The sequence below is a fragment of the Halomonas sp. BLK-85 genome (genome assembly GCF_044792155.1).
GTDB lineage: Bacteria > Pseudomonadota > Gammaproteobacteria > Pseudomonadales > Halomonadaceae > Vreelandella.
In genome coordinates, this window is record NZ_CP087731.1 from 173,015 (window position 1) to 1,095,760 (window position 922,746).

Below are 922,746 nucleotides of genomic sequence, written 5' to 3' on the forward strand. Positions count from 1 at the left end.
TGTGACACCGTATACGCTTGGTAACAAAAACAGCGGAACTGTTATTTTCACTTCGCGTCACACGTATGGTTGCAATCGATCATGTTCCAGTACATTTGGATCATTTTACACGCGCCATCACGAAAATATTAAGGAAAATTAGGCACGTATGAAACAGCAAAAAATGTATGCGTTCTTAGCCGCCGTACTACTGAGTGTTGGTGTAATGATCTCTGTTGCCCACGCCCAACAAGATTCAGGTGTCCCCGAAACCACGCAAATGAACAGTGCAGATTTCTCTGATGCACAGCTTAAGCAGTTCGCTGAGGCGTCTCAGGAAATCGCGACGGTTTCTCAGGATTATACCAAACAGCTCAACACTGCTGAAGACGAAGCCGCGCAGCAAGCAGTGTATACAGAAGCTAATGAGAAAATGGTTGAAGTTATAGAGGATAGCGGCCTAGATGTCGATACCTTCAACACTATCGGTCAAGCTATCCAGCAAGACCCCGAGCTAATGTCACGTGTTCAGGAGATGGCCGAGTCATAAAGGTAAATTTCTGAACATGGTTTTTTGGAAATTAACTCTAAGTATTTCCATTCTTGCCCTAAGGAACCACTAATCAATTCGTCTCTGAGCCGTTGAAGCGTCAGCACTTCACAGCATCCCGTCAGCGGCTTCTTTTGTTTAGGTCGGCTATTTTTGCCTGGCAGCCGGGTTATGCCGCTGCCAGGCCATATTCGAGACATATTGGCCCTGTCAGCATGGTCTTGGCATCGGCTAGCCAGCACTAAATTACTGAGGACAAACAGGGTGAACAGTTGCGCCTTGATGACGCTGCACGTTGCAGTGACACAACACCGGTAGTCCTGGGTATCTTTCGTTTCGCCCAGGTACTTCTGTATGCCGGTGTAACCTGCGTCACCATATACCCGATTGTCTTTATCCCGGACTAGATGGCCCGCCATGGTGACATCGGCCACGTTGGCCGCGATACTGTAGGTAAGTTCGGTAACCGCATCAATACCAGTATGGGCCTTCATGCCGAAAAAATACTGGTTACCTTTCTTGGACTGTTTCATCTCCGAATTAAACTATTTAGCCTTGTTCTTGGTAGAGGGGGGCGGCCGCTACGATGGTGGCGTCAACGATAGAGCCTTCGCGTATGAACAGGTCCTATTCGGCTAGGCTGATATTGATCTTCTCAAGATCCGCTGGGCCAGGGCGTGCTCTCCAGCAGATGACGATAACGCATTAGCGTTGTGGCATGGGGTACGCTCTTGATGGCCAGGTCGATACTGATAAAGTCGCGCATAGCCTGGCTGTCGTAGATGGCATCTTGATAAACCCATCGAGCCATATTTGGTTTTACTGGATAGCATATGAAACGGTCGTTTTTTTACACAGCGCCCAGTCCTCAACGATGCCCTGGAGAGCTATTTTTCTATAAAGAAAAGGTACGAATAGCGATCGATCAAGCCGGGAATATCTTGCGGTAACGTGGTTGCTTCGGCGAAGATGCTTCTACCTTTTGCGCGTCACCTCTTGGCCATCAAACGAGACCCCATGTATCTGCTTATTGCCTTCGCGACTCTATCCATTGCCGTTTCGTTTCTCTGCTCACTGCTTGAAGCGGCTCTTCTTTCCCTGACTCCCAGCTACGTGGCGCAGCTGAAAGAGTCGCGCCCCAAGCTTTACGAGCGGCTCAACCGCCTGAAACGCAATATTGACCAGCCGCTCGCTGCTATTTTAACGCTCAATACCGTCGCCCACACAGTGGGTGCCACTGGCGTCGGCGCCCAGGTCACGGTGGTATTTGGTGAAGGATGGTTGGGTATTGCCTCTGCAGTGATGACGCTGCTGATCCTCTTCTTCTCCGAGATCATTCCTAAGACCATCGGTGCCACCTATTGGCGGCAGCTCTCTCCGGTGTTGGCTCCCATGCTCGAAGGCATGATATGGATTTTGAAACCGTTTATCTGGCTCTCCGAGAAAATCACCAAGCGTATCGGCAAGGATGTTAACGAGACCGACATGCGTGGAGAAATCAAAGCGCTGGCTCAGATCGGCCAGGAGGAAAAAGCGCTGGATCCTGATGAGACAAGGGTGATCATCAACATCCTTAACCTCCATGACATTCTGGTGAAAAACGTGATGACCCCGCGCACTGTCTCGGTCACCGTACATCCCAGCATGTTGGTAGACGAGTTCGATCAGGAGCTCGGTCGCTCGCCCTTCACCCGATTCCCGGTGATGGACGGTGGCGAGCAGGCGCTGGGCTATGTGCACAAGGCGGATACTTATCACGCCGAGGGTGACATCAACCTCAAGTCGCTGATGAATCCAGTCAAATCGGTGCTCGCCGAAGACAATGTCGAGCAGGTGTTCACCATGATGGTCTTGGATCGTCAGCACATCTGTGTGGTGTATGACGATCTTGGTACTTGGGTAGGCATTATCACCTTGGAAGATATCATCGAGACTATCCTTGGCCAGGACATCGTCGATGAGACCGACAATGTCGCCAACCTTCGCAAGTACGCGCGGCAGCGTTGGACGAAGTCGCTCAAGAAGGAGGAGTAGAGCCTTTCTGCTCCAGTTCCAGTCGGTTGGCCTAGTGGTGCCTTATTCGGGGGGAAGCGACGTCTCCTTTGCTTTTCATTTCTGCTTCATAGGGCATCCGGTGCTGGCATGGCCATCAACATGAGAACATGAGGTAAAGAAAACCAAGGCTTCTTTTAGCAGTAACTCTCCTTGAATGACTGCTTTTGGCCGGGTAACGACGGCCCAGGATAGGCCGTCACTTCATGTTTGTTCTGCCATTTCCAACGCATCATCGACCTCTATTCCTAGATACCTGACGGTGCTTTCCAGCTTCGTGTGACCCAGGACCAGTTGCACTGCCCTTAAATTTTTCGTTCTACGGTATATCAGCGTCGCTTTGGTGCGGCGCATCGTGTGCGTACCAGACCGTTTGGAGTCTCACGCTGCCTGTCCAATCGGCGCGACCGAGGAGCCGGAACGCTCTAACGAAGACTGGATAGGCGTCGAGGTTTGTCAGGGAAGTGGAGCCGGCCGGCCGCACGGTATAGCGGCATCGCGGGTTCAGTGTGTGCGGTATGAAACATACAATGACCGTGAATGGGTCCAGTATGTTTTACACGGTTATAGCTATCGTGCCCAGTGCCGGAGGGTGGCTCTGTGTCAGAAACCGGCACCCCGGCGATAGGTTGCGAACCCGAAGGTTGGAGGTCGAGCCTCTTACGGAGTCCATACATGAATCTAGAAGTACTGCACCAAGAAACAACCGGTGATCCCCGAGCGTTACAGCGAGCACTGTCCGCTTATCGTGCGCCGCGCCTTGCCCGCAGCGTCTTCGAACTGCTCGTTACGGTGATCCCGTTCGGCCTTTTCTGGTTTTTGACCTGGGCAAGCGTGAGCGCCGGCTACTGGCTCGGCCTGTTGCTGGTGATACCTGCCTCTGGATTTCTTGTGCGGCTGTTCATGATCCAGCATGACTGCGGGCACGGCTCCTTCTTTCCGTCCCGGCGCGCCAACGACTGGTTGGGACGGGCCCTGGGGGTGTTGACGCTCACGCCCTACGACCTCTGGCGCCACACCCACGCGCTGCATCACGCGCACTCCGGCAATCTGGATCGCGCTGACGAGGGGAGCATCGACACCTTGAGCGTGCGTGAATACCAAGCGCTGCCGCGGGCACAGCGGCTGCGGTACCGGCTATACCGCCACCCGCTGGTCCTGTTCGGCTTGGGGCCGGTCTACCTGTTCATGTTGCAGAACCGCCTACCCGTCGGATTCATGCGCGCGGGATGGATGCCGTGGTTGAGCACCATGGGGTCGAATGCGGCCATCGTGCTGGTCGCCATTGCGATGATGTCGTTGGTGGGAGCGGGAACCTTTCTTCTGGTGCACCTGCCGATCGCGGTGCTGGCCTCTTCCATCGGCGTCTGGCTGTTCTATGTTCAGCACCAGTTCGAGAATACGCGCTGGGTGCAAGACGAGGAGTGGTCGTTCCGCGAAGCGGCGCTCTATGGGAGCTCCCACTATGATCTTCCGGCGCCGCTGCGCTGGATCACCGCGAATATCGGGGTACACCACGTCCATCATCTCGCCAGCCGCATTCCGTTCTACCGGTTGCCCGAGGTGCTGGCGGATTTCCCGCAGCTTCGCGAGATCAGTCGTCTCACGCTCAAGCAAAGCCTCGATTGCACCCGGCTTGCCCTGTGGGACGAGGAGCGGCGGCGCCTGGTCCCCTTCGACCACGTGAACGCGGAGACGCCTCCGGTACGCGCGTGAGCACATAACCTGACTGAAGAAATTAGTTCTAACCGCTTCAGGAAACCATGCATTTGGCAACGAGGTCGTCCATGTTTTTACTCACCGACGAAACCGACTAATACCTCTGGATCGCCGAGGACCACGATGCGGACGTTTTCTACAATCTAGGTGAGGTTTCCACAATTCATCGCCAGTGGCGCCAGCTCTCCCGTTGACGTCGCTTCACTGCCACGAGTGCTGCGCTGCTCTTGTTCACGCACTCCAGGAGAGATCCAATGTACCTGTCTTACGCGCAAGCGATACTGATCGGTGTCGGCCTCTGCACCGCTGGAACCACCCTCGCGGAGACGCCAGCGTCTCCGGCGTCGACGGTTCAGGAGGTTGAGTCTGAGGAGCTTTTCCCTCTGGTCCCCAGTGAAAGCACGTTCGAGGTAGTGGACGGAGACGGCGAGGGACGGCAGGTCGTGATGGAACTGAGTTCCGCAGATGGTGAAGGCCGCTGGGAACTTCGATTTGGCGACTACAACATCCTCCATCTATCCAAGCTCCGGGATGGCAGCGTGCTGCTCACCGGTCTGGACGTGCTCACGCAAGGTCAGACCGTGCAGTACGAGCCGCCCGTGGTACTGCTACCCAACAGGATAGTGCCCGACCGGACATGGAGCGCCTCTGGTAGGGCTACGGTCGTTAACATAGAGACGGGAGAGATCGAGCACACGGGTGAGTACCAGCACCACGTCATGCCCATCACTCGAGAGCGGTATGTGACACCGGCAGGTGATTACGAAGGTTTCCTGGTGCCACTCGAGCAGACCATTGATCTTGAGGCTCAGGCGGTGATCCGATTGTCGCTTGATCTCGGCTTCTTCCCCGGCAAAGGTCTGGTGAAACGTTCGATGAAGTTCGTCGTCGACAAGCCCTTGTTCTTCGGCTCGACCACACGGCGCACAGCAGAGCTCGTACGTTAGGGCCAGGTTTTGGAAGATCAGTCAGGGATTACCAGCCATTAAGCACAGGTTGTAGGGGAGTCTTCTGAAGCACCCGGACGATTGGCTTAGATTTTCTCGTTCTCACGTAAGCAGGTGGAAAAAATACCTTCCTGATTACGCATACGGTTCAGCTATTTTCAGGAACCGGCACGGCATCAGTGGGGTTCTCGCCGCCACCGTGAGAAAGCGCGGAATCATGGTCTTGAGGTCATAGCGCCGATTGAAAAGGCTGAGCCCTTGAGTGCTGAATTCGACTGAAAGGCGTACCAGTGAGGATGAAAAGGAATCTCCTATCATGACGCAAGACCGGCTGTTTCCCGACTCCGCTATGCCGGACAGCGACTGGTGGCATACGCTTGGGCCGAACCCTGACAGGGTGGTCAGGGCCTTGCGCATCGGACAGCGGATGACGGTCGCCGATATCGGCTGTGGCGATGGTTATTTCACTGCAGCTATCGCCCGGCAAGTTGGCGAGGGGCGAGTTATCGGTTCCGATCTTGACCCAGTCATGCTGGAACAGGCTCAAGCGGCGTGCGAGGGGATGTCGAATTGCAGTTGCGTCCCTACCACTATGATGCAATTTTCATTCGTATAACGGCATAATTATGGCGCTTATCGTTTCAGGCTCGGTTACGTAGAGGCATGGTACCGACCTTACACGGGCATCGTGGCGTGGTGTCTGCCAGCTTGCCTTTACTCCAAGGTGTAAAGGAACTCTCAGTCGAAACGTTCATGGCATCTGGATTCAACGCTATGAGCCGCTTTATCACTCCTTTGTTGGTAGCCCGACGAAACAGGTTGCCCACTTGGTTGATGAAGTGGATCTGGCACTTCAACGGCTCTAAGGAGAATTTAACCAGAAAACCTTAGCCCGTAGTTGGGGCTACTGCCACCGGCCACGGCCTATACCTCCTGCGGTTATGTTAGTTATCGAACGGACAGATCCCTCCAACGGCCTGAGAATCTACCAAGGTTAGCGCCAACCGCGTTTCCCTATCAGACTCGGAAGGAGTGACTATGTCGACAATCACCACCATTAATCCTGCGACCGAAAAAGAAATTCAGACCTACGACATCATGACTGAAAAGGAAGCAACGGACCGGCTTGAGGCCTGCCATGCAGCGTTTCTGGAATGGCGCAAACTGGGCCATCAGGAACGGGCCCCCTATCTCAAAAAGATCGGCCAAAAATTGCGCGAAAATGCCGATGAATTGGCCGCCTTGATGACCAGCGAAACCGGCAAGCTTCTGAAAGACGGGCACGTTGAGGTTGAACTCTGTGCGGCGATTTTTGATTACACCGCTGAAAACGGACCTGACGTGCTGGCCGATGAGGAGCGTGAGCAGGGGCTCAACGGCAAGCGCGGCGTCGTCAGCTATCAGCCCATTGGCGTCATCTATTCGATCCAGCCCTGGAACTTTCCCATCTATCAGCCGGTGCGCGTGCTGGCGGCAAATCTGATGGCAGGCAACGGTTGTGTTTTGAAACACGCCAGCATCTGCACGGGATCCGGCCTGCGTCTGCGCGAATTATGCATTGAAGCGGGCCTGCCCGAGGATCTGTTTCAGGTCATCGTGATCGACCACGACACCAGCGACAGGCTGATCGCCCATCCCAAGGTTCGTGGTGTCACGCTGACCGGTAGCGACGGGGCCGGGCGACACGTTGGAGCCGTGGCCGCCAAAGCGCTGAAGAAAACCGTGCTTGAACTGGGATCGAACGACGCCTACCTGGTGCTGGAAGATGCCGACATCGAAACGGCGGTGAAATTTTCGGTCATGGGGCGGCTGTACAACAACGGGGAGACCTGTGTTTCCGCAAAGCGTTTCATCGTGACCAATAAGGTCTATGACGCCTTTGTCGATGCTTTTGTGGCTCAAATGAAAGACATCGTCATGGGCGACCCCACGGATAAGAACAGCCAGCTTGGGCCGCTTTCCAGCCAGGATCAGTTTGACACGGTCAAAGGGCAGGTGGATGCCAGCGTTGCCAAGGGTGCAAAAATCCTCTGCGGCGGAGAAGTGCCTGATTGCACCGGTGCCTATTATCCTGCCACGGTGCTGGCAGACCTCACGCCCGGAATGCCCGCCTACGACGATGAAATCTTCGGGCCTGTCGCGTCGATCATCCGCGCCAGGGATGACGAGGACGCCATGCGGCTGGCGAATGAAAGTCGCTATGGACTGGGCGGAGGGATCTTTTCAAAGGACGAGGAACGTGCCGTGAAGCTGGCCCGCGATCACTTTGACACGGGGATGATCCGCATCAACTCGTTCGGGGCCGCTGATCCGAATATGCCCTTCGGCGGGGTCAAGAATTCCGGGTACGGACGTGAACACGGCGGCTTTGGCATAAAGGAATTCGTCAACGTTAAGTCGATTTTCCTGCCGTGATTACAGGCCCGATACTCGAAATCCCGCCCATTTCATTCAATATTCAGCATTAAGGATCCCTCTATGAGCATGAACATCCTTGTGACTGGTGCCACCGGCAAAACGGGCCTGCATCTGGTCCAGTGCCTGATAGATCAGGGTCATAAACCGACTGCGCTTGTTCGCGAAAGCTCTGACACCAGCGCGCTCCCCCAGGGCGAAGACCTGCGCTGTGGTGACCTGGCCGACCTGCAAGCCGGCGTGTGCGACGACATGGACGCGGTGATCTTTGCGGCAGGCTCCGGTGGATCCACGGGCCCTGAAATGACTAAAAAAGTGGATCGGGACGGCGCCAAACGCCTGATCGATCTGGCGCTTGAATCAGGCGTGAAACGCTTCGTGATGCTCAGCTCGATCAGGGCAGACAAGTCGAACCCCACCGGCGACATAGCCCCTTACCTGAATGCCAAACATGAAGCGGACGAATACCTCAAGGCTTCTGGCATGACCTACTCGATCCTGCGCCCCGTGGCACTGACCAACGACGGGTGTGGCAAGGAGGTGATCCTGGGTGAGGACGTCGACAAATCCGCAAAGGCCTCCCGCGCGGACGTGTATGTGCTGGTGGAGGCCGCCACGACAGGCCGTTACGATGGTCTGGCGCAGAATATGCAGTCCGCCTGACTGTCGCGCAGCCGGCGTAACACCCGGCCTGCAACCTTTAACTCGCAACATTCAATAACTCATGTTTACAGGAGAAGAACCCATGTCAGAAATCAATGGCAAGGTCGTCATCATTACCGGCGCCAGCAGTGGTCTCGGTAAAGCCACCGCCCACCGTCTGGCCAAGGGTGGCGCAAAGCTGGTGCTTGCTGCCCGCCGCGAGGATCGCCTTGTTGAGTTGCGCGATGCTATTAAGGAGCAGGGCGGTGATGCCATCTACCAGGTAACCGACGTCACTGACCGCGCTCAGGTCGAGTCGCTTGCTCAGGCGGCGAAGGATGCCTATGGGCGCATCGACGTGTTGGTCAACAACGCGGGTCTGATGCCGCTGTCGCCCCTCGATGAGTTAAAGGTCGACGAGTGGGACAAGATGATCGACGTCAACATCAGGGGTGTGCTCTATGGTATTGCCGCAGTACTGCCAACCATGCGTGAACAGCATGTCGGCCACATCATCAATCTCTCGTCGGTTGCCGGGCATAAGGTGTTTCCCGCATCCGCCGTTTACTCCGCAACGAAGTATGCCGTGAAAGCGATTTCAGAAGGTCTTCGCCAGGAAGGCAACGGAGAAATCCGATCCACCAATATCTCGCCGGGGGCCGTAGCGACCGAACTGACCAGTACCATCAGCGACCCCGATACCGCCAAGGGTGTGGATGAGATGTACGAGATGGCCATTGACGCCGATGCGATTGCGCGGGCCATCACCTACGCCATCGAGCAGCCGGCGGATGTCGACGTCAACGAGATTATTATCCGGCCGACTAAGCAGCCACTCTAATTAGCACCGGCCGGGTGGTGACGTCCAGCTCCCCTTTTTGGCCGTGGCATTCCAGTCGCACATCATTCATTTCAGAACGCGGGAAGATTATGAGCGACTGTCAACCGCTACGCGTCTGACGGTGGGAAAGCGATCTTCGCTGCTGTCGAGGCCCACGATCTCGAAGTCCCCTCTTGAGCAAGAGTTCGGCATGACTGGTGAGGGTGCTACCACTGGCGCAGGATTGGATATTGGGAATGGTACTCTATGGGTGAAGGGCTGGTTTCACTACATTACCTTTCAGGTCAGTGGGTTAGCTGTATTTTTGGGTGCTAGGTTCACTGATTTGGGTCTGAGGCTAATAGGCCATACCAAAACCTGTGTAGGTTAGGTGGTGTCATTCTCGTTAAAATTCTGTTTGCTCGGACATTTCCAGCGCGTCATCGAATTCAATCCCGAGACGCCTAACCTTGCTTTCATGCTTCGTGTGACCAAGGAGCAGCCGTATAATGCGAAGATTTTTTGTACGACGGGAAATGAGCGTTACTTTGGTTCGTAGTAGCGTGTACGTAACAATCGCGCACCTTACCGGCAAGTTGCAGCCTCACGCGAATTGCCCGAACGTCTCTGAGTCGAAGTAGCCTTTTTAACCCTTAGCTTACCTTTGTTCCAAGGCTCGTCGTGAGTGATGATGATGGTATCCATGAATGGCCCTCCCCATGTGGAACAATTAGGATGGCTAAAAATGAAGAGTTTTCTCTGAAAACGATAGTATCAATGAGGGTTTGTAGTAGGGCTTGGGCGTATATGCGCAGGTTCTGAAAGACCGCTTTTGGCCGATAGCGGCCAAACCTCTCAAAACTCACGAGTATAAGAGCCCTTGAGCTTTCAAGTAGCAGGTCAGTAGATCGCTTATCAATGCTTCCCACCACCTGAGCCCCCAAACCCCGCTAAAAACGCCTGATGTCTGCGCTGCGCAACCTCAACAGACACCGCCTGCAGCTGCACCTTCTGCCCCGGCTGGCACTGGGCCAGGCGGGAGGCAGCAAGGGGTGTCAGATTACCCAGCCTGGGGTAGCCGCCAATTGTCTGTCTGTCGTTAAGCAGCGCAATCGGCTGGCCATCCGGCGGTACCTGAATGGCACCCAGTGAAATACCTTCCGAGATCATGGCGTCGAGGTGGCAGCGCAGCCTTGGCCCGGTGAGGCGTATGCCCATACGGTCGGTGCGTTGGTCTACCTGCCACTGGCTATTGAACGCATCGAAGATGCTTTTGCCACTGAATGAACCGATCTGGGCGCCGGGCAGGCAATCGAGGGTGGCGTCGGCGTTGTAGTCGGGGAGGCTTGGCGGCGCAGTGGCCGATGACTCACGGGTCTGGCGGGTGGCTTTCTGCACCATCAGGCGGTCACCCTCACGTAAGGGATGGCCCAGGCCGTCGATTCCTCCCAGCTGTTCGCGTACCACGCAGGCCGTGCTGCCCATTACCGCTTCACCATGAAAGCCGCCCGCCACGGCCAGGTAGCTGCGCAGCCCGTTTATTGGGGTGGCAAAGCTCAGGGTGTCGCCTGGTTTGACCTGGAATGCCTGCCAGTAGGGGGCCGGCTGCCGGTTATGCTGGGCGCCCAGGTCGGCGCCGGTGATGGCCAGGGTCATGGCCCGTTCTGCTACCAGCGCCAGCCCGCCTAACGTCACTTCCAGCGCCGTGGTGCCCCAGGGGTTAGCGGCCAGGTGGTTGGCCCAGGCCCAGGCATGCAGGTCGACGGGGCCGCCCTGGGTCACGCCGAGATGGCGAACGCCAAAACGCCCGGCATCCTGCAACAGCGCCAGCGGCCCGGCGCGGGTCACTTGAAAACCGGCCTGGGCGTTGGATGAAGCAAGCAGGCGATCCTTCATGGCCGCGTCTCCTTCTGGCGGGGTATTGCCTTGAACGGGGTGGTGTCGCCGCCGTCAGCTTCAAAGCGGGCGCGGTCGATACTGACAAAACGTACCCGGTCGCCGACCCTGAGCAGGCTGAAGCCCTCGCGTTGGCGGTCAAACAGCCTGACGGCGGTGCGCCCGATCAGGTTCCAGCCGCCGGGGGTGACGCTTGGGTAGGCTGCTGTCTGCTGACCGGCAATTGCCACGCTGCCCGCCGGCACCCGCTGGCGCGGCGTGTCCAGGCGCGGGCAATGAAGCGCCGGGTCAAGCAGCCCCATAAAGGCAAACCCGGGTGCAAAACCCAGCGCGAACACGCGGTACTCCTGCTGAACATGGCGTTCGATCACTTGTTCAGTCGATAGCCCGGAGAGCGCTGCCACCCGTTCAGCATCCGGCCCTACGCTTTCGTCATACCAGGTGGGAATCTCATGCAGCTTGCCTTCAACAGCGTTTTCCTGCGGGCTTAAGTTTGCAAGCAGTTGAGTCAGCGTCTGGCGTGCGGCCTTTGGGGCCAGCTGGGCTGGGTCAAACACCACCAGCAGGGTGGTGTAGGAGGGCACCAGATCAACCAGCGCCGAGCCAAAGGCGGCTTCGCAGTCATGGGCCAGGGCCGTCAGCCAGGGCAGATTGCTATCATCGATGTGCTCAAACAGGCGCACCATCCAGCCATCCAGGCCAGCGCGCTCCAATCGGGGCAAGGGCTGAGCCATGGTCATAGCGTCTCCAGCATCTCGCGAATCCGGCGGATGGAAGCGACCGATTCGGCGTTATCACCGTGCACACACAGGGCATCCGCTTCGAGAATCAGATCGCTGCCGTCGCTGGCGGTCAGCGCCTCACCCTGAGCAATCCGCCGCGCCTGCTCGATGATGGCCTCCGGGTCGTGATGAACGGCCCCCGGCAGGCGGCGCGACAGCAAATGCCCATTTTCATCGTAGCCACGGTCGGCAAAGGCTTCCAGCAGCAGGGTAATGCCCTGCGCCTCGGCCAGCTGTCTAAGGCGGGAGGTGTCGCGGATGGCCAGCGTCATCAAGGGCAGCTTGGGGTCAAAGGCGACCACTGCCTTGGCCACGGCGGTAAAGATCTCTTCACTGCGTGCCTTGTCGTTGTACAGGGCGCCGTGGGGTTTGACGTAGCTGAGTTCAGTGCCTTCCGCCCGGCAGATCGCCGCCAGCGCGCCGATCTGATACAGCACCAGATTCTCGATTTCCGCCGCGGAACAGGCCAGGCTGCGCCGCCCGAAACCGACCAGATCCGGGTAGGCGGGGTGAGCGCCCACTTTCACGCCATGCTCAACGGCCAGGCGCACCGTGCTGCGCATCACATCCGGGTCAGAGGCATGGAAGCCGCAGGCAATATTGGCCAGATCAATATGCGGCATCACCTCATGGTCCAGGCCCATCACCCAGGGTCCGAAGCTTTCCCCCATATCGGCGTTGAGTTGTAAGGTTCGCATGGTGTCCTCGTAAGGTGAACGTTTATGATGGCATGATTGACTGTGGTTAATAATGCCATCATGCACATAGGAAACCAGATTAGCATTCAATCCACCATGACCAGCGCTGCTATCAAGGCCGCCCCACTGGATGACCCCCTATATTACCTGCGCAATGCCGAGCAGGTGATCTCTCTTTGCCTTAACCACTATGCGGATTTATTGACCCAGCAGGAAGCGGATGCGTTGGCTGAGCTGTTGCAGCTGCCTGAGCCTGCCCAGGCGCTGTTGATGCGTATGGTGATGCGTAAAGGCGAGCTGTTTCGTCGTGATGGCCTGACGTATGCGGAGGTGCCGGACCTTGATCAGGCGCTGGTGATGCTGTCTGCCGCGGGCTGGGTCAGTGTGGCCCCCTTATTGACGCTGGAACAGCTTTGCCAATCACTGAAACGCCCGGAGTGCCTGGCGCTGGCGCGCCACCTCAGGCCGGATGAACGCTGGCTGGCCTCGCACAGCAAGGCGCAGCTGGTGGAGAAACTGCTGGTGGCTAATGAGGGTAACGCTCAGCCGTTAACCGTCTGGTGGCCGCAAGCGCCGCTGCAGGTAGTGAAGCTGTGCCGGGCGGCACTGTTTGATCGCCTGCGGCTGATGTTTTTTGGCAACCTGCGCCAGCACTGGTCAGAGTTTGTGGTGACCGAACTGCAGCAGCAGCGCTTTGAAGAGGTTCCCCTTTCCGCAGCATCGCGGCCTTTTCATCAGCGTGAAGAAGTAGACCTGTATTTGCATCTGGCGGATCTGGAAACGCGCGCCGCCCGGGGTGAAGCGCTGTCGGTGCTTAGCCAGCAGCTGCCTGACGCCGTGGGCACCGAATGGCTGGACTATCGCCGCCAGCGGGTGCTGTTTCGCCTTGGCCGTGAAGCCGAACGCCGGGGCGAGGGTGAGCTTGCCCTGGCCCTTTATGCCCATAGCCAGCACCGGGATGCCCGGGTTCGCGCCCTGCGCCTGAAGGAAAAATCGGCGCCGCCTGAGCAGGTATACGCCGAGTCTGTGGAGGCGTTGGCGCAGATCCCCCAGCCGGAAACCCGCGTTCAACTCCAGCGCATTCTGCAACGCAGTGCACGCAAGGCGGGGCTGGTAGGTGAGCAGCCGGGCGTTGCGCCGTTGCCGCAGCAAGAACTTAGCCTGCCGCCTGGGGCAGGGCGCGTTGAACAGGCGGTGATTGAAGCACTCAGCAATACGGACTGGCAGCTTTATCACGTTGAAAACAATCTGTTTACCGGTATCTTTGCGTTGCTGTTCTGGCCGGTGCTGTTTGCGCCGGTGCGCGGTGCTTTTTTCCACCCCTTTCAGGCGGGCCCTGCAGACCTGTTCCGGCCGGGGTTTGTCGAGGCGCGCCAGGGGTTGGTGGATCAGGCCTTCAAGGCGCTGGATGACGGTCGCTATCGACAGATCATCCGCGAGCGGCTGACCAGCAAGCAGGGCATTCGCTGCTCCTTGGTGCATTGGCCAACGCTGACGCCCGAACGCGTGGAAGCGGCCCTGGCGTGTATTCCCGCCGCGGATTGGCGCTTTATCTTTGAACACCTGTTGCTGGATCTGCGCCATCACAGCCGTGGGCTGCCGGATCTGATTGCCTTTAATCAACAGGTTGGGACGTATCAGCTGATCGAAGTCAAAGGGCCGGGAGACCGCCTGCAGGATCACCAGCGGCTGTGGCTGAATGCCCTGCAGGCCCAGAGGGTTAGCGTCAGCGTCTGCCATGTGCGCTGGCAGGCCGAAACCGCCCAGACGTCTGATGACCCGTCATGAAAGTCGCGGTCAGGTCGCTGTGTGAATTTGCTGCCCGCACCGGCAGCCTGGAATATCGCTATACGCCCTCGCCCAGTGCGGAAGAGGGAATTGCCGGGCATCAGTGGGCGCAGTCGCAGCGCCCGGCCGGATATCAGGCGGAGTACCTGCTGGAAGGGGCGTGCCTGGGCGTTCAGTTACGCGGTCGCGCGGACGGCTACCACGCAGATGACACGCCGGTTTACCTGGAAGAAATCAAGACCCACCGAGGTGACCTGTCGCGCATCGGTGCGGGCCAGCATCGCCTGCACTGGGCGCAGCTCAAGGTGTATGGCGCCCTGTTATGCCAGCGCGATAGCCTGAACGAGGTAGAGCTGCGTCTGGTGTATGTGGATATCAGCAGCCACCAGGAAACCGTTGAGCAGGCGTGCATGACGCGGGCAAAGCTGATGGCCGAGCTGGAAGCCCTGTGCCGCCGGTTCAAGGCCTGGCACCGTCAGGAGCAGCAACACCGCGGCGAGCGGGATCAGGCGCTGCAGCAGCTGCGCTTTCCGTTTGCCGACTTTCGCCCCCACCAGCGCAGCCTGAGTGAGACGGTCTATAAAGCCGCCAGCACCCAGCGCACCCTGCTACTGGAAGCACCCACCGGCCTGGGCAAAACCCTGGGTGTGCTGTTTCCTGCCTTGATGGCCATGCCAGCGCAGCAGCTGGACCGCCTGTTTGTACTCACCGCCCGCACCACCGGGCGCGAACCCGTGCTGGCCAGCCTGCAGCAGCTGGTCGATACCTCAGTCTCATCTACGGCCTCTGCCTCGCCGCTGCCGCTAAGAATCGTTGAGCTGACCGCCAAGGAGAAAGCCTGCGAATACCCTGACCGCGCCTGCCACGGCGATAGCTGCCCGCTGGCCAGCGGCTTCTTCGACCGCCTGCCTGCGGCCAGGGAAGCGGCCGCCCAGGCACGCTGGCTCACCCGGCAGCGCCTTCAGCAGCTGGCGGCCGAGCATGCGATCTGCCCGTATTACCTCAGCCAGGAAATGGCCCGCTGGAGCGATGTGGTGGTCGGCGATGTGAACCATTACTTCGACCGCCAGGCGCTGCTGTATGGGTTGACCCGCCAGAACCGCTGGCGGGTGATGCCGCTGGTGGATGAAGCCCACAATCTGGTCGACCGCGCCCGCGGTATGTATTCCGCCCGCTTGCGCCAAGCGGATATCCGTAGTGCCAAACGCGCTGCGCCGAAAAGCCTGGCGCCCACCTTTGAAGCGCTTCAGCGGGCCTGGCGACGCCTGATCAAGGCCTACGACAATGCCCTGGCCAGTGACGAACCGCTGATCCGTTATCTGGAAGAAGTGCCCGACGAGCTGAATCGCGCCTTGCAGCGGCTGGTGAATGATCTGACCGCCTATATGACCGAGCAGGCGGTGGTGCCCGAGCTGCAGACGCTGCTGTTTGATGCCCTGGGCTTTATGCGCCTGGCGGAAGACTTTGGCGAGCATTCGCTGTGCTCGGTAACGCTGGAGAGCCGTCAGAGCCGCCAGGGTGGCCGTGCTCGCCCAGGGCGCCTGGCTACCCTGGCGATTGACAATGTGGTGCCGGGGGATCTGATTGCCGAGCGCTTCAAGGCGGCCCATGCCTGCGTGCTGTTTTCGGCCACCCTGACGCCGACGCGCTTTTACCGTGATCTGTTGAGCCTGCCATCCCGCACGGTGGCAAAGGCGATTGCCAGCCCGTTCCGTGCCGCCCAGGTCGAGGTGCGCTATCCGCGGATCAGCACCCGCTATCGCGACCGGGAGCGCTCGCTGGCGCCAATTGCCCAGCGGGTCAGCCGCCAGTATGCGGTGCAACCGGGGAACTATCTGATCTACCTCAGCAGCTTTGCCTATCTGCAGCGCCTGCAGCACCATCTGGCCGCCGTTGACCCGTCGCTGCCGCTGCATGCCCAGCAGGCCGGTATGCGTGAAGCGGAGCGTGAGGCTTTTATCAAGGTGTTCCGCCGCCAGCGCGGGGTGGTCGGGCTGGCCGTGCTGGGCGGGGTGTTTGCCGAGGGCATTGATCTGCCAGGCGATGCCCTGGTGGGCGTGTATATTGCCACCCTGGGCCTGCCGCCCTTTGGCCACTTTCAACAAGCCCAGGCGGCCCGGCTGCAGGCCCGTTTTGGGCAGGGCGATGACGATACCTATCTTTACCCCGGCCTGCAGAAAGTGGTGCAGGCGGCCGGGCGGGTCATCCGCAGCCCGGAGGATAACGGCCTGATCGAGCTGTTGGATGACCGCTTTACCGCCCCAAAACTGCAGGCGTTATTGCCCGGCTGGTGGAAAGCCTAGCCTCTGTGAGCGCTACACAGGCAATACTGCGCCGTCAGCGCGGGGTTCCGTGCCGCCTTGTAAAACGCCGTTGTCCTGTGCGCGTAGAATGATCTGGCCGCGCCCGAAGGTCAGGCCATCGTTGGCTCTGACAATAGCATGGCCGCGCCGGGCCAGCGCCTGGGCCAGGTGGTCGGGGAAATCGGGTTCGACCTCCACCGTTCTGCCATGGGTCCACTTCCAGCGCGGCTTATCCAGCGCCGCCTGGGGGTTAAGCAGCTCTTCCAGCAGGGCGATGATGACCTGCACATGCCCCTGGGGCTGCATGAAACCGCCCATGACGCCAAAGGGCCCAACCGCCTGATGGTTGCGGGTAATAAAGCCCGGAATAATTGTATGGTAAGGGCGCTTGCCCGCTGCCAGCACGTTGGCGTCGTTCGGGTTGAGTGAAAACGACCAGCCACGGTTCTGCAGGCTGATACCCGTACCTGGCACCACCATGCCGGAACCGAAGCCGTCAAAGTTGCTCTGGATAAACGACACCATATTGCCTTCCGCATCCGCCGTGGCCAGATAGACGGTACCGCCCTTGATGGGATTGCCATGCTCAGGGAGGAGGGCGTGTTCGCCAATCAGGCGAGCGCGGGCGGCCAGGTAATCTGCTGACAGCATCTGTTCCGGGCTTGCGGCCATCTCAGCGGGCTCAGTGATGTAATGCAGGCCATCCACATAGGCCAGCTTGGTGGCCTCAATGCGCCGATGCAGGGCGTCTGCCGGGTTGCGTGGCTCGTTGCCAAGGGTTTCCAGCATGCCCAGCGCCTGCAGGGCAATCATGCCGCTGCCGTTAGGCGGAATCTCCCAGACGTCGTGGCCGCGGTAGCGCACGCTGATCGGCGTGACCCACTCCGGCGTAAAGTCCGTCAGATCCTGCTTGCGCAGAAAACCGCCGTGCTGGCGTGAAAAGGCGTCGATCTCATCTGCCAGCTCGCCGCGATAAAAGGCCTCGCCTCGGGTATCAGCGATACGCTGCAGGCTTCTGGCCATCTCCGCGGAGCGCCAGCTTTCCCCCGGCTGCGGTGCATGGCCTGCGGGTGCGAAATGAGCAAACCAGTGGTTAAACTCGGGCTGCTCGCACTGGCGGTAGCGGCGTTCCGCCTGCTGCCAAAGCTGGCTCACGACGGGGGAAACCGCAAAGCCGCGTTCTGCCAGCTGAATGGCCGGGGCGAGCAGCTGTGCAAAGTCGAGCCTGCCAAAGCGCTCTGAGAGCGCGGTCCAGGCCGCCGGTGCGCCGGGTACGGTCACCGGCAGCAGGCCGTTGGCCGGCATCTCACTATGCCCAAGCGCGGTGACGGCGTCGCAGGAAATGCCTTGTGGCGCGGGCCCGCTGGCATTCAGGCCATACAGTTCACCGTTCATCCACACAATGGCAAAGGCATCGCTGCCCAGCCCGTTGGAGGTAGGTTCCACGACGGTCAGCGCCGCGGCTGTGGCAATCGCGGCATCCACGGCATTGCCGCCCTGCCTGAGAATATCGCTACCTACCTGGGCCGCCAGGGATTGCGAGGTGGCCACCATGCCATGCTGGCCAAAGGTGACCAGACGGCGTGAGGAGCAGGGGTAATAATGCGGGTCAGACTGCATGCTGAATCCTTCTGAAAAGTCATCGCGATTGAAAGGTGAATCTTGTAACCTCGGCGCTTACCATCGGCCTGAAACGTTACACCGGCGATGGGCAAGAAGATAGCAACCCGACGGCCTCCAGGTAGGGGAATAGCCACGTGAAAGAAAATATCGTACTGCTTGATGGTGGCATGGGCCAGGAGCTGAGAAAGCGCAGCCAGCGCCCAGTCACGCCGCTGTGGTCTGCCCAGGTGATGCTGGATGAACCTGAATTGGTCGTCGCTGCTCACCGGGATTACATCGCGGCGGGCGCTCGGGTGATCAAGCTGAATAACTACAGCGCCACGCCCCAGCGCCTGGCCCGTGATGGCGACCCTGCAATGTTTGAGACGCTGCACACTGCGGCGCTAAAGGCGGCCCATCAGGCGCGGGACGAAAGCGGCCAGAAAGAGGTGCGCATAGCAGGTTGTCTGCCGCCGCTGGTGGCCAGTTATCATCCGGATAGCGTGCCGGATGAGGCGACCTGCCAGCGTGATTACCGCCGCCTGGTAGAGCAGCAGGCCGCGGGCGTGGATGTCTTTCTGTGCGAAACCATGTCGCTGGCCCGCGAGGCGCTTGCCGCAACCCAGGCAGCGGTGGAAAGACGCTTCCCAGTGTGGGTAGCGTTCTCCGTGGATGACGGCGATGGCACCCGGCTGCGTTCCGGTGAGCCCCTGGCCGCTGCGGCCAAGGCGGTGGTTGCCGCAGGCGCCGAGGCGGTGCTGGTCAACTGCTCGGTACCTGAAGCGGTGACGGCGGCCATGGGCGAGCTGTTCGGGTTGGGCGTACCCTTTGGCGGTTACGCCAATGGCTTTACCTCGGTGGCGCCGCTGCAACCGGGGGGCACCGTGGACAAACTGACCTCAAGACAGGATCTGGCGCCGGCCACCTATGCGGAGATTGCCCTGGGCTGGATTGAACAGGGCGCTACCCTGGTGGGCGGTTGCTGTGAAGTCGGCCCTGCGCATATCGCTGCCCTGGCCCAGTGCCTGGAGGGTGAAGGTTATGCGCTGGTATCCTGCTGCAGGCCTGATAACCTCAAGGTATGATCAAGCGTCTTCTGACATCAAGCAGTTCTCTGGCCACCTTCGGGCGTTTTGCCATGGTGGCCTGCAGTATCGCCCTGATCGATATCGGCGCACTATACGGGTTGCATGAAGGCCTTGATGCCAATGTCTATCTGGCGCGGGTGTTCTCGTACTTTATGGCCATGTCCGCCGGTTACTTTCTGAATCGCCATTTTACCTTCCATCATCGGCGGCGCTTTCGGCATGTGCTGGCAGATTTGTGGCGCTTCTACTCGGTGTTTGCGCTGGGCGGCCTGATTAATTACGGCGTTTTTGCGCTAACGTTGGCGCTGGGTGGGCGAATGGGTATTATGCCCGAGGTCACCTTCTGGCTGCCTCTGCTGGGGGTCTGGCTGGGAGGCCTGGTGGGCATGAGCTTTAATTACGTAGTATCTCATCAGCTGGTATTCAAGGAGCCATGAAGCATCTACGCACCCTGGCCGAAGGGCTTGGCCGCTATCTGGGCTGGTGGCTGAGTGCGCTGGTGCGCTGGCGCGACCCGCTGGCACCCATGACGTTCCGACGCGCCGCTGTCCTGCTGTTGGGCATGCCGCTGTTCTTGCTGGTGCAGCTGATCCATGCGGTCTGCCTGCTGCTGGATGAGCTGCTGTTTCCTGGTTACCGCAAGGTCATCATAAAAGCGCCTTTATTTGTGACCGGCATCCCGCGCAGTGGCACCACTTTTCTGCACCGTACCCTGGCCGTCGACCACGAACGCTATACCACCTTGACCACCTGGGAGGCGCTGCTGGCGCCGTCCATTGTGCAGCGCAAAATCATTCACGCCCTGGCCTGGCTGGATCAGTGCCTGGGTGGGCCGGGGCAGCGCGGTGTAAACGCCCTGACGCGACGCCTTGCAGGCGGGCTGGATGATATTCACGAAGTGGGGCTGGAGGTGGCCGAAGAAGACTATCTGGCGCTGCTGCCGGTGGCGGGCTGCTTTATCATGCTGCTGGCCTTTCCTGCTGCCCTTGGTCTGCAGCAGCTTGGCCATCTGGATCAACAAATGCCGCCAGCGCGGCGGAAGCGTTTGCTGAGCTTCTATTACAGCTGCCTGCAGCGCCATCTGTATGTGGACGGTGGCCAGCGGCGTCTGCTGTCCAAGAATGCCGCCTTCGGCAGCTGGCTGGAGGGGCTTTATGCGTTGTGCCCGGATGGGCGCTTTATTATCTGCGCGCGCGAGCCGCTGGCGGCCCTGAACTCCCAGGTCAGCTCCATCGAAAGCGCCCATGCGCTGTTTGGCAGCGCCGTCAACGCTGACGCCTTTCAGCAGCTGTTTGCCGATCAGTTCGCGGACACCCTGGATCATATGACCAAGACCCTGGCCCGTTGGCCAATCCGACGGGCAGCCGTGGTGGATATGGCCGACCTGGGTGCGGCCCCCGGTGAGGTGATTCCCGCAGTCCTTGAGCAGTTAGAGGTTGAAGCCAGCGAGCGGCTGAAAACTCATCTCCTTGCGCTGCCGAAGCGCCCCCACCGCCCGCGCGCCAATAGCGGTGATACTCTGGCATTACCTCGCTCAGTGCTTGAGCAACGCCTATTACCTCTCTACTATCAGTTGATGGCTCTTCCTCACCGAAAGCGGATAACGCCGTGAACAAGACTGCCGAGTATTCATCCGAGGTGCCGCGGCTGGTGGCCGGACAACTACGTGTGGCGATCTTCTCGGATTCACTGGCCGAGCGTAATGGCACGGGCGCCTACTATCATGACTTGCTGGCTCATTTACACCACCAGGTGGCCGCTGTGGAAACCCTCCAGCCCAAGCCGCGTGGGCGGGTGAATATTCTTTCTGTCCCGCTACCCGGAGATGCCACCCAGCGGCTGGTGGTGCCCAATCTGTGGCGGGTTAACCGCCAGATGGCCGAGTTACGCCCCAATATCATTGTCAGCGTCACGCCCGGGCCTTTTGGCATGCTGGGGCTATGGATGGCGCGGCGTCATGGCTGCGGCTTTATTTCTGCCTATCACACGGATTTTGAGGGGCTGGCCGATCTGTACTGGGGGCCTGTCAAAAAGCGCGTGATCAATGGCTTTCTGCAAGGCATTAACCGCTTTATCAGCCGCCGCAGTGGCACCGTGCTGGTCAATAACAGTGATCTTGTGCAACAGGTTAAGCGCCTGGGTGCGCCTCAGGTAGATATCATGGGAACCCCGCTGGAACCGGGATTTCTGGCCGCGCCAGCAGTGCCTCCACCAGGAGCCCTGGCCCAGGTCTGCTATGCAGGAAGGCTGGCGGCGGAAAAGAATATTGATGCCTTTATTAAAGCTGCCCGATGCCATCCTGAACTGAATTTTGTTATAGGCGGTGACGGGCCGCTGCGCAAGGTCGTCGAGCAGGCGGCCAGGGAGCTTGATAATCTTGATTACAGAGGCTGGCTGAGCCGCGATGATCTGCGCGCCTTGATCGATCAGTCGAGCCTTCTGGTGCTGCCTTCGCATATGGAAACGTTCGGCTCGATTGCCCTGGAAGCCCTGTCTCGCGGTCGGCCAGCGCTGGTTTCCGAGAATGCCGGTATCCACGATTGGCAGCAGTTGGCGGACGTGCTGATTCCGCTGCGCCAGGGGGAGAGCGTGGCCGATGTACTTGATACCCTGGCGGCCTGGCCCGCTGAACGCTGGCAGGAAAAGGCACTGCAGGCCCGCCAGGCGGCTATCACACTGAACCAGCAAACTGTGGCGCAATGGTTGGACGTGCTGGCCGACCACGCACGGGGAGGGCGGCCATGAAGGCCTTGATCAGCATTCATGATGTGATGCCTGAAACCCTGGAGCGGGTACGCTGGCTGATAGAGCAGCTTCAGGATAACGGCCATGACGCCATTACCCTGCTGGTGGTGCCGGGGCGGGATTGGCAGGCGGAGGATATTCGCCAACTGGCCGACTGGTCGGCCCAGGGCATTGAGCTTGCCGCCCACGGCTGGCACCACAAGGCGGCGCATGTAAAAGGCCTCTGGCATCGTTTGCACGCCGCCCTGATCTCCCGCGATGTAGCCGAACACCTGGCCCTGGACGCAGAAGGTATAGAGACGCTCATGCACGGCAGTGCTGCCTGGTTTGACCGCCATGGCCTGCCAGCACCCAGCAGCTACGTGCCCCCCGCCTGGGCGCTTGGGGCCTTGCCCAAGGCACGCTGGGCGATGTTGCCCTATCGGCGTATCGAGGTTACCCGTGGCCTGCTGGATACTCGCTCCGGCCAGCTTGAGCCTCTGCCATTGGTGGGGTTTGAAGCGGATACCCGCTTGCGCGCCATTTTTTTGCGCACCTGGAATGGCGTTCAGGCCCGAAAGGCCCGGCGTCAGGGGCGCCCATTGCGCATTGGCATTCACCCGCAGGATGGTGAGCTGCTGCTGGCCGATGACCTGATGGGGTTTATACGTGGTGGATGGACCTCCCGGCGAATGGATGGTCAGGACGCTAGTTGAGAGTGAGTGTCTAGCGCTTGAAAACCCCTCAAGTAAGAGGAATACGGCGGGTCAACTGTGTGAGCTCGTCTCGGATGTCATTCAAGTGTCATGGAGCTGTCGTGGAAACGTCATTCGGGTCTGCAAGGATTGGATTGTCAATAATGTTTTCACCCCTATCCCCTATAGGTGCTCCATGCGCGTTCATACTCATCCGCCTAAACAGCATTCCTTTCTGCGTTCGCTGCTCAGCGTTGCCATTACCGGTGCTTTCAGCCTTGCCGCCCTGCAGGTAAGCGCTGATATGTCGTCACGTTATAACGACAATGATGGCGACCTGGTGGCGGACATTCCCGCCGACGAATCCCAGTGGGTCGACCCTGATACCCTGATCTTTGCCTATACCCCTGTGGAAGACCCGGCTGTTTATGCGGACGTATGGTCGGACTTCCTTGACCACCTGGCTGAGGCCACCGGCAAGCGGGTACAGTTCTTCCCGGTGCAGTCCAACGCCGCTCAGCAGGAAGCCTTGCGCGCAGGCCGGCTGCATGTGGCGGGTTTCAACACCGGCGGTGTACCGGTTGCGGTCAACTGTGGCGGCTTCCGTCCGTTTACCATCATGGCGGCAGAAGACGGTAGTTTCGGGTATGAGATGGAAATCATTACCTACCCGGGCAGCGACATCGAGAGTGTTGAAGATATTCAGGGCAGCCAGCTGGCGTTTACATCACCCACTTCCAACTCCGGTTTCCGCGCACCCTCGGCGCTGTTGCGTTCCGAGTATGGCATGGAAGCCGACGAAGACTTTGAAACGGCATTTTCCGGTTCTCACGACAACTCCATTCTGGGCGTCGTCAACAAGGACTATGAAGCCGCTGCCGTAGCCAACTCCGTGCTCAACCGCATGCTGGCGCGAGACGTGGTTGATGAAGATGACTACGTTTCTATCTTTACCTCCGAAACTTTCCCGACCACCGCTTACGGCACGGCCCATAATCTGACGCCTGAGCTTCAGGAGCAGATCCAGGAGGCTTTCTTCAGCTACGACTGGGAGGGTTCAGCCCTGGAAGCCGAGTTTGCCAATTCCGGTGAGGCCCAGTTTATTCCTATTACTTATGAGCAACACTGGAATGTGATTCGCACCATTGCTGATGCCAACGGCGTGACCTACGACTGCGATTAAATCGCTGATTCAACAAGATGTTGACGGCCAGAAGGCTTGCCTTCTGGCCGTATTGCTGTATCAGGCAAGCTAAAAACGGGATTGAGACCATGCTGAAGTTAAGCGGCCTGGGCAAGCGCTACCCGACCGGGGATCGCGCCCTGACCAATATTGAACTGGCGTTGCCCAAAGGCCAGGTGATGGCCCTGATTGGCCCTTCCGGCGCAGGTAAAAGTACCCTGATTCGCTGCGTTAACCGGCTGGTAGAGCCGACCGAAGGCAGTGTGACGCTGGACGGTACCGAGCTGACCCGGCTTTCCGGTCAGAAGCTGCGTCATGCGCGGCGTTCCATGGGGATGATCTTTCAGGAATATGCCCTGGTCGACCGCTTGACCGTGATGGAGAACGTGCTTTCTGGTCAGTTGGGCTATGTGGGCTTCTGGCGCAGTTTCTTGCGCCGCTATCCGCAATCGGCCGTGTTGGAAGCCTTTCGCCTGCTCGAGCGGGTTGGCCTTCCCCATGCCCTGGATAAACGCGCGGACGCCCTTTCCGGCGGGCAGCGCCAGCGCGTGGGTATCGCTCGAGCCTTGTTGCAAAGCCCCAAGCTGCTGCTGGTGGATGAGCCTACGGCCAGCCTGGACCCGAAAACCTCCCGCCAGATCATGCGTCTGATTTGTGAGTTATGCGCTGAACGGGGGCTGGCCGCCATTATCAATATCCATGATGTGGCGCTGGCCCAGCAGTTTGCGGACCGTATCGTTGGCCTGCGCGCCGGTGAGATTGTCTTTGATGGCCCGCCCGGTGAACTGACCAGCGACATTCTGACCACCATCTACGGTGAGGAGGACTGGGATACAACCCCCGAGCCAGAAGATGATGCGGTTGATGAACGGGATGTCCCAACACCGCCGACGCCAATGGCAAGGGTTGCCGCAGGAGGTGTGCGGTGAAGCCGATCGAAGCAGCGCTCAGCGAACAGCGCCAGCAGGAAGCTCAGGCCGGGCGGTGGCGTCGGCGGCCCTTGATTCAGTCTCCTTTCCTGCGCCTGGCCCTGTGGGTGGGTCTGGTGGTTTACCTGATTCTGGCGCTGAGCAGCGTTGAGGTTAACTGGGCCAGGGTTGCCGAAGGTGCCGGGCGAGGGCTGGAGTTTCTGGCGGCCTTTACCCGCCCCGACTTTATCAGCCGCTGGGATGATATCTGGGCAGGTTTGTTGGAAAGCCTGACCATGACGGTGACATCCACCGTGATCGGTGTGGCGCTGGCTGTGCCGGTCGGCCTTGGGGCTGCGCGTAATATTGCGCCACTGCCGATCTATTGGGTATGTCGCGGGATAATCGCGGTCTCGCGCACCTTTCAGGAAGTGATTATTGCCATCCTGTTTGTGGTGATGTTCGGCTTTGGCCCCTTTGCAGGGATGATTACCCTGGCGTTTGCCACCATTGGTTTCATGGCCAAGCTGTTGGCAGAAGATATCGAAGACCTTGACGAGCGCCAGGTGGAAGCGGTGCGTGCCACCGGCGGTGGCTGGTGGCAAACCCTGAATTACGCCGTTCAGCCTCAGGTCATGCCGCGTCTGATCGGGCTTTCCATGTATCGCCTGGATATCAACTTCCGCGAATCAGCAGTCATCGGGATAGTCGGTGCAGGGGGTATCGGCGCGACCCTGAATACCTCGATCAACCGCTACGAATACGATACTTCTGCCGCGGTACTGCTGATCATCATCGCCATCGTATTGCTGTCCGAGTACAGCTCAAGTTTTGTGCGGCGCTGGACGCAGTAGCCTGTTTTCAGCCAATAACGTCAAGGAGTGCACCATGCCTGTTTCCACTTCTTCTCAGGGGCAGCCTCAGTGGCGCCTGCGAACCACCAAGGCACAATGGCTTGGCTATCTGGCCTGGCTGGCAGGTATCAGCTTGTTTCTGCTGTGTTGGAAAGTCATCTCCGATAATACCATGTGGGTATTTGTCGAAGATGCCGGTCGCCAGGGAACGGATCTGATCAGCCGAATGCTGCCGCCTGAATGGACCTATGCCCATCAACTCTGGCTGCCCATGTGGGATACTCTCAATATTGCCACTCTGGGTACGGCGCTGGGCATCCTGATGGCCTTTCCAGTGGCGTTTCTCGCTGCCCGTAATACCTCGCCGCATCCTCTGATTCGCAGCCTGGCGCTCACGGTGATCGTCTCATCGCGATCAATCAACTCCCTGATCTGGGCCATGCTGCTGGTGACGATTCTGGGGCCGGGTGTGCTGGCAGGCATTATTGCCATTGCGCTGCGCTCGATCGGCTTTGTGGGCAAACTGCTCTATGAGGCGATTGAGGAGATTCACCCCACGCCTGTCGAAGCCATTGCGGCTACCGGCGCCAGCCGTATGCAGGTGATGAGCTACGGCGTTCTGCCCCAGATATTGCCTGCTTTTGCCGGTATCAGCGTGTATCGATGGGATATCAATATTCGCGAATCAACCGTGCTGGGGCTGGTGGGGGCGGGTGGTATTGGCCTGCAGTTGAATGCGTCTATCAACAGCCTGGCCTGGGATCAGGTGAGTGTCATCTTTGTGATGATTTTTGCCACCGTCCTGGTCTCGGAATGGATTTCAGCCAGGGTTCGCCACGCCATTATCTGACAGTCTTTGCTCGCTTAGAACGGATGCCTATCATGAGCTATCGATATAGCTCATGATGTTGTCATGCCAACAGGTTCGAGAGACAGGGTTTTCAAGCTAAGCGGTCAGTATTATCAAATCACGAGAATGTCTCTTTTATTTATCGAATTAAACTTCTCATTTATATAGTTGTCGCAATTCATTACGCTTATGCATAAATCATTATAGATACGTCATGAATGCTATGATGTTGAAATAATTAGCGATAAATGCGGCTTCTGGTGGTTCTTATATGCCTTTCGAAGTTTCGTGTTTTTCAATTATCAAGGGGCATGTTAAGTAATGCAGTCATTTTCAAACCCGGTCGGTGGTGGAACGCTATGGTTCCACAACCTGTTGACCGCTGAGGGCACGCCGGTTGCCTATGACCCCCAGGCCCGTGCTTTTCTGCCGACACCACCCTTCTGTGTTAACCGGGATGTGATTGGCTGTAACTGGATTGCGCCTGAGCAGGGCGCTTTCTGCCGTTCATGTGCGATGACGGCATTGGCTCCTGACCTGGACATTCCCGATGTCATTCCCAACTGGGCGGAAACCGAAGCGGCCAAGCGCTGGGTGATCGATAACCTTGGCCGCTGGCACTGGTTCAGGCCAGAAGATCCGGGTACACGCCCTGTTTTTCACATGCTTGCCGATGGTTATACGTTGGCGCCGATGGGGCATGGCGAGGGCATAGTGACTATTAGCGTCTCTGAAGCCGACCCTGTGGTACGTGTGACGCGTAAAGAAGCGCTGAAAGAGCCTTACAGAACCATGATAGGACACATGCGCCATGAAATTGCCCACATGCTGTGGTGGCGCCTTAGCCTGCGTGAGGATTTTCTGGCGGCTTTCCGTGAGATGTTTGGCGATGAGCGCGCTGATTATGGCGCTGCACTAGAACAGCATTATATACAAGGGCCGCCTCAAGACTGGGAGCTTTTCTACCTGACGTCCTACGCGTCAGCGCACCCCCATGAAGATTGGGCAGAAACGACCGCACATCTTCTGCACCTGACCGATATTACCGACAGTTTTATTGCCACCGGCCTTTTAACCCCCGAAATGCCGAGCCATCGCTGGGACCCTTATGCAGAACCGGATACCAAGGTGCTGGTTAATGTTGCCGCCAATCTGGTGATGCGGGTCAACCACGTCAACCGTTCCATGGGGCTGTCGGACATTTATCCCTTTGTGCTTTCCGAGGCGGCTCACCGCAAGCTGGCCTTTGTTCATGACTGGTTGCGACGTGGTGCTCAAGGACGTTGATGCTGATCATCTATCGGCGGTCGTTTTATTGACCGGGTGTGGATGATTCCGCATGGGACGGCAGGGCAAACCGGAAACAGCTGCCTTGGCCGTCGCCGGGAGAAACAACCTCTATGTAGCCACCGTGATGCTCGACAATACGTTTGCACACGGCCAGGCCAATGCCTGTGCCATCAAACCGGCTGCGCGGCTGTAGGCGTGAAAATACCCGAAACAGGCGGTCCTGCTGGTCAGGCGCAATGCCTATGCCGTTGTCTTCGACCGTGACATACCAGCGATCATCAGATTGTTGGCCTGTAATAACCACCCTGGGGGGTGTGTTTAGATCCACATATTTAAGGGCATTGTGCAGCAGGTTCTGCAACAGGCGCACCAGTTCATCGCGGCTGACGTACATCTCGGGCCAGTCACCGCGTACCTCAATGTGTCCGCCCGTTTCCTGCAGCTTGGGTTTGAGGTAGCCGAGGACTTCATCCAGTAGTTCCTGAGTATTAACCCAGGCCATGGGTGAGGTTTTACGACCCACCCGTGAATAGTTGAGAATGCCCAGAATCATCGCATCCATGCGTTCGGCGCCTTCACGGGCAAAGCCAATCATTTCTTTGGCGTCATGGCTCAGGTCGTTGCCCAGTTCCTGTTTCAGCAGTTGCAGGTAGCTGTTGACCATGCGCAGGGGCTGGCGGAGGTCGTGGGAAACGGCATAGGCAAATTGCTCAAGTTCTTGATTGGAGCGAGTCAGTTCCAGCTGGGTTTCCTTGAGCGTGTGAATATCCAAGTGAACGCCAATCAAGCGAACAGGATTGCCCTGGGCATCATGTTCGACGACCTGGCCACGCCCCTGAACCCAACGGTAGCCTTGCGCCTTCTGATGGCGAAATTCAATAATGAACTCGTCACCCGTCTCGAGCTGGCGGGAAATCGCGCTGCTGCAGCGTTCAACATCCTCCGGATGCAAGTGCGCCTGCCACTCGGCAAAGCTTAGCGGGGTGTTACAAGGCGCTAGCCCCAGCATCTGATAGCAATGTTCATCCCAGAGGATCTCGTCTCGCTGGGGGTACCAGTCCCAGATACCAAAGCCTGAAGCTTGTTGGGCCAGTGAATAGCGTTTTTCCTTCTCTTCCAGTTGGTGCTGGGCGATGACTCTTTGGGTGACGTCAATGCCTACGCCCTGAAAATAGCTGATTTCGCCTGCCGCATTGAAAAAGGCCGTATTGGTCCACTCTACCCAGCGTGGCTGACCCGCAGCGTCCTGTACCTGGTTGAGGATAGCGTGGCGAGGGGCGTCTGGCGTGAATGCCGGGTAAAGATCAATCCATTTTTGCTGCTCGTCATGTTGGCAGGCATCCAGCCAGCGCTGGCCGATCATGGTCTCTGGCGTAGCGCCGAAGAACGCCGCCATTGGGCGATTGGCAAACACCAGGGTGGTATCGGGCAGAAAACGGTTGAGCATGAAAGGGTGGTGCTCAGCGAGAGCCTGATAATCCACCTGCTGGGTGTCTGGGAACATGGTGCCTTGCCTGGGGTAGCTCATTATGGACGTTTGACCAGCGTCAGCCAGTAGTCTTCGACGTTCTGTATCGCCTGCAGGAACTGCACCAGGTCAACGGGTTTGGTGACAAAACCGGCGCAGCCCAGATCATAGGTATCGACAATATCCGATTCCGCTTCCGAGGTGGTGAGCACAATCGCTGGAATCCGCTTGAGATTGTCGTCCTGCTTGAGATGTTGCAGCAGGGTCTTGCCATCCATGCGTGGCATATTCAGATCAAGCAGAATGATATCCGGGCGTGGAGCGTCCTGATAGGGGGCCTGTTGTCGCAGAAACGCCAGTGCCTCAACGCCGTCTCCGACATCAAACATTTTGACCAGCAGCCGGCTCTTCCTGAAGGCCATACGGGTCAAGTGGACGTCAGCAGGTTCGTCTTCCACCAGCAGTACGACAAAATCATCCAGACCTTCCTGTGAATAGGCGTTGGACGACGTTTCAGAGGATGGAATATCCAAGCAATCACCTCGCTAGGGGTAAATCAAACAGTACGGCTATGCCGCCATCAATACCATCTTCCATGACGATCTTGCTATCCAGGTTGCGTAACGCCTTTACGACCAGTGCCAGCCCCATGCCTGTGCCAGGGTAGCGTTCATTGTGAGGCACCAGACGGGTAAACATCTCGAGCACCTGGGTACGGTATTCCGGACTGATGCCACTGCCATTATCCTCGATCCGGAACCTGGCGTTGTTGCCAAGGGGGAGTGCCGAAATGCGCACTCTGAGCGGTTTGTCGGAGCGGCGGTAAAGCCAGGCGTTGTGCAGCAGAACATGGAAGATCATCCTGAGCTGGCGCTCATCGGCCTTGACGGCAGGTAAGGGCGCGACTATCTCCAGTGCATCGCTCAGCCTCAAAGGAGATAATGCAGGCTCGGCACAGACGTTTTCAATCAGGGCTTCAACATCGATAATCTCCGGTTTGAACGTCATCTCCAGGCTGAGGTAGCGCTGGATATCATTAACCAGCGCTCTGAGCTGGCGTGCCTGACTATCAATAAAGTCAACCGCTGTCTGGGTGCTTTGCGTGTTCAGTGTGACAGTCGTCTGAGGTTGAGGCGATATCTGCTGTGCGCGTTGATCAGAAAGCTGCTGCGACAGCTCCTGGGCAAAGCTGACCAGTCGACGGCTGGGCTCCTGAAAGTGGTGGGCCATCACCTGGCTCAACCTTTCCAGTTCCCGGTTACGAAAGGAAAGTTCTCTGATAAGGCGCTGGTTTTCTGTGCGAGTACGGCGCAAACGCATTAACAGCGCCATCAGAATAACGATCACGCCTATCTGAACGGCCGTCCCAATCACGGCCATCCAGAAAGTGCGTTGGCGGGATGCCTGAAGCTCAGCCGTTTGCAGGTCGACCTGCTCCTCCACACGTCTCATATACTGACGCTCGGCGGACGCTTCAAAGTCGCTGGTGTCATACAGAGATGAAATCAGTACCTCACGCCCATTGACCTGGAAAGAGTCGGTATAGGTGCCCATCACCTTGACGCTGCCATCCGCCAGGCGGTGTCGAAAATACAGATGGCTGGCCTTGGCCGCGGCCGCGCGGCGAATTTCGCTATCGATCTGTGCAGCGTTCAATAAATTGATCTGATTGAGGTGCATGCCTTCCAGTTGTTCAAACCCGTAAAAGGCTTTGGCGGAAGAGTTTGCACGCTCGATGATGCCGGTCTCGACATCAACCATCCACATGGGAGCAGAGTGTCGGGAGAAAAAGCTCTCGAAGTCGGGCATGGCCCAGCTGGGACCGGCAACAAGCATGGTCAGTATGACGGCTAGAGACTGATAGAGTCGTCTGTAGGTGCACATTATCGATCATCCCGGCCGGGAAGCTGTCGAGGTAAGGTAAAAATAAACCGGCTGCCCTGGTGTTCCCCCTCGGACGCCACCCAGATCTTGCCACCGTGGCGTTCCACGATCTTGCGGCAGATCGCCAGCCCAACCCCGGTTCCTTCGTATTGCTGGCGAGTATGCAGACGCTGAAACACCTTGAACAGGCGGTCTTGTTGTTCCGGCGCAATGCCAATGCCGTTATCGCTGACGGTCACCTGCCAGGTGCTGGCATCGGCGCTGAGCGCAACATGCAGGCCGATGGTCACGTCCTGGCCAGGCGCTCGGTACTTCAACGCGTTACTGAGCAGGTTCTGGAAAAGCCGGGTCATTTCATCTGGGCTGGCGTAAACCCGTGGCCAGCCATCGTCAATGTCGAAATGGGCACCGGCTTCACGAATAGCCGGTGTCAGAAAATGCATAGCTTCATCAATGGCTTCCCTGAGTGTTATCACCTGCATGGGCTGTCCCTTGCGGCCTACCCGGGAGTAATCCAATAGTGACAGCAGCATGCTGTCCATGCGTTGGGCGCCTTCATGCATGAAATGCAGCATGGTGCTGGTATCTTCGTCCAGATCATCACCGAGTTGGCGCTCCAGGAGCTGAGCATAGCTGGTGACCATGCGCAGCGGCTGGCGCAGGTCGTGGGAGGCGGCATAGGCAAAGTGTTCCAGCTCTCTATTGGAGCGCTCCAGCGAGGTGCGATACTGCTCCAGCTCCAGCTGAGTGGCATGTTCATCGCTGATATCTCGAATATAGCCATGCCATAGCGTGCTGCCATCTTCCAGGCGTTCTGGCGTGGCAATCCCCTCCACCCAGAGTTGATGGCCACTTGGGTGGTTGATGCGATAATGGGCTCGCCAGGTTGTCAGCTGATTGGCAGAGTGCCGGGTGGAATCAGCAATCCTTTGACGATCTGCTGGATCGATCAGCGCGAAAACCTTGTGAGCATCGTCGTGTACCGCCTCTGGCGTGAACCCATAAATGTCTTCAATCCCCTGGCTGACATAGGGAAAGCTACATCGTCCATCCGGATGCTGCCAGAACTGGTAAAGCATACCGGGCAACAGCGCGGCATGCCGACGAGTCTGCTCCATGGCCACCTGGGCCTGGGTTTCAGCGGTTTTGCGCGCTGTAATATCGCTGTGGGTGCCGGCCATCCACAGCGGCTTACCCTTCTCGTCCCATGAAACCACGCGGCCTCTGTCCTGCACCCATATCCAGGAACCATCGCGATGATGCATACGGACTTCCACATCATAGGCATCGCGTTTTCCGGCAAAATGCTCGTTCAGCATGGCCTCGGAATGGGGCAGGTCATCCGGGTGGCAAAATGCCATCCAGGTGTGGATAGAGGTAGGTGAAATCTCTTCCAGCTGATAACCGACCATACCTGCCCAACGTTCATTGAAGCGCGTTTCGCCGGTCTGGACGTTCCACTCCCAGGTGCCTGCGGCGGTGCCCCACAGAATGTTTTTCAAGGCATTACGCTCGGCTTCCAGCGCAGCGTGTTCCCTCTCCTGCTGCGTGATGTTGTGCAAGGCGACAAGGTAAGTGGGCGCGCGGTCGAGCCTGTCAATCAAGGCACTCTTGTTGAATTTGATCAGCTTGGCTTCAGTCTTGATCTGTTCTCCGTATAAATCAATTATGTGCCAATAAAAAGACTGGGGGCCGTCATTGGCACGCTTGAGCAGCTCTCCAGCCAGCTGGGTGGAGAGGTTGTCATCCGCCTGGTAGGTAGGTGAGAGGTCAAGAATGCCCTTGCCAATCAGGTCTCTTTTACTGTCAGCCTGAAAAAGCGCGTTTGCCGCCAGGTTGCTCTCCGACACAAGGGGGATGCCGTCTTTATTGATGTGCAACAGCAGTTTGGCGCTGGGCGAGTAATAGAAAAGGGCATTAAAACGCTGAAAAAGGCGTGACGTCCTTAAATAGAGTAGCAACAGCAACAGCATGGCAATGATGATGCCAGCCGCTAGCCCGATCATCAGCCAGAGACTCTTGCCATAGCGTTGTAGTAACTGCTGCCAGAGGGTCAGATCTTCTGGTGTAAAGGGGGCAACGCCGAGATCGCGATCGGCCCGTTGCAATGGCCGGTCATCCTGTAGGGGGACAAAGTTTTTAAGCGATAGGGTCTCCATGCGGACTGCCTGACTGGGCAAGGCCCAACGTATGGCGTCGACCACCGGCGCAAAGCGCGCGTCACCGGACGCTGTATCGCGATTGGCAAATATTCCCAGAGGGGGGGTTGGCATTGCCTGGGTATAGGCGGGGGGTATGAACAGCACAAACAGAAAAAACCAGATCAACGAAGGCGGCGGATCAGTCATCGGGCGCATAAATGTTCTCGGTGTAATGTGACCTACTCAGAGGGCATAGCAGTGTCGTTCACTGCATCAATCTGCTGACATACCCGGTTTCGACCCTTCTGCTTTGCCTTGTAAAGCGCAGTATCTGCACGGGCCAGCGCCCCATCCGGACGACTATCAGTGGCGCATAATTCATCTACCCCGACGCTGGTGGCAATGCCAAGGGCCTTACCATCGGCATCCACCCGCATGGCTTCAACGCTGGCGCGGACCTTTTCCGCTACTTTAATGGCTCCTTCCAGAGGGGTATCCGGCAGCAGGACGGCAAATTCCTCTCCCCCAAGACGTCCAAAGATGTCATTTTCACGCAGGTTATCCGTTATAGTGATGGCAAACGCTTTAAGAAAAATGTCGCCCATTGCATGGCCATAGGTATCGTTGACCTTCTTGAAATGGTCGATATCCAGCATCAGAATGCTGGCTGCATGGCCCTGATAGCGTTTGACTCTGCCATATTCACTGTTCATGGCGTTCATGAAACTGCGCCGGTTGAGCAAACCGGTCAGGGGGTCATGCATGGCCAGGGTACGCAACTGTTCTTCCATGGCTTTGCGTTCGGAAATATCCTGATGAATACCCACCATACGCTCTGGCTTGCCATCACTGTCCCAACTGACCACATGGCCGGAGGCGAACTGCCAGACCCAATGCCCCTCTTTGTGCTGTAAACGGAACTCGCTCTGGTAGCGTTGGGTCTGGTTATTCAAGTGGTCGTTGAGTGCGTTATGAAAAGCGTTCTGGTCATCCGGGTGAATCTGTTTCATCCATTGTGAAGCAGACGTCGGTAATTCAGGGTCGTCTTTGCCAAATCCGATGTTCTCAAGCAGGCGCTCACTGTTGTAGTAGCTGTCATCTTTCAGGTTCCATTCCCAGACGCCCAGGTCACCGCCTTCTATTGCCGCCATCATCAACTCTTCTGATTGCTGTAGACGCTGCTCCAGATGATGGCGCTCCATGGCATATCGGATGGCACGAAGCAGGTTTTCAGCTTTCAGCTGGTTCTTGATCAGATAATCCTGAGCGCCGGCTTCCAGAGCTCTCAGGGAAAAATCCATGTCATCATGGCCAGTCAGCACCACGATCGGTGTATTGCGCGCCATGGACTTGCAGCGGAAAACAGTTTCCAGCCCGTTGGAGTCTGGCAGGTTGAGGTCAAGCAGAATGACATCCACTGCTGAATCACGTATCTCAAGGTGCCGGTTCAATGCCTCCAGGCTTTTCAGCCAGGTAATCTGGTGTTCGCTACCGCTGAACTTGAGGCTGTAGCGGACCAGGCCGGCATCGCCGTCTTCATCCTCGATCAGTAGTATGTTGATTGCTTGCATAATGATGTTCTGAAACTCAAGGAATTGCCCGTTTGACAAGGTCGAACCAACACTCTGCCAGATGCTGCACAAATGCACACCCGCCAGTGGCTGAGTTGCATTTTTACCTCTAGATTAACATAAAGAAACTTTTCAGCTGTACCGCCGCGTCAGGCATCTTTCTCAACACTTTTGATGACGGTAACGTAGACAGCTTGCCGGGAAGCCAGTGAACTGAAAGGCTTCAGCGAGCGGTCTACACGCCAGCGAGTGTTACGAGGATTCTGCGTTTCTGGTCATGGTGTTTCTGTTTATAGAGTAGGCCCTTGGCTATTGGCGCACGGATATTGCAGCGTGGCTTGTATTCAGGAACTTAAACCCTGCATGATGCATTATATCAACGGTAAGGGAGTTTTCTGTTGAAACGTCGCGATGTGCTTAAAGCAGGAGGCGCAGGTTTACTGCTGGGAACAGCAGGATTTCCTGCCATATTGAAAGCGGTCAATCGCTCGCCCACCCTGCGTGTAGTGGGAACTCATGTCACGCTTCAGGAGCCAATAAGGCGCCGTGCGGAGCAGGATCTGGGGATCAATATCGAGTTCTATCCGGGTGGCAGTGCTGAGGTGTTACTGAAGGCGGCCACAGACCCGGCTGCGTTTGATCTCTATGAGCAGTGGTCAAACAGTATTCGGGTACTGTGGCAGGCCAACACCATCCAGCCAATCGACACTCAACGCCTGACCTTCTGGAAAGATATCAATAACCTGCCCAAAACCGGCAAGATTTCGCCAGCAGCGCGGATAGGCCGGGGCGATGCACCCCATCGTCTGCTGTATGTCCAGCCGGACGGCACCCTGGAACATACACCGACTGACTCCATCAGCTTTCTTCCCTATGCCCATAATGTGGATTCCTTCGGTTATCGCACCGACGTCATTGAAGAGGGTATTCCCTATGAAACCGAAAGCTGGGGCTGGTTACTGGACAGCCAGCAGCGTGGTCGGGTGGCGATTATTAACGAGCCGAGCATAGGCCTGTTCGACCTGGCGCTTGCCGTCGAGAGCAAAGGTCTGATGCAGTTTTCTGATATTGGCAACATGACCCGGCAGGAAATCGACCAACTGTTTGAAATCCTGATTGATTACAAGCGTCAGGGTCAGTTTCGCGGTTTCTGGTCATCGGTACCCCACTCTGTTGATCTCATGGCAAGAGACGAAGTAGACATCGCCAGCATGTTTTCTCCGGCGGCTTATCGGTTGCGGGGCATGGGAATTCCTTGTGCTTATGCAGCTCCGAAGGAAGGCTATCGTGGCTGGTATGGCGTTATGTGCCTGTCATCCGGCGTCGATGAAGAGCGCAAGGAACTTGCCTATGCTTTTATGAACTGGTGGCTTTCAGGGTGGCCCGGTGCCTTTATTGCCCGGCAGGGCTATTATATTGCAAACCCTCAACAGGCCAGGCAGTACCTCAGCGATGATGAGTGGAACTTCTGGTATGAAGGCACACCTGCTGGGAAGTCGATTCTGGGCACCGATGGGGCTGAAGTGGCAGTGCCCGGCGAAATGCGCCGTGGGGGAAGCTATCAGACCCGGTTTGAAAGGGTGTCCGTCTGGAACACCGTTATGGATACCTATGAGTATTCCTTGACCAAATGGAGGGACCTATTGCTGGCATGAGGCGGTTTTCCCACTGGCGTCTGAAAAACAGGCTCTTTGCTGGCTTTATGGTGATAGGGCTGGTTGGCGGAGGTCTGGCGCTTTTTATGGGGCTGGCCATCAGCAATATCTATACAGATTTCCGTCGCTTTACGCTGGTCAGTGAGCAGGTGGAACTGGGGTACGATCTGGCGACCAAAATGGTGGTACTACAACGCTTGTCCGAGAAATTCATACAGGAAGGTGACCGCTTTTCCGCCGATCAGGCCGATCTGGCGCTGGAGCAGGCTGAAACCGTGCTTGCCAAGCTGGAGGATGATGCCAGTGAGCCGATAAGGCGGCGTGCCGGTATCATGGCTGTCCATCTGGACAACTTTCAGCAGGCTTTTGCTGAGGTCAAACGGCAGCGCGAGCGCCAGAATCAGCTGACCCATGATGCGATTCACGCCGAAGCAGAGCTGCATGGCAAGCTGATCGACAGCTTTGCTGCCAGAACTCTGGACGCAGAATCCGTGGCTTTGGTCGAGCGGCTACGTATCTCGCTATTGCAGATAGAAGGCTTTACCCGCGACTACTTCGACTCACTTGATAATGCCCTGATTCGCGAAGTGAAGGGTAATGTGCGTCACTCCCAGGCATTGCTCCAGCAGCTTCAGGCCCTGCATCAGGGGGATTCCTTTAACGAACTCCTCACCAGAATGGATGCGTCGATACTTGCCTATGAAGAGGCGATTCTTGAAGCAGTTCAGCGCTCGCGAGGTTATCTTTTCCTGGTCAATGTGGTCATGGCGGCGGAAACCTATGAGATCCTCTATCAATCAGACCGGTTAACCGAAAAGTTGCGCCAGGAAATGCTCGTGATTGAAGAAAGCGTGGATCATAAAAGGCAGCTGGTGTTTTTGCTGGCGCTTATAGGTAGCGTCATCATGTTGCTGCTTATCGTGGGACTCTCCTATGCGCTGGGCCGCAGTATTGCGACGCCGATTGAAAACCTGGCGGGCATTTTCCGACGCCTTGCACGCGGGGAAACGGCACCTATCAAGTCCGATTATGAAGTCGGTTATGAGCTTCAGGAGTTATCCAGGGCATCTGAAGTGTTTCGCGAAAAAAATGCAGAAACCCAGCAATTGCTGGCGCGGTACCGTGAAATCAGTGGTGTGCTGGAAGAGAAGGTCAAAGAGCGTACCCAGGCACTTGAAGAAGCCAATCAACAATTGAAGGAACTTTCCCGAACGGATGGCCTGACGGGCCTGGCCAATCGGCGTTACTTTGAGGAAATTCTGGGGCGAGAATGGCTAACCGCGCAACGCAATGATCTTAGCCTGACCGTCATCATGCTGGATATTGATTACTTCAAGGCGTTCAATGACCGCTATGGACATCCAGCAGGCGATCAATGTCTGCGAGAAGTGGCACGCGAGCTGAAACAGCACGCTCGGCGTGGCAATGATATGGCCGCACGTTATGGCGGTGAGGAATTCATCGTCATCCTTCAGGATAGTGACCAGAAAGCAGGTGTTGCGATTGCTGAACGTATTCGATGTGGCTTGGAGGCGCTTGATATTGCCCATGAGGACGCCCCCATCAAAAAGGTAACCGCCAGTTTTGGCGTGGCGGCGGGCAAGCCAGCCGAGGGTTTCAACAGTGCTTTTGAACTGATCAAACAGGCAGATGATGCGCTTTACCAAGCCAAACAGACGGGAAGAAACCGTGTAGTGGCTGCTGCTACCTGAATACTTGAACAGCTCAGCGTCCGGGCTGAGATCTGTAGCCATCAGGCGGGAATAATCCTGCCTTTACCCAGCCACGTTACCTGCACAAAACGTCCCTTCATGGCCCCTGTCGCTTGATACTGCGGTGGCAACACCGATGATGTATGGATGAAAAAACAAAAAAAGCACCCGTAGGTGCTTGATTTTCTTGATAAGGTGGTGGAGGCGGCGTCCCCCTGTGAGCGGTATCACGCCATGCCATGCTGAAGCCATAACCCACTGAAAGCCTTGTGTTTACTAGCTTTGCTTATCTTATCCTGTATCGTCTAATATCACCCTATGCTATTCTTTATGGCTAATAGGTTGGCTAATGGGATGGCGCATAGGAGTGAGGGCGATGCCAAAGGTAGCGAAAGAGTTAAGCGCGGCTGAAGTGAGGCGGATAGACCGCCCCGGCTTCCACCCCGTTGGGGGAGTGCCTGGCCTGTTGTTACAGGTTAGCCCTGGTGGCGGTCGTTCGTGGGTATTGCGCGTGATGGTAGGCCAGCGCCGCCGTGGCTTTGGGCTGGGAAGCTTTCCCGCCGTTCCCCTAGCTGATGCCCGCCATAAAGCCCGAGAGCTACGCGACAAGCTAGCGCAAGGTATCGACCCGGTAGCAGAACGCCAAGCCGCCCGCGCCGCCCATATCGCCGCACAAGTCAAACGCCTGACATTCCGGGAAGCGGCTGAGCAGTATCACGCCACCAAAGAAAAAGAGTTCCGAAACGCCAAGCACCGGAAAGACTGGATTGGCTCGCTAAAGCGCTACGCCTTTATCCATATTGGGGAAGTGCCGGTGGGTGATGTGGAATTGCCCCACGTCCTGAAAGCGCTAGAACCGATATGGGAAACCAAGACGGAAACAGCGACCCGCGTTCGCCAGCGTATTGAAGCTGTGCTGGCATGGGCTGCTGTGCGTGGCTACCGTGATGGCAATAATCCCGCCCGGTGGCAAGGCAACCTTGATGCCGTGCTGATGAAGCCCGCTAAGGCAGGCAAAGGCAAGCGGCACTTCCCGGCGTTGCCATGGCAGCGCGTCCCCGAGTTCCTGCAAGACTTGCGCGCCCGTGAAGGCATGGGCGCTAGGGCGCTGGAGTTCGCCATTCTGACCGCCGCCCGTTCTGGTGAGATACGCGGTGCCACTTGGGATGAAATCGACCTGAGCGCCAAGGTATGGACTATACCGGCTGACCGCATGAAGGCAGGCAAGCCCCACCGGATACCGCTATCACCCGCCGCCGTTACCCTGCTGGAGTCGCTGCCCCGTATGCAAGGCCAGCCATTGGTATTCCCGGCGGTGCGAGGTGGCAAAATCAGCGACGTGACCATATTAGCCACCGTGAAGCGGATGAACACCACCAAAGAAAAGGAAGGCGGCGAACAATACACGGATCCAACCGATGGCCGCCCGGTGGTGCCCCATGGTTTCCGTAGTGCGTTCAAGGATTGGGCGCGAAACCGTTCAAGCTATCCCGATGAAGTCAGTGAGTTGGCGCTTGCCCACGTCAACAGCGACGCCACCCGCGCCGCCTATGCCCGTGATGAATTGCTGCCCCAGCGTACCAAGCTGATGACTGCATGGGCTGACTACTGCGCAGAACCGGCCAAGGCCAGCGCCAGCGTTACCGCTATTCGTGGGGAGGTATCCGCATGACGAACCCACTGGAAGGGCTGGATCCTGAAGACCAAAGGATGCTTGCCAAGCTAGCAGAAGATAAAGGACTTACACTTTTAGAGGCCCGAAGATTGCACGATAAAGCATCCAAGGGGATATGTGATCTTTTTCTTAAAACACTGGCTGAGCAAGGTAGAACCATAGAGGATTTAAACCGCGAGTGTGAAGCGGAGCAAAGCATGGTCGACTTTATTTACCAAACTACAGGAGTCCGTGTTTCAGGCCGGTGGGGGATTGCTGCCAATAATTACACTGGCGCTAAGGTTCGTAGTGGGGCAGAAGCAGGCCATAAGCATACGCACGGTACAAAAGAAAAAAAGCAGCAACAATGGGATAGCTACCAAGGTTTACTAGATGAGAAGTTGGCCAACAACCCGAATTTAAGCCTAACAACAGCGCGTGGTTATGTTGCTAAGGAAGTAGGCGTATCACTAAAAACAATCCAAAGGCATACCGAAGATCCTCGCAAATAGTGGGGACAGTGCCCGCCACTGTCTTGTGACTTAACCGCCAAAGTTCACCTTGTAACCACACGATACGAGGTGAAAGCATGACCCCCTACACTTATCTGACCGTTCGCCAAGCCGCCGCCCGTCTAGCGGTATCGGTGCCCACCGTCTGGCGTTGGGCGCGTGAACGCCCTGACTTCCCGAAGCCCCACCGCCTTGGCCCCAACTGTACCCGCTGGCGCTTATCTGACCTTGAAGCATGGGAAGCCAAACGCGGGGAGGTGGTGTCATGAGCCGCCGCTTAATTCGACTAGCCGCCGCCTTGGCTAAAGGCCCCGTTACCCGTGAACAGGCTGACCGGATAGCGCCAGCCAGTAATGGCCCCCACTTCATTGGGGAATTGCGCCGCAAGCTGGAAATTGACCTTGATTGTGACCGCGTACCGTTCACGACAAAAGACGGGGAACCGTCATGGTATGGCCGCTATACGCCCACCCGAGAGGAACGCGCCAAGCTGATGGCGTTTGTGATTGAACAGGGAGGGTGCCTTGATGACTAGCGCAGAAAATAGCCCCGCTGTGGCTGCAACCACTGACGAGGCTCAAGGTATTACTTCACCCGAAAAGAATAGCACCGTTACCGCCGCCCTGACCATTATCACGTCAACGAAACCGGCACGGCTGGCCAAGTGTTACCGGCTGGCTGATGGCGAGCTGGTGAAGGATCCCGGCGGGGATATGTCACAAGGCAGCGCCGCCGTTGAAAGCGTGGATAGTCTGGCGACCTTTGCCCGTTTGCTGCAATCGCTCAAGACTAACCAAGCGCTGGCCTATGGCCGCCCTGAGCGCATGAATACCGGGCTGGTATCTAAGCGCCGCTGGCTGGAAGCGGGCCGCCCTGATGATCCTATCCCCCGCAGTAAGGAACATTTTTCTTGGCCTGCTGGCGCTGGTGTCATGATGGCCGATTATGACCCCGGCGACGGTGAGAACACGCTTACCCGTGATGACCTGCTGGCTTGCCTTCATGAAGCGGTGCCCGCATTGGCTGACGTTGGCGCGCTGTGGTGGCCTTCATCGTCTAGCCATATTGTGAACACGGAAACCGGCGATGATTTAACCGGGCTGCGTGGTCCGCGGCTGTACTGGCTGGCGCTGGATGCCCGCGATATTGAGCGGGCCGGTAAGGCGCTGCAAGTCTACCTTTGGGCTGCTGGCCATGCTTGGGTAGAGGTGGGCGCTGCTGGTCAACGGCTGAAGCGTACCCTGCTGGATGCCAGCGTTTACCAAGCCAACCGGCTGGACTTTGCCGCCGGTGCTGAATGTATCCCGCCGCTAGCGCAACAGCGAGGCGAGCCGGTGCCCGTTGGTGGTGCGGTGGCTATACTGGATACCCAAGCGGTAATCCCCGACCCGGATCCCAATACCTTGGCCGCTGCTGAAAAGAACCGCGTGGCTGCCATGCTTGCCGCCAAGCCTGAAGCCGATATGGTGCAGGCTGACTATATCGAAACCCGCGCCAGCGAAATGGCAGGCAGTGAGGCTAGCGCCGAAACCCTGGAGCAGAGCCGGGAAACCGTGAACCGTGCCCTGAGCCATGGGGTATTGGCTGGGGACTTCCCCATCATGCTGGTGGCTGACAATGGCAGCCAGCAAGCGCTAACCGTTGGGGATGTGCTTGATAACCCTGAGCGCTATCACAACAGCCTGACGCTTGACCCCATCGAACCCGAATACCAAGGCGGTAAAACGGTAGGCAAGCTGTACCTGATGGGCGCCCGCCCGCGTCTGTACTCGTTCGCGCATGGTGGCAAAACGTACAAGCTGAGCAGGCCGCCCGCGCGCGTGGAGCTAGTCAAAGGGCGTACCGTGGAAGCGGTGGAGCAGGTGCTTGGTATTATGCGCCGCGCCCCTGACGTGTTTGATTTTGGCGGGCCGCTGGTGACTGCAACGGATGGCCGCGTTTACCCGCTGGATGAACACGCCCTGAAGCACTGGCTTGGTGGTGCTACCCAGTTCTGGCGCTGGCAAAGGCTGAAGAATGATGGGTATATAGAAGTTCTGGAAGATCCCCCGGTAAGCGTGGCCAAGGCCCTGCTATCCCTTGGTGAGCGCCGCGCGCTGAAGCCGCTGAATGCCATTATCACCGCGCCTACATTGCGCCTTGATGGCTCGCTGCTGAACCGTCCCGGCTATGATGAAGCTACCGGCCTGCTGTTAGAGGCGGAAGGCGACGAAATCCACCAGGTGCCCATGCACCCGACCGGAGAACAGGTCGAAACAGCGCTAGAACGCCTGATGATGCCGTTTGCTGACTTCCCGCTAGTAGGCCCCGTGGATAAGGGCGTTTTGCTTGCTGCGTTGCTGACAGCCGCCGTGCGTGCATCATTACCAGCGGCTCCAGGTTTTGGTTTTGATGCGCCTACTCAAGGCAGTGGTAAGACCCTGCTGGCCAAGTGCTTGGCCGTGCTGGCGCTGGGGGAGGTGCCAGCGATATGGCCGCATATAAAAACGCGTGATGATGAAGAAATCCGTAAGCGTGTTATGACCATCCTGATGACCGGCACCCGTGCGGTTATCTGGGATAACGTTATTGGCGTATTTGATAGCCCTGCGTTAGCTACTTTAATGACAACCCATATCCATACAGACCGCATACTAGGCAGAACAGGCAGTGCTAGCGCCCCGAATAAAGCGCTGTGGCTGCTGACCGGGAATAACCTGACCTTGGCTGGGGATTTGCCGCGCCGTGTGCTCAAGTGCCGGATAGACCCCGAAACGGATAGACCCTTTGCCCGTCAGTTCGACCTGGATCCCGAGGCGTATTGCCAGCAGCACCGCCAACGCATGATAGCCGATGCCCTAACCGTGATTCGTGGCTGGCTGGCGTCTGGTGATGCGCCAGCACCGGGAAACATGGCGAGCTTTGAGGTATGGGACTTGATGGTAAGGCAGCCGGTGGCATGGGTAGCCCGTCATTTTGACTTGCTGGGGGAGTATACCGACCCGATGGAAGCGGTAGATGCTGCCCAAGCGGCTGACCCTGAACAGGAACAGTTAGACGCGCTGCTGTGCTCGCTGGCTGATGTGTTTGGTAGTGACCCCTTCACCGCTAAGGAGGTGAAGAAAATCCACGACAACTACCATGACCCCCAGCTAAGAGACTTTGCCTTGCCTGACGTTGAGCAGGCATTGGCGGAAACCATAACGGAGCTCAAGACAGTAAAGCAACTAACCACTCGCGCTGTGGGTAATGTGCTCAAGTTCCGGGCTGACCGCGTGGTAAACGGTAGACGGTTACGCAAACGCAATGGCCGGGGAGGCGTTGCCGCGTGGGTAGTTGAGAACGTCTAACATCCACTGCCTTAAATGGTTGTTCTAGGTGGTCTGGTGGGGCTGTGTACTACCGTCATGAAATAGGCATCCTAATACCTTTAAAGATACCTATGGCAAAACAGGGCCTGACTAACCACCCGGAGCAACCTAACCCACCATAAAGCTGAATTTCCCGACTATAAAAAGGAGGCAAGGTCATGGGCGCTGGCTACAACTGAAGAACTATGAACTGAAATATTCCTGACAATAATTTGAGGCTTCAAGTAAAGCGCTATCTGCTATGAATCGGTTGGATATACTGCTTTCGTAAGGGCTGCCCAGCGTCATCGTGTCAGTGCTATGAGCCATTATTGTGAACCGGCCACCTTCTTGGGAGTAAATCACGTTATCGACATATTTAAGGCGCGAAACGTTATCTGTACCTGCATAGGAAGAACACATTTCACCGGTGCCATTTTCTTGCAGTTTCATCGTCACAAGGTATGGCCCCATGTTGCCGCTCCAAATACCTTGGATAGGTATGTTCAATGGTTCAGCAGTAAGCGAGACAAAATCGTTATTGGTGTAATCATCAACCATTGTTTGCAATTCATTCATTTCCGACAACCCGGCGCAGCCAGACAAAATAGCGGATGAACTCAACGCTACAAATAAGGCATTTATTCTCATGATAATTCCCCTGCAATCAAAGTTTTGAGCATGATGCTGAAATTTAGTTGGAAGATGGTATAGAGGTTTTTTCAGAGCTTCATTCCATCAACTTGGCTCTTTTTCTCATGAACTCTTCAAATGCTGGTTTCGCTGCCGACAAAGTTGTATCACTGAAAATTCCTTCAACATAATTAGCAGTACCTAAATTTAGGCGAACCCGTACATCCTTTGCGCTCAGCATGGATCTTATGAAACCTGTTTCTACTGCATAACGTTTCAAAGAAGAATTACTAGGAGGTACAATTGCCCATGAACTTGAGGGGCCATACTTACTTGCGAAATCAGTAAAAAGGTCTATAGATGAAAACTCATATAAGTCACCATTAATTTTTATTTTCAGAGAATTTTCTGATGGTATTCTATGTATACCATTAGCATACATAGTTAGGATAAGTTGGTCACTGTCCATTGAGCTACGCCAATGAAGCGAGGCCTGCAGGTCGCTACCACTAAAACCATCCGAGCTTCTATATATAAAAGCAGGTTTCATCGACAGTTCTGTGGAGCCGTCAAAGGAGGAGGTTCTCTCAGTAATGCTTCCTGGCATACTGGAGCACCCGGCAACTGCTAGACAGATAAATAATGCTGCAAAAAACCTTACATAAGAATTTTTCATTTAAGCATCCCCTACTTTTAATTTGGTATAGTTATATTCAACCCGTTGTTAGTTATATGATAAAAACGCACAAAAGGTCAAAAAATGAGCAAAAACCCGCGCCGTCTCACTAACCCTACTCGCCTAATTGTTTCTGTGGAAGCCAACGTCGTGGCCAGTATCGACAGCCTTATGAAGCATGGCCGCCAGCATAGCCACCGCAACCGGGCCGAGTTCGTTAGGTGTGCGATTGAAAGAGAGCTAGCCCACTGCCAGTCTGATGATTTTCAAAGCCGTTAGAGATGGGCGTTTTGATGATTTTCAGACATGTTTACGCGCGGGCGAACCCTAAGGTTTTACTAAGGGTTTGATGATTTTGCTATCAGTACGCGCGCATTGATGTCGGAAAAACCTTCATGCCAGCGCGCCCCGCCATAGTGTTTTTTGAACGCGCCCAAGTCTTACCCCTACCCCAAGCATTTACAGCGCCCGTAATGGCGCTGTTTTTTGTTTGTCTGGCTGGCGCTAATAGGTGACTGATGCACCGGGAATAGGCGGCTGATGTGGTGCCTTTGGTTTCCCTGTTCAATTCCCAAACCCGGATTTGAACCGGCGTCCCAAGTACGGAACCGAACCCACGTCCCAAACACGGAATTGAAAAGCGCCAGCATGGTGGATAAATCGGTTTTGGTTTTGGATAGGCAAGCGCCAGCCGCCTTAAAGGCAAAGGTAGAACAGGCCTTGGGTATGGCTTTGGGGTATGGCTAATAGGATGGCCAATAAACAAAAAAAGCACCCGTAGGTGCTTGATTTTCTTTATAAGGTGGTGGAGGCGGCGGGAATTGAACCCGCGTCCGCCGACACTCGCCCATTGGCTCTACATGCTTAGATTTCGTCTTTTGCTTTAACGCGACTGGCTCCGACGATCAGGATCCAGCAACGCGAGTCTTCTGAAGTTTAACGATTGGCGAGAAGACACCACCAACCGCGGTCCTATCATTTTTAGCTCGTATCTCCTCAGTGATGAATAGGCACATCACCTTGGAGCCGGACAAGAAGCTAGCAGTGTTTAAGCTGCCAGCGCGCCCTGAGCGTAGTTTTCGTCGTTTGCGACTATTATTCGTGATGTTGGATTTACGAGATACATCACGCTCTCGGCATGCACCGCAGGGTTTGTCATCGGCGTCGAGACCATGTCGCCCCCTTAACTTCAGCTCTACATCATAACGCTATTAACACTTTTTGGCCAGTCATGCTTTGTTGTGTTCACGCATGATGCGCCCTTTCTGGCGATTCCAGTCGCGATCTTTCTCGGTGGCGCGTTTATCGTGCAGTTTTTTGCCGGTTACCAGCGCCAGTTCGCATTTGACCAGGTTGCGCTTCCAATAAAGTTTCAGAGGCACACAGGTGTGGCCCTTATCCTGGGTTCTTGAAAAAATCTTGGCAATTTCCTTACGATGGAGCAACAATTTGCGCGTTCGTGTGGGGTCAGCGAGTTCGTGCGTACTGGCAGTATTCAAAGGTGTAATATGGCTGCCCAGCAGCCATGCCTCTCCGTTTCGCACAAGTATATAGGTATCGGTCAGCTGTGCCTTGCCGGCGCGCATGCTTTTAACTTCCCATCCGGCCAGTGCCAATCCCGCCTCGAAGGTTTCGTCGATATGATATTCAAAACGTGCCTTCTTGTTCTGCGCGATGACGCTGCTACCGGGGCCTTTTTGCGTTTTCCCTTTCTTCGTGGCCATGAAACCTCGTCATTGATCTGTTAGTTGCCTCTTCGCTTGGCAGAGAGGCGTGATACCATTTATGTATTACGATTACCGCCTATGATACGCCTTGGGCACTGTGAAGTCAGCGGAGAGGTCAATGCCAACCGTGAATCGTTCCGCTTTAGTGCGGCACACACCTCAGAAAATGTTTGATCTGGTCAACGATTTTGAACGTTACCCGGAGTTCTTGCCTGGATGTCGCCATGCCCGTCTGGTCGAGAGCGATGATAAGCACCTCATTGGTGAGATGACGTTGGGTCGTGCCGGCATCGAGCAAACCATAACAACGCGAAATGACCTATATACGCCTCAACGGATTGAAATGTCATTAGTCAATGGGCCTTTCAAGCATCTCAGGGGGCGCTGGTCGTTTACTCCCATGGGGGAGGATGCCTGCAAGGTCAGTCTGGAGATGGATTTCGAATTTTCCAGTCGTCTGTTGGGAATGGCATTCGGCAAGCTATTTCAGCAAATTGCCGGGCAGTTAGTGGATTCATTTACCAAGCGGGCAGATCACCTGTATGGCCGGTGAATTGATTGCTTCGATCCATGTCGAGGTGGCGTTTGCCTTGCCTTCCAAACAGCGCATCGTCGTCCTTGAAGTGCCTAATGGAACAACCGCTGCTGATGCCGTCAGGCTAGCGGATCTGCCATCGCTTTTCCCTGAAGTAGAGAGGGGCTTTTTCGAGCGTGCGCCGCTTGGAATCTTTGGCAAGGCCTTGAAAGCACCTGCAAACCACTTTTTGGCTGATGGTGAGCGGGTGGAAGTATATCGTCCGCTTGAAATTGATCCAATGGCAGCTCGCCTGGCGCGGGCGCGAAAACAGCAACAACACTAGGGGCTGTTGCTGCTATGTTTGGTCGTGTTCTCAAAACCGTATTATTGGGACTGCGTACCCACGCCAAGATCCAGCGGTTGTGCCTGAAAGTCGTCTGAACTATCAGTGGCGGGGCCGAGCTCTGTATCACCTTCGAGAGGAAGCGAATTATCTATTTCGCCTTCCGTTTGAATGTCAGCAAGGCGTCCCTGACGGTCGAATGTCAGCGTTGCCCGGCGCGTCTCAATATCGCCATAGGCCTTATCCAGCTGGAAAACATAATCCCACTCGCGGGCATCAAAGGGGGCTTCAAGTAACGGGCGTCCCATTATCGAAACGACTTGCTGTTGCGACATCCCCGTCTGCAACTGGCTGACCATCGTCTGGTTGACCAGGTTGCCTTGAGGGATATCACGTTTATAAACACAGCCACTCATCAGGGCAACAGCGGCGGAGAGAGCGATAATTCGAGTTAATTTTTGCATTTGATCCTGTTCTTCACTATCGTGGTTTTGGTCGATGATAACCGACCTAACCTGTAACTGCGAAGAGCAACCATGGCCGATCAAAACCATGAACTACGTAAAGCAGGGTTAAAAGTGACCTTGCCACGCGTAAAGATTCTGCAAATCCTTGAAAATGCTACGGGTCAGCATCATCTCAGTGCTGAAGAAGTGTATAAGACGCTTATTGATGCAGGTGAAGATGTTGGGCTAGCAACTGTTTACCGAGTGCTTACGCAGTTTGAGTCAGCAGGGCTTGTCATCCGCCATAATTTTGATGGTGGGCACGCTGTTTTTGAACTCACCCAAGAAGACCACCATGACCACATGGTGTGCCTTGATAGTGGTGAAATCATTGAATTTGTTGATGAAATCATAGAGCGTCGGCAACGGGAAATTGCTGAAGAACACGGCTATGAACTTGTGGATCATGCATTGGTTCTGTATGTCCGGCCCAAAGGCTCGAAGGCAGCCCGGCCAGATAACAGTGTGCTTCCCAAGCATGGAATGAACAAACGTTAGTAGCGATCCTTTTCTTTTGCATATGCCCTGAATGCCGATATTGCTTACATCAAATCGGCATTTTTTATTTCTATGGGTGATGTTCCGCAACGGTAACCCATAACGCATCGACGATAGGGTTTTTCAGGCGACGATTCAGCACGCACAGCCCAACATCGTAGTGCGGAAGCTCTGGTTTGACATTCAAAATACGTACCCGATCAGCCAATGGGCTGTTATCCAGAACTATTTTGGGTACTACCCCGATACCAAATCCCAGGCCGACCATACTGACAATGGCTTCATGGCCAGAAACCTGCGCATAGATGCGAGGCGCAACCCCCATGGCCTTGAACCAGGTGTTGGCATATTCACGTGAAAGACCTGCCTCTGAAAGAATCATGGGAACCTGTTCCCACTGGGCGGCTGTTGAACTTTCTGGCTGAAGTGGCAGCCATTCATGTGTCTGTGTAGGGGCGATGAATAGCAGCGGTGAGCGAGTGAGCGATTTGAACGCCAGCGCACCCGGCGGAACTCGTGGGCGGGGTGTAATGGCCATGTCGTCAACCCCTTCCAGTACACGAGTCATGGCCTCGGCAGGATCGCCGGTATGCAGCTTTAGCTCAATACCCGGGTGACGGGTACGTACATCGCTTAATAATTCGTATAGAAAGCTATAGCTGGCCGTCACGGAACAGTAAATGCTTATGTCGCCCCTGAGTTCCTCCATCGTGGCCGCCAGAGTGCGTTTCTGGGTTTCCCACTGTTCCAGCGTTTCTTTGGCATAATGCTGAAAGGCCAGTCCTTGGGGCGTCAGTGTGACGTGGCGGTTGTCCCGTTCAAACAAGGTGGTTCCCAGCTCTGCTTCTATTTGTTGAATGGAGCGGCTTAACGTGGATGGGCTAACGTGACACAGATCGCTGGCTCGGCCGAAATGAAGTGTTTCAGCCAACGTCACCATATGCTTTAACACGCGAAAATCCATTGAGCACCTGCTGTATTTCACTTTAAGAAATAGTGTGTTGCAAATATAGCGTTTTACGCAACAGTGAGGTCAGCGTAAAGTAATGACATTGCAGGACCTGGTGCCGCAAAAGACGGTTCAGGTGGCCATCAAGGCTGGATACACATTGTGTCATTAACCCTATATCTGGAGCTCATCATGCACGTTTATTATGATAAAGATTGTGACTTGTCTCTTATTCAGGCTAAAAAAGTCACCATTGTGGGATATGGTTCACAGGGCCATGCGCATGCCAATAATCTGAAAGAGTCAGGTGTTGATGTCACTGTCGCGCTGCGAACCGGTTCCTCATCTGCTTCGAAAGCTGAAGCCGCCGGGCTGACAGTAGCCAGCGTGCCGGAAGCGTGTAAAACCGCTGACGTCGTGATGATTCTGGCGCCGGACGAAAACCAGAAAGCCATTTATGAGCAGGAAGTTGAACCCAACCTGAAAGAAGGTGCAACGCTGGCATTTGCCCACGGTTTCAACATTCACTACAACCAGATTGAGCCACGCAAAGATCTGGATGTCATCATGATTGCGCCGAAAGCGCCGGGTCACACGGTGCGTTCAGAGTTCGTCAAAGGCGGTGGTATTCCTGATTTGGTTGCTATCCATCAGGATGCTTCAGGTAAAGCCAAGGAGCTTGCTCTTTCCTACGCGGCAGGTGTTGGCGGTGGCCGCAGCGGTATTATTGAAACCACTTTCAAGGACGAAACTGAAACCGATCTGTTCGGTGAACAGGCCGTTCTGTGTGGCGGTGCTGTTGAGCTGGTGAAAGCAGGCTTTGAAACACTGACCGAAGCCGGTTATGCACCCGAGATGGCCTACTTTGAATGCCTGCATGAACTTAAGCTGATTGTCGACCTGATGTATGAGGGCGGCATCGCTAACATGAACTACTCCATTTCCAACAATGCTGAGTATGGTGAATATGTCACAGGCCCTGAAATTATTAATGATGAGTCTCGTGCCGCCATGCGCAATGCGCTGAAGCGTATTCAGACGGGTGAATATGCGAAGATGTTCATCAATGAAGGTAATAGCAACTATCCTTCCATGACGGCGCGTCGTCGCCTGAATGCCGAGCATGACATTGAGCAGGTCGGTGCCAAACTGCGCGGCATGATGCCGTGGATTGCGGCTAATCAGCTGGTCGACAAGTCCAAAAACTAAGAGTCAGGTTCTAGCCATTGTTGATGGTGGCCAAGCTTGTAATTCGGGGTGCGCATTGTCGCACCCCGACTCATTTATGGGTCTGCGCTGTAATTATCTGGTGAGGTGGCGTTCACCGTGTAGAATGACATCTATACTTTTGGTGTTTATTCAGATGGATATTTTTTATGACTCAGGATGCTCGTGATCAGGCCGATACCAAGGCAGCGTCTACTGGTGAGGCGGGAGGAGAGCACTCAAGGAATGAAGATCTAGCTGCAACGTTTCTGCGGGAAACGGAAGTCATTGAAGAGTCCGAGCAGGACGGCAAGAAAGTGCGTCGTAAAGGTATCTATTTGTTGCCGAACCTGTTTACCACCTCGGCGTTGTTCTCGGGTTTCTTCGCGGTCATTGCGGGCATCAACGGAGACTTTACTTCTGCAGCAGTCGCCATTTTTATTGCGATGGTGCTCGATGGGCTGGATGGCCGAGTGGCACGTATGACAAATACACAAAGTGCCTTCGGGGCCGAATACGACAGTCTTTCCGACATGCTGTCATTTGGGGTGGCGCCCGCCCTGGTCGCGTTTACCTGGATTCTCCAGGATATTGGTAAGACAGGTTGGGTCGTGGCGTTTCTTTATGTGGCATGCGCTGCGCTGCGTCTTGCGCGCTTCAATGTTCAGGTAGGCAGTGTTGACAAGAAGTGGTTTATTGGCCTGCCCAGCCCCTCGGCGGCTGCTTTGGTGGCCGCCAGCGTTTGGACGTTTCACAGCTTTGATGCAGACGCGCTAGGCTTCAAGCTTATTATGTTATTTGTCGTGGCTGCGGCTGGCATCCTGATGGTGAGTAATATTCGTTACTACAGCTTCAAGGATCTGGATTTTAAAAAACCGGTGCCATTTGTGGTGTTGCTGGCCGTGGTGCTGGGCTTTGTGATGATATCGGTTGAACCCTCTGTCATGTTGCTTCTGCTATTTGCCGCGTACGTTTGCTCTGGCCCTGTTCTGGCGGTTATGCGCAAGATGTCACCTGACAGCTGATACTTTTTGACTTTTTTCCATAAAGCCCTTGCATCCTGTGCAGCGAAGCCTTAGAGTACGCATCCGCTGCCGGGGACGCACACTGTCACCTGCGGTGGATGAAGGTAAAACCTTCGGTTTGTCAACAAGTTAGCGAGTGGTGGTAATAAAGCACGCTGGCGAATTCGCTGAAATCAGCCGTTGACAAACACACAGGAAGCCGTAGAATATGTCTTCCTCGTTGAGGCAAGCCAATCAGGTCATCGACTGGCAAGGCAGTATCGCCGCCTCGCGAACAGCTCTTTAACAATTTGATCAGGTAATTCATGTGGGCGCTTGCCGATGAGGGTGATAAATCACCAACTATCAAGGCAAGCGGTCATGACAATGTAAATTGAAATGAATTCGTTTGACCCTTGAGCCAAGTTTGATGCGCTTCTGTTGCCCCAGGGTGACAGGTAAGCATCACAATGATTTTAAACTGAAGAGTTTGATCATGGCTCAGATTGAACGCTGGCGGCAGGCCTAACACATGCAAGTCGAGCGGTAACAGATCCAGCTTGCTGGATGCTGACGAGCGGCGGACGGGTGAGTAACGCATAGGAATTTACCCGATAGTGGGGGATAACCTGGGGAAACTCAGGCTAATACCGCATACGTCCTACGGGAGAAAGGGGGCCTTGGCTCCCGCTATCGGATGAGCCTATGCCGGATTAGCTGGTTGGTGAGGTAATGGCTCACCAAGGCGACGATCCGTAGCTGGTCTGAGAGGATGATCAGCCACATCGGGACTGAGACACGGCCCGAACTCCTACGGGAGGCAGCAGTGGGGAATATTGGACAATGGGGGCAACCCTGATCCAGCCATGCCGCGTGTGTGAAGAAGGCCCTCGGGTTGTAAAGCACTTTCAGCGAGGAAGAACGCCTGGCGGTTAATACCCGCCAGGAAAGACATCACTCGCAGAAGAAGCACCGGCTAACTCCGTGCCAGCAGCCGCGGTAATACGGAGGGTGCAAGCGTTAATCGGAATTACTGGGCGTAAAGCGCGCGTAGGTGGCTTGATAAGCCGGTTGTGAAAGCCCCGGGCTCAACCTGGGAACGGCATCCGGAACTGTCAGGCTAGAGTGCAGGAGAGGAAGGTAGAATTCCCGGTGTAGCGGTGAAATGCGTAGAGATCGGGAGGAATACCAGTGGCGAAGGCGGCCTTCTGGACTGACACTGACACTGAGGTGCGAAAGCGTGGGTAGCAAACAGGATTAGATACCCTGGTAGTCCACGCCGTAAACGATGTCGACCAGCCGTTGGGTGCCTAGCGCACTTTGTGGCGAAGTTAACGCGATAAGTCGACCGCCTGGGGAGTACGGCCGCAAGGTTAAAACTCAAATGAATTGACGGGGGCCCGCACAAGCGGTGGAGCATGTGGTTTAATTCGATGCAACGCGAAGAACCTTACCTACTCTTGACATCCTGCGAACTTGGTAGAGATACCTTGGTGCCTTCGGGAGCGCAGAGACAGGTGCTGCATGGCTGTCGTCAGCTCGTGTTGTGAAATGTTGGGTTAAGTCCCGTAACGAGCGCAACCCTTGTCCTTATTTGCCAGCACGTAATGGTGGGAACTCTAAGGAGACTGCCGGTGACAAACCGGAGGAAGGTGGGGACGACGTCAAGTCATCATGGCCCTTACGAGTAGGGCTACACACGTGCTACAATGGCCGGTACAAAGGGTTGCGAACTCGCGAGAGTCAGCGAATCCCTTAAAGCCGGTCTCAGTCCGGATCGGAGTCTGCAACTCGACTCCGTGAAGTCGGAATCGCTAGTAATCGTGCATCAGAATGGCACGGTGAATACGTTCCCGGGCCTTGTACACACCGCCCGTCACACCATGGGAGTGGACTGCACCAGAAGTGGTTAGCCTAACGCAAGAGGGCGATCACCACGGTGTGGTTCATGACTGGGGTGAAGTCGTAACAAGGTAGCCGTAGGGGAACCTGCGGCTGGATCACCTCCTTAAACGATGCATCATCCCTCGCGGTAAGCGCTCACAATGAATTACCTGATCAGATCGTCGCTGCCCTTGCGCAGTGATAAATGAACCTACGCCTCTGGCAACAGACGCGGTTGGAGGAAAAATATTTTCCTCATCGGTTCCTTTATCACTGCGTCTAGCAGTCGCTCTTTAACAAGATATAGCAAAGCTGATAAACCTTTTGAAGGTCAGCGATTCACAACGCCCCGCGTGGTGAGTCCCTGCCCGACGAAGGTGTACGTAATAGTGTTATGTGATACGTCTCAAGCGTATCCGGCACTCGTTATCATTGTGCGACCAGACTCCTTCGGGTTATAGGGTCAAGCAATGAAGCGCACACGGTGGATGCCTAGGCAGCCAGAGGCGATGAAAGACGTGGAAGCCTGCGATAAGGCTCGGCGAGGTGGCAAACAACCTGTGACCCGGGCATTTCTGAATGGGGAAACCCACTCACCAACAGGTGAGTATCTTGCGCTGAACACATAGGCGCAAGAGGCGAACCAGGGGAACTGAAACATCTAAGTACCCTGAGGAAAAGAAATCAACCGAGATTCCCCCAGTAGCGGCGAGCGAACGGGGAGCAGCCCTTAAGCATGTGACTGATTAGACGAAGGCGCTGGGAAGCGCGGCCATAGCGGGTGATAGCCCCATAGTCGAAAATCTGATCATGTGAAATCGAGTAGGTCGGGGCACGAGAAACCTTGACTGAAGACGGGGGGACCATCCTCCAAGGCTAAATACTCCTGGCTGACCGATAGTGAACCAGTACCGTGAGGGAAAGGCGAAAAGAACCCCGGAGAGGGGAGTGAAATAGACCCTGAAACCGTGTGCGTACAAGCAGTCGGAGCGGACATGTTCCGTGACGGCGTACCTTTTGTATAATGGGTCAGCGACTTATATTCCGTGGCAAGGTTAACCGATTAGGGGAGCCGTAGCGAAAGCGAGTCTTAACTGGGCGAAGCAGTCGCGGGATATAGACCCGAAACCGAGCGATCTATCCATGAGCAGGGTGAAGATTGAGTAACATCAATTGGAGGCCCGAACCAGGATCTGTTGAAAAAGATTTGGATGACTTGTGGATCGGAGTGAAAGGCTAATCAAGCTCGGAGATAGCTGGTTCTCCTCGAAAGCTATTTAGGTAGCGCCTCAGGCAGCACCACCGGGGGTAGAGCACTGTTTCGGCTAGGGGGTCATCCCGACTTACCAACCCGAGGCAAACTCCGAATACCGGTGAGTGACGCGTGGGAGACACACAGCGGGTGCTAACGTCCGTTGTGAAAAGGGAAACAACCCAGACCGTCAGCTAAGGTCCCGAAATCCTGATTAAGTGGGAAACGATGTGGGAAGGCTCAGACAGCTAGGAGGTTGGCTTAGAAGCAGCCATCCTTTAAAGAAAGCGTAATAGCTCACTAGTCGAGTCGGCCTGCGCGGAAGATGTAACGGGGCTAAATCAGGTACCGAAGCTACGGGTTCACACTTAGGTGTGAGCGGTAGAGGAGCGTCGTGTACGCCAATGAAGGTGAGTTGAGAAGCTTGCTGGAGGTATCACGAGTGCGAATGCTGACATGAGTAACGATAAAGGGTGTGAAAAACACCCTCGCCGGAAGACCAAGGGTTTCTGTTCGACGCTAATCGGAGCAGAGTGAGTCGGCCCCTAAGGCGAGGCCGAAAGGCGTAGTCGATGGGAAACGGGTCAATATTCCCGTACCGGACATGATTGCGATGGGGGGACGGAGAAGGCTAGGTGAGCCAGGCGTTGGTTGTCCTGGTGAAAGCATGTAGGCCGAGCGCTCAGGTAAATCCGGGTGCTCAACGCCGAGATGCGAAACGAACTGACCACGGTCAGGAAGTCATCGATGCCACGCTTCCAGGAAAAGCCTCTAAGCTTCAGATCATGTGCGACCGTACCCCAAACCGACACAGGTGGTCAGGGTGAGAATCCCCAGGCGCTTGAGAGAACTCGGGTGAAGGAACTAGGCAAAATGGTGCCGTAACTTCGGGAGAAGGCACGCCGGCCTAGGGTGACAGGACTTGCTCCTCGAGCCCGAACCGGTCGAAGATACCAGGTGGCTGCAACTGTTTAGTAAAAACACAGCACTCTGCCAAGTCGCAAGACGACGTATAGGGTGTGACGCCTGCCCGGTGCCGGAAGGTTAAGTGATGGTGTTATCCTCGGAGAAGCTCCTGATCGAAGCCCCGGTAAACGGCGGCCGTAACTATAACGGTCCTAAGGTAGCGAAATTCCTTGTCGGGTAAGTTCCGACCTGCACGAATGGCGTAATGATGGCCACGCTGTCTCCACCCGAGACTCAGTGAAATTGAAATCGCCGTGAAGATGCGGTGTACCCGCGGCTAGACGGAAAGACCCCGTGAACCTTTACTATAGCTTCACACTGGACGCTGATGTTGCCTGTGTAGGATAGCTGGGAGGCTTGGAACCCCGGACGCCAGTTCGGGGGGAGCCAACCTTGAAATACCAGCCTGGCATCATGGGCGTTCTCACTCAGGTCCGTTATCCGGATCGAGGACAGTGTGTGGTGGGTAGTTTGACTGGGGCGGTCTCCTCCCAAAGCGTAACGGAGGAGCACGAAGGTACCCTCAGCACGGTCGGACATCGTGCAATGAGTGCAAGAGCATAAGGGTGCTTGACTGCGAGACAGACACGTCGAGCAGGTGCGAAAGCAGGTTCTAGTGATCCGGTGGTTCTGTATGGAAGGGCCATCGCTCAACGGATAAAAGGTACTCCGGGGATAACAGGCTGATACCGCCCAAGAGTTCACATCGACGGCGGTGTTTGGCACCTCGATGTCGGCTCATCACATCCTGGGGCTGAAGTCGGTCCCAAGGGTATGGCTGTTCGCCATTTAAAGTGGTACGCGAGCTGGGTTTAGAACGTCGTGAGACAGTTCGGTCCCTATCTGCCGTGGGCGTAGGATGTTTGAGAAGGGCTGCTCCTAGTACGAGAGGACCGGAGTGGACGCACCTCTGGTGTTCCGGTTGTCACGCCAGTGGCATTGCCGGGTAGCTAAGTGCGGACGGGATAACCGCTGAAAGCATCTAAGCGGGAAGCCCCCTTCAAGATGAGACATCCCTGAGGCCTAGAGCCTCCTGAAGGGCCCAGCGAGACCAGCTGGTTGATAGGCACGGTGTGGAAGCGCTGCAAGGCGTTGAGCTAACGTGTACTAATGGCCCGTGAGGCTTGACCCTATAACACCCAAGGGGTCTGAAGCCGATGATAACGACGCGCGAAAGCGCAGAGCTTGCAACAGCAGAACTTGCAACAGCAAGAAAGCGAAATGCAAGAAAGCCGGATACGAAGAGACGATCACAGACATTACGCAGTGGCCCCAAACGCCGCTGAATCAGCTTGCTATATCACCTGTTACGCCTGACGACCATAGCGAGTGGGAACCACCTGATCCCTTGCCGAACTCAGCAGTGAAACCGCTTAGCGCCGATGGTAGTGTGGGGCCTCCCCATGCGAGAGTAGGTCATCGTCAGGCACTTATACCGCAAAAAACCCAGCCCATCGGCTGGGTTTTTTGTTTGTAGGGCGTAAAGAAAAAAAGGGTCTCCCCATGGAGCGTCCCGGCAGCCCGGCGCGGATCCTCGTCAGGCACTTATACTAAAAATCCCTCAGAGGTTACGCTCCGGGGGATTTTTTTTGCGTGGAAATTTTGGCGTAAGGCGCGAGGAGAATTGTTGCAGCTATTTATGTCAGAATGCAGCATCTAAGGAGGAGCCTGATGACATCAATGCGCTGGGAGCAGTTGCTTTCACCACAACGTTTGCATGACAAACGTCTTGGCAGTGGCCGTGAGATTGGCCGAAGCCCTTTCCATAAGGATCATGATCGTATCATTTTCTCAGGGTCGTTCCGGCGCCTGGGGCGCAAGACGCAGGTACACCCTTTAACCGAGAACGACCATATCCATACCCGTTTGACACATTCGCTGGAGGTCGGCTGTGTGGGGCGTTCGCTAGGCATGAGCGTGGGTGAGCTGCTGGGAAATCGCTTGCCTGCCTGGATATCACCTGCTGACCTGGGTGTCATTATCCAGACAGCCTGCCTGGGTCACGACATCGGAAACCCACCCTTTGGTCACGCAGGTGAGTACGCTATCAGGGATTGGTTCCAGCGCGCTGGTCATAGCGGCCTGCTCGATGGTTTATCGGTGCCAGAGCGTGACGATCTGCTTACCTATGAAGGTAATGCTCAAGGGTTCAGGATTATTACCCAGATTGAATATAATCAGTTTCAGGGCGGTATGCGCATGACAGCGGCAACGCTGGGCACCTTGCTGAAATATCCCTGGAGCGTGGCGCATCGGACCCAGGAAGGTAAGTTTGGCGCATATCAGTCGGAATTGGACATACTGCGCGAAGTGGCCGAAGCGCTCGGACTTCTGGTGCAGGGAGAAAATCGTTGGTGTCGGCATCCGCTGGCCTGGCTGGTAGAAGCGGCCGATGATATTTGTTATGCCCTCCTGGACCTGGAAGATGGCCTGGAAATGGGTATTCTGCACTATCACGAGGTAAGTGACATTCTCAAGCACATTGCAGGAGAAGTGCCCGCTGAATATCTTGAAATGCAAAAGCGCGGAGTCTCCCAGCGGCGGCGCATTGCCCTTTTGCGGGGTTCTGCCATGGAGCGAGCCGTGAATGAAGTCAGCGCCGTCTTTGTCCAGCACGAGCAAACTCTTTTAGCCGGTCGTCTGGAAAATGATCTGCTGGAACTTTGTCACCCTGACCTGGGTTGGGGCGTGCGTGCAGCCAAGCAGTTGGCACAGGAAAGGATATTCCAGAACGAGAGAAAGGCAAAACTTGAGATTGGTGCCTATACGACGCTGGGCATCTTGCTGGAAGCCTTTATAGGTGCAGCCCATGAATTGCATCATACCGGTCGCTTGTCCTTTAAGCATCAGCGGGTGCTGGCTCTGATAGGCGAAAACACGCCACAGCGTGACTGGACGTTGTACGCCAGTTATCGCCGCATGTTGGACTTTATTGGCGGCATGACAGATCACTTTGCCGTCGATCTGGCGCAGGAAATGGGCGGCAAGCTTAAAGGCAGCAGTTAAAAGGGCACGCAAACATTCAAACGGAAGGTTGCCGAAGTGGCTTGCCTTCCATCAGTCGAGCGCGCTCAAGCAGCAGATGGATAATCCGGTCGTGCAGGCCATCGTCAAGCTCGCCCAAGGTATGTTCTGAAAGTTTTCGAGCCAGGTCATCACCACTGACGACGAGAATATCGTCTGCGGCTTCCGAGGTGTCAATTTTCCAGCCAGGCAAGACCAGAACACCGAGGACCGGTATATGAACGCCACAGTGCGTTTCCAGCCACTGGTTGACCCAGTGAGCCGCCTGCCTGGTCTTATACAAAGGGCGCCGTTCTTGCCAATACGGAAAGCGGAGACGTTCATGCTCTACAAATACCTGAGTCAGTTCTTTTCCATTGTTGCCAACGGCTGTGGAGCGTGCGCGGGTTTCCACCACAAAGACCCCGTGGGGTGTGACGACCACGTGGTCAATCGTAAAACTGTCAGTAGGTACATCATGGAAAATATAGTAGGGATGAGCGTCAGGTCGGATCAGCCTTTCCAGCTCCTGGCCGACAGCCAGTTCACAGGCCAGGCCAAGCTTCAGGCGTCGGATACGCTGATAATCGCGCACCAGCAACAGGGAAAAAACCAGTACCAGACAAGTGCTAAGCAACCCATATAGGGCCCATTCCACCCAATCCTGGCGATCGACAAACAACATCCTGCCCATGCCATATACCAAGGGCGAAAGACTGATCAGCGGTCCCAGAGTGCCATTAAGAAAAAGGCTGGAAAATGCCTGATCAAGGCGGTTACGCAGTGCCTGCCCAGGCGTGCGCAATGGGTGGGCATCAAAGGGTGAAGTAATGCGGGCATCATACAGGCTACGCAAGGCAAGAACGATGGCCGCCATTGCGGCCATCGGAAACAGAAAAATCAGTGGTAGCAGGTATTCCAGCCAAACCATAATGAGTGCCTTGGTAAGCCAGTGGCCGATTCAGCTCGGTTCAACCGCCAGCAAGTTTTGCCTGGTAACCATGCTCGGTAAGCGCCTGTTTGAGCGTTTCACGATGATCACCCTGAATTTCAATGACTCCTTCCTTGACTGCACCGCCAGTGCCGCAGCGTTTCTTAAGCTGCTTGGCCAGCACCTTGAGCTCTTTTTCAGGCAAAGGGATACCTGACAGTGTAGTGACGCCCTTACCCTTGCGGCCACTGGTTTCGCGGCGAATACGCACGACGCCATCAAGTGACGCAATGCGTGCCTGTTCAGCCAGATTTTCACAACAGCAGCTTTCAAGTGCCTGGCGGCACGCCGGGCAGATATCCCCTTGCTCTGTTGAGTAGACAAGCCCACCGAGCTGATCACGTAATGACGCCATGACTAGACTCCTTTATAACGTTTGAGGTTGGTGCTGTTGCCCCATCTGTCACTCGTCAACTGGTGAATGGTGGCGGGTAATTGATACATGCTGTTGATCATGACAGCGCCGCTGGGAGTTTTTTCGGCATCAGGAAAGCGGTTCAGGTGAACCACCGTCATTCCGGCGTCCAGTGCTGCCTTGACACCTACCAGCGCATCATCGATGGCAATACAGTCAGCCGCATCAAACCCCATGCTGTGGGCTGCATGGAGATGTAAACCTGGCTCTGGCTTCCAGCAGTTGGCTGCATAACCGCTGAACAGATGGCCGTTGAAGTAGTCACCCAACGCAGTTGTTGTCAGGGCATTAATGATTTTCTTTTCCGGTCCGTTAGAAACCACTGCTCTGGGGTAATCGCTTAATTGCTGCAGGGCTTCACGGGCACCGTCGATAGTGGTGAGTTCATTGCTCAGCCGAGTGGCCAGATTGGCACGCATGGCACCTTCCATGATTTCCAACTGTTCACGTGAAACCGCGCCGTAGCGTTTCTGCAGCTCGGCCACAATACGACGAAAACGTGCACCGCGGAATTCACCCATGTAGTCAGAAACCACAAAGGGCAGACCTACCGCATTGAGGCCGATTGCCATCTCTTCTGCCAGGAGGGGCTCGCTATCGACCAGAGTGCCGTCGCAATCAAATAGCAGAAGCGGCAAAAACATGAGTGATCCTTGCACTGTTCAAAGCGCGGCTATCTGACATACAAATCATAATTCTATAATAGAATGATTCTACGACGTTAGCGAACACTGTTCTATGACTTTTGCATGCTTCTGCTGGGGCCTGTCAAGAGGGCAACCATACGGCTGCCTCTTGAACAGCACCTCGAGAGATTATCTGACCTTGGGAGCCAGTTCGCCGCTTTCGTAGCGCTTGAACATTTCTTCCAGATTGATCGGTTTGATCTTGCTGGCATTGCCTGCCGTGCCAAAGGCTTCGTAGCGGGCAATACACAGGTCACGCATGGCGCTGACGGTTTCCTTGAGGAATTTGCGCGGATCAAACTCAGACGGATTCTCGGCCAGAAAACGACGCACTGCCCCGGTTGAAGCCAGGCGCAGATCGGTATCAATGTTGACTTTGCGCACACCGTGCTTGATGCCCTGGATGATTTCCTCGACAGGAACACCATAGGTTTCGGGGATCTCCCCGCCATAGCGATTGATGACGTCCAGCCATTCCTGAGGCACGGAAGAAGAGCCGTGCATTACCAGGTGAGTGTCAGGAATACGCGCATGAATTTCCTTGATACGCTGGATCGACAGGGTATCGCCCGTCGGCGGCCGCGTAAATTTATAAGCACCGTGACTGGTGCCGATGGCAATGGCGAGGGCGTCCACCTGAGTTGCCTTGACGAACGCTGCAGCTTCTTCAGGGTCCGTCAGCAGCTGTTCCATACCCAGCTTGCCTTCTGCCCCGATACCATCTTCCTCGCCGGCCATGCCGGTTTCCAGGCTGCCCAGGCAACCCAGTTCCCCTTCCACAGAAACGCCGCACGCATGTGCCATTTCGACAGTACGGCGAGTGACGTCAACGTTATAGTCGTAATCCATCGGTGTCTTGCCGTCTTCACCCAGAGAGCCGTCCATCATGACCGAGGAGAAGCCCAGCTGGATGGATCGCTGGCAGACAGCAGGGCTGGTGCCGTGGTCCTGGTGCATTGCCACAGGGATGTGCGGGAACTCTTCCACAGCGGCCAGGATCAGGTGGCGCAGAAATGGAGCGCCCGCATATTTTCGTGCACCCGCTGAAGCCTGCACGATCACTGGAGAATCGGTTTTATCCGCCGCTTCCATGATGGCGCGCATCTGTTCGAGATTATTGACGTTGAAAGCGGGAATGCCATAACCATGTTCGGCGGCATGATCGAGCATCTGACGCATGCTAACGAGAGCCATAAAGTCACCTTATATCAAATAAATCGTTATCGTGTGTAAGTAGAGTCTGTTCAAAATCGTTTATCCCGCCGTCCTGGCACCAGGCGCTGATGCCTCCAGAGCAGCGACCGCCGGTAATGTCTTGCCTTCGACGTACTCCAGAAATGCTCCGCCCCCCGTCGAGATATAAGAAACACGCTCAGCAATCGCGTACTTGTCGATAGCGGCCAGGGTATCGCCGCCGCCGGCAATCGAGAATGCCTGGCTGTCAGCGATAGCTTCTGCAATGACTTCTGTGCCTTTTCCAAACTGATCGATTTCAAAGACGCCAACCGGTCCGTTCCAGAGAATGGTGCCGGCGTCTTTCAGCAGGCCTGCCAAGCGTGCTGCGGTCTCCGGGCCGATATCCAGAATCATTTCGTTATCGGTCACTTGATCCACAGGTTTGACAACCGCTTCCGCTGACTCGGAAAATTCTGTGGCAACAACAACATCGCTAGGCATCGGAATCTGCACTTTCTCCATCAGCGCTTTGGCCTGATTGACCAGGTCTGCTTCATGAAGTGATTTGCCTACATTATAGCCTGCTGCAGCGATAAAGGTGTTGGCAATGCCGCCACCGACAATCAGCTGATCGCATTTTTCTGAGAGGGCGTTGAGGACATCCAGTTTGGTAGACACTTTGGATCCGCCAACAATGGCTGTCATGGGGCGTTTGGGATGGGCAAGGGCCTTTTCCAGGGCCTCGAGCTCGTTGGCCAAAAGCGGCCCGGCACATGCAGCAGGTGCAAAGCGGGCAACACCGTGAGTCGATGCCTGGGCACGGTGCGCCGTGCCAAACGCATCCATCACAAAGAGGTCGCACAGCGCGGCGTACTGCTTGGCCAGCGCTTCGTCGTCTTTTTTCTCGCCCGTGTTGAAGCGTACATTTTCAAGCAGCACAACATCCCCATCGCTAAGCTCAGGGATAGCTTCCAGGTAGTCCTTGATCAGTGTGACGGGGCGACCCAACAGTTGCTCCAGGTGTTTAGCCACCGGGGCCAGGGAAAACTCTTCCGCCGGCTCACCTTCCGTCGGGCGGCCAAGGTGGCTCATCAACATGACTCTGGCACCTGCGTCTGAAGCGGCCTGAATGGTGGGCAGCGCGGCGCGCAGGCGGGCATCACTTGAGACGCTGGCATTCTTGATGGGTACGTTGAGGTCTTCACGGATCAGGACGCGTTGACCCTGGAGTGGCAGGTCGATCATTTTCTGTACGTTCATGAGCAGGTGTCCTCTTATTAATAGTGTGATGGGTTGGGTCGTGATAACCAGCTTGTGTCAGCGTTGCCAGACGCTGGCTGATATCCAGCATGCGGTTGGCAAACCCCCATTCGTTATCAAACCAGCAAAGCAGCTTGATCAGACGCGTGCCAGCTACCCGGGTCTGGGTGGCATCCAGGATGCCGGAGTGTGGATCATGATTGAAATCGACTGAGGCCATGGGCGTTTCGGTGTACCCCAGAATCCCTTGCAGATGGCATTGGCTTGCTGCTTTCAATAACTGATTGACTTCTTCTCTATCGGTATCCCGGGCGACCGTAACGGCAAGATCCATCACTGAGACATTAATGGTCGGAACCCGCAGGTGCAAACACTCGAAACGCCCGGTCAGTTTGGGCATCAAACGGCTAATACCCTTGGCCAGGCCGGTATCGACAGGCACAATCGAGTGCATGGCAGAGCGCGTCAGGCGTAGATCCGTCTGGTGATAGGCATCAATGACCGGTTGATCATTCATGGCAGAATGCACCGTGGTGGTCACCCCGTGCTCTACACCTATCGCTTCATCCAGCACGGTCAGCAATGGCAGCAGGCAGTTAGTGGTACAGGATGCGGCTGAAAGGATATGCTGCTCAGCTGACAACACTTCCTGATTGATGCCCCAGACGATGGTGGCATCCAGATCATTTTCTGCTGGCTGGGAAAACAGCAGACGCTTGGCACCCGCCGCCAGGTGCTTTTCGGCGGTGATTCGATCCTTGAAACTCCCCGAGCACTCAAGCACCAGATCTATATCAAGCGCTGCCCACGGAAGTTTGTCCGGATCAGGTTCGTTCAGGACCCGAATAGCCTGGCCATTAATCACCAGATGGTCGTCATGGGTGTCCACCTGAACTGGAAAGCGCCCGTGAGTGGTATCGAAGCGGGTCAGGTAGGTAATGGTATCCAGGTTGGAGAGCTCATTGATCGCGACGACCTGGATGTCTGCCGACTGGCGCTCTACCAAGGCACGCAGAACGCACTGGCCGATCCGGCCATAGCCGTTGATGGCAATACGAAAAGTGGAAGCCCGCGCGGCCATATATCTCCTTAATGCGTGCTAAAGATGAGAGTCAGCCAAGCAAGTGCCAGACCAGAGGTAACAACAATGCGGTGAACAGGCCAGTCAGGCTCATGCCCAATGAGGCAAATGCGCCTGCAGTGGGGCTGATTTCAAAAGCCCTGACCGTGCCGATAGCATGGCCATTAAGCCCTAATGCAAAGCCGATGAGGCGCTCATCGCTGATCTTCATCCATCGGGCGGCCAGGCTGACAAAGGCAATGGCCACGACACCGGTGATCAGAAGCCCGCCCATCAGCAGCGGAATGGAGCCGCCCAATTGCTGTGTAACCCCAATGGCAATCGGTGCCGTCACGGACTTTGCTGCCAGGGACGCCAGCACCAGGTCAGGTAAGCCCATCAGCCAGGCAATGCCCACGGCGTAAACAGCGGCCAGGCTGGCACTGATAGGCAGACAAACCACCAGTGGGCGCCATAGTTCACGAATACGTGGAAATTGCTGGTAAAGCGGCATGCCCAGTGCCACCGTGGCGGGGCCAAGCAAAACCGATAGCCAGGCGGCCCCTTGCTGATAAGTGGTGTAGTGAAGCCCGCTGACCAGCAGGAAGACTGCCAATAGCAAGGCGGCAATCAATACCGCGGGTAACCAGGTGGGCTGTTTAAGTTGTCTGAAGATGGTCATGCCGACCAGGTAAGCTGCTAGGGTCAGTGCCACGGCAAACAATGGGGTTTCAGTCAACTGTTCAAGTAAGCTATCACTTAACATCCTGGCCCCGCATCAGAAGGCGCATTAACCATAGCGTGGTCAATACGCTCAAAAGAGTGCCCAGTATCAGGCTGACTATGATGGCGATCCACTGACTACCAAGCTCGCCGGCGACAAAGAAAACGCCTACCACACCAGGCATGATCAACATCGCCAGCAGAGCAATCAGCGGTTGGGCCGCAGCCGCCAGGGTATCGGGAACACCCCCTCGTATCGCCAGAGTGATACTTAGCAGCAGCATGCCCAACACACCGGAAGAGACCGGCATGGCGGTAAGGTAGATAATAACCTCACCGATCAGCCAGAAACTGACAAGCCATAAAAACCCACCTAACGCCGTCACAGAATGGCCTATCAGGCTTGACCGAGCAGCTGATGAGCCTGTTTGACAATGTTGTCGACGGTAAAACCAAAGTGCTTGAACAGATCATCTGCAGGGGCTGACTCTCCATAGGTGGTCATGCCGATCACGCGGCCATCCAGGCCGACATACTTGTACCAGTAATCGGCGTGGCCTGCTTCGATAGCAATCCGCTTGGTCACACTGGCGGGCAGCACTTTTTCCCTGTATTCGGCGTCCTGGCCGTTAAAACGGTAGGTAGAAGGCATGGAAACCACGCGTACCGCCTTGCCGCTTGTCTCCAGCTCGGCCGCCGCCTCCATGGCCAGGGCCACTTCAGAACCTGTGGCAATCAGAATCAGCTCTGGCGCTGTCTCGCTGTCCTTGAGGATATAACCACCGCATTGGATGTCAGCCAGCTGGGCTTTGGTGCGTGCCTGATTAGGCAGGTTCTGGCGAGACAGCACCAGTGCTGTCGGGCCAGAGTGACGCTTGAGTGCCGCATCCCAGGCAGCGGCAGTTTCAGTAGCATCACAGGGACGCCAGGTGCTCAGGTTGGGCGTAGTGCGCAAACTGGTCAGCTGTTCAATCGGTTGGTGCGTCGGGCCGTCCTCACCCAGTCCGATAGAGTCATGGGTGAAAACATAGATCGCACGTTGTCCCATCAGAGCAGCCATGCGTACGGCGTTGCGCATATATTCCATGAAGATCAGGAAGGTCGCCCCATAGGGCACAAAACCGCCGTGCAGGGCAACACCGTTCATGATGGCCCCCATACCGAATTCACGTACACCGTAGTGCAGGTAATTACCGCTGGCATCATCCGGGGTGATGGCTTTGGCGCCGTTCCAGAACGTCAGGTTAGAGGGTGCCAGGTCGGCGCTACCGCCAAACAGTTCAGGCATTTGCGGGCCCAGAACATTCAGGGCTCCCAAGGATGCCTTGCGTGAGGCAATATGCTCACCTTTTTCCTGGCTTTGCTGAATCAGGGCCTCGCTGGAAAGCTGCGCCGGCAGGCGACCTTTCAGGCGGCGCTTGAATTCCAGGGCTTCATCAGGAAACGCCTCGGCATAGCGGCTCATTTGCTCTTCCCACGACTGCTGACGCTGTCTGCCAGCTTCGCGCGCGTCCCAGGCGGTATAGACAGGCTCAGGAATATGGAAGGGCGCATGCGGCCATCCAAGCTGCTCCCGCGCCGCGGCAACTTCATCATCGCCCAGCGGTGCCCCGTGAGATTCTTCCTTGCCCTGCTTGTTGGGGGCACCAAAGCCAATAATGGTTTTACAGATAATCAGGCTTGGCTTGTCATCCTGCTGCCTGGCCAGTTCGATAGCGGCCTTGATCTCTTCTGGCTTGTGGCCATCAACGTCAGGCACAACATGCCAGCCGTAAGCTTCAAAGCGTTTGGCTGTATCATCGGTAAACCAGCCATCAACCTCACCATCAATCGAAATGCCGTTATCATCATAAAAGGTGATCAGCTTGCCAAGTTTCTGAGTGCCTGCCAGCGACGCTACTTCATGAGAGATACCTTCCATCAAGCAACCATCACCCACAAAGCACCAGGTGTGATGGTCAACAAGGGTGTGGCCAGGAAGGTTGAACTGGGCGCCCAGGGTTTTCTCGGCAAGTGCCATGCCCACGGCATTGGCAAACCCCTGGCCCAGCGGGCCCGTCGTGGTTTCAATACCCGGTGCATAACCGAATTCAGGGTGGCCGGCAGTCGGTGAGTGCAGCTGACGAAAGTTACGCAACTGCTCCAGGCCAAGGTCGTAACCGCTTAAATGAAGAAGTGAATAAAGCAGCATTGAACCATGGCCATTGGAGAGAACAAAACGGTCACGGTCCGCCCATTTGGGATCTTCAGGGTTATGCTTGAGGTAGTCATTCCATAGCACCTCGGCAATATCTGCCATACCCATGGGGGCGCCGGGATGGCCGGATTTGGCCTTCTGAACAGCATCCATGGAAAGGGCGCGAATGGCATTGGCCAACTCGAAACGGGACGGCATTGAGTGCTCCTCGCCTTAAAACAATAATAAAGCGCGTATTGTCGCCGACTTCGCCAGCGGCGGCAAATAATGCTGCACACCTGGCGTTCAACACGAGGGGCAAATCGATCACTGGATATCCGCGCAAGACGCTGGGAAGCATTGCCAACAGCGTGTAGACTTTGGTCCCCGAGGTGGCTTTGCCACCTTCGGTTATGTAGGCAGGGCCTCCTGCCAAGATTTCCTGCTGATGCTTCGAGCGACAGCCGTCACACAGAAGGTCAAGAGCGCGATGAGCGAATACTCCCTGTTTACCTCCGAATCCGTTTCCGAAGGGCATCCCGACAAGATTGCCGATCAGATTTCTGATGCCGTGCTGGATGCCATCATTGCCCGTGACAAGCAGGCACGTGTTGCTTGCGAAACCATGGTCAAGACGGGCGTTGCCATTATTGCCGGCGAGATTTCCACGGCTGCGTGGGTTGACCTGGAAACCCTGGTCCGCCGGGTGATTGCCGATATTGGCTATACGTCATCAGATGTCGGCTTTGATGGCGCTACCTGCGGTGTAATCAACCTGATAGGTAAGCAGAGCGTTGATATTGCCCAGGGCGTTGACCGCACCAAGCCGGAAGATCAGGGAGCAGGCGATCAAGGCCTGATGTTTGGCTACGCTACCAATGAAACCGTCTCGATGATGCCTGCGCCGATTCATTACGCTCATCGCCTGGTGGAGCGTCAGGCCGAGCTGCGTAAACAGGGCCTTTTGCCCTGGTTACGCCCGGATGCGAAAAGCCAGGTTACCTTCCGTTATGACGCTGATGGCAAACCCTGCGGTGTCGACGCCGTGGTGCTTTCTACCCAGCATGACCCTGATATTGATCAGGAAGCGCTGCGTACCATGGTCAAGCGGGAAATTATTGAGCAGGTGATTCCAGCAGAATGGCTGGATGACAGCACTCAGTTCCACATCAACCCGACCGGCAAGTTTGTCATTGGTGGCCCTGTGGGAGACTGTGGTCTGACGGGGCGCAAGATTATCGTCGATACCTACGGCGGTATGGCACGTCACGGCGGCGGCGCCTTTTCGGGCAAGGATCCTTCCAAGGTAGACCGCAGTGCTGCCTATGCAGGCCGTTATGTGGCCAAGAATGTGGTCGCCGCAGGTCTTGCCGACAAGTGTGAAATTCAGGTTTCCTACGCCATTGGCGTAGCCGAGCCAACCTCGGTATCGGTCGATACATTCGGCACCGGAAATATTGCCGATGCTGAAATCGTCAAGCTGGTACGCGAGCATTTTGATCTACGTCCCTTTGCGATCACCAAAATGCTGGATCTGTTGCACCCGATGTACCAGCTGACGGCTGCTTATGGTCACTTTGGCCGTAAGCCCTTTGAACACAGCTACCGTTGGATGGATGACAAAGGTCAGGAACAGGTCGAGACCTTTACCGCTTTTCCATGGGAAAAAACTGACAAGGCAGACGCTCTGCGCCAGTCGGCGGGTTTGTAACACCCTCTGAAACGGTTCATTTCCTGCCAGCCAAGCGCCCCGCGGAATTTATCCACGGGGCGCTTTTTTGTCTACGCTTGATTTATAAGGAGAGAAAAGCCCTAACGTAAGGAGGGAACAAGGATGTGTTGCCATCATCGTTTTATCAGGGACCTGCTACTTGTCTTCCTGATGCTCTGGGTGCCCGCGGGTCAGGGGGCTGATTGTCCGACCCGACCCGCCGAGACGCTTGACGCTGACATCCAGGCATTAAACCAGCAGATCAGCCAATGGGATGATGCTTATTATCAACAGGGTAGATCGCTGGTCAGTGATGATATCTACGATCAGGCAGTTGCCAGACTGGAACACTGGCGTAACTGTATGGGGGCCTCTCAGCCCCACCGCCCTGAGCAAGCGGCGGTCACCCCTGGTGAGCGCCTTCCCCACCTCTATGCTCAACGAGGCCTGGAAAAGCGTGATAGCGCAGGGGTACAGCGTTGGATGCAGCGCCGGAACAATCTGTGGATACAGCCCAAGGTAGATGGCGTTGCGGTCAGCCTTGAATATCTTGATGGACGTCTGGTAAACGCGATCAGTCGAGGCGATGGCCAGCGCGGTCAGGCTTGGACGTCACGCGCCCGCCAACTGCCGGCGGTTCCCAATCAGCTTCCAAAGCCCATTACGGCGGTTTTTCAGGGCGAGCTTTACTGGCGAGCGGGCAACGATTACGTACAGTCTCGAGACGGGCACCGACAGCTGCGCGGGAAAGTCGCGGGTGTTATGGCTCAAAAGGCGCCTGATAATACGATGCTGGAACGCATCGGGCTTTTTGTCTGGGCCTGGCCGGCTGGCCCGCAAGCCATGCAGGAACACTTGGCCCGGCTCGCAGAATTGGGGTTTGATAGCGCAGAATATTCACATCCTGTGACGGGCTATGCTCAGGCTGAGCAGTGGCGAGAGCGCTGGTTTGACCATCCGCTGCCGTTTGCAACAGACGGAGTGGTACTCAAGCAAGCCCGGTTTCCGGCTGAAGGGTTGCGCGCCAACGCTGAGCCTCCCTCCTGGGCGCTAGCCTGGAAATACCCCGCGCAACAGGCCATGGCGACCGTGCGTGGGATATCGTTTGAGATTGGCCGGACGGGACGTATTACGCCCGTGGTTCACCTCCAGCCAGTCACCCTGGAAGGGCGACGTATCAGTCGTATTTCGCTGGGGTCGCTTTCACGTTGGCAGACGTTGGATCTGCGTGCCCGCGATATGGTGACCGTAACGCTGGGAGGGCTGACGATTCCCCAGTTGGCGAGCGTGGTCATGCAATCCTCCCATCGCCAGCCTCTCTGGGTACCGGAGGCGCAGGACTACCATGCATTGAGTTGCCTGACGCTTGACGAAACGCTTCAAGGTTGTCAGAGCCAGCTGCTAGCTCGCCTGGCGTGGCTTGGGGAGAGGCTTGAAATGAAAGGTATAGGTGAAGGTACCTGGGAGAGCTTATTGAAGGCGGAGGTAGTAAACGGCCTGGTTGATTGGATCCATCTGGACAAGCATGCACTCATGGCCGCTTCCGGTATTGGTCAAGCCAGGGCAAATCGACTATTGACCGAATTTGACGCGGCAAGAAGCCAGCCCTTTGCCCACTGGCTGCAGGCCCTTGGTGCCCCACAGGGCAGTGATCAAACGCAAGGCGACTGGGCGAGCCTGGCGGCGTTGAACGCAGCGCAATGGCAAACGCTACCCGACATCGGGCCTGTGCGCAGCAGAGCGCTGGCTGCTTTTTTTAAGCACTCTGAAATCCAGCGGATGGCAGCTACCCTTAAAAAAGCAGGCGTGGAGGGTTTCTGAACCATAGCGTTTAACCCAGCCCGCTGAGTCTGAACATCACCCCCAGATAGACAGGAATCAGTAAAGGGGCCATCAGGGTTGTCACTAGCACTGCCAGGGCGCCTTTCTGGGGTTGAATGCCCAGCTCCATGGCCACCACCACCACATTAGCGGCCATGGGCACTACCCCCAGTAACAGGACGGCCATGGCCAATGACGCGGGTATCGCCATCCAATGCTGCAACAGCACCACCATGACCAAGGTCGCCAGTGGCCATATTCCGTAGCGTAAAACGATACAGGCTCCAATAAGACGTGTATCCCAGGCGGCCAGGGTGACGTGGCTAAGTGTCATGCCAATAATCATCATGCCGAGCAGCGTGTAGGTGGCGGGAAATACATCCAGCGAGGTCATCACGTCAGAGGGCAGTATGATACCCAGTTGGGTCAACAATAGCGCTGCCAGAAAGGCATAGACCAGTGGCAGACGGGCAATCTTGCCAAGGCTCTGGCGTACCGAGAACTGACCGCGGGCGCTGACATAGAAGCCGACGGTAAATTCATACAATGTAACGCCTAGAATGCAGAACAGATAAAGGGTAACACCTTCCGCAGGCAAGATGATCAGTGCTATCGGCAAGCCGAAGTAGCCGGTATTGCCCGTGCCGGCGGAAAACGCCAGTAAGGCCCCTTCCTGAGCACCAAAATAGCGTTGAGTGACGGCGCGTACCAACAAGGCAATGGCGCTACTGATAAGGAAAAGTATCAAAGTAAGTAGCAGGTAGTCTGGCGTTGGACCGCCGTTCATGAGAGCGCGGAAAAACGTCAGTGGTGCAATCAGGTAAACCAGCAGGGTCGCAATGGGCTGGGGGTCAATTCTCAGCCCGCGAGCAGCAATCCAGCCAAGGCCGACAAATGATAAAAGCATTAGCAGAGGCCCGGATAATGCGTCGGCCGCAAGGTTTTCCATGAATTATTTTCCCATCGATGCGGTTTTCAACATGAGCAAAATTAAAGTTGCTGTGTGGAATCTTTCATTAGCCGAGCGCCCGCGTAGCAGCGAGAATACACGTTCATAAAACGCCATTCTATCGGCGCGCCGAATTCACTGACTATGAGGACAACCATGAGCCGCCAAGAACACCCCCTCGGTATCAGCTTCGAGTTCTTCCCTCCGAATACTGACGTCGGGCGTGACAAGCTGATGCGCACCCGGGATCAGCTGGCGGCTTGTCATCCACGTTTTTTTTCAGTGACCTACGGGGCCGGTGGTTCGACCCAGGTGCGTACCCGAAATGCCGTGCGGGATATTAGCCAGAGCGGTGTCACCACTGCACCGCACATCTCGTGTATTGGCAGTGACAAAGCCCAGCTGCGCGATCTGCTGGCAGAATACCGTGAAGAAGGCGTTGATAGCCTGGTGGCCTTGCGTGGCGATATGCCGTCAGGCACCGCTAGCATGGGTGAGCTGCGTTATGCCAATGAGCTGGTCGAGTTTATCCGCACAGAGACGGGAGATCATTTTGAGATTGCCGTCGGTGCCTACCCGGAGTCGCACCCTCAGGCGCCAAATCTCGATAAAGACGTGGCTAATTTTGCCCGTAAGATGAAAGCAGGGGCCAATATGGCAATCACCCAGTATTTCTTTACTGCGGATGCCTACTTTCACTTTGTGGATAAGGCACGTGCGCTGGGTGTTACACAACCGATCATTCCCGGCATCATGCCCATCACCAACTATACCAAGCTGGCACGTTTTTCTGATGCCTGTGGCGCAGAGATTCCACGTTGGATTCGCAAACAGCTGGAAAGCTATGCGGATGATAGTGAGGCGATTGCCGATTTTGGTAGCGATGTGGTGACACGCTTGTGTGAGCGGCTGTTGGATGGTGGCGCACCAGGTCTGCATTTCTACACGTTGAATCAATCGGCGCCTGTGAAGAGGATTATGGGTAATCTCACTGGATAGAGACTCAGTTGACGTGGCGTCACAGTGATATGCATAAAAAACCCCCGCCTTTTATAAGTGCGGGGGTTTTTGTCAGCCACTTGAAACGCTGGCGCTAGCCGGTTGACGCGGCAGCTTTGCCACTACCGTGCAGTCGACGCTGCATTGCCAGTAGCACAGCACCAATCGCAAGCCCGGCAATGTCGGTATAGATGCCGCCATAGATCATGAAGATGGCGCCGATCAGCATGACGGCCCGCTGCCATGTTTTTACTGGCCCAAATAACCACGCCTGAACCACACCGGCCAGCAGGATGATGCCCAGTGTCGCGGTGAGGCCGACGCGCAGAATCTGCATGGCGCTGCCTTCCATCAGCATGGCAGGGCTATAGAAGAACATGAAGGGCACGATAAATGCGGCCAGGCCGATCTTGAACGAAGCGACGGACGTGCCCATGGCATTATCACCAGAAATACCTGCCGCTGCGTAGGATGCCAGCGCGACCGGTGGCGTGATGGCAGAGACCACCGCGAAATAGAACACGAAGAAATGTGCAATCAGTGGTTCGATGCCGATATTGATCAAGCCCGGTGCAACCACCGATGCTGCTACTGCATAAGCCGCCGTAGTGGGCATCCCCATGCCGAGCAGAATCGAGATACACATGGCAAAGAACAATGCCAACAGCTGGCTGACACCGGCAACGCCAAGCAGCAGTGAGGAGAAGCGTGCGCCAACTCCGGTCAGGGAGATAACGCCTACAATCAACCCTGCACAGGCACATACCGCAATAATCTGGATCGACATGATGCCCGCCAGCTGCAGGGCACGCAGAATGGCGGTAATCCCCATCTTGTTGGGTGAAATCCAGCTGACAACGGCGGCAGACGCTGTTGCCAGAGTCCCAGCACGAATCACTGAATAGCCCATGAACAGTGCCACAATCAGAATGATGATAGGCGCAAAGAGGTAAACCTGCTTGGCCAGCTTGCGGAACTGGGGGATTTCGTCTTCGCGCATGCCGCGCATGCCTTTACGGGCCGCTTCAAAGTCGACCATGCAATAGACGGACAGAAAGTAAAGAATGGCAGGGATAATCGCGGCAACGGCTATCTCGGTATAGGGGATACCGGTGATTTCCGCCATGATAAAGGCACCTGCCCCCATGATGGGTGGCATGATCTGCCCACCGGTAGACGCAGCGGCTTCAATGGCGCCGGCGCTACGCCCTGGGTAGCCGACTTTCTTCATCAGCGGAATTGTCAGGGAGCCTGTGGAAACAACGTTACCCGCTGAGGTGCCGTTGATCATGCCCATCAGGCCAGAGGCAAAAATGGATACCTTGGCCGGGCCGCCACGCGCCCTGCCCGCGACTGCGAAGGCGAAGTTGACGAAATAGTCACCGACCTTGGAGGCCTGCAGGAAGGCAGCGAAAATGATAAACAGGATGATATACGTGGAAGAGACAGCCGTTGTCGGCCCCAGGATGCCGGTATCCGTGTAAACCTGGCTGAAAAAGCGGTTGATCGATAAGCCGGGATAACCCAGAAAGCCTGGGAGGTACGGGCCTGCAAATACATATAGCAGGAAAACGACCGAAATAACCACCAGTGCCAGGCCGGCCACACGGCGGGTCAGTTCCAGAATCAGTAATGATCCGGCAACGGCGGCCCATGCAATACCCACTGGCGCAAAAGAGGTACCTGTGGACATGCGCATATTGGTGTTGAAGGCTACCAGCAGGTAGCCAGCACTGGCCAGGGCGCACACCATCAGTACCAGATCTGCCGGATTGAAGCGGTGACGCACCTGACGATATACCCATGACAGCATAATCGCCGCTGCGGTCGTCAGCATCAGGGGGTAACCGTAATGCCAGGACTCAATGGCAGGATCGATGCGCATGGCACCGCCGGCCAGGGTCTGCTGCATCATGAAGACCTGGAACAGCGAATAGAGCGCCGGAAGCAGCAGGGCATAACTGAGCCATTTAAGGGCCACAGGGGATGCTTCATGCTCACTTTTTGCAAAGCGGCTACCTGCATAAAGCCCATACCCGAGGATAAGGGCACCGGCAATGTGTACGATCCGGTAGGACCAGGTCTCCATGGGAAAGATATTCAGTGAAATCAGATGAAAAGAAGAATAGGCAACCGCCAGAGCAGCAAACAGCCAGAACTGCCAGCCGTTAAACAGACGACGGTTATTCTCGACGACTTCTTCATCAACGCCTTCAACAACCACGACATCGGGTTGACCGCTTGACGGGGTATCCGCAAGGTCGCCAGGGTTGGGGTCAGATCTGTGACTCATAAGAGGTCACCCTCACAGCAATGCAACAAAAAAGCGCGTTATAAGCAAAAACTGCCCCGCCCGGTGTTGCCGGAGCGGGGCAGGCCTTAAGAACGTGACGTTTACTTGATCATGTCTTCAGCAATGTCATATCCGTTTTCTTCGTACCAGCGAGCCGCTCCCGGATGGAAGGGCAGCACGGTGTTCTTGTCGACATTTTCCGGGATGGTGGTAGCAGCACTGCGGTGAATGGAACGCATACGATCGTTCTGTTCCATGGTTACCTTGGTGACTTCATAGACAAAGTCTTCCGGCAGGTCGCAACCCGCAATGGCAAAGTTCCACATGGAAACCGCGCGGGCATCCTCTTCCAATGTCTCGTAGGTGCTGGCCGGGATCATGAATTCAGCCACCGGGAAGTTTTCAAGAATGGTATTCACTTCATCATCGGTAAACTCGACGATGTTGACGTCAGTCTGCACTTCAAGTTGGCTGACGGCTGGAATCGGAATGCCGGCTGCAAAAGCGATAACGTCAAGCAGACCATCCTGCAGCTGACCGCCGAGGTCAGACCAGCCACCGTTACGACGATCGAACTCTACACCCAGGGTCTCAAGCATTGCCGGGAAGTAGGTATCAGAGGTAGAGGCCGCCGGGCCAAAGCCGATGCGGGCACCTTCCGGAATGTCTTCAATCGACTCAATATCCGAAGACGCCAGAGCAGTGATCGAGAAGGGCGTTTCATACATCGGGAACATGGCACAGACGTTATCCATCTCCATGCCCGGGGCCAGTGGGCTTTCGCCATTAATAGCGTCTGAAGCAGGCCCCATGGTGGTCAGGCCGAAGGCAACATCGCCACCGTGTACCAGGGCCAGGTTCTGGGTCGGGCCGCCAGTGACTTCGCCACCACCGGAAATGTCCAGCTCATCGGCAATGAAGTTGGCCCAGCCTGAACCGTAAACATAGTAGGTGCCGCCCTGGCTTGCGGTGCCAACCGTAAAGTTATCTGGCCACTCGGAGCGGTCAGCCTGAGCACTGCTGGCGGCCAGCAATGTAACACCGGCAAGCAGTGCAGCAGCGGTGGGCAGGGCATTGTTCATTGCAGTTTTTTTCATGCGCATGGCGAGATTTCCTGAGACTGTTATTAGATGTGAAATGATTCAATCACCCCATCATCAAGGGCAATGACATCAGTGTAGTCACTGTGCAGATGATTATTAGCATCTCTTTAGAAGCGATTAGTGTGCCATTGCCTATTTTTTCATTATTAAACAGCAGATTAAGTTTTTATATTTAAACTTTTGTCTAAAGCGGCCAGTGCTTAAGTGTTAACAATTCCGCACGTGATAGCGACCAAGTTGTGCGTTTTTTCACACACTTTCCCTGTGCGGTGGTGCTGGCCGCGTCAGTCAGGTGGGGGGAGGGGTACTGCCCATGGCATCCTGGGTGATCTAAAGAAGGTCAAGTATTATTGCCTTGCTTCGGTGAGCTGCCGGGATCGAGAATACGTACCGTCTGGATGTCCTGCTGCTTTTGTTCTTCCCTTAATTTGTTGACGCGTGTCTGCAGTTCTGGGGCATCCTCATCTTCAATGGGCAATTGCTCAAAGAAATCACAGCTGACGCATTCACGATAACGAATGCCGTTCTGCTCCCAGGAGCGAATACGGTCCATCTCGGCACAGCGTGGGCAGGTAACTCCTGCGATAAAGCGTTTTACCGTTGACATGATAGGCTCCATGCGTGGCCTTTAACGGCCACGCAGCTGTCGGGAATGGGTGTTCAGGCAGCGCGAATGCCGCTATGGCGCAGCAAGGGCTCAACACTGGGCTCACGGCCACGAAATGCTTCGAAAAGTTCAGCAGCGTCGCGGGCACCCCCCTGCTCCAGGATATGCTGGCGAAAACGCTGGCCTGTTGTCGGGTCGAAAATACCCGCTTCCTCAAAGGCACTCCAGGCGTCGGCAGACAAAACTTCGGCCCACTTATAGCTGTAGTAGCCCGCCGCATAGCCACCGGCAAAAATATGCCCGAAACTGTTCTGGAAACGGTTGAAGGGCACTGCAGGCATCACCGCTACCTGGTGACGCACGTCATCCAGCAGCGCCTGGATGTGGGAAGCATCTGGTGCTGAGTCGAGATGATGCAGGCGGAGGTCAAACAGCGAAAACTCCAGTTGGCGAACCATTCCCATGGCAGACTGGAAGTTCTTCGCCGCTTGCAGGCGTTCCAGCAATTCTCCGGGTAAGGGTTCACCGGTATCAATATGCGCTGCCAGCAGGTCCAGCCCTTCGCGCTCCCAGCAATAATTTTCCATGAACTGGCTAGGTAGCTCTACCGCATCCCAGGCGACGCCATTGATGCCGGAAATATCGGCAATGGTCTGGCGGGTCAGCATGTGGTGTAGCCCGTGGCCAAATTCATGGAACAGGGTAGTGACTTCATCATGGGTAAGCAGCGCAGGCCTGTCGCCTACAGGCGGGGTAAAGTTGCAGGTCAGGAAGGCCACCGGCAGTTGCAGGCCAGCGGATGTCTGGCGGCGGACACGGCAATCAGCCATCCAGGCACCGCCGCGCTTGCCTTCGCGGGCGTAGAGGTCGAGATAAAAACCGGCAATGGGGGTATCATTTTCAGTAATCTGAAAATAACGCACATCCGGATGGTAGCTGGCGACATGCTCTTTTTCCTCGAAGCGTACACCGTATAGGCGCTCCACGACACTGAACAACCCATCCACTACGCGGGGCGCTGGAAAGTAGGGGCGTAGCTGCTCCTGGGAAATTGCATGACGTGCTTCACGGAGCTTTTCGCTGGCATAGCCGACATCCCAGGGCTGGAGGTTTTCCAGCCCCAGCTCCTGTGCGGCAAAATCTTGCAGCTCGGCAAACTCTTCGCGTGCCTGGGGCACTGCACGCTGGGCCAGGTCGGTCAAGAAGTCCAGTACCTGCTGAGGAGAATCGGCCATTTTGGTCGCCAGTGAATAATCCGCATAGGTAGCAAAGCCCATTAGCGTGGCCAACTCGCTGCGCAATGCCAGGATTTCTTCCATGATGGCGGCGTTGTCAAATTTGCCAGCATTGGGGCCCTGATCAGAGGCGCGGGTGACAAAGGCGGTATAGACTTCTTCGCGCAGGGCACGGTCGTCAGCGTAACTGAGCACTGGGTAAAAGCTCGGGAAGTCCAGCGTGATCCGATAGCCGTCGACACCCTTGGCCTGCGCCAGGGATTTCAGGGTAGCCAGGGCACTTTCCGGCACGCCCGCCAGGTCTTCAGCGTTGTGGATATCCTTATGCCAGGCCTGGGTAGCATCCAGGACGTTATTGGAATACTGGTTGGTCAGTGTCGACAGGCGTGACTTGATCTCACCGTAGCGAGCTTTCTTTTCCGCTGGCAGATCAACGCCTGCAAGACGGAAATCGCGCAGCGTGTTCTCGACTGCACGCTTTTGAGCATCGTCAAGCGTTGCCCAGCCAGGCCCTTCCTTGAGTGCCTGCCAGGCGTTGAACAGGCCTTCGTGTTGTCCAACCCAGGTGCTGAAGTCAGAGAGCTTGCCAATACAGGCTTCATAGGCCTCACGCAGCTCGGGACTGTTCATGGTGCCGTTAAGATGTGAAATCGGCGACCAGGCATTGGAAAGTTGGTCGTTAATATCTTCAAGCGGGGCCGCAAAGTTTTCCCAGTCGGGAGGCGTAGTGGCAGCCTGTAGCGCCAATGCTTCGATGCGTTGTCGACTTTCATCTAACAGGTAGTCGAGAGCCGGCACGACATGTTGAGCGCGAATTTCATCAAAAGGTGGCAGGGTATGCGCTGTGAGCAGGGGATTGTTAGGCATGTCGACCTCAGTAGGAAAATTGCGGTGTACGATACATTTCTATAGAGTGCGGGCGCGCTGACGAGGTTTCAATCCTCTCGTTAGCTTAATCTCGGGTGTCAGGCGTGTTCTGATATCCTCTATCAGCTATCCGTTTTGACGATGTTTTTATCAGCGGGCGAGTGAGTGGGGCAGGTCATGAGTGAAACACTTGAGCGCTGGGGGTCCAGGCGTGCTTTTATTCTGGCCGTTACAGGTGCCGCTGTAGGGTTAGGTAATATCTGGCGGTTTCCTTATATTGCTGGCGAAAACGGCGGAGCCGTGTTTCTGCTGGTGTATATCGTTTTTGTGCTATTGCTCGGGCTCCCTGTCATGATGGCCGAAATCATGGTGGGGCGCGCCGGAAGACGTGGCCCGATACAGGCGCTGGGCGCCTTGGCGGCACAAGCCGGCGGTTCACGTCACTGGCGGTGGTTGGGCGCCTTTGGTGCTTTCACTGTGTTCTGCATTCTGTCCTTCTATTCGGTGGTGTCCGGCTGGTCCATCGAGTTTCTGGTGGCTTCTATCAATGGAAAGTTCAGCGGCGCCACTGCACAGGAAATCGGCGCCGGGTTTGATGCCTTTCTGGCCAACCCGGGGCTTCTGGTTTTCAATCATACCCTCTTTCTGGTCATGACCATGGGAGTGGTGGCCGCAGGCATAGCCAAGGGGCTGGAACGGCTGAATAACCTTCTGATGCCGCTGCTCTATTTGCTGTTAGTAACCTTGGCAATCTATGCCAGCACCACAGAGGGCTTCGTGCCGGCGCTGGTCTGGTTGTTCAAACCGTCCATGGCGCTGATAACGCCTACGGTCATTCTGCATGCCATGGGTCACGCCTTTTTCACCTTGGCCGTTGGAGCCTGTGCCCTGATGGCGTATGGCGCCTACATGCCGGATAAGCAAAGTCTGCCCAAAGCCGCTGCCGCTGTCGCCGTGCTGGATATCAGCGTTGCGTTACTATCAGGTATAGCGATTTTTGCCGTGGTATTTGCGCAAGGGCTCGATCCGACCCAAGGCCCTGGGTTGATGTTTGTGACTCTGCCTATTGCGTTCTCAGAACTGCCTTGGGGGGCGGCCTGGCTGAGTGTCTTCTTTCTGCTGCTTCTGTTGGCTACCTGGACATCGGCAATCAATCTGGCAGAGCCCATGGTGGCGACGCTGCAGGGGGCCGGCATGAAGCGAGTCAAGGCAACCATGGCGGTAGCCCTGGGTGTCTGGCTGATGGGGCTGTTATCCGCGCTATCGTTTTCGAGCCTGGCCGATTTTCGTCCCTTCCTGGGTCGCAATGTGTTTGAGCTGGTCAGCAGCATTCCGCCGGATATTTTTCTCCCGCTGGGTGGCATGCTGATTGCTGTCTTCGCGGCTTGGGTCATGCCTCGGGAAAAGGCCCAAGAGGCTCTGGGCAACAGCGGCTGGGGGTTTTATCTGTGGCTCAATATAGTGCGCTGGATAGCTATTCCAATGACCTTTATCGTACTGTTGAGTGCATTGTTTTAGGTGTCAATACAAGACTGGATAAATCAGGAGGCAGCAATGCGCAAGGGGTTGAGACGTTATCAGGGTATTGAGCCGCAATTGGGCGAACGGGTTTACATTGACCCTGACAGCACTGTGATCGGCGATGTGGTAGTGGGCGATGACTGCTCGGTCTGGCCCATGACGGTGATTCGGGGTGATATGCACCGTATCCGTATTGGCGCACGCGTCAGCGTTCAGGATGGCAGTGTGCTGCACATTACGCATGCCAGCGACTACAACCCCGAGGGGTTTCCGCTGACGTTAGGCGATGACGTTACTGTTGGCCACAAGGCAATTCTGCATGGTTGCACGCTGGGCAGCCGAATCCTGGTGGGAATGGGCGCGATTGTGATGGATGGGGCCGTAGTGGAGGATGAGGTGATTATTGCGGCCGGGGCGGTGGTTACTCCCGGTAAACGCTTGGAGAGTGGCTATGTCTATGCAGGCAATCCTGCCAGACAGCTCAGGCCGTTGAAGGACAAGGAACGTACCTTCTTTGCCTATACCGCCGGTAACTACGTCAAGCTGAAAGATCGTTTTCTGGCAGAAGGCGAGCATTAGGCGTTTATCATTCAGGCCTGCCTTATTGGTGGGTCGTCATCATTTCTGACGGTTAGTTCACTATCGCCTAACTGTTTGCCAAGCGGCTCTTTTTTCATATTTTTTTGCTGAAAAACCATGTTGCATCTGAATGAAATCTGGTAATTTATACAGCTTTCAGGATGCCGCGTGACATGGCTAATTTTCGTACACATATTTCAGTCGCGGCAGTCGGCGGGGCGGTTCTGGCATTTGTGGGTTATCAGGCCCAGTGGTGGCCTGCGTCACAAGCCCTGCTGATAGGTGTTCTAACCGCCTTTGGTGGCATCCTGCCGGATATTGACGCCGATAGATCACGTTCCATCCGCCTGATCTTCAGTCTTTTATCGGTACCCGCTCTGGTGCTGGGCGTCATTGTACTGCAAAGCTGGCTGTCACCCGGGTCGCTTTTGATGGCGTGCGGTGGGATCTATCTGTTGGTGCGTTATGTGAGCAGTGCCGTGTTTGCCCGCCTGACGGTGCATCGTGGTGTATGGCACTCACTGTTAGCCGGAGTGCTATGCGCAATGATAGCAGCAGCCACCAGCTTTCAGCTGCTGGCGCAGTCTGCCTGGTTTGCTTGGTCCCATGGTTTGGCAATAGCCGTTGGCTTTGTCATTCATCTTATGCTGGATGAGCTTTTCAGCGTCGACCTGGAAGGTGCTCGCCTTAAGCGTTCTTTTGGAACGGCGCTAAAACTGGCAGATGCCCGCCGCCCGCTGGCAAGCCTGCTGATGTTGATTGCTACACTGACATTGCTCCCCTGGTTGCCGCCCTGGGTCGACCTGTGGGAGCTTCTTCATCAGGGTTCACTGCTGTGGCGATAATCTTCTGCCTGTAGGGAATGTTTTTTGAGCTTGTCATAAAGCGTCTTGCGTGGCAGGCATAGATGGTCACAAACCTGCGTCACGCGCCCATGATGGCGTGACAGTGACTGGCTTATCAGGCTTTTTTCAAACAGTTCTACCTGGCGTGTCAGCGAGGTTGTCTGGGTTTCTGCGTTATCACCTTCCAGCAGAGCTGGCAGGTGATAATCAAATGCGGCTCCCAGCAGGACATAACGTTCGGCCAGGTTGCGCAGTTCGCGTACGTTACCCGGCCAATCATGCGCCAGCAATGCCGCAATGGCATGACTGTCAAGCGGGGGAGCTTCCAGCCCGCTGCGGTTAGCCGCGATGACAGCAAAATGCTGGAAAAGCAGAGGAATATCTTCACGTCTTTCGCGCAGAGCGGGAAGTGGCAGGGTGACAACGTTCAACCGGTAGTAAAGGTCTTCACGGAAGCGACCGGCTTCCGAGGCGGCTTTAAGGTCAATCTTGGTAGCGGCAATAACGCGAATATCCAACCTGATCACTTCATTGGCGCCGAGGCGTTCGATACTACGTTCCTGTAGTACGCGCAATAGCTTGACCTGTAAGGCCAAGGGCATTGATTCAATTTCATCGAGAAAGACCGTGCCGCCGTTGGCATGCTCGAATTTACCGATACGGCGTTCAACGGCACCGGTGAACGCCCCTTTTTCGTGGCCGAAAAGTTCTGATTCAATGGTGTTCTCGGGCACTGCACCACAATTGATTGCCATGAAAGGATGGTGGCGGCGGCGGCTGCGTTCATGGATGGCCCGAGCGACAAGATCCTTACCTGTTCCGGTTTCCCCAAACAGCAATACATCTGTCTCGACCTGGCTGATGCGCTGGATCATGGCGGCAAGGCGCGAGATAGTCTCGGTACGCCCGACAAGGCGTGGCCCAAGTGCCGCCTGTTGAGCTTCCAGCTCAGCCTTGAGGCGATTATTTTCAAGGCTAAGTTGACGCTTTTCCAGGCCTCGTCGTACCACATCAAGCAGTTGGTCGCCTGCAAACGGTTTCTCAAGAAAATCCCAGGCACCGGCGCGCATGGCTTCCACAGCGGTAGAAATGTCGCCGTGGCCGGTAATCAGGATAATGGGCAGCGTCGGGTCGCGTTCGCGTAGGGTGCGCAGCAGGGTCATACCATCCATGCCTGGCATGCGGATATCGCTGACAATCACGCCTGGAAAGTCGGGCGTCAGGGCATCAAGTGCCTGTTCGGCAGACTCAAAGCAGTATGGCGTATAACCGTCCAGCTCAAGGGTCTGGCTGGCGGTGATGCGTAAATGCTCTTCGTCGTCGATCACCATGACGGGCAGTGTCGACGGATCATGCATGAGATAGGTGCTCCATTGAGGTATCCGGGGCAATGGCCATAGGAAGAATAATACTGAACCGAGCGCCGCCCATGGGAAGGTTGCAGGCTTCTAGCCTGCCACCCAGATCCTCCATGATGCGTGATGAAATGGACAGGCCCAGCCCCAAGCCTTTGCCGGGTGCCTTAGTGGTAAAAAAAGGTGCGAAGATCTGGTTGATATGAGCGCTATCGATACCTGGCCCATTATCGATAATATGAATATGCACGTCTGCCCCGTCCGCTTCCACGCGCACGGTAAGATGTGGGTTGGACGTATCTGTCATGGCCTGTAAGGCATTACTGATCAGGTTTACGATGACTTGCTCAAGGCGCACCAGATCCCCTTTGACCCAAAGGGTTGCTACAGGTAGTTGCTGCTCGACCCGCACCTGGCTGTCACGCACGCGGCTATGGAAGAGGCGCAAGGCATATTCAATGCATGACTGTACGGCGATATTTTCTTGACGCTCGCTGCTTTTGCGCGAGAACTGGCGTAGTTGGGCGCTGATATCCGCCATGCGATGGGTCAATTCGATAATCTGTTCCAGGTTGGCGTCTGTCTGGTTCAGCCGTGACAGAGCCAGAAAACGCCGGGCATTTTCTGCATAGGCACGAATCGCCGCCAGGGGTTGGTTGAGTTCGTGGTTGATGCCAGCCGCCAGCTGCCCTAGCACGGCAAGCTTGGCTGCCTGAATCAGCTCGTCCTGGGTCTGGCGTAAGTTTTCTTCGGCGCGGCGGCGCTCCTCAATTTCAGCCGAAAGGCGCTGGTTGCTTGCCACCAGATCCCGGGTACGCCGTTCAACGCTTTGTTCAAGTTCATCGCGAACCCGCGCCAGAGTGCGTCTTTCACGTTCAGCAAAGGTTTCGCGTTCGCGGCGTAAGCGCAGGCGCTGCCAGCCTATTCCGCCGCCAAGGGCCACAACCCCATAGAGACCACCTGCCATCAGGGCTGCCAGCCATTGAGCGCTGGAGACAGTATCCAGTGGTTTGAGGATATGAATGTCCCACTGGAACTCTGCTATCGGTCGGGTCAGGCGTAGGAAGCGTTCATCCTCTAAAACGCCGCGTGAAAAGCTGACAATATGCGCATCCTCTGAGTGAGCTTCTTCTATGACGATACCCGACGCATTTAAAGGCTCGACCGCATAGCGCCGGGTGTTGCGCAGCGCCTCACGTTGTTGGTCCGAAAGCGGATAAAGCGCATTCATGCGTAATTCGGGCTTGCTGGCCATGAAGATGATGTCATCACTGTCGGTGACAAATAACGTTGCTTCTTGCTCAGCCCAGCCTTGTTCAACGTCGTCGAGAAGCACCTTGATGACCATGACGCCATCCGGGCGAGCATCAGGAGAGGTATCTTCCAGATAAACAGGGGATGAAAAGTAGTAGCCACGTTCGCGTGACTGAACGCCTAGTCCGTAGAAGCGGCCTTGTCCGCCGGCCATGGCGTCACGGTAATAACTGCGAAATGCGTAGTTCTGGCCGATAAAGGTATTGGGGCGGTGCCAGTTGCTGGCGGCAATAGTGTCACCTTTCCTATCCAGCAGATAAACATCAGAAACGCCTGCAGTGAAGCGAAAACGGTCAAGTAGCAGGTTAAGTGGCATCGGGTCCTGGTTGTCCGGTGAAGCAAGAAATCGCTGAACGCCTTCACGAGTAGCCAGCATTTGCGGCAGGTAGTCATATCGCAGCAGGTAGCCGTTCAAGTGGGCAGCTGACAAGCGCAATTCGTTCTCGGCATCCTCGCGCAGGTTTTCCAGCGCCTGTTCGCGCGCAATCTGGGAGGCTTGCCAAACGCACAACAGCAGTCCGAGAAAGACCAGGGTCAGCGTTAACCATCGCCAACGTAATAGAGGGAGTTGAACCTTCTTTATCATGCGCTGGTCGCACTGCCTTGTGCTCTGCGTAAGGCGCGTTGCGCACGGGTTTCAGCACGAGCCATTTCCATCAAACCTTCCTCTACAAACACCAGGTGTTCATGCGCACGGCTGCGCGCGTCTTCTGCACGTCCTTCGAGGATGGCATCCAGCAAGGCCCGATGTTGTTTCATCAACTGACTGCGAGAGTTGGGTCTGGCAAACAGAAAGGCCAGGTTGTCGACGATGCTTTGTTCCAGTAGATGAAAAATGCCACGTATGGTGTGAAGCAACAAAACGTTATGTGCGGCTTCAGCAATGGAAAGGTGAAAAGCAGCATCCAGTTTGGCTTCTGCCGCTGGATCCTTACCAGCAAACCCATTGTCGAGCTCTTCAAAGCGCTGGATCATAATAGCCTTGTCGGCAGGCGTTGAGCGCAGGGCAGCATAATAGGCAGAAATGCCTTCCATGGCATCACGAAATTCGAGCAGGTCAAGGTGAAATTCTTCGTGACGCGTCAGCATTTCCAGTAGGGGATCTGTGTAGCCGCTGTTCAGGTCGTCGTTAACGAAATTGCCGCCACCCTGGCGGCTGACCAGCAGCCCTCTGGCAGCCAGTTTCTGAATGGCTTCGCGTAAGGACGGGCGTGAAACCCCGAACCGCTGAGCCAGTTCGCGTTCAGGTGGCAGGCGTTGTCCAGGTTTAAGGCTGCCCTCAAGCATCATGGCTTCAAGGCGTTCAGTAATCGCGTCGGCCAATCTAGGTTGACGAAGAGGTGTATAAGACATCGTTAGCTCCTTGATTGGCAGAGCCAATGCAAAAGTTCTATTATTTCTAATATTACTTAATTCTGAAAATAGCGCTAATTGGTTTTACCAATTTATGGCCGATGATGCGAGTATGAAAAAGTAGCGGTTGGTTAATGAGTTGGCCATCCAGCCTGACAGCTGATGCTTTTTGACTTTTTTCCATAAAGCCCTTGCATCCTGTGCAGCGAAGCCTTAGAGTACGCATCCGCTGCCGGGGACGCACACTGTCACCTGCGGTGGATGAAGGTAAAACCTTCGGTTTGTCAATAAGTTAGCGAGTGGTGGTAATAAAGCACGCTGGCGACGCCGCTGAAATCAGTCGTTGACAAACACACAGGAAGCCGTAGAATATGTCTTCCTCGCTGAGGCAAGCCAATCAGGTCATCGACTGGCAAGGCAGTATCGCCGCCTCGCGAACAGCTCTTTAACAATTTGATCAGGTAATTCATGTGGGTGCTTGCCGATGAGGGTGATAAATCACCAACTATCAAGGCAAGCGGTCATGACAATGTAAATTGAAATGAATTCGTTTGACCCTTGAGCCAAGTTTGATGCGCTTCTGTTGCCCCAGGGTGACAGGTAAGCATCACAATGATTTTAAACTGAAGAGTTTGATCATGGCTCAGATTGAACGCTGGCGGCAGGCCTAACACATGCAAGTCGAGCGGTAACAGATCCAGCTTGCTGGATGCTGACGAGCGGCGGACGGGTGAGTAACGCATAGGAATTTACCCGATAGTGGGGGATAACCTGGGGAAACTCAGGCTAATACCGCATACGTCCTACGGGAGAAAGGGGGCCTTGGCTCCCGCTATCGGATGAGCCTATGCCGGATTAGCTGGTTGGTGAGGTAATGGCTCACCAAGGCGACGATCCGTAGCTGGTCTGAGAGGATGATCAGCCACATCGGGACTGAGACACGGCCCGAACTCCTACGGGAGGCAGCAGTGGGGAATATTGGACAATGGGGGCAACCCTGATCCAGCCATGCCGCGTGTGTGAAGAAGGCCCTCGGGTTGTAAAGCACTTTCAGCGAGGAAGAACGCCTGGCGGTTAATACCCGCCAGGAAAGACATCACTCGCAGAAGAAGCACCGGCTAACTCCGTGCCAGCAGCCGCGGTAATACGGAGGGTGCAAGCGTTAATCGGAATTACTGGGCGTAAAGCGCGCGTAGGTGGCTTGATAAGCCGGTTGTGAAAGCCCCGGGCTCAACCTGGGAACGGCATCCGGAACTGTCAGGCTAGAGTGCAGGAGAGGAAGGTAGAATTCCCGGTGTAGCGGTGAAATGCGTAGAGATCGGGAGGAATACCAGTGGCGAAGGCGGCCTTCTGGACTGACACTGACACTGAGGTGCGAAAGCGTGGGTAGCAAACAGGATTAGATACCCTGGTAGTCCACGCCGTAAACGATGTCGACCAGCCGTTGGGTGCCTAGCGCACTTTGTGGCGAAGTTAACGCGATAAGTCGACCGCCTGGGGAGTACGGCCGCAAGGTTAAAACTCAAATGAATTGACGGGGGCCCGCACAAGCGGTGGAGCATGTGGTTTAATTCGATGCAACGCGAAGAACCTTACCTACTCTTGACATCCTGCGAACTTGGTAGAGATACCTTGGTGCCTTCGGGAGCGCAGAGACAGGTGCTGCATGGCTGTCGTCAGCTCGTGTTGTGAAATGTTGGGTTAAGTCCCGTAACGAGCGCAACCCTTGTCCTTATTTGCCAGCACGTAATGGTGGGAACTCTAAGGAGACTGCCGGTGACAAACCGGAGGAAGGTGGGGACGACGTCAAGTCATCATGGCCCTTACGAGTAGGGCTACACACGTGCTACAATGGCCGGTACAAAGGGTTGCGAACTCGCGAGAGTCAGCGAATCCCTTAAAGCCGGTCTCAGTCCGGATCGGAGTCTGCAACTCGACTCCGTGAAGTCGGAATCGCTAGTAATCGTGCATCAGAATGGCACGGTGAATACGTTCCCGGGCCTTGTACACACCGCCCGTCACACCATGGGAGTGGACTGCACCAGAAGTGGTTAGCCTAACGCAAGAGGGCGATCACCACGGTGTGGTTCATGACTGGGGTGAAGTCGTAACAAGGTAGCCGTAGGGGAACCTGCGGCTGGATCACCTCCTTAAACGATGCATCATCCCTCGCGGTAAGCGCTCACAATGAATTACCTGATCAGATCGTCGCTGCCCTTGCGCAGTGATAAATGAACCTACGCCTCTGGCAACAGACGCGGTTGGAGGAAAAATATTTTCCTCATCGGTTCCTTTATCACTGCGTCTAGCAGTCGCTCTTTAACAAGATATAGCAAAGCTGATAAACCTTTTGAAGGTCAGCGATTCACAACGCCCCGCGTGGTGAGTCCCTGCCCGACGAAGGTGTACGTAATAGTGTTATGTGATACGTCTCAAGCGTATCCGGCACTCGTTATCATTGTGCGACCAGACTCCTTCGGGTTATAGGGTCAAGCAATGAAGCGCACACGGTGGATGCCTAGGCAGCCAGAGGCGATGAAAGACGTGGAAGCCTGCGATAAGGCTCGGCGAGGTGGCAAACAACCTGTGACCCGGGCATTTCTGAATGGGGAAACCCACTCACCAACAGGTGAGTATCTTGCGCTGAACACATAGGCGCAAGAGGCGAACCAGGGGAACTGAAACATCTAAGTACCCTGAGGAAAAGAAATCAACCGAGATTCCCCCAGTAGCGGCGAGCGAACGGGGAGCAGCCCTTAAGCATGTGACTGATTAGACGAAGGCGCTGGGAAGCGCGGCCATAGCGGGTGATAGCCCCATAGTCGAAAATCTGATCATGTGAAATCGAGTAGGTCGGGGCACGAGAAACCTTGACTGAAGACGGGGGGACCATCCTCCAAGGCTAAATACTCCTGGCTGACCGATAGTGAACCAGTACCGTGAGGGAAAGGCGAAAAGAACCCCGGAGAGGGGAGTGAAATAGACCCTGAAACCGTGTGCGTACAAGCAGTCGGAGCGGACATGTTCCGTGACGGCGTACCTTTTGTATAATGGGTCAGCGACTTATATTCCGTGGCAAGGTTAACCGATTAGGGGAGCCGTAGCGAAAGCGAGTCTTAACTGGGCGAAGCAGTCGCGGGATATAGACCCGAAACCGAGCGATCTATCCATGAGCAGGGTGAAGATTGAGTAACATCAATTGGAGGCCCGAACCAGGATCTGTTGAAAAAGATTTGGATGACTTGTGGATCGGAGTGAAAGGCTAATCAAGCTCGGAGATAGCTGGTTCTCCTCGAAAGCTATTTAGGTAGCGCCTCAGGCAGCACCACCGGGGGTAGAGCACTGTTTCGGCTAGGGGGTCATCCCGACTTACCAACCCGAGGCAAACTCCGAATACCGGTGAGTGACGCGTGGGAGACACACAGCGGGTGCTAACGTCCGTTGTGAAAAGGGAAACAACCCAGACCGTCAGCTAAGGTCCCGAAATCCTGATTAAGTGGGAAACGATGTGGGAAGGCTCAGACAGCTAGGAGGTTGGCTTAGAAGCAGCCATCCTTTAAAGAAAGCGTAATAGCTCACTAGTCGAGTCGGCCTGCGCGGAAGATGTAACGGGGCTAAATCAGGTACCGAAGCTACGGGTTCACACTTAGGTGTGAGCGGTAGAGGAGCGTCGTGTACGCCAATGAAGGTGAGTTGAGAAGCTTGCTGGAGGTATCACGAGTGCGAATGCTGACATGAGTAACGATAAAGGGTGTGAAAAACACCCTCGCCGGAAGACCAAGGGTTTCTGTTCGACGCTAATCGGAGCAGAGTGAGTCGGCCCCTAAGGCGAGGCCGAAAGGCGTAGTCGATGGGAAACGGGTCAATATTCCCGTACCGGACATGATTGCGATGGGGGGACGGAGAAGGCTAGGTGAGCCAGGCGTTGGTTGTCCTGGTGAAAGCATGTAGGCCGAGCGCTCAGGTAAATCCGGGTGCTCAACGCCGAGATGCGAAACGAACTGACCACGGTCAGGAAGTCATCGATGCCACGCTTCCAGGAAAAGCCTCTAAGCTTCAGATCATGTGCGACCGTACCCCAAACCGACACAGGTGGTCAGGGTGAGAATCCCCAGGCGCTTGAGAGAACTCGGGTGAAGGAACTAGGCAAAATGGTGCCGTAACTTCGGGAGAAGGCACGCCGGCCTAGGGTGACAGGACTTGCTCCTCGAGCCCGAACCGGTCGAAGATACCAGGTGGCTGCAACTGTTTAGTAAAAACACAGCACTCTGCCAAGTCGCAAGACGACGTATAGGGTGTGACGCCTGCCCGGTGCCGGAAGGTTAAGTGATGGTGTTATCCTCGGAGAAGCTCCTGATCGAAGCCCCGGTAAACGGCGGCCGTAACTATAACGGTCCTAAGGTAGCGAAATTCCTTGTCGGGTAAGTTCCGACCTGCACGAATGGCGTAATGATGGCCACGCTGTCTCCACCCGAGACTCAGTGAAATTGAAATCGCCGTGAAGATGCGGTGTACCCGCGGCTAGACGGAAAGACCCCGTGAACCTTTACTATAGCTTCACACTGGACGCTGATGTTGCCTGTGTAGGATAGCTGGGAGGCTTGGAACCCCGGACGCCAGTTCGGGGGGAGCCAACCTTGAAATACCAGCCTGGCATCATGGGCGTTCTCACTCAGGTCCGTTATCCGGATCGAGGACAGTGTGTGGTGGGTAGTTTGACTGGGGCGGTCTCCTCCCAAAGCGTAACGGAGGAGCACGAAGGTACCCTCAGCACGGTCGGACATCGTGCAATGAGTGCAAGAGCATAAGGGTGCTTGACTGCGAGACAGACACGTCGAGCAGGTGCGAAAGCAGGTTCTAGTGATCCGGTGGTTCTGTATGGAAGGGCCATCGCTCAACGGATAAAAGGTACTCCGGGGATAACAGGCTGATACCGCCCAAGAGTTCACATCGACGGCGGTGTTTGGCACCTCGATGTCGGCTCATCACATCCTGGGGCTGAAGTCGGTCCCAAGGGTATGGCTGTTCGCCATTTAAAGTGGTACGCGAGCTGGGTTTAGAACGTCGTGAGACAGTTCGGTCCCTATCTGCCGTGGGCGTAGGATGTTTGAGAAGGGCTGCTCCTAGTACGAGAGGACCGGAGTGGACGCACCTCTGGTGTTCCGGTTGTCACGCCAGTGGCATTGCCGGGTAGCTAAGTGCGGACGGGATAACCGCTGAAAGCATCTAAGCGGGAAGCCCCCTTCAAGATGAGACATCCCTGAGGCCTAGAGCCTCCTGAAGGGCCCAGCGAGACCAGCTGGTTGATAGGCACGGTGTGGAAGCGCTGCAAGGCGTTGAGCTAACGTGTACTAATGGCCCGTGAGGCTTGACCCTATAACACCCAAGGGGTCTGGTCGCAGTGATAACGACGCGCGAAAGCGCAGAGCTTGCAACAGCAGAACTTGCAACAGCAAGAAAGCGAAACGCAAGAAAGCCGGATACGAAGAGACGATCACAGACATTACGCAGTGGCCCCAAACGCCGCTGAATCAGCCTGCTATATCACCTGTTACGCCTGACGACCATAGCGAGTGGGAACCACCTGATCCCTTGCCGAACTCAGCAGTGAAACCGCTTAGCGCCGATGGTAGTGTGGGGCCTCCCCATGCGAGAGTAGGTCATCGTCAGGCACCTATATAGAAACGCCCCATACATATTGTGTATGGGGCGTTTTGCTGTGCGCGTGTTAAAAAAACCTTGCCCTCCGGCAGAGGGCTTTTTTGTTCTGTTCACGATTCACGATTCACGATTCACGATTCACGATTCACGATGCACGATTCACGAAGCGTTTCCCCCCGCTTTGGCATGCATCCCTCTTTGGGGTGGAGTAATCACCTGGCTGCGCTTATGCTGGATAGGCTATTTAACGTTATCTCATAAGGTGAATGCATGCGCATACAACGAGAAAAAAGCCTGCTGCTTATGGTCGACTTCCAGGCTGGGCTTTTGCCTGTCATTGAGGGCGGTCTTCAGGCAATTGAGGAGGCCAGCTGGCTAGGAGGCCTGGCTAACCTCCTGGATGTCCCTGTCTGGTTAACCGAGCAGAATCCACAAAAGCTGGGCGGTAGCGCAGCCTCTCTGCTTGAACGTCTTGATGATTACCAACGCTGGCAAAAAGTCCATTTCAGCGTCATGGAAGAGAGTCACTTTCGGGACGCCCTGGCTGCTTCAGGCAAAACACAGATTGTGCTTTGCGGTACTGAAGCGCACATCTGTGTTATGCAGACAGGGTTAGGGTTGCTGGAAGCCGGCTATGACGTGTTCTGGCTGACAGAAGCAACGGCCAGTCGCCGCAGCACCGAGGCTGAACTGGCTCGCACGCGGGCCTGCACAAACGGGGCGCAGGCGGTCACCGCGGATATGGTGGCCTATGAGTGGCTATACCGTTGTGATACGCCCGAGTTCAAACAGGCGCATCAACACTTTCTGAAACCGCGCTCAGCGCGCCCGGTTCATTTCAATTGATCAGTTGGGCCGGTCTGCTTCCTTACGGATGAAAACAAGCGTGTCGCCTTGTGAGGAAGCAGGGTCAAAGCGGTAGCCGTCTACATCAAACCCCTGGAGTGCCTCGGGCGAATTCAGCCGTTCACGAATGATCCAGGCGCTCATCAGGCCACGTGCTTTCTTGGCATAAAAACTGATGATCTTGAACTGGCCGTTTTTCTCGTCTTTGAAAACCGGTGTGATGACTTGTGCATCCAGTGACTTTGTATCGACTGCCTTGAAGTATTCATTGGACGCCAGATTCACCAGCACCTTGGAGCCACTGTCAGCAATGGCCTGATTGACAGCCTGAGTCAGGGTTGGCTTCCAGTAGGCGTAAAGATCTTTGCCACTGGGGTTAGCAAGCTTGGTGCCCATTTCCAGGCGGTAGGGCTGGATCAGATCCAGGGGGCGCAATAATCCGTAGAGCCCAGAAAGAATTCGCAGATGCTGTTGAGCGAACTGATTGTCTTCCTTGCTAAAAGTATCTGCTTCAAGGCCAGTGTAGACATCGCCCTGGAAAGCCTGTGCCGCTGGTTTGGCATTATCCAGGCTGAAAGGTGGTTTCCACTGTGCAAAGCGGGCAGCATTCAACCCTGCCAGTTTATCGCTGATCCCCATTAAGTCGCTAAGCTGCTGGGGAGAATAGTCGCGGAGAATATCAATCAACGCCTGGCTATGGTCAAGAAAGTCGGGCTGAGTCACTTGATCTGTCGTGGCCGGTGTTTCAAAGTCGAGAGTCTTGGCAGGTGAAATTACGCTTAGCATGACGTCTTCCCGTGTCTGGTTTTCCTGTGGTGGATGTGAGGGTCTGGCAGCCTGACAAACCCCAGGGCCAAACCATATATGACATTGTATCAAGCCCTGTCAGGCGGCAGGGCTATCAGGCTGATAGCCAGGCAGACGCAGCTGCGGAAGGCACGACTGACGCCTGAATTTGAAGCATCCCATGAGGCATCGCTGAGTCAGCTCAGGGGCAAGGGTTAGGCATCTGATGATGAATAGCATCAATCGCATCGAGGACTTCATCATCCAGCTTCAGGCTTTCACTGGCCAGGTTGCTCTCAAGCTGCTCCATGGTGGTGGCGCCAATGATATTGCTGGTCAGAAAACTGCGTGTATTGACGAAGGCCAGCGCCATCTGCGCCGGATCCAGCCCATGCTTGTGAGCAAGGTTGACATAGGCCTGAGTGGCCGATTCTGCTTCAGATGAGGTATAGCGGCTGAAGCGCTCGAAAAGCGTCAGGCGTGCTTCTGCAGGGCGGTTGTTGTTCAGGTATTTGCCGGAAAGTACACCAAAACCGAGTGGCGAATACGCCAGTAGGCCAACATCTTCGCGGTGGGCAATTTCGGCCAGTCCGACTTCAAATGTGCGGTTGAGCAGATTATAAGGGTTCTGCACCGAGGCGACCCTGGGTAAGCCGAGACGATCAGCCAGTTCGAGGCATTTCATCACTCCCCAGGGCGTGTCGTTGGACAGACCGACAGCACGAATTTTCCCTGCATCCACCAGCCCCTTCAATGCGCCCAGCGTTTCTTCCAGCGGTGTGGCGTTGTCGTCTTCCTGATGCGTGTAGCCCAGTTTGCCAAAAAAATTGGTTTTACGTTCGGGCCAGTGGAGCTGGTAGAGGTCAATATAGTCTGTATTCAGGCGCGCCAGACTGTCATCTATGGCCTGGTGAATGTGCTCCGGCGTCAGCCGTGGGCCACCGCGAATGTGGTTAAGCCCGGGGCCGGTCACCTTGCTGGCGATAATCACATCATCGCGAGCACCACGCTGCTTGAGCCAGCTGCCTATATAGCGCTCTGTCAGCCCCTGGGTGTCAGCCTTGGGAGGCACCGGGTACATCTCGGCAGTATCAATAAAGTTAATGCCAAAGGCGACAGCCCGGTCCAGCTGTTCATGTGCCTGCGTTTCCGTGTTCTGTTCACCATACGTCATGGTACCCAGACACAGGCGGCTGACGTCCATACCTGTTCTGCCAAGAGGGCGTGTCTGCATGGGATTCTCCTTGCGATGAAAGATGAATTCATTCTCGCCGTGAGGCGTATTAGTCTGTTTATTCGGCCAGTTAAGTGATGCTTGTCCCAGCATGGTAACGAGGCGCTGACAAGGCGGCAAATACTGGGGTTGAGTCCTTGCGCTGGCAGGCGTATGCTTGCCCACCCCTACCGGTTCACGCCGGTTTTTTGTCTCGTCAGGTTGCCCGCTGTACGATTGGTTGGCATCCTTACCCAAGTAAACTCAACAGGCAAGGTGGTCTGCCATGCCACAGGCATCATCTTTGTTCACACGACTTGAATATCAGGTTGCTGACCGGCTGTTTCATACTCGCTGGTTATTGCCACACTCACCGCGTACCCAGCGTTTGACGCTGCGTTTATTGAAACGTTGTGCCGAAGCCGGGCACCCGGATGCGTTGTCAGTCTACGGGCATATGCTTTTTCATCGAAGTCTGTCGCCGCAGGATAAAGCACGTGGCGCGCGCTATATCGTCGAAGCGGCGCATGCGGGTGATCTCAAGGCCCAATATCAGGTAGCGCAGATTTATGAAAATGGTTGCGCACAGTATCCACGACGTGACGAATACGCGGTAACCTGGTACGCCAGAGCCGCTAAAGCCGGTCACTACCTCGCAGCAGAGCGGCTGGCGCGGGCTTATGATCAGGGTCAGCTTGGCCTGGCTGTTGATCACAAGCTGGCAGCCTCCTGGCAGGCTCTGGCTGATCAGTACGTCAACCATGCTCCAACAGAACTGGCTTCCTGAAAATAGCCAGGCGACTTTTATGTAACGTTATTACGCCCAAGTGAGGAAATCTGTGTCCGAGACGCTACCGACATTACTGGATATAGAAGCGTCCGGATTCGGTCGCGGCAGTTATCCTATTGAAGTGGGCATTGCCCGCTCGGACGGTAGTTGCTGCGCGTTTCTCATCCAACCTCTGGATGAGTGGACTCACTGGGATCCCAAGGCCGAACTGTTGCACGGTATCTCGCGTGACCGTCTGGAGCGTGAGGGTTATCCGGTTCGCCAGGTGGCGTTATGGATCAACGACGAATTACGTGCCCAGGGGAAGGCCTACAGCGACAGCTGGGGGTACGACAACACCTGGCTGTCGCTGCTGTTCCATCATGCAGGCATTATTCCCGGCTTCAGGCTGGAAGCCTTGCGCATTTTGCTGAGTGAGGGACAGTTGGCGATGTGGAGTGACACCAAAGAAGCCATCATTGCCGAGCAAGGCATTCAGCGTCATCGAGCCGGCGATGATGCTCGATTGTTGCAGCTGACCTTTGAGCGCACCCGACGCCTGATGGGAGGCCGCGCATCATGAAAGTAGGGCGTTGATTGTTTGCCGGTATTTGACTCAAATCTGTGCTTCGATAGCGTCAAGCAAGTCAGGAGGCGTTTCAGCGTCAAGCAGCATGTCGCGGGTAACGGTCGCGAGAAACCCCTGCTCAACCGTGTTGTCAAGAAAGCCCAGCAGTGGGGTATAAAAGTCGTGGATATTCAGTAGCCCGATCGGCTTGTCATGCAACCCCAGGTAACCCCAGGTCCAGATCTCAAACAGTTCCTCAAAGGTGCCGATACCGCCTGGCAAAGCAATAAACCCATCGGCCTGGGCTGCCATCGTCGCTTTACGTTCATGCATATCGCTCACCCGGATCAGTTCAGTGAGGCCGAAATGCGCCTGTTCGCGCTCAACCAGGTGATCCGGCATCACGCCTACCGCCTGGCCACCTGCTGCCAGCGTGGCGTTGGCAAGTTCTCCCATCAGGCCAATTCTGGCACCACCGTACACCAGGGTATGTCCACGCCGTGCCAGCTGTTGGCCTAGCTCGATTGCGGCTGTCCTGAAGTCCGGGTGAGTGCCTGCACGTGAGCCAAGATAAACACAGAGTCGTGACATGGGGGTATCCTTCTTTGAGAGATCTTACTCAACACAACGGTCAATCGCGTGAACAGTATCCATCCATTGGCCGATGACATTATGGCTGCCGAGATGATGCGCATACTGAGTGTGCAGGCAACGCACCTGATCCCAGTTGGTAATCCCGCCGACACCACGCTCCGTCAGTACGGCCTGGTATCCACGCCGGTCAACCTCCGCTTTTTGAGCCGGCGTCATGTATTCCCAGCGTTCGGCGACATAATTGCGGTGGCTCTGATGGTAGGCTGCCAGGAACTCGGCGTCTTCCTGAAGCTGCTGTTCGAGCTGCTTGATGATACCGGCCGCTTCAAGATGGGAAATGGCCACTTTCAGACGTTCAGAGCACAGCCAGTAAAGCGTCGGGAAAGGCTTGCCGTCGACAATGGGGGCCATACGCAAGACAAGAGGCGTGCCGGCGCCGTCAGTGGCGGCCACGGCCTCGATGCCGCGAGGCGTACGGCCAAGCTGCCGGGCAATAACATCAAGTTCATGCTGGTTGGGAGCATGGTGGGTACGGATGATCATGGTGTTCCAGTAAAATTCCTCAAGAAGCGGTCAGCGGTCGTCTCGGACGAACTTGTTTGACTGGCCCACAGCACGGAAAAAGCAACGGTTCAGCTGCTCTGGCGTAGCGACATAGCGCCAGGTGCGCTCGCAATATTCGGCGCCGCGGGCAATCAGGGCCTCATAGAGGCGGTTGAATGGCGCATCGTAATCGTAAGGGTCTGCGCCGGACAGACGGATATGTGGATAATCAGCGAAACGCTCAACAAAAAAGCGCTCAAGATCGGCTTCAACGGCGCTGTGCTGCGCCTTGTTATCGGGGTCTATCCACAGGTTATAGCGGATTGCCATAAGGCTTACTCTCAGTTGGCGCCCGACGACCGAAGGATCTACTCCGGGGCATCCTGAAGATGAGATTCCAGAGACTGGCGAAGTTGACCTTCGATCGGGACGGCTTTTTTGGCCTGATGATCATATTGTAACAGTACAGTGTGGCCCAGGTTGGCAAGTTTTCCATGCTGGCGCGCTTCCTGGGTCACGGTAAAGGAGCTATTGCCCAAACGGCTCAGATACGTGCGAATTTCAATGTCGTGCCCGTAGAAAAGTTCAGCACGGTAGTCGACTTCCATGCGTGCCATCATCAACCGCCAGTGGTGCGTGTTCAGGTCCGGCGTGAACAATCTGAACAGGTCGTTGCGAGCCAGTTCAAACCAGGCAGGTAACCGCGTATTGTTGATATGGCCGAGCGCATCGGTGTCATAGAAGGCCGGTTCAATGATGCGTGTAAACATGGTATTTCCTTGTTGTTGTGAAAGATAGCAGACGCCTTTAATGCCCCACTAATCATTCACCCAAGCAAACGCTTGGTCAAGTCGCTGTGCGTCGCGCTGCCCACCATTGCTGGCAGCGCATCCAGCCTAAAAGCCATAGCGTGGCAACGACAAAGCCAACCAGTGTTCCTGCTGCCAGCCCCCAGGGCGTATACGTCAAAGAGACACACAGTGTATAGCTGAGCAGTGCTCCCAGACCCATCGGATAATGCTTGATCACCGTCGACGCGGGTGCAGCGCCGTAACCGGCATGCAGAATAACCAGAAAGGGCAGCATGGTGACAGGAAAGGCGGCCAGGGTGCCGGCCCAGGCGGCGGGTACCCAGTGGGCAAGGGCGGTAATCACAAAAATCATCAATGTGGCCAAGGCTGCACGCAACCCCAGAGCCGACCACGACAGTGTGCCACTGGCATTGACCCGGGTTTCCGGCACCCGCCGGTAGAGCCAGGTAAACACGCCAATGGCCACCAGGGTGACCAGGGTGCCGGTGAGGCGGGTAAACGCAAAATTCGACAACAACCAACCCACCACCACCCAGGCGCTCAAGCCACCCAGAGAGCCCATCAACACCCCTTTGATGCCGTCCGTGCGGCCACCACACACCAGATAGCCACCTCCCAGCGCCAGTGTTGCAGTAAAACCTGCCAAGGTATGAATGGCGCTTTGTGTCGCAAAGCCGGGAGAAATTTCCAGGCCGATGAAAAACAGCGCCAGCGCCGTGCCCAGCGGGTAACCGGCCAACAAACCGGCAACCCGCGGGCTAACGCGCACGGCGACCAATCCTAACCCAAGTACCAGACCTATCGATGCCAGCAACTTGCCCAGTTGCCAGATCAGGGGAACATCTGCCATCTTTTATCCTTGTTGATTTGCTCATGAGGACAGCTGGCATGCCGACCTCCCTTGCCCACCCTCTATCACCCCCGCCCATGCCTGAAGGCTGCGAACTATGCGGTCGGGCGGAAGCCTTGACCAAGCATCACCTGATACCCAGGGCGCTGCACAATAAGCCCCGTTACCGTAAGCGCTATTCACGCGAGGAGCGGCTGACCGCTATTGCCTGGCTGTGCCGACCCTGCCACAAGCATATTCATCGGCTATATAGTGAACGCGAACTGGCTGATCGCCTCAATACCGTTACGGCGCTAGGTGATGATGCGGCGATCGCGGCATTTGTCACCTGGTTGGCCAGTAAACCGGTTGGCTTCAAACCCAAAGCACAGCGGCGCAGGCGTTGATGGTTGTCACACCAGGCGTAGCCCTTGCTGATCCTGCCAGGCAGCCTGAAGGGCTTGTTGCAAAGGCCCTTGAAGATGCTCAGGCAATGCCTGAAAAGCTTCCTGTTCGCTATCGAACGAACGGTTGCGCAACCAGCAATAAGCCCACGCGCAGGCCTCGGCCTCACTTTGCGGTTGTGGCCGAGCAGGCATCTGGTTCAACAGAAACACGGCCGTACGGGGGGCCCAGAGCGGAATATCTTCACCGTTGGCGGCCTGGCACCAGGCTTCGAATGTAGCACCGTCAGGCGTTTCATCGGGTGCGCCCACCTTGGCGACGCGGGCTGTTTCGGCGAGTATCAAGGCCAGGCGGCCAATGTCTGCCTGGCCGAGAGCCAGCCACTGGCGCAACAAGGCAGGAATGCCAGCACGGACCTGCGCGTAAAAGTCGCGTTGAGGTGCATCGCTGGAAGGCCTGTTCTCTGGATGATTGTCATCTTGCATCATACTGATGAAGTACCCTGTAAAGTGTCAGAAGTAATGGAAATAATTTCTAATGAGTATGTTGTAACGACAAATGCTGTTAACCACAAGGACAACGGATGATGTTCGATTTTGCCACGCCCCTTGAACGACGCCACCCTGCCGGTGGATGGCGCTCCCAGAAATGGCACCGCTATGGCGACGAAGTGCTGCCGTTATGGGTCGCTGACATGGACTTTACGGCGCCCCCTGCAGTGATGGATGCGCTGAAACGACGGGTTGATCATGGCGTTTACGGTTATGGGCAGGTACCGGACAGCCTCAGGCATACGCTATGTGAATGGAGTGCCACCCACTACAACTGGACGATACAGCCAGAATGTCAGCTGTGGCTTCCAGGGGTGGTGCCTGCCCTGCATCTGGCAAGCCTGGCCTTGACCGAACCTGGCGATGGCGTGTTGACCATCACGCCTATCTATCCCCCTTTTCTGGCGGTGGCCGAGCGCACTGGCAGAGTAACACAGCAGGCGGCCATGGCGCCGCCAAGCGAACCAGGGGGTGAGTGGCGGCTCGATCTGGAGGCGCTGGAGGCGGCGATTACCCCCCGGACACGTCTGCTGCTGTGGTGCCAACCGCATAACCCTACCGGGCGCATCTGGCGCCATGAAGAGCTGGCAGGGTTGGCCGCACTGGTCGAGCGACACAACTTATACGTGGTCTCCGATGAGCTGCACTGCGACCTCCTGCTTGACGAGGGTGCCCAACATCAACCGCTGGCGGCGGCGTTTCCCGCGCTTGAAGATCGCATTATCACCCTGTGGGCGCCTTCCAAGACGTTCAATCTGGCCGGGCTGACCGCTGCCTGTGCGGTGATAACTGACCCTGACCTGAGGGTACGTTTTGCCAAGGCCATGAAAGGGTTACTGCCCGATGGCAATGTGATGGGCCTGGCCGCTGCTGAAGCCGCCTACCGCGATGCGGAACCCTGGCGCCAGGCGTTGCTTGGTGTCTTGCGTGGTCATCGTCAGATGATCAGCGATTATGTTGCCCACTGGCCGGGCGTCCACTTCAACCCTCCCCAGTCCACCTACCTTGCCTGGCTGGATATGCGCGATGCAGGCCTGGGAGATGACCCGCAGCAGGTCCTGTTGGCGCAGGCAAAGGTTGCGCTGTCCAACGGCGCTGATTTTGGTCAGCCCGGCTTTGTGCGGCTGAACTTTGGCACCACCGCCACCCAGCTTGAAGAGGCCCTCAAGCGGATGGATCAGGTTTTAAGACGGTGAATGAAGGAAGCGTGTCAGCTTAGAATCATCCAGACACAGACACCCGTGAGCGCGCCCATGGTGATATTGAAGCGTCGCCAGGCGCGCTCAGTGCGGATCTTCTGGCCGATAAAGCTGCCAAATGCCGCCCACAAGGCGCAGCAGGGCAGCGCCACCAGTTCAGCAAACCCCACCAGCAACAGGGCATTGGCCAAGGCATTGCCTGAACATTGGCGCTGACATATGGGGCCGCTTGCCAGCCCCACCCTTTAATGCCTCGATAAAAGCAGCGGTATCAGTAGAGCAGGGCAAACAGCTTGCGCCGGTAGGTCACGGTGAGCGGATGCTCGGCACCCAGGGCATCGAAGACCTGAAGCAGGGTCTTGCGCGCGGCATCATCGCCGTAGCCGCGGTCGCTTTTCATCAGGGCCAGCAGGCCTTCCAGGCCCTGCTCGTAGTCGCCGTCGGCGACCTGGCGTAAGGCGCGCTGGAATTGGGCTTCACTGTCGTTGCGTTCTCCCAGGGCGGCCACGTCCTGATGGGAAAGCGCCTGTTCGGCAAATTCAATGCTGGCGCGCACACCGCGCGCGGGGGCGGCATCGCGCTCTTCCGGTGGCAGGTTGTCCAGCACGCTGCGGGCATCATCGCCACGGCCTTCTGCCACCAGTGCCTTGGCCAGCCCCACCTGGTAGGCGTAATGCTCGGGGTACTGTGAGGTCAACGTCTGATAATGTTCGCGTGCGGTGGCGGCATCGCCAGCCTTCAGGGCTTCTTCTGCCAACTCCTCAGGGCTTGCCGGTGCGTCTTCAGGGGGCTGGAAATAACGGCCCAGCCATTCGCGCACGTCTTTTTCCGGCAGCGCCCCTTGGAAGCTGTCGACCAGGCCGCCCTGGCTGACCAGTTTGACATCCGGCACCGAACGTACGCCCAGCTGACCAGCAATTTCCGGGTTGGCATCTGCATCAAGTTTGGCAAGAATGAAGGCACCGGCGTATTCGACGGCCAGTTTTTCAAGCACAGGCATCAGGGTCTTGCAGGGTTCGCTCGCGGGTGACCAGCTGTCAAGCAGGATAGGTACCTGCATGGAGGCTTCCAGTACCTGCTGGATATTGCTGGCATCCAGGTCAATGATGACGTCTTCGCGGCGGGGTGCTGGCCCAGAGGTGGCGTCTGATGCCGCCGTAGGCGATGGGGTATTGTTGGCATCAGGACTGATAGGGGCCGTTAAGGCTTCGCCGGTGCGTGGATCAATAATTGACATGGTGTCACTCTAGGCAGAAAGAATTTAAGCATGATATGCAGGCAAGCGCGGCGGGATTCAAGTCGCCAAGTGAAAAATCACCTTGGGAGCTCACGTGAATAATCGTCAGGATGTGCATGATCAGGTGATGGAATGCCCCGAGGCAATGCGCCGTGATGCGTTATGCTCGTTGGCCGCAGCTCAGGACAGTGCGGGGCAGCGAGCGCTGGCAGCCGCTATTCAGGCCTTTTCGCAAACGCCTGCCCCGGATTGGAGCGGGCTATTGCATCATGCGGCCAACTATCCAGCTAGAGCGGTCTGGGTGCAGCCTTTCCCCGGTAACATGGCTCAACTCTGGCGTCCCCAAGGGGAAGACGCTGAGGCCCAGGCGCTACTGCAGGCGGCAAGAAAATGGGTGGAGGCGCATGCAATCCGCCTTTGCCACTGTGTGGTCATGCCGAACAAGCCAGCACAGGCAGCGCTTCTGTCAGCGGCGGGCATGCAACGGGTGGCGCCTATACGCTATCTGAGTGCGGCATTGAAACATCACAATGCGCGTGCATCGCACGTCATCCTGCGTCCCTGGTGCGAACTGGCTCCATTAGCGGCTCAGTCACTTATCGAGCAGGTGCAGCTGGATTCATTGGATAGCCCACTGATTAGCGAGGCACTGGGGGCGGCGGAGCTGCTCCAGGGGTTCTATCGCCAATCCCCGCAAGCGGATCGACACTGGTTTGCGGTGTATTCATCGCCACATGACTTGCAGCCAATCGGTGCTCTGTTAATGGTGCTTCGTCAGGCGCAGGGCGTCATGGAAGTCCAGTTGATGGGGCTGGTGCCGACATGCCGAAGGCAGGGGCTGGGGCGTGAGCTACTTCAGGCAGCGTTTAACTATTCCGCACAACCAGGTGTAACGCGGCTGGTGCTTACCGTGGATGCCACCAATACCCCCGCTCGATGCCTGTATGAGAACGCCGGTTTTCACCCTTACCACAGTGAGGATATCTACGCATGGGTTCACGCGCGCGCGGGGTAACAATATTGTTCCTGTTATAGGCATAAACGAGCGTTTAATTTATCCTGTTCCATTATATCCATAGAGACTTTTCTTTACGCGTTTATCAGGGAACTGCTATGCCCAAGTTAACCATGCTGCTGCTCGTCTTGCTGTTGGCAGGATGCGGTGAAAACAGCAACGACTCTGCTCAGCAGGAATCATCGCGATGGGTGAAGACCGCCGAGCTTACGCCTGTAGAGCAGCCCATGCTGATGCTGACGGGCGTGGTACGTGCCCGTTACGAAACGCCTCAGGCGTTTCGGGTCAGTGGCCAGGTGGCCACCCGGCATGTGGATGCCGGCCAGCGTGTTAGCCAGGGCGAGGTATTGTTTACTCTGGAAGACAGCGATTTGCAGGAGGCACTGACGGCTGCCCGGGCAGATGTGGCGGCGGCAGAGGCCTCAGTGGCGGTCAGTCAGGCAGACCTGGACAGGGACCGCCAGCTGTTGGAACGCGACTTTCTCAGTCAGCAGGCGTTTGAGCGAGCAAAGCTGGCTAACCGTGAAGCGCTGACGCGGCGTGATGCTGCCCAGGCGCGGCTGGAGCAGGCCCGCAACGCCCTTGATTATGCCACCCTGCAGGCTGAGGCCGATGGGCTCTTGATTGATGTGGTGGGTGAGCCCGGGCAGGTGGTCGCCACCGGGCAGGCAGTCGCGACCCTGGCCCAGGAAGGGCGACGAGAAGTGGAAGTGGCGTTTCCCTCTCATATGCGCCCACCGGCCGAAGGCGCACTGTTATTGGACGACCGCCAGATCACCTTGTCACGTCGCGAAGTTGCTGGCGCCGCTGACCCGGCAAGCCGCACCTGGCGCGCCCGCTATCAGCTGGAGGAAGCCCTGCTGACGGACTCCCTGGGAGAAGTCGTGCAGACCCGCTTCCCCATGGATAGCCTGCCGGAAGGTGTTTTTCAGGTGGCCGTTGCAGCTATCGATGAACGTGGCGATGGCCCGCAGCTATGGCAGGTAACCGATGGGCAGGCGCAGCCTGTGGCGATTTCGATTGAACGCATGCAGCGTGATCACGCCTGGGTGCGAGGTGAGCAGTTGCGCGATGGGATGGAGGTGGTTGCGCTGGGAACCCACCTGTTGACCCCCGGGATGGACGTGCGCCCGCTGGCGCAGGAGGAGGCTCAGTGAGTTTTCCCAACCTCTCAGCGCTGGCGGTACGTGAGCGGGCAGTGACCCTGTTTTTCCTGATTATCGCTCTGCTGGCCGGGCTTTATGCGTTTGCTTCCATGGGGCGTGCCGAAGACCCGAACTTTACAGTGCGTGTCATGATGGTGTCCGTTGCCTGGCCGGGCGCAACGCCGGAAGAGCTACAGGATAGCGTAGTCGACCGGCTGGAAAAACGTATACAGGAAGTCGAAGACCTTTACCGGATTGAAACCACCATACGCCCTGGGCGGGCGGATATGCAGGTTGAATTTGAGGACTACACGCCCAGCGAAGAAGTGTCCGAACGCTTTTATCAGGTGCGTCGGCGCATGCAGGATGAGGCACCCCAGCTGCCGGAAGGCGTGGTAGGCCCGCTGATCAATGAAGACTTTGGTGATGTCTACTTCTCACTGGTGGCGCTGACCGCACCCGATATGCCAATGCGAGACATGGTGCGCGAGGCCGAAGAGATCCGTGATCGCCTGCAGCGTGTGGAAGGCGTCAATAAAGCGCAGGTGCTCGGCGAGCGTGAAGAACGCATGCATGTCGATTTTGATCTTTCTGCCCTGCAGAGTCTGGGTATTTCACCCCAGCAGGTGTTTAGCGCCATAGAAGCACAGAACACCCTGCTACCGGCCGGGCGGGTGGATACTCAAAGTGCGCGCCTTTATGTGCGCATCGACCATGATATTGCAAGCCCTGAGGTGCTCTCGGAAGTGCCCATCCGGATTGGTGAGCGCCTGATCCGCCTGGGCGACATTGCCAAGGTATCGCGCGGGTACGAAGACCCTCCCAGCTACCTGGTCCGCGCCTTTGGTGAAGATGCCTTACTGCTGGGCGTGGTGATGGAGGAGGGTGAAAACGGCCAGGCATTTGGCGATCGCCTGGCCTCCTTCTGGCAGGAAGAACGTCAACGCCTGCCGCTGGGGGTATCGCTGCAGGTGATGACCAACCAGGCAGATGCCATCGATGGGGCGGTGAACCTGTTTCAGGTCAAGTTCCTGGTGGCGGTTGTTGTGGTGATGCTGGTCACCATGCTGGCGGTTGGTTTGCGTGCCGGTATTGTGGTGGGTATTGCGATTCCGATCACCCTGGCACTGACCTTTGTGGTCATGAAAGCCATGGGGATCAATCTTGACCGCATTACCCTGGGGGCACTGATTATCGCCCTGGGGCTGTTGGTGGATGATGCCATCATTGCCATCGAAATGATGATCGTCAAGATGGAGCAAGGCTGGCAACGCCTGGACGCCGCCTCCCATGCCTGGAAAGTGACTGCCGCGCCCATGCTGTTTGGCACCCTGGTCACGGTGGTCGGATTTGTGCCAATCGGTTTTGCCAAGTCAGGGGTGGGCGAATATGCCGGCAACATTTTCTGGGTACTGGGAATATCGCTGCTGATTTCCTGGCTGGTGGCAGTGGTGTTTACCCCCTATCTGGGGGTGAAAATTCTGCCTGACCAGAAAACCCATCACAGTGAGGAAGAAGCCTATCAGTCGGCCGGTTACCAGCGACTGCGCGCCTTCATCAGCGGCTGTGTGCGTTTTCGCAAGAGTGTGGTCGTCGTTACGCTGGCATTGTTAGTGGTGGCCATTGCCGGCATGGCAGGCCCCGTGGAAAAACAGTTCTTCCCCAGTTCTGATCGCCCCGAAGTGCTGGTCAGCGTTTATCACCCCCAGGGCAGCAGTATCGAAGCTACCAATGCCACGACCCGACGTCTGGAAGCCTTGATCAATGATGCGCAGGGGGTTAAATCGCTGTCTGCCTATGTGGGAGCCGGGGCGCCACGCTTCTTTATTTCGGCTAACCCGGAGCAGCCCAACCCGGCGTTTGCCAAGCTGATTGCCGTTGCGGACGGCGTTGAATCCCGCGATGAGCTGATGGCCATGCTGCGTAAGCGCATTGAAGGCGGCGAGTTTCCTGAAGCGCGAGTGCGGGTGGAGGCGCTGCTGTACGGCCCGCCGGTGGATTGGCCGGTCAGCTTCCGGGTGCTGGGCGATGACCCGCAACAGCTGAGAGCCATTGGCCATCAGGTACGTGAAGTCGTCAAGGCGCATCCGGCCACCCGTGACCCGCATCTGGAATGGGATGAGCGCGCACCCACCCTGCATCTGGATGTCGACCGCAACCGGCTGCAGCTGATTGGCCTGACCCCGGACGATGTGGCCCGCCAGTTGCAGTTCCAGCTGGATGGGGTAACCATTACCCGGCTGCGTGACGGTATCCGTCTGGTGCCTGCCCTTGGCCGCGGCGCTGCCCAGGATATTGAGGATGTACAGAGCCTGGAGGTGCTGACCAATGATGGTCAGCGGATCCCCCTGACCCAACTGGGAGACCTTCGGGTAGCGTTTGAAGAACCGGTGATCAAGCGCTACAACCGCCAGCCGTTCGTGGCGATCAATGCCGATGTCGAGGGTGCCCAGCCCAATGATGTGACCCAGCAGGTCTGGGAGGATCTGGCCGCGCTGCGTGACGAACTGCCTGCAGGTTATCGCATTGATACCGGCGGTTCGGTGGAGCAGTCTGCCAAGGCTCAGGCCTCCATTCAGGTGCTGCAACCTTTGATGGTCGTGCTGATGCTGATTTTCATCATGCTGCAGATGCGCTCCTTCGCGGGCACCTTTATTGTGGTGGCGACGGCACCGCTGGGCCTGATTGGCGCGGTCGCCGCCATGCTGCTGTTCAATCAGCCGTTTGGCTTTGTGGCCACCCTGGGGTTGATTGGCCTGGCAGGCATCCTGATGCGCAACACCCTGATTCTGACCCAGCAGGTGGCGGATAACATCAAGGAAGGCATGTTGATGCGCCAGGCGGTGGTAGAGGCTGGTGTTCAACGTGCCCGGCCAGTGGTGCTGACGGCGCTGGCCGCGATTCTGGCCTTCATACCGCTGACCATGGACAGTTTCTGGGGGCCGCTGGCCTACGTGCTGATCGGTGGCGTTGCGGTGGGCACCCTGATCACCCTGCTGTTTGTGCCGGCGCTTTACGCCCTCTGGTATCGCATTGAGCAGCGCGGTTAACGGCTGGCCTGCAGGCAGCCGCTGACCACCAGAAGCCCCGCCAGTGGCAGCTGCCAGTTCAGCGGGGTGGCGCCGGTGACCACCAGCAAGGCGGCTGCCAGAATCGGCACCCCATAGGCCAGGCTGCCAATGGTCGCGCTCGGACCGCCGCGTAGCGCCTTGTCCCAGGCGACCATGGCAATGCCGAACGGCCCCAGGCCCAGCGCGATGCCGGCCCATAGGGCGCTGTCGCTGGGTACGCTCAGGCGTCCTTCCAGTGCCAGGGTGGCCAGTGCACTCAACAGGCTGGCAATCAACAGCAGGCGCGGCAGATACGGGGTCAGGGTGATGGGCGACGCCTGCCCGACCCAGGAGTATAGCGCCCAGCAACACGCTGCCAGGAAGGCAAAGCCGTAGCCGTTAAGCGAGGCGTCATTAAAGGCCACACCCTGTTCGGGAAGCATCAGCAAGGCGGCCCCTGCGAACGCAATCATGGCGCCGCTCAGGCTGCGCAGTCTTATTCTGCCCAACTGCGTCCACTGACTGAGCAGCACAAACAGCACCGGCCAGGTGTAGGTAATCAGCGCTGCTTCCGAAGCGGGTGCCTGGCGCATGCCAATAAAGTAACTGCTTACCGCACCCAGAATCAGCAAGGGGACCCCTAACCACAGGCTGAACCGCCAGCCCGGGTGAGTGATTTTCTGCCCCTGGCTTTTGCCTAATGGCAAGGTGGCCAGCGCCCCCGCCAGCAGGGTCAATGTGGCCAGGCTTAAGGGGGAGGCGCTGCGCGCCTGCTCGGCGAGCAGCGGTGCCGTGGCCCAGAGTGCAATGGCGACAACCGCCGCCAGGATACTGACCGGAAATACGCCAAACGAACGCGTCAGCTGCATGAAAGACTCCTTACCTGAGAGATCCTGAAAGCGGCGCTGTTGGCCGCTGATGCAAGATACCCGCTGGCAACGCATCACAAAATCAATCATTATTGATATAAACCATCAATAAATGTGATCCATGCGTGCACGTACTTTTGACCTTACCCTGCTACGTACCCTGGTGGCGATTGCCGACACCGGCAGCGTGACGGCGGCCTCCAAGCGCTTGGCGTTCAGCCAGTCGACAATCAGCATGCAATTGAAGCGTCTGGAGGCGCAGCTGGATTTGCGTCTGCACGAACGTGAAGGGCGCCAGGTGCGTTTTACCGCCGATGGCGAGCGGCTTTTGACGCATGCGCGGCGGCTGCTGGCGCTCAATGATGATGCCTGGCAGGACATGCAGGTACACCAGGTCAGTGGTGAACTCAGGCTGGGGATCCCTGAGGATTACGCCCCCTTGCTGCCGTCGGTGTTTTCCTATTTCCACCAGCTGTATCCCGGCGTGGGGCTGGAGGTGATCTGTGGGGTCAGCGCTGATCTTGTCGAGCGGGTGCGCAGTGGCGACCTGGACCTGGCACTGGTCACCCGACAGCGAAACTCACCGGGCGGGGAGGTGATCCGCCGTGAACCGCTGCTCTGGGCGGTGGGGTTGAGCTACCAGCCCTTGTTGCGTGACCCTTTGCCGCTGGCGCTCTATACCCGTGGGGCGGATGTGTTTCGGGAAGTGGCCGAGCAGTCATTGCAGAGTGCCGGTCGACGCTGGCGGGTCGCCTATACCAGTCAGTCGATGACCGGGCTGGCGCCGGTAGTGATGGCCGGTTTGGCGATTGTCGTAGTGACGCGCAGCATGTTGACGCCAATGCTCAAGCCGTTGGATGAAAGCAGCGGCTTACCGGCGCTGCCGTCCATTGAGCTTGCCTTGCACCGGGCGCCGCACCGCCCCTCAGAGCCTGCGCGGCGCCTGGCCGAGCTGATTCACGAACAGTTGGCCGACGGTGAACCGTGAGCACCTTCAGGCGTTAACGCACCAGCGCCTGCAGGGCTTCGATCAGGTAATCCATTTCGTCGTCAGTGCCGATGCTGATTCGCAGGAAGTTGCTTAATCCTGCCTTGTTGAAGTGACGCACCAGAATGTCGCGTTCACGCAGGCCGGCAAACAGCTGGGCGCCGTCGTGGTCCGGGTGCTGTGCCAGCAGGAAGTTAGCCTGGGAGGGCAGCACCTCGAAACCCAGAGTCTCCAGCTGATGGCGGGTGCGCTCGCGGGTGGTGATAACCTTCTCGCGGCAGGCGGCAAAGTGGTCACTATCCTGGAGAGCCGCGATACCCACGGCGCTGGCCAGGCTGTCGACCGGGTAAGAATTGAAGGAATCCTTGATACGCTCCAGGCCTTCGATCAGTTCTGTTGATCCCATCGCAAACCCCAGACGCAGCCCGGCAAGGCTACGGGATTTGGAGAAGGTGCTGGTGACCAGCAGGTTAGGATGGCGCTCGATCAGCGTCACAGCACTTTGTGTACCAAAGTCCACGTAGGCTTCGTCAACCAGCACCACCCGGTCGGTGACTTTATCTAGCAGACTTTCCAGCGCTGCCAGGCTATGAGTGTGGCCTGTCGGGGCGTTGGGGTTGGCGAAAATTACCCCACTGCGCGGCTGCGGCTGGCTCAGGGCCTCCAGGTCCACTTCCCACTCGGCAGTCAGCGGGTGTTGACGCAGTTCAATGCCAAACAATCTGGCATACACAGGGTAAAAGCTGTAAGTGATCGAGGGTGCATCCAGCGGTTCGCCGTGGCAGAAAAAGGCCTGGAAAGCAAACGCCAGCACTTCATCGGAGCCGTTGCCCACAAACACCTGCCGGGGCTCAACCCCATAGCAGCGGGCCAGCTCGCTGCGCAGGGCCAGCGAGGTCGGGTCCGGGTAAAGGCGCAGATGGTCGGAGGCGAACGTGCGCAATGTTTCGCCTACGCCTGGCGCAGGGGGGTAAGGGTTCTCGTTGGTATTCAGCTTGATCACCCGCTCGGTCGGCTGCTCGCCGGGTATATAAGGGGTCAGCGACTGAACGGCGGGGCTCCACAGTTGGCTCATTAGTGTGTCCTGCTGGCATCAAATCGGTAACCTTCATGGTCGCTTGACGTCTTCTAAAGCGCAAGCATTGTTATGTTTTTGGGGTGGGCGTTGCACCTTGTAGCGGGTATGCTGTCTTATGCGCTGAAAGACAGTGATACCCGACTGCGCTCGCCCAGAGCGTGTGGATCAGATACAAGCATTGCAAACCAAGGAGAGAACCATGCCGCTTAAACATCTATTTGTCGGTACGGCCATGCTGGCCCTGCTTGCCGGCTGCGCGTCAGGGCCAACAGATCAAGGGGCTGAGGGCTATGAGTCAGCAGAAGCCAATTATCAGGGCTCTTTGCCGTGCCGCAACTGTGACGGTATCCAACTGGACGTCACGCTCATGGGAGAAGAGTCGCAGGCACCGGAAGAGCGCACCTTTACGCTTGATGCTACCTATCGCAATCACCCCGAGAACCCCCCGGCGGAAAACTATGCAGGTAACTGGGAAACTCTGACAGGCACGCCTTCCAATCCGGATGCCACCGTTTATGAGCTGACGCCAGACGGTGAAGGCCAGACCTATTACTTCCTGCGCATCGACCCAGAGACCCTTGAGCTGATTGATCCGGAGCGCCGCCGTTTTGAAAACAGTGAGCTGCTGCGTCTTCAGCGCCAGTAATCAGGCCGTCAGGTAGTGGCGATCCAGTCAGAGTAGTGACAGAAAAGGCGGCTTCGGCCGCCTTTCGCATGTTCCAGCCACTCGTTCTGGTCACCCGGATGATTGTCGTTCGTGTTGATATTGTGACATTGCAGGAGCAAGCCAGTGGCCAAAGCCAAAAGCGCCTTTGTATGCACCGAGTGTGGCGCTGAGTATCGTAAATGGCAGGGGCAGTGCAGCAGTTGCCAGGAGTGGAACACTCTGAGCGAAGTGCGCCTGGCACCTTCCCGGCCGGGGGCTGCCAGCCCGTCTTCACGCAGTGCCGGACGGGGCGGTTACGCCGGGTCTTTGTCCAGGGATGTGGTTGATCTGGGCAGCGTCGATCTAAGCGAAGTGCCGCGCCTCAGCTCCACCTTCAGTGAATTTGACCGGGTACTGGGCGGGGGCCTGGTGCCTGGCTCAGCGGTCTTGCTGGGTGGGCACCCGGGAGCGGGGAAATCCACCCTGCTGCTGCAGACCGCCTGCAAGCTGGCCCAGCAGCGCCGGGTACTGTATGTCACCGGGGAAGAGTCACTTTCCCAGGTCGCGATGCGTGCCCATCGGCTGCAGCTGCCCACCCAGGGGCTGAAGATGCTGGCTGAGACCAGTATCGAGACCATCCTGGCGGTTGCCGAACAGCAACAGCCTGAGATTCTGATCATTGATTCCATCCAGACCATGCATCTGGAAGATATCAGTTCGGCGCCGGGAGGCGTGGCCCAGGTACGTGAATCCGCGGCAGCACTGACGCGCTTTGCCAAACACAGTAACACGGTGCTGCTGCTGGTAGGGCACGTGACCAAGGATGGCAGCCTGGCCGGCCCCAAGGTGCTGGAGCACATGATTGACGCGTCTCTCTTGCTGGAAGGCGGTGCCGACTCGCGTTTTCGCACCCTGCGGGGGCAGAAGAACCGCTTTGGCGCTGTTAATGAGCTGGGGGTGTTTGCCATGCTGGAGCAGGGCCTCAAGGAAGTTAAAAACCCCAGTGCGATCTTTCTCTCCCGCCAGCAGGAGCAGGCGCCGGGTAGCCTGGTGATGGTGGTCTGGGAAGGCACCCGGCCGATTCTGGTGGAAGTGCAGGCGCTGGTGGATGAATCCGCGCTGGGCAACCCGCGGCGGGTGGCCGTCGGTTTGGACCCTAATCGCCTGGCCATGCTGCTGGCGGTGCTGAACCGCCACGGCGGGCTGTTTACCGGCGATCAGGATGTGTTTCTCAATGTGGTGGGCGGCGTCAAGGTGCTGGAAACCAGTGCGGACCTGGCCGTGCTGCTGGCTGTGGTATCCAGCCTGCAGAACCGCGCCCTGCCCAAGGAGTTGGTAGTATTCGGAGAAGTGGGGTTATCCGGTGAAATACGCCCGGTGCCCAGCGGCCAGGAGCGGATCAGCGAAGCGGCCAAGCATGGTTTTACCCGCGCAATTGTGCCGCGCTCCAACGCGCCAAAGAAGGCACCGCAGGGCATGGAGGTGATTGCCGTCGATAAGCTCTCCGATGCGCTTGAGGCCCTTTGACCTTGAGAACAAAAGGCTATCAGACGTTTAGCCTGAGGTAGACTGATAATATTTGGTAACGGAGATAACGCCATGCATAACATTCGCTTGACGCAATACAGCCATGGGGCTGGCTGTGGCTGCAAGATCGCCCCTGACGTGCTGGATGGTATCCTGGCCAAGGCCGGGCCGCCCGCAGGCGGCGAGCGACTGATCGTAGGCAACCAGGGGCGTGAGGATGCCGCCGTCTATGACCTGGGCGATGGTCGCGGCATGATCGCCACCACTGATTTTTTCATGCCGATTGTGGACGATCCCTTTGATTTTGGCCGCATCGCGGCAACCAATGCGATCAGTGATGTGTTTGCCATGGGCGGCACGCCTGTCATGGCGCTGGGCATTCTGGGCTGGCCGCTGGATAAGCTCTCGGCCGAGGTCGCCGGTGATGTATTGGCAGGCGCTCAGGCAGTATGTCGGGGGCTGGGGGTAGCCCTGGCGGGAGGGCATTCGATTGATGCGCCAGAGCCCATTTTTGGCCTGGCAGTCAATGGCCTGGTGGCGCTGGATCAGCTCAAGCTCAATAGTGGTGCAAAACCGGGGGATCTGCTCTACCTCACCAAGCCGATTGGTGTCGGCATGCTGACCACTGCCGAGAAGCGTGGTCTGGTGGAACCCGGGCATGAGAGCCTGGCCCGGGAAACCATGCTGGCGTCCAACCGAATCGGCGTTGATCTGGCCACGGTGAGCGGTGTACACGCCATGACCGACGTGACCGGCTTCGGCCTGGCAGGCCACCTGGTGGAGTTGTGTGGTGCCAGCCACCTTCGAGCGAAGATTGATTTTCGCAAGCTGCCGCGGCTGGCCGAAGCAGAGGGCTATCGTCGTCAAGGGGCGATACCTGGCGGTACCCTGCGCAACCACCAGGCGCTGGGCGATGCCTTGCCGGCCATGGATGAGTCACACTGGCAGTGGTTGTGCGATCCGCAGACGTCAGGGGGCTTGCTGATCGCCGTGGACCCTGCCTGGCAGGATGACGTGGAGCGTATCGGCCGCCAGCATGGCCTGGCGTTAAAGGCGTTCGGTAGCCTGTCCGCTCAGGTGGGGCCGGCACTTATTGAGGTGGTTGGGTGACTATGCCTGATGACATGCCAACGCTGGCGGCGGATACCGCGCTGGTCGCTGACGAGCGCCCGATGATTGATGTACGGGCGCCGGTAGAATTTGCCCAGGGGGCCTTGCCCGGTGCTGTCAATCTGCCCTTGCTGAATGATGACGAGCGCCATCAGATAGGTATCGCCTACAAGCAAAAGGGCCAGGCAGCAGCGATTGCGCTGGGAGAGACACTGGTCTCCGGGTCGGTCAAGGCAGCGCGTGTGGCTGCCTGGCGCAACTACGTGGAACAGCATCCAGAGGCGATACTCTATTGCTTTCGCGGCGGGTTACGTTCGCAGATTGCCCAGCAGTGGCTGGCCGAGGCTGGCGCGCTGCGCCCACGCATAGACGGTGGCTGGAAAGCCCTGCGCCACCACCTGAACGCGCGTGTGGATGGCGCCGCCCAGCAGCCGATGATGATCATCAGCGGGTTAACCGGCTGCGCCAAAACCGTGCTGATCAACCAGCTGGAAGAAAGCGTGGACCTGGAAGGCATGGCGCGCCACAAGGGGTCTGCCTTTGGGCGCTCGCCTGAGCCGCCGCCTGCCCAGATTGATTTTGAACATGCCTTGGCCAAGCGCCTGCTTGGCCTGCCGGGACCTTTGGTCATCGAGGATGAATCCCGCCAGATCGGCAGCGTCAATGTACCAGTGACCTTCTGGCAGGCCATGGAAAAGGCGCCGCGCATTCGCGTTGAAATGCCTCTGGACTGGCGCCTCGCGCAGCTGATCCAGGATTACATTATCGACCTGGAGCAAGCCTATACCCAACGGCTGGGGGAAGAAGAAGGCTGGCAGCGAATGCAGCAGCAGCTGGGCAATGCCCTTGTGCGCCTGAAAAAGCGTCTGGGAGACGCGCGCCTCAAGCGCTTGCAGCGTATGCAGGCCCTGGCCTTTGCCGCCCATGAACAGGGCGACCGCCAGGCGCATGAAGCCTGGCTGGCACCGCTGTTGACCGAATACTATGACCCCCTGTATCGCTATCATCTGCAGCGCCAGCAGGAAGCTGGCGCGCTGGAATATCATGTGGGCGACTGGGAAAGCTGTCTGGCAGCTACCCGGCAATGGCTGGCAGAACAGCAGGCGTCAGGCCGCTGAGGCGCTGCGCAACCACTGGGTCAGCACCCGGTCAAGCAAGGGCGCCAGGTGGGTGAAACGTTTGGGAGTGGCGAAAATCTCTTCATCGTCCTGTATGTAGTCGTTGAGTCCCGGCGGTGTTGGCGGTTCCCCCATCAGGTCGGCTGCGCTGGATTGAGTGACCTCCAGATGGCATAACAGCCCCACCACCCGGCCGGCATCCCAGGCGAAGCCCTGCAGCGGGGCTGCCGGGCTTCCGCCCAGCGGCAGTGCGTAATCCGGCAGGCTGAACACCTGGCGGTGCCACATAAAGGCATCAAAATGTTCGGGCAGGTCAAAAGGGCTGTCATCGGCCAGGGTAATACGGTGCCAGCCGGTTTCCGGGTAGGTGCCCGGCGCGCTGATGGCGCCCAGCGCGATAGCAATATAGTGGGCACCCAGGCCGATGCCCAGCAGGGGCTTCTGGCTATCGACCAGGCGCTGGATCAGTTTGTCCTCGGCCTTGTACCAGTCAGGCGGCTCCATGAGCAGGGTTTCGGGCCCATCCAGTACGATCAGTGCATCGCAGTCATTCGGGCGGGGCGCCAGTTCTCCATCATACAGATGAAAGACCGTAAAGCTGTGCCCCATACTGGTCAGCCAGTCGGTAATCCGTGCGGGGCAATGCGCCGGGCCGTGCTGTAGCAGATGAATATGCATGGTAATCTCCTCGCCGGCCAAAACGTTACAGGGTGCTGCCGTCGTGCGGCAGGGATGAGACAATAGCGCATCGCGACGGCGTCACCAACCCGGTGAGTGCCAGCGTCGCATAAAAAACCTGCTGGAATAAATCCCTGATGGGACACCAGGTCAGGCGCATGCTAACAGGCTCATTTTCTCAGGATTGATTCATGGCTTCCAAATCCCCCGGTTTTTACCAGCAACTCCAGCAGCTGCCCCTATTTGCGCAGCAGGCCTTTATGGCGGCACTGTGCGAACGGCTGATGCCCAACTATGCGCTGTATGCGCAAACCACCGAGCAGGGCGATCTACACACCTTGCGCACAGTGCTTGACCTGGTCTGGGAGCAGTTGAGCGTCCGCGGTGCCTCGATTGACTTTGCCCGCCAGGCAGAAAAACTCGCCGAGTGTGAACCGCCAGAGGGCGATGAAAGCTTTGGTGCCCGCCGGGCGCTGGATACGGTGGTGTCCGTGTCCTCGATTCTGGATACCCTGCAGGGGGAAGCGCCGGAAGCCGTGCTGGATGTCAGCCGCACCTCGCGGGCCGGGGTGCGCGCCTTTATCGAGCTGACCGAAGGAGAGGAGGACGCTCAGAAGCTGGCGCTGCTGATCCGCGACCATCCCCTGACCGAAGACGAAAACAACTTCCAGGACGCGGTGCTTGAAGCCGCCTCACAGCCGCTGGACGCCGCCGCGCTCAAGGCGTTGCGCCAGCTCGGGCGCAACGAAGGAACCAGCAATCTGGGGCTATCATTGGAATGAGTGACAACCCGGCTTCAATCCTCACTAAGCACAAGCGTTACAAGCGCATTTCGACGCCGCGTTCCGCCATATAGCGTTTGGCTTCAGGAATGGTGTATTCGCCAAAGTGGAAGATGCTGGCGGCCAGCACCGCATCCGCGCCACCCTTGATAACGCCATCGACCAGGTGATCCAGGTTGCCCACCCCTCCTGAGGCAATCACCGGCACGCTGACCGCTTCGGCAATGGCATGGGTCACGCCGAGGTCAAAGCCGCTTTTGGTGCCGTCGCGATCCATGCTGGTCAGCAGCAGTTCGCCAGCGCCGTATTCCACCATCTTCTGGGCCCATTCGACGGCATCCAGGCCGGTGGGTCGGCGTCCGCCATGGGTGAAGATCTCCCAGCGCGGTGTTTCGCCTTCTTTGCAGACCTGTTTGGCGTCAATCGCGACCACGATGCACTGGCTGCCAAAGCGTTCCGCCGCTTCACGCACGAATTCCGGGTTGGTCACGGCCGCGGTGTTGATGGATACCTTGTCGGCACCGGCATTGAGCATGGTACGAATGTCATCGCAGCTGCGAATACCGCCGCCAACGGTCAGTGGGATGAACACTTCGCCGGCAATCCGTTCGACCATCTCGACCGTGGTGTCGCGGTCCTCGTGGCTGGCGGTGATATCCAGAAAGGTGATTTCATCGGCACCCTGCTGGTTGTAGCGCTGGGCAATCTCTACCGGGTCACCGGCATCGCGGATGCCAATAAAATTGACGCCCTTGACCACGCGCCCGCCATCGACGTCCAGGCAGGGGATAATACGCTTGGCAAGACTCATGCCTGGCCTCCTGTCAGCTGATCGCTCAATTGCTGGGCCTGAGTGACGTCCAGGCTGCCTTCATAGATGGCCCGGCCGGTAATGGCCCCCAGAATGCCGCTGTCAGCCACTTCGCAGAGTGCCTTGATGTCAAGCAGGTTGGTCACGCCGCCTGAGGCAATCACCGGCAGGCCGCCGTCTCGGGCGAGGGCGGCGGTGGCTTCTACGTTGACCCCCTGCATCATGCCGTCCCGGGCGATATCGGTATAGACAATCGATGAAACACCGTCATCGGCAAAGCGCTTGGCAAGCTCGGTGGCTTTCAGCGTTGAGACTTCAGCCCAGCCGTCAGTGGCGACATAGCCATCCCTGGCGTCCAGGCCAACAATCACATGACCAGGGAAGGCGCGGCACATTTCCCCTACAAAATCGGGTTCCTTGACCGCCTTGGTGCCAATGATGACGTAGGAAACCCCGGCGGCCAGGTAGTGTTCGATGGTCTCTGCACTGCGGATGCCGCCGCCAATCTGAATGGGCAGATCCGGGTAGGCCCGGGCGATGGCCGTCACTGCTTCGCCGTTGACCGGCTTGCCTTCAAAGGCACCGTTAAGGTCGACCAGGTGCAGCCGGCGGGCGCCGGCTTTTACCCAGCGGGCGGCCATGGCCACCGGGTCATCACCGTAGGCGGTGGCGTCGTCCATGCGGCCTTGCTTGAGGCGTACACACTGGCCATCTTTCAGGTCGATAGCGGGAATAACTAACATGATAGTGTCCTTGTCAGCGCCGTCAGGAGGCGTTCAGGGTGTCCAGGTAACAAAATTTTCCAGCAGGCGCAGGCCTGCACGGGAGCTTTTTTCCGGGTGGAACTGCACCGCAAAGGTCGATTCCCGACCAATTGCCGCGTGGGCCGTCGCCCGGCCGTATCGGGTGGTGCCAAACACCTCGGCGTCGTTGCTGGCGTCTACATAGAAGCTGTGGACGAAGTAGAAATGCTCCTGATTGTCGATGCCCGCCCACAGTGGGTGATCATGGTGCTGCTCAACCAGGTTCCAGCCCATGTGGGGCACTTTCAGGCGCTGATCATGGTCATCGCGCATGTCGGCAGGAAAGCGGCGCACGTTTCCCTTGAAAACGCTCAGACAGCCAATGCCACCGTTTTCCTCGCTGTGCTCCAGCAGCATCTGCTGGCCAACGCAGATGCCCAGCAGCGGCTTGGCCTGGCGAGCGAGCATATCTTCCACCAGCCCGCGCAGCTCGGTGCGTTCCAGTTCACCCACACAATCACGAATGGCACCCTGGCCCGGCAGTACCAGGCGGGTGGCGCCGAGAATACGCCGAGGATCACGGGTGATCACGACATTTTCATGGGTCACATGCTCCAGCGCCTTGGCCACGGAGTGCAGGTTGCCCATCCCGTAATCGATGACGGCAATTGTCATAAAACGCTCCTTATAAACACCCTTTGGTAGACGGCATCTGACCCGCCATACGCGGATCTTCGGATACAGCCATACGCAGGGCGCGGCCAAAGGCCTTGAAAATGGTTTCTGCCTGATGGTGGGCGTTAAACCCTTTAAGATTGTCGATATGCAGGGTCACGCGGGCATGATTGACAAACCCCTGGAAGAACTCCGAGAACAGCTGGGTGTCCAATCGGCCAATCGTATCCCGGGTAAAATCAGCGTCCATGTAAAGCCCGGGACGGCCGGAAAAATCGACCACTACCCGTGAAAGGGCCTCATCCAGGGGAACATAGGCATGGCCGTAGCGGTAAATGCCCCGCTTGTCGCCAATCGCCTCATGGAACGCCTGACCCAGGGTGATGCCGAGATCTTCCATCGTATGGTGGTCATCAATGTGCAGGTCACCCCTGGCATTGATGTCCATATCAATCATACCGTGACGGGCGACCTGATCCAGCATATGGTCAAGAAACGGGATTCCTGTCTCACAGTTCAGTTGCCCTTCGCCATCCAGGTTGATAGTGACCTGGATCTGGGTTTCTTTGGTGTCACGGTTGACCGTGGCAGTACGCGCTGACATAACGTCTCCTGCGCCGAGGCGCATGTTGGTGGCTAGCCGCCGTTCCCTGTAGCGTTCAATATAAAGCGGCCACCAGCAGATAAATCGGGTCGTGCCAATGGCAAAACCGCTATTATAGTGAATCGGCCTGCCCATCCGCTACAATGCGTGTGATAACCAGCGCTCACGATGACCACAATAAAAGCAGCAAGATTGCCCAGGCCAAGAGGAATTCCAGCATGCCGGTGACATTACAGATCGTTGATCAAGCCAGATGGGACGCTGATGCTCAGGCCCAGCTGGATCTGGTGCGTATCTATCATGACGCACCGCAGGAAAGGATGCCTGCTGAAACGGTCGAATCCTTTATTGATCAACATCTGAGCGCGCAGCACTGCTTTGGCTGCGCCCACTTCAATGACCGCCTGCTGGGAGCGGTGGCCATGGTGAAAGGGGAAGACAGCGCCTGGTGGCTTTCGGATCTATGTGTTCGCAAGACAACGCGTCGGCGTGGGGTTGGCTCGCGATTGATGGCACTGTTGGCGGAATGGTCAATACGCCAGAATAGCATTTTACGCATTGAAACAACCACATTGCCGATGGCTGACCGCATGCTCCTTTCCAAGCTGGGTTATCGCCCGGTCAAGGGCGCGGACAAGGCGCCCGGAGTGACTGATGATTGCGATTATGTCGAACTGTCCCTGGCGTCATCCCGTCAGTAGCGACAACGGCCCGGGTTCAGTATTCAGTAACATGAGTGTTCAGTGCCGGGGCGATAACGGTCGCCCTGATGATCAAACCCAGAAGGAAGCAGGGGAATGAAACAGCTACTTCGTATCTTACTGGCTGCAGTAGGGATTCTGGCCGTGGTGGCCGTGGCCGCCGTGGTTTATGTCACAACGTTTCTTGACCCGGAAGATTTCAAACCGCGGCTGACCGCTGTAGTGGAAGAGCAGACCGGCCTGAGCCTGGCGCTGGACGGGCCATTAACCTGGTCGTTCTATCCGCGCATTGGTATGCGGGTCGAGAAAGCAAGTGCCTGGTTGCCAGAGCAGGAAGAAGACAACGACCCTTTTGCCGCGATTTCCAGCGCTGAGGTCAGCGTGGCGTTTGGCTCCTTGCTGCGGGGTGATATCGCTGTGGATGGCTTGACCATCAACGGTTTGCGGCTGAACCTTGAGCGTGACGAGGAGGGGGAGGGTAATTGGGTTTCCCTGCTTGAAAGACTGTCCGAAGGCAGTGGAAAAGCCGAAACCGTGCTGGCACCGGCCAGTGCAGGGCCGCATGCAGATGCCGGTAATCTTGCCGTGGTGCTCAATATTGCCAACGTAGAAATCAAGGACGGCGATATTCACTATCGCGATGCCCAGGCAGGCCAGTCCTGGCATGTTGACTCGCTGAACGTATCGGGCAGCAACGTCAATCCGGTGTCATCGTTTCCCATGAAGGCCATGTTTACCCTTGACCGTCACGACAGCCTGGAGGCCGAAGCATTGGAGCGTACACCCAATGCGCACAGTGAGGTCAATCTGGATACGCGCATCAAACTGGCACTGGCAGATCAGCAATTCAGCCTGGAAAACGTCGCGCTCACTACCCGCAACCGTTTTGTGCCTGAAGGGGAAATACAGCAGCTGAACCTGTCAGCCCCCCGGATTGAGGCCGGGTTGGCAGAAAAGCGTCTGGCCGTTGAGCAAGGGGTGTTGGAAGCGACGCTGCGCAACGCTGACGATGGGCTTGCGATGGCGCTGGACTTTGTCCTTACCAGCGATTGGGAGGCGCAAACGGCGACCATCAAGAAGTGGGAGCTAAGCGGCCCGGATGGCCTGCGGATGCGCGGTCATCTCAACGTTGAGCAACTGCTGGACAGCCCCCAATATCAGGGCAAGGTGACAGCTTCGCCCTTCAACCTGCGGGCCTGGCTTGAACGTGTCGGCACTGAGATGGAGACCGAATTTGAAAGCGCGCTGCGCGATGTCGCATTGACCAGCCCCCTGGAAGGCGATCTGTCGCAGCTGGCGTTGACCAGCCTGTCTCTGGTCGTGGATGACACCACTTTCACCGGTGAACTTTCCGCCGCCTTTGACGGCACCCGGCTGGCGTTTGACCTACAAGGCGATGCACTTGACCTTGACCGCTACCTACCGACCTCTGTCGCTGCCCGGCCCGCACGCGATGGGCTGCTACGTCAGGCATATGCACAAGATCCGGCGCTACTCCCCCAGGCCTGGCTCAGTACCCTGGATATCGACGGTGCCCTGCAGTTAGGGCGTTTTGAATGGATGGGCCTCACCTTTGAAGAACCGGAGATGCGCCTGGTAGGTGAAGAGGGCCTTCATCAGCTTCAAGAGCTGAATGCGAGCTTCTATGGTGGGCAACTGAGTGCCAGCGGCGAACTGGACAGTCGTGAGCCGGTGATGACCTGGTCACTGTCGCCAGAGGTGGTACAGGTGGATGTGACGGCACTGCTGGAAGCATTGGGCAACGACAGTGCACCCTTGCGCGGCCAGTTGAACCTGGATGGCAACCTTACCAGCCGCGGCAATGCCTACAGCGAACTGGTTCGTAACCTGAACGGCGAGCTGGCCACCTCGCTGGCGAATGGCGCGATTCTGGATGTCAATGTATCGCGTGAAATCTGCACCCTGGTGGCCGCTCTTGAGAATGAGGAAACCAGCCGCGACTGGGCGGACGATTCGCGCTTTGAACGGGCAGATGCGCGTCTGGTGATCGATGACGGTGTGGTATCCAGCGACAACTTGCTGGTCACTCTGCCAGGGATTGATCTGAGTGGTGAAGGAGAGTTCGACCTGGGTTCCCGGCGTTTTGATACCCGCGCTACCGTGCGCCTGGTGGATACCGCCGATGCCGCCTGTGACGTGAACCCTCGCCTTGAATCGATTGCCCTACCGGTGATGTGTGAAGGCCAATTGGGCGATGAACGCAGCGAATGGTGCCGCTTTGACCGTGAAGCTTTCCAGCAGAACCTGTCTACCTTGCTACGTGATGAGCTGGAGAATCAGGTAGGTGAAGAAGTACAGCAGCAGCTCGACGAGCAGCTGGAAGGTTCTCTAGAACAGCTTGACGAAAACCTGGGAGAAGGCACAACCCAGAAGCTGCGTGATGGCTTGCGCAAGCTGTTTGAATGAATCCGCCTGGCTGACAGTGACATGCACGGAGATAATTGATGGCGCAGGGCGCGACCGAGTTGACAGACACACCGACACCCAGGCTTGCACCTGAGGAGTTTCAGCGCCGACTGTTGGCCTGGTTTGACCAGTATGGGCGCCACGACCTGCCCTGGCAGTCGCCGCGTACCGCGTATCGGGTCTGGGTATCGGAGATCATGCTTCAGCAAACCCAGGTTGCTACGGTGATCGATTACTTCGAACGCTTCATGGCGCGATTCCCGACGCTTCAGGCCCTGGCAGATGCCCCCCAGGACGAGGTACTGCATTTATGGACGGGGCTTGGCTATTACGCCCGGGCGCGCAATCTGCACAAGGCAGCGCAGCAGGTAGCGGCTGACCATCATGCCCAACTGCCCGTGGATAGCCTGGAAGCACTGATGGCCCTGCCGGGGATTGGCCGCTCGACAGCAGGGGCCATTATTGCCCAGAGCACCGGCAAGCGGGCGGTGATCCTTGATGGCAATGTCAAACGCTCGCTGGCCCGGCTGCATGCTGTGGACGGCTGGCCAGGCAAGCCTGCAGTGGAACGCCAGCTCTGGGCGCTGGCCGACGTATACACGCCAGAAGAACGCCTGGCGGATTACACTCAGGCGATGATGGATTTTGGTGCGACCCTGTGTAAGCGCAGCCAGCCCGCCTGCACGCAGTGCCCCTTCAATGATGTCTGCCTGGCACGGGCGGAAGGCAATGTGCAGGGCTACCCGCAATCCAAGCCCAAGAAAGCCCTGCCCACCCGCCAAACCCTGATGCTGATCCTGGAAGATGCTCAGGGTCGCATCTGGTTGGAGCAACGGCCCCCAAGCGGCTTGTGGGGTGGGTTATGGAGCTTGCCTCAGTTTGATAGCCAGGACGCCCTGGTCGACTGGCTGGCCACCCACGTCAAGGAAGCCCGGCAGCAAGCGTCACTGCCCGCTTTTGTGCATACCTTCAGCCACTTCCGCCTGGCGATCACTCCCCAACCCGTCGTGTGCCAGACGCTCAATGGGGGGCGCGAAGAAGGCCTCTGGTATGACCTTGCCGACCCACCGGCGCTGGGCCTGGCCGCGCCGGTCAAAAAGCTGCTGGCGCAGGTAAAGGCGCAGCGCGAACCCTTTCAACTGGCGAACCTGCCTGGCCACGCGTAGGCTGGACAGTGATCAACAAGCCGTATAAAGACACCTTCAGGAGTCCCTATGAGCAACACTGTTTTCTGCCGCAAATACCAGCAAGAGCTTGAAGCATTGCCGTTTCCTCCTCTACCGGGCAAGCAAGGCCAGGAGATTCAGGCGACGGTATCGAAAAAGGCCTGGGAAGAATGGCAGGCCCTGCAGACGCGTCTGATCAATGAAAAGCACCTGAACATGCTCGACCCGGATTCACGCGCCTACCTGATGACCCAGATGGAGCGTTTTTTCGACAATCAGGAAACTGACCAGGCAGAAGGATACATACCGCCCAGTCAGGCATAGAGCCTTTTGGGTGGATGGCACCGCATGACGTATCATCCGTAGCGGTCCATCCATGCTCGTCAGCGGTTATGGTGGCCAGTGAGTGTGGGATTGCCGGAAACAACCCGGCTCAACCACTGGATCTGTAAAGTTTCACAAATGTGTTGACGAAACGCTGTCGTTTTAGTTTAATACGCATCGTTGGCAGCGGCCAGATAGCTCAGTTGGTAGAGCAGGGGATTGAAAATCCCCGTGTCGGCGGTTCGATTCCGTCTCTGGCCACCACACTGCTGGGGTATAGCCAAGTGGTAAGGCACCGGTTTTTGGTATCGGCATTCCCAGGTTCGAGTCCTGGTACCCCAGCCATCGCTGACCCTTTTTTTTCTATTATCGTGCCCTCCACGGTAATTTTAAAAAGCAAGCGCCAAGCCGACATAGCTCAGTTGGTAGAGCAACTGACTTGTAATCAGTAGGTCCCGGGTTCGACTCCTGGTGTCGGCACCACGCTCTAGCTGCAAAGAATTACAAGAAGCCGTCCGAATGGACGGCTTTTTTGTATGTGCGTGTTACTGGCCGGCATCCCCTATACCACCGGCCTAATATATACATCTTAATTTAATTTCTATATTTTAGGGGTGTGGCGAGTAGTTAGAGCAATCAAGCGACGAGCAGGAGAGACGCTGTGGATAGCAATGCCTTAGACAATGGTGAGATCGAACGCGATGTGATGGAAGTTGACGTCGTGATTGTCGGCGCCGGGCCGTCCGGGCTTTCTGCCGCCTGCCGCCTGATGCAGCAGGCCAACGCCGCCGACCAGGAAATGACCGTCTGTGTGGTCGAAAAAGGCTCTGAAGTCGGCGCGCACATTCTCTCCGGCGCGGTGTTCGAGCCGCGCGCCCTGGCTGAGCTGTTCCCTGATTGGGAAGCGCGCGGCGCGCCCCTGACCACCCCCGCCATCCGCGATGAGGTCTACCTGCTCAAGGATGCCGAGAAAAGCCAGCAGATCCCCCATGCCCTGGTGCCCAGGAGTATGCATAACACCGGCGGGGACATGACCCGCTATGTGATCAGCGCGGGTAACCTGTGCCGCTGGCTGGGCGAGCAGGCCGAGCAGCTGGGGGTGGAAATCTTTCCCGGCTTTGCCGCCCAGGACGTCATCATCGAGGACGACTGTGTGCGCGGCATCCTGATCGGCGATATGGGCGTGGGCGCCGATGGCCAGCCCAAAGACGGGCATATGCCGGGCATGGAGCTGCGCGCCAAGTATACGCTGTTTGCCGAGGGCGCCCGCGGGCATCTGGGCAAGCGCCTGATCAGCGAGTTCTCTCTGGATGCTGGCCGTGACCCTCAGCATTACGGCATCGGCCTGAAAGAGCTGTGGGACGTGCCTGCCGAGCAGCATGAACCGGGCCTGGTGCTGCACGGCTCCGGCTGGCCGCTGGATAAGGACACCCACGGCGGCTGGTTCCTCTATCATGCAGACAACCAGCAGGTGGTGGTCGGGCTGATCATGGATCTTTCCTACCAGAACCCCTGGCTCTCGCCGTTTGACGAGTTCCAGCGCATGAAGCACCACCCGGTGCTCCGCCAACACCTTGAGGGCGGCAAACGGGTGGCCTACGGCGCCCGCGCGCTGACCAAAGGCGGCCTGAACTGCCTGCCGAAAATGACCTTTGCCGGCGGCCTGCTGATCGGCTGCGATGCGGGCACCCTGAACTTTGCCAAGATCAAGGGCCTGCACACGGCGATGAAATCCGGCCTGGTGGCGGCGGAAAGCGTTTTTGAGGCCCTTCAGGCGGGGGATGAAGGCGGCCAGGAGCTGACCGCCTTCAGCGAAAAATGGGAAGCCAGCTGGGCCTATGACGAACTCAAGGCCAGCGCCAGCTTTGGCCCGGCGATTCACAAGTACGGCACCGTGATGGGCGGCGCCTACAACTTCGCCAACCAGCTGCTGGGTAACAAGCTGCCCAACCTGCACGACACCACCACGGACCACGGCGCGCTGAAGCCGGCGGCGGAGTTCGAGAAAATCGACTACCCCAGGCCGGACGGCAAGCTGTCGTTTGACAAATCGACCTCGGTGTTTCTGTCCAACACCAACCACGAGGAAGACCAGCCCTGCCACCTGCAGTTAAGCGACCCGGCGCTGCCGATTCGCGATAACCTGCCCACCTACGCCGAACCCGCTCAGCGTTACTGCCCGGCAGGGGTGTATGAAGTGGTGGAAGACGACGCCGGCAACCCACGCTTTCAGATCAACTTCCAGAACTGCGTGCACTGCAAGACCTGTGATATCAAGGACCCGGCCCAGAACATCACCTGGGTGGCCCCGGAAGGCGGCGGCGGGCCCAACTATCCCAATATGTAGGAATGTGCCGGTTAGATAGCAAAAACACCAGCCAAACAGGCAGCAAAAAGCCCCTCGCTGAGGGGCTTTTTTGATCCTTGAAAGCCCCCACCCCGTCATTCCCGCTAAAAGCATGCGGGAATGACGGGGTGGTGGTCCACAAACGTAGGGTGGCATCGCGCAGCAAGCCGCCAACTCGCCGCAGGCGAGCGGGGTTGCCGGGCAGCACGCCCAGTCCAATGACTGTTATGCAAAAATGAGGGTGTTGATTCGGCGTGAACCAGCAGTATGATATTGTCATACTGCTGGCTACTTTAGGAGCGCAAGGCCATGAGCATGCACCGGAAGACCATCACGCTGACTGAACAGCAAGACGACTGGATTAAAGGCCAGATTGAGAGCGGTCAATTTGGTAATGATAGCGAGTATATCCGTGATCTCATCAGAAGAGACCAGCAGGCCAAGGAGCGTCTTGCTACGCTGAGGCAAGCGCTCGCTGAGGGTGAGTCAAGTGGGAAGCCTAAGCCGCTCGATATACCAGCTATTAAGGCGGCTGGCCGTAAGCGGATGAAGGCGGCCCCCTAGTGCTTAGGTTAACCGTCACACCGAAGGCGGAATCGGATCTTACCGGAATCTGGCTGTATACCTGCGAAGAATGGGGGGTTGATCAGGCGGATGTATACCTGGATCAGCTTGAGGCAGGAGTGAATCAGCTGATTAATTATCCTTCACTCGGCGCTGACTACGCCCATGTTCTTCCCGGGTATCGCAGGTTGCAGGTAAAGCATCACGCCGTATTCTATCAAGTGAACGAGCCGGAGGTGCTCATTGTACGTGTCCTGCATGAGGACATGGATGCACCGCGAAGGCTTCTGGATTAAATGACCTTTTCTACCTAAGCCACCCAACCCTAAAGCCACAATGGATTCCCGCTAAAAACATGCGGGAATGACAGGGCGGTGGGCCACAAACGTAGGGTGGCTTCGCGCAGCAAGCCACCCACTCGCCGCAGGCGAGCGGGGTTACCCGGTGGCGGGCAACGATAAGGCCTTTGCAGCCAAGATACGTAGGAACAAAGCGGCCTTGACACAGTCTTGATGCGCAAAAACTATGCGCATATAGTTAGATTAACGTTCCGTACGAGGATTGAACCATGCATGCTACTGAAGCTACCAAAACTGCCCGTAGGCCGACGAATCTATCGATAGATAGCGCGCTTCTCAAAGAGGCAAAAGCGCTGGGCGTCAATATCTCTCGCTCTGCAGAGAAGGGGATCTGGGAGGCTGTGAAGCTGCACAAGCAAGAGAAATGGCTGACAGAAAATGCGAGCGCCCTGGCAAGCTCTAACGCATACGTTGACGCTAACGGCTTGCCCCTCGTACGGCACCGTCAGTTCTGATGGCTCGTTTCGACATCTTCGAAAATGAGGGCGGGTCTGGTTATCTGCTGGATATTCAGTCAGATATCCTCAGTGGCTTGAACACCCGTGTTGTTGTGCCACTGTTACCCAAATCCTCCGCACCATCTCCTGCCCAGCGGCTGAATCCTGTATTTAGCATCGAGGGTCAGGCGCTAGTAATGGCCACTCAATTCATGGCTGCTGTGCCCGCGGGCGAATTACGCTCCTGCGTTGGTAATCTTGCAGAGCACCAAGCTGACATCTCCGCGGCGTTGGATATGCTGTTTTTAGGCTTTTGACGCAAGATAAGTCTAATTGCCCAAAAATGGAAATTGGCGTATGACGTTCGGGTTTAAGGATGGCAACGCCTACGTTCTTGACTATGAGGATTATCACTAATGACTATGCACAAGCCGCCGCATCCTGGCGAATTCATTCGGGAAGTTTACCTGAAGCCTTTTGACATCAGTTCCCGTCAGCTTGCGTCTAACCTGAAGGTTTCGCCCTCTACGCTGTCTCGTCTTCTAAAAGGGGATAGTGGTATCAGCCCGGAAATGTCTTTGCGGCTATCCAAGGTGCTCGGGCGCACACCTGAGAGCTGGTTGGCGATGCAGGATATGTACGACCTTTGGTTAGCCCGAAATACGGTCAATCTTGATGAAATTCACCCTCTGGATTTTGATGCAGCTTAACCAGCAGCCGTTGACCGACGCACCTACGCAAACCCCCAGCCCTGGCATTCCCGAGAGCCCCAGCCTCGTCATTCCCGAAAGCCCCAACCCGTCATTCCCGAAAGTCCAGCCTCATAAACAGGTATAACAAGGCAAATGCACTCGGACGGCAAAAAGCGCCACTCTTTCCTCGCTCTGCTTTTTGCCGCCGGTGAGTTGCGGCGTTAACCTTCCCTCTCATGGCCTTGTGAATATACGTCAATGACGTATAATGTTGCTATGTTGACTATCATCGAAACCCCTACATTCGAAGCGGATGCCAAAAAAATATGGACTGAGGAGGAGCGAAATGCGTTCTTCGCTTGGTTGGCGGCTAATCCTGAGATTGGCGACCCGATTCCTGGCAGTGGTGGATGTAGAAAGGTTCGTTGGTCCGTAGCGGGGTCAGGGAAGCGCGGTGGAGTGAGAGTCATCTACTTCACTAAATTAGCTAACAGTGAGGTCTGGTTATTGGTGATCTACAAAAAAGCCGTTAAGGAAAATATACCCGCGCATATCCTGAAAGCAGTTCGTGAGGTGCTGGAAAATGAATAACGAAACCTTGAGTGCAGTGGAGCTTGGTAACAAGTTGCTCCAATCAGTTAAAGAAATGAAAGCTGGCAAAGCGGCTCGAATCAGTCGTGTTGTGCCTAACGAGGTTGCAGAGGCGAGGGGTAAGACTGGGCTGACCCAGATTGAGTTTGCTGAGGTACTGCATATTTCTCCGCGTACCTTGCAAGAATGGGAGCAAGGCCGCCGTAAACCTTCTGGACCTGCAAAAGCGCTTATCGAGATTGCTTTCCGCCATCCTGAGGTTATCAGGGAAGACCTTGCTCTCAGGGGTTAACAAACAATTGCAGCGGAAAAATTTCGCTGCGCAAAATTGTCCGATGAATTGGGCGTTAAACGTCCTTCGGGTGATGTGGTAGGATCTGACCCCTTTTATTTCAGGTCACAATGGATTCCCGCTAAAAGCATGCGGGAATGACGGGGTAGTGGGCCACAAGCGTAGGGGCATCGCGCAGCAAGCCGCCTACTCGCCGTAGGCGAGCGGGGTTACCGGGCAGCACGCCTAGTCCAATGACTGTTATGCAAAAAATGAGGGTGTTGATTCGGCGTGAACCAGCAGTATGATATTGTCATACTGCTGGTTACTTTAGGAGCGCAAGGCCATGAGCATGCACCGGAAGACCATCACGCTGACTAAACAGCAAGACGACTGGATTAAAGGCCAGATTGAGAGCGGTCAATTTGGTAATGATAGCGAGTATATCCGTGATCTCATCCGAAGAGACCAGCAGGCCAAAGAGCGTCTTGCTACGCTGAGGCAAGCGCTCGCTGAGGGTGAGTCAAGTGTGAAGCCTAAGCCGCTCGATATACCGGCTATTAAGGCGGCTGGCCGTAAGCGGATGAAGGCGGCCCCCTAGTGCTTAGGTTAACCGTCACACCGAAGGCGGAATCGGATCTTACCGAAATCTGGCTGTATACCTGCGAAGAATGCGGGGTTGATCAGGCGGATGTATACCTGGATCAGCTTGAGGCAGGAGTGAAACAGCTGATTAATCATCCTTCACTCGGCGCTGACTACGCCCATGTTCTTCGCGGGTATCGTAGGTTGCAGGTAAAGCATCACGCCGTATTCTATCAAGTGCACGAGCCGGAGGTACTCATTGTTCGTGTCCTGCATGAGGACATGGATGTACCGCGAAGGCTTCTGGATTAAATGACCTTTTTCGCCGAAGCCACCCAGCCCTAAGGTCACAATGGATTCCCGCTAAAAGCATGCGGGAATGACGGGGGTGGTGGGCCACAAACGTAGGGTGGCTTCGCGAAGCAAGCCACCCACTCGCCGCAGGCGAACGGGGTTAGCAGGCGGCGGGCAACGATATTGCGACCATTGAAATGGTGAATAGCAATACCCAAGCCAAGCCTCTCTATAATGCGTACGCAGCAAATTGACGATCACGGTTCTTATCGAGAGTGTTGACGCCGACGTAAAAACCGACTTACGCAAGTGCGGTTGGAGTGCGTTATACTGTTATCAATACACAGAGGAGCTACCCATGAGCACTCCCTTAGACCCGATTGTGAGTGAGTTTGAAACTCAGGAGCAAGCAGATAGCTACAAACGCTGGTTCCGTGAACGCGTCCAAGCCAGTTTGGCTGATCCCCGTCCGGGTATTCCCCATGATGAAGTCATGGCGGAAATGGACGCCTTGATAGATGAGATCGAGGCTCAGAACAGAAAACGCGCCTGATGTTACCGGTGATTTGGCGACAGACGGCCCGCGAGGATCTCGCTAAACTCTTGCATCACATCGCGCTAGAGAACCCACATGCCGCGCGGCGGCTCAAAGCGCGCCTGGAATCCGTTGTATTACCCCTTTCTGAGCACCCCTATCTGTATCGTGTGGGTGAATTACCCGGCACTCGTGAAATTGTGGCGCATCCCAATTATGTCGTGGTGTACCGCGTTGCAGTGAACCGTGTTGATATCGTCAATGTTCTGCATGCCCGCCAGGAATATCCCTAGCGCGGCTTATGAAGGACTTTGCCGCCCGCGCCACTCTCAAGACCCACGACGACTCCAGCAAAAAGCCAGCATCCCGTAGGGCGGCTTCACGAAGCAAGCCGCCCACTCGCCGTAGGCGAGCGGGGTTACCGCCATACCCGTAAGCCCCCCCTCACCGTCATTCCCGAATGGGGTAATCGGGAATCCACCTTGACCTTTTCTGCCGAAGCCACCCAATCCTAAAGCCACAATGGATTCCCGCTAAAAGCATGCGGGAATGACGGGGAGGTGGGCCACAAACGTAGGGTGGCTTCGCGAAGCAAGCCACCCACTCGCCGCAGGCGAGCGGGGTTAACAGGCGGCAAGCTCAGCTCAACGCCTTTGACGGTAACCTGAAGGTGAATTACGCTAGGCGTGACTAAAAAATGTAACCAATAGAAACACGCGACATTAAATGATAATGTGATTTCAAAGACGCCAAGGAAGAGCACCTAATGACGCAATACGCGACAACCACCAAAATAACCCCCAGCCAGCCCGGTATATCCAGGCTGGCTTTTCACTGTGTTGGTAGCCTTGCCGCCCAAGTGGGGATACTACCAGCCAGTATCTCGGTCAACTCGGCACATGCAGATGACGACGATCCAACTCCCTACAGCTTGGTGAACTTCCCAGTGTTATTGATTCGGGAAAAACGCGCATGCGCGCAAATTTTAGATAGGTGGCAGGGATATGCTTATGCGCATTTAAAATCAATGGGTTGGGATAAATGTAGCGCGTCGGATAATACTGTTATACACGCAACGGTGTTCATCCAATATCAGGACGCGCAGCCCAGTCACTGTTATGCAAGTAGTACAGTCCGTGAACCTCCGTGCTAGCATCAAGGATTTTATTTTTAAATACTTAAAAAATATAATTGTAGAAAGTAGTTTGTGGAGCTTATAGTTTGGAAAATAAACGTTTAAAGGATTTATTGGCACCTCCCGAGGAAGCAAAACCATTTTGGTTCCAGCAGCGAGGTAGAGATTTTGAACGATTTTTAGTACAAATATTTTCGAAAGAAGATATGGAGCCTAGTACAAGCATACGTCCATCGGGCGAAGAAATTGATGGCTCTTTTTCTATTGAGAATAGTTTTTTCTTGTTAGAAGCTAAATGGCATAAGACTCCAATTCCAGCATCTTCTTTATACTCATTTAAAGGGAAAGTTGATGGAAAGTTAACCGGAACTATTGGGGTTTTCTTTTCCATGTCTGATTACAGCAAGGACGCTATTGATGCATTGCTAAATGGAAAAGAACTTAACATGATTCTGTTTGGTCACACAGATTTATGCCTTATAGATGCGGGGGAAATCACTATGAGAGAAGGTATGCGTGCAAAGCTTCGTTATGCAGCTAATTATGGGCAACCTTTCTACCCCTTAGAAACATACTTGAGTAGCGCTAAACAAGCAGATATTGCTTCCACAACCAAAGATCATATCACTAACAAATGGAATATATTGGTAGAAGGAGAGCAAGATGTAGGTGCTATTCAAGCCTTACTTGATCGTTTTGAAATTGATACCGATAGTAGTGTTATGCCTGCGGGTGGACAATTGGCAATCGCGCAACTTGCCCACTCTATAAGTAAAAATGATGCGGTTAAATTAGCTGCTATCCTTACACCATTTTCAAACCCTGAGATACAGGCAGAGCAAATAAAGAAGCTAAAGGATATTGGCGCAGAAGTAGTAATATTACCTCAAGAAATTGAGGGGTGGTTAGAAAGCTTTGTTTCGGCAGATTACTATAACGCAACAATTATGCTCACAAATCGAAATGGTAAGCTGGGTCGCCGCTATGCACGTAATGCAGACTTACAACTTCTGCTTTCAAAGACGCCATCTTTTGCTACTTTAATTGATAAAATGGGTGCAAAGCAGAAGTGATAAATTGCATAACAAAGCGCCGCTGTCAGACAAATTTTACGGTGCGCTCCAAGTTTTCCGCAGAGCGCGGCGTTAACTACACAAGGAAGGTCAGTGAATAAGTTCAAAGATGTCCTTTTTAAACCAAGGCTGCTATTTTTGGCTCCAAAAAGGGATGACGAAATATCCCTCAAACCGATCCAGATAGTTGTTAGGGGTGTGGTTGCATTTATGACTGCTGCTTGGATAGGTTTTTTGCCTTTCTACTTGTTTGTTATTTATATGCATCAAAACAAGTTCTTTTCCTATGATTTCTTTGTTGAAGGCGTATTTGGATTAAATACATTTGTGGTTGCTGCAGCAATCCTTCTGATTTTTATGTCACTTTACTTTTACGGATTTGTTTTATTTGCGAAGCTAGGGTTGCAAGAACAGAAAGAGAAAGAAGAAAACAGCTTTCGTATTATAACTTGGGTATTCATCTTGGTGTCTATATTAATGCATGGAGCCTTCTTCGATTTATCTCTGAGAAATAATAAACCATACCTAGTTCTATGGTTTATGAGTATCTCCGCTATTTTTTGCATGTTTTTTTACTCTTTCGTTGGGCACGGGTTCAAAAAAAGCCTCCAAAATTGGCTGTCTCCTGTTTTGTTTGTTGCAGCTTCAATATTTCTCCCCTTTTTAAAACAAGATATAACTTCAGAAGTCGTCTCAATGGGATTGCGAAGTTTTAATATGGGGGGAGGTAAAAGTGTTCAGATTAAAGAGACAACTTCGGTAGCTCCCGATAAATTAGACGAAAGAGGAAAGCTTATTTTGTTAACACCAAAAAATGCTTATATAAAAAACTCTGAAGGTATGCTTTTAATAGTGCCAATTTCTGATCATACTGAGGTCACAGTATGGTAACTAACGAATGTCTATTGCGGACATGGTACAGTCGGCGTTGTTTTGCTTCGCTTCGTTGGCAAAAAAATCTACTAACCATATCATGACGCAGAGCCAGACGTTAGAGGGCTGGGCTAGGCGGGCAGCTACTGATCCTCAAATCTGAAGCGAAAGTTTCACCTAAAAAAGGAAATGATTTACGCATGACAACTAACACTCCAGAAATTCTTAATCTGTTCAAAGAGCAGTTGAATAATCAAGTCTCCACTATTGTTAAGGATCTGTCATTTGATACACAAGGATATGGATTCGCCTATTGGTACTTATGCAATGTTGGAGGAATGACAGATATTGAGGCAAAAGAGCAGATATGTGACGGAGGCGGAGATTTGGGGGTCGATGCGATTGAAATAGTCGATGAGCAGGTTGTTTTTTATCAATTTAAAAACCCGTTATCTATTCAAAAACCCGTCGAGGCTGGTGATGTTGATAAAATGATCTCCGGCCTTGAGCTAATTCTAAGTCGAAAACATACAAGCATCGCCAATCCTGAACTAATGTCCCGCTTAGAGGAGATTTATTCTTTTACACCGACTGGCTACAAGATCGTTGTCGCAGTATCAAGTTTGGCAGACATTCCCCAGGATGCAAAAACAAAATTAGATAATTTTTGCCAAAAAAATAGCGGTGTTGCAAAAGATCTGTTTCGCTGGGAGCATAATAATTTAGAAAGCATTCACAATAGATTTTATAATGCTCACCTTCCAACATTAGAGGCTACTTTAGATATTATACTACCCCGGCCTCCTTACATGACAAAAGTTGGCGATCACGAGACCTATGTGTTCGATCTAAAGGGCGAATATCTTGCAAAGCTTTACGATGAGCATGGGGAAAGTATTCTTCAGCAAAATGTGCGTATGTTCGAAGGCGATAGGGGTACAAACTTAGCAATTGCCAAAACCGCCTCGAGTTCTGAGGAATCCAAAGATTTCTTCCATTTCAATAATGGAATTTCGATCATATGTGATTCTGCAATACACAAGCCATTTAGTAATGAACTAAGCTTGGAAAGGCCGCAAGTTGTTAACGGTGGTCAAACTATGCGCATACTCCATCGCTGTTATAATCAATGCACATTGCAGCAAGATGTACATGCAGTTGTGAGAGTAATTACAACAGGAAAAGATAAGCAGTTTTCTTCTAATGTTGCAGTAAACTTAAATAACCAAACAAGAGTTGACAATACTTTTCTTAGATCAAATGACCCTAGGATTGTGCAATTGCTGCATTCATTGTCTACCCTTGGATATTACCTTGAGCGTCGAGCAGGCGAAATTGACGCCATGCTGCCTGAGGAGCTTCAGGAGCTTGAGAGTAGATTTGGCAGCCCATTTTCCAAGCATGTGATTCCGCTAAAGGATGGAATGCAAGCATATGTTGCTACTTACTATGGCGAGCCGCAGCTTGCAAAAAAGGATCCTGCGAAGATTTTCACAGATGATGGTGGGAGTTTCTCCAAAGTTCTTCAGTCTGATCTCACTGCAGAGAAGTTTATAGACGCATACCGCCTTAGTCGACTCGTGTCTGGCGAGGTTGACCGTTTCAAGAGACTAAAAAGAAAGCGTTACTCTGACGAGTCAGAAAGGAAGACTGCCTACGTTACGGAAATTGGCACATTCGTAGATCCCGTTTTTCCAGAACTTGATCTAGCAGTTCCTCAAATCTCTGTATTTGGCATGGCTTTATTGTTCGAGAAGAACAAAGTCGCAGGCATTGATAGCCTCAAGGAGTTCGTTGACAAAGTCAGCGCAGAACCGACACCAATCTGGCGTTGCTTCGTCGAACTTATCTCAGCACGGAGTGCTTTAGGCACGGATCAAAGCTGGCCTACGCTGCTTAAATCAGGGACCTTTTATAGGGATGCTGTCGCTCATTTGAAGGCGAGGTGGGCGAGTGACATTTCCCTCTAACAATCGCGCCAAAGTCGACGCTCGTGCCTCGCGCTTTACGCGGACGTTAGCTAATCACCATCAGCCGTCTTCTTCACCACATTTCGCGGCTTCTTTTGCCCAGCAACCGCCGCCCGTTCGGCCTGTATGCGTTCCAGCAACGCCTCGGCTGAGTTCTCGCCGCTAATCAGCTCGGGGTTGTTCTTGCGCCACTGCTCGGTCAGTTCGCCGCGAAAGGCCTTGGCGAGTATCGACTGGGTGAGGTTATTAACGCGTGCCAAGGCGTTATTCACCTGCTGCTCGATACGGTCAGCGTGGGCGAAGAGTTGATCCACCCGGTGGACGATTTCGGTTTGTTCGTTGAGTGGTGGGAAATAAACCTCAAGGTTTTTTATGACTTTCTGATTGAGGTTGACCATAGTTGATCCAACGGACGCCGAGTTAAAATAGCTGACAGCAGTTGGTGATCTCAGAATGATTTCTAGGTATTTGGATAGGGCACTTTCTCCAACCCTTAAAATCATAGAACCTGTTCCGCATAACTGAGGCTCTTCACTTGCGACGACCGCTGCGCGTCCCATCTCACCTCTGCGCCCTACCACGACATCCCCTTTCCGAAGGTGCCAGGCTGCTAGACTGGTGAACTTTTGTTGAGAAATTGTCATTGCCTCTGAAGGCGTGATGATTCCTTCTGATATATGCATAGGGTTAATGACTGGAATTGCACCACTCACATAATCTGACTTATGGAGAGCGCTACCAAATGGCCCTGTTTTGACTTCAACTCCTGCATCACCAAGTTTTTTGAAGCTTTGTTCAGGGTTATCACCATTCCGCCACTCCTCCGTCAACTTTCCACTCACCGCCGCAGCCAGCACAGACTGGCGAAAGCGCTTGAGAATCTGCGGGATGCGTTCAAGGCGGGTTTGGGTGGTTTCCACCTGAGCCAGCAGTGTATCGAGTTTATCGGCGATGGCTTTTTGTTCGGCGAGGGGTGGTAGCGAAAAGCTAAAGCTCTGAACATCCGATGACTTTGCCGCAGGGTAGAGCGCACCTTGAACGGTACCACTGATCTGGTCGACGAACTCTTTTGAGCGAACGAGTGCGAAAACATAGCGACTATCAACCAGCACAGGCTTTATGACTTCAAAGCCAGTCGATGCGATTTGTGCATGATATTTCTGATCGACTAAGGCTACAGCATTGAGGTTTGGCCTAGTTAAAGAAACCAGAACATCACCGTTTTCGATAACCTTTCTTGCCCTGCTGGGCGCACTGCCCCCAGAAATCATTTGAGGCTCTGAAATCTTTTTTAGGCGTCTGTCGATACTGCCTATGTCCACATAAACGAAGCTTTCATCCGCTGTTGGTTTCCGTTGGAGCCCTTTGATCGAAATATCTGAAATTTTCGCTTGTATCCATCCATCGGGGATATTGTGCTCTGTCATTACTCTTCCCCACCCATCACTTCCCGCAAAAGCACCTTAGCCCCATCGGCCTCTTCCTCAGCGCCAAGCTCGCGCATCAGGGCATCAAGCTCCCCCAGCGCCTGCACCAGTTCACCCATCGCCTCACCCGCCAGTACCTCCGGCGCGGGCAGGTTGGCGGCGTCTACGCTGTCGCTGTCTTTTAGCCAGCTGATATCCAGCGAGTCGCCCTTGTGCTCGGCAATCCACGCCCGGCTGAAACAGCGCCAGCGGCTGTGAAGCATGCGCTCATCCACGCCCTGGTTTTCATCCGTGGCCTTGGTGGCTTCCGGCAGCTCGATCTTGTCCGAGTGAAAGCTGTATTCGCCTTCCTGGCGCGGGCTGTCGCCATTGGGGCTTTCGCCGTACACCGCTTCAAACGGCTTCAGGTGCGTCTCAACGAACGGCGTGCGTTTGCCAAAGCTGGGCATATTGGTTCGCAGGTCATACACCCAGACGTTTTCCGTGCAGCGCTCTTCCTGATACTTGTCTGCCGCGCTGCCCTTGGTGAAAAAGAGCACATTGGTTTTCACGCCCTGGGCATAAAAAATGCCGGTGGGCAGGCGCAGGAGGGTGTGCAGGTTGCACTTGTCCATCAGGTCGCGGCGTACCTCGGTGCCCACACCGGCTTCAAACAGCACGTTATCCGGCAGCACCACGGCGGCGCGGCCACCGGGTTTGAGGTTGCGGTAGATATGCTGCAGAAAGGCCAGTTGCTTGTTGCTGGTTTTATAGGTCAGGTCGTCGCGGGTGATGCTGGCATCGCCGCCCTTGCTGGTGCCAAAGGGCGGGTTGGCGAGAATCATATCGGCCTTTTCCAGCCCGGCACCGGCCTGGCCGAGTGCGTTGCCCAGGTGCACCACGCCTTCGTCGTCGCCTTCCATGCCGTGCAGCAGGCAGTTCATCAGCGCCAGGCGGCGGGTGCCGGGCACCAGCTCGATACCCACATAGGCGCGGGTGGCCTGAAAGGTCTTCTGCTCGCCGGTCAGGTCGTAGAGGTCATCGGTGTGGGCCTTGATGTACTCGTGGGCGGCAATCAGAAAGCCCGCCGTTCCCGCTGAAGGGTCCTGAATGCGCTCACCGGGCTGGGGCTTCAGGCAGTTGACCATGGTGTTGATCAGGGCGCGGGGGGTGAAATACTGCCCCGCGCCGGATTTGGTTTCGTTGGCGTTCTTTTCCAGCAGGCCTTCGTAGAGATCCCCCAGGCCATCCTGCTGGGCGCTGAACCAGTCGATCTGATCCAGCGTCTTGATCATTTGCTCCAGATGGCGCGGCTCGCGCAGCCGGGTCTGGGCATCGGCGTAAATGGCGCTGATCAGCGGGTCGCTGTGAATCAGGCGCCCCGTGCCGTCGCGGCCACTGGAAAGGCTGAGCAGGATGCGTTTGTAGTCATCCAGCAGATTAATGCCGGATTTACCGTTCAGGTCGCTCCAGCGGCAGCCCGCCGGCAGCGGGTGCTTTTTCAGGGTGCCGGCTTCGGTGTTTTCATGCACCATCTTGATAAACAGCAGCATCACCAGCTCAGTGACGTAATCCGAGTAGTTGATGCCGTCATCGCGCAGCACGTCGCACAGGTTCCAGAGTTTCTGGACGATATCGTTGTGGGTCATGGGGTTCCGGTGTTTTTTTAAGCGCGTTCAAGGAACAGCGCTACATGTATAAAAAGTGGCAAAATCTTTGCACGTTGTGGGCGGCATGTATAGAAAAGCCGGTTTTCTATACATGCCGGCCAACCTATGTCGAAAAAAGCCCAAAAAATCGACATAGGTTGAGGCTATGTCGATGGCATCAACATAGCCCTCAAATCCACATCAGGCGCTCTGCTCTGGCCACATGGCCTCGTTCAACTCCTCCAGCACGCTATCTAGCTGCTCGCCGAGTATCTTGTCCATCTGTTTGGCGCCGCCGTCATCGGCAAAGCGCTGATTGACGAACTCCCGGTCGATAATCACTTCGTGGACGAGTTGCTTGGCCAGGCGCTCCAGCCATTTGCGCTGGTTCTGGGTCCAGTTGTGCTGGGTGAGAATGCGGTCCATGGCGTGGGTGACGCGCTGTTCAAAGGGAATCAGCGCCTCGCCCAGGGCGGCGCGGCGGATGTAGCCGATAATGCTGGCGGCGATATCCTGGTTGGTCTGGTTGCGCACGGCGCTTTGCAGGCGGGCTTCGGAATAGCCGTGGTTATCCAGCAGCAGCTTGATTTCGCGCAGCTGTTCGCGGGTCAGGTCGCGGGGCTGGTTGACAACCACTGCCAGCGCCGCCGACTGGTTGAGCTGTTCCTTGATAAAGCGGTTGAACTCGTCCAGGTAGTCTTCCGGCTTGGCATGCTGGCCATAGCTTTGGGTGCGTTCGCGGATTTCGTCGTGGTGCTCGGAGATAATCGGCAGCTGCTCGCTGCCCACCAGGGATTTGACCTCGGCCAGCTGGTGCAACAGGCCGCTGTGCTGCTTGATGAAAGCGGACGCCTGGCGCGGGCCTAGCTGATGCAGGTGGCTGTGCAGGGCCTTGGGTTCCACGCCCCAGCTGTCTTCCAGCTCATCGAGTTTGTGCTTCAGCGGTGGGCTGTTGTCGGCTTTTTTGTCGGCCTTGCGCAGTACCCGCATGACCTTCTGGCTGAGCTGGTTGAGCACCACATCGGCCTGGCTTTCCTCTGGGTGTTCGCCGGGGCTGGTCAGCGCCTGTTCCAGCTGGTCATCATCGGTGAGTTCCTCTACCAGCTGCTCCAGGGTGATATGCGGATCTTTGACCAGCGGCTTCATGGTGTTCACATCCTGCAGGGCGGCGTAGATATCCACCGGGTCGTAGATGCGGAACACCGTCTTGCCGATCTCATCGCAGCGGCGGGTGGCGCGGCCAATCATCTGTTCGTACAGGGTGCGCGAACGTATCCGGCGCATAAACACCAGATGGCTGATGCGCGGCACATCAATGCCGGTGGTGAGCAGGTCGACGGTGATGGCGATATTGGGGTAGCGCTCGTTCTTGTAGCGGCGGATAAGCTGCCCGACCTTTTCGCTCTGGCCGGTGATCTTGGCCACCGCCGCCTCGTGGTAGCTGCCGTTGTAGAGCGCTTTGAAGGCGCTATCCAGCTGGGTTTTCACCATATCGGCGTGCAGGTCGGTGGCGCAGAAGATCAGGGTCTTTTCGTCACCGAAGGGGTCGAGTTCCTGCACCAGCTGTTCGCAGATCACCCGGTTGAAGTTTTCGTTGATCACCCGGCGGTTGAAGGCGTCCACCTCAAAGTTGAGCTCGTCTTCCAGCTCGGTGGTGTCGATTTCGCCGGTGCGAGTGTTGAGCGTGTCCACCGGTTTGCCTTTTTCGAAGGTGATGCCGTTCTGGGTCAGCAGGGTTTCATAGCGGATGGGCGGTTCGTGGTCGATCAGCCAGTCGTCGGCCACCGCTTCACGGTAGGAGTAGGTGTAGACCGGCTTGCCGAAAATTTCGCTGGTGTGCCTGGCCGGGGTGGCGGTGAGGGCAATCTTTACCGCATCGAAGTAATCCAGCACCCGGCGATAGCTGGACAGGTACTGCTGGGAATCCCGGGTGGCCAGTTCGCCTTCGGTCATTTCCTGGTCGAGGGTGTAACCGCGGTGGGCCTCGTCGATGATAATGCAGTCGAACTGATCAATCGGCGGCGCTGCGTCGCTCATGAAGATGCGCTTGACCATGGCCTGCACGGTGGCCACCTGAATGCGGGTTTCCGCCTCGGCGGCCATATCACCCAGCTCCGCGACGTTGTAGATCTTGCTGAGGGTGTGGTTCTGCTCCAGCGGCGCTTCATTAAAGGCATCGAGGGCCTGCTGGCCGAGTGCGGTGCGGTCGACCAGAAACAGGATGCGCTGGAAGCGTTCGGCTTTCAGGAAGCGGTACATCAGGCCGATGATGGTGCGGGTCTTGCCGGTGCCGGTGGCCATGGCCAAAAGTGCGGTGCGCTGGCCGTGGGAAAGGGCATGTTCGGTGGCGGCAATGGCCTTCTGCTGGTAGTCACGCAATTTCAGGTAGCCAAAGGGTTCGGCCTGTAGGCGCTTTTCGGCGTCTTCCCTGTCGCGCTGGAGCATGGCCAGCAGGCCATCCGGAGTATGAAACCGGGGCAGGGCGCGGCTTAAGTGGCTGGGGTCGCGAACATCGCGGAACCAGGTGCCGGAGGTCTCCGCCAGCTGCGGCACATAGGGGCGGCCGTTGCAGGAATACACAAAGGGCACGTGGTAGTAGCTTTCGTCCTCGGCAGGCCAGGCGATGGTGCGGCCGATCAATTCCCAGGCGGCGACCAGTGGCGGCGTGTCCTTGAGGCCTTTGCTGTAGCGTTCCGCCTGACGGATCTTGCCCGCCACGTTGGTGTTTTCTTTTTTGGCTTCTACCACGGCAATGGGGGTTAACCCGGCAAACAGCACGTAATCAGCCCGGCCACGCTGTTGAGCGTCGCGCTGAGTGGGCCATTCGGCAATTGCACGGTAGGTGCCTTTTTCCGGGCGGGCACCGTTCTGGTAGGTGATCTCCTGGCTGTCGGCTTCCCAACCGGCTTCCTGCAGCTGTTGGTCAATCAGGATGCGGGTGACTTCTTCGCTCATCACCAGGCTATGGCTAGCCGCCTGGGTCTTTCTGGCCACCTGCTGGCGCTGCTGGTCGGCACTCTGTGCGTCCTGCTCGGCCAGCTTGTGTTGCAGGGCGCTGATTTTCTGCTCGTAGGCGGTTTGCTGCTGGCTCAAGGCCTGTTCGTGCTGGCGGGCCTGTTCGGCCAGGGCACGGGATTCTTCATCCATGGCCACGGCCAGGGCTTCGTATTCGGCTTTTTCCTTCTCGATCAGCTGGCTGAGCTGCTGGCTGCTGTCCAGCTCGCTGTTGGCCTGCTGCAGGTCGTGGCGGAGCTTTTCGATATCGCTCTGCAGCTGGCGCAGCTGGGCGCTGGGGTCAGCGGGCGGGATGAAAGGGCCGGGCTTGAATTGAGCTCCCGCTTTGCCAAAGGAGCGGTGAAACCAGATGGCCAGATCGCGGGCCACCCTGAGGCCACTCATGGCCTCTTTATGTTGGGTGCGAAACTGGTGGGTAGCCTTGTTACCTTCAATCCGCAGGATGTGGAACAGCTCCTTGATCTGCGGTTCCAGGCGCAACTCACGGTTCAGGCGGTAAAGGAGCTCCGCCTGGGTGGTCTGGTCATCAAAGGCGATACCGGAAAGGGCGGCCAGATGTTGGGAGAGCGCCTCGCCCAGCTGGCGCAGCTTGATCAGGGTGGTGTTGGGGTCGCTGGCAAAGGCGCGCTCGGCGGATTCCGCCAGCTCCACAAACAGAGCGTCGTGCTCGCTGAGAAACGCGAAGTTTGATGATGTCGGGTTGCTGGCTGGCACACACGGCTCCCTTTGCTGTCGCACTTGTCCGTTAATCAAGGTGCTTTAATGTATGCTGCCAGCTTAAGCCTTTATCCGGGTAAGGTGAAATGGATAGTCTGAGCGCAGACAGGCATGGCCTCGCACGACATGCCACGAGGCGCATGCCCTGTGTGATTATTGCAGAGTGTTGCCCTCTTCGATCACGCCGGTGCCAACGCTTTCACCGTCCTTGAACCATTCCAGCTGGTTGCCATCGATCTCGGCCGCGTAGCAGCCGTAATCGGTGTCGGGGTAGCAGACACCGTCTTCGGTGATTTCATAGTTACCCCCACCAGAGGCATCTTCGTAGGTGCCGTCCTCGGCGAAGTAGCTGTTATACATGCCTCCGCCCATGCCTCCCTTGAAGGTATTGCCGACCAGGGCCGAGTGCACTTCCTCTTCGCTGGAAGCAGCCATGGCCGCCGAGGACATCGTGCCCATTACAACAACAGCGGCAAACGCGCTTCGTGCCATCATGGATATGCTCATCAAATATCTCCCGTCTGAACGCTCAATGGATGGACCGTGTTTCAGTCAGACGCTCCGTCGATAGACTGGGCTATCAAGCGGCCTACTTAAAGTTAGCGCCACGGGTACAGTCAATACATTCCTGTACAGGATGTCCAGGCCTTGTTTAATATTTGTGATGGATTTGACGGCATTTCTGTGATCTTGTGCACACGAAAGAACCTGCTTCCTGTGGTCCTGTTGCGCTTTGTGACGCTCATCGAATCGAGTTCGTGGAAGACATTCGAGGATAGATACTTGCCGAGTGGGTTGATTGATTTTATTGAAAATATACGTGGGGTTCCTCAGGTCTTAAACACCGCCAATACGTTCGTTCAAAAAGGAGAAAGCCATGACACATCAGGCGTGGGTAGCGCAGTGCATCGAGCTTGCCCTCGACAACGCCAGGCAGGGGCAGGCCCCTTTCGCTGCCCTGGTGGTGCAGGATGATCGCCGGGTCGGAACTGGCGTCAACGATGTAAAGGCCACGCAGGATGTGGCCGGCCATGCCGAGATTCGGGCGCTTCAGGCGGCTGCCAGACACTTGGGTACCAGACGCCTGGCCGGGTGTGTGCTCTACACCAGCTGCGAGCCTTGCCCCATGTGTCTGGGGGCCATTTACTGGAGCGGCATTACCCAGGTGTATTACGGGCTCTCCGTCGCCGAGCAGGCAGCATTTGATGAGCTTCCAGCGTTTCAGTACGCAGAGGTGTGCCGCGCTGCCCATGAGCGCCGTGTTCAGCTGGTCCAGGCCACTCCCGATAACCTGGACCCTCGAGACGCCTTTAACCCGTCGCGCAGCGCCGGGGCGTAGGCACCAGCGCTGACACATGCTGTACGGAAGGGTTCAGACTTTGTGGCTATGACGCCACCGCGCCACAAGGTCAGACAACGACCATTTCCCTTGCAGCCAGGGTGACAACAAGCGCATGGAGAGCGGGATAAACACAAACACCATAACGGGCGTCAGCATTAGCGTACTCACCGCAACGCGAGGCACTAATGACCATTCCGCGAGCAGCCCCCCGAACAGCGATTGAAACAGTAGGGAGACAGGAAAAAATGCCAGCCAGATGGCAATGGCCTGCTTCCAGCGTGGGGGAACTGCGCCAGGTGCCGTCTGGAACCAGGCATCTAGGCCTGTGGCGCGCTGCTCGTAGGGTGCATCGTACAGGCCTTTACCGCGCATCAGCCAGGCGTGACGCGAGGCGGAATGCTCCCAGGCAGCCAGGGTGTTACTGCTGCTGAAACGGAAGATAATCTGATATTCGTCGTCATCCTGCGGCGGTGCCAATACGCCTGACCCCAGGTAGCCTGGAAAGTCAGCCGCCAGCTCACGGCCTTCATTTAACCAACGATTAAAGTCTTGATAGCGGCCATTCGCCACGCGGCGAGCCACCATTAACGTGACAGGTGAGGCAGACATGGTATATCTCCTAAAACACGACGGTCATTGCCGGGTAGGCTGACCGTATAAGGTGGGCGGGTAAGCCCTTAACGTTGATCTCATTATAACAGAAAGCTTCACCCGGGTTTTTCCTGCTCCCGGTAGAGTGCTTGACCAAGTGCTGAGAAATACCTCTCGTAGGCTTGGTTAATCTGCTGGCGCTGGCGGCCCTGAGGGTATAGACCCGCGTGCGCTTCATCGGACTGGATCGTGCCGTTCACCAGGAACCGGTTACCGGGCTGGCAATCTTCCACAAAGGCTTCAAATGCCCGGGCACAGAGTTCCTCAGGTTTGGCGTAATACAGCACGCTTAATTGATTATCGGCTTTCTGTGAGGCCTTAAAAAGCCGACTGGGTCCGGTGCCATCATCGGTGAGTAAGACCGCCTTGAGGCAATCGGCCAGCCGCTGATTGAGGGGGTGGCGCCTTTGCGCCGTTCCCTCCAGCCAGGCACTGGAGGCGAACTGAAGAGGGGCGGTATGCAGAAAGGCTTTCGCCCCTATGTAGTGATCAAATGCGTGGAACCATTCGTGAGCCAGGCTTCCGGCACCGGCATTTTTGGCCAGCGCCAACTGGCGGCTGGCAGGTAAATAATGCGCGGCTACCCCCAGCTGGCCTCCGATACCATATTGCAGCCCCAGGGTGCCACGCAGGGATACCAGGTGTTCCGGGCCCTGGAGTACCGCCATTAAGTCATCCAGTGCGTGCAGGAAACGTCCGGCGGCACGATCACGCTCAGCCGGTGTCACCCAGCGTCCGATTTCGATGCTGCGAAAATCAAATCGGCGCCTTACCGTGACGAAGGAAATGTCTGCGTGGGCTGCCATGAATGTCCTCCCCGACCCAATAAACACACCACCTTCGTTACAATGGCTCGATGCCAACGCAAACGCGCCTATTTACTGAATAGCTATATTAACACGACGGCCGTTTATATATCCTACAGCGGCCTATAGCCGTGGGACAGAGTGTGTCTTGAGTCACCTGTTTGATTGCCGGATGACGATGTGGTGAGCAACGCCCGTCACGTCCGGAGGAATTCTTTATGTACACGGGAGAGCAGCATCTGATGAATGATCGGCATGAACATGGCGCTGGCCCTGATGCCAGCGTAGAGCGCTACATTGACTCTGAAACCTCAGTCGATGACACGGGCAGCTACTCGGCACCCGTTGATGATCACGGGTATCCCGCCCTGTCTCTGGAGGAGATCACTCCACGGGTGGACGATATTCTCGAAGCGGCCAAAATCCTGGCCTCGGCAGCAAAAAAGCGTGAGAAAAATCTTGTTGAAGAAGAGGAAGCCGAGCAGGCCGCAAGGGCGCTTCAAGAAGAGGCCAATGACGCCTTTGAAGCCCGTCTGGCAAAACGGGTAACAGCAGAGATACGCAGCTTTGAAGATGTCCAGAAGGACGTATTGAAAGCGTTGAAAAAACTCGACAAGGCAGTGGAAAGCGCGGATGAGGAAACGGAAAAAGCACAGGGCGCTTACAAGGAATTGCTGAGCATTATTACTCCGTCAAACTAAATGCTGTCAGCAAACGGGGAAATATATGCGTACCAATGTATCCAGCAACGCCGTTATCAGCCTGCCTCACGCGATGGCGCATTCCGATGACATTCTGACAGCCGCCCAGAAGCTAGCATCAGCGGTACAAAAGGCGCGTAAGAAACGCCTTGAGGAAGAACAGGCCCGTGAATTGGCAGAACGTCTTCGCCACGAAGTGAGAGAAGCACTCAAGGCCTTGCCGGAAGGTGATTACTCGGGGCATCTTCATATTGAAAAGACCATCCAGAGGGAACTGGTCAAGGCGAACAATGACGTTGACCGGGCTATTGACGGGGCAAACAGGGAAGCAGAGAAGTCTGAACAGGCTTATGCGGATCTGTTAGCCGTGCTTCTGAACAACCACGCTAGCCAGCCGGACTGACTGTCAGGGTCTGGTCTGTCGACGTTTCATTTCCAACCAAAAACGGCCACCTGCTCAATGAGCTAAGTGGCCGTTTTCATTGAATTCTTTGGTCGGAATAGCAGGATTCGAACCTACGACCTCTGCCTCCCGAAGGTATTTGTGTTGCGTTACTTCGTGCTGCCCCTGCGCTACGCCAACTCGGCATCGAATGTAAGTGCCTCAGCAAGATTGGCGGCAGTGTGAAATGGCAAATCGGCACCCCCCATCAAAGAAATTCTTGGAATCGAAGTCCTGCAAGTCCTGAAGTCCTGGCTGCTGACCTAAACAAGCAGGACATTGGTTGGGAATAATCTTTAGTCACTGACGATTTGAGGAGTTTTGAGCATGGCGGCTACCGGTTACCTCAAACAGTAATCGAGGAACAGTGTCCACCGGGCATGCTTGCGTCACTGGTGCGCGTGCGCCTGGTGCGTTTGAAAGGGTTGGTGAACGTCCTGCTTGAGACGTATCAATGATCCTCCATTTCGTTTTGAAATAGCACGCATCGACATGCACGATACGCCTCGGCACTCTCCGGGGCGTTTTAATTTTCAGCTAATCAGAACGTCACTTTTCGTCCACTGATCAAGCGCGCCAGACTGTGTATGATAGCCCTATCTATCATTCATTGTTCTTAGACGTGGAGATGCACTGTGAACACGGAAAGTCACTCTCAGCTGGCGGCCTTTATCTGGTCGGTCGCTGATCTTTTGCGCGGCGATTTCAAACAGTCCCAGTATGGCCGCATCATCCTGCCGTTTACCCTGCTGCGTCGTCTGGAATGTGTGCTGGCCCCCACCAAGGCCGAGGTGCTGGCCGCTGCTGAAATCCATCAGCATAAGCCGGAAGCCGTGCGCGAAAAACTGTTGCTACGCGCGGCGGATCAGCCGTTTTTCAATGCCTCACCGCTGGCGCTAGGGTCGCTGTCCGACACCCAGACCAGCGACGACTTGATGAGCTACGTACAGTCGTTCAGCCAGAGCGCGCGGGAGATTTTCGAGCACTTCGAGTTTGAGAGTTTTGTGCAGCAGCTCAGCGCCAATAACCTGCTTTACAAGGTGGTGCAGCAGTTCGCGGCGATTGATCTGAGCCCTGCGCGGGTCAGCAACCACGGCATGGGCGGCATTTTTGAAGAGCTGATTCGCAAGTTTGCTGAAAGCTCCAACGAAACGGCTGGGGAACACTTCACGCCCCGCGATATCGTCCACCTGACCACCTCACTGGTGCTGACCGGCCAGGAAGAAAAGCTCACGCCCAACAGTATCGTCACCGTTTATGACCCGACAGCGGGCACCGGCGGGTTTCTTTCCGAGAGCGACGACTATATTCAGCAAGTCAGTCAAAGTGTGACCGTCTCGCTTCACGGCCAAGAGCTTAACCCGGAATCCTACGCCATCTGCAAAGGCGATATGCTGGTCAAGGGCCAGGAAGTCGAGCAGATCAAGCTGGGCAATACGCTTTCTGACGACCAGCTGGCGGGCGAGCGTTTTGATTACATGCTGTCTAATCCGCCGTTTGGGGTGGAGTGGAAAAAGGTGCAGAAGAAGGTCACCGATGAGCATAAACAGCGCGGCTACGATGGCCGTTTTGGCCCTGGACTGCCGCGTGTTTCCGATGGCTCGCTGCTGTTTCTGATGCACCTGGTGGCCAAGATGCGTGCTCGCCAGGACGGCGGCTCGCGAATCGGCATCATCCTTAACGGCTCGCCGCTGTTTACCGGCGGGGCAGGCAGCGGCGAATCCGAAATCCGCCGCTACCTGCTGCAGCATGATCTGGCCGATGCCATTATCGGCCTGCCCACCGATATGTTCTACAACACCGGCATTGCCACCTATGTGTGGGTGCTCTCCAACGACAAGCCCGCCGAGCGTAAGGGCAAAGTGCAGCTGATCAACGCCACCGGCCGCGCCAGCAAGATGCGCAAATCGCTGGGCAGCAAGCGCCAATACATCACCGACCGCGACATTGACGATATCGTGCGCCTGTATGGCGCCTATGAAGAAACGGATGAAAGCAAGCTCTTCCCGGTGGAAGCCTTTGGCTACCGGCGTATCACCGTCGAACGGCCGCTGCGCCTCAACTTTGCAGCCAGCGCCGAGCGTCTGGCCCGGCTGGACGACGAGAAGCCTATTCAGAAGCTGGCGGACGCCGAGCAAGCCACGCTTAAAACCGCCTGTGAAAGCCTGGGTGAACAGCGCTATACCAACCGCGATGCCTTTACCAAGGCGCTGAAAAATGCCCTCAAGGCCGAAGGGCTGAAGGCCGGGGCGCCAGTGCAGAAGGCGATTCTCAATGCGCTATCCGAGCGTGACCCCGACGCGGATGTTTGCCTCGACAAACACGGCAACCCGGAGCCGGATACCAGCCTGCGCGATAACGAAAACGTGCCCTATGACGAATCGGTTTACGCCTACTTCGAACGGGAAGTAAAACCCCATGTGCCCGATGCCTGGATAGACGAAAACAAGCGCGACGAGCTGGATGGCCGCATCGGCATTGTCGGCTTCGAGATTCCTTTTAACCGCCACTTCTACAAGTTCACGCCGCCGCGCCCGCTGGAGGAGATCGACGCCGACCTCAAAGCCTGCACCGATAAGATCAAGCAGATGATTGAGGAGCTATCGGCATGAGCAGGGCATTAATTGTTGATTCCCGGACAGCAATGCAGGCAAAATTTTTCTTGCTGGCTTCAGCTTGTGTACCTATAATGAAACGTAACAACACCCCCCAAGCCTATCCTGCAGTACGCTGCAGTGATGCTCAAACCGGGGGGTTACTTTTTTGGAGCTGTCAAAATGCGCTATGACAAGCCTCCTATCCCCGTTAACCAGCAAGTTTCCCTGCTCCGCGAGCGAGGCATGCAAGTGCCTGACATGGCGCGTGCCGAGCACTACCTCACGCATATTGGTTACTACCGCCTAAGTGCTTACTGGCTGCCCTTTGAGAAACCTGCACCTAATGCTGACAATGGGCGCACTCATCTTTTTGAAGCTGGGGTGTCGTTTGATGATGTACTCAACCGCTATATTTTTGATCGTGAGTTGCGATTGCTTTGTCTTGAAGCGCTAGAGCGCATTGAAATCTCTTTTCGCTCGCTTTGGGTAAACGCCTTCGCACTTCAAAAAGGCCCGCATGCTTACTTGGAGGCTCAACACTTTGACTGCCCTTATAAGCATGCCAAACAGGTGGCTAGAGCTGCTGGTGATCTAAAAGACAACGAAGAAGCCTTCGTAAAGCATTATCGAAAAAAATACCAAGGAGCAGGACTACCCCCAATATGGATCATGGCGGAAACGCTGACCTTTGGTGCGTTATCTCAGTGGTTTGAATCCACCACTGTCACAGACATTAAAAAAGAGGTTACCCATCAACTTGATCTACCGACTATTGAAATAACCCATAGCGTTTTTCATAACCTAACCCAGCTACGCAATGTGTGTGCCCATCATGCGCGGTTATGGAACCGGCGTTTTGCGAAGAAATATCAGTACATCAAAAAAATGCCAGCTCTTCTGCACCCTCAAGAACCCGCTGAACAAGCACGTTATATCTATAACCATTTCGTGATGCTTCGTCACCTGATGCTGGTGATTAACCCCGGCACTTCGTGGCCGCAGCGTTTGTATATCCTGCTTGATAAACAACCCGACGCCACTCACGCAGCAATGCACCTTCCCGAGCTATGGCGGGACGCACTGGAACCCGAAAAAGAGAAGGCAAGCCACAAATGAACAAGGAGCTATCGGCATGAGCTATCCTGCCTACCCCGAATACAAGGACTCCGGCGTTGAGTGGTTGGGGGAAGTGCCAGCGCATTGGGATGTCACTACTGGAAAGCGATTGTTTTCTAATCGTAAGGAGCGTGCTCTTCAGGATGATAAGCAGCTTTCAGCAACACAGAAGTATGGCGTCGTGCCTCAAAACCTGTTCATGGAATCTGAACAACAGAAAGTAACCCTAGCTCTTTCTGGTATATCTAGTTTTCGCCATGTGGAAGTTGGTGACTTTGTGATTAGCCTTAGGAGCTTTCAAGGCGGAATCGAGATAAGTGATCATTCCGGATGCGTGAGTCCAGCTTATACAGTAATGAAGCCGGCTAATAAAGTAGATGGTTCTTATTTCAAACATTTATTAAAAAGCTATGGGTTTATTTCGATATTGAATGTTGTGTCAGATGGTATCAGGGATGGTAAAACTATAAGTTATGATCAGTTTTCAAGCGTTGCTTTCCCCGTCCCACCTAAAGAGGAGCAGCTATTAGTCGCCACCTTCCTCGACCACGAAACCGCCCGCATCGACGCCTTGGTGGAAGAGCAGCAGCGCCTGATCGCGTTGCTCAAGGAAAAGCGCCAGGCGGTGATTTCCCATGCCGTGACCAAAGGGCTCGATCCCGAGGTGCCGATGAAAGATTCCGGAGTGGAGTGGTTGGGGGAAGTGCCGGCACATTGGACGGTCGGAAAAGTAAAGCATCTAGCGGTCATTAGTGGCGGCTATGCGTTTAACAGCAATGAATTCTCTGATTCTGGGATTCAATTAATTCGGATAGGGAATCTTTACCAAAGTAAGCTTCAGCTTGATCGAGAGCCTATTTACGTACCAATGGCGAGCAGAGGAAAGTACAAACCATTTGAGGTGAAATGGGGTGACTTGCTAATGTCTCTTACAGGAACTCTTGGCAAAAGAGACTACGGATTTGCTGTAATGTATGATTCAGAAGAGCCTGGTTTGCTAAATCAGCGAGTTGCTAAGATAACTCCTTTATCAGAGAAAGTGGATCCAGAATTTTTGCTTTTATTGCTTCAGTCTGAAAGTTATTTAAACCAGATATATTCACTCCCGTCAGGCACAAAACAAGCAAACCTTTCCAACTCAGATGTGCTTTCGCCATGGGTTGCGTGCCCTTCTTGTTTGCAAGAGCAGAGTGAAATTGTAAATAGAGTATCAGAGTTAATGTCACGGCTCGATCAACTCATTAACATAGCGGGCGTCGCAATTTCACTATTACAAGAACGCCGCACTTCCCTGATCTCCGCTGCAGTCACCGGCAAGATAGACGTGCGCGGCTGGCAGCCGCCGGAGGGAGCGGATGCCAAAGAGGCTAGCCAACAGGAGGCGGTATGACGCAGGGACGCAGTATTCGGCTGTTTCTGGTGGATGGCACGCCCAATGGGCTTCTCACCGCCGAGATCATGAACTGGACCGGCCATGTACTCACCGGCCCGCGTACCAAGCTGACAGAACTGGTGCAGCGCCCCGAGTGCGGCCGCACCGGTATCTATTTTCTGGTCGGCCCTGACCTGGAAGGCAGCCCACGCCCGCAGGTGTATATCGGCGAGAGCGATGACGTGGGCACCCGCCTGAAACAGCACAACCGGCCAGAAGATAAAGGCGGCAAGGACTTCTGGGAGAAGGTCTGCCTGGTCACCAGTAAGGATCAGAACCTCACCAAAGCCCATGTGAAATACCTTGAAAGCCTGCTGATCCAGTCAGCAGGCGAGCTTGGCCGCTGCAAGCTGGTGAATGGCACCGCCCACGACTACATCAACCTGCCTGAATCCGACCGCGCCGATATGGCGTTCTTTGTCGAGCAGATCCGCACCGTGCTGCCGGTGCTGGGCTTGGACTTCCTTCGTCAACGTCAAAGCCCGCTGACGCAAAGCAAGGAACAGCCTGCGCTACAAGCGCCCACCACCAATTTTGAGTTGAACATACCTAAGTACAAAATCGCTGCCTGGGCACAAGAAGTGGATGGTGAATTTGTCGTGCTAGCAGGCAGCAAAGCCCGCGAGCGCTGGGCTAGCAGCACTGACTACGCCAGTTATAAGCCCCTTTACCAACAGCTGACAGAAGAAGGCGTGCTGGTAGCAGATGAAGGGGGAGGCGTGAGCTTCACTCGTGATCATGCTTTTTCAAGCCCCAGTGCCGCTGCTGCGGTGGTGTCTGGTCGTCCAGCGAATGGTCGCACCGCTTGGGTAGAGAAAATTAGCCGAAAGACTTACGGTGAATGGCAAGACCAGCAGGTTAATGCGGTGGCGGAGACGGCCCCGGAGCAATAGTGTTGAGGTGCAGGCATGTCGAATAAAAATAAGAGACAAAAAAGAAAAGTTGGTATGCGGAGGTCATGGTCATGGGATGCCTGGCAAAGAATTGAAGCCCATCAGCATAAAATTGGTGCTAAAGCGCGGGACAAAAAAATAGCTAGGCAGTTAGAAACTGTTCGAGATGATGGGTGGGATGCTTATGACTCAGCTGTAGAGGCTGAAGGAGAGCTTAACCTAGAGCGACCTGAGCCTGACGTTTCAGAAAATTACCTGTGGGTTTATGAACCTGGTGATCTTGATGAAATGTCGGTCGATGAGGTTATTGAAGTATGGGAGAACAGGGAGCATTTTTGTGGATCTAAAGAAGCTGCAGCGGAAGCTCTTGCAATTATCGAGGCTGCATCTGGAGTAGTAGATAGCTATCACGGATGGCAAGATTATATAAATAGAGCTGAGATTGCTGAGTTGAATGCTCCGTTTTTGCCTGACGGATCAGAAGAAAGCTACGTTAAGATAGTTGATCGAAACGCTTTGACTATATTTCAGGTTTTAGAGTTAAGTAATGAAGAACTTGAATCAGCTTGGAAAAATAGGCCTACTAGTTTTTTTAGTATTGAGGCTGCTTGTCAAGCACTTGCTCTATTAAGACAAAAAGCTGGTGTGGTTAACTCTAGCGCATGGCAAGCACTAATCAATCACGATGAAATAGAAAAATTAAAAGATGATCTTCCTTACGTAGGCTCTGCTTCCAGCCTTGATAATAGTAAATTTGATAAAAAGTCGTTAGAGTCTATTGCCTTAGATGAAAAAAAGCGCCGAAAAAGCGTTTCTGTTGTTCGGGAGGGACAGCAAGATTTTCGACAACAAGTGCTTAACAACTACTATGGCAGTTGTTGCATTTCAGGTAGTCGAATAAGAACAGTTCTGGAAGCAGCTCACATAAACCCCTATACGGGACATCATTCGAATAGGTTAGATAACGGTTTGTGCCTGCGTGTTGATATACATAGACTTTTTGATAACTTCCTGCTTTCTATTGACCCTGAAAAACGAGAGGTAAAAATAAGTCAAAAAATTAAAAATGATTCTGAGTATAGGCATCTGGATGGAAAACAGGTGATGAAGGGTAAAGTGTTGGCATCAGACTATTTTTTGAGCCAGCATTATAGGACTTTTTGTAAACGTGAAACATAAAAACCGGGGGCAGTATGGCCGATAGCAAGGAAGCGCAGTTCCAGCAGGATATTATCGACGCCATGGCCGCCGGTGGTTGGCGGGTAGGCACGGCCAGCGGTTATGACCGCGCCACGGCGCTGTATACCGAAGATCTGCTGGGCTATGTTCAGGATGCCTGGCCTGAGCGTTGGGCGAAGTTCTGTAAGGCCAACCCGCAAGCCTCCGAGCAGGTGTTTGTGCAGAAGGTGGTGCGCGAACTGGAGCGGGCGGGCACGCTGGATGTGCTGCGTCACGGCTTCAAGGTGCCGGGGGTGACGTTCGACCTGTGCAGTTTCAAGCCTGACCATGCCATGAACCCGGAAGCGCTTGCCCGCTACCAGGCGAACCGTCTGCGGGTAGTGCCGGAAGTCTCCTACTCGCCCCATGCCCGAGAGAAGGGCAAAGGCGGCGAAAGTTATAACCCGCGTCTGGATCTGGTGCTGTTCGTCAACGGTATTCCGACCGCCACCCTGGAGCTGAAAAGTGAGTTCAAGCAGTCGGTGGAAAACGCCAAGCGCCAGTACCGCAACGACCGCCCCCTGAAAGACCCGGTGACACGCAAGGTCGAGCCGCTGCTGGCGTTCAAGCGCGGCGCCCTGGTGCATTTTGCCGTCAGCCAGGCCGAGGTGGCCATGGCCACCCGGCTTGCGGGTAAGAACACCTTTTTTCTGCCCTTTAACCAGGGCACCCCAGGCGGCGGTGCCGGCAACCCCCCGCCGGAGGATGAGAATCACTACGCCACCGCCTACCTGTGGGAGAAGGTCTTCGCCCCGGATGCCTGGTTGAAGATACTCGGGCGCTTTCTGCATCTGGAACAGACAACCAGTGAAGACTTCCACGGGCGGCGCAAGACCAAGGAAACCCTGATCTTCCCGCGCTATCACCAGTGGGAAGTGGTCAACCAGTTGATTGATACCACTCAGGAAGAGGACGGCGGCCAGCGCTATCTGGTGCAGCACAGCGCCGGTTCGGGAAAATCCAACTCCATCGCCTGGCTGGCCCATCAACTCGCTAACCTCTACGACGAAAGCGGCCAGCACAAGCGCTTCAATTCGGTGATTGTGGTCACCGACCGTACCGTGCTGGATACCCAGTTACAGAACACCATCTACCAGTTTGAGCATGCCCACGGCGTGGTCTGCCCGATCACCCGCGAAGTAGGCAACCAGAGCAAATCCGAACAGCTGGCCGAGGCGCTGGCGAGTAACACCCGTATAATTATCGTCACCATCCAGACCTTTCCGGCGCTGTTTGATGCGCTGGATAAAAGGCCTACGCTGGCCGAAGGGCGCTACGCAGTAATTGCCGACGAAGCGCATTCCTCGCAAACCGGCAGCTCCGCCACCAAGCTGAAAGCCCTGCTGGCCGCTGGCGGGGAGGCGGCTGACGATGATGAAGAGGTCAGCGCTGAGATGATGCTGGACGCCGCCGTTGCCTCACGCCGCCCCAACCAGCGCATCAACTATTACGCCTTTACCGCCACGCCCAAGGCGAAAACGCTGGAGCTGTTTGGCCGAGTGCCCGACCCCAGCCTGCCCGCCAGCGCTGATAACGCGCCGGAGCCGTTTCACCTCTACTCCATGCGCCAAGCCATTGAGGAAGGCTTCATTCTCGATGTGCTGCGAAACTACGTCACCTACAGCACTGCCTGGAAGCTGGCCCACAGTGAGGAAGACGACCCGGAGGTAGATGCCAAAAAGGCCGCACGCACCCTGGCCAAGTGGGTGCGTTTACACCCGTATAATATCGCCCAGCGGGTAGAGGTGATTGTTGAGCACTTTCGCGCCAATGTGCGCCACCTGCTGGATGGCCAGGCCAAGGCCATGGTGGTCACCGCCAGCCGCCAGGAAGCGGTGCGCTATCAATTGGCCATGCGCCAGTATGTGGAAGACAAGGGTTACCAGGACGTTCACCCCCTGGTGGCATTTTCCGGCAGCGTCCCAGCCGATGAGGTGATTCCCGAAGAAGTCACCGAAGCCAGCCAACTGCTAAACCCCGACGTGCGCGGGCGGGATCTGGCCAAGGCGCTGGATACTGACGACTTCAATGTGATGATCGCCGCCAACAAGTACCAGACCGGCTTTGACCAGCCCAAACTGTGCGCCATGTACGTGGATAAAAAGCTCCAGGGCGTAGACTGCGTGCAGACTCTTTCACGGCTGAACCGCCTGTTCCCCGGCAAGCAGACCTTTATCCTCGATTTCTACAACGAAGCGCAGGAAATTCTGGACGCCTTCGCCCCGTATTACCGCAAAGCGGAGCTTTCAGATGTTTCCGATCCCCAGGTGGTGTATGACCTCAAACGCACTCTGGATGCCAGCGGCATTTATCACTGGCCGGAAGTCGAGGCCTTTGCGACGGCTTTCTTCGACCCCAAGGCACCGGCCTCGCGGCTGAGCTACCACTGCCAGCCCGCCCAGGAGCGCTTTAAAAAGCGTTACGAGGTCATCGTCGAGCAGCAGGCCACCTGGAAAGATGCTCGCCGCCAGGCTGAGCAGCAAGGCGATGAAAAAGGCATCAAACGCGCCGAGCAGGAGCTGGAAGACGCCGGCAAGACCCGCGATGAGCTCGACCTGTTCCGCAAGAACCTGCAGAGCTTTGTGCGTACCTATGAATTCCTGAGCCAGATCATCGCCTTTGACGATACCGAGCTGGAGCAGCTGTGCGTCTACGCCAAGCACCTCTACCCCTTGCTGCGAATCGACCGACTGCTGGTAGATGATCCCATCGACGTCAGCGAGCTTGAGCTGGACAGCTACCGGCTGACCAAGCGCGCCGAACAGCGCCTGTCACTGGAAGAAGAGGACGGTGACTACGGCCTGCAACCGATTTCCGAGGTGGGCTCCGGCAAGCCCCATGACCCGGAAACCCAGCGCCTCAACGAGATCATCGAGCGTCTGAACGACCTCTACGGCGCCGATATCAGCGACGACGACAAGCTGCACTTCGCCAATGGCATTGCCGACCGCATCCAGCGTGATGAAGCCGTGATGGCCCAGGTCAATAATCACAGTGAAGACCAGATCATGCACGGCCTCTTTCCCAAGCGGGTGACCGACGCCGTGCTGGATGCTATCACCGACCACGAAAAGCTCAGCATGCCTCTTCTGGAAAACGAGGAAACCGGGCGGCAGTTCGCCTTGCTGATACTCAGGCTGCTGGCGGGGAGAGGCGACGAAAGGTCGGAAGCCAATAACTAGAGAACTAACCACAATGAATAACTCAACGGCAGTCTGGATGCCGCCCAACGAGCCATCCCCCGTTCAGGAAGTGTTGATGCTAGCCGTCAGCCCGACTCATTCCCAAATGCTAACATCGCAACTGGAGAAGCTGGTGTGGGCAGCGTTAGAGGCACTTAAGCGGTACACTGATGCGGTATCAGACCCTGTCCTCGAGGCTAAAAAGCACAAGACTACAAGAAATGAACGCTTTGTTTCAGATCGCTCGATGACGTGCACGCGTCTACCGAAGTGAAGCTAATTTCATTGCCATGATTTTCCTGATTGGTAGCCCGGTGGGTCGCCTGGTTGATCAGGGCAAGTTCACATAAAATGAAGAGGAACCAAATTTAAAAAAAGCGCTGTTTCCAGCGCTTAAATATTAAAAACAGAAGCTTATTCAAGGAAATTAAAAGTGGTAATTGAGACCTAACCCAATAGCTGTAAACTCATAGTCTGTTTTGTCAAGGTAAGACATGTATTCAACATGCCCAGAAAGTGTAGGTGCAAATTTTGCCTGAAGACCTACGCCGTAAGAAAAATCTGTGTCGTCATCGCTATTAGAGAAGCCGGGAGCTGAAAAACTGGCTTCGCCACGTGAAAAGCCAGCAACTGCATATGCAGAAGCTACGTCACCTAGAGGTAGATGGCCTACTCCATAAATGCCAGCAATGGAATCAATCTCAACGTCTACCCCCAACGTTGAATCATCACCAATGCCAGTACCGAAGCGGCCTTCGATAGCAAAATTATCAACGACGAAATAACCTAAGCGACCAATGATGGCAGTTGGGTTAACATCATCAAACCCAGCTTCATCATAGGTAGTCATAGATAATTGACCTCCCACATACCCTTCACCTGCATCAGTTGCAAAAACAGGTGTAGTCACCAAGGTAGCTGCGATTGCGGTAATCAAATACTTTAGCTTCATGTTAAAATTGCCCTTAATTATCTGTGGTTTAAATTAAAAGGCAATCTTAAATGGTGATTGAGTAATTGGATGCAGTCTATATATTAGATAAAAGTAAGAAATTTATTACAACCAAAGTATAATAAATAACGTCGGGCACAGATAACAGCTTGGTTCGTCATCATTCTAGGTGGATCTTTCAAGTCTAGCAGATGCAATTGGTGATTATTTAGCCACGCCAGGTAGGGACTTCGTCAATTTTTGCACAGTGCAGTAAACTAGATACATTGCAGCCATCCGTGAGGATCGCCATATGAGTAAATTCGATTGGGAAGCCATTCACTCTGATTACCGCACCGGTCAGCACAGCGTCCGGGCACTCGCCACAAAGCACGGTGTTACCGAAGGCGCGATTCGCAAACGTGCCCGCTCCGAAGGCTGGCAGCGTGACCTGAGCCAGCACGTCAAATCCGCTACCAATGCCAAACTGGTACGCAGTGAAAGTACGCACAGTGTTGCGTACCTTCCTGACGATGATCAAACATTGGTAGAATCTGCTGCTGATACTAGCGTCCGTGTCATTACCGAGCATAGGCAGTCAATCGGTCGCTGGAAATGTCTCAGTAATAAATTGGCTATGGCGCTTGAGTCCATGGATGTGACTGCGGATAACGTCATTGACTTCGCGCGAACGCTTAACTCAGGTGTGGATGCTCTAGGAAAATGTATTCGTCTGGAGAGGCAGGCCTTTGGTCTGGATACTGACATCTCCCAAGAAGAAAGCCGCTTCCAGCACATGACCATGGAAGAGCTCGACGCTGAGATCAATACACTGATTGAGAAGCGGTCAGCCCCAGGCGGCTGAAACCTCGCAAAAGACTTTCTGACGGTTGCTACCTATTTGCTACCTAAAACCCAAACAACCAAAAACGGCCACTTGCTGTATTAGCTAAGCGGCCGTTTTCATTGGATTCTTTGGTCGGAATAGCAGGATTCGAACCTACGACCTCTGCCTCCCGAAGGCAGCGCTCTACCAAGCTGAGCTATATTCCGGTGCGTTGCGGACTGTGCCGTTCAACGGAGGAAGATAATACGGGGCGGTGTGGCTTTTTTCAAGCCCTGTTTTATTGAAAACCGCTGGGGTTGCAAGGCCTGTCAGGTATCCCGCTCTACGGCAAGGCGGGCAAGGTGTGCCATGGTATCGCGGAACGGAGTGGGCGGCAGGGCTTCCAGCTGCGCCAGGGCCTTGTCAGCCATTTCATCGGCGCGGGCGCGGGTATAGTCCAGGGCGCCCGTGGTGTGCACAATCTCGAGCACTTCATCCAGCTGCTCCAGCCCGCCTTTGCGAATCACCTGACGAATCAGCTTGGCCTGTTCGGGGGTGCCACGTTCCATGGCGTTGATCAGTGGCAGCGTTGGCTTGCCTTCGGCCAGGTCATCGCCCACGTTCTTGCCCATGGCATCGGCACTCCCCTGATAGTCCAGAAGGTCATCCACCAGCTGAAAGGCCAGCCCCAGATAGCGGCCATAAAGCTTCAGGGCTTCTTCCTGTTCGGGGGTGGCGTTGGCAAGCACGGCGCCGCTGTGTGAGGCGGCTTCGAACAGCATGGCCGTCTTGCCCTGAATGGTCTCGAAGTAGTCGGCTTCGGAAATGCTCGGGTTGCCGATATTGGTCAGCTGCTGCACTTCGCCTTCGGCGATAGTGCAGGTGGCCGCAGACAGGATGGCCATGATGCGCATGGAGCCTACATCCACCATCATCTGGAAGGAACGGGAGTAGAGAAAGTCGCCTACCAGGACGCAGGGCGCATTGCCCCAGGCGTCGTTGGCGGTTTTCTTTCCGCGCCGCAGGTGTGATTCGTCGACTACGTCGTCGTGCAGCAGGGTGGAGGTGTGCATGAATTCAATCAGGGTGGCGAGCAGGACATGCTTGTCTTCCTGGTAGTCGAGTGAGCGCGCTGCAAGCAGAACCAACAGAGGGCGGAGACGCTTTCCGCCGCTTTCAATAATATATTCGCTGATAGCGGCTACCAGCGGGACTTTGGAGCTGAGCTGTTCGACAATGGTGCGGTTAACCGCGACGAAATCATCGGCCACCACTGCATGCAGCGGGGCAGGAGAGGAGCTGGCAGGCGAGGTTGGAGAAGCGTTCGCAGTCATTGATTCATTCATCGCGGTAGGTGAAAGTGGCGACAGCGCCAGATAGAGTTGATGTCATGCTATGGTCAGCCCTGTTGGCCGTCAAGCCGTGTCAGTCACGCGGCGCATTGACACTGGCCATAATAGTTGTGGTCCGCGGGTAAAGTCGCTATAATTCGCGACCCGCTCATCATGCTCCCTGTCAGATGGCTGCCGAAAGGGGCGCTACTCGCAGCAGGTCGATCAAGAGCCACGCCGATGAGCGCCGTGGCAATGGGCCGCGGCATCAATAAGCCGTCTCGGAGAAACACATGTACGCAGTCATTAAAAGCGGTGGTAAGCAGTACCGCGTAGAAGAAGGTCAGACACTGAAGCTCGAGAAGCTGGAAATTCCGACCGGCGAAACCATCGAGTTTGACGAAGTCCTGCTGGTGGCAGAGGGTGACGACGTGACCGTTGGCGTACCGCTGGTTGAAGGCGCTAAGGTATCCGCTGAGATTGTTGATCATGGCCGTGCCAAGAAAATCAACATTATCAAGTTCCGTCGTCGTAAGCACAGCATGAAGCGTCAGGGCCACCGTCAGTGGTTTACTGAAGTCAAAATTACCGGAATTTCTGCGTAAGCAGTCACTTTTCAGGTTATTTCCTTTGTAGGAGGTTTTTACCATGGCACATAAGAAGGCAGCGGGCTCCACGCGTAACGGCCGCGATTCCGAATCCAAACGCTTGGGTGTAAAGCTTTTCGGCGGTCAGGCCGTCGCACCCGGCAACATCATTGTTCGTCAGCGCGGCACCAAGTTCCATGCGGGCGCGGGTGTCGGCCTGGGTCGTGACCACACGCTGTTCGCACTTGACGAAGGCGTTGTGAAGTTCGAGACCAAAGGCCCGAAAAGCCGCAAGTTCGTCAGCGTCGTTTCTGCCTAAGCATTTTTGCCAGGCAAGACGCTGCACAGGAAAAGCCCCGCTACGGCGGGGCTTTTTTGTCTGCCGACGTCATTGACGTTTGGCGCCCGCTGATGGCGGATGCGCAGGGCAGATATCTGGAGGCAACCGGCGGCGAAAGCGGCCAGGAGAATATTCCATGCAATTTGTCGATGAAGCGTCAATCATTGTTGAGGCCGGCAAAGGCGGTAACGGCTGTTTAAGCTTTCGCCGCGAAAAATATGTACCCAAGGGCGGCCCTGACGGGGGTGACGGTGGCCACGGTGGCAGCGTCTACCTGATAGGCGATGATGCGCTGAATACCCTGATTGATTTCCGCTTTCAGCGTTTCTACAAGGCTGAAAACGGCCAGGGCGGTATGGGTCGCCAGATGAGCGGCAAGGCAGGGGAAGATCTGCACGTCAAGGTGCCGGTCGGCACCACAGTGATTGATGAAGATACTCTGGAAGTGATTGCCGACGTGACCGATATCGGCCAGGTAGTGCTGGTGGCTGAGGGTGGTCGGCGTGGCTTGGGCAATATCCACTTCAAGTCCTCGACCAATCGGGCGCCCAGGCGCACAACGCCGGGCACCGAAGGCGATCGCCGCAACCTGCGCCTGGAAATGAAGGTGATGGCGGATGTGGGCCTGCTGGGCATGCCCAATGCGGGTAAATCGACGCTGATTCGTGCGGTGTCGGCGGCCAAGCCCAAGGTCGCCAACTACCCGTTTACCACCCTGGTGCCGAACCTGGGTGTGGTCAAGCTGGGCATGCATGAACACTTTGTGATGGCCGATGTGCCGGGCCTGATCGAAGGCGCCTCTGATGGCGCGGGCCTGGGATTGCGCTTTCTCAAGCACCTGACCCGCACCCGCTTGTTGCTTCACGTTGTGGATGTCGCGCCCTTTGACGAATCCGACCCGATTGAAGCCGCACAGGCCATTGTGCATGAGTTGGGACAGTTTTCACCGGCCTTGGCGGAGCGCCCGCGCTGGCTGGTGCTGAACAAGTTTGACCTTCTGCCCGACGATGAGCGAGAAGCGCGCGCCCAGTCAATCCTGCAGGCCTTGAACTGGGAAGGCCCGGTGTTTCGTATCTCTGCCATCAGCGGCGAGGGTACCGACGCCCTGGTGCAGGCAGCGCACCGCTGGCTGACCGAGCAGCAGCGCCTGGAGCACGAAGACGAGGAAGCCCATGCCCGTGAGCAGGAAATGCGGCGGCGTATGGAAGAGGAGTCGGTGGCACGTACTGAAGCGCGGCTGGGCCGCAAACGCAAGCCCCGTGACGCGGATGACGATGACTTCGATGATGATGACTATGATGTGGATGTGGAATACGCACCCTGAACACCTCGCAGCACGGTGAGGAGCAGTGACGGTATGGAGAAAGACTGTGAGCGAGCATGAGCTGGGGCGGGAGAGCTTGAGTCGCGCGCGCCGTGTCGTGGTCAAGATCGGCAGCGCCCTGTTGACCAACGATGGGCGTGGCCTGGATATCGATCGTATCGGCGGCTGGGTCGACCAGGTGGCTGAATTGCATCAGCGCGGTATTGAAGTGGTGCTGGTGTCCTCGGGAGCCGTGGCGGCGGGCATGGTGCGCCTTGGCTGGCAGGCGCGCCCGAGTGCAGTGCATGAGTTGCAGGCCGCCGCCGCTGTGGGGCAGAACGGCCTGACCCAGTGCTATGAGCAGCATTTTGCCCGCCACGCTATTATCACCGCTCAGGTTCTGCTCACCCATGACGACCTTTCCAACCGTAAGCGCTACCTGAATGCGCTCTCGGCCTTGCGCACCCTGGTGGAAATGCGGGTGGTGCCGGTGATCAATGAAAATGACACCGTGGTGACCGATGAGATCCGCTTTGGCGACAACGATACGCTGGGGGCACTGGTCGCCAATCTGCTCGAAGCCGAAGCGCTGTTTCTGTTGACTGATCAGGAAGGCCTGTTTGATGCGGACCCTCGCCACCATGCAGACGCGCAACTGATTGCCGAGGGCCGGGCCGATGACCCGCGCCTGGTGGCCGTGGCAGGCACTGGCGGTTCGCTTGGCCGGGGCGGCATGAGTACCAAGGTGCGCGCGGCCCAGCTGGCTGCGCGTTCCGGTGCTGTCACCGTGATTGCCAGTGGTCGCCAGCCGGATGTCCTGACCCGCCTGATGGCCGGTGAAGCCCTGGGCACTCTGCTGCGCCCCGAGCAGGCGCCGATGGCCGCGCGCAAGCGCTGGCTGGCGGGGCAGCTGCAGGTGCGCGGCTCCCTGGTGCTGGATGCCGGTGCGGTCAAGGTGTTGCGGGATAAAGGCTCCAGCCTGCTGGCAGTCGGCGTGCGCGAGGTGCAAGGCAGCTTCAAGCGCGGCGATATGGTGCTCTGTGTGGATGAGCAGGGTATGCGGGTGGCCAAAGGGCTGGTCAACTATGGCGCGGACGAAGCGCGCCGGCTGGCGGGCAAGCCGAGCCACCAGATCGAAGCCATTCTGGGCTACGTCGAGGCCCATGAGCTGATTCACCGCGATAATCTGGTGGTTGTCTGATCCAACCGGTTGGAGGCTGGGTGGCTAAGGCGGCGCGGGGAGCGGGATATGCGTTGGCCACTGATCAGGCACAATAAAGATACGTGTTGTCTGACCATCGGCAGGGGTAACGCACATCAGTTGCTGCGGCCAACGCTGTGCACCTGCTTGTTCGTGGTCTGCGTCGAGGTGCGTCTGCCGTGTCACCTCGGCCAGAGGGTGCCATTGATCCAGCGGTGGTGGCGCCAGCCAGTGAGGTTTGGTCAACCAGGTGGCGAGGGTATCAGGCGCAAGGCTTGCAGCCAGCGCCGGCCAGTCACGGGCATGGCACCACAGGCCGCGTCGATGTTCTGGCGTGGCACCCTGAGGGGGTGGTAAATAACCATGCCAGGGGTAATACAGCACGCCCGGCATCGCCACCTGATGACGCAGCCTTGCCGTCTCCTCCCTGCCGTATGCCAGGCTGTCACGTGGCGTCAGCCAGTGGCGCAAGGCCCGCTGGGCATCGGCTGTCATCGAGAGCGGTAGCTGGCGATGCTGCATGTGGTAGCGCTTGATGTCGAGGCTGTCGAACCCGCCCGGGCCAATCCAGCGGCTCTGGCTATCGGCAGGCCCGGGCCCGTCGGGTAATCCCAGGTAGAACTTGATGGCCACTTCAAGATGAATGGGCGTGGTGTCCTGGCAGGTGCGGTAGAGCATATCCAGTTCACCGCGCGTATTGCGGCGGGCAAAAATGCGTATATTGCGGGCCAGTAGCCGAGTGCCGGGGGCATGGTCGAGCAGGTAGTGCCAAAGCCGTTCGTGGTAATGCCCCATCCTTGCGTGGCGCAGTTCATGCAAGGGCAGGCGGTGTAGGGCTTGCTGCTGACGATGCAGCCAGGCATCAATCTCGCCAGGCGATTGAAAACCCAGGGTTGCCAGGCTCGGGCGCCCGGGAATATCGGCCAGTGTCACCAGGTCCGGTGCGTTCAGCAGCCAGGCCATATCGCGCATCACGCTGCTGCGCCAGGCTGATGACACACCTTCCGGCTTGGCATCCCGGGCGTGTCCGCTGATCTCATGGTGTGGCAGGAAATAGTGTCTCAAAAAGGCTGGCATGATTCGCCTGGTCATGTGGCAACGCTGATAGGTGTATCAATCATCCTGCCACCCCTTAGTGGTATCCGTCACCTTATTCAGTCACCTTTCATGAGACAGGGCCGATCCATCCTGCACAACGCCTGGCCGATGAGGTTGCCACTGCGACGATGTCGACGCTTGCGTCTGCCTGTCCACAGCCGTCATGATATCAAGGCGCCTGTAAACAGGGCGCCTCTGGGTAGCTTCTGACGTCGATGCCAGAGGGTGCCTGGATATTGATGATCATCGGAGGTAGGAGGCCACCGGCCATGACCCATCCTTATCGCCCTGCCAAAAGCGGCGACCCTGATAATCCGTCCTCAACGGTTGATACGTTGTCCGGGCTGCGATTTGAGCAGTTTTATGTGGCCGTGGAGCAAAGCCCGGTGGCAACCGCCATTACGGATGCAGAGGGCTGCATCGAGTTCGTCAACCAGCGTTTCCTGGAGATAACCGGTTACGATCGGGAGGAGCTTCTGGGCAAGACACCGGCCTTGATCCAATCGGGCATGACGCCCAATGCGGTCTACGACACCATGTGGGCAACGCTTAAGGCCGGGGATGTCTGGAAAGGGGAAATTCTCAATCGACGCAAGAATGGCGAGCTGTACTGGGAGAAGCAGACCATCACACCGGTCAAGCATTCAGACGGTGAGATTCTCAATTACGTGGCGGTCAAGGAGGACATTACCCACTGGCGCCGTCAGGAGAAAGAACTGCGCCTGATGGCGGCGGCGTTTGAGACCGGCCAGGCCACCTTGATTACCGATGCGGACGTGGTCATCGAGCGGGTGAACCCGGCATTCGAGGAGATTACCGGCTATTCAAGTGCTGAAGCGGTGGGGCAGACACCACGCCTGCTCAAGTCAGGCCGCCATGGTGATGACTTCTATCAGCAGATGTGGCGTTCACTGCGTGAGAAGGGCCACTGGCAGGGCGAAGTATGGAACCGTAACAAAAGCGGTGACATCGTCCGCTACTGGCAAGCCATCACCGCTGTGCATGATGATGACGGCCAGGTACACCGCTTTGTCGCCGTCTTTCACGCGTTTTGAACCGTCTTCGGGCGGCACAGGGGGTTATCCACATTAACCAGCGCTGACGCCCCTATATGAACACCCTCTGACTATGGAGTCGCTATGATTCGTGTCCATCATCTGGAAAAGTCCCGTTCTCACCGGGTGCTGTGGCTGCTGGAAATCTTGCAGCTTGACTATGAAATGGTGACCTATGCCCGCGATAGTGACAGCCAGCTGGCACCTCAGGCCTTGAAGGATATCCACCCGCTGGGCAAGTCACCGGTGGTGACGGACGGCGATATCACCATTGCCGAGTCGGGGGCCATCGTGGATTATCTGCTGATGCGTTACGGGCAGGGGCAGACGGAGCCGTCAACGGATAACAGTGCTGCCTGGGTCAATGAGCGCTACTGGCGACATTACGCGGAAGGCTCCTTGATGCCGCTTCTGGTGATGCGCCTGGTATTTAGCCAGCTTCCCAGGCAATCTCCCCTTTTGGTCAAGCCCATCGCCAAGGGCATCAATGACACGGTTAACGCGCGATTCCTGGCTCCCCAGCTGGCGGAGCACCTGGCCATGATAGAGGCGCACCTGGAACCTCGCGGCCAGTTTTCCACCACCTGGCCGAGTGGTGCTGATGTGCAAATGGGCTTTCCTCTGCAGGTATTGTCCCTGTCTGGCTCACTTCGCGATTTTCCGGCAATCACTCGCTATGTGGCACGTATTGAGGCTGAGCCGGCCTGGCAGCGTGTTGTCGAGTGTGCCGGGCCATTAATGCTGCCCATGTGAGGAGGCTTGTGCTGGCAAGCCCGGCTGACAGGTGATAGACTATGCCATCCTCTCAGACAAGACCCGTGAGCGGGCAGTTTTCAACGCTGCCGGTTGCACATTTTGGTAAGGCAAAATGCCAACCCAATTAAGCGGTTACCGTTTTTTTACTGAGCGGTAACCTGGTTTTGGAAACGTCGCGCCACGCCTTTGCTGATCAACAGCCAAGTGCCAAGCGATGAATATACAGTTAATCCGTTGCCATTAACGGCAACCTTTTTCTCCAAGGAGATACCCTGTGGCGAACAGCAAGCAAGCTCGCAAGCGCGCCCGCCAGGCCGAGAAGCGTCGCGTCCTGAAATCCAGCCAGCGCAGCATGGTCCGTACTTATATCAAGCACGTGATCAAGGCGATCAACACTGGCGACCACGCCAAGTCAATGGAAGCCTTCCAGGCCATGCAGCCGGTCATCGACCGCATCGCTGACAAGGATGTGCTGTCCAAGAAGAAGGCCGCTCGCCTGAAGAGCCGCTTGAACAAGCGTATCAAGGCTCTGGCGGCGTAAGCCGGCAAGCGCCTAAAAAAAACCGGCCAAGGCCGGTTTTTTTGTGTCTGTCAGCTGAGTTGTCTGCTACAACGACATCAACATGATCGAGTCAACGCCCGTCTTAATGGATGAGACGCAGAGAGGCCAGCATGAAACCACCAACGCCTGACCACACCCATCAGCCGCCCGCCCGCCGTGGGCTGATGGGGTCGGGGCTGATTGTCAGTACGATGACAATGCTTTCCCGTGTCATGGGGTTGGCGCGGGATGTGGTGATTGCGGCTCTTTTAGGCGCGGGTACCGGCGCAGACGCCTTTTTTGTGGCGTTCAAGATCCCCAATTTTTTGCGTCGCCTGTTTGCCGAAGGGGCCTTCAACCAGGCCTTTGTACCGGTGTTGTCAGAGTACTCCACGGCGCGTAGCCGGGAGGAAATCCGCGAGTTGCTCAATGCGGTTGCCGGTAGCCTGACCGCTGTGCTGGCGCTGATCACCGCGTTGGCCATGCTGGCAGCGCCCTGGCTGGTATGGCTGTTTGCACCCGGCTTCGGGCGAGACCCGGAAAAGCTGGCGCTGACCGCCGATATGCTGCAGTTGACCTTCCCGTATCTGCTGTTGATCTCGTTAACCGCGTTTTCAGGCAGCGTGCTGAATACCTGGAACCGTTTTGCAGTGCCTGCCTTTACACCCGTGCTGCTTAATCTTTCGCTGATCGGCGCCGCGCTTTTACTGGTGCCCCTGATGGATACCCCGGCGATGGCGCTGGCCTGGGGGGTGCTGATTGCCGGTGCTGCGCAGCTGGCATTTCAGGTCCCGTTTCTTTTGCGCCTGGGGCTTTTGCCCAAACCCTGGCCGAACTTTGCCCACGAGGGGGGGCGGCGCATTCTGAAACTGATGGCGCCGGCGCTGTTCGGGGTTTCGGTATCGCAAATCAACCTTTTGCTGGATACCGTTCTGGCCTCGTTTCTGGCCGCAGGCAGTGTTTCCTGGCTGTATTATTCAGACCGTCTGGTCGAGCTGCCGTTAGGAGTGTTTGGCGTTGCGATCGGTACCGTGATTCTACCGGCGCTTTCCAAGCGCCATGCCAGTCAGTCGCGTGAACATTTTTCAGCCATGCTGGACTGGGCGATACGCATGGTGTTGCTGCTGGGCTTGCCTGCGGCGCTGGCACTGGCCGTGCTGGCCGAGCCGCTGCTGATTACCCTGTTTCATTATGGCGCCATGACCGATCAGGATATCTACATGGCTGCGATGAGCCTGCGTGCCTATGCGTTCGGTCTGCTGGCCTTCATGCTGATCAAGGTGTTGGCGCCAGGCTTTTTCGCCCGCCAGGACACCAAGACACCGGTCAAGATCGGTATCATCGCCATGCTGGCCAACATGGTTTTCAACCTGATCCTGATCTGGCCGCTGGCCCACGCCGGGCTGGCGCTGGCAACGGCTCTGTCGGCCTTTATGAATGCCGGCATGCTGGGCTATCTGCTGCGCAAGCAGGGTGTCCTGGTCTTTCAGCCGGGCTGGTCACGTTTCGCGCTCCAGTTGTTTGGGGGTAGCGCGGTGATGAGTATTGGGCTTTACTGGCTGGCGCCCGAATGGCAGGCCTGGCTAGGGTTTTCGCTTTTTCAGCGGGTGGGCTGGGTAAGCCTGCTGGTAGGGCTGGGTGCCGGCGTTTACTTTGCCTGGCTGGCAGCCTTTGGCCTGCGTCTCAATCACCTTAAAATGCACAGTTAAGGTTACAATATGGGGTCAGGCATACATTGACGCGAACAGGTTGGTTATAATCGCCTGTTGTTACAGGTTTTACACAGTTGAGGTGCCATGCGCGTTATTCGAGGGCTGCACAATCTGACCGATGCACACCGGGGTTGCGTGGCGACCATCGGTAATTTCGATGGTGTGCATCGTGGGCATCAGGCCATTTTGCAGCAGTGCCGTGAACACGCAGCCGGCCATGGTGTGCCACTGACGGTGGTCGTGTTCGAGCCTCAACCGCGTGAGTTCTTTGCCGGAGAGCAGGCGCCGCCACGCCTGACCCGCCTGCGCGAGAAAGTCCGCCTTTTAATGGCCCATGGCGCTGAGCAGGTGCTATGCCTGCCGTTCAATGATGCCTTGCGCAGCCTTACCGGGCGTGAGTTCATTGACCAGGTGCTAATCGAGGGCCTGGGTGTTCGTCATCTGGTGGTGGGGGATGATTTCCGCTTTGGCTGCGACCGGCGTGGTGATTTTAACCTCCTGGAAGCAGTCGGTCGCGAGCAGGGGTTTGGCGTTGAACATACCCGTACGTTTACTGTGGATGACGAACGGGTTTCCAGCACCCGGGTGCGTACCCTGCTGGCCAGCGGCAACTTTCACGCGTCGGCGCGCCTGCTGGGTCGCCCCTATTCATTAAGTGGGCGCGTCGTGCGCGACCAGCAGTTGGGGCGAACCATAGGTGTGCCTACTGCCAACCTGCAACTGTTGCCGCAACCGCTGACCTTGCGTGGGGTGTTTGCAACCGTAGCAGAGCTTGAGGACGGGCGCTGTTACCCGAGTGTGGCGAATATTGGTTACCGCCCTACCGTGGGTGCGCAACGTCCAACGCTTGAAGTGCACCTGTTTGATTTTGATCGTAATATCTACGGTCAGCGTTGCACGGTTTACCCTTGCGCCAGGTTGCGGGGCGAAACCCGCTTTGATGACTTTGATACCCTGAAAGCACAGATTTATGCGGACCAGGCCCGTGCGCGGCGCTACCTGGCCAACTATCAGGATGCAAATCATGCGTTGCCGCTCGCCTCAGCGCCGGCCCCTTTATCTGATATTCCTGTCGCTGATATTCCTGCAGCGGCAACTACCTTCTCTGAAATAAGGTCGGCGGACGATTCCGCTGACGCTAACGACGGCTGACCGGACTATGGATTATAAGCACACGCTGAACCTGCCTGAAACAGACTTTCCGATGCGCGGCATGCTGCCCAAGCAGGAGCCTGGCCGGGTTTCCAAATGGCAGGACATGAACCTGTATCAGCGCCTGCGCGAGGCGCGCGCAGGCAGGCCACAGTTTGTTCTGCATGATGGCCCTCCCTACGCCAATGGCAGCATTCATATCGGTCACGCCGTCAACAAGATTCTCAAGGATATTATTGTCAAGTCCAAGAACCTGGCCGGCTTTGATGCGCCCTATGTGCCCGGCTGGGACTGCCATGGCCTGCCCATTGAGCATAAGGTGGAAACCACCCATGGCAAGCACCTGGCGGCAGAGAAGTCCCGTGAGCTGTGCCGTGACTATGCCGCTTCCCAGATTGACACCCAATTGACGGATTTTGTGCGTCTGGGCGTCGTCGGCGATTGGGATCATCCCTACCGTTCGATGGATTTCGCCAACGAAGCGGGTGAGATCCGTGCCCTGGCGGATATGGTCGATGCGGGCTATGTGTTCAAGGGGCTCAAGCCGGTGAACTGGTGCTTTGACTGTGGCTCGGCCCTGGCCGAGGCTGAAGTGGAATATGCGGACAAGACCTCGGACGCCATTGATGTCGCCTTCCCGGTGGAAGATGCGGACAAGCTGGCGGCGGCATTCGGCCTTGATGCCTTGCCCAAGCCGACCTCTATCGTGATCTGGACCACCACGCCCTGGACAATTCCGGCTAACCAGGCGCTTAACGTCCATCCTGAGTTTACCTATGCGCTGGTCGATGTGGGTGACAGGCTGCTGGTACTGGCAGAAGAGCTGGTGGAAAGCTGCCTGGAACGCTATGAATTGAGCGGCGAGGTGATCGCCACGACTCAGGGGCAGCAGCTGGACCTGATCAACTTCCGCCACCCTTTCTATGAACGCCTCTCGCCGGTGTATCTGGCCGACTATGTGGAATCCGAGGTCGGCAGTACCGGCATCGTGCACTCCTCGCCGTCCTACGGGGTGGATGACTTCAACACCTGTCGTGAACACGGGATGAGCTTTGATGACATGCTTAACCCGGTGCAGGGTAATGGTGTGTATGTCGAGGATCTGCCCTTCTTTGGCGGCCAGATGATCTGGAAAGCCAACCCGCAGATCGTCGACAAGCTGCGCGAGGTGGGCGCGCTGATGAATCACAAACGCTACCAGCACAGCTATATGCACTGCTGGCGCCATAAGACGCCGGTGATCTATCGGGCTACGGCGCAGTGGTTTGTGGGCATGGACCTTCAGGGCAAGGATGGTCAGACCCTGCGTGAAAAAGCGCTCAAGGGAATCGAGGACACCGTCTTTACGCCTGCCTGGGGCCAGGCGCGGCTGCACAGCATGATCGCCAATCGCCCGGACTGGTGTATTTCCCGCCAGCGTAACTGGGGCGTGCCGATTCCGTTTTTCCTTCACAAGCAGACGGGTGAACTCCACCCCGGAACGCTTGAGTTGATGGAGGAAGCGGCCAAGCGCGTCGAGCAGGAAGGCATTGAGGCGTGGTTCAAGCTTGACCCCGCTGAACTGCTGGGGGCAGAAGCCGCCGATTACGATAAGGTTACCGATACCCTGGACGTGTGGTTTGATTCCGGCACCACTCACCGTCACGTACTGCGCGGCTCCCACCCGCATGGGCATACCCGCGGCCCGCAGGCGGACCTGTATCTGGAAGGCTCTGACCAGCATCGCGGCTGGTTCCACTCGTCACTGCTGACCGGCTGTGCGATTGACGGCCATCCGCCTTACCGCGGCCTGCTCACCCACGGGTTTACCGTCGACGCCCAGGGTCGCAAGATGTCAAAATCCGTGGGCAATGTGGTCGCCCCTCAGGAAGTAATGGACAAGCTGGGGGCGGATATCCTGCGGCTATGGGTGGCCTCAACGGATTACTCCGGTGAAATGGCGGTTTCCGATGAAATCCTCAAGCGCACCGCGGATGTGTATCGGCGTATTCGCAACACGGCACGTTTCCTGCTATCCAACCTCAACGGCTTTGATCCGGCGCGTGACCAGGTGGCGTTTGGCGATATGCTGGCGCTGGATCAGTGGGTGGTTGATCGCGCTGCCCAGCTGCAGGGTCGGATTGAAACCGCCTATGACGAATACCGCTTCCTGGATGTCTACCAGCAGGTGCATGGATTCTGTGCCCGAGAACTCGGCGGCTTCTATCTGGATGTGATCAAGGATCGCCAGTACACCACCCAGTCGGATTCGCTGGCCCGGCGCAGTGCACAAACGGCCCTTTATCATGTGGTTGAAGCACTGTGCCGCTGGGTGGCACCGATCCTGTCGTTTACGGCTGACGAAATCTACTCGCATATTCCGGGCGAGCGGGGCGATAGCGTTCTGCTGGAAGAGTACTATCAGCAGCTTGGCACCCTGGATGATCAGGCCGCGCTGGGGCGTGATTTCTGGGAGCAGGTGCTGGAAGTCAAGCATGCCGTCAACAAGTGCCTGGAAGATGCACGTAATGCCAAGGTGATCAAGGGTAGCCTGGCGGCCGATGTTACCTTGTATGTGGACGACAGCCTGCAGCAGGCGCTGACCAAGCTGGGCGATGAGTTGCGCTTTGTGATGCTGACCAGCGAGGTGCATCTGGCGCCGCTTGCGGAAGGAGGCCACGCCGAAGACACGGATCTGACCAACCTCAAGGTGGCGGTGGCGGCCAGTGCGTATACCAAGTGCGAACGCTGCTGGCATCACCGTGACGATGTAGGCACTCATGCCGATCATCCGGATCTGTGTGGGCGCTGTATCAGCAATCTGCCGGAAGGCCCGGGTGAGACGCGCCGCTATGCCTGATCAGGCAGGTTCGCAAGCGCCGCTGGCGCCCATGCATCGGCCGCTGCGTTGGCTGTGGCTTACGCTGGCCGTCGTCGTGCTTGATCTGGCGACCAAGTATGCCGCCAGCCACTGGCTGAATTACGCCCAGCCGGTAGAGGTGTTACCCTTCTTTAACCTGACGTTGCTGCACAATACCGGCGCGGCCTTCAGTTTTCTGGCCGGTCACCCTGGCTGGCAGCGCTGGTTCTTTGCGGCGGTGGCCATCGGGGCAAGTATTGCGCTGACGATTTGGTTATCGCGGTTGAAAGCGGATGAGAAGCTGCTGGCGATTGCACTGCCGCTGATCATTGGCGGGGCCCTGGGTAACCTTTATGATCGTCTGGTACATGGCTACGTGGTGGACTTCCTGTCATTTCACGTCGCAGGCTGGTACTACCCCGCCTTCAATATAGCGGATATCGGCATTACCCTGGGCGCCGCGGGCATGATCTGGGAATCACTCTTCGCCGACCGTCGGCGCAACCAACGCAAGGCTTGATGCCTGCTTTTACTTATCAAGGCACGGACTACCGATGAGCGATTATCTGATTGACGATGGTATGGAAATTACCCTGCACTTCACCTTGACGCTTGAAGATGGCACGGTAGTGGATACAACCCGTGAAAAGTCTCCGGCCACCTTCCAGTTTGGGGATGGCAACTTGCCACCGGGCTTTGAAAACCCGATCAAGGGCCTGGGAGTGGGCCAGGGCGGGCGTTTTACCATTACGCCTGAACATGCTTTTGGCCAGCATAACCCGCAAAATATCCAGACCCTCAAACGTGACGACTTTGGTGATCAGGAACCCGAGATCGGCATGGTAATGTCGTTTGCTGATAAAGCGGGAACCGAACTGCCCGGTGTGGTCAAAAGCATTGACGATGAGCGGGTCGAAGTGGATTTCAATCACCCGCTGGCGGGGCGTACGCTGACCTTTGAAGTTGAAGTGCTGAATGTGACGCCGGTCACCAAACACTAGTTTTATTTACTAACCGATGCGTGAGGCATCAAGGCGTTTTTATGCAGTCACCAGAGCTTTCATCACAAGGTGCAACAGAGCTTTCCCAGCCGACTCAACCGGTGCAGATCAAGCTGGCCAATCCGCGAGGATTTTGTGCGGGTGTCGACCGGGCGATTGATATCGTCAACCGTGCGCTGGATGTGTTTGGTGCACCTGTCTACGTACGTCATGAAGTCGTACATAATCGTCACGTTGTGGATACCCTGCGCGAACGTGGGGCCGTATTCGTTGAGGAGCTCGATGAAGTCCCGGATGACGTCATCGTGATTTTCTCGGCCCACGGCGTTTCCCGGGCGGTGCAGGAGGATGCCGAGCGCCGCGGACTCAAGGTGTTTGATGCCACCTGCCCGCTGGTTACCAAGGTACACATGGAGGTGCTGCGCTACGCCAAGCGAGGGCAGGAATGTATTCTGATCGGCCATGAGGGCCACCCTGAAGTGGAAGGCACCATGGGGCGCTACGACGACTCCAAAGGGGGGCAGATCTATCTGGTCGAAGACGAGGAGGATGTGGCACGCCTGACCGTCAAGGATCCGACAACCCTGTCGTTTGTTACCCAGACCACACTCTCCATGGATGACACCGCCCGGGTGATTGATGCCCTGCGCGACAAGTTCCCCGACATCCAGGGGCCGCGCAAGGACGATATCTGCTATGCCACCCAGAACCGTCAGGATGCGGTGCGCGAGCTCGCTGCAGACAGCGATCTGGTGCTGGTTGTCGGCAGCGCCAACAGCTCCAACTCCAACCGCTTGCGTGAGCTGTCGGAACGCATGGGCACGGCTGCTTACCTGGTGGATGACGCTGCGCAGATTGAGGAAAGCTGGCTGGAAGGCGTCAGCCGTATCGGCATCACCGCCGGTGCCAGTGCTCCTGAAGTGCTGGTAAAAGGCGTGATTGAACGGCTGCAGTCTCTGGGCGCAACGGCACCACAAGAGCTGGTGGGCCGTGAAGAAACCGTGACGTTTTCAATGCCCAGCGAACTGCGCGAACGGGTCATTACCAGCAGTTAGCCTAATGCAATCCTCCGGGGCTTGCGACATACTGCCGGTATACCCGAGCAGCTGATGGAGCGCCCCGTGTCATCTTACTCCCCCAACGCTTTCCGCCTACGTGCTGGACGTTTCCAGCACGGTTTTACGCTGATCGAAATGCTGATTGTCGTGGCCATCATCGGGATATTGGCAGGCATCGGCTATCCGCGCTATACCGCCTATGTCGAGCGTTCCCTGCGCAGCGATGCCCACGCGGGGCTGCTACAGGCCGCCTCAGATATGGAACGCTGTTATTCGCGTGACTATTCCTATGAAGACTGCACCCCAGAAAAAGCCAAATCTCCGGATAAAAACTATACTATTACTAAATCAGTAGAAGGCAATGATGGTGGTTTTACGCTAAAGGCATCCACGCAACGTGAAGATGGTTGTGACGGCGCAATCACCCTGAATGCGCTAGGGGAGCGAGGCCCGAAAAGCCCGCAAGAATGTTGGTAAACAGGGAATAGCACAATGTATGCGTGCAGGGAGGCACGATGGCGACCAGACAGGCAAGAAGCAGGCAAACGGGGTTTGGGCTGATAGAAGCCTTGATAGCGCTGGTAGTGCTGGCTTTTGGGCTCTTGGGGATGGCCGCGCTCCAGCTCAATGCGCTGAAAAGTGCTACCCAAAGCTATCAGCGCAGTGTTGCCACTCTGGCGGCGATTGATGCCCAGGAGCGTCTCTGGGCTGCCTTGGCAAGTTCCGCGGATGGTCACTGCAGCGGGCTGGTGGCCAGCGTCAACAGCGACTGGCAAACTGCCTGGTTTGCCGATCACCAGACGCCTCTTGCTACTCTCAGTGGTCACCTCAGCGGTTCCGGTTGCCGCTTTGAGGTGGAGGTTGCCCTTGACGACGGTAACCCTGCCTATTCCTATAGGTTCCACTTGCCTGACCTGGGCGGTGACTGATCATGGGCCGTCAGACAGGGGTGTCACTGGTGGAGCTGATGGTTGCGCTGGTGATAGGTGCGATCATCATTCTTGGAGCCGGGCAGCTTTATTTATCAGCGTTGACCACCTTCAAACAGGTGGAGGCGTTAAGCCAGCGCCAGGACACCCTGATGTTTGTGGTGGAAACCCTGATCCGTGATATGCGTAATGCCCATAATATCTCACCAGAACGCGATGCTGTCAGACTGACGGTGCCCAGAGATGCGTTATCCAGTTGTGCAACACCTGACCTGGATAAACGTTATTACCTCAATCCGACCCCGTCGGGCAGTTATTCACTGTCCCTCAGCGAATGCATGACGCCTGGGGGCTGGAAAATTAGCCAGCCATTGATCAGCGGTTTTCATGATGAAAAAGCGTTTTCTGTCGAAGCCAGAGGTGCCGGCCGCTATCAGCTGACGCTGGTGCTTGACGCAGAAAACGCTCAAGGCCACGAAACCATGGTATTCAATGTGCAAAACAGGGTGGCAGCCCTGGCCAGACATGACACGGGTAGCGTGCCCACAGGAGACGATTGATGCAGGCGCAACGTGGTGTGGCGCTGATCATGGTCCTTGTGCTGCTGGCCAGCACTGCCATGATCGGCATTTCAGCCATGCAGGGCAGTTTGCTGGAAAACAAGCAGGCGGCCAGCTACCGTGCGGCGGCGCTGGTACAGATGGCCAGTGAAGGGATCGCCGTCAAACTGTTAGCTGATCCGGCCAATTCAGCGCTATCCAGTTGCACAGGTTATAGCGATTGGAGCGCGTTTAACGCGTTCGGCAATCTTCATCCAGCCGTCCAGCTCGAGTGTCGTCAATGTGTTGGCAGCCTGGCCGGCCATTGCCCTGGTCCTGGAGACAGGCAGGACGTCGTGATAGACGGCATGACCGTTGAGCATAGTGTCGCGGCCGCGATTTTACTGCGTGCCCAGCTGGTCGATGAGGCCAGGGCGCGCGTCGTTTCCAGCCGTACCCTGTTGATTACCCGCTTTAATGACGAGACAGACACCTCCTCGACGCTTCGCTGGCAGGCGTTATAGCCGGTTGTATGTAGCGCTAAACGTCCAGATGTGGATTGGAGGCTGGCGATGGTCGCCTTGGCGCAGGCGTCGCGTTATCATTGGCGCATTTGACCAAGAGCCTTAACCGCATGCACCCAACCAGCAAAACTCGCGTTCTTACCGGTATTACCACCACAGGTACGCCACATCTGGGCAATTATGTCGGCGCAATCAAGCCGGCTATCGACGCCAGTCAGGATCCTGACGTCCAGTCGTTCTATTTTCTGGCTGATTACCATGCCCTGATCAAGTGTCAGGACCCTGAACGTGTGCAGCAATCGCGGCTGGAAATCGCGGCCACCTGGCTGGCGCTGGGGCTCGATACTGATAACGCTATCTTCTACCGCCAGTCGGATATCATCGAGATTCCCGAACTGACCTGGATGCTCTCTTGTGTATGCGCCAAGGGTCTCATGAATCGAGCCCATGCCTATAAAGCCGCCGTGGCTGAAAATGAAGAGGCTGGCAGCCCGGATCCGGATAAGGGCATCACCATGGGGTTGTTCGGCTACCCGGTGCTGATGGCGGCAGACATTCTGATGTTCAATGCCAACAAGGTGCCGGTAGGGCGTGATCAGATTCAGCATATTGAGATGGCGCGGGATATCGCCGGGCGCTTCAACCATCTCTATAAAGGCCAGTACTTTACCCTGCCGGAAGCGGTCGTGGACGAAAAAGTCGAAGTGCTGGGGGGGCTGGATGGCCGCAAGATGTCGAAAAGCTATAACAATACTATCCCGCTGTTTGTCAGCGAGAAAAAACTGCTGAAGCTGGTACGCAAGATCAAGACCAACTCACTGGAACCCGGCGAGCCGAAAGACCCGGAGACCTGCACGCTGTTTCAGATCTACTCGGCCTTTGCCTCGGCGTCGGACGTGGCTGCCATGCGCGAGCAATATGCCCAGGGTATTGGTTGGGGAGATGCCAAGAATCAGTTATTTGAATATCTCAACGCACATCTGGAAGCACCGCGTGAACGTTACAATGCCTTGATGGAAGACCCCACGCATATCGAGAGCGTGCTACAGAAAGGTGCCGAGCGGGCCCGTGAAGAAGCCGCTGTTACCATGGATAGATTGCGCAGTGCTGCAGGTCTTGGACGCTTTATCTGAGCGGATATTCTTGTTTTGTCTATTAACCTTTGAATAAGTAATTTTACGCTATTTCACCCTCACGGTAACCTGAGCATATTCTTCCATTGACTCTGAACGCCGGTTACTCAACCGGCGCTTTTACTTCGAGTTGCTCAAGGTGATTACCATGTCGACCGCTTCTTCTCATGTTTCTTCACCCCTGACAGCGTCACCACCTTCACGTCTGGCCCTGGCGGCTGGTGCCTTGATTATTCTTGGCTCCTTGCTGGTCGGTATGGTGTTTGATGCCAGTAACGGCCTGTTGATGCTGGTAGGTGGGCTGTTAGGGATGGTGCTGTATCATGCAGCCTTTGGTTTTACTGCCGCCTGGCGGGTGTTCATTACTGAACGCAAAGGACGTGGTCTACGGGCACAGATGGTGATGCTGGCGATTGCAGTGGTGCTGTTCTTTCCGGCACTGGATGCCGGCTCGCTGTTCGGAACATCGGTTTATGGCTTTGTCGCACCGATAGGCCTCTCGGTCATAGTAGGCGCCTTCATCTTCGGGATGGGCATGCAGCTAGGCGGTGGTTGCGCATCAGGCACTCTGTTTACCGCCGGCGGGGGCAATGCCCGCATGCTGATCACCCTGGTATTCTTCATTGTCGGGTCCGTGATTGGTTCGGCACATTTTGCCTGGTGGCAAGACCTGCCGGCGTTTGAACCGGTGTCGCTGGTCAAACTTGCTGGCGCCTGGGGGGGGATTGCTATCAGCCTGACGCTGTTCATTGCCATTGCCGCGTTTACCGTGGTGATGGAGAAACGTCGTCATGGGCAGCTGGAACGGACCAGCGTCGTCAACAAGCAAGGGGCTGAACGCTGGTTAAGTGGCCCCTGGCCGCTGCTGTTTGGGGCAGTGGCACTGGCACTGTTGAATTTTGCCACTCTGGCACTGGCAGGCCGCCCCTGGGGCATTACGTCGGCTTTTGCATTATGGGGAGCCAAGGCATTTCAACTGGTCGGCGGTGATGTTACCCAGTGGGGTTACTGGCAGTCTTCATGGAATGCGGCTGCATTGAATTCCAGCATCTGGGGCGATATCACCACCGTCATGAACGTGGGCATCATGCTGGGAGCCTTGATGGCGGCGAGCCTGGCAGGACGCTTTGCGCCCAATTTCAGGATACCGTTACGTTCAGTTGCAGCCGCAGTGATTGGCGGCATCATGCTGGGCTACGGCGCGCGCCTGGCATTCGGCTGTAATATTGGTGCCTACTTCAGTGGCATTGCCTCCGGGAGCCTGCATGGCTGGTTATGGCTGATCGCCGCTTTTGCCGGCAACATGGCAGGCGTTCGGTTACGTCCACTGTTTTTCCCGAAAGAACGTCAACCGCCTCAAGTGGCGAAAGGATGCTAGGCCGCATTGAAAAACCCGATCATTGATCGGGTTTTTTTTTGGAAAAATTTTTTTATGCGCAGATTGGAATGTTAAATCGGGTTACGTTATATTGCTTGTAGCACTGAAATTTCTGATAAGCACTTTAATAAATTCTATCCATTTCATACGAAAAATTTTGCGCCGCGCGACTGGGTCATTTTGCTCTTGATGGACGTAGAGGCACTGTCTGAAGCGGCTGGCTATAAACCGTCCAACGGCCTGGATGTCGAAAACAATAATTAATAATTGTATATCAGTGCTCGGCATGCGCTCACCACCGCGTCTTCATCAACAGTCCTGCTAATACAGCTCGACTGAGTGACACACAAGGGATCAAAAAAATGAATATGAAATCAAGGCAAACACCATGTAAGTCAACGGTTCGCAAAGCCACGCTACTTTCTGCAGCGGCTTTTGTAGGTGGTGGGCTGGCGCTGTTGCCATTGACACAGGCCGTTGGTCAGTCGCTCCCCAGCGGAATGTCATCAGCGGGGTCCGCCGATCTACGCTCGGTTGTTCAGCAGACAATCACCCAGAACCCCGAAGTGAAGTCTGCTTACCAGGCGTTTACTGCGGCAGGCTACGACACTGATGAAGCACGTGGGGGATTTCTCCCGACGTTGGACGCCACGGCAGGGGTGGGGCGTGAAAGCATAGAAGGCGATGGTCGCGGCAGTTATGATACTGATTTTGTGCAGCTTGAGCTTAATCAGATGGTCTTTGATGGTTTTGCAACGGCCAATGAAGTGGAGCGACTCGATAGCGCCCGTTTGGTGCGTTATTACGAACTGCTGAACGCCAGTGAGCAGGTGGCTCTTGAAGCAGCACGCGCCTATGCTGATGTCCAACGCCATCGTGAGTTGGTACGACTGGCTCAGGATAACTATGCCGAACACCTGCGCGTTTATAACCAGATAGAAGAGCGTGCTCTTTCCGGTGCAGGGCGAGGTGTCGACCTTGAACAGATTTCAGGCCGACTGGCGCTGGCCGAGTCCAACCTGATGACAGAGGCGTCTAATCTTCACGATGTATCGGCCCGTTATAAGCGCATAGTAGGCGATCTTCCCGCCGAAAATCTTGAGCAAGCGCCAGAAATGGACGAGTTCTTGCCGCCATCGGTCACTGATGCTGTCAACCTGGCCTTTGAAGGTAACCCTGAGTTCCACGCTGCAATAGAGAATATCGAGTCCACGCGTGCCCAACAGCGTGTGACCCGCTCAGGGTTTCAACCCCGTCTGGATATTGTTGGCACTGCAGGTACCAACAATAATAGCGAGGCAGGCCTGGTAGGCCGTCGAGATGAGCAAAGCATTGAGTTGGTGGCAAGCGTAAACCTGTTTCGCGGTGGTTCTGACCTGGCCTCCTTCCGTGCGGCCAGTGAACGTATCGATGAAGCTGTCAGTGACAGAGAGCTGATCTGCCATAATATTCGCCAGACCACCCAGATTGCCTACAACGATACCCAGCGCCTGCGCGAACAGATGGAATACCTCAATCAGCACCGTCAGTCCATTGACCGCGTGCGCGGCGCCTACCAGCAGCAGTTTGATATTGGTGAGCGTACTCTGCTGGACGTACTGGATAGCGAAAATGAATTTTTCGAGGCCAGTCGCGCCTACGTCAATGCTGAATATGACGTCATGATTGCGGACGCACAGACGCTCGCTGCTATGGGCCAACTCCTCCAGCGCCTGGAAGTGGCAAATACGGATATCCCCAGCCTGGCTGAGCTCGATAGCCAGGGCGTCAAGATTGACGCTGATGCAATCTGTCCTACTCAAGGCCCGGGGGGCTTTACCTTGGAGGACCTGGTGGGCGATATGACGGCACAGCCTACCCGAGCGCCAGATGTCACCCTTTCGGCAGATGCCTTGTTTGCCACCGATAGCGCGGCGCTGAGCGCAGATGCACGTTCAGAGTTGATGCAACTGGTCGATCAGATCAGCGGTCGTGATGATCTTGGCCGTATCTACATCGCCGGCCACGCCGATACGACCGGCAATGATGCTATCAATGAACCGCTGTCACAGCGGCGCGCTGAGAGTGTTGCTGACTTCCTTATCAGTCAGGGGGTCGATGGAAGCCTGATACAAACAGAAGGTTTCGGTTCCCGTCAGCCAGTGGCAAGTAATGCTACAACAGAAGGGCGGCGACAGAACCGCCGCGTAGAGGTCACACTTGAGACCCAGGGCGAAGTCAACGGCTATTCAATGAACACTGATAGCCTGAGCACTCAGCCTGCTCCTACCTTGTCCGCTGAACAGCAGCAGGGCAGCATGAGTTCACGCTATTCTAGTTATTCAGCCGATTCCTCCGCGGAGAATCACTCGACCGCTGAAACCTATTTTCAGGTGGGAGCATTGCGTCATCAGGATGCTGCTCGCGAGTTGCAGAGCACGCTTGAGCAACACCTTGATGAACCCGTTCGCGTGGTCAGCGCTGAGGGGGTCTTTCGCGTTCAGGTGGAAGCCCACGGGGATGAGATGAGAGTGCGTCGTCAGTTGGATGCGTTGGGCTACCAGAGTGCCTTTCGTATCAGCAGCTAATTGCTCATGGATGGCAAAACCGGCTACTCCGCTTCCTGAACAGGACGCGGGGTGGCCGTGTTGAGCGCGCTGTAAAACGCAGATCCCACCCTGACAGAGGTCCGTGTGCCTAACGAAAGCCACTCCATACCAGATGAACCAGCCACTCTGGCCGAGACGGATGAGCTGCTGGAATGCCTGTTGAGCATTGCCTCGCAGCATCACCATGAGACCACCCGGGAAGCGCTGCGGGCAGGGTTGCCGCTGGAAGATGGCAAGCTGACTCCCGGTGTCGTGGGGCGTGCTGCGGCCCGGGCCGATCTGACCGCCCGGATTGTCAAAAGCCCACTGGGGCGGCTGAATCCGGCGCTTTTTCCGGTTATTTTGCTGCTGGAGTCAGGTCGGGCTTGCCTGTTGCAGTCGGTTGATCTGGCCAGCGGGCAGGCAAAGGTGAGATTCCCGGAACTCAGCGAGGCCACTACCGATATCAGCCTGCACGGCCTGGAAAAAGCCTACAGTGGCCAGGCCATCTACATACGCCCGAAGTTCCGCTTTGATGCTCGCGGGCCGGAAGTCAAACAATCCCGCGAGCGCCACTGGTTCTGGGGAGTGATCCGCGAGAACCGCAAGCTTTACCGTGACGTCATCCTGGGTTCGGTGCTGATCAATCTGTTCGCGGTGGCCATGCCATTGTTTGTGATGAACGTGTATGACCGGGTAGTGCCCAATGCTGCCACCGAAACCCTGTGGGTGCTGGCAGCAGGAATCCTGATCGTGCTGTGTTTTGATCTGGCGCTGCGCCTGATGCGCAACTTTTTTGTGGATCTGGCTGCCAGCCGGGCGGACGTCAAGCTGACCTCCTCGATCATGCAGCGGGTGCTGGGCATGCGCATGGAAGCCAAGCCAGCCTCCACCGGCTCCTTTACCTCCACCCTGCAGTCGTTTGAGTCGGTGAGGGCGTTTATTGGCTCGGCGACGATCGTCGCGCTGGTGGACCTGCCTTTTGTGTTGCTGTTCATGACCATTATCGCCCTGATCGGCGTGCCACTGGTCATTCCCATCATCATCGGCGCTACCTTTGTGTTGCTCTACGCCATGGCGGCCCAAAGCAAGCTGCATGAGCTCTCCGAGACCACCTGGCGTATCAGTGCCCAGCGCAACGCCACCCTGGTGGAAGCGGTCGGTAACCTGGAAACCGTCAAGGCCCTGCGCGGCGAAAGCCGCCTGCAAGGCCATTGGGAACGGGCCTCGGCTTTTCTGTCCCGAACCGCTGCCCAGCTGCGTCTGGTCAGTACTTCGGTGACCAGCGTCGCGCTCTGGGCCCAGCACACCGTGTCGGTGGTGGTAATCATTATCGGTGTTTACCTGATCATTGAAGGCGACCTGACCCAGGGCGGCCTGATTGCCGCCTACCTGCTTTCATCCCGGGCCATGGCGCCGATCAGCCAGGCCGCTGGGTTGATGGCTCAGTACCACCAGTCAGCCACTGCTCTTGAAGCGCTCAATGGGGTGATGGACAAGCCTCAGGAGCGTGCGGATAGCAAGCGCTACATCGACCGCCCTGTGGTGCAGGGCGAACTCCGCTTCGACAGCGTTTCATTGCGCTACCCGGATGAAGAGCGTGATGCCCTGCGCGACGTCAGTTTTCGTCTTAAACCAGGCGAAAAGGTCGCCCTGATCGGACGAATAGGCTCTGGCAAATCGACCCTCAACAAGCTGCTGCTGGGGTTCTACCAGCCGACAAGCGGTGCCGTCCTGCTTGACGATGTGGATATCCGCCAATTCGACCCCCTGCAACTGCGCCGCCACATTGGCTATGTGCCCCAGGACATCACCCTGTTCTATGGCACTCTGCGCGATAACATTATCGCCGGGGGCGGGACTGACGGCGTGGATGACGACAAACTGCTCGAGGCCATCAACCTCAGCGGCCTGGCGGATCTGGTGCGCTCCCACCCGCAAGGGGTGGACCTGCCGGTAGGTGAAGGGGGCAGCCTGCTCTCCGGCGGGCAGCGCCAGGCGATTGCGATTGCCCGTGCCGTGGTACATGCCCCCAAGGTGTTGTTGCTCGATGAACCCTCCAGTGCCATGGACCATGCCAGCGAGGACCGGCTCAAGAAACAGCTGACCCGCTACGGCGCCGACAAAACCTTGATCGTGGTCACCCACCGCACCTCGCTGCTTTCTCTGGTCGACCGGATTATCGTCATGGACGGTGGCAAGGTGGTTGCTGACGGCCCCCGTGAACAAGTGGTGGAAGCGTTGCGTAAAGGGCAGATCGGGAGGGCTGGCTAATGGCTAAGCAAGAGCAGTCCACCGCTGAAGAAAAAAGCTTTGAAAACCTTGGGCGTTTTAGCGCCAAGGGCGGCAGGATATTCCGCCCCTTCATGGATCGACTGTTTTCCAAGCGGGTGACTTCTGCCCACCTCAATCGCGACTGGGCCAGCGATGCCGACTGGGCCCGAATGCAGCAGAATCCGCTGCGCGCCAGGCTGTTTCTGTACACGGTGGCCCTTGCAGTGATTGCCCTGATCACCTGGTCGTACTTTGCCGAGATTGACGAGGTGACCCGTGGTCAGGGCCGGGTGATCCCCGCCCAGCAGCTTCAGCAGGTGCAATCCTTTGACGGCGGGGTGGTGCAGGAAATCAAGGTGCGGGAGGGCCAGATGGTCGAGACCGGACAAGTGCTGATGGAAATCGATCCGACCCGCTTCGTCTCGGATTTCCGCGAAAACCAGACCCAGGTGCAGGCTCTGCGCGCCCGGGCCGAACGTCTGCGCGCTCTGGTCACCGATACCCCTTTTACTCCCGACGAAGATCTGCTCCGGGAAGCACCGTCCATGGTCGCCCAGGAACGCGAAGCCTACGACAGCCGGCGGGAAGAGCTGCGCGAACAGGAAACCGTGCTGCGTGACCGTATCCGCCAACGTCAGGCCGAACTGCTGGAAGCCCAGCTGCGCCGCGATACCGCCTCACGGGAACTCAATATGGCCAGCGAGGAGCTCCGGCTCACCCGGCCCCTGCTGCAATCCGGCGCGGTCTCCGAAGTGGAAGTGCTGCGCCTGGAGCGGGAAGTCTCGCGCAACCGCGGCGAGCGCGACCAGAATAATGCCGCAATCGACCGTCTGGAGGCCGCGGTGGAAGAAAGTGAATCCCAGCTGCGCGAACTCGGCGCCGAACGGCGCAGCGAGTGGCGGGATGACCTGGCCAACACCATTGGTGACATTCAATCACTTACCGAAGCCGGCACCGGGCTGCAAGACCGCGTCCAGCTGTCTGAAATCCGCTCACCGGTCAACGGTGTCGTTCAACAACTGTATATCAATACCCGCGGCGGGGTGGTGCAGCCGGGCCAGGAAGTGGTCGACATCGTGCCCAGCGACGAACAGCTGCTGGTTGAAGCGCGGATTGCCCCTCAGGACATCGCTTTCCTGCGCCCCGGCCAGCCGGCCACCGTCAAGCTGACCGCCTATGATTATGCCGTTTACGGCGGGCTGGAGGCGGAGCTTGAGCATATCAGCGCCGATACCATTACCGACGAAGAAGGCAACACCTTTTACCAGGTGCGGGTGCGCACCCAGGAAGGCCAGGTCGATACTGATGAAATAGATGTCATTCCCGGCATGACCGCCCAGGTCGACATTATGACCGGCAAGCGCACAGTCATGGAGTTCATGCTCAAGCCGGTGCGACGAGCCTGGAACAACTCACTGGGAGAACGCTGATGAATCATCTCTTTATCACCCCCGCCGCGCGATTGCAGCCCCGCTGGCAGGCAGCGTTTCCACAGGCTCAGGTAGCTGCCATTGCTCCTGAAGCCCGCCTGGACCCGGCCCCAACAGTGATATGGCTGGTGTGTGAAGGCGGGCAGCCATCCCTTTCTACCTCACTGCTGGAAACGGTGAGGCGCCTTTCCACCCAATGCGCGGTGGTTGTTTTAGCCAACACTCCCCAGCAAACCGATGCCCTGGAGGCCTTACAGGCCGGAGCACGCGGCTATGCGCATGCGCTCAGCCCGGTCGCTACGCTGCAACAGATCGCCACCGTGGTGACGAATGCCGGGATCTGGGTGCCCGCCGACCTGATGGCTCAGGTGATGGGGCGCACCTGGCAAGCGCTGAACGGCGAGCAGCGACTCCAGCATGCCTTGCTGGACAAGCTGACTGCACGCGAACGCGACGTCGCGCTGGCGGTGGTGCAAGGAGCAAGCAATAAACAGGTGGCGCGCGCACTCAATATCACCGAGCGCACGGTCAAGGCACACCTGACGTCTATCTTTCATAAGCTGGCCATTACCGACAGGATGCAGCTGATGCTGGCACTGACGGAGCAAACATCCAGAAATGTAAAGATGTAACACGTCTAAAAGATCAACAGGCCCTGGAGGTTTCTGGTATTGGCGATCTCCACCCTGATGTTCCTGGTAGGTGTTCCAACCTGCCCCTTTCCTGCGCGTTGCATAACGTCATGCATTGGCCAGGAAGAATGTAGGGACAGCTAAATTAATAATTTTTTACTGTACCTCAGTCCAATACTTTTTTTGATGACCAAGAATACACTTGTTAATAGCTGATATTAACATTTTGAAACTTTGCGCCTTCTTCAAACCGCACAAAGCTTCCAGGCCAAATCAAAAAGGGGTATCCCATGAGTATTGCTACTGTTGTTGCCATTACCGGTCAGGCATTTGCCAGAGACGAAGATGGAAACCTGCGTGAGCTTAGCGTCGGGGATACCCTGCAGGAAGGCGAAACCCTGGTCACCTCCACGAATGGAGAGGTTGAACTCGACTTCGACGATGGCTTGCCGCCCACGACGATTGGCGGTGATGAAGAAGTTGCCATGAACGGGGATGTTGACGCGGAAAACCCTGCCGATGAAAGTGAATCTGCCACTCAGGACGATGAACTGGACGCTATTCTCACCGCCCTGGAAGACGAAGAAGGCGATATCCTGGAACTGCTTGAAGCCACGGCCGCCGGCGGCGGCCCAGCCGGTGGCGGCGGTGGCGGCTCTGACTTCGTTCAGCTGGCACGTATCACCGAGTCTGTCGAAGGTCTCCAGTATGAATTTGACGGCGGCATAGAGGGTGGCACTGAGACGGTTGAGTTCTCAGATCTGGCCGCTGAGGAAGAGCCGGTAGCAACCATCTCGATTGACGACATTGGCGTGATTAACAGTGTTGACGCTGAAGAAGGCAATAACATTACCATCACTGGCACAGTGGGTGGTGACGCCCGCCAAGGCGATACCGTTACTCTCACGGTGGGTGAGGACAATTTTACAGGGACGGTGAGTGAAGAGCTGACCTACGCCATCGACGTGCCGGGCAGTGTGCTTGCAGAAAATGACACTGTTGAAGGTGAAGTTACCGGTACTGATGAAAACGGCAATAGCTACACGGCTGAAACTGATGGTGATTATGATGTACGCCTAGCCCGAAACAGCCTAGAGACAGAAACTGATGAAGTTTTCGAGGCGGGCCTGCCCGACGGCAGTGACGTGGGTGATCAGACAGTCACGACAGGAGGTGACCTTAACCTGGCCAGTGGCTGGAGTGCGGTGGCCGAGACGGGCAGCACGGCCAACGGCAGCTTCGCGATCAACGCCGACGGCACCTACAGCTATACCCTGGAGAACCCGGCCGATCACAGCGAGGGCGCGGTCACCGATGTGATCGAATACACCACCACCGACGAGTTCGGTAACACCCAGACCAATACCCTGACGGTCGCTATCAACGATGACGGGCCGACGGCCGACATTGCGCTGGTGGATGAAGCCAGTGTCACGCTGGACGAGACGATTGGCGGTGAGGGTGCCTTTGACGACATCACTGACAGCAATCCCGATCCGTTCAACAACAGCTATGGCACCCCGATCGGCGCGATCAGTGGGATTGCCCTGGTCGACGCCAGCGGTAGCGATGCCGGTGCCGACAGTGATGGCGCCACCACCAGCGTGAGCCTGTCGCTGACCGGCGCCGAAGGCAGTGACTCTGGCCTGGCCACCACCGACGGCACCCCGATCGACCTGTATACCGAGGACGATGGCACCATCACCGGCCGCACCGGTGCTGAAGACGGTGACGTGATCTTCGCCATCAGCATCAACGACGACGGTAAAGTCTCGGTGGCACAGTATGCCGCGCTCGAGCATCCGAACGTCGACAGCGATGACGAAGCGGTGAGTCTGGACGGCAAGTTGAACGCCGTGGTGACCGTCACTGACGGTGACGGCGACGAGGCTACTGACAGCGAAGCGATCGGCAATCTGATCACCTTCGAAGACGACGGGCCGACGGCCGACATTGCGCTGGTGGATGAAGCCAGTGTCACGCTGGACGAGACGATTGGCGGTGAGGGTGCCTTTGACGACATCACTGACAGCAATCCCGATCCGTTCAACAACAGCTATGGCACCCCGATCGGCGCGATCAGTGGGATTGCCCTGGTCGACGCCAGCGGTAGCGATGCCGGTGCCGACAGTGATGGCGCCACCACCAGCGTGAGCCTGTCGCTGACCGGCGCCGAAGGCAGTGACTCTGGCCTGGCCACCACCGACGGCACCCCGATCGACCTGTATACCGAGGACGATGGCACCATCACCGGCCGCACCGGTGCTGAAGACGGTGACGTGATCTTCGCCATCAGCATCAACGACGACGGTAAAGTCTCGGTGGCACAGTATGCCGCGCTCGAGCATCCGAACGTCGACAGCGATGACGAAGCGGTGAGTCTGGACGGCAAGTTGAACGCCGTGGTGACCGTCACTGACGGTGACGGCGACGAGGCTACTGACAGCGAAGCGATCGGCAATCTGATCACCTTCGAAGACGACGGGCCGACGGCCGACATTGCGCTGGTGGATGAAGCCAGTGTCACGCTGGACGAGACGATTGGCGGTGAGGGTGCCTTTGACGACATCACTGACAGCAATCCCGATCCGTTCAACAACAGCTATGGCACCCCGATCGGCGCGATCAGTGGGATTGCCCTGGTCGACGCCAGCGGTAGCGATGCCGGTGCCGACAGTGATGGCGCCACCACCAGCGTGAGCCTGTCGCTGACCGGCGCCGAAGGCAGTGACTCTGGCCTGGCCACCACCGACGGCACCCCGATCGACCTGTATACCGAGGACGATGGCACCATCACCGGCCGCACCGGTGCTGAAGACGGTGACGTGATCTTCGCCATCAGCATCAACGACGACGGTAAAGTCTCGGTGGCACAGTATGCCGCGCTCGAGCATCCGAACGTCGACAGCGATGACGAAGCGGTGAGTCTGGACGGCAAGTTGAACGCCGTGGTGACCGTCACTGACGGTGACGGCGACGAGGCTACTGACAGCGAAGCGATCGGCAATCTGATCACCTTCGAAGACGACGGGCCGACGGCCGACATTGCGCTGGTGGATGAAGCCAGTGTCACGCTGGACGAGACGATTGGCGGTGAGGGTGCCTTTGACGACATCACTGACAGCAATCCCGATCCGTTCAACAACAGCTATGGCACCCCGATCGGCGCGATCAGTGGGATTGCCCTGGTCGACGCCAGCGGTAGCGATGCCGGTGCCGACAGTGATGGCGCCACCACCAGCGTGAGCCTGTCGCTGACCGGCGCCGAAGGCAGTGACTCTGGCCTGGCCACCACCGACGGCACCCCGATCGACCTGTATACCGAGGACGATGGCACCATCACCGGCCGCACCGGTGCTGAAGACGGTGACGTGATCTTCGCCATCAGCATCAACGACGACGGTAAAGTCTCGGTGGCACAGTATGCCGCGCTCGAGCATCCGAACGTCGACAGCGATGACGAAGCGGTGAGTCTGGACGGCAAGTTGAACGCCGTGGTGACCGTCACTGACGGTGACGGCGACGAGGCTACTGACAGCGAAGCGATCGGCAATCTGATCACCTTCGAAGACGACGGGCCGACGGCCGACATTGCGCTGGTGGATGAAGCCAGTGTCACGCTGGACGAGACGATTGGCGGTGAGGGTGCCTTTGACGACATCACTGACAGCAATCCCGATCCGTTCAACAACAGCTATGGCACCCCGATCGGCGCGATCAGTGGGATTGCCCTGGTCGACGCCAGCGGTAGCGATGCCGGTGCCGACAGTGATGGCGCCACCACCAGCGTGAGCCTGTCGCTGACCGGCGCCGAAGGCAGTGACTCTGGCCTGGCCACCACCGACGGCACCCCGATCGACCTGTATACCGAGGACGATGGCACCATCACCGGCCGCACCGGTGCTGAAGACGGTGACGTGATCTTCGCCATCAGCATCAACGACGACGGTAAAGTCTCGGTGGCACAGTATGCCGCGCTCGAGCATCCGAACGTCGACAGCGATGACGAAGCGGTGAGTCTGGACGGCAAGTTGAACGCCGTGGTGACCGTCACTGACGGTGACGGCGACGAGGCTACTGACAGCGAAGCGATCGGCAATCTGATCACCTTCGAAGACGACGGGCCGACGGCCGACATTGCGCTGGTGGATGAAGCCAGTGTCACGCTGGACGAGACGATTGGCGGTGAGGGTGCCTTTGACGACATCACTGACAGCAATCCCGATCCGTTCAACAACAGCTATGGCACCCCGATCGGCGCGATCAGTGGGATTGCCCTGGTCGACGCCAGCGGTAGCGATGCCGGTGCCGACAGTGATGGCGCCACCACCAGCGTGAGCCTGTCGCTGACCGGCGCCGAAGGCAGTGACTCTGGCCTGGCCACCACCGACGGCACCCCGATCGACCTGTATACCGAGGACGATGGCACCATCACCGGCCGCACCGGTGCTGAAGACGGTGACGTGATCTTCGCCATCAGCATCAACGACGACGGTAAAGTCTCGGTGGCACAGTATGCCGCGCTCGAGCATCCGAACGTCGACAGCGATGACGAAGCGGTGAGTCTGGACGGCAAGTTGAACGCCGTGGTGACCGTCACTGACGGTGACGGCGACGAGGCTACTGACAGCGAAGCGATCGGCAATCTGATCACCTTCGAAGACGACGGGCCGACGGCCGACATTGCGCTGGTGGATGAAGCCAGTGTCACGCTGGACGAGACGATTGGCGGTGAGGGTGCCTTTGACGACATCACTGACAGCAATCCCGATCCGTTCAACAACAGCTATGGCACCCCGATCGGCGCGATCAGTGGGATTGCCCTGGTCGACGCCAGCGGTAGCGATGCCGGTGCCGACAGTGATGGCGCCACCACCAGCGTGAGCCTGTCGCTGACCGGCGCCGAAGGCAGTGACTCTGGCCTGGCCACCACCGACGGCACCCCGATCGACCTGTATACCGAGGACGATGGCACCATCACCGGCCGCACCGGTGCTGAAGACGGTGACGTGATCTTCGCCATCAGCATCAACGACGACGGTAAAGTCTCGGTGGCACAGTATGCCGCGCTCGAGCATCCGAACGTCGACAGCGATGACGAAGCGGTGAGTCTGGACGGCAAGTTGAACGCCGTGGTGACCGTCACTGACGGTGACGGCGACGAGGCTACTGACAGCGAAGCGATCGGCAATCTGATCACCTTCGAAGACGACGGGCCGACGGCCGACATTGCGCTGGTGGATGAAGCCAGTGTCACGCTGGACGAGACGATTGGCGGTGAGGGTGCCTTTGACGACATCACTGACAGCAATCCCGATCCGTTCAACAACAGCTATGGCACCCCGATCGGCGCGATCAGTGGGATTGCCCTGGTCGACGCCAGCGGTAGCGATGCCGGTGCCGACAGTGATGGCGCCACCACCAGCGTGAGCCTGTCGCTGACCGGCGCCGAAGGCAGTGACTCTGGCCTGGCCACCACCGACGGCACCCCGATCGACCTGTATACCGAGGACGATGGCACCATCACCGGCCGCACCGGTGCTGAAGACGGTGACGTGATCTTCGCCATCAGCATCAACGACGACGGTAAAGTCTCGGTGGCACAGTATGCCGCGCTCGAGCATCCGAACGTCGACAGCGATGACGAAGCGGTGAGTCTGGACGGCAAGTTGAACGCCGTGGTGACCGTCACTGACGGTGACGGCGACGAGGCTACTGACAGCGAAGCGATCGGCAATCTGATCACCTTCGAAGACGACGGGCCGACGGCCGACATTGCGCTGGTGGATGAAGCCAGTGTCACGCTGGACGAGACGATTGGCGGTGAGGGTGCCTTTGACGACATCACTGACAGCAATCCCGATCCGTTCAACAACAGCTATGGCACCCCGATCGGCGCGATCAGTGGGATTGCCCTGGTCGACGCCAGCGGTAGCGATGCCGGTGCCGACAGTGATGGCGCCACCACCAGCGTGAGCCTGTCGCTGACCGGCGCCGAAGGCAGTGACTCTGGCCTGGCCACCACCGACGGCACCCCGATCGACCTGTATACCGAGGACGATGGCACCATCACCGGCCGCACCGGTGCTGAAGACGGTGACGTGATCTTCGCCATCAGCATCAACGACGACGGTAAAGTCTCGGTGGCACAGTATGCCGCGCTCGAGCATCCGAACGTCGACAGCGATGACGAAGCGGTGAGTCTGGACGGCAAGTTGAACGCCGTGGTGACCGTCACTGACGGTGACGGCGACGAGGCTACTGACAGCGAAGCGATCGGCAATCTGATCACCTTCGAAGACGACGGGCCGACGGCCGACATTGCGCTGGTGGATGAAGCCAGTGTCACGCTGGACGAGACGATTGGCGGTGAGGGTGCCTTTGACGACATCACTGACAGCAATCCCGATCCGTTCAACAACAGCTATGGCACCCCGATCGGCGCGATCAGTGGGATTGCCCTGGTCGACGCCAGCGGTAGCGATGCCGGTGCCGACAGTGATGGCGCCACCACCAGCGTGAGCCTGTCGCTGACCGGCGCCGAAGGCAGTGACTCTGGCCTGGCCACCACCGACGGCACCCCGATCGACCTGTATACCGAGGACGATGGCACCATCACCGGCCGCACCGGTGCTGAAGACGGTGACGTGATCTTCGCCATCAGCATCAACGACGACGGTAAAGTCTCGGTGGCACAGTATGCCGCGCTCGAGCATCCGAACGTCGACAGCGATGACGAAGCGGTGAGTCTGGACGGCAAGTTGAACGCCGTGGTGACCGTCACTGACGGTGACGGCGACGAGGCTACTGACAGCGAAGCGATCGGCAATCTGATCACCTTCGAAGACGACGGGCCGACGGCCGACATTGCGCTGGTGGATGAAGCCAGTGTCACGCTGGACGAGACGATTGGCGGTGAGGGTGCCTTTGACGACATCACTGACAGCAATCCCGATCCGTTCAACAACAGCTATGGCACCCCGATCGGCGCGATCAGTGGGATTGCCCTGGTCGACGCCAGCGGTAGCGATGCCGGTGCCGACAGTGATGGCGCCACCACCAGCGTGAGCCTGTCGCTGACCGGCGCCGAAGGCAGTGACTCTGGCCTGGCCACCACCGACGGCACCCCGATCGACCTGTATACCGAGGACGATGGCACCATCACCGGCCGCACCGGTGCTGAAGACGGTGACGTGATCTTCGCCATCAGCATCAACGACGACGGTAAAGTCTCGGTGGCACAGTATGCCGCGCTCGAGCATCCGAACGTCGACAGCGATGACGAAGCGGTGAGTCTGGACGGCAAGTTGAACGCCGTGGTGACCGTCACTGACGGTGACGGCGACGAGGCTACTGACAGCGAAGCGATCGGCAATCTGATCACCTTCGAAGACGACGGGCCGACGGCCGACATTGCGCTGGTGGATGAAGCCAGTGTCACGCTGGACGAGACGATTGGCGGTGAGGGTGCCTTTGACGACATCACTGACAGCAATCCCGATCCGTTCAACAACAGCTATGGCACCCCGATCGGCGCGATCAGTGGGATTGCCCTGGTCGACGCCAGCGGTAGCGATGCCGGTGCCGACAGTGATGGCGCCACCACCAGCGTGAGCCTGTCGCTGACCGGCGCCGAAGGCAGTGACTCTGGCCTGGCCACCACCGACGGCACCCCGATCGACCTGTATACCGAGGACGATGGCACCATCACCGGCCGCACCGGTGCTGAAGACGGTGACGTGATCTTCGCCATCAGCATCAACGACGACGGTAAAGTCTCGGTGGCACAGTATGCCGCGCTCGAGCATCCGAACGTCGACAGCGATGACGAAGCGGTGAGTCTGGACGGCAAGTTGAACGCCGTGGTGACCGTCACTGACGGTGACGGCGACGAGGCTACTGACAGCGAAGCGATCGGCAATCTGATCACCTTCGAAGACGACGGGCCGACGGCCGACATTGCGCTGGTGGATGAAGCCAGTGTCACGCTGGACGAGACGATTGGCGGTGAGGGTGCCTTTGACGACATCACTGACAGCAATCCCGATCCGTTCAACAACAGCTATGGCACCCCGATCGGCGCGATCAGTGGGATTGCCCTGGTCGACGCCAGCGGTAGCGATGCCGGTGCCGACAGTGATGGCGCCACCACCAGCGTGAGCCTGTCGCTGACCGGCGCCGAAGGCAGTGACTCTGGCCTGGCCACCACCGACGGCACCCCGATCGACCTGTATACCGAGGACGATGGCACCATCACCGGCCGCACCGGTGCTGAAGACGGTGACGTGATCTTCGCCATCAGCATCAACGACGACGGTAAAGTCTCGGTGGCACAGTATGCCGCGCTCGAGCATCCGAACGTCGACAGCGATGACGAAGCGGTGAGTCTGGACGGCAAGTTGAACGCCGTGGTGACCGTCACTGACGGTGACGGCGACGAGGCTACTGACAGCGAAGCGATCGGCAATCTGATCACCTTCGAAGACGACGGGCCGACGGCCGACATTGCGCTGGTGGATGAAGCCAGTGTCACGCTGGACGAGACGATTGGCGGTGAGGGTGCCTTTGACGACATCACTGACAGCAATCCCGATCCGTTCAACAACAGCTATGGCACCCCGATCGGCGCGATCAGTGGGATTGCCCTGGTCGACGCCAGCGGTAGCGATGCCGGTGCCGACAGTGATGGCGCCACCACCAGCGTGAGCCTGTCGCTGACCGGCGCCGAAGGCAGTGACTCTGGCCTGGCCACCACCGACGGCACCCCGATCGACCTGTATACCGAGGACGATGGCACCATCACCGGCCGCACCGGTGCTGAAGACGGTGACGTGATCTTCGCCATCAGCATCAACGACGACGGTAAAGTCTCGGTGGCACAGTATGCCGCGCTCGAGCATCCGAACGTCGACAGCGATGACGAAGCGGTGAGTCTGGACGGCAAGTTGAACGCCGTGGTGACCGTCACTGACGGTGACGGCGACGAGGCTACTGACAGCGAAGCGATCGGCAATCTGATCACCTTCGAAGACGACGGGCCGACGGCCGACATTGCGCTGGTGGATGAAGCCAGTGTCACGCTGGACGAGACGATTGGCGGTGAGGGTGCCTTTGACGACATCACTGACAGCAATCCCGATCCGTTCAACAACAGCTATGGCACCCCGATCGGCGCGATCAGTGGGATTGCCCTGGTCGACGCCAGCGGTAGCGATGCCGGTGCCGACAGTGATGGCGCCACCACCAGCGTGAGCCTGTCGCTGACCGGCGCCGAAGGCAGTGACTCTGGCCTGGCCACCACCGACGGCACCCCGATCGACCTGTATACCGAGGACGATGGCACCATCACCGGCCGCACCGGTGCTGAAGACGGTGACGTGATCTTCGCCATCAGCATCAACGACGACGGTAAAGTCTCGGTGGCACAGTATGCCGCGCTCGAGCATCCGAACGTCGACAGCGATGACGAAGCGGTGAGTCTGGACGGCAAGTTGAACGCCGTGGTGACCGTCACTGACGGTGACGGCGACGAGGCTACTGACAGCGAAGCGATCGGCAATCTGATCACCTTCGAAGACGACGGGCCGACGGCCGACATTGCGCTGGTGGATGAAGCCAGTGTCACGCTGGACGAGACGATTGGCGGTGAGGGTGCCTTTGACGACATCACTGACAGCAATCCCGATCCGTTCAACAACAGCTATGGCACCCCGATCGGCGCGATCAGTGGGATTGCCCTGGTCGACGCCAGCGGTAGCGATGCCGGTGCCGACAGTGATGGCGCCACCACCAGCGTGAGCCTGTCGCTGACCGGCGCCGAAGGCAGTGACTCTGGCCTGGCCACCACCGACGGCACCCCGATCGACCTGTATACCGAGGACGATGGCACCATCACCGGCCGCACCGGTGCTGAAGACGGTGACGTGATCTTCGCCATCAGCATCAACGACGACGGTAAAGTCTCGGTGGCACAGTATGCCGCGCTCGAGCATCCGAACGTCGACAGCGATGACGAAGCGGTGAGTCTGGACGGCAAGTTGAACGCCGTGGTGACCGTCACTGACGGTGACGGCGACGAGGCTACTGACAGCGAAGCGATCGGCAATCTGATCACCTTCGAAGACGACGGGCCGACGGCCGACATTGCGCTGGTGGATGAAGCCAGTGTCACGCTGGACGAGACGATTGGCGGTGAGGGTGCCTTTGACGACATCACTGACAGCAATCCCGATCCGTTCAACAACAGCTATGGCACCCCGATCGGCGCGATCAGTGGGATTGCCCTGGTCGACGCCAGCGGTAGCGATGCCGGTGCCGACAGTGATGGCGCCACCACCAGCGTGAGCCTGTCGCTGACCGGCGCCGAAGGCAGTGACTCTGGCCTGGCCACCACCGACGGCACCCCGATCGACCTGTATACCGAGGACGATGGCACCATCACCGGCCGCACCGGTGCTGAAGACGGTGACGTGATCTTCGCCATCAGCATCAACGACGACGGTAAAGTCTCGGTGGCACAGTATGCCGCGCTCGAGCATCCGAACGTCGACAGCGATGACGAAGCGGTGAGTCTGGACGGCAAGTTGAACGCCGTGGTGACCGTCACTGACGGTGACGGCGACGAGGCTACTGACAGCGAAGCGATCGGCAATCTGATCACCTTCGAAGACGATGGGCCGAGTTTCATCAACCCCGACATCGGTTTCCTAGTCAATGATCCGGACTCTGCCTTTAATACCTTCGTAGGCAAGCTCGATCTAGATGGTCAAGTCGAGGACAATTTTGGTGCTGACCAAGACGGCAAGGTACGTTTCAGTGCGACAAATGGTACTGAATCTACGCTGACTTCGAATGGCGCAATTATCTATCTGTACGTTAGCGAGGACGATCAGACGCTAATTGGCTCAACCTTTGGCGATGAAGAAAGCGCGGATAGCTCCGTTCAAGCGGAGGCGGTGTTTACTGTCAACCTGAGCGTGAATTCTGACGGTGAAGACACTTATGATTTAACGCTTCATCAGCAGATCGATGGCGGTGCTGGCAGCTTTACCACCACGGAAGGTGACTATGACTTTTCGGGCGGTAATAAGAAGTGGGTATCTTTTGACTCAGAAGATGGCCCTAACCAAGATATCCTGATCACACCTATCAATGGTTCAACAATTAATACAACTGACTCCGAAGGTGGTACTGCTGGTGTTGCGAACACCTCCGTGGGGTCTTCGAAAGATGGAGACCAAGCTGTTCGAGTCGACTATGTGACGAATTTGGGTGGGACTGAATCTTCCGGTGGGTCCTATGACGTGAATAGCCCCAGCCATACATTTGATGGTCATTATACGGTTAATGGTGCAACTGCAATCTTGGTCGATGCTGATGATACAACCATAAATATCAAGGCATTTGATTATCCGGATAATTATAATGGTGATCTTGTCGGCGGAAATGTTACAGGCCATAAAGAGGATGTCGTTACCCGCGTAGTCATAAATTATCAGGGCATAGAGGGAAGTCTTGATCTATCTGACTGGAACGCAGGTGAAAGTGATGAGATTGCGCTAGTTGATGATGAGGATGAAGTCGTTGGCACTTACAATGTAACCTTGCGGGCGAGTGGTGTTGATATATCTGGTCTGGACGCCGGCGTTCAGGTCGGTGTCTCAACGCAGGATGGTTTCAATAGTATCGAATACCATTATGTCTCAGGTGGAGATTTCCAAGTAGGTGGTTTCGGGGGTGTTTCTTTCACTCCAGGTGATGCAGTCGATCTAGGCATTGACCTCGATATCATTGATGGCGATGGTGATAATCTCACCATTATGGATGCCATAAAACTGCAGCTGGCTCCGGACACCCACATTGTCGGGGAAGGAGGGGATGGTGAAGATACCCTGATGGTTGACGACGGAACTGAGGGTATGCTGCTGGGAGGCAGTGGAAACGACACCATGACGGGCAATAGTGGGAACGATATCATTTCCGGTGGCGAGGGGAACGATACTATCCAAGGCGTTGGTGGTGACAACTTTCTCTACGGTGGTGCCGGTGATGACACAATCGAAGGAGATACAGGCAACGATATTATCATCGGCGGCCCTGGCGACGACATCCTCATCGGCGGTGCAGGGGCTGATACCTTTGTCTGGAATCTGGGGGATGAAAGTAACGATACAAACAACCCAGCAGATGATGTTGTCCAAGACTTCCAAGAGGGCCTGTTTGGAACGGATGTTGATGCCGATCGTTTAGATCTCGCGGACCTTTTGCAGGGTGAGGATGAGAATGATATTGGCACCTACATCTTTGCCGAGCAGGACGGAAGCGACTTGGTATTGCATATCAGTTCAACTGGAGCGTTGAATGGTAGTGATGGCGCAGGCGCTGACCAGAAGATTACGCTGGAAGGAAAGTCATTCAATGAGATTGATACCAGTTTTGATTCAAATACATCGAGTGAGGACTTGATCACCAAGCTGATAGATAAAGGTCAGTTGGATATCGATTAAGCTGACATTATAAGCTAACCCCGCCCCGCCTGGCTTGCCCGGCGGGGCTTTTTATTCTTCACCCAAAGAACAGGCAGCGTTGTGCCATCAAAGCCTTTAAGATAATGAATAAATGTTTCTAGGAGCCTTGGGATGTATGTAAAACGTGATGAAGAGGGCAACATTGCCCAGGTGTGCAAGGAGCCAACGCCTGACTGCAAGGAATACCTGATGCCGGGCTCGGCGGAGCTGGTGGCATTTTTTGCGGCTGAGGATGAGGCGGCCAAGTTGCGTGAATCCGATATGGAGTTTGTGCGGGTACTCGAAGACGTGATTACTCTGTTGATGGACAAGGGGATTCTGCGTTTTACGGACCTGCCGGAAAAAGCTCAGGAAAAACTGTTGGACCGCCAGACGTTACGTAAGCGGGTGAACGATGTTGGCCTGATGGATGATGATAACAGTGATGTGATCTAGACGAGCTGAACACCTACGCCCGCCAAAAAGACAGGCGTCACAATGGTGTCATAATCGGCGTTAGGGTTTACTCCACCCCCGGGCCGGTAATGCCGTCCAGGCCGAGGTCAAACAGCGCTTCGGCTTCAGCTTCATGTTTCACGCCTTCAGCAATCGCCAGAATGCCAAGTGAGTGGGCCAGGGTGGCCATGCCGCGCAAAATGGTTTGCTGGTCGGTCGACTTATCCACACCGCTGACCAGAGAGGCATCAAACTTGAGAAAACTCAGGCCCAGGTCGTGCAGGTCGGCAAGCTTGTTGAACTCACTGCCCACATGCTCAAGCCCGATTTTGATCCCCAGCGGCTGAAGTTCACGACACAGCAGACGGAAACTGGCCAGGTCATGAATGGCCACATGCTCGGGCAGTTCCATCCATAGCCATGGCGTGGTTTTCTCCGCGTCGCGAAGCCGCTGGGTGAGGTGTTTGATGAAATGCACATCGCGCAGGGAGCGCGCTGACATATTGATGCCGATAGGTTGGTGATGTTGGTTGATATGGGTTAATGCAGCCTCCAGCACGACCATATCCAGCGCGTCATCGCGTTGCAAACGATGCACCCAGGGCATGAAGAGGCCGGCATTGCGCCAACTGCCCTGAATATATAAACGTGACGGTGCCTCGAAGTGAATCAGGCCTCCTTGACGGTCTCGTACCGGGTAGGCGGCCAGCTGTACTCCCTGGGCAATTGCTTGATCTATGGCTTCACGCCACTCTTCCTGAGTGGTGCAGAGCGTGTGCCGTTGGCCGCCCTGAGCCGTCATGGTCTGTCTGCCTGCTCCGGCTTCGGCGGTCGCCAGGGCGCTGTCCAAGGCGGCAAGGCGCTGTGACAGGGTATCGTCTTCCTGATAGTCCACCAGCACAGAGGCCAGGGAAACATCACCGTCAATGCTTGCTTTGAGGCTTTCCAGGTGGGAGTCCAGCGCCTGGGCGACACTGTCGAGATCAGTCGCGGATGGAACGATCAGCATGAAATCACTGCCGTTCAGGCGCCCAACATTGGCATCACCGTAGTGTTCGCCTACCTCATGCAAGTGTTGAACGAGGGAGGTGAGTAGGGAGTCTACCTCGCGACGCCTGAGGGCTTCGTTAAGTTCGGCAAGCCGTTCGACGCGGACCAGGGCCAGCGCGCCACTGGCGCGATGGGAATCGCTTTCCAGGTTGCGTTTGAGACGTTCGAGCAAGGATTCCCGAGTCAGTGCCTGGGTGGTGGGGTCTTCCTGCAGGCGTCGGCGCAGATTGTCCAGCTTGCTGGTTTCCTCTTTGAGCATCTCATGCACCGCGCCAGAGAGGGTGTTCATTGCGCGCACCACCTGGCGGAGTTCCAGAGTGTAGGGCTCTTCCGTGGTGGTAAAGCGCCGGGCGCTGATGCTTTTGGCCTGCTGGATGACATCGACCAGCGGTTTGCGGATGGTACGCACAATCCACCAGGCCAGCAGAAAGCTGATCACGCCGGCCAGCGCAAACCAGCCGGCCATCTCCAGGCTGCTACGCCACAGGGTGCGATAGGCAAAGCTGTGCTGGCTTTCCAGTGTCAGGGTGCCGTACTGGTTCCAGCCATCCTGAACCACGGCCTGGCCGGGCGACACATCAAAGCTGACCAGCTTGACGAACCATTGAGGTACATCGTCGATATATTCCCTGGCCTCACGCAGATGCAGGATGTCACCCTCCGGTGAGCGCAACTCAATCCGGCGGTAGTGGCCGGTATCAAACTGGGCAGCTACCAGCAATTCCATGCTGACTTCATCCTTCTCCAGCTGGCTCATTGAAAGTGCCAGCGCGTTGGCGTTATCCGCGTTCTTGATCTGCACTTCCTGTTCAATGTAGTGACGGCTGCTGGTCATACTGATCGTCAGGCTGCCTATAAACGCCAGCAAGAGAATGGCAATCACGGTGAGCCAGAGTTGTTTAATTAACGACATGGGAAAATCCTCTTCATGACATCTGGCCTATAAATGATGGTCGCGGGTAGCTGTTGTGCCGTCTGAACGGGTCGGCGGCGTGGGCGCGCAGCCTGCCCTCGTTTTCATATAAACCCCTGCTCCTGCATGCGCGAAACCACGCTTCGCCAACGGGAAAGCCGCGCCATGGGGTCGGCCCGGGAGCTGTCGCTGCCGCCTGCCCAGAGGCCATTGCTGTTAAAACTGAAGACAGGATCCAGGTCATCGCGTTGTGAGGCGGGTTGAATCGAAGCCACCAGGTTGTCCAGAATCAGCGGCTCCGAGGCCGATGTCTGATAAAACCCCAATACCATGTGCGCCTGAGTGGTCTGTGAACGACCAATCCGTGCGCGGACATAGATCATGCGCAGTTTGTCGCCAGGCACACCCAGTTCTTTCAGCGTGATGTACTTGGCTATCGAGTAGTCTTCACAATCCCCTTCGCCCTTGCCCATCGTTTCCAGAGGCGTGGCCCAGTAATCCTCCTGCCCCCAGATCTGGATATCATCCCGCCATAAGACGCGCCGGTTGAAAAAGCCATTCACATCGCGCAGCTGGGTAGCCACGTCCGCCTCCCGCAAACGGTCAAGCAGCGCAAACCATTCTTCCAGAACCTGTAAACCACTGGACCCGTAAAGGCGCTCCATGCTGTCGCGCAGGCGCTGGGGGTTGAAGGCATCCGCGGTCGTAGGCAAGTAACCTATCGCACCAGCGGCAGCCATCACTCCCATTGCTGTCAGCAACTGGCGCCGGGTAATCAAAGCAGCCTGTGGGGGGCGAACAGAAGCCCGGTGCGCCATAGATCTCACCGAAATAATAATTTACATTAAGTTTAGCAGATAATGTGCCTTACCCCTTTTCTCTCCCTTGGTGGGATAACGCTCGCCTGGCCATTGCCCCCGTGAATGACCCCTTCCTATGGCATGCAAGGTTTTCACTTCTTCGGGTTGCATCTCGAATTCTCGTTGATGTGCGCCCTGAGTGCATTCAAACGCGAATGCGGGTCCATGTCCTACTTTTGCCATGGAAGCATGTTACATTAGCGTCAAATCGCAGTAAGTGGCGGATTTTACTGCATTGCACAACATTTTATGGTTTCCATATTGTGTCAATAACGCCATAACGACAAAGCTACAAACAAGCTTGCCAAGTGAAGATAGCGAGAAAGCCTATGACGACGTCTAACAAACGCCCCCTGTATATTCCTTACGCCGGTCCGTCCCTGCTGGAAATGCCCCTGCTCAACAAGGGCAGTGCCTTCAGTCACGAAGAGCGCCTGTCGTTCAATCTGATTGGTCTGCTGCCGCAGAAAGTAGAGACCATTGATGAGCAACTGGCTCGCGCGTATCGCCAGTACCGGCAGTGCAACAGTGATCTGGAGCGGCATATTCACCTTCGTGCGATACAGGATGATAATGAAACCCTGTATTTCAGGTTGGTATCCGAGCATCTGGAGGAAATGCTGCCCATCATTTACACCCCCACCGTGGGTAAGGCGTGTCAGGAATTCTCGAATATCTATCGTAATCACCGCGGCTTGTTTATTGGCTATCCGGACCGTGAGCATATGGACGATATTCTGCGCAGCGCCACCAAGGATAACGTCAAGGTCATCGTGGTGACAGACGGCGAGCGGATTCTTGGCCTGGGGGATCAGGGCATTGGGGGGATGGGCATTCCTATCGGCAAGCTGGCACTGTATACCGCCTGTGGGGGGGTCAGCCCGGCCTATACGCTGCCGATCATGCTGGATGTAGGCACTAATAACCAGTCGTTGCTGGATAATCCCATGTATATGGGGTGGCGTCATCCGCGGGTCAGTCAGGAGGAATACGATGCCTTCATGGCAGAGTTTATCAGCGCCGTGAAACGTCGTTGGCCAAACGTACTGCTGCAGTTCGAGGATTTTGCCCAGGCAAATGCCGTCCCCTTGCTGGAGCGTTACAGGGACGAGCTGTGCTGCTTTAACGATGATGTCCAAGGAACGGCTTCTGTGGTGGTGGGCACCCTGATGGCGGCCTGTCAGGCACGTCAGGAAACCATTGCCAAGCAACGCGTGGTGTTTGTGGGCGGCGGCTCGGCTGGCTGCGGGATTGCTGAACAGGTAGTCGTCGCCATGATGGCGGAAGGTTTGAGTGAATCCGAGGCCCGCGGGCGTATCTACATGATTGACCGCGAAGGTTTGATGACCAATGACCAGGCGTGGCAGCGTGATTTCCAGCGCCGCCTGGCACATGATGCGGCCATGGTGGCGGAATGGACCGGGCAAGGGCTGGAAGAAACCGTGGCGCGCGTCAAACCGACGGTACTGATCGGTGTGTGCGGTCAGCAGGGCATCTTTACCGAACAGGTGGTGCGCACCATGCACGCCCACTGCGAAAATCCGGTCATCATGCCACTCTCCAACCCGACCTCTCAGGCCGAAGCGGTGCCGGAGGATGTCATCCGCTGGACGGACGGTCAGGCGCTGGTGGCAACCGGTAGCCCATTTGCGCCCGTGGTTCACAATGGCCGCAGTTATCCGATTGCACAATGCAACAATGCTTACATTTTCCCGGGCATTGGCCTGGGGGTCGTGGCCGCCAAAGCCAGCCGCGTCACCGATGACATGCTGATGAGTGCCTCACGTGCGCTGGCCCGAGAAGCGCCCCTGGTGAAAGACGGTAAAGGGGCTTTGCTCCCTCCGTTGTCGCGAATCAGTGATATCAGCAAGTCCATTGCCTTTGAAGTGGCTGCTCAGGCCCAGCAGAATGGCGTTGCGTTGAAAACCGGGGGTACCGAGCTGCGTGCGGCGATTGAGCGCAGCTGCTGGCTGCCCGAATATCGCGCCTATCGGCGTCGTGCTTACTGATTTTTGTTGTTGCTATATACAAAAAAGCCCCCACAGGTGTGGGGGCGAGGCGAGCATTGGTTGGTTTCCCTATCAGGCTGCGCCAATCATCTTGCGCAACACGTAATGAAGGATACCACCATGGCGGTAGTACGCCAGCTCATTTAGGGTATCAATACGACACTTGGCGTCAACGCTACGCTCTCCTTCAGCGTTTTTGATGATCACCTTGACACTGCCGCCCGGGCTAAGGTCGCTCAAGCCGGCAATGGAAATTTCTTCGTCGCCGGTCAGGCCGAGCGTTTTCCGGCTTTCACCTTCCGGGAACTGCAGCGGAACCACGCCCATGCCGATCAGGTTGGAACGGTGAATGCGCTCAAAGGATTCAGCGATGACCGCGCGAACGCCGAGCAGGCGTGTCCCCTTGGCTGCCCAGTCGCGAGAAGAGCCGGTGCCATATTCCTTGCCAGCAATCACCACCAGCGGCGTGCCGGCATCCTGATACTTCATGGCGGCATCATAAATGGCCATCTGTTCGCCACTGGGGACGTGGCGTGTTTCACCACCCACGACGCCATCCAGCATCTCATTTTGGATCCGCACGTTGGCAAAGGTGCCACGCATCATGACTTCATGATTCCCCCGCCGTGAACCGTAGGAGTTGAAGTCTACCGGCTCGACGCCATTTTCCTGCAGGTAGCGTCCTGCGGGACTATCCGGTTTGATAGCACCAGCAGGGGATATATGGTCTGTGGTCACAGAATCCCCCAGAACGGCCAGGACGCGAGCGTCCTTGACGTCCTCAATGGCATCCGGTTCGCGGCCCATACCCTCAAAGAAAGGCGGGTGCTGGATATAGGTGGAAGCGGGCCACTGGTAAACCTTGCTCTCCGAGACCTTGATAGCCTTCCAGGTGTCATCGCCTTCAAAGACTGCGCCGTACTCCTTGCGGAACATGGCCGTATTGACTTTCTCGACGGCAGCCGCAATTTCGGCCTGGCTCGGCCAGATATCCTTCAGGTATACCGGGTTGCCCTGCTTATCGTTGCCGAGTGGGTCATGGGTCAGGTCACACTGGACGTTACCCGCCAGCGCATACGCCACTACCAGGGGCGGTGATGCCAGCCAGTTGGTCTTGACCAGCGGATGTACCCGACCTTCGAAGTTACGGTTACCTGACAGCACCGAGGCAACGGTCAGATCGCCATCAGAGACGGCCTTTTCAATTTCCTCTGGCAGTGGGCCGGAGTTACCGATACAGGTGGTGCAGCCATAGCCGACCAGATTAAAGCCGAGGGCATTGAGATCATCGCTGAGGTTGGCTGCTTCCAGGTAGTCGGTCACCACCTTGGAGCCAGGCGCCAATGACGTTTTTACCCAGGGCTGGGTGACCAGGCCCTTCTCGAGCGCCTTGCGCGCCAGAAGCCCCGCCGCCATCATCACGCTGGGGTTGGAGGTGTTGGTGCAGGAGGTGATGGCCGCAATCACCACAGCGCCTGGGTCAAGTTTGAAATCCTGACCCTTGAAGGAAACGGCCTGGCTGTCCGAGTGTTCGTAGCTGCGGTCAACTCCGACGGCTGTCTGGCCACCTTCTGAGGCCAGCTTGCCAACTGTCTGCGGCTCTTCTGTCTTGCCGTCATCTTCCATTACCTTGGCAAAGGCTGCCGGCATGTTTTTCAGTTCGACCCTGTCCTGTGGGCGTTTAGGCCCGGCTAGGCTGGCTTCAACCTCGTTCATGTCCAGATGCAGGGTGTCGGTGAAAATGGGCTCGTCACCGGGCTCGCGCCAAAGCCCCTGAGCCTTGCTGTAGGCTTCCACCAGCGCCACCTGGGCGTCTTCGCGGCCGGTCAGGCGCAGGTAGTTGAGCGTTTCGTCATCCACCGGGAAAAAACCACAGGTAGCGCCATATTCGGGTGCCATGTTGGCAATGGTCGCACGGTCAGCCAGCGGAAGGTCCTTGAGGCCGTCACCGTAGAACTCCACAAACTTGCCGACCACGCCTTTTTTACGCAGCATCTCGGTGACTGTGAGTACCAGGTCAGTGGCGGTGATGCCTTCGCGCAGCTTGCCGGTCAGCTTGAAGCCAATCACTTCGGGAATCAGCATCGATACCGGCTGGCCGAGCATGGCTGCTTCAGCTTCAATACCGCCAACCCCCCAGCCCAGCACACCCAGACCATTGATCATGGTGGTGTGTGAGTCTGTGCCGACAAGGGTATCGGGGTAGGCCAGGGTGGCGCCGTCGACGTCCTTGGTCCAGACAGTCTTGCCCAGGTATTCCAGGTTGACCTGGTGGCAGATACCTGTGCCGGGGGGAACAACGCTGAAATTATCGAAAGCCTTCTGGCCCCAGCGCAGAAATTCGTAACGTTCGCGGTTACGTTGCATCTCGATATCAACGTTGTCCTGGAAGGCGGTAGGATTACCGAACTTGTCGACCATGACCGAGTGGTCAATGACCAGGTCAACCGGCGATAGCGGATTGATACAGGCCGGGTCCTCGCCCAGTTTCTCGACGGCTGCTCGCATGGAGGCAAGGTCAACCACGCCAGGCACGCCGGTAAAATCCTGCATCAATACACGGGCCGGGCGGTAACCGATTTCACGGCTGGATTTACCTTCCTGCTGCCAGTCCACCAGGGCTTGCATATCTTCCGAGGAAACGCTTTCATCGTCTGCGTTACGTAGCTGGTTTTCGAGAAGAATCTTGAGGGTCTTGGGCAAGCGGTCGATGTTACCTAGTGCATCAGCGGCAAGGGAGAGGCTATGGTAATGATACGTATGAGAATCAACGTCAAGCGCTTGTAGCGTTTCGGGAATCTTGCTCATTATGGGCTCCTTCTCATTCAACGGTTCGGCTCTGGACTGTTTTGCAGTGCGGCGATCTGTGCCTTTCGTCGGTACCTCAAACAGGGTTGTATAATAGATTGGGCTGGCTATAAGTGAGGTAGCATAGCGTTATTACGTCATCCTTATCCTTATATTAATAGCATAGATACAAATGGGTTGTGAGGATGTCCCTTGGCGCTTTCAAGAGAACGTCCGGTTATTTCAGGAGATTTTGCCTCGCAGCCGTTGGCGTTCAGTTGTGTCTCAGGCAGACTGCCCGTCTCGTTCCTAGCATGATCACTGTTGAAACTAAAAGGTAACTGTATGCAAACGCGTCATGAACGCTTGATTATTCTTGGCTCCGGCCCGGCAGGGTACACAGCCGCCGTTTATGCGGCGCGTGCTAACCTCAAGCCACTGTTGATTACCGGGATGCAGGCGGGGGGGCAGCTGACGACGACCACGGATGTTGATAACTGGCCGGGTGATGCTGAAGGTGTGCAGGGGCCTGAACTGATGGAACGCATGAAACAGCACGCCGAGCGCTTTAATACCGAGGTGTTGTTTGACCATATTCATGAGGTCACGTTAGGCGAAAAGCCGTTCACGCTCAAGGGCGACAATGGTGTATACACCTGTGATGCCCTGATTATTGCCACTGGGGCGAGTGCGCGTTATCTGGGTCTGGAATCGGAGCAGAAATTCATGGGGCAGGGGGTTTCCGCCTGTGCCACCTGTGATGGGTTCTTTTATCGTAACCAGGAAGTCGTCGTTGTCGGCGGGGGAAACACAGCGGTAGAAGAAGCCCTGTATCTTGCCAATATTGCCTCCAAGGTCACTCTGGTTCACCGCCGTGATAGCCTGCGTGCCGAAAAGATCCTGCAGGACAAGCTGTTCGAGAAGGTAGCGTCAGGCAACATGGCTGTAGAGTGGTTCTATGAAGTTGACGAAGTGTTAGGCGACAACACGGGTGTCACCGGCGTGCGCGTTAAATCCACCCAGGATGGCTCAACCAAGGAAATTCATGCGCCTGGCCTGTTTGTTGCCATCGGTCATAGCCCGAATACCGGCATTTTTGAAGGTCAGCTGGCCATGAATGGCGGCTACATCAAGGTTAATTCAGGCCTTGACGGCAATGCCACGGCGACCAGCGTGCCGGGTGTGTTCGCCAGTGGCGATGTCATGGACCATGTCTACCGTCAGGCGATTACCTCGGCAGGTACTGGCTGCATGGCGGCGCTGGATGCTGAACGCTATCTTGATGGCCTGGGTTGAGGGTGACAGACATGGACGTTTAAAGGCAGTCATGCGCCTGGTCATCCAGGCGCAGCCTGCCGTATTGGCTAAGTACCAGGGTGTTGCCGGTCTCGGCCCCGGTGGGACAGATGTGAAAGCGGCCGTTATATCCCTTGCTGAACCCCAGAGGGTTAAACTTGACCGCTTTGCGATGTGCTTCCCGGGTATAGCGGATTCTGGTTGAGGGTAGGGCGGGCACGATTCGCACGATGTCGTCCTGTTCAACACTACGATGTTGATCGCCCATTATTACCAGTATGTCACCATGCCAGCCGTTCAGGCAGACATTGCGGGACTGATTGGTCGCACAGACGCTGACGCTGGTTTGCTCACTGATGGCCAGTTGGCGGGCAAAGGCTAGCGTGCTGTAGAGATGGTTAATTGCTGCCGTGCGTGCATTACGCTCACTGAAGGCAGAAAAACCGGGCAAGCTGAGCAGCGTCAACACACTGACCAGGGCAGCGACCACCAGCACTTCCAGCAGAGTGAACCCTTGTGAAACGGGCTGCATACTCGAATCCTCGGCAGACAGCGTCTGCACCTCCGATAATCCTTTACTTCAGACTAGAGGTCGGGGGGCGTTGCGCTGTCAGCCGATGCCGGCATCTTTGTAAGATATTTCTTAATTAAGTGAAATCGTAATAACCAGGCGCGTCACCAGCGATCAGTGTTTGTCATCGTGCGAGGTGTCCTCGGGCGGCGTTGAGGTATTCAGGTCACGTTGCTCTTGCAGGAAGCGGTCACGGTGCGCCCCTGAACAGAACCAATGCTGCTGATCGCGAAGTGCTTCGTCTTCCGGCACGTGCACGTCACACCATTTACAGCGCACCATCTGGCCGCCATCACTGCGATCAGGCTGATGATCCAGCGTTTCCTGGTCAAGTTTCCATTGTCGGTACATGCCGTAAAGTTTCAGGCCGGCAAAAAACAGCACGGCAAAAATAATCAAGCGAATGATCAAGAGATTCATCCTGTGTGGCTCCTCAATGTTGGCGCTACCTTTGCCACACGGTGGTGCTTGCGTGACAATAGGCACAACAAGCGCCCCTGTGATTTAACGATTCTCAAGAGATTTAAACGCCCATGCAAGACTTAACGCTGGTCATGGCCCAACTTGACCCCCTGGTAGGCGATATTCCCGGTAATGCGGCGCGTGCAATTGAAGCTGTGCGCGAGGCGCGTATAGAACATGGCGCGGATATCGTGGTCTTTCCCGAGCTGTTTTTGTCCGGTTATCCACCGGAGGATCTGTTATTACGGCCTTCAATGGAGACACGTCTGCGCGAGGCTCGGGCATTGATGGCTGAAAAAGTGTCGCGCGACGTTCTGGTGATTATCGGTTATCCCGGCGTCCGCGAAGGGGCTCGCTATAATCTGGCAGGCTTACTGTATAACGGTCAATGGGAAGCTGAATATGCCAAGCAGGCGCTGCCCAATTATCAGGTCTTTGATGAGCAACGCTACTTTGCCCCGGGTCATGAAGCTCTGGTATACGAGCATAAGGGCGCCAGGCTTGGGCTCCTGATTTGTGAAGACCTGTGGGAAGGCACACCGGTGAAAGCAGCTTGTGCGGCCGGGGCTGAAGTGCTGATCACGCTGAACGCTTCACCTTATCATCAGGACAAGCCAGACGAACGTCTGCGTTTGCTGGAGCAGCGAGCGGTCGAGGCGCAGCGTCCGATTGTCTACGTCAATACCGTTGGTGGCCAAGATGAGCTGGTCTTTGACGGTGGTTCGGGCTGTGTTGATGCCAGCGGCCAGCTCAGGGTGCTGGCGCCTTATTGGCAGGCCGGTCTGATGCCCGTGCAATTCCTTCAGCAAAGCGCTGATCAATGGGTGCCGCAACCCGGGGAGAGGGAAGAGAGTTCGACAGCAGAAGAGAGCCTCTACTGTGCGCTGGTCACCGGGGTACGTGACTATGTCAACAAGAGCGGCTTCAAGGGGGTGGTGATAGGGTTGTCAGGTGGCATTGATTCCGCCCTGACGCTGGCGATTGCCGTGGATGCCCTTGGCCCGCAGCGTGTACAGGCGGTGATGATGCCCTATCACTACACGGCGGATATCTCTCGTCAGGATGCTGCCGAACAGGCCGAGTTACTCGGTGTCCATTATGAGATCATGCCGATCGAGCCTATGGTGGAGGCCTTTATGGGCACCCTGGCCGAAAGCTTCGCGGGTACTGACCAGGACACCACCGAGGAAAACCTGCAGTCCCGCTGCCGGGGTGTGCTCTTGATGGCGATTTCCAACAAGAAAGGCCTGATGGTGCTGACCACCGGCAACAAGAGTGAAATGGCCGTCGGTTACGCCACTCTCTACGGCGACATGGTGGGCGGATATAACGCGCTCAAGGATGTCTATAAAACCTGGGTCTACCGCCTGGCGCGCTGGCGTAACCAGGAATCGCTGGCCGTGCCCGAACGGGTGATCGAACGCCCACCCAGCGCGGAGTTGGCCCCGGATCAGCAGGACAGCGACTCCTTGCCGGATTACGACACCCTGGATGCCATTCTGATGCGCTATATCGAAGGGGATATGAGTGCCGAAGCGATTATCGACGCCGGCTTTGCACGCGAGGCTGTATACCAGGTCGTCAAACTGGTAGACCGCTGCGAGTACAAGCGTCGCCAGGCACCGGTTGGCGTGCGGGTAACGCCCAGAGGCTTCGGGCGCGACCGTCGCTACCCCATCGTCAACGGCTGGCAGCCGGGGGAATAAGCCATACAGTTAGTGACAACCAAAAAGCGCCCTTACTGAAGGGCGCTTTTGTTTCTATTGACGTGACTCAGTTATTGCCGACATCAAAGATGCTTGGGGGAAAAGCGATTGCCGTCAAGCTGGGCATGGTCAGGGTTGTTGTTACGCAATACCTCCAGCACTTCCTCAACACGGTCATCCATTCCCAGACCCATGTATCCCTCAATCATGGCGGCCAGAGCGTCTTCAGAGGCATTGGAGGACGGATAGTTCTCCACTACCCAGCGGCCACGCTCAACCGCAGCCACATAGGCCCCACGGCGCAGGTAGTAATCGGCGACATGCAGTTCGTGGCGGGCAAGCAGTTCACGGAGGTAGAGAATGCGCTGCTGGGCATCGGCGGCGTATTCGCTATTCGGGTAGCGCTGGATCAGCTCGCGGAAATCGTTGTAGGCATCGCGGGTGGCGCCCACATCGCGTTTGGAGATATCAATCAGGCGCAGGCGTTCCAGGCTGAAACGGCCGGCCTGCCAGGCCGACAGCCCGCGAATGTAATAGGCGTAATCGACGTCGGGGTGATCCGGGTGCAGGCGGATAAAGCGGCTGGCGGCCGCGCGGGCTTCTTCCCAGTTGCTATTTTCGTAATAGGCGTAGATAAGCTCGATCTGAGCCTGCTCGGCATGGACACCAAACGGGAAGCGGGTGTCCAGCGCTTCCAGGCGCTCAATCGCGGTAGGCAATATATTACGGTCCAGTGCATCCCGAGCGCTTTCATACAGCTCACGTTCCGCGAGCGCATCATATTGACCTTCTTCTTCTGCAGTATCATTGCTGGCACAGCCTGCCAGAAAGGCCAGGCTGAGCGCGAGCGCTGCGAATCGGGTAGCGGCAGAAAAAACGCGCATGGTTATCCTCGTGACAATCAGGCCGTTGACGCCAAAAAGCGCAAGCGGCCATGGTAGAATAGATTTTCGTTGCCCCACTATAAATCACCTTGGCAAAAAACGCAGGCGTAAAGCGCAATGCGCAGCAGGTGACAAGAAAGGAACCGTTATGTCCCGCACTGTTGAAGCCTCCTTGCCGGTGCCAGCCTCGCTTGCTGGCAGCCGTTTAGACCAAGCGGCCGCTGAGCTGTTCAGTGATTATTCACGCGAGCGCCTGAAAGCATGGATCAATGCGGGAGATCTCACCGTTGATGGCCATAAGGTAAAGCCTAAAACCCGTCTGCATGGTGAAGAAGTGTTAAGTCTGAGCGCTGTGCTTGAGGAAGAAGGTCGCTTTGAGGCGCAGGATATTCCACTGGACATTGTGTTCGAAGATGACGATGTCCTGGTGCTTAACAAGCCTGCCGGTAGGGTCGTTCATCCGGCAGCAGGCAATCCTGACGGCACCCTGCTGAATGCGCTGCTGCATCATGAATCGTCGCTTGGGCAGGTGCCGCGTGCCGGAATCGTGCACCGCCTGGATAAGGATACTACCGGCCTGATGATGGTGGCCAAGAACCTGCCGGCCCAGGCCCACCTTGTCGAGCAGCTGCAAGCGCGCTCGGTATCGCGCCAATATGATGCGGTGGTGATTGGCACGCCGGTTTCCGGCGCTACTGTGGATGCCCCCATTGGGCGTCACCCCAAGGACCGCAAGCGTCAGGCGGTGACGGCTTCCGGCAAGCCAGCGGTGACCCATTATCGTGTGGTTGAGCGTTTTCGTGCCCACACCCATGTGCGCTGCCAGCTGGAAACCGGGCGCACCCATCAGATTCGTGTGCACATGGCCCATGCCCGCTACCCTCTGATCGGTGACCCGCTCTATGGCGGTCGCCCCAAGTTACCCCCCGGGGCCGCCGAGGCACTCAAAGATATTCTGCGTGAGTTTCCTCGCCAGGCGCTGCATGCGCGCAAACTGAGCTTTATCCACCCGCGTTCGGGTGACGCCATGAGCTTTCGCGCAGCGTTGCCGGATGATTTACTGATGCTGCTGGACTACCTGCGTGAAGATCACGCCACCATGCGTTAAGGAGCCTGCATGAGCGATGCCATTGACCTGCGCCCTTCCCTGATCATGCCGGACTGGCCGGCGCCTGCCAACGTGGGCGCCTTCGTGACGACCCGTGAGACAGGGCCAAGTCAGGGAGACTTCGCGGCGTTCAATCCTGCCGACCACGTCGGAGACAACCCGGATCATGTGGCGCTTTGTCGTCGATTGCTACGCAAGGAAATCGGCGATGACCGCCCCTTGCTGTGGCTCAACCAGACCCATGGCGCCTGGGTGCAGCAGGATTTTCAGGCGTCACCGCCAAACGCGGATGCGGCCCTGGCGACCAAGCAGGATTATGCCTGTGTGGTGCTGACCGCTGACTGCCTGCCGGTGATGTTCTGCGACCGCGCGGGAACCCGTGTCGCTATCGCCCATGCCGGGTGGCGAGGCCTGGCCGGCGGTGTGTTGGAAGCCACAGTGGCGGCGATGAATACGCCTGCCGATGAGCTTCTGGTCTGGTTGGGGCCAGCCATTTCCACGGCTCAGTTTGAAGTGGGGCCTGAGGTCTATGATGCCTTTGTGGCTGTCCAGCCTGAGGCGGAGGAAGCCTTTGATCATAGCCCCTACCGCATGGGTCACCGCATGGCAGATCTTTATAAACTGGCACGACTGCGACTGGAGGCGCTCGGGGTGAGTAACTTTAGTGGCGGGCACTTCTGCACAGCCTGTGAGTCACGTTTTTACTCCCATCGTCGCGATGAAGGACGCACCGGCCGCATGGCCAGTGTGATCTGGCTGCGTTAACAAATATTGCCAGGGCGACTTGAAAATATTCCCGCCAAGCACCATTTCCTCTCTCAAGTCAAGACAAAAGGGTCAAGCGATGCGTCCTAAGGCATCGCCATCCCGGGAGGAATATGATGCGATTCGATAAATTTACCGCCAAGTTACAAAATGCCATTGCTGATGCTCAATCCCTGGCCGTGGGCCGTGGGCATAATCAGCTGGAACCCGCCCACCTGCTGTTCACTCTGTTGGACAATCGCGACACCGGCCTGAAGGCGTTGGTACAGAAAGCGGGTGGCGATGCTGCCCGTTTGCGGGACGGCCTCACTCATCAGCTGGATGACCTGCCCAAGGTCAGCCAGTTCGATGGCGAAGTGCAACCATCGCGTGAGCTGATCAAGCTGTTCAACCTCACTGACCGCGAAGCCCAGCAGCGGGGCGATCAGTTCATTGCCTCTGAGCTGGTGCTGTTGGCAGCCCTGGAGATGAACCAGGCGCTGGCCAAGCTGCTGAAAGACGCAGGGCTGACGCGTAAGAGCCTGACAACTGCCATCGACCAACTACGCGGTGGTGATTCGGTTGACGACCCTAATGCTGAAGACCAGCGCGAGGCTTTGAACAAATACACGCTGGATCTGACCCAGCATGCACTGGACGGCAAACTGGACCCAGTGATTGGCCGCGATGATGAAATACGTCGCACTGTGCAGGTATTGCAACGCCGCACCAAGAATAACCCGGTGCTGATTGGTGAGCCAGGTGTGGGTAAGACGGCCATTGTTGAGGGGCTGGCCCAGCGTATTGTCAACGGCGAAGTGCCGGAAGGGCTCAAGGACAAACGCGTGCTATCCCTGGATATGGGCTCGCTGCTGGCCGGTGCCAAGTTTCGCGGTGAATTTGAGGAGCGTTTGAAGGCGGTACTCAAGGAGCTTTCCCAGGAAGAAGGGCGGGTCATCCTGTTTATTGATGAGCTGCATACCATGGTGGGCGCTGGTAAGGCTGAAGGCGCCATGGATGCGGGCAATATGCTTAAACCTGCGCTGGCGCGGGGCGAGTTGCACTGCGTGGGCGCGACGACGCTGGACGAATATCGCCAATACATTGAAAAAGACGCGGCCCTTGAGCGCCGCTTCCAGAAGGTGATGGTCGACGAACCCAGTGAAGAAGATACGGTGGCAATTCTGCGCGGCCTCAAGGAACGCTATGAGGTTCACCACGGAGTGGATATCACTGATTCGGCGATCATTGCCGCTGCCAAACTGTCGACACGTTACATTACGGATCGCCAGCTGCCGGACAAGGCCATTGACCTGATTGATGAAGCGGCCTCGCGGATTCGTATGGAGCTGGATTCCAAGCCGGAAGAAATGGATCGCCTTGATCGCCGTCTGATCCAGCTCAAGATGGAGCGTGAGGCGCTCAAGAAAGAAACTGACGATGCCTCGAAAAAACGTCTTGAGGCTCTGGATCAGCATATTCATGAGCTGGAACGGGAATACGCCGATCTGGATGAAATCTGGAAAGCAGAAAAAGCCAGTATTCAGGGGGCCGCCCAGTTCAAGGCCGAGCTGGAACAGGCGCGTATTGACCTTGAACAGGCACGACGTCAGGGCGATCTGGGCCGGATGTCGGAAATCCAGTACGGCAAGATTCCCGAGCTGGAGAAAAAGATTGCCGAAAGCAATGAGGGGGAAGCGACGGATACGGCCAGCCATCAGCTGTTGCGCTCCAATGTGACCGAGGAAGAGATTGCCGAAGTGGTCTCGCGCTGGACAGGTATTCCGGTCAACAAGATGCTTGAAGGTGAGCGCGATAAACTGCTGCGCATGGAAGAGGCCTTGCATGAGCGCGTCATCGGTCAGGATGAAGCCGTCGAGGCAGTCGCCAACGCGGTGCGCCGTTCCCGGGCAGGGCTGTCTGATCCGAACCGGCCCAACGGTTCCTTCCTGTTCCTTGGCCCGACCGGTGTGGGTAAGACGGAGCTTTGCAAGTCCTTGGCCAACTTCCTGTTTGATACCGAAGAAGCCATGGTACGTATCGATATGTCCGAGTTCATGGAGAAACACTCCGTGGCTCGCCTGATCGGTGCCCCGCCGGGCTACGTCGGCTATGAAGAAGGCGGTTACCTGACCGAAGCGGTGCGCCGCAAGCCGTATTCTGTCCTGTTGCTCGATGAAGTCGAGAAAGCTCACCCGGATGTGTTCAACATCCTGTTGCAGGTGCTGGAAGATGGTCGTCTGACCGATGGGCAGGGGCGGACAGTGGATTTCCGCAATACGGTGATCGTCATGACCTCGAATATGGGCTCGGACATCATTCAGCGCATGGGCGGTGATGTGAGTGCTGACAAGGACAGTGACTATGAGGCAATGAAAAACGCTGTCATGGAGGTGGTGGGCAACCATTTCCGGCCTGAATTGATCAACCGTATCGATGAGGTCGTGGTCTTCCATGCCCTGGGTCAAGCGCAGATTCAGGCCATCGCCGGCATCCAGCTTGAGCGTCTGCAGGATCGTCTGGCCGAGCACGACCTGCGTCTGGAACTCAGCGATGAAGCCCTGGCACAGCTTGCCGTGGTGGGCTTTGATCCGGTGTTCGGGGCGCGGCCGCTCAAGCGCGCGATCCAGAGCCGAATCGAGAATCCGCTGGCGCAGTCACTACTGGCTGGCAAGTTTGCACCGGGCAGTGTGATTCGCGTTAGTGCTGAAGAGGGTGAACTGGCGTTCAGCACCGAGTAACACAGCGTTCCTTTGCCGGGCTATGCCTGAACGTGAATGATAATAACCCCGCCTGACCATGGTCAGGCGGGGTTTTTTGTGGGGGTGTCATGCATGCATAGCGGTTCTTTGGTTGCAGAGTCAGTAAAGAGTCGGGTTTACAGGTTGACAGTCAGGATGTGCTGATAGAATCTTGTGGGTTCCTGATTTGCGGACGCGGCATCAACGGGCAACCCCCAATCCCCGCGTGAAGGGTAGGCTTTAGCCTTTACCCGCCGAAGGACTTCCGGGTTTGAGCTAACCGCTCAACCTGGCCAATGCCCCGACGCAGCGACCTGCTGCGATGAGAGTGCAGACCCTAACCGGGTCTTATTGCCAGGGTTTGGCATCAGGTGCCGGCGTAACCGGCAGCGGCATATCGCCGCACTCGACACGGCAGGCATGGGCCTGTTGATGGCACTCGAGACCTCTAGGGGAGATACACAGTGGAATTGCTTTCCGGCGCAGACATGATCGCCCGTTCCTTGCAGGATGAGGGCGTTGAATATATCTATGGTTATCCCGGGGGCGCAGCGTTGCATATTTATGATGCGCTGTTCCGTCAGGACAAAGTCAAACATATCCTGGTACGCCATGAGCAGGCGGCAACCCATGCCGCTGACGGTTATGCGCGCGCAGCAGGAAAACCCGGCGTAGTGCTGGTGACGTCAGGCCCGGGTGCTACCAATGCGGTGACCGGTATCGCGACCGCCTACATGGATTCGATTCCCATGGTGGTGCTTTGCGGACAGGTCATGAGCCACCTGATTGGTGATGATGCTTTTCAGGAAACTGACATCATCGGTGTGACGCGCCCGATCGTGAAGCATAGCTTTGCGATCAGGCACCCTTCGGAAATTCCCGAAGTCATTAAAAAGGCCTTCCATCTGGCAGCCACGGGTCGCCCGGGGCCGGTCGTGATTGATATTCCCAAGGATATGACCGCGCCCACCGAACGTTATGAGTACGTCTACCCGAAAAAGGTCAAGATGCGCTCCTACAATCCGATGACCCGCGGTCATACCGGCCAGATCAAGAAAGCCGTGGACATGATCCTCAAGGCCAAGCGTCCGGTTTTTTACACCGGCGGTGGCGTGGTCACAGGCAAGGCCAGCGAAGGCTTGACCAGTCTGGTCAAACAGTTGGGCTATCCGATTACCACCACCCTGATGGGCATTGGTGCCTTCCCGCAGGGCGACGATCAGTGCCTGGGCTGGTTGGGTATGCATGGCTCCTATGAATCCAATATGGCCATGCATCACGCCGACCTGATTGTGGCGATCGGAGCGCGCTTTGATGACCGTGTGACCAATAACACGTCGAAGTTCTGCCCGACGGCCAAGATCATCCATGTCGATGTGGATCCCAGTTCGGTGTCCAAGACGGTGCGTGCGGATGTGCCTATTGTTGGCCCGGCCTCAAGCGTCATCAACGAGATGATCAGCCTGGTTCAGGGTAAGGAAATTGCCAATCCGGAAGCGGTTAGCGCCTGGTGGCAGCAGATCAATGATTGGCGTGCCGAGCGAGAAGGCAAGCTTTATGAGCCTTCCAAACCGGGTGAAGTGCTCAAGCCGCAGGAAGTCGTTGAAGCGCTGTGCCGTGTGACCCGTGGTGAAGCCTTTGTGACCACGGATGTCGGCCAGCACCAGATGTTTGCTGCCCAGTACTACAAGTTCGAGAAGCCCAACCGCCTGATTACCTCGGGTGGTCTGGGTACCATGGGCTTTGGTTTCCCGGCGGCCATGGGTATCAAGCAGAGCTACCCGGACGATGATGTGGTATGCGTGACCGGGGAAGGTAGCTTCCAGATGATGATGCAGGAGCTGTCGACCTGTAAGCAGTACGGCATCGGGGTGAAGATTGTTAACATCAACAATGCTTCCTTGGGAATGGTGCGCCAGTGGCAGGACCTGAACTACAAGTCCCGTCACGCCAATTCCTATATGGAATCATTGCCTGATTTCCACCTGCTGATTGAGGCCTATGGCTTTACCGCCATTACCGTCAGAACTCTGGACGAGTTGGATGAAGCGCTGGAACGTACCTTCGCCGACAAACACGAACTGGTGTTCCTGGATGTCATGGTTGACCCCCATGAGCACGTCTATCCAATGCAGGTTCCGCTGGGTTCCATGCGTGACATGTTACTGTCTAAAACGGAGCGTACCTGATGCGTCATATCATCTCGATTCTGATGGAGAACGAACCGGGTGCTCTGTCGCGTGTGGTCGGCCTGTTCTCTCAGCGTAACTTCAACATTGAAACGCTGAATGTTGCCCCGACGGAAGACCCTTCGCTGTCGCGCCTGACGGTCACAACAGTGGGTGATGACCGGGTGATCGAGCAGATCACCAAGCATCTCAATAAGTTGATTGATGTGGTGAAGCTGGTTGACCTGACTGAAGGTAACCACATCGAGCGAGAGCTGATGCTGGTCAAGGTCAAGGCTATCGGCGCTGCCCGCGATGAGGTCAAACGTACGGCAGACATCTTTCGTGCCCAGGTGGTGGATGTCACCCCTAATCTTTACACGGTTCAGATTACCGGTGATGCCGTCAAGCTGGATGCGTTTCTGCAGGCCATGGCGCCGGTCGGTATTCTGGAGGTGGCGCGTACCGGTGTGTCCGGAATTGCCCGCGGAGACAAGGTGCTGTCGCTTTAAACCAGCGTTATCGATAGCTGGGCCTGACCACGTCAGGCCCTTACATTAAAACGCCCGCCCGTTCTGAACGGTGCGGGCGTTTTTTCTCATGCGGGGCGTCAGGGAAAGCCCTTCAGTGGGGCGGGTGCTGGCTGGCGTTAAGCATTTCCCGGGCATGAGCCAGGGTCTGTTCAGACAGGTTGACGCCTCCCAGCATGCGGGCCAGTTCGCTGATGCGGCCACTTTCATCCAGCAGGGCCATATTGGTCAGGGTGGTATTGCGTTTGGCGCGCTTTTCAATATGCAGATGCTGGTGCGCCTGGGCGGCTACCTGGGGCAGGTGGGTCACCGTCATCACCTGGCCGTTTGTACCCAGTTTGCGCAGCAACTGACCGACAATTTCTGCGGTAGCGCCGGAAACACCGACATCCACTTCATCAAATATCAGGCTGGGAATGGTGGAATGGCTGGCCGCCACCACCTGGATCGCCAAGCTCACCCGGGACAGCTCACCCCCAGAGGCTACCTTGGCCAAGGGGCGTGCCGGCTGGCCAGGGTTGGCGCTGATCAGGAACTGTACCCGATCCAGCCCTTCAGGCGCAGGTGTTTCTCGCGCCTGCAGGGCCACCTCAAAGTGGGCTTTGTCCATGGCCAGAAAAGCGAGTTGCTGTTGAACTTCCTTGCCCAGCTTGAATGCGGCTTTCTTGCGCGCCTCGTTGAGCGCTCTGGCCTGCTGGCGATAGCGTTCGCGAAGTTCGTCGGCTTTTGCTCCCAGCGCATCCAGATCATTGTCGCTGGTATCCAGCTGATCAAGTGTCGCCATCAGCTGTTGGTGAAAGGCATAGAGTTCTTCCGGGGTAATGTGATGCTTACGCGCCAGGCGGTGAATATCACCCAGGCGATCCTCCACATAGGACAGCCTGGCGGGGTCAAGTTCGGTGTGGCCGGCCAGGCGTGAAAGTTCGCTGGTAGCTTCCTCGATCTGGATCTGTGCGTCGCCAAGCAGGTTGAGTGTATTGGCCAGCGCGCCTTTGTCGCTGCCAGGCAGCGCACTCAAACGCTGATGCGCTTGATGTAACAGGTTTAGGGCACCACCTTCGTCACTGGCACAGCATTCGGTGGCAAACTCGGTTTCACGCAGGATTTCATCGGCATGAGCCAGTTGCAGCTGCTCTTCCTCCAGTTGAGGAAGCTCGTCCTCTTCCAGGCCCAGTTGGTCAAGCTCTTCTACCTGGTAGCGCAGCAGTTGGCGCTTGGCTTCAATCTCGCTGCCCGCTTCACTGAGTTCTTTGAGACGTCGCCGAGTACGCTGCCAGGCACGGAAGGTCTCGGTCAGGACGCTAACATCAGCGTTGAGGCCTGCGTAATCATCCAGCAGTGCCAAGTGGGTTTCTTCCCGCATCAATGCCTGATGAGCATGCTGGCCGTGAATCTGAATCAGGTGCTCACCCAGCGACTTGAGGTCGGTGATGGTGGCTGGCTGGCCGTTAATCCATGCCTTGGAGCGCCCGTTGGCGGTAATTACGCGCCGCAGCAAGCACTCGTCGTCGCTCAGCTCGCGGTCGGCAAGCCAGGCTTGTGCAGCAGGCAGATGATGTATGTCGAAGCGCGCGGAAAGGTCAGCGCGCTCGCGGCCATGGCGAACGCTGCCTGCATCTGCCCGTTCGCCCAGGCACAGCCCCAGAGCACCCAGCAGAATCGATTTCCCGGCACCGGTTTCCCCGGTGATGGCGGTCATTCCTCCGCACAGTTCCAGTTCAAGATGGTCGACGATGGCGAAGTCCTGTATCGCGAGCTGGGTCAGCATGCTTTCCTCCCGGCGCCTGGGCAGATCAAGGATGACGGATGACTGGATACACATCCAATTATTGTTGTTTTATACAGTAGCTGATGATGCGCTTCAATGCCATCTCTTCACGTTCGGCTCTTGAGATGAGCGCTATGGCCCCCATATACCCTGCAAACCATCGGGTCAGTGCATGTTTTAAGACTCATATTCAAGACCCGGTTTTCAAGTCCCCGTTTTTAGACCCAGCTTTGTAGGAGTATCCCATGGCCAAAGAACCACAAACCCCGCTTGATGATGAGTTGGCTCGCCACGAGCAGGAGTCCGAGTCCCCTGAGCAGGAAGCCGAAGAGCGCCTGGCTGAGGGGGAACTTGAAAACCTGATTGATGATGAGGGCGGTACCGTCGAGACGGCTGACGAAAATCCGGAAGCCCAGGTCCTGGCCGCTCAGGTAGAAGAGCTTGAGCAGAGCCTGGCCGAGGCCAAGGATCAAGCGTTACGCGCGGCTGCAGAAGCGCAGAACGTCCGTCGGCGCGCCGAACAGGAAGCAGAGAAAGCACGTAAGTTCGCACTGGAAAAATTCATCAAGGAACTGCTGCCCGTGGTGGATAGCCTTGAGAAAGCGCTGGAAACCATGCAGGAAGAGGCCTCAGAAGTTCACCGTGAAGGTGTTTCCATGACGCTTAAAATGCAGATGGATGTACTTAACAAGTTCGGTGTTGAGGTGATCGAGCCCCACGGTGAACCCTTTGACCCGCAGGTGCATGAGGCCATGACCATGGTACCTAACCCTGATCTGGAGCCGAATACCGTGATGGACGTGATGCAGAAGGGGTATCTCCTGAATGGCCGTCTGGTGCGTCCGGCAATGGTGGTGGTAAGCCAAAAAGCAGGATAACCAAGCGAAAGGGCCCTTGAAATGCAGTTTGTGGCCCCCAAATAGAAGAGCAACCAGGCGGTATGGCTATTCTTCAGCCGCCGCTATTACTCAGACGACATTTTTGTCATCCGTTTCCAAATACGAATTCGAGGTTTCTACTATGGGACGCATTATTGGTATTGACCTGGGCACCACCAACTCTTGTGTGGCAGTGCTCGACGGCGATAGCGCCAAGGTCATCGAAAACGCAGAAGGCGGCCGTACGACGCCGTCCATCATCGCCTATACAGACGACGGCGAAACACTGGTCGGCCAGGCCGCCAAGCGCCAGGCAGTGACCAACCCGGAAAACACCCTGTACGCTATCAAGCGTCTGATCGGCCGCCGTTTCAAGGATGATGTCGTTCAGAAAGACATCAAAATGGTGCCTTACAAGATCACTGAAGCCGATAACGGTGATGCCTGGGTCGATGTAAAAGACAAAAAGATGGCGCCGCCGCAGGTCAGCGCGGAAGTCCTCAAGAAAATGAAGAAAACTGCCGAAGACTATCTCGGCGAAGAAGTGACTGAAGCAGTCATTACCGTTCCGGCTTACTTCAATGACAGCCAGCGCCAGGCTACCAAGGATGCCGGTCGCATTGCCGGTCTTGAAGTCAAGCGCATCATCAACGAGCCGACGGCTGCTGCACTGGCCTATGGCATGGACAAGTCACGCGGTGACAAGACCATCGCGGTTTACGACCTGGGTGGCGGTACTTTCGATATTTCGATTATCGAAGTCGCTGATGTTGACGGCGAAACCCAGTTTGAAGTGTTGGCGACCAACGGTGACACCTTCCTGGGTGGCGAGGATTTTGATCTCGCGCTGATCAACTATCTGGTCGACCAGTTCAAGGCTGACAGTGGAATGGACCTGTCCGGCGACAATCTGGCCATGCAGCGCCTGAAAGAAGCCGCCGAGAAAGCCAAGATCGAGCTTTCAAGCGCTCAGCAGACTGATGTCAATCTGCCATACATCACGGCAGACAACACCGGGCCCAAGCACCTGAACGTCAAGGTGACCCGCGCCAAGCTGGAATCCCTGGTGGAAGATCTGGTTCAGCGTTCGCTCGAGCCCTGCAAGGTCGCTCTGAAAGACGCTGGCCTGTCTGCAGGTGATGTGGATGAGGTGATTCTGGTCGGTGGCCAGACGCGTATGCCACAGGTTCAGCAGAAAGTGGCTGACTTCTTTGGTAAGGACGCTCGCAAGGACGTCAACCCGGATGAAGCCGTGGCTGTCGGTGCGGCGATCCAGGGTGGTGTTCTGGGCGGTGACGTCAAGGACGTACTGCTGCTCGACGTCACGCCGCTGACCCTGGGTATCGAAACCATGGGCGGCGTAATGACCCCGCTGATCGAGAAAAACACCACCATCCCGACCAAGAAGACGCAAACCTTCTCCACGGCAGATGACAACCAGACTGCGGTCACCATCCACGTAGTACAGGGTGAACGCAAGCAGGTGTCGCAGAACAAATCACTGGGCCGTTTCGACCTGGCTGATATTCCGCCGGCACCGCGCGGTGTGCCGCAGATCGAGGTGGCCTTTGATCTCGATGCCAACGGTATCCTGAACGTGTCTGCCAAAGACAAGGCGACCAACAAGGAGCAGTCGATTGTCATCAAGGCGTCCAGCGGTCTGACCGATGACGAGATCGAGCAGATGGTGCGCGACGCTGAAGCTCACGCGGACGAAGATAAGAAGTTCGAAGAGCTGGTGCAGCTGCGTAACCAGGCAGACAGCATGATTCATGCCACACGCAAGACGCTGACTGAAGCAGGCGACAAGGCAACCGATGACGAGAAACAGGCTATCGAGGCCGCTATCGGCGAGCTTGAAGAAGCCGTCAAGGGTGACGATCAGGACGATATCCAGAAGAAACTGGATACACTGACGGAAGCCTCCGGTCAGCTGGCGCAGAAGATGTACGCCGAGCAGGCTGAAGCCGCGCAGCAGGCAGAGGGTGACGACGCCGAGAACGCCAAGCCGGAAGAAGACGTGGTTGACGCCGAGTATGAAGAAGTCAACGACGACAAGAAAAAGCAGTAAACACCCTCTTTCTGTCAAGGAAAGCGGTGACGCGGGAGATTACTCCCGCGTTGCTGTTTCCGGTCATGACGTTTGAATGAATGCGTAGCTAATCAGAATGTATAGCTAACCAGGAGGCGTAGGACCCATGTCCAAGCGCGATTATTATGAAGTCCTGGGGGTCGATAAAGGGGCCGATCAGAAAGAGATCAAAAAGGCCTACCGCCGCCTGGCCCAGAAATATCACCCCGATCGAAACCCTGACGATAACACGTCGGCTGAAAAATTCCGTGAAGTCTCGGAAGCCTACGAAGTGCTTACCGACAGTGAAAAACGCGCTGCCTATGACCAGTTTGGCCACGCCGGTGTCGATGGCCAGGGTGGCGGCTTTGGCGGCGGTGGCTTTGGCGGCGGTGGTGCCGGTGATTTCAGCGACATCTTCGGCGATGTGTTTGGTGATATTTTCGGCGGAGGTGGCGGTGGCCGTCGGCGCGGCCCCAATGCCCCGGCGCGTGGCTCCGATTTGCGCTACAACCTGGAGCTTGATCTGGAAAGCGCTGTGGCGGGCACCACGGTGGATATCCGGGTGCCACGCCATATCAACTGCGATCGCTGCGACGGTGATGGTGCCGAACCGGGCTCCAGCAAGGAAACCTGCCCCACCTGCCATGGCCATGGCCAGGTACGTATGCAGCAGGGCTTTTTTGCGGTTCAGCAGACATGCCCGACCTGTCACGGCAGTGGCCAGCACATTAAAGTGCCTTGCCATAAATGTAACGGTGAAGGCCGCGTGCGTGAGACCCGTACCCTGTCAGTCAAGATCCCGGCAGGTGTGGATACCGGTGACCGCATACGTCTGAACGGTGAGGGTGAAGCCGGTATTAATGGCGGCCCGCCGGGTGATCTGTATGTCCAGGCATCCATCAAACCGCACCACATCTTCCAGCGTGATGGCAAACACCTGCAATGTGATGTACCCATCAACTTTGTGGATGCAGCCCTGGGGGGCGAGCTCGAGGTGCCCACTCTGGATGGCCGCGTCAAGCTGAAGATTCCGCCGGAAACCCAGACCGGCAGGCTCTTCCGGCTGCGTGGCAAGGGCGTCAAGCCGGTACGCGGCGGTGCCCCCGGCGACCTGCTGTGCAAGGTGGTACTGGAAACCCCGGTCAACCTCAACGACGAGCAGAAAGATTTGCTTCGCCAGTTGCAGGAAAGTTTTGACGGTAGCAATAGCCACAGCCACTCGCCCAAGAAGACCGGTTTCTTCGACAGTGTGAAGAAGTTCTTTGAAGATATGAAACCCTAGGGTGTCAGGTGGATGTTAAACCCCCGGTGACTCGCGTCATCGGGGGTTTTGCTTTCTGGTATACTGGTTCTCATTTAATCCTCAAGGACACAACAGGAGTTTCCATGACCCGAATTGCCATTGTTGGCGTGGCTGGACGTATGGGCCGCACACTTGTTAATGCCGTGGAGCTGGACCCAGAAGCGACGCTGGCTGGCGGCGTGGTGGAGCCGGGAAGTTCGCTGGCCGGCGCTGATATCGGTGAGTTGGCGGGGGTAGGAAAGAAAGGGGTCGCCGCCGTGGATTCTCTGGCGGCACTGGCAGATGACGTCGAGGTGCTGATCGACTTCACCGCGCCTGAGGTTACCCTGGCGAACCTGGCGTACTGTGCCGAGCATGGCAAGCGGATGGTGATTGGTACCACGGGCATGAGTGATGAACAGATTGCCCAGCTGGATAGCTACCGTGAGCGAGTGCCCATGGTGTTTGCACCCAACATGAGCGTGGGGGTCAACCTGACGCTGAAACTTCTGGAAACCGCTGCCAGGGCGCTGGGTGATGAAGGTTATGATATTGAAGTTATCGAAGCGCACCACCGCCATAAAATAGATTCGCCCTCTGGCACGGCGATCAAGATGGGGGAAGTGGTGGCTGGGAGTATTGGTCGTACCCTCAAAGAGCACGGCGTGTTTGAACGGGTCGGACAGTGTGGTCCGCGTACTGATAAAGAGATCGGTTTTGCCACTGTGCGAGCGGGTGACATCGTCGGTGAGCACACCGTGATGTTTGCCACGGAAGGTGAGCGGATTGAAATTACCCACAAGGCTTCCAGTCGGATGACCTTTGCCAAGGGCGCCGTGCGCGCCGCCCGCTGGGTGGCGTCACAGCCTAACGGCCGCTACGACATGCAGGATGTGCTCGGGTTGGGCGTTGATGCCTGATGCGCCGTAGGGTGTCAAAGGCGATAGGGGCTAGCCGAATGGCCACAAAACCTGTAGTATTCCGAAAATTTTGCCTTGGTGGCGATTAGAGCACCTTGAGAGACAGCGCTTGTTGCGCTGGCCACATTCAGCGATGCCAGTAGCATGCAGCAGCACAGTGAAAAAACAACAAGCGGGATGAGACCGGTTTATTTAATCGGCTTCGTCCCGCTTTTTTACGACCCGATGGTTGCCCAGTCACCATTGTTATCAGATTGCCGAGCCTGCGCCTTGCGGCGCCTACCAGCATGGGAGGACTTGTCTTGAATAACCCCGCATTGAGCAAACCCGCAATATTGGCCCTGGAAGATGGCAGCGTATTTCACGGCACGGCGATCGGCGCCGAAGGAAAGACCAGCGGTGAGGTGGTGTTCAATACGGCCATGACCGGCTATCAGGAAATCCTTACCGACCCCTCCTATACCCGCCAGATCGTGACTCTGACCTATCCCCATATCGGCAACACCGGCGTTAACGCTGAAGACGTTGAATCTGGCGCCATTGCGGCGGCGGGGCTGGTGATTCGCGACTTGCCGCTGCTGGCCAGCAGCTTCCGCTCAGAGCAGACCCTGTCTGATTATCTGGTCAGCCAGAACGTACTGGGCATTGCCGATATTGATACGCGTCGATTAACCCGCATCCTTCGCGATAAAGGTGCCCAGAACGGGGCGATACTGGCGGGCGCAGACGCAGAGGGCGACGATGCGGTAGAGCGGGCATTGACCGCTGCCAAGGGGTTTCCTGGGTTGAAAGGGATGGACCTTGCAAAGGTGGTGTCCTGCCAGTCGCCCTATGAATGGCGCGAAGGTGAATGGACACTGGGTGAAGGTTATGCTGACACCTCACTCAGCGAACGCCCTTTCCATGTGGTGGCGTACGACTACGGCGTCAAGCGCAACATCCTGCGCATGTTGGCCTCTCGTGGCTGCCGCCTCAGCATAGTACCCGCACAGACGCCGTCTGCCGAGGTGCTGGCCATGCAACCGGACGGTATCTTTCTGGCTAACGGCCCGGGTGACCCGGAGCCCTGCGACTATGCTATCAAGGCTATTCAAGAGGTGCTTGAGACAGAGATACCTGTCTTTGGCATCTGCCTGGGTCATCAGTTGCTGGCATTAGCGTCCGGCGCCAAAACCATCAAGATGAGTCACGGTCATCATGGTGCCAATCACCCGGTACAGGATCTGGATAGCGGGCGAGTCATGATTACCAGCCAGAACCATGGGTTTGCCGCCGATGAAGCCAGCCTGCCGGCTAACCTGCGCGCCACGCATCGTTCACTGTTTGATGGCACTCTTCAGGGGATCGAGCGTACCGACCGGCCGGCTTTCAGCTTTCAGGGCCATCCTGAAGCCAGCCCCGGTCCGCGCGATGTGGCGCCGCTGTTTGACCGCTTTGTCAGCATGATGCAGGCGCGTCGCTAACCGGCCAGCATACTTACTCAGGGTCAGGAAGCATCTGATTTATCGTCATCATTTCTGCGGGAACCGATATGCCCAAGCGTACCGACATTAACACCATCTTGATTATTGGCGCTGGCCCGATTGTCATCGGCCAGGCTTGTGAGTTTGACTATTCCGGCGCCCAGGCGTGTAAAGCGTTGCGCGAGGAGGGTTACCGCGTCGTGCTGGTGAACTCCAATCCGGCCACCATAATGACTGACCCGGTCATGGCCGATGCCACCTACATCGAGCCGATTACCTGGCAGGCGGTCGAGAAAATTATCGAAGCCGAAACGCCGGACGCCATCCTGCCGACCATGGGCGGGCAGACGGCGCTTAACTGCGCGCTTGACCTGGAAAAGCACGGCGTACTGGAGAAATATGGCGTCGAGATGATTGGCGCCAATGCGGATGCCATCAACATGGCAGAAGATCGCGACCTGTTTGACCAGGCAATGAAACGCATTGGTCTGGAGTGCCCGAAGGCAAAAGTGGCGCATACCATGAGTGAGGCCTGGGAGATTCAGGCCGAGTTGGGCTTTCCGACCATTATTCGCCCTTCCTATACCATGGGGGGGTCCGGTGGCGGTGTGGCGTACAACAAGGAAGAATTCGAGGAAATCTGCACCCGCGGTTTCGAGCTTTCCAACAATCATGAACTGCTGATTGATGAATCGCTGCTGGGCTGGAAAGAGTACGAAATGGAAGTGGTGCGGGACAAGAAGGACAACTGCATCATTGTCTGTGCGATTGAGAATTTTGACCCCATGGGCGTCCACACCGGTGATTCGATTACCGTTGCCCCTGCGCAGACGCTGACGGATAAAGAATACCAGATCATGCGTGACGCCAGCCTGGCCGTGCTGCGTGAGATCGGAGTGGAAACCGGCGGTTCCAATGTCCAGTTCGGTATGGATCCGAAAACCGGCCGCCTGGTGGTGATCGAAATGAACCCGCGTGTATCACGTTCATCGGCGCTGGCCTCCAAGGCGACCGGCTTCCCGATTGCCAAGATCGCCGCCAAACTGGCGGTCGGTTACACGCTGGATGAATTGCAGAACGATATCACCGGTGGTCGGACGCCCGCATCGTTCGAGCCGTCAATTGATTACGTCGTGACCAAGATTCCGCGCTTCACCTTCGAAAAATTCCCTCAGGCCAACGATCGTCTGACCACCCAGATGAAGTCAGTGGGCGAGGTAATGGCGATTGGCCGCACCTTCCAGGAATCGCTCCAGAAAGCCCTGCGCGGGCTGGAAACCGGCAATGACGGCCTGGATCCGATCATTACCGATTTTACCCCGGAGAATATGGCAATAATCCAGGGGGAGCTGCAGGCCGCGGGTGCTGAGCGTATTTTTTACGTGGCAGACGCCATGCGCGCAGGCATGAGTGTTGATGAGGTGTTTGCACTGACCAATATTGACCCCTGGTTCCTGGTGCAGATGGAAGACCTGGTGCTGGCGGAAAGTGCGGTTGCCAAGCGCTCCCTGTCTGATTTTTCCGCCCGTGAGCTGTACCAGCTCAAGCGCAAGGGCTTTGGCGATGCGCGGCTGGCCAGACTACTGGGCGTTTCGGAAAAAGAGTTCCGTAAAAACCGCCAGGCAGTGGGCATTCGTCCGGTTTACAAGCGGGTCGATACCTGTGCGGCTGAGTTTGCTTCAGATACGGCCTATATGTACTCCACTTATGAAGAGGAGTGCGAAGCAGAGGTTTCCGACCGTCAGAAGATCATGGTGTTGGGTGGCGGCCCTAACCGTATCGGTCAGGGTATCGAGTTCGACTACTGCTGCGTGCATGCTGCCTTTGCCATGCGCGATGACGGCTATGAAACCATCATGGTCAATTGTAACCCTGAAACCGTGTCGACCGACTATGACACCTCTGATCGCCTCTACTTTGAGCCGGTCACCCTGGAGGACGTGCTGGAAATTGCCGATAAAGAAAAGCCGGTCGGCGTGATTGTTCAGTTCGGTGGTCAGACGCCGCTTAAACTGGCGCGTGAGCTTGAAGCGGCTGGGGTACCCATTATCGGTACCACGCCGGATGCTATCGACCGTGCCGAAGACCGTGAGCGCTTCCAGGTGATGATTGATAAACTCGGCCTCAAGCAGCCGCCCAATGCCACGGCGCGCAGCTTTGATGATGCCTTTGCCAAGGCCGAGAAAATTGGCTACCCGCTGGTGGTGCGTCCCAGCTACGTGCTGGGCGGTCGTGCCATGGAGATCGTCTATGATGCCTCCGAGCTTGAGAACTACATGACCAATGCGGTCAAGGTATCCAATGACTCACCGGTCCTGCTCGATCATTTCCTGAGCGCGGCTGTCGAGGTGGATATTGATGCGGTGTCCGACGGCAAACAGGTTGTCATTGGCGGCATCATGCAGCACGTGGAGCAGGCGGGGGTTCACTCCGGTGATTCCGCCTGTTCGCTGCCGCCTTACTCACTGCCTGCCGATGTGCAGGATGAAATGCGTGATCAGGTCAAACGCATGGCTGTGGAGCTGGGCGTCAAAGGGCTGATGAATGTTCAGCTGGCCTGGCAGGATGGCGAGATCTATGTCATTGAGGTCAACCCTCGTGCCTCACGTACCGTGCCCTTTGTGTCCAAATGCATTGGTACTTCGCTGGCGCAGATTGCTGCCCGCTGCATGGCCGGTACAACATTGGCAGAGCAGGGTTTTGAGAAAGAAATCATCCCGCATTTCTATAGCGTCAAGGAAGCGGTCTTCCCGTTCAACAAGTTCCAGGGCGTTGACCCGATTCTTTCCCCTGAAATGAAGTCAACAGGCGAGGTGATGGGCTCTGGGGATACGTTTGCAGAAGCCTTTTTCAAGGCGCAACTGGGCGCTGGTGAGGCCATTCCAGCCCTGGAGGGGGAGCGTATGGCATTCCTGTCGGTGCGTGAACCGGACAAGGAGGGGATTATCGAAGTGGCCCGTTCTCTGCTAACATTGGGTTTCACACTATGTGCAACGCGGGGAACGGCAGCCGCTCTAGAGGCTGTCGGTCTTTCCGTTACGCATGTCAACAAGGTCTATGAAGGCCGGCCGCATATCGTCGATCTGCTCAAGAACGACGAAATCGCCTACATCGTTAATACTACCGAAGGTCGCCAGGCGATTAACGATTCTTCGGTCATTCGCCGTACTGCGCTGTCACGCAAGGTGCCCTATGCCACCACCCTGGCGGGCGCTAATGCTGTGTGTATGGCGCTTGAGTACGGTCGGGAGATTACGGTGCGGCGCCTTCAGGAATTGCACGCAGGAGCAAGTCAATGAATAAGGTCCCGATGACGGTTGCGGGAGAACAAAGCCTTCGTGAAGAACTCAATCACCTCAAGGGCGAAGCGCGTCCTCAGGTGATTGCCGCTATCGCGGAAGCGCGTGAGCACGGCGACCTTAAGGAAAACGCCGAATATCATGCGGCACGTGAGCAGCAGGGGTTTATTGAAGGGCGTATTCAGGAGATCGAGAGCAAACTTTCCAGCGCCCAGGTTATTGATGTGACCAAGTTACCGCAAACCGGCAAGGTGATTTTCGGTGTAACAGTTGAATTGCTCAACCTGGATAGCGATGAACAGGTGACCTACCGCATCGTGGGTGAGGATGAGGCGGATATTAAATCCGGGCGGATTTCGGTAACGTCACCGATTGCCCGAGCCCTGATTGGCAAGGAAGAAGGTGATGTCGTTGTGGTCAAGACGCCCGGCGGCGACGTGGAATATGAAATTGAAGGTGTTGAGCACCTTTGACTGAGCCATGAAAAAAAGGCCCCGCTGCCAATCGCGCAGCGGGGCCTTTTTTGTCAATAGCAGGTGGGTAGCAAGTTTTCGGCTTTTACCGGCAACAGACCCTAGAAACGTCCGTGGTGGTTCTCGAAACGGCTGATATTGGAAAGCTTGGGGTTTGCATGCGGGTTACGGCGATAGAGCAGCGCCATCTTGCCTATGGTCTGTACCCGTTCAGCCTTGGCATTGCCGGGTAGCTCCGCGAGCAGGCTCTCCAGTACGGCGGCGCGATCCTCGCGTTCAGGAATGGCCAGCTTTACCTTGATCAGTTCATGGTCGCGCAATGCGCGGTCGAGTTCAGCCAGCAAGTTTTCTGAAATGCCGTTTTCAGAAACGGTTACCACCGGGTTAAGGTGATGGCCGATGCTGCGGAATGCTTTCTTTTGTGCCTGTGACAAGCTCATGGTATCGTGCGGTATCCCAGTTTGCGCTTAACGTTCCATCTTACGGTGAAATGCCGCAAGGTGAAAGCTCCTTTCCTGACTTCCACCACCAGATTTCTTATGCAGCATAAGTCTAAAGATCGTAAACAGCAGGCAAGCAAGACCAGCGCAAGCTGGATGAAAGAGCATTTTGATGATCCTTACGTCAAACAGAGCTGGCAGGATGGTTATCGTTCCCGTGCCAGTTATAAGCTGTTGGCATTGGATGAAAAGGATAAACTGTTTCGCTCAGGGATGACGGTAATCGATCTGGGCGCGGCGCCCGGTGGCTGGAGCCAGGTAGCGGCTGAGCGGGTTGGCGACAAGGGTATCGTGATTGCCTCGGATATTCTGGAAATGGATGCGCTGGCAGGCGTCGACTTTATTCAGGGTGATTTTACCGAAGAGCCGGTGCTTAACGGGATTCTTGATCGCCTGCAGAATCGCCCGGTTGACCTTGTGATGTCGGATATGGCCCCCAATATGAGTGGTATGGCAGCGATTGATCAGCCCCAGGCCATGTATCTTGTCGAGCTGGCACTGGAGTTGGCGCGTGAGACCTTGTCGCCCGGTGGCCGTTTTCTGGCCAAGGTGTTTCAGGGGGAGGGCTTTGATGATTACCTGAGGGCACTGCGTCACGATTTTCAGCGCGTGGTGACTCGCAAGCCGGAGGCTTCCCGTGCACGCTCACGTGAGGTTTATCTACTGGCTGAAGGATTCAAAAAGTAATACGCTGGTTTTTCATCAACTCAGTCCCTGTGAATGATAGTGACAGGCTATCAGTCTAATAGTTAGAAACCTTGTCGCACTCCGTGTCTAAGTTGTGTCAAAGTATGTTCTGTAAAAGGACGATTTTTGATCAAGTTTGATGCATATGGCCCAAGGCGATATTCGCTTTGGCAATGGTTGAACGCTTATTACTGGTGTATTGTCTAAGTAATGAGCGTTAACCGAAAGATTCTTGTAATGAGGGTAGCCCCTTGAACGATATGGCAAAGAACCTGATTCTCTGGTTGGTCATCGCAGCAGTACTGCTGACGGTGTTCAACAACTTCAGTACCGAAACGGCGCCGCAGACCATGAACTACTCACAGTTCGTGCAGCAGGTGCAAAATCAACAGGTGCGTAACGTAACCATTGATGGCTACACCATCAATGGTGAGCGTACGGATGGTTCTACCTTCCAGACGATTCGTCCGGCTGCTGATGATCCCAAGTTGATGGATGATCTGTTGGCCAATGACGTGACCGTTGTAGGCAAGGAACCCGATCAACAAAGTATCTGGACGCGCTTACTGATCGCCAGCTTCCCGATTCTGTTGATACTGGCTATTTTTATCTTTTTCATGCGACAGATGCAGGGTGGCGCTGGAGGCGGCAAAGGCGGCCCGATGAGCTTTGGCAAATCCAAGGCCAAGCTGCTTTCACAGGATCAGATTAAGACGACTTTTTCTGATGTTGCAGGCTGTGACGAGGCTAAGGAAGAAGTTGAAGAGCTTGTCGACTTCCTGCGTGACCCGACCAAGTTTCAGCGTCTAGGCGGTACGATTCCGCGCGGCGTGCTGATGGTAGGCCCGCCGGGTACGGGTAAAACGCTGCTTGCCAAGTCGATAGCCGGTGAAGCAAAAGTGCCCTTTTTCTCGATCTCCGGTTCGGACTTCGTTGAGATGTTTGTGGGTGTGGGTGCTTCTCGTGTACGCGACATGTTTGAGCAGGCCAAAAAGCAGGCACCTTGCATTATCTTTATTGATGAGATTGATGCCGTCGGTCGTTCGCGTGGCGCTGGTATGGGCGGCGGCAATGACGAACGTGAGCAAACGCTTAACCAGCTGTTGGTTGAAATGGATGGTTTTGAGGCCAACGAAGGCATCATCGTCATTGCTGCCACCAACCGCCCTGATGTGCTTGATCCAGCGCTGATGCGCCCAGGTCGCTTCGACCGTCAGGTGACGGTGGGTCTGCCGGATATCCGCGGCCGCGAACACATATTAGGTGTCCACCTGCGCAAAGTGCCGCTGGCAGAAGATGTGAAGGCGCAATTGATTGCCCGTGGCACGCCAGGCTTTTCCGGTGCTGATCTGGCCAACCTGGTCAATGAGGCAGCCTTGTTTGCCGCTCGTGGTAACAAGCGTCTTGTTGGCATGGATGAGCTTGAACAGGCCAAGGACAAGATCATGATGGGCGCGGAGCGCAAGTCCATGGTGATGACCAGTAAGGAAAAGCTGAATACCGCCTATCACGAATCCGGCCATGCGATTATCGGCCTGGTAATGCCTGAGCATGACCCGGTCTATAAGGTGACCATCATTCCTCGTGGTCGCGCTCTGGGTGTCACCATGTTTCTGCCAGAGGAAGACCGCTACAGTCTGTCTCGTCAGCAGATTATAAGCCAGATCTGTTCGCTGTTTGGTGGGCGTATCGCTGAAGAGATGACGCTTGGTCCAGACGGTGTCACCACCGGTGCTTCCAACGATATCAAGCGGGCTACCGAGCTTGCCCATAACATGGTGGCCAAGTGGGGGCTCTCGGACGAGATGGGTCCGATTCTTTATGATGAAGACGAGTCTCATCAGTTCCTCGGTTCCAGCCAGGGTGGTGCCAAGATGAAGTCTGGGGAAACCACGACACGTCTTGATAAGGAAGTCCGCAAGATCATAGATGGCTGCTATGAGCAGGCGCAGAAGATTCTTGAGGACAACCGCGATAAGCTTGATGCCATGGCAGATGCCTTGATGAAATATGAAACCATTGATGCCACCCAGTTGAAGGATATTATGGAAGGCCGTACGCCACGTCCTCCTGAAGACTGGAACGAAGGAGATTCAACCGGTGGTAACTCACCGGTTACTGACAAGCAGCCTGCTGAGAAACCCAAGGAAGAGGTATCGGGTAGCAGCGGCAGTGGAACCGATGGTGGCGCTGACGATAAAGGTAATGATATTGGCGATGAGGGCGAAGACGATGACGAGCCTCGTCGTCGTCCCTCCGACCCGTTAGGGGGTCCCGCAGGGCCCTGAATCCTTTGTCAGGCAAAATATGGCGCCCCGTTCTGGGGCGCCTTTTTGTTCGGCAAGAAAAGATCGGCCCTCTGTCTTTATGATCTTCGTCTTTATGACCTTCAGGATGGTTCCTGTCCACTTTCCTAATTGACCAGGCTATTGCATGATCCCGAATACTTCATCAGTTTCAGCGCCCACTTCAACGTCACATTTTTCTGCAGGCGGCGTCCATTCACCTGCAGATGCTGAGCAGTTGCGCTGCGGTCGTCATTTATTGGATATTTCCTTCCCGCGGGTCATGGGGATACTCAATGTAACCCCCGACTCTTTCTCTGATGGCGGGCAGCACGCCTCTCTGGATGAGGCCTTGCGCCACGCTGAGCGGATGCTGGCTGAGGGTGCTGCCATTATTGACGTTGGTGGCGAGTCGACTCGCCCAGGCGCTTCGCCGGTGCCAGAGCAGCAGGAGCTTGACCGTGTTGCGCCTGTGGTCGAGGCGCTGGTGCGCGAACTGGACGCGCTGGTGTCGGTGGATACCAGTCGTGCCAGTGTCATGCGCGAAGTTACCGCGCTGGGGGCAGGCATGTTGAACGATGTGCGTGCCCTTGAGCTGGAAGGCGCTCTTTCTGCAGCCGCCGCTAGCGCCTTGCCGGTGTGCTTGATGCACCGCCAGGGTGAGCCTCAGACCATGCAGCAATCTCCCCGCTATGAGCGCGCGATTGAAGATGAGGTGGCTGATTATCTCATGCAGCGCATGGGAATATGCGAGGCTGCTGGCTTGCGCAAAAACAGGTTACTTCTGGACCCGGGGTTTGGTTTTGGCAAGACAGTAGAGCATAACCTGCGCCTGCTTAAACATATGGAGCGCCTGCAGACTTTGGGTTGTCCGCTGCTGGTAGGTACGTCACGTAAAAGCATGATCGGGAAGGTGCTGGAGCGCCCGGTCGAGGAGCGTTTGCCGGGTGGCTTGGCGTTAACGGCGCTTGCAGTTGAGCGCGGGGCAAAAATCCTGCGTGTGCATGATGTGGCCCCCAATGTGGATGCTGTCAATATGACCTGGGCCGTCATGCAGGAGGGGTGTGGCCGCCAGCAGGATTAGTAGAGGCAGCAATAGCGGTTGTCTTGCTGGCGTAGCTCCTATACCATTTTGCACCACTTTCAGTGAGGATTTCCCATGCGAACGCCTTTAATTGCCGGCAACTGGAAAATGAATGGTTCTGCCGAGCTCATCCGCCAGTTTGGTGAGTATTTTGCTCAGGCCGAACTGCCGGAAGCGCTGGATATAACGATTATTCCGCCTTTTCCTTATCTGCATGCCGCACAGGATGCCTTTGAGGGCACCCGGCTTGCTTTGGGTGCGCAAACGCTTAATCCCGTTCACTCCGGCGCTCATACAGGAGAAGTGAGTGGCCAGATGCTCAGAGAATTTGGTGTTTGCCAGGTGCTGATCGGGCACTCAGAGCGCCGCCAGCTTTACCATGAAACCGATGATCATGTGTATGATCGTACCCATGCGGCGCTCAGTGTCGGGTTAACCCCTGTTTTATGTGTAGGGGAAACGCTCGAGGAGCGCGATGCCGGGGAGACCATGCAGGTGGTGCTGCGCCAGGTTGGTCATGTGATGGCGCGTCTGGAGCCTGCCCAGCAGCAGCAGGTAGTCATTGCCTATGAGCCAGTCTGGGCGATTGGTACAGGGCGAACTGCCTCTCCCGAGCAGGCCCAGGAGGTGATGGCCGGTATTCGTGAATATCAGGCGGGCTTTGACGCCCAGTTGGCAGCGCAGCTGCGTCTGATTTATGGTGGCAGCATGAACGCAGGAAATGCGGCTGAGCTTTTGGCTCAGCCAGACATCGACGGCGGCCTCGTGGGCGGTGCATCGCTCAAGGTCGACGACTTCTACGCTATTTGTCAGTCAGCAGGATAAGCTCATGCAAGTTCAAGTAATAATTTTGATGGTTCATGTGGTGATTGCGATCGCCCTGGTGGTACTCATTCTGCTACAGCAAGGCAAAGGCGCAGAAGCTGGCGCTTCCTTTGGCGGCGGCGCCTCTCAGACAGTCTTTGGATCGCGTGGTAGTGGCAACTTTCTGGCCCGCTTTACCGGTATTCTGGCGGCAGGCTTTTTTGTGACGTCACTGACCCTGGCTTACTTTGCCACCCAGGCCGGTCAGGCACCGGAAATGGGTATACCTGATTCGCAGTTGATTCAGCAATCTAATGACGCGCCTATGCTTGACGATTCCTCGGGAAGTGTGGATAATGCTGCGCCAGTGCTAGAGGAGAGCAACGACCAGTAATACGGCGTTTCTTCAAAAGCCTCCCCTGTTGCCGAAGTGGTGGAATTGGTAGACACGCTATCTTGAGGGGGTAGTGACCGTATGGTCGTGCGGGTTCAAGTCCCGCCTTCGGCACCAACTGATTAACTGGCAAGCGAACAGAATGCCAGATCTCCAGGTCGGGATAAGCAGCTAAGACGAAATAAACCTTGACGAAACTGATTTACAGGTCTATTATCGTCCACCTAGATTGATGCGGGGTGGAGCAGTCTGGTAGCTCGTCGGGCTCATAACCCGAAGGTCATCGGTTCAAATCCGGTCCCCGCTACCATTTCAAGTGCGCTGAACGGCAGTTTGTTAACAGTCTTTTCAGTATTCAGGCACTTGATGGTACTACAGGTTTCCTTAAAAAAGCCCCTTCCTGTGAAGGGGCTTTTTGTTAGCAGCATGGTCGGAAGCGGGCATGCAGGTAATAGAATCAATAGCAGAACGTTTGACCACGCAACGTTCATTAATAATCAGTATCTTACTAACGGATGCCGTGCGTTTTCACGTCTGGTACGTTTTCGGGTAACGCCAATCAGCCACCTAGCTTCCCTTTCGACTCCTGGCCAGGTGCCTGATGCAACGGCTATAGGAGCTTTGTCGGTGGCCACAAAACATGCTGCGCTGCATGCGCTAATTGAGCCTGTTGTTACTGCGATGGGTTTTGAACTGTGGGGTGTTGACCATCTTTCCCAGGGAAAGCACTCTCGGTTGGTCATTTACATCGAGCGCGAAAGTGGCGTCAGCGTTGACGACTGTGCTGATATCAGCCGTCAGGTCAGTGCCATTCTGGATGTGGAAGACCCTATTCCGGGCGAATACCGGCTGGAAGTATCCTCCCCGGGAATGGCACGCCCTCTTTACACTCTTGACCACTTTACCCGTTACATCGGCCATCAGGCGGCACTCAAGCTGCGCATACCTTTTGATGGTCGGCGTAAGTTCAGTGGCCTGATTGCGGGTGTGGAAGAGGACGAGGTGCTGTTACATATGGACGGAGAAGAATTCTGTTTTCCGATTGAAAGTATTGATCAGGCAACCATTATTCCTCAGTTCGATGACTGATCGGGTGACGCGACCGGCGGAGTGCCGGACTTTTGCATATAAGGACAGGTTTTCTGGCGAGGCAAGCGCATGAGTAAAGAAATTTTAATGGTCGTGGACGCGATCTCCAATGAGAAGGGCGTTCCCCGTGATGTCATCTTTGAAGCAGTTGAAGCTGCATTGGCAAGCGCGTCACGCAAGCGTTTCGAAAAGGAAGAAGCCAACGTTCGTGTCCACATTGATCGCCGTACGGGTGACTACCTGACGTTCCGTTACTGGACGGTCGTTGAAGATGACGAGTTCGAAACACCGGACTACGAAATCAAGGAAAGCATAGCTGAACAGCGGGATCCGCCGCTGAAACTCGGTGATATTGTCGAGCAGCAGATCGAAAATGCTGAATTTGGTCGTATTGCTGCTCAAACAGCAAAACAGGTGATCGTGCAGAAAGTGCGCGAAGCCGAGCGAGCCGAGGTTGTGCGCCAATACGCTGACCGTGAAGGCGAGTTGGTGGCAGGTATTGTCAAGAAGACCACCCGTGATGGCCTGATTATCGATCTGGGGGATAACGCTGAAGCCTTTTTGCCGCGTAATGAAATGATTCATGGTGAACGTTATCGCATGAATGAACGGGTCCGGGCATTGCTGGTTCAGGTTGACCCGGAAGCACGTGGCGCTCAGCTGCTGCTGTCACGTACCTGCCCTGAGCTGATCATTGAGCTGTTCAAGATCGAAGTGCCGGAAATAGCCGAACAGCTGATTGAAGTCAAAGGGGCTGCTCGTGACCCAGGCTCGCGGGCAAAGATTGCGGTGAAAACCAATGATCGCCGCATAGACCCGGTAGGTGCCTGTGTGGGTATGCGCGGTTCTCGTGTTCAGGCAGTGTCGTCCGAGCTTCAGAATGAGCGGGTCGATATTGTGCTGTGGGATGACAATCCCGCTCAATTGGTGATCAACGCCATGGCGCCGGCAGATGTTGCCTCGATTCTGGTTGATGAGGACGCTCACGCCATGGATGTTGCCGTTGCGGCGGATAATCTGGCTCAGGCGATTGGCCGTAGTGGCCAGAACGTGCGTCTGGCGTCTGAGCTGACCGGATGGCGTATCAATGTCATGACGGAAGCTGAAGCTGATGAAAAGCGCGAACAGGAAATTGATAGCCTGGTAGATACCTTTATCCAGCATCTGGAAGTAGATGAGGATATTGCCCGCTTACTGGTAGACGAAGGGTTTACCACCCTGGAAGAAGTTGCTTACGTGCCGCTTGACGAAATGCTTGAAATCGAAGAGTTCGATGAAGACTTGGTTGAAGCGTTACGCGCAAGAGCAAAAGACGAGCTGCTGACGATGGCCATTGCCTCGGAAGAAGCACTTGACGGCGCTCAACCGGCGGATGACCTGCTTGAAATGGACGGGATGGAGCGCCACCTGGCCTTTATCCTGGCCAGCCGTGGCATTGTGACCATGGAAGACCTTGCAGAGCAATCTGTCGATGATCTGGTCGATATCGAGGAATTGGACGAAGCGCGCGCAGCGGCACTGATCATGACTGCCCGTGCGCCCTGGTTCGAAGACGATGCCGCATCCGATTCGAATACACAGTAGACAGGACACGGGCTGAGGAGGGTCAATATGTCAGATATGACAGTAAAAGATTTTGCAGTAAAAGTGGGGCGTGAAGTGCCTCGTTTGTTGGAACAGATGAAAGAAGCCGGATTGCCCCATAGCTCTGAAAGTGATGCTGTGTCTGAAGAAGATAAGCAGACCCTGTTGCGCTATTTGAAAAAAAGCCATGGTGGCGACAATGATGCCAGCAAGAACCGCATCACGCTGACGCGTAAAACGCGCAGCAAGATCAAGACCGGTGATCGCGGCAAGACCATTGAAGTCCAGGTGCGCAAGAAGAAAACTTACGTAAAGCGAGCCGAAGACGACAAGCCAAAAGCGCAGGAGCCCAAGCATAGCGGCCCTCGTCAGCTGGTCGGCGATATGGCTGAGGCGGAAGCGGAACGCAAGGTACGTGATGCTCGTGATGCCGAGGAGCGCAAGGCGGCGGAAGCCAAGCGTCAGGCCGATGAAGCCGAGCGTAAAAAGCGTCAGGAGCAGGAAGAAGCTGAAGCCGCGGCAGCCAAAGCCAAGCAGGAAGAAGCCCCGGCCAACCTTGAGATTCCGGTGCCTGAGCTGGAAACCAGCGAGCCGGCCGCAGAAGAGATGCCGCCGGCACCGCCCAAGGAAGGTCGATCAGATCGTCGCACCGCGCCACCCAAGAAAGCAGCGGCCAAGAAAAAAGGTCGTCACGATCAGGAAGATGATCGTACTGACCGTGAAGAACGCAAGCGTGGCGGCGGTGCCAAGAAAGCCAAGCGTGCCGAGCGTCGCGGTGGCCGTCGCAGTAGCGGTGGTCAAAGCGGCAATGGCAAGCAGGCTTTCCAGAAGCCGACGCAGCCGATAGTCCGCGAAGTCTCCATCCCTGAGTCTATCAGTGTGGCGGAACTGGCTGACAAGATGTCGATCAAGGCCAATGAAGTCATCAAGGCGATGTTCAATATGGGCGCCGCCGTAACCATCAACCAGACGATCGACCAGGATACAGCGGCCATCGTAGTGGAAGAGATGGGCCACAAGGCGCGCCTGGTCAAGGATGATGCGCTGGAGACGGAAGTGCTGGACAGTATTTCCTACGAAGGTGAGGAAATCACCCGTTCACCGGTGGTCACTGTCATGGGTCATGTTGACCATGGTAAGACATCGCTGTTGGACTATATCCGTCGTGCCAAGGTGGCGACGGGTGAAGCAGGGGGGATTACCCAGCATATCGGTGCCTATCACGTGGAAGATGACCACGGTGGAGTGACCTTCCTGGATACGCCGGGCCACGCGGCATTTACTGCCATGCGTGCCCGCGGTGCCAAGGCCACTGACGTGGTTATCCTGGTGGTTGCCGCAGATGATGGCGTTATGCCTCAGACGGTCGAAGCGATCGAGCACTCCAAGGCAGCAGAGGTGCCGATGGTGGTGGCGGTCAACAAGATTGACAAGGAAGGCGCTGATTTTGACCGCATTCGTAACGAGCTTTCCCAACATGGGGTTATCTCGGAAGAATGGGGGGGCGATACCCAGTTTGTGCATGTCTCTGCCAAAAGCGGTGACGGTATCGAGGAGCTGCTGGAGGCGATCCAGCTGGTTTCTGAAGTGCTCGAACTGACAGCAGTCCCTTCTGCACCGGGTAAAGGGGTTGTGGTTGAGTCACGCCTTGATAAAGGCCGTGGCCCGGTAGCGACCGTCCTGGTACAGAACGGCACCCTGAAAAAAGGTGATATCGTGCTTGCCGGCCTGCACTATGGTCGCGTCCGTGCGCTGACCAACGAGTTGGGGCAACAGGTAGACAGCGCCGGCCCATCCCAGCCGGTTGAAATTCAGGGGCTGGATGGTACGCCGGAAGCGGGTGAAGAGTTCATGGCGGTTGCCGATGAGAAGAAGGCGCGTGAAGTAGCCAACTTCCGTCAGGGCAAATATCGTGAAGTTCGCCTGGCTCGCCAGCAGAAAGCCAAGCTTGAGAACATGTTCAGCCAGATGGGCCAGGACGAGGTTGCCAAGGTCAATATTGTCCTGAAAGCCGATGTGCAAGGCTCGCTGGAAGCGATCAAAGGTGCTCTGGAAGAACTTTCGACCAAAGAAGTCAAGGTCGCCGTTGTGTCCTCCGGCGTTGGTGGTATTACCGGAACAGACGCGAACCTGGCGCTGGCGTCCGAAGCGATCGTGGTAGGCTTTAACGTACGTGCTGATGCCGCCGCTCGCGAAATCATCGAACGTGAAGGCCTGGATCTGCGCTACTACAGCGTTATTTACCAGCTGATCGATGAAGTGAAGAAGGCGATGAGCGGTATGCTGGCCCCCGAATGGAAAGAAGAAATTGTCGGTGTGGCTGAGGTTCGTGATGTCTTCCGTGCGCCGAAGATCGGTGCGGTGGCAGGTTGTATGGTGGTTGAAGGCAGTGTCTTCCGTAACAAGCGTATTCGCGTACTGCGCGATAACGTGGTGATTTACGAAGGCGAGCTTGAATCACTGCGCCGCTATAAGGATGACGTTCAGGAAGTGCGCAGCGGCGTAGAGTGCGGCATCGGGGTGAAAAACTACAACGATGTTCAAGTGGGCGACAAGATCGAGGTCTTCGACCAGGTTAAAGTCGAACGCAGCCTCTAAGTTCGCCGGGAGTTTATTATGCGCGAATTCAAGCGTACCGACCGAGTGGCCGACCAGCTCCAGAAAGAGCTGGCGGTACTTATTCAGCGCGAAGTCAAAGACCCGCGTTTGGGAATGGTCACGGTCAGCGGCGTGACCGTTAGCCGTGATCTTGGCTACGCTGATATCTATGTCACTTTGCTGGGTGAACAGAGCCCTGAGCGCATCAAGGAAAACCTCCAGGTGCTTAAACGCGCCGGTGGTTTTTTGAGAAGTCAGATTGCCAAGCGGATCAAGCTACGCCATGTCCCCGAGTTACGCTTTCATTTTGATGAAAGTGTGGTGCGTGGTCAGCACCTGTCCTCCTTGATCGATGAAGCCTTGGCCAGCGATCGTGACCGGCAGGATGATGATCTGTCGGAAGACAACGCTGACAACGAGGAGACGCGTTAATGGCGCGTCGCCGCCGAGGCTTGCCGGTAAATGGTGTGCTCTTGCTGGACAAGCCGAAAGGCATGTCCAGCAATCATGCCTTGCAGCGGGTACGCCGGTTGCTTGAAGCACAAAAAGCTGGTCATACGGGCACACTGGACCCCATGGCAACAGGGCTTTTACCCATCTGCCTGGGTGAAGCGACCAAGTTTTCCGCGCACCTGCTGGAAGCGGATAAGGTTTACCGAACGCGCGTCGAGTTAGGTGTTATTACGGACTCTGGTGACGCTGAAGGCGCGGTGATTGAACGTCGCGAAGTGCCTGAGCTCACGGCCGAACAGGTCGAACGTGCGCTTTCTCGCTTTCGCGGTGAGATCGAACAGGTGCCGCCGATGTATTCAGCGCTCAAGTACCAGGGCAAAAAGCTTTACGAACTCGCCCGTGAGGGCAGGCACGTGGAACGTGCAGCCAGGCGTATAAACGTGTATGATGCGCGCCTGCTATCGTTGGATGATAGGGCTTTTGAGCTGGAAGTGAGCTGCAGTAAAGGAACCTACATACGCACACTGGCTGAAGATATCGGCCTTGTGTTAGGTTGTGGCGCACATATCAGCGCGCTGCGGCGACTAAAGACCGGCCCGTTTGGCGCCGACACAATGTGGACGCTGGACGCGCTCGAACAACTGGATGACCAGGCCGCCCGTGAAGCCCAGCTGATGCCGGTGGATGTTCTGGTCGAACATCTGCCGTGCCAGGGTGTCGATGAGCAGGCTTACCAGCGTTTAAGTCATGGTCAGTCTGCACAGTTAGAAACATCCACCTTCACGCCGAATACCTTGATGCGGCTTTACCATGCATCTGTATTTATTGGCCTGGGAGTGGTGAAGGGCGACAATGAAGTGGCGCCCAAGCGGCTGCTAAGCAGCGTCGCGGTGTAAGCTCAGGCTTACACAAAAAGTACGACTGGGACTGCAAATATGCGTGGTCTCACCCATTCACACATTAGGCATATTGCTTACTGGAGATAGACATGGCACTAACGGCTGAACAGAAAGCCCAGATTGTTAATGAATACGGTCGTGGCGAGAATGACACTGGCTCACCTGAAGTCCAGGTAGCGCTGTTGAGCACCAACATCAACGGCCTGCAGGATCACTTCAAGACCAATAAGCAGGATCACCACTCACGTCGTGGTCTGATTCGCATGGTTAACCAGCGTCGTAAACTGCTGGACTACCTCAAGCGTAAGGATTTCGAACGTTACCAGTCGCTGATTCAGCGTCTTGGCCTGCGTCGTTAATCAGGAAATCAGGTAGAAAGCAGTCTTTGCGCCAGGTGCGAAAGACGGCTTTGTTATCTTGATCGGAACGGGCAGCTCCCTGAGAGCTGCCCGTTTTTTTGTTTGTGGTAGCCGTGAGGCGCGCCAACGCCTAGAATAGTGGCGAGTCAAAACGACCAAGCGAATAGACAAGTAGATATTTAATGTTAAAGGAAGTCGCCGTGAATCCGGTAAAGAAAACGTTTCAATACGGTCGTAGTACCGTCACGCTCGAAACCGGGCGTATTGCTCGCCAGGCTACTGGCGCCGTTATGGTTACTATGGACGATACTGTCGTGCTGTGCACGGTGGTCGCCAAGAGAGAAGCCAACCCCGCTCAACCCTTTTTCCCGCTGTCGGTTCATTATCAGGAAAAGACTTATGCGGTAGGCAAGATTCCTGGCGGTTTCTTCAAGCGCGAAGGGCGTCCAACAGAGAAGGAAACCCTGACGTCCCGCCTGATTGACCGACCCATTCGTCCATTGTTTCCCAAGGGCTTCATGAACGAGGTTCAGGTCATCTGCACCGTACTATCCACGGATCGCAACCATGACCCGGATATTGCCGCTCTGATCGGCACATCGGCAGCACTGTCGATTGCTGGCGTGCCTTTCAATGGCCCCATTGGTGCGGCACGAGTAGGCTTTAATGAGGAAAAAGGTTATTTCCTCAATCCCACGGTTGAGGAGTTGACCACCTCAGAGCTGGACATGGTGGTTGCCGGTACTGAAAAAGCGGTGCTGATGGTGGAGTCTGAAGCCAAGGAACTGCTCGAGGATGAGATGCTGGGGGCTGTCCTTTACGGTCATCAGGAAATGCAGGTAGCCATCCAGGCGATCAACGAGCTGGTAGCAGAAGCCGGCAAACCGCGTTGGGAATGGCAGCCGGTTGAAGAAAACATCGCGCTGAAAACCGCAGTGGCCGAAGCGTTTGAAGCCAGGATTGGTGACGCCTATCGGATTACTGACAAGATGCAGCGTCAGGATGCCCTGTCAGCCCTGAAAGACGAGGCCGTCGAGCAGCTGGTCGCCGCTGAAGGCGAGGAGGCTGACGGCAAGTTCAGCAAGGATGAGGTGAAAGGCGCTTTCGCTGGTATCGAAAAACGCATCGTACGTTCACGGGTGATCAAGGGCGAAGCGCGTATTGATGGCCGTGATAACCAGACGGTACGCCCGTTGGATATCGAAGTGGGCGTGTTGCCCAAAACCCACGGTTCTGCTGTGTTTACCCGCGGTGAAACCCAGGCAATTGCGATCGCAACCCTGGGCACCTTGCGTGACTCCCAGCTGATCGAATCGCTGGAAGGTGAGCGTAAAGACCGCTTTATGCTGCATTACAACTTCCCTCCCTATTGTGTGGGTGAAGCCGGCTTTATGGGTGGCCCCAAGCGGCGTGAAATTGGCCACGGCCGCCTGGCACGGCGTGGAGTGGAAGCCATGCTGCCCGCCGAAGATGCCTTCCCCTATACCATTCGCGTGGTATCTGAAATCACTGAATCCAACGGTTCAAGCTCGATGGCATCAGTGTGCGGGGCTTCTCTGGCATTGATGGATGCCGGTGTGCCGCTGAAAGCACCAGTAGCGGGTATCGCCATGGGTCTGGTCAAGGATGATGACGGGTTTGCTGTGCTGACCGATATCCTCGGTGACGAAGATCACCTGGGTGACATGGACTTCAAGGTCGCCGGTTCTGAAGAGGGTGTTACCGCCCTGCAGATGGATATCAAGATCGAAGGCATTAACGAAGAAATCATGGAAGTGGCTCTGCAACAAGCCAATCAGGCCCGTCTGGATATTCTTGGTCAGATGAATACGGTGATTGGCCAGAGCCGTTCGGATGTGTCGGATAACGCGCCTTCCATGGCGACTATCAAGATTTCTCCGGACAAGATTCGTGATGTGATCGGCAAAGGTGGCGCGACCATCCGCAAGATCTGCGACGATACCGGTGCTTCGGTAGATCTCGATGATGATGGCACCGTACGTATTTACGCCGAAGACAAGGCGGCTGCCAAGAAAGCCATTGATACCGTGTTGGCGATTACTGCAGAAGCGGAAATTGGCAAGCTGTACATGGGCAAGGTAGTGCGCATCGCTGACTTTGGCGCCTTCGTCAATATCATGCCGGGTACCGATGGTCTGGTGCACATTTCCCAGATTGTGCCGGAGCGCGTCGAAAATGTGCGTGATTACCTGAATGAAGGGGATGATGTGATCGTCAAGGTGCTCGATATCGATAACCGTAATCGCGTCAAATTGACTATCAAGGAGATCACGGAAGAAGAAAAGGCTGCTTTTAATGCTGAAGCGGAAACGACTGAGTAGGCTGATGGCATAAACAGCGGTTCAGATGTTCCAACCGCCCCCGCAGCGAGACGCTGCGGGGGCGGTGGCGTTTTGAAATGGCTATTTCAAAACGCCTGGAGTAGCGGACTATGTTAGCCCGTCGTGAACACCAGGAGTTCAAAATGTCGAAAAACGATCATAAGACGACCCCCTCCGCCAAGCCGAGTTTTCGCCAGGTGGTGGGTAGTGTTCTGGCCGCCATGTTCGGGGTCCAAAAGCGCAGCAATCTGGAGCGCGATAACCAGCAGCGAAGTGCGACGCCTTATATTATTGTCGCCTTGGGTTTTGGCGTCATTTTCATCCTGATTCTGATGTTTGTGGCCAATCTTGCCTCACGCTGATGATCTCGCCTGCGCATATCAGGGAATATTATCCATCCGATAAAAAATGCCCCGCTGGTAGCGGGGCATGGATGTTTAAATGCATAAAAGATGCAGTTATGAACGCTCGATGGCCAGTGCCACGCCTTGGCCGCCACCGATACACAGGGTAGCAAGGCCTTTCTTGGCATCGCGGGCAATCATTTCATGCAGCAGGCTGACGAAAATACGGCAGCCTGAAGCGCCAATCGGGTGGCCCAGTGCAATTGCACCACCGTTGACGTTGACCTTGCTGACATCCCAACCGAGTTCCTTGTTGACCGACAGTGCCTGAGCGGCAAAGGCTTCATTGGCCTCTATCAGGTCGAGGTCATCAATGCTCCAGCCGGCTTTTTCCAGGCAACGCCGGGTTGCCGGGGCTGGGCCGATGCCCATGATGGCCGGGTCAACGCCTGCATTGGAATAGGCTGCGATACGCGCCAACGGTTCAAGTCCCAGTTCCTTGGCTTTTTCAGCCGAGCAGAGCATGACAACGGCAGCACCGTCGTTCAATGATGACGCGTTACCAGCAGTCACGGTGCCATCCTTTTTGAAAGCCGGGCGCATGCCGCCAAGTTTTTCAGCGCTGACTTCACGCGGGTTTTCGTCGGTGTCAAATACGACGGGATCGCCTTTGCGCTGGGGGATTTCCACCGGCACGATCTGACCCTTGAACTTGCCATCACGGATGGCCTGAGCGGCTTTCTGCTGGGATGCGGCAGCAAATTCATCCATGGCTTCACGGGTGATACTGTATTTTTCTGCCAGGTTTTCGGCGGTAATGCCCATGTGATAGTTATTGAACGCATCCCACAGACCATCATGCACCATGGAGTCAATCGCTTTCCAGTCGCCCATGCGCTGGCCGTTACGAGAATTGGGCAGCACGTGGGGAGAGGCTGACATGTTTTCCTGGCCACCGGCCAGAATAACACTGGCATCACCGCAGCGAATCGCCTGTGTCGCCAGGTGAAGTGCCTTGAGGCCAGAGCCACAGACCTTGTTGATCGTCATGGCCGGCACCGCCGCTGGCAAGCCGCCTGCTATGGCCGCCTGGCGTGCCGGGTTCTGGCCAACCCCGGCTGTCAGTACCTGGCCAAGCAAGACTTCATCGACCTGTTCTGGTGCGACGCCCGTGGTGCTGAGGATATCCTTGATAACCCGTGCCCCAAGATCGCTGGCAGGAATACCGGCAAGCGACCCACCAAAGGCGCCAACGGCGGTACGACGAGCTGCAACAATGACCACATCTTGCATAGTAAAACTCCTAGGTAGCGTGAATCAGGCATGGGTCTGTTGACGTTTCCTCACGACCGCGACAGAGGCCCTTTTGGTGCAGATCAAGGCGTTAGGAGCGCGGTTGGGTGGTTCCCAATTAGCGACGAACAACGCAGGGCTGTGCCAAAAGAGCCCTGTCCCTTCGGGTTGCGCGGTTCGCGATGAAACGTCAACAGACCCATGTCACGATGCCATATCGACATTCTTGTTAATAGACATTCCTAGCATAGGTGAAGCTTGTGCAATGCGGCAATACACTTTTGGCAGCAAATAAAAACGGGCCGTAAAAACGGCCCGCTCATCAGAAAGATACTGGGTAGTGCAGGTTTAAAAAAGTCACATCGCCTGCAAGGCTCAGGCGCTATCAGGCCAGCTGAACCGGGATAGCATTACTGGTGTGGCTGACGTGATTGCCGTCCTGCAGATACACCAGGGCAGGCTGATGATTATCCAGTTCGGCCTCGCTGTAATGGGCGTAGCTGCAAATAATGATGCGATGACCAGGGCCAGCCAGATGCGCTGCAGCACCATTGATGGAAATCAGGCGTGAGCCTTCTTCACCGCGGATGGCATAAGTAGTGAAACGCTCACCATTTTCAACGTTATAGATCTGGATCTGTTCGTTTTCCCGGATGCCTGCCATATCGAGCAGGTTGCCGTCGATGGCACAGGAACCTTCGTAGTTCAAGACAGCATGGGTAACGCGTGCCATGTGGAGCTTGGCTTTAAGCATGATGGTATGCATGAGGGTATCCTCTGTTACCGCGCTGACGCCGTATCAGCGGCAGCGGAAGTTTCTGTTGGAGCAGGAAGCAAGACGTCAAGATTATCGATAAGCCGCGTACTGCCAAGTCTGGCTGCTGCAAGCAGAATAGCCTGGCGGGTGTTTGATTCAACAGGGCCCAGGGTACGATCACGCAATTCGAGGTAATCAAGCTCAAAGCCGGCATCATACAGCGCCTGACGCCCCTGTTGTAGTACCTGATGCTGATAATCGTCATCATGAGCGCTCACTTCAACCCCACTTGCCTCAAGTGCCTGGCGCATATCGCACAGTGTCTTGTAGAGCAGGGGGGCCTTGGCCCGGTGCTCCTTGCTCAGGTAAGCGTTACGTGAGGATAGTGCCAGGCCGTCGGCGGCTCTTACAATAGGCACGCCGATAATCTCTACTGGTATATGCAGGTCAGCGACCATCTTGCGAATGACCGCCAGTTGTTGATAATCCTTTTCGCCAAACAGGGCGATATCCGGCTGGACAAGATTGAACAGTACCATGACAACGGTGGACACGCCGTCAAAGTGGCCGGGGCGTGAGCTGCCGCAGAGACCCTCACTGACGCTGGGTACATGCACACGGGTCTGCTTCAGGGTGCCATTGGGATAAAGCGTTTCATTCAGGGGAGCAAACAGGACATCGCAGCCAGCGTCTTCGAGTGCTTGCTGGTCAGCTTCAAAGGTACGCGGGTAGGCGTCAAGGTCCTCATTGGGCCCAAACTGCATGGGGTTCACGAACAGGCTGGAAATGACCACATCACCCTGTTGGCGCGCCTTTTCAATCAGTGCCAGATGCCCTGCATGCAGATTACCCATGGTGGGTGCCAGGGCAATGCGCTGGCCCCTTTGACGGTATTCTGCCAAGGCATGTCGCAGTGCTGGTATATCGCGCAAGGTACGCATATCAACTCCGTCGCATTACAGCCAAGTCATCCCTCGTAACCCCAACACCGGTCTTTAAACCTGAAGGTACGATTATAGATGGATAACCGGCGATAAAAAATGGTTTCAGAAACAGTGCTCTGGGGCGGGGAAGGTGCGCTGTTTGACGGCTTGATGATAATGTTCGAAAGCCTCCTGGATATTGCCTGCCTCCGTCATGAAGTTTTTGACGAAGCGTGGGGTACGGCCATGGGTGATGCCAATTATATCATGCATGACAAGAATCTGACCGTCGGTTTCGGCTCCGGCACCTATCCCGATAACGGGGACATCCAGGGCCTGGGTAATGGCTTCACCCAACGCTGCGGGAACACATTCGAGGAGAATGACGGAAGCGCCTGCATCGACCAGGATCTGAGCGTCGTCAAGGATTTGCTGGGCTTGCGCAGTTTCGCGGCCCTGCACTTTGTAGCCCCCTAGCTGGTAGACGGTTTGAGGTGTCAGTCCAAGGTGGGCGCAAACGGGCACACCTCGCCGGGTGAGCTCACGTACGCCATCGGCCATCCAGGCTTCACCTTCAACCTTGACCAGTTCTGCGCCTGCGCGCATCAATGCCGCAGCATCTTCCAGCAATCGTTCTGTCGTTGAGTTGCTCATGAAGGGCAGATCTACCATCAGCAGGCTGTTACCCTTGCCACGTGCCGCGCAGCGCGTGTGGTAGCAGATATCTTCCAGTGTCACGGGAAGTGTACTCTGATGACCTTGAAGCACCATGCCCAATGAATCACCGACCAGCAGGACTTCAATACCGGCCTGGTTGGCGGCATGAGCGAAGGAAGCATCATAAGCGGTCAGGCAGCTGAACGTTTCGCCAGCGTTCTTGAACGCTTGCAGTGTGCTCAGGGTGACGGTTTTCATGGCGTGCTCTCGTTTTTTTGCATTCAGCCAGCGCGGTGCGCTGGTTAGGTTAACGCCTTGACAGGCATGTTCGTGACCAAGCCAGCAATTGTTACCTGAATAGGTCACGGCTGTCGAGGGCGCTTCAATATACCTGCAGTCAGCGTGCCACAGATAATCTATCTGTCGTCAGTTTAGCAGAATGACGCTGTCGCTTGCCGGCAAGGCACTTGACCAGCAGGAAAGCGGTTTTCCGTAAAGTGACAGCTGAGGAGCAATGTCTTTTAGCGGGTAGAGGACAAAACGACGAACGTGAATTTCTGGATGAGGTAGCCGTAAACGCGGATGGTCCAGATCCAGCTGATCAAACAGCAACAGATCCAGATCGAGCGTGCGAGGCCCCCAGCGTCTTTCACGTTGACGCCGGTGACGTTGCTCCAGTGCCTGAAGTTGGTCCAGCAAGGCCAGGGGCGATAGTTGCGTATCCACAGCCGCCACCGCATTGATGAAATCGTCCTGATCCTGTGGTCCTATGGGAGAGCTACAATATAGCGGCGAGGTCGACACCCGATGCGTCAAGGGCAGCTGGTTGAGCTCATCAATGGCTTGACGAACCTGCTCGACAGGCTGGTCGAGGTTACTGCCTAACCCGATATAGGCGCGTGAAAAATTGGACATCTCATGCTCTTGTCAGTTGTCAGGCATCGGTTTTAGGCTTGCGTCGCCGCTTGCGCTTTTTCCTGTTTCCGCTTCCTTGATCAGCTGGGTCGCTGCCAACTTTTTGCAGTAGTCGGCGCTGTTGATGTTCATCACCTTCCTGAAAGGTTGTCCACCAATCGCCTAGTCCAGCCGGTATTTCCCCCGCCTGTTCGCGTAATAGCAGTAGGTCGTAGGCGGCCCGGAAGCGTGGATGCTCTCGCGTCTGGAAGACACGCTTGCCACCCCGTTGTGAAAGACGCGCCTGCAACTCCCATATATCGCGCATTGGCATACCAAAGCGCTTTGGGATGGAGGTGTGCTGCAGCTGGCGTGAAATCACCTGCTGGGCGGCGGTCTGAAGAGCGGGAATGGACGGCATACCCTCATTTTCGAGTTGCTGCTGACGATGCGCCACAGGGGCCCACAGGAAAGCTGCTAGCAGGAAGGCAGGGGTTACCGGACGGCCTTCAGCAATACGTTTGTCGGTATTGGTCAGGGCTTGCTCAATCATGCGCTCAGCCCATGCCGCATCGGCCATGGCTTCTTCGGACTCAGGAAACAGCATGCCGAAAAGGTCATAATGGCTGAGCAGGCGAAAGGTCATCAGGCCTTGCCCCGCCATGAAAAGTTTGAGCACTTCGTCGAACAGGCGTGCTGGAGGAATCTGCAACAGCAGCGGGGCCAGTTCGTAAATCGGCGCTTCGGTGTCATCCGCCAGGGTAAAGTCAAGTTTTGCGGCAAAGCGTACCGCTCTCAACATCCGTACCGGGTCTTCCCGATAACGTGTTGCCGGATCACCGATCAGGCGCAGGGTGCGGGCTTCAATATCCTGCATGCCGTTGGCAAAATCATGGATACTGAAGTCTGCAATGCTGTAATACAGAGCGTTAACGGTAAAATCACGGCGCAGCGCGTCTTCTTCGATATTGCCCCAGACATTGTCTCTTAACAGCAAGCCGTCGTCAGATTGCTGAGCCAGGTGCTGTCCGTGCTCATCCTGGGGCTTGCCACGAAAGGTAGTGACTTCAATGACTTCACGCCCAAAGCGAACATGAACAATCCGAAACCGACGGCCGATCAGGCGTGAATTGCGAAACAGTCCGCGCACCTGTTCTGGCGTCGCATTGGTGGCAACATCGAAATCCTTGGGCATTTTTCCAAGCATGGCATCACGGATGCAGCCCCCCACCAGGTATGCTTCAAAGCCAGCACCGTCCAGGCGATAGAGAACTTTCAGTGCAGCCTCGCTAATATGCTGGCGAGACACAGGGTGCTCATCGCGAGGAATTATATGCGCCTGTGAGGTGGTAAGTGGCGGCGCTTGGGTGTCGTACAACGATTTCAAATGGACTCCCGGGTGGTTCAGGGAAGAGGTTAACCCTTCAGAATGAATGACAGTCAGCCTGATCATCAAGATCATCCCACCAGCGACTGATTGGAGTGAATGGACCACCGATAATGAGGAGCGATCCCAACAGCTTCACGGGGTGCAACTGTCAAACATCTGTAAGGCTTTGTTAGAAAGTCATTGAGTGTAGCCGACGCCTTGTGGCTTGCAAAGTGTCGGGCAGCGATGAATGCCAATTAGGGTCTGTTGACGTTTCATCGCGAACCGCGCCACCCGAAGGAACAGGGCCCTTTTGGCACAGCCCTGCGTTGCTCGACGGCATGATCAACATGCCTGTGTAACGCGGTGAAAGTGAGAGAAGGAGAAAACTGGATGCCAGTGTATAAGGTGCTGTCAGGTGTCCCAGAATGCAGAAAGGGAAGACCATTTGGCCTTCCCCTTTCAATAAGCACTTGGTGCGTGCCTTTCACCCGCATCCATGCGGCTATTTTTTTTCATGATGGCACATCGCCCTGAATACGCAACACAGTTAAAAGTGGTCATGAAACAACGATTGCCTAGGTTGTCAGACCCAACCGCCTCGTATTCAAAACAATAATCCAACCGCGATATTCTTTACCCAGCGTATTATTTTTGTTGATGCTGGGTCGTACGTATTGTCTGCTGAGTTGTTGTTATTCCAGACTACGTACATCGCGTCTAGTGTGAGCCACCTGCAATGATTTCTCATACATACATTGCCCGGTGTTGTTGTTATCGGGCGCTGTCCGTACAAACGTTGCAGGTTGCAATTTCTACCTGTTGTTTTTGTTAGTGTAGCGATTGCGTGCCCGGCCTGGATTGTTTTTGTTGTGGGTCGGGCAAGTGTGTAGTCAAACATTGTTGTTATTAGTGTCGACCCTCACACGGCTCTTTTCATCCGTTGTTCTTCTTGGCAATACTAGTTGCACTCACTGTGCCAGAGCGATTAAATTTATTTAAAAACAATATCTTATGATTTTTATGGTGGTAGGCTTCAGGGCTCACAATAGGCTGTGTTACTGGTTAAAGGCTATTTTTGTGCGCTGATTGTGTGGTGAGGTAACACCTCGGTGCAGGTTGGTGCCTGGATTGCATTTTGGGAGACAAGTGAAGTAGACCTTGGTCATATTTTGGGTGAGCCCCTTCAAACGCTGAATAAATAGTACTGATATCTCCCGGGCTTTTTAGGTCTTACTCAGAGCGGCGCAAGGATTTTTTGCGTGGGATACCCAAGCGCTGGCGGCGTTCCCAAAGGCTCTTGCGGCTGATGCCAAGTTTTTGAGCCAGCTCGGTTTCACTCATCTGGTCCTGATGCTCGAGCACAAAATGCTGAAAATAATCTTCCAGTGACAGGTCACTTTCGGCATTCGGGCCCTTGCTGTCTTCTTCTGGCGTATCTGATGGCGTATTTGATGGCGGATGGGGTGGCGAGATGGCGGTGGTTCGCGGTGAGAAAGGGGCAAGGCCAAGGTCATCAGGGTGAATCAGGTGACCTTCAGCCAGAATGACGCCGCGTTCCAGAGCATTTTCAAGCTCACGGACGTTGCCAGGCCACGGGTAGTCGCGCAAATCCTGCCGTGCCGCACGGGAAAGCCGCAGACCCTGGCGATTATGCCGCTGGCAAGTCTTATCGAGCAGGATGTCAGCGATTTTCAGAATATCGTCATCGCGCTCTCGCAGTGGCGGCAGGGCAATCTGCATGACATTGAGCCGGTAGTAAAGGTCAAGCCTGAACTCTCCACTTTTCGATAGCGCACGCAGGTCGCGGTGCGTAGCCGCAATCAGGCGTACATCGACATGGCGGGTTTCCACAGAACCAATCTTGCGAATTTCCCCTTCCTGCAGGACTCGAAGTAAGCGCGCTTGAGCATCCAGGGGCAACTCACCGATTTCATCCAGAAAAAGGGTGCCGCCATGAGCGGCTTCCACCAGGCCGGTGCGTGCTGCACTGGCGCCGGTAAAAGCGCCTTTTTCGTGGCCGAACAGCTCGGATTCAATCAGTGTTTCTGGAATCGCGGCACAATTAACGCAAATGAGGGCGGCTTTTGCGCGCTTGCTCTGTTGGTGAATGGCGCGAGCCACCAACTCTTTGCCGGTGCCGGATTCGCCCTGAATCAGCACGCTAACATCGGCAGGCGCGGTTTTCCGGATGCGGGTATAGACTTGTTGCATGGCATCGCAGTTACCCACCATGATCTGGCGGCCGCCACCTTCATCAGTAATATCCGGTGCCGGGCTTTGACGTATCGATTGCTGATGCAGGATGCGCGAAACGGTCTCTAGCAGCTCAGCATGGTCGAATGGCTTGGCAACATAGTCGACGGCGCCCTGTTTAAGCGATTCGATTGCCGAGCGCATGCTGGCATAGCTGGTCATGATCACGACGGGCACTGGGTTGGCGCGCGCTATCAGGGCCGTTCCGGGCTCCCCCGGCAGGCGCAGGTCGCTAATGATCAGGTTGTAATCAAGCAGTTCCATGTCATGGCACGCTTCAACGCTGGCCGCTTCAGTGACGTCATAATCATTGCGCTCCAGTAAACGCTTGAGAGCGCTGCGTATAATAGCTTCATCCTCAACAATCAGAATTCTGGGCATGGGGCTTCACATCATCCTGTGGGTAAAGTGGTAGCCATAGGGTAATGGCTGTGCCGCAAGTGTGTCCGGGGGGCGGGGACGCAACATCGATCCTGCCCTGATGCTCACTGATAATCTGGTAAGCCAGTGACAACCCCAGCCCGGTACCTTTGCCGGCCGGTTTGGTAGTAGTAAAGGGCTCGAAAAGACGGTCGCTGATGGAAGGGTCAATGCCGCTGCCATCATCGCGTACCTGCCACCAGGCGCGCTGTTCGGAAATGCCAGCACTCATCTGCACCTGTCCATCTGGCTGGCAGGCATCCCGGGCATTGTTCAGCAGGTTGACGATGACCTGAGTGAGCCGTTGGCCATCCCCACACACGACAATGTCATCCGGGCAAGTATTGAAAAAGCGGACATCGTCGTTGCTGCGGGCCAAATAGACCAGATTGAGTGCATCCTCACTGATCACCGAAAGGCTGACCGGTTCGCAGGGCATTGGCAAGGCCTGATGGCCACCGTGGGCAAAGCCGACCAGCGTATTGACGATTCGAGTGACTCTCTGGGTCAGTTGCTGGATATGATCGGCGGTTTCCAGCAGGGCAGGATCCTCCGTGTCATAGCGTAAATTCTGTGCCAGCGATGAAATACCGGTAATCGGGTTGCCGATTTCATGCGCCACGCCTGCGGCCAGCTGTCCGATGGACGCCAGGCGTGCGGCATGTACCAACTCATCTTCCAGACGTTTCATTTCACTGTGATCTTCAATCAGCACGACGCTGCCACCGCGGCTGTCATAGCCGCTTAATTGCGCCGTGTGCAAGGTCAGGAAGTAGTCTTGACCATGCAGGTGAGCGGGCTCTTTGTAAAGCGGTGAAGACGCACTGTGTAGTGCCTTGCCAAGCAAGGTTGACCAGGGCGGCGGCAAGCTGTCCAGACGCGAGCCGATGACGCTGTCGCCATTGATACCGGAAAGCTCAGTAAGCGCGTTATTCCACATCAAGAGCTCTCCATCATCACCAAAGACGCAAAGCCCTACAGGCAAGTAAGCCAGGGTCTGGCGGTGATGCCGACGCAGCCCATCGAGCTCCCGAGCCAAACCGGTCAGCCGAGAGCGGTAGGCTTCCAGACGGCTCTCGACGAAATGGATGTCGTCGGTCGCCGGAAGTTCGTCATGACGGTAAGGCAGGTAGCGGTCGACGATATCTCTTGCCACTGAAGGCCCCATCAAACCAGAAAGGTTGGCCTGGATGCGGTCGCGCAGGCGCCTCAATGCGTAAGGACGACGCTCCTGAGAGTCAAGATTGAGCGCTTTGAGTGCGCGGTCAACTTCGCGGCCGGCCGCCTCGTCGCCCAGCGCCTGAGCCAGGTGGAGGGTGAAATCCGTCACCGTTACGGCCTCCAGCGGCATGCGTTTGGAACGAATCACGGCATCGACTGAGCAGGCTTCAGCGGCAGATTTTTCTCCATCAGAGGTGCGGCTGAAAAGCGAGACACAAATCAGCAACAGAATGTTGACCGATAGGGATAACAGGGTAATCTGGTACCAAAGTGGTGCATCAGCAGGCGTTAGCGGCGTAAACGGCAGGCTTGGCAAGGGAAGATCGATAAACAGGGGCAACCATAATCCCCATAGCCAGATGCCCGTCCCTACCAACAGGCCGGTAATGACGCCATTGCGATTGGCCCCGGGCCAATATAGCAGAGCGAGCATGCCAGGTAGACACTGGGCCATGCCAACAAAGGCGGCTAGCCCCAAGGTTGAAAGATCCGGCTGGTGGCTGACGCTTTGATAGAACAGCCAGCCGCTGATGATAACGCCAATGATCAGGGCTCGGCGTAGCCAGCGTAACCAGCCATAAAGATCCGTTCGCGCTTCAGGTGGGCGTGCCACCAGCACGATATGGTTGAGCACCATGCCAGAGAGTGCCAGGGCAATAATAATCATGGTGCCGCTGGCAGCGGCTAGCCCGCCGATAAAAGCCAGCACCAGTACCCCGCTGTGCTCACTGACCATGTAAATGGCATAGGCGGGAAGAGCAATGGGCATCTCGGCGCGTGATTGGGCGGCCCACCAGATGACCGGCACGGGAAGCGCCATCAGCAGCAGAAACAAGGGGAGTGTCCAGCTGGCCTGTAGCAGGGTTTGACGTGACAGCCCCTCGGCAAAGGTAATATGAAAAAGATGCGGCATCAGGAAGGCCGCGGCGAAAAACAATAGCAGAAAGGTGCGCCATTGGGCTGCTTCAAGTTTAGGGGTCTGCTCCTGCAGCGCCTGGCCATCGTTAGCCAACCAGTGTTGCACATGCTGCGGCCCGTCGAAAACACCCCATAAAGCGACGCCTCCCACTACCAGTATGGCTGTCAGCTTGACAATCGACTCCAGTGCGATGGTCGCCAGCAGTGTGTCGTGGCGGGCATGCTGATCGCTGTGACGGGCGCCGAAAAAAACCGCAAAAGCGGCTATCATCAGGCAGAAAACCAGGGCGATACCGGAGCCTTGATGGCTGGCGGTCAGCACATCTATGCCATCGCCCAGGGCCTTGACCTGTATCCCCAGCAGAGGCAGCACGGCGAGCAGACTGACCAGGGTTACCAGGGTGCCAACCCAGCGCGAACGAAAGCGAAAAGCAAACAGATCAGCCAGTGAGGCAAGCTGATAGGTGCGGGTAATACGCTGAATGGGCACCAGCAGCACTGGCGCGAGCAGAAAGGCACCGGCGGCGCCCAGATAGTAAGCGAGATAACCAAACCCGGCATGAGCAGCCAGTTCCAGACTGCCATAAAATGCCCAGGCGCTGGCGTATACACCGAGGGCAAGGGTGTAAATAACCGGATGGCGCAACAGTCGCACGGGAATCCAACCGCGTTCGGCTGCCGTACCACACACAAACAGCAGCGCCAGATAGCCGATGCCCAAGAAGAGTAGCAGTGAAGCATTCAGCGGTATTGGTTCAACGTTCATCCAGCTTCCTTTTCTGTTCCAGCCAGATGGTCAAGGCAATCAGGCTACCCCATATCAGGAAGGGACGGTACCAGGCGATATCCGGGTTTCCCCAGCCATTCATCAGCAGAGGCGACAGTAGATAGCCGCCAAACACCAGAAACAGCACTATGCGATAAACGTACACGGCGACTCCTTGAGCGCGGGCTAGCAGGCGAAGCGGTGCGGCTCAGCCTTCAGTCTAGCCACTTGCCAGTGCTCAATAGCCCAGGCCAGCTGCTCGCTGACGGTGGCGTTGACCAGCTTGGCGGGCGGTGACTGATCGAGTAGTTGCAGCGCCTTGAACAGCTGCTGTCGAACAGCAGTGGTGTTGTTAGCCAGCGCCGGTGCCAGGTTCTGCTTGGAAAGTTTCTGTCCTTCGCGGGTCACGACCAGCGGCAGGTGCAGGTAACGCGGTTGCGGGTAGCCCAGTGCTGTCTGCAGTTGACGCTGCCATGGCGTGTTGTCGAGCAGGTCGATGCCCCTTACCACATCAGTGATACCCTGATGAGCATCATCAACCACGACGGCTAGCTGGTAGGCCCATAAGCCATCCTTACGTTGTAGCACGACATCACCGTATTCTTCCGGGTCGTGGGTTTGTGAACCAAAGAGGCGGTCCTGCCAGTTGACCGGACGCTGGCCAAGGTCACTGCGCAGGCGCCAGGCGACGGGTTGTCCAGGCGCCTGTAAAGCGTTTCGGCACCAGCCTGGATAAATGGCATGGTCACGCCACTGTTTACGCGAGCAGCTGCAGGGGTAGGCTAACCCCTGAGCTTTCAGACGTTCCAGTGCCTGAGCATAAGCCTCGCTTCGTTGATGTTGCCAACATACATCACCATCCCAATGCAGGCCAAAAGCCTCCAGTTGATGGAGGATGGTATCTGCCGCACCGGGCGGGCAGCGAGGCGGGTCAATATCTTCAATCCGTACCCGCCACTCCCCTTGGCTGGCGCGGGCGTCCAGATAGCTACCCAGCGCTGCTACCAGTGACCCCAGGTGCAAGGGGCCAGACGGAGTCGGCGCAAAACGGCCGCGGTAGGTGGTGTGTGAAGGCATGGGCATGGTGTTGCCTTTGCTGATGGCGGGTCAACAAACAAAAACGGGCACCTTGTGCAGGTGCCCGCCAATCGTGCGGTGTTGGCATTAGCCGCCGAGCTGCTTTTCCTTGAGTTCAGCCAGCGTCTTGCAGTCGACGCACAGCGTCGCTGTGGGGCGAGCTTCGAGACGCCGAATACCAATTTCAACCCCACAGGCCTCACAGAAGCCATAATCATCTTCATCAATCTTCTCGAGCGTTTCGTTGATCTTTTTCAACAGCTTGCGCTCACGATCCCGGGTACGTAGCTCCAGGCTGAAGCCTTCTTCCTGAGTGGCGCGATCCGCGGGGTCGGCATAGTTATTGGCGTCTTCCTGCAGGTGGCGCACTGTACGGTCCACCTCCTCCATTAAATCCTGCTTCCAGTCGAGCAAAAGCTGACGGAAGTGCTCTAACTGTTGATCGTTCATATACTCTTCACCCGCTTGTGATTCGTACGGGATGAATGATTTGGACGCTTCCGCTTTCTTTTCCGCTACTGGCATGGGATTGCCCCCTAGATAAATGACTACCAAAATGATGGCTGATCTACCATCCGCGAGGTAATGATCGCGTGCCAAAAGGATGTTTGTTTAGCTGAAATATTCAATTTTTGCAAGCATAATACCCTCTTTTATACGATTGTTTAACCAATAACCGCCTGGTGACAGGTCCCATTATCGCTTTCATGATTGAGCCCGTGGTCGGACCAGACAGACTCTTTCAATGAGAACGACGCTGATAGGGTGTAGCGGTAAGAAAGGAGTCAGTATGGTATGGAATTCGCGCGTCGCCAAGGTCGCCCCTTTTCGAGTGATGCACCTTCTGGAAATGGCCCAGGCACGCGAGGCAAGCGGGTATGATGTGATTCATCTGGAAGTCGGCGAACCTGACTTTCCTTCACCTGACCCGGTGATGACGGCCGGGCAGTCGGCGCTGTCAGCAGGGCACACGCGCTATACGCCGGCCGCGGGCCTGCCAGCCCTGCGCGAGGCCATCGCACAGCATTACAAGCACCATTTTCAGGCAGATGTGGAACCATCACGGATTCTGATTACGCCAGGTGCCTCAGGAGCGCTGCTGCTGGCCAGCCAGCTGTTGGTTGAGGCCGGTGACCGGGTGTTGATGGCAGACCCTAATTACCCTTGTAACCGGCATTTCATGGCCTTGGCGGGCGCCGAGGTAGACACTGTGCCCGTGGGGCGCGAAACAGGCTGGCAGCTGGACGCGAGCCTTGTGGCGGCTCACTGGCAGCCGTCTACCCGGCTGGCCATGCTGGCTTCTCCTTCTAACCCGACGGGCCACACGCTGAACGCTGACGCCTTGCAAGCCGTGCAGCAAGCGGTAAGACAGCGGGAAGGCCGTCTGGTGGTTGATGAGATTTACCAGGGGCTGAATTACGATGATGCGCCGCTCTCTGCGTTATCACTCGGCGATGACGCTTTTGTGGTCAACAGCTTTTCCAAATATTTTGGCATGACGGGTTGGCGCCTGGGCTGGCTGGTAGCACCGGAAGAGGCTGTTGAGCCCTTGACGCGGCTGGCTCAGAATATTTTTCTGGCCGCGTCGACGCCTGCTCAACATGCTGCGCTGGCCGCCTTTACGCCTGAATGCCGCGAGATTCTAGAAGACCGTCGTCAGATCCTGAAAAAGCGTCGGGATGTGCTCTTGGCGGGCTTGAGTAACTTGGGACTCGCACCGGACATGCCGCCTCAAGGCGCATTTTATCTATGGCTGGATATTTCGCGCTATAGCCGTGACAGCCAGGCGTTCTGTGAGCAGTTGTTGATGGAAGAGAATGTGGCCATCACGCCGGGCATTGATTTTGCGGTGCAAGGGGGTGAGCAGTTCGTGCGCATTGCCTTCACAACTGACGTGGCGCGTCTCGAAGACGCTATTGAGCGGATTTCACGCTTTGTGAGCCGCCTGTGAGCGTCCATTATCCCCCCTTGGTGGCAGGCACACTACAGCGGCGCTACAAGCGTTTTCTGGCGGATATCAAGCTGGATGATGGCCGTGAGGTGGTCGCGCACTGCCCGAATACTGGCTCAATGAAGGCGGTGAATGTGCCGGGCGCCAGGGTCTGGTTATCACCTAGCAACAATCCGTCACGCAAGCTGGGCTGGACCTGGGAATTGATCGAGTTGCCACAGCCAGATGGCAGCGTTGCTCTGGCATCCGTGCATACCGGTCGTGCCAACAGGATTGTGCAAGCGGCTCTTGAAGCGCAGCAGATCGCGCCTCTTGCAGGTTTTGACACCTTGCACCGTGAGGTCAAGGTGGACGAGGCGCGCCTTGATTTCATGCTCGAGGATGCCGGCGGCAAGCGCACCTGGATAGAGGTCAAGCAGGTCACCCTCAAGGAAAACGACGGCCACGGTTATTTTCCTGACGCCGTCAGCACGCGCGGGCTAAAACACCTGCATACGCTGGCCAGGCTGGCGGAAAGCGGCGAACGTGCAGTGCTGCTGTTTTGTATTGCCCATGAAGGCATCAAGGATGTCGCCGCTGCTGCGCATATTGACGCGGGCTATGCGGCGGCACTTGAAACTGCCTTGGCCAGGGGCGTCGAGGTATTGGCCTATGGTGTTGAGTTTGAACGCGATGATCAAACGCCCGCCGCCGTGAGCCTCAAGCGGGCGCTGGTGTTTCAGCGTTCAATATAGAACCGTTCTACAAAGCTGATCGTTTCCGGCTCGGCATTGCGGTCATAACGTACATCAAGAGCAAATCGCATGGGCTCGTCATGGCGTAGCGTGAAGGTTGATATCTGATTAATCGTATCGTTTTCACGCACGGTTCTGAACTGCATTGTTTCCTCATCGCTGCCGGAAAGCTCGCCCACACTGCCATCAATGTTGGCGCTGACCGGAACGGTGCTACCGTCTTCCTGCTCCTCCAGGACGCTGACATTGACCAGCCCCAGCCCTACGCTGCGCTGAATACCATACGCCTGGGCCACCTCGGGGGAGAGAAAATCCGTGCTGATGGCGCTGTAGTGAATCTGATAGTCACCCACCTGAGCGTATTGTTGTGCGAAGGCGACGGTGGCGCCCAGGCTCAGACCGCTTACCAGAAGGCTTCCCAGTACAACCTGCTTGAGGCGGTGTGCGCTTGATAACGCTGGGTTGAAGGTTTTATCGAGCATGGCTGTGTGTCTCCCGTGATCAAGAACGACGACGAACGCGGAAAATGGCAATTTCCCCAAACAGGTTAGGCCATAATCGCGATGTCCAGTGGCCGCGGTGGTCGCCCACGCCAACGGCGCGGTCAACGATCATCAGACCCTTGTCGCGGCACAGGTGTTCAAAGTCGTTGAACGTTGACAGGTGGATATTGGGCGTATCATACCAGGCATGCGGCAGTGACTTGGATACTGGCATATAGCCGCGTAAGCCAAGATGAACCCGATGACGCCAGTAAGCGAAATTGGGAAAGGTGATGATGCCTTCCTCAGCGACGCGGAGCATTTCGTCGAGCATTTTATCCGGGCGGCGCAGCGCCTGAAGCGCCTGGGTCATGATCACCAGGTCATAGCTGTTAGCGCTAAAGCTGCTTAGCCCATCGTCAAGATTGTGCTCGATGACGCTCACACCACGGCTGATGCAGCGGGTAATACCGTCCGGGTCGATTTCAAGTCCGTACCCACTGACATTTTTATCCCGGGCTAAAGCCTCCAGCAGTGTGCCGTCGCCACAGGCCAGATCCAGCACATGAGCATTGTCGGGAACCCAGTCGTAAATGATGTCCAGGTCGGCGCGCATCATTGAGTTACCTCATCATTGGCGGACATGACCCCTGCCTCTGTGGCTGCGCGCTGCATGAAAGCGCTGAACACCGCATGATAGCGATCATCCGGCAACAGGAAAGCATCATGGCCATAGGGCGAATCGATATTCGCATAGCTGACGGGTTTGCCCGCCTGAATAAGGGCATCTACCAGCTCCCGCGAACGAGAAGGCGGGAAGCGCCAGTCGCTGGTAAAGCTCATCACCAGAAACGGGCATTGCGCCGGTGCCAGAGCCTGGGCCAGGTTGCCGGCGTAACATGCTGCCGGGTCAAAATAGTCCAACGCCTTGGTCATCAGCAGGTAAGTGTTGGCATCAAAGGTGGTCGAGAAGGTATCCCCTTGATAACGCAGATAGGACTCCACCTGAAACTCAACGTCAAAGCCAAAATTAAGGTCATCGGTCCGCAGGTCACGCCCGAACTTGCTGCCCATGGCATCTTCAGAAAGATAGGTGATATGACCGACCATGCGCGCTAGCTTGAGCCCGCGCTTGGGGAGGGTCTGGTGCTCACTGTACCAGCCAGCATGGAAATCCGGGTCTGAGCGGATTGCCTGGCGGGCGACTTCGTTAAAGGCAATATTCTGGGCGGATAGCCGTGGCGTTGCGGCAATCACCACCGCGTTGGCGATACGTTCCGGAAATGCCATGCTCCATTGGAGTACCTGCATGCCACCCAGGCTGCCGCCTACCGCCACTGCCCAGCGCTTGATCCCCAGGCGGTCAGCCAGCCGGGCCTGGCTGTTGACCCAGTCACTGACCGTCACCATGGGGAAGTCGGGTCCCCATAGGCGACCGGTGTCACTGTTATGGCTCAGCGGGCCTGTGCTGCCGTGACAGCCTCCGAGATTATTGAGTGATACAACAAAAAAGTGGTTGGTATCAATCGACTTGCCAGGACCAATGTGGGCATCCCACCAACCGGGTTTGCGTTCTTCGTCGTGATGATACCCGGCCGCGTGATGATGGCCGGAAAGCGCATGGCAAATCAGGACGGCATTGCTGCGATCGGCATTCAGGCTGCCGTAGGTTTCATATACCAGGTCAAACTCAGGCAGCACTTTCCCACACGCCAGAGCAAGTGGCTTATCAAAATGCGCCACCTGAGGCGTTATAATGCCAACGGAATCCGCAGGAAGCGGGTCACTAAGACGGTGCGACTCAGGCATGAAGAACATTACCCCGGGTGTTCGAAAAAAAATGTTGAATGAATCACAGCCCAACCAGGGCGCCGGACATGCCTGCTGCTCTTACCAGCGCCCCTACTACCAAGCCATCGATCAGATTGATGGCAATAAACACCACAATTGGCGACAGGTCGATCATACCAAGGGGCGGGATAACATTGCGCACTGGCGCCATGATGGGCTCGACCAGTTGAATCACCAGCATTGCGCCGGGGTGGCTGGCATTGGGGGCGACCCAGCTGAGAATGATCATGATGATCAGAGCAAAGAAATAAATCTTCAGGATGGCATTAGCGATAGCGGCAACACCGGCAATCAGCAAGCCAACAATCGGTGGAATGCCTACACCGACCAGCATAAAGATAATGACCATGCTGACGACCTTCAGAGTGAAGCCAGCAGCCAGGGTGGCCAGGTCGAAGCGTCCGGCCACCGGACCAAGAAAGCCCTGGAATATACCCACCACGGGCTGGGTTATCTTGACCACGGATTGACTCATCGGATTGTAATAATCCGCCTGCGAGGCTTGCAGCAAAAAACGCAGCATCAGGATAAACAGATAAATATTGATCAGTGAGTTGACCAACATCAAGCCAGCACTGCCTATGGAATTGCCCATTGAAGATCTCCGTAATTTAAATCGACGTAAAGTGTTGGTTAATCGGCGCTAAGCTCTCTGGACATAGCTTGAGCACGGTCTGCGCAGGCTTGCATGGCATCTGCAATCGTTTTACGCAGTTCGGCATCTTCCATGTGCTGGATAGCGCGCTCGGTTGTGCCGCCAGGTGACATGACATTCTGTTTCAGAGTAGCCGGCGTAGCGTCGCTTCGTTGTGCCATGGTGGCTGCCCCCAATGCTGTCTGGATAGCCAGCCGACGCGCAGTATCCGCAGGCAGCCCCAGCTTGACAGCTGCTTCTTCCATGGCTTCAAACATCAGGAAAAAGTAAGCCGGAGCACTACCGGAAACCGCTGTCACCGCTTCTATCAGTGCTTCATCTTCGACCCATTCGACAATGCCTACGGCTTCCATTAACTGGGTAGCCGTGTCGCGCTGTGCCGATGTTACCGCCTGGTTGGCAAACAGGCCGCTGGCGCCGTAGCCCACCAGTGAAGGCGTATTGGGCATGCAACGCACAACCGCATGGTCACCGCCCAGCCATTGATTGATGGTTTCGGCATCAAGGCCTGCGGCGATGGAGATAATCAGCGGTCGCTGTTGCAGGGCAGTGTCCTGCATGGCCAGGCAGACGTCGCGCATGATTTGCGGTTTGACTGCAAGCACGACCACATCGGCATTGCGAATGGCCGTGTTGTTATCTGTCTCGGTGCTTACGCCAAAACGCTGGCTGACAGGTCGCAGCATATCCTCAGAGGGCGATGTTGCGGTAATGCTGTCCGGGGCAATGCCGCTGTCGATCAGGCCGCCGATAATAGCGCTGGCCATATTGCCAGCGCCGATAAAAGTGATCTTGGTCGCCATGAAAATTCCTGTTGTTAAGTGTGTGGCTTAGCAGCAATCGCGTTGGTCAAGCTTTAGCGTTTGTCGCGCGCGCCAAAAATAGCGGTGCCAAGGCGTACCTGAGTCGCGCCTTCAAGAATAGCCGCTTCGAGGTCATCACTCATGCCCATCGAAAGTGTATCCAGTGGCACATCCGGCAGGTCGGCTTTGAGGCGTTCAAAGGCTTCCCGTAATGCCGCCAGAGGTTGACGCTGCGCCTCCAGCGTATCGGCTGGCGCTGGAATGGCCATCAAACCCCGCAGTCTAAGGTGAGGCAGGCGGGCAATCTCAGCGGCCAATTCGTCCAATGCGCTCGGCAATACGCCAGATTTCGTTTCTTCGGCACTGATATTAACCTGAAGACAAATGTTAAGCGGCGCACTATCGTGGGGGCGTTGTTCATTGAGGCGCTTGGCAATTTTCAAGCGGTCAACGCTGTGCACCCAGTCAAAGCTTTCCGCCACGGCTCGGGTTTTATTCGACTGTAACGGGCCGATAAAATGCCATTCAATGTCAGCCAGGTCAGTGAGTTCAGCCTGTTTATCGAGAGCTTCCTGCAGGTAGTTTTCTCCGAACGCCTGTTGACCTGCCGCATACGCCTGGCGAATCATGCTGGCTGGCTTTGTTTTGCTCACTGCCAGCAAGGTAGCATCAGTGGTCGGGCGTCCCGCATCGATGAGCGCCTTCTCCAGGCGATGACGTGCCCGTGTGAGCGATTCAGAAAGCGCATTGTCTGTCATACTCAATTTCCTTACCGCAGCTGGGAAGAAAGATGGATATTACCGAACTGCTGGCATTCTCGGCAAAACAGAATGCCTCTGACCTGCATCTGTCGTCTGGTCTTCCGCCCATGATACGCGTTGACGGCGATATTCGCCGGCTCAATGTGCCTGCCATGGAAAACAAGGAAGTCCGCGCCCTGATCTACGACATTATGGGCGATCGCCAGCGGCGTGACTACGAAGAGCACCTGGAAGTGGATTTTTCATTCGAAGTGCCGGGGATTGCGCGCTTCAGGGTTAACGCCTTTAATCACGCCAGGGGGGCTGGTGCCGTGTTCCGCACCATTCCAAGCGACGTATTGTCCATGGAAACGCTGGGACTGGGCGAAGTCTTTGAACGCCTGGCCATGCTGCCACGTGGGCTGGTGCTGGTGACAGGCCCCACTGGCTCGGGCAAAAGCACCACACTGGCAGCGATGATTGACTACGTTAACAATCACCGATACGAGCATATCCTGACGATCGAGGATCCGGTGGAGTTTGTGCATACCAGCAAGCGTTGCCTGATCAATCAGCGTGAAGTCCACCGTGACACCCATAGCTTTGCAGATGCCTTGCGAAGTGCCTTGCGCGAAGACCCGGATGTCATCCTGGTCGGCGAGTTGCGCGATCTTGAAACGATTCGTCTGGCCCTGACGGCCGCTGAAACCGGGCATCTCGTTTTTGGTACCCTGCATACCACGTCGGCGGCGAAGACGATTGACCGTATAGTCGATGTCTTCCCCGGCGAGGAAAAATCCATGGTGCGTTCAATGCTCTCCGAATCCCTTCAGGCGGTAGTCTCTCAGACGCTGCTCAAGCGAGAGGGAGGCGGGCGTGTGGCCGCTCATGAAATCCTGATCGCCACCTCGGCTATTCGTAATCTCATCCGCGAAGACAAGATTGCGCAGATCTACTCGGCCATGCAAACCAGCGGGGGGTTGGGAATGCAAACTCTGGATGCCTCACTAAAACAGTTGGTGAAAGAAGGTCTGGTCACTCGGGAAGATGCCCAGTCGCGTGCCAAGGGCGAGCTTTCCCTCTGAGGGTGCTTGATGCGCACCAGCAAGCAGTCAACGGCAGGTTTTAGGAGGATGTGATGAGCCAAAGCGTGACGCCCACAGAATGGTTACACCAGCTGCTGGATATCATGGTCGAACAGCAGGCGTCGGACCTCCTGGTGTCCGTGGGTGCGCCACCCAGCCTGAAAACGCCTGACGGTCTGGTGCCGCTTGGCCAGCAGGGCCTGAATGACCATCAGGTAAGGGAGTTGGTGATGCATACCCTTCCTGAAGGCCTGCGCTCGCGTTTTCAGCAGGAGCGTGAAGCCAATTTTGCGCTGAGCATTGAAGATAAAGGCCGCTTCAGGGTCAGCGCCTTCCAGCAGCGCAACCAGTTGGCAATGGTGGTGCGGCGCATCAGCCATGAAATTCCCAAGCTTGAACAGTTGGGCATGCCAGCAATGCTGGCCTCCCTGGCACAGGAGAATCGCGGCCTGGTACTGGTGGTCGGCGGGACCGGTACGGGCAAGTCGACGACCCTGGCGGCCATGATCCAGCAGCGCAATGAAACACTGGGTGGACACATAATCAGCGTTGAAGATCCGATCGAGTATCTCCACCCCCACAAGCGGGCGATTATCAATCAGCGCGAAGTCGGGATTGATACTGAATCCTTTGAAGTTGCCCTGAAGAACACCTTGCGTCAGGCGCCTGATGTGATTTTGATTGGTGAGATTCGCACGCGAGAAACCATGGAGCATGCGCTGACGTTTGCCGAGACAGGTCATTTATGCCTGGCGACCTTGCACGCTAACAATGCTAACCAGGCGCTGGAGCGGATTATCCACTTTTTCCCTCATGAACGTCACGAACAGATCTGGATGGACTTGTCGCTTAATCTGAAGGCGGTGGTGGCACAGCAGTTGCTACCTGATCAAGCTGGCGGTCGCTCGGCCGCTGTAGAGATCATGCTGCGCTCGCCACGCATTGCCGACCTGATCAGTAAAGGTGACGTGGGCGAGATCAAGTCTGCTATGGCGAAATCCCGTGATGATGGTATGCAGACGTTTGATCAGGCACTTTTTGATCTTTTCAATGCGGGTAAGGTCAGTGCTGACGTTGCGCTGGCGCATGCCGATTCTGCCAATGACTTACGCATGATGATGAAATTCGGTGGTGCCGATAGTAAAGCGGCCACTGGCCTGGAAAGCAGGGTGCCCAGTGGATTGGCATTGCGTGATGAAGACGATTATTGACCCGGGTGAGCAGGGGAAGATTAAGGCGCGTAGATGCCGCCCAGTACGCGAGGGCCTGCAGCGCCCGTTACGCTGGGCAGGTTACCTGGGAAGTGATACAAGCGTCGATATGCCAGCCAGGCAAATGCGCCCGCTTCAATCCAGTCTGCTGGCCAGCCCCATGCGTCAGGCGTCGCCAAGGTCGCTTGAGGCAGGTTGTCAGCAATACGCCTGCACAGGTCACCATTGTGCGCACCACCCCCGGCAACTATCAGCCTGAACGGCTGATGCCGGGCAAGTTGTTGAATACCCTCAGCCACACTTCTTGCGGTCAGCTCAGCCAGGGTGGTTTGCACGTCTTGAGCGAGCTCTTGGCCGGTCAGATGACTTTCCAGCCAGGGCAAATGAAACCGCTCACGCCCAGTGCTTCGTGGGGGTGGCTGATGAAAAAAGGGTTCACTCAATAAGCGCGCCAGAAGCAATGGGTCAACGTCGCCACCACTCGCCCAATGGCCGTCACGGTCAAACAGTGCATCAATATGGTGACGCTGATACCAGGCGTCCAGAAGTACATTGGCCGGCCCGGTGTCGAAGCCCAGGGGCATACTATTGCCAGCGGGTAGCCAGGTAACATTGGCAAAGCCACCCAGATTAAGGACTGCATGAGGTTGGTGTTCACCCTGGAACAACGCCTGGTGAAACGCTGGCGCCAGAGGGGCTGCCTGTCCGCCAGCGGCTAGATCACGCCGGCGGAAATCGGCAACGACGGTACACCCTGTCAGTTCAGCCAGCAGGCTTGGGTTATCCAGTTGCAGGGTATAGGCCGGACCCGCGTTGTGGCCGCCTGGCGCATGTTCAATGGTCTGGCCGTGGCTGCCTATGGCACTGATGGCGTCATCATCAAGCTGCGCGGCTGTCAATAAGTCTTTGACTGCCCTGGCCTGTAGTTCACAAAAAGCCTGCTCTGCAGACGCCAGCTGAGAAAACAGAGCGTGGTCACTATGGCATAGTGTCAACAACTGCTCGCGCAAGTTGGCAGGGATGGCCAGGGCACAGGTAGCGACCAGCCGAGGGAAGGCACTGGGCGTGATTTCAATCAATGCGGCATCAATGCTGTCCAGGCTGGTGCCCGACATTAAACCGATATAGTGCTGTGGCAAGCCTTGCTGCAAAGAGTGCTGTGGTGAAAGGTGCATGGGGCATCCCTGTGATTCAGTCAAGTGGCTACACGCTACGAAACAATGTTGATGCCCGTTGCCGGTAAATTGCCGGGTTATCCGTTTGCAAAAGCTCAACCCCGTAGAATGATCATGATAACATTATCCATTATTGATCAGTTTAGCGTCCTGCATGGGCGATTCGAGTCTAACGGAGAGAAGAGGCAATGAGTGAGGTGGATCAGGCGCTGGCATTGTTGTCGCGCGGTACGCATGAAATTCTGGTAGAAGATGAGCTTATACAAAAGCTTGCTTCTGGACGCAAACTGCGTATCAAAGCCGGATTTGACCCCACCGCGCCTGATCTGCACTTGGGGCACAGCGTCTTACTGACCAAGATGCGTCAGTTTCAGGATCTCGGCCATACGGTTATTTTTCTGATTGGTGATTTCACCGGACGTATTGGTGACCCCACGGGTAAGAATGTCACCCGCAAGCCACTGACCGAAGCAGATGTAAAGACCAATGCTGAAACCTACAAGGAGCAGGTTTTCAAGATTCTTGACCCCGAGAAAACCGAAGTACGCTTTAATGCCGAGTGGTTTGGTGAGCTAACTGCCGCCAAGATGATTGAGCTGGCGGCGCAAAGTACGGTGGCACGCATGCTTGAACGCGACGATTTTGAGAAGCGCTACCGGGCCAATCAGTCAATTGCCATTCACGAGTTTCTTTATCCGCTTGTTCAAGGGTATGACTCTGTGGCTCTGGAAGCTGATGTCGAACTCGGGGGGACTGATCAGAAGTTCAATCTGCTGATGGGGCGGGAAATACAAAAGCATTTTGGTCAGGAGCCGCAGGTAGTCATCACCATGCCGTTGCTCGAGGGGCTGGATGGCGTACAGAAAATGTCCAAGTCGTTGGATAACTATGTGGGCGTCGATGAAGCACCGGGTGCCATGTTCAATAAACTGGTGTCGATGCCCGATAGTTTGATGTGGCGCTATTTTGATCTTCTCTCCTTAAAATCCAATGAAGAAATCGATGCTCTCAGACAGAGCGCCGAACAGGGTGGTAATCCGCGTGATATCAAGATGGAGCTGGCACGTGAGCTGATTGCCCGTTACCACGGTGATGAGGCGGCGGCTAACGCACATAAATCTGCGGGCAACCAGTTGGCGGAGGGTGAACTGCCAGCCGACCTGCCTGAAGTAGAAGTGGATTTTGGTGGTGGTGAGCAAGCCCCTATTGCCGCCGTTCTTAATCGCTCTGGTCTGACCAAGAACAGCGCCCAGGCCAAAGACATGCTGAAAAACGGCAGTGTCAAAGTCGACGGTGACGTCGTTGCCCAGGATACGATGCTGGCAACAGGTAACGCTTACGTTGTCCAGGCGGGCAAGAAACGTTACGCCCGCGTGACACTTGCCTGAACTTTTTTTTAAAATCTTTTTTATTGGCGCTTGCCTTACTGCAGTAAAATACGTAAAGTACGCATCCGCTGCCGGGGACGCTCACTGTCACCTGCGGTGGATGAAGGTAAAACCTTCGGTTTGTCAATAAGTTAGCGAGTGGTGGTAATAAAGCACGCTGGCGAATTCGCTGAAATCAGCCGTTGACAAACACACAGGAATCCGTAGAATATGTCTTCCTCGCTGAGGCAAGCCAATCAGGTCATCGACTGGCAAGGCAGTATCGCCGCCTCGCGAAAAGCTCTTTAACAATTTGATCAGGTAATTCATGTGGGCGCTTGCCGATGAGGGTGATAAATCACCCATTATCAAGGCAAGCGGTCATGGCAATGTAAATTGAAATGAATTCGTTTGACCCTTGAGCCAAGTTTGATGCGCTTCTGTTGCCCCAGGGTGACAGGTAAGCATCACAATGATTTTAAACTGAAGAGTTTGATCATGGCTCAGATTGAACGCTGGCGGCAGGCCTAACACATGCAAGTCGAGCGGTAACAGATCCAGCTTGCTGGATGCTGACGAGCGGCGGACGGGTGAGTAACGCATAGGAATTTACCCGATAGTGGGGGATAACCTGGGGAAACTCAGGCTAATACCGCATACGTCCTACGGGAGAAAGGGGGCCTTGGCTCCCGCTATCGGATGAGCCTATGCCGGATTAGCTGGTTGGTGAGGTAATGGCTCACCAAGGCGACGATCCGTAGCTGGTCTGAGAGGATGATCAGCCACATCGGGACTGAGACACGGCCCGAACTCCTACGGGAGGCAGCAGTGGGGAATATTGGACAATGGGGGCAACCCTGATCCAGCCATGCCGCGTGTGTGAAGAAGGCCCTCGGGTTGTAAAGCACTTTCAGCGAGGAAGAACGCCTGGCGGTTAATACCCGCCAGGAAAGACATCACTCGCAGAAGAAGCACCGGCTAACTCCGTGCCAGCAGCCGCGGTAATACGGAGGGTGCAAGCGTTAATCGGAATTACTGGGCGTAAAGCGCGCGTAGGTGGCTTGATAAGCCGGTTGTGAAAGCCCCGGGCTCAACCTGGGAACGGCATCCGGAACTGTCAGGCTAGAGTGCAGGAGAGGAAGGTAGAATTCCCGGTGTAGCGGTGAAATGCGTAGAGATCGGGAGGAATACCAGTGGCGAAGGCGGCCTTCTGGACTGACACTGACACTGAGGTGCGAAAGCGTGGGTAGCAAACAGGATTAGATACCCTGGTAGTCCACGCCGTAAACGATGTCGACCAGCCGTTGGGTGCCTAGCGCACTTTGTGGCGAAGTTAACGCGATAAGTCGACCGCCTGGGGAGTACGGCCGCAAGGTTAAAACTCAAATGAATTGACGGGGGCCCGCACAAGCGGTGGAGCATGTGGTTTAATTCGATGCAACGCGAAGAACCTTACCTACTCTTGACATCCTGCGAACTTGGTAGAGATACCTTGGTGCCTTCGGGAGCGCAGAGACAGGTGCTGCATGGCTGTCGTCAGCTCGTGTTGTGAAATGTTGGGTTAAGTCCCGTAACGAGCGCAACCCTTGTCCTTATTTGCCAGCACGTAATGGTGGGAACTCTAAGGAGACTGCCGGTGACAAACCGGAGGAAGGTGGGGACGACGTCAAGTCATCATGGCCCTTACGAGTAGGGCTACACACGTGCTACAATGGCCGGTACAAAGGGTTGCGAACTCGCGAGAGTCAGCGAATCCCTTAAAGCCGGTCTCAGTCCGGATCGGAGTCTGCAACTCGACTCCGTGAAGTCGGAATCGCTAGTAATCGTGCATCAGAATGGCACGGTGAATACGTTCCCGGGCCTTGTACACACCGCCCGTCACACCATGGGAGTGGACTGCACCAGAAGTGGTTAGCCTAACGCAAGAGGGCGATCACCACGGTGTGGTTCATGACTGGGGTGAAGTCGTAACAAGGTAGCCGTAGGGGAACCTGCGGCTGGATCACCTCCTTAAACGATGCATCATCCCTCGCGGTAAGCGCTCACAATGAATTACCTGATCAGATCGTCGCTGCCCTTGCGCAGTGATAAATGAACCTACGCCTCTGGCAACAGACGCGGTTGGAGGAAAAATATTTTCCTCATCGGTTCCTTTATCACTGCGTCTAGCAGTCGCTCTTTAACAAGATATAGCAAAGCTGATAAACCTTTTGAAGGTCAGCGATTCACAACGCCCCGCGTGGTGAGTCCCTGCCCGACGAAGGTGTACGTAATAGTGTTATGTGATACGTCTCAAGCGTATCCGGCACTCGTTATCATTGTGCGACCAGACTCCTTCGGGTTATAGGGTCAAGCAATGAAGCGCACACGGTGGATGCCTAGGCAGCCAGAGGCGATGAAAGACGTGGAAGCCTGCGATAAGGCTCGGCGAGGTGGCAAACAACCTGTGACCCGGGCATTTCTGAATGGGGAAACCCACTCACCAACAGGTGAGTATCTTGCGCTGAACACATAGGCGCAAGAGGCGAACCAGGGGAACTGAAACATCTAAGTACCCTGAGGAAAAGAAATCAACCGAGATTCCCCCAGTAGCGGCGAGCGAACGGGGAGCAGCCCTTAAGCATGTGACTGATTAGACGAAGGCGCTGGGAAGCGCGGCCATAGCGGGTGATAGCCCCATAGTCGAAAATCTGATCATGTGAAATCGAGTAGGTCGGGGCACGAGAAACCTTGACTGAAGACGGGGGGACCATCCTCCAAGGCTAAATACTCCTGGCTGACCGATAGTGAACCAGTACCGTGAGGGAAAGGCGAAAAGAACCCCGGAGAGGGGAGTGAAATAGACCCTGAAACCGTGTGCGTACAAGCAGTCGGAGCGGACATGTTCCGTGACGGCGTACCTTTTGTATAATGGGTCAGCGACTTATATTCCGTGGCAAGGTTAACCGATTAGGGGAGCCGTAGCGAAAGCGAGTCTTAACTGGGCGAAGCAGTCGCGGGATATAGACCCGAAACCGAGCGATCTATCCATGAGCAGGGTGAAGATTGAGTAACATCAATTGGAGGCCCGAACCAGGATCTGTTGAAAAAGATTTGGATGACTTGTGGATCGGAGTGAAAGGCTAATCAAGCTCGGAGATAGCTGGTTCTCCTCGAAAGCTATTTAGGTAGCGCCTCAGGCAGCACCACCGGGGGTAGAGCACTGTTTCGGCTAGGGGGTCATCCCGACTTACCAACCCGAGGCAAACTCCGAATACCGGTGAGTGACGCGTGGGAGACACACAGCGGGTGCTAACGTCCGTTGTGAAAAGGGAAACAACCCAGACCGTCAGCTAAGGTCCCGAAATCCTGATTAAGTGGGAAACGATGTGGGAAGGCTCAGACAGCTAGGAGGTTGGCTTAGAAGCAGCCATCCTTTAAAGAAAGCGTAATAGCTCACTAGTCGAGTCGGCCTGCGCGGAAGATGTAACGGGGCTAAATCAGGTACCGAAGCTACGGGTTCACACTTAGGTGTGAGCGGTAGAGGAGCGTCGTGTACGCCAATGAAGGTGAGTTGAGAAGCTTGCTGGAGGTATCACGAGTGCGAATGCTGACATGAGTAACGATAAAGGGTGTGAAAAACACCCTCGCCGGAAGACCAAGGGTTTCTGTTCGACGCTAATCGGAGCAGAGTGAGTCGGCCCCTAAGGCGAGGCCGAAAGGCGTAGTCGATGGGAAACGGGTCAATATTCCCGTACCGGACATGATTGCGATGGGGGGACGGAGAAGGCTAGGTGAGCCAGGCGTTGGTTGTCCTGGTGAAAGCATGTAGGCCGAGCGCTCAGGTAAATCCGGGTGCTCAACGCCGAGATGCGAAACGAACTGACCACGGTCAGGAAGTCATCGATGCCACGCTTCCAGGAAAAGCCTCTAAGCTTCAGATCATGTGCGACCGTACCCCAAACCGACACAGGTGGTCAGGGTGAGAATCCCCAGGCGCTTGAGAGAACTCGGGTGAAGGAACTAGGCAAAATGGTGCCGTAACTTCGGGAGAAGGCACGCCGGCCTAGGGTGACAGGACTTGCTCCTCGAGCCCGAACCGGTCGAAGATACCAGGTGGCTGCAACTGTTTAGTAAAAACACAGCACTCTGCCAAGTCGCAAGACGACGTATAGGGTGTGACGCCTGCCCGGTGCCGGAAGGTTAAGTGATGGTGTTATCCTCGGAGAAGCTCCTGATCGAAGCCCCGGTAAACGGCGGCCGTAACTATAACGGTCCTAAGGTAGCGAAATTCCTTGTCGGGTAAGTTCCGACCTGCACGAATGGCGTAATGATGGCCACGCTGTCTCCACCCGAGACTCAGTGAAATTGAAATCGCCGTGAAGATGCGGTGTACCCGCGGCTAGACGGAAAGACCCCGTGAACCTTTACTATAGCTTCACACTGGACGCTGATGTTGCCTGTGTAGGATAGCTGGGAGGCTTGGAACCCCGGACGCCAGTTCGGGGGGAGCCAACCTTGAAATACCAGCCTGGCATCATGGGCGTTCTCACTCAGGTCCGTTATCCGGATCGAGGACAGTGTGTGGTGGGTAGTTTGACTGGGGCGGTCTCCTCCCAAAGCGTAACGGAGGAGCACGAAGGTACCCTCAGCACGGTCGGACATCGTGCAATGAGTGCAAGAGCATAAGGGTGCTTGACTGCGAGACAGACACGTCGAGCAGGTGCGAAAGCAGGTTCTAGTGATCCGGTGGTTCTGTATGGAAGGGCCATCGCTCAACGGATAAAAGGTACTCCGGGGATAACAGGCTGATACCGCCCAAGAGTTCACATCGACGGCGGTGTTTGGCACCTCGATGTCGGCTCATCACATCCTGGGGCTGAAGTCGGTCCCAAGGGTATGGCTGTTCGCCATTTAAAGTGGTACGCGAGCTGGGTTTAGAACGTCGTGAGACAGTTCGGTCCCTATCTGCCGTGGGCGTAGGATGTTTGAGAAGGGCTGCTCCTAGTACGAGAGGACCGGAGTGGACGCACCTCTGGTGTTCCGGTTGTCACGCCAGTGGCATTGCCGGGTAGCTAAGTGCGGACGGGATAACCGCTGAAAGCATCTAAGCGGGAAGCCCCCTTCAAGATGAGACATCCCTGAGGCCTAGAGCCTCCTGAAGGGCCCAGCGAGACCAGCTGGTTGATAGGCACGGTGTGGAAGCGCTGCAAGGCGTTGAGCTAACGTGTACTAATGGCCCGTGAGGCTTGACCCTATAACACCCAAGGGGTCTGAAGCCGATGATAACGACACGCGAAAGCGCAGAGCTTGCAACAGCAGAACTTGCAACAGCAAGAAAGCGAAACGCAAGAAAGCCGGATACGAAGAGACGATCACAGACATTACGCAGTGGCCCAGAACGCCGCTGAATCAGCTTGCTATATCACCTGTTACGCCTGACGACCATAGCGAGTGGGAACCACCTGATCCCTTGCCGAACTCAGCAGTGAAACCGCTTAGCGCCGATGGTAGTGTGGGGCCTCCCCATGCGAGAGTAGGTCATCGTCAGGCACTTATACCGTAAAAAACCCAGCCCATCGGCTGGGTTTTTTGTTTGTAGGGCGTAAGGAAAAAAAGGGTCTCCCCATGGAGCGTCCCGGCAGCCCGGCGCGGATCCTCGTCAGGCACTTATCAAGAAACGCCCCGTGCACACTGTGCCCGGGGCGTTTTGCTGTGTGTAGTTGCAATTGTTTTCAGTCTGCGGGGGATAAATATCCTAGGCTGGATCTTTATCGATAATTGTAATCTGTTGTGTCTTTAAAACATGGGGGGCTTATGCAGATCAAATCCACTGTCAGTCGGTTGCTTGACGCGAGTAGCAGTCTTGTCAGAAAAAAAGGTCAACACGATAAAATAGCGCGTTTTAATCGACCGCAGCCTATGCCAACTACTGTGATTATGGTGGTTGAAGATGATCCACTCAACCAGATGATCGCACGTAAGGTATTAACAAGTTTAGGCTACACAGTGGTTCTGGCTAACAATGGTCAGGAGGGTATGGAAGCGCTGGCATCTGCAAATATAGATCTGATTTTGATGGATATGCATATGCCCGTCATGGACGGGCCTGATACCACTCGAAACATCCGTGCCCAAGGTTGCTGTCTACCTGTCCTTGGTTTTACTGCTGACACCTCAATAGAAGCTCATCAGGTGTGTCTTGATGCCGGAATGCAGGATGTCCTAACGAAACCCATTCAGATCGACATCCTCTCAAATACTCTTGATAAGTTTCTGAGCAATGACAGGGCCTAGTGCTGATTTGTGCTGTCACGAATATTTCCTCCTGATTCCGAATGGATCTGCCATGCTCGCGCAGGCCGAGGCTTTCTGGACGTAATCGTCTCAGACACGACTGAGCTGGTTTCGCCAGGCATTGAACTGTTCAACCGACATGGGTTTGGCAATTCCGTAGCCTTGAAGAATATCGCAACCAAGGCGATGCAGGGCTTCGATATGTGCCTTGGTTTCGACACCTTCTGCCACAACAGTTTTATTAAAACGTTTTGCCAGATAGATAACGCTTTCAACGATGGCGAGATCGTCGGCACTATCCAGCATGTCGATGACAAAGCTACGGTCAATCTTGACAATATCGGCGGGTAGACCTTTAAGGTAAGTTAGTGATGAGTAACCTGTTCCAAAGTCATCCAATGCCACACGAACGCCACGTGCCTGACAGGCTTTCATCACATCTGTTGCAATATTAAGTTCTTCAATGGCCGCTGACTCGAGCACCTCTACATGCAACCGATTCATGTCAACATCCGGGTAGCAGCGCAATGCACCATCCAGCATGGCGATCAAGGTTTTATTGGCCAGTGTCTGGGGGGTCAGGTTGACACTAAGGCTGAGACCCGGTGCCTCCAACCGCCACCGATCAAGTAACTTGAATGCCTGCATGACAACCCATTCATCAATATCATGTTCAAGAACAGAATTGACGATATAGGGCAGAAAGTCGTCAGGCATACGCAGGCCTGTGGGGTGGTGCCAGCGAATAAGGGCTTCCACGCCCACCAGCTCAAGGGTTTCGGCATCAACCTGTGGCTGTAATTCAAGCACGAACTCATTGTTCAGCAACCCATGGGCAATATCCTTACGTAGCTGCTGGGCCGACTTGAGTTGCTGTTCATGGTCAGTGTTAAAGATAATATAACGGTCGCCGCCCTCTTCCTTGGCGCGGTACATAGCCTGATCGGCATGACGTAAAAGCGTGTCTGGATCGGCGTTATCATCAGGATAGAAGGTCACTCCCATGCTGGCGGTGATTGTCAGCTGGTTACCGGTCGGCAGCGACTGGACGGTCACAATTTCTGATAACAGCCTGTCTAGTCGATCGAGAAGGTCTGGGCTGTGGATTAGGATCAATCCAAATTCATCACCACTCATGCGTGCTACCGCTTCACCTCTATTCAGCTGATCCGTAAGCCTGTCGCTGATATCGATCAGTAGGGCATCCCCCTTCTCAGATCCAAGTACCTGGTTGATGCTGTTAAAGCGATCGAGGTCAATCACTGCAATCACGAGTCCCTGGTGGCCGTTACGTTGACGGATCGCTTCATGCATCAGCTGCATTAAATGCATGCGATTGGGCAAATGGGTCAAAGGATCAAAGTGGGTGATGTGATAAAGCTCTTTATCATGTTGCTTTATGCGCCTTAAATCAGTAAAAACAACCACTTGGTGGCTAATGGTGCCCAGAGTATTGCGTACAATCGAGATTGACAGGTATTGGGGTAAAAGCTCCCCATCCTTTCGCTTGTTGATAACTTCACCTTCCCAAAAATCATGATGTGTCTGAGCCTCATAGAGGCGTTGAACAATGGTTGGGAGATGACCATCCGCGGTCAGAAAAGTCGAGTTCTTACCCAATATTTCCTGACGGCTGTAGCCTGTTTCTGTTTCAAAAACCGGATTGATGTCGAGAATACAGTTTTCAGAATCAGTAATCATGATGGCGTTATGACTGCAATCAAATACACGGGCGGCCATTTCCAGGCGCTGATGAGAAAGCCGTTGTTCATCGCGAAGCGCCATCGTCGTGATAAGCTGCCCAATCCTTCGCCGTAAGGGGGCAAGCTCATGGGCAAATTCTTCATCGAATCCCCACCTACGGTTCGCCAGACCTATTACAGCCATGATGTCACCGTAATCATCGATGACGGGCAGTCCAATAAAGCAATCCAGGTTTGGGTGTCCTTCTGGAAGGTTATCCGAGCGGCGCTTGTCATTGGCAGGCGCGTTTGAGATGACTGTTGATTTATCGAGAATAACGCGACCAAAAAGCGACCTTAACTGCGTAAATTCCATGCCTTTGGGAGCCTTTGCCTTGAAGCTTTCGAATTCGGCTGTATCCCATGAAATATCAGTCAATGCATGCATTTTCAAATGAGGTGTGCTGCTGTCATCAAGGTGGCAAACCTCACCAATGAAACCGGCTTCACTTTCAGTGGCAAGCAGCAGCTTTTCCAGCGCATGCTTGAAGGTGTCACTTGTCTGGTTGTCACGAATAAACTCTTCCTGTAACTCGCTTATGATCTGTTCAAGCCTTGCGTGGCGAGCCAGGCGAGCCTCTTTTTCCTTTAACGGGGTAATATTGCGGATAGTGCCCGCAAGTTGCGTCACTTCACTGTTGGTTTCAACAGCAGTTGCGGTAACATTGACCCAGGCTGGCGGTACATGCAAAAGGCGTTTTAACTTCAGCTGGGCGGAAAACGGACGCCCGGTAGTGATGGCTCTTGAAAGCTTTTTTTCGAGCTTTTTTTGTGAGTCCTCTTCGTATAGGGTCGCCTTTGGTGAGTGCTCACCTCGACATGTCTCATCAGTGTCAAAAAGACGGAATACGGTATCGCTCCACCAGCTTGCGTTAGAGCCAACATCCAATTCCCATAGTCCGACGTCCGACTTGTCAACAATGCTGAGCAGCCGTTGTAAGCGCAATACTTCCAGGTGCTCGACAACACGGTGAGCAAAAAGATTGAGTTCCTGAAGTTTGGCAGCAGAGAAATCTCTTGGCTGCGAATCAATAATGCACAAAGTGCCCAATTTGAAGCCGTCCGGTGTTATTAACGCCGCACCAGCGTAATACCTGGCATAGGGCGGCCCGGTAACCAGTGGATTTTCGCAAAAACGATCATCTTTAAGGGTATCCTTGACTTCAAAAATGGGCTGATCTTCAAGAATAGCGTAAGCACAAAAGGAAATATTGCGTGGCGTCTGAATCTCAGATAAACCGAAACGACTCTTGAACCACTGGCTCTCTTCGTCGACAAATGTCACCAGCACAATAGGGACATCAAAAGAGCTTGCAACCAGTTGAGTAATAGCATCCAGATCAGGATCGTTTTGTTGGTCGTGCAGGCTATATCGCCACAGCTCTTCAAGACGCTTTACTTCGTTGACAGGTAGTTCGGTATGCTTCACGGGAGTCCCCTAATAACACAGTCGTACGGGTCAGTTCCGGTCAGCCGGTTCTGTACATGATGGGGCGAGTCTGTGAGACCTCCGTTTTCCTGCCCCTTGATTCCTCGTGATTTTCTGTTAGCTTCTGATATTGTTTTGCTCTTTCGAAAATACTGACAGTTTTGACATTCCTGCCTGCCTTGAATTAAACGCCTGCTTATCCATACGTCGTGCTTTATGCTACGCCATATGAAGGCCAGCAAAATGCATAAGATACAGGGGATTTGTAACGGAAAGTACTGATGGAGCAAAGTCGACTGCAAAAGCGGGTATATGATATAAAGCTTTTACAGTAATGTTTTTAATTCTAATATTGTTTAGATATCAAGCTTGAAGGTTTCTAAACCATTTGTCTATAAAGAGGTTATCTAATGGGGTTGCTTTCTGGCCGTCTGTCGACATTTAACAAGGTTAACAGGTGCTTGGCTGTCGTCTTTGGGGTGGCACTAATGGTTCCTTTCCCAAGCAACAGCGCTCAAGCAGCCGACTGGCAGGCGCATGAGATGCGCCGATTGCATTCCAGTGAGACTGTCAATCTTGAAGCATTGATCGACGGTCGTCCCGTGCTGATGATCAACACCGCCAGCCGCTGTGGTTACACGGGTCAGTTTGAAGGGTTGGAAGCGCTTCACCAGCGCTATGGCCATGAAGGATTAGCGGTCGTGGGATTCTCATCCAATGATTTTAACCAGGAAATTGACGAAGAAGGCGCTGCTGATGTCTGTTTCGTCAATTTCGGAGTGACCTTTGATATGTTGGCACCTGTGCATGTACGAGGCGAAAATGCTCACCCTGTATTTGCGGAACTGGCACGTCAATCTGAAGCGCCACGCTGGAATTTCACCAAGTATCTGGTCTCAGCCGATGGCGATGTGGTAGCGCATTTTCCCTCCAACATACGCCCGGAGTCTGGCGCTATGCGTCGTGCCATTGAGGATCTACTGTGACAAAACAGCCAGATAGCTGGATGGCATCTCTGTCGACGGCCTCATGCTTGTACCAGCCGCATCGTGCGAGTGGATCTGGGCAGCAGGCATTGATCGACAAACTCATGAGTCAGCAAAGTAGAGTGCTTCAGGGTTGTCGACCAGAATACGGTTTCGAATGTACCTGTCAGGTGCCCATTCGGCCAGCTCGTCCAGCAGGGGGCCGTCATTGGGCATTGGCACAGAAATATGCGGGTGAGGCCAGTCAGACCCCCAGACACAACGCTCAGCATTAGCATTAATCAATGCTCGTGCAAAGGGAGCGACATCCCGGTACGGTAATCGTTGGCAATTTGTTGAGCGGTAAGCGCCTGAAAGTTTTACCCAGGCATGACCATCCGCCAATAGCTTACACAGTGCCCGAAACCCAGGGTGCTCTAATCCCTTGCCAACGGCCATGTGGCCTAAATGATCAATGACACAGTGTGTTGGCAACTGTTTTATCCGCGGCTCAAGCTCATCAACATCAGACACATCGATAAGAAACTGCAAGTGCCAACGACGCGCCGCGAGCCTTTCGGACAGAGACATAATATCCTTCCACTGTAACCCACCTTTGAACAAGAGATTCAGACGGACCCCTCTGAAACCATCCTGATGTAGTGCATCAAGCTGTCTTTCGTTGATTTCTGAACCGACGACCGCAACCCCTCGATAATCATGCCCTTGCTGTCTAAGGGCACACAAGGCATCACGGGTCGCTGAATTGTCTAGCCCGTAGACACTAGGCTGCACCAGCACGCCGCGTTCGATCCCCAGCGACTGGTGCAACTTTTGGTATGCTGCAAGCGACGCATCAGGAGGTGTATAGGTACGCTCCGATGTAAACGCATAACGCTTGGCCGGGCCAAATACATGGGCATGACAATCGACAGCACCGGGAGGTATTTTAAACCGTGGGACTTCAGGCGCCGGGTCTGCCGGCGCACAGAAGGGAATCTTATTTGAAAAACCTGTAAATGACGGTTCAGTCATGGCAATTAGGCGGCAACAGAGGGAGAGTTCAAGGGTGACACGCTGGTTTCCAACCAACCGGCGATATGTGCTGCAAAGTGCTGGAACTTTGGATTGTCATCCAACATCCACTCAGTGTGCCCTCCCTCGGGAAGTAAAAAGAGTGATTTGGGGCCAGGATAAGCCGCATACAAAGAATGTGCCTCAGTGACGGGGTGAAGGTCATTTTCGCCGCCATGGGCAATGAGCAGTGGCGTTTTGGCAAAACGCTGATCGATATGTGCCTCAGGGCAGAATGAAATTAACGAATCGGCAAAATCGAGATCCGACATGACCCCATAGCCGTTAGTCTTGAACAGCACATCGTCGACATAGCCTTTTGAAATCGGATCCAACGGATAAATATCAAAAGGATCCAGCTTGCGCTGCTCGCCGCCTTGAGCAATACGCAGCCGCTCCTGATTCATGAACTGGCGGAATTGTTTCCAGCCCAGTTCACCGCGCAGGGCTTTTTGCACTCGAACAGCATCAAAAAAGCCATTCATGCTTATCAGTGCGTCCACCAGATCTTCTACCAGACGGTAGGCATCCAATATCAGGCCACCTGCCATCCCCCAACCAGCCAGCACCAGCGGACGATTTTCCTGCTCGGCTCGCGCGCGAACGCGCGTCACAACATTGGCAATATCGCGTACCTGCTCTTCAATCAGCACCTTGCCGCGCTCGCCCTCGCTTTTACCAAAGCCGCGATAATCAAAGCCTACGCATAGAAAGCCCTGACGTGTCAGGTAGCGAGCAAAGCGCTCTGGGTGAATGTGCTTCAAGCCCGTAAAGCCGGAACACACAATCACCACGGGAGAATCCTCCTTCAAGGTACCTTCTTCCCAGTAGTAAGAACCGTCAAGCTTGTAGCCATCGCTTTGAATGGAAACGCTTTCTGAATGCATGGGGGGCTCCGCTGAATCATTGTTTGCATGCCGACGTTGGCATTGACATCTTGCAATATCAAAGCCATGGTTAAAGATATTAAAACGGCATAAAAGAAAACGATCATGACATCCCAGGCGCTTTGTAGAAGACCTTTTACGTTCGGCTTTGTGTTGTTTCCAAATTTTGCCATGCTGTCGTTCAGTTCTGTTATCGAACCCTTGCGTATCGCCAACCGTCTAAGTGACAAGCACATCTATCACTGGGAGCTGTTAAGCCTGGATGATCAGCCGGTAGAAGCAAGCAATGGGCTTTCATTTACACCTGGCCTTCAGATGGATCGTTGGCGTGATCTTGATGCCATCATTTTAGTGGCCGGTATTGGCACCAGCCTGATTGCCGATCAACGGTTATTCAAATGGCTGCGCGACATTGCACGCGGTGAACGCTTGCTGGGTTCAACGTCAACCGCCAGCATACTGTTGGCCAAGGCAGGTGTGCTCAAGAACAAGCGCTGTACTATTCACTGGGAAGACCAGGTCAATCTACAGGAAGAATACCCGGAACTGATCGTCACTCATGAGTTATTTGAAATATCAGACAATATCATGACGTGCTCTGGCGGGACGGCTGGACTGGATATGATGCTGTCTTTGATCGAAAGGCAGCAGGGACATCGTCTCGCAAAAAGTATCGCCGAGCAATGTATCCACCCCACCATTCGGCCTGCGCATGACCAGCAGCGAATGTCGATTGAAGAGTCACTGGGCATTCATAGCCCGGCGCTGGCCAGGGCAATTGAGATCATGCAATCTCATATTGAAGACCCAGTGAACTGTGAAAGTATTGCAGCCATGGTCAATATCTCCAACCGTCAGTTACAACGGCTGTTCAAGCATAAGTTTGACCTGACACCGGCAACCTATTACCTGAAAATTCGCCTTAAGCATGGAGATAATCTTCTGAGCAAAACCTCAATGAGTATATTGGACGTCTCAACAGCGACGGGGTTTTCGTCCACTTCCCACTTCAGCAAATGCTACCGTAAGTATTATGGAATGCTCCCACGTGAACGGCGCAAGCAGGTAGCAACCGGGTGAAGATGTCGGCGGTTCCTAAAACAGTCACTTACAAGATATGTGACACGCTGGTACTAGCGATAACCGGCCATCAGTTCGCGGATTAACGGCGTGTCGGCATCACGGTGTGTGGGTAGCTCAAAGAGGGCTCGAGCTATCTGGGTACGTGAGAGTTCTGTAAAGATGAGCATCTCTCTATCGTCGGCGGTGGCGAGTAGTTCTCCACGAGGGCCAAGAATACGCGAGCCGCCCCAGAAATGGCTATCACCTTCAGGCCCAAAGCGATTAGCCATAATCACGGGGGTGCCGTAGGTCATGGCATAAAAGCTAATATTAAGCAACCAGTTATTTTCATTGGAAAAATCCTGGCTGACAATGCCTGAAGCTGAATTGATCGGGGCACATAGCACCGTCGGGCGAGGTAATAACGCAGCGTGTACCAAGGCAGGGTTCCAAAGGTCGGCGCAGATCAGCGGTGTGCTTGACCAGCCTGGGCAAATTTCTGCGAATGTCACGTCACTGCCATGGGAGAACCACTTACCTTCTTCAAGTCCGCCATAGGTTGGCAAGTTAAGTTTACGGTGTACGGCTTTCAGGGTGCCATGCTGTAAGATGGCAAGCGCATTGTAATACTCTCCCGGGCTTGCCTCTTCAACGAAACCGACAATGACCTGCATGCTGCCAGCTGCCCTTGCCAACTCGCTGAGGCGGGGATCCTCCAGCGGCATGGCAACCTGCATGACGCGACTGCCCAAGCCATAGCCCGTGAGCGAAAGCTCTGGAAAAACCAGCAATTCAAGGTTGTTCTCACCAGCTTCTTCAATGAAATTCAGGTGGCGTTCAAAATTTGCATCCATATCGTAAAGGTCAGCGTTGATCTGCGCTGCGCCAACGAGCAATTTGTCCTGATAATGCATGCGCGCTTCCTCCTGGCCGGCCAGTGAGTACCAATAAGAATAGGGCTACCCGCTGGTAGCCCTATCAAGGCATTTAATGATTGGAGGGTTAATTGAATTACAGCAGATCGTTTTGTTCAAGGAAGGTTTGGGCAACGTCTTCAATTGTCTCGCGCTCAACGTCCACATTGGCGTTGAGTGTTGCCATGGTCTCGTCGTCAAGTTGCGCTGACAGTGCATTCAGTTGCTCGGCAAGGGCAGGATACGCATCCAGAGTCTCTTGGCGGATAACAGGCGTCAATGCATAAGCAGGGAAGTAATTTTGATCGTCTTGCAGCACATAAAAATCAAACGCCGGAATCCGCCCGTCGGTTGCAAAGACAAGGCCAACGTCAATCTGACCGTCGCGCAGGGCCTGGTAGACCAGGCCTGAATCCATGCGACTGACATCGCCGCGACTTACGCGGAAATCATAAGCCTGTAGTAAAGGACGCCATCCATCGTCACGCGCATAGAATTCAGCGTTCAAACCAAAAGAGAGTTCTTCATCAGCGTTGATGGCTTCGGCCAGGTCTGACAGTGTTTGAATGCCACGTTCTGCAGCATCATCAGCGCGCATAGCCAAGGCATAGGTGTTATTGGCCGCCGAAGGCTCAAGCCAAACCAATCCTTTTTCACCGTCCAGTTCCTTGACGCGGTCATAGGTTTCTTCTGGGCTGAGCCGCTCCGAAACATCATTGTAGTTGATCAGTGAGGTGCCGGTATATTCCCAGTAAAGATCGATCTGGCCATTCTCCTGAGCCTGGCGCAGCACCGCTGAGCCCATTCCAGCGCGGGTGTCAACGTCATAGTCGAGACCTGAGAGATATTGGCTGGTCATGCTGGCCAGAATTTGCTGCTCGGTGAAGTTTTTACCGCCAACAGTAATATCAGCTGCATAAGCCGTCGACAGAGAGCCAGCCAAAGCAGCGCTGGTGAGCAAAGTAAGCATAGATTTCTTCATCTTGTTTCCTCTTTATTATCGCATCTAATGACGGCCAACGAAGGCCAGAGTACCGCTCTTGGTGAAATCAGCGCCGCTTCAAGCATGCGCCATACGTGCTGGGTTAACCCCGCGGGGGACGAAAACGAAGGCGATGAAGGCGATCAGTGCATCGACCAGAATAGCCAGCATCGCAGTGGGAATAGCGCCCGCCAGCATCATCACGGGGTCGTAGAGATCGATACCGGTGAAGATAAGTTCGCCAAGGCCACCAGCGCCAATCAGAAAGGCCAGCGGCACAGTGCCGATATTGATCGCCAGCGCCGTTCGAATACCGGCGAAGATGACATAGAGTGAATTAGGCAGTTCGACACGGAACAAGCGCTGTGCAGGCGACATGCCAACCCCAGACGCAGCTTCTTTAAGTGCTGGAGAAACACCTTTCAGACCGGTATAGGTGTTGCGCGTAATAGGTAGCAGGGTTGCAACGAAAAGCCCGAATACCGCTGGCACAACGCCGATACCCAGAAGGCTCATGGAGAGTGCCAATACCGCCAAGGTAGGAATCGTCGTTCCGATATTCAGCACCTGCATAGCGGATTCCGCCCAGCGCGCCATACTTGGGCGTGACAAAAGTATGCCCAGCGGGATGGCAACGACAATGGCCAGCGAGCCGGAGACAGCGGTCAGCCACAGGTGCTCAACCGCCAGGAATTGAACATCTGGCAGGTAGAAAAGAAATTCATCGATCACGCCACTGGCATGTCCCCAGACCCCAAGGCTGAAAGCAGCAATCATCAGTAAGGCACGCAACACCCCTTTCATACTTTGGATTGGCATCTGCTCACTCCTCGGTCAATGGGGTTTTAAGCGCAGGATCGACAGGTTGAGCACGGAAACGTGCCCCAAGGTGATGCGTCATTGCCCTTTGGGTGATGTGACCACACAGCTTCTGGTTTTCATCCACACAGGGCAGCCAGGTAACGTCATTGGCCAGCATCAATGAAACAGCTTTACGCAGATCATCCTCAATATTGACGACTGCCGGTACTTTCTGGGCGTGATCGTGGCAACGACCTTGACTGACCTGAGCAACGGAACGAGGAATGATGCCAGTGGGCTGGTGATGTTCATTGACCATGATAATAGCGTGTTGATAGCCGCCGTGATCCAACTTGTTCAGGGCGGTTGCTATGCTGTCCTGCGGCGTCACTGTCTCCACTTCGCTGTTGATGACTTCCTTGACCTTGATGAGGTTCAATCGTTTCAGAGCACGGTCTTCACCGAGGAAGGATTCGACAAAATTGTCTTTGGGCGCGGCCAGGAGTTCATCGGGCGTGGCATATTGAACAAGATGGCCATCTCGAAAGATGGCAACGCGGTCGCCCATCTTGATCGCTTCATCAATATCATGACTGACAAACATGATGGTTTTCTTCAGCGCTTGCTGCATCTTGATGAACTCATCCTGAATCACCGCCCGGTTGATAGGGTCGATGGCGCCAAAGGGTTCATCCATCAGCATGACTGGCGGGTCTGCAGCCAAGGCCCGCGCCACACCAATGCGTTGCTGTTGACCGCCCGAAAGTTCGCTGGGGTAGCGTTTGAGAAAAGCGTCTGGCTCTAATGCAATCATGTGCATTAATTCCCGCGCGCGTTCTTTATATTTTTTGGCATCCCATCCTAGCAACCTGGGTACAATCGTGATGTTTTCCTCAATGGTCATATTGGGGAAAAGGCCAATCTGCTGGATGACATACCCGATATTACGCCGCAGTGTCTGAGTATCCAGTGACGTAGTGTCCTGATTATCGATAAATACTTTGCCGGACGTTGGGCGAATGATGCGATTGATCATTTTCAGTGTGGTGGTTTTACCGCATCCCGATGGCCCAAGCAGGATGCAGATTTCGCCACTGGGTACTTCCATAGTGATGTGGTCAGCCGCTACGACAGCCCCTTTAGGCGTATCGAAGACTTTGGTCAGGTTCTCGAGTCGAATCATGGTTTGTCCTTCTTATCTCAAGTGCGTCGGTTAATCAGCGGCTGGCAGAACAGACATGCCTTTCGGCGTCAGGCGTTTTTGTAGGAACAACAGCGCATAATCGACAATAACGGCCAGCAGGCTGACAGCAATCGCACCGAGTACCAATTGTCGAGGGTCAGACTGGGAAATTCCTCGGCTGATGAAGGTACCCAATCCGCCAGCACCAATATAGGCGGCAATTGCCATAACCCCGATATTGAGAACAACCGCAGTGCGCACTCCCGCCATAATGATGGGAACTGCCAGCGGAATCTCGACCTTCTGCAAGCGCTGGTTCTGGCTCATACCAATACCCCTTGCAGCTTCCCGCAGGGAAGGATCCACGTTGTTGATTGCCGTATAAGTGTTACGAATGATTGGTAGCTGGGAATAAAGCAGTACGGCAATAACCGCCGGCAAATAACCAATGCCATGGCCAATAATGGACAGCACTGGAATCATGATGCCGAAAAGCGCAATCGACGGAATAGTGACAATAATTGATGCCAGGTAGAGCACGTTTTTGGCCAGCTTTTCATTCTTGGTAATTGCAATCCCGATAGGTACACCTGTCAGTGTGGCGATACCCACGGCAAGACCAACCAGCGCGATATGCTCAAGGGTGCGTGTTATCAGCACATCGATGTTGGAAATCGCATACTGGATCCATTCCATGCATTTGCCTCGCAATCTGTTGTGTTTATTCGTCAGGATGTGCAACGTTAGGCTAGAGAATACCCTCTGGCGTTACGGGTATAAAAGCGACATATAAAAGTAAAAAAGCTACGTGATGTCATCGATAACGAGCTCTGTATGCATCTGTCACGCTACCCTGAAGGGCAAATATAACATTATTTATATGGCTTGAGACCACAGCGTTATCAAGTGTTTACCTTCATATGCACGCACTTCAACCCCCGGCTTGGGCGCTATGAAAGGCTAACGCTGAGCCGCTGCCAGTAAAGTGTCGGCTGACTGGTTAAGCAATGCCTGAACGCTGGGAGATTCAAACTGGCGGCGGATAGTAATGGCATAAAACTCCTCGAACACGCCGGGCAGGGCGCCAAAGTCCTTGAGTGTTCCAGCGCCCAACTCATCACGCACTACGACCGGCGGCATAATGGCTATGTGGTGGGTATCGCGAGTGAGTAGGCGCATCATTGCCATATCGTCCACTTCGGCCACAATATTGACCGACAGGCGATGATATTCGCACAGTTGGTCAAAGGCGTGGCGAGTGGCATTGTCTGGACCTGGCACTATCAGGCCGTGCTGGCGCAAACCATCAGGAAAGCACGGCGCCAGATGAGCCGCCCCTATCATACTGACCGACTGCCGCGCCAGGCGCCGAGAGCGCCAAGGGTGCTGGTCATTACCCTGTAATGCCTGATTGGCAAGCACCACATCCAACTGATGCGCCGACAATCGACGCAGCAGGTCATCCAGGCTGCTGCTGTGCAGGCTGAGTTCCAGGTCATTACGCTCCAGCAGCGGGCGCAGAAAGCCTTCCTGGAAATTGCGTGACAGGGTCGCTACCGCGCCAACCCGCACCACCTCACGGTGTGCATGCCCACCCTCTGTAAATAGCGCGGTAAGCTCCTCCCCCTGACGGAATATGGTATCAGCGTAATCAAACGCCAATCGTCCTGCCTCCGAAAGCTCCAGGCGACGCCCTGCGCGAACAAACAGCGCCTGCCCAAGGCGTTCTTCCAGCTGGCGAATCTGGTGTGACAGCGATGACTGCGACACATGTAATGCCTCAGCCGTTCGTGTCAGGTGGCCGGACTTGGCTACCTGCCAGAAATAATACAGATGATGATAGTTAAGCTTCATCGCGCCTAGACCTCGTCTATTTTCTGAGCGATAACCATTCTTATAAAAAGAATAATAGCATCGTTATCGACTATTTTTTTAAAACAGATGTGTTAGGGCCTGTTGACGTTTCATCGCGAACCGCGAAGACAACTACTCACAAATGTGTATCGGTTTGAACGCACAGTCGCTGCACGATGGCCGGGATGGACACGGGAGCCCATGTGGTTGAGCTTGATGGTTGAGGCGTAAAATCAAGCTGTAAATCCTTGACCGCCTGATCCTACGGGTTGTTTACCTTCATATCTGCCCCTATATTCAATCCAGATATACACCTATAAGGAGGTTGCCATGTCAGACACTGTTACCTTGGGTTGTGCACATTGCCATGCCGTAAATCGCGTCAATACAGATCGGTTAGCGGATGGTCCTAGATGCGGCAAATGCAAGGCGCCATTGTTTAACGGTGAGCCGATTGATCTGACCCAGGCGAATTTCAGCGCAGTGGTTGAGCGCAGTGACTTGCCTGTGGTGGTCGATTTCTGGGCTTCCTGGTGTGGCCCTTGCAAAATGATGGCGCCTGTTTTTGCCCAGACAGCCCAGGCGCTAGAACCAAAGATGCGTTTTGCCAAACTTGACACTGAGGCTCAATCCGCACTGGCGGGACGCTTTGGAATCCGCAGTATTCCTACCCTGATAGTGTTCAAAAACGGTCGCGAAGTAGCCCGCCAGGCAGGCGCCATGCAGGGATCGCAGCTGCGTCAGTGGCTGACACCACACATGCGCTAAAAATCATCAAGGCAAGCATGCCTGGAACAGCACGGCTTGAGTTGAAACGGGAACACAGCGGTCAACACTATTAATAACAAAGTTTTGTTAAGGTTAATCTATATTAATACTGTTACGGTCACATCCATGGCCAAACACAGAAGATATCTAGATATAGGAACCACCTGTCGAATCCGGCCGACTGATCAAGATAGACCTTCCCATCAATTCAGAACTGCCTATGAGGTGCTGCCATGCGCTCTGGTTTCCTGCCGCTTGCGATGGTTGCCCTGCTGCTGTCAATACCCGTTGCCTTGCATGCCAAGCTGGCACCCGCGCCGCTAACTGGCTGGGAATACCGCTGGGGCGACTCGCCACTTGACGCCCAGGGCCAGCCAGTGTGGCTTAACGATACCTCTGATCAATGGCAGCCGATTGATTTTCCTTCCAATCCGGCGGAGCGCAACGGCCAGCAACACGTCTGGTTTCGCACCTTCTTACCTGAAGGTGAATGGCGTGACCCTGTTCTGTATATCACCAGTATTGACCTGATCGGTCAGCTTTATCTGAATGACGAGCTGATCTACCAGTACGGTGAATTTGATGAAAACGGTGAAGGCGATTTTGCAGGTTGGCCCTGGCATATGGTTGAACTGCCGGAAGGCTATGCCGGGCAGCAACTCTCGGTGCGGGTGTTTTCCTACTATACCGATATTGGCCTGTGGGGCGAGGTTCACCTGACTGACCGTATTGATGTGTTAAAGCAGGTGATCAAAGACTCAGCCAAGGACCTGACAGTGAGTGCCTTCAGTCTGCTGTTAGCGATGCTGGCTGCCATTTTTGCCTTGATAGGGCCTGATCGGCGTGGCTTCGGTGCAGTGGCGCTATTTGCGTCTTCATCCGGACTGATGCTACTGGCTGAAACGCCCGCTCGTCAGCTGCTGGTAGAGGCCGCCCTGGGGTGGGATATCCTGCGGGCGGCGAGCTATTACATGTTACCGGTGGCGATGGGTTTGCTGCTGAGCGCCTGGCTGGACGGTGCGCCACGCCGATGGGTCTCCTGGCTATGGAAACTCCACCTGGCCTATCTGGCGGGAGCCATTGGGCTGGTCTTCACTGATGTGATCAGTCTGTCCCTGACGTTTCCGGTATTTGACCTGCTGCTGGCGATCACCTTGCCATCAATGCTGGTGCTGGCGCTGATGCGTTTTCAGCGGCTGGGGATAGAGCAGCGCCTGCTGGTGATCAGCTTTACCCTGTTTGCGCCGCTACTCTTTGCCGATATGCTGGTTGCGCATGGCTTTATTGCCTGGCGCGCCATTCCATTAAGCTACGGCTCCCTGGGCTTTACTCTGGCCATTGCGGCAGTTTCTCTATGGCATTATCGTCGTACTCAGCAGCAATTGGCGCTGGCCAATCAGACCCTGGAAGACAAGGTCGCTCTGCGTACCGCAGAGCTTGATCACCTGGTGCATAAGTTTGAAGGATTATCTCTGCAGGATTCTCTTACCGGTCTGAGTAATCGTCGCCACCTGAATAGCCTGCTTGAACACGAAGTACAGCGGGCTGAGCGCCAGGGTACCCAGCTGGCGGTGCTGATGCTGGATCTGGATTATTTCAAACGTATTAACGACACTTTTGGCCACGCGGCGGGAGATGCTGTGCTGGTGGATATGGCCAGGTTCCTGAAAAACAGTTTCCGCACGATTGATGCAGTATGTCGTCTGGGAGGCGAGGAGTTTGTTGTCCTGTTGCCGGGGTGTTCCACTAGCGATGCCAGCGAACGCGTCAGGTCGTTGATGGCGGCCTTGCACGAGAAACCCTTTCATTTTGAGGGTAAGGCGCTAGGCAGGATCACGCTTTCATGTGGTATTGCCATCTGTCCGGATCATGCCCGAACAGCTGATCAGTTACTGCAAAATGCCGATGCGGCACTTTATCAAGCCAAACGTGCTGGTCGCGACCGCTACGTGATCTGGCCTGGTTAACAGCCGAGAGAGGTACTGTCGTTTGTGAGCTTTTTGTAGTCGCTAAGAAAGCATTACTTTCACCCAGATCCTTCCAGGAGAGAAGATGAATCCGACGATAGAATTGCTTAAATCGCACCGCTCGATTCGCAAGTTTACTGATCAGCCAGTGTCTGCTGCCTTGCTCACTGCGTTGGTTGAGGCCGGGCAGGCAGCGGCGACTTCCAACCATGTTCAGGCCTACAGCGTGATTCACGTTAAAAACCCTGACAATCGGCAAAAAATTGCCGAACTGGCCGGTGGCCAGGATTATGTGGCCAGCAGCGGTGCCTTCCTGGTGTTCTGTGCCGATATGAAGCGCCCGACGGATGCGGCCGAAGCGGCAGGCGCTCGGGTGGTACGTGGCATGACTGAACAGCTGTTGGTGGCCACCATCGATGTCTCCCTGATGGCCCAGAACATGGCGACTGCCGCTGAGTCCGAAGGCCTGGGGATCTGCTATATCGGTGGTGTGCGCAACAACCCCCAGGCAATCAGTGAATTGCTGGAACTGCCTGAACATGTCTATCCGGTGTTCGGCATGTGCCTTGGCTATCCGGCCCACCAGCCGGATATCAAGCCGCGCCTGCCGGTGTCGGCCATTCTCAAAGTGGATACCTACACAGCGGACCAGGAAGCGGTTGAGGCGTTTGACAACACCATGCAGGGTTACTATCAAGCCCGTAAAGGCGGTAACAAGGAGGCGAGCTGGTCCACCAACCTGGCGCCACTTTTTGACAGCAAGCTGCGGCCACATATGCGTGATTTTCTGGTCAAGCGTGGCTTTGAGATGAAATAAGCAGCCGCTTTATCCGTCACTCCCACTTTCAGCAAGGAGGCTGCCATGCCCCGTTTTTTACATACTGCCGATTGGCAGCTTGGCCGCCAGTATGCGCGTTTCGAGCAGGACGATGGGATGGCACTGGCCGAAGCACGCTTTACCGCCGTTGAAACACTTGCTGCGCTGGCAGCGGAGGAGCGGGTTGATGCTGTGCTGGTGGCAGGCGATATCTTCGATGCCCAAACCCTGAGCGAGCGCACCCTGCACCGCACCTTTCAAGCGCTTTCCGCCTATTCGGGGCCATGGCTGATGCTGCCGGGCAACCACGATGCGGCGCTGGCCGAAAGCGTCTGGACGCGGGCAGCACGCATTGGCGCTATACCTCCCAATGTGCATCTGCTGGCAGCGGCTGAACCCTTTATGCTGGCCAATATCAGCACGGCGATTCTGCCCGCACCCCTGACCCAGCGCCAGACCTATCAGGACCTGACGGCGTGGTTTGATCACGCCGAAACGCCTGAAGGGTTTCTGCGTATCGGCCTGGCGCATGGCAGTGTGACCGGTCAGTTGGCGGAAAGCGTAGATTCCCCCAACCCGATTGCCGCTGATCGCGCCGCCAGTGCCCGGTTGGACTATCTGGCGCTGGGCGACTGGCACGGCTGTAAGCAGATTGACGCCCACATCTGGTACAGCGGCACCCCGGAGGCCGACCGTTTTCGTAACAACGCCTCAGGCCAGGCGTTGCTGGTCAGCCTGGAAGCGCCGGGGGAAGCGCCCAGTGTCAGGCCGGTGGAGGTTGGTAGGCATGGCTGGCATCAATGGCGGCGCCAGCTGGCGGTTGCGTCTGATGTAGATGAACTGATTGCTGAACTGGACGCCTTGCCCGCGCGGTCAGTGCTTGATCTGACGCTGCAAGGCCAGCTGGATCTGGCCAGCTACCAGCGTCTGGAGCAGGCGCTGGGGTTGGCGGCGGGCCGCCAGCGCAGCCTGCAAATTCATCAGAGCGAGCTCACCCTGGCTCCCACAAATGACGATATTGCCGCCCTGCAGGCCGATGGCTACGTAGGCAAGGTGATTGAAGACCTCCAGCAGCGCCAGCAAAGTAACGCTGAAAGCGAGATGGCCAATGAGGCGCTGGCCATCCTGGCGGGCTTGCTGCTGGATCAAACGCCTGCCAGCCAGACTCAGGAGCATCCGTCATGCAGCTGATTTCCCTGAAAGTCAGCCAATTTCAGCAGTTCCGCACGGGCTTGGTGCTCAACGAGCTGACGCCGGGCATCAACCTGTTCACCGGCCCGAATGAGTCCGGCAAAAGTACCCTGGTGCGGGCGATTCGGGCAGCGTTTTTTGAACGTCACAAATCCAGCACTTTGAGCGACCTGCAGCCCTGGGGCGATTCATCGGCATCTCCGCAAGTCAGCCTGGCCTTTGACTGGCAGGGCCAGCACTGGCAGCTGGATAAGCGTTTTCTGCAACGCCCACGCTGTGATCTTATAATTGGCGACACCCACTTCAGCGGCGATGAAGCCGAAGAGCACCTGGCCCAACTGATGGGTTATGCAACACCGGCACGGGGGGCCAGTAAAGCCGAACATTGGGGCATCCCCGGCTTACTGTGGGTCGAGCAGGGCGCCGGGCAGGATATCCGCGACCCGGCTCACCATGCGGGTGAGCACCTGCAATCGGCGCTGAGCCAGCACCTGGGGGATGCCCTGGGAGAAGTGGTGAGCAGCGGCGGCGATGAGCTGATTCAAAAGGTTGAACAGCAGCGTGCCAGGCTGCTGACAGCGACAGGCAAACCAACCGGTGAGCTGCGTGATGCTCAGCAGGCTTTTCAAACCCTGTCCGAGGAGCTAGCCGAGCGGGAAGAGCAGGTTAGCCGCTACCAGGATCAGGTAGATCACCTGGGTCAGCTTGAGGCCAAGCAATATGAGGTAGAAGCTCAGCGCCCCTGGGAGGCCCAACGCGAGAAGGCAAAAGCCGCTGAAGCCCAACTGGCCGCGGTTGAGAAGCTTCGCGAACAGCAGGCCCAGGCGCAAAAGACGTTGGATGAGTTCCAGCATCAACAGCAGCTTAATCTTCAGCAGCTGGAAGACTTTGCGGCCCAGGCTACCCAGCTTGAAGAACGCCAGAAAGACAAGCAAAAGGCCGAGCAGCAGCTAGCCCAATGCAAGGAACAAGCCGCCCCTATTGAGCATCAGCGGGAAGCGGCCAGTCAGCGTTATGAAGACGCCCGCCAGATACTCACGGCGGCTCGCCACAAGGCCCACCGTCAACGTCTTCAACAACAGCTGAAAGGCGCTGAAGATAAGGTCAGGCGGCTGGCGGAGACGCTCGCAAAAGCCCGCGAGCTGCACCAGCAGCGTCAGGAACTGAGCGCACAGCATCAGCGCCAGTCGGTGGATATCGATGCGCTTGAGCAGCTCAGGCAGCTTGAACTGCAGCTGGGTCAGCTGAAAGCCAAGCAGGAAATGCTCGCTACTCGTCTGGCCTATCGGCTGGAGCCGGGTCAACAGCTGATGATTGACCAGGCATCAGTGGCAGGCGAGGGCGAGAAGCTGCTGCTGAGCGCAACGGATGTTGCCGTTCCCGGTGTGGGCACCCTGACCATTCAGCCCGGCGGCACTGATGTTGCCGATCTGCTTCGCCAGCAGCAGAACCTGGGAGCAGATCGCGAGGCCCTGTTACAGCAACTCCAGGTCACCGACCTGGCCAGCGCTGAGCAACAAGCCAGCGACGCTCGCGAGCTGGCGCACAAAGTCGAACAAACGGCCCTGCGCCTGAGCGACCTTGCCCCCAAGGGGGTGGATACCCTGGCAGGTGAACACCAGTTGGCCGAGCAGGAACGCAGCGCTCTGGCAGCGTCGTTGGCAGCCTTGCCCGCGCACCAGGACGATGCTGCCTTGCCAACAGAAGAACTGGCCAGCCGCCAACTGGAAACCGCTCAGGCCCAGCTTGAAGAAGCGGAGCAAGCGCGTAGCCATCACCAGCAGACGTTGACCCTGGCGCAACAGGCCCTTACCAACGCCGAGCGCGAATGGCAGCGCCTTGCAGCAGCGATTCAGGCGCCGGATCGCCAGGAGCGTGAGCAGAGTGCCCGACGGCGACTGATCGAACTCAAGGCAGAGGTTGAACAGCTGCAGGCGGATATAAACACGCGCCAACGGGATATCGACGCGGCCAACCCGACGGTGCTCGTCCAGGACATCAAGCGGTTTAGCGACAGCGCGGATGCCATGGAATATGAAGCCCGCGAACGGGCCAGTGAGATCGAGCGCCTGAAAGCCCGTCTGGATACCCTGGGGGCGCAAGGGTTGGAAGAGCAGCGCGACGCTGTACGCCAGCAGTTTGAAAACCAGCAGCGGCGCCAGTTACAGCTGGATAAAAGGGCCAAGGCGCTGGAGCTTTTAGTGTCTTTACTAAAACGCGAGCGTCAGGCGGTGACCCGCAAACTTCAGGCACCGCTGCAGAAACATCTTAATCACTACCTGCATCTGATCTTCCCTGGCGCCACCCTCAGCGTGGACGATAACCTTCTGCCGCAAGCCCTGATCCGCACGCAACCACTCAGCAATCAAGCGGATGAGCATGGCGAGCTGGCGGCGCTGAGCTTTGGCGCACGAGAGCAGATGGGTCTGGTCAGCCGCCTGGCTTATGCCGACCTGCTGCGCGAAGCCGGGCGGCCGACCCTGATCATTCTGGATGATGCCCTGGTGCATTGTGACAGTGAACGCCTGGAGCAGATGAAGCGCATTCTGTTTGACGCGGCTGAACGCCATCAGATCCTGTTATTTACCTGCCACCCCCAACACTGGGACGATCTGGGTGTGGCACCCCGGGATCTGGTCAGTCTAAAGAGGGCATCCAGCGGGTAAACCGGCGTTCATTCTGAGCGAAGCGCCTGTTCCAGGGTATCCAGCCTGCCGGGCACCAGAGCATCCTCAACAGCGGTGATGCGCAGCACATGGCCCAGCGCCGGGTCGGCCGGACGGGCAATCAGTTTGCCTTCTTCCAGCAGCTGTTGATGTATGTGCGCGGCCAGCTCGGCACTGGGCAGGCGCAGGCCAACAAAATTGGTGGCGCTTGGCAGCACGTCTGCCCCCAGCCCCGCCAGGTGTGCCGCCAGCCGGTCGCGACGCTGGCGCACAGCGTAGACATGCTCCGCTACCTCGTCCGGGTGATCCAGCACCACCTCAGCAGCAGCCTGGGTCAGGGTCGAAACCGCATAGTGAATACGTACCTTCATCATGATGGCAAGGGTCTCCGGCTCGGCAATCGCATAGCCCACCCGCAATCCCGCCAGGCCATGGGCCTTGGATAGCGTGCGTACCCTCACCACGCCTGACAACACGCGGCGGCCAAAATCGCCAGCCGCATCTTCACGGAAATCATGGTAGGCCTCATCCAGCAGCAGCCAGCAGTTCTCCGGCAACGCCTGACGCAGCGCCAGGACGTCATCGTCGCTGTGAACATGGCCACCGGGATTATCCGGGTTGGCGAGATACACCAGCCGCGCGCTTTCGCGTTGAGCAGTGTTTGCCAGGGCCTCAAGGTCGGGCGCCAAAAGCCCCGGGCCTTGCTGATAAGGTACTTCCACCAGGTGGCACGCCTGGCCGCGGGCAAAATAGGCAAAGGTGGGGTAGGTGCCTGAGGTGCTGATCACGCTATCACCCGCCTGGGTCAAGGCACGCAGGGAAAGCGCCAGCAGGCTATCGGCCCCGGCATCCACCAGCATGGCTTCCAGAGGGATCTGCTTTTGCTCATTAAGTCGCGTGCGAATGCCCAGCGCCTCACTGTCACCATAGCTATATACCTGCGCTGCCATGGCATCGCCAAAGCGCTCACGCAGAGCGCGATGGGGCATGTCCAGCCCTTCGTTGGACCCCAGCTGATGGGGAATCTCACGGCCCAGGCGACGTTCCAGCACGCGCACACCGGGGAAGGGGTTGGTCGGGCCATCACCATGGGGGCCATTGGTATCAAGGTGTTTGGGGTAGCCGGGTGTTTTCATTGCGACGATCTCTTAACAATAATGTCATCCTGTTGGCACGATACCTTAGCGCGAACAGCGATGTAAAAAACCTACTTAGCGGATGACAAGATACTCTTAACAGGGAGTTGGCCGCTCAGCTCCAGCTTTAGCCAGTTGGCCAGCCGGGTGCCGTGCGACTGATGACCGCCCTGCCATGCCGGAGGCAGCCACAGGCATAGCCGGGCGGTTGTCTCTATGCTTCCCCAGGGGGCAATCAGGCGACCACTGCGCACGTCATCCTCAACCAGCAGGGTCGGCGCAATCGCCACTCCCATACCCGCCGCTGCGGCCTCAATCAGATAAAGCAGATGATCAAACCCCTGGCCTTTTTGCAGGGCTTCTTCCAGTGCTGCCTGTTCAAGCCCGTGGGCGCTGGCCCATTGCGGCCATGCCTGAGGGCGGGAGGCGGTATACAGCAAGGTATTGGCCAGCAGGGTGGCCGGCTGGTTCGGGTCACAGTGCCTGGCGAGCGCCGGGCTTGCCACCGCGCAGATCTGCTCGGGCATCAGCTCGATCACCTCTGCCTCCGCTGGCCAGGGCGGCTCGGAAAAGGCCAGGTGGGCGCTGGTGGTGCTGTGGGTGTCAGGCTGTTCCGTATCACTCACCACGACCTGTAAATTGAGCGCCGGCAGCGCCGCATGCAAGCGGTCCAGCCGGGGGATCAGCCAGCGCGCCAGCAGGCTGCCGGGGCAGGCGAGGGTGAAGGGCGCCTGACGCAGCTCATCCTTGAGCGCTGCACAACTATCCCTCAGTCGCGCAAACGCCTCGCCCACGCCGCTTTGCAAGCGTTGCCCGTGGGGCGTCAAGACCAGGCCACGGCCTTCCTTGGTGAACAGCGCCACGCCAAAATGTTCATCCAGGCTTTTCAGCTGCCGGCTGACGGCACCGTGGGTCACGCTCAGCTCGTCAGCTGCCGCGGTCACGCTGCCCAGCCGGGCGGTGGCTTCAAACGCGCGCAGGGCGCCGAGCGGGGGAAGGGTGTGATTTATCAATGTGTGACTCCAGCTCACAGGTGAGTGATATCTTATCGATTTTTATCGACGCCTGCCTGGGCTAATGTCACCTCATACTCAACGCACGGCCCGCTGAGCCAGCAGGCTGATGTCTGACCCAGAGGTTATGATGAATAAGCCTATCGATCTATCTCGCTTAGCAACACCCCAGGCGACCAGCCTGCCCGATATCAACGGTATGTTTGGCAGTTTTGGTGGTCGCTTTGTGGCTGAAACCCTGATGCCGCTGATTCTGGAGCTGCAGGAGGAATACACCGCCGCCAAGAGCGACCCTGAGTTCCAGCGTCAGCTGGCCTACTTCCAGGGAGACTACATTGGCCGACCCAGCCCGCTGTATTATGCCGAGCGGCTGACCGAGCATCTGGGCGGCGCCAGCGTGTATTTCAAGCGTGAAGAGCTTAACCATACCGGCGCCCACAAGATCAACAACTGCATCGGCCAGGTGCTGCTTGCCAGGCAGATGGGTAAAAAGCGCATTATCGCCGAGACCGGCGCAGGCATGCACGGCGTGGCCACCGCCACGGTAGCGGCGCGCTTTGGCCTGCCCTGCGTGATCTATATGGGCGAAACGGATATCGAACGCCAGCAGACCAATGTGTTCCGCATGAAGCTGCTAGGTGCGGAGATCATCCCGGTCACCTCCGGCACCGGCACTCTCAAGGACGCCATGAACGAAGCCCTGCGCGACTGGGTCACCAATGTGGATGACACCTTTTACATTATCGGCACCGTAGCGGGCCCGCACCCCTATCCGGCCATGGTGCGTGATTTTCAGGCGGTGATTGGCCACGAAACCCGCACCCAGATGCTGGAAAAACATGGCCGCCTGCCGGATTCGCTGATTGCCTGCGTCGGCGGCGGCTCCAACGCCCTGGGGCTTTTCTACCCCTTTATTGACGATGCCGATGTGCAGATGATTGGCGTTGAAGCCGGTGGCAAAGGCGTCAAAAGCGGCCTGCATGCGGCCAGCCTGAACGGCGGCACCCCCGGTGTACTGCACGGCAACCGCACCTATCTGCTGCAGAATGAAGACGGCCAGATTGCCGACGCTCACTCGATTTCTGCCGGGCTGGATTATCCCGGCATCGGTCCGGAACATGCCTGGTTGCATGAGCAGCAGCGGGTTGACTATGTCTCGGCCACCGATGATGAAGCGCTGGAAGCCTTCCAGCTCTGCTGCCGACAGGAAGGCATCATTCCTGCCCTGGAAACCGCCCACGCCCTGGCTGAAGTAACCAAACGGGCACCGACGCTTCCCCGTGACCACCTGATGGTCATCAATCTCAGCGGGCGCGGCGACAAGGATATGATGAGCGTTGCCCAGCACCTTGGCGAAAAATTTGGTGTGAACCCCACTTCCCCATAAATCAGGAGACTGCCATGCCAACCACATCACGCCTTGAGCAATGCTTTACCGCTCTCAAGCAGCAGGATCGCCCGGCGCTGGTCAGCTACCTGACCGCCGGCGACCCGGACCCGGAGACGTCTCACCGCCTGATTCACGGCCTGCCAGCGGCCGGGGTGGATATCATTGAACTGGGTATGCCGTTCAGCGACCCCATGGCCGATGGCCCTGCCATCCAGAAAGCCGCCCTGCGGGCCCTGAATAACGGCCAGACCCAAGCCAAGACCCTGGAGATGGTGCGCCGCTTCCGGGAAGACAACACCACCACGCCGATTGTGCTGATGGGCTACTACAACCCGATTTACTGCTACGGCGTGGAGCGCTTCCTGGCCGATGCGGCCAAGGCGGGTATTGATGGCCTGATCGTGGTCGATCTACCGCCGGAACACGACGAAGAGCTCTGCCAGCCTGCTGCCCGCCACGGCATTGATTTTATCCGCCTGGCTACGCCGACCACCGATGCCAAGCGCCTGCCCAGGGTGCTGGGGAACGCCTCCGGGTTTATCTACTATGTCTCGGTGGCGGGGGTCACTGGCGGTAATGCGCCCACGCCCGAGCGGCTGGAAAACGCGGTGGATGAGTTGCGCGCCAAGACAGATCTCCCGATTGCCGTCGGGTTTGGCATCCGCACCGCCGAACAGGCCACTATTATTGGCCGCTACAGCGATGGCGTTGTGGTCGGCTCGGCGCTGGTAGATTGTATTGAACACGCCGCCACCCCAGATGAGGCCGTTGAAGGGGTACATGGCCTGGTGCGTGACCTGGCCGCCAGTCTCCGCACCTGCCGTACCCAGTGTGAAGTCGTTGATTGAGAGTGAGGGGGTTGTTCAAGGGTAAAGTAGATGATCAAGTAATGGGGTGACGCGCTAAGCTAGCATTTTTCATCGAGGAACCGCTGCATGGACAACCCCCACCCCTGGGCAGAAACGCTACCGCTGCTTTATGAACACCTCTGGGCGCGTTTGATTCGGGGCGTGCATGACCGCCACGCCCCGGCACGCCACCCTGTATTGGCGACTGTCAGCGCGCAAGGGGTGCCGCAGGCCCGCACCCTGGTTCTGCGCGGTGCTGACAAGCCGACAGCCACGCTGACGTTCTATACCGATCTGCATTCCGCCAAGGTGGAGGAACTGCGCACCTCGCCGTTGGCAGCGCTGCATATCTGGGATGCCTCGGCCCATCTTCAGATGCGGATTGACGCCAGCGTCACCCTGATGACCGGCGACGACGTCAGCGACATATGGCAGCGCCTGCCCGAGCATTCGCGCCTTGCCTACAGCAGCAACGCGGCGCCGGGAACGCCGATTGCCGATTCGCTGGCCTATAGCAAAACCCCGGATCAGGCCGCCTTTGCCGTGCTGCGCCTGGACATTCAGGCCATAGACGCCCTGCACCTGGGACCTGACCATCGCCGAGCCCGGTTCACGCGGGCTGATGAATGGGCCGGGCAATGGCTGGTGCCGTAAGATTCCAATAGCATCTGTACTGCAGCGCTGCCGTCCAAACTCTGCTAACCGACAGGATTGATCGCATTGAACCAGCAGCACCTTTTGGCACTCGGCCGCTACCACCCGGTTGTGATTGAAGGGATGGGCGGCTTTGACAGCCGAGACCCGCGACCGGTGGCCGCCAGCATTGCCCAGCGGCTGAGAGGGCACTGGCAGAAGAAACCCACTGACAAGCCCAAGCTGATTGTGATTCAGGGTGACCCGCTGGAAGAGCGGGGTATCTCCGCGATTACGCCGCTGGTGGCCGCAGCACTCGGCACGTCACGCGGGCTTGTCTGCCTGGATGAAGCCATAGCGGACTACCACGCGCCCAATGCCGACAGAAACAACGTAATTCTGGAAGTTCGCTATTCCCAGCTCGCCGAGATTCTGAACCACCACCGGCCTGATACGCTGCAGCGCCTTGAGGCCCGGGTGGACCGCGCCATTAGCGAGAAAAACCATCAGCGCAGTGCCCTGGGCAAGCCCCCGCTCAAAAGCTACTTTCGTGATTTCGCCCTGCTGCAGGAAGTGACCAAGGCTGCCTGCCATCAGCTTTGCGGTGGTATAACGGTAGCGCATACTGCCCGCGAGATTCATCCGTTTTCCGTTACCAGCTTTTACACCATCGGCATTGAGCTCGGTCTGGTGAAGGCCGATGACCTGTTGAGTTACAGCAGTGCCGAGACGTCTCCCTGACAGGACATAGGCAAGTAATCCTGGCTTATAAATGATTGTTCACATTGATCCTTGAAAATCACCTAACACCCAGAAAAGAAGGTCTTAAGTACCAGCAGGACAGCTGATTAAACTGATGTTTACACTTCTCCGCAGTACATCACCTGAGGTTTCTTTAACACGACCAGCCCGAATGGCACACTGAACGATGTTAAAGGCAGCTTTCAACAACTGGAAAAAGGGGGACAATATGGGATTTGGTGATCTGATTAACAAAGCAAAAGGCGCCCTGGGTGGCAAGGCCGCAGAGGCTGCAGAGTCGCTGGGCGGAACAGACGAACTGATTTCAAAAATCAGTGACAGCGGCATCGACCTTTCAGCGTTGACAGAAATGGACGCTGACAGCGTGACTTCGCTGCTTGAAGACCGGGGGATCGACCTATCCATGCTGGAAAAGTTTGGCCTATCAGTGGAAGACCTGATCGAAAAGGTCAAGGAGTACCTGGGTCGCTAGAAGGCTGACCAGAAGAGGCTTCATCAAAGGCGCCTGCAACGGCGTCTTTTTTCGCTCTGGCGTTATTCGCCAGGCACGTCATGGCCCGCTATCCTGATCGGCTACTTTTTTCGCAGCATTTGTTCCATTTCTTCTCCACAACTAACTGCTAGAATTAAAACCGATATGCAGTAATCACAAGGATAATGTACCGCAGGATGCAACCCGAAACGATAACCACAATCAGGGTGACATGGCATGCTTTACATTACTAACCGCTTCCCAATCAATAGTATCCGGACTCGGGTCGGCCGCAAATTCAAGTTTGATCTGAACAACAACGCACCAAGTAATTCAGTTTTCTTTTGCGAACGCCTGGAGGATGGGAACTCAATCGAAATTGGCAGTATTGCCTTCCTGTCGCGGTTGAAAGCATCACCCTACCGCCAGTTACTTTTTTATCTTCACGGCTTTTCAAATCTGCCCGACGATGTTTTTCAGGCAGTTGAAGAGTTGCAGGCGCTTTGTAACGGGCAACAGCCGGATGAAGTTCTTGTCGTTCCTTTAATCTGGCCTTGCGATAACGACCTGGGTATCGTGAAGGATTACTGGGACGACCAAAAATCTGCCGACGCCAGTGCCTATTCGTTTGAGCGGGTTCTGCAGAAGTTTCTGGCCTGGCGCGATAGCGAAAAGCACAACCCTGAAGATCATCCGTGTCTTAAACGTATCAATGTCCTTGCGCACTCCATGGGTAACCGTGTCCTGCGTGAAACACTGGTTGCCTGGGGCGCTTATGATCTGGCAGATGGCCTGCCACTTGTTTTCAGGAACACATTCATGGTTGCCGCCGATATTAAAAACGAATCGCTGGAGTCCGGCCAGAGGGGTGACTTGATTTGTCATGCCTCACGTAACGTTGTTGTCTATTTCGCGTCCGACGATCTGGCACTGCGGGCCAGCAAAGTCTCCAACCTTAAAAATAAGCTAGCCTCACGGAGGCTTGGCCATTCAGGTCCTGAAGATATTCACCGTACGCCGTCCAATGTCTATGCAGTAGATTGTGACGATGTCAACAATGCTTACGATGTTCCCAAAGGGCACAGTTATTTCCGTTCAGGCAGACAGGGTGGAAAGCCGGGCCTGGTGTTTAAGCATATCTTTGCAACCCTTCTGAGTGGTCGAGTGTTCCCGGAAGATGAGTACCGCCGGACAAGTATCATCAGGGAGAATTGAGCACAGTTAAAATGAAAAAGAGGTATCGAGGAACACCCGGGAGTGATCATTGCCTGAATTAGACGTTTTTCGTGGCTCATAGGGCTCGCTAACGTGTCTTTTCGGCCTTAAAGATCGTCAACAGGCCCTGGTCGCAAAGCTTAGCGTTAAATCACTCCATCCCACTCACCCTGATCACTTCCCTCGCTACCGCTTCATCAAGCACCCCGGGCTTGGTTTCCACCACGCTGAGCCAGTCGCGGGCGCGGGTGATGCCGGTGTAGACCAGTTCGCGGGTGAGAATCGGGTTGAGGGTGGGCGGTAGCAGCAGGGCGGTGTGGTGGAATTCCGAGCCCTGGGATTTGTGTACTGTCATCGCGAACACGGTTTCCACCGCGTGCAGGCGGGAGGGCAGTACCCAGCGGATCGGGGTGTCCGGGTCGCCGGTGGGGAATGCTACCCGCAACAGGGGTTTGCCGGGTGTGCCTGAACTTGAGCGCGGGTCAGGCACGGCCAGAGTGATGCCGATATCCCCGTTCATCAGTTTCAGGCCATAGTCGTTCTGGGTGACCAGTACCGGGCGGCCTTCATACCAGCCTTTCTCCAGGGTGTAGTCACTGCCAGATAGGAGCTTTTCCCCGCGCAGGGTGTTGGCGATGCGCAGGTTCAAGCCTTCCACGCCCCAGGGGCCTTTGCGCAGTGCGCAGAGCAGCTGGAAATGGCTGTAGGCGTTGAGCACCTGGGCGGCCCAGGCGTTGAAGGGGGCCGGGTTGGCCTCGAAGGATTCCCCGTGCGGGCGCTGGCGTTGCAGCACCTCCAGGTAATGGCGGTAGCCGGTGGGTGGGGCGATGGGCTTGCCCTGGTGGTCGGTGCGGCCCTTGCCGCTATTGATAAACCCCGCAGGGCTGCCGTCGATGACCAGCTTATCCAGGGCGGTGTCCGTGGTTAGCGTCAGGTGATGTAGATCCGTATAGCCTTGGCGCAACACCGCTTGCACGGCTTGCTGTTTGTCGCGGTCGCTCTGGGTGCGGCGCGGCTGATTGATGGCCTGGGCCAGCTGGCCAATCCCGCTGTGTTGATCAAAGCGGTGGCTGACCCGCAGCATGGTAATCGCCTGATCCAGCGGCTGGCCGTTGGCATCGATGTAGGCATCGGGCAGCGGCTGGCCGGTGGCGCTTTCCAGCCAGTGGGCGGTTGCCGGGGTGTAGTGGGCGGCATCGGCGCGGCGGCACAGGTCGCCGAGTACCGAGCCCGCTTCCACCGAGGCCAGCTGATCCTTATCCCCCAGCAGCACACACTGGGCATCGGCGGGCAGGGCGTTCAGCACGGCGGCCATCATCTCGATATCCACCATAGAGGCTTCGTCAATCACCAGCACATCCAGCGCCAGCGGGTTGGCGGCGCTATGGCGGAAATGGCGGGTATCCGGGCGGGCGCCCAGCAGGCGGTGCAGTGTCGTCACTTCCGTAGGAATCGCTATGGGCGATTGGTCGCTTGTCTGGTCTGCGCTTATAGCACTATCCGTTAAGAGTTTTTCTAACGGTGCCAATGGCAAACTGCTTACCTGCCCAGCGATGGATTCATTCAGGCGGGCAGCGGCCTTGCCGGTGGGGGCAGCGAGGCGAATGCGCAGCGGCTGATCTGGCGCCTGGGCCAGCTGCAGGGTCTGCAGCAGGGCCAGCAGGCGCACGACGGTGGTGGTTTTGCCGGTGCCGGGGCCGCCGGTAATAATGCCGAAACGGCTGCGCGTGGCCAGGGCGCAGGCGGTTTTCTGCCAGTTCAGGGCGTCGGTTGCTTCAAACAGAACATTCAGCGCTTGAGGGAGCAAGTCGGGCTGAGCCTCGTTAGCCGTCGCGCTCAGGCGCTGGGCAATCTGCTGGTGCAGGCTTTGTTCATACTGCCAGTAGCGGCGCAGGTAGAGGCGGGTGTTGGTGCTGGCATCCGGTTGGCTGGCTGGGCCTGTGTGAGTATTCACTATCACCAGTGGTGTATTGCCGGGGCCTTGGCTGGCCAGCAGCGGGTGGTGCAGGGCGGCTTGCCATTCGCCCAGGGTCAGGGTAGACAAGACCTCGCTGGGCAGCGGTGGCGGGTCGGTCAGGTCATCGCCTTCTGGCGGCAGCGAGAGGGCAAAATCAGGGGCTTTCAAGGTGGTGTTCAGGTCCAGGCAGACATGGCCGCGGCCCAGTTGATGGCTGGCCAGGGCCGCCGCCAGCAGCAACAGGGGGGAGGCACCCTCGGCTTCGCTGGCCAGAAACCGCACCAGGGCGCGGTCCAGGTCGCGCAACCAGCCTCGGGCCACCCAGCGCTCGCACAGCTCAAGCAGCGCCTGGGTGTCACTCAACGCCGGGTGGGGGCTGGGCGGTGCAGTCGCCACGGCAGGCGGCGCTGTGCCGCTGTCAGTGTCAGCGCCAAACAGGTCGAGGGTCTGGGGGTCGTCTTGGCGGCTCATGCGCTGGCCTCCTCGGGGGTGTGGGCACTGGGTTCATGGCTGAACAGGCGGTCCAGCGCTTCAATCAGCTCGACCGGGGCAGGCGCGCCATAAACGCCGCGCTCAGGGTGGCGGCTGCCGCGCAGAAAGACGGTCATCGCGCCGCCCAGATGCTGGCGCGGGTCGTAATTCGGCAGGCGTGACTTGAGCAGGCGGTGCATGGCCAGCAGATACAGCGCTGACTGCACATCGTAGCGTTTTTCCAGCAGGGCGTGGCATAGGGCGTCCGGGGCGTAGGCGGCGTCATTCGGCCCCAGGTAGTTGGATTTCCAGTCGAGTACATAAAAGCGCCCCTGGTGCTCAAAGGCCAGGTCAATAAAGCCCTTGAGCATGCCGTTCAGGGTATCGGCATCCAGCGCCGGGCGGGCCATACCGGGCAACAGGTGCTGGCTGACCAGCGCATCCAGCTGCCGCGTATTGACCGCCTTGGCGGCCAGCCAGAACTCCAGCTCAACCTGACAGCTTTTTAGCTCGGCCAGGGTCACGCGGGTGCGCTCGGCGTTGGCCAGCGGCAATGGCGTGGTCAGCAGGGCTGAAAACCACCCGGCCAGGGGTTCCTGCCATGCCTGCCAGCCGCGCAGTTGTACCCGTCGCCAGAGCATGTCATTGAGGGATTCTACGTCCTTGGCAACGCTTGCAAAGCCTTGCTTGCCTGCCCATTCCAGCAGCCCGTGGAGAAAAGTGCCGGGGCCGGGGCCGCGTGGAAAGCGGTGTAGATGGTAGGTGTCCGGTTGAGACAGCGCTTGAGACCGTTCTTGAGACAGCTCTTGGGGCTCGTCCAGCACTTCCAGGGCGGTGGCCTCCTGGGCGGTGCCTGGCTCCTCCTGGGTGGCGGTGGGGGCGTTCAGGGTGCCGGACAGGCGCAGCGCCGAGTAGCTGGCAATCCACCAGTGTTCCTTGGCCGGGCGTGCCGGGGTGCGGGCATGCCCAAGGGCGGTGCTGTGTGGCGGTGGGTCCAGACGCTGCAGGCTGGGCAGCGGCGGCTCGCTAACGCGGATGTCACTGCCGTCGGCCAGCGCCGCCAATGCCTGCCTTAACGCGGCGGGGTCAGTGGGTTGGCCCCCGTTGAGCAGATAGCCCAGGGCGCTGTCCTTCAGCTCTTTCAGCGCGGCGACACCCAGCCAGGTGGCGTGTTGGGCGCGGGTGAGCGCTACGTAGAGCTTGCGCAGGTCTTCCCCCAGCCTTTCGCGGTCGGCGTGTTCAAGGAGGGTGTCATCAGCGTTCAGGCTTAGCTGTAGCTGGCCCTGGTGATCGTGCCAGCGCAGCGGCAGGTCGTCTTGTTTGACCGGGCGATGATTGGCGATAAAGGGCAGAAATACCAGCGGGTACTGTAACCCCTTGGATTTGTGGATGGTAATCACCTGCACCAGGTCAGCATCGCTTTCCAGGCGCAATTTATGGCTGTCGCCGTGGCTTTCCGGGTCGGCGATGGCTTCGGCCAAAAAGCGGATCAGGGCGTGTTCGCCATCCAGCTCGGCGCTGGCCTGCTGGAGCAGTTCGCCCAGGTGGAGCAGGTCTGTCAGTAAGCGCTCACCTTCCTGGAACTCGGCCAGCAGGCGGGCAGGAACATCAAAATCCACCATGATGCGGCGCACCAGCGGCAGCACGCCCTGGCGCTGCCACAGGCGGTGGTAGTGGCTGAATTGCTCGACCCTGGCTTCCCAGGCCAGCTCGTCATGCTGAAGGTGGTCCAGGGCGGCAAAATCCAGCCCCAGCGCCGGGCTGGCAAGGGCGGCGCGCAGGTGTGCCTGTGCCTGGCGGGAGCTGGCCAGTGGCTCGGCGCAGGCGAGCAGCCAACGCTCCATTTGAGAGGCAATCGGTGAGCTGAACACCTTGTCGTGGTCGGAAAGATAGACGCTTTTCACGCCCCGGCTGGCCAATGCCTGACGAATGGCGCGGGCTTCCTGCTGGCCGTTGACCAGCACCGCCATATCCGAGGGCTTGAGCGGTATCAGGGTGTCATCCTCAAGAAAGCCGCTTTTCGCCTGCTGACCGGCGCTGAGCAGTTCCACCATATAGGAGGCGCAGCGTTCGGCCATTTCCGGCTGATAGGCGGACTTTGAAAGCGGCTCGTCGCTTTCCAGGCACCACAGGCTCATGGCCGGAAGCGGCTGGCCGTTGTGGCTCAGCTGTTCCTTGCGGCCTTTGGCGCCCACCGGCAGGAAGGGTAAAGGGTTGTCACCGCTCTGCGCACGGAACAGAAAGGCACCGGCAGGGTGCTGGTCAGCAAAGTGGAAGCAGTGGTTGACGGCCTCGACCATGGCGTGGGTGGAGCGAAAGTTGGTGCCCAGGGTGACGTGGCGCCCATCGGTGTCTTGCCGGGCCTGCAGGTAGGTAAAGATATCCGCGCCGCGAAAGGCGTAGATCGCCTGCTTGGGGTCGCCGATCAGCAGCATGGCGGCATTCCGGCGCGGGTGGGCAACCTGATAGACGGCGTTGAAGATACGGTACTGGATCGGGTCGGTATCCTGGAACTCGTCAATCAGAGCCACCGGGAACTGGCGCAGGATCTGCGCGGCCAGGGCCTCTTTATTGGGGCCTTGCAGGGCGCGGTCAAGATGGGTGAGCAGATCGTTGGGGCCCATTTCAGCGCGGCGTTCCTGCTCGCGCTCCAGGCGGACCTTGCACCACTGAACGGCATGAATCAGCAGATCGCTGCGCGGCTCGGGCAGGGTTTCCAGGGCGGCGGGTAGAGCTTCAAAAGCTTCAAAGGCCGGGTGGGATGGAGGTGACTCGTTCCAGATTTCAGCAATACCTGCGGGTGTAAGTCGTTTCCATGCAGTGACCTTCTTATCTAAGTCAGGACGAATAAGATCGCTTTCTGCCCACTGCTGAATTTTATCTAGCCATTTGCCTCGATGATCTTTGCGCATTTTGCCAGCAGCAAAGAGCTTTGCTTTTTGGCCATCATCAAAAAGCTGGCGTAGTTCGTTGACCCAAGTCCTCCAGGGGGCTTTGAGTTCTTCAAGACGTTGGCTACGTTCGGCCTCGGCAGCGCTCAGGGTAGCGGTGGGCACGGGGCGCTGGCTGCCCAGGGCGTCGCTTTCATGCAGCAGTTTGCGTACGTCGTCATAAAGCGCATCCGGTGATGACCAGTAGCGGGTAATGCTGCCCAGGGCATCGGCATCCAGCGGGTAATAGAAGGTGCGCCAGTAATCACGCACCACTTCCTGCTGAAGTTCGTGCTGATCGTTTTCCAGATTGAGCGAGAACAGGCTGCCGCTATCAAAGGCATGCTCGCGCAGCATGCGGTAGCACCAGCTGTGAATGGTTGATACGGCAGCTTCGTCCATCCATTCGGCGGCTAGCTCCAGGCGCCGGGCGCAGGCAGGCCAGGCGGCCGGGTCATACTGGTCGCGCAGCTCAAGCAGCAGAGAGTCAGCGCTGGCCGGTTCCAGGGAATTGCGGAAGGTGCCCGCCGCTTCCACCAGCCGTTTGCGAATCCGCTCGCGCAGCTCCTGAGTCGCGGCGTTGGTGAAAGTCATCACCAGAATTTCCGGCGGCGTCAGCGGGCGCATAAAGGCCGTGGCGTCTTCGCTGTGTCGCCCCCCCAACACCAGGCGCACATACAGCAAGGCAATGGTAAACGTCTTGCCGGTGCCCGCACTGGCTTCAATCAGGCGGCTGCCGTGGAGTGGCAGCGTGAGCGGGTTGAGGGGTGTGGGTTGGGTCATTGATCCGCTCCTTTTTTTACTGCCTGAATCAGCGGGGCGTAGAGCGCTTCCATCAGCCCGAGGAAGTGGTCGCCGTGGTCGGTGTGGGCCTGGTAGAGCGTCTCGAAACGCGGCCATTGGTGGCTGAGGTAGGGGCTCTGGCTGACTTCTCCGCTGTGGTGCGAGCCGTCTTCATAGACGGTTTCGGCCGCGCTGTAGGCATCCTCCGGCGCGTTGTTCTTGGGTTTCTGCAGGGTAGTCAGCCAGGCAAAAGCCGCCTTCGTGGCCAGTGGCAGGGGCGTCTGCAGCCCGCGGGCGTAGGCCGCCAGCTGGGTTTCCAGGTGTGCGCGGGCGGTATCAGCGTCCAGCGGTTCCAGGGTCACGTTGCCTGCCTTGGAGAGCAGCTGTGTGGTCATCGGGCCGGGGAGGTTGCCCGCCAGGTGGGCCACCCAGTGGGGCAGCAGGTGATGCCAGTGATACTTGCCCTTCTTGATCAGGCTGCTGCTGAGCAGCACCAGGCGGCAGCGTTGGCCGTCTGAATTCTCACGCAGCCCGTCAAGCCGGTCGTCGAGTGCCGGGCCATCCAGGGGCTCAAGCGTGACGGGCAGCGTGTCTGTAACGGTCACCGGCCATTCTTCCAGGGCTTCGGCGTACTTCTGGAACAGCGCTTCCATCGGCTCTGCCAGGGCCTCGCGCATGCGCTCGCCAAAGGCGCCGATGGCCAGCACCCCCTGGCCCTGAAAGCGCTCCAGGGTGGCGTGAAGAGCGTCGATGCGCGGCTCGCCCTGATCAACCGCCTGGCGCTGGGCGGCAATCAGCTGGTCCTGCAGTTGCCAGTTCTGCAGGCCATCCAGGGTGAACGGTTCAGCATCCAGCTCGGCAATGGCGTCTTGCTCGAAATACACGCCCAGGCGGGTATTGAAGAAGGTTTTCACCGGGTCGCGCAGGAACCGGCCCAGCTGGCGCATGGTCAGGCTGTCGGGCAGGCGTTGTGGCGCTGGCAGTGAGCTCTGGCTGGCCTTTAGCGGGCGTTGTTGGTGAAGGGTTCGCCATTCATGGGCATAGGTAAACAGCCGGTTGGCGGCGTTGCTGAAGTAAGCACGGCTGAAAGGTTGTAGCGGATGAGTGGTGGTGAGGGCGTCAACCAGGCTGGCGCCTTCTTCCAGCTGCCAAGCGGCGTCGAGATGGTCGCGTAGCTGGCCAACCAGCACCGACGGCGGCATGTCGTTGTTGTCGATCTGGCTTTTGCCCACCCAGCTGATGTAGAGCTGATCGCGGGCGGAGAGCAGGGCTTCGAGGAACAGGTAGCGGTCGTCTTCGCGACGGGAGCGGTCACCCGGGCGGTAGTCATTGCCCATCAGGTCGAAATCCAGGGGTGACTGGGAGCGTGGGTAATCGCCGTCGTTCATGCCCAGCAGGCACACCCGCTTGAAGGGAATGGCGCGCATTGGCATCAGGGTGGCGAAGTTGACCGCCCCGGCCAGAAAGCGTTGAGAAAGGCTGTGCTCGTCAATCTGCGAAAGCCAGTGTTCACGCACCATGGAAAGCGGCAGGGCATCGTCGAGCCGGGCTTCCTGGCTGCTGTCGAATATCTGCTGCAGGCCGGTTTCCAGCTTGCCGAGCATCAGGCTTTCCTGGGCATCCTCGGTCAGGAAGAAGGTCTCCAGCAGCTCGCGCAGCCGCGCGACCCACTGCTCGGCATCGGTGGGCTGGCAGAAAATCTCCCAGGTGGCTTCGAGTTTTTCCAGCAGGGTGGCCAGCGGCCCGGCCAGGCCCGCTTCCAGCCCACCGATGTCATCAAACGGCTCGATGCCCTGCCAGGCGTTGCCATCGCCTACGCTATAGCCAAGCAGCAGGCGGCGCAGGCCAAAGGCCCAGGTGTTCTGCTCGAGCCCTTCGGGCAAAGCCAGGGTCTGGCGTTGCCTGGCGTTCAGCCCCCAGCGGATGCCAGCGCCTTGCATCCAGCGCTCCAGTACCGGCAGGTCGCGCTCGGCCAGCCCGAAGCGCTGGCGCAGGGCGGGCACGTCAAGCAGATCCATGACATCGCTGACTGAGAGGCGCAGTTCTGGCAGGCGCAGAAGTTTTTCCAGCGCTATCATCAACGGCAGGCGGTGGCGGCTGGCCTGGTCGGAAAGGGTGTAGGGAATATAGCGCGGGTCATCGTTGGGCAGCTGGCCGAAGACGGCATCGATGTGCGGCGCGTAGTGGTCGATATCCGGCACCATGACGATGATATCGCGGGGCCGCAGTGTTGGGTCGGCGCTGAAGGCGGCCAGCAGCTGATCATGCAGGATCTCGACTTCGCGCTGGGGGCCGTGGGCAAGATGGAAGACGATCGAATCATCTGTCAGCGGGACAGTGGGCCAATGGTGTTCGGATTCCCCCACCGGGCGCAATTCGCGGATATCGTCCTGCAGCTGGGTCAGCAGGCAGCCATCTTCTTCGCTGAAGGGTTCAAACATATCAATGCGCAGTGCCTGCTGCTCAAACAGGGTCTGGTAGCCGCCGGTATCATCGTGTTCATCCAGCAGACGCAGATAATCGCGCCCTTGCTTGCCCCAGGCCGCCAGCAGCGGCTGGGCATGCAGGTGCAGGGCCTCATCGGCGTCGCCGGTGCCGAGAATATCCAAGGCTTCCGGCATACCGTGTTTGCGCTGCTGGCGGTAACGGCTGGCGCGGAGTAGATCCTTGTGTTCGATGATATCCGCCCAGTAGAACTGGCAGGGGTTGTGCACGCACAGCACCACCTGGCAGCAGCGGGACAGGGCCGCCAGCGCTTCCAGGGTCTGGCTGGGCAGCGATGAAATACCGAAAATCATCAGCCGCCGGGGCAGCCCGGGTGGGCATGCCTGGCCCTCAAGCTGTTCAGCGGCCTTCAGAAAGCGTTGATGCACCTGGGCGCGGCTGCTGTTGAGGCCAGCGTCACCCTGGGTGGCTGCCACGTCGTCACGCAGAATGCGCCATAATTCGGGCTGCCAGCGCTGGTGTGCATCCAGGGGGCGTGTTTCGCCGCGTGCGGTAATCAGCACATCCTCACCTCTGGCCCAGGCGTCCAGCCAGTCGGCGCGGTAGACCTGATACTGATCGAACAGATCGGCCAGCCGCTCCGCCAGCTGGTAATGCTTGCGCTGGTCGCGGTCGGTGTCCAGAAACTGGGCGATGGGGGCGAAGGCTGCTTGTTCTGCCAGGCCGGGCAAGAGGCGTAATAGCCGCCATACTAGGCGCGATTTATCAAACGGCGAGGTTTCCGGTACTGCCTCGCCGTCCTGGTCGATATGCGTCAGCACAGTGCGGTAGGCCTGCCACAGAAAGCGTGCAGGCAGCGTTACATCAAGGGCCGCGGCAATCCCTGCGCCGCCGTTTTCCGGGTCTTCTGCCAGCGCCAGCTTTAACCACTGGCCAATGCCGTTGCTCTGTACCAGCAGGGTCTCGTTTTCCAGCGGCCCCAGCGGGTGCAGGCGCATCCACTCCACCGCCAGGTGGCGCAGGTCTTCCAGGCGGTTGCCATGTACGACCATAAAACCCGGTGTGAGCGGCGTGGATGACAGCGGTAGTGACAGTGAAGGGTCAGACATGAAAGCAGTATTCCTTTACAACGGTGGCAGTACCGCTATGGTGCCATAAGTTCTACATCTTGCGGGAAACAGCATATCCCGCCAAGCTATGCAGGTAACCTGAGTCAAGCCAAGAGAAAATATCCATGACCGATTCTGAAAATACTTCCCGCCGTCATTCATCCAAGGTCGTTGATGGCCCGGGTAAAGCCGCCAGCCGTGCCATGCTGCGTGCCGTCGGCTTTACTGATGATGACTTCAAGAAGCCGCAAATAGGCATTGCCTCCACCTGGAGCATGGTGACCCCCTGTAACAGCCATATTGGCGAGCTGGCGGAGTTTTCCCGTGATGGTGCCGATGCGGCCGGTGGTAAGGGGGTTATCTTTAATACCATCACCATTTCGGATGGCATTGCCAACGGCACCGAGGGCATGAAGTATTCGCTGGTGTCGCGGGAAGTGATCACCGATTCGATTGAAACCGTAGCAGCCTGTGAAGGCTTTGATGGTCTGGTGACGATTGGTGGTTGTGACAAGAACATGCCGGGCTGTGTGATGGGCCTGGCGCGCCTGAATCGCCCCGGCATCTTTGTCTATGGCGGCACCATCATGCCCGGCAAAGGGCACACTGACATTGTCTCGGTGTTCGAGGCAATGGGCGCCCATTCGCGGGGTGATATCGATCTGATCGAGCTCAAGAACATCGAAGAAACCGCCATTCCGGGGCCAGGTTCCTGCGGTGGCATGTATACGGCCAACACCATGGCCTCTGCCATTGAAGCACTCGGCATGAGCCTGCCGGGCAGCTCGGCGCAGAACGCGATTTCCCAGGACAAGCGCGATGACTGCAAGGCGGCCGGTGAAGCGGTGCTGGAACTGCTCGCCAGGGATATCAAGCCTTCCGATATCATGACCCGCGAAGCCTTCGAGAATGCCATCACCATCGTGATTGCCCTGGGTGGCTCTACCAATGCGGTGCTGCACCTGATTGGCATGGCGAGGACGATAGGCGTCGAACTGAGCCTGGCCGACTTTACCGACATCGGCAAGCGTGTGCCGGTGCTCGCTGACCTGCGCCCCAGCGGGCACTACATGATGAGCGAATTGGTGGCGATTGGCGGCATCCAGCCGCTGATGAAGATTCTGCTCGATGCGGGTCTGCTCAACGGTGAATGCCTGACGGTTACCGGCAAGACGCTGGCGGAAAACCTGGCGGACGTTGAGCCTTACCCCATGGATCAGCAGATCATTGCTCCGCTGGGTAACCCGCTGAAGGCGGAAAGCCACCTGCGCATCCTGTTCGGCAACCTGGCACCGGAAGGCGCCGTGGCCAAGATCACTGGCAAGGAAGGCACCCGTTTCAGCGGCTCGGCGCGGGTGTTTGGCTCTGAAGAGGAAGCGCAGGCGCGTATTAACGATGGCACTGTGGTCGCCGGTGACGTGGTGGTGATTCGTTATGAAGGCCCCAGGGGCGGCCCGGGTATGCGCGAGATGCTTACGCCAACGTCTGCCATCATGGGGCGTGGCTTGGGGAATGACGTTGCTCTGATTACCGATGGCCGTTTCTCAGGTGGTAGCCATGGCTTTGTGGTTGGCCACGTCTCTCCGGAGGCCTTCGTCGGTGGCCCTCTGGCACTGGTGGAAGATGGTGACGCGATCACCATTGACGCTGAAGCCGACACCATTGATGTGCATGTCAGTGATGACGAAATGGCCCGCCGCCGCGCAGCTTGGCAGCAGCCCACCCCGCGCTATGCCAAAGGAGTGCTGGCCAAGTACGCCAAGCAGGTCAGCTCCGCCAGCACCGGTGCGGTGACTGATGGCGAGTAAGCGATCTTATCGCTAATGCGTGATTAAGACGTTAAAAAGGCCACCCTGGGGTGGCCTTTCTGTTTCTTTTAGGCTTTGGGAAGGCAGCTTTATGCGGCTGCCGTGTCCTTTTCCGGTGGGGTGGTCGGAACAAGGGCGCGGACCAGATCCTTCATATTCAGGATGCCGATCTGTTCACCGTTGTGAACAACGCGGTAGACCCGCTGGGTGTTGCCTTCTGACAGGGCAATCACCGATTCGAGGGTGTCATCGCCGTCAATATCACCGGCAATATCGTCAACTGACTGCGTGGTCTGTTCCATCACCGAACGCACTCTCAATACCCGAGCGCGGTTGATGTCCCTCACGAAATCCATGATATACGGATCGTTGGGGTGTAGGAGGATATCCTGGGGCTCGCCCTGCTGGACGATATAGCCTTCATTGAGAATCACCAGATGATCAGCAAGCTTGAGGGCTTCATCCAGGTCATGGGTAATGAACACAATGGTTTTCTGCAGTTCCTGCTGAAGTTCCAGCAGCAGGTCCTGCATATCGGTGCGAATCAGTGGGTCCAGGGCTGAAAACGCCTCGTCCATCAGCATGATATCCGAGTTGGACGTCAGCGCTCTGGCAATTCCGACACGTTGCTGCATGCCGCCGGAAAGCTGGTGCGGGTACTGGTTTTCGTTACCCTGCAGGCCGACACGATCCAGCCATTTGGTGCCTTCCTTCTTTGCCTCGGCGGGATTTTCGCCACACACCAGCATGGGGGTGGCAGCGTTTTCCAGCACGGTGCGGTGTGGCAACAGGGCGAACTTCTGGAAGACCATCGACATCTTGTTGCGGCGTAAGCCACGCAGGGCCTGTTCGTCATAGCCCATGATATCGTCACCGTCTACCAGTACCGCCCCGTCGGTGGGGTCGATAAGGCGGTTGAGGTGACGGATCAGGGTAGATTTACCCGAGCCGGATAGCCCCATGATGACGGTAATTTTACCCGCCATGATATCCACATTGATATCCTGCAACCCCAGCACATGACCATGTTCTTCAAGCAGCGTGGCCTTGTTCATACCTGCCTTGACGTGTTCCAACGCTGTGAGAGGATCATTGCCAAATATTTTATAGAGGTGTTGGATTGATACTTTAACCTGATCACTCATGATAGAAATCCTGGTCTATTGCTGCTGGGAAGTGTTGACACGTGCAAGAGCGGCTTTGGTAACGCGGTCCAGCATGATGGCCAGTAGAACGATACCTAACCCTGCCACAAGGCCAACGCCCAGTTCGAGGTTACGAATCCCGCGCAATACCAGAACACCCAGGCCGGGGGCGGAGACCAGGGAGGCAATGACGACCATCGCCAGGCTCATCATGATGGTCTGGTTAACACCGGCCATGATGTTGGGCAATGCCAGAGGAATCTGCACGCCGTAGAGTTTCTGGCGCTTGGTCATGCCAAAGGCATTGGCCGCCTCGATAACATCCTTGTCGACCAGACGGATACCCAGGTCCGTCAGACGAATGACGGGCACAATGGCATACAGGATAATGGCAATACCGTAGAGCTTGGGCTCGGTGACCGAGAACAGGAAAATCAACGGAATCAGATACACGAAGGGGGGTAATGTCTGCAGCATATCCAATATCGGTATCAGGCTGCGCTGTAATCGGTCGCTGCGCGACATGGCAATGCCTATGGGAACTCCAAGCAACACACAGACCACCGAGCAGACAAAAATGATGGCCAGCGTCTGCATCGAATAATCATAGTGGTCAATAAAGGCAAGAAACAGCAGGAATGACGCTACCATGCCCACCAGCTTCAGCGACTTGGACGCAATGTATACAATAGCGAGTAGCGCCGGGATCATGATCCACCAGGGCGTCGACTGGAAGGTTGTCAAGGCCCCGCTGAGCATCCAGCTCAAGGGTTGGGTGACAGGATCAATGACAAAGGTAAGCGTATTCTTGATGCCTAAAAAGCCACTCTCCAGACCAGAAGTCAGTTGCCGGGTCTGGGCAATGGCCGGGCAGGCGTCGTGAAGATTATCCAGCGAGGGGAAAGGCAAATCCCATAGAGAAGTTTCCGTTTCTGCAGAGCGCTTTGAAAGTAAGTCTGCCATGTTCATGCTGCCACCGGTTTTTTCACCACACCAGTTGCGCAGCCCCAAATTATCGAACACGAAATCATATGCGGCCATAATGGGATTACCTTGAAAGAATAAATATTTAAACCCTTGAAGGGCGCTGGAAATCAATCCAGCGCCCGTTCGAGCTTTTCAGCCTTGTTAACTTGTTAAGGTTTAGAAAAGTCCTTCAAGATTGGCTTGTGCTTCTTCACTGAGCCAGCTCATCCACTGCTCCTGGTTGTTCTGCAGGAAGTGGACGACGGCTTCTTCGACGCTGGCTTCGTTCTCGGAGTGCCAGGCCAGCAGCGCGCTCATCTGTTCATTGGAGAAGCTGACGTTTTCGACCAGTGCGAAGGCTTCAGGCGCGCGATCGGCAAAATCAGCGGTCGTGACGTTGTAGACATCGGCTGCCGGGAAACCAGATACGCCGACACTGTCACATTCTTCATCCTGATTACAGGCGTGGACCTCTTCATCGTATGGCCCAAGATCTACTTCCACCATGTCATACTGGCCGAGTGGTGCGGTAGGCCCCCAGTAATAGCCAAAGTAGGGTTCTTCGTTTTCATAGGCAGACGCCATTGCGCTGGGCATGGTTTCGCCTGAGCCATGATTGAAGACCTCGATACCATTTTCTTCCAACTCGAATGCTTCAATCAGGGAATCATTGACAATCCTGCAACCCCAGCCGTCCGGGCAGTTATGGAAACGCCCACCGACCAGTTCGGGGTTTTCCAGAACACCTTCAATGCTGGTCAGCTCCGGATGCTCTTCAGCCAGGTAAGCGGGAATCAACCAGTGTTCGGTGCCGCCATCACTGAAGGTATCCGAGGCCTTGACCAGTTTGCCTTCTTCTTCCAGGCGGAAATATGCCGGTGCTGAGTTAACCCAAAGCTCGGGAACAATATCGGGCTCGTTATTTTCTGCCAGTGACGTAATGGCCGTTGTCGTTGCAGAAGGAACGACGGTGACGTTACAGCCGTACCCTTGTTCCAAAAAGAACTCGATAACGCCTGCGGCAATACCGCCCGACGTCCAGTTCATCTCGCCAACAGATACGTCGCCACACTCGGCCTGGGCATTGGCCGTCAGGGGAAGAATAGAGCCGGTCAGGGCCAAGGCATATAGCGGTAGCTTTTTCATGGAGTCACTCCGATAGCTTGCAACAGTTTATTTCCAACAGCTCGCTCGGGCGCTGACAATCGAAATAATTACAGTGCTAAATTGCCAACGCGCTAACTGACTGCGTGGAACTCACTGTATCGAAGAGGTGGATAAATACAAAAAAACCATCAACAGCTTACCGGACGGACAAAAGGCAATTTGCAGCAACAAAGTGAGCGGCAATTTTTCACAGACCGACAGGTTGGGTAAGACAAAACTTTTACTGATTGAGGGGAGTGATAAGTCTTGTAGCAGGTAAAGGTGGTCAGGGGCTGGTATGAGTTGCATACCCCTAAAACACTGGGAACTTCAGCGTTTGGCCTCTGTCTTGTGTTTTCAGGCAGGTCACAAAAAATTCAACGTGTGGTGGAGTGATAACCGAAGGCCTTGCAAGGCAGCCTGGCGAGCCGACAGCCATGTCAGCTCAAAAAAGGCAACCTTCCAAGTTGGCGTAATCTTGCGTTTAAGTCAATCAACGGTATCAGGGATTACAGCGGTATACCTGATGTTGTGAAGTTCTGGAGCCTGTTGAGACAGCGCTTTGTTGCTCACCGCTGATGGGTAACCATCCAGCCACGCATACTACGTATAGCTATGCATCAAAAGGGCAATGGTCGCGAGTGTGATAGCAGGTCAACGTTCTAATGGTTCCAGTTGGGCGGTGTGATCCCCAGGCGTTGCATACGCCTGTAAACGGTAGGGCGGGAAATATTCAGCGTGCGAGACACAGCACTGATATTCCACTGATGTTCGCGCAACAAGCCTAAAAGTGGCTCTTCTTGATCGGGGGGGGCTGTCTGCTCAGAGCGTGCAGGAAAAGCTGTTTGCCGGGTTATACGCTGACTCAGGCACTGATCTGGAAGGTCATTCACTGTAATTTCGTCACTGTCTGCGGTGGCCAGAGCAAATCCAAGCGCATTTTTAAGCTGGCGGATATTGCCTGGCCAGGCGTAGGCAAGCAGGGCGCTGATGGCATCGGCGCGCAGGCGGGGCGGTGTATCATGGGTGCGTTCCGCAACGAGTTCATCGAACACCTGGCGAATAACGAAGTGTTTGTCTGCACGATCACGTAGGGCAGGCAAACGCAGCTGGGCGCCGTTCAGCCGGTAATAAAGATCTTCACGGAAGTCGCCGCTCTGAATCATGGCGTCAATGTCGCGATGAGTGGCAGTAATCACACGGATATCGATATTGACAGGAGCACTCGCACCGAGCGGCATCACTTCTCCTTCAGCAAGTACTCTGAGCAAGCGGGTTTGCAAGCTCAGCGGCATATCGCCTATTTCATCCAGAAACAGGGTGCCCCCGTTCGCCTGGGGAATCAGTCCACGCATCCCCTTGGCTCTCCCGCCTGTAAAGGCTCCTGCTTCATAGCCAAACAGCTCACTTTCAATCAAGGCTTCAGGAACGGCGGCGCAATTAACTGCTATGAAGGGCCCTTGAGCGCGTTGTCCACTTTGATGCAAGGCGCGTGCAACCACTTCTTTGCCTGTTCCGGTTTCACCACTGATAAGTATATTGACCCGCTTTTCGTTACGTAATTTTGCTGCAATTCTCTGCAGCTTGCGGATGTTGGGGTCATCCTCTCCCAGACGGGCCAAGGGTACCGGCAAGGTTGAGGACAGCCGTTTGAGCAGCTGGCTTTGGCTATTCTGGCGGGGCTCTAACAGGCTGATAAAATGAATTGTGTCATCCGCCCGGGTGCGAAAGGCGCGCACCTGGTCGTGGGTGGCGCTGTTAATGCTCAGCACATCGCTTATATCGCATTCAAACAGCTCTGCCAGTCTAGGCGCGGCCTCCGCCGACCAGGCTGGCCATCGCGTCTGGTGGCGATTGATCAGCTCACGCCCAACGGCGTTGGCGGCAATCACCTGGCCGTCTTCCTCAATGGCGATCAGCCCGCGCCCGTTGACGTGGACAAACTCCCGTGAGGTGTCCAGACGTACCAACAGACAGTTTCGATAGCTCTGCAGAAAATAGGCGTCTTCAATCATGCGGGCATACAGCCTTACTAATGACAGACTGAAGTTCTGGCTGTCATGTGCCGCCGGCGAATCAAGGCTGGAAATATCCAGTACAGCCATCACGTCACCGTTGGGGCTAGTGACCGGAGCCGCCGTGCAGGTCAGGGAAATATGAGAAGCATCAAAATGTTCCTGACGATGACAGATAATGGCTTGGCGATCATGCAGGCAGGTACCAACCGCACAGGTGCCGGCAAAGCGTTCATCCCAGTCGGCACCCAAGTAAAGCCCCGCCTTGCGCAACTGCTTATCATGATGCGGATCACCGCGAAATTCGACGGTAATGCCACGATGGTCGGTCAGCAACAATACATAGCCGAGTTGAGCCACCTGAGTGTAAAGCTGTTCTACCCCGGCGCGGGCCACATGCAAAAGCTCATCGACCGACTCACGGTGTTCGATCAGGGTCTGTTGGGGGACTACCCGTGCCGGGCGTGGCTGGGTGGGGTCCAGACGGTATTCATTCAGACAGCGCAGCCAGGAGCGGCGAATAGTGAGCTGCTCAGGCGCATGCTGGGGCATCCCCTCGCTAAGCTGGAAGATATGCTTGATATGTTGGCGCTGTTCAGCGTGAAGTCGAGCGGGTATTGAAGTTGACATGGCAGGCTCACAGTATGGTGATCATTATTGTTATTAAACGTTTGGCTACCTTTTAGCCTAGGTGCTGCCTTCAAGGAGTCAACGCGCCTGCTGCTCATTTGCCTACGACCTTTGTTGAGTTGTTACACCTGTAATGCCCGAGTGTAAAAAGGGTGACAGGTGTTCGCGTTGGAAAGCCTTTTCAAGGCATCTTGATTGACTTTTTAATCCAGTTTTTTCAATAATTTATGATTTTATTGAGTGGTTTGGCACACTAGCTGCATTGTCATGGGCGTGGTTGCACACAAGGCGCTTTATATAGCGCTTTCACCCAACAACAATAATGCTCGATTGGAGATCGTCTTATGACACAAGAATCCATGACACAACAAAATGCCACTGAAACGGTTCAAGCCTGGCTGAGCCAATTCGATAACGCCCTTAAAAGCGGTGATATTGCCCAGGTGACAGCGCTGTTTGCCGATGAGTGCTATTGGCGCGATTTTCTGACCTTCACCTGGAACCTTAAAACCTGTGAGGGCCGAGAGGAAATACGCGCCATGCTCGAGGCCACCTTGGCCCATACCCAGCCAACGGACTGGCAGCTGGAAGGCGAGGCCACCCAGAGCGACACTGTCTGCGAAGGCTGGGTGACCTTTAACACGGCGGTGGCTAGCGGGAAAGGCTACCTGCGCCTGAAAAACGGTAAATGCTGGACGCTATTGACTACTATGCAGGCGCTAGACGACTTTCCTGAACCGCTTAATCACCAGCGGCCTAAAGGAGCGGAACATGGTGCCAACAAGCAGCGCGAAACCTGGCAGGAAAGCCGCGCCCGTGAAGAAGCTGAGCTGGGCTATACCCAACAGCCCTATTGCGTGGTGATTGGCGGCGGTCAGGGCGGTATTGGCCTGGGCGCACGGCTCAAGCAGATGGACATTCCTACCATCATCATTGAGCGTAACCCGAAAGCGGGTGATTCCTGGCGTAACCGTTACAAATCGCTTTGTTTGCATGACCCGGTCTGGTACGACCATCTGCCGTACATGCCTTTCCCGGAAAACTGGCCGGTCTTTGCGCCCAAGGACAAACTCGGTGACTGGCTGGAAATGTACACCAAGGTGATGGAACTGAATTATTGGAGCTCCACGGAATGCCAAGGTGCCCACTATGATGATGCCGCTGGTGAATGGGTAGTCAAGGTCAACCGTGCTGGCGAGGAAATTACCCTGCGGCCCCAGCAGTTGGTCATGGCCACAGGAATGTCAGGAATGCCCAATGTGCCGAACTTTCCAGGTGCGGAAAATTTTCAGGGCGAACAGCAGCATTCCAGCCAGCACCCCGGGCCGGATGCCTACAAGGGCAAGCAGTGCGTCATCATTGGTTCGAACAATTCAGCTCACGATATTGCTGCTGCTTTGTGGGAGCATGATGCTGACGTCACCATGGTGCAGCGTTCATCAACGCATATCGTCAAGTCGGATTCCCTGATGGAGGAAGTATTGGGGCCGCTTTACTCAGAGCAGGCGGTGGAGAATGGTCTGACTCACGATCAGGCAGATATGCTCTTCGCCTCGATTCCCTATAAGGTACTGCCAGAATTCCAGCGCCCAGCCTTTGACACAGTGCGTAAGCGTGATGCTGACTTCTATCAAAGGCTGGAAGACGCCGGTTTCCTGCTTGATTTTGGCGATGATGACTCTGGCCTGTTTCTGAAATACCTGCGCCGGGGCTCTGGCTACTATATTGATGTAGGTGCCTGTGACCTGGTAGCCAGTGGTGATATCAAGCTGCGCAGCGGGGTGGGCATTGAGCATATCAACCCGCACTCGATCACCTTAAGCGACGGCAGTGAGCTGCAAGCCGACCTGATTGTCTATGCCACCGGCTATGGTTCGATGAACGGTTGGGCGGCGCGGCTGATTTCACAGGAAGTGGCGGACAAGGTGGGCAAGTGCTGGGGCTTGGGGTCCGATACCACCAAGGACCCGGGGCCATGGGAAGGTGAGTTGCGCAACATGTGGAAGCCCACCCAGCAGCAAGCGCTATGGTTCCACGGAGGCAACCTGCACCAGTCGCGTCATTACTCGCATTACCTGGCGTTGCAGCTCAAGGCACGTATGGAAGGGCTTGAAACACCGGTTTATGGCCTTCAGCCTGTTCACCACACTGCGTAATTAAATATAAGGAGCCTGGCTTATGAGTACATCCAGCATGCAGGCAGCCGTCTGGTACGCTGCCAAGGATCTTCGCGTTGAAAAAGCCGAGGTGCCCAGCATCCGCGATCCCCATGAGGTCAAGGTCAAGGTGGTCGCCTGCGGAATCTGTGGCAGCGACCTCCACGAGTACGCCGCTGGGCCGATTTTTATCCCGGTGGATGCACCCCATCCGATCAGCGGTGACAAGGCACCAATCATCATGGGTCATGAATTTGCCGGTGAAGTCGTGGACGTTGGCGACAAGGTCACCCGGGTCAAGGTGGGCGACCGGGTGGCGATCGAGCCAATTCTTTCCCCCAATAAGGATGGCGCCTACTTGATGGAGCGCTACAACCTGTCGCCGCAACTGGGCTTTCACGGATTGTCCGGCGGAGGCGGCGGTTTTTCCGAGTTCACGGTCATGGGCGAGCATATGGTGCATGTGCTGCCAGATGACCTCAGCTTTGAGCAAGGGGCCTTGGTCGAGCCTGCTGCGGTTGGGTTACATGCGGTACGCCAGAGCAGCCTGAAAGCCGGTGATAGCGCGGCTGTTTTTGGTGCCGGGCCAATTGGCCTGATGACCATTGAAGCACTGAAGGCGGCAGGGGCCGCGCAGATCTACGCGGTAGAAATTTCTGCTGCGCGTAAGGCCAAGGCGGAATCGCTGGGCGCTGTGGTCATCGACCCCGAGCAGGAAGATGCGGCTGCCAGACTGCAGGTGCTCAGCGACGGCGGCGTAGACGTGGCGTTCGAGGTCACCGGCATTCCGGCGGTACTCAACCAGGCGCTGCATAGTACCCATGCGGGTGGTGAAACCGTGGTGGTGAGTATCTGGGAAGGCGAGGCCAGTTTCCAGCCCAATGACCTGGTCATTCAGGAGCGCACCATGAAGGGGATTATTGCCTATCGGCATATCTATCCGGCGGTGATGGCGCTGATGCAGAAAGGCTACTTCCGTGCGGAAGATATGGTGACCCAGCGCATTCCTCTTGAAGCGGTGGTTGAGCAGGGGTTCGAAGCGCTGCTCAACGACAAATCCCAGGTCAAGATTATCGTTTCACCCTGAGACAATCTTCACGCTGGTGTAAGTCTGGTAAAGGCCATCAAATGATGGCCTTTCCTGTTGACAAGAATGTTTAACAACCGATTATTTTTTGTCCTTTTTGGGATACAATTATATAAGCTGTCATTCATGGTGGTAGAGGCTTTTGGACGATAGCGCAAGATGACCGAATGATCACGCATGCTGATTAACAGGAGTTGTTATGCCGGTGTATACCAATATCGAAGATCTGCGCCGCCGCTATGTGCGTCGAACCCCCAAAATGTTCTACGACTACGCGGAATCCGGCAGCTGGACAGAGCAGACCTTTCGCGAGAACACCAGCGATTTCCAGCATATCCATCTCAAACAGCGGGTAGCGGTGGATATGGCAGGGCGCTCCACCAAAAGCCAGATGATTGGCGAGGATGTGGCCATGCCGGTGGCGCTGGCGCCGGTAGGCTTGACCGGCATGCAGTCTGCTGATGGCGAGATCAAGGCGGCACGGGCCGCAGAAAAGTTTGGTGTGCCCTTTACACTCTCCACAATGTCGATCTGTTCCATTGAAGATGTCGCTGAACACACCACCAAGCCGTTCTGGTTCCAGGTTTACACGCTCAAGGACGACGACTTTATGCGCCGTCTGTTCGAGCGTGCCAAGGCGGCGAAGTGCTCGGCGATTGTAGTGACCGTTGATCTGCAGCTGCTCGGCCAACGCCACAAGGATATCAAGAACGGGCTTTCTGCTCCGCCCAAGCTGACAGTCCGCTCGATTGCCAACATGGCCACCAAGGTGCCCTGGGGGCTGGAAATGCTGCAAACCAAGCGGCGTTCCTTTGGCAATATAGTGGGCCATGCCAAAGGCGTGACAGACCCTTCCTCGCTGTCGACCTGGACAGCGGAAGCCTTTGATGTATCGCTGGATTGGAAACGTATTGCTCAGTTCAAGGAGTGGTGGGGCGGTAAGCTGATCGTCAAGGGCATCATGGACCCGATTGATGCCAAGCGGGCGGTTGAAATTGGCGCCGATGCCATCATCGTGTCCAACCATGGTGGTCGTCAGCTGGATGGTGCCGTCAGCTCGATCCGCATGCTACCCGCCATCATGGACGCAGTGGGTGATGATATCGAGGTGCACCTCGACTCTGGCATCCGTTCCGGCCAGGATGTACTCAAGGCACTGGCACTGGGGGCCAAGTCGACGTACATCGGCCGCGCCTTTACCTACGGCCTGGGGGCAGCCGGTGAAGCAGGCGTGACCAAGGCACTTGAAATTATTCATAAAGAACTGGATACCACCATGGGGCTATGTGGTGAAACCGACGTGAAAAATCTCGGTGAGCACAATCTCTATGTCCCTCAAGGCTTTGGTGACCCGACCGTCAGACTCTAGATGACAGTAATCTTTGAGTTGCCAAACGGGTAGCAAGTTGAGGGAGCAGACGTCAATATTGCCTGAAAGGGCTGCCAAATGGGCAGCCCTTTCGGTATTTGCTCCTTCCCAGCTCACTGCTCGTTGTGAATGCCATGCTTGTGTGCCGCCTGGGAATTGACTGATGAGGTCAGTAGTAAAATATTAACCTGAATGAAACAGCTATAACCCAGAACTGCAACTAATCAAAGTTAAGGTTGCAGCCTCATCCACTTGTTGAGGCTATCCCGATGCTTCGTTGCATAACTCCCCTCGCCCTGGCCACTGCTGTACTGGCATCTCCTGCTGTCGCTCAGGACGTCACCCAGACTGATAACGACTGGTTCACCGCCGGTCAGGCCCGCATTCAGGCCGAGCTTGCCAAGCAAGCCAACACCAACACTGCCAAGAACGTCATCCTGATGATCGCTGACGGCAACGGCGTCGGCACCAACTACGCCACGCGCCTGTTCATGGGTCAGCAGGAAGGCGGTCTGGGCGATGATTTCGTCCTGCCTTACGAAGAATTCCCCAACCTGGCGCTGGCCAAGACCTACAACGTCAACGCCCAGACACCAGACAGTGCCGGTACCGGTACTGCCATGATGAGCGGCGTCAAGACCAAGGCGGGCATCATCGGCGTCAACGAGAACGTTGCTCGTGGCGATTGCTCCACGCTGCCCGGCAATGAAGTCACCAGCATCACTGAAATCATGCATGGCCTGGGCAAGTCTGCCGGTTTCGTCAGCACGGCGCGGGTCACCCACGCCACCCCGGCCTCGGTTTATTCCAAGACGGTTGATCGTGGTTTCGAAGACGACTCCAAGCTGCCTGAAGGCTGCGACACCCAGAAAGACATTGCCACCCAGCTGATCGACGCCATGGAAGCCGGTCTGGTCTCGGTTGCGATGGGCGGTGGCTACCGTCACTTTGCGCCTGAGGGTGAAGAGCTACCGGTTGGTGGCACGGGCCGTCGTACCGATGGCATCAACCTGGTGGAACGTGCCACCGAGCTGGGTGCCTACCACGCCCACAACGACGAGTCGTTCGCCAATGCCCCGGTCGACGGCACGCCGCTGCTGGGTCTGTTTGAAAGCTCGCACATGATGTACTCAGCCGACCGCTTTGACGAGCCGTCACTGGCTGACATGGCCGAAGCCGCCGTCACCTCGCTGTCTAACGACGAAGATGGTTTCTTCCTGCAGGTAGAATCCGGCCGCGTTGACCACGCCAACCACGCCGGTAACCTGGCACGCGTTGTCACCGACGGCGCCGCCTTTGCTGAAGCCGTTGAGCGCGTCATCAGCATGGTCGACCTGTCCGAGACCATGGTCATCGTCACCGCTGACCACGAGCACGCCCTGGCCTTCAACGGTTATTGCGGACGCGGTTCTGACATCCTTGGACTGTGCATGGAAATCGACGGCAACGGCGTCGAGCACACCGGTGAGCCAGTGCTGGGCGCCGATGACAAGCCCTACACGGTAGCCGGATACCTGAACGGCCCGGGCTCAGTAATGACCCAGCAGCAGGACGGCAACTACTTCGGTACTCGCCCAGAGGTAACCGAAGAGCAGGCCACCGATATCGACTACATCCAGCAAGCGCTGGTGCCCAGAAGCTCTGAAACCCACGCTGGCCCTGATGTTGCCGTCTACGCGGTTGGCCCCTGGTCTCACCTGCTTAACGGCAGCATCGAGCAGAACGTGGTCTTCCACGCCATGCACTACGCCGCTAGCGCTGAGTAACCAAGGCACCATCGTCACTATCCGGGGAGGTCTTAGGCCTCCCCGGCACTGCATTGTGGAGAGTTTTCATGAACCGACGCACGTTTCTCGCCTCTGGCCTGGCTACGGCGGGCTTGCTTGTGGGCACGCCATTGGTATCTCGGCTGGCTCAGGCAGACACTGTGATCAAGCTGCGTGATCTGTATGCCCGCGATCGCGGCGTTTCCGATCTCGCCTTAAGTCTTGAAGGTAAGCGCATCACCGTGGACGGTTTCATGGCGCCACCGCTGAAGGCCGAGAGTGAATTTTTTGTCCTTACCCGAATTCCAATGGCGGTCTGCCCGTTTTGCGAGACCGAAGCCGACTGGCCGGATGACATCCTGGCCGTTTACACCAAGCGCACCGTGGATGTGGTGCCGTTCAATATCCGTTTGCAGGCCCGTGGCGTGCTGGAGCTTGGCTCCTACCGTGACCCGGAGACCGGCTTTTTGAGCATGGTGCGCCTGGCCGATGCCAGCTACAGCTGAGGGGGGCCGTTGCCATGACACTTGCGCTTGATGTGCATGCCCTTAAGGTGAGCGCCGACAGTGGCCAGCCGCTGTTGGAGATTCCTCACCTGGCACTTGCCCCCGGCCGCTCGCTAGGCATCCGCGGGCCCTCGGGTGCGGGCAAGTCGACCCTCTTGTATGCGCTTTCCGGCCTGCTTGATCGCCTGGAAGGGCATATTGGTTGGGGGGATACCAACCTGGTCGAGCTTTCTCAGCGGCGTCGCGCCGCCTTTCGCGAGCGCCATGTGGGCATGATATTTCAGGATTTCCTGCTGTTTGAGGAGCTGGATGCCTTGACCAACGCCGGGCTCTCGGCCTTGTTTCGCCCGCGCCGTGAACGCGCCGGTATCCGCGCTCGGGCGGCCGAGCATCTGCAGCGGCTGGGAATTCAGGATGCCACGCGCAGGGTGGCCAGCTTCTCTGGCGGTGAGCGCCAGCGGGTTGCCGTGGCCCGTGCTCTTGCGGCTAACCCGGATATCCTGCTGGCCGATGAACCTACCGCCAGCCTGCACCGCAGTGCCGCCGATGCGCTGAGCCAGGACCTGGTAGCGCTGGCCCGCGATGCTGGCACCAGCCTGATCGTGGTCAGCCATGACGAGCGCCTGCTGGCATGTATGGATGAGGTGCTGACGATTGCCGATGGTCGCCCGGCAGTCCCTGCTGGCGCAGATAACACTGATGCAGACAAAAGGATCGTCGACCATGCGTGATTTCTGGGATGGGCTGCCCATCGTGGCCCAGGAAATGCTGCTACTGGGGGCCTGGTTATTACCGATCCTGTTGATCGGGGCGGCACTGCTGTATGGGTTTGCGGCCACTCGCCTGATCCGCGCCATGCTGTGGCGCTTTCGCTGGGCCAACCTGACCTTTGTGGTTCTGATCGCGGTGGCGGTGGGCATGGGCAGCGCCTTGATCGCTCAGGAACGCGGGCTTCGCCAGGGCAGCGCCAAGGCCGCTGACAAGTTTGACCTGCTGGTGACCCCGCCCGGCAGCGAAATGACCATGATGCTGGCCGCCGTCTACCTCCAGCCCAGCGATGTCGGCCTGCTCGATGGCCCGACCTATCAGCAGATTGCACGCCATGAGCGGGTCGAGATTGCCGCGCCACTGGCCTTTGGCGACAGTTACCGCCAGTCACCCGTCGTCGGCACCACGGCGGAATTCACCCGCCACCTGACCGATGACAGCGTTGAGGGCAGGCTGTGGAATACGACCTATGAGGCGGTAGTCGGGGCTGCGGCAGGGCTGGCCATCGGCGACACTTTCCAGCCGTCTCACGGGGTGGGCGAAGAGGCTGGCCTGGAAGCTGACTCGCATGACGCACATTTCGAAGTGGTGGGGCGCATGCCGCGTACCGGCTCGCCCTGGGACCGCGCCATTCTGGTGCCAGTCGAGGCCGTCTGGGAGGTTCATGGGCTGGCCAACGGTCATGCGCCCGAGCGACGCGACCAGCTGGGCCCGCCCTTTGATGCCGACTACTTCCCCGGCACCCCGGCGATTATCGTCAAGGCCGAAGAACTGTGGGCCAATTACGCCTTGCGCTCAGAGTTCAGCCGCAACGAAAACACCATGGCGTTCTTCCCGGCGACCGTGCTGACCGACCTGTATCGGGTGATGGGCGATGTGCGTCAGGCGATGTCGATCACCACACTGGTGACCCAGATGCTGGTCGCCGCCAGCGTGCTGCTGGCGCTGCTGATTCTGTCCCGCCTGTTTGCCCGTCAGATGGCGCTGCTGCGCGCCTTGGGTGCTCCCAACCGCTTTTTGATGGCGGTGGTGTGGGGCTACTGTGCGGTGCTGATTCTTGGCGGCACCCTTTTAGGGCTGGGCGTTGGCCAGGGGGCGGCCAGTGTCCTGTCGGCCGTGATTACCCAGCGCACTGACATCTTGGTCGAGGCGCGTCTTGGCTGGCAGGAAATCCGCCTGGCCGCTGCCTTTGCCGGCATTACCCTGGCTTTGGCCATGCTTCCTGCCCTGGCGGTCTTGCGCCAACCCACTGTTACCCATCTAAGAAGCTGATAGCGGAGATACCCTGATGATTAAGCCTTGTGCAACTGCTGTGTCTTTCAAAACCCTTATTACGTCCCTGTTGATGATCGCGGGATTGATGGCTGTCACGGCCTTCGCCGGCGGCCATGAGCAAGGCGACACCGATCACCATGACGAACAACACGCGGATGATCACGGCCAGGATGATAGTCATGACCACGGCAGTCATGATGACGATAAGCATGACGACGAGGCCAGCCACGTCAGTGAACTAGCCAACCTCCGCGCCCTGCACGCCTGGACCAACGCCACTCGCGACAGGGACGCCCACGTCTATGTGGAGCTGGAAAACACCGGTACTGAAACCATCACCCTGACCGGTGCGCATGCCGAGCTCGCCCAAACGGCGCGGTTGACCGGTTTTCGTCTGGTCGATGGCGAGCCTCAGCATGCGCCAATCGAGGCCATGCCGCTGGATCCATCCAGCACTCTGGTGCTCTCACCCAATGGGTTGTCTATTCAGCTAAAGGGTCTCTCAAGTGCCCTGGTGGAAGGCGAGCATTTTGACGTCCACCTCGATACGGATGTTGGCAGGCTGACACTGCATGTCGAGGTTGAAAGTGCCAGTGCCCGTCAGCACGGTCATGCAGGTCATAACCATTGAAACCGCTTATTGCACTGCGCCGGTTACCACTGGCTCTGTCAGCCATCGCGTTGTTGATTTTGGTCTCGCTGCTGATTGCCCAGCCTGTCAAGGCGGCTGAACCGCTTCCGGCCCATTTGATGCAGGGTGCGATGCAGGCCTTGCAGCCAACCGAGCCGCCACGCCAGGCCCCCAGCCAGACACCGTTCGAAACCGCCGATGGGCGCGAGCTGACCCTTGAATCATTGGATGGACGCTGGCGGCTGGTAAATCTCTGGGCGACCTGGTGTGCCCCCTGTCGGGAAGAAATGCCCGCCCTGGATCGGTTGGCCAAGGCCTACTCAGGCACAGCATTTGAGGTCATTACCATTGCCTCCGGTCAGCATGATGCTTCTGAGATTGCGCGTTTCATGGATGAAAACGCTATCCGCCTGCTGCCTCGCTATCAAAGCCCGGACAGCGCTATTGCCCGTGATATTGGCGTGCTTGGCTTGCCCACCTCGGTGCTGCTTGACCCCGCCGGGCGCGAAGTTGCTCGCCTGACCGGCAGCGCCGACTGGTTCTCTGCCGAGGCCCGGGCAGTGATTGATTATCTGATAGCGCGCAGTGCATCTGCCCCTGGCAGGTGATGCCAGGGCAGGGCGTGCAAGGAGACTGACCTGCTATATAAATCGGCTGAGAACATAGGCGTTAATAACAATATGCGCGATGCCAATCACCACAGATAGCCCATGGAGTTTCTTGAATCGCGCTACTTCTCCTTCATCAGTGGCGCGATTGATAGCAGGCATCAGTACCTGGCGTGTGGGGATGACGGTCACGGCGATGAAGGCCATCAAAAGGGCAGAGATGCGATCAAATGGCCACAGCAGCGGCGCGGATATTCCTGCAACCACAAGGACAAACAGGTAAAAGTAAGGGAAGGCGCGCCTTATTGAAGCACGCGCGACGTCCGTAGGCAGTGTGGTCAACAAGAAAGCTGCAAAACCGAACGAGTAAAGAACCATCCCGCCAAACAGTAGCGCAGAGAACAACAGGGCCGCTGTGTACATCAGAATTTCTCCTTGGTGCGTTACTAAGTGTCAGCCTGAAGGCTCAGCTATCCAGAAATAAGGAGGTCGTAATGACCGCAAAGCATCTTAAGCCCTTGTGAATATACCTGTCTGTATATGCCTTGTATAGGATTTTTCAGTCTCTTTTAACGTCCGACGCTCACAGTAATTGTCGCGCATGCCACTCCCTGCCGCTAAATTCCTCGATGGGAACCTGATTAAGTAAGTCAGATAGGGCACCCCCCACCCTCTCTGGCATCAAGCAGTTTCCCTGCGCCAGACGCTGATGGAGATATTCGGCGTGAGGCAGTGCGAGTGCACTGGCGACACGGATGTGCTGGCGAAGCCCGGGAGTATCGACCATCCCCGGCTGGAAGAGGGCAACAGTGGCGGAATAAGGGGCCAGGTCGAGAATAAGCTGTTCGAACAAACGACGTAAGGCCATCTTGCTGATGCCATAGGTACCGGTACCTGGCTGCGCTTGGCGGTCAATGCCCGCACCGACAAGCACTATGCGGCAGAAATGAGCATGAGCTTGGGCGTCGTCACCAAGATAGGGTAGTAATGCCTGAATCAATCTTAGCGGGGCCATCACATTCAGTGCCAGCGCTGCCTCAAGGTCATCCGGCTTCCAATGTTGCAAATCATCGGTGGGTATCCCTATTCCCGCGCAATGGATAAAACCTTCCAGCCTGAATGAGTGGCTGTGTAATGTGCGGCGCAGGCCGCTGATCACCGCATCGCATTCCTGGCGATGGGCAAGGTCCCCGGCAATGGTAATAAAGGTGCCTTGCGGGTGTTGCTGACGCAACTGGGTCATCATGGCTTCCAGTGGGGCCTTGCGGCGCGCCAGCAGTATCAGGGCCTTGCCCTGCTCAGCGAGTTTCTCAGCAGTGGCACTGCCAATACCGCTGCTGGCGCCGGTAATGATGACAGCCTCAATGCCGGGGTGTGCAACCTCTGTCATGTCCTGTCTCCTGGACGATCGCTAGCGGGTCGTTGAATTCAAACTGTGAAGGCGTCAATGTCCTAGTATCAGTATCAAGAAGGTATTGATAACAAGTGTGCGACGGCTGATTCAGCGCTTCAACAATAAAGGTGTGTTATATGGAACATCATCACCATCACCATCTGGACCCGGAATCCGGTGATCGTCGGGTCAGTATTGCCATTTGGGCAAATGGACTCCTGACTCTGGCGCAGCTGGTGGGTGGCGTGCTGGCAGGCAGCCTGGCGCTGATTGCTGATGCGCTGCACAACTTTTCGGATATGGCCGCGCTGGTGATTGCGTTTGCCGCCCGCAAGATTGCCCGCCGCCCGGCAGATGCACAGATGACTTTTGGCTATGGTCGCATCGAGATTGTCGCGGCGCTGATCAACTACACCACGCTGATTCTTATTGGTGCCTTTCTGATCTACGAAGGCGTGATGCGTCTGGTTGACCCGCCGGACATTCAGGGGTGGATCATTGTGATTATCGGCGGTGTTGCTCTGTTTGTGGATGCGCTGACCGCCTGGCTGACCTGGTCGATGCAGAAAGGCAGTATCAATATACGCGCCCTGTTTGTGCATAATCTCTCGGATGCGTTTGCCTCGGTTGCGGTCATTATCGGCGGTAGCCTCATTCTGCTTTATGACCTGCGCTGGGTAGATCCGGCGATTACCATCGGCATCGCGCTATACATTCTCTACCTGGCGCTCAGCGAAATCGGTGGCCCGATCCGTACTCTGATGCTCGGCTCGCCGCCTGATATCGACGGTGAGGCGGTGATCGCACTGATGCGTGACCTTGATGGCGTTGAAGATGTCCACCATGTTCATCTCTGGCAGATGCAGGAACATATCGCCGCGCTTGACTGTCATGTCGTGGTCAGTGAAGCCAACTGGCAGCATCTGGAAAACATCAAGGCAGCTATCAAGACCCGCCTGAAAGCGCAGTTTGGCATTGGCCATTCCAGCCTGGAGTTCGAACATATCGATCATGCCCACCAGGGGGCTTCGCTTTATGGACACGACCACCCAAGCTAAGGAGTTGACTATGGCGGACCTGCCGCCCCTTAAGGTTTACTACGACGCTGCCTGCCCGGGTTGCCGCCGCGACCGGGTGCGCTATGAGCGCTGGGCAGGCGAGACAGGGCGCGATGTCATCTGGTGTGATCTCAATCAGCACCACGAACAGCTTCGCGAAAAAGGCATTGACCCGCAGGCGGCGCTGATGTCGCTGCATGTTGAAGATGCCCAGGGCGAGATACATGAAGGAATGACCGCCTACATCATCCTGATGCGTCGGGTGCCGCGCCTGAAACCGCTGGCCTGGCTGATCGGCCTGCCAGGTATCAATCAGGGGCTGCGTTACCTCTATGATCACTGGGTCAGGCGGCGGCTGAAACGTGAAGGGCGTCTACCTTAGGGCCCTGTCCCTTCGGGGTGCGCGTCAAAGTATGCCATGCAGCGTTGCGCCACTCGGTAAGAGCACGACGATTGCCGTCGTGTCGCGCCTTGCCTGACGCCCTTTGGCGCAGCAACACGGTTCGCGATGAAACGTCAACAGGCCCTGTGTGGCTGTGATTCTTATGGATATGGCGGCGCCGCATGCGTCCGGTCCAGAGGCAATGACAGCTTGCTGATAAGATGACCCATTACGAAAAGGACATAGCGCATGGTCTCCCAACAGAGCAGTGTTTTATTAGACGCGACGACAGCGGTTAACAAGGCGGCATTGCAGGCGATAGCCTATATGCCGACGCAGCACCTAGATGCCTTGATGGACGATGAATTTGCACAGCGCCTGACAGATGCCCACCTGATGCGTATCGCGGTGATGCTGGCGCAGAAAAGTGCCAATGAAGGCGGTTGCCCGATCGGGGCTGTCATTATTGATAATGCGACCCGCCGGATTGTGGGTAAAGGGCACAATACGCTGGTTCAGGAAAGTCATCCCTATAATCATGGCGAAACAGCTGCCATGCGCGATGCCGGGCGCGTCAACTTTGCGCAAACGACGCTTTTCACCTCCTTAAGCCCCTGTGAAATCTGTGCCACCTTGCTGCATATGCGGGGGGTCTCTCGCGTGGTGATAGGCGATGTAACAAATGCGTCAGGAAACGAAGCGCTACTGCGTGAAAAGGGCGTACGCGTCGATATTCTGGAAGATCAACAAGGAATAGAACTTTATTCAGGCTTTCGGGCAGACAAACCAGCGCTGGAGCGTGAAGACTGGCAAGGCGTACAGGCAAGGTAGATACTGGATAAAAGCACCGATGACTGAGGCCTTCCTGACGGACACCGCAGTCGGTACTGGCTTCTCAGGTACATGCGTTAAATCTTCACCGCCCAGTCGTTTGCAGAGGGCGAAGCAGTAAATTAATAGCCCGTCATTTCCAGGTAGCCCACGCCCATGGCTGCCTGGGAGCTGGCATCACGCACAACGACCTCTCCTTCCCAATAGGGAACCGAGGTGTCCATCCAGCGGTTGGGGTGGCGGGCTTCCACCTCCAGCTGCAGGTCTCCTTCAGGGAGGCGAAGCGCCCAGCGGGTGGGAACGCTTCGCCCGGCGACCGGCTGCTCTTTCAATGGGGTCAAGATGACTGTGTCAGGGCCTTTCTGCAGCGTGCGACCGTCGGTGCCTATCAGGTGAGCAAACTGGTAGTCGCCGCCGTCTTTGCCGCCTCCTCGCAATCGATAGGCCATCAGCTTGCGGCCATCGTCCAGATGCAGCGAAAACCAGTCCCAGCCGCTTTGCTGGCCGGAGATAAGCTGGCTGCCCCATTCCCTGTCCAGCCAGCCCTGGCCGCTTACCTGCTGGGTTTCACCCTTGAGCGTCACCTGCCCTGTGATCTGCAGGAACGGCTGGCTGTAGTAGTGGGTGCCCTGGCCTTCAACCGTCTTGGCATTGAAACCGTTCTGGCCGTGCAGCACCAGCGGGCCTTGTGCTGTCAGGGTCAGTTCATACCCTGAACGTTCTTCACCTTCACCGCTGTAGGCGCTCAATTCAAAGCGCTTAAAGTCGGCCTGGGGCGGGCTTTGAAAGGTCCAGTCATCCAGCCAGGCCTGGAAAGGCGCGGCGATCACTCCGGCCTGACCATCGTCATGGGCACTGTGGCTGCGGGCAAAGCGCTCGGCGGCGATATGCGCTTCCCCGCGTGAAATCCCCATATGCGCCATCCACACCTGATCAGCGGCCCATTCGGAAGGTTCGGGGCGCTCATCCGGTGGCATCAGGGCCTGGCGAAACAGCGTCCATTGCAAACCCAGTGGCTCGCCCTGGTCATTTTCAAGATTGGCAGTAAGGTACCACCACTCGATGCGGTAATCAGGATGCGGGCCATGGTCAGTCGGAAAGGTCAAGGGGGTCTCCGCGCTGGCCTGTGCATAGGCAGAAGCATCGTCGCCAAGGCCGGCAAAACCCTGCGTGGCGGCGCTATCGGTGGTGTCTTCCTGGCAGCCGGCAAGTATTCCTGTCAGGGCCGCCACACCCAGTATGAATAGGTAGACAGACTTCATGTGCTTCCCTCATTGAGTATGGCTCGGGGCGAGGTACGCCACAGTTTGATCGCGGGCAGCGCTGCAGCCAGCAAAGCCACGGCCACTGCCGTGGCCAGGGTAGCAACAATACTCCAAGGGAACATGATCAAGGGCAACCGCCAGCCAAACGCCGCCACATTGATAATGGCGACCAGCACCCAGGTAATCGCAATACCCAGCGGAATGGCAGCCACTGCCGTCAGCAGGGCCAGGCCGCCCAGCTGGTAAAGCGGTAACAACGCCAGCTTGCGTCGGGAGACCCCCATGGCCCATAGCGGTGCTACCTGGCGCTGGCGCTCTCGGGCCTGGGCCAGGAGGGTCGCCAGCAGGGCCAGAGCCGCAACGCCCAGGGTCAATACATTCAAAGCGCGGGTGATGGTGAAGGTACGCTCGAAAATCCGCGTGGCCAGCTCCTTGACCTCTCGCTGATTGATCAGCGCTTCCTCGCTCAGGTCGAAGCGTTCGGTCAAGGCCTGGTGAAACGTCGTTGGATCAACTGTGTTATCCAGCACCAGTCCCAGCGAGGCCAACTCGCCGCTGAAGTCTTCCAAGAGCGTCTGGATCGGCATCAACAGCTGGCCGCGGGGATTGCCGTAATCGGGGTAGATGGCGGCAATGCTGACGGTGACCGGGCCGTTGCGGGATGCCAGCATGACGCTATCGCCCGGCGTCAGCTGCGCCGCCACCGCCAACTGTTCGTTGATAAATACGCTCTGACCTGTGCTGAAGGCCGACCAGGCCTGAGTTGACCCCTTGATGGTTTCTATCAGTGGCCACTGATCCGTGAGGGCAGGCACGGGCGCAATGCCAAACAGGGCTACTTCACGCTGCTCGGCCTGGGTGTTACTGGAAGCAGGCGTCAGTTGGCTGCTGCCCTGGGCAGTGGGCAGCGTGCTCGTCACTTCTGGTTGGGCATCCAGCCATTCCAGCATGGGCGAGAGCGTCGAGGGGGCGGCGTTAACATATAAAGGCGCCGCCAGACGCTGATCCAACCACTCCAGAAAGGTCAGACGAAACCCGCCCACCATGCTACTCACACCCAGATTGGTGGCCAGGGCAATCAGCAGGGCCATCATGGCCAATGACAGACGCGGCAGCTGTAGCTGGCAGTCTGCCACTGCCCAGTGAGCCAAGGGACGATGGTGAAGATATCCCTGTAGACCTTGCAGCAGTATGTTCAGCAAGGGGGGCAGGGCCAGGGCGCTGAACAGTAAAAGTGTTGCCACCAGCGCAAAGCTGCCCAATAGTCCCTCGCCGGGCGGCTGGGATCTGATCCACACCAGTATTCCAACGGCTAAAACAGCCGACACCATGGCACCTTGCAGCATACGCTTAAGCTGGCGCTGATACCCCTGACGCCAGGCCTGAGCTTGCCCCAGGGCCAGGATATTCAAGCGCGCGGCCCGCCATAGCATGCTGCTGCCGGCCAGCAGCAAACCGCCCAGGGTGACGCCGATACTGCCCAGCCAGTAATGCCAGGGCAGCGCCAGGCGGCGGCTGACATCGGCCTGATAGAGGGAGGTCAGGGTAGTGGCCACATCCGGTAATAGCTGGCTGGCCAGCCATAATCCGCTGATCAGGCCCAGGCCAGCCCCCAGCAGGCCGAGCAGCAAAAGCTCCAGGGCAATGGCCAACACCAGAGTCAGCGCTGGTACGCCCAGCGCCCGGAGCGTTCGCAGCGTGGCCATACGTTGTTCCATGGCCAGCCCCAATGCGGCCTGAACAATAAACAGGCCCACCACCAGGGAAAGCAGCGCCAGGGCCATCAGGTTAAGGTGGAAGCTGTCCGTCAGTTGGCCGGGGGAGGCAATTGAAGCCGCCCGGGTCAAACGGAAGCCCTCGGGCGGGCTTGCCAGCGCACCAGGTGGGGTGACCAGTTGGCTCAGAGCTGCGCCGCTGTCCAGCAGTTGAGCGGCAGCGGCAATATCCATCACCAGGGTGTTGGGCGGCAGATCCGGGCGTAACGCTAGAGGGGGGAGCGTCTGGCCACTGGCGGTGACTGGTCTGGCGTTTTGTGCTTTATCTGTGGAAATGCCGAGCGTGTTGAGCGTCTCGGGCGCCAGCTGGGTTTGCCAGGGCGGCGTGAAGAACGCTGTTAACGAGGCGCCTGCGTCACTGCCTAACGCATTATTGGCAGGCAGACTGAAGATATCCATGCCGATCACCGTCAGGCGCTGCTCGCCAATCTGGAGGCTGCCTTCGATCAGCGGCGATACCGGCCATCCTGCGCGGCGCTGGGTGAGGTAATCGTCCCGGGTCAGTGGCGCACCGTCGCGGCGAGTCAGCTGGTCAACGTCTGAGCTGAACAGCGCATTGGCGCGGGCATAGCTGTCCTTGGCAGTGGCGTTGACCGCCTGTACGCTGCTCCACAGGGCGCTCGCCACCCATAGGCCCAGCAGCAACATGGCCAGCTGGCCAGGGTGGCGGCGGTAATGGCCGAGCAGGGTGAGCAGGACGCGCCAGATCATGCCAGTTCATCCAGCAGGTGGCCACGTTGCAGGCGAACCAGCCTGTCCAGCGGGGCGGCAACGCGGGCGCTATGGGTAACCATCAAGAGGGCACAGCGGGTTTCGGCCACCAGTTCCAGCAGTAAGCCAAGCACAGTGTCGGCGCTTTGCTCATCCAGGTTGCCGGTGGGTTCATCGGCCAATAGTAAGCGTGGGCGAACGGCCAGGGCGCGCCCGATGGCCAGCCGCTGCTGCTGGCCACCGGAAAGCTGCTCAGGGTAAACGCCTTCCCGGCCACTCAGCCCCAATCGATGGATCAAGTGGTTTGTCCATTCAGGGTCTTCACGTTGCGCCAGCCGTGCCTGCAGGCGCAGGTTATCAACCACCTTTAAACTGGGCACCAGATGAAACTGCTGAAACACCAGGCCCAGCTGGTGGCAGCGCAGCTGGGCCCGGGCAGCGTCATCCAGCTGCGCCAGGTTCTGGCCATCGAGATGAACGCTGCCCTGATCAGGAACGTCCAGCCCGGCTGCCAGATGTAACAGCGTGGATTTACCGCTCCCGGATTCCCCCATCAGTGCCAGGCTTTCACCTTTATCCAGGCTTAGATCAATGCCGTTAAGCACTGGCAGCTCGCCCTGTGGTGTGCTGAAGGCTTTATGTACCTGACGCAGGCTCAGCATGCATGGCTCCTGATGGTGTAAATAGGAATAAAGTATACAATATCTATACATTAATTCCATTCAGTAAGAGTATGGTATGGTTTGAACGGCCGAAAAGCCATGGTGTTAGCTGCGAACAATTGATTTTGCCGCTGCTTGACTCTTCAGCTGCTTCAGACGCTAGCCCTGATTGCATTGTGTGATGTAAAACATCACAATAAGGAATGATCATCAGCTTTCAGCACAAAGGACTGCGTGCCTTTTTCGAGACGGGGTCGATGAAAGGGATTCGCCACGATCATGCCAAACGGCTAGGCCGAATTCTGGCATTGTTGGATCATGCCGAAGAACCTGAAGCGGTCAATCTCCCAGGATGGCGCTTGCACCCGCTAAAGGGCGAACGAGCCGGGTTCTGGTCGATTACCGTCAGTGGTAACTGGCGAGTGATTTTTTGCTTCACCGGCCCAGATGTTGAGCTGGTTGATTATCTGGATTACCACTAGGAGGTTTGTTATGACACCTATGTACAATCCCCCGCATCCTGGTGAAACGCTTCGTGAAGATGTGCTTCCTGAGCTGGGTGTTAGTATCACGGAAATGGCTCGACGCCTGGGGCTTGCACGTGAAACGCTGTCACGGATACTTCACGGGCACGCACCGATTAGCCCTGATCTGGCGGTTCGCCTTGAACGCGCCGGTATTGGTCGAGCGCGCACCTGGCTGGCAGCACAAAGCGATTACGACCTGTGGCAGGCAGAGCATCGTGCTCAGCCAATTATTGAGCCTTTTGCCAGGTTGGCGTAAGAGAACCCTTTCTCAATGCATAATGTAAGTCGAATAAAAAGTGCCTGAAACATGTGGTTGAACAATTGATTTTGCCGCTGCCTGGCCCTATGAACACTTCAGACGCTTTCCTTCATCCTTCACTCATGGACGCTTATGTTCCTGCTTGTATTGACCGCCACCCTGTCGATTGGCTTCTCCTTTTTATGTTCGATTCTTGAAGCGGCGCTGCTATCGATTACCCCCAGCTACATTGCCAAACTCAAGGAAGAGCAACCTCGTCTGCATGCCGCCTTGGTCGAGCTGAAAGCCAATATTGACCGTCCGCTGGCGGCGATTCTTACCCTGAATACCATCGCCCATACGGTGGGCGCCACAGCAGTAGGTGCCCAGGCGGCGGTGGTGTTTGGTGAGGCATCCATCGGGATTGTTTCGGCGGTGATGACCATGCTGATTCTGATTCTTTCGGAAATTATCCCCAAAACCATTGGTGCCACCTATTGGCGCGGCCTGGCGCCCTGGCTGCCCAAGATACTCAAGCCGATGATTGTGATGCTATTGCCGTTTATCTGGATGTCAGAGCAGATTACCCGTCGGCTGGGAAAATCCGAGCATGACGTAGACCTGCGCGATGAAATCAAGGTGCTGGCCCGGGTCGGACTCGAAGAGAAGGTACTGGACGCTGATGAGTCGCGCACCATTACTAATATGCTCAACCTGCATGATATCCCGGTCAGCAAGGCAATGACCCCACGTACCGTGTGTGAAACCGTGCCGCCACACATGACAGTAGCCGAGTTTGATGCAACCTATGGCAAGTCGCCGTTCACCCGTTTTCCGGTGATGGATAACGGTGAGCAGGCTTTTGGCTATGTTCACAAAGCGGATATGTATCAGGCCGAGGATGATCAGATCATGAAGGTGCTGATGCACCCGATTGCCAGTGTGGATATTTCCCATAACGTCGAGCAGGTATTTACTGCCATGCTGCATGACCGCCTGCATATGCGCGTTATCTACGATGAGCACGGCACCTTTGTCGGCCTGATCACCCTGGAAGATATTATCGAGACCATTCTTGGCCAGGATATCGTCGATGAAACCGACCATGTGGATAACCTGCGCAGCTACGCCAAGCAGCAATGGCTCAAGCGCATCAAACATGCCCGAGGGGATGAATAGCAGGGCAGGTGAGAATCTTTTGGGTAGTACGTTCATTTATAGTAAACCTTGAATTTATATAAAGTTGACACTGCTGGCACTCCATCGCTAGAGTTGGTTAACTTTTAAAATTAAAAAGGTTTACTTGTGACCGACGCTGCTTTCAATAACCCTGCTCCACGCCACGATTGGTCGCTGGACGAGATCAGAGCGCTATTTGCGCTACCCTTTAACGATCTGCTGTTCAAGGCGCAGCAAGTGCATCGCGCGCACTTCGATGCCAACGCGGTGCAAGTGTCTACCCTGCTGTCGATCAAGACCGGCGCCTGTCCGGAAGACTGCAAATACTGCCCCCAATCTGGTCACTACAACACCCAACTCGAAAAAGAGAAGCTGCTGGAAGTTGACAAAGTCGTGGCCCAGGCGAAGGCGGCCAAGGCAGCCGGCGCCAGCCGTTTCTGTATGGGTGCCGCCTGGCGCAGCCCCCGGGATAAAGACTTACTGCTGGTCGAAGAGATGGTACGCCAGGTGAAAGCGCTGGGTCTGGAAACCTGCATGACACTGGGTATGGTCAACGGTGATCAGGCTAGCCGCCTGGCAGCGGCGGGGCTGGATTATTACAATCATAATCTGGATACCTCCCCCGACTTTTACGGCGAGATCATCACCACGCGGACCTTCGGCGACCGCCTGGATACCCTGGCTACCGTGCGCGAAGCGGGCATGAAAGTATGTGCTGGCGGTATTCTCGGCATGGGGGAAAGTGCCCGGGACCGCAGTGCCTTGCTACAGCAGTTGGCAAAGCTGTCGCCGCACCCGGAATCCGTGCCGATCAATATGCTGGTAAAAGTGCCGGGTACACCGCTGGAAAACGTTGAAGATCTTGACCCCCTTGAGTTTATCCGCGCCATTGCTGTGGCACGCATCATGATGCCGCAAAGCCACGTACGCCTCTCCGCTGGCCGCGAGCAGATGAGTGAATCAACGCAAGCGCTGGCCTTCCTGGCCGGGGCCAACTCGATCTTCTACGGCGATAAACTCCTGACTACCGGCAACCCCCAAGCCGACCGCGACCGCGCGCTGTTTGCCAAACTGGGCCTGCACCCGGAGCGCCGCGATACCTGTGAAGATGACACGGCTCATGCCCAACGACTCACTCAACAAGCCGAGCATGCTGCGCGGGCAGAACGGGCCGCTGCACTGGCAGTTGAGGCTCAGTGATGGGAACCACTGTCAGGCTTTTAGCGCTAGTAGAGAGGAGTGCTCTCCGCTTACCTTCTGTAGCTGGGCGGCATAGGTTTGGGCAATTATCTTGGGTGTGAGTACCTCGGCCGGATTGCCCTGAGCGATGCGTCTGCCCTTGTGGAGTAGCCAGACGCGATCTGCAAAGATGTTGGCGAGATTGAGGTCATGCAGGACACAGATAATCGCCATCTGGTAGCGGCTGGCCCAGCGCCGCAACTGACGCATCAGGCGCTGCTGCTGGCCGATATCCAGAGCGCTTGTTGGCTCATCAAGCAGCAGCAGGCCACCGTCGTTGGTGAATTGCGTATGGCGAGAAAGCAGCTGGCAGGCGCCACGGGCAATCATTACTCGCTGACGTTCACCGCCTGAGAGTGATAACACCGAACGCCCGGCCAGATGGATCAGGTCCAGATCATCAAGTAGTTCTGCCAGCAGAGCCGCTCCGGGCGAACTGCCCAGGCTGACCAGTTCTTCTACCCGCCAGGCAAAGCCGGGTATTTCCTGCTGGGCGACCAAGGCGCGACGACTAGCCAGCGCCTCAATACGCCATTGAGTGAGTGGTTTGTCATCCAGGCAGATATATCCGCGTTCGCAGGGCCGAAAACCGGAAAGCAGGCTGAGCAAAGTGCTTTTGCCAGCACCATTGGGACCAACAATGGCCAGCAGCTCACCCGGGGTTATCTGATCCTCCAGAGGATGGAGGAAGGGCGCGCGCTCAAGCCCTGCTTGATGCAGTGTCAGCATATGGCACTCCGACGTATCAGCAGGTACAGAAAATAAGGGCCTCCGAGCAGGCTGGTCAACAAGCCCACGGGAATCTCGGCGGGCATGGCCAGAATGCGTGCCAGCGTATCGGCAATGACCAAAAGCAGAGCACCACCCAGCATGGAGGCGGGTATCAGCAGGCGATGCCCTGGCCCAAGCCATAGTCTCAGGCAGTGTGGCACCAGCAAACCCAGAAAGCCGATCACGCCGGTCAGTGCCACGCTTATACCAACCCCCAGAGAAGTAGCGATAATGATTCGCCTTTTAAGGCGTGGGGTGTCCAGTCCGGCGGCATGGGCAGTTGACTCGCCCAGTTGTAGCAGGTCAAGCTCCCCGGCGCTGCGCCACAGCCACCAAAGTCCCAACGGAACCAACACCAGCGCCAGACCAACGGTGCGCCATAGCGCCCCGGTCAATGTGCCCATTCCCCATAGGCTGATCTGACGTAGCTGTTCATCGCTGGCAATAAACGCCAATATGCCACCACCGGCGCCGGCCAGGGTATTGATGGCCAGTCCAGCCAGCAATAAGGTCATGACGGCACCACTGCTGCCCCCCTGACGGCGAGCAATGGCAAAAACAGTAAGGCACACCGCCGATGCCCCCAGAAATCCGGCAACAAACTGGCCATACAGGCTGGCGCCTGCCTGCGGTAGCGCCATTTCTTGCCCTACAACAATCCACAAGGCAACAAATAAACCCGCCCCACTGGCCAAGCCAAGGAGCGTCGGATCAGCAAGTGGGTTACGGAAAAGGCCCTGCATGGCCGCCCCACTGCCCGCCAGCATGGCGCCTACCAGCACGCCCAGCAATAGCCTTGGCAGGCGCAGTTGCCACCAGGCCTGGACGGCCATGGGGTCCAGCTCGCCGCTGAAGATTACCCAGGGTGAGATGCCTAGCGCACCGCTTGAGGCACCGGCCAGCAATGCCGCCACCAGCGCCAGGGTAAGCCCCCAGAGTATGCGTGACTGGCGACTCCGTAACCCCGATCGCCGGTAGCGATCAAGCGTCAGGGTATTCATGGCAAGGATGTCTCATCTGAAGAGAGCAAGGTATCCAGGGTGGCGCGTAGTTCAAGCAGTTGCTGCGGAGCACGTGGGCCAAACCCGAGCAGGGCCTGACCATCTACTAATACCAGGCGTTGATGCTTTGCTGCAGGTGTCAGTGCCATACCCGGTAGCGCCCAGAGGGCCTCCTCTCCGCCGATGGCCTCCAGGCCCTGCTGGGAAGCAATAATTATCTCCGGTGCCTGTCTGGCCAGCGCTTCGGCGCCAACTGCCTGATAACCCTGCATGCTGTCAAAGGCATTATGCAGGCCAACCGCTTCGAGCATGGTATGAGCGCCGGTATCCTGGCCGGCCATTCGCGGTGTCACGCCGCTATGACTGAGTACAAAGGCGGCCTGTGTGGTCGGCAAGGCGGGTTTATCATTGAGAGTGGCCAGCTGGTCTTCAAGTTGGTTTGCCAGTGTCTCACCTGCTTCAGGGCGATCGAGACGCTCGGCTACGTCGCGCACTTTGCCAGCAATGGCGCTTAGCTCATGGGGACTCGAGATGATGTCCAGGGATAACCCGACGGTTTCCAGCTGTTCGAGTACTTCTTCAGGGCCAGCGTACTGGTTGGTCAGGATACGGGTGGGAGAGAGTGACATTACGCTCTCTGCCGAAAGCTGGCGCAGGTAACCCACCGAAGGCAGTTCGGCCACCGATGGCGGATAAAGGCTGGTGTCGTCGCGGCCTACCAGGGGCGCATCGCCATTCAGTTCGGCCACAATAGCTGCAACATCACCCCCGATAACGACCCAACGCTCATCGGCTTGAGCAGGTGGAGCAAAGGCACACAGCCAGCTGATCACCACCAGCTTCCAGGACAGCTTCATGCGACGGCCTCCTGACGTGTAAGTGTGGTTAACAGATTACGCCATGCTGAGCGCTCAGGGCGGCCCTCCTGGCGTTCAGCATAAATCTGCAGCACCAGGTCACCCCTTTTATCAAAGGCTTCCACGCTGGTAACACCCCCATCGCGATTGGGTTTTTCCACCACCCATACAGAAGTTACGGCCTGATCATCCAGATGCAGGGTGAAACAGTCGCCGAACAGGTTCAGCCAGCCTCCGGCCCGTAATGGTGTAGGTAAGGTGCCGGTTCGGATCTGCACGCAGCCCTGACTGGCGACGAAGAGCATGATCGGAAGTGTCTGTTGGCTGGCCTGACGCAGCAGGCTTTCCAGCGTATGTACCGGCAATGCCTGGGTGAAGCTGCCCTGCATCAGGGTATTGGCCTCCAAGCGACGCAGCTGATGGCGTTTAAGCAGGCTAAAGAACTGATGAACGTCCGTCATGGCCGCCCACTCTCTGGCCAGTGTGGGCGCTTCGGGCAAGGGTCTGGTGGGTGGTTGAGCGGACTGGGTAAAAGCCGGTGTATCCAGCGTGCCTTCCTGGCGCAGCGTCTCCCAACTGTCAGGGAGCGTCTGCGATTGCGCGGTTGCCCCTTTGGCAAACACCTTATGCACGGCCTGGCCGTGCTGATTGAAAACCTGCAGGCTCCAGCGTGCCGCGGGTACGGCACCTTTATTCGGCGCATCGTTTTTATCGGGCATGGGATCGCGAATCAGGCATATCCAGTACCAGTGGCTATACATCAGGCGCAGATCCAGGCCGCCGGGATCAAGTAATAGCCCGGCATGCTGGCTGCCACCGAGAGGTGGATAGGTGCCGTTCTGTTCAAGTACTGCCAGCGACGAGCGAGTCAGACACTTCACGTTTCCCAAGGTGTGAAAGCGAGCAGCCATTTCGCTCGGCGCCAGGGGTAGCGTCCAGACATCGCGTCCAATTCTGGCGGCCTGTAGTTCCCCTTCACTGATCCCCAGTTGCTCGGCAATGCCAATGGCATTGGTGCGAGGGTTAACTCGCCTTGCGGCGTCAAAAGCCTCGATAATGGCGGTGGTCTGCGCGAGTGAGGTCATACTGAAACTCCTTTAAAGGGCAGTTACCACTGCCAATGCAGGCTGGTGAGAATGCTGCGGCCATCGCCCAGGCTGCCATCCGGGCGGTACCAGACCTTATCGGTGACGTTGGCCAGCCTGAGAGAGGCGTCAAGCGCCGGAAGAATCTGCCAGTTCAGGTTCAGGTCGTGGCGACCATAGCCCGGCAGGCGTTGATCAGCTCCGGCTTTGTCATAGGCGGTGGCAAAGCGACTCTGCCAACCCAGACGAACAGCATCACCGGCAACATCAATGCTTCCACCCAAGGTGAGCTCCAGCGGAGTTTGGCTGCCTAATGGAGCGCCATTGTCACGATCCTTGCCGGAAACTTCCGAAATACCCAGCTGGGCCTGCCAGGGTTGCTGATCGGGTTGCCAGCGGGCACGTGCATCAAAGCCCCATAGTTGAGCGCTGCTGACATTGACAGCTTGAGTGATACCCGCTCGCAGATCGACGCTGGAATCTATGAAGTCATCAGCGCGGGTGTCAAAGTAGCTGGCGCTCAGTTGCCAGTTCGGCAACTGCCAGACAAGGCCAGTTTCCCAGGTACGGCTGGTTTCCGGATCCAGAGAGGGGTTGGGCACCCAGAAGTTGTCCGGTATGCAGCGACCGGGCCCCATGCAGAAGCCGCTAAAGTGGCGTTCGCTGGCGTAGAGCTCTGTCAGGGATGGAGCACGAAAGGCTTCGGCATAGCCTGAATACAGCATGACACCGTCATTGGGGCGCCAAGCCAGCCGGATGCGTGGCGAGACCCGATCATGGTCACTGCTCTGCTGGCCCTGACCACTGGCATCATAGTGGTCGTAGCGTGCTCCCAGGCCAAGATCAATTTCGCCTGAACCTCCCTCGCTTATAAAGCGTCCCGTGGTCAGGGTGTTATCCAGATAGAGTGCCTGGGTGTCGATATCCGCCTTGGGGAACCCATTGGCGTTGCCTGACGGGCGTTGGCGAGCCTGTTCCAGCTCAGCCCCGAATGCCAGCGTCTGACTCAGCCAGCCATGCTCAAGACGATGATAGCCGTCACTCTGCAGGCCGATGCGTTCAAGCTCACGGCTGGCCAATGGTTCCTCTATCTGCTGACGGCTCAGGCTGGCGCGGGTGGTAATCTCGCTTGTGATGCTGGGTGACCAGCGATGCCCCAGCTGTGCATTATGGCTTTCCACCTCGCGTGGGCGTAACGGGTTACTCTCGGTCACTTCCAATTGTTGAGGATTGGCCGGCTGGGTCGTGTCTTCATTATAGTATTGCCACTGGGTAAACCAGCGGTGATCAGCATCGGGCTCCCACCCCCCTTTAAGCAGCAGGCTGTCAAGGCGGGCATCATCTTCGGCTTCCTGGCCGCCGGCACGCCGAATGTCCCCGGATTCGCTGCGCCCCAGCGAGACAAGACCGTCCCATTGGCCCTGTTCTGTCTGCTGTTTACCGAATGCTGTCAGCGCAGCACGTCCTTCTGCGTTTGCCGTTGCGCCTCCCAGGGAAAGCCGTATGCCCTGTTGTTGTCCAGGGGCGAGAAGATCCTCGGCGTCTACTGTTGTAAAGCTGATGACGCCGCCCATGGCATTGCTGCCGTAAAGGCTGGAAAGAGCGCCACGCGCCACCTGCACTTCCCGCAGTAATCCCGGGTCAACAAAAAAGTTGCCTATATGGCCGGTATTGATGTCCTGACGAATGCCGTCCACGCGCACCAGCACGCCATCGCTGCCAAAGCCGCGCATGCTGAGCGTCTGGCCGTTGCGCCGCCCTTGCCCGGCAATATGCAGGCCGGGCTGCTGGCTGAAGACATCTTCAATCCGGCTCGCCGTTGCAAGTTCAGGGTCATGGCGGTCGATGACATCAATGATCAGCGGCGAACGGGAAAAGTCCGTTGGGGCGCGAGTGCCGGTGACGGTCACTGTATCAAGCGGCGACTGTGCTGAGGTAGAGACCGAATTGGCGTTGTTCTGTGCCTGGGCTGGGTGGCTCAGCACGCAAATGGCCAGGGTCAGCGGTGTCAGAAGATAAGAGGGAAGCGATATCGTTTTCATGGGCCAGACGCTCAACCTTGTCAAGGTGTGATTCTGCTTGGCTGGCTGAGCCCTGAAGGCTTGGCTGGCTAGTGCACTGAGTGTGGGTTCAAGTAGTTAAAATCAGTTTTCCGCTCTTGGTGCGGCGCAATATATAGCGTTTCTGTTGATGACGAATGATCCGTTGCCCATTGCTGTCGAGCAGATCTTCGCTACGAATTTCGGCACAACGGTCATCAGAGAAGCGATTCCTTGATGTGCAGTCGCTGGATGGATGAGGAGAAGATGTATCCATATCAAATGAGATTAAACCTCCTACGTTAATGATAAACATTATCATTAAAATAGCAAGGGTTGCCATCCGATTCAATAGCTGGGGTCAAACAGAGAATGGGAAAAGTTCCCGTAAGGACCACAAGGGTCTGCTTTCAACGCAGGTTCAGGTGTTAATAAGAAGCTCAGAGCCACCAGGCTCAAGAGGGCATTTCAAGACCCGGTTAATGGCGTATTCACGCTAAAGTAAAGCTGCCGCAGCCCTGATAGGGCTGCGGCAGCGAAATGACGCTTCAATAAAAAGACCAGGGATCAGGCGTGGTTGCCCAGCGCCTTGAGCTGTTCGGGACTCATGGCCAGGTCTTCGTTGTGATTAACACCAATGCCATGATCAATGATGCTCTGGGCAATCTGCTGGGCTTCGTCCAGTGAGTGCATGGTATAGGTGCCGCACTGGTACTCGTTCAGCTCAGGAATATCTTCCATACGCTTGACGTTAAGAACATCCTGCATGGAAGCGATCCAGGCGTCAGCAACGTCCTGCTCGCTCGGGGTGCCCAGCAGGCTCATATAGAAGCCGGTGCGGCAGCCCATCGGCGAGATATCAATGATCTCGATGCCGTCACCGTTGAGGTGCTCGCGCATGAAGCCAGCGAACAGGTGCTCCAGCGTATGAATACCCTTTTCGCCCATGATGTCCTTGTTCGGCTTGTTGAAACGCAGATCAAAGACCGTGATGGTGTCACCGGAGGGCGATTGCATGGTCTTGGCCACGCGAACTGCCGGGGCTTCCATAATGGTGTGGTCTACGGTAAAGCTGTCGAGAAGAGGCATAGTAACTCCTGCTGTTCAGGAAGTGAGTGCGGCTGAATGTGCCGCACCTTGTGATCACTTTAGAGTTTAACAGACCGCCTCGTGATTGGCACAACGGCCTTGCATAAGATAGGGGCCACCAACAGCTCTTTATGTTCCGCAGAGCCTACTCCCAGGCGGGGAAGGGGTCAGCCAGTTCGCGCCAGCTTTCCATCCCTTCCAGCAGTTCTTTCTCGCTGAGCAGACAGTTGTTAAGTGCCTGCTGCATTCTTTGCGTATCCATGTCCTGGCCGATAAAGACCAGTTCCTGGCGCATATCGCCAAAGGGTTCCTGCCATTTTTCCATGATGTAGCCGCGGTATTCGGGGTCATCCGGCCAATTGCTTTCAGGCACCGCCTTCCAGAATACGCCTGCGGGGGCGTAATGGGCGATACCGCCGGCCTGGCTCCACTGCCCGGCAATCTGCGGGCGGGTGGCCAGCCAGAAAAAGCCCTTGGAGCGCAACAAACCCTCTCCGAACCAGTCCTGATGCAGCAGGTCGTGGAACTTCTGCGGGTGAAAAGGGCGGCGGGCGTGAAAGGCAAAGCTGGATATACCGTATTCCTCGGTTTCCGGGACATGTTCGCCGCGCATCTCCTTGAGCCAGCCCGGCGCCAGCTGTGCCTTTTCAAAGCTGAAACGGCCGGTAGCCAGCACTTTATCCAGCGGTACCTGGCCCTGGGTAATAGGCACGATCTCGGCATCCGGGTTGAGCGAGCTCAGGATGGCCTTGAGGGTAGAGAGTTCACTGTCAGTGATCAGGTCAGTCTTGCTGACCAGCAGCACATCACAGAATTCGATCTGGTCAACCAGCAGGTCAGCCACGTTACGTTCGTCGTCTTCCCCCAGGCTTTCGCCAGCCTCCGCCAGGCTTTGAGCTTCGCGGTACAGGTTCAGGAAATTGGCCCCATCCACCACGGTGACCATGGTATCCAGGCGCGCCACCTGGGACAGGCTTTGGCCATCTTCACCTTCAAAGGTGAAAGTTTCCGCGACGGGCAGTGGCTCAGAGATGCCGGTGGATTCGATCACCAGGTAATCAAAGCGGCCCTCCCTGGCCAGCTGGTTAACCTCGATCAGCAAATCTTCGCGCAGGGTGCAGCAGATGCAGCCGTTGCTCATTTCCACCAGCTGTTCTTCACGCCGGTTCAGGGTGACGTCCTGCTCGCTTCCGGCGTTGCCACGAACCAGAGCGGCGTCGATATTGACCTCACTCATATCATTGACGATCACCGCTACCCGTAGGTCTTCGCGGTTAGCGAGAATATGGTTGAGCACCGTGGTTTTACCGGCTCCCAGAAAGCCGGAAAGGACAGTCACGGGGAGCGGGTTAACGATATCGGTCATGGTATTGGAACCTTATAATAGTCAGCTTGATATGAAGTTAATAAGAGGATGGTGCTGGGCGCGTTCAGCGTTGGCGGGCCAGGCGCTGCCAGCCTTGGGATGCCAGGGTGCTGATCACAAAAAACGCGGCGGCCAGCGACACTATGGTCGGCCCTGTCGGGGTATCAAAGGTATAGGCCGCGCCTAGCCCGCCAGTGGTCGCGGCCATGGCCACCAGGGCGGCAAGCAGCGCCATCTGTTCCGGGGTGCGGCTGAAAGGTCGCGCTGTTGCCGCGGGAATAATCAGCAATGCGGCTATTAACAGCGCCCCGACTACCTTGAGGGCAACGGCCACCACGATGGCCAGCGCCACGGTCAGCACCAGCTGCTCGCGGTGCGGGTTGATATGGCTGGCATGGGCGAGTTCTTCATTCAAGGTGGCGGTTAACAGCGCCTGCCAGCGCCATACCATCAGGCCGATGACCAGAACGGCCCCGGACCAGATAATCGCAAGATCGCTTTTCCCCACCGCGAGAATGTCGCCAAACAGATAGGCGTGGAGGTCAATGCGCACGCCGGAAACAAAGGAGACGGCGACCAGCCCGATGGCCAGGGCGGAATGTGCCATTACCCCCAGCAGGGTATCCATGGCATAGCCTTTGCCGCTTAAGGTGGAGACACAGAATGCCATGAGCAGGGCAATGCCAATCACACCGGCAAAAATGGAGATATTCCACAGCAGGGCCAGGGCGACCCCCAGAATGGAGGCATGGGCGGTGGCATCGCCGAAATAGGCCATCCGCCGCCAGACCACAAAACATCCCAGCGGCGCGGCGGCTAACCCAACGCCAAGCCCTGCCAGCGTCGCACGCCACATAAAATCATCCAGCATGGCGCAGTGTCTCCTCATCGTGATGGCCTGCGTGTTGATGACGATAGAAGGCCAGTGTGCTGGCCGTCTGGTCGCCGAAAAGCGCCTGGTATTGGGGTGACGAGGCCACTCTTTCCGGCTGACCTTCACAGCAGATATGCCCGTTCAGGCAGATCACGTGGTCCGCCGTGCGCATAACCACATGCAGATCATGACTGACCATCAAGACTGCGCATTGGGAGCGCTGGCGAATCTGCTCAATACGCTGATAGAACTCGGCAACGCCTCTGTGATCCAGCCCCTGAGTGGCTTCATCCAGCAATAAAAGCGATGGGCGTGACAGCAGGGCGCGCGCCAGTAACACCCGTTGTAGCTGGCCGCCAGAAAGATGATTCATGGCCGCATTGAGCAGATGTTCGGCCCCCGCCTGTTCCAGCGCCTCGCCAATCTCATGGCTGGCATGCCGCTTAGGCAGGTTGATGAAACGACGCACCGTCATCGGGAAGGTGGGGTCCAGATGCAGGCGTTGGGGCACATAGCCAACGCTCAGATCGGGTGAGCGGATGATGCGGCCAGCAGACGGTTTGATGGCGCCTATCAGCGTCTTGACCAGGGTGGATTTGCCGGAGCCGTTGGGGCCAATCAGGGTCACAATCCGCCCAGGCCGTAGAACCAGGTTGATATTATCCAGAACAGGCTGTTGGCCAAACCGAACGGTCAGCTGCTCGGTTGTCAGCAGGGCAGGACCTGTTGAGGATAGACGCGAAAACATAACAAACTCCGATTTGATTTATTGTTATGTTATAACATATTTTGTGTGGGCGCCAAGCGTTAACCGATGCAGCTAAATAAAACAGCTAAACGAATCAACCTGAAAGGAGTGCTTTGAATGAATAAACCGTTTGCCCGTTTGGCATTGCCGCTGATGCTGGGGTTTCCATTGACGGCGTTAGCCGATGTGCCAAACGTTGCCGTGGATATTCCGCCAGTACATTCGCTGGTCAGCAAGGTGATGGGGGAGCTGGGAGAGCCTGAGCTGTTCATGCAGCAGGGGGCGTCACCGCATGGTTATTCGCTGCGCCCTTCGGAGGCGCAAACGCTGGATAACGCTGAGCTTGTGATCTGGGTCAGCAATGATCTGACGCCATGGCTTTCAAGCCCGCTGGCATCCTTGGCCTCTGATGCTGCGCATCTGGAACTGATGGCTCTGGACGAGACCCAGGTGCTGAACTATCGCGACCGGTCGGTAGCGCTTATGGCAGCGCACGACGACCATGATGACCACGACCACGACCACGACCACGACCACGACCACGACCACGACCACGACCACGACCACGACCACGACCACGACCATCATGATCATCACAACGATGGTGATCATGATCACCACAACCATCATCATGAGGGGGCAGACCCCCATGGTTGGCTGGATCCGGAAAATGCGCGACTCTGGCTGGATGCCATTGCCCGCCGTTTAAGCATGCTGGACCCGGAAAATGCCGAGACCTATCAAGCGAACGCCTCTCAAGCTCAGGCCGAGTTGACGGAACTGCAGAGGACGCTGGAAGAGCAGTTTGCTGAGCAGCCCACGCCGCGTTTTGTGGTCTTCCATGATGCCTACCAGTATTTTGAGCAGCGTTTTGATGTGCCCTCGGAAGGTGCGATTTCACTGGGCGATGCCTCCGACCCTAGCCCGGCACGTATTGAAGCGCTCCAGCAACATGTGCGCGAAAATGCTATTCAGTGCGTGTTCAGTGAGCCGCAGTTCAACTCAGCGATGGTGGAAAATGTCTTCACTGATACCCCCGCCGTGATGGGCGTGATCGACCCTCTAGGCGTTGAATTGCCGCTTGGGCCAACTTTGTACGATCAGTTGCTGCGCCAGTTGGCCGATGCGTTAGAACAATGCAGCGCTCAGCAGGATTAAGATCCAAGCAGTAAGAGCGAAACAGGGCGGCACCTAATGGTGTCGCCCTGTGGTTTTTGTTATTCGGGTATCAAAGGATTCATCAGTGATTGTGCCCGGCATGGCTGCCAAAAGTAGCGTTGAACTGCAGCATGCCTACCCAGCTTTCTTCTTCACCGGCGTAGTCTTCCTGGGTAACCTGGGCGCGCACGAACATATCATCACGCAGATGCCAGGTGACCTGGCCGCTGTGGCGCCAGCTAACCTCTTCCGACACGATAGCGGTGGGGTGCGTGCCCATAACGCGATTGCTCATCCCAAGTGCTTCCGTACGCAAGCCCATTTCCCAGCGTGGCGCGATGCCATAGGTAGTTTCCAGGTAGGCACCATCCTGCTGTTCGGTATGAGATTCGCGGGAGTGAAAGTGGTCATGGTGCTGAACATATTCACGTAGATCCCGCTCGGTATAAAAATACTCACCGCCCAACTCCCAGTCACCCTCAACACCTGGCTGGCCGCCATCTCGCTGATAGCGTGCATCCAGGCCGGCAAACCAGTTGTCACCCTCGGCGGTGTGAGCATGGTGGCCATGGTCATCCACGCGTACAAACTGACGATTATAGCCTGCTGACATGCCTAGGTTCAGAGTCTGCCCAGTGCCAATATCAGGTTGGAATTTGGCAAAAAGCGTACTAACTCGCGGGCCGCTTTCGCGTTCTTCATAGCCGCCTTCGCTAAACTGACTGAAACCTTCCCCTTCCCCTTGGAAAAGCTCACCACCCAGCTGTACTTCAGCGCTGGGCGCCCAGGTAAGCTGTACACCGGTATCCAGCAGGCCGTGCTCACCGAGAATATGCTGGTTAACTAAGGGGCGCTCGATAAAGTCCCAGGCATGGGGATGTTGGCTGTTCATATAGCCCACGTCAGACAGGAACTTACCGGCTTTGAGCGTTAAATTGGCAGGCAGTTGCCGTGTGCTCAGGTAGGCTTCTTCCAAAGCGATATCATCTTCGCTCAGAGAAATTACGGCAGTACCGTTCAGATAGTGGTTTTCTCCCTGAACCACTACTTCTGAATGACCCAGATTAAAGCCATCTTCCAGCGCGTGGCCGTGGCCTTCATGGCCATGATCGTCATGTCCGTGACCCTCGTGACCTCCATGACCAAAACCAGCGGGTGAATGTTCTTCCCCGGAAAAGCGGTTGTGGTAGATACCTTCTAAGGTCAGGGAAATATCCAGATCAACGCCCAAGGGGTTGTGGCTGCTTTCGGTGGCATGGTCGTGACTACCATGGTCGTGATTATCATGATCATGCTGACTATGCCCATGTGTTGAATGGTCGTGGCCTGCATGGTCGTGGCCTGCATGGTCATGTTGATGGTCAGCGGCCCAGACAGGGGGTGCCATCAATACCGCAGCAGCAATAGGGGCGAGGGTGAACAGGCGGCGAGACATTTAAAACTCCTAAGATATTGGAAATCAATAGAAAGGGTTGATTCAGAAGGGTGTTAAAGTTATGTGATAACATAACAATAATCAATAGGAGAGGGACACAAATCACACTTTTGTTTCCGCCGCGACTAACAGACCGGTCTTTATCTGCCAGCTTGTATATAAGGTTATAAGCTTGTATGTCATCCTTGGGCTAGCTTAATGTTGCCAAGGGTTTCCTGAAAGGAGGTTTGCCATGCAGAAACGTCATGTTGATGTTGCGGTGATCGGGGCGGGCAGTGCCGGGCTGAGCGCCTGGCATACGGCACGCAAGAGCGCCGATGATGTCCTGCTGATTGAAGCTGGTGAGTACGGCACCACCTGTGCGAAGGTGGGCTGCATGCCTTCCAAGCTGCTGATTGCCGCCGCTGATGCGGCCCATCGCGCCCGCCAAGCGGGCACCTTCGGCGTCAAGGTGGCCGAGGTCGACATTGACGGTGAGGCGGTGATGGCGCGGGTCAAAGGCGAACGCGATCGCTTTGTTGGCAGTGTTCTCAAGTCAATGAAGCGCATTCCAGAAGATCAGCGTCTGCGTGGCCATGCCCGCTTTATTCAGCCCCACACCCTGCAGGTGGATGATCACACTCAGGTGACTGCCAATGCCATCGTGATTGCCACTGGCTCGCGCGCCACCTGGCCGGGCTTTTTTGAAGCTGCAGAAGATCGCCTGATTATCAACGATGACGTTTTTGAGTGGGAGACCCTGCCTGAATCGGTGGCCGTCTTCGGCCCGGGGGTGATTGGCCTGGAGTTGGGTCAGGCACTGAGCCGCCTGGGCGTGCGCACCCGTACTTTCGGGGTGGGCGGAGCGATTGGGCCCTTGCAGTCAGACAAGGTTCGCGAGATAGCCGATGACCTGTTTAACGCCGAGTTCTACCTGGACCCGGACGCTGACGTACAGAAGATCGAGCGCAGCACCGAGGGGGTGACGCTGACCTTTGTTGAACGCACCACCGGCAAGGTGTTGACCGAAACCTTTGATTACCTGCTGGCGGCCACCGGACGGCAGCCCAATGTGGATAAGCTGGCGCTGGAAAATGCCGGGATTGAACTGAGTGAGCGCGGCCTGCCGGGCTTTAACCGCTTTACCATGCAGTGTGCCAACACAGATGGCAGCCCCAGCCATATCTTTATCGCCGGTGATGCCAACCAGGCAGTGCCGCTGCTGCATGAGGCGATAACCGAAGGCCAGATAGCCGCACGCAATGCCGCCAACCTGAACGACATCAAGGCAGGGCGGCGCAATGTGCCCCTGGCAATTGTGTTTACTGAACCACAAATGGCCAGCGTCGGGGATAGCCGTGCGACTCTGGAAGCACGTTTTGGCGGCTGCGATTGCATGGCCGAAGGCGGCGTATCTTTTGATGACCAGGGTCGTGCGCGTGTCATGGGTGAGAACCACGGCTATCTGGCACTCTATGCGGAACACGGTAGCGGCCAGTTTCTGGGCGCTGAAATGCTCGGGCCAAGGGTCGAGCATATGGCCCATCTGCTGGCCTGGGCCCTGGAACAGAAAATGACCGTGAGCGAGATGTTGGCAATGCCGTTTTACCACCCGGTATTGGAAGAAGGCCTGCGCTCTGGCCTGCGTGACCTGAATGCCAATCTTCAGCTAGGGCCAGCCATCAGTTCGCGCTGTATGGAATGTGGCCCTGGGGATTGATGGCAGGCGTTAGTTTTGGCCTTGTCCACCCAGCACTCCTAAAGCGTTGCGCAGCTGGGTGGCGTTGGGTCGGCTAATATTGTTAAACGCGCAGAGTGTTCATCCAATGTCAGAATGAGGGATTCAATCACTGTCACCTGTGATTGTCTCACTCACATAGTGATACTATAGTGCCACTATTGATGTGGATCTGGGTGAGCCCATGAAAGTTGAACTTGTTACAAATCTTAAGCGCCAAGCCACAAAAATCTTGGCAGACCTGCATATGTCTAAAGAGCCGGTTCTGATCACTGAACATGGCCAACCATCGGCTTACCTTGTTGATGTGCAGGATTACGAATTCATGCAGCGTCGACTTGAACTGCTTGAGGGGCTCGCACGGGGAGAGCGTGCTGTGCTTGAGGGAAGAACGTACAGCCAGAGTGAGGCCAGGGAGAAAATGAGTAAATGGCTGAAGTAGTCTGGACAGAGCCCGCCCTTCAGGCGTTGGAGTCCATCGCCGAGTACATTGCTCTGGATAATCCTGCTGCCGCCAGTCATTTGGTCCAGGAAGTGTTCGAGAAGACCGAACGTTTGGAGGATTTCCCCCAATCTGGGCGAAATCCTCCAGAACTACCTAAGTCAGTATACAGGGAGGTAGTGGTTGCACCGTGTCGCATATTTTATCGTGAGGACGGGCAGCGGGTTTTCATCCTCTATGTTATGCGAGAGGAGCGCCAGCTTCGTGCGTATATGATTGGCAACAGCTAACCAGGCGCGTCACTCGGATGCCTCCGCTTCGCAACGTCAACGTCACGCTTCGGTGTCACTGCTGATCGTAGTGTCCTCCAAGGGCGAAAATATAGATGGACGGGTCATCGAACCGGTAGATCAGCCTGTCCGTTTGTGAGATTCGTCTTGACCACAAGCCTGATAAGTGGTGTTCAAGTGGTTCAGGTTTGCCGGTGCCCGTGGATGGATCTCGAGACAGGAGCATTTCTTTCAATAGCTGACAGAGGGCTTTGTGCAGCTTTTTGTCTTTCTCGCGCATCCTCTCATAGGCTTCCCAGGTGTTGCCCTCAAATACCAGTGATCTCATTCATCTGCACATCATCAGCCCTGCCAGCGCCTGGCGACCTTGATGGCCTGGGCCATGTGCTGGCAATACAGGCGTTGGCCGGGCACTTTATGAATACCCGCGCGGCGCAGCTTGAGTATCATACGTGCCTTCAGGCCGACCAGAATCACCCCGACGTTATCCCGCGCCATATCATCCAGCAGCATTTCCAGCGCCATGATGCCGGTAACATCCATGCTGGGCACGTCGTGCATATCGAGAATCAGCGTTTTAATCGTCGGGTCTGCCACGCGCAATGACGCAAGCGCCTTTTCAGCGGCACCAAAAAACAGCGGGCCATCAATGTTGTACACCGCCACCCCGTCAGGCAGGGTCGCCAGGCTGATATCCCGGCGAGTATCGACCCGGTCACTTTGGGTCAGCAGCGCCATTCGGCGGATAAACAGCGCCGCTGCCAGGGCAATCCCGACGCCCACCGCTAATACCATATCGAAGATAACGGTCAGCCCGAAGCAGGTCACCAGAATGGCCACGTCATCAAAAGGGGCAGAACGCATGGTACGCACGAAATGGCGCGCTTCGCTCATGTTCCAGGCGATGATGAACAACAGCGCGGCAAGTGCGGCCATGGGTACCAGCCCCAGCACGCCGGCCAAGGCAATCACGGCGAGCAATACCACCAGCGCATGCACTACCGCCGCCAACGGTGAGCGGGCGCCGCTGCGGATGTTGGTGGCGGTGCGGGCAATGGCGGCGGTGGCGGTGATACCCCCAAACAGCGGCGCGACAAGGTTACCCAGCCCCTGGCCAACCAGTTCAGCATCCGGGTCGTGGCGGGTCTTGGTCAGGCCGTCGGCGACGACGGCACACAGTAATGACTCGATTGCCCCCAACATGGCAATCGCAAAGGCAGGGCCAATCAAGGCGCGAATCAGCTCGAAATTGACCTCCAGAGGCACGCCATCCGGCCCTGGCAGATGCCAAGGGGCCATCAGCACCGGCGCTACCGGCGGAATACCGCTGCCGGTGTTGCCGTTGATTTCCCAGCTAAAACGCGAGGCAATGGTGTCTATGCTGCCGCCGCCCAGCCACAGGTTCAGGCCATAGGCCGCCAGGGCGCCGACCACCAGGCCAATCATCGGGGCGGGAATCGGCAGATCAAGCCGTGGCCAGTAGAGCATGACGGCCAACGCGAAGACGCCCACGCCCAACTCCCACGGGTCAATACTTGACAGGGATTGAGCGATGATCGACAGGTTAGCGATAAAGTGTTCACCCAATTCACCCGTCTGCAGCCCCAGAAAGTCAGGAATCTGCAACACTGCAATCACCACGGCAATACCGGCGGTAAACCCCAGCACGACAGGGTAGGGCACAAACTGGATCAGCCGCCCCATGTGGGTGAGGCCCAGCACAATAAGGATAACGCCCGCCATCATCGAGGCAATCAGCAGGCCGCCCAGGCCAAACTGCTGAACGATAGGAAACAGGATGACCACAAAGGCAGCGGTGGGGCCGGAGACGTTGAAGCGGGCGCCACCGGTGAGGGCGATAATCGCCCCGGCAACAATGGCGGTATACAGGCCATGCTGAGGCGGCACCCCGGTGGCAATTGCCAGCGCCATGGATAACGGCACCGCCACCGTGCCAACGGTCAGCCCGGCCATGATGTCCTGACGCAAATCGGCGAGCCCATAGCCCGCCTGCCAGGCAGAACGCAGCCCGGTGGCAAGGGCGGGAAAGTGAAGCCTCAGCCTTCGGCGTGACATGGCAATGCTCCCATAACTACTTATTTAGCAGGTTAAGTGACTAACATAGCATTTAACCTGCTGGGCAGCATGCGTGTGGAACTAAGGTAAAAGGGCGAGCAGTCTAAAGAGTAGGGCAATCTGGCGGGTTTGAGTCGGCGGAGAAGATCAGGGTGCTGTATCGGGCGGTGGCATCGCCACCGGCGTTATCGCCATCGGTCATCAGCGCAACGCCATCAATGCTTGCCGGGCGTTCACCAAACAGCTGCTGATAGTCGGCCTGTACATCGCGCACCTCGGCTACCCATTGGCCCTGTTTCTGTTCACCGCTCTGCAGGGCCAGAAGCTGGGCGCGGTCGGTAAAGGCATTGGGCCAGGCGCTGCCTGCCGGTTGGTTGGATGACCAGACGTAATTCACGGATTCAACCTGCCAGGGTAACAGGCCTGTCTTGCGCGCCACGTAGACTCGAGCGGGGTAGTCATCGCCCGCCTTGGTGGTCTCATCCAGGCCAGGGTAGAGCGAATCGACCTGCCAGCACCATTTCAGGTAAGGCGTCTTTTCAAGATCAATCTCGCGCTCCAGGTACAGCGCCGAGGCCTGGCCGTTGGCGCTGGCCTGCAGGACTGCCCGCCCGTCTTTCTCGATGACCTGATAATCCGTTTCGCCTTCAAAACTTCGGGTCGGCCAGTTTTCCATATGGTAGGCAGAAAAGCGCTGATCCTCGCTGCCGATGGCGGGAGTGATGGCTACCGCCAGCCAGGGCAGCAGTAACCAGCGTAGCGCGGAAGACACTGACGTGCTTGAGGCAGGCATGGTTAGCTCCGTGATGAGGTGCCGTCGGTATCCGGCAGTATATCGCCCAAACTGTGAAGTAGCTCAAACTGCGATTCACAGCGTCGGCAGGCGCTGCACATCAGGGTATGCAGACGCAATTGCAGCTGTTCCCGGCGCGTTAGTGGGCGGTCGAGTTTCAGCGACATCAGCTTGGTCGCTTCGCGGCACATGATCATGATCGGCCCCCTTGGGTGATCCACCGACAGTTAATGGGCAAGCCAGCCTTTTTCAATACATTGACGCAGTTTCAGGCGCGCACGATGCAGGATGACCCAGCAATTGGTTTCCGTGACGCCGATTTCCTTACAGATCGCCTGTGTGGAAAGGCCCATAAATTCGCGCAGCGTGAACACGCGGGCAATATTTTCCGGCAGGGCAATCATGCAGGCGTCGAGGGCTTGCCAGAACTGGCGGTTCTCCAACACCCTATCCGGCTCACCCCAGGGCTGAGGGCGCGACGCCGCCTGCCAACGGCCACTGGCCTCGAAAGGAGCTTCCTGAAACAGCGCATCGAGGGCGTCATCCTGGGTCATACTGTCATCAAACTGCCAGTTGGCAAAACGCTTCTGCTGGCGCATGCGTTCAAGCATCTTGTTTTTGAGGATACCGAACACCCAGGTTTCAAAGGCTGAGCGGCCCTCGAAACTGGCATGCTTTTCGAACGCCACGACATAGGTATCCTGCACCACATCTTCAGCGGCAGCGGCGTCGCGCAGTTGCAGCCGGGCAAAGCTTAAAAGCCTGGGCCGCATCGCGGCAAGGTGATCCATCGGTGATGCTGTGACCTCAGTCATCGTGATTTAACTCCCTGTCTGACTTGCCGCATGGAAGGCCCTAGAAAGGGCGATGTGTGTCAATAGTGAAAGGGTACTTCAGGGGTTGGGGGCTGCATAGATAATTTACAGGTGTATTGTCAGCGCATGATGGCTTGAGTATGGAACAACTGTTACATAAATGACAAACCGGCATCCAGCACGTAAAAAGCAGGGGTAGGTGTAAGGAATCCGCTGGCGTCTTCACTGAGTAGCTATAAGCTTTCCTGTGCCACCTGCCACGGTAGCGATGGGCAATCGGGTTATCAGGGAACCTTTGATCAGGCGTTTCCGCATAGCGTTAACATGGGGGTGCAGCCGTTTGGCATGGAGACTGTTTACGCCGATGAAATGGTACAGATCTGCATGGTAGCGCCGATGGCGGCAGAGCCATTAGCCTGGGATTCTGACGAAATCGCGTCTCTGTCTGCTTTTGTGGTGGATGCCCAAGCTCGCTACAGCGAAGAAAATTAATGCCGCTTTTTATCGATAAGGCCGCATCACCGTTGTTGGAGAGGCGGCCTTTATTGGTGGCTATGGCGCCGTGGTGTCTGCGCCAATGTCTGCAAATAGGGCGTCAAGTTCAGCGGCAATCCGGGCAAGCTCGTCGTCCTTACCTTCGCTATAAGGCGAAAAAACCGCGCTGGGTACCTTCCATGCCAGAGTGGCGCTGCCATCTTCATTTTCGGTGACGTAAAAACGCAGCGGCGCTTCGATCATGGCCGGAACGCTTTGGCGCAGGATGCGCACCGCAAAATCATTGCGAAAAACACCCACTACCCGATTGCCGGGAATCTCAATACCGCGCTGGGCGGCGGCTTCCGTCGGGCCCGCCTCGGTCACTACGAACATGTCCGCCTCACTGATGGCGTTTTGCAAGGATTCCAGCAAGGCGGTATAGCCCTGTTCGGTGGGTATCACTTCCCAGCCCTTATCGGGCCAGTTATCGGCCATGGCATGAGAGGATAATGCCAGGCCCGCACCAAGCAACAGCGGGGCTAACAGGCGTGGCGTGATGAAAGCGTGGCGTATGCAAAAAGACATCTGATGTCTCCTGTTGTGGTAAAGGCGGCAAAGCGCCGCCGAAAGCTAACAGGAGACTTGGTGCAGGCAATCAGCCATACCTTACATCATTCACCCCACGGCACTCTGATCACCGATGATGCGCCGCCGGATGGCCGATGAAATCTGTTCAAAACCAATCACGGCCACCAGGATAATCAGGATGATGGCGGCTGCCTCGTCATAGCGGAACAGGCGCATGGCGGTTGACAGCTCAACCCCGATACCGCCGGCGCCCACCAGCCCAAGGGTGACGGCGGAACGAATGGCTTTTTCCACGCTGAACAGCGAAACCGCCGTCATTGAGGCAAAGCTTTCCGGAATAATCGCCCCAAAGATTACCGATAGCCTGCCCGCGCCGGTGGCGGTTAACGCATTGGAGGGGCCATCGCTGACTTCTTCAAAGCGCTCGGAAAAAAACCGCGCCGCAAAGCCGATGGTATCCATGATGATGGCCAGGATACCGGCCAGGGGGCCCAGGCCAACGGTAACCACGAAAATCAGCGCCCAGATCAGATCCGGTATGGTGCGTGACACCGAAATGATGAACCGTGCGCTAACGTGGATCAGGCGGCTTGGCGAGGTATTACGGGCGGCCAGCAGGGCCAGGGGCACCGACAGGATGCAGCCCACCGTCACCCCGACAACAGCGATATTGAGGGTTTCCAGCATGGACCAGCCAATGCTGCCGGTGCGGCTGAAATCGGGCGGCAGCGCCTGACCGAGAAAGCGGACAATGTTGCTTGCGCCGCGGACCAGGCGGTCAACCGTGATGTCGGCGGCAATCAGGCCCTGAATGAAAAAGGCAAGAAACCCAAGGCCGAGCACCCAGGCCAGCGGTGAGGGTTTACGCAAGCGCCGCGGCATATGCTTGTTTTCAGTGATCATGTTGGCTGCAGTTCCGGTGAGATCGTGGGAGTATTTGCCCCGTCGTAGAGGTTACTCAGGTCGCTGTCGTTGATTTGTGAAGCGCTGGCATCCAGAGCGGTCACGCCGTTCTTGATGCCCACAATCCGGTCAGCGTAATGACGTGCCAGGTCCAGCTGGTGCAGGGTACACAGCATGGCCAGGTTGTTTTCGCGGACAATGTCCCACAATAGATCAAGCACTTCGCGGCCACCGCGTGGGTCCAGGCTGGCAATCGGTTCATCCGCAATCACCAGTGAAGGTGCCTGCATCAGCATTCTGGCAATCGCGACTCGCTGCTGCTGCCCCCCTGACAGCTCTGTCGGTCTTTGCGCCGCACGTTCGGCCATGCCCACCCGCTCGAGGCACGCCATGGCGTATTCGCGATCAGCGTGTGAGGCCGTCGCCGCAATGCAGTTAAGCAAGCCGAAGCGGTGAGCCCCCAACTTACCCATCAGAACGTTCTGGAACACGCTGAGTTGATTGACCAGATTGAACTGCTGGAAAACATAGCCCATACGCCGGCGAATCTTGCGCAACTCCGAGCTTCGCGCCTGGGTAACGGACTCACCGTGAATCTGTATCTCACCGGCATGAGGGCGTGCCAGGCGGTTCAGGGTGCGCATCAAGGTGGATTTTCCTGAACCATTGGCGCCGAGCAGGACAACCCCTTCCGCTGCATGGATATCAAGCGAGACGCCACGCAGTACGTCTACCTTGCCATAGCGCAGGTGCACGGATTGAACGCTGACGGGATGCGCTGATGGCGAGGGTGAGCTATCACGCATGGTTTTTCCTTAAGCTGAAAACGGTAAAAAGCTACTCCGGTGAGCGGAGTAGCTTGAGATGATGCACGGTCAGGTCATGGTGCTTGCCTGACCCTGAAAATCACTCGTCGAGCGGAATACCGGCAACTTCGTAGGCTTCACGTACCTGCTGGTAGATGGCCGGGTCAGTCTCGAAGGACAGATAAGCATCGCGTTCAATAAACTTGTCGGCGTTGCGTTCGGTGGAGGTCAGTGAATCCCAGACTTCATCGCTGTTTTCCGCCAGGGTGGCGCGCAGGGCATCGCGGCATTCCTGTGGCAGGGAAGCGCGCATGATCACCGGGTCACCGGGCAGGGTGTCGGTCTGGGCGAGCAGGCGATATTCGGTATCCGGGTCCTGTTGGCGAACCGCATCCCAATCCTTGTTGCCGCCCCCCATGGCCGCGACGTCATCGTTGATCAGCACCTGGATGCGCGCGTCGCCGGCCATGACAATATCCATTTCATCCGGGTTGAGCCCCGCTTCGGAGAGCAGCTTCATCGGGAAGATGTGACCGGAGGTGGAACCGACATCCTTCAGTGCGACGCGCTTGTCGGCGAGCTCGCTGAGGCTTTCGATACCGCTGTCAGCCTTGACCACAAAGCTGGAACCATAGTTGGGGCGCACGACAGAAAAAAGCACGTCCAGGTCAGCGAGGGTTTCAAACAGCACGAATTCAGACGGTCCGCCAAATACCATGTCCACTTCATCAAACTGCAAGGCGGTGCCGGCGGCAGTGCGGTTGGCCAATGAATAAAGTTCAAGCTCGACGCCGGTCATTTCTTCAAAGGACGCGGCAAAGGGTGCAAAGGCATCTTCCAGTGAACCCATGCCTTCAATGCCGGTATCGGCCATGGTCATGGGAGATGGGCAGCTATCAGCAGGGTTTGCCATAGCGGTATTGGCGGCAAGAGAGCCACCCAGGGCCAAAGCAAGCAGGGTACGGTTGAAGATCGGCTTTTTCATCAAGTTGACTCCATTGGTCGTTGGCAGGTCGGGTCGTAATGTCTTCAATACGATCCCAACCTACAAATATCCCATGACAGCTTGATGACGACTTTATGATGGTGGAACGCCCTTTATGTGGTTGCGCCGATAGCAAATAATAATCATGGAGTTACTCCGCCGGGCCGAACAGGCGCGGGGTGAACTTGACGTACCAGGCGGCAGATTGCACCTGGATGATGTAGGCCAGAGCGATCAGCAGGGCCGCATCGGCACCGGCCTCGCCGAAGGCGTTCATGGCCAGCGCCAGGGCAATCGACAGGTTGCGCATCACGGTGCCGTAAACCAGAGCAATCCCATCGCCACGGGAAAGCCAGGTGCGCGCCACCCAGGTGCTCAATGCATAGTTGATGGCATACAGCAGCGCCAGCGGTACGAGGATATCCAGCAGTAGTATGGGCTGGCTCAGCAGATCATCAGCTTTCAGCGCCATGGCAACCAATACGATCCCCAGTACCCCCAGCGTCGCAAAAGGCGGAAACTTCGGGCCGATATGCTGGCGGTAATAGCGTGGGCCATGGCGCTTGACCAGCCATTTGCGGGTCAGCTGACCGGCCACCAGCGGCAGTCCGATCACCAGCAGGATCTGCCGGAAGACCGCCACCAGATCCACCGGGATATTGGCGCCCATCAACCACTGCACGTAAAAAGGCGTTGCCAGCGAACCCAGCAAGAGGCCAATCACGGTCATCTTCACCGCGGCAGGCAGGTTGCCCTTGGCAAAGCCCGTCCAGGAAATGGTCATCCCGCTGGTGGGCAGCAAGGCGGAAAGCAGCAGGCCAAGCGCCAGATAGGGCTGGTCGGCAAACCACCACAGCCCGATGCCAAAGGCAATAAAAGGGATGACCGCAAAGTTGAGCAGCTGGGCAAGCCCCTGGGCGCGCAGGTCGCCACCGCTGAACAGTTCATTCAGACGCAGGTTGACCATCATGGGATAGATCATCAACAGCGTCAGCGGAATCACCAGAACACTCAGCCCGCTCACCGGCAGCAGGGCGCCTGCTACCAGGCCCAGCAGCATGGTGACTGGAATGGCCACCAGCAGGTTACGGGTGAGGCGTTGGATCAGTTCCATTATGGGGTTTAGCGTCATCTTGACCCTCCTTGCGGCTAATTTTTTCAGACTTTTTCAGGTGCTGGCGCCGGCTTCCTGACGGTTGCTTTGCTGCCACCCGACCAGCGCGATGGCGATGATCAGAATGGGCAACAGCATGGCAAGGTTGAGGGTTTCCCAGCCGAGGTGGTGCAAGAGTTGGCCGGACATCAGCGAGCCAACCGCCACCAGGGAGAAGATGATCAGATCATTGACGCCCTGTACCTTGCCGCGCTCTGCTTCGCTGTGGGTCGCGGCCAGCAGGGCGCTGCCACCGATAAACAGAAAGTTCCAGCCGATGCCCAGCAGCACCAGGGCGACCCAGAAATGCGCCATGGAGGTGCCAAGATTGCTGAACAGCACGGTGCCCAGCAGAATCACCACCCCGGCGGTCAGAATGCGTTCAACGCCAAAGCGGCTAATCAGGCTGCCGGTAAAAAACGACGGCGCATACATGCCCAGCACATGCCATTGCATGATGAAGGCCACCTGAGACATCTCGAACCCCTGGCCGCGCATAGCCAGCGGTGTGGCGGTCATGACCAGCACCATCACTCCGTAGCCAATTGCTCCGGCAATCACGGCGACCCTGAAGCGTGGCTGGCGGGCAATGCGGGCCATGGGGCGAGTGGCTTCACCGGGTTGAGGTTCGCCGCTGGCGGGCACCTTGAGCTGGCTGAGCAGGCCGATGGCTAACAGCGCCAGCAGTGCAATGATCAGATAGGGGCCGCCAGAGGGAACGTCCGGCACCCAATCCAGAGTAGCGCTGGCATTCCAGGGGCCGAGGAAAGCGGCCGCGACGCCGCCCGCCATGACCAGCGAAATGGCTTTGCTGCGAAACCCGGGGCTTGCCACGTCAACCGCTGCGAAGCGGTAATACATGGCAAAGCCCTGATACAGGCCAATCAGGAGGTTACCGGCGCAGAATAGCCAGAAAGACCCCGCTGCAATACCGCCAAGGCTTACCAGGCCGCCGCCAACACCACCGAGGCCCGCCCCGAGGATAAACCCCGTACGGCGACCTACGCGTTTCATGAACAGTGACGCGGGCAGGGTGGAGGTCACTGTGCCAATCATCATGATGGCAATCGGCAGGGTCGCATAAGCCGGGTTGGGGCTGAGTTGTTGGCCAACCACACCGCTGAGCGTCATAACGGTGATGGTCGCGACCATGAACAGCATCTGACTGACCACCAGAATGGCCACGTTGAGTTTTTCTCTGCGTTGTGGCTGCACAGGCGGGGGCGCAGGCATGGGAAGGCTCCGATAGAAAGTTGGCTATGGTTATAACGTTAGCATTATTTCTATCTGTGACCTAGCCAGACAAGAGGAGATCAGGCTTGCTGAGCTTGCCAGTGGCGTAGCGTTGAGGGGTGAACGCCAAAGTGTTCGGGTAGGGCAATGTCCTGCTCGGCGCAGAGCAGGCTGATCAGCGCCATATGATGAATGCTGTGACTGGTCAGAAAGGCCAGTTCGCGCCCCAGGCTGCTGGGCAGGGCGGCTGTTGTGTGCGTCTCACTGGCGTCAAGCGGGTAGCCAAGCGTCAGCGCCGTATCAGCAGGCAGTGTGGCCACGCTGGTCAGGGCGTTATCGATGGCGTGCAGACGTTGCAACGCTGTCTGGGGGCAGGTTTCAAGCCGGGTGTCTCGCTTGCGCCCATCGTAATTCAGGTAGATGCTGGCGTTCAGGTGATCAAGCAGTGTCTGATAATGTTCAAGAATATGTCGTACATGCTTGCCCACCGACTGGGTGGCCTGTGGCGTAAGCAGGTGCTGGTAACTTGCTGGCGAAATATGCTCAAGCAGCGCGGCCAGCTGATTGAGGGCCTGGCGGTTTTCCTCGGCCAGTGCGCCTGTGTAAGAGAGTAATCTTGCTGCCGTCATGACGTTCAACCTCTGTCCTTAAATCACTGTGCCAGCGCCAGGGCTGGCACAGTGTGGTTTAGGTAATGAAAGGAGGGGGTTAACCTGCTTCCGGGCTGCCTTCTGCGCTGCCTTCGCCTTCTCCCTCGCCTTCATCTTCTTCGTCATGTTCACCTTCGCCCTCCGCACCGCCTTCGGCGCTATGGGCTTCGGCCAACATATGAGGAGCATCCTCGAACTGGCTGTAGCCACCTTGGGTGTCGTCAGCATGCGCCTGCATGGCCAGACCGCTGGCCGCCAGTGCCAGGGCAGGAGCGGTATAGGCGAACTGGCGGCCAAGACGGCTGAGCAGGCGACGTTTGCTTTCTTGTTGAGACATGGTCTTTTTAGACATAACTTTTCCTCTCGATAAGTCGAATCAGATGTCGATCAGGGTCGTGCAGTGCCACAAGACGTCATGGCATGGTTAAACGCCCGTGGGCGTCTTTTCCTTCCACGCTGGCGTGGTGGGGAAAGTCGGTGTTGTCGCCAAGGCTTCCCGGCAGGCTTTTTCCAGGCTGGTCGGGTCGCGGAGGCTGAGATGTAAAGGCACTTGCTGGCAAAAGGTGTGCAGGGTACTGAGTGTCTGTTCATCCAGAGTGCTGCCCTGGCCCTGAAAGGCATAGGGCAACAACAGGCTTAGCGCCGTCAGTGGTCCTTTTTCTGCTGCGGCTGCTTCAGGCATCAGCGCCAGCAGGGCTATCGGCTGGCAATGGTTTTCAACGGCGAAAGACGCGTCTGCCACCGGCAGATTTAATGGGGCCAGCGCCGCTGTGGCGGATGATTCAAGGCGCGCGCCGTGGGTCAGGGTGGCGCCCAGTCGGTCAGCAACCTCACTCAGTGATGCCAGACAATCGGTGTCCTTCAAGGGGGCCAGCAGGGCAAGCTGCTGCTGACCGCTATTCAGCAGCACCAGATCTATCACGCAGGTATTTTCTCCTGCCGCATGATTGAGCAGGGCGTGTTCAATCGCAGAGGAAATCTCATTCAGGTGCAGGCGCGAGCGCAGAATCCTGACGCCATCGGTCAGGCAGTAGCCGTTGGTACTTTCCAGCACGGCCAAGGATAAAAACCTATCGGCATCCAAGGCGCCATGGCCTGCCAGCAGGGGCCGGAAATGGGCTTGCAGGCAATCCGTCACTGGCCCTTCCGGCGCGCTCAGCCGCCACTGTTGCCCGGCAAAGGTAAGCGTCATTGCCTGGCTTGATACTAGGCGCCGGCGCCCCGTGCGCTGTTTTGGCGGTGAGGTGCTATCGGCGGGTGCCAGCAAGCCATATTGGTGCCAGGTTTCCAGCGTGGCCCACAGGTCCTGTTCAATCTGTTGACGTGGCGCGTCGCTCATGGCCTGCAGCTGTTCCACAATAGCCCTGACAGACTGACCTTCACCGAGCAGCAGCCAGATCAGCGCTGCGCTATCGTTGAGCTGGATAAACCGGCCGCTGTCATGCTGGTAAAGGGCCAGTTGGTCGTTATCGAACAGTTCGCTGACCTGATGGGCGCGCAGCGCCAGTGGGCGCTCAGGGGTAAGCCGGCTATCGGCCAGGCTGGGCAGCCCGGCAAAAGGGGTATAGTCAATGGCTGCATTCGGGTAAAGCGTGGCGAAATTCCCTGCCCGCTGATGCTCGGCGGTAAGCGCGGCCGCATCAAACTGGCGAGGCGCCTGATCGGGGCGATCCAGCCCGGTCAGGCTGATCATATCGCTGACCAGGCTGGCCTTGACTTCTTCTTCCACTATTCCGCCGTGTTCCGGGCGAGCGCAGATGCCCAGTGAGGGGCTCAGGTTGCATTCCAGAATCCAGGGCTTGAGCTGATCATCCACCAGGCAATCCAGACCAATCAACTCATAGCAGCCCAATGGGTCGGCGCCAACGTCGCGGCTGCGCGCACGCATGGCGTCAACGCCGCTCAGGGCGGTCAGCGTGGCCAGATCGTGGATTTGCGCAAACAGCGCCGCGTCGTCATGGCCCTGCTTTCTTAACCACTGGCGGTAGCGGTCCAGGTCGATGAACTCAACCGGCACCTCGGCGTCTTCATTCAGGGCGTTGATGTCCGGGTTGGTCAACTGGCTGTAGACGTTATCACTGTCATCCGGGTCCCAAGGGGCGGAGGCCAGCTTGGCAAAGCCCTGGCGATAGAGATAGATCCGTACCGGCTCGATACCGGCGATCAGCAAATACAGGCGCAGCACATATTTGTGGCCGCGGATGGTGTGGGGGTTGCCGATATATTCCTGCACCAGCCAGTTCGGCGCCAGCGGTGCCTCGCTGGGGTCTTTGATGACTCTGACACCCTGGCCCTTGGACGCATTGGTCGGCTTGAGAATCCAGCCCTTGTGCGGGTTGGCCGCCGCGTCTTCTACCAGAGCCGGGTAGTCGCGGGGCATTTCATAGGCGCGTGGGAAAAACGCCAGCCGCTGAGTATAAGAGTGGTCTTCGCCGTACTGGGCGAGGATGCGTTTGTGCATCCGATTGAGGCTGTCATGCAGGCGGCTTTTGATGGTTAGCGCCGCATTGCCGGGAATATGGTTCATTTTATGCTGGGGTGAGGTAGCCTGAAAGGCCGCCTTGGGTGGCATGCCGGTGACCCAGGCAGCCTGCCAGTCATTTTTATCACCAGGTTGCCAACCACGAGCTTCAAGCGTCTGGCGAAAAAAGTGATCCTGTTCCGCATGGCGCTGCCCGCTTAACCAGAATGTGTTGGGCGGACAAGAAGATAGTGTCATCGGTGGGCTCCTGGTAGCAGTAAAAAATATCTGTGCTCAACGTATTTGCATAATGAACTAGTGACACCTTCAGCGATTTCCTTACATCGTTATGATGACTGTTTTGCTGTGTGCCAACAATCTCTTCCCTTATATATGTATTATGGTTATATTATAATTCTAAAAAGATTTATAAGCTTGCTTGCATTGTTTTCGTTTGTTGCAACGAAGCCTAACCCTGGCGGAATATGTTGCGAATAGTTTTAAAGCTGACCAAAATACTTGCGTGATGCTCGGTGTATTGGTTGCTGAAATGCAAAAAAACGGCACTTAGGCCGTCTTTTGCATCACCATGAATGTTCATATTTGCAGGGTTATGTGGGTGAAATGCTCAGAAAAAATCAGGGCCTGTTGACGCCCTAAAAACCCTTATACCAGCCAGCAACAATTTTCGGCCCGTGATCAATTGTCTCATCAACCCAGCGATAATCTACTTCATACTTGACGCCCATAAAAAATTCACCCTTTTCAATCGGACGACGTACTTTTAACCCAATTGATGGGATGAATTTATTGTTATAGTTGTTTTTATCAGCATCCCATGAAAAGTCCAGATCTGCAAAAGGAACGAACAGAAAATCGGTATCCCCGATACGGTAGTCTGCAGAGTACTCACCGCCGAGTGGTACAACAATGTTGTCGTCTTCTTCCAGCAGCGAGCCGGGGTATTCGATACCGCCATAGCTTTTGAATATGGTCGCCTGCTTGGGCATGCCGAAGAGTTCGCTATTGCCTTGAGCAGGCCAGTATTTGTAATAGTAATAGTTTAAAAAGTAGCGTGTACCCTGGAGCTTGTTGGATGTTTCCAGCTCCCGGTACCAGTCCCGACGAATACTCGCTATAACTTCCAAATGATTACCAATCCGTGTCGAAGCGCTCAATCCTATGCCTTCCTTACGGTTGTTGTTGTAGACAAAAGGCTTGGAATCTCGCACATAGTTGGCAAGTATAAAGGCCTTTATTCGGGTGTCGTTATGGCGATAAATTTCCAGATCCGGCTTTATCCATACTTCAGCAAAGGCATTCCCGTCATCAAGGTCCTGATTGCTGTTGGGATAACGAACGATGCCTCCAGTGGCGCCCATTGGTTTAAAGGTGAAACCTTGTGGCTCCTCTGCTAGCGTGTTTGATGAGAACCCGATAATAAAAATTAAGGACAGTACACGAATCAGGAGTTGGACCCCTAACATCCTGTTATGATGAGCCATGGGGGTAATCTCCTTTTTTCAATTTTAGGCTCTGACGATTGACATCCTTTTTGTGAGCTTTATAACCGTTTTTGAATATAAGTAATGCCATGCCGATGAGTAGCATTACTTGGCAGGTTACTTTTATAGCTAATAAGTCAAAGACATGAAAAAAGGGGATATGGAAAGTGGCTAATAAGAAAGTACCTAGCTGGACTGGAACGCAGGCCGCTATCATCCATATCCCGGCATAATTGCCTTGGCCTGCCATAAAGGTTGCAATCAGGAAGCTCAACGTAAAAGCGGACGCTGAGGCGGCAGCCAGCGGCAGCAGTTCGCGGGCGGGTAGAAACGCTTCACCCACAAGGAGAGTAATCAAGGTATCCGGCATTATCCAGATCGCGGCAAATATTGTGACAGTGACCATCAGGAAAAGGATGATGATGGGTATCGCCTGGCGTAAACCGGTTTCACCTCTAGCAACCGCGGCACTCACGCTGGGCAGCAGTACGGAAGCCAAACCGAAGCAGGCATAGAATTCGATGCGTTGAAATAGCGAAGTGGCTGCCAGGTAACCCGCGTCCACGGCATTGAATGCCATCTTGGCAACAAACACCTCTGCATCCAGAAGAACCACCTGGGAGAACTGAAGCACAGCGAAAGGAAGACAGGCAAACACAAAAGCGCTTAGCCTGACATCCGCAGGCTGCCCATGCTGGCCAGGTTTGCGGATGGACAGCCTGGCTTGCTGACGTGGTGCAATAACCGCCCAGCCGGTTAAAACAGACGCGACGATAACCAGCGTAATCCCTTCGATTCCGCCACCCAGTTTCCAGACCAGAATTGCACCTATTAGCCTTACCGCCATCTCCAGCCCAACGGATAGCATAACGCCAGTAACGTCCATCAGCCCTTGTACAACGCCTCTCAACAGACATAGTGGCAGCGCAATTGGAAAAATGATGAGGATCATGGGAAGAAGGTGCGGGTTTGCCAGGCCAATGTGCCCGCCAAGATCTACCATCACAGCGAGTGCAATCAGGATGGGTAATGCCAGGGTCAGAATGCAGAACCCGTAGAAATGAAGCCTTGCCAACAGGTGATTGCTCCTGTGCCCTGATGCAGCAACCATACGGCTGACCGCCATCTGCACAGCAATAAAGATACTCACAAGTGACAACTTGACCGTAAGGACAACCGCCAGGTCCCCGAATAGGGAAGGGCCCATCCAGCGGCTGAAAAGCATATTGAAAATCAGGTTGCCCAGGTTAGCCAGGTTATAGGCTACGAAGATAAGAAATGCTGGATTACCTGCAAAGGATCGCAGCATCATGAGGGGCTTGTTGACCGACTCGCTCCATGGGGTTGTCAGCGGCGTTTCACCAGCAGCTGAAGCCGTTTCATGACTGAGGCGTGAGGGCGTTGTCATTTTATTGGCTCTTTCGCTTGAAGCGTTGTTCAGCGACCAGACGGATCATCTGAAAGCCACTTTTGACGATCACTGCTGAGGTGATATGAGAGCCCTCAACCTCCCGCCATTCTGACAGGGGAAATTCATAGAAGGCGCCCGATCTTTCGGTGAGCTCCCCAGACATTCTGGCAAAAAGCTCTACGTCGAATAGCCAGCCAGCAGAAAAAGGACTGTTGATACTGTTTTCAAGAGCAGGGGTGTTGCGAATCAGCTTGGCACCACACTGCGTATCCCATACAGGAAGCCGCACCGCCATTCGGGCGAGTGAACTACAAAAGCGCGAGATTGTACGCCGGAAGACTGTCCTTTGTATGCGATGACCAAGCAACTGCATGCGCGCGCCAAACACGACATTGACATCCTCATAGCGGTCGGCAATGGCAACAAAATCCTTGATTGAAGAAAGTGGCGTTGCCAGATCAGCATCCCAGTAACCCACCAGACCGGCTTGACTGTCTGTCGCTGCCAAGAGACCCTGTCGAACGGCTTCAGCCTTACCAACATTCTTATGCAGGTGGACGACGCTTACCTGACGTGGGTTGGACGCCCTCAGTTCTTCAAGCAGCTGCAGAGTGTCATCGCTACTTCCATCATTGACGAAAATGAAGCTTAAACGCTGAAAGCCAGCAAGAAAGTCCAGAAATTCCTGTTTATCCAGACGCTTTGCTTCGTTATAGCAAGGGATAACCATGCTGATGGATAAGTTGTCAACACACAGGGTTGGTTTACAGGAACGCTCAATGCGTTCTGAGGGCAAGTGGTTTTTTTCCGGCACCGGCTTGTGTGACGAGCAGGCGCCAGGTGTCGAATGCATGGCCTTGACGGATGCTGGTACAGAATGAGGAGGCCTGTGCAAGCGGTTGCTTCTTTCCTGATAGAGCATGGCTGATACCTTTCGCTTACTGGTTATCACATTATTCTAATTAAGTATCTCTGTTGGATAACCTGCGCAAATGGTGAAGAGACCGGCTCATTAGGGCAGTCTTTAGCCTGGGGGGATACCGCTTGTTACCGTATGGAGAGCCATACTATCCACAGGTATATGTCAGTCACTCAATGTCCCGTTGATGGTGTGTTTTCCGTCACACTCTTCCCCCCTTCATTGATGATGTTCTTTGACCTATTTTATCAATATGAAACCCCACCACCTGATCGAACGGGAATCCTTTGGAAGCCCTATAGTTGGCGTCTGCAAGTCGGCTGGCCTGTTCGAGATCCGACAGCGCATCCCGCATGGCAGATGCCATACTTGAGGCGCTGCGGGGAGTATAATTAAAGCCCTCAAGCCCCTCATCCCGGCAGACATCGACGAAGTCGCCAATTTTTGGAAACACCGGAACGGCGCCGTAAGAGGCTGTCTGATGAAGGACGCCGGAACTGCCGGTCGTGGACTCATAGTCAAATACGCTAAGCTGAGCGGTCGAGAAGAAACGGGCAATATCTTCTTCGGCCACGTAGCCATGAAAGTGTATATCAGGTACTTCCCGGCAAGCGTTTTCGGTTTCTGCCATGTAGCCTTTGGCATTAGGGTGATCAGTACCGCCGATGACCAATTCGTAATCGGCCATTTCCGGTGTTTTTTTCAGGGACTTGAAAGCGTCAATCAGGGTTTCCAGGCGCTTGTAGGTGCCGAATTTACCCATGGTGACAATTCGCTTAGGTCTGCTTTCCAGTGGTGCAGGAGCGGGCTGGTCGGTGTCAAATGTACCGTGAGGGATGTGGGAGATGTCGCGCCGAGGATAAGCGTCTGTCAGGTGTTTGTGATAGCTCGACAAGGTGACAGTCAGATAACTGGCTCGAACCAGGGCAGATGTAATGGCAGCGCCGCCGGCACGCACGACGGCCTGGCGTAACGGTCGTCCCTTGAGCAAGGTATTCTCAAGCTCGACTCCGGCAATTATGTTATGCGCGATAACGCCCGTTGGGACGCCACCCAGGCGAGCGGTCATTGGCGTCAGCAGGCCAAGCGCCGCGGTGATTTCCCTGTCACCGAAGCTGGTGGTATGCAGGTTGAAAATGGCGCCGTCCGGGCGTATCTGGCGCAGGCGTCGCACAAGTCGTGGCAAGGTGGTTAGGCCATTGAATGTCCAGATTCGCTCAACACTGACCTTGGGGTCCAGCTCAATTTCCTCTTGGGGCGTTTCCAGCTGATCAGCGAGTACCACGACTTCCTTGACGTCATCGTGCTTGGCCAGGTGACGGGCGAGATGATAGCCGTATTCATTCAGGCTCTGGCGTCCTGGCGGGAAGGCCGATATCAGGGCGAGGCGCAGTTGTTGTGACATGCTGAGCTCCTTCTAGAAAATCTGTGAGTGCCTGGCGTACAAACTCCGCCGCAGGCTTGGGTTGTCCATCCAGACCATAGAGGCCAAAGTGGGCTTGTAGTTGACGGATCCAAAAAGACTTCCCGACCGCGAGTGGATCAGGGGCAGGAAAATCATGCAGGGTCCACAGGAAGATGCCATCCGAGCTATCGAGCGCCTCGATTCTGGCGCTAAGCTTGCGCGCCTGGGCAACCTCGGAGCTTGGCCATCTTGCCAAAGCCGTAAACGACGTCTCGCCAATCTCTGTAATCATTACCGGCTTGTCCGCTGAACGGGCGAGAATGTCATCCAGCCTTTGTGCGCTCAGCGAAGGATCGGCGTAATCGTGATAGGTCAAAACGTCAAGAATGTTGCTCAGCGTTAGGGCATCCCGGTGACTTGCCCAGCCAATAGTGACTGGAACGTCAGGGGCCAGGTTCTTGAAGGTCATCGTCATGCTGCGAAGCCATGCCTCAACCCTGGCCCTGCCGTGATGCTGGAAGTCGAGGTCCGGTTCGTTCTTGAGATCCACGTAGGACACAGCAGGATGGTTAGCGAGTAGCGGCGCGAGTCTTGACAGCTTGTGATGATCATTCGACCAGCCCGCCAGATCATAGTCCTGTTTCAGATCAAACAGGGTAGGGATTACCTTGAGTCCCTTGGCGTGGGCGGCATCAAGCAGATGTTCAAGCTTGGCAAACTGGTGCTCGGCAACGGTAGGGTTTCTGTTTTTGCGGGCGTCGCCGCTGGCGGCAGTCTTGATAGGTGAGTCATATTTGAGTGAATCAAAATGGAAGGGTGTCTCCGCAAGCGCTGCATTACTGAGCTCATTGTCATTGAGCCCAAAGTCATGGGGCAGAAAAATACGTATGGTATTGGCGTCCAGGTCGGCAATCAGGTTGAAATCCTGCTCGATGATGTTTCTTTCATAGCTGGGCCAGAAGTCGCGCCAGGGGGTTTTGGCTGGGTAGTAGTTGATACCCGCCATGGCTCCGATAGCGTTTGTATCCGGTGATGGTGGCAAGCGGATTGGCTCTGCGTCGATACGTTCATGAGAGAGAATCTCCCAGCGGGAGGTTTTTTCAACCAGGGTGGTCAGTGCAGTTTCGCGGGTGAGCCGAAAGAGTCCCAGGCTTTCGTCATCATTGATGGAGTAGCGTGCCACCTGCATCTCAACCATGAGCTGCATAAGGGTGCCATCCAGGTGGTGAAAAACGGGCTCAGCACTGACGGCCAGTACCGCCATTCGTGTGTCGGAAGCATGGGCCATCTCTGCGCTCTGGACAGCCCGGTTCAGAGCGGTGTCGGTGAAATAATCCGCCAATACGGCCGTCTGGCCAACATGCTGGGCTGCAGCATGGGCATTCCAGGCCTCTGTAATGGCTGTTCCGACAGTTTCCCGATCAGCTTCAGTCACTACCCGCGCCAAGGAGTTTTTTGAGGGTTGCCAACGCACCATATCAATCTTTAGTGAAGGCACTGCTAATGCATCAGCAATATAGTCGTATTCAATCTGGCGTTGCTTGACGTCTGTGTAGGCGGATGAAGCAACTACCATTGCACTTACCAGAAGCGCCACCGATATTCCCCATACTGTTATAAGCCCAAGTTTTTTCATTGGATCTCACCTGTAGCCTGTCGTTGATCGGTCAGATCGAGCCGGGATTCATAGTGGGTCGATGCAGTAGTCAGGGTCACCTCTGCAGGGAGTTTGTCAGGTTTTGCTGTTATCAGCGTTCTGAAATACCCCTTCTCAAGCCAGCCACTGGCTTCTTTTTGACTGCCATCGGTGAATGTCAACAACAGCGATACCGGGCTGCCATCGTTGAGTAGAAAACCAGCGTCTGTCATGAAAGGGCCAACATGTATCTCCATCGCCTCTATGGCAGGCAGGTATGTCCAGCCAAGTTCAGGCACCTGACGAATCATGAGAGGGCGATAGTCAAGTTCACTGGAAGCCGATCGAGTTGACCCCAGCGAAAGCGTGGCTTTCAGACCGTCTGGCAGACCTCTGGCGATCAGTTCATGCGCGGCTACTGATTGGCTGGTTAGCGCGTTCAGGCGCGATACGCTGCCAGTGTCATGATCTATCGTCAGTGCAACGGCAATCCCTTCCTCAACCGGGTTGCCGTACGCATCCTGAATAGGACGCGTCGTCAAGGTTGTCGCTGTCTCCTGCTCGATCGGGGACGCCTGGGGAGCTAATTCAAGTTCAATACTGTCAAGATCAGTCACCACCTTATAACTGGCATGAGCCGCCTGTCGGTTAGCCACACTGATCCCCGCGCGGTAAGTGCCTGTTCGGGTGGGTGGGGTGAATATCCGGTCCGATACTCCCCTTTGGGAAGTGGTTTCCACCGCTTCGTCAAAGCCAGGGTCTATGCGGGTAATTGTTCCGTCCGGTATCAGATTGCCCCAGCGGTCCAGCCCGATGACGCTGGCATGGACATTCTCGACACCGGCGCGTGCGCTCTTGGGTCCAACGAACACGAGAAGCGTTTCTGGGTCTGGTTCGGCAGGCTGGTTGTAATGGTCCGATTCCTGGGTCTGTCCAGCCAAGGTATCAAGGCGACCTTCATTAAACACACTGACGTGGCCGGACCAGTTTGATCGGTAGCTGGCAGCGTAATTGTCATATGGCACCAGACCGAATGCATCGCTTATATAGTGTGGAGAGCCAGCATTGCTTGCTGCCCGAACGTCCATGGGCAGCAAGGCTAAAGTGAGGACAGTGACGGTAAGTGGGAGCGTCTTTCGCATAGGGCATACCTGTCAGAATAGGGGAGCATAGGTCATGGCAGACAAATGCAGCGTTACTGCATCAAAACCAGCGATACCTTCCAGGGGTATGCGCGCACCATCTTGTTGGGCCTCCATGCCCGAGGTGTCGGCATACCGTCCATTGATGATGCTGGGAACGATGTCGATATCGGCGATGATGTCGATTTCGTCAGCGTGCGGGAGGGTGATTTCAAATGGCGCACTTTGCCCCGGGTAAAGGTTGGATTCAAGGAAGCCAGCATCCATCCAAAGCGGCAAGCCATTGGCGTCGTACAGCAGAAATCCCACCCTTACGATACTGGCAACGTCGGTGCCGGTATTCACCACAAGTCCTGATGCTTCAAGCCGGTTATCTGCCTCACTGAACGCCAGCCCGTTGATGGAAATACTACGGTATAGATTTACGGGCTCCGCCTGCGAACGGACTTCAATGCTGGCATCATCCGGTGCTTCATCGAACTCTGGCGGCAAGAAGAATTCAGGGTCAAAGCTTCCACTGGCCTCGGCGTCGGTCAAGGACAGAACACCGTCAAATTCAACTCTGAAGCCCGCCGTCTCCGAAGGTAACAATCGTTGACCACCCCATATGCCGGCGCTCTGGCTGGAAAGCACGGAATCTCCTGCCATGATATTGGCGAGCACGCTGATGGCAGCCGGGTCATTATCGCGGTTGGTGATACGGCCAATGACTGAAAAGCGGTCTGAATGCTTCACCAGCCGACCTGACTCAAGGGTAATGTTTGGCCGATCAAGACGGTCGTCGTGTTGCTCCATGTCGTAACGTGGCTGGCGGCGTCCGGGCCGGTTCCATTCAACGCCGGCCTGACGCTGCAGGCGTGCCGGCGTCTGGGTTGCCTGAAGCGTTGGAGGGACAACTTTCCAGTGGTCGTCATGTTTTATGGTGCGTATATCCAGGGTACGGCTAATTCGCTCAAGGCTGGTGATGTAGGTAAGCGTAACGCTGAAATCGATAATAGAATCCGTTCGCGCCTGCTCTTCAATATCAACAGATTCAAGCTTGCCATAGGAATTCAAAAGGCCCCCTTGCCACTTGAGACCAAACAGATAAGCTTCGAACGGTGGCCGTATTTCCGCGGCCAGGAGGTCATAGGCATCGTGAAAACGTCTTAGGTCGAGGTGTTTGAAATACGTCTCGACAACATCTGCTGGGGGGGCAGGTGTCTGGGAAAACCGGGCAATTACGATGCCCCCAGCGGCTGCGCCAAACAGGATAAGGATGGCCAGTGCCTGAACCCCGCGCCGAATATGGCCGGGGTACCTGAAACCCTGAGTGGATGAAACGGCCGGTGCGATCGGCAAGCGGCGGTCGCAAAGGTGGCTGTGCACAAGATTGACGACCAGGCAGATCAGGGCCAGCCCAAGTGCCAAGGTAGGAAGTACTCCCCACATCACTGAGTGAAGCACAGGTATATGCTGGCGCGGCTGATGCAAGGGCAAGGGTTCTATATTGGGTTTTTCCCATACCACCAGACCGTTTCTGAGTCGCGTCACCTGGTTCCATCCGCTGAAGTGGAGCAGTGGGTCGTAAAACTCATCATTGGAAAAGACATACTTGAGGTGGTATTGGTCGGCGTTGACCAGGAACTGCTTTAAAGACCCAAGCCCTGGCACCCCCAGATATTTGGCGTTTTCCAGACGTTCAACCGAAAAACGCGTCATATCCGGTAATCGTCTAGCTGAGTGATAGTTGCCGTCTACAGATTGCGCCGTCGTCCTGGATGAAATATAAGCAAACTGATCGCCAAGACCCAGCGTCAGGTAACGCCAGCGATAATGCTTGTCCTCTTCAAGAAAGGTTACCATGGGGTCCGGATCCACTGTGTCTGGCTGGGTAGGCTGAAAGGTCGGCATGATGGCAACAAGGGTGGCAAGTCCCGCCATACTGGCAAAGAATCCGCCAATGAACATCCGATAAACCGGCGCGCTTAACGCGATGCGCATTTGCTGACGCGACCGTCCATGCAGCAGGCCCTCGATCAACAGGCCGGCAAAAGGCAGAATCAGGATTGACCCCCAGAAGGTGAAACGGTCCAGCGTCAGGATGTCGAAGGCGCCCCTTAAAATCAGCCGTGGAATGGGCGTGGTGCCACCGGTTCCCAAAAGTAGACACAATGCAAGACTGATAGCCAGCGGCCACAAGGCGGTGGTCGCCCCTTTGTAAAAGGCGTAGGGCAGTATCAGTAACGACATTCCCCAAGGTATCAGAAAAAACACAATGCCCAGATCAGGGCGCTCTATAAAGCTTTCCCGACTGCCATGCGGGATGGGTACCTGGGTGATAGGGTCGGTGATTGACCAGTACCAGTAAGGATAAATCGTTACCGCCACTGCCAGTATCATCAATGTGGCAAGCAAAGCACCACGCTGCACCGGCACCCGGTATCGAAGGAGGGCTTTCAGCCATCCATTTGCAGAGGAAGCTGGATGATGCTGGCCATAGACACGTATCGAATGCAGGGCGATTGGCAGTACAAAAAGGACGCCGCCAAAGATAGTGGTGACATGATGCGCGGCGGTAGTTGCAGCAGAAAAAATGACCGCAGCCAGCAGAGCGCTCGGTTTGCCGCTAACTATCCAGCGATGAAAGTAGGGCAGGCCGTTGAGGAAGATGCCCAATGAGAAAATGGTCGGTAACTGACCAAAGAGGTGCAGCGTTTCTGAAATCGATGAGGCCAGTACCAGCATCAGAGCGGCATAACCCGAGGCGCGGGAAGAAACCCATATCAGGGCAAATCGGAAAACGCCTACTGTCAGCAATAACAGGCCAGTCAACTGGACAATCACGAAGGCGGACCGCAGCGGCATGATATGTTGCAAGGCAGCAATCATCATGTGCGTGCCGGGCGGATAGGACGTGGTGACGAAGCCTGTGTACCAGCGAGGCTCCCAGGGGTCAAACCAGCTTCGATGATAATGATCGCCAAAGAACATATGGATGAAAGCATCATATGTATTAGCGTGAGTAAACGGCAGCAAGCCTCCATGGAACATGACGGCAATGGCCATCGCTAGCAGTAATATCCGCAAGCCGTCACTATCAGTTTCACTTGACCGGAATTGTCCTTGCCAGACCTTCAGCGCCGTGTTGGAGAGAGCTCTTGCCATATCTGCAGAAATGTTGCCGAAGGTAGTGGTGGGCCAATCTCATAAGCCGATTGTGCATGAATTTATAACAGCTAATAATTTATTAGATAATCCCTGCTTGTCCTCGCAAGGTCAATCAGGAAAAAGAGATTCCTTCCAGATGGACGGCAAATATCGCTCATCCCCCATTCACGGCAAGCTGCCAGCTATTACGATATTCTAAAAAATAACTTTAACATTGTTTTTATATGCCACAAGATTATATGTGATCTGTTGCCGTCGTTAATTTGTTATTGATCTCCCACACGCTATGCCTTGAGAGATATGGAGGAAAGATGTCCCGTACTGTTATCAGCCTGGCCGTTCTGTTTGGTTTTGCCACCCAGGCCCATGCCCTTGAGATGACACCACTGGTGGATGCCAGCTGGCTGGATCAGCATCTGGAATCTGACAACCTGGTGGTGCTGGATGTGCGCTCATCCATCGATGATGGCGGAGATGCCAGAAGCTTCAGCGAAGCGCGTATTCCTGGCAGCCGCTATTCCAGCTACACCGATGCAGGCTGGCGAGAAACCCGCGATGAGGTCCCCGGCGTCATGCCTTCTGTGGATGAGCTGGAAAGCCTGATTGGTGGTCTTGGTATTGATAATGATAGCCAGGTGGTGATTGTCGCTGCCGGTACCGGGGCAACCGATTTTGGCAGCGCGGCACGGGTTTACTGGACTTTCAAGGTGTTGGGCCATGACAACGTCGCGATACTCGACGGCGGTTTTGCTGGCTGGCAGCAGCAGGGGTTCGAAATTGACAATGGTCGGGTGTCGACGCCTGAGGAAGTAGACTTCAGCGCTTCCCTGCAGGACGCCCTGCTGGCGAGCAGTGACGATGCTGCTGCAGCGACTGACTCCCCGACCCAACTGGTGGATGCGCGCCCGGCAGACTTTTTTACTGCTGACACCCAGTCACCCGCCACCCTGGCGGCCGGTACCATTCCAACCTCGGTGAATCTTGAACACCAGAAATACATCCGCAAGCGTGATGGCGCTTTCTACCTGGATGAAGCGCCGCTGATGACACGCATCAATGAACTGGGGTTGAACGCAGAAACGCCCACCATTGCCTTCTGCAATACCGGCCATTGGGCTGCCATTGGCTGGTTCATGCTGCAGGAAGTCGCTGGATTTGAAAATACGTCCATGTACGATGGTTCCATGGCCGAGTGGACACGTCAAAACACGCTGCCCCTTCAGATAGCGGGTGGCGATACCACCACAGTGGGCGAGCAGGTGAACTGAGGCTGGCCCGTTAGTAAAAAGTTAGTAAAAAACGCCTGATGGACATTCCATCAGGCGTTTTTGGTTCGCGGGTGTTTAAGGCCCGGTGCTAGCGGCTGACCTGTTCTACCAGAGCATCGGCAAAGGTATCCGTGGTGCCGGTGCCGCCCATATCCGGGGTGACCATGTCACGTCGGGTTTCCAGCACGGTACGGATGCCCTGACGAATGGCAGTGCCTTTCTCGACCATACCCAGATGATCAAGCATCTGCGCTGCTGCCAGCAACAGGGCACAAGGGTTAGCGAGTTTCTGGCCGGCGATATCCGGCGCTGAGCCATGTACTGCTTCAAAAATAGCCGCGCTTTCACCGATGTTGGCACCCGGTGCCAGGCCAAGGCCGCCGACCAGACCCGCACACAGATCTGACAGGATATCGCCGAACAGGTTGGTAGTGACTACCACATCAAACTGGTGTGGGTTCATCACCAGCTGCATGCAGGCGTTATCGACAATCATTTCCTGGAATTCGATCTCGGGATATTCCTTGGCGATTTCCCGAGCGACATCCAGGAACAGGCCGGAACTGGTCTTGATGATGTTGGCTTTATGCACGGCGGTGACTTTCTTACGGCCATTATTTTTGGCTAGCTCAAAAGCATAGCGCACAATACGCTCCGAGCCTTTGCGGGTGACCTTGATTACTGAGATGCCGGTATTGCCGTCATCAATAAATTCCTGGCCATCAGACAGGTAGGCGCCTTCGGTATTCTCGCGCACCGTGATCATGTCAATATCATCATAGCGCGAGCGAGTGCCAGGGAAGCTGACGGCCGGACGTACATTGGCGTAGAGATCGAAGTGGCGACGCATCTGCACGTTGATCGACGAAAACCCCTTACCGATTGGCGTGGTCAGCGGGCCTTTCAGGGCAATACCAAAACGCTCTATGGTGTCCAGTGACTCCTTGGGAATCAGGCTGCCGTGATTTTCCAGCGCGCCCAGGCCGGCATCAATAAAGTGGTAGTCCAGACCGCAGTCCAGCGCATCGAGAACGCGCAGAGTTGCCTCCATGATCTCCGGGCCGATGCCGTCGCCCTTGATGACTGCAATAGACTGGCTCATTTCATTCTCCTGTTAATAACGACGAGTAATAACGACGAGTAATAACGGCGAGCGACAGCTATGCGAACTCGATGGAATGAAACGCGAATAGATGTTTTCGCCGTGAATTGACGGTGCCGTGGATAGCCGCAGCAATGGTACGCCAAAGTGAGACAGAACGTCATCCTGCAAAAGCCGTAGGCACAGGGTTGGAAAGCCACCAGTAGTTATTCAAAAGTTATACATTGTGTCATGGGCGTTGAACCTGATAGCGTGAAACAGTGTCACAGGTTTATTCGCTACGCGATTTGCTGATGGTTATTCGGGAGGCAAGCATGCCGACACTTCCTGTACGTCCATACCGAACAATGGGCTTTTTTTTCTGTATATTGCTAGGGTGTCTGATGTTGGGGTGGCAGGCGCTTGCCCAGACAGATCAATCTCAGGCCAATCAGAAAAGCGCTCTGGTGATGACCATTGATGGTTCTATTGGCCCCGCTACCAAGGACTACCTGGAACGTGGCCTGCGTCAGGCAAATGATGAGAACCATGCAGCGGTGATTGTTCAGCTGGACACGCCTGGTGGGCTGGTGGAAACGACACGGGACATGATCAGCGAGATGCTCAATGCGGATATACCCGTGGTGATGTATGTCTCACCCAGCGGCGCCCGGGCGGCCAGTGCAGGTACCTATCTGCTTTACGGCAGCCATGTGGCAGCCATGGCCCCGGCCACCCATCTGGGGTCAGCCACCCCGGTGCAGATGGGCGGTGGCGGTTTGCCGGGTATGGATCCTGAAGATGAGCAACCTTCTGACTCCGATGCCAATGAGGAATCCACGGGTGATGATGCTTCTCAGGATGAAGCGACGTCTGACGACGAGGCGGGCGGCGAAGACGGCACTCGCCGTGGTGAAAATGCCATGGAACGCAAGGTGCTGGAAGATGCGGTGAGCTTTATCCGAGGCCTTGCTGAGCGCCATGACCGCAATGCCGACTGGGCGGAAGAGGCCGTACGCGAAGCGGTCAACCTGACTGCGCCTGAAGCACTGGAAAAGAATGTCATCGACGTGGTGGCCTCGGATATTGACGACCTGCTGATGCAGATTGACGGACGCAGTGTGGTCATGGAAAGTGGTGAACAGGTGTTGGAAACCGCTGACCTTCAAATCGAACGTTTTGATCCTGATTGGCGAACCCAGCTACTGTCAGTGATTACCAATCCCAACGTGGCCTACTTCCTGATGCTGATCGGGTTCTACGGCATTATTTTCGAGTTATCCAATCCTGGTAGCCTCTTCCCCGGGACCATTGGCGTGATCTCCCTGCTGTTGGCCCTGTTTGCCTTTCAGGTCCTGCCAATCAACTACGCAGGCCTGGCGCTGATTCTGGTGGGCATCGGCCTGATGGTAGGCGAAGCGTTAGTACCCAGCTTTGGCGTACTCGGCGTGGGCGGTATCGCCGCTTTTGTGTTTGGCTCGGTAATGCTGATGGACGCTGAATACCTGGCGGTGTCACTGCCCCTGATCGGCGGTGTTGCTGCCCTGGCGGCTGGCTTCATGCTGTGGACGATGCTTAATCTGATGCGGCTGCGTCGCAAGCCGGCGTTGGGTGGTGAAGAAGAAATGCTGGATGCAGAAGCGGTGGCGCTTGAAGACTTTGAACACAAAGGCCACGTGCGTCTGCATGGTGAGCGTTGGAATGCGGTCACCGAGGCGCCTGTGGTGAAAGGGCAGCGATTGAAGGTCATTCGCTTTGAAGGATTGACCGTGCAGGTATCGCCAGCGCCATTACCTGAAAAGTGATGCCCTGAGCCAGGTTTCCACTGATAGAAAATGCAAAACACAGACGAGGTGTCCGATGATTTTTTCCTATCTTGTTCCTGTTGTGCTGCTGGTGCTGCTGCTGGCAGCATCCATTCGCATTCTGCCGGAGTATAAACGCGGGGTCGTCTTCTTTCTGGGGCGCTATCAGAAGGTCAAGGGGCCGGGTCTGATCATCATTATTCCCGGTATCCAGAAAATGGAAGTGGTCGATCTGCGTGTGATCACCATGGACGTCCCCGAGCAGGATGTAATTTCCCAGGATAACGTCACGGTAAAGGTCAATGCCGTGCTCTACTTCCGGGTGGTTGATCCGGAAAAAGCCATCATTCAGGTGGAGAATTTCACCCAGGCAACTAGCCAGCTGGCGCAGACCACGCTACGTTCGGTACTGGGTAAGCATGACCTGGATGAAATGCTGTCCGAGCGCGATAAGCTTAACGATGATATCCAGGAAATCATTGATTCCCAGACTGAGGAATGGGGCATCAAGGTGGCCAACGTCGAGATCAAGCACGTTGATCTGGATGAGAGCATGATCCGCGCCATTGCCCGCCAGGCCGAGGCTGAGCGTGAACGGCGCGCCAAGGTGATCCACGCGGAAGGGGAACTGCAGGCCTCGCGCAAACTGGTGGAAGCCGCTAACGTCATGCAGGAAAACTCTGCTGCCCTGCAGCTGCGTTACTTGCAAACCATGAGTGATATGAGTAACAAGAACGCTTCAACCATTGTCTTCCCCTTGCCGATGGACATCATGGAGGCGTTCAAGCATATGAAAACAAAGCATGCACCTGAGGCATCCCAGCCTGATAGCGGCAGTCAATGACCGCCGAGCAGAGTCTGTCGCGCCGCCAGCAAGGCCTTTTGATGACCGCTGGCGGCGCCCTGATCATTTCTCCTGATGCGCTACTGATCAAGCTGATCAATCTGCCAGACAGCGATATCCTGCTGTGGCGCGGATTACTGACGGCGCTGGGTTTTGCCATGATTGTCGCGCTGCGCCAGGGGCGTGGTTTTTTTGATGCGTACTACCGCTGCGGCGTTGTAGGGATAGGTGTGGCGGTGCTGTTCAGCCTGTCAACCTTTGGCTTTGTGCTGGGCAACCAGTACACCAAGGGTGGCAATGTGCTGATGATTTTGGCCGGTGCCCCCCTCATCGCTGCCGCGTTGTCCAGGGTCTTTCTGCATGAACGCCTGCCGTTACGTACCTGGGTTGCGATTGGCTTATGTCTGATGGGCACCTCCCTGATTGTGCTGGATGATGCTGGCGCAGGCTCCTGGAAAGGTAATGCCTTTGCCTTGCTGGCTGCCATCAGCCTGGCGGCCAATTTCACCCTGTGCCGAGCACGGTCCGGGGTGGATATGAGCCCTATGCTGACTCTGGCTGGCCTGATAGTTGCTCTGGTGGCTTTTGTGGCCAGTGGTGTTGGAGCGGGGCTTTCGGCTGTGCCCGCCATGAGTGTTGTCTGGCTGGTGGTGCTGTGCCTGATGCTGTTACCGCTCGGGTTCACCCTGATCCAGCGCGGGCCCTTGTATTTGCCTGCCGCTGACGTCGGGCTCTTGATGCTCTCTGAAGTGGTAGTGGGTACGGTCTGGGTGTGGCTGATTCTCAACGAACGTCCGGCGCCCGTGGCCCTGGTGGGCGGTGCTATTGTGATCGGCACCCTGGTGGCCAAGGGGTTGATCGACCGCCGAATCGAGATGCGACAGCGCAGCAGGATGCAGTAACGGCTATTTGCTGCTAGTATCATTCGCCTTTCGTTGACGCTGTGGGCAACCCTTGCCCAGCGTTGGCTTCATACGGCACAAATGGCATCCATGATGGCACCCGCTTTTCGCGATACTGTTTTTTTCAAGACAGCGCTTTCAGGGTTGATGACTCCACCCTAGCGTTTTCCTTCCTTTGCAAGCAATGCCTGCCTGGCGTTCACTGCGCTGTCACGGCGGTATGCCACGCTTGCGCCTAAAAACTGGCTTCTGCCCGAACGTCTGGCATTCGCCCAATCCGTTGGCTCGTCTTCATCCTGTGTGCTTTTTGCTAAGCCGTTTAACGCGACCTTGATACGTCTTTGCAAAGGCAGTGTCATCGGTCGCCTTCATCACCGTTTGATAATCCTGGACCCCCTGATGTACGAAAAATTCAAACTTTCCTGGCTCTCCAACCTTAAGGGCGACACGCTTTCTGGTCTTGTGGTCGCACTGGCGCTGATTCCCGAAGCGATTGCCTTCTCGATTATTGCCGGCGTTGATCCCAAGGTCGGCCTTTATGCCTCTTTTGCCATCTGTGTGATTATCGCCTTCACGGGTGGCCGCTCAGGCATGATCTCCGCCGCCACCGGTGCCATGGCGCTGTTGATGATCACCCTGGTCAAGGAGCACGGGCTGGAGTACCTGCTGGCAGCGACCTTGCTGACAGGGGTGCTGCAGATTATCGCCGGTTACCTGCGTCTGGCGGATCTGATGCGCTTTGTATCGCGTTCGGTGGTCACCGGTTTTGTCAACGCCCTGGCGATCCTGATCTTTATGGCCCAGCTGCCGGAACTGACCGGTGTTACCTGGCATGTCTATGCCATGACGCTGGCTGGCCTGGCGATTATTTACGGTTTTCCCTATCTGCCGGTAGTAGGCAGGGCGATTCCTTCCCCCCTGGTGTGCATCGTTGTGTTGACCGCGGTTTATATGTTGACCGGCATGGAAATCCGCAGCGTGGGTGATATGGGCGATCTGCCCGATACGTTACCGGTATTTCTGTGGCCAGACGTGCCGCTGAACCTTGAAACCCTGATGATCATCCTGCCCTATTCGGTCATGCTGGCCGTGGTGGGGCTGCTGGAGTCAATGATGACAGCCACCATCGTCGATGACCTGACCGATACCAAAAGCGACAAGAACCGCGAGTGTAAAGGCCAGGGAATTGCCAATATCGGTTCCGGCCTGATCGGCGGTATGGCCGGTTGCGCGATGATTGGCCAATCGGTAATCAATATCAAATCCGGCGGTCGTCGGCGTACGTCCACCCTGATTGCCGGTATTGCCCTGCTGATGATGGTGGTGTTTCTGGCAGACTGGGTCTCGCAGATTCCCATGGCCGCCCTGGTGGCGGTGATGATCATGGTCTCGATCGGTACCTTCAGCTGGGAATCGATCCGTGATCTGAAAAAGCATCCGATGAGCACCAACATGGTCATGCTGGCGACCGTTGCCGTTACCGTAGGGACGCATAATCTGGCGATCGGTGTTTTTGTCGGCGTGTTACTGGCGGCAATGAACTTTGCCAACAAGGTCGGTAATATTCTGTACATTGGTTCAAAAGAAATTCAGCCGGGCGTTGAGCGCGAATACGAGATCGTCGGCCAGGTATTCTTTGCCTCCTCTGAAACCTTTACCGCCGCCTTTGATTTCAAAGAAAGTCTCGACAAAGTCACGATCAACCTGACCCGCGCCCACTTCTGGGATATTACCGCCGTGCAGGCGCTGGACAGGGTGGTGATCAAGTTCCGCCGCGAAGGTACCGAGGTCGAGATGATTGGCCTGAACGAAGCCAGTGCCACCATCGTTGATCGCTATGCGGTGCACGATGATCCTGAAGCCGTCGAAAAACTGATGGGTGGCCACTAAGCCACCCTACAGCCAAGGAGTGTGAGATGTCAGATCATGTAATGGCCGCCATTGACGGTTCCAGTTTTTCAGAAAACGTCTGTGATTACGCCGCCTGGGCCAGCCTGGCGCTGGAGGCGCCACTTTCGTTTGTACATGTGGTGGATAACCACTCGGACGTGCCGGATGACGCAAATCTTTCCGGTAACCTGCGCTTTGGTGCCCGTGAACGCCTGATGAAAGAGCTTTCCGACCTTGACGAAAAGCGTGCCAAGGTCAACCGAGAGCAGGGCAAGCTGATGCTGGATGCCGCCCGCGAGCGGGCGATTGCCAATGGGGTCAGCGACCCGCATACCCGCCAGCGCAACGGCACTTTGGTGGAAACCCTGGTTGAACTGGAAAAGGATGTGCGCTTGCTGGTAATGGGCAAGCGCGGTGAACAGGCAGACCAGGCCACAGGGCACCTGGGATCCAACCTTGAACGTGTGGTGCGTGAAATGCACCGCCCCATCCTGATGGTGCCGAGTGCCAAGTTCAAAACGCCAGAAAGCGTGATGATGGCCTTTGATGGCAGCAAGACCGCCCGCAAGGGCGTCGAGATGTTGGCCAAAAGCCCGCTGTTTAACGCCGCCGTTTGCCATGTGGTGATTATCGGCGCGGATACCGCTGAAAACCGCTCCCAGCTGGAATGGGCGCTGGCCACTCTGCGCGACGGCGGTCATGATGCCGACGGTGCCATCCGCGCCGGTGATGTCGAAGCCACCCTGCATGCCTATGAGCAGGAAAACGCCATCGATATGGTGGTGATGGGCGCCTACGGACACTCACGTATCCGCCATCTGCTGATCGGTAGCACCACCACTGAAATGCTGCGTAAAAGTCATATCCCGGTGCTGATTCTGCGCTAGCCATTTCACAGCAGTCTGAAAACGCGGTAACCATACTGGCGCTTGATAAGGAGGCACCAATGAACCATCCGCAACTGGATATGGCGGCGATCCAGCGCAAACTGCTGGCGCTGCGCGAAGAGCTGCAGGCCGAAAGTGCAAGCAGTGAATCCTCACGCGATACGGTGGTGCTGGATCAGACGTCGGTGGGACGTTTGTCACGTATGGACGCCATGCAAGCCCAAGCCATGGCCAAGGCCGAGGAAGAGCGTCGGCAGCGGCGGCTCACGTTGATCAGTGGGGCCTTGGTGCGTATCGAACAGGAAGAGTTCGGCGAATGCATTGAATGCGGCGAGTGGATTGGAGCCAGGCGGATTGAGTGGGATCCGCTGGTGCTCAAGTGCATCGATTGCGCCAGCTGAGCATGGTTTAAGGCCAGCCTGGAAGGACAAAGGGTTAACATTTGAGTCCATGGACGGGTGAGGTGGTTTTTTTAATGAAAGTGGGGTTTATACTCTTATCAGTAGTTTGAATGTAAGCGTCCGGTGATCACACCTTGTCAGGTATAGTCGGCTTCCAGTTGTGGGGTAATAGCTCATCGATGGCGTTGTTTTTCTGTGTCGGCAACCGAGTCAGTACATCCTTCAGATAAGCATAGGGATCAAGCCCGTTTAGCTTCGCTGTCTGGATCAGTGTCATGACCGCCGCCGCACGTTGGCCACTACGCAGTGACCCTGCGAACAGCCAGTTGGAACGACCTAGCGCCCAGGGCCGGATCTGGTTTTCCACCCAGTTGTTGTCGATAGGTACAGAGCCATCATCAAGGTAGCGCGTCAGCGCTTCCCACCGTTTGAGACTGTAATCCAACGCTTTGGCGGTGCCGGAGCCATCCGGTACCTTCTGGCGATGCGACAGCATCCATTGATGCAGCGCATCAGCGATTGGTTTGGCTCTGGTTTGACGGATTTCTCGCCGCTTATCCGGTGACAGATCTTTGGTTTCCCGTTCGATCTCGTAGAGTCCGCCGATGGTTTCCAGGGCCTTGGCCGCCAGTTCGCTCTTATTGGTGTCGTGCAGGTCGTAGAACTTGCGCCGGGCATGAGCCATGCAACCGATTTCGGTAATGCCGTTACCGAACCCGGCCTTGTAACCGGCGTAGTCGTCACAGACCAGTTTGCCCTGCCAGTCACCCAGGAAGGTTCGAGCATGTTCGCCCGCACGACTGGGAGCGAAGTCATAAACCGTGGCGCTCAGGTCCGAGAACGATGGGGTGCAGTAGGCCCAGACGTAGGCTTTGTGGGTTTTCTTCTTGCCTGGGACCAGCATGCTGACCGGGGTTTCATCGGCGTGCAGAACGCTGTGCTCCAGCAGGGCATGTCTCAGCGCATCCGCCAGGGGCTGCAACTGCACACCACAGGCACCGACCCATTCGGCCAGCGTAGAGCGCGGTATTTCCAGGCCGGCACGGCCGAAGATACGTTCCTGACGGTACAGTGGCAGATGGTCCGCGTATTTGGCCACCAGCACCTGGGCCAGCAGACCGGCGGTGGGAATACCCTTGTCGATTACCTGCGGTGGTACCGGCGCCTGGATCAGGGTTTCGCACTCGTCGCAGGCCCACTTGCCACGGATATGACGCTCCACCGTGAACTCGCCCGGGACGTAATCCAGCTTCTCGCTGACGTCCTCACCGATGCGTTTGAGTTGGCAGCCACACTGGCACTGAGTATTGTCCGGTTCGTGGTGGATCAGGATACGGGGCAGTTCTGGTGGCAGTGAGGTCCGCTTGGGTGTTTGCTTTGGCCGAGCCGCTTTCTGCTCGTCGGTCATCGCCTGATCCAGCTCAGCTTCGATCGAGGCCAGGTCGCTGTCGATCAGTTCATCCAGCAGTTTTCCCTGAACTGCGTCCAGTTGCTCGCTGCGCCGAGCGTACTTGTGACGCTTGAGGATGGCGACTTCGTGGGTCAGCTTCTCGATGATGGCATTACTGCACACCAACTCTCGTTCCTTCCGGCCCAGGATTTGATCCTTGGCATCCAAAGAGTCCATGAGTTCCGTTGCCAGGGCACGGAGCTGATCGGCAGAGAGTTGGTTGATATCGGGGCGCTGAGACATGCCCGATAGTATGCCAAGCCCATGAGCTGCAAGCGATTCGCAATTCTGGTTATAGCGGTGCTACGGCACTTGTGGTTACAGGATGGAGATGACGCCGTCGGCCCCAAGGCGTTGCCATGGTAGTCCCTGAACCAGGGCGGCCAACTGTTCTTCGGTCAGGCACAGTTGGCTACCGCGCCAAGGTTCACCCCAATGGAACTTACCCCTATTCAACCGGCGAGCACAGAGCCATATGCCGAGACCGTCGTGGATCAGTACTTTCATCCGGTTGCCCCGCTTGTTGGCGAATAAATAGGCGCAATGGGGTCTGGCCGAACCGAAGACCTGAATAACACGGGCCAAGGCCTTGTCGGGCCCTGCCCGCATGTCCAGTGGTTCAGTGGCCAGCCAGATCTCATCGATGCGGATCATCCTAACAGGTCCCGTAACAGAGCCACACACTGATGGGCCTGCTCCGCCGGCCACTCCACCACGATCGGACCACCGGCGCGGGGAATCTCAATACGGATGGTATTACGCTTGTCCGAGGCCAACTGGTTGCCCGGTAAAGAGGTTGCCGCAGGCAGATTAACCGGAACAAATCCCGGTGTTGCTGGTATTTGATCATGCCGCTGCGCTTCTCTCATCCAGCGTCGGACCATGTTCGCGTTGAGGCCGTTATCCAGCGAGATCCGGGAAATGGAGACGCCGGGTTCCAGGCACTGGGCAACAATTTGGGCTTTGAACTCCCGGGAAAACCGGCGACGTCGTTGGTAGGGCCTGGATACGCTTAATTCGTTCATGCTAAGTGTCCACTAAAAAATAAGTGGACACTATCTTGACGGCGGTAGCGCCTGGCTCAAGATGAGATCACCGGACGCTTACGTTTGAATTAGCAGTTTGACATTTAGTTGAGTCTCAGGCGATTACATTAAAGAGTGTTTAGGGTCTGTTGACGTTTCATCACGGCCGCGACATAGGTCCTTTTGGTGCGGAACAAGGCGTGAGGAGCGTGGTTGGGTGGCTCCCAATCAGTGACGAACAACGCAGGGCTGTGCCAAAAGGGTCCTGTCCCTTCGGGTTGCGCGCCAAAGAACGCCATGCGGCGTTGCGTCACTCGGTAAGGGCACCACCATTGCCGTCGTGTCGCGCCTTGCCTGACGCCCTTTGGCGCAGCAACGCGGTTCGCGATGAAACGTCAACAGACCCTAGTAAACCCAATGATCATTGAATAGAGGGAACGAACTGTGAATGATGGAATTTTGATAGGGGGTGGTGGCGTCGATTATGCCGAGCCGCAGTACCTTGGCCTTAAATACGCCAATCGGCATGGTCTCATCGCCGGCGCAACGGGCACAGGTAAAACCGTCACCCTGCAGATCATGGCCGAGAGCTTTTCTGATGCAGGCGTGCCAGTTTTCGTGACGGATGCCAAGGGCGATCTGTCGGGCCTGGCCAACGCTGGCAGCGTAAGCGCCAAACTTCATGAACCCTTTGTCAAACGCACCAACACCATAGGCTTTAAGACCTTTAGCTATCAGCGCTACCCGGTCACCTTCTGGGATCTTTATGGCAAGCAAGGCCACCCCATTCGCACTACAGTTGCCGAAATGGGGCCGCTGCTGATCTCACGCATGCTGGAGTTGACTGACGCTCAGGAAGGTATTGTCAATATCGCCTTTCGGGTGTCAGATCAGGAAGGTATGCCGCTGCTTGATCTCAAGGACTTTCAGGCGCTGCTTGTCTGGATCGGTGAAAACCGGGCAACGCTCGCCTTGCGCTACGGTAATATCTCCACTGCCTCTATTGGCGCGATTCAGCGTCGGCTTCTGGTGCTTGAAAATCAGGGCGGCGCTGAGCTGTTCGGTGAGCCAGCGCTGGCGCTCAGTGACATCATGGCAACGGCACCTGACGGGCGTGGGAACGTTAATATTCTCGCGGCTGATGTCTTGATGAACGCACCCAAGCTCTATTCAACCTTTCTTTTATGGCTGTTATCGGAGCTGTTTGAAGAACTGCCTGAGGTGGGCAACCCCGACAAACCCAAGATGGTGATGTTCTTTGATGAAGCCCATCTGTTGTTTGACGGTGCGCCCAAGGTACTGATTGACAAGGTTGAACAGGTGGTGCGGCTGATCCGTTCCAAGGGCGTTGGCGTGTATTTCATCACCCAAAACCCTGATGACGTGCCCGAGGATATCCTTGGCCAGCTGGGTAACCGTATGCAGCATGCGCTGCGCGCTTTTACTGCGCGCGACAAGAAAGCTCTGCGTCTTGCTGCCGAGACATACCGCGAGAATCCGCGGTTTGATATTGAAGAAGCGATTCGCGAGGTGGGCGTGGGCGAGGCGGTCACCTCGTTTTTACAAAACATGGGCGTGCCGGGTATTGCCGAGCGCACCTTGATCCGGCCACCGTCATCACAGCTTGGGCCGATCACGGACGAGGAACGGCGAGAATTAATGCGCCATTCGCCGATAGCAGGCAAATATGAAGCCAAAATCGATCGTCACTCGGCCTTTGAAATGCTTGCCGAGCGCGCTGAACAAGCGGCGGCTGAGGCAGAACGCGCCGAAAGCGAAGAGGAAGAAGCGCAGGCCCACGAACGAGAATACAAGGAAAGCCGCCGTTACAGCGGCAGCCGTGTCGCTCGCTCCAGTTCTCGTAGCACCCGCAAGAGCGATAGCTTTGGTGCAAAGCTGACAAAAACAGTGGTCAGAGAGCTTGCAGGCACCACGGGTCGGCGTATTGTGCGTGGCATTCTGGGGGGCTTGTTTCGTGGCCGCTAAAGGAGTTAAAGCGGTGTCAATTTGATAAACTCAAATGCGGATGTGAAGCAACGTAATATTTAAAGACAACAGTACAGAAACAAGTAAAGAAACACGTAACGTTAATGGCGGTCAGGCCCCCTTGGATGTTTCAACAGACACTGGGCCTGGCCGCTTGGCTTTTGGCGCCTTCCGCCCGAGCATGCGCGAAATCGATGGTGAATGCCTGACAAAGTAAAGGTTCTATCTTCAGCTGATTGCCAATGATGCGCTGAGTCCTTTGGCCTAATCAGCAATCAAGCGGCTATTCTTTCTCAGTGTTTGAAAACAGCAGAAATGGGTAGCCGTTTTTTTTAGGCTCATCACGATCATGTTATTCTGCCAGGATAAAACAAACAGGGATGCGGCATGGCTCACTTACTGCGTATCGTGATGATTCACGGCCATCTCGACGGCGTGGTCGAGTTAAGTCTGGAGGGTCACACCAATATCTGCGGCACCAACGCCTCCGGCAAGACCACCCTGCAGCGGCTGGTGCCGGTGTTCTATGGCGAACTGCCCAACCGGGTGGTGCCCAAAACGCGCATGAAATTCGATGCGTTCTACCTGCCCAACAGCAACAGCTACCTTGTGTATGAATATCGCCGCGAAGCGGGCAGCCTGTGTCAGGTGGTGCTGACACGGGGAACAAATGGCGGTGTTGAATACCGTTTTGTGGCCGCGCCTTATCGGCCGGTGGATTACCTGCTGGAAAGTGAAGGCAGGGTGGAAGCCCGCGACTACGCACAATGGCTGAATAGTTTGCGTCTCAACGGTACTGCCACCTCCAGCAAGCTCACGGCCACTTCGGAATACCGCGCGGTGATTCAGAACGACTTCACTCCGATTCCCGGCCTTGCCTCCCACGGCAACCGCAAAGAGGCACTCAGGCTACGTCAGATGGCCGCCCAGTTCAGCCTGGTGAAACCGGAACACCGCATTCGCCATATGGAAAAGCTGGTCTCGGCGGTGCATGCCAAAGAGGGCAAGATGGATACCCTCAAAACCATGCTGGCGGCGATTTTCGAAGAAGACGGCGTGGAACTGCCGGTCACCCGGATTCGCAGCAACAAGGCGCGGGACTGGATCGGCCAGATGCGCCAGTCCATGCGTCTGGCGCCCTTGCAGCAGGCACTGGCCGAGCTGCACGACACTGATGCGGAGCTGGCCCGTCTTGAGGCCATGTTGTGGCAGCTCAAGCCCCAGCTGAGTGCCGATCAGCAGCGCACGGAAAGCCAGGCAGCGGATTCTGAAGCCGCAATCAAAGCGCACAAAACCGCCTTCAAGGAACAGCAGGAAGCCTATGAAACGGCGCGCGATGCGTTAAACGACCAGCTCAGTGCCAAGGAAAGTCAGCGCAAGCAGGCCGAGCGCAGCCTGGAAGACCTTCAACAGCGCTATGAAGCCTACGAAGACGCCGATATGCCCGCGCTTGAGCGCGATCTGCAGGCGTTGCCGCAACAGCGCGAAAAGCACCAGCAGCTGAAAGAACACCTGATGCTGATGGAAGAAGCCGCCGAGGCCAGCCAGGCGCGTAAAGATGCCCGTTTGCGCGAATTGGGCGATACCCTGGCCCGCCAGAGCGAAGAAATTCAGGCCCAGATGGACGCCGTGGGTGAAGAGCAGGCGCAACGCCGTGAAGCCCACTGGAACGACCAGCAGCGCCTGACCGAAGGTTACCAGCAACAACGCCAGGCGCTGGACGCCCGTTTTCAGGAGCGTTTGTCGGAAGGCGTGGCGCACCTGGCCATGCTCAGGGCGGCACTGGAACATCAAGGCCCCAGCCGCGAAGAAAGCGCCGAGGCTGACCTGGCCCAGGCGCGGCTGGACCAGGCACAAAGCACGCTCAGCGCCGCCCGTGATGATCACACCAGCCTGCGGCTGGAACTGGATACCCATAAGCGGGCCCGTGAACAGGCCGATAGCGCCTTCAATGCTGCCCGCCAGCAGCTGGCGCTCGCTCAGGAACACAGCCGCGAACTGCATCGCCAGAAAGACCCGGAACAGGGCAGTCTACGCCACTTTCTGCGTTTTCATCGCCCCGGCTGGGAGCACAACCTCGGCAAGGTGCTGGCCTCTGACTTGCTGGAGCGCCGCGACCTGGCCCCAGCGCTGCTGGAAGCCGACAACACCGTCCATCACACCCCCGAAAACGAAAGCCTGTATGGCCTGCACGTTAACCTGAATGCCATCGCACTGCCTGATTACGCCCAGGATGAAGCCAGCCTGCTGGCTGCCATCGAGGCCGCTGAGGCCGCCGTTGTGCAGGCGGAGGCTGACGTTGACGCTCAGGAAAAAAGCCTGCGTCGTTACACTGATAAGGTAACCCAGGCCGAGCAGGCCCTGAGCAAGGCGCGCCTGGCGGTGACCAGCGCCGAAGAAGAACGAGACTATGCGCAACAGGCGCGCCACCAGCTGCAGGAGCGCCATGCCAACGCCCAGCAGCAGCGCCGGGCAGAGCAGCAAACCGCCCTGGCCGAGCAAGAGGCGGTGCAACAGGCCCTGCAAGAAGAACAGCAGGAAGCCCAGGCTCAGCTGGAAGCCACCCATCAAGCCGAGCTGCTTGAACTCAAAGCCGATGCCCAAAACCAGCAGGACAGCCTGAGTGCGCGTTTGCAACAGCATAAACAGCAGCTGAACGAACTGAAAAGTGAACACCAGCGCCAGTGCAAGGAGCTGGAACAGGCCTTTGATAAAGAATTAGCCGACAGCGGCGTTGATCCGGTCACCCTGCGTGATACCCGTCAGCGGCTGCAGCAGCTGGAAACGCATATTCGCCAGACGGCGGCCCGCCAGGAAGAACTGGAAAACTACCAGCGGTTTATGCGCGTGGAGTGGGGGCAGCAAAAGCCGGAACTGATTGAACAGCTGAGTGAACTGACCCGCAGCTGTGATGAACTCAAACGCGAGCAGAAAAACCAGCAGCAGGTCTTCAAGGCCACCCAGGCGAGCCATCGTCAGGCGCTCAGCAGATTGCAGGAGACCTATCAACAGGCCCAGGTGCTGCTGGAAGAGCTTAAACCGTTGTTAAAACAGTTGGATGAGCTGGCCTTGAGCGCGGATGCCACGCCTCAACAGGAGGCACCGGGAGACGTCAGTGAACGCCTGGCGCGCGCCCGCCAGGCCCTCAAACAGCGGGCAGAGGCCCGCGATACCCTGCGCAAGGGCTGTCAGGAAGTGGAAAGCCAGCTGATCAAGGGCGCCAGCAGCGGGTTTGTCGAGATGCTGGAAGGCGAACGCGACAAGCTACCCGATAAGGAAGACCCGCGTCGGCTACTGCCGCTGCTCGCGGCTATGCTCAAGCTGCTGGAAGACCAGCAACAGCAGCTGGTGCAGCAGGGGCGCAACATCGGCGATGATCTGGTCAAGTTCTTTACCGTCTTCCGTGACCTTAACCGCCGCATCAGTGCCCAGAGCCGTCGGCTGTCTGATGAAGTGGCGGACGATCTGCGCCTGGAAGGCATCACCAAGGCCGAGGTGCAGATCCAGTCAACCATCGACGAGCTGGGCTTTTGGGAGCCGCTCAAGGACTTCGCTCAGCGCTATCAGCACTGGATGCAGGCGGGCTATACCCTGCCCAGCGATGACTATCTGGATGCCCTGGCGGATGTGGTCGATCTGCTGCGCCATGATCAGCAATACAGCTTTGAAAGCCTGCTGCGCCTGGAGTTGCACCTCAACGAAGGCGGCGCGGATCTGATTATCCGTAATGATCGCCAGCTGCTGGAATCCTCCAGCCATGGCATGGCCTACCTGATTCTGTGCAAGTTTCTGCTGGCCTTCACCCGGCTGCTGCGCGGCAAGGCCGAGATCGCCATCCACTGGCCGATTGATGAAATTGGCACCCTGGCCTACCACAACGTCGAGAAACTGTTTGAGGCCTGCAACAGCAACCGCATCCATATTGTCGGTGCCTTCCCCAACCCGGAATCGGACGTGCTGATGCTGTTCCACCACCGTTACCTGATTGAACGCGACGCCGATGATAAGGAGATCCGCCGCCTGAAACGCATTGAGCCGCGCCTTAGCCCGCTGGCCGCGCGCATCAAGGCACGGAGTGAGGAGGTAGCCTCATGAGTGAGATAAATTCGCCCACTTTGCTCCGTCACGGGCCACTAGTTGAACGCCTGCTGGCCGGTGAGTTTGTGTGCGCAGTCAGCGATGAAAGCGCCTTTCGCCAGCTGCAAGATGACAGCCTGCGCGAAGCGCTGGATGCTTACCTGCGCCCGCTCAACCGGCGGCTGGCCAGTAATAGCGAAGGCAGCGTGTATTTTCTGGCCTGGCGGCAGGTGGATGACGCCGCCCGCGAGCAGCTTTCCCGCCAGCTCAATGAGACAGTTCATCATCTGTTGCCATTGTTGGAATGGCTGCAGCTGGTGCAGGAAGCGCTGGGGCGTGATGCGGTGCTGGCGCCAGGAGATGTGCTCAAACCCGGCGAGTTGCAGGCCAGAAGCGAAGACAATCCCAGCCTGCGTGAGCGCATCGAGCGGCTGGCCACCGACAGCTTTTTTGGCTCCCAGAGCGAGCAGCTTGATGCCCAGGTCAAGCAGGTGTTCAAGCGCCTGAAAGAGCATGGCTATTTACTTCAGCCCCACAGCGACCGCCAGGTTTACCTTGTCACCGGCAAGATTGACTACCTGATTGATTGGGTGCGCTTTATTCGCGATGAAGAGCAGCTGCCGATTGATATTCAGGGCGAGGCCAGCCAGGAGACATTGCTGTGAGCCAGCTCAACGACGCCCAGAATACGCCGCTGGAAAGCCGTTTGCTGACCACCGGCGTTGAACGGCTGGCGCTGATTGGGCGCCATGCCGACGTTCTGATGCAGGGCTACACCCAGGATGAAGTGCCGCTGGAAGGGCTGAGTAGTCATGCCTTGAATAAGCTCCTGGCCGCACGTCTGCTTTGGCGGCCGGATGAGCACAGCGGCGTCAAGCTGACCCCGAAGGTTCGCGAACTGATTGCCGATATGGTGGCCGATGAATCGCGTCGTCAGGTGAACGCCGATGTGGCCGATACCCTGGAGCAGATTCGCACCCAGGTGGCCAGTTACCGGGAAGCCAGCCAAGCGGGTGATTACTGGCAGCAGGAACAGCAACTGTTGCGCCTGCGCCAGACGGTGGATGACCTCAATGGTCGCTTTGCCGATGCCATCGACAGCCTGTGGCAGAGGCTTAACAGCGACTTCGGCTTTGTCAGCCGCCTGAACGACAAGGTGCGTGAAAACGAACGCGCCCAGAAGCAGGTGGTGCGCCTGCTGGACGGCCTGGCGCTGGTCGAGTTTGATGAGCTGATTGATCTGGTAGGCAGTGATGGCACCCTGCGCAAGCTGCTGATCAGCCAGCTTCAGCAGCAGCTCAGCCAGCACTTCACCAGCCTGCGCGAAGTACAAAGCCGCCTGACCGAGCTGATGGCGCGCTTTCGGCGCATGCAGTCCCGTAGCCGGCTGGTGGCCGGGATGGCCGCCTTTCTGCGCGAACATCCTGGCTTCACGCCGGGCAACTATGCCCGGCGTAGCGAGGTGCCAGAGCTTTGCAACCGAGCGGCACCCCTGTCAGCGGCTGGGGCTGCCGCGCTGGATCAGCATCACGATATGGCCCTGCTGGGCAGTCTGTTGAAAAACCTGCCCAGCGTGACACGCAAACCCGAGGTCAAGGCGGCCGCTGGCCCAACGGTGCTGCCGGAAAGCGCCATGGTAGCGGCCCGCCAGCAGGCCCTGAAAGCCGATGTGGAAGCCTTTTACCTCCACGTAGTCGACAGCGCGGCGGACGAACCGCTGAGTGCTTTGGCCTACCTGCAGGCAAGCGAACTCACCTGGCCAGAGGAAATCTGGCTGTATCAGGTGATGGCCGAATACCAGGGACTGGCGCAGCACGAGCAACAGGCCTTTGATTGGCAGCCGAAAGAGAGCAAAGCCAGCCCCTTTAACGATGTGCGCCTGATTCATGATGTGGCGCTGCGCTTTGCAGGAATTGCATAAGGAAAGGGTATGAAACTGTCCGGTCGGGCGCGCAAGAGCCTGAATGAAGTGGATCATCTGCTGCGCCGTCATCCAGAAGTTGTCAAGTCGCGCCGCCAGTGGGTGGATGATGTGGTGGCCTGGTGTCATGAAAACCAGATCGACCCTGGGCTGCGCCTCAATGGCCGGGAGCTGCATTTTGATCGCGAGCTGATCAAACAGATCAACGCCACCCTGCTCAGCCAGGGGCAGCCGCCGGTTGGACGCTCACTGAGCGGGCTGACCAGCCTGGAACAGGCCAAGGAAGGGGTAGACGAAGATAAGGCCAACCGTGAACGCCCAAGAGCCCACCGGGTGCTGGTCAACGCGCCTGCTGACCAGCCTGAATGGCTGGGTAAGGCATCGCGAGTAATTCACGATGTGGATTGGCGCGACATCCGGCTGGACGCCTGCGATACGCTGATTCAGGTGGAAAATCTCGACTGCTTCTACCATTTTGACCCTAAGCGGCTGACGCTGGAGCATTGCCATAACCCCTTGATAGTCTACCGGGGCGACAGCCAGTACGGCGGTGCCTTCCGGCCCCTGGCTGAAGCCTGGCGGACAACCCGTAAGGCACATTACTACGCCGGTGACTTCGATGTTCAGGGCGTCAGCCTCGCGCTTTCCAGCGGCGCCACCGCGCTTCTGGTACCGCCGCTGGAATGGCTGCAGCACCACGCCACCGGCTTCCACGACCCGGCAGAGCAACAACCCTTCCGCCCCGCGCTGGAACGCCACCGCAAAGCACTCCTCGCCGCCCACCCGCTGCAACCCTACCTGGCAATCCTGTTAGGCTCACACCGAGGCCTCCGCCAGCAATGGTTCGAAACCCTGGTCAGCGTGCCGCTGCATCAGGAGTGATGGAAACCACCCAGGAGTAGGGTGGCTTCGCGTAGCAAGCCACCAAATTGCTGCAGGCGAGCTTGCAGAAGACAACCCGGATGCCGCAATACAGTGGGTTCATGATTTATTTGCCACGGTGGAGCGGCTAGCTGATTTCCCTAAAAGTGGACGCATGGTTCCTGAAGTCGGTTCACCTCGCATCAGGGAGCTAATATTTGGAATCTATCGGGTAACTTTTAGCGTCGAAGATCAGGTTGATATGAAGACTTGTTAGGCCGGTTGATAAGCGTGAAGCCGTTCACATAAAGGTCCAGGCCAATATCCTGGTGATCTTGTTTCCCTGCTTCATCTCTATTTCCCGGCAATCGACGGCGCCAAGCTTGGCAATCAGCTTTTTGGCGGGCTTAACGTTGTCAGCTTTTGAAACCAGGCTGGTAAACCAGCGGCATTGAGTGGCATACACCTGGCTTTCCTTTATCAGCTTTTTCAGAAAGCGCTGTTCGCCCCCTTTGCACCATAGCTCTGCCCCCAGCCCGCCGAAATTCAGCGAGGGGGATCTTGTATCGGTGTTTTGTTCACCGCGATGACGCGCCAGGTTATTGAGCTTAAGCTGGTTGCCTTTAAGTGCTTCCTCGAGCGAGGCGTGGAAGGGTGGGTTGCACACGCTGACGTCAAAGAACTCCCCGGCTTGAATGATCCCTGCAAAAATCTGATGTTTATCGTGCTGCGTGCGCAGCATAAAGCGCGCTTTGAGCTGGGGGTTGTGGGCGATAATGCTAGCGACGTTGTCAAGCGAATGAAGGTTGATGTCACTGCCGACACACTGCCAGCCGTAAATCTGGCAAGCCAGCAGCGGGTAGATGCCATTGGCTCCCGTCCCTATATCAAGCAGTGTGACGCCGGGCTGTTCACGCTCGGCGCCTATTCCAGGCAGGTCCGCCACGTAGTGGATATAGTCAGCCCTGCCTGGAATGGGAGGACAAAGCGCGCCCTCCGGAATATCCCAATCGACAATATTGTAGTGCCAGCTTAATAACGCGGCGTTGAGGGTCTTGACGGCCAGTGGGTCTGCGAAATCGATGGAAAGGTTGCCATGCGCATTGGGTTTTACATGGCGGGCCAGTGCCGGGAGGCTTTTTACCAGCGCTGGGAGGTCATACCCCTGATTGTGCAGATTCCTCGGGTGCAGGCCTTTGTGGGCAGGCCTGGCTTGGCTTTTTGTACTTCGGTGGCGGTTGCTTGCAGTCATAGGCCCGTGGCTTGGAGTTTCAAGAGTCGAGTGGGTCAGGCGTTGTAGGCGATTATAGACGTCATTCTGGTGGCGCGGATACCTGGCAGCACATAGTGCGCGAGAAACTGCCTACACCGAATCGATAGCCCACAAAGCCGACGCTTGGAATAGTCTGGACACAGGGCAGCTGCTAAGCTGGCAAAAAACTGCCAATGCTGGAAGGGCCCTAATGGATGTCCGAGTGAATTCCCCTGCGCAGGTCATCAAGTCGTTTTCTTCCTGGCTACCCATGCTGTTGGTGGCCCTGCTGCTTTACGGTGTTGTCTTTGTGGGGTTTACCGTGTGGCTATTGATGCAGCCATTGGGGATGGCACCGGCGCTGGCCCAGCAGCTGGGGTTGATCATTGGCGCGGTGCTGCTCACCGGTGGGTTTTACCTGTATGTCCAATGGCTGCTTGGCTCTCTGGCCGCCTATGAATTATCCCTTAACGGCCAGCAGTTGCGGGTCAGGGGGATTTCCGGGCGTGGCTCAATTGACAATACACTGCCATTGGGGGAGCTTAAAAAGGTGCATATCGGCACCCGCACCCACACAATGGAAAAACCTTCCTCCGGCCAGCGAGGCGCCAACAGCAAAGGCGCTGCCCGGATGATGTTTGTGCTCGATGATGGCCATTACTTCAAGCTGGATTACGCCGCCAACGCCTTTGATAATCAGTCGCTGTATGACTTTCTGAGTCATCTCAAACGCAAGGGCGTCGATATCAATATCAGTGAGTAGAAAGGTGATTAACACACAGTGGTTATTTCGCTTTCACTATAGGGTCAACTGGAAAAGGAGTTCAGGGTCATGACTGCAACCGCATCCTCAAACGGACGCTCCCTAGTCGGTCGGTTTTTACGCGAAGAAGCTGCGTTTCTGGTGGCGTTGCTCACCTTTGTGATTTTGCATTTCGGACTGCATGACACCCTGAACAAGGCCATTACCCCTGAAACCGCTCAACCCTTAATAGGCGTTTTCTTTGCCGTATGGCTGTTTGCCGTGGTGCTTTGGGCTGCCTTTAATGTGGTTCGACATGCTGATGTGCTGGCCATCAAGCTGGGTGAGCCGCTGGGTACGCTGATTCTTACCCTGGCGGTGGTGGGTATCGAGGTGTCGCTGATCTCAGCGGTGATGCTGACCGGCGCCGAGGCGCCAACAATGGCGCGGGATACCATGACGGCGGTGCTCATGATCGTATTGGGTGGCCTGACCGGCGCTTCTCTGCTGATTGGTGGTTTTTTTCATGGCGAGCAGGACTACAACCTTCCAGGCGCGCGGGCCTATCTTGGCGTTCTGGTGCCCCTCGCTGTCTTCGCACTGGTATTGCCCGATTTCACCGCTTCCACGGATAGCCCGTCGTTCACTCCCGTTCAGGCAGGGTTCTTTGCGATTATCACGCTGGTGCTTTACGGCATCTTTCTGGCCATTCAGACCGTTCGCCATAAGAGCTATTTTGAGCAACCCATGCAGGAAAGGGCGGCAGACCACGAAGCAGCGCCCGTGCACTCGCATGATCATGGCCCACAGCACGCAACAAGCTATCACGCTGTCCTGTTGCTCCTGACGCTGGTGACCATAGTGCTGCTGGCAGAACTTATCGCCATGATTGTCGATTTTGGCATTGTTCAGGCGGGCGCGCCGGTGGCGTTGGGCGGGGTGATCATCGCCCTGGTGGTGCTTACCCCGGAAAGCATGGCGGCCCTGGCCGCCGCCCGTGCCAACCAGCTCCAGCGCTCGGTGAATCTGCTGCTGGGTTCGGCGCTGTCAACCATTGGCCTGACCCTACCCGCGGTGGTTGCCGTCAGCCTTATAACAGGCGCCAATCTGCAGCTAGGGCTTGATATGGCCCCCATGGTGTTGCTGCTGCTGACACTGGTTGTGTGCCTGATGACCTTCGGAGGCACCCGAACAAATGTGCTGCAGGGTGCTGTTCACATCGTTCTGTTCCTGGCCTATCTGCTGCTGATCTTCAGCCCGTAAAGCGCGCTCAGCCGCTATGTTTTCCGCTTTGGTATTCATTCAATCAGTTTCTTTTCTTGACCGCCACCTTGCTCCAGCTCAGCAATCGACTCAAGCAAACGTTGAGCGTTTTTGGGAGCGCGCAGCAGGTAGGCGGTCTCTTGCAGCGCCTCATAATCTTCTAAAGAGATCATGACAACAGATTGTGATTTGTTGCGGGTGATTATCACAGGAGAATGGTCTTCACAGACCCGCTCCATTGTTTTGGCCAGATGAGTTCTAGCGGCTGTGAAGCTTATGGCATCCATAAAGCGGTTCCTGCATGGAGTGTTGGCCTGTTCAGGACATTGTATATATAAGGCTGTCGCAATCAGCGCTAAGCACCCTCCGTGAATAAGAGAGGGATGCAAAAGTTCAATGTCGACCATGGGCCGCCTGCTGGTGCGCAGGCGGCCACGCGGTATCTATTGCAGAAATTCGCTTAGCGTTTCGCTGGCCTGGCCAATAGAGACCACACCGTCCAGATGGCCCCGGTTGCCTTCCAGGGTTTCAAGCGTCACATCGCTGCCGCCTTCTTCAAGCAGCTCAGCGGTGCGGCGCACGCTTTCGGGCGGGAAGGCAAGATCATCCTCGCTGTAGAGCATCAACGTAGGGGCGTCGATAGCGGCAAGGCCCGCTTCTAACGATTCGCCGTGGCCCGCCATAAAGGCCTGGTTGGCGCGCACCAGATAAAGGAAATGGTTGGCATCGGAGGCCGCTGCCCGGGCGGCGGCAATGTCATCCAGCGTTTGCTCGACCGCATAGCGGGCGTTGATATCCTGGGCAGGGTCGCGTGATTCGTCGGCCCAGTCGCGATTAAAGGTCTCGTTGGCCCACTGCCAGTGGTTGGCATCGAGGGTGACGAGCTTGAGCGATTCTTTCAGCCCAGCGATGGGTGGCTCGCCTTCGTAGTAATCCCCTTCATTCCAGTTGGCATCCAGGCGGATGGGCGCTGCCCAGCGGTTCAATCGGGATAATATCCAGGGGTCGGCTACGCCAGCGCCGATAACGGGGATCAGTCTGTCCACCTTGTCAGGGTAGGCGCTGGCCCATTCAATCGCCTGAAGGGCGCCCATGGAGGCGCCCATGACCGCATGCAGGGAGTCAATGCCCTGGCTTTCCAGCAGGGCATGCTGCACCTCGACAAAGTCGCGGATGGTTACCACCGGAAAATCCATGCCCCAGGGTTCGCCGGTCTCCGGGTTGGTCGAGGCGGGCCCTGTGGTGGTCACATTCGGATCATTGGCATTGAGGTTCACCAGCGTATCCGATGCAATGATGTAATACTCATCGGTATCCAGCGGCTTGCCTGGGCCGATGATGGCGTCCCAATAGCCGGTCGGCTCGCCATCCGGGTCATAGCGGCCGGCGGCGTGGCTGGTGCCGGAGAAAAAATGGGTAATCAGAATGACGTTATCGCGGGCCTCGTTCAATTCGCCGTAGGCTTCCCAACCCACATTGAGCTCGGGAATGCGCTCACCGCCCTGAGTGGTGAAATCCTCCATCGAGAACACCTGTTTCTCGACGATACCGTCCCAGGCCAACAGCGCTGACGCCGGAAGCAGGCTGAGGGTGGTCAATGCCGCTACGCTGAATAACGCTTGCTGTTGTTTGAATATCATGCGCTTTCCTTTGATAGAGATGCCGTTGGCCATCACGGAGGATGACCGCTTTGCCATGCTCACAAACTTGAGCACTTGATAATCACCTTATCAGCCTAGCCGCTGTTAGCGCATTTTAAACGGATTAAACCCATTGGCCTGCTGCATCATCATGCGTTTGGCCAACGGGAAGCGTTCGGCCAGTTGCAGGCTGGCATCGCCCAGGCGGCGCAGCGGGGCGGCGCCGGTGAACAGGTGGTGGAAGCTTTCGGTGGCGGCAATCATCGCCTGGTTGGCAACACGCCGCTGGATTTCATAGCGGTGCAGGGCGGTAGTGTCGCCTACATCGCGCTGGGCAAGCAGGGTTTCCGCCAGGGCGTCGGCATCGTGCAGGCCGATGTTCAGCCCCTGGCCGGCCAGCGGGTGAACCACATGTGCGGCATCACCAATCAGCACCAGGCGCTTGGCGATATAGCGCCTGGCGTGCTGGCGTCTGATCGGAAAGCTGGCGCGGCCGGTGACGCGGATCAGGTTGCCCAGGCGCTTGGGGAAGGCGGCTTCAATGGCGTCTTTCAGGCTCTCATCGCTGAGCATTTCCCGCTCGCGGGTAGCGTTATCGCTGTCGTACCACACCAGAGAGGCATGGTGGCCGGGCAGCGGCAGCATGGCGATAGGCCCGGTGGGGGTGAAGCATTGCCAGCTGATATCCTGCTCGGGCAGCTCGGTTTCGACATTGGTGATCAGTGCCCGCTGGTGGTAGTCATAAGTGGTGACTTCGATCCCGGCCAGCTCACGCAGGGTCGAGCGGGCACCGTCAGCGCCGACGATCAGGCCGGCGTTGAGAATCCTGCCGTTATCCAGCTCCACCACGCGAGCATCACTGGCGGCCATTGTGGAGACCGGGGCGCAGTGGGTGTAGATAGTGACGCCGGGCATACGCTCAAGGCGTTCCCAAAGCGCGCACTGCAGGGTGCGGTTCTCGATAAATACGCCAAACTGATCCATATCGCTGTCTTCGGCAGAAAAATGGCTATGGCCTTTGCCATCCTGGTTCCACACCTCAATATGCCGGAAGGTACAGCTGCGTTCTTCAGGTAAGGCGGTATCGCTGGCCTCGAGAAACGCCAGTGAGCGGGCATTGAGCGAGGAAATGCGCAGATCAAAATCATCTTCAGGCGGCGTGGGCGGTGCGCCCTGTTCGACCAGACCGACATTCATGCCGGCGTAGCCTAGCCGCGCCGCCAGCGCCGCACCCACCATTCCACCGCCAATGATGACCACTTCATGATCGCGTTGCATACTGATTCTCCTACCCAAAAACATGACGCAGGCCCACTGTCTGGCCTGAAGTTGTTAAACTGATCAATACAGTATCGTTGAGATGTACAAGCCTTGCCTAGGGGTTAACATTATTCTGTGACCAAATCTTGATACAGGTAAATAAAATGCACACAAATGTCGAGCAGGCAGGTGAGGCGCTGGCCGATTATATCGACCGCCACCGCAAGCTATGGGTAATCAGCGGTGCGGGGGTGAGCACCGACAGTGGCATTCCTGACTACCGCGGCGTCGATGGCCAGTGGAAACGCTCCCCGCCGGTTCAGCATGGCGATTTCATGGCTTCGCTGAGCGTTCGCAAGCGTTACTGGGCGCGAGCCCTGGTGGGGTTTCGGGCGCTGAGTGATGCCCCGGTCAGCGGCGCCCATCGTGCCCTGGCGGCGCTGGAGCGTATGGGCTATATCGAACAGCTGGTCACCCAGAACGTGGATCGCCTGCATCAGCGCGCAGGTTCGCAGCGGGTAATTGATCTGCATGGCCGCGCTGACCTGGTGTCGTGCATGTCCTGCCGCTACCGCATGATGCGCCACGCCATGCACGCCGAGATGGCGCGGATGAACCCGGCCTTTGCCCATCTGCAGGCAGGCCACGCACCGGATGGCGATGCGGATCTGGAGATGGATTTCAGTACCTTCAAGGTGCTGGACTGCCCGCGTTGCAGCGGCATCCTGAAACCCGAGGTGGTCTACTACGGCGATGTGGTGCCCGCCAAGCGCCGTCACGCCGCTGAGGAAGGTCTACAACGTTCCCGGGCAGTACTCACGGTGGGGACGTCGCTGATGGTGTTTTCCGGCTACCGCTTTTGCCGCCAGGCCCATTCTCAAGGCTTGCCGTTGGCGTCGCTATCACTCGGGGTCACCCGTGCTGATGCTCTGATGGCCCAGCGTTGGCAGGCGCCGATTACCCCCGTGCTGGAGCATGCCCTGCACTGCCTGCAGGGCAGCGCCCGTTCAGCGCGCCCTGGAGACCCAGGGGTTGCCCTCGTGCCATAGCCGCCAGGGCGCATCGCGGTCAGCGGGCTGGGCGTAGTCGATGCCTACCCGCGGGCCGCTGGCAATCCCGGTAGGAGATGTTGCCTGGGTGATCCAGAGTTGCTCGGAGCGGGTCATATCATGGCCATACAGGGCCTTATCCACACTCATTGCGCGGGTCAGCTTGCCGGGGCCATTACACAGCTGGCGGCCCTTGGCGCTGCGCAGGGCACGCATGGCGTCTTCACCTTCCACGGGTTCCACTGCGCGGATCAACACGGCGCAGGGGTTGCCTTCAGGCTGGGTGACCACATTCAACAGCCAGTGCATGCCATACACCAGATACACATAGGCGTGGCCCGGTGGACCGAACATGGCCTCGGTTCTGGGCGTTTTACGCCGATGGGCATGGCAGGCGGAGTCTTCCGAGCCCCGGTAGGCTTCGGTTTCCACGATCTGGGCGACCATCAATTTACCCTGATGAAGGCGTACCAGTTGGCAGCCGAGAAGATCGCGCGCCACCTGTAAGGTGTCGCGGTCATAGAACTCCCGGGGCAGCGGCAAGGGGGAGTCAGGCAAAAGCGCCGATGCGGGCGCCGGAACGGAAGAAGTGCTTGAAAGGGCGGATGGCGTCATCGAGTCGCCTATTACTTGAGTAAAATGATAGGGTATTATAGCGCTCAACAGATCAATAGTGGAGACCTCCATGCTGGCATTTGAACACCAATTTGCAACCCTGCCCGAGCCGTTATGGGTGGCCTGCCAACCCACACCCGTTGAGGCTCCACGCCTGATTGCCTTCAATCAGCCGCTGGCCGATGCCCTGGGCCTGGGGGAAACACCGGATGATGCCAGCCTGGCCGAGTGGTTCAGCGGTAACGCCTTGCCGCCCGGTGCCGAACCCAAGGCGTTAGGCTATGCAGGCCATCAGTTCGGCAACTTTGTGCCCCAGTTGGGAGATGGTCGCGCGCTGCTGCTGGGGGAAGTGGTGGACCACGACGGGGTGCGCCGCGATATCCAGCTCAAAGGTAGCGGGCGCACGCCGTTTTCACGCGGTGGCGATGGCCGCTCGCCCCTTGGCCCGGTGCTGCGCGAATATCTGGTCAGTGAAGCCATGGCGGCGATGGGCGTTCCCACCACCCGCGCCCTGGCGGCGGTGGCCAGCGGCGAACGGGTGATACGCCAGATGGCTGAGCCGGGGGCGGTGCTGACCCGGGTGGCCGCGAGCCACGTGCGGGTCGGCACCTTCCAGTTTGTGGCGGCGCGTCAGGATCACACAGCCCTCAAGGCGCTGGCGGATTTCGTCATTGAGCGCCATTACCCAGAGGCGCAGCAGGCGGAACAGCCCTATCTGGCGCTGCTTGAAGCCGTCCTCCAGCGTCAGGCGGCGCTGGTGGCCCAATGGATGGGCGTTGGCTTTATTCATGGGGTAATGAACACTGATAACATGAGCATTGCCGGGGAGACCATTGATTACGGCCCCTGCGCCTTTATGGAGCAGTTCGACCCACAAAAGGTCTACAGCTCGATTGATCAGGGCAAACGCTACGCGTTTTCCAACCAGCCGTTGATTGCCCAGTGGAATCTGGCGCGTTTTGCCGAATGCCTGCTGCCGTTACTGGAAGGCGAGCAGGAGTCCCGTGTATCCCGGCTGACCGAGGTTCTGCGTGGCTTTGATGACGTGTTTGCCGCCGAGCAACAGCGTATTCACGCCGACAAGCTGGGGCTTGACGCCAAGGATGATCAGGCCAGCCGGCTGATGGCCGCGCTCGAAGCCCAGATGCAACGGGGGCGCATGGATATGACCGCGACCTTTGATGCGCTGACCCAGCTGGCCCGAGCGCCGGGCGATACCTCCCGCCAGGCCCTGTTGGCCCTATCGGCGACCCCTGAGGCGCTGGCGCCCTGGGTAGATGAATGGCAAGCACATCAGGTGGCCAGCCAGCAGGAACAGCGTTGGCAGGTCATGCGCCAGGCGAACCCGCTGATCATACCGCGTAACCACCGTGTGGAAGAGGCTATCCAGGCGGCCAATGATGGCGATCTGGCGCCCTTTTACCGGCTGCTGGCAGCGGTGACAACGCCCTACACAGCTACCGCGGATACCCGCGAACTCGGCCAACCGGCAAACGAGCAGCAGCAGGTCCTGCGCACTTTCTGTGGCACCTGATAGCGGCTGGGTGTGGCAGCCTTGCTGCACGCCGTGTCGCCTGTGGTAAACTGTGCATCCTTACAGGGTGAGAGGGCGGCAGGTGCGCAAAATCATTCATTGCGACTGCGACTGTTTCTATGCAGCAGTAGAAATGCGTGACAATCCGGCGCTACGTGATATCCCCATTGCCATCGGGGGTAGCGTGGAGCGCCGGGGAGTGGTGGCCACCTGCAACTATCCGGCGCGTGCCTTTGGCATTCATTCCGCCATGCCCATGGCTCAAGCGCTGAAGCGTTGCCCGCACCTGACGGTGGTACGCGGTGATATGGCCAAATACAAGGCGGTTGCCCGGGAAGTCTTTGCCATCTACCGCGAGATTACGCCGCTGATTGAGCCGCTTTCCCTGGATGAAGCCTATCTGGATGTTTCCGCCATCACCGCTTACCAGGGCAGCGCCACCCGTATGGCCGAAGCGATTCGCGCCCGGGTGAGTAATGACGTCGGCATTGTGGTTTCCGCCGGCGTGGCGCCCAACAAGTTTCTGGCCAAGATTGCCAGCGACTGGCACAAGCCGGATGGCCTGTGCGTGATCCCCCCTGAAGCCATCGACGATTTTGTGCGCGAGCTGTCGGTCACCAAGATTCACGGCGTTGGCCCGCGTACTGCTGAAAAACTGCATGACCTGGGGATTCATACCTGTGCCGACCTGCGCGAGTGGCCGCTGGTAGAGCTGGTGGAGCGGTTCGGCCGCTTTGGTGAACGCCTTCACACCCTGGCCTATGGCCGTGACGAGCGCCCGGTGAAAACCCAGCGTGAACGTAAATCAGTGAGTACCGAACAGACTTATCCGCAAGACTTGCCTACCCTGGAAAGCTGCCGTGAGGCACTGCCCGCCCTGATCGCCGATCTTGAACAGCGCTATGCCAAGCTCGACCCGCCGCCCGGCGTGCGTGGTGCCGTGGTCAAGGTCAAGTTCAACGATTTCACTCAGACCACCGTGGAGCACGCCGACCCCGCCCCGGATGCCGCCCAGTTTGAAGGCCTGTTAAACATTGGCTGGCAGCGCGGCAACCGCCCGGTCCGTCTGCTTGGCGTGGGGTATCGGCTGGCGGAAGAAACCCGTGCCCAGCAGTTGGCGCTGTTTTGAAGCCGCGTGTGGCGTCTGGATATTGACGCCTTAGCGGTGCCGAGTTAAAACAGTCGTATGATAGCCTGATCCGTGAAATAACCAACAACCTATGTTTTCTGACTGATGCCGCTGCGAGCCTGCCATGACTGCTGATAATACCCAACGCCCTCGTTTAGTGTTTGCCCATGCCAACGGCTTTCCGGGGATGAGCTATCGCAGCATGCTGGCGCCGCTGGCAGAACAGTTTGATCTGCACCCGCTGGACCGGCTGGGGCATCACCCGGCGTACCCGGTAAACCATAACTGGGCAAATCTGGTGGATGAACTGCTGGCCCAGTTGCCCGCCACAGGCGCGCCGGTATTCGGGGTCGGGCATTCGCTGGGTGGCACCCTGATGGCCATGGCCGCAGCCAAGGCCCCACAGCGCTTCCACGGAGTCGTGATGCTCGACCCGCCCTTGATGCTGGGCACGGATGCCCTGGCCATGAAGGCGGCCAAACGCTTCGGGTTTATTGACCGTATCACCCCCGCCGGCAAGACCCTGGGGCGGCGCACGGTGTGGCCGGGCCGTGAGGCCATGGCGATGTATCTGCGCCGCCGTGGGCTGTTTCGTCAGTTCACCGCTGAGGCGCTTAATGACTATATTGAAGCGGGGACGCGGCTGCTTGACGATGGCCGTGCCGAGCTGACTTTTGACCCCACGATTGAAGTCGCCATTTTTCGTCATCTACCCGATCACCTGACGCGCCTGCCCAGGCACCTCAAGGTGCCGGTCAGCATAGTGGCAGGCGAAAGCTCGGATCTGCTGACGGCAGGGCGTATCAAACGCCTGGAGCGCCACGGCCTGCAGGTGAGCAAGGTGCCCGGTTCCCATATGTTCCCCATGGAGCACCCTGAAGAGACACGTCGCGCTATTCTGGCGGCCTGGCAGCAGTTCGGCCCAGGTTCAAAGGCGATTTGATTCAGGCGCCTGGTATGACCACCAGGAAGCATTGGTTTTGGTGAATGTTATTCACATGCTAGGGTGATGTCAGCGGGTAGGGTTGATCAACGCATTCAGCGTTCGATGACTCAACAATCATTGACCCAATGCCGTGTAAGTTTCAAGGGGGTGCCATGTATCTTTCCGTACAGCTCAGCTTTTATCCACTGACCGATGATTTCAAACCGCCTGTGCGTGAGGTGGTGAAACGTTTACAGGCTAGCGGCCTGGAAGTCTACCCCAACCGTATGAGCACCCAGGTGTTTGGTGAGTTTGATGCTGTCATGGCAGCGTTGTCTGAGGTGATGAAGTGGTCATTTGAAACCTACGGCAAGGCCGCCTTTGTTGCTAATTTCCTGGAGGGAGACCGTCGCCCGGAACAGGCATGATATTTCAGGGTAGGCGTCTTATAGCCATAAAAAACCGCCCGGTTGGGCGGTTTTTTGACGTCTGTCGTAAGAGGCTGTTCAGGTCAGTGCTTCCAGGCAGGCTTCAACAATATCCAGCCCTTCTTTAAGAACGCTGTCTTCAATGGTGACAGGCATCAGAAAGCGCACAGTGTTACCGTACAGGCCGCAGGACAGCAGGATCAGACCGTGTTCACGTGCCATGGCGCATACCTTGGCAGTGAGTTCCGGGTCAGGGGTGTGGTCGGCCTTGTCCTTGACCAGTTCGAAGGCTGCCATGGCGCCCATGTTGCGAGCGTTATCGACGCAATCAAACTTGTTTTCCCAGCCGCCGAAACGCTCGGCCAGTTTATTACCCAGTGCCTGACTTTTCTCGAGGATGTTTTCTTCCTCGAACACTTCCATCACCGCCAGTGCGGCCGCGCAGGACGTCGGGCTACCGGTGTAGGTGCCGCCCAGCGAGTTGGGGCCGGAAGCATCCATGTGCTTGTCGGTGCCCACAACGGCCGAGATCGGCATGCCGTCTGCCATACTCTTGGCCATGGTCATCATGTCTGGCTCAACGCCGCTGTGTTCGATGGCGAACATCTTGCCGGTACGCCCGAAACCAGACTGGACTTCGTCGATGATCATCAGGATGCCATGTTCATCACAGATCTCGCGAACTTTCTCGAGGAAGCGTTTCGGCGCCGGATAGAAACCGCCTTCACCCAGCACAGGCTCTAGGACGATGGCCGCCGTATTGTGGGCGCCCGCATCGGTTTTCAGCGCCATATGCAGGCCGCGCAGCGCTTCGTCCTCGCTGACACCATGATAGTCAACCGGGTAGGGGGCACGGAAAACAGTGCCCGGCATGGGGCCAAAATCAGTCTGGTAGGGAGCAACCTTACCGTTCATGGCCATGGTGTAAAAGGTGCGCCCGTGATAGCCGCCATCAAAACAGATGATGTTGGAGCGGCCAGTCGCGGCTCGCGCGATCTTGATGGCATTCTCCAGCGCTTCAGCACCCGAGTTGGCCAGCATGACCTTGGCATGACCGCGAACGGGCACAATCTGACTGAGTTTCTCAGCCACTTTTACGTAGCCTTCATAAGGCATAACGGTCTGGCAGGTATGCATGACCTTGTCGAGCTGCGCCTTGACGGCAGCGACGACCTTGGGGTGGCGATGCCCTACGTTGAGTACACCGATACCGCCCGCAAAATCAATAAAGCGGTTGCCGTCGGCATCCCAGACCTCAGCGTTCTCAGCACGGTCAGCGAAGGCCGTAGCGGGGCTGGCAGCGCCGGCAGCAACATATTTATGCTTAAGTTCGTTCAGTTCTGCGTTACTCATGATGTCTCCTCTTGTGAGTGACGACTCAACAGAAAAGTGGTGTTCAGCTTAGCGTTCAAGAGAGTGTCAAGCTCCCTGCTTTAGCGTGAATGGCCATTAATTGTGGCTCATATTGTAACGCTTTCAGCACTATTTATACACTTTCAGTATAAGTGGCTGTTTATTATGGTTAACAATGGCGTTATAAACGTGCCTATAGAATGCCTAATGCTTTAAGTCCTTCGATCTGGGTGTTGTCCAGGCCCAGTTGTTCCTTGAGTACGCTGTCAGTGTGCTCGCCAAGGGTAGGCGGGGCAGTCTGGGCACTCATCTGGACGCCATTAAAGCGGATCGGATTGTTGACCAGATCAACCTTACCATTAGCGGATTGGGGGTGTGTCAACGGCTGCTTGAGCTCCCTTGCCTTGACATGCGGGTCATCGAAGACGCGATCAAGGGTATTGACTGGTCCCGCTGGTACGCCCACAGACTCTAGGGCAGCAAGCCATTTGTCACTGCCGCGGGTGGCAAGCACTGCCTGAAGTTCTGGAATCAGCTGTTCGCGATGACTGACACGGGCGTCGTTGGTGGCAAAACGCTCATCCTGGGCCAGTTCGGGGCGTTCGAGTACAGCGCATAGACGTTGAAACTGACCATCGTTGCCTACCGCCAGGATCATGTAACCATCGGCTGTGTCGAATGCCTGATAGGGTACGATATTGGGGTGAGCATTGCCCAAACGTTGGGGCACATTGCCAGATGTCAGGTAGTTAAGCGCCTGATTGGCCAGTACGCCAACTTGTACATCCATCAGTGCCATGTCGATATGGGTGCCTTCGCGGTTGGCGGCATCCTGTTTATCCCGGGCGTACAGAGCGGCAAGAATACCGTTGGCCGCATACAGGCCGGTAAAGATATCGGTCAGGGCGACGCCAATCTTGACCGGGCCACCCCCGGGGAGGTCATCGGGCTGGCCGGTCAGGCTCATGATGCCGCCCATTGCCTGAATCATGAAATCATAGCCTGCTCGGTGGGCGTAGGGGCTTTGCTGGCCGAAACCGGTAATGGAGCAGTAGATCAGCGCCGGGTTAACCGCTTTCAGGCGCGCATAATCCAGACCGTATTTCCTGAGTCCGCCCACCTTGAAGTTCTCGATCACGACGTCGGACTTTTTTGCCAGTTCGCGTACCAGTTGCTGGCCTTCGGGCTTTGAGATATCCACGGTGACCGAGCGTTTGCCACGGTTGGTGGATAAGTAGTAGGCCGATTCACCGCGCTGCCCAGGCTCCTGGCTTGCCAGCCAGGGCGGGCCCCATTGGCGGGTGTCGTCACCCTTGCCAGGTCGTTCTATCTTGATGACCTCAGCACCCATATCGGCCAGCAACTGGCCGCACCAGGGGCCAGCCAGCACCCGGGACAGGTCAAGCACCTTGATGCCAGCCAGCGGCGTAGGGGGGGACGGTCGCATGATGATGCTCCTCTAGAACCGTTATCGAAAACGCCTCGCCACGGCGAAGCGTTCCACAGTGCCAAGCGGTTTAGAAGAACGCCTGAAGGCCGGTCTGGGCACGACCGAGGATCAGCGCATGGATATCGTGGGTGCCTTCATAGGTGTTGACGGATTCCAGATTAACCATGTGGCGAATGACCCCATACTCATCGGAAACACCGTTACCGCCGTGCATGTCGCGGGCCATGCGGGCGATATCCAGTGATTTGCCGCAGTTATTGCGCTTGATCAGCGAGATCATTTCCGGCGCCCAGTTGCCGCTATCCATCAAACGGCCCACCTGAAGGGCGGACTGCAAGCCCAGAGTAATCTCGGTTTGCATATCGGCGAGCTTTTTCTGGATCAGCTGGTTTTGTGCCAGCGGGCGACCAAACTGCTTGCGATCAAGAGTGTACTGGCGCGCGGCATGCCAACAAAACTCGGCACTGCCGAGTGTGCCCCAGGCAATGCCGTAACGCGCCTTGTTAAGACAGCCGAAAGGCCCTTTCAGGCCGCTGACATCAGGTAGCAGGTTTTCTTCCGGCACATAGGCGTTGTCCAATACGATCTCACCGGTGATGGAAGCGCGCAATGAAACCTTGCCTGCAATCTTCGGCGTCGTGAATCCTTCGGTGCCACGCTCAACGATAAAGCCCTTGATCTGATGATCGTGGGCGGGCGACTTCGCCCATACCACGGCAATATCGGCAATCGGGCTATTGGTGATCCAGATTTTGGCGCCGGTCAGGCGATACCCCCCATCCACTTTCTCGGCACGGGTGGCCATAGAGCCCGGGTCAGAGCCATGATCCGGTTCGGTCAGGCCAAAGCAGCCAACCAGTTCGCCAGTGGCCAGTCGCGGGAGGAACTTCTGCTTCTGTTCTTCACTGCCATAGGCTTCGATGGGGTACATCACCAGCGAGGACTGCACACTCATCGCTGAACGATAGCCTGAATCAACGCGCTCCACTTCGCGGGCGATAAGGCCATAAGCCACGTGGTTAATGCCCGCACCGCCGTAATCCGGGGATACCGTTGCACCCAGCAGGCCCAGCTCACCCATTTCGGTCATGATCTCACGATCAAAGCGTTCTTCGCGGAAGGCAGTCAGTACGCGAGTCTGGAGATTTTCCTGGCAATACTCGTAAGCGGCATCGCGAATCTGACGCTCTTCATCGGTTAACTGCTGTTCGAGTAGAAGCGGGTCATCCCAGTTAAAGCGGCTCATGGCGTGTCCTCGTCGTTATCACTGGTGCGGTGGAAGCGTGAACCTTCCTGATGCGGGTAATTTATCGTTGTTATTATAAAATTTCTACATTTTTTGAATTTTTTTGTCGCTGCATCTCAGGCCAGCCCCTGTTGTTGCATGGCCTCGGTAATGATGGGAACAGGTGTCATCAGGTGGTCATGCATCATGGCCATGGCATCTTCACGGCGGCGTGCCAGGGTGACGTCAACCAGCGCTGAGTGCTCCTGGCGCTTCTGCTCCAGCGCCTGCTCGGAAAATACTGTCTCTTTCAACCACAAGTGGCGATAGCGCTGTACCTTGTCAAACAGTCCGGCGCGGACCTGCAGCAGGTGGGATGAATGACAGCCGCTGACAAGCGTTGTATGAAAGGTGCTATGCCGCTCATCCCAGACAGTGAGGAGCTCTTGGGGGGTATTGCTGGCGCTGACAATGTTCAGGTGGTGAGCCTTGGCGACAACATCGGCTTCCCAGGCGTCGTCGCCGCGCTCGATCGCCAGCCCCAGCAGCATGGCCTCAAGCTGGGCGCGCGCATCGTAGATATCGTGAAGCTCGGCCAATGACATGGGGGCTACCCGATAGCCTCGCTGACTGATGGCCACTACCAGGTGCTCGGCCACCAGTTGCGATAGCGCTTCTCTCAGCGGGCTGATGCCCAGGTCATAGTGGGCTTTGAGGGCATGCATGCGCAGCTTTTCACCCGGTGCAAACCCCCCTTTGATAATGTCGTTCTTGAGCAGCTGATAGGCGCGAATGCCCAGGTTTTCACGCACACCTTCCCGGGATGTCGAGGTGTTTTTGGGGGATGGCGCCTCTGACGGCGAGGTTGGCGGTGGAGAAAAAATACGAGAAGGCATGGTAAAGAATCCATAAACTGGCGGAACAGCGAAATTTTATCTCTCTATCATAAGGGATTCCGGAGGTAGATAGCATGTGGGATTTTGTCATCGTTGGCGGCGGCATCCTGGGGATGTCCACCGCCATGCAACTGAAGAAGGCGTATCCGGACAAGCAAATGCTGGTGCTTGAAAAGGAAAGCGGGCCGGCACTGCATCAGACAGGGCATAACAGTGGGGTGATTCATGCAGGCGTCTATTACACACCGGGCAGCCTGAAGGCCCGGTTCTGTCTGGCAGGCAATCGCGCTACCCGTGACTTCTGTGATGAACACCAGGTGCCCTATGATATCTGCGGCAAGCTGCTGGTCGCCACCAATGATCAGGAAAAGCAGCGCATGCTGGCCCTGTGGGAGCGCACCGAGGCAAACGGTCTTGCGCGGCAATGGCTGGAAGCGCCAGCGATGGCAGAACGTGAGCCCAACGTGACCGGGGTGGCGGGAATTCATATGCCCTCCAGCGGTATTGTCGATTACGCTCAAGTTGCTCGCGCCATGGCGGATGAGTTTCAGCGCCTGGGCGGCGAAATTGGCTATGGTCACGAGGTGGTCGGGCTTGAAGAGCGTTCGGCAGAAGTGGTGGTCACCAGCCATAAAGATGGCAGCGAGCATGTCGTTAGCAGCCGCTATCTGGTCAGCTGCTCAGGCCTGATGGCCGACAGGGTGATTCGTCTGCTGGGTAAGGATCCAGGCTTCACGATCTGCCCGTTTCGTGGTGAATACTATGTGCTGCCTGAACACCATCAGCGGATCGTCAACCATTTGATCTACCCGATCCCGGACCCCAGCATGCCCTTTCTGGGTGTGCATCTGACCCGGATGATTGATGGCAGCGTGACTGTTGGCCCTAATGCGGTGCTGGCCTTCAAGCGCGAAGGTTATCGCAAGCGCGATATATCACTGGCGGATATGGGTCGGATGCTTACCCATGCTGGCATTCTCAAGGTGCTGGCCAGGAATGCCCGCCCTGGGTTGATGGAGCTGAAAAACTCACTCTATAAGCGGGGATACCTGGCTCTGGTGCAAAAGTATTGTCCGGGTATTGCCCTGGATGACCTTCAAGCTTACCCGGCTGGCGTGAGAGCCCAGGCGGTCTCTCACGACGGCAAGCTGGTGGATGATTTTCTGTTTGTGAATACCCGGCGCACTCTGAACGTGGGCAATGCGCCGTCTCCGGCAGCAACCTCAGCGCTGCCGATTGGCGCCCATATTGTCAGTCAGGTTAGTCGGATGCTGGACGCCTAGATGATGACTGGGGGTACTTTGCGTTTACGCCAGCGTACATCCACAGTGGCCAAGCGCTTTTAAGACGTGCTAGGTTTTGTTGGATAATCCTGGCGCCTGGTAGTCCGCTCAGGTATGGCCGTTTTGGTGCGCCGTTTTGATCGATAGAAGCATGTGTGTCATATCAACAATAAAGCCCGTGAGGGCGAAGGAGTCCGTATGCAATCTTATAAATCTGTCACAACCGTGACCACCCTGGCCGCTGGGTGCATGCTGGCTGTAGCACTGCCCGCATCCGCCCAGCAGCTGTCGATTGCCACCGGCGGCACGGGCGGCACCTATTATCCGATGGGTGGCGGCTTTGCCGAGATGATCAATAACCATATTGAAGGCGCTCAGGCAACCGCTGAGGTGACCGGCGCCTCGGTCGAGAATATGGGTCTGATCATGCGAGGCGATGCAGATATGGCGTTGGCGCTGGCAGATACTGTCTATCAGGCCTATACCGGCACCGGGGATTTCGAGAATCGCCAGATCGAGGACACCCGTGCGCTGGCATCGCTGTATCCCAATGCCGTTCAGCTGGTCACGCTGGCCGAATCGGATGTGCATTCCATCAGCGACCTTGAGGGCAAGCGGGTGTCTGTCGGGGCACCAGGCAGCGGTACCGAGCTGAACGCTCGGGCCTTGCTGGAAGCCAATGGCATCAGCTACGACGATTTCGACCCCCAGCGCCTGAACTTCAATGAAACGGCTGACGCCATTCGCGATGGCGATATTGATGCAGGCTTCTGGAGCGTTGGCCCGCCTACAAGTTCCATCATGAACCTGGCAACCACCCGTGATATCCGTCTGGTGGGTCTGTCAGACGAAGAGATTGCCAATGCCCAGGAAGAGGTGGCTGTTTTTGCCCGCTATCAGCTGGGTGAAGATCTCTATGAAGGCATGGACGAAGCGGTGCCGACCCTTGGCGTTCCCAATGTGCTGGTGGTCAATGCGGCCATGGATGAAGAACTCGCCTACCAACTCACCGAGCTGCTGTTCGAGCAGACCGATGAGCTGATTGCCGTTCACCCTGCAGCCAACGACACCACCATTGACTTTACCCTGGAGTCAACGCCTGTGCCGCTGCATCCGGGCTCTATACGTTACCTGGAAGATGCCGGCGTCGACGTGCCGGATCGTCTTCGTCCGTGAGTGGGATATTCTGATCTTTTAACAGACGACAGGCTGCCATGATCAAGATCATGTTCTGCCTGCTTCCCTGGGCAAGGCGCTGGCAGAGGCTGGTTCTGTTGGCTGTCTTCGTCACCTCTCCTGCAGCCGGAGCAGAGTCAGCCTCTGCTCCGGCTGTTGGCTATGAGCTGGTGGTTGAGCGCGATGTTCAGCCAGGTTCCCCAGGCAAGCAGCGGCTGATCACCATCTCTATGCCCCAAGGGGCGCAGTGGTGTGTGAAGTGGAATCACTCCGTTGCTCGGTTTGTGGTGCTTGACTGCTACCGTAATGTAGCAGGCCGAATGGTGCTGGAGCGCAGCCATCAACCGGATTTTGCCGCAGGCCTTGGTCATGTGCTGGGTAGGGGCGTGCAGGTATCAGATGGTGAGGGTGGCTACTGGATCAAGGGGATTGATGAACCAGTGCCCAACAACCGCTACGCCTTGCGTGTCGGCGCCATGCGAGTGAATCATCGCCTTGTCTGGCCCGCGCAAGCGCCCACTGAAAGCGTCAGTATCAGTGAGCAGGCAGCAGGGGAGCGGGTAATGATCCGTCTTCAGAAGACGGTCGATCAGTAACCACCAACAAGTAAATCATACGGGGCCAGGTGATAATTTCATGAATGAACCCACGCAACCTGCGGTGGTCATGCCAGGCGGCAAGATACCGCATTCACGACCCATCCTATGGTGTATTACAGCAGTGGCGGTCGGCCTGTCGCTGTTTCAGCTTTATTCAGCGGGTATCCAGCCGCTGGGGCTTTTCTATCAGCGTAGTATCCATCTGGCGCTGATCATGATGCTGGCCTTTCTGATGTTTCCTGCCTTTGGCCCGCATCGCAAGCGCGGCCTGCTGGCAGGCGCGATTGATACGCTGTTTTTTATAGGTGCCGTGGTCACTGGTGGCTATCTGGTACTTTTTCTGGATGACATCATCAACCGTGCCGGCTTCTGGAGTGATACCGATATTCTGGTGGCCTGCATCGCTACCTTGACGGTGCTTGAGGCCAGCCGACGCGCCGTGGGTGTCAGCATGACGATCATCGGCACCGTTGCCATCCTCTATGCCATGGCCGGACCGCGGGGCGACCTGGCCTGGCTGGGGGAATGGCTGCCGGGGATTCTGGCTCATCGCGGCTATAGCCTGGACCGTATTGCCGGGCAGCTGTACCTGGGGCAGGAAGGCATCTTTGGTTTGCCGTTGGGGGTCGCTGCCACCTTTATCTTTATCTTTGTGCTGTTCGGCGCCTTTCTGGAAAGTACCGGGGCGGGCAAGTTTTTCATTGATATGGCCTACGCGGCCACTGGGCGCCAGCGGGGTGGCCCCGCCAAGGCGTCGGTGATTGCCTCGGCGGGGATGGGCTCGATCTCCGGCAGTGCGATTGCCAATGTGGTGACCACGGGAGCCTTTACCATTCCGCTGATGAAAAAGCTTGGCTACAAGCCCAGGCAGGCCGGTGGCATTGAGGCCGCGGCGTCTACCGGGGGGCAGATCATGCCGCCCTTGATGGGGGCGGGGGCGTTCCTGATTGCCGAATATACCAACACACCTTATCTGGATATCGTCAAGGTCAGCATCTTTCCGGCAGTGCTTTATTTCGCCACTGTCTACCTGTTCGTGCATATCATCGCCCTGAAACAGGGAATGCAGGGCATGGCGCGCAGCGAGTTGCCCCAGATGCGCGACGTTATGCGCAATGGCTGGCATTTCCTGTTGCCACTGCTGGTACTGGTATGGCTGTTGGCAATGAACATGTCGCCTATGCGCGTCGGCTACTATGCGGTGCTCACCATGGTGGCCGTTGCCGTGCTGCGTTATGTCGTGTGGTTTTTCTTCCTGGCACCTGGGCAAGGCCAACCGGTAACTGCCCGTCGGATAAAGATGGCGCTGGCCAGCGGTCTACGCAAGTTGATTGAAGGACTGGAGTTGGGCGCGATGAACGCGGTGGCGGTCTCCATGGCCTGTGCGGTAGCGGGTATTATTGTGGGTGTGGTGGGCCTGACAGGGCTGGGGCTCAAGTTTTCTTCGATGATGATGGCGTTCTCAGGGGGTAACCTGATTCTGGCCCTGGTCATGGTGTTGCTGGCCAGCCTGATTCTGGGTATGGGCTTGCCGGTAACCGCCAGCTATATCGTCCTGATTGTGCTGGTGGGGCCGGCGCTGACCCAGGAGTTCGGTATTCCGCTGTTGATCGCGCACCTGGTGGTGTTCTGGTATTCCCAGGACTCCAATGTGACCCCGCCGGTGGCATTGGCCGGGTTTGCCGGGGCTGCCATAGCGGGCAGCAAACCCATGGAAACCAGCTTCCAGGCCTGGAAATTTGCCAAGGGGCTTTACCTGATTCCGCTATTTATGGTGTTCAACCCGGAAATTATCATGGGCGGACCGGTTGGCGTAGTCATCTGGACGGGCGTTATTGCCTTGCTGGCGCTTGGGGCCTTTGCGGCGGCTTTGGAAGGCTATCTATTTACTCATATGGGGCTGTTTTCGCGTCTGGCCATCGGCGGCGCGATTGTGGCGGTTTTCTACCCTGATTTCATGATTGAAGCGGCAGGTGCGCTGGTGATGGTGATCGCCATTGGCGCAAACTGGTTGGCAAGCCGTCGAGAGTCGTCATTGCAATCTGCTTGAATGTAAGCCATCTGCCCGCAAAAAAGCCCGGCGTAAAACGCCGGGCTTTTTCAGTTAATCAGGAAGGGTCAGGTAGCTCAGAAGATAGATTCTGGTGAGCCTGTTCCCTGGGAACCACTCATTTCCTCGACTTCCTGGCTGATGGAGCTCGGTTGATAATCAGGTAGCTGGTCAACATCAAACAGCTCGGAAATGCCGCCTGACTGATCCTCATACAGGCGGCGTCCTGAATCAGGATCAATGCGCACGCTGACGACCGATTCGGGCTGTTCGGGCCAGGCTTCAGGCTGACCTTCCAGGGCATCGCGCATAAAGCTGATCCAGATGGGTAGGGCGGCGTTGGCGCCGTATTCAGCAATGCTCTCGTTGTTATCCTTGCCCACCCAGACGGTGGCCACCAGATCACTGTTGAAGCCTGCAAACCAGGCGTCGCGCTGATCGTTGGTGGTGCCTGTCTTACCCACGATGTCAGTTCGTTCAAGGCTCAAGGCAGCTCGTCCGGTCCCTCGCTCGATGACGTCGCGCAGCATGTCACGGATAATATAGGCAGCTTCCGGCTCTACGACTCGCGGGGCAACCGGAAACTCTCTACCATCGATTTCAACCTTTTCCTGCTCTGGAGGGCAGTTTTCACAGACAACACGAGGGGATGCCTGGTAAACCACCTCGCCGTCTTCTTCTCCCTGAGTCACATGATGAATGTACCAGGGGTGAACTTTGAAGCCTCCGTTGGCAAGAATAGCGTAGGCATTGGTCATTTCCAGTGGTGTCAGGCTGGCACTGCCAAGCGCCAGTGACAGTCCGTTAGGCAGGCGTTCTGGTGCAAATCCAAACCCCTGCAGGTAGTTGATGGTGTAGTCAAGGCCCATCGCCCGGAGGATGCGGATCGTCACCAGGTTGCGTGAACGCGCCAGTGCCGGCCGCAGCCGCGTCGGTCCCTGGAAGTCACGGCTGGAGTTCATCGGGCGCCATAGGGCACTGCTACCGTCAGCTTGCACCAGCGGCGAGTCATTAATGATGGTGGCGGCGGTCATTTCACCACTATGCAAGGCGGTCACATAAATAAAGGGTTTAAAGATTGACCCTGATTGCCGCTGTGCCTGCACTGCCCGGTTGAATTTGCTGGCATTGAAATCGAAGCCCCCTTGCAGGGCAATAATGGCCCCATCATTGGGATCCTGAACCACCAGAGAACCTTCCACCTGAGGACGCTGTGACAGGCGCAGGTTGTTGTCTTCATCTTCCACTACGCGCACCAGATCACCTCGCGCAGCAATTTGCCCGGCGGCTGTAGGGGCCTCTCCACGGCTGCGTGGGCTCAGATAGGGTTGCGCCCAGGCCATGTTCTCCCAGCCGATAGTACGGATCTCGTTATCCTGGGTCATGACCCGCATCTCACGGCCAGGGGTTTCCACAACAATAGCCGGGGCGAGAAGGCCGTAACGGGGGGTGTTCTGCAAGACCTGAGCCCAGTTACTGACGTCGCCATCGAAACCGTCGACCTCCGTCTGACTGCGTTCAGCGGCCTCGCGAGCGGTTTCGCGGATTTCGGGGGATTCACCCAGTTCCTCTTCCAGACCCTGAGTTGCGGTGTTCTCCTGAGCCTCAACCAGGCTGGCCGGGATGTTGCGCTCTTCCGGCCCTCGCCAGCCGTGGCGCCTGTCATAGGCCAGCAGGCCATCCGCCAGGGCTTGCTGGGCGTAAGGTTGAAGTTCGCTGTCCAGCGTCGTATAAATCCGATAGCCCCTTGTGTAGGCATCGCTACCAAATACATCCACGGCGTATTGACGCGCCATTTCAGACACATAGGCAGCATCCACCTCCGTTTGGGTGCGGTGTCGCTCAGCGGTAATAGGTTCCTGCACCGCCTGCTGATAGGCGTCCTGATCGATAAAGCCCAGTTCACGCATGCGGAACAGAATCCAGTTGCGGCGAATTAATGAGCGCTCGGAGTTAGCCAGGGGGTTAAAGGCTGAAGGTGCCTTGGGCAAGCCAGCAATCATGGCTGTCTGGGCGAGACTGAGTTCACCAAGGGGTTTGTCGTAGTAGGTTTCGGAGGCAGAGGCAATGCCGTAAGCGCGGTTGCCCAGAAAGATCTTGTTAACATAAAGCTCGAAGATGGCTTCCTTGTCGAGCACCTGCTCCATCTGTAATGCCAGCAGGATTTCACGAATCTTGCGGGTAAAGGTCTGGTCAAGGGTGAGTAAGTAATTTCTGGCCACCTGCATGGTAATCGTCGAGCCACCGGACTGAATGGCGCCACCACTTTGTGCCAGCTCAACCGCCGCGCGGGCCAGGCCTCGTGGGTCTACCCCGGAGTGCTCGAAATAGCTCTGGTCTTCTGCCGCAATCAGGGCATCAATCATGGGTTGGGGAATATTCGCAAAGTCGACGGGAATACGCCGCTCTTCACCGAATTCACCAATCAGCTTGGCATCACGAGTATAGATGCGCAGGGGGGTATGCAGCTCGAAATCCTGCAGCTGACGTACGTCTGGAAGCCCGGGGGCAAAGTACAAGGCCGCACCAACAACGGCCAGTGCAACACCGCCGCCCAGCGATACGAGCATAAAAAATAAGGATAAAATAATGTTACGGATCAACTTCATGAACAAAAGCCCCTGTGGGCGATAAGGTGTGTTGTCACCTGAGGTGATACACAGCTATTTATAAATAGAACGACACGATAAGCGGGCATTATAGAAAGCTAAGCCGGCTCTCACCAGTAGTGATGTCATAAAAGCGCTTGAGTGTGCACACCGTTAAAGTAATGTAACCTCCTAACAGCGATCTTATTTGCGGGAGTCAAACTCGATAATGCGCTTACCAAAGCCTAGCAAAGGGCTGATTGGCGTGGATATTACGTCAGCCACCGTCAAGCTGCTTGAGCTCAAGCCAACTGCTGGCAACCATGAAGTTGCCAGCTATGCTGTTCGACCATTACGCGACGGTGCTGTCGTAGAGCGTCGCATTCAGGATATTGATGATGTCGCCCACGTACTCGGTCGCGCCGTTGAGCATGCCAAACCCTCCACCCGTAAAGCCGCTGTGGCCGTTCCTGCCAGTGCGGCAATTACCAAGACATTGTCCTTTCCGCTGGGGTTAAGCGAGGAGGAGATTGAAGAACGCATCACGGAAGACCCCGAACGTCATATCCCGTTCCCCATTAATGAAGTGGCGTTTGACTTTCAGTTGTTGGGGCCTTCGCCCTTCAATGAAGACGAGCAGCGGGTGCTGCTCGTCGCGTGTCGCCAGCAGGATGTTAGACAGCTGACTGAAACTCTGGAAAAAGCGGGTCTTGAACCTGCCGCTGTTGACGTGGAAACCTTTGCCGTTGAGCGCGCTTTTGATTCGTTGCGTCGTCAGTTATCGACTCAGGTGGAAGCGTCGGCCTGCGTTGCACTGGTGGATATTGGTGCTCATATGAATGCCTTTCATGTGATGCGCGAAGGGCATATCGTTTACAGCCGCGATACCGTGTTCGGAGGACGCCAGTTAACGGATGCCATCCGAGAACGCTATGACCTTACGATGGAAGAAGCGGGGCTTGCCAAAAAGCGCGGCGGTTTGCCGGAGGATTATCATGCTCAGGTGTTGACGCCTTTTCTGGAAACCATTGTCCAGCAGGTAGGGCGCTCATTGCAGCTTTATTACACTGCCGGTCGTCACCATGAGGTGAAAGAGATTGTGCTGGCCGGTGGTTCCAGTGTCATTCCCGGGTTAGCCGAGAGGATAGCTGAAGACAGTGGTATGAACGTCACGATTGCCAATCCGTTTCAGCGCATGCTGGTCAGCAAACGCCTCAACAAGGACGCTTTGAGCAATGATGCACCTGCCATGTTGACTGCATGTGGCTTGGCCATGCGAGCCGGGCACTAGGAGATGGATGTCATGAGCATAATGATTAATCTGCTGCCCTGGCGAGAGGTTCGGCGTGAAAAACTGACCCGGCGTTTCTATACCTTCTTGGTACTGGCTCTGCTGCTAGGCGCGGCAATGGGGGGTGCTATTGCTTTCTATTATGAGGCGGAAACGGAAGCCCAGCAGCAACGTAACGCGTTTATTGGCCAGCAGATCTCCCAGCTTGATGCTGATATCCGTCGCGTCAGCGAGTTCAAGGCCGATGCCGCTGAGCTCAGCGAGCGGTTGGCCTCGTTTCAGAATCTCCAGAATGCACGCGCCACCACGGTGGCGGTGTTTAATGATATCTCTGCCAGCATGGCAGATGGCGTTATCTATCAACGGCTGTCGCGTACCAATCAACGGCTGAATATAACCGCAGAAGCCGGAACCGATCGTCAGGTCTCAGAACAATTGCGCCGTATTGCTGACGCGCAAAGGCTCGGCACTCCCTCGCTTTCAGAAGTGGAGCGCGAAGCCGATTCCACCCGGCGGCTTTTCCGCTTTGAGGTGCGCCAGACGCAGGCGGATAGCAGTCAGCAGGAGTTCGATAATGAAAACTAAGCGTCTGAGCGAAGAGTGGCAGCGCCTGCGCGATACCGACTTACAAGCGCTTGATCTCAAGGAAGCCGCTACCTGGCCTCTGTTGCTGAGAGCGATGACCTTGTTGCTGGTGTTCATCCTGGCATTGGCGCTGGTCTACTGGCTGGTTATCAAGGAACGCACCGAATCATTATCAGCGGCTGAGCGAGAGGAGACCGTTCTGTTGACGGAGTTCAGGCAAAAAGCCCTGGAAGCTACCTATCTGCCGGAAATCGAGCAGCAACTGGCTGACATGGACACGCAGATGCAGCAGCTACGCGCCATGCTGCCGACGAACGCCGAGATTCCTTCCCTTCTGGACAGTATCAGTGATGCGGCGCTGGATAACCGCTTGAGTGTGGAAACCATCCGCTTGCAGGAAACCACGCGCCAGACTCATTATACTGAACATCCTTTTGATATCGAAGTGCAGGGTGGTTATCACGATATCGCACAGTTTGTGGCTGATATTGCCGCCTTGCCTCGTATTGTTACCCAGCATGATTTTGAGCTGGCCCCGGTAGAGAGTGATAAGCAGACGTTGAGATTGGCTATCATCGCGCAGACTTACAGTGACCGCCCTCAGGGTGATGACACTGCCAATGATAGCGATGAGGGAGGCGGGTAATGAAGCTTGGGACGGGGTGGGCGCTTTTCATGCTGACAGTGCTGTTGGGTGGATGTGCGGACGCCCAACTGGACGAGTTGGCTCAGGAACTGGATCAGATTCGCCAAACGCCGGGGAGTCAGCCGCCACTGGTGGTGCCCGATATTCCCGAGTATCAGTCGCTTGGCTATCGCCATTCTGACGGGCGTAGCCCCTTTCTTGCACCTGAAGCAGTGGCAGGCCAGTCAGCGACAGTGCCGGGGGCGAATGCCAGCCTGGCCCCGGATACCCGTCGCGAGCCGCAGCCCCTGGAGCGTTTCTCGCTTCAGGAGCTGTCGCTGGTAGGCATGTTACAGATGAGTAATCGCCAGCGTGCACTGATCCGAACGCCCGAAGGTGACGTGATCAGCGTCAGTGAAGGTAACTATGTTGGGCCGGATTACGGGCGTATTGTGCGTATTGGTGAAAAACGTATTGAAATAGATGAACGTATATTTACCCAGACTGAAGGCTGGCAGGTGCGCGAAGCGGCACTTGCGCTGGATGGTGATGAATAAAGTACCACCATGTGATTGCCAAAAGACTAGATACCAGGGGGTAGCTGAATGTTGAGCGAGACGTTAGGCAGGACGCAATTGCGTGGCATTCTTAGCGGCATGCTGTTGCTGCTTGCATGGCTGCCGGGTGCCTCCTGTGCGGCGGTGCTGACCGGTTTGGATGTGGACCAGGCCAATGCAGACCGAGTCGATATCAATCTTCAGTTTTTCGGGGGTGCGCCAACCGTCAGGGATTATCGGCTGGATTCACCCCATCGGCTGATGCTGGATCTGGCTGATACCAGAAGTGCACTGGATAGAAGGCGCTTCGATATCAATCATCCTGGAGTAGAGAGGGTGACAGCGGTTGAGGGTAATGAGCGCACGCGGCTGATCATTAACCTGGCTGAAGCCTATGAATATTCCACCCAGCAAGATGGCGATCTTCTGCGTATTTCTCTGGCCGTGACTTCCAATCAGGCAGATCCTGCCGAGGTCACCGCTGAGGCGAGACCAGCAAGGGATAGTGTCACTTCCGGTGTCAATAATCGTTCCAGCCTGGAAGACTCAGCCAATCTTGAAACCAGCGAGGGTCCACAGATCGAGCGGATTGATTTTCGTCGTGGAAGGGAGGGAGCCGGGCAGCTGGATGTGGTGTTTAACCGCGAGAATGTTCGCGTCCAGGTAGAGGAAGACGGCCGCAACCGGGTCGTGGTTGACCTGCGTGATGTGGCCATTTCCGATGCGCTTAATCAGATCTATGACGTTACTGACTTTGCGACCCCGATCCAACGTGTGGTGCCTAGAGCCACCCAGCGAGGTACACAGCTGATCCTGGAGACCGAAGGCCCCTATGCGATGATGTCTTCGCAAAGTGGCCAGACGCTGAGTGTGGAAGTGGAGCCGGCCAATCAGGCACCCCAGCAGGCACAAAGTGAGGATCAGGTCTATGAAGGCGAACGGTTAAGCCTTAATTTCCAGGATATTGAAGTGCGCGCGGTGCTGGCGACCCTGGCCGAGTTTACCGGCCTGAATATTGTGGCGAGTGACAGTGTGACTGGCCGGGTAACGCTGAATCTTAATGAAGTGCCCTGGGATCAGGCGTTGGATCTGATTCTTCAGAGTCAGGGGCTTTCAAGCCGTGAAAAAGGCAATGTCATCGTGGTAGCGCCTGCCCAGGAGCTTGCCCAGTTAGAGCAGCAGGAACTTGAAGCCCGCAATCAGCGCGATGTTCTGTCACCTTTAATTACCGAGTTTATCGAGGTCAAGTATGCCCGTGCGCAAGACCTGGCCGAGCTGCTGCGCGGTGAAGATGGTTTTGGTCTGTTGACCGAACGTGGTCGGGTCAGTATTGATCAGCGCACCAATACGCTGTTGATCCAGGACACTCAGGAGCAGGTCAACGAGATTCTGACCACCCTGGATCGCCTGGACGTGGCGGTACGTCAGGTACAGATTGAGGCGCGTATAGTGATTGCCCGCGATACCGCATCCCAAGAGCTGGGTATCAATTGGGGCATTTCCAGTAATGGCAGCATCAACAATATTTTTAGCGGCTCAAGTAACCCAGATGCGTTGACGTTCGAAGGTGCTTCCGATGGTTCGCCGGGGACAGGCGGGCTTGCCGTTGACCTTGGTAGTAATACGGCTGCGCAGACGGCGTTCGGTTTTGGCTATCTTTCCGGCGATATCCTGCTTGATCTGGAGTTGAGAGCGCTGGAAAGCGAAGGCAAGAGCCAGACGATTTCCCAGCCACGGATAATCACGGCCAACCAGCGCACAGCGATTATCAGCCAGGGTGAAGAACGTGCTTTTCAAAGTGTGGATGGCAATGACAACCCGGATACCGAATTCAAGGAAGCCCTGCTTTCATTGGAAGTGACTCCGCAGATCACGCCTGATAATCGTATTATCATGGATCTGGTCATTCGTAATGACAGCTTTCGCGAATCGGAATTTGGCGGTGAACCGCCGATAGATACCAACACCATAGAAACACAAGTGCTGGTTGATGATGGGCAAACGGTCGTTCTGGGTGGTATCTTGACAACGGAAGAGCTGCGTCAGATGGCCAAGACGCCGTTGCTGGGCGACATCCCCTTTATTGGAAGGCTGTTCCGTTACACTGAAGAGAGTAGTGAAAAAGTAGAGCTGCTGGTCTTTATAACTCCACGTTTACTTGATGATGGCTTGGCGGTTCGCTGATGCAGGATTTACCCAACCTCTTTCTGATCGGCCCCATGGGGGCAGGTAAAAGCACCATAGGCCGCCAGATGGCCGCTGAACTTTCACGTGATTTTGTGGATAGTGACCACGCTATCCAGAGTCGCTGCGGCGCTGACATTCCCTGGATTTTTGACGTTGAAGGTGAAGCCGGCTTTCGTCAGCGTGAAGTGCAGATGATAGATGAATTGACCCGGCTGAACCCTATTGTGCTGGCCACTGGTGGTGGTGCTGTGCTGCGGGAGGAAAACCGCAGTGTGCTGCGCGAACGTGGCACTGTGATCTACCTGATGACCACTGTTGAACAGCAGCTCAAGCGAACCGCCAAGGATCGCAACCGGCCGTTACTGCAGTGTGAAAACCGCGAGCAGGTGCTTTACGACATGTATGCCAAGCGTGATCCCCTTTACCGATTAACGGCGGATATCAGCGTGCGCACTGACAGGCGCAGCCCGCGAGCAGTGGTCAACGAGATTCTGCGTCGGGTTCAGCGCCTGAATGACCCCTTGCATAAGAATGGCGCCGGGCTTGAAGAGAAAGCTAAAACACAGCCAATCAAAACAGTTAATCAAAACATCTAATCTAGAAGGTATCTTGATGACGCCGTTAGCGGACGCCTTGCGCACTCTCACTGTTGACCTGGGTGATCGTGGTTACCCGATCCATATAGGCACCGGGCTGTTGTCCAATCCGGATGCCATTCTGCCTTACCTGGCTGGTCAGCAGGTAATGATAGTGACCAATGAAACGATCGCGCCGTTATATCTGGAAACACTGGCACAGCAATTGCCCGAAGAGCTGGATGTGCAGACCTGCATATTGCCGGATGGAGAGCAGTATAAAACCATTGAGCAGGTTAACCGTATCTGGGGAGCCTTGCTGGAGGCCGGCTTCAATCGCCGCTGTACGCTGATTGCTTTGGGGGGTGGCGTCATCGGCGATATGGCCGGTTATGCGGCCGCCAGTTATCAGCGTGGCGTGGCGTTCATACAGGTGCCGACCACACTTCTGGCGCAAGTTGACTCCTCGGTGGGGGGTAAAACAGGTGTCAATCACCCGTTAGGCAAGAATATGGTCGGCGCCTTCTGGCAGCCCAGGGCGGTGTTGGTGGATATCGACAGTCTGGCAACCCTGCCTGACCGGGAAATGTCGGCGGGACTTGCTGAAGTTATCAAATATGGCCTGATTCGTGATGAGGTGTTTCTGAGCTGGCTTGAGGCCAATATGGAGGCTTTGCGCGCTCATGATGCCCGGGCGCTGGCAGAAGCGATTGCCAGAAGTTGCCAGATAAAGGCTGATATCGTCGCGGAAGATGAAACCGAGCAGGATGTGCGTGCCCTGTTGAACCTGGGTCATACCTTTGGCCATGCTATCGAAGCACATCAGGGTTATGGGAATTGGCTACATGGCGAGGCCATAGGGGCTGGCATGTCCATGGCGGCAACGCTTTCCCGGCGCCTGGGGTGGATTGATGATGCGGCACTGTCCCGCAGCTTGCAGGTGATAGAAAGTGCCGGCTTGCCACTGAAGGCGCCGTTGGGGATGCAGCGTGACGATTTTCTGGGGCCTATGCGCCGCGACAAGAAAAACACGGGTAGCCGATTGCGCCTGGTGCTCCTGCGCGAGCTGGGCGATGCCTGTATCAGTGATGAAACGCCCATCAGCCTGCTGAATGATTTGCTGGATCATTATCCCCGCGCCTGAAGGCCAATATGCTAGATGGCATCACTACCTAAAACCCGCCGATATCCGGCGGGTTTTTTGGCTGGTTATAAAGTACAGGGCCTGAAATGCATGCTGCTGGTTGGAAGAAGTTGGCCGGCCGGTCAAAAAATTGATAATCAGAATGCCTTATGCGCTATCGGCATGGCTTTTTAGGGCGATTTTAGACTAAAGTTTAATATGTGGTGATTTTCGTTGAATTACCGTTTTGCTGCATTGCAAGTTATTGAAGCGTATCGCTTTTTTAGATTCTTGGTTATGCAAGCTGTGGATTTGGCAAGGTTTTTAGCAATTTTGTGCGGGCGATTCGATTGCACTGAAGGCCAAGCAGTCGCTATGCTGATCAACCATTTTTCACTCCAACGGTGGTTGCTTTACAGCCCAGGTACATCAGGAATGGCAAACTAATAAGACCAAAAAACCTTCTTTTTTACCACGGTGCCGTTGTAAATAAAACACGTTTTTGAGGCACGCCCATGAACAGAGGTCTTCATCAGCCCGGCGAGTTTCGCGACAACTGTGGCTTCGGTCTGATTGCCCATATGCAGGGGCAAGCCAGCCATGAATTGTTGAAAACCGCTATTGAGTCGCTTACCTGTATGACCCATCGGGGTGGCATCGCTGCTGATGGGAAGACAGGCGACGGCTGCGGTTTGCTGCTCAAGATGCCCGAGCATTTCATGCGTGAAGTGGCACACACTGCGCTGGACGTTTCCCTCGGCGATACTTTTGCGGTAGGCGTTATCTTTCTGCCTGACGACGATGCGCGCGCTGAACATGCGCAGGGTGTGCTGGAGCAGAAACTCGAGCAGCGCGGCCTTGTCGTTGCAGGCTGGCGAACAGTGCCGACAGATGCTTCCGTCTGCGGTCCGATGGCGTTGGATTGCTTGCCGCGTATCCGTCAGGTTTTTGTGATGCCCGGTGACGGTGAGCATTTCGACGTTGATCTTTACATGGCACGTCGCCGAGCGGAAGAGCAGCTTAGGGACGAAGCGGATTTCTATGTGGCGTCGTTGTCTTCCGAGGTCGTGTCCTATAAAGGCCTGGTCATGCCGGCTGACCTGCCTGCGTTCTATCAGGACCTCAACGATCCTCGTCTTGAAACGGCTATTTGCGTTTTCCATCAACGCTTCTCAACCAACACGGCGCCGCGCTGGCCGTTGGCTCAGCCTTTCCGCCTGCTGGCGCACAATGGCGAAATCAATACCATTGAAGCCAACCGCGGCTGGGCCAACTCGCGCAAGAAAAACTTTATCAGCGATCGTCTTCCTGACGTCGCTGAGTTGGATGAAATCGTCAATACCACGGGGTCGGACTCTTCCAGTATGGATAACATGCTGGAAGTGTTGCTGACAGGCGGCATGGATCTGCATCGTGCGGTGCGTATGATGGTGCCCCCCGCCTGGCAGAACGTGGAAACCATGGATGCCGAGTTGCGTGCTTTCTATGAATACAACTCCATGCACATGGAGCCCTGGGATGGTCCGGCGGGCGTGGTCATGACCGACGGCCGCCAGGCGGTCTGCATGCTCGACCGTAACGGCTTGCGCCCGGCACGCTGGGTAGTGACCAAAAATGGATTTATCACTCTGGCATCGGAAATCGGCACCTATGACTACAAACCAGAGGATGTCGTTTCCAAAGGTCGGGTGGGCCCTGGTCAAATGCTGGCTGTGGATACTCAGACGGGTGAAGTGCTGCATACCGATGATATCGATGGTCGGCTCAAGTCCGCACATCCTTACAAGCGCTGGTTGAAGCAGCAGGCTAACTATCTGGAATCGGCATTGACTGAGCTGGCGCGTTTCCAGGTCATGGATACTGATGCCCTGAATACTCAGCAGAAAATGTTCCAGATCAGCTTCGAAGAGCGCGATCAGGTGTTGCGTCCATTGGCGGAAAGTGGTCAGGAAGCAGTCGGATCTATGGGCGATGATACGCCGATGGCGGTATTGTCATCGCGTCAACGCCTCTTGACCGACTACTTCCGCCAGAAATTTGCCCAGGTCACCAACCCGGCAATCGATCCATTGCGTGAAGCGATTGTGATGTCGCTGGAAACCTGTATCGGTGCTGAACGCAATGTTTTCAGCGCTACACCGGAACACGCTCACCGTATTATTCTTACGACACCCGTACTGTCACCGCGCAAGTTCACCGCGCTGGTCAATGAAAAAGATCCGGCCTTCACCAGTCATCGTCTTTCGTTGGGCTACAACCCTGAAGAGAAAAGTCTCAAGCAGGCACTTGTCGGGCTGTGTGAAGAGGCGGAAAAACAGGTACGGGCGGGCAAGGTCATCCTGGTGCTCAGTGATGCTGATCTGCCCAAAGGTGAAATTCCAATCCAGTCTGTGCTGGCGGTGGGGGCGGTGCATACCCACCTGGGACGTCTTGCCCTTCGCCCCGATGCCAATATTGTGGTGGAAACCGGCTATGCGCGGGATTCCCATCAGATGGCGGTGCTGTTTGGTGTAGGCGCTACGGCTGTCTATCCCTGGCTGGCCTATCAGGTCATGACGGATATGCAGCGGGTAGGTGAGCTGACCGGCAACCCGGCGGATGCGCGGGAAAATTACCGTAAAGGCATGCAGAAGGGGTTGTTCAAGATTCTTTCCAAGATGGGGATCTCGACCCTGGCGTCCTATCGCGGCTCCATGCTGTTCGAGGCCGTTGGTCTGGATAGCGATATCATGGAAATGTGCTTTGAAGGTATGGCGTCACGCATTCAGGGCACCGGTTTTGCAGAACTTCAGCTGCAGCAGGAAGCGTTGGCCCGAACTGCCTGGATTGCCCGTAAGGGGATTTCCCAGGGCGGCCTGATGAAGTATGTGCATGGTCATGAGTATCATGCCTACAACCCGGACGTCATCATGTACATGCAGGAAGCGGTACAGGATGGCAGCTATGACAAATGGAAGAAGTTCGCCCAACTGGTCAACGAGCGGCCAGTGGCGACGATCCGTGACCTGCTGGCGCTCAAACCGGCGGCAACGCCATTGTCGCTTGAGGAAGTCGAGAGCGTGGATGATCTGATACCGCGTTTTGATACAGCCGGTATGTCGTTGGGTGCCGTCTCCCCAGAGGCTCACGAGGCCATGGCCCAGGCCATGAACGAGACCGGCGGCCGATCCAACTCCGGTGAGGGCGGCGAAGATCCAGCGCGTTACGGCACCATCCGTAATTCCAAGATCAAACAGATCGCCTCAGGGCGTTTTGGTGTCACGCCCCACTATCTCGTCAACGCGGATGTATTGCAGATCAAGGTGGCCCAGGGTGCCAAGCCCGGGGAAGGCGGCCAGTTGCCGGGTGGCAAGGTAAATGCACTCATTGCCCGACTGCGCTATTCGGTGCCTGGGGTGACGCTGATTTCACCGCCACCGCACCATGATATCTATTCAATTGAAGACCTGGCCCAATTGATCTTTGATCTCAAGCAGGTCAATCCGGATGCTCAGGTATCGGTCAAACTGGTATCCGAGCCGGGTATAGGCACCATCGCCACTGGGGTTGCCAAGGCTTATGCCGACCTGATTACGGTCTCCGGCTATGATGGCGGTACAGCGGCAAGTCCGCTGACCTCGATCAAGCATGCAGGCTCACCCTGGGAACTGGGCTTGCCGGAAGTTCACCAGGCGCTACGTATCAATGGTCTGCGGGACAAGATCCGTCTACAAACTGACGGTGGCCTGAAAACCGGCCTCGATGTGGTCAAGGCCGCTATCCTGGGCGCCGAGAGCTTTGGCTTCGGCACGGCGCCTATGGTGGCGTTGGGCTGTAAATACCTGCGTATCTGTCACTTGAATAACTGTGCCACCGGTGTGGCGACTCAGGATGATTATCTGCGCGGCGAGCATTTCCGCGGCACCGTGGACATGGTCAAGAACTACTTCCGCTACATCGCTGAAGAAGTGCGCGAGCTGATGGCCATGCTGGGAGTGCGCAAGCTGACCGACCTGATTGGCCGCACGGATCTGCTGGAAGTGCTGGAAGGGCAGACGGCTTCCCAGCGCAAGCTGGATCTGACGCCGCTGCTGGGCAACGACTTTGTGCCTGCGGATGCGCCACAGTTCTGTCAGGTAAACCGTAATAAGCCCCATGATCCGGGTGACAAGAACCTTGAGGTGCTCGATGCGGTGAAAGACGCTATAGAGGCCAGGTCGGGCGGTACCTTCACCTTCCGGATTACCAACTGTGATCGTAGCGTTGGCGCCCTGACATCGGGCGTAATCGCCAAGCATTATGGTGAAGCGGGCCTTGAAGAGGCACCGTTGGACGTACGTTTTACCGGCGTTGCAGGTCAGAGCTTCGGGGTGTGGAATGCCCGTGGCCTGAACCTGCATCTGGAAGGCGATGCCAATGATTACGTCGGCAAGGGTATGAACGGTGGTCGGGTGGTGATCGTGCCGCCGCGTGAAAGTCAGTTTGAGAGCCACAAGACAGCCATAGTCGGTAACACTTGCCTTTATGGGGCAACCGGCGGGCAGCTGTTCGCAGCGGGCATTGCCGGCGAGCGCTTTGGTGTCCGTAACTCAGGCGCCCGTGCTGTCATTGAAGGGGCGGGCGATCACTGCTGTGAATATATGACAGGTGGTCTGGTCTGCGTACTGGGTAAAACCGGGGTCAACTTTGGTGCCGGTATGACAGGTGGCTTTGCCTACGTGCTTGACGAGGACCGTACCTTTGTCGATAAGTACAATCACGAATTGGTCGAGATTCACCGGGTCAACACCGAAACGATGGAAGCCTACCGCCGTCACCTGCGGGAACTGCTTGAAGAGTACGTCGCGGCAACAGGTTCCCAGCGAGGTGCGGATATTCTTGAAGACTTTGGTGATTATGTGCGCCACTTCTGGTTGGTGAAGCCCAAGGCGGCAAGCCTTAGCAGCCTGCTGGACCAGTCGCGGCGGCACGCTGAATAAGCTGCTTAGCCTGAATAGCTGATGCCGAATCGCCGAGAGGAAAATGATCATGGCTAATCGATTGAAGAATGACTTCCAGTTTGTTGATGTAGGACGTCAGGATCCACAGAAGAAAGATGCGCGCTCACGGGCAAAGGAGTTCGCTGAAATATACGAACCCTACAAGCCCACAGATGCGGCCAGTCAGGCGCATCGCTGCCTGCACTGTGGTAATCCCTACTGTGAGTGGAAATGCCCGGTACACAATTACATTCCCAACTGGTTGCAGTTGGTGGTGGAAGGCAACATTCTCGAGGCCGCGGAGCTCTCGCATAAAACCAACTCACTGCCTGAAGTGTGCGGACGGGTTTGCCCGCAGGACCGTCTGTGCGAAGGCGATTGCACCCTGAACGATGGTTTTGGTGCAGTGACCATCGGATCCATTGAGAAGTACATTACCGATACGGCGTTTGCCATGGGTTGGCGCCCGGATTTATCCAAGGTGGTGTGGACAGACAAGAAGGTTGCGATCATTGGCGCAGGCCCCGCCGGGCTCGGCTGCGCTGATATTCTGGCGCGCAACGGTGTCAAGCCAGTGGTGTTTGACAAATACCCGGAGATAGGCGGCTTGCTGACTTTTGGTATTCCAGAATTCAAGCTGGAAAAGAACGTCATGGAGCGCCGTCGGGCAGTGTTTGAAGAAATGGGCGTTGAATTCCATCTGGACACCGAGATTGGTACCGATGTCGAGTTTGAAACCCTTCTGCAGGATTACGACGCTGTCTTTTTGGGCATGGGCACTTATAAATATATGGAAGGGGGCTTTCCCGGTGAAGACTTGCCCGGCGTCTACAAGGCTCTGGATTTTCTGATTGCCAACGTTAATCGTTGCCTGGGCTTTGAAAAAGACCCATCGGACTATATCTCGATGGAAGGCAAGCGCGTTGTAGTGCTGGGGGGTGGTGATACGGCCATGGATTGCAACCGTACGTCGATCCGTCAGGGGGCTACCAGCGTCAGCTGTGCCTATCGTCGCGATGAAGAAAACATGCCCGGCTCACGCCGTGAAGTGGCCAATGCCCGTGAAGAGGGCGTTGAGTTCATGTTCAATCGTCAGCCGGTTGCCGTTATGGGTGAGGAGCAGGTTGAAGGCGTAAAGGTCGTGCGTACCCGTCTGGGTGAGCCTGATGAAAATGGGCGCCAGCGTCCTGAGGTGGTGCCAGGTTCCGAGGAAATCATTCCCGCAGATGCGGTGGTGATTGCCTTTGGTTTCCAGGCCAGCCCGGCTCCATGGTTCACCACGTCAAACATTGCGGTGGATGAGCGTGATCGCGTCAAGGCACCTGAACATGGTGAGTTTGCCTTCCAGACCAGCAATGAGAAGATTTTTGCTGGGGGCGATATGGTACGTGGTTCTGACCTTGTGGTGACCGCTATCTATGAAGGTCGCCAGGCAGCGGAAGGTATCCTCGACTACCTGGGCGTCTGATCAACTTCGCCGGTCGGGCATGTCATGGTGATGGTCGATGTCATGATATGCCCCGAGCGCCGTTGTTCAATTGAGCCTTTAGGCTTACTCTGCTATCCTGTCCTCCCATCCTGGTGTGGCTTTCTGCTGTGCCTATTGATCACGTTTCGACAGGTTTTCCATGACACGATATATCTTCGTGACCGGTGGCGTTGTGTCCTCGCTTGGCAAGGGAATCGCATCCGCTTCACTGGCGGCGATTCTTGAGGCGCGCGGCCTAAAAGTCACCATGCTCAAGCTCGACCCTTACATCAACGTCGACCCGGGCACTATGAGCCCCTTCCAGCATGGCGAAGTTTTCGTCACGGAAGATGGTGCCGAGACCGATCTTGATCTGGGCCATTATGAGCGTTTTATCCGCACCAAGATGACCCAGAGTAATAACTTCACGACCGGTCGTGTCTACGAGCACGTGCTGCGCAAGGAGCGGCGTGGTGACTATCTGGGCGGAACGGTCCAGGTCATTCCACATATCACTGATGAAATCAAACGTCGTGTCTATGCCGGCGGTGAAGGTTTTGACGTGGCCCTGGTGGAAATCGGCGGAACTGTGGGTGATATTGAATCATTGCCATTTCTCGAGTCGATCCGCCAGATTCGTAGTGAACTGGGCGCCCAGCGCGCCCTCTTCATGCACCTCACCCTGGTGCCCTATATCGCCACGGCCGGCGAGACCAAGACCAAGCCGACCCAGCACAGCGTCAAGGAACTGCGTTCTATTGGTATCCAGCCGGATATCCTGATCTGTCGCAGCGAGGTGGAGCTTGAGGAGGCCGAAAGACGCAAGATCGCCCTGTTCACCAATGTGGAAGAACGTGCCGTGGTGCCGCTTCAGGATGCCGATACCATCTATCGTATTCCGCTGATGCTGCACGAGCACGGGCTGGATGAGATCGTCTGCAACAAATTCAATCTTCAAGCAGGTGAAGCCGATCTGTCTGATTGGGTGCGGGTGCTGGATGCCAAGCTCAACCCTCTGAAGTCGGTCAGCATTGCCATGGTGGGCAAATACATGGAATTGCTTGACGCCTACAAGTCGCTTAACGAAGCCTTGATTCATGCCGGCATCCAGGACCGTATCAAGGTCAACGTTGATTACATTGATTCAGAAGATATCGAGCATCATGGCACTGAACGCTTGGCGGGCAAGGATGCGATCCTGGTGCCTGGTGGTTTTGGCGAGCGTGGCGTGGAAGGCAAGATCCTGGCGGCCCAGTTTGCCCGCGAGAACAAGGTGCCCTATCTGGGGATCTGTCTGGGCATGCAGGTGGCGGTGATCGAATATGCGCGCAATGTCGCCGGTTGGGAAGATGCCAACTCCACCGAATTTACTCACCAGACCCAGCATCCAGTGGTTGGCCTGATCACTGAATGGCTCAATGCCGAAGGCAGGATTGAACTGCGTGATGCGGCATCAGACCTTGGCGGTACCATGCGCCTGGGAGGGCAAGTGTGCCATCTGGAAGCCGGCACTCGAGCGAGAGCCGCTTACGGCGCCGATGAAATTGTTGAGCGCCACCGTCATCGCTTTGAAGTCAATAACCAGTTTGTGGATGCGCTGGCAGACGCTGGGCTGGTTATTTCCGGCAAGAGTGTTGATCAATCCCTGGTGGAAGTGATCGAACTGTCCGACCATCCCTGGTATGTGGCCTGTCAGTTCCATCCTGAATTCACCTCCACGCCACGCGATGGGCATCCGCTTTTCAGCGGTTTTGTCAACGCAGCACTGGAGCACAAGACGGCGCGAATTCGCCACCAGTCCGCGACCCAGACGCCGTCAACCGCAGGGCATAACGAGGAGTAAGCGTTGCATGACTTTCCCGCAACCTGCAGAACGCCATATCAACATTGCCGGCCTAACCGCCGGCAATTCTTTGCCTTTGATGCTGTTGGGCGGCATGAATGTGCTGGAAAGCCGGGACCTCGCCATGGAAGTGGCGTCGGCCTACGTCGAGGCTAGCGCCAAGCTTGGCATCCCCTATGTGTTCAAGGCCAGCTTTGACAAGGCCAATCGTAGTTCGATTAATTCGTACCGTGGCCCAGGGCTTGAAAAGGGCCTGGCCATTCTGGCGGAAATCAAGGAACGCTTTGGCGTGCCGATCATCACCGATGTGCATGAGCCCTGGCAGGCAGCGCCGGTGGCTGAAGTGGCAGATATCATTCAGCTACCGGCCTTTCTGGCCCGCCAGACCGATCTGGTGGTCGCCATGGCGCGCACAGGTGCCGTGATCAATATCAAGAAACCCCAGTTTCTGGCGCCCCACGAAATGCGTCATATCCTGAGCAAGTGCCAGGAAGCCGGCAATGATCAGCTGCTGCTGTGTGAGCGTGGTTCAAGCTTCGGCTATAACAATCTGGTTGTGGATATGCTCGGTTTTGGGGATATGAAGCAGACCGGTTTTCCGGTTTTTTTTGATGTGACCCACGCGTTACAGCGCCCCGGGGGTCGAGCCGACAGCGCCGATGGTCGCCGCGCTCAGGTGGCTGAACTGGCGCGTGCTGGCGTTGGGGTGGGTTTGGCAGGTGTTTTTCTGGAAGCCCATCCAGACCCGGATAACGCCAAGTGTGATGGCCCCTGTGCCCTGCCGCTGGAGCAGCTGGAGCCTTTTCTTAGTCAGCTGGTGCAGTTGGATACGCTGGTAAAAGGGTTTGAGCCCTTGGTGATCCGCTGAGAGAGTGATTGAAACAACCAGTTTCGTACTTTAGTACCCATGATGTTAACACCAACAAAAAGGATGGCTTGATGACTAAAATTGTCGATATTCGTGCGCTGGAAGTACTTGATTCACGTGGTAACCCTACTGTCTCAGCCACGGTTCGCCTGGAAAGTGGCGCGGTTGGCGAAGCCTGTGCCCCGAGCGGTGCGTCTACCGGTTCGCGTGAGGCATTGGAACTGCGTGATGGTGACGCGTCACGTTATCTGGGCAAAGGCGTTCTGAAAGCAGTTGAAGCGGTTAACGGCCCGATTCATGATGCTTTGCTGGGTGTGGATGCGCGTGATCAGCGCGGCCTCGATAACGCCATGCTGGCGCTGGATAACACCGAAAACAAAGCCAATTTGGGCGCCAACGCCATACTGGCGGTATCGCTTGCGGCTGCCAAGGCAGCGGCCAATGCCAAGGGTGTGCCCTTGTACGCGCATATCGCCGAGCTTTATGGACAGCCGGGTCAGTACAGCATGCCGGTTCCCATGATGAACATTCTCAATGGCGGCGAACATGCTGACAACAACGTGGACATTCAGGAGTTCATGGTGCAGCCCGTAGGGGCGGCCACCTTCCGTGAAGGCCTGCGTATGGGAGCAGAAATCTTCCACGCTCTCAAAAAAGTCCTGGCGGCGCGGGGCCTGTCGACCTCGGTGGGTGATGAAGGCGGCTTTGCGCCCAATCTGGCTTCTAACGCCGAGGCGCTGGCAGTAATCAAGCAGGCCGTTGCCGATGCGGGCTATCGTCTGGATGAAGACGTTACCCTGGCGTTGGACTGTGCTTCTTCCGAGTTCTACCAGGATGGCCAGTACAACCTTTCTGGCGAAGGCAAACATTACGATGCTGAAGGTTTTGCCGATTACCTGGCCGGGCTGTGCGCGGACTACCCGATTGTTTCTATCGAAGACGGTATGGATGAGTCAGACTGGGATGGCTGGAAAGCGCTGACCGACAAGCTGGGTGATAAAGTGCAGTTGGTGGGTGATGATCTTTTTGTTACCAATACCAAAATCCTCAAACGCGGTATCGATGAACACATCGGCAACTCTATTTTGATCAAGTTCAACCAGATTGGCTCATTGTCAGAAACCCTGGATGCGATCAGGATGGCACAGGATGCTGGCTTTACTGCGGTTATTTCTCACCGTAGTGGTGAAACGGAAGATACCACTATCGCGGATCTGGCGGTGGGTACCCGGGCTGGGCAGATCAAGACAGGTTCTTTATGCCGTTCCGACCGGGTTGCCAAATACAACCGTCTGCTGACGATTGAAGCCGAGCTGGGTAATGTCAGCTATCCGGGCCGCCAGGCGATCAAAGGGCAATAACAGGTGTGTTGCACTAGCCGAGTAAGAGATAGCTTCAATTTTTGTAAGATATTTCCTACAAACGGTGTCGTCATTTACGCAAAATAAAGTCGTTAGAAGCAATTGTTTACCATTTTTGTTGGTAACTAATTGTTTTTACATTGAATATCACACAAAACGGGCTCATCAGCCCGTTTTGTGCTTTCGGGACGCCCTTGAGCCAACCGGTAAATCTGCCACACTTATTATATGGACAAGGGGAGGCAGGGATGCTTTCAAGCAGGATGCAACGGGATATACAGATACGCTGAGTGAGATAGGGAATATTGGCCTTGGCAGGGAATGTATCTGAGGATAGTAGGCATAGTGAATGCCTGTGGATTTGCTGGGAGCGGGCGGCCTTCGGGCCGCTTTTTTGTGCGCGTAATAAAATTCTGGCTGACATTTTTCAGGCGGTGGCGACACCCGTGCCGCAAATCACGTGTTTACTGGCGTTCACACAAGGTGCCGCGCCACTACCTGAATAAAGTCAGGTTAGCGTTCGAGCTTTTCCAACTTGCCCTTCTTGCCATCCCATTCTTCCGCATCGGGTAATGGGTCTTTTTTCTCGGCAATATTGGGCCATACATCTGCCAGCTCGGCATTGAGTTCGATAAACTGTTCCTGGCCATCAGGCAGTTCATCCTCTGAAAAAATGGCTTCTGCAGGGCACTCCGGCTCGCAGAGGGCGCAGTCTATACACTCATCAGGGTGAATGACGAGAAAGTTGGGGCCTTCGTAAAAACAGTCGACCGGGCAGACTTCCACGCAGTCGGTGTATTTGCATTGAATGCAATTCTCGGTCACGACAAACGTCATCGTTAACTTCCTCTTCAAGTGCTGGTTATGTCGTCAGGTAGCATACCCAGACTGGTTTGATAACTTTTGGATATAAAATTCATTTTTTATATAAATAAAGAGTTGTATTTTAGAGGCTGACAGCTGCTCGCAGCAAGTACCTGTACCCGTAATGGGTGATTATTCTATTACACCCGCTCCCGCCACTGATATAGCAATTCAAGTGCCTGGCGAGGTGAGAGTTCATCAATTGCGAGACTTTCCAGGGCTTCCACTACGGGGTGGGGCACCTGGGAAAAAAGGTCATCCTGTAGCGGTGCTGTCTGCGCGCTTGAGGCCTTGGGCAGGGCTTCGTTGTCTGGTTTTTCAAGGCTGTGCAGGGTTTCCCTGGCACGCCGAATGACGCTGGAAGGTACGCCTGCCAGCTGGGCAACCTGAAGGCCATAGCTCTGGCTGGCAGGGCCCGGCTCAATACGGTGCATGAATATGATGCGGTCGCCGTGTTCAGTAGCTGTTAGATGAATATTGGCGACACTGTCGGCATGTTCCGGCAAAGCGGTCATTTCAAAGTAGTGTGTGGCAAATAGCGTCAAGGCACGCAGTTTGGCGAGATGTTCCGCGCTGGCCCAGGCCAATGAAAGACCATCGAAGGTGCTGGTGCCCCGGCCAATCTCGTCCATCAGTACCAGGCTTTGAGAGGTCGCGTTGTGCAGGATGTTGGCGGTTTCGGTCATTTCAACCATAAAGGTTGAGCGCCCACCCGCCAGGTCATCGGAGGAGCCAATACGGGTGAAAATACGATCAATCGGGCCGATTTCTGCTGCATCGGCAGGTACAAAGCTGCCGCAGTGAGCCAGTAGGGTGATCAGCGCTGCCTGGCGCATGTAGGTCGATTTGCCGCCCATGTTGGGGCCAGTAATAATCAACATGGCCTGTTTTGGGTGGAGGTTGACATCGTTGGGTACAAAAGGTGTTTCGCTGACTTGCTCAACCACTGGATGGCGTCCGGCACGAATGCTGATGCCGGTGTCTTCCGCAAGCGCCGGGCGCACCCAGTCCAGTGCATCGGCGCGCTCGGCAAAAGCGCACAGGACGTCCAGTTCCGCCAGGGCACGAGCGCTGGCCTGAAGCGCATGCAGGTGTGTGTTGAGTTCATCCAGCAAACGTTCATACAGCCATTTTTCACGACTCAAGGCGCGTGATTTAGCGGACAGCGCCTTGTCTTCAAATTCCTTTAGTTCAGGAATGATAAAACGCTCGGCATTCTTGAGGGTCTGGCGTCGAATATACTCGGCCGGGGCCTGTTGGGCCTGGGCGCGGGGAAGCTCAATAAAATAACCATGTACCCGATTATAGCCGACCTTAAGGTGGCTAAGCCCGGTGCGTTCGCGCTCACGTGTTTCCAGAGCGATCAGGTAGTCGCCGGCGTTTTCGGCCAGACCGCGCTGCTCGTCAAGCTCGTCATCAAAGCCCTTGGCAATCACACCCCCTTCACGGATGACGACAGGTGGGTTCTCAACGATGGCTCGCTGCAGGGTATCGCCAAGCACCGGATAAGGCTGGATATGGGAGCGCAGACGGTCGATGATACTGCCACTTTCCACTTGGCTTAGCAGTGTCTGCAGCTCTGGCAGGGTGGCCAGCGCGTCACGAAGTCTGGCCAGGTCCCTTGGTCGAGCGCTGTAGAGTGCCACACGGGAAAGAATACGTTCTACATCGCCGACAGCGTTGAGCGTCTCGCGCAGGCCCAGGTAGGCAACATCAAGCTGCAGAAGTGCAACCCCGGCCTGGCGATCATGGATGATGTCACGCTGGCGCAGGGGGCGGTTGAGCCAACGTTTCAACAGGCGTGAACCCATGGCGGTGGCACAGGTGTCGAGTACGCTGGCCAGGGTGTTTTCGCTGCCCCCGCCGAGGTTGGTATCGATCTCCAGGTTACGTCGGCTGGCGGCATCAATCACCACCGCATCGTCTCGGTTTTCAACCCTGATCGAGGTGACATGTGGCAGGCGAGAGCGCTGAGTATCGCGGGCATAATCGATCAGAACGCCAGCGGCAATCAGGGCCGTGGTAAGGTGTGCGCAGCCGAAGCCACGCAGATCCTGCACGTCAAACTGATCACACAGGCTCCGGGTGGCACTGTCCAGATCATACAGCCACTCTCCCTGGCGGCGCAGGCCAGGCTGGACGGAAAGCGGTTCTGGTAGCGCGAGATTTTCCGGCACCAGCAGCTCTGCCGGCGACAGCCGGGTCAACTCAGCAAGCATCTCTTCGTCACTTTCAAGCTCCAAAAGGCTGAACTGTCCGCTGGAAAGCTCCAACCAGGCGATTCCCCACTGGGTTTGATGAGAGGCAATGGCGGCCAGGACGTTATCGCGGTGAGCATCCAGCAGGGCCTCATCGTGCAGGGTCCCAGGGGTGACGATGCGCACTACCTTGCGCTCTACCGGGCCCTTGCTGGTGGCCGGGTCGCCAATCTGCTCGCAGATAGCGACGGATTCTCCCGCGTTGACCAACCGTGCCAGATAACCTTCCGCACTGTGGTAGGGCACTCCCGCCATAGGGATAGGTTGGCCGCCTGACTGGCCACGCTGGGTAAGAGTGATATCGAGAAGGGCGGCAGCGCGCTTGGCGTCATCGAAAAAAAGCTCGTAGAAATCCCCCATGCGATAAAACAGCAAAACATCAGGGTGTTCGCGTTTGATATTCAGGTATTGAGCAATCATCGGCGTGTTTGCCGGGCTGGTATTGGCCATGAATGTCCTGAAATAAGCTGGGCGCACGCTTTATACTGGCTTGCGCGCGGTTCCGTGAATTAGGTTCTACGCTTGAATGGATAAACGCTTGGGAAAGCGGCCATTCTTTAGCTACGCAAAAGCCGTTATTCTACGCTGAAGTCATCACTGACATGAAGGAGTGAGCATGGAGCCAAGCGTTGAAAGCCTGAAAAATCTGGATCTGACCTTGTTGGCGCAGCGGTTGGGCAAACTATGCCAGCAGCACCAGCTTGAGATTGCGACGGCAGAATCCTGTACTGGAGGTGGTATTGCCAGTGCCATAACGGCGGTGCCAGGAAGTTCAGCCTACTTTGCAACCGGTTATGTGACCTATTCCAATATGGCTAAAACCCGTCTACTGGGAGTGGAAGCTTCGACACTGGCCAGTGAAGGTGCGGTCAGTGAAGGCGTTGTCAAGGCCATGGTGGCCGGTGCCTGCCAGGAAAGCGGTGCCGACCTTGCCGTGGCCGTGAGCGGCGTGGCAGGTCCTGACGGCGGTAGCCCGGACAAACCCGTGGGGACCGTCTGGCTGGCATGGGGGAGTCTGCAGGCCCAGCAGGCGGAATGTCTGCATTTCCCTGGCGACCGCCACGCTGTGCGTGAACAGACGGTGCGCCAGGCGTTGGCGACCTTGATCCTGTCAATCAGTGAGCGGTAAGCAGCGAACTGCGAATAATACGCGCCAGAGCATTTGTTTATGGTGGAAAATTTGGCATACTACTGGCTAGTTATACAGCATCTTATGAGGAGTTTTTAAATGGCTCAGGACGAAAACCGCACCAAGGCGCTCAACGCAGCGCTCAGCCAGATTGATCGTCAATTCGGTAAAGGCACTGTTATGCGTCTGGGTGATACGCCCCGCGTGGTGATGCCGTCCGTGTCCACAGGCTCCTTGGGGCTGGATATCGCCCTGGGCATCGGTGGTCTGCCGTTCGGCCGTGTCTGCGAAATTTTCGGCCCGGAATCCTCCGGTAAAACCACGCTGACCCTGTCGGTGATCGCCCAGGCGCAAAAGCAGGGTAAGGTATGCGCCTTTGTGGACGCCGAGCACGCACTGGATCCTAGCTATGCCGAAAAGCTGGGTGTCAATCTCGATGATCTCCTGGTATCTCAGCCCGATACCGGTGAACAGGCGCTGGAAATTACCGATATGCTGGTTCGTTCCGGCGGCGTTGATGTGATTGTCATCGACTCGGTAGCGGCCCTGACGCCACGGGCGGAAATTGAAGGCGAGATGGGGGATTCCCACGTCGGCCTGCAGGCCCGTCTGATGTCACAGGCGCTGCGCAAGATCACTGGTAACATCAAGAACGCCAACTGCCTGGTGGTGTTTATTAACCAGATTCGCATGAAGATCGGCGTCATGTTTGGCAGCCCGGAAACGACGACCGGGGGTAATGCGCTGAAGTTCTATGCCAGCGTGCGCCTGGACATTCGGCGTACTGGTTCGGTCAAGTCCGGTGATGAAGTAACCGGTAATGAAACCCGTGTCAAAGTGGTTAAAAACAAGGTGGCGCCACCGTTCAAGCAGGCCGAGTTCCAGATTCTCTATGGCAAGGGGATCTATCACGCCGGTGAAGTGATTGATCTGGGCGTACAGTGCAACCTGGTTGATAAAGCCGGTGCATGGTACAGCTATAAAGGCAAAAAAATTGGTCAGGGTAAGGCGAACTCCGCCCAGTATCTGGAAGACCACCCGGAAATCATGGAAGAGATTGAAAGCCAGATCCGTGGTCAGCTGCTTGCCCCGCCAGAGCCTAATGACAAGGATCTGGAAGAAAAACCCGTGAAAGAAAAAGCCAGTGGTAAAAAAGCTTCAAAGGCAGCCGCCTCGGATGAGACAGCCTTTGAACCCGACAGTGGGGATCTGCTGTAATTTATGGGATGGGGTAAAGAGCCACCTTCACCTCGTGAAATGGCCATTGCTCTGCTGGCCCGGCGCGAGTATTCCCGCGCCGAGCTAGCGACACGTTTGCAGGCCAAGCAGATACCTGCTGATGACATTGCCCTCTGCCTGGATGAGCTGGCCGATAGAGGCTGGCAGTCTGATGCGCGTTTTGCGGCCAGCTTCATACGTACGCGTGTGCTGCGTGGGCAGGGCTGGCGGCGTATAGAAAACGACCTTCGCCAGCGCGGGGTTGATGGTGACATTATCCGTGCAGCGCTGGATGACGTGGTTGAGCAGGAAGCCATCGACTGGTTTGAGCTGGCCCGTGACGTGTTGGTAAGACGGTTTGATTCGCCCGGGCAGACTCCCAAAGAGCGTGCCAGGCGTGAGCGTTTCCTGCTGGGGCGCGGTTTTGACTACGAACAGATCCGTTACGCCTTATCATGCCTTTGATACCCGCGTAAATCCTGTAGCTTCTTTCCTTTAGGATGCTGTGAGAACCCCGTGCCAGGGGTTTTTCAATGCCTTCTCCTTCCCTGCCGCTTTAGTCATTTGACAACTACGCTATAATAGCTTTTTTTGCGACCCCTTTGGGTAGCGGTTAGATCGCCCTGGGGCATGACGCCATCTCGTTAACGGATACCCTATGAAAAGCGCAGCCATCAGACAGGCCTTTCTTGATTATTTTGAACATCACGGGCATACGCCGGTAGCGTCCAGCTCACTGGTGCCGGGCAATGATCCGACCTTGCTGTTTACCAACGCCGGCATGGTGCCATTCAAGGATGTCTTCCTGGGGCGCGATCCGCGTCCCTATGTCCGCGCCGTTTCCGCCCAGCGTTGTGTTCGGGCGGGCGGTAAGCATAACGACCTGGATAACGTTGGCTATACTGCGCGACATCATACGTTTTTCGAGATGCTCGGCAATTTCAGCTTTGGCGACTACTTCAAGCGCGATGCCATCAGCTTTGCCTGGAACTTTCTGACCCAGACATTAGGGCTGCCGAAGGAAAAGCTCTGGGTGACGGTGCATATCAGTGATGACGAAGCAGAAAAAATCTGGAAGGACGAGATTGGCATAGACCCCGAGCGCTTTTCCAAGCTGGATGAAGATAACTTCTGGCAGATGGGTGATACGGGCCCTTGCGGACCAAGCTCAGAAATCTTCTATGACCATGGGCCAGAAGTGTGGGGTGGCCCGCCGGGAAGCCCGGAAGAAGATGGTGATCGCTATATCGAAATATGGAATCTGGTGTTCATGCAGTTTGACCGGGATGCGGCAGGCAATATGAACCCGCTTCCCAAGCCTTCGATTGATACCGGCATGGGGCTTGAGCGGGTAGCGGCGGTCATGCAGGGCGTGCACTCCAACTACGACATTGATCTTTTTCAGAATCTGCTCAAGGCCTCGGCACAGGCAACGGGTCACGCCGACATCTCGACACCATCGCTGCGTGTAATTGCTGATCATATCCGCTCCTGTGCGTTTCTGATTGCCGATGGCGTGTTGCCTTCAAACGAAGGGCGTGGCTATGTGTTGCGTCGGATTATCCGTCGCGCGGTGCGTCATGGTCACAAGTTGGGGGCAAACGAACCCTTCTTCCACACTCTGGTGGAAGCACTGGATGTGGAAATGGGCGATGCCTACCCGGAGCTGCGAGAGGCAAAAGCCCAGATTGCGCGTATTCTGCTCAAGGAAGAAGAGCAGTTTGCACGCACGCTGGACCACGGCATGGGGTTGTTGGAAGCCGCGCTGGATGAGCTGGACGGTAAGGTGCTCCCTGGTGCGACCGTGTTCAAGCTGTATGACACCTATGGTTTCCCCTATGACCTGACGGCTGATGTGTGTCGAGAACGGGGCGTTAGTCTGGATGAGGAAGGCTTTCAGCATGAGCTGAACGCCCAGCGTGAGCGTGCCCGTGCTGCCAGCCAGTTTGGAGCTGACTACAGCGCCACAGTGGCGCTTGACGGTGAAACCATTTTTAGTGGCTATGATCAGCTGGAAGACGACACCCGGGTGACGGCGCTTGTTGATCATCAGGGTAACGAAATGGCATCGCTTGACGCTGGGCAAAAAGGCATCGTCGTGCTTGAGCGGACGCCTTTCTACGGCGAGTCGGGCGGTCAGGTGGGCGATACCGGCTATCTGCACTTTGCCAGCGGGCGTTTTCAAGTGACGGATACCCAGAAACAGAGCGGCCATCACCTTCATCATGGTGTGATGGTGGAAGGTTCGCTTAATGTGGGCAGCCAGGTTCATCCCCAGGTGGATGCATCGTTGCGGGCGGCTACTGTACGAAACCACTCGGCCACCCACCTGCTGCACAAGGCCTTGCGTATGGTGCTGGGTGACCACGTGCAGCAGAAAGGCTCGTTGGTAACCGCTGAGCGGCTGCGTTTTGACTTCAGCCATTTTGAGCCGATGACAACGGAAGAGCTCAGGGAAGTCGAACGATTGGTGAATGAGCAGATTTTGGCCAATGCACCCACCAAAACCGAACAGATGACGCTGGACGAAGCCAAGGCCAAAGGTGCTGCAGCGCTGTTTGAAGCCAAGTATGCAGATAATGTGCGCGTGCTTACCATTGGCGCCGATGATTTCTCGATTGAATTGTGTGGCGGCACCCATGTGGCACGAAGCGGTGATATCGGTTGTTGTCACCTGGTGTCTGAGGCGGGCATTGCCTCAGGGGTACGGCGTATTGAAGCGATTACCGGCGAGAACGCGCTCAATTATTTCTATCAACAGGAAGCGCGCGTTCAGTCTGTGGGTGAGCGCCTCAAGGTCAAACCGGAGCAGGTGGAGGCGCGGGTAGACGCTCTGCTTGAACGCAACCGTCAGCTGGAAAAACAGCTCGAGCAGCTCAATGCCAAGCTGGCAAGTGCTGCAGGCAGCGACATGCTGGCTCAGGCGCAGGATATACAGGGTGTGAAACTGATCGCGACACAGCTTGAAAACGTAGCGGGTAAGGAGCTGCGCAATGTCATGGATCAGCTGAAAAACAAGCTGGGCTCTGGTGTTATAGTTCTCGGTGTGGCTGACAAGCAAGCGTCTAAAGTCAGCCTGATTGTCGGTGTAACCCAGGACCTGACGGACAGCATCAAGGCGGGTGAACTGGTCAATCACGTCGCTTCCCAGGTAGGCGGTAAAGGGGGCGGTCGTGCTGATATGGCACAGGCAGGTGGCAGTCAGCCGGATGCCTTGCCCGAGGCCTTGAAGAGTGTTTCAAGCTGGTTGGACAACAAGCTCCATTAACCGAGAGGCCGGTGACATTGATGTTACCGGCCTTTATAGTTATGGCTATAAAGTTTTTAAATACTTCATACTTCAGTTCCGAACGCAACAGGAAAAACCTATATGGCACTTTACGTTCAGAAGTTTGGCGGTACCTCGGTGGGGTCTGTCGAGCGCATCAAGGCTGTAGCGCAAAAGGTAAAAGGTTTTCGTGACCAGGGCCATCAGGTAGTGGTGGTCGTGTCGGCAATGAGCGGTGAAACCAATCGCCTGACTGACATGGCAACAGCCCTTAACAGTGATCCCTCGCCGCGCGAAATGGATATGCTGCTCTCGACCGGTGAGCAGGTGACCATTTCCCTGCTCGCCATGGCATTGCAAAGCCTTGAAGTGCCAGCTACTTCGCATACTGGCGCGCAGGTGGGTATCCATACCGACCAAGCCTATACCAAGGCGCGAATCCAGCGCATTGAGACAGATGACCTGCGCGAAGATCTGGATGATGGCAAAGTGGTTGTCGTGGCCGGCTTTCAGGGCGTTGACGAGGAAGGCAATATTACCACGCTTGGCCGTGGTGGTTCAGACACCACTGGGGTAGCGCTGGCCGCCGCACTGGGCGCAGATGAGTGCCAGATCTATACGGATGTTGATGGTGTTTACACCACCGATCCGCGTGTATGTTCCAGGGCTCAGCGCCTGGAAAGAATTACGGTTGAAGAAATGCTGGAACTGGCAAGCCTGGGCTCAAAGGTGTTGCAGATCCGTGCGGTAGAATTCGCTGGTAAATACAACGTTCCCCTGCGGGTGCTGTCGAGCTTTGAAGACGGCCCTGGTACGCTTATTGTTGCAGACTCTGACCAAGACGAGGACTCCATGGAAGAACCGCTGATCTCCGGTATCGCGTTTACCAAGAACGAAGCCAAGTTGACCCTTCTGAATACGCCCGATGTGCCAGGCGTTGCCTCACGCATCCTGGGGCCGATTGCGGATGCCAATATTGAAGTCGATATGATCGTCCAGAACGTGGCGCCTGCGGGTGATTATACTGACTTTACCTTTACCGTTGCCAAGGGTGACTACAAAACGACCAAGCGTATTCTGGAAGACACTGTGATGCCTGATCTGGGCGGCGGTGAACTGCGTGGTGATGACAATATTGCCAAGGTTTCGCTGGTGGGAGTCGGTATGCGTTCTCACGCCGGTGTCGCTTCCAAGATGTTCCGCGTGTTGGCTGATGAAAACGTCAACATTCGCATGGTCTCAACGTCGGAAATCAAGATTTCTGTTGTCATTGACGAAAAACATATGGAACTGGCAGTGCAGGCACTTCACGAGGCTTTTGGCTTGAGCAAGTCTGATATTGAATCCGAGTGAACAGGCACGGCTGAATGATCAGTTGACAGAAAGCTCATTACTGTAAGGTATTGAGCTTTCTTTCATTGCGGGCTTGATGTGTTATATTTGTTGTACCAAAAGTGAAATATCGTGTCATGCCCGTATAGGGTTTCGTATTTCGCTGGTGGATACCCCGTTGCATACAAGAACGTCTGAGAAGGAGATCAGCCATGCTCATCTTGACCCGCCGAGTCGGCGAAACCCTTATGATTGGTGATGACATCACAGTAACCGTGCTGGGTGTTAAAGGTAATCAGGTAAGAATCGGTGTGAATGCGCCGAAGGATGTTTCTGTCCATCGTGAAGAAATATACCAGCGCATCCAGCGTGAACGTTCCGTTGATGCGAACGATGAATAGGTTGATTCTGACTTATTCGCAGGATTGGAAGTAGTTGTGACATGCTATTGTGCAGCACTGGTATGGAACGGCGTTGTAAAGCTGAGTGGGCGGGGTCGTATGAGAACACGCAACGTGTCTTCATTGGGTAAGGCGGTAGTGGTCTTGTCGGCGGCGAAGTTTACGTCCACTCTCGCATGATAACTGAAAAAAAGTGTCATAAGCCTGGACAAGACACAGCAAAATCGGTAATATTCGCGCCGTGCCGTTAAGGAGAGGTGGCCGAGTGGCTGAAGGCGCTCCCCTGCTAAGGGAGTATAGGGTTTGTAGCCCTATCGAGGGTTCGAATCCCTCTCTCTCCGCCATATGGCACAGTTCGGTCTGGATCAATATGCGCCCGTAGCTCAGCTGGATAGAGTATCTGACTACGAATCAGAGGGTCGGAGGTTCGAATCCTCCCGGGCGCGCCATTCCAGCTTTAGATCCTGAACTTATCGAGTTTATACACCTGAACGTTTTGTTAAGCGCCCGTAGCTCAGCTGGATAGAGTATCTGACTACGAATCAGAGGGTCGGAGGTTCGAATCCTCCCGGGCGCGCCAGATTCATAACCCGCTTTCTGTTGAAAGCGGGTTTTCTGATTGTATTGTTCATAGAAGTACTTCTTGCCCTTTTGCGATCCTGTCTGGATATCGAATCGCCCGGTTAACGTTTTCCTGTAGCTGGATCAGCTGTCGCTCGCGGCTGATCCTGCGATCGTGTAGCGCCCTCTCGCCTATCGGCGTCAGGGCGCTTTTTTTATACATGGGTCGTTATATCCGGTGTTTGAATCAGGGCTTTATGCGGTTTTCTTTCAGAGACTTCACTGCTTGCAAGAGCCTGCAGCAGATCGTCAAGTCGAGTGATGCGCTTGAGATGTTGGAAGTGCGCATTTGCCTCAGCGTTGCCCTGGCGCATCTGTGCCAGCCATTGTTTGACCAAAGAGGTAACTACTTTTTCAGGCAGTTTCTGGCATTGTAAGTCTGCGTAGGTGCAGAGAGTCTCGGCGCGCATCCGCCATGTGGTTTCCGGCAGGCGCTGACCGGTAGCTTGCCAGTGACGAATGCGTGGAGCCAGCCAGGGGTCGGCAAGAGCGGCACGGCCAAGCATGACATCATCGCAGCCTGACAGAGTGCGTGCCTTCCAGTAATCTTCCAGTGTCCATATATCGCCGTTCGCCACGACGGGAATCTTGATGTGCTGGCGTATTCGGCCAATCCACTCCCAGTGGGCGGGAGGGCGGTAGCCTTCATCCCGTGTGCGGCCATGAACTACCAACTGGGAAGCACCTCCCGCCTGTGCGGCCTGGGCGCACGCAACGGCTTGAAGGCGGTTGGAAAAGCCCAGTCGTATCTTGGCTGTCACTGGGATGTCGCCATCCAGTGCATCAGCCACCGCGCGGACAGCATCGAAAACCCTTTCCGGATCACGTAACAGGGCCGCGCCACCATCGTGGCGGTTGACAAGTTTGGCAGGGCAGCCAAAATTCATGTCAATGCTCAGCGCTCCCAGTTCACGTGCTTGACGCGCGTTAGCAGCAAGTGTCAGCGGGTCTGAGCCAAGCAGCTGCAAATGTACAGGGACGCCGCTAGGTGTTGCCACGGGTGACTGTTTTAATGATTGCAGGAGCTCCGGGCAGTGCTTGTAGAACACACGGGGAGGCAGGCGAGCATCAATGACACGTACAAATTCGGTAACCGTCCAGTCAAATCCGGCTTCGCGGGTCAGGAGATCACGTGTCAGAGCATCAATGACACCTTCCATTGGGGCTAGGCCTATTCTGCCTTTATGTAGTAAATTAACAACGTTGACTTCCACTATGGCGCCATTGCATTCGAATCTGAGTATGGCAGTTTAGTGTACCATTTTTATTGCGCCATTCATGGCTTCACCTCTTTTTGCTGGTCAATAAGGCTTGAGACGAGGAGTGACTCTGATGCAAGATAATGACTTACTGACGGAAGGCCTCGCCCTGATGGGGCTAGGCATGGGGTTTGTATTTGTTTTCCTTACAATTCTGGTAATCACTGTAACGCTGATGTCGATTGTGATCAGGCGCTTTCAGCCTGCCACTGTCAATTCGCCCTTACAGAACACGCCAAAGGCCAAGCCTGCTGCTGTCGGGCAAAACGATGAAGCCATGGCGGTTATCAGCGCTGCTGTGCATCGTTATCGTCGCCATAAGGGGCGCTAGAGAAAGGCGGGTATTGTTTGCTTGCTAAGCTACGTAAATTAATTACATGATGGGCGCCAGACAAGCGCCTCCGGCTAAGCTCGGGCGGATGCGGCAACGGGTTGTCCAATACCCCCCTCTTACGATCCATTTCTACTGATTCACTTGCCAATGCGAGAAAACGTCATGAAAGAGACGAAGCGCCCTTTGGGTATTACTGATGTCGTGCTGCGCGACGCCCACCAGTCGCTTTTTGCCACCCGGATGCGCCTGGATGACATGCTGCCGATTGCAGAAAAGCTTGACCGGGTAGGTTTCTGGTCGCTGGAGTCCTGGGGCGGCGCCACCTTTGACGCCTGTATACGCTATCTTGGCGAAGACCCGTGGGAGCGGATTCGCGCCCTGAAAGAAGCGATGCCCAACACGCCACAGCAGATGCTGTTGCGGGGGCAGAATATTCTGGGGTATCGCCATTATGCAGATGACGTCGTGGACCGCTTTGTCGAGCGCGCCAAGACGAATGGTGTCGATGTCTTTCGCGTATTTGACGCGATGAATGATCCACGCAATCTTGAACGTGCCATCAAGGCAGTACGTAACGTCGAGGGGCATGCTCAGGGTACCATTTCATACACGGTAAGCCCGGTACATACTCTGGATAGCTGGGTGGATCTGGCCAGGACCATCGCCGATATGGGGGCAGATTCCCTTGCTATCAAGGATATGGCCGGGCTGTTGACGCCTTACACAGCGTTTGATCTGGTCACCCGCCTGAAGCAGGAACTGTCGATACCGGTGCATATGCAGTGTCACGCCACGACAGGGCTTTCAACATCGACGATTCTCAAGGCAATGGAAGCCGGTATCGATAACGTCGATACCGCCATTTCGTCGATGTCAATGACCTATGGCCATAGCCCAACCGAATCTGTAGTGGCCATGCTCAAGGAGACTGACCGAGATACCGGCCTTGACCTTGAGCTGCTTGAAGACATTGCGGGTTACTTCCGTGAAGTGCGCAAGAAGTACGCGGCGTTTGAAGGCTCTCTGAAAGGTATTGATTCGCGGATATTGGTGGCTCAGGTGCCGGGTGGCATGTTGACCAATATGGAAGGTCAGTTGAAGGAACAGGGCGCGGGCGACAGGCTTGATGATGTGCTGAATGAAATTCCCCGCGTGCGTGAAGATCTGGGCTTCATTCCTCTGGTGACGCCAACCTCTCAGATTGTGGGGACCCAGGCGGTGATGAACGTGATGATGGGCGAACGCTACAAATCCATTTCCAAGGAAGTTCAGGCACTTTTAAAAGGTGAGTATGGGGCTGCCCCGGCGCCTTTTAACGACGAACTGCAAAAACGTGTTCTTGAGGGCGGCGAGCCGATTACCTGTCGTCCGGCCGATAATCTCCAGCCAGAAATGGACAAGCTGAAAGCGGAGCTTGAGGAAAAAGCCAAGGCAGAAGACATTCGCCTGGCAGAGGGTGAGCGTCAGGTAGACGACGTGCTGACCTATGCGCTTTTCCCCCAGATTGGCCTCAAGTTTCTGAAAAATCGAGATAATCCGGATGCCTTTGAGCCTGTGCCGCAGGCACAGGATAGCAAGGGTCCAGGTGTGCCTGCTAAAACCCAGGTGGTTGAAACACCGGCAGTTTCGCATGAACCTGAAACCTATACTGTCAAGCTGAATGGTAAAGCCTATGTGGTAGAGGTGGCTGAGGGTGGCGAGATCGCTGACGTTCAGCAGCAAAGTGAAGCGCCTTCATCAGCGGCATCGCCTGCCCCCAGTGGCGAGGCTATTAACGCACCGCTGGCCGGTAATATCTTCAAAGTCAATGTCAGGCCGGGTGACGTCGTGGCAGCGGGTGATGTGGTCATCATTCTTGAAGCCATGAAAATGGAAACCGAAGTGCGTGCCTCGAGTGGCGGTACGGTATCCGCCGTGAAAGTCAGTGAGGGCGATAGTGTCTCCGTTGGCGATGCACTGATCGAACTCTAAGAGGTTTTCGTACTATGGATAAGTTAATCACGTTATGGGAAGGCTCAGGGCTTTATAACCTTGAGCTGGGTCAGGCGGCGATGATTGTGGTTGGGCTCCTGTTGCTTTATATGGCAATCCATAAGAAGTTTGAGCCTCTGCTACTGGTACCCATTGGTTTCGGCGGCATATTGGCCAATATTCCTGAAGCGGGCCTGGCCATTTCAGCGCTTGACCAGGCTATTGACGTTGCCAAGCCAGCGGTCTTGCAGCAGCTCGCACAGGCCCTGGGGGTGGTTCTCAACCCACTGGATGATGTTGAAAGTTGGCGTGAAGTGCTGAAAAGTGTCGCTTATGGCGATACATCAGCAGAGGCACTGCGTGCTGCCAGAGATATCGCCACCAACGTTGGGTACAGCGATGGCATGCTTTACAGCTTTTATAGCGTGGCCATTGCCTCCGGTATTGCACCTTTGCTGATTTTCATGGGCGTAGGGGCGATGACCGACTTCGGGCCGCTGCTCGCCAATCCGCGTACCCTGTTTCTGGGGGCTGCTGCCCAATTTGGTATTTTCGCTACTCTGTTTGGTGCCGTAGCGCTTAGCTCAATGGGCATCATGGACTTTTCGCTCAATCAGGCGGCAGCTATCGGTATTATTGGCGGGGCTGATGGGCCAACCTCCATCTATGTGGCCAGCGTACTGGCGCCTGAATTGTTGGGGGCCATTGCGGTTGCTGCCTATGCCTACATGGCTCTGGTGCCCTTGATTCAGCCGCCGATCATGCGCCTTTTAACCTCGCAAAAAGAACGTGAGATCACCATGACGCAGCTGCGTCCTGTGTCAAAACTGGAAAAAATTGTCTTCCCGCTGATGCTATTGGTGCTGGTGGCACTCTTTCTGCCAGATGCGGCACCGCTGCTGGGAATGTTCTGTTTTGGCAATCTGATGCGCGAGTGCGGCGTAGTAGAGCGCCTTGCCGATACGGCCCAGAACGCATTGATCAACATAGTGACGATCGTATTGGGACTTTCAGTTGGTTCCAAGTTAATGGCAGAAAGTTTCCTGTCGGTAGAAACCCTGGGTATTCTGGGTCTGGGAATGGTGGCATTTGCCATCGGGACATCAGCGGGGGTCCTGATGGCCAAGCTGATGAATCTGGTGAGCCGGATGCCGATCAACCCCTTGATCGGGGCGGCAGGTGTGTCGGCTGTTCCGATGGCAGCCCGAGTCGCCAACAAGGTTGGGCTTGAGTCCAACCCTCATAACTTCCTGCTGATGCACGCCATGGGGCCCAACGTGGCCGGCGTGATTGGTTCTGCGGTTGCCGCTGGCGTGATGATCAAGTACCTGGGGTAAAAGTCATTGGAGTAGAAGGTCTTACACCCTGGTAGCGTGAACGTTTTGCTTCAGGACAATTGAAATACGGTATGTGCAGAGATTGCATATGCCGTATTTTTTTGCCCGCTATGGTGAGGCAGTTTGGGAAGTGTCGATGACGACTGTGCTTTTGAGACGGTTTTCCAGGGGGCTGAGGTCAAGGGATCTGTCGCGTGGCCAACCGAGGGCCAGTCTGACGCCGTCGCCATCATAGTCAGCGCTGAGAACGGGCAGGGCATTTTCAGTGCACCAGGCGCGGACATCAGCCTCTTGGGCAAAGCTTAACCGTAAGGTTAGCGTGTCGCACTCAATGATTTCACGGGTGTGAATGCCGTCAAGCGCCTGGCTGACCGCCTGGGCGTAGGCTCGGGCCAGCCCGCCCGTTCCCAGCTTGATGCCACCAAAATAACGGATCACCACGCAACCTATCTCACCGATACCACTGCCGTTCAATACCTGGAACATGGGGCGACCCGCCGTGCCACCCGGTTCACCATCATCAGAAAAGCCGATGGCCGTCTGCTCGCCTGGAGGGCCGGCAACAAAGGCGCTGCAGTGATGGCTGGCGTTGGGGTGAGCGGCTTTTGCGGCCGCTACCAGGGAGTGCAGAGCATCCGGAGAAGGCGTATGTGCCAGCCAGGCAATGAACTGACTTTTTTCAATGTCGATTTGATGGCTATGCCAACTATTCGCTTCCAGCGCGGGAACGGGATAACGCATTAATGCTCCGTTAGACAGTGTCCAACTCCCATGACAAGGTTAAGTACCTGAATGTCCTGATTGCGCAGGTGGATAGCAGGCATGCTGTCATCCTGCGCGAGCAGGTAGAGGCCATGGCGGTCAATACTCAGGTGTTGTAGCTTGATCGGCTGATGATTGATTTCTGCGCTGACAGTTTCCTCGGCGGCGCCCGTCTGACTGCGACGGATGATGATGACATCTCCATCATGCAGGTCGCAATCCTGCATGCGATCACCGCGCACTCTGACAGCATAAGTGGTGTGTCGTCGTGTGGTATTTGCAGTGCAGGAAAGTGCTGATTCCCTGCCTCTGGTCCATCCTCGGTTCACATGGTGAGAAGAAGAGGGGGCATGGTCAACGGAAATGGCAGTCGTGGCGCTCATTGATAGTCTCCAGCATCAGGGCGATGGACATAAGCAGGCGATCAGTCTACGGTCATGCTTAAATGACATGTCTTTCTATACAGTACTTTCAGTATACATGGTTTTCTATACAGTTCCAGCAGCCGTTATATCTGGCTGTCAGGGTGCAGTTGCCCGTGTTACTGCGACCCGGCGCCGCAGTGGGTGACTGGCGGGATAGACGCTTTCCGTGTAAAGTTTGTTACATAATTAATTGTGTCTGGAGCGCGCCTTGAGTCTGTCCCTGCAAGCCCGCCACCTTGCCTGCGAGAGAGATGAACGCTGGCTCTTCAAGGGCCTTGATGTGGATATTTGCAGCGGTGAAGTTGTCCGGATCGAAGGGCCAAACGGCAGCGGCAAAACCACTTTATTAAAAATTCTTTCCGGGCAGTTGACTGACTACCATGGTGAGCTGATCTGGAATGGTGAGGTCATGCGCCATGTGCGTGAACATTTCCTGGCCAATCTTTTGTATCTGGGTCACTCACCAGGCGTTAAGACCGGATTAAGTGCACTTGAAAATCTGGCCTGGTACCAGGCGCTGGACGGCCAGCGGGATAATGAAGCTGCCGCCTGGGAAGCGCTGGAAAGTGTCGGGTTAGCCGGTTTTGAAGATGTACCTGCCGGTCAGCTTTCTGCTGGTCAGCAACGCCGTATTGCATTAGCCAGATTAACCCTGACGCCTCGTATTCTCTGGGTGCTGGATGAGCCATTCACTGCCATAGATCGCCACGGCGTAGCTGCACTTGAAGCGCAATTGGTTGCACACGCCAATAAGGGCGGCTGCGTTATCGTTACGACCCACCATGAGTTATCATCCTCACCCGCCTTGCGTCGTATTCAGCTTGGGTAATCATGAAGGAGAAAAGTGGTGTTGCAGCCTGAAACCGCGAAACTTGCCCCAGGTCTGAAGCCGCATCTGAAAGAACCGTCAGAAAATCTTTTATTGGCCCTCAAGGCAACACTCAAGCGCGATCTGGTATTAATGCTACGTCGCCGTGGAGAAGTACTGAATCCGCTGGTGTTTTTTGCCCTGGTCATTACGCTGTTTCCGATTGGTATCTCACCAGACCCTGAGTTGTTGGCGATCATAGCGCCGGGGCTCCTGTGGGTGGCGGCTTTATTGGCGGCACTTCTGTCACTGGATAGCCTGTTTCGCAGTGATTACGACGACGGTAGCCTGGAGCAGCTTTTGCTGGCCCCTCAGCCATTATCTGCATTAGCCTTGGCTAAAGTCGCGGTTCATTGGCTGCTAACAGGGCTTCCACTGGCGCTAATGGCGCCGATATTGGGTATAATGTTAGCGCTTCCCGGGGGGAGTTATGTGGTTCTGGCTGTTTCACTGGCGCTGGGCAGCGCGATACTCAGCCTGATTGGTGCCATAGGCGCGGCCTTGACGGTTGGCCTGGCACGCGGTGGTGTGCTGTTATCCCTTTTGGTGCTGCCGCTTTATATTCCGGTGCTCATTTTTGGGGCGGGTGCTGTTCAGGCGGCGATTGCCGGTGATCCAGTCACCGCCCATCTGGCCATTCTGGGGGCACTGCTGGCGGTGGCGCTGATGCTGGCACCCTGGGCAATTGCAGCATCATTGCGAATCAGTATTAACGGTTGAGGGCACGCGAACATGTGGTCTTTTATACATAAGCTTGGGTCACCTAAGTGGTTTTATCGGATTAGTGCAAAACTGCAACCCTGGTTCTGGGTGGCCGCTGCGGGTCTGATTGTGGTCGGAACCGTCTGGGGTCTGCTGTTCGCGCCTGCGGATTATCAGCAGGGCAACAGTTTCCGGATTATCTATGTGCATGTGCCCGCGGCTTTCCTGGCCCAGTCGATATTTGTTTCCATGGCCGTGGCCGGGTTGGTCTTCATGGTCTGGAAAATAAAAGTCGCTGATATGGCGGCGGCCGTTATGGCACCTCTTGGCGCCGCGATGACGTTTGTGTCGCTGTTTTCCGGCGCTGTATGGGGCGTTCCTACCTGGGGTACCTGGTGGATGTGGGATGCGCGGCTGACATCCATGTTGATCCTGCTGTTTCTTTACCTGGGTGTGATTGCACTCAGGGGCGCTTTCACCAGTCGTGACAGCGCCTCCCGTGCGGCATCGGTACTTGCCATGGTCGGTGTGATCAACATCCCAATTATCAAATACTCGGTGGATTGGTGGTATACCCTGCACCAGCCCGCCACCTTCACAATTACGTCACGCCCGGCCATGCCCATGGATATGTGGTTACCGCTGCTGATCATGGTACTGGGTTTTTACAGCTTTTTTATTGCTCTGACCCTGATGCGGACACGCAACGAAATCTTGCGCCGTGAGTCGAACAAACGTTGGGTGCGTGAACTGGTTGAGGGGGCAAAATAAATGGCATTTGACTCTTTTGCTGAATTTATTGCCATGGGAGGCCATGGACCTTACGTCTGGTCTTCCTGGGCCATCACGCTGTTGTTGATCCTGGGGCTGGTATGGCATGCACGCGTCGAGCGTCGTCAGCTGGTCGAAGGTCTTAAACGCCGTGCGCGAAGAGAACAGGCACGCCAACAGCAAGGCGATAGCCAGGCAACGCTTTATCCAGTCGATCAAGGGGGGTCGTCATGACACCTAAACGCAAGCAGAAACTTTTCGTGATTCTTGGCCTGGTGTCCTTAACCGCCATTGCGGTGGGGCTGACGCTGTATGCCCTTAGAGCCAATATCAACCTTTTTTTCAGTCCTGTGCAGATAGCTCAGGGTAATGCCCCCATGGAGCGTACGATTCGTGCCGGTGGCATGGTCAAGGAAGGCACGGTGGCGCGTGATTCCGAGACCCTGAACGTCGAATTTGTGGTGACCGATTACGTGGATGACCTGGATGTCTATTTCAGCGGTATCCTGCCTGACCTGTTCCGTGAAGGTCAGGGGGTAGTGGTGGTCGGGCAGTTGCAGGCGGATGGACGCTTCCGTGCTGATGAAGTACTCGCCCGGCACGATGAAAACTATATGCCGCCTGAAGTGGCTGAAGCTCTGAAAGAAGCAGGGTACGAGCCTGCAGACTATCAGGCAAAAGCAGCAGAAATTGGCAAGCGCCTTGACGCCCAGGGTGTCCCCGAAGCGAGCGATTACTGATGCGGCCTTTGTCAGCCTTGCCAGTCATGACGCCTTGCCTTGCTTTCAAGACGTTCAGTTATCAAGACGTTAACGTGCTGAACCGGAGCGAACATGTTCACTGAAATGATCCCTGAAATTGGCCATTATGCCCTGGTGATTGGCTTGTTGATGGCCGCTGTCCAGACCCTTGCCCCGCTGGCAGGGGCGACGATGCGTAAACCCTTGTGGATGGCCTATGGCCTTCCGATGGCCGGTGGCCAGTTTCTGTTCATTGGCATTGCGTATGCGTGCCTGACAACAAGCTATATGCTGGATGATTTCAGCGTGGCCAATGTGGCCAATAACTCCAACTCCCTGCTTCCCTGGTACTACAAGTTCAGCGCTGTCTGGGGTAACCATGAAGGCTCTGTACTGCTGTGGAGTCTGATGCTGGCAGGCTGGAGTTTTGTTGCGGCGCTGTTTTCACGCAACCTGCCGCGTGACATGGTGGCTCGTGTTACTGGCGTCATGGGGGCGGTGTGCGTGGGCTTCCTGCTATTCATCCTGATGACCTCAAACCCATTCGAGCGCCTGCTGCCCGGTATTCCGCAGGACGGCGCTGACCTTAATCCGCTCTTGCAGGATTTCGGCCTGATTATTCACCCACCGATGCTGTACATGGGCTATGTCGGATTTTCAGTGGTATTTGCGTTTGCCATTGCCGCCCTGCTGGGTGGACGTCTTGATTCAGCCTGGACGCGCTGGGCGCGCCCCTGGTGTAACGTGGCCTGGGCGTTTCTCACCGTGGGAATTGCCCTGGGTAGCTGGTGGGCCTACTACGAACTTGGCTGGGGCGGCTGGTGGTTCTGGGACCCGGTCGAAAACGCCTCTCTGCTACCCTGGTTGACGGGCACGGCGCTGATTCACTCCCTGGCCGTCACCGAAAAGCGCGGGTCTTTCAAAAGCTGGACGGTATTGCTTGCCATTGCCACCTTCTCGCTGTCATTGATGGGAACCTTTCTGGTGCGTTCCGGGGTGCTGACCTCGGTGCATGCCTTTGCCAATGACCCTTCGCGTGGCTTCTTCATTCTTATGCTGCTGGCCATTACCGTGGCTATCTCCCTGTTCATTTTTGCCCTGCGCGCGCCGCGCGTCAGCCATCAGGTTGGATTCAGCTGGTTATCCAGAGATTCGCTGCTGCTGATCAACAACCTTTTGCTGGTCATCATGACGGTCACCGTCTTGCTGGGTACTCTCTACCCGCTGATTCTGGATTCCCTGAACCTGGGCAAGATCAGCGTGGGGCCTCCTTATTTCAATGCGTTGTTTGTACCGCTGACAGTCATCATGTGTATTTTTATGGGCATGGGGCCGGTGTCACGCTGGAAGCGTATGCCAGGTAAAGAGATTTACAAGCGCCTGTGGTTATCTGCTCTGGCAGCCGTGGTGATCGGCGCCCTGATTCCGGTGTTTTACGGTCCCGAATGGAACGTCTGGGTGGCGCTGGGCATGATAGTGGCGCTCTGGATCGTGATTCCCATCCTGCGCGATATCGTCGACAAGGTGCGCCATGCCAGTTCCTTTATGGCAGGTCTCAAGAAACTGTCTTATCCCTACTGGGGCATGGTGCTCGGGCATCTGGGTGTTGCGGTGACCATCGTCGGTGTGGCGGTTGTTTCCAACTATAACCTTGAGCGCAATGTACGCATGTCGCCGGGCACCAGTGTAGAACTGGGTGGCTATACCTTCACCATGACAGAGCTGACCGAGCGCCGGGGGGCCAATTTCCTGGCCGATACCTCGGTTATCAATGTTCAGCGTGGTGACGGACGTAATTTTATCATGCGGCCCGAAAAACGCCTTTACCTGGCGACGGGGATGCCGATGACCCAGGTAGCGCTGCGCCCTGGCTTCTTCCGTGACCTCTATGTTGCCATGGGGGAAGACCTGGGGGACGGCAGCTGGGCCATGCGCATTCAGTTCAAGCCCATGGTGCGCTGGCTGTGGCTGGGTGGCCTGTTAATGGCTGCAGGTGGTCTGGTAGCCGTAGCGGACAAGCGTTACCGTCGGGTCAAGGTTCGCCAGGGTAAGCCGCAGCCACCATCCTCCGCGCCTGCTCAACCGCAAGCCCTCGGGGAGTCGGGCGCATGAACCGTCGTGTCCTATTATTTTTGCCACTATTAGGGTTTATCGGCCTGGCAATGTTTTTTTATTACGGGCTGGGGCAGGATCCTTCCTACCGGGATTCTGCCTTGATGACCCGGGACTTTCCGGCATTCGAAGCCTCGACGCTGGAAGACCCTGAGCGCCAGGTGGATCAGTCCCTGCTGACCGGTGATATCACGCTGGTCAACGTATGGGGAGAATGGTGCCCTGCCTGCAAACAGGAAATGCCTCAGCTGCTGGATCTGGCCGACCGGGGTATTCGCATGGTGGGCATCAACTACCGCGATACTCGTGAGAAAGGGCGTGAATTCCTCGACGAATTTGGTGACCCCTTTGAGGTCAATATCTTTGATCCTGAGGGCGATCTGGGGTTTGATCTGGGCGTGTACGGCGCGCCAGAGACGTTTCTGGTCGATGCGCAGGGCGTTATTCGCTATCACCATACCGGCTATATTTCGCCGGAGGATGTACGCAATACCCTGCTTCCGGAGGTGGAAAAATGGCGATAACGAAATGGATAACCGCCCTGGTGGGGTTGATGCTGAGCGTCAGCGTCCTGGCCGCGGGCATAGAGCTGCGTGAGTTCGATGACCCGGTCATGGAGGAACGCTACAAAGATCTGACCGCATCAATGCGTTGTCCGTTATGTGAAAATCAGGCGATTGATGACTCGGATGCGCCTATCTCGGCTGACATGCGTGAGCGCGTCTACCGCCTGCTGCAGGATGGCCAGTCGGATATCGAGATTACCAACCACATGGTCGCCCGCTTTGGTGACTATATTCTCTACAATCCGCGCCTGGAAAACCGTACCTATCTGCTCTGGGGAATACCGGTTGCTCTCGTCGTCGGCGGAGGCTTGCTTGTCATCCTCATTGTACGTGCACGACGCAATGCATCAGCGACCTCATTGAGCGCTGAAGAACAGGCCCGCCTGAATGAACTTATCAACCGTGAGAAATCTTCATGACATCGCTGTGGATTGCCTTTGCTGTCTTGTTATTACCGGCTATCTGGTTGTTGATACTTCCGTTGCGTCAGGCACGCGCCCTGCACGATGCCCAGCGTGATTATGAAGCCAACGACACCACAGCAGAGCAGAATGTTGCGATCTACAAGCGGCGCCTGGCGTCATTGGAAGCAGCAAAAGAGCGTGGAGATATCGACGAGGAACGCTTTGCGGAGGACCGTCTGGAGCTGGAGCGTAGCCTGCTCGAAGACACCACCACAGTAAAGCGCCGCCCTCTGAAAACCTATACCTCCGGTCGTTTTGTCGTCCCGCTGGTATTGCTTGTCGTCCTGGGCGCCAGCGTGGTCTGGTATCAGTTTCATGGGGCAGAGGGTGACCTGGTCCTGCTCCAGACACAACGTGAAGTGCAGAATGATCCGGAAGGCTCTCTTGCCATGTACCTGGATCGCCTGGAAGAGCAGGCTGTGTTGCAGCCAGACAATCCCAATGTCTGGTCAGAGCTTTTTCCGCTTTATCGCCAGACAGGTCAGGCGGAGAAAGCGGTTGATGCCCTTGAACGCCTGATCGCCATTGAAGGGCGCGACGCTCCCCTGCTTGCCCAGTTGGCGCAACTACGTTTCTTTATGGAAGGGCGAGAGCTGACACCGGAAGTACAGGGGCTGGTGGATGAAACCCTCGAACAGGACCCTAGACAACCTACCGTATTGGGGCTGTTGGGGATTCACGCCTTTGATGCCGGGGAGTATGAAACCGCGATCGACCGCTGGCGGCGCGCTATGGCCAATATCGAAGATCCCGATACCGCCGACTCATTACTTGAAGGCATTCGGGTGGCTCAGCAACGTCTGGGCGTTGATCCTGATGAAGCCCCCATCGGCCAGCCGATGGATGAAACTCAAGGCCCCGGGATACGTGTTGACGTCTCTCTGGATGAGGCGCTGACGGATCGGGTATCGCCTCAGGCAACGGTATTTGTTACTGCAAGGGATCTGGCCGGCGAAATGCCTCCATTAGCCATTGCTCAGGCTCAGGTATCTGATCTGCCAGCCACCTTTGTGCTGGATGCCAGCAACGCCATGTCACCGGAGGCAAGCCTTGATGAGGTCAATGAAGCACGCCTGATGGTGAGAGTTTCACCCTCAGGGCAAGCAACGCCTCAGCCGGGAGATCTTTTTGGTACCCTTGATAACGTGTCTGTGGGTCCTGTGAACGACACTGAAGCTGTCAATGTTCTGATTGATAGTGTCTTTGAATAACAACCTGCTGTTTATAGCCTCATGCGCCTGACGTCTATTCGCCTGACAGGGTTCAAATCTTTTGTTGACCCCGTCAATGTTCCTTTCGATGGCAATATGACGGCCATCGTCGGGCCTAACGGCTGTGGGAAATCGAATATTATTGACGCTGTGCGCTGGGTCATGGGGGAGTCTTCTGCCAAGACCTTGCGGGGTGAGTCCATGGCAGATGTGATTTTCAATGGCTCCAGTGCCCGTAAGCCGGTCGGCCAGGCTGCCATTGAACTCAAATTCGATAACCGTGACGGTAGCCTTGGCGGTGTCTATGCCCAATATGCAGAAATTGCCGTCAAGCGCCTGGTATCCCGGGATGGCCAGTCCAGCTATTACTTCAACGGCCAGAAGTGTCGTCGCCGCGATATTGCCGACCTCTTCATGGGCACTGGCCTGGGGCCGCGTTCCTACGCAATTATTGGTCAGGGAATGATTTCCCGGTTGATTGAAGCCCGCCCGGAAGAATTACGCGCTACTCTTGAAGAAGCCGCCGGCATTTCCAAATACAAGGAGCGGCGTCGTGAGACGGAAAACCGCATGCGCCGCACCCAGGAAAACCTGGATCGTCTCGATGATATCCGTGAAGAGTTGGATAAACAGCTTGAACGCCTCAAGCGTCAAGCAGAAGCGGCACGCCGCTATCAGGATCTTAAACAGCAGGAATACCGCCTGAAAGGCGAACTTGCCCTACTGCGTGGTCGAGCCCTGCGTGCTGAGCAGCGTCAGCAGGAACACCGGGTTCGCGAGCTGGAAGTTGCCGTCGAGAAAGATGTCTTTGGTGTTCGTGAATGTGAAAATCGTCTTGAGCAGGCACGTGAAAAGCATGATCAACTCGCAGAAGTGCTGGAGCGTCATCAACAGCAATTCTATGACACCACCACTCGTATCGCCCGTCTGGAGCAGGATCAGTCTCACCGCCGTAGTCGGCTCGCTCAGCTTGCCAATGATATTGACAGTTCGCGACGGGATCTGGAGCAGCAACGTCTGGTCAGCCGAACGGATGATGAACGGTTAGCCGCTATTGAAGAGCGTTTAGCGGTATTGGCGCCGGAGTGTGATGCGCTGGAAGAGCAACTGGCCGAGCTTGAAGAGACGTTAAATGATTTATCACCGGCGCTTGAGCAGGCAACAATTACTTGTGCAGACGCCGATGAAAATTGGCGTATAGCCTCGCGTCAGGCCGAGCGTGGCCAGGATCAGGTGCGAGATCTTGAACAACGCATTCAGCGACTGCACGACGAACAGCAGCGTCGTCTCCAGCAGCGTGGCGAGATCGAGGATCTTGCGACGCTTCGCCAGGCTCATGTTGTCTCTCAGACGGAACTGAGTGCCGCTGAACAGAAAACGGCGCAATTTTCCCACCAGCGAGAAAACTGGCAACAGCGTATCAGTGAGGCAAAACAGGCCCTCGGCAATGCCAGCATGGCGCGCGAAAACGCTCAGGCGGCCCTCAGCCGTCTGGAAGGCGAACGTTCTTCTCTGGATGCCTTGATCAATGCGGCGCTGGCGGACCATGACCCAGCGATAGATGCTACGCTCAATGCCCTTGACCTGGCAGAAGCACCGCGCCTGGGCGAGCAGATCCAGGTCGCTGATGGCTGGGAAGGCGTAGCGTCCTGGCTGCTCAAGCCCTGGCTGAATGCCCGGCTGGTATCAGTAGAAAAACTGGCGGCCCTACCGCAGGCGCCGCCTGCTGATTGGTGCCTGTTGGCTGATATGCCAGACCCCGAATCCCCCCCGGGCCGTTTATCGGCTCAGCTAAAAGGCGCTGGAGCCCTGCATGAATGGCTTGTCAGTATTCACTGCGTTGAGAGTGCCGACGCTATTCCGGGGGCAGTGTCTGATCTTCCCGCCGGGCACAGCCTGGTGAGCCGCGACGGCGTCTGGTGTTCGGCGCAGTGGCTATGTCAACAGGCACACGGAGAGGGTGTGGACGCCCTTCTGGTTACTCGCAAGCGCCAGGAAGCGTGTATAAAGCGAATTGCTGAACAGAATGAAGCGCTCGAGCAAGCACAACAGCGTCTGGACGAGGCCGCCGAACAGCTTACGTTACTTGAGCAGCAGCGCGATGCCAACGCGGAAAGTGAGCGTTTACATACTCAGGATTGTCAACAGCTGGCGCTCAAGGAAAGGAGCCTGGCTCAGCAAGTCGAGCACCTGGAGGGCCGCATAAGCGAGCTGGATGATGAGCTGGCTCGTCTTCAGGAAGATGACGCCGAGCTTGCACTTTCTCTGGAAGAAAGCCGTGCGCGCTGGGACGAGGCGATGGAACATCTTGAGCTCGCTGCCACGCAGCGCGACCTTGCCAATACCGAACTGCAGGCGCAGCGCGAGAAGCGTGAGCGTATGGAGCAACAGCAGGCCCCCCTCAAGTCGCGCCAGCAATCTTTAGCACTTGAGCGTGAACGTTTAAAAACCGAGCGTGACAGCCTGCTTGCCCAGCAATCCCGCAGCCAGGAAACTGATGAGCGCCTTTTATTACGTATTGGCGAGCTGGAAGAAATCCGCGAAAGCCTGATTGAGCCGGATGAACTGGCTGGCGAAGCGCTAGAAGTCCTGTTGGGGGAGCGGGAAGAGCAGGAAGAACGTCTCAATGCGACTCGTGAGCAGGCAAGCACTCTGGCCGAGCAGCTGCGCAATGATGAGCTTGCCCGTCAGGCCCACGAGCGTAACCTTGAAAAGAGTCGTGAACAGCTTCAGCAGCGCCGCCTGGAGGTTCAGGCGCTGGAGCTCAAAGCGGCCAGTCAGGATGAACAGCTAGCAGAGCTGGGTCATGATGTAGAAGCGCTCGCTGCCAAACTTCCCGCTGATGCGGAAGAGCCTGCCTGGCAGCAGGCTCTGGAATCAACATCAGACAAAATCCGCCGTCTGGGGGCGATTAATCTGGCAGCTATCGAGGAATATGACCAACAGGCGGAAAGGCGAGATTACCTCGAAGCCCAGCATGGCGAACTGACCGAGGCGCTAGTGACGCTAGAACGCGCTATTCGGCGTATTGACCAGGAAACCCGAATACGTTTCAAGGAAACGTTTGAACAGGTTAATCAGGGGTTTCAGGCGCTGTTCCCGCGAGTCTTCGGGGGTGGCAGTGCCTGGCTGGCGTTGACGGAGGATGATCTGCTGGAAACCGGGGTGGCCATCATGGCGCGGCCGCCAGGAAAGAAAAACAGCACGATTCACCTGTTATCCGGGGGAGAAAAAGCGTTGACGGCCCTATCCCTGGTGTTTGCCATTTTTCAGCTTAATCCGGCGCCGTTCTGCATGCTGGATGAAGTCGATGCGCCGCTGGACGATGCCAATGTCGGACGGTATGCTAATCTGGTAAAAGAAATGTCCGAAACAGTTCAGTTCATATACATTACGCATAACAAGATTGCCATGGAATCTGCTGAGCGCTTAATGGGAGTGACGATGCAGGAACCCGGTGTCTCAAGGCTGGTAGCTGTTGATGTCGAAGAGGCAGCAGCACTCGCCGAGGCAGGCTGAAACTTGGGTTGCGCTATTATTTATATGAATCTAGTATTAAATTGATTGAACGAAACGTTTAGTTAATCGCTTTTTGTATGATTGATTGGATTTTTATCGGTACGGTTTATGCTATTCAGATGGTTTCATTTGTGTATAGAATCGTGAAAAATAGTAAAAATACCCAATTTGTTCAATAATAGCGCTATTCTGGATTCATAACTGTAATGGGTAAAGGTATCTTATGGTTTCATCAAGGCAACCCATGACCATAATCTGATGCCTTACAATTTCAAGTAATAAAGCTTGCCTAGCTTATTGGCAAACGACCCATGGAATGTACAACATGGAACTAAGAGAGTGGCTTATCATTTTAGGGCTGGCGCTGGTCTCGCTTATAGTCATTGATGGCATCCGTCGCCTCAAGCGCCAGAGACGAGTGCCTCGTCTGGATCAGGCAGATTACAGACACGCTGAAGATAGTGACATGGATCCGGAAGAAGCTAAACGCGAGGCTGAAATCAATTGGGAGCTTCCTAATGGAGGCGCTCGTGTCGTCAAGCCAGCGGACTACAGTCAGAATACTGCCAAGCCAAAGTTGCAGCGTCAGGAGCACCCTGGTCCATCAAGGGTACTTTCTGAATTCCGACGTCATAAATCAACACTGTCTGGCGACGAACTTTCTATCGCTGAGTCCGGCCCCGAAGAGAAACAACGCCCTGTGCACAAAGATGCTCCCGTTGAGTGCGCAGACAAAAACGCTGATGCATCAACTGATGCGTCCTCGGTCAGCCATCAGTCAACAGAAACAGCCTCAACGACGTTTTCCTCAGGGGGCAAGATGCCTGGTGCCGACGTGCCGCCACTCAGGGCTTCTGAATCTGAGCCGAATGTGCCGACCGATCAACCTCTGGCTCGTATGACCGCCAATGATGAGGTGTCGCCTGATCTGCACGTTTCTTCCTCTGATCTCCAGAGTACAGATGCGCTTTCCCTTCAACGTGATACAGCCACTCAGCCTTATACCATACGACGTCAGCTGCGAAGCTCAACGGTCGGCGACTGTTCTCACGAAGCGGATGAAGAAGATACCTACTATCAGCTGGTTGATTTCCATGGTATCAAAGATTCCTTCAGGCACCGCCTGCATGAGCGTCTTGAAGAACACAAACAGAGAAAGCTTGAAAAAATAAAACTCAAGGAGCTTCTGAAGGCCGAAAAGGCCAAACGTGTGGCCGAAGCTGAAAAGCGCGAGGCACAACGTGCGAAAGAAGAAGCTGAGCGCCGCCGTGCCGCTCAGCTTCAAGCTGAGGCAGCGAGAGCAGATCAAGCTGCCCGTGAGGTTCAAGCGTCAGGACAGCGGAACCTGCCCCAAGGCGATTATCCTGCAGGCTTCGAGCATCCAGACAAACACCACCGTGTTGATCATGACGACACGTCTTCAGGTGCAGATTTGGATCCAGCCACCCCGGCTTATGGCAGCGGGCAACATAGCCATCATGACGCCTTTCATCATGAAGACGCTGACGAAGATGTTGTGCGTCCGCATCCTACTCTGGCCAAGGCGATGCGTCATGACCTTTCAGGTCGTCAGGCGGCTAACACCTTGCAAAATGCGCAAGAAGTCATCGTTATCTCGGTTATGTGTCGAGATGAAGACGGTTTTGAAGGTGACAAGCTGCTGGAGCTTCTGATGATGTGCGGCCTGCGTTACACCAGTGATATGGGTATCTTCCACCGACTTGAAACAGAGCATCCTGAAAGTGAGCTGCAGTTCTCCATGGTCAATGTGGTCAAGCCAGGGACCTTTCCTATTCAGGAAATGGACACTTTCCTGACACCCGGGGTGACTTTCCTGATGCCGTTGCCCGGTGCTGAAGACAGCTCGGCAGCTTTTGAAGCCATGGTAGAAACGGCCATGGTGGTGGTCCGGCATATGGGAGGTGAGCTCAAGGATGAAAACCGTAGTGTCATGACGGCGCAGACAATTGAGTTTGCACGCCAGCGTGTGCATGAATTTGAACGTCGCCACCACCTCCATCGAGCACAGGCTAACTGATCGTCTGAAACTCTGGTGTTATCTTATACCTTCAGCACCCGCTACCCTCACAAGGCAGCGGGTGTTTTGTATAATGGGGCTAAATTTCAAGGAAGTACTCACTATGCGTCAAACGGGTTCAGATCAGACTTCAAACCCCGAGCAGGAAATAGCACAACTGCGCTCTGAAATAGAAGACGCCAATTACCGCTACTATGTGCTTGATGCGCCCATCCTCAGCGATAGCGATTATGACCGTAAGTTCAGACGCTTGCAGGAGCTTGAGGCGCAGCACCCTGAACAGCTGACGATGGATTCGCCTACCCAGCGAGTCGGGGCCAAACCAGCAGATGGGTTTGACGAAGTGGTTCACGCTATCCCCATGCTGTCGCTGGATAATGCGTTCAATGCGGATGAAATTAGCGCCTTCGCCCAACGTGTGGCAGAGCGGCTGGAATGCACCGCTGATGACCTGGAATTCAGCTGTGAGCCGAAGCTGGACGGAGCAGCGGTGTCGCTTGTCTATGAACAAGGACGTCTGGTCAGCGGCGCCACGCGGGGCGATGGCCGAACCGGCGAGGGTATTACCTCGAATCTCCGCACCTTACGCTCCGTCCCCCTGGTGTTGCGCGGCGATCATCCACCCGCGCTTCTGGAAGTGCGTGGCGAGGTAATTATCAGTCATGAAGGGTTTGAGGCATTGAATCAGGCTGCACGGGAAAGCGGCTCCAAGGTGTTCGCCAACCCGCGTAATGCCGCAGCAGGGAGTCTGCGCCAGCTGGATCCGCGCATTACCGCAACGCGTCCATTGATCTTTAACGCTTATCAGGCAGCGCGTCTTGAACCCGACCTCGGTGATGATACCCATAGTGCCCTGATGCAACGTCTTTCCCGCCTGGGCCTGCTGACCAGTAAGGAGCTGGCGGTAATGAAGGGGCCAAAGGCCGTGGTGGAATATTGCCAGGCGTTGGGTGAGAAACGTGACCAGTTGGGTTACGACATTGATGGTGTGGTGATCAAGGTCAATCATCTTCGCCTGCAGCGAGAACTGGGTTTTGTGGCCCGCGCCCCGCGCTGGGCCGTGGCGTTCAAGTTCCCTGCTCAAGAGGAAACCACCACGCTTAATGAGGTTGAGTTTCAGGTAGGGCGGACTGGCGCCATTACCCCGGTAGCGCGCCTGACACCCGTCAGCGTAGCCGGGGTGACGGTCTCTAACGCGACCTTGCATAACGCCGACGAAATTGCCCGCCTGGATGTGCGAATAGGGGATACGGTGACGATTCGCCGCGCCGGAGACGTCATCCCTCAGGTCGTCAGGGTAGATCTGGCTCAACGGCCCGAAGATGCTCAAGCAATCGAATTTCCTGATCAATGCCCCGTATGTGGATCAGAGATTGAGCGTCTGGAGGGAGAAGCCGTAGCGCGCTGTTCCGGTGGCTTGTATTGCCCGGCACAGCGCAAGGAGGCGCTGAAGCATTTTGCCAGTCGTCGTGCGCTGGATATCGATGGGCTGGGGGAGAAGCTGATTGAACAGCTGGTGGAGCGTGACTGGGTCAAAACCCCTGCAGACCTGTTCCATCTGACGGTTGACGATCTGCAGACATTGCCGCGCATGGGGGAAAAGTCGTCTTCCAATCTGATAAAGGCCCTGGACAACGCGCGTCAGACGACCCTGGCAAGATTTATCTATGCATTAGGGATTCGTGAAGTGGGCGAAGCGACGGCAGCCAACCTGGCGGCACATTTTGGTACCCTGAGCGCACTGGAGCAGGCCGATCTGGAAACACTGGAAAGCGTGACGGATGTAGGACCCGTGGTGGCAGCGCACATCCAGACCTTTTTTCGGCAGGCGCATAACCAGAAAACCCTGGCAGCGCTGCTTGCCGCTGGTGTGAGTTTTGAGGAAGTGGAAGTGCAGCATGGTCCCAAACCGCTTGAAGGCCAGACCTGGGTGCTGACAGGAACGCTGGAGAGTATGACCCGGGATGACGGCAAGGCACGTTTGCAGGCACTGGGGGCCAAGGTGTCCGGTAGTGTGTCGAAAAAAACCACGGGTCTTGTCGCTGGGGAAGCAGCAGGCAGTAAGCTAAGCAAAGCCGAGCAGCTGGGGGTCGAAGTGCTCGACGAAGCGACGTTTCTCAACCGATTGCAAGCCTGGGAGTCATCATGAGCCGATTTATCGAAGTACCTGCGCGTATGCTGCCCGGTGAGACGCTGACAGCCCTGCTGGAAACCTTCGTGACCCGTCAGGGTTACGACACCACAGATACCCAGTCAGGCATGCAAGGATGGGTGACAGATCTGACCCAGCAGCTGGAGCGGGGAGACTTGATCATTGCCCATGATCTTGAGCTGGAAATGACCGAAGTGATGACCCTTGAGCAATGGCGTCGCTTCGGTCGTGACCTTGCAGATGACGAAGAAGAGGGCGATTACTGAGCGCGAATCAGGGCGCTGATAATGCGTCGGCCGGGGTGCAGGTGATCGACAAGCGGTGCTTCCAGCGGCATGGGTTCGTCACAGATTCGTGAGGCAATCACCTCGGCGCACAGCGGTGCACTGGCCAGCCCACGGGAACCATGGGCAGCGCTGATCCACAGGCCAGGGTAATGTTGGCCAGCCACTGCCGGCACACGGGTCGCGTCTTTTCGCAGCAGCGCATAGTCCTGCTGCCATGCGTCAGCTTTGGGCACTGGCCCGGCGTAGGGTGACTTGTCCGGGCTGGCGGCACGCACGGCAGCCCGACCGCCAAGGTTGGCGGGGGTAAGATCAACACCGGCCATTTCAAGTGCGGTTGCCAGGGCGGGAAGGGTGCGCCGCAGCTCATCAATATTGCTCAGGTGATCCTGATCCTCTACTTGTGTAGTGGCGTTGTTAGGCATGAAGCTGGCACCAAAGGTCAAAACGCCATCGACGGCCGGAGGCACATAACCGCCTGCGCAGACCACGCTGCTCGGGCCTTCAACGTTTTCCGGCAGGGCCAGCGTTGACACCTGGCCGCGCACGGCCTGCAGCGGCACCTCCCGGGTCTGCTCAAAGTGGTTGGCTAGCTGAGCGTTGGCAACGACTACCTGATCCGCCTCGAGGGTTTCTCCACTGGCAAGGTGAATCAGCCAGCCTTGCGGGCTTTCGTTGAGCCTGACCACCTCACCTTGCCGATAACGGATACCCGGCCGGGAAAGCAGGTGTTCACATAGCTTTCTGGGTTTGACCCAGCCTGCTTGTGGATAGAAAAGTGCGCTTTCAGCGGTGACCTCCATACCGACCAGCTTTTCAAGCGAGTGGCCATCTTTGCCTTCAAGCAGGCTGTTCGGCAGTGAGTGGTTGCCAAGAAAGCGCTGCTGGCGGCGTGTTTCCTTTTCGCTGAGTGCCAGCTGAATGACACCACTGTCATGCCAAAAGCGGTGAGCGGGGTCGAGGTTTTCCAGCCAGCGGCGGCTATATAGCAATCCTGAGAAATACACGCGGCTCTGATCGTTGGTTTGGGCAGCCAGCTTGACATAAAGTGCCCCCTGCTGATTGCCGGAACCACCTGCCCCTATGGCCTGTTTTTCTATCATGCTGACGCGCAAACCGCGCCTGGCCAGGGCGGCAGCCACACTGGTACCGGCAATACCGGCACCAATCACCACGATATGAGCCGCTGGCTTTACGGCTGGCGGAGTGAACCAGGGGGTCTGCTGGCGGCGGCCATCCAGCGGTGGGGTGTCTATTCTACCAGCAAGCATTTCCCGCTTACGCCCGTAGCCGGGCACCTTTTGCCAGCGGAACCCCGCCGCTTTTAGCCCACGTTTGACAATACCCGCACAGGTGAAGGTGGCAAAGGTGGCCTCCGGTCGTGAGCGCGCCGCCATGCTGTGGAAAAGTTCCGGCTGCCACATGTCCGGGTTTTTAGCGGGCGCAAAGCCGTCCAGAAACCAGGCGTCAACCTGGCCGTCCAGAAGCGCCAATTGTTCACAGGTATCGCCAAAATGCAGATCCAGCGTCACCCTGTCCGTCAGGTGCAGGCGATGAATACCGCTCACAGCGGCAGGCCATTGAGTCAACAGGGAAGCCGTCTGGCTGGCCAGTTCCGGCCAGGCCTCCAGCGCTTGAGCCAATTCCTCGCGGGTAAGCGGATACTTCTCGGTGGATATCAGATGCAGACGCGCATGCCTGAGCGCATGGCGTTCAAAGCATGCCCAGGCACACAGCATGTTGAGTCCCGTGCCGAACCCGGTTTCACCAATCACGAAAGGGCGTGTTTCACGCCAGTGCGAGAAACGTTCAGGCAAGTGGTTGGCGCGGATAAAAACGTGTTCCGTTTCGGCGCGGCCATTCTCTCTGGAAAAATAGACATCCCCGAATGCCTCGGAATAGGGCGACGCTGCGTTCCAGCTGAGTGAGGGTGCCTTGAGGGCCCCCAAGGGAGGCAGGGTAGGGCGTTGAGTCACGCAAGTATCCCGTACTGTTGGAGTGCGTCAAAGCTGGTCAAAAATTGACCAATTTGCTAGGCGAGCCGTTATCTCTCGTCTAGCGCAAGGCGTCCGCCGGGTTTTCACAGAGTTTTCCACAGGCTTTGTGAAGAACTGAACGGAGCCATTGTTCGCCGTTAGCGTCAAGGTAATACTTTCTTGAATGGCTTGACGCTGACATGGGCATAGACGCCAGCGATGACATAAGGATCGGCATCGGCCCACGCCTGCGCGGCGTCCAGGTTATCGAATTCGGCTATCACCAGGCTGCCGCTGAATCCGGCTTCACCGGGGTTGTCGGCGTCAATAGCCGGGTGTGGACCGGCAAGCACCAGTCGGCCATCATCGCGCAGGGCTTCAAGCCTTGCCAGGTGGTCGGGGCGAGCCGCCAGGCGCCGTTCCAGACTGTTGTCAACGTCTTCACTGATTATGGCATACAGCATGAATGAATCCTCAATAACAAGCGTGTGTGGATAACGAAGGTGTGCAATTGACCGCGTTAACTCAAGCCCGCACTATAACAAGACGTTTGCCTTGCCAGAGTGCACTATTTTGACAAACTCGTCTCTCGCCGTCATGCCTGAAACCGCACTTCCTGAAACACTGGATGAAGATCGGCATTATCCACTTGACCTGCACATGCATTCTACCGCCTCCGACGGCGCCCTGCCGCCCAGAGAAGTGGTCCGCCTATGCGCCCAGCGTGGTCTGCAGCACATGGCACTCACGGATCATGACACCATGGCGGGGGTCGCTGAAGCACAACAGGCTGCCGAGCGGCTGGATATCTGTGTATTGCCAGGCTGCGAGTTATCCACACGCTGGAGTGGCGTAGGTATTCATGTAGTGGCGTTAATGCCCCAGGGGGTGCAAGGTGCGCTAGTGGAGGGACTGGTTCACCAACGCCAGGCGCGCATAGCACGGGCCGAGGTCATTGCCCACCAGCTGGAGAAGCTTGGCTTGCCTGACGCCCTGGCCAAAGCCCGTGCGCAGGCGGGTGGCGAAAGACCGCTCGGGCGCCCGGACTTTGCGCGGGCTCTGGTCGCTGCCGGAATGGCCCGGGATTGGGCCGATGCGTTCAAACGCTACCTGGGCAGCGGAAAAAAAGGGGATGTCAAAGCACAATGGCCCGAAATTTCACAAGCCACCGAGTGGATAGTAGCATCAGGAGGTGTTGCGGTGATTGCCCATCCACTGCGCTACAGGTTGACGCGGCGAAAGCGAGGGCTTTTGATGGATGCCTTTGTAGAAGCAGGCGGTCAAGCAGTCGAACTGGTCAATGGGCAGCAAAATGCTGACGCTACCCGTGACCTGGCCCGCCAGTTGGTCGAACGTGGGTTATATGCCTCGCTGGGAAGCGATTTTCACTTTTCCGGTGGTCATGCCGCTCCTGGCAGCATGAGCCTGGTGCCGCGTACGGCAGCGCCGCCCATTTGGCAGCATCCATTACTTGCCGAGCATTTCAACGTACCCAACGCGCCTGACATCAAAGGAGAATGACGGTGAGCCAATTTTTTCAGATTCATCCAGAAAATCCGCAAAAACGCCTGATCGATCAGGCCATCGAGATTATCAACAAAGGTGGTGTTGTCGCCTATCCCACGGATTCCGGCTATGCGCTGGGTTGCCACCTGGGGGAAAAAAAGGCTATCGAGAAGATCAAGTGGTTGCGCTCACTGGATGACAAACACAACTTTACGCTGGTGTGTTCAGATCTTTCCGAAATCGGCACTTATGCCAAAGTTGACAATGATGTCTTCCGTCTGCTGAAAGCGCATACACCCGGTGCTTACACCTTTATTCTTGATGCCACTTCTGAGGTGCCCAGGCTACTCTTGCATCCCAAACGCCGTTCAATCGGTGTGCGAGTGCCGGATCATCGCATTAGCCATGCCTTGCTGGCCGCACTGGGTGAGCCCTTGATGAGCGTCACCCTGATTCCGGTCGGCGAAGACCTGCCGATGACTGATGCCGAGGAAATCCGCGAACGCTTTGGTGCTCACCTGGATGCCATTATTGATGGTGGGGCTTGCCATCTCGACCCCACCAGTGTAATTGACCTGCGCGACCTGCCGCCCAAAATTGTACGTGAAGGCCGAGGTGATACGGCGCCCTTCGAAGACTGAACCAGGTGCGGGCGGAGGCGCATTTTCGTCCAGCCCGGTCATTCAGACGAGTCGTCCGGGCTGGCATGCTTGTGGGCTTTTCGGGGGTCCTGAGTGTTTTCATCCAGCCAGGTGCCGCAGCGCAGGCAATAGTAGGCGCCTTTTTCGTGGCGATCGTGACCACAGCCGGGGCAGGCCTCCTCAGAGTAGCGCTCTTCGCGGATCGAGCGGATCACCTGGGCTGAAAATACCCCGGTGGGTACGGCAATAATCGAATAGCCGATCAGCATCAGGATGACCGTGATCGCCTTGCCCACGGATGTCATCGGGACAATATCACCGTAGCCAACCGTCGTCATGCTGACAATCGCCCAGTAGATCGACATCGGGATACTGGTAAAGCCCGCCTCCGGGGACTCAATGGCATACATCAGAGAGGCGAACAGGGTAACGACCATCAATATGCTGAAAAAGAACAGGAAGATCTGGCGTGCGCTTCTTTTCAGGGCGTCAATCAGCAGGTGTCCTTCACTGACAAATTCCATCAGCCGCAGAATACGGAAAATCCGCAGGGCACGGAGCACGCGGATCAGTACCAGGCCTTGAGCGCCAGGCACTATCAGCACCAGCCAGGCAGGCACAATAGCGACCAGGTCGACCAGTCCGTAAAAGCTTTTAATGTACAGCCACGGCTTTTTAAGGCAATAGAGACGCAAGGCCAGCTCAACGGTAAACACCAGGGTAAAGCCCCATTCGATATAGGCAAACAGGTAACCAAAACGCTGGTGGTAAGCATCGACACTATCCAGCAGAAGAGCGGCCACGCTGATCAGAATGGCAAGAATCAAAGCGATATCAAAGGCTTTGGCACCCGGCGTATCCGATTCAAAAATAACGTGAAAGATGCGGGTGCGCAGTCCTTCTGCTGCAGGGCTGAAATGCATGGCAGAGTCCTTGATGTGAGCGTGCGGTCGACAGGACCCTAGCTTAAAGCACCTGGCTCGTTCAGGCGACGGGCAAGCGCCAGGGCTGCCGGGCCAAAGTAACGATCAGGCTGGCCGTGTGAGTCCAGGCCGCAGGTCAGCTGCCTGGCGAATTCACGTAAGGTCTTATCCAGCGCCGGATGTGCGGACAGCTGGCGCAGGCTATCCTCTGCCGCTGCCAGGTGAGCTTCCCTCTGGCTGTCGTGCCAGGCATCCAGCGCCAGGGTTGCGCGGTGTAGCAGGGCACTTGGCGAGCGGGCATCCGGCAGCGGCCAGTGCTGCTCGGCCAGACACCGGCCGCGTGCGGCCTTGCTGCTGTCTGAAGGGCGCAAGGGGGTTGCCTTGGCGATCAGGGTAGCCAGTTCCCATAGGGCGTCGGGATGGCCACTTTTCAGTTCCAGCTCGAGCTCCCGTATGGGCGTGGTGTGCTGGCCGCTGACAATCTCCCCTTCATCCAGAGCGACTTCAACCCGGTTGCCTGAGTGCTCAATCTCCCAGCGGGTGCGAAGAAAATTGGTTTCCAGCTGAGGCGCCAGCTCGGCCAGCCTTTCAGGGCCAATGGCGGCAAAGGGTGGCAGGCCCTTTAACCCTTCGATATCCAGTGTCGCTGCTTCCAAGGGCCATTCCCATTCTCCTCGGGTGGATAAGCCACCGCCGCCCATGCCTGCCGTCTTGACGGTTTGCACAATCTGACCGTCGTCATGCCGTAGCCGCAAGGCAACGCGTTGCTCGGCAAGCAGACCCTCAGGCGTATCGTAATAGGTGTTGACCAGAGTGTGCTGACTGGGAGCCTGGCAGGCCAGCAGTGGAAGGCGCTTGACTCGCGGGATGGACGTATCAGGAAGGGCCAGTTTTAGCTCGATTTCCTGAGGCGATGGCGCTCCCTGGTTTTTAAGCTGCATGAAAATGCCACCTTTTTAGATGAATTTAAGATTAAATTTACATGACAGTGTGAACTTTTTGTGACGAAACGGCGGCCAAACTTTATACTGCGGCGCTTGTTCGATGAATTCAGTTTTCCGGCTCACCGAAAACAGGCTAAAAGGCTTTATGGTTACCTCCAACCCTTTTTCTGCAATGTTTGGCCGATCGCCATTCCAACCGCTGCTGGCGCATATCGTCAAAACCCACGAGTGCGCAGAGCATCTGCTTCCCTTCTTTGAAGAAACCCTGAAAGGCGATTGGGAAGGCGCAGCCCGGCTGCGTGAGGATATCACCCGGCTGGAGCATGATGCCGATGTGCTCAAGACAGAGCTGCGTCTCAACCTTCCCAACACCATGTTCCTGCCTGTTTCGCGCTCGGATCTGCTCGATCTGATCAGCGTTCAGGACAAGATTGCCAACAAGGTGCGTGATATCAGCGGCATCATGCTGGGGCGCAAGATGTGCGTGCCTGAACCGCTGGCTGAACCGATGCGTGTCTACATGCGCACCAGCGTGGCCTGTGTGGCTCAGGCCCGTCAGGCGCTTGAGGAGCTCAAGGAGCTGCTGGAATCGGGGTTCGGGCGCAATGTGTCAGACGTCATACAAAACATGATCCGCGAGCTGCATACCCTCGAAAACCAGGCCGATAGCCAACAGATCGCCATTCGCCGCCAACTGTTTGATCTGGAAAGCGAGTTGCCGCCTATCGATGTGATCTTTCTCTACCAGATCATCGATGGCGTGGGAGAGCTGTCCGACCGTGCCGAGCGTGTCGGTAGCCGCTTACAGATTCTGACGGCACGCTAGGAGGCAACATGCAGATCATTGCGCAATACGGCGACATATTCATCATCCTGGCCTGCCTGTTTGGCTTCTTTATGGCCTGGGGGGTCGGGGCTAATGATGTTGCCAATGCCATGGGAACCTCTGTGGGTTCCCGGGCGATTACCATCAAGCAGGCCATTCTGATTGCGGTCATCTTTGAATTCCTGGGCGCCTGGCTGGCAGGCGGTGAGGTCACCAACACCATCCGCAAAGGGATTATCGACCCGGAACTTTTGCAGGATGACCCCCAGCTACTGGTATACGGTATGCTCTCGGCGCTGCTGGCAGCGGGTACCTGGCTGCTGATTGCCTCCATGAAAGGCTGGCCGGTCTCGACCACTCACTCGATTGTGGGGGCTATTGTCGGCTTTGCCGTGGCAGGCCTGGGCGCCGCCACAGTGGACTGGAATGCGGTGGGCACCATTGCCGCCAGTTGGGTCGTGTCACCCCTGCTGGCAGGCACCGTCGGTTTTGTGTTGTTCAAGTCGATTCATCATCTGGTGTTTGAGGCGCAAAACCCGCTGGCAGCGGCCAAGCGATACCTGCTGGCCTATGTGTTTATGGTCGGCTTTGTCGTTGCCATGGTCACCATGACCAAGGGACTCAAGCACGTGGGGCTGACGCTGAGTTTTGCTCAAAGCCTGATGCTCTCATTGATTCTGGGGCTTGTGCTGATGGGCATTGGTTTTGTGATGGAACGCCGGGTGGTCTATGTCAAGAGTAACGAAGACCACTTTGGCTATGCCAACGTGGAGCGTGCCTTCGCTGTGCTGATGATCTTTACCGCCTGCGCCATGGCGTTTGCCCACGGTTCCAACGATGTGGCCAACGCGGTTGGACCGCTGGCAGCGGTGATCAGTGTCGTGCAAAGCGGCGGTGAAGTGGGCGGTGCTGCCCTGGTGCCCTGGTGGGTACTCGTGCTGGGCGGCGGCGGTATTGTGGTCGGCCTGGTGACCTATGGCCATAAGGTGATTGCCACAGTGGGCACCGGGATTACCGAGCTGACGCCAAGTCGTGGTTTTGCCGCCACATTGGCAGCCGCCACGACTGTGGTACTGGCCTCAGGCACCGGGTTACCGATTTCCACCACCCACACACTGGTAGGGGCGGTGCTTGGGGTGGGCCTGGCGCGCGGCATGACGGCCCTGAACCTCAGGGTGATCGGCACCATCGCCATGTCATGGTTGATTACCCTGCCGGCGGGGGCGGGCCTGGCCATCCTGTTCTTCTTCATGTTCAAGGGCATGTTTGGCTAGTGGCACCTTGACGTGGGTTACGACGTCTTTTTTTACCCTTTGAAAGACCCAGGCGGCATCTTTTCGGCATTTGATCATGTTGGAGAGGTGCCGCTGTTTTTTCAGCTCTGGTAAAGTAAATGCTGTTATTTTCTTTCACCTGCTGCCGGAGAGCGGCCCTTGGATACACGCTTCCCTTTTGTTGACTGGTTTCGCAATGCATCGCCTTACATCAATGCCCACCGCGGGCGAACCTTCGTCATCCTGATGGAAGGCGAAGCAATTGCGTCACAGCGCGGCGAACAGCTGATTCAGGACCTGGCGCTGCTGCATTCGCTCGGCGTTCGTCTGGTCGTGGTGTTCGGTATTCGCCCTCAGGTGCAGGTCGCCCTGCATAAGGCCGGGGTGGCGCCGCGTCAGGTGGCGGGCCGCTGGGTGGCTGACAGCGCCGTGATGGCTCAGGTGGAGCAGGTAGCGTCTCATCAACGCCTATGGCTGGAAGCGCGCCTTTCGCTGGGGTTGCCGAGTACGCCCCTGCATGGGGTCGATCTGAGTGTGATTTCCGGCAACCTGGTCACGGCAAAGCCGCTGGGGGTGCGTGAGGGGGTCGATTTTGATCGCAGCGGTGAAGTGCGTCGCGTACGCGCCGGGGCCATAGAAGGGCTGCTCGAAAAGGGATCCTTGGTGCTTCTGCCGCCACTGGGCTTTTCCAGCACTGGCGAGGTGTTCGATCTGGATGCCGCTGATGTGGCTCATCATGCGGCGGTGGCGCTGAACGCTGACAAGCTGATCCTGCTGGGAGAATCGGAAGGTTTGGCTAACGAGCAAGGTGCCCTGCTGCGCCAGCTAAGCCCGGACGAAGCAGAACCACGCCTGGCGGCGGCCGAGCAGGGCGGCGAGTTGGCACGCCACCTGCAAGCTGCCTGCTCAGCGGCCAGGGAAGGCGTGGCGCGTACTCACCTGCTGTGCTGGCGCAACCATGATGCGCTGCTGGGGGAGCTGTTTACCCGCGATGGCGTCGGTACCATGATCACCGAGCATCGCTACGAACAGCTACGCCCGGCGACTCTGAGTGATATCGCTGGGCTGCTGGATCTTTTGGAGCCTCTTGAACGCCGCGGCATGCTGGTGGCACGATCCCGGGAACGCCTGGAGCATGAGATTGATGACTATCTGGTGATCGAGCGTGACGGCATGGTGATCGGCTGTGCGGCTCTGCACGTCTTTGCCCAGGCGGATATCGCCGAATTGGCCTGTGTGGCCGTGCATACCAGCTACCAGGGCGGCGAGCGCGGTGAACGGCTGGTACAAGCCATTGAGCAGCGTGCCCAGCGCCTGGGTGTGGGCGCTATTTTTGTACTCACTACCCATACGGCTCACTGGTTTGCGGAGCGGGGCTTTGCGTCGGCCAGTATTGATGATCTGCCGTTGCTCAAACGTGAAACCTACAATCAGGCGCGTAAGTCCAAGGTGCTGATCAAGGCACTTGCTTGACTGTCCAGATTCAATAGCTCCTTTTCCCCGCAGCGAGTGTATAAGTGCCATGTCTGATGAAGGATTATCGCTAGGTTGGCAGCGTATCAATGGATGCTCTTATGACATTGGCCTGGCATTGGGTAGAGCCGGGCGAGACGCGGTCCATCGTCATCTGTTATCCAGTCCCATCTGGGCGGAGGTGACCGCGCCGTGTCATCGTGAGGCCGTGGCCAACATGGCCGCTAACACTCAGCATTATTTCCCGGCGGTCTGGGAAGAACTAGAGGGTTTGGCAGACGGCTTGGCGTTGCCTTTCCAGGCAGTATTTGCCTGGAACTGCCGAGGCGACCTGCTGCCTCATGTGCCGGATGGCTGTACCACATTGGCAATTCCCGGTGACAATCCGCTGATAGCACATAACGAAGACGGCCTGCCGTTTTTCAGCGGGCACTGCTTTATCGCCGAGGTAAACCCTGAACAGGCCAATGGGTTTATGGCCTTCTGTTATCCCGGCTCGATACCTGGCCACACGCTGGCCATCACCCGCCAGGGCTGGGTTCAGGCGGTCAACAACCTGCGCCTGCATGACGTGGTGCCCCAAATGCCACGCATGGTGCTGGGTCGCGCCGCTCTGTATGAAAGCTCGATTGCCGAGGTCATCGCCCTGCTGGAGCAGCACCCTGAATGTGGTGGTTTTCATTTCTCACTGGCTGAAAGGGGCCGGGCTGAGGTGATCAGCGTCGAGTTCGGGGCAGGCACCCTGGCAAAGCGGGCTCTGACTGCGCCTGCGGCACATGCCAATCATGCGCTTTTTCAGCACCAGGGAGTCGCTGCCCAGTCGATCACGGCATCCTCCCGCGACCGCCAGCAGCGCGGCGAGCAGTTATTGGCTGGCGGGGAGCGGGCGCCCCTGGCGATTCTTCACGATCAACAGGGTGATGGCCTGCCCATTCTGCGCCTTGCCGCCGACGACCCGGATCAGGAAAACACTCTGGCCACGGCAGTCATGTGCATTGAGGCCGATGGCGTTGCCTGGCGAATTTATGACCGCCCCAATGCCACACCGGCCTATGCAGGAAAGCTGGCCTTTGATCCAGGCCGCTGACCGCTACTTAACCTGAGTAAAGCGTCGTTTGACGGCAACGCTGAGCCTGCCTTCACCTAGCCGCAACTTAAGTGTCTGGCCGGGTGAGGTATCGGCGGCGCTGCGCACAATCTGGCCGTGCTCATCCTGGGCAATGGCATAACCGCGCCCGAGTACCGCCAGCGGGCTGACCGCATTCAGCTCACGGGCAAGGCTGGAAAGCCGCGTCTGGCGTCTTTCCAGCTGCAGGGCCATGGTGTTCTGCAGGTGCCGCTTGAGGCGCTCCAGATGCTGCTGTTCGTTCAGGTGGCGACGTTGCAGATCCTCGATTGCCAGGCGTTTGCGCCACAGCTCCAGGCGTTCGCGCGCCTGGAGCAGGCGCTGCTGCATGGCCCGCTCAAGGCGCTGGTGCAATGTCTTGATGTGCTGACGTTGCTGGGCCAGCCGTTCGCCGGGGTGACGTAATCGGGCGCGCAGGGTGTCCAGGCGCTGGCTGTCGCGTTCAAAGCGGGCGGTGATGGCGCGCTGGAGGCGCTGCTGCTGGTCAAGCAGCTGGCGCTTGAGCACTTGCTGATCGGGCACCAGCTGCTCCGCTGCTGCTGACGGTGTGGGCGCCCGGCGATCGGCGGCAAAATCTGCCAGGGTGACATCCACTTCATGGCCAACGGCCGACATCACCGGCAGGCGGGAGTGAAAAATAGCCCGGGCCAGATGCTCGTTATTGAAAGCCCACAGATCTTCCAGGCTGCCGCCGCCCCGGGTGATCAGCACCGCATCCCTGAGCGGGTCGAGCCGGTTCTGGCGGTTGAGCATGGCCAATGCGGAAATCAATGCCGGAGCCGCCTCGCTGCCCTGAACGGGCACGGGAATAACGCTCACATCCACCAGCGGCCAGCGGGCGTTGAGCACCGCCAGTACATCTCGCACCGCTGCACCGCTGGGCGAGGTAACGATCAGCAGGCGGCGCGGCGGAAACGGCAGAGGGCGTGCATTGGCAAACACGCCTTCAGCGCTGAGCTGGGTCTTCAGGCGCTCAAAAGCCGCCAGCAGCTCGCCGAGACCTGTCGCCTGCACGGCGTCCACCAGCAGCTGGTAGTCACCGCGTGGCTCGAACAGCGAGACCCGCCCACGCAGCTTGACCTGATCACCGTCGCGCATCGGCGCCGACACAAAACGTGCCCGCTGGCGGAACAGCGCGCAGCGCACCTGGGCAGTGTCATCTTTCAGGGTAAAGTAAAGATGCCCCGACGCAGGCCGGGAGACATTGGAAAGCTCACCTTCCACCCACACTTCGCCAATCCCCTGCTCAAGGGATTGACGCGCCCGCTGATTCAGCTGGCTGACGGTAAGGGCATCTTGCGGCTTATCTTCAAGCATCAGGTGAATTAGTGCTTATCTGCTTGAGCTGAATGATCAGCTTAGGTAAATCATCCTGGATAATGCTCCAGATAACGTCATCATCAATGCCAAGGTAACCGTGAATGAGACGATTTCTTGTTGCAATGATCATTCGCCAAGGAATATGCCTGTACTGGTTGCGAACCTCCACCGGAATGTGGGTAGCTGCTTCTCCAACCAGCTCTAGGTTTCGGAGTGTGGCATCATAGGTAATGCCACTAGTAATAAAATCTGACTTTGTCAGGTCATCGGTATAAGTAAGAGCTTTTTCTGTAAACTGAAGCATATCATCAATATAAAAGCGCCATTCGCGCATAAGCGGCTCAGACATTGACAATATCCTTATCTATGTAGGGTTTTAGCTCTTTGCGTAGCGCCTTTTCTGTCACAAGGTCTACAGGGCAGCCAAGTAAATCTTCCAGATAGAATTGCACACCAAAGTAGCGCATGGAGGTTGCAGGGCCGTCAAAGCTCACCAACACGTCGATGTCGCTGCTGGTTGTGGCCGTGCCTCTGGCAGTCGACCCAAACAGGGCAAGACGGTCCACACCATAGCGCTCTTTTAACTTCAGCTTGCTTTGACGCAGTAGTTGAAGTGTAGCTTGCCTATCCATTGGTTCTCTCTTTCAGATGTTGAGCTGTGATGCCCGATAATCAGAGCATAAAACATTGGCATGTCAATGTGCAGTGGGTGTGCGTCGCTCTGCCTTTTGGACACTGGGCTGCATCGATAAGTTGACATGCGAAATGCAGAGTGCATTGCTGCCTTGGTCGCATAGGCGTTATAATGGGGGATTAACTTTTCAGCCCCATCTTCCCACTTCAAATTGGGTGTTGCCACTATGCTACGTATGGCCCAAGAAGCACTGACGTTTGACGACGTACTTCTCGTTCCTGGCTTCTCCGATATCCTGCCCAAGGATGTCAGCCTCAAGACCCGCCTGACCCGCAACCTTTCGCTGAATATCCCCCTGCTTTCCGCGGCTATGGATACGGTGACCGAAGCGCGTCTGGCGATTGCCATGGCTCAGGAAGGCGGCATTGGCATCATCCACAAGAACATGACCCTGTCTCAGCAGGCCGCTGAAGTCCGCAAGGTCAAGAAATACGAAAGCGTGATCGTTAACGACCCGGTCACCGTCAGCCCCAAGGCTAAGCTTGAAGACCTGCTGGCCATGGCCCGTGAGTACGGCTTCTCGGGCTTCCCGGTGGTGGAAGGCGAAACCCTGGTGGGTATTGTGACCGAGCGTGACATGCGTTTCCAGCCGAATCACGGCGACAGCGTGGCGGATATCATGACCCCGCGCGAACGCCTGGTCACCGTGCCGGAAGGCACCGGCATCGAAATCAGCAAGGCCAAGATGCGCGAGCATCGCATCGAGAAGATGCTGATTGTGGATGGTGCCTTCCATCTGCGCGGCCTGGTAACCTTTCAGGATATCGAAAAGGCGCGCACCTACCCGATGGCCGCCAAGGACAACGATGGCCGCCTGCTGGTGGGTGCTGCCGTGGGTACCGGCCCGGAAACGCCTGACCGTGTCGCTGCCCTTGCCGAAGCCGGTGTGGATGTGATCATCGTCGATACCGCTCACGGCCACTCCAAAGGCGTGATTGACCGGGTTCGCTGGGTGAAGGAGCACTTCCCCCAGGTACAGGTCATTGGCGGTAACATCGCCACCGGCGCCGCCGCCATCGCCCTGGCTGAAGCGGGTGCGGACGCGGTGAAAGTCGGCATTGGCCCCGGTTCCATCTGCACCACTCGGGTGGTAGCGGGTGTCGGTATGCCCCAGATCACGGCGGTATCCAACGTTGCCGCAGCGCTGGAAAAATACGATATTCCGCTGATTGCCGATGGCGGCATTCGCTACTCCGGTGACCTGTCCAAGGCAATTGCCGCTGGCGCCAGTGCCGTCATGGCGGGTGGCCTGCTGGCCGGTACCGAGGAAGCGCCGGGTGAAATCGAGCTTTACCAGGGCCGTACCTATAAAGCTTACCGGGGTATGGGCTCCATGGGCGCCATGTCCCAGAGCCAGGGCAGTGCTGACCGCTACTTCCAGGATAAAACCGAAGGTGCCGAAAAACTGGTGCCGGAAGGGGTTGAAGGCCGCGTCCCTTATAAGGGCATGATGGGTGCGATTGTCCACCAGATGATGGGGGGGCTACGCGCGTCCATGGGCTATACCGGGTGCCGCACGATTGATGAAATGCGCACCAAGCCGGAGTTCGTCAAGATTACCGGTGCCGGCTTCAACGAATCCCACGTCCACGACGTGCAGATCACCAAGGAAGCGCCCAACTATCGCGCCAGTTAATTCCCAAGCGCTACATCACAGCGGCGAGGCTCTCCTCGCCGTTTGCTTTTTGGCTTTACCAGCGGCCCCATACCGCGTAACCGAGACCCCGCCATGAGTGACATTCACGCCCATAAGATCCTGATTCTCGACTTCGGCTCCCAGTATACCCAGCTGATCGCCCGCCGGGTGCGCGAAATCGGTGTGTTTTCTGAAATTCGCGCCTTCGATATCACTGAAGAAGAGATTCGCGATTACAATCCCAACGGCATTATCCTGGCCGGCGGCCCGGAGTCCGTGACCGAGCTGGATTCTCCGCGTGCGCCTGAATGTGTGTTTACCATGGGCCTGCCGGTATTTGGCATCTGCTACGGCATGCAGACCATGGCCGAGCAGTTGGGCGGAAAGGTCGCCGGTTCCCACCAGCGTGAATTCGGATACGCCCAGATCCAGATCGACGCTGAAAATGCCCTGTTCAAAGCCATTAAAGACCATGTCGATGCCAGCACCGGCAAGGCGCTGCTGGATGTGTGGATGAGCCACGGTGACAAGGTCGCCGAAGTACCGGATACCTTCACTGTCACCGCTTCCACCCCCAGCTGCCCGATTGCCGCCATGGCCTGGGAAGAAAAGCAGTTCTACGGGGTGCAGTTTCACCCGGAAGTGACCCACACCCTGCAAGGCCAGCGCATTCTTGAGCACTTTGTGCTGGATATCTGCGGCGCTGAAAAGCTCTGGACGCCGGCACAGATCATTGAAGATCAGGTGCAGCGCGTACGCGAACAGGTGGGCGACCGCCACGTACTGCTGGGCCTCTCCGGCGGTGTCGATTCCTCCGTGGTGGCCGCGCTGTTGCACAAGGCGATTGGCACCCAGCTGACCTGTGTGTTTGTGGACAACGGCCTGCTGCGCAAGCAGGAAGGCGATCAGGTCATGGAAACCTTCGCCAAGCATATGGGCGTGAAGGTCATCCGTGTGGATGCCGAAGACCTTTTCCTCGGCAAGTTGAAGGGCGAGAACGACCCGGAAGTGAAGCGCAAGATCATCGGCAACACCTTTATTGATGTGTTCGATCAAGAAGCCGGCAAAATCGAAGGCGTCGACTTTCTCGCCCAGGGTACTATCTACCCGGACGTGATCGAATCCGCCGCTTCCAAGACCGGCAAGGCGCACGTGATCAAATCCCACCACAACGTGGGTGGTCTGCCGGAAACCATGAAGCTCAAGCTGGTCGAACCGCTGCGCGAACTGTTTAAAGACGAAGTGCGCAAACTCGGTCTCGAACTTGGCCTGCCGTATGACATGGTCTACCGCCACCCCTTCCCGGGGCCGGGCCTGGGTGTGCGTATCCTGGGGGAAGTGAAGAAGGAATACGCCGATATTCTGCGCGAAGCCGACGCTATCTTCATCGAAGAACTGCGCGCCTCCGGCTGGTACGAAAAAACCAGCCAGGCCTTTGCCGTCTTCCTGCCGGTGAAATCGGTTGGCGTTGTCGGCGACGGCCGCCGCTACGAATGGGTCATCGCGCTACGCGCGGTAGAAACCATCGACTTCATGACCGCCCGCTGGGCGCACCTGCCCTATGAGCTGCTGGAGAAAGTCTCCAACCGCATCATCAATGAGTTGGAAGGCGTCTCCCGCGTCACCTATGATGTCAGCAGCAAGCCGCCTGCGACGATTGAGTGGGAATAAACCAAACGCTTTGCGTTAATCTAAAAGGGCTCATCAATGATGAGCCCTTACTATTTGGAATCAATAACAAGGCTATTCAGAATGTGCGCTTGGCAGAAATCCAAATCGTCTCTTGCTCTCGGCGTGAAACGCAAGTCGGGCATTACGTTTCGCTATCCAAATCGTTGATTAAAGCATTCATCGAGAATTCTTCCACGAATTCACCGGCGCCAGCCTGCTGGGCCCCGTGTTCCAGGTGAGTACGCAGCACCTCCAGTTTGCTTTTGCGCTCTTCCATGGCACGTAACGCATCACGCACCACCTCACTGGCAGAGCCGTAGCGGACGCTGGCGACTTCGTTTCTGATAAAGACCTCCCTGTCAATGACCATCTATTTTGACCCACCTTTGGCCAATAAAATTGACCCACCTGATGCGTTAGTTGGTTAACTTTTCTTTCAGTCGATAGCTTTCTCCTCCCAGCATGAAGATGTGTGAGTGATGGATGATCCGGTCCACGATCGGGATGGCGACATTGTCGTTATGGAAGAACTCGCCCCAGTCGGTAAAGTCCTTGTTCGTGGTCAAGATGATGGAGCGGTATTCATACAGGCTGTTCACCAGCTGGAAGAGGTTGTAGCGGGACTGGCGACTCATAGGTAGGTAGCCCAGCTCATCGATGATCAGCAGGTCGTTTTTGGCCAGCAGGCTGATCCGCTTTTTCAGTTCACCGCGCTTTTCAGCTAACTCCAGTTCTTCTACAAGCGCCATGGCGGTTTTGAAGACCACCCGATAACCTGCTTCGATGGCTTTGTAGCCCAAGCCGATAGCGAGGTGGGTTTTACCCACTCCCGGTGGTCCAATGAACACCAGGTTCTGACGTTGGTCCAGGAAGTTGAAGTCCAGCAGCGCACTGATCTGGCGTTTGTTGATGGTGGTCTGATGACGGTAATCGAAGTCATCCAGACGTTTCTCCATCGGGAAGCGAGCCTGTTTGAAGTGGCGCTGGATGCGCTTCTGGTCGCGCTCTTTCAGCTCATGGCTGAGAAGGTGATCCAGGCATTGCAGGTAGGACCAGTCATTGTTTTCAGCATCCCCCAGCAGCTGAGGGAGCTGTTGAGCCATCCAGGTTAAGCGCAGGCTTTTGCAGCGGGCACGGATTTGTTCAAGCTGGCCCATGGGTTACCTCCTGGCCACTGGGCTGGCCAAGTCGCTGATAAGCCGATAGGTCTACCTGGTTGGTCGCAGCAGTCTCTGGCAGACCATGGCCTGGATAACGCCCTTTGCTTCGTGCCTGACGCTCCGCTTCCAGGTAGCGTTTGATTTTGCCAGCGGTGATGCCGGGCCGCTCGGCCAACTGTGCAAGCAGTGTTCGATCTTCGTGCTCCAAGTGAGTAAGGATTGATTTCAGTGCCACCAGCTGATCCTTGATGATTTTAGGCTCAGTGCGCTTGATCTGTTGACAGAGAGCCTGCCCTAGCGGATCGCCCAGTATCTGGTTGATCTCCGTCTCCAGCTGAGCCACCCGAGCTTCTCTGTCCCGGTAGTGGTTGTTGTTTTTAATGATCCGTCCCTTATCAAGACAGAGGGCATGTTCTGCCAGGATCTCGCCGGTGTTCAGGTCGGTAATGATCAGACGAGCCTCCTGCTCCATCACACCGACCTGAGCCTGCTGCCAGGCCAGAGGCACAGAGTATTTATTAGCCTGGTAGCTGATCAGGCCAGTTTTATCCGCACGGCGGGTTTCAACAGCCGAAGGCTGATAAAGACTGCTGGGAGCCAGGTAGGGCTTCAGCTGAGGGCGCTCTTCGGCCATGAAGAGCGTGTGGGGTATTTGGCCGGTAGTGCCATGTTCACGGCGGTTAGCGACCTCATCCAGCCAGTTTTGCAAGTGGTCTCTCACCGCTTGCTGACTGCTGAAGTGTTCGCCATAAAAGCAGTCCTGCTTGACGTATTTGACCCCGGCTTCCACCTTGCCCTTGCTCTGGGGGTCATAGCCTTCACAGGCATGGATTCGGAACCCAGCCGTGGTGGCATACTGGTAAAAGCGTTGATTGGCCTCGATCTCTCGGTACTGCTCCTTGATCACTACCAGCTTGGTCTGGTCATAAACGCATTCTTCAGTGATGCCGCCAAAATACCGAAAGGCTTCATCATGCAGTTGGATAAAAGTGGGCGTATCCAGGGGTTGAAAGGATAGCCCTACATACATCTGCCGAGAGTAGGACAGGACAAACACAACAAAATGGAGCGTCATATCCTGATCACCGACGCGAACCCCACGCAGCTCACCGGGATCAACCTGACACTGAACACCAGGAACATCATCAACAATGGGTTCAAAGTAACGAACCTGGGCCACCGCTACTTCCTGGCGCAGTTGCTGAATATAACGGCGCAGACTGCGATCTGATGCAGGGATAGAACCGTATTTACTCTGCAGCTTACGCGCCACCTTGACGGCACTCAGCTTGGGAAATTCACCCAGCAGGTACACGAGATAACTGCGGTAATCATCCAGCTTTTTGGCGCGACTGGGATCAGCCTGCTGACTCTGGATGACGTCTTCTGATAGGCGCAGATACTTACGGACAGTATTACGAGATATAGACAACTGCTGACTGATGGCTCGAACGGAAAGGCCTTGGCCGTTGTCGTGCAGAGCTTTGATTTTATGAATCACAACCCACTCCTTCAAACCCCTTCCCCTTGGAAAAAATGATTCAGGGAAGGTACGGGTTCTGGTGGCCAAAGCCACCTCGGGGGTGGGTCAAAATTAATGGCCAGAAGAGGGTCAGTTTAGTTGGCCATTAACACTCCCAGTGTTCCCCAAGGCTAAGGCTCGTTGTGGCCATCATTGTTTCCTATATTCATAAGTAACAAATATGAATGCAGGTGCGGTTGCCAAGAAAGGCAAGAAAGCAAGTTCAATAGCCCTTGAGCCGAATATAACCCATAAACGGCTCATAATGTGATCTGAATAGGTGAGGTGACCGGCTCATGTATATCTGGAACAGCGCAACTGGCCGCATTTTAGTTGTTCGGTCAGTTACGGGGTAACGGTCTGACGTCTGCCCTGGCCACCATTGAGCAAGGTTTTGGGGATGAGCTTTTTTACCCTGTAAGAAGTATTCCTAATCGCTTGCGCGGTAACATGTGCGCTTACCCACGCCAGTCTTGCGAGGCTGGCGTTTCACTCCCAGTCCAGGCCTATCTGACATGACGAGCGTCGCTATTTTCGTGGATACCCAGAACGTCTACTACACCGTGCGCGAAGCCTACGGCAAACACTTCGACTATCGCCGGTTCTGGGCGAAGGCGACGGCGAACCGGGAGGTATTGGTCGCCCGCTGCTATGCCATCGACAAGGGGGATGCCAGGCAGCGCGAGTTCCAGAACATCCTCCGTTCGATCGGCTTTGAGGTCAGGCTCAAGCCATTCATCCAGCGCATGGATGGTTCCGCCAAGGGCGATTGGGATGTGGGTATCACGCTGGATGCCATTGAGTTCGCGGCGAAAGCGGATGTGGTCGTGCTGGTCTCCGGCGATGGCGATTTTGACCTGCTTGCGCAGAAAATCCGTGAGGTGCACGGCAAGCGCGTCGAGGTCTATGGCGTGGCCCAGCTCACCGCGGCCTCCCTCAGAAACGCTGCGAGCCAGTTCATACCGATTGAACGCGATCTGCTGCTCGGGTGACTCAGCAAATAAAGTACCAAGAACAAAAAAGTTACAAATAGGAAATAGTTCCAAGCTTTGCTCAAGGCAATCGTGAACTTTATTGAATAGTCATGCGTTGTGCTTTTAATTTGCCGGTGACCTTGTATTATTTAATAACATCATAATTAAGTAATTTAAGGGATTTTGACATGAAGTTTCGCTTTTTCTTGGCTCCAATCACAGCGGCTGTCATTTTGTCAGGTTGTGCAACCAGTCAACCAAATGTGGCAGAAACTGACGAATTCAAGGAGTTAATGAATCGTCAGGCTCAGTTGACGGCAGAGAACAATCGGCTTGAAGAGATGTTGAATGAAGCCTCCAAGTCTGAGCTGCTTCCACCCAATGCCAAGCCCAACCACTGTTATGCGCGCGTTGTCGTTCCAGCAGAGTACGCAACCGAAACCGAAACCGTACTGGTGGCTGAGGAAAGTGAACGTGTAACAGTTGTTCCGGCTCAGTATGAAACTGTGACCGAAGAGGTGTTGGTTGAAGAGGCTTATGAAGAGCTTAAGGTCATTCCGGCCACCTACAAGACAGTGACCGAAGAAGTCCTGGTTTCAGAAGCAAGTACGGAACTCAAGACCATCCCAGCCGAGTACAGGACGGTCACTGAAGAGATCATGGTCAGCCCGGCTTATACCACCTGGGAGAAGGGCCGAGGCGCCATTGAGCGTATCGATGAAGCGACTGGCGAGATCATGTGTCTGGTCGAAGTGCCTGCTGAATACAAGACTGTGACCCGTCAGGAGCTCGTCAGTCCTGAAAGGACTGTGGAAGTGGAGGTGCCTGCTGAGTACAAGACGGTAACCCGTCGTGTCATTGATCAGCCAGCACGCACCGAAACAGTCACCGTACCAGCCGTTTATGAAACCGTAGAAGTGGTACGGGAAGTGCGCAAGCCGCAAGTGCAGAAAACCACGATTCCAGCAGAGTACGCTGAAGTAACCAAGCAGCGCCTGGTTACTGATGCGGATATGGAATGGCGTGAAATCCTGTGTGAAACCAACACAACCGAAGACGTGGTGCGTCGTCTGCAGGTTGCCCTTGAGCAGAAAGGCTATGACCCTGTATGGATTGATGGCGTCTACGGTGATCGAACGCGCAATGCTGTCATTCAGTATCAGCAGGATAACGGCCTTCCCTACGGACAGCTGACCATGGGAACACTGCAGCACATGGGTGTTGAGCTGTAAGAAACGTATCTGAAAGACCCAAAAGCTGATAATGATCAGTTTGAAGCACCTGCCAGACGCCTTGTCTGTCAGGTGCTTTTTATGCTTATAAATACTAATGAATACGTTGATCAATACAGGCAGCGATTAACATTCAGAGTCCGCAGAATCTCTAGATCCGCAGAAAGTTTCACTTCAGCAACATCAACCGTCTATTCCTTTACGTTGGCACTTCTATTACTTAGGGAGTAGACAGGGTGTATATGGAGGTAATCACGCAGCAATTTGTTTGTCGATCACGCAGAATCCTCACAATGGACCGCGCACTGTCTTGTATGCAAATTTTAGGCGCCTGAAGGTCGGTCATGACCCACCTCATCGTCTGCCTGAGTCTCTTCCGAAAGGCCTGAAAGACTTTTGCAAATGATCATGATGAAAACCGCGATGATTCTCGCCAATAGTAGTGATCGTTTTCGGTGGTAACCAGTCAAGGTCGTGAGTGTCAGGAATTGTTATTTGCAACAGTGCTGGTGGCAGTTTGATGCAATAAGAAAGCTGATAGGAGAGATTTGATGTCCCACGTTCCTGTAGATGCTCTTTTTACTCCGCTTGGCATTGCGGTGCTAACGGTTTCTGATACACGTGGTTTTGACGAGGATGGCAGCGGTGATCTACTGGTTGAACACCTGAGCGAAAGCGGCCATATCCTGGTCGAGAGACGCATCGTTTCCGATGATATTTATCAGGTGCGTGCAGTGGTCTCATCATGGATTGCGCGGACGGATATCCACGCGATTTTGATTAATGGTGGGACGGGCTTTACCACTCGGGATACGACTCCAGAGGCGCTAGTGCCGCTTTTCGACACAGCGATTGAGGGGTATGGCGAGCTGTTCCGTCATTACTCCCTGAAGACAATTGGCACAGCGACGATCCAGTCTCGAGCCGTAGCCGGGGTGGCCAATCGAACGATAATGTTTGCGATGCCCGGCTCCCCCAAAGCGTGTGCACTGGCGTGGGACAAAATTATAGCTTTGCAGCTGGACTCTCGCACTCGGCCTTGCAACTTTGCCGCCATGGTACTGCCTTCAACGACCCCGTGCGGTGGACGTCGCACAGCGACCTCTTCCGTTAGTGTGGAGGATTTATGAAGTGTGACTGCGCAGAGATAGTCATGCCCGGCCTTTTAGATCTATTTGATGCTCGCCAACGGCTTATTGACGTTGCCAGGCCTATTAATGAAGTAGAAAAAGTCACCCTGGAACAATCGGCGGGGCGAGTGCTGGCAGAAACACTGATCGCACCTCTTGATATGCCAGGAGTAGACAATAGTGCTATGGATGGTTATGCCTTGTGCTTGGCTGATTACCAAACGACATTTCCCGGCGATGGCTTACCCATTCTTCAACGCGTACCGGCTGGCGCAGGCGTTATGCTGCTACCGGAGAAAGGTTGCGCGCGTATTCTTACCGGCGCGCCGGTACCCATCGGGGCGGATATTGTAGTACCTCAAGAGCGAGTAGTCCTTGATCAGCGCGGACATATCCACCTTAAGGGTAATTTGGTGATGGGCGCTAATATTCGTCGTCAAGGCGAGGAGATCCGTTCGGGTACGCCGTTACTAGCTGCGGGTGAATATCTAAATGCTGCGTCTGTTGCGCTGCTGGCAAGTCATGGCATCAACAAGGTTACTGTCAAGCGACGGCTTCGTGTGGCGCTACTCTCAACCGGGGATGAGCTAATTGCCCCTGGCACGGCGCGATCACCGGGTCAGGTATACGACAGTAATCGCGCCATGCTAAACGTACTGCTATCGCAATCTCAGTGCGATGTACTGGATATGGGGGGCATCGCTGATTCGCCGCAATCATTACATCAGGCCTTTGAGCAGGCACAAAGCGTTGCCGATGTGGTGATGTGCACCGGTGGGGTTTCGGTAGGAGAGGAGGATCATGTTCGCCCAGTGATTGATCAGCGCGGTGGATTATTTTTTCATGGTGTAGCCATGAAGCCAGGAAAGCCTTTTGCATTCGGTTATCTGGGCACGGAGTCCTCTTCTTTCATACCGTTAATAGCGCTGCCCGGTAACCCTGTGGCCTCTCTGATGGGATGGCAACTGCTGGCACAGTCGTTTATACATGCTATGCAAGGCAGACATTTAGCTTCGTTGCAATGTTACCCGGTAAAAGCGGGTTTTTCTCAGCGTGGCCCCAAGGGCCGGCGCGAGCTGTTACGTGTGCTGCTGGATTGGTCAATGGGAATACCTGTGGCGCAGTTATCAGGCGGTCAGGGCTCGCATATGCTCAGTGCGGCAAGTCAGGCACACGGCTATCTGATGATTGACGCTGAAACAGATGTAGTAGAAGGGGAAACCTTCCTTTACTATCCCATCGATCAGTTCTCTGTTTGAATTACTTGTCCCGTCTTGGTCGCTGACATCTGTGCTTTTCTAAAAGAAGGTATGCCTTTACAAAATAAACCACGCGCACTGATTTATGCCTGGTCTGGTGCGAACTGCCCGCTCAGGGCGGCCGATCATAGCGATTGATGGATGTCAGATGCATTGTGCGAGCCACTGTCTCGCCAAAGCGGGCGTTATACCGAGCATGTAAAACTCTACGAAAAAGGCCTGTGTAAGCGACACGGGCGGTTTTTATGATGAGGAGACGGTGACAAATGTTGCAACTGAAGTAAAAGACCTCATTGGTCAGCTACACGTTAATGCTGCCTCCTCATACTGTAGTTAGCAACGATCTCAGGGCTTGAGAATCTGGAAGGCAAAGCACAATAACATCAGTGGTTGTATTGAGTGTTTCAAGATGGTCTTTCAACATCGTTAGACTTTTTATCCAGGTGAAGTGGTGTTCGTATCCACTGAATTTGAGGTTATAGCAGATCAGGCCGGCATCTCCGTCTTCGTCTTCAAGCAACACTGCACTCGGTGCTTTAATAAAAAAACCTCTAAAACTCAGGCGTCTGACAGGCGACCAAGATAAAACAGTAGTTCGTCACGCGCTGCCCATGCTGAGCGATTCCCTGTCTGCATGGGCCACGTAGGTTTTCTTACAGTCTGGTAAATGCTGACATACGCATAGGATGGACCAAGCGCCACTGTTAAAGGTTTCCGAGTGGCGCTTGGAATGCATCAGCGTTTCCAACTCACATGAAGGTCAGTTAGTCTGGCCGTCAGCTTCGGCAATCATGCGGTCAACCGAAGAGACATGGTATTCCTCGGCAAAGGCCCCTTCCGGTTCTTTCAGCCAGATAAAGCAGATCAGCCAGCTCAGGAAGGCGCCTGCGGCCAGGATGTAGAAGAACTGGGTGGGGGTGACAAAGGTGAAAATAGTCAGATAGACCACCGCACCAACGTTGCCGTAAGCACCCGCCATCCCCGAAATCTGCCCGGTAATGCGCCGCTTGATGGAAGGAATAATCCCGAACGTGGCACCTTCTGAACCTTGAACAAAGAAAGAGGTAAAGATGGTCACCGCAATGGCGACGATCAGCGGCCAGCTTTCGTTCATGGTCGCCATCAGGGTAAAGCCGATGAAGATCCCGAACATATAGCTGAGCATGACAAAGCGACGGTTGCCCATACGGTCAGAAACGGCACCCCCCATGGGGCGAGCCACCAGGTTCACAAAGGCAAACGAGGACGCAATGATGCCCGCGGCGGCAGCGGACAGCCCCCAGGTCTGCTCGAAAAACATGGGCAGCATGGAAATTACCGCCAGTTCAGCGCCAAAGTTGGCAAAGTAGGTGCTGTTCAGAGCAGCGACGCTGTTGAAGGAATACTTGTCGTCTTCCGGCACGCCTTTTTTCAGGATGGGTACATTGACGCGGACGATCTGGGTGACCTGATAAACGATGATCGCGAAGATCACCAGATAAGCGATGATAGCGGCACCTGTGGACATAAAGCCCAGATCCTGAATGCGCCAGACCAGAATAGCCAGACAGCCGACCAGAGGAATGGTCCACAGGATCAGCTTGACCATATCGCCCCAGGTGCTGACTTCCATGGCCATGGCCTTGCGTGTTTTACGGTGGGAATGGGCGCTGGGGCCATCGGTAATCCCGAACCAGTAATAGACACCGTAGGCGGCCATGACCACAGCGCTCTGGGCGATGGCCCAACGCCATCCGTCATCACCGCCGTACATGGTGATGGCAATGGTCGGCAGTGTCATAGCAGCAGCGGCAGAACCAAAGTTACCCCAGCCTGCGTAGAAACCTTCTGCAAAGCCGATATCACGCGGCTTGAACCACAGTGCTGTCATATGAATGCCCACCACGAAGCCCGCACCGATGGAGCTGAGGATCAGTCGTGAAACCAGCAACTGGGTCATGGTATCGCCAAAGGCAAAGGCCAGGGCGGGAATGGACATGACGACCATCAGAATTGAAAACACCCGCCGTGGGCCGAAGCGGTCAAGCGCCATGCCCACAATGATACGAGCGGGAATGGTCAGGGCGACGTTACAGATAGCAAAGAGACGAATATGATCCTGGGTTAGCCAGTCCATTTCACGCAGCATGCTGGTGGCCAGGGGCGCCATGTTGAACCAGACATAAAACGTGATGAAAAAGGCGATCCAGGTAAGGTGCAGTGCGCGTATCTCGGGCGAGCGCACCTGAAATAATTTGGCGACTTTCATGGAATATGTTCCTTTTTACTTAGAAAAAAGGGTGCTTACAGGACTTAGCTGGACATAATCAGCAGCGGGCATTCAGCGCGACGTGTCAGAAAGGAGCTGACGCTGCCGAAGGTCATATAATCCAGTTCATCAACGAAGTAGCTCAGTGACTGGGCAATCAGTCCGCCGTCCGGGGTGTGGCTGTGGCGAGCGATGACCAGCATGTCGGGAGCGATGCGCTTGCTGGCATCCAGCAGCATCTTGCGAGCATCGCCTTCAGCGATAACCCGCTCAACTTCAAGACCTTCCTTCTGAGCCACTTCCATACCTTCCTGCAGGCTGGCTTTCAGGGTGGCGTATTCCTCTTTGAACAGATCTTCATTGGCATCGGTCGAATCACGAGGATTCTCGGCCACGCCGACAAGTACCAGCGTGGGCGACATTGATTGAAACAGGGTGATGACCTTGGCCAGTGTCAGCTTGGCGTTGCGAGAGCCATCGTAGGCAAGCATGATTTTCATGGTGAATCTCCACCGATCAGGGGCCGCCCTGAAGTGGCAGGGCGGCAGCGTATCAAGGGTTCTTGACGTAGGCGTTTTTGCGCAGATAGAACCACCAGTTGACGATCAGGCAAAGGGCATAGAAGACCGCAAAGCCATACATGGCCATCTCTGGAGTACCCGCCTTGATCTGCTCACCCATAACCCTGGGCGCAATGAAGGCACCATAAGCAGCGACGGCAGATGTCCAACCAAGCACAGGGCCTTTCTGCTGGAGGTCAAAAATGAAACCGATGCTCCGGAAGGTGGAACCGTTACCGATACCGCTGGCGGCAAACAGGACGATGAACAGCAACAGGAACATCCAGAAATACTGGTTCGGGTCTGTGGCGTTGTAGGCCAGCATCATCACATAGCCCACGGCGGTGGAGGCCACAACCATGACCACTGAAATTGCCTGGGTCACGATGGCACCGCCCAATTTGTCGGAGATCCAGCCGCCCAGCGGGCGAATAAGGGCACCGACAAATGGCCCCATCCAAGCCCAGGTCAGGGCGCTGGGCGCTTCCGGGTTGGACACACGGGTGATGGTGCCGTCGGCGGCAACCTCCATCATGTTGCCGAAAATCACGCTGATGGAGAGCGGCAGGGCCGCTGAAAAACCGATAAAGGAGCCAAAGGTGGCGATGTAGAGCACTGTCATTGCCCAGGTGTGCTTGTTGGAGAAGATGGCGAACTGCTTCTGGATGTTGGGCTTGATATCACCTGGAATCATGCGCAACATCAGCAATGTCAGGATAATGGTCATCGGCAGGGCGACCCACATATTGAGCCAGCCAAGGGCAACGACACCGATAATGGCAGCCAGTAAGCCGACAGCATAAAGCCCGAGGATCTTGCCAAAGGCCTTCAGAGGAGACCCCGGGTTGGGCGTGATGGCACGAATATTGTTCATACCAAACCAGCCAGCAAAAGCTAGCGGAATCAGAAAGACCAACCAGATAAAGCCTGCGTTCTGAATCCAGGTATCAGTGCCTGCTTCAATCCGGCCAATCAGGGTGCCGCTGGCTTTTTGCAGCTCCATAGGGTCGCCGCCGAGGGCACCAAAGATGCCCACTGTCATTACCAGTGGAATCAGGATCTGCATGGTGGTGACGCCGAAATTGCCAAGCCCGGCGTTCATGCCCAGAGCATAGCCCTGCTGTTTCTTGGGGAAAAAGCTGGAGATATTGCTCATTGAATTGGCGAAGTTGCCGCCACCAATGCCGGAAAGCAGCGCCAGCGCCTGGAACATCCAGAAGGGCGTAGACGGGTTCATCAATGCAATACCGGTGCCTAGGGCCGGGATCATCAACAGTGCCGTAGTCAGAAAAATGGTGTTGCGCCCGCCTGCGATCCTGATCATGAAAGAGGCAGGAATCCGCAGGGTTGCCCCGGAAAGGCCGGCAATGGCCGTCAGAGTGAACAACTGATCTACGCTAAACGGAAAGCCGAGATTCTGCATCTGGGTAGTGATCATCCCCCACATCAACCAGACGGCGAACCCCATCAATAAACTGGGAATGGAAATCCACAGATTGCGATTGGCAATGCGTTTGCCTTCCTGTTCCCAGAACGTGGGATCTTCAATTTCCCAACGTTCTATATCGGCATTTTTTTTACTCATGGTGTACTTCCCCCTTGGACCAAAACACAGCGTCGTGCTGGAATATCAAGAAAGATACGCCTTGCTGAATGTTGGCGAAATGGGGGAAAAAAGGTACCAGAAAGCCTTATCTACCACTTGAGGGGTATAGGGGGTTGTAATTAAATATATGATTTTAATGATTTTTATATATTTTTGGTGGGCGTTGTTGCAGGTAATTAAAGACCCCCAAGTCTTTGGGGGTATCTACACAGAATCGGGGTTTGACTTAGTTAAAACCTTCCTGGACAGCCCAGACGGCGGCTTCTACCCGGGATCGCAAGTGCAACTTCTTGAGCAGGTGTTTGACGTGAACCTTGACGGTTCCTTCGGTGATATCCAGTTTACGGGCAATCAGCTTGTTGGACATGCCTGCGGCAAGCTCGCGCAGGATTTCCTTTTCCCGTTGAGTGAGCTCTCCTGCGGAAGGGGTTGCGGGGGCCGAACGATGGCTGCGTAAGGCTTCAGCCAGCAGGGTTGTGAGAGTTTCGCTGATTGCCATGCGTCCTTTGGCGGCCTGGCGCAGCTGATGCACCATGTCCTCAGGCTCCATATCTTTCAGTAGGTAGCCATCGGCGCCACCGCGCAGCGCATCCACCACGTCATTTTCCTGATCGGACACTGTGTACATGATGATTCGCCCTGTATAACCGGCATCACGCAGGTTTTTCAGAGTGGTTAGTCCGTCCATCTCCGGCATATTGAGATCCAGCAGCAACATGTCAGGCTCAAAAGCGATAGCCCGCTCAATGCCTTCTGCGGGGGAACCGGTATCAAACACCAGATCAAGATCATCCTCTATTTCCAGCAGTTGGCGAACGCCCCGGCGCAGTAACGGATGATCATCAATTACCATGATGGTAGCGGGTCGATCATCGTGGGTCGCAGTGGCCATACTTATGAGCTCCCTTCGTGAATCAGTCGGTCAGTTTGTGGGGTAAAGGTCAGGTGTACCCCGGTACCGCCTTCAGGACGGTTTTTGAATGTCAGGTCTGCGTTAATGTTACGGGCCCGGTCACGCATGATGACCAGGCCGTAGTGCATGGGCGGCGATTGGTCATCATCAAGCCCGATGCCATCATCTTCAACATCGAGATAAAGGGTGGCTTGCCGAAAGGTAAGGCTGACTCTGGCCCAGTGGGCGTTGGCATGTTTGACTACGTTAGCAAGTGCTTCGCGAGCAATCTGAACCAGGTGCACCTCTTCGTTGGCACTCAACAAATGTGGTGGCACTTGATACGTCAGTGCGACGGGAAAGTCCAGCCGCGCACTGAATTCGTCGACTGTTTGTTGCAGAGCGGGCTGCAGTCCAGGCTTGTCGAGAGACAAGCGAAAGGTGCTGAGCAGCTCACGTAGCTGTCGGTAAGCGGTGTTCAAGCCTTCTCGCAGATCCTTCATGACCCCATTTTGCTGTTCAGCAGGCATGCCTTTCTCCTGCATTTTTTCCAGCCTGGCAACCTGCATTTTCAGATAGGACAGTGATTGTGCCAGGGAATCATGCAGCTCCCGGGCAATAATAGTGCGTTCCTTGATTAAAGAAAGCTGCTGTTGCTCTTCGATACGTTGCTGCAAATAGATGGCGGTTGCCAGGTGGTCGGCCAGGGTGTTGAGCAATTGCCGAGTAGAGGCGTCAGGAGGTGAGGTATAATTAACGCTCAGATAGCCCAGAATGCCCTGGCCCACGTTGAGCGGCAGCACCAGTCGGTGGTGGTTATCTTGCCCGGTAGTGTCAGTGGCCAGGCAGTCCGTGGCTTCATAGTTGGCCTCATGCGGCTCATGAGCGTTTTCCAGGCAGGCAAAGCATTCTAGATTACGACAGTAGCGAGGCCTGTACATTGAGTGAGTGGAAAGGATTTCCATATTGCTGGCATCATGCTCATTGTATAGCGAGAGTCTTACTGGACCGATATCTAGAACTTTTTCAAGTTCTCGCAGCATGGGAGTGGCGCTGGCGCAAAGGTCATTTCCTCCGCCGTAAAGCATGCGGCTGCCATCATGAATGACCTGTAGAGCACGATTCTGGCGCTCAAGTTCTGCCTTCTTATGAGATACTCGCGTCTCAAGTGCCTGATAGCTGACACTTAGTTCTGAGGCCATTTGATCAAAAGTGCGTCCAAGCTGTCCGAGTTCATCGTGGCTGCGAAAATGCGTACGGTAGTGAAAGTTGCGTCGCCCTGCCTCACGGCTAAGCACCATCAACTGACGCAGAGGAGTGACCAGGTTATGGCGGATGTCAAAAAAAGCAACCAGGAGTAACAGCCCAATCAGGGCCAGAAATAATACCTGCATGGTGCTCAAAAGACGTAGCTTGGCCTCGGTGCTCCCCTCCAGCAGCGATACAAAATGGTCAATATCGTCAATAAAGCCATCCAGCTGCCGGTTTATGGAATCCGTTCCTGAAAAATCATTTTCGAGAGAATCTTGAAGAGCCGGGCGGTATATTTCATGCCAGTCATTCTTGAGTTGGTCGAGGTCCCCTATGACCTTGTCGTTGTGGATATAGCCTTCTTTGTGTGAGGTGTTGAGGCTTTCCAGACGTGTGGAAAGTAACTCACTCAGTGAACCTACCTGCTGCCTAATAGCCTGAGGCGAGGTATCAGGGGCATAGCCTAGAGCTTCCTTGATCTGTGAGGCGTTCCATCGAAGTGAGCCAGCAATGTTGATCGCCTTGGCATCCCCCTGACTACTTTGGGCTATCACCATAGTCAAACCGATGCTGGCCATCGCAATGCTGCTGATTACCATTAAGAAGGCTACAATACGGGCAACCAATGAATTTCTCAGGATTTTCATAGCGTTCCTAAAAATGCCTCATGTTGCATCTGGCATCCTCCATATACGTAAAGCTGTTCTGGCTCACCCAATGATCAACAATGATCAAAACAATATTCTATCTCAATGTAGTATAACTTATACTTCTTTGTAGGTAGAATTTTGTGGGTAATCAATCCAGGTTTACTTACCTCCTTTCCCCTTTTGACCCGCATCAACAGGCTTCAGACAATAGGTAATGATATTTCAACCCAATGAGGCGGCCATGCCGGCAATGCCGTTACGTCCTGAATGCTGTGGCGCAGACAATAAGCGTTATCATGCGCTGGTGAGTCTGGTGTTGGTGCCACTTGGCTGCGCCGCAGTGATTGCTGGCTGGGTGCTTTTTGGAATGTTAGCGCTAGAAGCAACAAGAGACGCTGTCTCGACGGGTGTGTTTTGGCTTTTGGTTCTGTTGCCGCTGGTCTCGGGCGGGTTAGTGGTGTTACCGATATATTGGCTGAGTCTGCATTTAAATGCCTATCGTGTAATGTTGAGCCTGCTATTGCTGCAAGGTGGCATGCTTGCGTGGTTGGGAATAGCGCAGCAGCACTGGGAGTTTCTGTTGATAGGTGCTGGGCTCGGGCTGACCGGAGGCATTATCAGTGCAGGTGTTGCCCATATTCGCGCCTGGGCGCCACAGTGCTGGTCGGGCGTTGTCATTGGTATTCACGGCGCCATACTGGCAGGGGGAAGCTTCTCCTGGTGGCTGGTGCCCATCGTTACCATGGCCTATAGCTGGCGGATTGCTGCCTGGAGCCTGCTACTTCCCGTGACTATTGTGTGGCTGCTGCTCTGGTTATTTGTTGAACCTGAGGCCGAGCGGTTCTAGGGTGCAGTTGTCGGAATGTTTAACAACAGAGCCAACCGTGATGTGCGATTTTCCATCAGATCTGCCAGGGTGTAGCGGTCGAGCACTGATAGAAAGGCATCCAGCGCTTCATGAAGGATAGGTTTTAAACGACAGGCTGGGGTAATCACACAGGCGTTGTCTTTCCGAAAACATTCGACCAGAGACATTTCCTCGGTATCCCGAACCAGGCAACCCACCGAGATGTTGCTAGGCGGACATGCCAGAGTCAATCCTCCGTTTTTACCGCGTGTAGCAACGATATAACCTTTCTGGCTGAGTGACTGAACAATTTTCATCACGTGGTTACGTGAGATGGAGAATGTTTCTGATACCTCGTTAATCGTGGCACGCTCGCCGTTCTTCGCGGCGAGAAAAATCAGTACGCGGATGGAATAGTCAGTAAAGCGAGTCAGTTGCATGTAGTACCAGAAGCCATAAAAGTCTCACTCTACGATACTTTAGCGCCAAGAAGTAGAGGTTTATCCAATTGCGAGGTTTGTTCCTTCTGGTTTTAACCTGAAAAGGTTGGCGGTCTCAATGACCAAGTGCAACAGCTTACCTGATAGGTTAGGTGTTGCACTTGGTCATTGAGACCGCCCACCCATAGGCTAAAGAACACCAGGCCAGTTGTTTCATGTTCATAGCTATCTCCCTTCCGTACGTTGCTGATTATCCCAGCCAGGAAAGCGGCGAGCGCTGTATGGCCGCCCCCAGGATATAAACAAATACCCCCACTGCCGCGATGGCAAAGCCCGCTCGTATCATCGGGGTACGGCCGCGTTTGATCGCCACGGTGCCGAGTAGGATATAGATCACCAGCACCACTATTTTGGCGCTCAGCCAACCGGGCAGAGGCCAGAAGTTGAGAGTGACCGCCAGCAGCACACCCAGGGTCAACAGGGCGGTATCAATGATATGCGGGATGACTCTCACCCAGGGAGCCTTAAGGATAGGCATTTCGCGCACCGACCAGACAGCACGCAGAATAAAGAACGCCAGGCTCAGATAAGCAGCGGTCATATGCCCGTGTTTGATCAGCAGATAATGGTCTGCCATGGCGTCATCCTGTTTGAAGTTGAAGTGATTATCCTTGCTTGCCATCCGGTCGCGCGGTTAGCAGGGGTAAGCTGTAGTGAATGACAAATACCAGATAGCTGGCGCACCAGATGATAATCACCAGGCCATACACCCAATGGCTGGTGTGAGGAAACATCACCAGCCAGAGTGAACGCAGCGCCGCCGCCAGCAAAAGCCCCGCCAGAGCCAGCCCGATGCCCGGCAAGGTGCGAATCACTCGCCCGGTATGGCCAAGAGAGACTCTGGCCATCATGGCGAGCATCATGGTGCCCATACTGCCAATCGCCAGGGCATGCAGGGCGGTTTCCACGCGCTGCCCCGCCACCAGCTGCCATGCCCAGAGCACAAGCCCGATGGCGATAAACCCATAGCTGAGATGTAATCCCCATAACAGCGGCTCCTGCAAGCTGTGGATACCCTGCCAGTGTGTCAGCCGCCAGCCGTTGGCGACGCCCGCCACCAACATCAATACCGCCATTAGGATGTCGGCACGCCATTCGCTCAAAGTCAAAAATAACTGTAGCGCGACTACCAGAGTCATGCTGATCAGGCTGAACCTTTCAACAGTAATCACTTTTGGCGGGGCGGTCAGGCCGAGCTTGCGGGAAGTAAAGAATGGAATCACTCGCCCCCCCATCACAACCATCAACAGCGTGATTAACAAGACCGTCAGATGACTGGCATCTCGAATCAGCACACCATTCCCATTGATAACACCAAGGTGCATTGCTGCGTTGGCAGCTGTCAGCAGCAGTAAAATGGCCACAAATAGCAAGTTGCGCCATAGCCTGGCAACAATAACCAGTTTGGCCATAACAATAGCCACCAGAGGCAGAAAGGCCAGGTCAATCAGCGCAATGGCAAGCAGAGGAAGAGGCCCGGGGTAGGCCAGCAAGACTCGCCCACCTAGCCAGACCACTACCAGCCCGAAGAGAGGCCAGCCGGACAGGCTCGGGCGCCCCGTCCAGTTCTGCACTGCTGTCAACAGAAAGCCGCCAATGACGGCACTACCAAAGCCGAACAGCATCTCATGCTGATGCCACCACAGCATGCCGCCGTAGGGCGTGATCCACAGGTTTCCGTGCCAGAACGCCAGCCAGGCCAGCATGGCGAGGATGCTGTAGAGGGCGCCCAGCAGGAAAAACGGCCGAAAGGCCAGCCGCAGCAGTGGAAGGCGTTCAGCAAGGTGAAAGGTGTTCATGATTATACCTGAGTGTTTTGGTCTGATACTTGAGAGTCTAGCGGCCAGTAACAGACCCAACCTGATCTGGATCAAATCAGAAGCCTTTGTTGTGCGTCTATCTCCAGATAGTAGGACTGGCTATCCCCTTAGAGGTAGAGGGGGGTTATATGGAGGTAACCTGGCAGAAATTGCCCGCGATATCACCCAGAATTGGTTTCCAAGGTACCTGTATATCAGGTAATTGCTTACATCAAATAAGCCTGGAGATCGACCATGAGTCATTTCATTGATCGGCTGAATTTTTTCCGCAAAGCGCGCGAGCCCTTTGCCAACGACCACGGCGAAGTGCGCCAGGAAGATCGTCAGTGGGAAGACAGCTATCGTCGCCGCTGGCAGCATGACAAGGTGGTGCGTTCGACCCACGGGGTCAACTGCACCGGCTCATGCAGCTGGAAAATCTACGTCAAGAATGGCCTGGTCACCTGGGAAACTCAGCAGACTGATTACCCGCGTACCCGCCCTGACCTGCCTAATCATGAGCCGCGTGGCTGCCCACGGGGAGCCAGCTATTCCTGGTACCTGTATAGCGCCAACCGTCTCAAGCACCCGCTGGTGCGCGCCACCCTGATCAAGCTGTGGCGTGAAGCGCTGGCACTAAAAAAAGACCCGGTGGACGCCTGGGAGTACATTGTTTCCGACCCAGAAAAAACCAAGCAGTACAAGCGTGCTCGCGGTATGGGCGGCTTTGTGCGTGCCGACTGGGATGAGCTCAACGAGCTGATTGCTGCTTCCAACGTCTACACTGCCAAGCAGTTTGGGCCCGATCGTATCATCGGTTTCTCGCCGATTCCTGCCATGTCGATGGTTAGCTATGCCGCTGGTAGCCGCTATCTCTCCTTGATTGGCGGCGTGTGCATGAGCTTCTACGACTGGTACTGCGATCTGCCACCGGCCAGCCCCCAGACCTGGGGTGAGCAGACCGACGTGCCGGAATCCGCCGATTGGTACAACTCCGGTTATATCATTGCCTGGGGCTCCAACGTGCCGCAAACGCGCACGCCGGATGCCCACTTCTTCACCGAAGTGCGCTACAAGGGCACCAAGACAGTCTCCATCACGCCGGATTACGCCGAAGTCTCCAAGCTGACCGATGAATGGCTCTCCGCCAAGCAGGGCACTGATGCCGCCCTGGCCATGGCCATGGGGCACGTGATTCTCAAGGAATTCCACCTTGAAAACCCCAGTGCCTACTTTACTGACTATGTGCGTCAGTACACCGATATGCCGTTTCTGGTGGAACTGGAAACCCGCGAAGACGGCACTCTGGTGCCGGGCCGTCAGCTACGCGCGGCGGACTTTACCGACAACATGGGTCAGGACAATAACCCAGAATGGAAAACCGTTGTCTGGGATGAAAATCGCGACCAGCTGGTGGTGCCACGGGGCTCAATTGGTTTCCGCTGGAATGAAGAAGAAATCAACCAGGGTAAATGGAACCTGGAACCGCTGGATGCCGACGGCGCAGAGATCAAGCCGCTGTTGACCCTGGCTAAGGCCCATGACGTAGTGGCTCGGGTGGCCTTCCCCTACTTTGGCGGCATCGAGCACGATCACTTTGCCCACGTGGAAGGCGCAAGCGGCGACCGTCTTTATCATTGCCTGCCTGCCAAAAAGATGCAGAAGGCAGACGGCAGCCAGATTCTGGCAGTCACCGTCTTTGATCTGATGTGTGCCAATTATGGGATTGACCGTGGCTTTGGTAAGGACGGTGAAGACGACGGCGCTACCTCATACGACCAGGTCAAGCCGTATACCCCGGCCTGGCAGGAAAAGATCACTGGCGTACCTGCCCAGCAGGCCGCGCGTATTGGTCGTGAATTCGCTGACAATGCCCACAAGACCCAAGGCCGCAGTATGATCATTGTCGGTGCCGGTATGAACCACTGGTACCACATGGACATGAACTACCGTGGTCTGATCAACATGCTGGTGATGTGCGGTTGTATCGGTCAGAGCGGGGGCGGCTGGGCCCACTATGTTGGCCAGGAAAAGCTACGCCCGCAGACCGGCTGGCTGCCGCTGGCCTTTGGCCTGGACTGGACGCGCCCACCGCGTCACATGAACTCGACCTCTTTCTTCTACAACCACTCTTCCCAGTGGCGCTACGAAAAGCTGGAAATCAAGGAAATTCTCTCCCCTTTGGCGGATACCTCACGCCACACCGGCAGCCTGATTGATTATAACGTGCGCGCCGAACGCATGGGCTGGTTGCCTTCAGCGCCCCAGCTGGGTACCAATCCGCTGCGAATCGCCGAAGCAGCCAAGGCGACCGGCATGAGCACCAAGGAATACGCCGTTGAGCAGCTTAAAAAAGGTGAGCTGGCGTTTGCGGCCGAAGATCCGGATAACCCCCAGAACTTCCCGCGTAACATGTTTATCTGGCGCTCGAACCTGCTGGGCAGCTCCGGAAAGGGGCATGAGTATATGCTCAAGTATTTACTGGGCACCCGCCACGGTATTCAGGGCAAGGATCTGGGCGATTTCGGCGGCCAGAAGCCGGAAGAGGTGAAGTGGCTTGATGAGGCGCCAGAAGGCAAGCTCGACCTGCTGGTGACCCTGGACTTCCGTATGTCCACCACCTGCATGTTCTCGGATGTCGTGCTGCCAACCGCTACTTGGTACGAGAAGAACGACCTTAATACCTCGGATATGCATCCCTTTATCCACCCGCTGACCGCGGCCACCGATCCAGCCTGGGAATCACGCAGTGACTGGGATATTTACAAGGGCATTGCCAAGGCGTTCTCCAAGGTTTGTGTTGGCCATCTGGGTGAAGAGACTGATCTGGTTACACTGCCGATGCAGCATGACTCCCCTGGCGAGCTGGCTCAGGTGGACGTCAAGGACTGGAAAAAAGGCGAGTGCGAGCCAATTCCCGGCAAGACCATGCCAGCCCTGCTGGAAGTGCAGCGCAATTACCCGGAAACCTATGAGCGTTTCACTTCGCTTGGCCCGGCGCTGGAAAAGCTCGGCAACGGCGGCAAGGGCATCAACTGGAACACGGATGCTGAAGTCGAGCTTCTCGGCAAGCTGAACCATCGTAAGCTGGAAGGCTCTTCGAAAGGACGCCCGAGTATCGAAACTGCCATTGATGCAGCAGAAACCGTGCTGACCCTGGCTCCCGAGACCAACGGCCAGGTGGCCGTCAAGGCCTGGGAAGCACTGTCGAAAATCACCGGCCGCGAGCATGCTCACCTTGCGCACCCCAAGGAAGACGAGAAAATCCGCTTTCGGGATATCGTCGCCCAGCCGCGCAAGATTATTTCCAGCCCCACCTGGTCTGGCCTGGAAGATGAGCATGTATCCTACAACGCCGGTTACACCAACGTGCATGAGCTGATTCCATGGCGCACGGTGAGCGGCCGTCAGCAGTTCTATCAGGATCACGCCTGGATGCGCGACTTCGGCGAAAGCCTGCTCGTCTACCGCCCGCCGATCAATACCAAGGCGGCAGAGAACTTCCAGTTGCCAGCGGATAACGGCTACAAGAGCAAGGCGCTGAACTTCCTCACGCCGCACCAGAAATGGGGGATTCACTCGACCTACTCCGACAACCTGATGATGCTCACCCTCAACCGGGGCGGCCCTGTGGTATGGCTCTCGGAAGACGATGCAGCGGAGATCGGCATAGAAGACAACGACTGGCTTGAAGTCTACAACGCCAACGGCTCGATTGCCGCCCGCGCCGTGGTCAGCCAACGCATCAAGGTGGGCATGGTGATGATGTACCACGCCCAGGAGCGCATTGTGAATGTGCCCGGTTCGGAAATTACCGGCACCCGTGGCGGCATCCACAACTCGGTCACCCGTGTCTGTCCCAAGCCGACCCATATGATCGGCGGCTACGCGCAGCTCTCTTACAGCTTCAATTACTACGGCACCGTGGGCTCCAACCGTGACGAGTTCGTGCTGGTGCGCAAGATGAAGCACATCGACTGGCTCGATGGTGAAGGTAACGATTACGTCCAGGAGGCCGTGAAATGAAGATTCGCTCACAAGTAGGCATGGTCCTCAACCTCGACAAGTGCATCGGCTGTCACACCTGCTCGGTGACCTGCAAGAACGTCTGGACCAGCCGTGAAGGCGTCGAATACGCCTGGTTCAACAACGTCGAGACCAAGCCCGGCATCGGTTATCCCAAGGAGTGGGAAAATCAGAAAAAATGGAAGGGCGGCTGGATGCGCAAGTCCGATGGCAAGATCGAACCGCGTATCGGCGGGAAGTGGCGAGTGCTGGCGAATATCTTTGCCAACCCCGACCTTCCTGAGGTGGACGATTATTACGAGCCCTTCACCTTTGATTACGAGCATTTGCATAGCGCCAAGCAGGGCGTGCATATGCCCACCGCGCGGCCGCGTTCGCTGATCTCCGGCGAGCGCATGGAAAAGATCGAATGGGGCCCCAACTGGGAAGAAATTCTGGGAACCGAGTTTGCCAAGCGGCGTAAGGATATGAACTTTGAGAAGGTGCAGGCCGATATCTATGGCCAGTTTGAAAACACCTTCATGATGTACCTGCCTCGCCTGTGCGAGCACTGTCTTAACCCAACCTGTGTGGCCAGTTGCCCGAGTGGTGCCATCTACAAGCGCGAAGAAGACGGCATCGTCCTGATCGACCAGGACAAGTGCCGGGGCTGGCGGATGTGTATCTCCGGCTGCCCCTACAAGAAGATCTACTACAACTGGAAAAGCGGTAAATCCGAGAAGTGTATTTTCTGCTATCCGCGTATCGAATCCGGCCAGCCGACCATCTGCTCGGAAACCTGCGTGGGGCGTATCCGTTACCTGGGGGTCCTGCTGTACGACGCTGACCGCATTGAAGAAGTGGCCAGCTCTCCCAGCGAGCAGGATCTCTACCATCGTCAGTGTGAGATTTTCCTCGACCCGCATGATCCTGAAGTAATCGCCCAGGCGAAAAAAGACGGTATTGCCGATAACGTCATTCAGGCGGCACAGGAATCACCGGTCTACAAGCTGGCAATGGACTGGGGCCTTGCGTTGCCGCTGCACCCGGAATACCGCACTCTGCCGATGGTCTGGTACGTGCCGCCGTTGTCACCAATCCAGTCAGCGGCAGAAGCAGGCAACGTCGAGTTTGATGGGGTAATGCCGAATATTGAATCTCTGCGTATTCCGGTGAAGTACCTCGCCAACATGCTCACCGCCGGTGAAGAAGCCCCTGTGGTACTGGCGCTCAAGCGGTTGATGGCGATGCGCCTCTATATGCGCGGCAAGCACGTGGAAGGGCAGACCAATGACGAGGTCCTGGAGGAGGTAGGCCTCAGCGAAGCTCAGGTTGAAGACATGTACCGCTACCTGGCGATTGCCAATTACGAAGACCGTTTTGTGATTCCCACTAGCCACCGGGAAATGGCCACCGATGCCTTCCCCGAACGTGGCGGCTGTGGCTTCACCTTTGGCGATGGCTGTCATGGCGAAAGCTCGCCCAGCCTGTTCAATGGTCGCGAAACGACCGCCACCATGGTCAAGCCGGTGGAAACCTTCGACCCGCATGCACAGAGCGAGGAGGCCCGTCATGGGTAATACCGCCCCGGCAGCCGAACATTGGCTGCCCGAAGCACATAAAGAAATGCTCAGCCTGCGCGTTCTGGCGCGCCTGCTGGATTACCCCAGCGAAGAGTTGCAGCAGGCTGCCAGCGAGTTGGTGGCGCTTATTGATGCGGAAAAGCGCTGGCAGCCGGCATTACGTGCCAAATTGAGCGCCTGGTGTCAGCGCATTTCCGAGGCAGAACTGCTTGACCTGCAGGCTGAGTACGTAGCGCTGTTCGACAAGGGGCGGTCAGTCTCGCTGTTGCTGTTCGAGCACGTTCACGGGGAGTCACGCGATCGTGGCCAGGCCATGGTCGACCTTATGAATGAATATAACGTTGCGGGCTTTGAGCTGGATGCCCGGGAACTGCCGGACTATCTGCCGCTGTTTCTGGAGTACCTGTCCACTCGGCCAGAAGCGGAAATTGCCCGCTGGCTGGGCGAAATCCGCCACATCCTGGCGCTGCTGACCGCTCGCCTGGAAGAGCGCGACGCCGAGCACGCCCTGGTGACCTATGCGCTGCTGGCACTGATTGGCGCTGAAGCGGATATCGATGACCACCGTGACGAGGTTAAGGCAGAAGTACCTGACGATACCCCCGAAGCACTGGATGCTGTCTGGGAAGAGGAGGCAGTGCGTTTTTCTGCCGAATCGGATCAGGATTGTGCCCTGCAATCGGCGGAAGGGCGGCGGCTTGCCGAACGCAAGAACGCCGTTCCCAGTGACCCCATTACCATCATGCCCAGCCCACACAATGCCGGGCAAGGCTTAGATCGCTAAAGGAGAACTGTCATGTTTAGCGAATACCTGCAGCATTTACTCTATGGCTACTATCCTTACCTGGCGGGCACGGTGTTTTTGTTGGGCAGCCTGATCCGCTTTGATCACGGCCAGTACACCTGGAAAACCGGCTCCAGCCAGATGCTGTCGTCGAAGAACATGCGCCTGGCCAGTAACCTGTTCCATATCGGTATCATAACGATTTTCTTTGGTCATCTGGTCGGTATGCTGACACCGCACTGGGTCTACGCACCCTTCCTGCATGCGGGCACCAAGCAGATCATTGCCATCGTGGTAGGCGGGGCCGCGGGGCTTGCCTGTCTGGCGGGTGGGCTCATGCTGCTCTACCGTCGTCTGTTCAACCCCAAGGTACGCGCTTCTTCGCACATTATGGATACTGTCATTCTGGCGTTGATTGTCTCCCAGGCTGCTCTGGGGATGGTAACCATCTTCTTCTCGTTGGGCCACCTGGATGGTGAGATGATGCTGACACTTTCCAGCTGGGCACAGTCGATCATCTTCTTCAGTGGCGGTGCGGCTGACTACATGGCCGAAGTCTCCTGGATCTACAAGGTGCATATCTTCTCAGGCATTACCATCATCATGCTGTTCCCGTTCACTCGCCTGGTACATGTCTGGAGCGTCCCTTTTGGTTACGTTACCCGCCGTTATCAGCTGGTTCGTAAACGGGCTTGAGAACAGCGCTTGAGAGAGGAAAGCCAAGATGCAAATGATTGATATTGAACAGCTACCGGGGGCCACCGCGCCCCCACCGGTGAAGGTAGGTGGGCGAGAAATTCTCGAAAGCGAAATCGCCCACGAAATGCAGTATCATCCGGCCGACAGTGCTGGCAGTGCCCAGCTCAAGGCAGCGCGGGCGCTGGTAGTGCGTGAACTACTTAGCCAGCGTGCCGAGCGGCTAGGGCTTCTGACATGCGACGCGGATGAAGACAGCGCCGTGGCCGAATTGTTGGAGCGTGAACTGGCGGTACCGCAGCCTTCGGAGCAGGATTGTGAACGATTTCACGCCACCCACCCGGAACGTTTCAGCACACCCACCCGAGTCAATGTCCGGCATATTTTGCTGGCCGCCGCTCCGGATGATGCGGAAACCCGCGACAAGCAGTACCACCAGGGCGTCAGCCTGCTGGAAACCCTTGCCCAGCATCCTGAGCGCTTCACTGAATTTGCCCAGCGCCATTCGGTGTGCCCATCAGGTGAGCAGGGCGGCGAGCTAGGCTGGCTTGCCCCGGGGCAAACCGTGGAGGAGCTTGATCGTGCCCTGCATCACCTGCCCCTGGGGCTCCATGAAAAGCCCTTGGCATCCCGCTACGGTTGGCACCTGGTAATCATTGACGGGCGTGAAGAAGGCAAGCGTCTGCCGTATCAGGACGTGGCTGACAAGGTTCGCCTTAGCCTCCACGAACAGGCCACCCGACGCGGCCTACGCCATTACCTGCTGGCGCTTGAAGCGGAGATTGGCGTTGAAGGGGTTGCACTGGATGATGACAGCGGCGGCGCCCTGATGCAGTAGAAACACGTCTGGTTGCCTGAATCAACTGGCAGCCACGACCTATCAAACGCCACTTTTAAAAACTGACGAGGCCGCTATGCTGACAACCCTGGATGACCTGATTCACGAAGCTCGCCGGCAACCGGTGCCGCAGTGTTTACTGTTTGTTTTGACCCGTGCAGAACTACCAGACCTGCCCACCGATAAACAACGCCAGAACGTGGCCCAGGGCGAAGGCGGTGTTTTGATGCCGGTGCTGTGTGTGGATAAATGTCCCACTGAAATCGACCACATGAGCGATCTGGTAGAAGAGTCGCGTTTGACAGGGGTGGATTGGGACATTGCGCTGGTAGCTGCCATGGATCATCCTGGCAATGATGATGTGATCGAAACCCGCCTGTCTCACCTGGTGAAAGCGGTACAGAGCGGAGACATTACACGTATGGTGGCGTTTGATCGTAACGGCGATGCCATGCAGCTTGAAAAGACAGGCGTTTATTGAGGAGTAACAGGATGAAAAAACAGGACTTGCCTTCCGGCGCGGGTGATGTGGCTGAGCAGTATCCTGAAATTTGGGAAGCCTATGCTTCCCTTGGCAAGGCATGTGCCAATGCAGGGCCGCTTGATGAAGGTAAGCGTCGCCTGATCAAATTATCATTGGCTATAGGCACGGGGTCAGAAGGGGCCGTGCATTCACATACCCGGCGTGCCCTGGCAGAAGGCGTGACGCCTGAAGCGCTTAAACAAGTAGCCATGCTGGCCATTCCCACTGTCGGCTTTCCTGCAGCCGTGGCGGCCCTGACCTGGATCACGGATATTACAGACCCTGACGGCTCTACCCGCTGAGAAAAAGGTGACGACACCAAGAGCAACATTTCCCTCTCAGGCGGCTTATTCTAGGCATCGATAAAGTCGAGAAAGCGCGTCAACAGTCCAGTGGCCTCCGGGGTTTCCTGCACTGAGCGATGCAGCGCTTCGGTATCCATGCTTTGCTGCTGCAGCGCCTCGGTCTGATGTTCCAGATAAGCATGCATGACCGCCTGGGTGAACTCAGGATGAAACTGCACGCTCCACTGGCGTGGCCCGAAGCGCAGTGCCTGGTGGGCATCATGGGCGTTAGCCGCCAATACGGTGGCGCAATCCGGCTTTTCAAGCACTGTCTGGGCATGAGTGAGATGCGCAGGAAACCTCATGGGGAGCTGACGGAACAGGGGGTCGGTTTTGCCTTCTGCGGTGAGCTGGACGTCATGGGTGCCTGATTCGCGCCCATCAGGATGGTAATCGCTCAAACCGCCAAAGGCAGAGGCCATCAGCTGATGGCCATAACAGACGCCGAGTATCGGAACGTTGGCGCTTAGTGCTTGCTGTAGCCAGGGTTTCAGGCGTTCGCTCCAGGGCTCGGCGTCACTGACCATGCTGTGAGAGCCGGTAATCACGATACCTGCAAGGGTAGCGGGGGCGGGCAGGGAAGGCTCTCGGGGGGCATTGAGTATCGCCAGCCGCATACCTGAAGGCAGGGCGGTTGCCAGCTGATTTTCAAACAGCGTCTCGAAATCGCCATGAGCAGCGATGACGTCGGCAAAGGCATCGCCGGTTTTGACAATCACCAGTGTGTTGACAGCGGGAGGTACGGGCATGGATATTCCTGTATGTCACTTTGCATAAAAATCAACTATTCAGGCCTGCAGCCTGTCCCAACACAGAGAGTCAATGATGCCATATGTAACGCGCGCCGGTGAGCCCATGGAAGTGAAGGGCGAAGTGCCCAGTACTGGACAAAAAGCGCCCTCTTTCACCTTGACGAATACAGACCTCAAAGATGTAACCCTCGAAAATTTTGCGGGCCAGCGTAAGGTGCTCAATATCATCCCCAGTGTGGATACCCCCACCTGCGCGGTATCCACACGTCGTTTTAATGAGCTGGCCTCCGGCTTGGCAGATACCGTGGTGCTGGTGGTATCGGCTGACCTGCCCTTTGCCGCCAAGCGTTTCTGTGGCGCTGAAGGCCTGGATGACGTTAAGACGCTCTCAACCTTTCGTCATCCCGGATTCCGGGAAACCTGGGGCGTTGCCTTTCATGGCAATGTGATGGAAGGGCTATGTGCGCGTGCCGTCGTGGTGCTGGATGTGGATAACACGGTCCTGCATAGTGAGCTGGTGGCTGAAGTGAAACAGGAGCCTGATTATGACGCGGCCCTGGCTGCGCTGGATTAACCGGTTGAGCGGCGTCTGGCGGCTTCCACCAGAGCACTGATCAGGCGTTGTTGAGGACGGTTGAAAATCAACCATTCAGGGTGCCACTGTACGCCTATCAGAAAATCATGCGCCTCGGATTCAATTCCCTGCACCAGCCCATCGCGGTCACGGGCAACGATGCTGACGCCGGTGCCTGCCTTGTTAACCGCCTGATGATGCAGGCTGTTGACGCGACACCAGGTGACGCCCAGCAGACGGTGTAGCTGGCTATCGCCGACGATATCCACTGTCTTGCGGGGTAGCACGGTCCGCCTGCGTTTCAGCCCCTCGTGAGTGGTATGGATGTCCGGATCCAGGGTGCCGCCAAGGTGGACATTGATCAACTGAGCACCCCGGCAGATGCCGAGTACCGGCGTGTGCTGGGGAATAAAACGCTCGAGTAGCGCCAGTTCCAGTTCATCACGCTCGGGATCAACCCGCACATCCAGCTGTACTTCAGCATCATAGAGATGCGCCTGGATATCATCGCCGCCGCCGATAATCAGGCCATCCAGCTGCGTTGGCCTGGGGCGTTTGGGGGAGAGTCTTAAAGGGCGGCCACCATGGCGCCATACGGCAAACCAGTCAAAGCACCAGGCCAGTCGGCTTTTTTGATCAGACGTCGTAATTCCTATCAAAGGGCGTGGCATCAAGCAAGGCATCCTGTCAGCGAAGCGAAAAGTGTGAGCGCTCTGGGAAGGCGGCTAGCCTAGCGGCGTTTTTGCCACCAGTGTTGCACCTTGTCAGCCCAGCGTTGATAAAAAGGCCGCTGTTGATCGCTGATGTAAGCGGCACAGCGCTGACTGAGGGCGTCGCGGTCAGCTGCCAGCTTTTCAACCTCCACCCAGCGGTTCCACTCACTGACTGATCCCCAACCCGGTTCAGACAGCTGGGCGTTAGGCAGACGGTAATGGAAGGTCGGGCGTGGCTTGGTCAGCTTGCTATGCAGCAGTTCGTGGGGATGGTCCGGGCGTAAGTGGGCAAACAGTGGCAGCATGTCCAGTTCACGGTTACGCGTTGGATTATAGTGCAGGTAGTCATCAATCAGGTTATCCAGATCAGGCCGATAGTCAGCAGCCAGTATCTTCAAGGCATATTCCTTGGGAAAAGGGTTGGCATGGGGGAGCACCTCACGGGTTATGTCGACCTTGATCTCTTCTCTCAACCAGGCCGCCAGCAGCAGGTAGGCGCGGAGAATGGACAGCAGGTAACCGGGGTCCTTGCTGGCGACTTCCGGGTTTAGGTGCAAGCCGAACCCATAGAGCAGGCTGGCATCAGTGCCTTTGGCCCCGTGCTCTCGCAGGCCATCGAAAAGTTGGTCAAGTGTGTCCAGTTCATCCCAGGGAACTGGCGGGCAGACAATTTCCGTGGGCACTAATCCGGTGACGACATCACCGATCAGCTCACGGGTTTTCTGGTGAAACTCTATCCGGAACTGGCGCTGCTGCCTTGCCCACTCGGAATCCAGTGATTCATGCTCGTTCAGGACGGCGTCATCAGGATGGGCATATTGGGTATCCAGCTCTATACCGAATTCGCCCCAGCGCGTTTCGCCAACATGCAGGCGGTGTGGGCTATCAACCTGTATAGTGCCACCGAAAAGCTCGCGTACAAGGTTGGCAGTCTCGCGGGGTGGCAATCCGGCGAATTCAACTTCAACGCCCACGCTGCGTGTTTTATGGTCGCTATTGGCGCCCATCGGTGGTGCCGTAACTGTCATCTCTGGTTCCTGTGAGCTGCACAAATCATGACTTCAGCCTATCATAGACCTCAATAAAGCAAGACATGCTTTTGAGCGCCTACGCGCTTGTGATTACCTGTTAGGAGATATTCGTGCGACTGCACAAAGCAATAGCCCAGATGGCCATTATCTTTGGCATAGTAATGGCCAGTCTGATGGCAACGACGACGTTGCACGCCCAGATGGTCTCTATTCCCGGGTTCAGCACAGCTGACATTCAGGAAGAAGAGGTGACGCGGGAAGAGTTCCAGCGTTCGCTAGAGGATGTGATCACTCTGCTGGAAAGCAATGAGCAGCGCCAGCAGTTATTGAACTCGCTTAAAGAGTTGCAGACGGTCAATGCTGCAGCTGAAGAGGAAGTGATCAGTCGCCAGGGATTGCTGGGGGCGCTGGCGGAAACACTGACGGACATCGGTGAACAGGCGCAGGAGGGCGGCTCCCCCCAGGAAAAATGGAACCAGCAGCTCAATGACGGTCTCGAAGATCTGCGGCAGCTTGGCAGCAATGCCACCCTGAGCGAACTTGCCAGAACTGCGGCTGATGGTCTGGTACTGGTGGCTATCTGGGCCATTCTGTTGATCGTGATGATCGCCATAGGCCGCATGATTGCCACGCGTAAAGGCTGGCCGCATGACCTGCCCCGTGACCCCAAAGGCTGGCTGATGGCCGTGCATTTCTTGCGTCGGATGCTGCCCTGGGCACTTTCTTTTGCCATCGTCCTCGGGTTGGGGCAATTACTGCCTGAAAGCGCCGGAAGAACGGCGGCGCTGGTATTGGCCTATGTTTGCCTGTGCGGTCGGGCATTGTCAGTGGTATTTGAAACGGTCATTGCCTTTTTCAGCCGTGGCCATCGCTTTACTGCTGTGCGTCTTCTGCAGTTAAAAGCGCTGCGCGGCCTGTTTGTGATTGGCGCCCTGATTGCCCTGGGCGATGCAGTCAACTCGAATCGTCTGGTCGAGATGCTGGGTGGTGAGTTGTCCAATCTGGTGTCTATTTTTGCCAACATGTTGGCGGCGCTGATTTCCGCACGGTTTATCTTCAAATTCAAACGTCCTATACGTCACCTGATCTGCAACCGGCCCTATCGTCTTCGCCGCGATGCCAGTACAGCAGTGGAAATCAGCCGGGCACTCGGTGGGCTCTGGCATATTCCGGCGCTACTGCTGGTAGGCGGTTCGCTGTTGGCCATTTTTATCTCGGTGGGCGATGTGGGAACGGCGCTGGCCCGTTCCATCGTCTCGGCCAGCCTGCTGGTGTTGACGCTGGTGGTCACCGGGCTGTTAAGGCGTCAGGCAGAACGGATAGGCAAGCATCGTCATCGCCGGCGGACCAGCCAATATCGCAAGCGTCTTGAACGCTTCGGGTTCGTGCTGGGCCATATTGTGTCCTGGGTGATCTTTGCCGAACTCTTTATGCAGGTATGGAGCAGTTCCCTGTTTGGCATCGGTCATCGAGGGTTGGCCGGCGCCGGCATCGGAGAAGCGCTGTTAAGCCTGGGGGCCACTGTCCTACTTGCCTGGCTGGTGTGGATTCTGGCCGATACGGCTATCCAGCGGGCACTGATTACCTCGGCGGGATCGCGCGGCAGGCGGGTCAATCAGGCCCGTGCCCAGACAATCACGCCGATGATTCGGAATGTGCTACTGGTCACTATCCTGATCATTGCCAGCATCGCCGGGCTTGCCAACCTGGGCGTCAACGTGACGCCATTACTGGCCGGTGCCGGTGTGATTGGTTTGGCCATTGGCTTTGGCGCCCAGACCCTGGTGCAGGATCTGATCACCGGTATTTTTATTGTGATTGAAGACTCGCTGGCCGTTGATGACTTTGTCCAGATCAACGGCCACATGGGGACCGTCGAAGGCTTGACCCTGCGTACCGTGCGTCTGCGTGATCTGGACGGCATTGTGCATATCATTACCTTCAGCCGGATCGATTCCATCCACAATATGTCACGCCAGTTCGGGATTGCCTTGATGAAAATCCGCATTCCTTTTGATATGAAAATCGACAGCGCCATCAGCCTTATGCAGGAAACCGCACTCGCCCTTCGCCAGGACCCCATGATGCGCCACTACATCTGGTCACCACTGGAGATGCAGGGGATCAATGGGTTTGAAGAAGGCTGTCCGATCCTGCGAATGCGCTTTAAAACGGCGCCGGAAATGCAGTGGGATGTGGCCCGTGCCTTTAATCTGCTGCTCAAACAGCGCATGGAAGCACAGGAACTGAACCTGGGGGCACCGCGCCTGAGCGTCAGTATGGAAGGTCATGCAGCGGCGGGTTGGCAAGCAACAGAGCGTCCCGCCAGCGTTTCGGCCGGCCGCCCGCCCCATGCGCCAGGGGAGCCCAGCGGTGAGGCTTATGCCAGCAATGGCCACGAGGGTGGAGACCAATAATCCGCTGATATAAAAAACCCTGAAGAATGCGCCAGGTCAATGTCCGGGGTTATTTGCCGGAAGAAGATGGCAGAGCCCCGGTAGGCGCGCTAACCTGAGACTATGGCTCATTTTTTAAGTCTTGAATGGGACGCATACTGCACAAGCTGAGGAGTATCTATGCAAGCTGTCGATATTATGACCAAAGATGTCATCAGCGTGGGGCCAGAAGAAGACGTCAGTGCAATTGCCCAATTGCTGTTGAACCATCACATCAGTGCTGTGCCAGTCATCGACGAGAGCCATCAGGTGGTTGGCATTGTCTCTGAGGGCGACCTGATGAGACGGATTCGAAAAGAGGACAGTAAAGAATCGTCCTGGTGGCTGTCTCTTTTCGCGGGGCATAAAGATCCCGCTGACTACGTCAAGACCCATGGCCGCAAGGCGGATGAAGTCATGACCGTCAACCCCATGACCATCGAAGAAGATGCACCGTTACACAAGATTGCCCGCCTGCTGGAGAAACACCGTATCAAGCGGGTCCCTGTGTTGAAGGAGGGCAAGCTGGTGGGGATTGTCAGCCGTGCCAACCTGCTGCAGGGCCTGGCCACCGAAGCCGCTGCATCGGATGGCGCTCTCAAGGATGACCGTGCCATACGCGACGCCATTCTTGATGAGATTGAGGATAACACCGGTGTCAGATCTGCCGCGATCAGCGTGACAGTAAGTAATGGCGTGGCCGAGCTATGGGGGCTGATTGATTCCAGCGACCAGCGCAAAGCCATTGAAGTTGCCGCTGAAAATACACCTGGCGTGACACGGGTAGAAAATAACCTTGGCTATGCGCCGCGCGGTGTAGGCGGTTACTGACCCAGGCAGTTTCAGAAAAGAAACAGTCAGTTGCCCGTAGGCCACTGCATACGGGCAACGATGAGCCTCAGGCCGGAATGATTTTCAGTGCCGTGTAGATTGGCAGCTGCTGTTTGCTGAAGCGCTCAGCATGCTGAATGAGTTCAGCCACATTATCCTGTTCCCCGGAGAGCGACTGGCCGTCCTTGATCAGGCACTTGTTCTGGGCGGACAGCACCCCCCAGGCGGTATTGGCCATGTCCTCAGGGGTCTTGGCACCTTCCATTATCGAAAGTAAAAAAAGCTGATGAAACAGTGCCACCTCAACACCCCCGGCCACGACCGGGCTGGCCATGAAAGTGATGTCCTGAGAAGTGCGCGACCTGTTGAGAAGCCAACGATTAAGTTTCTCGGTTGCAGGCTGAGCGGCATCAATATCAGCGTCTCGCTGAGCCGGCATAATGATATTTTTTGCCGCCAGGATAGTGATGGCGCTGGTCAAGGCAGTGGCTGCGGCAGTGTCATCCTTTAGCTGCCAACGTAACTCAGCGATCGTGATGGGCTGATAATTGTCAAGAACATTGAGGATGGGGCAATAGACGGATTCTGGAAGATCAAAGTTCCCCTGTAGGCCCTCGATCTTGAGTGCAATTTGATCACGCGGCGTGATCATGATAACTCTCAGTTGATCCAGGGCTTCCTGCTTCTCAAGATGATTTAAACGTCGCCCACCCTTGATCCAGTAATCGGTGCGGAATTGGCGATTTTCGCAGAAATCCCTCACGGTCTGGGTGAACATGGGATCGCTGATCGATTCAAGCAGGGTGCGCTGATCCTGGGATAACTGAATGCTATCAATCGCGTCGGCATAGCGAGCGGATGCTGTCCAGTCCATCTTGGCTGAAGACAGCCAGTGGGTCATTTTCGAGAAACCCATTGGCTCCCAGTCGCGGTTGAAGTACTCATGGGCCAGGTAGTGTTTGTTGTAATTGCGCATTTTCTCGATGCGTCCCTTGACCTGCGGATTGGCCTGGCAGAAACGCGGGTTCAGCTCAACCAGTTTCTCCGCAAAGGTTATGGCATCCTCTACCCGTGCCAGGGTGCCCACGCCTGGAGCACTCATCACTTCTGAATGTTCTACCAGCAGTTCACGCATGGGAACCATGGCCGCCCAGCCAGGCTGTGTATTGTAGCTGATAAAGAGGACACCCCCGACGTTGAGCTTGCGGCGGACGAAGTCGACAACCACCGCGCGGTTTTCATCTGATATCCAGCTCCAGATGCCATGCAGGCCGATAAAATCAAACGCTGGCAAGTCGTCTCTCTGACAGAACTGGTCAAAGGCATCGTCAAACAACTGTGCCCCAGACTGGCTCACACCGGCCACTTCACGGGCAAACGCCGCCTGATTGGGGTTGAAGTCAGTGCCATACCAGTTAATTCCTGAAGCCGCTGCATGCAGGTTGATGCTCATACCCTGGCCAAAGCCCAGCTCACAGGCGTTGACGACCTTGGGAGGTCGAATGCCTGCATTGATAAAAGCCAGATCAATTCTGAGCGGATTCAGCTCAGCATAGTAACCGAAGGTGTAGTTGATATCCGCCACATAACCCGATGTCCAGTCAGACATTTCAAGTGCTCCAGAGCCATTGCTGTTTCACTGTAACGGTGGCTCTTTTGCACCAGTACAAGGCAGAGCATGCACTGGGTAAGCCAGTTTGACAGTATTGAACCAACAGTATTGAACCAACAGTATCGAATCATGGCTCTACCCGGTGGGCAGAGCGCATAACCATAATAGTGACAAGCAGATTGCGATGATGGCGGGGTAAAAGCAATGTGGGTTAACCAAGGTTCACTATTGATTCGATGGCAGGTTTTCCGGGCCGAAGGCGTCGGGCAGTAATGTGTCCATGGTATAGGTTTTCAACACCTCACCCTGATGAGAGAGCACCATAATCTGCGTGGCAGGAGTGGAAAACTCGCGGATACGCTGGCGACAGTCGCCGCAAGGCGTGCAAAGGTGCTCGCCAGGGCCCATGACGTACACGCTGGCCAACTCGCGCTGGCCAGCGGCAATCATCGCTGCAATGGCAGAGGCTTCCGCGCACAGCCCCTTGTAGTGGGCCACTTCCACATTACAACCTGCAAACTGCTGGCCATCCGGGCACTCCATGACAGCCGCGACCGGGTGATGGGAATAGGGCGCATAGGCGTTGCTCAATGCCGTCAGTAGCGTGTCTACCAGGGTCTGGTTCGCTTGAGTCATGGCGTTATTCTTTCCCTGCTCTGCGTAAAAGGGAGTCAGGCCCGATCAGCGTCGTCGCGCAGGACCGTCTCAAGCGCCATCGTCATCATGTCGTTGAAGGTCGTCTGGCGGTCAGCGCTGGAAAGGGAATCGCCTTTCAGGATATGGTCGGAAACGGTGCAGATGGTGAGTGCGCGGGCGCCAAACTCGGCGGCCACACCGTAAAGGCCTGCCGCTTCCATTTCCACGCCGACGATGCCGTAGCGCTTGAGCAGTTCAGCCATCTCGGTCTGCGGGTTGTAGAACAGATCCGCTGAAAAAATATTGCCCACTTTGACCGGCACACCCTGCGCCCGGGCCACTGCCACCGCGTGGCGGGTCAGTTCGAAGTCCGCAATGGCCGAGAAATCATGGTCGTTAAAGCGCATGCGGTTGACCTTGGAGTCGGTGCAGGCGCCCATGCCGATGACCACATCACGCACGTTGACATCATCACGCACCGCACCGCAGGAACCCACACGGATAATCGACTTGACGCCAAAATCGGTAATCAGCTCCTTGGCGTAGATGGACACCGACGGAATCCCCATGCCATGGCCCATCACCGAAATTTCGCGGTCCTTGTAGCTGCCGGTATAACCCAGCATGCCGCGCACGTCGTTGACCTGGCGCACATTTTCCAGGTAGGTGTCAGCGATGTATTTGGCGCGCAGCGGGTCGCCGGGCATCAGAACGGTATCGGCGAAATCGCCCTTTTCTGCGTTGATATGCGGTGTCGCCATGGGAGGCTCCTTGAGGTATCAGGTCGTTTTGGCATTTACGCCACTGCGGGCAGAAAGCTGCTGCCGTCATGCATGGCATCAACGCCAAAGAAGTCCGCCAGCGTCTGGCCGATATCGGCAAAGGTGCCACGTTCGCCCAGCGGGCCGGGCGTGAAGCTACCGCCATGCACCATGATCGGTACATATTCGCGGGTATGTTCGGTACCTTGCCAGCTGGGGTCGCAGCCGTGATCGGCGGTGAGTAGCAGCAGGTCATCGTCATTCAGGGCCGCCAGCAGTGCCGGCAGGCGGGCATCGAAGTGTTCCAGGGCGGCAGCGTAGCCCGGTACGTCACGCCGGTGGCCATAGACCGAATCAAAATCCACAAAGTTGGTCATGATCAGGGTCGGGCGGTCTGCGGTCTCATTGGCGGTGCGCGCTACTTCTGCCAGTGTGGCATCCATCAGCGCATCATGGCCGCTGGCCTTGACCTTGTGGGTAATGCCGCAGTGGGCGTAAATATCGGCAATCTTGCCGATCGAGATCACGTTGCCACCGGCATCGGCGAGTTTCTGCAGCACCGTCGGGCGAGGCGGCTCGACGCTGTAATCCCGGCGGTTGCCGGTGCGCTGAAAACTTGCGCTGTCATCACCGTTGAACGGGCGGGCAATCACCCGGCCGATGTTATAGGGGGCAAGCAGCCCGCGCACGGTTTCACACAGCGCGTAGAGGCGTTCCAGGCCAAAATGCGCTTCGTGAGCGGCGATCTGGAACACCGAGTCGGCCGAGGTATAGACAATCGGTTTGCCGCTCTGGAGGTGTTCTTCCCCCAGGCGGGCAATGATCTCGGTGCCAGAGGCGTGGCAGTTGCCGATCACGCCGGGCAGTTGAGCCTCGCGGACAATGTTTTCCAGCAGCTCGGCAGGAAAACTGTCGGTTTTGTCCAGAAAATAACCCCAGTCAAAGCGTACCGGTACTCCGGCGATTTCCCAGTGGCCGGACGGAGTGTCCTTGCCGCTGGAGATTTCCTTGGCATGGGCGTAGGCACCGCTTACCTGGTCGGGCAAGCTAACGCCTTCAGCCACGCTGCCGGTGGCATCGCGGTGGGCGTGGAAAAGGCCAAGGGCGGCCATGTTGGGCAGCTTCAGGGGTCCGGAGCGCTCGGCGCTGTCGGCCTCGCCACGGGCGCAGGCGGCGGCGATATGGCCGAGGGTGTCAGCCCCCTGGTCGCCAAATTTTTGCGCATCGGGGGCGCTGCCAATCCCGAAGGAATCAAGTACGAGCACAATGGCGCGGCGCATCAGGTGTCTCCTCGGAAGGTATCCTGCAATAAGGTGTCGGCTTCGGCGGCGGTGTCGCCCAGGGTAATGGCGGCGCGCAGCTGGTCGGCAGCACGCTTGGCGGCGTCTTCACTGCGGGCGTGCACCATGGCCAGTGGGCGCTGATTGTCCACGTGCTCGCCAATCCCGGCGATGTCACTGAACCCGACGCTGTGATCGACACTGGCGTCATTGCGCAGGCGGCCACCGCCCAGCTCGACCACGCTCATACCCACGGCACGGGTATCAAAACGCTGAACCGTGCCGCTCTGCTCGGGGTAGACCGCCTGAACGACCGGTGCGCTGGCCAGGTAGTGATCTGAACGCTCCATAAAGTCGGCGGGGCCACCCAGTTCACTGACCATGCGGGCGAAGACTTCGGCGGCGGCACCGGAGGTAAGCGCTTTTTCCAGCTTGGCCAGGGCGTCTTCACGGCTGGCGGCAAGCTTGCCCGCCATCAGCATCTCGACCGCCAGTTCACGGGTGACCTGCATTACCCGGCTGTCGGAACGTTCGCCGCGCAGCAGCGCCAGGGTCTCGACAATTTCCACCGCGTTACCGGCGCAGCGTGCCAGCGGCTGGCTCATGTCGGTGAGCAGCGCCGTGGTCGGCGTTCCCGCCTGGGTGGCCACGTTGGCAATGCTTCTGGCCAGCTCGCGGGATTTTTCCGCTGTCGGCATAAAGGCGCCGCTGCCCACCTTGACGTCCATAACCAGGGCATCCAGGCCGGAGGCAAGCTTTTTGCCCAGAATGGAGGCGGTAATCAGCGGAATGGATTCCACCGTGGCGGTGACGTCACGCACGCCGTAAATGCGCTTATCCGCCGGGGCGAGGTTGCCGGTCTGGCCGATAATCGCCACGCCGGTGGATTTCACCACGCGGCCAAAACGCTCCGGTGCCGGGTAGGGGTCGTAACCGGGGATGGATTCCAGCTTGTCCAGGGTGCCGCCGGTATGGCCCAGGCCACGGCCCGAGATCATCGGCACAAAGGCGCCGCAGGCGGCGACCCAGGGGCCGAGCACCAGGGAGACCAGATCCCCCACGCCGCCGGTGGAGTGTTTATCGACAATCGGGCCGGGCAGGTTGAGCGAATCCCACTGCATCACATGGCCGGAATCACGGGTCGCCGTGGTCAAGGCAACGACTTCTTCACGGTTCATGCCATTGAGGAAGACAGCCATACTGAAGGCGCCGATCTGGGCATCACTGATACGCTCATCGGCAATGCCCTGAATGAAGGCCTGGATTTCTTCCCCGGGCAACGCCTGACCGTCGCGTTTAAGCCGGATCAGTTCCTGGGGTAGCCGTGGCGTGGTGGCCATCAATAATCCTCCTCGTTATCCATCAGTGCCTCGCCGCGAAGGGTCGCAATCAGGTTGTCAAGCAGGCTGGAGGCGCCAAAGCGGAAGTGCTCCGGTGTGACCCAGTGGGGACCCATGATATCGGCGGCCAGCGCCATATAGGCGGCCGCGTCTTCAGTGGTGCGTACACCGCCTGCGGCCTTGAAACCCACGGGTTTGCCGCTGGCCTTGATCGTCTTGAGCATTATGTCAGCGGCTTCCAGGGTGGCATTGGTGTCCACCTTGCCGGTTGAGGTCTTGATGAAGTCTGCGCCGCCTTCGATAGCCAACTCGCTGGCCCGCTGAATCAGCGCCGGGTCTTTCAGCTCACCGGATTCAATGATCACCTTGAGCAGCGCCTGGCCGCCGCAGGCCGCATGGCACATTTCAACCAGCTCAAGGCCCGTCTCTTCATCACCGGCCATCAGGGCACGATAGGGAAAGACCACATCGACTTCATCGGCACCGGAGGCCACTGCCTCGCGGGTCGCACGGGCAGCGGCCATGATATCGTCGCCGCCGTCCGGGAAGTTGGTGACGGTGGCCACCCTGACCTTGTCGCTCAACTGGTGGGCGTGCAGCGCGCGCTTGGCCGTCACGATAAAGGAGGGGTAGACGCACAGCGCCGCAGGGTGGCCGTAAGGTGTCTTTGCCTGCTGACACAGCGCTTCGGTGCTGGCATCGGTGTCGCTGTCATTCAGGCTGGTCAGGTCCATCAGGGTAATGGCCTGGCGGGCAGCCTGGGTGAGATTGATCGAAGCGGTCATAGGCGGTTACTCGGTTAGGTTGATAAACAGGTTCTCACACATGAGGCAGAAAGGGTGAGCTGCCGGGCAGTTCGGCGCCAGGGCCACGCATGGCCAGCAAGCGCCGATCGGCAATGGCTAGGTACCCATGGCGCTCAAGGCAATAAAGAAACCGGCAATCGAGGCCGACATCAGGTTGGACAGCGTACCTGCCAAGACGGCCTTGACACCGAAACGGGCAATTTCGGCGCGCCGTGAGGGTGCAATGCTGCCTAGCCCGCCAAGCAGGATAGCAATCGAAGAGAGGTTCGCGAAACCACACAGCGCAAATGACAGAATCGCCATGGTGTGGGCGCTCATGACCTGCCCGGTGGCTTCCACCAGTTGTTCGCCATCCAGGTAGGGCGCCAGATTGATGTAGGCCACGAATTCATTGACCACCAGCTTCTGGCCGATAAAAGAGCCCGCCAGGGTGGCTTCCTGCCAGGGCACGCCGAGCAGGAAAGCCAGTGGCGCAAACAGCCAGCCAAGTATCCATTCAAGGCTGAGGCTTTCAAAGCCGAACCAGCCGCCGATGCCACCCAGCATGCCGTTGATCAGGGCAATCAGCGCAATGAAGGCCAGCAGCATGGCACCGACGTTGGCGGCCAGTTTCATACCGGAGGTTGCGCCGGCAGCCGCCGCATCCAGCACGTTAGCCGGCTTGTCGTCCTGCTCCTTCTGTTCTTCTTCGACCTTGGAAATACTGTCCTCGGGTTCACGGGTTTCCGGCATGATCAGTTTGGCAAACAGTAACCCACCCGGTGCGGCCATAAAGGAGGCGGCGACCAGATATTCCATCGGAATCCCCAGGGCCGCGTAACCCGCCAATACCGAGCCCGCCACCGAGGCCAGGCCGCCACACATGACCGCAAACAGTTGGGAAGGCGTCATGCGGGCAATAAAGGGGCGCACCACCAGAGGGGCCTCTGTCTGGCCGACAAAGATATTGGCCGTTGCCGACAGGGACTCAGTGCGCGAGGTGCCGAGAGCTTTCTGCAGGGCGCCCCCCAGAATGCGAATCACCCATTGCATGATGCCTATATAGTAAAGAACAGCAATCAGCGATGAGAAGAAAATAATCACCGGCAGGACCTTGATGGCGAACACAAAGCCGACGTTGTCGACCTCGGCCAGGCCGCCAAACAGGAAGCTGATACCATCATTGGCGTACTCAACCACCTGGCTGACACCGGCAGAAATCGTCTGCAACACCGTCTGCCCGAAGGGCACGTAGAGTACAAAGGCACCAATGCCGGCCTGAATGGCAAAGGCACCCAGCACCGTACGCAAGCGGATTGACGTGCGGTCATAGGAAAATATCAAGGCAATGGTCACCAGGGTGATCATCCCTACCAGGCTCATTATCAGTGTCATCTTGTGCCCCTTGGCGTCGCGTCGTCACTGGGTGTTTGTGGCTGTTCTACATCGGTTGATAGTTACAGCAGATTGAGTTTGACGGTATAGATCATGGCGTTCTGATAGTTATCCGGCGTGCCCAGTTTTTCATCGGCGTAGCGATACTGGATGCCGGTGGTGACCAGGTCAACAGGGTGCCACCACAGGCTGATCGCCCCGTTGGTACCGACGCTGCCTGCCTTGCCGTTCACATAGTTCTGGTTCAGGTAGTCATCATCGCGGCCAAAGGTCTGCTCGTGCCAGTTGGTCAGGCTAAAATCCTGACCTGCAGCAGTGAAGCCATAGCCTGCCACCCAGCCTGCCATAAAGCCATTCATGCCGGTATAGCCATCGCTTTGTACCCGCGCTGCACCCAGAAAGGGCTTGAACCACAGGCCATTGGCGAAAGTGGTGCGATACCCCAGTCCCAGGATCTGATCCTGTTCCCGGGCGTCATATCCGTAATCGCGGAAATCATAGACGTGGGCATAGACAGAGAAAGGGCTATCACCGAGATACAGGTGTGACGTGACTTTGCCAGCGGTACGAAAATTGTCCTTGCCGCCACTGGGAGCATCAAACTGGTCATTGGCGGGATTTTCGAAATCGAAGAAGCCGTAAAACTCCCCCCATTCATAGCCAAGCCCGCCTTCCAGCTCGAGGTAGACGAAATCGCTCTTGGCGGCATTGTTGGCCGTGCGTGCTTCGGTACCCGCTGACCAGTCAAGATAATTGGCCGATACATTGGCAAACGACCATAGCGGTGAGCTGGCCTGCGCCTGGGAGGATGCAGCCGCGCATGCCAGAAGAGTGCCAGTACCCAGGGTAACCAGATGACGTTGGAGAGAAGAGTTCATAGAAGCCTCAGGATGGGAAAAAAGCCCTTGCACACGGTATGGGTACAGTGTTTTGTTAGAAAAATAACATTTTTTGTTATTTCAGGAACGCTATTTTGCAACGATAGTGACATCAACGCCAGCGCCGTTGTCAGTCAAAAGCCACATTTTGGTGCTAAGTGTTTATCCATCCAGTAAAAAAATCTTGAGGCGTTTTTTACGACTATTGGCATGCTGGCGCTGATGAGAGGCGGGACGCACAATAGATCGCCAGATAGCGGTATGTTGACGGGAGAAACGCATGAAGGAACGCAGTGCTGCACGGTTGGAAAAACTTCACGATATCCTTTCGCAAGGCAGGGTGGTGCACCTGCGTGAGGCCGCCACCCTGTGCGAGGTGTCGGAGATGACCATTCGCCGTGACCTGGCTTGCCAGGAAGGCGAACAACAGGAAATTCATCTGTTGGGTGGACGCCTGTTGCTGAACAGCCGCCTGGCGCCTGTCTATGATATGGCCGAACAGCAGGCCAGCCGCTACCCCGCCAAACAGGCGCTGTGCCAGCGAGTGGTCGAGCAGATTGAGGATGGCGATACGCTGTTTATTGATTGCGGTTCCACTCTGATCCCCTTGGCAGGTATGTTGCAGCGCTTCAGCGAATTGACCGTTGTGACCTATGCGTTGAATGTGGCCAATGCGGTTGCTCCACTGAGCAATGTCCGCCTGGTTCTGCTGGGCGGCCTGTACTACCCGGCCTCGCAATCCTTTGGAAGCGATACCATGGCGTCGAGAATCGAGGGATTGGGCATCAACAAGGCGTTGATTTCGGCCGCCGGGGTTGATGCCCAGCGCGGGGTCAGCTGCTTTCATTTCCATGAAGTCGCCCCTAAGCGAGCAGCCATCGCCACTGCCATGCAGCGCTGGCTGGTGGCGGATGCCAGCAAGGTTGGCGTGGTGCGGCCAGCCTATTTCGCGATGCTTGACGAATTTGACGCCCTGTTCACGGATGCCCCGGAGCTTGCCCTGACGAAGTCTGCTCAGCCTTCCTGTTGAGCCGACTGAATGGCGGTCAGGGCAATGGTATAGACAATATCGTCGACCAGGGCGCCCCTTGAAAGGTCATTCACCGGCTTGTTCAAGCCTTGCAGCATGGGGCCGACGCTGACCACCCGGGCACTCCGCTGCACGGCCTTGTAAGTGGTGTTGCCGGTGTTCAGGTCGGGGAAGATAAACACCGTGGCCTGGCCGGCCACGGGTGAGTCCGGTGCTTTCTGTTTGCCAACGCTTTCGATCGCTGCGGCGTCGTACTGCAATGGCCCATCAATGGCCAGATGAGGGGCGCGTTGCTGGGCAATCCGCGTGGCGTCGCGGACTTTATCGACGTCTGCCCCGGTGCCGGAATCCCCGGTGGAATAACTGATCATGGCCACCCGGGGTTCAATGCCAAAGGCCTCAGCGGAGCGCGCGCTCTGAATAGCGATTTCCGCCAGAGTCTCGGCATCCGGGTCGGGGTTGACCGCGCAGTCACCATAGATCACTACCTGCTCGGGCAGCAGCATGAAAAAGATCGAGGACACCTGTTGGTATTCCGGCGCAGTCTTGATCAGCTGAAAGGCTGGACGCACCGTATTGGCCGTGGTGTGCACTGCCCCCGACACCAGGCCATCCACTTCGCCCATCTGCAGCATCATGGTGCCCAGCACCACATTGTCATGCAGTTGGGCATCGGCGGTAATCTCGTTCAGCTTGTCGCGGCGCAGGGCCACCATGGGCGCTATATAGTCCGCACGGGTACTTTCCGGATCAACAATGGCCAAGGAGCCCGGCAGCGTCAGACCGCGGTGTCGGGCAACCGTTTCGATTTCCTCGGGATTGCCGAGCAGCACACAGCGGGCAATGCCACGCCGCTCACAGATGATGGCGGCTTCAATCGTTCGCGGTTCGTTGCCTTCTGGCAGCACAATCCGCTTGCGCGCCTGCATGGCCAGCTTGACCAGCTGATGGCGAAAGGCCGATGGCGAAAGGCGGCGTGTATAGCCCCGGCTGACATGTTCCTTGAGCCATTCCAGATCGATATGGGCAGCGACAAAGCGAGCTACCCTTTCAGCGCGCTCAAGATCATCGGTGGGGATTTCATGGCTCAGCTGGCTCAAGTGGGTGGCGGTCGTCAGGCTGTCGGTATCCACCTCAAGTACGGGCAGGCCAGTGGCCAGAGCCGGGCGGCAAAGATCGATCATCTTGTCATTGGGCATGTAGCCGTTGGTCAGCAGCACGCCAGCCAGTCGGGTACCGTTCATGGTGGCCAGAGCCGCCGCGAGTATCACATCATCGCGGTCACCCGAGGTCACGATCAGGCTGCCGGGCTGGAAGATATGCAGCGCATTGGCGGCACTGCGCGCGCACAGGCTGGTGGCCAGCACCCGTCGCAGACTGGCGTCGCCTTCATTCAGCAGGCGGGCATCCAGGGCACGGGCAATATCCAGGGTGCGCGGTGCGCTCAGTGCCTTGCTGTAAGGCACTACGCCAATCAGATGAAAGCGCTCGGTGGCCAGTGACGGTGAATAGCGCCGCAACTCCTCCAGAACGGGCTCCTCCAGCTGGGGCTTGATGGTGCCCGGGGCCGCAGACAGGTCATCGTCTTCTGCCCCATAGGGCAGATTGCGCATGCGCATCAGAATACAGCCCAGCGTGCGGGCAGAGCTGATGCCACCAAAGCTTCTGGCATGCATGTCCAGCTCTTCAGCCAGCGCCTGTGGAGCGTTCAGATCACCGGTGCCGACCAGAATAATACGCGCGTTCAGAGCATGGGCGAGCTGGGCATTGGTCTGGGTGGCGTAGGTGGTCTGCGGGGTAGGCACCACGCCCTCGACGACGACCAGATCGAGCGGCAGGGCATCATGGCGGGCCTGCTGGGTCACCTGCTCCAGGCGTTCAATCACCTCCTCCATCAGGTCATCGATATGATCGTCGCGTAGCAGACGCTCCAGGTGTGCCTGGGGAATGGGTGCCGGTGGACGCACATTAAGAGTGCGTGACACCAGGGCGGTTGAGCGATCAAGTCCCGGGCCGTTGAGTTCATCCTGCATGAAGGGTTTTAAAAAGCCTGCCTTCAGGCCAATGGTGTCGAGGGCCTGAATCAACCCCAGGCAGGCGGAAGTCAAGCCGGCGCCTTCGCCGGTGGGCACCAGCAGAATCGTTTGTGGCTGTTCAGCGGAAGAGCTCATCAATAAGACTCCAGGCAGTGGTGGATTTCATGGGTAACCGGGCCGTCTTCAGTGCAGGGAATTATCCAGACGTCAGGGCCTTGTCCATAGTGGCGTCTTTGAACAATAGACTTTAGGTTAACATGCTGCGATGCAAAACGCAGGGAAAGGCGACCGTTCAGGAAGTACCCTCCACACCCTGAATCCCGGGACACCACACAGGCGGCTGTCAGCAGCGCGGGGCCTTGAAATGCGATGCGTTGAACTATGATTGCACCAAAATAGTGCGATTGATTGATCCTTGTAGATTGTCTGCCCTATCAGATGGCAGGCCAAAGAGCAGCCAGCCTTCCGTCCGGCGATATGACAGGGCCACAGACCGTGTTGGCACATAAAATGCTACCGCTGTGGGAGTCTTCCTTGCTGCAGGTGGTGTATGTCATTGAAATCCGATTCAAACGAGCATGATGGCCGTCGCTTCCCGGAGGGTAAGGCACAAGCGGCTGTTGAGGTAGCGACAGGCAGTCCTGGGTCCAGACCAAAAGTGCTGTTTACCGACCTGGATGGCTCTCTTCTGGATCATCACAGCTACGACTGGGCACCGGCGGCACCCTGGCTGGCGCGCCTTTACCAGCGGGGTATTCCGGTGATTCCCGTCACCAGCAAGACCCGCAGTGAACTGCTGAATCTGCGCAAGGCACTGGGGCTTGAGGAGCTGCCCTTTATTGCCGAAAACGGCGCAGTGGTAGGTTTGCCCTCTGACTGGTGCCACTCCGGGCTGGAGCGTCAGGTGGGCAGCGATGGCCTGGTGATCAAGACCCTGGGGGTAGATATCGGTTTTATCCGACAGCGCCTGCGGGTATGGCGCGAGCGCCTGAAAGCGGTGCCTGGCATCAGCTTTACTAGCATGAGTGAAATGACCCTGGATGAGTTGTGCACCTATACCGGCCTGAGCGACCCGGAAGCGCGACTGGCGCGTATGCGTGAAGGCAGTGAGCCCCTGGTCTGGGAGGGCAGTGAAGCGGGGCTGGAAACATTTCGCGTCAGCCTGGCGGGTGATGACCTGCAACTGGTGCAGGGCGGGCGCTTCTGGCATGCCACCGGTAAATCGCATAAGGGCAATGCGGTCAGCTGGATGATCGAGCGCTATGCGGCCCTGCGCGGTGTTACCCCCCAGACGCTGGCGCTGGGCGATGGCCCCAACGATACGGCAATGCTGGAAGCCGTCGACCAGGCGGTGGTGATCCAGGGCTGTCACGGCTTGCCGGTGCAACCCCGCCAGTCGGCCCTGTATCGCACACAGGCAGTAGGCCCCAAAGGCTGGGCAGAGGGGGTGGCGTACTGGTGGGGGCGAGTTGACCGCCGGCTAACCCCGGCGGACACCTCCCCCCCGACCTATGCCTATACGCTTGCGGAGCTGACGCCATGAGTGATTTCCATCAGAACGGTATCGTGACGGACTTTCACAATCTGACCCATCGCCCCGTTGAAGCGCTGGAGGCTGATCTGGTGGCGTTTTCCCGGCGTCGCCCGATGAGCCTGATCCTGCCCTCACTGTATTCCGAGCTGGAAGGCCCGGCGCTTGCACATATTGTTGAGGAAATTGCCAAAGCGCCTTATCTGTCAGAAGTGGTGATCGGGCTGGATCAGGCCGACCGCGAGCAGTTTCGGCATGCCCGCGAGTTTTTTTCCCGCCTGCCTCAGCGTCACCGGATTCTGTGGAATGACGGGCCGCGCCTGAAAGCTCTGGATAGCGAGCTGGAAGCTCAGGGGCTGTCACCCCAGCAGCCGGGAAAGGGCCGTAATGTGTGGTTCTGCGCAGGCTTTGTGCAGGCTTCCGGGCGCAGCGCTGTGGTGGGGCTGCACGACTGCGATATCCTCACCTATGACCGCAGCCTGCTGGCACGGTTGTTCTACCCGGTGGCGCATCCCCACTTCAACTATGAGTTCTGCAAGGGGTATTACCCGCGCATCGCTGAAGGCAAGCTTAACGGGCGCGTTTCCCGGCTGATGGTCACGCCGCTGCTACGGGCGCTCAAACAGATGCACGGCCCCTTGCCTTACCTGAATTATCTGGACAGCTATCGCTATGCGCTCTCGGGGGAGTTCTCGATGCGCACAGAAGTACTCGACGGCATTCGCATACCGGCCGACTGGGGGCTTGAGATTGGCGTGCTGTCCGAGGTGCATCGCAATTATTCCACCAAACGGCTATGCCAGGTGGATCTTGCCGATGCCTATGATCATAAGCACCAGCCGGTATCGGAAGGTAATGCCGCAGCAGGGCTTAACCGGATGAGTCTGGATATTGCCAAGGCGCTGTATCGCAAACTGGCGACCCAGGGTGTGACCTTCAGTGCCGAGGGCTTTCGTACTCTGAAAGCGACCTATTATCGGCTGGCGCTGGATCTGATTGAAGCCTACGACCACGATGCGGTCATGAACGGACTGAGCCTGGACCGTCACGCCGAAGAGCGGGCGGTGGAGCTGTTTGCTGCCAATCTGCTGGAAGCCGGCAACGCCTTCCTGGATAACCCCGGCGAGCGGCCCTTCATCCCCAGCTGGAACCGTGTGCGTGCCGCCATCCCTGACCTGGCAACACGCATGTATGCAGCGGTAGAGGCGGATAACGACAGATCCCAGACGCCCTAGCGACCTGATCGGTCACTCACCTTCGGTCATCAGCCAGAGTACGCCGTAGGGGGCCAGCGTGGTCTGTGTCGTTGGCCATGCCTCTTTGCTGACAATATCCTGCCAGTAACGGTCAGCCAGTGTGAGTGCCAGGGCGTCGAGCGGCTGGGGTAAATCGGTAACGTTATGAATAGCCAGCAGACGTCTGCCATTGTTTAAAGGGCCGCGTTCGAACGCCAGCAGGCTAGCCGGTGTTTCCAGCACCTGCTGACCGGCATCCGGGTGGAAGCAGGGCTCATTGCGGCGCACGGCCAGCAATTGTTTCAGGGCTGCAAAAGTATCATGCGTCGTGGTACTGGTCGTTGACAGCAAACGTTCCAGTTCATCGCGCTGCCAGCGGCGCCGGTTGATCGAGCGCAAACGGCCACTGCGTTCAACGCCTTCCAGGTCATTCAGGGTGCCCGTCAGGGTATGGATATACATGGCCGGGATGCCCTGCAAGCCGAGCATCAACTGCTGGCCGCAAAGAAAGCGAGGCACCTGCCAGTGATCAGGCCCGCGGCGTGTGCCCTTCATGGCATCAAACCAGGTGATATTGATTTCGTAAGGGCTGTCGCTACCGTCCGGGTGGCGGCGCATGCTGACAAACCCCCCGAAACGGTGCATCAGCTCGGTCAGCGCCTCTACCTCATGGGGCGCCAGCCAGCCTTCAAGGGGGCGGACGCCGATGCCGTCATGGCTGGCGGTGAAGTTGAGGAAGCTGCAGCCAGGAGGCAGTTCGGGCAGGCTTTTCAGCCAGCTGGCCAGGGTGCCTGCCTCGCCGCTGGTCAGGCTGTGGAGCAGCAACGGAGGCAGCGGGAACTGGTAGACCAGATGAGCCTCATCCGCTGGCGTATCTGCGGTGACCCTGTCCAGGCCGAAATAGCTGATATTCTCAGTGTGAGGCACATTGGTCTCGGTCAGCAGCAGGGTCCCGGGGGCGACATGGTCAACCACTGCCCGCAGCAGGCGCACCACTTCATGGGTTTCCGGCAGGTGAATGCAGTCAGTACCGACCTTTTTCCACAGATAGGCAATGGCATCCAGACGAATGATCCGCGCGCCCTGCTGCAGATAGAACAGCAGGATGCCGATAAACTCGAGCAGCACGTCCGGGTTGGCGAAGTTCAGATCAATCTGGTCATCCGAGAAGGTGGCCCACAGGTAACGGGTGCCCCGCCGAGTGGCTATCGGCACCAGAAGCGGGGAGCTGCGGGGTCGCACCACGGCGGACAGATCGGTTTGCGGATCCATCTCATGAAAGTAGTCACGCCCGGGCTGGCTGCCGGTCAGGTAGTCGACAAACCAGAGTGACTCCCGGGAGACATGGTTCAGTACCAGGTCAACGGCCAGGTCGCCGTACTGGGCCAGCTCACGCACCTGGGGCCAGTCACCCAGGGCCGGATCGACCTCGCGGTAATGAATCACCGAGAAGCCGTCGTCGCTGCTCCAGGGAAAGAAAGGCAACAGATGTACTCCGCTGAAGCTTTCCGCCAGGTGCTGGTCAAGAAAGGTTTTCAGTACCGCCAGCGGAGGGGCGTCAGCGTCCTGCAGGCTGCTGCCATAGCAGATCAGCCACTGATCCTTTTCGCTCCATAAGGGGGCATCAGTCTCAACAGGCAAACGGGGTGACTGATGCTCAAGCAGGGTGTAGAGACGGCGCAATACTTCCTCGGCCCGGGGGCCATAAAGCGCTTTCAGGTGGGTGCCTGCGCGCCGGTCAAAGGTGGCGGCATCAAGCGGCGTAATACGCGATGGATGAAAAGGCATCAGGGCACAGCTCCAGCAACGTCATGGGTCTATTGATGATTATCGTCTGAGGATAAAAATGATTCATGCAGGGAGTGTGCCAACCGCTCAGCGACGCTTGAGGGCATGTTGGCGATACAGCCAGAGTGTATCCACACCGAACGAACAGGTCAGTGCTACGAGCGCGCTCAATGCCAGCAGAGGTGCCACAGGCGCTGACGCCCAAGGCACCAGGGCCAGGAGCAGGGCAGCAATCTGCCAGACGCACACCGCCTTGCGTCGCAGGCTGTCATACAGGGCGTCCTGCAACCAGGGGAAGCGCCATCCCGCAGCCACAAAGCCGTAGCGCATGCAGCCGATCAGCAATACCCAGGCGCCTGCCGGCGTTTTCAGCATCACGCCAATGCACAGTAGCAGAATAAGCAGGGCATCCAGCTCCATATCAAAACGCGCGCCGAACGCGGTTTGCGACCCGGTGCGCCGAGCCACCCAGCCATCCACGCCGTCAAGCAGCAAGGCGATCAGGGCCACCCCCAGCCACTGCCAGTGGCCGAGCGGCGACAGGGGTGTCCAGACAGCTGCCGTGACAATCGTGATTAATACCGCGCGCATCAGGGTGACCCGATTGGCCCAGCCCAGTGGGCCCCCTGACCAGAAAGCCATGACCAGCCCCGCGATCAGCAGGTAAAGCCCCATGGCAATCCCCCAGGCAAACAGCGAACTGACCAGATGGGGAAGGCTGGCACCCAGTACTACCAGCAAAAGTGCACCCAGAGAGACTTCTGATAGGGTCAACAGCGCAGCCGTTTGCTGGCTTGTCCGTTGGGCCTTGCGATAGATGGTCATCAAGCCTCCCTGGATTCCGGGGCGTGCATTATTCGCACAGAAAAGTTGTCAAACGCGCAAAGTGGTGCAAAGCTAGCAGTATGTAACATTCTTGTAGAAGAAGTTGCGGCTGTCGAGTGTTAGTGTCAATTCATGTTGTCTGTTCACATTAGCGATTCAATCCAGGGATGACGTCCATGCCTCACCAAACGGCTATTTTGCAAGGGAGCACGTCTCCTGATGCGACTGCTTTATGGCTTGTCCAGCCAGGCACTGCTGAGCTGCGTGAAGAAAGTTTGCCACCCCTGGCGGCTGATGACACCTCCTGTGTTGAGGTGAAAACCTTGTACAGTGCTATCAGCCGTGGCACAGAGGCATTGGTGTTTCATGGGCGGGTGCCTGAATCGGAACACCAGCGTATGCGCGCGCCTTTTCAGCAGGGCGAGTTTCCCGCCCCGGTCAAGTACGGCTACAGCAATGTGGGCACAGTGATCAATGGCCCCGATACCCTGATCAACCAGACGGTCTTCTGCCTGTTTCCCCACCAGGATCGTTACCAGGTACCCGTCAGTGCCGTGCAGATACTGCCGGAATCAACGCCGGCCAGCCGCGCCGTGCTGGCGGCCAATATGGAGACGGCGATCAACGGCGTCTGGGATGCCAGCCCGTTGCCCGGAGAGCGCGTCAGCGTTGTCGGGGCCGGCGTTGTGGGCGCCCTGGTGGCCTACCTGTGCCAGCGGATTATTGGCACTGACGTGCAACTGATTGACATCAATCCTGCCCGGCAAGCCCTGGCGGATAGCCTGGGGGTAAGGTTCTCGATGCCAGAGCAGGCAGTGAATGATCAGGATCTGGTCATTCATGCCAGTGGCCACGCCGATGGCCTGGCCACGGCACTCACGCTGGCGGGGCGGGAAGCGCGGATTATTGAAATGAGCTGGTTCGGTGAAGGCAATGTCAGCGTACCCCTGGGAGGCGCCTTTCATTCGCGCCGTCTGACCCTGCGGGCCAGCCAGGTAGGGCAATTACCGCCCCATCAGCAGCCACGTTGGGATTACGCCCGCCGCCTGCAATTCGCACTGCGCCTGTTGGAAGACCCGCGCCTGGATGCCCTGATCAGCGGTGAAACCCCCTTTGCCAGATTGCCCGAGCAAGCCCCTGCGCTGTTGGCTGCAAACAGCCAGGTGCTTTGCCAGCGTATTGTTTACTGATTGAATTTAAAGGAGCTTTTATGTATCGATTGAGTGTACGAGACCATTTGATGATTGCCCATAGTTTCAAGGGTGAGGTGTTCGGCCCGGCGCAGAACATGCATGGAGCTACCTATGTGGTGGACGTGGCCTTTCAGCGCTCGTCGCTGGATAGCGACAACCTGGTGATTGATATCGGCCTGGCCAGCGATGCCCTCAAAGCGATTCTGGCCCGATATAACTATTGCAATCTGGATGACCTGGAAGAATTTGCCGGCCAGAACACCACCACCGAGTTCATGGCCAGGGCGATCTTCGAACGCCTGGCGGCGGCCATCCAGGCGGGCACCCTGGGAGAGACCGCCAAAGGCATTGAGCGTATTGAGGTCAAGTTGAACGAATCCCACATTGCCTGGGCCAGTTTCGAGGGGGCGCTGTGAGCCAGCGCTTGACGCTGATGGTGGCGGGGTCGCCGGACCAGCGCACCGGAGGCTATCTGTATGATGCCCGGATAGTCGCCGAACTGCGCCAGCAGGGCTGGGATATCGAGGTTGTAGGCCTTGAAGGGCGCTTTCCGGATGCCGACGACACGGCGCAGCTGGCGCTGGAAACCGCCCTGGCCCAGTTGCCGGAAGGCCATTCGGTGGTTATCGATGGTCTGGCCATGGGCAGTCTGCCTGAGGTGATCAAACGTCATCAGCCACGTTTGGCCATCACCGCCCTGGTGCATCACCCCTTGGGCGACGAGCAGGGGATGAGTAGCGATGAGCAGGCGCGCTTACACCGCCTGGAGCTGAATGGCCTGGCCAGTGTCAGGCAAGTGATTGTTACCAGTGCCTTCACCCAGCGCCGTCTCGAGGCCCTGGCAGCCCATTATCAGCTGGCCTTGCCGGGTATCAGCGTGGTAGAGCCTGGCGTGACCCCGGTGGCAGAGCCCCAGCATGCCCGGCACGCCAAGGCGTCTACACCCATGACGCTATTGTGTGTGGCGACCCTGACGCCGCGTAAAGGCCAGGACCTGCTGGTAAAGGCCCTGAGCCGACTCTCGCATCTCGAATGGCAGTGTATCTGCCAGGGTAGTCTGAGCCGCGAGCCGACTTTTGCTGACAAGGTGGCGGCCCTGGTCGAGCATCACTCATTGGGTGAACGCTTCCTGTTGCCTGGGGAATGTGATCAGGCGGAACTGGAAGCGGCGTATCAAAATGCCGATGCGCTGGTGCTGCCCTCCTGGTATGAAGGCTACGGCATGGTCGTCAGCGAGGCACTGGCCCACGGCCTGCCGGTAATTACCACCACCGGCGGCGCCCTTGCCGATACCTTGCCAGACGGGGCGGGCATTGCTGTGCCGCCTGGAGATGTTGACGCCTTAAGCGCTGCCATCGAACGTTTCCTTGAAGAGCCCGCCCTGCGTGAATCCCTGACGCAAGGCGCCGCGGCTGCCCGTCAGCAGTTGGCCAGCTGGCAGGACGCCGCCCGGGCCTTTGCCGCCACCCTGGCCATGCCCGCCGGCAGCCGTTTTGAAGCCGATTGGCTGGCCCTGCGCGAGCCCCTGGATATGGATGCGCGTAGCCAGCGGTTGGCAGGCTTTGCCGCGGACTGGTTAAAAGCCTCGACCCAGGCCCCGCGACTGGTGGATCTGGGCTGCGGGCGTGGAAGTAACCTGTGCTTTCTGGCCAGGCGCTGGCCAGGGCCTCAGCATTGGCTTCTGATCGATCATGATCCCCAGCTGCTTGGTCAGGCGCGTCATCGCGGCGGCATGCTCCGTGATACCAGCGGGCAGCCGGTTACCCTGCAGACCGCCTGCTTCTCGCTGAGCGAGCTGACCGCCCGATGGCCGCAACAGGCGCATCTGATCGCTGCATCCGCGTTAATTGATCTGGTCTCCCGTGAATGGATCGAGCAGTTGGTTGACGGCTGCGCCAGCCACGGTCAGGCGCTGTTGGTGGCCTTGAGTGTCACCGGAGACTGGCACCTGACCGATGCCGCAGGCCATCGCTGTCAGCAGCCGGAAGACGATACAGTTCGTGAACTTTTTGTGGCCCATCAGCAGCGCAACAAAGGTCTGGGGGCCGCTTTGGGCGGGCAGGCCCACGACGTATTGGTCAATTGCCTACAGGCCGCCGGCTTCAGGGTGGCAGAAGCCAGTACCCCCTGGCAGCTCGAGGCCGGTCATCAGACTCACCGCGGGCTGCTGATGGAGCTTGTGAAAGGCTGGGCCGAGGCCGCACGTGAACAGGCCCCCGATGCTGCCGCGCAGATTGATCACTGGTGTGAGCAGCGACTGCAAGCCGTTGAAGATGGGTTGATCGGCGCCAGAGTCGCGCATCGGGATCTGTTCGCCACGCCGCCAGTCACGGAGGCCAGCGCATGATTCCCCGACCTGCCATGCGACGTATCGCCATCAGCGTTATCCTGCTGCTAGCGGTGATGCTATGGCTGGACCCATTGGCAGTGGCCAGTGAGGTGCAGGGGCTTTCACTGCCCTGGTTGGCGCTGGGATTGGCCATCAGCGTCATTCAGGTGATGCTATGTGCCTGGCGCTGGCGACTGACAGCCGGTCTGATTGGTGTGCCGCTGAGATTCCGCTATGCCCTGGGGGAATATTATCTGGCCCAGTTCGTTAATCAGGTATTGCCGGGGGGCGTATTGGGTGATGCCGGACGTGCTCTGCGCCATGCACATCAGACGCCGGCTGCCAAAGGCAGTGCCTGGCGAGCGGTCATCATTGAGCGCGCCTCCGGGCAAATGGCAGTGGTGCTGCTGACGGCCCTGGCTCTGGCCAGTTCGCCGCTATGGCATTCAACGCTGGGCGCCAGGGGGTATCTGCTACTGGTGCTTGTGCTGCTGATGGTCGGCGCAGGTCTCTGGGCGGCGCTGGGATTGACTGCCTCTGTTCGCCAACACTGGCGAAAGCTTGCCCGCTGGCTACGTTGGGTCACCCCCCTCAAGCACGACATTCAGCGCGGATTGCTCCAGCGGCGCATATGGGGCTGGCAACTGGCGGCTTCCCTGCTGGTGGTGTTCAGCTATGCCCTGGTGATGCTGTGTGCGGCGCGGGCCATTGGGGTGGAACTGCCCGCCAGCCAGCTGCTGGCGCTGGCGCCGGCCTTGCTGCTGGCCATGCTGGTGCCGCTGACGGTGGCGGGTTGGGGGGTGCGTGAAGGCACCGCCGCCAGTGTCTGGGTCTGGGTAGGCCTGGCACCCAGCCAGGGGGTGGCGGTATCCATGGCCTATGGGTTGATGGTGTTACTGGCGTCCCTGCCCGGTCTGGTAGTGGCATTCAGGCGTCGTGGCCAGGCGGCGCCAGATGATTCAGGTGCAGCGCAGGTCAAGGTCAAAAAGGGTGTCATCCCCCAGGCGGAAACGCCGAGCCGTGGGGCGCAAGGCTGTTTCCAGGGTATCGATGGGCGGCAGTACCAGCCCAGGGCGACCGGACCCGATCAGCAAGGGTGCGACCAGCAGATGCAATCGGTCAACGCAGCCTGCGTCGATAAACTGCGACACCGTAATGCCGCCACCTTCTACCAGGATGCGCCGATGGCCCAGGCGAGCCAGCGTCTCGATCACTGTCTGAGGGGTAAACTGTCCCTGGGCATCAAGGCCCAGGCGTTGACGGCTGACATGATCAGGAGGAGCGGGCCTCTCCACGTCAGGGCCAATCAGATGCAATGTCGCCGCACTGGCATTGCTCATCAGCGCGAGGTCATCAGGTACGCGTCCGCGCGGGTCAAGCACCACCCGCAGCGGGTGCTGGCCGGAAACATGCCGGACGGTAAGCTGTGGGTCATCGGCACAAGCCGTGCCGGCGCCGACGATCACCGCATCGCACATGGCCCGCAAACGGTGCAGGTGGGTAAGGCTTTCGCGGCCATTGATGTAATGGGAGTGCCCGCTCTGGGTGGCAATGCGCCCATCCATGCTTTGCCCAAGCTGGGCAATGACCCAGGGCGTCTGGGTCACCAGCGGCATCCAGCAGTCAAGCAATTCTGTGGCGTCCGGCGTTACCGGGCAGGTGCTCTCCCAGTGTCCATCCACCCGGGTCGACAGCTCCTCATGCGCAACGCCAGTGCCGTGGCGCAGCGCCAACAGCCATTCCCAGGCTTCGAGCGTTCCCAGCGGCTCTGCCGAGTCTCCTTGATTTTCAGACGGCATAGCGCCTCCTCGCAGTATAAGTCGCCTCATCATGCGGCGCTGCCCAACCCTATGCAAGTACCGCCTATTTCCTGAGCCACAAGTGAGGAATTCATTATGTACCATATTGAACGCGCCATTTTTGATCTTCGCCGAGGGCTACCGGTTGTCATCGTGACCCCACAGTGCCGCCTGCTGGTGCAGGCGCTTGAGAACAGTGAATCCCTTTCTGAACTGGCCGCACTGGCCGGCTCTCGGCCCGCCATGGTGCTGACCCGCCATCGCCTGGCCGCGCTGGGCCACGCGATCAGCGCTGAGGCAGCGATCCTGCCGCTGAGCAGTGATACCGACGCAGCGGATCTTTACCGGCTGGCGGTGGCCGAACACCCCGAAAAACCTTCCCGCCTGAGCGGTTTGATGCCAGCCGGGCCGGGGGAGCGAGGCGCCCTGGCCTTGATGCGTCGTGCCTTGCTGCTACCTGCCGCGCTGTGTGCAGATATTGCCAGCGAGCAGGAAGCCGAGATTGATCAGCGTCTGGCCAAAGGCGAGCTGCTGAGCCTTTCCGCTGAGGATGCCCAGCGGGCCATCCACGGCGCGCCGGGTATGCTCAAGCGGGTCAGCGAAGCAGAGATTCCGTTGGACACCGCCCAGCGGTCACGCTTTGTGCTGTTTCGTGAGCCGGACGGCATGCGCGAGCATGTGGCGGTGGTGATTGGCGACGCAGAGGGCAGCGAAGAGGCCGTACCGGTGCGCCTGCATTCCGCCTGTCTCACCGGGGATCTGTTCGGCAGCCTGCGCTGCGATTGCGGTGACCAGCTGCGTAATGCCGTGGCGGATATCAATGCCATGGGTGGCGGCGTACTGTTATACCTGGCCCAGGAAGGGCGTGGGATTGGTCTGGCCAACAAGTTGCGCGCCTATACGCTGCAGGATGACGGCCTGGACACCGTGGATGCCGATCAGGTGCTGGGGTTTGGTGACGACGAGCGTCAGTACAGCGTAGCGGTGGATATGCTGCGTTCGCTGGGGATTGGCAAAGTGCAACTGTTGACCAATAATCCGCTCAAGATGGCAGCCCTGCAGGAAGGGGGCATCGAGATCGTCTCCCGCCAGGCGCTGTATGGCAGCGTCAATGACCACAATCAGCGTTACCTGATGGCCAAGGCCCAACGCGGCGGCCACTTACTCGAGGATGTATTGCACAAGGTCTTGCCCGACAGGTGAACGGCCTGCGATACCCGGCACCAGGGGCCGGGTGTCCTGAACAGGCAAACGGTGCTGGAAGATAGCCGCTCACTCTAGGTCGCTGGCAGGGGCCGGGCAGCCGCTTCCTGTATGACCCAGGCCAGCTGGCGGCCGTAGTGTTGCACCAGCTTCTTGCCCAGTTCGGCGGTGGCACCGGTGGCGTTACCCGCAATACCGTCGTCAGCCAGATCCTCAGCCAGCCAGGCCAGGGAGGCGGCACCTTCCTGGTCGAGCAGTGAATGTTCAGCGGGTTTTTCTGGCAGGGCGTTTCTGGCCCGGGCCATATTGACCTGTTCCGGCGCCAGATGCAGCATCATGGCGGTTTCCAGCAGGCCTCCATGCAGGCCGCGACGCAGCTCATCAGCATCGAGGGCGCCTTCCAGCGGGGGTAGGCGGGTGTAGGTGGCCTTGACCACCTGGAGGGCATGACGCCTGCGCAGCGCCAGAGCGGCAATATCCATCACCGCCTTGTTGCCACCGTGGCTGTTGATGATCATCAGACGCCGGATATCTGCCTGAGCGATGCTATCGCCGTAGGCTTCAAGGGTATCAATGGCGACGCGAGGGGGCAGGCTGAGAGTGCCGGGAAAACCGCTGTGCTCCTCGCTGGCGCCCACGCTGATGGCCGGCAGGCAGATCACGTCCAGTGTCTGGGGCAGCGCGTCCAGCATGGCGGCCTGCAGGCCCAGGCCGATGGTGGTGTCCGTGCCCAGCGGCAGATGATGGCCGTGTTGCTCGGTGGCGCCCATGACCACCACGGCCATCGGCGAGCGACGCGCCATTTCGGCCAGTTCCAGCGTGGTCAGCAGCGACCAGTCGGTGTGCATCCTGGTAATCCTCCCGGAAAATCAATCATAAGCCCCCGTCAACGCCGAATGGTGAGTCTGGCAGGCATAGATATCGCCTGAACCCAGGTGATCAGCCCCGGCGGCCAGCCAGGCATCCGTCTGGTCGGCAGTTTTCCATTCTGACCAACGCAATACCCGTTGTTCACCTTCTACTACATTGAAACGGTAATCGCCCAGTTGGCGCAAGTGCTCAATACAGGCCTGGCCGACGTCGAGGGTACCGGCTACAAATTCAAACGAGAGGGCCGGCACTGGCTGACTCAAACCTGCCAATACCTCCGCTTCGAAGCCCTCAACGTCTATCTTGATAAAGCAGGGTAGCCCGTAGGTGGCAATCAGGGCATCCAGGGTCGTCACCTCCACCGATAGTCGAGTGTTCCAGCTGACGCTGGCAAAACCGGCATTGTGCTGCGTGACCTGCGTGCGCCAGTCATCGGCAAGAGTCGACACCGTCGGGTTGCTTGGGTTGATGGCGATAGGCGCAGTGCCCAGGGCTGGCCCGGCCGCCATGGGAAGCAAGGTCAGCTGCTGGCCCACCATGCGCTTGCACCAGCGTGCCAGGCCCGGCTGAGGCTCCAGGGCGACCACATGGGCCCCCAGGGCCTGAAAAGCGGCACTGCGGTCGCCCAGGTGAGCACCGATATCAAAGGCCGGTGCGCCTGGGGTGATAAACGGCCGATAGAGAGCCTGCAGGCCAGGCTGACGCCCGGGGCGCCAGTAGATCACCAGGGAGCGGGCGATGCCAAAGGCACTGGAAAATTGATGCAACAGCCTTGACGGCATCAGTAGGTCTCCTCGGTACGTGGTGCTGAGAAAGCGTCCTCAGAGAGACGATGACGCTGAAAGGACTGTACCGGCATCTCTCCGGGCAGCTGCGCAGGCAGGGGGCTGAGCGGTTGCGCTGTCAAAACAGGCGCTTCAAGTGCCTGTGCAAGGTGATGGTGGTAGGCCTCAATGACACTGACATTCTGCTGATATGGCGTCTGCCACAGGCCCAGACGCCGTTGCTGTGGCTTGCCGAGAGGGTAGCTGCTGGCCTTGACCAGCAGGGTTGAACCTACCAGCCCCAGCCAGGCCGGGGTCAGCCACAGGCCCGCAGCAGGCGATATGACCATTAAGGCCAGCAGCCAGGCCGTTCCCACAAGCGTTATCCAGCCGGTCGGTTGCCAGGCTTCTTTCCAGCTGAGCGAGCGCTCACCGCGGGGTTGGGTGTCCCACTCAACGGCGCGGCCGGTCAGAACGCCACCAATAAACAGGCTGTGCCAGGCCATCATCAGTGGTGCCAGCAGGGCAGCGAAGCCAATCTCCAGCAAGGTGCTGGTCATCAGCCGCCATCGCCCGCCGTAGTCGGCCGGTGTATGACTGAGCGCAAGCACAAGGCCAAACAGCTTGGGCGCAAGCAGCATGCCCAGTGTTACCCCCAGAAGCCCCAGGGCAAGGGGTTGGGAATGCAGGTTAGGGGCTCCGTTCAAGGCACTGACGCCGATCATGATGCTGGAGCTGATCAATAGCAGCAGCCACAGTGGGGATGACAGATAGGCAAAGGCACCACAGAAGAAGTGGCAACGGCTGAGCGGGTGTAACCCCGAACCTGTCAACAGGCGCAGATGCTGAAGATTGCCCTGTAGCCAACGGCGGTCGCGCTTGGCAAAATCCAGCAGATTACTGGGCATGGATTCATAGCTGTCGGCGGTTTCAGCAGGACGAAATGTACAGGTCGTGGTGGTGTCGAGTAACACCTGCCAGCCATCGCGACGTAGCAGGGCAGCTTCGACAAAATCATGGCTTAGCAGCTCCCCGCCCAGCGGCGGCTTACCGGGCAGGCTGGGCAGCCCGCAGCTGGCCATAAAGGCCTGTGTACGCACAATGGCATTGTGCCCCCAGTAATTGGCACTGTCGCCCTGCCAGAAACTCTGCCCGGCGGCCAGCATGGGGCTGTAAAGCGCGGCGGCAAACTGCACCATGCGCCCAAACAGGGTGACCTGGCCAACCGGAATCGGCACACTCTGGATCAGCCCGACCTCAGGTTGGGCATGCATCTTTTCAATCAGCCGTATCAGGGTGGCCCCACCCATGACGCTGTCGGCGTCAAGCACCACGAAATAATCATATCGGCGGCCCCAGCGGCGACAGAAATCGGCTATATTGCCTGCCTTGCGGCCATGGTTGTTTTCCCGCCGACGGTAGTGAATACACAATGATTCATTCAGGCGTTGCTGAAGCGCGGCCACGTGCCGGGCTTCTCTGGCGGCCACTTCAGGGCACTGGGTATCGCTGAGAATAAAGACATCCACCAGGGGCGTCTCATCGTCCTCACGCTGCGCCATTTTCTCCAACAGGGAGCGACAACTGGCCTCCAGGCCCGCCAGGGTAGGCTCTGGCGGCTCCTGATAGATGGGCATGATGAGGGCAGTACGGGCCTGGGCTATTCCCTGTGTGTCGTCAGGCTTATGGTGGTCCAGCCGCTGCAGGGTCATCGGATCGCGGCGACACCAGCACAGTATGAAACCGCTGACGGCACTCCAGAAAGACAGCGCTATCCAGCTGAAGGTCAGCACAAAGATCATCAGCAGGCCCAGCCTAGCAGCCAATGGCAAGGAGGCGGTGATATGCAAAAGCGTGGCTGAACCGGCAAGGCTGGTTATCAAGACACAGACCGCCAACCCCCAGCGGCGCAGGCGTAGCCAGGGCATCTTGGCTGGGAAACGGCTAGTTGGCATCGGGAGCCCTGTCCACCTTGGCAGGTGGGATGATCTGGTTCCAGGTTTCACTGATGATGCGGCCTTCCAGGGTCAGCGCCAGGCGAATATCGACGGGCTGGCGGGTTTCAGCCACCCGGAAGGTGGCCCGCCACTGCTGGTCGGGCAGTGCCTTGACCTGAGCCAGGGTAATGGCCTCTTCCTGTCGGGTCTGTAGCCGCATCTCGACAGGATGGTCAGCGTTGAGTGTGGCCAGTTCACCGCCATCAAAGTCCACAATCCATTGGCGTTGCCCGGCGCTGGCAGAATCCGCCTCACCGGGCACGCCGGCATCGCCCTGGCGGCTTCGCACCGCCTTGGCAAGAATGTGTGCGTGAGGGGTGTCTTGCAGTGTCCGGGTACGATAGTTGAGCTGACGCGACTGGCCGGCGAGGAACGGCGATTCCGATACCCAGTAGGCGACAATATTGTCATGGGTTTCATCCGGGGTGGGAATTTCCACCAGCTCGACATGGCCTGCTCCCCAGTCCTCCAGCGGTTCTACCCATTGGCTGGGGCGGCGATGGTACTGGGCTTCCAGATCCAGATAATGATTAAACGCGCGTTCTCGTTGCATCAGACCAAATCCCTTGGGGGTGTCATCAACAAAGGCGGAAACCTGCAGGCTGTCCGGATTATTCAGCGGGCGCCAGATCCATTCCCGGGCGCCGGTATGCATCAGAAGGCCCTGGGAATCATGGACGTTGGGGCGGAAATCATCCCTGCCCGGGCCGCTGATATCGCCATGGGTAAACATGCTGGTCAGGGGCGCAATGCCGAGTTTTTCAATGTCTTCCCGAGCGAACAGGGTGGCCTTGACCCGCATCTGGGTGCTCTGGCCCGGGGTCAGTTCAAAATGATAGGCACCGGCCAGTGAAGGACCGTCAAGCAGGGCCATGATGTGCACGCTGGGATCCTCTGGTGCCGGTTTGAACAGCCAGAACTCACGAAAGGCCGGGAACTCTTCGCCCTTTGGCAACGCTGTATCAATGGCAATACCGCGGGTCGAAAGCCCGTAAGCCTGATCACGACCCACCAGGCGGAAGTAGCTGGCGCCCAGAAACACCGCAAACTCATCCGCATGCGCCTGGGTATTGAGCGGATAGTGGAGCCGGAAACCGGCGTGTCCGGCAGCGCTCAGATCCTGGTCTTCAAGGGCCTGGGCCGCGCCTTCATAAATAAAGTCGGACGGCTTGAAGGTCAGCGGGGTAGCGTTGCCCCCTTCAACGACATGCAGCTCAACCGGGTGCTGGAACAGAAAGCCGCTGTGAAACAGCTGCAGTGAAAAGCGGCTGTCATCCTGCCAGTATGCCTGTTCCGGATCAAAACGGATCTGTCGATAGGTATCATAATTGATGTCTTTCAGGGCATCAGGCAAGGTACCGGTAGGCTGTTCATAGGGCTGGTCGGCCAGCGCCTGGGCATGCGCTGCCAACGTCTGGAACCACTGCTGCTGTTCTGCGGGTGTGGGGGAGGCCAGCGCCTGGGTGCTCAACAGTGCCAGCAGCATGGCTGGGGTCCATTGTATCCTCTTGAAAAAAGACAGGGCCCATAACCTCCAAACCGTGAACGCATCGTTAGGCACTGAGTGGCTCCTTGAGCGGGAGAATGGATTCTGGCGACAATCGAGCGGTTTTTGGACCGCCTGATGACCCGACGCCAGAAATATTCAACAATAGTTATACGTTGATCTATTACAGTACATGATTTTTTGGATTTCCAGTACTCTTTCAGGTTCCTTAGCCGGTGCTTTATTCCGTCAGCTTTCAATACAGGTAACGTTATGGGTCGATTATGGGTGAGCGCACTGGTAATGAATATCATCCTGGTAGCGCCGCTTTGGTGGCGATTCGAGGACGTTGGTGGTCGCCTGATCGCCTGGGAGGCCTGGCTGGCCGTCCCGCTGATCTTACTCTTGCCCAGGGGCGGCTGGCGCACCTGCCTGGCCATGGCCTGGATATTGAGCGTTCTGGTAATCACCTTGTTCAACCTGGGGGATGTGGCGACCTATCTGGCCTTTGGGCGCTCATTCAATAGCTATCTGGATGTACCTCTGGCACGCGCCGTGTTTGAGCTGATGGTCGGCAACATTGGCTTCTTGCCGGCGGTAATAGTGACGCTGCTGGCTACCCTGCTGCTGATAGCCCTGTTCGTGATACTGGCGAGAATACTGACCTCTCCACGACGGTTACCGATCACGCGCCTGCCCGGCCTTCTGGCGGGCGTGATGGTGACGGCCAGCGCCGTACTGATCACCCTGGAGCTTAACGGTCAGCGTCTGGTGGAGAGCGCCCGCGTGCCCATGGTCAATACCGCCATGTTCCAGTGGCAACAGATTACCCAGACGCATGCGGCGCGCAAGGCGTTTGCTGCCACCCTGGAGGACGCGCCCATCGAGGTGGAACCCTTGCCGGGGTTGGCCGACAAGCGCGTCCTGCTGACATTTGTCGAGTCCTATGGCGCGGCCGCACTGGAAGACAGCCGCTATTCCGATGTGCTTCTGCCCATGCTGGATAACCTCGAGCAGCGCCTGGGGGGGCAGGACATCCAGATGGCGTCCGGCTGGCTGGAGTCGCCGATTCGCGGTGGGCAGTCATGGCTGGCCCATGCCAGCGCCCTGAGTGGCCGCAAGGTGGATAATCAGCTGTGGTACCGGCTGATGCTGGACAGTGAGCATGGCACCCTGGTGGATGATTTCAAGACCACAGGGCACCGCACCCTGGCGGTGATGCCGGCCATTACCCGTGCCTGGCCGGAAGGGCGTGCCTATGGTTTTGATGCCATCCACGCGGCCAGGGATCTTGATTACGCGGGGCCGCCGCTCAACTGGGTGACCATGCCGGACCAGTACACCCTGGACTATACAACGCGAGAATTGCTGGGGGATGCCCCGGTATTTGCCCAGATAGCGCTGATTTCCAGTCATGCGCCCTGGACGCCGATCCTGCCGGTGCTCGACGACTGGTCACAGATCGGTGACGGTCGCGTGTTCGAACGCTGGGAGAATGCCGGCCAGGCGCCGGATGCGCTATGGCAGGACTTTGCACAGGTCCGCGATCACTATGCGCGCTCGGTGGCGTATGCCGTTGAGGTGGCCGGCCGCTGGAGTGAGCGGGTCGCCGATGACAACACCCTGCTGATCATCCTGGGGGATCATCAGGCCGCGCCGCTGATCACTGGCGATGATAATGTGGCCGAGGCCACCTTTGCTGTGCCTGTGCATGTGATCAGCGCTGACCCGGCGCTGCTGGCCCCCTGGTTAGCGCGTGGCTTTACCCCGGGTATGCGGCCCCAGGCGCTTGATCAGGACGCCGAGGTCACTCATATGCGCGCACTGCGTCACTGGCTGCGCGAGGATTATGGCCAGCCGTGTCGGCGTGCCGGAAGTGTCTACCCTAACCAGCTCGTAGGGCGAGCCGGCGGCTTGCCGCTGCGCAGTGCCCGCCAGCCCAGCACACAACGCACGCCCAGCCAGACGGCCAGCAATGGCCATAGCAGGTAGCCCACCATGACCAGGCTGAGGACAAAGGCGATACAGAAATACAGGCTGCCGATCCAGAAGGTGCGAATCAGATAGCGGTAATGCGCCTGCAGCCAGGGCGGGGCCTCCTTGCGGTAGACATAGGCAATAATCACGCCGATCAGCAGGGTTATGTTGGCGGTGACCAGCCCGGCAAGAAACAGCGCATAAACCACCTGAGGGGTACGGGTATCATCGTTGGCAACAGGGCGATTGGACATATAAGGCTCTCAGGTCAGGCGGTGGTGATGGCAATCAATAAAGGCGGAAATCGCGAAAATCAGGTCGCTTCTGCTGTTCTTCAACCACCTTGCGGTAACGTTTGTATTCCCACTGATACTGGGCAGGGTCGAGGGCAATCGCCGCCTCCACACTGGCGTTGACGCCGGTGGCAGACTGGACCTCATCCTCGCTGTAGACCCTTTCGTCGGCATCCAGAAAGTGAATCTCGAAGCCCTTGCCGGGAAGCCGTCTGGCGACACCGGTGACGACCCGGGCGCGGGTGCGCATCACCAGTTTGGGCAGCAGGGTGGCGGTATAGGCATCACGCTGGAAAAAAGGCGCGAACACACCGCTGCCCCAGTCGGGCTCCTGATCCGGCAGGATACCAATCGCCTCACAGCGTTTCAGTGCCTTGAGCAGCGCGGCCACGCCGCGTGGGTTGGTAGGCACCAGCAGTGCACCCATGCGTTCGCGCCCCTGGCGAATCACAGGGTCAAGCTCGGCTATCTTGGGAGGCTCATACATGGCGGTAAACGGGAAATGGCTGGACAGCCAGAAATTCAGCACCTCCCAGTTACCAAAATGCGGGGCCAGCACGATGACACCACGCCCTTCCTCTCGGGCACTGTCGAGTTTGTCACGCCCATGGACGGCCAGAATATGTGCCTCTACCTGCGCAGCTGGTGCCATCCACGCGTGGCCGAGTTCCAGCATGGTGGCGGTGGAGTGGCGCAGGCTCTGCCGGGCAAGTTGAGCACCCTGGGGGCCATCAAGCTGAGGATAGACGACGCCGAGGTTGGCCAGGGTCACGTCCCGTTCGCGGCGGCTGAAACGATAGACCAGAGGGCCGATGAAAGAAGCCAGGCGCCAGATACGGGTAAGTGGCCAGTGGGCCAGGCGCTGCCAGAGCCAGCCGATGGCGCGCCCACGACTAAGATTCAGCGGCATACCTAAAACAGCCAGGTGTTCACATTACTGGGCGCGCGCGTTTCCTGCAGCCCCTTGAAGCCTTTGACGCAGCGGATGATCAGCCAAACGGCCAGGGCCACCAGCAAGGGGAAGCCGATCAGAATGAACGTCAACAGAGAAAAGACTGCCGCGTAAAGAAAGCCCATCCAGAAGGTGCGGATCTGGTAACGGTAGTGTTCGTCGAGCCATTCCGGCCCCTTGCCTTTGTAGACATAGGCGATCACCACACCAATCAATGAAGTGAAGCCGAGAACAAAGCTGGCCAGATAAAGCGCGTAAACCACCATCGCCATAGTGGTATCCGGGGCTTTGCCTGAGCCTTTTTCCTCCTTGACCACTTCTCCCTCGATAGGCGTTTCATCCTGGCGCATTGTCTTTCATCCTTTTCTGGTTGTTCCGATGGCATCCATGATAGCGCGGCCGCAACGGGATGGCACCTGTCAGGACCGGACAGGTCGTGATATTTCCAGCAGGTTACCATCCGGGTCACGCAGGTAAAGCGACACAATCGGCCCGTTGGCTCCCTGGCGATCGACGGGCCCCAGTTCGACCTCAACGCCCAGCGCGTCAAGGTGCTGTCTGAACTCATCCAGTGGCAGGCGGCAGCGCAGGCAAAGGTCCAGGCTGCCCGGTGTCGGGGTGGCCGAAACAGGCGCTATGTCGGTATCGGTCTGATGGAGCCGCAGTGCGGTATCGCCCATCATCAGGTCTACCCGCTGGGTATCCCGATAACGTACATCCAGGCCTAGCACGCGGGAATAGAAATCCACGGCACGACCGATATCGGTTACGGTAACGACAAGATGATCCAGACCTGACAGCATAGGTACCCCTTGGGAAAATGACGATGTGATCAGTCGAGGATACGATGATGTGGCGCTGCCCGCTATGTATGAACCCAAAAAACCAGCATTATCATCAGGATTCCCGACGCGACTACTATCAGTGCGGGGGTTGCCAGCTGGTGTTTGTGCCGCCTGATCAGCACCTGTCTGCCGAGCGGGAAAAGCAGGAATATGACCGCCATCAGAACAGTTCGGATGACCCTGGCTATCGGCGCTTTCTGAACCGCCTGCTGGTTCCGCTGGAAGCCTGCCTGACACCCGGTGCCCATGGGCTGGATTTTGGCGCAGGGCCAGGGCCGACCCTGTCGGTGATGTTTGAAGAGCAGGGTTACTGCATGGACATTTATGACCCCTTCTATGCGCCTGAACGCCAGGTTCTGGCTCAGCGCTATGACTTTATTACCGCCACCGAAGTGCTGGAGCACCTGTCGTCGCCCCGCCAGGTGCTGGCGCAGCTGAGCGATCTCCTGGTGCCCGGCGGTTATCTGGGTTTCATGACCAAAAGGGTCAAAAATCACGCGGCTTTTAGCCACTGGCACTATATCCAGGACCCTACCCATGTGGCGTTTTTCAGTGAGGATACCTTTATCTGGTGGGCGTCTTACCATGGCTTTGCGCTGACCTTTCCCGGCCAGGATACGGTGATCATGCAAAAACCCGCAGACGTCAGTAAAAAGCCTTGACCCTATCGGGTTATCATTGCCGACTCACCCTGCACCTAATTGAGCTTTCCCTATGCCCAGTATTCCCTTTCAGGCCCTGGCCTGCCCGCTGGATGGCCAGCCGCTTGCCCTTGTAGAAAATAATACCTGGTGCTGCACCGCAGGCCACAGTTTTGATATTGCCCGTCAGGGGTATGTCAATCTGCTGCCGGTCCAGCACAAGCGCTCGCAGGACCCGGGGGACAGCAAGGCCATGGTGGCGGCTCGCCAGCGTTTTCTTCAAGCAGGCCACTACCAGCCGCTGGCAGAGGCCATAAGTCGCTACGTGGCCACCTGGGCAGCCAGACAGCCATCAGGCGCTGAGGGGTTCAGCTGCCTGGATGCGGGCTGCGGTGAAGGTTATTACCTGCGTCGGCTGGCCCGTAGCGTGCCGCATGAGCTGGCGTTGATCGGCCTGGATATTTCCAAATGGGCGGTCATGGCCGCCGCAAAACAGGATGACAAACAGGCGCCCGTCAGCCGCTGGGTGGTTGGCAGCAATGCCCACCTGCCGGTGCAGCCAGCAGCGCTCGACGGTGTGCTATGCATGTTTGGCTTTCCGGTGTATGACGAATTTGCCCGTGTGCTGAAAAGCGGGGGAGTATTACTGCAGGTGGAAGCGGGAGCACAGCATCTGCGCGAGCTGAGAGAAGTGATCTACCCGCAACTCAAGCCGGAACGTTCGCCGGCGCTGGAAGTGCCAGAAGGCTTTGCTTATATTGACGAGGAAACGCTCAGCTACCCGATCAGGCTGGAAGGGCAGCAGGCAATTGCTGATCTGCTGGCCATGACGCCACACCTTTACCGTGCCAGTGCGGAAGGGCGAGCCAGGGCGGCAGAACTGGATCAACTGGCGATAACGGTTGATGTGCGCCTGGTCCAGTGGGCACGGCGCTGATCCGCCGAGGCGATTGATACGTGGTGCCCAGACGCAACAAGGCCCGCATAAGCGGGCCTTGTCATCAAACCTGTAAAGGCTTGAACAAGCAGTTAATCAATAAAGATTAAGACAGCTGCTTGATGTTAGAAGCCTGGAGGCCTTTCTTGCCCTGGGTAACGTCAAAAGAGACGTTAGCGCCTTCCTGCAGAGATTTGAAGCCGTCAGCCTGAATCTCGGAGAAGTGAGCAAAGAGGTCGTCGCCGCCGTCAGAAGGAGCGATGAAACCAAAACCTTTAGTGTCGTTAAACCATTTAACTGTGCCAGTAGCCATGTGTAGATCCTTTCGCGCTTATGCGCCTAGATTAAGTGCCTGGTGTTACCCAGAGAGAGTAGCGGGTAGAACAAAGAACACAATATCAGGCTGCCGAAATAGATCGTACACTGCTGAGGACTTGCTTCTTGCTAACCAACTGGCGCTTAAAGTGACATGATTAGGTCGACAGGTCAAAGGCTTTGTTGATTATTTTCCTGGGCTTGACCTTTGTGCAGGAAGGGGCGCTAGGATTTGCATAGCTATCCTCATGGCCACGCCAGTCGTTTTCACAGCCAGAACATTCGGGGTTCAACGATAGATATGAGTATGATTGAAGCGCTATTGAGTATTGCCCTGAGCGCAGCCCCCTGGCTGCTGTTGGGTCTTTTCATTGCCGGCCTGATCAAGGCCTGGATGCCGCAAAGTCTGTTGCAGCGCTGGATGGGCGGCGATGGCCTGGGCAGTATTCTGCGCGCCGCTGTGATCGGCATGCCTTTGCCGCTGTGTTCCTGTGGGGCGATTCCGACCTCTCTCGCCTTGCATCGCGGCGGTGCAGGGCGCGGGCCCACCACGTCCTTTCTGATCAGCACGCCGGGCGTGGGGGTGGATTCCATGCTGCTGACCAGCGTACTGCTAGGCCCCCTGATGGCCGTGGCGCGAGTGTTGGGCGCCATGGTAACGGCCATCGCGACCGGGATACTGGTGGGGTTCGGTTCAGGTCGTAAGGCAGCCCCGGCGCCAGAGGGCGACAGCGGTGTATCGCAGCGCTGCTGCGCGTCCAAAAGCTGTGGCAGCAGCCCTCAGAAATCAGATACCGCTCCCGGCGTGGTAACCGGTCTGAAATATGCCTTCAGTGATCTGCTGGACGATATCAGCGCTTGGGTATTCGCCGGGCTCATACTGGCCGGCGTACTGGTGACCTTTGTACCGCCGGATACCCTGGTAGGGTTTTCGGGCGGTTTCCTGGCCTTGGTGCTGATGGCCCTGATCGGCATTCCCCTCTACGTGTGTGCAACCGCGGCAACGCCGATTGCTGCCGGGTTACTGCTGGCGGGCATCTCGCCGGGCATGGCGCTGGTGTTCCTGCTGGCGGGCCCTGTGACCAGCCTGGCGACCCTGGCCATTCTGCGCCGCGAACTGGGCGGCAAGGCCCTGGCTATCTATCTGAGCAGTATCCTGGTGGTCACCGTGTTGCTGGGTTGGGGGCTGGATGCGCTGATAGGCCTGACCGACTGGAATATCGTTCAACAGGCCAGCCAGGTACAGGAGCTGCTGCCCGAATGGCTCGAGTGGGCAGCCCTGGTGGTGTTGGTACTGCTGTCATTGCGTCCTGTCCGGCGCCGCGTCCTGGGTTTTTAGCGCGCGATAACCGCCCCATAGCCGGGTGGTGGTGGTGATCAGACAAGCGATCGCAAACAGGCTGGCCAGCCAGGCAAAATGGGTGGGGAACAGGCAAAACAGCACCAGGGCTGCGACCGTCTCGGTGCCTTCGGTCAGGCCTTCCAGGTAATAGAAAGCTTTGTTGGGCAGGTCGGTGCGCAGCTTGTCCTGCCCCCTTGCAGCAATAGCAAAGGCCAGGAAAGATGTGCCGGTGCCGATAAAAGCAAACAGCAGAAAGGCGGCGGCCAGGGCATTTTCCTCCGGCCGCGCCAGGGCAAAACCGAGCACGACCGCGGCATAGAACACAAAGTCCAGGCCGATATCCAGAAAACCACCGGCCTCACTGCTTTTACCCGTCAGGCGAGCCAGGGCGCCGTCCAGGCCATCACTGATACGGTTGATGATGATGGCTACCAGCGCCAGGGCGTAATACTCAAAGGCCAGCAGCGGCAGAGCACTCATACCCACGATGAAGCCCAGCAGGGTGACCTGATCAGGCGACACCCGGCCTGCCAGCTTGCTGGCCAACGCTTCCAGCGGGCCCTGGGTCATCGGCATGGTCCAGCGATCCAGCATGGCACCTCCTTTGGATAGGGGAAAACCGGTGGCTATGTTCAAACCTAACAGGCGTATCAAGTGCCTGGTAGCCTCTGCAATGCCAGCAAATTGGATATACTCATGTTTTCAACGGTTAGGAAGGCGTAAGCAATGGTGGAGTCACTGTGGTACTGGTTGGCTACGGGTCTGGGCACCGGGCTTTCGCCAGTGGCGCCCGGCACAATCGGGTCGCTGTTGGGCATTCCCCTGGCATGGTGGCTGCTGAAACAGTCGCGCCCGGTGGGGTGGCTAACGTCAGGCGCGCTGATGGTGCTGGCCATACCGCTTTGCCAGGCAGTGTCTGCGCAGTTAGGTGGCAGTGACCATGGCAGTATCGTGGCCGATGAAATTGTCGCCTTCCCGCTGGTGGTGATGGGGGTAAGCGCGGCACGCAAACCCTGGGTCATGGCGCTGGCCTTTGTCATCTACCGTTTTTTTGATGTCCTGAAACCGCCGCCCATCCATCTGGCTGAGCTGGCAAGCGGCGGTCTGGGTATCGTACTTGATGATGTTCTGGCCGCCGCCGTGAGCTTTATCGTACTGGCGCTGCTGCTTAAGTGGCTACCCGCCCGCTGGTTCAGGGCTGTTTGAGATGTCAGAACGAGGGGCCACCGGCTTCGTCGCCCCAGATCTCTTCAAGCCGACCATCCCGCCCGCAGCTGAAACGGTAAAACTTATAGCGCACCGGGTTTTTCTGATAATAATCCTGATGATATTCCTCCGCTTCCCAGAAGGTATCTGCCGCGACAATCTGGGTGGCGATCTCCCGCCCGAAGCGTTCTTCCATCTCGGCTTTTGAGGCTTCGGCCAGCTCGCGCTGTTCGTCATCAACATAGAAAATGGCCGAACGGTACTGATCGCCTACGTCGCAGAACTGCTGATCCACGGCAAAGGGATCAATATTGCGCCAGAAGATCTCCAGCAGCTGTTCATAGCTGATCTCATCCGGCTGGTAGTCAATCCTGACCACTTCAGCGTGGCCGGTTTCCCCACTGATAACATCTTCGTAGGTGGGGTTATCCAGATCGCCGCCGATATAGCCCGAGATAGTGGCGTCAACGCCGGGCTGGTCGTCATAGGGCGGCTCCATGCACCAGAAACAGCCGCCAGCAAAAATCGCCTCGGCGCCACTCGACTCGTTGGCTGTCAGGGAAGGCACCACAAAGGCACCCGAAAGGAGAGTAATAACGGGTAGCGTGCGACGGGTGACCCCGGGTATGGATGGAAACATCATGAATGACTCCAGGAGATGAAAGATGCATACAGCTTATGGAAACGTTTCATGGCTGACAGTTCCCGCCAACGCCAGAAAAGCTAGTAACTTCCCAGCGTCCAGACATCCTCAAGCGTATTGAGCGCCGTTTCAATAGCCGGCTCTGCCTGGCGCTCCCGCTTCCAGATAAAGCTGAGGGCACAGGGCAGGCGCACATGGCGGGCAACGCATAGGCCACTTTCCTGCCGCTCGGCCATGGCCAGGGCATCGCGTGCCAGGCTGAGCCCGACGCCCGCTCGCACCAGGTCCAGCATACAGGCTTCCTGATCCACCTGGGCAACCCGGTTGGGCACGGCATGATGGCTAGCCATCGCCTTGCCAAGCAGGCGGTGATGAACCGAGTCCGTGGGGGTGACAATCCAGGGCAGGCGGGCCATCTGTTCCCAGCGGGTATCCATCAGGCGACTTTCCCAGCCAGGCGGAGCAACAACGTGATAGTCAAAGTGGGTCAGCTCACGGTGAGCAAGGGTCGGGTGCTGGTGCCCGGTGCCTTCCCCGGGTGGGGCCAGGTAGAAACCAACGTCCAGGCGGCCGGCTTCCACATGCCCCAGAACGCTGCCACTCATGCCGTGATGCAACTCGGTTTCAAGCTGCGGCGCGCGGGCCATCAAACGGCGCAGGAAATCCCCCAGGCGAATGAACTCCGGGTCGACAATGGTGCCGATCTTCAGCTGCCCGCGCACCGTGTTGTGAAGGGCCTCTGCGGTTTGCAGAAAGGCGCTGGCGCTGGCCAGGGCCTGTTCTGCGGCAGGCAGCAGGGCCATGCCGTCGGCGGTAAGGGCCAGCCCCTGTGGGCGGCGCTGGAACAGGCCAAGCCCCAGCTGTTCCTGCAACTGTTTAAGCTTGAGGCTGACCGCTGGCTGGGTCAGATGCAGCTGGAGAGCCGCACGGGAAACGCTGCCGGTGCGCGCCACGGCCACAAAGGCGCGCAAGCTGCCGAGATCATGCATGACGCTCTCCAAGGCAGTGGTATTAAAAATACTTATATCTAGCTTTTGAATAACTCAATTGATTGTGACATTAAGTCCGCTAATCTGGCTATAAACTGACACGCAGCGTTCAGATATCAAACAAGGCTTAAATAAATTTTATAAGAGGGCACCATGACAGCATCCATCACCCATTATATCAACGGTCAGCGCAACGCAGGCGACCATGCCAAGACCCAGCCGGTGTTCAATCCGGCCACCGGCGAGGAGAGCGGTCAGGTGGTTCTGGCCAGCCCCCAGGACGTGAGCAGCGCCGTTAACGCAGCTCAGGCCGCGTTTCCCGCCTGGGCAGATACCCCGCCGATTCGCCGGGCGCGAGTGATGTTCCGCTTTCTTGAACTGCTTAATGCGCATAAGGATGAGCTGGCCGAAGCCATTACAAAGGAACACGGCAAGGTGTTCACCGATGCTCAGGGCGAAGTAGCCCGGGGGATTGATATTGTCGAGTTTGCCTGCGGTATTCCGCAACTGCTCAAGGGTGACTACACCGAGCAGGTCAGCACCGGGATTGATAACTGGACCATGCGTCAGCCGCTGGGTGTAGTGGCAGGCATTACGCCGTTCAACTTCCCTGCCATGGTGCCGATGTGGATGTTCCCTGTCGCGATTGCCACGGGTAATACCTTTATTCTCAAGCCCAGCCCGCTGGATCCCAGTGCCTCACTGCTGATGGCCGATCTGCTCAAGCAGGCGGGCCTGCCCGACGGTGTTTTCAACGTGGTGCAGGGCGACAAGGACAGCGTTGAAGCGCTGATTGATCACCCTGACGTCAAGGCACTGTCGTTTGTCGGCTCCACGCCGATTGCCAACCTGATCTACGAGCGCGGTGCCAAGCACGGCAAGCGCGTGCAAGCACTTGGCGGCGCCAAGAACCATATGGTCGTCATGCCGGATGCCGATCTGGACAAGGCTGTGGATGCCCTCGTGGGTGCGGCCTATGGCTCGGCAGGCGAACGCTGTATGGCCATCAGCGTGGCCGTGCTGGTCGGTGATATTGCCGATGGCATCGTGGCGCAACTGGCCGAGCGCGCCAAGGCGCTGAAAGTTAAAAATGGCATGCAGCTGGATGCGGAAATGGGCCCGATCGTCACACCCCAGGCCCATGAGCGGATTACCGGCTATATCAACAAGGGCGTGGAAGAAGGTGCCGAGCTGGTCGTGGACGGCCGCGACTTCGATAGCGCGCATACCGGCGATGGCTGTGCCGAGGGTTTCTGGATGGGCGGCAGCCTGTTTGACCACGTCACCCCCGAGATGACCATCTATAAAGAAGAGATCTTCGGCCCTGTACTCGTCTGCGTGCGCGTGCCGGACATCGCCACAGCCATTCAGCTGATCAACGACCACGAGTTCGGTAATGGCGTCAGCTGCTTTACCGAAAGCGGCAACGTTGCCCGCGAATTTGGCCGCCGCATTCAGGTAGGCATGGTCGGCATCAACGTGCCCATTCCGGTACCCATGGCCTGGCACGGTTTTGGCGGCTGGAAGCGTTCCCTGTTTGGCGACATGCATGCCTACGGGGAAGAGGGCGTACGTTTCTACACCAAGCAGAAATCCATCATGCAGCGCTGGTCAGATTCCATCGATGCCGGCGCTGAATTCGTGATGCCCACGGCCAAGTGATGCGGCCTGGGTAACGGGAGCCTGTTCATGTCTCATTCTGCTAACAACAATTTCGACTATATCGTGATTGGCGCAGGCACTGCCGGGTGCCTGCTGGCCAATCGGCTGAGTGCCAACCCGGACAACAGGGTGCTGCTGATTGAAGCCGGCGGGCCGGATAACTATCACTGGATTCATATTCCCGTCGGCTACCTGTACTGCATCAACAACCCGCGCACGGATTGGCTGTTCCGTACCGAGCCCGACAAAGGGCTTAACGGCCGTTCACTGATTTACCCCCGCGGTAAAACCCTGGGTGGCTGTTCTAGCATTAATGGCATGCTCTATCTGCGCGGCCAGGCGCGGGATTACGACCACTGGGCCGAACTGACCGGTGATGAGGCCTGGCGCTGGGATAACTGCCTGCCGGATTTCATGAAACACGAAAACCATTACCGGCTGGACGATGACGGCGATGGTGATCACGAGCACCGCCGATTCCACGGTCACGGCGGCGAGTGGCGGATTGAGAAGCAGCGCCTGAGCTGGCAAGTGCTGGATGATTTTGCCGAGGCGGCGGTGCAGGCGGGTATTCCGCGCACCGAAGATTTCAATCGCGGTGATAACGAAGGCGTCAATTACTTTGAGGTCAACCAGCGCAAGGGCTGGCGCTGGAATACCTCCAAGGCGTTTTTACGGCCTATCAAGCAGCGCACCAATCTGACGGTCTGGCATTCCACCCATGTGAATCGCCTACTGTTTGAAGCGCAGAATGGCAAGCTGCGTTGCACAGGGGCAGAGCTGCTGCGTGAAGGCAAAACGCTCATGACAACCGCCCATCGGGAAGTGGTGCTGAGCGCTGGTACCATTGGTTCACCGCAGATACTGCAGCTTTCCGGGATTGGTGCGCCCGAGCTGTTGCAGCAACACGGCATTGACGTGGTGGCAGCCCTTCCCGGTGTGGGCGAAAACCTGCAGGATCACCTGCAGATACGCTCAGTGTATAAAGTGAAAGGCGCCAAAACGCTCAACACCATGGCCAACTCCCTGGTGGGCAAGGCCATGATCGGCCTTGAATACGTGCTGAAACGCTCGGGCCCGATGAGCATGGCGCCCTCCCAGCTCTGCATTTTCACCCGCAGCTCGGAGGACTACCCACACGCCAATATCGAATACCACGTCCAGCCGCTGAGCCTGGAGGCGTTTGGTCAGCCGCTGCACGATTTTCCGGCGATTACCGCCAGCGTGTGCAATCTCAACCCGACCAGCCGCGGCCGCGTACAGATCAAAAGCCGCGACCCTCAGGATCACCCGGCGATCGAGCCCAATTACCTGAGCACCGAGGAAGACCGCAAAGTGGCTGCGGATTCGTTGCGCGTCACCCGGCGCATTGCCCAGCAAGAGGCTTTTGCCGGATATCAGCCGGAAGAATTCAAGCCAGGCCTGGAATACCAGACGGACGAGGATCTGGCCAAGCTGGCCGGGGATATCGGTACCACTATTTTTCACCCGGTAGGAACCGCCAAAATGGGCCGTGATGATGACCCGGCGGCAGTGGTGGATTCAAAGCTGCGGGTAAGAGGCATTGCCGGCCTGAGAGTCGTCGACGCCAGCATCATGCCTACCATTACCAGTGGCAACACCAACTCGCCGACCCTGATGATTGCTGAAAAGGCGGCTGCGTGGATGATGGAGGAGGCTTCATCTGCCTGACATTTCTTAACGCTATTCTTGACGTGCGTTGCATTTCAGCGCACCATGAAGGCAGTTGGTTAGCAAGTCGAACGTTGTCAGCAGTATTAAGGCGCCTTAAGCGTTGAGTCTGGTGAAAGTTTCTTGTTCTACCCACTGCAATTCGGGTATTACCCCGGCTTAATTTATTCGCTTTATCGAGGATTTCGATCATGGCAACTGGTACAGTAAAGTGGTTCAACGACACTAAAGGCTTCGGCTTCATTTCACCGGAAGACAACGGCGACGACCTGTTCGTGCATTTCTCCGAAATTCAGGCTGACGGCTTCAAATCCCTGCAGGACGGTCAAAAGGTTTCTTTTGACGTGACTCAGGGCAAGAAAGGCCTTCAGGCCTCCAACGTCAAGGTTGTGAGCTAAGCTCCCTTCCTGACGTGATCCGCCGGCTCAGGCTGGCGCGATGAAAAACCCCGCCTTGGCGGGGTTTTTTGTGTCTGCCGTTTGGGATTTTTCTTTTATCAGCATCAGCTTATGGCTCGCTGTTGGCGGGACTTTACGCTAACCTGTGAGCTTTGATTTATAAGGAGTAAGTAATGAGTGAACCGGGTGAGTTGATTATTGAACCCAGAAACGGGCAGCCCGCAGACGCCTGTGTGTTTATTCTGCATGGCCTGGGCGCCGATGGGCATGATTTTGAACCCCTGGTGCCAGCACTTTCACTGCCCAAGGATGCCAATGTCCGCTTTGTCATGCCCCATGCGCCGCGTCTGCCGGTGACCATCAACGGTGGTATGGTGATGCCCGCCTGGTACGATATTCTCGCCATGGATCTGGATCGGCGAGTGGATGAAAATCAGCTCAAGGCGTCCGCACAGCGTATTCAGGGCCTTATTCACCAGCAGATGGAGCAGGGCATCGACAGTCGCCGCATCATTATGGCCGGGTTCTCCCAGGGCGGGGCGGTGGCCTACCACGCCACCCTGACTTTCCCGGAGCCGCTCGGCGGCCTGCTGGCGCTGTCGACCTACTTTGCCACCGCCGACAATATCGAGTTGGCCGATGCCAACCGGGATATCGCGATTGACGTGCATCACGGCAACTTCGACCCGGTTGTGCCAGAAAGCCTGGGCCGCAGTGGGGCAGATCGTCTCAAGGGCCTGGGTTATAGCGTTAACTATCGCCAGTACCCCATGGCGCATGCGCTTTGTCCTCAACAGGTCAGTGATATTGGCCAATGGCTGACGCAGCGTTTAAGCTGAAGATTATTGACGCCTGCCTGCCGGAGAACAGCCATCATGACGCCTGCCCTGGAGCAAGCCAGAACCGCTGGAATTGCCTGTACCCTGCATGAATACCTGCATGACCCGGGTGCGGCCTCCTACGGGCTGGAAGCCGCAGAAAAGCTCGCGTTGCCGCCGGAGCAGGTGTTCAAGACCTTGATAGTCAAGCTGGATGGCAATCAGCTGGCGGTGGCTGTGCTACCGGTAACCCAGCAGCTCAGCCTGAAACAGATGGCCCGGGCCGCCGGTGCCAAGAAAGCCGTGATGGCCGACCCCGCTGAAGTGGAGCGCGTTACCGGCTATGTGCTGGGGGGCGTCAGCCCTCTTGGGCAAAAAAAGCGCCTTGCCACCTTTATTGATGCAAGCGCCCGTCAGCATGCAACGATTCACGTCAGCGCCGGGCGCCGCGGGCTGGAAATCGAGCTGGCGCCGGGCGACCTGGCCGCTCTGACCGACGCGCGTTTTGTGCCGCTGGTAATGTGACACATCCACGCTGAAGAGGGTCGCCAGCACAGCAGACGCCAGTACTTTCTGGTATGGTGCCCTATATTAAAGGTTTGCTGAGCCAACCACTCCTTCAGGAAAATTCGTGTCTGACGCTTCTTTTGCTTCGCTTGCGCTATCTCCGGCGCTATTAACCAATCTGGATTCCCTCGGCTACCATGCCATGACCCCGGTACAGGCCGAAAGCCTGCCACCCATGCTGGCCGGGCGCGATGTCATGGCTCAGGCCAAGACCGGCTCGGGCAAGACGGCGGCCTTCGGGCTGGCGCTACTGGAAGGATTGCGCCTGGACGCCTTTGCCGTGCAGGGGCTGGTGCTGTGCCCCACCCGGGAGCTGGCCGATCAGGTGGCTGAAGAGCTGCGTCGCCTGGCCCGCGGCCTGCCCAACGTTAAAGTACTGACACTCTGCGGCGGCGCCGCCTTCGGGCCGCAGCTGGCGTCTCTGGAGCACGGCGCGCATATCGTTGTGGGCACCCCGGGGCGGATTGACGAGCATTTACGCCGAGGCTCGCTGATCCTGGGTTCGCTGGCCACCCTGGTGCTGGATGAAGCCGACCGCATGCTCGATATGGGCTTTCAGGTGACCATCGACGATATCATTGCCGAAACACCGCCGGACCGCCAGACGCTGCTGTTCAGTGCCACCTTTCCGGATGAACAGGCCTCTGGCGGGCTGGCGGCCATGACCCGCGGCGTGATGCATGACCCGGTGAGCGTCAAGGTGGCGGAGGTTCACGATGCCACCACCATTGAGCAACACTTTTTCGAAGTAGCCAGCGAAGAGGCGCGTTTTGCCGCGCTGAAACAGCTGCTGCTGGTCTATCGACCGGCCACCAGCGTGGTGTTCTGCAACACCAAGCGTGAAACCCAGGCGGTTGCCGACCAGTTGACCCAAGCCGGTTTCAGCGCCGTGGCGCTGAACGGCGATCTGGAGCAGAAAGACCGCGACCGCCGCCTGGTGCTGTTTGCCAATCAGAGCGCCTCGATTCTGGTCGCTACCGACGTGGCTGCCCGCGGCCTGGATATTGCCCAGCTGGATGCGGTCTTCAATTACCAGATTGCCCGCGAACTGGATGTCCACGTTCACCGGGTAGGGCGCACCGGCCGTGCAGGTGCCAGCGGCATTGCCTGTACCCTGGTCTCGCCCAAGGAGCAGTATCGGCTGGAGCGCCTGGAAGGCCTGCTGGAACAGCCGATTACCACCGAGCCTCTGCCCAGGCCCAAAAGCGCGGTGCCGTTTGAGCCGCCCATGGCGACGCTACAGCTGGCGGGGGGTAAAAAAGACAAGCTGCGCCCCGGCGATATTCTCGGCGCCCTGACCGGTGAGGGCGGGCTGAGCGGTGATCAGGTCGGCAAGATCAAGGTGCTGGCGCGCAGCGCCTATGTGGCCGTGGCCAGCAACGCCATTCAACAGGCCCAGGACAAGCTGGAACGCGACAGAATCAAGGGCCGCGCCTTCCGCGTACGGCGCATACGTCATTAATGCTCACGCTGTCATACAGGAGCTCTCTCAGCACGTTATGAAAACCCCGAAACGATTACAGCCTCTCTTGGATGATGGCCTCATTGACGAAGTGTTGACCCAGCTGATGAGCGGCAAGGAAGCTCAGGTCTACGTGGTGCGCTGCGGTGAGGAGGTGCGCTGTGCCAAGGTCTTCAAGGAGGCCAAGCAGCGCAGCTTCAAGCAGGCAGTGCAGTACCAGGAAGGGCGCAAGGAGCGCAACAGCCGCCGGGCACGGGCGATGGCCAAGAAAACCCGTTACGGCCAGAAAGAACAGGAACAGGCCTGGCTGACGGCAGAAGTGGACGCTCTGTACCGCCTGGCGGCCGCCGATGTGCGAGTGCCCCAGCCCTACGGGTTTGTGGATGGCGTGCTGCTGATGGAGATGATTACCGAAGCCGATGGCCACGTGGCCCCGCGCCTGGATGACGTCACCCTGACCCATGAACAGGCCCTGGCCTACCACGCCAAGGTGATTGAGGACGTGGTCAAGATGCTATGCGCCGGGCTGATCCATGGCGACCTGTCCGAGTTCAACGTGCTGGTGGATGCCGATGGCCCGGTGATTATCGATCTGCCCCAGGCCGTGGATGCCGCCGGCAACAACAGCGCCGAAGCCATGCTGGCGCGCGACGTCAACAATATGCGCGCCTACTTTGGCCGCTTCGCCCCGGAACTGCTCGACACCCACTACGCCAAGGAAATGTGGGCCCTGTACGAAGCCGGTGAGCTGCATCCCGAATCGACGCTGAGCGGCTATTTCGAGCACGACAGCCATATTGCCGACGTTGACGAACTGATGGAAGTGATTGACGACGCCAAGGAAGAAGAGGCCGAACGCCAGGCGCGCATCCGCGGCGATGACGACGACCCGGATGCCCCCAGCTATTGAGCTAAAGCGAGCCCTGTCAACACGCATCCACACGAGGCACTAGCATGCTCAAACGCCTGATGACCAAGGCCTTCGATTATTTCGAATCGCGGGTCAACCCTTACCCGGACCATGACGTGACAACCCCGCCTCAGGGGTTGTTTGCATTTATCTGGCACTTTACCCGCCCGGTCTGGCCGCTTCTGCTGATCATGTCCGTGTTGACGGCGCTGGTGTCGGCCGCCGAGGTGGTGTTTTTCAGCACCATGGGCAAGCTGGTCGACTGGCTGGGCGAGGTGGAACGCGCGGATTTCTGGGCTGCCAACGGAGGCTGGCTGGTCGGCACCGGGGTGGCCGTACTGATTGGCCTGCCGCTGCTGGTGCTGGGGCAGGCACTGATCACCCACCAGAGCATTTTCGGCAACTACCCGATGATTGGCCGCTGGCTTTCCCACCGCCATATGCTTGGCCAGAGCCTGGCCTTCTATCAGGATGAGTTTGCCGGGCGCGTCTCGCAGAAGGTCATGCAGACAGCCCTGGCGATTCGCGAAACCGTCACCAAGGTGATGGATCTGATGGTCTACGCCATCGTCTATTTTACCGGCGCGGTCTACCTGCTGGCCCAGGCAGACCTGTGGCTGGTGCTGCCGCTGGGCCTGTGGCTGGTGGGCTATCTGGCGATCATGCGCTATTTCATCCCCCGCCTGCGCGATATCTCCATGGCCCAGGCGGATGCCCGCGCCCAGATGACCGGCCGGGTGGTGGACAGCTACAGCAATATCCAGACCATCAAGCTGTTTGCCGATACCCAGCGCGAACTCGGCTACGCCAAGGATGCCATGCAGGGATTCATGGGCACGGTGCATCGCCAGATGCGCCTGGTCACCCTGCTGAGCGTGGTAATGACCCTGCTCAATACGCTGCTGCTGGTGGGCATGGCGGCCATGGTGATCACCACCTGGTATTTCGAGGTGATCTCGCTGGGCGTGCTGGCCATCGCCATTGCCCTGGTGATGCGGGTGCGCTTCATGTCCGACTGGATCCTGTGGGAAGTGGCCGGGCTGTTTGAAAACATCGGCACCGTGCAGGATGGCATGAATACCATCGCTCAGGCGCCGACGGTCAAGGAAGCGCCCAATGCCCAGGCGCTGACGGTGCCCCAGGGCAGGATCGTCTTCGACAGCCTGCGCTTTGAATATGCCCAGGCCAAGGGCGAGACCAAGAACGTCTTTGACGGTTTCAGCCTGAGCATCGCACCCGGTGAGAAAATCGGCCTGATAGGACGCTCAGGCGCGGGTAAATCGACCCTGGCCAATCTGCTGCTGCGTTTTTACGATCTACAGGGCGGGCGCATCCTGATTGATGGCCAGAATATTGCCGAGGTCACCCAGGCGTCATTGCGCCACCAGATCGGCATGGTCACTCAGGATACTTCGCTGCTGCACCGTTCGCTGCGCGACAACATCCGCTATGGCAGCCCGGAGGCCACGGATGAGGATATCTGGCAGGCGGTGCGCCGCGCCCACGCCGACAGCTTTATCAATGAACTGGTTGACCCCAAGGGGCGGCGCGGCCTGGATGCCCACGTAGGCGAGCGGGGCGTCAAGCTTTCCGGCGGCCAACGACAGCGAATCGCCATTGCCCGGGTGCTGCTCAAGAACGCGCCGATTCTGGTGCTGGATGAAGCGACTTCCGCGCTGGATTCCGAAGTCGAAGCCGCCATCCAGGAGCAGCTTGAAACCCTGATGGAAGGCAAGACGGTGATTGCCATTGCCCACCGCCTATCAACCATTGCCATGCTCGACCGATTGATTGTGGTGGATGAAGGGCGCATGGTGGAAAGCGGCACCCATCAAGAGCTGCTGGCCAGAAACGGTATCTATGCGCGGCTATGGCAGCGCCAGTCCGGCGGCTTTATCGGCCTTGATGTTCACGACGATAGCCCCCAGGTTGACACTACAGACGCATAAACGATTTATCATTATCTATAAACAGGAGATCAAGCATGCAAGCGATTCATCTCAAGCAGCCCGGCGGTCTGGACCACCTGACCCTGGCCGATATCGCCGCCCCCGCTGAGCCAGGCCCCGGGGAAATTCGCGTTCGCCTGCATGCCAGCTCGCTCAACTTCCACGATTACGCCGTCGCCGCGGGCATGATCCCCACCGAGGAAAACCGCATTCCCATGTCGGATGGTGCCGGTATCGTTGAGGCCGTGGGCGAGGGCGTCAGTGACTTTGCCGTGGGCGATGCGGTGGTGTCGACGTTTTTCCCCGGCTGGCTGGAAGGCCCTGCTCGGGTGGCGGATTTTCGCACTACCCCGGGGGACGGCGTTGAAGGCTATGCCCGCGAGCAGGTCGTGGCACCGGTCACCTCCTTCACCCATCAGCCCGACGGCTACAGCCACGCTGAATCCGCGACTTTGACCACCGCAGGGCTGACTGCCTGGCGCGCCCTGGTGGTGGATGGCGGTATCAAGGCCGGTGATACGGTGCTGGTGCTGGGCACCGGTGGCGTCTCGATTTTTGCCCTGCAGTTTGCCCAGATGATGGGCGCCCGGGTGATTGCCACTTCATCCTCGGATGAAAAGCTTGAACGCCTCAAAGAACTGGGGGCTGAGCATGTCATCAACTACAAGACCACGCCTGAATGGGGCAAGGCGGTACTGGAGCTGACCAACGGCGAAGGCGTGGATCACGTCGTTGAGGTGGGCGGCCCGGGCACACTGCCGCAATCCATTGATGCGGTGAAAATCGGCGGGCACATCGCCCTGATCGGCATCCTCACCGGCCGCCAGGGGGAGGTGCCGACCATCAAGCTGATGGCCAAGCAGGCCACCCTGAAAGGCCTGATTGTCGGCAGTCGCCGGGACCAGATCGAGATGATTCGTGCGATTAACGCCAACGGCCTGAAACCGATCATTGACCGTGAATTTCCCCTGACCGAGATCGCCGATGCCTTCCGCCATCAGGAATCCGGTAAGCACTTTGGCAAGATTTGCCTGACGTTCTGAACATGCCCGTGCAGACACTTTACCTGGGCTGGGATGTAGGCGGCTGGAACTGCGACAAGAATCCGGCCAGCCGGGATGCGCTGGTGATTGTCGATCAATCGCTGGCGTTGGTCGGCCAGCCCTGGCGGGGCAACCTGCGCGAAACCTTGAACGCCGCCACCACCCCGCGGGAGCTGATTAATCGGCTCCTGGCGTTGTGTCAGTATTCAGCAGGGGGCGATGAACAGCTGGTGATGGCGATTGATACGCCCTTGGCGTTTCCCCAGGCACTGCTGGCGCTGTGCCAGGGTGAGGCGGTGGCGGAGCTGGGAAGTTCACAGGATAACCCCTATCTTTATCGTGAGGCTGAGCGCTGGCTGTTTGCCCGAGGGGTCACGCCGCTGTCACCGATCAAGGACATGATCGGCAGCCAGGCCACCAAGGGAATGCACCTGCTGGCGCGTTTTGCACCGCACATCATCACCTGCGGCCAGTGGCAAAGCCAGTGCAGGGCTATCACGGCGGTAGAAGGCTATCCCTCACCCGCCAAGCGTTCCCGGCAATTCAAGGCGCTACGAGCACGCTGTCAACTGGGCGACTGGGAAGAAGCGTTGCAGCATGCCCCCAAACCCCGCCAGCAGGATCTTCAGGACGCCTGGCTGTGCGCCCTGGTCGCCTGGAGCCTCAACCACGCCCCCGACAACCTGGCCTGGCCACCCGCAGGCATGCCCAACGCAGAAGGCTGGATCTTTGTGCCCGAGGATGCGTTGGTTCATTAATGGGGGGAACGATTACTCTGGAAACTCGCCGCTGTGATAAACGTTCTGGACATCATCCAGATCGTTGAGCATATCGAGCATCTTCTCGAACATGGCCACGTCATCGCCTTCCACCGGGGTAGTGGTCTGCGGCAGGAACTGGATTTCATCCATCTCGAAGTCGATCTCACCGAAGGTATCCAGCAGCGCCTGCTTGGCCTTGGCGTAATCCGTATGCGGCGCGTAGACGGTAATCTTGCCGTCTTCCTGCTCGATGTCGGTAACATCCACATCGGCTTCCATCAGGGTTTCCAGCACCGCTTCTTCATCTTCACCGGCAAAGGTGAAAATGGCGCAGTGATCAAACATATGGCTGACGCTGCCGGGGGTGCCAATCTTGCTTTTGGTCTTGGTGAAGCAGCCGCGTACATCCCCGAAGGTACGGTTGGGGTTATCGGTCAGGCATTCCACAATCACCATGACATTGCCCGGCCCGAAGCCTTCATAGCGGGCTGGTGAAAAGTCTTCACCGCCGGCGCCGCTGGCCTTATCAAGTGCTTTATCAATCACATGGGAAGGCACCTGATCTTTTTTGGCGCGCTCGATCAGGCCGCGCAGGCTCAGGTTGGCCTGGGGGTCGGTGCCGCCGGCCTTGGCGCAGACGTAAATCTCGCGCCCGTATTTGCTGTACACCTTGGTTTTGGCATCGGCCGTCTTGGCCATGGATTCTTTACGGTTCTGGAACGCCCTACCCATAGTACACTCCTGTGTTGGTTGATTTATCGCTGCCCGGTCATATCAAAGATCGCTGGAGCGCCACGCTAAAAAGCACGATTTTACGTCACAAGCGGTTGGGCTAACAGCGTTATTACGCGTGCTTTGCGCTAGACTGTGCGACCCGTTTGCCATCACTCAAGGAGATACCCCATGCCATTTACTCTATGGATGTCGCTGGCCGCTATCTGTGCCATGGGGGCCATGTCACCCGGGCCTAGCCTGGCGTTAGTGCTTCGTCACACCCTGGGCGGTGGGCGTTTGCCGGGTGTTACCGCCGGTGTCTTTCACGCCTTGGGTGTGGGCTTTTACGCACTCTTGACGGTGTTGGGGCTGGGTGCCTTGATGGCGCGCTTTCCGCTGGCATTCCAGCTGGTGACCTGGGGTGGGGCGGCTTATCTGGCCTGGCTGGGCATCAAGGCCCTTCAGGCCGGGCGTGCGGGGGCCATCCAGGCCGGTGCCGCCGTCACCACCACGGCTCAGGCCGCCCGTGAAGGGGTGCTGGTTGCGCTTGGCAATCCCAAGCTGATCCTGTTTTTCGTGGCACTTTTGAGCCAGTTTGTAACGCCGGAGATGAGCGTCACCGCCAAAGCAATCATCGTACTGACGGCAATGATCATTGATGGCGGCTGGTATGTGCTGGTCGCGCTGGTGCTCTCGCATTCACGGGTGCTGCCCTGGCTGCAGCAGCGTGCCCACTGGATCAACCGGATCACCGGCGTCATGCTGATAGCGTTGGCCCTGCGTGTAGTGACTGGCCCGCTTTGGTGAGAATCAAAGGTGGCGCCGTGTTGTGCTGCATGGCAAGGTAGCAGTAGAGCATTTTCCCGTGCCCCGGGATACGGTCAACGCTAACGAGGTGGCTATGTCGCTATACGATCAGGATTGTTATACCCATCTCGGCGAGCCTTTCAACCTGCGCGTACTGCGCGGTCAGGTCTTGCTGATTGTCAATGTGGCGAGCAAATGCGGCTTTACCCCGCAGCTCAAGGAGCTGGAATCGCTTTACCAGCGTTATCGTGAACATGGGTTCACCGTGCTGGGTTTTCCGTGCAACCAGTTCGGTCACCAGTCACCGGAAAGTGCTGAGGATTTTTGCGCCTTTGGCGAAGAAAACTACGGCGTATCTTTTCCATTGATGGAAAAAGTCGACGTCAACGGGCGCCATACCCACCCATTGTTTGACTACCTCAAGAAAGAAGCGCCAGGTGTGATGGGCACCCGCAGCATCAAATGGAATTTCACCAAGTTTCTGGTCGGCCGCAACGGCCAGGTCATTGCCCGTTTCGGCCCCAAGGACCACGGCCCAGCCCTCCGCCAGGCCCTTGAAAAAGCCATCGATGAACCGTTTTGAGCCAATTTGCGGTGGGTGGGTGGATGGCGGAGCGAATCCACCCTACGAATTAACCCAGGACCCTATGCCCGATCATTCCTAGATGCTCCACCGATAACCCAGGCACCAATGCCCGATCATTCCCCGATAACCGTAGGGTGGATTCCCGGCGTCATCCGCCGAGCTATGAACGACAATCAACCCATAGACCCAACGGCGGATGATCGACGCAATCCACCAATGCCTGATGCCGGCACGTCACATAACGGGCACCGCTTGCCCGCCTGCGGCGGGTGGGTGGATCGCGGAGCGAATCCACCCTACGAATGCTTTCTCGATCACTCTGGCACCAATGGCCGATCATTCCTAGATGCTCCACCGATAACCCAGGCACCATTGCCCGATCATTCCCCGATAACCGTAGGGTGGATTCCCGGCGTCATCCGCCGGGCTATGAACGACAATCAAACCATAGACCCAACGGCGGATGATCGACGCAATCCACCAATGCCTGATGCCGGCACATAACATAACGGGCACCGCTTACCCGCCTTCGGCGGGTGGGTGGATGGCTGAGCGAATCCACCCTACAAATTAACCCAGGCACCAACGCCCGATCATTCCCCGATAACCGTAGGGTGGATTCCCGGCGTCATCCGCCGGGCAATGAACGACAATCAAACCATAGACCCAACGGCGGATGATCGACGCAATCCACCAGTTCCTGATGCTGGCACGTCACATAACGGGCACCGCTTGCCCGCCTTCGGCGGGTTGGTGGATTGCTTCGCGAATCCACCCTACGAATTAACCCAGGCACCAATGCCCGGTCATTCCCCGATAACCGTAGGGTGGATTCCCGGCGTCATCCGCCGGGCAATGAGCGACAATTAACCCAGAAACCCAACGGCGGATGATCGACGCAATCGACCAATGTCTGATGCCGGCACGTCACATAACGGTCACCGCTTGCCCGCCTTCGGCGGGTTGGTGGATTGCTTCGCTAATCCACCCTACGAATTAACCCAGGCACCAATGCCCGATCATTCCCCGATAACTGTAGGGTGGATTCCCGGCGTCATCCGTCGGGCTATGAACGACAATCAACCCAGAAACCCAACGGCGGATGATCGACGCAATCCACCAGTTCCTGATGCCGGCACATAACATAACGGGCACCGCTTGCCCGCCTGCGGCGGGTTGGTGGATTGCTTCGCTAATCCACCCTACGAATTAACCCAGGCACCAATGCCCGGTCATTCCCCGATAACCGTAGGGTGGATTCCCGGCGTCATCCGCCGGGCAATGAGCGACAATTAACCCAGAAACCCAACGGAGGATGATCGACGCAATCCACCAATGTCTGATGCCGGCACGTCACATAACGGGCACCGCTTGCCCGTCTGCGGCGGGTGGGTGGATGGCTGAGCGAATCCACCCTACGAATGCCTTACGCCTCAAGCCTCACAAACCCCTCGGCTTCCAATCGTTCCCAGACTGGTGCCTTATCCGCGTCGCTCATCCTGCCCCAATTGGCAATTTCATCCAGGGTTCTCCCGCAGCCTTCGCAGCGTTGGCTGGCCGAGTCAATGCGGCAAATCTGTATGCAGGGGGAAAGCGGGCGAACGCGCTCAGGGGTGGCCACCTGAACAGTCTCAATCGCCATTTTGTCAGCCATAAGTGATGCCATCCTTCAAGGTAAAGATGTGAAAATCAATTCACCAGTTCCAACAGGCGCTCAGGGTAATCGGTAAACAGCCCGTCTGCACCCCAGTCGATCAACTGCTGCATATCTTCCTGTTCGTTTACGGTATATACATGCACTTTCAAGCCGCGGGTCTGGGCACTTTCGATAAAGTTTTCCGTCAGCACCGTCTGGTCATCGGCGCGAAAATTAACGCCAACTCCCAGGGCGTAGTCGGCGATCTCACCCAGTGCCTCAAGGTTGAGCGGCGTGTCATCTGCAGGCAGCCACAGCAGTTGCACCAGAGGCAAGTCCGCCTCCAGTTCGCGTAGGGTCAAAAGGCTTTCCCGGCTGAACGACTGCACGATGACCCGGCCACTTGAGATCATCTCGAAACGTTCCAGCATGTCGACCAGGGCCGATTCCAGCCCCGGGTTCTGGCCAGGCGCCTTGGTTTCCAGATAGTAGCGGGCGCTATGGCCAAAACGCTCAAACACCTCTTCAAGAGTCAGAATGGGCAATCCGACGAAACTATCATCCGCTTTGTCAGGATAGGCCGCATTGAACCAGCGGCCCGTATCCAGCTGCTGGAGTGCTTCAAGGTTGAAATCATTGACCTGACCTTCGCCGTTGCTGGTGCGTTGCAGCTCACGGTCATGAAACGCCATCAAATGCCCATCCGCGCTGAGTTGTATATCCAGCTCCAGATAATCCACACCAGAGCGATGGGCACGCTCCAGCGCTGGCAGGGTGCTTTCCGGCGCCCGGCCACTGGCACCTCGATGAGCAATGACCTGAAAGCGTTCAAGGTCAGCACGCTGCTGGTCCAGTGCTTGCGTATCCGCATGAGCGGCGGTGGAAAACACCAGCAACCACGCCAGGCAACGTAAAAAAGGTAACATTAGAGTCGCCTCATTGAGTATAATCAAATGATGTGAGTAGGATGATATGCATCATAAAGAGGCGTATAACCCTTGTCCACGTAGAGACTGACCAATGAATACCCTACAATAACTGGTCTTCCCTGTGGCTTACGGGGCTTTTTTCGGGTTTTACAGCACGCAAGGCTTGGGCAAGGGAATAAGCCCGTAACAATCCCGGGGCGGTAGCGTGCCTGCAATTAGCGTGTCTGAATCTAGGATATAGTTATGTCGCTTCTGGTTACTTATATGAAATCATGTTACTCAAGATTTAATTTTTTACAATCAAATGTAAGCACCCCATGGCCATCACGCATGAAATGGCTGACAACAGCCAGCATCGTCTTGCTCAGCGGCTGTGCCACTCAGTATCCACAAGGCGACGCCGCCTCGGCAGGTTATGTCCTCAATCAGGATTCCGCCAAACCGATTCAGAATGCTGACCTGAACGGTTTTCTGGAGCAGGCCCCGGCAGGTAGCGTCATCAACCTGGCCGAAAGCCCCTGGGGAGCAGGCGTGGATGTATCCGCAGGCCAGCCCTATATGGCCGCCAGTGGCCGCGAGTGCCGGCGTCTTGATGTCATGGGTCAGCAGTCCCAGCGGAAAGCTCTGGTCTGCCAGACAGACAATGGCTGGGTCCACCAGCGGGCTGTCACTGAATCAATCGCAGGGGCGCAATAACCATGCCGAGTAACAAGCAACCGCCCCGTCTGTTGCGTGCGCGCTTGACCCGTCTGGCGCTCAGCGTCTCACTTGGCTGCATGATTGTTTTCAGTGGGCCCGCCTGGGCACAGTCGATCAGCCTGCCAGATAACATTGTGCCCGAGGAAAACGACGAATCTTCCCGGCAGGTAGACGACGCCTCCCGCGCCGACTGGCGCAGCGGCACCTATGGCCCCGTCCCCCAGGGTGAGCGCGAAGCCATGATCGATAGCCTGCCACCTTTTGGCGCCAACCTGTTTACCGGCGGTTTTCGCGGCGCCATGGGAGAGGGCTTGAACCCGGCCTATCAGGTCAAGCCGGGCGATCAGGTCACCGTGCGTGCCTGGGGCGCCATCGAGCTTGACCGCGCCCTGCCGGTAGATGCGCAGGGCAATATCTTTCTGCCCGGCATCGGCCCGATCAATATTGAAGGCCAGAGCAGCCAGGAAGTCGACAATTCGGTTCGCCGGGCAATTACCTCGGTCTACTCGGACAACGTTGAGGTCTATACCAACCTCCAGGGCGTGCAGCCGGTGGCCCTGTTCGTCACCGGTAATGTGGAAAACCCCGGCCGCTATGCCGGCACCCCCAATGATTCGCTGCTTTATTTCCTCGATCAGGCCGGCGGGATCGACCAGGACCTGGGCAGCTACCGCCAGATCCATATCAAGCGTAATAACGAAACGATCGCCAACGTCGATCTGTATGACTTTCTGCTGACCGGCAGCATTCCGCGGCCTCAGTTCCGCGATGGCGACACCATCGTCGTCAAAGAACGTGGGCCCGCCATTGCCGTAACCGGTGATGTGCATCGTGAACACCGCTACGAACTGACAGGCGATCAGCTCAGCGGCGCTGAAATACTCAACCTGGCCCGCACCCAGAGCGGCGTTTCTCACGTACTGCTGCGCGGCGACCGTGACGACGGCCCGGTGGCCAGTTACTTCCCGCTTGATCTGTTTGCCGGGCAGACGGTGCGCAGCGGTGACGAGGTCATGTTCAGTTCCGACAAGCGCAGTGAAACCATCGTCGTTGAGGTGGAAGGCAGCTATTATGGGCCTTCCCGCTATGCATTACCGCGTGATGCACGCCTGAACGAGCTGCTGGATGCCATCGCTGTGCCGGAAAGCATGACCGCCGTGCAGAGTATCTCGCTGCAGCGCGAAAGCGTGCGCAGGCAACAGCAGCAGTCGCTGGAAGACAGTCTGCGCCGGCTGGAGACTACCTATCTCAGTGCGCCTTCCAGCACCAATGAAGAAGCGCGGGTGCGCGCCCAGGAAGCGGAGCTGATTCAGGATTTCGTCAGCCGCGCCCGTGAGCTGGAGCCCAGCGGCCGCCTGGTAGTGGCCAGCAGAAACGGCATTGCCGATATCCGCCTGCAGGATGGCGATGTGATTACTATCCCGGAAATCAGTGATTCCGTGCTGATCAGCGGCGAAGTCGTGGTGCCCCAGGCCGCTGTCTATCAGCCTGGCGTGAGTGTGATGGATTACATCGAAAGCGCCGGCGGGTTTACCAATCGGGCAGACGATGACCAGATCCTGCTGGTCCGCCAGAACGGTGCGGTCATCAACGCGCGCAGCTCAGCGCTTCGCCCGGGAGATGAAATCCTGGTGATGCCAGCCGCCCCGACCCACAACCTGCAGCTAGCCTCAACGCTGACGCAGATCCTCTACCAGATCGCCGTCGCCACCCGCGTTGCGGTTGATCTGTAACTGCTTCTCAAAAAATTAGTTGCCACGGACCCTCACGGACGGCACGGACAAAACCTTTTGGTTTTTTAGGTCTTGTTCTTGTCCGTGTTTTCCGTGTGTGTCCGTGGCCAAATAAAATCTCACTAAAAGCACCTCTATGGCTGATGTAAGAAGATCCCGCACGCCCTGGCAGGTTACCCGCAGCGTCTGGTATGCCATGTTCATGCGCGAAGCCATCTCGCGCACCATGGCCGACCGCATGGGCTGGTTCTGGATGATTTTTGAACCTGTCGCTATGGTAGGCATTATGGTGGCTATCCGCAGTTTTATCCGCGGTGGCAACCTGATCGTCAACGCTGAATTTATTCCATGGCTTATCATGGGACTGATGGGGTTTTTCCTGGTGCGTGAAGGCATGCTGCAAGGAATGGGCGCCATCAACGCCAACAGTGCGCTGTTTGCCTACCGCCAGGTGCGACCGGTGGACCCTGTGCTGGTGCGCAACTTCCTGGAAGGCATGCTGCGCAGTTTTGTTTTTCTGCTGTTTATTGCTGGTGGCCTGATGCTCGGGCTGGATATGTACCCGGATAACGCTGTGCGCGCCATGGGGGCCTGGCTGTCGCTATGGTCATTGGGTTTGGGGTTGGGGTTGGTAACCTCAGTAGTAGCCACTATGGTGCCGGAAGTAGGGCGGATCATTCGTATGCTGTCGCTGCCGCTGCTGATTCTTTCCGGGGTGATATTGCCGCTAAACCAGTTGCCCCATTGGCTGTTGGAATACCTGATGCTCAACCCCATTCCGCATGGCCTGGAAACCTTGCGTCTGGGCTTTTTTGAAAAATACCAGGTCGTCACCGGCACCAGCATGCTGTATTTCTGGTTATTTACGCTCTCTACAATCGCGCTTGGGCTGATACTTCACCTGCGCTTTGCTGAACGATTAAAGGCAAAATAATTCATGCAACGCTTTCTACGTCAAAACCCCCACTGGCTGCTGGCCTTTATCGCGATTGCGCTGGTGACCTTTTACTGGTTTATCTGGGCTCAAGAGCGCTACGTTTCCAATGCAACGATAGTGTTGGAAAGTCCCCAGGTGGCGACGCCCGAGCTCAGCTTTTCGTCCCTGCTGGGTGGTGGTGGCGGTAACACCGCTGACCTTTTGTTGCTGCGTGAACACCTATTATCGGTGGATATGCTCAAGCATCTGGATGAAGAGCTCGACCTGCGCACCCATTACAGTGAAAACGGCGATATCTTTGCCACCCTGCGTATGCCGGATGGCCCCATTGAAGATCTTCATGATTACTACCTGCGGCGGGTAGAGGTGGAGCTGGACGAATACGCTGGTGTATTGAACATTCGCGTTCAGGCCTACACGCCAGATTTTGCCCATGCCTTTGCCACCGAGCTCTTGCAGGCCGGCGAAAACCATATGAACGAGATGGGCCATCGTCTTGCTGAAGAACAGGTCACCTTTCTGGAAAACCAGATGGTGCGCCTTGAGGAGCGCTTTGAAGAAACGCGTTCCCAGCTGCTGGAATTCCAGAACGAATACGGCCTGGTCTCGCCGACTACCACCGTCGAAAACATCAATCAGGTGGTCGCCACTCTGGAAGGTGATCTGGCCCGCTTGCAGGCCCAGCGTAATGCCCTGGCCAGCTACCAGAGCGCCCAGTCGTCACAGCTGCGCGGCGTAGAACGGGAAATTGAAGCCCTGCGCGACCAGATCATCCGTCAGCGTGATCGCCTGGCCCAAACCGCCGGAGATTCGCTTAACCGGGTATCTGCGGAATATGAAATGCTGGAACTGCGCGCTCAGTTCGCTCAGGAAACCTACTCAAGTGCCCTGGCCGCGCTTGAAAATACGCGCCTGGATGCGGCCCGCCAGCTCAAGCAGGTCAGTGTATTGCAAAGCCCGCTGATGCCGGAATACCCCACCGAGCCGGACCGCCTCTACAACAGCGCCGTCTTCGCCATCATCACGCTTTTCCTAGCGCTGATCCTCAGCATGATGATCATGATCATCAAGGACCACAGGGATTGAGTAGTGAGTGTCCGTGGCAAGAAATGACAGTTCGGGGGTAGCTTTGGAAATGACATCTCTTTATTAAATAGCAGTCTAAGGGTTGAAAATCGGATTACCTCTGCCTCACGCAACATATAGATAGAGTAAAAACATGCGTCTGAAGCCAAACGAAATCAATGTCATCAAAGGCGCTATTACTGATGTGTTTGGTAATCACGCATCCGTTAGGTTGTTCGGCTCCCGTATAGATGACACCGCAAAAGGTGGTGATATCGATTTAATGGTCAGTCTTGATGCGCCTATAGAAGAACCTGCCAGGTGTATCGCCAAGGCACAGGCAAAAATGATAATGGCGCTGGGTGATCGAAAAATTGATGTTGTGTTGGATGCCCCCAATCTAACTCACACCAGCATCCATCAGATAGCCAAAGCCCAAGGGGTTGTCTTATGACGCTTGAGCCTCATGTTCAAAGTAGACTTGAGTTTCTGCTGCGTGTTGTCAGTAAGGAAATAATGCACCTGCAATATGCTGACCAACAGATTTTTGGCAATAGCTTGCAGCTTTCCGATATTCAAGCGCTTGACCAAAAGCCAGAATTAGCCCTGAAGTTAGAAGCTTTTGCGAGCCGCTTTTGTCGCTTACAGGATACTCTGGGCGATAAGCTACTTCCTGCCCTGCTGCGCGCTTTAGGTGAGCCGGATAAAGCATTGCTGATCAACCTGGATAAAGCCGAAAAATTTGGCTGGTTGGTTTCTACAGAAAAGTGGGTAGAGTTACGCCAGCTCAGAAATCAGATGATTCATGAGTACATCGAAGAAGCTTCTGTATTACATAACGCTTTGATCACTGCACATCAAAATATCGCAACATTGACGGACTTTGCCGAACGCTTAGAAAAAGAAGTAAGTGCAGTCTTGAATCGCGATGAGTGGTGAGTTGCATGTCTTACCACGGACCCTCACGGACGGCACGGACAAAACCTATTGATTTCTATTGTTTTTGTTTTTGACCTTGTCCGTGTTTTCCGTGAGTGTCCGTGGCCAAAAAAGGACTTTTCATGGCTGATATCATCCACCACGGCGGCGCCCAGGGCGTGACCGGTAGCTGCCACCAGCTGATACTTGATAGTGATCACTCACTACTAGTAGATTGCGGCCTCTTTCAGGGTAAAGACGCCGCCCGGGATGAAAACGCCCAGTTCGAACAGCTAAAGGTCCGCTTTGATATTAGCACGGTTAAAGCACTGATTATCACCCACGTCCACATCGACCACGTGGGCCGCTTGCCTTACCTTTTGGCGGCAGGCTTCAAAGGGCCGATTATCTGCTCCATACCGTCCGCCAGGTTACTGCCCCTGGTGATTGAAGACGCCCTGAAAATCGGCTTTACCCGCAACACCCAGTTGATCGAACGCTTTCAGGCCCAGCTACAATCACAGATTGTCAGCCTGCCCTATGGCCAATGGCACTCTGTCATCCAGCAAAGCCCCCAAAAGCAAAGCAGCCAAAACCAAGATGATCAAAGCACCACCCGGGTCAAACTCAAGCGGGCAGGGCATATCCTCGGCTCCAGCTACGTTGAAATTGCCCATCAGGATGGCAAGAAAAAAGAAAGAATTGTGTTTTCTGGAGATCTTGGCGCTCCTTACGCGCCACTATTGCCTGCACCCAGATCGCCTTACGGCTGTGATCAATTGGTGTTGGAAAGCACCTATGGCAACAGGCGCCACCCAGACCGCCGCCAGCGCCGGGCCAGCCTGAAGCAGGCGGTTGAACAGGCGCTTCACAATGGTGGCACGGTGATGATCCCGGCGTTCAGCATTGGCCGCACCCAGGAACTACTCTACGAACTGGAAGGCATTATTCACGCTGCACAAGCAGCGCAATGGAAAACGCTGGAAATTATCGTGGACTCACCTCTGGCTGCGCGGTTTACTCAAGTCTACCGGGAACTCAAGCCCTACTGGGACGCCGAAGCCCAACGCCACCTGCGCCGAGGCCGCCACCCACTGAGTTTCGAGAACCTCTACACGGTGGATAGCCACGAAGAACACCTGCAGACAGTCGATTACCTGGCCAGAACGGGCAGGCCAGCCGTAGTAATAGCCGCCAGCGGCATGTGCGCAGGCGGGCGCATAATGAACTACCTGAAAGCCATGCTCGGCGACGCGCGCCATCAGGTGGTGTTTGTAGGCTACCAGGGCGCAGGCACCCCAGGACGGGATATACAGCAATACGGCCCCCAAGGCGGCTGGGTAGCAATCGACGGGCAACGCATCGATATCAAGGCCGGCATCACCACTCTCAGCGGCTACTCCGCCCACGCTGACCAGAAAGACCTGCTTAACTTCGTCAAACGCATGCGCCGCTGGCCCAGCAAAATCCACCTGGTACACGGCGAAACCCACGCCCGCCAGACACTGAAAACACAGCTGGAAGCCATGTATCAGCAAAAACACCGTAAAGTAACAATTTCTTAGCCGCGGTATTTCTTAGCCACGGACCCTCACGGACGACACGGACAAAACCTTTTTATTTTGATTGTTTTTGATCTTGACCTTGTCCGTGTTTTCCGTGAGTGTCCGTGGCAAAACAGGTTTTGGGGTTTATCCGTGGTTATCCGTGGCTAAACAAGTTTTTCTTGGCCAACAAGCCCAATATATTCTGCGTAGCAACCCAATGATCGAAGTCAAAAACCTCTACAAGCGCTACCACAACCACCACGGCAGCGATTGGGTGTTGAAAGACATCAACCTGACCTTCCCCAAAAACGTCAGCGTTGGCCTGATTGGTGCTAACGGTGCGGGCAAATCCACGCTACTGAAGCTGATTGCCGGTATGGATACCCCAGAGAGGGGAGAAGTCATTCGCCACAGCCGGGTTTCCTGGCCGGTGGGCCTGGCGGGCGGCATGCAAGGGAATATGACGGGCCGTCAGAACGTCAAGTTTGTAGCGCGTGCCCAGGGCAGTGGGCCAGAGGATGTCAAAAACATCATTCAGTTTGTCGAAGACTTCGCAGAAATAGGCCAAGCCTTTGATGAACCAATTCGCACCTATTCCTCTGGCATGCGCTCGCGCATCTCGTTTGGCTTGTCCCTGGCGTTCAACTTCGATGTGTATATCTCGGACGAAGCAACCGCCGTGGGTGATCGCGCCTTCAAAGAAAAAGCAACGCAACTGTTTAAATCCAAGGTCGGTCAAGCCTCAATAATCATGGTGTCACACTCTGAGGGCATCCTTAAGGATCTCTGCCAGGCAGGGGTTTACCTGAAAAAAGGGCAAGCCATCTGGTACGACGACGTTAAAGAAGCCATTACCCACTACCATGCTGACGTTGACAAGGTAAAGGCAAGCAAACCGGCAACAGCTAAAGCAGCCCCTGCGGAACCGAAGAAAAGTGCACCTGAAGCTAAAAAGATTGCCCACTTGCCCGATAATCTCCCTGAAGCGCGCAAGCACTTACAGGAGGTCAGGAAAAAACTTGCAGAAGCAAAGCGTGGGTTGGAAACAGCCGAAGAGCAGAACCTGTTACCGCTTTACCGCAAGTACATGCAGGAAGACATCGCCAAGCGCAGAACCCAGTTGCAAAACGTCAAGCGGCATATCAAGGCGCTAGAAGCTGAAGACCCTGACGTCGCCCCTTCGTCTCAAACATCCTCCTCCTAATGTTTACACAAGGTTATTCTGATCAATGTTGAGTAAAACTTTCCTGATTACCGGCGGCGCCGGTTTTATTGGCTCAGCCGTTGTTCGCGAGCTGATCAACAATACTGCTCACCGGGTCATCAACGTCGATAAACTGACCTATGCTGGCAATCTTGAATCACTCACCAGCATTGAAAACAGCGAGCGCTATACTTTTGTGCAGGCAGATATCTGCGATGCCCCGGCCATGCAGCAACTGTTCGAGCAGCACCAGCCGGATATCGTCATGCACCTGGCCGCTGAAAGCCATGTAGACCGCTCCATCGACGGCCCCGCAGAGTTTATCCAGACGAACGTTGTCGGCACAGCGGTACTCCTGGAAGCCGCTCGCGCCTACTGGAAAACCCTGCAGGAAAACGATGCCACCAAGGCCGCTGAATTCCGCTTTCACCATATCTCCACCGATGAAGTGTATGGCGATCTGGCAGAGGGTGAGGAGTCAGGGGTGAGGAGTGAGGAGTTAGACCCTTCACTCCTCACCAGCCCGCAGGGCGCTCACGCCTCACAAGCGCAGCGCTCACTATTTACCGAAGAAACGCCCTACGCCCCAAGCTCACCGTATTCCGCCAGCAAGGCCAGTTCTGACCACCTCGTTCGCGCCTGGCAGCGCACCTACGGCCTGCCAACCCTGGTCACCAACTGCTCTAACAACTACGGCCCGTACCATTTCCCCGAGAAGCTGATCCCGCTGATGATCCTCAACGCCCTGGCCGGTAAGCCGCTACCGGTTTACGGCAATGGCCAGCAGATCCGCGACTGGCTATATGTAGAAGACCACGCCCGCGCCCTGATCAAAGTCGCCAGTCAAGGCGACATCGGCGAAACCTACAACATCGGCGGGCATAATGAGCAAACGAACCTGCATGTTGTGGAAAGCATCTGCGAGATCCTCGACGAGCTGGTGTTAGATGTGAGGAGTGAGGAGTTAGGAGTGAGGAGTACCCCCACACCCCTCACAAGCCCGCAGGGCGCCCACGCCTCACAAGCGCAGCGCTCACACAAAGAACTGATTACCTTCGTCACCGACCGCCCCGGCCACGATGTACGCTACGCCATAGATGCCAGCAAGATAGAACGCGAACTCGGCTGGGTGCCAGAAGAAACCTTCGAAACTGGCCTGCGTAAGACAGTTGAATGGTATTTGAATAACCAAGAATGGTGGCAACGCGTACAAGACGGCAGCTACCAAGGCCAACGCCTCGGTAGTCTGTGAGGAGTAAGGAGTGAGCGCCCTGCGGGCTTGTGAGGAGTAAGATATGAACGGAATCATGCGTAAGCACCATCAGCTAAGAGTGTGGCAAGAGTCAATGGATTTAGTGGTGGCAGTTTACGCAATGGTATCGACATTTCCTCAAGCAGAGCGTTTTGGGTTGGTTAGCCAAATGCAGCGTGCTGCAGTTTCCGTACCAAGTAACATTGCTGAGGGTGCTGCAAGAAGCAGTAAACGCGATTTCCTGAGATTTTTACATATTGCGCGTGGCTCGCTGAGTGAGTTGGAAACACAGTGTCACATTGCTCAACGCCTTGGATATACCAATGATATTTCAACCACAATAAAAGCAATTGATTCCGTTTTCTCTCAGTTAGGCGGGCTGATTAGGCATTTGAAAGAGGTAATTGAAGAGTGAGGAGTGAGGTGTGAAGAATTATATGGCTAATTATGAGGGGGTAGGAATGAAGAGAGAAAAGTCAGGAGTTAGTAGTGAGAAGTTAGGAGAAGCTAACCCCTCACCCCTCACAAGCCCGGAGGGCGCTCACGCCTCACAAGCAAGCGCAGCGCAGCGCCCACCCCTTACAAGCCCAGAGGGCGCTCACACCTCACAAGCGAAGCGCTCACCCCTTACCATTTTCATCACTGGCGGTAACGGCCAAGTAGGCTTTGAACTCCAGCGTCAATTTGCCATCTTCGGCACCGTGCTAGCCCCAAGCCGCACAGAGCTGGATCTGAGCGATGCCCAAGCCGTAGAGGCTTACCTGGTTAAAAATAAACCCGATCTGATTATCAACGCCGCAGCCTACACCGCCGTTGATAAAGCCGAAAGCGAGCCAGAACAGGCCCAGCGCCTTAACGCGGGCTTGCCCGCTCAGCTGGCGGAATACGCCGCGGCCAACAACGCCGCCCTGGTGCATTACTCCTCGGATTACGTCTACCCAGGCGATGGCGAAACACCCTGGCAGGAAGACAGCCCCACCGGGCCGCTCAGCGTTTACGGCCAAACCAAGCTGGAAGGCGATGACGCCGTGGTCAACAGCGGCTGCCAGCATCTTATCTTCCGCACCAGCTGGGTCTACGCCGCCCGTGGCAACAACTTCATGAAAACCATGCTACGCCTGGGGCGTGAGCGGGAAGCACTCAACATCGTCAACGACCAGATCGGCGCACCCACCCCCGCCCGCCTGATCGCTCAAGTCACTGCATTGGCAACATCGCCTCACTCCTCACTCCTCTCAAGCCCGCAGGGCGCTCACGCCTCACCAGCGCACAGCGCGATATACCACCTAGCCCCCAGAGGTGAAACCAGCTGGCACGGCTTCGCCAGCGAGATATTCAAGCAAGCCCGCGAGCAGGGTGAAGCACTGGCGATTACCCCAGAAAACACCGGCGGCATCCCCACAGCGGAATACCCAACCCCCGCTCAGCGTCCGCTTAACTCACGCATGGCGTTAGATAAGCTGGAAAATGCCCTGGGCATTACCTTGCCCAGCTGGCAAGCACAATTGGCGCTGACGCTGCAGGAAGCCACAACATGAGTGATTACGATATACGCTGGAAGCAACGTTACCAGCAATTTGGTAATGCTTACGCCTTGCTTAGAGAGTCTATCGGAATACAGAAGCCCAGCGTTGTTGAACGAGCCGGTATTATTCAGTTCTTTGAAATGGCGTTCGAGCTGTCTTGGAAATTGCTCAAGGACTACCAGCTGGCGGAAGGCTTTCAGGTAAATAGCCCTCGTTCGGCCATTAAACAGGCTTTCCAATCAGGTCTGATTGAAGACGGTCACGCCTGGATCCAGGCACTGGAAGACCGCAACCTCACGACACATACTTATAATGAAACTACCGCTCAGCTGGTGGAGGAAAAAATTCGCACAGCTTATTACCCGCTGTTAAGCAAACTGTACGATAACTTCGCAGAAAAAGTCACTTATGAGCCTTAATAAGCAAACCGGCTTGAAGCACGATGATATCGCACTAATTCGCCAAGCCGCAGCTCACTTTCCTACTATTGAAAGGGTGGTGTTGTTTGGGTCGCGGGCCAAGGGAGGCTACCGGCAAGGGTCCGATGTGGATCTTATGATTCAAGGGCATGCAGTAACCGATGATACCGTTACCCAACTTGCGGATCAGCTCAATGAAGAGCTTCCCTTACCGTACTTTTTCGATGTGCTGAATGAAAATACACTCAGCAATGATGCACTGCGCCAACATATAAACCGAGTCGGTATTATCCTCTTTGATACATCTCATAGAGCACCAACAAGCTCTCGGTAATTTGAAAACGTTATTCGCCACGGATAAAAAAACTGTTTTGCCACGGACACTCACGGACGACACGGACAAAACCTTAAATTCTTATTAATTTATTAATTTATTAATTTATTAGTTTTTTTTGGTTTTGACCTTATCCGTGAATATCCGTGTCCATCCGTGGCCAATAAATTGGTTATATATCAGTGGCAAAAAAACCTCAAAAGGAAATGAGTATGAGTACCCCCCAAAACCGCAAGGGCATTATCCTTGCCGGTGGTTCCGGCACTCGCCTGCACCCCATTACCCGCGGTGTCTCCAAACAGCTTTTGCCTGTCTATGACAAACCGATGATCTACTATCCCGTTTCAGTGCTTATGCTGGCCGGTATTCGCGAGATCCTGATTATCTCCACCCCGGAAGATCTTCCCCAATATGAAAACCTGCTCGGTGACGGCAGTGATTTTGGCGTACATTTCGAATACGCCGTACAGCCAAGCCCGGATGGTCTCGCCCAGGCGTTTATCATTGGCGAAGAATTCATCGGCGATAGCCCTGTTTGCCTGGTACTGGGCGATAACATCTTCCACGGCCAGCACTTCTCAGAGCAGTTAAAGCGCGCAAGCGAACAGCCCAGCGGCGCCACCGTGTTTGGCTACCTGGTAAAAGACCCCGAGCGCTTTGGCGTGGTGGAGTTCTGTGAAGACGGCAAAGCCATTTCCATTGAAGAAAAGCCCGCTAAACCCAAGTCTGCACACGCTGTGACAGGCCTGTACTTCTACGACAATGACGTAGTAGAAATTGCCAAAAAGGTGCAGCCCTCCGAGCGTGGCGAGCTGGAAATTACCAGCGTCAACAACGCTTACCTGGAACGCGGCGACCTGCGCGTAGAACGCCTTGGCCGTGGCTTTGCCTGGCTGGATACCGGCACCCACGATAGCCTGCTGGATGCCAGCCAATACGTGCAAACCATAGAACACCGCCAAGGGCTGAAAATCGCCTGCCTGGAAGAAATCGCCTGGCAAAACGGCTGGATCAGCAACGAACGCCTGCTGGAACTTGCCAAGCCCCTGGCCAAAACCCAATACGGCCAATACCTCCAGCGCTTGGTGGCAACCAAACGATAATTTTTAGCCACGGACACTCACGGAAAACCTGTTTCGCCACGGACACTCACGGACAACACGGACAAAACCTTAAATTCTTTTTTAATTTATTAGTTTTTTTGGTTTTGACCTTGTCCGTGTTGTCCGTGAGCGTCCGTGGTCAATATCCAATACCCGCCACGAACGACACAGAAAGCACGGACAAAACCTTAAACTCTTTTTTAGTTTTTTAATTTATTAGTTTTTGGTTTTGACCTTGTCCGTGTTGTCCGTGAGTGTCCGTGGCAAAACCGGTTTTATCTGTGTTTTCCTCGAGTGTCCGTAGCCAATTGAAACGTTTTTAACTTAGGTGGTCTACCAGCTATGCATTACGAAAAACTCGCCATACCGGATGTGGTATTGCTCACGCCCAAAGTCTTTGGCGACGAGCGTGGTTTCTTCATGGAAACCTTTCGCCAATCTGAATTTGAACAGCACTGCGGCAACTACACCTTCGTGCAAGATAACCACAGCCTTTCCAGCCATGGCATTCTGCGTGGCCTGCACTACCAGCTGGAAAAACCTCAAGGCAAGCTGGTGCGGGTGACGCGTGGAGAGGTGTTTGATGTAGCCGTAGACCTCCGGCAAAAAAGCCCCACCTTTGGCCAATGGGTAGGGGCCACCCTGAGTGCAGAAAACAAACAGCTGCTCTGGGTGCCGCCGGGTTTTGCCCATGCTTTTTACGTTACCAGTGAAGAAGCAGAGTTCCAGTATAAGTGCACCGATTATTACAACCCAGGTGATGAATACTGTATTCGCTGGGATGACACAATGCTGGCAATAGACTGGCCTTTGGTTCAGGGCAAGCCACCAAGAGTTTCAGAAAAGGATGCGCAAGGGGAGACTTTCAAAGAAGCTTCCTTCTTCGAAAGCTGATTGTCTCATACAAATTCACAGGAAAGTTTTCAATGAGCACCAAGGGATCGCTTGTCAGCGTGTGGAAAAAAGTCACAAAAAATAGAGATGTACATAATAAGACTATAGTAGGTAATCAACCAATGCTATCTGTCAAAACAGGCGCTGACGCAATTACACTGGATATTGATTTTTACCGCTCTCGCTATTCTGATCTGGCTAATCTGGATAACAAGCAGCTTGAAGAACACTGGAAAGTCTATGGCTTCAAGGAAGGGCGCTATGCATCCGCAGCGCATGAGCAACAAATCAACACGGCGCAGGCCTCAGCTTATGAAACCAGCCAGGATAAGGCTCACCAAGAAGTATCAGCACCTGAAGGGAAAATGAAGGGCAGCAAAGAAACCGCTGCTTCAAAAGGCGCAGTAGACCTTAACTTTTACCTTACGCTTTACCCTGACCTTAAAGCCAATGGTATTACTACCCAGCAGCAGGCTGATGCGCATTTTGAGCAGTTTGGAAAAGCAGAGGGACGCGCTTCATCACTGGTTGAATGGGCTTCTCAGCACCATTTGCCTCTCAATGTTATTCCGTATGGCTTTTCTCTTTCATCGGTTTTGAAGCGCTGCTCCAAGCAGGGGGTAGATCTGGAGCCGCAGCGTATTCTTGATACCCTGTTAGGTCACGATATTGCTACTGTTGCTTTAGGGGAAACCGCCGAACAAACACTCAAGGCCTATTTGGCACTTGGAAAGCATTATCTGGGCTGTCAGGAACGCGCCCGTGGTAGGGCATTACTTGAAGCTGGCCTTACGTTTGCACCCAGTGCAGATGCACTTGAATTACTGGGTAACAGCTATCTGGATGAAGGGCATCAGAGTATAGCGCTGAATTATTATGCTGCGGCATCCAGGCTACCATCACCACCCAAATGGGTGGCTTTTAATCATGCAAAATGCCTGACCAATTTGCACCGAATAGATGAAGCCATTGAAGTACTGGTAAATGGAATAGCCAATAATCCTAATTTTCGCCAACAACATGCTGAGTTGGAGCGGTTGGCAGAACATAAGTGGAATACTCTGCAAGCAGAGCTATTGGCATGGGTGGATGCACAGAACCGTGAGCAATTGATCAATGAAGTTAACCGTTTTGCCGCCCACGTGTATCGTGCATACTTAACGCTATTCGGTGCTAAAGCGCCCAATGAATATGCCGATTCAGAACTTCAGTCCAACGCTGGCATTCCACCATTAGCTGAACTGGCAAGGCTCAATACACAACGCATCTTAATAGTGGGCGATTTCCACGTCCCACAATGTGAGCGTTATCGTATTAACCAGAAAATTGAGCAGCTTGAAAAGGTAGGAATAGAAGCCACTGCCATCGACTGGACCAAGCTGGAGCAAAATGCCAACCAGCTAGCGCTGCATGATGTTGTCATTTTCTACCGGGTACCTGCAGTACCTAAAGTCATCAAGGCAATTGCCCAGGTTAATGCAACCGGCAAACTTAGCTTTTATGAAATTGATGATTTGATTTTCGAAGTGGAATACCCACCAGGTATAGAAACCTATGGGGGCTATGTGGCTCTGGATACCTACCGAGGGCTCACCCGTGGAATGGCATTATTCAATGCAGCTGCCAAGTTGTGCCGTCTTGGTATTGCCTCTACTGAGCCACTAAGGCAACGATTGGCCCCATTGGTTCAGGAACAACGCTGCTTGTTGCATAGAAACGGTCTGGATCACCTTAATCAGTTCCGTACCAGTGATAAGTCACATAAAAAGACAATCGATATTTTCTATGGCAGTGGGACTCAGGCGCACAATAGTGATTTTATAGAGCAAGCACTACCTGCCATTGAGCGCGTACTTAAAGAAATACCGAAGGCGCGTTTGGTAATCGTCGGTTATTTGAGGCTACCCAAAAGTTTTCGAGAGCGCTTTGCCAAACAGTATACCCAGTTGCCTGCTATTAAAAGTGTACAGGGCTACTGGTCGTTTCTCGAACAGTCAGATATTAATATTGCTGTCTTGCATGATGACACCATTAATGCCTGTAAGAGTGAGCTGAAATGGTTTGAAGCCGCCTGTTTTAGTATTCCTTCAGTGGTAAGCAATACTGCCAACTATCGGGATGTTATCAGCGATGGTGAAGATGCTTTTCTAGCCATGTCGGAAGACCAGTGGTATAGCGCCATTAAACGACTAGCGGCAAGCAAGGAACTCAGAGATAGGGTTGGCAATGCAGCCATGCAACGTGCCAAGCAAGATTATAGTTTGGAAGTGCTGGGCAATGCCTTGGTGAAGCAGATTGAAGAGGTTGTGCCAGCACCGACAACGAGAAAGCCAAAAATTGCACTGGTTAATGTTTTCTTTCCTCCACAGTCCATTGGTGGCGCAACCCGTGTAGTGGCCGACAACTTTTCAGCTTTGCGTAAACATTATGCAGATGAGCTGGATATCTGTGTTTTCACAGCCGATGCTGAATGTGTTACTCCTCATCAGATGATGGTGTATAACCGTTTAGGCTCCAGGGTATACCGCGCGACTACTCTTTGGCGCGAGCATATGGATTGGCACCCTCAAGATCCAAAGATGTACGTGCTGTTTACAGAGTTTTTGGAGCTGGAGCAGCCTGATATCATCCACTTTCACTGCGTACAGCGCTTGAGCGCTTCCATTGTCGAAGCGGCTCGGGATGCGGGCGTACCCTACCTGATAACGGCCCATGATGCCTGGTGGATTTCAGATTATCAGTTTCTGGTTGACCACGAAGGTAAGGTTTATCCGGAAGGTCATCCGGATCCCTTTGTTGAAACGCCGCTACCCGCTAATATCAGCCGTGAAGCTTCCATTGAGCGTGGCCAATATCTGAAGAGCTTGTTGCATGGCGCTGAAAAAGTATTGACTGTTTCTCAGGCTTTTGCTGATATCTATCGTAAAAACGGCTTCAATGAAATTGAGGTAATTCCTAACGGTATTTCAGACGATATGCCTTGGGCACCGAAGGATACTACCTACACGCCGAATGTCGTCTGTGGGCATATTGGTGGCATGGCAGAGCACAAGGGCTATTATCTGCTGAAAGAAGCCGTGATGGCTGCCCAACCGGAGAAGGTGGAATTTCTGATTGTCGACCATTCCCAAGAGGAGGGGTACAGGCAACAGGCTTATTGGGGTAAGGTGCCAGTCACCTTTATTGGCCGGGTAAGTCAGGAGCGTATAGTAGATCTTTATCGCCAAATAGACGTATTGTTCGCGCCATCGCTATGGCCGGAAAGTTTTGGCTTAGTAACCCGAGAGGCGGCTGCATGTGGTTGCTGGGTGGTAGCGAGTAATCTGGGCGGTATAGGGGAAGATGTGGTTGAAGGGAAAACAGGGCATGTGCTAGAGCCTACACAGAAAGCACTAACACAATTGATGAGTGCTATACAAAAAAATACTCAACGATATAAAAGAGACGCAGTAGATGTTGAAGTGACTCCAGCGTTACACCAAACCCAAAAGTTAGCAACGCTATATATAGAGAATAAAGATGATTGATAACCTTTTCCTTAGCGTAGGTGCTATGAAGGCTGGCACGACCTGGCTTTATGAGCAGCTTAAAGATCACCCTGATATTTATTTTACGCCAGAAAAAGAAATCCATTACTTCGCAAATAAAGTAGGTATTGAAAAACAACTTAATCATCGAAATAGAATTATAAAGTTAAAGAAATTGATGGAAAAGTGTGCAAAAGGTAATCCTGCATATATAGCAAAGAATATTGACGAAATAGCATGGTATGCTAACTATGCTCATCCAAAAGAAATTAGCAATGATTGGTACGAAAGCCTTTTTTCACAAAATGTAGAAAGAAAGTTTTGTGCTGATTTTTCAAATTTATATTGTCAGATGGGGCCGGATGGCTGGGAGAATGTTAACCAAGTAGCAAAAAATACCAAGGTAATATATACACTGCGTGACCCCTTAAGCCGACTGTGGTCTCATTATAAGTTTCATATGAAATGGGTTAATAGGGAAGATGAAGCATTAGACGCTGGTTTTGAAAATTTTAAAGATCTACTAGATAAGCCATGGTTCTGGGTTAATGCAGAATATGCTAAAAACTACTGTTTGCTTAAGGAGTATTTACCTGAGGAGAATCTTAAATTACTTTATTTTGAAGATTTTAGGCAATCGCCTGAAGAAGAGTTGACAAAAGTGCAAGATTTTATTGGTGTAGATAGAGTGCCTATGCCCGAAGGCGATTTAAAGAGAAAAGTAAATGCAACTAAGGATTTCGAATTCCCTGAGGCTTGGAAAGAGTACGCGCTGAAGAAATTATCACCTATATATGAAGAGTGCATTTCAGAAGGCATCCTTCATAGAGATTGGAGAGTTTAATGGCTTCTTTTCATCATGTAAGTGAGGGCTGTGTTAAAAGTATACCTTTAGATAAGGGTTTTTTGTCATTTATAAGTAGCTGTTTGCTCGATAACAATGTTGATGCATTAATACAGGTCTGGCGTTTTTCGTTGCTGAAAGATGGTTTTGAGTTAGAAAATCCAGAAACTGGTGTTGTTTGTTTCGCTAGAGGAAGTGTAAGGAATGGTAGTACTAATATAGTTTTTTTTTCTGATAAATTTTATGAAAATAAATTTTGCTTAGTCCAGAATACAGATTTTTTTAACTGTTTGATAACTGCAAGCGGGGGTGTGTATTGTCCTTTTTTAGACTTTCGCAACCCTCATTTTAGGAGTGCTATAAAATCATATAACGACATGATTAGAAGTGGAAAGATAGTAGACGATTGTTTTTATTTGGAGGCTGTTTTCGCAGGTTTCGCTATTGGAAAACCTAGGCCATTTCACTGTTTATATGACACTTATAAAAATTTGAGCGAAATTGAAAATTTAAATGGTAAGAAAGTGTTTATAGAGAAGCATAGAAAGTATTATTTTGACCCGTGTTGGGTTTTGGAAGACTGTACCATTGTTGACACTAAAGGTGCTAGCGAATTTTATTTTTTTCCAAACACAATTGGCCAGTACAGGGCTAATGCGAAGAGTTCTAAAAGAGTAAAGCATCTTATGGAAGAGATGGAATCTAAAGTTTATAAGAAAATTGTTGGAAACGATGTTTTAGTGAATTCTTGCGAAGGTCATGTTGCTCTTTGGATTGGGGTTACTGGTCAGAAAAGGTCATGGTTGGATCAGGTTTACGGGTATTGTGAATTGATAAAAAGTTTCATGGCTAAGTTTGTATATGTCACAGTATACGTTGATGGAATCACAGCTCCACATGGCAAAGAAGTTGAAGTTGCTGAAGATGAGTTAGTTTTTGATAAAATAAGAAAAGAATTCATAGGCGAGAAAGCAGTAAAATTTATTTCAGTTATTGGCAAGGACTATTCAGTCAAGATTGAAAACTGCGCTAAAATTGACTTCTTTGTAGCTAATGCAGGTACTGGCTCGATAGTGCCACTAAGGATTTGTAAAAAGCCAGGGGTTCTACATTCTAATGATAGTATTTACGCTTTTCCAGATGATTATAAAGGAAGGGTTCAATTTGTTGACAGTAATAGTGTGACTACTGTAAAAGATTCTGCTGGAGTTGGTATGCTTGAAAGTTACAGCTTTGAATGGAATGAAATTCTTGAGTCGGCAAAAAAAATTACCCTCCCAAACAAGGTGACGCAGGAGTTTTTATGAAGCTTTTAGACTGTACCCTCCGCGACGGCGGATATTACAACGCTTGGGATTTTTCCACTGAGCTTATTAACCAGTATCTAGATGCCATGCAAGCTGCAAGAGTAGACGTGGTAGAACTGGGCCTTCGTATGTTGAAGAATCAGGGCTTCCAAGGCCCCTGCGCGTTTACAACTGACGAGTTTATTCGTAGCCTGACTATTCCTGCCGGCTTGACTGTGGGTGTCATGGTTAATGGCAGCGAATTGGTGGGAGAAGTGCCCCAGCAGGAAGCGCTAGAACGTCTTTTCCCCAATGCAGCCGCAGATTCCCCCGTCGACTTGGTACGCATTGCCTGCCATGTGCATGAATTCGAAAAGTCGCTGCCCGCCGTGACTTGGCTTAAAGAGCGTGGCTATCAGGTCGGCTTTAATCTGATGCAGGTGGCAGATCGTACTGAAGACGAAGTGAAAGCCCTTGCCCGTGTGGCCAAGGCCTACCCGATGGATGCGCTCTACTTTGCCGATAGCATGGGTAGCATGAACCCAGACCAGGCAGCGCAGATCATCCAGTGGTTCCGCAGTGAGTGGGCCGGGGCTATGGGCATTCACACCCATGACAATCTGGGGCTGGCCCTCTCCAATACCCTACGCGCGTTGGATGAAGGCGTGACCTGGGTAGACTCCACGGTGACGGGCATGGGCCGGGGGCCAGGTAATGCCCGTACCGAGGAACTGGCCATCGAAATGGCTGAGCGGCGCGGAAAGCCCGCCAATATGGTGCCCTTGATGGTGCTGCTGCGTGAGCATTTCAAGCCCATGCAGGCCCATTACGGCTGGGGGACTAATCCTTATTACTACCTGGCAGGTAAGTACGGCATCCACCCTACCTATATTCAAGAAATGCTCAGTGATTCCCGTTACAGTGAGGAAGACGTATTGGCAGTGATTGAGCACCTGAGAGTAGAAGGCGGCAAGAAGTTCAGCCTGAATACCCTGGATGCGGCACGTCACTTCTATCACGGCGAACCCAAGGGGCAATGGTCGCCCAAGGAGCGTTTTGCTGGGCGCGAGGTGCTGCTGCTAGGCACTGGGCCTGGTGTTGCCCGTCATCGTGAGGCCTTGGAGCGCTACATCCGTGATCATAAACCGCTGGTGTTGGCGCTTAACACCCAGAGTGCGATTAACGCCGAGTTGATTGACCTACGTGTTGCCTGTCATCCGGTACGCCTGTTGGCAGACTGTGAGGCACATACCCAGCTGCCCCAGCCGTTAATCACACCTTATACGATGTTACCAGCAGATGTGCGTGACTCCTTGGCCAGTAAAGAAGTGCTGGATTTTGGTTTGAACGTTCAAGCAGATAGCTTTGCCTTTGCTGAGACGCACTGCACGGCGCCAACGTCCCTTGTGATGGCGTACGCTTTTGCTATTGCGGCTAGTGGTGAGGCAGATACCCTTTATTTAGCAGGCTTTGATGGTTACGCAGGTGAAGATCCGCGTAATACGGAAATGAACCACGTGGTAAAGCAGTTCCAAGCGTTTAACGACACCTTGCCCCTGATTGCCATTACACCGTCGCGCTACGATCTCATCAAACAGAGCGTCTATGGGATGGTCTCATGAAAGAGAAGGTAACCTGTTTTTTGCCTTGCCGTGCGGGTAGTCAGCGTGTTGAGAGAAAAAATATCAAGCCCTTTGCAGGCCATGAACATGGTCTGATTCAGATCAAACTTCGCCAGCTTCTCGCGGCAGAGGAGGTTGATGAAGTCGTCTTGACCACGAACGATGCTGATATTCTCGCTTATGCTGAAACACTGAATGACCCACGTCTGCGCCTCCATCGTCGTGTAGAGGAGCTATCGTCAAGCGCTACCAGTACGGATCAATTGGTTGCCCACGCGCTGGAGTTGATTCCCGAAGGCCATATACTCTGGACACATGTGACGTCACCTTTTATCACTGCTCAACGCTATGATGAGGTGATACAGACCTATTTTGAACAGCTCAAAAATGGATACGATTCTTTGATGACGACCACGGCTATTCACGGGTTTCTTTGGCAGGATGAGCAACCCATGAACTATGACCGCACGATTGAAAAATGGCCACGCACTCAGACGCTGAAACCGGTGCATGAAGTGAATAGCGGGGCTTTTATGGCGTCTGCCTCTCTCTATCGTGAGATGGATGATCGCATTGGTTGCCATCCCTATCTTTACCTAATGGATAAACTCACCAGTTTTGATATCGACTGGCCCGAAGATTTCGTGATGGCGGAATGTCTGGTTGAAAAGGGGCTGGTGGCATCATGAACCCAGGGATCTCACTGGCCAATTACACCACCCTGGTTTTTGACTGTGATGGCGTGGTGCTGGATTCCAACAAGGTCAAAACTGAAGCTTTCTATCAGGCGACCTTGCCTTATGGCGAAGCCGCTGCCCAAGCCATGGTGGATTATCACGTCGCCAACGGTGGAGTATCACGCTACAAAAAGTTCGCTTACTTTCTGGAGCAGATTGCCCCTGTTTACACCAGTCAACAACAAGGGCCCGACTTGGAAGCCCTATTGCATGCCTATGCCAGCCATGTACGCGAAGGGCTGTTGAACTGTGATATAGCTCCTGGCTTAGAAACCTTACGAAAGAAGACACTCGAAGCCCGTTGGCTGATTGTCTCCGGTGGTGACCAAGCTGAGCTGCGTGATGTGTTTGCTCAGCGTGGCATTGCTGAGTGGTTCGATGGAGGCATCTTCGGTAGCCCTGATACCAAAGATGAGATTCTGGCGCGTGAACTGGCGGACGCCAATATTCAGCAGCCTGCGTTGTTTCTAGGTGACAGCAAGTACGATTATCAAGCTGCCAGTGCCGCAGGGCTGGATTTCGTATTTCTGAGTGGTTGGAGCGAGGTAGCTGATTGGGAGAGTTGGGTAGCCAGTGAAGCAATAGGGGTGCGTCAGGATATCAAGCATTTGACTGAGTAAAGCATGACAATTTGGTAAAGGATCGCGCGCTGGTCAGGGAAGAACCAAGCTTACAGCCACAGTATGCGCAGCTTGACACTATTATCCAACACGCATGGGCGTGGGAGAAAAAATTGGCCGGATTATGAGGCGACGGTGTTCAGGCATCTGGAGTAAGGTCAAATTGGATTCCCGATAACCTCACTCGGGAATAACGGAGTTGGGGCGGGCTCGGAAGTAACGCCTCATCGTTTCATCTTTCACTCCCGTATGCCCTTAGCGTGAATTTATTTTTGTTCTTGCACCTAGGTGTTACTTACGTAGTTTACTGATACATAATATTGATTGTGTGATTTTATTCTGTATTTATGATTAAGGTTATCAATGTCACCCCTATTTTTTGTTCACGTGCCGAAAACAGCAGGCACCAGTTTTCGCAAGGCAGCGGAGGCGTTCTTTGGTGTTGAAGCAGTGGCGTACGATTACGCCCTGCATGCAGAAGAAACTTCTGCCGGTGTGCGCCAATGGATGTATGAAGAAAAGGATCCCCTGGGGTTTCATCACCATCTAGCCGCATCTGACACACAGTTTTTAAGTGGCCACGTGCCCGCAGGCAAATATGTGCATTTGTTTGGTGTACGCCAAACGGTCACCTTTTTGCGTGACCCTCTACAGCGGGTGGTTTCAGAGTATTACCATTTTGTGCGCCATAATGGCTATGAAGGGGATCTTCCTTCCTTTTACCGTAAGCCGCACTTTATCAACCGGCAAACCAAGTTACTGCAGGGGGCGCCCTTGCGTGCTATCGGTTTTGTTGGGCTGAACGAGGCGTATGATACGAGCCTTGATATGCTGAACCATGGTTTTGGCATAAAGCTTGCTTCCGTTGATATGAATATGGGCCGGGCGGATAAAACTCTGGGGTATGAATTACCCAAGGCACAGCATGATGAAATCCTCGCGCTGAACAAGGACGATGTATGCCTTTATCGTCAGGCGAAGCGGCTGTTTGAACAGCGTAAGGCGCTGTTTGAGAAAGGCTTGCCGTTTGTGCATGCTGAGATTCAGCAGCTGAGCGATAAAAGTCTCAGCGGCTGGGCCTGGTATTTTGACAATGACAATGCCGTAGAACTTGAAGTGCACCTGGATGGCGAGTGCGTGGGCCTTTGTACCGCGAAGGATTTGCGCCCAGGGCTGTTACGTCTGGCGCCGCCACGTAACGGCTATATCGGGTTTCATTATAATTTTGCCAAGCCATTAACCACTGGTAGCGTGGTCAAGGTGGTGGTGGCGTCAAGTGGCCAGTGCCTGGGGGAAAGAACCGTTACCTGATATCGGGCCATAACCTGATATCCAAATGCTTATCACTGCCTGAAAAAAGAGCCATCTGGATGATAAATCCCTTGAGTGTGTTACCCCGTTGCCATCCAGCCAATGAGCTTGAGGCGTTGGGGGAGAAAGAGGATTATGTGTGGTGTTCATTGGGGGATGACCCACAGTTTAACCTTTGCAACATCGTGCTACTGCCCGGCTGGCATATGCTGGAAGTCACCTTGAATCATGACCAGCCTTGCGCTGTTTTAAAGCTTTACCTGGATACCGGGCAAGGCTTTGATGAGGCGGATAGTATTCACTTGCCGCTGCGCAACGGGCGAATGACCAAGCGGCTTTTTTACGTGCCTTTTGGGGTGAAAAGCGCTCGCCTGGACCCGCTGGAAACCCCCGGCAGGTTTACCCTTGAACACCTGCGGTTTGCTTATCTGACGCCCATGTTTGCCCATGACCGCTTGGCGCAGCGTCTGGTGAACATGCATTTCTACTGGCGCGGCTATACCAAGCAAACGGTGCTGCCTGCTCTCAAGGCGATGGCTGCGGAGCGGGGCCTTGCCTGGCGCCATCTGGCGCTGCAGCATTATTCGGCTACCTTTGATCGCTTGAGCGCAGGTGATAATTACGCGGAGTGGATCAAGCACAACCCTGGTACCCGCCAACAGGAAGCTGAGAGCAGGCTGAGCGGTTTTGACTACCAGCCGCTGATCTCGGTTCTGTTGCCTGTCTATAACACTCAGCCGGGGTTTTTACGGGCCTGCCTGGATTCTGTGTTGGCGCAGTATTATCCCCGCTGGCAGTTGTGTGTGGCAGATGATGCTTCTACCTGCTCAGCGGTTCAGACGATATTGGCAGATTATGCCCAGCGTGATCAGCGTATCTGTGTGCTAACGCGTGAAAGCAACGGCAATATCTGTGCTGCCAGTAATACTGCCTTGGCCAGCGCTACCGGGGAGTTTGTGGCACTTCTGGATCATGATGACTGCCTGGCACCAGAGGCGCTGTTTGAAATGGTGGCTGCCTTGCAGGCCAACCCCGATGCGGGCTTGCTGTATAGCGATGAGGACAAGCTGGATGACTTTGGTGAACGCCATGACCCTCACTTCAAACCGCAGTGGAACCCGGATTTGCTGCTGGCCCAGAACTATATTTCACACCTGAGCGTACTGCGCACTGAAGATGTGAAGGCGCTGGGGGGATTTCGTGAAGGCTATGAAGGCAGCCAGGATCATGATCTGGTGCTGCGCATAACGGCACAGCTGACACCGCAACAGATTGTGCACGTTCCCAAAGTGCTCTATCACTGGCGCGCGGTGGAGGGCTCTACGGCCTTGAGCCACCGGCATAAGTCCTATTCCCAGGATGCTGGCTTGCAGGCGGTCAGAGATTATCTGGCGAGCAACCAGCCTGATGCGCAAGCAGAGCTTGGGCATATTCCAAATACGTATCGGGTGGTCTGGCCATTACCTGCCAGTTTGCAGCTGGTATCGTTGATTGTGCCCACGCGGGATAGGGTGGAAGTGTTGCAGCCCTGTGTGGATGCCATTCTGCATGCAACGACCTACACGCATTTCGAATTACTGATTGTGGATAACGGTAGTCGTTGCCCAGAAACATTATGTTACCTTCGCGAAGTGCAGAAAAGAGACAATCGTGTAAAAATAGTTAATTGGAATCAGCCATTCAATTATTCAGCGCTCAATAACTATGCTGTATCGCAGGCTAACGGTGAGGTCATCGGGCTGATAAACAATGATATCGAGCCGATAACCCCGGAATGGCTGACGGAGATGGTGCGCCAGGTATGTCGGCCTGATATTGGCTGCGTAGGGGCCAAGCTGTATTACCCTGATGATACTGTGCAGCATGCGGGGGTGATACTGGGGATTGGCGGTGTTGCCGGGCATGCCCATAAGCACTTTACCCGTCATGCTTATGGGTATTTCTCACGCTTGCATCTGGCCCATGAGTTATCGGCGGTGACCGGCGCCTGCTTGCTGGTGCGAAAAAATGTGTATGAACAGGTAGGTGGTCTCAACGAGGCACACCTGGCGATAGCGTTCAATGATGTTGACTTCTGCCTGAAGGTGCGTGAAGCCGGCTACCGGAATATATGGACGCCTTACGCAGAGCTTTATCATCATGAGTCTGTTTCGCGCGGGGCTGATGACGATGAAGAGAAGCGGGCAAGAGCGGCTCAGGAGGTGCATTATATGCGGGCTACCTGGGCTGAACATCTGGATCATGATCCTGCTTACAACCCTAATCTGACATTGGTGCATGAAGACTTTTCACTGCGGTAAAAAATGGCCACGGACACTCACGGACGACACGGACAAACCCCTTTCGTATTTTATTGGCAGTTTGGTTTTGACCTTGTCCGTGTCGTCCGTGAGTGTCCGTGGCTAAATGCCCTGCTTTTACTTCTGAACCCGGAACAATTCAGGCTAGGTGAAAAACCCCAGTGCCCATGGCATTGGGGTTTTGCCTTTTTTTGATTTTGTATTCAATAACGACCAAAATGATTTCAAGGAGTTTTTCTACCATGCCACGGATAATCTACCTTGGCTTGCAAGCCTTTGCGAACACACCGCAACTGCTGTTGCCATCTGCACAAAATCCGCTGGTATGCGATGCTCTGCCGGAGTCAAGCCTGCAACTGCCAGAAACACAGGTACTGATGTTGCCTGAACTGGATAGCCTTGGTGCCAGGCATCTTGGCCATTGGCTCAAACAGAGTACAGAAAACCATCTGTTGATTGCCTGGCCGCAACCACAGCCCTGGCTGGCCGCGTGCTTGGCAACAGGTAGGGGAGTAGAAGAGGTTCTGGCTTCCTGGCATCAGCAAGCTGAGTGTTTGCTTGCACTTTTCCGTTCAGCGCGGCGCCAGGTCGGGCTTGTAGGCTATGCACCAGGGGCAACCCTGAAAACCCTGGAGGCACCTGAGGTTGCAGAGTCTGTTGCACCTGTTTATCAGCTGGCAGCTGCACAGCTTATTGGCCAGCATAGTGACGTTCTGGAAACCTGTAATTACCTGTTCGCCAGTAGTATTGAGCATCAGGCGTTACCGCATAATGCTCAAGCACTGGCGAGCAGCGCGCTGGAGGAATACGAGCAATTACTTCAGACAGATATTCAGTGCAAGGCTAATCAGCAGCAAATCAGCGTCTTGCAAGCAGAGAAAGAGCAACTGACAGAACAGGCCAATAGCGCAGCAAGTGATCAAAATGCCCTGTTGGAGCAACTGATGGCTGTCCAGGAAGCGCTGGAAGAAAATACCCTTAAGAACCATGAGCAAGCAAAGCAGCTTGCTTATGCTGAAAGTTTAATGCAATGGTTAAGGGCGTGGGGATATCGCCATGCCTCTGAAGCCTATCGGCATAGCAAGACGTTTAAGCGCGCCTTGCCGCAACAGGTGGCGATACTTAATGCCAGCGATTACTTTGATGCCCAGTGGTACTGCGAGCAGTACCCGGACGTGGAATCTTCAGGTATTACGCCAGCGGCACATTATCTGAAATTTGGTGCCATGGAGGGCCGTAACCCCAGCGCCAAATTTGATACCTGTTTCTATTTGAGCGAATACACAGATGTTGCCGAATCTGGCCAGAACCCTTTGCTTCACTATTTGCGCCATGGTCAGTTCGAAGAGCGCCTGCCCATAAAGCAGCAACAACAACTGCCAGCGCCGCTTTAAATCTTCATGCAGAGCTACGCCAGTGCTCTCAGGCTCAAATAAATAACAGTGATTGTCAAAATGCGCATTAACCACTCCAGTTTTCTCTATATCGGTCCAATCCGCTCAAAAACACTTGGCTTGCTATGTGAGATAGCAGCCGAGCGTGCTGAGTTTGTAACCCCTACCAAAAGCGAAAAACAGTGGCTGACTGTAAAAGAGGCTATTCCCCAGGCAAAGCAGCAAGTGATCAAGCTGGCAGCAGAAAGTGGTGACCTGACCTATTACGAATTCAACCTGGCTGATTTCAATGCCAGCCAGCCAGCTACCGGGCTGTATACGCTTTACCCAGGGCTTCAGCTGCTTGAAAGCCGTCAGCAGTCGTTAACGGGTATTGATGCATTACTGGACGATATCGAGATACAAACGCTGGATACACTGGTGATTGAACAGCCCGAGCTAGTATGGCCAATGTTGCAGAGGCTGGCTAAAAACGAGGGTTATCAACATATTCGCCAGCTATACCTGAGAGTGGGTGCGATACCGCTTTATCAGGATATGCCTGAAAGTGCGACGATACTTGAGTGGTGTGAGCAAAATGGTTTTGAACTGCAGGCCGAGTACGATGACGATCCGGATCTGCCATTACTGCAACTTAGCCGTCACGCTTATTACGACCACTGGCTGCAGGCAACCAGGCAGAACGCTGAGCTGAATCAACAGTTAAAGGGATTGCAACAAAAACTGGAAAAGGCACAAGAGCAGGCCAAGGCCCAGCAGCAAGAAACGGATAAACAACTTAAAGAAAAAGCTGACCAGTTGGTTACGCAGCAGGCACAGGTCAAGCAACAGGTTGAAGAGGGGGCTGAAAAGATCAAAACCCTGCAAGCCGAACTGAGCAGTAAGGCAGAGCAAGTGATAAGCCTAGAGGAAACGCTCAAGGCCACGGAAGCAGAACGAGAAAAATACAACGGTTACTTCGCGGCCCGAAAAAAACAGCACGAAGAAGCTAAAGCTCAGTTGGCAGACGCTCAGCATGCCCTGAAGGAAAGGGATACCACCATTAGCCAGCTCAGTGAGCAACTGGCTGCACTTCAGCAAAGCAATGAGCGTTTTTCACAGCTGGAAGGCAAGCTGGAAGCGCTGTTTGGCGAGCAGAAAACCTACATCCAGCAAACCACCAATGTCCTTGGTCAGCATGTGACTCGCAGCGCGCGTGAGCAACGTGATGAACAGGCGCTGACCCATTACCTGCAGCATGGCCAGCGGCCGGTAAGCACTCAATTACCACCTGGTTACGCCATGAAACTGTTGGAGCACTACGAAACCACTCAACATGATGTCGTGGTGGTGTTGGGGAGTTCAGAAACCACAGAACTTCTGGCGCAAGCGATACTCAATACTCGTGAACAGCAGCCAAGACTAAGCGGCGGCCAGCGTGAAAAGCCAGACAGTGAAGTGACGCTTTCCCACGCGGATCTACCCCAGGCAGTGGTCAGCATTGAGCATCAGAAAGCCGCTAGTGAAACTCTTAAACAGCGTCTTGCTAATAAGGGGTTGGCGCAAGCGGTGAGCGTGGTATATGCCCCCTGGGTAGAGTGTCAGGCCAACGGCCAGTCAGCACTATTTTATGCAGCCGATGCTACATTAAAGCGTCTTAACCAATGGCTACCCGATGATGCCCAGGTACTGATCATCGTGGGTGAAGCTTTGCCAGATGCCGGCCACAGCCGGGAAGTGGCTCTGCCAGTGTTGCTTCAGCAATTGCCCACCCAGCGCCTGGATATCGTTCTGGAAGGTAGCAATCAAGCACAGGAAGCCAGTTTGCAGGAAAACTGGAATAAACTGCTTGAAAGCCGCCAGCGCCCAGGGCAGTGGCAATTAATCCATAACTTTTGCTTACTAAAAATTTAAATAGCAATGTTGTTTTAATACATTTGGGGTTTATAAGTGACTACTTCCATTATTGAAAGAGCATATGAGTTTTACAAAGAAGGTGACTATGAAAAAGCATTATCATTGTATAAACATGCAGGTAGTATAATAGGTGAAAAAAATGTTACATTGAATATTCGTTTGTGTGAGGAGATGATTGGATTCAAAATTAATAAAAGCTTTGTAAACGCCTATTTCGATAACGTTTATGTTGTGAATTTAAAAAAAAATATAAAAGATAGGCTTACTGTCTCAAAGCATCTTAGTGAAAATAATATAAAATTTGAAATTTTTGAGGCTGTGAATGGATATCAGGGTGAAGCTTTAAAAAAGTGGGAAGAATATAGTAAGAAACCACTAGGGGATTTTATACGTTATGTAAACGAAAAAGAAAAGGAGGTTAAAAGAGGAAGTCATTATATAGAATCAGCTGGTGCAATAGGCTATATTTTTACATATTTAAAAATACTGGAAGATGCAAAATACAAAGGGTATTCTAGATTCTTAGTGCTCGAGGATGATATCATTCTTGTCAATGACTTCGAAAAAAAAATCGAAGAGTTTATAAACAGGGTCGGGTCTGATTGGAAAGTTTTGCAGCTAGGTGCATCTCAATACGGATGGTCTGGTTTAGAAGAAGATGAAATATTATCTCAAGGATATTACTTGCCTAGAAGAATAGGTAGTTGTAATACATGCGGGTCTTTTGCAATCGCTTTTGATAAGTCAATTATTGATGAATTGATTGAAGCAGAAAGTGCCTTTGAAGCTCCCTTTGACCATTTGCCTATGGGTGAAATCTATGAACGTTATATTGGTCAATGTTTTGTCGCCTATCCAAATATAGTAATGCCAGATGTAGGTGAAAGTACCATCCGAGGGGCTCGTTGTCAGATAGAACACAGTAAACGTGTAAAATGGCGCCTAAGTGATTTTGACTATCCCCCAAAAAAGCCGATAGTAAACCTTTTAGTGAAAAACAAGAAGCAGCTTAAATATTTGGCGGAGTTTGATGAAAGTTGTTCACAACCGTTTTTATTGAGAATTTTCTATAATACTTCTGATGGGGTTAGGCCGATCCATAATGCTTCTTCAGTTATTGATAATGACGTAGTCAAAGATGATAAGCAATGTTTATCTCTTCCGTCGGCCGACTATAGTATTTCTTTAGATGAGTCGAGTGCTGTTTCAGAAAGTGAGTTGGTGAGGTTTATTGAATATAAAATTGGCTTGAGAAAAGAGGATAGTTCAAGTTTTTTTGAAATAAATAATAGTTTGATTAAAGAAAAAAAGATAGTGCCTGATAGAATTAGTGTTATTATTCCAACCTATAAGCGGCCAAGTAATTTGCTTAATGCGTTAAATTCAGCAGTTGAGCAAGATTATAGTGATATAGAAGTAATTGTAGTTAACGATAATGGTGCTGGGTCAGAGTTTAATAAAGAAACGAAAAATATTGTTGAAAAAGTTAGAGCTGAAAATGCAGGTCGTAAAATAGTATATATTGAACATGAAAACAATAGAAATGGCGCTGCGGCAAGGAATACCGGAATACTTAACTCAACAGGTGAGTATATAAGTTTTCTGGATGATGATGATATTTATTTGCCAGGGAGAGTTTCTCAGTCTATATCAAAATTAAAAGAAACTTCATATAAGATTGGTGCTGTATATTGTGGTTTCTTAGGCTGGAATTCCCCTGAGAATGACTTGGAGCGTTATAAAGAAGGTGATTTAACCAAAGAAATTTTATTATTAGATTATAAAAAACACTATTTGCATACCAATACAGCAACCTATAAGAGAAATGCGGTACTTGCTTTAAACGGGTTCGACGAAAGTTACCGAAGGCATCAAGATTTAGAGTTTAACTTAAGGTTCTTTGAGCTTTATCTTGTGGAAAGTGTGAAAAAACCTCTAGTAAGGCTTAACCCTGAACCCTCTTGTGTTAGTAACAAAGTCTATAACGTAGAAATGATTGATTTAAAAAGTAAGTTTTTGTTCCAGTTTGATTATATTATAAGTCGATTTGGAGAGCAGATTGCAAAAGAAATTTATCTGAAGCACTGGAGTGAAGTTGAAAGATACCTAGAAGAAGGTTTTGATGTTAAGTGTATTCCTTTTTATTATAAAGATTTTTTTAAGAGTGTTCGTGATGAGAATTAATATTGGTGGGTTTGGACACTCAGGAAATACAGCTGTACTAGATTTCATATCCGAGTTCAGTAATACTTTTCCAGTGGGACATAATTATACTGAGTCATCTTTAGTGAGAAGTGTTTGGAGTTATGCAGGAATTCTAGCAAACAGTCAGAGAGATAATAATGAAGTGTCTCCTGAAAATTTACGAGCTGTATTATTGGGAGACGTAAATTATTATGATAAATGTGAGGAAAAAAAACCAGTTAAAGATGATTTTGTAAGAAACAGAAGGGTAAGGATGTATCTTGGTGAAGTTTATGAAAATATTGTAGATGTCATCGTTAAAGATTACTGTGACTTTATAAATGAGAGGAATTTAGAAGAGTTTTCTTCAAGCTATAATTTTTTTCTCGATCAAGTAGGTGACTTGGCACGAGTCAAAAGTGGTTGTTTAGATGGGTATTGCATATTTCGAAACGACCCCGCTGCTAGTGGTCTGCATCTACTAAAACATATTAACTATGACTATCAAATTGTTTCTATTAGAGACCCCTTAGACACCGCGGCAGAATGGTTGCCTTTTTATGGTAATGAAACTGATGAAAATGGGGTTAAAAAATTCTGTAAGCAGTATGTTCAGAAAGTAGATAAGTTTTTTAGTGTTGTAGAAAGTGTTGGTGGGAGTGTTTTGATCGTTGATTTTAACGAGCTTGTTCTTTCTTCAAGTATAAGAAGAAAGATTCAAGATAGGTTGTGCTTAGTGGATGCTGGTAGTCATAAGAGTTTTAATCCTAGTGAGTCAGCTAAGAATATAGGTGTAGGAAAAAACATTCCAGAACCGTACGCTTCTTTAATTTCAGATAAATGCTTAGATAAATTTAAAAAGTTACAAGGATATGCTTTATGAATCTTTTTTATCTCGACTGCACTCTTCGCGACGGTGGCTATTACAACGCCTGGGATTTCTCTCCTGAACTTATTAATCAATACCTTGATGCAATGCAAGCTGCAAGAGTAGATGTGGTGGAGTTGGGCCTACGTACGTTAAAGAATCAGGGCTTTCAAGGCCCCTGCGCGTTTACAACTGACGAGTTTATTCGTAGCCTAACTATTCCTGCCGGCTTGACTGTGGGTGTCATGGTTAATGGCAGCGAATTGGTTGGAGAAGTGCCCCAGCAGGAAGCGCTAGAACGTCTTTTCCCCAATGCAGCCGCAGATTCACCGGTAGACCTGGTACGCATTGCCTGCCATGTGCATGAATTCGAAAAGTCGCTGCCCGCCGTGACTTGGCTTAAAGAGCGTGGCTATCAGGTCGGCTTTAATCTGATGCAGGTGGCAGATCGTACTGAAGACGAAGTGAAAGCACTTGCCCGTGTGGCAAAGGCCTACCCGATGGATGCGCTCTACTTCGCCGATAGCATGGGCAGCATGAACCCAGATCAGGCGGCGCAGATCATCCAGTGGTTCCGCAGTGAGTGGACCGGCGCTATGGGCATTCACACCCATGACAATCTGGGGCTGGCCCTCTCCAATACCCTACGCGCGTTGGATGAAGGCGTGACCTGGGTAGACTCCACGGTGACGGGCATGGGCCGGGGGCCAGGTAATGCCCGTACCGAGGAACTGGCCATCGAAATGGCTGAGCGGCGCGGAAAGCCCGCCAATATGGTGCCCTTGATGGTGCTGCTGCGTGAGCATTTCAAGCCCATGCAGGCCCATTACGGCTGGGGGACTAATCCTTATTACTACCTGGCAGGTAAGTACGGCATCCACCCTACCTATATTCAAGAAATGCTCAGTGATTCCCGTTACAGTGAGGAAGACGTATTGGCAGTGATTGAGCACCTGAGAGTAGAAGGCGGCAAGAAGTTCAGCCTGAATACCCTAGATGCGGCACGTCATTTCTATCACGGTGAGCCCAAGGGGCAATGGTCGCCCAAGGAGCGTTTTGCTGGGCGCGAGGTGCTGCTGCTAGGCACTGGGCCTGGTGTTGCCCGTCATCGTGAGGCGCTGGAGCGCTACATCCGTGATCATAAACCGCTGGTGTTGGCACTTAATACCCAGAGTGCCATCAATGCTGACTTGATTGATCTACGTGTGGCCTGTCACCCGGTACGCCTCTTGGCAGACTGTGAGGCACACACCAAGTTGCCTCAGCCGTTAATCACACCTTATACGATGTTACCGGCGGACGTGCGTGAATCTTTGGCCAACAAAGAAGTGTTAGACTTTGGTTTGAACGTTCAAGCAGATAGCTTTGCCTTTGCTGAGACGCACTGCACGGCGCCAACGTCCCTTGTGATGGCGTACGCTTTTGCTATTGCGGCTAGTGGTGAGGCAGATACCCTTTATTTAGCAGGCTTTGATGGCTACGCAGGTGAAGATCCGCGTAATACGGAAATGAACCACGTGGTAAAGCAGTTCCAAGCGTTTAACGACACCTTGCCCCTGATTGCCATTACACCGTCGCGCTACGATCTCATCAAACAGAGCGTCTATGGGATGGTCTCATGAAAGAGAAGGTAACCTGCTTTTTGCCTTGCCGTGCGGGTAGTCAGCGTGTTGTGAGAAAAAATATCAAGCCCTTTGCAGGCCATGAACATGGTCTGATTCAGATCAAACTTCGCCAGCTTCTCGCGGCAGAGGAGGTTGATGAAGTCGTCTTGACCACGAACGATGCTGATATTCTCGCTTATGCTGAAACACTGAATGACCCACGTCTGCGCCTCCATCGTCGTGTAGAGGAGCTATCGTCAAGCGCTACCAGTACGGATCAATTGGTTGCCCACGCGCTGGAGTTGATTCCCGAAGGCCATATACTCTGGACACATGTGACGTCACCTTTTATCACTGCTCAACGCTATGATGAGGTGATACAGACCTATTTTGAACAGCTCAAAAATGGATACGATTCTTTGATGACGACCACGGCTATTCACGGGTTTCTTTGGCAGGATGAGCAACCCATGAACTATGACCGCACGATTGAAAAATGGCCACGCACTCAGACGCTGAAACCGGTGCATGAAGTGAATAGCGGGGCTTTTATGGCGTCTGCCTCTCTCTATCGTGAGATGGATGATCGCATTGGTTGCCATCCCTATCTTTACCTAATGGATAAACTCACCAGTTTTGATATCGACTGGCCCGAAGATTTCGTGATGGCGGAATGTCTGGTTGAAAAGGGGCTGGTGGCATCATGAACCCAGGGATCTCACTGGCCAATTACACCACCCTGGTTTTTGACTGTGATGGCGTGGTGCTGGATTCCAACAAGGTCAAAACTGAAGCTTTCTATCAGGCGACCTTGCCTTATGGCGAAGCCGCTGCCCAAGCCATGGTGGATTATCACGTCGCCAACGGTGGAGTATCACGCTACAAAAAGTTCGCTTACTTTCTGGAGCAGATTGCCCCTGTTTACACCAGTCAACAACAAGGGCCCGACTTGGAAGCCCTATTGCATGCCTATGCCAGCCATGTACGCGAAGGGCTGTTGAACTGTGATATAGCTCCTGGCTTAGAAACCTTGCGAAAGAAGACACCCGAAGCCCGTTGGCTGATTGTCTCCGGTGGTGACCAAGCTGAGCTGCGTGACGTGTTTAACCAGCGTGGTATTGCTGAGTGGTTCGATGGAGGCATCTTCGGTAGCCCTGATACCAAAGATGAGATTCTGGCGCGTGAACTGGCGGCTGCCAATATCCATCAGCCTGCGTTGTTTCTAGGTGACAGCAAGTACGATTATCAAGCAGCCAGTGCCGCAGGGCTGGATTTCATATTTCTGAGTGGTTGGAGCGAGGTAGCTGATTGGGAGAGTTGGGTTTTTGAAGAAGCTATCAAAAATTGCTTTTCAATAAAAAATTTCAGAAAATATTTATAATTACTTTAGTCCTGTTTGATGGGTTTGCTTAAAGGCTTTGCTGTTTATGTGTAATATCGTTATTACAGGAGGTAGTGGCTTTATCGGCTCACATACTTGCCTCGAGTTAATGCGCGCTGGTTTTAATGTGTCGGTGATTGATAATTTTTCCAATAGTGTTGGCGATTCTTTAGAACGTGTAGAGAGGCTTTCTGGTAAAAAGATATCTCTATATGAAGTGGATATTCGTAACAAGAATTCGCTTCAAGATATTTTTAAAGAAAATGACTTTTCAGCTGTAATTCACTTCGCTGGGTTAAAGGCGGTAGAGGAGTCAGTAAGTTACCCTGTTGAATATTACCAGAATAATGTTGCAGGCACTTTGAATCTCCTGGAAGTCATGTCTCAACATAATGTGAAAAAACTGGTTTTCTCTTCTTCTGCGACTGTCTATGGTGATCCGGAATCGCTTCCTATTAAGGAAACTGCTCCCCGTAGTGCAACAAACCCTTATGGTCAATCAAAATTGATGGTTGAACATGTGCTTGAAGATTTGGCCAGGGCTGACCCGGACTGGAAGATAGCCTGCCTTCGTTATTTCAACCCTGTAGGTGCGGACTCTTCAGGCATGATAGGGGAAGATCCGCAGGATATACCTAATAACCTGATGCCCTATATTTCTCAAGTGGCGGTTGGCAAGAGAGAAAAGTTGAGCATATTCGGTAACGACTACCCTACTGTTGATGGTACTGGCGTTAGAGACTATATCCATGTAACTGACCTGGCTAAAGGGCATTTGGCAGCGTTAGATTATCTTTACAGTGGCCAGGCTGAGGGGTTTTCACCCTTTAATCTCGGCCGTGGTCAGGGGGTGTCAGTGCTGCAGTTGGTCAATGCATTTGAAAAGGCAAGTGGTAAAAAAGTGCCCTACGAGATTGTAGAAAGAAGGCCAGGTGATGTTGCTGCCTGCTATGCTGACTCGCAGCGCGCTAATCAGGTGCTTGGATGGAAGGCTCATCTTGGGGTGGAGGAAATGTGTAAAGACGCCTGGCGCTGGCAAGAAACGAATCCAACAGGTTATCGGTAATTCAAATTTTTGAGGTGCCAGTGTGGCTGATGAAACGTTGTATCAATCTCTTAGCCAAGAGATCAAAAAGGGATTCAATCAAAGCCGTTCAAGTCATCAGAAAAGTGTTGACCAACTCTATACCCAGTTAGAGAGCCTGAGTTGGCTACAGCGGCAACTGTCGATCAGGGGGCATTTACCACCGCTGAGAGGCTGGCCAACGTCACCAGATTTTCTGTTGGCATTGCATACCTGGATTTTGAAGCATCAACCAGAGTTGATTGTTGAGACCGGCAGTGGGGCTAGTACCTTGGTGATTGCAGATGCTCTGCGTCAAAATGGTACAGGAAAACTGATTAGCCTTGAGCATTTACCCTTCTATGCTGACAAGACCAAACAAACATTGCTTGATGAGAACCTGACAGCTTGGGTTGATTTACGTGTTTGTCCGTTGGAACCCTGGAGCGGTGAGCACCTCAACCCTTCTGATGCTGATAAGCCTTCCCGCTGGTATGCCTTGAATGTGGATGATATCAGGGATATTGACCTTCTGGTGGTGGATGGCCCTCCTGGTAATACCTGCTCTTTTGCGCGTTACCCTGCTCTGCCAGCTTTTATTGATCGACTGTCTCCTCGTGCGGAGATTTGGATGGATGATGCTTACCGTCAGGAGGAATCTGAAATTACCCAAGAGTGGGCAAAGCGCTATGGCTTTGAAATGCAGATTATTCCACTCGAAAAAGGCATGAGTCGTATGTGGCGAAAAAGCTCAGAGCAGTATGTTTCTCTCTTTTCAGAGATTGAAGAGAAACCTTCAGAAACGGATTTAGGCCTGGACTTTTCATTACCCGAAGACAAAGACTGAGAAACGTTTGAGGTGTTTGTGTGGTGTTCTGGCTCGGCAATGATAGGGCTGGCTCGGGTATGACTTGGGTGAAGCAGTGGTGGTAGTGGCGTGGTGGAATACATATTAATTATTCAGGGAGTTGCATATGGAAGCCGTTGTTAGGGCATTTTACGAACAGAGCCCGGATGCCAGCATTGCCAGTGAAGGCGTTGCGTTTGGTACGTCTGGGCATCGTGGGCGTTCGTTGGAGCGTACTTTTAACAGCGCACATATTGCGGCTATTACTCAGGCTGTTGTGGATTATCGGCGTGAGCAGGGATACAAGGGCCCCCTGTTTATGGGGTTTGATACGCATGCGCTTTCCCGCCCGGCATGGGAGTGTGCGCTGGGCGTGCTGGTGGCCAATGATGTCTCTGTGTTGATTGAAAAGCAGCAGGGTGTTACGGCGACACCTTTGGTGAGCCATGCCATTTTGCAGCATAACGCCAAGCCGTCAGCTGAGTGGGCAGATGGATTGATTATCACGCCTTCGCACAATCCACCAGAAGATGGTGGTATCAAGTATAACCCTTATCATGGTGGCCCAGCGGGTTCGGAAGTGACCGCCTGGATTGAGCAGCGTGCGAACCATTACCTGGCGAACGGGCTGGAAGGTGTTGTTGCTGTTGGGCTGGAAGAGGCGCTGGCGGCGGCCAAGGAACATGATTTTACGTCCCAGTATGTGGCTCAGCTGTCTAGTGTTATTGATGTGGCGGCTATTCAAAAGGCGGGGCTTACCCTGGGTGTAGACCCGATGGGGGGAACAGCCCTGCCGGTGTGGCAGGCTCTGGCCAGCCATTACAGTCTGGATATTGAGGTGGTGAATACCACCCTTGATGCCAGCTTTGGTTTTATGCCGCCGGATCATGACGGCAGGATTCGCATGGATTGCTCAAGTCCGGCTGCCATGGCGAACCTGCTGGCTATCAAGGATCGTTTTGATCTGGCGTTTGGCAATGACCCGGATGCAGATCGTCATGGCATTGTCGATGCTGCTGGCTTGATGAACCCTAATCACTTCCTGGCTGTGTGTGTGGATTACCTGATTCAGCATCGCCAGCACTGGCCTGAGGCACTCAAGATTGGCAAGACACTGGTATCGTCTTCCATGATTGACCGTGTGGTAGCGGCACATCAGCGTGAACTCTATGAAGTGCCGGTTGGGTTCAAGTGGTTTGTTGATGGTCTGCATGAGGGTTGGCTTGCCTTTGGCGGTGAGGAAAGCGCTGGCGCCAGTTTGCTGACCCTTGACGGTAAGCCATGGTCCACCGATAAGGACGGTATTGCACTGTGTTTGCTGGCGGCTGAAATTACCGCGGTTACCGGTAAAACCCCCAGTGAATATTACTGCATGCTGACAGAGCGTCATGGCGCTCCTTACTATAAGCGTGTGGATACACCCTGCTCGGTTGAGCAGAAAGTGGCTTTCAAGCAATTGACAGCGGAACGTATTACCCAGCCTGGCCTGGCAGGAGAGGCTATCCTGAAAGTGATGGTGAATGCACCGGGCAATGGGGCTGCGATTGGAGGGCTGAAAGTGGCCACTGAAAATGGTTGGTTTGCAGCTCGCCCCAGCGGCACCGAGTCTCTATACAAGATTTACGCAGAGAGCTTTAAAGGCGCGAAGCATCTGGATGAGTTGATTGAAAGCGCTACTGACCTGCTGGACAGCGTCTTTGCCTCTGGGTAACGCCTTTTTTCGGCCATATAAACAGTAACGCAATACGACACTGCCATCATTGTGGCCTGAAAATTGCTCATCTTGGAAGATACACCGCTTTATGGATAGCTTATGAACATGTCAATTTCTGCATCGGGTAACCATGTCTATACGCCGTTGAGGGCGCTTGAAGCGCATGCTGAGCGCATGCAGGTTCAATCCCTGAGTGACCTCCTGGAAGCGGAGTCCGTTTCAGCAGGGCAGCGCGCAGACGCCTTGTCTTTTACTTTCAAAAGCTTGCACATTGATTTGAGTAAGCAGCGTTTAACTACTGAAACTGTTGCTCTTTTAAAGCAGTGGGCTGAAAGCTGCGGTTTGGCCACACGACGTGAGGCGCTGTTTTCGGGGGCGAAGGTCAATACCTCGGAAAAGCGTTCAGCGCTGCATATGGCGGCCAGGTGGCCACACAGTGAAGCATTGCCGGGTATGCAGGAGGCGGTCAGTTTTTGCCAGCAGCAGCGAGGGCGTATGGCAGAGATGGTCAGCCGACTGCACGCTGGGCAGTGGTATGGCGCGACGGGTCAAGCTATCACTGATGTGGTGCATATTGGCGTGGGTGGGTCTGATCTTGGTCCAAAACTGGTCAGTACAGCTCTTGCAAACCGTTCAGGTAGTACTGGGCTGGAGGTTCATTATGTCTCGACGATGGATGGCTCCCAGCTGCTACCCTTGATGAAGCGCTTGAACCCCGCCACTACCTTGCTGGTGTTGGCCTCTAAATCGTTCACTACGGCGGATACTCAGTTCAACGTGCGTACCGCGCTTGCCTGGTTAAGCCAGGCGCTGGAAGTGGATGAGGCTGCGGTGTGTCGGCATCAGATGATTGGTGTTTCCACCAGGCCTGAGAAAATGTCGTCCTTTGGTATTCCTGAAACACAGCAGCTTGTGTTCAAGGAGTGGATAGGTGGACGTTTCTCTCTTTGGTCGCCGATTGGTGTGAGTGTGGCCATTGAGTTGGGAATGGAGGTGTTTGATGCCTTGCTGGATGGCGCGCACGCCATGGATAGACATTTTCTGGAAGCGCCGATAGAACAAAACCTGCCCGTACTGATGGCGCTGGTGGGCGCCTGGAATTGCCAGTTCCTGAAAATTCCTACCCATGCTGTGCTGCCTTACGATGGCCGGCTGAAATACTTGCCTGCCTACCTCCAGCAGTTGGAAATGGAATCCAATGGTAAAAGTGTTGGGCTGGACGGTCGTTCTGTCAATCATACGACCTGCCCGATCCTGTGGGGTGATGTTGGCCCGGATGGTCAGCATGCTTTCTATCAGTTATTGCATCAGGGCACGCATACCGTCAGTGCAGATTTTGTGGCAGTGGCTGGACGCGGGCTGCGAGAAGATGGGGTTAACGTCTCCGAAGAGGTTGCCCAGAGATTGAAAGCACAGGAGCAGTTGACTCTGGCTCATTGCCTGGCGCAATCACAGCTCTTTGCGCTTGGAGACGATGCCATTCCCATGGCGTTACGCGGTTACATGGCGCAAGGCTATCGGGGTAATCAGCCTAATTCTGTTGTGCTGCTCAAGCGGCTGGATGCTTGGTCCCTGGGCGCTTTGATGGCCATGTATGAGCACAAGGTGTTTACCCAATCTGTGCTGTGGCACCTGAACCCTTTTGATCAGCCTGGGGTGGAACTGGGCAAACAGCTGGCAACCAGCCTTTATCAGACGCTGGCCAATGAGCCTGTTGTACACATGAATATAGAGGATGTCAGCACTGCTCAGCTTCTGAGTAAGTTGAATGCCTGGCGTGATCCAAGTGAATGGTAAGAAAAAAGAGTCAGCCTCAAGAGGGCGTGAACAGGTTGGTATATCTGACCAACGGCCCTTGGCTATTTGCTTGATACTGAAAACACCGTACAGAGAGCTTGAATTACGCTATGAATTTTGAGAAAGGAAACGCGCTTTACAGGCAAGGAGCATACGAACAGGCAGCCTCTTACTATATCAAGGCGCTTGAGCAGTTAAGTGATTGCCAGCCTTGTTATGTGAACCTGGCACTAGCATTGCGTAAAATAGGAAATAAAGCGGTTTGTGATCAGATTCTCAAAAGCGCTCTAGCTGTTTTGAGGCCCGGAAAGTTGAAGCAGGATCTTGCACTGGTCAAGAAATCCCGTCTTGTCAATGCGAAATGGTACCTTGTTGAGCACGCTATCTGGCTACCTGAACAGGTTGATCCAATACTGCATTATCTCGCTGTCGGCTGGCAGTTGGGTCTTAATCCCTGTAAGCGTTTTGACAACAATTTCTATCTTGAAAGTCACCGGACACAGATGCGGCCTGGTGATATTCCGTTATTGCATTACCTTTATCAGGGCAAGGAAGGTGGAAACGAGATAAAGTACAAAGAAGCAAGTGGCACTGCCAATTTGGCTGTTCAACTCTGGAATGGCCATTCGTCTACTGCATTGAAAAAACTGGAAGATGTGTACACTGATCCATCTGCACAGGAAAGTTCTCGCTGGTGGGCAATGTGGCATACTGCCAGATGGTTATATTTTTGTGGCGATATTGAAGGTGCGCTGGGTTTTGCAGATAGAATGCAAGGTTTGGCCAGTGCTAACAAGTCACGCAAGGAAACGGCCTACCTGGAGTACTTCTGCTTATTGAAGCTGGGTCGCTGTGAAGAAGCCTATGCTGTAATGCATGCGTTTGTTCAACAGCACTCTAAGGATGCCGACGCGCATTTTGCGCTGGCAAATGCGCTCAATGATGACGAAGAGCGTATAGAAAGAATGAATCAGGCCTTCGCTATTCATGGCTTTACTGGCATCCGCCGCAAGGATAAAAGTAAGCCCCTCTCTATCACAATGTTGTGGGCTTGCCTGGCGCAAAAATCATAGGGCCACAAAAGGTCTCTATTGTGATGCCGATTTACAGCGCGGGTGAACAGGTTCGCGTTGCGATTGAATCATTACTTGCACAAACCTATGAAAATATTGAAATTATCGCGGTAGATGACTGTTCGCCGGATGATACCTTCGAGGTGTTGAAAGCGCTTGAAAAACAGGACTCACGTGTAAGGGCAGTGCAACCACCACATAATGGTGGTGCCTATGCAGCACGCAATTACGGGCTTACTTATGCAACCGGAGATCTGATTACTACCCACGATAGCGACGACTGGTCGCACCCGCAAAAAATTGCTAGTCAGGTGGCTTACCTGGAAAGTCATTCCGATATAAAAGGCTGCGCTGCCCACTGGATTCGCGCCCAGGAAAATCTTACATTTACTCAAAACTGGCGCCCAAACAACTGCCTCATCCACAGGAGCCAATCCTCCTTTATGTTTCGCCGTGAGGTTCTGGAAACAATCGGTGAGTGGGATCATGTTCGGATTGGTGGCGATACCGAATATATCTGGCGTATGCAGGCTCAGTTCGGCAAGAAATCATTTGCCAAGATCCATCCTGAAACGCCGCTCGACTTTGCCCTGGATGAAGAGTCATCACTGACCCGTACCAAGGCGACACATGTGCGTACGGTCTATTTTGGTCTGCGGCATATCTATCGTGAAATCTGTGCCTGGTGGCATGCCAATCAAAAGTATTTGCATGTTAAAGATGCCAAAACTCAGCGAACCTTCCCAGCACCGCGTAGTATGTTTGAACGTGGGGGCGATCCGCTTGAATTTGATACTGTTATTGCAGGTGACTTCTCTCGTCTTGAAGACTGTCAGAAGGCTGCTGCATTTATCCGTAATAACTCCAAGCATAAAGTAGCACTTTTCCACTGGCCGAGTTTCTATAAATCTCCTGAAGCGTTGTGTAACCTTTACTTTGAACTCCTGAAACAAGGAAAGGTAGAGCCAGTTGTTATGGGGCAAGTAATAAAAGCGCAAGTGTATAATATTACCGACGTTGATTTAGTGAACTATCCATTGGATGGGTGCCCAGAGTTTATAAACCATTCCAAGTGGCTAGAGATATAGGCTAGTTAAAGTTTATTGATACCTCGAGCGTTTTTTATCAGATAGGCTAGTATAATATTAACAATAAATTTTATGCTAGGTTAGACGCATTTATAGTCAAATGTATTGATTGGAAATTATTCAAGTGATCGAGATTTTTTAATGAAAAAACATGTTTTTATATTGATACGCTATAGCGTTTTGACGAAAAGTCGCAATGGATGGGTCATTGGGCGTGACAAAGAGTTTGAAGATTATAAAAGAAATTTGTTTGACCCACAACGACTGGCTATCCATGAAAAGATTTTTAAAGAGGTGACTATTCCTTCATTGTCTAAAATGGAGAAAAGCAACACAACTATTATGGTTTTTACCTCAGATGAACTGCCAGATCCATTCTTATCCAACCTCTATGATATAGCTAAATCCGCTGGAAATGTTAAGGTGTTTAGCCTGTCTCGCGAGCAGGCAATAACCGCAAATATGCATCACTACCTACTAAAAGAATTAGAAAAAAACGCAGAAGATGTTTGCTATGCAACAGTGCGTTTAGACGATGACGATGCTCTGGCGGACGATTATTATGCAAAGTTATTTAGGTACCTATCACCTGAATTTATAGGTCATTCCATTTCTTTTCCCCAAGGGTATGCAGGTCTTTACGATGGAGATAAGTATATAAAATTTCACCCTGTATCTTTACCTAAGTTGGCTCTTGGGCTATCACATGTGCACTTATATAAGAAGGGCCAAAAAGCAAATAAGATGTTATCTATATATGGCCTTGGAGATCATAATAGAATAGATGAAAAGGCACCCCTTGTTCTAGTTCCGGAAAAAGGTGTGTACATCAGAACAGTTCACAAGGAAAGTGATATGTACAGCGATAAGCTGCTTAAAAGATTAAGCGGTGATAAAGAAGAAGCTAGCTTTTTAGAGGTTAAAGAGAACTTTTCTTTTTTAGTCGATTGCTTGCCTTCCGGTGGAAAAAATATATCTGAAGACGGTTTGCTGTTGACCTCTCACGGCACTTATCTTAGTTATTCTTATTCAAAAGATAAGGTTTTACATTTTACCCGGGAAGAATTGTTTGCTAATCCAGATCTTGAGCCATTCTGGTTTGATTCAAAAAATATGAAAGCTATTTTAAGGTCTGGTTTGGCTAGTAACCTCAGAGATAAAGTTGAAATGACAGCGATAATCGCGTCATCTCTTACAGGGAAAGAATACTACTTTGCTGGTTCCTTTGACGATCAAAGGTTAGCATTGATTGTCGAGTAAGAAGGTAGTCAAAGCTTTTTATGTGCAGCAAGAAATGGTAAAAATCAACACTTATATCATTGTAAGGCTTGGGAGAAGTTTGCAGTCCTTCCTTGTTAGCAAGCAAGCTGAGTGCTGATAAGTTATATATTTATGATTATATCATCCAGAGTGATTTTGCTAATGCGCTAGTTGCTAGTTTTTCTTTTTTTGTGATTTAAATATTGGTGTTAGAAAATTTAAGTATTGAGAATTAATTGCTAGGCTGCCCTTGATAAAATTACTACAAGGTTATCAATGTTTGTTTGATGGAGTATTTTTAAGATGAAAATTGCAGTTGCTGGCACGGGCTATGTGGGCCTTTCAAATGCAATGTTGCTGGCACAGCATCATGAGGTCGTGGCGGTAGATATCGTGCCTGAAAAGGTTGAAATGCTGAACAACCGTGTGTCTCCTATTGAGGACGCTGAGATTTCGGCTTTCCTCGCTCGCGAAGATCTGCATTTCAAGGCAACGCTGGATGCTAAGGCGGCTTATAAAGAGGCTGCTTTCGTTATTATTGCAACACCTACCGATTATGATCCGGAAACCAACTACTTCAATACCACAAGTGTAGAAGCGGTAATCAACCAGGTGATGGCGGTAAACCCTGATGCCGTCATGGTGATAAAATCTACTGTGCCGGTTGGTTATACCGCTGAAGCTGCACAGCGCTTTGATACTCTGAACCTGTTCTTTTCGCCCGAGTTTTTACGCGAAGGCAAGGCGCTGCACGACAATCTTTATCCATCGCGGATTATTGTTGGTGAGCGCTCTGAGCGTGCGGCTACCTTTGCAGAACTGTTGAAACAGGGCGCTCTCAAGCAGGATATTGAGGTGTTGTTAACCAACAGTACAGAAGCTGAAGCCATCAAACTGTTTGCCAATACATATCTGGCGATGCGGGTTGCATACTTCAATGAGTTGGATACCTACGCCGAATCTCATGGTCTTGATGCCAAGCAGATCATCGAAGGGGTTGGCCTGGACCCACGTATTGGTAAACACTATAACAACCCGAGTTTCGGTTACGGCGGTTACTGTTTGCCAAAAGATACCAAGCAGCTGCTGGCCAATTATCAGGATGTTCCCAGCAACATGATTCAAGCCATTGTGGAAGCCAATCGCACCCGCAAGGATTTCATTGCTGAATCAGTGTTGCGTCGCAGGCCAGCTGTTGTTGGTGTGTACCGATTGATCATGAAAACCGGTTCTGACAACTTCCGTGCCAGCGCGATGCAGGGGGTTATGAAACGTATCAAGGCCAAAGGCGTCGAGGTGGTTGTTTATGAGCCTGTACTGGAAGACGATGCGTTCTTTGGTTCCAGGGTGATGCGCGATCTTGAAGCCTTCAAGACACACTGTGATGTCATATTGGCTAACCGTATGGTAGAAGATCTTAAGGACGTGGCAGACAAGGTGTATACCCGCGACCTGTTTGGAAGTGATTGACGCTATTTATTACCGCCCCTTCAGGCGCTTTGGGTCTTGATGGAAAGGTTGCCAGTTCAGCGCTGGCTTTTTTTAGGCAAATTTATTAGGTGATGTAATGCAGGGAGTTAAAAAAGCCATTATCCCGGTTGCTGGTTTTGGTACCCGGCTACTGCCGATCAGCAAGGCCATTCCCAAGGAAATGGTGCCCGTGGTGGATCGCCCCTTGATCCAGCACGTGGTGGAAGAAGCGCTGGCGGCGGGTATCAATGAGATCATCCTGGTCACCCGGGCGGGTAAGTCTGCCATTGAGGATCATTTTGATGCGCATTTCGAGCTTGAGCATTCACTGGCCAGCAAGGGTAAGGATGCGTTGCTGGAAACGCTCTCGGCCATTTCCCCCCAGCGGCTGAAAGTGACCAGCGTGCGCCAGCCCAACGCCCAGGGGCTGGGGCATGCCATTTATTGCGCGGCCCATTTACTGGATGACAACGAGCCTTTTGCAGTAATCCTGCCGGATGTGCTGGTCAAGCCGCAGGCGGCCAGCAGCGCCTGTGACCTGGGCGATATGGTGGGGCGCTGGAATGCCAACCAGGCGGCCCAGATCATGGTGGAAGCCGTGCCGAAGGAAGACGTTCAGCGCTATGGCATTGTGGATTGCGATGAGCCTGACGCCGGTGGAAGTGCCGATATGCGCGGTGTGGTTGAAAAGCCCACGCCTGAGCAAGCGCCTTCCTGCCTTTCGGTGATTGGCCGCTATGTATTGCCGTATCGTATTATGGAACTGCTTCGCGATCAGCCGCCCGGCGCGGGTAACGAAATTCAGCTGACGGATGCCATCGACCGGCTGATGCAGGAAGGCCAGACCGTGCAGGCATTCCGCATGCTTGGGCGGACCTTTGATTGCGGCCATATCGAAGGTTGGCTGCAGGCGAATACACTGCTGGCTCGCGAGGCTGGGTACGAGGTGTAGCCCTTACTAACCCTGCCACTGATGAGCACGGATAAACCCTTTTTATGCCACGGACGCTCACGGACGACACGGACAAGAAAAAATTTGAAAACCTTAAAAGATTTTTGGGGTTTTAGGTTTTCGTCCGTGTTTTCCGTGAGCGTCCGTGGCAAAATTTGTTTACAGTCAGTAAAGATCCCCAAAGGCTAGACTTTTATGCGTAAGTATTTTGGTACGGATGGTGTTCGCGGGCGTGTTGGTGAGTTTCCGATGACGCCGGATTTTGCCATGAAGCTGGGTTGGGCGGCAGGCCAGGTGTTGGGGGCGGAAGGCGTCAGTGAGGTGTTGATTGGCAAGGATACCCGGGCGAGCGGCTATATGCTGGAGTCGGCCATGGAGTCGGGCTTTTCTGCCGCTGGTGTGAATATTGCCCTGGTCGGGCCGCTGCCGACGCCTGCGATTGCTTATCTTGCCACTACTTTTCGTGCCAATGCGGGGGTGGTGATCAGCGCTTCACATAACCCGTTTTACGATAACGGCATCAAACTGTTTGCGCAATCAGGCCTGAAACTGACCGATCAGCAGGAGCATGAAATCGAGCAGTGGCTGGATCGTGCGTTTGAAGACGGCATGACCTGCGTCAGTTCTGAAAAACTGGGTAAAGCGCGGCGCATTGATGACGCGGCGGGGCGTTATATTGAGTATTGCAAATCTCATTTTCCTGGCCAGCAAAATCTAAACGGCCTGCGGGTGGTAGTGGATAGCGCTAATGGTGCGGCTTATAAAGTCGGACCGGCCGTCTATCGCGAATTGGGTGCCGAGGTGATCAGCCTGCACGACCAGCCGGATGGGGTGAATATCAACCATCAGTGCGGCGCAACGGATCTGGCCAGCCTGCGGGCTGCGGTGATCGAAAAACGCGCTGATCTGGGCATTGCGCTGGACGGTGATGCTGACCGCCTGATGATGGTGGATCACACCGGAGCTGAAGTGGATGGCGATGAACTGCTATTCCTGATGGCGCGTGAGGCTCAGGCAGAAGGCTACACCGGTGGCATTGTAGGTACCCAGATGAGCAACCTGGGGCTTGAGCTGGCGCTGGCTGAGCGTGGCATTCCGTTCAGACGGGCCAAAGTAGGCGACCGTTATGTCATGGAGCAATTGAAGGAAACCGGTTGGCGTATTGGCGGTGAGGGTTCCGGGCACCTGCTGAGCCTGGATCATGCTTCAACCGGGGATGCGATTATTGCTTCAGTACGCGTACTGGCGTCGTTACAGAAGCGTGGCATTAACCTGTATACCGCCAAGCAGGGCATGCGCAAGCTACCCCAGACCTTGATCAATGTACGCTATCAGGCCGAACAGGGTGTTGATCCATTGGATGTTGAGGCGGTTAAAACAGCCGTTACCAATGTTGAGAAGCATCTGGGAGAAACGGGGCGTGTTCTGTTGCGCAAATCCGGTACCGAGCCGCTGATCCGAGTGATGGTAGAAGCCGAAGATGCCCAGATGGCACACCGCTGCGCCCGTGAAATTGCCGATGCGCTGGGGTGATAATGTTTTAGCCACGGTTATTGGCCACGGACCCTCACGGAAAACACGGACGAAAACCTAAAAATCTTTTTTGTCCTTGTCCTTGTCCTTGTCCGTGTCGTCCGTGAGGGTCCGTGGCCAGACAGGTTTTATTCTATTCACTACTCACTACCAACAGGAAACACTATGTGCGGCATTGTCGGCGCGATCGGCGCAACGGAATGTACTCCCTTTCTGCTTCAGGGCCTGAGAACACTTGAGTACCGTGGCTATGATTCTGCAGGGCTTGCGGTGCTTAACAACGGCTTGCAGCGTGCCCGGGCCAAGGGGCGTGTGGCTGAGCTTGAGGCGCGTGTGGCTGAACAGCAGCTTTCGGGGCAGGTGGGTATTGCCCATACGCGCTGGGCCACCCATGGTTTGCCGGCAGAGCATAATGCGCATCCGCATATTTCTGCTGGTCTGGCGGTGGTGCATAACGGCATCATCGAAAACTACGAAGCGCTGCGCACCACGCTGCAAACGCTGGGGTATGAATTTACCTCTGATACGGATACCGAAACCATCGCGCACCTGATCCGTGCCTGCCTGAAGGGTGAGCTTGAAGGGGCAGAACCGGTGGCTGATCTTTTCTCTGCGGTGCAATGTGCTGTGGCGCATTTGCAGGGGGCCTTTGCACTGGCGGTGATCAGTGAGGATGAAGCGGATACTCTGATAGTGGCCCGTCAAGGCTCACCGTTAATGCTGGGTGTTGCTGATGATGGCCATTATGCGGCATCGGACGCATCGGCTTTGTTGTCGGTGACCAAGCGCATGATGTACCTGGAAAACGGCGACGTGGCCAGGCTGACCCGTGATTCCATCTACCTGGAAGATGCCAGCGGCCAGCCAGTGGAGCGTGATGTTGTCATCTCCAGCCTTTCTGCCAATGCCGTGGAGCTGGGTGAGTTTAACCACTATATGCAGAAGGAAATATTTGAACAGCCTCAGGCGCTGGGTAACACGCTTGAGATGATTAGTGGGGCGGGCAAACTGGAGCCCGGCATCTTCGGTGCTGAAGCCGCTGAGGTGTTTCAGCAGGTAGATTCGGTGCTGATTATTGCCTGCGGTACTTCCAGCTATGCGGGCATGACCGCCAAGTACTGGATCGAGCAGGTAGCGGGCCTGCCATGCAATGTCGAGATTGCCAGCGAATATCGCTATCGGGTGAGTGTGGTCAATCCGCGCCAGCTGGTAGTGGTGATTTCCCAATCCGGCGAAACGGCCGATACCTTTGCAGCGCTTGAACATGCCAAGGCGCAGGGCCATACGCACACACTGGCGATCTGTAACGTGCCGGAATCCGCGATCGTGCGTGAAACCGCGCTGCGTTTTATTACCCGCGCGGGGCCGGAAATAGGGGTGGCGTCGACCAAGGCGTTTACTACTCAGTTAAGCGCGCTTTTCCTGCTAACGCTCCTGTTGGCCAAGGCCAATCAGCGTTTGAGTGAGCAGGACGAAAAAGTCTACCTGGATGAATTGCGCCATCTGCCGGTCGCAGTGGAAAACGTATTGGCGCTGGAGCCCAGCATTAAGGCCTGGGCAAAGCATTTTGCCAACAAGCATCATGCTTTGTTTCTGGGGCGTGGTCGCCACTATCCGATTGCCCTGGAAGGTGCGCTTAAGCTGAAGGAAATCAGCTATATTCATGCGGAAGCCTATCCGGCCGGCGAGCTTAAGCATGGCCCCCTGGCGCTGGTGGATGCAGAGATGCCAGTCGTTGTGGTGGCGCCTAATGATGAGTTGCTTGAAAAGCTCAAGGCCAATATGCAGGAAGTCAGCGCCCGGGGTGGCCAACTGTATGTATTTGCTGATGGCGGAAGTCAGGTAACGATAAGTGACAACATCCATGTGTTGCAGATGCCTGAGCATTATGGCTTGCTGTCACCTGTGCTGCATGTGGTAGCGCTACAGCTGCTGTCTTACCACGTTGCTCTGGTGAAAGGGACTGACGTAGACAAGCCCCGTAACCTGGCCAAAAGTGTGACGGTTGAGTAATGTCGGGAAGTTGGTGGTGGATAGGCATTAAGTTCATTCGTTGACTCGCTGTTTTCAGCATCATCGAAATGCAGGTGTGTATGTTAATTAATTGTTTTTTCAAATAGCGACTTTTTATAGCAACCTTTCGCCACAGTGCTTTTGTTGAGTGCTGTGGCGATTTTGTATTTAAACAGGCGAATTATTTGCCAGTTGCTTATAACCTGGCGATTGTCTGGCCTCTGATTGACCAACAGCCATTCTCTCCCAACCAAAGATGCTGACGCTGTGGCGTTGCGCCAGGCAGCGGTATTTTAAGGCCAGGTAAGGCACTTCTTTTTCGCCCCAAGGAGACGACGTAGTGTGGAAATGGGTTGCCTCGTACTTGAGGAAAAAGCTGGACAACAATGCCCGCCGAACAGCAAGGGAAGTGCTCACCGGTCATCCGCCTGAAGATTTCGATAGCCACTGGTATTTGAATGCTTACCCGGACGTTGCTGCCAGCGGTATCGACCCATGGTTGCACTATCAGCGCCATGGGCGTTCTGAAGGGCGTTTGCCTCGGCGTAACCGGGCAATTGCCTGGGATCACGCGCTTTGGCGTGGCGCTGATAGTGTCATGCTGGCGCGTCTTTTCCGGCTGGTGGAATCTGCTGAGGCATCACTGGAAGAGCAGCAGTATGCCCGCTGGGCGCTGGCACGGTGGTGGGCCTGGCAAAATAACTGGGCTGTTTTGCCTGATTGGCTGTCACCTTTGGTGATGGATTGGCCGACGTTATCTGGAAATACATCCACAGGGCCTGCCCTGCTGGCAGTTGAGGCGTGCGCACGTCTGGCGTTGGAAACAGATGAAAACGCCAGTAACGAAGCGCTCCATCGGCGGGTGCTGGAGCAGGCGCTGATGGCTTTACAGCAGCATGCCGGTGAGCATGCTGATACATTTCTGGCTCAATCCAACATGGCCCTGGCCCAAGGTAACAATGAACAGGAACGCTTGGCACCGCTCAATGCAATGTGGTCGGCACAGGGCCTGGCAACAGTTCGTAAAGCATCAGCAAACCTGTCGCTCACGCTGGATAATCTGGCGCCGGAGTATACAGCAGCTGAATCTTCAGAGCATGAACAGCCTCCCAGAATCAGCGTCGTGATACCGCTATATAACGCCGCTGGCTCAATAGCGACTGCGGTACGTAGTCTGTTTGCACAGCGTTTTTTGGGCTCCCCAGTTCCTTTTGAAATTATTGTGGTTGATGATGCCAGCGTGGATGCCAGCGTGGCTGCGGTTGAAGCCTTGAGAGCAGACTGTCCCAGCCATGTTGAGTTGCGGATTCTTCATCATCGGGAGAATAAGGGAGCCTATGCGGCGCGGAATACTGGTGTTGCTGCGTCGCGTGGAGAGCTGATAACCACCCATGACAGTGATGACTGGTCGCATCCCGATAAACTGCGCCTGCAGGTTGAAGCACTGAGCCAGGTTAGCAGTGCAGAGGCCTCGATTTCCTGGTGGGTCAGGGCGACTCCCGGTCTACTTTTCCATCGTTGGCGCCTGGAAGGTGAAGGTTGGGTGTACCCCAATCTTTCTTCATTAATGGTACGCCGTGAGGCATTAGACCAGCTAGGCTTCTGGGATGATGTCAAGGTCAATGCTGACAGTGAATTCCGTGAGCGTCTGGAAGCCGTTTTCGGGGAGAAGGCAGTGTGTGAGGTGCTGCCCGGCGTCCCGCTGTCGTTTGGTCGTGCCGATGCATCGTCACTAAGTCAGCATACCCATACGCATCTCGCGACCCAGTTTCTCGGCGTTCGCCATGACTATATGGCTAGCGCTCGTCGTTGGCATCAATCAGCCAAGCCAGCGGGGCTGTTTCTTTCTCAGCACCCTGCAAGGCGCCCTTTTGCGACTCCTGCTGCGATTTGCCGTCAATCATCCATGCCCACTCAACAAGCCGCTTATCAACATCCTCTGGATACACTTCAGGCGGCGCAGTATGAGGCAACGCCCTGGTTTGATGCAGGTTGGTACCTGCGCACCTACATTGACTTGCAGCAGTCGCTGATTGATCCGCTAAGCCATTATTGGCGAGAAGGGGAGTCTCAGGGGCGCGATCCCAGCCCGCATTTCAGTGTGTCTGGCTATCGCTATCTATACGCAGAAGAAATGCGCGTCGATAAGAAGGAGCCGCTTTCACCCTTGCTGCATTTTTTGCAGACGGGACGAAGTGCCAGCTATTCACCTCGGCCGGTAATACAGGGCTTCTGCACGCTTGCTGCTGATCAGCCAACGGTGCTGGTGTGTGGGCACGCGGCAGGTGAAACCCTTTATGGCGCCGAACGCAGCCTGCTGGATGTGGTGAGAGGGTTGCGTGGGCTTGGCATGAATGTAGTGGTTGCGCTGCCAAGCGCAGCCAATCAGCCGTACATTAAAGCGTTGCGGGAGGCGTCGCTGGCCGTGGCGATTCTGCCGTATGGCTGGTGGCAACAAGGTAAACAGCTTGAGCATGCCACATATGACTATTTTCGCCAGCTGATGCAGCAGTTTGATATTGCTGCACTGCATGCTAACACGGCCATACTGGATGAACCCTTGCATGCAGCCAGGGCGTTAGGCATACCGACGATCATGCATGTGCGCGAACTGCCTGAACATGACAGCGCCTTGCGTGCAACGTTAAATGCTTCTGCGGTTGAAATCATGGAGCGGGTGCGCGAGCTGGCTGATATTCCGGTTGCCAATTCACAGTGCGTTGCCACTGCCATTGCTTGCGAACGGACCCTGATTGTCCCCAATACTATCGATATGTTGCCCTTGTTGGATTTGCCTGTCCGGGAAGCAAACGCTTCTGTAAGAATAGGCATTTTGAGCAGTAATCTGGCCAAGAAAGGGTTATCGGATGTTACTGCCCTGGTTAATGCTTTAGCCCATCAGACTGCTTGCCCGGTGGAGGTCTGGTTATTCGGCCCACCCACTTCTGATCTTGCTTGTCTTTTGCGTCATTATGATGAGGCGTCAACAGGTATCCGTATTATTGACGGTGGCTATGTGGAATCGCCTGCCCATGCATTGGCAGAGCTTGATGTGGTAATGAATCTTTCACATTTTCAGGAGTCTTTCGGACGGACGGTACTGGAAGCCATGGCGGCGGCTCGTCCTGTTGTATGTTATGCCTGGGGTGCCTTGGAAGAGTTGGTAATACCGGATAAGACGGGCTATCTGGTGCCTTTTGGGGACATTAACGCCATGGCGCGCCAGTTGACAATGCTGGCTGATGCGCCTGAGCTACGTCATACGTTAGGCCATGCGGGACGTGAACATGCCATGGCGCACTTCAGTCCGAAGGTGCTGCAAAAGGCACTCGCTGAGGTTTACGACCTGGCTTTGCATGGCGATTCGAGGAAGCAACATCTTATATGAGTATGGTGAACTGGTTATCGCGACAGATAGGCGTCGGAAAGAATCAAGATGATAAGCTTCCGGTTTTCAAATGGATGCTGGATTATCCAACTGCAGAGCGTGACGCACAAATAGATCCCGCAGGCAGGCGGGTGCAAGGTTGGCTACTAATGCCTGAAGGCGAAGAGGACATACTGCGTCAGGTACGTATTGTGGTGCAGTGGTCATCCGAGCAGGAAGGTGTTTATCCGCTGGATATAGAGCGCCCGGATGTAGTGGAAACGATATTGAAGACGGTTCCTGCCGATCACCCACAGCGTTACTGCGGATTCCGTTTTCATGTCCCTGTTCATATTGCTCGCTTCCGCCTGTTACTGGTTATTGGCGAACAGCGCTGGTTACTGAAAGAGATAGATGTCACACCGGTAGACAAAGCGGCTTCAACCTCTCTGAAAGTGCTGAAGGGGAAACAGGGCTGGCTGTTTCTGGATAACGATACCAATGCCAGCGTTGATCAGTTTCGCGGTCGTTTGCGGCTGACTGACAAAGGCCTTGACGAATGGCGGTACTACCTGCGGGGCGTTGATCAGCTAGCGAAACAGCAGGGTATCCCCTGGAAGATGCTGATCGCGCCTTCCAAGGAAAGTGTGATGGGAAATGCCTACCATCCATACGAAGCAAGTGACGGTCCCATGTCACAACTGCTGGAACTTGCTGAGGCAGAGTCGATTCTGCATCCGGCAACCGCCTTGAAAAAGCTCGGTGATCAGGCGTTTATTCCGACAGACACGCATTGGGCGCAGCGGGGAGCCATGGTAGCCAGCACTGTGTTAGCCCGGAATCTGGGCCTGGATGTTCGTCGTTATCGACAAGTAATGTCAAAGGACCGTTACGTAAAGCGCAATATGGGCGGTGATCTGGGCAATAAACTATCGCCACGTCAAACCAGCCGCGTTGATATTCTGCGTTCATTCAAATATCAACCTTACAGGCGCTATGATAATGGTCTGCCTAATTTTGGGAGGATTATCGCTCTGGAATACCCTGATGCCATAGAGCAGGGAACGGCACTGATTTTTGGTTCGTCTTCAAGTTATTCAATGTTTAACTACCTGTGTCGATTGTTCAAACGAGTCATTTTTATTCATTCGGCGGGTAATCTTGATCCGGATGTCATTAGTGCCACTCAGCCGGATTACCTGATCATTCAGACCAATGGTCGATTTGTTGTGCAGGTTCCCTCTCTGGATCAATCTCTTGCCGAGACTATTCGTGATAAGGTATCGCGATTGAATGATGATGAAAAAGCCTTGGTATCCGAGCGGTTCATTCCTGCAGAGTCGACCTACCTGCGGGAGATCGGACTCGAACGGTGGGATGATTATGCGAGAAAAATGTTGAGATGCTGAGAGTCACCAGAGACGCCTCACTAAAAGTAGCGGCGAAAATATCTGAAGTTATCCAGAACTGGTGGAACCAGCGAGCGGATGTAAAACCTTTCTGGCACCGCGAACCGGTGTTTCATCCCAGGCAGCTGAGTGATGATCAGCTGCAATTCGAACTGGTTGGTGAGCGGCCTTTGCCAGGCTGGAACATGGTTGAGCTGGATGTGAACGGTACTGAAATGTATGGGGTCGCGACCATTACCGTAGAAACGCGTCGTTATAGCTTTCAGTTGGGCATTCCATTGCGGCCAGGCAAGACAGCGAAGCGCCTGGTTTATATGCCGCTGGGTGTGAAACGCATTTCGATTACTACCATAAACGCCATGGGTGCCTTTCAGGTGCAACATTTACGTTGGGTATGGCTGACGCCCTGGTTTGCCCGTGACAGGCTGGCTCGGCGATTGTCGAGTGTGCATCCGGATTACAAGGAAATGAGCGCCCAGCGGGTAATACGTGCCCTGCACCAGAAGTCGGTAGCGCATGCCTGTAGCTGGAAAAGCGTAGCACTGTCCGAGCATACCCAGACCTTCATGCGTTCATGTGCGCATTACAACTATGCTGACTGGGTGGCTAATGTTGAGCCGGACATTAAACAGCTACCTGAATATTGGCAGCTGAAGAATCTTGCAGCAGCGCCATCCTTCGCCGTGCTTTTGCCGCTACACAAGGAAGAGTTTGAGCGTGTTGGCATGGAAGGTCTGGAGCAGACGCTAGCTTCTCTAGAGGCACAGGTTTACTCACAGTGGATGTTAAGCGTTTCTATTTCGGCGGAGTTGCCGGAAAAGCTGGTGGATGAGATCAAGTTGCTGATTCATCAAACATGTGAAAAGTCATCCCACCTTAGCGTCTGTCGTGAAGATAGCCTGGTCGCGCTCAACCACCATGCCTTTGTTCACTCGGACGGGGAAGGAGTGATCAGCATGGCGCCAGGTGACCGCTTGGCACCAGAGGCCTTGGCCAGAGTCGTGGATGCTTGGCTTGATGCGCCGCAATGCCAACTGTTTTATGCCGATGAGGATGTATTGGGCTGGAATGGCATACGTAACAAACCCTGTTTTAAACCTGAGTGGAATCCGGATCTGTTACTATCATCTGGCTACGTAGGGCGCATGACGGTCTACAAGCGTCGTATGTTATGGCGTCTGGAGGTCTATCAGGGAATTGGGCGCCGAGTACGGGGAGAGTTGACTCGGCTGGAGATTGATCACGCACAGGCACTGCGTTTTTTGGCCTGGCAGTACCAGCGTGATGCATCAGCAGTGAAAGCCGTCAAGCATTTGCCGTGGATGCTTTATCATCGCCATATTGCTCACCATGAAACTGATCAGACACGCCAGGATCATACATCCTCGCTGGTAGAAGACTGGATACGGCTCAGCTTGCCGGAATGCGATGCCAGGGTGAGTAACGGTCAATTGCCCTTCAGCGCTCATGTATGCTGGCCAATCAGTGAAAAACCACCGCTAGTCAGCCTGCTCGTGCCTACCCGTGATGGCGTCGATATTCTCAGGCCCTGTGTTGATCGTATTCTGCAACTGACGAGCTATCGTCACTTCGAGCTTTTAATCCTTGATAACCAAAGTACCTGTCTGAACACATTGGCTTATCTGGATGAGGTTGAAGCACGTGACCCCCGTGTCAGGGTGTTGCGCTGGAATCATCCGTTTAACTATTCGGCACTGAATAATTTCGGTGTTCGACATGCAAGGGGCGATATCATCGGCCTGGTGAATAATGATATTGAACCGCTCAATGGTGATTGGCTGAGCGAAATGGTAGGGCAGGTATTGCGCCCCGACATTGGCTGCGTTGGGGCAAAACTGTATTACCCGAACGGAACCCTGCAGCACGGTGGCGTCATTCTTGGGTTGGGTGGCGTGGCCGGTCACGCGCACCGCTTCTTTCCGCGTCAGGCGGATGGTTATTGTGGTCGACTAAAGCTGGTGCAAAACTTGACCGCTGTGACTGCTGCCTGTCTGCTAGTCAGAAAAGACGTCTTTAATGAGGTGGGGGGACTGAATGAACCTCGTCTTGCGGTGGCGTATAACGATGTTGACCTGTGCCTGAAGGTCCATCATGCGGGCTATCGAAACCTGTGGACGCCTTACGCAGAGCTTTATCATCATGAGTCTATCTCTCGCGGAGCAGATGACACTCCCAAAAAGCGAGCTCGCTGGCTGCGAGAGATGGCTTACATGCGTCATACCTGGAGTGATTTGCTTGATAATGATCCTGCCTATAACCCTAACCTGACGTTGGTCTATGAAGATTTTTCGCTGCGTTAGGCTGTAGAGGAGTGAGGAGTGAGGCGTGAGGAGTGAGCGCTGGTTAGTGTTGAGCGATGGGGCGCGGCCGACCGAGGATATCTATTTCCTTGAGTCGGCCGCGCCCCTTTTGCGTGCCCGGGAAATAGATGCAGGTCGCCTTGATATGCGCGGTTGGCGCGGTTGGTTGGCGAAAAAGCTGATGCGCAGGATGCTGGGGGTCAATCTGATTATTTGCCGTTCTTTGCCAATGCGCTGGATTACCTGGTTGCAGGCACACCGCGAGCAGTTTGGGCGTATGGTTTATCTGGTTGATGATGATATTGAAGCGGCGGCCAATGATATTCAGTTACCTGAACACTATTGCCAACGTATGGCGGGCATTGCCAGGCGTCAGTCTGATTTGCTGACCCTGTGTGATGAAGTCGTTGTCTCCAGTGAGCAGCTGGCCAAGCGCTTTCATGGGCGTCATGGGTCAGTATCCGTGTTGACGCCACCGTTGATTGCTTCCTTGCCCACGCGGGTACATCTTGAACACCCGCCCTCTCAGCGATCACCCTGGCGCATCGGCTTTTATGGCACCCGCGCTCATCTTAATGATCTGGAACATATAGCGCCCGGATTGGAGAATATTCAGCGCCAGCGGGAAGATACTGCGCTTGAGATAATGCTGGGCCAGTATACGCCCGAGGCGCTATGTGACTTACCCCGTGTTACGACACCTGAGCCACTCGCCTGGCCCGCGTTCCGTCGCTACCAGGCCAACCATCAGGTGCATATCGGGCTGGCGCCGCTGATGGATTCACCTTTCAATCAAGGTAAGTCGTTTATCAAGTTTCTGGATATCGCGGCCATGGGTGGGGTAGGGGTCTATTCTAACCGTTACCCTTACAGCGAAGTTGTCTGCCACGGTGAGAATGGCTTACTGGTAGATGATGACCCGTATGCTTGGCAGGCTGCCATCGAGGAACTGTTGGATAACCCCGTTGCGGCTGCTGAAATGGCGCGCGCCGCCGCCGCTGATGCCAAGCGTATGGGGAGTCCACACCATGCTGCAGATTTCTGGCAACGCTTGGGAGAAAAATGGTGATTGTTTAGAGGTCATGAAGCCTAATGGGGGGGGGGCTAATGTATATGGGATACCCTGACGGCGTGGTGGATGCCACGCCGTTTTTGTTGGTTGGATTGAAACTAACCGGTATGAAGCGTTATGAGTTTGGCTGTGTGCCTGCGCCGCCGAGCATGCCGGTTTTCATCGCGTTGGCAGCCATCTGGTCGCTGGGGTTGCCGGCCATTTCGCGGAACATGCCCATGGAGCCGAGCAGCGCACTGGATTCGTACGGCACAAAGACGCGTTCGCCCTGTTTGGCCATGTCGGGAAGGGTCTTGATGTAGGTCTGGCCGAGCAGATACCCCACGGCAGTTTCCTTGTTCTTCTGGGTATCGCCGAGCGATTCGAGAACCAGTCTGATGGATTCGCGTTCCCCCTCGGCGCGCAGCACCGCCGCTTCCTTATCGCCCTGGGCATTGAGAATCGCGGATTCCCGCTGGCCCTGGGCCTTGGCAATCGCCGCGGACTTTTCGCCTTCCGCCTCTGTCACAGTGGCGCGCCGGTTACGCTCCGCGGCCATCTGCAGGCGCATGGCTTCTTCCACTTCAACCGGCATCTGAATATCCTGAAGCTCGACGCGGTTGATCTTGATGCCCCACTTGGAGGCCGGTTCTTCCATGGCCAGCTGGATATCAGCGTTGACTTCAGAACGGCTGGCAAACAGTTTGTCCAGCTCCATCTGGCCGACCACGCTGCGCAAGGTGGTCTTGGCCAGCGTTTCTACCGCCTGAGACATGTTCTCGACCTGGTAGACGACGTTTTCCGGGGCGACGATGGTGTAGTAGAGCACGCCGTCGATCTGCACGGTGACGTTATCGGTGGTAACGACGGCTTGCCCCGGAAAATCCATCACCGTTTCGCGCCGGTCGATGCGGGTTTCTTCCTTGGTTTGTGGAATGAACTGTCCATCCACACGCTTGTAGCGGGTCATGGTGATGGGGCGCGGCTTGTCGATAAACGGCACGATAATGTTCACGCCGCTCTCGAGTACCCGGTTGAAAGAGCCCAGTCGCTCAACCACGACAGACTCTGACTGCTGTACGATCATCAGCCCTTTGGCAATGATGAAGATACCGATGATGGCGATCAGGCCGCCAATAATAAGGCCTGTTCCGAAAGGGAGTTCCATGTGTTGCTCCTTGAGTGGGGTTACGTTGCTTTGAAGCGCGTGACCTTGGCTGTGGTGCCTTCAAAGTGATCGAAGATGACACGGTCTCCGGGTTGCAGGGGTGGGTCTGAGGGCAGGGCGTTGATCAGCTGTGCATGAAAGAAATCGCCATGAATCTTGATGCCGGGGGCGCTGTCGAAGTCGCGGGCCACGATGTCAAACATCTTGCCGTTTTCAGCGCCGGAGCCGACGGAGCCGTAATTGATACCTTTGGGGGACAGGCGCGGACGAATCACCTTGATCGCAATGGGCGCAAAAACAGCCACGCAGATGGCCAGTGTGACCAGCTGCCCGGTCAACCCGATATTGAAATAGGCTGCAACGGCTGTAATAAACGCCGCCGCGGACAGTGCCAGCAAGAGCACAGTGCCTGTCATCAGCTCTGCGAGTAGCAGGCCCAGGCCAATCAATATCCACCAATAATGCATTTCCAGTATGTCCATAAAGGCCTTCTCCTGTCTGATTGACGCCAGGATGGGACTTTTTAGATGGCCACAAGGCCGGCCTACCCTGATGCCATGCAATAAACCCTGTAACCACACTAACAGCTTTTCATTTCAGAAGGTGGCCATATAAAAAATGGACCGGTTCTGAATTAGCTGTGATGATAATTGTAGAGAAAAATTCGCAGGGTGGATTCGCTCAGCCATCCACCCACCCGCCGCAGGCGGGCAGGCGGTGCCATAGGAGGTATATGCATGCATTAGCGGTCATGGTTGACGTTGAATGATGAGTCATTGGTGCCATGATTATCGGGGAGTACTTGTAGGGTGGATTCGCTCAGCCATCCACCAACCCGTCGGAGGCGGGCAGGCGGTGCCATAGGAGGTATATGCATGCATTAGCGGTCATGGTTGACGTTGAATGATTGGGCATTGGCGTCAGGATAATTGTTGAAGCCTCTGTAGGGTGGATTCGCGAAGCAATCCACCAACCCGCCGCAGGCGGGCAGGCGGTGCCCGTTATGTTACGTGTCGGCATCAGGCAGTGGTGGATTGCGTCGATCATCCGCCGTTGGTTTTATGGGTTGATTCCGGTTCATTGCCCGGCGGATGACGCCGGGAATCCACCCTACGGCAATGCTTCTCGGGGCATTTTCAAAAGGATTCAGGGGTATTACAAGGAGTTGTTATGTCAAATTACCGACGACACTATATTGCAGGTGGGAGTTATTTTTTCACTGTCAACCTGTACAACCGAAAGCAGACTCTGTTGACCGATCATATTGACCTTCTTCGCGATTCCGTGCGTAAGGTTAAGAAAAAATATCCCTTTGAGATAGTGGCTTGGGTTGTTTTACCTGATCACCTGCATTGTATATGGACCTTGCCGCAAGGATGTTCTGACTTTTCTATTCGGTGGCGTTTGATCAAGTTGCAATTCAGCAAGGGCGTTGCCATGTCTGTAAGCAGTACTGTGAACCACCGTCGAGAAAGACACATCTGGCAGCGTCGATTTTGGGAGCACACACTCCGTGATGCCGATGATATCCAGAAGCATGTTGAGTATATTCACTATAATCCTGTCAAACATGGCTATGTAGCCAATGTTCAAGAATGGCCATACTCGTCCATTCATTGGCAATGAGTGCTGTTGATAATTTATATAATTAAAAAGAATCATAAAATTATTTTTTATTCTTTTATGTTCTTTTGGGTAGAGGTCTATCATGAGGGCATTCTCCATCTTTCAACAGAGGAGGTGCGATCATGGCGTTTTCCGCCCATCACACTGAACATGCATTACCTGTTTCTGGCATTGCCCGCCTTGAGCCATCATCCTCTGAGCTGGCAGCTGCCAATACTGCACTGGAGCAGCAGCCCGCCGAGGCGCGGGTTGAGTGGGCGCTGGAACACCTGCCCGGGGCGTTCGTGCTGAGTTCCAGCTTTGGCATCCAGTCGGCGGTTCTCCTGCATCTGGCGACACGGATCAAGCCAGACCTGCCGGTGTTACTGGTGGACACCGGTTATCTGTTCAAAGAAACCTATCAATTTATTGATACCCTCACTGAGCGCCTGCAGCTGAATCTGCAGGTCGTGACCCCACAGATGTCACCCGCGCGGCTGGAAACTCTTTACGGCAAGCTCTGGGAGCAGGGTGCCGAGGGAATTAACAGCTACAACCAGTTGATGAAGGTTACGCCTATGGAGCAGGCACTGGAAGATCTTCAGGTGGGCACCTGGTTCGCCGGGTTACGTCGCCAACAATCCGGTTCCCGTAAGGCTCGCCCGGTAGTAGAACAGCGTCAGGATGGCCGCTATAAGGTCTACCCGCTGATTGACTGGGATAACCGTGATATCCACCGTTATCTGACCCGCCATGCGTTGCCCTACCATCCATTGTGGGAGGAAGGCTACGTGACCGTCGGCGACTGGCACACCAGCCAGCCCCTACGCCCCGGCATGCAGGAAGAAGACACCCGCTTTTTCGGCCTGCAGCGTGAATGTGGTTTGCATGTTTAGCCTCCACGCAAACTTTTTTAGCCACGGGATTTTTGTTTAGCCACGGACCCTCACGGACGGCACGGACAAGGTCAAAAAAAGGTTTTTAAGGTTTTGTCCGTGTCGTCCGTGAGGGTCCGTGGCCAACAAGGTTTTCACTAAAACGGAAACACCAGCGGGGTCAGGGTCAGCACGGCGGCGGAGTAGACAAGACTGACGGGTAAGCCGGTTTTTAAAAAGTCGCTGATCCGGTAGCGCCCCGGCGAGTAGACCATCAGGTGGGTCTGGTAGCCGAAGGGAATCAGAAAGCAGGCGCTGGCGCCGTAGGCAACCGCCATGACAAAAGGGAGCGGGTCGGCGCCGAAGGCCTGGGCGGTACTCCAGGCCACGGGAAAGGCCAGGGCTGCGGCGGCGTTGTTGGTAACGGTTTCGGTCAACAGCAGGGTGAGAAGGTAGCAGCCAATAAAGGCCGCATAGATCCCATAGCCGCTGAACATGGCCTGCATGCCATCAGTCAACAGGGCGGCTGCGCCCGAGGATTCCAGCGCCTGGGCGATGGCCAGCGCCGAGCCGATAATCAGCCACAGCTCAAACGGGAAACGGCGGCGCAGCTCGGTCACGCTGAGTACTTTGCCCACCAGCAACCCGGCAAGCAGCAGCATCAGGCCGTGGAAGAGAGGCAACAGGTTAACGGTAGCCAGCCCGATCACGGCCATAAATCCGCTGAGTGTCAGCAGGCTTTCGCGGCGGTTAAGCTGGGGGCGCTTGAAGCTGCCGCTGAGCAGATGGAAGTTGCGGTCCAGGTTGCGGTGCTGGCGAAAATCAGCACTGACCGCCAGCAGTAAGCAATCACCCACACGCAGTGGAATCTTGCCCAGCTGGCCTTCCAGGCGCTTTTGCCCCCGCCTGATGCCCACTACGCCAGCGCTGAACATGCTGCGGAAATCCACTTCCTGCAGGGTTTTGCCGGGCAGTTCTGATTCGTGGGAAATCACCACTTCCACCAGGTTGGTGGCCAGTAGGTCATCCGCCTGGTGCCCGAAAAGCGTCAGGCCGGGAAAGCGCTGCAGGGCCTGAACCTTGTTGGTCTCACCGGTAAACACCAGGGTGTCGTCGGGCTGCAGCAGTTCATCCGGCCCTACCGGGCTGATCAGGCGGCCATTGCGCTCGATTTCCAGCAGGTATAGCCCTTCCAGGCGGCGCAGGCCATTGTCCTCAATGCTTTTACCTACCATGGGGGAGTTGGCATGCAGGTCGGCGGCCAGAAAATAGGAGAGCTTTTCATCGGTGTCTTCAGGGTGGTGGTGGGGCAGTCTCTGGGCGCGCCAGAGCAGTACACCAAAGGTGATCAGGGCCACGGGCAGGCCAACCAGTGCAAACTGGAACATGCCCAGTTCACTGCCGCTGGCGTTCAGGTAGAAGGAATTGACCACCAGGTTGGTGGAAGTGCCGACCAGGGTGGTAACGCCGCCGAGAATAGAGGCATAGGACAGCGGAATCAGTAATCGCGATGGAGCAATACGTGATTGGCGAGATATAGCCCCCAGAAAGGCCGCGACCACAGCGGTGTTGTTAAGAAACGCGGAGAGCAACGCTGTAGTACCCATCAGGCGCGCCGTTGCAAAGCGTGGGCTGCCCTTGAGCAGGCGGCTTGAGAGCCAGTCCAACAGCGGGGAACGCTCCAGAGCCAGTGATACCAGCAGCAAGAGTAGCAGCGTGGCCAGCGCGGGGTTGGTGTATTGGGCCAGCAGCACGGAGGTATCCACCAGGCCGGCGACCAGATAGAGGCCGGCCAGGGTGACAAAGGCTGTCGCTGGTCTGATTTTTCCGCTGATCAGGCTGGCAACCAGAACGGCGATGGAAACAAGAACCGCCCATGGCGTCATTGGTCATTATCCTTGCAGGTAAACAGATGGCTTGCTCAATTTTACGCAGCCTTTTATGATGGTGTCTAACAGTTGATTCAAAAAAGCTTATTTATATAATTTTTTTTGTTTTAAAACAGTGAGTTAAATAAATTTAAATGACAAAACATTTATCGCCTGAAAAGCTGAATGAGCGCCGCATCAACGCGGTTCAGCTGCGCTTGGACGGTCTCACTGTGATGGAGGCCTGTCAACGCACCGGGCTTTCTGCACCAACGGTATCTGCCGCCTGGAAGGCGTTTCGTGAAGGAGGTTGGGCGGGCGTGCCCGTTCAGCCGCGCGGGCGCCATAAGGGTCAGGCCAATGTGCTGGCGCCTGAACTCAAGGCAACGCTATGGCACCACCTGTATGACCTGCCACCTGTGGGCGAGCCTGGTTGGAATAGTGCCGATCTGGCGCAGTGCCTGGAAAAAGCGCATGGCCAGCCGGTCAGCCAGCGGGCAGTAGAGCACTGGTGGGAAGAAGAACATCTGAAACATGAGGCCTGGCCGCTGGCTTCCTTGAGCAAGGAGCGCTCGGCGCGAGGACGCTGGTACCGCCAGGCGGTGGCGCCTGTGTTCAAGCAGCTCAACAGCGCCGCGCAGCGCTGGCAGGGCGGAGTTCGCCATCTGCCACATCCGGACGGCTCCCTCTATCAAATCTATTTGCATGGTTCCCGTGGCCGGCTATGGATGCGCTGTTTCCAGCGCCCGCCGGTGGCCGAGGACTATCTGACAACGCTGAAGGCACTGGCCGCCAATGGCCCGGCCGCGCTGGTGTTTCACGGTGCTGCCTTGAGCGCTGCCCCTGAGTTGACGGCGTGGCTGGCCGCTCAGCGGGATTTCTGGCTGGTGCCTGTACCCGCCGATATTGGCCTGGTGCCTGGTGGCTCTGTTAGCGCTGGCGCAAGAAATGCTGTTTCCAAACGCTGTGCTTCTCACAGCCCTGATTCCAATAGCAAGCAGGTAAAACGATGACATCCCTTACTCATTTACAACGGCTGGAGGCGGAAAGCATCCAGATCATGCGGGAAGTGGTCGCCGAGACGGATAATCCGGTGATGCTCTATTCCGTTGGCAAGGACAGTGCGGTCATGCTGCACCTGGCGCGCAAGGCGTTTGCGCCTTCTCCGCCGCCGTTTCCGTTGATGCACATTGATACGCGCTGGAAGTTCCGGGCCATGTACGAGTTCCGTGATGATATGGCGCGTGATATCGGCATGGAGCTGATCGTGCATATCAACCCGGAAGGGGTTGAGAAGAATGTCAATCCGTTTACCCATGGGTCGGCCCTTCATACCGAGATCATGAAAACCGAGGGCCTGAAGCAGGCGCTGGATAAATACGGCTTTGATGCGGCCTTTGGGGGTGCCCGCCGCGACGAGGAGAAATCCCGCGCCAAGGAGCGTGTGTTCTCTTTCCGTACCGCCCAGCATCGCTGGGATCCGAAAAACCAGCGCCCTGAGCTGTGGAAGATCTACAACACCCGCAAGCACAAGGGTGAGTCGATCCGTGTCTTCCCGCTGTCCAACTGGACGGAACTGGATATCTGGCAGTATATCTACCTGCAGAACATTCCCATCGTGCCGCTTTACTATTCTGCCGAGCGCCCTGTGGTTGAACGTGATGGCACCCTGATCATGGTCGATGATAAGCGTATGCCGCTGGAGCCGGGTGAGGTGCCGATGATGCGCAAGGTGCGTTTCCGCACCCTGGGCTGCTACCCGCTGACCGGTGCCATAGAGTCGGAAGCCGACACGCTGCCGGCCATTATCCAGGAAATGCTGTTAACCAATACCTCGGAGCGTCAGGGGCGCGTGATTGATAACGACAGCGCCGCCTCGATGGAGAAGAAAAAGCAGGAGGGCTACTTCTAATGGCACACTCATCCGATATGATCGCCGCCGACATCGAAGGCTACCTGAAGTCCCATGAAAGCAAGGGGCTGCTGCGCTTTATCACCTGCGGCAGCGTTGATGACGGCAAGAGCACCCTGATTGGCCGCCTGCTGTTTGAATCCAAGCTGCTGTTTGAAGATCAGCTGGCTTCTATTGAAGCGGATTCCAAGAAGTACGGCACCCAGGGCGGGGATATGGATTTTGCCCTGCTGGTAGATGGCCTGGCCGCAGAGCGCGAGCAGGGCATTACCATCGATGTTGCCTACCGCTTTTTCTCCACCGACAAGCGCAAGTTCATTGTGGCGGATACCCCCGGCCACGAGCAATACACCCGAAATATGGTCACCGGTGCCTCCAACGCGGATGCTGCCATCCTGATGGTGGATGCCCGTCACGGCATCATGACCCAGACCCGTCGTCACAGTTTTCTGATGTCGCTGATGGGCATGCGCCGGGTGGTTGTGGCCATCAACAAGATGGATCTGGTCGATTACTCCAAGGCCCGCTTTGATGAAATCGTCGAGGAGTATCAGGCGTTTGCCAAGCAGTTGGGCTTTGAGAACATCACCTTTATTCCCATGTCGGCGCTCAAGGGCGATAACGTTATCGAGCATAGTGCCAGGATGCCCTGGTACCACGGCACGACCCTGATGGGGTATCTGGAAACCGTGGAAGTGGATGACGAGCGGCTGCAGCGCAACCCCTTCCGCATGGCCGTTCAGTGGGTTAACCGCCCGAACCTGGATTTCCGTGGGTTTACCGGGATGATTTCCAGCGGTGTGATCGCGCCGGGCGATGAAATCCGCGTGCAGCCGTCGGGCAGCACCAGCAAGGTATCGCGCATCTATACCTATGATGGCGACCTGGAGCAGGCTGTGGCGGGGCAGTCGGTCACCCTGCTGATGGAAGACGAGATTGATATCTCCCGCGGCGATGTCATTTCCGGGGTCAGCTCACCCGCGCAGACCGCCGACCAGTTTGAAACCTCGCTGGTGTGGATGCATGACGAGCCGTTGCTGCCGGGCCGCCCTTATCTGATGAAGCTGGGTACCCAGACGGTGTCGGCGACCGTCACGGACATCAAGTACCAGGTCAACGTGAATACCCTGGAGCATACCGCCAGCAAGCAGCTGGACCTGAATGCCACTGGTGTCTGTACCCTGAGCCTGAACAAGGCAGTGGCCTTTGACCCCTACACGGAAAACCAGGACACCGGTGGCTTTATCCTGATTGACCGTATGACCAACAATACGGTCGGGGCGGGCATGCTCAACTTTGCCCTGCGCCGCAGCCAGAATATTCACATGCAGCACGTGGATATCGGCAAGTCGCAGCGTGCGGAGGCCAAGGTGCAAAAGCCTGCTGTCCTGTGGTTCACCGGCCTTTCCGGGGCGGGCAAGTCAACCATTGCCAACCTGGTTGAGCAGAAGCTTTATGCCCAGGGCCAGCATACCTATCTGCTGGACGGCGATAATGTGCGCCATGGCCTTAATCGCGACCTTGGCTTTACCGACGCAGACCGGGTCGAGAATATCCGCCGTGTCTCTGAAGTGGCGCGACTGATGGTGGATGCGGGCCTGATCGTACTGACGGCCTTTATTTCGCCGTTCCGCAGCGAACGCCGTATGGCGCGCGACCTGCTGGACGAGGGTGAGTTTATCGAGATCTTCGTTGATACACCGCTGGATGTGGCTGAGGAACGTGATCCTAAAGGGCTATACAGGAAGGCGCGTCGCGGTGAGTTGCAGAACTTCACCGGGATTGATTCCGCCTATGAAGCGCCCGAGTCACCCGAGATCCACCTGCATACGGACAAGCTGTCGCCGGAAGATGCCGCCGATGCGATTATCAAGGCACTGCGTGAGCGCGGGCTGATTAACTGAAGGCTGGATGACCGACTCTCCCGCTGGCCCCCTGGCTGGCGGGATTTTTTTGGGTGATTTGAATCAGGACAAGGCAAACAAGATGACTATGATTGACCGGACACTGCTGGATAGTATTGAAGCGATTGCCCGCGACGCAGGCGATGCCATCATGACGGTTTACGCGCGGGAATTCAGCGTTGAAGAGAAAGAAGACAAGAGCCCCTTGACCGAAGCTGATATGGCCGCCAACGCGATTATCGTTAAGCGCCTGAACGCCCTGCCTCATGGCATTCCTGTCTTGTCGGAAGAAGACGAGGCGGGGTTTACAGGGGTGGATAGCGATGGCCGCTACTGGCTGGTCGACCCGCTGGATGGCACCAAGGAGTTTATCAAGCGTAACGGTGAGTTTACCGTCAATATCGCCTTGATTGAACAGGGCAAGCCGGTACTGGGCGTGGTGATTGCGCCTGCCCTGGGTACCGCCTACCTGGCGGCCGAGGGCCTGGGTGCCGTCAAGGTGGATGACAATGGCCAGCGCCATGCGATTCAGGTGGCTGGCAAGCCCGCAGCCGATGCCGCCTGGCGCGTGGTCGGCAGCCGCTCTCACCCCAGCCCGGATCTGGCCGCCTGGCTTGAGAAGCTCGGTGCGCATGAAATGGTGCCCATGGGTAGCTCGCTTAAGCTATGCGCCATCGCCGAGGGGGCGGCGGATGTCTATCCGCGCCTGGGCCCCACCTGTCTGTGGGATACCGCTGCCGCCCACGCCGTCGTCGAACAGGCCGGTGGCCGGGTAGAAACCCTTGAAGGCACGCCGCTGAGTTACGCCACCCCCGCTGAAAAACTCAACCCGCATTTTGTGGTTTGGGGGGTGTGAATGGTGAATGGTGAATAGTGAATAGTGAATAGTTGACCCAAGTAGGGTGGATTCCCGGCGTCATCCGCCTGGTTGGCGGATGATCGACGCAATCCACCAATACCTGATGTTTGTATTTACCCTGTCATGCTGCGTGAGGTTCGATCTCTCGGTTTATCTGATCAGCTTTGCTGATCTGCATCTGGCGGAGTGAATACTCTGTTTGCAGGTTGAGCCAGAAGCGTTCGCTGGTGCCAAAATACCGGGCCAGACGCAATGCTGTATCGGCGGTAATTCCCCGGTTCTCCCTCACGATTTCATTCATTCTGGTGGCTGGAACATGCAATGCCTTGGATAAGGCATTTACGCTCATTTCCAGAGGGTCCAGATATTCTTCGCGGAGAATTTCCCCGGGGTGGATGGGGCGCATGCCGTTGTTTGTCATAACGCTTCCTCCTTAATGATAATCAACAATTTCAACGTTTTCTGGGCCTTCGTCCGTCCATTTGAAACATAGTCTCCACTGTTTATTAATGCGGATGCTATGGCAACCTTCGCGATTACCAGTCAATAGTTCTAAACGGTTACCGGGTGGAGAGATCAGGTCATCCAATGTCTCGGCGGTTTGAAGCATGATGAGCTTTCGCTCTGCCGCTGCCTTTATCGCAGAAAAACGCCGGGTTGTTCCCGTTTCAAACAGGCATTGTGTGTCCTTGCACCGGAAGTTTTTGATCATGCCATTCATTTTATGACGTTTATCGTTAAGCGTCAAAGGTTAGGGAAGAGGATTCCTTGGCGTTGGCTGGAAAAGCCAAGGTCAAGGTGGCTTACTGATTATTCCCGCATGCTTCAAGCCTTATCCAGTTGATCCACGCTCATGACAATCTGTTGGGGGCGTTGCAGCATGTTGATCAGCACGATGGCGCGCTCTTCGCCCTTGGCACTCTTGAAGACGGCTTCGAGGTTCTTGAACGGGCCTTCCGTGATGGTGACCTTCTGCCCGGGGGTAAAGTAGCTGTGAATGCCTTCCTGCTCATGGGGTTGCTGTTTGAGGGTTTCAATCAGCGCATCGGAGACGGGCACCGGGGTATCGCCGAAGGTCAGCAGCCTGAGCACGCCTCGGGTTGAGCGAATTGGCCGCCAGTTGCTGGCAATCTGGTCCAGGCGGATAAACAGGTAGTGCGGAAACAGCGGTTCACAGACGTTGGTCAGTTTGCCGTTGCGTTTGCGTTTGGTATTCAGCACCGGGTGAAAAACGTCGAAATCCTGGTTGCCCAGGTTTTCCGCTGCTCGAAATGATTCGCCGCCTTTACACTGGATCACGTACCAGGACGGTTCCGGGTTATTGATAGGCGCGGACATGGACGATCCTTGTGTTTTCAAGCATTACTCAATAAATCTTCCAGCGCATCCAGCGTCTGGTCAACCTGTTCCTCGGTATGTTCACAAGAAATGAAAAACCTCAAGCGGGCGCTTTTTTCTGGCACTGCCGGGTGCAGGATGGGTTGTACATTCATTCCCTGTTCAAACAAGGCGTGGGACAGCTGAGCGGCCAGGGGGGAGCTTCCGACGATCACCGGCACCACGGCAGCACCAATGCTGTGACCGGTATCCATGCCTCGGGCACGGGCCTGTTCAAGAAAATAGCGTGACACAGACTGCAGTTTTTCAACCCGCTCGGGTTCCTCAGTCATCAGCTCCAGCACCTTGAGTGAGGGGGCTGCCACCTGTGCAGGCATGCCGACACTATATAGAAAACCGGGGGCAAAATAACGCAGCGTCTCGACCAGGGGAACGCTGCCAGCGATATAACCCCCGCACCCTGAAAGGGTCTTGCTCATGGTGCCCATCCAGATATCCACCTCGCGTGGGTCGATATTGAAATGCTCACGCAACCCAAGGCCGGTGTCTCCCAGCACGCCAAACGAATGGGCTTCATCCACCATCAACCATGCCTGGTGGCGGTTTTTCAGGGCGATCAGCTCAGGCAGGTCAGGAATGTCACCGTCCATGCTGTAGAGGCCTTCAACGACGACCAGGGTGCGTTCGAACTGGTGGCGATGGCGTTCCAGCAGGGCGTCCAGCGACGCCAGGTCGTTATGGCTGAAGGACATCCGTTTGGCGCCGGAGAGCTGGGCACCGACCAGTGAGCTGTTATGGATATACGCGTCGTGAACAATCAGGTCCTTGGGCCCTAGCAGGTAACCCAGGGTGGAGACATTGGTGGCATGGCCACTGACGAACACTACCGCATCATCCACCTGATAAGCCTTGGCAATGGCCTGTTCAAGCTGCTGATGAATCGGGCGTTCACCGGACACCACCCGGCTGGCAGACACCGAGGTACCATACTGTTCCACCGCCTGGGTGGAGGCCAGGTTGACCCTGGGGTCGCCGGAATAGCCCAGGTAATTGTAGCTGGCGAAGTTGATGCAGGTGCGCCCGTCAATCACGCTGGTGGCGCCTGCCGTGCCCTCATGTACCTTGAAGAAGGGATCCTTGAGGCCCAGCTGTTCAGCGCCCTGGCGCATCAGCGCAATCTGCTGGTAGCCGGGGTGGGCATCAAAGCGGGTAAAGCGCTCGGGCACCTTGCGAGATGCAGGGCGCGACGCTTGCCCGGCCAGGCCGATATTGCTGACCGATCGGGCTGAGGGGCGTTGGCGAGCCTGTTCAAGCAATTGGCGTTTGAGTTCCGAGCGCTTTGCAGTCATGTGGTTTCCTGGGTGGCGGTAGGCGTTGCCAGGCCTTCAGCGCCGTGACGTGCGGCGAGTGAGGCTAGCGCATCCTGCTGGGTGTCTTCAGCAGGGTCGTCATTTTGCTGCAGCTTATCAATCAGTACAGCAGCCAGCTTGTCGAGAGTCGAGGCTTCGCTCAGCACCATGACGGAAATGGCCACGCCAAGGCGATTTTCGATGGCCGTCATCAGTTCAACGCCCATCAATGAATCAAAGCCCATTTCGTAGACGGAGCGCTGTGGGTCGATCTTGTCTTCCTCGATCAGCAGAATGCTGGCCAGTTCCGCGCGCAGCAGATCGACAACCGCCGCGTGGCGCTCTTCCGGTGCCAGTGTCTCGAGCAGGGCGAGGATATCACCACTATCAGCGTCGGAGTGCCCATCATCATCGCTGGTGCGGGCAATTTCCTGGAAGCGCGGCGCGTTGGCTGTTGGCAGGAAGCGTGCCAGGGCATGCCAGTCAAGCTCCAGTACCCCCAGGCTGGGGGTTGCCAGCGGAGACTGCAGCATCTGCTCCAGCACCTTCAGGGCGTCGTCGGAGCGCAATGCCGAACCGCCCAGACGTTCCTGCAGGGCATCCCGGGTGCGGGTGTTACGGGCCAGAAAGCCAACATCCTCAATGGCGCCCCAGCGCACACAGGTTGCCGGTCGGCCCTGCTGCCGGCGATTAGCCGTAAAGGCTTCCAGCCAGTGGTTGGCCGCGACATAGTTGGCCTGGCCGGGATTACCAAACAGAGTGGTGGCCGAGGAATAGACCACAAAGAAATCCAGCGGGCAGTCGCGGGTCAGGGCATCCAGATGGCGGGCCCCGTCGATCTTGGGCGCCAGCACCTTGTGGATGCGTTCAGCATCCAGATTGCGGATCAGGCCGTCATCAATCACGGTAGCCGCATGCACGATACCGCGCAGCGGCGGCAATGCGAGTCTGGCCTTGGCCACCACATCGGCCAGCGCCTGGCGATCGGTAATATCGCAGGCAGCGGCCAATACCTGAACACCTTGTGCTTCAAACGCGGCTACCGCTGCCTGCGCTTCTTCGCTGGCAGGGCCGCTGCGGCTGACCAGGATCAAGGCGCGGGCACCTTTATCGACCAGCCACTGGGCGGTTTTCAGCCCGAAGCCTCCCAGCCCCCCGGTGACCAGATAACTGGCATCACTGGACAACGCCAGTGGATCATCGCCCAGCGGCTGGCTGATATCTGCGGCGATTGGCTGTTCGTAGGTAACCACAACCTTGCCGATCTGACGCGCCTGCTGCATATAGCGGAAGGCATCAATCACCTGGCTGTGGTTGAAGGCGGTAAACGGCAGCGGGCTCAAGATGCCCTCATTGAACAGTGCCATCATCTCGCCGAACAGGCGCTGGGTAAGGGCGGGCTGCACCTTCATCAGCTGGTCGGAATCAATCCCGAAGTAGCTGAGGTTGTTGCGGAAAGGCCGCAGGCCAATATGGGTGTTTTCATAGAAATCCCGCTTACCCAGCTCAAGGAAACGCCCGAAGGGCCGCAGCGCGCGCAGGTTCTGGTTGATGGCTTCCCCGGCCAGGGAGTTGAGCACCACGTCGACCCCTTCACCATCGGTATCCTGGAGGATTTCCTCGGCAAAGGTCAGTGAGCGGGAGTCATAGAGGTTCTCAATGCCCATCAGGTGCAGGAAGTCGCGCTTCTCCTGGGAGCCGACGGTGGCGTAGATATCAGCACCCAGCCACTGGGCAATCTGCAGGGCGGCAATGCCCACACCGCCGGCTGCCCCGTGGATGAGGACTTTTTCGCCCGGTTCCAGACGTGCCAGATGTTTCAGCGCGTAGTAGACGGTAAAGAAAGTGGTTGGAATGGTCGCGGCAGCGGCGTAGCTGATGCCTTCCGGCAAGGGGGCAAGCGCATGCTGGCCGGCGATCAGGCGATCGCTGAAGCTGGCCGGGCCAAAACCGACCACCGCATCACCCGGGTTCAGGTGAGTGACGGCGTCACCGGTCGCGACCACTTCACCGGCAAACTCCAGCCCTAGGGTCGGGCCGGCAAAGCCGTTTTCAATCGCTTCATCGGACAAAAGGCCCAGGGTGTACATCACATCCCGGAAGTTCAGCCCGGTCGCCTTGACCTTGATTTCCACTTCTTCGGCACCCAGCGCAGCCAATACGCGGGGGCGCCACTTGAGCTGGCGCAGCTGGCCGGGCATGGCAAACCCGAGTGTCATGGCCGAGTGATGCGCGTCTTCCGGGTGAGTGTCTGCTTGCCCGCTGTTCGCGGTATTCGGCGCGGGCAGGGAGCGCAGGCGTGTGGCAAAGCGTTGGCCTTGCGCCGTCAGCACCAGTTCGCTCTCGGCATCCGGGCTGCTCAGCGATGCGGCCCAAGCGCTCATGGCCGCCGCATCTGGTTCATCAGGCAGGTCAAGCAGGTGAACATCATGTTCCACCGCCTCATTGGCCAATGAGCGGCCAAACCCCCAAAGGGCGGCGTCAGCGGCGACGTCATGGTCCAGGCCCCGGGTTGCTGACCCAGACTGCCAGAGCGCCCCCACGCCCTGGGTGGTCAGCCAGAGGCTTGCCTTGATGCGTGCTGCTTCCAGGGCCAGTGTCCACTGCCTGGCCAGCTCACAGCGCTGTACCTGCGTGTCGACACAGGTGTGTGCCCGGGGACTGATGCCACGCAGATCCACCACGTTGAGTGTCAGTCCGGCGTGTTCGGCCAGTGTCGGCTGTGCAAGTGCCTCCTCGAGCACGCTGGCCGGTGCGGCCTGGGTCTCGACCATCCAGGCAGCTTCCTGGCGGCGTTCAAGCGCTGCCAGCAGTGACAGGGCCAGCGGGTCTTCCGGCTGATCGGTCACCAGCAGGTGCCGGCGCCTCGGCCGGGCTGTTTCCAGAACATCACTGCTGCCAAGCGCCGTGGCATGAATCAGGTAGGCGCCGTTATCATTGCCTTCCAGGGCGGTGGCCGGTGTGGCCAACCAGCCGGCATCGGTCAGCCATTGGCTGAGCATGGCCGGCTCCAGCACCGGGCGCTCGATCCCCGGGGTGGCAAGCAGATCATCCAGCCAGCGGCTGGGCTGAATCCCCAGCAACAGTACCTGCGCGCCAGGTACCAGCAGTGCAGGCAGTGTCTCTAGTAGCTGGAGGGTGCGCTCGGGATGAGTGACATCCAGGCTGACCAGGGCCAGTTGCGCTTTTTCGCCATCCGCCAGGTGCGGCATGGCCGCATCGAGCGAATGGATATCGAGGAGTGGATAGGCGTCCTGCAGCTGCTCGGCCTGGTGCAATCCCGCCTCGGTCGTGGTCAGGATGCGCTGGTGGAAGGTATCTTCGAGCACCTGGCCCTGGCGTGAGTGGGCAAGATGTTCAAGCAGGCGCTCGCCCAGAGCAGGCACGCAGCAACCTGCTTCCAACAGGCACAGGCGCTGGCCAGCCGTCTGGCTTTCCAGCAGGGTGTCAAGCAGATCAGTCAGCTGTCCAGCGATACTCTGCCAGCCACTTTCGCTTATCAGTACCCGGTTAAGACGGCTGAGTTGTTCGCTATTGATACCCAGGGCATCAATGGTGGTAGCGCCTGACTGCAGCGCCTGGCGATGCAGGCCCAGGCGGCCAACAAGGTGGATCGGTGCAAAGTAATCCGGGTAATCCTGGACCAGCAGCTGCCAGATGGCCTGGGGCGTCGGCTGCTCCGCGTCCGGCTCAGCGTCGCTGAACGCCTCACTCAGGCGATCCAGCAAGGGCGCCACTTCATTGGCGTAGCGCTCGCCGGTTTGCGTGCCATAGGCACTGACCAGGCTGCCCAGCCGGGCCATGGCGTCATCCGGGGTGGCAAGGCCGCTGCTTTCCAGTGGGGCAGGGGTCAACTGGATATCCAGGTAGCTCAAGGCCTGGTCATGCGAACGGTTCAGGCGAATGGCCTTGAAACGGACTTCCGACAGGATGGCGACGGCCTTGCCCTGGGCATCAAACAGCTCGAAATCAGCCGTAAAGGAATGTGGCGAACGCTTGCCCATAACCGCATGGGCCAGGGTGGGCGTGCCGGCCCGGGTATCCAGCTGAATACGCCCGACGCGCACCGGCACAAACGCCAGTGAGGCGCTATCCTGGTGTGCCAACAGCGGTATGAACATCTGAAAGGCGCTGTCGAGGATGCCAGGATGCAGGTGCAGCCCGTGTTGGGAGTTTAGCAGTGTCTCGTTGGCAACGATGTCGCCCACCACCCGGTTGCCTTCGATCCAGCCGTGGACAATGGCCTGAAACGCACCACTGTAATGCAGGCCAAGGTGTTCGGCCATGGCCAGATGCTGATCAAGGGTATAGTCCGGGTCGCGCGTCGGGCGCGCCGGCGCGCATCGCTCAAGCAGTGAGCCGCCGGTTTCCTGCAGCATGCGGGCCACACCGTTCAATTGCCATTCCTGGCCGACGGCCGGTTCCCGAGAGCGGATTTCCATGCGCCCGTCATGCTCCCCCATGTGCAGGCGCATCAGGCGGCCATGCGGGGTATCAAGCAGCAGGGGCGCGCGAATTTCCAGCTCTTCGACGTCGACCACCGGCGTATCCTGACGTTGAAGCGCAGCGGCCAGGGCCAGTTCGACAAAGCCAGCCCCGGGGAAAACGGCCCCTTCCCCCACCACGTGGCCCGCCAGCCAGGGCTGGCGCTGAATATCCAGCTGGCTTTCCCAGGTGCGCGCCTGCTGGGCCAGCGGGTAGCCGAGTAATGGGTGCTGATAGTAGCGCTCAAGCAGGCCCTGGCTGTCGCTGCTCGGGGTGAGCCATAGCGACTGACGCTGCCAGGCATAGCGGGGCAGGGCGACCTTGTGGCCTTCTACAGGAAAGAAGGCCTGTGGGTCCACGTCGACGCCGCTCAATAAGAGCTTGCTCAGGACAGTTGCCATGCACTCGGGGCCGGGCCTGGCGCGTTCAAGGCTGCCCAGCACCCGACCATTGATATCCTGATCACGCAGGGTGTCTGTCAGGTAGCGGCGCAGAATCGGCTGGGCACCCAGTTCAACAAAGACATTGAAGCCTTGCGTCATCAGGTTGGCCGCGGCGGCATGGAAGCGCACCGGTTCACGAATGTTTTTCCACCAGTAGGTGGCGTCCAGTGCCGTGCCGTCCAGCGCCTGGCCAGTCACGGTGGAGATATAGGGAATGCGGGTCGGGCCGGGCGTAATGTCGCTCAAGGCATCAATGACACCTGGGGCGATGGCATCCATGGCGGGGCTATGGAAGGCGTAATCCAGCGGCAGGCGCTTGGCAAAGATGCTGTGCTCCGCCAGGGCCGCTTCCAGTGAGCCCAGCTGTGCCGGGTTGCCGGCCAGGGTGACACCGTTCGGGCTATTAATGCCGGCCAGGTGAACATCATCGTAGGCGGGCTGCTCAAGCCAGGTGTGAATCTCTTCGGCGCCAAGGGCAATGGCAGTCATTTCACCCTGGCCGCGGGTCTGCCCCTGGAAGTGGCTACGGTAGTGAATCACCTTGACGGCATCGGCAAGCGAGAGTGCGCCTGACGCCCAGGCGGCCGCCACTTCACCGACGCTATGGCCAAATACTGCCGCCGGATGCACGCCATGGGCGGCGAGCCACTGAGTCAGTGCGACCTGCAGGGCAAAGAGCGCGGGTTGGGCAATCTCGGTGTCTTCAAGACGTTGTGTACCGTTATTGCCCCGAAGTTCCTCAGCGAGTGAAAAACCACCCAGTGGCTTGAACAGCCGGTCAACGTCGTCAATCGCGGCGGCAAATACAGCATCGCTGTCGAGCAGGTCACGGCCCATGGTTTCCCACTGGCAGCCGTTGCCGTCGTAGACAAACACCGGGCCTTTGGCATCACTGAGCCGATCAAAGGTTGTGACTGGCGGCAGTGGCGAGGCATCCGGGGATGGGAAATGATCGCCAGCCCCCCCGACAAAGCGTTCCAGGGCATCTGCCGCCTGCTCGGCACTATGGGCAAACACCACCGCGCCCTTGCTGTGATGTTCCCGATGTCGATAGAGCGTATAGGCAATATCGTAGAACGCATCAGTGCTGTCATTACGCAGGCGTGCCATCAGACGGGCTATGTTGTCTGTCAATGCCCCGTCGCTGCGCCCGCTGATGCGCACAGGGTAAACCTGTTGCGCTGAAGGCAGCGGTGCGGGGGTCGAGCGGGTGGCACCTTCGGGTGGACTTTCAAGAATAACGTGGGCGTTGGCGCCCCCGAAGCCGAAGGAGTTGACGCCAATCACCAGGCGTCCTTGCTTTTTCAGTGCCTGGGCCTGGGTGACAACGCTAATGTTCCATTCGTCAAACTTGATCCTGGGATTCAGCTTGCGAATGCCAATAGTGGCGGGTACTTCACGATGCTTGAGGCTATACAGGGCCTTGGCAAGGCCAGCGACACCGGAGGCGGTCTCCAGATGGCCCATATTGCTCTTGACGGAGCCGATTGGCAGTGGCGTCTGGCGATGCATGCCCAGGGCTTCGCCAATGGCGCGGCTTTCGATCGGGTCCCCCACCGCGGTGCCGGTACCATGGGCTTCCAGGTAATCAATCTCGTCCGGTGTGATCCCCGCCTGCTGGTAGGCGCGGCGCATCAGGTCAATCTGCGCGCTGGGGTTGGGCACCGTCAGGCCGGACTTGTAACCATCGGTATTAACGGCTGAACCGGCCACAACAGCGAGGATCCGGTCGCCGTCCGCCACCGCATCATCATAGTCCTTGAGCATGAAAAGCCCGGCGCCTTCCGACCGCACATAGCCATTGCCGGCTTCATCGAATACCTGGCAGCGGCCGGTCGGGGAGAGCATGCTGGCCTTTGAAAAGATGATAAAGCCGTAGGGGTGCAGGTGCAGGCTGATCCCGCCGGCCAGCGCCATGTTGGTCTCACCGCTGCGAATGGCCTGGCAGGCCTGATGAAAGGCAACCATGGATGACGAGCAGGCCGTATCCAGCGACATGCTGGGCCCGTGCAGGTCAAACACATAGGAAACCCGGTTGGAGGCAATGCTGGAGGTGTTCCCCGTCGCGGTCGAGGCATCAATGGACGCCATGTCGTCGGCCATGCGATAGGAATAATCCAGGCTGGCAACGCCCAGGAAAACGCCACACTGGCTGCCCCGCAGGCTACCCGGCTTGAGGCCGGCGTCTTCCATGGTTTCCCAGGTCAACTCCAGCAACATACGTTGCTGAGGGTCCATGTTGGCGGCTTCACGGGGTGAAATGCCAAAGAATTCGGGGTCAAACCCACTGATATCGCCCAGACTGCCTGCCGCAAAGGTAACGCTGGTGCCGGGGTTGCGCTTGTTGGGGTGCTGGAAAGCTTCCTGGCTCCAGCGGTCGGGGGCAACCTGGGTCACAAAGTCCTTTTCGGCTTGCAGATCTTGCCAGAACGTTTCAGGGGTCGTGCCAGGGAAACGATGGGCGGCACCGATAATGGCAACGCGTTTAGTCATTCTTGCTCCTGATGTTCTGGTATCGCCTTGCTCGCATCTCTACTTATACCGCGTTCGAACACCTGTTTAAACAGGTGGATGCCCACTTCTTCGGCCGGTAGCGCTGCCTGCCGCTCGTCAGGAATTTCCTGGTAAGCTTCCCTGAAACATGGCGAAGAGGCTGGTGGCGGCGAGTAGTGTGACTCGCCCTCCTGAGCATTTTCCGTTGACCATATCACATAAGGCGTCGTGCCATCAGGGGGGCCATAGGCCTGATAGGCATCCGGTAATATGGGCACATGGTCGCCATACCAGCACAGCAGCCCCTTGCGTGTCGACGCCTGCAGATGCTGTTTGATGCTGCCCAGCATGGCATCGGCCTGGCGCAGATGATGCAGGTAGACGGCCAGGTCGCGTTGATGCACAGGTAACGGCCATGGTGCGTCAGGTAATGTTGCGCCCAGTGACGAACGGGACGGCGATTCGAGATGCAGCGGGCCGTGATTTTCCATTGTGATCGTGAAAATGAACAGTGGCCTATTATCGTCATCTTTGAGCAGTCGTCCAACCTTTCTCGCCACGGCAGCATCACCGATATACTGCCCCGCGTTATCAGACGCTTCAAAGGCGTTGATATCCAGGAATTGATCAAAGCCCAAATTGGGCATTACCCGGTCACGCAGATAGAAGCTGGCAGGATAAGGATGCACACAGATACATCGATAACCTGCGTCTTGAAATACCTGTACAAGGCTGTCAATCGGCTGACGGGCCAGGCGACGATAAGGGTTGAACTGGTGAGCTCCCCAGGCTTCAGGCGCAATGCCGGTCAGAACGGCCGCTTCGGTTCTCACCGTGTTGGCACCCCAGGCGGGCACTTTCAGCTGGCCGCTTTGCAGGGTCTGCTGGCAGGTGGCATCAAAATGGGGTAACAGCGCCGGGTTGATGTCGGCGCACCAGGCGCGTGGGTCCATGAAGGATTCGCTCTGAACCATTACGACGTTGGGTAATGTGGCGAGGTCCGTGGCCTGGCCCTGGCGGTTCAGGCCCTTGGCGAATGGCGATGGGGGAGGCGTGGAGGGTGCTCGCAGCAAGGCGCCGCCGTAGGCCCAAAGGCTGGTAAACAACCCCAGCTGATGCATGTCCTGGCGTGGTAACAGGCGGGGAGACGGCATGGATGGCCAAGTGCTTGCCAGTATCACGGCCCCTGCGACGACACCCCCCAGGGTGAGTGTGGCGAAATGCGTCGCACTGACCCGGGCCATTAACGGGGTTTCCTGCAGCATGAAGGTGCCAATGGCAACCGCCCCTGCGCTGCTGGCGGCGATGGCCAGGCCAATGCCAAAAAATGGAACATAGAGTCTGGGGTGCTTGATGGCATCCCAGAAGTACTCAAAATCGTGACATATGAAAGGCTCGTTGAGGGTTCGGGATTTCGTGTTGCTGGACTGCACAACCACCAACTGCAGCGACAGAATAAAGACGGTGGCGAACCAGGGGCGCTGGAGTATCAGGGTAAAAAGCCCAAACAGGAGTAACCAGCTGCCCAGATGGATCAGCCCCGGCACGCTACCCCGTTGCCAAACCGGTAACGGCTGCGGGCGCAGCAGGCCTTCGATAAGCAGGGTACCTATGCCTCCCAGCAGAAAAGGGAGGCTCACAAGAGACACGACCTCCGTCATTTGGTATCTCTTTCAATCCGGCCGAACCCGAGTAAGCGGATAAGGTGCTGAGCGATCGCTGCGGGCAGTACGGCCAGCCACCAGGTGCCAAAATTGAGTGGAAACGGAAAGCTGATGCGCGCCTTGTTGCCTGCGATGCCACGCTGAATCAGTGAAGCGGCCTTGTGTGCCGGCATTTCGAAGGGCTTGGGCCCGGGCATGGCGTTGCACATGGGGGAGGTGACATAGCCGGGCATGATGACGCTGACGCCAATCCCTACGGGTGCCAGCAAGCCGCGCAAGGCTTCTCCATAAGCTTTTATACCCGCTTTGGTGGCGCTGTAGGTCGGCGTGCCGGGCAGGCCATGCCAGCCCGCCAATGAGCTGATAAAGACCAGTTGACCGCTACCTCTGGCGCGCATGCCGGGCACCAGTTGCTGCGCCATGGCCATGGGGACTCTGAGGTTGATATCGACCAGGGACGTCACATCGTCCTCTGGTTCCAGATAGCCAGCCCCCACAGGGTGAGTATTCTGTCCGGCGTTCAGTATGGCGATATCAGGCAGGTGTTGGCGGCTTATTTGCGTCAACCACTCGGCCAGGGCTGTGTCATCTGTTAATTCGACGCCGCTGGTATCGACCAGCGCCCCCCTCGCCCTGCAGCGTTCGGCTACAGCCGCCAGCGTTTCGCTACGGCGGCCATGGAGAACAAGCCGGATTCCGTTCTGGGCGTAGGTGGTTGCCAGCGCACTGCCAATCGCACCTGTTGCGCCAGTAATCAGTATGGTCTGAACTTTTGGTGAAACGGCATTAGTCAAGGGGGGCTCTCGTCAGTGAGGTAACAATGGGCACCTGAGTTTTCACGACCGATTCACCGGGCCCGCCTGCTCAGACAGGGGGCGGCCGGTCGATCATCGGCCAGTCCCGAACGATTATTATAGGCACCATTTTGCCATGTTTAGCTGATAGCGGCTATCGGGATGGCGGTGATACACCCGCAAAAAAAAAGCCCGCCGGGGGGGTGGCGGGCGTCAAAGGGCTTGGCTCACTGCAGCCCATTGGCTAGGGGGAGGGGGTGTACTGTCGCCAATGGGTACAATTTGAGTATAGCTATTTATATGTTTTTGACAAGGCCTTGTATCACTTTTTTTAAGTGAACGTTTTATCGGCACGTCTGGTTGCCAAGTCGACGTTACCGCTGTAATCGGGCGAATCAGCGACCCAGACCATAAAAAAGCCCGCCGGGGGAGGCGGGCATCAAAGGGCTTGGCTCACTGCAGCCCATTGGCTAGGGGGAGGGGGTGTACTAGGTCGCCAATGGGTACAATTCGAGTATAGTTATTTTCACGCTTTTGACAAGGTCTTGTATCACTTTTTTTAAGTGAGCGTCCTGTTGGCGCGTTATGCTCATGGCGCATCTCACGGCCTGACCCTTTTTGGGCCTTGTAAACACCCTTTTGCCTTTCCTGATGCAGGGTCCGCTTGGCCCCTTGTTATCCATGTTTTAATCATTGGGTTTTATATTTCAAAAAAATATAAATATATAACGTTTTTTGAGTTATCCTGTAAGCATACTAACTTTTTCAGCATCGACCTTTGAAAACGGTCATCCAGGACGGTATTTCTTCTCGTGGTGGAAATACACCCAAGGTCTGGTTTCTTATGGAGGCGTGAATGACTTCCCCGCTGGTAACACATTTTTTTGATGAACCTACCAATACGTTCAGCTATGTGGTTCAGGATCCTGACAGCAAGGCCTGCGCGATTCTGGATTCGGTGCTTGATTTTGATTACGCCGCAGGCCGTACCGATGTGCGTTCAGCGGAAGAAATTATTGCCCATGTGCGTGAGCACGACCTTGACGTTGAGTGGATTCTGGAAACCCATGTGCATGCCGATCATCTTTCCGCAGCGCCCTATCTGCATGAGCGGCTAGGCGGCAAGACGGGCATTGGTGCCAACATCACGATTGTCCAGGACGTGTTTGGCAAGGCATTCAATGCGGGCACCGAGTTTGCCCGGGATGGCAGCCAGTTCGATGCGCTGTTCAAGGAAGGCGATACCTTCACCATCGGTGGGCTTGAAGGCCAAGTGCTGCACACGCCAGGCCACACGCCTGCGTGTCTGACCTATGTGATCGGGGATGCCGCCTTTGTGGGTGATACCCTCTTCATGCCTGATTTTGGCACCGCGCGATGTGACTTCCCTGGCGGTGATGCGCGAGCGCTATATCAGTCTATTCAGAAAGTGCTGGCCCTGCCGCCCGACACGCGTCTGTTCATGTGCCATGACTATAAGGCACCGCAGCGTGACGTGTTCAAGCATGAAACCACCGTGGCCGAGCAGCGTGCGGCCAATATTCATGTTCACGACGGGGTCAGTGAAGATGACTTTGTGCGTATGCGCACCGAGCGGGATGCCACCCTGGCCATGCCCAAGCTGATCATTCCGTCGGTGCAGGTCAATATGCGCGGCGGGGATATGCCGCCCGCCGAGGATAACGGCCAGGTATATCTGAAAGTGCCTGTCAACAAGCTTTAAGCGTCGAGTCATCGACAGGCTTGCACCCCAGAGTTTTATCAAGAGGTAACACGGTTGAGCGTTTTATGTGTTGGATTCTCAAGCCCTGTAAGGAGATAGAGTGAACGCGAAACGCTATCTGCCCATCCTGCAATGGCTACCGCATTATCGGCGAGATACGCTGACACGCGACCTGCTGGCTGCAGTGATCGTTACCATTATGCTGATCCCGCAGTCATTGGCGTATGCCATGTTGGCGGGCCTGCCTGCAGAGGTTGGGCTTTATGCCAGCGTGCTGCCGCTGGTGGCCTATGCCGTTTTTGGTACCAGCCGAACATTGGCGGTGGGCCCTGTCGCCGTGGTCTCACTGATGACGGCGGCGGCGTTGGGCAATATCGCCACCCCGGGCAGCGCCGAGTACGTGGGGGCCGCTCTGGTGCTGGCATTGCTTTCCGGGCTGATTCTGACCCTGATGGGGCTGGCGCGTTTAGGGTTCCTGGCCAACTTTCTTAGCCACCCGGTCATCTCCGGCTTTATCACTGCCTCAGGCCTGATCATTGCCGCGGGTCAGCTACGTCATCTGCTGGGTGTCGAGGCAAGCGGTCACAATATGGTGGCGCTCCTGATCGGGTTGGGTCGTGAAGTCGGCAATATTCATCTGGCGACATTTCTGATCGGTCTGGGCACCCTGGTGTTTCTTTACACCACTCGCCGCTGGTTGAAGGGAATCCTGCTCAACCTTGGCGCGCCTGCCATGGTGGCTGACTTGCTGACCAAGGCCGCGCCGATTGTGGCAGTGGCCGTCACAACCTTGGTGACCTGGGGGTTTCAGCTGGACCAGCAGGGTGTCGCCGTTGTCGGGTCAATCCCGGCCGGCCTGCCGCCCATCAGTCTGCCCGGGTTTGAGGTCGGCCTTTGGCAGGAGCTGTTGATGGCCGCGCTGCTGATCAGCATTGTCGGCTTTGTTGAGTCGGTATCGGTGGGCCAGACGCTGGCAGCCAAGCGCCGCCAGCGCATTGACCCCAACCAGGAACTGATTGGCCTGGGCAGCGCCAACCTGGCGGCAGCGTTTTCCGGCGGTATGCCGGTGACCGGGGGCTTTTCGCGTTCGGTGGTGAATTTTGATGCGGGTGCCCAGACGCCTGCAGCCGGCGCCTTCACGGCGGTAGGCATTGGCGTGGCGGCGGTACTGCTGACGCCGCTGATTGCCTACCTGCCGGTGGCCACCCTGGCGGCGACCATCATCATCGCCGTGCTCAGCCTGGTGGATCTGCCCGTTATTGTACGTACCTGGCGCTATTCGCGCAGCGATTTTGCGGCCATGTTCGCCACCATTGCCGTGACCCTGGTCAACGGAGTGGAAAGTGGCATTCTTGCCGGTGTCGGGCTGTCGCTGGCGCTGCACCTGTACCGTACCAGCCGCCCGCATAGCGCAGTGATTGGCCGGGTGCCTGGCAGCGAGCATTTCCGCAACGTGGAGCGCCATCGGGTCGAGACCGTACCATTTCTGTGTATTCTGCGTGTCGATGAAAGTCTCTATTTCGCCAATGCGCGCTACCTGGAAGATACCGTGATGGAAGTGGTCACTCGCCAGCCTGATGTCAAGCATGTGGTGCTGGCCTGTCAGGCGGTCAATGTGATTGATGCCTCAGCGCTGGAAAGCCTTGAGACCATCAATCATCGTTTACAGGATGCGGGTGTGTCACTGCATCTGGCGGAAGTCAAGGGGCCGGTGATGGACCGTCTGCAGACAACGGATTTTTGTAAGGAACTGACCGGCTTTGTATTTTTAAGCACTTACAGCGCCTGGGTCGCCCTGACCCAGCCGTCAAATGCCCTTTACCCCGAACAGGCTATCTGCCCTCAGGCGACATCTTTACCGCTTTCTTTTGAAAGTAATGCGCCCAAATCTCCGGGGTTGACGGTGCAGGGCGTAACAGCAGAACCGGTACATACACGCTCGCTTTAGGTGCCAGGGCGTCCTGGTGACCCGGAGTGAGATCAAAAAGACGTTTTATAGCGTCATGAAATCAAGGAGTTAACTATGAAAACCAACGTTGGTGGTATCGACAAGATTGCACGCATCGTCATTGGTGCCCTGCTGATCCTTCTTGCCCTGACCGGCACGATTGGTGTCTGGGGCTGGATTGGCGTGGTGCCCCTGGCAACCGGTCTTTTGAACACCTGCCCGGCGTATTCCCTGCTGGGTATCAACACCTGTAAAACCAAGTAAGTCGGTTGGCAAAAGCGCATTCAACATAAGGAGAGCAGAGTGGACTGGACGGCAACCCTGCAAGGGCTCGTCGGCGGTATTCTGATTGGGCTGTCAGCCGTCTGGCTGATGGGCACCATGGGGCGTATCGCGGGCATCAGTGGCATCGTGGGTAACCTGTTTACCCAGCGGCCTGAAGGCGATAGCGCCTGGCGTATCACCTTCCTGCTGGGCCTGATCAGCGGACCTCTTTTGGTGATGGCATTGGGCGGCGGCCTGGGTAACGTGGCCAATGCCCCGGGAATGGTCATCGGTGAACCGGCAGGCGGCGTCCTGTTGATGCTGGTTGCCGGCTTTCTGGTGGGTATCGGGACAGGCCTTGGCAGTGGCTGTACCAGCGGTCACGGTGTGTGTGGCCTGTCGCGTCTTTCCGTGCGTTCACTGGTCGCGACGCTGACCTTTCTGGTCACGGCCATCATAACGGTTTACGTGGTTCGCCATGTGATTGGAGGTGGCGCATGAGGATGCTGATGGGCTATGTGGCCGGGCTGCTGTTTGGTTTGGGTCTGGCAATTTCCGGCATGACCGATCCGGCCCGGGTGCTGGGGTTTCTGGATATTGCCGGCGCCTGGGATCCCACTCTGATGTTTGTTCTCGGTGGGGCCGTGGTGACCAGCTTTGTGGGCTATCGTCTGGTGTTCAAGCAGACTGCTCCCCTGTTTGGCGAGCGTTTCCAGTTGCCAACCCGGCAGGATCTGGACGTCAAGCTGCTGGGAGGCGCTGCCCTGTTTGGCATTGGCTGGGGGTTGTCGGGCTATTGCCCTGGCCCTGCAATTGCCTCCATCGGCGGGATTTCATTGCCGTTGGCAGCAATGCTGGTGACCATGGTCATTGGCTGGTTTGCCGCACAGCGAATCACTCGTTAAGGCTTTCGCGCGTGTTTGTTTACTTGGCAAGATAGTTTCTGCACGACTGATGGTGGATTCTTTAGTCGTAATCATACCCCTGCTGACCCGGTTGGCAGGGGTTTTTTTCGTCGTGGCGCCACTCATGAACCCAGGCTTAACGTCTGGTTAATGCTGCCTTGTCATGCTCTTTTTCAAAGAAAGGATCCGTTATGCATGTTTTGCTGGTTGAAGATGACGCTCTGGTGGCCGCTGGCATACGCGCTGGGCTGATGACCTACGATTTTGTGGTCGATCATGTGGTAACCCTGAAGGCAGCACGTCAGGCGTTGGCCACAGTGACCACGGATGTGGTGGTGTTGGACCGCGGTATGCCTGACGGTGACGGCCTGCAGCTGCTTGAAGAGTGGCGTGGCAAGGGCGTACAGATACCGGTGCTGGTGCTGACCGCCAGAGATGCCGTGAGGGACCGGGTCGATGGGCTGCACAGCGGGGCAGATGATTACCTGGTCAAGCCCTTTGATCTTGATGAATTGGTGGCGCGTTTACATGCCCTGCTGCGTCGCGCATCAGGGCGCAGCAGCGGCATTATTGAGCACGGCGCGCTGACCCTTGACCCGGCCGCCCGCGAGGTGATGCTGGATGGCGAACCGGTCACCCTGTCGCGTCGCGAGCTGGTATTACTCGAAGCTTTCCTGCATGCGCCCCGCAGCGTACTCACCGTTGATCAGTTGAAAGACAGCCTTTATGGCATGAATGACGATGTGGAAAGCAATGCGCTTAACGTCCATATCCATCACCTGCGGCGTAAATTGGGCGCCGGTGTGATTGAGACGGTTCGCGGCCTGGGATATCGCCTGGGTAAGCCCTCTAACGCCCGTGGAGATACCCTTTGAGCCTGCGTGTCCGACTGTTGTTGACCCTTGGCGCCACCCTGCTGGTGCTGTGGGGCAGCGCGGCAGCCTGGTTGATGTGGGATCTGGAGGAAAAGGTGGTGGAAACCCTTGATCAGCGTCTGGCCCAGTCGGCACGTATGGTCGCTGGGTTGATGCTGCAGCTCCCGCCTGAGGTATGGGAACAGGCGGACCAGCGGGCGCTGTCGATTCCACCCATTGAGGGGCTGGCCTGTCAGGTACATTCGCCGCGAGGGGAAATCATGGCGCGCACCCATACCGACATGGAAGACATTCTGACCCCTGGCGAGCGTGGCCATGCCTACCGCGAGGAAGGCGACATGACCTGGCGGGTATTCACCTATGAAAGAGGCGGGCTGACGATTACCACCGCCGACCGTATGGATGAGCGCGACATGCTGTTGAGTGACGTCATGCGGGTGGCTGTTGTGCCCTTTGTGGTCGCCCTGGTGGGCAGTCTTCTGGCGTTGTGGCTGGTGGTCTGGCGCGGTCTTGCACCCTTGACGCGCTTGCGCGAATCTCTGGCCAAGCGCCATCCGGATGCACTGGCACCGATTTCCACCTACGGCGTGCCCGCTGAGATTCAGCCACTGATTGAAACCCTGAACGGACTATTGGCGCGGGTGCAGCAGACGATTATCCGTGAGCAGCGCTTTACCAACGATGCCGCTCACGAGCTGAGGACGCCGTTGACCGCGATCAAGACCCACCTGCAGGTTGCCCGGCGGGTAGACGGCGAGGCCGCCGTGGAATCCCTGGCCCAAGCCGAGCAGGGCGTTGTGCGTTTAAGCCGAACGCTGGATCAGCTGTTAATGCTGGCCAGGGTGGAAGGCCGGCTACGCTTTGATGATGGCGAGGAAAGTCATGTGGCCGATGTGGCGGCATGTGCCATGGCCGACTCCCGGGCGTCGGATGCCGAGCGCTTTGTGCTACCCGAGCAGTGGCCTGCGGCGGTGTTGGCAATGCCCAGAGAGCTGGCCATTACCGCCCTGCGTAACCTGCTGGATAACGCCCTTTGCCATGGCCCGAAAGAACTGCCGATCGACGTGGATGCGCGCTGGCTTGAGGACGAGCAGGCAGTGGCCTTCAGGGTAACAGACAGGGGTGAGGGCGTCTCTGAGACAACGCTTGAACAGCTGACCCAGCGTTTCTGGCGTGCCAGTAAGGTACAGGGTAGCGGCCTTGGACTGGCAATAGTGGCGGCCATTGCCGAGCGCTTTGGCGGACGCCTGTGCTTTGACAACGATCCGGGAGGAGGCTTGCTGGCTGAATTCATAGTACCTGCGTCGTTGCTCGCCGATCGTGAGTGAATGGCACAGTTGATGCCTTGATACGCCAATCCCTGCATAGGGGCAGGCATGGGCGATCAAGGGTGCATAATCCAAAATAACAGCATAGGGGAAACCGTGATGAGCAAGAGGATACTGGGCGGGCTCGGCCTGCTACTCGGCGCTGGCTTGAGTGCAGGCAGTGCGCTGGCGCTGGAACCTGGTGATCCACAGCGTGGTCAGGCCGCAGCAGCGACCTGTACTGCCTGTCATCAGGCCAACGGCAGCGGGATGCATGTACCCGGAGGAGAGTCCTGGCCACGCCTGGCAGGCCAGGACGCTGGCTACATTGAAAAGCAGCTGCATGATTTCAAGTCGGGGCGGCGCCAGAACGCCAGCATGATGCCCTTCGCCAATATGCTGGATGACCAGCAGATTGCCGATGTGGCGGCTTATTACAGCCAGATGGAGATAACGCCGGCATCAGGAGGTGAAGAAGCCAGCGATGCTGTCATGGCACGCGGAGAGCAGCTGGCCAACCGCGGCGATTGGGACGATTACATCGTGTCCTGCTCCAGCTGCCATGGCCCGGGGGGGACCGGGGTAGGCAGCGAGTTTCCCGGCGTTGCCAGCCAGCATGCTGGTTACATCAGCGCTCAGCTGCATGCCTGGAAGGACGGTGAGCGCTCAAACGACCCTCAGAATCTGATGGGGGCGATTGCCAAGCGCATGAGCGATGATGACATCGCCGCCGTATCAGCCTGGTATGCCAACCAGGCGCCAGGCGTAGAAGGGGGAGAGTAATAAAAATGAATATATCCAAGAAAAGTCTGGCGCTGGCCGTATCCGGGGTATCTGTTGCCTTGGCAACTGGCATGATGGTCCAAGCCGCTGATGAGAGTGAACAGCAGGAAGCTGAAGGTCCGTATCAGACACTGGTGGAGCTGGGCTACCCGGCACCCAAGGACAACGAACTGGTGCATGTGCCGCCCACCATGGCAGACCTGGAAGAGGCGGATATCCATCCTGAACTCAAGAAGGTGATTCGCCGCGGGTACGAGTTGTTTACCGATACCCAGCAACTGCGCGGCAAGAATGTCTTCAATGACATGAACTGTTCCAGCTGCCATCTGGGTGAAGGCCGACAACCCTATAGTGCGCCGATCTGGCCTGCTGCGGTGACCCTGCCGGATTTTCGTGGCAAGAACCAGCACGTCAACAACCTTGAAGAACGCATTGCCGGCTGCTTTGCCTACTCGATGAACGGCACACCCCCGGAATACGGCAGCGATGACATGCTGGCGCTGTCTGCCTACCACCAGTGGCTGGCGACAGGAGCCCCCATGTATCCTGACCAGCCCATTTACGGGCGTGGTTTCCCGGCGCCGGATCGCCCGGAAGAGCTTAGCTATGCCAACGGCAAGGAGGTCTTTCAGGAGCAGTGCGTTATCTGCCATCAGGAAGACGGCTCAGGGCACTATGAAGACGGCGAGTACGTCTTTCCTGCCACCTGGGGGGATGGCTCCAACAACTGGGGGGCTGGCATCGTACGTACTCACACGGCGGCCGGTTTTATCAAGAACAATATGCCGCTGGGGCAGCCGTTATCGTTATCTGACCAGGACGCCTGGGATGTGGCCTATTATATGACCCAGCAGGAACGTCCTCAGGATCCTCGCTATGCGGGTGACGTCGACGAGGTGCTGGAGCGTTTTGGCGCGACCTTCCACAAGAATTCAAGCTATGGGCAGATTCGCGAGGAAGACAATCACCGTCTGGCGGATCACGCCAACTGGGGCGAAAAAGGCGAGACCGTCGTGCCCTGGAATGTCGGCGAGCCACGTTTTGAAGATCTGCAAGACTGATCATGAAGCGCCAAGACCAAGCCAGAAAAAACGCCTGACGGGGCAACCCGCCAGGCGTTCATTCACTATTCCCCATTTTCACCATTCACCTTTCACCGCGCGCCGCCCATCATCTCTTCCAGGCGTTGCTGGCTGGGCATGCCTTCAATCCGTTCGATGCGTACGACACCCTCCTGCGTCCGGCGTTGAAAGGCGCTGGTGGGGGTGGCGTAAAGGCCAAGTTCTTCAAACAGCTGATTGTTGTCCAATACCTGCTGTTCAATATCACGGGGCTGGGCGCTGACGGCAATCTCTTCACCAAGCTTGTGAGCCGTCAGGGCTTCAGAGGGGCTATCATCCCCGAGTAAGGCGGCCGCCTGGGCAGGGCTTTGGGCCTTGAGTATACCCACCATGATATGGCGCAGCTGAACCTCGCCGGCTTCGATCCAGGGGCGTGCAGCTTCCCAGAGCTGTTGACAGTAAGGGCAGTTGGGGTCAGTAAAGGTATATACCACCCGAGGCGCCTGTGGGTCGCCATCCTGAATCCAGTGGCTTTCCTCCAGCAGTTGCCAGGTCTGGGCTTCCAGCGGGGCACGCACATGTTCATCCAGCTGGGGGGCTGTCAGGTCGTTGCCTTCGCTGTCCATCAGAGTGCCAACGATGGCGTGTTCGCCGTCAGGGGTCAGGTAAATGGCCATTTCGCGCCCCTGGGCGCTGGCACCAAAGCCTGTCAATCCCCCTGGGGCGCTGAACTGACTGTGTATCTCGATACCTCTTTCGGTTAACGCATCGACAGGGGCGGGCAGTGGTGTTTGATTGGCAGCTGCCTGGCCTGTCAGCAAGCTGAAAGCTACCAGTAGCGGCGTTAGTCGGAAAAACAATGTCAGCATGGGGCGAGTGCTCTTCAATGGAATCTGGAATTGAGTGTTTCAAGATACAACATCCTGGTGTCGGACGGGGTAGCAAAACGCGTTTCCAGTATGGCAACGCCGGGTTAGCTACTGATTATATGCAGAGGCTTTTATCGCCTTGTGAATGCCAAAGACTGCAATAAAGCGGCTAAATCGCTACAATACCTGGATATTTGGTTTGCCAGTCGCGTATGCCTGGATGTCAGCGACATCCGTTCGCAACTTTCGATAACAGGTTGATGCCATGCATTGCCCCTTTTGTGGTGCTCACGATACCCGAGTCACAGACTCCCGCCTGGTTGCTGATGGCGATCAGGTTCGCCGCCGTCGCCAGTGCGCGGCCTGCCATGAACGCTTTACAACCTATGAAACCGCCGAGTTGATCATGCCTCGCGTGGTCAAATCTGACGGTTCCCGAGAAATGTTCGATGAAAGCAAGCTACGCGCCGGCATGTTGAGAGCCCTGGAAAAACGTCCGGTCAGCGCAGAGGCAACCGAAGCGGCAATCGAGCGCATTCGTCAGGTGCTGCGTGCGCGAGGGGACCGGGAAATCAATGCGCTGGATATCGGCGAGTTTGTGATGCAGGCGCTGAAGACCCTGGATCAGGTCGCCTATATCCGTTTCGCTTCTGTTTACCGCAAGTTTCAGGATCTGGATGAATTCCGTGCTGAAATAGATCGCCTCTCCCAGGAGCCAGGTGGGGAGGAAAGCGTCTCCGCAAAGCCGCCGCGAGGTACGCAGTGAGCCCCTTTTCCCAGCAGGACCATAGCTACATGGCGCGGGCGCTGCATCTGGCCGGGCGTGGCCTCTACACAACGCCCCCTAACCCCCGGGTTGGCTGTGTCATTGCCCGCGAGGGTGACGTTGTCGGTGAAGGCTATCATCAGCGCGCAGGTGAAGATCACGCTGAAGTGCATGCCCTGAAAGACGCCGGTGAGCGCGCTGAAGGGGCGACGGCCTACGTCACTCTGGAACCCTGTTCGCATACCGGGAGAACAGGCCCCTGCGCGGTGGCCCTGCACAGGGCGGGTATCAGACGCGTGGTGGTTGCCATGATAGACCCTAACCCACAGGTCAGCGGGCGGGGTATCCAGATGTTACGTGATGCCGGTGTGACCGTGGATGTGGGCCTGTTGGAAGACGATGCCCGCTGCCTTAACCCAGGTTTCGTATCGCGAATGGAGCGTCAACGCCCCTTTGTACGCCTGAAAATGGCGATGAGTCTGGATGGCCGCACGGCCATGGGGTCAGGGGAGTCACAATGGATTACCGGCCCCGAGGCGCGCCGCCAGGTGCAGCAATTGCGGGCACGTTCAAGTGCCATCCTGAGCGGGGTGGAATCGGTCATCATGGACGATTCGCGCCTGACAGTGCGCAGCGCCGAGCTGGGGCTGGCAGAGGCTGATGCTATCGTGCATCGCCAGCCGCTGCGGGTCATTCTTGACACTTATCTGCGTTTGCCGCTTGCCGCGGCCTGCCTGATGGCACCTGGCCGCACCCTGATCATGACAACGCCGGCAGGCAGTGCCGAAAAGCGCGCCAGGCTTGAACAGGCGGGCGCCGAGGTTCAGGTGCTGCCTGCCGGTGAGGATGGCCGCGTTGAACTGGTCGGCATGCTGGCCTGGCTGGCTGAGCATGAGCAGGTTAACGAACTGCTGGTGGAAACCGGGGCTACCCTGTCCGGCGCCATGCTGGATGCAGGTCTGGTCGATGAACTGCAGCTTTTTATGGCACCGACCCTGCTGGGGGGAGATGCCCGCGGTCTTTTCAATCTGTCAGGCATCGCACGTATGGCGGATCAGCGGCAACTGACGATTCATGATATCCGCGCAGTCGGGCGCGATTGGCGGATCATAGCGTCGCCTGCCACTCAAGGGCAGTGACGCAAACCACCAGGGTCAACAGACGCTAGGGCCTAGCGCAGTGAGCCGAGTCAAGGTACCCTGACGCGCACATCGCACTAATGCGACTCAGACTGGGAGATTTCATGGCGCACTCCTCTGGGGGTTTGGCCCCTATCGCAGAATTAATCGACGATATTCGCCAGGGCAAGATGGTGATCCTGATGGATGATGAGGATCGCGAGAACGAAGGCGACATCATCATGGCGGCTGAGAAAGTCCAGGCCGAGCATATCAATTTCATGGCACGTCATGCCCGCGGGCTTATCTGTCTGCCGATGACCCGTGCGCGCTGCGAGCAGCTGAACCTGCCGTTAATGGTCAGGGACAACGGTTCCGGCTTTGGCACCAAGTTCACTCTTTCTATTGAAGCAACGGAAGGAGTCACGACGGGGATTTCCGCAGCAGATCGTGCGCGTACTGTGCAGGCCGCCGTTGCCGCGAATGCTCAGCCGGCCGATATTGTCCAGCCGGGGCATATCTTTCCGTTGATGGCAGAGCCGGGTGGCGTCTTGCGGCGTGCCGGGCATACCGAAGCGGCCTGCGATCTGTCCGCGCTGGCGGGGTGTGACCCCAGCGGTGTGATCTGCGAAATCATGAACGACGATGGCAGTATGGCTCGGCGCCCTGAGCTGGAAACCTTTGCGCAGACCCATGGCATCAAGATGGGCACGATTGCCGATCTGATTCATTATCGTATTATCAATGAGCAGACGGTCGATCATGTGGAAGCGCTGCCCCAGCCAACCGCCTTCGGTGAGATGACCTTGCACGTGTTTCGCGACCGTATCCAGGGTGCCCACCACCTTGCGCTGGTCAACGGTCAGCCGAGTCCGGATCAACCCACCACGGTGCGCGTTCATCTGGCCGACACGCTGCGCGATATCATGGGCCTGATGAAGGATGGCAAGCAGCGCTGGGGCGCCCAGCGATCGCTGGCTGAAATCGGCGATTCGGCACCCGGTGTGTTCGTGCTGATTGATGATTCACGCCCGCATCAGGATCTTAAAGACCAGCTGGATATTCTGCTCGATCGGGTACGTCAGCCACGCTCCAGTGATTCGGATGGCGCAGGTAACTATCTGACCATTGGCACAGGGTCGCAGATTCTTCGTCATCTGGGCGTTGGCAAGATGCGTTTGCTCAGTTCGCCGTGGAAGTTTTCGGCGCTTTCCGGTTTTGACCTGGAAGTGGTTGAACGCCTGAACCCTGACGACAGCCACCCATAGACGCGGCACCAAGCCTGGCGGGTCAGCCAGACTCATTTTTAGCAGGATTCATTTTAAGCAGGTAATGATTGATGGAACCCCTTTCTCAAGTTGAAGGCAATTTCTTTGATGTTGGTGGCCGTTACGTGATTGTGGTTGGCCGCTTCAACCACCACGTGGTCGATAGTCTGGTGGAAGGCGCGGTGGACAGCCTCGTGCGCCACGGCGTTGATAGCGAGCAGATCCAGATTGTTCATGTGCCCGGTGCCTGGGAATTGCCACTGGCGGTCAAGAAGGTGCTCAAGACGGTCAACCCGGATGCGGTGATTGCCCTGGGCGCGGTGATTCGTGGTGGCACCCCGCATTTTGAATACGTTGCCGGCGGCTGCAATACCGCGATGAACTCCCTGCAGCTTGAGTTTGATACGCCGGTCGCTAACGGTGTATTGACCGTCGAATCGATTGAACAGGCTATCGAGCGCGCCGGCACCAAGGCAGGCAATAAAGGCACGGAAGCGGCCATGGCGGCAATGGAAATGGTCTCCTTGCTACGCGCGCTTTCTCCGGAGGCCGCGCAATGACCCAACCCCGTAAACCGACTGCCGCTCAGGAAGGCCGTCATGCGGCCCGCGAGCTGGCCGTGCAGGGGCTGTATCAATGGCAGATGACCGGTAAGTCGATGACGTCGATTGAAGCCGAGTTTCGCAGCCAGACGCCGGATGACGATCTGGAAGACCACGAGAACTGGGCCAAGGTCATGCAGATCGCCGATCAGGCGCTGTTCCACGATCTGCTGCATAACACGGCACGCTTCAGGGAAGAGCTGGATCGCGATATCGCACCGCTGCTGGATCGCCGCCTGGTCGATCTGGATGCTGTCGAGCTGGCGATCCTGCGCCTGGGGGCGTACGAGCTGGCCAAGCGCCACGAGGTGCCGTACCGCGTGGTGATCAATGAAGGGGTCGAGCTGGCGAAATCCTTTGGCGCCACAGACGGCCATAAATATGTCAATGGCATTCTGGATAAACTGGCCAGCCGTCTGCGTAGTGCTGAAGTCAGCGCGCGTCGGCGCTGATTGGCGCCTGCCTGGGTGATCAAGGGGGCAAGGTGTTAGCCGAATTTGATCTGATCCAAGAGTTCTTCACAACCGCTGCAGGTGAAGGCGTTGCCTTGGGCGTGGGTGACGATGCCACCTTGCTGACGCCTACCGCCGGCCAGCAGCTGGTGGTCAGCGTGGACACGTCTGTGGTGGATGTGCATTTTCCCGCCGATGCACCGGCCCATGCAGTGGGTCATCGTGCATTGGCGGTCGCGCTTTCTGATCTGGCGGCGATGGGTGCGCAATCACGTTGGTGCCTGATGGCGCTGGCGCTTGACCAGCGCACATGGGCAGATGCCGTCACCGGTCGCGCCTGGATGCACGCCTATTCAGAGGGCTTCCTGGCGCTGTGCTCACGCCATGACACCGGCCTGGTGGGAGGCGATGTTACCGCCGGTCAGCTGGCGATCAGTGTGACCGTGATGGGCGAGGTTGCCAGCGGACAGGCGCTGACCCGTCACGGTGCCCGCCCGGGGGATATCATCGCCGTCACCGGTGCCCTGGGAGGTGGAGCAGGGGGGCTTGCGCTCTGGCAACAGGGAGAGCGTGACCTGGCGCATCCTCTGATAAAGCGCTATCTGCTGCCCACGCCACGCCTGGCGGCAGGGCAGGCGCTGAGCGGAGTGGCGTCGGCAGCGCTGGATATCTCTGATGGGCTGCTGGCCGATCTGGGACATTTGCGGCGGGCGTCAGGCGTTGGCGCTGAGCTTGATGCCGATGCCCTTCCCCTGGTTGAGGGGTTGCAGGATGCGCTGGGTCAGTCAGGTGCACGGCAGGCGGCACTTAGCGGCGGCGATGACTATGAGCTGCTGGTCAGTATCCCGCCAGACCATTGGCGAGAGGCTTGCTCGACCCTGGCCCGCCTGGGCATTCCCTTGACAGCAATTGGCCAATGTGTCGACACGCCAGGGGTCAGCGGTGTAATGTCTGAATGCCAGGATGGCTGGCAACATTTTGTGGGAGAAACGCCATGAATAAAGCGCCTGCGAGCGTTTGGCGGCGCCCCACGCATTTTTTTGCCTTTGGTCTAGGCAGTGGTGTCGTGCCTTTTGCGCCAGGTACCTTTGGTACTCTGGCAGCCATTCCCTTCTACTGGCTGATGGCGGACCTGCCCTTTGGCTGGTACATGGGAATTATTGTCGTCACCTTCATCGTGGGTGTATGGCTATGTGACAAGACTTCCAGGGACCTGGGAGTTCACGATCATTCCGGCATAGTCTGGGACGAATTTGTCGGTTACTGGATTACCATGGCCGCTGTGCCCTTTTCCTGGGAGTCCGCACTCTGGGGATTTGTGGTATTTCGCATCTTCGATGTGTTCAAACCCTGGCCGATACGCTGGGCTGACCGCCGTGTGGCCGGTGGTTTTGGCATCATGATTGACGATGTAATGGCCGGTTTATATGCCTGGAGTACCATGCATTTATGGTTCTGGTTGCATTGATTGGTGTTGCCGTCCTGACGGTGTTCCCGTCAAGGCGGTGTTCCCGGGAGTGGCATCATGCGCAAGGAACGACTTGTTGTCCCCATCATAGCCTCTTTGGCGGCCCTGTGGATGGCAGCTCAGCTGCTTTCCAGTATTCTGTTCGAATACAGTCTGCGCCAGGCACTGAGTGACCTGAATGCCCGCGGTGAGTGGCGTATGCAGCGGGTGGAAAGCCACCCTGGCTGGCTGTCCTCCAACGGGCGCATCGTTATTTCGCCACTGCTGGGGCGACCCTGGCGACTGGAAGTGCCCTACCAGGCGCGTCATGGCATTTTGAGCACTGCTATTGAAGGTGATTTGCTGCCCAGGCTGGATACCCGGTTGCAGCAGGCGGTGGGAGATGTGTCAGTGCCTTTTTATCCACGTTGGCAGGGGCGTTATTACACCCTGGGCGGGCGAACCGAACTGCGCCTGGCGCTGGCGCCGTTGATTATTGAGCAAAACGGCCGTGAGCTGGATATAAGAGATGCCAGGGTACGTATTGAAGGCGTCTATGGTGATTGGCGCGTGAATGCCAGCCTGGATCAGCTCACCCTGAGCGATGGCGAAGCCGGCCTGCAGCTTGGTCCGGTCGAGCTTGAAAGTCGTTATACCTACATCGAAGATGCCTACCATTTCAATCAGCGTGACCATCTGCATATCAGTACCCTGAGTCTTGACCATCCGGAGCTTGATCTTGAGATTCAGCCTCTTGATCTACATAGCGAAATGCACCTTGATGAACGCGAGCTGAGAGTCACAGGCGAGCTTGTCATTGGTGATACCGTGTTGAAAGAGGACGCCCCGGACACGCCTATTCTAAAGGGAAGAGTTGCCGCTGAACTGTCACGTATCAATGCGGATTCGGTGCGTCAGATATTTACCAGGTTGAGCCAGGAAGCCGCCTGGGGGGATACCGCCATGCCAGTGGCAGATGGCCTGTTAACCCGCCTGGAACCGCTGATGCTGGAGGCGCTTCAGGACTCTCCTCGGCTGGATATCACTACCATAAACCTCCAAAGCCCGCTGCTGGAGATCAATGCCAGCGCAAGCGGCGCGCTGTTTTTTGATGCTCGGGATCTTCAGGAGCTGAGCCTTGTGGATGCGGACAATGAAGCCATGCAGGCGCGTTGGCGTTCCCGCCTGGACGGTGATATCACCTGGGAAGATGCGCCCTCGATAGCCGCTCTGTGGCTAGGGCTGCCGATAGGTACCCGGTCGTTGACGTTTGATCTTGTCGCTGGAAACTGGCGCGTCAACGGTCGCCCGCTGCCCGAATTCTGAAGGGAGACGCCGGGCTGGCCTGCCAGGCGCCAGCGATTTTGTTACCCCGCCTTGAAGTTTGTGATGCTCGCCCGCATTTTTTAAGCAACAACGGGCGGCGATCATGCCGCCGATTTATTGAATGGAGGGCGCATGAGCGACCAGGACTTCAATCATCCTCACGACACCGACGAACACGACCGTCATACCCGTGACCGCGATGACAGCACTGACCAGGATAATACAGGTCAGGCAAACGATGCTCCCGAGTGGCTGGCCGAAGAGGAAACGTCAGCCTATGAAGCATCGTCATCAGAGGGCTTCCGCTCAGACGGTGAAGAAGTTAATTCACTGATTTCGGCGAGTGACGCCCTGCCAGAACGCATCTACTTGCTGCCGATTCATAACCGGCCATTTTTCCCTGCCCAGGTTCAGCCCCTGGTGATCAACCGTGAACGCTGGGAAGAGACCATGCGCCGGGTCGGCAATACGCCCCATCACACCATTGGTGTCGCCTTTGTTGGCGAGGCCGGCCTGGATGGGCTCAGTGAGGACGATTTCCCGGAGGTGGGAACCGCCGTCAAGGTTCACAAGCTGAAAAGTGAAGATGAGCAGGTGCAGTTTATTGCTCAGGGGTTGCAGCGTTTCAAGATTCAGCGCTGGTTATCCCGGACACCGCCGTATCTGGTCGAGGTCAGCTATCCCAAGGAACCCGTTGATGCGGAAAATGAGGAAACCCGCGCTTACGCCATGGCGATTATTAACGGCATCAAGGAGTTGTTGCCGATCAATCCGCTCTATGGCGAAGAGTTGAAGCATTACCTCAACCGTTTCAGTCCCAATCAGCCGGGGCCATTGACGGACTTTGCCGCCGCGATTACGTCTGCCAAGGGCCCTGAGCTTCAGGACGTACTGGCTACCTTGCCGGTCAGCGAGCGGATGCAGAAAGTCTTGCCGCTGCTGCGCAAGGAGATCGACGTTGCCCAGCTGCAAAGCGAGATCAGCGAGCAGGTCAACGCCCAGATGGAGGAGCGCCAGCGAGAGTTTTTCCTGCGCGAACAGCTCAAGGTCATCCAGCGTGAGCTGGGCATTTCCAAGGATGACCGCGAAAACGATGTGGATACCTTTCGCGCCCGTCTGGAACACCTGACGGTGCCCGAACGGGTACAGGAGCGCATTGACGATGAGCTTAACAAGCTCAGCGTACTGGAGACCGGCTCGCCGGAATACGGCACCACGCGTAACTATCTGGATTGGCTGACCTGCCTGCCCTGGGGCGTCACCAGTGATGACAAGCTGGATCTGTCGCATGCCCGTACGGTGCTGGACCGTGACCATGACGGTCTCAAGGACGTCAAGGAGCGCATTATCGAGTTTCTTGCCGAAGGTACCTTCAAGGGGGATGTCGGTGGCTCCATGGTGTTGCTGGTGGGTCCGCCGGGGGTAGGTAAAACCTCGGTTGGCCGCTCAATCGCGGAAGCCCTGGGGCGCGAGTTCTATCGCTTTTCAGTCGGCGGCATGCGCGATGAGGCTGAAATCAAGGGGCATCGGCGCACCTATATCGGCGCCATGCCGGGCAAGTTGGTGCAGGCATTCAAGGACGTCGCGGTTGAGAACCCGGTCATCATGCTGGATGAAATCGACAAGCTGGGTCAGTCCTATCAGGGCGATCCTGCGTCAGCCCTGCTGGAAGTGCTCGACCCTGAACAGAATGTGGATTTTCTGGATCATTATCTGGATGTCCGCATGGATCTCTCCAAGGTACTGTTTGTGTGTACGGCCAATACCCTGGACTCGATCCCCGGCCCCTTGCTGGACCGCATGGAGCAGATTCGGCTGTCAGGTTATATCGCAGAGGAAAAAGTTGCGATCGCCAAGCACCATCTGTGGCCCAAGCTGCTCAAGCGCGACAACCTGAGCAAAAAACGCATCAACCTCACCGATGCGGCACTCAGGCAGGTGATTGAAGGTTATGCCCGGGAAGCCGGTGTGCGCCAACTGGAAAAGCAGCTGCATCGGATTGTGCGCAAGGCCGCGGTCAAGCTGCTGGAGAATGACCAGCAAACCGTCAAGGTGTCGATCAATAATCTGGAAGAGTTTCTCGGTGCACCGATTTTCCGCAAGGAAAAAGTGCTTAAAGGCGAGGGCGTGGTCACCGGGCTTGCCTGGACCTCGATGGGCGGTGCGACGCTGCCGATTGAAGCCACCAAGGTGCACAGCCTGGATCGTGGCTTCAAGCTGACCGGCAAGCTGGGCGATGTCATGCAGGAGTCAGCCAATATTGCCTATAGCTACACGCTGGGCCATCTGCAGGCGCACGGCGCTGACGCGGATTTTTTTGATTCGGCCTTTGTGCACCTCCACGTGCCTGAAGGAGCGACACCCAAGGACGGCCCCTCTGCCGGGGTGTCGATGACCACTGCCTTGCTGTCACTCGCCAGGCATCAGTCGATAAACCGTCCTCTGGCGATGACCGGCGAGCTGACACTCACCGGTCAGGTGTTACCGGTCGGCGGCATTCGTGAAAAAGTGATTGCCGCCCGGCGCAGCGATATCTTTGAGGTGATTCTGCCCGAGGCCAACCGGCGCGACTATGCCGAACTGCCGGATTACATTACCGATGGTGTCACCGTGCACTTTGCGGAGCATTATCAGGACGTTGCCGACGTTGTGTTTGGGTAGCGCCTGCACCTCACGGCCGAGTGCCGTGAGGAAACGTCAACAGACCCTAGAAAAGCCCCTGGTCGTGGCTGCTTTCCTCGCCCTTGACCTTGTCGCGCGCAATATACAGGGCGGCAATTGCGCGGGCCTCGTGAAAATCCTCGCGCAACAGCAGGGCGGGCAGCTCTTCCAGGGCGTGCGTTTCAACAATCAGGGGTTCCGGCTCGTCGCCCGGCAGGCGCTTGGGATACAGGTCGGTGGCCAGCAGAACCTGCATACGGTGGCCCATATAGTTGGGCGCCAGAGAAAGCTCAGCCAGCGGCTCGATGCAGTGGGCGCCAAAGCCGCACTCTTCCATCAACTCGCGGTTGGCAGCGGTCACCATGTCCTCTCCGGGGTCGACCAGGCCCTTGGGTAGCGAAAGGATATACTCCTCGAACCCGGCGGCATATTCACGAATCATCAGCACATGCTGGGGGTCTGGCATGGCCACTATCATGACAGCGCCCCTTTGACTGCCGGTCAGCCGTTCGAATGTGCGCTCTTCACCGTTGGAAAAACGCAGATCAAGGGACTCTACCTCGAAAAGCCGGCTACGGGTTACCTTGTGGCAAGCCAGTATCCTGGGTTTCTGCAGGTATTGGGTGTTACCTTGCTCATCTGATGCTGATGGGTCTGGGTGTGACGCTGAAGAGGAATCAAGCGATGACATCTGCGGCCTCCGTGGCTGGTGCTGGGTTAATTGCGGTACAATAACACTGTTTTGAATTCACGTTTTGACCCGGGCAGGAGTTGACATGATCGACTGGCAGACAATAGATACCGTGCTTCTGGATATGGATGGCACCCTGCTTGACCTGCACTTTGATAGCCATTTCTGGCTTGAACATCTGCCGCGTCGCTATGTCGAGCTGCATCAGCTGGATGAAGCCTCGCAAGCGCGATTGTCGAAAGCGCAACTGATTGCACGTATCACCGACATGCGGGGCACCCTGAGCTGGTACAGCCTGGATTACTGGAGCCAGGAACTGGGAGTGGACATCATCGCCCTCAAGCGGGAGGTCCAGCACCTGATTGGCCTGCGCGGCGACGCCCTGGATTTTCTGCAATGGCTTAAAACCCGGCACCCCCGTGTCATTCTGGCCACCAATGCAGACCGCGCAAGCCTGGCACTCAAACTGCCGCTGACGGGGCTGGAAAGCTATCTGGATGCAATCGTCTCTTCCCAGGATGTGGGCGCCGCCAAGGAAGAACAGGCTTTCTGGTTTGCCCTGCAGGAGATAGAGCCCTTTGACCCAGCCCGTACCCTGTTTATTGACGATAACCCCAGGGTGCTGGAAAGTGCGCGTGAATTCGGTATCCGTTATCTGCTGGGTATCCGCGAGCCTGACAGTCAGCGCCCGGAAAAAGTGCTCAAGGAATTTGTGGCACTCGATCGTTTTGCAGACCTGATGCAGCCTTCACCAACCGCTTCGGAGTATTGCGATGAGTGATAGCGTTCGACTTGATAAATGGCTGTGGGCCGCACGATTTTTCAAGACCCGCGCCCTGGCCAAGAAAGCCATTGAAGGTGGCAAGGTTCAGTATGATGGTGCACGGGTCAAGACCAGCAAGAGTGTCGAGCTGGGAGCCCTGATTCGCGTACCTCAGGGGTGGGATATCTACGAGGTAGAAGTGCTGTCGCTGTCTGACCAGCGCCGTGGCGCGCCGGAAGCCCGCAAGCTGTACGCTGAAACTGAAGACAGCGTCCAGCGGCGTCACAAAGAGGCCGAAGCCCGCCGCCTGACCAACGAAGTGATGCAGCACCCGCTCAAGCGCCCGGATAAAAAGCAACGGCGTGATATTCAGCGTTTTCAGCGTCAGCAGGGCGAGTGACGCCCTATCTGCTGATTGCTGGCCTTTCAATTTTCTACCGGTTGCCTCTATGCCTGACCAAATTCAACGTTTCCTGTTTGACCAAACCAATGTGCGCGGTGAGATTGTCACCCTCGAGCAGGCGTATCACGAAGTGCTCGATCGCCATGCGTATCCGCAGGCGGTTAACACCTTGCTGGGCGAACTGCTCGCGGCCGTTGGCCTGCTGACCGATACCGTCAAGCTGGATGGCACTCTGAGTATCGAAGTGCGCGGCCAGGGGGCGCTGTCATTGTTGATGGCCGAATCCAACCCCGGGGGAGAGCTACGTGCGATTGCCCGGGTAGCCGAAGGTGCCGCCTTGCCGGACGGTGAAGCCGCTTTCCGTGAACTGGTCGGTAACGGCCAGATAGTCATCACCCTGGACCCCAGGGACGGCAATCGCTATCAGGGCATTGTGGCGCTGGACCATGAGGATCTGGCCGGGTGCCTGGAAGCCTATTTCAGTCAATCCGAACAGCTGCCCACCCGGATGTGGCTGGCGGCCGATGGCAAGCGCGCGGGTGGCCTGCTGTTGCAGCGTCTGCCCAGTGAAGCCCAGAACCAGGACGTCGATGCCTGGGAGCGCAGTGTGCACCTGGCGTCCACCATCAAGCGCGAGGAAATACTCGGGCTTGAGCAGCGCGAGGTGCTCTATCGGCTCTATCATGAAGAGACTGTCCGCGTGTTTGAACCCAAGGCACTGCGCTTTGGCTGCACCTGCTCCCGTGAGGGCATGGCCAATGCCTTGCTGAGCCTGGGGGCCGACGAGTTGCGTGATATCCTGGCCGAGCAGGGCGCCATCGACACCCAATGTCATTTCTGCCACACGGAATATCACTACACTGCGGCCGAAGTGGAAACGCTTTTGGAAGATCCGACGGCCCCGCCCCCCACCATTCACTGAAAATGTAGTCGTGGACGAATGCCATTCGGCGCTGAGTGTCTGCTGATAAGCCATTGGATAATCAGCTGACTTGGTCCTCCTGTCGAACAGTTGTTTTAACTGGGCTTCGCGCTGCAGCACAAAATGTTGTGTGCATGTTGTAGTTTAACTACAGAATCTTTGCCTTAAGCCTCCATTTTCCGGGGGCTTTCTTTTTGTCATAATGCTCGCGATTTTAGCGTACCCGACCAGGTCAAGCCGGTCGGGAATGTTTTTTGCAGGCGTCGGAGACGCCGGGTAAACGGATAAATGGCCCAAGGCCCAGGAATCGACATGACCACGACACAAGCTGCTCCTCAAGCCCACGTAAACCTGAATACTGCCGAGTTGATCGAGCGTGCCGTGGCTCGTGGTGAGGGCCGTTTGTCTGCAAACGGTGCGCTGGTAGTGAGTACCGGCGAACGTACCGGGCGCTCACCCAAGGATCGTTTTATTGTCGATGAGCCATCGACCCGCGACAGCATCGACTGGGGCAGCGTGAACCGTCCGTTTGATGCCGACAGGTTCTCCGCACTCTGGGCTCGCGTCGATGATTACCTGCAATGCCATGATAACTTCGTCTCGGAACTGCACGTGGGCAGTGATCCTGAGCACTATCTGCCTGTCCGGGTAACCGCCGAAACGGCCTGGCACAACCTGTTTGGACGGACCATGTTCGTGCGCCCAGAGGTGTATAACCCGAGCGCCAAGGATGCCTGGCAGATTTTCAACGCCCCGTATTTTGTCTGCGAGCCGGACCGCGATGGCACCAACTCCGATGGTTGCGTGATCATCAATTTTGCTGAGAAGAAGGTACTGATCGCCGGCATGCGCTATGCCGGTGAAATGAAAAAGGCCATGTTCTCGGTCCAGAACTACCTGTTGCCGGACGCAGACGTGCTGCCCATGCACTGCTCGGCCAACGTGGGTGAAGACGGTGAAACCTGCCTGTTCTTCGGGCTTTCCGGCACCGGTAAGACCACGCTGTCCGCCGATCCGGCGCGCTACCTGATTGGTGATGATGAGCACGGCTGGGGCGATGACACCGTCTTCAACATGGAAGGTGGCTGCTATGCCAAATGTATCGACCTTTCCGAGAAGAATGAGCCGGTTATCTGGAACGCCATCAAATTCGGTACCGTGCTGGAAAACGTGGTGCTGGATGACCGCCGCGAGCCGGACTACGCCGATGACAGCCTGACCCAGAACTCCCGTGCGGCTTACCCGCTGGAGCATATTGAAAAGCGGGTGCCGGAAAATCGTGCCGGTGAGCCCAATGCCATTGTCTTCCTGACCTGTGATATGTCGGGCGTATTGCCACCCGTGTCCGTGCTGTCCAAGGAAGCGGCTGCCTATCATTTCCTGTCAGGCTACACCGCCAAGGTGGGCTCTACCGAAATGGGCTCCTCCGAAGGTCTGGCAGCGACCTTTTCAACCTGCTTCGGGGCGCCTTTCTTCCCGCGCCCGGCACGGGAGTATGCGGATCTGCTGATCAAGCGGGTCGAAAAGAAAGATGCCCAGGTTTATCTGGTCAACACCGGCTGGACTGGCGGTGCCTACGGTGAAGGTGGCTCACGCTTCTCGATTCCTACCACGCGAGCCATTATTACCGCCATTCAGTCGGGCGTTCTGCGCGATGTAGACACCCAGCAGATTGATGGGCTGAACCTGCAGGTGCCCGTAGCGGTTCCCGGCGTTGATTCCAGCCTGCTGGACCCGCGTGAAACCTGGCAGGACAAGGAAGCCTACAAGCGTCACATGAAGGAACTGGCCACCAAGTTTGTGGATAACTTCAAGAAGTTTGAAGGCGTGAATGAAGCCATCGTCTTGGCTGGCCCGCAGCTGACCTGACACAACGCCGGGCCAGCATCAGCAAAAGCGACGGTGTACGAAAAAGTGATCGTGTAGAACATCAGGTAAACAATGGTGTCTCAAAGAGGTGGTGCCCAGGCACCACCTCTTTTTTTCACACGTCTGGAGTCTTGTCCTGATGAAACGTCGTCATTTTTTGGGCCTGGCCGGGCTGACAGGCCTGACCGGAATGCTACCCGGGCTGTCGTTTGGCTTTCCGCGTGTCAAGCTGGAGGCGGACCCAGCGCTTGAACCCCTCGAGCTTACCGAAGCCCAGTGGCGTGAACGACTTTCCGACAAAGCCTTTTACGTGCTACGACAACACGGCACAGAGGAACCCTTTTCAAGCCCTCTGGATGCAGAGTGGCGTGAAGGTGAATACCGCTGTGCCGGCTGTGATCTGCTGCTGTTCACCAGCGATATGAAATATGATTCTGGTACCGGCTGGCCCAGCTACTTCGAGCACGTGGAGGGGCATATGCTCAGCCAGCTCGACTTTGCCATGGTCTGGCCACGGGTGGAATACCATTGCGCCCGTTGCGGGGGGCACCAGGGGCATGTATTTGATGATGGCCCAGAGCCCACCGGGCTGCGCTGGTGCAATAATGGCGCCGCCTTGCGTTTTGTCCCGGCCTGAGGCGTCCTGGCGCTGATTGTGATACCTTGATGGCTTTATCAAGGCTGCATGAGATTGTTGCTATCTATGGATGTCAATCAGCGTATTCTTACCCGGCTCGCGGATGAGCTCGGTGTTCGCCCCCAGCAGGTATCGGCTACCGTCGCCCTCCTGGACGAGGGGGCAACGGTTCCGTTTATCGCGCGTTATCGCAAGGAAGTGACCGGTGCGCTGGATGATACCCAGCTGCGCCAACTGGATGAGCGCCTGCGTTATCTGCGCGAACTGGAAGAACGCCGTGCCGGCGTGGTGGCGGCCATTGATGAACAGGGCAAGTTGACGCCTGAACTGGCCCGCCAGCTGGAGGCAGCCGATACCAAACAGCGCCTGGAAGATCTTTACCTGCCCTTCAAGAAAAAGCGTCGTACCAAGGCGCAGATTGCGCGTGAGGCCGGGTTGGAACCATTGGCGGACGCACTGCTGGGCAACCCGGCACTGACGCCGGAACACGAAGCCCACGCCTATCTGCGTCCGGCCGACGGTGACATTGGCGCTATTGAAGATCCCAAGGCCGCCCTGGACGGTGCCAAACAGATCCTGATGGAGCGTTTTGCGGAAGACCCTGAGCTGGTCGGTCAGCTGCGCGAGCGGCTCTGGCAGGAAGGCGAGCTGAGCGCCAGGGTGCTTGACGGCAAACAGCAGGAAGGCGCCAAGTTCTCTGACTACTTCGAACATGATGAAAAACTTGCCAAGGTGCCGTCACACCGCGCCTTGGCGATGTTCCGTGGCCGCAATGAAGGCGTGCTGGGGCTGGCGATCCGTCTACCGGGTGAAGAGGATGCGCCGGTGCATCCGGCGCAGGTTGTCATTGCCCGCCAGGTGGGCGTGCGTGATGAAGGACGCCCGGCGGATAAGTGGTTGAATGAAGTGGTGCGCTGGACGTGGCGGGTCAAGCTCTACACCGCCCTTGAAACCGAACTTCTTGGCCGCCTGCGTGAACAGGCCGAACTGACCGCCATCGAGGTATTTGCGGCCAATCTCAAGGATCTGTTGCTGGCCGCTCCGGCCGGGCAGCAAGTGACCCTGGCAATCGACCCTGGCCTGAGAACCGGCTGCAAGGTAGCGGTGGTGGATGCCACCGGCCAGTTTGTCGACCAGGCCACGATCTACCCTCACGCCCCACAGAAACAATGGGACAAGGCGCTGGCGGAACTTGCCCGTCTGGTAAAACAGCACGGCGTCGCACTGATTGCAGTGGGCAACGGCACTGCCAGCCGTGAGACTGACAGGCTGGCTGCTGAACTGGTCAAGCGCATGGCCCCTGAGCATCGTCTGCGCAAGGTCATGGTGTCTGAGGCCGGCGCCTCGGTATATTCCGCCTCGGAATACGCTTCCCGCGAGCTGCCGGATCTGGATGTTACGGTGCGCGGCGCCGTGTCCATTGCACGCCGTTTGCAGGATCCGCTGGCCGAGCTGGTCAAGATCGAACCCAAATCGATTGGGGTGGGCCAATACCAGCATGATGTTTCCCAGCTTCAGCTGTCCAGGTCCCTTGAGGCGGTGATTGAAGACTGTGTCAATGCGGTAGGCGTTGATCTGAATACAGCCTCCAGCGCCTTGCTGTCGCGGGTTGCCGGCCTGTCATCCACCCTGGCGGAAAACATCGTTGCCCAACGCAATGCCAAAGGCGCATTCAATAGCCGCAAAGAGCTGTTGGACGTCAGCCGCCTGGGACCCAGGACGTTCGAGCAGTGCGCGGGCTTTCTGCGTATCAATAATGCCGCGAACCCGCTGGATGCCAGCGCCGTTCACCCTGAAGCCTATCGCCTGGTCGAGCAGATCGCCAGGCATCAGAACCGTGATGTAAAAGGTCTGATTGGCGACAGTGCCACCCTCAAAGCACTCAAGCCCGCCGACTTTGCCGATGAGCGCTTTGGGGTATACACGGTGACCGATATCATTGCCGAGCTGGATAAGCCTGGCCGGGACCCGCGCCCTGAGTTCAAGGCAGCCGAGTTTCGCGAGGGGGTCGAAACCCTGCAAGACCTTGCGCTGGGCATGGTGCTGGAAGGTACCGTTACCAACGTGACGCATTTTGGGGCCTTCGTGGATATCGGTGTTCACCAGGATGGTCTGGTACACATATCCGCGCTTTCTGAGCGTTTTATTGATGATCCGCGCAGTGTGGTCAAGGCGGGCGATATTGTGAGCGTCAAGGTCATGAGCGTGGATATACCGCGCAAGCGGGTAGGGCTCTCCATGCGTCTGGATGATCAGCCTGAACAGGCCTCCAGCGAGGCAGGTCATGGCCCCACACAAGGCCACAGCCGGCCTGCCAGCGAGCGTGGTCAGCGCAAAGCCGCCAAGGCAACCCCGGAGCCGGCCGCCGTCGGCGCACTGGGCGCCGCCCTCCTGAAAGCGCGCCAGGACAGCTAACGCCTCGAGGTATTGTCGATCATCATGAATATCGATAGCGTAATTCTATTGTCAGATTGCCTTGATTGTTGGCGTCATGGCGCCATATCCTGCGCTTCTGCGTCGCCTGGGCGACATATAAAACGCGTTTATCCGTCAAATGCTGGCGGACCAGACACAAGGAGTGTTCACTTTGTCTGAACCACTCACAGAGACAGCATTTTCTGCGCCATCAACCTTGCAGGACAGGGTGGATCATCTCATGCCGGTGGCCAAAGCGGGCCGTCTGGGCCGCCTGCGGCGCGGCATTGAAAAAGAAGGCTTGCGGGTAGACGCCACGGGGCAGGTGGCGCAGACGCCGCACCCCTATGCCTTAGGTTCCAAGCTGACCCATCCGCACATCACCACGGATTACTCCGAGGCTCTGCTGGAGTTCATTACGCCAGTGACCTCGCAGCCTCGCGATGCACTGGCATTTCTGAGTGACCTGCAGACCTTCACCTACCATGCGCTGGATAATGAGTGGATCTGGCCGGGTAGCATGCCCGCGCGTCTGGACGGTAACGATAGCATCCCGATTGCCGACTACGGCACCTCCAACATCGGTACCATGAAGACGGTCTATCGCAGGGGCCTGGATGTGCGCTACGGCCGCATCATGCAGGCCATTGCCGGCGTACACTATAATGTGTCGCTTCCGGACAGCATGTGGCAGGCGTTGCAGGCGCTGGAAGGTGAAGGGCAGACGGCGTTCAACGATTTCCGCTCAACGCGCTACTTTGCCCTGATTCGCAACTTCCGGCGTCACAGCTGGTTGCTGCTTTATCTGTTCGGTGCCTCTCCGGCCATTGATAAAAGTTTCCTGCCCAGTGGAAAATCGCCGCAAAAACTCCAGGCGCTGGATGATGAAACCGACTATGCGCCTTACGCAACCACGCTGCGCATGTCGGATCTCGGTTACCAGAACAAGGTGCAGGAGCAGCTCAAGATCTGTTTCAACTCACTGGGCAACTACGTGAATACCCTGCGCCATGCCATCTCTTCAAGCTGGCCTGACTATGAAAAGCTGGGGGTCAATATAGACGGCGACTGGCAGCAGCTGAATGCCAATATCCTGCAGATCGAGAACGAATATTACAGTGATATTCGCCCCAAGCGAGTGACCAAGCATAATGAAACCCCCAGCCAGGCGCTGGAAGCGCGTGGCGTTGAGTATATTGAAGTGCGCTGCCTGGACCTGAACCCGTTTGATCCTCTGGGTATTACCGAGCCTCAGATCCGCTTTGTGGACACCTTCCTGCTGTGGTGTCTGCTCAGCGAAAGCCCCTGGATCAGCGATGAGGAGTGTGATCGCCTGGACGATAATCGTCGTCTGGTCGTGGCCCGCGGCCGCGACCCGGCGCTGACCCTGACGCGCCAGGGGGAAGCGGTCAGCGTCGCCGAGTGGGGTGAGCAGATATGTGCCGAGATGATAACGGTTGCCGGCCTGCTGGATGCCATGGAAGAGAACACACCGCACGCCGATGCGGTCTCCGCGCTGTCGCCTGCCTTGAAGCACCCTGACCTCACGCCCTCTGCCCAGCTGCTTGCCACACTGCATGACCAGAAGGTGTCACTGAGCGAGCTGATGCTGACACTGGCAAAGCAGCAAGGCGAGACCCTGCAGCAGCAGCCGATGCTGCGTTCCCGGCATGCCCTGCTGGATCAGTTGGTGGAAACCTCGCATCAGCAGCAGCACGATATTGAGGAAGCCGATCAGGTCAGCTTCGACGAATTCCTGGAAAGCTATTTTGCCCAGGCGCGGGAGTCCCGCCTGGCAGCCTTATCCACGGCCGGAGGGCTCTCATAATGCTGTTAACGACGCGCAGCGTGGCGTTGGCAGGGCTTGCTTTCTGCGCCCTGATGATGGCCGTGGCATTGGCACTGCAATATATTGCCGGTTTGGCCCCCTGCCCGCTGTGCGTATTTCAGCGCGTGGGGGTGCTGGCCACCGCCGCGGTGTTACTGGTGGCCGTGGTACATAACCCGTCGGGCCGATGGGGGAGGGCATTCTATGGCCTCTTGAGCCTGCTGACAGTGGCAGGCGGTGCCTCTGTTGCCGGGCGTCATATCTGGCTGCAGTCACTGCCCGAGGATAAAGTGCCCACCTGTGGGCCCGACCTCAGCTACATGATGGACATGCTGCCCCTTCAGGAAGTGGTGAACCGTGTGCTGTCCGGCTCGGGGGAGTGTGCAGAAATTGATTTCATGCTGCTGGGGCTGTCACTACCCGCCTGGACACTGGTGGGCTTTCTGATATTGGCGCTGATCCCGCTCCGGCTGCTGTGGCTATCTTTTGCCGCTTCGCGAGGTTGACACCGGCAGCCGTAAAGGAGAGGCTTGGTTATTATTAACTGTGTGTAACAGAGTTGTTTTCTGATGGCGTCATCCGGGTCGGTCATTGCGTGTATGGCCTCTGATTCAGCCTGATCTGCCAGGGGTGATCCATCTATTTGGCCTGATAACAGGGAGATGGCCCTCATGCTCGAAGACTGCAAAAATGCCCAGGAGCGCTGGGGTGGCGTCCACGCTTTGATTGATCGCTGGCTCCAGCAACGCAAGGCGCTGCTGGTCAGTTTCATGGCATTGCAGCAGACCTGCGATGCCGAGCTTGAAAGCGTGAACAAAGCCCAGGTGGACAGTTTCAGCGAACTGCTGATGGATTACATCAGCGCCGGACACTTTGAGGTGTATCCCCAGCTGGCTGACGAAGCCAAGGCCTTTGGGGATGACGCCGCGCTGGCGCTGGCCGCCAGTTTGCTGGAACGCCTGGAAATGTCCACGGAAATGACCCTTGAGTTCGATAATGACTATGCCACGCCGGTTCGCTGCCAGCAGAATCTTGTCCGTTTGCCGGCCTGGATTGATCGTCTGTCAAAAGGGCTTGCCGAACGCTTTGCACTTGAAGATCAGCTGATCGCGAAACTGCATGCGGCGCACAGCCCCGAACAGGCCAAAGCCCCGGCCTGATCCGGGCGCTGCTGCCTCTTTCCTGTCATTATCGAGCACTGGCAGTGCCCTGAAAGGCGCCGGCCAGTGCTTTTGCATGCCTGAGCCGTAACAGCGGCTCATAAACGACAGGAAAACTGCCTGGCGCTGGCATAACTAGCCGCAGGTCTGATTGAGTTTTTGTTGCGCTGCGCATACCATCGGCTCGTCCTGAGTGGTGTCGTGGGTGGCAAAAGGCGCTCTTGTCGGCATTCCGCTCTTGGTCGTATCAAGGCCAATTAACCAAGGAGTCATGATGAAAGATCCCGTTCGTATTGCGATTACCGGCGGCGCCGGTCAGATCAGCTATTCACTTATTTTTCGTATTGCTGCTGGCGACATGCTGGGCAAGGACCAGCCGGTGATTCTCCAGCTGCTGGAAATTCCCCAGGCCCTTGACGCCTTGAATGGCGTGGTGATGGAAGTCAACGACTGTGCTTTCCCGCTGGTACAGGATATCGTTGCCACGGATGACCCGAACGTTGCCTTCAAAGACGCCGACTTTGCGCTGCTGGTAGGTGCACGTCCGCGTGGGCCGGGCATGGAGCGTAAGGATCTGCTGGAAGCCAACGCCGCCATTTTCTCGGTGCAGGGCAAGGCGCTGAACGACCATGCAAGCCGTGATGTACGTGTGCTGGTGGTCGGTAACCCGGCCAACACCAACGCCCTGATTGCATCCTGCAATGCGCCGGATCTGGATGCAGGCCAGTTCACTGCCATGACGCGTCTTGATCATAACCGTGCACTGACCCAGCTGGCTCAGAAAACCGGCAAGCATGTGACCGATGTTGAGGGCATGATTATCTGGGGGAACCACAGTGCTACCCAGTATCCGGATCTTGCCCAGTGCACGGTCGACGGCAAGGCTGCCTTTGATCTGGTTGAGCGCGACTGGTACGAAAACGACTTTATTCCGACCGTCCAGCAGCGTGGCGCAGCCATCATCAAGGCACGTGGTGCATCCTCTGCAGCATCTGCGGCGTCTTCCGCCATTGATCACATGCACGATTGGGCGCTGGGCAGCAAGGGCATTGTCAGCATGGCGATCCCGTCGGATGGCAGCTACGGCATCGAGGAAGGCATCATCTATTCCTACCCGGTGCGTTGCCACGCTGGCAAGTATGAAATCGTCCAGGGCTTTGAGCTGGATGCCTTCAGCAAAGAAAAGATGGCTGCGACCGAAAAAGAACTGCGCGAAGAGCGTGCCGCCGTCGAACATCTGCTTGGCTAAGCATGTTTTATGGAGCGCCTGATAAAGCGCTCGATAGACGCAAAACCCCGCAAGCTGACGCCTGCGGGGTTTTTATTGTGCTAACCACTCACGAATCATGACTCAATCGCGCAGGCTCATGATTCGCCACTGACGCTGTTCGGCGATTTCGCGCAGGGTGTCGTCGGGGTCGACCGCGACAGGGTGATCCACCTGCTCCAGGAGCGGCAGGTCATTATGAGAATCGCTATAGAACCAGGCGCCGTCGAGGGTCATTTCCTGGTGTTCCAGCCATTGCTCAAGCCGCGCGACCTTGCCCTCCCGAAAGCTGGGAATACCGTCGACCTTGCCGGTGTAGCGCCCATCAACCATTTCAGGCTGCACGGCAATCAGGTGATCAATGCCCAGCCGTTCAGCAATCGGGCCGGTGATGAACTGATTGGTGGCGGTGATGATCAAGAGGGTATGGCCGCGCGTGCGGTGGCGGGCAATCAGCTCCTCGGCCTTGGGCAGGATGTGCGGTTCAATCTTGCTGACCATGAACTGCTGATGCCAGGCGGCAAGCTGTTCGGGGCTGTTATCGGCCAGCGGTTTCAACGCCACTTCCAGGAAGGCATCGATATCCAGAGTGCCCGCATTATAGTCCGCCATGAAGCGTTCATTGGCGGCTTGGTAAGCCACGGCATCGACCGCGCCCTGCTCGAGCAGGAATTCGCCCCAGGCATGGTCGCTGTCGGTAGATAGCAAGGTGTTGTCCAGATCGAAAATGGCCAGACTCACAGCATTCCCCTTAATGGTATCTTGGTCATCAAATATCACGACTGACAGGGCGATGAATTATCGCAGAGTCCCCCCGGTTTAACCACTTGGCGTTATATTGTATTGATACGCTTGTCTTGCTTGTGGAAAAATGGGGGTAACTGAAAATTTACTAAGGTGACGTCCGTGATCGACGCAGACGGCTTTCGCCCCAACGTTGGCATTATTATTGCGAACGCTCAGGGGCAACTGCTTTGGGCGCGTCGTGTAGGGCAGAACGCGTGGCAATTCCCTCAGGGAGGCATCAAGTCAAGTGAAACGCCCCATCAGGCGCTCTTTCGTGAGTTGCATGAGGAAATTGGCCTGACCGCCAATGACGTTGATATTGTTGCCTGCACCCGAGGGTGGCTGCGCTATCGCCTACCACGTCGCATGATTAGAACCCATGCCAGGCCGGTGTGCATCGGCCAGAAACAGAAGTGGTTTTTATTGCAGATTCGCTGTCAGGAAAGCCAGATTTGCATGACGGCAACCCCCAAGCCTGAATTCGACGGCTGGCGCTGGGTCAGCTACTGGTACCCGCTCGGGCAGGTGGTGCCGTTCAAGCGGGAAGTCTATCGCCGCGCACTGCGAGAGCTTTCACCACGCCTTCAGCGCATTGCCCTGGAAGGCGATTCAGCGCTGACAGAGTCGTCAGCGACAAGCCAGGCGCCATCAAGCGACGGTTCTTCAAGGTCAGGTGAACCCTAATCTTCCTCAGCGAGGCCAATATCAGTGAAAAGTAAAACGTCCATGCTCGAGGTGCTGCGCCGCGTCATTCAGGAAGTGAATGGCGCCCGCAATCTGGATGCGGCGCTGGCGACCATGGTGCGCCGGATCCGCAAGGCCATGCATACTGATGTGTGCTCGTTTTATCTTTACGATCAGGAGCTCGAATCACTCATCCTGATGGAGACCATTGGTCTTCGCACCCAGGCGGTCGGCCGGGTGGTCCTGCCCGTGGGGGAGGGCCTGGTGGGCATGGTGGCCAAACGCAGTGAGCCTCTCAATCTGGAGGATGCGCAGCTGCATCCTCACTTTCGCTATTTTGAATCCACCGGCGAGGAGCGTTACTCAAGCTTCCTGGGCGTTCCTATCATTCACCAGCGCCAGATGCTTGGCGTACTGGTGGTGCAGCAGGCAGAAAAGCGCCGCTATGACGATGAGGATGAAGCTTTTCTGGTCACCATGGCAGCGCAGCTGGCAGGTGTATTGGCGCATGCCCTGGCCACCGGTAATTTTACGCGTCCGTCGCTGGCAGGCAGTCAGGCAACCTTCAAGGGGGTGGCCGCATCACCGGGTATCGGTATGGGCGAGGCGGTGGTCATCTCGCCTCCGGCCGACCTCAACAGTGTGCCAGACCTGGTGCCCAGCGATATGGACTATGAGGTGGCCCGTCTCAAGGAAGCGGTCAGCAGGACCCGCGACGAAATTCGTGCGGCGGCAGAACGTCTGGTCAATCGTATTTCAGCCCAGGAACTGGCGCTGTTTGATGTCTACCAGCAGATGCTGGGTGAAGCCGCCCTGACCGAGGAAGTGGAAAAGCGCATCCGTGAGGGCCAATGGGCGCCAGGCGCTCTGGCCGATGTGGTGCGCCGACATGTGCAGTACCTGGAGCGCGTAGATGACAACTATCTGCGCGAACGCGCGGCGGATATTCGTGATCTTGGCCGCCGTGTGCTGGCGCACCTGCAGGAGGATACGCCCTCCACGCCGGATACCTATCCGGAAAACGCCATCCTGGTCGGCGACGAAATCAGCGTGGCCATGCTGGGTGAGGTGCCGCGAGAGCGTCTCAAAGGCCTGGTGTCGGTGCGCGGTTCAAGCACTTCCCACGTGGCGATTATTGCCCGGGCCATGGGGATACCCACGGTGCTCGGAATGGTTGATCTGCCGTTGCCACGCCTGTCCGGCGCCCCTGTGGTGCTGGACGGTCATCGCGGGCGCCTGTTCGTCCGCCCCGGCCCTGAGCTGAACGCTCATTACACCACCCTGATTGAAGAAGAAAAGGCCCTGACGGCCCTGTTGGAGCACGAACAGGACCTGCCCAGCCAGACACCGGACGGCTACAAGGTGCCGCTGATGGTCAATACCGGCCTGACCGTGGATGTGGTGGCCTTGCTGAAAAGCCGTATCAGCGGGGTGGGCCTGTACCGTACCGAAGTACCCTTCATGATTACCGAGCGCTTTCCCGGTGAAAAGGAGCAGACCCGGCTGTATCGGGATCAGCTGGAAAGTTTTTCGCCCTTGCCCGTCATCATGCGGACCCTGGATATCGGTGGTGACAAGGACTTGCCCTACTTTCCGATCGAGGAAGCCAACCCCTTCCTGGGCTGGCGGGGCATGCGGGTGACGCTGGATCATCCGGAAGTGCTGATGGTGCAGCTGCGTGCCATGCTCAAGGCATCCCAGGGGCTGGACAATCTGTATGTGCTCTTCCCGATGATCACCAATGTGGAAGAAGTGGATGAAGCCTTGCGCCTGATGGAAAGGGCGATCGAGGAGCTGGGAGAAGAAGGTATTGCCGTTGAGCGGCCCAAGGTCGGCGTCATGATTGAAGTGCCGGCGGCGATCTATCAGATGGATGCCCTGGCCAAGCGGGTTGATTTCTTTTCAGTGGGCAGTAACGACCTGACCCAGTACCTGCTGGCAGTCGACAGAAATAACCCCAGGGTGGCCAGCCTTTATGATGCCCTGCATCCTGCTCTTCTGGGGGCGCTGCTGGAACTGTCCCAGGATGCCAGACGGCTGGACAAGCCGATTTCACTCTGCGGCGAGCTGGCGGGAGACCCGGCAGGGGCCTTACTCCTGATGGCCATGGGCTTTAACAGCCTCTCCATGAATGCCCCCAATTTGCCCAAGGTGCGTGCGGCCATTCGCAGGGTCACCCTGGTGGATGCGCAACAGCTCCTTGATGAGGTCATGCAGCTGGACACGCCGGCGCAGGTACATGCGCATCTGGATGCACGCATGGATGACTGGGAGCTCGCGCATCTGATGCCGCCAAAGTCCTGTGCTTAAGCCCTGTGTTTAAGTTCTGCGCCTAAGTCGTGTGTCCACGTTCCGGGCGCTTCAGGTCCAGGCGGTCTCCAGGGTGAGACTGATGTCTCCGCGCGGCACACCCATGGGGCCAAAACTCTGTTCTGTGATGCTGATGGAGCCCCCTTGATGAGCTGTCAGCCAGGTGGTTGCCCGCGTGCCGTAACTTTCGCCCACAATAAAGGCGGCTGACAGCTTTTTCTCCAGCGCCGGTGCGATACCGGTATCAGGAACGGCGTCTGACGGGGCTTCCCGGCGTTGCTGAATAGCCCTTAAAGCATGGTGGGGCCAATCCGCCGAGGGTGTTTGCCTGTCAGCCAGCATGGCCTCCCTGAGGTCAACTGCTTTGGGCCAGGGGGTGTCCAGGTTGGCATTGGACACTACGTGAAGGCCTTCACTGACGCGGCCAAGGGTGATGTTTTCGCGCCCGCGATGCATGTGCCACAGGGTGTGGGGCGTGGCGACCAGCAGGTTGAAGCCGGCATGCTGGTGGGCTTCATTATGGAGTTGTTGCAGCCAGTCTTCGAGGTTGGGGCAGGTCAGGGCCTGGTGGACCAGTTCTCCCCGGCTGGGCGTGCCCGGGGGCGTGATCAGGTCAGGGTCGCGAACATTGGTGAGCGTTGCCACTCGCCCGGTAAGCCGATTGACCGCCAGCCAGGAACCTCCGGCCTGAAGGTCCCTGCCGCCGACAATGGGGGCATCTTTCCAGTCATGCAGTGCCTGGGTCGGGCGGTCGTGAAATTCATCGCGATTGCCAATAAGCCGGAGCGGCGTCAGGGTCTGGGGTTGCCAGTCAAAGGCAAGAAGGCACATGCTTGGCTTCCTGAAGGGTGTCTGTGTCGGTGGATACGTTAGCTGTCTGAATCAATGAACGTTTTAAACGATCCAGAAAATGATCAACAGCGTTGACAGCCAACCGTAAAGGGACGGCCATGCAGTAGAGCCTCATGACATCTGTGCATGTGCCACGTAAACTGGCGATCCCGGAATGACCACTGGGCAATCATGCTGTATTGAGCATATAACTGTAAACAGGCACCCAGCCAACAGGACGGCCTGATGACTGATTCGTATCGCAAGGAGCACTTCTGGCGCAGCCTCATCTGGCCCATCCTGTGGCCCTGCCTGCTGTTGCAGCTGGCATTGGTGCTGTTGTGCCTTCTGGTCGCCACCATGCCGGTGAGCGGCAGCTACCCGGAAACGTCGTGGTGGCCCTTGTTGGCCATCATGACGCTTCTGCTGCTTGGCACTGGGCTGAACCTGGGTGCCTTTGGCGTGCTGCTACGCGCCAGGGTGAATCGCAGTGAGCAGGCGCTGGAACAGAGCATCGGTGAACTGGAACAGCACCTTGGAGCGCTTGGCACACAGGATAAGCACGCCGGTTCTGTTATTGGGGTCGACGATAATAGCGGGCAGCGTGCCCCCCTGATTGAGCGGCTGGGAAAAGCCAATGAGCAGTTGGCGGCGATGCGCCATGCTGGCGACAAGGTGCTGGCCGAGAGTGTTCTGCCCGAGGTGGATGCCCGCGACACCTTACTGGATGATCTGGCTCAGACGCGACAGCAGATGAACCAGCTTCAGCTGGGGCGTGACCGGGCCAGGGAAGAATCGCGCCTGAAGTCCGGCTATCTGAACCTGCTGCGCCGCGAGACCAGCCTGCTTTTCAAGTATGTTGATCACTGGTCTGCCAATCTGCCGGCGGGAAGCGTAGAGGGAGTGAATGAGTTCAAAGAACGTCTGGCCGATATTCGCGCCTTGCTGGGCAACCTTGTTGACGAATCAGTGGCCGAGGCCGATGCCCGACAGGACATGCCGGCTCAGCCAGCCAGGGTGCTGGTGGTGGATGACGGTCCGGTCAACCTGATGCTGGCCAAGCGGGTGCTGGAAAAGCAGGGCTTTGAGGTCACCGCCGTGGATAGCGGTGAGAAAGCCCTGACCTGCCAGCAGCGCCAGCATTTTGACCTGGTGTTCATGGATATTTTCATGCCGGAGATGGACGGCCTGGAAACCAGTCGGCAGTGGCGCAGATACGAACAATCTCAGCACATGAAAGGCAGTATTCTGGTGGCGCTGACGGCCAACGCTGACGGGGCCGGCCGCGAGCGTTGCCTGCAGGCGGGCATGAACGACCTGCTTGCCAAACCCTATCAGCCCGAAAGCCTGATCAACCGGGTGATGGCCTGGTTTCCTGATGAGCATTTTCCCGATCAACCTTACGAGGCGTTCACGCCATGACGGTGATAGTGACGTTTGCAGTCTATCTGCTATTGGGCGCCGTTGCGGGCACCATGGCCGGGCTCTTTGGGGTCGGCGGTGGCCTGATCATTGTACCGGTGCTGGCCCTGGCCTTTGAGTGGCAAGGCATTGCCCCTGAGGTGCTGATGCACCTGGCGATTGGTACCTCGCTGGCCACTATTGTGATCACGGGGGCGTCGTCTGCGTATGGTCATTTCCGCAAGGGCAGTGTCGACAAGCCCTGGTTCATGGCCTTGCTGCCTGGCCTGATGCTGGGAGCGATTGCCGGTGTTTTCGTCGCTGACAACCTGTCCGGCACCTTGCTGGGCACCCTGTTTGGGGTCTTTGTCCTGCTGGTGGCGCTCAAGATGATGATGGGGCTGTCGCCCAAACCGGGCAGCCAGGCGCCGGGCAAACGGGTGATGGTGGCTGCAGGAACCGTCATTGGCGCCATTTCAGCCCTGTTCGGGATTGGCGGCGGTACCCTGACCGTACCCTGGCTATCACGCTGCGGCGCCAATATGACCCAGGCGGTGGGGACCTCCGCAGCCTGCGGGTTGCCGATTGCCGTGTTTGGCGCACTGACCTTTATTGTCGTGGGCTGGGGGCACCCTTTGCTGCCTGCGGCGACAACCGGTTTTGTCATGTGGCCTGCCTTTGTGGGCATTGTCCTGGCCAGCGTTCCTTTTGCCCGCCTGGGGGTCCGGCTGGCGCATGTTCTCCCCGCGCATGTGCTGCGTTACGCCTTTGCGACCCTGCTGACCCTGGTCGGGTTACGTTTCATTCTTGGTTAATGGCCTTAGGGAAGAACTATGATTGCTTATCCGGAAATTGACCCCGTTGCCATTGCCGTTGGCCCTCTTCAGGTTCACTGGTACGGGCTGATGTATGTGGTGGGCTTTGTGGCGGCCTGGTGGTTGGGCAGCCTGCGCGCAGCGCGCATTGGCCTCAACCGTGATGATATCGGTGACCTGCTGTTCTATGCGGCCATCGGGGTCGTGGCCGGTGGACGCCTGGGCTATGCGCTGTTTTATGGCCTTGAGCAATGGCTTGCCGATCCGCTGTGGGTGTTCCGCGTCTGGGATGGCGGCATGAGCTTCCATGGCGGGCTTTTGGGGGTGCTGCTGGCCGCCTGGCTGTATGCCCGCAAAAAGCAGCTGGCCTTTCTGACCCTGGCCGATTTTATTGCCCCTCTGGTGCCCATCGGGCTGGGGGCGGGCCGAATCGGCAATTTCATCAATCATGAATTGCCCGGCCGAGTGACCAGCCTGCCCTGGGGCATGCCATTTCCCGGCATGGGCCCGGAACCCAGGCATCCTTCAGCGCTTTATGAGGCGCTGCTGGAAGGCGTTGTGCTGTTTGCGCTGCTGTGGTGGCTATCGGCCAGGCCGCAAAGCCGTGGCCTGGTGTCGGGCGCTTTTCTGGTCGGTTATGGCCTGTTCCGCTTCATGGTTGAATTTGTGCGGATGCCCGACCCGCACATCGGCTACCTGGCCTTCGGCTGGTTCACCATGGGCATGCTGCTGACGCTGCCGATGATAGCGCTAGGCCTGGTATTGATTATCTGGTCGCAACGCCAGGCGGTCGATGGTGCTGGTAAGGAGTGAGCGGTAAATAGTTGGAGTGGCAGCGGGCGTTTTCGCTGGTATAGAATGTTTTAACAAATGCTTTTAATCTGGATTTCTTGTGACTGATGTAACGCCGACTTCGCAACAAGCGCTTGAGCAGCCGTATCTGGACCTGATGCGCCATGTCCTTGAACAGGGCGTTGACCGCGACGACAGGACCGGTACCGGTACCCGCTCCGTGTTCGGGCACCAGATGCGTTTTGATCTTTCGCGTGGCTTTCCGCTGCTGACCACCAAGAAACTCCATTTGCGCTCGATCATTCACGAGCTTTTATGGTTTCTGCGCGGGGAAACCAATATTGCCTACCTGCAGGAAAACGGCGTGCGTATCTGGGATGAATGGGCCGATGCCGAGGGTAATCTCGGGCCCGTCTATGGCTATCAGTGGCGCAGCTGGCCGCGCCCGGAAGGTGGCAGCGTTGACCAGATCAGCCAGCTGGTCGAGCAGATCAGGACCAACCCCATGTCGCGGCGCCTGATTGTCTCAGCCTGGAACCCGGCGCAGGTGGAGGCGATGCAGTTGCCGCCCTGTCATTGTCTGTTCCAGTTCTATGTGGCCAACGGCCGGCTTTCCTGCCAGCTGTATCAGCGCAGTGCCGATATCTTTCTGGGCGTGCCTTTCAACATCGCCAGCTATGCGCTGCTGCTCAGCATGGTGGCCCAGGTGACGGGCCTGAAAGCAGGGGAGTTCATCCACACCCTGGGCGATGCGCATCTCTACGCGAATCACTTTGAGCAGGCCCGTGAGCAGTTGACCCGCCAGCCCCATGAGCCGCCGCAGTTGCGGCTTAACCCGCAGGTTGATGACCTGTTCGCATTTGCATTTGATGATATTGTCATCGATGCCTACGAGGCCCATCCCCATATCAAGGCGCAGGTAGCCGTATGAACACTGTTGAACCGTCATCATCGGCACATGGCGAGCCGCTGGTGCCCGTGGCCATGATTGTTGCCATGGCACAGAACCGGGTGATCGGGGTCGAGGGCCAGCTGCCCTGGTACCTGCCGGAGGACCTGAAGTTCTTCAAGCGAACCACCCAGGCCAAACCCCTGGTGATGGGGCGTAAGACTTTTGAATCGATTGGCAAGCCGTTACCCAACCGGCTGAACATTGTGGTGACCCGTGATACCCAGTGGTCGCATCCTGGCGTGCGTGTCTGCCATAGCCTGCAGGATGCCCTGGCACTGGCGGACCTGCAGGCGACGATTGAAGCGGCGGAAGAGGTGATGGTCATGGGCGGCGGCGAGATCTATGCGCAAGCGCTGGACGTGGCTCAGCGCCTGTACATTACCGAAGTCAAGGTCGAGGTGGAGGGCGATACCCGTTTTCCCGCCCTGGCAGACAGCCAGTGGCAGGAAAGCCAGCGGGTAGCCGGTACCCCACAGCCGGGCCAGCCGGACTACGATTTTGTGATCTATGAACGCCGTGCACCCGCATCGACGGATGCCATAGGCACAGGCCAGGGAGACTGACATGTCGGCCAGCGTGAAACAGTTATTGGATGATCTGGAAATCCGGCTTGAAAAGGCGCAACAGACCATTGCTGCCCTGGAAGCGCACAACCGCCAGTTGACACGTCAGCTGGCGGGCCATGCGCCGGCCCAGCCGCCGCTGGACACCCCGGCACCCGAGCTGCCTGCCACCCCCACGCCGCCGCCTGCTGCTACCCCGACACCGCCCAGCCCCCATCAGTTACTCGAGCAGTGGTACCAGCGCTACCCGCAGGCGTTCTCCAGGGGCCGCACCCTGCCGCTCAAGGTGGGTATCCACCAGGATCTCGCGGAACGGGAAGCCGTCTGGTCGAACAAGTTGATCCGCCGTGCATTGGCCAACTACGTCAATCTGCCGCGTTACGTCAAGGCGATGCAGGAAGGGGTCGAGCGGGTCGATCTGGAGGGGAATCCGGCCGGAGTGGTGGATGCCCAGGCCGCCGAATTTGCCGCGCGAAAGCGCCAGGCCCGCCAGAAAACCGCGCCGTCATCTGCCAACCGTCCTCCATCGACGCCGGGCAGAAAGGCATCCGACAGCCAGGCCGGTGAGCAGCCCGCGACTGCAAAGCCCCGAGGGCAGCGACCCGCGCCGGGCAAGCGGGCGCCCGCCCAACCTGACGCCGCCCAACCGCCTGGCGCTGACACACAGAAGCCGCCTGCACAGGCGCTGGCGGAAAGCGCTCAGGCAAGCGGCGCTGGCCGCCAGCCAATGAGCATGGAAGAAAAACTCGCCAGCCTGCAGGCGAAATTTCAAACGCGCTGAGACACGTCAAGCGCGACGTGGTTCCGGAAAAAATCACGATCCATTAAAAAACAGTGTTTTTTTCTATTGCTTTCCGGCAAATCACGGTATAGAGTTCTACCTGCGAGCATTGGAATATAACAAGGCTAGTATGGATCTGAGGCAGTTTGCCTGCCGCAAAAAATCAGACCGGCTACCCATACAGGCAATATAGCCTGACTAAACGATCGAAACAGAAAGCTAGTTAAGGAACCTACTCATGAAAAAGACACTTTTAGCAACTGCCGTTGTTAGCGCCATCGCCGCGATGGGCGCTACTTCCAGCGTTCAGGCTGCCCCGGTATATGACCAGGACGGCACCAAGCTTGACATCTATGGCCGCATTTCCATGGGTATCCGTGGTGGTGGTTCTAACGTCTCTGATGGCGTTGAAGTAGATAATGGCGCAGAATTTGTCGACGTCTATTCGCGTATTGGCTTCAATATGAGCCAGCAGGTTTCCAACGACCTGAGTGCCTTTGGTCGTCTGGAGTGGCGTTTCAACGGTGACGAAGCAAGCTATGACAACGGCTTTGAGGGCGGTATCCGTCAGAGCTATGTCGGTCTGCAGAGCAACCAGTACGGTACTGTTCAGGCCGGTAACTTCGACAGCTTCTACAACCAGTTTGTTTCCCTGCCGTTCGATGTCTATATCGACCGCGGTCTGGAATTCGCTGGCCACCCGACCCAGTCACGTGGTGACTCCATCGGTTACTACACACCAGATCTGAATGGCTTTACCGTTTACCTGCAGGGCAAGCATTACAGCGATCGTGATCGCTTAGAAGGCGTTCCGGGCGGTGAAGTTGGTGTTCGTGATGAAGGTAACGTAATTGCTGCGCAAGGTGGTGTACGCTACCAGCAGGGCCCGATCACCGTCGGTCTGGGTTTTGTTGAAGATGTCGTCCGTGGCGGCGGCAACGGCGAACTGCTGGGTGGCCTGATCGGCTCCTACGCGGTCAACGATGCTCTGTCTCTGCGTCTGGGTTATGAAGGTCGTGAAGACAGTGATACTCTTGGTGGCGGTTTTGATAAAGTCGGCTTGGGTATGTCCTACGGCGTGGGTGATCTGGCCTTCAATGCCGATATCTACGATATCAATGTAGATGGAGATGGTGAAGATCGCACTTCCTGGGCGCTGGGCAGCTACTACGCCGTTTCCAGCAACTTCAACGTCTTCCTGGAACTCCAGCAGGCTGATCAAGAAGATGTAGTAATCGGTAGTGATGGGATTAACTCTGAAAGCGACGACGTCTACTACGTTACTGGTGCTCGCTACTTCTTCTAAGCCTCGGCTTGAAGCAGGACAGCATTCCATCGCACTTAGTGTGTGATCAAACCGGCCCTTTAAGGGCCGGTTTTTTGTTGGCGCTTACGTTCAGACAGGATGATAAGGAGTCATTATGGCGACACCCACATCCAAGACGATTGATCTGGCCCTGCAGGGCGGGGGTTCCCATGGGGCGATTACCTGGGGCGTGCTTGACAGGCTACTGGAAGACTCCCGGCTGACCATTTCCGCGATCAGTGGCACCAGCGCCGGGGCCATGAACGCCGTGGTACTGGCCGACGGCCTGCACTACGGCGGCCGGGACGGCGCGCGGGAAGCGCTCCACCGGTTCTGGCGAGGGGTGAGTAATGCGGCGCGCTTTTCGCCCATTCAGCCTGCGCCCTGGGATTGGCTGATGGGCAACCACAGCCTGGACCATTCCCCCAGCTACCTGCTGTTCGAGAACCTGACCCAGCTGGTGGCACCGGCCAAGCTGAACCCGCTGGGCATCAACCCGCTGCGTGACCTGGTGAGCGACCTGGTGGACTTTGAACGGGTCAACGCCTGCCGCACCGCCACCGTCTTCGTCACGGCCACCAACGTAAGAACCGGGCGCGCCAAGGTGTTCAGCCAGCCGGAGATCAGCGCGGATACGGTCATGGCATCCGCGTGCCTGCCGTTTATGTTCCCGGCCGTTGAAATTGACGGCGAAGCCTACTGGGACGGCGGCTATAGCGGCAATCCGGCGCTGTTTCCGCTGGTGGATAACCGCGATTGTCAGGATCTGGTGGTGGTTCAGGTCAACCCCTTTGAACGCCAGCAGGCGCCAGACAGTGCCCGGGATATCATCAACCGGATCAACGAGATCACCTTCAATACCAGCCTGGTCAAGGAGCTGCGCAGTATCCAGCTGCTGCAGCAACTGATTGACGGCCAACAGCTGGACGCCGAGCGCTATCGCTCCATGCGTATTCACCTGATTCATGCCGAGCAGGAGGTCGAGCAGCTCAGCGCATCCAGCAAGCTCAATGCTCAGTGGAACTTTGTTTCCAGCCTGTTTGAACAGGGACGGCGCTGGGCCGACGAATGGCTGGATGAGCACTTTGATGCTCTGGGCCAGCGTTCCACCTTTGATCTGGATGCGGTCTTCAGTGATACCTTTGAGCCGCTGGCGCGAGGCTGTGGCCCGGAGGTGGGCTCAGGGCAATAAGGCTTCCAGCGGGGAGGGGCAGGCTTCCAGAATGCGCGAGGCGTTATTCACGGCCAGATCGATGCTCGGCTGGCAATAGAAACCACCGTTGACCTGGGTGGCATGCATGACGGTGCGGTAGAAGTAGCTGAACAGCTGCGAGTCGGGCGGCGTGGGGGCCTGCCAGAAATCGGCCAGCGTGCCCTGATGGGTCAAGCCGGGCAACTGATAGATGGGGTCGCTGAGGGCATGGGTCGGGCAGCCCTTTTCCAGCGCCACTATACCCACCGTGCTGTTGACGGTGATGGTGCCGGCGGCCTGCTTGACCAAGGCGTTCAGATCCCCCGATTCCAGATAGACAATGCGCCCTTCCAGGCCAAGTTGTCGGGCGAGTGTGCGGATGAGGCCGGCATAATTGACCAGCCCCATATCCAGCGGATGATTCTTGATACACAGCAGGGTGTCTGACGCTGCATGCCGGGCAAACGAGGTCATCACATCGCTGATGACTGCCTGCATGTTGGCGTAGGGGGAGTGGTCACGGATCTGGGCATCGGTATTCAGCTGCAGGGGCAGCATGAAATAACGCTTGCCGGATGCCAGCAAGGTGCTGATGCGTTTGGCGTCGCGCCGCTTCCAGACCTTGAGCTGGGTGAACCGCTTGGCATAGCCGAGGTATTCAGCCGGCGCGGTAATCGGTGAGTGGTTGCGGTAATGGGGGGCGACCAGGGGGTTGGCAAGGCCCGCTGCGTGGTAGCCGATATCATGCAGGGCACGAATATTGAAAGACGATTTGAAGCAGACCGGTTTTTGCGGTGCGGGTAGCGCCTTGCCGGTAGCAAAAAACCATTCCGGGTCCCTGGGGAGCAGGGAATGGCCGTTAACGCCTTCACGTTCCAGGGTGATCCAGAAGGGGCGAAAGTAGCCTTCTTCGAACACATGGGTGCGCACCCCGGCGGCGGCGGCATTATCCACGGCCGGGCGATGGATGGGCCGACGGTCACCAAAGAGTACCTGGTCGGTAATCGCGTAGCGCTGCCACAGATCCTGAATATAGTCGTCGAGTTCCTCCAGCCGGCCGCGAAACAGGTGGTTTTCACTGTGGGTATGCTGCCAGTAGAGCAGATCCCCCGCATTGAAGTTGACCTTGACGACCCGGTGGCCGTCGTCGCTCAGGCGCCTTGCCAGGCGGGGGTAAAACGGCGAGCAGACACCTTGCAGAAAAAGAAAGGCACGTTTTTGGGGTTTCAAGCTAGTGTCTTCCTATCAGTAGGTTGCGGTAATGGCGATACAGTTGCTGCTTCCAGGTCAGCGCCCTGGGCCGCCGGCGGGCCTGCTCAAGCAGGGTGATCACCGTTTCGATATGGCACAGCTGATGGGTCGTCGGGTCCGCGTAGCCGGGATAGACGATCAGGGTGCCCGCCAGGAGGGCATCCAGCGACAGTTGACGCTGGCGGCGTGGGCAGGCCAGCGTATCCCGGGTCAGCCCCCAGCCGGCATAGAAAGGCAGCCCGTGGGTGACTACTTCCTTGCCCCGCAGCAGCGCTTCAAAGCCGGTCAGTGAGCTCATGGTGTGTACGGCGTCCACGCGCTCGAGCAGGGCGCTGATATCACAGTGGCTGACATCCCTGTCATAATCGCGGCTGGCCGATGCCGGAAGCTGGCCCAGCCGAGCACCGCCAAGAACATCCGGGTGGGCCTTGTAGACAATCAGGGCGTCGGGTTCTGCCTGGCGAACCGCGGCCAGCAGGGCCGCATTGGTCTGAATCTGTGGCGAGCCACAGGCGATGGAGGCGTCGCTTTCTACCTGGCCGGGCACTAATACAATACGTCGGTCAGCCGGGAAATCCAGGGGCTGTTCGCCCCGGATATTGTATTTGGATAACTTGAGTGCCACCAGCCGCTGGCGTATTCGCGCGGCGCGCTCACACAGGTGCTGATCAAAGTCATGCTGGTTGAGAATCTGCTCCAGATCACTGGGCTGGCGGGCATCGTAGTAGATGCCGCTGTGGTCGATCACCAGGGAAAGTGGTTGGGTCAGATCAACGCCCAGCCCCACCGAGCGGACAAAACCGTCCTCCATCTTCCAAAGCTCTGATGTTGTGCCCGTCGCGGCTGTCTTGAGACCGCTGGCCCAGGTCAGCACCCGCCTTGAGTGGCCAGCGCCCGCCGATGTTGCACTATCAGGCAGTTCCGCGTGATAGCTGATACGGGCCTGATCGCCGAGAAAGTCACCGATAAAGCGCTTTTTCCACCCAGAGAAGCCGCAGGCCAGCCACTCGCCGCGATAACGCTCCTGCTGGCGGCGCTGATCAGCAATCAGGTCAATACACGCCTCCAGGTTTGAGGCTTCACGGGTGTAAGGGTTGGCGTAGCGGGTATAGCGCAGATAGGCGCCCGCAAAGACCTCTGTCAGGCGGCGCTGGCGATGGCGACGCGGGCAGTCAAACGCGTCATGGGTCAACCCCCAGCCGGCATAGAAGGGCTGGCCAAAGCAGTGTACCTGTTTGCCGGCCAGCAGAGCTTCAAAGCCCAGCTGACTGGTGACCACGTAGACATGTTCGACACAATCGAACAGTGCCCAGGGGTTGAGGTCATCGCCCACCACCCGGCAGCGAGGGTGATCAAAGGCGCGACTGAAGTGGCCGCGTTTCTTGCCGGCAATCACATCCGGGTGCACCTTGATCAGGATATCCGCATCCGGGTGCTCAGCCAGAGCGGCCTCCAGCATGGCAGTGAAGCTTTCGGCATTGGCTTGACCGTAGGCAATGGAGGCATCGCCGGCTGTCTGGTCGACTACCAGCACATGCGCTCTGTCGGGCAGTTCCAGCGCATGATCCGGGGCATGGTTATACTTGGACAGACGATGCCGCCTCAGCAGCTGGATGCAGCGCGCGGCGCGTTCGAGTTCCTCGCCCGGGAAGTTGGCGTGATTCAGCAGCACTTCAAGGTCCGAGGTCCGCGAGGCATCGTAATAGATGCCGCGCTGATCCACCACCATACTCACCGGCTGATAGCCCTGTGACCCCAGGCCCAGAGAACGCAGGAAACCATCTTCAAGGGCCAGATAGGGCAGCCTGTGGCGCTGCGCGTACTGGCGAGCGCGCTGGCTGGTGGGCTTCAGCCCCCAGCCAATCACCACATCAGGCTTGGGCGCGACGGGAGCAAGGCGTCTGAAGCGGGAAATTTCAGGCAGGAAGGCCGCCAGCGCCGCTATCTGTTTGATGCCCTGTGAGGTATAGCCTGCCGTAACTTTTTCCATGAAAGCCTAGGGTTATCGGTATCAGAAAACTGTCGGGAACTTACGTGAAAAGCCCGGATAGGGCAACTCCGTTCCTGCTATGTCGGCCTGGCCGCTTGTGTGATAGCGATATGATGTCATGTTAACGTCAGATTTTCTCGCTAGGATGATGTGTTGACCTATTAAATGGCGGGGGCAGAATGGACGATCGCAGGGCGGAAGCCACCCACAGCGCCAACAAGGCCGCTGCCGCTCAGGGCGGCCGCAGGCAAGAGGTGTTCTGGGCGTTCCTGCGCCTGGGGCTGAGCGCCTTTGGTGGGCCTGTGGCGCACCTGGGCTATTTTCGCCATGAGTTTGTAACGCGTCGCCAATGGCTGAATGACACCGCCTACGCCGACCTGGTGGCGCTGTGCCAGTTTCTGCCCGGGCCTGCCAGCAGCCAGGTGGGTGTTGCGCTGGGCCTGATGCGCGCCGGCCCCTGGGGCGCAGCGCTGGCCTGGCTGGCCTTCACCCTGCCTTCGGCTCTTTTGCTGGTGGTGTTTGCACTTGGCGCTGCCCACGTCGAGGGGCCTCTCGCTCAGGGGCTGGTAAGCGGCCTGAAAATAACCGCGGTGGCCATTGTGGCCCATGCGGTATGGGGAATGGCCAGACACCTGTGCCCGGATAAAACCCGGGCGGGCATCGCGCTGGCAGGCGTGTTTGCGGTGCTGCTGATTAACGGCCCGCTGGGCCAGATAGGTGCCATCCTGATCGGCAGCCTGGCGGGGTGGCTGTTATGCCGCCAGGCGACTGCCCCCTTGAGCGAGCCTCTGGCGTTTGCGCTTTCACGGCGTAGCGGCCTGATCGCACTGGGACTGTTCATTGCCTTGCTGGGTCTTCTGCCACTGGCGGCCAGCAATGCCGCCTGGCTGGCAGTGGCGTACGGCTTCTACCGTTCGGGCGCCCTGGTGTTCGGCGGTGGCCATGTGGTGTTGCCGCTGCTGGAAGCGCAAGTGGTGCAGTCAGGCTGGGTGAGTGCCGATGCGTTTCTGACCGGCTATGGCGCCGCCCAGGCGGTACCCGGGCCGCTGTTTACCTTTGCCGCCTACCTGGGCGCCTTATTGCCCGACATTAACCCCCTGGTGGGCGCGCTGCTGGCCCTGCTGGCCATCTTCGTGCCGGGGGTGCTGTTGCTGGTGGGCATACTGCCGTTCTGGAATAGCTTTCGCCAATGGCAGGGGGCCCAGGCGCTGATGCGCGGTGCCAATGCGGCTGTGGTGGGGATTCTGGCGGCGGCGCTGTATCACCCGGTGTGGACCAGTGCGATTATCGGGCCCTATGAATTTGCCCTGGCGCTGAGCGGCTTTCTGCTGTTGAGCGTCTGGAAACTCCCGGCCTGGGCGGTGGTCATCGTCATGGCGCTCGGTGGTTTAGCCACAGCGTTTTGAAAGCGTATGAAAGAAAACGCCCCCACAGGGTGAGGGCGTTCAGGAGAGAGCGTCATTCAGGCGCGGCTGACCTTGACCGGTAGCCCCTGACGCACGCTGGCGCCGCTGATCGGTTCCAGCCAGGTGCCGTCCACATGGCGGGTGGGGTCCTTGAACCCCAGATCATTGATATTGATGCCTGCCCGCATCCAGGGCATATCCGGCTGGGACTGGCCATCAATCTCATGGGGAATGGCGCCCAGGTCGCGGTGGCCATAACCGTGCTCGATGCCCAGTGAACCGGGCATGACGCTCTCGCTGACCAGTGCCAGACCGACCACTTGGCCCCCCGGGCTTTCGATCCGGATGGTGTCACCGTGCTGGATGCCAAAGCGTTCGGCGTCCTGGCGATGCATCTGGACCGGGTTGTAGGGCTTGATCATGCGCAGCCGTTCGTTGCCAATCGCGTAGGAATTCATCAGGTTGGATTTGAACGAGAACGCCAGCAGCGGCCAGTCCTGCTCGTTGAATACCTCACGCATGGGCGTCTTGTCGGCCATCAGCGGCAAGCTGTGGCGGGGAACCCCGCTGTTATGCTCGCCGCTGGTAGTGTCAATACTGGTGCCCACGGTTTCGTTGTAGATGCACAGGGTTCTGCGCCAGGCGCTGGTTAACCGCTCGCCCTTGAAGTGGTCGCTGAAGTCTTCAAAGCGACCGCCCCGCGCATAGAGGTAGGCCACCGGGCCGCGCTCTTCCGGCGTCAGGGTGCGTTCGACCATGCTCAGCAGGGGCGCAATGCCGCTGTGGGCGATATCGGCGTCGTCAGCTGCGGGGAGTGGCTCGTTCTGAAAGGCAATGTTGGCCGCCGCGCGCAGGTAATAGTCTTCTGCCCGGTTGAGTGGATGCAGGTTGCCATCGGCATCGGGAATGGCATGATCGCCAAAGCCGGCCAGCCCCAGACGCTTGGCTACGGCAATGAAAAAGCTGTCCAGGGATACCGGCTCGCCCTCGGCCGATTTTTGCTGGCGCGGTTCAACCACTGGCCAGCAGGCGGTGGTCATCTTGCCCAAAGCGCCTTTCCAGGCACCCGAGAAGCCCCAGACTTCATACATCACGGAATCGGGAACGATGTAGTCTGCGTAGCGATTGGTCTCGTTGATAAACCCATCGACCGCCACAAAAAGCCCCAGACGTTTGGGGTCCTTGAGCTTGTCGGCAATCAGGGTTTCAAGGCCGGCCTGACCATAGATGGGGTTGGCCATGCAGCCAATCAGCGCCTTGATCGGGTAGGGGTAGCCATCCAGCGCCGATGGCAGGTGCTCGGTGAGGGTCGGGGGTGCAAAGGAGCGCCAGGGCGCCTTGGCCGGATAAGGGTTCTCACCGGCGGCCACCTTGCGCTGATATTCCGATGATTTTTCATAGGGAAAGCGCGAGCGCGACAGAAAGACGCCCTGGGGGCCCCGCTTGCCGGGGAAGTTGGCGAGGTCATAGCGTGGGCCCTGGCCGGTGCCATTAAAAGTACCGCCCCCGACAGCGCTGCCGCCCTTCATGTTGTAGTTACCCGCCAGGAGGTTAAGCATCTGCACGCTGAACGCCGCGTAGAAGCCATTGCCGGACATCATGCCACCGTGGCAATTGACCGCCGCACGGCGCCCATGCCGGGCAAAGCGCTGGGCCAGTTCGGTAATGGTATCTGCGCCAATCCCGCAGTGGCGGGCATAGGTGGCCAGATCATATTCATCCGCGGCCTCACGCAGCAGGGTCAGGCTGCTCTTGACCCGAACGTTACTGCCATCGGCCAGGATGACGGCCTGATCCACAAACAGCTCAGCGGTCATGACGCTTTCAGCCTCGATCAGGTCGGCATCCGCGATCACCATGGGCAAATCGGACTCGCTGCCCGCCTCGGCACGCCCGAGGTCACTGGCACGCAGAAAATGCCCGAAGCGCGGGTGTTCCGGGGTATCAATCACCAGATGGGTGGCATTGGAATGGGTCGCTTCACCTGCCGCATCGGCGGCGGCCTTGCCGGGCAGTTCGAGAAACGCCCGGTTGTAGCCATCGTTATGCAGCAGCCACTGGATTATAGCCATGCCAAAGGCGCTGTCGCTGCCCGGCTGGATGGGCACCCAGCGATTGTGATCCGCTGCGTGGGACACTGAGGCATTCAGGCCAGGGTCAATCACCACGTAGTCCAGTGTTCCTTCAGCGCGGGCCTGAGCAATCAGGCGGCCCTGCCGCTTGAAGGGGTTGCCGGCCTGGCTGGGCGCAGTGCCGATATACATGATGAACTCGGCATGCTGGATATCCGGCTTGACGTGGGCATTCTTGCCAAGATCATTCATCACCGCCCCGGACCCCATGCGGAAGGCCAGCCCGCAGTAGGACCCATGATGACCATAGTTGCGGGTGCCGAAGGCATTGAAGGCAAACCGCTTGAGCAGGGCAGAGCGTCCGTAATCGGTGGCTTCCATGACCATCAGCTGGTTGGCTTTGGGGCCGTATTCCGGGTTATCCGCGTCAATCAGGGTGTCATGGTCATGAATGGCCCTGAGGCCTTCGATCTGGCCCTCTCCAAACAGGTCACCCCCCTCGCAGATTTCCTCAATCAGCTGCTCAAAAGAGATCTTCTGCCAGCGGCGTTCCCCGCGCCCGCCCACCCGTTTGAGGCAGTGGTCAATCCGGAAGGGGTTATCCAGCTGGCTCATCATGGCGTTACCACGCGCGCAGGCGGTGGAACGGTTCTGCTGGCCCTGATCGCCATAGGCGCTGACGCTGCGCAAGGCTTCCACCACGGGCGTGCGCATGGGCAGATGCTGATCCGCAGAAAGCGGGTGATAAGGGTTGCCGGAGACGCGGAGAACCTTCTCGGTGGTGTTATCAATACGTACCCGAACGCCGCACTTGGTGGTGCAGCCATAGCAGATCGTAAAGGCGGTACGCTGATCGGGGTTGAGGGTCAGTTCGCCGCTGGCAAGGTCAACCTGATACTCAGGTGCCAGTGAGTTGCCATGGATGGCATGCCGGGGTTTTTCCCCGGCGCTGCCACTGGCGCCCTTGGCCATTTTCAGCAGCGGGTCAGCGTACCCCACCCCAAAGGTGGCTGCGCCCCCGGCGGCGGCTGCGCCTTTAAGAAAGCGCCGACGCGAGGGGTTGACGGTAGAATTAGCCATGACGAGGGGCTCCTTGAATGGCGGGGTTGGCGGAAGACTGAGCGTTGTCAGGGAAAGTGGATGAGGTGGCAGACCCTCCCTGCTGCGCCTGACGCCAGGGAACGAAGAGATCAATAATCAGTACGGCCGCCAGCCATAGCCCGAAGGTGCCGACAATGCCCAGAAGGCCCGAGGAGCCGGCGGGAATACCGTAGTGATGAAAGCCAGCGCTATGCCGGGCGACGGTCTGCACATCCATGAGCACCACCCAGCGGAACATCCAGCCCATATGCAGGGCGAACAGGCCGATCAGCCATGCCCAGGCCATCAGGCCTGCCTGCTCACCCGCTGGCCGGGTCAGCGCCCAGACAACGGCTGCAAACAGCACCACGCCTGCAATCGCACCCCATAGGGCGGTATTGCGCCAGGCGCTGCTGTAGCGCACGGATGCCAGGGCGGCAGCCACCGAGCCCGAATCGGCCAGCAAGCCGTTGAGCAACCAGCCGATGGCGATGAAAGCGGCAACACCGCCGCTGACCAGCAGGGTCTTGAGCATGCAGCGGTTGGTGGCTTCATCCTTGACACCGCTGAGACGGTTGAGCACCAAGATCAGACCCGCTGCACTGATAAAACCGGTGGCAATCAGCATGGGAGGCAGCCACAGGGTATTCCACAGCGGCCGCGCCTTGACGACGGCAATTTCGGCACCTGTGTAGAGCATGATGCCGGTGGATAACACCAGGGCAGCCAGGCCCACAGCAGCCACCAGCCATTTTGGGGTGCGGCCGCTGCCAAAAGATGCCAGCCGGGCAACCAGCCCTGACAGACCAGTGGCCTCGCGGTTTGCCTGTAGCGCCGGACGCCAGGCCAGCCAGCTCAGCGCCAGTACGCTGACCACATAAAGCGGCAGGATCAGGCTGCCAATCGACATCCACGAAGTACTGTTGGCATAGGCGTAGAAATGCCAGAAGCGTAACGGCTGATGAAGATCCGCGAGCAGGGCGACCGGTGCCACCAGCGTGGTGGTGATGCAGGCCAGCAGTGCCAGCCGTGCGGTAGCGAGCCAGCGGGTTTTTCCCAGCACCAGGGCAGGGGCTGCCAACCACAGGCTGGCGTAGGAAAGCGCGATCATGAAGAAATACTGCACCGCCCAGGGGTACCAGGCGATATCGTAACGTGGGGCGAGTAACTCAATGGTGGAATTCATAACCCATCTCCTGGCCTTGGGGGTCGAGAACTTCAAGGGCAACCGGCTCGGCGTTCGGGCGGGTCACGAAGCGTTCATCCATGCCCAGATAAAACACCTGGGGAAAGGTGTTCTTTTCTGGCTGGAGCACCATCAGCTCGCTTCTGTGTTCTTCCAGCATACGGCTGATCTGGCTGTCCGGGTTGCGCATGTCGCCAATGATGCGCGCGCCGCCCACGCAGCTTTCCACGCAGGCCGGTAACAGGCCGGCTTCCAGGCGGTGGGCACAGAAGGTGCATTTATCAGCCGTCTGGGTTTTATCGTTGATAAAGCGGGCATCGTAGGGGCAGGCGTTGACACAATAGGCGCAGCCCACGCAGCGCTCGCTATCCACGACGACAATGCCATCGCGCTGCTGATAAGTGGCCTCTACCGGGCAGACCGGCACGCAGGGTGGGTTTTCGCAGTGATTGCACAGGCGCGGCAGCATGAAGGTGGCGAGCTCGCCGCTGTCCTGATGCGCGACCTCGTACTGGGCAACCGTGGTGCGGAACTTGCCGAGAGGGGCATCGTTTTCAATGTGACAGGACACCGTACAGGCCTGGCAGCCAATGCACTGGCGCAGGTCAATCAGCATGCCATAGCGTTTGTCGGGGTCGCCTTCGCGACGCGGTGGTTGGCTGTTGATACCGGCCTTGGCCACGCTGGACAGCGGAACCAGTGCCGCACCGGCGCTGAGACGTGCCAGCTGGCCAAGCAGCGAACGGCGGATGGGATCCATGGGGCCTCCTGAATATAAAAACTGTTAACAATCAGGTTAAGCGGGATGCCCGATAAGCCGTTTGATGTGTATCAAGGAAGGAGGCCGGATTTTTTAATGTTCAGTTAATGGTCAATGGTCAATGGTGAAGGGTGAATGGGTGGACCGGAAAATAAAAAAACCAGCCGCTGGGGCTGGTTTGTATGAAAATCGGTTTAGCGGAAAAATTGGATCATTAATGCAAGGGGGTCTGCGCCTCCAGGGTGCTGCGCAGCTGATTGAGTTCATCCATGTTCAGATGTTCCAGGCGCCCGGCCAGCAGATCGCTGATCTTCTGCACCGGAAGGCCGGCTTGGCGCGCGATATCGCGGTTACCGAGCTCTGAAACGGCAATATGCCGCGTGATAATACGCATCAGACGTGTGCGTTTTTCAAGTTCCCTGACGTCAAGTTCGTCAGGGCCGCTTCGGGGAGGGTCGGAAATATCCGCATGCGCAGAAAGGCGTACCGTACTCATGATGCTCCATCAGTCAGAAGTGACCCATACACAATGACGCCTGGCGAAATGCTTTTCAATACTTCTTCACGCTAAATTTCAACCTTCCCCTTTATGCGCTGTTTGCGGTGTGCTCTGGTAGACTATGCGCTTTACTTTTCAAGTAACCCGAGGGAAACAACATGGCAGCGAACAGCGCGCCCCGCGTTGGGGTGATTATGGGATCAACGTCTGACTGGCCGGTCATGGAGCATGCCGTACAGATGCTGGAAAAACTCGGCGTTGATTACGAAACCCGTGTGGTATCCGCGCACCGTACCCCGGATCTGCTGTTCGACTATGCCAAAGGCGCTGCTGAACGGGGCCTGCAGGTGATTGTGGCCGGTGCGGGTGGTGCGGCCCACCTGCCGGGGATGGTGGCCTCCCAGACGCCGCTGCCGGTGCTGGGGGTGCCGGTGGAGTCCAAGGCATTGAAAGGCCTTGATTCCTTGCTATCCATCGCCCAGATGCCTGGGGGCATCGCCGTGGGCACCCTGGCGATCGGCAAGGCAGGCGCCACCAATGCGGGGCTGCTGGCCGCGCAGATTGTCGGGTTGCAAGATGCTGGCGTGCGTGCTGCGGTCGAACAGTTTCGCGCTGAACAGACCCAGGCGGTGCTGGATAATCCTGACCCGCGTCCCCATGATTAGTCACCCACGATGATAAGGAGCAACGTCATGAAGATTGGCATTCTGGGGGCCGGGCAGTTGGGTCAGATGCTGGCCCTGGCAGGCTATCCGCTGGGCAACCGCTTTACTTTCCTGGACACCACCGGCCACCCGAGTGCCGGCATTGGTGAGGTGGTGATTGACCCCGATAACCAGTACCTGGGCGCGTTTCTCGACAAGGTTGATGTGGTGACCTATGAATTCGAGCACCTGCCGGTGGCCCTGGTGCGTGACATTGAACAGCACAAGCCGGTCTACCCCAGCAGCCGGGCCATTGAAGTATGCCAGAACCGGGTAGAGGAAAAGACGCTGTTTGATCGCTTGGGCATTCCTACGCCAGCGTATCGGGTGGTGGAGAGCGCGGAGGCCCTTGAGGCGGCAGCGCGAGAACTGGGATGCCCTGTGGTGGCCAAATCCGTTACCGAGGGATATGACGGTAAAGGCCAGGCGGTTTTAAAACAATCTGCGGAGGCGGCCAGCGCCTGGGCGGCGATTGGCCACTCCCAGTTGATCGTGGAGGCCTTTGTGGATTTCGTCCGCGAGGTGTCGATCATAGCGGTACGCGGGCGCGATGGCAGTGTGAAATGCTACCCGATGGCAGAAAATCAGCACGTTGATGGTATTCTGCGCTATTCGGCCGCGCCGCTGCCGGACCTTGATGCCAGCGTTCAGCAAACGGCTGACCGCTATATCCAGGCCCTGCTGGATGAGCTGGATTACGTCGGCGTGCTGGCACTTGAGCTGTTCCAGAGCCGGGAGGGTACCCTGCTGGCCAATGAAATGGCGCCTCGCGTGCACAACTCTGGCCACTGGACCATGGACGGGGCCATTACCAGCCAGTTCGAAAACCATCTGCGCGCCATTCAGGGGCTGCCGTTGGGAGAAACCGCTGCTCTGGCGCCAACCTGCATGGTGAATGTGATTGGGCGTGAACCGTCAAGCGTCGAGGTTCTGACGCTGCCCAACGCCCACCTGCACCGCTATGGCAAAGGCGAGCGAGCCGGGCGCAAGCTGGGCCATATCAACCTGATGGCCGACAGCCATGCCGAGCTGATGGCCAAAACCCGAGACTGCGCCAGGCTGTTGCCCGACGCGCCCGCGCCGCATATGACCTTTGAGCGACCTTTTTGATGATTAGTTAGTGGGCAGCGGTATAGCGTTGACGCCCTCTGGCCCAGACCTGGTCAATCGACCAGGTCTGGTCATTGATGACAATGAAATCTGCATCACCGCCCTCAATGATTCTGCCTTTGCCTTTCAGTTGCAAGGCATCCGCGGCGTTGGTGCTGGCACAGCGAAGCGCAGTTTCAACCGGCACCGCATGGGTTTCAATGCAATCAGCCATGGCCTCAAACAGGCTGCCAATTCGGCCTGGCCTTAACCCGACAAATTGGCCCTGTTCGTCAAACTGTGGCAAAGAGGCATTGGCATCGGAAGAGAGTGACACCCTGTGCATATCGATCCCCGCAGCGTGGGCCATGGCCACGGCCTTGGCGGCAGGTACTTCCCCGGCCTCAAGCAGCTCAGAGGTGGTGCTGGTGGTAAAATCGATTCGCCCACCTTCTTGGACAAACCGAAGACCATCGGCGTAGAGCGCTTCCGTGCGGTTGATATGAGTAGGGTAGAACTGGCCAAGCGGGATGGCGCTCTGGGCGGCAGCATCCCGCAACGGTGCGAGCCCAGAAGGTGCATCTCCGGTATGGATAAAGACGATACCGGCCTTGTTGGCCAGAATACCCGCAGTACGCGCTTCTGATGCCAAGCGGATCAGTTCCTGAGGGGTGGGTTGTGAGCCACGATGATCACTGATGGCCACTTCCCCGACGCCGATGAACTCGGGAATAAAGACAATATCGCGGGCAACGCTGCCGGTCAGGGTGGTGGGGGGCAGCTGGTAGGAACCCGTATAGGCGAAACAGCTCAGGCCGCCAGCGGCAAGCTCACGTGCCTTGCCGATCAGGTTGGCCGGTGTTCGGGTGAGGGCATCAGTGCCCAACGCGCCGATCAGGGTAGTGACTCCTGATGCTTGGGCCTCTTCCAGACTGAGCTCTGCCGTTCGGTTGGCAAATCCCCCTTCACCGCCCCCGCCGATATAGTGGACCAGCGGATCCACCAGGCCAGGAATGACCCGCTTTCCTTTGAGATCAACACAGTCAAAAAAAGCGGTGTCGTTCAGCGTATAACAGGCATCGATAATTGCCGCTATCCGCTGGTCGGCAACCAGAATATGGCAAAGCCCACGGGGTTCGGGAGCATACAGTTGAGCATTTTTAAGCAGTGTCAGCATGAAGGTTAGCCGCTATCTGTTGAGCGATAAAAAACGCCGGCGATAGCCGGCGTCTGCGAGTGACAATAAAGATATTGCCTACCACCATGATGGTTTAAAGCTTGATGTCATAATCGAAATAGCGATTCATGATTTCATCGTAAGTACCGTCTTCTTTCAAAGCGCTCAAGGCTTCGTTGAACCGCTCCGCCAAGGCCTCATCACGCTGACGGAATGCAACACCAACGCCTTTGCCGAAGATGTGTTCAGGCTCCTTGATAAAATCGCTTATACGGGTGAAGTCGCTTTCGGCGGTATCAATAGCAATCGCGGCCTGGGCAATCGGATAGTCCATGAAAGTCAGATCCAGGCGGCCTGCACGTAGGTCAGTCACGACATCATTAACCCCAGTATAACGGCGAATTTCCAGCACGTCGCCATACAGCTCAGAGACATAATTATCCTGAAGGGTGGCACGCTGAACGCCAACAGTGAGCCCTTCGAGGCTTTTTCTGTCACTGATGTCGATGTCGCGATCATGTGTCGTGATCCAGGCGCTGGGTGTCGTGTAATAGGCATCTGAGAAAAGCACGCGCTCGGCGCGCTCTTCGGTAATCGCCATGGATGACATGATGGCATCATAGTTACGTGCCATCAGACCCGGGATAATGCCATCCCAAGCCTGCTCAACCCAGCGGCAGCTGATCTCAAGGTGGTCGCAGACCGCCTCTCCCAGCTCGATTTCAAACCCCGTCAAGGTGCCGTCAGCCTCACGATACATGAAGGGCTCGTAAGGAATGTCAACGCCCAGACGGACTTCTTCGTAATCGCGTGCAACCGCAGGCGACAGGCTAAGGCCAGCCGTGAGCAAAGCAGCAACTGATAAGCAGATGTAACGCATGGTATTTTCTCCGGGTATAAAAGGATGGTACAGCGGATCACAAACGCATCGCACCCTTAGGGTGTGCAGTCGTGGCAAAGAAAGTGATCAGTCGCTAGATGAAGCAGGCGCGTCAAGGCACCGCAAAACGGGGAGTACGGCGGAGGGGGCTATTCGTCGAACCATTCGCTCAGGTAATACACCGTCACGAATGCTTCCTTACTGTGCAGGCGGTCAGGCCGCTGTATCGAATGTGGCACGTTGAAAACATCCCTGGCAGTCAACAGATTGTATGCATACACATATGTTCAGTGCTGTCTGTGTAGTTAGTCACTGCATGATAAGCGGCCCCACATAGGGGCCGCCCTCATCCAGCTTATTCCGCATCAAAGTAGCGGTTGTAGATTTCATCGTAAGTGCCGTCTTCCTGCAGCGTGGCCAGCGCGTCGTTGAACTGCTCGGCGAGCGCTTCATCGCGCTGGCGGAAGGCAATCCCGAAGCCGTCACCAAAGTATTCTTTCGGCTCGGTGACCATGTCGCCGACGACCTTGTAAGCGCGGTTATCGCTCTCAAGCAGGGTTGACTGACCCACAGGGTAATCAAGGAAGAGGATATCCAGGCGCTGGGCTTCCATATCCAGCACCATGTCATCGGCGGTGGAGTAGCGGTTGACATCCGCGATATCGCCGAACATGTCGGTGACGTAGTTATCCTGAAGGGTACCGCGCTGAACGCCAATGGTCAGGCCCTCCAGCGATGCTTCGGTGGCATCGTTGAGTTCACTGGTTTCCGGGGCAAACCAGGCAGAGGGCGGCTGGAAGTAGGGCTCGGAGAACAGGACCTGTTCCCGACGCTCTTCGTTGATGGTCATGGATGACATGATGGCATCATATTTACGTGACAAGAGGCCCGGGATGATACCGTCCCAACCCTGAACCACCCACTCGCAATCGATGCCGATCTCGGCACACAGGGCGTTGCCCAGATCGATATCAAAACCGGTCAGCTCTCCGTCCGCTGTGCGGTATTCCATTGGTTCGTAGGGAACATCCACGCCGATGCGGATTTCATCATAATCCCTTGCCTGTGCGCTGGTAGCGGCAATGGCCAGGCCAAGCAATGAGGTCGTCAGTATTTTTTTCATTGTCTATCTCCAGGTTGAACGTGCACACCCTTAAAAGTGTTCGCACCTAAATTAACTCACTCAGGCATGAATGCCAAAAGTCTGGTCAACGTTTGAACTAACGTTTGTTTCACTTATATTAATCATGACATGGGCTGTAGATGTGCCAGCAGTTTTTTCTCCAGATAACGGAAAAAGTACAGAATCGCAAAGGTCAGGCACAGATAGATGGCCGCCACAAACAGAAAGGCTTCGAACGGGGCGTAAAAGCGCGCATAGACAAAGCGGGCGGCGCCGGTCAGGTCCATGATGGTGACCACGCTGGCAATCGCGCTGGCATGGAGCATGAAGATGACTTCATTGCCGTAGGCGGGCAAGGCTCTGCGAAAGGCGCTGGGCAGAACCACGCGTTTGAGCATCAGGTTAGTGGACATACCGTAGGCCCGTGCCGCTTCAATTTCTCCCTTGGGCGTTGATTTGATGGCACCACGGAAAATTTCTGTGGTGTACGCCGCCGTATTGAGGGTGAAGGCGATCAGTGCCGGCATGAAAGGGTCTTCCAGAATGAACCAGAGCCAGGTCTCCTGAATGCCTTCAACAAAGACGACACCGTAATAGATCAGGTAGAGCTGAATCAGCAGCGGTGTGCCGCGAAACACATAGGTGTAGGCGAAAATCGGCCACTTGATCCAGGCGTGCCTGGAGCTGCGGCCAATGGCCAACGGTACCGCCATGACCAGACCGATCAGCAGGGACAGGAATACCAGTTGAACGGTGACCGTCAGTCCTTGGGTGTAGTAGGACAGGGTTTGCAGGGTAAAGATGCTGTTGTCTGCCAGCAGGGCTTCAAGCCGGGTCATCAATGCGTCCATCAGTCAGCCTCCGCGTAGCCGATATCGTAGCGTTTCTGCAGGCGGGCAAACAGCCATTCAGAGGCGCTGGCAATCAGCAGGTAGATCAGTGCCACTGTGATCATGAAGGTGAAGGGCTCGCGAGTGGCTTTTGAGGCTTCGGCGGCGATGCGTACCATGTCAGAAAGGCCGATCACCGAGACCAGTGCGGTTGTCTTGAGTAGCACCATCCAGTTGTTGGAGAGCCCCGGCAGGGCATGGCGCATCATCTGTGGAAAGCGGATGCGGCGGAAAACCAGTGCATTACTCATCCCATAGGCTTTACCCGCCTCGATCTGGCCCTGGTCAACGGCCATGAAAGCACCGCGGAACGTCTCGCCCATGTAGGCACCAAAAATCAGGCCAATGGTAACGACACCGGCGACAAATTCGTTGATATTGATAAAGATATCGATATCAAACTCATAGTAAAGCCAATCCGTGAAGACGTTCACGCCAATCTGGCCGCCAAAGAACAGCAGCATCATTAGCACCAGATCCGGCACGCCGCGAATAATGGTGGTGTACAGGGTGGCGCTTCGGTGAGCCAGCCAGCTGCGCGACATCTTTGCCGTGGCCGTCAGCAGGCCAAGAAGGATGGCGACCAACAGCGACAGTAACGCCAGTGACAGGGTGACCCCGGCGCCTTCAAGCAGGCGTGGGCCGTAGCCGTGGAGATCAATCATGATAAGCCTTGCTCCGTGCGCAGGATCAATAATTGGGGGCGAGAAATTGCTTCAGGCGCGGGGATTGAGGGTTTTCAAGCACCTCCGCCGGGCGACCTGATTCTTCCACCCGGCCTTCGTGAAGATAGATCACCTGGCTGGACACATCGCGGGCAAAACTCATTTCATGAGTGACCACTACCATGGTGCGACCTTCATCGGCAAGATCACGCATGACCTTGAGTACATCGCCCACCAGCTCCGGGTCGAGCGCTGACGTCGGTTCATCAAACAGCATGACTTCCGGGTTCATGGCCAGGGCGCGGGCGATGGCGCCGCGTTGTTGCTGCCCGCCGGACATCTGTGCCGGATAGGCATTGGCACGATGAGAAAGGCCAACCCGTTCAAGTAGCGCGTGGGCGTGTTCGATCGCCTCAGCCTTGGGTTTTTTCAGCACATGGACAGGGGCTTCAATGATGTTTTCCAGCAAGGTCATGTGGGCCCAGAGATTGAAACTCTGGAATACCATCGAGAGCTTGGCACGCATGTTGACGACCTGGCGCCAGTCAGCCGGCTCGCGTCCATGCTTGGTCTTCTTGAAGCGAATTTCTTCGCCGTGAACAATGAGATCGCCTTCGTTCGGTTGTTCAAGCAGGTTCATACAGCGTAGGAAGGTGCTCTTGCCGGAGCCGGAGGCACCAATCAGGGTGATCACATCGCCCTTGTGCGCCTGAAGCGAAAGACCTTTCAGCACTTCGGTATCGCCAAAGCGCTTGGTGATATTACGTACTTCCAGTGGAATGGGCGTTGCGGCCATTGTTTTTGACTCCATTACAGGGGGTTGCCGCAGCAACATGACAGTATGACAACACAGGGCCGTCAACTGGCACTATTATATCCGACTTTAGGGTCAGTTGACCTTTCCTCACGGCCGCGATGAAACGTCTAAAGACCCCAGTGAATGCGGCGTATGCGCTGTTTATCTCGTGTGGCTGGCGGTTGTCATACTATTTTATCGTTATTGTATTGATTGATTTACGAAATCAACAGGTTAGAAACTTTTGCTGTGGCTGCCCTCGACAGGGGTCACCAGCAATGCCGCGCGCGCGCCAATTTCCACCCTGGCGTTTGGAAATACCACATGCAGCGGCGTTTCACCGACCTTGAACGCGCCTGCCTGGGCGTCCCTGGCCAGCAGAGTGCCCGACGGGAAGGCGGTGAAATTGGGAATATCCTCATCAAAGCATAGAGTGAACGCATGACTTTGGCGCATGATTTCCTGCTCAACCCTAAAAAACACCATGCTGTCAGGCGGCTGGGCGTCAGGTGTTTGAGCGCCGGCGAGTGCCGCGAGTAACGCCAGCATGGGACGCAGCGCGTCCAGGTCATTGGCACCAAAAGGGGCCACACGACCCAGTTCAAACGTAAAGGCCTGAGCGCCATGGTAATGCTTGCTGTAGTGGGAAAATGTCCAGCTGTGCTGATGCTGATGGAGGACGGCCTGGATGTCGGCACCCGCCAGCCACCGCCACTGTTCTCCCGCTGTGTCCGAGACGCCAAAGGGTTCGACAACAAAACGCGGGTAGAGGCTTGTCCGGATTGCCGTATGCAGGTCGTAGTGCAGCGCGGGAAGCGGGGCATGCCGCTGGTAGAATTGATCCAGCTGGGTCATCAGTTCACGCGCGCGCGCGGGTTCATCGCCCTCCAGGCCCAGGCCGCGCTGGAAGAGGCGATTGAGGTTGGTGTTGATAAAGCGCTTGCCCTGGCGCAGAGCAGGCAGGTTACCCAGAATCACCAGCACGGGTGAGCCCAGCGCCATCATGCCAGCCTCAATCTGCGCTAGCAGTTCGCCCAGCAGTTCAACCGGTGCGGTTTCGTTGCCATGGATGGCGGCTGAAAAAACGCAGGCATGTGGGTTAGCGCCCAGGGATTCCGGCGTCAGCTCGAGAATGCCGGGCCCATGCAGGGTGTAGTGGCCCGAGGCCAGCGGGCCACTGCGGCGCGATGCCGGTTTACCTTCCAGCGTCCAGTCAAGCCACTCGGTGAGCATTGGGCATTCCTTGGTAGTGTTGTCAGCCGACCTTACCTGTTTTCACCATTGCCTGAATACCCGGCCGATACAAGCCTGGCAGTCGTTGAAGTGAAAAAGCCGGTGCCAAATTGAAATAAGGTGTCATGCCAGGCACGGGTGTTCGGCAATTGCCTGACCCAGGGTCCGGGTGTTGCCCTGTCCGCCGATATCCGGCGTCACAACAGCCGGATTACCTTCTTCCAGTACCGCCTCGATGGCACTGACAATGGCATCGGCAGCGGCCTGGTGGCCAAGATGCTCAAGCATCATGGCGGCAGACCAGATCTGGCCGATCGGGTTGGCTATCCCTTTGCCGGCGATGTCCGGTGCGCTGCCGTGAACCGGCTCGAACAGGCTGGGGAAGCGGCCCTCGGGGTTGATGTTGGCCGAGGGGGCAATGCCAATGGTGCCGGTACAGGCAGGGCCGAGATCCGAGAGAATGTCACCAAACAGGTTGCTGCCGACCACCACATCAAACCAGTCCGGGTGAAGCACAAAGTTGGCGGTCAGGATATCAATATGGAATTTATCGACATTCACCTGCGGGTAATCGGCGGCCATGGTTTCCACCCGTTCATCCCAGTAGGGCATGGTGATGGAGATACCATTGGACTTGGTGGCGGACGTCAGTTTTTTACGCGGGCGTGACTGCGCGAGCTCAAAGGCATACTTGAGGACACGGTCTACACCGGTGCGGGTCATCACGGTTTCCTGAATGACCACTTCCCGCTCGGTGCCTTCAAACATTCTGCCGCCGACGCTGGAATACTCGCCCTCGGTATTCTCCCTGACCACGTAGAAATCGATATCGCCTGCTGCCCGGCCTGCCAAGGGGCTTTTGATACCGGGCATGAGTTTGCAGGGACGCAGGTTGATATATTGGTCAAAGCGACGGCGAAACTGCAACAAGGAACCCCACAGCGAGATATGATCCGGTACCGTGTCCGGCCAGCCAACGGCACCATAGAAAAAGGCATCAAATCCCTCGAGCTGTTCGAACCAGTCATCCGGCAGCATCTTGCCGTGCTTGAGGTAATAGTCGCAGCTGCCAAACTCAAACGTCTGGATATCCAGTGCCAGGGCAAACTTGCGTGCGGCGGCATCGAGTACGCGCAGACCTTCCGGCATGACTTCAGTGCCAATGCCGTCGCCGGCAATGACTGCAATACGCTGGGGCATGAGAATTCCTTGTTGTTTATCGAAAATTAATCCGGGCAGCTCTCGCCCTGTGCAACGTCAATCAGTTCATCGGTGGGAAAATCCATGTCAGCCGCACGCTCGCGCAGGCGCTCCTCGGTGGCTTCATCCATTTGCGGTGAGCGTGACAGTATCCACAGGTAATCGCGGTTAGGCCCGGATACCAACGCCCACTGGTAGTCATCATCAAGTTCGAGAATATTATAGCCGCCGTAGAAGGGACCAAAAAAGCTGACCTTCAGACGCCCGATATCCTCTTTTTCAATAAAATAGGCTCGGCCTTCCGCTTCATCCCAGGCTTGCTCTTCAGGGTTGTAGCCGCGATTGATAACGCGTACGCCGCCATCATCACGCATGCTGTAAGTGGCCGTGACGCACTCAAGCCCGCGTTCAAAGGAATGATCCAGGCGGGCAATTTCGTACCACTCGCCCAGATAGCGGTCGAGTTCGAAATCGCTGACCGGCTGAGTGCCGGAGGGGATGCCGGTGCAACCTGTCAGCAGTCCCAGGCCCATGGCCAGAGGGATCATGCCAGTGCGCATGGTGATTCTCCTGCAAAATGATGAGTAAATGCGGGTGTGTAAAACGTCTAGCGCTGAAAGCGTGAGAGTGGCTGTTGATTGAAGTAGCGACAGAGTAGCCCATACAGGTCCGGATAGGCATCTGCGAGGATAGCCGGGGCACAGAAAAAGGCTTCGCAGCATACCGCAAAGCATTCACCGGGATGGCTGGCTGCATAATCGTCAATCGGAGTTGGCTGACCACGCTGAAGCCTGTCCTGGAGGTCATTCCATACGCCACTGAATACGCCGTGCCATTCTGCCGGGGTAATGCTGTTGGGCAATGGCGGAAAACCGTCAATATCAACGGCGTTGCCCATATCCAGCTTGTGAGCGAGTTCATGGATCAGAATATTGTACCCATTGAAACCGCCGCTTTGCATCAGGTCGGTAAAGGAGAGGACGACAGGGCCTTGATAGGAGGTTTCGCCCGCCCGGCTGTCGGTGTATTCGTGCATGACACCAAACTCATCCATTTCTTCCACCTGGCGGGTAAACCCATCAGGTAGAAGGATAATTTCATGCACGTTGGAAAAGGCATCGGTATGTTCGAAATTGCTCCAGCCTAGCGTCAGTAGACAGGCCTGACCGGCCAACACAAGATAAGCGGGTCGGTCGAAGGCCATCTCCTTCAAGTCAGGGTGGAAGCTGATGCGTTTTTGAGCCAGAAACTGCCAGGCGCGCTGGCCGAGCTGCTCGGCTTCTTCATGGCCAAGTGTATTCAGTAATGCAACACGTTGGCAGGCTGTCTGCCAATCCGCCGTGGGGAAGCGGGGTGATGACGGGGACGGGCTTAGCCAGCGAATGGGCATGGGCGCAGACCTGTTTGATCGCAAAAAGGGAGTGACAATATGCATCAGTGGTTTTCTTATACTAAGGGCGAAAGCGATTTGCAATCTTTCGGGTTCACTTAAATGGTTATTTCATGCAAAAAAACTGATGTTTGCCGCAGGTAGCTCACATGGCCTTGATCAAGAAGAGGCGAGGCGCCAACAGTTGGCTATTCTGTCAGCACATCTCAAAAGGGGGATGCCAACACCATGTCACGCCCGATTGAATGAATCAGCGACCCATGGAGGCCTCCCATGGGTTGCTGAAAGCCGCCAGGAAAACACCGCCCAGAAGGCGGGGTCATGCGGTCACTCTTCCAGGTTGGCCCCGGATTTCCACGACCAGTCGCGCCAGCGCAGATCGAACAGATCCTTGCGGCGGTCCTTGAGGTTGGTCACCGAGCCCTCAGCGCGCAGCACCGTCAGTCGGGTCAGGTCCAGGTCCGAGAAGAAGATCATCTCGGTGTTGGGCGTGGTTTCCGCCAAGACGGCGTCATGTGGGAAGGCGAAATCAGACGGCGAGAACACCGCTGACTGGGCGTACTGGATATCCAGATTTTCGATCGACGGCAGGTTGCCGACACTGCCACACAGCACGACATAGCATTCGTTTTCAATCGCGCGGGCCTGGGAGCAGTGACGTACCCGCAGGTAACCGTTCTTGGTGTCTGTCCAGAAGGGCACGAACAGGATATCCACTTCCTGATCGGCGAGCAGGCGGCCAAGTTCCGGGAATTCGACGTCATAGCAGATCAGGATGCCGACACGCCCGGCATCCGTCTCGAATAACTGCAGATTGTCGCCGCCTTCAATCACCCAGTCGCGGCGTTCCTGAGGCGTGATGTGCAGTTTGGCCTGGCGTTCGACGGTTCCGTCGCGATGAAAGAGGTAGGCAATATTGTAAAGCCGGTCATCGTCACCGACCTCGATCATCGAGCCGCCGACAATATTGATATTGTAGGACACCGCCATTCGCGACAGCTCCACCTTGAACTGATCGGTGAAGCTGGCCAGAAAGCGGATGGCCGCCATCTGGTCCTGCTGGGCCGCGCGATCCTGTAAGCCCATCAGTGGCGCGTTAAACAGTTCGGGAAAGACGGCAAAGTCACTTTGATAGTCTGACAGGGCATCAACAAAGTATTCGATCTGCTGAAGGGCAGCCTCCAGCGAAGAGAACTCCCGCATCTGCCATTGCACCGCCCCCACACGCACCTGGGTGGGGCGGGTGTCGAGAATGTTGGCGGCGGGCTCGAACAGGATATTGTTCCACTCAAGCAGGGTGGCATACCCCTTGGATTGTTCGTCTTCCGGTAGATATTTACGCAACAGACGCTTGACCTGAAAGTCATTGGCCAGCTGGAAAGACAGAATCGGATCGTAGAGTTCCTTGCGGGATACTTTGTCAATATATTCTGTGGGGCCCATTTCATGGGCATGCTGGTGGTACTCGGGAATCCGTCCACCGGCCAGAATGGCCCGCATGTTAAGTGAGCGACACAGTTCCTTGCGCGCTTCATACAGCCTGCGTCCCAGACGGTATCCGCGGTAATCCGGGTGAATCAGAATGTCCAGGCCGTACATGGCATCGCCGTTACTGTCGTTGAGGATGACTTCACGGTGGCCGATCAGGTCGTCATACTTGTGAGGATTGGAAAATTCGTCGTAATCGACCTGTACAGTCAAGGCAACCCCGACGAGCACACCGTCATCCTCGATGGCAATCTGACCATCCGGAAATTCATGGATCAGCTTGTCAATGGTGTGCTGTGGCCAGGCACCTCCGATATCGTGATAGACAGCATCCATCAGTGATTTGAGCTGAGAATAATCCTCAGAGGACAGGTTGCGTGTGTTCAGATGCAGATCTTCAAGGGACATGGTGTCTGGTTTTCCCGATTCAAAAATATGGCGTTACTCTAGCATTTCTGCTGCGCTACTGTTGAGGTCGGCCCGGTTTCCATTGGGCCAGTGTCTGTTTGAACGGTAGGGTCAATGTCTGTGCCATGATGACACCCCCGAGTATCAGCATACCGCCGATGACATGGAAAACGGCCAGATGTTCACCCAGAAATATCATGGCAATAATGGCACTGAACAAAGGCATCAGGTTAATGAAAATACTGGCCTGGTTCGCACCAATCTGACGCACTGCGCGCATCCACAGGTAGGTTGTAATGATCGATGCCGGAATGCCCGCATACAGGATCAGCCAGACATTGTGTCCATCAACCGGGGTCTGTGGGCCGAGCAGATAGGGGGGCAGCAGAATCAGTACCGCAAAACATACCTGGCCATACAGCATGACCCAGGGTGGCAGCGTCATCTGCCAGCGCCGCAGCATGACCCCATACAGCGCATAACAGGTGGCCGCGATCACCATCAAGGCATCACCCGGTGATACCCTGAGTTGCAGCAAGGATAGCGGGTTACCCTGGCCCAGCAACACGGTGACGCCGAAAAAGGCCAGAATGCCGCCGGCGATTCCGCCGAGGCTGGGCGGCTCGCGGAGGATCAGTGCGCTAAGCAGCACGGTCAACAGCGGCACCATGGCCGCGAGTATCCCCATGTTGGTGGCAGACGTTGTTTCAGCCGCCACATAGGCGAGGCCTTGCCATAAGCCCATTCCCAGCATGCCCAGTAGCGCAAGCCGTGGCCATTGCTGGCGAATTTCATGCCGATGGCGCCAGGCCGCAGGCAGCACGAAGGGTGTCATGACCACCAAAGCCAATAACCAGCGTAGAAAGGCAATACTGCTGGGTGCAATGCTGCCCACCGTCAACTGGTTGATGGTCATGTTGCCCGACCAGATCAGCACCGTGGCGAGCGGCGGCAAAAAGTAAATCAGTCGCATGTAAGGCATGTCCTCAATATTGTTAGCCGGATAATGTGACGCGGATAGAAACAAACGACAAGGGCATCATTCATCCTTACGTCGTTGTCGTCCAGATTATCGAACTCAGGGGTGTACCTGATCCAAACTATGTCATACGCTTGTTTGAATAGCCGCCAATAATAACATCTGCTTGAGTGAGGAAGCCCGATGACTGCCTACCCGCATATTTTCCAACCGTTACAGCTTGGCCCTCTGGCATTGCCTAACCGCATACTGATGGGCTCGATGCATACCAACCTGGAGGAAGCACCCAACGGCTTTGCCCGGCTGGCACATTTCTATGCGGAACGCGCCCGAGCCGGCGTTGGCCTGATTGTGACCGGTGGCATCGCGCCTAACCCTGAAGGCGCCGTTTTCCATGGAGCCAACGCGCTGCTGGACGATTCCCAGCTTGCCGAGCATCGTCAGGTAGTGGATGCAGTGCACCGTGAGGGTGGGTATCTGTGCATGCAGATTCTCCACGCCGGGCGCTATGCCTATTCGCCGACGCTGGTGGCGCCATCGGCACTTCAGGCGCCGATCAACAGGTTCACCCCGCGAGCGCTGGAAAGCGATGAAATCGAGAAACAGATTGCCGACTATGTACGCTGCGCGAGCCTGGCCCAGCAGGCTGGCTATGACGGCGTCGAAATCATGGGCTCTGAAGGCTACCTGATCAATCAGTTTATTTGCCAGCGTACCAACCTGCGTGATGATCAGTGGGGCGGTTGTTTTGAGAACCGCATTCGCTTTGCGATCGAGGTTGTACGTCGCGTGCGCGAGGCGGTTGGCACGGCGTTTGCGCTTATTTTCCGTTTATCGATGATTGATCTGGTGGAAGACGGTAGCACTCAGCAAGAGGTGGTGGCCCTTGCCAGGGCGATAGAGTCCGCGGGGGCTGATGCCCTGAATACCGGCATTGGCTGGCATGAGGCCAGGGTGCCGACCATCGTCACCAGCGTGCCGCGAGCGGCCTTTACCCGCGTGACGCAGCAATTACGCAGCGAGGTCACGCTGCCGCTGATTACGACCAACCGGATCAACATGCCTGAGGTGGCTGAACAGGTGCTGGCACAAGGCCATGCCGATATGGTTTCAATGGCACGCCCCTTCCTGGCTGATCCTGAATGGGTGATCAAGGCCGAAAAGGGGCATGCAGATGAAATCAATACCTGCATTGCCTGTAACCAGGCCTGCCTTGATCATACCTTCGCGGGCAAGCTGACCTCCTGCCTGGTCAATCCGCGTGCCTGCCATGAGACGGAACTGGTGGTGACTCCTGCGACCAGCATCAGGCAGGTAGCGGTGGTGGGCGGTGGCCCGGCGGGGCTGTCAGCCGCCGTGACGGCTGCCCAGCGTGGGCATCAGGTGGTGTTGTTTGAGTGTCAGGCCGAGTTGGGCGGGCAGTTCAACCATGCCCGCAAGATTCCGGGCAAAGAGGAGTTCAATGAGACTCTGCGCTATTACCGGGTGATGCTGGAAAAGTACGCGGTGGACATCCGTCTCAATCGCCAGGCCAGCCTGGAGGACCTGTCGGTCTTCGATGAGGTCGTGCTGGCCACCGGTGTAAAGCCGCGTCAGCTGGCGATACCCGGAGCGGACCATCCAAGCGTGCTTTCCTATGCCGAAGCAATCCGCGAGCCACAGCGTGTGGGGCAGAAAGTGGCGGTCATTGGTTCGGGGGGTATCGGTTTTGACGTGGCTGAACTCTTGGTGAATCAGGCCCACACGGCGCTGGATATCGAGGCCTGGTGTGATGAGTGGGGCGTGGACCTTGAAATTAACCAGGCAGGAGGGCTGAAATCGCCGCAACACCCGACCAGCGCCCGAGAGGTGGTGATGTTGCAGCGCAAAACCTCCAAGCCTGGCAAACATCTTGGCAAGACGACCGGCTGGGTTCATCGAGCCTCACTGAAACAGCATGGCGTTACCATGCTGGCGGGCTGTGAATATCTGCAGATTGATGATCAGGGCCTGCACATTCGCCATCAGGACTCAGTGCAGGTGCTTTGTGTTGACAGCATCGTGGTGTGTGCGGGTCAGGAGTCTGTGCGCGACTTGCTGGGGCCACTGGAAAAGGCAGGAATCAAGGTGCAGATTATTGGGGGTGCTGAAGAAGCGGCCGAACTTGATGCCAAGCGTGCTATCGAACAGGGCACCCAGGTGGCCGCTGCGCTCTGAAGAAGCTAAACGCGAACAGGTTTTTTGCCATAAAAAAGCCCGCTATCAGCGGGCTCTTTTGGTCATGAATCAGCCGCAGTGGTTAGCCGGCAGCTGTCCAGGACTGGCACCAGCCACCAGGTGCAACGCTGTTCTGCGGGAACAACTGGCAGCCTTCCTTATCTTCGATCCAGAACATGCAGTTGTTACAAACTTCGCCATCAGAATAGGCAGGGTGATCGCTCGCCTCACTGGCCTCTTCTACGTAATTCAACGCCTGCGCGTTGCTGGAGGAAGGGTCCAGGCGTGGAAGATCCTGAGCGAAAGCAGTCTTGGAAAGAATGCCAGCACCCAGCGGCAGCGCCGCAAGGCCGAGCATACTATTGCGCATGAAGTCACGACGGCTTTGGTTAGCCATGATCTCTCCTTATCGTCACAGTCTGACGTTGTATTCACGGTCTTTTGGGTGGTTATCCACCTCTTCAGGTCTCCGACAGCACCTACCTTACCGGAGTTCATAGTTATCTTAGCGTAAGTGCCTGCCGAGTGCGAACAAGCTTATCATCCAGCGACAATTCGCCACGTTAAGTGGTTGTTAAGTCGGGTCTGGTGAGCCTGATCCAATCCGTCTGCGCAGTTGCTGATTGTGCTGTTATACTTCGACGCAAGACGCGACTGGTGTTAAAAATTATCTTTTCATGAGGCTCTGCTATGCAAAACGCTGTTATTTTGATCAATACCGAAAAAGGTCAGGTGAAGGCTGTCGCTGAACGTCTCGCCGATGTGGAAGGTATCAGTGAGGTGTATTCCACCTGCGGCCGCTATGATCTGGTTGCCATTGCCCGCACGCGGGACTTTGAAAGCCTTGCAGAGCTTGTCACCGAACGGCTCAATCAGGTGGAAGGGGTCAGTGATACCGAAACGCTCAATGCCATGCAGGTGCATTCACGCCATGATCTGGAAACCATGTTCTCGGTGGGCTGGTAATCTCGGCCCGCAGGGGTCGCTTCCCTATTGCTAAAAGGAGTTGGTTCCTTGGGTCGCGCAACGTCTCGTTTACGTCGCCAGGGTCGTCGTCTTGCGCTGCTGGCCTTGTTTATTGTGATGGGTTCAGGGTTATGGCTGTTTCAAGAGCAACGCTACCGTGATGCCTTCACCTGGCAGGGCGTGCCTACCTGGGATGCGCCAAGCCTGACGTCCTTTCACCGCGTGATGCGTAACGATGGCTACCTGCTGGGATGGTCGGATGTGCGCGCAGGCGCACTCTGGGTCAGCTACCGGGTGGCTGCAGTCAAGGATGCTGCCATTGGCAGTCGACCAGGCTTTTCGGCCGACTGGCGTACCTTGTGGCCAATCGGTACCGATAGCTATTCAGGCAGCGGCTATGATCGAGGACATCTGGCGCCTAACTATGCCATTGCCGCGGTGCATGGGCGTCAGGCGCAGGTAGATACCTTCCTGATGAGCAATATGTTGCCGCAAACGCCAGAATTGAACCGCCAGCTATGGCAGCGTCTGGAAGAAGCGGTGATGGATCACTTCGCCCCGCGTTTTGAGCATCTGCAGGTGATCACCGGCCCGGTATACGCTGAGGGGTTCACCAATACCATGCAGCGTGTTGGTTTTGTAGAAGTGCCCAAGGCGTTCTATAAAATCATCGTGGCGCCTCACCCGGAAACGCCTCTCGCCTTGGCGTTTATCATGCCGCAAGACGTGCAGGGTAATGAACCGCTGGATAAATACCTGGTCACTATTGACGAGATAGAAGTCCGCACTGGGCTCAATTTCTTCCCCGACCTGACCCCGGCCGTCGAGCAGATGCTGGAAGGCCGAGTAAATACTCACGGTTGGGCGCTGGAGGACGTTGCCCACAAGCCGGGACGTTTTCAGTAAACCTGTGTGGCAAATGGGGAGGCTGCATCTGGCGGACGATCATTTGAACACGTGTTCGCGGCGGCCACGTTCTTCTAAATAACTGCCAAGGGTTGTCGCTTCGCTTTTATGTCAGACACGCGGATGTCAACCTGGAAGATAAAGGCAGAATCTAGACCAAGGTGAAAGTCATCAAGCTAGCAGAGAGAAAAGCTTGGGGATGACGGGGCATCAGAAGAAGAGGGATAATGCGTTTGGTGCCCAGGAGAGGACTTGAACCTCCACGACCATGCGGTCACTAGCACCTGAAGCTAGCGCGTCTACCAATTCCGCCACCTGGGCCTTACATACTGATTGGGATTATTCTGTGCTATCTGAAAGTGCTCGATTGGTGCCCAGGAGAGGACTTGAACCTCCACGACCATACGGTCACTAGCACCTGAAGCTAGCGCGTCTACCAATTCCGCCACCTGGGCGAACACTTTCACTCTTGCCTTGCAGCAGACTGACTGTTTTATAACCCTGTCAGTGCTTCAGATACATTTTCTCAGGACTCAGCTCTCTGGCTGACAGGAAAATGTGGTGCCCAGAAGAGGACTTGAACCTCCACGACCATACGGTCACTAGCACCTGAAGCTAGCGCGTCTACCAATTCCGCCATCTGGGCAAGTGGCGCGTATAATACCGAGATGAGCATGAAATGCAAGTGCTTTCTGGTTCAAATGATCAACATGTGTGCCTTGACAGCCCTGCGTGCCTGACTTGGCCAGAATTCTTCTACTTACCTGGTTGGGTGATGCTGCCAGCAGCGCTATACTGCCTGCATGATCAAACATAATTGTATAAATTTCAGCTGTATTGCCGCTGACCCCGCTTGTATGCGACACCTGACGCTTGCGAACTCTCTCCGCGCCCCATTAGCTGAAGACAAAGTAGCCGATGCTAACGAATCAAGGATGCCGACTCTATGAATAAGTGGACGCTGAGTGACGATCCGCACGCGAGCCGTGAAGCACAGAAATACGATAACCCGGCCCCGAGTCGGGAATATCTGCTGGCGGCGCTGGAAAATTACGGCAAGCCGATTACGCACGAAAACATGAGCCGCCTGCTGGGGCTTGAAGATGAAGATCATCAGGAAGCGGTGCGCCGGCGCCTGGCCGCCATGGAGCGGGATGGTCAGGTGTTGCGCGACCGCCGGGGCGCTTATGCGCTGATCAACAAGCTTGATCTGATCAAGGGTAAGGTGCTGGGGCATCGTGACGGCTTCGGTTTCGTGCTGCGCGATGATGGTAAAAAGCCGGATCTGGTATTACCGCCGCGCCAGATGCGACGCGTCTTCCACGGTGACCACGTGCTGGTTCGCATCAGTGGTCGCGATCGGCGCGGGCGGGATGAAGCCACCATTGCTGACGTTATTGCGCATAATACCCAGACCATGGTGGGTGTCTATCGCAGTAATACACCCGAGTTTGGCGTCCTGGTGCCCGAAAATCCGCGTATCACCCAGGAAGTCATCATCCCGCACAGTGTGTCTGGCGGTGCCAAGGATGGTCAGGTGATCTCCGCCAGGATCACCCAGCAGCCAGCCACCCGGGTTCAGCCGGTGGGTGAGGTGATCGAGGTGCTGGGCGAGCGTATGGATCCTGGTATGGAAATCGATATCGCTATCCGCAGCTACGATATCCCGGCGGAGTTTCCGCCTGAAGTGATGGATCAGATCTCGACCATTTCGGCGGAAGTTGTGGAAGCGGATAAACAGAATCGCGTGGATCTGCGTAATACCCCGCTGGTGACCATCGATGACGAGTCGGCCAAGGACTTCGATGATGCTGTCTGCGCGTGGAAAACCAAGTCGGGGAGCTGGAAGCTGGTGGTCGCTATTGCCGATGTGTCCCACTATGTTCGCCCTGGCGAGCCGCTCGATGATGAAGCACGCACGCGCGGCACCTCGGTGTATTTCCCGGGCCAGGTTGTGCCCATGTTGCCGGAACTGCTCTCTAACGGCCTGTGTTCGCTGAACCCCCATGTTGATCGTCTGGTCATGGTATGTGAGATGAATATCTCCAAGACAGGCGCCATCAGCCGTTACCGCTTCTATGAAGCCGTCATGAACTCTCATGCGCGGCTGACCTATAACAAGGTGGCGGCCATTCTGGATCCGGAAAGTGAAGAAGGCGAAACCCTTCGCAAAGAGCATGCCAAGCTGGTCAAGCCGCTCAAGGACCTGCACGAACTGTATGGTATTTTGCACGACGCCCGCATTCAGCGTGGCGCCCTTGAGTTTGATACGACCGAAACAGCGATCATCTTTAACGACGAGCGCAAGATTGAAAAGATCGTGCCCCGCAAACGTAACGATGCGCACAAGCTGATTGAAGAGTGCATGTTGGCCGCTAACGTTGCCACGGCCCGCTTTCTGGATAAGCATGATCTTCCTGCGCTGTATCGTATCCACGAAAAGCCGACGCCGGAACGCCTGGACAAGCTGCGGCTGTTTCTCAACGAGCTGGGGCTGACGCTGCCCGGCGGGGATGATCCGACGCCTCAGGACTATCAGGCACTGCGTGAAACAATCAAGGATCGTCCGGATGCGGACATCATCCAGACGGTGATGCTGCGTTCAATGAACCAGGCGGTCTATTCGCCACAGAACGAAGGCCATTTTGGCCTGGCCTATCAGGCTTACGCACATTTTACCTCGCCGATTCGCCGTTATCCGGATCTGTTGGTGCATCGGGCGATCCGCTCGGTGGTTCGTGGCCCGCGCCAGACCAATACGGTGCTGAGAGTGGATGGCGCGCCGGTCGAGCCGCCCAGCAAGTGGTGCCCCTACACTTTCGAGCAAATGGTTGAGCTGGGCGAGCACTGCTCGATGGCCGAGCGTCGCGCTGATGATGCCACCCGTGACGTCGAAAGCTGGCTGAAGTGCGAGTTCATGTCCGACAAGCTGGGTGAGACCTTTGAGGGTACGATTGCGTCTGTCACCCAGTTTGGTCTCTTTGTGCGTCTGGACGAGTTCTATGTAGAAGGCCTGGTGCATGTGACCTCATTGCCGTCGGATTATTATCACTACGAAGCGGAGAAGCATCGTCTCAAAGGCGAACGTACCGGCACCACCTATCGTCTGGGTGACGGTGTCACCATTCAGGTGGCGCGGGTCGACATGGACGATCGCAAGATCGATTTCAGTCTGGCTGATGACAAACCGCGCCCTCGCCGTCAACCGCGTAAGCGTCCGGCAGAGGCCAAGCCTTCGGGTGAGGCGGCCGCCGCCGCGCCCAGGCAGGTGGCCGGCAAGAAGCCGGACAGCAGGAAAACGGACGACAAGAAACCCAAGTCGAATCGCCGTGGCCCACAGCGCTCACGTCGTTCACGCAAGCCAGCTGACAAATAATGGCCAGTCAGGGTAAGGAGTCTCGGGTAAGGAGCAACATGAAGCCGGCATCTCGTCGTGGAGTCAAGGCGCCTAAAGCGCCTCAGGGGCTTGAGGTGGTGTATGGCATCCATGCCTTGCAAAGCCTGCTGGAGCGTGGTGAAGCCCCCGGTGAGCTGTGGCTTCAATCAGGGGCAGAAAAGCGTCTGGAAGAATTGGCTGCCACCGCTGAACGCCTGGGTGCGCGCCTTGTCAGGCAGTCGCGTGATCGTCTCGACCAGATAACCCAGGGGGCGGCGCATCAGGGGGTGGTCGCATTCTGTCAACCGCTGGTAGCCGAAGGTGAAGAATCCCTGTGGCTGAAGCTGCGTGCCTGGGCGGCACCGACACCCCCCTTGTTGCTGGTGCTGGATGGCGTTACCGATGTGCATAACTTTGGCGCCTGCCTGCGTAGTGCCGATGCTGCTGGGGTACACGGAGTGATTGTGGCCAAGGATAAGGCCGCACCGTTAAACGCCACGGTACGCAAGGTGGCCTGTGGGGCGGCAGAAGTGGTGCCTGTCTATCAGGTGACCAATCTGTCGCGCACTCTGGAGAAACTCAAGCAGGAAGGGGTCTGGATTGCCGGGACGGCCGGTGAAGCCACCACCAGCCTCTACGCACTGGACTTCACCGGGCCGATGGCCCTGGTGATGGGGGCGGAAGGTAAAGGGATGCGCCGCCTGACCCGTGAAGCCTGTGATCATCTGGTCAAGTTGCCGATGGCCGGGCAGGTATCGAGCCTGAATGTCTCAGTGGCCACGGGAATTTGTCTTTTTGAAGCGGTGCGCCAGCGCCAACTTGCAAGTTAATCCACCGCCAACTAGAATGCATGCGCCCGTTTATCCATTAGGCGGGTGTTGCGTATGGCTATTTCAGCGTTCGGGTAGACTTTTGTTGTCTGTTGCCCGGACAGGAATATTCATGCGACAGGATCAGTGCTAGACACTGCCTCCAGTTCTGTTTGATGCCCCCTGTGTCGTTCGCGGCAAAGTTTGGGGCAACTTTTCAGTCAACTCCTTGCTTCCCTGACGCTCCATGGATTTGCCAGGGCGCTGAGGAAGCTGCCAAACCGCAAGGAGATTTTATGCGTCATTATGAAATCGTGTTCATGGTCCATCCGGATCAGAGCGAGCAAGTGCCGGCCATGGTCGAGCGCTACACCAGTATTGTTGCTGAAAATGCAGGTACTGTTCATCGCCTTGAAGATTGGGGTCGTCGTCATATGGCCTACCCGATCAACAAGATCCATAAAGCCCACTACGTACTGATGAACGTTGAGTGCAGCGCCGAGACTCTCGAGGAAATCGAGAATATCTTCCGTTTCAACGACGCCATCATTCGTAGCATGGTTGTGCGTTGCAAAGAGGCCGTTACTGAAGCCTCGCCGATGATGAAGCCGGTCGAAGAGAAGCGTCAGCGCCGTGAAGAAAGACCGCGGACTGAAAACGAGTCTGAATCCGAGTCTGAATCTGAATCAGCCTGATCCAACCACTGCCCGCATAAGGAGCTTTATCCATGGCACGTTTTTTCCGTCGCCGCAAGTTTTGCCGCTTCACTGCTGAAGGCGTCAAGCAGATCGATTACAAAGATCTTGATACGCTGAAGGCTTACATCACCGAAACCGGCAAGATCGTTCCGAGCCGTATCACCGGCACCAAAGCACGCTATCAGCGTCAGCTGGCAACCGCCGTCAAGCGCGCGCGTTACCTGGCACTGCTGCCCTATACCGATAGCCACCAGTAAGCAGAGACGTAATGCTGGCACTCGCCCGATGGTTCATGAAAGGCACGCCATACGCCGCTGGTGGCGCCGCACTGGCGACACTGGTTCCCTGGCTGTTCTGGTTGGGCGTCGCCATTGCTGGCCTGGTCACGCTCAGGAAAGGGTTTGCACCGGCACTTCCCGTCATCATCGCAGCGGCAGTGCCCTCTGGGTGGTGGTGGATTCAGGGTGACGTCATACCACTGGCAAGCTTGCTGCTGGTGACGCTGATGGCGGTTGTATTGCGAGAGCGCATGCGTTGGGGATTGGCCCTGATGGCTGGCGCTGTCGCGGCATCTGCCATGGTGCAGTTAGGCATTTTCATCCCGCCGCAGGGCACTGAGCTGATGCTTGAACAACTGCGTCAGGGCTCAGAAGAAGTGGATGGAATGCTCACTGAGCTGACCAATCAGGGTTACGACACCCAGACGCTGGCTTCGCTGGTGGTGGGCAACGTAACAGGGTTGGTGGTGCTGTTGGCATCCATTGCCTGCCTGGCTCTGGCGCGTAGCTGGCAAGCCGGGCTGTATAATCCTGGTGGGTTTCGGGATGAGTTCCATGCCTTCAGGTTGACCCCGAAAGAGCTTTTAACGCTCTTTGCGATTGGCGTTGCAGGAATGCTGTTGGGTATTTATGCACTGGCGATGCTGTGCTGGATTCCATTGCTGATTGCCGGTATTGCGTTGGTACACGGTGTTATTGGATTAAAGGGGATGAACGGGCTATGGCTGGTCGCTTTCTATATATTGCTGATCACTACCTGGCCTACGATTCTCATTGTGCTGCTTCTAGGGTTGATGGATACATTCGCGAACGTTCGCGCCCGTCTTGCCCGCAGCAATTGACAAGAGGTTTACGAGATGGAAGTCATTCTGCTCGACAAAATTGGTAAGCTGGGCGGCCTCGGTGACAAGGTCACTGTTAAGCCTGGTTACGGTCGTAATTTCCTGGTGCCCTACGGTCATGCCGTACCGGCAACCAAAGAAAATATTGCGGCATTTGAAGCCCAGCGTGTTGAGCTGGAAGCTCAGGCCGCTGAGCGTAAGGCTGAAGCTGAAGCTCGCGCTGAACAGCTTAACGACATCGAACTGTCGCTGGTTTCCAAGGCAGGCGATGAAGGCAAACTGTTTGGTTCAATCGGCCCGCGTGATCTGGCTGACGCCATTTCCTCTGCTGGCATCGAGGTAGCCAAGAGTGAAGTGCGCATGCCCCTGGGTCCGATTCGTCAGACAGGCGAGTACGATATCGAACTTCGCCTGCATGCAGAAGTGAATGCTACTGTTCGTGTTGTGGTAATGGCTGAGTAAGCTTGCTCTGCTGAACACCATGCGGTACATAAAAAGGGCGCGGGCAATCCCCGCGCCCTTTGCTGTTAGTGTAACAATGATGGTGGCTGGAAAACGTTCGTGGATGCGTGAGTCAAGGAGTGCATGATGCAGGATCCCGCCGATCAGGAAACGGCTGCTCTTAAGCTGCCACCCCATTCACTGGAGGCTGAACAGTCCGTCCTGGGTGGGCTTATGCTCGACAATCAGGCCTGGGATAACGTGTCGGATCGTCTTGTGGCTGATGATTTCTATCGTTATGAGCATCGTCTGGTGTTCAACGTCATGACGCACCTTGCAGAGGCGGGGCAGCCACTTGATGTGGTGACTTTATCCGAGGCACTGGACGGTCGAGATCAGCTGGACACCGTTGGCGGTCTCGGGTTTCTCGCCGAACTGGCACGCAATACGCCGTCCGCCAGCAACATTCGCGCCTATGCCGACATCGTCCGCGAGCGGGCAACCTTGCGCAAACTGATTCGTGCGGCCAATCAGATTGCTGAAGGCGCCTTTGCTCCTCAGGGGCGGCCCGCGGATGAGTTGCTCAATGAAGCCGAACGGCTGGTTTTCCAGATTGCTGAAGAAAGGCCAAAGACCGGCGGGCCCATCGGCATGAGCGAGCTGCTGACCAAGGCAGTCGACCGTATCGATGAACTGTTCAACATGAAAGGCCAGATGACCGGGCTTTCCTCGGGCTTTCGTGACCTTGATGACATGACCTCCGGTTTACAGCCCTCTGACCTGGTGATCATTGCTGGAAGGCCCTCAATGGGCAAGTGTTTGATGAGTGGCTCGCGACTGGTAGACCCGGAGAGTGGCGCTTTGGTCACAATTGATGACCTGGTAGCACGCCAGCAGGCCTCTTTGTTGACGTTAACCAATGACTTCAAGTTGGAAAAAACCTGCGCATCAGCCTTCGTCGATGATGGTCTTAAGCCGGTTTTTCGCGTCAGGACGGCAACGGGACGGGAAGTCGCAACCACCCTGACGCATCCGTTTTTAACGGGAGAAGGTTGGCAGCCTCTAGGGAAAATTGAGGTCGGCGAGCGTATAGCAGTGCCGCGTGAAATCCCAGTGTTCGGTCATGATGTAATGCCTGAATATCAGCTCAAGACCTTGGCTTATATGCTGGGCGATGGTGGTACCACCCAGACATGCCCGATGTTCACCAACAGCAATGAAGCACTGCGTGCTGATTTTGCTGACGCAGTGGGACATTTTCCCGGTGTGACATGCCGCTTGGTGGATAAGGCAGAAAGAAAGACTGAGCGAACGCCTACTCTACGGGTGAGCCGGGATGCAACACGTCTATACGCTTTAAGAGAGCAGTTTTCACACGTATTACGTGCAAAGCTTCAGGCTAAGGGGATGACGGGTGAGGCACTGGCATCGCTGTTAAATGTGAGAAAGGCAGCGGTGAGCGGTTGGTGTAATGGGAAAATGGTGACTGTGCAGCCAACCTTTATGCGTCTTTGCGAGACGCTGGATCTAACGGTTACCAGTGACTTTTCTGCGTCTGACTATTCCTCGGTGGGGAAAAATAGCCCTAATCCGGTCAGGCGATTTCTTGACGTGCACGGCGTGTGGGCTAAAAAAGCCTTGTACAAGCAGATACCAGACTGCGTGTTCCGCTTACCTAAACAGCAATTGGCGCTATTCTTGAACCGTCTTTTTGCCTGTGATGGTAGTGCTTTTATCCAGGCGAATGGTCAGGGGCGGATTAGCTATGCGTCCTCGAGCCGGGAATTGGTTCGTGGTGTGCAGCATTTGCTATTGCGCTTTGGCATTTTGAGCAAGATTCGTGAAAAGCATAACCGCTATGACAATCTGCGTCAGTCCCCCTGGGAGCTTGAGATTCTTGATCAAACAAGTCAAAAACGTTTTATTCAGGATGTCGGTATCTTCAGCAAAGAGCGGGCATTAGCCGAACTGAGCGCCTGTATTAACGCTAAGCGAATACATAGTAACCGCGATAGTTTACCTAAGTCGGTCAACCATTACGTGCTTGCAAAAAAAGGCCAACGTTCTTGGCGCATGCTGTTCGAGAAATCCGGTAAAGCGTTACCTGTTGGCTATAATCCGCATTTGTCGGGGGTTGGCGAACGCTGTTTATCACGTCATCGAGCCGCTGAGTTTGCCGATTTGCTGGACGCTGATAGGTATCTTGAAAGCCTGGCGTCATCTGATATCTATTGGGATGAAGTGGTCGCTATTGAACCGCTTGGAATGCAGCAGGTGTATGATCTGACAGTGGACGATACTCACAACTTTGTTGCAGAAGATATCTGTGTACATAACACCACGTTCGCGATGAATCTGGTGGAGCATGCGGTGATTGCCAGTGACAAGCCGGTGATGGTGTTTTCCATGGAGATGCCCGCGGATTCCCTGATGCTCAGGATGCTGTCGTCTCTGGGACGCATTGACCAGACCCGGGTGCGTACGGGGCAATTGGAGGATGAGGACTGGCCGCGATTGACCTCGGCGGTTAACCTGCTCAAGGACAAGCAACTGTTTATCGATGATACGGCGGCGCTTTCTCCCAATGAGATGCGCTCACGGATTCGTCGCGTGGTACGTGAACAGGGCAATATGGCCATGATCATGATTGACTATCTGCAGTTGATGCAGATTCCGGGGTTCTCGGAAAACCGTACCGGTGAAATCTCGGAAATCTCCCGCTCGCTCAAGGGGCTTGCCAAAGAGTTTAACTGTCCGGTGATTGCGCTCTCACAGCTTAACCGCTCGCTGGAACAACGTCCCAACAAGCGACCAGTGATGTCGGACTTGCGTGAATCAGGGGCGATCGAGCAGGATGCCGACGTGATTGCCTTTGTTTACCGTGATGAAGTGTATAACCCTGACAACCCGGATAACCAGGGCCTGGCAGAGCTGATCATAGGCAAGCAGCGTAACGGGCCGATCGGGACGGTGCATATGGCATTCATTGGCAAATACACGCGCTTTGAGGACCTGGCCCCGGATAGCTATGGCGAAGCTTTTGGTGGCTAGAGCACGAATTGCAGCGCATGTACTCTTTTTAGTAAATTGGACAGTAACTACAGGAGAAGATGGAATGGCAGGTGGTTTCCGGCGTGGAAATAAACAGCGAACACCCAAGCTGCAGGCGCGTGGCGAGCTGCAGTCGCTTGAACGGGAAGGGCCTTTCAAGGAATGGCTGGGGATGCCGGATCTCTATCGCTACTTTCTGGTGGTCGATGGCGAAAAATACAGTTACCAGACCGAAGACAGCGAAGTGCCGGTCAGCATTGGCGATCAAGTGGTATTTCGTTACAAGGAAACCAAAGCCGGTAACTGGATTGACCGTAATTCATTGGGTAAGGCGATAGATCCTTCCGAATACCAATAGCTCCAGGTAAGGCGACTGGGGTAACTGTTTGGTCATGAACGCTTTCTGCTCATAAATGTCATATATCTGACACACACAGGCAACAGGATATTCACGCGGGTCTAATAGGCTGACTGTCAGCTCTAAGCCGTGCCCATACGCTTGTTGCCTGTGGGTGAAAGATGAACGATAAAATCAAAAAAACGATATATGAAAGAGGTGTTTATGGAACTCAAGGAGCTTAAGAAGTTCGTGGCGGGTCACGATAACTTTGAAATCAGGGTCATTACCCACTCAGGTAGCCGTTTTTATCAGGTCGAGCTTGAGGACATGGAAGGTGAGCGGCACATGCTGACCCGGCGGGCCAAGCCGATGCTTTTCCGCTCGCTGGATGATGTCTATCTTGAACTCAAGCGTGCGGGTATCCATCGGGCTTATCTGGTTCAGCATGTGCCTCAGGATGAAGTCATTGGTCGTGATGCACATTACAGCGCGCCGCTGACATCCCGTATGCCGCTGGTCTTTTAATCAAGTCGTTTTTTTTTTATTGGCTGAATACAACGCAGTGAATGCTTGTTCATTTCATTCAGCCAATGGGGGTTGTCAGGGACATAAGCCACCCACCACTCAGTCACCATTGACGTTAATTGCCCTCATTTCTTTTTGCGTTTTTCCCACCAGTTGCCCAGCCTGACCCGGTAGCGGGCAAACAGCCGATACCCGATATCCATCATGCCGCTTATGATAGGCAGGCAGGAAAATCTCACCAGGCGCTGATAACCCAGAACGGCATAAAGGGCGCGGCTGGCATCCATGCCGATATACCAGTGTCCAGCGTTATCCAGTACGTGAAGCTTTCCCATCATGGTGTCAAAAGAAGCGCCATATTGGCCTTCCAGAAATTCCGCCTGCTGGATGTCGACAAGCTGAATGCGCTGGTGATGGCGATGTTTGGTGAGCCAGTCAACCTCAACGCGGCAGAAGGGGCAATGGCCGTCGTAAAAGAGGGTGACGGGTGCTTTGGCACTCAGGGTGTCTCGTTGGCTCATTGGGGTCTCTTGGTCAAATAATGAAAAATGTGCTGTCTGTCACCTGTCAGTCAGAATAGTAACCGCCAGTATGCGTCGGCTGGCCATAGCCAGGCGCTGACGTCAGCTGATCCAGGAACTGTGTTGCCTGTTCGCGCATGGCGTCGCGTTTTTCGTCCTTCATACGGTCAAGGGAGCCGTAGATCAGCTTCATACGCGGATTGTGGTTTAATTCAGGCCGATGGGTTTCAAGGAAATGCCAGTAGAGGCTGTTCAGCGGGCAGGCCTTGGGACCCGTTACCTGTTTGGGGGAGTAACGGCAGTGCTGGCAGTGATCCGACATCTTGTCAATATACTTGCCTGATGCACAGTAAGGCTTCGAGCCCATCAAACCACCGTCCGCATGCAGTACCATGCCCAGGGTGTTGGGCAGCTCCACCCATTCGCTGGCGTCGGCGTACACCGCCAGATACCAGTCGCATAGTGCTTCCGGTTTGACGCCACACAGCAGGGCAAAATTTCCCGTCACCATCAGACGCTGGATATGATGGGCATAGCTGTTATCAATGGTCATTTCGATGGCACGCTTGAGGCAGCGCATGTCGGTATTGCCATCCCAGAAAAACGCCGGCAGCTCACGCTGGAAACCCAGGCCGTTGCGGGTTTTATATTCCGGCATCTGTGTCCAGTACAGACCGCGCACATACTCACGCCAGCCCAGCACCTGGCGAATGAAACCTTCAGCGGCATTGATCGGCGCCAGGCCTTCCAGGTGAGCCTGTTCAACGGCGTGGCATACTTCCCGGGGGGATAGCAGGCCAATGTTCAGGGCTACCGAAATCCGCGCGTGGAAAAGGTAAGGCTCCGTATCGCTGATCGCATCCTGGTAACGACCAAAATCACTGAGGCGATAGGCAATAAAGTCATCCAGTTCCGTCAGCGCCTGCTGACGGGTAACAGGCCAGTTAAAATTATCGATGCGCCCGATATGCGCCGGAAAATGGCGGGCTGCCACGTCCAGTGCCTCCCGGGTGATGCCATCAATGCTGTGTTGGCGCTGTTGAGGGGGAGTGAAAGTATCCGGCAAAGGTTCTCGGTTATCATGATCAAAGTTCCACTGCCCGCCCAGCGGCTTGCCATCTGCCTGCATAAGCAGGCCAGAGCGTTTGCGCTGTTCGCGATAGAAGTATTCCAGGCGTAACTGCTTGCGCCCCTGTGCCCACTGAGCAAAATCATCCGGTGTGGTGAAAAAACGGTCATCTTCCACCAGTTGCCAGGGGATAGTGCTGTTGGCACGTGATTGCATGGCCTCCCATAAGCGCCACTCTCCTGGGCGAACTACCAGAATGTGATCGCAGTGGTAAGCGCGTGCCAGCCGCTCCGCTTCGTCGATCAATGAATGTGTATTGTCGGGGTCATCCAGTGCGCTGTGGTGAACCTGCCAGCCAGCTTCGCGCAGCTGTTGGGCAAAATGTCGCATAGCTGCCAAAAAAAGCCCGATCTTATGAATATGGTGGGGTACATAGGAGGCTTCCTCGGCCACTTCACACAGCGCAACGACAGCGTTATCCGGCGTCTGGCGCAGAGTGGGCAGCGCAAATGAAAGCTGGTCTCCGAGTACCAGTATCAGCGGCTTGGACATGAGTTTACCTACTATTATACAAATGATGTTGATAGTATAACTTCATGCCGCCTTTTGGCTAACAGTGTTACCATTCAGATCAGAAAATTATTTTTGCTGCAGGAGACTGAAATGACAGAACAGGTAGAAATGGATCATCCCGGTGAGGGCCGCCTGGCCCACGCGGACAGCGACCACCCGCCAGTGGTTTCACATGCCAAGGTAGGCGTTGTGCTGGCGAATCTGGGGACTCCCGATGCCACAGACTATTGGTCCATGCGCCGCTACCTGAGCGAATTTCTGTCAGACAAGCGTGTTGTCGATTATTCAAACTGGCTGTGGCAGCCCTTGTTGCAAGGCATCATTCTGTCAAAACGGCCTTTCAGTTCGGGCGCGGCCTACCGCAGCATCTGGAACAATGAAAAGAATGAAAGTCCGCTGTTGACCACTACACGGTCTCAGACCGACAAAATGCGTGAACGGCTGAAGGCATTGTACGGAGACGATGTCGAAGTGGATTTCTGCATGCGTTACGGCAACCCGTCAACACGGAGCGTGCTGAACCGTCTCAAGGAAAGGGGGTGTGAGAAAATTGTTTTCTTCCCGCTTTACCCACAATATGGTGGGCCGACAACGGCGACGGCCAATGACCAGGCATTCCGCGTCTTGATGGACATGAAATGGCAGCCATATATTCGGACCGTACCCGCATACTTTGAGCATCCCGCTTATCTTGAAGCGCTGACCAACTCGGTCAGGGAGGCCTATGAGGGTCTGGAACCTCGCCCAACCAAGCTGGTGGCCAGCTATCACGGTGTTCCCAAGCGTTACTTGATGGAAGGTGACCCCTACCACTGCCAATGCCAGAAGACGACCCGCCTGATGCGTGAAAAACTCGGCTTCAGCAAGGAAGAAGTGGATACGGCCTTTCAATCCCAGTTCGGGCCTGAAAAGTGGGTGGGGCCACAGACAGTTGACCACGTTGCAGAACTGGCCAAGCAGGGCCACAAGCACATTGCCATCCTGTCGCCTGCCTTCTCATCGGATTGCGTTGAAACCCTGGAAGAGATCCAGGAAGAAATCTATGAGAGCTTTATCGAAGCCGGTGGTGAAACCTTTACCTACATCCCCTGCCTCAATGATCGCGACGACCATATTGAAGCCCTGTTACAGGTTGTCAACAACGAGCTGTCAGGCTGGTTGCCTCATTCATAGGCGGCGGGTGCCTCTGGCACCATTGCCATGCCACTATCGCGGCTGATAATCATCGGCCGCGACTTTTAAGTAGCTGTTTACGCCGAGCTTTTATATCACCGGGCCGCTTCGGGCGTGCCGGCCTTGCCACTCGACTTTGCCCAACGTCTTCATCCTTGAGCTCTGGCTGCAGGCCCTGAGTACCAGTGATATATTTCAGATGCATGTGCAGGCCGGTCTTTGCCAGAATGTGGCCCGTCACTGGAGCAGTAATAAACAAAAACAGGGTGATCAGCAATTCCTGAAAATGGGGCTCCTGCTGATAAAGCGTGAAGTAGACCATGGAGGCTATAAGAACGCAGCCAATGCCGAGAGTGGTTCCCTTGGTGGGGCCATGCAGCCGCATGAAAAAATCCTTGAACATCAGCATGCCCAGCGAACCGGTAAAGGCAAAAAAACCACCGAGGACCAGTAATACGGAGATCAGCGCTTCAATCATGAAAGACAGATTCATACGATCTTCTCTTTATTCAATAATATCGCCGCGTAACAGATAGCGGCAGATGGCCATGGTGCTGATGAAACCCAGCATTGCAATGAGAATGGCCGCTTCAAAATATGTCTTGGTGTTTAACCAGAGCCCTATGATGACGATCAGGGCGATGGCATTGACGTACATGGTGTCCACCGCCAACAAACGATCTGGAATATCCGGCCCGATAGCCAGTCGGAACACGTTCATCGCCAAGGCGAGGACAATGAACGTCAAGCTGATCCACAGAGCAATACTTAACATTCAAATATCTCCTTCAGTGGCTGTTCGTAGCGCTCGCGTATGTCCTTGACCAACGCCTGCTCATCGCTCATATCCAGAGCATGAATGAGTAGGGACGACCGGTCGTGGCGAATATTCGTGGAAACGGTACCCGGTGTCATGGTGATGGTATTGGCCAGCAAGGTAATCACCAGTCGATCCTGTACCTGCAGCGGGTACACGACAAACCCAGGGTGTGGCGCACGCCTGGGGCTCCAAATCAGCAGGCTGACCTGAAAGTTGGCTTTTACGATGTCGCTGAGTACACGCAGAATAAACAAACAGAGTTTTATCGGGTGCCTGACCGGGGGGAGAGGAACCCAGAGGCGTCGTATCGACAAGGGAATGGTCAGGGCCAGTACCAGCCCTAACAGTAATTGGCCAGGTGCAATGCTGCTTACCATCAGTAGCCACGTCAAAAAAAGTACCAGGGACAGGCCTGGAGCAGGAAGGTAGCGTTCAGGTTTCATGGCAAGTCTCCTTTTTCAGTACTCGCCATATCAACGCCATTGCTCTCAATCGCGGATGCATTGGATGCTGATGGTATGGGTTCAATGGCAGATGATAATTGTGTATCCCTGAATTGCTGGGGGGATGCCAACTGCTGGGCGGTCGCCAGAGTGTATTGGCTCAACGGTCCCGCCAGCACGACCAGCAAGGGCGCACTAATCAGTAGCCAGGTAACCCCCGACAGTTGCATGCGGCCTATAAACGGGCCGCTTGGCTCGCCTTTGTGGCTGGCCCAGAAAAATACCGAGCCAGCACGTGACAATGCAATCAGGCCGGTAAGTCCCGCTATTAACAGCAATGGCCAGAGCAGGATGCGTTGTGTCTCATCCGCTGCCTGCATCAATACCAGTTTGCCGAGCGCACCGGCCAGCGGTGGGATGCCTGCAACAGCCACCGCCACAATCGTGAACATGCCTCCCAGCAGCGCGGGCTGTCGTAGCCTGCGGGCGCGCACCAGTCGGGTTCCAGCCTTTCCACGCTGCAAACCTATGAGTTCTGCCAACAGGAACAGGGCGCCAGTGATCAGTGTGGTATGTATCAGATAAAAAAGCAGGGCGGCTGTTCCCGTTATATGTCCCATACCGCTGGCGCTCATCAGAGTCCCTACTGAGACCAGTACGAGGTATGCAGACAAGGTACGTAAATCCCTTGCCGCCAATACCCCGACTGCCCCCAGCACCAGTGTGAGCAGTCCTCCCCACCAGAGCCATGCTTCGATGAGTACCAAGGCAGTGCTGTCGTAAAATACCAGTGAATTGACACGTAATATGGCATACAGCCCAACCTTGGTCATGATGGCAAATAATGCCGCCACCGGTGCTGCGGCGGAAGAGTACGTGCTGGGTAGCCAGAAATACAGCGGCAAGATGGCTGCCTTCAGGCTGAACACTATGATCAATAACAGGGCGCCAGCGCTGGCTAATGCGCTTTCATCACCTTCAAGCATGGCGATGCGTTGCCCCATATCCGCCATGTTCAAGGTGCCCGTCGCGCCATAAAGTACCCCCAAGGCAATCAGAAACAGGGCTGACCCGACCAGATTCAACACAACATAATGCAAGCCTGCACCAATACGCGCCTTACCGCCGCCATGCATGAGCAATGCGTAAGACGCCAATAGCAGGATTTCAAAGAAAACAAACAGGTTGAACATGTCGCCCGTCAGGAATGCGCCATTGAGCCCCATCAGCTGGAGCTGAAAAATAGCGTGGAAATTGCTTCCACGGGCATCGTCACCAGCGCAGGCAAACAGCACACAACCCAACGCCAGCACGGCGGTAATCATCACCATCAAGGCTGATAGGCGATCCAGGACCAGAACGATGCCATAGGGTGCCTGCCAGTTACCCAGCGCGTAAACGCTGATCTGACCTCCATTGGCATCCATCAGAAGTAACACTGCCAGGATGACCAGCAGGGCAGTGGATGCAACGCTGATCTGGCGCTGCAGAGTGGAAGATACCTGGCCGGTGAGCAAGAGAATCAGCGCGGTCAGCATCGGTAACAGGATCGGCAGGATAAGCAGGTGTTGACCCATCGTCAATTTACCCCCTCATCGCCTTGCTTGCCATCCACATGGTCGTTACCAAATTCGGCACGCGCACGAATGGCAAGGATGACCATAAAGGCAGTCATGGCAAAACCGATGACGATGGCTGTGAGCACCAGTGCCTGAGGAAGCGGATCTGCGGGGCTTTCCGAGGCGCCAATCACAGCGGCGGCATCGGTATGCAGACCTCCCATCGAGAACAGGAAAAGGTTCACCGCATAGGATAACAGCGTCAGGCCAACGATGACTGAGAAGGTGCGGCCTCGCAGCAAAAGGTAGATACCGCTGCCGCTCAACACCCCGGTTACCAAAGAAAAAAGTAGCTCCATTACTTGTTACCCTCCTGAGGTGCATTTTGAAGCGACTCTTTTAATTTGGGGCGGTGAGCCGTTGTCACGCTGCCCAGGTTGACAAGGATCATCAACGTAGCGCCAACAACGGTCAGATAAACGCCTATATCAAAAAGTAATGCGGTCGCTAATTCTGTTTTACCAATCAAAGGAATATCAAAGTAATCAAAAGCAGAGGTAAGGAAGGGGTAGCCGAATACCCAGCTGCCCAGGCCAGTCGCCAGGGCCGTAAGCAGACCGATTACAGCAACAATCGGATAGGAAACAGGCAGACGTTCATTTGTCCATTCATAACCTCTTGCCATGTATTGCAGCAGCAAGGCAACGGCGGTGATCAGCCCGGCGATAAATCCGCCGCCCGGTTCATTATGGCCGCGTAGAAAAATATAGGCAGATACCAGTAAGGCCAACGGTAAAATGAACTGGGCGATCACTTCAAAAATGAGCGGGTAGCGGTGGCTCGACCAGCGAATACCTTCCAGATTCCCGGAGGGCTTGAACAAGCGAAGACGATTCAGGAGTTTGTAGGTGCCAAGACCGGCGAGCGCCAGGACGGTAATTTCGCCGAAGGTATCAAAGCCACGAAAATCAACCAGAATGACATTGACGACATTGCTTCCTCCGCCACCGGGAACGCTCTGGTCAAGGAAGTAATCAGCAATACTCAAGGTATCACGTGTCAGGACCGCAAAATTCAATCCAGCAATCAGCAGGCCAAAGGCTGACGCTAGCAAGAGGTCACGAGCTATACGTCGTCGGGATACCCAGCGGGGGGGACGCTGTGGCAAAAAGAATAATGCCAGAATCAGCAGGATCATCGAGGCCACTTCAACGGACAGCTGCGTCAATGCCAGGTCAGGGGCCGAAAAACGGACAAACGTCAGCGATACAGCAAGGCCGACAGTGGATAGCATCAACAATGAAACCAGTCGCCAGCGGTGAGCAAGCGCGCTGCCTATCGCACCAAAGATCATCACGAACGCCACCAGCAGTACCAGGCTATCCACTGACTGAAGGCGTTTGCCGCCTGACAACAGCTCCATCTGGCTGAGGCCCAGGCCCGTCATGACAATGGCACTCAGAAGCAACAGTGCCTGATAGCGCTGAAGGGATCCGTTTTCAAGGCGCAGCGTTAACCAGTATGCTGCCTTGGTGAGGCGAATGATGGCGCGTTCAAAGGATTCCTTGGCATCCTTTGCTGGCAACAGGGCAGCCAATGTGTTCAAGCGTGGATGATACATGAGCAGAAGGACACCGCCGCCAATGGCCAGAAGACTCATCAGCAGCGGCAGATTGAGGCCGTGCCACAATGCAAAATAAAAAGAGGGTGTGCTGGCGCCCTGAACCGCCAGGCTGGCACTGTTGATCAAGGGGGCGGCCAGGGTCATTGGGAACAGTCCGATAAGCAGACACAAGACCGCAAGGCTCAGGCCCGGCAAGTACATTCCTTTGGGTGGGTCATGGGCCTGAACCGGTTCCCGGGCAGTACGCGTGGCAAAAAAGACACTATGGACGAGGCGCAGTGTGTAGGCAACTGACAGGGTCGCACCGATCAAAACCAGCAAAGGCGCCAATAAGCTGAGTCCGCCGAACATTTCTGTTGAAACAACTTCGGTCAATAGCATCTCCTTGGAAAGAAAGCCATTGAAGGGTGGAATACCTGCCATCGCCGCGCCTGAGAGCAGGGTTAATGTTGCGGTGAACGGCATGAGCGCCAAGAGTCCGCCGAGTCGGCGAATATCCCGAGTGCCGGTTTCATGGTCAATGATGCCAGCGCTCATGAATAGCGTCGCTTTGAATAGCGCGTGGTTGAGAATGTGAAATAGAGCGGCAACAATGGCAAGCGGCGTGCTTAGACCGAGCAATAAGACCACCAGACCGAGATGGCTGATGGTTGAAAAAGCCAGTATCCCTTTCAAATCGCGTTGTAAAAAAGCAAACCAGGCACCGTAAGTGAGTGTTGCCAGCCCAAACACGGCCAGGCTGATTGCCCAGAGGGAGGTGTCACCCAAGGCGGGGTTTAACCGTGCAAGCAGGAAAATTCCTGCTTTTACCATGGTTGAAGAGTGAAGGTAAGCTGATACAGGCGTTGGCGCTGCCATGGCATGAGGCAGCCAGAAATGAAACGGAAACTGTGCCGATTTGGTAAAGGCACCCAAAAGCACCAGTGTCAGTATGAGAGGGTAATATTCCGATTGGCGTAACAGTTCGCCTGAAGAGAGCACCGTTTCCATCGCGAAGCTGCCCGCGATGTCACCGATCATGAGGATGCCGGCAAGTAATGCCAGACCGCCTGCACCTGTTACGGCCAGGGACATACGTGCTCCGCGCCTGGCATCACTGCGGTGGCCCCAAAAGCCGATCAGGAGAAATGATGACAGGCTGGTCAGTTCCCAAAAAAGCCACATAAGCAGAAGATTATCTGCCATCACGATGCCTATCATGGCGGTCATGAATAGCATCATGAAGGCAAAGAAGCGGCGGTCATTTTCCTTGGCTGACAAATAGTAACCTGCATAGAAAAGAATCAGGCTGCCTATGCCGAGAATCAGCAGGGCAAATAGCAGTGTCAGCCCATCAAGCCTGAACGCCAGATCCAGGCCTATTTGAGGAAACCACTCAAGGCTGGATGTGATGACAGTGCCATCAAACAGGGCAGGGAGATGAGTCAGGATCAGAAACAGGGCAATAAGCGGTGCCACCATAGTGGCCAACGTACTGGGCTTGCGGCCTAGTGACGCAGTCAGGAAGGGCACTAAAGTGCCTGTCAGGGTCAAAAGGGGTATCCATAGCAGAGACATCGCCAGCGTTCCACACTTGGTAGTGGCGCCATTGTTGTCGGTTCAAACAATCCGATATGAAATTAGCGACCACTCAGGGCTGATAGTAATCATGAGTCGTAGCGGTAAGGGAGCGTTAACGAATCCCATGGTAAGCCAGGAATGCTTACTATAAAGTTTCTTGTATTCGATTATGCTTTTGACGCAGCCTTGCCTGCTACTATGGCAAATATTACGTGAGTTATCAGGTGGGTGGGTAGACGACTAATGCCTAATGTACGTCAGGTGTTATCAGTCTGCGGCGTAGATATCAGCAATAAGGCAATATTCATGGGTGTTTTCTGGAGATTCTTTTAAATGCAAATTGCCGTGTTACTGGGGTTTCTATTGGCGGCGTCGGTACCTTTGCTTCACCGTTGGTTTGGTGAACGCACCAGTCTGGTGCTGGCCCTCTATCCGCTGATGTTGGCTGTCTGGCTGTTTGATCAAATGCCTGAGGTGCTCGCTCAAGGCAGTCTACTCTTCGAATGGCAGTGGGTGCCCTCCCTGAATATAAGCCTCACTTTCATGCTTGATGGGCTGGCCTTGCTGTTTGGGCTCTTGATCAGCGTGATTGGTGTTTTCGTGCTGATATACGCGGGAGGCTACCTCAGAAATCACACTGATCTGCCGCGTTTTCATATTGCCTTGATGGCCTTCATGGTCTCGATGTTCGGGCTGGTTCTGGCCGACGATCTGCTGACGCTGTTCATTTTCTGGGAACTGACCAGCATTACCTCCTACCTGCTGATCGGTTTCAATCACGAGGACCTGGAAGCGCGAAAGTCAGCTCGCCAGGGGTTGTTTGTAACGGTGGCAGGGGGGCTGGCGTTAATGGCTGGCCTGGTGATGTTGGGCGTTGCCAGTGGTCACTGGTCACTGTCCGGGATACGTGCTGATGAGACCGATCTGCGTGAACACGCCTTGTATGCGCCACTTCTTATCTGTCTTTTGCTGGGTGCTTTTACCAAATCCGCCCAGTTTCCGTTTCACTTCTGGTTGCCTAATGCCATGGCGGCGCCCACACCGGTATCGGCTTACCTGCATTCCGCCACCATGGTCAAGGCTGGCATCTATCTGTTGGCCCGTCTGCAGCCGGAATTGGGGGGAACATTCCTGTGGGTGACCGTGCTGTCCGTTGTTGGCGGACTGACCATGTTCACCGGCGCTTTTCTGGCCATCCGTTTCACCAATATCAAAAAGCTGCTGGCGTATTCAACCGTGATGGCGCTGGGGGCGTTGACCATGCTGTTGGGGATTGGTACGCCGGCTGCCATGGTGGCCTTTGTGGCATTTCTGATGGCTCACTCGCTCTACAAGGGCGCCCTCTTCATGGTGGCGGGCGCTCTGGATCACTCCACTGGCACCAAGGACGTAACCGCCATGGGTGGCTTGCGCTCATTAATGCCGGTGACCAGTGTGATTGCATTACTGGCTGCCCTTTCCTTGGCAGGTGTGCCCCCTTTGCTGGGCTTTATCGGCAAGGAGCTTCTGTTTGAAGCCGTCCTGGGGGCGAGCGCTTTTCAACTGCTGCTGGTGCTGCTGGCGTTTGCTTCTGCCATTCTCACCATTGCCGTAGGGGCCATCATTGCTCTGCGTCCTTTCTACGGACCGCGCCTGATTACTCCCCGCGTGCCGCATGAAGCACCACTGAGTATGCTGCTCGGCCCCGGTGTGCTGGCCTCACTCTCCCTGCTGATTGGTGTTTTTCCGGGCGTGGCCTCGGGTTTGACGGCAGCAACGGTTGCCTCACTGACCGGTCAGCCTTCCGAGGCCTATCTCTCGTTATGGCATGGCCTGAACCTGCCACTGCTGATGTCGATCATCAGCCTGGCGTTAGGGTTTCTGGTCTTCAAACGCTGGGATCGCCTCAGGCCAAGGGTGGAACACTTGGCTCCCTTGATGCGCCATGGACCGGAGGCGGGTTACGAAGGCTTGATGGAAAGCATTGCCCGGTTCTCCGTCTGGCAGACCAGGGTCCTTCAGAACGGCTATATGCGTAACTACATTCTGGTCATGTTGCTGACTCTGATTGGTTTGCTGATCAATTCTATTCTGGTGCGTCATTCACCGCTTATCAGCTTCTCATTGGATGTGCGCTTTTACGAGGTGATGGTGGTGGGTACCCTGGCGCTGGGAGCGCTGTTTGCCACCTTGACCCGTTCACGCCTGGGCGCTGTGGTTTCGGTGGGCATCATGGGGCTTTCGATTGCACTGACGTTTATCTTTTTCAGCGCGCCTGATCTGGGCATCACCCAGCTGTTGGTGGAAACCCTGACCGTCATGCTGCTGGTGCTGGTGCTGTTTCGTTTGCCGCGTTTCACCAGCCTCTCGACGACCCTGGAGCGTGTCCGCGATGGCCTGATTGCGGGCACCATGGGCGCGCTGATCTGTCTGTTGATACTGACGGCCTGGAGCATTGATCAGTTTGCGCCCATTTCCGGGTATATGATCGAAAACAGCGCCCCCCTTGCCTATGGGCGCAATATCGTTAACGTCATTCTGGTGGACTATCGCGCCCTGGACACCCTGGGTGAAATGTTCGTGCTGGCGCTGGCAGCGATCGGGGTGATTGCCATGCTGAAATTCGACCATAAGAGCAGCCAAGGCATTCAAGTTGAGCGCAAGGAGCCCTACGATGGTTAAGTCCGGCACGGTTATTCTCAATACTGCCGCGCGATTTCTCATGCCCTTGCAGTTGTTGTTTTCAGTTTTCCTGCTGTTGCGGGGGCATGATGAGCCTGGTGGAGGCTTTATTGCGGGTCTGGTAGCCGCCGGGGCGTTCACCCTCTACATGTTTGCCTTCGGCGTGAGTGCGACCCGAGACGTACTGCGCATGATAGACCCTCGGGACCTGATCGGTGCCGGGCTGTTATTGGGCATGATCTCGGTCGTGCCGGCCTGGTTTATGGGCGAGCCCTTTATGACGGCGCAGTGGTGGACGATACCCGTGGTTGATTTCAAGGCATCCACGCCACTGATTTTTGATATTGGCGTCTACCTGGCTGTGCTTGGCGCGGTCACAGGCATGGTCATGTCGCTGATGGAGGTGGATAAGGATGAGCCATAACCGTCGCTGTATCCAGATGCCAAAAGGAGGCTCTGTATGGAACCGCTAATGGCAGTTGCAATTGGAATACTTTATGCCACGGCCATTTTCATGATGCTCAGGCGTTCGATCGTCAAGCTGGTGATAGGGCTGATGCTGCTTTCCAATGCGGCCAACCTGCTGATTTTTACCACTGCAGGGATGACCCGAGGTGCGCCGCCGTTAATACCCGAGGGAATGAGTGCCCCGGCGGGCAATGTGGCTGATCCGCTGCCCCAGGCGGTGGTACTGACCGCTATCGTGATTGCTTTCAGCGTGCTGGCATTTGCTGTCGTACTGATCCGGCGTGCCTACGAAGTGGTCAAGGCGGATGATCTGGACAAGATGAAGGAAACTGACACGTGAGGCCTGAAGTCGCATTGCCCGTTCTGTTACCTCTTCTGTCCGGGGCCATTTCGCTGCTGTTCTGGCGTTCGCGTCCGGTGCAGCGCTTTCTGGGTGTTGGCGGTAACCTGGCCCTTCTGGTGGTGAGCCTCTGGCTGTTTGTCGGTGTGATGGAGGAGGGCTATATCACCCTGGAAATGGGCGGTTGGCCGGCGCCTTTTGGCATTGTCCTGGTCGCTGATGCGCTGAGTGCGGTAATGGTGCTGATGACGGCCATTATCGGCTTGCTGATGGGTATCTATTCACTGGCAACCACCGGCCGCGGACATGAAAAATTTGGCTATTACCCCTTGATGCACCTTCTTCTGGCCGGCGTAGCAGGTGCTTTTCTGACCGGCGATATCTTTAATCTCTATGTCTGGTTCGAAGTCATGCTGGTGGCTTCCTTCGCACTGATGATTCTGGGTGGCGAACGGGCACAGATGGAAGGCGCAATCAAATATGTGACCCTGAACCTGCTGGCCTCGATTATCTTTCTGACCGCGGTAGGCCTGACCTACGGTACTGTGGGCACGCTCAACATGGCAGATATCGCGCTGCGACTGGACGCTGCCGAGCACAGCGGTATGGTGGAAGTGCTGGCGGTCATGTATATGGTGGCCTTTGGCATCAAGGCGGCGGCTTTCCCGTTATTTTTCTGGCTACCTGCGTCCTATCACACGCCACCGGTGGCGGTGTCTGCGCTGTTTGCTGCCTTGCTGACAAAGGTGGGGGTCTATTCCCTGTTCAGGGTGTTTACCCTGGTATTTGATCAGAGCATGGAGTATCTGCAGGATATCATGCTCTGGGCCGCGGCCATTACCATGGTCACCGGGGTGCTGGGTGCGGCGGCACAGTTCGAGTTCAGGCGCATTCTGTCGTTCCATATCGTCAGCCAGATAGGCTATATGTTGCTGGGCCTGGCGCTTTATACGCCGTTGGCCATCGCCGGTGGGGTGTTTGCGGTACTCCACAACATGGTCGTGAAGACCAACCTGTTCCTGATCAGCGGGATAACTCATCGTCTGTTAGGCACCTATCAGCTTAAAAAGATGGGAGGGCTGTATCGCGAACGCCCCTGGCTGGCAGTGGCCTTCTTTCTCTCAGCGTTTTCGCTGGCCGGTATTCCGCCGCTATCCGGCTTTTTTGCCAAGTTTGTGATTGTACGCGCCGGCATCGAGGCCGAGGCCTATGTGGTTACCGGCATCGCACTGGCAGTCGGTTTCATGACGCTCTACTCCATGGTCAAGCTGTGGAACGAGGTTTTCTGGAAAACCCTACCGGAAGACAATCAGGTGCCGGAAAATGTAACGCCTGGTGGAGATGACGGTCGGCTAATAAAACCCAGTCTTGGCATGATGTATTTCCCGGTGATGATGCTGGCAGCGGCAACCTTGATGATCGGTATCTTTGCCGAACCTATCATGCAGACGATGAACCTGGTTGGTGACCAGTTGCTGGCGCCAGAACATTATATCGAAGCGGTGCTGGGGGTGACGCCAGGAAATGAAGCTGAATGGATCGACCAGGTAACAGCGCCGCAAGAGGGTGCTCAACGTGAAGGGGGTGCACCATGACAGGGGCGATCTGGAATCTGTTGCTGGGGCTTGCCTGGGTGATGTTATCCGGTGATTTCAGCGGCCTTAACCTGCTGGTGGGGTTGGTGTTTGGTTATATCAGCCTGGTGCTGATTGAACCCCAGTTGGCATCTCTCAAGGGGTATCCGGCGCGTGTTCCGCGGATTATTGGTTTTGTGGGCTTTTTTCTTAAAGAGTTAATTCAGGCCAATCTGCGCGTTGCCTTTGACGTGTTGACGCCGCCCTGGCACATGCGCCCTGGCGTGATTGCCATGCCGCTGAATGCTAAAACCGAGATGGAAATTACCATGGTGGCCAACCTGATTTCATTAACGCCCGGCACCCTGAGTCTGGATGTTTCCGATGACCGCAAAGTGCTGTATATCCATGCGATGTTTCTGGATGACGAGGAAGGTTTGCGTCGTAACCTCAAAGAGATGGAACATCGCGCACTGGAGCTTTTTCGCTGATGAATCATGTGTTTCTGATTGGCCAGGTGATCATGAGCCTGGCGCTGGTACTTGCCTTTGTGCGCGTAGTGCGCGGGCCGAGTCTGCCCGACAGGGTGATAGCACTGGAACTGTTTACAACCACCATAGTGGGAATGGTGGGGCTACACGCGATCAAATCCGGGATCCCCAGTTTTCTTGATGCGGCGATTGTTATCGCTCTGATGGGGTTTCTCGCAGCCATTGGTTTTGCTCGTTTTCTGGAACGTGGAGGCCCAAGGGATGATTGATCTTATCAAGGGAACGCTGATTATTGCCGGATCACTGTTCATGTTGCTGGCGTCAATTGGTATCTTGCGCCTACCGGATCTGCTTACCCGCATGCATGCCACAACCAAGGCGGCAGCGCTGGGTGTCATGTTGATCATGGTGGCGGCCGCCATGCATTTTGCCGAGACCAGCATCGTCGCCAGGGCCCTGGCAATCGTTGTGTTCATCCTGATGACGGCGCCGGTAGCGGCGCATGTCATAGGGCGGGCCGGGTATTTTGTAGGCTCCAAGTTATGGAGTGGTACCGTCAAGGATGAACTGCGGCCCAACTATGACCCCCTCACTCATGAGTTGAAAAGTGGCATGGAAACTCAGGAAAACGCCAAACGCCAGCCCCGTGATACCGATCCCGACTGACGGGCTGGCAGTGGGGCAGTCAGCCCGATTGACTTCTATTAAGCCATTCATACGAATGGCTTTTTTAATGCCTGAAAAGTCATGGTCGATTGAATAGAAAATACCTTACTGGTGGTGATCTGCCGTATTGGCATGTACAATAATTATACCGATTTTTTATTTTGTAGAATATTTAATTAGCTGACTAATTATAATGCCACGTAAAGCTGACTTACCCCAAAAAATCTGCGTTTTCTGTCAACGCCCTTTTGCATGGCGAAAAAAGTGGGCCCGCGACTGGGACAATGTGCGCTATTGCAGCGAGCGCTGCCGCAGAACGGCAAAAAAAACCACTGCCAAAGGTGCGCAGCGTAAAGAGGAGACAAGCCCATGACCCGTTCCATCGTTGATATTGTCTGGTTGCACAATGATTTGCGTATTGCTGATAACCCCTTGTTGAATTTCACATCACGCCCGGAACAACTGCTATGTGTCTATGTGTTGGATGAGCGCTGGCTTGAACAGGCAATTCCTGATCAGAACGTTGCCCGGATCGGGCCGCCGCGGCTGCGTTTTCTATGGGAAAGCCTGATGGAACTGCGGGGTGAGTTGCTGCAACGCGGCAGTGACCTGCTGGTGCGTATTGGCTCGCCTGCCGAAGAAGTAGCGAATCTGGCCAATCATTTCGCCGCCCGTGCTGTCCGGGTATCACATCAATCAGGCAGTGAAGAAAATAACCACATATCCGCCATCGTGCCCTTGCTGGAAGGCGATACTGAACTGGAGTTGGTGGAAAACAACCGGCTATTTGATCAAGCTCAACTCCCCTTCGGCAATGACGCACTACCTGGCAGTTTTTCAGCATTCCGGCGCAAGGTTGAAAAGCACTGTGATGTGCCGTCGGCGACACAGGCTCCGATCACCTTGCCTCTCTGGCCAGATACAGCGCCCAGGGGCTTTCCCCCGCTCAAGCAGGTCTGCGAACTGTCAGCAGGCTGGAATCCTGATGAACGTAAGGACATGGCCTGGGCAGGCGGGGAAGCTGCCGGGCATGAACGTTTGCGTGCTTTTATCTGGGAGCATAACGGTCCTGCTACCTATAAGCAGACGCGTAATGGTCTGTTGGGTGACTATTTTTCGACTCATCTTTCTCCCTGGTTGGCGCATGGCTGCCTGTCACCCCGTCAGATCGTCCAGGAAGTACGCGCCTGGGAAGCTCGCAACGGCAGCACCGAGTCCAGCTACTGGATTGTCTTTGAGCTATTATGGCGTGAATACTTTCAGTTGGCGGCAGTACTGGAACAGCACAGGTTGTTTGGCCCTTCAGGCCTGCCGACACCGGATGCTGCTTTTGTCGCCTGGCAAGAAGGCAACACTGGCGTACCCTTTATCGATGCAGCCATGATCGAGCTTGCCAGTACTGGCTGGATGTCAAACCGTGCCAGACAGAACGTGGCCAGTTTTCTGGTCAAGGATCTGAACGTAGACTGGCGGCTTGGCGCAACCTGGTTTGAACACTGCCTGATGGATTATGATGTTGCTTCCAACTGGGGGAACTGGCGTTATGTTGCCGGTGTCGGAAGAGACCCACGCCAGGATCGGTACTTCAATGTGCTCAAGCAGGCCTGCCAGTATGATCCAAACGGTGAATATGTGGCTCACTGGTTACCCGATCTGGCTACGTTGCCTGAAGGTAAGGCTCGGCATCAGCCCTGGCGTGCTGCGCCCTCGCATTTTTCGCCTCCCAGAGTGGAACCGCAAGCCTGGCAACCCTGGCTGATTGATCAAGTTGCTCCATGAGAGGTCGCTGAATGAGTACAAGCGGATTTCCAGCGGCGTTAATGACCCGCCATCGCACCGCCTGGGGGCTCGGCCTGTCCGGGCTGATCCCTTTTATCGCCTGTCTGGTGGTGGCCTTTCTGGGCCCGACGGCCTGGCAGGTCACAGCGGTCTATGGTTTTCTGTATTACGCAGCGGTCATCCTGTCATTTCTGGGAGGCGCCCATTGGGGGGCTGTCCTGCAACGCGCTGACAGGACACGCATGCCCGGTGATATTCGTCGTCTGGCACTGGCGATGTTGCCTAGTCTGATTGCCTGGCCTGCCTTGATGCTCAACCCGGTGGTGGGGCTCTGGGTATTGATGATTGGTTTTGTGCTGGTCTGGATATACGATCTCAGTAGCGAAGGCCGTTTTGGCTGGCCCAAGTGGTACCTGCTTTTGCGTTCGGTACTCACTGTCGTCGTGGTAATCGCCCATGCCGGTATGGTAATGCGGCTGGGCGAGAGTGCCTGGGGTTTTTGATATAAATCGGTGTAGATGGACTTATTTATTGACTGTTTAAAGGACTGAACTGATGTTTCCTCTCAAAATGCGCTCAGTAGCCTATCGCCCTTTACGCCTGGGTATTGCCCTGGTGTTACCCATTACACTGCTTTCGGCTTGCGCGTCAGCGCAGCCGCCATCAGGACAGGAGGAGGCGGATGCTAATCCTGTTCTGGCGGAACAGTCTTCGACGCTACTGGCCCAGAATACCCAATCGTCACCCTCGGCAAAGCCTTCCGGGTCAGGTTTGCAAGATCATGCCAGCTTCGACGCCTGGCTGGCGGCGTTCAAGCGCGACGCTGCGGCACAGGGCATCAGCCAGCAGGCGCTGTCGGCCCTGGACGATGTTCGCTACCTGGAAAGAGTGGTCGAGCTGGATAGTTACCAGCCCGAGTTTGTTAGGCCCATCTGGGAGTATCTGGACAGTGCGGTCTCCAGCACCCGCGTGACGAACGGACGCGATAAACTGGCGGAGCATCGTCAGACAGCCGCACGTATGGAAGAACGTTACGGGGTGCCAGCGGAAGTGATCGTGGCCATCTGGGGGATAGAGAGTAATTATGGCGGCAACTTCGGTGATTTTTCGGCATTAGATGCGTTTGCAACCCTGGCCTACGATGGCCGGCGCCGCGATTTTGCTCGCGGTGAGCTGCTGGCTGCTCTGAGGATTATCGACAGCGGCGATATCGCCGCGCAGGACATGGTCGGTTCCTGGGCAGGTGCCATGGGGCATACACAGTTTATTCCATCGAGCTTTGAAGCTTACGCAAAAGACGGCGATGGTGATGGGCGTCGCGATATCTGGGGAAGTATTCCCGACGTCATGGCCTCCACGGCCAACTATCTTGCCCGTGCCAACTGGCAGCCAGACCAGCCCTGGGGTGTTGAAGTGACCTTGCCAGAAGGTTATGACTACGCCCAGACCGAGCGTCTCAGCTCGGCCGAATGGGCCGCTCAGGGCGTGCGTGCAGCCAATGGCGGTGGTCTGCCAGCGCTTGACAGTGCGGCAGTGATTGTACCGGCTGGTGCCCAGGGGCCGGCCTTCATGGTCGGGCAAAATTTCCGTTCCATTTTGCGCTATAACAATGCCACCAGCTATGCGTTGGCCGTCGCCACCTTGAGTGATGCCATCGCCGGACGTGAAGGTGTTCAGCAGGGCTGGCCACGTGATCAGCAGCCTTTGACCCGCGATGATGTGCGTGAACTTCAACAAGGCCTGAACGCACTGGGTTACAGCGTGGGCGGTGCCGATGGCATTCTGGGGCCCAATACGCGCAATGGCCTGAGAGCCTTCCAGCGCGATCAAGGGATGGTGCCTGACGGCTTTGCCACCCAGGCGGTTCTGGAACGCATCAAACAGCGTTAAACACTTATTTTCAGGGGGTCACCTCAGAGGGTGTATGGCAAGTGCGCAATACATAGCCAAGGGTTCGTATTACCTTGCCAGGACAGCGGTCAACCTATCCGCGCGCCTGGCCATACGTCTGATCTGTGGAATGCTGTTGGTGGGTCTCGGGTCGGCGGTTGTTCATGCTGAAGAGGAAAGTCAGGATGCCTCACAAAACCCTCATCCTGACGTATTCGGTTGGGTTGAGAATGCTGTGATGATGCCCTGGGGAATTCAGGTGAAAGCCAAGCTTGATAGCGGCGCTCTGACTTCCTCATTGGATGCGCGTGATATTGATACCTTTACCCGAAGTGGTGAAGAGTGGGTGCGCTTTCGTCTCAAGCTGGAAGATCAGGAAAGCGGTGAGCTGTTCAGTAACGAGTTGCAACGGCCCTTGTACCGAGACCTCAAAGTGCGTGGCGCCGGTGGACGCGATGAACGCCCTGTTGTGCTGCTCAAAGTGTGTATTGGCAATACCATCTATGAAGAGCAGTTCAGCTTGCGCGACCGGGAAGACATGAATTACCCCATGCTGCTGGGGCGCCGGACAATCCGTCACCTGGGACTGCTTGATGTGCGCGAGACCTTCCTGCATAACACTCCGAGCTGTAACGCTGACAGTCTCTTTGTTCCCCATGAGCCGGATGAATAAAAGGCGATTAATCGGCCTTTGGCCTTGCCTGACTGAGTGCGGATCAGAAAAGCCGGGCCAGTAAAGCGGTGACGGCGGTCTCGACGCGCAGGATACGAGACCCCAGGTGGATGCCTTTGCAGCCAGCGGCCACCATCTTTTCCACTTCCCATTCGATAAACCCGCCTTCTGGCCCGATCAGCAGGAGCGTGTCGTCTTCAATGCCGCGCGGACAGGCATCAGGCATGCCTGGATGGGCCAGTAGACCACGCCGGTTGTCCAGCAGGCCGGGCAGCTCATCTTCAACAAAGGGACGAAAACCTTTACGCAAGGTGACCTTTGGCAAGACAGTGTCCTTGGCCTGCTCAAGCCCTAAGAGCAGATGTTGATGGATCTTGTCGCTGTCCAGCTCAGGCGATTGCCAATAGCTTTTTTCTACCCGGCGGGTGTGCAGAAGGGTGATCTGCTTTACGCCCAGCGCGGTGATGTGTTCCAGCGAACGGGCCAGCATGCGCGGCCTGGGCAGCGCCAGCACCAGATGCACCGGCAAGGCAGGTGGCGGCGGTGTATCAAGCGCGTCTACGGTCAGCCTGGCATGGTCTGTATCAAGTGACTGCAAGGTTGCCTTGCCGAGCCGACCGCCCAGCAGGCCAACCGAAAAGCTGTCCTGTGGTTGGGCGCGGTATACATCTCGCAGGTGGCGCAGGCGTCGAGCATCCCGAATGTAAAACTCATCGGGCGTGGTGGCCTCTTCGGGAGGGAATAAGATGACGTTCATTTTGCTCGCTGTACGGGTTCAATATCTGTTGAAAGGGCGGATAATTATCTCTGTGCTTGCATGGTGGCGCAGGGCAGGCACAATAGCTGCAATGAGAGTACCCGCTTTTTAGCATTTCAAGGAGAGTCGCCGTGCGTGTGATTCGTAAGTATGCCAATCGTCGTTTGTATGATACCGAGCAAAGTCGCTATGTTACGCTGGAAGACTTGCGCAAACTGATTCTGGAGGATGCGGCTTTTCGCGTTGAAGATGCAAAAAGTGGTGAGGATATCACGCGCACCATTCTGCTCTCGATTATTATCGAGCAGGAGCAGGCTGACGGAGAGTCAGAAGTGTTCTCCAATGACCTGCTGGCCCAGCTGATACGTGTTTACGATATGTCCTCCCCCTTGCCCCTGGCGCGCTACCTGGAGCAAGGCACCCAGCTGATGTTGACGCAGCAAAAACGCATGCAGGATCAATGGCAGAAAGCCATTCGTCATTCACCCATGGAATTCATGCGCGAACTGGCTGAAGAAAACATGCGCTTCTGGCAGAACACTATCAATAAGGATGACAATGCGCCCGGCGTGGATACCCGCAAGAAAAAGAATGATGAAGCGGATAGCTGATTGACGCACTGGCTAACAGGCGTATTGGGGGAAAGACAGCTGTCATCAACAGGCATTAACTGGCTGTGGCATAATAGGCGCTTCGCCAAATTACGATGATTCCTGCCGAAAAGGGCTCACATGAAGGTTTTGATGATAGGCGGCGGTGGCCGCGAACATGCGCTGGCCTGGAAGTTGGCGCAATCGGAAAAGGTAGAAAAAGTTCTGGTGGCGCCGGGCAATGCGGGCACGGCAAGTGAACCCAGGCTGGAGAATATTGATATTGCCGTCAGCGATCTTGATGGCCTGTTGGCGCTGGCCAGGGCAGAGCAGGTAGATCTGACCGTGGTGGGTCCTGAAGCGCCGCTGGTAGAAGGCGTGGTAGACCTGTTTCAGTCAGCAGGGCTGGCGATTTTTGGCCCGACCCAGGCCGCTGCCCAGCTGGAAGGCTCCAAGTCTTTCACCAAGGATTTTCTGGCCCGTCATCATATCCCCAGTGCTACCTATCAGACCTTTACCGAGGTGGCGCCTGCACTGGCCTATCTGCATGAAAGGGGTGCGCCGATTGTCATCAAGGCTGACGGCCTGGCGGCCGGAAAAGGGGTGATCGTCGCCATGAATGAAGCAGAAGCCGAGGCGGCCATCCGCGATATGCTGGAAGCCAACGCCTTTGGCGATGCTGGCGCCCGTGTGGTGATCGAGGAGTTTCTTGAAGGCGAAGAGGCCAGCTTTATCGTCATGGTCGACGGTAACAATGTAGTGCCGATGGCCACCAGCCAGGACCACAAGCGTGCCTACGACGGTGATGAAGGCCCTAACACTGGCGGTATGGGCGCCTACTCACCGGCACCGGTTGTGACGCCGGACGTTGATAAGCGCATCATGCAGGAAGTGATTTTGCCCACCGTAAAGGGCATGGCCGCCGAAGGCATGCCGTATAGTGGTTTCCTGTATGCGGGCCTGATGATTGATTCAGCCGGACAGCCGAAAGTGATCGAGTTCAACTGCCGTTTCGGAGACCCTGAGACCCAGCCGATCATGCTGCGTCTGATGTCTGACTTTACTGAGCTATGCCTGGCGGGTGCTGAAGGCCGGCTTGCCGGATACACCTGTGAGTGGGATCCGCGCGCGGCTGTAGGCGTTGTCATGGCGGCAGGTGGCTACCCCGGCCATTATCGTAAAAGCGATGTGATTGAAGGGTTGGCGGCTGCAGAACAATGTGGCTGCAAGGTGTTCCACGCCGGCACGACCCTGTCACCGAGGGGCGAGATTACCACGGCGGGTGGGCGTGTCCTGTGTGTGACGGCCCTGGGTGATAGCGTTTCCCGGGCGCAACAACTCGCCTATCAGGGCGTTGCCAGGATTCGCTGGGAAGGCGCCGAATACCGATCGGATATTGCCTTTCGGGCTATTACCCGCGAGCAGTCTCGTTGACGACATGACGGTAACCTGTCAAACGCCGCCGTTGATGCTGTCAGACCAAACGTATCGAATGGAGCCCGAAAAATGGAGCGTGTAAAGCTCGACTTTCCCACTGATGCGGTGATTCACCATCATTCGGTCAGTGTGCGGGTGACGGATATGAACTATGGCCGTCATCTGGGTCATGATGCCTTGGTGTCCTTGCTTCATGAGGCCCGTTCACAGGCGCTGATGGCGGTGGGCTATCCCGAGTGGGACCTCGCGGGTTACCACAGCGTGGTGGCGGATTTGGCCGTGCAGTATCAAAGTGAAGCGCGTTGCCCTGATATTCTGGTGGTCGAAACCGCGATTCCTGATCCGGCTGGCAAAGCGTTGAGCGTCTATCACCGTGTGCTCGCGGATGAAGGCGCCCGGCTGGTGGCAACGGCACGTCTTAATCTGCTGGTAATGGACAGCACCGCGGGTACCCCGGTGGCAGTGCCGGCCGAGGTTGTCCAGGCCCTGGCCAAAGCGAGACTTTGCTGATGTCCCGCGAATATCCGATTATCTCTGTGACAGGCTCATCCGGGGCGGGTACCACCACGGTGCGGCGCAGCTTTGAACGCATGTTCCAGCGTGAGGACGTGCATGCGGCCATGGTGGATGGCGATGCCTTCCACCGCTATACCCGCAAAGAGCTGCATCGCATGTTTCGTGAAGAACCGGAGCGCAAGGATGAGCTCTCGCATTTTGCGGTAGAAGCCAACCTGCTTGATCGTCTTGAAGGCCTTTTCAGCGAATACGGTGAACACGGCACAGGACAGTTCCGTCACTATATCCACGCGGAAGATAAACAGAAGATCGAGGCGGGGTATCGGGTAGGTACCTTTACCGAATGGCAGTCATTACCCTGTGGTACGGATCTGCTGTTTTATGAGGGGTTACACGGCGGCCTGGTGACGGAAGACTACGATATTGCCCGTCATGTGGACCTGATGATTGGCGTGGCCCCCACCATGAACCTGGAGTGGATCCAGAAGATCGATCGTGACACCAAGATGCGGGGTTACTCTCAGGAAGCCGTTATAGACACCATTCTGGGACGCATGGATGATTATGTGCGCTACATCCAACCACAGTTCTCGCGCACCCATATCAATTTCCAGCGGGTTCCGACAGTGGATACGTCTAACCCTTTCGAGGTGCAGGATATTCCGACTGACTCCGAGTCCTTCGTGGTCATTCGTTTCCGTGACCCATCAAAAGTGGATTTTCCCTGGCTGCTGGCGATGATCCAGGACGCCTTCATGTCACGCCCCCACACCCTGGTGGTGCCGGGGTCGCGAATGTCACTGGCGATGGAGTTGATTCTTGCCCCGCTGGTCCGTCATTTGCTCGCCCAGCGCCGTTTTCGCTAAGCTGGAAGTACAGTGCCTGCTGTCACCGCTGGCCAACAACCCGCCACATCCTGAGTCAGGAGCTTTTCATGGATTGTCTGTTCTGCAAGATCATCAAGCGTGAAATCCCCGCGGATATCGTTTATGAAGACGATGAGGTGCTGGCCTTTAACGATATCAATCCGCAAGCACCCACGCATATTCTGATTATTCCCAAAACGCATATTGCGACCCTCAATGATATTGAAGAGCCTGATCTGGCGATGATCGGTCGCCTGCAGTACACCGCCGCCCAGCTGGCCAGGGAAAGAGGCTTTGCTGAAGACGGCTATCGGGTAGTGATGAATTGTAATGAAATGGGTGGCCAGACGGTCTATCACATCCACATGCACCTCATGGGTGGGCGGGAATTCACCTGGCCAGCAGGCTGACCACGGCGTTAAGGCGAGGTGAGCCTTCGTGTTTGTCCGGACAAGGTCGAGCAGACGCCATCAGGAGGCGCCTAACGACGCTCAGCACGCGTTGAGCGTAGCAGGACGGCATCCATGCCCCGGCTTGTCAGTATGCGTCTTAACAGGCCGAATAACCGCGTAGGCAAGGTAACCGCATAGCGAGCTTTTGGGCGCGGATGCTCCAGTGCGTGAATCAATCGGTTTACGACAGCATCAGGATCAAGGGCGAAGGGTGTCTTGCCTCTGTCCGCTCCTGCCAGTCGGGCCTGTACCTTCTGATAGGTCGAGGCATGAGCGCTATTTACGGCATCAATATTGTCCTTGAATGCGCGGTAGGCATTGTCACGAAAACGGCTGTTGATCGGGCCAGGCTGGATCAGGCTGACATGGATGCCACTGCCATCCAGCTCCAGACGCAGGGTATCCGTCAGCCCTTCAAGCGCAAATTTAGAGCATATATAGGCGCCTCGATAGGGGAGTGCAGCAAACCCAAGCACGGAGCTGTTCTGGACGATTCGGCCGTGGCCCTGCGCGCGCATCATCGGCAGAACCCGGGCGGTCAGTTCATGGGTGCCCAGCAGGTTGACCTCCAGTTGTTGGCGCAGCACCTCGCGGCTCAGGTCCTCCACTGCCCCGGGCTGCCCGTAGGCGGCGTTGTTGAAAAGTGCATCAAGCTTGCCCCCGGTACGCGTCATCAGCTCTGCCACGCCAGCCTGGATCGAGCGGCTGTCGGCAAGATCAATCTGAAAGGCTTCAAGGCCTTCCTGTTTTAAGCGTTGGACATCGGCAGGCTGTCTGGCAGTTGCCAACACTCGCCATCCACGCGATTGCATGGTGCGCGCAGCAGCGTGACCAATGCCGCTTGAGCAACCTGTGATCAAAAGGCTGGGTGGCGAATCTGGTCGCTTGTCGGCCATGGAAAAACTCCCTGATGGGTAGTGCCAAAGGCGTCAGTGGTCCAATCAGACCTGAAGGCAGAGTTAAAAAAAGCACCCCGTGGCCTGTTTCTGAGGGAAACAAACGTCGGGGTGCCAGTCAGCAGCATTGTCTGTCGAACGCCTCGATCAGGCGTCGATACGCTTGTACTTCATGCGCTTGGGGGTGTCATTGCCGACGCGCTTTTTGTGATCTTCTTCATATTCGGTGTAATTACCGTCAAAAAACACCACCTGGGAATCCCCTTCGAACGCCAGAATGTGAGTGGCGATGCGGTCGAGGAACCAGCGGTCGTGCGAGATCACCATGGCACAGCCAGGGAAGGCCAGCAGGGCTTCTTCCAGGGCGCGCAGGGTTTCAATATCCAGGTCGTTGGAAGGTTCGTCCAGCAGCAATACATTGGCGCCCTGTTTCAGGGTCTGTGCCAGCTGTAAACGACCACGTTCACCGCCGGATAACTCATCCAGACGCTTTTGCTGATCATTACCCTTGAAGTTGAAACGCCCAACGTAGGCGCGCGACGCCACTTCATAGCCATTGATGTTGAGAATATCCTGGCCCCCTGAGACGGCTTCCCAGACGGTCTGCTTGTCATCCAGAGCATCGCGAAGCTGTTCAACGTAGGCAATGTCGACGGTTTCACCGATGACCACTTCGCCGGCATCGGGTTGTTCCTGACCGGTAATCAGTTTGAACAGCGTCGACTTGCCCGCGCCGTTGCCGCCAACGATCCCGACAATGGCGCCGGGCGGAATGCTAAACGACAGGTCTTCGTAGAGCAGCTTGTCATCAAACCGCTTGGTGACATTGTGAAACTCGATGACCTTATCACCCAGGCGCGGGCCTGGCGGAATATAGATCTCGTTGGTCTCGTTACGTTTCTGGAAATCACCCGACTGCATTTCCTCAAAGCGGTTGAGGCGTGCCTTGCTTTTGGCCTGACGGCCCTTGGCGTTGGAGCGCACCCACTCAAGCTCCTGCTTGATGGCTTTCTGGCGCGAGGCTTCCTGTTTGGCTTCCTGATTCAGGCGCTGATCTTTCTGTTCAAGCCACTGAGAATAGTTGCCTTCAAACGGAATGCCCTGACCGCGGTCAAGTTCGAGAATCCAGCCGGCCACGTTATCCAGGAAGTAACGGTCGTGGGTAATGGCGACAACCGTGCCGCTATAATCGTGCAGGAAGCGTTCCAGCCAGGCAACGGATTCGGCGTCAAGGTGGTTGGTAGGCTCGTCAATCAGCAGCATGTCAGGATTTGAGAGCAGCAGACGGCACAGGGCTACCCGGCGACGTTCACCGCCCGACAGGTGGCCGACTGTGGCTTCCCAGGGGGGGAGACGCAGCGCCTCGGAGGCCACATCAAGCTTACGCTCGATATTATGCGCATCGGCGGCCTCAATCATGTTCTCGAGACGGGCCTGCTCGCTGGCCAGAGCATCAAAGTCGGCGTCTGGCTCGGCATAGGCCGCATAAACGGCGTCCAGTTGTTCCTGCGCCTCTTTCAGTGCGCCAAGCGCCTCTTCGACGGTGTCGCGAACGTTCTTGTCATCATCCAGCGCCGGTTCCTGGGGCAGGTAGCCGACATTGATGCCTGACATGGGGCGGGCTTCGCCTTCAAACTCCTGATCGACACCGGCCATGATACGCAGGAGCGTCGATTTACCTGCACCGTTCAGACCCAGTACGCCGATCTTGGCACCAGGAAAGAAAGACAGTGAGATATCTTTAAGAATCTGTTTCTTGGGTGGCACAATTTTGCCGACCCGGTTCATGGTATAAACGTATTGCGCCATGGAAATCCGATAGGTTGGGAAATGGACGATAGTGATTGAAAAAGTCACTGCTTACCTGGTGAGCAAAACAGTGGACAACGGTTCAACCGTTACACCAGGCAGGTGTTTCATGATGATAGTGCCGAGCTTGACTAAAGGCCAGCACCCTATGCTGAAACCGGGCACTGCTCAGATGCGACGAAGGCCAGGCCAGGGAATGCAGCACTCAGTCGTCGCTGTACCAGTCGTCGTCAAGGGCTTTACGCAGACGACGCTCTTCAAGTAGTGCTTCAACGCGACGTCGGGCTGTCAGCGTATCGCGTTTACTCGAACGGCTGCGCCCATACTGGTCGTCGTTGACAGCGTCCTGGGAATCCAGGTCATCGTTGTCGGGAAACGCCGAGGGATGTTCAGACGGGCAATAGTAATGGGTGCTGCGATCAATGGGGTCACGGCGCATATCAAGGCTCTCCAACCCAAGCCGGTAAACCGGCAGCTTTAGACGTCACCATAGTGATGGGCAGTGTCATATCGCGACAGTCACCAACAACATGGCTGCATTTATCGCTGTATAGCGCTGACGGGGTTGGAGATCAAGCCCCCTGATGCATCTTTTACTGATATTGGACTTTGATAGCTCAGGCTTTCTTCCCGCTATTGGTGGGTATCTTCCTGCTGTTTGCGCAGGGCATCAAGTGCCATCTGGGCTTCGACTCGTTCCGTAACGTCTTTCTGTACGCCGATGTAATACATCAGTTTGTCGTCTTCATCGTAGACAGGCGTGATGGACAGCTCGTTCCAGAAGGTGCTGCCGTCCTTGCGGTAATTGCGCAGCACTTCACGCGAGGGCCTTCCTTCCTTCAGTGCGACCCGAATTGCCTTAAGCGCCTCCTGGTCGCGGTCATCGTTCTGTAGAAAACGGCAATCGCGATAGAGGATTTCGTCCGCGCTGTAGCCTGTCAGTCGCTCGAAGCCTTTGTTGACATAGATCAGAATATTTTCGTCGCCTTCCTGTTCGGCAACTACAATGCCGTCTTCGGAAGCGTCAACAATCCGCTCGAGTAATTCCGGGCTGATCAAGGGAGATCGTTTCATTAAGAGTTTCCTGTTGCAGCTCCAGTCCTTTCCGCCGACCATTTTATAAGTGAGCCATGGTCAATCGGCACTTCTTTGGGTGCTTGTCAGTTTATTTAACAGTGTATCAGAACCACAATAGCAAATGTCGCCTTGTCTGGCTTGCTTACCATGCTAGCTATATTGTCGAGCTACAGCAGGTAATGCAATCCATGCTTGATACTTTGACAGGTTCTGACGCCATGGTTCTGTTACTTCCGCTACGTCATTAAGTTCACTCGCTTATTCTACTTCTGGCAGTTGTTGGGCACTGAGTATGGCACCAAGGGCCGCTGCGGCGAGTACAACCAGCAATGCCCCACTGCCAAGCCATTGGGCCAAACCGCCAAGGACACCCCCCACTATCAACATCAAAATGCCCGTCAGGGTATTGGAAAGCGCCACATAAAGGGCGCGATTATCCTGTCTGGCCATATCCACCAGATAGGTTTTACGCCCCAGGCGAACTCCGTGATGGACAATGACCAATAATCCATAGATCAACGCATAAGGCCAGATTTGTGAGGTCCAAACGGCCGGTAGCCAGGCCAGCAGGGCGCCAGCCAGGCAGCAAAACACGGTGCCCGCCGCGGCATCGCGCATGACCCGGCGACTGGAGGTATCCGCCCGCTTGCCCCAAACAGGGTCAGCCAGCATGCCTGCCAGGCCGGATACTACCACCAGCAGACCCAGGCCCCCCAGCTGAGCGCCGCTCTGCTGCTGGCCGAGTAGTGCGATATAGGGCAGGGCCAGAGCACTTGACAGCAGTAGGGCGCGGGCCAGGTTGAAGTGTAGAAAGGTGCGGTCTTCTTTAAGCAGCGAAAGACCAAGCTTCAGGCTGTCCCAGGCGTTTTCGCCGCCGTCGATAGCCCCGGGTGACTCCTGAATGCGTGCTGCACAGAAGGCGTTAAGCGCCCAGCCAAGTGCTGCAATGCCAAGCAGTATGGCTAATGCAAGCTGGCCGGGTCGGTCCTCGAACAGCATCAGTACGCCACCGGCCAGCAGAGTAGCCGCCCCGGCAACGCTGCCGCTCCAGCCCATCAGGGTGCCACGGCGCTTTTTGGCAATGGTCTTACCCATTACATCCTTGGTGGCAATCGAAGAAAGTCCGCGAGCCAGGGACAGTGCCACCAGTGAGGCTAATACCAGCGCTCCTCCCAGGGTGCCCTTGCCCAAGAGCGCCAGCAGTGCCAGTGCCAGGGCACTCAGCGCCTGGAGCAACCCGCCGGCCACCCAGACCCATTTGCGTTGGGGCTTGAGTCGGATAAAACCGGCGACAAACACTTGCGGCAAAAGGGCGCCCGACTCGCGAATGGGGACCAAGAGACCGACCATCCAGACCGGTGCGCCGATCACCCCCATCAACCATGGCAGTACCAGCCGGGCACTGGAGAGTTCATCAGCCAGCTTGTTGCCCAGTGAGGCCCACAGGTGGCGCATAAAGTTTTGCGGCTGATCCTTGCAGGCACTGTCAGGAATGTCGTCACACATCCGCGTGTTTTCATCCCCGGTCAGCCATTCATAGATCTGCGTCTGAGAAATGTCAGGTCCTGCCATTACGCCTCCACGGCTGTTATGTTAAGGCCATCGCAAGCCCAGAGCCTTCATCTTGCCTGCCAATCACTTGAAATGAAAAAAATGATGAAGCTCAGCTTTTAGCCTAGCAAGCTTTTTGCCCACATAGGAGTGGCGTGATGTCTCGTTATATGTGCTGGATCCCTGCGACAGCGCAAGTTACCAGGGCGAGTGCGTGCCCGCTGACCAGGAAAGATAGAGAGAGTCCCTGTGAGGATGAAGCATGAATCAGGATAGGCAGGCAATCCTCTATGGCCTGGGCGCGGTCATGCTGTGGTCGACGGTGGCGACGGCCTTCAAGGTGGCGCTGGCATGGATGACACCGTTAGAACTGATGTGGGTGGCGGCACTGGTGTCCTGGCTATTGATGGGCGCTCTGGTGGTATGGCGTGGCCAGGGGCGGCAGGCGCTGTCGTCAGGCTGGCGCACGGCGGCCTGGGCCGGCCTGATGAACCCGGTGGCCTACTATCTGGTGCTGTTTGCCGCCTACGACCGCTTGCCTGGGCAGGAAGCCATGGCGCTCAACTACACCTGGGCGCTGGCGATGGCCCTGCTCGCCGTGCCAATTCTGGGCCAGCGGCTGACGCGCATGGATATCGTCGCCGGGCTGGTGGCCTATGCGGGCGTCTGGGTGATTGCCACCCGCGGGCAGGTGCTGAACGTGCAGTTTGCCGATTCCCTTGGGGTGCTGCTGGCCCTGGCCTCAACCCTGTTGTGGGCGCTTTACTGGCTACTCAATGCGCGGGATGCCCGCGAGCCGCTGGTAGGCCAATGGCAGAACTTCAGCGTCGGCCTGCCAGTATTGACAGTACTGTTGCTGTTCGGGCCAGGGGTTAACTGGCATGGCTGGCCTGCCTTGGGTGCGGGCGTCTACGTGGGGCTGTTTGAGATGGGGATTGCGTTTATTCTTTGGCAGCTGGCAGTGCATAAGGTATCGCGCACCGCCAAGGTCTCCAACCTGATCTTTCTTTCGCCGCCCATCTCGCTGCTGTTGCTTTTCTGGGTGGTCGGTGAACCTATCCTGCCTTCCACCCTGGTCGGGCTGGTACTGATACTCGGTGGTCTGGGGCTGCAGCAACGCCAGCAAACCGCTGACTGATACACTGCCTCAGTCGCTGGCCTGGTGGGCAAGCTGCCGCTCTACTCTGGGGGCCAGCAATGGCCAGACGTTTTCCAGAATGATGGGCTGCGCTTCTGCGGTAGGATGAATGTCATCGTCCTGCATCAGCTCGTCATCAAGGGCCACCCCTTCAAGCAGAAAAGGAAGCAAAGCAACGTCGTAATGGTCGGCGAGCCGGGTGAAAACGTCCTTGAACGCCTCTCGGTAGGCGGCGCCGTAGTTCGGTGGTATATCAATACCCAGGAGAATCACCTCGGCATCCATGGCCTGGCTCTGTTCGATCATCCGGGCCAGGTTGTCATGCAGTTGCTGTGGCGAAAGGCCGCGCAAACCGTCGTTGCCACCAAGCTCGAGAAGAACCATGTTAGGCTCATGCTGTTGCAATAAGTCAGGAAAGCGCTGGGCACCGCCACCGCTGGTTTCACCGCTGACGCTGGCGTTGATCACGTCGACATCATCGCCCAGGCGTTCAGCCAGGAGAGCGACCCAGCCCTGTTCCTGGTCCATATTGTAGGCAGCGCTGAGGCTATCACCCATCACCATCAGACGCAGACGCTCATCTGCCTGAGCGGTGGCCGGTACTGAGAAGACAAACATCATTAGCAGTACCGCAAGCGGCCATGCCACACTTGTGGACCCGGGTCTTCCCCAACCCGCCTTTATTGACAACGTCTGTATTAACAAAGCACTTATTGAAAAGGTACTCCGCTTCATGTCCGATTCCTCTGATTCATCATCCAGGGTGACGCCTGAAACGTTGACCGCTTCTGGCCAGCAAGGTGCCGCAAACACGGTGCTTCAGGCAACGTCTTTATGCAAGACCGTTACCAGTGGTGAACGCACATTATCCATATTACAGAACCTGTCAATTAACGTCGTGGCGGGTGAAAGTGTGGCCATTCTTGGCAAAAGCGGGGCGGGTAAATCCACTCTGCTGGGGTTGTTGGCAGGACTGGATATTCCCAGTGAAGGCGAGCTGATGATGTTTGGCCATGCTCTGGGCCGGCTGGATGAAGACGGACGGGCAGGTTTGCGTGCCGGCAGGGTAGGGTTCGTGTTTCAGAATTTTCAGTTGTTACCGACCCTGAGCGCCATTGAAAACGTACTCCTGCCACTTGAGCTTTCACCCCGTTCCGGCGAGCTGAAGACAGCTCAGTACTGGTTGGAGCGGGTTGGGCTTGGCGAGCGTACCAGCCATCTTCCCAAGCAGCTTTCCGGCGGCGAACAGCAGCGAGTGGCGATTGCCCGTGCCTTTGTAACCGACCCGGAACTGGTGTTTGCCGATGAGCCCACCGGCAACCTTGACCCGGAAACTGGCGCCCAGGTGATTGATCTGCTGTTTTTCCTGAACCAGGAGGCCGGCACAACCCTGATACTGGTGACTCATGACCAGGCCCTGGCGCGGCGCTGCAGCCGCTGCCTGCGTCTTGAAAACGGTTATCTCAGCGAATTTCAGCCTGAGGCTGATGTGTCCAGCGGGGAAAGTGCATGACGGCCAATAATCTTCGCCTTGCAGGACGTAGTCTGAGGCGTGACTTACGCGCAGCAGACGTGCGTGCCCTGTTTGCGGCCCTGGTGCTGGCCGTTGCGGCATCGACCATGATTGCCTTTTTTATCGACCGTATCGAGCGCGGGCTGGAACGTCAGGCCAGCCAGCTGCTGGGCGGCGATCTGGTCATTGAGCAGCGCGACCCCTTTGCCCCCGATGTCCGTGACGCCCTGGAAGGCGCCGGGTTTACCCTGAGCGATCAGGTGGATCTGGTATCGATGATTCGCAAAGGTGAACGCTTCCAGCCGGCCAGCCTCAAGGCAGTGGATGATGTCTACCCGCATTACGGGGTCTCCCAGGTTGAGCGCGGAGACGGCGTGGAATCTCTGGCCTCCGGCCCGCCTGCCGGGGAAGCCTGGGCAGACCCTCGCCTGGCCAATCTGATTGATCTGGCGCTGGGGGATGAGATCAAGGTGGGCGGCACCACCTTGACGGTTACAGGCTTCATCGAACGGGAAGCGGATCAATCGGCAGGTTTTGGTAACTTCAATCCGCGCCTGATGGTGCATGTTGACGATCTTGAGGCAACCGGCCTTATTCAGGAAGGCTCACGGGTGGAGTTCGAGATTCTCGCCGCAGGGCCGCCGCAAGCCCTCGACGCCGTTCAGCCATTATTGAATGAGTTGCGCCGTGACGGCGTTGAAGTGCGTGACATTCGCGCGGACCGGCCTCAGCTGGGCAATGCGCTGGAGCGGGCGGAAAGCTATCTGGGTATTGCCGGTCTGGCAGCGGTGCTGTTGGCGGGCGTCGCCGTGGCCATGTCAACTCGCCGCTATGTCGAGCGACACCTGGATACCGCTGCCTTGCTGCGCTGTTTCGGTGCCAGCCAGCAGCAGCTGGGTATCATTTTCGGGCTACAACTGATCGGCCTGGCGCTGGTGGCCTCATTGTTGGGCGCACTGCTGGGTCTGGTGGGGCAGGCCATCCTGCTGGCGCTGCTGGCCAATTTCTTGCCCATGACGCTGCCACCACCGGGTATCATGCCGCTGCTGCTGGGCGTCTTTACCGCCATTGCCGTGCTGGTGGGATTTGCCGGCCCGACCCTGTTACGTATCCAACGGGTCAGCGCCCTCAAGGTACTGCGTCGGGAGCTCGACCCGCTGCCGCCTTCAGCCTGGCTGGTGGTGGTATTTGCGGCCCTGGTGTTCGGGGGCCTGCTGTGGCTTTATTCGGGCAGTGCCGTGCTGTCGCTCGCTCTGCTGGCCGGTGGCGGTGTGATGCTGCTACTGCTCTGGGCATTGAGTGCCTTGTTGCTGAACGCTGTGCTGCGTCTTGTGCAAGGCCTGAAAGGCCATGGCGAATGGCAGCAGGCGTTGCGCCTGGGAGGGCGCCAGCTGGCCAGGCGGCGTCAGGCAGGGCTGGGTCAGCTGCTGGCATTTTCGGTGACTTTCTTTGCCATGGCCATGATGGTGCTGGTGCGCGGTGATCTGCTGACCACCTGGCAGGCCCAGCTGCCTGAGGATACGCCCAACTATTTTGCTCTCAACATTCAGCCCCCCGAGCGGGATCCCTTTGAAGAGACGATTGCGCCGCACGTAGCGGCGCAAAGCACTCTTTATCCGATGGTGCGCGGGCGCATTACCCGGATCAATGATAAGCCACCCCAGCAGGCGGTTGACCCAGAGGCGCGCGGTGATAACGCCCTGCGCCGCGAGTTGAACCTCACCTGGCAGGCAGAACTTCCTGAAGGAAATGAAGTAGTGGCCGGAGAGTGGTTCGACGTCGATGCTGGCGAAGAGGTGCCCTCCATCGGCTGGATGGCCGAGCTGGATGCCGTTGAGCAGATGCCGCCGGTGCCGGTCTCCATGGAGGATGGTCTGGCCAATCGCCTGGGGCTGGGGTTAGGGGATACCCTGACATTCAGCGTTGGCGGGCGTGATATCAAGACCCGTTTAACCAGTTTGCGCAGCCTCAACTGGGATAGCTTCAACCCGAACTTCTATGTGATTTTCCCCCCCGGCGTGCTGGAAACCTTTGGCCATAGCTTTATTACGGCCTTCTATCTGCCTGAGGACGAACAGAACCTGACCCGTGAGCTGGTTGAGCGCTTTCCAGGCGTTACCTTGCTTAACGTTGATGCCATTCTTGGCCAGGTGCGCGATGTGCTGACCCAGGTCACGCGTGCCATCGAGCTGATTCTGGCGCTGGTATTGCTGGCCGGAGTAAGCGTGCTGTATGCGGCCCTGACGGCCAGCCGCCCGGTACGTGCCCATGAAAGTGGCCTGCTGCGGGTATTCGGGGCAGGCAATCGGATGATTTCACGTATTCAGGGCGCCGAGTATGCCCTGCTGGGCGTTGCCAGCGGTTTGATGGGCGCGGCCCTTGCAGAGCTTGCCACCGGAGTGCTTTATATCTACTGGCTGGACCTGCCGCCGCGCCTGCATGGGATGTTGTGGCTGGTGCTGCCTCTCGGCGGCGCGCTGCTTATCGGTGTGATTGGCCATTGGCTATCGCGCGGGCTTCGTCGCCAGGCGCCTGCAGCCAGCCTTGGGTTATTGGGAGAGGCGTAACCATGACGGGTCTGGATGAAAAAGCGCGGCGCTATGCCCTGCTGAAAGCCCAGCTGGAGATGGCGCAGCGGGAAGATAAAGCGGTGATACTGGTTGTGGCGGGTCATGCAGCCACCCATAAAAGCGTGCTGGTCAACCAGCTCAACCACTGGCTGGAAAATCGCCAGACCGAGGTGCATGCGTTGGCACCCAGCGAGGAAGATCGTCTACGCCCCTACTGGTGGCGGTACTGGCGCAGGGTGCCTGCCCGCGGTCGGGTTGGCGTTTTCGTACATGGCTGGTATGGCGATGTTCTTTACGCCCGGGTGGAGCAGCGCATCCAGGCGGGCGCCTTTACTGATCGGCTGGACGAAATCAATCGCTTTGAAACCACGCTGGCGCATGACAGCGTGGTGGTGGTGAAAGTCTGGCTGGATATTGGTGAAGCGCAGCAGGCAGCGCGCCTGCATCATCTACAGACTGACCCGGCGTATGCCTGGCAGGTGAGCGACAGGCATTGGCAACGCCATGCCCAGTATGCTCCTATCCAGCAGTATGCCGAACGGATGCGTGCGGCGACGCATACTGCCCATGCACCCTGGCACTGTATTGCCAGTGAGACACCGTCGCAACAGCTGAATGAAATCATTGCCCTGTTGCAGGATGCATTGTCCCAACCCGCGCCAGTACCGGCTGCGTCTGCAGGCCAATCCTGGCAGGCGGCAAGGAATCCGGCCAGAGGTGACAACTGCCTGCCGCCTCGGCGCCTGGCGGTTGATGACGCAGGTGCATCCAAGGGCAGTGCCGGGGGTTCAAAAATTCCCAAAAAGGTCTATCGCCAGGCGCTTGATGAGCTACAGGCGCGGCTGGCCCACAACCATAGGCGCTGTTTGCAACGAGGCATTCCTGTGGTGCTGGCGTTTGAAGGGCATGATGCCGCTGGGAAGGGCGGCAGCATTCACCGGGTAACCACCGCCCTGGATGCCCGCTACTATCGGGTCTACAGCGTGGCGGCACCCACCGACGAAGAGCGTTTACAACCCTGGCTGTGGCGCTTCTGGCGACGTCTGCCCCAGGATGGCCGCGTGGCAATTTTTGATCGCACCTGGTATGGGCGTGTGCTGGTCGAGCGGGTAGAAGGCTTTGCCAGGCGAAGTGCCTGGGAGAGAGGGTTTTCGGAGATCTGCCATTTTGAGCATCAGCTGCGGCTTCATGGCGCCATCGTCGGCAAGTTTTTCCTTGCCATCAGCAAGGACGAGCAGCTGAAGCGCTTTAACGCCCGCGCCAATACCCCGCACAAGCAGCACAAGCTGACGGATGAGGACTGGCGAAACCGTCAACGGTGGAACGATTATCAACAGGCGCTTGACGATATGCTGAGCCATACCCACACCCAGGGCGCCCCTTGGCAGCTGATCAATACGGATGACAAGCGGCGTGCACGGCTGAGCGTGCTGAACCAGCTCAATGACCTCCTGGAAATCCGTCTGGAAACCCCATGAGCCGTATTCATGATCGACTTGATCAACAAGCAATGAAACCCTTGCTCGCCTGCGTTATGATAGGGGTCCTAACTGTTTTTCCAGTCTGACCTTTCGCTATGAGGTTTACCGCCGATGTTCAGCCGCGACATGAAAATTGCCGGATTCGATGATGTGCTGTTTGATGCCATGCAGAAAGAAGTGGAGCGCCAGGAAGCCCACATCGAACTGATCGCGTCCGAAAACTATGCCAGCCCCCGGATATTGGAAGCCCAGGGTAGCCAGCTGACCAATAAATATGCAGAAGGCTATCCGGGCAAGCGTTACTACGGCGGCTGCGAGTTTGTTGATATTGCGGAAAACCTGGCGATTGATTACGCCAAGGAGCTGTTTGGCGCAACCTATGCCAACGTTCAGCCGCATTCCGGCTCCCAGGCGAACAGCGCTGTGTTTCAGGCGCTGGTCAAGCCGGGGGATACCATTCTGGGCATGAGCCTTGACGCCGGCGGCCACCTGACCCACGGGGCCAAGCCCAATTTTTCCGGCAAGCATTACAATGCTGTGCAGTATGGCCTGAATGAGCAGGGACTGATCGACTATGATCAGGTAGCCTCACTGGCGCGTGAGCATCAGCCGAAGATGATCATTGCCGGTTTCTCGGCCTACTCGCAAATTATTGACTGGGCCAGGTTCCGTGAAATAGCCGATGAAGTGGGCGCTTACCTGCTGGTTGATATGGCCCACGTGTCAGGCCTGGTGGCTGCAGGCGTTTACCCCAGCCCGCTCCCGCACGCCCATGTGGTTACCTCGACGACGCACAAAACCCTGCGCGGCCCGCGCAGCGGGGTGATTCTCTCTGCTGAGGGCGATGCCGATATCGAGAAGAAGTTGCAGTCAGCGGTCTTCCCGGGAGGGCAGGGCGGCCCCCTGATGCACGTGATTGCGGCCAAGGCAATCTGTTTCAAGGAAGCCATGGCGCCCGAGTTCAAGGTCTATCAGCAGCAGGTCATCAAGAACGCACAGGTCATGGCCGAGGTATTTATCGAACGTGGTTTCGATATCGTCTCTGGCGGTACTGAAGATCACCTCTTCCTGCTGTCTCTGGTCAAGCAGGGCGTCACCGGTAAGGATGCAGACGCAGCGCTTGGGCGAGCACATATCACCGTAAACAAGAATGCCGTGCCCAATGACCCGCAAAGCCCCTTTGTGACCTCCGGGTTACGGATCGGAACACCTGCTGTGACCACACGCGGCTTTGGGGAAGACCAATGCCGCCATCTGGCGGGCTGGATCTGCGATATTCTTGACGTGCTTTCGCGCGGTGAAGACTCCAGCGAAACCGAGCAGGCGGTCAAAAGCAAAGTTGAGCAGGTCTGTTCGCGTTTTCCGGTTTATCAGTGATTGATCGCCATTTGCTGGTTAAGCAGACGGCTGGACGACTCAAGGGCGCCTTTTGGCGCCCTTTATTCATTAAAGGGCTGTTAAAAACCTTTGATTACCAATACGCTGGATAATGTAAACTTCATTTAATATTTTTTTAATCAATGGCCTGCCTTTAAAAGGATAATGCGTGGCGTCACCCAGAAACTGGAAAATATTGGCTTGGTTAGTCACCTTACGGGGACGACTGGTTGTCGGGTTGGCGCTTACCTGGTTGGCGATTGTGGCCCTGGTGCTGGCGATGGCCTGGTACCTTGGGCAATCCATGCTGCAACAAAGCAATATGGATCATTTGCGCTATGATTCCAGCATGTTGGCTGATGAGGTTTCTCAGCAGATGCATGCACGCATCAAATCCCTCGAACGGTTAGCAGCTTCCATTGATGACCAGGAAAATGCGACCCTGATCGAGAAGGTGCTTGCTGAAAATGATGTATTGCTGGAATGGTTTGAGGGGCTGCTGGTGGCTGACGCCAATGGTGTCATTGTCGCTGATTGGCCGATGCTTGATAACCGTATAGGGTTTGAAAGCGCTGGAACAGAGTTTTTCCGTATGCTCAAAGGCAGTCGCAAGCCTTACGTCAGTGAGCCTTTTGTCGGTCCGGTCAGCCAATATCCCCTGGTAATTGTCGGTATTCCAAGGATTGATGAAGATAACCGGTTTGTTGGTTATGTGGGAGGAATCGTCAGCCTGAAAACCAGCGGTCTGTTTTCAGGTCTTTCCCGTATGCAGCCAAGGCCTGGCAACTATGTCGCTATCATGACGGCATCCGGGAAATTCCTCTATCACCCAGATCAACAGAAAATCATGCAAGATGTGCCACCCCCTGCCGATAACCCCTGGCTGAATCAGGCGTTGGATGGCTGGCAAGGACAGGCGGTTGGCCCTTTAATCGATGACGAGTCTGGTTTGCAGTCCTATAGTCAGGTATGGCCAGCGGGCTGGGTGGTAGGGCGCTTTCTTACCATGAATGAGGCCCAGACACTGCTGGTCGGCTATATTCAGACGCTATGGTGGGCCTGGTTGGCGCTTGCCATCTTGATGATGCCATTGCTGTGGTGGATTCTCGGCCGCATGTTGCGGCCTTTACGCCAGCTGGAATACCAGATTGCTGAAGTCGGTTGCGGGCGGCGCAGCAAGGTCGCGCTGATGACCAGTATGCGTGAATTAAGGGATGTTTCTCTGACGTTTAACCGCGTAGAGCAAGAGCGCCAGGTTTTGTTGAACAGTCTGCAGGAGCGGGAAGCGTTTCTGGACTCCGTGCTGAGTGCGACGCCGCAAGGCATGTTTGTGGCCGACTTTGATGGTGGTATCAACTACATGAACCCGGCGCTTCTCGAAATGCTGGGCATGCCGGCTACCGTGCAAATGTCGGCGTGGTTACAGCAAGTCCATGAGGATGACCGTCAGGGTGCATTTGATATGTGGCAACACAGCCTGAAAACCCATCGAGACTTTATTCGCCAGTTGCGCTTTGTGCGTAGCGATGGCGAAACCCTCTGGCTGAATGTGCACGCGCGGGTTGTCATGGTTTCCAAGACTGAGCAATCGCTGGGTATGGTAGGAGTCGTCAAGGATATCACCGAACGCCGCGAGCAAGAGGCACTGCAGCGCTGGGAAGCTGAACATGACCCGTTGACGGGGCTGCTGAACCGTCGAGGCTTTGAACGTCGCCTTGAAGAAGCCTTTGTGGAATATCATAAAACCGCGACACCATCGGTTTTGGTGCTGTTTGATCTGGATTATTTCAAGCCGATCAATGATGAAGGTGGACACGCACTGGGCGATGAAATGCTGCGCCGGATTGCCCAGGTGGTGGCCTGGAAAGTGCGCCGCAGTGACCACGTGGCACGTCAGGGGGGTGACGAATTCGGGGTACTCTTGCCCAGCTGTACACTGAATCAGGCCAGCAAGATTGCGAATTCGCTACGCAAGGCTGTCAGTGAAATCTCTGTTACCTATCAGAGGAAACAGTATGCGGTGACGTTGAGTGTTGGCGTCACGGCTTTTGGTGAGAATGATCACAGTATTCAGGACGCCATGGCCCGTGCAGATGCGGCAAGCTATGAGGCCAAGAACAATGGCCGCAACGCCGTGATTGTTCGAACACCCGGCAGGCCGGATTTGCAGGCAGTACCTGATTGAGTTGACCCGCATGATTGAACCAGGAGGGGACTGTGAGCCTGTTCGAACTGTTTGCACGCACGCTGGATGTCACCCTGCCTGTATTCGTAATGGTTTTTCTGGGCGTGGGGCTGAAACGTCTGGGCTGGGTGGACGATGCCTTTATCAACACCGCCTCAGCGCTGGTATTCAAGGCGACACTGCCAACGCTGATTTTTATGAGCCTGATACAGGCCGATCTGGGTGTGGCCCTGAATGTGTCGTTGCTGGTGTTTTTCGTTATTGCCACGGTCGGGCAATTGGCGCTCAGTTGGTTATGGGCGTGGCGGCGAGTGCCCTTCGTGGATCGTGGGGTCTACATACAGGGCGCTTTTCGCGGTAACTGCGGCGTCGTCGGCCTGGCGTTGGCGGCTGCCATGTATGGCAGTTACGGGTTATCCGCCGGTGGGGTACTGCTGGGGGTGGTCATCCTGACCTACAATACCCTGTCGGTGATTGTACTGACGGCCTTTCATCCGGAGAGGCGTTTGAGTTGGCGCCCTCTGCTGCTCGGCATTGCTAGAAATCCATTGATCCTTGCCGTTGTGCTGGCCATTCCCTTTGCCGCCTTGTCAATCCCCTTGCCCGACTGGGTGCTGACATCGGGTGAATATTTCGCCTCCCTGACGTTACCGCTGGCGTTGATCTGCATCGGGGCGACGCTGTCGGCCAGATCCTTGCGCCAGGGCAGCCAGGCAGCGGTAGGCGCCAGCCTGCTGAAGATGGTGGTGCTGCCGATTGTCTCCACGCTAGCAGCCTGGCTGATCGGCTTCTCAGGGCGTGAGCTGGGGCTGCTGTTTCTGTTCTTTGCCAGCCCGACGGCAGCCGCCAGCTTTGTGATGGTCAAGGCGCTGGGCGGCAACACGGACTTGGCGGCCAATATTGTAGCCATCACGACCTTGATGGCCAGCCTGACCGTTACCCTGGGCATCTTTGTATTACGCCTGCTAGGGTGGATTTAACCCGCTGATCATAGAGGTGTTTTGCACCCAGCGGTTGGCGCTGGCGCCGTCAGCCGTTATACTACCTGCCCTTCCGTTATGTCCCTGTAGCTCAGCTGGATAGAGCAGCCGCCTCCTAAGCGGCAGGTCGCAGGTTCGAATCCTGCCAGGGACGCCATTATAGGCGCTGTCATCCTTGGGATAATCCTGGCGTTGGGGCAAGCCCGGATAGGTTCAGGGCGACATGCGCATGAAGATTCCTCCAACATCAGGAGCCTGGCAGCTTTCACTCAAGACGTCGCTGTGTTGGTTGCGGCTTCGACGGACTGCCACGCCAGATCACCGGCGTAACGCCAAGCCATATGGCCCTTCTCATCCAAGGCAAACAAGTGCAGCCAGCGGTTATCGAAGAGAGCGCGCACGTTGGCATGCTGTTCCAATATGTGCGTTATGGCATCTTTAGGAGCCTCAATGCACACTGAGAGCCGAAGCGGTTCGTGGACCAGATGCTCGCCGTCATGAACGGATTGCCAGGGCAGACCAGGGCGCAGAACACCCCCATTACCTTCTACTACGCCCATTCCACCCACCACGTTGTGCAGAAGCTTGTTGCCGCCGCCAAATGCCTTGGGCGCCACGGTTGAGCCGAAGTACTGCAGGCTTATCCAGCTGGCGACCACCACGGGAGCGGTCATGATCAGTTCCAGCACGCCAAAGCCTTCATCCTGCTGCCAGTCGTAGTCGTGCAAAAACGTGCGGCCTTCCAGGTTTTTACCTTGGGTTCGCTGACGTGGCGCGGCGATAAAGGCTTTACAGCCGGCAAGCGCCCACTCAGGGCGTACCTCTGACCAGTCGCGGCTACGCTTGATGACGTCTTGCTCCTTGCTGGCTCCCGGTAAGCGCAAGGCGCGCTCCGTTCGAGACAGAGATCCGGCTCGGGTCAATAGTGTCCGTGCCATCTCGATATCGGCTGAATGTTCCTCGGAAGGATTGTCAGTGTCGAAAAGGATGACAGCATCGGTGGTGGTATCGTGCAAGGCACCCAGAAAGAGGGTGTCTTCGGGGATCACGATATGACGGGTCGCAAGCGCTTGTCTGACGCCTTGGTCGTTGAGCAACTGAGCAAGCAGTCGAGCATTAACGTCTCCCGAGTAACCGCCACAGGCACCGCAGTGAAGGGCACTGGCGTGGGCATTGTTAACTACCTGCGCGCCATGACCGGTCATCAGTACAAGGCGTGCGAAGTCGCGGGTCAGCGACATGGCGCGTAAGATTTTCTCCGCAGTATCAGCCAGTGTTTTTTCATCCAGCGGTGGGTCGAAACGCGGTACGGGGTCCTTGGGGACACTGGCGGATGTTCGATGGAAAGCGCTGCTCAACAGCTTGGAGACGTAAATCGGGCCAGCCGCCTCCACGAACGCGAATGAGGACACGGCTGCAAGTTTGAACCGGTTCCAGGCTCTTACTGCCCGAGCGGTGTAGCGGCTCCTCAGGTCGGCGTCGACCTCTTCTGCACCGGTGGCACACGACGACACGGCCGGTGTTAACAGAACGGGCAGTCTCAGCTCCGACAGGTCGGAGGCAAAGCGGCGGTGCGCCACCGGAAGGCCAAAGAAACCGGCAAAGCCATGGGTGCGAATACCGGAATCGACCGACTCTAGAGACCGACGAAACACTTCCGACCGCACGTCAATGCAAAACGCTGCCTGCATCGTTGGGCGCGTGCCCTGCGTTGCGGCGGATGGTGCCTTCAAGGTGGCGGCCAAGGCGCGCTGAGATGAGCATTCGGCAGCGTCTTGCAAAATGGCATCAATCTGCGTTTCGGGATCCGGTTCGGGCGGAACAGAATGGGAGGCCACCACGGCCTGCCACTGCTCCTTGAGCGGCGTCTGATACTGGATGAAAAACGCTTCTTCCCAGAGTAACCGAATGGCAAGAAAGTCCCGGGCAGTGCTATCAGAGGTGCCGTTCTGGTCTGCTTTCCAGAGTCGGTAGCGGGCACATTGTGACCAGCCGCCAAGTGTCATCAATAGCTGGTGAAAATAGGTGTCAAGCGCTTGCGGTGGCAGATCAAGTCTTTCAACCACCCGATTCATGACGTCTTCAGCCTTTTCGGGGGCATTATTGACGTGTGCGGCAAACCCCTTGAGTCCGCCTATTTCTGGTGTCAGATCGCGACTTGCGAAGGCCCGCCAAGCCGCATAGGCACTGGTGTCCTGCGGTGCCGCCCAGAGCGCCTGGCCCTGGTCAAAATAGGCCGCCGCCCAAGCGCCAAAGCGCTCCGCCAGAAATGCTGGCCAGTCGATGCCAGACGTGTCCGCGGCCAGGTCTGCCACTGTGGGCAAGGCTTCGGGGGGGAGAGATGGCTTGGCTGCAGCCGTTTTCAATGCTTCCAGGTCAAATGGCCCAAGCTCAGCGGGCGCCCGCGACAGTGCAGCCGAAAGGTCATGATCCGTTATTTCACCGCTAACAATGCGTGCGTGATACCAGTGACGCGGCATGGTAACCGAGACACCCGCTACGCGTCCCAGCCTTGCGCCAGTACTCGCCAGGTCGAGTTGAGCCTGACCCAGGAAAGGGTTGACCGCGACACTGGAATCCAGAGGCCAGAGTGGCGGTATGTTCAACACCGCTGCGGCAGCAGCATCGAGTACGCCGGCTTGCTGATCAGTAGGATGTACATGTGTCATTGGGAAACCCCTTTTTTCGATTGACGCGGGCGAGACCAGCCACCAACCAGTCGGTCAAAGAGTGCGTTGATGTAAAGACCATTCGAAAGATGAACCCGCAAGCCAGCGGCAGCAGGGTGGTAAGCCCACAGGGGAAACATGGCCTGGGCAATAGCGACGAGACCGAAGCTCAGCACCACCAGGGTCAGCAGTGCCCACTCCAGCGGACGCGGTTCTGGCGCTGGCGGCAGAGTACCCTGGGTGAGCCACTCGGCAATGGTTTGAAGCGCAAAATAAGCAATACCGGCCAGCAGGGAATAGAGAGCCGTACGCTGGGTCAGAATCCTGGGAGCGGTATCGGCCAGCCCCTGGGCCAGCAAGTAGGCTACCCCCAGTATCAGCACTGCACCCAATGCAATTGCCTGGGGCGATTTGCTATCGAACCCGAAAAATGTGCCAACCAACCCGTATAACAGCAGGGCTACCAGGAATGCGCGCGCCACTGCAGCGCCGCTGGGAATCGCGATAGGGCCGGGGCGGCGCACCTTGGCAACTTGTTCGACAGCGCTGCCAGCGCTGAGAAACGCATGAGCTTTGTAGAGGGAATGGGCCACAATATGAAGCAGCGCGATGGGAAACAGCCCCAGCCCGCACTGCAACATCATAAAGCCCATCTGGGCAATCGTTGACCACGCCAGCGACGTTTTGACTGCCGGTTGGGTCAGCATCGTCAAGCCACCTAACAGCGCCGTAAAACCGCCGACCATGACGAGCACTGCCATGATGGCGGGCGAAAGCAGAATCACATCCGCCAGACGAATCAGCAGAAAACCGCCGGCGTTGATGACCCCAGCATGCAGCAGCGCTGATACTGGTGTGGGTGTTTCCATTACCTCAGTCAGCCAGCTGTGCAAGGGAAACTGAGCGGATTTAACCAGCGCGGCCAGCACAAGCATTGCCGCCGCCCAAGGGGCTATAGCCGGGCTTGCCCCATCACCAATGGCCTCACTGATAGCGGCGATATCGGTGGTACCGAAACCGAAAAAAAGCAGCAGGACAGCCATCAGAAGCGCCAGATTACCAACCCGGCTGGTCAAGGCCTTCTTGCGTGCAGCCCGCTGGGCTGGCGCACGCTCTGGATAGAACAGCAACAACTGGTGTAAGAATCCCCCGATCAGCAACCAGCTGATCATCAATTGGATGAGATTTCCTGCCTGTACCAGTAGCAGGACGGCCACCAAAGTGGCGCACAGCCAGCCCGTGAAAATTCCCTGACGTGCTTCGCCTTTCATATAGGTTGAGGAATAGCGCAAAACAATCCAGCCTACGAAAGACACCAGCAGTAGCATGACAGCACTGACGGAATCGAGGCGTGCCGAGAGACCTATCCCGCCTGCACCCAGTAAAGGGCTGGTGCCTGGGCCATGAGTGATGAGCGTTACGCACGCCAGAATGGACAAACCAAACGCCGTCAATGCAGACGCTTCGGCTAACCTGGTCGTTAAACGTAAATGTTCTTTGGAAAGAGAAAAGGCAGCAATAGCGGCCATCAGAAGCAGTGCAGGTGGTAAGTACGCAACAAGATAGACAGACAAGGGCAATTCCTTCTTGATTATCAGTGTGAAATGACGATACACATATCAAAAAGATAATTTAAATACATTTATCATGACAATTTGTTCTTTTAAAAAGAACATTAAATGTCTATTCCAGATATTTGCGTGACAAATGCCATCGTGCCGAGTGGGCGAAACACCTTTTCCAACCCGCCATCAGCCGAAGCGGCGTTGGCTGATGGCAATGCCCAGCAGAATCATCACCAGGGCCACGTAACGATCGGCGGTGGCAGCTTCGCCCAGAAAGCTGACGCCAGCGGCAAACGCGATCACCGGTATGATGTAGTTGATCATGGACAAAAAGCTCGGGCCCTGGCGCTTAACGATCGTAAAGTAGACCCAGTTGGCCAGCCCTGATGAGAACACCCCGAGTAATACGACTGCTCCCAGCGGCACCCAGTGAATTTCCAGCGTCCAGGGACGGTCAACCACCAGTGCCACTGGCCATAGCATCAGGCTGCCCGCCACCAGAGTGCCGGTGCCGGCCACCAGCACGGACAGCTTTGGCAGCCGTTTGGTGTAAATGCTGTTGACCGAATAGCAGACGGTCGCCGCAATTATCGCCATCTGTGCCCAGAAGGCATCCCCACCCAGGTTGCCAAGCGCCTCAGCGCCGACCAGTATCAGCACCCCCAGAAAGCCTAGGACAAACCCGATTGCCTTGCGCACCGACATGGGTTCGTTGGCAATAAAGAAATGTGCCAGAATCATTACATTGATTGGCATCAGGGCCATCAGGATGCCGGCCAGGCTGCTGGAGACATACAGCTCGCCCCAGGAAATCAGCGAGAACGGCAGCACATTGCCAAGCAGGGCCAGGCTGGCGAAGCGTTGCCACCAACCTTTATCGGTAGGTAGTCGCAAGCCGGCAGCGCGCATGATGATATATAGCGTCAGCGCACCAAGGCTCAGCCTCACCGCCACCAGCGTCAGCGGCGGAAATGAGGGCAGTGCCAGGGCAATCAGCATGAACGCCAGCCCCCAGGCCAGCGATAGATACAGCAACAGGATCCAATCCAGCGGTGTGCGTGTCGGCATTTTGGGCAACAAAGCGTTGGTCAGTCGTGATGAACAAAGCGACGAGTGTAGAGGATCTGCCGCTGGCCAACCAGCGATCATGCGGCTTTTTAACGACGCCACAAAAGGAGTCGTCGTGAACCTCCTCCTGAAAAAAAGCGAGCCCTGTGATGCATTTCAATGACTACCGGCAATTTGACGCCATCGGCCTTGCTGAGCTGATTCAGCGCGGTGAGGTCAGCCAGAACGAGGTTTTTGCGGCAGCGGTCAACGGTATCGAGGCGCTGAACCCGAGCCTTCATGCGGTGGTGAGAACGCGCTTTGCCAAGGCGCAGCAGGAAAACCAGCAATGCCCAAAAGACTCGGTGTTTGCCGGTGTGCCTACCTTGAGCAAGGATCTGCTGATGGCGATTGACGGCGAGCCGCTGACGTTTGGCAGTGCGGCGCTGTCCGCTTGGTGCCCGAGTGAAGACTCGCTGATTATCCGCCGGGCAAGGGCCGCAGGGCTGGTGGTGATGGGGCAGACCGCTACGCCGGAACTGGGTCTGATGGGCATTACTGAACCCAAGGCCTATCCCCACCCGCAAAACCCCTGGCGGGAAGGCTATTCGCCCGGGGGATCCAGTGGCGGGTCGGCCACGGCAGTGGCCAGTGGCATGGTACCGATTGCTCTGGCGGGGGATGGCGGCGGCTCCATTCGTATTCCGGCCAGTTACTGTGGGCTGTTTGGTTTTAAACCGTCACGCGGACGGGTGCCGTTGGCGCCGCATCACGGTGAAGTGTGGCAGGGTGCAGTGATTGAGCACGCACTGACGCGTAGCGTGCGGGATAGTGCAGCGCTTTTGGAGCATATTAATGGCATGTCCCCCGCCGGCCCTTATCCCATCCCGCGTGAAACCGGTTATGTGGCGGCGTTGACGGCTGCGCCCAGGCCGTTGCGTATTGCGGTGTCGATGGGGGATTTTCTCGGCCAGGGGCTGGGAACCCGGGTCAGCGCGGACGTTAAAACGGCAGTTGAGAAAGTCGCCAAGGCCTTGGAGTCCATGGGCCATGCGGTTGAGTGGTGTTCTCCGTCGGTGGACGGCGATGCCCTGGCGGACAGCTACCTGACGCTTTATCTGGGGCATCTGGCAGCCGATCTGCAGTGGGTCAGCCAGCAGACCGGCGTGGCGGTGTCGCGTCTGGACATTGAGCCTTCCACTCGTGCGATAGGCCGTTTGGGTGCAAGGCTGCTGGCACGGGATTACGAAACAGCCAAGCGCTATTGGCATGTGGCGGCTGAGCAGATGAGCCAGTTCCATCAACGCTATGATGCCTTGATCATGCCGGTCGCAGCGGGTACGGCTCCCAGAATCGGGGAACTTTACCCTTCGCCGGCGCGGGAGCGCTTGATGTCGTTACTGGCCATTCCGGGCGTGCCTGCCCTGGCATTGAAGGCAGGTTTATTAAAACGCCTGGCAACTGATGCTTTACAGTATACGCCTTTTACGCAGCTCGCTAACCTCACCGGGCAGCCCGCCATGTCAGTGCCGTTCCACATGGCGGAAAATGGTTTGCCTGTTGGGGTGCAGGTATTGGGGCGTCTGGGTGATGACAAGCTGATGCTGCAACTGGCCGGTGCTATGGAGCAGCATGAAAATTGGCGTTATGGCGCTTTCACGTCATAGATGGCCTGGCTCTGGATAAAGCGCCGCTTGCGCTTCCCTAAGTAAAATATTTGCCAGTTATACAGCTTTCTTGTACAACTAATGGTAAGTTTTGTAAAAGTAATCAACGGCAAACAAAGGTGTCCCCAAAATGACTTCGACAACACCCACCGCTGAGATGCAAAAGTCACCAGCGGCTGAGCTATTTCCTCGCACCGTCATGCTCGCCGGCCAAGACCCGGAGGCGACGCGAAAAGAGATCGAAGCCTGCTTTACGGCAACCTTCGACCGCTATGAATCGCTGTTTACCACCCTGGTCAGTGAAGAGTCCTACCTTCGCAAGTCAATCCCCCTCAGACACCCGCTGATTTTCTATCTGGGCCATCCCGCCACCTTTTACGTCAACAAACTGGTGCTGGCCAAGCTGCTGCCGTCGCGTATTGACCCCAGGATGGAATCCACCTTTGCCGTTGGCGTGGATGAAATGAGCTGGGATGACCTCAACGAAGATCATTACGAGTGGCCGACGGTGGAAGAGGTCATGGCCTACCGTGGCAAGGTCCGCGCTGCGGTACTGCAGCTGATCCGTGAGTTGCCGCTGACCCTCCCAATTGGCTGGGACAGCCCCTTCTGGCCGATTGTGATGGGCATCGAGCACGAACGGATTCACCTGGAGACGTCGTCAGTACTGATTCGCCAGCAGCTGCTCCACCTGGTCACTCCCCAGGAAGCATGGGAGCCGCTGCGCGTCAGTGGTGAGCCGCCGGAAAACAGTCTGATTACCGTGCCCGGAGGCGAGGTCACCCTGGGCAAGGATTTCGATGATGCCTTTTACGGCTGGGATAACGAGTACGGCCATCACAAGGGTGAAGTCGACGAATTCAAGGCCAGCCAGTTCCTGGTCAGCAACAGTGAATTTCTCGAATTTGTCGAAGCCGGCGGTTACCTGAGCGATGAATTCTGGTCAGAAGAGGGCCTGGGGTGGCGCAACTTTGCCGAGGCCAGGCACCCGACCTTCTGGGTGTGGAAAAACGAGTGGCATCTGCGCCTGATGACCGAAGAAGTGGAAATGCCCTGGGATTGGCCGGTGGAGGTCAACTTCCACGAAGCCAAGGCATTCTGTAACTGGAAGAGCGCCCAGCTCGGCCAGCCGGTGCGCATGCCGACCGAAGATGAGTGGCACCGCTTGGCAGAGGAGGCCGGTGTGTCCGAGCTGGACAGCAATACCCCAGCCAATGCCAACCTGCACCTGGATCACGGCGCCTCTTCCTGCCCGGTCACCCGTTTCCAGCACGGTCAGTGGTTTGATGTGGTGGGCAACGTCTGGCAGTGGATCGAGACGCCGACCTATCCGTTCCCGGGGTTTGATGTTCATCCGCTGTACGATGATTTCACTACGCCGACCTTTGATAACCAGCATAACCTGATCAAGGGCGGTTCCTGGATTTCCTGTGGCAACGAAACGCGCCTGAGCGCCCGCTATGCGTTCCGCCGCCATTTCTTCCAGCACGCCGGTTTCCGCTATGTGGTGTCGGATGCTGAAGTCAAGATGCCCAGCGCCTACTATGAAAGCGATGCCCGCATGGCCGAATACGCTGAGTTCCATTATGGCGATGCGTGGTTCGGGGTTGCCAACTTCCCACAGGCGCTAGCCAACAAGGTGTTGGCCAGTATGGCCGACCGCCAGAAAGCGCGCGCCCTGGATCTGGGCTGCGCGAGCGGGCGCTCCAGCTTCGAATTGGCCCGTGAGTTTGAACACGTGGATGGAGTGGATTTCTCGGCTAACTTTATCCGCCAGGGAGTGGAAATGGCAGAGCAGAAAGTGCTGCGCTATACCCGCGTTGAAGAAGGCGACCTGGTCAGCTATCAGGAGCGCACCCTGGCGAGTCTGGGGCTGGAAGATTCAGCCGAGCGCGTCAGCTTCCATCAGGGGGATGCCTGCAACCTCAAGCCGCAGTTCAACCACTATGATCTGGTGCTGGCCGCCAACCTGATTGATCGCCTGTACAAGCCGTCACAGTTTCTGCAGAGCATCCATGAGCGCATTAATGCCGGCGGTATTCTGATGATTGCCTCGCCCTATACCTGGCTGGAAGAGTACACGCCCAAGGAAGAGTGGATTGGCGGCTTCAAGCGCGACGGGGAGAATGTCACCACCCTGGAAGGCCTGAAGGAACTGCTAGAACCGCACTTCCGGATGATCAGCGAGCCTGAGAAGGTGCCTTTCGTCATCAGAGAGACCATGCATAAATATCAGCATAGCCTCTCGGAAGTGACTCTCTGGGAGCGTCGCGCCTGAAGCCTCTGATGGGCGGCTAGCCCACCAGAGACTCAATCGCCCGGTTAATCGACGCCTGTTCGGTTAACCGGGCATACAGGGTTTCATCAGCCGCTTCCGCGTTGATCAACCCCAGCAAGACGCCTAGTACAGCCCCTCTATGAACGCTGTCACCGCCCACTTCAGCATTGATCTGCAAGGCCTTCATCGGGTTATCGTGGTGTTTGCATGCCAGGTAGAGCACCGCTGGCCAGGCATCCGTGATGTAGCAGGCCGTTGATAGCACCCCACCAATCACTTCCCGCTCGCTATGCTGGCTTTTTATCAGAGTAGTCAGTTCACGCTTTGCCAGGCGGCGGGTGGCGTTAAGCAGCGCTTCCTCTATGTGGTCGTCCGTATCTCTGAACAGCAGGTTGTCGATCAGCTCCACATAGGCATCACACACGTCCGCCAGGAAGGTATCCGGGTGGGTCAGGGCGAGATGCTGACGGCAACGTTTGCGGGTATCCGTCAGGGAAGTGCCTTTCAGGCGTTCACCCATGGCCAGCGGCGCTATGGTGACCAGCCCACCAATCGACGGGGTGTCGTGGGTGACGGCGCCACACTGCTTGGGCGGCAAGCCTTTTTCCAGGTTGGCAAAAAAACCGCGATGGTAGGATTCCGCGTAGGTATCCGGATGGGCGGGCGTTTCTGCTGTCATCAGCTGGATGTAAGCCTCGAGAAAGGCATCGCTGTCATAATGCTGGCCGGGTTCTGCCATGCTGTGCATGAGGGTTAACGCACAGTGGGCATTCAGGGTGTTGTCACCGGGCTGCATGCCCTGATGATAGTGAACATTCGGGCGATTCCAGTAGCCCTGTTTGCCCTTGAGGATGACGTCGCCGACAATCTCGGGCTGCGGGCTGCCGGAGCGCTTGCGGCCGCCGCTGCTTGTGGAGTGCATCGACATGATTGACGACGGATGAAACGCAGGTGGCGCCTCAAAGGTGGTGATGCCGTCTGGAAAGGCGCGGTCAATGTCGTGAACGTTGTAGAACCAGTGGACGGGCATGGCGAGTGCATCGCCTATAAACAGGTTCTTGAGTGCAGCGCTTGCTCGTTCGGTTACCTTGGGGGTCATCTAACGCATCCTCTGGCAGTGTATTGAAAGCAGTGCAGCTATTGACGTTCAGCCCTTGGCCTCGTTGGCATAATTGTGTCGTCCGTGTTTTGTCTCAAGCTTATCAATTTAAGGGATGGTATGAGTGACTTTTTGATTGTGGGCGGTGGTGTCATTGGCATGATGACGGCACTGCAACTGGCCGATAGTGGTTATGATGTCACCCTGTTGGAGCGCGGTGAGACCGGGCGCGAATCGTCCTGGGCAGGCGGTGGCATTGTGTCGCCGCTTTACCCCTGGCGCTACAGTAAGGCGGTGTCCAATCTGTCACGCTGGTCGGAAGGGTTCTACCCAGAGCTTGCCCTGCGTCTGCTGGAAGAAACCGGCATTGACCCGGAATATCGCCAGAAAGGGCTTGTCTACCTGCGCGTGGATGATGAGCAAAACGCCCTGGACTGGGCGCGCCAGGTGGGCAAGCCGCTGGAGCGTGTGGCGGGGGACTTTCTCTACGCCAAAGAACCGAATGCCGCGCCAGGCTGTGATTCGGCGCTGTGGATGCCAACGCTGGGGAGTATTCGTAACCCGCGCCTGGTGCGTGCGCTCAAGGCCCGGCTGATGGCCATGCCGCAGGTCAGTCTGCGCGAAGGTGTCAGCGTGACGGGCTTTGCCCGTCAGGGTGATCGGGTGTTGGGCGTTGAGACATCGGCTGGGCGAATCGAGGCCGATCAGATTATCGTGTGTGGAGGCGCCTGGACGGCAACACTGCTGGCAAGCCTTGATGTGCATCTGCCGGTGCGTCCCGTCAAAGGTCAGATGATTGTCTTCAAGGCCTCGCCGACCCTGGTCAACCGCGTGGTACTGATGGACGGGCGCTATGTGATTCCGCGTGCCGATGGGCGGATATTAGCAGGCTCAACCCTGGAAGAAGCCGGCTTCGACAAGACCCTCAGCGGTGAAGCGCGGGAATCCCTCTGGCACAGCGCCACGCGGATTATTCCAGCGTTGGCCGAGTGTGAGGTGGAACACCACTGGGCCGGATTACGCCCCGGCTCGCCGGACGGTGTGCCCTTTATCGGCCGTTTGCCGGGTGTGGATAACCTGCACGTCAATGCAGGGCATTACCGCAATGGCCTGGTGCTGGCGCCAGCTTCCACCCGCTTGCTGGTCGATCAGCTGCTGGGCCGCACGCCTATTGTCGATCCGTCGCCCTATCTGCCATCTGTCAGCCTTACGGCACCTCCTGAATAATGCCGGCCTGGCGAAGCTTGTTGCGGGTCTGTTGATCAATCCCCAGCTCGTCAAGTACTTCCTCGGTATGCTGGCCAAGGGCTGGCCCGCCGTTACCCAGTCGTCCCGGCGTGGCGCTGAGTCTGGGCAGCACGCCGGGTACCTTGAGCGGCTTGCCGTTGGGGCGGGTAAACGATTGAATCATCTCGCGGGCCAGATAGTGTGGGTCGCTGGCAATATCCGCTGCCGTATAAGGGTAACCGACCGGCACCCGGGCGTTATCCAGCGCTTCGAGGATCTCTTCGCGGGGATGCTGTTCACTCCATGCCTGAATGGCGGCATCGATCCTGTCTGCCTGCTGGCTGCGGCCATCGTTGTGAGCCAGCGCTGGATCATTGGCCAGGTCGTCACGGCCAATCACGCCCATCAGGCGTTTGAAGATGCTGTCGCCGTTACCGGCAATCAACACATAGTCGCCACCCAGGCAAGGGTAGGCATTAGACGGCGTAATGCCGGGAAGAGCGCTGCCGCTGGGTTGGCGAATCTCTCCGCTGGCGTCATATTCCGGTAACAGACTTTCCATCATGGCAAACACGGATTCGTACAGGGCGACGTCAATTTCCTGGCCGAGACCGCTGCGCTGGCGTTCCTGCAGGGCCAGCAGGGTACCAATCACCGCATACAGTGCCGAGAGCGAATCGCCAATGCTGACCCCGACACGCACAGAAGGCTCGTCAGGCTGGCCGGTCAGGTAGCGCAACCCGCCCATGGCTTCGCCTATTACGCCAAAGCCCGGTTTATCGCGGTAAGGGCCTGTCTGGCCGTAGCCTGAAATATGCACCATGATCAGCCGTGGATTAAGCGCTGAAAGGTCTGGCCATCCTAGCCCCCAGTGATCCAGGGTGCCGGGGCGAAAGTTCTCCACCACTACATCGGCTTCACAGGCCAACTGACGGACCAGTGCCTGGCCTTCTTCGCTACGCAGGTCCAGCGCGACAGAGCGCTTGTTGCGGGTTTGAACGTGCCACCAAAGTGAGGTGCCGTCTTCTATCAGCCGCCATTTACGCAGTGGGTCGCCGCTGCCGGGTGGCTCGATCTTGATCACATCAGCGCCAAACTCGCCCAGCATCTTGGTGGCAAAAGGCCCGGCTATCAGTTGGCCAAGTTCGAGAACCTTGAGCCCTTCAAGCGGCAGTTGGCGTGTTTCTGATGATCCCATGGAAAGCTCCTTCTTGTTGGTATCTTGTGGGTGTCGCGCATCAGTATACAACGCAAAAAACCACCGATTGGCAGCCATGCCCTTGTATTCGTCCTGCTCACCTCCATTAAAAAGGTAAGCAATTATTTAATAAAGCTGAATAACTGTTTTCAAGCAGTCAACCTGCAGGAGCATGTATGAGCAAGCAGATTCTGGTCGTCCTGACCTCACACGATCAACTGGGTGACACCGGTAACAAAACCGGCTTCTGGCTGGAAGAGCTGGCCGCCCCTTATTACGTGCTCAAGGATGCGGGCGCGACCCTGACCCTGGCATCACCGAAAGGTGGTCAGCCACCGTTGGACCCGGCCAGTGACGCTGAAGAGAGTCATACAGACGCTACTCGGCGTTTCGAGAAGGATGCTGAGGCCCAGGCGGCGCTGGCGTCTACCCATCGCTTAAGCGAGATGAAGGCTGATGACTTTGATGGGGTCTTCTACCCCGGTGGCCATGGCCCGCTGTGGGATCTGGCGCAGGATGCTGACTCGATCAGCCTGATCGAAGAGTTTATTGCTCAGGGCAAGCCCGTGGCCAGCGTTTGCCACGCGCCGATTGTGCTGGTCAATGCCAAGACCCGTGACGGTCAGCCTTTGGTCAAGGGCCGTGAGGTGACAGGCTTTACCAACGGTGAAGAGGAAGCGGTGGGTCTTACCCAGGTAGTGCCGCACCTGGTGGAAGAGGCACTACAAGCCTGCGGTGGTGTCTACTCCAAGGCGGATGATTTCACTCCCTATGTGCGCGTGGATGGCCAGCTGATTACCGGCCAGAACCCGCCGTCTTCAGCACCCACGGCGGATGCTCTGCTGGCATGGTTTGAAAAGCAGTGAGGGGGTTAAGCGTGAACAGTGAAGGGTGAATAGTCAGTTGCCTTAATTATGTTGTTCCCGCGTGCCCTTAGCGAGAATCACACATCAAAGCCCGCCCTGTTCAAACAGGACGGGCTTTTTTGTTGCGGGTATTTTCAGCGCGGGTTATTTGCCTTTCTTGGTCTTTTTGCCCTTGCTGTCTTTGGGCGCCGGCGTCTCTTTTTTAGCGCTTATTTGGGGTTCTTCCTTGTCGTCCTCGTCGGGCTTGGCGCTGCCCTGGTGAGCAAGCGGGCTGGCCTTATCCAGGCGCGGGTGGTTATCCAGAAACTCGCGCTTGAGGTCCTTGATATCATCCAGCGATTTGATGGTGTGGGTCAGGGCATGAATGGCAGCCAGCACGTCCTGAGTGTTACCCGTTTCTGAAATGGTGTGCATGTTGCGAATCGGAAAGCCGATGGACGTGGCGGCGCTGTCGACGGAAGCGAGTACACCGGCCATGCCGTCGGTACCCGTATCCACACCGACCATATCGCGCTGCATGGGGATGTCATGATCACTGGCGGCCTTGGCAATCACCCGGTTGAGTTGCTCGCTGGCAATGGAGCCCACGGCCATGGTGAAGCCTTTGCCCATCTCCAGCGGCTGCATGCGCTTGTCGCCAATGCCCGGTGCGGCAACATAGTCATGGTTAACATCAACGCCAATCAGTGCATCCGGCTTTAGCTCACCCGCAAACACGCGGCTACCAAAGCGGCCGATTTCCTCGTAGCTGGCGATTGCAAACATGACGCGCACCTGCTGGGTGCCGCCGGCTTCGGCAATCAGACGTGCCACCTCAGCCGTGACAAAGCAACCCAGACCGTTATCCAGGTAGGCACCGTAGAAGGTGTCGGGGCTGAAGCCGCGCCGGATGGGACGATCAAAAATGATGGAGTCGCCCGGACGGACGCCAAGGTTAAGCACCTGCTGCTTTTTGTTCTCGCCGTGAATCTGCAGGTCAAGGTAGATCTGCTCTTTCCTGATGCCTTTTTCACCGGTGCGCACCGCCGGGTCAGAGAAGTGGATGGCGCCGAGGGCTTCTACCGTACCGCCTTCAATGCTGCGGTAGCTGCCCGGCGCTTCCGGGTCTTCACTGAACAGCTTGACCTCATGGCCAATCAACACGGTGGGCAGGAAGGAATCGGTATTGATCCAGATCTTGCCGTCTTCACCAATCGAGCGCACTTGCATGCGAATCTTGTCGGCGTGACCGATGATCATCAGCTTGAACATGTCATCCTGGCCTGGATGGGTGTCAAGCACGACCCCCGCGTTTCCGCGAAACTGGTGCAGTTGCCAGCTTTTCGGTGCAAAGCTGTCGAAATAGGGTTTCAGTACGCCATAGGTCATCGCACCTTCAAGCCCCACGGGGCTGGGGGCAGCGAGAATGTCGTGCATCAGCTTGAACTGCTTTTCCGGCATGGGCGTTGCCCAGGGCTGGGTGCTTGCGCTGCGTTCGCTCATTACAACCTTCTCCTTGATCGTATGCCGATAGTGAAAAACGGCAAGGTGATTTAACCTTTACAGTGTGCCAGACAACGGTGTTGCTTGCCTTGTCTATCTTGCGGTAACCGGGCGCACCGCTAAACGCCGGATTGACGTGGGTAATGGTGTGCCGTCGCGTTAACGGGCAAGCCAGATACCAACCACGACGGCACTGATGACAGTGACAAGAAAGATCCAGTTACGGGTGCGGTTATCACGGCGCTGGTTCATAAAAGCCTCTTGCAGTTTAAAAATGAGCCAAAGTCGAGTTTGCTGATTATGTCTGGCGGAGCCAATAATGGTAGCGATTCGCTATCTCAACGTCACCTGCAAATGAGTATGCAAATGGGAGATACCCGGTCTTTGGAAACAAGGTTATCAGCCGATTCACCGCAAGCGCTAACCCTGAGTGGAGGGCGTTTGGCAGCGCTGAGCTGGGGCAGCTCTTCAGCGCCGACCTGGCTGGCGCTGCATGGCTGGCTGGATAACGCTGCCAGTTTCAGCCGTCTGGCACCGCGACTTGTCAACACTCTGGGGGTACGTATTGTTGCGCTGGATTTTCGCGGGCACGGCTATTCAGCCAGCCTGGCGCAATCGTCATCTGGATCTCAGGACATTGCGCTGTGGGACTATTGCCATGATGTGCTGGATGTCATGCAAGCTCTTGGCCTTGAACAGGTAAGCTTGCTGGCGCATTCCATGGGGGCCGCGGTCAGTTGCCTGCTGGCTTCAGCCTTGCCTGAGCGGGTTAAGCAGTTGATGTTACTCGATGGGTTAGGGGCCTTGAGTACACCCTCTGAAGCAACGGCTGACCAGTTGGGCAAGGGATTGCTGGCCCATCGGCGGCCTGCATCAGATCCGCCACGTTATTCAGGGCTGGAAAGTGCTGTTGCGGCCAGGGTCGCCGGTGGCGTTACGCCTATTGATGCCGACACGGCAAGGCCATTAGTAGCGCGTAATAGCTATATCGGTAGCGACGGTGGCTGCTACCTGCGTACTGACAGGCGCCTGATGAAGCCTTCATTGGTGCGGTTTACGCCTGACCAGGTATTGGCGCTTTTAAATGCAATACGCTGCCCGGTACTCCTGATTGAAGGCGATAAGGGTATTCTGGGTAACAAGCCCTGGGCAGAGCGCTGTCGTCGTGCTGTTGCCGACCTCAGCCGTCATGTGCTGGTAGGCGGCCATCATCTGCACCTGGAAAAACACACGGTTGACCAGGTTGCTGCCGTCATTGTCCAACATCAGAATCTTCGAAAGGAAGCGCTTAATCATGCAATCTCATGAACTATCCACCCAGCAGGACTCACCGGCAGCGCAACGGGAGAAACTGCCTCAGGCGGGTAACAAGGTCGCCCTGATATTGGGCAGTGGTGGAGCGCGTGGCTATGCGCACATTGGCGTGATCGATGCCCTGGAAGCCCGCGGCTATGAGGTGATCGCGATTGCCGGTTGCTCCATGGGTGCCCTGGTGGGGGGCGTCTATGCTGCGGGTAAGCTGGAGGAATATCGCGATTGGGTGTGCCAGCTTGACTACCTCGATGTCCTTAAACTGGTGGATGTCACCTGGAGCCCGATGGGCGCCATGCGCGCCAACAAGGTCATGCAGAAACTCGAAAGCCTGATCGGCGACACGCTGATCGAGGATCTTGCGATACCGCTGACCACTGTCGCCACTGACCTGGTGCGTCAGCGCGAAGTCTGGTTTCAGGATGGCGCGCTGCTGCAGGCCATTCGCGCTTCCATTGCAGTGCCAGGCGTGATTACTCCGGTGCATCTGGGGGATCAGGTGCTGGTGGATGGCGGCCTGCTCAACCCCTTGCCGATCATGCCGGTGATTGCCGCCCATGAGGCGGATTTGGTGTTAGCGGTGAATGTTACCGCTCACACGCCACAACCGGTGACGCTGGAGTCCTTGTTGCCGGCAACAGCCGATGTTGCCAAAGCGGGTGCTGTTTCATCAGATGGCACAGAAAATAACGCTGAAGACGAAGACAGCAGCAGCTGGGTTGACGACGTGCGCGAAACGACCCAGCGGCTCTGGAAAGGGCTGGGTAACTTCGGCGGTGAGGATGACGCCGACGCTGAAGAGCGCGGCAAGCGTGACTGGGGCAAGCTGGATATGGTGATGGAGTCTTTTGATATTACCCAGGCAGCGCTGGCCAAGTACAAAGTGGCGGGCTACCCACCGGATATCCTGATTGAAGTGCCCAAAACCGTGTGCAGTGCCTATGAGTTCCACCGCGCCAAGGAGTTGATCCAGCTGGGCCAGATGCTGACAGATGAAGCGCTCAACAAGCATTGCCCGGTCAAAACGGGAGACTAGGGCCTGTTGACGTTTCATCGCGAACCGCTTTGCTGCGCCAAAGAGCGTCAGGCAAGGCGCGACACGACGGCAATGGTGGTGCCCTTACCGAGTGGCGCAACGCCGCATGGCGTTCTTTGGCGCGCAACCCGAAGGGACAGGGCCCTTTTGGTACAGCCCTGCGTTGTTCGTCGCTGATTGGGAGCCACCCAACCACGCTCCTCACGCCTTGCTCTGCACCAAAAGGACCTATGTCGCGGCCGTGATGAAACGTCAACAGGCCCTAGTGCCCTTTACGGCGTAAAAGCACATAGAGAGCGCCGGTGCCGCCATCGATGTCAGTGGCCGAGCAGAAAGCCAGTACGCCCGGCCATTCACGCAGCCAGGTATTGGTATGGCTTTTAAGCACCGGGTAGTCGGCATCAGTACCCCAGGCCTTGCCGTGTACGATCAGCACGCTGCGCATCCGCTGGTTGATAGCATCACGTAAAAAGCCTTCCAACTGATGCCGCGCCTCTTCCAGCGTATAGCCATGCAGATCGAGGCCTGCCTGCCAGGCCAGCTGGCCACGCTTCAACTGGCTGAAGGTGCGCCAGGGCAGATCCGGGACGCTGAACTCAAGGTATTCTGAAGGGCGAACGGCTTCAACGCGGCCATCAGAGGTGCGCCCATTGGTCTGCAATACCTGGTTTTCAACCGCGGCACGGCGGCGCGCCTCGTGGGCCGGTTGCTGCTGCCTGGGACGACCTGGGTCGGCGCGGTTAGTGGTGATGCGACGAACGCCCGCTGTTTCCAGCGCATGGCGAAAGACACTGATCTCTTCCTCTTGGGGCGTATGGCGACGAGTCATGGCGTGCTCTGATGGAAACGGGCGTAAAATTTGATTGTTAACAGTCTTACCAAAGAGTGCTGCTTGAAAACGTTCGTGAAAAGCGCTGTTTCAGGGCAACGCTTTAAAACTCTGTTAAAAAACATGGCAACCTACAGTATAGCGAGATTAACGCTGCTGTGAACCGGCTGGAGTGAAAGGTACAATCAGCGTTATATCGCTTACTCACATGTGATGTCACCATTAATCAGGAGCCTTTGTGGCCACGTTATATTCCACAGAACTAGCCGACCATGCTACGACCCGCACCTCGACGCTGTGTCTGAGTGATGTTGAACTGGCACAGGAACTCTTCACGTTGCGGGACTATCTGCGCTGGGCGGCTAGCGAATTTCATCTCGCCGGGTTGTATTATGGCCATGGTACCCAGTCCGCCTGGGATGAAGCAGTCGCGCTTTGCCTGGGGGCATTGCACCTGCCCTGGAACGTGGATCCCGCGGTGCTGGAGGCGCGTCTACTGCCTATGGAGCGCAGTCGTATCGTGGCATTGACCCGGGCGCGAATCCAGTCACGCCGTCCGCTGCCCTACCTGCTTGGTGAGGCGTTTTTTGCTGGCTACCCGTTCAATGTGGATGAGCGTGTGCTGATTCCGCGTTCACCCATGGGCGAGTTGATTGAAGACGGTTTTGCTGCCTGGTTCCCGGAGGAACCGCCAGAGCGGGTACTCGACCTGTGTACCGGTTCTGGCTGTATCGGGATTGCCACGGCGCTGTATCTGCCTACCTGCGAAGTCACTCTGGCGGACATCAGCCAGGAGGCGCTGGGTGTCGCCCGAGAGAATATCACTCGCCACGCTGTGGGTGACCGCGTTCGTGCGGTTGAATCCGATGTGTTTGCCAATCTGGCCGGCCAGCGCTTTGATCTGATTGTCTCCAACCCGCCTTATGTGGATAGTCGTGACCTGGCCACCATGCCGGCTGAATTTCGCCATGAGCCTGATCTGGCGTTGGGGGCAGGCAGCGATGGTCTGGATATCGTCCGCCAGATCCTGCGTGATGCCCGAACGCATCTCAGCGATGACGGCTGGCTGATTGTTGAGGTGGGCAACTCCGACCGTCATCTTGAGCAAGCATTTCCCCATGTGCCATTTATGTGGCTTGAATTCGAGCGCGGTGGCCAGGGCGTATTTGCTCTGAGCGCCGCAGAACTCGACGCCCATGCGGCGTCTTTTGCGTAAAGGAAATAACGCCCATGTCCGGCAATACAATTGGCAAACTGTTTACCGTTACGACCTTTGGTGAAAGCCATGGCGTCGCGCTTGGCGCCGTAGTGGATGGCTGTCCGCCGGGGGTCATGATCAGTGAGGCGGACCTGCAGCGTGATCTGGATCGTCGACGCCCCGGCAGTTCCCGGCATACCACGCAGCGCAAGGAGCCCGACCAGGTGCGGATCCTTTCCGGTGTGTTTGAAGGCATGACGACCGGCGCCTCGATCGGGCTCTTGATTGAAAATACTGATCAGCGTTCCAAGGACTATTCAAAGATCAAGGATCAGTTTCGTCCGGCTCACGCAGATTACACCTACCATCATAAATATGGCCATAGAGACTATCGCGGTGGAGGACGATCCAGCGCCCGTGAGACGGCCATGCGCGTGGCGGCGGGTGCGATTGCCAAACAGTTTCTGGCCAGCCAGGGGGTTCAGGTGCGCGGCTACATGAGCCAGCTCGGGCCGATCAAGATCGACTTCAAGACCTGGGATAGCGTCGATGACAACGCTTTTTTCAGCCCTGATCCAGCCAAGGTGCCAGCGCTTGAAGCTTATATGGATCAGCTGCGTCGTGATCAGGATTCTGTGGGTGCCGAGGTGACCGTTATAGCGGAAGGTGTGCCAGTAGGGCTGGGCGAGCCGGTATTTGATCGCCTGGATGCAGAACTGGCTCATAGCCTGATGAGCATCAATGCGGTCAAGGGCATCGAGATCGGCGATGGTTTTGCCAGCATTGACCAGCGTGGTAGCGCCCATCGTGATGAAATGGCGCCTGAAGGCTTTCTGACCAACCATGCCGGTGGTGTGCTCGGGGGGATCTCCAGTGGCCAACCGATCATTGCCCGCTTGGCCCTCAAGCCAACGTCAAGCATCACCACGCCTGGACGCTCTATCGATATCCACGGCGAGCCTGTCGAGGTGGTGACCAAGGGGCGTCACGACCCTTGTGTCGGGATACGGGCGACGCCGATTGCTGAAGCCATGATGGCTATTACACTAATGGACCACTGGCTTCGCCAGCGTGGCCAGAATGCCCATGTCAAAGTGGATACGCCGCGCCTGGATCAGTGCTGAAAAGTACTCGGCCCATAGCGTTGACAGCCGAGTGTCATGCACGTGTCATCCGCAGCGGTGAAACTGAGATTTGACTGCTACACTCTGGGTAGAGCGATAAGGAGCCGCCGATGAAGATTAATGTTGAATTTGATCTGACCCCTGATGAATTTCGTCGAGCGCTGGGTCTGCCTGATGTTGAAGCCTTCCAGAAAAATCTGCTGGACAATATTCAACGCCAGATGGAGTCCGGCGTTGAAGGCTATGATCCGATGAGCCTGATGAGCCCTTTCATGCAGCAACCCATGATGCAGCAGGGGCTATCCCAAGGGCTTTCGAATTTTGGCACTTATCAACAGATGATGCTGGATATGCTGCGCCAGGCCGGGAATACCCGCGATGGCTCAGACAACAATGCCAGCGAACGTTCCGCTGCCAGCGATAAAGGATCATCAGGTAATGATAGCGGCAAAGCCGGTCGTGGCAGTCAGCCAAGCAGTAATAACAAGAGCAAAGCCGGAACGGCGTCAGCCAGTTCGCGCGCCAAGCGGTCAAGTAAGGACTAGACTTGTCAACACAGCAGGCGGGATTTGGACTTGAAGTGGATTTGTTGCAATGCAATAAATTAGCAGGTACTATTTTTGCAGTGCAGCAAATACCGGTTTGACGCTGCTTCTGATTTTGACGTTTCACTCAGGTTGTTCCTAGAAAAGGGGTATCAAAGATGCAAGACAAGATGATGGATGCTTTCAACACGCAAACCCGCCAGATGTTCGAGCCGATGCGTAAGGTTAACTCGCTGATGCTTAACAACATGGAAAAAATGACCCAGTACCAGCTGGAAGCCATGAAGCGTTACAGCCAGATGGGTACCGATCGCATGCGCAGCGCCAGCGAAATTGACGATGCTGACGACCTGCGCGAATTTGCTGCCAAGCAGGCGGAAATGCTTAACGAGCTTTCCCAGCAAATGCAGGAAGATGCGAAGACCATGGGCGAGATGAGCATGGAATTTAAAACTGAAATGGAAAAACTGTTCAGCGAAGCCACTCAGCAGATGAATGATCAGGTCAACACGGCTGCCGCCAAGAAAGGCGAGACATCCGCCAAGGCCACAAGCCAGTCATCACGTGGCAACTCAAAAAGCTGAATAAATGTTTGCACGGCGCCAGATCAACGGCGCCGTGCCTGTTTTGTCTGTTAAAAAACACTCGCCTTCCCAAGGTTGGTGTTTTTTAGCGTGACGAAGAGAATTACGGTCAATGGTCTATGCGCAATGGTGTGTGATGTGCTTGCCATAAGAGTGGGAGAGTAAGTATGCAATCAGGATGGGAAATGCCATCTCAGGTCGATATGGATGCCTGGAATACCCAGTTGAAAGACATTGGGGAGCAGTATCAGGGATTGATGCAGGATCTGATGGCGCGTATGGCGCCCAGCGACGCTGCCGATTCGGTTCATAAGGACATGCGCGAAAGTTTCGAGGCCGGTGCGCAGGCACTGATGCAGAACCCCACGCTCCTATGGCAAACCCAGGCACGTCTACTGCAGGATCAATGGCTATTGTGGCAGCAGAATGCCAGGGCCATGGCCGGCGAAAACGTTGACCCCTTGATCAAGCCTGCCAAGGGTGATCGCCGTTTCAAGGACGAAGCCTGGACCAAGGAACCTCAATACCTGGCCATCATGCAGCAATACCTGCTATTTGCCCAACTGGTTCAGGAACTGATCGACAATCTGGATGGGCTGGATGAGACGCATAAACATCATCTTCAGTTCTATGCCCGTCAACTGGTTAATGCCATGGCGCCTACCAATTTTGTGGCGACCAACCCGGAAGTCATGCGGCGCACGATAGAGACTCGTGGCCAGAATCTGGTCGATGGCTTGGCCCTTCTGCGTGAGGACCTTTCCAACTCCGCCGAAGGAATCAATGTGCGCATGACTGACCGTTCCGCTTTTGCGGTCGGTGAGAACATCGCAGTCACGCCAGGTTCTGTCGTGTATGAAAACGAGCTGATCCAGCTGATTCAATACACGCCCACCACGGAGCAAACCTTCAAGACGCCGCTGCTTGTCGTTCCGCCCTGGATCAACAAGTATTACATTCTTGATTTGCGTCAGGATAACTCCATGGTCAAGTGGCTGGTTGATCAGGGGCACACCGTCTTTCTGATTTCCTGGCGCAATCCTGGGCCAGCTCAGCGCGATGTTACCTGGGCAGACTACATGCAGATGGGCCCGATCAGCGCCATTGAAGCCATTGAACAGGCTTGTGGTGAAAAGTCGGTCAACCTGTTGAGCTATTGCGTAGGTGGTACGCTAACGGCATCCACTGTGGCCTATCTGACCAGCACTCGCCGCGGGCGCAAGGTGAAATCTGTCACTTACATGGCGACCCTTCAGGATTTCCGTGATCCGGGGGATATTGGTGTTTTCCTAAACGAAAGCGTCATTGAAGGTATTGAAAAAACTCTGGAGTCAAAAGGCTATCTGGACGGCCGGTCAATGGCATACACCTTCAACCTGCTGAAGGAAAATGACCTGTTCTGGTCTTTCTACGTCAACAACTATCTGAAAGGCGAGCCCCCAGCGGCTTTTGATCTGCTCTACTGGAATACGGATGGCACCAATCTGCCCGCCGGCACCCATGCCTGGTACCTGCGCCATATGTATCTGGAAAACCGTCTGGTGGAACCCGGTGGCATTGAACTGGATGGCGTCAAGATCGATTTACGCAAGATTTCCGTGCCCAGCTACTATGTTTCCACCAAGGAAGACCATATTGCCAAGTGGAACAGTACCTACTATGGCGCCTTGCTCCCAAAAGGGCCGGTGACTTTCGTGCTGGGGGGGTCGGGTCATATTGCCGGTATTGTTAATCCGCCGCACAAGAATAAATATGGTTACTGGACCAACAGCGAACTGCCTGACAACCACGAAGACTGGATGGCGGGAGCAGAAGCCAATGAAGGTTCCTGGTGGCCCCACTGGCAGTCATGGATGGTGGATAATGGCTATGTCGACCAGGAAAAAATGGTGGCTGTACGCCAGCCGGGTGATGGCGAACTGCCGATTATCGAGGCTGCGCCCGGACGTTACGTGCGCCAGACAATTCCTGAAATCATCAATGCGGATGAAGAGGCTACTAAAACGGCCAGCGCTAACAGTAGCCGCTGAAGCGTCTACCCGTCACTGTTCTCAGTGATGCGTTCTCGCAAGTACTGCCAAAAGGGCGCCCTCAGGGGCGCCTTGTCTGTTTCAGGGCCTGTTAATGCCTTTTCCTGTCTCCCTTAGGCGTAGTGAAGCGAGCACTAGCAGACCGGCCAGCAGCCAGACTGGCCAGCTACCCAGCTGAGTGAAAGGCGTCAGGCCCTGCATGGCATGGAACTCACCGGTCAGGGTGGTGGTTTCAAACTGGGGCGCGCGCCGGGTTATCTGGCCTTGCGGGTCGATGATGACGGTAATCCCATTGCTGGTAGCGCGCAGCACATAGCGGCCGTTTTCCAGCGCACGAAGGCGTGCCATCTGTAGATGCTGGTGGGGGCCAATTGAGCGGCCGAACCAGGTGTCGTTGGAGATGGTAATGATGGCCTGGCTGTTGCGTGCCCGCTTGGCCACCAACTGAGGGTAGATGATCTCATAGCAGATGGCGTTGCCAAGGGAAATGCCTGCCGCCTGCATGGGTGGCTGTTGGTCCGGCCCGGGTGTGATGAAGGAAGTGGGCAGGTCAAAGAAGCTGATCAAACCGCGCAGTAGGCTTTCCAGAGGCAGGTATTCCCCAAAGGGTACCAGGTGCTCTTTCTGATAATCGCCTTCCACGTTTCCCACCCCGATCATCCCATTAAAAAAACGCTGGTTCTGTTCATCCTGTTGCAGGATGCCGGTGACCAGTGCCGTGCCGGTGGGTAGGCCGGACTGTATCTGCTCAAGTACCGGTAGCGCCTGGTTTTCCAGCATGGGCAGGGCGGTTTCTGGCCAGATAATCAGTTCAACGTCATCGCTGATAGCCTGGGTCTGTCGGGTGTAGGTGGCAACGGCTTCGCGCTGGCCGTCAGCGGTCCATTTGATCAATTGGGGCAGGTTGCCCTGCACCATGGCGACCTGGGTGGGCTGTTCACTGGGGGTCGTCCATTGGGTGGGCAGGACGAAGGGTGTCAACCAGATAGCCGCAAGGGGCGCGATAGCCCACAGGCGGCGTTTGATCAGTAGCGTAATCAATAAGGCGCCACTGAAGGCGACCAGAAGCGACAAGAGATAAACGCCACCGATAGGTGCCCAGGCTGCCAGGGGTGAGTCGACAAAGCCGCTGCCAAGCAGTAGCCAGGGAAAGCCGGTAAACAGATAAGTGCGAAGTACCTCGGCCAACACCCAGATGCCTGCAAACCCGAGTAGCGTGTAGCGCGGCGAGGTAAAGCGCCGGTAGGCCCACAGCATGGCAGCAAAAAATAACGCCAGTGCAAACACGAACAGGGCCGTGAGAAAACCGGCAAGCAGGGGGCCGGTATGGCCATAATCATGGATGGAAACGTACACCCAGGAGGCCCCGCTGGCAAACAGCGCCAGGCCGTAAACCATACCCTTGAGCGCAGCGTGAGCAGGTGATAGTGCGTGACTGCCCCAGTACACGAGTGCAGCGGCCAAGGGGCCCAGCCACCAGAGTTCGAAAGGCGAGGCGGTCAGTGTGGTAAATCCCCCGGCCATAACGGCAGCCAGAAGCTGCCAGCCCAGGCGAGGTGAGGATCCGGTAGGCATCAATGACTATCCTTATCGATAGACGCGGTCGACCTGAGGCGTGTCATCTCTCAACCTGGTTGACTGATGACGTCTTCTTCATTGCTGCTGTCGTCGAAGTGAACGTCAAGCAGGCGAATACGCCGATTGTCTGCATTCATTACCACAAAGTGCCAACCGCCGAGAGACGTCTGTTCGCCGCGCCGGGGCAGGTGGCCAAACTGCTGCATGACCAGGCCGCCTACAGTATCGAACTCGTCGTCAGAAAACCGGGTGTTGAAACGTTCGTTGAAATCTTCAATAGGGGTCAGGGCACGAACGGCAAAATGGCCATCTTCAAGCGCGCGGATATCATCTTCTTCATCCGTGTCGTGTTCATCTTCGATATCGCCGACAATCTGCTCAAGAATATCTTCAATGGTGATAATGCCTGCCGTACCGCCGTATTCATCCACCACAATGGCCATATGGTTGTGGGTATCACGAAATTCTTTCAGCAGGCTGTTAAGGCGTTTGGATTCAGGGATAAACATGGCCGGGCGAGTGATGTTCTCCAGCTGGAAAGCATCCCGCTGTGCCTGGGTCTGTGAGAGCAGGGGCAACAGATCCTTGACCAGCACAATGCCTTTGACATCGTCAAGGTTCTCACCAATGACCGGGTAACGCGAGTGGCCGGTTTCCTGAATGAGCGGCAGGTAGTCGTCACTGGCCTGGTCGATCGGAATGGCAGCAACCTGGGAGCGGGGAATCAGGATCTCACGCACCTGTTGATCACTTATCTGCAACGCCCCTTCAATGATCATCATGGCATCCTGATCAAGTTTCAAGCGGCCGGCCGTGTGGCGCAGAAAGGCCATCAGCTCTTCTCTTGAACTGGGCTCATCGTTGTCCCCCGTCAAGGCACCGAACAGCTTATCAAGCCAGGATTTTTGAGGGGGGGCGATGCTCGATCGGTCTTCGCTCATACGGTTGATCTCTTGTTTTGATAACGTTACTGCATTTCAATCAGATACGGATCAGGAATATCCAACCTGGCCAGCAAACGGCGCTCAAGCTGCTCCATGGTCTCGGCGTCGTCGTCTTCCATGTGATCATAACCCAATAAATGCAGAGTGCCGTGTATGACCATATGCGCATAATGCTGCATCAGCGGTTTTTGCTGTTGCGTTGCTTCCCGAGCGACGACACTCTGGCAGATGATCAGGTCGCCAAGTAACGGTAGCTCAATACCCGGGGGGGCTTCAAAGGGAAAAGACAGCACATTGGTCGGCCTGTTCTTGTCACGGTATTCAGCGTTGAGCGCCTGGCTTTCATCCGCATCAACGATGCGGATGGTTACTTCGAAACGGTGCTCCTCCGGATGATGCTCAAGCACTGTTGTCACCCAGCGCTCAAGCTGAGCTGTCTCGGGCACTTGCGTGGCGTCTGTCGCCAGCTGATAGTCAATCAACGCCGTCACTGAAGGGAGTCCTCACGTTTTTGCAGACGCTCTTCCCGGGCTTGCTGGCGCTCCTCGCGAACGGCGCGTTCCTTGGCTTCCTGCTCGGATTCGAAGCTGTCATAGGCTTCGATGATCCGCTGGACAAGCGGGTGACGAACGACGTCCTTGGCAGCAAAGTGGGTTACGCCTATCCCTGGGGTGTCCTTGAGGACCTCAAGCACCTGAATTAACCCGGAACGCTGGCCTCGGGGCAAATCCACCTGGGTCACGTCACCGGTAATCACCGCCGTGGAGCCGAACCCGATGCGGGTCAGGAACATCTTCATCTGCTCAGGGGTGGTGTTCTGACTTTCATCCAGGATGATGTAGGCGTTGTTCAGGGTGCGTCCGCGCATATAGGCCAGCGGCGCAATTTCAATCACCTGACGTTCGATCAGTTTGGCCACCTGCTCGAAACCGATCATCTCATACAGGGCATCGTAGAGTGGACGCAGGTAGGGGTCGATTTTCTGGGCCAGATCGCCAGGCAGAAAGCCCAGCTTCTCGCCGGCTTCAACGGCTGGACGAACCAGCAGGATGCGTCGCACTTCCTGCTGGTTCAGCGCTTCAACGGCGGCCGCCACGGCCAGGTATGTCTTGCCCGTACCCGCCGGGCCAATTCCGAAGTTGATATCGTGTTCACGAATGCTGGACACGTAGCGCTGCTGATTCATCCCGCGGGGTTTGATCATGGTGCGCGGCGTGCGCATGATGACCTCACCCTCTTCCGGTTCCTCTTCCTCGGCAAGCGCTTCAAGCCCGGATTCCTGCAGGAAAAGGTGGACGGTATCCGGATCAAGCTCGTTGGCCGCCGTTTCCCGATAAAGGTGCTCAAGTACATTGGCAGCCGCCTTGATGCGGTTGGTATCACCTGCCAGCTGGAAGATGTTGCCGCGGTTACGCAGGGTGACGTCCAGACGGCTTTCAATCAGTTTAAGGTGCTCATCCTGCTGACCGCACAGGCTGGCGAGCCGCTGCGGATCATTGGGTTCAAGGCTGAGCGTGATGATGCGATTGGCCTGAGATGATGGCTGGCTCAAGAGTAAGAAACCCGTTGGTTAATGAGTGTGATGTCCAGCTTACTGCCCCGAGTGGCCTCGGGGCAATTGCCTGAGTGATGAGAGTTATTAATAACGCTCTGCCGATGCAAGCTCACCGCGCAGGGAGTTGGGTAATGCCTCGGTAATATCGACATCGACAAAATAGCCGATCAGTTCTGTCGGGTTGGCCGCACGAAAGTTCACAACGCGATTATTTTCCGTACGCCCGGAAAGCTGGCCCGGGTCTTTGGGAGAAAACCCGCTGACCAGAATACGCTGGCGACTACCCACCATGCGGCGGCTGATCTGCTGGGTATGCTGGATAATCCGCTCCTGCAGGATGGCAAGTCGCTGTTTTTTGACTTCATCCGGGGTGTCATCGTCAAGGGATGCGGCTGGTGTGCCGGGGCGGGCGGAATAGACAAAACTGAATGAATGGTCAAAGCCAATCTTGTGAATCAGGTTCATGGTGGCTTCAAAGTCTTCCTCAGTTTCGCCCGGGAAGCCAATGATGAAATCCGAAGAGAAACTGATATCCGGACGGTTGGCGCGAATACGCTCCATCTTGTCGATATATGCCTGGGCTGTATGGCCGCGTTTCATGGCGCTCAGAATGCGGTCAGAACCGGACTGGACAGGCAAGTGCAGGTGGCTGACCAGCTCTGGAATCTCTGCATAGGCATCGACCAGACTGTCTGTGAATTCAACCGGGTGAGAAGTCGTGAAACGAATCCTGTCAATACCATCAACGGCAGCAACACAGGCAATCAGTTCTGCCAGGTCGATTTCATCACCGTCGTCGTTCTCGCCCCGGTAGGCATTGACGTTCTGGCCTAGCAGGTTGACTTCACGTACTCCTTGATCTGCCAGATGGAGGATCTCATCCATTACCGCTTCAAAAGGGCGTGAAACTTCCTCACCACGGGTGTAGGGGACGACACAGAAGGTGCAGTACTTGGAGCAACCTTCCATGATTGAAACAAACGCCGTTGCGCCATCTGAAGATGGTTGTGGCAGGTGATCGAATTTCTCGATTTCAGGAAAGGTGACATCCACAGCGGCTATCTGGTTATTGCGCTTGGCTTCCAGCATCCCGGGAACGCGATGAAGTGTCTGAGGGCCAAAGACCATGTCGACATGGGGTGCGCGCTTGCGTAACGCCTCACCTTCCTGGCTGGCCACGCAGCCACCAACGCCAATGACCAGATCCGGGTTGGCGTCCTTGAGTTTTTTCCAGCGGCCAAGCTGATGAAAGACCTTTTCCTGCGCTTTCTCGCGAATAGAGCAGGTATTGAGCAGAATGACATCAGCGTCAAGCTCGTTATCCGTGAGCTCCATCTGATGTGATTCGCCAAGCAGGTCTGCCATGCGTGACGAGTCATACTCGTTCATTTGGCAGCCGTGTGTTTTGATGAAGAGTTTCTTCGTCATCGGTACCTGTCATCTATGGGTCGTCGGGTGACGAGGATGAATGGTGGTGCGGCGGTGCCGCGACGTTGAAATGTTATTATACGGGCACAGTAAAGCCGGGGCTAGCGTTGGAATAAATCGAGACTTGACCATGGCATTTGTATGGGTATACTACGCACCGTGTTTAGGTAGTTCCCTGATAGCTCAGTTGGTAGAGCAAATGACTGTTAATCATTGGGTCGCAGGTTCGAGTCCTGCTCAGGGAGCCAACACTGCCCTTGCAATTGCGTCATCCGTTCAAATGGTAAACCGCTGACGGGTCACGCAACCTATGTCGAATGTTCCTCGATAGCTCAGTTGGTAGAGCAAATGACTGTTAATCATTGGGTCGCAGGTTCGAGTCCTGCTCGAGGAGCCAACATTCTCATACGCGTCACGGTAATTCCCCGATAGCTCAGTTGGTAGAGCAAATGACTGTTAATCATTGGGTCGCAGGTTCGAGTCCTGCTCGGGGAGCCAACCGTTATTCCCTCGTTTTTCCCGTTTTCCTGCTTTTTTCATGATTATCTTGCCCTGGGCAGGCGTTCAATTCGCTATACTCATTGCCTGCTGCCGTTTGTGAAAGGTTGGATGATTCCATGAAAGCCTCGACGTCATTAACGCTAACGCCATTACAGCTCTTTAAATGCCTGAGTGACGATACGCGGCTGTCACTGGTGCTATTGATTGCTCAGGAAGGCGAACTTTGTGTGTGTGAAATGACTTATGCCCTTGATCTTTCACAACCCAAAGTCTCTCGCCATCTGGCCCAGTTGCGCCAGTGTGGCCTGCTTCGCGATCAGCGCGATGGTCAGTGGGTATATTACCGCCTTGCATCCGGCTTGCCTGTTTGGGGGCACGCAATGATTGAAGCCGGCCAGGCGGGTGAGCAACCGCGTATGGAAAAGCTGACCCGTCGGCTTCGGGCCATGGGTGATCGTCCTGGTCGTCGCGCTGTTTTCTGTTAAGGCTTGAGCGTCTGAAGCTATCGCCTGCCAAAAAAAACCGAGGCCGCAGGGCCTCGGTCAATGGGCATTATAAAAGCGTCAGATAAAGCGGGCGTTTGGCTCAGTCCCGGTTGGCCATGCGTTGCGCTGTCTGCAGCTGAGCATAATCAAGAAGAATTTCAGCGGCTTCCAGCACCTGAGCGCGCTCGGCCGGCATGACGTCTTCTTCGTCTTCTTTTGCCAGTTCGCTGCCATTTTCTTCATCGCTGTCCACTTGGGCACTGGTCCATTCTTCCAATGGCTGAGCCCCCAGAGCAATCCGACGCTGGTTTTCCAGAGACAGCTGTTCGGCTTCCTGGGCCTCCATCTCTTCTTCGCGCTGTTCGCGGTTGAGGCTGACGCTGGTGTGCTGCTCCCTGAGCTGGCGCGATAGTTCTGTCTGACGCTCAAGATAGAGGAAGTTGGGGTTATCCTTGGTGCGTGCCTGGTAGCGATCTATCAGCGTATCCAGGTAGTTCTCCGGTTCGCCGTAACGGCGATACTGGACGTTCTGAACTGAATCCCAGGCCAGGGCATGGTCAAGGCTGCTTTCACCAATTCTCTCCGGGTCAATATCCATCGGGAAGCGGATATCCGGTTCAACGCCGCGATTCTGGGTGCTGTCGCCTGAAATGCGGTAGAACTTGGCGCGGGTAATCTTGATTTCTCCATGGCTAAGGTCGCTAAGTGTTTGGACGGTTCCTTTACCAAACGTCGGAGAGCCCACGACAATACCGCGTCCATAATCCTGGATAGCGCCGGCAAAGATTTCTGATGCAGACGCCGATAAGCGGTTGGTAAGGACGGTCAGTGGGCCGTCGTAGAGGGTGCCTGCGTCACTGTCGCCGTACAGTTGGATACGTCCTTCGGCATCGCGCACCTGAACGGTCGGGCCGCGATCGATAAACAAACCCAGTAGGCTGTTGGCTTCCTGGAGCGCACCGCCACCATTGTCACGCAGGTCAAGCACGATGCCTTCCACGCCTTCCTCCTTGAGGGCATTAATTTCCTCGGCAACATCTCGAGTAGTGCTGCGGTAGTCATCTTCACCCGCTTGCCAGGCTTCAAAATCGACATAGAAAGTGGGTACGGTGATAACGCCGACCTTGTGCTGTTGGCCATCACGCTCCAGCTCGATGACTTCACTTTGCGCAGCCTGATCTTCAAGTTTCACGGTATCGCGAGTGATCTCGACCACTTGGGTACGCGTGACATCAACCGCCTTGGCCGGGATGACTTCCAGGCTCACCGTGCTGCCCTTGGGACCGCGGATCAGATCAACAACATTATCCAGGCGCATGCCGATGACATTCACCAGTTCTTCTTCATCTTCCTGTCCTACCGCGACAATGCGGTCGGCAGGATCCAGGACACCGGCCTGATCAGCAGGGCCGCCCGGTACCAGGCTGGCAACCTTGACGTATTCACCATCAGCCTGAAGCATGGCACCAATACCCTCCAGCGACAGGCTCATCTGGATATCAAAGGATTCACCCTGACGCGGGGAAAGATAGCTGGTGTGAGGGTCTACAGTGCCGGTGACCGCCGCCATCAGCAGGCCGAACACATCTTCAGCTTCGGTCTGTTGAACCCGGGAAAGCTGGCCTTCATAGCGCTGGCTCAGCGTGGTTTCAATCTGTTCATCGTCCTGCTCTGCCAGTGCCAGCGTCAGGGCTGCATTCTGCAAGCGCTTTTCCCACAGGGTATCCAGCTGACTGTTATCGGTTGCCCAGTTGGCCTCTTCGCGATCTATCTCGAGGCGTTCATCACTGTCGAACTGATAATCAAGGCCCTCATCAATGCGTTCGAGCAGCCAGTTCAGGCGTGCTTCATGGCGCTCGTTGGCGCGTTCATGCAAGGCAAAGGCGTCATCGATATCGCCGTCAAAAAGCAAATCCGCCATCTGGGCTTCGAGATGTCGGTATGGCGCAATATCGCTTTCCAGCAGATATAAGCGCAGGCTATCAAGGTTATCCAGATAGCGTTGAAAGGCTTCTGAAGACCACTCGTTGTCAAAAGTGGTGTCAGCGTAGTGGCTGTAGCGCAAGGAGTCCGCAATTTCAACGGCGACTTCACGCTGCTCATCGGTGGGTTCCAGTGCCCATAGCGCTGGACTTACCAAGGTCAGCGCGGTCGCCAAGGTCACCGAGCGCGTAAGAGTTGCAAACCAGCTCATTAATCAAGCTCTCCTGGATTTGTGTAAACTTGTACAGACTGCATGCTTTGTATGACTGATGATCTGCCGCTGAGTTGCGAAATTGAGTTGCAAAATGCAGACAATGAAGCCGCTGAACAACCACGGCGGTTATCTGTTGCAATAACGGTTACATGAATACTTGCATGAAACAAACATATATTGTACCAGCTCTTGTGCGTTGCTGAGACTACTTCATCGTTGTTGAGAGGATTTTCATGTTACAGACTTTAGAGTCAGGCTTGCTGGATAGGCTGTGCGGGTTTCTGCAGGCATCGCCAACACCCTGGCATGCCACCCATAATATGGCGGTGCGTCTGGAGCAGGCAGGCTATCAGCGGCTGCAGGAAACCGCCCGTTGGCAGCTGGAAGCGGGTAAACGTTACTATGTCACCCGTAATGATTCGTCCATCATTGCCTTTCAGCTGCCTGTGGAAGGCGCGTTAACCGACCTGCGTATGGTCGGCGCCCATACCGATAGCCCCGGTCTGCGCCTGAAACCCAACGCGACCCAGCGCAGTGCTGGCTGGTTACAGGTGGGCATTGAGGTCTATGGCGGCGCCTTGCTGGCGCCCTGGTTTGATCGTGACCTGGGTATCGCCGGCCGAGTGCATCTGCGTCAGCCGGATGGACGCCTGACCAGTGTTCTGCTGAATGTCGCTGAGCCAGTGGCTATCCTGCCCAGCCTTGCCATCCACCTTGATCGAGAAGCCAACAATGGCCGCTCAATCAACCCCCAGACCCAGATGGCGCCGGTGTTGATGCAAGACGATCAGCAGGATCTGAATAGCCTGCTACAGATCTGGATTGAGGCACAGCATGGCATTGAGCACGCTGACATTGTTGATTTTGAACTAGGCTTTTATGACCTGCAGGCGCCGTCGCTGATCGGGATCGAGCCGTCACTGCTTGCCAGCGCCCGCCTTGATAATCTGTTGTCATGCTTCATTGGTCTGGAGGCGCTGCTCGCCAATGATGGGCAGCAAGGGGTACTTCTAGTGGCCAATGATCATGAAGAAGTGGGGAGTGCCAGTACCTGCGGTGCCCAGGGGCCGTTTCTGGGTGATGTGTTAAGTCGCCTGAATGCTCAATCGGGCGGCGCCAGTGAGGAATCACTGATTCAGCTGATTCAGTCGTCCTGTATGATTTCCTGTGACAACGCTCATGCCCTGCACCCTAATTTTCGTGACAAGCATGATGAACAGCACGGGCCCCTGATCAACTCGGGTCCTGTGATCAAGGTGAATGCCAATCAACGCTATGCCACCAATAGTGCCACCAGCGCGCTTTTTCGCGACCTTTGCCATGAGGCCGGCGTGCCGGTGCAAGTGTTTGTAACCCGTGCAGATATGGGGTGCGGGAGTACTATCGGGCCGATTACGGCTACGCAGGTGGGAGTGCCAACGGTGGATGTTGGGGTACCGCAATGGGCGATGCATTCGATCCGTGAAACGGCAGGTAGTCGGGATGTCGCGTATCTGGTGCAGGCGCTGACGGTGTTCTTTAACCGTGCCAACCTGGGGTTGGTTGAAAGCTAAACGTTTTTTTGTGCGCACAAAAAAGCCCGCCCGGTTTCAACTAACGGAAATCCGGGCGGGCATTGTGTATCTGGTGGCTACGCCCTGATTTGAACAGGGGACCCCATCATTATGAGTGATGTGCTCTAACCAGCTGAGCTACGTAGCCATTCAACGGGGGCGGATATTACTCAGCCTTCATGTTGGCGTCAAGTGTTTTTCGTCGCCAGGCAAGGTGTCGGGTCAGACGTTGAAGCGGAAGTGGATAACATCACCATCCTTGACAATATATTCCTTGCCTTCCAGCCGCCACTTGCCGGCATCCTTGGCGCCCTGTTCGCCACCCAGGGTGACAAAATCGTCATACGCGATGACTTCAGCCCGGATAAAGCCTTTCTGGAAATCCGTGTGGATGACGCCCGCGGCTTCAGGTGCGCTGGCGCCTTCCTTGACCGTCCAAGCGCGTACCTCTTTAACGCCAGCGGTGAAGTAGGTCTGCAGACCGAGTAAGGCATAACCAGCGCGAATGACCCTGTCAAGGCCGGGTTCTGACATACCGATTTCTTCCAGGAACATGGCACGTTCATCGTCGTCGAGTTCGGCGATTTCCGCTTCAATCTGGTTGCATACCGGGACCACCACGGCACCTTCGTCAGCGGCAATGTCCTTGACCACATCAAGATAGGGATTGCTATCAAAGCCGTCCTCGTTGACGTTGGCAATATACATGGTGGGCTTGAGGGTCAGAAAGCCAAAGCTCTTGACCTGCTGTTTTTCATCATCGTTGAGCCCGAAGCTGCGCAGTGGCAGGCCTTCGGCCAGATGTGGCTGAATCCTGTCCAATACGGCCTTGGTGGCGATGGCATCCTTGTCGCCGCCTTTTACCACCCGTACCAGACGCTGGCTGGCCTTTTCGACTGTATCCAGGTCGGCCAGGGCAAGTTCGAGGTTAATGGTTTCGATATCGGCTCTTGGGTCAATCTCGTTGGCAACGTGAATGACGTTATCGTTATCAAAGCAGCGCACCACATGGGCAATGGCCTGTGTTTCGCGGATGTTGGCAAGAAACTTGTTACCCAGGCCCTCGCCCTTGGAGGCGCCGGCGACGAGCCCCGCTATGTCAACAAACTCCATGGTCGTCGGAATGACTTTCTGAGGTTTGACAATCTCTGCCAGCCTGTCGAGTCGGGGGTCTGGCATGGGGACGATGCCGACGTTGGGCTCTATGGTGCAGAAGGGAAAGTTTTCTGCATCAATGCCAGATTGGGTAAGCGCATTGAACAAGGTGGATTTGCCGACATTCGGCAGACCGACGATACCGCAGTTAAAGCCCATGAGTGTTTCCTGAAAAGTGTTCGATAAAGTAAATTGAAGGCCAGCCTTCAGAGCAGCTTGTAAGGAATTCTACGCGACACCGCTGAATACGCCAGGCGTCGTCTGGTATGGATGCTTCATTCAGAGCCCGCTGAAAAACGATGCTGGCGATTCATGGCATTGGCCCAATCGCCGCCAAGCGCCAGCGGCAGGGTAGCCAGGCATTCCTCGAGCGCCTGCTCAATGGCGGATTGCTCGGTTTTTCCCGGTCGCCCCAGTACATAATTGACGACCTGATGGGCGCTACCCGGATGGCCAACGCCAATGCGTAAACGGTGAAACTGCTTTTGATTGCCCAGGGCGCTGATAATATCACGCAGGCCGTTGTGGCCACCGTGGCCACCGCCGGTCTTGTAGCGCGCCTGTCCAGCAGGCAGGTCAAGTTCGTCATGGGCAATCAGAAGCTGTTCGGGAGACAGCTTGAAAAACTGACAGAGCGCGGCTACCGAAGCGCCGCTGCGATTCATGAAGGTTGTCGGGTTGAGTAGGTGCAGCGTATGACCAGAAAAGTTGACCTTGGCATAGAGGCCAAGAAATTTTTTTTCCGGGCGCAGAGAGGTGTTGGTGGCACGCGCCACTGCATCAACCATCCAGACGCCCGCATTGTGGCGTGTGGCAGCATACTCGGGGCCGGGGTTGCCCAGGCCGATCAGGGCCGATACTTGGCTCATCCTTCATTCCTCAATTAGCGGCAAAAAAAATCAAGCGCCAGAGGCGCTTGATCATGGTACCGAAAGAGGGCCGTGGCTGGCACGGCCCCGGGCAAGCGCTTATTCAGCGTTATCGCCTTCAGTGCTTTCACCTTCGCTGTCACCGCTTTCTTCATCATCATCACCGCCGCCACGCACCTTGACCTTGGTGACGTTGAGAATCGCGTTATCGTGATCTTCACCATGGGACAGGTCAACAGACGTAACCCCCGCCGGCAGATGCAGGTCAGACAGGTGCAGCGTTGTGCCGACTTCAACCGCGGAAATGTCGATTTCCAGATAGTCAGGCAGGTCTTTCGGCAAGCAGCTGATCGCCACTTCGTTGGCCAGGATGTGTAGCTCGCCGTCCTGATCCTTGATGCCGACACAGGTGTCATCGCCCGTCACGTGCAGTGGTACGTTCATGGTGATTTCATGCGTGGCATCCACACGCAGAAAGTCAGCGTGGGTCAGCAGGGGTTTGAACGGGTGGCGCTGCAGATCACGCACAACAACCTGCTGCTTTTTGCCTTCGATCACCAGCGTGATTACCGAGGAGAAGAAAGACTCATCTTCGATTGCCTTGTAAAAGGCAGTCTTTTCAACGGAAATTGACTGTGGTTCCTGAGTGCCACCGTACACAACGGCAGGAACCTGCTGATTCGCACGACGCAGGCGGCGGCTCGCACCTTTCCCCAGGTCGTGGCGAATATCGGCGTTAAGAGTAAAATCGGACATGGTGTGTTGCCTCTTGGTTAAAGTAAGGAAACGCTGCCGCCCGCGACCAGACGACAGCGTTCCCGGAAGCTCTTAAAGAGCCGAGTATGTCAGGCGCTTATGACCACATCAGTGGAACATGGCGCTGACAGATTCTTCGTTACTCACCCGACGAATGGCTTCCGCGATCAGACCGGCAACGCTGAGCTGGCGAATGCGCCCGCTGCGGCGTGCAGTATCTGACAGTGGGATAGTGTCGGTCACTACCACTTCATCCAGCACGGAGCCGACGATGTTGTCGACGGCCGGGCCGGAAAGAATGGGGTGAGTCGCGTAGGCGACCACGCGCTTGGCGCCATGATCTTTAAGGGCCTCACCGGCTTTGCACAGCGTTCCCGCTGTATCGATCATGTCGTCGACGACGACACAGGTGCGGCCTTCAATTTCGCCAATGATGTGCATCACCTGGGCCTGATTGGCCTGGGGCCGACGCTTGTCAATGATGGCCAGGTCTGCGTTCAGCTGCTTGGCAATGGCACGGGCACGAACAACACCGCCCACATCCGGTGAAACGACAACGAGATCGCTGTAATTCTGGCGTTCAATGTCGTCAAGCAGGATGGGTGAGCCGTAGACGTTGTCGACCGGCACGTCAAAGAAGCCCTGAATCTGGTCGGCATGCAGATCCATGGTCATAACGCGATCCACGCCTGCCTTGACCATCATGTCGGCCACTACCTTGGCGGAAATAGGCACACGAGCCGAGCGTACCCGGCGATCCTGGCGTGCATAGCCAAAATAGGGCATTACTGCCGTGATACGCGTTGCCGAGGCGCGGCGCAGGGCATCCACCATCAGGAACATTTCCATCAGGTTATCATTGGTCGGTGCACAGGTAGACTGCAGGATAAAAGCATCCTTACCGCGCACGTTTTCGTTGATTTCAACCGCGATTTCACCGTCGCTGAATTGACCTACCGTCGCATTACCCATGCGGCTGTCAAGGCTGTCAGCAACCTTACGAGCAAGCTCGGGATTGGCGTTCCCGGCGAAAACCATCAATTTTGACACGCGCAGCCACCTTTGCAGTGTTGAGATTCGTGGGAGAGAACGCCATTTTATGCAGAGCTGGCTGGGGTACCAGGATTCGAACCTGGGAATGCCGATACCAAAAACCGGTGCCTTACCACTTGGCGATACCCCAACGCTATGTTCTGACTGGCTGGACAGGGCTTTTCTTCGGCCAGTATCAGTACCATGTCTCGCACAGGGTGCGTTCAGTCACCCAGAGCAACATGAAGAGGAGAGCGGTTCAGCCCTTTGGCAACCCAGGCAGGCCAATGTTGAAGTGCCTGATTGGCAACATCAACGGCTATCGCCTGGCTGTTGAAGCCAGCAAAAACGCAGGCACCCGTGCCGGTCAAACGTGTCTCGGCAAAGCCCTCAAGCCACTCCATGGCTGCCGCTATCGGCGGATAGGCCCGAGTAACCACGGCTTCGCAGTCATTGCGCCATGCCGACGCTCCCCCCTGCAATGCGCGCGCCATGGTAATAGGCGGCGTGTTACGTGTCAATTGTGGATCCTTGAATACCTCAGGCGTTGAAACGCTGACCCCGGGGTGAATGACCACAAACCAGGGCGTCTCCAGAGTGACCGGAGTGAGTCGTTCGCCAACCCCTTCTGCCCAGGCGCTGGTGCCATGTATGAAGACCGGCACATCGGCGCCCAGCCTCAAACCCAGCTCAGCAAGCTGATCAAAAGAAAGGCCGAGTTGCCACAGCTGGTTAAGGCCGACGAGGGTGGTGGCGGCGTTTGAGCTGCCGCCCCCCAGGCCGCCTCCCATGGGGAGCCGTTTGTCTTCAATGGTCAGCTGGGCGCCAAGGCTGCAGCCAGTGGCGTTCCGTAACAGGCGGGCGGCACGCATCACCAGGTTGTCCTCACTGGAAATATCAGTCAGACCATCGCGCAACTCCAATTGCCCATCGTGACGCAGTGTAAAGGTCAGCGTGTCGCACAGGTCAATCAGCTGAAACAGGGTCTGTAACTCGTGATAGCCATCCACACGCTGACCAACAATATTCAACAGCCGATTGAGCTTGGCGGGGGCAGGGAGCCTCAGGGTATGTAAGGCCGATGCGGGTAAAGATGCTTGCATGCGAGGCCCTTATTGGGTGTCCGGTTGCCATTGATTGATGACCAGGGTGATTCTCACCTCATCATAAGCCATGACCAGGCGGCGAGGCAGCCAGAGGTCGTCGATGCGTTCCCAGTCACGGTAGTCAATCGTCCAGCCGTCCTGGGTCAGGTGGTTGGGGAAGCCAAGCTCGTCCGTTTCAAGCTGATAGCTGCGCGCTTCGTCTGGCAGTCCACGCACCCAGAAGGGCATGGCGCTGACGGGCAGTGACCAGCCCAGCTGCTCTTCCATCAAGGCTTCAGGGGATTTTGCTTCAAAACGCCCCTCGCTGTTGGTCAGGCTAAAGCGTCCTTCGCGACCTTCAAGGACGGTGCGCCCTCCACCGAAGGGGCCGCTGACCAGCAGGCGAAAATAATGTGGGTACTGGTGCCAGTCGAGGTTGGCACTGGTGTTTTCTTCCGGAGAGCGCAGGCCTGCCTTGCCAGCCAGCGTCCAGGTGTCCAGGGCTTCCAGTGATGCCTGCTGGGATTCCCATTGACCGGACTGACGGCCCCCATCATCGACAGGTGTTGATGTGGCACAACCGGTCAGCATGGCAAGTGACAGTATCAGGGCGGCAGGACCTGAGAGGGAGAAACGGCGAAAGGCCTTGGGGCTGGCGAGAGTAGGCATCTTGACTCCATTCAGAAAAGTAGCGTGTTGGCAGTGTGCGAGTGGACAAAACCAGCGAAATAAGTCCTGTGTTGCAAGCCTGAGGATTTGAATATCAGGGTGCCAGGTTGGGCAGCCGCTCCAGCAGTTCATCAATGGCAGGGTGCTCGCTGGTCTGACGTATCAGGCGGTCAATCAGTTCGCGGGCTTCTTCGCTGCGGCCAAGTTCATGGAGTACCTCAGCCAGATGAGCGGCAATTTCCTGATCCGGCATGACGGCGAAAGCCCGCTCCAGCCAATCAAGTGCACGTTGAGGATCGCCCTGACGGTAATAGACCCAGCCCATGCTATCCAGTACAGCAGGATCGTCGGGCGCCAGTTCGTAGGCACGTTCAATCAGGCGTTGGGCTTCATCAAGGCGTCCATCCAGGTTCTCATCGGCCAGCGTATAGCCCAGGGCATTCAGCGCATTGGCGTTATCGGGTTCATTGGCCAGTAGGCGCTTGAGGTCTGTCTCCATCTGCTCTATGTCGCCGGCTTCCCAGGCCCGCATGGCGCGTTGATATAACAGGGTGCTGTCATCCGGTGTGCGCGCCAGCTCACGGTCAAGTAACCGGTCAGCTTCCTGGGTCAGGCCATATTCATCCAGCAACTGTATTTCCAGCATCAAGAGGCTGTTGTAGTACGGGTCGTGAGCCATGCGCTCGATGCGCAAAAAAGCTCTGGCATCGATAAGACGCTGATTGTCAATCAACATGTCAGCCGCTCGGGCGCGTGCCGGGATAAAGTCATCACCTTCGCTAACCTGGCGAAAATATAACAGCGCATTATCAATTTCCTGGTTAGCACGGGCAATTTCCCCCAGCAGGATATAAGCACGGTCTGGCACTTGCGGTTGGCCTATAAAAGGCTGTAGCAGTTGCTGGGCGGGTTCCGGATAGCCCTCATCCAGATAAAGCTCGGCGAGCGCCAGACGCAGTTCATCACCCCCTTGGTGGTTTTCCAGGAGCTGGTTGGTTTGTTGCTGCGCAGCCGTAAGGTTGCCCAGGCGAATTTCTGTCTGGGCCAGCAGAAGAATAAAGCGCACATCTTGCGGGTCATCGGCCAGCCCCTCGCGGGCCGCCTGACGCGCCTTTGTATAATCCTGGGTCTGAAGCCCCAGGCGAGCAGTTGCTAACCATAATGAACGGCCGATGTCTTCCCGTTGCCTGGCGGATTCCAGGCTGGCTTCAGCTGCCCGGGTCTCGCCCAACGCCATTTCCAGAAGCGCGGCAGCAACCCAGGGGTCACTTTGCAGGTTGTCAGTCTCTGGCGAGGTTAGATAGACGCGCAGGCGATCAAGCAAGTCAGGCAGCGGCCCATTTTCAGCGATTGCAAACTCGGCAAGAGCCGTCAGGTCGGTATCTTCCCCGGTCCGGGCAATGGCCAGTCGCTGCTCGAGGCTTTCTATCCATTGCCCCTGCTGCAAGGTGATAGCGGCCAGCAAACGTCTGGGGGCGGTAGCGTCGGGGGCAAGCGCCTGCCAGCGTTGAGTGGCGTCGAGCAGAAGCTGAGAAGAGTCGCTGTAACGCGCCGTGAAAGTGGCGCGCTCGGCCAGTTCGGCCGCAGGGTAGCGCTGCGTAGCCTTCAGATAATCCTGGCTTGCGCGCTGGTAGTTACCGCGCTGAGCGGCCAGTTCGGCACCGATCAAAAGGCTCAGGCCCTCGGCATCCAGACCTTGAGTGACAGGTGGCGCATATTGCAGAGGATCTTCTTTGGCCAACGTCGAGGGAGACAAGCCGGACGAGCTAGCGACCAGCTGACAACCTCCCAGCATCAGCATCATCATGAAAACAATGGCCATGGCGGGAAAAGGCGTGTGTTGAACAGCACTGGAGCGTGGCATGCATCCCTCGATTCGTTGGCCGGTCGTCCAGCATAGCGGCTTGCTGGAAGATGGCAAAGTGGTATGGGCCTGTTGAGGGTGGATTGTGATAGAATGATCTCCTTTATATTTTGCTACAGCAAGCATCCATCTCACGTTTCAGACCGACACACTAGCGAAGACGCACAACGCATGACGCTTCTTGCCTTGGGAATTAATCATCGAACCGCCACGGTTGCCGTGCGCGAGCAGGTCGCTTTCACGCCGGCGCAGCTTGAGCGTGCACTGGAGGAATTGCGTAGTCTGCCACAAATCAGTGAAGCCGCGGTGTTGTCGACGTGCAATCGCACCGAGCTCTACTGTGTGACAGACGCTGCTGGCGAGCAAACCGTACTTAAATGGCTAGGACGCTTTCACAACCTGCATGTCGATGAGCTGGCGCGCTGCGCCTATCATTATCTGGATGGCGATGCAGCGCGCCACCTGATGCGCGTAGCCGTGGGGCTGGATTCCATGGTGCTGGGCGAGCCGCAGATTCTGGGCCAGCTCAAGGAGGCCTACCAGCAGGCCCGCGATGCGCGTGGGCTGGGAGGCGAGCTGGAACGACTGTTTCAGCACACTTTTGCCGTCGCTAAACAGGTGCGTACCGAAACCGGGATCGGTAAGAACCCGGTGTCGGTCGCCTATGCAGCCGTCAGCATGGCCAGCCGCATTTTTGATGATTTCAGTCGTTCCCGCGCACTTCTCATTGGTGCGGGCGAAACCATTGAACTGGTGGCCCGCCACTTGAGTGAAGCCGGCGTGCGCCAGCTGACCGTTGCCAACCGCACTCGCGAGCGGGCTGAAAGTGTGTCTGCCGCGCTGGGTGGCGATGCTATCACGCTATCAGAAATCCCTGATGCACTGGAACATGCCGACATTGTGATCTCGTCCACTGCCGCTCCCTTGCCCATTGTAGGTAAAGGTATGATGGAGCGTGCCCTCAAGAAGCGTCGTCATCGTCCTGTATTCATGGTGGATATTGCCGTGCCGCGGGATATCGAGCCGGAAGTTGGTGAGCTCTCGGATGTATTTCTATACACCGTGGACGATCTGGAAGAAGTGATTGAAGACAACCGTCGTCATCGCCAGGTGGCAGCAGACCAGGCTGAGTCGTTGATTGAACACGGTGTCAGCAGCTGGCAGCATGAACGTCGGGTACGCCTCGGCGGCCATCTGATCCGTGAATATCGCCAGCACGGTGAGTCTTTGCGCGATATGTCACGGGATCAGGCGCTGGAACGCCTGGCCCGCGGTGAAGACCCGGCAGCTGTGGTCGAACGTCTGGCCCACCAGCTGGCCAATCGTCTGATGCACCAGCCGACCCAGTCAATCCGTGATGCAGCCTCTGTTGAGGAACATGCATTGCTGGAGGCGGCACCGCGATTGCTGCTGCCAGCCAAAGCCGCTTTTGAAACCCCACCTGCCGCCAAGCGTCGCAAGAAGGATAATTCACCCGCATGAAAGAGTCGTTGCGCCAACGTCTGGATAGTTTTGTAGAACGCTTTGAAGAGCTATCGCTACTCTTATCAGAGCCTGACGTAATTCACGATCAGCAGCGCTTTCGCGATTATTCGCGTGAGTATTCAGAGCTTGAAGCTCTGGTGTCTCATTGGCAACGCTATCGTGATATCGAAGGTGATATGCATGCTGCCGAACAGCTGATGCGTGACAGCGACGCCGACATGCGCGAGCTGGCGGAAATGGAGCTGCATGAAGGCCGCGACAAGTTGGAGGCACTCGAGATTGAACTCAAGCGTCTGCTGGTGCCTAAAGACCCGGACGACGGTCGCGGGGTGTTTCTCGAAATCCGCGCTGGCACGGGTGGCGATGAAGCAGCGCTGTTTGCAGGTGATCTGTTTCGGATGTACTCCCGCTATGCTGAAAAACGCGGCTGGAAGGTCGAGGTTATCAGCGCCAGCCACGGTGAAATGGGCGGCTACAAGGAAATTATTTCGCGTATCAAAGGCAACAGTGTCTATGCCAATCTGAAATTCGAGTCTGGCGCGCACCGGGTGCAACGGGTGCCTGCCACCGAATCCCAGGGGCGAATTCATACCTCGGCCTGTACGGTGGCGGTCATGCCGGAAGTCGATGATGTCGGGGATATCAATATCAATTCTGCCGATTTGCGTGTGGATACCTTTCGTTCCAGCGGCGCCGGTGGGCAGCACGTTAACACGACGGACTCTGCCATTCGGATTACCCACCTGCCTACCGGTGTCGTGGTGGAGTGCCAGGAAGAACGTAGCCAGCACAAGAACCGTGCCAAGGCGATGTCACTGCTGGCGGCGCGGCTCAAGCAGAGCGCCGAGGACTCACAGCGCCAATCCCAGGCCGATGAGCGCCGTTCACTGGTCGGTTCCGGCGACCGCAGTGAACGTATCCGTACCTACAACTATCCTCAGGGGCGGATCACGGATCATCGTATTAACCTGACGCTTTACAAGTTGAATGAAGTGGTCAGTGGTGAGCAGCTCGATGATGTGATTGATCCCTTGATTCATGAGTACCAGGCTGAACAGCTTTCGGCCCTACAGGGCGGCGAATGACTCTGGATGCCCTGCTGATTGAGGGGTGCCAGCGCCTGAGCATTGCGGGATCCCCTTCGCCTCGTCTGGACGCCGAAGTATTGCTGACCCACTGTCTGGGTCGTGATCGTGCCTGGCTTTACACCTGGGGGGACCAGGCATGTGATACCTGGACCCGGGCCCGCTTTGCCGCTCTGGTCGCTGCCCGAGCAGACGGCCAGCCTATTGCCTATCTGACCGGAGAACGTGAGTTCTGGGGGCTGCCTCTGACGACCTCCCGTCATACCCTGATTCCTCGCCCGGATACCGAAACCCTGGTGGAAGCCGCCCTGCAGCGCGCGCCTTATGCGCCTGGAGCGTTATTGGATATGGGTACCGGCACCGGCGCCATTGCGCTGGCTTTTGCCAGTGAGCGCCCGGGCTGGGAGGTGGTCGGCGTAGACGTCCGCCATGAGGCCGTTGAGCTGGCTATGGCTAATGCCCGGCGATTGGGTATCACTAACGCCACTTTTTTATGCAGCCACTGGTTCACGGCACTGGCCAGTGCTCCCGTGCGTGCCCGTTTTGATCTGATTGTCGCCAACCCGCCTTATTTAGCAGACAACGACCCTCACCTGGAGCAGGGGGATGTGCGGTTTGAGCCGCGATCAGCGCTGGTGGCCGCAGGGCAGGGCTTGGCAGACCTCCACTATCTGATCAGCTCGGCCCACGCGTTTCTTCATCCGCACGGCTGTCTGTTGCTTGAACATGGCTGTGCCCAGGCGTCTGCCGTGCGGCAGTCATTCATTAGCGGCGGCTATAAGAACGTTGAAAGCCTGAGTGACCTGGCAGGCCAGGAACGGGTTACGCTTGGATGGTCAATGACATCGCCGTGATGCCTTTATTGGATCTTGCCATGAAATCAAAAAACAGAACGCTGGACCGTATTGATCTCAACATTCTGCGTTGCCTGCAGGAAAACGCACGCATTTCCTATGTTGACCTGGCCGCTGAAGTTGGCCTTTCCACCACGCCCTGCCTGGAGCGAGTCAAGCGCCTTGAGCGCTCCGGCATTATTCGTGGTTATCAGGCCTTGTTGGACCCTCAGGCGCTGAAAGCGAATCTGCTGGTATTTGTCGAAATCAGTCTTGAAACCCAGTCACCGGCGGTGTTTGACGAGTTTCGACGCGCTGTTGAACAGTTGCCACAGATTCAGGAGTGCCATCTGGTGTCTGGTCAGTTTGACTACATTCTGAAATGCCGTATTCCGGAAATGTCCGCTTACCGTCAGTTGCTTGGCGACGTGGTATTAACCCTGCCCGGGGTGAAGGAATCCAAGAGCTATGTGGTGATGGAGGAGGTCAAGGAAAGTTTCAGCCTGCATTTATCCGAGCTTGAGGAAATTGATGATAAGCATTGATGCACTATCAAGAATTGATTTTCTGTTGAGAGGAGGTTGTCAGGATGATGGATGACCAGGCCCTGATTCGTTACAGCCGCCAGATCATGCTGCAGGAAGTGGATATTGACGGCCAGCAGCGGCTGAATGATGCCCATGCGCTGATTATCGGCGCCGGTGGTCTGGGATCTCCCGTCGCCCTCTACCTGGCTGCGGCCGGCGTTGGCAAATTGACGATTGTCGATGCAGATGTGGTAGAGCTTTCCAATCTGCAGCGTCAGATTGCCCACCAGCAGGCGGATCTGGGGCGCAACAAGGCCGCATCCGCCGCGCAGAGTGCCCAGGCGGTCAACCCCGGCTGCCAGGCGGTAGCGCTTAAAGAGCACGCTGACAGGCAGCAGTTGGCGGCGCTGGCGGACTCTGCCGATGTGGTGCTGGATTGCACCGACCGTTTCTCCAGCCGCTATGCGATCAATGCCGCCTGTCTGAGTGCTGGTGTGCCGCTTGTGTCTGGAGCGGCCATCCGTTTTTCCGGCCAACTGGCGGTCTTTGACCCGCGTTTGCCGGATAGCCCTTGTTACGCCTGTCTTTACCCGGATGACGGGAGTGGTGATGAAGCACTCTCCTGTGCCGAAAGCGGTGTAATGGCGCCGCTGGTCGGGCTGGTCGGCTGCTTTCAGGCGGTGGAAGCGTTCAAGCTGTTAAGTGGCGCGGGCCGTGCGCATCAGGGCCTGGCTACCTTTGATGGCCTGAGTGGCCAATGGCGCCATTTTCAGGTGCCGCGTGATCCGGCCTGTCCGGCATGTGGCAATCGTTGAGTATGCCTGCTCGATATATCCAGCATAAGAATTTTTGGCCATAAACTTGCGATAGGGGTAAGAGCATCGCAGAATCTGCCGGTCATCACGGAACACCAAAGACACAAGAGGAGATGTCTTGATGGGTAATCTACACAAACTTTCCGCAGCCGTTGTGGCCGCCACCCTGGCCACAGCGGCTACCACCGCCCAGGCCAATGAGGTACGGGTATATAACTGGTCAGACTACATAGCCCCGGAAACATTGGATAAATTTACCGAGCAGACCGGGATCGACGTTGTCTACGACGTGTTTGACAGTAACGAAGTGCTGGATGCTGCTCTTCTGTCAGGGCGCTCAGGCTATGACGTTGTGGTTCCCTCGACCTATTTTCTGACCCGTCAGATCAAGGCAGGCGTCTATCAGGAGCTGGATCACGACAAGTTGCCCAATCTCGACAACCTGGATCGACAGCTCTTACAGAATCTCGATGTAGTCGATGAAGGCAGCCGCTACTCGGTGCCATACATGTGGGGCACCAACGGGATTGGCTATAACCACGACAGGGTGACCGAGATTCTTGGTGAAGAGGCGCCGCTGGACAGCTGGGCGCTCTTGTTCGATGCCGATATCACCGCTCAGCTGGCCGAAGCGGGCTGCGGGCTGTCGATGCTGGATTCCGGCTCTGAAATGTTGACGCCAGCACTGGCCTACCTGGGGCTGGATCCGCACAGCAATGACATGGATGACCTGCAGGCAGCGGGTGATCTGGTGGCTTCCGTGCGTGACAACATGACCTACTTCCATTCCTCCCGTTATGTATCTGACCTGGCGAATGGCGATATCTGCGTGGCTGCCGGTTATTCCGGTGATGTGTTCCAGGCGGCGGATCGCGCCGAAGAGGCCGGGCGTGACTTTACCATTGCCTATTCCATCCCCAAGGAAGGCGCTGAATTATGGTTCGACATGATGGCGGTGCCCGCGGATGCGCCCAACCCTGACAATGCTCACGCCTTTATCAACTTCATTCTCGAGCCAGAAATTGCCGCTGAAATTACCGAATATGTCCGTTATGCCAACCCCAATGCGGCAGCGGATGAATTCCTTCCGGAAGACATTCTCAATGACCGTGCGATTTACCCCAGCGATGAGGTGATGGAAAACCTTTACGTCATTGCTGAAAAACCACAGGACGTCCAGCGCGCACGTACGCGTATCTGGAACCGGGTGAAATCCGGTCGTTAACCCGTCTTGCGCCTCGGGTGATATGACTCGGGTCCTGATGTTGAAAGTAGCGGGCTGCAAAGCCCGCTTTCAGTTTGAGTGCCATTCAGGCTCGGCCTGGAGGGCTTGATCGAGGAAACAGGCATGGCCACAACACCCTTGCAGGATGAAAGTGTGGGGTTGCCGCACAGGGCTCCAGCCGTCCAGCGTGCTCCGGGTAAAGTGCCGCGCTTTCGTGAAGATATCGTTCTTAGGGTAAACCGGCTGACCAAGCGCTTTGATGATGCCGTAGCGGTGGACGATGTCAACCTTCAGGTCAAGCGCGGTGAGATCTTTGCCTTGCTGGGCGGCTCCGGGTCGGGAAAATCGACACTGCTGCGCATGCTGGCCGGATTTGAAGCCCCCAGTGAAGGTCGTATCGTGCTTGATGGCACGGACATTACCCAGATGCCACCGCATAAACGCCCGATCAATATGATGTTTCAGTCCTATGCATTATTCCCGCATCTCAGCGTTGCTCAGAATATTGCTTTCGGCCTTAAGCAGGACCGTTTGCCCAAAGAGGAAGTGGATGAGCGGGTAGCGAACATGCTCAAGCTGGTCCATATGCAGCGCCTTGCCAAGCGCAAACCCCACCAGCTTTCTGGCGGCCAGCGCCAGCGGGTGGCATTGGCGCGTTCGCTCGCCAAGCGCCCCAAGCTACTGCTGCTGGATGAACCCATGGGGGCGCTGGATAAAAAGCTGCGTACTGAAATGCAGCTGGAGGTGGTAGAAATTATCGAGCAGGTCGGGGTGACCTGCATCATGGTGACTCACGACCAGGAAGAAGCCATGACCATGGCGGATCGTGTGGCGATCATGAGTGATGGCTGGATAGAGCAGGTCGGTTCGCCGGTGGATATCTACGAAAGCCCGGCCAGCCGCATGGTGGCTGAATTTGTCGGTACGGTGAATATGTTCGAAGGGGAAATTGCCGTTGATGCCGCTGACCATTGCCGGATCAGTTCACCCGTACTGGAGCGGCCTGTGTATATTGACCACGGGATTACCACCCAGGCAGATAATCTGCGGGTCTGGGCAGCGCTAAGGCCGGAAAAGATTTGGCTGACCCGCGAGATGCCGGAAGGCGATGTCAACTGGGAGCAGGGTGTGGTGGAGGATATTGCCTACCTGGGCGGCTTTTCACTGTATTACATCCGTACCCGTCTGGGGCAGTTGATCAAGGTCAGTATGGCCAATACCCGGCGTCGCGGTGACCGTCCTACCTGGGAAGATACCGTCTACGTCTATTGGGAAGATCACAGCCCGATTGTATTGAACCGCTAAAGGGGGCGACAGCATGCAGCCAATCAAAACCCGGTTCAAGCGATTAAAACTGGGACGTCGTATGGTCATTGCGCTGCCGCTTGTGTGGTTGACGCTTTTCTTTCTGATGCCCTTCGCCCTGGTGTTGAAAATCAGCCTGTCCGACGCGGCGATCAGTATCCCCCCTTACGGCCCCCTGGTCGGGTACACTGACCAGACACTGCAGATTTTTCTCAACCTTGGCAATTATCTTTTTCTGCTCAGCGATTCACTTTACATTGCTGCCTATTGGGGGTCGATCAAGACGGCCTTTGTGGCGACCCTGGTGTGCCTGCTACTGGGCTACCCCATGGCGTATGCCATGGCACGAGCCACCGCTCGTTGGCAGCTGGTGCTGCTGCTTCTGGTCATGTTGCCCTCCTGGACATCTTTTCTGATTCGGGTGTATGCCTGGATGGGTATCTTGAGTAACACAGGGCTTATCAACAACACCCTGCGTTGGATAGGTGTCATCGAAACACCGCTGCAAATGATGAATACCCAGCTGGCGGTGATTATCGGCATTGTCTATGCCTATCTTCCATTTATGGTGCTGCCGCTTTATGCCCACCTTGCCCGGCTGGATAATGCCTTGCTGGAGGCCGCATCAGACCTGGGGTCGCGTAAGTTCAACACCTTCATCAAGATCACCCTGCCGCTTTCAACCGGCGGTATTATTGCCGGCTCCATGCTGGTATTCATTCCTGCGGTGGGGGAATTTGTGATACCCGAGCTTTTGGGTGGCCCGGATACGCTGATGATCGGCAAGGTGCTCTGGGAAGAGTTCTTCCTTAACCGTGACTGGCCTGTTGCCTCAGCCCTGGCGATGGTGATGCTGCTGTTGCTGTTGATTCCCATTGTCATGTTTCATCGCTACCAGTCCAGGGAGTTGGAAAAATGACGCTGCACTATAAACGCCCTGACTTCACCACCGTCATGCTGGTGCTTGGATTGCTTTTTCTGTACCTGCCCATGGGAGTGCTGGTGGTGTATTCATTCAATGAATCCCAACTGGTGACTGTCTGGTCCAGATTTTCACCCAAATGGTATGGCGAGCTGTTTGCTGACAGACAGATTCTCTCTGCCGTGTGGACCAGCCTGAGGATTGCTTTTCTGGCGGCCAGCATGGCGGTGTGCCTGGGAACGGTCGCTGCGTTCGTGATGACGCGGTTTGGCACGTTTCGCGGCAAAACGGCGCTGTCCAGCATGGTAACGGCCCCTCTGGTCATGCCGGAAGTGATCACCGGGCTTTCGCTGTTATTGCTGTTTGTGCAAATGGCCCAGCTGATTGGCTGGCCGACGGATCGCGGTATGGCGACTATCTGGATTGCCCACACTACCTTCTGCAGCGCCTATGTGGCAGTCGTCGTGGCAGCCCGGCTGCGCGAAATAGACCGTTCGATCGAAGAGGCGGCGATGGATCTGGGCTCGCCACCGCTAAGAACCTTCTTTACCGTTACCCTGCCGGTCATTTCACCCGCCCTCGCTGCGGGCTGGCTGCTGGCGTTTACCCTGTCACTGGATGATCTGGTGATTGCCAGCTTTGTGTCTGGCCCGGGGGCCAATACCTTGCCGATGGTAGTGTTTTCATCGGTACGCATGGGGGTGTCACCGAAAATAAACGCTCTGGCCACTCTGATCATTCTGGTGGTGGCAGTGGCGACGCTGATTGCCTGGTTTCTGATGCATCGCAAGGAGAAAAAACGTCGTCTGGCGCTTCAGGAAGCTGAGAGTCAGTAATTCCGCGCGATTAAAGCACGTCGTCATCGCGCCCGTAGCGTATCTGCTCCAGCTCTCCGGAAACCGGAGATACCGTGACTTCCAGTTGGATAGGCGCACAGCAGCGTTGGCAGTCTTCCCAGGTGGTGTGGCTGCCTTGAGAGGCATCAATCAGAAGCGTCATGGGGGTGGCGCAGTAAGGGCAGTCAATTTCATACGAGATTAGCGCATCATCGACCATAAGGACTCCTTGGACAGTTGAGACAGGCTTGGGTAGAAGTGTAGTCAACGATGATGGAGGGGCGCATCCTGGCGCTGAATCGGTTACGATCACTTACTAACATCATCCAACACAGTGAGGATAACATGTCTTTTCGTATCTTTTTGGCCACAGCGGCTTTGACACTCCCCTTGGCGGCTCAGGCGGAATCTCCTGATGTGGCACCGGGTGAATGGGAATTTGTCAGCGTGACCGAGGTGACCGCAGACGTTGATATTCCTGATCAGACCAATACCGAGCGCCAATGCATCAGTCAGGAAGAACTTGATAGTGCTGAATTTGGTTTTATTGAAGAAGAAGAAGGTTGCGAGTTGCTTGACCAGACCATGGCCGCCGACGGTTTGTCCTACAGCATGATTTGTCGCGCTGATGGTGGAGAAGCCACCATCGAGGGTGAAATGCGCTTTATGGGCGAGCAGATCGAGGGCGATGTGGATATCGTGACCGAATCGCCCATGGGCGCCATGACCATGAACACGCGCATCGAAGGTGAGCGGCTGGGCGACTGCTAGTCTAGACCCTGTTACGACCCTCTGAAAACACCGCCCCACTGAAAAGTGGGGCGGTGTTTTGCTTATGGCATTTTAATGATTCCCTTCCTGTGAGCTGGCCAGTTCTCGCTCCAGTTGATGACTGATGGCCTTGGGTGATCCCGTGCGGCGTGCCAGCAGGTCATAGGCAACCGGCACCACAAAGAGGGTAAAAAGGGTCGCCGCACCGACCCCCGCCATAATGACCGTACCGATCACCAGGCGGGACTCGGCGCCTGGGCCGGTAGAAATGATCAGTGGTATAGCGCCGGCCATGGTGGTGATGGCGGTCATCAGAATGGGCCGCAGGCGAGTGGTGGAAGCATCTATCAAGGCGTCTCTGAACGCGAAGCCCTGATCGCGAAGCTGGTTGGTGAATTCAACAATCAGGATGCCATTCTTGGCCGCCAGGCCAATCAGCATGACCAATCCCACCTGACTATAGATATTCAGCGATTGTCCCGTGATAAATAAGGCAAACAGTGCCCCGCTAATGGCCAGTGGCACTGTGAGCATGATGACAAAAGGATGGACGAAGCTTTCAAACTGTCCGGCAAGCACCAGGAAGACGACCAGTACCCCCAGGGCAAGCAGGAAGGTGGTTGCGCCACTAGCTTCCTGATAATCTCGGGAAGCCCCTTTGACATCTGTCTGAGCCTCGGCAGGCAGTATCTCGTTGACCGCATTGTCAAGGTATTCCAGTGCTTCACCCAGCGGATAGCCATCCACCAGATCGGCTTCTATGGTGACGGCGCGCAATCGGTTAAAGCGGTTGAGATTGCTCGGGCCTGCAAAGTCGGTCAGAGTGACCAGACTGGCGAGGGGAATAAGCTCCCCGGAACGCGCTGAGCGCACCCGGATATTTTCCAGCGAGCGAGGGCTTGGGTTGGCACCGCTCTCCGCTTCAAGTATGACGTCATATTCCTGACCGTTATCCACATAGCGAGTGACGCTGCGCCCACCCAACAGGGTTTCCAGTGTACGGCCTATTTCAGTGATAGTGACGCCTAACGCGGCAGCCCGGGTATAGTCGATATCCACCCTGAGTTGAGGCTGGCTTTCCTCGAAATCGCTTTCCAGCCCGCTCAGCCTTGGATTGTCGTCTTCAATATGCTCAATCAGGGTGTCACGCCACTCGGCAAGCTGCTCATAGGTGCCGCCACCGAGCACAAACTGGACCGGCTTTTCTGTTCTGCCGCCAAAGCCCTGACGCATCACCGGGAACGCCCTGACGCCAGGTAAATCACTTAACGACTCACGTACATCCTGCATGATGGGCCAGGCGCTTCGCCGCTCATCCCAATCGGCGAGGTTGACAATGACAAAACCGCCGTTGAAGTTTTCAATATTGCCCCAGCCTCGGGGTGCCCGCACCAGCACCCGTTCGACCTCGCCATCATCCAGCATGGGTAGCATGCGCGCTTCGATTTCATCCATGTAATCGAGCATATAGGAGTAGGTCGCGCCAGGGGGACCATTAACGATGACAAAAAAGTTACCACGATCCTCCTGAGGGGTATATTCATTGGGCAGCTGCTCGTTGAGCCATAGCATGGCACCCACCAGCGCAAAAAAAGCCACGACCACCAGCCAGCGCAGAGTTAATACGCCCGTCAACATACGCCGATAGGTGCGGCGTGCTGCATCCAGAACCCTGTGGGTGGCTCTGGCAACAGGACCTTCATGGGCATTGGAACTGAGGATTTTCGACGCCATCATTGGTGTCAGGGTCAGCGCCAGTAGGCTGGATAGCGCCACGGCAGCCGCCAGGGTAAGGGCAAATTCCGAAAACAGGCGGCCAATATCTCCCTGCAGAAAGCTCAGGGGCACAAAGACGGCAATCAATACCAGAGTGGTCGCTACCACTGCAAAAGCAATCTGACGCGAACCGCGAAAAGCGGCAACCAGTGGAGTCTCTCCGTATTCCTGCATGCGTCGGTGGATGTTTTCCAGCACTACAATGGCATCATCAACAATCAGACCGATCGCCAGGACCAGAGCGAGAAGCGTCAACAGGTTGATCGTGAACCCCATGACTGCCAGCGCGGCAAAGGTACCTATCAACGCAATGGGAACCGTGATTGCCGGGATAAAGGTGGTGCGGATATTGCCCAGAAAGGCAAAGATAACGATCACTACCAGACCCATGGACACAAAAAGGGTAATCATCACTTCCTTGATGGCACCGGATACAAACACCGACGCATCGAAATTCAGGCTAAGTGACATGTCATCCGGCAGCGTGATTTGAAGGCGCTCCATCTCTGCCTGGGCACCTCGGGAAATTTCCAGCACATTGGCCGTTGACTGCTTCATGAGCCCAAGGCCAACCAGCGGCGTACCGTTACCGCGGAAGATAGTCCTTTCCTCCACCGAGCCGATTTCCACACGCGCTACGTCATTCAGGCGAATCAGGTAGCCGCTTTCACTTTCTGCCAGCACCAGAGAGCGAAAATCTTTCGGCGTGCTGAAATTGCGCGGCAGTCGGACAATAAACTGACGTTCCTGGGATTCCACTGCACCGCCGGGTAGCTCAACGTTTTCGTCACGCAGCACCTGTTCCACATCGCCTACGGTGAGCTGGCGAGCCGCCAGGGCATCAGCATCCAGCCAGACGCGCATGGCATATTCCCGTCCACCACCCACGCGTACCTGGGAGACCCCGGGGAGAACTGACAGGCTGTCCACCAGATAGCGGTCGGCGTAATCGGTCAGCTCCGCCATGCTGTAGTTTTCACCCGAGAGGCTCATCCACAGCACGACATCAGAGCTTGAATCAGCCTTTTGTACCTCCGGTGGGTCGGCTTCTTCAGGAAGGTTATCCAGGGAACCGGAAATCCTGTCGCGGATGTCATTGGCAGCAGCGTCGATATCCATATCAAGGCTGAATTCAACGTTAATACTTGAGCGGCCGTCCTCGCTGCTCGAGGATATGACCTCGATGCCTTCCACCCCGGAAATACGGTCTTCCAGCAATTGAGTGATGCGGGTTTCCACAATACTGGCCGAGGCGCCGGGGTAGCGGGTATCAATGCCCACCACTGGCGGATCAATAGACGGATATTCCTGCAGCGGCAGGCGCTCCAGGGCAAGCAGGCCAAAGGCGACAATCAGCGCCGCCAGTACGGTGGCCAATACTGGCCGCTGGACAGAAATGTCAGAAATAACCATCAGCGCGACGCCTCGCCACGCAGCAGTTCAGCAATGCTGGTGCTGTCATCCATGATGCCCAGAAGCTCAGGCTGCTGACCTTCGCGAACCCGCTCTGTGCCATGGGCCACGACCAGATCACCGTCGTCCAGGCCGCTGATAATCTCGACTTCACCTTCACGCCGCGAGCCGATCTCCACTGCCTGCCAACTGATCCGGTTGTTATCGTCTTCATCCATCTGCCAGACAAAATGGTTCTGACCCTCCGGGACAATGGCGGATTCAGGAACCACCAGGGCTTCCCGTGCAGTAGGGGCCAGGGTGACCTGCATCAGCATGCCGGGGCGTAAATGCAGAGAAGGATTATCCACTTCGGCGCGAACCGTCACACTGCGTGAAACCGGGTCAACCCGAGTGCCGATGGTGGCCACTTCACCTTTGAACGCGTCTTCAGGATAAGCGGCGCTGGTGGCCGTGAGTGATAAACCGGTTTCCAGCTGTCCCAGGTAAACCTCAGGCAGGTTGAAATCGAGCTGCATGGTATCGAGCTTATCCAGAGTGACCAGCGACATGCCGGGGGTGACCAAGGCGCCCAGGCTGATGTCCCTGAAACCGACGCGTCCGTCAAAGGGAGCGGTCAACCGGTAGTTGGTCAATCGTGCTTCCAGGGCATCCGCTTCAGCGGTCGCCTGACGCAAACGCGCCTGATTATCTTCAACGTTGGCGCGGGCAGACAGGTTACGTTCCTGCAGCTGAGTAACGCGATCAAGGGCGTTGCGACGCTCATCCTGAAGGGCTCTGGCCGCCCTGAGCTGGGCACGTTCTTCGCCATCGTCCAGCTGAATCAACAGCTGCCCGGCTTCTACCAGTTCGCCGTCGCTGAAATTGATCTGCGAAATAGTATCGGTCACTGTCGCCGACAGGGTAATACTCTCGTCAGCGTCCAGGGTACCCAGCGCCTTGATCGGGTCTGACCAGTCAGTCAATGTGACTCTGCCGGCAATGACAGGCGGCGGTGATGGCTGAGCCCAGCTGGCCTCGATACTCACCAGCGCCAGAACAAACCAGGCAATGAAGAGTGCTTTGGTAGGCGATGCCCGTCCAGGCGATAGATCCATTGACTGCCTTCTGGATGGAAATGGAAAACACGTCATGATCGTCATGTCACCTTGGAAATTGATAATAAAGTACTTTTTCTGTGTGCTAAGTGCCAGTGAACGGCGATGCACATTGCGAAGGGAGCAGCTTATACACAACCTATACCATTTGTGGATAGATGTACATTTCAACTAGCTTGTCGCGTGACGTTGTCTGTTCACCGGACCAGGCTGTCATGCAACTGTTACGCCGTCTGACGCTGGTGAGATGAGAGGCCAACTGATAAGCTGGTCGCCCAATATCAGTCAGCGCGTGAGCTGGCTATCAAGACTGTTTTTCACTCCCTCTACCAACTGGAATGCTGACCATGGGCCATGCTGCCATGACCTACGATGTTGTCGTTATCGGTGCCGGTGCGGCAGGTTTGATGTGCGCTGCTCAGGCTGGTTATGCCGGTCGGCGCGTGGCATTGCTGGACCATGCCAATAAAGCGGGCAAGAAAATCCTCATGTCCGGTGGTGGGCGATGCAACTTTACCAATCTGGCCACCACACCACAGCATTTCTACTCACAAAATCCCTATTTCAGTATTTCCGCCCTTAAGCGTTACCGGCCGGAACATTTTGTCGAACTGGTTGAACGTCACGGCATTGACTATGTTGAAAAAACACCGGGCCAGCTGTTTTGTGCCTCTTCTGCCAAGGATATCGTCCAGTTGCTGTTAACCGAGGCGCAATGGGCCGGCGTGGATATCCAGCTTAAAACCCGGATACATCGGCTGGAGCGTCAAGGGGAGGGCATCTGCCTGGATACCTCGCTGGGGCGTATTGAGGCCGGTGTCGTTGTGGTGGCCACCGGAGGCCTGTCGATTCCGACCATGGGCGCCACGGGCTTTGGCTATGATATTGCCCGGCAGTTTGGCCTTGAGGTGCTTCCTACCCGGCCAGCACTGGTGCCTTTTACCTTGGGTGAGCCCTGGAAAACCCGCTGTGCCGCACTTTCGGGCGTCAGCCTGGATGTGGCCGTGGAGTGCGGCGGCGGCTATTTCAAGGAGCCGATGCTGTTTACCCATCGCGGTATTTCGGGACCTGCGATGCTGCAGATTTCGTCGCTCTGGCTACCAGGCGAAGCGCTGCGCATCAATCTGCTGCCCGACGAGGATGTCGCCACCAGTCTGCGCTCAGCCCGCGAGCAGACGCCCAAACGCAAATTGCAGACCTGGCTGGGGGAGCGTTTTCCCAAACGCCTTGCTCAAGCACTAACCGAGTGGTACGGCGATGCTGTTGACGAAACGCCGTTAGCCCAATACAGCAATGCCCAGCTGGATGAGTGGGCACAACGGCTTAATGATTGGCAACTCAAGCCTACCGCAACCGAAGGTTGGCGAACCGCTGAGGTGACGCTGGGAGGCGTATCCACCCAGCACATATCCTCGCGGGATTTCAGCGTCAAAGAGCTTCCGCAGCTGCGCTTTATTGGTGAAGTGCTGGATGTCACCGGAGAACTGGGGGGATACAACTTCCAGTGGGCGTGGGCCAGCGGTGTCGCCTGCGGGCAGGCGTGTTAAGCAAATCGCGGGACAGGCTGTCAGCGTATGAGCTGGCTGGCTTTTCTGGCTATCGCATAGCCTCCAACGGCTCTTTTGCCCAGCTGGACCAGGCGCTCGGGGTTGCGCGCCAGTTTCCACGCAACAAGCCCGCCCAGCAGATACAGCGGCTTTCTGAAACGAACCAGCTGATGCCAGCCAGCGTCAATGGGAGCAGCAGCCCGATCAAGGCGCACACTGTCCACCATGATATCGATACGCTGCTGTTCGAGCGTCTGCAACAGCGCCTGTTTGCGTTCGCGCTGCGACGGCTGGTTATTCTGGGTTTTTTCAGCGTTTGTGTTCGGTGTTGGCATCGTGTTCAAGCTCCAGCAGGGCGCGATCGGTGGCGAACTGTTTCAAGGTCTCCTTGAACAATGTATGCCGCCTTGCTTTACGCATCGCGATAAAGGCAAGCAATAGACTGGCTGCAATCAACACGCCTGCACTGATTGCAATAGCGGCAATCCGGTAGCTATCCCAGAAGACAATGACAACCAGGGCGGTCAGTGTCGCAATGCCTAGCAGCAAAAGCACCAGGCTTGCCCCTATCAGAAGCATCAGGCCAAGTAAGCGCGCGCGTTCTTCCTCAAGCTCCAGCACTGCCAGGCGCAAACGCGTCTCGCCGTTGGCGAGAAGTGTTTTTAACAAGCGTTTGGCAGCGTCCAGTGTGCGTTGGGCTGGCCCTGCGGACATTTACTTACGCCCGAGCATGAGACCGACCACCAGTCCAGCGGCGGCGCCAATGCCAATGCTGGCCCAGGGGTTTTCACGCACGTAGCGATCACAGCTGTCGGCCTGGTCGGTCAGCGCGTCCCGCGTACCGGTATAGAGTTGCTCGCCACGCGCTTCAAGACGCGCACGAGTATCCTTGAGGCTCCGTTCGGCGCGGCTACGCAGGTCACGCATTTCTGAACTGGCATCTTCGGAAGTGGCATTAACCAGTTCTTCAACGGTATCAGTAAGGTGACGCAGGTCAGCTTTAAGCTGCTCAGTCTGATCAGCGTGCTTGGTCGAATGCTGGCTCATATGAAATGTTCCTGTAGGTTAATAAAGGCAACTTTACCCTGTCATCTCAGGATAGCAGCTTGGGACATTGTGACAACCCGGCCACTTAGCGGTTCAGCCCGCTTGGGGTGAAAAGCGGGTTAAGACTGAAGCCCAGGCTTAAGCGATGTACACGGTGATCGTAATCAATCAGACTTTCTCCGTATCCATAGTAATACTGTACATGGGCACGCAAGCTGTTGAACACAGGCCAGCTATAGTCAATCTGGGTGCCATGGTTGCCCGCACTCGGGTTGCCCCGCCATTGAGCGATCACTTCGTGATCGTTGTTAAGGCGTTTGGCCAGACGCAGGTCGCCGTAACCCATATAGCGATGAATGTCCGGGTTGTCATCTTCGCTGTCTGCTTCAGGCACGCGCCAATGCGGTGCAACGACAAACGCCCAGTCACCGCGCTGAAAAGTGCTTTCTGCATAAAGTCGGTTCCAACTGCGCGAAAGGTCGCCAGAGCGCCCGTTGGATTCATGGTTGGCAGAAATCCGGTTGCGGGTATTAATCCAGCCGAACATTTCCCAGGCGTTATCAAAATCGACAAACAGCTCCGGTTCATAATTGGTTTCACGGAAAGGGGATGAAGCTTCGGTATTATAAGCCTGCCACCAGCTACGCTGAGAGTAGCCAAAGTATAGATCCCCGTAGTTGGCAAACAGCCCGGTAGCAATGCCGACTTTGACACTTAACTGAAACTTAAGCTCTGTGTTATTGGGCTCATCGTCCGGGTCGATTTGCGCAAAACTGTCACGGTTAGGCTCACCGTTATAGCTCACAGGCAGCAGGTAATTGGTGCGGTGGGTAGTAATTGCGAAAGGATTGCGGTTGGAGGCCTGCTCCAGATCGCGCCGTTCATTTAGGTCTTCGATGGCGACTGCCTGAGGAAGCAAGCGTGGCTTCAGGATGGCAGAGCCTGCAAATATATCATCCCTGAAGGCCCTGCCTTCAGCACCCGATTCGGCAGTGTCAGGCCAGCTTTCAAGCTCCTGCTGAAGTACTTCCAGCTCATTGTTCAAGGCGTTGATACGTGCCTCAATCTCGGCCCGGTTCGTAGGTTGGGCAACGCTTTGCATAGCGGGGATCAAAATACTCAATAGCAGGGTAGCGAGAATGCGCAGTAACCATCGGTTTCGAATGAACATGTTAATGACTCAGTGAATAAAAATATCATGTTAGCGCTTTTTGTCATCTTATGCCTGCCGACGTCTTCCATTGCTCAACCTCCATGGCGATGATTGCGCGCCGCAGTGTCCACAGAAAATACCAGACGCAACCCGAAGGGACAGGGCCCTTTTGCCACAGCCCAGCGTTGTTCGTCGCTGATGGTGAACCACCCAGCCACGCTCCTCACGCCTTGCTCTCCACCAAAAGGGGCTCTGTCGCGGCCGTGAGGAAACGTCAACAGACCCCAGTCAGGCGGCGTGTTCCAGCCGGGCATGCATCAGAAATTCGCGGTTACCGTCGCCACCGGTTATTGGGCTTTCCCGCCAGTCGAGAAGTCTCAGCTGACTAATCTGGCAGGTTTGTCGCAACTTGTTTTCAACCTGGATAAAGTATTCGGGGTGACGAACGACACCGCGTTTGTCCAGCGCACCGGGGCTGAGTTCAAATTGTGGCTTGACCAATGAAAACAGCTCACCGCCATCAGGCATCAAGGCGGCTATCTCGGGTATGATCAGGGTTTGCGAAATAAAAGAGACATCCATCACCACCGCATCCAGCGGCGCCGCATCCAATGCAGCCAATACTTCCGGTTGCTGGCTCATGCGTCGGGCATTGACCCCTTCAAGGCAAATAACCTGAGGGTGTTGGCGAAGTGCATCCGCCAGCTGTCCGTGACCCACCTCGATACCGATCACCGTCCCAGCCCCAAAACGCAGGGCGCAGTCTGTAAATCCCCCGGTGGACTGGCCGATATCCAGCACTGTCCGGCCATCAAAGCGTTTGTTTGTGGCCAAGAGCAAGGCTTCAAGCTTTAGCCCGGCGCGTGACACATAGCGGTCTTCCGGGTCATCCGCAACGGCAATCGGGGTGTTCGCGGACAACATCTCGCTGGCCTTGGTCAGGGTCTGCTGTGTATCCAGGCGGCTGACTCGCCCATGGCGAATCAGCCGCTGAGCGCGTGTGCGTGAAGCGGCCAGCCCAAGGCTGACCAGCAATTGATCGATTCGTGGCATATAAGCGTCAGGTTTGGGGCAGCTCGGGTGGTGCTCCACCTTCTTCCGCCTGTAAGCCTGTCGGCGGAAGGCGGTCGGCACCCCAGCTGCGTGCCAGGTGGCCCTTTACTGTTTCCAGTTCAGCGTCGGTGACGTTGGCGAGCTCGCCGCGCTCCAGAGGGTCGAAGTGGTAAATATACAGGCGCGAGGCAAATTGCTCAAAAGGCAGTGACGCTTCGCCAAAACGCTCGCCATGGCCCGATGTACTGACCACAACGCCGTCCCCCCAGTTCTGACCGCTATCGTTATTAGGGTTGTAGAAATAGATGCGCATCTGTTCATTGGGGCCCAGAGAGGCTCGCAGTATGGTGATTGCATGCCAACCGATGAAGCGTGCAGCGCTGTCGGTCACGGCAATGCCTGCAGGCTGCGGGTGAATAAGCGGCTGGTTGCCATTGTAGTAGGGGTGATAGCTGGCGTAGAAGTGGCGTAGAAAGTCATCCACATCCATCAGCTGGCCACTGGTCACATCGACGTTGATGCGAAACCCGCGACCTGCCCACCAGCCATGAAATTCCGGGTTGACCCAGCGATGCGGATCACCTTCACGGCCTATGCAGCGACGACCCATCTCGGCGTAAATGCGATCCAGGTGCGGCACAACAATTAATGAGACCGCGTCCAGATCCATAGGGAGTTCGGTTGCTACGCCGCTCTGGCTTTGCACTGACGAAATCGGCTGGCCTTCGAAATGCATGACGATTTCATCATCCCGGGCAGCCCAGGCAACCATCTGCAGCATGTAATCCGGGTCGTTATAGGCCCACATGGAAAGCGCTCGCGCTGACTGGCAGGTCGGGTTGTTGCCCTGGCCAACACCCAGAGGCAGGCCGAGCATACACAGCACTCCTTCCAGTAAGCGCGCCTTGGCGGATGCACTGGTGCCATAGGCAATATTGAGCCGCGTCTCTGACCATTCAGTAAGCGTCAGACCGAGCTGGCGCCACAGCGCTGGAGCAACAGGGGACTGATAAAGTATGCCGCGCTCAAGCATCAGCGCGAGCCCGTAGACGGACTGACAGGTGGCAGGGTACACACCTCCGCGAATCAGGGCGTGAACCAGCTCACGGTAGCACAGCAGACAGTCGCGCCCGGTGGAGGATAGCCCCAGCGCCTCCGCCACAAGGTAGTCGCTGACATCAAGCAAATGGCGGATAAGCACCGGGTGATAGGGTGAGACCAGCCCCGTGTCGTGCATGGCGCGAGCAAAGCCGGTGGCCTCGGCCTGCAGGGCGGCATTGTCCATGCTTTCCAGCCGCTGGCGATAGATATCCACGCCAGGGTCTTCCTGACAGGCCTGGGTGGGGCCATACACTGAACTGACCAGCCGCGCAGCGCCCTGGCCGCTGCTGCCCAGATCAATCTCCGGATTAGCCTGGCACAGGGCAATCTGGGTAATCATCTGCTTGATAGGGTCGACCTGGATCGGACGTTGCTTGAGAATTCGCCAGATCTCGTCGATCAGCTGGTCAACAATATGCTCATAACCAATACGTTCGGCGAGGTGCTGGAACAGCTGGCGTGAAATCAGTGCAAGACGCCCCTGGGTTTCCCGCTCGGCCTCAGAGGGAGCCGAAAACAGTTGCCACAGATTGATGGCCATGACCTGTGTCAGGTAATGGTGCGCAAATTCAGCCGAAATACCCGGGTGAATATAGTGGCCCTTGGCCACTGCCAACAGGCGCAGTTCGCTGAGGGCCTCGATAACCACCATGTTGGCGTCAGCACTTTGCAGCGCATAGGTCGTCAGCGAGGGAACAAGAAACTGGGGGCTTGCCCAATCCGAACCCTCGAACACCCCAGCGTTTTCCAGGGTAGCGGCATGGGATTCGAGTACTGCACAGCCGCCCGGCTGAAGCAGAATGCGCCGCGCGGTATCAAGTACCCGCGGCAGTTTGGCCGGCTTGGAGAACGCTGGCGCCTTATCCAGTAGATCAATGGCGTCCAGCAGTTTCTCGACCAGCAGGTTCAGTTTCTCATCTTCCGAAAAAGAGCTAGCGTTTTCCGTCGTCACGGTGACTCCTTATCCCGGCCTTTGATCAGGATTATACATAGAAGTCGAGGTCTTCTTGATGTTTTAGCAAATCACGAATCGTATGGGCGTCATCGCCCTTGAAGTAAATCAATCCCCAATGGGTACCAAAAGCGGTGCGCTTGGTGACGGTTTCTTCCAGCGGTGGTGTCAGCTCATGAGACTCGAAGTAAGGATGATCCTCGACTTCTTCCGGGATCTCCAGACGGCTGACCACTCGGCGGCGTGGATAAACCCCGAAACAACCGGCGTATCCATCGGCATCCACCACTTCTTTCGGAAAGAAGCGGGCGACTTCGTCTGGCGTCGTGTGCGGGTCGAATACCAGCATGGAGGCTTGATAGGCGTTAAAGCCGTAAACCCGTTCCAAAAGTTCAAATACCTTGAAGCCGGGTGGACGATAGGCGACTTCCCCAAAGTACATTTCGCCGTCGCTGGTGACAAAATACTCGGGATGAATCAGGCCGAATTCAATATCAAACGTCTTGATCAGCTTCTCTATCTGAGCGGTTATCTGGGGGCGATACCTTTCGATTTCCGGCGATCCGGGGACGAAAACCGAGTAACCCAGGGTGACGTACTCGGAAATGTTCAGAAAGGCGATCTTGCCATTGTGTATCCAGGCTTCAACAGCAAATTCCCACCCATCAAGGTGCGACTCCATCAGTACCGGAAATTCTTCCTCAGGAATCGTATCCACTTCATCCGGGGTGCGAATGACCCGGTGTCCCAGGCAGCCCGCCTTGTCGAACGCCTTCAGGTGAATAGGGTCGTTCGGGTCACCGTCCAGTTTGAGTAGCGTCTGATTGACGCGTTTCAAGAAGCGGACCACATCTTCCTTGTCATGAGCTTCTTCAAAAATACCCACCCGGATACCACCCAGCTGGGCGCGTCGCTTCATCAGTGCCTTGTCGCGCAGCAGCAGCGACTGGCCGTAAAGGCGCGGGTTATCAAGCAGCACCGAGTTGATGGCACCGGCCCATTCGACCGTTTCCTCGAACAGGGGAATCGCGACATCGACCCCTTTTTCTTTCAGGGTCTCGGCAATTTCCATGGAACGGTCATTCAGGCGCTCAAAGTTCCACGGCACATGAGGTATGTCATGTTTCTGGCAGTATTCCTCTGCCCAGTCGGGGGCAACCACGATATAACGTCGATCAAACGTTTCCGCAGCTTCAATTGCATTGAGGCTCCAGCCAAGTAAAGCGATATAACCTTTATTGGGATCCTTCTGCATAGTGATAGCTCCTGAATTTAGGGTGAGCGCTGAAGGGTGAATCGTAAAGCGGAAGTTACTTTTTATACCATACAGGCCTAAACAGATGCCGGCCATGGCTGTTTGAACTCTGCATTAACGCTTTACAGGCAAAACACCCCAGCTGTGGTAGGCTTGCGGGTTTTTACGGGCCACAATGCCCAGAGGTTCAAATGCCAAGAGGAAAGGGTCAAAATGGCGGCTAAGCCAATTTATCGCGTCGTCGTTCACCAGCATGGTGAGGTATGGGAACTCTACGTGCGTGAAATCTTCCAAAGTGAGCTTTGGGGATTCATTGAAGTGGAAGAATTTGTGTTTGGTGATCCCAGCCGGGTGGTTGTGGATCCCGCCAGCGAAAAGCTTGAGCGCACTCTGGAAGGTGTAAAACGCAGCTATCTCCCCTTGAACGCAATCATGCGTATTGATGAAGTGGAGCGGGGCGGGCCATTGAAAGCGGTGAAAAGTGAGGCCCGTGTGGCTGAGTTTCCGCGTCCCTTCCCATTGCCTTCTCGGGATAGCTGAGCATCTTTCGAGCACCCATCTCAGGATGAAACATTGGTAGGACAAAAAATGAAGCATTTCACTCTACGCCGAGCCCGTGTAGCCATTACGATGTTACTGGTTGGTCTCTCCAGTGGCTCAGTGCTGGCGCAGTCCAATGACGCCTGGGTAAGCGATGAACTGAGCACCTATGTGCGCAGCGGCCCCACGGACGGCTACCGGATTATCGGTACCCTGACCGCGGGTGAGCAGGTCGAGGTACTGGAAACCAGCGGTGACTATAGCCGCGTTCGCAACAGTGACGATGATGATGTCTGGGTGCTCAGCAATGAGCTCAAGGACACCCCCGGCGCACGTGAGCAGTTGCCTGCGCTTGAAGGCCGGGTCCAAGCGCTTACGACTGAGCTTGCAGGAATCAATGAGGAGTGGGAACAGCGGGTAGCCAGCATGACCGAAACCCTGGATGTTCGCGAAGAACGTATCAGCGAGCTTGAAAACCGCAACGCTGTGCTGACAGAAGACGCTGACCAGCAACGCCAGCAGGTACGCGAACTCGAGGCGCGTCTGGACACTCAGGAAGAAGACTTGCTGTTGCGTTACTTCATGTACGGTGGCGGCGTGGCCGGGGCGGGTCTGGTGGTGGGATTGATCGTGCCCCATTTGCCGCGTCGGCGTAAGAAACGTGATCGCTGGTTTCAGTAAGGAGGTGACCTGATGCGTGAACAATGGCGACAACGCTGGCGTGAGGGGCGTATCGGTTTCCACCGTAATGACACCCATCCGGCGCTTGCGCATTTCTGGCCAGGCCTGGACATTGCGGCTGGCACCAAGGTACTGGTGCCCCTTTGTGGTAAAAGCCTGGATATGCACTGGCTCGCCGACGCCGGACACCCGGTGTTGGGCGTTGAGCTGGCGCCTGAGGCCATCGAGCAGTTTCTCGATGAGCAGCAGGCAAGCCGTTCTCAGGCAGGTGTATCACGTTATCGCCAGGGCGGTTTTGCGGTCGCACGCCAAGGTATGGTGGAGCTATGGCAGGGGGATTTCTTTCATCTGCATATTCGCCAGGTCGATGAGATAGGGGCGTTTTATGATCGCGCGTCGCTGATTGCCCTGCCGCCGGCAACACGTCAACGCTATGCGCTTCACCTGGCCCAGCTGGTGCCGCCCGGTGCACAGGGCTTGCTGGTCAGCCTTCAACATGATGAGGGTGATCATGGCCCACCCTACAGCGTTAACAAAGCTGAAATCGACATGCTGTTTACCCCCAATTTTGTGCTCACCGAGCTTGGAAGCGGTTCAAGAGATGCCCAGGGGCGCATGGAAAGCGTCTGGGGCCTTTGCCGCCGAGGGCCGCTGGCCTGAGGCTCAGCGGCGAACAGCTTGAAGCCAGCATGACAGTGCCCGTCATCGCGCCATCAGTTCGCCCAGTTGGCGGTCACTGAAGGCGCGGTTAAGGGCATCACTGAGCAGTTCATTTAGCATGCGCGTATTGGCTGCCTGGCCTGGCTTGACCGCATAACTCTGAACGCGACGGGACGTGTAGGTGCCTGTGTAGGTCGTTCCCTGGTGTTGCACGACGGCGCGCAGCACCCCCTCAATATTAGCTTCATCCAGGCCCATCTGGGTGCTGTCACCGTGGGTATAGTCGAGATTGGCAAGCTCGAGCGTCAATACCGGCCTGCCGTCAGCTCTTTCCTGAGTAGGTGTGAACCCCATGTCCGCCACTGCGCGCTCGGCTTCCTCCTGAAGTTTTGGCACCACTTGGTGGCTATCCACGGTAATCACCGAGGTCGACATCCCTTGGCCGCTGCGATGGCCAATCACATCAGAATCACGGCCGTCCTGGGCAAACACGCTTACAGATTGCCCGTCGCCGAGCTGTGGAACCTCGGCTGTTCGGGTTGGCGAGAGCGCCAGGTGATGAGGGCTGGCACAGCCGGCGAGCCAGATACCGGCTAACAGTACGCAGAAAAGTGGAACAAGCTGACGACCCATGCAGAACTCCGGTTTTATCATCTGAGGTAAAGACGTGAGTCGTCATTATAGCGGTTCAGGCCACCGGCGCATCGGCTTTAATGGTGTCCGGCTGTTGAAAACGATGGAACTGGCGAGGATGCGCGTAAAGCCGCTGGCCGCGGGTGAGTCCCAACTGCTCGAAATCGGTATGGCGCACGGTGGCAAGCCAGGGCTTGGCGAGCCAGTCGGCTTCGAGTTCAACGCGCACTTCGGCACCCACGGGAGAAATGGCCGTGATGGTAACCGGCAGATGGCATTCAGCCGTGGGGGAGCTAGCCAGGCGCACCTCGTGCGGTCGCAGCAACAACTCCTCGTGCCCATCGGGCAGATCAACGTTCAGTCGTGCATCGCCACAGGTCAGTATACCCTGGCTGACATGGCCTTCCAGATGATTAACGTCGCCGAGAAACTCGAATACAAAGCGGTTTTTGGGTGCACGATACAGGGTTTCCGGTGCGTCGATCTGCTCGATGCGGCCATTGCTCATCACGACCACCCGGTCAGACAGCTCCAATGCCTCTTCCTGGTCGTGGGTGACAAACACGCTGGTAAAGTTGAGTTCGTCGTGAAGGTGACGCAGCCAGCGGCGCAGTTCCTGGCGCACCTTGGCGTCGAGGGCCCCAAAGGGTTCATCCAGTAACAGTACCTCAGGCTCGACTGCCAGCGCACGGGCCAGGGAAACCCGCTGCTGCTGGCCGCCGGAAAGCTGGGCCGGATAGCGGTTGGCCAGCTGTTCAAGCTGGACCATCTCAAGCAGGCGCAACACCCGTGAGCGGATCTCGCCGCTGCTGGGGCGTTGCTTGCGTGCCATGACGGTCAGGCCAAAGGCTACGTTATCGAATACCGTCATATGCCGAAACAGGGCGTAATGCTGGAACACAAAGCCAATGCGGCGATCGCGCACGTGAATATGGGTCACATCACGTTCGCCAAACAGAATCCTGCTCGGCTCTTGGCTGTGGTCGGCGCTTTCCAGCCCGGCAATGATGCGTAGCAAGGTGGTCTTACCCGAGCCCGACGGCCCCAAAAGGCCCACCAGCTCACCGGAGTGAATATCAAGATTGACCGGTTCCAGCGCCAGGGTCTGATGGCGGCCTCTGCCAAAGTGTTTGCCGATATTGTGTAAGCGAATGCTCATGCGAGTGCCTCCCGGCGCGCTTGGCGCCATTCCAGAGCGGCCTTGGCGGCCAGCGTCAGCAGGGCGATCAGGGCGAGTAATGCCGCGCTGGCAAAAGCGCCGACGGTGTTGTAGTCCTGATACAGCTGTTCAAGGTGCAGGGGCAGGGTGTTGGTCTTGCCGCGAATGGCCCCGGCAACGACAGAGACGGCGCCAAACTCACCTACCGCTCGGGCGTTGGTCAGGATCACGCCATACAACAAGGCCCAGCGGATATTGGGCAGGGTCACCCGCCAGAAAGTTGTCCAGCCAGGCGCGCCCAGGGTAACGGCGGCTTCCTCTTCACGGGAGCCCTGGGCTTGCATCAGCGGAATCAGCTCTCGGGCAACGAAGGGGCAGGTCACAAACACGGTGACCATCAAGATCCCCGGCCAGGCAAACATCAGCTGGATATCGTAACCGTCCAGCCAGTTGCCCAGCCAGCCGTTGCGCCCGTAGAGCAGCAGGTAGATCAAGCCTGCGACCACCGGCGACACCGCAAAAGGGATGTCGATCAAGGTCTGCAGCAGGCGCCTTCCCGGAAAGCTGAAGCGGGTGACCAGCCAGGCCAACGCCACGCCGAACACCAGGCAGATGGGAATGGTCAGCAGTGCAATGCCCAGGGTCAGGCCAATGGCATGCAGGGTGTAGCGGTCACTGACGTTACTCCAGAATACGTCAACACCCTGGGCAAAGGCCTGGGCAAAAATGGCCACCAGGGGCAGCAACAGAAAAAGTGCCGACAGCACAACGGCGGTGCCAATCAGTACACGGCGCACGCCAGGCGCATCACCAATACGGCGCATTAGCCCTTTCCTCCGTGTAAACGACGAATAAAGCGGCCCTGCCAGATATTGATTGCCAGCAAGAGTGCCAGTGAGACAAACAGCACCACAGAAGCAATTGCCGAGGCGCCGGCATAGTCATATTCCTGAAGCTTGACGAAGATCATCAGGGCAGTGATCTCTGTCTCGTAGGGCGTATTGCCAGCGATGAAGATGATCGCACCAAACTCACCCAGCGAGCGCACAAAGGCAAGCCCGGTGCCAGTGACCAGGGCTGGCCACAAGTGCGGCAGGATCACCCGGCGAAAAGCGACGCCATCGCGCGCGCCCAGTGTCATGGCGGCTTCATCCACTTCAGCAGGCATGTCCTCAAGGACAGGCTGTACGGTGCGTACGACAAAAGGAATACTGGTGAAGGCCATGGCCAGTGCAATACCCACCCAGGTATAGGCAACCGGAAATCCCAGCGGCTCAAGCCAACGGCCCATCCAGCCGTTGCTGGCGTAAAGCGTGGCCAGGGTGATGCCTGCCACGGCAGTTGGCAGCGCAAAGGGCAGATCCATCAGCGCATCCAGCAGGCGCTTACCCGGGAATTCATAGCGCACCAGCACCCAGGCGAGCAGCAGGCCGAACACGGCGTTGACCAGGGCAGCGACAGCCGCTGCCCCTATGGTGACCATGTAGCTCGCCACCACCCGGCCTTCACTGATGATGGCCCAGTATTCGGCCAGGCTAAGCCCCGCCAACTGGCCGAACAGGCCGGTCATGGGCAGCAGCAGAACCAGCGAGATGAACAGTACGCTGATGCCCATGGAAAGACCGAAACCCGGAAGAACCCGTTTCTCCGTCTTGAAGGACAGGGCGCCAAACCTAGCCAGGCTCATGGCAGACCTCAGCGACGCTGCAGCTGGTCAAGCAGACCGCCGCTACCGAAATGGGTTTCCATGGCGTTGTCCCAACTGCCAAATACCTCTTCCACCTGTAAAAGCTCGGTTTCCGGGAAGCGGTCGGCAAACTCAGCGATAACGTCCGGATGGTGAACGCGGTAGTTGAAGCCCGCGAGCAGGCGCTGGGTATCTTCAGTATAGAGAAACTCCAGATAGCTCTGGGCCAGGTCGGCATTACCGTTGCGCTCGGCGTTGGGGCCGACGACCGCGACCGGGAACTCGGCCAGAATGCTCACCGGCGGAACCACCACTTCGTAGTCGTCACTGCCGTACTCGCCGCGGATGTTGTTGACCTCGGATTCAAAGCTGATCAGCACATCGCCCATGCCACGTTCGATAAAGCTGGTGGTAGCACCTCTGCCACCGGTATCAAACACCACGACGTTGCTCAGGAAGTCGCGCATGAAGTCGCGCACTTTCTGTTCATCGCCGTCGAACTGGTCTTCCGCAAACCCCCAGGCCGCCAGGTAGGTGTAGCGCCCGTTGCCGGATGTTTTGGGGTTGGGGAACACAATTTCGATATCATCCTGCGTCAGGTCTGCCCAGCTTTCGATACCTTCAGGGTTGCCTTCACGCACCAGAAAGGCCGTCGTCGAATAGTAGGGTGAGGCGTTGTTGGCAAGCGCTTCCTGCCAGTCTTCAGCCACCAGGCCGGCATCGGCAAGTACCTGAACGTCGGTGACCTGGTTAAAGGTCACTACATCTGCGCGCATGCCTTGCAGGATGGCGCGGGCCTGAGCGGAGGAGCCACCGTGGGATTGGCTGATGGTGATCTCTTCATCGTGCTCTTGCTGCCACCAGGCCGCAAATTCAGGATTGATCTCAGCGAACAGTTCACGGGCGATATCATAGGAAGAATTCAGCAACTCGCGCTCGTCCTGCGCCAGCGCATCGGTAGAGGCGCTGGCCATCAGCGTCAGCGCCAGCAGACTGGCACCCAGACGGGCGTTGTTAATGGTAGGCAGAACAGGTAATGCCATCTTGTGACTCCTTGAAGGCCGATGGGCCTGAAGTATTAAGAGAATGACAAGAAGACTAAACCTGCACTTATGGAATTACAATAATGTTTTATATTCTTTTTTAGAATATAAGTGTAGGCAATTTTTATCCTTATGCGCTAGCTTGCTGCAAACGCATGATTTTAAGGTCTGGTATCATAGGCACGAATTTTTCATCTATGATCTGGATAGCTCATGACCACTCCACGGGATTTTCTGATTGCGCCCTCGATCCTCTCCGCCAACTTTGCCTGTCTGGGTGAAGAAGTCGACAAGGTGCTGGCCTCTGGCGCTGACTGGGTGCACTTCGATGTGATGGATAACCACTATGTGCCCAACCTCACCATTGGCCCCATGATCTGTGAAGCGCTGCGCAAGCACGGCGTTAGCGCACCCATTGATGTGCATCTGATGGTCACGCCGGTGGATCAGATGATCAGTAGCTTTATTGATGCCGGGGCTGACATGATCACTTTTCACCCTGAAGCCTCCCAGCACATTGATCGTTCGCTGCAGCTGATCCGCGATGGTGGCTGCAAGGCCGGTCTGGTCTTCAATCCGGCCACTCCCCTGTCGTATCTGGATTACGTGATGGAAAAGATCGATATGGTGCTGTTGATGAGCGTCAACCCGGGCTTTGGCGGCCAGGCGTTTATCCCCGCGACGCTTGATAAGCTGCGCGAAGCGCGGGCCAGAATTGATGCTTCTGGCCGCGATATCCGCCTTGAAGTGGATGGCGGCGTCAAGGTGGACAATATTGCGGAGGTGGCCGCAGCAGGGGCCGATACCTTCGTGGCCGGCTCAGCAATTTTCAGTGCCCATCAGACCGATGATCCGAATGGTTACGATAGCGTGATCAACAAGATGCGCGCCCGACTGGCTGAAGCTGGGCAATAACGGAGGCGCCGGTGCACGCACAGCTGAAAGACAAGCAACTGCTGGCCTTTGATCTGGATGGCACCCTGATTGATTCGGTGCCGGATCTGGCCGTTGCCGTTCAGAAAACGCTGGCAGGCGAAGGGCTTGCCCCGCCGCAGCAAACCCATGTGCGCGACTGGGTCGGCAACGGTGCGCCGGTGCTGATCGAACGCGCACTGAGCTGGGCGCTGGGCAAGTCGCCGAATGCGACGCTCAATGCGCGCGCCTATGACGCCTTCCTGTCCCATTACAGCCAGGCGCCTGACCATTTGACCCGCCTCTACCCGGGCGCCCTGGAGGTACTTGAGGCTGTGCGTGCGGCGGGTTTACGTCAGGTATTGATCACCAACAAGCCCGAACGTTTTATCATGCCGATTTTGCAGCATTTCGCCATGTTGGAGTATTTTGATCTGTACCTGGGGGGCGATTCCCTGACGCAAAAGAAACCCCACCCGCTGCCACTGCTGCATGCGGCCAAGACATACGGCGTCAGCCCGGCAGATTGTGCCATGGTGGGCGATTCCCGCCACGATGTCGGGGCAGGCAAGGCGGCCGGTTTTACCACCTTTGCATTGCCTGGCGGCTATAACCACGGTGAGCCGATTGCCCTGAGCGCCCCGGATGTGCTGCTTGATTCCCTTTTTGATTTAATCGCTGAAACGCCCTGTGCGACAAGGACTGCCAGATGATGACGCCGGACACCTTTGCCGAGCTGGCCCAGGCGGGCTATAACCGTATTCCTGTTTCCCGTGATGTGCTGGCGGACCTGGATACACCGCTTTCGACCTATCTGAAACTGGCCAATATGCCCTGGACCTTCCTGCTGGAGTCGGTTCAAGGCGGTGAAAAGTGGGGGCGCTATTCGATTATCGGCCTGCCTTGCCAGGAGCGCATTGAAGTGCGTGGATTTACCGTGCGCCACATCCGCGAAGGCGAATCCGAAGGGGTGACCGAAGTGGCTGACCCCCTGGACTGGATCGAGCAGTTCCAGCAGCGTTTCAAGGTGCCCAAGCTGGATAACCGGCCGCGCTTTGACGGTGGTCTGGTGGGGTATTTCGGCTATGATACGATTCGTTATATCGAACCTCGTCTGCGCGGCGTCGAGAAGCCTGACCCCCTGGGGGTGCCGGACATTCTACTGATGGTGTGCAACGACCTGGTCGTCTTCGACAACCTCTCCGGGCGTTTGACGCTGCTGACCCATGTCGACCCCAGTGAACCTGAGGCCTTGGCCAAGGCTGAGCAGCATCTTAACCATCTCGAACAGCGTCTTCATGAGGCCTACACCCGGCCCGAAAGCAAGGGAAGCGGTCGTTCTGCCGTTGAAGAAAGCGATTTTGAATCCGGCTTTACCGAAGAAGGTTTCAAGGCGGCCGTGGAAAAAATCAAGGAATACGTGCTGGCAGGGGATATCATGCAGTGCGTGCCTTCCCAGCGCATGTCGACGCCTTATCAGGCGCCGCCGCTGGATCTTTACCGCGCGCTGCGCAGTCTCAATCCATCTCCTTACATGTTTTACCTCAACCTGGACGACCATCAGGTGGTCGGCTCATCGCCGGAAATCCTGACCCGCACCGAAGAAGGTGAGGTCACGGTGCGCCCGATTGCAGGGACCCGTAAGCGCGGCAGGAATGAGGAGGAAGACAGGGCGCTGGAAGCTGAACTGCTGGCGGACCCCAAGGAGCTTGCCGAACACCTGATGCTGATCGATCTGGGGCGAAACGATGTAGGCCGCATCAGCCAGACGGGCAGCGTCGAGGTAACCGATCAGATGGTGGTGGAGCGCTATTCCCACGTCATGCATATCGTTTCCAATGTTACCGGCCAGCTGATGCCGTCATTGACCGCCATGGATGCACTGCGTGCGACCTTCCCGGCAGGTACGGTGTCCGGGGCGCCGAAGATTCGCGCGCTGGAGATCATTGATGAGGTGGAGCCAGTCAAGCGCGGTATCTATTCCGGCGCGGTGGGCTACCTGTCCTGGCATGGCAATATGGACACCGCGATTGCGATTCGTACCGCAGTGATCAAGGATGGGCAGGTACATGTCCAGGCCGGTGCAGGCATCGTCGCCGACTCCGTGCCGGAACTTGAATGGCAGGAAACCCTTAACAAGGGCCGCGCCCTGTTCCGGGCGGTCGCCATGGCAGAAGGTGGATTGGATCAGCGCTAGCTGTTACTGAACCAGACCGGGTTATCGCCTGATTCAGGGGCATCACCCAAGAAATAAGTCGATGGAGTTTCAAACGCTATGCCGCAAAAAGTTCTGATGCTGGATAATTATGACAGTTTCACCTTCAATATTGTCCAGTATCTGGGTGAATTGGGCGCCGAGGTGCTGACGCATCGTAACGATGACATCAGCCTGACCCAGATCGATGCCCTGGCACCCAGCCATATCGTTATTTCCCCCGGCCCCTGCACGCCAAATGAGGCGGGTCTTTCGATGGATCTGATTCGCCATTTTGCCGGACGGTTACCCATTCTCGGGGTTTGTCTCGGGCATCAGGCCATTGGCCAGGTATATGGTGGCAAGGTGATACGCGCGCCTCAGGTGATGCATGGCAAGACGTCAGCAATCCAGCATGATGCGCAGGGCGTCTTTTCCGGGTTGAAAAATCCGCTGGACGTCACTCGCTACCATTCTCTGGTCGTGGAAAAGGACAGCCTTCCAGAGTGTCTGGAAATTACCGCCTGGACAGGCGCTGATGATGTGACGCCGGATCTGATCATGGGGCTGCGTCACCGTGAACTGGATATAGAAGGGGTGCAGTTTCACCCGGAATCGATCCTGACCCGTCAGGGCCACCAGCTGTTGGCCAACTTCCTCAAACGTCGCTGAAAGCGCACATTATCTCAGCCTGGAGGCTCACGAATTCATGCTCATGCGAGATGCCATTAACGCTGTGATGCAGCGCGAGAATCTGACCTTTGACCAGATGCACATCCTGATGCGTCAGATAATGACCGGTGAGGCAACCGATGCCCAGATTGGCGGCTTGCTGGTGGGCCTGGCAATGAAAGGCGAGAGTGCGGTGGAAATCAGTGCAGCGGCTCAGGTGATGCGCGAACTGATGAACCGTGTAACGCTGCACGCCGACAATGTGGTTGATATCGTGGGTACCGGAGGTGACGGTGCCAATCTTTTCAATGTCTCCACGGCGGCAAGTTTTGTGGCCGCCGGCGCCGGGGCACATGTGGCCAAACACGGCAATCGTAGCGTCTCTTCTTCTTCAGGCAGTGCGGATCTTTTTGATATTGCCGGTATTTATCTGGATCTCAACCCGGAGCAGGTCAGCCGCTGTATCGAGCAGGTTGGCGTAGGCTTCATGTTTGCCCCCAATCATCACCCGGCCATGCGCCACGCCATTGGCCCGCGCCGCGAGATGGGAGTGCGCACCCTGTTCAACATTCTTGGGCCCCTGACCAACCCGGCCGGTGCGCCGAACCAGGTGTTGGGGGTCTACTCGCCTGAGCTGGTACCGCTGATGGCTGAGGTGCTGCAACAGCTAGGCAGTCGTCATGTCATGGTGGTGCATTCCGAAGACGGGCTGGATGAAATTTCCCTGGCCGCTCCCACTCTGGTGGCAGAGTTGAAAGACGGTGCTATCCATCATTACACCATCGACCCAGAAGATCTGGGCATCGAGCGCCAGAGCCTGGTTTCCCTGAAAGCCAACAGTGCAACGGAGAGCCTGCAACTGGTCAAGGCCGCGTTGGCAGGTGATGGGGCGGCAGCGGAAATGGTGGCGCTGAATGCCGGTGCAGCGCTTTACTGCGCCGGTGTGGCGGATACCCTCAAGGAGGGCGTGATGGTCGCTCAGGATGCCCAGGCGTCAGGCCTGCCTTTGGAAAAACTGCGAGAGCTGGCACACTTTACCAGCGTCTTCAAACAGTAAAAGAGAGACGTTATGACTGATCAGGCAACGCCCACCATTCTAAACCGTATTCTGGCCCGCAAGGATCAGGAAGTCGCCGAGCGCCGTGAGGCGGTGTCTGAAACCGACCTGCTGACGCTGGCCAAACATCAGGGTGCACCCCGTGGATTCATTCAAGCCTTGAACCGGCGGATTGCCAGCGGTGATCCGGCCGTGATCGCCGAGATCAAGAAAGCCTCACCGTCCAAGGGCGTCATTCGTGAGCACTTCGAGCCGGCCGAGATCGCCAGACGCTATGCCGACGGCGGTGCCGCCTGTCTGTCTGTGTTAACCGATGCGGACTATTTTCAGGGTCATGAAGACTATCTGATAGCTGCCCGGGATGCCTGCAGCCTGCCGGTGGTGCGTAAGGATTTTATTACCCACGGTTACCAGGTGTCTGAAGCGAGAGCGATCGGTGCTGACTGCATCCTGCTGATTGTCTCGGCGCTGGATGATGCCCGGATGCGCGATCTTAATCAGCAGGCCCAGCAGCTGGGCATGGATGTGCTGGTGGAAGTTCACGACAGTGATGAGTTGGAAAGGGCGCTGGCGCTGGATCTCAAGCTGGTGGGTATCAACAACCGCAACCTGCATACCTTTGATACCAGCCTGAACACTACCCTGGACCTTTTGATACGTATCCCTGAAGACGTGACCGTGATTACCGAATCAGGCATCCATACCCGCGACGATGTCGAGTTGATGCGTGACCATGAAATCAATGGCTTTCTGGTCGGCGAAGCCTTTATGCGCGAAGAGGACCCCGGTCAGGCGCTGAAAAACCTGTTTTTCTAGGTTTCATGGTGTTTTCTGACTGTGCCAAGCCCCGCCGAAGCGGGGCTTGTGACGTTTTAACCGACGCTTTTCTGATCAGCCGATCTTAACTGCGTCAGCAGTGCCTGTAACGGGTGGGGCAAGGTCTGCTGGGAGAAGCGTTTGACCTGGCTGCGGCAGGAGTAACCGGTGGCCAGCAGCCGGCCACTATTTTCCTCGGCTTCCACCTGGGGCTGCCAGGATTGGGCGTAGATGGTTTTTGAGGTTGCCACGTTACGGGTTTCATGGCCGTAAGTGCCGGACATGCCGCAGCAGCCGGTGCTGGTCAGTTCAAGTTGCAAACCAAAGGCGTCAAACACCTGTTGCCAGGCCTTGGGGCTACCGGGGGCATTGGTTTTTTCGGTGCAATGGGAAAGCAGCCGGAACCCTGGGTCATCCACTTCAAGCCTGTGTGGCACCAGGGTGTTCAGACGTGTCGTCAGCCATTCCTGAAGCAATAAAACGGGGGGTACATCCTCCTGGCCAAGGGCTTTGACATATTCCTGACGGTAGGTCAGCGTCATGGCCGGATCAATGCCCACGAGGGGTACCTCAAAACGTGCCAGGGTGGCCAGGCGCCTGGCCTGTTGACGGGCAGTGCGTTCGAAAGCGCCCAGAAACCCCTGCACATGCAGGGGTTTGCCGTTGGCAGAAAACGGCATGACCAGTACGCGTATCTCAAGACGCGTCAGCAGTTCGATAATGTCCATCACCAGGGTGGCTTCAAAATGCGTGGTAAAGGCATCCTGAACCAACACCACGCTATTGGCGCGCTGCTTTTCCGTCAGCATGGCCAGTGAGGTAGGCGTGGCTTCCGCAACGCCCCAGGCGCGTAGCTGTTTTTTGACACTGGCGCGGGAAACCTGTGGCGAATCGCTGATCCCCAGGCCCCTGCGCATCAGGGTGTCCACCCAGCGCTGGCCGATCACGGCATTATAAAGCGGGGCCACCCTGGCCATGGTCGGCAGCATATGCTCAGTACCACCGACAATATAGTCGCGCAGTGGGCGCAGGTAACGGCCGTGGTAAACCTCCAGAAACTGCGAGCGGAACTGGGGTACGTTAACCTTGATAGGGCACTGTCCGGCGCAGGATTTGCACGCCAGGCAGCCGGCCATGGCGTCATACACCTGGTGGGAATAGTCGTGGCGCTGTTTTCTGCTCAAGGTATTCATGGCGCGCAGCGGCAAGCGTTTAATAAAGCCAAAGACACCTTCGGCTTTTTTCTTGCGTGACTCTTCCACGACATCAATGCCTGCCTCCTGCTGCAACCGCAACCATTCACGCATCAGGCTGGCGCGGCCCTTGGGAGACTGGTTGCGATCGCGGGTGGCTTTCCACGATGGGCACATAGGATCATCCACATCGTAGTTGTAGCAGGCGCCGTTGCCGTTGCAGTAAACCGCCGCGTCATAGGCTTGCCAGGCGCGTTCATCAATTTGACGGTCAAGCTGGCCGCGTGTGGTCACGCCATCCACCTTGAGCAGGGCAGGGTCGCTGTCCCGGGCAATCACGTCGTCATCAGACTTGATGGAAGCGGGCAAGGGCGAGGCAATCTTACCCGGGTTGAGCTGGTTTTCCGGGTCAAACGCCGCTTTGACCCGCTGCAGGCTGGGGTAGAGTTCAGCAAAGAATTTGGGGCCGAATTCGGAGCGCACTCCCTTGCCATGTTCGCCCCATAGCAGGCCCCCATACTTCTGGGTCAGAGCGACGACTTCATCCGAGACCTCGCGGATCAGGCGTTCCTGTTGCGGGTCTTTCATATCAATAGCCGGGCGCACGTGAAGCACGCCGGCATCCACATGGCCAAACATGCCATACTGCAGATCGCGGGCATCCAGTGCTGCTCGGAATTCAGCGATAAAATCCGCCAGGTGCTCTGGCGGCACGGCGGTATCCTCGACAAAGGCAATCGGGCGTTTTTCGCCTTTGGCATTGCCTAACAGGCCCACGGCGCGTTTGCGCATGGCGTAGACTTTCTGGATGTCTGCCCGCCCTTGGGCCAGGGTGTAGCCCAGGCGCTGAACGCTGGTATCCCGGCTCAAGTGGTCGGTAAATGCCTTGATCCGGCGGGCCAGGCGCTCAGGGTCGTCGTCATTGAACTCGACCAGGTTGATGCCGCGGATCGGTGTATCACCTGCGGGGAAAAAGGTGGCGACGCTATCCCACACAAAATCGTCCATGGCCAGCAGTAGCACCTGATCATCGACGGTTTCGATCGAGGTCGGCCGTTCGCTGCTGGCCATCAGCGCCTTGGCATCGCGCAGGGCATCCATAAAGCCCGCGTAGCGCACATTGACCAGGGTAGAGTGCTTGGGGATAGGCAGCACATTCAGGACGGCTTCATTGAGAAACCCCAGCGAGCCTTCCGAGCCGCACAGCAGGCTGTTGATATCCAGCTCGCCCTGTTCAGTGCGCAGATGAGCCAGATCATAGCCGGTCAGGCAGCGGTTGAGAGGCGGGAATTTGGCCTCGATCAGGTCTCGCTGCTGGTCAATGATGCTGGCGGCAGTGCGGTGAATATCCCCGATGATGCCTGCCTGGTGGCAGGCAGCGTCTTCCTCAGCGCTGCTGAGTGGGCGGCTATGCAGGTGTTCACCGCCGATCAGGACAGTATCGAGCTCCAGCACGTGATGGCGGGTCTTGCCGTATTCACAGCTGCCCTGTCCACTGGCGTCGGTTGAAATCATCCCGCCAATGGTGGCGCGGTTGGAGGTGGAAAGCTCTGGCGCGAAAAACAGCCCGTGGGGTTTGAGGGCAGCGTTGAGCTGATCTTTCACCACGCCCGCCTGAACACGCACCTGGCGGTTCTCTACATCAATATCCAGAATGCGGTTCATATGCCGCGACACGTCGACCACGATGCCGTCAGTCAGTGACTGGCCGTTGGTGCCGGTGCCGCCGCCACGTGCAGTGAGCACGATATTGCGGTTGGGTACCTGGGCTGCCATTCGGGTTATTCGTTCCAGGTCTTCGCTGTGCTTTGGGTACACCACCGCCTGAGGCCAGCGTTGATAGATGGAATTGTCGGTGGCCAGCACGGTGCGGCTGGCATAATCCGGGCAAATCTCACCTTCAAAGCCATTGGCCTTGAGGATTTCAAGGAAGCGCACATAGTCACTGCTTAGCGACTCAAAGGCGACGCGGTCAGAATCCAGGGATGCAATCATGGTAGGGGCTACGCCATCGTTATCGGCTCGGCTGCCGCAGGCAGCACGAGGTGAAAGAACACGGCCAGATTCCAGCCATTCGAATGCTTCCACTTTACCGCAGGCACCCCCCGGCTGCACACAGCAGCATCGGCAAAAAAGGCCATAAAATGGCCACCGAATTTCTGCAACTGATCAGCTGGCGTTGGCTTTCCGGGCGTTCTTTTCCTCTTCAGCAGGCGCTGGCGCTTCACTGGCGCGCAAACTCCGTCCCAGCCATATGACTGTGCCAAAACAGAGAACACTGAGTAAGATGATACCGCCATATACATAAGGCATGACATTTTCCAACATGATCTCTACCTCTCATTTTGATACATGGATACCGTTTCCCATATTACGGGTTCGGGTAAGTCTTTTATTGATCCAGGTCGTGTTTCAGGATGTTTTCAAGGATGCATCAAGGACGAATTAACGCTGGATGTGAAAGGCATCAACAGCTAGTATCTGTTAAGTCAGCATATGCTAATGAGCAACTTAAGTATTAGCTGTATCAGTTTATAAAATTGCTTTTAGTTCTGATCTATTCCTATCTGCACCAACAATGAATCTACCGCTGTGTTTACCAGAGGATCAATTCAATGCGCTTCACCTATGCAAAACCTGTAAACAAATGGATTAGAACAACGTTTGTTTTTATGGGGATCGCCGTATTGGGATCAACACAAGGTTGCAGCGAGGGTGATGCGCCTGTTGAGGAAGTGATTGTCCCTGTTTCTGTGGTGACCGTTGAAAAGGCCGCGACGACACCCACCTGGTCTTTCATCGGCCGGACTGCACCTTCCCGCAAGGCAGCTATTACGTCTCGCACACAAGCCGAAATACGTAATATCAATTTCACCGAGGGCGAAAGGGTTGAGGAAGGGCAGGTATTGGTGAGCCTTGAAAGTAACAATGCCAATGCTGACCTGCGCCAGGCCGAAGCAGAATTGATTGCGGCCAATGCGGAAGTTCAGTCAGCTGCCCGAAATCTGCGTCGTGGTGAAGAAATTGCCGTCAATGGTTATCTTTCCGCGGCGGATCTCGACAAGCTAAAGGATCGCTTCAGTCAGGCTCAGGGTCGTCAAGAGGCTGCTCAGTCGGCAACACAACGGGCACAGCAGGCGCTCGAGTACACTGAAATACGCGCCCCTTTCAGTGGTTGGGTGGGTAAAGCCAACTTTGATCCAGGCGCTGTTGTCAGCCCCTCCAGTGGGCCGATTGCTGAGGTCGTCCAAACAGATCCCATGTTTGTTGAGTTTCAGGTCAATGAAGCGGATTTTCTGGCGTATCGAAACCGCGACTCCAGTAGTGAATTCAGCCAGCAATTGGACCTGACGCTGACGCTGGCCGATGGTGATCAACATGAGCACGACGGTGAGCTTTCCTTTACTGACATAAGAGTCGATGAGCGCATGGGAACGGTGGCTGCCCGCGCTGCCTTTCCTAACCCTGATGCAACCCTGGTGCCAGGGCTTTTCGTGACACTTAATGTGGAACAGCGCCAGGGCGTGGAGAAAATACTGGTTCCACAAGTAGCGCTTCAGGAAAATAACGAAGGCAAGTTTGTTCTGCTGGTTGATGAAAACGATCGAGTGGCGCAGCGTTTTATTCAGACGGGCGCCCGGCAAGGTGCTTTATGGACAGTTGAAGCAGGGTTGGACAGTGGTGAGGCGGTTATTGTTGAAGGGATCCAGAAAGTACGCACCGGTGTGCAGGTGGAACCTTTGGAAAAGCGCATCGATGCCATGACGGGTGTGATCCAGGAAGCCTCAGGGGGCGTTAAATGATCAGTCGGATATTCATCTATCGTCCCAAGTTTGCCTTTGTCATTTCGATTCTGATCACTCTGGCAGGACTTCTGGCGTTGCGGGGCTTACCGGTTAACATGTTTCCCGACATGGCACCTCCGCAGATTCAGGTGTCGGCCACGCTGCCGGGGGCCAGCGCTGAAATTGTCGAGGAAGCAGTTGTCAGGCCCATTGAGCAGCAGCTCAATGGCGTTGAAAAAATGCTCTACATGGAGTCATCCTCGACCAGTGATGGTGCCGCAAAAATAACGCTGACGTTCGAGAGTGGCACCGATACGGACATTGCCCAGGTGAATGTGCAAAATCGCGTGGCACTTGCCGAACCTTTTTTACCTGATGAGGCCAGGCGACAAGGCGTCGTAGTCAGAAAACAGTCCGGTAATATGCTGATTGGTATCAACCTTACCTCTGAGCGTGATGATCTTGACGGCGTTTTCCTGAGCAACTATGCCTCCAATAACCTGGTAGAAAGGTTGGGCCGGGTACCCGGCGTAGGCTCGGCGGAAGTTCTGGGCGCCAAGGATTACAGCATGCGGGTCTGGCTTGACCCTGAGCGTATGTCGGCACTCAATATTACAGTCTCGGAAGTAGCAGCTGCCCTCAAGGAACAAAATCAGATTGTCGCTGCGGGAAAGCTGGGTCAGGAGCCCGTACCGGACGGTCAGCAGTTTGTTTACAGCATTCAGAGTCGAGAACGATTGTCCGACCCGGATGAATTCGCACAGACCATTTTGCGCGCCAGTGACGACGGCGGCTTTGTGCGGCTGGAGGATATCGGTCGAATAGAACTTGGTTCTCGATCCTATTCTTCAACGGCCAAACTGAATAATCAGGATACTGCCTTTGTCGTTATTTATCAGTTACCTGATGCCAATGCGCTGGATGTGGCCAATCAGGTGAAAGAGGTTGTCGGTGATACCTCCGCTCGATTCCCTGATGGAGTCAGCTACGATATTCTTTTTGATACGACAGAGTTTATCGAGCGGTCCATCTCAGAAGTCCTGGTCACACTCTATCAGGCCGTGGGGCTCGTTATCCTGGTGGTTTTCCTGTTCTTGCAGAGCTGGCGGGCAACATTAATTCCCAGCATAGCCATCCCCGTCTCGCTGGTGGGTACCTTTGCCATCATGGCGGTGCTGGGCTACTCAATCAATATGATTACCCTGTTTGGTCTGGTATTGGCCATCGGGATAGTGGTTGATGATGCGATTGTCGTCATCGAGAACGTTGAACGCATACTGAAAGAGGAAAAGCTGCCTATTCAGGAAGCCGTCGCCAAGGCAATGAAGGAGGTCACAGGGCCCATCATTGCCACCACCCTGGTATTGTTGGCGGTATTTGTTCCAGTGGGCTTTATGCCCGGCATTACCGGTGAGCTGTATAAGCAGTTCTCGGTCACGATTTCCGTTGCGGTCATCATTTCTTCTATCAATGCGCTTACCCTCAGCCCAGCTTTGTGTGTGTCTCTGTTGGGGCGCGGAGGAAACACGTCTATCAAATGGATGCGCCCAGTCGACTGGCTGATTGTCAAATCCACTGATCGCTATGACGGCCTTGTGACCCGGTTATTGCGTAAAGGGTTATTGGCGGGAATTGGAAGTATAGCGCTGATAGCGCTGACAACCGGGCTTTTTCAATCTGTCCCCGGTGCCTTTGTACCTTCCGAGGATCAGGGGTTTGTGTTTGTCGATGTGCAGCTGCCGGATGCTGCCGCTCTGGAACGCACGGATGTTGTGCTGGAGGACGTGACAGAGACTGTTCTCGAAGACCCCGCTGTCACGGATTTCATTTCTGTTTCCGGGTTTTCCCTACTCGGCGGCGCCAACAGTAACAACGGTATGGGGATAGCGGTTCTCAAGGATTGGGAAGAGCGTAGCGACCAGGTATTGAGCCTGGAAAGCGTGCTGGCGCGCCTTACAAATGAGCTGGTGGTGCTACCCCAGGCGCAGGTCAGGGTATTCAATCCGCCAGCGATTCCCGGCATTGGCACCTCCTCAGGGTTTGACTTCCGGCTCCAGGATAGCCAGGGGCGCGATGTCAATCAGCTTTCCCAGGTCATGATGGGGCTCATTTATGAAGCCAATCAGCAAGAAGCGCTGGCCAATGTGTATAGTACTTTCCGCGCTAATATTCCCCAGTACCTGCTGACGGTTGACCGCAACCGGGCCAAGGCAATGGGTATACAGTTGTCGGATATTTTTACGACATTACAAACTCAACTGGGCTCTTTGTATGTGAATGACTTTACAAGGTTTGGCAAAAACTATCGGGTAATGATTCAGGCAGAAGGCGAATACCGCCGTTCTGCTGAAGATTTGTCATTTTATTACGTGCGTAACGAGTATGGTGACATGGTGCCGTTATCCACGCTGGCGTCATTGGAGCCTGTTCTGGGGCCTTCATCCATCGACCATTTCAATCTTGAGCGTGCTGTGACCATATCGGGTGAGGCAGCGCCCGGTTTTGCCAGCGGTGATGCGCTTAATGCCATGGAAGAACTTGCTCAGTCCCTGCCCCAAGGCTATTCCTTCAGCTGGGCAGGACAGAGTCTGCAGGAAATTGAGGCAGGCAGCCTGGCGACCTTGATTTTTGTGTTTGCCATTTTGCTGGTTTATCTCTTCCTGGTTGCCCAATATGAAAGCTGGAGCCTGCCACTGGCGGTCGTCGGTGCCGTGCCACTGGCGATGTTTGGCGCCATGGGCGGATTATGGATGCTGGGGTTAGCCAATGATATCTACGCCCAGGTCGGCCTGGTGCTATTGATTGGCCTCTCCACCAAGACAGCGATCCTGATTGTCGAGTTCGCCATGCAACTCCGGCAAGGTGGATTATCAACCAAAGAAGCGGCCAGAAAAGCGGCTGTCATGCGTTTCCGGGCCGTTCTCATGACAGCGTTTTCATTCATTCTGGGTGTCCTGCCGCTGGTGTTTGCGTCCGGTGCCGGAGCAGCAAGCCGCGTCAGCCTCGGGGTTACCGTCCTTAGCGGCATGATTACGGCTACCCTGTTTGGCACCCTGCTGGTACCCGTGTTCTACCAGTGGATTCAGACATTGAGAGACAGGCGGTATTCACAACCCGACGCCTGAACCTGTGTCTGATTGTTGACCGGTTTTAACGGATAGAGAAAGCGCCTTGATATTTCAAGGCGCTTTTTTTCTGGTCGAGTGCAACGAGCAATCATCAAGCAGGTGAAATTTGTCAAGGAGCTGTGCACTTGCAAAGCAGGACGTGCTCTGGAAGTGCTAAGAGATGTCATTTTGCTGATAGCGGCTGAACAGTAACCGTGTCATCAAAGAAAAGAAGAATGCTGCTGACAGACTGCACATCAGTATGCCAACCAGGCCCTGAGTTGTTGCCAATAACCGCCAAGGGTAAGCAATGACAACGTCTCCATATCCGATAGTGGTATAGGTGACGCCTGAAAAGTAAAGTGATGATTCGGCAGAGGGAAAGCTGCCATTGACGTAATAGAACATTGCCCAAAGACATATCTGAATAATATGACTGAGTAAAATGGCCCAGACAACCCTGACCAGAAGCCAGAAGGTTGAGCCAAAGGAACCAACGTCCAGAAAGTGCCTGCGCAACTGACTGGTCCATTTCACCAGCAAGGCAAGACACAGGATGTGAACAAGCACTGTCAGTGCGACCAGGCCCAGGCCGGATGTAATGAGGTAAATCATGAATGTGTGTTCACTGGAATGCGTTTACTTATTAACCAGAATCAGTATTGGCGGCTAGGCTGAATCTGTCGAGTTTCCACGTCGGTCATCGTGTGCCGCTTCATCCCTGACGGTTTACCTGTCTGCTCGCAAGACTAGCATAGATAGAACAGGAATGAAGTTGTCAGCGCCCGTTTGTTGAAGGCTATTAACGTGTTTCTTGCCATGGCCGTGTCTGCCACTTTTGCCTACAATAGGCACTTTTATCACGGCACTGGCCGTGACGTTCACTGAACCCAGGCGAAGGAATGACTCATGCTCGACCCGAAACTGCTGCGCGGTGATCTTGATATGGTGGCGAAACAACTGGCCCGCCGGGGGTTTATGTTGGATACACAGGCGCTGCAGGCGATGGAAACCAGGCGGCGTGAACTGCAGACACAGACCGAGCAGCTGCAGAGCGAACGCAACACCCGCTCCAAGGCGATTGGCAAGGCCAAAGCCAATGGGGATGATATCCAGCCGCTGCTGAACGAGGTCAGTGATCTTGGCGAGCGCCTGGATGCAGCCAAACAGCAACTGGCCGAGGTGCAGGCGCAGTGGGATGATCTGGTCAGCGGTATTCCTAATCTGCCCCATGAGAGCGTGCCTGAAGGCAAGAGTGAGGACGACAACGTTGAGCTGCACCGCTGGGGTACGCCACGTAAGTTTGATTTCAGGGTGCTGGACCATGTCGATCTGGGCAAGCAGTCGGGGTACCTGGATTTTGATCTGGCATCCAAGCTGACCGGCGCCCGTTTTGCGGTAATGCGCGGACCGGTTGCCCGCCTTCATCGGGCGCTGGCGCAGTTCATGCTGGATACGCAAACCCTCAAACATGGCTATGAAGAATGCTATGTACCTTATATGGTCAATCGCGATTCTTTGATGGGCACCGGCCAGCTGCCCAAGTTTGGTGAAGATCTGTTCAGGCTGGATGACGAGCGTGAGTATCACCTGATTCCCACTTCGGAAGTGCCGCTGACCAATTTTGTTCGCGACGAAATTGTCGATCAGGGGGTGCTACCGATGAAACTGACGGCACATACGCCATGCTTTCGTTCTGAAGCGGGTTCTCATGGGCGTGATACCCGTGGCATGATTCGCCAGCACCAATTTGACAAGGTAGAGATGGTGCAGATTGTTGAGCCCGACAAGAGCTATGAGGCACTGGAGGACATGCGCGGCCACGCGGAGGCCTTGCTGCAGGCACTGGATCTACCGTATCGGGTGGTGACCCTGTGTACCGGTGATATGGGCTTTGGGGCTGCCAAGACTTATGACCTGGAGGTCTGGTTGCCTAGCCAGGAGACCTACCGTGAGATTTCGTCGATTTCCAACTGTGAAGAATTCCAGGCTCGGCGTATGCAGGCGCGTTTCCGTCATCCGGATGAAAAGAAGCCTCAACTTGTGCATACCCTGAACGGATCTGGACTGGCCGTCGGGCGCTGCCTGCTGGCAGTGCTGGAAAATCACCAGCAGGCAGATGGCAGTGTGATCATACCTGAGCCACTGCGGCCATATATGGGTGGTATCGCGTCGATCAGTCTTTAAGTAGCCACTCCACGCTGACTTCGGCATCAATGCGCACGGTGCCGGGGCGATACTCTGTCTGGGGCGCCTTGGCTCGACCCGAATCATTCTGCTCAGCGCTCACTGCCATCATGCGCGGTTGGTAGCTGGGCGACTGGGTTTCCTGAACATGATGCACCTTTCCCAGTTCTGCGCCCAGGGTGCTGGCCATCAGATCAGCCTTGTGGCGGGCCTTATCCAACGCCTTGACCAGCGCTTCGTCGGTCACCGCGTCTCTGTCTTTAAGGTCGAACTCGACCCCATCCAGCTGATTGACACCTGCACTGATCAGCGCATCCAGAATGGCACTGACCTGTTCTATGTCATCCAGCTGAACCTTGACAGGACGTTCAAGCCGGTTTCGTTTAAGCGTTTCTCCGTCGCCGTCTTGGTTGCGGTTGTGGACCTGGCGTGGGTATATGTTCAAGGAGCCCGCTGAAATGGCGTCGCGCTCGATACCTTGTGATTCAAGCATGGTGATCAACTCGCTGGCGCGTTTTTCAAGCCTTGCCCTTGCTTCACTCAAGGCAGCCTCCTCTTCTTCTGCCAGCTGCTCGATGGCGGGTGTCTCTTCCCATAGCCGTGCATTGAGCGTGGCCCTGTCAGGTACGACTTCGATATGCGCCTTGGCATCAACATTAAGACGTGAGGTTTCGTTGGCCTGAGCAGCCGGAGTGAGTGCCATGGCTGTCATGCTGCCGACCATGAGCCAATAGGGTACACGTGGAAGTGTGCATGCCAATCTTCTGGTAAGTGCTCTCATGTGCGCTTTTCCGATAATGTTTAATGATGGCGTGGATAATTCGCGTATTAGCGGTTGACTCTGACAGTCACTTATCTCGACTTTGAGACTCGCAGGGTGCAAAAGTTCTCATTACCAGCGCGCTTAATCTAAAGGCCAACAGGTTTTTGTTCCCTGCTTACGCACCTGAGGTTTGTGCAAAGGTAGGCGAGGCGTCATCATGCAGTATCCATCACCCTGCAAGGAGGCTTTGCGCGTCATATGCTTGACCCCATTAACAAACCGCCACAAGACGATAATTATAGCAGTATGCCGCTCAACGCCACGCTATCTCTGGCAGCGCTGGTGATCATTATAGGCGGCATGAAAGCGGGCTCCAGCCTGCTGGTACCGCTTTTGCTGGCGTTTTTTATTGCGGTGGTGTGTACCTCGCCCGTGCAGTGGCTTCACCGCCTGGGGTTGTCGATGCGCCTGGCGGTGTTACTGACACTGATGGTATTGCTGGGGTTGGCATCACTGCTGGGGTTGCTGGTGGTGAACAGTTTCAGCACCTTTGTCGATTCGCTACCGGATATAGAGTCGCGCCTTTATGAGGCCTATGAGAGTTTGCTGAACACCCTGTCCTCCTTGGGGCTTGCGATAGACCCTGAGCAGCTGAATACCCTGTTTGATAATCAGAGCATCACGTCCTGGATGCCGGCGATTCTTGGCGAGATCGGCAATCTGTTCATGCAGAGCATCGTGGTATCGCTGCTTGTTGTGTTCATGCTGTTCGAGACGCTGCACTTTCGCGATAAGGTGTCGCTGGCGTTGGAAAACCCGGCCCCCAGCCTGAAGCGTTTCTCCGAGTTCAGCCGTACCTTCAAGCGCTATCTGGCAGTAAAAACGATTATCAGCCTGGCAACGGCGGTGCTGGTCTGGATTTCCTGTTTGGCGGTAGGCGTTGAATTTCCACTGTTATGGGCAGTACTGGCGTTTGCGCTGAATTTCATTCCCAATATTGGCTCGGCTATTGCGGCGGTGCCGCCGGTGCTGCTGTTGCTGGTCTCGCAGGATAGTGGTCTGTGGCAGGCGTTCTTGCTATCGATGTGCTATCTGGGTATCAACTTTGTGCTGGGTAATCTGGTGGAACCACGTCTGATGGGGCGGGCCTTGGGGTTGTCGACGCTGATCGCGTTTCTTTCTCTGGTGGTATGGGGCTGGGTGTTTGGTGTGGCGGGAATGCTACTGTCTGTACTGCTGACCATGACCCTCAAGATTGCACTCGATAGCCACCCGCAAACCCGCTGGATGGCGCATTTGCTTGGGCCAGGCGCGTATCTGGAAGATTCGGTTGAAAAACCTCTAAGTGAAGCGACCAAGCCGCCCATGAAGCGGGATGAATAGTGAAAGACGGAGATAACAAAGGCCGCCAGACAGGGCGACCTTCTCGATGAGCCTGGTGACTATCAGGCGTTTTGCTCAAGAAACTGATTGAGTTGAGACTTGGATTGGGCGCCAACCAATGAGGCAACCTTGGTGCCAGACTTGAACAGCATAACGGTGGGAACACCGCGTACGCCTTGTTCAGCGGCAATTTCAGGGGCGTCGTCAACATTGATGCTGACCACTTTCAGACCATCGCCGCGTTCCTCGGCCACTTCATCAACCACCGGAGCCATTACCTTGCAAGGGCCACACCAGGGGGCCCAGAACTTCAGTAAAACGGGCTGCTCGGCGTTGATCACTTCTTGCTCAAAATTGGCGTTAGTGACATCAACCTGGGACATAGAATTCTCCTGTTTGCGTTGCTCTTGCCATGGCGTTTCTTGGGTCGTTGCTATAGTAAATGCAACATAGATCGTGCGAATGGATAGCGCGTTGACAATGCGCCAAGCCGACAAATGTTAGCGGTCATCGGCACCAGTGGCAAATAAACACGAACGCCGTGGATTTTTTTATACTATAACGATATTATATGAATGTTTTTTATTCTATTGAGCCGAGCGTGCGCTTGTCGCCTTCGTGGGTCAAAAAAAGCGTATAGACGTTCTGCTGGCGTTTCAGGGTGAATCAATGAAGCTACAACAACTACGTTACATCTGGGAAGTCAATCGTCATAACCTGAACGTCTCTGCAACAGCACAGAGTCTGTTCACCTCTCAGCCGGGTATTTCCAAGCAGATACGCTTGCTTGAAGATGAATTGGGGGTCGAGATTTTTGCCCGCAGTGGCAAGCATTTAACGCGGGTGACGCCCGCAGGGCAGGCGATTATTCAACTGGCTGGCCAGGCCCTGCGTTTATCTGAAAATATCAAGGATGTGGCTCAGGAGTACAGTGATGAGCGACGGGGCAGTCTGTCAATTTCAACGACCCACACCCAGGCCCGCTATGCGTTGCCACCGATCATCACTGAATTTACTCAAAAATACCCGGATGTTGCCCTGCATATGCAACAGGGTACGCCTAAACAGATTGCTCAGATGGTGAGTGAAGGGCAGGCTGATTTTGCGATTGCCACAGAGTCACTGGAGCTGTTTACGGACCTGATACTGCTGCCTTGTTACCGTTGGAACCGTTGTGTGCTAGTGCCCAAGGACCACCCGTTGGCCGTGCTTGACGGTCCGTTAACCCTGGAGGCCCTGGCCGAATATGCGCTGGTGACCTATGTCTTCGGCTTCACCGGTCGCTCTCAGCTGGATGATGCCTTCAGGGAGCACGGTCTGACGCCGAATGTGGTGCTGACAGCGGCCGATGCCGATGTTATCAAGACCTATGTACGCCTGGGGATGGGCGTGGGAATTGTGGCTCACATGGCAGTTGACCCTGAGCATGATAGTGACCTGGTGGCGCTGGAAGCCGGCCATCTGTTTGCAAGCTCCACCACCAAGATCGGCATTCGGCGCGGTACCTTCATGCGCGGCTATATGTATGATTTCCTGCAGCGTTTTGCTCCGCACCTGACCCGCGAACGGGTTGATGCAGCGCTAACCGCGGGGCCACGTAATGATCAGGAACTGTTCAAGGATGTGACCTTGCCAGAATACTGATTCATTTCAGGGTCAGTGCATTGATCAGGTGGCGGATCTTGTCGATGGTCTCATCGTATTCGGCATCCGGCTGGGAGTCCGCGACCAAGCCACCACCCCCCCATAAATGCAGCTGCCCAGCGTCGGCCACGACAGTGCGAATGGCAATCGACGTGTCCATGTTTCCAGTGTGATCAATATAGCCCAGGCTGCCGCAGTAAACGCTGCGCTGGCAGGGCTCAAGCTCGTCAATAATCTGCATGGCGCGAATCTTGGGTGCGCCTGTGATGGACCCGCCAGGCGAGGCAGCTTCCAGCAGCGCCAGTGGTGTATTTGCCCTGTTCAGCTGACCTCTCACTACACTCACCAGATGATGCACATTCGGATAGCTTTCCAGCTCGCATAACTGGGGAACATGGATGCTGCCAAATTGACACACCCGGCCCAGGTCATTGCGCAGGAGATCCACAATCATGACGTTTTCAGCACGATCCTTGCGGCTGGTCAACAGCTGCCGGGCAAGCTGCTGGTCGCGCTCCCGGGTGGTGCCCCGTGGCCGGGTGCCTTTGATTGGCCGTGTCTCAACTTGGCCCTGACGCACCTGTATGAAACGTTCCGGCGACAGGGACAAGACCGCCTTGTCCTGCCAGGCCATAAAGCCTGAAAACGGCGTAGGCGTTGCGCGGCGCAGACGCAGATAAGCTGACCAGACATCGCCTTCATAGTGTGCGGAAAAGCGCTGGGCCAGGTTGATCTGGTAGCAGTCGCCGGAACGGATATAACGTTGCACCTGTTCAAACCGTTGGTGATAGCCCTCGCGAGTCATCTGCCCCCGGAAAGCCGTCTTCAAGGCAAACGGCCCCTGTGGCACGGCGTTGGCGCCCAGCCACTGCATGACCTGTTCGCGCCGGGATCGGGAAGCCAACAGAGTAGCTTCCTTTCTCAAGTGGTCAATCACCAGCGCCCAGTCATACAGGCCCATTCGTGCCAGCGGTAGTGAGGTGGTGCCAGGGTGCTGGCTGTCAAGTTGCTGGGTATGACGCCCCAGGTCATAGCTCCAGTAGCCGATCAGGCCGCCGCTAAACGGTAAGTCGTTATCCGGCATCGTGATAGTCAGCTGCGCCAGTAACCATTCCTGCAAGGCAAACGGGGTCTTATGCAGCGCCGCGGGTGGGGCAGGTAAATCACTGGCATCCATAGCCACCTCGCCGCCGAGGCCAATGGACAGTGTGGCCAGCGGGTCGCTACTGATAATGTCGTAACGACCATTGGCCTCAGGTCGGCCACTATCGAGCAAGACGGCTCCGGGGCGTTTGCGCAAACAGGCAAACACAGCAAGTGGATCAGTCACATAAGGAAGGGACGTCAGTGTCAGCGCTACGTTCATGCACCATCAGCCAGGCGAGTGAATGGCTGCACAGTTTAGGGGGGCGGTGAGCGTTAGGCCAGCGTCACCCACCGACGCGGTTTCCACGTTTTACCTACCAGCTATTGGCCGTTTCTCAGCGGGCAAGAAGATCCCTGTTGACAAAGCTAATATCCAGCATGAAAGTATAGAGATTGTTGACACTAAGGGGTAGACGAAAGGCAAGAGTACAACGAAAGATGCATAATATCGGCTATATTGGCTAGTTGACGCCAGTATCAGACGAGGATAAAGTCCACTCAAACCTTAATTGTCGACAATTAGCCATGACATCACTTGCTTCGCATTTATCACTACCCCCCGCCCACACGGCTGAAGATCCATCACCTGAAGTGCGGACCCTTGCCGAGAGGGTATTCCATCAGCTTCAGGATGCGATTGTGCGTGGGGAGATTGCGCCGGGCAGCAAGATTACCGAGCCAGGGCTTTCGAAAACCTATGGAATTTCCCGTGGGCCATTGCGTGAGGCCATGCGTCGTCTGGAAGCCCATCGTTTAATTGAACGGGTTCCTCATGTAGGTGCGCGCGTGGTGCAACTGTCCATGCGGGAACTGTTAGAGCTTTTCGATTTGCGCGAAGCGCTGGAAAGCATGGCTGCACGGCTGGCCGCAGAGCATATGACGGCGGATGAAATTGCCGGTCTGCGCAACGTGTTGGCGGTGCATGAAGGCCAGGACGATCTCAAGAGCGGTGAAGCCTATTACCAGCGCGAGGGGGATCTGGACTTTCATTATCGCATTGTACTGGGTAGCCATAACAAGATGTTGATGAACCTGTTGTGCGATGACCTTTATTACCTGGTACGGCTTTATCGCACCCAGTTCAGTGCCAGTGGATCGCGGCCTCATCGCGCCTTTGTTGAGCATCATCGTATTGTCGATGCGATTGAAGCAGGGGATGCGGAGCTGGCTGAGCTATTGATGCGTCGCCATGTCAGTGCCTCGCGTGAAAACGTTGCTGATCGCTATGCAGCAGCACTTGAACAGAAAGAAGAAACAAAAGGCTAGCGGACCAGTTAGCTATCAACGCTGGCCAACCAGCCGGCTACCCAACCGGATTTATAAGGAGACACTCCATGCCATCATCAGCTTCCTCACAACGTAGCCCCGGCGCACGCTTTCGTGCCGCGCTGGAAGCCAATCGCCCGCTGCCGATTCTGGGCACTATCAACGCCTACACCGCCATGATGGCGGAGCGTGTGGGCCATCAGGCGATCTATCTTTCGGGTGGCGGCGTTGCCAACGCTTCCTTTGGCCTGCCAGACCTTGGCATGACGACGATGAACGATGTGGTTGAAGATGCGCACCGTATCTGTGGCGCCACGGATTTGCCGCTGCTGGTGGATATCGATACCGGTTGGGGTGGTGCGTTCAACATTGAGCGTACCGTCAAGGAAATGCAGCGCGCAGGCGTTGCGGCCGTTCATATTGAAGACCAGGTTGCCCAGAAGCGCTGTGGTCATCGCCCGAACAAGGCGATTGTCTCCCAGGAAGAAATGGTTGACCGCATCAAGGCCGCCGCCGATGCGCGTATTGACCCGGATTTCTATCTGATCGCGCGTACTGATGCCTTTCAGAAAGATGGCCTGGATGCGGCCATCGAACGCTCTCAGGCGTGTATCGAAGCCGGTGCTGATGCCATCTTTGCCGAAGCGGTACATACCCTGGAAGATTACCAGGCCTTCTGCGAGCGCGTTGACGCGCCGATTCTGGCCAACATTACTGAGTTTGGCGCCACGCCGCTGTTCAGCCAGCAGGAGCTGGGCGAGGTGGGTTGCCGTATGGTGCTGTATCCGTTGTCAGCTTTCCGTGCCATGAACGCCGCTGCGCTCAAGGTCTATCAAAGCATTCTGGATAACGGCCACCAGCGTGACGTGGTGGATATCATGCAGACCCGCGATGAACTGTATGACTTCCTCAACTATCACGACTTTGAGCAGAAGCTGGACAAGCTGTTTGCCGAGCAGGGCGGCAACTGAGCCGCAGATTGACCCCTATAAAAGGCGTCATGCCCAAGGCGTGACGACGAAATAACGTTTTCAGGAGTACGTAAGATGGCAGATGCAAAGAACAGTGGTGCAGGTCTTCGTGGGCAAAGCGCGGGTGAAACGGCGCTATGTACAGTCGGTAAAACCGGTTCGGGCCTGACTTACCGCGGGTTCGATATCAAGGAACTGGCCGAAAAAGCGACGTTTGAAGAAGTGGCTTACCTGCTGCTGAAAGGCAAATTGCCCAATCAGGCTGAGCTTTCTGACTACATCGCCAAGATGAAAACCCTGCGTGGCTTGCCGGACGCGCTCAAGGCCGTGCTGGAGCAGATTCCCAAGGACGCGCATCCGATGGATGTGATGCGCACCGGCACCTCCATGCTGGGTAACCTGGAAACCGAACAGCGCTTTGACGAGCAGCAGGATGCGACGGACCGTCTGGTCGCTGTGCTGCCGTCAATCATCTGCTATTGGTACCGTTTCTCCCATGACGGCGTGCGTATTGAAACTGAAACCGACGATGATTCTGTTGGCGCTCATTTCCTTCACCTGCTGCGTGATGAGGTGCCCAGCAAGCTGCATGCGGATGTGATGAATGTGTCACTGATTCTATATGCCGAGCATGAATTCAACGCCTCTACCTTTACTGCTCGCGTTTGTGCGTCGACCCTGTCTGACCTGCATTCCTGCGTGACCGGTGCGATTGGCTCGCTGCGTGGCCCGCTGCACGGCGGTGCCAACGAAGCGGCCATGGAAATGATCGAGGATTGGACCTCGCCGGAAGAAGCCGAGCGCGAAATGATGGGCATGCTGGAGCGTAAGGAAAAGATCATGGGTTTCGGTCATGCCATCTACCGCACCTCCGACCCGCGTAACGAGATCATCAAGCATTGGTCCGAGAAGCTTTCCCAGGATGTCGGCGACACCGTACTGTACCCGGTTTCCGTGCGCTGTGAAGAAGTGATGTGGCGCGAGAAGAAGCTGTTCTGTAACGCTGACTTCTTCCATGCCAGTGCCTATCACTTCATGAGCATTCCGACCAAGCTGTTTACCCCGATCTTTGTCTGCTCGCGGGTGACGGGCTGGGCCGCTCACGTGTTCGAGCAGCGCGCCAACAACCGCATTATTCGCCCGAGTGCCGATTATACCGGCCCCGAGAAGAGCGAATGGGTGCCGATCGAACAGCGCGACTGAGAGTCGCGTCTGTTCTGAGCATTCTCCCGGCGGCCATGCCGTCGGGAGCTGATACCCCCGCTTTTCTGATCCCGTCTATTGATCCTGCCGTGAGTAGCCGCCATGAATATTGATTACCGCAAACCTCTACCAGGGACTGACCTGGACTACTTTGACACTCGCCAGGCCGTGGAAGACATCCAGCCGGGTGCCTACGCTGAGCTTCCTTATACCTCCCGCGTATTGGCTGAACAGTTGGTGCGCCGCTGCGACCCCGTCATGCTGACCGATGCCCTCAAGCAGCTGATTGAGCGTCGCAGCGACCTGGATTTCCCCTGGTACCCTGCCCGTGTGGTGTGTCATGACATTCTTGGCCAGACGGCGCTGGTTGATCTGGCAGGCCTGCGTGATGCCATTGCTGAAAAAGGGGGAGATCCGGCCAAGGTCAATCCTGTGGTGCCCACTCAGTTGATTGTTGACCACTCTCTGGCGGTTGAACATGCCGGCTTTGAAAAGGATGCTTTCGAGAAGAACCGTCAGGTGGAAGATCGCCGCAACGATGACCGCTTTCACTTTATCAATTGGACCAAAACCGCGTTTGAGAACGTCGACGTGATTCCGCCGGGTAACGGCATCATGCACCAGATCAACCTGGAAAAGATGTCACCGGTGGTACAAAAACACAACGGTGTGGCGTTTCCGGATACCTGCGTGGGGACGGACAGCCATACGCCCATGGTCGATGCCCTCGGGGTCATTTCCGTGGGGGTGGGTGGCCTTGAAGCGGAAAGCGTCATGCTGGGCCGCGCCTCCATGATGCGCCTGCCGGACATTGTCGGTGTCAAGCTGACCGGCAAGCTGCAGCCGGGCGTCACGGGTACCGATATGGTGCTGGCGATTACCGAGTTCCTGCGTGAATCCAAGGTGGTCGGTGCCTACCTGGAATTCTTCGGTGAAGGCGCAGACAGCCTGACGGTGGGCGATCGCGCCACTATTTCCAACATGACGCCTGAATACGGCGCCACGGCGGCCATGTTTTACATTGATGGCCAGACCATTGATTATCTCAAGCTGACCGGGCGTGATGACGACCAAGTGGCGCTGGTGGAAACCTATGCCAAGCAGACTGGCCTGTGGGCGGATGACCTCAAGGGCGTCACTTACGAGCGTGTGCTGGCCTTTGACCTGTCATCGGTTTATCGCACCCTGGCAGGGCCTTCAAAGCCGCATGCCAAGCTGCCCACCTCTGAGCTGGCCCAGCGGGGGATTGCCGTTGGTCTGGAGGCGGCGCGTGCTGAAGAGGCCGAAGGCAAGATGCCGGATGGCGCCGTAATTATTGCCGCGATTACCAGCTGCACCAATACCTCCAACCCCCGCAACATGGTAGCGGCCGGCCTGATTGCACGTAATGCCAATAAGCGCGGCCTGATGCGTAAACCCTGGGTCAAGTCGTCCCTGGCGCCGGGCTCCAAGACGGTCAAGATGTATCTGGAAGATGCCGGCTTGATGGACGAGCTGGAACAGCTTGGTTTTGGTGTTGTGGCCTATGCCTGCACCACCTGTAACGGCATGTCGGGTGCTCTGGACCCGAAAATCCAGCAGGAAATTATCGAACGTGATCTCTATGCCACCGCGGTGCTGTCAGGTAACCGCAATTTTGATGGGCGTATTCATCCCCATGCTCAGCAGGCGTTTCTGGCCTCGCCGCCGCTGGTGGTGGCTTATGCGATCGCTGGCACCATCCGTTTTGATATCGAAAAGGATGTGCTGGGTCATGATGCCGAGGGCAACCCGGTCACTCTGAAGGATATCTGGCCTGACGACGCGGAAATTGATGCTATCGTCAAAACCGCGGTGAAACCCGAGCAGTTCCGCCAGACCTATATCCCCATGTTTGATATAGATAAGAGTGCCAAGGCACAGATCGAGCCGCTGTATGAATGGCGTCCGCAGAGCACCTACATCCGTCGTCCGCCGTATTGGGAAGGCAAGATGTCTGGCGAGCGTAATCTCAAGAACATGCGTCCGCTGGCGATTCTGCCTGACAATATCACCACGGATCACCTGTCGCCGTCCAACGCCATCATGATGAACAGCGCCGCAGGCGAATACCTGCACAAGATGGGCCTGCCGGAAGAGGACTTCAACTCCTACGCCACCCACCGTGGGGATCACCTGACCGCTCAGCGTGCAACACTTGCCAACCCCAAGCTGTTCAATGAAATGGTGCGTGATGAAAACGGTGAGGTGAAGCAGGGCTCGCTGGCGCGTATCGAGCCAGAAGGTAAGGTAACGCGGATGTGGGAAGCCATTGAAACCTACATGCAGCGTAAACAGCCGCTGATCATTGTGGCCGGTGCCGATTATGGCCAGGGATCATCACGTGACTGGGCGGCCAAGGGTGTGGCGCTGGCGGGTGTTGAAGCCATTGTGGCCGAAGGTTTTGAGCGCATTCATCGCACTAACCTGATTGGCATGGGCGTGATGCCGCTGCAGTTCCAGCCGGGCACGACGCGTCATACGCTGGCACTGGACGGGACTGAAATCTATGACGTTGAAGGCGAGCTTTCGCCGGGTACCGAGCTGACACTGGTCATTCATCGTGCGAGCGGCGAGGTTGAGCGTGTGCCGGTTATCTGCCGTCTGGATACCGCAGAAGAAGTCACCATCTACACCGCGGGCGGTGTGCTGCAGCGTTTCGCCCAGGATTTCCTGGAATCCAGTGAAACAGCCTGATCGCGAGACCGGGTTGCAAAGACGTATCATCCCTTGATGACCAGAATAGGCCCGGCACCCTGGTGTGCCGGGCTTTTTATGAGATGTTAGCCGTGGAGCAAGACCATGAGTTCAGTGCCTCAGATCAGAATTCCGGCCACCTATATGCGAGGCGGCACCAGTAAAGGCGTATTTTTCAACCTGACCGACCTGCCTGAAGCCGCGCAGGTGCCCGGCGAAGCCCGGGATAAACTACTGCTGCGGGTGATCGGCAGCCCAGACCCGTACCAGAAGCAGATTGATGGTATGGGCGGTGCTACGTCCAGCACCAGCAAGACCGTGATTCTGTCAAAAAGTGCATCTGCCGAGCATGACGTGGATTACCTGTTTGGCCAGGTATCCATCGATAAACCCTTTGTTGACTGGAGTGGCAATTGCGGCAACCTGTCGGCGGCCGTGGGGCCTTTTGCGATCAATAATGGCTTGGTAGACCCTGAGCGGATACCTGAGAACGGCGTCATTGACGTTCGTATCTGGCAGGTGAACATCGAAAAGACCATTGTTGCCAAGGTCACTATTACCGACGGTGAGGTGCAGGAAACCGGCGATTTCGAGCTGGATGGCGTGACCTTTCCTGCCGCTGAAGTACCCGTGGCTTTTATGGACCCGGCAGACGGCGAGGGAGCTATCTTCCCGACCGGTAATCGGGTGGATGATCTTGAGGTTCCCGGCATTGGCGCCCTCAAGGCGACCATGATCAATGCCGGTATACCCACGGTGTTTGTCAATGCGGATGAGATTGGCTACACCGGCGCTGAGCTGCAGGAAGCCATCAATGGCGATCCAGCAGCACTTGAAAAGTTCGAGACGATCCGCGCTTATGGAGCACTCAAGATGGGCCTGATCAGCGATCTCAGCGAGGCAGCCAATCGCCAGCATACGCCCAAGGTGGCTTTCGTTGCGCCGCCCGCCAGCTATACGGCGTCAAGTGGCAAAGCTGTCAAGGCGGAGGATGTCGATCTTCTGGTGCGTGCGCTTTCCATGGGCAAACTGCACCATGCCATGATGGGGACCGCGGCGGTGGCAATTGGCGCGGCAGCGGCCATTGAAGGTACCCTGGTGAATCTCGCCGCCGGGGGTGGCAAGCTTAATGCGGTTACCTTTGGGCATCCCTCCGGCAGTTTACAGGTGGGCGCTGAAGCCAGCCTGATAGACGGGCGCTGGCAGATTGATCAGGCGGTGATGAGCCGCAGTGCGCGGATACTGATGGAAGGCTGGGTGCGAGTACCTGGCGATAGCGTTTAATCTTCCCTGCCTTGGCGCTAAGTCATCTCACACGATACTGTCTTTGATGTTAACAGCTACCCGAGCATTGCCGGGTAGCTGATAGTCTGTAATGCTTCGGCTTGTTTGGGGTAGGGGTCAGAATTCGACCTGGTCTTTGAGGTCTGCGACGGTTGCATTACCGATACCACTTACACGGGTAAGGTCATCTGTATCAGTAAACTCTCCATTGGCTTCGCGTTCCTGAATGATAGCCGCTGCTCTGGTTGGCCCGATACCAGGAAGTTCTTCAAGTAAGGCGGCATCGGCGGTATTGATATTGATTGGGGCGACCTGCTGTGCCATCAATGGCGAAGACAGGCCTAGGCAGGCGGTGAAAAGAAGTACTGGCAGCCATCCTTTTATCTTGATGTTCATCGTCTTTCTCCTTTGCGATGTTCAGGTTTTTGTTGTCGTGCGTGTCGGCCCTTTTGGCTTACACACTCTTCTAAATTAGCTAGATCTATTGTAAATGTTGTCAGTGATCGGCTTATCTGCCCGTAAGAGATCACTCAATTTTTTGTCACGTATGGATTACGCTGGTCACCAGGCTGATATACTCCATGCTTTCATTGTCAGGTAATGGAGTGCTTCTGTGGCCGTCGATTCTCCCCTTATTATTGCCCTGGATTACCCTTCACTGGATGCGGCCCTGTGCATGGCAGATCAGCTTGATCCAGCGCTGTGTCGTCTCAAGGTAGGCAAAGAGCTGTTTACCCGTAGCGGGCCAGCGGTGCTGGAAGCCTTGCATGGCCGGGGCTTTGAGGTATTTCTGGATCTTAAATTCCACGATATTCCCAATACGGTGGCAGGTGCCGTGCAGGCGGCAGCTGAGCAAGGGGTGTGGATGGTCAATGTGCACGCCGGCGGTGGGCGCAGAATGATGGAAACGGCCGTTGAGCGTTTGCAGTCACAGCGCCTTTCCACGCATTTGATAGCGGTCACTGTGTTGACCAGCCTGAGCCCTGAAGAGCTAAGTGAAACGGGAGTGTGCACATCATTGGATGATCAGGTTACACATCTGGCGCATCTGGCCCGCAAGAGTGGTTTGCATGGCGTTGTCTGCTCGGCGCAGGAATCGGCTGCCATACGGCAATCTTGTGGTGAGGACTTTCTGAAGGTAACGCCAGGCATCCGACCGGCTTTTGCCACAGAGGATGACCAGCAGCGGATCATGACCCCGGCCGCTGCCATGCAGGCGGGCAGCACGCATCTGGTGGTTGGCAGGCCAGTTACTCAGGCTGAAGAACCCATGGCGGCTCTGGCGGCGATTTTGACTGAATTATCCTGAGGGTTAGTGGCCACAAAACGGGGTTAACAATTATCCATCTTCCACGCCGGTGACAGGTTCGATGTTGACCCAGCACCGGCAGCGGGTGCATTGCTACTGCAAGGCGCTAAAGCGGTAGCCACAGTGGCCACTGCGGTGACGGTATCCCAGGCCATAACCGGCTGCAATGCTTGCGGTTAACGCAATCAGCAGCATGACATCCAGCATTTACGCCAGTTCCTTCAATTCCCGTGTGCGCAGGCGATCAAGCTCTTTCTGTTGCTGCTTGTTGCGGCGTTGAGCACGTGCGAGGTGAGCCTTGAGCCGCGCATAGACACCCAGCATGGCCAGCATGCCCAGAATAACGCCGGCTGTCAGGGTAGCCAGAAGCCAGACGGAGAGTGATATCGGTGGAAGCTCCAACCAGATCAGATTAAGGCCAATCGTCTGCTGATTGTTGACAGCAAACAGAATGCCAACCAAAAGCACCACTAACAAGATAACGGCTAGAATCAGCCCTTTGATCCAACGCATGTTTAGGTTTCCTGATTGATGACAAATACAATATTGCTATTGTGTATGACTCTTTGCCTCACGTCATCCCGCATAAGGTCGCAGAGACTGCCATTGATAGTATTTTTTTGTGTTTCAGTAGCCAAGTGTTCGGCTGGCATCCACCTGTTCGCGCAGTTCCTTGCCAGGTTTGAAGTGTGGGACGTATTTGCCATCAAGCTTTACCGGGTCACCTGTCTTGGGGTTTCGCCCGGTGCGTGGCTCGCGGTAGTGGAGTGAAAAACTGCCAAAACCGCGAATTTCTACCCGCCCCCCCTCTGACAGGGTGTCGGTAATATCATCCAGGATTAACCGAACAGCGGTTTCAACTTCTTTGGCAGACAGCTCGGGCTGTCGCATAGCGATCTGTTCAATCAGTTCTGATTTAGTCATCAGTAAGCTCCATGCGAACTCGTTAGGCTCTAGTGCCTTGGCGGCATCGTCTCGGGTGCCGTTATGGGTGCTGTTATTGGGATGGTCACATACAGTTCAGCATACTGTGCAATAGTGCATAAAACAATTGAGGTAAAACAACCCTCTAGCCAAAAATAACTGTTTCTTTGCCGGCAAGGCAAGTGGCATGGCTGCCTTGCCCTGTCTGCTCAGGTATACTGATGTTTCATTTCATTGATTCAGTGAGGCTGACGTTGAACGACGACACTTCTGCACAGGCGGTTCTACGCAAGCGGCTATACTGGCACTCTCGTCGAGGAATGTGGGAGTTGGATCTGTTGCTGATCCCTTTTCTGGAGCAGCGTTACGATTCGCTGGGCAGCGACGATCAGGAGGCGTTTCAACAGTTGATCACAGAAGAGGATCAGGATCTTTTCGGTTGGTTAATGCGCCGCGAGTGGCCAGAAAACCCGCGTCTGCGCCGGATCGTCCAGATGATAGTGGAACATGCTGAAACCACCGATAACGCTGTCTATCGTACCCTCTAGATACCAGGCAGGATGTCATGGCTGTCTGTTTGTCGGTGGGCTGAGCCTGGCCGCCTGGCAGTTTTCAGGCGGGATGGCCATGCTGATGACATGGCTGGTCGGGTTGATACTGTCAATTATACTTATCAGTCGATGGTCGGCATTCAGTGCCAACCCTCAAGCGCGGTCGTCAGACATCCTGTGGATTGAACCCACAGACAATGCCTTGCAAGGGCGTTGGCTGCAGAACAACGGTGAAATGAGCCATCCCCATTCACTGTTGTGTCGCTACCTGGGACCTTACCTGATATGTCTTGGTGTAGGGGGCAGAAATATCTGGCTGTGGCCTGACAGTGCCCCCTTGCAGGCCCAACGCGAACTACGCCGATATTTGATAGCGTATCGTTCCTGAGTGCCTCTGAATCTCTCCATTCACTTCTTCACTCTGTGCGATCGATTCCCAAAGCGTCTTTCTTCTCAGGATAGTGCTTGACCATCTTCTTGGAGGACCATGATCGCATTAGCGGATGGCTGGTTCCTGCAAATCAGCAAGGCGAAGTCTTGAAGGGCGCGCGACGGGCATTTGTTCGGGCCAGTCTGGAGAGAAGTGAAGCCCGCGTGATTCATGACGCTGTTGAGCAACCAATACGCTCATGCGCGCCAACTGCAGACTATGCTTCAGGCGCCGACTATCCGGATGGCGCGTATCAGGATCCAGCATACTTAACTGGTCTGTCAGTTCGGAAAGGGTCTGGTCAAGCGTTGCCATTCCTTCCTGACGACGGACTATTGCCAGATGCTGGCTCATGCTGGCACGCATTGACTGACGCAATGTCTGCAAGGCGGCTGAATCTGGCGCAGAGCAGTTACTGGTCGTCAGTTTGGCTTTTTTATCAGAGGGTTGGAAGGACGTAACAGCAGGGCGGGCCAACAATGCCTGGGCACAACTACGGGCAAACACCAGGCATTCCAACAGAGAGTTACTGGCCATCCGGTTGGCGCCATGCAAGCCAGTACAGGCGACTTCGCCGATCGCATACAGGTGGCTGACATCGGTAGCGCCGTTCAGGTCGGTCGATACTCCGCCGCAGCTATAGTGTGCTGCGGGGACGACAGGAATGGGCGCCCGGGTGATGTCGATACCTCTTGAGGCGCAATGCGCGAGGATGGTCGGAAAATGATGGCGAATGACCGCTTCGTCAAGGTGACTGATATCCAGCCACACATGACCCAAGGTGCCTGCTTGAATCTGTGCATCAATGGCCCTGGCAACCACGTCGCGTGGCGCCAGTTCAGCACGGACATCAATGTCGGGCATAAAGCGTTCGCCCTGTTGGTTGAGTAACCTTCCACCTTCACCCCTGACGGCTTCACTAATCAGGAATGCGGGACCATCAGGGTCGTATAAGCAGGTCGGATGAAACTGCTGAAATTCGAGATTCATCAGCGTGGCTCCCAGGTTGGCTGCCATCATCATGCCTTCGCCGCTATTGGGGGAGGGGGTCGTGGTGTGCTGAAACAGACCGCTCGCTCCGCCGGTTGCCAGCACGGTGTAATGAGCATAAAGGGTGTGGCTTTGGCCTTCACTGTCAACAGCCACGGCGCCGCTGCAAGCGCCGGCCTGGTTGGCGAACAGGTCAACCACGACCAGGTTGTTGCGCTGGGTAATATTGGGATGCTGCTGGGCGTTATGGTGGAGGGTATCAATCACAGCCTTACCGGTGGCGTCATCGGCATGGATGATCCGCCGCGCATTGTGGCCACCTTCCCGCGTCAGATGGTAAGGAAAGGGCGCGTCGGGTGCGCTGTCCGGCGTGAAGGGAACACCGCTGTCAATCAGCCACTTTATGGCTGCTGGACCATTTTCCACCGTAAAACGCACGGCTTCTTCATCGCACAGACCATCCCCCGCGATCAGAGTGTCTTGAACGTGGGCATCGAGGTTGTCAGTGGGTGAGAGGACGGCAGCAATGCCACCTTGCGCCCAACGGCTGGCACCTTGATCATCCTGTGCAGGTCGTATCAATGTTACTTTGTAACGGCTGGCCAGTGTCAATGCAAGGGTAAGGCCGGCGACACCGCCACCGATAATCAAAACGTCGCTATGAGACACGCTCATTAGCCGCTCCTGTTACGCCAGATGATTTTTAAGGTCTACCGGTAAACGCTGCTTAACAGATTCACCTAGGTTTTCTTAAAACAAGGGAAACATAATAGCGCTCAACAGATGTTTTGACGATGAACAGATGCTGAAAACTGCTCAGATAGCCCAGGCCGTTGATCAAGAATTCAGAAGGCAAGAGAAGGGTTATAGTGGGTAAGTTGCAGACTGTCTGCTGGAAGGTATCAGGAGGGGATGCATCCATGGTGCCCGGAGCCGGACTTGAACCGGCACGGAGTTACCTCCGAGAGATTTTAAGTCTCTTGCGTCTACCAATTTCGCCATCCGGGCTGGGCGGGAGTCAAACACCGAAGTAGTGATAATCGCCGCAAGAAATATGGAGGCTGGAGTCGGAATCGAACCGGCGTACACGGAGTTGCAGTCCGCTGCATAACCACTCTGCCATCCAGCCTTCAAGTCTGTAGAAAGACTCTTTTTTGAGTTGGAGCGGGAAAGGAGATTTGATCGGACTGGCGTTCCAGCTCACGACCCTCTCATTAACTACTACATACTCTTGTTTCCGAGTTGGAGCGGGAAAGGAGATTTGATCGGACTGGCGTTCCAGCTCACGACCCTCTCATTAACTACTACACACTCTTGTTTCCGAGTTGGAGCGGGAAAGGAGATTCGAACTCCCGACCCTCGCCTTGGCAAGGCGATGCTCTACCACTGAGCTATTCCCGCTTGACTCGGATGCGAATTATACGCGCTGATAAGGGTTTGTCAATTCAAAATTTTTCGCCAGGCTGTGCGCTCACATCGAGCGTGTCAGGTGTGGCCAGGCAGCCTGCAGATACTGAATCATCGACCATAGTGTCAAACCCGCAGCAACAAAGAGGGTAATGATACCCACAGAGGCGATGGCATGACCTGGCGGAAAGGCGATCAGGATAAAAATTGACACCATCTGCAAGGTGGTTTTTACCTTTCCCACCCATGACACGGCGACCATTCCCCGGTTGCCCATCTCGGCCATCCATTCACGCAGCGCTGAAATCACTATTTCACGCCCGATAATAACCAGTGCTGGCAGCGTCAACAGCCAGGTATCAAAGCGCTCGACCAACAGTGCCAGGGCGATAGCCACCATCAGCTTGTCAGCCACCGGGTCGAGAAAGGCACCAAAGGGTGTGGATTGGTCCCAGCGGCGTGCCAGATAACCATCGAGCCAATCTGTGATCGAGGCCAATCCAAACAGCACGGCAGCAGTAGGCATGCTCCAGGAATAGGGGAAATAGAACAGCACGACCAGTAAAGGGATAAAGGCTATTCTGATAAGTGTCAGGATATTAGGTATATTCATCGCGGGCTGCGATCCTTGCCAGGTAAGAGCGGTAAATTAATTTTGTTCATTCTATCCCCCTTGGACAATCGCATCCATGCCAGGGAGGTTTTATCCGTGTAAAGATTGATAAATGGTTTCTGCGAGAGCCTCGCTGATACCTGGCACACGTGCCAGTTCGGCTCTGCTGGCTTTCTGCACCCCTTGCAAGCCACCAAAAAAACGTAACAGCTCACGCCGCCGTTTGGGGCCAATGCCATCTATGTCCTGAAGGGTGGAGGTCCGCCGGGCCTTGTCGCGCTGTGCCCGGTGCCCGGCAATCGCAAAGCGGTGGGATTCATCGCGAATGTGCTGAATCAGGTGAAGTGCCGGAGAAGTGCTGTCCAACGCTAGAGGATGCTCTGGCGAGTCGAGAAACAGGGTCTCCAGTCCGGCTTTGCGAGTGGTTCCTTTGGCAACGCCCAGCAGAGTGATGGTATTGAGCTGCATCTGATCCAGAACGCTGCGGGCCATGTTCAGTTGGCCTTTGCCACCATCCACAATCAGCACATCCGGTGAAGTGGATTCGCCACTCTTGACTCTCTTCAAGCGCCGGGTAAGCGCTTGTTGCATGGCAGCATAATCATCACCGGCGGCTACGCCTTCAATCCTGAAGTGGCGATAATCGCCCTTGCGCGGTCCGTTATGGTCAAAGACGACACAGGAGGCCACCGTCGCTTCGCCATGGCTGTGGCTGATGTCAAAGCATTCCATGCGTTGAGGCATTTCTGATAGGCCAAGAGCCTCTTGTAACGCTTTGAAGCGTGATGCCATCTGTTGGTGGCTGGCCAGGCGAGAGGCCAGTTGCTGTTCTGCATTGGTAATCGCCAGTTGCTGCCATTGAGCGCGCTGGCCGCGGACCTGGTGCGTGACTCGTATCCGTTTGCCAGCTTGCTGGGAAAACGCCTCAGCCAGCAACTGGCTGTCTTCCAGCGGTAGGCTTGTGATGATTTCAGCCGGCAAATCGTGTGGTTGTCCCAGGTAAAACTGGCTGACGACATTGGTTAACAAGGTGGCGGGATCAAGGTCCAGATCGTTGGTCGGGTTATGGTGGCGTGCGCCCAGCATGCGACCATCGCGGACGCTGATGATGGACACCGCAAGCCCGCCCGGGCGCTGGGCGAGCGCAAAGACATCGGCATTGCCCTGTTCGTTATCGACAAACTGGCGCTGCTGAAGTTGGCGAAGTTGCTTGATCTGATCCCTGAAACGGGCGGCTTCCTCAAAGTTAAGCGCCTGGCTGGCTGCTTCCATTGACTCTGTCAGCGCCTGAGTGACGTGCTCGCTTTTGCCTTCCAGGCACATTACCGCATGTTCAACATCGCGGCGATACTGCTGCTCGGAAATATAGCCGACGCAAGGCGCGCTGCAGCGTTCAATCTGGTACTGCAGGCAGGGGCGTGAACGATGGGCAAAGACACTGTCCTCACAGTTGCGTATCCGGAAAATCTTCTGCATCAGCGCCAGACTTTCGCGCACTGCGCCACTACTGGGGTAGGGGCCAAGATAGCGCCCGTCATTGCGCCGCTGGCGAACACGCTTATATTCGAGAGCCGGGTAGTTATGGCGGTCGCTGACAAAAATAAACGGGTAGGATTTGTCATCGCGCAACAGAATATTGTAGGGCGGTCGCAGCTCCTTGATCAGTGTCTGCTCAAGCAGCAGAGCTTCTGTTTCAGTGCGGGTAACCGTGATTTGTATATCCGCAATGCGGCTTACCATGGCTTGGGTCTTGGCGTTCAGATGGCCACGGAAATAACTGGAAAGGCGGGCATGTAATCGTTTGGCTTTGCCTATGTACAGGGTGTTGCCCTGTTCATCAAGCATACGATAGACACCGGGAGAAGTACTGACAGAGGCCAGAAACTGTTTTGGATTAAAACTCATAGAATGGTGTTAGATCCTGACGGCGCGCCGGAGCCATGGATAGGGAAGCGTCCTAGCAAGTATACGCCTCATAGCCTTCTACCAGGCCGTGGCGAAGTGCCAGATGAGTGAGTTCGACGTCGCTTGCGACTTTAAGCTTTTCAAACAGGCGGTAGCGATAGGTGTTGACGGTTTTCGGGCTTAGATACAGGCGGTCAGATATTTCCTGCACCCGCTGGCAGTTGACGATCATGATGGCGATTTGCAGTTCACGGTGAGAGAGGTCCGCAAAGGGGGTTTCGTGCTCAGAAATATTGGAAAGTGCCAGCCGTTGAGCAATTTCATGGCTGATATAGCGGCTACCATGAAATACCTGACGCAGGGCATTGGTCATTTCACAGGGGTCAGCACCCTTGCTGAGGAACCCTGCAGCACCGGCCTCGTACATTTTCTTGGCAATATTGTCATCAAGGTGTGCGGTCAGGATCAAGACCCGGATATCTGACAGGCCACGCTGAATTCTTCGTGTTGCTTCAAGGCCGCCAATACCGGGCATACGAATATCCATCAGTACGACATCCGGCCTGAGCTGACGGCATTGAGAAACAGCGCTTTCGCCGTCGTTGGCTTCACCTACCACATGGATGTCACCCTCGTTCTCAAGAAGAAGTGCAATGCTGCTTCTTACCAGGTGGTGATCATCGGCAACCAACACATTGATCAAGGGGCGGCTCCTGTTTTGGCTCGCAAACGATAAAACGTTCTCTATATTGCCACAATTATTGTTCACTTCGCATTAGCGTTAAGGTGGTGATGTGACGACTTGACGTGCGAGAGTGCCGTAAGTACTATCCTCGGGTCGAATCAGGTCAATGATTGTCGAAGCCTACTTAACAAAATGCGTTTGACTGTTGATTACTGGCCTGATTGATACTCCAAACGATTACCATCCGGGGCCTTAGCTCAGCTGGGAGAGCGCAACACTGGCAGTGTTGAGGTCAGCGGTTCGATCCCGCTAGGCTCCACCAGATTCGATAAAACCGCTCAGGGGGTCATTCCCTTGAGCGGTTTTTTTTCGCCAATAATGTACCGTCCTGTCCTCTGGCAGTCAGGCCACCTTGCCAAGCAGCAAGAATTCAATCAGTGCTTTTTGGGCGTGCAGGCGGTTACCGGCTTCCTGCCACACAGCAGCGCGTGGATCATCCAGAAGGGTGGTGTTGATTTCTTCTCCCCGGTGGGCGGGCAGGCAGTGCAGAAAAATAACATCTCCGGCAGCCTGATCAAGCATTGCCTCGGTTACCTGAAAGCCAGCAAAGTCCGCTTCACGCTTGGCCTGTTCTTCTTCCTGGCCCATGGATGCCCAGACGTCTGTGGTGACAAGATCAACGCCCTGAACCGCTGCCTGGGGGTCATGAAGAACCTCGACCCGGCTGCCGGCAGCGCTCATGATGTCCTCGCGCGGCTCATAGCCTTTTGGACAGCAGATGCGCAGGTTGAAATCAAATTGCCGTGCCGCGTTGATCCATGAATGGCACATGTTGTTGCCGTCCCCAATCCAAACAGCGGTGCGGCCTTTCACGCTACCGCGCAGCTCTGTCCAGGTCATGACATCGGCCAATAGCTGACAGGGATGGTAATCGTCCGACAGCGCATTGATTACCGGCACTGAGCTTGCGGATGCCAGGGTTTCAAGCCCTGCGTGTGAGAACGTCCGCACCATGACAGCATCGACCATTTCAGACAGCACGCGTGCTGTATCATCAATAGGTTCGCCGCGGCCCAACTGGGTGTCACGGGGAGATAGAAACAGGGCATGGCCACCCAGTTGTGCCATAGCTGTCTCAAAAGAAACCCGGGTACGTGTGGATGACTTTTCGAAAATCATCGCAAGAGTGCGGTTAGGCAGCGGAGTATAGCTGGGTCCCTGGGTTTTCAGGTTGCTTTTGATCGTAATGGCCCGCTGAATCAGATAACTCAATTCACCCGGTGTCAGATCCAGTAAGGTCAGGAAATGGCGTGTCGCCATGGTCGCTCTCCGCGTAAAACCTTTATCCTAGCGAGGCCTTAGGGGATGCGCAATGCCAATGCTCAGCGTAGAATGGCCGACATGTCTAAAGCCCAGTGCTATAGTCAGGTATTGCAGGTGTATGGCATCGTCGATATCAGCTACCCTATTGACAGGTGTTGATGAAGGAGCAATATAGCGACGTTTTTTTATTACCCAGGAGGTCCTATGAGTTCAACGCTGGAAAACATTCAACAGCAAATCGGTGAAAATCCGATCCTGATTTACATGAAAGGCACGCCGCAGCTGCCTCAGTGTGGTTTTTCTGCGCAGACGGTACAGGCGCTGATGAACTGCGGTGAGCGCTTCGCATTTGTGAACGTGCTGGACAATCCTGATATTCGTACTGAACTGCCCAAGTTTGCTAACTGGCCCACTTTCCCGCAGCTTTGGGTTGAGGGGGAGCTGGTAGGCGGTTGCGATATCGTCATCGAGATGCATGAAAGTGGTGAGCTTGAGAAACTGGTAAAAGCAGCTGCAGAGCGAGCCAATAGTGCCGAAAGCAGTGATAATGCCTGATTCAGCGTTTGTATAGCCGCTTTATCTGCGGTTGGCGGGCTGAGGTTCAACCGCTAGAATGGACAATTAGCCATTTCATCTAGGCATCTCAGTCCGCCAAAGGAAATCCTGCTCCATGAGCTATCAGGTTCTGGCCCGTAAATGGCGGCCACGTACATTCCATGAGTTAGTCGGTCAGGCCCATGTCCAACGCGCACTGGTCAACGCACTTGATCAGGGGCGTCTCCATCATGCTTATCTGTTTACCGGCACACGAGGAGTGGGTAAAACCACTCTGGCGAGAATCCTGGCCAAATGCCTTAACTGCACGTCAGGCGGCCAGGGAGATGAAGGGATAACTTCGACGCCCTGCGGTGAATGTGCCAATTGTTGTGCTATTGATGAAGGACGATTTGTCGACCTTATTGAAGTTGACGCAGCATCACGCACCAAGGTTGAGGACACGCGCGAACTTCTTGATAACGTGCAGTATGCTCCCACTCAGGGGCGCTATAAGGTGTACCTGATTGACGAGGTGCACATGCTGTCTACCAGTAGCTTCAACGCCCTGTTGAAAACCCTGGAGGAGCCACCGCCTCACGTTAAATTTCTTCTGGCCACCACCGATCCACATAAGTTGCCTGCAACGGTACTTTCCCGGTGCCTTCAGTTCACTCTCAAGCACATGCCGCCTGAGCGGGTTGTTGAGCATCTTCAGCATGTTCTCACTGCCGAGCAGGTAAACTTTGAAGAGCGTGCTCTCTGGTTGTTGGGTAAGGCGGCAGAAGGCTCCATGCGCGACGCCATGAGTCTGACCGATCAAGCCATTGCCTTTGGCCAGGGCGAGGTACGCTATACAGATGTGGCCGCCATGCTGGGTACCCTGGACCATCGCCATGTACTCGCACTGGTTGAGGCCCTGGCAGAGGTGGATGTGGCCAAACTGTTGAGCGAAGTGGCGACGTTGGCAGAACAGGGGCCGGATTTCGCAGCGGTGCTGGATGATATCAGTGCCATTCTGCATCGTCTGGCTGTTGCCCAGATGGTGCCGGATGTGGTGGATAACAGCCACGGCGACCGAGAATTCATATTGGCGCTGGCCTCGCGCTTTACGGCCGAAGACGTGCAACTCTATTATCAGATTGGTATTCAGGGCCGAGGCGATATGATTCATGCGCCTGATCTGCGCAGCGCATTGGAAATGACGTTGTTGCGTATGCTGGCGTTTCGTCCCCAAGGGGTTCCCAAGCCGCCGCAGACGCCTTTGCCCCTCAAACCCGAACCACTTGAGAGTCCGGACACCGCTTCTACTGATTCGACCACATCGGCAACGCCTGAACGTTCAACACTGCAGGTTGATGAGCCTGTGTCCAATGATCCCGGTGCTGCCGAAGCATCGTCCATTGAGCCAGTGTCCGGTCAGTCCGAGCCTGGTAACCCCGTATTCGCAGATCCCGCGGCGGTCGCGTCGGCCCCACCCTGGGATGCTGGCGACACGCAGGCAGTCTCTGCCATGGCACTCGCCCCATCCGAACCAGAGTTTAAACATTCCACTAGTGAGCCTGAAGCGTCTAAACCGGCTGCTGGGGAATCCGAACCTGCCAAAACGGATGCTGTGACTGAACAAAGCGCTACTGAACACAGCTTTTCAGATCACTCTGGCGTTGAGGGGGCTGCTTATCTCGATCACAACCGCTGGTTGGCTCTTTTCGACGCTTTGAAGCTGGGCGGGCTGACGCGCAACCTGGCAGCACATTGCCAGTGCGGCCACGATGACGGGCGTACCCTCGTACTCCTGTTAGCGCCCAGTCAGGAGGCTATGCGCGCAGAAATCCATCAACAACGAATCGGCAAAGCACTACAGGCCCAGGGTATTGAGCGCCAGGTAGTCTTTGAAGTGAAGGCGCTTGATCCTGCGCTGGAAACACCCCAGCAGCGCGACCAGCGGATTGCCCAGCAACGCCATGCACAGGCCATTGATACCCTGAGTCATGACCCTAATATACAGAAACTTCAGCAGGCTTTTGGTGCCACACTAGTGGAGACCAGTGTCAAGCCGGCGTCGGCTAGCCGATAATTGACGAACAATCTTTTGACCAGCAACCTTGGCTGGTTCCTTAAACGGGAGAAAGACCATGATGAAAGGCGGAATGGGTAACCTGATGAAGCAGGCTCAGGAAATGCAGGAAAAGATGCAGCAGGCCCAGGAAGAAGTTGCCAAGGCAGAAGTACATGGCGAGGCCGGTGCAGGCATGGTGAAAGTCACCATGAACGGCCGCCACGACGTGATCAACGTGGACGTTGATCCCAGCGTGCTCGAAGAAGACAAGGAGCTGCTTGAAGACCTGTTGGCAGCGGCCGTCAACGACGCTGTGCGTAAGGTGGAAGCCAGCTCCAAGGCAATGATGGAAGAAGCCACTGCTGGGCTGAACCTGCCGCCTGGTTTCAAGATGCCATTCTAGTCCATGCGCTTTTCACCCCTCATTGAACAACTGATGGAAGCGTTTCGGGTGCTGCCCGGCGTTGGTCCTAAAACGGCCCAGCGCATGGCGCTGCATCTACTGGAGCGGGAGCGTGAAGGCGGAAGGCGGCTGGCAGCTTCAATTAACCAAGCGATCGCAGAGGTGGATTACTGTGAGCGCTGCAGAACCCTGACGGAAGCACCTTTATGCGCGCTATGTGAAAGCCCACGTCGTGATGATGGCCTGCTTTGTGTGGTTGAATCGCCCGCAGATCAACTGGCGATCGAAGAAGCAGGCGGCTTCAATGGTCGTTATTTCGTTCTGCATGGGCACCTTTCGCCCCTTGATGGCATCGGCCCTGAAACAATTGGCCTGGATCTGCTGGAAAAACGGGTGGCTCAGGGAGAGGTGGCAGAAGTTGTGCTGGCGACCAACCCTACCGTGGAGGGAGAGGCAACAGCTCACTACATTGCATCGCAGCTGGGCGATTATGGCGTGCGTTTCTCACGCCTAGCCTACGGCGTACCAATGGGAGGTGAGCTCGAGTACGTCGATGGAGGCACACTTAGCCGCGCTTTTAATGGTCGCTTGCCATTCAGTAACGACTGAATCCACGTTGTGGAGCACTGTCTGATGCCGCATCATTCATTAATCGGGAATCAAGCCCTTGTCTATTGTCCCACCGTCTTATCGCTGGATTGATACACCTCAGGCACTGGATGACGCCTGTGCTAATGTTGCACACGCTGATGTGATTGCGCTGGATACGGAATTTTTCCGCGAGAATTCTTTTTATCCGGTGCCTGCGCTTGTGCAGTTTGCCTATGACGACACAGCTTATCTGGTCGACCCGTTGGCGGTTGAATGCACAGTGGCTTTTCAAGACCTGTTGACGGGGCCGGCAGTCAAGCTGCTGCATGCCAGTAGTGAAGATCTGGATGTGTTCCAGCGGTGGGCCGGTGCCCTGCCATCACCGTTGATTGATACCCAGATAGCTCAGGGGTTTCTGGGTGATAACCCGGGCATGGGTTATCAGAAGCTGGTGGCACACTGGACCGGCGAGGTGTTGCCCAAGGAAGAAACCCGCTCAAACTGGCTCGAACGCCCGTTAAGCCAGGCGCAGTGTGAGTATGCTGCCCTGGATGTGATTTATCTGCTCAAGGTCTGGGCCCAGCAAAAGGTTCAGTTAGAGTCGCTCGGCCGGCTGGCCTGGGTCGCACAGGAGTGTCAGGCGGTCGTAGAGCAGGCGCACACTGAAAACGCAGATCAGTGGTTTACCCGCCAGCGCTTGCTGTGGCGGTTGACACCGCGTCAGATCGAAGCCTATCGCCTGATGACCCTCTGGCGTGAAGCTGAAACCCGCCGGCGCAACCTGCCCCGCAACTGGCTGGTGGGCGATAAGCTGCTGTTTGCGATAGCCGAGGCCATGCCTAAAAATCGCTATGAGTTGGCGGCGGTAGAAGGCGTCAAGCCGCCACTGGTCAAGAAGGAAGGGGATACCCTGCTGGCCTTGGTCAGGCAGGCCTACGAAGCGGCGCCTGAAGCATTACCCCACGCTTGGCCGGACCCTGCCAGGCCGCCTTTCAAACCGCTTTTCAAGGCACTCAAGAAAGCGGTGGTTACTCAGGCAGACATTCTGGGCGTTGCTCCGGAGATGTTGATGCGCCGACGCGATATCGAGCGCCTGGTAATGCAGTCAATGGCTGATGAGCCTTTGGCACTGCCCAAAGGCTGGCGCGGTGAATATCTCAATGAGCGCATTCAGGAAGCGCTAAAGGAAAATCGCCAATGAGTTATCACACCCGTGGTTCCCAGACCGGCTCCAGTGATCGTTCAAGTCACTATCTCAATGCCGAACGCCTTATCTGTGAAGTTTTCAGAAGCTCACGTAAGGAAGATATGTATCTTTACGTCGATAAGCGCAAAGGTCTTAGCGACGTTCCGGAAGCTCTATTAGAGCGTTTCGGTAAGCCGATATCGGTCATGACCCTGATGTTGACTCCGGATAAGCCGCTGGCGCGCGCCAATAGCGCCGATGTCTTGGCTGCCATCCGCGACAAGGGTTTTTACTTCCAGATGCCGCCGGCTAAAGAGGACTATTTGCTGGATCTTTACCGAGCGCCCACAGAGGCGCGTTATTGAGTCTTACGCAGCAGCAAACAGGAGGGCCTGAGTGTCTGACCAACTACGTGAACGTTTCTGGGAGCGTTACCCGCTGGAAGCACTTACCCAGCCAGAGTGGGAGGCACTGTGCGACGGCTGTGGCCAGTGCTGTCTGCTCAAGCTACATGACGATGACACTCAGGAAGTGGCGGTGCTGAATGTGGCCTGCCGCCTGCTGGATACCCACAGTTGCCAGTGCAGTGATTATGAAAACCGCTTTGATAGCGTTCCGGACTGCACCCAATTAACGCCTGAACGGGTGAAAGAGTTTACCTGGCTGCCACACAGCTGTGCCTATCGGCGGGTGGCCGAAGGGCGTAAGCTGGCCGGTTGGCATCCGCTACTGAGCAATGATGCCGAACGCGTCCACCGTAAAGGCGTCAGCGTTCGTCACTTTGCGGTTTCCCAGGACGATGTGCCCGAGAAAAAGCTGGAAGAGCATATTATTGCCATCTTGCCCATGTCGCCCTGAGTGAATGCTGTAAAGGTCTGGCATTCATCAATTAGGGGGTGCTTTAACCCGACTTCGGTCATTCATCTTCGGCGCAGCCCAGTGCCCATAAAATAAACGCATCCTGCCGGGCGGCTTCGCGCCATGCCTTGAAACGACCTGATGCGCCGCCATGGCCGCTACTCATATCGGTGTGCAGCAGGATGGGGGCATCACCTAGCTGACACTGTCGTAATCTGGCGTAATACTTGGCGGGTTCCCAATAGCTGACGCGCGTGTCGAACCAGCTGCCTTCAATCCAGATGGCGGGGTAATGTCGGGGCGTAATATTATCCACCGGTGAATAATTCTGAATGCGCTCGGCGACGCCTGCATCTGCCGGGTTGCCCCACTCGCTATATTCTGCAGTCGTCAGCGGTAAGTCGGGGTTTTGCATGGTGCGCAGAACATCCACAAAAGGCACATCAAGCACGGCGCCACAGAACGCATGCGGCCGGCGGTTCAGGCAGGTGCCTACCAGCAACCCCCCTGCACTGGCACCACAGGCCAGGATGCGATCTTCCCTGCTCAAACCTTCGCTGGCCAGGGCGTCTCGAGCGGCCAGAAAGTCGAGAAAGCTGTTTTCCTTATTGGCCATCTTGCCATCCAGATACCAGGGTTCGCCGCGCTCACCGCCACCGCGCACATGGGCAACCGCAAAGGCGATGCCGCGTGCCAGTAACTCCAGTCGGGCAATCGAAAACCAGGGGTCAAGCGGTTCACCGTAGGCACCATAGCCGTAAAGCAGGGTAGGCAGAGCCTGTCCTGCCAGGTCAGCGCGCATCACAATGGATACCGGCACTTTTTCGCCATCATGACTGGTCGCCCAGATACGCTGGCTGACCAGGTGTTCAGGATGGAGGTCACCGTGAAGCGGCTGTGTCTTGATGACACGACGTTCAAGGGTAGCAAGGTCCAGCTCTACCCAGCGGGGTAGCTGAGTGAAGGATTCTTCCCTCAAGCGCAAACTGGTCGCATCAAAATGCGGAGCGTCTTCAAGCAACTGTGAGCAGGGCGTTTCCGGCAGACCAAGGCGTTGATTCACTGTCGCCCTGTGCTGCTGGTCTACCACCAGGCGACGGAGATAGACCTGCGCCTGCTGGTGATCACGTTCAGCGATTACCAGGCCCCAGCTGAAGGCATCGACACCTTCCAGAGTGGTCGTATTGCTGTGTTCAATCAGGGGTTTCCAGGCATCCGTTTGGCTGATGCGAGTTTCTTCGATCACGTCCAGCTGGAAGTGTGCACCGTGCTGATTATGCAGACGATAGAAGAAGCCGGGGCGATGCTCAATACTGGCTTCAACGCCGGGCCGGCGAGGGTGAAGGCAATCAAGCGGTGAGTCTGGAGCGTCGCTGGCCAGTAGCAGCACTTCGCTGGTGTCCTTGGAGGCTGATTCAATCAGCAGCCATTGGCGTGAGCGGGTCTTGCTGACGCCCACCCAGAACTCCGGGTCAGCTTCCCGATAGACCAAGGTTTCCGGTAGCGCCTTGGCCTTGTTCTGGTCAAACGTCAGCGGTAGCCGCCATACGCTGTCTGGCCGCTGGGTAGCATCAAAGCGGGTAAACAGCAGGGTGGCTGCGGTGTCAGTCTGATCTTCTGCCCAGCACAGGCCCGGACCAATATCATTGAGCAGACACTGTGCTGAGCCCTCGGGTAAACGTTTGATCCACAGCGAAAAGCGCTCATCGCCCTGAGTATCTTCGGTCCATGCCAGCCATTGTTCATCAGCAGGCAGGGCCATGTCGCCAATATCAAAAAAATCATGCCGGGCGGCACGTTCCGGCAGATTGAAAATACACTCGCGCTGTTCGGGCTGACCGTTGGGGTAACGCCACCAGCAGGGATAATCCTGATCAGCGTCGGTCATCGTCCAGAACGTAAAGTGGTCAAGCGCTGTCTCAAGACCGGTAACCGCCAGTTCTCTGCGAGCCAGGTGGCCCTGAAAGAGCTTTTCAGCCAGCGGCTCCAATGGGCTAAACCATTCGGCGTGTTGCGCGTTGGCAGCCATCAGGAAATCACTCACCTTGGGGTCCTTGGCATCCTCAAGCCAGTGCCAGTCTGGGTCATCTGGGTGATAATAATGGTTAAATTGCTGGTTGATCGCTGAACGGGGCTTATGTTGCGGCTGTGCTTTGGTCAATTGATAGGTACCATAGAAAAAATGAATGTTGGGTGAAAGCACCCTGATAAGGAGCATTATGCTGGTTGAAGAATCAATGTCACTGCTTTGGGCGAGTTACTATGCAATCTCGCTGTTGGTGTTTGTTGCGGTCTATCTGACTTTTATCATTCTGCCGCGTTTTTTGCGCCTGATGCTGACCTGGGTAGTTGCGGGCGCCATGTGGGCCCCCGCACGTTTCAGGCTGCCGCTGGTCGAAGAGGGCGAGTTTTACACCGGTTGGGCGCCGGCCGCCATGGTGGCCGCTGTCGGGTTTCTGGAAGACAACGCCTCGGCTTTCAGGGAAGGCCTTGTGTGGTTATTGATGGGAGTAACGCTGGGCGCCCTGATCGGGCTTGCAATCTGGTGGCTGCGCCGTCCATCGACTGACACCCGGGCAGCTGCTGCCTCAAAAGCTCCTACCCAGGCCGAGGAAGATACCAATGGGGCTCAGCGCCATGAGCCGGTTTTGTAAGTTCGTTTGGCTTTATAATCAACATCTGGTTATACACACAATGAGCAACTAATGGAAAACAGGATGCCGCAGCATGTGTGAGCTCATGGGCATGAGTGCCAATGTGCCAACCGATATCTGCTTCAGTTTTGCCGGGTTTCTCCACCGTGGCGGTGGAACAGGCCCCCATAGAGACGGTTGGGGAATCGCCTTCTATGAGGAAGGTGGCTATCGGGAATTCCGTGACCCTCATCCGTCAGTGGACTCCCCGATTGCACGCCTTATCTGTGATTATCCGATCAAGTCCAATGTAGTGATCAGTCATATCCGCCAGGCCAATGTGGGTGGCATCAAATTGGCCAATACACACCCTTTTACCCGTGAGATGTGGGGCAGGCCCTGGTGTTACGCCCACAACGGTCAGCTCTCCAGCGACTGGAAAAGTCTGCCGCTCAAGGGCTTCACGCCTGTAGGTACAACCGACAGTGAACATGCCTTCTGCTTCATAATGGGGCAACTGCGTGAGCACCTTCCACAGCCGCCTGATAGCCCAGAAAGGCTCTGGGCGCTGCTGCATCATCTCTGTGAGCAGCTACGGGGATTGGGCGTTTTCAATATGCTGCTCTCCGACGGCGTCTATCTTTATACCTACTGCTCGACCAGGCTCGCGCACATTACCCGTCGTGCTCCCTTTGGGGAAGCAGAGTTATCTGATGCGGAAATGACGGTCAATTTTGTCGAGCACACCACGCCAGATGACATCGTGTCAGTCATTGCAACCGAGCCACTCACTCATAATGAGTATTGGCAACGGCTGCAACCAGGCGAATTAGTTGTCTGGAAATCGGGAGAAATCTGTGCCCGTTTGGTGTCCAATCAGATGAGTCACCCATAGGGGCTTACTCATTACAGGGCTGAATTGGTGAGTGCAGTTGAGGTCGGCTTTAAAACGACAGTTTTAATCACCCGTTTTACAGCTTGTTCAACATCGTATATTGTTAATACATCGGTGACGGCTAGGTCACCGCGAACAATAATAACGTCGGTGTCCTGCATCGACTCTGAAAGTGGAGATTGCCGATGAGTGAACATGCCAATGCCCCTATTCTCAAAGGGCCAGCGCTGGAAGGTCTCGATCAATACAGCTCGGTCACCGATATCTTTCATGGTGCTGTCAAACGCTTTGCCGCTAATCCTGCCTTTAGTTGTATGGGGCAGACGTTGAGTTTTGCTGATCTCGATCGGCTGTCAGGCGACTTTGCTGCCTGGTTGCAGCACGAAACCGATCTGGAGCCGGGGGACCGTATCGCTATACAGTTACCTAACCTGCTGCAGTTCCCCGTTGCAGTGTTTGGTGCCTTGCGGGCAGGCCTGGTGGTGGTCAATACCAATCCGCTTTATACAGAGCGGGAAATGGCTCATCAGTTCAAGGATTCCAACGCCAAGGCCATCGTGATTCTGGCCAATATGGCCAGCAAGCTTGAAAAGGTGCTCGATAAAACGTCTATCAAGCACGTGCTGATCACCCAGCTGGCCGATCTGCATGGGGCACCCAAGCGTTGGCTGATCAATAGTGTGGTCAAGCACGTAAAAAAAATGGTGCCTGGCTATTCGCTTCCTGGTGCATTGAGCTTTCGCAGCGCCTTGCAGCTAGGCGCCAAGCTATCGCATGAGGATGTCCACCGCGACCTGGATGATCTGGCCGCCCTGCAATATACGGGGGGAACCACAGGCAAACCTAAAGGCGCCATGTTGAGTCACCGTAACCTGGTGGCAAACATGTTGCAGGCGCGTGAGGCGATCGGCAATACGCTCAAAAACGGTGAAGAGCTGATCATTGCTCCCTTGCCGGTGTACCACATTTATACTTTTACGGTGAATTGTCTGTTCCTGATGGAAACGGGCAATCATTCCTTGCTGATCACCAATCCCCGTGACCTTGACGCTTTTGTCAAGGAACTCAAGGGCCTGCCGTTTACCGCCTTCATCGGTCTGAACACACTCTTCAATGCGTTATGTAACCGCGAGGACTTCAGGCAGCTGGATTTTTCCAAGTTGCATTTGACGATTTCTGGCGGTATGGCGTTGACCAGTGCAACAGCCAAACGTTGGAAAGAAGTGACCGGCTGTGATGTGGCGGAAGGGTATGGACTCACTGAAACATCACCCATCGTAAGCTTCAATCCGGTTAACGCCAGCAAGCTGGGAAGTATTGGCAAACCGGTAGCAGGTACAGCGGTCAAGGTGATAGACGGAGATGGTAATGACCTGGCCTTTGGGCAGCCCGGGGAGCTATGTGTCCAAGGGCCACAGGTAATGCAAGGCTATTGGCAGCGTGAAGAAGAAACAGCCAACGCCATTGACGCTGACGGCTGGTTTCATACCGGGGATATCGCGGTGATCGAAGATGATGGCTATATCCGCATCGTTGATCGTAAAAAGGATATGATACTGGTATCGGGTTTCAACGTTTATCCTAACGAAGTGGAAGATGTGATTGCCGGCCACCCGGATGTTATCGAAGCGGCTGCCGTCGGGATCGCAGATGGAGAAAGCGGGGAAGCCATCAAGCTGTTTATTGTCTCCAGAAACGACCAGCTGAGCGTTGAAGACGTGCGCAAATGGTGCAAGAAAGATCTGACCGGTTACAAGGTGCCCCGATATGTGGAGTTTCGTGACGAGTTGCCCAAGACCAACGTGGGCAAGGTGCTGAGACGTCAGTTACGCGATGAGCCAGCAGGATGATGCTGGTAACCTGATACTGGTTTTCACCCATAATTTGTTGTGCAAAGCTGTACGCTATTAGCCGTCTTTTGCACAAAAGCGTTACAATGAATGGCCCGTTCAATAAGAGCGGGCCATCTTGGTAGTGGTTGCCAAACCTCTTGAGCTGACCTGACAGGAAATTACGCTGATTGTGACTTCAGAAACGCCGTTAATCAGAAGTGATGCGCAGCGCCTAGAGCAGCTACGCCATGCAAGCTCGCGCGTGATGGTGCGCGAGGCTGAACAACTTGAGAAGCGCCTTGCAGGCTTGCAGCGCCGGCTGCACAACCGCCAGCCGATTGACCGCGGTCTGGACAAGGTCGAGCACGAACTTCAGCGTGCCCAGTCTACCTTGGCCAGGCGTGAAGCGCTTAAGATTGCATTGAATTACCCGGCTGAACTGCCGGTTGTTGAGCGCCGCGAGGACATCATGCGGGCGCTTGAAGCCCACCAGGTGGTGGTGGTGGCCGGCGAGACTGGCTCCGGTAAAACGACCCAGCTGCCCAAGATCTGCCTGGAAATCGGGCGTGGGCGGCGAGGCTTGATTGGTCACACCCAGCCACGCCGCCTGGCCGCGCGCAGTGTTGCCTCCCGCCTGGCAGAAGAGCTGGAAGTGCCGCTGGGTGAACAGGTCGGTTACCAGGTGCGTTTTAACGATCAAAGCAGTGCCACAACGCTGGTCAAACTGATGACAGATGGCATCCTGCTGGCGGAAACCCAGCAGGACCCACTCTTGCTGCGCTACGACACCATCATTATTGATGAGGCGCATGAGCGCAGCCTGAATATTGATTTCCTGCTCGGCTATCTCAAGCGACTGTTGCCCAAACGGCCGGATCTGAAAATCATCATTACCTCGGCGACCATCGATGTTGAGCGTTTTGCCGCGCACTTTGGAACACCCCAGGCACCCGCCCCGGTAGTGGAAGTGTCGGGTCGTGCTTATCCGGTCGAGGTGCATTACCGGCCCCTGGTGCGTGATAGCGATGAAGAAGAAGATCGCACCCTGCAGGAAGGGATTGTTCACGCGGTCGAGGAAATCGAGCAGATAGAACGCGAGAAAGGCTGGCTGCATGGCCCGCGGGATGTGCTGATCTTTCTGCCGGGTGAGCGCGAGATTCGTGAAACCGCGGATACACTGCGCCGTGCCGAACTGAGAGGCACTGAAATTCTGCCGCTGTATGCGCGGCTTTCCAATGCAGAACAGAACCGGGTATTTGCCTCCCATAGCGGACGGCGTATTGTGCTTGCTACCAATGTGGCGGAAACCTCATTGACCGTACCGGGCATTCGTTATGTGATAGATCCGGGGCTGGTGCGCATCAGCCGCTACAGCTATCGCTCGAAAATCCAGCGATTGCCGGTTGAGCCGGTCAGTCAGGCAAGTGCCAATCAGCGCAAAGGGCGTTGTGGCCGGGTGGCCGAAGGGGTCTGCTTGCGCCTGTATGATGAAGAGGACTTTCTGTCACGGCCCGCCTTTACCGATCCGGAGATACAGCGTACCAATCTGGCCTCGGTAATTCTTTCCATGCTGGCACTGAAGTTAGGCAACATCGAGGCCTTTCCATTTGTCGACCCGCCTGACAGCCGTTTCGTGACCGATGGATTCCGGCTGTTGTTCGAACTGGGCGCGGTGACTGAGCAGCAGCAGTTGACCCCGCTTGGGCGCAAGCTGGCGAGACTGCCCATCGACCCGCGTCTGGCGAGGATGGTACTGGAAGGCGCTGAGCGCGGCAGCCTGCGGGATGTGCTGATCGTTGTATCAGCGCTGGCCATTCAGGACCCTCGAGATCGCCCGGCAGATAAACGTCAGGCCGCTGATCAGGCGCATTTACGCTGGCATGACCCGGATTCAGACTTTGTTGCTATCCTCAACCTCTGGCATGGCATCGAAAATGCCCGGGAAGCTCTCTCCGGCAATCAGCTGCGCCGCTGGTGTCGCGAGCACTATATCAACTACCTGCGGGTACGTGAGTGGCATGATACCTTTCGCCAGCTGCGTCAGCTGCTGCGTGATATGTCCATTGAAGTGTCCCCTCCGCTAGCGCTTGATCCTGAACAAAATGAGGAACAAGCCCGTCAGCTGCGCCGCAAGACGTCGGTCAAACTGCATCAGGCATTGCTTTCCGGCCTGCTGTCGCATCTGGGTATGCTCAGTGAAAACCGCGAATACCTGGGGGCGCGCAATCGCAAACTGATGATTCACCCTGGTTCAGGGTTGGCCAAGAAGTCACCCAAGTGGCTGATGGCATTTGAACTGGTGGAAACCTCGCGTCTGTTTGCACGTACCGTGGCCAGGATTGATCCGGCATGGATCGAACCTCAGGCCTTGCACTTGGTCAAGCGCAGCTATGCCGATCCGCATTGGGAGATGAAGCGTGCCCAGGTCGTTGCCAAAGAACAGGTCACGCTGTATGGCCTGCCGATTGTGGCTGGGCGCCGGGTACACTATGGGCCGATTGCGCCGCAGGAATCCCGCGAGCTCTTCATTCGGCGTGCTCTGGTCGAGGGCGAGTTCCAGACCCGCGGTGAGTTCTTCGCCCATAACCGGGCACTGATTGACGAAGTTACCGACCTGGAGGATCGCGCGCGGCGCCGGGATATTCTGGTGGATGAAGAAACCCTGTTTGCCTTTTATGATCAGCGCCTGCCAGAAAATATTGTAAACGGCAAAGGGTTTGAACATTGGCGTAAAAAAGCTGAGCGCCAAGATCCTGACTGTCTCAAGTTTGATATTGAAACACTCAAGGCGCGGGATGCCGCTGAAATCACCCAGGCAGATTACCCGGATCACCTGATTCTCAATGGCAATGCCTATCCGCTGAGTTATCATTTTGACCCTGATGCCGATGACGATGGGGTCACGCTGACAGTACCGGCAGCCATGTTACCGCAGTTGCCTGTTCATGCGCTGGAATGGCTAGTGCCCGGGCTGATTCGCGAAAAGTGTATCGCACTGATGAAATCACTGCCCAAGGCGATTCGACGTCAGGTGGTGCCGATTCCTGACTGGGTCGATGCCGCGCTGGAAACACTGGTGCCTGACGAGCGTCCACTGACCGAAGCCTTGGGAGAGTTTATTCGCCGTCGCACGGCAACCCGTGTCCATCCCGATGACTGGCGGCTGGATCAGTTGTCACCGCACCTGTTTATGAACCTTAAGGTGGTTAATCATGCCGGTGAGGTGATTGGCCAGGGGCGAGATGTTCGTGCCCTTGAAAAACGCTTCGAAGAAGCGGCCAGTGCAGGTGCCAGAGCCATGGCAGAGCAGGCCAGCCAGGCGCCGGCTTTAAGCCGTTTGCCGGATGAGCCCCTACCGGCGTCAAAGATTACCGAGCAGTCGGGTATCCGTGTAGAGGCTTATCCTGCGCTGATCAGCGAAGGGTCCCAGTTCAACATTGTCCTGTTTGATCATCCTGCCAAGGCTGAAGCGGCGCACCGTGATGGCGTCACTCAGTTGGCCATTACTCAGCGACCTGGCGCGGTCAAGGCTATCAAACAGCTTAAGGGTCTGGAAACGTGTGCGCTGCTGTTTGCCAGGATTGGCAGTAAGCAGGCATTGGTTGATGATCTGGTCAAGGCGGTTTTCGCGCAGGTGGTGGCGATCGAACCGCTCCCGCGTTCTGCTGCTGAACTGGAAGCACGTCTGGCAGGTTGTGAAGAGACTCTTGAGTTACATGCAGAAGCCCTGTTGTCACAGACAGAGGCTGCGTTAAAAGCCCATCTGGAGGTCGCCAAGCAACTTAAAGGTAAGCTTAACTTTGCGCTGGCATTGACCTACAGTGATATCAAGTCTCAGATGCAACGGCTAGTCTATCCCGGCTTTATCAGTGATGCAGGCGAATGGTTGTCAGAATACCCTCGTTATATGGAAGCGGCCTTGATCCGTCTTGAGAAAGCGCCACGCGAACGTGGGCGCGACCAGATGATGATGGCTGAAGTGCAGGCCCTTGAGGAGCGTTGGGAGGCACGCCGGGTTGCCGAAAGGCGTGGTCAGGTGGAAGCCCCGGTACTTGTCGCCTTTGGTTGGTGGTTGCAAGAGTTGCGGGTGTCCCTTTTTGCCCAGCAGCTAGGCACTTGTATGCCTGTCTCGGTGAAGCGTTTGGAAAAACACTGGGCGTCCATTACCCGACAATAATGTAATGAATCTTTATTAAAACTCTGGTTTAGCGGCTTAGAAAAGCACAGAGTAGAGGTTTAACTCGGCAGGCTATCCACCCCATCGTGCAGGCAAATCGTAATCTGAGTGGCCAGGTGGCATTGAAAAGGCGCTGTGTCGTCCAAAGGAGAAAGTGTATGACAGATGTGGTGATCACCGGTACGGGACTGTTTACGCCGCAACATGCCATTGATAACGATGCCCTGGTGGCGACATTCAACGCCTGGGTGGAGCAGGAAAATGCGCGTAACGCCAAGGCGATTGCCGCGGGTGACTGTCAGCCGCTGGCATTCTCTAGCAGCGGCTTTATTGAAAAGGCCTCGGGTATCAAAAGCCGCTATGTACTCGATGCTGAGGGTATTCTTGATCCACAGCGAATGCGTCCCAGGCTGCCGCAGCGAGCCAACGACGAGTTGTCGATTCAGGCGGAAATAGCGCTTGAAGCGGCCAAACAGGCATTAAACGCCGCCAGGGTTGATGCTGCTGACATAGAACTGGTGATCGTCGGCTGTTCAAATCTGGAGCGGGCATACCCGGCGGTGGCTATTGAAGTTCAGCAGGCCCTGGGTGCTCAAGGTTACGGATTTGATATGAATGTGGCCTGCAGCTCAGCAACCTTTGCAATCCAGGCAGCGGCAAATGCCATTGCCTCAGGCAGTGTCAAACGAGCCCTGGTAGTTAATCCGGAAGTTTGTTCTGCTCACCTGAACTTCAGAGACCGTGACAGCCACTTTATTTTCGGCGATGCTTGTACCGCTGTTGTCCTTGAAAATCGTGATGATGCGTTAGCTCCTGAGCAGTTCTTACTTCTGGGAACACGGCTGACGACCCATTTTTCCAACGCCATACGCAACAATGCCGGCTTTTTGAACAGAGTGACTGACAGTGATCCTCAAGCACTGGATAAGCTGTTTGTGCAGGAAGGGCGGCGAGTCTTCAGGGAAGTATGTCCGCTGGTGGCTCGTTTGATCACGGACCATCTGGCTTCTCTGCAACTGGCCGGTACGGATCTTAAGCGTATGTGGCTACATCAGGCAAACTGTCACATGAATGATCTGATTGCCCGCAAGGTTCTGGGCCATACTCCCGATACATCACAAGCGCCTGTTATTCTGGATCGTTATGCCAATACCAGCTCAGCGGGTTCAATCATTGCGTTTCACCTGGAGCGTGAAGGGCTTTCAGCAGGTGATATCGGCGTTATCTGTTCTTTCGGCGCCGGCTACAGCGCCGGATGTGTCGTGTTAGAGAAAGTGGTCTAGGGTCAGAAGAAGGGTGCTTAATCAGTGACCGCCTATGAGTTATCAATGGGATACTCCCCAGATGCTGATAGCAACATTTTGAGAGTGAATGTTTTGAGAGACAATGCAATGTTAATGCCTGTGGGTAAACGAAATGATGCCATCTGGTCCACGCCATGGCGGTGTATCGTGCCCTTGATGCTGAGTCTGGTGATGGTGCTGGGAGGCTGTGCCACGACCCAACCATCATCGTCCGGTGCCGAGGAAGAGACCTCCAACGCTCACCCGGAAGACCCCTGGGAAGGTTTCAATCGCCGAGTCTTTGCCTTTAATGACGTGGTGGATCGTTATACGCTGAAGCCGGTTGCCCAGGCATACGCGGCGGTGACGCCGGATCCTGTGCAGACAGGTGTCGGGAACTTCTTTTCCAATCTTGGCGAGGTGCTCACTGCAGTGAATAGCCTGTTACAGGGCAAGCCCGGCAATGCCGGCCTCTCCACGTCGCGATTCATAATCAACTCCACTGTTGGTATTGGTGGCCTGCTGGATTACGCTACCCTGATGGAAATCACGGCCGATAAGGAAGATTTTGGCCAAACGCTAGCCGTTTGGGGATGGGATGAGTCTCGCTACCTGGTAGTGCCATTGCTTGGCCCAAGAACACTGAGAGATACAACCGGTCTTGCTGTCGATATTTCCGCTTACCCGTTCAGTTATATTGGTGAGCGCGAATTGATCGAAGCGCTTGCCGTACTTGACCTGGTACATATTCGTGCCGGCTTGCTGGATCAGGAATCCATGATTCAGGGTGAACGCTACCGCTTTGTGCGTGATACCTATCTGCAGCGGCGTGAGTTTCTGATCAATGATGGTGAGCTGGGTGACGACCCGTTTGCGTCAGATGACTTTGAATTTGATGACGCGGACTTTGACGATGACGCGTTTGCCGATTGAGGCTTATCATGCAGCGTTCGAAGCAGTTAATTGCGGTCATTGACGAACCAGGTGAAGAAAGGGACGCTCTGGCAGAGGCGATCACCTGTAACGGCCTGGGCGTATTTGCTGCCGACAGCGTTGAGCATCTGCCTGGGGAAACGGCGCTGATTGTGGCTCATGCTCGGGCCGTGCCGCGCCAGCACTGGTCGGGCCTGTCACATCACCTGCCTACTCTGGTGGTCAGTGAATCCCGTCAGGACGCAGACCTGATAAAGGCAATTGACATTGGCCTGGTGGACTACATTGTCCATCCTCTACGCCATGCCGAACTGCTGCGCAGAATGATTCGCAAGGCCATAGAGCTGCATCAACTGGCCCAGGAGCGTGAGCGTGACCGCCTGCGTCTGGCTGAACTTAATGAAAGCCTGGAAACGCATCTGGCGTTACTGCGTATGGATCAGCAAAGTGGCGGTCATATCCAGCGGCGGTTGCTGCCCGCGCATGCTATCAGTGTCAATAATGTCTACTTCGATTACTGGTTTGCACCTTCGCTGTATCTGTCGGGGGACTTTCTTGACTATCAAGGCTTCGATGAGCGTTTCAGTACCTTCTATTTTGCCGATGTTTCCGGCCATGGCGCCTCTTCAGCATTTGTCACCGTTTTGCTTAAATACCTTTGCAACCGCTGGCTGCATGAGTGGGATGGCCAGGAGCCTGAGAGGTTGCCGGCGGACTGGCTGCTGGCCTTGAACCGTGAGCTGCAAGGCACCGATATTGGCAAACATGCCACTCTTTTTGTGGCAGTTATTGACCATCATGAACACAGGCTTCACTATTCGCTTGGCGCTCAGTTGCCCATGCCGTTCTTGAAGATTAATGGCCAGATAACCCGCCTTGAGGGTGAAGGTATGCCGGTCGGCCTGTTTCCCGATGTGGAATATCCGTCATTCAGCCTGGATTTACCCGAGCACTTTTCGCTTTGGCTATGTTCCGATGGCGTTCTTGAATGTCTTTCCGGCGCATCGCTGGATGAAAGACTGGCTGAACTGGAATGTCTGATCAGCCAAAGCTCTAGCCTGGAACAACTAAGAGATCAGCTGGCGTTTGCCAGCCAGCTGATCAGTGATGATGAAGCATTCGATAGCGATATAATGCCTGATCGTAATGCTCTGCCCGACGATCTGACAATCATGATGGTGAGCGGATTTGGTCATGTTGATTGAAGAAGGCCGTATTAAAGCCGCATTCGAATCCGGCGTATTTGTTCTCAAGTTATGTGGCGATGTGCGCCTGACGCTGTGCGCTACTCTGGATTCGCAAGCGCAGCGCCTGGCCAAAACCCCTGGCCTTGAAGCCGTCATGATTGACCTGCGCGAAGCCACTAACGTGGATTCGACCGCTTTGGGGTTTCTGGCCAAGGTGGCGATTGCGGTCAAGGGGCGATTGGAGCAACCACCCACCATCATTGTAGATAACCCCGACGTACGGAAGATGCTTGATGTCATGGGCTTTTCGCACTTTTTCACCTTGATGAAAATGCCTTTGGAGCAAGCGTTGCCAGAAATCGCTGAAACGGTCACAGAAGTGCCTGCTGATGAGCAGGGGATGAGACAACGTATTCTGGAAGCGCATCGCATTCTGATGCACATGAACGAACACAATCGCGAACAGTTTCAGCCGCTGGTAGAAATGCTTGAAGATCAGGATACCCCCTCCGAATAAGCTGGCAGTGACACTCGGGTTAATCAGGCGCCACAGATGAATGTCGGCGCCTGGGGGTATTTTGCCTAGCGGCGGCTCAGCTCGCCGAGCAGTGTTTCCAGCTGGTATTGATCCGCCATAAACTTGCGGATGCCTTCAGCCAACTTGTCATGTGCCATTTCGTCTTCGTTCATTTCCCAGCGGAAGCGTGCCTCATCAAGCGCGGGTTCAGCGGTGATGCTGTTCAGGCTGGCAGTCAGCTGCTGAGGAAGGTCACCCGCCTGCTGGTCCAGCTCATCAAGCAGCTTGGGTGAAATGGTCAAGCGGTCACAGCCTGCCAGCGCCTGAATTTCCCCTATGTTACGAAAGCTGGCTCCCATTACGATGGTGTTATAACCAGCCGCTTTGTAATAGTCATAGATGCGCTTGACCGATTTTACCCCGGGATCCTTGCTGCCGCTGAAATCAGCGTCCGGCTGGCGTGCCTTATGCCAGTCAAGAATACGCCCGACGAAAGGAGAGATCAGGGTGGCGCCGGCATCGGCACATGCCTGAGCCTGAGCAAAGCCGAACAGCAGGGTCAGGTTGGTACGAATCCCGTTGCGTTCGAGTTCCTGCGCGGCCTGAATGCCTTCCCAGGTGGAGGCAATCTTGATCAGTATACGTTCGGCTTCAACGCCTTCGCGCTGGTAGCGCTCGATCAGCGAGTATGCTCTGCTGATGGTTGCCTGGCGGTCAAAGGACAGTCGGGCACTGACTTCTGTCGACACGTAACCTGGCACCAGTTCGCTGATTTCACGACCGATTTCCACAGCGACACGGTCAACGGCCTCGTTGATATCAGCGCTGTCTCTGGCAATCTGGGCCAGGCGTTCGCGTCGGGCTTCCTGCTGTGAGGCCTGCAGAATCAGCGAGGGATTGGTGGTGGCATCCTGCGGTTGAAAACGGCGAATCGCTTCGAGGTCGCCGGTATCAGCAACCACTGTGGTCATCGTTTTAAGTTGAGAAAGCAAGCTCGTCGCCATGAAACACTCCTGAATTGTTGTCGTGGCTACTTTACCAAGGTGTTGGCGCTTCGAACAGCGACCCACATTGCTGATAAAGGCATTATAATAAGCATGCTAATAAATTTGCTGATAAAAGGAAACTCATGCAACTTAATGCGCGCCGTGTAGCGATCCTCGTTGCGGCCAATACGGCATTGGCGCCTTTTGCTATTGATGCTTACCTGCCGGCCATGTCAGCCCTGGCAGCTGATGTGGGTGCCAGCATTCACCATACCGAGCTTTCAATCAGTGTATTTCTGTTTGGGTTTGCGGTTGGTCAGCTGTGTTTTGGGCCTTTATCTGACCGCCTGGGGCGTAAACCGGTGCTGTTGGGTGGCCTTCTGGCGTTTGCCCTGGCCAGCCTGGTGATTACCCTGGTGGATAGCCTGACATCGCTACTGGTTTGGCGTTTTATCCAAGCGCTGGGTGGCGGGGCCTGTGTGGTCAACTCTGCGGCCATTGTGCGCGACTGCTTTCAGGGCCGCGAAGCTGCCAAGGTGATGTCGACCATGGCAATGATCATGATGCTGGCGCCGCTGGTAGCGCCTGCCGTGGGGAGTGTGCTGTTGTTCGTGGCGGGGTGGTGGTTGATCTTTGTATTTCTGGCCGCATATGCCGCTTTTCTGGCCTGGCTATTAGGTACGCGACTGCCGGAAACCCGCGATATGACTCAGCCGGTGGCCTCACCGCGCCAGGTCATCCGTAACTACGCCAGTGTACTCAAGCATCGTGAAGGTATGGGCTATATCTGTGCGGCCGCGGCATCTTTTGCAGGCCTGTTTGCTTTTGTGACCGCCTCGCCGTTTTTGTACCTGGAACATTTTTCGCTTTCTCCAGCGGTGTACCCCTTTGTGTTCGGGGTAAATGTGGTGGTGATTGCGCTATCCAACCGGGTCAATATCTACCTGCTTAAAAAGCGCACGCCCCAGCAGAACCTGCGGCTTGGCTTAACGGTGCAGTTATTTGCCGCTTCTGCGTTAGTGACTGTCATGCTGCTGAACCTGGCGAGTCTGCCCGTGGTAGTGGTGCTGGTGATGATGTTTACCGGAATGATTGGCCTGATTACGCCCAATGCCATTTCGTCATTGCTGGATCATTTTGGGCATATCAGCGCCACGGCCACGGCGCTACTCGGCGGTATCCAGTTTGGCAGTGGGGCGCTGGCAGGCATGATGGTGGGGCTGTTCGAGGTCGAGCATATCGCGCCCATGGTGCTGACCATGCTGGCCGCCTCGCTGCTGGGTAATATCGGCGTGCGCTTGCTTACGCCACCGGCCGTGGTCGAAGGTGCCAGCTAAAGGAAAGTTCATTACACAAATTAACAAAAACGTTTTGGCGGTTGTCATGAAGCTGTCATGGAAGATGGGCAATGTATGCCTTGCGAAGGTAAGATCCCCGACACGAACAGGAGTATTTCGCATGAACCGTATTCTCAAGACAACCGTTATCGCCGCAGCCGTCATGAGCGTTGCCGGTGTTGCTCAAGCCCGCGACCAGATCAACATCGTGGGTTCAAGCACGGTTTATCCTTTTGCCAGTTTTGTGACTGAAGAATTTGGCGCCACTACCAACTACCCGACACCGGTGATTGAATCCACCGGTTCAGGCGGCGGTCTGCGTCTTTTCTGTAACGGTGTTGGCGATGACACACCGGACATCACTAACGCTTCTCGTCGTATGAAGGTGTCTGAATTCGAGCGCTGTGAAGAGAATGGCGTGACTGATATTACTGAAGCCAAGATTGGTTCCGACGGTATAGTTATTGGTCAGTCAACTGAAAACGACGAAGCTGACTTTACCCTTGAACAGCTTTTCATGGCGGTTGCTGCCCAGGTACCGGTTGACGGTGAGCTGGTTGACAATCCCTATACTAACTGGAGCGAAATCGATTCCTCCTTGCCGGATCGTGAAATTTCCATCTACGGCCCGCCCTCCACGTCAGGTACCCGTGACGCTTTCGAAGAGCTGGTCATGGAAACAGTTTCTGAAGAAATGGACGTTTACGGCGGTGAAGGCTACATGACCGTTCGTGATGACGGCCCATACATTGATGCCGGTGAGAACGACAACCTGATTGTCCAGCGTCTTTCTGAAGACACAGAAGCCTTCGGTATCTTTGGTTATTCCTTCCTGGTTGAGAATACAGACACTATTCAAGGCGCCAGCATTGGCGGTGTAGAGCCTGAAGCTGAAGCCATCAGCTCGGGTGATTACCCGGTTGCCCGTTCACTGTGGTTCTACGTCAAGAACCAGCACGCTGATGCTGTACCGCCCATGTATGAATATGTTGATATGTTCATGGAAGAGCAGATGATCAGCGATTCTGGTTACCTGGCGGATGTTGGTTTGATTCCATTGCCGGAAGCTGAGCGTGCTGAGTGGCGTGAAAGCGTTGCTAACCGCACTGCGATGACGGTTGACGTCCTGAAGTAAGCTAAAAAGCCAAGTAAGTTAAGAGCCGGCAACCTGGGTTGCCGGCTTTTGTTTTAATGGGAGACTGTCATTTAAGTGTCATGTTTATGCCTTACTATCATCCAAAATGGCTTCGATGGTTAACCTGAGATATCAATGATGCAGACCAACCAGCTACTCTTAATATTTTGTAGTGTCCTCTTAATTCTGGGCCTGATTGCTTTCTTCGTCGGCCGTTCAAAAGCCGCCAACCTTCGTGCTTCCGGCACCTCCATGTATGCTCAGCCAGATCAATATGCCTGGTTTGCGGTGCTTTCGACCGCGGGTCCTGCAGTTTTGGTAGGTGTGTTAGGGGCCTTTGTTTTACTGCTTTTGGGTGCTGAAATCCATCCGCTTTATCTCTTGTCAGCAAGTCTGGTGGTGGCAGCGGCGGGTTTGGCTGTTGGTGTCGTGCAAGTCAGGGCCAACTTTCATGCGCGCAAGGCCATCGAGCGTGTCATTCGCTGGGTGCTTGCAGGCGCAGCATTAATTTCGATTTTCACTACTTTTGGTATTTTATTTTCAATTATTGCCGAGGCATTGCGTTTCTTCCAGATGCATAGCTTTTGGGAATTCATAACTGGCACGACCTGGAATCCAGGCGCCAGCTTCCTCGCGGCTGCCGGTCGTGGTGATGGCAGCGGTGCACAGTTTGGCTCTGTGCCGCTGTTTGCCGGTACTTTCATGATCACCTTGATTGCCATGCTGGTGGCTGTTCCGATTGGTTTAGCCTCAGCCATCTACATGTCGGAATATGCACCCACTCGAGTGCGTACCATTGCCAAGCCTTTACTCGAAATTTTGGCTGGCATTCCCACTGTGGTCTATGGCTTCTTTGCCGCGATAACCGTGGCACCTATCATCGTTAATATCGCGGGTTTTTTTGGTCTGGATGCGTCCTACAACAACGCTGTGGCGCCAGGGGTAGTGATGGGAATCATGATAATCCCATTTATTTCTTCGCTTTCTGATGACGTTATTAACGCGGTGCCGGACAGTATGCGACAGGGCTCGCTGGCATTAGGCATGACCAAAGGCGAGACGATACGCGATGTGGTGGTGCCGGCAGCACTGCCCGGGGTTATTTCTGCATCTCTGCTGGGTATGTCTCGGGCTTTGGGCGAAACCATGATAGTGGTGATGGCGGCGGGTATGCGCCCCAACCTGACCGCCAACCCCCTCGAAGATATGACCACAGTGACAGTGAGAATTGTAGCGGCACTGACCGGCGACCAGGAATTTGAAAGTGCCGAAACGCTCTCTGCATTTGCCCTTGGGCTTGTGTTGTTTGCAGTGACCCTGTCGCTGAACCTGGTATCAGTGATCATGATCCGTCGCTTCCGTGAAAAATACCGTGTTAATAACCTGTAACGCTCGGGATATACATCAATGAGTGATTCATTCGACCAAATCAGTCAGCAACTCAAGCGTCGTCACCGCAAATCAGCACGTTTGAAGTGGTTATCCATGGGAGCACTTGGGCTAGCCGGGTTGTTCTTGCTGTGGTTCTTTACCGATATGTTAATAAAAGGACTGCCTGCGTTTCAGCAAGCCTACGTTGAAACCGAAATAAGCTATTCCGAAGAGGCTTCCACGGATGCTCGACAGGCTCTTGATTCCGATCTGATCCCCATTGTGAGCCGTACCGAGATTCGCAGCATTCCGCGCTTGCTACGTAATGAGCCGGACTTGATTGGCAGCAGTGAAACCCTCTGGTTATTGGCCAATAGCCAGGTCGATCAGTATCTGAAAGGTCAACGTAATAAGCTCAGTGATGAGGAAATTGCCACCGTAGATCGGCTGGTCGAATCAGGTCAGGTTACCCAGAAATTCAACTCGACTTTCTTTACCCAGGGCGATTCAAAAACGGCCGAAAGCGCAGGTATCCTTTCGGCGGTTGTCGGCACCATCATGACCATGATCGTGACCTTGGCGATTGCCTTTCCGATTGGCGTGATGACGGCTATATATCTGGAAGAATTCGCACCGGATAACCGTTTTACCCAGCTGATTGAAATCAATATCAACAACCTGGCGGCGATACCTTCGATTCTATTTGGTCTCTTGGGGTTGGCAATATTCATCAACTTCTTCGGGGTGCCTCGCTCCTCGCCACTGGTGGGCGGTATGACGCTGGCCTTGATGACCTTGCCTGTGATTATTATTTCGACCCGTACGGCCCTGCGTAGCGTGCCAGAGTCGATTCGACACGCAGCCTTTGGATTGGGCTGTTCGCGTTGGCAGGTGGTTAAGGATCACGTCTTGCCATTGGCCATGCCGGGCATCATGACCGGCTCCATTATTGGTTTGGCACAAGCCATGGGGGAAACCGCCCCTCTGATTATTGTCGGTATGGTGGCGTTTATTCCGGATGTAGGAGCTTCTTTTACAGAGGCGGCAACTGTGATGCCTGCTCAGGTGTTTACCTGGGCCAGTGAACCTGAAAAAGCCTTTGTTGAAAAAACGGCTGGAGGAATTCTTCTCCTGCTTACTATTCTGATTTCACTCAATGCCTCTGCGGTTATATTACGCAAGAAATTTGAACGTCGCTGGTAAGCCGGCCGTTATCAAGGAACTCACTATGAACAGCATGAACAGTAAGGCAACTGTACAAACACCCGGGCAATCAGCTGAAAGGGTTGAGCAGCAGACGCCAGCGGTTGGGCAACCTTATACCCGCAACAGCGAGGCCAGCCATGAGCTAAGCATCCGTGTGCGTGATTTGAATCTCTGGTACGGCAAATCACAGGCGCTGAGCAACATCAGCATCGACCTTTTTCAGAAAAACGTGACCGCTCTGATTGGCCCGTCAGGCTGTGGCAAATCAACGTTCCTGCGTTGCCTTAATCGCATGAATGACCTGATCCCCAGCGTTAATATCTCTGGGCTGGTAGAAATGGACGGCCGTGATGTTAACGCCGCCAAAATGGATGAAGTAGCCCTGCGTCGCCGTGTTGGCATGGTGTTTCAGAAACCTAATCCGTTTCCCAAGTCGATCTATGAAAACATCGCCTACGCACCGCGCATGCATGACATGGTCAGCCGCAAGGCTGATCAGGATGAGCTGGTTGAAAAGGCGTTGCGTGATTCCGGTTTATGGAATGAGGTAAAAGACAAACTGCACGAGCCCGGTACTTCATTGTCAGGAGGACAGCAACAACGTCTGTGTATTGCCCGGGCCATTGCAGTTCAGCCAGATGTGATCCTGATGGACGAGCCGACCTCGGCGCTTGACCCTATCTCGACGGCAACCATCGAAGATCTGATGGACAAGCTTAAAGAGCAGTTCACGATTGTGACGGTGACACACAATATGCAGCAGGCGGCCCGAGTGGCAGATTACACCGCCTTCTTCCATCTGGGTGAGATTATCGAGTACAACGACACTAAGGTGATGTTTTCGACCCCGGCCCAGAAAAAGACCGAAGACTATATTTCCGGTCGCTACGGTTAACCGTTCCAAGCCCGTGAGCATCACGGGCCTTTTTTGATCGTTATATATATGGAAAATTGTATATTCAAGGCATTCTGATCAGGAGGGTAACAGCATGGCAATCAAAATCGGTATCAACGGCCTGGGGCGGATCGGACGTTTGACCCTGCGTTGCCTGTGGGCGGCGGTCACACAAGGGCGCGTTGAGCTGGTGCGGGTGAATGACCCCGGCGGCGATGCGGCCACTTTTGCCCATCTGCTGGAATTCGATTCCGTACACGGTCATTGGTCGCCAGGGCAGGGGCTTGAACCCATGTCAGAACAGATCCGCATAGACGGGCATGCCATTGCGTTCAGCGCGAACCGTCCACTTGAGGCGTGCGACTGGTCAGGCTGTGATGTGGTTATAGAGTGTTCCGGTAAGCATAAAACGGCGGCGGTGCTGCAGGGCTATCTGGATCAGGGCGTCAAGCGCGTCGTGGTCAGCGCACCGGTCAAGGAAGAGGGCGTGCTGAATCTGGTGATGGGGGTTAATGATCACCTCTACGATCCTGCTCAACACGCGATTGTGACGGCCGCCAGCTGTACCACCAACTGTCTGGCGCCTATCGTCAAGGTGATTCAGGAAACCTTTGGCATTCGCCATGGCTCGATGACTACGGTTCACGATATCACCAATACCCAGACCATTCTGGATGCGCCGCATAAAGACTTGCGCCGCGCCCGTGCCTGCGGTATGAGCCTGATCCCGACCACGACCGGTTCAGCCAAGGCGATTACTGCCATCTTCCCGGAGCTGGAGGGCAAGATCAACGGCCACGCCGTGCGGGTGCCGCTGGCTAATGCGTCCTTGACCGATATGGTGTTTGAGCTGGAACGCAGCGTGACGGTGAAAGAGGTCAATGCGGCATTGAAAGCGGCGGCGGAAGGAGAACTGGCGGGAATTCTGGGCTACGAAGAGCGCGCGCTGGTATCGATTGATTACCGCACCGACCCACGCAGTACCATCGTCGATGCGCCCTCTACCATGGTGATTAACGGTACCCAGCTCAAGCTTTACGCCTGGTATGACAACGAGTGGGGCTATGCCAACCGTACCGCTGAACTCGCGCTGAAAGTGGGTGGAGCAGATGGGCTGTGAGTGATTCCGTACTGAGCCGTATTCGGGCGCTGCCTTTCGAGGTGCGCCAGTATATGCTGATTACCGGCAACTATTGGGCGTTCACCATCACCGATGGCGCCCTGCGCATGCTGGTCGTGCTGCACTTTCATCAGCTGGGCTATTCACCGTTTGAAATTGCTATGCTGTTTCTGTTCTATGAGGCTTTTGGCGTGGTGACCAATCTGGTCGGCGGCTGGCTGGGCGCACGGCTGGGGCTGAATCGCACCATGAATATGGGGCTTGCTATTCAGATTGTGGCTCTGAGTATGCTGCTGGTGCCAGCCGGCATGCTGAGCGTGGTGTGGGTGATGATCGCCCAGGCGCTGTCGGGGATTGCCAAGGATCTGAACAAGATGAGCGCCAAAAGTGCCGTCAAGGTACTGGTGCCCAGCGATAGCGCCAATGCCAATAGCGCGCTTTACCGTTGGGTGGCGATGCTCACCGGTTCCAAGAATGCCTTGAAGGGGCTGGGCTTTTTCGTGGGGGGTGTCCTGTTGACGCTGGTGGGTTTTCGTGGGGCGGTATTGGTAATGGCGCTGATGCTGTGCGTGGTTCTGATGCTCTCATTATGGCGTCTGAAAGCCGATCTGGGGCGTCAGAAACGCAAGCCTAAATTCTCCGAGATATTTTCCAAATCCCGCGCTATTAATGTGCTTTCTGCCGCGCGCCTGTGCCTGTTTGCTTCTCGGGATGTGTGGTTTGTCGTGGCCCTGCCGGTATTTCTGTATGACCAGCATGGCTGGACCCACTGGACGGTGGGCGGCCTGTTGGCCATATGGATTATTGGCTATGGCGGCGTGCAGACACAGGCGCCCAGGTTGACCCGGCTGATCAAGGGTGACGCTCGCGTGCTGACCGCCAGCTGGGCGGCAGCGCTTGCCGTGCTGGCGATTGCTCTGGCGCTATTGCCGCTGGCGCAGGTAGGCTGGCTGGTGGTGGGGCTTTTGGCATTTGGCGTGCTGTTTGCCATCAATTCCAGCTGGCATAGCTACCTGATCGTGCATTATGCCCGGGCGGATGGGGTTTCCATGGATGTCGGATTTTATTATATGGCCAACGCCATGGGTCGCCTGATCGGCACCTTGCTGTCCGGCTGGTTGTATATGGCCTTTGGCTTGAGCGCCTGCCTGTGGTTTGCAGCGGCTCTGGTGGCGGCGAGTGCCATCATGGCGCTGGCATTGCCTGCAGATGATAGTAGCGCTGGCGCATCCCTGGCCTGAGCCTAGCGCTGGCGCGGCGTTTGTACTGCCGCGCCATCTACGTAAAGGTGGCGCAGTTTCCACCAGCCCTCGCAATTGATGCATAGGCCTTCCCCTATTAGTTCATGGGGCATGTAAAGCCGGATATCGCCAAGGTCAAAGCTGGCATAGTCTGCAGGCACGTCGGGTGCACGGGGTTCAGCAATCGCCAGGCTGGCGACGCCACCACAGCAACCATGGCGCGGTGCCAGCCGGACAGTGACGACGCCGCCGTTATCCTTGATATGCGCGTCGGCAGCCGATGTTATCTCTATGGGGTTTTCGGACATGATCAGTGTCTCCTGCCTAAATAGAACGCTGATTGACCCTGGTCGACAGTTCATCGGCACTTTCCTTGCGCTCCGAGTAGCGATCCGTCAGCCAGTCTGCTTTATCCCGGGTAAGATAAGTGAACTTAACCAGCTCCTCCATCACATCCACGATCCGGTCGTAGTACGCCGAGGGCTTCATACGGCCGTTGTCGTCAAATTCCATGAATGCCTTGGGTACCGAGGACTGGTTAGGGATCGTCAGCATGCGCATCCAGCGGCCCAGAACGCGCAGCTGGTTGACCGTGTTGAACGACTGGGAACCGCCATTCACCTGCATGACGGCCAGCGTTTTACCCTGAGTCGGGCGCACGGCACCCAGTGATAAAGGTATCCAGTCAATCTGGGTTTTCATGATGCCGGTCATGGCGCCATGG

The 922,746-nt window shown here is 56.3% G+C and carries 787 protein-coding genes, 22 tRNA genes, 9 rRNA genes, 1 other RNA gene and 4 pseudogenes (1 of these 823 running past the window's edge); 503 read left to right on the forward strand and 320 right to left on the reverse strand.

The annotated features are described in order from the left end of the window. Window positions 1-148: 148 nt before the first annotated feature. Window positions 149-529, forward strand: a complete 381-nt coding sequence (locus tag LL947_RS00770; RefSeq protein WP_499833652.1) for a DUF4168 domain-containing protein — start codon at window positions 149-151, stop codon at window positions 527-529. A 194-nt stretch (window positions 530-723) separates the two neighbouring features. Here the strand turns inward: LL947_RS00770 and LL947_RS00775 are convergent. After that, a pseudogene (locus LL947_RS00775) lies at window positions 724-1,322 on the reverse strand (transposase); the annotation flags it as partial. A gap of 224 nt (window positions 1,323-1,546) precedes the next feature. Here LL947_RS00775 and LL947_RS00780 point away from each other — a divergent pair. Next, a complete protein-coding gene (locus LL947_RS00780; RefSeq protein ID WP_499833653.1) occupies window positions 1,547-2,563 on the forward strand; it encodes a CNNM domain-containing protein in 1,017 nt (338 codons plus the stop codon). Between the two features lie 222 nt (window positions 2,564-2,785). On the opposite strand, the pseudogene LL947_RS00785 reads toward LL947_RS00780, so the two are convergent. Then, window positions 2,786-2,941, reverse strand: a pseudogene (locus LL947_RS00785) (hypothetical protein); the annotation flags it as partial. 315 nt (window positions 2,942-3,256) lie between these two features. On the opposite strand from LL947_RS00785, the gene LL947_RS00790 reads away from it, so the two are divergent. Further along, complete coding sequence (locus tag LL947_RS00790; protein WP_499833654.1) at window positions 3,257-4,297, forward strand: fatty acid desaturase; 1,041 nt, start codon at window positions 3,257-3,259, stop codon at window positions 4,295-4,297. Window positions 4,298-4,554: 257 nt separating this feature from the next. After that, a complete protein-coding gene (locus LL947_RS00795; RefSeq protein ID WP_499833655.1) occupies window positions 4,555-5,247 on the forward strand; it encodes a hypothetical protein in 693 nt (230 codons plus the stop codon). A 135-nt stretch (window positions 5,248-5,382) separates the two neighbouring features. On the opposite strand, the pseudogene LL947_RS00800 reads toward LL947_RS00795, so the two are convergent. Further along, a pseudogene (locus LL947_RS00800) lies at window positions 5,383-5,493 on the reverse strand (IS1595 family transposase); the annotation flags it as partial. Window positions 5,494-5,563: 70 nt separating this feature from the next. Here LL947_RS00800 and LL947_RS00805 point away from each other — a divergent pair. From LL947_RS00805 to LL947_RS00820, 4 genes are all read left to right on the forward strand, one after another. Next, window positions 5,564-5,863: a class I SAM-dependent methyltransferase gene (locus tag LL947_RS00805; protein WP_499833656.1), complete on the forward strand. Its 300-nt coding sequence runs from the start codon at window positions 5,564-5,566 to the stop codon at window positions 5,861-5,863. Window positions 5,864-6,285: 422 nt separating this feature from the next. After that, window positions 6,286-7,662, forward strand: a complete 1,377-nt coding sequence (locus LL947_RS00810; protein WP_499833657.1) for an NAD-dependent succinate-semialdehyde dehydrogenase — start codon at window positions 6,286-6,288, stop codon at window positions 7,660-7,662. 63 nt (window positions 7,663-7,725) lie between these two features. Next, window positions 7,726-8,325 carry an SDR family oxidoreductase gene (locus tag LL947_RS00815; RefSeq protein ID WP_499833658.1) on the forward strand — a complete coding sequence of 200 codons (600 nt, stop codon included), beginning with the start codon at window positions 7,726-7,728 and terminating at the stop codon, window positions 8,323-8,325. An 82-nt stretch (window positions 8,326-8,407) separates the two neighbouring features. Further along, window positions 8,408-9,145 (forward strand): SDR family oxidoreductase, encoded by a 738-nt coding sequence (locus tag LL947_RS00820; RefSeq protein ID WP_499833659.1) that lies wholly within the window; start codon window positions 8,408-8,410, stop codon window positions 9,143-9,145. An 894-nt stretch (window positions 9,146-10,039) separates the two neighbouring features. Here the strand turns inward: LL947_RS00820 and LL947_RS00825 are convergent. Genes LL947_RS00825 through LL947_RS00835 form a run of 3 tightly spaced genes read right to left on the reverse strand, consistent with a single transcriptional unit; the run spans window position 10,040 to window position 12,500 of the window. Beyond that, a complete protein-coding gene (locus LL947_RS00825) occupies window positions 10,040-11,020 on the reverse strand; it encodes a 5-oxoprolinase subunit C family protein (RefSeq protein ID WP_499833660.1) in 981 nt (326 codons plus the stop codon). Then, entirely contained in the window at window positions 11,017-11,754 is a 738-nt protein-coding gene (pxpB, locus tag LL947_RS00830; RefSeq protein ID WP_499834354.1) for a 5-oxoprolinase subunit PxpB, read from the reverse strand. Before pxpB ends, LL947_RS00825 begins: the two co-directional genes overlap by 4 nt. Before the next feature lie 2 nt (window positions 11,755-11,756). Then, entirely contained in the window at window positions 11,757-12,500 is a 744-nt protein-coding gene (locus tag LL947_RS00835) for a 5-oxoprolinase subunit PxpA (RefSeq protein ID WP_499833661.1), read from the reverse strand. Window positions 12,501-12,596: 96 nt separating this feature from the next. Here LL947_RS00835 and LL947_RS00840 point away from each other — a divergent pair, with 96 nt between their 5' ends. After that, on the forward strand, window positions 12,597-14,288 hold the full coding sequence (locus LL947_RS00840; protein WP_499833662.1) for a VRR-NUC domain-containing protein: 1,692 nt from the start codon (window positions 12,597-12,599) through the stop codon (window positions 14,286-14,288). Then, window positions 14,285-16,591, forward strand: a complete 2,307-nt coding sequence (locus LL947_RS00845) for an ATP-dependent DNA helicase (RefSeq protein WP_499833663.1) — start codon at window positions 14,285-14,287, stop codon at window positions 16,589-16,591. The genes LL947_RS00840 and LL947_RS00845 overlap by 4 nt, the downstream gene beginning before the upstream one ends. 12 nt (window positions 16,592-16,603) lie before the next feature. Here the strand turns inward: LL947_RS00845 and LL947_RS00850 are convergent, their stop codons facing one another. Continuing rightward, entirely contained in the window at window positions 16,604-18,211 is a 1,608-nt protein-coding gene (locus tag LL947_RS00850; protein WP_290823425.1) for a gamma-glutamyltransferase family protein, read from the reverse strand. Window positions 18,212-18,348: 137 nt separating this feature from the next. Between LL947_RS00850 and LL947_RS00855 the strand changes: the two genes are divergently transcribed. The 10 genes from LL947_RS00855 to LL947_RS00900 all read left to right on the forward strand — a co-directional run bounded on the left by LL947_RS00855 (window position 18,349) and on the right by LL947_RS00900 (window position 27,782). Then, window positions 18,349-19,278, forward strand: a complete 930-nt coding sequence (locus LL947_RS00855; protein WP_499833664.1) for a homocysteine S-methyltransferase family protein — start codon at window positions 18,349-18,351, stop codon at window positions 19,276-19,278. Then, a complete protein-coding gene (locus LL947_RS00860; protein ID WP_499833665.1) occupies window positions 19,275-19,718 on the forward strand; it encodes a GtrA family protein in 444 nt (147 codons plus the stop codon). Before LL947_RS00855 ends, LL947_RS00860 begins: the two co-directional genes overlap by 4 nt. Beyond that, on the forward strand, window positions 19,715-20,893 hold the full coding sequence (locus LL947_RS00865; RefSeq protein ID WP_499833666.1) for a sulfotransferase: 1,179 nt from the start codon (window positions 19,715-19,717) through the stop codon (window positions 20,891-20,893). Before LL947_RS00860 ends, LL947_RS00865 begins: the two co-directional genes overlap by 4 nt. Next, complete coding sequence (locus tag LL947_RS00870; RefSeq protein WP_499833667.1) at window positions 20,890-22,026, forward strand: glycosyltransferase; 1,137 nt, start codon at window positions 20,890-20,892, stop codon at window positions 22,024-22,026. The genes LL947_RS00865 and LL947_RS00870 overlap by 4 nt, the downstream gene beginning before the upstream one ends. Continuing rightward, entirely contained in the window at window positions 22,023-22,721 is a 699-nt protein-coding gene (locus LL947_RS00875; RefSeq protein WP_499833668.1) for a polysaccharide deacetylase family protein, read from the forward strand. Before LL947_RS00870 ends, LL947_RS00875 begins: the two co-directional genes overlap by 4 nt. Window positions 22,722-22,896: 175 nt before the next feature. Continuing rightward, entirely contained in the window at window positions 22,897-23,883 is a 987-nt protein-coding gene (gene phnD, locus LL947_RS00880; RefSeq protein WP_499833669.1) for a phosphate/phosphite/phosphonate ABC transporter substrate-binding protein, read from the forward strand. Window positions 23,884-23,972: 89 nt separating this feature from the next. Continuing rightward, complete coding sequence (gene phnC / locus LL947_RS00885) at window positions 23,973-24,812, forward strand: phosphonate ABC transporter ATP-binding protein (protein WP_499833670.1); 840 nt, start codon at window positions 23,973-23,975, stop codon at window positions 24,810-24,812. Continuing rightward, window positions 24,809-25,645 carry a phosphonate ABC transporter, permease protein PhnE gene (gene phnE / locus LL947_RS00890; RefSeq protein WP_404415385.1) on the forward strand — a complete coding sequence of 279 codons (837 nt, stop codon included), beginning with the start codon at window positions 24,809-24,811 and terminating at the stop codon, window positions 25,643-25,645. The genes phnC (LL947_RS00885) and phnE (LL947_RS00890) overlap by 4 nt, the downstream gene beginning before the upstream one ends. Window positions 25,646-25,679: 34 nt before the next feature. Then, window positions 25,680-26,495: a phosphonate ABC transporter, permease protein PhnE gene (gene phnE / locus LL947_RS00895; protein WP_290823416.1), complete on the forward strand. Its 816-nt coding sequence runs from the start codon at window positions 25,680-25,682 to the stop codon at window positions 26,493-26,495. A gap of 321 nt (window positions 26,496-26,816) precedes the next feature. Continuing rightward, window positions 26,817-27,782, forward strand: a complete 966-nt coding sequence (locus tag LL947_RS00900; RefSeq protein ID WP_290823415.1) for a zinc-binding metallopeptidase family protein — start codon at window positions 26,817-26,819, stop codon at window positions 27,780-27,782. A gap of 25 nt (window positions 27,783-27,807) precedes the next feature. Here the strand turns inward: LL947_RS00900 and LL947_RS00905 are convergent, their stop codons facing one another. The 5 genes from LL947_RS00905 to LL947_RS00925 are packed head-to-tail and all read right to left on the reverse strand — an operon-like array spanning window position 27,808 to window position 34,849. Further along, entirely contained in the window at window positions 27,808-29,289 is a 1,482-nt protein-coding gene (locus LL947_RS00905; protein ID WP_499833671.1) for a sensor histidine kinase, read from the reverse strand. Window positions 29,290-29,312: 23 nt separating this feature from the next. Further along, the gene (locus LL947_RS00910; RefSeq protein WP_499833672.1) at window positions 29,313-29,786 is read right to left on the reverse strand and encodes a response regulator; all 474 of its coding nucleotides are present in this window, start codon (window positions 29,784-29,786) and stop codon (window positions 29,313-29,315) included. Between the two features lie 4 nt (window positions 29,787-29,790). Continuing rightward, the gene (locus LL947_RS00915) at window positions 29,791-31,137 is read right to left on the reverse strand and encodes a sensor histidine kinase (RefSeq protein ID WP_499833673.1); all 1,347 of its coding nucleotides are present in this window, start codon (window positions 31,135-31,137) and stop codon (window positions 29,791-29,793) included. After that, entirely contained in the window at window positions 31,137-33,494 is a 2,358-nt protein-coding gene (locus tag LL947_RS00920; RefSeq protein ID WP_499833674.1) for a sensor histidine kinase, read from the reverse strand. The genes LL947_RS00915 and LL947_RS00920 overlap by 1 nt, the downstream gene beginning before the upstream one ends. 23 nt (window positions 33,495-33,517) lie before the next feature. Beyond that, window positions 33,518-34,849 carry a GGDEF domain-containing protein gene (locus LL947_RS00925; protein WP_499833675.1) on the reverse strand — a complete coding sequence of 444 codons (1,332 nt, stop codon included), beginning with the start codon at window positions 34,847-34,849 and terminating at the stop codon, window positions 33,518-33,520. Between the two features lie 398 nt (window positions 34,850-35,247). Here LL947_RS00925 and LL947_RS00930 point away from each other — a divergent pair, with 398 nt between their 5' ends. The 7 genes from LL947_RS00930 to LL947_RS00960 all read left to right on the forward strand — a co-directional run bounded on the left by LL947_RS00930 (window position 35,248) and on the right by LL947_RS00960 (window position 43,711). Next, on the forward strand, window positions 35,248-36,504 hold the full coding sequence (locus LL947_RS00930; protein WP_499833676.1) for an ABC transporter substrate-binding protein: 1,257 nt from the start codon (window positions 35,248-35,250) through the stop codon (window positions 36,502-36,504). After that, a complete protein-coding gene (locus LL947_RS00935) occupies window positions 36,501-38,216 on the forward strand; it encodes a GGDEF domain-containing protein (protein ID WP_499833677.1) in 1,716 nt (571 codons plus the stop codon). Before LL947_RS00930 ends, LL947_RS00935 begins: the two co-directional genes overlap by 4 nt. A gap of 376 nt (window positions 38,217-38,592) precedes the next feature. Beyond that, a complete protein-coding gene (locus tag LL947_RS00940) occupies window positions 38,593-39,888 on the forward strand; it encodes a tyrosine-type recombinase/integrase (protein WP_404415412.1) in 1,296 nt (431 codons plus the stop codon). Then, window positions 39,885-40,382, forward strand: a complete 498-nt coding sequence (locus LL947_RS00945; protein WP_499833678.1) for a hypothetical protein — start codon at window positions 39,885-39,887, stop codon at window positions 40,380-40,382. Before LL947_RS00940 ends, LL947_RS00945 begins: the two co-directional genes overlap by 4 nt. Before the next feature lie 77 nt (window positions 40,383-40,459). Next, window positions 40,460-40,651: a helix-turn-helix transcriptional regulator gene (locus LL947_RS00950; protein ID WP_404415418.1), complete on the forward strand. Its 192-nt coding sequence runs from the start codon at window positions 40,460-40,462 to the stop codon at window positions 40,649-40,651. Beyond that, entirely contained in the window at window positions 40,648-40,917 is a 270-nt protein-coding gene (locus LL947_RS00955; RefSeq protein WP_404415421.1) for a hypothetical protein, read from the forward strand. Before LL947_RS00950 ends, LL947_RS00955 begins: the two co-directional genes overlap by 4 nt. After that, entirely contained in the window at window positions 40,910-43,711 is a 2,802-nt protein-coding gene (locus tag LL947_RS00960) for a hypothetical protein (RefSeq protein WP_499833679.1), read from the forward strand. Before LL947_RS00955 ends, LL947_RS00960 begins: the two co-directional genes overlap by 8 nt. Window positions 43,712-43,915: 204 nt before the next feature. Here LL947_RS00960 and LL947_RS00965 read toward each other — a convergent pair whose 3' ends face one another. The 4 genes from LL947_RS00965 to smpB all read right to left on the reverse strand — a co-directional run bounded on the left by LL947_RS00965 (window position 43,916) and on the right by smpB (window position 46,744). Then, window positions 43,916-44,362, reverse strand: coding sequence for a J517_1871 family lipoprotein (locus LL947_RS00965; protein WP_499833680.1), 447 nt, complete (start codon window positions 44,360-44,362; stop codon window positions 43,916-43,918). 79 nt (window positions 44,363-44,441) lie between these two features. Beyond that, window positions 44,442-45,020 (reverse strand): hypothetical protein, encoded by a 579-nt coding sequence (locus LL947_RS00970; protein ID WP_499833681.1) that lies wholly within the window; start codon window positions 45,018-45,020, stop codon window positions 44,442-44,444. 803 nt (window positions 45,021-45,823) lie between these two features. Beyond that, window positions 45,824-46,203: a transfer-messenger RNA gene (gene ssrA / locus LL947_RS00975) on the reverse strand. A 46-nt stretch (window positions 46,204-46,249) separates the two neighbouring features. Beyond that, complete coding sequence (gene smpB, locus LL947_RS00980; RefSeq protein ID WP_290823401.1) at window positions 46,250-46,744, reverse strand: SsrA-binding protein SmpB; 495 nt, start codon at window positions 46,742-46,744, stop codon at window positions 46,250-46,252. Window positions 46,745-46,865: 121 nt separating this feature from the next. Here smpB and LL947_RS00985 point away from each other — a divergent pair, with 121 nt between their 5' ends. Next, entirely contained in the window at window positions 46,866-47,300 is a 435-nt protein-coding gene (locus LL947_RS00985; protein ID WP_290823399.1) for a type II toxin-antitoxin system RatA family toxin, read from the forward strand. Then, entirely contained in the window at window positions 47,290-47,607 is a 318-nt protein-coding gene (locus LL947_RS00990) for an RnfH family protein (RefSeq protein WP_290823397.1), read from the forward strand. Before LL947_RS00985 ends, LL947_RS00990 begins: the two co-directional genes overlap by 11 nt. A gap of 41 nt (window positions 47,608-47,648) precedes the next feature. Here the strand turns inward: LL947_RS00990 and LL947_RS00995 are convergent, their stop codons facing one another. Then, window positions 47,649-48,071, reverse strand: a complete 423-nt coding sequence (locus tag LL947_RS00995) for an outer membrane protein assembly factor BamE (RefSeq protein WP_290824051.1) — start codon at window positions 48,069-48,071, stop codon at window positions 47,649-47,651. A 72-nt stretch (window positions 48,072-48,143) separates the two neighbouring features. On the opposite strand from LL947_RS00995, the gene fur reads away from it, so the two are divergent. Further along, window positions 48,144-48,611, forward strand: coding sequence for a ferric iron uptake transcriptional regulator (gene fur, locus LL947_RS01000; protein ID WP_290824049.1), 468 nt, complete (start codon window positions 48,144-48,146; stop codon window positions 48,609-48,611). A 70-nt stretch (window positions 48,612-48,681) separates the two neighbouring features. On the opposite strand, the gene ilvY is transcribed toward fur, so the two are convergent. Beyond that, a complete protein-coding gene (gene ilvY, locus LL947_RS01005; protein ID WP_499833682.1) occupies window positions 48,682-49,575 on the reverse strand; it encodes an HTH-type transcriptional activator IlvY in 894 nt (297 codons plus the stop codon). Window positions 49,576-49,752: 177 nt separating this feature from the next. Between ilvY and ilvC the strand changes: the two genes are divergently transcribed. The 6 genes from ilvC to LL947_RS01035 all read left to right on the forward strand — a co-directional run bounded on the left by ilvC (window position 49,753) and on the right by LL947_RS01035 (window position 58,878). Further along, on the forward strand, window positions 49,753-50,769 hold the full coding sequence (gene ilvC / locus LL947_RS01010) for a ketol-acid reductoisomerase (protein WP_404415438.1): 1,017 nt from the start codon (window positions 49,753-49,755) through the stop codon (window positions 50,767-50,769). A 167-nt stretch (window positions 50,770-50,936) separates the two neighbouring features. After that, window positions 50,937-51,791 (forward strand): CDP-diacylglycerol--serine O-phosphatidyltransferase, encoded by an 855-nt coding sequence (pssA, locus tag LL947_RS01015; RefSeq protein WP_290824043.1) that lies wholly within the window; start codon window positions 50,937-50,939, stop codon window positions 51,789-51,791. A gap of 457 nt (window positions 51,792-52,248) precedes the next feature. Further along, window positions 52,249-53,781, forward strand: a 16S ribosomal RNA gene (locus LL947_RS01020). A gap of 334 nt (window positions 53,782-54,115) precedes the next feature. Next, window positions 54,116-57,004, forward strand: a 23S ribosomal RNA gene (locus tag LL947_RS01025). 180 nt (window positions 57,005-57,184) lie between these two features. Beyond that, a 5S ribosomal RNA gene (gene rrf, locus LL947_RS01030) occupies window positions 57,185-57,300 on the forward strand. Together the 16S, 23S and 5S rRNA genes form the textbook arrangement of a ribosomal RNA operon. A 243-nt stretch (window positions 57,301-57,543) precedes the next feature. Further along, window positions 57,544-58,878, forward strand: coding sequence for a deoxyguanosinetriphosphate triphosphohydrolase (locus LL947_RS01035; RefSeq protein ID WP_499833683.1), 1,335 nt, complete (start codon window positions 57,544-57,546; stop codon window positions 58,876-58,878). Window positions 58,879-58,894: 16 nt separating this feature from the next. On the opposite strand, the gene LL947_RS01040 is transcribed toward LL947_RS01035, so the two are convergent. The 9 genes from LL947_RS01040 to tkt form a co-directional block, all read right to left on the reverse strand. Then, the gene (locus LL947_RS01040) at window positions 58,895-59,806 is read right to left on the reverse strand and encodes a nuclease-related domain-containing protein (protein ID WP_290822993.1); all 912 of its coding nucleotides are present in this window, start codon (window positions 59,804-59,806) and stop codon (window positions 58,895-58,897) included. Window positions 59,807-59,846: 40 nt separating this feature from the next. Beyond that, complete coding sequence (locus LL947_RS01045; protein WP_290822994.1) at window positions 59,847-60,221, reverse strand: translation initiation factor Sui1; 375 nt, start codon at window positions 60,219-60,221, stop codon at window positions 59,847-59,849. 2 nt (window positions 60,222-60,223) lie between these two features. Next, the gene (locus LL947_RS01050) at window positions 60,224-60,925 is read right to left on the reverse strand and encodes an HAD family hydrolase (protein ID WP_290822995.1); all 702 of its coding nucleotides are present in this window, start codon (window positions 60,923-60,925) and stop codon (window positions 60,224-60,226) included. 171 nt (window positions 60,926-61,096) lie between these two features. Then, entirely contained in the window at window positions 61,097-62,161 is a 1,065-nt protein-coding gene (gene fba / locus LL947_RS01055) for a class II fructose-bisphosphate aldolase (RefSeq protein ID WP_290822996.1), read from the reverse strand. 60 nt (window positions 62,162-62,221) lie between these two features. After that, window positions 62,222-63,403, reverse strand: coding sequence for a phosphoglycerate kinase (locus tag LL947_RS01060; protein ID WP_290822997.1), 1,182 nt, complete (start codon window positions 63,401-63,403; stop codon window positions 62,222-62,224). Then, window positions 63,345-64,484, reverse strand: coding sequence for a type I glyceraldehyde-3-phosphate dehydrogenase (locus LL947_RS01065; RefSeq protein ID WP_499833684.1), 1,140 nt, complete (start codon window positions 64,482-64,484; stop codon window positions 63,345-63,347). The genes LL947_RS01060 and LL947_RS01065 overlap by 59 nt, the downstream gene beginning before the upstream one ends. Before the next feature lie 31 nt (window positions 64,485-64,515). Then, complete coding sequence (locus tag LL947_RS01070) at window positions 64,516-65,229, reverse strand: LrgB family protein (protein WP_290822999.1); 714 nt, start codon at window positions 65,227-65,229, stop codon at window positions 64,516-64,518. After that, a complete protein-coding gene (locus LL947_RS01075; RefSeq protein WP_290823000.1) occupies window positions 65,219-65,572 on the reverse strand; it encodes a CidA/LrgA family protein in 354 nt (117 codons plus the stop codon). Before LL947_RS01075 ends, LL947_RS01070 begins: the two co-directional genes overlap by 11 nt. 11 nt (window positions 65,573-65,583) lie before the next feature. Further along, window positions 65,584-67,581, reverse strand: coding sequence for a transketolase (gene tkt / locus LL947_RS01080; RefSeq protein WP_499833685.1), 1,998 nt, complete (start codon window positions 67,579-67,581; stop codon window positions 65,584-65,586). Between the two features lie 271 nt (window positions 67,582-67,852). Here tkt and metK point away from each other — a divergent pair, with 271 nt between their 5' ends. Continuing rightward, a complete protein-coding gene (gene metK, locus LL947_RS01085) occupies window positions 67,853-69,073 on the forward strand; it encodes a methionine adenosyltransferase (protein ID WP_290823014.1) in 1,221 nt (406 codons plus the stop codon). Between the two features lie 123 nt (window positions 69,074-69,196). Then, window positions 69,197-70,894, forward strand: coding sequence for an NAD-dependent DNA ligase LigB (gene ligB / locus LL947_RS01090; RefSeq protein WP_499833686.1), 1,698 nt, complete (start codon window positions 69,197-69,199; stop codon window positions 70,892-70,894). Window positions 70,895-70,904: 10 nt separating this feature from the next. Here the strand turns inward: ligB and LL947_RS01095 are convergent, their stop codons facing one another. Further along, window positions 70,905-71,843 (reverse strand): AEC family transporter, encoded by a 939-nt coding sequence (locus LL947_RS01095; RefSeq protein WP_290823003.1) that lies wholly within the window; start codon window positions 71,841-71,843, stop codon window positions 70,905-70,907. A 156-nt stretch (window positions 71,844-71,999) separates the two neighbouring features. Here LL947_RS01095 and metF point away from each other — a divergent pair, with 156 nt between their 5' ends. Then, window positions 72,000-72,842, forward strand: a complete 843-nt coding sequence (gene metF / locus LL947_RS01100) for a methylenetetrahydrofolate reductase [NAD(P)H] (RefSeq protein WP_499833687.1) — start codon at window positions 72,000-72,002, stop codon at window positions 72,840-72,842. A 94-nt stretch (window positions 72,843-72,936) separates the two neighbouring features. Here the strand turns inward: metF and LL947_RS01105 are convergent, their stop codons facing one another. The 4 genes from LL947_RS01105 to prlC all read right to left on the reverse strand — a co-directional run bounded on the left by LL947_RS01105 (window position 72,937) and on the right by prlC (window position 78,947). Continuing rightward, window positions 72,937-75,135, reverse strand: coding sequence for a TRAP transporter permease (locus tag LL947_RS01105; RefSeq protein ID WP_499833688.1), 2,199 nt, complete (start codon window positions 75,133-75,135; stop codon window positions 72,937-72,939). Window positions 75,136-75,236: 101 nt separating this feature from the next. Next, a complete protein-coding gene (locus LL947_RS01110; RefSeq protein ID WP_499833689.1) occupies window positions 75,237-76,238 on the reverse strand; it encodes a TAXI family TRAP transporter solute-binding subunit in 1,002 nt (333 codons plus the stop codon). A 340-nt stretch (window positions 76,239-76,578) separates the two neighbouring features. Further along, window positions 76,579-76,845 (reverse strand): YheV family putative zinc ribbon protein, encoded by a 267-nt coding sequence (locus LL947_RS01115; protein WP_290823006.1) that lies wholly within the window; start codon window positions 76,843-76,845, stop codon window positions 76,579-76,581. A gap of 53 nt (window positions 76,846-76,898) precedes the next feature. Then, the gene (prlC, locus tag LL947_RS01120) at window positions 76,899-78,947 is read right to left on the reverse strand and encodes an oligopeptidase A (protein ID WP_499833690.1); all 2,049 of its coding nucleotides are present in this window, start codon (window positions 78,945-78,947) and stop codon (window positions 76,899-76,901) included. Window positions 78,948-79,124: 177 nt separating this feature from the next. On the opposite strand from prlC, the gene LL947_RS01125 reads away from it, so the two are divergent. From LL947_RS01125 to LL947_RS01135, 3 genes are all read left to right on the forward strand, one after another. Next, window positions 79,125-80,465: a sodium-dependent transporter gene (locus LL947_RS01125; RefSeq protein ID WP_499833691.1), complete on the forward strand. Its 1,341-nt coding sequence runs from the start codon at window positions 79,125-79,127 to the stop codon at window positions 80,463-80,465. Between the two features lie 36 nt (window positions 80,466-80,501). Continuing rightward, window positions 80,502-81,047 (forward strand): gamma carbonic anhydrase family protein, encoded by a 546-nt coding sequence (locus LL947_RS01130; RefSeq protein WP_290823009.1) that lies wholly within the window; start codon window positions 80,502-80,504, stop codon window positions 81,045-81,047. Window positions 81,048-81,220: 173 nt separating this feature from the next. Beyond that, window positions 81,221-81,892 carry a metal-dependent hydrolase gene (locus tag LL947_RS01135; RefSeq protein WP_404415481.1) on the forward strand — a complete coding sequence of 224 codons (672 nt, stop codon included), beginning with the start codon at window positions 81,221-81,223 and terminating at the stop codon, window positions 81,890-81,892. Here LL947_RS01135 and LL947_RS01140 read toward each other — a convergent pair. The 3 genes from LL947_RS01140 to LL947_RS01150 are packed head-to-tail and all read right to left on the reverse strand — an operon-like array spanning window position 81,868 to window position 85,914. Further along, window positions 81,868-83,250 carry a sigma-54-dependent transcriptional regulator gene (locus tag LL947_RS01140; RefSeq protein ID WP_404415484.1) on the reverse strand — a complete coding sequence of 461 codons (1,383 nt, stop codon included), beginning with the start codon at window positions 83,248-83,250 and terminating at the stop codon, window positions 81,868-81,870. The genes LL947_RS01135 and LL947_RS01140 overlap by 25 nt on opposite strands. Next, the gene (locus tag LL947_RS01145; RefSeq protein ID WP_499833692.1) at window positions 83,243-85,147 is read right to left on the reverse strand and encodes a sensor histidine kinase; all 1,905 of its coding nucleotides are present in this window, start codon (window positions 85,145-85,147) and stop codon (window positions 83,243-83,245) included. The genes LL947_RS01140 and LL947_RS01145 overlap by 8 nt, the downstream gene beginning before the upstream one ends. Further along, complete coding sequence (locus tag LL947_RS01150; RefSeq protein WP_290823013.1) at window positions 85,144-85,914, reverse strand: GntR family transcriptional regulator; 771 nt, start codon at window positions 85,912-85,914, stop codon at window positions 85,144-85,146. The genes LL947_RS01145 and LL947_RS01150 overlap by 4 nt, the downstream gene beginning before the upstream one ends. A 620-nt stretch (window positions 85,915-86,534) precedes the next feature. On the opposite strand from LL947_RS01150, the gene LL947_RS01155 reads away from it, so the two are divergent. The 4 genes from LL947_RS01155 (at window position 86,535) to LL947_RS01170 (ending at window position 92,421) form a co-directional block, all read left to right on the forward strand. Continuing rightward, a 16S ribosomal RNA gene (locus LL947_RS01155) occupies window positions 86,535-88,067 on the forward strand. A 334-nt stretch (window positions 88,068-88,401) separates the two neighbouring features. Continuing rightward, window positions 88,402-91,290: ribosomal RNA gene (locus LL947_RS01160) — 23S ribosomal RNA — on the forward strand. 180 nt (window positions 91,291-91,470) lie between these two features. Further along, window positions 91,471-91,586 (forward strand): 5S ribosomal RNA (rrf, locus tag LL947_RS01165). A 259-nt stretch (window positions 91,587-91,845) separates the two neighbouring features. After that, window positions 91,846-92,421, forward strand: a complete 576-nt coding sequence (locus tag LL947_RS01170) for an isochorismatase family protein (RefSeq protein ID WP_290823793.1) — start codon at window positions 91,846-91,848, stop codon at window positions 92,419-92,421. Here the strand turns inward: LL947_RS01170 and yaaA are convergent, their stop codons facing one another. Then, complete coding sequence (gene yaaA / locus LL947_RS01175; RefSeq protein WP_404415492.1) at window positions 92,422-93,207, reverse strand: peroxide stress protein YaaA; 786 nt, start codon at window positions 93,205-93,207, stop codon at window positions 92,422-92,424. Window positions 93,208-93,409: 202 nt separating this feature from the next. Beyond that, window positions 93,410-94,441: an NADP(H)-dependent aldo-keto reductase gene (locus LL947_RS01180; protein ID WP_290823789.1), complete on the reverse strand. Its 1,032-nt coding sequence runs from the start codon at window positions 94,439-94,441 to the stop codon at window positions 93,410-93,412. A gap of 265 nt (window positions 94,442-94,706) precedes the next feature. Here LL947_RS01180 and LL947_RS01185 point away from each other — a divergent pair, with 265 nt between their 5' ends. Together LL947_RS01185 and LL947_RS01190 are read left to right on the forward strand one after the other, a co-directional pair. After that, the gene (locus LL947_RS01185; protein WP_290823787.1) at window positions 94,707-95,207 is read left to right on the forward strand and encodes a tetratricopeptide repeat protein; all 501 of its coding nucleotides are present in this window, start codon (window positions 94,707-94,709) and stop codon (window positions 95,205-95,207) included. Window positions 95,208-95,259: 52 nt separating this feature from the next. Next, window positions 95,260-95,772 (forward strand): hypothetical protein, encoded by a 513-nt coding sequence (locus tag LL947_RS01190; protein WP_290823785.1) that lies wholly within the window; start codon window positions 95,260-95,262, stop codon window positions 95,770-95,772. A 33-nt stretch (window positions 95,773-95,805) separates the two neighbouring features. On the opposite strand, the gene LL947_RS01195 is transcribed toward LL947_RS01190, so the two are convergent. From LL947_RS01195 to LL947_RS01215, 5 genes are all read right to left on the reverse strand, one after another. Further along, the gene (locus LL947_RS01195) at window positions 95,806-96,348 is read right to left on the reverse strand and encodes an LOG family protein (protein WP_290823784.1); all 543 of its coding nucleotides are present in this window, start codon (window positions 96,346-96,348) and stop codon (window positions 95,806-95,808) included. A 24-nt stretch (window positions 96,349-96,372) separates the two neighbouring features. Continuing rightward, window positions 96,373-96,894 carry a DUF501 domain-containing protein gene (locus LL947_RS01200; protein WP_499833693.1) on the reverse strand — a complete coding sequence of 174 codons (522 nt, stop codon included), beginning with the start codon at window positions 96,892-96,894 and terminating at the stop codon, window positions 96,373-96,375. Window positions 96,895-96,924: 30 nt separating this feature from the next. Continuing rightward, on the reverse strand, window positions 96,925-97,224 hold the full coding sequence (locus tag LL947_RS01205; protein WP_290823780.1) for a hypothetical protein: 300 nt from the start codon (window positions 97,222-97,224) through the stop codon (window positions 96,925-96,927). Window positions 97,225-97,262: 38 nt separating this feature from the next. After that, entirely contained in the window at window positions 97,263-97,664 is a 402-nt protein-coding gene (locus LL947_RS01210; RefSeq protein ID WP_290823778.1) for an acyl-CoA thioesterase, read from the reverse strand. A gap of 76 nt (window positions 97,665-97,740) precedes the next feature. Further along, entirely contained in the window at window positions 97,741-98,556 is an 816-nt protein-coding gene (locus tag LL947_RS01215) for a hypothetical protein (RefSeq protein ID WP_290823776.1), read from the reverse strand. A 38-nt stretch (window positions 98,557-98,594) separates the two neighbouring features. On the opposite strand from LL947_RS01215, the gene LL947_RS01220 reads away from it, so the two are divergent. Continuing rightward, window positions 98,595-98,942, forward strand: a complete 348-nt coding sequence (locus LL947_RS01220) for a hypothetical protein (protein WP_404415507.1) — start codon at window positions 98,595-98,597, stop codon at window positions 98,940-98,942. A gap of 6 nt (window positions 98,943-98,948) precedes the next feature. Here the strand turns inward: LL947_RS01220 and LL947_RS01225 are convergent, their stop codons facing one another. After that, on the reverse strand, window positions 98,949-99,428 hold the full coding sequence (locus LL947_RS01225; protein ID WP_290823774.1) for a hypothetical protein: 480 nt from the start codon (window positions 99,426-99,428) through the stop codon (window positions 98,949-98,951). A 95-nt stretch (window positions 99,429-99,523) separates the two neighbouring features. Between LL947_RS01225 and LL947_RS01230 the strand changes: the two genes are divergently transcribed. After that, window positions 99,524-100,687 carry a MalY/PatB family protein gene (locus LL947_RS01230; protein ID WP_499833694.1) on the forward strand — a complete coding sequence of 388 codons (1,164 nt, stop codon included), beginning with the start codon at window positions 99,524-99,526 and terminating at the stop codon, window positions 100,685-100,687. A 14-nt stretch (window positions 100,688-100,701) separates the two neighbouring features. Here the strand turns inward: LL947_RS01230 and LL947_RS01235 are convergent, their stop codons facing one another. Together LL947_RS01235 and LL947_RS01240 are read right to left on the reverse strand one after the other, a co-directional pair. Next, the gene (locus tag LL947_RS01235; protein WP_499833695.1) at window positions 100,702-100,881 is read right to left on the reverse strand and encodes a hypothetical protein; all 180 of its coding nucleotides are present in this window, start codon (window positions 100,879-100,881) and stop codon (window positions 100,702-100,704) included. A gap of 80 nt (window positions 100,882-100,961) precedes the next feature. Then, a complete protein-coding gene (locus tag LL947_RS01240; protein ID WP_404415519.1) occupies window positions 100,962-101,927 on the reverse strand; it encodes a tetratricopeptide repeat protein in 966 nt (321 codons plus the stop codon). Between the two features lie 94 nt (window positions 101,928-102,021). Between LL947_RS01240 and LL947_RS01245 the strand changes: the two genes are divergently transcribed. From LL947_RS01245 to LL947_RS01255, 3 genes are all read left to right on the forward strand, one after another. Beyond that, entirely contained in the window at window positions 102,022-102,942 is a 921-nt protein-coding gene (locus tag LL947_RS01245) for a GNAT family N-acetyltransferase (RefSeq protein WP_499833696.1), read from the forward strand. 98 nt (window positions 102,943-103,040) lie between these two features. After that, window positions 103,041-104,099 (forward strand): efflux RND transporter periplasmic adaptor subunit, encoded by a 1,059-nt coding sequence (locus LL947_RS01250; RefSeq protein WP_499833697.1) that lies wholly within the window; start codon window positions 103,041-103,043, stop codon window positions 104,097-104,099. Continuing rightward, window positions 104,096-107,137, forward strand: coding sequence for an efflux RND transporter permease subunit (locus LL947_RS01255; protein ID WP_499833698.1), 3,042 nt, complete (start codon window positions 104,096-104,098; stop codon window positions 107,135-107,137). Before LL947_RS01250 ends, LL947_RS01255 begins: the two co-directional genes overlap by 4 nt. On the opposite strand, the gene LL947_RS01260 is transcribed toward LL947_RS01255, so the two are convergent. Further along, window positions 107,134-108,006 carry a DMT family transporter gene (locus LL947_RS01260; protein ID WP_499833699.1) on the reverse strand — a complete coding sequence of 291 codons (873 nt, stop codon included), beginning with the start codon at window positions 108,004-108,006 and terminating at the stop codon, window positions 107,134-107,136. The two genes, LL947_RS01255 and LL947_RS01260, sit on opposite strands and share 4 nt — an antisense overlap. Before the next feature lie 121 nt (window positions 108,007-108,127). Here LL947_RS01260 and LL947_RS01265 point away from each other — a divergent pair, with 121 nt between their 5' ends. After that, window positions 108,128-108,994, forward strand: coding sequence for a LysR substrate-binding domain-containing protein (locus tag LL947_RS01265; protein ID WP_290822623.1), 867 nt, complete (start codon window positions 108,128-108,130; stop codon window positions 108,992-108,994). Window positions 108,995-109,007: 13 nt separating this feature from the next. Here the strand turns inward: LL947_RS01265 and hisC are convergent, their stop codons facing one another. Next, complete coding sequence (gene hisC / locus LL947_RS01270; RefSeq protein WP_499833700.1) at window positions 109,008-110,069, reverse strand: histidinol-phosphate transaminase; 1,062 nt, start codon at window positions 110,067-110,069, stop codon at window positions 109,008-109,010. Between the two features lie 202 nt (window positions 110,070-110,271). Here hisC and LL947_RS01275 point away from each other — a divergent pair, with 202 nt between their 5' ends. The 4 genes from LL947_RS01275 (at window position 110,272) to mnmH (ending at window position 114,473) form a co-directional block, all read left to right on the forward strand. Further along, window positions 110,272-110,718, forward strand: coding sequence for a copper resistance protein NlpE N-terminal domain-containing protein (locus tag LL947_RS01275; protein WP_404415539.1), 447 nt, complete (start codon window positions 110,272-110,274; stop codon window positions 110,716-110,718). Between the two features lie 144 nt (window positions 110,719-110,862). Continuing rightward, window positions 110,863-112,245, forward strand: a complete 1,383-nt coding sequence (radA, locus tag LL947_RS01280) for a DNA repair protein RadA (protein ID WP_499833701.1) — start codon at window positions 110,863-110,865, stop codon at window positions 112,243-112,245. Window positions 112,246-112,317: 72 nt separating this feature from the next. Beyond that, a complete protein-coding gene (gene selD, locus LL947_RS01285; protein WP_404415544.1) occupies window positions 112,318-113,355 on the forward strand; it encodes a selenide, water dikinase SelD in 1,038 nt (345 codons plus the stop codon). 2 nt (window positions 113,356-113,357) lie between these two features. Then, the gene (gene mnmH, locus LL947_RS01290) at window positions 113,358-114,473 is read left to right on the forward strand and encodes a tRNA 2-selenouridine(34) synthase MnmH (protein WP_499834355.1); all 1,116 of its coding nucleotides are present in this window, start codon (window positions 113,358-113,360) and stop codon (window positions 114,471-114,473) included. Here mnmH and LL947_RS01295 read toward each other — a convergent pair. Further along, the gene (locus LL947_RS01295) at window positions 114,462-115,151 is read right to left on the reverse strand and encodes a type 1 glutamine amidotransferase (RefSeq protein WP_404415547.1); all 690 of its coding nucleotides are present in this window, start codon (window positions 115,149-115,151) and stop codon (window positions 114,462-114,464) included. The two genes, mnmH and LL947_RS01295, sit on opposite strands and share 12 nt — an antisense overlap. 191 nt (window positions 115,152-115,342) lie before the next feature. Here LL947_RS01295 and LL947_RS01300 point away from each other — a divergent pair, with 191 nt between their 5' ends. Next, entirely contained in the window at window positions 115,343-115,933 is a 591-nt protein-coding gene (locus LL947_RS01300; protein ID WP_499833702.1) for a YjaG family protein, read from the forward strand. A 37-nt stretch (window positions 115,934-115,970) separates the two neighbouring features. On the opposite strand, the gene hisF is transcribed toward LL947_RS01300, so the two are convergent. Genes hisF through hisB form a run of 4 tightly spaced genes read right to left on the reverse strand, consistent with a single transcriptional unit; the run spans window position 115,971 to window position 118,766 of the window. After that, window positions 115,971-116,744, reverse strand: coding sequence for an imidazole glycerol phosphate synthase subunit HisF (hisF, locus tag LL947_RS01305; protein ID WP_290822611.1), 774 nt, complete (start codon window positions 116,742-116,744; stop codon window positions 115,971-115,973). After that, window positions 116,741-117,487: a 1-(5-phosphoribosyl)-5-[(5-phosphoribosylamino)methylideneamino]imidazole-4-carboxamide isomerase gene (hisA, locus tag LL947_RS01310; RefSeq protein ID WP_290822609.1), complete on the reverse strand. Its 747-nt coding sequence runs from the start codon at window positions 117,485-117,487 to the stop codon at window positions 116,741-116,743. Before hisA ends, hisF begins: the two co-directional genes overlap by 4 nt. Window positions 117,488-117,520: 33 nt before the next feature. Continuing rightward, window positions 117,521-118,162, reverse strand: coding sequence for an imidazole glycerol phosphate synthase subunit HisH (gene hisH, locus LL947_RS01315; RefSeq protein ID WP_499833703.1), 642 nt, complete (start codon window positions 118,160-118,162; stop codon window positions 117,521-117,523). A gap of 10 nt (window positions 118,163-118,172) precedes the next feature. After that, window positions 118,173-118,766, reverse strand: a complete 594-nt coding sequence (gene hisB, locus LL947_RS01320) for an imidazoleglycerol-phosphate dehydratase HisB (protein WP_290822605.1) — start codon at window positions 118,764-118,766, stop codon at window positions 118,173-118,175. Window positions 118,767-118,984: 218 nt separating this feature from the next. Between hisB and LL947_RS01325 the strand changes: the two genes are divergently transcribed. The 22 genes from LL947_RS01325 to LL947_RS01430 all read left to right on the forward strand — a co-directional run bounded on the left by LL947_RS01325 (window position 118,985) and on the right by LL947_RS01430 (window position 135,110). Then, complete coding sequence (locus LL947_RS01325) at window positions 118,985-119,467, forward strand: acetyl-CoA sensor PanZ family protein (RefSeq protein WP_499833704.1); 483 nt, start codon at window positions 118,985-118,987, stop codon at window positions 119,465-119,467. Window positions 119,468-119,563: 96 nt separating this feature from the next. Continuing rightward, the gene (locus LL947_RS01330; protein ID WP_499833705.1) at window positions 119,564-121,894 is read left to right on the forward strand and encodes an AsmA family protein; all 2,331 of its coding nucleotides are present in this window, start codon (window positions 119,564-119,566) and stop codon (window positions 121,892-121,894) included. A 59-nt stretch (window positions 121,895-121,953) separates the two neighbouring features. After that, window positions 121,954-123,060, forward strand: a complete 1,107-nt coding sequence (mutY, locus tag LL947_RS01335; protein ID WP_499834356.1) for an A/G-specific adenine glycosylase — start codon at window positions 121,954-121,956, stop codon at window positions 123,058-123,060. A gap of 48 nt (window positions 123,061-123,108) precedes the next feature. Next, a complete protein-coding gene (locus LL947_RS01340) occupies window positions 123,109-123,384 on the forward strand; it encodes an oxidative damage protection protein (RefSeq protein ID WP_290822599.1) in 276 nt (91 codons plus the stop codon). Window positions 123,385-123,572: 188 nt separating this feature from the next. Continuing rightward, window positions 123,573-123,648 (forward strand) — tRNA-Phe (locus LL947_RS01345). Window positions 123,649-123,654: 6 nt separating this feature from the next. Further along, window positions 123,655-123,729 (forward strand) — tRNA-Gln (locus LL947_RS01350). Between the two features lie 62 nt (window positions 123,730-123,791). Next, a tRNA-Thr gene (locus LL947_RS01355) sits at window positions 123,792-123,867 on the forward strand. 223 nt (window positions 123,868-124,090) lie between these two features. Further along, window positions 124,091-125,731 carry an electron transfer flavoprotein-ubiquinone oxidoreductase gene (locus tag LL947_RS01360; protein ID WP_404417940.1) on the forward strand — a complete coding sequence of 547 codons (1,641 nt, stop codon included), beginning with the start codon at window positions 124,091-124,093 and terminating at the stop codon, window positions 125,729-125,731. A 309-nt stretch (window positions 125,732-126,040) separates the two neighbouring features. Next, on the forward strand, window positions 126,041-126,295 hold the full coding sequence (locus LL947_RS01365; RefSeq protein ID WP_499833706.1) for a type II toxin-antitoxin system ParD family antitoxin: 255 nt from the start codon (window positions 126,041-126,043) through the stop codon (window positions 126,293-126,295). After that, a complete protein-coding gene (locus LL947_RS01370) occupies window positions 126,295-126,591 on the forward strand; it encodes a type II toxin-antitoxin system RelE/ParE family toxin (protein ID WP_499833707.1) in 297 nt (98 codons plus the stop codon). The genes LL947_RS01365 and LL947_RS01370 overlap by 1 nt, the downstream gene beginning before the upstream one ends. 272 nt (window positions 126,592-126,863) lie before the next feature. Next, the gene (locus LL947_RS01375) at window positions 126,864-127,109 is read left to right on the forward strand and encodes a type II toxin-antitoxin system CcdA family antitoxin (protein ID WP_499830811.1); all 246 of its coding nucleotides are present in this window, start codon (window positions 126,864-126,866) and stop codon (window positions 127,107-127,109) included. After that, window positions 127,109-127,408: a CcdB family protein gene (locus LL947_RS01380; protein ID WP_499833708.1), complete on the forward strand. Its 300-nt coding sequence runs from the start codon at window positions 127,109-127,111 to the stop codon at window positions 127,406-127,408. Before LL947_RS01375 ends, LL947_RS01380 begins: the two co-directional genes overlap by 1 nt. Window positions 127,409-127,507: 99 nt before the next feature. Further along, window positions 127,508-127,801 carry a HigA family addiction module antitoxin gene (locus LL947_RS01385; RefSeq protein ID WP_404415562.1) on the forward strand — a complete coding sequence of 98 codons (294 nt, stop codon included), beginning with the start codon at window positions 127,508-127,510 and terminating at the stop codon, window positions 127,799-127,801. A 258-nt stretch (window positions 127,802-128,059) separates the two neighbouring features. After that, entirely contained in the window at window positions 128,060-128,374 is a 315-nt protein-coding gene (locus LL947_RS01390; protein WP_499833709.1) for a transcriptional regulator, read from the forward strand. Next, on the forward strand, window positions 128,367-128,666 hold the full coding sequence (locus tag LL947_RS01395; protein WP_499833710.1) for a helix-turn-helix domain-containing protein: 300 nt from the start codon (window positions 128,367-128,369) through the stop codon (window positions 128,664-128,666). Before LL947_RS01390 ends, LL947_RS01395 begins: the two co-directional genes overlap by 8 nt. Window positions 128,667-128,991: 325 nt before the next feature. Then, window positions 128,992-129,246, forward strand: coding sequence for a type II toxin-antitoxin system ParD family antitoxin (locus LL947_RS01400; RefSeq protein ID WP_499833711.1), 255 nt, complete (start codon window positions 128,992-128,994; stop codon window positions 129,244-129,246). Continuing rightward, the gene (locus LL947_RS01405) at window positions 129,246-129,542 is read left to right on the forward strand and encodes a type II toxin-antitoxin system RelE/ParE family toxin (protein WP_499833712.1); all 297 of its coding nucleotides are present in this window, start codon (window positions 129,246-129,248) and stop codon (window positions 129,540-129,542) included. The genes LL947_RS01400 and LL947_RS01405 overlap by 1 nt, the downstream gene beginning before the upstream one ends. Before the next feature lie 340 nt (window positions 129,543-129,882). Further along, window positions 129,883-130,077 (forward strand): type II toxin-antitoxin system RelB family antitoxin, encoded by a 195-nt coding sequence (relB, locus tag LL947_RS01410; protein ID WP_499833713.1) that lies wholly within the window; start codon window positions 129,883-129,885, stop codon window positions 130,075-130,077. Then, window positions 130,077-130,352, forward strand: coding sequence for a type II toxin-antitoxin system RelE/ParE family toxin (locus LL947_RS01415; protein WP_499833714.1), 276 nt, complete (start codon window positions 130,077-130,079; stop codon window positions 130,350-130,352). Before relB ends, LL947_RS01415 begins: the two co-directional genes overlap by 1 nt. Window positions 130,353-131,280: 928 nt before the next feature. Next, window positions 131,281-132,267 carry a restriction endonuclease gene (locus tag LL947_RS01420; RefSeq protein WP_499833715.1) on the forward strand — a complete coding sequence of 329 codons (987 nt, stop codon included), beginning with the start codon at window positions 131,281-131,283 and terminating at the stop codon, window positions 132,265-132,267. A 93-nt stretch (window positions 132,268-132,360) separates the two neighbouring features. Next, window positions 132,361-133,158, forward strand: a complete 798-nt coding sequence (locus LL947_RS01425; RefSeq protein WP_499833716.1) for a hypothetical protein — start codon at window positions 132,361-132,363, stop codon at window positions 133,156-133,158. Between the two features lie 182 nt (window positions 133,159-133,340). Beyond that, complete coding sequence (locus tag LL947_RS01430; protein WP_499833717.1) at window positions 133,341-135,110, forward strand: AIPR family protein; 1,770 nt, start codon at window positions 133,341-133,343, stop codon at window positions 135,108-135,110. A 50-nt stretch (window positions 135,111-135,160) separates the two neighbouring features. Here the strand turns inward: LL947_RS01430 and LL947_RS01435 are convergent, their stop codons facing one another. The 4 genes from LL947_RS01435 to LL947_RS01450 all read right to left on the reverse strand — a co-directional run bounded on the left by LL947_RS01435 (window position 135,161) and on the right by LL947_RS01450 (window position 142,392). After that, window positions 135,161-136,537 carry a restriction endonuclease subunit S gene (locus LL947_RS01435; RefSeq protein ID WP_499833718.1) on the reverse strand — a complete coding sequence of 459 codons (1,377 nt, stop codon included), beginning with the start codon at window positions 136,535-136,537 and terminating at the stop codon, window positions 135,161-135,163. Then, entirely contained in the window at window positions 136,537-138,165 is a 1,629-nt protein-coding gene (locus LL947_RS01440) for a class I SAM-dependent DNA methyltransferase (RefSeq protein WP_499833719.1), read from the reverse strand. Before LL947_RS01440 ends, LL947_RS01435 begins: the two co-directional genes overlap by 1 nt. Before the next feature lie 201 nt (window positions 138,166-138,366). Further along, the gene (gene hsdR, locus LL947_RS01445) at window positions 138,367-141,894 is read right to left on the reverse strand and encodes a type I restriction-modification system endonuclease (RefSeq protein ID WP_499833720.1); all 3,528 of its coding nucleotides are present in this window, start codon (window positions 141,892-141,894) and stop codon (window positions 138,367-138,369) included. Between the two features lie 156 nt (window positions 141,895-142,050). Beyond that, window positions 142,051-142,392: a hypothetical protein gene (locus LL947_RS01450; protein WP_499833721.1), complete on the reverse strand. Its 342-nt coding sequence runs from the start codon at window positions 142,390-142,392 to the stop codon at window positions 142,051-142,053. Between the two features lie 382 nt (window positions 142,393-142,774). On the opposite strand from LL947_RS01450, the gene LL947_RS01455 reads away from it, so the two are divergent. Then, window positions 142,775-143,236 carry a nucleoside deaminase gene (locus tag LL947_RS01455; protein WP_499833722.1) on the forward strand — a complete coding sequence of 154 codons (462 nt, stop codon included), beginning with the start codon at window positions 142,775-142,777 and terminating at the stop codon, window positions 143,234-143,236. Between the two features lie 33 nt (window positions 143,237-143,269). On the opposite strand, the gene LL947_RS01460 is transcribed toward LL947_RS01455, so the two are convergent. Continuing rightward, window positions 143,270-143,848, reverse strand: a complete 579-nt coding sequence (locus tag LL947_RS01460) for an antibiotic biosynthesis monooxygenase (RefSeq protein WP_499833723.1) — start codon at window positions 143,846-143,848, stop codon at window positions 143,270-143,272. 98 nt (window positions 143,849-143,946) lie between these two features. Then, the gene (locus LL947_RS01465; protein WP_499833724.1) at window positions 143,947-144,696 is read right to left on the reverse strand and encodes a CLCA_X family protein; all 750 of its coding nucleotides are present in this window, start codon (window positions 144,694-144,696) and stop codon (window positions 143,947-143,949) included. Window positions 144,697-144,914: 218 nt separating this feature from the next. Between LL947_RS01465 and LL947_RS01470 the strand changes: the two genes are divergently transcribed. From LL947_RS01470 to LL947_RS01505, 8 genes are all read left to right on the forward strand, one after another. Then, window positions 144,915-145,397, forward strand: coding sequence for a hypothetical protein (locus tag LL947_RS01470; protein ID WP_499833725.1), 483 nt, complete (start codon window positions 144,915-144,917; stop codon window positions 145,395-145,397). A gap of 25 nt (window positions 145,398-145,422) precedes the next feature. Next, a complete protein-coding gene (locus LL947_RS01475) occupies window positions 145,423-145,800 on the forward strand; it encodes a hypothetical protein (protein WP_404415587.1) in 378 nt (125 codons plus the stop codon). 674 nt (window positions 145,801-146,474) lie between these two features. Next, complete coding sequence (locus LL947_RS01480; protein WP_499833726.1) at window positions 146,475-148,451, forward strand: type I restriction-modification system subunit M; 1,977 nt, start codon at window positions 146,475-146,477, stop codon at window positions 148,449-148,451. 165 nt (window positions 148,452-148,616) lie between these two features. Next, window positions 148,617-149,552, forward strand: coding sequence for an Abi family protein (locus tag LL947_RS01485; protein WP_499833727.1), 936 nt, complete (start codon window positions 148,617-148,619; stop codon window positions 149,550-149,552). A gap of 16 nt (window positions 149,553-149,568) precedes the next feature. Continuing rightward, window positions 149,569-150,942 (forward strand): restriction endonuclease subunit S, encoded by a 1,374-nt coding sequence (locus LL947_RS01490; protein ID WP_499833728.1) that lies wholly within the window; start codon window positions 149,569-149,571, stop codon window positions 150,940-150,942. Beyond that, window positions 150,939-151,877, forward strand: coding sequence for a GIY-YIG nuclease family protein (locus LL947_RS01495; RefSeq protein ID WP_499833729.1), 939 nt, complete (start codon window positions 150,939-150,941; stop codon window positions 151,875-151,877). Before LL947_RS01490 ends, LL947_RS01495 begins: the two co-directional genes overlap by 4 nt. Before the next feature lie 15 nt (window positions 151,878-151,892). Further along, window positions 151,893-153,056 carry an HNH endonuclease gene (locus LL947_RS01500; protein WP_499833177.1) on the forward strand — a complete coding sequence of 388 codons (1,164 nt, stop codon included), beginning with the start codon at window positions 151,893-151,895 and terminating at the stop codon, window positions 153,054-153,056. A gap of 14 nt (window positions 153,057-153,070) precedes the next feature. Beyond that, entirely contained in the window at window positions 153,071-156,277 is a 3,207-nt protein-coding gene (locus tag LL947_RS01505) for a type I restriction endonuclease subunit R (RefSeq protein WP_499833730.1), read from the forward strand. 427 nt (window positions 156,278-156,704) lie between these two features. Here LL947_RS01505 and LL947_RS01510 read toward each other — a convergent pair whose 3' ends face one another. Beyond that, window positions 156,705-157,229: a porin family protein gene (locus tag LL947_RS01510; RefSeq protein WP_499833731.1), complete on the reverse strand. Its 525-nt coding sequence runs from the start codon at window positions 157,227-157,229 to the stop codon at window positions 156,705-156,707. Between the two features lie 292 nt (window positions 157,230-157,521). Between LL947_RS01510 and LL947_RS01515 the strand changes: the two genes are divergently transcribed. Then, window positions 157,522-158,073: a hypothetical protein gene (locus tag LL947_RS01515; protein ID WP_499833732.1), complete on the forward strand. Its 552-nt coding sequence runs from the start codon at window positions 157,522-157,524 to the stop codon at window positions 158,071-158,073. 111 nt (window positions 158,074-158,184) lie between these two features. Here LL947_RS01515 and LL947_RS01520 read toward each other — a convergent pair. Continuing rightward, window positions 158,185-158,261, reverse strand: a tRNA-Pro gene (locus LL947_RS01520). Window positions 158,262-158,363: 102 nt separating this feature from the next. Next, window positions 158,364-159,368 (reverse strand): octaprenyl diphosphate synthase, encoded by a 1,005-nt coding sequence (gene ispB, locus LL947_RS01525; protein WP_290823969.1) that lies wholly within the window; start codon window positions 159,366-159,368, stop codon window positions 158,364-158,366. 290 nt (window positions 159,369-159,658) lie between these two features. Here ispB and rplU point away from each other — a divergent pair, with 290 nt between their 5' ends. From rplU to proB, 4 genes are all read left to right on the forward strand, one after another. Next, complete coding sequence (rplU, locus tag LL947_RS01530; RefSeq protein WP_499833733.1) at window positions 159,659-159,970, forward strand: 50S ribosomal protein L21; 312 nt, start codon at window positions 159,659-159,661, stop codon at window positions 159,968-159,970. Window positions 159,971-160,013: 43 nt separating this feature from the next. Beyond that, on the forward strand, window positions 160,014-160,271 hold the full coding sequence (gene rpmA / locus LL947_RS01535; protein WP_171702248.1) for a 50S ribosomal protein L27: 258 nt from the start codon (window positions 160,014-160,016) through the stop codon (window positions 160,269-160,271). Window positions 160,272-160,428: 157 nt separating this feature from the next. After that, window positions 160,429-161,616 (forward strand): Obg family GTPase CgtA, encoded by a 1,188-nt coding sequence (gene cgtA, locus LL947_RS01540; protein WP_290823965.1) that lies wholly within the window; start codon window positions 160,429-160,431, stop codon window positions 161,614-161,616. Between the two features lie 46 nt (window positions 161,617-161,662). Beyond that, window positions 161,663-162,796: a glutamate 5-kinase gene (gene proB, locus LL947_RS01545; RefSeq protein WP_404415633.1), complete on the forward strand. Its 1,134-nt coding sequence runs from the start codon at window positions 161,663-161,665 to the stop codon at window positions 162,794-162,796. Between the two features lie 24 nt (window positions 162,797-162,820). Here proB and LL947_RS01550 read toward each other — a convergent pair whose 3' ends face one another. Further along, on the reverse strand, window positions 162,821-163,873 hold the full coding sequence (locus LL947_RS01550; RefSeq protein ID WP_499833734.1) for a DUF1853 family protein: 1,053 nt from the start codon (window positions 163,871-163,873) through the stop codon (window positions 162,821-162,823). A gap of 290 nt (window positions 163,874-164,163) precedes the next feature. Here LL947_RS01550 and LL947_RS01555 point away from each other — a divergent pair, with 290 nt between their 5' ends. The 21 genes from LL947_RS01555 (at window position 164,164) to LL947_RS01655 (ending at window position 198,376) form a co-directional block, all read left to right on the forward strand. Further along, window positions 164,164-164,949 (forward strand): PAS domain-containing protein, encoded by a 786-nt coding sequence (locus LL947_RS01555; RefSeq protein WP_290823601.1) that lies wholly within the window; start codon window positions 164,164-164,166, stop codon window positions 164,947-164,949. A gap of 84 nt (window positions 164,950-165,033) precedes the next feature. Further along, window positions 165,034-165,702, forward strand: a complete 669-nt coding sequence (locus tag LL947_RS01560) for a glutathione S-transferase (protein WP_499833735.1) — start codon at window positions 165,034-165,036, stop codon at window positions 165,700-165,702. 277 nt (window positions 165,703-165,979) lie between these two features. Next, entirely contained in the window at window positions 165,980-166,246 is a 267-nt protein-coding gene (gene rpsT, locus LL947_RS01565) for a 30S ribosomal protein S20 (RefSeq protein ID WP_290823597.1), read from the forward strand. Between the two features lie 131 nt (window positions 166,247-166,377). After that, entirely contained in the window at window positions 166,378-167,955 is a 1,578-nt protein-coding gene (gene murJ / locus LL947_RS01570) for a murein biosynthesis integral membrane protein MurJ (protein WP_499833736.1), read from the forward strand. 87 nt (window positions 167,956-168,042) lie between these two features. After that, entirely contained in the window at window positions 168,043-169,110 is a 1,068-nt protein-coding gene (ribF, locus tag LL947_RS01575) for a bifunctional riboflavin kinase/FAD synthetase (RefSeq protein WP_290823593.1), read from the forward strand. Window positions 169,111-169,117: 7 nt separating this feature from the next. Further along, on the forward strand, window positions 169,118-171,949 hold the full coding sequence (gene ileS, locus LL947_RS01580) for an isoleucine--tRNA ligase (protein WP_499833737.1): 2,832 nt from the start codon (window positions 169,118-169,120) through the stop codon (window positions 171,947-171,949). Further along, window positions 171,942-172,469, forward strand: coding sequence for a signal peptidase II (gene lspA, locus LL947_RS01585; RefSeq protein WP_290823589.1), 528 nt, complete (start codon window positions 171,942-171,944; stop codon window positions 172,467-172,469). Before ileS ends, lspA begins: the two co-directional genes overlap by 8 nt. Window positions 172,470-172,503: 34 nt before the next feature. After that, the gene (fkpB, locus tag LL947_RS01590) at window positions 172,504-172,950 is read left to right on the forward strand and encodes an FKBP-type peptidyl-prolyl cis-trans isomerase (RefSeq protein ID WP_290823587.1); all 447 of its coding nucleotides are present in this window, start codon (window positions 172,504-172,506) and stop codon (window positions 172,948-172,950) included. A gap of 41 nt (window positions 172,951-172,991) precedes the next feature. Beyond that, complete coding sequence (ispH, locus tag LL947_RS01595) at window positions 172,992-174,005, forward strand: 4-hydroxy-3-methylbut-2-enyl diphosphate reductase (protein ID WP_290823585.1); 1,014 nt, start codon at window positions 172,992-172,994, stop codon at window positions 174,003-174,005. Window positions 174,006-174,071: 66 nt separating this feature from the next. Then, window positions 174,072-174,485, forward strand: coding sequence for a type IV pilin protein (locus tag LL947_RS01600; protein ID WP_290823583.1), 414 nt, complete (start codon window positions 174,072-174,074; stop codon window positions 174,483-174,485). Between the two features lie 38 nt (window positions 174,486-174,523). After that, a complete protein-coding gene (gene pilV, locus LL947_RS01605; protein ID WP_499833738.1) occupies window positions 174,524-174,937 on the forward strand; it encodes a type IV pilus modification protein PilV in 414 nt (137 codons plus the stop codon). Window positions 174,938-174,939: 2 nt separating this feature from the next. Further along, window positions 174,940-175,497: a PilW family protein gene (locus LL947_RS01610; RefSeq protein ID WP_499833739.1), complete on the forward strand. Its 558-nt coding sequence runs from the start codon at window positions 174,940-174,942 to the stop codon at window positions 175,495-175,497. Next, window positions 175,497-176,000: a pilus assembly PilX family protein gene (locus LL947_RS01615; protein WP_499833740.1), complete on the forward strand. Its 504-nt coding sequence runs from the start codon at window positions 175,497-175,499 to the stop codon at window positions 175,998-176,000. The genes LL947_RS01610 and LL947_RS01615 overlap by 1 nt, the downstream gene beginning before the upstream one ends. Before the next feature lie 110 nt (window positions 176,001-176,110). Continuing rightward, on the forward strand, window positions 176,111-177,133 hold the full coding sequence (locus LL947_RS01620; RefSeq protein WP_499833741.1) for a tryptophan--tRNA ligase: 1,023 nt from the start codon (window positions 176,111-176,113) through the stop codon (window positions 177,131-177,133). A gap of 148 nt (window positions 177,134-177,281) precedes the next feature. Next, window positions 177,282-178,511, forward strand: a complete 1,230-nt coding sequence (locus LL947_RS01625; RefSeq protein ID WP_499833742.1) for a YeeE/YedE family protein — start codon at window positions 177,282-177,284, stop codon at window positions 178,509-178,511. 362 nt (window positions 178,512-178,873) lie between these two features. Next, on the forward strand, window positions 178,874-181,078 hold the full coding sequence (locus LL947_RS01630) for a TolC family outer membrane protein (protein ID WP_499833743.1): 2,205 nt from the start codon (window positions 178,874-178,876) through the stop codon (window positions 181,076-181,078). Between the two features lie 105 nt (window positions 181,079-181,183). Further along, window positions 181,184-183,352: a type I secretion system permease/ATPase gene (locus LL947_RS01635; RefSeq protein ID WP_499833744.1), complete on the forward strand. Its 2,169-nt coding sequence runs from the start codon at window positions 181,184-181,186 to the stop codon at window positions 183,350-183,352. Continuing rightward, on the forward strand, window positions 183,352-184,782 hold the full coding sequence (locus LL947_RS01640; RefSeq protein WP_499833745.1) for an HlyD family type I secretion periplasmic adaptor subunit: 1,431 nt from the start codon (window positions 183,352-183,354) through the stop codon (window positions 184,780-184,782). The genes LL947_RS01635 and LL947_RS01640 overlap by 1 nt, the downstream gene beginning before the upstream one ends. Continuing rightward, window positions 184,782-185,414: a LuxR C-terminal-related transcriptional regulator gene (locus LL947_RS01645; RefSeq protein WP_499833746.1), complete on the forward strand. Its 633-nt coding sequence runs from the start codon at window positions 184,782-184,784 to the stop codon at window positions 185,412-185,414. Before LL947_RS01640 ends, LL947_RS01645 begins: the two co-directional genes overlap by 1 nt. 290 nt (window positions 185,415-185,704) lie before the next feature. Then, on the forward strand, window positions 185,705-197,920 hold the full coding sequence (locus LL947_RS01650; RefSeq protein WP_499833747.1) for a retention module-containing protein: 12,216 nt from the start codon (window positions 185,705-185,707) through the stop codon (window positions 197,918-197,920). A 132-nt stretch (window positions 197,921-198,052) separates the two neighbouring features. Continuing rightward, window positions 198,053-198,376: a tryptophan synthase subunit beta like protein gene (locus LL947_RS01655; RefSeq protein ID WP_499833748.1), complete on the forward strand. Its 324-nt coding sequence runs from the start codon at window positions 198,053-198,055 to the stop codon at window positions 198,374-198,376. 67 nt (window positions 198,377-198,443) lie between these two features. Here the strand turns inward: LL947_RS01655 and LL947_RS01660 are convergent, their stop codons facing one another. Beyond that, a complete protein-coding gene (locus LL947_RS01660) occupies window positions 198,444-200,339 on the reverse strand; it encodes an EAL domain-containing protein (RefSeq protein ID WP_499833749.1) in 1,896 nt (631 codons plus the stop codon). A 104-nt stretch (window positions 200,340-200,443) separates the two neighbouring features. Beyond that, window positions 200,444-201,157: a transglutaminase-like cysteine peptidase gene (locus tag LL947_RS01665; protein WP_499833750.1), complete on the reverse strand. Its 714-nt coding sequence runs from the start codon at window positions 201,155-201,157 to the stop codon at window positions 200,444-200,446. 371 nt (window positions 201,158-201,528) lie between these two features. Between LL947_RS01665 and LL947_RS01670 the strand changes: the two genes are divergently transcribed. Next, complete coding sequence (locus tag LL947_RS01670; RefSeq protein ID WP_499833751.1) at window positions 201,529-203,208, forward strand: NAD-dependent malic enzyme; 1,680 nt, start codon at window positions 201,529-201,531, stop codon at window positions 203,206-203,208. A gap of 72 nt (window positions 203,209-203,280) precedes the next feature. Here LL947_RS01670 and acnA read toward each other — a convergent pair whose 3' ends face one another. Further along, a complete protein-coding gene (gene acnA, locus LL947_RS01675) occupies window positions 203,281-206,016 on the reverse strand; it encodes an aconitate hydratase AcnA (RefSeq protein WP_499833752.1) in 2,736 nt (911 codons plus the stop codon). 324 nt (window positions 206,017-206,340) lie between these two features. Between acnA and trxB the strand changes: the two genes are divergently transcribed. Next, window positions 206,341-207,291, forward strand: a complete 951-nt coding sequence (gene trxB / locus LL947_RS01680; protein WP_290823130.1) for a thioredoxin-disulfide reductase — start codon at window positions 206,341-206,343, stop codon at window positions 207,289-207,291. A 19-nt stretch (window positions 207,292-207,310) separates the two neighbouring features. Here trxB and LL947_RS01685 read toward each other — a convergent pair whose 3' ends face one another. Then, window positions 207,311-207,823, reverse strand: a complete 513-nt coding sequence (locus LL947_RS01685; RefSeq protein WP_499833753.1) for a GspH/FimT family pseudopilin — start codon at window positions 207,821-207,823, stop codon at window positions 207,311-207,313. 153 nt (window positions 207,824-207,976) lie between these two features. Then, complete coding sequence (locus LL947_RS01690; protein WP_404415673.1) at window positions 207,977-208,282, reverse strand: PP0621 family protein; 306 nt, start codon at window positions 208,280-208,282, stop codon at window positions 207,977-207,979. A 113-nt stretch (window positions 208,283-208,395) separates the two neighbouring features. Here LL947_RS01690 and LL947_RS01695 point away from each other — a divergent pair, with 113 nt between their 5' ends. Beyond that, window positions 208,396-210,030 (forward strand): NAD+ synthase, encoded by a 1,635-nt coding sequence (locus LL947_RS01695; RefSeq protein ID WP_290823127.1) that lies wholly within the window; start codon window positions 208,396-208,398, stop codon window positions 210,028-210,030. Between the two features lie 83 nt (window positions 210,031-210,113). On the opposite strand, the gene LL947_RS01700 is transcribed toward LL947_RS01695, so the two are convergent. After that, window positions 210,114-210,914, reverse strand: a complete 801-nt coding sequence (locus LL947_RS01700) for an outer membrane protein assembly factor BamD (RefSeq protein WP_290823126.1) — start codon at window positions 210,912-210,914, stop codon at window positions 210,114-210,116. Between the two features lie 148 nt (window positions 210,915-211,062). On the opposite strand from LL947_RS01700, the gene rluD reads away from it, so the two are divergent. The 5 genes from rluD to ilvN all read left to right on the forward strand — a co-directional run bounded on the left by rluD (window position 211,063) and on the right by ilvN (window position 218,187). Next, entirely contained in the window at window positions 211,063-212,022 is a 960-nt protein-coding gene (rluD, locus tag LL947_RS01705) for a 23S rRNA pseudouridine(1911/1915/1917) synthase RluD (protein WP_499833754.1), read from the forward strand. A gap of 9 nt (window positions 212,023-212,031) precedes the next feature. Beyond that, a complete protein-coding gene (gene pgeF / locus LL947_RS01710) occupies window positions 212,032-212,787 on the forward strand; it encodes a peptidoglycan editing factor PgeF (protein WP_499833755.1) in 756 nt (251 codons plus the stop codon). Between the two features lie 116 nt (window positions 212,788-212,903). Next, entirely contained in the window at window positions 212,904-215,507 is a 2,604-nt protein-coding gene (gene clpB, locus LL947_RS01715; RefSeq protein ID WP_290823123.1) for an ATP-dependent chaperone ClpB, read from the forward strand. A 464-nt stretch (window positions 215,508-215,971) separates the two neighbouring features. Beyond that, window positions 215,972-217,696, forward strand: a complete 1,725-nt coding sequence (locus tag LL947_RS01720) for an acetolactate synthase 3 large subunit (RefSeq protein WP_290823122.1) — start codon at window positions 215,972-215,974, stop codon at window positions 217,694-217,696. Further along, complete coding sequence (ilvN, locus tag LL947_RS01725) at window positions 217,696-218,187, forward strand: acetolactate synthase small subunit (RefSeq protein WP_290823121.1); 492 nt, start codon at window positions 217,696-217,698, stop codon at window positions 218,185-218,187. Before LL947_RS01720 ends, ilvN begins: the two co-directional genes overlap by 1 nt. Before the next feature lie 112 nt (window positions 218,188-218,299). Here ilvN and recN read toward each other — a convergent pair whose 3' ends face one another. Beyond that, window positions 218,300-219,973, reverse strand: coding sequence for a DNA repair protein RecN (gene recN, locus LL947_RS01730; protein ID WP_499833756.1), 1,674 nt, complete (start codon window positions 219,971-219,973; stop codon window positions 218,300-218,302). A 245-nt stretch (window positions 219,974-220,218) separates the two neighbouring features. On the opposite strand from recN, the gene grpE reads away from it, so the two are divergent. The 7 genes from grpE (at window position 220,219) to greA (ending at window position 230,362) form a co-directional block, all read left to right on the forward strand. Beyond that, window positions 220,219-220,851, forward strand: coding sequence for a nucleotide exchange factor GrpE (grpE, locus tag LL947_RS01735; RefSeq protein ID WP_290823119.1), 633 nt, complete (start codon window positions 220,219-220,221; stop codon window positions 220,849-220,851). Between the two features lie 142 nt (window positions 220,852-220,993). Then, a complete protein-coding gene (gene dnaK, locus LL947_RS01740; RefSeq protein WP_499833757.1) occupies window positions 220,994-222,922 on the forward strand; it encodes a molecular chaperone DnaK in 1,929 nt (642 codons plus the stop codon). Between the two features lie 127 nt (window positions 222,923-223,049). Further along, complete coding sequence (gene dnaJ / locus LL947_RS01745) at window positions 223,050-224,207, forward strand: molecular chaperone DnaJ (RefSeq protein ID WP_290823117.1); 1,158 nt, start codon at window positions 223,050-223,052, stop codon at window positions 224,205-224,207. A 104-nt stretch (window positions 224,208-224,311) separates the two neighbouring features. Further along, window positions 224,312-225,127, forward strand: a complete 816-nt coding sequence (gene dapB / locus LL947_RS01750) for a 4-hydroxy-tetrahydrodipicolinate reductase (protein ID WP_404415691.1) — start codon at window positions 224,312-224,314, stop codon at window positions 225,125-225,127. A 317-nt stretch (window positions 225,128-225,444) separates the two neighbouring features. After that, entirely contained in the window at window positions 225,445-226,590 is a 1,146-nt protein-coding gene (gene carA, locus LL947_RS01755) for a glutamine-hydrolyzing carbamoyl-phosphate synthase small subunit (protein ID WP_499834357.1), read from the forward strand. A 68-nt stretch (window positions 226,591-226,658) separates the two neighbouring features. Next, window positions 226,659-229,889, forward strand: a complete 3,231-nt coding sequence (gene carB / locus LL947_RS01760) for a carbamoyl-phosphate synthase large subunit (protein ID WP_404415694.1) — start codon at window positions 226,659-226,661, stop codon at window positions 229,887-229,889. Then, on the forward strand, window positions 229,886-230,362 hold the full coding sequence (greA, locus tag LL947_RS01765; protein WP_290823367.1) for a transcription elongation factor GreA: 477 nt from the start codon (window positions 229,886-229,888) through the stop codon (window positions 230,360-230,362). The genes carB and greA overlap by 4 nt, the downstream gene beginning before the upstream one ends. A 101-nt stretch (window positions 230,363-230,463) precedes the next feature. Here the strand turns inward: greA and LL947_RS01770 are convergent, their stop codons facing one another. Further along, complete coding sequence (locus LL947_RS01770; protein WP_290823366.1) at window positions 230,464-230,802, reverse strand: YhbY family RNA-binding protein; 339 nt, start codon at window positions 230,800-230,802, stop codon at window positions 230,464-230,466. A 99-nt stretch (window positions 230,803-230,901) separates the two neighbouring features. Between LL947_RS01770 and rlmE the strand changes: the two genes are divergently transcribed. The 15 genes from rlmE to LL947_RS01845 all read left to right on the forward strand — a co-directional run bounded on the left by rlmE (window position 230,902) and on the right by LL947_RS01845 (window position 245,802). Beyond that, window positions 230,902-231,549: a 23S rRNA (uridine(2552)-2'-O)-methyltransferase RlmE gene (gene rlmE / locus LL947_RS01775; protein WP_404415700.1), complete on the forward strand. Its 648-nt coding sequence runs from the start codon at window positions 230,902-230,904 to the stop codon at window positions 231,547-231,549. Between the two features lie 251 nt (window positions 231,550-231,800). After that, window positions 231,801-233,837, forward strand: coding sequence for an ATP-dependent zinc metalloprotease FtsH (gene ftsH / locus LL947_RS01780; protein ID WP_404415703.1), 2,037 nt, complete (start codon window positions 231,801-231,803; stop codon window positions 233,835-233,837). A 145-nt stretch (window positions 233,838-233,982) separates the two neighbouring features. Next, window positions 233,983-234,918 carry a dihydropteroate synthase gene (folP, locus tag LL947_RS01785; RefSeq protein WP_499833758.1) on the forward strand — a complete coding sequence of 312 codons (936 nt, stop codon included), beginning with the start codon at window positions 233,983-233,985 and terminating at the stop codon, window positions 234,916-234,918. 75 nt (window positions 234,919-234,993) lie between these two features. Then, window positions 234,994-235,743 carry a triose-phosphate isomerase gene (tpiA, locus tag LL947_RS01790; protein WP_404415706.1) on the forward strand — a complete coding sequence of 250 codons (750 nt, stop codon included), beginning with the start codon at window positions 234,994-234,996 and terminating at the stop codon, window positions 235,741-235,743. A gap of 4 nt (window positions 235,744-235,747) precedes the next feature. Next, window positions 235,748-236,116, forward strand: a complete 369-nt coding sequence (gene secG, locus LL947_RS01795) for a preprotein translocase subunit SecG (protein WP_499833759.1) — start codon at window positions 235,748-235,750, stop codon at window positions 236,114-236,116. Window positions 236,117-236,146: 30 nt separating this feature from the next. Beyond that, a tRNA-Leu gene (locus LL947_RS01800) sits at window positions 236,147-236,233 on the forward strand. Window positions 236,234-236,349: 116 nt separating this feature from the next. Next, window positions 236,350-236,426 (forward strand) — tRNA-Met (locus tag LL947_RS01805). A 317-nt stretch (window positions 236,427-236,743) separates the two neighbouring features. Further along, the gene (rimP, locus tag LL947_RS01810) at window positions 236,744-237,205 is read left to right on the forward strand and encodes a ribosome maturation factor RimP (protein WP_290823361.1); all 462 of its coding nucleotides are present in this window, start codon (window positions 236,744-236,746) and stop codon (window positions 237,203-237,205) included. Between the two features lie 69 nt (window positions 237,206-237,274). Further along, window positions 237,275-238,789: a transcription termination factor NusA gene (gene nusA, locus LL947_RS01815; RefSeq protein ID WP_499833760.1), complete on the forward strand. Its 1,515-nt coding sequence runs from the start codon at window positions 237,275-237,277 to the stop codon at window positions 238,787-238,789. Between the two features lie 27 nt (window positions 238,790-238,816). Further along, entirely contained in the window at window positions 238,817-241,387 is a 2,571-nt protein-coding gene (gene infB / locus LL947_RS01820; protein ID WP_499833761.1) for a translation initiation factor IF-2, read from the forward strand. 18 nt (window positions 241,388-241,405) lie between these two features. Further along, window positions 241,406-241,819, forward strand: a complete 414-nt coding sequence (gene rbfA, locus LL947_RS01825) for a 30S ribosome-binding factor RbfA (protein ID WP_290823358.1) — start codon at window positions 241,406-241,408, stop codon at window positions 241,817-241,819. Then, window positions 241,819-242,736 carry a tRNA pseudouridine(55) synthase TruB gene (gene truB / locus LL947_RS01830; protein ID WP_499833762.1) on the forward strand — a complete coding sequence of 306 codons (918 nt, stop codon included), beginning with the start codon at window positions 241,819-241,821 and terminating at the stop codon, window positions 242,734-242,736. The genes rbfA and truB overlap by 1 nt, the downstream gene beginning before the upstream one ends. 92 nt (window positions 242,737-242,828) lie before the next feature. Further along, the gene (rpsO, locus tag LL947_RS01835) at window positions 242,829-243,098 is read left to right on the forward strand and encodes a 30S ribosomal protein S15 (protein ID WP_171702303.1); all 270 of its coding nucleotides are present in this window, start codon (window positions 242,829-242,831) and stop codon (window positions 243,096-243,098) included. Between the two features lie 182 nt (window positions 243,099-243,280). Next, the gene (gene pnp, locus LL947_RS01840) at window positions 243,281-245,440 is read left to right on the forward strand and encodes a polyribonucleotide nucleotidyltransferase (protein WP_290823356.1); all 2,160 of its coding nucleotides are present in this window, start codon (window positions 243,281-243,283) and stop codon (window positions 245,438-245,440) included. Between the two features lie 143 nt (window positions 245,441-245,583). Next, window positions 245,584-245,802, forward strand: coding sequence for a DUF2970 domain-containing protein (locus tag LL947_RS01845; RefSeq protein ID WP_499833763.1), 219 nt, complete (start codon window positions 245,584-245,586; stop codon window positions 245,800-245,802). A gap of 96 nt (window positions 245,803-245,898) precedes the next feature. Here LL947_RS01845 and LL947_RS01850 read toward each other — a convergent pair whose 3' ends face one another. The 11 genes from LL947_RS01850 to dksA form a co-directional block, all read right to left on the reverse strand. Next, window positions 245,899-247,077, reverse strand: a complete 1,179-nt coding sequence (locus tag LL947_RS01850; protein ID WP_290823354.1) for an acetyl-CoA C-acetyltransferase — start codon at window positions 247,075-247,077, stop codon at window positions 245,899-245,901. A gap of 385 nt (window positions 247,078-247,462) precedes the next feature. Further along, entirely contained in the window at window positions 247,463-247,843 is a 381-nt protein-coding gene (gene panD, locus LL947_RS01855) for an aspartate 1-decarboxylase (RefSeq protein WP_290823249.1), read from the reverse strand. 14 nt (window positions 247,844-247,857) lie between these two features. Then, window positions 247,858-248,775: a pantoate--beta-alanine ligase gene (gene panC / locus LL947_RS01860; RefSeq protein WP_499833764.1), complete on the reverse strand. Its 918-nt coding sequence runs from the start codon at window positions 248,773-248,775 to the stop codon at window positions 247,858-247,860. A 105-nt stretch (window positions 248,776-248,880) separates the two neighbouring features. Beyond that, complete coding sequence (gene panB, locus LL947_RS01865; RefSeq protein ID WP_290823247.1) at window positions 248,881-249,672, reverse strand: 3-methyl-2-oxobutanoate hydroxymethyltransferase; 792 nt, start codon at window positions 249,670-249,672, stop codon at window positions 248,881-248,883. Window positions 249,673-249,840: 168 nt separating this feature from the next. Beyond that, window positions 249,841-250,329 carry a 2-amino-4-hydroxy-6-hydroxymethyldihydropteridine diphosphokinase gene (gene folK, locus LL947_RS01870; RefSeq protein WP_499833765.1) on the reverse strand — a complete coding sequence of 163 codons (489 nt, stop codon included), beginning with the start codon at window positions 250,327-250,329 and terminating at the stop codon, window positions 249,841-249,843. A gap of 19 nt (window positions 250,330-250,348) precedes the next feature. Next, window positions 250,349-251,761: a polynucleotide adenylyltransferase PcnB gene (gene pcnB, locus LL947_RS01875; RefSeq protein WP_499833766.1), complete on the reverse strand. Its 1,413-nt coding sequence runs from the start codon at window positions 251,759-251,761 to the stop codon at window positions 250,349-250,351. A gap of 1,149 nt (window positions 251,762-252,910) precedes the next feature. After that, complete coding sequence (locus tag LL947_RS01880) at window positions 252,911-254,314, reverse strand: sigma-54-dependent transcriptional regulator (protein ID WP_499833767.1); 1,404 nt, start codon at window positions 254,312-254,314, stop codon at window positions 252,911-252,913. Beyond that, on the reverse strand, window positions 254,292-257,258 hold the full coding sequence (locus LL947_RS01885) for an ATP-binding protein (RefSeq protein ID WP_404415741.1): 2,967 nt from the start codon (window positions 257,256-257,258) through the stop codon (window positions 254,292-254,294). Before LL947_RS01885 ends, LL947_RS01880 begins: the two co-directional genes overlap by 23 nt. Beyond that, window positions 257,248-257,424 (reverse strand): hypothetical protein, encoded by a 177-nt coding sequence (locus LL947_RS01890; RefSeq protein ID WP_290823242.1) that lies wholly within the window; start codon window positions 257,422-257,424, stop codon window positions 257,248-257,250. The genes LL947_RS01885 and LL947_RS01890 overlap by 11 nt, the downstream gene beginning before the upstream one ends. A gap of 20 nt (window positions 257,425-257,444) precedes the next feature. Continuing rightward, window positions 257,445-258,335, reverse strand: a complete 891-nt coding sequence (gluQRS, locus tag LL947_RS01895; RefSeq protein WP_499834358.1) for a tRNA glutamyl-Q(34) synthetase GluQRS — start codon at window positions 258,333-258,335, stop codon at window positions 257,445-257,447. 87 nt (window positions 258,336-258,422) lie between these two features. Next, window positions 258,423-258,860: an RNA polymerase-binding protein DksA gene (gene dksA / locus LL947_RS01900; RefSeq protein WP_499833768.1), complete on the reverse strand. Its 438-nt coding sequence runs from the start codon at window positions 258,858-258,860 to the stop codon at window positions 258,423-258,425. A 265-nt stretch (window positions 258,861-259,125) separates the two neighbouring features. Between dksA and LL947_RS01905 the strand changes: the two genes are divergently transcribed. Further along, the gene (locus tag LL947_RS01905) at window positions 259,126-260,286 is read left to right on the forward strand and encodes an aminotransferase class I/II-fold pyridoxal phosphate-dependent enzyme (RefSeq protein WP_290823240.1); all 1,161 of its coding nucleotides are present in this window, start codon (window positions 259,126-259,128) and stop codon (window positions 260,284-260,286) included. Next, window positions 260,283-261,020 (forward strand): DNA/RNA nuclease SfsA, encoded by a 738-nt coding sequence (gene sfsA, locus LL947_RS01910; RefSeq protein ID WP_499833769.1) that lies wholly within the window; start codon window positions 260,283-260,285, stop codon window positions 261,018-261,020. The genes LL947_RS01905 and sfsA overlap by 4 nt, the downstream gene beginning before the upstream one ends. Here the strand turns inward: sfsA and LL947_RS01915 are convergent. Genes LL947_RS01915 through LL947_RS01940 form a run of 6 tightly spaced genes read right to left on the reverse strand, consistent with a single transcriptional unit; the run spans window position 261,005 to window position 265,569 of the window. After that, on the reverse strand, window positions 261,005-261,502 hold the full coding sequence (locus LL947_RS01915; protein ID WP_499833770.1) for a DUF4426 domain-containing protein: 498 nt from the start codon (window positions 261,500-261,502) through the stop codon (window positions 261,005-261,007). The genes sfsA and LL947_RS01915 overlap by 16 nt on opposite strands. Window positions 261,503-261,521: 19 nt before the next feature. After that, window positions 261,522-262,118 (reverse strand): methionine biosynthesis protein MetW, encoded by a 597-nt coding sequence (gene metW, locus LL947_RS01920; protein ID WP_290823250.1) that lies wholly within the window; start codon window positions 262,116-262,118, stop codon window positions 261,522-261,524. After that, on the reverse strand, window positions 262,118-263,311 hold the full coding sequence (gene metX / locus LL947_RS01925) for a homoserine O-succinyltransferase MetX (RefSeq protein ID WP_499833771.1): 1,194 nt from the start codon (window positions 263,309-263,311) through the stop codon (window positions 262,118-262,120). Before metX ends, metW begins: the two co-directional genes overlap by 1 nt. A gap of 43 nt (window positions 263,312-263,354) precedes the next feature. Next, complete coding sequence (locus LL947_RS01930) at window positions 263,355-263,948, reverse strand: YggT family protein (RefSeq protein ID WP_499833772.1); 594 nt, start codon at window positions 263,946-263,948, stop codon at window positions 263,355-263,357. A gap of 38 nt (window positions 263,949-263,986) precedes the next feature. Beyond that, window positions 263,987-264,811, reverse strand: a complete 825-nt coding sequence (gene proC / locus LL947_RS01935; protein ID WP_404415751.1) for a pyrroline-5-carboxylate reductase — start codon at window positions 264,809-264,811, stop codon at window positions 263,987-263,989. Between the two features lie 53 nt (window positions 264,812-264,864). Then, entirely contained in the window at window positions 264,865-265,569 is a 705-nt protein-coding gene (locus tag LL947_RS01940) for a YggS family pyridoxal phosphate-dependent enzyme (RefSeq protein WP_290823234.1), read from the reverse strand. 32 nt (window positions 265,570-265,601) lie between these two features. Between LL947_RS01940 and LL947_RS01945 the strand changes: the two genes are divergently transcribed. Beyond that, the gene (locus LL947_RS01945) at window positions 265,602-266,636 is read left to right on the forward strand and encodes a type IV pilus twitching motility protein PilT (RefSeq protein ID WP_290823233.1); all 1,035 of its coding nucleotides are present in this window, start codon (window positions 265,602-265,604) and stop codon (window positions 266,634-266,636) included. A gap of 53 nt (window positions 266,637-266,689) precedes the next feature. Beyond that, window positions 266,690-267,847 (forward strand): PilT/PilU family type 4a pilus ATPase, encoded by a 1,158-nt coding sequence (locus LL947_RS01950; protein ID WP_404415757.1) that lies wholly within the window; start codon window positions 266,690-266,692, stop codon window positions 267,845-267,847. A gap of 20 nt (window positions 267,848-267,867) precedes the next feature. Here the strand turns inward: LL947_RS01950 and LL947_RS01955 are convergent, their stop codons facing one another. Further along, a complete protein-coding gene (locus tag LL947_RS01955; RefSeq protein ID WP_499833773.1) occupies window positions 267,868-269,022 on the reverse strand; it encodes an anhydro-N-acetylmuramic acid kinase in 1,155 nt (384 codons plus the stop codon). A 188-nt stretch (window positions 269,023-269,210) separates the two neighbouring features. Here LL947_RS01955 and tyrS point away from each other — a divergent pair, with 188 nt between their 5' ends. The 5 genes from tyrS (at window position 269,211) to LL947_RS01980 (ending at window position 276,665) form a co-directional block, all read left to right on the forward strand. After that, window positions 269,211-270,410 carry a tyrosine--tRNA ligase gene (gene tyrS / locus LL947_RS01960; RefSeq protein WP_499833774.1) on the forward strand — a complete coding sequence of 400 codons (1,200 nt, stop codon included), beginning with the start codon at window positions 269,211-269,213 and terminating at the stop codon, window positions 270,408-270,410. A 459-nt stretch (window positions 270,411-270,869) separates the two neighbouring features. Continuing rightward, window positions 270,870-272,402 (forward strand): 16S ribosomal RNA (locus tag LL947_RS01965). Between the two features lie 334 nt (window positions 272,403-272,736). Continuing rightward, window positions 272,737-275,625: ribosomal RNA gene (locus tag LL947_RS01970) — 23S ribosomal RNA — on the forward strand. A 180-nt stretch (window positions 275,626-275,805) separates the two neighbouring features. Next, a 5S ribosomal RNA gene (gene rrf / locus LL947_RS01975) occupies window positions 275,806-275,921 on the forward strand. Between the two features lie 264 nt (window positions 275,922-276,185). After that, complete coding sequence (locus LL947_RS01980; RefSeq protein WP_404415766.1) at window positions 276,186-276,665, forward strand: response regulator; 480 nt, start codon at window positions 276,186-276,188, stop codon at window positions 276,663-276,665. Between the two features lie 90 nt (window positions 276,666-276,755). Here LL947_RS01980 and LL947_RS01985 read toward each other — a convergent pair whose 3' ends face one another. Continuing rightward, complete coding sequence (locus LL947_RS01985; RefSeq protein WP_499833775.1) at window positions 276,756-279,836, reverse strand: EAL domain-containing protein; 3,081 nt, start codon at window positions 279,834-279,836, stop codon at window positions 276,756-276,758. A 542-nt stretch (window positions 279,837-280,378) separates the two neighbouring features. Between LL947_RS01985 and LL947_RS01990 the strand changes: the two genes are divergently transcribed. Further along, entirely contained in the window at window positions 280,379-280,822 is a 444-nt protein-coding gene (locus LL947_RS01990) for a glutathione peroxidase (protein ID WP_499833776.1), read from the forward strand. Window positions 280,823-280,924: 102 nt separating this feature from the next. Here LL947_RS01990 and LL947_RS01995 read toward each other — a convergent pair whose 3' ends face one another. Both LL947_RS01995 and LL947_RS02000 read right to left on the reverse strand, forming a co-directional pair. Next, entirely contained in the window at window positions 280,925-281,836 is a 912-nt protein-coding gene (locus LL947_RS01995) for an amidohydrolase family protein (protein WP_499834359.1), read from the reverse strand. A 5-nt stretch (window positions 281,837-281,841) separates the two neighbouring features. Continuing rightward, window positions 281,842-282,762 (reverse strand): alpha/beta hydrolase, encoded by a 921-nt coding sequence (locus LL947_RS02000; RefSeq protein WP_404415777.1) that lies wholly within the window; start codon window positions 282,760-282,762, stop codon window positions 281,842-281,844. 105 nt (window positions 282,763-282,867) lie between these two features. Between LL947_RS02000 and LL947_RS02005 the strand changes: the two genes are divergently transcribed. Beyond that, window positions 282,868-283,842 (forward strand): GlxA family transcriptional regulator, encoded by a 975-nt coding sequence (locus LL947_RS02005; RefSeq protein WP_499833777.1) that lies wholly within the window; start codon window positions 282,868-282,870, stop codon window positions 283,840-283,842. Window positions 283,843-283,895: 53 nt separating this feature from the next. Here the strand turns inward: LL947_RS02005 and LL947_RS02010 are convergent, their stop codons facing one another. The 6 genes from LL947_RS02010 to LL947_RS02035 all read right to left on the reverse strand — a co-directional run bounded on the left by LL947_RS02010 (window position 283,896) and on the right by LL947_RS02035 (window position 289,558). Further along, on the reverse strand, window positions 283,896-284,738 hold the full coding sequence (locus LL947_RS02010) for a nitrilase-related carbon-nitrogen hydrolase (protein WP_499833778.1): 843 nt from the start codon (window positions 284,736-284,738) through the stop codon (window positions 283,896-283,898). Window positions 284,739-284,835: 97 nt separating this feature from the next. Next, window positions 284,836-285,720, reverse strand: coding sequence for a glycine betaine ABC transporter substrate-binding protein (locus LL947_RS02015; protein WP_499833779.1), 885 nt, complete (start codon window positions 285,718-285,720; stop codon window positions 284,836-284,838). A 78-nt stretch (window positions 285,721-285,798) separates the two neighbouring features. After that, the gene (locus LL947_RS02020; protein WP_404415789.1) at window positions 285,799-286,539 is read right to left on the reverse strand and encodes an ABC transporter permease; all 741 of its coding nucleotides are present in this window, start codon (window positions 286,537-286,539) and stop codon (window positions 285,799-285,801) included. Window positions 286,540-286,543: 4 nt separating this feature from the next. Next, a complete protein-coding gene (locus tag LL947_RS02025) occupies window positions 286,544-287,704 on the reverse strand; it encodes an ABC transporter ATP-binding protein (RefSeq protein WP_404415791.1) in 1,161 nt (386 codons plus the stop codon). 30 nt (window positions 287,705-287,734) lie between these two features. Continuing rightward, the gene (locus LL947_RS02030) at window positions 287,735-288,400 is read right to left on the reverse strand and encodes an ABC transporter permease (RefSeq protein ID WP_499833780.1); all 666 of its coding nucleotides are present in this window, start codon (window positions 288,398-288,400) and stop codon (window positions 287,735-287,737) included. 264 nt (window positions 288,401-288,664) lie between these two features. Then, the gene (locus LL947_RS02035) at window positions 288,665-289,558 is read right to left on the reverse strand and encodes a LysR family transcriptional regulator (protein ID WP_404415797.1); all 894 of its coding nucleotides are present in this window, start codon (window positions 289,556-289,558) and stop codon (window positions 288,665-288,667) included. A 330-nt stretch (window positions 289,559-289,888) separates the two neighbouring features. Between LL947_RS02035 and trxC the strand changes: the two genes are divergently transcribed. From trxC to LL947_RS02060, 5 genes are all read left to right on the forward strand, one after another. Then, window positions 289,889-290,326 carry a thioredoxin TrxC gene (gene trxC, locus LL947_RS02040; RefSeq protein ID WP_290824014.1) on the forward strand — a complete coding sequence of 146 codons (438 nt, stop codon included), beginning with the start codon at window positions 289,889-289,891 and terminating at the stop codon, window positions 290,324-290,326. 233 nt (window positions 290,327-290,559) lie between these two features. Further along, window positions 290,560-292,293, forward strand: coding sequence for a GGDEF domain-containing protein (locus LL947_RS02045; protein WP_499833781.1), 1,734 nt, complete (start codon window positions 290,560-290,562; stop codon window positions 292,291-292,293). 85 nt (window positions 292,294-292,378) lie between these two features. Beyond that, window positions 292,379-293,110, forward strand: a complete 732-nt coding sequence (gene nfsA, locus LL947_RS02050) for an oxygen-insensitive NADPH nitroreductase (RefSeq protein ID WP_499833782.1) — start codon at window positions 292,379-292,381, stop codon at window positions 293,108-293,110. A gap of 45 nt (window positions 293,111-293,155) precedes the next feature. Beyond that, complete coding sequence (locus tag LL947_RS02055) at window positions 293,156-294,301, forward strand: metallophosphoesterase family protein (RefSeq protein ID WP_499833783.1); 1,146 nt, start codon at window positions 293,156-293,158, stop codon at window positions 294,299-294,301. Continuing rightward, window positions 294,292-296,967, forward strand: a complete 2,676-nt coding sequence (locus tag LL947_RS02060) for an AAA family ATPase (protein WP_499833784.1) — start codon at window positions 294,292-294,294, stop codon at window positions 296,965-296,967. Before LL947_RS02055 ends, LL947_RS02060 begins: the two co-directional genes overlap by 10 nt. Before the next feature lie 8 nt (window positions 296,968-296,975). Here LL947_RS02060 and LL947_RS02065 read toward each other — a convergent pair whose 3' ends face one another. Then, window positions 296,976-298,103: a pyridoxal phosphate-dependent aminotransferase gene (locus tag LL947_RS02065; RefSeq protein ID WP_499833785.1), complete on the reverse strand. Its 1,128-nt coding sequence runs from the start codon at window positions 298,101-298,103 to the stop codon at window positions 296,976-296,978. Between the two features lie 71 nt (window positions 298,104-298,174). Then, on the reverse strand, window positions 298,175-299,113 hold the full coding sequence (locus LL947_RS02070) for a LysR family transcriptional regulator (protein WP_499834360.1): 939 nt from the start codon (window positions 299,111-299,113) through the stop codon (window positions 298,175-298,177). Between the two features lie 133 nt (window positions 299,114-299,246). Here LL947_RS02070 and trpB point away from each other — a divergent pair, with 133 nt between their 5' ends. The 6 genes from trpB to LL947_RS02100 all read left to right on the forward strand — a co-directional run bounded on the left by trpB (window position 299,247) and on the right by LL947_RS02100 (window position 304,436). After that, on the forward strand, window positions 299,247-300,503 hold the full coding sequence (gene trpB, locus LL947_RS02075; RefSeq protein ID WP_499834361.1) for a tryptophan synthase subunit beta: 1,257 nt from the start codon (window positions 299,247-299,249) through the stop codon (window positions 300,501-300,503). A gap of 14 nt (window positions 300,504-300,517) precedes the next feature. Further along, a complete protein-coding gene (trpA, locus tag LL947_RS02080; protein WP_499833786.1) occupies window positions 300,518-301,354 on the forward strand; it encodes a tryptophan synthase subunit alpha in 837 nt (278 codons plus the stop codon). Window positions 301,355-301,441: 87 nt separating this feature from the next. Next, entirely contained in the window at window positions 301,442-302,008 is a 567-nt protein-coding gene (locus LL947_RS02085; protein ID WP_290824068.1) for a pyridoxamine 5'-phosphate oxidase family protein, read from the forward strand. A 66-nt stretch (window positions 302,009-302,074) separates the two neighbouring features. Further along, the gene (locus tag LL947_RS02090; RefSeq protein ID WP_404415823.1) at window positions 302,075-302,728 is read left to right on the forward strand and encodes a hypothetical protein; all 654 of its coding nucleotides are present in this window, start codon (window positions 302,075-302,077) and stop codon (window positions 302,726-302,728) included. A gap of 229 nt (window positions 302,729-302,957) precedes the next feature. After that, window positions 302,958-303,221, forward strand: a complete 264-nt coding sequence (locus LL947_RS02095) for a hypothetical protein (protein WP_404415826.1) — start codon at window positions 302,958-302,960, stop codon at window positions 303,219-303,221. A 237-nt stretch (window positions 303,222-303,458) separates the two neighbouring features. Beyond that, a complete protein-coding gene (locus tag LL947_RS02100) occupies window positions 303,459-304,436 on the forward strand; it encodes an alpha/beta hydrolase (RefSeq protein WP_404415829.1) in 978 nt (325 codons plus the stop codon). Between the two features lie 151 nt (window positions 304,437-304,587). Here LL947_RS02100 and recD read toward each other — a convergent pair whose 3' ends face one another. From recD to recC, 3 genes are read right to left on the reverse strand one after another with little or no spacing between them, the layout of a single operon-like run. After that, window positions 304,588-306,864, reverse strand: coding sequence for an exodeoxyribonuclease V subunit alpha (gene recD, locus LL947_RS02105; RefSeq protein ID WP_499833787.1), 2,277 nt, complete (start codon window positions 306,862-306,864; stop codon window positions 304,588-304,590). Next, window positions 306,861-310,577 carry an exodeoxyribonuclease V subunit beta gene (gene recB, locus LL947_RS02110; protein ID WP_499833788.1) on the reverse strand — a complete coding sequence of 1,239 codons (3,717 nt, stop codon included), beginning with the start codon at window positions 310,575-310,577 and terminating at the stop codon, window positions 306,861-306,863. The genes recD and recB overlap by 4 nt, the downstream gene beginning before the upstream one ends. After that, complete coding sequence (gene recC, locus LL947_RS02115) at window positions 310,574-314,131, reverse strand: exodeoxyribonuclease V subunit gamma (RefSeq protein ID WP_499833789.1); 3,558 nt, start codon at window positions 314,129-314,131, stop codon at window positions 310,574-310,576. Before recC ends, recB begins: the two co-directional genes overlap by 4 nt. Before the next feature lie 125 nt (window positions 314,132-314,256). Here recC and ilvD point away from each other — a divergent pair, with 125 nt between their 5' ends. Further along, on the forward strand, window positions 314,257-315,939 hold the full coding sequence (gene ilvD / locus LL947_RS02120; protein WP_404415841.1) for a dihydroxy-acid dehydratase: 1,683 nt from the start codon (window positions 314,257-314,259) through the stop codon (window positions 315,937-315,939). Window positions 315,940-316,028: 89 nt separating this feature from the next. Here the strand turns inward: ilvD and LL947_RS02125 are convergent, their stop codons facing one another. The 4 genes from LL947_RS02125 to LL947_RS02140 all read right to left on the reverse strand — a co-directional run bounded on the left by LL947_RS02125 (window position 316,029) and on the right by LL947_RS02140 (window position 321,841). Continuing rightward, entirely contained in the window at window positions 316,029-317,084 is a 1,056-nt protein-coding gene (locus tag LL947_RS02125; RefSeq protein WP_499833790.1) for a betaine/proline/choline family ABC transporter ATP-binding protein, read from the reverse strand. Window positions 317,085-317,099: 15 nt separating this feature from the next. After that, window positions 317,100-318,125 (reverse strand): ABC transporter permease, encoded by a 1,026-nt coding sequence (locus LL947_RS02130; RefSeq protein WP_404415847.1) that lies wholly within the window; start codon window positions 318,123-318,125, stop codon window positions 317,100-317,102. A gap of 102 nt (window positions 318,126-318,227) precedes the next feature. After that, window positions 318,228-319,196 (reverse strand): ABC transporter substrate-binding protein, encoded by a 969-nt coding sequence (locus tag LL947_RS02135; protein WP_499833791.1) that lies wholly within the window; start codon window positions 319,194-319,196, stop codon window positions 318,228-318,230. Window positions 319,197-319,858: 662 nt separating this feature from the next. Further along, the gene (locus tag LL947_RS02140) at window positions 319,859-321,841 is read right to left on the reverse strand and encodes a sigma-54-dependent Fis family transcriptional regulator (RefSeq protein WP_499833792.1); all 1,983 of its coding nucleotides are present in this window, start codon (window positions 321,839-321,841) and stop codon (window positions 319,859-319,861) included. A 344-nt stretch (window positions 321,842-322,185) separates the two neighbouring features. On the opposite strand from LL947_RS02140, the gene LL947_RS02145 reads away from it, so the two are divergent. The 9 genes from LL947_RS02145 to LL947_RS02185 all read left to right on the forward strand — a co-directional run bounded on the left by LL947_RS02145 (window position 322,186) and on the right by LL947_RS02185 (window position 332,007). After that, the gene (locus tag LL947_RS02145; protein ID WP_499833793.1) at window positions 322,186-323,997 is read left to right on the forward strand and encodes an NAD(P)-binding domain-containing protein; all 1,812 of its coding nucleotides are present in this window, start codon (window positions 322,186-322,188) and stop codon (window positions 323,995-323,997) included. Between the two features lie 22 nt (window positions 323,998-324,019). After that, window positions 324,020-325,084 (forward strand): 2,3-butanediol dehydrogenase, encoded by a 1,065-nt coding sequence (locus LL947_RS02150; RefSeq protein ID WP_499833794.1) that lies wholly within the window; start codon window positions 324,020-324,022, stop codon window positions 325,082-325,084. A gap of 199 nt (window positions 325,085-325,283) precedes the next feature. Continuing rightward, the gene (locus LL947_RS02155) at window positions 325,284-326,453 is read left to right on the forward strand and encodes an alpha-hydroxy acid oxidase (RefSeq protein ID WP_404415855.1); all 1,170 of its coding nucleotides are present in this window, start codon (window positions 325,284-325,286) and stop codon (window positions 326,451-326,453) included. Between the two features lie 269 nt (window positions 326,454-326,722). Continuing rightward, window positions 326,723-328,219 (forward strand): alkaline phosphatase, encoded by a 1,497-nt coding sequence (locus LL947_RS02160; protein WP_499833795.1) that lies wholly within the window; start codon window positions 326,723-326,725, stop codon window positions 328,217-328,219. A 68-nt stretch (window positions 328,220-328,287) separates the two neighbouring features. Next, the gene (locus LL947_RS02165) at window positions 328,288-328,725 is read left to right on the forward strand and encodes a hypothetical protein (RefSeq protein WP_290822260.1); all 438 of its coding nucleotides are present in this window, start codon (window positions 328,288-328,290) and stop codon (window positions 328,723-328,725) included. Window positions 328,726-328,739: 14 nt separating this feature from the next. Further along, the gene (locus LL947_RS02170; RefSeq protein ID WP_499833796.1) at window positions 328,740-329,456 is read left to right on the forward strand and encodes an ABC transporter ATP-binding protein; all 717 of its coding nucleotides are present in this window, start codon (window positions 328,740-328,742) and stop codon (window positions 329,454-329,456) included. Next, window positions 329,449-330,765, forward strand: coding sequence for an FtsX-like permease family protein (locus tag LL947_RS02175; protein ID WP_290822264.1), 1,317 nt, complete (start codon window positions 329,449-329,451; stop codon window positions 330,763-330,765). The genes LL947_RS02170 and LL947_RS02175 overlap by 8 nt, the downstream gene beginning before the upstream one ends. Before the next feature lie 16 nt (window positions 330,766-330,781). Beyond that, window positions 330,782-331,399: a copper chaperone PCu(A)C gene (locus LL947_RS02180; RefSeq protein WP_290822266.1), complete on the forward strand. Its 618-nt coding sequence runs from the start codon at window positions 330,782-330,784 to the stop codon at window positions 331,397-331,399. Further along, window positions 331,396-332,007, forward strand: a complete 612-nt coding sequence (locus LL947_RS02185; protein ID WP_404415870.1) for a TlpA disulfide reductase family protein — start codon at window positions 331,396-331,398, stop codon at window positions 332,005-332,007. The genes LL947_RS02180 and LL947_RS02185 overlap by 4 nt, the downstream gene beginning before the upstream one ends. A 33-nt stretch (window positions 332,008-332,040) precedes the next feature. On the opposite strand, the gene LL947_RS02190 is transcribed toward LL947_RS02185, so the two are convergent. Together LL947_RS02190 and LL947_RS02195 are read right to left on the reverse strand one after the other, a co-directional pair. Further along, complete coding sequence (locus tag LL947_RS02190) at window positions 332,041-332,430, reverse strand: DUF4149 domain-containing protein (RefSeq protein WP_290822269.1); 390 nt, start codon at window positions 332,428-332,430, stop codon at window positions 332,041-332,043. Between the two features lie 160 nt (window positions 332,431-332,590). Further along, window positions 332,591-333,397: an SDR family NAD(P)-dependent oxidoreductase gene (locus tag LL947_RS02195; RefSeq protein ID WP_499833797.1), complete on the reverse strand. Its 807-nt coding sequence runs from the start codon at window positions 333,395-333,397 to the stop codon at window positions 332,591-332,593. A gap of 140 nt (window positions 333,398-333,537) precedes the next feature. Between LL947_RS02195 and LL947_RS02200 the strand changes: the two genes are divergently transcribed. The 3 genes from LL947_RS02200 to LL947_RS02210 all read left to right on the forward strand — a co-directional run bounded on the left by LL947_RS02200 (window position 333,538) and on the right by LL947_RS02210 (window position 335,671). Further along, a complete protein-coding gene (locus LL947_RS02200) occupies window positions 333,538-334,458 on the forward strand; it encodes a cation diffusion facilitator family transporter (protein WP_499833798.1) in 921 nt (306 codons plus the stop codon). Between the two features lie 10 nt (window positions 334,459-334,468). Then, complete coding sequence (locus LL947_RS02205; protein ID WP_290822275.1) at window positions 334,469-334,840, forward strand: thiol-disulfide oxidoreductase DCC family protein; 372 nt, start codon at window positions 334,469-334,471, stop codon at window positions 334,838-334,840. A gap of 249 nt (window positions 334,841-335,089) precedes the next feature. Then, window positions 335,090-335,671 (forward strand): nucleoside deaminase, encoded by a 582-nt coding sequence (locus LL947_RS02210; protein WP_499833799.1) that lies wholly within the window; start codon window positions 335,090-335,092, stop codon window positions 335,669-335,671. Between the two features lie 122 nt (window positions 335,672-335,793). Here LL947_RS02210 and LL947_RS02215 read toward each other — a convergent pair whose 3' ends face one another. From LL947_RS02215 to LL947_RS02225, 3 genes are read right to left on the reverse strand one after another with little or no spacing between them, the layout of a single operon-like run. Next, window positions 335,794-336,933, reverse strand: a complete 1,140-nt coding sequence (locus tag LL947_RS02215; RefSeq protein ID WP_499833800.1) for a lipocalin-like domain-containing protein — start codon at window positions 336,931-336,933, stop codon at window positions 335,794-335,796. Continuing rightward, the gene (locus LL947_RS02220; RefSeq protein WP_499833801.1) at window positions 336,930-339,422 is read right to left on the reverse strand and encodes an FtsX-like permease family protein; all 2,493 of its coding nucleotides are present in this window, start codon (window positions 339,420-339,422) and stop codon (window positions 336,930-336,932) included. The genes LL947_RS02215 and LL947_RS02220 overlap by 4 nt, the downstream gene beginning before the upstream one ends. Then, on the reverse strand, window positions 339,419-340,084 hold the full coding sequence (locus LL947_RS02225; RefSeq protein WP_499833802.1) for an ABC transporter ATP-binding protein: 666 nt from the start codon (window positions 340,082-340,084) through the stop codon (window positions 339,419-339,421). The genes LL947_RS02220 and LL947_RS02225 overlap by 4 nt, the downstream gene beginning before the upstream one ends. Window positions 340,085-340,287: 203 nt before the next feature. On the opposite strand from LL947_RS02225, the gene LL947_RS02230 reads away from it, so the two are divergent. The 4 genes from LL947_RS02230 (at window position 340,288) to bioB (ending at window position 343,228) form a co-directional block, all read left to right on the forward strand. Then, window positions 340,288-340,566, forward strand: coding sequence for a type II toxin-antitoxin system RelE/ParE family toxin (locus LL947_RS02230; protein ID WP_499833803.1), 279 nt, complete (start codon window positions 340,288-340,290; stop codon window positions 340,564-340,566). Window positions 340,567-340,576: 10 nt separating this feature from the next. Further along, on the forward strand, window positions 340,577-340,867 hold the full coding sequence (locus tag LL947_RS02235; protein ID WP_499833804.1) for a HigA family addiction module antitoxin: 291 nt from the start codon (window positions 340,577-340,579) through the stop codon (window positions 340,865-340,867). Between the two features lie 135 nt (window positions 340,868-341,002). Beyond that, entirely contained in the window at window positions 341,003-342,028 is a 1,026-nt protein-coding gene (locus tag LL947_RS02240) for a CNNM domain-containing protein (protein ID WP_499833805.1), read from the forward strand. Between the two features lie 126 nt (window positions 342,029-342,154). Next, window positions 342,155-343,228 (forward strand): biotin synthase BioB, encoded by a 1,074-nt coding sequence (gene bioB / locus LL947_RS02245; protein ID WP_499833806.1) that lies wholly within the window; start codon window positions 342,155-342,157, stop codon window positions 343,226-343,228. Between the two features lie 12 nt (window positions 343,229-343,240). On the opposite strand, the gene LL947_RS02250 is transcribed toward bioB, so the two are convergent. The 10 genes from LL947_RS02250 to LL947_RS02295 all read right to left on the reverse strand — a co-directional run bounded on the left by LL947_RS02250 (window position 343,241) and on the right by LL947_RS02295 (window position 353,097). Next, a complete protein-coding gene (locus tag LL947_RS02250) occupies window positions 343,241-343,996 on the reverse strand; it encodes an ATP-binding cassette domain-containing protein (protein ID WP_290822290.1) in 756 nt (251 codons plus the stop codon). After that, window positions 343,990-345,039, reverse strand: coding sequence for a FecCD family ABC transporter permease (locus tag LL947_RS02255; RefSeq protein WP_499833807.1), 1,050 nt, complete (start codon window positions 345,037-345,039; stop codon window positions 343,990-343,992). Before LL947_RS02255 ends, LL947_RS02250 begins: the two co-directional genes overlap by 7 nt. Next, a complete protein-coding gene (locus LL947_RS02260; protein WP_499833808.1) occupies window positions 345,036-345,896 on the reverse strand; it encodes a heme/hemin ABC transporter substrate-binding protein in 861 nt (286 codons plus the stop codon). The genes LL947_RS02255 and LL947_RS02260 overlap by 4 nt, the downstream gene beginning before the upstream one ends. Next, the gene (locus LL947_RS02265; RefSeq protein ID WP_499833809.1) at window positions 345,893-346,981 is read right to left on the reverse strand and encodes a ChuX/HutX family heme-like substrate-binding protein; all 1,089 of its coding nucleotides are present in this window, start codon (window positions 346,979-346,981) and stop codon (window positions 345,893-345,895) included. The genes LL947_RS02260 and LL947_RS02265 overlap by 4 nt, the downstream gene beginning before the upstream one ends. Before the next feature lie 23 nt (window positions 346,982-347,004). Continuing rightward, window positions 347,005-349,023 (reverse strand): TonB-dependent receptor domain-containing protein, encoded by a 2,019-nt coding sequence (locus LL947_RS02270; protein WP_499833810.1) that lies wholly within the window; start codon window positions 349,021-349,023, stop codon window positions 347,005-347,007. An 88-nt stretch (window positions 349,024-349,111) separates the two neighbouring features. After that, complete coding sequence (gene hemP / locus LL947_RS02275) at window positions 349,112-349,363, reverse strand: hemin uptake protein HemP (RefSeq protein ID WP_499833811.1); 252 nt, start codon at window positions 349,361-349,363, stop codon at window positions 349,112-349,114. Window positions 349,364-349,587: 224 nt separating this feature from the next. Beyond that, window positions 349,588-350,109, reverse strand: a complete 522-nt coding sequence (gene luxS, locus LL947_RS02280; protein WP_171701914.1) for an S-ribosylhomocysteine lyase — start codon at window positions 350,107-350,109, stop codon at window positions 349,588-349,590. Between the two features lie 145 nt (window positions 350,110-350,254). Further along, window positions 350,255-351,475, reverse strand: coding sequence for a zinc metallochaperone GTPase ZigA (zigA, locus tag LL947_RS02285; RefSeq protein WP_499833812.1), 1,221 nt, complete (start codon window positions 351,473-351,475; stop codon window positions 350,255-350,257). A 64-nt stretch (window positions 351,476-351,539) separates the two neighbouring features. After that, on the reverse strand, window positions 351,540-352,346 hold the full coding sequence (locus LL947_RS02290; protein WP_499833813.1) for a metal ABC transporter permease: 807 nt from the start codon (window positions 352,344-352,346) through the stop codon (window positions 351,540-351,542). Then, entirely contained in the window at window positions 352,336-353,097 is a 762-nt protein-coding gene (locus LL947_RS02295; RefSeq protein WP_499833814.1) for an ATP-binding cassette domain-containing protein, read from the reverse strand. The genes LL947_RS02290 and LL947_RS02295 overlap by 11 nt, the downstream gene beginning before the upstream one ends. A gap of 117 nt (window positions 353,098-353,214) precedes the next feature. On the opposite strand from LL947_RS02295, the gene LL947_RS02300 reads away from it, so the two are divergent. After that, entirely contained in the window at window positions 353,215-354,255 is a 1,041-nt protein-coding gene (locus LL947_RS02300; RefSeq protein WP_499833815.1) for a zinc ABC transporter substrate-binding protein, read from the forward strand. An 82-nt stretch (window positions 354,256-354,337) separates the two neighbouring features. Here LL947_RS02300 and LL947_RS02305 read toward each other — a convergent pair whose 3' ends face one another. Then, on the reverse strand, window positions 354,338-355,690 hold the full coding sequence (locus tag LL947_RS02305) for a TonB-dependent receptor (RefSeq protein ID WP_499833816.1): 1,353 nt from the start codon (window positions 355,688-355,690) through the stop codon (window positions 354,338-354,340). A 232-nt stretch (window positions 355,691-355,922) separates the two neighbouring features. Between LL947_RS02305 and LL947_RS02310 the strand changes: the two genes are divergently transcribed. The 3 genes from LL947_RS02310 to LL947_RS02320 all read left to right on the forward strand — a co-directional run bounded on the left by LL947_RS02310 (window position 355,923) and on the right by LL947_RS02320 (window position 358,139). Next, entirely contained in the window at window positions 355,923-357,389 is a 1,467-nt protein-coding gene (locus tag LL947_RS02310; RefSeq protein WP_499833817.1) for a dihydrolipoyl dehydrogenase, read from the forward strand. Between the two features lie 202 nt (window positions 357,390-357,591). Further along, window positions 357,592-357,849, forward strand: a complete 258-nt coding sequence (locus LL947_RS02315; protein ID WP_404415933.1) for a type II toxin-antitoxin system Phd/YefM family antitoxin — start codon at window positions 357,592-357,594, stop codon at window positions 357,847-357,849. Then, entirely contained in the window at window positions 357,837-358,139 is a 303-nt protein-coding gene (locus LL947_RS02320; RefSeq protein ID WP_499833818.1) for a type II toxin-antitoxin system RelE/ParE family toxin, read from the forward strand. The genes LL947_RS02315 and LL947_RS02320 overlap by 13 nt, the downstream gene beginning before the upstream one ends. Window positions 358,140-358,194: 55 nt before the next feature. Here the strand turns inward: LL947_RS02320 and LL947_RS02325 are convergent, their stop codons facing one another. From LL947_RS02325 to LL947_RS02345, 5 genes are all read right to left on the reverse strand, one after another. Continuing rightward, on the reverse strand, window positions 358,195-358,467 hold the full coding sequence (locus tag LL947_RS02325) for a Txe/YoeB family addiction module toxin (RefSeq protein ID WP_499833819.1): 273 nt from the start codon (window positions 358,465-358,467) through the stop codon (window positions 358,195-358,197). Window positions 358,468-358,481: 14 nt separating this feature from the next. After that, a complete protein-coding gene (dauA, locus tag LL947_RS02330; protein ID WP_499833820.1) occupies window positions 358,482-360,215 on the reverse strand; it encodes a C4-dicarboxylic acid transporter DauA in 1,734 nt (577 codons plus the stop codon). A gap of 103 nt (window positions 360,216-360,318) precedes the next feature. Then, window positions 360,319-361,008: a DUF3047 domain-containing protein gene (locus LL947_RS02335; protein WP_499833821.1), complete on the reverse strand. Its 690-nt coding sequence runs from the start codon at window positions 361,006-361,008 to the stop codon at window positions 360,319-360,321. Between the two features lie 2 nt (window positions 361,009-361,010). Further along, window positions 361,011-361,205, reverse strand: coding sequence for a zf-HC2 domain-containing protein (locus LL947_RS02340; RefSeq protein WP_499833822.1), 195 nt, complete (start codon window positions 361,203-361,205; stop codon window positions 361,011-361,013). Between the two features lie 30 nt (window positions 361,206-361,235). Next, window positions 361,236-361,823 carry a sigma-70 family RNA polymerase sigma factor gene (locus LL947_RS02345; protein WP_499833823.1) on the reverse strand — a complete coding sequence of 196 codons (588 nt, stop codon included), beginning with the start codon at window positions 361,821-361,823 and terminating at the stop codon, window positions 361,236-361,238. Window positions 361,824-362,168: 345 nt separating this feature from the next. On the opposite strand from LL947_RS02345, the gene LL947_RS02350 reads away from it, so the two are divergent. Further along, complete coding sequence (locus tag LL947_RS02350) at window positions 362,169-362,315, forward strand: hypothetical protein (RefSeq protein ID WP_499833824.1); 147 nt, start codon at window positions 362,169-362,171, stop codon at window positions 362,313-362,315. 60 nt (window positions 362,316-362,375) lie between these two features. On the opposite strand, the gene LL947_RS02355 is transcribed toward LL947_RS02350, so the two are convergent. From LL947_RS02355 to LL947_RS02430, 16 genes are all read right to left on the reverse strand, one after another. Beyond that, window positions 362,376-362,885, reverse strand: a complete 510-nt coding sequence (locus LL947_RS02355; RefSeq protein ID WP_499833825.1) for a DUF302 domain-containing protein — start codon at window positions 362,883-362,885, stop codon at window positions 362,376-362,378. Window positions 362,886-362,975: 90 nt separating this feature from the next. Next, entirely contained in the window at window positions 362,976-363,791 is an 816-nt protein-coding gene (phnE, locus tag LL947_RS02360) for a phosphonate ABC transporter, permease protein PhnE (protein WP_499833826.1), read from the reverse strand. Then, window positions 363,788-364,597 (reverse strand): phosphonate ABC transporter ATP-binding protein, encoded by an 810-nt coding sequence (gene phnC / locus LL947_RS02365; RefSeq protein WP_499833827.1) that lies wholly within the window; start codon window positions 364,595-364,597, stop codon window positions 363,788-363,790. Before phnC (LL947_RS02365) ends, phnE (LL947_RS02360) begins: the two co-directional genes overlap by 4 nt. Before the next feature lie 100 nt (window positions 364,598-364,697). Then, window positions 364,698-365,582, reverse strand: a complete 885-nt coding sequence (locus LL947_RS02370) for a phosphate/phosphite/phosphonate ABC transporter substrate-binding protein (RefSeq protein ID WP_404415967.1) — start codon at window positions 365,580-365,582, stop codon at window positions 364,698-364,700. A gap of 151 nt (window positions 365,583-365,733) precedes the next feature. Then, window positions 365,734-366,714 (reverse strand): arsenic resistance protein, encoded by a 981-nt coding sequence (locus tag LL947_RS02375; RefSeq protein WP_499833828.1) that lies wholly within the window; start codon window positions 366,712-366,714, stop codon window positions 365,734-365,736. 36 nt (window positions 366,715-366,750) lie between these two features. After that, window positions 366,751-367,968 carry an MFS transporter gene (locus tag LL947_RS02380; protein ID WP_499833829.1) on the reverse strand — a complete coding sequence of 406 codons (1,218 nt, stop codon included), beginning with the start codon at window positions 367,966-367,968 and terminating at the stop codon, window positions 366,751-366,753. A gap of 80 nt (window positions 367,969-368,048) precedes the next feature. Beyond that, complete coding sequence (locus tag LL947_RS02385) at window positions 368,049-368,597, reverse strand: DinB family protein (protein WP_499833830.1); 549 nt, start codon at window positions 368,595-368,597, stop codon at window positions 368,049-368,051. 79 nt (window positions 368,598-368,676) lie between these two features. Next, on the reverse strand, window positions 368,677-368,970 hold the full coding sequence (locus LL947_RS02390; protein ID WP_499833831.1) for a hypothetical protein: 294 nt from the start codon (window positions 368,968-368,970) through the stop codon (window positions 368,677-368,679). Between the two features lie 72 nt (window positions 368,971-369,042). Continuing rightward, the gene (locus LL947_RS02395) at window positions 369,043-371,337 is read right to left on the reverse strand and encodes a PqqD family peptide modification chaperone (protein WP_499833832.1); all 2,295 of its coding nucleotides are present in this window, start codon (window positions 371,335-371,337) and stop codon (window positions 369,043-369,045) included. A gap of 398 nt (window positions 371,338-371,735) precedes the next feature. Beyond that, a complete protein-coding gene (locus tag LL947_RS02400; RefSeq protein WP_499833833.1) occupies window positions 371,736-372,584 on the reverse strand; it encodes a hypothetical protein in 849 nt (282 codons plus the stop codon). Continuing rightward, window positions 372,571-373,992 carry an MATE family efflux transporter gene (locus tag LL947_RS02405; protein WP_499833834.1) on the reverse strand — a complete coding sequence of 474 codons (1,422 nt, stop codon included), beginning with the start codon at window positions 373,990-373,992 and terminating at the stop codon, window positions 372,571-372,573. Before LL947_RS02405 ends, LL947_RS02400 begins: the two co-directional genes overlap by 14 nt. A gap of 1 nt (window position 373,993) precedes the next feature. Continuing rightward, a complete protein-coding gene (locus LL947_RS02410; protein WP_404415988.1) occupies window positions 373,994-374,848 on the reverse strand; it encodes a glycosyltransferase in 855 nt (284 codons plus the stop codon). 268 nt (window positions 374,849-375,116) lie between these two features. Then, on the reverse strand, window positions 375,117-376,319 hold the full coding sequence (locus LL947_RS02415) for a glycosyltransferase (protein ID WP_499833835.1): 1,203 nt from the start codon (window positions 376,317-376,319) through the stop codon (window positions 375,117-375,119). Continuing rightward, complete coding sequence (locus LL947_RS02420; RefSeq protein WP_499833836.1) at window positions 376,255-377,955, reverse strand: glycoside hydrolase 5 family protein; 1,701 nt, start codon at window positions 377,953-377,955, stop codon at window positions 376,255-376,257. The genes LL947_RS02415 and LL947_RS02420 overlap by 65 nt, the downstream gene beginning before the upstream one ends. Continuing rightward, entirely contained in the window at window positions 377,952-379,097 is a 1,146-nt protein-coding gene (locus LL947_RS02425; RefSeq protein WP_499833837.1) for a hypothetical protein, read from the reverse strand. The genes LL947_RS02420 and LL947_RS02425 overlap by 4 nt, the downstream gene beginning before the upstream one ends. Before the next feature lie 12 nt (window positions 379,098-379,109). Then, on the reverse strand, window positions 379,110-382,145 hold the full coding sequence (locus LL947_RS02430) for a hypothetical protein (protein WP_499833838.1): 3,036 nt from the start codon (window positions 382,143-382,145) through the stop codon (window positions 379,110-379,112). Between LL947_RS02430 and LL947_RS02435 the strand changes: the two genes are divergently transcribed. Further along, entirely contained in the window at window positions 382,138-382,446 is a 309-nt protein-coding gene (locus tag LL947_RS02435) for a hypothetical protein (protein WP_404416001.1), read from the forward strand. The genes LL947_RS02430 and LL947_RS02435 overlap by 8 nt on opposite strands. A gap of 112 nt (window positions 382,447-382,558) precedes the next feature. Further along, window positions 382,559-383,515: a sulfurtransferase gene (locus LL947_RS02440; RefSeq protein WP_499833839.1), complete on the forward strand. Its 957-nt coding sequence runs from the start codon at window positions 382,559-382,561 to the stop codon at window positions 383,513-383,515. Between the two features lie 88 nt (window positions 383,516-383,603). Here the strand turns inward: LL947_RS02440 and LL947_RS02445 are convergent, their stop codons facing one another. After that, the gene (locus LL947_RS02445) at window positions 383,604-384,617 is read right to left on the reverse strand and encodes an isocitrate dehydrogenase (RefSeq protein ID WP_404416007.1); all 1,014 of its coding nucleotides are present in this window, start codon (window positions 384,615-384,617) and stop codon (window positions 383,604-383,606) included. A gap of 314 nt (window positions 384,618-384,931) precedes the next feature. Between LL947_RS02445 and LL947_RS02450 the strand changes: the two genes are divergently transcribed. The 6 genes from LL947_RS02450 (at window position 384,932) to LL947_RS02475 (ending at window position 391,325) form a co-directional block, all read left to right on the forward strand. Next, window positions 384,932-386,401, forward strand: coding sequence for an NfeD family protein (locus LL947_RS02450; RefSeq protein WP_499833840.1), 1,470 nt, complete (start codon window positions 384,932-384,934; stop codon window positions 386,399-386,401). A gap of 55 nt (window positions 386,402-386,456) precedes the next feature. Continuing rightward, window positions 386,457-387,245, forward strand: a complete 789-nt coding sequence (locus LL947_RS02455) for a slipin family protein (RefSeq protein ID WP_499833841.1) — start codon at window positions 386,457-386,459, stop codon at window positions 387,243-387,245. Beyond that, complete coding sequence (locus LL947_RS02460) at window positions 387,242-388,147, forward strand: DMT family transporter (protein ID WP_290823455.1); 906 nt, start codon at window positions 387,242-387,244, stop codon at window positions 388,145-388,147. Before LL947_RS02455 ends, LL947_RS02460 begins: the two co-directional genes overlap by 4 nt. 399 nt (window positions 388,148-388,546) lie before the next feature. Further along, a complete protein-coding gene (locus LL947_RS02465) occupies window positions 388,547-390,037 on the forward strand; it encodes a SulP family inorganic anion transporter (RefSeq protein WP_499833842.1) in 1,491 nt (496 codons plus the stop codon). A gap of 26 nt (window positions 390,038-390,063) precedes the next feature. Beyond that, window positions 390,064-390,924 carry a universal stress protein gene (locus tag LL947_RS02470; protein ID WP_499833843.1) on the forward strand — a complete coding sequence of 287 codons (861 nt, stop codon included), beginning with the start codon at window positions 390,064-390,066 and terminating at the stop codon, window positions 390,922-390,924. A gap of 59 nt (window positions 390,925-390,983) precedes the next feature. Further along, on the forward strand, window positions 390,984-391,325 hold the full coding sequence (locus LL947_RS02475; protein WP_404416020.1) for a TraR/DksA family transcriptional regulator: 342 nt from the start codon (window positions 390,984-390,986) through the stop codon (window positions 391,323-391,325). Between the two features lie 127 nt (window positions 391,326-391,452). Here the strand turns inward: LL947_RS02475 and tnpC are convergent, their stop codons facing one another. The 3 genes from tnpC to tnpA all read right to left on the reverse strand — a co-directional run bounded on the left by tnpC (window position 391,453) and on the right by tnpA (window position 393,800). After that, a complete protein-coding gene (tnpC, locus tag LL947_RS02480) occupies window positions 391,453-393,018 on the reverse strand; it encodes an IS66 family transposase (protein ID WP_499833844.1) in 1,566 nt (521 codons plus the stop codon). A gap of 75 nt (window positions 393,019-393,093) precedes the next feature. Then, window positions 393,094-393,429 (reverse strand): IS66 family insertion sequence element accessory protein TnpB, encoded by a 336-nt coding sequence (tnpB, locus tag LL947_RS02485; RefSeq protein WP_499833845.1) that lies wholly within the window; start codon window positions 393,427-393,429, stop codon window positions 393,094-393,096. Next, window positions 393,426-393,800: an IS66-like element accessory protein TnpA gene (tnpA, locus tag LL947_RS02490; protein WP_499833846.1), complete on the reverse strand. Its 375-nt coding sequence runs from the start codon at window positions 393,798-393,800 to the stop codon at window positions 393,426-393,428. The genes tnpB and tnpA overlap by 4 nt, the downstream gene beginning before the upstream one ends. Window positions 393,801-394,244: 444 nt before the next feature. Between tnpA and LL947_RS02495 the strand changes: the two genes are divergently transcribed. The 6 genes from LL947_RS02495 (at window position 394,245) to LL947_RS02520 (ending at window position 402,922) form a co-directional block, all read left to right on the forward strand. Continuing rightward, on the forward strand, window positions 394,245-395,786 hold the full coding sequence (locus LL947_RS02495) for a helicase HerA-like domain-containing protein (RefSeq protein WP_499833847.1): 1,542 nt from the start codon (window positions 394,245-394,247) through the stop codon (window positions 395,784-395,786). Window positions 395,787-396,173: 387 nt separating this feature from the next. Beyond that, window positions 396,174-399,881 (forward strand): ATP-binding protein, encoded by a 3,708-nt coding sequence (locus tag LL947_RS02500; protein WP_499833848.1) that lies wholly within the window; start codon window positions 396,174-396,176, stop codon window positions 399,879-399,881. A gap of 20 nt (window positions 399,882-399,901) precedes the next feature. Then, window positions 399,902-400,528 carry a condensin complex protein MksE gene (locus LL947_RS02505; RefSeq protein WP_499834362.1) on the forward strand — a complete coding sequence of 209 codons (627 nt, stop codon included), beginning with the start codon at window positions 399,902-399,904 and terminating at the stop codon, window positions 400,526-400,528. After that, window positions 400,525-401,784 carry a DUF445 domain-containing protein gene (locus tag LL947_RS02510; RefSeq protein ID WP_499833849.1) on the forward strand — a complete coding sequence of 420 codons (1,260 nt, stop codon included), beginning with the start codon at window positions 400,525-400,527 and terminating at the stop codon, window positions 401,782-401,784. Before LL947_RS02505 ends, LL947_RS02510 begins: the two co-directional genes overlap by 4 nt. Window positions 401,785-401,793: 9 nt before the next feature. Beyond that, a complete protein-coding gene (locus tag LL947_RS02515; RefSeq protein ID WP_499833850.1) occupies window positions 401,794-402,666 on the forward strand; it encodes a DUF7281 domain-containing protein in 873 nt (290 codons plus the stop codon). A gap of 46 nt (window positions 402,667-402,712) precedes the next feature. Beyond that, window positions 402,713-402,922: a type II toxin-antitoxin system RelE/ParE family toxin gene (locus tag LL947_RS02520; protein ID WP_499834363.1), complete on the forward strand. Its 210-nt coding sequence runs from the start codon at window positions 402,713-402,715 to the stop codon at window positions 402,920-402,922. A 24-nt stretch (window positions 402,923-402,946) separates the two neighbouring features. Here LL947_RS02520 and rlmF read toward each other — a convergent pair whose 3' ends face one another. Then, a complete protein-coding gene (gene rlmF, locus LL947_RS02525; protein WP_499833851.1) occupies window positions 402,947-403,897 on the reverse strand; it encodes a 23S rRNA (adenine(1618)-N(6))-methyltransferase RlmF in 951 nt (316 codons plus the stop codon). Window positions 403,898-404,120: 223 nt separating this feature from the next. Here rlmF and LL947_RS02530 point away from each other — a divergent pair, with 223 nt between their 5' ends. Further along, window positions 404,121-404,660 (forward strand): hypothetical protein, encoded by a 540-nt coding sequence (locus tag LL947_RS02530; protein ID WP_499833852.1) that lies wholly within the window; start codon window positions 404,121-404,123, stop codon window positions 404,658-404,660. 69 nt (window positions 404,661-404,729) lie between these two features. After that, entirely contained in the window at window positions 404,730-405,902 is a 1,173-nt protein-coding gene (locus tag LL947_RS02535) for a calcium:cation antiporter (RefSeq protein ID WP_290824141.1), read from the forward strand. Window positions 405,903-405,937: 35 nt separating this feature from the next. Here LL947_RS02535 and LL947_RS02540 read toward each other — a convergent pair whose 3' ends face one another. The 3 genes from LL947_RS02540 to LL947_RS02550 all read right to left on the reverse strand — a co-directional run bounded on the left by LL947_RS02540 (window position 405,938) and on the right by LL947_RS02550 (window position 408,820). After that, window positions 405,938-406,189: a type II toxin-antitoxin system Phd/YefM family antitoxin gene (locus LL947_RS02540; protein ID WP_499834364.1), complete on the reverse strand. Its 252-nt coding sequence runs from the start codon at window positions 406,187-406,189 to the stop codon at window positions 405,938-405,940. A 156-nt stretch (window positions 406,190-406,345) separates the two neighbouring features. Next, window positions 406,346-407,542, reverse strand: a complete 1,197-nt coding sequence (locus LL947_RS02545; protein WP_499833853.1) for an E22 family MetX-like putative esterase — start codon at window positions 407,540-407,542, stop codon at window positions 406,346-406,348. A 105-nt stretch (window positions 407,543-407,647) separates the two neighbouring features. Continuing rightward, complete coding sequence (locus LL947_RS02550) at window positions 407,648-408,820, reverse strand: UbiH/UbiF/VisC/COQ6 family ubiquinone biosynthesis hydroxylase (protein WP_404416045.1); 1,173 nt, start codon at window positions 408,818-408,820, stop codon at window positions 407,648-407,650. Between the two features lie 146 nt (window positions 408,821-408,966). Here LL947_RS02550 and LL947_RS02555 point away from each other — a divergent pair, with 146 nt between their 5' ends. Then, on the forward strand, window positions 408,967-409,851 hold the full coding sequence (locus tag LL947_RS02555) for an NAD-dependent protein deacetylase (protein ID WP_404416048.1): 885 nt from the start codon (window positions 408,967-408,969) through the stop codon (window positions 409,849-409,851). Here LL947_RS02555 and LL947_RS02560 read toward each other — a convergent pair. Next, window positions 409,810-410,466 (reverse strand): DNA-3-methyladenine glycosylase, encoded by a 657-nt coding sequence (locus LL947_RS02560; RefSeq protein WP_499833854.1) that lies wholly within the window; start codon window positions 410,464-410,466, stop codon window positions 409,810-409,812. The two genes, LL947_RS02555 and LL947_RS02560, sit on opposite strands and share 42 nt — an antisense overlap. Before the next feature lie 70 nt (window positions 410,467-410,536). On the opposite strand from LL947_RS02560, the gene LL947_RS02565 reads away from it, so the two are divergent. The 4 genes from LL947_RS02565 (at window position 410,537) to LL947_RS02580 (ending at window position 414,482) form a co-directional block, all read left to right on the forward strand. After that, window positions 410,537-412,000: a protein adenylyltransferase SelO gene (locus LL947_RS02565; RefSeq protein WP_499833855.1), complete on the forward strand. Its 1,464-nt coding sequence runs from the start codon at window positions 410,537-410,539 to the stop codon at window positions 411,998-412,000. Between the two features lie 82 nt (window positions 412,001-412,082). Beyond that, window positions 412,083-413,129 (forward strand): DNA polymerase IV, encoded by a 1,047-nt coding sequence (dinB, locus tag LL947_RS02570; protein ID WP_499833856.1) that lies wholly within the window; start codon window positions 412,083-412,085, stop codon window positions 413,127-413,129. A 124-nt stretch (window positions 413,130-413,253) separates the two neighbouring features. After that, entirely contained in the window at window positions 413,254-414,072 is an 819-nt protein-coding gene (locus tag LL947_RS02575; RefSeq protein ID WP_499833857.1) for an alpha/beta fold hydrolase, read from the forward strand. A 155-nt stretch (window positions 414,073-414,227) separates the two neighbouring features. Beyond that, window positions 414,228-414,482 (forward strand): thiamine-binding protein, encoded by a 255-nt coding sequence (locus LL947_RS02580; RefSeq protein WP_290823259.1) that lies wholly within the window; start codon window positions 414,228-414,230, stop codon window positions 414,480-414,482. A 78-nt stretch (window positions 414,483-414,560) separates the two neighbouring features. Here LL947_RS02580 and gabT read toward each other — a convergent pair whose 3' ends face one another. The 4 genes from gabT to csiR form a co-directional block, all read right to left on the reverse strand. Beyond that, window positions 414,561-415,835: a 4-aminobutyrate--2-oxoglutarate transaminase gene (gabT, locus tag LL947_RS02585; RefSeq protein WP_290823260.1), complete on the reverse strand. Its 1,275-nt coding sequence runs from the start codon at window positions 415,833-415,835 to the stop codon at window positions 414,561-414,563. A gap of 193 nt (window positions 415,836-416,028) precedes the next feature. Next, on the reverse strand, window positions 416,029-417,282 hold the full coding sequence (locus tag LL947_RS02590) for a CaiB/BaiF CoA transferase family protein (protein ID WP_499833858.1): 1,254 nt from the start codon (window positions 417,280-417,282) through the stop codon (window positions 416,029-416,031). A gap of 70 nt (window positions 417,283-417,352) precedes the next feature. Further along, window positions 417,353-418,531 (reverse strand): acyl-CoA dehydrogenase, encoded by a 1,179-nt coding sequence (locus LL947_RS02595; RefSeq protein ID WP_499833859.1) that lies wholly within the window; start codon window positions 418,529-418,531, stop codon window positions 417,353-417,355. 116 nt (window positions 418,532-418,647) lie between these two features. Continuing rightward, complete coding sequence (gene csiR, locus LL947_RS02600; protein WP_499833860.1) at window positions 418,648-419,406, reverse strand: DNA-binding transcriptional regulator CsiR; 759 nt, start codon at window positions 419,404-419,406, stop codon at window positions 418,648-418,650. A gap of 74 nt (window positions 419,407-419,480) precedes the next feature. Between csiR and lhgD the strand changes: the two genes are divergently transcribed. The 4 genes from lhgD to LL947_RS02620 all read left to right on the forward strand — a co-directional run bounded on the left by lhgD (window position 419,481) and on the right by LL947_RS02620 (window position 424,514). Then, complete coding sequence (gene lhgD / locus LL947_RS02605) at window positions 419,481-420,689, forward strand: L-2-hydroxyglutarate dehydrogenase (RefSeq protein ID WP_499833861.1); 1,209 nt, start codon at window positions 419,481-419,483, stop codon at window positions 420,687-420,689. Between the two features lie 198 nt (window positions 420,690-420,887). Continuing rightward, window positions 420,888-421,865, forward strand: coding sequence for a TAXI family TRAP transporter solute-binding subunit (locus LL947_RS02610; RefSeq protein ID WP_499833862.1), 978 nt, complete (start codon window positions 420,888-420,890; stop codon window positions 421,863-421,865). 38 nt (window positions 421,866-421,903) lie between these two features. Beyond that, complete coding sequence (locus LL947_RS02615) at window positions 421,904-422,461, forward strand: DUF1850 domain-containing protein (RefSeq protein ID WP_499833863.1); 558 nt, start codon at window positions 421,904-421,906, stop codon at window positions 422,459-422,461. A 40-nt stretch (window positions 422,462-422,501) separates the two neighbouring features. After that, window positions 422,502-424,514 carry a TRAP transporter permease gene (locus LL947_RS02620; RefSeq protein WP_499833864.1) on the forward strand — a complete coding sequence of 671 codons (2,013 nt, stop codon included), beginning with the start codon at window positions 422,502-422,504 and terminating at the stop codon, window positions 424,512-424,514. 77 nt (window positions 424,515-424,591) lie between these two features. Here the strand turns inward: LL947_RS02620 and LL947_RS02625 are convergent, their stop codons facing one another. After that, entirely contained in the window at window positions 424,592-427,123 is a 2,532-nt protein-coding gene (locus LL947_RS02625; protein ID WP_499833865.1) for a penicillin-binding protein 1A, read from the reverse strand. Window positions 427,124-427,331: 208 nt separating this feature from the next. Here LL947_RS02625 and pilM point away from each other — a divergent pair, with 208 nt between their 5' ends. The 12 genes from pilM to eno all read left to right on the forward strand — a co-directional run bounded on the left by pilM (window position 427,332) and on the right by eno (window position 444,543). After that, window positions 427,332-428,393 carry a type IV pilus assembly protein PilM gene (gene pilM, locus LL947_RS02630; protein ID WP_499833866.1) on the forward strand — a complete coding sequence of 354 codons (1,062 nt, stop codon included), beginning with the start codon at window positions 427,332-427,334 and terminating at the stop codon, window positions 428,391-428,393. Between the two features lie 12 nt (window positions 428,394-428,405). Further along, entirely contained in the window at window positions 428,406-428,978 is a 573-nt protein-coding gene (locus LL947_RS02635; protein WP_499833867.1) for a PilN domain-containing protein, read from the forward strand. Then, window positions 428,968-429,624, forward strand: coding sequence for a type IV pilus inner membrane component PilO (locus LL947_RS02640; RefSeq protein WP_404416086.1), 657 nt, complete (start codon window positions 428,968-428,970; stop codon window positions 429,622-429,624). The genes LL947_RS02635 and LL947_RS02640 overlap by 11 nt, the downstream gene beginning before the upstream one ends. Beyond that, a complete protein-coding gene (locus LL947_RS02645) occupies window positions 429,624-430,160 on the forward strand; it encodes a pilus assembly protein PilP (RefSeq protein WP_404416089.1) in 537 nt (178 codons plus the stop codon). Before LL947_RS02640 ends, LL947_RS02645 begins: the two co-directional genes overlap by 1 nt. Before the next feature lie 48 nt (window positions 430,161-430,208). Continuing rightward, window positions 430,209-432,344 carry a type IV pilus secretin PilQ gene (locus LL947_RS02650; protein ID WP_499833868.1) on the forward strand — a complete coding sequence of 712 codons (2,136 nt, stop codon included), beginning with the start codon at window positions 430,209-430,211 and terminating at the stop codon, window positions 432,342-432,344. Further along, complete coding sequence (gene aroK / locus LL947_RS02655; RefSeq protein WP_499833869.1) at window positions 432,344-432,943, forward strand: shikimate kinase AroK; 600 nt, start codon at window positions 432,344-432,346, stop codon at window positions 432,941-432,943. The genes LL947_RS02650 and aroK overlap by 1 nt, the downstream gene beginning before the upstream one ends. A gap of 16 nt (window positions 432,944-432,959) precedes the next feature. Beyond that, entirely contained in the window at window positions 432,960-434,066 is a 1,107-nt protein-coding gene (gene aroB / locus LL947_RS02660) for a 3-dehydroquinate synthase (RefSeq protein WP_290821247.1), read from the forward strand. Between the two features lie 494 nt (window positions 434,067-434,560). Further along, a complete protein-coding gene (gltB, locus tag LL947_RS02665; protein ID WP_499833870.1) occupies window positions 434,561-439,003 on the forward strand; it encodes a glutamate synthase large subunit in 4,443 nt (1,480 codons plus the stop codon). Window positions 439,004-439,052: 49 nt separating this feature from the next. Then, entirely contained in the window at window positions 439,053-440,471 is a 1,419-nt protein-coding gene (locus LL947_RS02670; RefSeq protein ID WP_499833871.1) for an FAD-dependent oxidoreductase, read from the forward strand. A 160-nt stretch (window positions 440,472-440,631) separates the two neighbouring features. Continuing rightward, a complete protein-coding gene (pyrG, locus tag LL947_RS02675) occupies window positions 440,632-442,314 on the forward strand; it encodes a CTP synthase (RefSeq protein ID WP_290821254.1) in 1,683 nt (560 codons plus the stop codon). A gap of 7 nt (window positions 442,315-442,321) precedes the next feature. Beyond that, complete coding sequence (kdsA, locus tag LL947_RS02680) at window positions 442,322-443,182, forward strand: 3-deoxy-8-phosphooctulonate synthase (RefSeq protein WP_290821256.1); 861 nt, start codon at window positions 442,322-442,324, stop codon at window positions 443,180-443,182. Between the two features lie 71 nt (window positions 443,183-443,253). Next, window positions 443,254-444,543, forward strand: coding sequence for a phosphopyruvate hydratase (gene eno / locus LL947_RS02685; RefSeq protein ID WP_290821258.1), 1,290 nt, complete (start codon window positions 443,254-443,256; stop codon window positions 444,541-444,543). 513 nt (window positions 444,544-445,056) lie between these two features. On the opposite strand, the gene fdxA is transcribed toward eno, so the two are convergent. After that, entirely contained in the window at window positions 445,057-445,380 is a 324-nt protein-coding gene (gene fdxA / locus LL947_RS02690; RefSeq protein WP_290821259.1) for a ferredoxin FdxA, read from the reverse strand. A 167-nt stretch (window positions 445,381-445,547) separates the two neighbouring features. After that, entirely contained in the window at window positions 445,548-448,115 is a 2,568-nt protein-coding gene (mutS, locus tag LL947_RS02695) for a DNA mismatch repair protein MutS (protein WP_290821261.1), read from the reverse strand. Between the two features lie 166 nt (window positions 448,116-448,281). Between mutS and LL947_RS02700 the strand changes: the two genes are divergently transcribed. From LL947_RS02700 to LL947_RS02740, 9 genes are all read left to right on the forward strand, one after another. Then, on the forward strand, window positions 448,282-448,794 hold the full coding sequence (locus LL947_RS02700) for a CinA family protein (RefSeq protein WP_499833872.1): 513 nt from the start codon (window positions 448,282-448,284) through the stop codon (window positions 448,792-448,794). A gap of 99 nt (window positions 448,795-448,893) precedes the next feature. Beyond that, complete coding sequence (gene recA / locus LL947_RS02705; protein WP_290821265.1) at window positions 448,894-450,012, forward strand: recombinase RecA; 1,119 nt, start codon at window positions 448,894-448,896, stop codon at window positions 450,010-450,012. Between the two features lie 3 nt (window positions 450,013-450,015). Next, the gene (locus LL947_RS02710; RefSeq protein WP_499833873.1) at window positions 450,016-450,477 is read left to right on the forward strand and encodes a regulatory protein RecX; all 462 of its coding nucleotides are present in this window, start codon (window positions 450,016-450,018) and stop codon (window positions 450,475-450,477) included. Window positions 450,478-450,670: 193 nt separating this feature from the next. Beyond that, window positions 450,671-453,280 carry an alanine--tRNA ligase gene (gene alaS, locus LL947_RS02715; protein ID WP_404416112.1) on the forward strand — a complete coding sequence of 870 codons (2,610 nt, stop codon included), beginning with the start codon at window positions 450,671-450,673 and terminating at the stop codon, window positions 453,278-453,280. Window positions 453,281-453,382: 102 nt separating this feature from the next. Beyond that, window positions 453,383-454,633 carry an aspartate kinase gene (locus tag LL947_RS02720; RefSeq protein ID WP_404416115.1) on the forward strand — a complete coding sequence of 417 codons (1,251 nt, stop codon included), beginning with the start codon at window positions 453,383-453,385 and terminating at the stop codon, window positions 454,631-454,633. A gap of 191 nt (window positions 454,634-454,824) precedes the next feature. Next, window positions 454,825-455,013 (forward strand): carbon storage regulator CsrA, encoded by a 189-nt coding sequence (csrA, locus tag LL947_RS02725; protein ID WP_290821271.1) that lies wholly within the window; start codon window positions 454,825-454,827, stop codon window positions 455,011-455,013. 251 nt (window positions 455,014-455,264) lie between these two features. Next, a tRNA-Ser gene (locus LL947_RS02730) sits at window positions 455,265-455,357 on the forward strand. Window positions 455,358-455,385: 28 nt separating this feature from the next. Next, window positions 455,386-455,462: transfer RNA gene (locus tag LL947_RS02735), tRNA-Arg, on the forward strand. A gap of 54 nt (window positions 455,463-455,516) precedes the next feature. Further along, window positions 455,517-455,593, forward strand: a tRNA-Arg gene (locus tag LL947_RS02740). A 196-nt stretch (window positions 455,594-455,789) separates the two neighbouring features. Here the strand turns inward: LL947_RS02740 and LL947_RS02745 are convergent. Then, complete coding sequence (locus tag LL947_RS02745; protein WP_404416119.1) at window positions 455,790-456,794, reverse strand: tRNA dihydrouridine synthase; 1,005 nt, start codon at window positions 456,792-456,794, stop codon at window positions 455,790-455,792. Window positions 456,795-456,966: 172 nt separating this feature from the next. Here LL947_RS02745 and LL947_RS02750 point away from each other — a divergent pair, with 172 nt between their 5' ends. The 3 genes from LL947_RS02750 (at window position 456,967) to LL947_RS02760 (ending at window position 460,535) form a co-directional block, all read left to right on the forward strand. Then, complete coding sequence (locus LL947_RS02750; RefSeq protein WP_404416121.1) at window positions 456,967-457,224, forward strand: OadG family protein; 258 nt, start codon at window positions 456,967-456,969, stop codon at window positions 457,222-457,224. A 165-nt stretch (window positions 457,225-457,389) separates the two neighbouring features. After that, window positions 457,390-459,198: a sodium-extruding oxaloacetate decarboxylase subunit alpha gene (gene oadA / locus LL947_RS02755; RefSeq protein ID WP_404416124.1), complete on the forward strand. Its 1,809-nt coding sequence runs from the start codon at window positions 457,390-457,392 to the stop codon at window positions 459,196-459,198. A gap of 14 nt (window positions 459,199-459,212) precedes the next feature. Beyond that, on the forward strand, window positions 459,213-460,535 hold the full coding sequence (locus tag LL947_RS02760) for a sodium ion-translocating decarboxylase subunit beta (RefSeq protein WP_499833874.1): 1,323 nt from the start codon (window positions 459,213-459,215) through the stop codon (window positions 460,533-460,535). 108 nt (window positions 460,536-460,643) lie between these two features. On the opposite strand, the gene LL947_RS02765 is transcribed toward LL947_RS02760, so the two are convergent. Further along, on the reverse strand, window positions 460,644-461,276 hold the full coding sequence (locus LL947_RS02765; RefSeq protein WP_290821282.1) for an IMPACT family protein: 633 nt from the start codon (window positions 461,274-461,276) through the stop codon (window positions 460,644-460,646). After that, window positions 461,276-461,680, reverse strand: a complete 405-nt coding sequence (locus LL947_RS02770; RefSeq protein WP_499833875.1) for a LexA family protein — start codon at window positions 461,678-461,680, stop codon at window positions 461,276-461,278. The genes LL947_RS02765 and LL947_RS02770 overlap by 1 nt, the downstream gene beginning before the upstream one ends. 250 nt (window positions 461,681-461,930) lie before the next feature. Between LL947_RS02770 and ccmA the strand changes: the two genes are divergently transcribed. The 13 genes from ccmA (at window position 461,931) to LL947_RS02835 (ending at window position 477,131) form a co-directional block, all read left to right on the forward strand. Next, the gene (gene ccmA / locus LL947_RS02775; protein WP_290821286.1) at window positions 461,931-462,551 is read left to right on the forward strand and encodes a cytochrome c biogenesis heme-transporting ATPase CcmA; all 621 of its coding nucleotides are present in this window, start codon (window positions 461,931-461,933) and stop codon (window positions 462,549-462,551) included. Between the two features lie 54 nt (window positions 462,552-462,605). Continuing rightward, entirely contained in the window at window positions 462,606-463,310 is a 705-nt protein-coding gene (gene ccmB / locus LL947_RS02780; RefSeq protein WP_290821328.1) for a heme exporter protein CcmB, read from the forward strand. A gap of 12 nt (window positions 463,311-463,322) precedes the next feature. Then, a complete protein-coding gene (locus LL947_RS02785; RefSeq protein ID WP_290821288.1) occupies window positions 463,323-464,063 on the forward strand; it encodes a heme ABC transporter permease in 741 nt (246 codons plus the stop codon). Beyond that, complete coding sequence (ccmD, locus tag LL947_RS02790) at window positions 464,064-464,297, forward strand: heme exporter protein CcmD (RefSeq protein WP_404416132.1); 234 nt, start codon at window positions 464,064-464,066, stop codon at window positions 464,295-464,297. Continuing rightward, complete coding sequence (ccmE, locus tag LL947_RS02795; RefSeq protein ID WP_404416134.1) at window positions 464,294-464,803, forward strand: cytochrome c maturation protein CcmE; 510 nt, start codon at window positions 464,294-464,296, stop codon at window positions 464,801-464,803. Before ccmD ends, ccmE begins: the two co-directional genes overlap by 4 nt. Window positions 464,804-464,896: 93 nt before the next feature. Beyond that, entirely contained in the window at window positions 464,897-466,915 is a 2,019-nt protein-coding gene (locus LL947_RS02800; RefSeq protein WP_499833876.1) for a heme lyase CcmF/NrfE family subunit, read from the forward strand. Next, on the forward strand, window positions 466,912-467,439 hold the full coding sequence (locus LL947_RS02805) for a DsbE family thiol:disulfide interchange protein (protein ID WP_290821294.1): 528 nt from the start codon (window positions 466,912-466,914) through the stop codon (window positions 467,437-467,439). Before LL947_RS02800 ends, LL947_RS02805 begins: the two co-directional genes overlap by 4 nt. Continuing rightward, window positions 467,430-467,900 (forward strand): cytochrome c-type biogenesis protein, encoded by a 471-nt coding sequence (locus LL947_RS02810; RefSeq protein ID WP_290821296.1) that lies wholly within the window; start codon window positions 467,430-467,432, stop codon window positions 467,898-467,900. The genes LL947_RS02805 and LL947_RS02810 overlap by 10 nt, the downstream gene beginning before the upstream one ends. After that, entirely contained in the window at window positions 467,897-469,156 is a 1,260-nt protein-coding gene (gene ccmI, locus LL947_RS02815) for a c-type cytochrome biogenesis protein CcmI (protein ID WP_499833877.1), read from the forward strand. The genes LL947_RS02810 and ccmI overlap by 4 nt, the downstream gene beginning before the upstream one ends. A gap of 21 nt (window positions 469,157-469,177) precedes the next feature. After that, entirely contained in the window at window positions 469,178-472,675 is a 3,498-nt protein-coding gene (gene smc / locus LL947_RS02820) for a chromosome segregation protein SMC (protein WP_499833878.1), read from the forward strand. A 325-nt stretch (window positions 472,676-473,000) separates the two neighbouring features. Then, entirely contained in the window at window positions 473,001-474,713 is a 1,713-nt protein-coding gene (gene zipA, locus LL947_RS02825) for a cell division protein ZipA (RefSeq protein WP_499833879.1), read from the forward strand. A gap of 103 nt (window positions 474,714-474,816) precedes the next feature. Then, window positions 474,817-476,862: an NAD-dependent DNA ligase LigA gene (ligA, locus tag LL947_RS02830; protein WP_499833880.1), complete on the forward strand. Its 2,046-nt coding sequence runs from the start codon at window positions 474,817-474,819 to the stop codon at window positions 476,860-476,862. After that, a complete protein-coding gene (locus LL947_RS02835; protein WP_290821306.1) occupies window positions 476,859-477,131 on the forward strand; it encodes a YheU family protein in 273 nt (90 codons plus the stop codon). Before ligA ends, LL947_RS02835 begins: the two co-directional genes overlap by 4 nt. Here the strand turns inward: LL947_RS02835 and mnmC are convergent. Continuing rightward, the gene (gene mnmC / locus LL947_RS02840) at window positions 477,125-479,125 is read right to left on the reverse strand and encodes a bifunctional tRNA (5-methylaminomethyl-2-thiouridine)(34)-methyltransferase MnmC2/FAD-dependent 5-carboxymethylaminomethyl-2-thiouridine(34) oxidoreductase MnmC1 (protein ID WP_499833881.1); all 2,001 of its coding nucleotides are present in this window, start codon (window positions 479,123-479,125) and stop codon (window positions 477,125-477,127) included. The genes LL947_RS02835 and mnmC overlap by 7 nt on opposite strands. Window positions 479,126-479,289: 164 nt before the next feature. Beyond that, window positions 479,290-479,589 (reverse strand): YciI family protein, encoded by a 300-nt coding sequence (locus LL947_RS02845; protein ID WP_290821310.1) that lies wholly within the window; start codon window positions 479,587-479,589, stop codon window positions 479,290-479,292. A 133-nt stretch (window positions 479,590-479,722) separates the two neighbouring features. Here LL947_RS02845 and LL947_RS02850 point away from each other — a divergent pair, with 133 nt between their 5' ends. Together LL947_RS02850 and LL947_RS02855 are read left to right on the forward strand one after the other, a co-directional pair. Further along, window positions 479,723-480,646: a PHP domain-containing protein gene (locus tag LL947_RS02850; RefSeq protein ID WP_404417855.1), complete on the forward strand. Its 924-nt coding sequence runs from the start codon at window positions 479,723-479,725 to the stop codon at window positions 480,644-480,646. Between the two features lie 2 nt (window positions 480,647-480,648). Beyond that, the gene (locus tag LL947_RS02855; protein WP_290821312.1) at window positions 480,649-481,272 is read left to right on the forward strand and encodes an L-threonylcarbamoyladenylate synthase; all 624 of its coding nucleotides are present in this window, start codon (window positions 480,649-480,651) and stop codon (window positions 481,270-481,272) included. A gap of 38 nt (window positions 481,273-481,310) precedes the next feature. On the opposite strand, the gene LL947_RS02860 is transcribed toward LL947_RS02855, so the two are convergent. Then, on the reverse strand, window positions 481,311-482,195 hold the full coding sequence (locus tag LL947_RS02860; protein ID WP_499833882.1) for an ion transporter: 885 nt from the start codon (window positions 482,193-482,195) through the stop codon (window positions 481,311-481,313). Window positions 482,196-482,233: 38 nt separating this feature from the next. After that, complete coding sequence (locus LL947_RS02865; RefSeq protein ID WP_499833883.1) at window positions 482,234-483,136, reverse strand: CYTH domain-containing protein; 903 nt, start codon at window positions 483,134-483,136, stop codon at window positions 482,234-482,236. 148 nt (window positions 483,137-483,284) lie between these two features. On the opposite strand from LL947_RS02865, the gene LL947_RS02870 reads away from it, so the two are divergent. From LL947_RS02870 to LL947_RS02885, 4 genes are all read left to right on the forward strand, one after another. Beyond that, window positions 483,285-483,965, forward strand: coding sequence for a TIGR00153 family protein (locus LL947_RS02870; RefSeq protein WP_290821318.1), 681 nt, complete (start codon window positions 483,285-483,287; stop codon window positions 483,963-483,965). Between the two features lie 8 nt (window positions 483,966-483,973). Further along, entirely contained in the window at window positions 483,974-485,239 is a 1,266-nt protein-coding gene (locus tag LL947_RS02875; protein ID WP_499833884.1) for an inorganic phosphate transporter, read from the forward strand. Window positions 485,240-485,398: 159 nt separating this feature from the next. Further along, window positions 485,399-486,712, forward strand: a complete 1,314-nt coding sequence (gene argA, locus LL947_RS02880) for an amino-acid N-acetyltransferase (protein WP_404416168.1) — start codon at window positions 485,399-485,401, stop codon at window positions 486,710-486,712. Between the two features lie 49 nt (window positions 486,713-486,761). Continuing rightward, the gene (locus tag LL947_RS02885) at window positions 486,762-487,799 is read left to right on the forward strand and encodes a C45 family autoproteolytic acyltransferase/hydrolase (protein ID WP_499833885.1); all 1,038 of its coding nucleotides are present in this window, start codon (window positions 486,762-486,764) and stop codon (window positions 487,797-487,799) included. A gap of 3 nt (window positions 487,800-487,802) precedes the next feature. Here LL947_RS02885 and xseA read toward each other — a convergent pair whose 3' ends face one another. Genes xseA through LL947_RS02900 form a run of 3 tightly spaced genes read right to left on the reverse strand, consistent with a single transcriptional unit; the run spans window position 487,803 to window position 489,790 of the window. After that, on the reverse strand, window positions 487,803-489,155 hold the full coding sequence (gene xseA / locus LL947_RS02890) for an exodeoxyribonuclease VII large subunit (RefSeq protein WP_499833886.1): 1,353 nt from the start codon (window positions 489,153-489,155) through the stop codon (window positions 487,803-487,805). Beyond that, window positions 489,148-489,507: a HepT-like ribonuclease domain-containing protein gene (locus LL947_RS02895; RefSeq protein WP_499833887.1), complete on the reverse strand. Its 360-nt coding sequence runs from the start codon at window positions 489,505-489,507 to the stop codon at window positions 489,148-489,150. Before LL947_RS02895 ends, xseA begins: the two co-directional genes overlap by 8 nt. Then, entirely contained in the window at window positions 489,500-489,790 is a 291-nt protein-coding gene (locus LL947_RS02900) for a nucleotidyltransferase family protein (RefSeq protein ID WP_499833888.1), read from the reverse strand. Before LL947_RS02900 ends, LL947_RS02895 begins: the two co-directional genes overlap by 8 nt. A 228-nt stretch (window positions 489,791-490,018) precedes the next feature. Between LL947_RS02900 and guaB the strand changes: the two genes are divergently transcribed. Then, complete coding sequence (guaB, locus tag LL947_RS02905) at window positions 490,019-491,488, forward strand: IMP dehydrogenase (RefSeq protein ID WP_499833889.1); 1,470 nt, start codon at window positions 490,019-490,021, stop codon at window positions 491,486-491,488. Between the two features lie 93 nt (window positions 491,489-491,581). Then, complete coding sequence (gene guaA / locus LL947_RS02910; RefSeq protein ID WP_499833890.1) at window positions 491,582-493,159, forward strand: glutamine-hydrolyzing GMP synthase; 1,578 nt, start codon at window positions 491,582-491,584, stop codon at window positions 493,157-493,159. Between the two features lie 142 nt (window positions 493,160-493,301). Here the strand turns inward: guaA and LL947_RS02915 are convergent, their stop codons facing one another. From LL947_RS02915 to istA, 3 genes are read right to left on the reverse strand one after another with little or no spacing between them, the layout of a single operon-like run. Beyond that, window positions 493,302-493,529 (reverse strand): type II toxin-antitoxin system ParD family antitoxin, encoded by a 228-nt coding sequence (locus LL947_RS02915; protein WP_499833891.1) that lies wholly within the window; start codon window positions 493,527-493,529, stop codon window positions 493,302-493,304. A 46-nt stretch (window positions 493,530-493,575) separates the two neighbouring features. Next, the gene (gene istB / locus LL947_RS02920) at window positions 493,576-494,316 is read right to left on the reverse strand and encodes an IS21-like element helper ATPase IstB (RefSeq protein ID WP_499833892.1); all 741 of its coding nucleotides are present in this window, start codon (window positions 494,314-494,316) and stop codon (window positions 493,576-493,578) included. After that, entirely contained in the window at window positions 494,303-495,820 is a 1,518-nt protein-coding gene (gene istA / locus LL947_RS02925; RefSeq protein ID WP_499833893.1) for an IS21 family transposase, read from the reverse strand. The genes istB and istA overlap by 14 nt, the downstream gene beginning before the upstream one ends. A 536-nt stretch (window positions 495,821-496,356) precedes the next feature. Between istA and LL947_RS02930 the strand changes: the two genes are divergently transcribed. From LL947_RS02930 to LL947_RS02950, 5 genes are all read left to right on the forward strand, one after another. Then, complete coding sequence (locus LL947_RS02930; protein WP_499833894.1) at window positions 496,357-496,833, forward strand: NYN domain-containing protein; 477 nt, start codon at window positions 496,357-496,359, stop codon at window positions 496,831-496,833. Between the two features lie 275 nt (window positions 496,834-497,108). After that, window positions 497,109-498,047 carry a peptidoglycan-binding domain-containing protein gene (locus LL947_RS02935; protein WP_404416189.1) on the forward strand — a complete coding sequence of 313 codons (939 nt, stop codon included), beginning with the start codon at window positions 497,109-497,111 and terminating at the stop codon, window positions 498,045-498,047. A 551-nt stretch (window positions 498,048-498,598) separates the two neighbouring features. After that, window positions 498,599-499,177 (forward strand): molybdenum cofactor biosynthesis protein B, encoded by a 579-nt coding sequence (moaB, locus tag LL947_RS02940; protein WP_499833895.1) that lies wholly within the window; start codon window positions 498,599-498,601, stop codon window positions 499,175-499,177. Window positions 499,178-499,200: 23 nt separating this feature from the next. Continuing rightward, a complete protein-coding gene (locus tag LL947_RS02945) occupies window positions 499,201-500,436 on the forward strand; it encodes a molybdopterin molybdotransferase MoeA (protein WP_499833896.1) in 1,236 nt (411 codons plus the stop codon). A gap of 85 nt (window positions 500,437-500,521) precedes the next feature. Continuing rightward, a complete protein-coding gene (locus LL947_RS02950; protein WP_499833897.1) occupies window positions 500,522-500,638 on the forward strand; it encodes a putative zinc-binding protein in 117 nt (38 codons plus the stop codon). Between the two features lie 558 nt (window positions 500,639-501,196). On the opposite strand, the gene LL947_RS02955 is transcribed toward LL947_RS02950, so the two are convergent. The 5 genes from LL947_RS02955 to LL947_RS02975 all read right to left on the reverse strand — a co-directional run bounded on the left by LL947_RS02955 (window position 501,197) and on the right by LL947_RS02975 (window position 507,571). After that, window positions 501,197-502,684, reverse strand: a complete 1,488-nt coding sequence (locus LL947_RS02955; protein ID WP_499833898.1) for an MFS transporter — start codon at window positions 502,682-502,684, stop codon at window positions 501,197-501,199. Between the two features lie 44 nt (window positions 502,685-502,728). After that, a complete protein-coding gene (locus tag LL947_RS02960; RefSeq protein WP_499833899.1) occupies window positions 502,729-503,184 on the reverse strand; it encodes a universal stress protein in 456 nt (151 codons plus the stop codon). A gap of 52 nt (window positions 503,185-503,236) precedes the next feature. Beyond that, window positions 503,237-504,829, reverse strand: a complete 1,593-nt coding sequence (locus LL947_RS02965) for an MFS transporter (protein WP_499833900.1) — start codon at window positions 504,827-504,829, stop codon at window positions 503,237-503,239. A 247-nt stretch (window positions 504,830-505,076) separates the two neighbouring features. After that, window positions 505,077-505,742: a two-component system response regulator NarL gene (gene narL / locus LL947_RS02970; RefSeq protein WP_499833901.1), complete on the reverse strand. Its 666-nt coding sequence runs from the start codon at window positions 505,740-505,742 to the stop codon at window positions 505,077-505,079. Between the two features lie 2 nt (window positions 505,743-505,744). Next, entirely contained in the window at window positions 505,745-507,571 is a 1,827-nt protein-coding gene (locus LL947_RS02975; protein WP_499833902.1) for a histidine kinase, read from the reverse strand. Between the two features lie 313 nt (window positions 507,572-507,884). Between LL947_RS02975 and LL947_RS02980 the strand changes: the two genes are divergently transcribed. Beyond that, on the forward strand, window positions 507,885-508,490 hold the full coding sequence (locus LL947_RS02980) for an MFS transporter (RefSeq protein WP_499833903.1): 606 nt from the start codon (window positions 507,885-507,887) through the stop codon (window positions 508,488-508,490). On the opposite strand, the gene LL947_RS02985 is transcribed toward LL947_RS02980, so the two are convergent. The 3 genes from LL947_RS02985 to LL947_RS02995 form a co-directional block, all read right to left on the reverse strand. Then, entirely contained in the window at window positions 508,487-508,930 is a 444-nt protein-coding gene (locus tag LL947_RS02985; RefSeq protein WP_499833904.1) for an Rrf2 family transcriptional regulator, read from the reverse strand. The two genes, LL947_RS02980 and LL947_RS02985, sit on opposite strands and share 4 nt — an antisense overlap. Window positions 508,931-509,180: 250 nt before the next feature. Further along, a complete protein-coding gene (locus LL947_RS02990; RefSeq protein WP_499833905.1) occupies window positions 509,181-509,567 on the reverse strand; it encodes a SirB2 family protein in 387 nt (128 codons plus the stop codon). 28 nt (window positions 509,568-509,595) lie between these two features. After that, on the reverse strand, window positions 509,596-510,789 hold the full coding sequence (locus LL947_RS02995) for an NnrS family protein (protein ID WP_499833906.1): 1,194 nt from the start codon (window positions 510,787-510,789) through the stop codon (window positions 509,596-509,598). 255 nt (window positions 510,790-511,044) lie between these two features. Between LL947_RS02995 and LL947_RS03000 the strand changes: the two genes are divergently transcribed. From LL947_RS03000 to LL947_RS03030, 7 genes are all read left to right on the forward strand, one after another. After that, a complete protein-coding gene (locus tag LL947_RS03000) occupies window positions 511,045-514,815 on the forward strand; it encodes a nitrate reductase subunit alpha (RefSeq protein WP_499833907.1) in 3,771 nt (1,256 codons plus the stop codon). Next, the gene (gene narH, locus LL947_RS03005) at window positions 514,812-516,374 is read left to right on the forward strand and encodes a nitrate reductase subunit beta (RefSeq protein ID WP_499833908.1); all 1,563 of its coding nucleotides are present in this window, start codon (window positions 514,812-514,814) and stop codon (window positions 516,372-516,374) included. The genes LL947_RS03000 and narH overlap by 4 nt, the downstream gene beginning before the upstream one ends. Beyond that, window positions 516,367-517,161: a nitrate reductase molybdenum cofactor assembly chaperone gene (narJ, locus tag LL947_RS03010; RefSeq protein WP_499833909.1), complete on the forward strand. Its 795-nt coding sequence runs from the start codon at window positions 516,367-516,369 to the stop codon at window positions 517,159-517,161. The genes narH and narJ overlap by 8 nt, the downstream gene beginning before the upstream one ends. 12 nt (window positions 517,162-517,173) lie before the next feature. Then, complete coding sequence (gene narI, locus LL947_RS03015) at window positions 517,174-517,857, forward strand: respiratory nitrate reductase subunit gamma (protein WP_499833910.1); 684 nt, start codon at window positions 517,174-517,176, stop codon at window positions 517,855-517,857. 28 nt (window positions 517,858-517,885) lie between these two features. Further along, entirely contained in the window at window positions 517,886-518,695 is an 810-nt protein-coding gene (locus LL947_RS03020) for a peptidylprolyl isomerase (RefSeq protein WP_499833911.1), read from the forward strand. Between the two features lie 76 nt (window positions 518,696-518,771). Next, window positions 518,772-519,176 carry a ribonucleotide reductase subunit alpha gene (locus LL947_RS03025; RefSeq protein WP_499833912.1) on the forward strand — a complete coding sequence of 135 codons (405 nt, stop codon included), beginning with the start codon at window positions 518,772-518,774 and terminating at the stop codon, window positions 519,174-519,176. Between the two features lie 11 nt (window positions 519,177-519,187). Next, a complete protein-coding gene (locus tag LL947_RS03030) occupies window positions 519,188-519,520 on the forward strand; it encodes a carboxymuconolactone decarboxylase family protein (protein WP_499833913.1) in 333 nt (110 codons plus the stop codon). A gap of 50 nt (window positions 519,521-519,570) precedes the next feature. Here the strand turns inward: LL947_RS03030 and LL947_RS03035 are convergent, their stop codons facing one another. Further along, window positions 519,571-520,311 (reverse strand): glutamine amidotransferase, encoded by a 741-nt coding sequence (locus LL947_RS03035; RefSeq protein ID WP_499833914.1) that lies wholly within the window; start codon window positions 520,309-520,311, stop codon window positions 519,571-519,573. A 76-nt stretch (window positions 520,312-520,387) separates the two neighbouring features. Here LL947_RS03035 and tpx point away from each other — a divergent pair, with 76 nt between their 5' ends. Further along, window positions 520,388-520,888: a thiol peroxidase gene (gene tpx, locus LL947_RS03040; protein WP_499834365.1), complete on the forward strand. Its 501-nt coding sequence runs from the start codon at window positions 520,388-520,390 to the stop codon at window positions 520,886-520,888. Here the strand turns inward: tpx and LL947_RS03045 are convergent. Next, entirely contained in the window at window positions 520,885-521,559 is a 675-nt protein-coding gene (locus LL947_RS03045) for a gamma-glutamyl-gamma-aminobutyrate hydrolase family protein (RefSeq protein ID WP_290821594.1), read from the reverse strand. The two genes, tpx and LL947_RS03045, sit on opposite strands and share 4 nt — an antisense overlap. 59 nt (window positions 521,560-521,618) lie before the next feature. Beyond that, complete coding sequence (locus LL947_RS03050; RefSeq protein ID WP_499833915.1) at window positions 521,619-522,629, reverse strand: amidoligase family protein; 1,011 nt, start codon at window positions 522,627-522,629, stop codon at window positions 521,619-521,621. Window positions 522,630-522,769: 140 nt separating this feature from the next. Between LL947_RS03050 and LL947_RS03055 the strand changes: the two genes are divergently transcribed. Together LL947_RS03055 and LL947_RS03060 are read left to right on the forward strand one after the other, a co-directional pair. Continuing rightward, a complete protein-coding gene (locus LL947_RS03055) occupies window positions 522,770-525,049 on the forward strand; it encodes a mechanosensitive ion channel domain-containing protein (RefSeq protein WP_404417857.1) in 2,280 nt (759 codons plus the stop codon). 159 nt (window positions 525,050-525,208) lie between these two features. Continuing rightward, complete coding sequence (locus tag LL947_RS03060; protein WP_499833916.1) at window positions 525,209-525,898, forward strand: CBS domain-containing protein; 690 nt, start codon at window positions 525,209-525,211, stop codon at window positions 525,896-525,898. A 67-nt stretch (window positions 525,899-525,965) separates the two neighbouring features. On the opposite strand, the gene LL947_RS03065 is transcribed toward LL947_RS03060, so the two are convergent. From LL947_RS03065 to LL947_RS03100, 8 genes are all read right to left on the reverse strand, one after another. Continuing rightward, window positions 525,966-527,507 carry a methyltransferase regulatory domain-containing protein gene (locus LL947_RS03065; protein WP_499833917.1) on the reverse strand — a complete coding sequence of 514 codons (1,542 nt, stop codon included), beginning with the start codon at window positions 527,505-527,507 and terminating at the stop codon, window positions 525,966-525,968. A 228-nt stretch (window positions 527,508-527,735) separates the two neighbouring features. Continuing rightward, window positions 527,736-528,146: a cytidine deaminase gene (gene cdd, locus LL947_RS03070; protein WP_290821587.1), complete on the reverse strand. Its 411-nt coding sequence runs from the start codon at window positions 528,144-528,146 to the stop codon at window positions 527,736-527,738. A gap of 35 nt (window positions 528,147-528,181) precedes the next feature. After that, a complete protein-coding gene (gene deoD, locus LL947_RS03075) occupies window positions 528,182-528,907 on the reverse strand; it encodes a purine-nucleoside phosphorylase (RefSeq protein ID WP_499833918.1) in 726 nt (241 codons plus the stop codon). 35 nt (window positions 528,908-528,942) lie between these two features. Next, entirely contained in the window at window positions 528,943-530,187 is a 1,245-nt protein-coding gene (locus LL947_RS03080; RefSeq protein WP_404416207.1) for a phosphopentomutase, read from the reverse strand. Next, entirely contained in the window at window positions 530,187-531,527 is a 1,341-nt protein-coding gene (gene deoA, locus LL947_RS03085) for a thymidine phosphorylase (RefSeq protein WP_290821582.1), read from the reverse strand. Before deoA ends, LL947_RS03080 begins: the two co-directional genes overlap by 1 nt. Next, the gene (gene deoC / locus LL947_RS03090; RefSeq protein WP_290821581.1) at window positions 531,527-532,312 is read right to left on the reverse strand and encodes a deoxyribose-phosphate aldolase; all 786 of its coding nucleotides are present in this window, start codon (window positions 532,310-532,312) and stop codon (window positions 531,527-531,529) included. Before deoC ends, deoA begins: the two co-directional genes overlap by 1 nt. Window positions 532,313-532,429: 117 nt before the next feature. Next, window positions 532,430-533,707, reverse strand: a complete 1,278-nt coding sequence (locus LL947_RS03095; RefSeq protein ID WP_499833919.1) for a NupC/NupG family nucleoside CNT transporter — start codon at window positions 533,705-533,707, stop codon at window positions 532,430-532,432. A 62-nt stretch (window positions 533,708-533,769) separates the two neighbouring features. Beyond that, window positions 533,770-534,585: an outer membrane protein OmpK gene (locus tag LL947_RS03100; RefSeq protein ID WP_290821577.1), complete on the reverse strand. Its 816-nt coding sequence runs from the start codon at window positions 534,583-534,585 to the stop codon at window positions 533,770-533,772. A 280-nt stretch (window positions 534,586-534,865) separates the two neighbouring features. On the opposite strand from LL947_RS03100, the gene LL947_RS03105 reads away from it, so the two are divergent. Then, entirely contained in the window at window positions 534,866-535,615 is a 750-nt protein-coding gene (locus LL947_RS03105; protein ID WP_290821575.1) for a DeoR/GlpR family DNA-binding transcription regulator, read from the forward strand. Here LL947_RS03105 and pta read toward each other — a convergent pair. Further along, window positions 535,600-537,786, reverse strand: coding sequence for a phosphate acetyltransferase (gene pta, locus LL947_RS03110; protein ID WP_499833920.1), 2,187 nt, complete (start codon window positions 537,784-537,786; stop codon window positions 535,600-535,602). The two genes, LL947_RS03105 and pta, sit on opposite strands and share 16 nt — an antisense overlap. Before the next feature lie 415 nt (window positions 537,787-538,201). Between pta and LL947_RS03115 the strand changes: the two genes are divergently transcribed. Then, the gene (locus LL947_RS03115; protein WP_499833921.1) at window positions 538,202-539,194 is read left to right on the forward strand and encodes an HAD-IIB family hydrolase; all 993 of its coding nucleotides are present in this window, start codon (window positions 538,202-538,204) and stop codon (window positions 539,192-539,194) included. Next, entirely contained in the window at window positions 539,191-540,417 is a 1,227-nt protein-coding gene (locus LL947_RS03120; protein WP_499833922.1) for a glycosyltransferase family protein, read from the forward strand. The genes LL947_RS03115 and LL947_RS03120 overlap by 4 nt, the downstream gene beginning before the upstream one ends. Window positions 540,418-540,429: 12 nt before the next feature. Here LL947_RS03120 and LL947_RS03125 read toward each other — a convergent pair whose 3' ends face one another. Continuing rightward, window positions 540,430-542,205, reverse strand: coding sequence for a sugar phosphorylase (locus LL947_RS03125; protein ID WP_499833923.1), 1,776 nt, complete (start codon window positions 542,203-542,205; stop codon window positions 540,430-540,432). 87 nt (window positions 542,206-542,292) lie between these two features. Beyond that, window positions 542,293-543,030: a CDP-alcohol phosphatidyltransferase family protein gene (locus LL947_RS03130; protein ID WP_290821565.1), complete on the reverse strand. Its 738-nt coding sequence runs from the start codon at window positions 543,028-543,030 to the stop codon at window positions 542,293-542,295. 176 nt (window positions 543,031-543,206) lie between these two features. Here LL947_RS03130 and LL947_RS03135 point away from each other — a divergent pair, with 176 nt between their 5' ends. From LL947_RS03135 to LL947_RS03150, 4 genes and pseudogenes are all read left to right on the forward strand, one after another. After that, entirely contained in the window at window positions 543,207-544,220 is a 1,014-nt protein-coding gene (locus tag LL947_RS03135; RefSeq protein ID WP_499833924.1) for a zinc-dependent alcohol dehydrogenase, read from the forward strand. 20 nt (window positions 544,221-544,240) lie between these two features. Then, window positions 544,241-544,639 (forward strand): 6-pyruvoyl trahydropterin synthase family protein, encoded by a 399-nt coding sequence (locus tag LL947_RS03140; RefSeq protein ID WP_290821561.1) that lies wholly within the window; start codon window positions 544,241-544,243, stop codon window positions 544,637-544,639. Beyond that, the gene (locus tag LL947_RS03145) at window positions 544,636-546,570 is read left to right on the forward strand and encodes a glycosyltransferase (RefSeq protein WP_499833925.1); all 1,935 of its coding nucleotides are present in this window, start codon (window positions 544,636-544,638) and stop codon (window positions 546,568-546,570) included. Before LL947_RS03140 ends, LL947_RS03145 begins: the two co-directional genes overlap by 4 nt. Window positions 546,571-546,584: 14 nt before the next feature. Then, window positions 546,585-547,439, forward strand: a pseudogene (locus LL947_RS03150) (lysylphosphatidylglycerol synthase transmembrane domain-containing protein); the annotation flags it as partial. A 72-nt stretch (window positions 547,440-547,511) separates the two neighbouring features. Here LL947_RS03150 and LL947_RS03155 read toward each other — a convergent pair. Beyond that, complete coding sequence (locus LL947_RS03155) at window positions 547,512-548,456, reverse strand: RibD family protein (RefSeq protein WP_499834366.1); 945 nt, start codon at window positions 548,454-548,456, stop codon at window positions 547,512-547,514. Between LL947_RS03155 and ribA the strand changes: the two genes are divergently transcribed. Next, window positions 548,448-549,554, forward strand: a complete 1,107-nt coding sequence (gene ribA, locus LL947_RS03160) for a GTP cyclohydrolase II (RefSeq protein ID WP_499833926.1) — start codon at window positions 548,448-548,450, stop codon at window positions 549,552-549,554. The two genes, LL947_RS03155 and ribA, sit on opposite strands and share 9 nt — an antisense overlap. Before the next feature lie 74 nt (window positions 549,555-549,628). On the opposite strand, the gene LL947_RS03165 is transcribed toward ribA, so the two are convergent. The 4 genes from LL947_RS03165 to LL947_RS03180 are packed head-to-tail and all read right to left on the reverse strand — an operon-like array spanning window position 549,629 to window position 554,671. Further along, a complete protein-coding gene (locus tag LL947_RS03165) occupies window positions 549,629-550,402 on the reverse strand; it encodes a creatininase family protein (protein ID WP_499833927.1) in 774 nt (257 codons plus the stop codon). Between the two features lie 21 nt (window positions 550,403-550,423). Then, on the reverse strand, window positions 550,424-551,206 hold the full coding sequence (locus LL947_RS03170; protein WP_499833928.1) for an FkbM family methyltransferase: 783 nt from the start codon (window positions 551,204-551,206) through the stop codon (window positions 550,424-550,426). After that, window positions 551,206-553,143, reverse strand: coding sequence for a glucans biosynthesis glucosyltransferase MdoH (mdoH, locus tag LL947_RS03175; protein WP_499833929.1), 1,938 nt, complete (start codon window positions 553,141-553,143; stop codon window positions 551,206-551,208). Before mdoH ends, LL947_RS03170 begins: the two co-directional genes overlap by 1 nt. Next, window positions 553,133-554,671, reverse strand: coding sequence for an OpgD/OpgG family glucan biosynthesis protein (locus tag LL947_RS03180; RefSeq protein WP_499833930.1), 1,539 nt, complete (start codon window positions 554,669-554,671; stop codon window positions 553,133-553,135). The genes mdoH and LL947_RS03180 overlap by 11 nt, the downstream gene beginning before the upstream one ends. Window positions 554,672-554,944: 273 nt before the next feature. Here LL947_RS03180 and LL947_RS03185 point away from each other — a divergent pair, with 273 nt between their 5' ends. Further along, the gene (locus tag LL947_RS03185) at window positions 554,945-556,663 is read left to right on the forward strand and encodes an alkaline phosphatase family protein (protein WP_499833931.1); all 1,719 of its coding nucleotides are present in this window, start codon (window positions 554,945-554,947) and stop codon (window positions 556,661-556,663) included. Here the strand turns inward: LL947_RS03185 and LL947_RS03190 are convergent. The 4 genes from LL947_RS03190 to LL947_RS03205 form a co-directional block, all read right to left on the reverse strand. Beyond that, the gene (locus tag LL947_RS03190; RefSeq protein ID WP_290821545.1) at window positions 556,552-556,902 is read right to left on the reverse strand and encodes a DUF4870 family protein; all 351 of its coding nucleotides are present in this window, start codon (window positions 556,900-556,902) and stop codon (window positions 556,552-556,554) included. The two genes, LL947_RS03185 and LL947_RS03190, sit on opposite strands and share 112 nt — an antisense overlap. Window positions 556,903-556,936: 34 nt before the next feature. Then, a complete protein-coding gene (locus tag LL947_RS03195; RefSeq protein WP_499833932.1) occupies window positions 556,937-557,851 on the reverse strand; it encodes a lysophospholipid acyltransferase family protein in 915 nt (304 codons plus the stop codon). Between the two features lie 2 nt (window positions 557,852-557,853). Beyond that, window positions 557,854-558,243, reverse strand: coding sequence for a DUF4870 family protein (locus tag LL947_RS03200; protein WP_404416260.1), 390 nt, complete (start codon window positions 558,241-558,243; stop codon window positions 557,854-557,856). A gap of 69 nt (window positions 558,244-558,312) precedes the next feature. Then, the gene (locus tag LL947_RS03205; protein WP_290821537.1) at window positions 558,313-558,696 is read right to left on the reverse strand and encodes a VOC family protein; all 384 of its coding nucleotides are present in this window, start codon (window positions 558,694-558,696) and stop codon (window positions 558,313-558,315) included. Between the two features lie 44 nt (window positions 558,697-558,740). Here LL947_RS03205 and LL947_RS03210 point away from each other — a divergent pair, with 44 nt between their 5' ends. Together LL947_RS03210 and LL947_RS03215 are read left to right on the forward strand one after the other, a co-directional pair. Then, window positions 558,741-559,400 (forward strand): class I SAM-dependent methyltransferase, encoded by a 660-nt coding sequence (locus LL947_RS03210; protein WP_290821535.1) that lies wholly within the window; start codon window positions 558,741-558,743, stop codon window positions 559,398-559,400. Between the two features lie 52 nt (window positions 559,401-559,452). After that, window positions 559,453-560,316: a putative RNA methyltransferase gene (locus LL947_RS03215; protein WP_499833933.1), complete on the forward strand. Its 864-nt coding sequence runs from the start codon at window positions 559,453-559,455 to the stop codon at window positions 560,314-560,316. Between the two features lie 106 nt (window positions 560,317-560,422). On the opposite strand, the gene LL947_RS03220 is transcribed toward LL947_RS03215, so the two are convergent. Beyond that, complete coding sequence (locus LL947_RS03220) at window positions 560,423-560,629, reverse strand: cold-shock protein (RefSeq protein WP_290821532.1); 207 nt, start codon at window positions 560,627-560,629, stop codon at window positions 560,423-560,425. Window positions 560,630-560,932: 303 nt separating this feature from the next. Here LL947_RS03220 and LL947_RS03225 point away from each other — a divergent pair, with 303 nt between their 5' ends. Further along, window positions 560,933-561,970 (forward strand): SO_0444 family Cu/Zn efflux transporter, encoded by a 1,038-nt coding sequence (locus LL947_RS03225; protein WP_499833934.1) that lies wholly within the window; start codon window positions 560,933-560,935, stop codon window positions 561,968-561,970. Here the strand turns inward: LL947_RS03225 and LL947_RS03230 are convergent. Continuing rightward, window positions 561,932-562,567 carry a CDP-alcohol phosphatidyltransferase family protein gene (locus LL947_RS03230; protein ID WP_404416269.1) on the reverse strand — a complete coding sequence of 212 codons (636 nt, stop codon included), beginning with the start codon at window positions 562,565-562,567 and terminating at the stop codon, window positions 561,932-561,934. The two genes, LL947_RS03225 and LL947_RS03230, sit on opposite strands and share 39 nt — an antisense overlap. A gap of 132 nt (window positions 562,568-562,699) precedes the next feature. Here LL947_RS03230 and LL947_RS03235 point away from each other — a divergent pair, with 132 nt between their 5' ends. Further along, window positions 562,700-563,179, forward strand: coding sequence for a phosphatidylglycerophosphatase A family protein (locus LL947_RS03235; RefSeq protein ID WP_499833935.1), 480 nt, complete (start codon window positions 562,700-562,702; stop codon window positions 563,177-563,179). A 4-nt stretch (window positions 563,180-563,183) separates the two neighbouring features. Here the strand turns inward: LL947_RS03235 and msrA are convergent, their stop codons facing one another. Then, window positions 563,184-563,822: a peptide-methionine (S)-S-oxide reductase MsrA gene (msrA, locus tag LL947_RS03240; protein ID WP_499833936.1), complete on the reverse strand. Its 639-nt coding sequence runs from the start codon at window positions 563,820-563,822 to the stop codon at window positions 563,184-563,186. Window positions 563,823-563,902: 80 nt separating this feature from the next. Continuing rightward, window positions 563,903-564,811, reverse strand: coding sequence for a LysR family transcriptional regulator (locus tag LL947_RS03245; RefSeq protein ID WP_290821522.1), 909 nt, complete (start codon window positions 564,809-564,811; stop codon window positions 563,903-563,905). A gap of 153 nt (window positions 564,812-564,964) precedes the next feature. On the opposite strand from LL947_RS03245, the gene LL947_RS03250 reads away from it, so the two are divergent. The 10 genes from LL947_RS03250 (at window position 564,965) to LL947_RS03295 (ending at window position 576,070) form a co-directional block, all read left to right on the forward strand. Next, on the forward strand, window positions 564,965-566,473 hold the full coding sequence (locus LL947_RS03250) for a CoA-acylating methylmalonate-semialdehyde dehydrogenase (protein WP_499833937.1): 1,509 nt from the start codon (window positions 564,965-564,967) through the stop codon (window positions 566,471-566,473). 27 nt (window positions 566,474-566,500) lie between these two features. Then, on the forward strand, window positions 566,501-568,165 hold the full coding sequence (locus tag LL947_RS03255) for a GMC family oxidoreductase (RefSeq protein WP_499833938.1): 1,665 nt from the start codon (window positions 566,501-566,503) through the stop codon (window positions 568,163-568,165). 191 nt (window positions 568,166-568,356) lie between these two features. Next, on the forward strand, window positions 568,357-568,563 hold the full coding sequence (locus tag LL947_RS03260; protein ID WP_404416287.1) for a cold-shock protein: 207 nt from the start codon (window positions 568,357-568,359) through the stop codon (window positions 568,561-568,563). A gap of 173 nt (window positions 568,564-568,736) precedes the next feature. Next, window positions 568,737-569,402, forward strand: coding sequence for an alpha/beta hydrolase (locus tag LL947_RS03265; RefSeq protein WP_499833939.1), 666 nt, complete (start codon window positions 568,737-568,739; stop codon window positions 569,400-569,402). 36 nt (window positions 569,403-569,438) lie between these two features. After that, complete coding sequence (gene ybaK, locus LL947_RS03270) at window positions 569,439-569,906, forward strand: Cys-tRNA(Pro) deacylase (protein WP_499833940.1); 468 nt, start codon at window positions 569,439-569,441, stop codon at window positions 569,904-569,906. A 106-nt stretch (window positions 569,907-570,012) separates the two neighbouring features. Further along, window positions 570,013-571,410 carry an ATP-dependent RNA helicase DbpA gene (gene dbpA, locus LL947_RS03275; RefSeq protein WP_499833941.1) on the forward strand — a complete coding sequence of 466 codons (1,398 nt, stop codon included), beginning with the start codon at window positions 570,013-570,015 and terminating at the stop codon, window positions 571,408-571,410. Window positions 571,411-571,447: 37 nt separating this feature from the next. Continuing rightward, complete coding sequence (locus LL947_RS03280) at window positions 571,448-572,320, forward strand: PA4780 family RIO1-like protein kinase (RefSeq protein WP_499833942.1); 873 nt, start codon at window positions 571,448-571,450, stop codon at window positions 572,318-572,320. Between the two features lie 44 nt (window positions 572,321-572,364). Then, window positions 572,365-574,269: an ABC transporter ATP-binding protein gene (locus tag LL947_RS03285; protein ID WP_404416316.1), complete on the forward strand. Its 1,905-nt coding sequence runs from the start codon at window positions 572,365-572,367 to the stop codon at window positions 574,267-574,269. Window positions 574,270-574,304: 35 nt separating this feature from the next. Continuing rightward, entirely contained in the window at window positions 574,305-575,312 is a 1,008-nt protein-coding gene (locus LL947_RS03290; RefSeq protein WP_499833943.1) for a zinc-dependent alcohol dehydrogenase family protein, read from the forward strand. Window positions 575,313-575,314: 2 nt separating this feature from the next. Beyond that, window positions 575,315-576,070, forward strand: a complete 756-nt coding sequence (locus tag LL947_RS03295; protein WP_499833944.1) for a DUF429 domain-containing protein — start codon at window positions 575,315-575,317, stop codon at window positions 576,068-576,070. A 12-nt stretch (window positions 576,071-576,082) separates the two neighbouring features. Here LL947_RS03295 and LL947_RS03300 read toward each other — a convergent pair whose 3' ends face one another. Further along, entirely contained in the window at window positions 576,083-576,805 is a 723-nt protein-coding gene (locus tag LL947_RS03300) for a YebC/PmpR family DNA-binding transcriptional regulator (RefSeq protein ID WP_499833945.1), read from the reverse strand. Between the two features lie 171 nt (window positions 576,806-576,976). On the opposite strand from LL947_RS03300, the gene LL947_RS03305 reads away from it, so the two are divergent. After that, on the forward strand, window positions 576,977-577,594 hold the full coding sequence (locus LL947_RS03305; protein ID WP_290824185.1) for a LysE family translocator: 618 nt from the start codon (window positions 576,977-576,979) through the stop codon (window positions 577,592-577,594). A 94-nt stretch (window positions 577,595-577,688) separates the two neighbouring features. Then, entirely contained in the window at window positions 577,689-578,177 is a 489-nt protein-coding gene (locus tag LL947_RS03310) for a glutathione peroxidase (protein WP_404417862.1), read from the forward strand. 1,429 nt (window positions 578,178-579,606) lie between these two features. Here LL947_RS03310 and LL947_RS03315 read toward each other — a convergent pair. Both LL947_RS03315 and LL947_RS03320 read right to left on the reverse strand, forming a co-directional pair. Beyond that, the gene (locus LL947_RS03315; RefSeq protein ID WP_499833946.1) at window positions 579,607-579,834 is read right to left on the reverse strand and encodes a DUF1289 domain-containing protein; all 228 of its coding nucleotides are present in this window, start codon (window positions 579,832-579,834) and stop codon (window positions 579,607-579,609) included. Between the two features lie 35 nt (window positions 579,835-579,869). Next, window positions 579,870-580,742 carry a glycerophosphodiester phosphodiesterase family protein gene (locus LL947_RS03320; RefSeq protein WP_499833947.1) on the reverse strand — a complete coding sequence of 291 codons (873 nt, stop codon included), beginning with the start codon at window positions 580,740-580,742 and terminating at the stop codon, window positions 579,870-579,872. Between the two features lie 333 nt (window positions 580,743-581,075). Here LL947_RS03320 and LL947_RS03325 point away from each other — a divergent pair, with 333 nt between their 5' ends. The 45 genes from LL947_RS03325 (at window position 581,076) to LL947_RS03545 (ending at window position 638,926) form a co-directional block, all read left to right on the forward strand. Then, window positions 581,076-581,441 carry an RT0821/Lpp0805 family surface protein gene (locus tag LL947_RS03325; RefSeq protein WP_499833948.1) on the forward strand — a complete coding sequence of 122 codons (366 nt, stop codon included), beginning with the start codon at window positions 581,076-581,078 and terminating at the stop codon, window positions 581,439-581,441. 80 nt (window positions 581,442-581,521) lie between these two features. Continuing rightward, window positions 581,522-583,177, forward strand: a complete 1,656-nt coding sequence (locus LL947_RS03330; RefSeq protein WP_499834367.1) for a polysaccharide biosynthesis/export family protein — start codon at window positions 581,522-581,524, stop codon at window positions 583,175-583,177. Between the two features lie 136 nt (window positions 583,178-583,313). After that, entirely contained in the window at window positions 583,314-584,111 is a 798-nt protein-coding gene (locus LL947_RS03335) for an ABC transporter permease (RefSeq protein WP_499833949.1), read from the forward strand. A gap of 3 nt (window positions 584,112-584,114) precedes the next feature. Further along, the gene (locus LL947_RS03340; protein WP_499833950.1) at window positions 584,115-585,200 is read left to right on the forward strand and encodes a KpsE/RkpR family capsule polysaccharide export protein; all 1,086 of its coding nucleotides are present in this window, start codon (window positions 584,115-584,117) and stop codon (window positions 585,198-585,200) included. Window positions 585,201-585,333: 133 nt separating this feature from the next. Continuing rightward, complete coding sequence (locus tag LL947_RS03345; RefSeq protein WP_499833951.1) at window positions 585,334-585,633, forward strand: nucleotidyltransferase domain-containing protein; 300 nt, start codon at window positions 585,334-585,336, stop codon at window positions 585,631-585,633. Continuing rightward, entirely contained in the window at window positions 585,630-586,118 is a 489-nt protein-coding gene (locus LL947_RS03350) for a hypothetical protein (protein WP_499833952.1), read from the forward strand. Before LL947_RS03345 ends, LL947_RS03350 begins: the two co-directional genes overlap by 4 nt. 122 nt (window positions 586,119-586,240) lie before the next feature. Continuing rightward, a complete protein-coding gene (locus LL947_RS03355) occupies window positions 586,241-587,662 on the forward strand; it encodes an MBL fold metallo-hydrolase RNA specificity domain-containing protein (protein WP_499833953.1) in 1,422 nt (473 codons plus the stop codon). A 199-nt stretch (window positions 587,663-587,861) separates the two neighbouring features. Then, a complete protein-coding gene (locus LL947_RS03360; RefSeq protein WP_499833954.1) occupies window positions 587,862-588,848 on the forward strand; it encodes an ABC transporter ATP-binding protein in 987 nt (328 codons plus the stop codon). Between the two features lie 25 nt (window positions 588,849-588,873). After that, window positions 588,874-590,100, forward strand: coding sequence for a dTDP-glucose 4,6-dehydratase (locus LL947_RS03365; RefSeq protein ID WP_499833955.1), 1,227 nt, complete (start codon window positions 588,874-588,876; stop codon window positions 590,098-590,100). 43 nt (window positions 590,101-590,143) lie between these two features. Further along, window positions 590,144-590,515 carry a four helix bundle protein gene (locus tag LL947_RS03370; protein ID WP_499833956.1) on the forward strand — a complete coding sequence of 124 codons (372 nt, stop codon included), beginning with the start codon at window positions 590,144-590,146 and terminating at the stop codon, window positions 590,513-590,515. Between the two features lie 217 nt (window positions 590,516-590,732). Then, the gene (gene rfbD / locus LL947_RS03375; RefSeq protein WP_499834368.1) at window positions 590,733-591,638 is read left to right on the forward strand and encodes a dTDP-4-dehydrorhamnose reductase; all 906 of its coding nucleotides are present in this window, start codon (window positions 590,733-590,735) and stop codon (window positions 591,636-591,638) included. Next, window positions 591,635-592,045 (forward strand): nucleotidyltransferase substrate binding protein, encoded by a 411-nt coding sequence (locus LL947_RS03380; protein WP_499833957.1) that lies wholly within the window; start codon window positions 591,635-591,637, stop codon window positions 592,043-592,045. Before rfbD ends, LL947_RS03380 begins: the two co-directional genes overlap by 4 nt. Then, complete coding sequence (locus LL947_RS03385; protein WP_499833958.1) at window positions 592,035-592,379, forward strand: nucleotidyltransferase family protein; 345 nt, start codon at window positions 592,035-592,037, stop codon at window positions 592,377-592,379. Before LL947_RS03380 ends, LL947_RS03385 begins: the two co-directional genes overlap by 11 nt. 212 nt (window positions 592,380-592,591) lie before the next feature. Further along, window positions 592,592-593,482 (forward strand): glucose-1-phosphate thymidylyltransferase RfbA, encoded by an 891-nt coding sequence (gene rfbA / locus LL947_RS03390; RefSeq protein ID WP_499833959.1) that lies wholly within the window; start codon window positions 592,592-592,594, stop codon window positions 593,480-593,482. 342 nt (window positions 593,483-593,824) lie between these two features. Next, window positions 593,825-594,376 (forward strand): dTDP-4-dehydrorhamnose 3,5-epimerase, encoded by a 552-nt coding sequence (rfbC, locus tag LL947_RS03395; protein WP_499833960.1) that lies wholly within the window; start codon window positions 593,825-593,827, stop codon window positions 594,374-594,376. 32 nt (window positions 594,377-594,408) lie between these two features. Further along, on the forward strand, window positions 594,409-597,903 hold the full coding sequence (locus LL947_RS03400) for a glycosyltransferase (RefSeq protein WP_499833961.1): 3,495 nt from the start codon (window positions 594,409-594,411) through the stop codon (window positions 597,901-597,903). Further along, window positions 597,896-598,747, forward strand: coding sequence for a sulfotransferase (locus LL947_RS03405; protein WP_499833962.1), 852 nt, complete (start codon window positions 597,896-597,898; stop codon window positions 598,745-598,747). Before LL947_RS03400 ends, LL947_RS03405 begins: the two co-directional genes overlap by 8 nt. Continuing rightward, the gene (locus tag LL947_RS03410; protein ID WP_499833963.1) at window positions 598,747-600,054 is read left to right on the forward strand and encodes a hypothetical protein; all 1,308 of its coding nucleotides are present in this window, start codon (window positions 598,747-598,749) and stop codon (window positions 600,052-600,054) included. The genes LL947_RS03405 and LL947_RS03410 overlap by 1 nt, the downstream gene beginning before the upstream one ends. Next, window positions 600,051-601,655: an aldolase catalytic domain-containing protein gene (locus tag LL947_RS03415; RefSeq protein ID WP_499833964.1), complete on the forward strand. Its 1,605-nt coding sequence runs from the start codon at window positions 600,051-600,053 to the stop codon at window positions 601,653-601,655. The genes LL947_RS03410 and LL947_RS03415 overlap by 4 nt, the downstream gene beginning before the upstream one ends. Continuing rightward, window positions 601,652-602,344, forward strand: coding sequence for an acylneuraminate cytidylyltransferase family protein (locus tag LL947_RS03420; protein WP_499833965.1), 693 nt, complete (start codon window positions 601,652-601,654; stop codon window positions 602,342-602,344). The genes LL947_RS03415 and LL947_RS03420 overlap by 4 nt, the downstream gene beginning before the upstream one ends. Next, on the forward strand, window positions 602,341-603,012 hold the full coding sequence (locus LL947_RS03425) for an HAD family hydrolase (protein WP_499833966.1): 672 nt from the start codon (window positions 602,341-602,343) through the stop codon (window positions 603,010-603,012). The genes LL947_RS03420 and LL947_RS03425 overlap by 4 nt, the downstream gene beginning before the upstream one ends. A gap of 363 nt (window positions 603,013-603,375) precedes the next feature. Next, a complete protein-coding gene (locus LL947_RS03430; RefSeq protein ID WP_499833967.1) occupies window positions 603,376-604,323 on the forward strand; it encodes a sulfotransferase family 2 domain-containing protein in 948 nt (315 codons plus the stop codon). A 59-nt stretch (window positions 604,324-604,382) separates the two neighbouring features. Next, entirely contained in the window at window positions 604,383-606,623 is a 2,241-nt protein-coding gene (locus tag LL947_RS03435) for a glycosyltransferase family 2 protein (protein ID WP_499833968.1), read from the forward strand. A gap of 242 nt (window positions 606,624-606,865) precedes the next feature. Beyond that, window positions 606,866-608,017 (forward strand): hypothetical protein, encoded by a 1,152-nt coding sequence (locus tag LL947_RS03440; protein WP_499833969.1) that lies wholly within the window; start codon window positions 606,866-606,868, stop codon window positions 608,015-608,017. Window positions 608,018-608,077: 60 nt separating this feature from the next. Then, window positions 608,078-609,910: a hypothetical protein gene (locus LL947_RS03445; protein WP_499833970.1), complete on the forward strand. Its 1,833-nt coding sequence runs from the start codon at window positions 608,078-608,080 to the stop codon at window positions 609,908-609,910. 36 nt (window positions 609,911-609,946) lie between these two features. Next, window positions 609,947-612,097: a glycosyltransferase gene (locus LL947_RS03450; protein ID WP_499833971.1), complete on the forward strand. Its 2,151-nt coding sequence runs from the start codon at window positions 609,947-609,949 to the stop codon at window positions 612,095-612,097. Next, the gene (locus LL947_RS03455; protein ID WP_499833972.1) at window positions 612,087-612,980 is read left to right on the forward strand and encodes a hypothetical protein; all 894 of its coding nucleotides are present in this window, start codon (window positions 612,087-612,089) and stop codon (window positions 612,978-612,980) included. Before LL947_RS03450 ends, LL947_RS03455 begins: the two co-directional genes overlap by 11 nt. Beyond that, window positions 612,977-614,587, forward strand: coding sequence for an aldolase catalytic domain-containing protein (locus LL947_RS03460; protein WP_499833973.1), 1,611 nt, complete (start codon window positions 612,977-612,979; stop codon window positions 614,585-614,587). Before LL947_RS03455 ends, LL947_RS03460 begins: the two co-directional genes overlap by 4 nt. Further along, complete coding sequence (locus LL947_RS03465; protein ID WP_499833974.1) at window positions 614,584-615,276, forward strand: acylneuraminate cytidylyltransferase family protein; 693 nt, start codon at window positions 614,584-614,586, stop codon at window positions 615,274-615,276. The genes LL947_RS03460 and LL947_RS03465 overlap by 4 nt, the downstream gene beginning before the upstream one ends. After that, window positions 615,273-615,950 (forward strand): HAD family hydrolase, encoded by a 678-nt coding sequence (locus LL947_RS03470; RefSeq protein ID WP_499833975.1) that lies wholly within the window; start codon window positions 615,273-615,275, stop codon window positions 615,948-615,950. Before LL947_RS03465 ends, LL947_RS03470 begins: the two co-directional genes overlap by 4 nt. Before the next feature lie 46 nt (window positions 615,951-615,996). Continuing rightward, entirely contained in the window at window positions 615,997-617,016 is a 1,020-nt protein-coding gene (gene galE / locus LL947_RS03475) for a UDP-glucose 4-epimerase GalE (RefSeq protein ID WP_499833976.1), read from the forward strand. Between the two features lie 22 nt (window positions 617,017-617,038). Beyond that, window positions 617,039-617,860 carry a class I SAM-dependent methyltransferase gene (locus LL947_RS03480; protein ID WP_499833977.1) on the forward strand — a complete coding sequence of 274 codons (822 nt, stop codon included), beginning with the start codon at window positions 617,039-617,041 and terminating at the stop codon, window positions 617,858-617,860. A 127-nt stretch (window positions 617,861-617,987) separates the two neighbouring features. Next, window positions 617,988-619,571, forward strand: a complete 1,584-nt coding sequence (gene pgm, locus LL947_RS03485) for a phosphoglucomutase (alpha-D-glucose-1,6-bisphosphate-dependent) (RefSeq protein WP_499833978.1) — start codon at window positions 617,988-617,990, stop codon at window positions 619,569-619,571. Window positions 619,572-619,673: 102 nt separating this feature from the next. After that, a complete protein-coding gene (pgi, locus tag LL947_RS03490; protein ID WP_499833979.1) occupies window positions 619,674-621,371 on the forward strand; it encodes a glucose-6-phosphate isomerase in 1,698 nt (565 codons plus the stop codon). Between the two features lie 110 nt (window positions 621,372-621,481). Continuing rightward, window positions 621,482-622,444, forward strand: coding sequence for a tetratricopeptide repeat protein (locus tag LL947_RS03495; RefSeq protein ID WP_499833980.1), 963 nt, complete (start codon window positions 621,482-621,484; stop codon window positions 622,442-622,444). Further along, window positions 622,417-623,532 (forward strand): glycosyltransferase family 2 protein, encoded by a 1,116-nt coding sequence (locus LL947_RS03500; protein WP_499833981.1) that lies wholly within the window; start codon window positions 622,417-622,419, stop codon window positions 623,530-623,532. Before LL947_RS03495 ends, LL947_RS03500 begins: the two co-directional genes overlap by 28 nt. A gap of 141 nt (window positions 623,533-623,673) precedes the next feature. Further along, a complete protein-coding gene (locus LL947_RS03505; protein WP_499833982.1) occupies window positions 623,674-624,792 on the forward strand; it encodes a glycosyltransferase in 1,119 nt (372 codons plus the stop codon). 303 nt (window positions 624,793-625,095) lie between these two features. Then, on the forward strand, window positions 625,096-626,262 hold the full coding sequence (locus tag LL947_RS03510; protein ID WP_499833983.1) for a nucleotide sugar dehydrogenase: 1,167 nt from the start codon (window positions 625,096-625,098) through the stop codon (window positions 626,260-626,262). 97 nt (window positions 626,263-626,359) lie between these two features. Then, window positions 626,360-627,214 (forward strand): UTP--glucose-1-phosphate uridylyltransferase, encoded by an 855-nt coding sequence (locus LL947_RS03515; RefSeq protein ID WP_499833984.1) that lies wholly within the window; start codon window positions 626,360-626,362, stop codon window positions 627,212-627,214. Between the two features lie 195 nt (window positions 627,215-627,409). Next, entirely contained in the window at window positions 627,410-628,747 is a 1,338-nt protein-coding gene (gene glmM / locus LL947_RS03520; RefSeq protein ID WP_171702071.1) for a phosphoglucosamine mutase, read from the forward strand. Between the two features lie 165 nt (window positions 628,748-628,912). Further along, window positions 628,913-630,760 (forward strand): glutamine--fructose-6-phosphate transaminase (isomerizing), encoded by a 1,848-nt coding sequence (glmS, locus tag LL947_RS03525; protein ID WP_499833985.1) that lies wholly within the window; start codon window positions 628,913-628,915, stop codon window positions 630,758-630,760. Between the two features lie 340 nt (window positions 630,761-631,100). After that, window positions 631,101-634,148 carry a glycosyltransferase gene (locus LL947_RS03530; RefSeq protein ID WP_499833986.1) on the forward strand — a complete coding sequence of 1,016 codons (3,048 nt, stop codon included), beginning with the start codon at window positions 631,101-631,103 and terminating at the stop codon, window positions 634,146-634,148. Window positions 634,149-634,297: 149 nt separating this feature from the next. Beyond that, window positions 634,298-635,536 carry an alginate O-acetyltransferase AlgX-related protein gene (locus tag LL947_RS03535; RefSeq protein WP_499833987.1) on the forward strand — a complete coding sequence of 413 codons (1,239 nt, stop codon included), beginning with the start codon at window positions 634,298-634,300 and terminating at the stop codon, window positions 635,534-635,536. Further along, window positions 635,530-637,857 (forward strand): glycosyltransferase family 2 protein, encoded by a 2,328-nt coding sequence (locus tag LL947_RS03540; protein WP_499833988.1) that lies wholly within the window; start codon window positions 635,530-635,532, stop codon window positions 637,855-637,857. The genes LL947_RS03535 and LL947_RS03540 overlap by 7 nt, the downstream gene beginning before the upstream one ends. A gap of 25 nt (window positions 637,858-637,882) precedes the next feature. Continuing rightward, window positions 637,883-638,926, forward strand: coding sequence for a glycosyltransferase family protein (locus tag LL947_RS03545; RefSeq protein ID WP_499833989.1), 1,044 nt, complete (start codon window positions 637,883-637,885; stop codon window positions 638,924-638,926). A 118-nt stretch (window positions 638,927-639,044) separates the two neighbouring features. Here the strand turns inward: LL947_RS03545 and LL947_RS03550 are convergent, their stop codons facing one another. Together LL947_RS03550 and LL947_RS03555 are read right to left on the reverse strand one after the other, a co-directional pair. Further along, complete coding sequence (locus LL947_RS03550) at window positions 639,045-640,076, reverse strand: SPFH domain-containing protein (protein ID WP_499833990.1); 1,032 nt, start codon at window positions 640,074-640,076, stop codon at window positions 639,045-639,047. Window positions 640,077-640,096: 20 nt separating this feature from the next. Continuing rightward, window positions 640,097-640,558 carry a nodulation efficiency, NfeD-like protein gene (locus tag LL947_RS03555; protein WP_499833991.1) on the reverse strand — a complete coding sequence of 154 codons (462 nt, stop codon included), beginning with the start codon at window positions 640,556-640,558 and terminating at the stop codon, window positions 640,097-640,099. A 688-nt stretch (window positions 640,559-641,246) separates the two neighbouring features. Between LL947_RS03555 and LL947_RS03560 the strand changes: the two genes are divergently transcribed. Both LL947_RS03560 and LL947_RS03565 read left to right on the forward strand, forming a co-directional pair. Then, the gene (locus tag LL947_RS03560; RefSeq protein ID WP_499833992.1) at window positions 641,247-641,702 is read left to right on the forward strand and encodes an REP-associated tyrosine transposase; all 456 of its coding nucleotides are present in this window, start codon (window positions 641,247-641,249) and stop codon (window positions 641,700-641,702) included. Between the two features lie 122 nt (window positions 641,703-641,824). After that, window positions 641,825-642,577 (forward strand): phosphoadenylyl-sulfate reductase, encoded by a 753-nt coding sequence (locus LL947_RS03565; RefSeq protein ID WP_499833993.1) that lies wholly within the window; start codon window positions 641,825-641,827, stop codon window positions 642,575-642,577. 137 nt (window positions 642,578-642,714) lie between these two features. On the opposite strand, the gene LL947_RS03570 is transcribed toward LL947_RS03565, so the two are convergent. After that, window positions 642,715-644,442 (reverse strand): SLC13 family permease, encoded by a 1,728-nt coding sequence (locus tag LL947_RS03570; protein WP_499833994.1) that lies wholly within the window; start codon window positions 644,440-644,442, stop codon window positions 642,715-642,717. 137 nt (window positions 644,443-644,579) lie between these two features. Between LL947_RS03570 and LL947_RS03575 the strand changes: the two genes are divergently transcribed. The 4 genes from LL947_RS03575 (at window position 644,580) to cysQ (ending at window position 649,096) form a co-directional block, all read left to right on the forward strand. Continuing rightward, window positions 644,580-645,437, forward strand: coding sequence for a helix-turn-helix domain-containing protein (locus LL947_RS03575; protein ID WP_499833995.1), 858 nt, complete (start codon window positions 644,580-644,582; stop codon window positions 645,435-645,437). Then, window positions 645,434-646,336 (forward strand): sulfate adenylyltransferase subunit CysD, encoded by a 903-nt coding sequence (gene cysD, locus LL947_RS03580; protein WP_499833996.1) that lies wholly within the window; start codon window positions 645,434-645,436, stop codon window positions 646,334-646,336. The genes LL947_RS03575 and cysD overlap by 4 nt, the downstream gene beginning before the upstream one ends. Then, window positions 646,336-648,240 (forward strand): sulfate adenylyltransferase subunit CysN, encoded by a 1,905-nt coding sequence (cysN, locus tag LL947_RS03585; protein WP_499833997.1) that lies wholly within the window; start codon window positions 646,336-646,338, stop codon window positions 648,238-648,240. Before cysD ends, cysN begins: the two co-directional genes overlap by 1 nt. Window positions 648,241-648,322: 82 nt before the next feature. Continuing rightward, window positions 648,323-649,096, forward strand: a complete 774-nt coding sequence (gene cysQ / locus LL947_RS03590; protein ID WP_499833998.1) for a 3'(2'),5'-bisphosphate nucleotidase CysQ — start codon at window positions 648,323-648,325, stop codon at window positions 649,094-649,096. A gap of 124 nt (window positions 649,097-649,220) precedes the next feature. Here the strand turns inward: cysQ and LL947_RS03595 are convergent, their stop codons facing one another. From LL947_RS03595 to LL947_RS03625, 7 genes are all read right to left on the reverse strand, one after another. After that, a complete protein-coding gene (locus tag LL947_RS03595) occupies window positions 649,221-649,520 on the reverse strand; it encodes a HigA family addiction module antitoxin (RefSeq protein WP_499833999.1) in 300 nt (99 codons plus the stop codon). A gap of 12 nt (window positions 649,521-649,532) precedes the next feature. Then, window positions 649,533-649,820 carry a type II toxin-antitoxin system RelE/ParE family toxin gene (locus LL947_RS03600; protein ID WP_499834000.1) on the reverse strand — a complete coding sequence of 96 codons (288 nt, stop codon included), beginning with the start codon at window positions 649,818-649,820 and terminating at the stop codon, window positions 649,533-649,535. A gap of 104 nt (window positions 649,821-649,924) precedes the next feature. Next, entirely contained in the window at window positions 649,925-650,437 is a 513-nt protein-coding gene (gene rfaH, locus LL947_RS03605) for a transcription/translation regulatory transformer protein RfaH (RefSeq protein WP_499834001.1), read from the reverse strand. Between the two features lie 17 nt (window positions 650,438-650,454). Further along, window positions 650,455-651,786: an aminotransferase class I/II-fold pyridoxal phosphate-dependent enzyme gene (locus tag LL947_RS03610; RefSeq protein WP_404416509.1), complete on the reverse strand. Its 1,332-nt coding sequence runs from the start codon at window positions 651,784-651,786 to the stop codon at window positions 650,455-650,457. Beyond that, on the reverse strand, window positions 651,783-659,207 hold the full coding sequence (locus tag LL947_RS03615) for a type I polyketide synthase (RefSeq protein WP_499834002.1): 7,425 nt from the start codon (window positions 659,205-659,207) through the stop codon (window positions 651,783-651,785). The genes LL947_RS03610 and LL947_RS03615 overlap by 4 nt, the downstream gene beginning before the upstream one ends. Next, window positions 659,204-660,847, reverse strand: coding sequence for an LTA synthase family protein (locus tag LL947_RS03620; protein ID WP_499834003.1), 1,644 nt, complete (start codon window positions 660,845-660,847; stop codon window positions 659,204-659,206). The genes LL947_RS03615 and LL947_RS03620 overlap by 4 nt, the downstream gene beginning before the upstream one ends. Before the next feature lie 17 nt (window positions 660,848-660,864). Further along, window positions 660,865-661,665, reverse strand: coding sequence for an SDR family NAD(P)-dependent oxidoreductase (locus LL947_RS03625; RefSeq protein ID WP_499834004.1), 801 nt, complete (start codon window positions 661,663-661,665; stop codon window positions 660,865-660,867). A gap of 856 nt (window positions 661,666-662,521) precedes the next feature. Here LL947_RS03625 and LL947_RS03630 point away from each other — a divergent pair. From LL947_RS03630 to LL947_RS03670, 9 genes are all read left to right on the forward strand, one after another. Then, window positions 662,522-663,388 carry an MBL fold metallo-hydrolase gene (locus LL947_RS03630; protein WP_499834005.1) on the forward strand — a complete coding sequence of 289 codons (867 nt, stop codon included), beginning with the start codon at window positions 662,522-662,524 and terminating at the stop codon, window positions 663,386-663,388. 100 nt (window positions 663,389-663,488) lie between these two features. Further along, the gene (locus LL947_RS03635; protein ID WP_290822005.1) at window positions 663,489-665,336 is read left to right on the forward strand and encodes a SulP family inorganic anion transporter; all 1,848 of its coding nucleotides are present in this window, start codon (window positions 663,489-663,491) and stop codon (window positions 665,334-665,336) included. Between the two features lie 75 nt (window positions 665,337-665,411). Beyond that, the gene (locus tag LL947_RS03640) at window positions 665,412-665,600 is read left to right on the forward strand and encodes a YgaP family membrane protein (protein ID WP_290822003.1); all 189 of its coding nucleotides are present in this window, start codon (window positions 665,412-665,414) and stop codon (window positions 665,598-665,600) included. 18 nt (window positions 665,601-665,618) lie between these two features. Beyond that, window positions 665,619-666,101, forward strand: coding sequence for a YeeE/YedE family protein (locus LL947_RS03645; RefSeq protein ID WP_290822014.1), 483 nt, complete (start codon window positions 665,619-665,621; stop codon window positions 666,099-666,101). Next, entirely contained in the window at window positions 666,098-666,505 is a 408-nt protein-coding gene (locus LL947_RS03650; RefSeq protein ID WP_290822000.1) for a DUF6691 family protein, read from the forward strand. Before LL947_RS03645 ends, LL947_RS03650 begins: the two co-directional genes overlap by 4 nt. A gap of 191 nt (window positions 666,506-666,696) precedes the next feature. Then, window positions 666,697-667,380, forward strand: coding sequence for a response regulator (locus LL947_RS03655; protein ID WP_290821998.1), 684 nt, complete (start codon window positions 666,697-666,699; stop codon window positions 667,378-667,380). Beyond that, window positions 667,377-668,708 (forward strand): ATP-binding protein, encoded by a 1,332-nt coding sequence (locus LL947_RS03660; RefSeq protein WP_404416527.1) that lies wholly within the window; start codon window positions 667,377-667,379, stop codon window positions 668,706-668,708. The genes LL947_RS03655 and LL947_RS03660 overlap by 4 nt, the downstream gene beginning before the upstream one ends. 99 nt (window positions 668,709-668,807) lie before the next feature. Continuing rightward, the gene (locus LL947_RS03665) at window positions 668,808-669,470 is read left to right on the forward strand and encodes a c-type cytochrome (RefSeq protein WP_499834006.1); all 663 of its coding nucleotides are present in this window, start codon (window positions 668,808-668,810) and stop codon (window positions 669,468-669,470) included. Window positions 669,471-669,475: 5 nt separating this feature from the next. Beyond that, entirely contained in the window at window positions 669,476-670,531 is a 1,056-nt protein-coding gene (locus tag LL947_RS03670) for a c-type cytochrome (protein ID WP_499834007.1), read from the forward strand. Between the two features lie 92 nt (window positions 670,532-670,623). Here LL947_RS03670 and dsbG read toward each other — a convergent pair whose 3' ends face one another. Further along, window positions 670,624-671,400 (reverse strand): thiol:disulfide interchange protein DsbG, encoded by a 777-nt coding sequence (gene dsbG / locus LL947_RS03675; protein WP_499834008.1) that lies wholly within the window; start codon window positions 671,398-671,400, stop codon window positions 670,624-670,626. A 265-nt stretch (window positions 671,401-671,665) separates the two neighbouring features. Between dsbG and nrdR the strand changes: the two genes are divergently transcribed. From nrdR to lon, 9 genes are all read left to right on the forward strand, one after another. Continuing rightward, the gene (gene nrdR / locus LL947_RS03680) at window positions 671,666-672,166 is read left to right on the forward strand and encodes a transcriptional regulator NrdR (RefSeq protein ID WP_290821988.1); all 501 of its coding nucleotides are present in this window, start codon (window positions 671,666-671,668) and stop codon (window positions 672,164-672,166) included. Continuing rightward, window positions 672,163-673,305 carry a bifunctional diaminohydroxyphosphoribosylaminopyrimidine deaminase/5-amino-6-(5-phosphoribosylamino)uracil reductase RibD gene (gene ribD / locus LL947_RS03685; protein WP_290821985.1) on the forward strand — a complete coding sequence of 381 codons (1,143 nt, stop codon included), beginning with the start codon at window positions 672,163-672,165 and terminating at the stop codon, window positions 673,303-673,305. Before nrdR ends, ribD begins: the two co-directional genes overlap by 4 nt. Before the next feature lie 104 nt (window positions 673,306-673,409). Beyond that, entirely contained in the window at window positions 673,410-674,552 is a 1,143-nt protein-coding gene (ribBA, locus tag LL947_RS03690) for a bifunctional 3,4-dihydroxy-2-butanone-4-phosphate synthase/GTP cyclohydrolase II (protein WP_290821983.1), read from the forward strand. A 71-nt stretch (window positions 674,553-674,623) separates the two neighbouring features. After that, complete coding sequence (ribH, locus tag LL947_RS03695; protein ID WP_290821981.1) at window positions 674,624-675,112, forward strand: 6,7-dimethyl-8-ribityllumazine synthase; 489 nt, start codon at window positions 674,624-674,626, stop codon at window positions 675,110-675,112. Further along, window positions 675,109-675,606 (forward strand): transcription antitermination factor NusB, encoded by a 498-nt coding sequence (gene nusB, locus LL947_RS03700; RefSeq protein ID WP_404416537.1) that lies wholly within the window; start codon window positions 675,109-675,111, stop codon window positions 675,604-675,606. Before ribH ends, nusB begins: the two co-directional genes overlap by 4 nt. Before the next feature lie 32 nt (window positions 675,607-675,638). Then, entirely contained in the window at window positions 675,639-676,604 is a 966-nt protein-coding gene (gene thiL / locus LL947_RS03705; RefSeq protein ID WP_404416540.1) for a thiamine-phosphate kinase, read from the forward strand. Then, entirely contained in the window at window positions 676,601-677,074 is a 474-nt protein-coding gene (locus LL947_RS03710; RefSeq protein ID WP_290821975.1) for a phosphatidylglycerophosphatase A family protein, read from the forward strand. The genes thiL and LL947_RS03710 overlap by 4 nt, the downstream gene beginning before the upstream one ends. Window positions 677,075-677,131: 57 nt before the next feature. After that, the gene (locus tag LL947_RS03715) at window positions 677,132-678,379 is read left to right on the forward strand and encodes a DUF945 family protein (RefSeq protein WP_499834009.1); all 1,248 of its coding nucleotides are present in this window, start codon (window positions 677,132-677,134) and stop codon (window positions 678,377-678,379) included. A 132-nt stretch (window positions 678,380-678,511) separates the two neighbouring features. Further along, entirely contained in the window at window positions 678,512-681,040 is a 2,529-nt protein-coding gene (gene lon, locus LL947_RS03720) for an endopeptidase La (protein WP_499834010.1), read from the forward strand. Window positions 681,041-681,086: 46 nt separating this feature from the next. Here lon and nudE read toward each other — a convergent pair whose 3' ends face one another. Then, window positions 681,087-681,731 carry an ADP compounds hydrolase NudE gene (gene nudE / locus LL947_RS03725; protein WP_499834011.1) on the reverse strand — a complete coding sequence of 215 codons (645 nt, stop codon included), beginning with the start codon at window positions 681,729-681,731 and terminating at the stop codon, window positions 681,087-681,089. An 85-nt stretch (window positions 681,732-681,816) separates the two neighbouring features. Here nudE and yrfG point away from each other — a divergent pair, with 85 nt between their 5' ends. The 9 genes from yrfG (at window position 681,817) to rsd (ending at window position 691,728) form a co-directional block, all read left to right on the forward strand. Further along, window positions 681,817-682,512, forward strand: coding sequence for a GMP/IMP nucleotidase (gene yrfG, locus LL947_RS03730; protein ID WP_499834012.1), 696 nt, complete (start codon window positions 681,817-681,819; stop codon window positions 682,510-682,512). Then, window positions 682,505-682,894, forward strand: coding sequence for a ribosome-associated heat shock protein Hsp15 (hslR, locus tag LL947_RS03735; protein WP_290821966.1), 390 nt, complete (start codon window positions 682,505-682,507; stop codon window positions 682,892-682,894). Before yrfG ends, hslR begins: the two co-directional genes overlap by 8 nt. Before the next feature lie 49 nt (window positions 682,895-682,943). Continuing rightward, entirely contained in the window at window positions 682,944-683,819 is an 876-nt protein-coding gene (gene hslO, locus LL947_RS03740; protein WP_290821964.1) for an Hsp33 family molecular chaperone HslO, read from the forward strand. A 312-nt stretch (window positions 683,820-684,131) separates the two neighbouring features. Then, window positions 684,132-685,688 carry a phosphoenolpyruvate carboxykinase gene (locus LL947_RS03745; RefSeq protein WP_499834013.1) on the forward strand — a complete coding sequence of 519 codons (1,557 nt, stop codon included), beginning with the start codon at window positions 684,132-684,134 and terminating at the stop codon, window positions 685,686-685,688. Window positions 685,689-685,827: 139 nt separating this feature from the next. Next, window positions 685,828-686,325, forward strand: a complete 498-nt coding sequence (gene msrB, locus LL947_RS03750; RefSeq protein ID WP_290821960.1) for a peptide-methionine (R)-S-oxide reductase MsrB — start codon at window positions 685,828-685,830, stop codon at window positions 686,323-686,325. A gap of 66 nt (window positions 686,326-686,391) precedes the next feature. After that, window positions 686,392-688,740 carry a Tex family protein gene (locus tag LL947_RS03755; protein WP_499834014.1) on the forward strand — a complete coding sequence of 783 codons (2,349 nt, stop codon included), beginning with the start codon at window positions 686,392-686,394 and terminating at the stop codon, window positions 688,738-688,740. Window positions 688,741-688,912: 172 nt separating this feature from the next. Next, window positions 688,913-690,568 carry a glutamate--cysteine ligase gene (gshA, locus tag LL947_RS03760; RefSeq protein ID WP_499834015.1) on the forward strand — a complete coding sequence of 552 codons (1,656 nt, stop codon included), beginning with the start codon at window positions 688,913-688,915 and terminating at the stop codon, window positions 690,566-690,568. After that, window positions 690,568-691,074: a disulfide bond formation protein B gene (locus LL947_RS03765; protein WP_290821949.1), complete on the forward strand. Its 507-nt coding sequence runs from the start codon at window positions 690,568-690,570 to the stop codon at window positions 691,072-691,074. Before gshA ends, LL947_RS03765 begins: the two co-directional genes overlap by 1 nt. A gap of 165 nt (window positions 691,075-691,239) precedes the next feature. Continuing rightward, window positions 691,240-691,728, forward strand: coding sequence for a sigma D regulator (rsd, locus tag LL947_RS03770; RefSeq protein WP_499834016.1), 489 nt, complete (start codon window positions 691,240-691,242; stop codon window positions 691,726-691,728). 135 nt (window positions 691,729-691,863) lie between these two features. Here rsd and LL947_RS03775 read toward each other — a convergent pair whose 3' ends face one another. Continuing rightward, window positions 691,864-692,001 carry a hypothetical protein gene (locus LL947_RS03775; protein WP_290821944.1) on the reverse strand — a complete coding sequence of 46 codons (138 nt, stop codon included), beginning with the start codon at window positions 691,999-692,001 and terminating at the stop codon, window positions 691,864-691,866. A 1-nt stretch (window position 692,002) separates the two neighbouring features. Between LL947_RS03775 and LL947_RS03780 the strand changes: the two genes are divergently transcribed. Then, window positions 692,003-692,977, forward strand: coding sequence for a malate dehydrogenase (locus LL947_RS03780; RefSeq protein WP_290821943.1), 975 nt, complete (start codon window positions 692,003-692,005; stop codon window positions 692,975-692,977). 102 nt (window positions 692,978-693,079) lie between these two features. On the opposite strand, the gene LL947_RS03785 is transcribed toward LL947_RS03780, so the two are convergent. Beyond that, on the reverse strand, window positions 693,080-693,736 hold the full coding sequence (locus LL947_RS03785; protein WP_499834017.1) for a histidinol-phosphatase: 657 nt from the start codon (window positions 693,734-693,736) through the stop codon (window positions 693,080-693,082). Window positions 693,737-693,901: 165 nt separating this feature from the next. Here LL947_RS03785 and LL947_RS03790 point away from each other — a divergent pair, with 165 nt between their 5' ends. After that, the gene (locus LL947_RS03790) at window positions 693,902-694,465 is read left to right on the forward strand and encodes an RNA pyrophosphohydrolase (RefSeq protein WP_404416570.1); all 564 of its coding nucleotides are present in this window, start codon (window positions 693,902-693,904) and stop codon (window positions 694,463-694,465) included. Between the two features lie 42 nt (window positions 694,466-694,507). Further along, window positions 694,508-696,775: a phosphoenolpyruvate--protein phosphotransferase gene (ptsP, locus tag LL947_RS03795; protein WP_290822011.1), complete on the forward strand. Its 2,268-nt coding sequence runs from the start codon at window positions 694,508-694,510 to the stop codon at window positions 696,773-696,775. A 51-nt stretch (window positions 696,776-696,826) separates the two neighbouring features. Here ptsP and LL947_RS03800 read toward each other — a convergent pair whose 3' ends face one another. After that, window positions 696,827-697,606, reverse strand: coding sequence for an NRDE family protein (locus tag LL947_RS03800; RefSeq protein ID WP_499834018.1), 780 nt, complete (start codon window positions 697,604-697,606; stop codon window positions 696,827-696,829). Window positions 697,607-697,852: 246 nt separating this feature from the next. On the opposite strand from LL947_RS03800, the gene LL947_RS03805 reads away from it, so the two are divergent. The 8 genes from LL947_RS03805 to LL947_RS03840 all read left to right on the forward strand — a co-directional run bounded on the left by LL947_RS03805 (window position 697,853) and on the right by LL947_RS03840 (window position 705,408). Beyond that, a complete protein-coding gene (locus LL947_RS03805) occupies window positions 697,853-699,028 on the forward strand; it encodes a response regulator (RefSeq protein WP_499834019.1) in 1,176 nt (391 codons plus the stop codon). Then, window positions 699,025-699,822, forward strand: a complete 798-nt coding sequence (locus tag LL947_RS03810; RefSeq protein ID WP_499834020.1) for a sulfite exporter TauE/SafE family protein — start codon at window positions 699,025-699,027, stop codon at window positions 699,820-699,822. The genes LL947_RS03805 and LL947_RS03810 overlap by 4 nt, the downstream gene beginning before the upstream one ends. An 18-nt stretch (window positions 699,823-699,840) precedes the next feature. After that, the gene (gene lgt / locus LL947_RS03815; protein ID WP_499834021.1) at window positions 699,841-700,635 is read left to right on the forward strand and encodes a prolipoprotein diacylglyceryl transferase; all 795 of its coding nucleotides are present in this window, start codon (window positions 699,841-699,843) and stop codon (window positions 700,633-700,635) included. A 136-nt stretch (window positions 700,636-700,771) separates the two neighbouring features. After that, entirely contained in the window at window positions 700,772-701,545 is a 774-nt protein-coding gene (locus LL947_RS03820; protein ID WP_290822009.1) for a thymidylate synthase, read from the forward strand. After that, window positions 701,542-702,129 carry a dihydrofolate reductase gene (locus LL947_RS03825; protein WP_499834022.1) on the forward strand — a complete coding sequence of 196 codons (588 nt, stop codon included), beginning with the start codon at window positions 701,542-701,544 and terminating at the stop codon, window positions 702,127-702,129. Before LL947_RS03820 ends, LL947_RS03825 begins: the two co-directional genes overlap by 4 nt. Before the next feature lies 1 nt (window position 702,130). Next, the gene (locus tag LL947_RS03830; RefSeq protein ID WP_499834023.1) at window positions 702,131-702,910 is read left to right on the forward strand and encodes a ProQ/FINO family protein; all 780 of its coding nucleotides are present in this window, start codon (window positions 702,131-702,133) and stop codon (window positions 702,908-702,910) included. A gap of 238 nt (window positions 702,911-703,148) precedes the next feature. Then, window positions 703,149-704,216: a porin gene (locus tag LL947_RS03835; protein ID WP_499834024.1), complete on the forward strand. Its 1,068-nt coding sequence runs from the start codon at window positions 703,149-703,151 to the stop codon at window positions 704,214-704,216. A gap of 115 nt (window positions 704,217-704,331) precedes the next feature. Further along, window positions 704,332-705,408 (forward strand): patatin-like phospholipase family protein, encoded by a 1,077-nt coding sequence (locus LL947_RS03840; protein ID WP_290823679.1) that lies wholly within the window; start codon window positions 704,332-704,334, stop codon window positions 705,406-705,408. On the opposite strand, the gene LL947_RS03845 is transcribed toward LL947_RS03840, so the two are convergent. Next, window positions 705,397-706,638 carry a capsule polysaccharide biogenesis protein gene (locus LL947_RS03845; RefSeq protein ID WP_499834025.1) on the reverse strand — a complete coding sequence of 414 codons (1,242 nt, stop codon included), beginning with the start codon at window positions 706,636-706,638 and terminating at the stop codon, window positions 705,397-705,399. The two genes, LL947_RS03840 and LL947_RS03845, sit on opposite strands and share 12 nt — an antisense overlap. A gap of 1 nt (window position 706,639) precedes the next feature. Further along, on the reverse strand, window positions 706,640-708,649 hold the full coding sequence (locus LL947_RS03850; RefSeq protein WP_499834026.1) for a capsule polysaccharide biogenesis protein: 2,010 nt from the start codon (window positions 708,647-708,649) through the stop codon (window positions 706,640-706,642). 179 nt (window positions 708,650-708,828) lie between these two features. Here LL947_RS03850 and chrA point away from each other — a divergent pair, with 179 nt between their 5' ends. Beyond that, window positions 708,829-710,055 (forward strand): chromate efflux transporter, encoded by a 1,227-nt coding sequence (chrA, locus tag LL947_RS03855; protein ID WP_499834027.1) that lies wholly within the window; start codon window positions 708,829-708,831, stop codon window positions 710,053-710,055. Between the two features lie 56 nt (window positions 710,056-710,111). On the opposite strand, the gene LL947_RS03860 is transcribed toward chrA, so the two are convergent. The 4 genes from LL947_RS03860 to LL947_RS03875 all read right to left on the reverse strand — a co-directional run bounded on the left by LL947_RS03860 (window position 710,112) and on the right by LL947_RS03875 (window position 715,649). Then, the gene (locus tag LL947_RS03860) at window positions 710,112-713,207 is read right to left on the reverse strand and encodes a molybdopterin dinucleotide binding domain-containing protein (RefSeq protein WP_499834028.1); all 3,096 of its coding nucleotides are present in this window, start codon (window positions 713,205-713,207) and stop codon (window positions 710,112-710,114) included. Next, a complete protein-coding gene (gene nrfD / locus LL947_RS03865; protein ID WP_499834029.1) occupies window positions 713,200-714,393 on the reverse strand; it encodes an NrfD/PsrC family molybdoenzyme membrane anchor subunit in 1,194 nt (397 codons plus the stop codon). Before nrfD ends, LL947_RS03860 begins: the two co-directional genes overlap by 8 nt. Continuing rightward, a complete protein-coding gene (gene dsrO / locus LL947_RS03870) occupies window positions 714,377-715,153 on the reverse strand; it encodes a sulfate reduction electron transfer complex DsrMKJOP subunit DsrO (RefSeq protein WP_499834030.1) in 777 nt (258 codons plus the stop codon). The genes nrfD and dsrO overlap by 17 nt, the downstream gene beginning before the upstream one ends. A gap of 214 nt (window positions 715,154-715,367) precedes the next feature. Beyond that, the gene (locus LL947_RS03875; protein WP_290820585.1) at window positions 715,368-715,649 is read right to left on the reverse strand and encodes an XRE family transcriptional regulator; all 282 of its coding nucleotides are present in this window, start codon (window positions 715,647-715,649) and stop codon (window positions 715,368-715,370) included. Window positions 715,650-715,810: 161 nt separating this feature from the next. Here LL947_RS03875 and purE point away from each other — a divergent pair, with 161 nt between their 5' ends. Further along, entirely contained in the window at window positions 715,811-716,317 is a 507-nt protein-coding gene (gene purE, locus LL947_RS03880) for a 5-(carboxyamino)imidazole ribonucleotide mutase (protein ID WP_290820587.1), read from the forward strand. Between the two features lie 27 nt (window positions 716,318-716,344). Next, window positions 716,345-717,466: a 5-(carboxyamino)imidazole ribonucleotide synthase gene (locus LL947_RS03885; protein WP_499834031.1), complete on the forward strand. Its 1,122-nt coding sequence runs from the start codon at window positions 716,345-716,347 to the stop codon at window positions 717,464-717,466. Window positions 717,467-717,473: 7 nt separating this feature from the next. Here the strand turns inward: LL947_RS03885 and iadA are convergent, their stop codons facing one another. From iadA to LL947_RS03945, 12 genes are all read right to left on the reverse strand, one after another. After that, window positions 717,474-718,622, reverse strand: a complete 1,149-nt coding sequence (iadA, locus tag LL947_RS03890; RefSeq protein WP_499834032.1) for a beta-aspartyl-peptidase — start codon at window positions 718,620-718,622, stop codon at window positions 717,474-717,476. A gap of 94 nt (window positions 718,623-718,716) precedes the next feature. Then, window positions 718,717-719,502, reverse strand: a complete 786-nt coding sequence (locus LL947_RS03895) for a transporter substrate-binding domain-containing protein (RefSeq protein WP_499834033.1) — start codon at window positions 719,500-719,502, stop codon at window positions 718,717-718,719. Window positions 719,503-719,857: 355 nt separating this feature from the next. Further along, entirely contained in the window at window positions 719,858-720,625 is a 768-nt protein-coding gene (locus LL947_RS03900) for a transporter substrate-binding domain-containing protein (RefSeq protein ID WP_499834034.1), read from the reverse strand. Window positions 720,626-720,747: 122 nt separating this feature from the next. Beyond that, window positions 720,748-721,476 carry an ABC transporter permease gene (locus tag LL947_RS03905; RefSeq protein WP_290820592.1) on the reverse strand — a complete coding sequence of 243 codons (729 nt, stop codon included), beginning with the start codon at window positions 721,474-721,476 and terminating at the stop codon, window positions 720,748-720,750. Then, entirely contained in the window at window positions 721,476-722,180 is a 705-nt protein-coding gene (locus LL947_RS03910; RefSeq protein WP_290820594.1) for an ABC transporter permease, read from the reverse strand. The genes LL947_RS03905 and LL947_RS03910 overlap by 1 nt, the downstream gene beginning before the upstream one ends. A 25-nt stretch (window positions 722,181-722,205) precedes the next feature. Continuing rightward, the gene (locus tag LL947_RS03915; protein ID WP_290820596.1) at window positions 722,206-722,976 is read right to left on the reverse strand and encodes an ABC transporter ATP-binding protein; all 771 of its coding nucleotides are present in this window, start codon (window positions 722,974-722,976) and stop codon (window positions 722,206-722,208) included. A 234-nt stretch (window positions 722,977-723,210) separates the two neighbouring features. Further along, window positions 723,211-724,209 (reverse strand): succinylglutamate desuccinylase, encoded by a 999-nt coding sequence (locus LL947_RS03920; protein WP_499834035.1) that lies wholly within the window; start codon window positions 724,207-724,209, stop codon window positions 723,211-723,213. Between the two features lie 123 nt (window positions 724,210-724,332). Then, window positions 724,333-725,409, reverse strand: a complete 1,077-nt coding sequence (locus LL947_RS03925; RefSeq protein WP_499834036.1) for a tartrate dehydrogenase — start codon at window positions 725,407-725,409, stop codon at window positions 724,333-724,335. Window positions 725,410-725,435: 26 nt separating this feature from the next. Then, a complete protein-coding gene (locus LL947_RS03930) occupies window positions 725,436-725,969 on the reverse strand; it encodes a lipocalin family protein (RefSeq protein ID WP_290820603.1) in 534 nt (177 codons plus the stop codon). Window positions 725,970-726,016: 47 nt separating this feature from the next. Next, window positions 726,017-726,799: a M90 family metallopeptidase gene (locus LL947_RS03935; protein ID WP_290820605.1), complete on the reverse strand. Its 783-nt coding sequence runs from the start codon at window positions 726,797-726,799 to the stop codon at window positions 726,017-726,019. A gap of 327 nt (window positions 726,800-727,126) precedes the next feature. Next, complete coding sequence (locus LL947_RS03940; RefSeq protein WP_290820607.1) at window positions 727,127-728,695, reverse strand: bifunctional GNAT family N-acetyltransferase/carbon-nitrogen hydrolase family protein; 1,569 nt, start codon at window positions 728,693-728,695, stop codon at window positions 727,127-727,129. Window positions 728,696-728,750: 55 nt separating this feature from the next. Continuing rightward, window positions 728,751-729,668 carry a DMT family transporter gene (locus LL947_RS03945; protein ID WP_290820608.1) on the reverse strand — a complete coding sequence of 306 codons (918 nt, stop codon included), beginning with the start codon at window positions 729,666-729,668 and terminating at the stop codon, window positions 728,751-728,753. A gap of 189 nt (window positions 729,669-729,857) precedes the next feature. Here LL947_RS03945 and LL947_RS03950 point away from each other — a divergent pair, with 189 nt between their 5' ends. Beyond that, window positions 729,858-731,870 carry a 2,4-dienoyl-CoA reductase FMN-binding domain-containing protein gene (locus LL947_RS03950; RefSeq protein WP_499834037.1) on the forward strand — a complete coding sequence of 671 codons (2,013 nt, stop codon included), beginning with the start codon at window positions 729,858-729,860 and terminating at the stop codon, window positions 731,868-731,870. Window positions 731,871-731,952: 82 nt separating this feature from the next. On the opposite strand, the gene LL947_RS03955 is transcribed toward LL947_RS03950, so the two are convergent. Beyond that, a complete protein-coding gene (locus LL947_RS03955; RefSeq protein WP_499834038.1) occupies window positions 731,953-732,267 on the reverse strand; it encodes a high-potential iron-sulfur protein in 315 nt (104 codons plus the stop codon). A 293-nt stretch (window positions 732,268-732,560) separates the two neighbouring features. On the opposite strand from LL947_RS03955, the gene LL947_RS03960 reads away from it, so the two are divergent. Both LL947_RS03960 and LL947_RS03965 read left to right on the forward strand, forming a co-directional pair. After that, entirely contained in the window at window positions 732,561-732,836 is a 276-nt protein-coding gene (locus tag LL947_RS03960; RefSeq protein ID WP_290820614.1) for an Lrp/AsnC family transcriptional regulator, read from the forward strand. A gap of 117 nt (window positions 732,837-732,953) precedes the next feature. Continuing rightward, window positions 732,954-733,742, forward strand: coding sequence for a DNA/RNA non-specific endonuclease (locus LL947_RS03965; protein WP_404417870.1), 789 nt, complete (start codon window positions 732,954-732,956; stop codon window positions 733,740-733,742). A gap of 234 nt (window positions 733,743-733,976) precedes the next feature. Here LL947_RS03965 and LL947_RS03970 read toward each other — a convergent pair. The 3 genes from LL947_RS03970 to LL947_RS03980 all read right to left on the reverse strand — a co-directional run bounded on the left by LL947_RS03970 (window position 733,977) and on the right by LL947_RS03980 (window position 734,388). Continuing rightward, window positions 733,977-734,063, reverse strand: a tRNA-Leu gene (locus LL947_RS03970). Window positions 734,064-734,110: 47 nt separating this feature from the next. Next, window positions 734,111-734,197: transfer RNA gene (locus LL947_RS03975), tRNA-Leu, on the reverse strand. A 104-nt stretch (window positions 734,198-734,301) separates the two neighbouring features. Beyond that, window positions 734,302-734,388 (reverse strand) — tRNA-Leu (locus LL947_RS03980). A gap of 300 nt (window positions 734,389-734,688) precedes the next feature. Between LL947_RS03980 and rnr the strand changes: the two genes are divergently transcribed. The 9 genes from rnr to LL947_RS04025 all read left to right on the forward strand — a co-directional run bounded on the left by rnr (window position 734,689) and on the right by LL947_RS04025 (window position 744,102). Continuing rightward, window positions 734,689-737,118, forward strand: a complete 2,430-nt coding sequence (gene rnr / locus LL947_RS03985) for a ribonuclease R (protein WP_404416638.1) — start codon at window positions 734,689-734,691, stop codon at window positions 737,116-737,118. Window positions 737,119-737,156: 38 nt separating this feature from the next. After that, entirely contained in the window at window positions 737,157-737,948 is a 792-nt protein-coding gene (gene rlmB / locus LL947_RS03990; protein WP_290820618.1) for a 23S rRNA (guanosine(2251)-2'-O)-methyltransferase RlmB, read from the forward strand. A gap of 275 nt (window positions 737,949-738,223) precedes the next feature. After that, complete coding sequence (gene rpsF / locus LL947_RS03995) at window positions 738,224-738,622, forward strand: 30S ribosomal protein S6 (RefSeq protein WP_290820620.1); 399 nt, start codon at window positions 738,224-738,226, stop codon at window positions 738,620-738,622. A 32-nt stretch (window positions 738,623-738,654) separates the two neighbouring features. After that, a complete protein-coding gene (gene rpsR / locus LL947_RS04000; RefSeq protein ID WP_023004506.1) occupies window positions 738,655-738,882 on the forward strand; it encodes a 30S ribosomal protein S18 in 228 nt (75 codons plus the stop codon). Between the two features lie 11 nt (window positions 738,883-738,893). Further along, a complete protein-coding gene (locus LL947_RS04005) occupies window positions 738,894-739,745 on the forward strand; it encodes a hypothetical protein (RefSeq protein WP_499834039.1) in 852 nt (283 codons plus the stop codon). A gap of 15 nt (window positions 739,746-739,760) precedes the next feature. Next, entirely contained in the window at window positions 739,761-740,207 is a 447-nt protein-coding gene (gene rplI / locus LL947_RS04010) for a 50S ribosomal protein L9 (protein WP_290820625.1), read from the forward strand. 126 nt (window positions 740,208-740,333) lie between these two features. Next, complete coding sequence (dnaB, locus tag LL947_RS04015; RefSeq protein WP_499834369.1) at window positions 740,334-743,237, forward strand: replicative DNA helicase; 2,904 nt, start codon at window positions 740,334-740,336, stop codon at window positions 743,235-743,237. A 64-nt stretch (window positions 743,238-743,301) separates the two neighbouring features. After that, window positions 743,302-743,595: a hypothetical protein gene (locus LL947_RS04020; protein ID WP_290820629.1), complete on the forward strand. Its 294-nt coding sequence runs from the start codon at window positions 743,302-743,304 to the stop codon at window positions 743,593-743,595. Window positions 743,596-743,799: 204 nt separating this feature from the next. After that, window positions 743,800-744,102, forward strand: coding sequence for a DUF6482 family protein (locus tag LL947_RS04025; RefSeq protein ID WP_290820631.1), 303 nt, complete (start codon window positions 743,800-743,802; stop codon window positions 744,100-744,102). A gap of 125 nt (window positions 744,103-744,227) precedes the next feature. Here the strand turns inward: LL947_RS04025 and LL947_RS04030 are convergent, their stop codons facing one another. Both LL947_RS04030 and LL947_RS04035 read right to left on the reverse strand, forming a co-directional pair. After that, window positions 744,228-744,623 carry a thiol-disulfide oxidoreductase DCC family protein gene (locus LL947_RS04030; protein WP_499834040.1) on the reverse strand — a complete coding sequence of 132 codons (396 nt, stop codon included), beginning with the start codon at window positions 744,621-744,623 and terminating at the stop codon, window positions 744,228-744,230. Window positions 744,624-744,669: 46 nt separating this feature from the next. Next, window positions 744,670-746,244, reverse strand: coding sequence for a cryptochrome/photolyase family protein (locus LL947_RS04035; RefSeq protein WP_499834041.1), 1,575 nt, complete (start codon window positions 746,242-746,244; stop codon window positions 744,670-744,672). Window positions 746,245-746,355: 111 nt separating this feature from the next. On the opposite strand from LL947_RS04035, the gene hemH reads away from it, so the two are divergent. Beyond that, entirely contained in the window at window positions 746,356-747,438 is a 1,083-nt protein-coding gene (gene hemH / locus LL947_RS04040) for a ferrochelatase (protein ID WP_499834042.1), read from the forward strand. A gap of 49 nt (window positions 747,439-747,487) precedes the next feature. On the opposite strand, the gene LL947_RS04045 is transcribed toward hemH, so the two are convergent. The 6 genes from LL947_RS04045 to LL947_RS04070 are packed head-to-tail and all read right to left on the reverse strand — an operon-like array spanning window position 747,488 to window position 753,441. Next, a complete protein-coding gene (locus LL947_RS04045) occupies window positions 747,488-747,931 on the reverse strand; it encodes a Na+/H+ antiporter subunit G (protein ID WP_290820638.1) in 444 nt (147 codons plus the stop codon). 12 nt (window positions 747,932-747,943) lie between these two features. Next, on the reverse strand, window positions 747,944-748,213 hold the full coding sequence (locus tag LL947_RS04050) for a K+/H+ antiporter subunit F (protein ID WP_290820639.1): 270 nt from the start codon (window positions 748,211-748,213) through the stop codon (window positions 747,944-747,946). Further along, window positions 748,207-748,701: a Na+/H+ antiporter subunit E gene (locus LL947_RS04055; protein ID WP_290820640.1), complete on the reverse strand. Its 495-nt coding sequence runs from the start codon at window positions 748,699-748,701 to the stop codon at window positions 748,207-748,209. The genes LL947_RS04050 and LL947_RS04055 overlap by 7 nt, the downstream gene beginning before the upstream one ends. Next, the gene (locus LL947_RS04060; RefSeq protein WP_499834043.1) at window positions 748,698-750,278 is read right to left on the reverse strand and encodes a monovalent cation/H+ antiporter subunit D; all 1,581 of its coding nucleotides are present in this window, start codon (window positions 750,276-750,278) and stop codon (window positions 748,698-748,700) included. Before LL947_RS04060 ends, LL947_RS04055 begins: the two co-directional genes overlap by 4 nt. A 2-nt stretch (window positions 750,279-750,280) precedes the next feature. Then, complete coding sequence (locus LL947_RS04065) at window positions 750,281-750,619, reverse strand: Na+/H+ antiporter subunit C (protein ID WP_290820644.1); 339 nt, start codon at window positions 750,617-750,619, stop codon at window positions 750,281-750,283. Then, window positions 750,619-753,441 carry a monovalent cation/H+ antiporter subunit A gene (locus tag LL947_RS04070; RefSeq protein ID WP_499834044.1) on the reverse strand — a complete coding sequence of 941 codons (2,823 nt, stop codon included), beginning with the start codon at window positions 753,439-753,441 and terminating at the stop codon, window positions 750,619-750,621. Before LL947_RS04070 ends, LL947_RS04065 begins: the two co-directional genes overlap by 1 nt. Before the next feature lie 336 nt (window positions 753,442-753,777). Here LL947_RS04070 and LL947_RS04075 point away from each other — a divergent pair, with 336 nt between their 5' ends. From LL947_RS04075 to rloA3, 12 genes are all read left to right on the forward strand, one after another. Further along, on the forward strand, window positions 753,778-756,105 hold the full coding sequence (locus LL947_RS04075) for a putative monovalent cation/H+ antiporter subunit A (RefSeq protein ID WP_499834045.1): 2,328 nt from the start codon (window positions 753,778-753,780) through the stop codon (window positions 756,103-756,105). Then, window positions 756,098-756,529 carry a Na+/H+ antiporter subunit B gene (locus LL947_RS04080; RefSeq protein WP_404416669.1) on the forward strand — a complete coding sequence of 144 codons (432 nt, stop codon included), beginning with the start codon at window positions 756,098-756,100 and terminating at the stop codon, window positions 756,527-756,529. Before LL947_RS04075 ends, LL947_RS04080 begins: the two co-directional genes overlap by 8 nt. 36 nt (window positions 756,530-756,565) lie before the next feature. Beyond that, complete coding sequence (locus LL947_RS04085) at window positions 756,566-756,913, forward strand: Na+/H+ antiporter subunit C (RefSeq protein ID WP_290820651.1); 348 nt, start codon at window positions 756,566-756,568, stop codon at window positions 756,911-756,913. Continuing rightward, complete coding sequence (locus LL947_RS04090) at window positions 756,910-758,508, forward strand: Na+/H+ antiporter subunit D (RefSeq protein ID WP_404416672.1); 1,599 nt, start codon at window positions 756,910-756,912, stop codon at window positions 758,506-758,508. The genes LL947_RS04085 and LL947_RS04090 overlap by 4 nt, the downstream gene beginning before the upstream one ends. Next, on the forward strand, window positions 758,505-758,978 hold the full coding sequence (locus tag LL947_RS04095; RefSeq protein ID WP_290820654.1) for a Na+/H+ antiporter subunit E: 474 nt from the start codon (window positions 758,505-758,507) through the stop codon (window positions 758,976-758,978). Before LL947_RS04090 ends, LL947_RS04095 begins: the two co-directional genes overlap by 4 nt. Then, a complete protein-coding gene (locus LL947_RS04100) occupies window positions 758,978-759,247 on the forward strand; it encodes an MrpF/PhaF family protein (protein WP_290820656.1) in 270 nt (89 codons plus the stop codon). Before LL947_RS04095 ends, LL947_RS04100 begins: the two co-directional genes overlap by 1 nt. Then, a complete protein-coding gene (mnhG, locus tag LL947_RS04105; protein ID WP_290820658.1) occupies window positions 759,240-759,644 on the forward strand; it encodes a monovalent cation/H(+) antiporter subunit G in 405 nt (134 codons plus the stop codon). Before LL947_RS04100 ends, mnhG begins: the two co-directional genes overlap by 8 nt. Before the next feature lie 193 nt (window positions 759,645-759,837). Further along, a complete protein-coding gene (locus tag LL947_RS04110) occupies window positions 759,838-760,017 on the forward strand; it encodes a DUF2256 domain-containing protein (protein ID WP_499834046.1) in 180 nt (59 codons plus the stop codon). After that, window positions 760,014-761,423 (forward strand): DASH family cryptochrome, encoded by a 1,410-nt coding sequence (locus LL947_RS04115; RefSeq protein WP_499834047.1) that lies wholly within the window; start codon window positions 760,014-760,016, stop codon window positions 761,421-761,423. Before LL947_RS04110 ends, LL947_RS04115 begins: the two co-directional genes overlap by 4 nt. Before the next feature lie 11 nt (window positions 761,424-761,434). Then, complete coding sequence (locus LL947_RS04120; protein WP_499834048.1) at window positions 761,435-761,926, forward strand: DUF3429 domain-containing protein; 492 nt, start codon at window positions 761,435-761,437, stop codon at window positions 761,924-761,926. Window positions 761,927-761,978: 52 nt separating this feature from the next. Then, a complete protein-coding gene (locus LL947_RS04125) occupies window positions 761,979-763,313 on the forward strand; it encodes a lytic murein transglycosylase (RefSeq protein WP_499834049.1) in 1,335 nt (444 codons plus the stop codon). Window positions 763,314-763,443: 130 nt separating this feature from the next. Next, the gene (gene rloA3, locus LL947_RS04130; protein WP_499834370.1) at window positions 763,444-763,986 is read left to right on the forward strand and encodes a retropepsin-like aspartic peptidase RloA3; all 543 of its coding nucleotides are present in this window, start codon (window positions 763,444-763,446) and stop codon (window positions 763,984-763,986) included. 43 nt (window positions 763,987-764,029) lie between these two features. On the opposite strand, the gene LL947_RS04135 is transcribed toward rloA3, so the two are convergent. Then, a complete protein-coding gene (locus LL947_RS04135) occupies window positions 764,030-764,743 on the reverse strand; it encodes a 16S rRNA (uracil(1498)-N(3))-methyltransferase (protein ID WP_290820666.1) in 714 nt (237 codons plus the stop codon). Between the two features lie 131 nt (window positions 764,744-764,874). On the opposite strand from LL947_RS04135, the gene phaR reads away from it, so the two are divergent. The 5 genes from phaR to LL947_RS04160 all read left to right on the forward strand — a co-directional run bounded on the left by phaR (window position 764,875) and on the right by LL947_RS04160 (window position 768,562). Beyond that, window positions 764,875-765,354 carry a polyhydroxyalkanoate synthesis repressor PhaR gene (gene phaR / locus LL947_RS04140; RefSeq protein WP_404416683.1) on the forward strand — a complete coding sequence of 160 codons (480 nt, stop codon included), beginning with the start codon at window positions 764,875-764,877 and terminating at the stop codon, window positions 765,352-765,354. A 120-nt stretch (window positions 765,355-765,474) separates the two neighbouring features. Continuing rightward, window positions 765,475-766,767, forward strand: coding sequence for a phosphoribosylamine--glycine ligase (gene purD / locus LL947_RS04145; RefSeq protein ID WP_499834050.1), 1,293 nt, complete (start codon window positions 765,475-765,477; stop codon window positions 766,765-766,767). 72 nt (window positions 766,768-766,839) lie between these two features. Then, a complete protein-coding gene (locus tag LL947_RS04150) occupies window positions 766,840-767,280 on the forward strand; it encodes an acyl-CoA thioesterase (protein ID WP_404416689.1) in 441 nt (146 codons plus the stop codon). Beyond that, window positions 767,280-768,152 carry a phosphoribulokinase gene (locus LL947_RS04155; RefSeq protein ID WP_290820670.1) on the forward strand — a complete coding sequence of 291 codons (873 nt, stop codon included), beginning with the start codon at window positions 767,280-767,282 and terminating at the stop codon, window positions 768,150-768,152. The genes LL947_RS04150 and LL947_RS04155 overlap by 1 nt, the downstream gene beginning before the upstream one ends. 68 nt (window positions 768,153-768,220) lie before the next feature. After that, complete coding sequence (locus LL947_RS04160) at window positions 768,221-768,562, forward strand: histidine triad nucleotide-binding protein (protein ID WP_290820672.1); 342 nt, start codon at window positions 768,221-768,223, stop codon at window positions 768,560-768,562. Window positions 768,563-768,633: 71 nt separating this feature from the next. Here the strand turns inward: LL947_RS04160 and LL947_RS04165 are convergent, their stop codons facing one another. The 5 genes from LL947_RS04165 to LL947_RS04185 form a co-directional block, all read right to left on the reverse strand. Continuing rightward, a complete protein-coding gene (locus tag LL947_RS04165) occupies window positions 768,634-769,500 on the reverse strand; it encodes an SDR family NAD(P)-dependent oxidoreductase (protein ID WP_499834051.1) in 867 nt (288 codons plus the stop codon). 147 nt (window positions 769,501-769,647) lie between these two features. Further along, window positions 769,648-771,309, reverse strand: a complete 1,662-nt coding sequence (gene ettA / locus LL947_RS04170; protein ID WP_499834052.1) for an energy-dependent translational throttle protein EttA — start codon at window positions 771,307-771,309, stop codon at window positions 769,648-769,650. A gap of 205 nt (window positions 771,310-771,514) precedes the next feature. Then, entirely contained in the window at window positions 771,515-771,748 is a 234-nt protein-coding gene (locus tag LL947_RS04175; protein ID WP_404416699.1) for a PA3496 family putative envelope integrity protein, read from the reverse strand. Window positions 771,749-771,942: 194 nt separating this feature from the next. Then, entirely contained in the window at window positions 771,943-772,383 is a 441-nt protein-coding gene (locus LL947_RS04180) for a PAS domain S-box protein (protein WP_290820680.1), read from the reverse strand. Window positions 772,384-772,644: 261 nt separating this feature from the next. Continuing rightward, window positions 772,645-773,958, reverse strand: coding sequence for an MFS transporter (locus LL947_RS04185; protein WP_499834053.1), 1,314 nt, complete (start codon window positions 773,956-773,958; stop codon window positions 772,645-772,647). Between the two features lie 241 nt (window positions 773,959-774,199). Between LL947_RS04185 and LL947_RS04190 the strand changes: the two genes are divergently transcribed. Then, on the forward strand, window positions 774,200-775,075 hold the full coding sequence (locus LL947_RS04190; protein WP_290820684.1) for a DMT family transporter: 876 nt from the start codon (window positions 774,200-774,202) through the stop codon (window positions 775,073-775,075). 9 nt (window positions 775,076-775,084) lie between these two features. Here LL947_RS04190 and LL947_RS04195 read toward each other — a convergent pair whose 3' ends face one another. Then, window positions 775,085-775,696 carry an arylesterase gene (locus LL947_RS04195; RefSeq protein WP_499834371.1) on the reverse strand — a complete coding sequence of 204 codons (612 nt, stop codon included), beginning with the start codon at window positions 775,694-775,696 and terminating at the stop codon, window positions 775,085-775,087. Window positions 775,697-775,808: 112 nt separating this feature from the next. Here LL947_RS04195 and LL947_RS04200 point away from each other — a divergent pair, with 112 nt between their 5' ends. The 7 genes from LL947_RS04200 (at window position 775,809) to LL947_RS04230 (ending at window position 785,338) form a co-directional block, all read left to right on the forward strand. Beyond that, entirely contained in the window at window positions 775,809-776,588 is a 780-nt protein-coding gene (locus LL947_RS04200) for an ABC transporter ATP-binding protein (protein ID WP_499834054.1), read from the forward strand. Continuing rightward, on the forward strand, window positions 776,585-779,155 hold the full coding sequence (locus tag LL947_RS04205; protein WP_499834055.1) for an ABC transporter permease: 2,571 nt from the start codon (window positions 776,585-776,587) through the stop codon (window positions 779,153-779,155). Before LL947_RS04200 ends, LL947_RS04205 begins: the two co-directional genes overlap by 4 nt. A gap of 2 nt (window positions 779,156-779,157) precedes the next feature. Continuing rightward, on the forward strand, window positions 779,158-780,636 hold the full coding sequence (locus LL947_RS04210) for a polyphosphate kinase (RefSeq protein WP_499834056.1): 1,479 nt from the start codon (window positions 779,158-779,160) through the stop codon (window positions 780,634-780,636). 114 nt (window positions 780,637-780,750) lie between these two features. Continuing rightward, window positions 780,751-782,016, forward strand: a complete 1,266-nt coding sequence (glyA, locus tag LL947_RS04215) for a serine hydroxymethyltransferase (protein WP_499834057.1) — start codon at window positions 780,751-780,753, stop codon at window positions 782,014-782,016. 169 nt (window positions 782,017-782,185) lie between these two features. Further along, the gene (locus tag LL947_RS04220) at window positions 782,186-784,201 is read left to right on the forward strand and encodes a diguanylate cyclase (protein WP_499834058.1); all 2,016 of its coding nucleotides are present in this window, start codon (window positions 782,186-782,188) and stop codon (window positions 784,199-784,201) included. A gap of 32 nt (window positions 784,202-784,233) precedes the next feature. After that, window positions 784,234-785,181 (forward strand): AEC family transporter, encoded by a 948-nt coding sequence (locus LL947_RS04225; RefSeq protein WP_499834059.1) that lies wholly within the window; start codon window positions 784,234-784,236, stop codon window positions 785,179-785,181. Between the two features lie 80 nt (window positions 785,182-785,261). Then, window positions 785,262-785,338 (forward strand) — tRNA-Arg (locus LL947_RS04230). A gap of 112 nt (window positions 785,339-785,450) precedes the next feature. Here the strand turns inward: LL947_RS04230 and LL947_RS04235 are convergent. The 3 genes from LL947_RS04235 to LL947_RS04245 all read right to left on the reverse strand — a co-directional run bounded on the left by LL947_RS04235 (window position 785,451) and on the right by LL947_RS04245 (window position 790,483). Further along, window positions 785,451-787,850 carry a YbcC family protein gene (locus LL947_RS04235; protein WP_499834060.1) on the reverse strand — a complete coding sequence of 800 codons (2,400 nt, stop codon included), beginning with the start codon at window positions 787,848-787,850 and terminating at the stop codon, window positions 785,451-785,453. Continuing rightward, entirely contained in the window at window positions 787,847-789,424 is a 1,578-nt protein-coding gene (locus tag LL947_RS04240; protein WP_499834061.1) for a proton-conducting transporter transmembrane domain-containing protein, read from the reverse strand. Before LL947_RS04240 ends, LL947_RS04235 begins: the two co-directional genes overlap by 4 nt. A 177-nt stretch (window positions 789,425-789,601) precedes the next feature. Beyond that, a complete protein-coding gene (locus tag LL947_RS04245) occupies window positions 789,602-790,483 on the reverse strand; it encodes a DMT family transporter (protein WP_290820699.1) in 882 nt (293 codons plus the stop codon). Between the two features lie 149 nt (window positions 790,484-790,632). Here LL947_RS04245 and LL947_RS04250 point away from each other — a divergent pair, with 149 nt between their 5' ends. Further along, the gene (locus LL947_RS04250; RefSeq protein WP_499834062.1) at window positions 790,633-792,129 is read left to right on the forward strand and encodes an amidase; all 1,497 of its coding nucleotides are present in this window, start codon (window positions 790,633-790,635) and stop codon (window positions 792,127-792,129) included. A 130-nt stretch (window positions 792,130-792,259) separates the two neighbouring features. After that, window positions 792,260-794,407, forward strand: a complete 2,148-nt coding sequence (ovoA, locus tag LL947_RS04255; protein WP_499834063.1) for a 5-histidylcysteine sulfoxide synthase — start codon at window positions 792,260-792,262, stop codon at window positions 794,405-794,407. A gap of 16 nt (window positions 794,408-794,423) precedes the next feature. On the opposite strand, the gene LL947_RS04260 is transcribed toward ovoA, so the two are convergent. Next, window positions 794,424-795,506: an ADP-ribosylglycohydrolase family protein gene (locus LL947_RS04260; protein ID WP_499834064.1), complete on the reverse strand. Its 1,083-nt coding sequence runs from the start codon at window positions 795,504-795,506 to the stop codon at window positions 794,424-794,426. 120 nt (window positions 795,507-795,626) lie between these two features. Here LL947_RS04260 and thiO point away from each other — a divergent pair, with 120 nt between their 5' ends. Then, a complete protein-coding gene (gene thiO, locus LL947_RS04265; protein ID WP_499834065.1) occupies window positions 795,627-796,733 on the forward strand; it encodes a glycine oxidase ThiO in 1,107 nt (368 codons plus the stop codon). Here thiO and LL947_RS04270 read toward each other — a convergent pair. Next, complete coding sequence (locus LL947_RS04270; protein WP_499834066.1) at window positions 796,714-797,931, reverse strand: CaiB/BaiF CoA transferase family protein; 1,218 nt, start codon at window positions 797,929-797,931, stop codon at window positions 796,714-796,716. The genes thiO and LL947_RS04270 overlap by 20 nt on opposite strands. 176 nt (window positions 797,932-798,107) lie before the next feature. Here LL947_RS04270 and LL947_RS04275 point away from each other — a divergent pair, with 176 nt between their 5' ends. After that, window positions 798,108-798,797, forward strand: a complete 690-nt coding sequence (locus LL947_RS04275; protein WP_290820707.1) for a type 1 glutamine amidotransferase domain-containing protein — start codon at window positions 798,108-798,110, stop codon at window positions 798,795-798,797. 144 nt (window positions 798,798-798,941) lie between these two features. Here LL947_RS04275 and LL947_RS04280 read toward each other — a convergent pair whose 3' ends face one another. Beyond that, window positions 798,942-800,279, reverse strand: coding sequence for a M20/M25/M40 family metallo-hydrolase (locus LL947_RS04280; protein WP_290820709.1), 1,338 nt, complete (start codon window positions 800,277-800,279; stop codon window positions 798,942-798,944). A gap of 366 nt (window positions 800,280-800,645) precedes the next feature. On the opposite strand from LL947_RS04280, the gene LL947_RS04285 reads away from it, so the two are divergent. Both LL947_RS04285 and LL947_RS04290 read left to right on the forward strand, forming a co-directional pair. After that, on the forward strand, window positions 800,646-801,587 hold the full coding sequence (locus LL947_RS04285; protein ID WP_499834067.1) for an alpha/beta fold hydrolase: 942 nt from the start codon (window positions 800,646-800,648) through the stop codon (window positions 801,585-801,587). Next, on the forward strand, window positions 801,574-802,626 hold the full coding sequence (locus LL947_RS04290) for a patatin-like phospholipase family protein (protein ID WP_499834068.1): 1,053 nt from the start codon (window positions 801,574-801,576) through the stop codon (window positions 802,624-802,626). Before LL947_RS04285 ends, LL947_RS04290 begins: the two co-directional genes overlap by 14 nt. 262 nt (window positions 802,627-802,888) lie before the next feature. Here the strand turns inward: LL947_RS04290 and LL947_RS04295 are convergent, their stop codons facing one another. Next, complete coding sequence (locus tag LL947_RS04295) at window positions 802,889-803,455, reverse strand: Smr/MutS family protein (RefSeq protein WP_290820715.1); 567 nt, start codon at window positions 803,453-803,455, stop codon at window positions 802,889-802,891. A 238-nt stretch (window positions 803,456-803,693) separates the two neighbouring features. On the opposite strand from LL947_RS04295, the gene prmB reads away from it, so the two are divergent. The 5 genes from prmB (at window position 803,694) to phaC (ending at window position 808,936) form a co-directional block, all read left to right on the forward strand. Beyond that, window positions 803,694-804,671 (forward strand): 50S ribosomal protein L3 N(5)-glutamine methyltransferase, encoded by a 978-nt coding sequence (prmB, locus tag LL947_RS04300; protein WP_404416753.1) that lies wholly within the window; start codon window positions 803,694-803,696, stop codon window positions 804,669-804,671. 14 nt (window positions 804,672-804,685) lie between these two features. Then, window positions 804,686-805,777 carry a chorismate synthase gene (gene aroC / locus LL947_RS04305; RefSeq protein ID WP_290820716.1) on the forward strand — a complete coding sequence of 364 codons (1,092 nt, stop codon included), beginning with the start codon at window positions 804,686-804,688 and terminating at the stop codon, window positions 805,775-805,777. 110 nt (window positions 805,778-805,887) lie between these two features. Then, window positions 805,888-806,322 (forward strand): DUF6489 family protein, encoded by a 435-nt coding sequence (locus tag LL947_RS04310; protein WP_404416755.1) that lies wholly within the window; start codon window positions 805,888-805,890, stop codon window positions 806,320-806,322. A 158-nt stretch (window positions 806,323-806,480) separates the two neighbouring features. After that, the gene (locus LL947_RS04315) at window positions 806,481-806,906 is read left to right on the forward strand and encodes a phasin family protein (protein ID WP_290820720.1); all 426 of its coding nucleotides are present in this window, start codon (window positions 806,481-806,483) and stop codon (window positions 806,904-806,906) included. 167 nt (window positions 806,907-807,073) lie between these two features. Beyond that, on the forward strand, window positions 807,074-808,936 hold the full coding sequence (gene phaC, locus LL947_RS04320) for a class I poly(R)-hydroxyalkanoic acid synthase (RefSeq protein WP_499834069.1): 1,863 nt from the start codon (window positions 807,074-807,076) through the stop codon (window positions 808,934-808,936). Window positions 808,937-809,017: 81 nt separating this feature from the next. Here the strand turns inward: phaC and lnt are convergent, their stop codons facing one another. The 5 genes from lnt to miaB form a co-directional block, all read right to left on the reverse strand. Further along, a complete protein-coding gene (gene lnt, locus LL947_RS04325) occupies window positions 809,018-810,511 on the reverse strand; it encodes an apolipoprotein N-acyltransferase (protein WP_499834070.1) in 1,494 nt (497 codons plus the stop codon). A 50-nt stretch (window positions 810,512-810,561) separates the two neighbouring features. Then, the gene (locus LL947_RS04330) at window positions 810,562-811,455 is read right to left on the reverse strand and encodes a CorC family transporter (protein WP_404416764.1); all 894 of its coding nucleotides are present in this window, start codon (window positions 811,453-811,455) and stop codon (window positions 810,562-810,564) included. Window positions 811,456-811,481: 26 nt separating this feature from the next. Next, window positions 811,482-811,949 (reverse strand): rRNA maturation RNase YbeY, encoded by a 468-nt coding sequence (gene ybeY / locus LL947_RS04335; protein WP_404416767.1) that lies wholly within the window; start codon window positions 811,947-811,949, stop codon window positions 811,482-811,484. After that, entirely contained in the window at window positions 811,946-813,010 is a 1,065-nt protein-coding gene (locus LL947_RS04340) for a PhoH family protein (RefSeq protein WP_499834071.1), read from the reverse strand. The genes ybeY and LL947_RS04340 overlap by 4 nt, the downstream gene beginning before the upstream one ends. Before the next feature lie 87 nt (window positions 813,011-813,097). Continuing rightward, entirely contained in the window at window positions 813,098-814,441 is a 1,344-nt protein-coding gene (gene miaB / locus LL947_RS04345) for a tRNA (N6-isopentenyl adenosine(37)-C2)-methylthiotransferase MiaB (RefSeq protein ID WP_290820729.1), read from the reverse strand. 172 nt (window positions 814,442-814,613) lie between these two features. On the opposite strand from miaB, the gene LL947_RS04350 reads away from it, so the two are divergent. From LL947_RS04350 to LL947_RS04365, 4 genes are all read left to right on the forward strand, one after another. Further along, window positions 814,614-814,689: transfer RNA gene (locus LL947_RS04350), tRNA-Asn, on the forward strand. A 73-nt stretch (window positions 814,690-814,762) separates the two neighbouring features. Next, window positions 814,763-814,838, forward strand: a tRNA-Asn gene (locus LL947_RS04355). A gap of 25 nt (window positions 814,839-814,863) precedes the next feature. After that, window positions 814,864-814,939 (forward strand) — tRNA-Asn (locus LL947_RS04360). 119 nt (window positions 814,940-815,058) lie between these two features. Beyond that, a complete protein-coding gene (locus LL947_RS04365; RefSeq protein ID WP_499834072.1) occupies window positions 815,059-815,427 on the forward strand; it encodes a metalloregulator ArsR/SmtB family transcription factor in 369 nt (122 codons plus the stop codon). Window positions 815,428-815,527: 100 nt separating this feature from the next. On the opposite strand, the gene LL947_RS04370 is transcribed toward LL947_RS04365, so the two are convergent. Next, on the reverse strand, window positions 815,528-817,621 hold the full coding sequence (locus tag LL947_RS04370) for a carboxy terminal-processing peptidase (RefSeq protein ID WP_499834073.1): 2,094 nt from the start codon (window positions 817,619-817,621) through the stop codon (window positions 815,528-815,530). Window positions 817,622-817,857: 236 nt separating this feature from the next. Between LL947_RS04370 and LL947_RS04375 the strand changes: the two genes are divergently transcribed. After that, window positions 817,858-819,177, forward strand: a complete 1,320-nt coding sequence (locus tag LL947_RS04375) for a M18 family aminopeptidase (RefSeq protein ID WP_404416774.1) — start codon at window positions 817,858-817,860, stop codon at window positions 819,175-819,177. A 71-nt stretch (window positions 819,178-819,248) separates the two neighbouring features. Here LL947_RS04375 and LL947_RS04380 read toward each other — a convergent pair. The 9 genes from LL947_RS04380 to LL947_RS04420 all read right to left on the reverse strand — a co-directional run bounded on the left by LL947_RS04380 (window position 819,249) and on the right by LL947_RS04420 (window position 826,607). Next, a tRNA-Met gene (locus LL947_RS04380) sits at window positions 819,249-819,325 on the reverse strand. Between the two features lie 74 nt (window positions 819,326-819,399). Continuing rightward, the gene (gene ychF, locus LL947_RS04385) at window positions 819,400-820,491 is read right to left on the reverse strand and encodes a redox-regulated ATPase YchF (protein WP_290820735.1); all 1,092 of its coding nucleotides are present in this window, start codon (window positions 820,489-820,491) and stop codon (window positions 819,400-819,402) included. A gap of 116 nt (window positions 820,492-820,607) precedes the next feature. After that, on the reverse strand, window positions 820,608-821,201 hold the full coding sequence (pth, locus tag LL947_RS04390; protein WP_499834074.1) for an aminoacyl-tRNA hydrolase: 594 nt from the start codon (window positions 821,199-821,201) through the stop codon (window positions 820,608-820,610). Between the two features lie 99 nt (window positions 821,202-821,300). After that, window positions 821,301-821,957, reverse strand: a complete 657-nt coding sequence (locus tag LL947_RS04395) for a 50S ribosomal protein L25/general stress protein Ctc (RefSeq protein ID WP_290820738.1) — start codon at window positions 821,955-821,957, stop codon at window positions 821,301-821,303. Between the two features lie 108 nt (window positions 821,958-822,065). Next, complete coding sequence (locus LL947_RS04400) at window positions 822,066-823,007, reverse strand: ribose-phosphate pyrophosphokinase (RefSeq protein ID WP_290820740.1); 942 nt, start codon at window positions 823,005-823,007, stop codon at window positions 822,066-822,068. A gap of 58 nt (window positions 823,008-823,065) precedes the next feature. Next, window positions 823,066-823,140 (reverse strand) — tRNA-Gln (locus LL947_RS04405). A gap of 73 nt (window positions 823,141-823,213) precedes the next feature. Continuing rightward, window positions 823,214-824,092, reverse strand: a complete 879-nt coding sequence (gene ispE / locus LL947_RS04410) for a 4-(cytidine 5'-diphospho)-2-C-methyl-D-erythritol kinase (RefSeq protein ID WP_499834075.1) — start codon at window positions 824,090-824,092, stop codon at window positions 823,214-823,216. 9 nt (window positions 824,093-824,101) lie between these two features. Next, entirely contained in the window at window positions 824,102-824,743 is a 642-nt protein-coding gene (gene lolB, locus LL947_RS04415; protein ID WP_499834076.1) for a lipoprotein insertase outer membrane protein LolB, read from the reverse strand. Window positions 824,744-824,837: 94 nt separating this feature from the next. After that, window positions 824,838-826,607 carry a tetratricopeptide repeat protein gene (locus LL947_RS04420; RefSeq protein ID WP_499834077.1) on the reverse strand — a complete coding sequence of 590 codons (1,770 nt, stop codon included), beginning with the start codon at window positions 826,605-826,607 and terminating at the stop codon, window positions 824,838-824,840. Between the two features lie 171 nt (window positions 826,608-826,778). Between LL947_RS04420 and hemA the strand changes: the two genes are divergently transcribed. The 9 genes from hemA to LL947_RS04465 all read left to right on the forward strand — a co-directional run bounded on the left by hemA (window position 826,779) and on the right by LL947_RS04465 (window position 835,640). Further along, on the forward strand, window positions 826,779-828,089 hold the full coding sequence (hemA, locus tag LL947_RS04425) for a glutamyl-tRNA reductase (RefSeq protein ID WP_499834078.1): 1,311 nt from the start codon (window positions 826,779-826,781) through the stop codon (window positions 828,087-828,089). Further along, entirely contained in the window at window positions 828,086-829,177 is a 1,092-nt protein-coding gene (gene prfA, locus LL947_RS04430) for a peptide chain release factor 1 (protein ID WP_290820747.1), read from the forward strand. The genes hemA and prfA overlap by 4 nt, the downstream gene beginning before the upstream one ends. Further along, the gene (gene prmC / locus LL947_RS04435; protein ID WP_499834079.1) at window positions 829,174-830,031 is read left to right on the forward strand and encodes a peptide chain release factor N(5)-glutamine methyltransferase; all 858 of its coding nucleotides are present in this window, start codon (window positions 829,174-829,176) and stop codon (window positions 830,029-830,031) included. The genes prfA and prmC overlap by 4 nt, the downstream gene beginning before the upstream one ends. A 20-nt stretch (window positions 830,032-830,051) precedes the next feature. Next, window positions 830,052-830,555, forward strand: coding sequence for a leucine-responsive transcriptional regulator Lrp (lrp, locus tag LL947_RS04440; RefSeq protein ID WP_290820751.1), 504 nt, complete (start codon window positions 830,052-830,054; stop codon window positions 830,553-830,555). A gap of 44 nt (window positions 830,556-830,599) precedes the next feature. Continuing rightward, the gene (locus LL947_RS04445; protein WP_290820753.1) at window positions 830,600-831,352 is read left to right on the forward strand and encodes a HesA/MoeB/ThiF family protein; all 753 of its coding nucleotides are present in this window, start codon (window positions 830,600-830,602) and stop codon (window positions 831,350-831,352) included. Between the two features lie 121 nt (window positions 831,353-831,473). After that, complete coding sequence (locus tag LL947_RS04450) at window positions 831,474-832,577, forward strand: polyamine ABC transporter substrate-binding protein (protein ID WP_290820755.1); 1,104 nt, start codon at window positions 831,474-831,476, stop codon at window positions 832,575-832,577. Between the two features lie 123 nt (window positions 832,578-832,700). Further along, window positions 832,701-833,882 carry an ABC transporter ATP-binding protein gene (locus LL947_RS04455; RefSeq protein ID WP_290820757.1) on the forward strand — a complete coding sequence of 394 codons (1,182 nt, stop codon included), beginning with the start codon at window positions 832,701-832,703 and terminating at the stop codon, window positions 833,880-833,882. Between the two features lie 13 nt (window positions 833,883-833,895). After that, the gene (locus LL947_RS04460) at window positions 833,896-834,801 is read left to right on the forward strand and encodes an ABC transporter permease subunit (protein ID WP_499834080.1); all 906 of its coding nucleotides are present in this window, start codon (window positions 833,896-833,898) and stop codon (window positions 834,799-834,801) included. Next, the gene (locus LL947_RS04465) at window positions 834,798-835,640 is read left to right on the forward strand and encodes an ABC transporter permease subunit (RefSeq protein ID WP_290820761.1); all 843 of its coding nucleotides are present in this window, start codon (window positions 834,798-834,800) and stop codon (window positions 835,638-835,640) included. Before LL947_RS04460 ends, LL947_RS04465 begins: the two co-directional genes overlap by 4 nt. Before the next feature lie 10 nt (window positions 835,641-835,650). On the opposite strand, the gene LL947_RS04470 is transcribed toward LL947_RS04465, so the two are convergent. Continuing rightward, complete coding sequence (locus LL947_RS04470; protein ID WP_171702761.1) at window positions 835,651-835,860, reverse strand: zinc ribbon domain-containing protein; 210 nt, start codon at window positions 835,858-835,860, stop codon at window positions 835,651-835,653. A 125-nt stretch (window positions 835,861-835,985) separates the two neighbouring features. Between LL947_RS04470 and LL947_RS04475 the strand changes: the two genes are divergently transcribed. Beyond that, on the forward strand, window positions 835,986-836,411 hold the full coding sequence (locus LL947_RS04475; protein WP_404416806.1) for a DUF3617 domain-containing protein: 426 nt from the start codon (window positions 835,986-835,988) through the stop codon (window positions 836,409-836,411). Window positions 836,412-836,483: 72 nt separating this feature from the next. Here the strand turns inward: LL947_RS04475 and LL947_RS04480 are convergent, their stop codons facing one another. Together LL947_RS04480 and LL947_RS04485 are read right to left on the reverse strand one after the other, a co-directional pair. Continuing rightward, on the reverse strand, window positions 836,484-839,600 hold the full coding sequence (locus LL947_RS04480) for an efflux RND transporter permease subunit (RefSeq protein ID WP_499834081.1): 3,117 nt from the start codon (window positions 839,598-839,600) through the stop codon (window positions 836,484-836,486). Further along, window positions 839,600-840,697 carry an efflux RND transporter periplasmic adaptor subunit gene (locus LL947_RS04485; protein WP_499834082.1) on the reverse strand — a complete coding sequence of 366 codons (1,098 nt, stop codon included), beginning with the start codon at window positions 840,695-840,697 and terminating at the stop codon, window positions 839,600-839,602. Before LL947_RS04485 ends, LL947_RS04480 begins: the two co-directional genes overlap by 1 nt. Window positions 840,698-841,059: 362 nt before the next feature. Between LL947_RS04485 and LL947_RS04490 the strand changes: the two genes are divergently transcribed. Next, a complete protein-coding gene (locus LL947_RS04490; RefSeq protein ID WP_290820931.1) occupies window positions 841,060-842,244 on the forward strand; it encodes a BaiN/RdsA family NAD(P)/FAD-dependent oxidoreductase in 1,185 nt (394 codons plus the stop codon). A 20-nt stretch (window positions 842,245-842,264) separates the two neighbouring features. On the opposite strand, the gene LL947_RS04495 is transcribed toward LL947_RS04490, so the two are convergent. The 7 genes from LL947_RS04495 to LL947_RS04525 all read right to left on the reverse strand — a co-directional run bounded on the left by LL947_RS04495 (window position 842,265) and on the right by LL947_RS04525 (window position 848,805). Next, window positions 842,265-842,579, reverse strand: a complete 315-nt coding sequence (locus tag LL947_RS04495; protein ID WP_290820917.1) for a YqjK-like family protein — start codon at window positions 842,577-842,579, stop codon at window positions 842,265-842,267. Next, on the reverse strand, window positions 842,554-842,958 hold the full coding sequence (locus tag LL947_RS04500) for a phage holin family protein (protein WP_499834083.1): 405 nt from the start codon (window positions 842,956-842,958) through the stop codon (window positions 842,554-842,556). The genes LL947_RS04495 and LL947_RS04500 overlap by 26 nt, the downstream gene beginning before the upstream one ends. Continuing rightward, window positions 842,959-843,291 carry an ElaB/YgaM/YqjD family protein gene (locus tag LL947_RS04505; RefSeq protein ID WP_290820913.1) on the reverse strand — a complete coding sequence of 111 codons (333 nt, stop codon included), beginning with the start codon at window positions 843,289-843,291 and terminating at the stop codon, window positions 842,959-842,961. It lies immediately after the preceding gene. Between the two features lie 85 nt (window positions 843,292-843,376). Further along, on the reverse strand, window positions 843,377-844,462 hold the full coding sequence (locus LL947_RS04510) for a phospholipase A (RefSeq protein WP_499834084.1): 1,086 nt from the start codon (window positions 844,460-844,462) through the stop codon (window positions 843,377-843,379). A gap of 270 nt (window positions 844,463-844,732) precedes the next feature. Next, window positions 844,733-845,497 (reverse strand): TlyA family RNA methyltransferase, encoded by a 765-nt coding sequence (locus LL947_RS04515; RefSeq protein WP_404416822.1) that lies wholly within the window; start codon window positions 845,495-845,497, stop codon window positions 844,733-844,735. Between the two features lie 7 nt (window positions 845,498-845,504). After that, on the reverse strand, window positions 845,505-847,550 hold the full coding sequence (locus tag LL947_RS04520; protein ID WP_499834085.1) for a hypothetical protein: 2,046 nt from the start codon (window positions 847,548-847,550) through the stop codon (window positions 845,505-845,507). Between the two features lie 31 nt (window positions 847,551-847,581). Beyond that, complete coding sequence (locus LL947_RS04525; protein ID WP_290820905.1) at window positions 847,582-848,805, reverse strand: ATP-grasp domain-containing protein; 1,224 nt, start codon at window positions 848,803-848,805, stop codon at window positions 847,582-847,584. A gap of 213 nt (window positions 848,806-849,018) precedes the next feature. On the opposite strand from LL947_RS04525, the gene LL947_RS04530 reads away from it, so the two are divergent. The 3 genes from LL947_RS04530 (at window position 849,019) to LL947_RS04540 (ending at window position 850,686) form a co-directional block, all read left to right on the forward strand. After that, window positions 849,019-849,345 (forward strand): DUF1820 family protein, encoded by a 327-nt coding sequence (locus tag LL947_RS04530; protein ID WP_290820903.1) that lies wholly within the window; start codon window positions 849,019-849,021, stop codon window positions 849,343-849,345. Window positions 849,346-849,435: 90 nt separating this feature from the next. Next, window positions 849,436-850,026, forward strand: a complete 591-nt coding sequence (locus tag LL947_RS04535; RefSeq protein ID WP_499834372.1) for a TIGR04211 family SH3 domain-containing protein — start codon at window positions 849,436-849,438, stop codon at window positions 850,024-850,026. Window positions 850,027-850,038: 12 nt separating this feature from the next. Continuing rightward, on the forward strand, window positions 850,039-850,686 hold the full coding sequence (locus LL947_RS04540; protein ID WP_290820900.1) for a class I SAM-dependent methyltransferase: 648 nt from the start codon (window positions 850,039-850,041) through the stop codon (window positions 850,684-850,686). Window positions 850,687-850,728: 42 nt separating this feature from the next. Here LL947_RS04540 and LL947_RS04545 read toward each other — a convergent pair whose 3' ends face one another. Genes LL947_RS04545 through cysP form a run of 5 tightly spaced genes read right to left on the reverse strand, consistent with a single transcriptional unit; the run spans window position 850,729 to window position 855,208 of the window. Beyond that, the gene (locus tag LL947_RS04545) at window positions 850,729-851,319 is read right to left on the reverse strand and encodes a YajG family lipoprotein (protein WP_499834086.1); all 591 of its coding nucleotides are present in this window, start codon (window positions 851,317-851,319) and stop codon (window positions 850,729-850,731) included. A gap of 55 nt (window positions 851,320-851,374) precedes the next feature. Further along, a complete protein-coding gene (locus LL947_RS04550) occupies window positions 851,375-852,478 on the reverse strand; it encodes a sulfate/molybdate ABC transporter ATP-binding protein (protein ID WP_499834087.1) in 1,104 nt (367 codons plus the stop codon). After that, the gene (gene cysW, locus LL947_RS04555; RefSeq protein WP_404416840.1) at window positions 852,475-853,302 is read right to left on the reverse strand and encodes a sulfate ABC transporter permease subunit CysW; all 828 of its coding nucleotides are present in this window, start codon (window positions 853,300-853,302) and stop codon (window positions 852,475-852,477) included. Before cysW ends, LL947_RS04550 begins: the two co-directional genes overlap by 4 nt. After that, window positions 853,302-854,165, reverse strand: coding sequence for a sulfate ABC transporter permease subunit CysT (gene cysT, locus LL947_RS04560; protein ID WP_404416843.1), 864 nt, complete (start codon window positions 854,163-854,165; stop codon window positions 853,302-853,304). The genes cysW and cysT overlap by 1 nt, the downstream gene beginning before the upstream one ends. A gap of 8 nt (window positions 854,166-854,173) precedes the next feature. Further along, the gene (gene cysP, locus LL947_RS04565; RefSeq protein WP_499834088.1) at window positions 854,174-855,208 is read right to left on the reverse strand and encodes a thiosulfate ABC transporter substrate-binding protein CysP; all 1,035 of its coding nucleotides are present in this window, start codon (window positions 855,206-855,208) and stop codon (window positions 854,174-854,176) included. 213 nt (window positions 855,209-855,421) lie between these two features. Here cysP and rpe point away from each other — a divergent pair, with 213 nt between their 5' ends. The 6 genes from rpe to trpC all read left to right on the forward strand — a co-directional run bounded on the left by rpe (window position 855,422) and on the right by trpC (window position 860,859). Beyond that, on the forward strand, window positions 855,422-856,123 hold the full coding sequence (gene rpe / locus LL947_RS04570; RefSeq protein WP_499834089.1) for a ribulose-phosphate 3-epimerase: 702 nt from the start codon (window positions 855,422-855,424) through the stop codon (window positions 856,121-856,123). A gap of 11 nt (window positions 856,124-856,134) precedes the next feature. Continuing rightward, window positions 856,135-856,833, forward strand: coding sequence for a phosphoglycolate phosphatase (locus LL947_RS04575; protein ID WP_290820888.1), 699 nt, complete (start codon window positions 856,135-856,137; stop codon window positions 856,831-856,833). Continuing rightward, window positions 856,833-858,317, forward strand: coding sequence for an anthranilate synthase component I (gene trpE / locus LL947_RS04580; protein WP_499834373.1), 1,485 nt, complete (start codon window positions 856,833-856,835; stop codon window positions 858,315-858,317). Before LL947_RS04575 ends, trpE begins: the two co-directional genes overlap by 1 nt. A gap of 78 nt (window positions 858,318-858,395) precedes the next feature. Further along, a complete protein-coding gene (locus LL947_RS04585; RefSeq protein WP_290820886.1) occupies window positions 858,396-858,986 on the forward strand; it encodes an anthranilate synthase component II in 591 nt (196 codons plus the stop codon). 37 nt (window positions 858,987-859,023) lie between these two features. Beyond that, window positions 859,024-860,043: an anthranilate phosphoribosyltransferase gene (gene trpD / locus LL947_RS04590; RefSeq protein WP_290820885.1), complete on the forward strand. Its 1,020-nt coding sequence runs from the start codon at window positions 859,024-859,026 to the stop codon at window positions 860,041-860,043. Window positions 860,044-860,055: 12 nt separating this feature from the next. Further along, window positions 860,056-860,859 carry an indole-3-glycerol phosphate synthase TrpC gene (trpC, locus tag LL947_RS04595; RefSeq protein WP_404416860.1) on the forward strand — a complete coding sequence of 268 codons (804 nt, stop codon included), beginning with the start codon at window positions 860,056-860,058 and terminating at the stop codon, window positions 860,857-860,859. A gap of 56 nt (window positions 860,860-860,915) precedes the next feature. Here trpC and ydiJ read toward each other — a convergent pair whose 3' ends face one another. Further along, window positions 860,916-864,047 carry a D-2-hydroxyglutarate dehydrogenase YdiJ gene (ydiJ, locus tag LL947_RS04600; protein WP_499834090.1) on the reverse strand — a complete coding sequence of 1,044 codons (3,132 nt, stop codon included), beginning with the start codon at window positions 864,045-864,047 and terminating at the stop codon, window positions 860,916-860,918. A gap of 8 nt (window positions 864,048-864,055) precedes the next feature. Next, a complete protein-coding gene (locus LL947_RS04605; protein ID WP_499834091.1) occupies window positions 864,056-864,280 on the reverse strand; it encodes a hypothetical protein in 225 nt (74 codons plus the stop codon). 459 nt (window positions 864,281-864,739) lie between these two features. Here LL947_RS04605 and LL947_RS04610 point away from each other — a divergent pair, with 459 nt between their 5' ends. Next, window positions 864,740-865,855, forward strand: coding sequence for an efflux RND transporter periplasmic adaptor subunit (locus LL947_RS04610; RefSeq protein WP_499834092.1), 1,116 nt, complete (start codon window positions 864,740-864,742; stop codon window positions 865,853-865,855). Further along, window positions 865,852-868,962 carry an efflux RND transporter permease subunit gene (locus LL947_RS04615; RefSeq protein ID WP_290820875.1) on the forward strand — a complete coding sequence of 1,037 codons (3,111 nt, stop codon included), beginning with the start codon at window positions 865,852-865,854 and terminating at the stop codon, window positions 868,960-868,962. The genes LL947_RS04610 and LL947_RS04615 overlap by 4 nt, the downstream gene beginning before the upstream one ends. A 156-nt stretch (window positions 868,963-869,118) precedes the next feature. Here the strand turns inward: LL947_RS04615 and LL947_RS04620 are convergent, their stop codons facing one another. Beyond that, window positions 869,119-869,559 (reverse strand): potassium channel family protein, encoded by a 441-nt coding sequence (locus tag LL947_RS04620; protein WP_499834093.1) that lies wholly within the window; start codon window positions 869,557-869,559, stop codon window positions 869,119-869,121. A gap of 294 nt (window positions 869,560-869,853) precedes the next feature. Between LL947_RS04620 and serS the strand changes: the two genes are divergently transcribed. Further along, entirely contained in the window at window positions 869,854-871,131 is a 1,278-nt protein-coding gene (serS, locus tag LL947_RS04625; protein ID WP_290820871.1) for a serine--tRNA ligase, read from the forward strand. Here serS and LL947_RS04630 read toward each other — a convergent pair. Next, window positions 871,121-871,834 carry an SIMPL domain-containing protein gene (locus tag LL947_RS04630; RefSeq protein WP_290820869.1) on the reverse strand — a complete coding sequence of 238 codons (714 nt, stop codon included), beginning with the start codon at window positions 871,832-871,834 and terminating at the stop codon, window positions 871,121-871,123. The two genes, serS and LL947_RS04630, sit on opposite strands and share 11 nt — an antisense overlap. A 318-nt stretch (window positions 871,835-872,152) precedes the next feature. On the opposite strand from LL947_RS04630, the gene LL947_RS04635 reads away from it, so the two are divergent. Next, a complete protein-coding gene (locus LL947_RS04635; protein WP_290820867.1) occupies window positions 872,153-873,277 on the forward strand; it encodes an AI-2E family transporter in 1,125 nt (374 codons plus the stop codon). 62 nt (window positions 873,278-873,339) lie between these two features. Here LL947_RS04635 and trxA read toward each other — a convergent pair whose 3' ends face one another. Next, a complete protein-coding gene (gene trxA, locus LL947_RS04640) occupies window positions 873,340-873,660 on the reverse strand; it encodes a thioredoxin (RefSeq protein ID WP_290820865.1) in 321 nt (106 codons plus the stop codon). 286 nt (window positions 873,661-873,946) lie between these two features. Between trxA and cysB the strand changes: the two genes are divergently transcribed. Beyond that, a complete protein-coding gene (gene cysB, locus LL947_RS04645) occupies window positions 873,947-874,921 on the forward strand; it encodes an HTH-type transcriptional regulator CysB (protein WP_290820863.1) in 975 nt (324 codons plus the stop codon). 1 nt (window position 874,922) lies between these two features. Here the strand turns inward: cysB and pabB are convergent, their stop codons facing one another. Continuing rightward, on the reverse strand, window positions 874,923-876,287 hold the full coding sequence (gene pabB, locus LL947_RS04650) for an aminodeoxychorismate synthase component I (protein ID WP_404416874.1): 1,365 nt from the start codon (window positions 876,285-876,287) through the stop codon (window positions 874,923-874,925). Window positions 876,288-876,592: 305 nt separating this feature from the next. Between pabB and LL947_RS04655 the strand changes: the two genes are divergently transcribed. The 5 genes from LL947_RS04655 to prpF all read left to right on the forward strand — a co-directional run bounded on the left by LL947_RS04655 (window position 876,593) and on the right by prpF (window position 883,506). Further along, complete coding sequence (locus tag LL947_RS04655) at window positions 876,593-877,333, forward strand: GntR family transcriptional regulator (protein WP_290820860.1); 741 nt, start codon at window positions 876,593-876,595, stop codon at window positions 877,331-877,333. A gap of 68 nt (window positions 877,334-877,401) precedes the next feature. After that, a complete protein-coding gene (gene prpB / locus LL947_RS04660; protein ID WP_290820859.1) occupies window positions 877,402-878,304 on the forward strand; it encodes a methylisocitrate lyase in 903 nt (300 codons plus the stop codon). 75 nt (window positions 878,305-878,379) lie between these two features. After that, window positions 878,380-879,507, forward strand: coding sequence for a bifunctional 2-methylcitrate synthase/citrate synthase (gene prpC, locus LL947_RS04665; RefSeq protein WP_290820858.1), 1,128 nt, complete (start codon window positions 878,380-878,382; stop codon window positions 879,505-879,507). Window positions 879,508-879,609: 102 nt separating this feature from the next. After that, window positions 879,610-882,222, forward strand: a complete 2,613-nt coding sequence (gene acnD / locus LL947_RS04670; RefSeq protein ID WP_499834094.1) for a Fe/S-dependent 2-methylisocitrate dehydratase AcnD — start codon at window positions 879,610-879,612, stop codon at window positions 882,220-882,222. Window positions 882,223-882,327: 105 nt separating this feature from the next. Then, window positions 882,328-883,506, forward strand: coding sequence for a 2-methylaconitate cis-trans isomerase PrpF (prpF, locus tag LL947_RS04675; protein ID WP_290820856.1), 1,179 nt, complete (start codon window positions 882,328-882,330; stop codon window positions 883,504-883,506). Between the two features lie 117 nt (window positions 883,507-883,623). On the opposite strand, the gene LL947_RS04680 is transcribed toward prpF, so the two are convergent. After that, window positions 883,624-883,902: a ComEA family DNA-binding protein gene (locus tag LL947_RS04680; protein ID WP_290820854.1), complete on the reverse strand. Its 279-nt coding sequence runs from the start codon at window positions 883,900-883,902 to the stop codon at window positions 883,624-883,626. A 217-nt stretch (window positions 883,903-884,119) separates the two neighbouring features. Between LL947_RS04680 and pyrF the strand changes: the two genes are divergently transcribed. Beyond that, complete coding sequence (pyrF, locus tag LL947_RS04685) at window positions 884,120-884,815, forward strand: orotidine-5'-phosphate decarboxylase (protein ID WP_499834095.1); 696 nt, start codon at window positions 884,120-884,122, stop codon at window positions 884,813-884,815. A gap of 207 nt (window positions 884,816-885,022) precedes the next feature. Here the strand turns inward: pyrF and LL947_RS04690 are convergent, their stop codons facing one another. Both LL947_RS04690 and LL947_RS04695 read right to left on the reverse strand, forming a co-directional pair. Further along, complete coding sequence (locus LL947_RS04690) at window positions 885,023-885,328, reverse strand: lipopolysaccharide assembly protein LapA domain-containing protein (protein WP_499834096.1); 306 nt, start codon at window positions 885,326-885,328, stop codon at window positions 885,023-885,025. Window positions 885,329-885,442: 114 nt separating this feature from the next. Continuing rightward, complete coding sequence (locus LL947_RS04695; RefSeq protein ID WP_290820849.1) at window positions 885,443-885,739, reverse strand: integration host factor subunit beta; 297 nt, start codon at window positions 885,737-885,739, stop codon at window positions 885,443-885,445. Window positions 885,740-885,993: 254 nt separating this feature from the next. Between LL947_RS04695 and LL947_RS04700 the strand changes: the two genes are divergently transcribed. Together LL947_RS04700 and LL947_RS04705 are read left to right on the forward strand one after the other, a co-directional pair. Then, entirely contained in the window at window positions 885,994-886,287 is a 294-nt protein-coding gene (locus LL947_RS04700) for an FAD assembly factor SdhE (RefSeq protein WP_290820925.1), read from the forward strand. Beyond that, the gene (locus tag LL947_RS04705) at window positions 886,247-886,678 is read left to right on the forward strand and encodes a hypothetical protein (protein ID WP_499834097.1); all 432 of its coding nucleotides are present in this window, start codon (window positions 886,247-886,249) and stop codon (window positions 886,676-886,678) included. Before LL947_RS04700 ends, LL947_RS04705 begins: the two co-directional genes overlap by 41 nt. A gap of 108 nt (window positions 886,679-886,786) precedes the next feature. Here the strand turns inward: LL947_RS04705 and nadB are convergent, their stop codons facing one another. The 7 genes from nadB to uvrY form a co-directional block, all read right to left on the reverse strand. Continuing rightward, window positions 886,787-888,385 carry an L-aspartate oxidase gene (gene nadB, locus LL947_RS04710; RefSeq protein ID WP_499834098.1) on the reverse strand — a complete coding sequence of 533 codons (1,599 nt, stop codon included), beginning with the start codon at window positions 888,383-888,385 and terminating at the stop codon, window positions 886,787-886,789. Window positions 888,386-888,631: 246 nt separating this feature from the next. Further along, a tRNA-Leu gene (locus LL947_RS04715) sits at window positions 888,632-888,718 on the reverse strand. Between the two features lie 47 nt (window positions 888,719-888,765). Then, window positions 888,766-888,839 (reverse strand) — tRNA-Cys (locus LL947_RS04720). Window positions 888,840-889,036: 197 nt separating this feature from the next. Beyond that, window positions 889,037-889,111, reverse strand: a tRNA-Gly gene (locus tag LL947_RS04725). 70 nt (window positions 889,112-889,181) lie between these two features. Continuing rightward, complete coding sequence (pgsA, locus tag LL947_RS04730) at window positions 889,182-889,730, reverse strand: CDP-diacylglycerol--glycerol-3-phosphate 3-phosphatidyltransferase (protein ID WP_290820845.1); 549 nt, start codon at window positions 889,728-889,730, stop codon at window positions 889,182-889,184. Between the two features lie 90 nt (window positions 889,731-889,820). Then, on the reverse strand, window positions 889,821-891,635 hold the full coding sequence (gene uvrC, locus LL947_RS04735; protein WP_404416895.1) for an excinuclease ABC subunit UvrC: 1,815 nt from the start codon (window positions 891,633-891,635) through the stop codon (window positions 889,821-889,823). A gap of 52 nt (window positions 891,636-891,687) precedes the next feature. Continuing rightward, window positions 891,688-892,338, reverse strand: a complete 651-nt coding sequence (uvrY, locus tag LL947_RS04740) for a UvrY/SirA/GacA family response regulator transcription factor (protein ID WP_290820841.1) — start codon at window positions 892,336-892,338, stop codon at window positions 891,688-891,690. A gap of 228 nt (window positions 892,339-892,566) precedes the next feature. Between uvrY and LL947_RS04745 the strand changes: the two genes are divergently transcribed. Beyond that, window positions 892,567-892,642: transfer RNA gene (locus LL947_RS04745), tRNA-Ala, on the forward strand. Between the two features lie 80 nt (window positions 892,643-892,722). Here LL947_RS04745 and argF read toward each other — a convergent pair. Then, window positions 892,723-893,640 (reverse strand): ornithine carbamoyltransferase, encoded by a 918-nt coding sequence (argF, locus tag LL947_RS04750; RefSeq protein WP_499834099.1) that lies wholly within the window; start codon window positions 893,638-893,640, stop codon window positions 892,723-892,725. 207 nt (window positions 893,641-893,847) lie between these two features. On the opposite strand from argF, the gene grxD reads away from it, so the two are divergent. The 7 genes from grxD to LL947_RS04785 all read left to right on the forward strand — a co-directional run bounded on the left by grxD (window position 893,848) and on the right by LL947_RS04785 (window position 899,274). Then, complete coding sequence (grxD, locus tag LL947_RS04755) at window positions 893,848-894,198, forward strand: Grx4 family monothiol glutaredoxin (RefSeq protein ID WP_171702728.1); 351 nt, start codon at window positions 893,848-893,850, stop codon at window positions 894,196-894,198. Between the two features lie 115 nt (window positions 894,199-894,313). Then, entirely contained in the window at window positions 894,314-896,254 is a 1,941-nt protein-coding gene (gene dnaX / locus LL947_RS04760) for a DNA polymerase III subunit gamma/tau (RefSeq protein WP_499834100.1), read from the forward strand. A 58-nt stretch (window positions 896,255-896,312) separates the two neighbouring features. After that, window positions 896,313-896,639 (forward strand): YbaB/EbfC family nucleoid-associated protein, encoded by a 327-nt coding sequence (locus LL947_RS04765; protein WP_171702727.1) that lies wholly within the window; start codon window positions 896,313-896,315, stop codon window positions 896,637-896,639. Window positions 896,640-896,642: 3 nt separating this feature from the next. Next, on the forward strand, window positions 896,643-897,248 hold the full coding sequence (gene recR / locus LL947_RS04770; protein WP_290820834.1) for a recombination mediator RecR: 606 nt from the start codon (window positions 896,643-896,645) through the stop codon (window positions 897,246-897,248). 58 nt (window positions 897,249-897,306) lie between these two features. Further along, a complete protein-coding gene (rnd, locus tag LL947_RS04775; protein ID WP_499834101.1) occupies window positions 897,307-898,431 on the forward strand; it encodes a ribonuclease D in 1,125 nt (374 codons plus the stop codon). After that, on the forward strand, window positions 898,428-898,781 hold the full coding sequence (locus LL947_RS04780) for a YcgL domain-containing protein (RefSeq protein WP_290820830.1): 354 nt from the start codon (window positions 898,428-898,430) through the stop codon (window positions 898,779-898,781). The genes rnd and LL947_RS04780 overlap by 4 nt, the downstream gene beginning before the upstream one ends. 31 nt (window positions 898,782-898,812) lie before the next feature. Beyond that, window positions 898,813-899,274, forward strand: a complete 462-nt coding sequence (locus LL947_RS04785) for a YcgN family cysteine cluster protein (RefSeq protein WP_290820828.1) — start codon at window positions 898,813-898,815, stop codon at window positions 899,272-899,274. Between the two features lie 58 nt (window positions 899,275-899,332). On the opposite strand, the gene LL947_RS04790 is transcribed toward LL947_RS04785, so the two are convergent. Then, window positions 899,333-901,492 carry a S9 family peptidase gene (locus LL947_RS04790; protein ID WP_499834102.1) on the reverse strand — a complete coding sequence of 720 codons (2,160 nt, stop codon included), beginning with the start codon at window positions 901,490-901,492 and terminating at the stop codon, window positions 899,333-899,335. Window position 901,493: 1 nt separating this feature from the next. On the opposite strand from LL947_RS04790, the gene LL947_RS04795 reads away from it, so the two are divergent. The 8 genes from LL947_RS04795 (at window position 901,494) to LL947_RS04830 (ending at window position 912,731) form a co-directional block, all read left to right on the forward strand. Beyond that, entirely contained in the window at window positions 901,494-901,928 is a 435-nt protein-coding gene (locus LL947_RS04795) for a hypothetical protein (RefSeq protein WP_290820824.1), read from the forward strand. A gap of 73 nt (window positions 901,929-902,001) precedes the next feature. Beyond that, the gene (locus tag LL947_RS04800; RefSeq protein WP_499834103.1) at window positions 902,002-902,802 is read left to right on the forward strand and encodes a class II glutamine amidotransferase; all 801 of its coding nucleotides are present in this window, start codon (window positions 902,002-902,004) and stop codon (window positions 902,800-902,802) included. Between the two features lie 185 nt (window positions 902,803-902,987). Further along, window positions 902,988-904,652, forward strand: a complete 1,665-nt coding sequence (locus tag LL947_RS04805; protein ID WP_499834104.1) for an AMP-binding protein — start codon at window positions 902,988-902,990, stop codon at window positions 904,650-904,652. 172 nt (window positions 904,653-904,824) lie between these two features. After that, complete coding sequence (gene hrpA, locus LL947_RS04810) at window positions 904,825-908,811, forward strand: ATP-dependent RNA helicase HrpA (protein WP_499834105.1); 3,987 nt, start codon at window positions 904,825-904,827, stop codon at window positions 908,809-908,811. Between the two features lie 158 nt (window positions 908,812-908,969). Continuing rightward, the gene (locus LL947_RS04815) at window positions 908,970-910,094 is read left to right on the forward strand and encodes a beta-ketoacyl-ACP synthase III (protein ID WP_499834106.1); all 1,125 of its coding nucleotides are present in this window, start codon (window positions 908,970-908,972) and stop codon (window positions 910,092-910,094) included. Window positions 910,095-910,208: 114 nt separating this feature from the next. After that, the gene (locus LL947_RS04820; protein WP_404417878.1) at window positions 910,209-911,027 is read left to right on the forward strand and encodes an MlaA family lipoprotein; all 819 of its coding nucleotides are present in this window, start codon (window positions 910,209-910,211) and stop codon (window positions 911,025-911,027) included. An 8-nt stretch (window positions 911,028-911,035) separates the two neighbouring features. After that, a complete protein-coding gene (locus LL947_RS04825) occupies window positions 911,036-912,232 on the forward strand; it encodes a PP2C family protein-serine/threonine phosphatase (protein ID WP_499834107.1) in 1,197 nt (398 codons plus the stop codon). Continuing rightward, a complete protein-coding gene (locus LL947_RS04830) occupies window positions 912,222-912,731 on the forward strand; it encodes an STAS domain-containing protein (protein ID WP_499834108.1) in 510 nt (169 codons plus the stop codon). Before LL947_RS04825 ends, LL947_RS04830 begins: the two co-directional genes overlap by 11 nt. A 65-nt stretch (window positions 912,732-912,796) precedes the next feature. On the opposite strand, the gene tal is transcribed toward LL947_RS04830, so the two are convergent. Next, window positions 912,797-913,735 (reverse strand): transaldolase, encoded by a 939-nt coding sequence (gene tal, locus LL947_RS04835; RefSeq protein WP_499834109.1) that lies wholly within the window; start codon window positions 913,733-913,735, stop codon window positions 912,797-912,799. A gap of 125 nt (window positions 913,736-913,860) precedes the next feature. Here tal and LL947_RS04840 point away from each other — a divergent pair, with 125 nt between their 5' ends. The 7 genes from LL947_RS04840 to arsJ all read left to right on the forward strand — a co-directional run bounded on the left by LL947_RS04840 (window position 913,861) and on the right by arsJ (window position 922,022). Beyond that, the gene (locus tag LL947_RS04840) at window positions 913,861-915,054 is read left to right on the forward strand and encodes a Bcr/CflA family multidrug efflux MFS transporter (protein ID WP_499834110.1); all 1,194 of its coding nucleotides are present in this window, start codon (window positions 913,861-913,863) and stop codon (window positions 915,052-915,054) included. Between the two features lie 121 nt (window positions 915,055-915,175). Next, entirely contained in the window at window positions 915,176-916,189 is a 1,014-nt protein-coding gene (locus LL947_RS04845; RefSeq protein ID WP_499834111.1) for a substrate-binding domain-containing protein, read from the forward strand. A 138-nt stretch (window positions 916,190-916,327) separates the two neighbouring features. Further along, on the forward strand, window positions 916,328-917,578 hold the full coding sequence (gene pstC, locus LL947_RS04850) for a phosphate ABC transporter permease subunit PstC (protein WP_290820806.1): 1,251 nt from the start codon (window positions 916,328-916,330) through the stop codon (window positions 917,576-917,578). Between the two features lie 18 nt (window positions 917,579-917,596). Then, on the forward strand, window positions 917,597-918,763 hold the full coding sequence (gene pstA, locus LL947_RS04855) for a phosphate ABC transporter permease PstA (RefSeq protein WP_404416947.1): 1,167 nt from the start codon (window positions 917,597-917,599) through the stop codon (window positions 918,761-918,763). A 34-nt stretch (window positions 918,764-918,797) separates the two neighbouring features. Continuing rightward, the gene (gene pstB / locus LL947_RS04860) at window positions 918,798-919,661 is read left to right on the forward strand and encodes a phosphate ABC transporter ATP-binding protein PstB (RefSeq protein WP_499834374.1); all 864 of its coding nucleotides are present in this window, start codon (window positions 918,798-918,800) and stop codon (window positions 919,659-919,661) included. Window positions 919,662-919,755: 94 nt separating this feature from the next. Next, on the forward strand, window positions 919,756-920,781 hold the full coding sequence (locus tag LL947_RS04865) for an ArsJ-associated glyceraldehyde-3-phosphate dehydrogenase (protein WP_499834112.1): 1,026 nt from the start codon (window positions 919,756-919,758) through the stop codon (window positions 920,779-920,781). 53 nt (window positions 920,782-920,834) lie between these two features. After that, entirely contained in the window at window positions 920,835-922,022 is a 1,188-nt protein-coding gene (gene arsJ, locus LL947_RS04870) for an organoarsenical effux MFS transporter ArsJ (RefSeq protein WP_499834375.1), read from the forward strand. A gap of 2 nt (window positions 922,023-922,024) precedes the next feature. On the opposite strand, the gene LL947_RS04875 is transcribed toward arsJ, so the two are convergent. Further along, a complete protein-coding gene (locus LL947_RS04875; protein WP_499834113.1) occupies window positions 922,025-922,330 on the reverse strand; it encodes a CC/Se motif family (seleno)protein in 306 nt (101 codons plus the stop codon). Window positions 922,331-922,346: 16 nt separating this feature from the next. Beyond that, window positions 922,347-922,746: the 3' portion of an arsenical resistance protein ArsH gene (gene arsH / locus LL947_RS04880; protein ID WP_499834114.1), read on the reverse strand. Its footprint extends 329 nt past the window's final position; the window shows 400 of its 729 coding nt (coding positions 330-729); the start codon falls outside the window, past its right edge — the gene reads right to left on this strand; its stop codon occupies window positions 922,347-922,349.

Excerpts from the sequence above, each read along its gene's own strand:
- LL947_RS03960 (WP_290820614.1), top strand. The coding sequence starts at position 732,561 with ATGCAAAACGCTGTTATTTTGATCAATACCGAAAAAGGTCAGGTGAAG.
- LL947_RS03495 (WP_499833980.1), top strand. The coding sequence starts at position 621,482 with ATGAATTTTGAGAAAGGAAACGCGCTTTACAGGCAAGGAGCATACGAA.
- LL947_RS02315 (WP_404415933.1), top strand. The coding sequence starts at position 357,592 with ATGAAAGTTGAACTTGTTACAAATCTTAAGCGCCAAGCCACAAAAATC.
- recR (WP_290820834.1), top strand. The coding sequence starts at position 896,643 with ATGCGCTTTTCACCCCTCATTGAACAACTGATGGAAGCGTTTCGGGTG.
- LL947_RS01395 (WP_499833710.1), top strand. The coding sequence starts at position 128,367 with ATGAATAACGAAACCTTGAGTGCAGTGGAGCTTGGTAACAAGTTGCTC.
- galE (WP_499833976.1), top strand. The coding sequence starts at position 615,997 with ATGTGTAATATCGTTATTACAGGAGGTAGTGGCTTTATCGGCTCACAT.
- prlC (WP_499833690.1), bottom strand. The coding sequence starts at position 78,947 with ATGCCTAACAATCCCCTGCTCACAGCGCATACCCTGCCACCTTTTGAT.
- pth (WP_499834074.1), bottom strand. The coding sequence starts at position 821,201 with ATGAGCCAAGTATCGGCCCTGATCGGCCTGGGCAACCCCGGCCCCGAG.
- rloA3 (WP_499834370.1), top strand. The coding sequence starts at position 763,444 with ATGCTGTTGGTGGGTCTCGGGTCGGCGGTTGTTCATGCTGAAGAGGAA.
- aroK (WP_499833869.1), top strand. The coding sequence starts at position 432,344 with ATGCAGGATTTACCCAACCTCTTTCTGATCGGCCCCATGGGGGCAGGT.
- LL947_RS03710 (WP_290821975.1), top strand. The coding sequence starts at position 676,601 with ATGAATAAAGCGCCTGCGAGCGTTTGGCGGCGCCCCACGCATTTTTTT.
- LL947_RS02085 (WP_290824068.1), top strand. The coding sequence starts at position 301,442 with ATGGACAACCCCCACCCCTGGGCAGAAACGCTACCGCTGCTTTATGAA.
- ydiJ (WP_499834090.1), bottom strand. The coding sequence starts at position 864,047 with ATGATTGCATCCCTGGATTCTGACCGCGTCGCCTTTGAGTCGCTAAGC.
- LL947_RS02305 (WP_499833816.1), bottom strand. The coding sequence starts at position 355,690 with ATGTCTCGCCGCCTGTTCACCCTCGCCCCTATTGCTGCTGCGGTATTG.
- LL947_RS02580 (WP_290823259.1), top strand. The coding sequence starts at position 414,228 with ATGTATCTTTCCGTACAGCTCAGCTTTTATCCACTGACCGATGATTTC.
- lolB (WP_499834076.1), bottom strand. The coding sequence starts at position 824,743 with ATGCCTACTCTCGCCAGCCCCAAGGCCTTTCGCCGTTTCTCCCTCTCA.
- LL947_RS01180 (WP_290823789.1), bottom strand. The coding sequence starts at position 94,441 with ATGCAGACACGCCCTCTTGGCAGAACAGGTATGGACGTCAGCCGCCTG.
- LL947_RS01150 (WP_290823013.1), bottom strand. The coding sequence starts at position 85,914 with ATGTCTTATACACCTCTTCGTCAACCTAGATTGGCCGACGCGATTACT.
- LL947_RS04135 (WP_290820666.1), bottom strand. The coding sequence starts at position 764,743 with ATGAACGTCATCTTATTCCCTCCCGAAGAGGCCACCACGCCCGATGAG.
- LL947_RS03600 (WP_499834000.1), bottom strand. The coding sequence starts at position 649,820 with ATGAATGGCATGATCAAAAACTTCCGGTGCAAGGACACACAATGCCTG.
- LL947_RS02980 (WP_499833903.1), top strand. The coding sequence starts at position 507,885 with ATGCCGGCAATGCCGTTACGTCCTGAATGCTGTGGCGCAGACAATAAG.
- LL947_RS00835 (WP_499833661.1), bottom strand. The coding sequence starts at position 12,500 with ATGCGAACCTTACAACTCAACGCCGATATGGGGGAAAGCTTCGGACCC.
- LL947_RS04805 (WP_499834104.1), top strand. The coding sequence starts at position 902,988 with ATGAGTGAACATGCCAATGCCCCTATTCTCAAAGGGCCAGCGCTGGAA.
- serS (WP_290820871.1), top strand. The coding sequence starts at position 869,854 with ATGCTCGACCCGAAACTGCTGCGCGGTGATCTTGATATGGTGGCGAAA.
- LL947_RS03540 (WP_499833988.1), top strand. The coding sequence starts at position 635,530 with ATGCTGAGAGTCACCAGAGACGCCTCACTAAAAGTAGCGGCGAAAATA.
- LL947_RS03265 (WP_499833939.1), top strand. The coding sequence starts at position 568,737 with ATGAGTGAACCGGGTGAGTTGATTATTGAACCCAGAAACGGGCAGCCC.
- pgm (WP_499833978.1), top strand. The coding sequence starts at position 617,988 with ATGGAAGCCGTTGTTAGGGCATTTTACGAACAGAGCCCGGATGCCAGC.
- LL947_RS02235 (WP_499833804.1), top strand. The coding sequence starts at position 340,577 with ATGACACCTATGTACAATCCCCCGCATCCTGGTGAAACGCTTCGTGAA.
- LL947_RS04475 (WP_404416806.1), top strand. The coding sequence starts at position 835,986 with ATGTCTTTTCGTATCTTTTTGGCCACAGCGGCTTTGACACTCCCCTTG.
- greA (WP_290823367.1), top strand. The coding sequence starts at position 229,886 with ATGAATAAGGTCCCGATGACGGTTGCGGGAGAACAAAGCCTTCGTGAA.
- tnpC (WP_499833844.1), bottom strand. The coding sequence starts at position 393,018 with ATGTCTCAGCGCCCCGATATCAACCAACTCTCTGCCGATCAGCTCCGT.
- LL947_RS02640 (WP_404416086.1), top strand. The coding sequence starts at position 428,968 with ATGAAAACTAAGCGTCTGAGCGAAGAGTGGCAGCGCCTGCGCGATACC.
- LL947_RS01380 (WP_499833708.1), top strand. The coding sequence starts at position 127,109 with ATGGCTCGTTTCGACATCTTCGAAAATGAGGGCGGGTCTGGTTATCTG.
- nrdR (WP_290821988.1), top strand. The coding sequence starts at position 671,666 with ATGCATTGCCCCTTTTGTGGTGCTCACGATACCCGAGTCACAGACTCC.
- hisC (WP_499833700.1), bottom strand. The coding sequence starts at position 110,069 with ATGAGCCAACTGTGGAGCCCCGCCGTTCAGTCGCTGACCCCTTATATA.
- LL947_RS02985 (WP_499833904.1), bottom strand. The coding sequence starts at position 508,930 with ATGCAACTGACTCGCTTTACTGACTATTCCATCCGCGTACTGATTTTT.
- LL947_RS02095 (WP_404415826.1), top strand. The coding sequence starts at position 302,958 with ATGGGATTTGGTGATCTGATTAACAAAGCAAAAGGCGCCCTGGGTGGC.
- LL947_RS04840 (WP_499834110.1), top strand. The coding sequence starts at position 913,861 with ATGCAACTTAATGCGCGCCGTGTAGCGATCCTCGTTGCGGCCAATACG.
- acnA (WP_499833752.1), bottom strand. The coding sequence starts at position 206,016 with ATGAGCAAGATTCCCGAAACGCTACAAGCGCTTGACGTTGATTCTCAT.
- LL947_RS03505 (WP_499833982.1), top strand. The coding sequence starts at position 623,674 with ATGAAAAAACATGTTTTTATATTGATACGCTATAGCGTTTTGACGAAA.
- LL947_RS02200 (WP_499833798.1), top strand. The coding sequence starts at position 333,538 with ATGGAACATCATCACCATCACCATCTGGACCCGGAATCCGGTGATCGT.
- LL947_RS03210 (WP_290821535.1), top strand. The coding sequence starts at position 558,741 with ATGATGTGGCGCTGCCCGCTATGTATGAACCCAAAAAACCAGCATTAT.
- LL947_RS04395 (WP_290820738.1), bottom strand. The coding sequence starts at position 821,957 with ATGTCCGATTTTACTCTTAACGCCGATATTCGCCACGACCTGGGGAAA.
- trxA (WP_290820865.1), bottom strand. The coding sequence starts at position 873,660 with ATGTCCCAGGTTGATGTCACTAACGCCAATTTTGAGCAAGAAGTGATC.
- folK (WP_499833765.1), bottom strand. The coding sequence starts at position 250,329 with ATGTCCAATTTTTCACGCGCCTATATCGGGTTAGGCAGTAACCTCGAC.
- clpB (WP_290823123.1), top strand. The coding sequence starts at position 212,904 with ATGCGATTCGATAAATTTACCGCCAAGTTACAAAATGCCATTGCTGAT.
- LL947_RS02610 (WP_499833862.1), top strand. The coding sequence starts at position 420,888 with ATGCAATCTTATAAATCTGTCACAACCGTGACCACCCTGGCCGCTGGG.
- LL947_RS01225 (WP_290823774.1), bottom strand. The coding sequence starts at position 99,428 with ATGATGCAAGATGACAATCATCCAGAGAACAGGCCTTCCAGCGATGCA.
- LL947_RS02220 (WP_499833801.1), bottom strand. The coding sequence starts at position 339,422 with ATGATCTGGCGCGTCCTGCTCACCCTGCTCGGCCATTACCGCCGCCAC.
- LL947_RS00845 (WP_499833663.1), top strand. The coding sequence starts at position 14,285 with ATGAAAGTCGCGGTCAGGTCGCTGTGTGAATTTGCTGCCCGCACCGGC.
- LL947_RS04470 (WP_171702761.1), bottom strand. The coding sequence starts at position 835,860 with ATGGTCGATGATGCGCTAATCTCGTATGAAATTGACTGCCCTTACTGC.
- LL947_RS03920 (WP_499834035.1), bottom strand. The coding sequence starts at position 724,209 with ATGCTCACCGAGTGGCTTGACTGGACGCTGGAAGGTAAACCGGCATCG.
- LL947_RS04110 (WP_499834046.1), top strand. The coding sequence starts at position 759,838 with ATGCCACGTAAAGCTGACTTACCCCAAAAAATCTGCGTTTTCTGTCAA.
- LL947_RS01660 (WP_499833749.1), bottom strand. The coding sequence starts at position 200,339 with ATGTCGTTAATTAAACAACTCTGGCTCACCGTGATTGCCATTCTCTTG.
- LL947_RS02645 (WP_404416089.1), top strand. The coding sequence starts at position 429,624 with ATGAAGCTTGGGACGGGGTGGGCGCTTTTCATGCTGACAGTGCTGTTG.
- LL947_RS03755 (WP_499834014.1), top strand. The coding sequence starts at position 686,392 with ATGGATGTCAATCAGCGTATTCTTACCCGGCTCGCGGATGAGCTCGGT.
- cysW (WP_404416840.1), bottom strand. The coding sequence starts at position 853,302 with ATGCGCCGTATTGGTGATGCGCCTGGCGTGCGCCGTGTACTGATTGGC.
- LL947_RS01430 (WP_499833717.1), top strand. The coding sequence starts at position 133,341 with ATGACAACTAACACTCCAGAAATTCTTAATCTGTTCAAAGAGCAGTTG.
- trpE (WP_499834373.1), top strand. The coding sequence starts at position 856,833 with ATGACGCCGGACACCTTTGCCGAGCTGGCCCAGGCGGGCTATAACCGT.
- LL947_RS04765 (WP_171702727.1), top strand. The coding sequence starts at position 896,313 with ATGATGAAAGGCGGAATGGGTAACCTGATGAAGCAGGCTCAGGAAATG.
- LL947_RS04505 (WP_290820913.1), bottom strand. The coding sequence starts at position 843,291 with ATGAGCCAGCATTCGACCAAGCACGCTGATCAGACTGAGCAGCTTAAA.
- ilvY (WP_499833682.1), bottom strand. The coding sequence starts at position 49,575 with ATGGATTTTCGCGTGTTAAAGCATATGGTGACGTTGGCTGAAACACTT.
- LL947_RS04115 (WP_499834047.1), top strand. The coding sequence starts at position 760,014 with ATGACCCGTTCCATCGTTGATATTGTCTGGTTGCACAATGATTTGCGT.
- LL947_RS03805 (WP_499834019.1), top strand. The coding sequence starts at position 697,853 with ATGACTGATTCGTATCGCAAGGAGCACTTCTGGCGCAGCCTCATCTGG.
- phaC (WP_499834069.1), top strand. The coding sequence starts at position 807,074 with ATGCAATCAGGATGGGAAATGCCATCTCAGGTCGATATGGATGCCTGG.
- LL947_RS03165 (WP_499833927.1), bottom strand. The coding sequence starts at position 550,402 with ATGCACACCGACTGGTCGCTGCTGACCACGCTGGAACTGGCCGAAATG.
- LL947_RS04295 (WP_290820715.1), bottom strand. The coding sequence starts at position 803,455 with ATGACTCGTCGCCATACGCCCCAAGAGGAAGAGATCAGTGTCTTTCGC.
- glmM (WP_171702071.1), top strand. The coding sequence starts at position 627,410 with ATGCGTAAGTATTTTGGTACGGATGGTGTTCGCGGGCGTGTTGGTGAG.
- LL947_RS02805 (WP_290821294.1), top strand. The coding sequence starts at position 466,912 with ATGAACCGTCGTGTCCTATTATTTTTGCCACTATTAGGGTTTATCGGC.
- LL947_RS02800 (WP_499833876.1), top strand. The coding sequence starts at position 464,897 with ATGTTCACTGAAATGATCCCTGAAATTGGCCATTATGCCCTGGTGATT.
- LL947_RS02125 (WP_499833790.1), bottom strand. The coding sequence starts at position 317,084 with ATGAGTGATCAGGTTAAAGTATCAATCCAACACCTCTATAAAATATTT.
- LL947_RS01945 (WP_290823233.1), top strand. The coding sequence starts at position 265,602 with ATGGATATTACCGAACTGCTGGCATTCTCGGCAAAACAGAATGCCTCT.
- recC (WP_499833789.1), bottom strand. The coding sequence starts at position 314,131 with ATGTCTGACCCTTCACTGTCACTACCGCTGTCATCCACGCCGCTCACA.
- LL947_RS04025 (WP_290820631.1), top strand. The coding sequence starts at position 743,800 with ATGGAACTCAAGGAGCTTAAGAAGTTCGTGGCGGGTCACGATAACTTT.
- LL947_RS00995 (WP_290824051.1), bottom strand. The coding sequence starts at position 48,071 with ATGCAAAAATTAACTCGAATTATCGCTCTCTCCGCCGCTGTTGCCCTG.
- LL947_RS03235 (WP_499833935.1), top strand. The coding sequence starts at position 562,700 with ATGGTGGAGTCACTGTGGTACTGGTTGGCTACGGGTCTGGGCACCGGG.
- tpiA (WP_404415706.1), top strand. The coding sequence starts at position 234,994 with ATGCGAACGCCTTTAATTGCCGGCAACTGGAAAATGAATGGTTCTGCC.
- rnr (WP_404416638.1), top strand. The coding sequence starts at position 734,689 with ATGAATAAGTGGACGCTGAGTGACGATCCGCACGCGAGCCGTGAAGCA.
- LL947_RS04290 (WP_499834068.1), top strand. The coding sequence starts at position 801,574 with ATGCAATCTCATGAACTATCCACCCAGCAGGACTCACCGGCAGCGCAA.
- LL947_RS03875 (WP_290820585.1), bottom strand. The coding sequence starts at position 715,649 with ATGAGTACGGTACGCCTTTCTGCGCATGCGGATATTTCCGACCCTCCC.
- LL947_RS01465 (WP_499833724.1), bottom strand. The coding sequence starts at position 144,696 with ATGGCAGCCCACGCAGACATTTCCTTCGTCACGGTAAGGCGCCGATTT.
- pta (WP_499833920.1), bottom strand. The coding sequence starts at position 537,786 with ATGAGCTCTTCCGCTGAACAGCCACAAACGATTCTGCTGGTGCCCACC.
- LL947_RS03430 (WP_499833967.1), top strand. The coding sequence starts at position 603,376 with ATGTCACCCCTATTTTTTGTTCACGTGCCGAAAACAGCAGGCACCAGT.
- LL947_RS04370 (WP_499834073.1), bottom strand. The coding sequence starts at position 817,621 with ATGAGCTGGTTTGCAACTCTTACGCGCTCGGTGACCTTGGCGACCGCG.
- LL947_RS03510 (WP_499833983.1), top strand. The coding sequence starts at position 625,096 with ATGAAAATTGCAGTTGCTGGCACGGGCTATGTGGGCCTTTCAAATGCA.
- LL947_RS01700 (WP_290823126.1), bottom strand. The coding sequence starts at position 210,914 with ATGCGCGTTTTTTCTGCCGCTACCCGATTCGCAGCGCTCGCGCTCAGC.
- rlmF (WP_499833851.1), bottom strand. The coding sequence starts at position 403,897 with ATGACTGCAAGCAACCGCCACCGAAGTACAAAAAGCCAAGCCAGGCCT.
- LL947_RS03045 (WP_290821594.1), bottom strand. The coding sequence starts at position 521,559 with ATGCCACGCCCTTTGATAGGAATTACGACGTCTGATCAAAAAAGCCGA.
- LL947_RS04245 (WP_290820699.1), bottom strand. The coding sequence starts at position 790,483 with ATGCCGACACGCACACCGCTGGATTGGATCCTGTTGCTGTATCTATCG.
- hisF (WP_290822611.1), bottom strand. The coding sequence starts at position 116,744 with ATGAGTCTTGCCAAGCGTATTATCCCCTGCCTGGACGTCGATGGCGGG.
- LL947_RS02470 (WP_499833843.1), top strand. The coding sequence starts at position 390,064 with ATGTCAGATCATGTAATGGCCGCCATTGACGGTTCCAGTTTTTCAGAA.
- LL947_RS02140 (WP_499833792.1), bottom strand. The coding sequence starts at position 321,841 with ATGTCAACTTCAATACCCGCTCGACTTCACGCTGAACAGCGCCAACAT.
- LL947_RS01950 (WP_404415757.1), top strand. The coding sequence starts at position 266,690 with ATGAGCCAAAGCGTGACGCCCACAGAATGGTTACACCAGCTGCTGGAT.
- LL947_RS04200 (WP_499834054.1), top strand. The coding sequence starts at position 775,809 with ATGTCCGATTCCTCTGATTCATCATCCAGGGTGACGCCTGAAACGTTG.
- LL947_RS03575 (WP_499833995.1), top strand. The coding sequence starts at position 644,580 with ATGACAAAACATTTATCGCCTGAAAAGCTGAATGAGCGCCGCATCAAC.
- LL947_RS01115 (WP_290823006.1), bottom strand. The coding sequence starts at position 76,845 with ATGTCAACGGTAAAACGCTTTATCGCAGGAGTTACCTGCCCACGCTGT.
- LL947_RS02635 (WP_499833867.1), top strand. The coding sequence starts at position 428,406 with ATGAGCATAATGATTAATCTGCTGCCCTGGCGAGAGGTTCGGCGTGAA.
- LL947_RS02065 (WP_499833785.1), bottom strand. The coding sequence starts at position 298,103 with ATGAAAACACCCGGCTACCCCAAACACCTTGATACCAATGGCCCCCAT.
- phnD (WP_499833669.1), top strand. The coding sequence starts at position 22,897 with ATGCGCGTTCATACTCATCCGCCTAAACAGCATTCCTTTCTGCGTTCG.
- LL947_RS03195 (WP_499833932.1), bottom strand. The coding sequence starts at position 557,851 with ATGCCGCTGAATCTTAGTCGTGGGCGCGCCATCGGCTGGCTCTGGCAG.
- rlmE (WP_404415700.1), top strand. The coding sequence starts at position 230,902 with ATGCAGCATAAGTCTAAAGATCGTAAACAGCAGGCAAGCAAGACCAGC.
- LL947_RS03205 (WP_290821537.1), bottom strand. The coding sequence starts at position 558,696 with ATGCTGTCAGGTCTGGATCATCTTGTCGTTACCGTAACCGATATCGGT.
- acnD (WP_499834094.1), top strand. The coding sequence starts at position 879,610 with ATGAATATTGATTACCGCAAACCTCTACCAGGGACTGACCTGGACTAC.
- LL947_RS03835 (WP_499834024.1), top strand. The coding sequence starts at position 703,149 with ATGAAAAAGACACTTTTAGCAACTGCCGTTGTTAGCGCCATCGCCGCG.
- rplU (WP_499833733.1), top strand. The coding sequence starts at position 159,659 with ATGTACGCAGTCATTAAAAGCGGTGGTAAGCAGTACCGCGTAGAAGAA.
- guaB (WP_499833889.1), top strand. The coding sequence starts at position 490,019 with ATGCTACGTATGGCCCAAGAAGCACTGACGTTTGACGACGTACTTCTC.
- LL947_RS03125 (WP_499833923.1), bottom strand. The coding sequence starts at position 542,205 with ATGCCTTTTCATCCATCGCGTATTACGCCGCTTGATGCCGCCACCTTT.
- LL947_RS04180 (WP_290820680.1), bottom strand. The coding sequence starts at position 772,383 with ATGAAACGATCTCCCTTGATCAGCCCGGAATTACTCGAGCGGATTGTT.
- LL947_RS02180 (WP_290822266.1), top strand. The coding sequence starts at position 330,782 with ATGATTAAGCCTTGTGCAACTGCTGTGTCTTTCAAAACCCTTATTACG.
- ettA (WP_499834052.1), bottom strand. The coding sequence starts at position 771,309 with ATGGCGCAATACGTTTATACCATGAACCGGGTCGGCAAAATTGTGCCA.
- rfaH (WP_499834001.1), bottom strand. The coding sequence starts at position 650,437 with ATGTCCGCGCCTATCAATAACCCGGAACCGTCCTGGTACGTGATCCAG.
- chrA (WP_499834027.1), top strand. The coding sequence starts at position 708,829 with ATGGACGATCGCAGGGCGGAAGCCACCCACAGCGCCAACAAGGCCGCT.
- glyA (WP_499834057.1), top strand. The coding sequence starts at position 780,751 with ATGTTCAGCCGCGACATGAAAATTGCCGGATTCGATGATGTGCTGTTT.
- prfA (WP_290820747.1), top strand. The coding sequence starts at position 828,086 with ATGAAAGAGTCGTTGCGCCAACGTCTGGATAGTTTTGTAGAACGCTTT.
- narI (WP_499833910.1), top strand. The coding sequence starts at position 517,174 with ATGTTTAGCGAATACCTGCAGCATTTACTCTATGGCTACTATCCTTAC.
- LL947_RS02060 (WP_499833784.1), top strand. The coding sequence starts at position 294,292 with ATGCAGCTGATTTCCCTGAAAGTCAGCCAATTTCAGCAGTTCCGCACG.
- LL947_RS03470 (WP_499833975.1), top strand. The coding sequence starts at position 615,273 with ATGAACCCAGGGATCTCACTGGCCAATTACACCACCCTGGTTTTTGAC.
- LL947_RS02895 (WP_499833887.1), bottom strand. The coding sequence starts at position 489,507 with ATGTCTGAGCCGCTTATGCGCGAATGGCGCTTTTATATTGATGATATG.
- ribH (WP_290821981.1), top strand. The coding sequence starts at position 674,624 with ATGGAACCCCTTTCTCAAGTTGAAGGCAATTTCTTTGATGTTGGTGGC.
- LL947_RS02475 (WP_404416020.1), top strand. The coding sequence starts at position 390,984 with ATGAACCATCCGCAACTGGATATGGCGGCGATCCAGCGCAAACTGCTG.
- purE (WP_290820587.1), top strand. The coding sequence starts at position 715,811 with ATGGCAGCGAACAGCGCGCCCCGCGTTGGGGTGATTATGGGATCAACG.
- LL947_RS02225 (WP_499833802.1), bottom strand. The coding sequence starts at position 340,084 with ATGCTGAGCCTGCGTCAGGTACATAAAGCCTTCAGCACACCACAGGGC.
- LL947_RS03810 (WP_499834020.1), top strand. The coding sequence starts at position 699,025 with ATGACGGTGATAGTGACGTTTGCAGTCTATCTGCTATTGGGCGCCGTT.
- yrfG (WP_499834012.1), top strand. The coding sequence starts at position 681,817 with ATGATCGACTGGCAGACAATAGATACCGTGCTTCTGGATATGGATGGC.
- LL947_RS01105 (WP_499833688.1), bottom strand. The coding sequence starts at position 75,135 with ATGAGTCACAGATCTGACCCCAACCCTGGCGACCTTGCGGATACCCCG.
- mutS (WP_290821261.1), bottom strand. The coding sequence starts at position 448,115 with ATGGCCAATACCAGCCCGGCAAACACGCCGATGATTGCTCAATACCTG.
- LL947_RS03305 (WP_290824185.1), top strand. The coding sequence starts at position 576,977 with ATGCCATTTACTCTATGGATGTCGCTGGCCGCTATCTGTGCCATGGGG.
- LL947_RS00805 (WP_499833656.1), top strand. The coding sequence starts at position 5,564 with ATGACGCAAGACCGGCTGTTTCCCGACTCCGCTATGCCGGACAGCGAC.
- carB (WP_404415694.1), top strand. The coding sequence starts at position 226,659 with ATGCCCAAGCGTACCGACATTAACACCATCTTGATTATTGGCGCTGGC.
- LL947_RS02440 (WP_499833839.1), top strand. The coding sequence starts at position 382,559 with ATGTCCCGTACTGTTATCAGCCTGGCCGTTCTGTTTGGTTTTGCCACC.
- pnp (WP_290823356.1), top strand. The coding sequence starts at position 243,281 with ATGTTAAAGGAAGTCGCCGTGAATCCGGTAAAGAAAACGTTTCAATAC.
- LL947_RS00825 (WP_499833660.1), bottom strand. The coding sequence starts at position 11,020 with ATGAAGGATCGCCTGCTTGCTTCATCCAACGCCCAGGCCGGTTTTCAA.
- LL947_RS02145 (WP_499833793.1), top strand. The coding sequence starts at position 322,186 with ATGACACAAGAATCCATGACACAACAAAATGCCACTGAAACGGTTCAA.
- prpF (WP_290820856.1), top strand. The coding sequence starts at position 882,328 with ATGAGTTCAGTGCCTCAGATCAGAATTCCGGCCACCTATATGCGAGGC.
- cysN (WP_499833997.1), top strand. The coding sequence starts at position 646,336 with ATGGCACACTCATCCGATATGATCGCCGCCGACATCGAAGGCTACCTG.
- rpsF (WP_290820620.1), top strand. The coding sequence starts at position 738,224 with ATGCGTCATTATGAAATCGTGTTCATGGTCCATCCGGATCAGAGCGAG.
- LL947_RS01885 (WP_404415741.1), bottom strand. The coding sequence starts at position 257,258 with ATGAACGTTGAACCAATACCGCTGAATGCTTCACTGCTACTCTTCTTG.
- LL947_RS03665 (WP_499834006.1), top strand. The coding sequence starts at position 668,808 with ATGAGCAAGAGGATACTGGGCGGGCTCGGCCTGCTACTCGGCGCTGGC.
- LL947_RS03315 (WP_499833946.1), bottom strand. The coding sequence starts at position 579,834 with ATGGCTGACAAAATGGCGATTGAGACTGTTCAGGTGGCCACCCCTGAG.
- glmS (WP_499833985.1), top strand. The coding sequence starts at position 628,913 with ATGTGCGGCATTGTCGGCGCGATCGGCGCAACGGAATGTACTCCCTTT.
- LL947_RS03280 (WP_499833942.1), top strand. The coding sequence starts at position 571,448 with ATGAAAACCCCGAAACGATTACAGCCTCTCTTGGATGATGGCCTCATT.
- LL947_RS01240 (WP_404415519.1), bottom strand. The coding sequence starts at position 101,927 with ATGTCAATTATTGATCCACGCACCGGCGAAGCCTTAACGGCCCCTATC.
- LL947_RS02160 (WP_499833795.1), top strand. The coding sequence starts at position 326,723 with ATGCTTCGTTGCATAACTCCCCTCGCCCTGGCCACTGCTGTACTGGCA.
- LL947_RS03055 (WP_404417857.1), top strand. The coding sequence starts at position 522,770 with ATGGCCATTATCTTTGGCATAGTAATGGCCAGTCTGATGGCAACGACG.
- rfbC (WP_499833960.1), top strand. The coding sequence starts at position 593,825 with ATGCATTACGAAAAACTCGCCATACCGGATGTGGTATTGCTCACGCCC.
- nusA (WP_499833760.1), top strand. The coding sequence starts at position 237,275 with ATGAGTAAAGAAATTTTAATGGTCGTGGACGCGATCTCCAATGAGAAG.
- murJ (WP_499833736.1), top strand. The coding sequence starts at position 166,378 with ATGAAACCACCAACGCCTGACCACACCCATCAGCCGCCCGCCCGCCGT.
- LL947_RS01170 (WP_290823793.1), top strand. The coding sequence starts at position 91,846 with ATGCGCATACAACGAGAAAAAAGCCTGCTGCTTATGGTCGACTTCCAG.
- LL947_RS02995 (WP_499833906.1), bottom strand. The coding sequence starts at position 510,789 with ATGAACACCTTTCACCTTGCTGAACGCCTTCCACTGCTGCGGCTGGCC.
- LL947_RS02500 (WP_499833848.1), top strand. The coding sequence starts at position 396,174 with ATGGCTCACTTACTGCGTATCGTGATGATTCACGGCCATCTCGACGGC.
- LL947_RS02875 (WP_499833884.1), top strand. The coding sequence starts at position 483,974 with ATGCAGATCATTGCGCAATACGGCGACATATTCATCATCCTGGCCTGC.
- LL947_RS02845 (WP_290821310.1), bottom strand. The coding sequence starts at position 479,589 with ATGCTGTATGCCATAATCAGTGAAGACGTTGACAACAGTCTGGAACGG.
- LL947_RS03550 (WP_499833990.1), bottom strand. The coding sequence starts at position 640,076 with ATGGAACTCCCTTTCGGAACAGGCCTTATTATTGGCGGCCTGATCGCC.
- LL947_RS03825 (WP_499834022.1), top strand. The coding sequence starts at position 701,542 with ATGAACACTGTTGAACCGTCATCATCGGCACATGGCGAGCCGCTGGTG.
- miaB (WP_290820729.1), bottom strand. The coding sequence starts at position 814,441 with ATGACGAAGAAACTCTTCATCAAAACACACGGCTGCCAAATGAACGAG.
- LL947_RS02415 (WP_499833835.1), bottom strand. The coding sequence starts at position 376,319 with ATGTCACAACAACTGCGCCTCGCCCTGATATCGGCCTTCCCGCCAGGA.
- LL947_RS02545 (WP_499833853.1), bottom strand. The coding sequence starts at position 407,542 with ATGATATTCAAACAACAGCAAGCGTTATTCAGCGTAGCGGCATTGACC.
- LL947_RS01365 (WP_499833706.1), top strand. The coding sequence starts at position 126,041 with ATGAGCATGCACCGGAAGACCATCACGCTGACTGAACAGCAAGACGAC.
- LL947_RS00900 (WP_290823415.1), top strand. The coding sequence starts at position 26,817 with ATGCAGTCATTTTCAAACCCGGTCGGTGGTGGAACGCTATGGTTCCAC.
- LL947_RS02550 (WP_404416045.1), bottom strand. The coding sequence starts at position 408,820 with ATGCAACGCGATCATGAAGTGGTCATCATTGGCGGTGGAATGGTGGGT.
- rpe (WP_499834089.1), top strand. The coding sequence starts at position 855,422 with ATGACCACTCCACGGGATTTTCTGATTGCGCCCTCGATCCTCTCCGCC.
- LL947_RS01515 (WP_499833732.1), top strand. The coding sequence starts at position 157,522 with ATGAGTAAATTCGATTGGGAAGCCATTCACTCTGATTACCGCACCGGT.
- LL947_RS02230 (WP_499833803.1), top strand. The coding sequence starts at position 340,288 with ATGATCATCAGCTTTCAGCACAAAGGACTGCGTGCCTTTTTCGAGACG.
- rplI (WP_290820625.1), top strand. The coding sequence starts at position 739,761 with ATGGAAGTCATTCTGCTCGACAAAATTGGTAAGCTGGGCGGCCTCGGT.
- LL947_RS04020 (WP_290820629.1), top strand. The coding sequence starts at position 743,302 with ATGGCAGGTGGTTTCCGGCGTGGAAATAAACAGCGAACACCCAAGCTG.
- LL947_RS03245 (WP_290821522.1), bottom strand. The coding sequence starts at position 564,811 with ATGCATGATCTCGGCAGCTTGCGCGCCTTTGTGGCCGTGGCGCGCACC.
- ribA (WP_499833926.1), top strand. The coding sequence starts at position 548,448 with ATGTACCATATTGAACGCGCCATTTTTGATCTTCGCCGAGGGCTACCG.
- LL947_RS03565 (WP_499833993.1), top strand. The coding sequence starts at position 641,825 with ATGGCGTTTTCCGCCCATCACACTGAACATGCATTACCTGTTTCTGGC.
- LL947_RS01915 (WP_499833770.1), bottom strand. The coding sequence starts at position 261,502 with ATGCTCGATAAAACCTTCAACCCAGCGTTATCAAGCGCACACCGCCTC.
- LL947_RS03910 (WP_290820594.1), bottom strand. The coding sequence starts at position 722,180 with ATGATTGATCTCCACGGCTACGGCCCACGCCTGCTTGAAGGCGCCGGG.
- LL947_RS03060 (WP_499833916.1), top strand. The coding sequence starts at position 525,209 with ATGCAAGCTGTCGATATTATGACCAAAGATGTCATCAGCGTGGGGCCA.
- LL947_RS02270 (WP_499833810.1), bottom strand. The coding sequence starts at position 349,023 with ATGAAAACGATATCGCTTCCCTCTTATCTTCTGACACCGCTGACCCTG.
- argF (WP_499834099.1), bottom strand. The coding sequence starts at position 893,640 with ATGGCGACACGCCATTTCCTGACCTTACTGGATCTGACACCGGGTGAA.
- hisB (WP_290822605.1), bottom strand. The coding sequence starts at position 118,766 with ATGTCAGCGCGTACTGCCACGGTCAACCGTGACACCAAAGAAACCCAG.
- yaaA (WP_404415492.1), bottom strand. The coding sequence starts at position 93,207 with ATGCTAAGCGTAATTTCACCTGCCAAGACTCTCGACTTTGAAACACCG.
- LL947_RS03340 (WP_499833950.1), top strand. The coding sequence starts at position 584,115 with ATGCAACGCTTTCTACGTCAAAACCCCCACTGGCTGCTGGCCTTTATC.
- LL947_RS02465 (WP_499833842.1), top strand. The coding sequence starts at position 388,547 with ATGTACGAAAAATTCAAACTTTCCTGGCTCTCCAACCTTAAGGGCGAC.
- LL947_RS01045 (WP_290822994.1), bottom strand. The coding sequence starts at position 60,221 with ATGGCGTCATTACGTGATCAGCTCGGTGGGCTTGTCTACTCAACAGAG.
- grxD (WP_171702728.1), top strand. The coding sequence starts at position 893,848 with ATGAGTTCAACGCTGGAAAACATTCAACAGCAAATCGGTGAAAATCCG.
- LL947_RS02625 (WP_499833865.1), bottom strand. The coding sequence starts at position 427,123 with ATGAAGTTGATCCGTAACATTATTTTATCCTTATTTTTTATGCTCGTA.
- LL947_RS02930 (WP_499833894.1), top strand. The coding sequence starts at position 496,357 with ATGACGAGCGTCGCTATTTTCGTGGATACCCAGAACGTCTACTACACC.
- LL947_RS03555 (WP_499833991.1), bottom strand. The coding sequence starts at position 640,558 with ATGGACATACTGGAAATGCATTATTGGTGGATATTGATTGGCCTGGGC.
- LL947_RS01560 (WP_499833735.1), top strand. The coding sequence starts at position 165,034 with ATGATTCGTGTCCATCATCTGGAAAAGTCCCGTTCTCACCGGGTGCTG.
- LL947_RS02420 (WP_499833836.1), bottom strand. The coding sequence starts at position 377,955 with ATGAAAAAACTTGGGCTTATAACAGTATGGGGAATATCGGTGGCGCTT.
- LL947_RS02760 (WP_499833874.1), top strand. The coding sequence starts at position 459,213 with ATGGATAAGTTAATCACGTTATGGGAAGGCTCAGGGCTTTATAACCTT.
- LL947_RS03020 (WP_499833911.1), top strand. The coding sequence starts at position 517,886 with ATGCAAATGATTGATATTGAACAGCTACCGGGGGCCACCGCGCCCCCA.
- gluQRS (WP_499834358.1), bottom strand. The coding sequence starts at position 258,335 with ATGCCTTCACACACCACCTACCGCGGCCGTTTTGCGCCGACTCCGTCT.
- LL947_RS03325 (WP_499833948.1), top strand. The coding sequence starts at position 581,076 with ATGAAATGGCTGACAACAGCCAGCATCGTCTTGCTCAGCGGCTGTGCC.
- smc (WP_499833878.1), top strand. The coding sequence starts at position 469,178 with ATGCGCCTGACGTCTATTCGCCTGACAGGGTTCAAATCTTTTGTTGAC.
- LL947_RS03460 (WP_499833973.1), top strand. The coding sequence starts at position 612,977 with ATGAATCTTTTTTATCTCGACTGCACTCTTCGCGACGGTGGCTATTAC.
- LL947_RS02850 (WP_404417855.1), top strand. The coding sequence starts at position 479,723 with ATGCCTGAAACCGCACTTCCTGAAACACTGGATGAAGATCGGCATTAT.
- LL947_RS01450 (WP_499833721.1), bottom strand. The coding sequence starts at position 142,392 with ATGATGGCACGAAGCGCGTTTGCCGCTGTTGTTGTAATGGGCACGATG.
- LL947_RS03630 (WP_499834005.1), top strand. The coding sequence starts at position 662,522 with ATGACTTCCCCGCTGGTAACACATTTTTTTGATGAACCTACCAATACG.
- LL947_RS03950 (WP_499834037.1), top strand. The coding sequence starts at position 729,858 with ATGACTGCCTACCCGCATATTTTCCAACCGTTACAGCTTGGCCCTCTG.
- lspA (WP_290823589.1), top strand. The coding sequence starts at position 171,942 with ATGCCTGATCAGGCAGGTTCGCAAGCGCCGCTGGCGCCCATGCATCGG.
- LL947_RS02975 (WP_499833902.1), bottom strand. The coding sequence starts at position 507,571 with ATGGCCAGCATCGGTTTGACTATGGTGATAGCCCAAAGTAGTCAGGGG.
- LL947_RS02405 (WP_499833834.1), bottom strand. The coding sequence starts at position 373,992 with ATGACAACGCCCTCACGCCTCAGTCATGAAACGGCTTCAGCTGCTGGT.
- LL947_RS03405 (WP_499833962.1), top strand. The coding sequence starts at position 597,896 with ATGATTGATAACCTTTTCCTTAGCGTAGGTGCTATGAAGGCTGGCACG.
- pgi (WP_499833979.1), top strand. The coding sequence starts at position 619,674 with ATGAACATGTCAATTTCTGCATCGGGTAACCATGTCTATACGCCGTTG.
- LL947_RS04310 (WP_404416755.1), top strand. The coding sequence starts at position 805,888 with ATGAAGATTAATGTTGAATTTGATCTGACCCCTGATGAATTTCGTCGA.
- LL947_RS03860 (WP_499834028.1), bottom strand. The coding sequence starts at position 713,207 with ATGGCTAATTCTACCGTCAACCCCTCGCGTCGGCGCTTTCTTAAAGGC.
- cysQ (WP_499833998.1), top strand. The coding sequence starts at position 648,323 with ATGACTATGATTGACCGGACACTGCTGGATAGTATTGAAGCGATTGCC.
- LL947_RS01495 (WP_499833729.1), top strand. The coding sequence starts at position 150,939 with ATGACGCAGGGACGCAGTATTCGGCTGTTTCTGGTGGATGGCACGCCC.
- LL947_RS04525 (WP_290820905.1), bottom strand. The coding sequence starts at position 848,805 with ATGCAGAAGGATCCCAATAAAGGTTATATCGCTTTACTTGGCTGGAGC.
- LL947_RS01685 (WP_499833753.1), bottom strand. The coding sequence starts at position 207,823 with ATGCAGCCCGTTTCACAAGGGTTCACTCTGCTGGAAGTGCTGGTGGTC.
- LL947_RS01330 (WP_499833705.1), top strand. The coding sequence starts at position 119,564 with ATGAAACAGCTACTTCGTATCTTACTGGCTGCAGTAGGGATTCTGGCC.
- LL947_RS02335 (WP_499833821.1), bottom strand. The coding sequence starts at position 361,008 with ATGCCTGCCTCAAGCACGTCAGTGTCTTCCGCGCTACGCTGGTTACTG.
- nusB (WP_404416537.1), top strand. The coding sequence starts at position 675,109 with ATGACCCAACCCCGTAAACCGACTGCCGCTCAGGAAGGCCGTCATGCG.
- LL947_RS02865 (WP_499833883.1), bottom strand. The coding sequence starts at position 483,136 with ATGCAGCTTAAAAACCAGGGAGCGCCATCGCCTCAGGAAATCGAGCTA.
- ispH (WP_290823585.1), top strand. The coding sequence starts at position 172,992 with ATGCAGTCACCAGAGCTTTCATCACAAGGTGCAACAGAGCTTTCCCAG.
- LL947_RS04125 (WP_499834049.1), top strand. The coding sequence starts at position 761,979 with ATGTTTCCTCTCAAAATGCGCTCAGTAGCCTATCGCCCTTTACGCCTG.
- LL947_RS04205 (WP_499834055.1), top strand. The coding sequence starts at position 776,585 with ATGACGGCCAATAATCTTCGCCTTGCAGGACGTAGTCTGAGGCGTGAC.
- LL947_RS02265 (WP_499833809.1), bottom strand. The coding sequence starts at position 346,981 with ATGACCTCACTCGCGCAGACCACCGCCATTATCGAGGCTTTTGACGCC.
- LL947_RS01275 (WP_404415539.1), top strand. The coding sequence starts at position 110,272 with ATGCCGCTTAAACATCTATTTGTCGGTACGGCCATGCTGGCCCTGCTT.
- hisA (WP_290822609.1), bottom strand. The coding sequence starts at position 117,487 with ATGTTAGTTATTCCCGCTATCGACCTGAAAGATGGCCAGTGTGTACGC.
- LL947_RS02015 (WP_499833779.1), bottom strand. The coding sequence starts at position 285,720 with ATGAAGAAATCTATGCTTACTTTGCTCACCAGCGCTGCTTTGGCTGGC.
- LL947_RS03225 (WP_499833934.1), top strand. The coding sequence starts at position 560,933 with ATGAGTATGATTGAAGCGCTATTGAGTATTGCCCTGAGCGCAGCCCCC.
- LL947_RS02000 (WP_404415777.1), bottom strand. The coding sequence starts at position 282,762 with ATGCATTCAGAAAGCGTTTCCATTCAAAGCGATGGCTACAAGCTTGAC.
- mnhG (WP_290820658.1), top strand. The coding sequence starts at position 759,240 with ATGATTGATCTTATCAAGGGAACGCTGATTATTGCCGGATCACTGTTC.
- LL947_RS00950 (WP_404415418.1), top strand. The coding sequence starts at position 40,460 with ATGACCCCCTACACTTATCTGACCGTTCGCCAAGCCGCCGCCCGTCTA.
- LL947_RS04165 (WP_499834051.1), bottom strand. The coding sequence starts at position 769,500 with ATGGCCGACAAGCGACCAGATTCGCCACCCAGCCTTTTGATCACAGGT.
- LL947_RS03370 (WP_499833956.1), top strand. The coding sequence starts at position 590,144 with ATGAACGGAATCATGCGTAAGCACCATCAGCTAAGAGTGTGGCAAGAG.
- LL947_RS02765 (WP_290821282.1), bottom strand. The coding sequence starts at position 461,276 with ATGCGTTATCCCGTTCCCGCGCTGGAAGCGAATAGTTGGCATAGCCAT.
- LL947_RS03930 (WP_290820603.1), bottom strand. The coding sequence starts at position 725,969 with ATGCGCACTGGCATGATCCCTCTGGCCATGGGCCTGGGACTGCTGACA.
- LL947_RS01260 (WP_499833699.1), bottom strand. The coding sequence starts at position 108,006 with ATGCAGCTGACGCGTTCGTTTGGCGTATTTCCGGTCAGTATCCTGGCG.
- LL947_RS03000 (WP_499833907.1), top strand. The coding sequence starts at position 511,045 with ATGAGTCATTTCATTGATCGGCTGAATTTTTTCCGCAAAGCGCGCGAG.
- LL947_RS01640 (WP_499833745.1), top strand. The coding sequence starts at position 183,352 with ATGGCTAAGCAAGAGCAGTCCACCGCTGAAGAAAAAAGCTTTGAAAAC.
- LL947_RS01050 (WP_290822995.1), bottom strand. The coding sequence starts at position 60,925 with ATGTTTTTGCCGCTTCTGCTATTTGATTGCGACGGCACTCTGGTCGAT.
- LL947_RS02395 (WP_499833832.1), bottom strand. The coding sequence starts at position 371,337 with ATGACACTATCTTCTTGTCCGCCCAACACATTCTGGTTAAGCGGGCAG.
- ligA (WP_499833880.1), top strand. The coding sequence starts at position 474,817 with ATGCGTCAAACGGGTTCAGATCAGACTTCAAACCCCGAGCAGGAAATA.
- LL947_RS03080 (WP_404416207.1), bottom strand. The coding sequence starts at position 530,187 with ATGCGCCGCGCCATTGTGCTCGTACTTGATTCCTTCGGGATTGGCAGC.
- LL947_RS01215 (WP_290823776.1), bottom strand. The coding sequence starts at position 98,556 with ATGGCAGATGTTCCCCTGATCTGGCAACTGGGCAAGTTGCTGGCATCG.
- LL947_RS03320 (WP_499833947.1), bottom strand. The coding sequence starts at position 580,742 with ATGTTACCTTTTTTACGTTGCCTGGCGTGGTTGCTGGTGTTTTCCACC.
- LL947_RS03935 (WP_290820605.1), bottom strand. The coding sequence starts at position 726,799 with ATGCCCATTCGCTGGCTAAGCCCGTCCCCGTCATCACCCCGCTTCCCC.
- LL947_RS03560 (WP_499833992.1), top strand. The coding sequence starts at position 641,247 with ATGTCAAATTACCGACGACACTATATTGCAGGTGGGAGTTATTTTTTC.
- LL947_RS02025 (WP_404415791.1), bottom strand. The coding sequence starts at position 287,704 with ATGATTCGACTCGAGAACCTGACCAAAGTCTTCGATACGCCTAAAGGG.
- hslO (WP_290821964.1), top strand. The coding sequence starts at position 682,944 with ATGCCTGACCAAATTCAACGTTTCCTGTTTGACCAAACCAATGTGCGC.
- LL947_RS01670 (WP_499833751.1), top strand. The coding sequence starts at position 201,529 with ATGACGACGTCTAACAAACGCCCCCTGTATATTCCTTACGCCGGTCCG.
- LL947_RS04120 (WP_499834048.1), top strand. The coding sequence starts at position 761,435 with ATGAGTACAAGCGGATTTCCAGCGGCGTTAATGACCCGCCATCGCACC.
- LL947_RS03940 (WP_290820607.1), bottom strand. The coding sequence starts at position 728,695 with ATGTCCCTTGAAGATCTGCATCTGAACACACGCAACCTGTCCTCTGAG.
- LL947_RS02960 (WP_499833899.1), bottom strand. The coding sequence starts at position 503,184 with ATGAAAATCATGCTTGCCTACGATGGCTCTCGCAACGCCAAGCTGACA.
- luxS (WP_171701914.1), bottom strand. The coding sequence starts at position 350,109 with ATGCCTCTTCTCGACAGCTTTACCGTAGACCACACCATTATGGAAGCC.
- LL947_RS03025 (WP_499833912.1), top strand. The coding sequence starts at position 518,772 with ATGCTGACAACCCTGGATGACCTGATTCACGAAGCTCGCCGGCAACCG.
- LL947_RS01140 (WP_404415484.1), bottom strand. The coding sequence starts at position 83,250 with ATGCATGATCCGTCGACACTGCCCGTCATGGTGATCGACGACGAAGAG.
- LL947_RS03765 (WP_290821949.1), top strand. The coding sequence starts at position 690,568 with ATGCTGTTAACGACGCGCAGCGTGGCGTTGGCAGGGCTTGCTTTCTGC.
- LL947_RS03360 (WP_499833954.1), top strand. The coding sequence starts at position 587,862 with ATGATCGAAGTCAAAAACCTCTACAAGCGCTACCACAACCACCACGGC.
- LL947_RS03095 (WP_499833919.1), bottom strand. The coding sequence starts at position 533,707 with ATGACACTGATAATGAGCCTGGTAGGGATGATCACCCTGGTGACCATT.
- msrB (WP_290821960.1), top strand. The coding sequence starts at position 685,828 with ATGAAACGTCGTCATTTTTTGGGCCTGGCCGGGCTGACAGGCCTGACC.
- phnE (WP_290823416.1), top strand. The coding sequence starts at position 25,680 with ATGCCTGTTTCCACTTCTTCTCAGGGGCAGCCTCAGTGGCGCCTGCGA.
- LL947_RS03380 (WP_499833957.1), top strand. The coding sequence starts at position 591,635 with ATGAGTGATTACGATATACGCTGGAAGCAACGTTACCAGCAATTTGGT.
- LL947_RS03215 (WP_499833933.1), top strand. The coding sequence starts at position 559,453 with ATGCCCAGTATTCCCTTTCAGGCCCTGGCCTGCCCGCTGGATGGCCAG.
- LL947_RS01200 (WP_499833693.1), bottom strand. The coding sequence starts at position 96,894 with ATGATCATCCGTACCCACCATGCTCCCAACCAGCATGAACTTGATGTT.
- LL947_RS03400 (WP_499833961.1), top strand. The coding sequence starts at position 594,409 with ATGAGCACCAAGGGATCGCTTGTCAGCGTGTGGAAAAAAGTCACAAAA.
- LL947_RS01930 (WP_499833772.1), bottom strand. The coding sequence starts at position 263,948 with ATGGGCAATTCCATAGGCAGTGCTGGCTTGATGTTGGTCAACTCACTG.
- purD (WP_499834050.1), top strand. The coding sequence starts at position 765,475 with ATGAAGGTTTTGATGATAGGCGGCGGTGGCCGCGAACATGCGCTGGCC.
- pilM (WP_499833866.1), top strand. The coding sequence starts at position 427,332 with ATGCGCTTACCAAAGCCTAGCAAAGGGCTGATTGGCGTGGATATTACG.
- LL947_RS03670 (WP_499834007.1), top strand. The coding sequence starts at position 669,476 with ATGAATATATCCAAGAAAAGTCTGGCGCTGGCCGTATCCGGGGTATCT.
- LL947_RS02345 (WP_499833823.1), bottom strand. The coding sequence starts at position 361,823 with ATGACTGAGGTCACAGCATCACCGATGGATCACCTTGCCGCGATGCGG.
- LL947_RS04495 (WP_290820917.1), bottom strand. The coding sequence starts at position 842,579 with ATGCCAACACCGAACACAAACGCTGAAAAAACCCAGAATAACCAGCCG.
- LL947_RS02130 (WP_404415847.1), bottom strand. The coding sequence starts at position 318,125 with ATGGCCGCATATGATTTCGTGTTCGATAATTTGGGGCTGCGCAACTGG.
- dksA (WP_499833768.1), bottom strand. The coding sequence starts at position 258,860 with ATGCCAGTAGCGGAAAAGAAAGCGGAAGCGTCCAAATCATTCATCCCG.
- LL947_RS02435 (WP_404416001.1), top strand. The coding sequence starts at position 382,138 with ATGGCCATCGCTAGCAGTAATATCCGCAAGCCGTCACTATCAGTTTCA.
- LL947_RS02700 (WP_499833872.1), top strand. The coding sequence starts at position 448,282 with ATGGAGCCAAGCGTTGAAAGCCTGAAAAATCTGGATCTGACCTTGTTG.
- truB (WP_499833762.1), top strand. The coding sequence starts at position 241,819 with ATGGCGCGTCGCCGCCGAGGCTTGCCGGTAAATGGTGTGCTCTTGCTG.
- eno (WP_290821258.1), top strand. The coding sequence starts at position 443,254 with ATGACTAAAATTGTCGATATTCGTGCGCTGGAAGTACTTGATTCACGT.
- metK (WP_290823014.1), top strand. The coding sequence starts at position 67,853 with ATGAGCGAATACTCCCTGTTTACCTCCGAATCCGTTTCCGAAGGGCAT.
- iadA (WP_499834032.1), bottom strand. The coding sequence starts at position 718,622 with ATGCTGACACTGCTTAAAAATGCTCAACTGTATGCTCCCGAACCCCGT.
- LL947_RS02555 (WP_404416048.1), top strand. The coding sequence starts at position 408,967 with ATGCACACAAATGTCGAGCAGGCAGGTGAGGCGCTGGCCGATTATATC.
- aroC (WP_290820716.1), top strand. The coding sequence starts at position 804,686 with ATGTCCGGCAATACAATTGGCAAACTGTTTACCGTTACGACCTTTGGT.
- LL947_RS03155 (WP_499834366.1), bottom strand. The coding sequence starts at position 548,456 with ATGGTACATAATGAATTCCTCACTTGTGGCTCAGGAAATAGGCGGTAC.
- LL947_RS03310 (WP_404417862.1), top strand. The coding sequence starts at position 577,689 with ATGTCGCTATACGATCAGGATTGTTATACCCATCTCGGCGAGCCTTTC.
- nrfD (WP_499834029.1), bottom strand. The coding sequence starts at position 714,393 with ATGAATTCCACCATTGAGTTACTCGCCCCACGTTACGATATCGCCTGG.
- LL947_RS03715 (WP_499834009.1), top strand. The coding sequence starts at position 677,132 with ATGCGCAAGGAACGACTTGTTGTCCCCATCATAGCCTCTTTGGCGGCC.
- LL947_RS03190 (WP_290821545.1), bottom strand. The coding sequence starts at position 556,902 with ATGTCCAATCGCCCTGTTGCCAACGATGATACCCGTACCCCTCAGGTG.
- LL947_RS03925 (WP_499834036.1), bottom strand. The coding sequence starts at position 725,409 with ATGCCCCAGCGTATTGCAGTCATTGCCGGCGACGGCATTGGCACTGAA.
- narL (WP_499833901.1), bottom strand. The coding sequence starts at position 505,742 with ATGGCCACTGCGACCCACGATGATCGACCCGCTACCATCATGGTAATT.
- trpA (WP_499833786.1), top strand. The coding sequence starts at position 300,518 with ATGCCAACCACATCACGCCTTGAGCAATGCTTTACCGCTCTCAAGCAG.
- LL947_RS02260 (WP_499833808.1), bottom strand. The coding sequence starts at position 345,896 with ATGAAGCTGTCCTGGAAGCTGGTGGTGATCAGCTGGCTGTGTGCCTTT.
- LL947_RS03120 (WP_499833922.1), top strand. The coding sequence starts at position 539,191 with ATGAGTGATTTCCATCAGAACGGTATCGTGACGGACTTTCACAATCTG.
- dnaK (WP_499833757.1), top strand. The coding sequence starts at position 220,994 with ATGGGACGCATTATTGGTATTGACCTGGGCACCACCAACTCTTGTGTG.
- LL947_RS03285 (WP_404416316.1), top strand. The coding sequence starts at position 572,365 with ATGCTCAAACGCCTGATGACCAAGGCCTTCGATTATTTCGAATCGCGG.
- guaA (WP_499833890.1), top strand. The coding sequence starts at position 491,582 with ATGAGTGACATTCACGCCCATAAGATCCTGATTCTCGACTTCGGCTCC.
- LL947_RS04190 (WP_290820684.1), top strand. The coding sequence starts at position 774,200 with ATGAATCAGGATAGGCAGGCAATCCTCTATGGCCTGGGCGCGGTCATG.
- LL947_RS02430 (WP_499833838.1), bottom strand. The coding sequence starts at position 382,145 with ATGGCCATTGCCGTCATGTTCCATGGAGGCTTGCTGCCGTTTACTCAC.
- LL947_RS01250 (WP_499833697.1), top strand. The coding sequence starts at position 103,041 with ATGCCCAAGTTAACCATGCTGCTGCTCGTCTTGCTGTTGGCAGGATGC.
- LL947_RS04655 (WP_290820860.1), top strand. The coding sequence starts at position 876,593 with ATGACATCACTTGCTTCGCATTTATCACTACCCCCCGCCCACACGGCT.
- LL947_RS00790 (WP_499833654.1), top strand. The coding sequence starts at position 3,257 with ATGAATCTAGAAGTACTGCACCAAGAAACAACCGGTGATCCCCGAGCG.
- LL947_RS02215 (WP_499833800.1), bottom strand. The coding sequence starts at position 336,933 with ATGAAGTCTGTCTACCTATTCATACTGGGTGTGGCGGCCCTGACAGGA.
- pabB (WP_404416874.1), bottom strand. The coding sequence starts at position 876,287 with ATGAACGTAGCGCTGACACTGACGTCCCTTCCTTATGTGACTGATCCA.
- LL947_RS04795 (WP_290820824.1), top strand. The coding sequence starts at position 901,494 with ATGCTGGTTGAAGAATCAATGTCACTGCTTTGGGCGAGTTACTATGCA.
- LL947_RS04615 (WP_290820875.1), top strand. The coding sequence starts at position 865,852 with ATGATCAGTCGGATATTCATCTATCGTCCCAAGTTTGCCTTTGTCATT.
- LL947_RS04500 (WP_499834083.1), bottom strand. The coding sequence starts at position 842,958 with ATGTCCGCAGGGCCAGCCCAACGCACACTGGACGCTGCCAAACGCTTG.
- prmC (WP_499834079.1), top strand. The coding sequence starts at position 829,174 with ATGACTCTGGATGCCCTGCTGATTGAGGGGTGCCAGCGCCTGAGCATT.
- LL947_RS04825 (WP_499834107.1), top strand. The coding sequence starts at position 911,036 with ATGCAGCGTTCGAAGCAGTTAATTGCGGTCATTGACGAACCAGGTGAA.
- deoC (WP_290821581.1), bottom strand. The coding sequence starts at position 532,312 with ATGACCGCTTCGATCAATCTCACCCAGGCTGCCCGCCAGGCCATTACC.
- LL947_RS00940 (WP_404415412.1), top strand. The coding sequence starts at position 38,593 with ATGCCAAAGGTAGCGAAAGAGTTAAGCGCGGCTGAAGTGAGGCGGATA.
- dauA (WP_499833820.1), bottom strand. The coding sequence starts at position 360,215 with ATGTCACGCCGAAGGCTGAGGCTTCACTTTCCCGCCCTTGCCACCGGG.
- phnC (WP_499833670.1), top strand. The coding sequence starts at position 23,973 with ATGCTGAAGTTAAGCGGCCTGGGCAAGCGCTACCCGACCGGGGATCGC.
- LL947_RS02340 (WP_499833822.1), bottom strand. The coding sequence starts at position 361,205 with ATGATCATGTGCCGCGAAGCGACCAAGCTGATGTCGCTGAAACTCGAC.
- LL947_RS02445 (WP_404416007.1), bottom strand. The coding sequence starts at position 384,617 with ATGAGCCAGTCTATTGCAGTCATCAAGGGCGACGGCATCGGCCCGGAG.
- aroB (WP_290821247.1), top strand. The coding sequence starts at position 432,960 with ATGACGCCGTTAGCGGACGCCTTGCGCACTCTCACTGTTGACCTGGGT.
- LL947_RS02460 (WP_290823455.1), top strand. The coding sequence starts at position 387,242 with ATGACCGCCGAGCAGAGTCTGTCGCGCCGCCAGCAAGGCCTTTTGATG.
- LL947_RS02135 (WP_499833791.1), bottom strand. The coding sequence starts at position 319,196 with ATGAAAAAGCTACCGCTATATGCCTTGGCCCTGACCGGCTCTATTCTT.
- ccmI (WP_499833877.1), top strand. The coding sequence starts at position 467,897 with ATGACATCGCTGTGGATTGCCTTTGCTGTCTTGTTATTACCGGCTATC.
- LL947_RS04315 (WP_290820720.1), top strand. The coding sequence starts at position 806,481 with ATGCAAGACAAGATGATGGATGCTTTCAACACGCAAACCCGCCAGATG.
- LL947_RS04075 (WP_499834045.1), top strand. The coding sequence starts at position 753,778 with ATGCAAATTGCCGTGTTACTGGGGTTTCTATTGGCGGCGTCGGTACCT.
- LL947_RS02355 (WP_499833825.1), bottom strand. The coding sequence starts at position 362,885 with ATGTCTTTTTGCATACGCCACGCTTTCATCACGCCACGCCTGTTAGCC.
- LL947_RS03425 (WP_499833966.1), top strand. The coding sequence starts at position 602,341 with ATGAACCCAGGGATCTCACTGGCCAATTACACCACCCTGGTTTTTGAC.
- LL947_RS03655 (WP_290821998.1), top strand. The coding sequence starts at position 666,697 with ATGCATGTTTTGCTGGTTGAAGATGACGCTCTGGTGGCCGCTGGCATA.
- msrA (WP_499833936.1), bottom strand. The coding sequence starts at position 563,822 with ATGATGTTTCCATCCATACCCGGGGTCACCCGTCGCACGCTACCCGTT.
- LL947_RS00810 (WP_499833657.1), top strand. The coding sequence starts at position 6,286 with ATGTCGACAATCACCACCATTAATCCTGCGACCGAAAAAGAAATTCAG.
- LL947_RS04695 (WP_290820849.1), bottom strand. The coding sequence starts at position 885,739 with ATGACTAAATCAGAACTGATTGAACAGATCGCTATGCGACAGCCCGAG.
- trxC (WP_290824014.1), top strand. The coding sequence starts at position 289,889 with ATGTCAGACACTGTTACCTTGGGTTGTGCACATTGCCATGCCGTAAAT.
- ccmD (WP_404416132.1), top strand. The coding sequence starts at position 464,064 with ATGGCATTTGACTCTTTTGCTGAATTTATTGCCATGGGAGGCCATGGA.
- LL947_RS04285 (WP_499834067.1), top strand. The coding sequence starts at position 800,646 with ATGGGAGATACCCGGTCTTTGGAAACAAGGTTATCAGCCGATTCACCG.
- LL947_RS04630 (WP_290820869.1), bottom strand. The coding sequence starts at position 871,834 with ATGGCACTCACTCCGGCTGCTCAGGCCAACGAAACCTCACGTCTTAAT.
- LL947_RS01435 (WP_499833718.1), bottom strand. The coding sequence starts at position 136,537 with ATGACAGAGCACAATATCCCCGATGGATGGATACAAGCGAAAATTTCA.
- LL947_RS04875 (WP_499834113.1), bottom strand. The coding sequence starts at position 922,330 with ATGTCCGAAAACCCCATAGAGATAACATCGGCTGCCGACGCGCATATC.
- LL947_RS02030 (WP_499833780.1), bottom strand. The coding sequence starts at position 288,400 with ATGGAATGGATCCAGTATGCGATTTCCAACATCGATGTGCTGATAACA.
- LL947_RS00780 (WP_499833653.1), top strand. The coding sequence starts at position 1,547 with ATGTATCTGCTTATTGCCTTCGCGACTCTATCCATTGCCGTTTCGTTT.
- hisH (WP_499833703.1), bottom strand. The coding sequence starts at position 118,162 with ATGACAATTGCCGTCATCGATTACGGGATGGGCAACCTGCACTCCGTG.
- ispE (WP_499834075.1), bottom strand. The coding sequence starts at position 824,092 with ATGCAAGCATCTTTACCCGCATCGGCCTTACATACCCTGAGGCTCCCT.
- secG (WP_499833759.1), top strand. The coding sequence starts at position 235,748 with ATGCAAGTTCAAGTAATAATTTTGATGGTTCATGTGGTGATTGCGATC.
- LL947_RS00865 (WP_499833666.1), top strand. The coding sequence starts at position 19,715 with ATGAAGCATCTACGCACCCTGGCCGAAGGGCTTGGCCGCTATCTGGGC.
- LL947_RS04375 (WP_404416774.1), top strand. The coding sequence starts at position 817,858 with ATGTTACAGACTTTAGAGTCAGGCTTGCTGGATAGGCTGTGCGGGTTT.
- ychF (WP_290820735.1), bottom strand. The coding sequence starts at position 820,491 with ATGGGCTTTAACTGCGGTATCGTCGGTCTGCCGAATGTCGGCAAATCC.
- LL947_RS01625 (WP_499833742.1), top strand. The coding sequence starts at position 177,282 with ATGTCGACCGCTTCTTCTCATGTTTCTTCACCCCTGACAGCGTCACCA.
- LL947_RS02540 (WP_499834364.1), bottom strand. The coding sequence starts at position 406,189 with ATGGATGCCATAAGCTTCACAGCCGCTAGAACTCATCTGGCCAAAACA.
- recB (WP_499833788.1), bottom strand. The coding sequence starts at position 310,577 with ATGACCCAACCCACACCCCTCAACCCGCTCACGCTGCCACTCCACGGC.
- LL947_RS01655 (WP_499833748.1), top strand. The coding sequence starts at position 198,053 with ATGTATGTAAAACGTGATGAAGAGGGCAACATTGCCCAGGTGTGCAAG.
- LL947_RS04545 (WP_499834086.1), bottom strand. The coding sequence starts at position 851,319 with ATGGGTCGTCAGCTTGTTCCACTTTTCTGCGTACTGTTAGCCGGTATC.
- narJ (WP_499833909.1), top strand. The coding sequence starts at position 516,367 with ATGGGTAATACCGCCCCGGCAGCCGAACATTGGCTGCCCGAAGCACAT.
- LL947_RS02385 (WP_499833830.1), bottom strand. The coding sequence starts at position 368,597 with ATGACGGCAGCAAGATTACTCTCTTACACAGGCGCACTGGCCGAGGAA.
- LL947_RS02870 (WP_290821318.1), top strand. The coding sequence starts at position 483,285 with ATGGTTACCTCCAACCCTTTTTCTGCAATGTTTGGCCGATCGCCATTC.
- rbfA (WP_290823358.1), top strand. The coding sequence starts at position 241,406 with ATGCGCGAATTCAAGCGTACCGACCGAGTGGCCGACCAGCTCCAGAAA.
- LL947_RS03640 (WP_290822003.1), top strand. The coding sequence starts at position 665,412 with ATGAAAACCAACGTTGGTGGTATCGACAAGATTGCACGCATCGTCATT.
- LL947_RS01210 (WP_290823778.1), bottom strand. The coding sequence starts at position 97,664 with ATGTTTACACGCATCATTGAACCGGCCTTCTATGACACCGATGCGCTC.
- LL947_RS02290 (WP_499833813.1), bottom strand. The coding sequence starts at position 352,346 with ATGCTGGATGATTTTATGTGGCGTGCGACGCTGGCAGGGCTTGGCGTT.
- LL947_RS00960 (WP_499833679.1), top strand. The coding sequence starts at position 40,910 with ATGACTAGCGCAGAAAATAGCCCCGCTGTGGCTGCAACCACTGACGAG.
- LL947_RS02240 (WP_499833805.1), top strand. The coding sequence starts at position 341,003 with ATGTTCCTGCTTGTATTGACCGCCACCCTGTCGATTGGCTTCTCCTTT.
- LL947_RS03440 (WP_499833969.1), top strand. The coding sequence starts at position 606,866 with ATGCCACGGATAATCTACCTTGGCTTGCAAGCCTTTGCGAACACACCG.
- LL947_RS04050 (WP_290820639.1), bottom strand. The coding sequence starts at position 748,213 with ATGTTAAGTATTGCTCTGTGGATCAGCTTGACGTTCATTGTCCTCGCC.
- LL947_RS01695 (WP_290823127.1), top strand. The coding sequence starts at position 208,396 with ATGCAAGACTTAACGCTGGTCATGGCCCAACTTGACCCCCTGGTAGGC.
- LL947_RS04800 (WP_499834103.1), top strand. The coding sequence starts at position 902,002 with ATGTGTGAGCTCATGGGCATGAGTGCCAATGTGCCAACCGATATCTGC.
- LL947_RS03345 (WP_499833951.1), top strand. The coding sequence starts at position 585,334 with ATGCGTCTGAAGCCAAACGAAATCAATGTCATCAAAGGCGCTATTACT.
- LL947_RS00990 (WP_290823397.1), top strand. The coding sequence starts at position 47,290 with ATGGCCGGTGAATTGATTGCTTCGATCCATGTCGAGGTGGCGTTTGCC.
- LL947_RS03100 (WP_290821577.1), bottom strand. The coding sequence starts at position 534,585 with ATGAACTCTTCTCTCCAACGTCATCTGGTTACCCTGGGTACTGGCACT.
- mnmH (WP_499834355.1), top strand. The coding sequence starts at position 113,358 with ATGCCTGATGACATGCCAACGCTGGCGGCGGATACCGCGCTGGTCGCT.
- LL947_RS01400 (WP_499833711.1), top strand. The coding sequence starts at position 128,992 with ATGAGCATGCACCGGAAGACCATCACGCTGACTAAACAGCAAGACGAC.
- LL947_RS03030 (WP_499833913.1), top strand. The coding sequence starts at position 519,188 with ATGAAAAAACAGGACTTGCCTTCCGGCGCGGGTGATGTGGCTGAGCAG.
- LL947_RS03295 (WP_499833944.1), top strand. The coding sequence starts at position 575,315 with ATGCCCGTGCAGACACTTTACCTGGGCTGGGATGTAGGCGGCTGGAAC.
- LL947_RS02710 (WP_499833873.1), top strand. The coding sequence starts at position 450,016 with ATGGGATGGGGTAAAGAGCCACCTTCACCTCGTGAAATGGCCATTGCT.
- LL947_RS04480 (WP_499834081.1), bottom strand. The coding sequence starts at position 839,600 with ATGGTTATTTCTGACATTTCTGTCCAGCGGCCAGTATTGGCCACCGTA.
- tkt (WP_499833685.1), bottom strand. The coding sequence starts at position 67,581 with ATGCCGTCCCGTTTCGAGTTGGCCAATGCCATTCGCGCCCTTTCCATG.
- LL947_RS04445 (WP_290820753.1), top strand. The coding sequence starts at position 830,600 with ATGATGGATGACCAGGCCCTGATTCGTTACAGCCGCCAGATCATGCTG.
- proC (WP_404415751.1), bottom strand. The coding sequence starts at position 264,811 with ATGGCGACCAAGATCACTTTTATCGGCGCTGGCAATATGGCCAGCGCT.
- LL947_RS03745 (WP_499834013.1), top strand. The coding sequence starts at position 684,132 with ATGACCACGACACAAGCTGCTCCTCAAGCCCACGTAAACCTGAATACT.
- rlmB (WP_290820618.1), top strand. The coding sequence starts at position 737,157 with ATGAAGCCGGCATCTCGTCGTGGAGTCAAGGCGCCTAAAGCGCCTCAG.
- LL947_RS02350 (WP_499833824.1), top strand. The coding sequence starts at position 362,169 with ATGGAGACTGTTTACGCCGATGAAATGGTACAGATCTGCATGGTAGCG.
- LL947_RS00945 (WP_499833678.1), top strand. The coding sequence starts at position 39,885 with ATGACGAACCCACTGGAAGGGCTGGATCCTGAAGACCAAAGGATGCTT.
- LL947_RS03420 (WP_499833965.1), top strand. The coding sequence starts at position 601,652 with ATGAAAGAGAAGGTAACCTGTTTTTTGCCTTGCCGTGCGGGTAGTCAG.
- pstA (WP_404416947.1), top strand. The coding sequence starts at position 917,597 with ATGAGTGATTCATTCGACCAAATCAGTCAGCAACTCAAGCGTCGTCAC.
- LL947_RS02320 (WP_499833818.1), top strand. The coding sequence starts at position 357,837 with ATGGCTGAAGTAGTCTGGACAGAGCCCGCCCTTCAGGCGTTGGAGTCC.
- LL947_RS03820 (WP_290822009.1), top strand. The coding sequence starts at position 700,772 with ATGCGCCATGTCCTTGAACAGGGCGTTGACCGCGACGACAGGACCGGT.
- LL947_RS04065 (WP_290820644.1), bottom strand. The coding sequence starts at position 750,619 with ATGGAGCTACTTTTTTCTTTGGTAACCGGGGTGTTGAGCGGCAGCGGT.
- kdsA (WP_290821256.1), top strand. The coding sequence starts at position 442,322 with ATGACTTTCCCGCAACCTGCAGAACGCCATATCAACATTGCCGGCCTA.
- fkpB (WP_290823587.1), top strand. The coding sequence starts at position 172,504 with ATGAGCGATTATCTGATTGACGATGGTATGGAAATTACCCTGCACTTC.
- pssA (WP_290824043.1), top strand. The coding sequence starts at position 50,937 with ATGACTCAGGATGCTCGTGATCAGGCCGATACCAAGGCAGCGTCTACT.
- LL947_RS02565 (WP_499833855.1), top strand. The coding sequence starts at position 410,537 with ATGCTGGCATTTGAACACCAATTTGCAACCCTGCCCGAGCCGTTATGG.
- LL947_RS02575 (WP_499833857.1), top strand. The coding sequence starts at position 413,254 with ATGACTGCTGATAATACCCAACGCCCTCGTTTAGTGTTTGCCCATGCC.
- tal (WP_499834109.1), bottom strand. The coding sequence starts at position 913,735 with ATGGCGACGAGCTTGCTTTCTCAACTTAAAACGATGACCACAGTGGTT.
- LL947_RS02670 (WP_499833871.1), top strand. The coding sequence starts at position 439,053 with ATGGCTAATCGATTGAAGAATGACTTCCAGTTTGTTGATGTAGGACGT.
- ovoA (WP_499834063.1), top strand. The coding sequence starts at position 792,260 with ATGACTTCGACAACACCCACCGCTGAGATGCAAAAGTCACCAGCGGCT.
- LL947_RS02935 (WP_404416189.1), top strand. The coding sequence starts at position 497,109 with ATGAATCGTCAGGCTCAGTTGACGGCAGAGAACAATCGGCTTGAAGAG.
- pgeF (WP_499833755.1), top strand. The coding sequence starts at position 212,032 with ATGAGCGATGCCATTGACCTGCGCCCTTCCCTGATCATGCCGGACTGG.
- cdd (WP_290821587.1), bottom strand. The coding sequence starts at position 528,146 with ATGACTCAAGCGAACCAGACCCTGGTAGACACGCTACTGACGGCATTG.
- LL947_RS03610 (WP_404416509.1), bottom strand. The coding sequence starts at position 651,786 with ATGACTGCAAAGCGCTCGGAACTCAAACGCCAATTGCTTGAACAGGCT.
- LL947_RS02745 (WP_404416119.1), bottom strand. The coding sequence starts at position 456,794 with ATGGAAGGTGTCATTGATGCTCTGACACGTGATCTCCTGACCCGCGAA.
- LL947_RS00955 (WP_404415421.1), top strand. The coding sequence starts at position 40,648 with ATGAGCCGCCGCTTAATTCGACTAGCCGCCGCCTTGGCTAAAGGCCCC.
- panC (WP_499833764.1), bottom strand. The coding sequence starts at position 248,775 with ATGCGTACCTTGCGCGATATACCAGCACTGCGACATGCCTTGGCAGAA.
- smpB (WP_290823401.1), bottom strand. The coding sequence starts at position 46,744 with ATGGCCACGAAGAAAGGGAAAACGCAAAAAGGCCCCGGTAGCAGCGTC.
- LL947_RS03330 (WP_499834367.1), top strand. The coding sequence starts at position 581,522 with ATGATTGTTTTCAGTGGGCCCGCCTGGGCACAGTCGATCAGCCTGCCA.
- LL947_RS02390 (WP_499833831.1), bottom strand. The coding sequence starts at position 368,970 with ATGTCTAAAAAGACCATGTCTCAACAAGAAAGCAAACGTCGCCTGCTC.
- LL947_RS02195 (WP_499833797.1), bottom strand. The coding sequence starts at position 333,397 with ATGACAGAGGTTGCACACCCCGGCATTGAGGCTGTCATCATTACCGGC.
- LL947_RS01630 (WP_499833743.1), top strand. The coding sequence starts at position 178,874 with ATGAATATGAAATCAAGGCAAACACCATGTAAGTCAACGGTTCGCAAA.
- metX (WP_499833771.1), bottom strand. The coding sequence starts at position 263,311 with ATGCCTGAGTCGCACCGTCTTAGTGACCCGCTTCCTGCGGATTCCGTT.
- LL947_RS02400 (WP_499833833.1), bottom strand. The coding sequence starts at position 372,584 with ATGGCTCATCATAACAGGATGTTAGGGGTCCAACTCCTGATTCGTGTA.
- fdxA (WP_290821259.1), bottom strand. The coding sequence starts at position 445,380 with ATGACGTTTGTCGTGACCGAGAATTGCATTCAATGCAAATACACCGAC.
- LL947_RS01485 (WP_499833727.1), top strand. The coding sequence starts at position 148,617 with ATGCGCTATGACAAGCCTCCTATCCCCGTTAACCAGCAAGTTTCCCTG.
- LL947_RS01645 (WP_499833746.1), top strand. The coding sequence starts at position 184,782 with ATGAATCATCTCTTTATCACCCCCGCCGCGCGATTGCAGCCCCGCTGG.
- infB (WP_499833761.1), top strand. The coding sequence starts at position 238,817 with ATGTCAGATATGACAGTAAAAGATTTTGCAGTAAAAGTGGGGCGTGAA.
- LL947_RS02300 (WP_499833815.1), top strand. The coding sequence starts at position 353,215 with ATGAATAAACCGTTTGCCCGTTTGGCATTGCCGCTGATGCTGGGGTTT.
- LL947_RS02310 (WP_499833817.1), top strand. The coding sequence starts at position 355,923 with ATGCAGAAACGTCATGTTGATGTTGCGGTGATCGGGGCGGGCAGTGCC.
- moaB (WP_499833895.1), top strand. The coding sequence starts at position 498,599 with ATGTCCCACGTTCCTGTAGATGCTCTTTTTACTCCGCTTGGCATTGCG.
- ilvC (WP_404415438.1), top strand. The coding sequence starts at position 49,753 with ATGCACGTTTATTATGATAAAGATTGTGACTTGTCTCTTATTCAGGCT.
- LL947_RS02900 (WP_499833888.1), bottom strand. The coding sequence starts at position 489,790 with ATGGATAGGCAAGCTACACTTCAACTACTGCGTCAAAGCAAGCTGAAG.
- LL947_RS04055 (WP_290820640.1), bottom strand. The coding sequence starts at position 748,701 with ATGAAACCTGAACGCTACCTTCCTGCTCCAGGCCTGTCCCTGGTACTT.
- LL947_RS03955 (WP_499834038.1), bottom strand. The coding sequence starts at position 732,267 with ATGGCTAACCAAAGCCGTCGTGACTTCATGCGCAATAGTATGCTCGGC.
- dsbG (WP_499834008.1), bottom strand. The coding sequence starts at position 671,400 with ATGCTGACATTGTTTTTCCGACTAACGCCGCTACTGGTAGCTTTCAGC.
- hemP (WP_499833811.1), bottom strand. The coding sequence starts at position 349,363 with ATGGCAACCCTTGCTATTTTAATGATAATGTTTATCATTAACGTAGGA.
- LL947_RS04195 (WP_499834371.1), bottom strand. The coding sequence starts at position 775,696 with ATGATGTTTGTCTTCTCAGTACCGGCCACCGCTCAGGCAGATGAGCGT.
- panD (WP_290823249.1), bottom strand. The coding sequence starts at position 247,843 with ATGCATACCATCATGCTTAAAGCCAAGCTCCACATGGCACGCGTTACC.
- LL947_RS03515 (WP_499833984.1), top strand. The coding sequence starts at position 626,360 with ATGCAGGGAGTTAAAAAAGCCATTATCCCGGTTGCTGGTTTTGGTACC.
- LL947_RS01510 (WP_499833731.1), bottom strand. The coding sequence starts at position 157,229 with ATGAAGCTAAAGTATTTGATTACCGCAATCGCAGCTACCTTGGTGACT.
- LL947_RS03355 (WP_499833953.1), top strand. The coding sequence starts at position 586,241 with ATGGCTGATATCATCCACCACGGCGGCGCCCAGGGCGTGACCGGTAGC.
- LL947_RS04185 (WP_499834053.1), bottom strand. The coding sequence starts at position 773,958 with ATGGCAGGACCTGACATTTCTCAGACGCAGATCTATGAATGGCTGACC.
- LL947_RS04070 (WP_499834044.1), bottom strand. The coding sequence starts at position 753,441 with ATGTCTCTGCTATGGATACCCCTTTTGACCCTGACAGGCACTTTAGTG.
- grpE (WP_290823119.1), top strand. The coding sequence starts at position 220,219 with ATGGCCAAAGAACCACAAACCCCGCTTGATGATGAGTTGGCTCGCCAC.
- LL947_RS04455 (WP_290820757.1), top strand. The coding sequence starts at position 832,701 with ATGGCCACAACACCCTTGCAGGATGAAAGTGTGGGGTTGCCGCACAGG.
- LL947_RS04865 (WP_499834112.1), top strand. The coding sequence starts at position 919,756 with ATGGCAATCAAAATCGGTATCAACGGCCTGGGGCGGATCGGACGTTTG.
- LL947_RS02410 (WP_404415988.1), bottom strand. The coding sequence starts at position 374,848 with ATGCATTCGACACCTGGCGCCTGCTCGTCACACAAGCCGGTGCCGGAA.
- LL947_RS01415 (WP_499833714.1), top strand. The coding sequence starts at position 130,077 with ATGTTACCGGTGATTTGGCGACAGACGGCCCGCGAGGATCTCGCTAAA.
- LL947_RS04465 (WP_290820761.1), top strand. The coding sequence starts at position 834,798 with ATGACGCTGCACTATAAACGCCCTGACTTCACCACCGTCATGCTGGTG.
- LL947_RS00985 (WP_290823399.1), top strand. The coding sequence starts at position 46,866 with ATGCCAACCGTGAATCGTTCCGCTTTAGTGCGGCACACACCTCAGAAA.
- LL947_RS01505 (WP_499833730.1), top strand. The coding sequence starts at position 153,071 with ATGGCCGATAGCAAGGAAGCGCAGTTCCAGCAGGATATTATCGACGCC.
- pcnB (WP_499833766.1), bottom strand. The coding sequence starts at position 251,761 with ATGATCAGGCTGACTGTCATTCATTCTGAAGGGTTAACCTCTTCCCTG.
- LL947_RS01325 (WP_499833704.1), top strand. The coding sequence starts at position 118,985 with ATGCCGGTGACATTACAGATCGTTGATCAAGCCAGATGGGACGCTGAT.
- LL947_RS01770 (WP_290823366.1), bottom strand. The coding sequence starts at position 230,802 with ATGAGCTTGTCACAGGCACAAAAGAAAGCATTCCGCAGCATCGGCCAT.
- LL947_RS03595 (WP_499833999.1), bottom strand. The coding sequence starts at position 649,520 with ATGACAAACAACGGCATGCGCCCCATCCACCCCGGGGAAATTCTCCGC.
- LL947_RS01195 (WP_290823784.1), bottom strand. The coding sequence starts at position 96,348 with ATGTCACGACTCTGTGTTTATCTTGGCTCACGTGCAGGCACTCACCCG.
- LL947_RS01610 (WP_499833739.1), top strand. The coding sequence starts at position 174,940 with ATGGGCCGTCAGACAGGGGTGTCACTGGTGGAGCTGATGGTTGCGCTG.
- LL947_RS01995 (WP_499834359.1), bottom strand. The coding sequence starts at position 281,836 with ATGACTGAACCGTCATTTACAGGTTTTTCAAATAAGATTCCCTTCTGT.
- LL947_RS01130 (WP_290823009.1), top strand. The coding sequence starts at position 80,502 with ATGCGCAAGGGGTTGAGACGTTATCAGGGTATTGAGCCGCAATTGGGC.
- tnpA (WP_499833846.1), bottom strand. The coding sequence starts at position 393,800 with ATGAACGAATTAAGCGTATCCAGGCCCTACCAACGACGTCGCCGGTTT.
- LL947_RS03650 (WP_290822000.1), top strand. The coding sequence starts at position 666,098 with ATGAGGATGCTGATGGGCTATGTGGCCGGGCTGCTGTTTGGTTTGGGT.
- LL947_RS04235 (WP_499834060.1), bottom strand. The coding sequence starts at position 787,850 with ATGACACATGTACATCCTACTGATCAGCAAGCCGGCGTACTCGATGCT.
- zipA (WP_499833879.1), top strand. The coding sequence starts at position 473,001 with ATGGAACTAAGAGAGTGGCTTATCATTTTAGGGCTGGCGCTGGTCTCG.
- pilV (WP_499833738.1), top strand. The coding sequence starts at position 174,524 with ATGGCGACCAGACAGGCAAGAAGCAGGCAAACGGGGTTTGGGCTGATA.
- LL947_RS02990 (WP_499833905.1), bottom strand. The coding sequence starts at position 509,567 with ATGGCAGACCATTATCTGCTGATCAAACACGGGCATATGACCGCTGCT.
- LL947_RS01490 (WP_499833728.1), top strand. The coding sequence starts at position 149,569 with ATGAGCTATCCTGCCTACCCCGAATACAAGGACTCCGGCGTTGAGTGG.
- LL947_RS00860 (WP_499833665.1), top strand. The coding sequence starts at position 19,275 with ATGATCAAGCGTCTTCTGACATCAAGCAGTTCTCTGGCCACCTTCGGG.
- LL947_RS02535 (WP_290824141.1), top strand. The coding sequence starts at position 404,730 with ATGACTGCAACCGCATCCTCAAACGGACGCTCCCTAGTCGGTCGGTTT.
- LL947_RS02020 (WP_404415789.1), bottom strand. The coding sequence starts at position 286,539 with ATGCCAATCCAAAGTATGAAAGGGGTGTTGCGTGCCTTACTGATGATT.
- recD (WP_499833787.1), bottom strand. The coding sequence starts at position 306,864 with ATGAGCCGCCAAGACGACCCCCAGACCCTCGACCTGTTTGGCGCTGAC.
- lon (WP_499834010.1), top strand. The coding sequence starts at position 678,512 with ATGAGCGACCAGGACTTCAATCATCCTCACGACACCGACGAACACGAC.
- LL947_RS04540 (WP_290820900.1), top strand. The coding sequence starts at position 850,039 with ATGCGTGAACAATGGCGACAACGCTGGCGTGAGGGGCGTATCGGTTTC.
- LL947_RS01555 (WP_290823601.1), top strand. The coding sequence starts at position 164,164 with ATGACCCATCCTTATCGCCCTGCCAAAAGCGGCGACCCTGATAATCCG.
- LL947_RS03840 (WP_290823679.1), top strand. The coding sequence starts at position 704,332 with ATGGCGACACCCACATCCAAGACGATTGATCTGGCCCTGCAGGGCGGG.
- LL947_RS04365 (WP_499834072.1), top strand. The coding sequence starts at position 815,059 with ATGAAAGCCTCGACGTCATTAACGCTAACGCCATTACAGCTCTTTAAA.
- LL947_RS02595 (WP_499833859.1), bottom strand. The coding sequence starts at position 418,531 with ATGAGCCGCTTTAACTGGGATGACCCGCTTCTACTCGAACAGCAGTTA.
- LL947_RS02885 (WP_499833885.1), top strand. The coding sequence starts at position 486,762 with ATGTCTGATGAAGGATTATCGCTAGGTTGGCAGCGTATCAATGGATGC.
- LL947_RS02035 (WP_404415797.1), bottom strand. The coding sequence starts at position 289,558 with ATGAAGCTTAACTATCATCATCTGTATTATTTCTGGCAGGTAGCCAAG.
- LL947_RS02055 (WP_499833783.1), top strand. The coding sequence starts at position 293,156 with ATGCCCCGTTTTTTACATACTGCCGATTGGCAGCTTGGCCGCCAGTAT.
- zigA (WP_499833812.1), bottom strand. The coding sequence starts at position 351,475 with ATGACCGATATCGTTAACCCGCTCCCCGTGACTGTCCTTTCCGGCTTT.
- fur (WP_290824049.1), top strand. The coding sequence starts at position 48,144 with ATGGCCGATCAAAACCATGAACTACGTAAAGCAGGGTTAAAAGTGACC.
- ligB (WP_499833686.1), top strand. The coding sequence starts at position 69,197 with ATGTGTTGCCATCATCGTTTTATCAGGGACCTGCTACTTGTCTTCCTG.
- LL947_RS03900 (WP_499834034.1), bottom strand. The coding sequence starts at position 720,625 with ATGAAAAAAATACTGACGACCTCATTGCTTGGCCTGGCCATTGCCGCT.
- LL947_RS01475 (WP_404415587.1), top strand. The coding sequence starts at position 145,423 with ATGCGTACCAATGTATCCAGCAACGCCGTTATCAGCCTGCCTCACGCG.
- LL947_RS00795 (WP_499833655.1), top strand. The coding sequence starts at position 4,555 with ATGTACCTGTCTTACGCGCAAGCGATACTGATCGGTGTCGGCCTCTGC.
- LL947_RS01440 (WP_499833719.1), bottom strand. The coding sequence starts at position 138,165 with ATGACCCACAACGATATCGTCCAGAAACTCTGGAACCTGTGCGACGTG.
- LL947_RS02205 (WP_290822275.1), top strand. The coding sequence starts at position 334,469 with ATGGCGGACCTGCCGCCCCTTAAGGTTTACTACGACGCTGCCTGCCCG.
- LL947_RS04790 (WP_499834102.1), bottom strand. The coding sequence starts at position 901,492 with ATGCTCCTTATCAGGGTGCTTTCACCCAACATTCATTTTTTCTATGGT.
- LL947_RS02965 (WP_499833900.1), bottom strand. The coding sequence starts at position 504,829 with ATGAGTAAAAAAAATGCCGATATAGAACGTTGGGAAATTGAAGATCCC.
- rsd (WP_499834016.1), top strand. The coding sequence starts at position 691,240 with ATGCTCGAAGACTGCAAAAATGCCCAGGAGCGCTGGGGTGGCGTCCAC.
- ispB (WP_290823969.1), bottom strand. The coding sequence starts at position 159,368 with ATGACTGCGAACGCTTCTCCAACCTCGCCTGCCAGCTCCTCTCCTGCC.
- cysD (WP_499833996.1), top strand. The coding sequence starts at position 645,434 with ATGACATCCCTTACTCATTTACAACGGCTGGAGGCGGAAAGCATCCAG.
- LL947_RS04485 (WP_499834082.1), bottom strand. The coding sequence starts at position 840,697 with ATGGATCTATCGCCTGGACGGGCATCGCCTACCAAAGCACTCTTCATT.
- LL947_RS02590 (WP_499833858.1), bottom strand. The coding sequence starts at position 417,282 with ATGCGACCGTCCCCCCCTACGCCGCTGGCTGGCATCAAGGTGCTTGAC.
- LL947_RS02835 (WP_290821306.1), top strand. The coding sequence starts at position 476,859 with ATGAGCCGATTTATCGAAGTACCTGCGCGTATGCTGCCCGGTGAGACG.
- dnaB (WP_499834369.1), top strand. The coding sequence starts at position 740,334 with ATGCAGGATCCCGCCGATCAGGAAACGGCTGCTCTTAAGCTGCCACCC.
- hemH (WP_499834042.1), top strand. The coding sequence starts at position 746,356 with ATGACAGAACAGGTAGAAATGGATCATCCCGGTGAGGGCCGCCTGGCC.
- LL947_RS04460 (WP_499834080.1), top strand. The coding sequence starts at position 833,896 with ATGCAGCCAATCAAAACCCGGTTCAAGCGATTAAAACTGGGACGTCGT.
- xseA (WP_499833886.1), bottom strand. The coding sequence starts at position 489,155 with ATGCTTGAAGATAAGCCGCAAGATGCCCTTACCGTCAGCCAGCTGAAT.
- LL947_RS03800 (WP_499834018.1), bottom strand. The coding sequence starts at position 697,606 with ATGTGCCTTCTTGCCTTTGACTGGCAACCCCAGACCCTGACGCCGCTC.
- LL947_RS03465 (WP_499833974.1), top strand. The coding sequence starts at position 614,584 with ATGAAAGAGAAGGTAACCTGCTTTTTGCCTTGCCGTGCGGGTAGTCAG.
- LL947_RS04845 (WP_499834111.1), top strand. The coding sequence starts at position 915,176 with ATGAACCGTATTCTCAAGACAACCGTTATCGCCGCAGCCGTCATGAGC.
- LL947_RS00840 (WP_499833662.1), top strand. The coding sequence starts at position 12,597 with ATGACCAGCGCTGCTATCAAGGCCGCCCCACTGGATGACCCCCTATAT.
- LL947_RS03615 (WP_499834002.1), bottom strand. The coding sequence starts at position 659,207 with ATGACTAAACGCGTTGCCATTATCGGTGCCGCCCATCGTTTCCCTGGC.
- ptsP (WP_290822011.1), top strand. The coding sequence starts at position 694,508 with ATGCTCGAGGTGCTGCGCCGCGTCATTCAGGAAGTGAATGGCGCCCGC.
- LL947_RS01065 (WP_499833684.1), bottom strand. The coding sequence starts at position 64,484 with ATGGCCGCGCGGGCTTCCACTTTTCGTATTGCCATCAACGGCTATGGC.
- LL947_RS01300 (WP_499833702.1), top strand. The coding sequence starts at position 115,343 with ATGGCTTCCAAATCCCCCGGTTTTTACCAGCAACTCCAGCAGCTGCCC.
- LL947_RS01690 (WP_404415673.1), bottom strand. The coding sequence starts at position 208,282 with ATGAATCTCTTGATCATTCGCTTGATTATTTTTGCCGTGCTGTTTTTT.
- rluD (WP_499833754.1), top strand. The coding sequence starts at position 211,063 with ATGTCCCGCACTGTTGAAGCCTCCTTGCCGGTGCCAGCCTCGCTTGCT.
- LL947_RS02170 (WP_499833796.1), top strand. The coding sequence starts at position 328,740 with ATGACACTTGCGCTTGATGTGCATGCCCTTAAGGTGAGCGCCGACAGT.
- LL947_RS04060 (WP_499834043.1), bottom strand. The coding sequence starts at position 750,278 with ATGGGTCAACACCTGCTTATCCTGCCGATCCTGTTACCGATGCTGACC.
- ribF (WP_290823593.1), top strand. The coding sequence starts at position 168,043 with ATGCGCGTTATTCGAGGGCTGCACAATCTGACCGATGCACACCGGGGT.
- LL947_RS02515 (WP_499833850.1), top strand. The coding sequence starts at position 401,794 with ATGAAACTGTCCGGTCGGGCGCGCAAGAGCCTGAATGAAGTGGATCAT.
- LL947_RS02175 (WP_290822264.1), top strand. The coding sequence starts at position 329,449 with ATGCGTGATTTCTGGGATGGGCTGCCCATCGTGGCCCAGGAAATGCTG.
- LL947_RS04150 (WP_404416689.1), top strand. The coding sequence starts at position 766,840 with ATGGAGCGTGTAAAGCTCGACTTTCCCACTGATGCGGTGATTCACCAT.
- LL947_RS00875 (WP_499833668.1), top strand. The coding sequence starts at position 22,023 with ATGAAGGCCTTGATCAGCATTCATGATGTGATGCCTGAAACCCTGGAG.
- LL947_RS03905 (WP_290820592.1), bottom strand. The coding sequence starts at position 721,476 with ATGGACGCATTGATGACCCGGCTTGAAGCCCTGCTGGCAGACAACAGC.
- LL947_RS02770 (WP_499833875.1), bottom strand. The coding sequence starts at position 461,680 with ATGAGCGCCACGACTGCCATTTCCGTTGACCATGCCCCCTCTTCTTCT.
- tyrS (WP_499833774.1), top strand. The coding sequence starts at position 269,211 with ATGAGTGAGGTGGATCAGGCGCTGGCATTGTTGTCGCGCGGTACGCAT.
- ybaK (WP_499833940.1), top strand. The coding sequence starts at position 569,439 with ATGACGCCTGCCCTGGAGCAAGCCAGAACCGCTGGAATTGCCTGTACC.
- LL947_RS03180 (WP_499833930.1), bottom strand. The coding sequence starts at position 554,671 with ATGCTGCTGGCACTGTTGAGCACCCAGGCGCTGGCCTCCCCCACACCC.
- LL947_RS03130 (WP_290821565.1), bottom strand. The coding sequence starts at position 543,030 with ATGACCATCTATCGCAAGGCCCAACGGACAAGCCAGCAAACGGCTGCG.
- LL947_RS04620 (WP_499834093.1), bottom strand. The coding sequence starts at position 869,559 with ATGATTTACCTCATTACATCCGGCCTGGGCCTGGTCGCACTGACAGTG.
- LL947_RS03230 (WP_404416269.1), bottom strand. The coding sequence starts at position 562,567 with ATGCTGGATCGCTGGACCATGCCGATGACCCAGGGCCCGCTGGAAGCG.
- LL947_RS03115 (WP_499833921.1), top strand. The coding sequence starts at position 538,202 with ATGTCATTGAAATCCGATTCAAACGAGCATGATGGCCGTCGCTTCCCG.
- LL947_RS02370 (WP_404415967.1), bottom strand. The coding sequence starts at position 365,582 with ATGAAAAAGCCGATCTTCAACCGTACCCTGCTTGCTTTGGCCCTGGGT.
- dnaX (WP_499834100.1), top strand. The coding sequence starts at position 894,314 with ATGAGCTATCAGGTTCTGGCCCGTAAATGGCGGCCACGTACATTCCAT.
- LL947_RS01040 (WP_290822993.1), bottom strand. The coding sequence starts at position 59,806 with ATGGTTTGGCTGGAATACCTGCTACCACTGATTTTTCTGTTTCCGATG.
- LL947_RS00915 (WP_499833673.1), bottom strand. The coding sequence starts at position 31,137 with ATGTGCACCTACAGACGACTCTATCAGTCTCTAGCCGTCATACTGACC.
- LL947_RS01455 (WP_499833722.1), top strand. The coding sequence starts at position 142,775 with ATGACACATCAGGCGTGGGTAGCGCAGTGCATCGAGCTTGCCCTCGAC.
- nfsA (WP_499833782.1), top strand. The coding sequence starts at position 292,379 with ATGAATCCGACGATAGAATTGCTTAAATCGCACCGCTCGATTCGCAAG.
- LL947_RS02010 (WP_499833778.1), bottom strand. The coding sequence starts at position 284,738 with ATGCATTATCAGGACAAATTGCTCGTTGGCGCAGCGCAGATCAACGCT.
- prpC (WP_290820858.1), top strand. The coding sequence starts at position 878,380 with ATGGCAGATGCAAAGAACAGTGGTGCAGGTCTTCGTGGGCAAAGCGCG.
- LL947_RS00770 (WP_499833652.1), top strand. The coding sequence starts at position 149 with ATGAAACAGCAAAAAATGTATGCGTTCTTAGCCGCCGTACTACTGAGT.
- ribBA (WP_290821983.1), top strand. The coding sequence starts at position 673,410 with ATGGCGCACTCCTCTGGGGGTTTGGCCCCTATCGCAGAATTAATCGAC.
- LL947_RS02100 (WP_404415829.1), top strand. The coding sequence starts at position 303,459 with ATGCTTTACATTACTAACCGCTTCCCAATCAATAGTATCCGGACTCGG.
- LL947_RS02210 (WP_499833799.1), top strand. The coding sequence starts at position 335,090 with ATGGTCTCCCAACAGAGCAGTGTTTTATTAGACGCGACGACAGCGGTT.
- LL947_RS01340 (WP_290822599.1), top strand. The coding sequence starts at position 123,109 with ATGAGCAACACTGTTTTCTGCCGCAAATACCAGCAAGAGCTTGAAGCA.
- dapB (WP_404415691.1), top strand. The coding sequence starts at position 224,312 with ATGACCCGAATTGCCATTGTTGGCGTGGCTGGACGTATGGGCCGCACA.
- LL947_RS03965 (WP_404417870.1), top strand. The coding sequence starts at position 732,954 with ATGGGTTCAGGGTTATGGCTGTTTCAAGAGCAACGCTACCGTGATGCC.
- LL947_RS03945 (WP_290820608.1), bottom strand. The coding sequence starts at position 729,668 with ATGCGACTGATTTACTTTTTGCCGCCGCTCGCCACGGTGCTGATCTGG.
- LL947_RS01980 (WP_404415766.1), top strand. The coding sequence starts at position 276,186 with ATGCAGATCAAATCCACTGTCAGTCGGTTGCTTGACGCGAGTAGCAGT.
- pxpB (WP_499834354.1), bottom strand. The coding sequence starts at position 11,754 with ATGGCTCAGCCCTTGCCCCGATTGGAGCGCGCTGGCCTGGATGGCTGG.
- LL947_RS01145 (WP_499833692.1), bottom strand. The coding sequence starts at position 85,147 with ATGATAAAGAAGGTTCAACTCCCTCTATTACGTTGGCGATGGTTAACG.
- pstB (WP_499834374.1), top strand. The coding sequence starts at position 918,798 with ATGAACAGTAAGGCAACTGTACAAACACCCGGGCAATCAGCTGAAAGG.
- csiR (WP_499833860.1), bottom strand. The coding sequence starts at position 419,406 with ATGCCTTCTCGTATTTTTTCTCCACCGCCAACCTCGCCGTCAGAGGCG.
- LL947_RS03435 (WP_499833968.1), top strand. The coding sequence starts at position 604,383 with ATGATAAATCCCTTGAGTGTGTTACCCCGTTGCCATCCAGCCAATGAG.
- LL947_RS01185 (WP_290823787.1), top strand. The coding sequence starts at position 94,707 with ATGCCACAGGCATCATCTTTGTTCACACGACTTGAATATCAGGTTGCT.
- LL947_RS01880 (WP_499833767.1), bottom strand. The coding sequence starts at position 254,314 with ATGCCCAGAATTCTGATTGTTGAGGATGAAGCTATTATACGCAGCGCT.
- LL947_RS01460 (WP_499833723.1), bottom strand. The coding sequence starts at position 143,848 with ATGTCTGCCTCACCTGTCACGTTAATGGTGGCTCGCCGCGTGGCGAAT.
- LL947_RS02165 (WP_290822260.1), top strand. The coding sequence starts at position 328,288 with ATGAACCGACGCACGTTTCTCGCCTCTGGCCTGGCTACGGCGGGCTTG.
- LL947_RS02380 (WP_499833829.1), bottom strand. The coding sequence starts at position 367,968 with ATGCCTGCGCCCCCGCCTGTGCAGCCACAACGCAGAGAAAAACTCAAC.
- LL947_RS04100 (WP_290820656.1), top strand. The coding sequence starts at position 758,978 with ATGAATCATGTGTTTCTGATTGGCCAGGTGATCATGAGCCTGGCGCTG.
- LL947_RS01110 (WP_499833689.1), bottom strand. The coding sequence starts at position 76,238 with ATGCGCATGAAAAAAACTGCAATGAACAATGCCCTGCCCACCGCTGCT.
- LL947_RS01385 (WP_404415562.1), top strand. The coding sequence starts at position 127,508 with ATGACTATGCACAAGCCGCCGCATCCTGGCGAATTCATTCGGGAAGTT.
- LL947_RS03250 (WP_499833937.1), top strand. The coding sequence starts at position 564,965 with ATGACAGCATCCATCACCCATTATATCAACGGTCAGCGCAACGCAGGC.
- LL947_RS02945 (WP_499833896.1), top strand. The coding sequence starts at position 499,201 with ATGCCCGGCCTTTTAGATCTATTTGATGCTCGCCAACGGCTTATTGAC.
- LL947_RS02785 (WP_290821288.1), top strand. The coding sequence starts at position 463,323 with ATGTGGTCTTTTATACATAAGCTTGGGTCACCTAAGTGGTTTTATCGG.
- LL947_RS03895 (WP_499834033.1), bottom strand. The coding sequence starts at position 719,502 with ATGCGTTACATCTGCTTATCAGTTGCTGCTTTGCTCACGGCTGGCCTT.
- LL947_RS04280 (WP_290820709.1), bottom strand. The coding sequence starts at position 800,279 with ATGAGCGAACGCAGCGCAAGCACCCAGCCCTGGGCAACGCCCATGCCG.
- LL947_RS01845 (WP_499833763.1), top strand. The coding sequence starts at position 245,584 with ATGTCGAAAAACGATCATAAGACGACCCCCTCCGCCAAGCCGAGTTTT.
- LL947_RS00925 (WP_499833675.1), bottom strand. The coding sequence starts at position 34,849 with ATGCAAGCAATCAACATACTACTGATCGAGGATGAAGACGGCGATGCC.
- selD (WP_404415544.1), top strand. The coding sequence starts at position 112,318 with ATGCATAACATTCGCTTGACGCAATACAGCCATGGGGCTGGCTGTGGC.
- LL947_RS02150 (WP_499833794.1), top strand. The coding sequence starts at position 324,020 with ATGAGTACATCCAGCATGCAGGCAGCCGTCTGGTACGCTGCCAAGGAT.
- rpmA (WP_171702248.1), top strand. The coding sequence starts at position 160,014 with ATGGCACATAAGAAGGCAGCGGGCTCCACGCGTAACGGCCGCGATTCC.
- LL947_RS03200 (WP_404416260.1), bottom strand. The coding sequence starts at position 558,243 with ATGCGCCAGGATGAAACGCCTATCGAGGGAGAAGTGGTCAAGGAGGAA.
- LL947_RS02720 (WP_404416115.1), top strand. The coding sequence starts at position 453,383 with ATGGCACTTTACGTTCAGAAGTTTGGCGGTACCTCGGTGGGGTCTGTC.
- LL947_RS01265 (WP_290822623.1), top strand. The coding sequence starts at position 108,128 with ATGCGTGCACGTACTTTTGACCTTACCCTGCTACGTACCCTGGTGGCG.
- LL947_RS02375 (WP_499833828.1), bottom strand. The coding sequence starts at position 366,714 with ATGACGCTAAACCCCATAATGGAACTGATCCAACGCCTCACCCGTAAC.
- LL947_RS03410 (WP_499833963.1), top strand. The coding sequence starts at position 598,747 with ATGGCTTCTTTTCATCATGTAAGTGAGGGCTGTGTTAAAAGTATACCT.
- LL947_RS03830 (WP_499834023.1), top strand. The coding sequence starts at position 702,131 with ATGTCGGCCAGCGTGAAACAGTTATTGGATGATCTGGAAATCCGGCTT.
- LL947_RS02005 (WP_499833777.1), top strand. The coding sequence starts at position 282,868 with ATGACATCCCAGGCGCTTTGTAGAAGACCTTTTACGTTCGGCTTTGTG.
- lrp (WP_290820751.1), top strand. The coding sequence starts at position 830,052 with ATGAAATCAAAAAACAGAACGCTGGACCGTATTGATCTCAACATTCTG.
- pyrG (WP_290821254.1), top strand. The coding sequence starts at position 440,632 with ATGACACGATATATCTTCGTGACCGGTGGCGTTGTGTCCTCGCTTGGC.
- deoD (WP_499833918.1), bottom strand. The coding sequence starts at position 528,907 with ATGGCGACACCGCATATCAACGCAGAAAAGGGCGATTTCGCCGATACC.
- LL947_RS04260 (WP_499834064.1), bottom strand. The coding sequence starts at position 795,506 with ATGACCCCCAAGGTAACCGAACGAGCAAGCGCTGCACTCAAGAACCTG.
- LL947_RS03775 (WP_290821944.1), bottom strand. The coding sequence starts at position 692,001 with ATGACTCCTTGGTTAATTGGCCTTGATACGACCAAGAGCGGAATGCCG.
- LL947_RS03915 (WP_290820596.1), bottom strand. The coding sequence starts at position 722,976 with ATGGCCGCAACGCCCATTCCACTGGAAGTACGTAATATCACCAAGCGC.
- LL947_RS04830 (WP_499834108.1), top strand. The coding sequence starts at position 912,222 with ATGTTGATTGAAGAAGGCCGTATTAAAGCCGCATTCGAATCCGGCGTA.
- LL947_RS03300 (WP_499833945.1), bottom strand. The coding sequence starts at position 576,805 with ATGGGTAGGGCGTTCCAGAACCGTAAAGAATCCATGGCCAAGACGGCC.
- LL947_RS04510 (WP_499834084.1), bottom strand. The coding sequence starts at position 844,462 with ATGTTCATTCGAAACCGATGGTTACTGCGCATTCTCGCTACCCTGCTA.
- LL947_RS03885 (WP_499834031.1), top strand. The coding sequence starts at position 716,345 with ATGAAGATTGGCATTCTGGGGGCCGGGCAGTTGGGTCAGATGCTGGCC.
- LL947_RS02650 (WP_499833868.1), top strand. The coding sequence starts at position 430,209 with ATGTTGAGCGAGACGTTAGGCAGGACGCAATTGCGTGGCATTCTTAGC.
- LL947_RS02860 (WP_499833882.1), bottom strand. The coding sequence starts at position 482,195 with ATGCATTTCAGCCCTGCAGCAGAAGGACTGCGCACCCGCATCTTTCAC.
- LL947_RS01230 (WP_499833694.1), top strand. The coding sequence starts at position 99,524 with ATGATGTTCGATTTTGCCACGCCCCTTGAACGACGCCACCCTGCCGGT.
- LL947_RS04210 (WP_499834056.1), top strand. The coding sequence starts at position 779,158 with ATGACGGGTCTGGATGAAAAAGCGCGGCGCTATGCCCTGCTGAAAGCC.
- LL947_RS03220 (WP_290821532.1), bottom strand. The coding sequence starts at position 560,629 with ATGGCTACTGGCACAGTTAAATGGTTTAACGACACTAAAGGTTTTGGT.
- LL947_RS03140 (WP_290821561.1), top strand. The coding sequence starts at position 544,241 with ATGTATCGATTGAGTGTACGAGACCATTTGATGATTGCCCATAGTTTC.
- LL947_RS03365 (WP_499833955.1), top strand. The coding sequence starts at position 588,874 with ATGTTGAGTAAAACTTTCCTGATTACCGGCGGCGCCGGTTTTATTGGC.
- recN (WP_499833756.1), bottom strand. The coding sequence starts at position 219,973 with ATGCTGACCCAGCTCGCGATACAGGACTTCGCCATCGTCGACCATCTT.
- LL947_RS01125 (WP_499833691.1), top strand. The coding sequence starts at position 79,125 with ATGAGTGAAACACTTGAGCGCTGGGGGTCCAGGCGTGCTTTTATTCTG.
- cgtA (WP_290823965.1), top strand. The coding sequence starts at position 160,429 with ATGCAATTTGTCGATGAAGCGTCAATCATTGTTGAGGCCGGCAAAGGC.
- LL947_RS03850 (WP_499834026.1), bottom strand. The coding sequence starts at position 708,649 with ATGGAAAAAGTTACGGCAGGCTATACCTCACAGGGCATCAAACAGATA.
- LL947_RS04270 (WP_499834066.1), bottom strand. The coding sequence starts at position 797,931 with ATGGGATCATCAGAAACACGCCAACTGCCGCTTGAAGGGCTCAAGGTT.
- deoA (WP_290821582.1), bottom strand. The coding sequence starts at position 531,527 with ATGGCCACCACGCCACGGCTACCCCAGGAACTGATCCGGCTTAAACGC.
- LL947_RS00820 (WP_499833659.1), top strand. The coding sequence starts at position 8,408 with ATGTCAGAAATCAATGGCAAGGTCGTCATCATTACCGGCGCCAGCAGT.
- lnt (WP_499834070.1), bottom strand. The coding sequence starts at position 810,511 with ATGCCTACCGGATCCTCACCTCGCCTGGGCTGGCAGCTTCTGGCTGCC.
- LL947_RS03535 (WP_499833987.1), top strand. The coding sequence starts at position 634,298 with ATGCCTGAAGGCGAAGAGGACATACTGCGTCAGGTACGTATTGTGGTG.
- trpB (WP_499834361.1), top strand. The coding sequence starts at position 299,247 with ATGAATAAGCCTATCGATCTATCTCGCTTAGCAACACCCCAGGCGACC.
- LL947_RS04490 (WP_290820931.1), top strand. The coding sequence starts at position 841,060 with ATGACCTACGATGTTGTCGTTATCGGTGCCGGTGCGGCAGGTTTGATG.
- nadB (WP_499834098.1), bottom strand. The coding sequence starts at position 888,385 with ATGAGCGTGTCTCATAGCGACGTTTTGATTATCGGTGGCGGTGTCGCC.
- LL947_RS04155 (WP_290820670.1), top strand. The coding sequence starts at position 767,280 with ATGTCCCGCGAATATCCGATTATCTCTGTGACAGGCTCATCCGGGGCG.
- LL947_RS04250 (WP_499834062.1), top strand. The coding sequence starts at position 790,633 with ATGCATTTCAATGACTACCGGCAATTTGACGCCATCGGCCTTGCTGAG.
- LL947_RS01060 (WP_290822997.1), bottom strand. The coding sequence starts at position 63,403 with ATGAACGTACAGAAAATGATCGACCTGCCACTCCAGGGTCAACGCGTC.
- trpC (WP_404416860.1), top strand. The coding sequence starts at position 860,056 with ATGACTGATCAGGCAACGCCCACCATTCTAAACCGTATTCTGGCCCGC.
- metF (WP_499833687.1), top strand. The coding sequence starts at position 72,000 with ATGAGCCGCCAAGAACACCCCCTCGGTATCAGCTTCGAGTTCTTCCCT.
- LL947_RS04515 (WP_404416822.1), bottom strand. The coding sequence starts at position 845,497 with ATGCCACGAATCGATCAATTGCTGGTCAGCCTTGGGCTGGCCGCTTCA.
- uvrC (WP_404416895.1), bottom strand. The coding sequence starts at position 891,635 with ATGAGTTTTAATCCAAAACAGTTTCTGGCCTCTGTCAGTACTTCTCCC.
- LL947_RS02750 (WP_404416121.1), top strand. The coding sequence starts at position 456,967 with ATGCAAGATAATGACTTACTGACGGAAGGCCTCGCCCTGATGGGGCTA.
- LL947_RS02425 (WP_499833837.1), bottom strand. The coding sequence starts at position 379,097 with ATGCGAAAGACGCTCCCACTTACCGTCACTGTCCTCACTTTAGCCTTG.
- LL947_RS02915 (WP_499833891.1), bottom strand. The coding sequence starts at position 493,529 with ATGGTCATTGACAGGGAGGTCTTTATCAGAAACGAAGTCGCCAGCGTC.
- LL947_RS02250 (WP_290822290.1), bottom strand. The coding sequence starts at position 343,996 with ATGCTGACACTGCATCAAGCAGGGCTTGAGCGCGCGCCCTTCCTCCAT.
- dsrO (WP_499834030.1), bottom strand. The coding sequence starts at position 715,153 with ATGGATCCCATCCGCCGTTCGCTGCTTGGCCAGCTGGCACGTCTCAGC.
- phnC (WP_499833827.1), bottom strand. The coding sequence starts at position 364,597 with ATGCGTGATAGCTCACCCTCGCCATCAGCGCATCCCGTCAGCGTTCAA.
- nudE (WP_499834011.1), bottom strand. The coding sequence starts at position 681,731 with ATGTCATCGCTTGATTCCTCTTCAGCGTCACACCCAGACCCATCAGCA.
- LL947_RS00970 (WP_499833681.1), bottom strand. The coding sequence starts at position 45,020 with ATGAAAAATTCTTATGTAAGGTTTTTTGCAGCATTATTTATCTGTCTA.
- gabT (WP_290823260.1), bottom strand. The coding sequence starts at position 415,835 with ATGAGTAACGCAGAACTGAACGAACTTAAGCATAAATATGTTGCTGCC.
- LL947_RS02045 (WP_499833781.1), top strand. The coding sequence starts at position 290,560 with ATGCGCTCTGGTTTCCTGCCGCTTGCGATGGTTGCCCTGCTGCTGTCA.
- LL947_RS01360 (WP_404417940.1), top strand. The coding sequence starts at position 124,091 with ATGGAAGTTGACGTCGTGATTGTCGGCGCCGGGCCGTCCGGGCTTTCT.
- trpD (WP_290820885.1), top strand. The coding sequence starts at position 859,024 with ATGCTCATGCGAGATGCCATTAACGCTGTGATGCAGCGCGAGAATCTG.
- folP (WP_499833758.1), top strand. The coding sequence starts at position 233,983 with ATGATCCCGAATACTTCATCAGTTTCAGCGCCCACTTCAACGTCACAT.
- LL947_RS01035 (WP_499833683.1), top strand. The coding sequence starts at position 57,544 with ATGACATCAATGCGCTGGGAGCAGTTGCTTTCACCACAACGTTTGCAT.
- oadA (WP_404416124.1), top strand. The coding sequence starts at position 457,390 with ATGAAAGAGACGAAGCGCCCTTTGGGTATTACTGATGTCGTGCTGCGC.
- LL947_RS02615 (WP_499833863.1), top strand. The coding sequence starts at position 421,904 with ATGATCAAGATCATGTTCTGCCTGCTTCCCTGGGCAAGGCGCTGGCAG.
- LL947_RS03570 (WP_499833994.1), bottom strand. The coding sequence starts at position 644,442 with ATGACGCCATGGGCGGTTCTTGTTTCCATCGCCGTTCTGGTTGCCAGC.
- istB (WP_499833892.1), bottom strand. The coding sequence starts at position 494,316 with ATGGGCCAGCTTGAACAAATCCGTGCCCGCTGCAAAAGCCTGCGCTTA.
- rfbA (WP_499833959.1), top strand. The coding sequence starts at position 592,592 with ATGAGTACCCCCCAAAACCGCAAGGGCATTATCCTTGCCGGTGGTTCC.
- LL947_RS01070 (WP_290822999.1), bottom strand. The coding sequence starts at position 65,229 with ATGTTAAGTGATAGCTTACTTGAACAGTTGACTGAAACCCCATTGTTT.
- LL947_RS00815 (WP_499833658.1), top strand. The coding sequence starts at position 7,726 with ATGAGCATGAACATCCTTGTGACTGGTGCCACCGGCAAAACGGGCCTG.
- LL947_RS04030 (WP_499834040.1), bottom strand. The coding sequence starts at position 744,623 with ATGAGCCAACGAGACACCCTGAGTGCCAAAGCACCCGTCACCCTCTTT.
- LL947_RS02155 (WP_404415855.1), top strand. The coding sequence starts at position 325,284 with ATGCCGGTGTATACCAATATCGAAGATCTGCGCCGCCGCTATGTGCGT.
- LL947_RS04080 (WP_404416669.1), top strand. The coding sequence starts at position 756,098 with ATGGTTAAGTCCGGCACGGTTATTCTCAATACTGCCGCGCGATTTCTC.
- LL947_RS04820 (WP_404417878.1), top strand. The coding sequence starts at position 910,209 with ATGCCTGTGGGTAAACGAAATGATGCCATCTGGTCCACGCCATGGCGG.
- LL947_RS01500 (WP_499833177.1), top strand. The coding sequence starts at position 151,893 with ATGTCGAATAAAAATAAGAGACAAAAAAGAAAAGTTGGTATGCGGAGG.
- LL947_RS04815 (WP_499834106.1), top strand. The coding sequence starts at position 908,970 with ATGACAGATGTGGTGATCACCGGTACGGGACTGTTTACGCCGCAACAT.
- rpsR (WP_023004506.1), top strand. The coding sequence starts at position 738,655 with ATGGCACGTTTTTTCCGTCGCCGCAAGTTTTGCCGCTTCACTGCTGAA.
- ileS (WP_499833737.1), top strand. The coding sequence starts at position 169,118 with ATGGATTATAAGCACACGCTGAACCTGCCTGAAACAGACTTTCCGATG.
- LL947_RS02295 (WP_499833814.1), bottom strand. The coding sequence starts at position 353,097 with ATGTTTTCGCGTCTATCCTCAACAGGTCCTGCCCTGCTGACAACCGAG.
- LL947_RS01620 (WP_499833741.1), top strand. The coding sequence starts at position 176,111 with ATGCACCCAACCAGCAAAACTCGCGTTCTTACCGGTATTACCACCACA.
- LL947_RS01850 (WP_290823354.1), bottom strand. The coding sequence starts at position 247,077 with ATGCAAGATGTGGTCATTGTTGCAGCTCGTCGTACCGCCGTTGGCGCC.
- LL947_RS02560 (WP_499833854.1), bottom strand. The coding sequence starts at position 410,466 with ATGACGCCATCCGCCCTTTCAAGCACTTCTTCCGTTCCGGCGCCCGCA.
- mdoH (WP_499833929.1), bottom strand. The coding sequence starts at position 553,143 with ATGCCAACTAGCCGTTTCCCAGCCAAGATGCCCTGGCTACGCCTGCGC.
- LL947_RS04175 (WP_404416699.1), bottom strand. The coding sequence starts at position 771,748 with ATGCGCCGTGACCCCATTGATCGCAGCACCCATTACTATTGCCCGTCT.
- lhgD (WP_499833861.1), top strand. The coding sequence starts at position 419,481 with ATGTGGGATTTTGTCATCGTTGGCGGCGGCATCCTGGGGATGTCCACC.
- LL947_RS04045 (WP_290820638.1), bottom strand. The coding sequence starts at position 747,931 with ATGAATCTGTCTTTCATGATTGAAGCGCTGATCTCCGTATTACTGGTC.
- relB (WP_499833713.1), top strand. The coding sequence starts at position 129,883 with ATGAGCACTCCCTTAGACCCGATTGTGAGTGAGTTTGAAACTCAGGAG.
- pstC (WP_290820806.1), top strand. The coding sequence starts at position 916,328 with ATGCAGACCAACCAGCTACTCTTAATATTTTGTAGTGTCCTCTTAATT.
- LL947_RS04690 (WP_499834096.1), bottom strand. The coding sequence starts at position 885,328 with ATGCGTTGGATCAAAGGGCTGATTCTAGCCGTTATCTTGTTAGTGGTG.
- LL947_RS04005 (WP_499834039.1), top strand. The coding sequence starts at position 738,894 with ATGCTGGCACTCGCCCGATGGTTCATGAAAGGCACGCCATACGCCGCT.
- LL947_RS03255 (WP_499833938.1), top strand. The coding sequence starts at position 566,501 with ATGTCTCATTCTGCTAACAACAATTTCGACTATATCGTGATTGGCGCA.
- LL947_RS01955 (WP_499833773.1), bottom strand. The coding sequence starts at position 269,022 with ATGCACCTTTCACCACAGCACTCTTTGCAGCAAGGCTTGCCACAGCAC.
- LL947_RS04550 (WP_499834087.1), bottom strand. The coding sequence starts at position 852,478 with ATGAGCATTCGCTTACACAATATCGGCAAACACTTTGGCAGAGGCCGC.
- narH (WP_499833908.1), top strand. The coding sequence starts at position 514,812 with ATGAAGATTCGCTCACAAGTAGGCATGGTCCTCAACCTCGACAAGTGC.
- LL947_RS00905 (WP_499833671.1), bottom strand. The coding sequence starts at position 29,289 with ATGTTCCCAGACACCCAGCAGGTGGATTATCAGGCTCTCGCTGAGCAC.
- ilvD (WP_404415841.1), top strand. The coding sequence starts at position 314,257 with ATGACCGATTCTGAAAATACTTCCCGCCGTCATTCATCCAAGGTCGTT.
- LL947_RS04780 (WP_290820830.1), top strand. The coding sequence starts at position 898,428 with ATGAGTTATCACACCCGTGGTTCCCAGACCGGCTCCAGTGATCGTTCA.
- recA (WP_290821265.1), top strand. The coding sequence starts at position 448,894 with ATGGCTCAGGACGAAAACCGCACCAAGGCGCTCAACGCAGCGCTCAGC.
- LL947_RS01650 (WP_499833747.1), top strand. The coding sequence starts at position 185,705 with ATGAGTATTGCTACTGTTGTTGCCATTACCGGTCAGGCATTTGCCAGA.
- cysT (WP_404416843.1), bottom strand. The coding sequence starts at position 854,165 with ATGAGCCTGGCTAGGTTTGGCGCCCTGTCCTTCAAGACGGAGAAACGG.
- LL947_RS04330 (WP_404416764.1), bottom strand. The coding sequence starts at position 811,455 with ATGAGCGAAGACCGATCGAGCATCGCCCCCCCTCAAAAATCCTGGCTT.
- LL947_RS01940 (WP_290823234.1), bottom strand. The coding sequence starts at position 265,569 with ATGACAGACAATGCGCTTTCTGAATCGCTCACACGGGCACGTCATCGC.
- LL947_RS01375 (WP_499830811.1), top strand. The coding sequence starts at position 126,864 with ATGCATGCTACTGAAGCTACCAAAACTGCCCGTAGGCCGACGAATCTA.
- LL947_RS02325 (WP_499833819.1), bottom strand. The coding sequence starts at position 358,467 with ATGAGATCACTGGTATTTGAGGGCAACACCTGGGAAGCCTATGAGAGG.
- LL947_RS03385 (WP_499833958.1), top strand. The coding sequence starts at position 592,035 with ATGAGCCTTAATAAGCAAACCGGCTTGAAGCACGATGATATCGCACTA.
- LL947_RS04450 (WP_290820755.1), top strand. The coding sequence starts at position 831,474 with ATGGGTAATCTACACAAACTTTCCGCAGCCGTTGTGGCCGCCACCCTG.
- trxB (WP_290823130.1), top strand. The coding sequence starts at position 206,341 with ATGCAAACGCGTCATGAACGCTTGATTATTCTTGGCTCCGGCCCGGCA.
- arsJ (WP_499834375.1), top strand. The coding sequence starts at position 920,835 with ATGCTGATTACCGGCAACTATTGGGCGTTCACCATCACCGATGGCGCC.
- LL947_RS01615 (WP_499833740.1), top strand. The coding sequence starts at position 175,497 with ATGCAGGCGCAACGTGGTGTGGCGCTGATCATGGTCCTTGTGCTGCTG.
- pgsA (WP_290820845.1), bottom strand. The coding sequence starts at position 889,730 with ATGAATATACCTAATATCCTGACACTTATCAGAATAGCCTTTATCCCT.
- LL947_RS02455 (WP_499833841.1), top strand. The coding sequence starts at position 386,457 with ATGATTTTTTCCTATCTTGTTCCTGTTGTGCTGCTGGTGCTGCTGCTG.
- cysP (WP_499834088.1), bottom strand. The coding sequence starts at position 855,208 with ATGGCATTACCTGTTCTGCCTACCATTAACAACGCCCGTCTGGGTGCC.
- LL947_RS04035 (WP_499834041.1), bottom strand. The coding sequence starts at position 746,244 with ATGTCCAAGCCGCTGATACTGGTACTCGGAGACCAGCTTTCATTTGCG.
- LL947_RS02190 (WP_290822269.1), bottom strand. The coding sequence starts at position 332,430 with ATGTACACAGCGGCCCTGTTGTTCTCTGCGCTACTGTTTGGCGGGATG.
- LL947_RS04420 (WP_499834077.1), bottom strand. The coding sequence starts at position 826,607 with ATGCCACGCTCCAGTGCTGTTCAACACACGCCTTTTCCCGCCATGGCC.
- LL947_RS02450 (WP_499833840.1), top strand. The coding sequence starts at position 384,932 with ATGCCGACACTTCCTGTACGTCCATACCGAACAATGGGCTTTTTTTTC.
- csrA (WP_290821271.1), top strand. The coding sequence starts at position 454,825 with ATGCTCATCTTGACCCGCCGAGTCGGCGAAACCCTTATGATTGGTGAT.
- thiO (WP_499834065.1), top strand. The coding sequence starts at position 795,627 with ATGAGTGACTTTTTGATTGTGGGCGGTGGTGTCATTGGCATGATGACG.
- LL947_RS04275 (WP_290820707.1), top strand. The coding sequence starts at position 798,108 with ATGAGCAAGCAGATTCTGGTCGTCCTGACCTCACACGATCAACTGGGT.
- hslR (WP_290821966.1), top strand. The coding sequence starts at position 682,505 with ATGAGTGATAGCGTTCGACTTGATAAATGGCTGTGGGCCGCACGATTT.
- LL947_RS04680 (WP_290820854.1), bottom strand. The coding sequence starts at position 883,902 with ATGAACATCAAGATAAAAGGATGGCTGCCAGTACTTCTTTTCACCGCC.
- LL947_RS01665 (WP_499833750.1), bottom strand. The coding sequence starts at position 201,157 with ATGGCGCACCGGGCTTCTGTTCGCCCCCCACAGGCTGCTTTGATTACC.
- LL947_RS03445 (WP_499833970.1), top strand. The coding sequence starts at position 608,078 with ATGCGCATTAACCACTCCAGTTTTCTCTATATCGGTCCAATCCGCTCA.
- LL947_RS02620 (WP_499833864.1), top strand. The coding sequence starts at position 422,502 with ATGAATGAACCCACGCAACCTGCGGTGGTCATGCCAGGCGGCAAGATA.
- LL947_RS03050 (WP_499833915.1), bottom strand. The coding sequence starts at position 522,629 with ATGACAGTTACGGCACCACCGATGGGCGCCAATAGCGACCATAAAACA.
- LL947_RS01220 (WP_404415507.1), top strand. The coding sequence starts at position 98,595 with ATGCCGACCTCCCTTGCCCACCCTCTATCACCCCCGCCCATGCCTGAA.
- LL947_RS02955 (WP_499833898.1), bottom strand. The coding sequence starts at position 502,684 with ATGAAAGTCGCCAAATTATTTCAGGTGCGCTCGCCCGAGATACGCGCA.
- tpx (WP_499834365.1), top strand. The coding sequence starts at position 520,388 with ATGCCATATGTAACGCGCGCCGGTGAGCCCATGGAAGTGAAGGGCGAA.
- prpB (WP_290820859.1), top strand. The coding sequence starts at position 877,402 with ATGCCATCATCAGCTTCCTCACAACGTAGCCCCGGCGCACGCTTTCGT.
- LL947_RS01470 (WP_499833725.1), top strand. The coding sequence starts at position 144,915 with ATGTACACGGGAGAGCAGCATCTGATGAATGATCGGCATGAACATGGC.
- LL947_RS03455 (WP_499833972.1), top strand. The coding sequence starts at position 612,087 with ATGAGAATTAATATTGGTGGGTTTGGACACTCAGGAAATACAGCTGTA.
- LL947_RS02255 (WP_499833807.1), bottom strand. The coding sequence starts at position 345,039 with ATGAATACCCTGACGCTTGATCGCTACCGGCGATCGGGGTTACGGAGT.
- LL947_RS04160 (WP_290820672.1), top strand. The coding sequence starts at position 768,221 with ATGGATTGTCTGTTCTGCAAGATCATCAAGCGTGAAATCCCCGCGGAT.
- LL947_RS01905 (WP_290823240.1), top strand. The coding sequence starts at position 259,126 with ATGGTATGGAATTCGCGCGTCGCCAAGGTCGCCCCTTTTCGAGTGATG.
- LL947_RS03185 (WP_499833931.1), top strand. The coding sequence starts at position 554,945 with ATGGGTCGATTATGGGTGAGCGCACTGGTAATGAATATCATCCTGGTA.
- LL947_RS03335 (WP_499833949.1), top strand. The coding sequence starts at position 583,314 with ATGGCTGATGTAAGAAGATCCCGCACGCCCTGGCAGGTTACCCGCAGC.
- LL947_RS03105 (WP_290821575.1), top strand. The coding sequence starts at position 534,866 with ATGAAGGAACGCAGTGCTGCACGGTTGGAAAAACTTCACGATATCCTT.
- LL947_RS02810 (WP_290821296.1), top strand. The coding sequence starts at position 467,430 with ATGGCGATAACGAAATGGATAACCGCCCTGGTGGGGTTGATGCTGAGC.
- LL947_RS04535 (WP_499834372.1), top strand. The coding sequence starts at position 849,436 with ATGTTACTGGTTGGTCTCTCCAGTGGCTCAGTGCTGGCGCAGTCCAAT.
- alaS (WP_404416112.1), top strand. The coding sequence starts at position 450,671 with ATGAAAAGCGCAGCCATCAGACAGGCCTTTCTTGATTATTTTGAACAT.
- ilvN (WP_290823121.1), top strand. The coding sequence starts at position 217,696 with ATGCGTCATATCATCTCGATTCTGATGGAGAACGAACCGGGTGCTCTG.
- rpsO (WP_171702303.1), top strand. The coding sequence starts at position 242,829 with ATGGCACTAACGGCTGAACAGAAAGCCCAGATTGTTAATGAATACGGT.
- LL947_RS04585 (WP_290820886.1), top strand. The coding sequence starts at position 858,396 with ATGCCGCAAAAAGTTCTGATGCTGGATAATTATGACAGTTTCACCTTC.
- LL947_RS00965 (WP_499833680.1), bottom strand. The coding sequence starts at position 44,362 with ATGAGAATAAATGCCTTATTTGTAGCGTTGAGTTCATCCGCTATTTTG.
- LL947_RS03350 (WP_499833952.1), top strand. The coding sequence starts at position 585,630 with ATGACGCTTGAGCCTCATGTTCAAAGTAGACTTGAGTTTCTGCTGCGT.
- LL947_RS01295 (WP_404415547.1), bottom strand. The coding sequence starts at position 115,151 with ATGCATATTCATCTGCTACAGCACGGCCCGGCGCATTGCCCCGCACGG.
- gltB (WP_499833870.1), top strand. The coding sequence starts at position 434,561 with ATGAACAGAGGTCTTCATCAGCCCGGCGAGTTTCGCGACAACTGTGGC.
- LL947_RS04705 (WP_499834097.1), top strand. The coding sequence starts at position 886,247 with ATGCTGAAACCACCGATAACGCTGTCTATCGTACCCTCTAGATACCAG.
- LL947_RS01390 (WP_499833709.1), top strand. The coding sequence starts at position 128,060 with ATGTTGACTATCATCGAAACCCCTACATTCGAAGCGGATGCCAAAAAA.
- LL947_RS03065 (WP_499833917.1), bottom strand. The coding sequence starts at position 527,507 with ATGTCTGACTGGACATCGGGTTATGTGGCGGATATCAACTACACCTTC.
- metW (WP_290823250.1), bottom strand. The coding sequence starts at position 262,118 with ATGCGCGCCGACCTGGACATCATTTACGACTGGGTTCCCGACAATGCT.
- LL947_RS03135 (WP_499833924.1), top strand. The coding sequence starts at position 543,207 with ATGCCTCACCAAACGGCTATTTTGCAAGGGAGCACGTCTCCTGATGCG.
- hemA (WP_499834078.1), top strand. The coding sequence starts at position 826,779 with ATGACGCTTCTTGCCTTGGGAATTAATCATCGAACCGCCACGGTTGCC.
- LL947_RS01205 (WP_290823780.1), bottom strand. The coding sequence starts at position 97,224 with ATGGCAATCCGCTATAACCTGTGGATAGACCCCGATAACAAGGCGCAG.
- panB (WP_290823247.1), bottom strand. The coding sequence starts at position 249,672 with ATGAAAACCGTCACCCTGAGCACACTGCAAGCGTTCAAGAACGCTGGC.
- LL947_RS03170 (WP_499833928.1), bottom strand. The coding sequence starts at position 551,206 with ATGCCGTCAAGGCTGTTGCATCAATTTTCCAGTGCCTTTGGCATCGCC.
- LL947_RS02950 (WP_499833897.1), top strand. The coding sequence starts at position 500,522 with ATGCCTGGTCTGGTGCGAACTGCCCGCTCAGGGCGGCCGATCATAGCG.
- LL947_RS01990 (WP_499833776.1), top strand. The coding sequence starts at position 280,379 with ATGCGCCGATTGCATTCCAGTGAGACTGTCAATCTTGAAGCATTGATC.
- LL947_RS00850 (WP_290823425.1), bottom strand. The coding sequence starts at position 18,211 with ATGCAGTCTGACCCGCATTATTACCCCTGCTCCTCACGCCGTCTGGTC.
- tnpB (WP_499833845.1), bottom strand. The coding sequence starts at position 393,429 with ATGATCCGCATCGATGAGATCTGGCTGGCCACTGAACCACTGGACATG.
- phnE (WP_499833826.1), bottom strand. The coding sequence starts at position 363,791 with ATGATCACTGAAAACAAGCATATGCCGCGGCGCTTGCGTAAACCCTCA.
- dnaJ (WP_290823117.1), top strand. The coding sequence starts at position 223,050 with ATGTCCAAGCGCGATTATTATGAAGTCCTGGGGGTCGATAAAGGGGCC.
- ccmE (WP_404416134.1), top strand. The coding sequence starts at position 464,294 with ATGACACCTAAACGCAAGCAGAAACTTTTCGTGATTCTTGGCCTGGTG.
- lgt (WP_499834021.1), top strand. The coding sequence starts at position 699,841 with ATGATTGCTTATCCGGAAATTGACCCCGTTGCCATTGCCGTTGGCCCT.
- LL947_RS03260 (WP_404416287.1), top strand. The coding sequence starts at position 568,357 with ATGGCAACTGGTACAGTAAAGTGGTTCAACGACACTAAAGGCTTCGGC.
- LL947_RS00935 (WP_499833677.1), top strand. The coding sequence starts at position 36,501 with ATGAGGCGGTTTTCCCACTGGCGTCTGAAAAACAGGCTCTTTGCTGGC.
- LL947_RS03035 (WP_499833914.1), bottom strand. The coding sequence starts at position 520,311 with ATGCCCGTACCTCCCGCTGTCAACACACTGGTGATTGTCAAAACCGGC.
- LL947_RS04095 (WP_290820654.1), top strand. The coding sequence starts at position 758,505 with ATGACAGGGGCGATCTGGAATCTGTTGCTGGGGCTTGCCTGGGTGATG.
- LL947_RS04530 (WP_290820903.1), top strand. The coding sequence starts at position 849,019 with ATGGCGGCTAAGCCAATTTATCGCGTCGTCGTTCACCAGCATGGTGAG.
- LL947_RS03780 (WP_290821943.1), top strand. The coding sequence starts at position 692,003 with ATGAAAGATCCCGTTCGTATTGCGATTACCGGCGGCGCCGGTCAGATC.
- LL947_RS04635 (WP_290820867.1), top strand. The coding sequence starts at position 872,153 with ATGCTTGACCCCATTAACAAACCGCCACAAGACGATAATTATAGCAGT.
- LL947_RS03290 (WP_499833943.1), top strand. The coding sequence starts at position 574,305 with ATGCAAGCGATTCATCTCAAGCAGCCCGGCGGTCTGGACCACCTGACC.
- LL947_RS01095 (WP_290823003.1), bottom strand. The coding sequence starts at position 71,843 with ATGGAAAACCTTGCGGCCGACGCATTATCCGGGCCTCTGCTAATGCTT.
- LL947_RS00920 (WP_499833674.1), bottom strand. The coding sequence starts at position 33,494 with ATGCGCCCGATGACTGATCCGCCGCCTTCGTTGATCTGGTTTTTTCTG.
- cysB (WP_290820863.1), top strand. The coding sequence starts at position 873,947 with ATGAAGCTACAACAACTACGTTACATCTGGGAAGTCAATCGTCATAAC.
- LL947_RS01550 (WP_499833734.1), bottom strand. The coding sequence starts at position 163,873 with ATGCCAGCCTTTTTGAGACACTATTTCCTGCCACACCATGAGATCAGC.
- LL947_RS03415 (WP_499833964.1), top strand. The coding sequence starts at position 600,051 with ATGAAGCTTTTAGACTGTACCCTCCGCGACGGCGGATATTACAACGCT.
- LL947_RS04085 (WP_290820651.1), top strand. The coding sequence starts at position 756,566 with ATGGAACCGCTAATGGCAGTTGCAATTGGAATACTTTATGCCACGGCC.
- fba (WP_290822996.1), bottom strand. The coding sequence starts at position 62,161 with ATGGCTCTCGTTAGCATGCGTCAGATGCTCGATCATGCCGCCGAACAT.
- LL947_RS01135 (WP_404415481.1), top strand. The coding sequence starts at position 81,221 with ATGGCTAATTTTCGTACACATATTTCAGTCGCGGCAGTCGGCGGGGCG.